Origin of the sequence: Microbacterium sp. A8/3-1 (assembly GCF_040267695.1) — a bacterium.
Lineage (GTDB): Bacteria > Actinomycetota > Actinomycetes > Actinomycetales > Microbacteriaceae > Microbacterium > Microbacterium luteolum.
Genome location: NZ_CP158357.1, coordinates 901,661 through 1,806,339, shown reverse-complemented (window position 1 = coordinate 1,806,339; position 904,679 = coordinate 901,661). Strand labels below are relative to the sequence as shown.

863 protein-coding genes, 6 tRNA genes, 1 other RNA gene, 10 pseudogenes and 4 riboswitches (2 of these 884 running past the window's edge) are annotated in these 904,679 nt (G+C 69.0%); of the genes and pseudogenes, 523 read left to right on the top strand and 357 right to left on the bottom strand.

Annotation, left to right across the window (positions count from 1 at the left end):
* From ABS642_RS08920 to ABS642_RS08880, 9 genes are all read left to right on the top strand, one after another.
* On the top strand, window positions 1-468 hold the final stretch of the coding sequence (locus ABS642_RS08920; protein WP_350353041.1) for a zinc-binding alcohol dehydrogenase family protein. Its footprint begins 576 nt before the window's first position; 468 of the gene's 1,044 nt are visible here — the last part of the coding sequence; the start codon falls outside the window, past its left edge; the stop codon is at window positions 466-468.
* Between the two features lie 7 nt (window positions 469-475).
* Window positions 476-1,570 (top strand): substrate-binding domain-containing protein, encoded by a 1,095-nt coding sequence (locus tag ABS642_RS08915; protein WP_350353040.1) that lies wholly within the window; start codon window positions 476-478, stop codon window positions 1,568-1,570.
* Between the two features lie 100 nt (window positions 1,571-1,670).
* The gene (locus tag ABS642_RS08910) at window positions 1,671-2,966 is read left to right on the top strand and encodes a sugar ABC transporter substrate-binding protein (RefSeq protein ID WP_350353039.1); all 1,296 of its coding nucleotides are present in this window, start codon (window positions 1,671-1,673) and stop codon (window positions 2,964-2,966) included.
* A 68-nt stretch (window positions 2,967-3,034) separates the two neighbouring features.
* Entirely contained in the window at window positions 3,035-3,964 is a 930-nt protein-coding gene (locus ABS642_RS08905; protein WP_350353038.1) for a sugar ABC transporter permease, read from the top strand.
* Window positions 3,961-4,878 (top strand): carbohydrate ABC transporter permease, encoded by a 918-nt coding sequence (locus ABS642_RS08900; protein ID WP_350353037.1) that lies wholly within the window; start codon window positions 3,961-3,963, stop codon window positions 4,876-4,878. The genes ABS642_RS08905 and ABS642_RS08900 overlap by 4 nt, the downstream gene beginning before the upstream one ends.
* Window positions 4,875-5,882 carry a hydroxyacid dehydrogenase gene (locus ABS642_RS08895; protein ID WP_350353036.1) on the top strand — a complete coding sequence of 336 codons (1,008 nt, stop codon included), beginning with the start codon at window positions 4,875-4,877 and terminating at the stop codon, window positions 5,880-5,882. The genes ABS642_RS08900 and ABS642_RS08895 overlap by 4 nt, the downstream gene beginning before the upstream one ends.
* Window positions 5,883-5,926: 44 nt before the next feature.
* Window positions 5,927-7,954 (top strand): DUF5074 domain-containing protein, encoded by a 2,028-nt coding sequence (locus ABS642_RS08890; RefSeq protein WP_350353035.1) that lies wholly within the window; start codon window positions 5,927-5,929, stop codon window positions 7,952-7,954.
* A gap of 75 nt (window positions 7,955-8,029) precedes the next feature.
* Window positions 8,030-8,302, top strand: a complete 273-nt coding sequence (locus ABS642_RS08885; RefSeq protein WP_350353034.1) for a hypothetical protein — start codon at window positions 8,030-8,032, stop codon at window positions 8,300-8,302.
* A gap of 55 nt (window positions 8,303-8,357) precedes the next feature.
* Complete coding sequence (locus ABS642_RS08880; RefSeq protein WP_350353033.1) at window positions 8,358-9,071, top strand: TIGR00266 family protein; 714 nt, start codon at window positions 8,358-8,360, stop codon at window positions 9,069-9,071.
* 10 nt (window positions 9,072-9,081) lie between these two features.
* Here the strand turns inward: ABS642_RS08880 and ABS642_RS08875 are convergent, their stop codons facing one another.
* Entirely contained in the window at window positions 9,082-9,381 is a 300-nt protein-coding gene (locus tag ABS642_RS08875) for a hypothetical protein (RefSeq protein ID WP_350353032.1), read from the bottom strand.
* 185 nt (window positions 9,382-9,566) lie between these two features.
* Between ABS642_RS08875 and ABS642_RS08870 the strand changes: the two genes are divergently transcribed.
* Window positions 9,567-9,728, top strand: a complete 162-nt coding sequence (locus ABS642_RS08870) for a hypothetical protein (protein ID WP_350353031.1) — start codon at window positions 9,567-9,569, stop codon at window positions 9,726-9,728.
* 7 nt (window positions 9,729-9,735) lie between these two features.
* On the opposite strand, the gene ABS642_RS08865 is transcribed toward ABS642_RS08870, so the two are convergent.
* Both ABS642_RS08865 and ABS642_RS08860 read right to left on the bottom strand, forming a co-directional pair.
* Entirely contained in the window at window positions 9,736-11,442 is a 1,707-nt protein-coding gene (locus ABS642_RS08865) for an MDR family MFS transporter (RefSeq protein WP_350353030.1), read from the bottom strand.
* Window positions 11,443-12,033 carry a helix-turn-helix domain-containing protein gene (locus tag ABS642_RS08860; protein WP_350353029.1) on the bottom strand — a complete coding sequence of 197 codons (591 nt, stop codon included), beginning with the start codon at window positions 12,031-12,033 and terminating at the stop codon, window positions 11,443-11,445. It abuts the gene before it with no gap.
* A 196-nt stretch (window positions 12,034-12,229) separates the two neighbouring features.
* Between ABS642_RS08860 and ABS642_RS08855 the strand changes: the two genes are divergently transcribed.
* The 4 genes from ABS642_RS08855 (at window position 12,230) to ABS642_RS08840 (ending at window position 14,253) form a co-directional block, all read left to right on the top strand.
* Window positions 12,230-12,661: an Asp23/Gls24 family envelope stress response protein gene (locus tag ABS642_RS08855; protein WP_350353028.1), complete on the top strand. Its 432-nt coding sequence runs from the start codon at window positions 12,230-12,232 to the stop codon at window positions 12,659-12,661.
* A 61-nt stretch (window positions 12,662-12,722) separates the two neighbouring features.
* Window positions 12,723-13,289: an RNA polymerase sigma factor gene (locus ABS642_RS08850; protein ID WP_350353027.1), complete on the top strand. Its 567-nt coding sequence runs from the start codon at window positions 12,723-12,725 to the stop codon at window positions 13,287-13,289.
* A complete protein-coding gene (locus ABS642_RS08845) occupies window positions 13,286-13,891 on the top strand; it encodes a hypothetical protein (protein ID WP_350353026.1) in 606 nt (201 codons plus the stop codon). Before ABS642_RS08850 ends, ABS642_RS08845 begins: the two co-directional genes overlap by 4 nt.
* Window positions 13,888-14,253 (top strand): hypothetical protein, encoded by a 366-nt coding sequence (locus ABS642_RS08840; RefSeq protein WP_350353025.1) that lies wholly within the window; start codon window positions 13,888-13,890, stop codon window positions 14,251-14,253. Before ABS642_RS08845 ends, ABS642_RS08840 begins: the two co-directional genes overlap by 4 nt.
* Before the next feature lie 74 nt (window positions 14,254-14,327).
* Here ABS642_RS08840 and ABS642_RS08835 read toward each other — a convergent pair whose 3' ends face one another.
* A complete protein-coding gene (locus tag ABS642_RS08835) occupies window positions 14,328-15,173 on the bottom strand; it encodes an SDR family oxidoreductase (RefSeq protein WP_282214289.1) in 846 nt (281 codons plus the stop codon).
* A 94-nt stretch (window positions 15,174-15,267) separates the two neighbouring features.
* Between ABS642_RS08835 and ABS642_RS08830 the strand changes: the two genes are divergently transcribed.
* The 5 genes from ABS642_RS08830 to ABS642_RS08810 all read left to right on the top strand — a co-directional run bounded on the left by ABS642_RS08830 (window position 15,268) and on the right by ABS642_RS08810 (window position 19,817).
* Window positions 15,268-15,633, top strand: a complete 366-nt coding sequence (locus ABS642_RS08830; protein ID WP_350353024.1) for a helix-turn-helix domain-containing protein — start codon at window positions 15,268-15,270, stop codon at window positions 15,631-15,633.
* 99 nt (window positions 15,634-15,732) lie between these two features.
* Window positions 15,733-17,274 (top strand): APC family permease, encoded by a 1,542-nt coding sequence (locus tag ABS642_RS08825; RefSeq protein ID WP_350353023.1) that lies wholly within the window; start codon window positions 15,733-15,735, stop codon window positions 17,272-17,274.
* Between the two features lie 41 nt (window positions 17,275-17,315).
* Entirely contained in the window at window positions 17,316-18,170 is an 855-nt protein-coding gene (gene truA / locus ABS642_RS08820; RefSeq protein ID WP_350353022.1) for a tRNA pseudouridine(38-40) synthase TruA, read from the top strand.
* A gap of 41 nt (window positions 18,171-18,211) precedes the next feature.
* Complete coding sequence (locus tag ABS642_RS08815; protein WP_350353021.1) at window positions 18,212-19,105, top strand: hypothetical protein; 894 nt, start codon at window positions 18,212-18,214, stop codon at window positions 19,103-19,105.
* A 43-nt stretch (window positions 19,106-19,148) separates the two neighbouring features.
* Complete coding sequence (locus ABS642_RS08810) at window positions 19,149-19,817, top strand: endonuclease/exonuclease/phosphatase family protein (protein ID WP_282214285.1); 669 nt, start codon at window positions 19,149-19,151, stop codon at window positions 19,815-19,817.
* 11 nt (window positions 19,818-19,828) lie between these two features.
* Here ABS642_RS08810 and ABS642_RS08805 read toward each other — a convergent pair whose 3' ends face one another.
* Window positions 19,829-20,800, bottom strand: a complete 972-nt coding sequence (locus tag ABS642_RS08805) for a helix-turn-helix domain-containing protein (protein WP_350353020.1) — start codon at window positions 20,798-20,800, stop codon at window positions 19,829-19,831.
* A 70-nt stretch (window positions 20,801-20,870) separates the two neighbouring features.
* On the opposite strand from ABS642_RS08805, the gene ABS642_RS08800 reads away from it, so the two are divergent.
* The 4 genes from ABS642_RS08800 (at window position 20,871) to glmM (ending at window position 24,138) form a co-directional block, all read left to right on the top strand.
* The gene (locus ABS642_RS08800) at window positions 20,871-21,623 is read left to right on the top strand and encodes an MBL fold metallo-hydrolase (protein ID WP_350353019.1); all 753 of its coding nucleotides are present in this window, start codon (window positions 20,871-20,873) and stop codon (window positions 21,621-21,623) included.
* A gap of 182 nt (window positions 21,624-21,805) precedes the next feature.
* Window positions 21,806-22,252 carry a 50S ribosomal protein L13 gene (gene rplM, locus ABS642_RS08795; RefSeq protein WP_210097189.1) on the top strand — a complete coding sequence of 149 codons (447 nt, stop codon included), beginning with the start codon at window positions 21,806-21,808 and terminating at the stop codon, window positions 22,250-22,252.
* Window positions 22,253-22,279: 27 nt separating this feature from the next.
* Window positions 22,280-22,765: a 30S ribosomal protein S9 gene (gene rpsI / locus ABS642_RS08790; RefSeq protein ID WP_046012472.1), complete on the top strand. Its 486-nt coding sequence runs from the start codon at window positions 22,280-22,282 to the stop codon at window positions 22,763-22,765.
* Window positions 22,766-22,779: 14 nt separating this feature from the next.
* A complete protein-coding gene (gene glmM / locus ABS642_RS08785; RefSeq protein WP_282214282.1) occupies window positions 22,780-24,138 on the top strand; it encodes a phosphoglucosamine mutase in 1,359 nt (452 codons plus the stop codon).
* A gap of 88 nt (window positions 24,139-24,226) precedes the next feature.
* Here glmM and ABS642_RS08780 read toward each other — a convergent pair whose 3' ends face one another.
* Together ABS642_RS08780 and ABS642_RS08775 are read right to left on the bottom strand one after the other, a co-directional pair.
* On the bottom strand, window positions 24,227-25,681 hold the full coding sequence (locus ABS642_RS08780; protein WP_350353018.1) for a hypothetical protein: 1,455 nt from the start codon (window positions 25,679-25,681) through the stop codon (window positions 24,227-24,229).
* Window positions 25,678-26,463 (bottom strand): glycosyltransferase family 2 protein, encoded by a 786-nt coding sequence (locus tag ABS642_RS08775; protein ID WP_350353017.1) that lies wholly within the window; start codon window positions 26,461-26,463, stop codon window positions 25,678-25,680. The genes ABS642_RS08780 and ABS642_RS08775 overlap by 4 nt, the downstream gene beginning before the upstream one ends.
* A gap of 48 nt (window positions 26,464-26,511) precedes the next feature.
* Here ABS642_RS08775 and ABS642_RS08770 point away from each other — a divergent pair, with 48 nt between their 5' ends.
* Window positions 26,512-26,964, top strand: coding sequence for a GtrA family protein (locus ABS642_RS08770; RefSeq protein ID WP_350353016.1), 453 nt, complete (start codon window positions 26,512-26,514; stop codon window positions 26,962-26,964).
* Between the two features lie 28 nt (window positions 26,965-26,992).
* Here the strand turns inward: ABS642_RS08770 and ABS642_RS08765 are convergent, their stop codons facing one another.
* Both ABS642_RS08765 and ABS642_RS08760 read right to left on the bottom strand, forming a co-directional pair.
* Entirely contained in the window at window positions 26,993-28,408 is a 1,416-nt protein-coding gene (locus tag ABS642_RS08765) for a polysaccharide biosynthesis tyrosine autokinase (RefSeq protein ID WP_350353015.1), read from the bottom strand.
* Window positions 28,409-28,519: 111 nt separating this feature from the next.
* The gene (locus ABS642_RS08760; protein WP_350353014.1) at window positions 28,520-29,884 is read right to left on the bottom strand and encodes a polysaccharide biosynthesis tyrosine autokinase; all 1,365 of its coding nucleotides are present in this window, start codon (window positions 29,882-29,884) and stop codon (window positions 28,520-28,522) included.
* A 71-nt stretch (window positions 29,885-29,955) separates the two neighbouring features.
* On the opposite strand from ABS642_RS08760, the gene ABS642_RS08755 reads away from it, so the two are divergent.
* From ABS642_RS08755 to ABS642_RS08725, 7 genes and pseudogenes are all read left to right on the top strand, one after another.
* Window positions 29,956-31,110, top strand: coding sequence for a hypothetical protein (locus tag ABS642_RS08755; RefSeq protein WP_350353013.1), 1,155 nt, complete (start codon window positions 29,956-29,958; stop codon window positions 31,108-31,110).
* Window positions 31,111-31,248: 138 nt separating this feature from the next.
* A complete protein-coding gene (locus ABS642_RS08750) occupies window positions 31,249-33,057 on the top strand; it encodes a nucleoside-diphosphate sugar epimerase/dehydratase (RefSeq protein ID WP_350353012.1) in 1,809 nt (602 codons plus the stop codon).
* Window positions 33,054-34,184 carry an aminotransferase class I/II-fold pyridoxal phosphate-dependent enzyme gene (locus ABS642_RS08745; RefSeq protein WP_350353011.1) on the top strand — a complete coding sequence of 377 codons (1,131 nt, stop codon included), beginning with the start codon at window positions 33,054-33,056 and terminating at the stop codon, window positions 34,182-34,184. The genes ABS642_RS08750 and ABS642_RS08745 overlap by 4 nt, the downstream gene beginning before the upstream one ends.
* Complete coding sequence (locus ABS642_RS08740) at window positions 34,181-34,801, top strand: sugar transferase (protein WP_282214272.1); 621 nt, start codon at window positions 34,181-34,183, stop codon at window positions 34,799-34,801. The genes ABS642_RS08745 and ABS642_RS08740 overlap by 4 nt, the downstream gene beginning before the upstream one ends.
* Window positions 34,794-35,435, top strand: a complete 642-nt coding sequence (locus ABS642_RS08735) for a NeuD/PglB/VioB family sugar acetyltransferase (protein ID WP_350353010.1) — start codon at window positions 34,794-34,796, stop codon at window positions 35,433-35,435. Before ABS642_RS08740 ends, ABS642_RS08735 begins: the two co-directional genes overlap by 8 nt.
* Window positions 35,432-35,875 (top strand): annotated as a pseudogene (locus ABS642_RS08730) (glycosyltransferase); the annotation flags it as partial. The gene ABS642_RS08735 and the pseudogene ABS642_RS08730, both read left to right, overlap by 4 nt.
* Before the next feature lie 87 nt (window positions 35,876-35,962).
* Entirely contained in the window at window positions 35,963-36,568 is a 606-nt protein-coding gene (locus ABS642_RS08725) for a glycosyltransferase (protein WP_350353417.1), read from the top strand.
* Here ABS642_RS08725 and ABS642_RS08720 read toward each other — a convergent pair.
* Window positions 36,550-37,677 (bottom strand): hypothetical protein, encoded by a 1,128-nt coding sequence (locus ABS642_RS08720; RefSeq protein ID WP_350353009.1) that lies wholly within the window; start codon window positions 37,675-37,677, stop codon window positions 36,550-36,552. The two genes, ABS642_RS08725 and ABS642_RS08720, sit on opposite strands and share 19 nt — an antisense overlap.
* Window positions 37,678-37,729: 52 nt before the next feature.
* Here ABS642_RS08720 and ABS642_RS08715 point away from each other — a divergent pair, with 52 nt between their 5' ends.
* Window positions 37,730-38,992: an oligosaccharide flippase family protein gene (locus tag ABS642_RS08715; RefSeq protein WP_350353008.1), complete on the top strand. Its 1,263-nt coding sequence runs from the start codon at window positions 37,730-37,732 to the stop codon at window positions 38,990-38,992.
* On the opposite strand, the gene ABS642_RS08710 is transcribed toward ABS642_RS08715, so the two are convergent.
* The gene (locus tag ABS642_RS08710) at window positions 38,979-40,205 is read right to left on the bottom strand and encodes a glycosyltransferase (protein WP_350353007.1); all 1,227 of its coding nucleotides are present in this window, start codon (window positions 40,203-40,205) and stop codon (window positions 38,979-38,981) included. The two genes, ABS642_RS08715 and ABS642_RS08710, sit on opposite strands and share 14 nt — an antisense overlap.
* Entirely contained in the window at window positions 40,202-41,575 is a 1,374-nt protein-coding gene (locus tag ABS642_RS08705) for an O-antigen ligase family protein (protein ID WP_350353006.1), read from the bottom strand. Before ABS642_RS08705 ends, ABS642_RS08710 begins: the two co-directional genes overlap by 4 nt.
* A 135-nt stretch (window positions 41,576-41,710) precedes the next feature.
* On the opposite strand from ABS642_RS08705, the gene ABS642_RS08700 reads away from it, so the two are divergent.
* The 4 genes from ABS642_RS08700 to ABS642_RS08685 all read left to right on the top strand — a co-directional run bounded on the left by ABS642_RS08700 (window position 41,711) and on the right by ABS642_RS08685 (window position 45,669).
* Window positions 41,711-42,517, top strand: a complete 807-nt coding sequence (locus tag ABS642_RS08700; RefSeq protein WP_350353005.1) for a glycosyltransferase — start codon at window positions 41,711-41,713, stop codon at window positions 42,515-42,517.
* Between the two features lie 35 nt (window positions 42,518-42,552).
* Window positions 42,553-44,349, top strand: a complete 1,797-nt coding sequence (locus ABS642_RS08695) for a DUF4012 domain-containing protein (RefSeq protein ID WP_350353004.1) — start codon at window positions 42,553-42,555, stop codon at window positions 44,347-44,349.
* Window positions 44,350-44,384: 35 nt separating this feature from the next.
* Window positions 44,385-44,690 (top strand): PqqD family protein, encoded by a 306-nt coding sequence (locus tag ABS642_RS08690; RefSeq protein WP_350353003.1) that lies wholly within the window; start codon window positions 44,385-44,387, stop codon window positions 44,688-44,690.
* Between the two features lie 73 nt (window positions 44,691-44,763).
* The gene (locus ABS642_RS08685; RefSeq protein WP_350353002.1) at window positions 44,764-45,669 is read left to right on the top strand and encodes a hypothetical protein; all 906 of its coding nucleotides are present in this window, start codon (window positions 44,764-44,766) and stop codon (window positions 45,667-45,669) included.
* A 36-nt stretch (window positions 45,670-45,705) separates the two neighbouring features.
* Here the strand turns inward: ABS642_RS08685 and lepB (ABS642_RS08680) are convergent, their stop codons facing one another.
* Complete coding sequence (gene lepB / locus ABS642_RS08680) at window positions 45,706-46,386, bottom strand: signal peptidase I (RefSeq protein WP_282214260.1); 681 nt, start codon at window positions 46,384-46,386, stop codon at window positions 45,706-45,708.
* Window positions 46,387-46,435: 49 nt separating this feature from the next.
* Here lepB (ABS642_RS08680) and ABS642_RS08675 point away from each other — a divergent pair, with 49 nt between their 5' ends.
* Window positions 46,436-47,506 carry an acyltransferase family protein gene (locus ABS642_RS08675; protein WP_350353001.1) on the top strand — a complete coding sequence of 357 codons (1,071 nt, stop codon included), beginning with the start codon at window positions 46,436-46,438 and terminating at the stop codon, window positions 47,504-47,506.
* 12 nt (window positions 47,507-47,518) lie between these two features.
* Here the strand turns inward: ABS642_RS08675 and ABS642_RS08670 are convergent, their stop codons facing one another.
* The 3 genes from ABS642_RS08670 to ABS642_RS08660 form a co-directional block, all read right to left on the bottom strand.
* Window positions 47,519-48,511 carry a MauE/DoxX family redox-associated membrane protein gene (locus ABS642_RS08670; protein WP_350353000.1) on the bottom strand — a complete coding sequence of 331 codons (993 nt, stop codon included), beginning with the start codon at window positions 48,509-48,511 and terminating at the stop codon, window positions 47,519-47,521.
* Window positions 48,512-48,601: 90 nt separating this feature from the next.
* On the bottom strand, window positions 48,602-49,105 hold the full coding sequence (locus ABS642_RS08665) for a hypothetical protein (RefSeq protein ID WP_350352999.1): 504 nt from the start codon (window positions 49,103-49,105) through the stop codon (window positions 48,602-48,604).
* A 197-nt stretch (window positions 49,106-49,302) separates the two neighbouring features.
* The gene (locus ABS642_RS08660; RefSeq protein WP_350352998.1) at window positions 49,303-50,199 is read right to left on the bottom strand and encodes a helix-turn-helix domain-containing protein; all 897 of its coding nucleotides are present in this window, start codon (window positions 50,197-50,199) and stop codon (window positions 49,303-49,305) included.
* A gap of 328 nt (window positions 50,200-50,527) precedes the next feature.
* Here ABS642_RS08660 and ABS642_RS08655 point away from each other — a divergent pair, with 328 nt between their 5' ends.
* On the top strand, window positions 50,528-51,616 hold the full coding sequence (locus tag ABS642_RS08655; protein ID WP_350352997.1) for a PqqD family peptide modification chaperone: 1,089 nt from the start codon (window positions 50,528-50,530) through the stop codon (window positions 51,614-51,616).
* Here the strand turns inward: ABS642_RS08655 and ABS642_RS08650 are convergent.
* The 4 genes from ABS642_RS08650 to ABS642_RS08635 all read right to left on the bottom strand — a co-directional run bounded on the left by ABS642_RS08650 (window position 51,607) and on the right by ABS642_RS08635 (window position 55,361).
* Complete coding sequence (locus tag ABS642_RS08650) at window positions 51,607-53,070, bottom strand: polysaccharide biosynthesis tyrosine autokinase (RefSeq protein ID WP_350352996.1); 1,464 nt, start codon at window positions 53,068-53,070, stop codon at window positions 51,607-51,609. The genes ABS642_RS08655 and ABS642_RS08650 overlap by 10 nt on opposite strands.
* Before the next feature lie 94 nt (window positions 53,071-53,164).
* Window positions 53,165-53,911, bottom strand: coding sequence for a low molecular weight phosphatase family protein (locus ABS642_RS08645; RefSeq protein WP_350352995.1), 747 nt, complete (start codon window positions 53,909-53,911; stop codon window positions 53,165-53,167).
* On the bottom strand, window positions 53,908-54,381 hold the full coding sequence (locus ABS642_RS08640) for a VanZ family protein (RefSeq protein ID WP_350352994.1): 474 nt from the start codon (window positions 54,379-54,381) through the stop codon (window positions 53,908-53,910). Before ABS642_RS08640 ends, ABS642_RS08645 begins: the two co-directional genes overlap by 4 nt.
* A gap of 35 nt (window positions 54,382-54,416) precedes the next feature.
* The gene (locus ABS642_RS08635) at window positions 54,417-55,361 is read right to left on the bottom strand and encodes a Ppx/GppA family phosphatase (RefSeq protein WP_350352993.1); all 945 of its coding nucleotides are present in this window, start codon (window positions 55,359-55,361) and stop codon (window positions 54,417-54,419) included.
* 36 nt (window positions 55,362-55,397) lie between these two features.
* Between ABS642_RS08635 and coaA the strand changes: the two genes are divergently transcribed.
* The 14 genes from coaA (at window position 55,398) to ABS642_RS08565 (ending at window position 69,070) form a co-directional block, all read left to right on the top strand.
* A complete protein-coding gene (gene coaA / locus ABS642_RS08630; RefSeq protein ID WP_282214250.1) occupies window positions 55,398-56,342 on the top strand; it encodes a type I pantothenate kinase in 945 nt (314 codons plus the stop codon).
* A gap of 65 nt (window positions 56,343-56,407) precedes the next feature.
* Complete coding sequence (glmS, locus tag ABS642_RS08625; protein ID WP_282214249.1) at window positions 56,408-58,255, top strand: glutamine--fructose-6-phosphate transaminase (isomerizing); 1,848 nt, start codon at window positions 56,408-56,410, stop codon at window positions 58,253-58,255.
* Between the two features lie 123 nt (window positions 58,256-58,378).
* Complete coding sequence (locus ABS642_RS08620) at window positions 58,379-58,738, top strand: holo-ACP synthase (RefSeq protein WP_350352992.1); 360 nt, start codon at window positions 58,379-58,381, stop codon at window positions 58,736-58,738.
* Window positions 58,735-59,841 carry an alanine racemase gene (gene alr / locus ABS642_RS08615; protein WP_350352991.1) on the top strand — a complete coding sequence of 369 codons (1,107 nt, stop codon included), beginning with the start codon at window positions 58,735-58,737 and terminating at the stop codon, window positions 59,839-59,841. The genes ABS642_RS08620 and alr overlap by 4 nt, the downstream gene beginning before the upstream one ends.
* The gene (gene tsaE, locus ABS642_RS08610) at window positions 59,838-60,320 is read left to right on the top strand and encodes a tRNA (adenosine(37)-N6)-threonylcarbamoyltransferase complex ATPase subunit type 1 TsaE (protein ID WP_350352990.1); all 483 of its coding nucleotides are present in this window, start codon (window positions 59,838-59,840) and stop codon (window positions 60,318-60,320) included. Before alr ends, tsaE begins: the two co-directional genes overlap by 4 nt.
* Entirely contained in the window at window positions 60,317-61,123 is an 807-nt protein-coding gene (locus ABS642_RS08605) for a response regulator transcription factor (RefSeq protein ID WP_350352989.1), read from the top strand. Before tsaE ends, ABS642_RS08605 begins: the two co-directional genes overlap by 4 nt.
* A 207-nt stretch (window positions 61,124-61,330) precedes the next feature.
* Entirely contained in the window at window positions 61,331-62,929 is a 1,599-nt protein-coding gene (locus ABS642_RS08600) for a PAS domain-containing sensor histidine kinase (protein ID WP_350352988.1), read from the top strand.
* Window positions 62,926-64,125, top strand: a complete 1,200-nt coding sequence (locus ABS642_RS08595) for a hypothetical protein (RefSeq protein ID WP_350352987.1) — start codon at window positions 62,926-62,928, stop codon at window positions 64,123-64,125. The genes ABS642_RS08600 and ABS642_RS08595 overlap by 4 nt, the downstream gene beginning before the upstream one ends.
* Window positions 64,122-64,739: a tRNA (adenosine(37)-N6)-threonylcarbamoyltransferase complex dimerization subunit type 1 TsaB gene (gene tsaB, locus ABS642_RS08590; RefSeq protein WP_350352986.1), complete on the top strand. Its 618-nt coding sequence runs from the start codon at window positions 64,122-64,124 to the stop codon at window positions 64,737-64,739. The genes ABS642_RS08595 and tsaB overlap by 4 nt, the downstream gene beginning before the upstream one ends.
* On the top strand, window positions 64,736-65,224 hold the full coding sequence (rimI, locus tag ABS642_RS08585; RefSeq protein ID WP_350352985.1) for a ribosomal protein S18-alanine N-acetyltransferase: 489 nt from the start codon (window positions 64,736-64,738) through the stop codon (window positions 65,222-65,224). The genes tsaB and rimI overlap by 4 nt, the downstream gene beginning before the upstream one ends.
* Window positions 65,221-66,300 (top strand): tRNA (adenosine(37)-N6)-threonylcarbamoyltransferase complex transferase subunit TsaD, encoded by a 1,080-nt coding sequence (gene tsaD / locus ABS642_RS08580; protein ID WP_350352984.1) that lies wholly within the window; start codon window positions 65,221-65,223, stop codon window positions 66,298-66,300. The genes rimI and tsaD overlap by 4 nt, the downstream gene beginning before the upstream one ends.
* The gene (locus ABS642_RS08575) at window positions 66,297-66,785 is read left to right on the top strand and encodes a hypothetical protein (RefSeq protein WP_350352983.1); all 489 of its coding nucleotides are present in this window, start codon (window positions 66,297-66,299) and stop codon (window positions 66,783-66,785) included. Before tsaD ends, ABS642_RS08575 begins: the two co-directional genes overlap by 4 nt.
* 4 nt (window positions 66,786-66,789) lie before the next feature.
* Window positions 66,790-67,848: a hypothetical protein gene (locus ABS642_RS08570; protein ID WP_350352982.1), complete on the top strand. Its 1,059-nt coding sequence runs from the start codon at window positions 66,790-66,792 to the stop codon at window positions 67,846-67,848.
* Window positions 67,832-69,070, top strand: a complete 1,239-nt coding sequence (locus ABS642_RS08565) for a hypothetical protein (RefSeq protein WP_350352981.1) — start codon at window positions 67,832-67,834, stop codon at window positions 69,068-69,070. The genes ABS642_RS08570 and ABS642_RS08565 overlap by 17 nt, the downstream gene beginning before the upstream one ends.
* A gap of 6 nt (window positions 69,071-69,076) precedes the next feature.
* Here the strand turns inward: ABS642_RS08565 and ABS642_RS08560 are convergent, their stop codons facing one another.
* Window positions 69,077-70,285 (bottom strand): class I SAM-dependent methyltransferase, encoded by a 1,209-nt coding sequence (locus ABS642_RS08560; protein ID WP_350352980.1) that lies wholly within the window; start codon window positions 70,283-70,285, stop codon window positions 69,077-69,079.
* Between the two features lie 159 nt (window positions 70,286-70,444).
* Between ABS642_RS08560 and groES the strand changes: the two genes are divergently transcribed.
* The 3 genes from groES to ABS642_RS08545 all read left to right on the top strand — a co-directional run bounded on the left by groES (window position 70,445) and on the right by ABS642_RS08545 (window position 73,237).
* Window positions 70,445-70,741 carry a co-chaperone GroES gene (groES, locus tag ABS642_RS08555; RefSeq protein ID WP_046012430.1) on the top strand — a complete coding sequence of 99 codons (297 nt, stop codon included), beginning with the start codon at window positions 70,445-70,447 and terminating at the stop codon, window positions 70,739-70,741.
* Window positions 70,742-70,885: 144 nt separating this feature from the next.
* Entirely contained in the window at window positions 70,886-71,821 is a 936-nt protein-coding gene (gene rarD, locus ABS642_RS08550; protein ID WP_350352979.1) for an EamA family transporter RarD, read from the top strand.
* A 144-nt stretch (window positions 71,822-71,965) separates the two neighbouring features.
* A complete protein-coding gene (locus tag ABS642_RS08545) occupies window positions 71,966-73,237 on the top strand; it encodes an ABC transporter substrate-binding protein (RefSeq protein ID WP_282214234.1) in 1,272 nt (423 codons plus the stop codon).
* A 196-nt stretch (window positions 73,238-73,433) separates the two neighbouring features.
* Here ABS642_RS08545 and ABS642_RS08540 read toward each other — a convergent pair whose 3' ends face one another.
* Genes ABS642_RS08540 through ABS642_RS08525 form a run of 4 tightly spaced genes read right to left on the bottom strand, consistent with a single transcriptional unit; the run spans window position 73,434 to window position 77,497 of the window.
* A complete protein-coding gene (locus ABS642_RS08540; RefSeq protein WP_282214233.1) occupies window positions 73,434-74,204 on the bottom strand; it encodes an ABC transporter ATP-binding protein in 771 nt (256 codons plus the stop codon).
* Entirely contained in the window at window positions 74,201-75,154 is a 954-nt protein-coding gene (locus tag ABS642_RS08535) for an ABC transporter ATP-binding protein (RefSeq protein ID WP_282217519.1), read from the bottom strand. Before ABS642_RS08535 ends, ABS642_RS08540 begins: the two co-directional genes overlap by 4 nt.
* A 52-nt stretch (window positions 75,155-75,206) precedes the next feature.
* Complete coding sequence (locus ABS642_RS08530) at window positions 75,207-76,184, bottom strand: branched-chain amino acid ABC transporter permease (protein ID WP_282214232.1); 978 nt, start codon at window positions 76,182-76,184, stop codon at window positions 75,207-75,209.
* Window positions 76,185-76,189: 5 nt separating this feature from the next.
* Complete coding sequence (locus tag ABS642_RS08525; RefSeq protein WP_350353416.1) at window positions 76,190-77,497, bottom strand: branched-chain amino acid ABC transporter permease; 1,308 nt, start codon at window positions 77,495-77,497, stop codon at window positions 76,190-76,192.
* Between the two features lie 291 nt (window positions 77,498-77,788).
* On the opposite strand from ABS642_RS08525, the gene guaB reads away from it, so the two are divergent.
* On the top strand, window positions 77,789-79,291 hold the full coding sequence (guaB, locus tag ABS642_RS08520; protein WP_282214231.1) for an IMP dehydrogenase: 1,503 nt from the start codon (window positions 77,789-77,791) through the stop codon (window positions 79,289-79,291).
* Window positions 79,292-79,357: 66 nt separating this feature from the next.
* Here guaB and ABS642_RS08515 read toward each other — a convergent pair whose 3' ends face one another.
* On the bottom strand, window positions 79,358-79,759 hold the full coding sequence (locus ABS642_RS08515; protein ID WP_282214230.1) for a DUF4190 domain-containing protein: 402 nt from the start codon (window positions 79,757-79,759) through the stop codon (window positions 79,358-79,360).
* Window positions 79,760-79,902: 143 nt separating this feature from the next.
* Between ABS642_RS08515 and ABS642_RS08510 the strand changes: the two genes are divergently transcribed.
* From ABS642_RS08510 to ABS642_RS08440, 15 genes are all read left to right on the top strand, one after another.
* Window positions 79,903-80,214: a DUF2277 domain-containing protein gene (locus tag ABS642_RS08510; protein ID WP_350352978.1), complete on the top strand. Its 312-nt coding sequence runs from the start codon at window positions 79,903-79,905 to the stop codon at window positions 80,212-80,214.
* 168 nt (window positions 80,215-80,382) lie between these two features.
* Window positions 80,383-81,426: a response regulator gene (locus tag ABS642_RS08505; protein WP_282214228.1), complete on the top strand. Its 1,044-nt coding sequence runs from the start codon at window positions 80,383-80,385 to the stop codon at window positions 81,424-81,426.
* Window positions 81,426-82,415 carry an ATP-grasp domain-containing protein gene (locus tag ABS642_RS08500; RefSeq protein WP_282214227.1) on the top strand — a complete coding sequence of 330 codons (990 nt, stop codon included), beginning with the start codon at window positions 81,426-81,428 and terminating at the stop codon, window positions 82,413-82,415. Before ABS642_RS08505 ends, ABS642_RS08500 begins: the two co-directional genes overlap by 1 nt.
* The gene (locus tag ABS642_RS08495) at window positions 82,412-83,125 is read left to right on the top strand and encodes a PHP domain-containing protein (protein WP_350352977.1); all 714 of its coding nucleotides are present in this window, start codon (window positions 82,412-82,414) and stop codon (window positions 83,123-83,125) included. Before ABS642_RS08500 ends, ABS642_RS08495 begins: the two co-directional genes overlap by 4 nt.
* A complete protein-coding gene (locus ABS642_RS08490) occupies window positions 83,125-84,612 on the top strand; it encodes a glycosyltransferase (RefSeq protein WP_350352976.1) in 1,488 nt (495 codons plus the stop codon). Before ABS642_RS08495 ends, ABS642_RS08490 begins: the two co-directional genes overlap by 1 nt.
* A complete protein-coding gene (locus tag ABS642_RS08485) occupies window positions 84,609-84,752 on the top strand; it encodes a hypothetical protein (RefSeq protein ID WP_282214224.1) in 144 nt (47 codons plus the stop codon). The genes ABS642_RS08490 and ABS642_RS08485 overlap by 4 nt, the downstream gene beginning before the upstream one ends.
* The gene (locus ABS642_RS08480; RefSeq protein WP_350352975.1) at window positions 84,749-85,096 is read left to right on the top strand and encodes a response regulator; all 348 of its coding nucleotides are present in this window, start codon (window positions 84,749-84,751) and stop codon (window positions 85,094-85,096) included. The genes ABS642_RS08485 and ABS642_RS08480 overlap by 4 nt, the downstream gene beginning before the upstream one ends.
* Complete coding sequence (locus ABS642_RS08475; protein ID WP_350352974.1) at window positions 85,093-86,886, top strand: ATP-binding protein; 1,794 nt, start codon at window positions 85,093-85,095, stop codon at window positions 86,884-86,886. The genes ABS642_RS08480 and ABS642_RS08475 overlap by 4 nt, the downstream gene beginning before the upstream one ends.
* Before the next feature lie 101 nt (window positions 86,887-86,987).
* On the top strand, window positions 86,988-87,539 hold the full coding sequence (locus ABS642_RS08470) for an OsmC family protein (RefSeq protein ID WP_350352973.1): 552 nt from the start codon (window positions 86,988-86,990) through the stop codon (window positions 87,537-87,539).
* Between the two features lie 47 nt (window positions 87,540-87,586).
* Window positions 87,587-87,835, top strand: coding sequence for an AbrB/MazE/SpoVT family DNA-binding domain-containing protein (locus ABS642_RS08465; RefSeq protein ID WP_350352972.1), 249 nt, complete (start codon window positions 87,587-87,589; stop codon window positions 87,833-87,835).
* Window positions 87,832-88,197 carry a type II toxin-antitoxin system VapC family toxin gene (locus tag ABS642_RS08460; RefSeq protein ID WP_350352971.1) on the top strand — a complete coding sequence of 122 codons (366 nt, stop codon included), beginning with the start codon at window positions 87,832-87,834 and terminating at the stop codon, window positions 88,195-88,197. Before ABS642_RS08465 ends, ABS642_RS08460 begins: the two co-directional genes overlap by 4 nt.
* Window positions 88,198-88,275: 78 nt before the next feature.
* Window positions 88,276-89,964 (top strand): ATP-binding cassette domain-containing protein, encoded by a 1,689-nt coding sequence (locus ABS642_RS08455; RefSeq protein WP_350352970.1) that lies wholly within the window; start codon window positions 88,276-88,278, stop codon window positions 89,962-89,964.
* 143 nt (window positions 89,965-90,107) lie between these two features.
* Entirely contained in the window at window positions 90,108-91,223 is a 1,116-nt protein-coding gene (locus tag ABS642_RS08450; RefSeq protein ID WP_116634586.1) for a GuaB3 family IMP dehydrogenase-related protein, read from the top strand.
* A gap of 58 nt (window positions 91,224-91,281) precedes the next feature.
* Window positions 91,282-92,040: an SURF1 family cytochrome oxidase biogenesis protein gene (locus tag ABS642_RS08445; RefSeq protein ID WP_350353415.1), complete on the top strand. Its 759-nt coding sequence runs from the start codon at window positions 91,282-91,284 to the stop codon at window positions 92,038-92,040.
* Between the two features lie 331 nt (window positions 92,041-92,371).
* Window positions 92,372-96,922, top strand: a complete 4,551-nt coding sequence (locus ABS642_RS08440; RefSeq protein ID WP_350352969.1) for an ExeM/NucH family extracellular endonuclease — start codon at window positions 92,372-92,374, stop codon at window positions 96,920-96,922.
* Between the two features lie 95 nt (window positions 96,923-97,017).
* Here the strand turns inward: ABS642_RS08440 and ABS642_RS08435 are convergent, their stop codons facing one another.
* Window positions 97,018-97,821, bottom strand: a complete 804-nt coding sequence (locus tag ABS642_RS08435) for a DeoR/GlpR family DNA-binding transcription regulator (RefSeq protein ID WP_282214216.1) — start codon at window positions 97,819-97,821, stop codon at window positions 97,018-97,020.
* A 230-nt stretch (window positions 97,822-98,051) separates the two neighbouring features.
* On the opposite strand from ABS642_RS08435, the gene ABS642_RS08430 reads away from it, so the two are divergent.
* The 11 genes from ABS642_RS08430 (at window position 98,052) to ABS642_RS08380 (ending at window position 109,874) form a co-directional block, all read left to right on the top strand.
* The gene (locus tag ABS642_RS08430) at window positions 98,052-99,353 is read left to right on the top strand and encodes a sugar ABC transporter substrate-binding protein (RefSeq protein ID WP_282214215.1); all 1,302 of its coding nucleotides are present in this window, start codon (window positions 98,052-98,054) and stop codon (window positions 99,351-99,353) included.
* A gap of 79 nt (window positions 99,354-99,432) precedes the next feature.
* A complete protein-coding gene (locus ABS642_RS08425) occupies window positions 99,433-100,356 on the top strand; it encodes a sugar ABC transporter permease (protein ID WP_282214214.1) in 924 nt (307 codons plus the stop codon).
* A gap of 2 nt (window positions 100,357-100,358) precedes the next feature.
* On the top strand, window positions 100,359-101,204 hold the full coding sequence (locus ABS642_RS08420; RefSeq protein WP_350352968.1) for a carbohydrate ABC transporter permease: 846 nt from the start codon (window positions 100,359-100,361) through the stop codon (window positions 101,202-101,204).
* A 45-nt stretch (window positions 101,205-101,249) separates the two neighbouring features.
* On the top strand, window positions 101,250-102,113 hold the full coding sequence (locus ABS642_RS08415) for a ketose-bisphosphate aldolase (RefSeq protein WP_116634594.1): 864 nt from the start codon (window positions 101,250-101,252) through the stop codon (window positions 102,111-102,113).
* A gap of 33 nt (window positions 102,114-102,146) precedes the next feature.
* Window positions 102,147-103,355, top strand: a complete 1,209-nt coding sequence (locus ABS642_RS08410) for an ADP-dependent glucokinase/phosphofructokinase (protein WP_350352967.1) — start codon at window positions 102,147-102,149, stop codon at window positions 103,353-103,355.
* Complete coding sequence (locus ABS642_RS08405; RefSeq protein ID WP_350352966.1) at window positions 103,352-104,329, top strand: class I mannose-6-phosphate isomerase; 978 nt, start codon at window positions 103,352-103,354, stop codon at window positions 104,327-104,329. The genes ABS642_RS08410 and ABS642_RS08405 overlap by 4 nt, the downstream gene beginning before the upstream one ends.
* Before the next feature lie 158 nt (window positions 104,330-104,487).
* Window positions 104,488-104,979 (top strand): DUF3817 domain-containing protein, encoded by a 492-nt coding sequence (locus tag ABS642_RS08400; protein WP_116634596.1) that lies wholly within the window; start codon window positions 104,488-104,490, stop codon window positions 104,977-104,979.
* Entirely contained in the window at window positions 104,976-106,562 is a 1,587-nt protein-coding gene (guaA, locus tag ABS642_RS08395) for a glutamine-hydrolyzing GMP synthase (RefSeq protein ID WP_282214210.1), read from the top strand. Before ABS642_RS08400 ends, guaA begins: the two co-directional genes overlap by 4 nt.
* Before the next feature lie 8 nt (window positions 106,563-106,570).
* A complete protein-coding gene (locus ABS642_RS08390) occupies window positions 106,571-107,959 on the top strand; it encodes a glycosyltransferase (protein WP_350352965.1) in 1,389 nt (462 codons plus the stop codon).
* Between the two features lie 194 nt (window positions 107,960-108,153).
* Window positions 108,154-108,579, top strand: a complete 426-nt coding sequence (locus tag ABS642_RS08385; protein WP_350352964.1) for a YciI family protein — start codon at window positions 108,154-108,156, stop codon at window positions 108,577-108,579.
* Complete coding sequence (locus tag ABS642_RS08380) at window positions 108,579-109,874, top strand: RNA polymerase sigma factor (protein WP_350352963.1); 1,296 nt, start codon at window positions 108,579-108,581, stop codon at window positions 109,872-109,874. Before ABS642_RS08385 ends, ABS642_RS08380 begins: the two co-directional genes overlap by 1 nt.
* A gap of 70 nt (window positions 109,875-109,944) precedes the next feature.
* On the opposite strand, the gene ABS642_RS08375 is transcribed toward ABS642_RS08380, so the two are convergent.
* Complete coding sequence (locus ABS642_RS08375; protein WP_116634600.1) at window positions 109,945-110,217, bottom strand: GlsB/YeaQ/YmgE family stress response membrane protein; 273 nt, start codon at window positions 110,215-110,217, stop codon at window positions 109,945-109,947.
* Window positions 110,218-110,391: 174 nt separating this feature from the next.
* A complete protein-coding gene (locus tag ABS642_RS08370; RefSeq protein ID WP_282214206.1) occupies window positions 110,392-111,300 on the bottom strand; it encodes a Bax inhibitor-1/YccA family protein in 909 nt (302 codons plus the stop codon).
* Window positions 111,301-111,390: 90 nt separating this feature from the next.
* Here ABS642_RS08370 and ABS642_RS08365 point away from each other — a divergent pair, with 90 nt between their 5' ends.
* Complete coding sequence (locus ABS642_RS08365; protein WP_350352962.1) at window positions 111,391-112,377, top strand: glycerophosphodiester phosphodiesterase family protein; 987 nt, start codon at window positions 111,391-111,393, stop codon at window positions 112,375-112,377.
* Between the two features lie 15 nt (window positions 112,378-112,392).
* Here the strand turns inward: ABS642_RS08365 and ABS642_RS08360 are convergent, their stop codons facing one another.
* Window positions 112,393-112,791, bottom strand: coding sequence for a YccF domain-containing protein (locus ABS642_RS08360; RefSeq protein WP_282214204.1), 399 nt, complete (start codon window positions 112,789-112,791; stop codon window positions 112,393-112,395).
* Window positions 112,792-112,924: 133 nt separating this feature from the next.
* Between ABS642_RS08360 and ABS642_RS08355 the strand changes: the two genes are divergently transcribed.
* The 4 genes from ABS642_RS08355 to ligD all read left to right on the top strand — a co-directional run bounded on the left by ABS642_RS08355 (window position 112,925) and on the right by ligD (window position 120,891).
* Window positions 112,925-116,017: a lamin tail domain-containing protein gene (locus tag ABS642_RS08355; protein ID WP_350352961.1), complete on the top strand. Its 3,093-nt coding sequence runs from the start codon at window positions 112,925-112,927 to the stop codon at window positions 116,015-116,017.
* Between the two features lie 105 nt (window positions 116,018-116,122).
* A complete protein-coding gene (locus tag ABS642_RS08350; protein ID WP_350352960.1) occupies window positions 116,123-118,582 on the top strand; it encodes a UvrD-helicase domain-containing protein in 2,460 nt (819 codons plus the stop codon).
* A 28-nt stretch (window positions 118,583-118,610) separates the two neighbouring features.
* Window positions 118,611-119,777, top strand: a complete 1,167-nt coding sequence (locus ABS642_RS08345) for an SseB family protein (protein ID WP_350352959.1) — start codon at window positions 118,611-118,613, stop codon at window positions 119,775-119,777.
* A gap of 43 nt (window positions 119,778-119,820) precedes the next feature.
* Window positions 119,821-120,891, top strand: a complete 1,071-nt coding sequence (gene ligD / locus ABS642_RS08340; protein WP_282214198.1) for a non-homologous end-joining DNA ligase — start codon at window positions 119,821-119,823, stop codon at window positions 120,889-120,891.
* A 6-nt stretch (window positions 120,892-120,897) separates the two neighbouring features.
* Here ligD and ABS642_RS08335 read toward each other — a convergent pair whose 3' ends face one another.
* Both ABS642_RS08335 and ABS642_RS08330 read right to left on the bottom strand, forming a co-directional pair.
* Entirely contained in the window at window positions 120,898-121,941 is a 1,044-nt protein-coding gene (locus ABS642_RS08335) for an ATP-dependent DNA ligase (RefSeq protein WP_350352958.1), read from the bottom strand.
* 46 nt (window positions 121,942-121,987) lie between these two features.
* The gene (locus ABS642_RS08330; protein ID WP_350352957.1) at window positions 121,988-123,439 is read right to left on the bottom strand and encodes an NAD(P)/FAD-dependent oxidoreductase; all 1,452 of its coding nucleotides are present in this window, start codon (window positions 123,437-123,439) and stop codon (window positions 121,988-121,990) included.
* 71 nt (window positions 123,440-123,510) lie between these two features.
* On the opposite strand from ABS642_RS08330, the gene ABS642_RS08325 reads away from it, so the two are divergent.
* Both ABS642_RS08325 and ABS642_RS08320 read left to right on the top strand, forming a co-directional pair.
* A complete protein-coding gene (locus ABS642_RS08325) occupies window positions 123,511-123,996 on the top strand; it encodes a hypothetical protein (protein ID WP_350352956.1) in 486 nt (161 codons plus the stop codon).
* Window positions 123,997-124,017: 21 nt separating this feature from the next.
* Window positions 124,018-124,515, top strand: coding sequence for a GNAT family N-acetyltransferase (locus tag ABS642_RS08320; RefSeq protein WP_350352955.1), 498 nt, complete (start codon window positions 124,018-124,020; stop codon window positions 124,513-124,515).
* A gap of 13 nt (window positions 124,516-124,528) precedes the next feature.
* Here ABS642_RS08320 and ABS642_RS08315 read toward each other — a convergent pair whose 3' ends face one another.
* Both ABS642_RS08315 and ABS642_RS08310 read right to left on the bottom strand, forming a co-directional pair.
* A complete protein-coding gene (locus ABS642_RS08315; protein ID WP_350352954.1) occupies window positions 124,529-125,761 on the bottom strand; it encodes an acyl-CoA dehydrogenase family protein in 1,233 nt (410 codons plus the stop codon).
* Between the two features lie 63 nt (window positions 125,762-125,824).
* A complete protein-coding gene (locus ABS642_RS08310; RefSeq protein ID WP_282214192.1) occupies window positions 125,825-126,487 on the bottom strand; it encodes a TetR family transcriptional regulator in 663 nt (220 codons plus the stop codon).
* A 179-nt stretch (window positions 126,488-126,666) separates the two neighbouring features.
* Between ABS642_RS08310 and sucC the strand changes: the two genes are divergently transcribed.
* A complete protein-coding gene (gene sucC, locus ABS642_RS08305) occupies window positions 126,667-127,833 on the top strand; it encodes an ADP-forming succinate--CoA ligase subunit beta (protein ID WP_282214191.1) in 1,167 nt (388 codons plus the stop codon).
* 29 nt (window positions 127,834-127,862) lie between these two features.
* Window positions 127,863-128,765, top strand: a complete 903-nt coding sequence (gene sucD, locus ABS642_RS08300; protein WP_350352953.1) for a succinate--CoA ligase subunit alpha — start codon at window positions 127,863-127,865, stop codon at window positions 128,763-128,765.
* Between the two features lie 163 nt (window positions 128,766-128,928).
* Here the strand turns inward: sucD and ABS642_RS08295 are convergent, their stop codons facing one another.
* Window positions 128,929-129,510 (bottom strand): TetR family transcriptional regulator, encoded by a 582-nt coding sequence (locus ABS642_RS08295; protein WP_350352952.1) that lies wholly within the window; start codon window positions 129,508-129,510, stop codon window positions 128,929-128,931.
* Window positions 129,511-129,586: 76 nt separating this feature from the next.
* Here ABS642_RS08295 and ABS642_RS08290 point away from each other — a divergent pair, with 76 nt between their 5' ends.
* A complete protein-coding gene (locus ABS642_RS08290) occupies window positions 129,587-129,988 on the top strand; it encodes a VOC family protein (RefSeq protein ID WP_350352951.1) in 402 nt (133 codons plus the stop codon).
* 46 nt (window positions 129,989-130,034) lie between these two features.
* Here ABS642_RS08290 and ABS642_RS08285 read toward each other — a convergent pair whose 3' ends face one another.
* Window positions 130,035-131,516 carry an NCS2 family permease gene (locus tag ABS642_RS08285; protein ID WP_282214187.1) on the bottom strand — a complete coding sequence of 494 codons (1,482 nt, stop codon included), beginning with the start codon at window positions 131,514-131,516 and terminating at the stop codon, window positions 130,035-130,037.
* A 92-nt stretch (window positions 131,517-131,608) separates the two neighbouring features.
* Between ABS642_RS08285 and ABS642_RS08280 the strand changes: the two genes are divergently transcribed.
* From ABS642_RS08280 to ABS642_RS08240, 9 genes are all read left to right on the top strand, one after another.
* A complete protein-coding gene (locus ABS642_RS08280; RefSeq protein ID WP_350352950.1) occupies window positions 131,609-133,009 on the top strand; it encodes a DUF6350 family protein in 1,401 nt (466 codons plus the stop codon).
* Window positions 133,010-133,070: 61 nt separating this feature from the next.
* Entirely contained in the window at window positions 133,071-133,658 is a 588-nt protein-coding gene (gene purN, locus ABS642_RS08275) for a phosphoribosylglycinamide formyltransferase (protein ID WP_350352949.1), read from the top strand.
* Between the two features lie 41 nt (window positions 133,659-133,699).
* Window positions 133,700-135,307, top strand: coding sequence for a bifunctional phosphoribosylaminoimidazolecarboxamide formyltransferase/IMP cyclohydrolase (gene purH, locus ABS642_RS08270; RefSeq protein ID WP_350352948.1), 1,608 nt, complete (start codon window positions 133,700-133,702; stop codon window positions 135,305-135,307).
* Window positions 135,308-135,375: 68 nt separating this feature from the next.
* Complete coding sequence (locus ABS642_RS08265) at window positions 135,376-136,866, top strand: AlkA N-terminal domain-containing protein (RefSeq protein WP_350352947.1); 1,491 nt, start codon at window positions 135,376-135,378, stop codon at window positions 136,864-136,866.
* A complete protein-coding gene (locus ABS642_RS08260) occupies window positions 136,863-137,360 on the top strand; it encodes a methylated-DNA--[protein]-cysteine S-methyltransferase (RefSeq protein ID WP_350352946.1) in 498 nt (165 codons plus the stop codon). The genes ABS642_RS08265 and ABS642_RS08260 overlap by 4 nt, the downstream gene beginning before the upstream one ends.
* Before the next feature lie 83 nt (window positions 137,361-137,443).
* Window positions 137,444-138,493 carry a membrane dipeptidase gene (locus ABS642_RS08255; protein ID WP_350352945.1) on the top strand — a complete coding sequence of 350 codons (1,050 nt, stop codon included), beginning with the start codon at window positions 137,444-137,446 and terminating at the stop codon, window positions 138,491-138,493.
* Between the two features lie 34 nt (window positions 138,494-138,527).
* Window positions 138,528-138,683 (top strand): hypothetical protein, encoded by a 156-nt coding sequence (locus tag ABS642_RS08250; protein ID WP_282214180.1) that lies wholly within the window; start codon window positions 138,528-138,530, stop codon window positions 138,681-138,683.
* 98 nt (window positions 138,684-138,781) lie between these two features.
* Complete coding sequence (locus ABS642_RS08245; protein WP_282214179.1) at window positions 138,782-140,728, top strand: ABC transporter ATP-binding protein; 1,947 nt, start codon at window positions 138,782-138,784, stop codon at window positions 140,726-140,728.
* Entirely contained in the window at window positions 140,725-142,539 is a 1,815-nt protein-coding gene (locus ABS642_RS08240; RefSeq protein WP_350352944.1) for an ABC transporter ATP-binding protein, read from the top strand. Before ABS642_RS08245 ends, ABS642_RS08240 begins: the two co-directional genes overlap by 4 nt.
* 131 nt (window positions 142,540-142,670) lie before the next feature.
* Here ABS642_RS08240 and ABS642_RS08235 read toward each other — a convergent pair whose 3' ends face one another.
* The gene (locus tag ABS642_RS08235) at window positions 142,671-143,528 is read right to left on the bottom strand and encodes a DUF559 domain-containing protein (RefSeq protein WP_350352943.1); all 858 of its coding nucleotides are present in this window, start codon (window positions 143,526-143,528) and stop codon (window positions 142,671-142,673) included.
* 294 nt (window positions 143,529-143,822) lie between these two features.
* Here ABS642_RS08235 and ABS642_RS08230 point away from each other — a divergent pair, with 294 nt between their 5' ends.
* The 3 genes from ABS642_RS08230 to ABS642_RS08220 all read left to right on the top strand — a co-directional run bounded on the left by ABS642_RS08230 (window position 143,823) and on the right by ABS642_RS08220 (window position 146,066).
* The gene (locus tag ABS642_RS08230) at window positions 143,823-144,638 is read left to right on the top strand and encodes a hypothetical protein (RefSeq protein ID WP_350352942.1); all 816 of its coding nucleotides are present in this window, start codon (window positions 143,823-143,825) and stop codon (window positions 144,636-144,638) included.
* A 97-nt stretch (window positions 144,639-144,735) separates the two neighbouring features.
* Complete coding sequence (locus ABS642_RS08225; RefSeq protein ID WP_282214175.1) at window positions 144,736-144,978, top strand: hypothetical protein; 243 nt, start codon at window positions 144,736-144,738, stop codon at window positions 144,976-144,978.
* Window positions 144,979-145,037: 59 nt separating this feature from the next.
* Window positions 145,038-146,066 (top strand): LacI family DNA-binding transcriptional regulator, encoded by a 1,029-nt coding sequence (locus ABS642_RS08220; RefSeq protein ID WP_350352941.1) that lies wholly within the window; start codon window positions 145,038-145,040, stop codon window positions 146,064-146,066.
* Window positions 146,067-146,094: 28 nt separating this feature from the next.
* On the opposite strand, the gene ABS642_RS08215 is transcribed toward ABS642_RS08220, so the two are convergent.
* The 7 genes from ABS642_RS08215 to ABS642_RS08185 all read right to left on the bottom strand — a co-directional run bounded on the left by ABS642_RS08215 (window position 146,095) and on the right by ABS642_RS08185 (window position 154,793).
* A complete protein-coding gene (locus ABS642_RS08215; RefSeq protein ID WP_350352940.1) occupies window positions 146,095-147,534 on the bottom strand; it encodes a GH1 family beta-glucosidase in 1,440 nt (479 codons plus the stop codon).
* The gene (gene yicI, locus ABS642_RS08210) at window positions 147,531-149,765 is read right to left on the bottom strand and encodes an alpha-xylosidase (RefSeq protein ID WP_350352939.1); all 2,235 of its coding nucleotides are present in this window, start codon (window positions 149,763-149,765) and stop codon (window positions 147,531-147,533) included. Before yicI ends, ABS642_RS08215 begins: the two co-directional genes overlap by 4 nt.
* Window positions 149,765-150,652 (bottom strand): carbohydrate ABC transporter permease, encoded by an 888-nt coding sequence (locus tag ABS642_RS08205; RefSeq protein WP_282214171.1) that lies wholly within the window; start codon window positions 150,650-150,652, stop codon window positions 149,765-149,767. The genes yicI and ABS642_RS08205 overlap by 1 nt, the downstream gene beginning before the upstream one ends.
* Window positions 150,652-151,617: a sugar ABC transporter permease gene (locus ABS642_RS08200; protein WP_350352938.1), complete on the bottom strand. Its 966-nt coding sequence runs from the start codon at window positions 151,615-151,617 to the stop codon at window positions 150,652-150,654. Before ABS642_RS08200 ends, ABS642_RS08205 begins: the two co-directional genes overlap by 1 nt.
* 59 nt (window positions 151,618-151,676) lie before the next feature.
* Window positions 151,677-152,984: an extracellular solute-binding protein gene (locus ABS642_RS08195; RefSeq protein ID WP_350352937.1), complete on the bottom strand. Its 1,308-nt coding sequence runs from the start codon at window positions 152,982-152,984 to the stop codon at window positions 151,677-151,679.
* Window positions 152,985-153,111: 127 nt separating this feature from the next.
* On the bottom strand, window positions 153,112-154,122 hold the full coding sequence (locus ABS642_RS08190; protein ID WP_350352936.1) for a LacI family DNA-binding transcriptional regulator: 1,011 nt from the start codon (window positions 154,120-154,122) through the stop codon (window positions 153,112-153,114).
* Between the two features lie 212 nt (window positions 154,123-154,334).
* A complete protein-coding gene (locus ABS642_RS08185) occupies window positions 154,335-154,793 on the bottom strand; it encodes a GNAT family N-acetyltransferase (RefSeq protein ID WP_282214167.1) in 459 nt (152 codons plus the stop codon).
* 176 nt (window positions 154,794-154,969) lie between these two features.
* Between ABS642_RS08185 and ABS642_RS08180 the strand changes: the two genes are divergently transcribed.
* A complete protein-coding gene (locus tag ABS642_RS08180) occupies window positions 154,970-157,189 on the top strand; it encodes an NADP-dependent isocitrate dehydrogenase (RefSeq protein ID WP_350352935.1) in 2,220 nt (739 codons plus the stop codon).
* Window positions 157,190-157,262: 73 nt separating this feature from the next.
* On the opposite strand, the gene ABS642_RS08175 is transcribed toward ABS642_RS08180, so the two are convergent.
* On the bottom strand, window positions 157,263-158,750 hold the full coding sequence (locus ABS642_RS08175; RefSeq protein WP_350352934.1) for a L,D-transpeptidase: 1,488 nt from the start codon (window positions 158,748-158,750) through the stop codon (window positions 157,263-157,265).
* Window positions 158,751-158,846: 96 nt separating this feature from the next.
* The gene (locus tag ABS642_RS08170; RefSeq protein WP_116634639.1) at window positions 158,847-159,251 is read right to left on the bottom strand and encodes a RidA family protein; all 405 of its coding nucleotides are present in this window, start codon (window positions 159,249-159,251) and stop codon (window positions 158,847-158,849) included.
* Between the two features lie 25 nt (window positions 159,252-159,276).
* Between ABS642_RS08170 and ABS642_RS08165 the strand changes: the two genes are divergently transcribed.
* From ABS642_RS08165 to nagB, 5 genes are all read left to right on the top strand, one after another.
* Complete coding sequence (locus ABS642_RS08165; protein WP_350352933.1) at window positions 159,277-160,491, top strand: amino acid deaminase; 1,215 nt, start codon at window positions 159,277-159,279, stop codon at window positions 160,489-160,491.
* On the top strand, window positions 160,482-163,751 hold the full coding sequence (locus ABS642_RS08160; RefSeq protein ID WP_350352932.1) for a family 20 glycosylhydrolase: 3,270 nt from the start codon (window positions 160,482-160,484) through the stop codon (window positions 163,749-163,751). Before ABS642_RS08165 ends, ABS642_RS08160 begins: the two co-directional genes overlap by 10 nt.
* A 79-nt stretch (window positions 163,752-163,830) precedes the next feature.
* A complete protein-coding gene (locus tag ABS642_RS08155; protein ID WP_282214162.1) occupies window positions 163,831-165,018 on the top strand; it encodes an ROK family transcriptional regulator in 1,188 nt (395 codons plus the stop codon).
* Window positions 165,019-165,055: 37 nt separating this feature from the next.
* Complete coding sequence (locus ABS642_RS08150) at window positions 165,056-166,021, top strand: ROK family protein (protein WP_350352931.1); 966 nt, start codon at window positions 165,056-165,058, stop codon at window positions 166,019-166,021.
* Window positions 166,014-166,793, top strand: a complete 780-nt coding sequence (nagB, locus tag ABS642_RS08145) for a glucosamine-6-phosphate deaminase (protein ID WP_350352930.1) — start codon at window positions 166,014-166,016, stop codon at window positions 166,791-166,793. The genes ABS642_RS08150 and nagB overlap by 8 nt, the downstream gene beginning before the upstream one ends.
* Window positions 166,794-166,802: 9 nt before the next feature.
* On the opposite strand, the gene ABS642_RS08140 is transcribed toward nagB, so the two are convergent.
* The 6 genes from ABS642_RS08140 to ABS642_RS08115 form a co-directional block, all read right to left on the bottom strand.
* Complete coding sequence (locus ABS642_RS08140) at window positions 166,803-167,210, bottom strand: NUDIX domain-containing protein (RefSeq protein ID WP_282214159.1); 408 nt, start codon at window positions 167,208-167,210, stop codon at window positions 166,803-166,805.
* The gene (locus tag ABS642_RS08135) at window positions 167,203-168,567 is read right to left on the bottom strand and encodes an FAD-linked oxidase C-terminal domain-containing protein (RefSeq protein WP_350352929.1); all 1,365 of its coding nucleotides are present in this window, start codon (window positions 168,565-168,567) and stop codon (window positions 167,203-167,205) included. Before ABS642_RS08135 ends, ABS642_RS08140 begins: the two co-directional genes overlap by 8 nt.
* Before the next feature lie 44 nt (window positions 168,568-168,611).
* Window positions 168,612-168,983, bottom strand: a complete 372-nt coding sequence (locus ABS642_RS08130; protein WP_282214157.1) for a YrdB family protein — start codon at window positions 168,981-168,983, stop codon at window positions 168,612-168,614.
* Between the two features lie 9 nt (window positions 168,984-168,992).
* Window positions 168,993-171,047, bottom strand: a complete 2,055-nt coding sequence (locus ABS642_RS08125) for a sigma-70 family RNA polymerase sigma factor (RefSeq protein ID WP_350352928.1) — start codon at window positions 171,045-171,047, stop codon at window positions 168,993-168,995.
* 464 nt (window positions 171,048-171,511) lie between these two features.
* Complete coding sequence (nagA, locus tag ABS642_RS08120; RefSeq protein ID WP_350352927.1) at window positions 171,512-172,687, bottom strand: N-acetylglucosamine-6-phosphate deacetylase; 1,176 nt, start codon at window positions 172,685-172,687, stop codon at window positions 171,512-171,514.
* Window positions 172,684-174,195, bottom strand: a complete 1,512-nt coding sequence (locus ABS642_RS08115) for a family 20 glycosylhydrolase (RefSeq protein WP_350352926.1) — start codon at window positions 174,193-174,195, stop codon at window positions 172,684-172,686. Before ABS642_RS08115 ends, nagA begins: the two co-directional genes overlap by 4 nt.
* A 104-nt stretch (window positions 174,196-174,299) precedes the next feature.
* Here ABS642_RS08115 and ABS642_RS08110 point away from each other — a divergent pair, with 104 nt between their 5' ends.
* From ABS642_RS08110 to ABS642_RS08095, 4 genes are all read left to right on the top strand, one after another.
* Entirely contained in the window at window positions 174,300-174,626 is a 327-nt protein-coding gene (locus tag ABS642_RS08110; RefSeq protein WP_350352925.1) for a hypothetical protein, read from the top strand.
* The gene (locus tag ABS642_RS08105; RefSeq protein ID WP_350352924.1) at window positions 174,623-175,024 is read left to right on the top strand and encodes a type II toxin-antitoxin system VapC family toxin; all 402 of its coding nucleotides are present in this window, start codon (window positions 174,623-174,625) and stop codon (window positions 175,022-175,024) included. Before ABS642_RS08110 ends, ABS642_RS08105 begins: the two co-directional genes overlap by 4 nt.
* Before the next feature lie 50 nt (window positions 175,025-175,074).
* Window positions 175,075-175,159: riboswitch (ZMP/ZTP riboswitch) on the top strand.
* A gap of 39 nt (window positions 175,160-175,198) precedes the next feature.
* Entirely contained in the window at window positions 175,199-176,473 is a 1,275-nt protein-coding gene (glyA, locus tag ABS642_RS08100; RefSeq protein ID WP_350352923.1) for a serine hydroxymethyltransferase, read from the top strand.
* The gene (locus ABS642_RS08095; RefSeq protein WP_350352922.1) at window positions 176,470-177,348 is read left to right on the top strand and encodes a bifunctional methylenetetrahydrofolate dehydrogenase/methenyltetrahydrofolate cyclohydrolase; all 879 of its coding nucleotides are present in this window, start codon (window positions 176,470-176,472) and stop codon (window positions 177,346-177,348) included. The genes glyA and ABS642_RS08095 overlap by 4 nt, the downstream gene beginning before the upstream one ends.
* Window positions 177,349-177,352: 4 nt before the next feature.
* On the opposite strand, the gene ABS642_RS08090 is transcribed toward ABS642_RS08095, so the two are convergent.
* Genes ABS642_RS08090 through ABS642_RS08050 form a run of 9 tightly spaced genes read right to left on the bottom strand, consistent with a single transcriptional unit; the run spans window position 177,353 to window position 186,462 of the window.
* Entirely contained in the window at window positions 177,353-177,919 is a 567-nt protein-coding gene (locus ABS642_RS08090) for a hypothetical protein (protein WP_350352921.1), read from the bottom strand.
* A gap of 54 nt (window positions 177,920-177,973) precedes the next feature.
* Window positions 177,974-178,696 carry a DUF6882 domain-containing protein gene (locus ABS642_RS08085; protein WP_350352920.1) on the bottom strand — a complete coding sequence of 241 codons (723 nt, stop codon included), beginning with the start codon at window positions 178,694-178,696 and terminating at the stop codon, window positions 177,974-177,976.
* 39 nt (window positions 178,697-178,735) lie between these two features.
* Window positions 178,736-179,968, bottom strand: coding sequence for an MFS transporter (locus tag ABS642_RS08080; RefSeq protein WP_350352919.1), 1,233 nt, complete (start codon window positions 179,966-179,968; stop codon window positions 178,736-178,738).
* Between the two features lie 40 nt (window positions 179,969-180,008).
* Window positions 180,009-180,809 carry an HpcH/HpaI aldolase/citrate lyase family protein gene (locus ABS642_RS08075; RefSeq protein WP_350352918.1) on the bottom strand — a complete coding sequence of 267 codons (801 nt, stop codon included), beginning with the start codon at window positions 180,807-180,809 and terminating at the stop codon, window positions 180,009-180,011.
* Complete coding sequence (locus tag ABS642_RS08070) at window positions 180,794-181,576, bottom strand: fumarylacetoacetate hydrolase family protein (RefSeq protein ID WP_350352917.1); 783 nt, start codon at window positions 181,574-181,576, stop codon at window positions 180,794-180,796. Before ABS642_RS08070 ends, ABS642_RS08075 begins: the two co-directional genes overlap by 16 nt.
* Window positions 181,573-182,709 carry a 3,4-dihydroxyphenylacetate 2,3-dioxygenase gene (hpaD, locus tag ABS642_RS08065; protein WP_350352916.1) on the bottom strand — a complete coding sequence of 379 codons (1,137 nt, stop codon included), beginning with the start codon at window positions 182,707-182,709 and terminating at the stop codon, window positions 181,573-181,575. Before hpaD ends, ABS642_RS08070 begins: the two co-directional genes overlap by 4 nt.
* A 14-nt stretch (window positions 182,710-182,723) precedes the next feature.
* Window positions 182,724-184,217, bottom strand: a complete 1,494-nt coding sequence (gene hpaE, locus ABS642_RS08060) for a 5-carboxymethyl-2-hydroxymuconate semialdehyde dehydrogenase (protein ID WP_282214143.1) — start codon at window positions 184,215-184,217, stop codon at window positions 182,724-182,726.
* Window positions 184,214-184,897, bottom strand: coding sequence for a GntR family transcriptional regulator (locus ABS642_RS08055; protein WP_282214142.1), 684 nt, complete (start codon window positions 184,895-184,897; stop codon window positions 184,214-184,216). The genes hpaE and ABS642_RS08055 overlap by 4 nt, the downstream gene beginning before the upstream one ends.
* Window positions 184,894-186,462 (bottom strand): fumarylacetoacetate hydrolase family protein, encoded by a 1,569-nt coding sequence (locus ABS642_RS08050; protein ID WP_350352915.1) that lies wholly within the window; start codon window positions 186,460-186,462, stop codon window positions 184,894-184,896. Before ABS642_RS08050 ends, ABS642_RS08055 begins: the two co-directional genes overlap by 4 nt.
* Before the next feature lie 88 nt (window positions 186,463-186,550).
* Between ABS642_RS08050 and ABS642_RS08045 the strand changes: the two genes are divergently transcribed.
* Complete coding sequence (locus ABS642_RS08045; RefSeq protein WP_350352914.1) at window positions 186,551-187,930, top strand: MFS transporter; 1,380 nt, start codon at window positions 186,551-186,553, stop codon at window positions 187,928-187,930.
* 55 nt (window positions 187,931-187,985) lie between these two features.
* On the opposite strand, the gene ABS642_RS08040 is transcribed toward ABS642_RS08045, so the two are convergent.
* Window positions 187,986-188,696 carry an IclR family transcriptional regulator gene (locus ABS642_RS08040; protein WP_350352913.1) on the bottom strand — a complete coding sequence of 237 codons (711 nt, stop codon included), beginning with the start codon at window positions 188,694-188,696 and terminating at the stop codon, window positions 187,986-187,988.
* 158 nt (window positions 188,697-188,854) lie between these two features.
* On the opposite strand from ABS642_RS08040, the gene ABS642_RS08035 reads away from it, so the two are divergent.
* The 6 genes from ABS642_RS08035 (at window position 188,855) to ABS642_RS08010 (ending at window position 194,772) form a co-directional block, all read left to right on the top strand.
* Complete coding sequence (locus ABS642_RS08035) at window positions 188,855-190,726, top strand: FAD-dependent monooxygenase (RefSeq protein WP_350352912.1); 1,872 nt, start codon at window positions 188,855-188,857, stop codon at window positions 190,724-190,726.
* Window positions 190,727-190,821: 95 nt separating this feature from the next.
* Window positions 190,822-191,784: an ABC transporter ATP-binding protein gene (locus ABS642_RS08030; RefSeq protein WP_350352911.1), complete on the top strand. Its 963-nt coding sequence runs from the start codon at window positions 190,822-190,824 to the stop codon at window positions 191,782-191,784.
* Between the two features lie 3 nt (window positions 191,785-191,787).
* Complete coding sequence (locus ABS642_RS08025) at window positions 191,788-192,543, top strand: ABC transporter permease (protein WP_350352910.1); 756 nt, start codon at window positions 191,788-191,790, stop codon at window positions 192,541-192,543.
* Window positions 192,544-192,552: 9 nt separating this feature from the next.
* The gene (locus ABS642_RS08020; RefSeq protein ID WP_350352909.1) at window positions 192,553-193,680 is read left to right on the top strand and encodes a histidine kinase; all 1,128 of its coding nucleotides are present in this window, start codon (window positions 192,553-192,555) and stop codon (window positions 193,678-193,680) included.
* Window positions 193,674-194,306 (top strand): response regulator transcription factor, encoded by a 633-nt coding sequence (locus ABS642_RS08015; RefSeq protein ID WP_350352908.1) that lies wholly within the window; start codon window positions 193,674-193,676, stop codon window positions 194,304-194,306. The genes ABS642_RS08020 and ABS642_RS08015 overlap by 7 nt, the downstream gene beginning before the upstream one ends.
* Window positions 194,307-194,391: 85 nt before the next feature.
* Window positions 194,392-194,772 carry a VOC family protein gene (locus ABS642_RS08010; RefSeq protein WP_282214133.1) on the top strand — a complete coding sequence of 127 codons (381 nt, stop codon included), beginning with the start codon at window positions 194,392-194,394 and terminating at the stop codon, window positions 194,770-194,772.
* Between the two features lie 43 nt (window positions 194,773-194,815).
* On the opposite strand, the gene ABS642_RS08005 is transcribed toward ABS642_RS08010, so the two are convergent.
* Window positions 194,816-196,264, bottom strand: a complete 1,449-nt coding sequence (locus ABS642_RS08005; protein ID WP_350352907.1) for a DUF222 domain-containing protein — start codon at window positions 196,262-196,264, stop codon at window positions 194,816-194,818.
* A 197-nt stretch (window positions 196,265-196,461) separates the two neighbouring features.
* Here ABS642_RS08005 and ABS642_RS08000 point away from each other — a divergent pair, with 197 nt between their 5' ends.
* Window positions 196,462-198,351 (top strand): endonuclease/exonuclease/phosphatase family protein, encoded by a 1,890-nt coding sequence (locus ABS642_RS08000; RefSeq protein WP_350352906.1) that lies wholly within the window; start codon window positions 196,462-196,464, stop codon window positions 198,349-198,351.
* A gap of 69 nt (window positions 198,352-198,420) precedes the next feature.
* Here ABS642_RS08000 and ABS642_RS07995 read toward each other — a convergent pair whose 3' ends face one another.
* A complete protein-coding gene (locus ABS642_RS07995) occupies window positions 198,421-200,160 on the bottom strand; it encodes a thiamine pyrophosphate-binding protein (RefSeq protein WP_350352905.1) in 1,740 nt (579 codons plus the stop codon).
* A 202-nt stretch (window positions 200,161-200,362) separates the two neighbouring features.
* Between ABS642_RS07995 and ABS642_RS07990 the strand changes: the two genes are divergently transcribed.
* Genes ABS642_RS07990 through ABS642_RS07975 form a run of 4 tightly spaced genes read left to right on the top strand, consistent with a single transcriptional unit; the run spans window position 200,363 to window position 204,336 of the window.
* On the top strand, window positions 200,363-202,039 hold the full coding sequence (locus ABS642_RS07990) for a circularly permuted type 2 ATP-grasp protein (protein ID WP_350352904.1): 1,677 nt from the start codon (window positions 200,363-200,365) through the stop codon (window positions 202,037-202,039).
* Window positions 202,033-202,959 (top strand): alpha-E domain-containing protein, encoded by a 927-nt coding sequence (locus ABS642_RS07985; RefSeq protein WP_282214128.1) that lies wholly within the window; start codon window positions 202,033-202,035, stop codon window positions 202,957-202,959. The genes ABS642_RS07990 and ABS642_RS07985 overlap by 7 nt, the downstream gene beginning before the upstream one ends.
* Window positions 202,956-203,801, top strand: a complete 846-nt coding sequence (locus tag ABS642_RS07980; RefSeq protein ID WP_350352903.1) for a transglutaminase family protein — start codon at window positions 202,956-202,958, stop codon at window positions 203,799-203,801. Before ABS642_RS07985 ends, ABS642_RS07980 begins: the two co-directional genes overlap by 4 nt.
* Before the next feature lie 25 nt (window positions 203,802-203,826).
* Window positions 203,827-204,336, top strand: a complete 510-nt coding sequence (locus ABS642_RS07975) for a phosphoribosyltransferase (protein WP_282214126.1) — start codon at window positions 203,827-203,829, stop codon at window positions 204,334-204,336.
* A 12-nt stretch (window positions 204,337-204,348) separates the two neighbouring features.
* Here ABS642_RS07975 and ABS642_RS07970 read toward each other — a convergent pair whose 3' ends face one another.
* Genes ABS642_RS07970 through ABS642_RS07960 form a run of 3 tightly spaced genes read right to left on the bottom strand, consistent with a single transcriptional unit; the run spans window position 204,349 to window position 206,723 of the window.
* Window positions 204,349-204,687, bottom strand: a complete 339-nt coding sequence (locus ABS642_RS07970) for a HepT-like ribonuclease domain-containing protein (protein WP_282214125.1) — start codon at window positions 204,685-204,687, stop codon at window positions 204,349-204,351.
* Window positions 204,684-205,148 carry a nucleotidyltransferase domain-containing protein gene (locus tag ABS642_RS07965; RefSeq protein WP_350352902.1) on the bottom strand — a complete coding sequence of 155 codons (465 nt, stop codon included), beginning with the start codon at window positions 205,146-205,148 and terminating at the stop codon, window positions 204,684-204,686. The genes ABS642_RS07970 and ABS642_RS07965 overlap by 4 nt, the downstream gene beginning before the upstream one ends.
* Before the next feature lie 51 nt (window positions 205,149-205,199).
* The gene (locus ABS642_RS07960; protein ID WP_350352901.1) at window positions 205,200-206,723 is read right to left on the bottom strand and encodes an ATP-dependent DNA ligase; all 1,524 of its coding nucleotides are present in this window, start codon (window positions 206,721-206,723) and stop codon (window positions 205,200-205,202) included.
* A 170-nt stretch (window positions 206,724-206,893) separates the two neighbouring features.
* On the opposite strand from ABS642_RS07960, the gene ABS642_RS07955 reads away from it, so the two are divergent.
* From ABS642_RS07955 to ABS642_RS07945, 3 genes are read left to right on the top strand one after another with little or no spacing between them, the layout of a single operon-like run.
* Window positions 206,894-207,541: an AAA family ATPase gene (locus ABS642_RS07955; protein ID WP_350352900.1), complete on the top strand. Its 648-nt coding sequence runs from the start codon at window positions 206,894-206,896 to the stop codon at window positions 207,539-207,541.
* 58 nt (window positions 207,542-207,599) lie between these two features.
* The gene (locus tag ABS642_RS07950) at window positions 207,600-208,001 is read left to right on the top strand and encodes a hypothetical protein (protein ID WP_350352899.1); all 402 of its coding nucleotides are present in this window, start codon (window positions 207,600-207,602) and stop codon (window positions 207,999-208,001) included.
* A 7-nt stretch (window positions 208,002-208,008) separates the two neighbouring features.
* Entirely contained in the window at window positions 208,009-212,817 is a 4,809-nt protein-coding gene (locus ABS642_RS07945; protein WP_350352898.1) for a DUF5724 domain-containing protein, read from the top strand.
* Between the two features lie 110 nt (window positions 212,818-212,927).
* Here ABS642_RS07945 and ABS642_RS07940 read toward each other — a convergent pair whose 3' ends face one another.
* The 7 genes from ABS642_RS07940 to ABS642_RS07910 all read right to left on the bottom strand — a co-directional run bounded on the left by ABS642_RS07940 (window position 212,928) and on the right by ABS642_RS07910 (window position 218,059).
* On the bottom strand, window positions 212,928-213,698 hold the full coding sequence (locus ABS642_RS07940; RefSeq protein ID WP_350352897.1) for an enoyl-CoA hydratase-related protein: 771 nt from the start codon (window positions 213,696-213,698) through the stop codon (window positions 212,928-212,930).
* A gap of 57 nt (window positions 213,699-213,755) precedes the next feature.
* The gene (gene paaE, locus ABS642_RS07935; protein ID WP_350352896.1) at window positions 213,756-214,922 is read right to left on the bottom strand and encodes a 1,2-phenylacetyl-CoA epoxidase subunit PaaE; all 1,167 of its coding nucleotides are present in this window, start codon (window positions 214,920-214,922) and stop codon (window positions 213,756-213,758) included.
* Window positions 214,922-215,416 carry a 1,2-phenylacetyl-CoA epoxidase subunit PaaD gene (gene paaD / locus ABS642_RS07930; protein ID WP_282214117.1) on the bottom strand — a complete coding sequence of 165 codons (495 nt, stop codon included), beginning with the start codon at window positions 215,414-215,416 and terminating at the stop codon, window positions 214,922-214,924. Before paaD ends, paaE begins: the two co-directional genes overlap by 1 nt.
* A complete protein-coding gene (paaC, locus tag ABS642_RS07925) occupies window positions 215,410-216,261 on the bottom strand; it encodes a 1,2-phenylacetyl-CoA epoxidase subunit PaaC (protein WP_350352895.1) in 852 nt (283 codons plus the stop codon). Before paaC ends, paaD begins: the two co-directional genes overlap by 7 nt.
* Window positions 216,258-216,563, bottom strand: a complete 306-nt coding sequence (gene paaB, locus ABS642_RS07920) for a 1,2-phenylacetyl-CoA epoxidase subunit PaaB (RefSeq protein ID WP_136056072.1) — start codon at window positions 216,561-216,563, stop codon at window positions 216,258-216,260. Before paaB ends, paaC begins: the two co-directional genes overlap by 4 nt.
* Window positions 216,563-217,558 carry a 1,2-phenylacetyl-CoA epoxidase subunit PaaA gene (gene paaA / locus ABS642_RS07915; protein WP_350352894.1) on the bottom strand — a complete coding sequence of 332 codons (996 nt, stop codon included), beginning with the start codon at window positions 217,556-217,558 and terminating at the stop codon, window positions 216,563-216,565. The genes paaB and paaA overlap by 1 nt, the downstream gene beginning before the upstream one ends.
* Before the next feature lie 81 nt (window positions 217,559-217,639).
* Window positions 217,640-218,059 carry a pilus assembly protein CpaE gene (locus tag ABS642_RS07910; protein ID WP_350352893.1) on the bottom strand — a complete coding sequence of 140 codons (420 nt, stop codon included), beginning with the start codon at window positions 218,057-218,059 and terminating at the stop codon, window positions 217,640-217,642.
* Between the two features lie 215 nt (window positions 218,060-218,274).
* On the opposite strand from ABS642_RS07910, the gene ABS642_RS07905 reads away from it, so the two are divergent.
* Window positions 218,275-220,404 (top strand): DEAD/DEAH box helicase, encoded by a 2,130-nt coding sequence (locus ABS642_RS07905; protein ID WP_350352892.1) that lies wholly within the window; start codon window positions 218,275-218,277, stop codon window positions 220,402-220,404.
* A 19-nt stretch (window positions 220,405-220,423) separates the two neighbouring features.
* Here ABS642_RS07905 and ABS642_RS07900 read toward each other — a convergent pair whose 3' ends face one another.
* Window positions 220,424-221,191 (bottom strand): IclR family transcriptional regulator, encoded by a 768-nt coding sequence (locus ABS642_RS07900; protein WP_116634689.1) that lies wholly within the window; start codon window positions 221,189-221,191, stop codon window positions 220,424-220,426.
* 147 nt (window positions 221,192-221,338) lie between these two features.
* Between ABS642_RS07900 and dhaK the strand changes: the two genes are divergently transcribed.
* The 4 genes from dhaK (at window position 221,339) to ABS642_RS07880 (ending at window position 226,896) form a co-directional block, all read left to right on the top strand.
* The gene (gene dhaK / locus ABS642_RS07895) at window positions 221,339-222,331 is read left to right on the top strand and encodes a dihydroxyacetone kinase subunit DhaK (protein WP_350352891.1); all 993 of its coding nucleotides are present in this window, start codon (window positions 221,339-221,341) and stop codon (window positions 222,329-222,331) included.
* Window positions 222,331-222,972, top strand: a complete 642-nt coding sequence (dhaL, locus tag ABS642_RS07890; protein ID WP_350352890.1) for a dihydroxyacetone kinase subunit DhaL — start codon at window positions 222,331-222,333, stop codon at window positions 222,970-222,972. The genes dhaK and dhaL overlap by 1 nt, the downstream gene beginning before the upstream one ends.
* The gene (ptsP, locus tag ABS642_RS07885; RefSeq protein ID WP_350352889.1) at window positions 222,972-225,461 is read left to right on the top strand and encodes a phosphoenolpyruvate--protein phosphotransferase; all 2,490 of its coding nucleotides are present in this window, start codon (window positions 222,972-222,974) and stop codon (window positions 225,459-225,461) included. The genes dhaL and ptsP overlap by 1 nt, the downstream gene beginning before the upstream one ends.
* A 154-nt stretch (window positions 225,462-225,615) precedes the next feature.
* The gene (locus ABS642_RS07880) at window positions 225,616-226,896 is read left to right on the top strand and encodes a hypothetical protein (protein WP_350352888.1); all 1,281 of its coding nucleotides are present in this window, start codon (window positions 225,616-225,618) and stop codon (window positions 226,894-226,896) included.
* Between the two features lie 7 nt (window positions 226,897-226,903).
* On the opposite strand, the gene paaI is transcribed toward ABS642_RS07880, so the two are convergent.
* Genes paaI through ABS642_RS07840 form a run of 8 tightly spaced genes read right to left on the bottom strand, consistent with a single transcriptional unit; the run spans window position 226,904 to window position 235,713 of the window.
* On the bottom strand, window positions 226,904-227,284 hold the full coding sequence (gene paaI / locus ABS642_RS07875) for a hydroxyphenylacetyl-CoA thioesterase PaaI (protein WP_344708608.1): 381 nt from the start codon (window positions 227,282-227,284) through the stop codon (window positions 226,904-226,906).
* A 5-nt stretch (window positions 227,285-227,289) separates the two neighbouring features.
* The gene (paaZ, locus tag ABS642_RS07870; RefSeq protein WP_350352887.1) at window positions 227,290-229,383 is read right to left on the bottom strand and encodes a phenylacetic acid degradation bifunctional protein PaaZ; all 2,094 of its coding nucleotides are present in this window, start codon (window positions 229,381-229,383) and stop codon (window positions 227,290-227,292) included.
* The gene (locus tag ABS642_RS07865; RefSeq protein WP_350352886.1) at window positions 229,380-230,237 is read right to left on the bottom strand and encodes a 3-hydroxyacyl-CoA dehydrogenase family protein; all 858 of its coding nucleotides are present in this window, start codon (window positions 230,235-230,237) and stop codon (window positions 229,380-229,382) included. Before ABS642_RS07865 ends, paaZ begins: the two co-directional genes overlap by 4 nt.
* A 5-nt stretch (window positions 230,238-230,242) precedes the next feature.
* The gene (locus tag ABS642_RS07860; RefSeq protein ID WP_350352885.1) at window positions 230,243-230,977 is read right to left on the bottom strand and encodes an enoyl-CoA hydratase/isomerase family protein; all 735 of its coding nucleotides are present in this window, start codon (window positions 230,975-230,977) and stop codon (window positions 230,243-230,245) included.
* Window positions 230,974-232,161, bottom strand: coding sequence for an acetyl-CoA C-acyltransferase (locus ABS642_RS07855; RefSeq protein WP_350352884.1), 1,188 nt, complete (start codon window positions 232,159-232,161; stop codon window positions 230,974-230,976). The genes ABS642_RS07860 and ABS642_RS07855 overlap by 4 nt, the downstream gene beginning before the upstream one ends.
* The gene (locus ABS642_RS07850; protein WP_350352883.1) at window positions 232,161-233,591 is read right to left on the bottom strand and encodes a dihydrolipoamide acetyltransferase family protein; all 1,431 of its coding nucleotides are present in this window, start codon (window positions 233,589-233,591) and stop codon (window positions 232,161-232,163) included. Before ABS642_RS07850 ends, ABS642_RS07855 begins: the two co-directional genes overlap by 1 nt.
* Window positions 233,588-234,616 (bottom strand): alpha-ketoacid dehydrogenase subunit beta, encoded by a 1,029-nt coding sequence (locus ABS642_RS07845; RefSeq protein ID WP_350352882.1) that lies wholly within the window; start codon window positions 234,614-234,616, stop codon window positions 233,588-233,590. The genes ABS642_RS07850 and ABS642_RS07845 overlap by 4 nt, the downstream gene beginning before the upstream one ends.
* The gene (locus ABS642_RS07840) at window positions 234,613-235,713 is read right to left on the bottom strand and encodes a thiamine pyrophosphate-dependent enzyme (RefSeq protein ID WP_350352881.1); all 1,101 of its coding nucleotides are present in this window, start codon (window positions 235,711-235,713) and stop codon (window positions 234,613-234,615) included. The genes ABS642_RS07845 and ABS642_RS07840 overlap by 4 nt, the downstream gene beginning before the upstream one ends.
* 151 nt (window positions 235,714-235,864) lie before the next feature.
* Here ABS642_RS07840 and ABS642_RS07835 point away from each other — a divergent pair, with 151 nt between their 5' ends.
* The 4 genes from ABS642_RS07835 to ABS642_RS07820 all read left to right on the top strand — a co-directional run bounded on the left by ABS642_RS07835 (window position 235,865) and on the right by ABS642_RS07820 (window position 240,039).
* Window positions 235,865-236,302, top strand: a complete 438-nt coding sequence (locus tag ABS642_RS07835; RefSeq protein WP_207769925.1) for an Lrp/AsnC family transcriptional regulator — start codon at window positions 235,865-235,867, stop codon at window positions 236,300-236,302.
* A gap of 95 nt (window positions 236,303-236,397) precedes the next feature.
* Entirely contained in the window at window positions 236,398-237,000 is a 603-nt protein-coding gene (locus ABS642_RS07830; protein ID WP_350352880.1) for a TetR/AcrR family transcriptional regulator, read from the top strand.
* Window positions 237,001-237,132: 132 nt separating this feature from the next.
* A complete protein-coding gene (locus tag ABS642_RS07825; protein WP_350352879.1) occupies window positions 237,133-238,572 on the top strand; it encodes an aldehyde dehydrogenase family protein in 1,440 nt (479 codons plus the stop codon).
* Window positions 238,573-238,575: 3 nt separating this feature from the next.
* Window positions 238,576-240,039, top strand: a complete 1,464-nt coding sequence (locus ABS642_RS07820) for a GMC family oxidoreductase (protein WP_350352878.1) — start codon at window positions 238,576-238,578, stop codon at window positions 240,037-240,039.
* An 82-nt stretch (window positions 240,040-240,121) separates the two neighbouring features.
* Here ABS642_RS07820 and ABS642_RS07815 read toward each other — a convergent pair whose 3' ends face one another.
* The 3 genes from ABS642_RS07815 to ABS642_RS07805 are packed head-to-tail and all read right to left on the bottom strand — an operon-like array spanning window position 240,122 to window position 244,086.
* On the bottom strand, window positions 240,122-241,765 hold the full coding sequence (locus tag ABS642_RS07815; protein WP_350352877.1) for an amidohydrolase: 1,644 nt from the start codon (window positions 241,763-241,765) through the stop codon (window positions 240,122-240,124).
* Between the two features lies 1 nt (window position 241,766).
* Window positions 241,767-242,603 (bottom strand): molybdenum cofactor biosynthesis F family protein, encoded by an 837-nt coding sequence (locus ABS642_RS07810; RefSeq protein WP_282214098.1) that lies wholly within the window; start codon window positions 242,601-242,603, stop codon window positions 241,767-241,769.
* 34 nt (window positions 242,604-242,637) lie between these two features.
* Window positions 242,638-244,086: an APC family permease gene (locus ABS642_RS07805; protein WP_282214097.1), complete on the bottom strand. Its 1,449-nt coding sequence runs from the start codon at window positions 244,084-244,086 to the stop codon at window positions 242,638-242,640.
* A 243-nt stretch (window positions 244,087-244,329) separates the two neighbouring features.
* Here ABS642_RS07805 and ABS642_RS07800 point away from each other — a divergent pair, with 243 nt between their 5' ends.
* Both ABS642_RS07800 and ABS642_RS07795 read left to right on the top strand, forming a co-directional pair.
* Window positions 244,330-245,076, top strand: a complete 747-nt coding sequence (locus ABS642_RS07800; RefSeq protein WP_350352876.1) for an SDR family oxidoreductase — start codon at window positions 244,330-244,332, stop codon at window positions 245,074-245,076.
* Window positions 245,077-245,138: 62 nt separating this feature from the next.
* Complete coding sequence (locus ABS642_RS07795) at window positions 245,139-245,954, top strand: SDR family oxidoreductase (RefSeq protein ID WP_350352875.1); 816 nt, start codon at window positions 245,139-245,141, stop codon at window positions 245,952-245,954.
* An 11-nt stretch (window positions 245,955-245,965) separates the two neighbouring features.
* Here the strand turns inward: ABS642_RS07795 and ABS642_RS07790 are convergent, their stop codons facing one another.
* Window positions 245,966-246,616 (bottom strand): HAD-IA family hydrolase, encoded by a 651-nt coding sequence (locus tag ABS642_RS07790; protein WP_350352874.1) that lies wholly within the window; start codon window positions 246,614-246,616, stop codon window positions 245,966-245,968.
* A gap of 73 nt (window positions 246,617-246,689) precedes the next feature.
* On the opposite strand from ABS642_RS07790, the gene ABS642_RS07785 reads away from it, so the two are divergent.
* Window positions 246,690-246,935, top strand: coding sequence for a hypothetical protein (locus ABS642_RS07785; protein ID WP_350352873.1), 246 nt, complete (start codon window positions 246,690-246,692; stop codon window positions 246,933-246,935).
* A gap of 18 nt (window positions 246,936-246,953) precedes the next feature.
* Here the strand turns inward: ABS642_RS07785 and ABS642_RS07780 are convergent, their stop codons facing one another.
* The 7 genes from ABS642_RS07780 to ABS642_RS07750 form a co-directional block, all read right to left on the bottom strand.
* A complete protein-coding gene (locus ABS642_RS07780; RefSeq protein WP_282214092.1) occupies window positions 246,954-247,646 on the bottom strand; it encodes an ATP-binding cassette domain-containing protein in 693 nt (230 codons plus the stop codon).
* On the bottom strand, window positions 247,643-249,415 hold the full coding sequence (locus tag ABS642_RS07775) for an ATP-binding cassette domain-containing protein (RefSeq protein ID WP_350352872.1): 1,773 nt from the start codon (window positions 249,413-249,415) through the stop codon (window positions 247,643-247,645). The genes ABS642_RS07780 and ABS642_RS07775 overlap by 4 nt, the downstream gene beginning before the upstream one ends.
* Window positions 249,402-250,262, bottom strand: a complete 861-nt coding sequence (locus ABS642_RS07770; protein WP_282214090.1) for a branched-chain amino acid ABC transporter permease — start codon at window positions 250,260-250,262, stop codon at window positions 249,402-249,404. Before ABS642_RS07770 ends, ABS642_RS07775 begins: the two co-directional genes overlap by 14 nt.
* A gap of 140 nt (window positions 250,263-250,402) precedes the next feature.
* On the bottom strand, window positions 250,403-251,575 hold the full coding sequence (locus ABS642_RS07765; RefSeq protein ID WP_350352871.1) for an ABC transporter substrate-binding protein: 1,173 nt from the start codon (window positions 251,573-251,575) through the stop codon (window positions 250,403-250,405).
* Window positions 251,576-251,614: 39 nt separating this feature from the next.
* The gene (locus ABS642_RS07760; protein ID WP_350352870.1) at window positions 251,615-252,031 is read right to left on the bottom strand and encodes a nuclear transport factor 2 family protein; all 417 of its coding nucleotides are present in this window, start codon (window positions 252,029-252,031) and stop codon (window positions 251,615-251,617) included.
* Between the two features lie 49 nt (window positions 252,032-252,080).
* Complete coding sequence (locus ABS642_RS07755; protein WP_350352869.1) at window positions 252,081-252,869, bottom strand: MoaF C-terminal domain-containing protein; 789 nt, start codon at window positions 252,867-252,869, stop codon at window positions 252,081-252,083.
* Between the two features lie 173 nt (window positions 252,870-253,042).
* Complete coding sequence (locus ABS642_RS07750; RefSeq protein WP_282214086.1) at window positions 253,043-254,008, bottom strand: helix-turn-helix domain-containing protein; 966 nt, start codon at window positions 254,006-254,008, stop codon at window positions 253,043-253,045.
* Window positions 254,009-254,122: 114 nt separating this feature from the next.
* Between ABS642_RS07750 and ABS642_RS07745 the strand changes: the two genes are divergently transcribed.
* Complete coding sequence (locus ABS642_RS07745) at window positions 254,123-255,250, top strand: DUF998 domain-containing protein (protein ID WP_350352868.1); 1,128 nt, start codon at window positions 254,123-254,125, stop codon at window positions 255,248-255,250.
* A gap of 11 nt (window positions 255,251-255,261) precedes the next feature.
* On the opposite strand, the gene ABS642_RS07740 is transcribed toward ABS642_RS07745, so the two are convergent.
* Complete coding sequence (locus ABS642_RS07740) at window positions 255,262-256,122, bottom strand: MurR/RpiR family transcriptional regulator (RefSeq protein ID WP_350352867.1); 861 nt, start codon at window positions 256,120-256,122, stop codon at window positions 255,262-255,264.
* Between the two features lie 73 nt (window positions 256,123-256,195).
* On the opposite strand from ABS642_RS07740, the gene ABS642_RS07735 reads away from it, so the two are divergent.
* Window positions 256,196-257,086: a BadF/BadG/BcrA/BcrD ATPase family protein gene (locus ABS642_RS07735; RefSeq protein ID WP_350352866.1), complete on the top strand. Its 891-nt coding sequence runs from the start codon at window positions 256,196-256,198 to the stop codon at window positions 257,084-257,086.
* Window positions 257,076-258,011, top strand: coding sequence for an N-acetylmuramic acid 6-phosphate etherase (gene murQ / locus ABS642_RS07730; RefSeq protein WP_350352865.1), 936 nt, complete (start codon window positions 257,076-257,078; stop codon window positions 258,009-258,011). Before ABS642_RS07735 ends, murQ begins: the two co-directional genes overlap by 11 nt.
* Before the next feature lie 13 nt (window positions 258,012-258,024).
* Here murQ and ABS642_RS07725 read toward each other — a convergent pair whose 3' ends face one another.
* Entirely contained in the window at window positions 258,025-260,010 is a 1,986-nt protein-coding gene (locus ABS642_RS07725; RefSeq protein ID WP_350352864.1) for a primary-amine oxidase, read from the bottom strand.
* Window positions 260,011-260,111: 101 nt separating this feature from the next.
* Entirely contained in the window at window positions 260,112-260,696 is a 585-nt protein-coding gene (locus ABS642_RS07720; protein WP_350352863.1) for a TetR/AcrR family transcriptional regulator, read from the bottom strand.
* Between the two features lie 66 nt (window positions 260,697-260,762).
* Between ABS642_RS07720 and ABS642_RS07715 the strand changes: the two genes are divergently transcribed.
* Together ABS642_RS07715 and ABS642_RS07710 are read left to right on the top strand one after the other, a co-directional pair.
* Window positions 260,763-261,299: a hypothetical protein gene (locus tag ABS642_RS07715; RefSeq protein ID WP_350352862.1), complete on the top strand. Its 537-nt coding sequence runs from the start codon at window positions 260,763-260,765 to the stop codon at window positions 261,297-261,299.
* A 29-nt stretch (window positions 261,300-261,328) separates the two neighbouring features.
* Window positions 261,329-261,994 (top strand): SDR family oxidoreductase, encoded by a 666-nt coding sequence (locus ABS642_RS07710; RefSeq protein WP_350352861.1) that lies wholly within the window; start codon window positions 261,329-261,331, stop codon window positions 261,992-261,994.
* Between the two features lie 17 nt (window positions 261,995-262,011).
* Here the strand turns inward: ABS642_RS07710 and ABS642_RS07705 are convergent, their stop codons facing one another.
* The 7 genes and pseudogenes from ABS642_RS07705 to ABS642_RS07675 all read right to left on the bottom strand — a co-directional run bounded on the left by ABS642_RS07705 (window position 262,012) and on the right by ABS642_RS07675 (window position 268,115).
* Window positions 262,012-263,190, bottom strand: coding sequence for a multidrug effflux MFS transporter (locus ABS642_RS07705; RefSeq protein WP_350352860.1), 1,179 nt, complete (start codon window positions 263,188-263,190; stop codon window positions 262,012-262,014).
* 35 nt (window positions 263,191-263,225) lie between these two features.
* Window positions 263,226-264,209 carry an alpha/beta hydrolase gene (locus ABS642_RS07700; protein ID WP_350352859.1) on the bottom strand — a complete coding sequence of 328 codons (984 nt, stop codon included), beginning with the start codon at window positions 264,207-264,209 and terminating at the stop codon, window positions 263,226-263,228.
* The gene (locus tag ABS642_RS07695; protein ID WP_350352858.1) at window positions 264,206-264,391 is read right to left on the bottom strand and encodes a hypothetical protein; all 186 of its coding nucleotides are present in this window, start codon (window positions 264,389-264,391) and stop codon (window positions 264,206-264,208) included. Before ABS642_RS07695 ends, ABS642_RS07700 begins: the two co-directional genes overlap by 4 nt.
* A gap of 86 nt (window positions 264,392-264,477) precedes the next feature.
* A pseudogene (locus ABS642_RS07690) lies at window positions 264,478-265,062 on the bottom strand (alpha/beta hydrolase fold domain-containing protein); the annotation flags it as partial.
* Window positions 265,063-265,252: 190 nt separating this feature from the next.
* The gene (locus ABS642_RS07685; RefSeq protein ID WP_350352857.1) at window positions 265,253-266,221 is read right to left on the bottom strand and encodes an aldo/keto reductase; all 969 of its coding nucleotides are present in this window, start codon (window positions 266,219-266,221) and stop codon (window positions 265,253-265,255) included.
* A gap of 11 nt (window positions 266,222-266,232) precedes the next feature.
* Complete coding sequence (locus tag ABS642_RS07680) at window positions 266,233-267,333, bottom strand: zinc-binding dehydrogenase (protein ID WP_350352856.1); 1,101 nt, start codon at window positions 267,331-267,333, stop codon at window positions 266,233-266,235.
* 47 nt (window positions 267,334-267,380) lie between these two features.
* Window positions 267,381-268,115 carry an SDR family NAD(P)-dependent oxidoreductase gene (locus tag ABS642_RS07675; protein ID WP_350352855.1) on the bottom strand — a complete coding sequence of 245 codons (735 nt, stop codon included), beginning with the start codon at window positions 268,113-268,115 and terminating at the stop codon, window positions 267,381-267,383.
* Window positions 268,116-268,327: 212 nt separating this feature from the next.
* On the opposite strand from ABS642_RS07675, the gene ABS642_RS07670 reads away from it, so the two are divergent.
* Complete coding sequence (locus ABS642_RS07670) at window positions 268,328-269,290, top strand: aldo/keto reductase (protein WP_350352854.1); 963 nt, start codon at window positions 268,328-268,330, stop codon at window positions 269,288-269,290.
* Between the two features lie 51 nt (window positions 269,291-269,341).
* On the opposite strand, the gene ABS642_RS07665 is transcribed toward ABS642_RS07670, so the two are convergent.
* The gene (locus tag ABS642_RS07665) at window positions 269,342-269,665 is read right to left on the bottom strand and encodes an SMR family transporter (protein ID WP_350352853.1); all 324 of its coding nucleotides are present in this window, start codon (window positions 269,663-269,665) and stop codon (window positions 269,342-269,344) included.
* On the bottom strand, window positions 269,662-270,030 hold the full coding sequence (locus tag ABS642_RS07660; protein WP_350352852.1) for a multidrug efflux SMR transporter: 369 nt from the start codon (window positions 270,028-270,030) through the stop codon (window positions 269,662-269,664). Before ABS642_RS07660 ends, ABS642_RS07665 begins: the two co-directional genes overlap by 4 nt.
* Window positions 270,031-270,341: 311 nt before the next feature.
* Here ABS642_RS07660 and ABS642_RS07655 point away from each other — a divergent pair, with 311 nt between their 5' ends.
* Entirely contained in the window at window positions 270,342-271,523 is a 1,182-nt protein-coding gene (locus tag ABS642_RS07655) for a DUF222 domain-containing protein (protein WP_350352851.1), read from the top strand.
* Between the two features lie 101 nt (window positions 271,524-271,624).
* On the opposite strand, the gene ABS642_RS07650 is transcribed toward ABS642_RS07655, so the two are convergent.
* Complete coding sequence (locus tag ABS642_RS07650) at window positions 271,625-273,235, bottom strand: AMP-binding protein (protein ID WP_350352850.1); 1,611 nt, start codon at window positions 273,233-273,235, stop codon at window positions 271,625-271,627.
* Window positions 273,236-273,315: 80 nt separating this feature from the next.
* Between ABS642_RS07650 and leuS the strand changes: the two genes are divergently transcribed.
* Window positions 273,316-275,802: a leucine--tRNA ligase gene (gene leuS / locus ABS642_RS07645; RefSeq protein ID WP_350352849.1), complete on the top strand. Its 2,487-nt coding sequence runs from the start codon at window positions 273,316-273,318 to the stop codon at window positions 275,800-275,802.
* Here the strand turns inward: leuS and ABS642_RS07640 are convergent.
* From ABS642_RS07640 to ABS642_RS07575, 14 genes are all read right to left on the bottom strand, one after another.
* Window positions 275,783-276,409 (bottom strand): hypothetical protein, encoded by a 627-nt coding sequence (locus ABS642_RS07640; protein WP_350352848.1) that lies wholly within the window; start codon window positions 276,407-276,409, stop codon window positions 275,783-275,785. The two genes, leuS and ABS642_RS07640, sit on opposite strands and share 20 nt — an antisense overlap.
* Complete coding sequence (locus ABS642_RS07635) at window positions 276,406-277,266, bottom strand: carbohydrate kinase family protein (protein ID WP_350352847.1); 861 nt, start codon at window positions 277,264-277,266, stop codon at window positions 276,406-276,408. Before ABS642_RS07635 ends, ABS642_RS07640 begins: the two co-directional genes overlap by 4 nt.
* The gene (locus tag ABS642_RS07630; protein WP_350352846.1) at window positions 277,263-278,555 is read right to left on the bottom strand and encodes an HAD family hydrolase; all 1,293 of its coding nucleotides are present in this window, start codon (window positions 278,553-278,555) and stop codon (window positions 277,263-277,265) included. Before ABS642_RS07630 ends, ABS642_RS07635 begins: the two co-directional genes overlap by 4 nt.
* Window positions 278,552-279,370 (bottom strand): hypothetical protein, encoded by an 819-nt coding sequence (locus ABS642_RS07625; protein ID WP_350352845.1) that lies wholly within the window; start codon window positions 279,368-279,370, stop codon window positions 278,552-278,554. Before ABS642_RS07625 ends, ABS642_RS07630 begins: the two co-directional genes overlap by 4 nt.
* Before the next feature lie 7 nt (window positions 279,371-279,377).
* Window positions 279,378-280,289 (bottom strand): GGDEF domain-containing protein, encoded by a 912-nt coding sequence (locus ABS642_RS07620; RefSeq protein WP_350352844.1) that lies wholly within the window; start codon window positions 280,287-280,289, stop codon window positions 279,378-279,380.
* Window positions 280,279-280,863 (bottom strand): hypothetical protein, encoded by a 585-nt coding sequence (locus tag ABS642_RS07615; RefSeq protein ID WP_350352843.1) that lies wholly within the window; start codon window positions 280,861-280,863, stop codon window positions 280,279-280,281. The genes ABS642_RS07620 and ABS642_RS07615 overlap by 11 nt, the downstream gene beginning before the upstream one ends.
* Complete coding sequence (locus ABS642_RS07610; protein WP_350352842.1) at window positions 280,860-281,978, bottom strand: Gfo/Idh/MocA family oxidoreductase; 1,119 nt, start codon at window positions 281,976-281,978, stop codon at window positions 280,860-280,862. Before ABS642_RS07610 ends, ABS642_RS07615 begins: the two co-directional genes overlap by 4 nt.
* Window positions 281,905-282,558 (bottom strand): nucleoside monophosphate kinase, encoded by a 654-nt coding sequence (locus tag ABS642_RS07605; RefSeq protein WP_350352841.1) that lies wholly within the window; start codon window positions 282,556-282,558, stop codon window positions 281,905-281,907. The genes ABS642_RS07610 and ABS642_RS07605 overlap by 74 nt, the downstream gene beginning before the upstream one ends.
* Window positions 282,555-283,322, bottom strand: a complete 768-nt coding sequence (locus tag ABS642_RS07600) for a CPBP family glutamic-type intramembrane protease (RefSeq protein WP_350352840.1) — start codon at window positions 283,320-283,322, stop codon at window positions 282,555-282,557. Before ABS642_RS07600 ends, ABS642_RS07605 begins: the two co-directional genes overlap by 4 nt.
* The gene (locus ABS642_RS07595; RefSeq protein ID WP_350352839.1) at window positions 283,315-283,599 is read right to left on the bottom strand and encodes a PqqD family protein; all 285 of its coding nucleotides are present in this window, start codon (window positions 283,597-283,599) and stop codon (window positions 283,315-283,317) included. Before ABS642_RS07595 ends, ABS642_RS07600 begins: the two co-directional genes overlap by 8 nt.
* A gap of 133 nt (window positions 283,600-283,732) precedes the next feature.
* Window positions 283,733-284,575 carry a TIM barrel protein gene (locus ABS642_RS07590; RefSeq protein ID WP_350352838.1) on the bottom strand — a complete coding sequence of 281 codons (843 nt, stop codon included), beginning with the start codon at window positions 284,573-284,575 and terminating at the stop codon, window positions 283,733-283,735.
* Complete coding sequence (locus ABS642_RS07585; protein WP_350352837.1) at window positions 284,572-285,390, bottom strand: PHP domain-containing protein; 819 nt, start codon at window positions 285,388-285,390, stop codon at window positions 284,572-284,574. Before ABS642_RS07585 ends, ABS642_RS07590 begins: the two co-directional genes overlap by 4 nt.
* Before the next feature lies 1 nt (window position 285,391).
* A complete protein-coding gene (locus ABS642_RS07580; RefSeq protein ID WP_350352836.1) occupies window positions 285,392-286,306 on the bottom strand; it encodes a Gfo/Idh/MocA family oxidoreductase in 915 nt (304 codons plus the stop codon).
* 59 nt (window positions 286,307-286,365) lie between these two features.
* Window positions 286,366-287,511 (bottom strand): radical SAM protein, encoded by a 1,146-nt coding sequence (locus tag ABS642_RS07575; protein ID WP_350352835.1) that lies wholly within the window; start codon window positions 287,509-287,511, stop codon window positions 286,366-286,368.
* A gap of 389 nt (window positions 287,512-287,900) precedes the next feature.
* Here ABS642_RS07575 and ABS642_RS07570 point away from each other — a divergent pair, with 389 nt between their 5' ends.
* The 5 genes from ABS642_RS07570 (at window position 287,901) to ABS642_RS07550 (ending at window position 293,270) form a co-directional block, all read left to right on the top strand.
* A complete protein-coding gene (locus ABS642_RS07570; RefSeq protein WP_350352834.1) occupies window positions 287,901-289,634 on the top strand; it encodes an ABC transporter ATP-binding protein in 1,734 nt (577 codons plus the stop codon).
* Complete coding sequence (locus ABS642_RS07565; RefSeq protein WP_350352833.1) at window positions 289,631-291,394, top strand: ABC transporter ATP-binding protein; 1,764 nt, start codon at window positions 289,631-289,633, stop codon at window positions 291,392-291,394. Before ABS642_RS07570 ends, ABS642_RS07565 begins: the two co-directional genes overlap by 4 nt.
* Before the next feature lie 58 nt (window positions 291,395-291,452).
* Window positions 291,453-291,677 (top strand): acyl carrier protein, encoded by a 225-nt coding sequence (locus ABS642_RS07560; RefSeq protein WP_350352832.1) that lies wholly within the window; start codon window positions 291,453-291,455, stop codon window positions 291,675-291,677.
* Between the two features lie 110 nt (window positions 291,678-291,787).
* The gene (locus ABS642_RS07555; RefSeq protein WP_350352831.1) at window positions 291,788-292,687 is read left to right on the top strand and encodes a hypothetical protein; all 900 of its coding nucleotides are present in this window, start codon (window positions 291,788-291,790) and stop codon (window positions 292,685-292,687) included.
* Window positions 292,680-293,270 (top strand): hypothetical protein, encoded by a 591-nt coding sequence (locus ABS642_RS07550; protein WP_350352830.1) that lies wholly within the window; start codon window positions 292,680-292,682, stop codon window positions 293,268-293,270. Before ABS642_RS07555 ends, ABS642_RS07550 begins: the two co-directional genes overlap by 8 nt.
* 157 nt (window positions 293,271-293,427) lie before the next feature.
* Here the strand turns inward: ABS642_RS07550 and ABS642_RS07545 are convergent, their stop codons facing one another.
* Complete coding sequence (locus tag ABS642_RS07545) at window positions 293,428-295,089, bottom strand: hypothetical protein (protein ID WP_350352829.1); 1,662 nt, start codon at window positions 295,087-295,089, stop codon at window positions 293,428-293,430.
* Window positions 295,090-296,421: 1,332 nt separating this feature from the next.
* Between ABS642_RS07545 and ABS642_RS07540 the strand changes: the two genes are divergently transcribed.
* The gene (locus ABS642_RS07540) at window positions 296,422-296,982 is read left to right on the top strand and encodes an HD domain-containing protein (protein ID WP_350352828.1); all 561 of its coding nucleotides are present in this window, start codon (window positions 296,422-296,424) and stop codon (window positions 296,980-296,982) included.
* On the opposite strand, the gene ABS642_RS07535 is transcribed toward ABS642_RS07540, so the two are convergent.
* Together ABS642_RS07535 and ABS642_RS07530 are read right to left on the bottom strand one after the other, a co-directional pair.
* Window positions 296,979-297,449: an NUDIX domain-containing protein gene (locus tag ABS642_RS07535; RefSeq protein ID WP_350352827.1), complete on the bottom strand. Its 471-nt coding sequence runs from the start codon at window positions 297,447-297,449 to the stop codon at window positions 296,979-296,981. The two genes, ABS642_RS07540 and ABS642_RS07535, sit on opposite strands and share 4 nt — an antisense overlap.
* Before the next feature lie 24 nt (window positions 297,450-297,473).
* A complete protein-coding gene (locus ABS642_RS07530) occupies window positions 297,474-298,130 on the bottom strand; it encodes a hypothetical protein (RefSeq protein WP_350352826.1) in 657 nt (218 codons plus the stop codon).
* A 389-nt stretch (window positions 298,131-298,519) separates the two neighbouring features.
* Here ABS642_RS07530 and ABS642_RS07525 point away from each other — a divergent pair, with 389 nt between their 5' ends.
* From ABS642_RS07525 to ABS642_RS07510, 4 genes are all read left to right on the top strand, one after another.
* A complete protein-coding gene (locus ABS642_RS07525) occupies window positions 298,520-298,849 on the top strand; it encodes a hypothetical protein (RefSeq protein WP_350352825.1) in 330 nt (109 codons plus the stop codon).
* A gap of 94 nt (window positions 298,850-298,943) precedes the next feature.
* On the top strand, window positions 298,944-300,410 hold the full coding sequence (locus ABS642_RS07520; RefSeq protein ID WP_350352824.1) for an FtsK/SpoIIIE domain-containing protein: 1,467 nt from the start codon (window positions 298,944-298,946) through the stop codon (window positions 300,408-300,410).
* A 33-nt stretch (window positions 300,411-300,443) separates the two neighbouring features.
* Entirely contained in the window at window positions 300,444-301,745 is a 1,302-nt protein-coding gene (locus ABS642_RS07515; RefSeq protein WP_350352823.1) for a replication initiator, read from the top strand.
* 231 nt (window positions 301,746-301,976) lie between these two features.
* A complete protein-coding gene (locus ABS642_RS07510; protein WP_350352822.1) occupies window positions 301,977-302,867 on the top strand; it encodes a hypothetical protein in 891 nt (296 codons plus the stop codon).
* A 42-nt stretch (window positions 302,868-302,909) separates the two neighbouring features.
* Here ABS642_RS07510 and ABS642_RS07505 read toward each other — a convergent pair whose 3' ends face one another.
* Complete coding sequence (locus tag ABS642_RS07505) at window positions 302,910-304,340, bottom strand: recombinase family protein (protein ID WP_350352821.1); 1,431 nt, start codon at window positions 304,338-304,340, stop codon at window positions 302,910-302,912.
* A 32-nt stretch (window positions 304,341-304,372) separates the two neighbouring features.
* Here ABS642_RS07505 and ABS642_RS07500 point away from each other — a divergent pair, with 32 nt between their 5' ends.
* The 8 genes from ABS642_RS07500 (at window position 304,373) to ABS642_RS07465 (ending at window position 312,348) form a co-directional block, all read left to right on the top strand.
* Entirely contained in the window at window positions 304,373-304,540 is a 168-nt protein-coding gene (locus ABS642_RS07500) for a hypothetical protein (RefSeq protein ID WP_350352820.1), read from the top strand.
* Window positions 304,541-304,752: 212 nt separating this feature from the next.
* Complete coding sequence (locus ABS642_RS07495) at window positions 304,753-306,282, top strand: ABC transporter substrate-binding protein (protein ID WP_350352819.1); 1,530 nt, start codon at window positions 304,753-304,755, stop codon at window positions 306,280-306,282.
* Window positions 306,283-306,348: 66 nt separating this feature from the next.
* On the top strand, window positions 306,349-307,290 hold the full coding sequence (locus ABS642_RS07490; protein ID WP_282214066.1) for an ABC transporter permease: 942 nt from the start codon (window positions 306,349-306,351) through the stop codon (window positions 307,288-307,290).
* Window positions 307,287-309,089 (top strand): dipeptide/oligopeptide/nickel ABC transporter permease/ATP-binding protein, encoded by a 1,803-nt coding sequence (locus ABS642_RS07485; protein ID WP_350352818.1) that lies wholly within the window; start codon window positions 307,287-307,289, stop codon window positions 309,087-309,089. The genes ABS642_RS07490 and ABS642_RS07485 overlap by 4 nt, the downstream gene beginning before the upstream one ends.
* Window positions 309,086-309,919 carry an ATP-binding cassette domain-containing protein gene (locus ABS642_RS07480; RefSeq protein WP_350352817.1) on the top strand — a complete coding sequence of 278 codons (834 nt, stop codon included), beginning with the start codon at window positions 309,086-309,088 and terminating at the stop codon, window positions 309,917-309,919. The genes ABS642_RS07485 and ABS642_RS07480 overlap by 4 nt, the downstream gene beginning before the upstream one ends.
* Before the next feature lie 47 nt (window positions 309,920-309,966).
* On the top strand, window positions 309,967-310,554 hold the full coding sequence (locus ABS642_RS07475; protein WP_350352816.1) for a TetR/AcrR family transcriptional regulator: 588 nt from the start codon (window positions 309,967-309,969) through the stop codon (window positions 310,552-310,554).
* Window positions 310,555-310,588: 34 nt separating this feature from the next.
* Window positions 310,589-311,287, top strand: coding sequence for an alpha/beta fold hydrolase (locus ABS642_RS07470; protein ID WP_350352815.1), 699 nt, complete (start codon window positions 310,589-310,591; stop codon window positions 311,285-311,287).
* Window positions 311,288-311,358: 71 nt separating this feature from the next.
* The gene (locus tag ABS642_RS07465; RefSeq protein ID WP_350352814.1) at window positions 311,359-312,348 is read left to right on the top strand and encodes a methyltransferase dimerization domain-containing protein; all 990 of its coding nucleotides are present in this window, start codon (window positions 311,359-311,361) and stop codon (window positions 312,346-312,348) included.
* A 130-nt stretch (window positions 312,349-312,478) separates the two neighbouring features.
* Here ABS642_RS07465 and ABS642_RS07460 read toward each other — a convergent pair whose 3' ends face one another.
* Entirely contained in the window at window positions 312,479-313,822 is a 1,344-nt protein-coding gene (locus tag ABS642_RS07460) for an amidohydrolase family protein (protein WP_350352813.1), read from the bottom strand.
* 161 nt (window positions 313,823-313,983) lie between these two features.
* On the opposite strand from ABS642_RS07460, the gene ABS642_RS07455 reads away from it, so the two are divergent.
* Both ABS642_RS07455 and ABS642_RS07450 read left to right on the top strand, forming a co-directional pair.
* A complete protein-coding gene (locus ABS642_RS07455) occupies window positions 313,984-315,432 on the top strand; it encodes a glyceraldehyde-3-phosphate dehydrogenase (protein ID WP_350352812.1) in 1,449 nt (482 codons plus the stop codon).
* Window positions 315,433-315,479: 47 nt separating this feature from the next.
* Window positions 315,480-316,526: a winged helix DNA-binding domain-containing protein gene (locus tag ABS642_RS07450; RefSeq protein ID WP_350352811.1), complete on the top strand. Its 1,047-nt coding sequence runs from the start codon at window positions 315,480-315,482 to the stop codon at window positions 316,524-316,526.
* 7 nt (window positions 316,527-316,533) lie between these two features.
* Here ABS642_RS07450 and ABS642_RS07445 read toward each other — a convergent pair whose 3' ends face one another.
* A complete protein-coding gene (locus tag ABS642_RS07445) occupies window positions 316,534-317,976 on the bottom strand; it encodes a helix-turn-helix domain-containing protein (protein ID WP_350352810.1) in 1,443 nt (480 codons plus the stop codon).
* Window positions 317,977-318,085: 109 nt separating this feature from the next.
* Between ABS642_RS07445 and ABS642_RS07440 the strand changes: the two genes are divergently transcribed.
* Window positions 318,086-319,948, top strand: a complete 1,863-nt coding sequence (locus tag ABS642_RS07440; RefSeq protein WP_350352809.1) for a phosphoenolpyruvate carboxykinase (GTP) — start codon at window positions 318,086-318,088, stop codon at window positions 319,946-319,948.
* 204 nt (window positions 319,949-320,152) lie between these two features.
* Here ABS642_RS07440 and ABS642_RS07435 read toward each other — a convergent pair whose 3' ends face one another.
* On the bottom strand, window positions 320,153-322,093 hold the full coding sequence (locus ABS642_RS07435; RefSeq protein ID WP_350352808.1) for an ABC transporter ATP-binding protein: 1,941 nt from the start codon (window positions 322,091-322,093) through the stop codon (window positions 320,153-320,155).
* Between the two features lie 81 nt (window positions 322,094-322,174).
* Window positions 322,175-322,381, bottom strand: coding sequence for an AsnC family protein (locus ABS642_RS07430; RefSeq protein WP_282214054.1), 207 nt, complete (start codon window positions 322,379-322,381; stop codon window positions 322,175-322,177).
* A gap of 108 nt (window positions 322,382-322,489) precedes the next feature.
* Here ABS642_RS07430 and ABS642_RS07425 point away from each other — a divergent pair, with 108 nt between their 5' ends.
* Entirely contained in the window at window positions 322,490-323,521 is a 1,032-nt protein-coding gene (locus ABS642_RS07425; protein WP_350352807.1) for a S66 peptidase family protein, read from the top strand.
* A gap of 29 nt (window positions 323,522-323,550) precedes the next feature.
* Window positions 323,551-324,195, top strand: coding sequence for an HAD-IA family hydrolase (locus ABS642_RS07420; RefSeq protein ID WP_350352806.1), 645 nt, complete (start codon window positions 323,551-323,553; stop codon window positions 324,193-324,195).
* Here the strand turns inward: ABS642_RS07420 and ABS642_RS07415 are convergent.
* Window positions 324,192-325,652 (bottom strand): MFS transporter, encoded by a 1,461-nt coding sequence (locus ABS642_RS07415; protein WP_350352805.1) that lies wholly within the window; start codon window positions 325,650-325,652, stop codon window positions 324,192-324,194. The two genes, ABS642_RS07420 and ABS642_RS07415, sit on opposite strands and share 4 nt — an antisense overlap.
* A gap of 97 nt (window positions 325,653-325,749) precedes the next feature.
* On the opposite strand from ABS642_RS07415, the gene ABS642_RS07410 reads away from it, so the two are divergent.
* A complete protein-coding gene (locus tag ABS642_RS07410) occupies window positions 325,750-326,247 on the top strand; it encodes a YfcE family phosphodiesterase (protein WP_350352804.1) in 498 nt (165 codons plus the stop codon).
* Complete coding sequence (locus tag ABS642_RS07405) at window positions 326,244-326,732, top strand: GAF domain-containing protein (RefSeq protein ID WP_350352803.1); 489 nt, start codon at window positions 326,244-326,246, stop codon at window positions 326,730-326,732. Before ABS642_RS07410 ends, ABS642_RS07405 begins: the two co-directional genes overlap by 4 nt.
* Window positions 326,733-326,741: 9 nt before the next feature.
* Here ABS642_RS07405 and ABS642_RS07400 read toward each other — a convergent pair whose 3' ends face one another.
* The 4 genes from ABS642_RS07400 to ABS642_RS07385 all read right to left on the bottom strand — a co-directional run bounded on the left by ABS642_RS07400 (window position 326,742) and on the right by ABS642_RS07385 (window position 331,804).
* Window positions 326,742-328,472 (bottom strand): beta-galactosidase family protein, encoded by a 1,731-nt coding sequence (locus tag ABS642_RS07400; RefSeq protein WP_350352802.1) that lies wholly within the window; start codon window positions 328,470-328,472, stop codon window positions 326,742-326,744.
* A gap of 100 nt (window positions 328,473-328,572) precedes the next feature.
* Window positions 328,573-329,928 carry a sugar ABC transporter substrate-binding protein gene (locus ABS642_RS07395; RefSeq protein WP_350352801.1) on the bottom strand — a complete coding sequence of 452 codons (1,356 nt, stop codon included), beginning with the start codon at window positions 329,926-329,928 and terminating at the stop codon, window positions 328,573-328,575.
* Between the two features lie 66 nt (window positions 329,929-329,994).
* Window positions 329,995-330,840, bottom strand: a complete 846-nt coding sequence (locus ABS642_RS07390; RefSeq protein WP_282217513.1) for a carbohydrate ABC transporter permease — start codon at window positions 330,838-330,840, stop codon at window positions 329,995-329,997.
* Between the two features lie 46 nt (window positions 330,841-330,886).
* Window positions 330,887-331,804 carry a sugar ABC transporter permease gene (locus ABS642_RS07385; protein ID WP_282214046.1) on the bottom strand — a complete coding sequence of 306 codons (918 nt, stop codon included), beginning with the start codon at window positions 331,802-331,804 and terminating at the stop codon, window positions 330,887-330,889.
* Between the two features lie 159 nt (window positions 331,805-331,963).
* On the opposite strand from ABS642_RS07385, the gene ABS642_RS07380 reads away from it, so the two are divergent.
* The gene (locus ABS642_RS07380; RefSeq protein WP_350353414.1) at window positions 331,964-332,950 is read left to right on the top strand and encodes a LacI family DNA-binding transcriptional regulator; all 987 of its coding nucleotides are present in this window, start codon (window positions 331,964-331,966) and stop codon (window positions 332,948-332,950) included.
* Window positions 332,951-332,956: 6 nt separating this feature from the next.
* On the opposite strand, the gene ABS642_RS07375 is transcribed toward ABS642_RS07380, so the two are convergent.
* From ABS642_RS07375 to ABS642_RS07345, 7 genes and pseudogenes are all read right to left on the bottom strand, one after another.
* Window positions 332,957-333,310: a Fe-S protein gene (locus ABS642_RS07375; RefSeq protein ID WP_350352800.1), complete on the bottom strand. Its 354-nt coding sequence runs from the start codon at window positions 333,308-333,310 to the stop codon at window positions 332,957-332,959.
* Window positions 333,311-333,363: 53 nt separating this feature from the next.
* The gene (ribH, locus tag ABS642_RS07370; protein WP_350352799.1) at window positions 333,364-333,837 is read right to left on the bottom strand and encodes a 6,7-dimethyl-8-ribityllumazine synthase; all 474 of its coding nucleotides are present in this window, start codon (window positions 333,835-333,837) and stop codon (window positions 333,364-333,366) included.
* The gene (gene ribA / locus ABS642_RS07365; RefSeq protein ID WP_282214043.1) at window positions 333,834-335,102 is read right to left on the bottom strand and encodes a GTP cyclohydrolase II; all 1,269 of its coding nucleotides are present in this window, start codon (window positions 335,100-335,102) and stop codon (window positions 333,834-333,836) included. Before ribA ends, ribH begins: the two co-directional genes overlap by 4 nt.
* Window positions 335,099-335,734: pseudogene (locus tag ABS642_RS07360) on the bottom strand (riboflavin synthase); the annotation flags it as partial. The gene ribA and the pseudogene ABS642_RS07360, both read right to left, overlap by 4 nt.
* A 96-nt stretch (window positions 335,735-335,830) precedes the next feature.
* Window positions 335,831-336,835: pseudogene (gene ribD / locus ABS642_RS07355) on the bottom strand (bifunctional diaminohydroxyphosphoribosylaminopyrimidine deaminase/5-amino-6-(5-phosphoribosylamino)uracil reductase RibD); the annotation flags it as partial.
* Window positions 336,836-336,907: 72 nt separating this feature from the next.
* Window positions 336,908-337,055: riboswitch (FMN riboswitch) on the bottom strand.
* A gap of 67 nt (window positions 337,056-337,122) precedes the next feature.
* Window positions 337,123-337,987, bottom strand: a pseudogene (locus tag ABS642_RS07350) (DNA-formamidopyrimidine glycosylase family protein).
* A gap of 68 nt (window positions 337,988-338,055) precedes the next feature.
* A complete protein-coding gene (locus tag ABS642_RS07345; protein WP_350352798.1) occupies window positions 338,056-338,619 on the bottom strand; it encodes a GNAT family N-acetyltransferase in 564 nt (187 codons plus the stop codon).
* Between the two features lie 61 nt (window positions 338,620-338,680).
* On the opposite strand from ABS642_RS07345, the gene mfd reads away from it, so the two are divergent.
* Window positions 338,681-342,256: a transcription-repair coupling factor gene (mfd, locus tag ABS642_RS07340; protein WP_350352797.1), complete on the top strand. Its 3,576-nt coding sequence runs from the start codon at window positions 338,681-338,683 to the stop codon at window positions 342,254-342,256.
* On the opposite strand, the gene ABS642_RS07335 is transcribed toward mfd, so the two are convergent.
* Window positions 342,243-342,608, bottom strand: a complete 366-nt coding sequence (locus tag ABS642_RS07335) for a VOC family protein (protein WP_350352796.1) — start codon at window positions 342,606-342,608, stop codon at window positions 342,243-342,245. The two genes, mfd and ABS642_RS07335, sit on opposite strands and share 14 nt — an antisense overlap.
* 33 nt (window positions 342,609-342,641) lie before the next feature.
* Window positions 342,642-343,487, bottom strand: coding sequence for an alpha/beta hydrolase-fold protein (locus tag ABS642_RS07330; protein WP_350352795.1), 846 nt, complete (start codon window positions 343,485-343,487; stop codon window positions 342,642-342,644).
* Between the two features lie 35 nt (window positions 343,488-343,522).
* On the opposite strand from ABS642_RS07330, the gene ABS642_RS07325 reads away from it, so the two are divergent.
* The gene (locus ABS642_RS07325; RefSeq protein WP_350352794.1) at window positions 343,523-344,125 is read left to right on the top strand and encodes a gamma carbonic anhydrase family protein; all 603 of its coding nucleotides are present in this window, start codon (window positions 343,523-343,525) and stop codon (window positions 344,123-344,125) included.
* A gap of 23 nt (window positions 344,126-344,148) precedes the next feature.
* On the opposite strand, the gene gdhA is transcribed toward ABS642_RS07325, so the two are convergent.
* Entirely contained in the window at window positions 344,149-345,519 is a 1,371-nt protein-coding gene (gene gdhA / locus ABS642_RS07320; protein WP_350352793.1) for an NADP-specific glutamate dehydrogenase, read from the bottom strand.
* 134 nt (window positions 345,520-345,653) lie between these two features.
* The gene (locus tag ABS642_RS07315; RefSeq protein ID WP_350352792.1) at window positions 345,654-348,347 is read right to left on the bottom strand and encodes a phosphoenolpyruvate carboxylase; all 2,694 of its coding nucleotides are present in this window, start codon (window positions 348,345-348,347) and stop codon (window positions 345,654-345,656) included.
* An 85-nt stretch (window positions 348,348-348,432) separates the two neighbouring features.
* On the opposite strand from ABS642_RS07315, the gene nhaA reads away from it, so the two are divergent.
* The 4 genes from nhaA (at window position 348,433) to ABS642_RS07295 (ending at window position 352,543) form a co-directional block, all read left to right on the top strand.
* The gene (nhaA, locus tag ABS642_RS07310) at window positions 348,433-349,599 is read left to right on the top strand and encodes a Na+/H+ antiporter NhaA (protein WP_350352791.1); all 1,167 of its coding nucleotides are present in this window, start codon (window positions 348,433-348,435) and stop codon (window positions 349,597-349,599) included.
* 110 nt (window positions 349,600-349,709) lie between these two features.
* Window positions 349,710-350,309, top strand: a complete 600-nt coding sequence (locus ABS642_RS07305) for a MazG family protein (protein WP_350353413.1) — start codon at window positions 349,710-349,712, stop codon at window positions 350,307-350,309.
* A 72-nt stretch (window positions 350,310-350,381) separates the two neighbouring features.
* Window positions 350,382-351,653, top strand: a complete 1,272-nt coding sequence (locus tag ABS642_RS07300) for an ATP phosphoribosyltransferase regulatory subunit (RefSeq protein ID WP_350353412.1) — start codon at window positions 350,382-350,384, stop codon at window positions 351,651-351,653.
* A gap of 71 nt (window positions 351,654-351,724) precedes the next feature.
* A complete protein-coding gene (locus tag ABS642_RS07295) occupies window positions 351,725-352,543 on the top strand; it encodes an SGNH/GDSL hydrolase family protein (RefSeq protein WP_350352790.1) in 819 nt (272 codons plus the stop codon).
* Here ABS642_RS07295 and ABS642_RS07290 read toward each other — a convergent pair.
* On the bottom strand, window positions 352,512-353,039 hold the full coding sequence (locus ABS642_RS07290) for a VOC family protein (RefSeq protein ID WP_350352789.1): 528 nt from the start codon (window positions 353,037-353,039) through the stop codon (window positions 352,512-352,514). The two genes, ABS642_RS07295 and ABS642_RS07290, sit on opposite strands and share 32 nt — an antisense overlap.
* A gap of 94 nt (window positions 353,040-353,133) precedes the next feature.
* Between ABS642_RS07290 and ABS642_RS07285 the strand changes: the two genes are divergently transcribed.
* On the top strand, window positions 353,134-354,000 hold the full coding sequence (locus ABS642_RS07285; RefSeq protein WP_350352788.1) for a helix-turn-helix domain-containing protein: 867 nt from the start codon (window positions 353,134-353,136) through the stop codon (window positions 353,998-354,000).
* Here the strand turns inward: ABS642_RS07285 and ABS642_RS07280 are convergent.
* Both ABS642_RS07280 and ABS642_RS07275 read right to left on the bottom strand, forming a co-directional pair.
* Window positions 353,914-355,155, bottom strand: coding sequence for an APC family permease (locus tag ABS642_RS07280; RefSeq protein ID WP_350352787.1), 1,242 nt, complete (start codon window positions 355,153-355,155; stop codon window positions 353,914-353,916). The two genes, ABS642_RS07285 and ABS642_RS07280, sit on opposite strands and share 87 nt — an antisense overlap.
* A gap of 41 nt (window positions 355,156-355,196) precedes the next feature.
* On the bottom strand, window positions 355,197-355,667 hold the full coding sequence (locus tag ABS642_RS07275) for a DUF4442 domain-containing protein (RefSeq protein ID WP_350352786.1): 471 nt from the start codon (window positions 355,665-355,667) through the stop codon (window positions 355,197-355,199).
* Between the two features lie 107 nt (window positions 355,668-355,774).
* Here ABS642_RS07275 and ABS642_RS07270 point away from each other — a divergent pair, with 107 nt between their 5' ends.
* The 11 genes from ABS642_RS07270 to ABS642_RS07220 all read left to right on the top strand — a co-directional run bounded on the left by ABS642_RS07270 (window position 355,775) and on the right by ABS642_RS07220 (window position 366,182).
* The gene (locus ABS642_RS07270; protein ID WP_350352785.1) at window positions 355,775-356,173 is read left to right on the top strand and encodes a GntR family transcriptional regulator; all 399 of its coding nucleotides are present in this window, start codon (window positions 355,775-355,777) and stop codon (window positions 356,171-356,173) included.
* Window positions 356,170-357,228, top strand: coding sequence for a DUF1648 domain-containing protein (locus ABS642_RS07265; protein WP_350352784.1), 1,059 nt, complete (start codon window positions 356,170-356,172; stop codon window positions 357,226-357,228). The genes ABS642_RS07270 and ABS642_RS07265 overlap by 4 nt, the downstream gene beginning before the upstream one ends.
* Window positions 357,225-358,178, top strand: a complete 954-nt coding sequence (locus tag ABS642_RS07260; RefSeq protein ID WP_350352783.1) for a type II CAAX endopeptidase family protein — start codon at window positions 357,225-357,227, stop codon at window positions 358,176-358,178. The genes ABS642_RS07265 and ABS642_RS07260 overlap by 4 nt, the downstream gene beginning before the upstream one ends.
* Window positions 358,179-358,209: 31 nt before the next feature.
* Window positions 358,210-358,869, top strand: coding sequence for an O-methyltransferase (locus tag ABS642_RS07255; RefSeq protein ID WP_350352782.1), 660 nt, complete (start codon window positions 358,210-358,212; stop codon window positions 358,867-358,869).
* Between the two features lie 115 nt (window positions 358,870-358,984).
* Window positions 358,985-360,265, top strand: a complete 1,281-nt coding sequence (gene eno / locus ABS642_RS07250) for a phosphopyruvate hydratase (RefSeq protein ID WP_350352781.1) — start codon at window positions 358,985-358,987, stop codon at window positions 360,263-360,265.
* A 53-nt stretch (window positions 360,266-360,318) separates the two neighbouring features.
* Window positions 360,319-360,897, top strand: a complete 579-nt coding sequence (locus tag ABS642_RS07245; protein ID WP_350352780.1) for a septum formation initiator family protein — start codon at window positions 360,319-360,321, stop codon at window positions 360,895-360,897.
* Window positions 360,898-360,944: 47 nt separating this feature from the next.
* Entirely contained in the window at window positions 360,945-361,484 is a 540-nt protein-coding gene (locus ABS642_RS07240; RefSeq protein WP_350352779.1) for a DUF501 domain-containing protein, read from the top strand.
* An 11-nt stretch (window positions 361,485-361,495) separates the two neighbouring features.
* Window positions 361,496-362,776 carry a S8 family serine peptidase gene (locus tag ABS642_RS07235; RefSeq protein WP_350352778.1) on the top strand — a complete coding sequence of 427 codons (1,281 nt, stop codon included), beginning with the start codon at window positions 361,496-361,498 and terminating at the stop codon, window positions 362,774-362,776.
* A gap of 38 nt (window positions 362,777-362,814) precedes the next feature.
* Window positions 362,815-364,353: an FAD-dependent oxidoreductase gene (locus ABS642_RS07230; RefSeq protein WP_350352777.1), complete on the top strand. Its 1,539-nt coding sequence runs from the start codon at window positions 362,815-362,817 to the stop codon at window positions 364,351-364,353.
* A 289-nt stretch (window positions 364,354-364,642) separates the two neighbouring features.
* Window positions 364,643-365,515 (top strand): cation-transporting ATPase, encoded by an 873-nt coding sequence (locus ABS642_RS07225; RefSeq protein ID WP_350352776.1) that lies wholly within the window; start codon window positions 364,643-364,645, stop codon window positions 365,513-365,515.
* Window positions 365,516-365,528: 13 nt separating this feature from the next.
* On the top strand, window positions 365,529-366,182 hold the full coding sequence (locus ABS642_RS07220; protein ID WP_350352775.1) for a DedA family protein: 654 nt from the start codon (window positions 365,529-365,531) through the stop codon (window positions 366,180-366,182).
* A 6-nt stretch (window positions 366,183-366,188) separates the two neighbouring features.
* On the opposite strand, the gene ABS642_RS07215 is transcribed toward ABS642_RS07220, so the two are convergent.
* Window positions 366,189-366,264 (bottom strand) — tRNA-Leu (locus ABS642_RS07215).
* A gap of 88 nt (window positions 366,265-366,352) precedes the next feature.
* Here ABS642_RS07215 and ABS642_RS07210 point away from each other — a divergent pair.
* From ABS642_RS07210 to ABS642_RS07200, 3 genes are all read left to right on the top strand, one after another.
* Entirely contained in the window at window positions 366,353-367,600 is a 1,248-nt protein-coding gene (locus tag ABS642_RS07210; protein ID WP_350352774.1) for an amino acid deaminase/aldolase, read from the top strand.
* Window positions 367,597-368,910, top strand: a complete 1,314-nt coding sequence (locus tag ABS642_RS07205) for a D-arabinono-1,4-lactone oxidase (protein WP_350352773.1) — start codon at window positions 367,597-367,599, stop codon at window positions 368,908-368,910. The genes ABS642_RS07210 and ABS642_RS07205 overlap by 4 nt, the downstream gene beginning before the upstream one ends.
* Window positions 368,911-369,003: 93 nt before the next feature.
* Window positions 369,004-369,570 carry a LemA family protein gene (locus ABS642_RS07200; RefSeq protein ID WP_116636928.1) on the top strand — a complete coding sequence of 189 codons (567 nt, stop codon included), beginning with the start codon at window positions 369,004-369,006 and terminating at the stop codon, window positions 369,568-369,570.
* A gap of 18 nt (window positions 369,571-369,588) precedes the next feature.
* On the opposite strand, the gene ABS642_RS07195 is transcribed toward ABS642_RS07200, so the two are convergent.
* Complete coding sequence (locus ABS642_RS07195; RefSeq protein ID WP_350352772.1) at window positions 369,589-370,509, bottom strand: hypothetical protein; 921 nt, start codon at window positions 370,507-370,509, stop codon at window positions 369,589-369,591.
* On the bottom strand, window positions 370,506-371,765 hold the full coding sequence (locus tag ABS642_RS07190) for a crosslink repair DNA glycosylase YcaQ family protein (RefSeq protein ID WP_350352771.1): 1,260 nt from the start codon (window positions 371,763-371,765) through the stop codon (window positions 370,506-370,508). Before ABS642_RS07190 ends, ABS642_RS07195 begins: the two co-directional genes overlap by 4 nt.
* 69 nt (window positions 371,766-371,834) lie before the next feature.
* On the opposite strand from ABS642_RS07190, the gene ABS642_RS07185 reads away from it, so the two are divergent.
* Both ABS642_RS07185 and ilvA read left to right on the top strand, forming a co-directional pair.
* Complete coding sequence (locus tag ABS642_RS07185) at window positions 371,835-373,031, top strand: AI-2E family transporter (RefSeq protein ID WP_350352770.1); 1,197 nt, start codon at window positions 371,835-371,837, stop codon at window positions 373,029-373,031.
* A complete protein-coding gene (ilvA, locus tag ABS642_RS07180; protein WP_350352769.1) occupies window positions 373,028-374,257 on the top strand; it encodes a threonine ammonia-lyase in 1,230 nt (409 codons plus the stop codon). The genes ABS642_RS07185 and ilvA overlap by 4 nt, the downstream gene beginning before the upstream one ends.
* 65 nt (window positions 374,258-374,322) lie before the next feature.
* Here the strand turns inward: ilvA and greA are convergent, their stop codons facing one another.
* Complete coding sequence (gene greA / locus ABS642_RS07175; RefSeq protein WP_282214010.1) at window positions 374,323-374,811, bottom strand: transcription elongation factor GreA; 489 nt, start codon at window positions 374,809-374,811, stop codon at window positions 374,323-374,325.
* A gap of 97 nt (window positions 374,812-374,908) precedes the next feature.
* Entirely contained in the window at window positions 374,909-375,295 is a 387-nt protein-coding gene (locus ABS642_RS07170; RefSeq protein WP_282214009.1) for a DUF4307 domain-containing protein, read from the bottom strand.
* Between the two features lie 93 nt (window positions 375,296-375,388).
* Between ABS642_RS07170 and ABS642_RS07165 the strand changes: the two genes are divergently transcribed.
* On the top strand, window positions 375,389-375,676 hold the full coding sequence (locus ABS642_RS07165; RefSeq protein WP_350352768.1) for a hypothetical protein: 288 nt from the start codon (window positions 375,389-375,391) through the stop codon (window positions 375,674-375,676).
* A 7-nt stretch (window positions 375,677-375,683) separates the two neighbouring features.
* Here the strand turns inward: ABS642_RS07165 and ABS642_RS07160 are convergent, their stop codons facing one another.
* A complete protein-coding gene (locus ABS642_RS07160; protein WP_282214007.1) occupies window positions 375,684-376,412 on the bottom strand; it encodes a hemolysin III family protein in 729 nt (242 codons plus the stop codon).
* A 97-nt stretch (window positions 376,413-376,509) separates the two neighbouring features.
* On the opposite strand from ABS642_RS07160, the gene ABS642_RS07155 reads away from it, so the two are divergent.
* From ABS642_RS07155 to ABS642_RS07145, 3 genes are all read left to right on the top strand, one after another.
* Window positions 376,510-377,289, top strand: a complete 780-nt coding sequence (locus ABS642_RS07155; RefSeq protein ID WP_350353411.1) for an isoprenyl transferase — start codon at window positions 376,510-376,512, stop codon at window positions 377,287-377,289.
* A 55-nt stretch (window positions 377,290-377,344) separates the two neighbouring features.
* Window positions 377,345-378,475 (top strand): aminotransferase class V-fold PLP-dependent enzyme, encoded by a 1,131-nt coding sequence (locus ABS642_RS07150; protein ID WP_350352767.1) that lies wholly within the window; start codon window positions 377,345-377,347, stop codon window positions 378,473-378,475.
* Between the two features lie 236 nt (window positions 378,476-378,711).
* Window positions 378,712-380,016 (top strand): PhoH family protein, encoded by a 1,305-nt coding sequence (locus ABS642_RS07145; protein WP_282217508.1) that lies wholly within the window; start codon window positions 378,712-378,714, stop codon window positions 380,014-380,016.
* A gap of 166 nt (window positions 380,017-380,182) precedes the next feature.
* Here the strand turns inward: ABS642_RS07145 and ABS642_RS07140 are convergent, their stop codons facing one another.
* The 6 genes from ABS642_RS07140 to xseA form a co-directional block, all read right to left on the bottom strand.
* Window positions 380,183-381,019 (bottom strand): type IV toxin-antitoxin system AbiEi family antitoxin domain-containing protein, encoded by an 837-nt coding sequence (locus ABS642_RS07140; protein ID WP_350352766.1) that lies wholly within the window; start codon window positions 381,017-381,019, stop codon window positions 380,183-380,185.
* A gap of 290 nt (window positions 381,020-381,309) precedes the next feature.
* Complete coding sequence (locus ABS642_RS07135; protein WP_350352765.1) at window positions 381,310-382,704, bottom strand: class II fumarate hydratase; 1,395 nt, start codon at window positions 382,702-382,704, stop codon at window positions 381,310-381,312.
* Window positions 382,701-383,390: a carbonic anhydrase gene (locus tag ABS642_RS07130; RefSeq protein ID WP_282214003.1), complete on the bottom strand. Its 690-nt coding sequence runs from the start codon at window positions 383,388-383,390 to the stop codon at window positions 382,701-382,703. The genes ABS642_RS07135 and ABS642_RS07130 overlap by 4 nt, the downstream gene beginning before the upstream one ends.
* Window positions 383,387-384,031: a DUF4245 family protein gene (locus ABS642_RS07125; RefSeq protein WP_350352764.1), complete on the bottom strand. Its 645-nt coding sequence runs from the start codon at window positions 384,029-384,031 to the stop codon at window positions 383,387-383,389. Before ABS642_RS07125 ends, ABS642_RS07130 begins: the two co-directional genes overlap by 4 nt.
* Window positions 384,028-384,270 (bottom strand): exodeoxyribonuclease VII small subunit, encoded by a 243-nt coding sequence (locus ABS642_RS07120; protein ID WP_282214001.1) that lies wholly within the window; start codon window positions 384,268-384,270, stop codon window positions 384,028-384,030. Before ABS642_RS07120 ends, ABS642_RS07125 begins: the two co-directional genes overlap by 4 nt.
* 36 nt (window positions 384,271-384,306) lie before the next feature.
* On the bottom strand, window positions 384,307-385,584 hold the full coding sequence (xseA, locus tag ABS642_RS07115; RefSeq protein ID WP_282214000.1) for an exodeoxyribonuclease VII large subunit: 1,278 nt from the start codon (window positions 385,582-385,584) through the stop codon (window positions 384,307-384,309).
* Between the two features lie 76 nt (window positions 385,585-385,660).
* Here xseA and ABS642_RS07110 point away from each other — a divergent pair, with 76 nt between their 5' ends.
* The 3 genes from ABS642_RS07110 (at window position 385,661) to ABS642_RS07100 (ending at window position 388,301) form a co-directional block, all read left to right on the top strand.
* On the top strand, window positions 385,661-386,740 hold the full coding sequence (locus ABS642_RS07110) for a 4-hydroxy-3-methylbut-2-enyl diphosphate reductase (RefSeq protein WP_350352763.1): 1,080 nt from the start codon (window positions 385,661-385,663) through the stop codon (window positions 386,738-386,740).
* 2 nt (window positions 386,741-386,742) lie between these two features.
* Complete coding sequence (locus ABS642_RS07105) at window positions 386,743-387,534, top strand: IclR family transcriptional regulator (RefSeq protein ID WP_282213998.1); 792 nt, start codon at window positions 386,743-386,745, stop codon at window positions 387,532-387,534.
* A 239-nt stretch (window positions 387,535-387,773) separates the two neighbouring features.
* Entirely contained in the window at window positions 387,774-388,301 is a 528-nt protein-coding gene (locus ABS642_RS07100) for a DUF6264 family protein (protein WP_350352762.1), read from the top strand.
* 122 nt (window positions 388,302-388,423) lie between these two features.
* Here ABS642_RS07100 and fbaA read toward each other — a convergent pair whose 3' ends face one another.
* Window positions 388,424-389,452, bottom strand: a complete 1,029-nt coding sequence (gene fbaA / locus ABS642_RS07095) for a class II fructose-bisphosphate aldolase (protein ID WP_350352761.1) — start codon at window positions 389,450-389,452, stop codon at window positions 388,424-388,426.
* A 185-nt stretch (window positions 389,453-389,637) separates the two neighbouring features.
* Between fbaA and glpX the strand changes: the two genes are divergently transcribed.
* Window positions 389,638-390,624, top strand: coding sequence for a class II fructose-bisphosphatase (gene glpX, locus ABS642_RS07090; RefSeq protein WP_282213995.1), 987 nt, complete (start codon window positions 389,638-389,640; stop codon window positions 390,622-390,624).
* Between the two features lie 193 nt (window positions 390,625-390,817).
* A complete protein-coding gene (locus ABS642_RS07085) occupies window positions 390,818-391,102 on the top strand; it encodes a hypothetical protein (RefSeq protein ID WP_350352760.1) in 285 nt (94 codons plus the stop codon).
* Between the two features lies 1 nt (window position 391,103).
* Here ABS642_RS07085 and ABS642_RS07080 read toward each other — a convergent pair whose 3' ends face one another.
* Together ABS642_RS07080 and ABS642_RS07075 are read right to left on the bottom strand one after the other, a co-directional pair.
* Window positions 391,104-392,348 carry a DNA recombination protein RmuC gene (locus ABS642_RS07080; RefSeq protein WP_350352759.1) on the bottom strand — a complete coding sequence of 415 codons (1,245 nt, stop codon included), beginning with the start codon at window positions 392,346-392,348 and terminating at the stop codon, window positions 391,104-391,106.
* Between the two features lie 65 nt (window positions 392,349-392,413).
* The gene (locus ABS642_RS07075; RefSeq protein WP_282213992.1) at window positions 392,414-393,007 is read right to left on the bottom strand and encodes a 3'-5' exonuclease; all 594 of its coding nucleotides are present in this window, start codon (window positions 393,005-393,007) and stop codon (window positions 392,414-392,416) included.
* A 59-nt stretch (window positions 393,008-393,066) separates the two neighbouring features.
* Between ABS642_RS07075 and ABS642_RS07070 the strand changes: the two genes are divergently transcribed.
* From ABS642_RS07070 to ABS642_RS07050, 5 genes are all read left to right on the top strand, one after another.
* Complete coding sequence (locus tag ABS642_RS07070) at window positions 393,067-393,807, top strand: class I SAM-dependent methyltransferase (protein WP_350352758.1); 741 nt, start codon at window positions 393,067-393,069, stop codon at window positions 393,805-393,807.
* Window positions 393,808-393,943: 136 nt separating this feature from the next.
* The gene (gene ychF, locus ABS642_RS07065) at window positions 393,944-395,017 is read left to right on the top strand and encodes a redox-regulated ATPase YchF (protein ID WP_350352757.1); all 1,074 of its coding nucleotides are present in this window, start codon (window positions 393,944-393,946) and stop codon (window positions 395,015-395,017) included.
* Window positions 395,018-395,045: 28 nt separating this feature from the next.
* Window positions 395,046-395,402 (top strand): CPCC family cysteine-rich protein, encoded by a 357-nt coding sequence (locus ABS642_RS07060; RefSeq protein WP_350352756.1) that lies wholly within the window; start codon window positions 395,046-395,048, stop codon window positions 395,400-395,402.
* Between the two features lie 142 nt (window positions 395,403-395,544).
* Window positions 395,545-395,958 (top strand): hypothetical protein, encoded by a 414-nt coding sequence (locus ABS642_RS07055; protein ID WP_350352755.1) that lies wholly within the window; start codon window positions 395,545-395,547, stop codon window positions 395,956-395,958.
* Between the two features lie 50 nt (window positions 395,959-396,008).
* Window positions 396,009-396,506, top strand: coding sequence for a hypothetical protein (locus ABS642_RS07050; RefSeq protein ID WP_350352754.1), 498 nt, complete (start codon window positions 396,009-396,011; stop codon window positions 396,504-396,506).
* 76 nt (window positions 396,507-396,582) lie between these two features.
* On the opposite strand, the gene ABS642_RS07045 is transcribed toward ABS642_RS07050, so the two are convergent.
* Window positions 396,583-396,933: a hypothetical protein gene (locus tag ABS642_RS07045; protein WP_350352753.1), complete on the bottom strand. Its 351-nt coding sequence runs from the start codon at window positions 396,931-396,933 to the stop codon at window positions 396,583-396,585.
* 143 nt (window positions 396,934-397,076) lie between these two features.
* Here ABS642_RS07045 and ABS642_RS07040 point away from each other — a divergent pair, with 143 nt between their 5' ends.
* From ABS642_RS07040 to ABS642_RS07010, 7 genes are all read left to right on the top strand, one after another.
* Window positions 397,077-397,430: a hypothetical protein gene (locus ABS642_RS07040; RefSeq protein WP_350352752.1), complete on the top strand. Its 354-nt coding sequence runs from the start codon at window positions 397,077-397,079 to the stop codon at window positions 397,428-397,430.
* 175 nt (window positions 397,431-397,605) lie between these two features.
* A complete protein-coding gene (locus ABS642_RS07035) occupies window positions 397,606-397,839 on the top strand; it encodes a toxin-antitoxin system (protein WP_282213983.1) in 234 nt (77 codons plus the stop codon).
* On the top strand, window positions 397,836-398,258 hold the full coding sequence (locus ABS642_RS07030; protein WP_350352751.1) for a type II toxin-antitoxin system VapC family toxin: 423 nt from the start codon (window positions 397,836-397,838) through the stop codon (window positions 398,256-398,258). Before ABS642_RS07035 ends, ABS642_RS07030 begins: the two co-directional genes overlap by 4 nt.
* A gap of 102 nt (window positions 398,259-398,360) precedes the next feature.
* Window positions 398,361-398,639 carry a DUF4190 domain-containing protein gene (locus ABS642_RS07025; protein WP_282213981.1) on the top strand — a complete coding sequence of 93 codons (279 nt, stop codon included), beginning with the start codon at window positions 398,361-398,363 and terminating at the stop codon, window positions 398,637-398,639.
* A 30-nt stretch (window positions 398,640-398,669) separates the two neighbouring features.
* Entirely contained in the window at window positions 398,670-399,230 is a 561-nt protein-coding gene (locus tag ABS642_RS07020; RefSeq protein ID WP_350352750.1) for a hypothetical protein, read from the top strand.
* A gap of 104 nt (window positions 399,231-399,334) precedes the next feature.
* The gene (locus ABS642_RS07015) at window positions 399,335-399,904 is read left to right on the top strand and encodes an alpha/beta fold hydrolase (protein ID WP_282213980.1); all 570 of its coding nucleotides are present in this window, start codon (window positions 399,335-399,337) and stop codon (window positions 399,902-399,904) included.
* A gap of 1 nt (window position 399,905) precedes the next feature.
* Window positions 399,906-400,490, top strand: coding sequence for an isochorismatase family protein (locus ABS642_RS07010; protein WP_350352749.1), 585 nt, complete (start codon window positions 399,906-399,908; stop codon window positions 400,488-400,490).
* Here the strand turns inward: ABS642_RS07010 and ABS642_RS07005 are convergent.
* Complete coding sequence (locus ABS642_RS07005) at window positions 400,487-400,831, bottom strand: LysR family transcriptional regulator (protein ID WP_282213978.1); 345 nt, start codon at window positions 400,829-400,831, stop codon at window positions 400,487-400,489. The two genes, ABS642_RS07010 and ABS642_RS07005, sit on opposite strands and share 4 nt — an antisense overlap.
* Window positions 400,832-400,913: 82 nt before the next feature.
* Between ABS642_RS07005 and ABS642_RS07000 the strand changes: the two genes are divergently transcribed.
* The 3 genes from ABS642_RS07000 to ABS642_RS06990 all read left to right on the top strand — a co-directional run bounded on the left by ABS642_RS07000 (window position 400,914) and on the right by ABS642_RS06990 (window position 403,518).
* Window positions 400,914-401,111: a hypothetical protein gene (locus ABS642_RS07000; protein ID WP_350352748.1), complete on the top strand. Its 198-nt coding sequence runs from the start codon at window positions 400,914-400,916 to the stop codon at window positions 401,109-401,111.
* Window positions 401,112-401,176: 65 nt separating this feature from the next.
* Window positions 401,177-402,838: an ABC-F family ATP-binding cassette domain-containing protein gene (locus ABS642_RS06995; protein WP_350352747.1), complete on the top strand. Its 1,662-nt coding sequence runs from the start codon at window positions 401,177-401,179 to the stop codon at window positions 402,836-402,838.
* Between the two features lie 38 nt (window positions 402,839-402,876).
* A complete protein-coding gene (locus tag ABS642_RS06990) occupies window positions 402,877-403,518 on the top strand; it encodes a DUF1345 domain-containing protein (protein WP_350352746.1) in 642 nt (213 codons plus the stop codon).
* 4 nt (window positions 403,519-403,522) lie between these two features.
* On the opposite strand, the gene ABS642_RS06985 is transcribed toward ABS642_RS06990, so the two are convergent.
* The 3 genes from ABS642_RS06985 to ABS642_RS06975 all read right to left on the bottom strand — a co-directional run bounded on the left by ABS642_RS06985 (window position 403,523) and on the right by ABS642_RS06975 (window position 405,212).
* Complete coding sequence (locus tag ABS642_RS06985) at window positions 403,523-404,164, bottom strand: hypothetical protein (protein ID WP_350352745.1); 642 nt, start codon at window positions 404,162-404,164, stop codon at window positions 403,523-403,525.
* Window positions 404,165-404,319: 155 nt separating this feature from the next.
* The gene (locus ABS642_RS06980) at window positions 404,320-404,619 is read right to left on the bottom strand and encodes a Fe-S cluster assembly protein HesB (RefSeq protein ID WP_282213973.1); all 300 of its coding nucleotides are present in this window, start codon (window positions 404,617-404,619) and stop codon (window positions 404,320-404,322) included.
* Between the two features lie 107 nt (window positions 404,620-404,726).
* Complete coding sequence (locus tag ABS642_RS06975) at window positions 404,727-405,212, bottom strand: GNAT family N-acetyltransferase (RefSeq protein ID WP_350352744.1); 486 nt, start codon at window positions 405,210-405,212, stop codon at window positions 404,727-404,729.
* A 95-nt stretch (window positions 405,213-405,307) separates the two neighbouring features.
* On the opposite strand from ABS642_RS06975, the gene ABS642_RS06970 reads away from it, so the two are divergent.
* Window positions 405,308-405,853: a DNA starvation/stationary phase protection protein gene (locus ABS642_RS06970; protein ID WP_350352743.1), complete on the top strand. Its 546-nt coding sequence runs from the start codon at window positions 405,308-405,310 to the stop codon at window positions 405,851-405,853.
* Window positions 405,854-405,868: 15 nt separating this feature from the next.
* Here the strand turns inward: ABS642_RS06970 and ABS642_RS06965 are convergent, their stop codons facing one another.
* Complete coding sequence (locus tag ABS642_RS06965) at window positions 405,869-406,396, bottom strand: DUF6328 family protein (protein ID WP_350352742.1); 528 nt, start codon at window positions 406,394-406,396, stop codon at window positions 405,869-405,871.
* A gap of 69 nt (window positions 406,397-406,465) precedes the next feature.
* On the opposite strand from ABS642_RS06965, the gene ABS642_RS06960 reads away from it, so the two are divergent.
* A complete protein-coding gene (locus ABS642_RS06960) occupies window positions 406,466-406,669 on the top strand; it encodes a hypothetical protein (protein WP_350352741.1) in 204 nt (67 codons plus the stop codon).
* A 17-nt stretch (window positions 406,670-406,686) separates the two neighbouring features.
* On the opposite strand, the gene ABS642_RS06955 is transcribed toward ABS642_RS06960, so the two are convergent.
* On the bottom strand, window positions 406,687-407,277 hold the full coding sequence (locus ABS642_RS06955; protein ID WP_350352740.1) for a 1-acyl-sn-glycerol-3-phosphate acyltransferase: 591 nt from the start codon (window positions 407,275-407,277) through the stop codon (window positions 406,687-406,689).
* Between the two features lie 23 nt (window positions 407,278-407,300).
* A complete protein-coding gene (locus tag ABS642_RS06950; protein WP_350352739.1) occupies window positions 407,301-407,903 on the bottom strand; it encodes a carboxymuconolactone decarboxylase family protein in 603 nt (200 codons plus the stop codon).
* Window positions 407,904-408,031: 128 nt separating this feature from the next.
* Between ABS642_RS06950 and ABS642_RS06945 the strand changes: the two genes are divergently transcribed.
* Window positions 408,032-408,178, top strand: coding sequence for a hypothetical protein (locus tag ABS642_RS06945; RefSeq protein ID WP_341945834.1), 147 nt, complete (start codon window positions 408,032-408,034; stop codon window positions 408,176-408,178).
* 33 nt (window positions 408,179-408,211) lie between these two features.
* Here ABS642_RS06945 and ABS642_RS06940 read toward each other — a convergent pair whose 3' ends face one another.
* Window positions 408,212-409,690: an MDR family MFS transporter gene (locus ABS642_RS06940; protein ID WP_350352738.1), complete on the bottom strand. Its 1,479-nt coding sequence runs from the start codon at window positions 409,688-409,690 to the stop codon at window positions 408,212-408,214.
* Window positions 409,691-409,856: 166 nt separating this feature from the next.
* On the opposite strand from ABS642_RS06940, the gene ABS642_RS06935 reads away from it, so the two are divergent.
* Complete coding sequence (locus ABS642_RS06935; protein WP_350353410.1) at window positions 409,857-411,911, top strand: ABC transporter ATP-binding protein; 2,055 nt, start codon at window positions 409,857-409,859, stop codon at window positions 411,909-411,911.
* 17 nt (window positions 411,912-411,928) lie between these two features.
* Here ABS642_RS06935 and ABS642_RS06930 read toward each other — a convergent pair whose 3' ends face one another.
* Genes ABS642_RS06930 through ABS642_RS06900 form a run of 7 tightly spaced genes read right to left on the bottom strand, consistent with a single transcriptional unit; the run spans window position 411,929 to window position 419,269 of the window.
* Window positions 411,929-412,702: an SDR family oxidoreductase gene (locus ABS642_RS06930; RefSeq protein WP_350352737.1), complete on the bottom strand. Its 774-nt coding sequence runs from the start codon at window positions 412,700-412,702 to the stop codon at window positions 411,929-411,931.
* Window positions 412,703-412,722: 20 nt separating this feature from the next.
* On the bottom strand, window positions 412,723-413,670 hold the full coding sequence (locus ABS642_RS06925; protein WP_350352736.1) for a glycosyltransferase family 2 protein: 948 nt from the start codon (window positions 413,668-413,670) through the stop codon (window positions 412,723-412,725).
* Between the two features lie 23 nt (window positions 413,671-413,693).
* Complete coding sequence (locus ABS642_RS06920) at window positions 413,694-414,830, bottom strand: cysteine desulfurase family protein (protein ID WP_350352735.1); 1,137 nt, start codon at window positions 414,828-414,830, stop codon at window positions 413,694-413,696.
* Window positions 414,831-414,835: 5 nt separating this feature from the next.
* On the bottom strand, window positions 414,836-415,687 hold the full coding sequence (gene nadC / locus ABS642_RS06915; protein WP_282213961.1) for a carboxylating nicotinate-nucleotide diphosphorylase: 852 nt from the start codon (window positions 415,685-415,687) through the stop codon (window positions 414,836-414,838).
* Window positions 415,687-417,222, bottom strand: coding sequence for an L-aspartate oxidase (nadB, locus tag ABS642_RS06910; RefSeq protein ID WP_350352734.1), 1,536 nt, complete (start codon window positions 417,220-417,222; stop codon window positions 415,687-415,689). The genes nadC and nadB overlap by 1 nt, the downstream gene beginning before the upstream one ends.
* Complete coding sequence (nadA, locus tag ABS642_RS06905) at window positions 417,219-418,556, bottom strand: quinolinate synthase NadA (protein ID WP_350352733.1); 1,338 nt, start codon at window positions 418,554-418,556, stop codon at window positions 417,219-417,221. The genes nadB and nadA overlap by 4 nt, the downstream gene beginning before the upstream one ends.
* A complete protein-coding gene (locus ABS642_RS06900) occupies window positions 418,553-419,269 on the bottom strand; it encodes an NUDIX domain-containing protein (protein WP_116636586.1) in 717 nt (238 codons plus the stop codon). Before ABS642_RS06900 ends, nadA begins: the two co-directional genes overlap by 4 nt.
* A 265-nt stretch (window positions 419,270-419,534) precedes the next feature.
* Between ABS642_RS06900 and ABS642_RS06895 the strand changes: the two genes are divergently transcribed.
* From ABS642_RS06895 to ABS642_RS06835, 13 genes are all read left to right on the top strand, one after another.
* Window positions 419,535-421,226, top strand: a complete 1,692-nt coding sequence (locus tag ABS642_RS06895) for an ABC transporter substrate-binding protein (protein WP_350352732.1) — start codon at window positions 419,535-419,537, stop codon at window positions 421,224-421,226.
* 32 nt (window positions 421,227-421,258) lie between these two features.
* Window positions 421,259-422,254 (top strand): ABC transporter permease, encoded by a 996-nt coding sequence (locus ABS642_RS06890; protein WP_282213957.1) that lies wholly within the window; start codon window positions 421,259-421,261, stop codon window positions 422,252-422,254.
* Window positions 422,247-423,233: an ABC transporter permease gene (locus tag ABS642_RS06885; protein ID WP_282213956.1), complete on the top strand. Its 987-nt coding sequence runs from the start codon at window positions 422,247-422,249 to the stop codon at window positions 423,231-423,233. The genes ABS642_RS06890 and ABS642_RS06885 overlap by 8 nt, the downstream gene beginning before the upstream one ends.
* On the top strand, window positions 423,230-424,081 hold the full coding sequence (locus ABS642_RS06880; RefSeq protein ID WP_282213955.1) for an ABC transporter ATP-binding protein: 852 nt from the start codon (window positions 423,230-423,232) through the stop codon (window positions 424,079-424,081). The genes ABS642_RS06885 and ABS642_RS06880 overlap by 4 nt, the downstream gene beginning before the upstream one ends.
* Complete coding sequence (locus tag ABS642_RS06875; RefSeq protein WP_350352731.1) at window positions 424,078-424,941, top strand: ATP-binding cassette domain-containing protein; 864 nt, start codon at window positions 424,078-424,080, stop codon at window positions 424,939-424,941. Before ABS642_RS06880 ends, ABS642_RS06875 begins: the two co-directional genes overlap by 4 nt.
* Window positions 424,942-425,000: 59 nt before the next feature.
* Window positions 425,001-425,096, top strand: a riboswitch (glycine riboswitch).
* A gap of 151 nt (window positions 425,097-425,247) precedes the next feature.
* Complete coding sequence (locus ABS642_RS06870) at window positions 425,248-426,432, top strand: glycine cleavage system aminomethyltransferase GcvT (protein ID WP_350352730.1); 1,185 nt, start codon at window positions 425,248-425,250, stop codon at window positions 426,430-426,432.
* The gene (gene gcvH, locus ABS642_RS06865; protein WP_282213952.1) at window positions 426,429-426,824 is read left to right on the top strand and encodes a glycine cleavage system protein GcvH; all 396 of its coding nucleotides are present in this window, start codon (window positions 426,429-426,431) and stop codon (window positions 426,822-426,824) included. The genes ABS642_RS06870 and gcvH overlap by 4 nt, the downstream gene beginning before the upstream one ends.
* Window positions 426,825-426,885: 61 nt before the next feature.
* Window positions 426,886-429,720 (top strand): aminomethyl-transferring glycine dehydrogenase, encoded by a 2,835-nt coding sequence (gcvP, locus tag ABS642_RS06860; protein ID WP_350353409.1) that lies wholly within the window; start codon window positions 426,886-426,888, stop codon window positions 429,718-429,720.
* 219 nt (window positions 429,721-429,939) lie between these two features.
* A complete protein-coding gene (locus tag ABS642_RS06855) occupies window positions 429,940-431,571 on the top strand; it encodes an ABC transporter substrate-binding protein (protein WP_350352729.1) in 1,632 nt (543 codons plus the stop codon).
* A 99-nt stretch (window positions 431,572-431,670) separates the two neighbouring features.
* Window positions 431,671-432,597 (top strand): ABC transporter permease, encoded by a 927-nt coding sequence (locus tag ABS642_RS06850; protein ID WP_282213949.1) that lies wholly within the window; start codon window positions 431,671-431,673, stop codon window positions 432,595-432,597.
* Window positions 432,590-433,534 carry an ABC transporter permease gene (locus ABS642_RS06845; RefSeq protein ID WP_350352728.1) on the top strand — a complete coding sequence of 315 codons (945 nt, stop codon included), beginning with the start codon at window positions 432,590-432,592 and terminating at the stop codon, window positions 433,532-433,534. The genes ABS642_RS06850 and ABS642_RS06845 overlap by 8 nt, the downstream gene beginning before the upstream one ends.
* Window positions 433,531-435,204, top strand: coding sequence for an ABC transporter ATP-binding protein (locus ABS642_RS06840; protein WP_350352727.1), 1,674 nt, complete (start codon window positions 433,531-433,533; stop codon window positions 435,202-435,204). Before ABS642_RS06845 ends, ABS642_RS06840 begins: the two co-directional genes overlap by 4 nt.
* Before the next feature lie 2 nt (window positions 435,205-435,206).
* Window positions 435,207-435,773 carry a PH domain-containing protein gene (locus ABS642_RS06835; RefSeq protein WP_350352726.1) on the top strand — a complete coding sequence of 189 codons (567 nt, stop codon included), beginning with the start codon at window positions 435,207-435,209 and terminating at the stop codon, window positions 435,771-435,773.
* 7 nt (window positions 435,774-435,780) lie between these two features.
* On the opposite strand, the gene ABS642_RS06830 is transcribed toward ABS642_RS06835, so the two are convergent.
* Window positions 435,781-436,587: a type II CAAX endopeptidase family protein gene (locus ABS642_RS06830; RefSeq protein ID WP_350352725.1), complete on the bottom strand. Its 807-nt coding sequence runs from the start codon at window positions 436,585-436,587 to the stop codon at window positions 435,781-435,783.
* Between the two features lie 102 nt (window positions 436,588-436,689).
* Between ABS642_RS06830 and typA the strand changes: the two genes are divergently transcribed.
* Window positions 436,690-438,603, top strand: coding sequence for a translational GTPase TypA (gene typA / locus ABS642_RS06825; RefSeq protein WP_282213944.1), 1,914 nt, complete (start codon window positions 436,690-436,692; stop codon window positions 438,601-438,603).
* 191 nt (window positions 438,604-438,794) lie between these two features.
* Window positions 438,795-439,673 (top strand): phospholipase, encoded by an 879-nt coding sequence (locus ABS642_RS06820; RefSeq protein WP_350352724.1) that lies wholly within the window; start codon window positions 438,795-438,797, stop codon window positions 439,671-439,673.
* Between the two features lie 2 nt (window positions 439,674-439,675).
* Here the strand turns inward: ABS642_RS06820 and ABS642_RS06815 are convergent, their stop codons facing one another.
* The gene (locus tag ABS642_RS06815) at window positions 439,676-440,224 is read right to left on the bottom strand and encodes an XRE family transcriptional regulator (protein WP_350352723.1); all 549 of its coding nucleotides are present in this window, start codon (window positions 440,222-440,224) and stop codon (window positions 439,676-439,678) included.
* Between the two features lie 101 nt (window positions 440,225-440,325).
* Between ABS642_RS06815 and ABS642_RS06810 the strand changes: the two genes are divergently transcribed.
* The 7 genes from ABS642_RS06810 (at window position 440,326) to ABS642_RS06780 (ending at window position 445,234) form a co-directional block, all read left to right on the top strand.
* Window positions 440,326-441,045 carry an AzlC family ABC transporter permease gene (locus ABS642_RS06810; protein WP_350352722.1) on the top strand — a complete coding sequence of 240 codons (720 nt, stop codon included), beginning with the start codon at window positions 440,326-440,328 and terminating at the stop codon, window positions 441,043-441,045.
* Window positions 441,042-441,356, top strand: a complete 315-nt coding sequence (locus tag ABS642_RS06805; RefSeq protein WP_282213938.1) for an AzlD domain-containing protein — start codon at window positions 441,042-441,044, stop codon at window positions 441,354-441,356. Before ABS642_RS06810 ends, ABS642_RS06805 begins: the two co-directional genes overlap by 4 nt.
* A gap of 50 nt (window positions 441,357-441,406) precedes the next feature.
* A complete protein-coding gene (locus ABS642_RS06800) occupies window positions 441,407-441,817 on the top strand; it encodes a histidinol dehydrogenase (RefSeq protein ID WP_282213937.1) in 411 nt (136 codons plus the stop codon).
* A gap of 9 nt (window positions 441,818-441,826) precedes the next feature.
* Window positions 441,827-442,147 (top strand): ferredoxin, encoded by a 321-nt coding sequence (gene fdxA / locus ABS642_RS06795; protein ID WP_282213936.1) that lies wholly within the window; start codon window positions 441,827-441,829, stop codon window positions 442,145-442,147.
* Window positions 442,148-442,156: 9 nt separating this feature from the next.
* Entirely contained in the window at window positions 442,157-443,269 is a 1,113-nt protein-coding gene (gene dapC, locus ABS642_RS06790; protein WP_350352721.1) for a succinyldiaminopimelate transaminase, read from the top strand.
* Between the two features lie 192 nt (window positions 443,270-443,461).
* Window positions 443,462-444,751, top strand: coding sequence for a citrate synthase (locus tag ABS642_RS06785; RefSeq protein WP_282213934.1), 1,290 nt, complete (start codon window positions 443,462-443,464; stop codon window positions 444,749-444,751).
* 12 nt (window positions 444,752-444,763) lie between these two features.
* Complete coding sequence (locus ABS642_RS06780; RefSeq protein ID WP_350352720.1) at window positions 444,764-445,234, top strand: SRPBCC family protein; 471 nt, start codon at window positions 444,764-444,766, stop codon at window positions 445,232-445,234.
* Window positions 445,235-445,339: 105 nt separating this feature from the next.
* Here the strand turns inward: ABS642_RS06780 and ABS642_RS06775 are convergent, their stop codons facing one another.
* Both ABS642_RS06775 and dapD read right to left on the bottom strand, forming a co-directional pair.
* The gene (locus ABS642_RS06775) at window positions 445,340-446,713 is read right to left on the bottom strand and encodes a DEAD/DEAH box helicase (protein WP_350352719.1); all 1,374 of its coding nucleotides are present in this window, start codon (window positions 446,711-446,713) and stop codon (window positions 445,340-445,342) included.
* 239 nt (window positions 446,714-446,952) lie between these two features.
* Window positions 446,953-447,906 (bottom strand): 2,3,4,5-tetrahydropyridine-2,6-dicarboxylate N-succinyltransferase, encoded by a 954-nt coding sequence (dapD, locus tag ABS642_RS06770; protein ID WP_350352718.1) that lies wholly within the window; start codon window positions 447,904-447,906, stop codon window positions 446,953-446,955.
* A 66-nt stretch (window positions 447,907-447,972) separates the two neighbouring features.
* Here dapD and dapE point away from each other — a divergent pair, with 66 nt between their 5' ends.
* The 3 genes from dapE to ABS642_RS06755 all read left to right on the top strand — a co-directional run bounded on the left by dapE (window position 447,973) and on the right by ABS642_RS06755 (window position 450,513).
* Complete coding sequence (gene dapE, locus ABS642_RS06765) at window positions 447,973-449,046, top strand: succinyl-diaminopimelate desuccinylase (RefSeq protein WP_350352717.1); 1,074 nt, start codon at window positions 447,973-447,975, stop codon at window positions 449,044-449,046.
* On the top strand, window positions 449,028-450,245 hold the full coding sequence (locus ABS642_RS06760) for a hypothetical protein (protein WP_350352716.1): 1,218 nt from the start codon (window positions 449,028-449,030) through the stop codon (window positions 450,243-450,245). The genes dapE and ABS642_RS06760 overlap by 19 nt, the downstream gene beginning before the upstream one ends.
* A gap of 94 nt (window positions 450,246-450,339) precedes the next feature.
* Window positions 450,340-450,513: a DUF3117 domain-containing protein gene (locus ABS642_RS06755; RefSeq protein ID WP_017203323.1), complete on the top strand. Its 174-nt coding sequence runs from the start codon at window positions 450,340-450,342 to the stop codon at window positions 450,511-450,513.
* Between the two features lie 81 nt (window positions 450,514-450,594).
* Here ABS642_RS06755 and ABS642_RS06750 read toward each other — a convergent pair whose 3' ends face one another.
* Complete coding sequence (locus tag ABS642_RS06750; protein WP_282213929.1) at window positions 450,595-451,233, bottom strand: class I SAM-dependent methyltransferase; 639 nt, start codon at window positions 451,231-451,233, stop codon at window positions 450,595-450,597.
* Window positions 451,234-451,323: 90 nt separating this feature from the next.
* Between ABS642_RS06750 and ABS642_RS06745 the strand changes: the two genes are divergently transcribed.
* Both ABS642_RS06745 and ABS642_RS06740 read left to right on the top strand, forming a co-directional pair.
* Window positions 451,324-451,695, top strand: coding sequence for a twin-arginine translocase TatA/TatE family subunit (locus ABS642_RS06745; protein WP_282213928.1), 372 nt, complete (start codon window positions 451,324-451,326; stop codon window positions 451,693-451,695).
* Window positions 451,696-451,736: 41 nt separating this feature from the next.
* A complete protein-coding gene (locus ABS642_RS06740) occupies window positions 451,737-452,318 on the top strand; it encodes a hypothetical protein (RefSeq protein ID WP_282213927.1) in 582 nt (193 codons plus the stop codon).
* Here the strand turns inward: ABS642_RS06740 and ABS642_RS06735 are convergent.
* The 4 genes from ABS642_RS06735 to ABS642_RS06720 are packed head-to-tail and all read right to left on the bottom strand — an operon-like array spanning window position 452,315 to window position 455,776.
* Window positions 452,315-452,809: a YcxB family protein gene (locus ABS642_RS06735; protein WP_350352715.1), complete on the bottom strand. Its 495-nt coding sequence runs from the start codon at window positions 452,807-452,809 to the stop codon at window positions 452,315-452,317. The genes ABS642_RS06740 and ABS642_RS06735 overlap by 4 nt on opposite strands.
* Window positions 452,810-452,847: 38 nt before the next feature.
* Window positions 452,848-453,969: an Mrp/NBP35 family ATP-binding protein gene (locus tag ABS642_RS06730; protein WP_350352714.1), complete on the bottom strand. Its 1,122-nt coding sequence runs from the start codon at window positions 453,967-453,969 to the stop codon at window positions 452,848-452,850.
* On the bottom strand, window positions 453,966-454,508 hold the full coding sequence (locus ABS642_RS06725) for a DUF1003 domain-containing protein (RefSeq protein ID WP_350352713.1): 543 nt from the start codon (window positions 454,506-454,508) through the stop codon (window positions 453,966-453,968). The genes ABS642_RS06730 and ABS642_RS06725 overlap by 4 nt, the downstream gene beginning before the upstream one ends.
* Complete coding sequence (locus ABS642_RS06720; protein ID WP_282213923.1) at window positions 454,508-455,776, bottom strand: CBS domain-containing protein; 1,269 nt, start codon at window positions 455,774-455,776, stop codon at window positions 454,508-454,510. The genes ABS642_RS06725 and ABS642_RS06720 overlap by 1 nt, the downstream gene beginning before the upstream one ends.
* Window positions 455,777-455,861: 85 nt before the next feature.
* On the opposite strand from ABS642_RS06720, the gene ABS642_RS06715 reads away from it, so the two are divergent.
* Genes ABS642_RS06715 through ABS642_RS06700 form a run of 4 tightly spaced genes read left to right on the top strand, consistent with a single transcriptional unit; the run spans window position 455,862 to window position 458,218 of the window.
* Window positions 455,862-456,563, top strand: coding sequence for a general stress protein (locus ABS642_RS06715; RefSeq protein ID WP_350352712.1), 702 nt, complete (start codon window positions 455,862-455,864; stop codon window positions 456,561-456,563).
* Window positions 456,560-457,165 carry a DUF4870 domain-containing protein gene (locus ABS642_RS06710; RefSeq protein ID WP_350352711.1) on the top strand — a complete coding sequence of 202 codons (606 nt, stop codon included), beginning with the start codon at window positions 456,560-456,562 and terminating at the stop codon, window positions 457,163-457,165. The genes ABS642_RS06715 and ABS642_RS06710 overlap by 4 nt, the downstream gene beginning before the upstream one ends.
* A complete protein-coding gene (locus tag ABS642_RS06705) occupies window positions 457,165-457,815 on the top strand; it encodes an alpha/beta family hydrolase (protein WP_350352710.1) in 651 nt (216 codons plus the stop codon). Before ABS642_RS06710 ends, ABS642_RS06705 begins: the two co-directional genes overlap by 1 nt.
* A gap of 16 nt (window positions 457,816-457,831) precedes the next feature.
* Window positions 457,832-458,218 (top strand): VOC family protein, encoded by a 387-nt coding sequence (locus ABS642_RS06700; RefSeq protein WP_350352709.1) that lies wholly within the window; start codon window positions 457,832-457,834, stop codon window positions 458,216-458,218.
* 7 nt (window positions 458,219-458,225) lie between these two features.
* Here the strand turns inward: ABS642_RS06700 and ABS642_RS06695 are convergent.
* The 3 genes and pseudogenes from ABS642_RS06695 to ABS642_RS06685 form a co-directional block, all read right to left on the bottom strand.
* Window positions 458,226-459,133: pseudogene (locus ABS642_RS06695) on the bottom strand (phosphotransferase).
* Between the two features lie 6 nt (window positions 459,134-459,139).
* Window positions 459,140-460,582 (bottom strand): aminopeptidase P family protein, encoded by a 1,443-nt coding sequence (locus ABS642_RS06690; RefSeq protein ID WP_350352708.1) that lies wholly within the window; start codon window positions 460,580-460,582, stop codon window positions 459,140-459,142.
* A gap of 37 nt (window positions 460,583-460,619) precedes the next feature.
* Entirely contained in the window at window positions 460,620-461,642 is a 1,023-nt protein-coding gene (locus ABS642_RS06685; RefSeq protein WP_350352707.1) for an endonuclease/exonuclease/phosphatase family protein, read from the bottom strand.
* Window positions 461,643-461,705: 63 nt separating this feature from the next.
* Between ABS642_RS06685 and ABS642_RS06680 the strand changes: the two genes are divergently transcribed.
* On the top strand, window positions 461,706-462,575 hold the full coding sequence (locus ABS642_RS06680) for a PHP domain-containing protein (RefSeq protein WP_350352706.1): 870 nt from the start codon (window positions 461,706-461,708) through the stop codon (window positions 462,573-462,575).
* Window positions 462,576-462,638: 63 nt separating this feature from the next.
* The gene (locus ABS642_RS06675) at window positions 462,639-463,589 is read left to right on the top strand and encodes a DUF817 domain-containing protein (RefSeq protein WP_350352705.1); all 951 of its coding nucleotides are present in this window, start codon (window positions 462,639-462,641) and stop codon (window positions 463,587-463,589) included.
* On the opposite strand, the gene ABS642_RS06670 is transcribed toward ABS642_RS06675, so the two are convergent.
* A complete protein-coding gene (locus ABS642_RS06670) occupies window positions 463,576-465,099 on the bottom strand; it encodes a DEAD/DEAH box helicase (protein WP_350352704.1) in 1,524 nt (507 codons plus the stop codon). The two genes, ABS642_RS06675 and ABS642_RS06670, sit on opposite strands and share 14 nt — an antisense overlap.
* Window positions 465,100-465,291: 192 nt before the next feature.
* Between ABS642_RS06670 and ABS642_RS06665 the strand changes: the two genes are divergently transcribed.
* A complete protein-coding gene (locus ABS642_RS06665) occupies window positions 465,292-466,005 on the top strand; it encodes a ferritin-like fold-containing protein (RefSeq protein WP_282213912.1) in 714 nt (237 codons plus the stop codon).
* Here the strand turns inward: ABS642_RS06665 and ABS642_RS06660 are convergent.
* Genes ABS642_RS06660 through ABS642_RS06650 form a run of 3 tightly spaced genes read right to left on the bottom strand, consistent with a single transcriptional unit; the run spans window position 466,002 to window position 467,043 of the window.
* Entirely contained in the window at window positions 466,002-466,505 is a 504-nt protein-coding gene (locus ABS642_RS06660) for a hypothetical protein (RefSeq protein WP_350352703.1), read from the bottom strand. The two genes, ABS642_RS06665 and ABS642_RS06660, sit on opposite strands and share 4 nt — an antisense overlap.
* Before the next feature lie 18 nt (window positions 466,506-466,523).
* Window positions 466,524-466,811 (bottom strand): hypothetical protein, encoded by a 288-nt coding sequence (locus tag ABS642_RS06655; protein WP_350352702.1) that lies wholly within the window; start codon window positions 466,809-466,811, stop codon window positions 466,524-466,526.
* A 7-nt stretch (window positions 466,812-466,818) separates the two neighbouring features.
* Window positions 466,819-467,043, bottom strand: a complete 225-nt coding sequence (locus ABS642_RS06650) for a DUF3107 domain-containing protein (RefSeq protein ID WP_282213909.1) — start codon at window positions 467,041-467,043, stop codon at window positions 466,819-466,821.
* A 149-nt stretch (window positions 467,044-467,192) separates the two neighbouring features.
* Here ABS642_RS06650 and ABS642_RS06645 point away from each other — a divergent pair, with 149 nt between their 5' ends.
* On the top strand, window positions 467,193-470,402 hold the full coding sequence (locus ABS642_RS06645; RefSeq protein ID WP_350352701.1) for an ATP-dependent DNA helicase: 3,210 nt from the start codon (window positions 467,193-467,195) through the stop codon (window positions 470,400-470,402).
* On the top strand, window positions 470,366-473,911 hold the full coding sequence (locus tag ABS642_RS06640) for an ATP-dependent DNA helicase (protein ID WP_350352700.1): 3,546 nt from the start codon (window positions 470,366-470,368) through the stop codon (window positions 473,909-473,911). Before ABS642_RS06645 ends, ABS642_RS06640 begins: the two co-directional genes overlap by 37 nt.
* Here ABS642_RS06640 and ABS642_RS06635 read toward each other — a convergent pair.
* A complete protein-coding gene (locus ABS642_RS06635; protein WP_350352699.1) occupies window positions 473,857-475,251 on the bottom strand; it encodes a hypothetical protein in 1,395 nt (464 codons plus the stop codon). The two genes, ABS642_RS06640 and ABS642_RS06635, sit on opposite strands and share 55 nt — an antisense overlap.
* 97 nt (window positions 475,252-475,348) lie before the next feature.
* Here ABS642_RS06635 and nudC point away from each other — a divergent pair, with 97 nt between their 5' ends.
* Entirely contained in the window at window positions 475,349-476,230 is an 882-nt protein-coding gene (gene nudC / locus ABS642_RS06630; RefSeq protein WP_282213905.1) for an NAD(+) diphosphatase, read from the top strand.
* Complete coding sequence (locus tag ABS642_RS06625) at window positions 476,227-477,948, top strand: ATP-dependent helicase (protein ID WP_350352698.1); 1,722 nt, start codon at window positions 476,227-476,229, stop codon at window positions 477,946-477,948. The genes nudC and ABS642_RS06625 overlap by 4 nt, the downstream gene beginning before the upstream one ends.
* A gap of 819 nt (window positions 477,949-478,767) precedes the next feature.
* Here the strand turns inward: ABS642_RS06625 and ABS642_RS06620 are convergent.
* The gene (locus ABS642_RS06620) at window positions 478,768-480,177 is read right to left on the bottom strand and encodes a zinc-dependent metalloprotease (protein WP_350352697.1); all 1,410 of its coding nucleotides are present in this window, start codon (window positions 480,175-480,177) and stop codon (window positions 478,768-478,770) included.
* Between the two features lie 118 nt (window positions 480,178-480,295).
* Between ABS642_RS06620 and ABS642_RS06615 the strand changes: the two genes are divergently transcribed.
* The 3 genes from ABS642_RS06615 (at window position 480,296) to ABS642_RS06605 (ending at window position 486,011) form a co-directional block, all read left to right on the top strand.
* On the top strand, window positions 480,296-481,387 hold the full coding sequence (locus tag ABS642_RS06615) for a S16 family serine protease (RefSeq protein WP_350352696.1): 1,092 nt from the start codon (window positions 480,296-480,298) through the stop codon (window positions 481,385-481,387).
* Window positions 481,388-481,464: 77 nt separating this feature from the next.
* Complete coding sequence (locus ABS642_RS06610; protein ID WP_350352695.1) at window positions 481,465-484,389, top strand: UPF0182 family protein; 2,925 nt, start codon at window positions 481,465-481,467, stop codon at window positions 484,387-484,389.
* A gap of 125 nt (window positions 484,390-484,514) precedes the next feature.
* The gene (locus ABS642_RS06605; protein ID WP_350352694.1) at window positions 484,515-486,011 is read left to right on the top strand and encodes a cytosine permease; all 1,497 of its coding nucleotides are present in this window, start codon (window positions 484,515-484,517) and stop codon (window positions 486,009-486,011) included.
* Between the two features lie 90 nt (window positions 486,012-486,101).
* On the opposite strand, the gene ABS642_RS06600 is transcribed toward ABS642_RS06605, so the two are convergent.
* Window positions 486,102-486,175: transfer RNA gene (locus tag ABS642_RS06600), tRNA-Met, on the bottom strand.
* A 78-nt stretch (window positions 486,176-486,253) separates the two neighbouring features.
* On the opposite strand from ABS642_RS06600, the gene ABS642_RS06595 reads away from it, so the two are divergent.
* A complete protein-coding gene (locus tag ABS642_RS06595; RefSeq protein ID WP_350352693.1) occupies window positions 486,254-487,063 on the top strand; it encodes a carbon-nitrogen hydrolase family protein in 810 nt (269 codons plus the stop codon).
* Between the two features lie 14 nt (window positions 487,064-487,077).
* On the opposite strand, the gene ABS642_RS06590 is transcribed toward ABS642_RS06595, so the two are convergent.
* Window positions 487,078-488,280: an aminotransferase class I/II-fold pyridoxal phosphate-dependent enzyme gene (locus tag ABS642_RS06590; RefSeq protein ID WP_350352692.1), complete on the bottom strand. Its 1,203-nt coding sequence runs from the start codon at window positions 488,278-488,280 to the stop codon at window positions 487,078-487,080.
* Window positions 488,281-488,378: 98 nt separating this feature from the next.
* Here ABS642_RS06590 and ABS642_RS06585 point away from each other — a divergent pair, with 98 nt between their 5' ends.
* The 3 genes from ABS642_RS06585 to ABS642_RS06575 are packed head-to-tail and all read left to right on the top strand — an operon-like array spanning window position 488,379 to window position 492,701.
* On the top strand, window positions 488,379-489,968 hold the full coding sequence (locus tag ABS642_RS06585; protein ID WP_350352691.1) for a trypsin-like peptidase domain-containing protein: 1,590 nt from the start codon (window positions 488,379-488,381) through the stop codon (window positions 489,966-489,968).
* A 46-nt stretch (window positions 489,969-490,014) separates the two neighbouring features.
* Entirely contained in the window at window positions 490,015-491,268 is a 1,254-nt protein-coding gene (locus tag ABS642_RS06580; RefSeq protein ID WP_350352690.1) for a CDP-glycerol glycerophosphotransferase family protein, read from the top strand.
* Window positions 491,265-492,701 carry a CDP-glycerol glycerophosphotransferase family protein gene (locus ABS642_RS06575; RefSeq protein WP_350352689.1) on the top strand — a complete coding sequence of 479 codons (1,437 nt, stop codon included), beginning with the start codon at window positions 491,265-491,267 and terminating at the stop codon, window positions 492,699-492,701. The genes ABS642_RS06580 and ABS642_RS06575 overlap by 4 nt, the downstream gene beginning before the upstream one ends.
* Window positions 492,702-492,716: 15 nt before the next feature.
* Here ABS642_RS06575 and ABS642_RS06570 read toward each other — a convergent pair whose 3' ends face one another.
* Window positions 492,717-493,814: a glycosyltransferase family 2 protein gene (locus ABS642_RS06570; RefSeq protein WP_350352688.1), complete on the bottom strand. Its 1,098-nt coding sequence runs from the start codon at window positions 493,812-493,814 to the stop codon at window positions 492,717-492,719.
* 57 nt (window positions 493,815-493,871) lie between these two features.
* Here ABS642_RS06570 and ABS642_RS06565 point away from each other — a divergent pair, with 57 nt between their 5' ends.
* The 6 genes from ABS642_RS06565 (at window position 493,872) to ABS642_RS06540 (ending at window position 499,794) form a co-directional block, all read left to right on the top strand.
* A complete protein-coding gene (locus ABS642_RS06565) occupies window positions 493,872-495,155 on the top strand; it encodes a CDP-glycerol glycerophosphotransferase family protein (protein ID WP_350352687.1) in 1,284 nt (427 codons plus the stop codon).
* Window positions 495,152-495,922, top strand: a complete 771-nt coding sequence (locus tag ABS642_RS06560; protein WP_350352686.1) for a biotin--[acetyl-CoA-carboxylase] ligase — start codon at window positions 495,152-495,154, stop codon at window positions 495,920-495,922. The genes ABS642_RS06565 and ABS642_RS06560 overlap by 4 nt, the downstream gene beginning before the upstream one ends.
* 55 nt (window positions 495,923-495,977) lie before the next feature.
* A complete protein-coding gene (locus ABS642_RS06555; RefSeq protein WP_350352685.1) occupies window positions 495,978-496,532 on the top strand; it encodes a PH domain-containing protein in 555 nt (184 codons plus the stop codon).
* Between the two features lie 100 nt (window positions 496,533-496,632).
* Complete coding sequence (locus ABS642_RS06550; RefSeq protein WP_350352684.1) at window positions 496,633-497,757, top strand: 5-(carboxyamino)imidazole ribonucleotide synthase; 1,125 nt, start codon at window positions 496,633-496,635, stop codon at window positions 497,755-497,757.
* A 118-nt stretch (window positions 497,758-497,875) separates the two neighbouring features.
* Complete coding sequence (gene purE / locus ABS642_RS06545) at window positions 497,876-498,343, top strand: 5-(carboxyamino)imidazole ribonucleotide mutase (protein ID WP_282217506.1); 468 nt, start codon at window positions 497,876-497,878, stop codon at window positions 498,341-498,343.
* Entirely contained in the window at window positions 498,340-499,794 is a 1,455-nt protein-coding gene (locus ABS642_RS06540; protein WP_350352683.1) for an LCP family protein, read from the top strand. Before purE ends, ABS642_RS06540 begins: the two co-directional genes overlap by 4 nt.
* Window positions 499,795-500,009: 215 nt before the next feature.
* Here ABS642_RS06540 and ABS642_RS06535 read toward each other — a convergent pair whose 3' ends face one another.
* Both ABS642_RS06535 and ABS642_RS06530 read right to left on the bottom strand, forming a co-directional pair.
* On the bottom strand, window positions 500,010-500,441 hold the full coding sequence (locus tag ABS642_RS06535; protein ID WP_282213888.1) for a hypothetical protein: 432 nt from the start codon (window positions 500,439-500,441) through the stop codon (window positions 500,010-500,012).
* A 269-nt stretch (window positions 500,442-500,710) separates the two neighbouring features.
* On the bottom strand, window positions 500,711-502,474 hold the full coding sequence (locus ABS642_RS06530) for a DUF4012 domain-containing protein (RefSeq protein WP_350352682.1): 1,764 nt from the start codon (window positions 502,472-502,474) through the stop codon (window positions 500,711-500,713).
* Between the two features lie 121 nt (window positions 502,475-502,595).
* Between ABS642_RS06530 and ABS642_RS06525 the strand changes: the two genes are divergently transcribed.
* From ABS642_RS06525 to ABS642_RS06505, 5 genes are all read left to right on the top strand, one after another.
* Window positions 502,596-503,669 (top strand): glycosyltransferase, encoded by a 1,074-nt coding sequence (locus ABS642_RS06525; RefSeq protein ID WP_350352681.1) that lies wholly within the window; start codon window positions 502,596-502,598, stop codon window positions 503,667-503,669.
* Window positions 503,670-503,769: 100 nt separating this feature from the next.
* Entirely contained in the window at window positions 503,770-506,235 is a 2,466-nt protein-coding gene (locus ABS642_RS06520) for a VCBS repeat-containing protein (RefSeq protein ID WP_350352680.1), read from the top strand.
* Between the two features lie 118 nt (window positions 506,236-506,353).
* Entirely contained in the window at window positions 506,354-507,256 is a 903-nt protein-coding gene (locus ABS642_RS06515) for an ABC transporter permease (protein ID WP_350352679.1), read from the top strand.
* On the top strand, window positions 507,253-507,990 hold the full coding sequence (locus tag ABS642_RS06510) for an ABC transporter ATP-binding protein (protein WP_282213883.1): 738 nt from the start codon (window positions 507,253-507,255) through the stop codon (window positions 507,988-507,990). The genes ABS642_RS06515 and ABS642_RS06510 overlap by 4 nt, the downstream gene beginning before the upstream one ends.
* Window positions 507,987-509,942, top strand: coding sequence for a DUF6541 family protein (locus ABS642_RS06505; protein WP_350352678.1), 1,956 nt, complete (start codon window positions 507,987-507,989; stop codon window positions 509,940-509,942). Before ABS642_RS06510 ends, ABS642_RS06505 begins: the two co-directional genes overlap by 4 nt.
* On the opposite strand, the gene ABS642_RS06500 is transcribed toward ABS642_RS06505, so the two are convergent.
* Together ABS642_RS06500 and ABS642_RS06495 are read right to left on the bottom strand one after the other, a co-directional pair.
* Entirely contained in the window at window positions 509,939-510,313 is a 375-nt protein-coding gene (locus ABS642_RS06500) for a DUF2304 domain-containing protein (RefSeq protein ID WP_282213881.1), read from the bottom strand. The two genes, ABS642_RS06505 and ABS642_RS06500, sit on opposite strands and share 4 nt — an antisense overlap.
* A 4-nt stretch (window positions 510,314-510,317) precedes the next feature.
* Window positions 510,318-511,004: a glycosyltransferase family 2 protein gene (locus ABS642_RS06495; RefSeq protein ID WP_282213880.1), complete on the bottom strand. Its 687-nt coding sequence runs from the start codon at window positions 511,002-511,004 to the stop codon at window positions 510,318-510,320.
* A 79-nt stretch (window positions 511,005-511,083) separates the two neighbouring features.
* Here ABS642_RS06495 and ABS642_RS06490 point away from each other — a divergent pair, with 79 nt between their 5' ends.
* Genes ABS642_RS06490 through ABS642_RS06475 form a run of 4 tightly spaced genes read left to right on the top strand, consistent with a single transcriptional unit; the run spans window position 511,084 to window position 515,581 of the window.
* A complete protein-coding gene (locus tag ABS642_RS06490) occupies window positions 511,084-511,695 on the top strand; it encodes an acyltransferase (RefSeq protein WP_282213879.1) in 612 nt (203 codons plus the stop codon).
* Window positions 511,692-512,789, top strand: a complete 1,098-nt coding sequence (locus ABS642_RS06485; protein ID WP_350352677.1) for a DegT/DnrJ/EryC1/StrS family aminotransferase — start codon at window positions 511,692-511,694, stop codon at window positions 512,787-512,789. Before ABS642_RS06490 ends, ABS642_RS06485 begins: the two co-directional genes overlap by 4 nt.
* Complete coding sequence (locus tag ABS642_RS06480; protein ID WP_350352676.1) at window positions 512,789-513,775, top strand: Gfo/Idh/MocA family oxidoreductase; 987 nt, start codon at window positions 512,789-512,791, stop codon at window positions 513,773-513,775. The genes ABS642_RS06485 and ABS642_RS06480 overlap by 1 nt, the downstream gene beginning before the upstream one ends.
* Before the next feature lie 12 nt (window positions 513,776-513,787).
* Window positions 513,788-515,581, top strand: coding sequence for an ABC transporter ATP-binding protein (locus tag ABS642_RS06475; protein ID WP_350352675.1), 1,794 nt, complete (start codon window positions 513,788-513,790; stop codon window positions 515,579-515,581).
* Window positions 515,582-515,600: 19 nt separating this feature from the next.
* Here the strand turns inward: ABS642_RS06475 and ABS642_RS06470 are convergent, their stop codons facing one another.
* Window positions 515,601-516,683: a glycosyltransferase gene (locus tag ABS642_RS06470; protein WP_350352674.1), complete on the bottom strand. Its 1,083-nt coding sequence runs from the start codon at window positions 516,681-516,683 to the stop codon at window positions 515,601-515,603.
* A gap of 88 nt (window positions 516,684-516,771) precedes the next feature.
* On the opposite strand from ABS642_RS06470, the gene ABS642_RS06465 reads away from it, so the two are divergent.
* Window positions 516,772-517,920: an acyltransferase gene (locus tag ABS642_RS06465; RefSeq protein ID WP_350352673.1), complete on the top strand. Its 1,149-nt coding sequence runs from the start codon at window positions 516,772-516,774 to the stop codon at window positions 517,918-517,920.
* Here ABS642_RS06465 and ABS642_RS06460 read toward each other — a convergent pair.
* The 4 genes from ABS642_RS06460 to ABS642_RS06445 are packed head-to-tail and all read right to left on the bottom strand — an operon-like array spanning window position 517,897 to window position 522,738.
* Entirely contained in the window at window positions 517,897-519,132 is a 1,236-nt protein-coding gene (locus ABS642_RS06460; RefSeq protein ID WP_350352672.1) for a glycosyltransferase, read from the bottom strand. The genes ABS642_RS06465 and ABS642_RS06460 overlap by 24 nt on opposite strands.
* Window position 519,133: 1 nt before the next feature.
* Complete coding sequence (locus ABS642_RS06455) at window positions 519,134-520,300, bottom strand: glycosyltransferase family 4 protein (protein WP_350352671.1); 1,167 nt, start codon at window positions 520,298-520,300, stop codon at window positions 519,134-519,136.
* Window positions 520,301-520,304: 4 nt separating this feature from the next.
* The gene (locus ABS642_RS06450; protein WP_350352670.1) at window positions 520,305-521,480 is read right to left on the bottom strand and encodes a hypothetical protein; all 1,176 of its coding nucleotides are present in this window, start codon (window positions 521,478-521,480) and stop codon (window positions 520,305-520,307) included.
* Window positions 521,464-522,738 (bottom strand): hypothetical protein, encoded by a 1,275-nt coding sequence (locus tag ABS642_RS06445; RefSeq protein ID WP_350352669.1) that lies wholly within the window; start codon window positions 522,736-522,738, stop codon window positions 521,464-521,466. Before ABS642_RS06445 ends, ABS642_RS06450 begins: the two co-directional genes overlap by 17 nt.
* A gap of 125 nt (window positions 522,739-522,863) precedes the next feature.
* Between ABS642_RS06445 and ABS642_RS06440 the strand changes: the two genes are divergently transcribed.
* The gene (locus ABS642_RS06440; RefSeq protein ID WP_350352668.1) at window positions 522,864-524,021 is read left to right on the top strand and encodes a glycosyltransferase family 1 protein; all 1,158 of its coding nucleotides are present in this window, start codon (window positions 522,864-522,866) and stop codon (window positions 524,019-524,021) included.
* 9 nt (window positions 524,022-524,030) lie between these two features.
* On the opposite strand, the gene ABS642_RS06435 is transcribed toward ABS642_RS06440, so the two are convergent.
* Genes ABS642_RS06435 through ABS642_RS06410 form a run of 6 tightly spaced genes read right to left on the bottom strand, consistent with a single transcriptional unit; the run spans window position 524,031 to window position 530,940 of the window.
* On the bottom strand, window positions 524,031-525,068 hold the full coding sequence (locus tag ABS642_RS06435) for a D-glucuronyl C5-epimerase family protein (RefSeq protein WP_350352667.1): 1,038 nt from the start codon (window positions 525,066-525,068) through the stop codon (window positions 524,031-524,033).
* Window positions 525,065-526,252, bottom strand: a complete 1,188-nt coding sequence (locus ABS642_RS06430) for a hypothetical protein (RefSeq protein WP_350352666.1) — start codon at window positions 526,250-526,252, stop codon at window positions 525,065-525,067. Before ABS642_RS06430 ends, ABS642_RS06435 begins: the two co-directional genes overlap by 4 nt.
* Complete coding sequence (locus tag ABS642_RS06425) at window positions 526,252-528,237, bottom strand: N-acetyl sugar amidotransferase (protein WP_282213861.1); 1,986 nt, start codon at window positions 528,235-528,237, stop codon at window positions 526,252-526,254. Before ABS642_RS06425 ends, ABS642_RS06430 begins: the two co-directional genes overlap by 1 nt.
* A complete protein-coding gene (gene hisH, locus ABS642_RS06420; protein WP_350352665.1) occupies window positions 528,237-528,869 on the bottom strand; it encodes an imidazole glycerol phosphate synthase subunit HisH in 633 nt (210 codons plus the stop codon). Before hisH ends, ABS642_RS06425 begins: the two co-directional genes overlap by 1 nt.
* Window positions 528,866-529,978, bottom strand: coding sequence for a DegT/DnrJ/EryC1/StrS family aminotransferase (locus ABS642_RS06415; protein ID WP_350352664.1), 1,113 nt, complete (start codon window positions 529,976-529,978; stop codon window positions 528,866-528,868). Before ABS642_RS06415 ends, hisH begins: the two co-directional genes overlap by 4 nt.
* Entirely contained in the window at window positions 529,975-530,940 is a 966-nt protein-coding gene (locus tag ABS642_RS06410; RefSeq protein ID WP_350352663.1) for an NAD-dependent epimerase/dehydratase family protein, read from the bottom strand. The genes ABS642_RS06415 and ABS642_RS06410 overlap by 4 nt, the downstream gene beginning before the upstream one ends.
* Window positions 530,941-531,031: 91 nt before the next feature.
* On the opposite strand from ABS642_RS06410, the gene ABS642_RS06405 reads away from it, so the two are divergent.
* The 7 genes from ABS642_RS06405 (at window position 531,032) to ABS642_RS06375 (ending at window position 538,814) form a co-directional block, all read left to right on the top strand.
* Window positions 531,032-531,484, top strand: coding sequence for an acyltransferase (locus tag ABS642_RS06405; RefSeq protein WP_350352662.1), 453 nt, complete (start codon window positions 531,032-531,034; stop codon window positions 531,482-531,484).
* 36 nt (window positions 531,485-531,520) lie between these two features.
* The gene (gene wecB, locus ABS642_RS06400) at window positions 531,521-532,588 is read left to right on the top strand and encodes a UDP-N-acetylglucosamine 2-epimerase (non-hydrolyzing) (protein ID WP_282213856.1); all 1,068 of its coding nucleotides are present in this window, start codon (window positions 531,521-531,523) and stop codon (window positions 532,586-532,588) included.
* A 108-nt stretch (window positions 532,589-532,696) separates the two neighbouring features.
* Window positions 532,697-534,022 carry a nucleotide sugar dehydrogenase gene (locus tag ABS642_RS06395; RefSeq protein WP_350352661.1) on the top strand — a complete coding sequence of 442 codons (1,326 nt, stop codon included), beginning with the start codon at window positions 532,697-532,699 and terminating at the stop codon, window positions 534,020-534,022.
* The gene (locus tag ABS642_RS06390) at window positions 533,950-536,109 is read left to right on the top strand and encodes an acyltransferase family protein (protein WP_350352660.1); all 2,160 of its coding nucleotides are present in this window, start codon (window positions 533,950-533,952) and stop codon (window positions 536,107-536,109) included. The genes ABS642_RS06395 and ABS642_RS06390 overlap by 73 nt, the downstream gene beginning before the upstream one ends.
* Before the next feature lie 32 nt (window positions 536,110-536,141).
* Complete coding sequence (gene glf, locus ABS642_RS06385) at window positions 536,142-537,278, top strand: UDP-galactopyranose mutase (RefSeq protein WP_282213854.1); 1,137 nt, start codon at window positions 536,142-536,144, stop codon at window positions 537,276-537,278.
* Window positions 537,279-537,288: 10 nt separating this feature from the next.
* Window positions 537,289-538,080, top strand: coding sequence for an ABC transporter permease (locus ABS642_RS06380; RefSeq protein WP_282213853.1), 792 nt, complete (start codon window positions 537,289-537,291; stop codon window positions 538,078-538,080).
* Complete coding sequence (locus tag ABS642_RS06375) at window positions 538,080-538,814, top strand: ABC transporter ATP-binding protein (RefSeq protein WP_282213852.1); 735 nt, start codon at window positions 538,080-538,082, stop codon at window positions 538,812-538,814. Before ABS642_RS06380 ends, ABS642_RS06375 begins: the two co-directional genes overlap by 1 nt.
* 16 nt (window positions 538,815-538,830) lie before the next feature.
* On the opposite strand, the gene ABS642_RS06370 is transcribed toward ABS642_RS06375, so the two are convergent.
* The 3 genes from ABS642_RS06370 to ABS642_RS06360 are packed head-to-tail and all read right to left on the bottom strand — an operon-like array spanning window position 538,831 to window position 542,296.
* The gene (locus ABS642_RS06370; protein WP_350352659.1) at window positions 538,831-539,427 is read right to left on the bottom strand and encodes a hypothetical protein; all 597 of its coding nucleotides are present in this window, start codon (window positions 539,425-539,427) and stop codon (window positions 538,831-538,833) included.
* Window positions 539,427-540,389, bottom strand: a complete 963-nt coding sequence (locus ABS642_RS06365; RefSeq protein ID WP_350352658.1) for a glycosyltransferase — start codon at window positions 540,387-540,389, stop codon at window positions 539,427-539,429. The genes ABS642_RS06370 and ABS642_RS06365 overlap by 1 nt, the downstream gene beginning before the upstream one ends.
* Entirely contained in the window at window positions 540,386-542,296 is a 1,911-nt protein-coding gene (locus tag ABS642_RS06360) for a glycosyltransferase (protein WP_350352657.1), read from the bottom strand. Before ABS642_RS06360 ends, ABS642_RS06365 begins: the two co-directional genes overlap by 4 nt.
* A gap of 149 nt (window positions 542,297-542,445) precedes the next feature.
* Between ABS642_RS06360 and galE the strand changes: the two genes are divergently transcribed.
* A complete protein-coding gene (galE, locus tag ABS642_RS06355) occupies window positions 542,446-543,435 on the top strand; it encodes a UDP-glucose 4-epimerase GalE (protein WP_350352656.1) in 990 nt (329 codons plus the stop codon).
* Window positions 543,436-543,456: 21 nt separating this feature from the next.
* On the opposite strand, the gene ABS642_RS06350 is transcribed toward galE, so the two are convergent.
* Window positions 543,457-544,746 carry an O-antigen ligase family protein gene (locus ABS642_RS06350; RefSeq protein WP_350353408.1) on the bottom strand — a complete coding sequence of 430 codons (1,290 nt, stop codon included), beginning with the start codon at window positions 544,744-544,746 and terminating at the stop codon, window positions 543,457-543,459.
* Between the two features lie 5 nt (window positions 544,747-544,751).
* Complete coding sequence (locus tag ABS642_RS06345; RefSeq protein ID WP_350352655.1) at window positions 544,752-546,167, bottom strand: O-antigen ligase family protein; 1,416 nt, start codon at window positions 546,165-546,167, stop codon at window positions 544,752-544,754.
* A gap of 69 nt (window positions 546,168-546,236) precedes the next feature.
* Here ABS642_RS06345 and manA point away from each other — a divergent pair, with 69 nt between their 5' ends.
* The 4 genes from manA (at window position 546,237) to ABS642_RS06325 (ending at window position 552,436) form a co-directional block, all read left to right on the top strand.
* Window positions 546,237-547,400 carry a mannose-6-phosphate isomerase, class I gene (gene manA / locus ABS642_RS06340; protein WP_282213846.1) on the top strand — a complete coding sequence of 388 codons (1,164 nt, stop codon included), beginning with the start codon at window positions 546,237-546,239 and terminating at the stop codon, window positions 547,398-547,400.
* 109 nt (window positions 547,401-547,509) lie between these two features.
* Complete coding sequence (locus tag ABS642_RS06335) at window positions 547,510-547,827, top strand: WhiB family transcriptional regulator (protein ID WP_116635434.1); 318 nt, start codon at window positions 547,510-547,512, stop codon at window positions 547,825-547,827.
* A gap of 74 nt (window positions 547,828-547,901) precedes the next feature.
* Complete coding sequence (locus ABS642_RS06330) at window positions 547,902-551,057, top strand: glycosyltransferase (protein WP_350352654.1); 3,156 nt, start codon at window positions 547,902-547,904, stop codon at window positions 551,055-551,057.
* Window positions 551,054-552,436, top strand: coding sequence for a DUF5719 family protein (locus tag ABS642_RS06325; protein ID WP_350352653.1), 1,383 nt, complete (start codon window positions 551,054-551,056; stop codon window positions 552,434-552,436). Before ABS642_RS06330 ends, ABS642_RS06325 begins: the two co-directional genes overlap by 4 nt.
* 30 nt (window positions 552,437-552,466) lie before the next feature.
* On the opposite strand, the gene ABS642_RS06320 is transcribed toward ABS642_RS06325, so the two are convergent.
* Window positions 552,467-552,895, bottom strand: a complete 429-nt coding sequence (locus tag ABS642_RS06320; protein WP_282213842.1) for a hypothetical protein — start codon at window positions 552,893-552,895, stop codon at window positions 552,467-552,469.
* Between the two features lie 77 nt (window positions 552,896-552,972).
* Here ABS642_RS06320 and ABS642_RS06315 point away from each other — a divergent pair, with 77 nt between their 5' ends.
* The 5 genes from ABS642_RS06315 (at window position 552,973) to ahcY (ending at window position 557,654) form a co-directional block, all read left to right on the top strand.
* On the top strand, window positions 552,973-553,179 hold the full coding sequence (locus ABS642_RS06315; RefSeq protein ID WP_136055126.1) for a DUF3499 family protein: 207 nt from the start codon (window positions 552,973-552,975) through the stop codon (window positions 553,177-553,179).
* Window positions 553,180-553,280: 101 nt separating this feature from the next.
* Window positions 553,281-554,207, top strand: a complete 927-nt coding sequence (locus ABS642_RS06310) for a biotin/lipoyl-binding protein (RefSeq protein WP_350352652.1) — start codon at window positions 553,281-553,283, stop codon at window positions 554,205-554,207.
* Entirely contained in the window at window positions 554,204-554,956 is a 753-nt protein-coding gene (locus tag ABS642_RS06305) for an ABC transporter ATP-binding protein (RefSeq protein WP_350352651.1), read from the top strand. Before ABS642_RS06310 ends, ABS642_RS06305 begins: the two co-directional genes overlap by 4 nt.
* Window positions 554,953-556,167, top strand: coding sequence for an ABC transporter permease (locus ABS642_RS06300; protein ID WP_350352650.1), 1,215 nt, complete (start codon window positions 554,953-554,955; stop codon window positions 556,165-556,167). Before ABS642_RS06305 ends, ABS642_RS06300 begins: the two co-directional genes overlap by 4 nt.
* A 41-nt stretch (window positions 556,168-556,208) precedes the next feature.
* Window positions 556,209-557,654, top strand: a complete 1,446-nt coding sequence (gene ahcY, locus ABS642_RS06295) for an adenosylhomocysteinase (protein WP_350352649.1) — start codon at window positions 556,209-556,211, stop codon at window positions 557,652-557,654.
* 21 nt (window positions 557,655-557,675) lie between these two features.
* Here ahcY and ABS642_RS06290 read toward each other — a convergent pair whose 3' ends face one another.
* A complete protein-coding gene (locus ABS642_RS06290) occupies window positions 557,676-558,485 on the bottom strand; it encodes an RDD family protein (RefSeq protein ID WP_350352648.1) in 810 nt (269 codons plus the stop codon).
* 16 nt (window positions 558,486-558,501) lie between these two features.
* On the opposite strand from ABS642_RS06290, the gene ABS642_RS06285 reads away from it, so the two are divergent.
* Window positions 558,502-559,494 carry a stage II sporulation protein M gene (locus ABS642_RS06285; RefSeq protein ID WP_350352647.1) on the top strand — a complete coding sequence of 331 codons (993 nt, stop codon included), beginning with the start codon at window positions 558,502-558,504 and terminating at the stop codon, window positions 559,492-559,494.
* 15 nt (window positions 559,495-559,509) lie between these two features.
* Here the strand turns inward: ABS642_RS06285 and ABS642_RS06280 are convergent, their stop codons facing one another.
* From ABS642_RS06280 to ABS642_RS06260, 5 genes and pseudogenes are all read right to left on the bottom strand, one after another.
* Window positions 559,510-560,817 carry a DUF58 domain-containing protein gene (locus ABS642_RS06280; RefSeq protein ID WP_350352646.1) on the bottom strand — a complete coding sequence of 436 codons (1,308 nt, stop codon included), beginning with the start codon at window positions 560,815-560,817 and terminating at the stop codon, window positions 559,510-559,512.
* Window positions 560,818-561,740 (bottom strand): annotated as a pseudogene (locus ABS642_RS06275) (MoxR family ATPase).
* A gap of 99 nt (window positions 561,741-561,839) precedes the next feature.
* Window positions 561,840-563,027 carry a DUF4350 domain-containing protein gene (locus tag ABS642_RS06270; protein ID WP_350352645.1) on the bottom strand — a complete coding sequence of 396 codons (1,188 nt, stop codon included), beginning with the start codon at window positions 563,025-563,027 and terminating at the stop codon, window positions 561,840-561,842.
* Entirely contained in the window at window positions 563,024-563,665 is a 642-nt protein-coding gene (locus tag ABS642_RS06265; protein WP_350352644.1) for a DUF4129 domain-containing protein, read from the bottom strand. Before ABS642_RS06265 ends, ABS642_RS06270 begins: the two co-directional genes overlap by 4 nt.
* Window positions 563,662-565,086: a glycerophosphoryl diester phosphodiesterase membrane domain-containing protein gene (locus ABS642_RS06260; RefSeq protein WP_350352643.1), complete on the bottom strand. Its 1,425-nt coding sequence runs from the start codon at window positions 565,084-565,086 to the stop codon at window positions 563,662-563,664. Before ABS642_RS06260 ends, ABS642_RS06265 begins: the two co-directional genes overlap by 4 nt.
* Window positions 565,087-565,182: 96 nt before the next feature.
* On the opposite strand from ABS642_RS06260, the gene mtrA reads away from it, so the two are divergent.
* From mtrA to raiA, 5 genes are all read left to right on the top strand, one after another.
* Entirely contained in the window at window positions 565,183-565,863 is a 681-nt protein-coding gene (gene mtrA, locus ABS642_RS06255; RefSeq protein ID WP_223625855.1) for an MtrAB system response regulator MtrA, read from the top strand.
* A gap of 7 nt (window positions 565,864-565,870) precedes the next feature.
* Window positions 565,871-567,553, top strand: coding sequence for an MtrAB system histidine kinase MtrB (mtrB, locus tag ABS642_RS06250; RefSeq protein ID WP_282213831.1), 1,683 nt, complete (start codon window positions 565,871-565,873; stop codon window positions 567,551-567,553).
* Window positions 567,546-569,264 (top strand): LpqB family beta-propeller domain-containing protein, encoded by a 1,719-nt coding sequence (locus ABS642_RS06245; protein ID WP_350352642.1) that lies wholly within the window; start codon window positions 567,546-567,548, stop codon window positions 569,262-569,264. The genes mtrB and ABS642_RS06245 overlap by 8 nt, the downstream gene beginning before the upstream one ends.
* A gap of 97 nt (window positions 569,265-569,361) precedes the next feature.
* The gene (locus tag ABS642_RS06240; protein WP_350352641.1) at window positions 569,362-570,054 is read left to right on the top strand and encodes a phosphoribosyltransferase family protein; all 693 of its coding nucleotides are present in this window, start codon (window positions 569,362-569,364) and stop codon (window positions 570,052-570,054) included.
* 87 nt (window positions 570,055-570,141) lie between these two features.
* Window positions 570,142-570,798, top strand: a complete 657-nt coding sequence (raiA, locus tag ABS642_RS06235) for a ribosome-associated translation inhibitor RaiA (RefSeq protein WP_282213828.1) — start codon at window positions 570,142-570,144, stop codon at window positions 570,796-570,798.
* A gap of 58 nt (window positions 570,799-570,856) precedes the next feature.
* Here raiA and ABS642_RS06230 read toward each other — a convergent pair whose 3' ends face one another.
* Both ABS642_RS06230 and ABS642_RS06225 read right to left on the bottom strand, forming a co-directional pair.
* Window positions 570,857-572,194, bottom strand: a complete 1,338-nt coding sequence (locus ABS642_RS06230) for a hypothetical protein (RefSeq protein ID WP_350352640.1) — start codon at window positions 572,192-572,194, stop codon at window positions 570,857-570,859.
* A 74-nt stretch (window positions 572,195-572,268) separates the two neighbouring features.
* A complete protein-coding gene (locus ABS642_RS06225) occupies window positions 572,269-572,871 on the bottom strand; it encodes a PadR family transcriptional regulator (protein WP_350352639.1) in 603 nt (200 codons plus the stop codon).
* Between the two features lie 189 nt (window positions 572,872-573,060).
* On the opposite strand from ABS642_RS06225, the gene secA reads away from it, so the two are divergent.
* Entirely contained in the window at window positions 573,061-575,865 is a 2,805-nt protein-coding gene (secA, locus tag ABS642_RS06220; RefSeq protein ID WP_350352638.1) for a preprotein translocase subunit SecA, read from the top strand.
* A gap of 76 nt (window positions 575,866-575,941) precedes the next feature.
* Window positions 575,942-577,168, top strand: a complete 1,227-nt coding sequence (locus ABS642_RS06215) for a pyridoxal phosphate-dependent aminotransferase (protein WP_282213824.1) — start codon at window positions 575,942-575,944, stop codon at window positions 577,166-577,168.
* Here the strand turns inward: ABS642_RS06215 and ABS642_RS06210 are convergent.
* Entirely contained in the window at window positions 577,092-578,333 is a 1,242-nt protein-coding gene (locus tag ABS642_RS06210; protein WP_350352637.1) for a P-loop NTPase, read from the bottom strand. The two genes, ABS642_RS06215 and ABS642_RS06210, sit on opposite strands and share 77 nt — an antisense overlap.
* Complete coding sequence (locus ABS642_RS06205) at window positions 578,330-578,950, bottom strand: SAF domain-containing protein (protein ID WP_350352636.1); 621 nt, start codon at window positions 578,948-578,950, stop codon at window positions 578,330-578,332. The genes ABS642_RS06210 and ABS642_RS06205 overlap by 4 nt, the downstream gene beginning before the upstream one ends.
* A gap of 97 nt (window positions 578,951-579,047) precedes the next feature.
* Here ABS642_RS06205 and ABS642_RS06200 point away from each other — a divergent pair, with 97 nt between their 5' ends.
* Entirely contained in the window at window positions 579,048-579,326 is a 279-nt protein-coding gene (locus ABS642_RS06200) for a helix-turn-helix domain-containing protein (RefSeq protein ID WP_282213821.1), read from the top strand.
* On the opposite strand, the gene ABS642_RS06195 is transcribed toward ABS642_RS06200, so the two are convergent.
* A complete protein-coding gene (locus tag ABS642_RS06195) occupies window positions 579,314-579,925 on the bottom strand; it encodes a hypothetical protein (RefSeq protein WP_350352635.1) in 612 nt (203 codons plus the stop codon). The two genes, ABS642_RS06200 and ABS642_RS06195, sit on opposite strands and share 13 nt — an antisense overlap.
* A 127-nt stretch (window positions 579,926-580,052) precedes the next feature.
* Here ABS642_RS06195 and ABS642_RS06190 point away from each other — a divergent pair, with 127 nt between their 5' ends.
* Together ABS642_RS06190 and ABS642_RS06185 are read left to right on the top strand one after the other, a co-directional pair.
* Window positions 580,053-580,439: an Rv3235 family protein gene (locus ABS642_RS06190; RefSeq protein ID WP_350352634.1), complete on the top strand. Its 387-nt coding sequence runs from the start codon at window positions 580,053-580,055 to the stop codon at window positions 580,437-580,439.
* 24 nt (window positions 580,440-580,463) lie between these two features.
* Window positions 580,464-581,948: a PAS domain-containing sensor histidine kinase gene (locus ABS642_RS06185; RefSeq protein WP_282213818.1), complete on the top strand. Its 1,485-nt coding sequence runs from the start codon at window positions 580,464-580,466 to the stop codon at window positions 581,946-581,948.
* Between the two features lie 59 nt (window positions 581,949-582,007).
* Here the strand turns inward: ABS642_RS06185 and ABS642_RS06180 are convergent, their stop codons facing one another.
* Window positions 582,008-582,256, bottom strand: coding sequence for a WhiB family transcriptional regulator (locus tag ABS642_RS06180; protein ID WP_028503730.1), 249 nt, complete (start codon window positions 582,254-582,256; stop codon window positions 582,008-582,010).
* A gap of 235 nt (window positions 582,257-582,491) precedes the next feature.
* On the opposite strand from ABS642_RS06180, the gene ABS642_RS06175 reads away from it, so the two are divergent.
* Complete coding sequence (locus tag ABS642_RS06175; protein ID WP_350352633.1) at window positions 582,492-582,878, top strand: hypothetical protein; 387 nt, start codon at window positions 582,492-582,494, stop codon at window positions 582,876-582,878.
* A 23-nt stretch (window positions 582,879-582,901) separates the two neighbouring features.
* Here ABS642_RS06175 and bcp read toward each other — a convergent pair whose 3' ends face one another.
* From bcp to aroA, 3 genes are read right to left on the bottom strand one after another with little or no spacing between them, the layout of a single operon-like run.
* Window positions 582,902-583,375, bottom strand: a complete 474-nt coding sequence (bcp, locus tag ABS642_RS06170) for a thioredoxin-dependent thiol peroxidase (RefSeq protein WP_350352632.1) — start codon at window positions 583,373-583,375, stop codon at window positions 582,902-582,904.
* 9 nt (window positions 583,376-583,384) lie between these two features.
* The gene (gene rsgA, locus ABS642_RS06165) at window positions 583,385-584,455 is read right to left on the bottom strand and encodes a ribosome small subunit-dependent GTPase A (protein ID WP_350352631.1); all 1,071 of its coding nucleotides are present in this window, start codon (window positions 584,453-584,455) and stop codon (window positions 583,385-583,387) included.
* A gap of 3 nt (window positions 584,456-584,458) precedes the next feature.
* A complete protein-coding gene (gene aroA, locus ABS642_RS06160) occupies window positions 584,459-585,775 on the bottom strand; it encodes a 3-phosphoshikimate 1-carboxyvinyltransferase (RefSeq protein ID WP_350352630.1) in 1,317 nt (438 codons plus the stop codon).
* 126 nt (window positions 585,776-585,901) lie between these two features.
* Between aroA and ABS642_RS06155 the strand changes: the two genes are divergently transcribed.
* From ABS642_RS06155 to ABS642_RS06145, 3 genes are read left to right on the top strand one after another with little or no spacing between them, the layout of a single operon-like run.
* The gene (locus ABS642_RS06155) at window positions 585,902-586,507 is read left to right on the top strand and encodes a sigma-70 family RNA polymerase sigma factor (RefSeq protein ID WP_243408894.1); all 606 of its coding nucleotides are present in this window, start codon (window positions 585,902-585,904) and stop codon (window positions 586,505-586,507) included.
* On the top strand, window positions 586,504-586,749 hold the full coding sequence (locus ABS642_RS06150) for a zf-HC2 domain-containing protein (RefSeq protein WP_116635331.1): 246 nt from the start codon (window positions 586,504-586,506) through the stop codon (window positions 586,747-586,749). The genes ABS642_RS06155 and ABS642_RS06150 overlap by 4 nt, the downstream gene beginning before the upstream one ends.
* A 33-nt stretch (window positions 586,750-586,782) precedes the next feature.
* Window positions 586,783-588,084: a GNAT family N-acetyltransferase gene (locus tag ABS642_RS06145; RefSeq protein ID WP_350352629.1), complete on the top strand. Its 1,302-nt coding sequence runs from the start codon at window positions 586,783-586,785 to the stop codon at window positions 588,082-588,084.
* Between the two features lie 67 nt (window positions 588,085-588,151).
* On the opposite strand, the gene ABS642_RS06140 is transcribed toward ABS642_RS06145, so the two are convergent.
* Window positions 588,152-591,832, bottom strand: coding sequence for a multifunctional oxoglutarate decarboxylase/oxoglutarate dehydrogenase thiamine pyrophosphate-binding subunit/dihydrolipoyllysine-residue succinyltransferase subunit (locus ABS642_RS06140; RefSeq protein ID WP_350352628.1), 3,681 nt, complete (start codon window positions 591,830-591,832; stop codon window positions 588,152-588,154).
* Between the two features lie 161 nt (window positions 591,833-591,993).
* Between ABS642_RS06140 and ABS642_RS06135 the strand changes: the two genes are divergently transcribed.
* The 3 genes from ABS642_RS06135 (at window position 591,994) to ABS642_RS06125 (ending at window position 595,934) form a co-directional block, all read left to right on the top strand.
* Entirely contained in the window at window positions 591,994-593,448 is a 1,455-nt protein-coding gene (locus ABS642_RS06135) for a GuaB1 family IMP dehydrogenase-related protein (protein ID WP_282213811.1), read from the top strand.
* A gap of 111 nt (window positions 593,449-593,559) precedes the next feature.
* Window positions 593,560-594,876, top strand: coding sequence for a hemolysin family protein (locus ABS642_RS06130; RefSeq protein WP_350352627.1), 1,317 nt, complete (start codon window positions 593,560-593,562; stop codon window positions 594,874-594,876).
* Window positions 594,873-595,934: a hemolysin family protein gene (locus tag ABS642_RS06125; RefSeq protein WP_282213809.1), complete on the top strand. Its 1,062-nt coding sequence runs from the start codon at window positions 594,873-594,875 to the stop codon at window positions 595,932-595,934. The genes ABS642_RS06130 and ABS642_RS06125 overlap by 4 nt, the downstream gene beginning before the upstream one ends.
* Before the next feature lie 71 nt (window positions 595,935-596,005).
* Here ABS642_RS06125 and ABS642_RS06120 read toward each other — a convergent pair whose 3' ends face one another.
* On the bottom strand, window positions 596,006-597,073 hold the full coding sequence (locus ABS642_RS06120; RefSeq protein ID WP_350352626.1) for an NADH:flavin oxidoreductase/NADH oxidase: 1,068 nt from the start codon (window positions 597,071-597,073) through the stop codon (window positions 596,006-596,008).
* 56 nt (window positions 597,074-597,129) lie between these two features.
* Here ABS642_RS06120 and ABS642_RS06115 point away from each other — a divergent pair, with 56 nt between their 5' ends.
* The 5 genes from ABS642_RS06115 to ABS642_RS06095 are packed head-to-tail and all read left to right on the top strand — an operon-like array spanning window position 597,130 to window position 601,394.
* The gene (locus ABS642_RS06115; RefSeq protein ID WP_350352625.1) at window positions 597,130-597,963 is read left to right on the top strand and encodes an ADP/ATP-dependent (S)-NAD(P)H-hydrate dehydratase; all 834 of its coding nucleotides are present in this window, start codon (window positions 597,130-597,132) and stop codon (window positions 597,961-597,963) included.
* Window positions 597,960-599,198 carry a hypothetical protein gene (locus tag ABS642_RS06110; RefSeq protein WP_350352624.1) on the top strand — a complete coding sequence of 413 codons (1,239 nt, stop codon included), beginning with the start codon at window positions 597,960-597,962 and terminating at the stop codon, window positions 599,196-599,198. Before ABS642_RS06115 ends, ABS642_RS06110 begins: the two co-directional genes overlap by 4 nt.
* A 3-nt stretch (window positions 599,199-599,201) precedes the next feature.
* Window positions 599,202-599,534 (top strand): thiamine-binding protein, encoded by a 333-nt coding sequence (locus ABS642_RS06105; RefSeq protein WP_350352623.1) that lies wholly within the window; start codon window positions 599,202-599,204, stop codon window positions 599,532-599,534.
* A gap of 9 nt (window positions 599,535-599,543) precedes the next feature.
* Window positions 599,544-600,773 (top strand): MFS transporter, encoded by a 1,230-nt coding sequence (locus ABS642_RS06100; RefSeq protein WP_350352622.1) that lies wholly within the window; start codon window positions 599,544-599,546, stop codon window positions 600,771-600,773.
* A gap of 9 nt (window positions 600,774-600,782) precedes the next feature.
* Window positions 600,783-601,394 carry an NUDIX domain-containing protein gene (locus ABS642_RS06095; protein ID WP_350352621.1) on the top strand — a complete coding sequence of 204 codons (612 nt, stop codon included), beginning with the start codon at window positions 600,783-600,785 and terminating at the stop codon, window positions 601,392-601,394.
* Window positions 601,395-601,402: 8 nt separating this feature from the next.
* Here ABS642_RS06095 and ABS642_RS06090 read toward each other — a convergent pair whose 3' ends face one another.
* From ABS642_RS06090 to ABS642_RS06080, 3 genes are all read right to left on the bottom strand, one after another.
* The gene (locus ABS642_RS06090; RefSeq protein ID WP_350352620.1) at window positions 601,403-602,608 is read right to left on the bottom strand and encodes a homoserine O-acetyltransferase; all 1,206 of its coding nucleotides are present in this window, start codon (window positions 602,606-602,608) and stop codon (window positions 601,403-601,405) included.
* 40 nt (window positions 602,609-602,648) lie between these two features.
* Window positions 602,649-603,557: an endonuclease/exonuclease/phosphatase family protein gene (locus ABS642_RS06085; RefSeq protein ID WP_350352619.1), complete on the bottom strand. Its 909-nt coding sequence runs from the start codon at window positions 603,555-603,557 to the stop codon at window positions 602,649-602,651.
* 199 nt (window positions 603,558-603,756) lie between these two features.
* Window positions 603,757-605,079 (bottom strand): bifunctional o-acetylhomoserine/o-acetylserine sulfhydrylase, encoded by a 1,323-nt coding sequence (locus ABS642_RS06080; protein ID WP_282213800.1) that lies wholly within the window; start codon window positions 605,077-605,079, stop codon window positions 603,757-603,759.
* Between the two features lie 147 nt (window positions 605,080-605,226).
* Between ABS642_RS06080 and ABS642_RS06075 the strand changes: the two genes are divergently transcribed.
* From ABS642_RS06075 to ABS642_RS06065, 3 genes are read left to right on the top strand one after another with little or no spacing between them, the layout of a single operon-like run.
* A complete protein-coding gene (locus tag ABS642_RS06075) occupies window positions 605,227-606,009 on the top strand; it encodes an SDR family oxidoreductase (protein ID WP_282213799.1) in 783 nt (260 codons plus the stop codon).
* Between the two features lie 2 nt (window positions 606,010-606,011).
* On the top strand, window positions 606,012-606,725 hold the full coding sequence (locus ABS642_RS06070) for a uracil-DNA glycosylase (RefSeq protein WP_350352618.1): 714 nt from the start codon (window positions 606,012-606,014) through the stop codon (window positions 606,723-606,725).
* A gap of 4 nt (window positions 606,726-606,729) precedes the next feature.
* Window positions 606,730-607,344: an N-acetyltransferase family protein gene (locus ABS642_RS06065; protein ID WP_350352617.1), complete on the top strand. Its 615-nt coding sequence runs from the start codon at window positions 606,730-606,732 to the stop codon at window positions 607,342-607,344.
* Window positions 607,345-607,359: 15 nt separating this feature from the next.
* On the opposite strand, the gene ABS642_RS06060 is transcribed toward ABS642_RS06065, so the two are convergent.
* From ABS642_RS06060 to ABS642_RS06035, 6 genes are all read right to left on the bottom strand, one after another.
* Window positions 607,360-608,148 (bottom strand): ATP-binding cassette domain-containing protein, encoded by a 789-nt coding sequence (locus tag ABS642_RS06060; protein WP_350352616.1) that lies wholly within the window; start codon window positions 608,146-608,148, stop codon window positions 607,360-607,362.
* The gene (locus ABS642_RS06055; protein WP_350352615.1) at window positions 608,145-608,936 is read right to left on the bottom strand and encodes an ABC transporter ATP-binding protein; all 792 of its coding nucleotides are present in this window, start codon (window positions 608,934-608,936) and stop codon (window positions 608,145-608,147) included. The genes ABS642_RS06060 and ABS642_RS06055 overlap by 4 nt, the downstream gene beginning before the upstream one ends.
* Entirely contained in the window at window positions 608,933-609,802 is an 870-nt protein-coding gene (locus tag ABS642_RS06050) for an ABC transporter permease (RefSeq protein ID WP_350352614.1), read from the bottom strand. Before ABS642_RS06050 ends, ABS642_RS06055 begins: the two co-directional genes overlap by 4 nt.
* Entirely contained in the window at window positions 609,799-610,749 is a 951-nt protein-coding gene (locus ABS642_RS06045) for an ABC transporter permease (RefSeq protein WP_282213793.1), read from the bottom strand. Before ABS642_RS06045 ends, ABS642_RS06050 begins: the two co-directional genes overlap by 4 nt.
* Before the next feature lie 16 nt (window positions 610,750-610,765).
* Window positions 610,766-612,286 carry an ABC transporter substrate-binding protein gene (locus ABS642_RS06040; RefSeq protein WP_282213792.1) on the bottom strand — a complete coding sequence of 507 codons (1,521 nt, stop codon included), beginning with the start codon at window positions 612,284-612,286 and terminating at the stop codon, window positions 610,766-610,768.
* Window positions 612,287-612,379: 93 nt separating this feature from the next.
* The gene (locus ABS642_RS06035; RefSeq protein WP_350352613.1) at window positions 612,380-613,201 is read right to left on the bottom strand and encodes an alpha/beta hydrolase; all 822 of its coding nucleotides are present in this window, start codon (window positions 613,199-613,201) and stop codon (window positions 612,380-612,382) included.
* A 286-nt stretch (window positions 613,202-613,487) separates the two neighbouring features.
* Between ABS642_RS06035 and ABS642_RS06030 the strand changes: the two genes are divergently transcribed.
* The 3 genes from ABS642_RS06030 to ABS642_RS06020 are packed head-to-tail and all read left to right on the top strand — an operon-like array spanning window position 613,488 to window position 615,175.
* On the top strand, window positions 613,488-613,964 hold the full coding sequence (locus ABS642_RS06030) for a carboxymuconolactone decarboxylase family protein (RefSeq protein ID WP_282213790.1): 477 nt from the start codon (window positions 613,488-613,490) through the stop codon (window positions 613,962-613,964).
* On the top strand, window positions 613,961-614,671 hold the full coding sequence (locus ABS642_RS06025) for a tyrosine-protein phosphatase (protein ID WP_350352612.1): 711 nt from the start codon (window positions 613,961-613,963) through the stop codon (window positions 614,669-614,671). The genes ABS642_RS06030 and ABS642_RS06025 overlap by 4 nt, the downstream gene beginning before the upstream one ends.
* A gap of 33 nt (window positions 614,672-614,704) precedes the next feature.
* Window positions 614,705-615,175 (top strand): SIP domain-containing protein, encoded by a 471-nt coding sequence (locus tag ABS642_RS06020; RefSeq protein ID WP_350352611.1) that lies wholly within the window; start codon window positions 614,705-614,707, stop codon window positions 615,173-615,175.
* Between the two features lie 4 nt (window positions 615,176-615,179).
* Here the strand turns inward: ABS642_RS06020 and ABS642_RS06015 are convergent, their stop codons facing one another.
* The 4 genes from ABS642_RS06015 to ABS642_RS06000 all read right to left on the bottom strand — a co-directional run bounded on the left by ABS642_RS06015 (window position 615,180) and on the right by ABS642_RS06000 (window position 619,350).
* Window positions 615,180-615,617 carry a Fe-S oxidoreductase gene (locus tag ABS642_RS06015; protein ID WP_282213787.1) on the bottom strand — a complete coding sequence of 146 codons (438 nt, stop codon included), beginning with the start codon at window positions 615,615-615,617 and terminating at the stop codon, window positions 615,180-615,182.
* Window positions 615,614-616,417 (bottom strand): arginase family protein, encoded by an 804-nt coding sequence (locus tag ABS642_RS06010; protein WP_350352610.1) that lies wholly within the window; start codon window positions 616,415-616,417, stop codon window positions 615,614-615,616. The genes ABS642_RS06015 and ABS642_RS06010 overlap by 4 nt, the downstream gene beginning before the upstream one ends.
* 70 nt (window positions 616,418-616,487) lie before the next feature.
* Window positions 616,488-617,228 carry a PspA/IM30 family protein gene (locus ABS642_RS06005; protein WP_282213785.1) on the bottom strand — a complete coding sequence of 247 codons (741 nt, stop codon included), beginning with the start codon at window positions 617,226-617,228 and terminating at the stop codon, window positions 616,488-616,490.
* 58 nt (window positions 617,229-617,286) lie between these two features.
* Window positions 617,287-619,350: a TPM domain-containing protein gene (locus ABS642_RS06000; protein WP_350352609.1), complete on the bottom strand. Its 2,064-nt coding sequence runs from the start codon at window positions 619,348-619,350 to the stop codon at window positions 617,287-617,289.
* Window positions 619,351-619,472: 122 nt separating this feature from the next.
* Here ABS642_RS06000 and ABS642_RS05995 point away from each other — a divergent pair, with 122 nt between their 5' ends.
* The 5 genes from ABS642_RS05995 to ABS642_RS05975 are packed head-to-tail and all read left to right on the top strand — an operon-like array spanning window position 619,473 to window position 623,430.
* Complete coding sequence (locus tag ABS642_RS05995; protein WP_350352608.1) at window positions 619,473-620,312, top strand: DUF3097 domain-containing protein; 840 nt, start codon at window positions 619,473-619,475, stop codon at window positions 620,310-620,312.
* Window positions 620,313-620,338: 26 nt separating this feature from the next.
* A complete protein-coding gene (gene trmB, locus ABS642_RS05990) occupies window positions 620,339-621,064 on the top strand; it encodes a tRNA (guanosine(46)-N7)-methyltransferase TrmB (RefSeq protein WP_350352607.1) in 726 nt (241 codons plus the stop codon).
* Window positions 621,061-621,894, top strand: a complete 834-nt coding sequence (locus ABS642_RS05985; protein WP_350352606.1) for a CPBP family intramembrane glutamic endopeptidase — start codon at window positions 621,061-621,063, stop codon at window positions 621,892-621,894. Before trmB ends, ABS642_RS05985 begins: the two co-directional genes overlap by 4 nt.
* A 26-nt stretch (window positions 621,895-621,920) precedes the next feature.
* Entirely contained in the window at window positions 621,921-622,313 is a 393-nt protein-coding gene (locus ABS642_RS05980) for a DUF1304 domain-containing protein (RefSeq protein ID WP_350352604.1), read from the top strand.
* A 40-nt stretch (window positions 622,314-622,353) separates the two neighbouring features.
* Complete coding sequence (locus tag ABS642_RS05975; protein ID WP_350352603.1) at window positions 622,354-623,430, top strand: DNA polymerase IV; 1,077 nt, start codon at window positions 622,354-622,356, stop codon at window positions 623,428-623,430.
* A gap of 16 nt (window positions 623,431-623,446) precedes the next feature.
* On the opposite strand, the gene ABS642_RS05970 is transcribed toward ABS642_RS05975, so the two are convergent.
* Window positions 623,447-625,195 (bottom strand): alkaline phosphatase family protein, encoded by a 1,749-nt coding sequence (locus ABS642_RS05970; RefSeq protein WP_350352602.1) that lies wholly within the window; start codon window positions 625,193-625,195, stop codon window positions 623,447-623,449.
* An 83-nt stretch (window positions 625,196-625,278) separates the two neighbouring features.
* Between ABS642_RS05970 and ABS642_RS05965 the strand changes: the two genes are divergently transcribed.
* Complete coding sequence (locus tag ABS642_RS05965) at window positions 625,279-625,899, top strand: hypothetical protein (protein WP_350352601.1); 621 nt, start codon at window positions 625,279-625,281, stop codon at window positions 625,897-625,899.
* On the opposite strand, the gene ABS642_RS05960 is transcribed toward ABS642_RS05965, so the two are convergent.
* On the bottom strand, window positions 625,889-626,287 hold the full coding sequence (locus ABS642_RS05960) for a RidA family protein (protein ID WP_350352600.1): 399 nt from the start codon (window positions 626,285-626,287) through the stop codon (window positions 625,889-625,891). The two genes, ABS642_RS05965 and ABS642_RS05960, sit on opposite strands and share 11 nt — an antisense overlap.
* A gap of 74 nt (window positions 626,288-626,361) precedes the next feature.
* Between ABS642_RS05960 and ABS642_RS05955 the strand changes: the two genes are divergently transcribed.
* Window positions 626,362-626,742 carry a hypothetical protein gene (locus ABS642_RS05955; protein WP_350352599.1) on the top strand — a complete coding sequence of 127 codons (381 nt, stop codon included), beginning with the start codon at window positions 626,362-626,364 and terminating at the stop codon, window positions 626,740-626,742.
* A 40-nt stretch (window positions 626,743-626,782) separates the two neighbouring features.
* Here ABS642_RS05955 and ABS642_RS05950 read toward each other — a convergent pair whose 3' ends face one another.
* Genes ABS642_RS05950 through ABS642_RS05940 form a run of 3 tightly spaced genes read right to left on the bottom strand, consistent with a single transcriptional unit; the run spans window position 626,783 to window position 628,696 of the window.
* Window positions 626,783-627,760 carry a zinc-binding dehydrogenase gene (locus tag ABS642_RS05950; RefSeq protein ID WP_350352598.1) on the bottom strand — a complete coding sequence of 326 codons (978 nt, stop codon included), beginning with the start codon at window positions 627,758-627,760 and terminating at the stop codon, window positions 626,783-626,785.
* Window positions 627,761-627,779: 19 nt separating this feature from the next.
* The gene (locus ABS642_RS05945; protein ID WP_350352597.1) at window positions 627,780-628,202 is read right to left on the bottom strand and encodes an organic hydroperoxide resistance protein; all 423 of its coding nucleotides are present in this window, start codon (window positions 628,200-628,202) and stop codon (window positions 627,780-627,782) included.
* A 29-nt stretch (window positions 628,203-628,231) separates the two neighbouring features.
* Window positions 628,232-628,696 carry a MarR family transcriptional regulator gene (locus ABS642_RS05940; protein ID WP_350352596.1) on the bottom strand — a complete coding sequence of 155 codons (465 nt, stop codon included), beginning with the start codon at window positions 628,694-628,696 and terminating at the stop codon, window positions 628,232-628,234.
* A gap of 102 nt (window positions 628,697-628,798) precedes the next feature.
* Here ABS642_RS05940 and ABS642_RS05935 point away from each other — a divergent pair, with 102 nt between their 5' ends.
* The gene (locus tag ABS642_RS05935) at window positions 628,799-631,306 is read left to right on the top strand and encodes an HAD-IC family P-type ATPase (protein WP_350352595.1); all 2,508 of its coding nucleotides are present in this window, start codon (window positions 628,799-628,801) and stop codon (window positions 631,304-631,306) included.
* Here ABS642_RS05935 and ABS642_RS05930 read toward each other — a convergent pair.
* Window positions 631,235-631,642, bottom strand: coding sequence for a hypothetical protein (locus ABS642_RS05930; protein ID WP_350352594.1), 408 nt, complete (start codon window positions 631,640-631,642; stop codon window positions 631,235-631,237). The two genes, ABS642_RS05935 and ABS642_RS05930, sit on opposite strands and share 72 nt — an antisense overlap.
* A 98-nt stretch (window positions 631,643-631,740) precedes the next feature.
* On the opposite strand from ABS642_RS05930, the gene ABS642_RS05925 reads away from it, so the two are divergent.
* The 6 genes and pseudogenes from ABS642_RS05925 (at window position 631,741) to ABS642_RS05900 (ending at window position 635,558) form a co-directional block, all read left to right on the top strand.
* Complete coding sequence (locus ABS642_RS05925; protein ID WP_282213770.1) at window positions 631,741-632,334, top strand: sulfite oxidase-like oxidoreductase; 594 nt, start codon at window positions 631,741-631,743, stop codon at window positions 632,332-632,334.
* Window positions 632,331-633,071, top strand: a complete 741-nt coding sequence (locus ABS642_RS05920; protein WP_350352593.1) for an FAD-binding oxidoreductase — start codon at window positions 632,331-632,333, stop codon at window positions 633,069-633,071. The genes ABS642_RS05925 and ABS642_RS05920 overlap by 4 nt, the downstream gene beginning before the upstream one ends.
* Entirely contained in the window at window positions 633,071-633,337 is a 267-nt protein-coding gene (locus ABS642_RS05915) for a DUF6510 family protein (RefSeq protein WP_350352592.1), read from the top strand. The genes ABS642_RS05920 and ABS642_RS05915 overlap by 1 nt, the downstream gene beginning before the upstream one ends.
* Window positions 633,338-633,479: 142 nt before the next feature.
* A pseudogene (locus ABS642_RS05910) lies at window positions 633,480-633,720 on the top strand (DUF2945 domain-containing protein).
* The gene (locus ABS642_RS05905; protein ID WP_350352591.1) at window positions 633,717-633,962 is read left to right on the top strand and encodes a hypothetical protein; all 246 of its coding nucleotides are present in this window, start codon (window positions 633,717-633,719) and stop codon (window positions 633,960-633,962) included. The pseudogene ABS642_RS05910 and the gene ABS642_RS05905 overlap by 4 nt, the downstream one beginning before the upstream one ends.
* A 96-nt stretch (window positions 633,963-634,058) precedes the next feature.
* Window positions 634,059-635,558, top strand: a complete 1,500-nt coding sequence (locus tag ABS642_RS05900) for a DUF4041 domain-containing protein (protein WP_350352590.1) — start codon at window positions 634,059-634,061, stop codon at window positions 635,556-635,558.
* A gap of 299 nt (window positions 635,559-635,857) precedes the next feature.
* Here the strand turns inward: ABS642_RS05900 and ABS642_RS05895 are convergent.
* Together ABS642_RS05895 and ABS642_RS05890 are read right to left on the bottom strand one after the other, a co-directional pair.
* Window positions 635,858-635,930: transfer RNA gene (locus ABS642_RS05895), tRNA-Arg, on the bottom strand.
* A 16-nt stretch (window positions 635,931-635,946) separates the two neighbouring features.
* A complete protein-coding gene (locus ABS642_RS05890) occupies window positions 635,947-636,762 on the bottom strand; it encodes an SGNH/GDSL hydrolase family protein (RefSeq protein ID WP_350352589.1) in 816 nt (271 codons plus the stop codon).
* Between the two features lie 93 nt (window positions 636,763-636,855).
* Here ABS642_RS05890 and argS point away from each other — a divergent pair, with 93 nt between their 5' ends.
* A complete protein-coding gene (gene argS, locus ABS642_RS05885) occupies window positions 636,856-638,520 on the top strand; it encodes an arginine--tRNA ligase (RefSeq protein ID WP_350352588.1) in 1,665 nt (554 codons plus the stop codon).
* 39 nt (window positions 638,521-638,559) lie between these two features.
* Window positions 638,560-639,411 (top strand): DUF2993 domain-containing protein, encoded by an 852-nt coding sequence (locus ABS642_RS05880; RefSeq protein ID WP_350352587.1) that lies wholly within the window; start codon window positions 638,560-638,562, stop codon window positions 639,409-639,411.
* A 13-nt stretch (window positions 639,412-639,424) separates the two neighbouring features.
* Here ABS642_RS05880 and ABS642_RS05875 read toward each other — a convergent pair whose 3' ends face one another.
* From ABS642_RS05875 to ABS642_RS05860, 4 genes are read right to left on the bottom strand one after another with little or no spacing between them, the layout of a single operon-like run.
* Window positions 639,425-640,156 (bottom strand): alpha/beta hydrolase, encoded by a 732-nt coding sequence (locus ABS642_RS05875; RefSeq protein ID WP_350352586.1) that lies wholly within the window; start codon window positions 640,154-640,156, stop codon window positions 639,425-639,427.
* 2 nt (window positions 640,157-640,158) lie between these two features.
* The gene (locus ABS642_RS05870; RefSeq protein ID WP_350352585.1) at window positions 640,159-640,740 is read right to left on the bottom strand and encodes a TetR/AcrR family transcriptional regulator; all 582 of its coding nucleotides are present in this window, start codon (window positions 640,738-640,740) and stop codon (window positions 640,159-640,161) included.
* Entirely contained in the window at window positions 640,715-641,620 is a 906-nt protein-coding gene (locus ABS642_RS05865; protein WP_350352584.1) for an alpha/beta hydrolase, read from the bottom strand. The genes ABS642_RS05870 and ABS642_RS05865 overlap by 26 nt, the downstream gene beginning before the upstream one ends.
* Window positions 641,621-641,680: 60 nt before the next feature.
* Window positions 641,681-642,727: a YihY/virulence factor BrkB family protein gene (locus ABS642_RS05860; protein ID WP_350353407.1), complete on the bottom strand. Its 1,047-nt coding sequence runs from the start codon at window positions 642,725-642,727 to the stop codon at window positions 641,681-641,683.
* Between the two features lie 150 nt (window positions 642,728-642,877).
* Here ABS642_RS05860 and lysA point away from each other — a divergent pair, with 150 nt between their 5' ends.
* From lysA to ABS642_RS05830, 6 genes are all read left to right on the top strand, one after another.
* Complete coding sequence (lysA, locus tag ABS642_RS05855; protein ID WP_350352583.1) at window positions 642,878-644,296, top strand: diaminopimelate decarboxylase; 1,419 nt, start codon at window positions 642,878-642,880, stop codon at window positions 644,294-644,296.
* Window positions 644,297-644,317: 21 nt separating this feature from the next.
* The gene (locus tag ABS642_RS05850) at window positions 644,318-645,622 is read left to right on the top strand and encodes a homoserine dehydrogenase (RefSeq protein WP_282213758.1); all 1,305 of its coding nucleotides are present in this window, start codon (window positions 644,318-644,320) and stop codon (window positions 645,620-645,622) included.
* A gap of 2 nt (window positions 645,623-645,624) precedes the next feature.
* A complete protein-coding gene (thrB, locus tag ABS642_RS05845; protein ID WP_350352582.1) occupies window positions 645,625-646,578 on the top strand; it encodes a homoserine kinase in 954 nt (317 codons plus the stop codon).
* 172 nt (window positions 646,579-646,750) lie between these two features.
* A complete protein-coding gene (gene rho / locus ABS642_RS05840; RefSeq protein ID WP_350352581.1) occupies window positions 646,751-648,817 on the top strand; it encodes a transcription termination factor Rho in 2,067 nt (688 codons plus the stop codon).
* An 8-nt stretch (window positions 648,818-648,825) separates the two neighbouring features.
* Window positions 648,826-649,905: a peptide chain release factor 1 gene (gene prfA, locus ABS642_RS05835; RefSeq protein WP_350352580.1), complete on the top strand. Its 1,080-nt coding sequence runs from the start codon at window positions 648,826-648,828 to the stop codon at window positions 649,903-649,905.
* A 32-nt stretch (window positions 649,906-649,937) separates the two neighbouring features.
* Window positions 649,938-650,345: a hypothetical protein gene (locus tag ABS642_RS05830; protein WP_282213754.1), complete on the top strand. Its 408-nt coding sequence runs from the start codon at window positions 649,938-649,940 to the stop codon at window positions 650,343-650,345.
* 10 nt (window positions 650,346-650,355) lie between these two features.
* Here the strand turns inward: ABS642_RS05830 and epsC are convergent, their stop codons facing one another.
* Together epsC and cysK are read right to left on the bottom strand one after the other, a co-directional pair.
* Entirely contained in the window at window positions 650,356-650,931 is a 576-nt protein-coding gene (gene epsC, locus ABS642_RS05825; RefSeq protein ID WP_282213753.1) for a serine O-acetyltransferase EpsC, read from the bottom strand.
* Window positions 650,928-651,866, bottom strand: a complete 939-nt coding sequence (gene cysK / locus ABS642_RS05820; protein WP_282213752.1) for a cysteine synthase A — start codon at window positions 651,864-651,866, stop codon at window positions 650,928-650,930. The genes epsC and cysK overlap by 4 nt, the downstream gene beginning before the upstream one ends.
* A gap of 98 nt (window positions 651,867-651,964) precedes the next feature.
* Here cysK and prmC point away from each other — a divergent pair, with 98 nt between their 5' ends.
* From prmC to ABS642_RS05735, 17 genes are all read left to right on the top strand, one after another.
* A complete protein-coding gene (gene prmC / locus ABS642_RS05815; RefSeq protein ID WP_350352579.1) occupies window positions 651,965-652,825 on the top strand; it encodes a peptide chain release factor N(5)-glutamine methyltransferase in 861 nt (286 codons plus the stop codon).
* 52 nt (window positions 652,826-652,877) lie between these two features.
* A complete protein-coding gene (locus ABS642_RS05810) occupies window positions 652,878-653,621 on the top strand; it encodes an L-threonylcarbamoyladenylate synthase (protein WP_350352578.1) in 744 nt (247 codons plus the stop codon).
* The gene (locus ABS642_RS05805; protein WP_282213749.1) at window positions 653,618-654,787 is read left to right on the top strand and encodes an MraY family glycosyltransferase; all 1,170 of its coding nucleotides are present in this window, start codon (window positions 653,618-653,620) and stop codon (window positions 654,785-654,787) included. The genes ABS642_RS05810 and ABS642_RS05805 overlap by 4 nt, the downstream gene beginning before the upstream one ends.
* Window positions 654,787-655,305, top strand: coding sequence for a hypothetical protein (locus ABS642_RS05800; RefSeq protein ID WP_350352577.1), 519 nt, complete (start codon window positions 654,787-654,789; stop codon window positions 655,303-655,305). The genes ABS642_RS05805 and ABS642_RS05800 overlap by 1 nt, the downstream gene beginning before the upstream one ends.
* A 236-nt stretch (window positions 655,306-655,541) precedes the next feature.
* Window positions 655,542-656,234, top strand: a complete 693-nt coding sequence (gene atpB, locus ABS642_RS05795; protein WP_282213747.1) for a F0F1 ATP synthase subunit A — start codon at window positions 655,542-655,544, stop codon at window positions 656,232-656,234.
* A gap of 43 nt (window positions 656,235-656,277) precedes the next feature.
* On the top strand, window positions 656,278-656,517 hold the full coding sequence (gene atpE / locus ABS642_RS05790; RefSeq protein WP_045265023.1) for an ATP synthase F0 subunit C: 240 nt from the start codon (window positions 656,278-656,280) through the stop codon (window positions 656,515-656,517).
* A 27-nt stretch (window positions 656,518-656,544) separates the two neighbouring features.
* Window positions 656,545-657,099: a F0F1 ATP synthase subunit B gene (locus ABS642_RS05785; RefSeq protein WP_282213746.1), complete on the top strand. Its 555-nt coding sequence runs from the start codon at window positions 656,545-656,547 to the stop codon at window positions 657,097-657,099.
* Window positions 657,099-657,890 (top strand): F0F1 ATP synthase subunit delta, encoded by a 792-nt coding sequence (locus tag ABS642_RS05780; protein ID WP_282213745.1) that lies wholly within the window; start codon window positions 657,099-657,101, stop codon window positions 657,888-657,890. The genes ABS642_RS05785 and ABS642_RS05780 overlap by 1 nt, the downstream gene beginning before the upstream one ends.
* A 47-nt stretch (window positions 657,891-657,937) precedes the next feature.
* The gene (atpA, locus tag ABS642_RS05775; RefSeq protein WP_282213744.1) at window positions 657,938-659,578 is read left to right on the top strand and encodes a F0F1 ATP synthase subunit alpha; all 1,641 of its coding nucleotides are present in this window, start codon (window positions 657,938-657,940) and stop codon (window positions 659,576-659,578) included.
* 20 nt (window positions 659,579-659,598) lie between these two features.
* Window positions 659,599-660,498: a F0F1 ATP synthase subunit gamma gene (locus tag ABS642_RS05770; protein WP_282213743.1), complete on the top strand. Its 900-nt coding sequence runs from the start codon at window positions 659,599-659,601 to the stop codon at window positions 660,496-660,498.
* Between the two features lie 21 nt (window positions 660,499-660,519).
* The gene (gene atpD / locus ABS642_RS05765; RefSeq protein WP_282213742.1) at window positions 660,520-661,974 is read left to right on the top strand and encodes a F0F1 ATP synthase subunit beta; all 1,455 of its coding nucleotides are present in this window, start codon (window positions 660,520-660,522) and stop codon (window positions 661,972-661,974) included.
* A gap of 2 nt (window positions 661,975-661,976) precedes the next feature.
* Window positions 661,977-662,237, top strand: coding sequence for a F0F1 ATP synthase subunit epsilon (locus ABS642_RS05760; protein WP_045280545.1), 261 nt, complete (start codon window positions 661,977-661,979; stop codon window positions 662,235-662,237).
* Between the two features lie 91 nt (window positions 662,238-662,328).
* Window positions 662,329-663,075, top strand: a complete 747-nt coding sequence (gene yaaA, locus ABS642_RS05755) for a peroxide stress protein YaaA (RefSeq protein ID WP_350352576.1) — start codon at window positions 662,329-662,331, stop codon at window positions 663,073-663,075.
* Between the two features lie 139 nt (window positions 663,076-663,214).
* Complete coding sequence (locus tag ABS642_RS05750; RefSeq protein ID WP_350352575.1) at window positions 663,215-664,006, top strand: large exoprotein; 792 nt, start codon at window positions 663,215-663,217, stop codon at window positions 664,004-664,006.
* Between the two features lie 98 nt (window positions 664,007-664,104).
* The gene (locus ABS642_RS05745) at window positions 664,105-665,088 is read left to right on the top strand and encodes an aldo/keto reductase (protein WP_350352574.1); all 984 of its coding nucleotides are present in this window, start codon (window positions 664,105-664,107) and stop codon (window positions 665,086-665,088) included.
* Window positions 665,089-665,167: 79 nt separating this feature from the next.
* On the top strand, window positions 665,168-665,968 hold the full coding sequence (locus ABS642_RS05740) for a protein phosphatase 2C domain-containing protein (protein WP_350352573.1): 801 nt from the start codon (window positions 665,168-665,170) through the stop codon (window positions 665,966-665,968).
* Window positions 665,969-666,027: 59 nt separating this feature from the next.
* Window positions 666,028-668,769: an FtsK/SpoIIIE domain-containing protein gene (locus tag ABS642_RS05735; protein WP_350352572.1), complete on the top strand. Its 2,742-nt coding sequence runs from the start codon at window positions 666,028-666,030 to the stop codon at window positions 668,767-668,769.
* A gap of 25 nt (window positions 668,770-668,794) precedes the next feature.
* On the opposite strand, the gene ABS642_RS05730 is transcribed toward ABS642_RS05735, so the two are convergent.
* The gene (locus tag ABS642_RS05730) at window positions 668,795-669,790 is read right to left on the bottom strand and encodes an asparaginase (RefSeq protein WP_350352571.1); all 996 of its coding nucleotides are present in this window, start codon (window positions 669,788-669,790) and stop codon (window positions 668,795-668,797) included.
* Between the two features lie 31 nt (window positions 669,791-669,821).
* Here ABS642_RS05730 and ABS642_RS05725 point away from each other — a divergent pair, with 31 nt between their 5' ends.
* Window positions 669,822-670,322 (top strand): OsmC family protein, encoded by a 501-nt coding sequence (locus ABS642_RS05725; protein WP_282213735.1) that lies wholly within the window; start codon window positions 669,822-669,824, stop codon window positions 670,320-670,322.
* Between the two features lie 12 nt (window positions 670,323-670,334).
* Here the strand turns inward: ABS642_RS05725 and ABS642_RS05720 are convergent, their stop codons facing one another.
* Complete coding sequence (locus ABS642_RS05720) at window positions 670,335-671,132, bottom strand: lysophospholipid acyltransferase family protein (protein ID WP_350352570.1); 798 nt, start codon at window positions 671,130-671,132, stop codon at window positions 670,335-670,337.
* Window positions 671,133-671,261: 129 nt separating this feature from the next.
* On the opposite strand from ABS642_RS05720, the gene ABS642_RS05715 reads away from it, so the two are divergent.
* Together ABS642_RS05715 and dxr are read left to right on the top strand one after the other, a co-directional pair.
* Window positions 671,262-672,218 carry an FKBP-type peptidyl-prolyl cis-trans isomerase gene (locus tag ABS642_RS05715; RefSeq protein WP_350352569.1) on the top strand — a complete coding sequence of 319 codons (957 nt, stop codon included), beginning with the start codon at window positions 671,262-671,264 and terminating at the stop codon, window positions 672,216-672,218.
* A gap of 37 nt (window positions 672,219-672,255) precedes the next feature.
* Window positions 672,256-673,338, top strand: coding sequence for a 1-deoxy-D-xylulose-5-phosphate reductoisomerase (dxr, locus tag ABS642_RS05710; RefSeq protein ID WP_350352568.1), 1,083 nt, complete (start codon window positions 672,256-672,258; stop codon window positions 673,336-673,338).
* Window positions 673,339-673,350: 12 nt separating this feature from the next.
* On the opposite strand, the gene ABS642_RS05705 is transcribed toward dxr, so the two are convergent.
* The 3 genes from ABS642_RS05705 to ABS642_RS05695 form a co-directional block, all read right to left on the bottom strand.
* Window positions 673,351-674,973: a UDP-N-acetylmuramoyl-L-alanyl-D-glutamate--2,6-diaminopimelate ligase gene (locus ABS642_RS05705; protein ID WP_350352567.1), complete on the bottom strand. Its 1,623-nt coding sequence runs from the start codon at window positions 674,971-674,973 to the stop codon at window positions 673,351-673,353.
* 92 nt (window positions 674,974-675,065) lie between these two features.
* On the bottom strand, window positions 675,066-675,749 hold the full coding sequence (locus ABS642_RS05700; RefSeq protein WP_350352566.1) for a YcnI family protein: 684 nt from the start codon (window positions 675,747-675,749) through the stop codon (window positions 675,066-675,068).
* Between the two features lie 101 nt (window positions 675,750-675,850).
* Window positions 675,851-676,435 (bottom strand): hypothetical protein, encoded by a 585-nt coding sequence (locus tag ABS642_RS05695; RefSeq protein WP_350352565.1) that lies wholly within the window; start codon window positions 676,433-676,435, stop codon window positions 675,851-675,853.
* Between the two features lie 66 nt (window positions 676,436-676,501).
* On the opposite strand from ABS642_RS05695, the gene ABS642_RS05690 reads away from it, so the two are divergent.
* Entirely contained in the window at window positions 676,502-677,815 is a 1,314-nt protein-coding gene (locus ABS642_RS05690; RefSeq protein WP_350352564.1) for a M50 family metallopeptidase, read from the top strand.
* Between the two features lie 18 nt (window positions 677,816-677,833).
* Here the strand turns inward: ABS642_RS05690 and ABS642_RS05685 are convergent, their stop codons facing one another.
* Window positions 677,834-679,717, bottom strand: a complete 1,884-nt coding sequence (locus tag ABS642_RS05685; RefSeq protein ID WP_350352563.1) for a chorismate-binding protein — start codon at window positions 679,715-679,717, stop codon at window positions 677,834-677,836.
* 250 nt (window positions 679,718-679,967) lie between these two features.
* On the opposite strand from ABS642_RS05685, the gene ispG reads away from it, so the two are divergent.
* The 3 genes from ispG to ABS642_RS05670 are packed head-to-tail and all read left to right on the top strand — an operon-like array spanning window position 679,968 to window position 682,370.
* Entirely contained in the window at window positions 679,968-681,098 is a 1,131-nt protein-coding gene (ispG, locus tag ABS642_RS05680; protein ID WP_282213726.1) for a flavodoxin-dependent (E)-4-hydroxy-3-methylbut-2-enyl-diphosphate synthase, read from the top strand.
* 22 nt (window positions 681,099-681,120) lie between these two features.
* Complete coding sequence (locus ABS642_RS05675) at window positions 681,121-681,453, top strand: nuclear transport factor 2 family protein (RefSeq protein ID WP_350352562.1); 333 nt, start codon at window positions 681,121-681,123, stop codon at window positions 681,451-681,453.
* Window positions 681,454-681,506: 53 nt separating this feature from the next.
* Entirely contained in the window at window positions 681,507-682,370 is an 864-nt protein-coding gene (locus ABS642_RS05670) for a hypothetical protein (protein WP_350352561.1), read from the top strand.
* 37 nt (window positions 682,371-682,407) lie between these two features.
* Here the strand turns inward: ABS642_RS05670 and ABS642_RS05665 are convergent, their stop codons facing one another.
* Entirely contained in the window at window positions 682,408-683,823 is a 1,416-nt protein-coding gene (locus ABS642_RS05665; RefSeq protein WP_350352560.1) for an RNB domain-containing ribonuclease, read from the bottom strand.
* Between the two features lie 60 nt (window positions 683,824-683,883).
* Window positions 683,884-685,254: a DUF222 domain-containing protein gene (locus ABS642_RS05660; RefSeq protein WP_350352559.1), complete on the bottom strand. Its 1,371-nt coding sequence runs from the start codon at window positions 685,252-685,254 to the stop codon at window positions 683,884-683,886.
* A gap of 161 nt (window positions 685,255-685,415) precedes the next feature.
* Between ABS642_RS05660 and ABS642_RS05655 the strand changes: the two genes are divergently transcribed.
* The 3 genes from ABS642_RS05655 to ABS642_RS05645 all read left to right on the top strand — a co-directional run bounded on the left by ABS642_RS05655 (window position 685,416) and on the right by ABS642_RS05645 (window position 689,167).
* A complete protein-coding gene (locus ABS642_RS05655) occupies window positions 685,416-686,186 on the top strand; it encodes an isocitrate lyase/phosphoenolpyruvate mutase family protein (RefSeq protein WP_282217435.1) in 771 nt (256 codons plus the stop codon).
* 44 nt (window positions 686,187-686,230) lie between these two features.
* Entirely contained in the window at window positions 686,231-687,985 is a 1,755-nt protein-coding gene (locus ABS642_RS05650) for a proline--tRNA ligase (RefSeq protein ID WP_350352558.1), read from the top strand.
* 141 nt (window positions 687,986-688,126) lie between these two features.
* Window positions 688,127-689,167 carry a TIGR00730 family Rossman fold protein gene (locus tag ABS642_RS05645; RefSeq protein ID WP_350352557.1) on the top strand — a complete coding sequence of 347 codons (1,041 nt, stop codon included), beginning with the start codon at window positions 688,127-688,129 and terminating at the stop codon, window positions 689,165-689,167.
* On the opposite strand, the gene ABS642_RS05640 is transcribed toward ABS642_RS05645, so the two are convergent.
* The gene (locus tag ABS642_RS05640; protein ID WP_350352556.1) at window positions 689,136-690,557 is read right to left on the bottom strand and encodes an NAD(P)/FAD-dependent oxidoreductase; all 1,422 of its coding nucleotides are present in this window, start codon (window positions 690,555-690,557) and stop codon (window positions 689,136-689,138) included. The two genes, ABS642_RS05645 and ABS642_RS05640, sit on opposite strands and share 32 nt — an antisense overlap.
* Window positions 690,558-690,623: 66 nt before the next feature.
* Here ABS642_RS05640 and nusA point away from each other — a divergent pair, with 66 nt between their 5' ends.
* The 5 genes from nusA to ABS642_RS05615 all read left to right on the top strand — a co-directional run bounded on the left by nusA (window position 690,624) and on the right by ABS642_RS05615 (window position 697,578).
* Window positions 690,624-691,610 carry a transcription termination factor NusA gene (gene nusA / locus ABS642_RS05635; RefSeq protein WP_282217432.1) on the top strand — a complete coding sequence of 329 codons (987 nt, stop codon included), beginning with the start codon at window positions 690,624-690,626 and terminating at the stop codon, window positions 691,608-691,610.
* Between the two features lie 59 nt (window positions 691,611-691,669).
* Window positions 691,670-691,924 carry a YlxR family protein gene (locus ABS642_RS05630; protein ID WP_350352555.1) on the top strand — a complete coding sequence of 85 codons (255 nt, stop codon included), beginning with the start codon at window positions 691,670-691,672 and terminating at the stop codon, window positions 691,922-691,924.
* A 94-nt stretch (window positions 691,925-692,018) separates the two neighbouring features.
* Window positions 692,019-694,763 (top strand): translation initiation factor IF-2, encoded by a 2,745-nt coding sequence (gene infB, locus ABS642_RS05625; protein ID WP_350352554.1) that lies wholly within the window; start codon window positions 692,019-692,021, stop codon window positions 694,761-694,763.
* A gap of 73 nt (window positions 694,764-694,836) precedes the next feature.
* Window positions 694,837-695,262, top strand: coding sequence for a 30S ribosome-binding factor RbfA (gene rbfA, locus ABS642_RS05620; protein WP_282217429.1), 426 nt, complete (start codon window positions 694,837-694,839; stop codon window positions 695,260-695,262).
* Between the two features lie 237 nt (window positions 695,263-695,499).
* Complete coding sequence (locus tag ABS642_RS05615) at window positions 695,500-697,578, top strand: helix-turn-helix transcriptional regulator (protein ID WP_350352553.1); 2,079 nt, start codon at window positions 695,500-695,502, stop codon at window positions 697,576-697,578.
* Window positions 697,579-697,597: 19 nt separating this feature from the next.
* Here the strand turns inward: ABS642_RS05615 and ABS642_RS05610 are convergent, their stop codons facing one another.
* Complete coding sequence (locus ABS642_RS05610) at window positions 697,598-698,500, bottom strand: A/G-specific adenine glycosylase (RefSeq protein ID WP_350352552.1); 903 nt, start codon at window positions 698,498-698,500, stop codon at window positions 697,598-697,600.
* Window positions 698,501-698,550: 50 nt separating this feature from the next.
* Here ABS642_RS05610 and ABS642_RS05605 point away from each other — a divergent pair, with 50 nt between their 5' ends.
* The 7 genes from ABS642_RS05605 (at window position 698,551) to ABS642_RS05575 (ending at window position 705,527) form a co-directional block, all read left to right on the top strand.
* Window positions 698,551-699,192, top strand: a complete 642-nt coding sequence (locus ABS642_RS05605) for a hypothetical protein (protein ID WP_350352551.1) — start codon at window positions 698,551-698,553, stop codon at window positions 699,190-699,192.
* Window positions 699,193-699,237: 45 nt separating this feature from the next.
* Window positions 699,238-700,131: a tRNA pseudouridine(55) synthase TruB gene (gene truB, locus ABS642_RS05600; protein WP_350352550.1), complete on the top strand. Its 894-nt coding sequence runs from the start codon at window positions 699,238-699,240 to the stop codon at window positions 700,129-700,131.
* Window positions 700,128-700,496, top strand: a complete 369-nt coding sequence (locus ABS642_RS05595) for a hypothetical protein (protein ID WP_282217424.1) — start codon at window positions 700,128-700,130, stop codon at window positions 700,494-700,496. The genes truB and ABS642_RS05595 overlap by 4 nt, the downstream gene beginning before the upstream one ends.
* Window positions 700,497-700,553: 57 nt before the next feature.
* Window positions 700,554-700,991 (top strand): hypothetical protein, encoded by a 438-nt coding sequence (locus ABS642_RS05590; protein ID WP_282217423.1) that lies wholly within the window; start codon window positions 700,554-700,556, stop codon window positions 700,989-700,991.
* Window positions 700,988-701,941 (top strand): bifunctional riboflavin kinase/FAD synthetase, encoded by a 954-nt coding sequence (locus tag ABS642_RS05585; RefSeq protein WP_350352549.1) that lies wholly within the window; start codon window positions 700,988-700,990, stop codon window positions 701,939-701,941. Before ABS642_RS05590 ends, ABS642_RS05585 begins: the two co-directional genes overlap by 4 nt.
* Window positions 701,942-702,151: 210 nt before the next feature.
* Window positions 702,152-704,296 carry a DEAD/DEAH box helicase gene (locus tag ABS642_RS05580; protein WP_350352548.1) on the top strand — a complete coding sequence of 715 codons (2,145 nt, stop codon included), beginning with the start codon at window positions 702,152-702,154 and terminating at the stop codon, window positions 704,294-704,296.
* A gap of 202 nt (window positions 704,297-704,498) precedes the next feature.
* Window positions 704,499-705,527, top strand: coding sequence for a 6-phosphofructokinase (locus ABS642_RS05575; protein WP_282217420.1), 1,029 nt, complete (start codon window positions 704,499-704,501; stop codon window positions 705,525-705,527).
* A gap of 119 nt (window positions 705,528-705,646) precedes the next feature.
* Here the strand turns inward: ABS642_RS05575 and ABS642_RS05570 are convergent, their stop codons facing one another.
* Window positions 705,647-706,498 carry a DUF559 domain-containing protein gene (locus ABS642_RS05570; protein WP_350352547.1) on the bottom strand — a complete coding sequence of 284 codons (852 nt, stop codon included), beginning with the start codon at window positions 706,496-706,498 and terminating at the stop codon, window positions 705,647-705,649.
* A gap of 197 nt (window positions 706,499-706,695) precedes the next feature.
* Complete coding sequence (locus ABS642_RS05565; RefSeq protein ID WP_350352546.1) at window positions 706,696-708,798, bottom strand: S9 family peptidase; 2,103 nt, start codon at window positions 708,796-708,798, stop codon at window positions 706,696-706,698.
* A 154-nt stretch (window positions 708,799-708,952) separates the two neighbouring features.
* On the opposite strand from ABS642_RS05565, the gene ABS642_RS05560 reads away from it, so the two are divergent.
* Both ABS642_RS05560 and ABS642_RS05555 read left to right on the top strand, forming a co-directional pair.
* Window positions 708,953-710,311: an inorganic phosphate transporter gene (locus ABS642_RS05560; RefSeq protein ID WP_350352545.1), complete on the top strand. Its 1,359-nt coding sequence runs from the start codon at window positions 708,953-708,955 to the stop codon at window positions 710,309-710,311.
* On the top strand, window positions 710,308-710,643 hold the full coding sequence (locus ABS642_RS05555) for a peptidase (RefSeq protein ID WP_350352544.1): 336 nt from the start codon (window positions 710,308-710,310) through the stop codon (window positions 710,641-710,643). Before ABS642_RS05560 ends, ABS642_RS05555 begins: the two co-directional genes overlap by 4 nt.
* 15 nt (window positions 710,644-710,658) lie before the next feature.
* Here the strand turns inward: ABS642_RS05555 and ABS642_RS05550 are convergent, their stop codons facing one another.
* The gene (locus tag ABS642_RS05550; protein ID WP_350352543.1) at window positions 710,659-711,225 is read right to left on the bottom strand and encodes a TetR/AcrR family transcriptional regulator; all 567 of its coding nucleotides are present in this window, start codon (window positions 711,223-711,225) and stop codon (window positions 710,659-710,661) included.
* A gap of 62 nt (window positions 711,226-711,287) precedes the next feature.
* Between ABS642_RS05550 and ABS642_RS05545 the strand changes: the two genes are divergently transcribed.
* Entirely contained in the window at window positions 711,288-712,208 is a 921-nt protein-coding gene (locus ABS642_RS05545; RefSeq protein WP_350352542.1) for a phosphodiesterase, read from the top strand.
* A gap of 60 nt (window positions 712,209-712,268) precedes the next feature.
* Window positions 712,269-713,729: an aspartate ammonia-lyase gene (locus tag ABS642_RS05540; protein WP_282217413.1), complete on the top strand. Its 1,461-nt coding sequence runs from the start codon at window positions 712,269-712,271 to the stop codon at window positions 713,727-713,729.
* Window positions 713,730-713,796: 67 nt separating this feature from the next.
* Here ABS642_RS05540 and ABS642_RS05535 read toward each other — a convergent pair whose 3' ends face one another.
* Window positions 713,797-714,666 (bottom strand): fumarylacetoacetate hydrolase family protein, encoded by an 870-nt coding sequence (locus ABS642_RS05535; RefSeq protein WP_282217412.1) that lies wholly within the window; start codon window positions 714,664-714,666, stop codon window positions 713,797-713,799.
* Between the two features lie 89 nt (window positions 714,667-714,755).
* Between ABS642_RS05535 and ABS642_RS05530 the strand changes: the two genes are divergently transcribed.
* Window positions 714,756-716,090, top strand: coding sequence for a PrsW family intramembrane metalloprotease (locus ABS642_RS05530; protein WP_350352541.1), 1,335 nt, complete (start codon window positions 714,756-714,758; stop codon window positions 716,088-716,090).
* Window positions 716,091-716,130: 40 nt separating this feature from the next.
* The gene (locus tag ABS642_RS05525; protein ID WP_350352540.1) at window positions 716,131-716,832 is read left to right on the top strand and encodes an alpha/beta hydrolase; all 702 of its coding nucleotides are present in this window, start codon (window positions 716,131-716,133) and stop codon (window positions 716,830-716,832) included.
* Between the two features lie 92 nt (window positions 716,833-716,924).
* Here the strand turns inward: ABS642_RS05525 and ABS642_RS05520 are convergent, their stop codons facing one another.
* Window positions 716,925-717,644, bottom strand: coding sequence for a cache domain-containing protein (locus tag ABS642_RS05520; RefSeq protein ID WP_282217409.1), 720 nt, complete (start codon window positions 717,642-717,644; stop codon window positions 716,925-716,927).
* 38 nt (window positions 717,645-717,682) lie between these two features.
* On the bottom strand, window positions 717,683-718,486 hold the full coding sequence (locus tag ABS642_RS05515) for a GntR family transcriptional regulator (protein ID WP_350352539.1): 804 nt from the start codon (window positions 718,484-718,486) through the stop codon (window positions 717,683-717,685).
* A 99-nt stretch (window positions 718,487-718,585) separates the two neighbouring features.
* Here ABS642_RS05515 and ABS642_RS05510 point away from each other — a divergent pair, with 99 nt between their 5' ends.
* Both ABS642_RS05510 and ABS642_RS05505 read left to right on the top strand, forming a co-directional pair.
* On the top strand, window positions 718,586-718,954 hold the full coding sequence (locus ABS642_RS05510) for an FKBP-type peptidyl-prolyl cis-trans isomerase (RefSeq protein ID WP_223625467.1): 369 nt from the start codon (window positions 718,586-718,588) through the stop codon (window positions 718,952-718,954).
* A gap of 181 nt (window positions 718,955-719,135) precedes the next feature.
* Entirely contained in the window at window positions 719,136-719,690 is a 555-nt protein-coding gene (locus ABS642_RS05505; RefSeq protein ID WP_282217407.1) for a YceI family protein, read from the top strand.
* Between the two features lie 31 nt (window positions 719,691-719,721).
* On the opposite strand, the gene ABS642_RS05500 is transcribed toward ABS642_RS05505, so the two are convergent.
* Complete coding sequence (locus ABS642_RS05500) at window positions 719,722-721,014, bottom strand: MFS transporter (protein WP_350352538.1); 1,293 nt, start codon at window positions 721,012-721,014, stop codon at window positions 719,722-719,724.
* 186 nt (window positions 721,015-721,200) lie between these two features.
* On the opposite strand from ABS642_RS05500, the gene rpsO reads away from it, so the two are divergent.
* From rpsO to ABS642_RS05485, 3 genes are all read left to right on the top strand, one after another.
* Window positions 721,201-721,470 carry a 30S ribosomal protein S15 gene (rpsO, locus tag ABS642_RS05495; RefSeq protein WP_046014407.1) on the top strand — a complete coding sequence of 90 codons (270 nt, stop codon included), beginning with the start codon at window positions 721,201-721,203 and terminating at the stop codon, window positions 721,468-721,470.
* A 176-nt stretch (window positions 721,471-721,646) separates the two neighbouring features.
* Window positions 721,647-722,519, top strand: coding sequence for a hypothetical protein (locus ABS642_RS05490; protein WP_350352537.1), 873 nt, complete (start codon window positions 721,647-721,649; stop codon window positions 722,517-722,519).
* Window positions 722,519-722,857, top strand: a complete 339-nt coding sequence (locus ABS642_RS05485; protein WP_282217404.1) for a transcriptional regulator — start codon at window positions 722,519-722,521, stop codon at window positions 722,855-722,857. The genes ABS642_RS05490 and ABS642_RS05485 overlap by 1 nt, the downstream gene beginning before the upstream one ends.
* A 4-nt stretch (window positions 722,858-722,861) precedes the next feature.
* On the opposite strand, the gene ABS642_RS05480 is transcribed toward ABS642_RS05485, so the two are convergent.
* Entirely contained in the window at window positions 722,862-723,866 is a 1,005-nt protein-coding gene (locus ABS642_RS05480; RefSeq protein WP_282217403.1) for a 2-oxoglutarate and iron-dependent oxygenase domain-containing protein, read from the bottom strand.
* Between the two features lie 121 nt (window positions 723,867-723,987).
* On the opposite strand from ABS642_RS05480, the gene efeU reads away from it, so the two are divergent.
* The 3 genes from efeU to efeB are packed head-to-tail and all read left to right on the top strand — an operon-like array spanning window position 723,988 to window position 727,498.
* Entirely contained in the window at window positions 723,988-724,932 is a 945-nt protein-coding gene (gene efeU / locus ABS642_RS05475; protein ID WP_350352536.1) for an iron uptake transporter permease EfeU, read from the top strand.
* A complete protein-coding gene (gene efeO / locus ABS642_RS05470) occupies window positions 724,929-726,161 on the top strand; it encodes an iron uptake system protein EfeO (RefSeq protein WP_350352535.1) in 1,233 nt (410 codons plus the stop codon). Before efeU ends, efeO begins: the two co-directional genes overlap by 4 nt.
* Window positions 726,162-726,187: 26 nt before the next feature.
* Complete coding sequence (gene efeB, locus ABS642_RS05465; RefSeq protein WP_350352534.1) at window positions 726,188-727,498, top strand: iron uptake transporter deferrochelatase/peroxidase subunit; 1,311 nt, start codon at window positions 726,188-726,190, stop codon at window positions 727,496-727,498.
* Between the two features lie 7 nt (window positions 727,499-727,505).
* Here the strand turns inward: efeB and ABS642_RS05460 are convergent, their stop codons facing one another.
* Both ABS642_RS05460 and ABS642_RS05455 read right to left on the bottom strand, forming a co-directional pair.
* Window positions 727,506-728,369, bottom strand: a complete 864-nt coding sequence (locus tag ABS642_RS05460; RefSeq protein WP_350352533.1) for a serine hydrolase — start codon at window positions 728,367-728,369, stop codon at window positions 727,506-727,508.
* Window positions 728,370-728,378: 9 nt separating this feature from the next.
* Entirely contained in the window at window positions 728,379-729,509 is a 1,131-nt protein-coding gene (locus ABS642_RS05455) for an acyltransferase family protein (RefSeq protein WP_350352532.1), read from the bottom strand.
* 111 nt (window positions 729,510-729,620) lie between these two features.
* On the opposite strand from ABS642_RS05455, the gene ABS642_RS05450 reads away from it, so the two are divergent.
* Entirely contained in the window at window positions 729,621-730,847 is a 1,227-nt protein-coding gene (locus ABS642_RS05450) for an LLM class flavin-dependent oxidoreductase (RefSeq protein ID WP_282217397.1), read from the top strand.
* Between the two features lies 1 nt (window position 730,848).
* Window positions 730,849-731,493, top strand: a complete 645-nt coding sequence (locus tag ABS642_RS05445) for an FMN reductase (protein WP_350352531.1) — start codon at window positions 730,849-730,851, stop codon at window positions 731,491-731,493.
* Between the two features lie 25 nt (window positions 731,494-731,518).
* Here ABS642_RS05445 and ABS642_RS05440 read toward each other — a convergent pair whose 3' ends face one another.
* Window positions 731,519-731,953: a 6,7-dimethyl-8-ribityllumazine synthase gene (locus tag ABS642_RS05440; protein WP_282217395.1), complete on the bottom strand. Its 435-nt coding sequence runs from the start codon at window positions 731,951-731,953 to the stop codon at window positions 731,519-731,521.
* A gap of 13 nt (window positions 731,954-731,966) precedes the next feature.
* Window positions 731,967-732,110, bottom strand: a riboswitch (FMN riboswitch).
* A 58-nt stretch (window positions 732,111-732,168) separates the two neighbouring features.
* Between ABS642_RS05440 and ABS642_RS05435 the strand changes: the two genes are divergently transcribed.
* Window positions 732,169-733,521: an FAD-binding protein gene (locus tag ABS642_RS05435; protein ID WP_350352530.1), complete on the top strand. Its 1,353-nt coding sequence runs from the start codon at window positions 732,169-732,171 to the stop codon at window positions 733,519-733,521.
* Window positions 733,522-733,525: 4 nt separating this feature from the next.
* Here ABS642_RS05435 and ABS642_RS05430 read toward each other — a convergent pair whose 3' ends face one another.
* Entirely contained in the window at window positions 733,526-734,221 is a 696-nt protein-coding gene (locus ABS642_RS05430) for a response regulator (RefSeq protein ID WP_350352529.1), read from the bottom strand.
* On the bottom strand, window positions 734,218-735,501 hold the full coding sequence (locus tag ABS642_RS05425; protein WP_350352528.1) for an ATP-binding protein: 1,284 nt from the start codon (window positions 735,499-735,501) through the stop codon (window positions 734,218-734,220). The genes ABS642_RS05430 and ABS642_RS05425 overlap by 4 nt, the downstream gene beginning before the upstream one ends.
* 147 nt (window positions 735,502-735,648) lie before the next feature.
* On the opposite strand from ABS642_RS05425, the gene ABS642_RS05420 reads away from it, so the two are divergent.
* Complete coding sequence (locus ABS642_RS05420) at window positions 735,649-737,091, top strand: cation:dicarboxylase symporter family transporter (protein WP_350352527.1); 1,443 nt, start codon at window positions 735,649-735,651, stop codon at window positions 737,089-737,091.
* A 71-nt stretch (window positions 737,092-737,162) separates the two neighbouring features.
* Here ABS642_RS05420 and ABS642_RS05415 read toward each other — a convergent pair whose 3' ends face one another.
* Together ABS642_RS05415 and ABS642_RS05410 are read right to left on the bottom strand one after the other, a co-directional pair.
* The gene (locus tag ABS642_RS05415; RefSeq protein ID WP_165808049.1) at window positions 737,163-737,339 is read right to left on the bottom strand and encodes a DUF5302 domain-containing protein; all 177 of its coding nucleotides are present in this window, start codon (window positions 737,337-737,339) and stop codon (window positions 737,163-737,165) included.
* Between the two features lie 37 nt (window positions 737,340-737,376).
* Window positions 737,377-737,961, bottom strand: coding sequence for a VTT domain-containing protein (locus ABS642_RS05410; RefSeq protein ID WP_350352526.1), 585 nt, complete (start codon window positions 737,959-737,961; stop codon window positions 737,377-737,379).
* A gap of 139 nt (window positions 737,962-738,100) precedes the next feature.
* Between ABS642_RS05410 and ABS642_RS05405 the strand changes: the two genes are divergently transcribed.
* Window positions 738,101-740,041 (top strand): GDSL-type esterase/lipase family protein, encoded by a 1,941-nt coding sequence (locus tag ABS642_RS05405; RefSeq protein ID WP_350352525.1) that lies wholly within the window; start codon window positions 738,101-738,103, stop codon window positions 740,039-740,041.
* A 10-nt stretch (window positions 740,042-740,051) separates the two neighbouring features.
* Here the strand turns inward: ABS642_RS05405 and ABS642_RS05400 are convergent, their stop codons facing one another.
* On the bottom strand, window positions 740,052-741,362 hold the full coding sequence (locus ABS642_RS05400; RefSeq protein WP_350352524.1) for a UDP-glucose/GDP-mannose dehydrogenase family protein: 1,311 nt from the start codon (window positions 741,360-741,362) through the stop codon (window positions 740,052-740,054).
* Window positions 741,363-741,728: 366 nt separating this feature from the next.
* On the opposite strand from ABS642_RS05400, the gene ABS642_RS05395 reads away from it, so the two are divergent.
* The 5 genes from ABS642_RS05395 to ABS642_RS05375 all read left to right on the top strand — a co-directional run bounded on the left by ABS642_RS05395 (window position 741,729) and on the right by ABS642_RS05375 (window position 747,162).
* Window positions 741,729-744,005 (top strand): polyribonucleotide nucleotidyltransferase, encoded by a 2,277-nt coding sequence (locus ABS642_RS05395; RefSeq protein WP_282217387.1) that lies wholly within the window; start codon window positions 741,729-741,731, stop codon window positions 744,003-744,005.
* A 217-nt stretch (window positions 744,006-744,222) separates the two neighbouring features.
* Complete coding sequence (locus tag ABS642_RS05390) at window positions 744,223-745,263, top strand: aldo/keto reductase (RefSeq protein WP_282217386.1); 1,041 nt, start codon at window positions 744,223-744,225, stop codon at window positions 745,261-745,263.
* Window positions 745,264-745,333: 70 nt separating this feature from the next.
* Window positions 745,334-745,936, top strand: a complete 603-nt coding sequence (locus ABS642_RS05385; protein WP_116635185.1) for a histidine phosphatase family protein — start codon at window positions 745,334-745,336, stop codon at window positions 745,934-745,936.
* A 51-nt stretch (window positions 745,937-745,987) separates the two neighbouring features.
* Entirely contained in the window at window positions 745,988-746,728 is a 741-nt protein-coding gene (gene dapB, locus ABS642_RS05380) for a 4-hydroxy-tetrahydrodipicolinate reductase (RefSeq protein ID WP_282217385.1), read from the top strand.
* Entirely contained in the window at window positions 746,728-747,162 is a 435-nt protein-coding gene (locus ABS642_RS05375) for a hypothetical protein (protein WP_350353406.1), read from the top strand. The genes dapB and ABS642_RS05375 overlap by 1 nt, the downstream gene beginning before the upstream one ends.
* Before the next feature lie 24 nt (window positions 747,163-747,186).
* Here the strand turns inward: ABS642_RS05375 and ABS642_RS05370 are convergent, their stop codons facing one another.
* The 3 genes from ABS642_RS05370 to ABS642_RS05360 all read right to left on the bottom strand — a co-directional run bounded on the left by ABS642_RS05370 (window position 747,187) and on the right by ABS642_RS05360 (window position 748,699).
* Window positions 747,187-747,612, bottom strand: coding sequence for an OsmC family peroxiredoxin (locus ABS642_RS05370; protein ID WP_282217384.1), 426 nt, complete (start codon window positions 747,610-747,612; stop codon window positions 747,187-747,189).
* A gap of 85 nt (window positions 747,613-747,697) precedes the next feature.
* The gene (locus ABS642_RS05365) at window positions 747,698-748,264 is read right to left on the bottom strand and encodes a DUF4395 domain-containing protein (protein ID WP_350352523.1); all 567 of its coding nucleotides are present in this window, start codon (window positions 748,262-748,264) and stop codon (window positions 747,698-747,700) included.
* A 21-nt stretch (window positions 748,265-748,285) separates the two neighbouring features.
* Window positions 748,286-748,699, bottom strand: a complete 414-nt coding sequence (locus ABS642_RS05360) for a thioredoxin family protein (protein ID WP_282217382.1) — start codon at window positions 748,697-748,699, stop codon at window positions 748,286-748,288.
* A 117-nt stretch (window positions 748,700-748,816) separates the two neighbouring features.
* On the opposite strand from ABS642_RS05360, the gene ABS642_RS05355 reads away from it, so the two are divergent.
* The 18 genes from ABS642_RS05355 to dapF all read left to right on the top strand — a co-directional run bounded on the left by ABS642_RS05355 (window position 748,817) and on the right by dapF (window position 765,369).
* Window positions 748,817-749,626: a thymidylate synthase gene (locus tag ABS642_RS05355; protein WP_350352522.1), complete on the top strand. Its 810-nt coding sequence runs from the start codon at window positions 748,817-748,819 to the stop codon at window positions 749,624-749,626.
* Window positions 749,623-750,099 (top strand): dihydrofolate reductase, encoded by a 477-nt coding sequence (locus ABS642_RS05350; RefSeq protein WP_350352521.1) that lies wholly within the window; start codon window positions 749,623-749,625, stop codon window positions 750,097-750,099. Before ABS642_RS05355 ends, ABS642_RS05350 begins: the two co-directional genes overlap by 4 nt.
* Window positions 750,099-750,860, top strand: a complete 762-nt coding sequence (locus ABS642_RS05345) for an SDR family oxidoreductase (RefSeq protein ID WP_350352520.1) — start codon at window positions 750,099-750,101, stop codon at window positions 750,858-750,860. Before ABS642_RS05350 ends, ABS642_RS05345 begins: the two co-directional genes overlap by 1 nt.
* Window positions 750,861-750,873: 13 nt before the next feature.
* Window positions 750,874-751,293, top strand: a complete 420-nt coding sequence (locus ABS642_RS05340) for an EF-Tu/IF-2/RF-3 family GTPase (RefSeq protein WP_350352519.1) — start codon at window positions 750,874-750,876, stop codon at window positions 751,291-751,293.
* Window positions 751,294-751,321: 28 nt separating this feature from the next.
* A complete protein-coding gene (gene dapA / locus ABS642_RS05335; protein WP_282217377.1) occupies window positions 751,322-752,299 on the top strand; it encodes a 4-hydroxy-tetrahydrodipicolinate synthase in 978 nt (325 codons plus the stop codon).
* 53 nt (window positions 752,300-752,352) lie between these two features.
* On the top strand, window positions 752,353-754,029 hold the full coding sequence (locus ABS642_RS05330; protein WP_350352518.1) for a ribonuclease J: 1,677 nt from the start codon (window positions 752,353-752,355) through the stop codon (window positions 754,027-754,029).
* Window positions 754,030-754,105: 76 nt separating this feature from the next.
* A complete protein-coding gene (locus ABS642_RS05325) occupies window positions 754,106-754,600 on the top strand; it encodes a GNAT family N-acetyltransferase (protein ID WP_282217375.1) in 495 nt (164 codons plus the stop codon).
* Between the two features lie 73 nt (window positions 754,601-754,673).
* Window positions 754,674-757,391, top strand: a complete 2,718-nt coding sequence (locus tag ABS642_RS05320) for a DNA translocase FtsK (protein ID WP_282217374.1) — start codon at window positions 754,674-754,676, stop codon at window positions 757,389-757,391.
* A complete protein-coding gene (gene pgsA / locus ABS642_RS05315) occupies window positions 757,391-757,966 on the top strand; it encodes a CDP-diacylglycerol--glycerol-3-phosphate 3-phosphatidyltransferase (RefSeq protein WP_282217373.1) in 576 nt (191 codons plus the stop codon). The genes ABS642_RS05320 and pgsA overlap by 1 nt, the downstream gene beginning before the upstream one ends.
* The gene (locus ABS642_RS05310) at window positions 757,963-758,451 is read left to right on the top strand and encodes a nicotinamide-nucleotide amidohydrolase family protein (protein WP_350352517.1); all 489 of its coding nucleotides are present in this window, start codon (window positions 757,963-757,965) and stop codon (window positions 758,449-758,451) included. Before pgsA ends, ABS642_RS05310 begins: the two co-directional genes overlap by 4 nt.
* Window positions 758,452-758,592: 141 nt before the next feature.
* A complete protein-coding gene (locus ABS642_RS05305) occupies window positions 758,593-758,901 on the top strand; it encodes a helix-turn-helix transcriptional regulator (protein WP_060925763.1) in 309 nt (102 codons plus the stop codon).
* Between the two features lie 23 nt (window positions 758,902-758,924).
* Window positions 758,925-759,149, top strand: coding sequence for a DUF3046 domain-containing protein (locus ABS642_RS05300; protein ID WP_116635169.1), 225 nt, complete (start codon window positions 758,925-758,927; stop codon window positions 759,147-759,149).
* A 267-nt stretch (window positions 759,150-759,416) separates the two neighbouring features.
* Window positions 759,417-760,472 (top strand): recombinase RecA, encoded by a 1,056-nt coding sequence (gene recA / locus ABS642_RS05295; RefSeq protein ID WP_282217370.1) that lies wholly within the window; start codon window positions 759,417-759,419, stop codon window positions 760,470-760,472.
* On the top strand, window positions 760,472-761,380 hold the full coding sequence (locus ABS642_RS05290) for a regulatory protein RecX (RefSeq protein ID WP_350352516.1): 909 nt from the start codon (window positions 760,472-760,474) through the stop codon (window positions 761,378-761,380). The genes recA and ABS642_RS05290 overlap by 1 nt, the downstream gene beginning before the upstream one ends.
* 47 nt (window positions 761,381-761,427) lie before the next feature.
* Complete coding sequence (miaB, locus tag ABS642_RS05285; protein WP_350352515.1) at window positions 761,428-762,975, top strand: tRNA (N6-isopentenyl adenosine(37)-C2)-methylthiotransferase MiaB; 1,548 nt, start codon at window positions 761,428-761,430, stop codon at window positions 762,973-762,975.
* Window positions 762,972-763,886 (top strand): tRNA (adenosine(37)-N6)-dimethylallyltransferase MiaA, encoded by a 915-nt coding sequence (gene miaA, locus ABS642_RS05280; protein ID WP_350352514.1) that lies wholly within the window; start codon window positions 762,972-762,974, stop codon window positions 763,884-763,886. Before miaB ends, miaA begins: the two co-directional genes overlap by 4 nt.
* Window positions 763,887-763,923: 37 nt before the next feature.
* A complete protein-coding gene (locus ABS642_RS05275) occupies window positions 763,924-764,451 on the top strand; it encodes a dihydrofolate reductase family protein (protein ID WP_282217366.1) in 528 nt (175 codons plus the stop codon).
* A gap of 45 nt (window positions 764,452-764,496) precedes the next feature.
* On the top strand, window positions 764,497-765,369 hold the full coding sequence (gene dapF, locus ABS642_RS05270; protein ID WP_350352513.1) for a diaminopimelate epimerase: 873 nt from the start codon (window positions 764,497-764,499) through the stop codon (window positions 765,367-765,369).
* Between the two features lie 38 nt (window positions 765,370-765,407).
* Here dapF and ABS642_RS05265 read toward each other — a convergent pair whose 3' ends face one another.
* On the bottom strand, window positions 765,408-766,049 hold the full coding sequence (locus ABS642_RS05265) for a methyltransferase (RefSeq protein WP_282217364.1): 642 nt from the start codon (window positions 766,047-766,049) through the stop codon (window positions 765,408-765,410).
* A 67-nt stretch (window positions 766,050-766,116) separates the two neighbouring features.
* Between ABS642_RS05265 and hflX the strand changes: the two genes are divergently transcribed.
* A complete protein-coding gene (gene hflX / locus ABS642_RS05260) occupies window positions 766,117-767,628 on the top strand; it encodes a GTPase HflX (protein WP_282217363.1) in 1,512 nt (503 codons plus the stop codon).
* 6 nt (window positions 767,629-767,634) lie between these two features.
* On the opposite strand, the gene ABS642_RS05255 is transcribed toward hflX, so the two are convergent.
* Window positions 767,635-768,297, bottom strand: coding sequence for an SIMPL domain-containing protein (locus ABS642_RS05255; RefSeq protein WP_350352512.1), 663 nt, complete (start codon window positions 768,295-768,297; stop codon window positions 767,635-767,637).
* Window positions 768,298-768,438: 141 nt separating this feature from the next.
* On the opposite strand from ABS642_RS05255, the gene ssrA reads away from it, so the two are divergent.
* Window positions 768,439-768,808: a transfer-messenger RNA gene (gene ssrA / locus ABS642_RS05250) on the top strand.
* 77 nt (window positions 768,809-768,885) lie between these two features.
* On the opposite strand, the gene ABS642_RS05245 is transcribed toward ssrA, so the two are convergent.
* Genes ABS642_RS05245 through hisN form a run of 3 tightly spaced genes read right to left on the bottom strand, consistent with a single transcriptional unit; the run spans window position 768,886 to window position 770,768 of the window.
* The gene (locus ABS642_RS05245; RefSeq protein ID WP_350352511.1) at window positions 768,886-769,383 is read right to left on the bottom strand and encodes a GNAT family N-acetyltransferase; all 498 of its coding nucleotides are present in this window, start codon (window positions 769,381-769,383) and stop codon (window positions 768,886-768,888) included.
* A 4-nt stretch (window positions 769,384-769,387) separates the two neighbouring features.
* Window positions 769,388-769,951 (bottom strand): hypothetical protein, encoded by a 564-nt coding sequence (locus ABS642_RS05240; RefSeq protein ID WP_350352510.1) that lies wholly within the window; start codon window positions 769,949-769,951, stop codon window positions 769,388-769,390.
* A 19-nt stretch (window positions 769,952-769,970) separates the two neighbouring features.
* Window positions 769,971-770,768, bottom strand: coding sequence for a histidinol-phosphatase (hisN, locus tag ABS642_RS05235; RefSeq protein ID WP_350352509.1), 798 nt, complete (start codon window positions 770,766-770,768; stop codon window positions 769,971-769,973).
* Between the two features lie 155 nt (window positions 770,769-770,923).
* Here hisN and ABS642_RS05230 point away from each other — a divergent pair.
* Window positions 770,924-770,996 (top strand) — tRNA-Lys (locus ABS642_RS05230).
* 118 nt (window positions 770,997-771,114) lie between these two features.
* Here the strand turns inward: ABS642_RS05230 and ABS642_RS05225 are convergent.
* A complete protein-coding gene (locus ABS642_RS05225) occupies window positions 771,115-772,236 on the bottom strand; it encodes a site-specific integrase (protein ID WP_350352508.1) in 1,122 nt (373 codons plus the stop codon).
* Between the two features lie 138 nt (window positions 772,237-772,374).
* Here ABS642_RS05225 and ABS642_RS05220 point away from each other — a divergent pair, with 138 nt between their 5' ends.
* From ABS642_RS05220 to ABS642_RS05210, 3 genes are all read left to right on the top strand, one after another.
* On the top strand, window positions 772,375-772,572 hold the full coding sequence (locus ABS642_RS05220) for a helix-turn-helix domain-containing protein (protein WP_350352507.1): 198 nt from the start codon (window positions 772,375-772,377) through the stop codon (window positions 772,570-772,572).
* A gap of 24 nt (window positions 772,573-772,596) precedes the next feature.
* Entirely contained in the window at window positions 772,597-772,890 is a 294-nt protein-coding gene (locus ABS642_RS05215) for a hypothetical protein (RefSeq protein ID WP_350352506.1), read from the top strand.
* A gap of 411 nt (window positions 772,891-773,301) precedes the next feature.
* Window positions 773,302-773,565 carry a hypothetical protein gene (locus tag ABS642_RS05210; RefSeq protein WP_350352505.1) on the top strand — a complete coding sequence of 88 codons (264 nt, stop codon included), beginning with the start codon at window positions 773,302-773,304 and terminating at the stop codon, window positions 773,563-773,565.
* A gap of 14 nt (window positions 773,566-773,579) precedes the next feature.
* Here ABS642_RS05210 and ABS642_RS05205 read toward each other — a convergent pair whose 3' ends face one another.
* The 10 genes from ABS642_RS05205 to ABS642_RS05160 all read right to left on the bottom strand — a co-directional run bounded on the left by ABS642_RS05205 (window position 773,580) and on the right by ABS642_RS05160 (window position 779,794).
* Complete coding sequence (locus ABS642_RS05205; protein ID WP_350352504.1) at window positions 773,580-774,746, bottom strand: hypothetical protein; 1,167 nt, start codon at window positions 774,744-774,746, stop codon at window positions 773,580-773,582.
* A 67-nt stretch (window positions 774,747-774,813) separates the two neighbouring features.
* Window positions 774,814-775,374, bottom strand: coding sequence for a recombinase family protein (locus ABS642_RS05200; protein WP_350352503.1), 561 nt, complete (start codon window positions 775,372-775,374; stop codon window positions 774,814-774,816).
* A gap of 97 nt (window positions 775,375-775,471) precedes the next feature.
* Entirely contained in the window at window positions 775,472-775,777 is a 306-nt protein-coding gene (locus ABS642_RS05195; protein WP_350352502.1) for a WhiB family transcriptional regulator, read from the bottom strand.
* Window positions 775,774-776,007 (bottom strand): hypothetical protein, encoded by a 234-nt coding sequence (locus ABS642_RS05190; protein WP_350352501.1) that lies wholly within the window; start codon window positions 776,005-776,007, stop codon window positions 775,774-775,776. The genes ABS642_RS05195 and ABS642_RS05190 overlap by 4 nt, the downstream gene beginning before the upstream one ends.
* Window positions 776,004-776,288 carry a hypothetical protein gene (locus ABS642_RS05185; RefSeq protein WP_350352500.1) on the bottom strand — a complete coding sequence of 95 codons (285 nt, stop codon included), beginning with the start codon at window positions 776,286-776,288 and terminating at the stop codon, window positions 776,004-776,006. Before ABS642_RS05185 ends, ABS642_RS05190 begins: the two co-directional genes overlap by 4 nt.
* A gap of 428 nt (window positions 776,289-776,716) precedes the next feature.
* Window positions 776,717-777,049 (bottom strand): hypothetical protein, encoded by a 333-nt coding sequence (locus tag ABS642_RS05180; RefSeq protein ID WP_350352499.1) that lies wholly within the window; start codon window positions 777,047-777,049, stop codon window positions 776,717-776,719.
* A 47-nt stretch (window positions 777,050-777,096) separates the two neighbouring features.
* A complete protein-coding gene (locus tag ABS642_RS05175) occupies window positions 777,097-777,726 on the bottom strand; it encodes a hypothetical protein (RefSeq protein ID WP_350352498.1) in 630 nt (209 codons plus the stop codon).
* The gene (locus tag ABS642_RS05170; protein WP_350352497.1) at window positions 777,723-778,043 is read right to left on the bottom strand and encodes a hypothetical protein; all 321 of its coding nucleotides are present in this window, start codon (window positions 778,041-778,043) and stop codon (window positions 777,723-777,725) included. The genes ABS642_RS05175 and ABS642_RS05170 overlap by 4 nt, the downstream gene beginning before the upstream one ends.
* Window positions 778,044-778,392: 349 nt before the next feature.
* Window positions 778,393-778,686, bottom strand: a complete 294-nt coding sequence (locus ABS642_RS05165; protein WP_350352496.1) for a hypothetical protein — start codon at window positions 778,684-778,686, stop codon at window positions 778,393-778,395.
* 535 nt (window positions 778,687-779,221) lie between these two features.
* A complete protein-coding gene (locus tag ABS642_RS05160) occupies window positions 779,222-779,794 on the bottom strand; it encodes a hypothetical protein (RefSeq protein ID WP_350352495.1) in 573 nt (190 codons plus the stop codon).
* A gap of 373 nt (window positions 779,795-780,167) precedes the next feature.
* On the opposite strand from ABS642_RS05160, the gene ABS642_RS05155 reads away from it, so the two are divergent.
* Genes ABS642_RS05155 through ABS642_RS05145 form a run of 3 tightly spaced genes read left to right on the top strand, consistent with a single transcriptional unit; the run spans window position 780,168 to window position 781,227 of the window.
* A complete protein-coding gene (locus ABS642_RS05155) occupies window positions 780,168-780,536 on the top strand; it encodes a hypothetical protein (RefSeq protein ID WP_350352494.1) in 369 nt (122 codons plus the stop codon).
* A gap of 44 nt (window positions 780,537-780,580) precedes the next feature.
* On the top strand, window positions 780,581-780,991 hold the full coding sequence (locus ABS642_RS05150; RefSeq protein WP_350352493.1) for a protease inhibitor I42 family protein: 411 nt from the start codon (window positions 780,581-780,583) through the stop codon (window positions 780,989-780,991).
* Entirely contained in the window at window positions 780,991-781,227 is a 237-nt protein-coding gene (locus ABS642_RS05145) for a hypothetical protein (protein WP_350352492.1), read from the top strand. Before ABS642_RS05150 ends, ABS642_RS05145 begins: the two co-directional genes overlap by 1 nt.
* On the opposite strand, the gene ABS642_RS05140 is transcribed toward ABS642_RS05145, so the two are convergent.
* The 4 genes from ABS642_RS05140 to ABS642_RS05125 are packed head-to-tail and all read right to left on the bottom strand — an operon-like array spanning window position 781,211 to window position 784,214.
* Window positions 781,211-781,693: a YbaK/EbsC family protein gene (locus ABS642_RS05140; RefSeq protein WP_350352491.1), complete on the bottom strand. Its 483-nt coding sequence runs from the start codon at window positions 781,691-781,693 to the stop codon at window positions 781,211-781,213. The genes ABS642_RS05145 and ABS642_RS05140 overlap by 17 nt on opposite strands.
* A 31-nt stretch (window positions 781,694-781,724) precedes the next feature.
* A complete protein-coding gene (locus ABS642_RS05135) occupies window positions 781,725-782,954 on the bottom strand; it encodes an MFS transporter (RefSeq protein WP_350352490.1) in 1,230 nt (409 codons plus the stop codon).
* On the bottom strand, window positions 782,951-783,388 hold the full coding sequence (locus ABS642_RS05130; RefSeq protein ID WP_350352489.1) for a MarR family transcriptional regulator: 438 nt from the start codon (window positions 783,386-783,388) through the stop codon (window positions 782,951-782,953). Before ABS642_RS05130 ends, ABS642_RS05135 begins: the two co-directional genes overlap by 4 nt.
* A gap of 37 nt (window positions 783,389-783,425) precedes the next feature.
* Window positions 783,426-784,214 carry an IclR family transcriptional regulator gene (locus tag ABS642_RS05125; protein ID WP_350352488.1) on the bottom strand — a complete coding sequence of 263 codons (789 nt, stop codon included), beginning with the start codon at window positions 784,212-784,214 and terminating at the stop codon, window positions 783,426-783,428.
* A 106-nt stretch (window positions 784,215-784,320) separates the two neighbouring features.
* Between ABS642_RS05125 and ABS642_RS05120 the strand changes: the two genes are divergently transcribed.
* The 3 genes from ABS642_RS05120 to ABS642_RS05110 are packed head-to-tail and all read left to right on the top strand — an operon-like array spanning window position 784,321 to window position 786,968.
* Window positions 784,321-785,106 (top strand): CoA transferase subunit A, encoded by a 786-nt coding sequence (locus ABS642_RS05120; RefSeq protein ID WP_350352487.1) that lies wholly within the window; start codon window positions 784,321-784,323, stop codon window positions 785,104-785,106.
* Window position 785,107: 1 nt separating this feature from the next.
* A complete protein-coding gene (locus ABS642_RS05115; protein ID WP_350352486.1) occupies window positions 785,108-785,776 on the top strand; it encodes a 3-oxoacid CoA-transferase subunit B in 669 nt (222 codons plus the stop codon).
* Window positions 785,769-786,968: an acetyl-CoA C-acetyltransferase gene (locus ABS642_RS05110; RefSeq protein WP_350352485.1), complete on the top strand. Its 1,200-nt coding sequence runs from the start codon at window positions 785,769-785,771 to the stop codon at window positions 786,966-786,968. The genes ABS642_RS05115 and ABS642_RS05110 overlap by 8 nt, the downstream gene beginning before the upstream one ends.
* 22 nt (window positions 786,969-786,990) lie before the next feature.
* Here ABS642_RS05110 and ABS642_RS05105 read toward each other — a convergent pair whose 3' ends face one another.
* Both ABS642_RS05105 and ABS642_RS05100 read right to left on the bottom strand, forming a co-directional pair.
* A complete protein-coding gene (locus tag ABS642_RS05105; RefSeq protein WP_282217349.1) occupies window positions 786,991-787,290 on the bottom strand; it encodes a hypothetical protein in 300 nt (99 codons plus the stop codon).
* A gap of 9 nt (window positions 787,291-787,299) precedes the next feature.
* The gene (locus tag ABS642_RS05100) at window positions 787,300-788,505 is read right to left on the bottom strand and encodes a PLP-dependent aminotransferase family protein (protein WP_350352484.1); all 1,206 of its coding nucleotides are present in this window, start codon (window positions 788,503-788,505) and stop codon (window positions 787,300-787,302) included.
* Window positions 788,506-788,720: 215 nt separating this feature from the next.
* Between ABS642_RS05100 and ABS642_RS05095 the strand changes: the two genes are divergently transcribed.
* From ABS642_RS05095 to ilvC, 7 genes and pseudogenes are all read left to right on the top strand, one after another.
* Window positions 788,721-789,986: an MFS transporter gene (locus ABS642_RS05095; protein WP_350352483.1), complete on the top strand. Its 1,266-nt coding sequence runs from the start codon at window positions 788,721-788,723 to the stop codon at window positions 789,984-789,986.
* Window positions 789,987-790,057: 71 nt separating this feature from the next.
* Window positions 790,058-791,488: a trehalose-6-phosphate synthase gene (locus tag ABS642_RS05090; protein WP_350352482.1), complete on the top strand. Its 1,431-nt coding sequence runs from the start codon at window positions 790,058-790,060 to the stop codon at window positions 791,486-791,488.
* A 49-nt stretch (window positions 791,489-791,537) separates the two neighbouring features.
* Window positions 791,538-792,335, top strand: a complete 798-nt coding sequence (gene otsB / locus ABS642_RS05085; RefSeq protein WP_350353405.1) for a trehalose-phosphatase — start codon at window positions 791,538-791,540, stop codon at window positions 792,333-792,335.
* A 9-nt stretch (window positions 792,336-792,344) separates the two neighbouring features.
* The gene (ilvD, locus tag ABS642_RS05080; protein ID WP_282217345.1) at window positions 792,345-794,063 is read left to right on the top strand and encodes a dihydroxy-acid dehydratase; all 1,719 of its coding nucleotides are present in this window, start codon (window positions 792,345-792,347) and stop codon (window positions 794,061-794,063) included.
* Window positions 794,064-794,111: 48 nt separating this feature from the next.
* Window positions 794,112-795,913: pseudogene (locus ABS642_RS05075) on the top strand (acetolactate synthase large subunit).
* Window positions 795,914-795,916: 3 nt separating this feature from the next.
* The gene (gene ilvN / locus ABS642_RS05070; RefSeq protein WP_282217343.1) at window positions 795,917-796,429 is read left to right on the top strand and encodes an acetolactate synthase small subunit; all 513 of its coding nucleotides are present in this window, start codon (window positions 795,917-795,919) and stop codon (window positions 796,427-796,429) included.
* 46 nt (window positions 796,430-796,475) lie between these two features.
* On the top strand, window positions 796,476-797,504 hold the full coding sequence (gene ilvC / locus ABS642_RS05065) for an NADP-dependent ketol-acid reductoisomerase (RefSeq protein WP_350352481.1): 1,029 nt from the start codon (window positions 796,476-796,478) through the stop codon (window positions 797,502-797,504).
* Between the two features lie 58 nt (window positions 797,505-797,562).
* Here ilvC and ABS642_RS05060 read toward each other — a convergent pair whose 3' ends face one another.
* Window positions 797,563-800,397: an FAD-binding and (Fe-S)-binding domain-containing protein gene (locus ABS642_RS05060; RefSeq protein WP_350352480.1), complete on the bottom strand. Its 2,835-nt coding sequence runs from the start codon at window positions 800,395-800,397 to the stop codon at window positions 797,563-797,565.
* Window positions 800,398-800,471: 74 nt separating this feature from the next.
* Between ABS642_RS05060 and ABS642_RS05055 the strand changes: the two genes are divergently transcribed.
* Entirely contained in the window at window positions 800,472-801,128 is a 657-nt protein-coding gene (locus ABS642_RS05055) for a GntR family transcriptional regulator (RefSeq protein ID WP_350352479.1), read from the top strand.
* Between the two features lie 17 nt (window positions 801,129-801,145).
* Here the strand turns inward: ABS642_RS05055 and ABS642_RS05050 are convergent, their stop codons facing one another.
* The gene (locus ABS642_RS05050) at window positions 801,146-802,084 is read right to left on the bottom strand and encodes a hypothetical protein (protein ID WP_350352478.1); all 939 of its coding nucleotides are present in this window, start codon (window positions 802,082-802,084) and stop codon (window positions 801,146-801,148) included.
* Between the two features lie 80 nt (window positions 802,085-802,164).
* On the opposite strand from ABS642_RS05050, the gene ABS642_RS05045 reads away from it, so the two are divergent.
* The 3 genes and pseudogenes from ABS642_RS05045 to serA all read left to right on the top strand — a co-directional run bounded on the left by ABS642_RS05045 (window position 802,165) and on the right by serA (window position 804,720).
* Window positions 802,165-802,629, top strand: a complete 465-nt coding sequence (locus tag ABS642_RS05045) for a hypothetical protein (protein ID WP_350352477.1) — start codon at window positions 802,165-802,167, stop codon at window positions 802,627-802,629.
* The gene (locus tag ABS642_RS05040; RefSeq protein WP_282217337.1) at window positions 802,626-802,958 is read left to right on the top strand and encodes a hypothetical protein; all 333 of its coding nucleotides are present in this window, start codon (window positions 802,626-802,628) and stop codon (window positions 802,956-802,958) included. The genes ABS642_RS05045 and ABS642_RS05040 overlap by 4 nt, the downstream gene beginning before the upstream one ends.
* 158 nt (window positions 802,959-803,116) lie before the next feature.
* Window positions 803,117-804,720: pseudogene (gene serA, locus ABS642_RS05035) on the top strand (phosphoglycerate dehydrogenase).
* A gap of 67 nt (window positions 804,721-804,787) precedes the next feature.
* Here serA and ABS642_RS05030 read toward each other — a convergent pair.
* Window positions 804,788-805,330, bottom strand: coding sequence for a TetR/AcrR family transcriptional regulator (locus tag ABS642_RS05030; protein ID WP_282217335.1), 543 nt, complete (start codon window positions 805,328-805,330; stop codon window positions 804,788-804,790).
* A gap of 63 nt (window positions 805,331-805,393) precedes the next feature.
* On the opposite strand from ABS642_RS05030, the gene ABS642_RS05025 reads away from it, so the two are divergent.
* The 5 genes from ABS642_RS05025 to ABS642_RS05005 all read left to right on the top strand — a co-directional run bounded on the left by ABS642_RS05025 (window position 805,394) and on the right by ABS642_RS05005 (window position 811,270).
* Entirely contained in the window at window positions 805,394-806,929 is a 1,536-nt protein-coding gene (locus ABS642_RS05025) for an MFS transporter (protein ID WP_350352476.1), read from the top strand.
* Window positions 806,930-807,003: 74 nt separating this feature from the next.
* Window positions 807,004-808,047, top strand: coding sequence for a 3-isopropylmalate dehydrogenase (locus tag ABS642_RS05020; protein ID WP_350352475.1), 1,044 nt, complete (start codon window positions 807,004-807,006; stop codon window positions 808,045-808,047).
* Window positions 808,048-808,108: 61 nt separating this feature from the next.
* Complete coding sequence (locus ABS642_RS05015; RefSeq protein ID WP_350352474.1) at window positions 808,109-809,209, top strand: branched-chain amino acid aminotransferase; 1,101 nt, start codon at window positions 808,109-808,111, stop codon at window positions 809,207-809,209.
* A 28-nt stretch (window positions 809,210-809,237) separates the two neighbouring features.
* Window positions 809,238-810,014 carry a fumarylacetoacetate hydrolase family protein gene (locus tag ABS642_RS05010; RefSeq protein WP_350352473.1) on the top strand — a complete coding sequence of 259 codons (777 nt, stop codon included), beginning with the start codon at window positions 809,238-809,240 and terminating at the stop codon, window positions 810,012-810,014.
* Window positions 810,011-811,270: an MFS transporter gene (locus ABS642_RS05005; RefSeq protein ID WP_350352472.1), complete on the top strand. Its 1,260-nt coding sequence runs from the start codon at window positions 810,011-810,013 to the stop codon at window positions 811,268-811,270. Before ABS642_RS05010 ends, ABS642_RS05005 begins: the two co-directional genes overlap by 4 nt.
* Window positions 811,271-811,282: 12 nt before the next feature.
* On the opposite strand, the gene ABS642_RS05000 is transcribed toward ABS642_RS05005, so the two are convergent.
* Entirely contained in the window at window positions 811,283-812,527 is a 1,245-nt protein-coding gene (locus ABS642_RS05000; RefSeq protein WP_350352471.1) for an acyl-CoA dehydrogenase family protein, read from the bottom strand.
* A 173-nt stretch (window positions 812,528-812,700) separates the two neighbouring features.
* On the opposite strand from ABS642_RS05000, the gene gltX reads away from it, so the two are divergent.
* Complete coding sequence (gene gltX, locus ABS642_RS04995) at window positions 812,701-814,206, top strand: glutamate--tRNA ligase (protein WP_350352470.1); 1,506 nt, start codon at window positions 812,701-812,703, stop codon at window positions 814,204-814,206.
* On the opposite strand, the gene ABS642_RS04990 is transcribed toward gltX, so the two are convergent.
* Window positions 814,162-814,407: a hypothetical protein gene (locus tag ABS642_RS04990; protein WP_350352469.1), complete on the bottom strand. Its 246-nt coding sequence runs from the start codon at window positions 814,405-814,407 to the stop codon at window positions 814,162-814,164. The two genes, gltX and ABS642_RS04990, sit on opposite strands and share 45 nt — an antisense overlap.
* A gap of 20 nt (window positions 814,408-814,427) precedes the next feature.
* Window positions 814,428-814,874, bottom strand: coding sequence for a VOC family protein (locus tag ABS642_RS04985; RefSeq protein WP_350352468.1), 447 nt, complete (start codon window positions 814,872-814,874; stop codon window positions 814,428-814,430).
* A 130-nt stretch (window positions 814,875-815,004) separates the two neighbouring features.
* Between ABS642_RS04985 and ABS642_RS04980 the strand changes: the two genes are divergently transcribed.
* The 3 genes from ABS642_RS04980 to ABS642_RS04970 all read left to right on the top strand — a co-directional run bounded on the left by ABS642_RS04980 (window position 815,005) and on the right by ABS642_RS04970 (window position 816,816).
* Entirely contained in the window at window positions 815,005-815,559 is a 555-nt protein-coding gene (locus ABS642_RS04980) for an ABATE domain-containing protein (RefSeq protein ID WP_350352467.1), read from the top strand.
* Between the two features lie 106 nt (window positions 815,560-815,665).
* Window positions 815,666-815,737, top strand: a tRNA-Gln gene (locus tag ABS642_RS04975).
* 83 nt (window positions 815,738-815,820) lie between these two features.
* Window positions 815,821-816,816 carry an SDR family oxidoreductase gene (locus ABS642_RS04970; RefSeq protein WP_350352466.1) on the top strand — a complete coding sequence of 332 codons (996 nt, stop codon included), beginning with the start codon at window positions 815,821-815,823 and terminating at the stop codon, window positions 816,814-816,816.
* A gap of 6 nt (window positions 816,817-816,822) precedes the next feature.
* On the opposite strand, the gene ABS642_RS04965 is transcribed toward ABS642_RS04970, so the two are convergent.
* Window positions 816,823-817,632 carry a hypothetical protein gene (locus tag ABS642_RS04965; RefSeq protein WP_350352465.1) on the bottom strand — a complete coding sequence of 270 codons (810 nt, stop codon included), beginning with the start codon at window positions 817,630-817,632 and terminating at the stop codon, window positions 816,823-816,825.
* 108 nt (window positions 817,633-817,740) lie between these two features.
* On the opposite strand from ABS642_RS04965, the gene ABS642_RS04960 reads away from it, so the two are divergent.
* From ABS642_RS04960 to pepN, 4 genes are all read left to right on the top strand, one after another.
* Window positions 817,741-819,063: an MFS transporter gene (locus ABS642_RS04960; protein ID WP_350353404.1), complete on the top strand. Its 1,323-nt coding sequence runs from the start codon at window positions 817,741-817,743 to the stop codon at window positions 819,061-819,063.
* A 9-nt stretch (window positions 819,064-819,072) separates the two neighbouring features.
* Window positions 819,073-819,567 (top strand): hypothetical protein, encoded by a 495-nt coding sequence (locus ABS642_RS04955; protein WP_282217323.1) that lies wholly within the window; start codon window positions 819,073-819,075, stop codon window positions 819,565-819,567.
* A gap of 89 nt (window positions 819,568-819,656) precedes the next feature.
* Window positions 819,657-820,688, top strand: coding sequence for a DNA topoisomerase IB (locus ABS642_RS04950; protein ID WP_350352464.1), 1,032 nt, complete (start codon window positions 819,657-819,659; stop codon window positions 820,686-820,688).
* Window positions 820,689-820,739: 51 nt separating this feature from the next.
* A complete protein-coding gene (gene pepN, locus ABS642_RS04945; protein WP_350352463.1) occupies window positions 820,740-823,226 on the top strand; it encodes an aminopeptidase N in 2,487 nt (828 codons plus the stop codon).
* Here the strand turns inward: pepN and ABS642_RS04940 are convergent.
* On the bottom strand, window positions 823,213-823,740 hold the full coding sequence (locus ABS642_RS04940; RefSeq protein ID WP_282217496.1) for a GNAT family N-acetyltransferase: 528 nt from the start codon (window positions 823,738-823,740) through the stop codon (window positions 823,213-823,215). The genes pepN and ABS642_RS04940 overlap by 14 nt on opposite strands.
* 8 nt (window positions 823,741-823,748) lie before the next feature.
* On the bottom strand, window positions 823,749-824,387 hold the full coding sequence (locus ABS642_RS04935; protein WP_282217320.1) for an MBL fold metallo-hydrolase: 639 nt from the start codon (window positions 824,385-824,387) through the stop codon (window positions 823,749-823,751).
* A 151-nt stretch (window positions 824,388-824,538) separates the two neighbouring features.
* Here ABS642_RS04935 and ABS642_RS04930 point away from each other — a divergent pair.
* Window positions 824,539-824,611 (top strand) — tRNA-Glu (locus ABS642_RS04930).
* Window positions 824,612-824,666: 55 nt separating this feature from the next.
* On the opposite strand, the gene ABS642_RS04925 is transcribed toward ABS642_RS04930, so the two are convergent.
* The 6 genes from ABS642_RS04925 to ABS642_RS04900 all read right to left on the bottom strand — a co-directional run bounded on the left by ABS642_RS04925 (window position 824,667) and on the right by ABS642_RS04900 (window position 830,260).
* Window positions 824,667-825,980: an acyltransferase gene (locus tag ABS642_RS04925; protein ID WP_350352462.1), complete on the bottom strand. Its 1,314-nt coding sequence runs from the start codon at window positions 825,978-825,980 to the stop codon at window positions 824,667-824,669.
* 10 nt (window positions 825,981-825,990) lie between these two features.
* Window positions 825,991-827,229, bottom strand: a complete 1,239-nt coding sequence (locus ABS642_RS04920) for an MFS transporter (RefSeq protein ID WP_350352461.1) — start codon at window positions 827,227-827,229, stop codon at window positions 825,991-825,993.
* Complete coding sequence (locus ABS642_RS04915; RefSeq protein WP_350352460.1) at window positions 827,229-827,777, bottom strand: helix-turn-helix domain-containing protein; 549 nt, start codon at window positions 827,775-827,777, stop codon at window positions 827,229-827,231. The genes ABS642_RS04920 and ABS642_RS04915 overlap by 1 nt, the downstream gene beginning before the upstream one ends.
* A gap of 111 nt (window positions 827,778-827,888) precedes the next feature.
* Window positions 827,889-828,992 (bottom strand): DUF4349 domain-containing protein, encoded by a 1,104-nt coding sequence (locus ABS642_RS04910; protein WP_350352459.1) that lies wholly within the window; start codon window positions 828,990-828,992, stop codon window positions 827,889-827,891.
* A complete protein-coding gene (locus tag ABS642_RS04905) occupies window positions 828,989-829,546 on the bottom strand; it encodes a sigma-70 family RNA polymerase sigma factor (protein ID WP_282217315.1) in 558 nt (185 codons plus the stop codon). The genes ABS642_RS04910 and ABS642_RS04905 overlap by 4 nt, the downstream gene beginning before the upstream one ends.
* Before the next feature lie 60 nt (window positions 829,547-829,606).
* On the bottom strand, window positions 829,607-830,260 hold the full coding sequence (locus ABS642_RS04900) for a TIGR00645 family protein (RefSeq protein WP_282217314.1): 654 nt from the start codon (window positions 830,258-830,260) through the stop codon (window positions 829,607-829,609).
* Between the two features lie 200 nt (window positions 830,261-830,460).
* On the opposite strand from ABS642_RS04900, the gene ABS642_RS04895 reads away from it, so the two are divergent.
* Complete coding sequence (locus ABS642_RS04895) at window positions 830,461-831,465, top strand: TerC/Alx family metal homeostasis membrane protein (RefSeq protein WP_350352458.1); 1,005 nt, start codon at window positions 830,461-830,463, stop codon at window positions 831,463-831,465.
* Window positions 831,466-831,480: 15 nt separating this feature from the next.
* Here the strand turns inward: ABS642_RS04895 and ABS642_RS04890 are convergent, their stop codons facing one another.
* On the bottom strand, window positions 831,481-832,077 hold the full coding sequence (locus ABS642_RS04890; protein ID WP_350352457.1) for an LON peptidase substrate-binding domain-containing protein: 597 nt from the start codon (window positions 832,075-832,077) through the stop codon (window positions 831,481-831,483).
* 36 nt (window positions 832,078-832,113) lie between these two features.
* Between ABS642_RS04890 and ABS642_RS04885 the strand changes: the two genes are divergently transcribed.
* Complete coding sequence (locus ABS642_RS04885) at window positions 832,114-832,611, top strand: DUF427 domain-containing protein (RefSeq protein ID WP_350352456.1); 498 nt, start codon at window positions 832,114-832,116, stop codon at window positions 832,609-832,611.
* A 15-nt stretch (window positions 832,612-832,626) separates the two neighbouring features.
* On the opposite strand, the gene ABS642_RS04880 is transcribed toward ABS642_RS04885, so the two are convergent.
* Window positions 832,627-833,940 (bottom strand): LLM class flavin-dependent oxidoreductase, encoded by a 1,314-nt coding sequence (locus ABS642_RS04880; RefSeq protein ID WP_350352455.1) that lies wholly within the window; start codon window positions 833,938-833,940, stop codon window positions 832,627-832,629.
* Entirely contained in the window at window positions 833,937-835,232 is a 1,296-nt protein-coding gene (locus tag ABS642_RS04875) for a PLP-dependent transferase (RefSeq protein ID WP_350352454.1), read from the bottom strand. The genes ABS642_RS04880 and ABS642_RS04875 overlap by 4 nt, the downstream gene beginning before the upstream one ends.
* Window positions 835,233-835,423: 191 nt before the next feature.
* Here ABS642_RS04875 and leuC point away from each other — a divergent pair, with 191 nt between their 5' ends.
* From leuC to ABS642_RS04845, 6 genes are all read left to right on the top strand, one after another.
* Complete coding sequence (leuC, locus tag ABS642_RS04870; RefSeq protein WP_350352453.1) at window positions 835,424-836,881, top strand: 3-isopropylmalate dehydratase large subunit; 1,458 nt, start codon at window positions 835,424-835,426, stop codon at window positions 836,879-836,881.
* Between the two features lie 2 nt (window positions 836,882-836,883).
* Window positions 836,884-837,480 (top strand): 3-isopropylmalate dehydratase small subunit, encoded by a 597-nt coding sequence (gene leuD, locus ABS642_RS04865; RefSeq protein WP_350352452.1) that lies wholly within the window; start codon window positions 836,884-836,886, stop codon window positions 837,478-837,480.
* Window positions 837,481-837,547: 67 nt separating this feature from the next.
* The gene (murA, locus tag ABS642_RS04860) at window positions 837,548-838,915 is read left to right on the top strand and encodes a UDP-N-acetylglucosamine 1-carboxyvinyltransferase (protein WP_350352451.1); all 1,368 of its coding nucleotides are present in this window, start codon (window positions 837,548-837,550) and stop codon (window positions 838,913-838,915) included.
* The gene (locus ABS642_RS04855) at window positions 838,912-839,676 is read left to right on the top strand and encodes a lysophospholipid acyltransferase family protein (RefSeq protein ID WP_282217305.1); all 765 of its coding nucleotides are present in this window, start codon (window positions 838,912-838,914) and stop codon (window positions 839,674-839,676) included. Before murA ends, ABS642_RS04855 begins: the two co-directional genes overlap by 4 nt.
* Entirely contained in the window at window positions 839,666-840,802 is a 1,137-nt protein-coding gene (locus ABS642_RS04850) for an NAD(P)H-dependent glycerol-3-phosphate dehydrogenase (protein ID WP_282217304.1), read from the top strand. Before ABS642_RS04855 ends, ABS642_RS04850 begins: the two co-directional genes overlap by 11 nt.
* A complete protein-coding gene (locus ABS642_RS04845) occupies window positions 840,708-841,790 on the top strand; it encodes a D-alanine--D-alanine ligase family protein (protein ID WP_350352450.1) in 1,083 nt (360 codons plus the stop codon). The genes ABS642_RS04850 and ABS642_RS04845 overlap by 95 nt, the downstream gene beginning before the upstream one ends.
* 1 nt (window position 841,791) lies before the next feature.
* Here ABS642_RS04845 and ABS642_RS04840 read toward each other — a convergent pair whose 3' ends face one another.
* Together ABS642_RS04840 and ABS642_RS04835 are read right to left on the bottom strand one after the other, a co-directional pair.
* On the bottom strand, window positions 841,792-842,370 hold the full coding sequence (locus tag ABS642_RS04840; protein WP_350352449.1) for a hypothetical protein: 579 nt from the start codon (window positions 842,368-842,370) through the stop codon (window positions 841,792-841,794).
* Between the two features lie 24 nt (window positions 842,371-842,394).
* Window positions 842,395-842,877: a DUF3515 family protein gene (locus tag ABS642_RS04835; protein WP_350352448.1), complete on the bottom strand. Its 483-nt coding sequence runs from the start codon at window positions 842,875-842,877 to the stop codon at window positions 842,395-842,397.
* 23 nt (window positions 842,878-842,900) lie between these two features.
* Here ABS642_RS04835 and thiL point away from each other — a divergent pair, with 23 nt between their 5' ends.
* Window positions 842,901-843,896: a thiamine-phosphate kinase gene (gene thiL, locus ABS642_RS04830; protein ID WP_350352447.1), complete on the top strand. Its 996-nt coding sequence runs from the start codon at window positions 842,901-842,903 to the stop codon at window positions 843,894-843,896.
* On the opposite strand, the gene rsmD is transcribed toward thiL, so the two are convergent.
* The gene (gene rsmD, locus ABS642_RS04825; RefSeq protein WP_350352446.1) at window positions 843,866-844,483 is read right to left on the bottom strand and encodes a 16S rRNA (guanine(966)-N(2))-methyltransferase RsmD; all 618 of its coding nucleotides are present in this window, start codon (window positions 844,481-844,483) and stop codon (window positions 843,866-843,868) included. The genes thiL and rsmD overlap by 31 nt on opposite strands.
* Before the next feature lie 61 nt (window positions 844,484-844,544).
* Here rsmD and ABS642_RS04820 point away from each other — a divergent pair, with 61 nt between their 5' ends.
* The 6 genes from ABS642_RS04820 to mutM all read left to right on the top strand — a co-directional run bounded on the left by ABS642_RS04820 (window position 844,545) and on the right by mutM (window position 849,672).
* The gene (locus ABS642_RS04820; protein ID WP_350352445.1) at window positions 844,545-846,719 is read left to right on the top strand and encodes an ATP-dependent DNA helicase RecG; all 2,175 of its coding nucleotides are present in this window, start codon (window positions 844,545-844,547) and stop codon (window positions 846,717-846,719) included.
* A gap of 60 nt (window positions 846,720-846,779) precedes the next feature.
* Window positions 846,780-847,277 carry a pantetheine-phosphate adenylyltransferase gene (gene coaD / locus ABS642_RS04815; protein WP_282217298.1) on the top strand — a complete coding sequence of 166 codons (498 nt, stop codon included), beginning with the start codon at window positions 846,780-846,782 and terminating at the stop codon, window positions 847,275-847,277.
* Between the two features lie 125 nt (window positions 847,278-847,402).
* Window positions 847,403-847,897, top strand: a complete 495-nt coding sequence (locus ABS642_RS04810) for a DUF177 domain-containing protein (RefSeq protein WP_350352444.1) — start codon at window positions 847,403-847,405, stop codon at window positions 847,895-847,897.
* Between the two features lie 2 nt (window positions 847,898-847,899).
* Window positions 847,900-848,109 (top strand): 50S ribosomal protein L32, encoded by a 210-nt coding sequence (rpmF, locus tag ABS642_RS04805; RefSeq protein WP_282217297.1) that lies wholly within the window; start codon window positions 847,900-847,902, stop codon window positions 848,107-848,109.
* A gap of 14 nt (window positions 848,110-848,123) precedes the next feature.
* The gene (gene rnc, locus ABS642_RS04800) at window positions 848,124-848,816 is read left to right on the top strand and encodes a ribonuclease III (RefSeq protein ID WP_350352443.1); all 693 of its coding nucleotides are present in this window, start codon (window positions 848,124-848,126) and stop codon (window positions 848,814-848,816) included.
* On the top strand, window positions 848,809-849,672 hold the full coding sequence (mutM, locus tag ABS642_RS04795) for a bifunctional DNA-formamidopyrimidine glycosylase/DNA-(apurinic or apyrimidinic site) lyase (RefSeq protein ID WP_350352442.1): 864 nt from the start codon (window positions 848,809-848,811) through the stop codon (window positions 849,670-849,672). Before rnc ends, mutM begins: the two co-directional genes overlap by 8 nt.
* A gap of 11 nt (window positions 849,673-849,683) precedes the next feature.
* On the opposite strand, the gene ABS642_RS04790 is transcribed toward mutM, so the two are convergent.
* From ABS642_RS04790 to ABS642_RS04770, 5 genes are all read right to left on the bottom strand, one after another.
* Complete coding sequence (locus tag ABS642_RS04790) at window positions 849,684-851,006, bottom strand: FtsX-like permease family protein (RefSeq protein WP_350352441.1); 1,323 nt, start codon at window positions 851,004-851,006, stop codon at window positions 849,684-849,686.
* Window positions 851,003-851,698 (bottom strand): ABC transporter ATP-binding protein, encoded by a 696-nt coding sequence (locus tag ABS642_RS04785; RefSeq protein ID WP_350352440.1) that lies wholly within the window; start codon window positions 851,696-851,698, stop codon window positions 851,003-851,005. The genes ABS642_RS04790 and ABS642_RS04785 overlap by 4 nt, the downstream gene beginning before the upstream one ends.
* 102 nt (window positions 851,699-851,800) lie before the next feature.
* Window positions 851,801-852,880, bottom strand: coding sequence for a GNAT family N-acetyltransferase (locus ABS642_RS04780; RefSeq protein WP_350352439.1), 1,080 nt, complete (start codon window positions 852,878-852,880; stop codon window positions 851,801-851,803).
* A complete protein-coding gene (locus ABS642_RS04775; protein ID WP_350352438.1) occupies window positions 852,877-853,965 on the bottom strand; it encodes a GNAT family N-acetyltransferase in 1,089 nt (362 codons plus the stop codon). Before ABS642_RS04775 ends, ABS642_RS04780 begins: the two co-directional genes overlap by 4 nt.
* 14 nt (window positions 853,966-853,979) lie before the next feature.
* A complete protein-coding gene (locus ABS642_RS04770; RefSeq protein WP_282217290.1) occupies window positions 853,980-854,261 on the bottom strand; it encodes a hypothetical protein in 282 nt (93 codons plus the stop codon).
* A 532-nt stretch (window positions 854,262-854,793) separates the two neighbouring features.
* Between ABS642_RS04770 and smc the strand changes: the two genes are divergently transcribed.
* Window positions 854,794-858,339 carry a chromosome segregation protein SMC gene (gene smc / locus ABS642_RS04765; RefSeq protein ID WP_350352437.1) on the top strand — a complete coding sequence of 1,182 codons (3,546 nt, stop codon included), beginning with the start codon at window positions 854,794-854,796 and terminating at the stop codon, window positions 858,337-858,339.
* A 98-nt stretch (window positions 858,340-858,437) separates the two neighbouring features.
* Here the strand turns inward: smc and ABS642_RS04760 are convergent, their stop codons facing one another.
* Window positions 858,438-859,100: an alpha/beta hydrolase gene (locus ABS642_RS04760; protein ID WP_350352436.1), complete on the bottom strand. Its 663-nt coding sequence runs from the start codon at window positions 859,098-859,100 to the stop codon at window positions 858,438-858,440.
* Between the two features lie 28 nt (window positions 859,101-859,128).
* Here ABS642_RS04760 and ftsY point away from each other — a divergent pair, with 28 nt between their 5' ends.
* Window positions 859,129-860,001, top strand: a complete 873-nt coding sequence (gene ftsY / locus ABS642_RS04755) for a signal recognition particle-docking protein FtsY (protein ID WP_350352435.1) — start codon at window positions 859,129-859,131, stop codon at window positions 859,999-860,001.
* Window positions 860,002-860,045: 44 nt separating this feature from the next.
* Complete coding sequence (locus tag ABS642_RS04750; RefSeq protein ID WP_282217286.1) at window positions 860,046-860,546, top strand: DUF2004 domain-containing protein; 501 nt, start codon at window positions 860,046-860,048, stop codon at window positions 860,544-860,546.
* Here the strand turns inward: ABS642_RS04750 and lipA are convergent.
* Together lipA and lipB are read right to left on the bottom strand one after the other, a co-directional pair.
* The gene (gene lipA / locus ABS642_RS04745) at window positions 860,543-861,532 is read right to left on the bottom strand and encodes a lipoyl synthase (protein WP_350352434.1); all 990 of its coding nucleotides are present in this window, start codon (window positions 861,530-861,532) and stop codon (window positions 860,543-860,545) included. The genes ABS642_RS04750 and lipA overlap by 4 nt on opposite strands.
* Window positions 861,529-862,176: a lipoyl(octanoyl) transferase LipB gene (lipB, locus tag ABS642_RS04740; protein ID WP_350352433.1), complete on the bottom strand. Its 648-nt coding sequence runs from the start codon at window positions 862,174-862,176 to the stop codon at window positions 861,529-861,531. Before lipB ends, lipA begins: the two co-directional genes overlap by 4 nt.
* A 96-nt stretch (window positions 862,177-862,272) precedes the next feature.
* On the opposite strand from lipB, the gene ABS642_RS04735 reads away from it, so the two are divergent.
* Window positions 862,273-862,860: a TetR/AcrR family transcriptional regulator gene (locus ABS642_RS04735; protein ID WP_350352432.1), complete on the top strand. Its 588-nt coding sequence runs from the start codon at window positions 862,273-862,275 to the stop codon at window positions 862,858-862,860.
* A gap of 54 nt (window positions 862,861-862,914) precedes the next feature.
* Window positions 862,915-864,474, top strand: coding sequence for a signal recognition particle protein (gene ffh, locus ABS642_RS04730; RefSeq protein ID WP_350352431.1), 1,560 nt, complete (start codon window positions 862,915-862,917; stop codon window positions 864,472-864,474).
* 7 nt (window positions 864,475-864,481) lie between these two features.
* Here the strand turns inward: ffh and ABS642_RS04725 are convergent, their stop codons facing one another.
* Entirely contained in the window at window positions 864,482-865,390 is a 909-nt protein-coding gene (locus ABS642_RS04725) for an EamA family transporter (protein WP_350352430.1), read from the bottom strand.
* A gap of 39 nt (window positions 865,391-865,429) precedes the next feature.
* Here ABS642_RS04725 and ABS642_RS04720 point away from each other — a divergent pair, with 39 nt between their 5' ends.
* Window positions 865,430-866,440 (top strand): LysR family transcriptional regulator, encoded by a 1,011-nt coding sequence (locus ABS642_RS04720; RefSeq protein ID WP_350352429.1) that lies wholly within the window; start codon window positions 865,430-865,432, stop codon window positions 866,438-866,440.
* Here the strand turns inward: ABS642_RS04720 and glpK are convergent.
* The 3 genes from glpK to ABS642_RS04705 all read right to left on the bottom strand — a co-directional run bounded on the left by glpK (window position 866,400) and on the right by ABS642_RS04705 (window position 870,511).
* Complete coding sequence (gene glpK / locus ABS642_RS04715) at window positions 866,400-867,914, bottom strand: glycerol kinase GlpK (protein WP_350352428.1); 1,515 nt, start codon at window positions 867,912-867,914, stop codon at window positions 866,400-866,402. The two genes, ABS642_RS04720 and glpK, sit on opposite strands and share 41 nt — an antisense overlap.
* A gap of 39 nt (window positions 867,915-867,953) precedes the next feature.
* The gene (locus tag ABS642_RS04710; protein WP_282217279.1) at window positions 867,954-868,709 is read right to left on the bottom strand and encodes an MIP/aquaporin family protein; all 756 of its coding nucleotides are present in this window, start codon (window positions 868,707-868,709) and stop codon (window positions 867,954-867,956) included.
* A gap of 92 nt (window positions 868,710-868,801) precedes the next feature.
* Window positions 868,802-870,511 (bottom strand): glycerol-3-phosphate dehydrogenase/oxidase, encoded by a 1,710-nt coding sequence (locus tag ABS642_RS04705; RefSeq protein ID WP_350352427.1) that lies wholly within the window; start codon window positions 870,509-870,511, stop codon window positions 868,802-868,804.
* A 102-nt stretch (window positions 870,512-870,613) separates the two neighbouring features.
* Here ABS642_RS04705 and ABS642_RS04700 point away from each other — a divergent pair, with 102 nt between their 5' ends.
* Complete coding sequence (locus tag ABS642_RS04700) at window positions 870,614-871,585, top strand: sugar-binding domain-containing protein (protein WP_282217277.1); 972 nt, start codon at window positions 870,614-870,616, stop codon at window positions 871,583-871,585.
* Window positions 871,586-871,588: 3 nt separating this feature from the next.
* On the opposite strand, the gene ABS642_RS04695 is transcribed toward ABS642_RS04700, so the two are convergent.
* Complete coding sequence (locus ABS642_RS04695) at window positions 871,589-872,740, bottom strand: glutamate--cysteine ligase (RefSeq protein WP_350352426.1); 1,152 nt, start codon at window positions 872,738-872,740, stop codon at window positions 871,589-871,591.
* A gap of 206 nt (window positions 872,741-872,946) precedes the next feature.
* On the opposite strand from ABS642_RS04695, the gene rpsP reads away from it, so the two are divergent.
* Genes rpsP through trmD form a run of 4 tightly spaced genes read left to right on the top strand, consistent with a single transcriptional unit; the run spans window position 872,947 to window position 874,958 of the window.
* The gene (rpsP, locus tag ABS642_RS04690) at window positions 872,947-873,387 is read left to right on the top strand and encodes a 30S ribosomal protein S16 (RefSeq protein ID WP_282217275.1); all 441 of its coding nucleotides are present in this window, start codon (window positions 872,947-872,949) and stop codon (window positions 873,385-873,387) included.
* Between the two features lie 6 nt (window positions 873,388-873,393).
* Window positions 873,394-873,624, top strand: coding sequence for an RNA-binding protein (locus tag ABS642_RS04685; protein WP_017830729.1), 231 nt, complete (start codon window positions 873,394-873,396; stop codon window positions 873,622-873,624).
* Window position 873,625: 1 nt separating this feature from the next.
* Window positions 873,626-874,216 (top strand): ribosome maturation factor RimM, encoded by a 591-nt coding sequence (gene rimM / locus ABS642_RS04680; protein ID WP_282217274.1) that lies wholly within the window; start codon window positions 873,626-873,628, stop codon window positions 874,214-874,216.
* 19 nt (window positions 874,217-874,235) lie between these two features.
* Entirely contained in the window at window positions 874,236-874,958 is a 723-nt protein-coding gene (gene trmD, locus ABS642_RS04675) for a tRNA (guanosine(37)-N1)-methyltransferase TrmD (RefSeq protein ID WP_350352425.1), read from the top strand.
* A 14-nt stretch (window positions 874,959-874,972) separates the two neighbouring features.
* Here the strand turns inward: trmD and ABS642_RS04670 are convergent, their stop codons facing one another.
* The gene (locus ABS642_RS04670; protein WP_350352424.1) at window positions 874,973-875,566 is read right to left on the bottom strand and encodes a histidine phosphatase family protein; all 594 of its coding nucleotides are present in this window, start codon (window positions 875,564-875,566) and stop codon (window positions 874,973-874,975) included.
* A 71-nt stretch (window positions 875,567-875,637) separates the two neighbouring features.
* On the opposite strand from ABS642_RS04670, the gene ABS642_RS04665 reads away from it, so the two are divergent.
* Window positions 875,638-876,384, top strand: coding sequence for a class I SAM-dependent methyltransferase (locus ABS642_RS04665; protein ID WP_350352423.1), 747 nt, complete (start codon window positions 875,638-875,640; stop codon window positions 876,382-876,384).
* Window positions 876,385-876,390: 6 nt separating this feature from the next.
* On the opposite strand, the gene map is transcribed toward ABS642_RS04665, so the two are convergent.
* Complete coding sequence (map, locus tag ABS642_RS04660; protein ID WP_350352422.1) at window positions 876,391-877,173, bottom strand: type I methionyl aminopeptidase; 783 nt, start codon at window positions 877,171-877,173, stop codon at window positions 876,391-876,393.
* A 110-nt stretch (window positions 877,174-877,283) separates the two neighbouring features.
* On the opposite strand from map, the gene ABS642_RS04655 reads away from it, so the two are divergent.
* The 9 genes from ABS642_RS04655 (at window position 877,284) to ABS642_RS04615 (ending at window position 884,347) form a co-directional block, all read left to right on the top strand.
* Window positions 877,284-877,772: an MFS transporter permease gene (locus ABS642_RS04655; protein ID WP_350352421.1), complete on the top strand. Its 489-nt coding sequence runs from the start codon at window positions 877,284-877,286 to the stop codon at window positions 877,770-877,772.
* 169 nt (window positions 877,773-877,941) lie between these two features.
* Entirely contained in the window at window positions 877,942-878,289 is a 348-nt protein-coding gene (rplS, locus tag ABS642_RS04650; RefSeq protein ID WP_350352420.1) for a 50S ribosomal protein L19, read from the top strand.
* A 118-nt stretch (window positions 878,290-878,407) separates the two neighbouring features.
* A complete protein-coding gene (lepB, locus tag ABS642_RS04645; RefSeq protein ID WP_350352419.1) occupies window positions 878,408-879,139 on the top strand; it encodes a signal peptidase I in 732 nt (243 codons plus the stop codon).
* Window positions 879,136-879,795: a ribonuclease HII gene (locus ABS642_RS04640; protein ID WP_350352418.1), complete on the top strand. Its 660-nt coding sequence runs from the start codon at window positions 879,136-879,138 to the stop codon at window positions 879,793-879,795. The genes lepB (ABS642_RS04645) and ABS642_RS04640 overlap by 4 nt, the downstream gene beginning before the upstream one ends.
* A 69-nt stretch (window positions 879,796-879,864) precedes the next feature.
* Window positions 879,865-880,191 (top strand): DUF2469 family protein, encoded by a 327-nt coding sequence (locus ABS642_RS04635; protein WP_017830719.1) that lies wholly within the window; start codon window positions 879,865-879,867, stop codon window positions 880,189-880,191.
* Window positions 880,192-880,295: 104 nt separating this feature from the next.
* The gene (locus ABS642_RS04630; protein WP_282217266.1) at window positions 880,296-880,658 is read left to right on the top strand and encodes a YraN family protein; all 363 of its coding nucleotides are present in this window, start codon (window positions 880,296-880,298) and stop codon (window positions 880,656-880,658) included.
* Window positions 880,655-882,184, top strand: a complete 1,530-nt coding sequence (locus ABS642_RS04625) for a YifB family Mg chelatase-like AAA ATPase (RefSeq protein ID WP_350352417.1) — start codon at window positions 880,655-880,657, stop codon at window positions 882,182-882,184. The genes ABS642_RS04630 and ABS642_RS04625 overlap by 4 nt, the downstream gene beginning before the upstream one ends.
* Window positions 882,184-883,377, top strand: coding sequence for a DNA-processing protein DprA (dprA, locus tag ABS642_RS04620; protein WP_350353403.1), 1,194 nt, complete (start codon window positions 882,184-882,186; stop codon window positions 883,375-883,377). Before ABS642_RS04625 ends, dprA begins: the two co-directional genes overlap by 1 nt.
* 67 nt (window positions 883,378-883,444) lie before the next feature.
* The gene (locus tag ABS642_RS04615) at window positions 883,445-884,347 is read left to right on the top strand and encodes a tyrosine recombinase XerC (protein WP_350352416.1); all 903 of its coding nucleotides are present in this window, start codon (window positions 883,445-883,447) and stop codon (window positions 884,345-884,347) included.
* A gap of 44 nt (window positions 884,348-884,391) precedes the next feature.
* Here the strand turns inward: ABS642_RS04615 and ABS642_RS04610 are convergent, their stop codons facing one another.
* Window positions 884,392-884,913, bottom strand: coding sequence for a M23 family metallopeptidase (locus ABS642_RS04610; RefSeq protein WP_350352415.1), 522 nt, complete (start codon window positions 884,911-884,913; stop codon window positions 884,392-884,394).
* A gap of 322 nt (window positions 884,914-885,235) precedes the next feature.
* Here ABS642_RS04610 and rpsB point away from each other — a divergent pair, with 322 nt between their 5' ends.
* The 9 genes from rpsB to ABS642_RS04565 all read left to right on the top strand — a co-directional run bounded on the left by rpsB (window position 885,236) and on the right by ABS642_RS04565 (window position 891,975).
* On the top strand, window positions 885,236-886,192 hold the full coding sequence (gene rpsB / locus ABS642_RS04605) for a 30S ribosomal protein S2 (RefSeq protein ID WP_282217261.1): 957 nt from the start codon (window positions 885,236-885,238) through the stop codon (window positions 886,190-886,192).
* Window positions 886,193-886,238: 46 nt separating this feature from the next.
* Window positions 886,239-887,066, top strand: a complete 828-nt coding sequence (gene tsf / locus ABS642_RS04600; protein ID WP_282217260.1) for a translation elongation factor Ts — start codon at window positions 886,239-886,241, stop codon at window positions 887,064-887,066.
* 92 nt (window positions 887,067-887,158) lie between these two features.
* Window positions 887,159-887,875 carry a UMP kinase gene (gene pyrH, locus ABS642_RS04595; protein WP_017202017.1) on the top strand — a complete coding sequence of 239 codons (717 nt, stop codon included), beginning with the start codon at window positions 887,159-887,161 and terminating at the stop codon, window positions 887,873-887,875.
* A 68-nt stretch (window positions 887,876-887,943) separates the two neighbouring features.
* Complete coding sequence (gene frr / locus ABS642_RS04590) at window positions 887,944-888,498, top strand: ribosome recycling factor (RefSeq protein WP_350352414.1); 555 nt, start codon at window positions 887,944-887,946, stop codon at window positions 888,496-888,498.
* Between the two features lie 5 nt (window positions 888,499-888,503).
* On the top strand, window positions 888,504-889,646 hold the full coding sequence (locus ABS642_RS04585) for a phosphatidate cytidylyltransferase (protein ID WP_282217259.1): 1,143 nt from the start codon (window positions 888,504-888,506) through the stop codon (window positions 889,644-889,646).
* Complete coding sequence (locus ABS642_RS04580; protein ID WP_350352413.1) at window positions 889,646-890,227, top strand: DivIVA domain-containing protein; 582 nt, start codon at window positions 889,646-889,648, stop codon at window positions 890,225-890,227. The genes ABS642_RS04585 and ABS642_RS04580 overlap by 1 nt, the downstream gene beginning before the upstream one ends.
* 66 nt (window positions 890,228-890,293) lie before the next feature.
* Window positions 890,294-890,962, top strand: a complete 669-nt coding sequence (locus ABS642_RS04575; protein ID WP_350352412.1) for a transglycosylase SLT domain-containing protein — start codon at window positions 890,294-890,296, stop codon at window positions 890,960-890,962.
* A gap of 9 nt (window positions 890,963-890,971) precedes the next feature.
* Entirely contained in the window at window positions 890,972-891,259 is a 288-nt protein-coding gene (locus tag ABS642_RS04570) for a hypothetical protein (RefSeq protein ID WP_350352411.1), read from the top strand.
* Window positions 891,260-891,261: 2 nt separating this feature from the next.
* Window positions 891,262-891,975, top strand: a complete 714-nt coding sequence (locus ABS642_RS04565; RefSeq protein ID WP_350353402.1) for an alpha/beta fold hydrolase — start codon at window positions 891,262-891,264, stop codon at window positions 891,973-891,975.
* 7 nt (window positions 891,976-891,982) lie between these two features.
* Here ABS642_RS04565 and ABS642_RS04560 read toward each other — a convergent pair whose 3' ends face one another.
* Window positions 891,983-893,044 (bottom strand): AI-2E family transporter, encoded by a 1,062-nt coding sequence (locus ABS642_RS04560; protein WP_282217255.1) that lies wholly within the window; start codon window positions 893,042-893,044, stop codon window positions 891,983-891,985.
* Between the two features lie 178 nt (window positions 893,045-893,222).
* Between ABS642_RS04560 and ABS642_RS04555 the strand changes: the two genes are divergently transcribed.
* Both ABS642_RS04555 and ABS642_RS04550 read left to right on the top strand, forming a co-directional pair.
* On the top strand, window positions 893,223-895,205 hold the full coding sequence (locus ABS642_RS04555; protein WP_350352410.1) for a glycosyl transferase: 1,983 nt from the start codon (window positions 893,223-893,225) through the stop codon (window positions 895,203-895,205).
* Window positions 895,202-896,125, top strand: coding sequence for a tetratricopeptide repeat protein (locus ABS642_RS04550; protein ID WP_350352409.1), 924 nt, complete (start codon window positions 895,202-895,204; stop codon window positions 896,123-896,125). The genes ABS642_RS04555 and ABS642_RS04550 overlap by 4 nt, the downstream gene beginning before the upstream one ends.
* Before the next feature lie 8 nt (window positions 896,126-896,133).
* On the opposite strand, the gene glgB is transcribed toward ABS642_RS04550, so the two are convergent.
* The 3 genes from glgB to glgX form a co-directional block, all read right to left on the bottom strand.
* Window positions 896,134-898,338 carry a 1,4-alpha-glucan branching protein GlgB gene (glgB, locus tag ABS642_RS04545; RefSeq protein WP_350352408.1) on the bottom strand — a complete coding sequence of 735 codons (2,205 nt, stop codon included), beginning with the start codon at window positions 898,336-898,338 and terminating at the stop codon, window positions 896,134-896,136.
* The gene (locus ABS642_RS04540) at window positions 898,335-900,290 is read right to left on the bottom strand and encodes an alpha-1,4-glucan--maltose-1-phosphate maltosyltransferase (protein WP_350353401.1); all 1,956 of its coding nucleotides are present in this window, start codon (window positions 900,288-900,290) and stop codon (window positions 898,335-898,337) included. The genes glgB and ABS642_RS04540 overlap by 4 nt, the downstream gene beginning before the upstream one ends.
* Window positions 900,291-900,472: 182 nt before the next feature.
* Window positions 900,473-902,545 carry a glycogen debranching protein GlgX gene (gene glgX, locus ABS642_RS04535; protein WP_350352407.1) on the bottom strand — a complete coding sequence of 691 codons (2,073 nt, stop codon included), beginning with the start codon at window positions 902,543-902,545 and terminating at the stop codon, window positions 900,473-900,475.
* A gap of 102 nt (window positions 902,546-902,647) precedes the next feature.
* On the opposite strand from glgX, the gene ABS642_RS04530 reads away from it, so the two are divergent.
* Together ABS642_RS04530 and mnmA are read left to right on the top strand one after the other, a co-directional pair.
* On the top strand, window positions 902,648-903,823 hold the full coding sequence (locus ABS642_RS04530) for a cysteine desulfurase family protein (RefSeq protein ID WP_350352406.1): 1,176 nt from the start codon (window positions 902,648-902,650) through the stop codon (window positions 903,821-903,823).
* Between the two features lie 9 nt (window positions 903,824-903,832).
* Window positions 903,833-904,679: the 5' portion of a tRNA 2-thiouridine(34) synthase MnmA gene (mnmA, locus tag ABS642_RS04525; RefSeq protein ID WP_350352405.1), read on the top strand. The gene runs 251 nt beyond the window's last position; only the first 847 of its 1,098 coding nucleotides appear in the window; it begins with the start codon at window positions 903,833-903,835; its stop codon lies beyond the right edge, outside the window.

Below are 904,679 nucleotides of genomic sequence, written 5' to 3'. Positions count from 1 at the left end.
GAGTCGGTGGAATGGGTGGAGCGGATGGGCGCCGATCACGTCGTCGGCCGCGACTTCGCCGACGAGGTCTCCGCGATCGCTCCGAGCGGTGTCGACTACGTCTTCACGTCGTTCACGCCCGGCAACGTCCGCGCGATCGCCGACGTCATCCGTCCGCGGGGCGAGGTCGTCTCCATCGACGAGACCGGCGGCAGCATCGACGCGCTGAAGGGCAAGAGCGTGACCTGGCACTGGGAGTTGATGTTCACCCGCCCGGTGACCGACCCCGCCGACCACTACCAGCACGAGCTCCTGGAGCAGGTCGCCGAACTCGTCGACGAGGGTGTGATCCGCACCACGATGACCGAGCATCTGACGCCCCTGGATGCCGCGACCATGCGCCGAGCGCATGAGATCGTCGAAGCCTCGCAGACGATCGGCAAGGTCGTCGTCACGGACTGGCCGGAAGCGGCGCATCCACTATCGTGATGTGGTTATGACTGCTGCCGCCCGGCACGATGCCATCCTCCGCGAGCTCGAACTGCGCGGCTCGCTGACCAGCGCCGTCCTCGCGGCGCGGCTCGGCGTTACCCCGATGACGTTGTGGCGAGACCTCGTCGCTCTGGAGCAGAGGGGTCTGCTCGCCCGCGTGCACGGGGGAGCGATCTCGCTCGCGGTCGCTCAGCAGCAGTCCCGCGAGGACGGGTCGGGGGCGCGCGCCCGCCCTCGACCGGTGGCGACCATCGGCATGATCGTGCCGACCACCCAGTACTACTTCCCCGAGGTGATCCGCGGGGCCAGTCAGGCGGCCCACGAGTCGAACTGCCGCCTGGTCGTCGGCGCGACGAACTACTCGTCGCAGGAGGAGTTCCGCCAGGCGGAGCGGCTCATCGCCAGCGGCGTCGATGCACTGATGATCACGCCGCACGACACGATCGCCGGGAGCTCGCCCCTGCAGCGGATGCTGGAGGAGGCGGGCATCCCGATCGTCATGGTCGAGCGGTCCGTCGAGGATCACCTCGCCGGCCGCCTCGAGTGGGTCCGCACCGACCATGCGCATGGGGCGGAGGTTGCGGTGCGTCACCTCGCGCAGCAGGGGCACCGGGCCATCGCGCTCGCCGCCCGACCATCGGCGACGGTCGCCGGGCTGGATGCGGGCTTCCGGCGTGCCATGGCCGCGATCGAGCCGGCATCCGCTCTCGCACTCCGCCGTGATCTCTCGCACCCGCAGATCGGAGACAACGCCAACATCGCAGAGCTCGACGAGCTGCTCGACGAGTGCGTGGCACAGGGGATCACGGCAGCGATCCTGCTCGGCGATGCGGATGCCATGGCATTCCTCGATCTGGTGCTGGAGCGCGGACTGCGGGTTCCGGAGGATTTCGCCGTGGTCGCCTACGACGATGAGGTGGCAGCCTTCGCCACCGTGCCGCTGACCGCCGTCGCGCCGCCCAAGCACGAGCTCGGTCACGCCGCACTGCGCCTGTGCGTCGACCGTCTGAAGCAACCTGTGGGTGCCGCACACACGCCCGTACGGATGGCGCTGCTGCCGGCGCTGGTGGTTCGTGAATCCTCGGTTCGCACCGACTGATTGTTAGGTTTTGTGAGAAAACCCTCCGTTGTGTTGGTGAATCGCGCCGGGTGACGAATGATCGATCTCGCACGGTCAACGATTCAAAGGAGAACCCGCGATGTCCCTGCGTCGAACTTCCCTCTCCGTGGCGGCACTGGTCGCCACCTCCGCACTCGTCGCGGGATGCGCTGCGAGCAGTCCCGCGGCCGACCCCGTCAAGACCGAGACCCCGAAGGGTGAGGTCATCTTCTGGTCGTTCCTCAGCGGAATGGCCGATGTCGTCGCCGCGTTCAACGCGAGCCAGGACGACATCACCGTGAACTTCGAGGAGATCCCGAACGGAGCGAACGGCGGCTACACCAAGCTGTCGGCGGCCATCGAGTCCGGCAGCGGACCCGACGTCGTCGGCATCGAGTACGACCGGCTCCCCGGGTTCGTCGCGGCCGAGCAGCTCGCGCCCGTCGACGACCTCGTCTCCGAGGACATCCTGGGGGAGTACGACGAGCAGGTGCGCAACCTGGTCTCGTTCGGGGATGCGGCCTATGCCCTTCCCTACGACGCGCCGCCGATGGTCGTCTGGTACCGCCAGGACGTCCTGGAGGCCGCCGGTGTCGAGGTCCCGACCACCTGGGACGAGTTCGAAGAGGCGGCGCGTGCGGTCAAGGCCGTGAACCCCGACGCCTATCTGACGAGCTTCTTCACGAACGAGCCGCAGCTCGCACCGATGTCCTGGCAGGCAGGGGCCGAATGGTTCAGCGTCGAGGACGAGAGCTGGAAGGTCTCGGTCGATGACAAGAAGTCGCAGGAGGTCGCCGACTACTGGCAGCGCCTGATCGACGAGGACCTGGTCAAGGCGCAGCTCGGCTTCAGCGACGAATGGACCGCGGACCTGAACAGCGGTGTGGTCAACGCCTGGGTCGGCGGCTCCTGGAGCGCGTCCGCGCTCAAGACCCGCACCGAGGCATCCGGTCAGGCCGGCAAGTGGATCGCCGCCGCTCCGCCGTCGTGGGATGGCGAGCCGACGGGTGCGCTCAGCGGAGGCACGAGCTTCGCGATCCCCGAGAACTCCGAGAACGCCGCGGCCGCAGCCGTCTTCCTCGAGTGGCTGGTGACATCACCCGATGCGATCGAGGCGCGGGGCGCCGTGGGCACCGCGTACCCGGCCTACCCCGGGCTCTCCGACGTCGCGGCATCCGTCGCTCCCGTCGACTACTACGCGAACGACATCTACGAGGTCTTCGACGAGGCGTCGGCGAACCTCGGACCGTGGGCCTGGGGACCGAAGTACGACCTCACGGCCACGGCCCTCAAGGATTCCGTCACCGCCTCGCCCACACTGAGCGAAGCGCTGACCGCGACGCAGCAGGCCACCGTCGACGGGCTCGAGAAGCTCGGCCTCGACATCAAGGACTAGCGGATGCATCGCCGGGCGGGCCTCGAGAACGGTGCCCGTCCGGCGGTTCAGATCGAAGGATGACGACGATGACAACTCCCGCAACCGCGAAGCGGCGGACGACGAGGAAGACGATCCCGGGAACGGGCGGGCGCACCGCCTCCGTCTTCCTGATCCCCTTCTTCACCCTGTTCGCGCTGACGATGATCGCCCCGGTGATCTACGCGATCGGCATGAGCCTCTTCGCCGAGAAGCGCAGCGGCCTCGGCTTCGGTGGCTCGACCACCGAGTTCGTCGGGCTCGGGAACTACTTCGAGGTCCTGTCCGACCGCACCTTCACCGACGGATTCGGGCGGCTCGCCCTCTACTGCCTGCTCTACGTCCCGTCGCTTCTCGTGGTCGCCCTCGTTCTCGCGCTGCTGCTCGACTCGGCCGTCGCCTACGCCAAGCGGGCGTTCCAGCTGCTGCTCTTCCTGCCGCATGCCGTCCCCGGTGTCATCGCGGCTCTCATCTGGGCCTACCTCTACACCCCGGGTGTGAGCCCGATCGTGAAGGCCCTGGAATCCGGCGGGATCGGGATCGACTTCCTCTCGGTGCAGCTCGTGCTCCCCTCCATGGTCAACATCGCCGTGTGGGAGTGGGCGGGCTACAACGTGATCATCCTCTTCACCGCTCTCCAGGCCGTGCCCCGCGAGATCCTCGAGGCCGCACGCGTCGATGGCGCCGGTGAGATCCGCACGGCCTTCTCGATCAAGACCCCGCTCGTGTGGCCCGCCATCGGCGTGGCTCTGCTGTTCACGGTCATCGGATCCCTCCAGCTGTTCACCGAGCCGAAGATCCTGTCCTCCGCGACCACCGCGGTCACCAGCACCTGGGTGCCGAACATGTGGGCGTACGACGCGGCGTTCAACCGCAACAACCTGCCGCAGGCCGCAGCCGCCTCCATCATCCTGGCCCTGCTCGCCGGCCTGCTGTCGTTCGTCGTCACCCGATTCACCTCGAAGGAGCCGACGCGATGACCTCCGTGATCGACCGTCCGGCGCCCCGCGCCGCGGCACCCGCGAAACCGCCGCGGACCCCACGCCGGAACCTTGCGGGCGGGCGCCACCTGCCGTCGAAGGTCGCGGTCAACGGCCTGCTGATCCTCGGCTCCGCCTACATGGTGCTGCCTCTGCTGTGGCTCGTGTTCGCCGCGACGAAGAACGCCGGCGAGCTCTACTCCGGAGACGCTTTCGCCTTCGGATCGGATCTCGTCGCGAACATGCAGCGACTGCTCGGCCAGGACGACGGCATCTTCCTGCGCTGGCTGGGCAACAGCATCCTCTACGCGGGCGTCGGCGCCATCGTCGGCGGATTCGTGTCGCTGATGGCGGGATACGCGTTCGACAAGTTCGAGTTCCGCGGCAAGCGCGTCCTCTACGCATCGGTGCTCGTCGGCGTCCTCATCCCGAACACCGCCACGGTGATCCCGCTCTACCTCCTCGCCGCCTCCATCGGTCTCACGAACACCATCTGGGCCGTGCTGATCCCGACCCTGTGCAACCCGTTCAGCGTGTACCTCGCGCGCGTCTTCTCCTCGGGCTACCTGCCGGCCGAGACGCTCGAGGCCGCACGCGTCGACGGCGCCGGCCCGATCCGCAGCTTCCTCCAGGTGGGCTTCCCGATGCTGGTCCCCGGCTTCGTCACCATCGCGCTCTTCCAGTTCGTGGGCATCTGGAACAACTTCATGCTGCCGCTGATCATGCTGCAGAACCGCGATCTGTTCCCATCCAGCGTCGGCATCGCGCTCTGGCAGAGCCAGGTGCAGCAGAACCCGGAGTTCTCCACCCTCGTGATCGCCGGCTCCTTCGTCTCGGTGCTGCCGTTGATCATCGCCTTCGTGATGCTGCAGCGGTTCTGGCGGGCCGGCCTCTCCGCAGGGAGTGTCAAATGAGCCCGCGTCGCCCGGTCATCGCCTTCGCGATGCCCGACTCCGTCAGGCACCGCGTGTTCCCGGCCCGCTCGATGGAGCAGTACGAGGCGATCGCGGAGGTCGCCGGCCATCTCACCGAGTTCGACTCCGCCGCCGCGCGCCGCGTCCTCGACCGCGTCGAGGTGCTCATCACGGGCTGGGGTGCGCCACGGATCGATGCGGCACTGCTGGACGCCGCCCCACGGCTCGAGGCGGTTCTCCACGCCGCCGGCACGGTCAAGCCCTACCTCGATCGCGTGGTCGTCGACCGCGGCGTGCGGGTCAGCTCGGCGGCCGCCGCCAACGCCGTGCCCGTCGCCGAATACGCGGTGGCGATGATCGTCCTCGCCGGGAAGCGCGTGCTCCCCATCGCCCGTCGCTACCGGGACATCCGAACGCAGTTCGACATCGAAGCCGCCTTTCCGGAGATGGGGAACCACGGGAAGCGGATCGGCATCATCGGCGCGTCGAAGATCGGCCGGATCGTGATCGACATGCTGAAGGCCTACGCGTTCGAGGTCGTGGTCTACGACCCCTACCTGGACGACGCGGAGGCGGCTGCCCTGGGCGTCGCCTCGGTCTCTCTCGACGAGCTCCTTCGCACGAGCGACGTCGTCTCCGTGCACGCCCCCTCGCTGCCGTCGACACGCGACCTGGTGGACGCGCGCGGCATCGGCCTCATGCGCCGCGGCGCGACTCTGCTCAACACCGCGAGGGGCGAGCTGGTGGATCAGGAGGCGCTCACGCGCCGCGTCGTCGCCGGCGAGCTCTTCGCGATCCTCGACGTCACGGTGCCGTGGATCCTCGAGCCGGACCATCCGCTGTACACGGCAGAGAATGCTCTGCTCACGCCGCATATCGCGGGCTCGCTCGGGGAAGAGCTCGGCCGGCTCTCCGGCGCGATGCTCGAAGAGCTGCGGCGGATCGCCCGCGGCGAGCCGCTCCTGCACGAGATAGAACCCGACCTCCTCGCCATCACCGCCTGACCTGATCCACTCCGCCGTTCAATGACGACCCAAGGAGCTTCACCATGCCCGAATCCTCGAACCTGACCCGACGCACCCTCCTCCTGGCAGGAGTCGGCGGCGCGCTCGCCGCGGCCGTCGGCGTCGTCTCGCCGCCCCCGGCGCAAGCGGCAGCGTCGGCGTTCCACACCGGCCGCAAGGGAACCACGATCACCGAGATCGGCCCCGGCATCCTGCAGTACTCCCTCATGAGCGGAGTGCTCCTCGACGGCGTCTGCTACATCGGTTCGCGCAATCTCGAGCCGACCGGCATCCTCGCCTTCGACGTCGCCTCCGGCACGGTGACCCATTCGACGACGCTCGCCACGGGGCACAGCATCCAGGCGCTGGCGGTCGATCCGGTACGGAAGATCCTCTACGCCGGCATCCTGCAGAAGGCCGCGGGAAGCGACAACCTCTACCGGTGGGACCTCGCCGATCTCTCCGCGCCCGCCGTGTCGATCGGGCGGATCGGCGACCGTGATGTGCGCGACCTCGCCGTTTCCCCCGACGGCACCGTCTTCGCGGTCGGCGGCGGCGGCACCGGCGCCCCGGCCCTCTGGCAGTACTCCCCGTCGACCGGGGCCGTCACGAGCCTCGGGGTGCCAGACGCCAAGGCGACGCTCGCCCGTGCGGTGGCCGCGACAGACCAGACGGTCTACTTCGGCGCTGGCAGCACGCTCGGCGGCGGCACCGACACCAGCCGGGCCGCGCTCTACTCCTACGACCGCGCGTCGGCCGCCTTCGCCGACATCACGCCGACCGAGATGGTGAACGACCCGAGTATCCGCGAACTCGCCGTTGACGGCGAGCGGCTGCTCGCCTCGACCGCGGGTTCCCTCGAGCAATCGAAGATCGCTGCCATCTCGCTCGCCGATCACACGTCGTACGAGCTCGTCACCTCGATCGGAAAGACGGCCAAGAGCTTCGCCGTGATCGACGGCGACGTGTACTGCGCGAACGAGGCGGGCGTGCTGCGCTGGTCGCCGGGAGCGGCGGAGGTCGAGCAGCTTCCGCTGACCATCGACCTCGGCGAGATCTGGGGCCTCGATCCCCACGACGGCGGACTCGTCGCGGTGTCGGGATACGCGGTCGTCGCGGCCTTCGATCGCGACGGCACCCTGCGATCCGAGGTCGATCTCGGCGACGCGGGTGCGCCGGTCAGTGCACAGACCTGCATGGGCATCGCGGTCGGCGCCGGTTTCGCGTACGTGGGCGGAAACGGCGGCATCGCGCGCCACGATCTGGGCAGCGGCGAGGTCATCAACCTCCGCGCACCGGGTGAGGCGAAGGATGCCGAGGTCATCGGCGGCGTGCTCTACACCGGTCAGTACAACTCGCAGGGCATCTGGTCCTACGATCCCGCATCGGGAGAGCCGATCCGCCGCGTGGCATCATTCCCCTCCGAGCAGAACCGGCCGCTCGACACGCACTGGGACGACTGCAACCGGCTGCTCCTGGTGGCGGCGCAGGCCGACACCGAGGGCGGTGGCTCGCTCTGGACGTACGACCCCGCCACGGGCGCGAGCACGCACGCGATCAATCCGATCGATGAGGTGCAGCTCGTCCGTGCGGTCGTCGCCGTGGACGGCGTCGCCTATCTCGGCGGCGACAATGCGCAGAAGACGGGCCCGCGCGGCACGATCGTGGCGTGGGATCCGATCGCCCATCGCGAGCTCTGGCGAATCGAGACCGCGCAGGCGAACGGGATCGGTGCTCTCGCGAGCCACGGCCGATACCTCTTCGCGCTCACGCAGCGGGGCACCCTGTTCGTGATCGACCGCCCGCGTCGGCAGATCGTCCACACCGTCGATCTGAAGTCGATCGCTCCCGGGTTCGTGGCGATGAAGGCGGCTCGTGGCGTGATCTACGGCGTCTCCGACACCACGCTCTTCCGCATCGATCCGAAGACGTTCGAGGTCACCACCGTCGTGGCGGCGATCAACGGCGGCTGGTACAGCGGACCGCACCTCAACGTCGACGAGGACGGGGCCGTCTACACGCTGCGCGGACGCACGCTCGTGAAGGTCGACGACCACCCGCGGAGGCCGTGAGCTCGCAGCCGTGCGCATCGGAGGCGCGAGCGCAACCCCCTGAGCGAGTCGGCGGAACGAGCGTACCTTCGCCCCATGAGCGATGCACCGGCAACAACTCATACCCACGTCGACATCGACGGTCATGACTTCCTGCTCAGTCCGGGGCAGGACCTCGACGACTTGATGCGCCGGATCGAGGACGCCGCACGATCGGATGGCACGTTCGTCGGCTTCATCTCGCAGGGCGTGCGCCTCAGCGCGCTGATCTCGCGGACGAGCCGGGTCGTGATCGCGATCGACGACGATCCGGCGACCGGACCGCCGTCGGACCTGGGGGACTACGCGCACGCCGAATGGGAGTACTGACCGCCGGTCGAGGAAGGCTGGCGCGCCGGTCGCCGTCACCTCTATCGTCGGAGGCATGAAGTCATCCATCTCAGGAACGACCATGCCCGTGCTCGAAGTCACCCTCGACCCGGGCGAGAGGATCGTGGCGGAGGGCGGGGACGTGGCCTGGATGTCGGCGGGGTTCGCTCTGGACACGTCGACCGTGCACGGCACCGGAGGACAGGGCGGCTTCATGAGCGGTCTGAAGCGCGTGCTGGGCGGAGCGCAGCTGTTCCTCACCGAGTACACGGCACCGGCGCAGGGCGGTCTCGTCGCGTTCGCGGCGCAGCTGCCGGGCACGATCCGGCAGATCGACATCGACGCGGCCGATCAGTTCATGGTGCAGGCAGGGTCGTACACGGCGAGCACGAGCGACGTCGAGGTCTCGGTGGGGCTGCAGAAGAAGCTCGGCGCCGGTATCTTCGGCGGCGCGGGAGTCGTGTTCCAGAAGCTCACCGGCTCCGGCACCGCATGGGTGCAGCTCGCCGGCGAGATCACGGAGTACACGTTGGCGGCAGGGCAGTCCCTGCTCATCCATCCGGGGCATCTCGCGATGTTCGACGCGAGCATGGATCTGCAGTTCACCTCGATCAAGGGCATCAAGAACAAGTTCTTCGGTGACTCGCTGTTCCTCGCCGAGATCCACGGCCCCGGACGCATCTGGCTGCAGTCGATGACGCCCGCGAAGCTCGCGGCCGCCATCGAGCCCTACCTGCCGGACCGCTCGTCCGGGTCGAGCAACTCCTAGGAGCCCCCGATCACCCTCGGTCCCGGCGTCGCAGCGACGGCGGCGGACGATGGGGGATCGGGATCGGGCGTGTGGCGCGCGACGCATCCTGGAAGCGGCGCACCGACTCGAGCACGTCGTCGACGGACGGATAGCGCGGGGCGAGCGGGAGATCGCGCAGCCACAGCACCTCGACGTCGGCAGGTGTGTCCTCGTAGATCCGACAGACGATGCGCCGGTGATCTCCGTCGGGGTAATGCAGGTCGTGGATCGCCCAGGCCTCCGCGTTGACCTGGGTCAACACGAATCGCTGGTCTGATTCCTGCTCCATCATTCTCCTGCCTGTCCTCCCCTGCAGGATGCCGGGAGCACAGGGAGACGGGTAGCCCCTTGACAGGATCACGAGCGGATGCCGGGGCGGCAGGCCGATCGCGCGCGGGATGTCAAGGGGATCCGGTCTCGGCCCGCGCCCGACGAGACTGGCGCTCCCATCCGCACGACCGATCGGAGACGACCATGTCAGACCCGCAGAGCACTCCCGACGACCGGCCCGAAGTCGACGCCGTCGGCGTCGACCCGGACTTCGTCACGAACGATCACGACCCCGACGCCTCCTCTCCGGTCGAGGAGGAGGCGTCGGAGGACGACGAGGAGGTGGACGTCGCCGACCTTCCCTGATCGTGCGTCAGCGGCGGGTGGGCGTCGTCTCGGCGTCGCCCACCGGCCCCGTCGGATCGTCTCCCGCGGCCACCGCTGCGGCATCCGTCCGTCCGGAATACGTCCGCCCGGTGCCGCGGAGCTCGGCCTCCAGCCGCTCCGCCTCCTCGCCGCTGATGGCCTCGCCGCGTGCGACGAGTCCGGCCTGGTCGGAGAGCGGGATCTGCTTGAGGAACAGCGACAGCACCAGCGCCAGCACGATGAACGGCACGAGGAACCAGAACACCGGGGCCAGGGCGTCGGCGTACGCGGTGACGATGCCGTCGCGCACCTCGTCGGGCAGCGCGCTCAGCGTGGACGGGTCGATCGTCGACGCGGCCTGCGACGCGGCATCCGGTGAGGCGCCCGCGTCGGCGAACACGCCGAGCAGGTTCTCGGTCAGGCGCGTCGTGAAGATCGTCCCGAACACGGCCGTGCCGAGCGAGGCGCCCACCTCGCGGAAGTAGTTGTTCGTGCTGGTCGCGGTGCCGATCTCGCTCGCAGGGACAGCGTTCTGCACGACGAGGACCACGACCTGCATGATCAGTCCGAGGCCTGCGCCGAACACGAACAGGAAGGCGCAGATCAGCCAGATGGGCGTCGTCGCCGAGAGAGTGGTCATCGAGACCATCGCGATACCCGTGAGGATCGTGCCGACGATCGGGTAGATCCGGTACCTCCCGGTCTTCGAGATCGCGATGCCGGAGAAGATCGACGTTCCGATGAGTCCCACCATCATCGGGATCATCAGCAGGCCGGATGCCGCGGCCGAGGTGCCGGACGACATCTGCAGGAACGTGGGCACGAACCCGATCGCGGCGAACATCCCGATGCCGAGTACCAGGCCGATCGCCGTCGCGTTGACGAAGATCGGGTTCCGGAAGAGGCTCAGCGGGATGATCGGGTCCTGCACCCGGGACTCCGTGATCACGAACGCGGTGGCCGCGGCGAGCAGCCCGGCGCCCCAGGCCCACGTGGCGAGCGAATCCCAGCCGAACTCGGCGTCGCCACCGAAATCGGTGAAGAAGATCAGGCACGTCGTGGCGATCGAGAGGAAGATCACTCCGAAGATGTCGATCGGCTTCTCGGCCTTCTTGCTCGGGAGCTTGAGCGCCACGAGCGCGATGATGAAGGCCGCGATCCCGACCGGGATGTTGATGTAGAACGCCCACTGCCAGGTCATGTGGTCGACGAAGAATCCGCCGAGGAGAGGGCCGGCGACAGCGGAGAGTCCGAAGACGGCGCCGAGCGGGCCCATGTACTTGCCGCGCTCGTTCGCGGGGACGATGTCGGCGATGATCGCCTGCGACAGGATCATCAGACCGCCGCCTCCGAGGCCCTGGAGGGCGCGGAACACGACGAACATCCAGAAGTCGGTGGCGAAGGCGCAGCCGACGGATGCCAGCGTGAACAGCGCGATCGCGACGAGGAACAGGTTCCGCCTGCCCAGGACGTCGCCGAACTTGCCGTAGATCGGCATCACGATCGTGGTCGCCAGCAGGTAGGCGGTGGTGATCCAGACCTGGTGGTCGACGCCGCCGAGCTGTCCGACGATCGTCGGCATCGCGGTCGACACGATCGTCTGGTCGAGGCTGGAGAGCAGCATCCCGGAGATGAGCGCGCTGAAGATGATCCAGATGCGGCGCTTCGTGAGCAGGAAGGGCGCATCCTTGGTGGGGGTGGCGGTGGCGGACATTCAGTCGGCTTTCTGTGACGGAGCGTAGAGCGCGCGGGCGAGCTCGAGACGTCGGGTGATGAGCGTCTCGAAGGAATCGGTCGAGTGGTGGTGCAGGAGCTGGTCCATGGACAGGCGCACGAGGGCGCCGACGGAGTGCACCATCACCTCGGCGCGCAGGTCGGCATCGGCGACATCGCCCATGCGGCGCACGATCAGCTCCATGTCGCGGCGTTCGTTCTTCGCGATCTGCTCGAAGGCGGCCTTCAGCAGCCGCGGCTCCTGCTCGATGACCGCGAAGAGCTCGGCGGCATCCTCGAGAGGGTTGAAGAGTCCGAAGCGGTGGATCGTCAGACCGACGAAGTCGTCCAGCAGCTCGCCGCGCTCGGCGACGAACGCCTCCTCGAGGGCTTCCTGCCGGGAGTCGATCGTGGCGAAGCCGAAGACCGCGTTCTCCTTGCTCTCGAAATAGTTGAAGAACGTGCGGCGCGAGACCCCGACCTCGGCGCAGAGCTCCTCGACCGTGAAGCCGGCGAAGCCCTGATCTGCCGTGAGTCGCCTGGCGACCTTCGTCAGCGCGCGCGAGGTCTCGCGCTTGCGCTGTTCCCTCAAAGAATCTGCACCTTGCTCCATAGAGTGCAAGTTTGCACTCTGAAGCTTGGAGTGCACTGTGAGCTCGGTCGGCACCCTTCACAGAGAAATGTCGGACGGATCTGTGACGATCGGCGCCCGGCATCCGTCCTAGTGGTGTCGCTGACCTGCGACCCGCACCCTGCGCGGATGCGAGAGACGTAAGAAGGAGCTCACCATGGCGAATGTGACGAATGCCGCTCAGACCGGGACCCCGGCCGTCGCGCCTCGCGAGGCCGTCGCACCCGGCACGACCACGATCGAGGATGCCGTCGTCGCGAAGATCGCCGGCATCGCCGCGCGCGAGGTGAGCGGCGTGTACGCCCTCGGCGGAGGAGCCGCCCGCATGGTCGGCGCGATCCGCGATGCGCTCAACACGAGCGACCTCACGCAGGGGATCAGTGTCGATGTCGGCGAGACCCAGGTCGCCGTCGACGTGACCATCGTCGCCGAGTATCCGGTCTCGCTGCAGAAGGTCGCCGATGACGTGCGCGCTGCGATCCATCGCGCGATGGTCGACTTCGTCGGCAAGGAGGTCACCGAGGTCAACGTCACCGTCGACGACGTGCACATCGCGACGGGCGACGATGCGGCGCCGGATGAGAGATGATCCGATCCGATGGCGCATCCGTTCCGAATCTCCTAGGGGATCAGGACGAGAAGGTGAGCAGATGGCAGACGAACGCTTCCGGAATGCGCTCGAGCACGCCGACGACCGCATCGTGGCCGGACGCGCCATGGACGGCGACGTCGAATCGTTCGCGGTGCTCGTGCGGAGGTACACGCCGATGATGCGCGCATACACCCGACGGATGCTGAACGCTTCGGCCGACGTGGACGACGTGGTCCAGGAGGCGTTCGTCACCGCGTGGCAGCGTTTCTCGGAGCTCGAGGATCCGTCCAAGGTCAAGAGCTGGCTGATGAGGATCGTCAGCCGCAAGGCCGTCGACCGCATCCGGTCCCTCCGACCCGTCGCCGACATCGACGCCTTCGACCGTCCCGCTCCTTCCCAAACGTCACCGGATGAGGTGGTCCAGGCGCGGGCCGGGATCGCGGCACTCGGGGCCGCACTGCGCGAGCTCCCCGATGCGCAGCGCGAGTGCTGGGTCCTCCGCGAGATGGGCGGCTACTCGTACGACGAGATCGCCGAGGAGCTCGGCATACCCGTTTCGACCGCGCGAGGCCTGCTGGCCCGCGCGAGGAAATACATGATCGTACGGATGGAGGAGTGGCGATGAGCGACGACCATGACGCCCCCGACGGCCGACGACTCGGACTGGAGCCGACCGATCTGGACGGGCACACCATCGAGGAGCTCACGGAGTACCTCGACGCCGGCCGGCAGCCGCTGGACCGCTCGATCGAGGAATCGCCGGGCTGTCAGCTGGCCCTCGACGCACTCGAGAGGCTCCACGGGCTGAGCGGCGAGCTGATCGACGCGGATGCCGCGGCATCTCCCGAGGTCGAGCCGGGCTGGGTCGACCGCATCCTCGCGGGCATCGCGATCGATGCGCGCGCGGGCCGGCGGATCCCGTTCGCGTCGCCGGAGCCGAACGTCGATCTCGCGATCACGGAGGGCGCGGTGCGCGGCCTCATCCGATCGGCGGAGAACGCGGTTCCCGGGCTGCTCCTCGGGCGCTGTCGCCTGGACGGAGACGTCACGACGCCGGGGACGCCCATCCGGGTCGAGATCGAGGCGAACGTCTTCCCCGGCGAGCCGATCCCGCTTCTCGCGGATCGCCTCCGCGCGGAGGTCGACAGGCGACTGCGCCTTCACACAGAGCTCGACATCGTCGCGATCGACATCGCGATCCGGGACATCCAGGAGGTCTCATCGTGAACGGAGCAGCAGCGATGACGCCGGAGGCCCGCACCGAGCTCGCGCAGGAGATCGAAGACGCCGTGCGTGCGACGCCGGGCGTCCGGAACGTCTATCGGTCCGGGTCGCTGGTCTCGAATCTGCTCCGCGCAGGAGCGGTCGCGCTCGGCGTCGGCGACGACAGCCGGCCGATCATCTCGGTGGTCGCGGGGGAGGAGGGCGTCGCCGTCGAAGCGTCGGTCGGCGTCGACGTCACCGCGTCAGCGGCCGTCGTGCTGCTGGCCGCATACGAAGCGGTCGATGCCGTGCTGCGCGCCGCCGGTCTCCACAGGGAGAGCATCACGCTCACGGTCGTCTACGTGCAGTCGCGCGACGCGGCCTGACCGCGCGAGGCGGAGATGCGAAAGCGCCGCCCTCCGGCAGGGGAGGGCGGCACTTCCGTCTCGGTGACGAGTGATCAGGCCGCGTCGCGCAGCCCGTCCACGAGAGGCGTGGTCGGACGGCCGATGAGGCGCGCGAGGGTGCCGTCGGTGTCGGCGAGAGCGCCGTTGCGGATGCCGGCGTCGAGAGCCACCACGAAGCCGACGGTTCCCGCGTCGAGTCCCGCTGCCTCGAGTGCGGCGCTCTGCTCCTCGGTCGTGAGGGGCTGGTACGCGACCGGGCGACCGGTCACCTCGGACATCGCGGCCGCGAGTTCGCCGTAGTTCCATGCGACGTCGCCGCCGAGCTCGTACACCTCGCCGACGTGGCCGTCTTCGAGCAGCACCACGGCGACAGCATCCGCGAAGTCCTTGCGGCTCGCCGAGGCGACCCGGCCTTCGCCCACGCCCGCGGCGAGCACCCCGGTCTCGGCGGCACGCGCGAGGTCGGCCGCGTAGTTCTCGGTGTACCAGTTGTTGCGGAGGATCACCGCGGGAAGACCCGATGCGGCGATCAGCTCCTCCGTCGCCTTGTGCTCGGGCGCGAGCACGAGGTCGCTCGTCGTGGCCTTCGGCGCGCTCGTGTAGACGAGCTTCGAGACGCCCGCGGCCTTTGCGGCGTCGATGACCGCCTGGTGCTGAGCCACCCGCTGACCCACTTCCGAGCCAGAGACGAGAGCGACCGCGTCGACGCCCTCCAGCGCTGCGGTGATCGACGCGGGATCCGTGTAGTCCAGGTGCACGACGCGCACGCCGAGGTCGGCGCCCTTGGCGACGTCGCGGGCTCCGGCGACGATCGACTGCGGGTCGGCGCCGCGCTCGAGGAGGGCGGCGATGATGAGGCGTCCGAGGTTGCCGGTCGCGCCGGTGATGAGGATGGTCATGGGGTGTCCTTTCGTGGGTGACACCCTCGACAACCGGCGGTACCCCTCAGAACATTCCGCTCAGAGGGTACCCACTTTCAGGTAAGGTACCTACATGTCAGTGAGTTTTGCGCAGATCAAGGAGTCCACGCCGGCGGTCTTCGACCAGGGCTGCGGGACGCGCGTCGTGCTCGATCACATCATGAGCAAGTGGGGCGTGCTCATCCTCTCCTCTCTCTCCGACGGGACGCATCGATGGGGCGAGCTGCGTCGCGCGGTCGACGGCATCAGCGAGAAGATGCTCGCGTCCACTCTCCGCACCCTCGCCGACGACGGGCTCGTGCACCGCGAATCCCTGCCGACCGTGCCGCCGCACGTCGAGTACAGCCTCACTCCGCTCGGCCGCGACCTGATGGAGCGGATGCTCCCCCTGATGGAGTGGGTCGCCGACCACGCAGACGGAATGCTCGCACGCGACTGAACCTGCGGATTCCGTCGTCATCAGGAGTGCAGGCATGCGGAATCCGTCGGTGGAAGAAAACGATTGACGCGAGAACCGCAGTAGCCCTACTGTTCTGACATGGCCGCAACGACGCCGATTCATCTGGAACGACCCGACGGCAAGGGTCTGGCTGCGGGAACACTGGGACTCTGGGGATCGACCGTCATCGGTCTCGCCTCGACCGCCCCCGTGTACTCGCTGGTCGCGACGCTCGGATTCGTGGTGCTCGCGGTCGGCGCGCAGGCGCCCATCGCGTTCATCATCGCCTTCGTGCCGATGCTGCTCATCGCCTTCGCGTACCGCGAGCTCAACAACGCCGTGCCCGACTGCGGCACCACGTTCACGTGGGGGACCAAGGCCTTCGGCCCCTGGGTGGGCTGGATGGGCGGCTGGGGAGTAGCGGTCGCCGGCATGGTGGTGCTCGCGAACCTCGCCCAGATCGCCTCCGTCTACTTCTGGTCGCTGATCGGCCAGGACCTCGAGAACAACGACTGGCGCGTCGTGCTCGTCGCCGTGCTCTTCATCGCGGCGATGACCTGGGTCAGCTGGCGCGGGGTGGAGATCGGCGAGCGCATCCAGAACATTCTGCTCGGCATCCAGTACCTGGCGCTCGCGATCTTCGTCGTCACCGCGCTCTGGCAGTTCTTCGCCGGCACCGCACCCGACCCGACGCCGTTCGACATGGCATGGCTCAACCCCTTCGCCTTCACCGACTTCGCAGGGTTCACCGAGGCCATCCTGCTCGCTCTCTTCATCTACTGGGGCTGGGACACGTGCCTCGCGCTGAACGAGGAGACCAAGGATCCGAAGCGCATCCCCGGTCGCGCGGCCCTGCTCACCACCGTCATCCTGCTGTTCACCTACGTGGGCGTGACCATCGCCGCGATGATGTACGCGGGCCTGGGGGAGACGGGCACGGGGCTCGGCAACGAGGCGAACGCCGACGACTTCTTCCTCGCGATCAAGGACGGCCTCCTCGGTCCGTTCGGGTGGGTCCTCGTCGTCGCCGTGGTCATCTCGGCCATCTCGTCCACCCAGACCACGATCCTGCCGACCGCGCGCGGCACGCTCGCGATGGGCGTCTACCGGGCGCTGCCGGCGAAGTTCAAGGACGTGCACCCGACCTACAAGACCCCGTCGTTCTCGACGATCGTCATGGGCGTCGTCGCGGTGGCCTACTACATCGGCATGACGCTGATCAGCGACAACATCCTGCAGGACTCCATCCTCTCGCTGGGGCTCGCGATCGCCTTCTACTACGCCATCACCGGCTTCGCCTGCGTCTGGTACTTCCGGAAGGATCTGACCAGCTCGGCACGCGACTTCTTCTTCAAGGGACTGTTCCCGCTGCTGGGCGGGCTGATGCTGACCTGGGCGTTCATCCAGTCCGCGATCGACATGTGGGACGTCGACTACGGCTACACGGTGCTCTTCGGCATCGGCGGCACCTTCGTGATCGGCATCGGCTCGCTCGCCATCGGTCTCGTCCTGATGTTCGTCTGGTACCTCTTCCCGCGCTCGAAGCGGTTCTTCCGCGGCGAGAGCCTCAACCGCGAGACGCAGGTGATGGTGCCCGATGAGCCGAGCGTGACGATCCGTTCCATCGACGGCGGCATCTGAGCATCGCAGGACCGTTCGCGGGCTTGTCCTAGGCTTGCTCCGTGCGCATCCGGCTCGACATCGCCTACGACGGCACCCATTTCCGCGGCTGGGCGAAGCAGCCCACGCTCCGCACGGTGCAGGGGACGCTCGAACCCGCGCTCGCCCGCATCGTCGGCTCCGACGTGCAGTTCGTGGTCGCCGGACGCACGGATGCCGGTGTGCACGCGACCGGACAGGTGGCGCACGTCGACCTCAATGAGACCCAGTGGGCGCGGATCGAGGCTCGGCACGGCCGTGCGGCGCAGGACCCCGCAGGCTCGATCGCGGGGCGGATGCGCGGCGTGCTCGGCGCCTACTCCGACGTCACGGTGACGCGGAGCTCGATCGCGCCGGAGGGCTTCGACGCCCGGTTCTCCGCCGTATGGCGTCGTTACCGCTACCGCCTCGCCGATGCGGAGGCGGGGTTCGATCCGCTGCGGCGCCTCGACACGACCAGCATCCGCGGGCGCCTCGACGAGCAGGCGATGGATGCCGCGGCGCGCACCCTCATCGGGCTGCATGACTTCGCGGCGTACTGCAAGCCGCGCGAGGAGGCGACGACGATCCGCACTCTCCTCGACTACCGCTGGGAACGCGACGCCGACGGCGTGCTGGTGGCCGAGGTCAAGGCCGATGCGTTCTGCCACAGCATGGTGCGCGCGCTCGTCGGCGGATGCGTCGCCGTCGGCGAGGGGCGGCTCGACATCGGAGACCTCGTGGTGCTGCGGGACGCCCTGACACGGACCAGCGAGTTCAAGGTGCTGGCGGCGCGCGGCCTGACACTGACCGAGGTCGGCTATCCCGCCGACGAGCTGCTCGCCGCCCGAGCGGAGCAGACGCGGGCACGCCGCGACAGGAACGACGACCGACCGTAAGCTGAACCCGGCAGATCTCTTCACAGTACGACGGGGGAAACGTGACGGATCGGATCGATGCGCGGACGGGTGCGTTCGCCGCGGCCCTGCGCGCAGCGATCTCCGAACGCGGGATCTCGCTGTCGAGACTGCAGCAGGGGCTCGCCGACGACGGCAACCTCGTGTCGATGGCGACCCTCAGCTACTGGCGGTCCGGCGACCGTCAACCGGAGGGTGCGCAGTCGCTGAGCGCCGTCGACGGTATCGAGGATCGGCTCGGTCTGCCCCGCGGGCACCTGAGTTCGTTGCTCGGACCCTCGACGAGACTGGGGCCGGTGGCGCCACCACGGCTTCCCTTCGACGAGGAGCGCGAGAACCGCGAGACGGAGGAGACGCTGCGCGCGCTGCAGTCCGCCCCGCAGGAGGCGCTCCGCGATCTCTCCACCCATCTCACGGTGCGCATCGGGGCGAGCGGAGCCGTCGAGAGCATCGTGATGCGCTCCCTCGTGCAGGCGACCAGGGGACTGATCACCGAGCTTCCGCTCATCGACGTCGCTCCCGAGGAGACCGAGGTGATGTCGGTGATCTCCGACGTCGTCGGCGGGCGCATCGACCGCGAGTACCTGCACCCGGGACATCTCCTCTCCGGGGTGGTGATCGCCCTCGACGAGCCGATCACCACCGGCGGCACGACGCTCATCGAGTTCACGGAGACGTTCCCGTCCGGTTATCCGCCGCGCCAGTCCGCCTGGCATGCGACATCGCGGCCCGCGCGCGAGAGCCTGATCTGGGTGCATTTCCACCCCGATGCCCTCCCCACCTGGTGCGAGGAGTACATCGAGACCGAAGACGACTACGCGTCGTCGATGCGGCCGGTGCGCAGCGGCTCCGTGCACCTCGCGCGTCACGGATTCGGCCCGGGGGTGCTCGGCATCCGCTGGGGATACGACGAGTGATCGGAGCCGGTGCACAGCGACGACGGGTAGCGTGGGAGGGGTCATGAAGGTCATCTCGTACAACCTCCAGAAGCACCGGGCCGCGGGCGAGCTCGCCGCTCTCGTGCGCGAGCACGACCCCGACATCCTCTGCCTGCAGGAATGCGACGTGCCCGAGCTCCCGCCACGGATCGGCGGACTCGTGCTCGCGGATGCCACGCACGGCAACCGTCTCGGCATCGCGCTGTTCTACCGGGAGAGCACGTACCACCTGCAGGGGATCCGCATGCTCGGGCTCAAGAAGTCCCTGCACGACCGGATCGCGAAGCCGGCGCACGAGCGCGTGCTCGGGGCGCGTCTGCGCGACATCGACGACGGTCAGGACTTCATCGTGGCCTCGTTCCACGCGGCGCCGCTGACGGCGCTCAACTCCCTGCGCCGCCATCAGATCCGTGCCGCCCTCACCGAGCTCGCGACACTCGGCGAAGGGCTGCCGCAGCTCATGGTCGGGGACTACAACTACCCGATCTTCAAGGAGAACCTCGGTCAGGCGGTGCGCGACCACGGGTACGCGCTGACACTGAGCGATGATCACACCTACACCCGCTACCGCGTCTTCCGCGGCCACTACGACTTCGCCACCTCGACGGGTTTCGAGATCGAGCGGATCACCACGCTGCCCCAGGGGTCGAGCGATCACCGGCCGATCCTGGTGACGGTCAAGCCGGACTAGGGGCCGACCGCTCAGGCGGCCCCGGGGCGGAACGCGGCACGATGCGCCGCCGGGCTGACGCCGAGCCGTTGACGGAAGTGCAGGCGGAGCGACACCGCGCTGCCGAATCCGGCGAGTTCTGCGACCCGCTCGATCGTGTCGTCGCCGCTCTCGAGCAGCGTGCGAGCGAACTCGACCCTCTGATCGAGCAACCACTGCTGCGGACTCGTCGCGGTGCGGTCGCGAAAGCGTCGAGTGAACGTGCGACGGGACATGTGCGTCGACGCGGCCCAGCCGTCCACATCGATGGGTGTGCCGAGGCGCTCGCGGGCCCACCGCATCGCCCCGCCGATCGGATCGTCGGCCGACACGGCGACCACCGGCGCCGGGATGTACTGCGCCTGCGACCCGGTGCGGTGCGGCGCGAGCACCAGTGAGCGGGCCAGCGCCGCTGCGGCGACGCTCCCATGGTCCGAGCGGACGATGTGGAGGCAGCAGTCCAGCGCGGCCGCGGCGCCGGCGGAGGTCACCACATCGCCCAGGTCGGACCACAGCACGTCGTCGCGCACACGGATCTGCGGCTCCGCCGCCGAAAGCCGATCGGCGGCGGCCCAGTGCGTCGACACCTCGCGTCCGTCGGCGATGCCGGATGCGGAGACCACGATGGTGCCCAGGCAGAGCCCGACGATGCGCGCGCCGCGACGGTGGGCTCTCCGTACCGCGTCGAGCAGCGCAGCCGACGGCTCCGATCCCTCGCGCCAGCTGGGGATGACCACGAGGTCCGCCTCGTCCATCGCCTCGAGTCCGACGTCGACCCGGATGCCGTATCCCGCCGCGGTCGGCATCGATCCTGGCTGCTCGGCGCACACGTCGACGTCGTAGAGACCCCTCACGCCGTCGAGTCCCGCGCCGCCGAAGACCAGTGTCGGGACGGACAGGTGGAAGGGGCTGATGTGCGGGAAGGCGAGCACCGCCACGCGGGAACGGGGAGCGGAGGAGGCCATGGCCCGATCCTATCGGAAGTGTGCTTCCAGGCCACTGGGCCCGCCGCGGAGGATGCCGGAGACTCGATGCATGACACAGATCTCTGCTCTCCTCGTCGGCGGACCCACGCTCCACTTCACCTACGCGGGCCTCGGGTTCCTGACCGACCCGACCTTCGACGAGCCGGGCTCGTACGAGGGCCCGATCGTGCTCCGCAAGCTGACCGGCCCCGCCGTCCCGGCATCCGCTCTCGGCGCGATCGACGTCGTGCTGCTCTCCCACGACCAGCACGACGACAACCTCGACACCGCAGGGCGGGCGCTGCTGGGCGAGGTGCCGCTCGTGCTCGGCACCGAGGAATCGGCCACCCGCATCCCCGGCATCACGGGCCTGGCGCCGTGGCAGCAGCACCGCGTCGGTGACGTCGTCGTCACGGCGGTGCCCGCGCTGCACGGGCCCGAGGGGGCTGAGGCGCTGTCCGGCTCGGTGACCGGCTTCGTGCTCGAAGCCGATGGCCATCCCACGATGTACGTCTCCGGCGACAACGCCTCCGTCGACGTCGTCCGCGAGATCGCCGCGCGCTTCCCCGGGATCGGGATCGCCATCCTCTTCGCCGGAGCCGCCAACGTCGGGCGCTTCGGGGACGCCGACCTGACGCTGAACGCGCGGACGGCGTTGGAGGCGGCCGACGTCCTCTCCGACGCCGTGATCGTTCCCGTGCACGCGGAGGGCTGGTTCCACTTCTCCGAGACCCGGGAACGGCTCGTCGCCATGTTCGGGTACGCCGGACAGGGCGATCGGCTCCGCGTGCTGACGGCAGGAGCGCGGGTCGACGTCGGCTGAGGCCGGTTTGGGGGAAGGGCACCGGGTGGCGTATGCTGTCTCTTTGGTGCCCTTCCCTTCTGCGGGGAAGATGCACTATCCGAACGTGAGCCCTCCACTGGCGTGTTCCTCCCCCTGGGGATGAACCACCCCGGAGTGGGATTCACGAACTTCTCCGTTCGACATAAGAAAGCAGCACTATCGTGACGCGCACTTACACCCCGAAGGCCGGCGAGGTCCAGCGTGACTGGGTCGTCATCGACGCCACCGACGTCGTTCTCGGCCGCCTGGCTTCGCACGCCGCTACGCTCCTGCGTGGCAAGCACAAGCCCACCTTCGCCAACCACATCGACTCGGGTGACTTCGTCATCATCGTGAACGCCGACAAGGTCGCGCTCACCGGTCAGAAGCTCCAGAAGAAGCTGGCCTACCGCCACTCCGGTTACCCGGGCGGCCTGAAGTCGGTCACCTACGCCGAGCTGATGGAGAAGAACCCGGTCCGTGCTGTGGAGAAGGCCATCCGTGGCATGCTCCCCAAGAACAGCATCGGCCGTCAGCAGCTGTCGAAGCTCAAGGTCTACGTCGGTGCCGAGCACCCGCACGCCGCTCAGCAGCCGAAGACGTACACCCTCGACCAGGTCGCCCAGTAAGCGCCGTAAAGACTTAAGGACATACTCGTGGCTGACATCCAGGACACCACCGAAACCCCCCAGAACTTCTCGACGTCGACCCCCGAGACCGAAGCAGTCGAGGCGGCTCCCCGCCCCGTGCTCAGCGTCCCGGGTGCCGCTGTCGGCCGTCGCAAGCAGGCCATCGCCCGCGTGCGCATCGTCCCCGGCTCGGGAACGATCACGGTCAACGGCCGCACGATCGAGGACTACTTCCCGAACAAGCTGCACCAGCAGCTGATCAACGACCCGTTCACGGTGCTCAACCTCACCGGCGCCTACGACGTCATCGCCCGCATCTCGGGTGGTGGCCCCTCGGGCCAGGCCGGCGCGCTTCGTCTCGGCATCGCCCGTTCGCTGAACGGCATCGACGAGGAGAACAACCGTCCGACCCTGAAGAAGGCCGGCTTCCTCTCGCGCGACGCTCGCGTCAAGGAGCGCAAGAAGGCTGGTCTCAAGAAGGCCCGTAAGGCGCCTCAGTACTCGAAGCGTTAAGGTCCGCTGCTCCGATGCCGATTTTTGGCACGGACGGCGTGCGAGGACTTGCCAACGGCATCCTCACCGCCGACCTGGCGCTCACCCTGGCCCAGGCGACTGCTGTCGTCCTGGGCCAGGGCCGTACTGCGGAGTCTCGCAAAGCCGAAGGCAAGCGACTCACCGCAGTTGTCGCCCGTGACCCCCGGGTCTCGGGACACTTCCTCACGGCTGCGGTCTCTGCCGGTCTCGCGTCCTCGGGCGTCGACGTGCTCGAGGCGGGCGTCATCCCGACGCCGGCTCTCGCGTTCCTCGTCGCCGACCGTGACGCCGACTTCGGCGTGATGATCTCGGCGTCGCACAACGCCGCGCCCGACAACGGCATCAAGATCTTCGCGCGCGGCGGGCGCAAGCTCCCCGACGTCGTCGAGCAGCGCATCGAAGAGGCCATGTCGGGGGAGATGCTCCGCCCGACCGGCGCCGGCGTCGGTCGTATCGAGCGGTTCTCGGACGCCGAGGACCGCTACGTCCTGCATCTCCTCGGCTCGCTCCCGAACCGGCTCGACGGCATCCACGTGGTGCTGGACTGCGCGCACGGCGCGGCATCCGGCGTCTCCCCGGAGACGTTCCGCGACGCGGGCGCCGAGGTGACCGTCATCGGTGCCGACCCCGACGGGTGGAACATCAACGACGGCGTCGGCTCGACCCACCTCGACAACCTCGCTGAGGCCGTTGTGCGTCTGGGCGCCGACATCGGCATCGCCCATGACGGCGACGCGGACCGCTGCCTCGCTGTGGATGCCCAGGGCAACCACATCGACGGCGACCAGATCATGGCGATCATCGCGGTGTCGATGAAGGAGCGCGGACACCTCACCGACGACACGCTCGTCGCGACGGTGATGAGCAACCTCGGCCTGCACGTCGCCATGCGCGAGCACGGCATCACCGTGCGACAGACCGCTGTCGGCGACCGCTACGTCCTCGAGGACATGAACGCCGGCGGCTACGCCCTGGGCGGCGAGCAGTCCGGTCACGTCATCATGAGCGAGTACGCCACCACAGGCGACGGACTCCTCACGGGCCTGCACCTCGTGGCCGAGATGGCGCGCCAGAAGAAGTCGATCGCAGAGCTCGCCTCTGTGATGACCGTCTACCCGCAGGTGCTCATCAACGTGCGCGACGTCGACAAGGATCGCGTCGCAGACGACGAGCACGTCAAGCAGGCCGTGCTCGAGGTCGAAGCCGAGCTGGGCGACACCGGGCGCGTGCTGCTGCGCAAGTCCGGCACCGAGCCGCTCGTGCGCGTCATGGTGGAAGCGGCGGATGCCGAGTCGGTGCGCGAATACGCGGATCGTCTGGCCGGCGTCGTCCAGGAGCGCCTGGCGCTCTGACACGCCTCACGTCGACACGACGAGATCGGAACGCCCCCGCGCCTTCGGGCCGGGGGCGTTCCGCGTCGGCGGCGGCTTCGCGGTGCGCTCAGGGCGCGGCGCAGATGCGGAAGTAGCCGCTGTCGGCGAGCGTCTCGGTCGTGCAGGCGAGGCCGGTGATCCGCGGTGCGTCCTGCATGGCCACAGCGTCGAACAGCCCGACGTGCGCCCCGGTGAGGACGATCGGCGCCACGGCGGCGCCCCAGGGGTCTGCGGCCAGCCATTCGACGTCGTTGTCCTCGACCCAGGCTGCGAGTGGAGCCACGCCGGTGCGCTGCTCCTCCAGCGTGATGAGCGTGCGCGGGGCGAACTGCGCGGCGACGTGCAGGACGCCGCCTGCCGCGACGACGAGCGCCAATGCGGATGCCGCGGCGACGCCGACCATCCGCACGGCACGGCCCCGCGGCATCCGCATGACGGCCCAGATCGCGACTGCGGCGATGATCGGGAAGAAGGCGAAGACGCCGGGCGCCGGATGCCGCACCCAGAGCGGCAGCCGCGACGCGGTCGCCCACCAGCCGACGAAGGCGAGGGCGCCGACGAAGGCCGCCAGCGCGTACGCGATCACGATCCGCTCCGCGGGCGTGGCCGAGCGCCAGCGGAGGACGACACCTGCGGCAGCGAGTCCGATCGCGATGACGGCTCCGACGGCCGCGATCACGCCGGGCAGCGACCACGAGTCCGCCAGCGCACCGAGCTTCTGGAAGACCGAGGTGGCGGCGTCGCCCTGACCGCCGCTGCGGACGAAGTTGACGAGGTTCCGGAGATGCTCCACGAAACCGCCGAACCCCAGGGAGGCGAGCGCGACGAGCTCGAACAGGAGCGTCGGCACGGCGACGAGCACGAGCGGGAGCCAGGCGCGTCGCAGCAGATCGCGGATGCGAGCCCAGCCCGTGCCGTCCGACAGCACCCACAGGGCGACCGCGAAGGCCGGGAGGGCGAGCAGCACGATGAGCTTGGCCTGGATCGCCAGTCCGAACAGCAGACCCGCCAACCACGCCCGGCGGGGCAGCAGGATCAGCGCCCACACGAGGAGTGCGGCGGCCGGGATCTCGCCGAGCAGGTCGGCCGGCCCCTGGATCGGCGACACCCCTGCCCCGGCAGTGAAGGCCAGCGGGACGGCGACGGCGAGCAGAGCCGCCCAGCGGCCGGCGATCCGGTGACCGATGACGGCGAGGCCGGCGAGAAGCAGCACCCAGTAGGCGAGGGGGATGAGGCGAGCGGCGATGACGGGGTCGATGCCCGTGGCGAGCAGCAGGGCGACCGGAAGGAGCACGACAGGGCCGGTGGAGATGCGGGGATCGAACGGGGTGATGGTTGAACCGGAGAGGGCGCCGTCACTCGAATAGCCGAGGCCGGCGAGCAGATTCCGCGGGACGGTGAGGTTGAACGCCTCGTCCTCCCAGAAGCGCCAGACGACGAGGCTGTGCCAGGCGACGATCACGTGTCCGATCAGCAGGGCAGCCGCGACCGCCCAGAACAGGATCGTGCGCGTGCGGGTCATCGCGCGACGGGCTCCGGCCGACGGATGCCGCGAAGCGGGGCCGAGGGGCGCAGCGACAGGGTCCAGGCCTCCACGAGCGCGGTGCGCACGAACGCGCGCAGACGCTTGGGCGGCAGGCTGACACCGTTGCCGCGGCCCCACATCGTGCCCGTGGAGGACGCGCCGCGACGGGGGATGCTGGCCACCCGCAGGTAGCGCACCGTGAAGCCGGCGCGGGCCTCGGCCAGCGAGAAGTGCACGTGCGGCACCGACGCGTCGGCGGGGATCGCGTCGAGCAGCGCCTGCAGGGCGTCGGGGCGGTAGGCACGCAGCGGAGTGTTGACGTCCGGGATGCGGCGCCCCGCGGCGAGGGCGATCAGCAGGCCGACGGCCGAGGTGAGGACCTTCCGGTACCAGGGGTCGGTGCGCCCGTCACGGACGCCGTGGACGACGTCGGCATCCGCCTGGTCCAGAGCGGCGAGCAAGCGGGGGAAGTCGCGGCCGTAGAACTGCCCGTCGCCGTCGACGTGGATGAGCACCGTCGGGGCGGTGGCGAGTCCGGCGCGGTAGGCGGCGAGAGCGGTCGGGCCGTGTCCGCGGTTCACCGGCTGCACGTCGACCGTCACGTCGGCGACGTCGTCGAACACCGATGCCGTGGCATCCGTCGAGCGATCGTCGGCGATGTGGAACGTGACGCGGTCGGCCAGTGGAGACACGGAATCCCGGATCTCGTCGATGAAGCCCCGGATGCCCTCGGCCTCGTTGAAGGCGGGCATGACGATGGCGAGATGGCTGAGAGTCACAGGGGTCCTAGGGATGGCAGGGCGCAGGGCATTCTGCAAGTAGCCTAGTTGAGCCATGAATCCTCCCCCTCCCGACTGCGCCGCTTCGTCGGCGTCGGCAGCCGCTTCCTCGTCGTCGGAGGGCTGAGCACCCTGATCGAGATCGGCGTCTTCAACCTCCTCGTCTACGTGTGGGGCTGGGACGTCGTCGCCGCCAAGATCGCCGCCTCGCTAGTCGCCCTCGTGAACGCCTACATCGGGAACCGCGAGTGGACGTTCCGGCACCGCGACCGCCGCGGCCGCATCGCCGAGGTCCTGCTGTTCCTCGCGACCAATGCGGTGTGCACGGCGATCGGCGCCGCTCTCGTGTGGGCCGGCGTCGAGCTGGTGGCCTCGTCGCTCGGTCGCGCTCCCGGTGCGTTCGCGGTCAACGCCGTGAACCTGGTGAGCATCGTGATCGTCGTGCTGCTGCGCTTCGTCCTGTACCACTGGGTCGTCTTCCGGGTCGCCCCGAAGCCCTGACGCCCCGAAGCCGGGAGGCCGGAGCAGGCTAGGCGGAGGCCTTGGCGCGCTTGCGCTTCTTCGCGGGCGCGTCCTCGGTGTGGGTCGCGCCATAGGTGTAGGCGCCGTAGCCGTAGCTGTCGGGACCCTTGGTCGGCAGCATCGTGACGACCACGCCCAGCAGATTCACGCCGGCGGTCTCGAGCGAGCGCACGGCGCCCTCCAACTCCTGCTTCTTCGTCTTGCCGGACGCTGCGGCGATGATGACTCCGCGCGTCTTGCTGCCGACGACCGCGGCATCTGTCACGAGGAGGAGCGGCGGCGCATCGATGAGCACGTAGTCGAAGTACTCGCCGAGCGGCGCCAGCACCTGGTCCATGGCGGCGGAGCCGAGCATCTCGCTCGGGTTGGGCGGTACCTGTCCGCTCGGCAGCACGAACAGGTCGTTCGTGCCCCACTTCTGCAGGGCGTCGGCCACGTCGATGCGACCGATGAGCACGTCGGTGAGGCCGACGCTGCCTTCGATGTCCATGTAGTCCGCCACGCGCGGCAGCCGCAGGTCGCCGTCGACGAGCGCGACGCGCGCACCGGTCTCGGCAAGCGCGATCGCGAGGTTCGCGGTCGTCGTCGACTTGCCCTCGCCGGGGCCGGCGCTGGAGATCACGAAGATCCGAGGCCCCGCGTCGACGTTCAGGAACTGCAGGTTGGTCCGAAGGCTGCGGAACGACTCGGCGCGGGGGCTGCGCGGATCGGCGTGCACGATCAGCGGACGCTTGGTCGCCTCCGGGTCGTAGGCGATGCCGCCGAGCACCGGCCGGTCGGTGAGCGCCTCGATGTCGTGGAGTGTGTGGATGCGGTTGTCGAGCACGGTGCGCAGCGTCGCGATCGCGATGCCCACCGCCAGGCCGATGATGCCGCCGAGGATGATGAGCATCCGCACGTTGGGGCTGGTCGGCTGTGTCGGGGTGACGGCCGGCTCGGTCACGGTGATCTGCACGGGGCTCACGGCGCCCTCGACCGCGGGCTGCTCGAGCGTCTCCTGGACCGCGTCCTGGAAGCTCGATGCGACCGTGTTGGCGATGTCCGCGGCCTGCTCGGCATCGCCGTCGGTGACGGTGATGTCGATCAGCACGGTGTTCAGCGGGGTCGTGGCCGTCACGCGGCCGCTGAGCCCCGCCACGCTGTCGTCGAGGCCGAGTTCGTCGATGACGGGTTCGAGCACGAGCGCCGTGCTGACGACGTCGACGTAGCTGGTCACCATCTGGCGGGCGAAGGTGGTGCCCTGCACGAGGTCACCGGTCGCGGCGCCTTCGGTGTGGACAGAGACGTACAGCTGCGTGGAGGCCACGTACTTGGGCTGCTGCAGCGCCGCGTATCCTGCGCCGGCGGCGAGGCCGAGGATCAGCAGGACGAGGATCAGGATCCAGTTGCGGTGCAGGATACGCACATAGTCGCGAAGTTCCACGCGGCAGATTCCCCCTGTTGTGTGCGGTCTCGGTCTGCTCAGACCAGCCGCAAGACGGTTCTCGACATTGTTTCACGGTGCACGCCGCTGACGCGCACCGTGCGGGGCGCGTCAGCGGCTGACTCGCTCGACCTCCATGCCGTACGGATTCTTGTCGCCGCCGCGGACCGGCACCTTCGTGACGACGGTTCCGAGCACGCGGGCGTCGACGGCTTCGATGCTCTTCGCCGCGTCGGCAAGGCGGGTGGCGTGCGTCGCGCCGGAAGCGGCGACGAGGATGGCGCCGGTCGCCACGCGGGCGATCACGGCGGCATCCGTCACGAGAAGCAGCGGGGGCGCGTCGATGATCACGACGTCGAATGCGTCCCTGAGTGCCTCGACGAGCTGCGCCATCGCGCGGGAGCCGAGGAGCTCGGCCGGATTCGGCGGAACGGTGCCCGAGGGAAGGAGGAAGAGCGCGCTGCGCCCCCAGGGCTGGATCACGTCGTTCAGGTCGACGCGCCCGGCGAGCACGTCGCTGAGGCCGATCCCGCCCTCGATGCCGAAGTACTCGGCGACGCGCGGGAGGCGGAGGTCGCCGTCGATCAGGGCGACGCGGTGGCCGGCATCGGCGAAGGCGAGGGCCAGGTTGCCGGCCGTCGTCGACTTGCCCTCTCCGGGGCCGGAACTCGTGATCACGAACACGCCCTGGCCCTCGGTGAAGAGGAAGCGCACGTTGGTGCGCAGGGCGCGGAACGCCTCTGCTCTGGCACCGTGCGGCGCGGCGCTGACCGCGAGAGGGTGCTCGGAGGTGTCGGGATCCAGCGGGATCTGCCCGAGCACGGGCGCGGCGACCGCAGCCTCGACGTCGGATGCCGTGCGCACCCGCTGGTCGAGCGTCGCACGGAGGAGTGCGATCCCGATGCCGGCGGCGAGGCCGATGATCCCGCCGAGCGTGAGCGAGAGCTGCATGTTCGGTGCGACCGCCGTGGTCGGGACCTGCGCGGCCTGGAGCGTGACGAGACGCACGGAGTACGCGGTCTGCTGCTCGCGCTTCTCGAGCGTCTCGGTGACGACGTTCGTGAAGCTCTCGGTGACCGCGTTCGCGATGCGGGCGGCCTGGCCCGGGTTGCCGTGTTCGACGCTGATCGTGATGATCGCGCTGTTGAGCGCGGCGCTCGTCTGGATGCGTCCGGCGAGACCGGCCGGGGTGGTGGGGAGGTCGAGGTCCTCGATCACCGGCGCGAGCACCAGCGTGCTGGTGAGGATCGCCCGGTAGGTTCCGACGGTCTGCATCGCGTAGCTGGTGGCGAGCGCCCGTTCGGCTGGCGTTGCCGTGTCGCCGACCTGCACCGTGATCATCACTTCGGCGGAGGCTTCGAACCGCTGCGGGGTGAGCATCGCGACGAGCGCGCCGGTGGAGAGCCCGATGACGGCCCCGGCGACGATCAGCACGATCTGCCTTCGCAGGACGCGGACGTAGTCGCGGAATTCCATTGCTCTCCCGGTCGGTGCGTCGCGGATCGGCGGTATCGTCTTCTGAGACTACCGATTCCGACGAAGGCACCATGACTGGTCTGAGCGCACTCTTTCCGAACGGCCCGCGCAGCGATGCACCGGGACGTGCGCAGCTGGACGACCATCACACGGTCCGGCGCCTGCGCGAGATGATCGGCGAGCCGCGCGACACGCGCGGTCCCGTTCGGCCCCTGGCGGACACGGACGCGCTGATGCGCAGGGTCGAGGCCGCCGCGAAGAACGCCGCGCCGATCGCGGTCGGGACCGCGGATGCCTCGCGTCCTGCCACACGGACGCGCCGCCGCTGGGACCCTCTGGCCACGTCGGTCGGTGCGCTCGCCGTGGTCGCCGCGGTCGCGGCAGCGGCGGTCGGCGGCGTGCAGATGGCGACGGCGAGTCCGGCAGCGAGCTCGCTCGTTTCGCTCGAGGCCGATGAGGCCACCCTCCAGAACGCGCACCAGGCGCTGACCGCCACCAGGAACCGCATCGTCAGCGACATCGAGACCCAGACGGCGGCCGCCGCGCTCCTGCGCAGCGCCTTGGTGTCGACGAGCACGGCGCCGGATCCGGCATCCGATGGCGACGTGATCCCGGTGACGGATCCCACGGCGTTGGCGACGGCGCTCGCGGCCGTCGACGCCTATGCGGCGGGCCTCGCGGCGATCACGGTGCCGAAGGTGCCGGCGGAGTACCGGCGCGGAGACATCGACGAGGAATCGCTGGAAGACGTGGGAAGCGCCATCGACGGGGCGCAGGAGAAGCTCGTCGCCCTCGACGGGGTGACCACCGAGATGCGTTCGATCCGCACGCAGCTCGACGCGCTCCGCCCTCCGGCGGATGCAGCGGTGGCGGCCTATGCCGCGACCTTCGCCGGCAGTGCGGAGGCCGCGAAGTCCGGCTTCCCCGATGCGGATGACGCGCTGCAGGCCCGGCTGGCCGAAGCCGCCGCCCGCGTCGGCGCAAGCGGACTCTGGGGCGCGGCAGGGGTGACGGCGCTCGAGGGGTACCGGGATGCCTTCGTCGCCGTGGCCGCCGACCAGGCGCAGGTGGATGCCGAGCAGGAGCAGAGCTCGCGGCAGACGACACGGCGAACCGATACCCAGGAGTCGGCACCGCCGTCGGACACGACCACGCCGACGGACCCGCCCGTGACGGAGACGCCGCCGGATACGGAGACGCCGCCCGAGGGCGAAGGGACGCCATAGGTCACGGACCTGCTCAATACCTGTGAGAACATAGCTCCAGGGGAGTGAGTAAGTCTGAGGGGGCTTCCGGTCTTGAGTGCGAAAAAGGCGTTCGTCGATACTTCGACGGGCGATATTCCGATATTCTCGGAGGTTTCCGTGACGCAGAAGCGACGCCGGATGCTCGCCGCGATCGTCGACGGACTCTCCTGGAGCTTCGGCGTCGTGCTCGCCATCGCTCTGCGTTTCGAGTTCATGATGGACGCGCGCGGCTGGATCTCGACCACGGTGCTCGCGCTCATCGCCGGCGCGATCCAGATCATCGTCGGCTACGTCACCGCGCTGTATCGCGGCCGCTTCACCTACGGCTCCTTCGATGAGGTCCGTGCCGTCGGCATCATCGTCGTGATCGAGGCCGTCGCGCTGTCGCTGCTCGTGATCCCGATCGGTCCGGCCGTCGGGGTGCCGCGCGGCACGCTGCTGCTCGCGTTCCCGTTCGTCCTGCTGCTGATGTTCGGCGTGCGCTACTTCGCCCGCCTCCTCATCGAACGCGCGCGCAAGCCCGGGGAAGACGCCTCGCCGGCGCTCATCGTCGGCGCCGGCTTCATCGCCGACAAGCTGCTCGCCAACGTCACCACCGATCCGGCGTCGCCGATCCGCGCCGTCGGACTGCTCGACGACGACCCGGACAAGCGCAACCTGCGGCTGCGAGGAGTGTCGGTCATCGGCACCACCCGCGATTTCGCCGAGGCCGCCCAGCGCACCGGAGCCGAGCTCGCCATCATCGCGATCGGCAGTGCCGACAGCACGCTCCTGCGCAAGCTCAGCGACCGCGCCGCGGCCGCCGGTCTCCGCGTCGCGGTCACGCCCTCGCTCCACAGCCTGAAGTCGGGGGAGGGGTCGATCAGCGACGTCCGCGACATCAGCATCGAAGACCTCATCGGCCGGCATCCGGTCGACACCAACGTTGAGCTGATCGCCGGCTACGTCACCGGACGACGCGTGCTGGTCACGGGTGCCGGCGGATCGATCGGCTCGGAGCTCTGCCGACAGCTCGCGAAGTACGGGCCGAGCGAGCTGATCATGCTCGACCGCGACGAGACCGGGCTGCAGGACGCCCAGCTGGGCACGTCCGGGCACGGTCTGCTCGACACGAACGACGTGGTGCTCGCCGATATCCGCGATGTCGAGCTCCTCGACCGGATCTTCGACGAGCGGCAGCCCGAGGTGGTCTTCCACGCGGCGGCGCTGAAGCACCTCCCGATGCTCGAGCAGTACCCCGACGAGGCCTGGAAGACGAACGTCATGGGTTCGCTCAACGTGCTCAACGCCGCTCGCCGCGTCGGGGTGTCGACCTTCGTCAACATCTCGACCGACAAGGCGGCCAACCCCACGAGCGTGCTCGGCCACTCCAAGCGCGTCGCCGAGAAGCTCACCGCGTGGGCCGGCGAGCAGACCGGGATGCGCTACCTCTCGGTGCGCTTCGGCAACGTCATCGGCAGTCGCGGCTCGATGCTGCCGACGTTCCAGCGGCTCATCGCCGACGGGCGCCCGATCACGGTCACGCACCCGGATGCGACGCGGTACTTCATGACGATCCCGGAGGCCTGCCAGCTCGTGGTCCAGGCGGGAGCCATCGGCCGCGCCGGAGAGGTGCTCATCCTCGACATGGGAGAGCCCGTGTCGATCCTCGAGGTCGCGAAGCGCATGGTCGCGATGTCGGGCAAGAACATCGAGATCGTGTTCACGGGTCTGCGCCCGGGGGAGAAGCTGCACGAAGAGCTCGTCGGGTCGCGCGAGAACCTCGAGCGTCCGTTCCACCCGAAGGTCTCGCACACGCGGGCCGATGTGATCACCCCGGAACGACTCGACAAGACCGGATGGATGGAGCGCATGTTCGCGAGCCCCCGGAACAACGACACGGTGGTCATCGAGCCGATCCGCCTCGCGAAGGGTGCCGAGGCGTGAGCGAACGGATCTACATGTCCTCGCCCGACGTGGGAGAGGCGGAGGAGCAGGCCGTCGTCGCCGCGATGCGCTCCGGCTGGATCGCCCCGCTCGGCCCCGACGTCGACGCCTTCGAGCGTGAGCTCGCCGATCGCGTGGGCGTCGCTCATGCCGTGGCCCTCAGCTCGGGGACCGCCGCGCTGCATCTCGGTCTCCTCACCCTCGGTGTGAAGCCCGGCGATGTCGTGCTGACGTCGTCGATGACCTTCGCGGCCACCGCCAACGCCATCGTCTACACGGGCGCCGAGCCGTACTTCATCGACGCGGACCCGGTGACGGGGAACATGGATACCGCGCTGCTCCGGGAGTCGCTCGTCGAGCTCCGCGATGCGGGCGAGCGGGTGTCGGCGATCGTTCCGGTGGATCTGCTCGGCAAGGCGGTCGACTACACCGCGATCCTGGCGATCGCCGACGAGTTCGGCGTGCCGGTTTTGTCGGATGCCGCGGAGTCGCTGGGCGCCACGCACCAGGGGCGCGCGGCCGGCAGCTTCGGCCGAGCATCCGTCGTGTCCTTCAACGGCAACAAGATCATTACCACGTCGGGCGGCGGGATGCTGCTGACCGACGACGCGGATTTCGCACAGCACGTGCGGTATCTGGCCACGCAGGCGCGGCAGCCGGTCGTGCACTACGAGCACACCGACATCGGCTACAACTACCGGATGAGCAATCTGCTCGCGGCTCTCGGGCGCGCGCAGCTCGGCCGCCTCGATGCGATGATCGCGCGTCGTCGTGAGATGCGCGAGCTGTACAAGCAGCTGTTCGCGGAGGTCGACGGCGTCGAGGTCTTCGGGGCCGAAGGCGACGAGGCCGACAACGTCTGGCTGACGTCGATCGTGGTCGATCCGGAGAAGACCGGCTGGGAGCCCCCGGAGCTCGCCGCGGCCCTCGCCGCCGATGACATCGAGAGTCGTCCGCTCTGGAAGCCCATGCATGCGCAGCCGGTGTTCGCCGGTGCGCGGCGCAAGACCAGCGGTGCTTCGGATTCCCTGTTCGCGCGCGGTCTCACCCTGCCGAGCGGTTCCGCCCTGACGCCGCCGCAGCGCGAGCGCGTGCTGGCGGCGATCCGCGGCTTCCTGACGCGATGAGCGCACGGTTCCGGCCCTACGACGTCGTCAAGCGCGGCCTCGACATCGTCGCCGCGGCGGTGGCGCTCGTCGTGCTCTCGCCGATCATCGTGGCGACCGCCGTGCTCGTCGCGGTGAGACTCGGACGCCCGGTCGTGTTCGCGCAGGAGCGTCCGGGCAAGGACGGCCGGATCTTCACGCTGTACAAGTTCCGGTCCATGCGCTCGGTCGACGAGGCTCGTGGATGGGTGACGGATGCGGACCGGCTCACCCCGTTCGGCGTGCGGCTGCGGTCGACGAGCCTGGATGAGCTGCCCAGTCTGTGGAACGTGCTGCGCGGCGACATGAGCGTCGTCGGGCCGCGGCCTCTGCTGGTCGAGTACCTGGAGCGCTATTCGCCGGAGCAGGCGCGCCGGCACGAGGTGCGTCCCGGCATCACGGGGCTCGCCCAGGTGACCGGTCGCAACGCGATCTCCTGGGAGAGCAAGTTCGCCCAGGACGTCCGCTACGTCGACCGACGCAGCGTCGGCCTCGACCTCCGGATCGTCGCCCGCACCATCGGCTCGGTCGTGAAGCGCGACGGCATCTCGGCAGAGGGACATGTGACCATGACGAAGTTCGGTGAGGCGCATGGCTGAGCGGATCGTCATCGTCGGAGCCGGCGGCTTCGGCAGGGAGACCCTCGACGTGGTCGAGGCGATGATCGCGGCCGGCGAGCCGCTGCAGCTGCTCGGTGTCGTGGACTCGGGTCCGCGCCCCGTCGACCTCGGCCGTCTCGCGGAGCGCGGCATCGTCTACCTCGGCACCGAAGAGGAATGGCTGCCGACCGCCGCGGGCGACGAGCGCTTCGTCGTGGCCATCGGCTCGCCGTCGGTGCGCGAGGCCGTCGCCCAGCGGCTGTCGAACGCGGGTCTGCGCGCCACCACGTTCATCCATCCGCGTGCGGTCATCGGATCGCGGGCGCGCATCGGCGAGGGCGTCGTCATCACCTCCGGCGTGCAGGTCTCGACGAACGTGAGCATCGGCGACCACGTGCACCTCAACCCGGCCAGCATCCTCGGGCATGACGCGACGCTCGCCGACTTCGTCTCGGTCAATCCCGGTGCGATCGTCTCGGGCAACGTCATCGTCGAGAGCGGGGTTCTCCTCGGCGCCGGCTCCGTCGTGCTCGCGGGGCTGACGGTCGGGGCGGGGGCGACGGTGGGGGCTGCGGCCTGCGTGACGAAGGACGTCGCGGCCGGCACCATCGTTAAAGGCGTGCCCGCCCGATGACCGGACAGCGCCTCTGCGTCATGGTGACCAGCTCCGTCACCGCGACGACCTTTCTCGGCGGCTATCTGGCGTTCCTGCGGAACGCTGGTTGGGAGGTGACTCTCGTCTGCAGTGACGGGCCGGGAGTCGCGGAACTCGCCCGCAACGCGGGCGTCCGATACGAGCAGCTGCGAATGGAGCGCGAGCCATCCCCGCTCCGAGACCTCGGCGCCGTTCTGCGAGCCGTCCGCGTGCTCCGGCGTCTCCGTCCTGATGTGCTCGTGTATGCGACGCCGAAGGCTGCTCTCGTGGGTGCCCTTGCCGGTTGGGCAGCCCGAGTGCCGCGGCGCATCTACGAACTCTGGGGGCTGCGATTGGAGACATCGAGCGGCGCGGCGCGACGGGTGTTCGCCTTGCTCGAACGAACCACGATGAGACTCTCGACGATGGTGATCGCGAACAGTCGGAGCCTCGCCGTGCGAGCGGCGGACCTCGGACTGCCCGGTCGGAAGGACGTCGTCGTTCTCGGCTCCGGCTCGTCCCACGGCGTGGATGCCGATCGCTTCTCGCCGGACGCGTCGCTTCCCGCCATGGAGCCGGCCCTCAAGCAGGCGCTCGAACAGTCGAGTGCACCCGTGGTCGGATTCGTCGGTCGCCTCCATCCGGACAAGGGCATCGATACGCTGTTCCAGGCGCTGCGCATCTGCGCCGACCGTGGGGCTGAGGCCCAACTGCTCATCGTGGGCGGCGACGAAGGTGCGCATGTGGATGAGCGCATCGACGGTCGGCAGACGAGCATCCCGGTTCATGTCACCGGCTTTGCGGCGGACGTGCGCCCGACGTTGCGCGAAATGGACATCCTGGTGCTGCCGAGCCGTCGCGAGGGCTTTCCGAACGTCGTCCTCGAGGCCGCTGCCATGACCGTACCGGCGATCGTTTCAGATGCGACGGGCTGCGTCGATTCCGTGATCGACGGGGAGACGGGAGTGATCGTCCCTGTCGGCGACGCGGAGCGCCTCGCGAACGAGCTGATGGCCCTGCTCGGGAACCGCGGGGATCGCGAACGCCTCGGTTCCGCCGCGCGCGCGCGCGTCATCGCGGAGTTCGAACCTCAGCGGGTGTGGGCGCTGCATGCTCAACGCTGGGTCGCCTGAGCAGCCTTCTCCATCGATCGCAGGACTTCGCCGATGAGGCTGGCGTATCGCTGCGCCTTGGCCGTGACGTCGACGCGCTGGCGCAGCGCGTCCGGCACGCGGGCGCCGACCGCACCGCGGACGAACGCCTGCACCTCAGCGATGACAGCCGCGGGTTCCCACGCTCCGCGCGCGACGGTCGCGACCGTCGGTGTGCTCACGTCATCGAGGTCCTCGTCACGGGAGAAGAGCAGCGTCGGTATGCCGAGCGAAACGCTCTCGCGAACCTTCAGCGCGGAGGCGATCGTGATCCCCTTGCGGTCGAGGGCGAGGCCGCCGAGTGCCACATCGAATCCTTCGATCGCCGCCCTGTACTCCTGAGGGCCGGCGGCTGTCACCATCTTGACGCGGCTCGATCGGATCTCGTCCGCGATCGAAGCGTCTGGGATCACCAACCGGAACTCGAACTCCGGGAGGACATCGGCGAGGCCGGCGAGACGATCCAGGCCCTGCCATGGGGCGGCGTATCCCACCGAGTATCCGACGACCGGGCGCTCGTTGTGGGGAAGGGGGATCGGTGAAGCAGGGATCGGGATGCCGTTCGGGATGACGGCTCGGGGGCCTCGTATTCCCGCGAAGGCAGGAAGGCCGACCAGATCGCTGCTGACGAACGCGGCGCCGCGCACTGCGGCGAGCAGCCGCCTGCGGAAGAGACGGCTGCTGAGCCGAGCGTAGAGACGGACGAGCGGATGGGACGGGAGCTCCCGGGTGTCGTCCGAGTGGATCTCCAGCATGAGAGGGACGCGCTGCGCCACGCTCAGCATCGTTCGCGTGGCGAACCCGAAGCGTAAGATCGCGACGTCGGGCGATGTCTCCAGGAGAGCTTCGCGCAGCCGGCGGGCTTCCGAGAACGCCCGGAGAACGCGAGGACCGCGGGCCGCTATTCCCTGGAATCCGGCGGGAAGACTGCCAGGAAGATCTCGATCGACACAGAGCGCGGATGCGTCCAGACCGCTCGCGCGGAAGACCGCGACCTGGGCTGCGGCCCGCGCCATGATCTGCGGATGCGACCGAAGATCCATGAGATAGACGAGCATCACTCGGGGGCCTGCGGTCGATGCTTCCGTCACAGACCAAGCGTACCGGGGCGGGAGCAGGTGCGAGATGCAGGACAATGGAGCTGTGAACACACCCGCACGGTCAGGCACGATTCGCAGCATCGGAACGCTGCTGACCGGAAGCGTGGTGGCTCAGGTCATCGGTCTCGCGACGATGCCCGTCCTGAGCAGGATCTTCACTCCGCAGTCGTTCGGACTTCTCGCAGTGTTCCTGTCGATCACGTCGCTCGTGGCGATCGTCGCCTCGCTCCGGTACGAATACGCCATCGTGCTGCCCGAGGCGGACGAGGACGCGGTACACCTGAAGCGCGCGGCCACGTGGATCGCAGCATCGGTCTCGGCCCTCGCGCTCATCGTGACCGCGGTCGTCGTCCTCGCACTCCTTCGAGAGAATCAGACTCCCTGGTGGCTGCTGCTCATGGGAGTCAGCGTCTTCCTCGCGGGCGAGAGCACCATCCTGTACTTCTGGTTCACGCGTACCCGGCGCTACCGGGTGCAGAGCATCTCCAGAATCGTGCAAGCCGCCGTGACAGCGGGCACCCAGATCTTGCTCGGGCTGACCGTGCTCCGGGGACCCGAGGGCCTGATCATCGGCTACGTCGTCGGTCAGGTCGTGGCGGTCATCGTTCTGCTGGTCTTCGACGACTCCCGCGTCCGCGACGTCCCGAGGGAGCGGAAGCGGACCATGCAGCTCCTTCGGCGCTATCGCAAGATGCCGCTCCTCAACGCACCGAACGCGCTGATCGATTCCTTCCGGCTGAATGGGATCAATCTGATCATCGGCATCGGCGCCGGCTCCGTGGCGGCGCTCGGCCAGTTCTCCATGGCCTGGAAGCTCGCGCAATCGCCCATGGCGCTGATCGCCGGCGCCATTTCGCAGGTGTACTACCAGCGAATGGCGAGCGCCGGGCCGGGCGAGCTGCGACGCATCGTCTTCTCCGTTACCCGCAACGCCCTCATCGTCGGAATCGTGCCCTTCGCCCTGCTCGCGCTGTGCGCGCCCGCAGTGGTGCCGTGGCTTCTCGGCCCGCAATGGGTCGAAGCCGGGCTGATCGTTCAGGCGCTCACCCCCTGGCTGTTCCTGAACGTCGCGACGGCACCCCTCTCGAACCTCTTCATCGTCGCTGAGCGTCAGGGGACCATGCTCGTGTTCGCGCTGGTGTACATGGTGGTGCCGCTGGTCATCCTCTGGCTGCTCGCCGATGACCTCGTCCGGGCGGTCTGGTGGACCAGCGGGTCGATGAGCGTGCTGCTGCTGATCCTGATCGGGCTCTCCTTCGTCGTCGCGACGAAGGTCGATGCTGCGCGACCAGTCAGCCTCGATTGAGATCTGCGACCGCCGCTGCAGCGGCGCGAGCATTCTCGTTCGCATCGAAACGCTCCGCCCAGTTCGCGCGGGCGTCGAATCGATCAAGATGCTCGACCACGTCCACGACCGCGTCCGCGATCTCCGAGACTGTCGCGTCACGTGCGACGAGAACGCCCGAGCCGAACGCCGACCCGACGATCTCTCGCGTCGCCCCGACGTCTGTCGCGACGGCGGGCACGCCGTAGGCGGCCGCTTCCATGATGCTCACGGGTACGCCCTCGATCGTGCTCAGGTTCATGAACAGCGTCGTCGCGGCGTGAGCATAGTGATCCAGGATGGTCTGCACCGGCACTCGGCCGGGAAAGGCCACGTCCAGAAGTGGCAGCTCTTCGACGAGCTCTGCTGCCCGTGACCGGACGGCAGCGAGCCCGGGACCATCTCCGAAATGGGTCCAGGCGACGGCGTGGCCGCGTCTTGCGACTTCCGCAAGGGCATCCAGGATCAGGTCGACGCGCTTGAGGGGTATCACGGAAGACGCGCTGACCACGAGGACTCTCTCGGGAGCCGAAGCATCCGCGGGTGGCGCGTCCGGCCCCGGGACGCCGAGTCGGCGAACGAGGATCCGCTGGGGCGAGATGTACGACGAATAGCGTTCCCGCGCATACGACTGAGCGGCGTCGGAGATCGTGAGGAGCACCTCCGTGACGCCCAGTACCGCGGGGCGGAGAGGGCGGTAGCCCTCGCTCTCCTCGTCGAGGTCGTAGCGGTGCACGCGCGTGGCGACCGCATCCTGCTTCCGGACGAACCATGGCAGGGAGTACGCGATATCCACGCCCCAGAACGAGTACACGGTGAGGGATTCAAACGGCGTGTGCCGCGCACCGAGCTGCTGGAGCCGCTGGGCGACGGACATGCCGACGAGCATCGCCCTGAGGTCGGCGCTCTTCAGCGCGCCGACCCGTCGAGCGCGGGCCGCGACTGCCCACAGCGTTCGCAGGCGCCTTCCGCTGATCAGTCCGCGGAATGCGCGGGCAGCGGTCACTCTCCCGACACTGCCCAGGTATCGGCAGTTCGGTGGCAGGGGGAGCGCGGGCACGCCCTCGCCCCAGAAGCTCACGATCCTCACCTCGTCGAACTCCTGGGCCAGAGCTGCGATCTCATTCCGAACGAACGCGGCGTCGCCGCTGTCGTGGGGGAACTGATGCGTCAGGAGGAGCAGGACTCGGCTCACGAGCGTGGCCCCGCCACGCGTGCGGGCGGCGTGACGTCGTCGCCTTTCGGATTCGCTCCGAGGTCGGCGAGGTAGCAGGCGATGGCGACGAACACCGCGAGAGATGCCCACGTGTGCAGGATCTCGAGGTAAGAGCTGTTCATGAGGAGTACGAGCGGAAGCATCGTCACGGCAGAGATCAGAGCGAACGCCATCGCGCGCTCGGGACTGCGAAGCGGACTGATCCGCAAGTGGCTCGCTCCGACGCGCAGCAGGGTGATGGTGAGGATGACCGCCAGCACGAGGATGATCACGCCGTACTGGGAGAGCAGTTCGATGACGCCGTTGTGCGGATTGATGATCCGGAACGTCTGGCGCATGACCGTGGTGTTCTGTGCGTGGATCTCGAACCCGCCCGGCCCCGCGCCCAGCAGCGGATTGGTGGCAAGGGCATCGAGTCCGTTCTGAGCCAGGTTCCATCGTGCGTAGATCGAGGAGTCGACGGGAACGTCGATCCCGAAGATCGGCACGGTGTACTGCGCGTTGCCCCAGTAAGCGATGACGCTTGATTCGGCAAGAGCGAAGACTCCGACGACGGCTCCGATACCGAGGACGATGACGATCACACGGGCGACGACGCTCTGCCAACTCAGCACCGCCCAGACTCCGCCGAAGACGAGCATGGCGGCAAGACCGAAGCGACTGTTGGTCAGCAGCATCAGGGGGATGGAGGCGAGGAGCCCGCCGGCGTAGAGGAACCGGAGCATCTTCGAGGCGGCCATCGATCTTCCGGCGACCAGGATCGGAAGGGAGATGCTGATGAAGGCGGCGTAGTTGTTGGGGTTGTAGAAGACGGAGACGACGCCGAAATCGGAGACGAGCGGATTGGTGTCGAGGTAGCTCGCGCCGAGGCGCTGCCCTGTGAGGACCTCGACCGCGGTGACCGCACTGGTGGCGAGGAACGCGAGCAGCCAGCCGTTGAAGAGGATCCGGAGCAGGGAGCGGGTGATGCGCATCATGGAGAACGCGAGGACGACGAGGGTCCCTGCGGTCACGGCCACAGCTTCGTTGTGCGCCCAGACAGCGCCGAACCTGAGGGCCAACGTGAGCAGGGCGATGATGAGCATCGGGAGCGCGAAGAGCCACACCGCCGTCCTCACGCCGCCGAAACGGCCGCCGCGTCGTGCCTGCGAGACGCCGACGATGAACAGGCAGGCCGCGAGGAGCGGGAACGGCGAGACCGGTCCGATGACCGGGAACACCGGATTCGCCGCCGCGACCACAGGCATGAGGAAGATCAGCGTCCGCGGTACGAGCCCGAGCCTCGGCACGTCGGTCAGGGCGACCGAGGTGGCGAAGCGATTGCGCGCTGGACTCGTCGCGTAAGCCATCTCGCAGCCCCTCACATGTTGATCTCGGGGCGCTTCGTCTGCACCGCCCGACGGCCGCGGATCCGCTCGCAGTCCTCGCAACACCCTACCAATCGCGCACCCTGGCCCGCCCGTCGACGACGGTAGTCTTTCCGGGTGAGCAGCAGCGAGAATTCCCCATCGATCACGGTGCTCATGGCGGAGTACAACACCGATCCGGACCGGCTGAGAGCGGCGATCAGGTCGATCCTGGCTCAGACCGAGACCGATTTCGAGCTGCTCATCGTGGACGACGGCGGCAGCAATGACGTCGATGCGATCGCGGAGGAATTCATGGATCCGCGCATCCGGGTGGTCGGCTACGGAGAGAACCGCGGCTTCGTCGCAGCGCTGAACTACGGCTGGCGACGCGCCAGAGGTGCATACATCGCACGGATGGACACCGACGACACCGTCGAGTCCTCCTACCTCGCGGAGGTGTTCTCCTTTCTCAAGGAGAATCCGGAGTTCTCGGTCGTCTCGGGCCAGGCGGTCGAATTCTCCACGGACGGCGTCTCACTTGTACACGGCCGTCCGGGTGAGGTGTCCCCGAAGTCGCTCATGAGGGGCGGAGCGCCGATCCATGCCGCGTCCATGCTCCGCCGCGAAGCGCTGGAGAGCGTGGGGGGCTACCCCGTGTACCGTCGCGCCGAGGATCTGGCGCTGTGGTGCGAGCTCCTGCTCGCCGATCGGCGCCTGTACATCCTTCCGAAGGTGCTCTATCACTATCGGGTCGACGCGTCTGATTTCGCCAAACGGCGCCTCAGTAATCGGGGCGACGAGATCCGCGTCCGGCTTCGCTACTACCCGAAGCTCGGCGCCGGCCCCCGCGAGTACCTGCGTGTCTGCCAGTCCGTCGCGAGCGGGCTCCTGCCGGTCGGCCTGGTTCGTTGGATCCGCGCTCGGATGCACGTTCGCGCGTGAGCTGACTCGGAGGCTGGTCGCCTAGGATTCGACACGTGACTGAACTGCGTGACCGAACCCGCGCCCGCGAGAGCGGACGGCGCCAGCGTCGGCGCCGCAACCTCCTCATCGGACTGGGTGTCGGTTTTCTGATCCTGCTCGCGCTCGGCCTCCTTGCCGGCAAGCTGCTGTCGAGCGGTCTGAACGCCAAGGATTCGATGAGTGCCGCGATGGCGCAGATGGATTCGGTCACGGCTGCGGTGACCGCCGGCGACCCGGCCGCCGCCGATGCCGCGCTGGGCGTGATGGAGACGGAGCTCACCGCCGCGAGCACCGAGGTCGATGACGCCGCGTGGCGCACCGTCGACTGGCTGCCCGTGGTCGGGGACAACATCGATGCCGTTCGTGCAGCGGCGTCGACCGGGCGATCTCTCATCGCCGACCTGGCTCGGCCGGCGATGCCTTTGGTGTTGGGCGGTCTGAAGCCGGTGAACGGGGCATTCGATGTCGAGGCTCTGCGGCAGCTCGCCACCCTGGTCGAAGAGGCTGGTCCTGCGGTGGCGGAGCACGCGCAGGCACTCGCCGAGGTCGACCGATCGAAGCTTCTCGGACCAGTGGAAGACGGGATCGCGAAGCTGGACGGCGTGATGGCGACGGTCAGCCCGATTCTCGAGGACGGGGGAGGGTTCCTCAGCGTCCTTCCGGCCGCGCTCGGTGCAGACGGTCCACGCGACTACCTGCTGATGTTCCAAGGGAACTCCGAAGCCCGAAGCCTCGGCGGCAACCCTGCCGTCTTCCTCCAGATCCACGTCGAGGGCGGCGCCATCTCGATCGCGGGGTATGCCAACAGCTCCGACTTCCACAGCGACCGCCCCAAACCGATCATCGACCTCGACCCTGAGGCGGTGGCGATCTATGGCGACAAGATCGCGCGCTGGACCCCCGATGTGACGATGCCGGCCGATTTCCCCACATCAGTGGCGATCGTCCGCGCATTCTGGGCGGAGTCATTCGGCACCCAGGTCGATGGCGTCCTGTCGGTCGATCCGGTGGCGCTCTCCTACATTCTCGGTGCGACGGGTCCGATCACACTCACGTCTGGCGACACGTTGTCGGCGGAGAACGCCGCTTCCCTGCTGCTCAACGAGGTGTATTTCCGGTATGAGGATCCGGTGGCGCAGAATGCCTTCTTCGCGGACGCCTCAGGCCGGGTGTTCACCGCGTTGACCGGAGGAACCGGAAGCCCGCTCGCGCTGGTCGGCGCTTTGCAGCGGGCCGCGGGCGAGGGACGGATCCTCTACCTGCCCGGCGACGCGGAGGAGGCCGCTCTCATCGACGGCACACGGGTCTCCGGCTCGATGCCCGTCGACAATGCCGATGGGACGGTCATCGGCGTCTTCGCGAACGACAACACGGGGTCGAAGAAGAGCTATTACCTGGACATGTCGATCGATCTGTCGTCGACGCGCTGCGAAGTCCCCGACGCCGCAACCTACAGCGGATCGGTGACGCTGACCTCCACCCTGACGGTGGAGGAGGCCGCCCGTCTTCCGTACTACATCACCGGTCCCTATTACGCCCCGACGGATATCAGCACCTACATGGTCCTCTATGGCCCGGTCGGCGGCCAGCTGGAGGAAGTGCTCGTCGACGGCGTGCCCGCACCGATCCTGGGGCAGGGGGTGCACCTTGGTCGCCCCGCGGTGAAGGTCGAGGTGCTCAACTCCCCGCTGAGCTCGCACGTCGTCGATTTCACATTCTCATCGCCGGACGCTTCGGCCACGGCTCCGTCTGTATGGCACACGCCGATGACGCGGGAGACGCCGGTGAAGGTTCAGGACACGTGCGGGTGACCGGTCGCGCGAAAGCCGCTGGGTAGGCTGGGATCGTGGCAACTGATTCTGGCGCAGAGACGCCGTCGCCGATGTGGCGGATCGGCGATCGAGTCGCGTGGACGGACGCACCCCAGCGCGCGGTGGTGCTCCCCCTCAAGGGCGGCGACACTACTCCGCTCGTCCTGGAAGGATCCGCCTATGTCGTCTGGGGTGTGCTGGCAGAGCAGGGTCCTCTTGCCGTGGAGGAGCTCGTCGCTCAGCTCGTCGTGGAATTCGACGCTGATCCCGCACGCCTCCACGGTGATGTCGCTTCGCTGCTCACCGACCTGAGATCCCGCGGCGTTCTCACGTGCGTCTGATGGTGCGTCGATGCGCTCACCGGTCCGCCTGGTCGTCTCGGATTGCTAGGTTCGGAGTGAGAGGCGGTGGCGCATGACCGACGTGACTCTGCACCTCTCTGAGGCGACGGCCCTTGCCCACGCGATGCTCTCCACGATCGCGTCCGACGCCGGCATCCGGCTGCTGTCCATCAAGGGCCCGTCTGCCGATCACCACGGACTGCGCGAGCCGCGGGTGGCATCAGATGCGGACGTGTGGGTGGAGCCCGCGCGATTCGATGACCTGTGTCGCCTCGTCGAGGCTCGCGGTTGGCATCTTCGGGTCGGGCGCGAGACGCCGTCCTTGCTTCCGCAGCATTCCCGTACGTTCATCCACGAGTCGTGGCCCTGTGATCTCGACATCCATTGGATGTTCCCGGGCTTCTTCGCGGATCCGGAGACGGCGTTCGACACCGTGTGGGGACGGCGTGAGTCGATGAGCGTTGCTCACACCGAGGTGCTGATTCCTTCGCGTGCCGCGGCAGCCGTCATCGGGATGCTCCATTCGCTGCGGAACGCGCAGCTGGTGAGGCACAACTCGGAGGGCGCGCGCATCCGCGAGATCGTGACGCGCGAGATGGTCGAATCCGATCGCACGGAGTTCTATGAGGTGGCTCGTGCCGGAGGCGCGGTCTGGGTGCTGCGCGACGTGATCTCCACGGCCGGCGTCGGTGAGGTCGTGTCCGACCTCACCGACGATGAGAAGCGGCGATGGGACCTGTATCAGTCCTATGTCGAGGATGGTTCCGCTGTGAGCTGGTGGATGCATCTGAAGACGACGCCCTGGCGTAACAAGGGAACGATCTTGATGCGCGCCGTGTGGGTGGCGCGTGCGGACATACCGCGGAACGACCCGACGGTCCTGCCCGATCGGGTGGAGGCTCTCCGCTATCAGAAGGATCGCTGGGCTCGAGGTGCACGAGCGATGCGCCGCTACTTTCGTCTGTCGCGACGCCGGTGACCCTGGAGACGCCCGGCTGCGGCTGATCCGCGGCGACTACGGGCCGCCCCAACGCGACACGGGCCACAGGATCGGCCCCGCCTTGCCGAACACCGAGTCCCGCTGCATCCAGCGCCAGCATCCATCATCCGGATCGGCGGCACCGCGGCACAGGAAGACGGAGTCCGCGGAGTTCGCCCTGTTGTCGCCCAGCACGAGGTACGAGTCCTCGGGCACGGTCACCTTCGCGAAGCACCGCGTCGACAGGGGAGTGGTGTCGCAGTCGAGCTCGCCGCTGACGAACGGCAGGTCCTTCACGACGTACGGCTCGTCGAGCGGCTCGCCGTCGACGAGGACCCGCCCCTCGGCGTCACAGCATTCGACGGTCTGACCTTCGCTAGCGATGACCCGCTTCACCAGCACGTAGGGACGGATGCCGGTGGTCTCGCCGATCCACTGCAGGGCACCGCTCGCCCAGTTGCCGGCAGCGGGCTTCTCGCCCCAGCTGTCATCGGGGCGGAACACGACGATGTCGCCGGGCGTGGGGTCGGAGCCGACGAAGGCGAGCCTGTTCACGACGATCCGGTCGCCCGGCTCGAGCGTCGGAGACATCGACCCGGACGACGGCTGGCCGAGGAACGCGACGATGATGGCCGTGAGCGCCAGCGCCAGCGCGACGTTGATCCACACTCCGCCGATTCTGCGGCGACGAGGAGCAGGGGATTCTGCGGTCGTCATCTCGGTCTCCAGGTCGCGCGCGCGGGGGTTCAGCCAATACTGTCAGGGAATGGACCAATATTCTGCGAGTGCGGCGACGCACGCGCCGGAGGCCCGCGCGCGGCTCCGGTCTGCCCCGGGCCGCCTTCTCGTTCCTGACGTCCTGCGCGGCTTCGCGATCATCGCGATGCTCATCGCCCACGCGGCATCCTTCGTGCCGAACGCCCCGTGGGCCGTCAAGTTCATCACCGCGAACTTCAGCGACGTCGCGTCGCCGCTGTTCGCCCTCGTGATGGGGATGTCGGCGGAACTGGTGTGGCGTCGCGGCGGACGCGTGGGGACGACCCTGCTCCAGCAGACGCTGCGGGGCCTCTTCCTGGTCGTCCTCGGCGTCTGGATGGCCGGCTGGGGCTCCTGGGTGGCCGTGGTCCTCGCGTACCTCGGGCTGCTCATCATCATCGGAGCGCCCATCCTGCTGGCTCGTACACCCGTGGTCATCGCGGTGACCGTCGTGATCCTCGTCGTGAGTCAGCCGCTGCTCGCCCTCTCGCGCACGTGGATCTGGGCGTACACGAGCGGACAGCCCGTCCAGGAGCTCATGACGTGGTTGTTCCTCGGCCCCCAGTACCGCGTCGTGAACCTGCTGCCGATGTTCCTGATCGGCGGACTGCTCATCCGCCACGGTCTCAAACGCGACCGGCTGCTCTGGGTGCTCGCCGCCGCGGCGCCGCTCGCCTACATCGCCTGGGGCATCGGTCAGCGCTTCGGCACCGTGCAGTCCGGTGACTATCTCGACACTCTGAAGGACTTCGGACTCGTCTTCGCCGTCTACGTCTGCGTGGTCTTCGCCGCCACCGTCCGCCGCGAGAAAGCAGAGCGCGTCTGGGCTGCGATCTTCGTGCCGCTCCGAGCCTGCGGCCAGGTCGCGCTATCGCTGTACCTGCTGCACGTCGGGCTCATCGCGCTCTGGAACAACGCCTACGGCCGCCCTGCCGAGAACTTCTACCCGGGCTGGCTGGTCATCGTGCCCGGCATGATCCTCGTCGGCTGGCTGTGGTGGCGCTTCGTCGGCACCGGGCCCGTCGAATGGGTGATGGGCTGGCTCACGGGCCGGCCGAAGGCGATCCGCCGCACGGCATAGCCTCGCCGCGGCTCACGCCGGCGGGTTGGACGCCAGTGCGCGGATGCTGTCGAAGAGCAGTGTCGTCTCGTCGGAGCCGACCGCGAGGGGACCCGCCTGGAGACCGTCGGTGCCGATCAGAGCGGCCACCGGGGTCGCTCGCCCCGTGCCCAGGTTCGCACTCAGCGACCCGCCGACGTCGAGAGCGAAACGCGCCGCCCGGGGGAGCGCGTGGGCGGAGGAGGTGTCCGCAGCGCCCGACGCAGCCCGCTGGACCACGTAGAGGTCCACGAGTCCGCTCAGGTCATCTTCGGCCGCTCTGAGGGCCGTCAGCGACGTCTCGCAGGCATGGCAGCCCGGTGAGACGAACAGCAGCAGGCGGGCGCGGGAACCTGCCGCGAGCAGATCGACGATCTCGCCCGTCGCCGGCACGACGACCGCACCGGCTCCGCGGTCGCCGGCAGACGAGACGGCCGGGGGCGCAGCGGAGGCGCGGACGGTCGCCCAGGTGGCCACGGCGATCAGCGCCGCGGCCGCGAGCGCTCCTACCGTCGGCAGGACCGACATCGGAGATGAGATGGCCAGCGGCACCCCGACGGGCACGCCGACGAGCGTCTGGACGAGGATCGAGGACACCAGCACGCCGGCGGACGCGATGGTCAGCATCACGTTGCGCGTGATGAGCCGCGGGCCGATCGCGGCAGGGATCCAGTCGCCGAAGCATCCGCAGTCGTCGGTCGCACCCATCCGATGCGCGCGGATGACGACGACGAGAAGGCCAGCCGTCAGCAGGAACGCGGCCGCCGCGAAGGCGATGAAGAGCCATCCCCAGGTCGAGACGAGCCCGAGGGCGACCAGGGCTTCTGCGGCGATCAGAGCGACAGCAGCGGTATCCGGACGGCGCACGGGGATCCGCAGGGCGGCGAACGATGCCCGCCCCCGGTCGGGGGATCGCAGCTTGCCAAGGGCGCTCACGGCGAAGACCACGGCGAGGAACACCGTCAGCGGAACGACGAATGCGTGCATGACTTCATCTTGGCGGATCAGCAGAGCGGCCGGACCCCGAAGGATCCGGCCGCTCTGGTGGTCTGACTTCTCAGATCCTCTGGTGCCCGATCAGGTGGCCGAGCAGAGGATGAGGGTCGAGCTCACCGAACCGGCGGGCTTGCCACCGGTGCCGGTGTAACCGGCGGGGAGCGTCGTCGTGGCGTTGAGCGTGAACGCGACCGAGATCGAGAGCGTGGTGCGGAAGGCGATGGTGCCGCCGGCCGGCACCGGAGCGCTCAGGACGATCTGGGTGCTCGTGGGCGACAGGACGTTGACGGCAGCCGTGCCGCCGGTGACGCTGAAGACACCGATGTTGGCGATGCCGCCACCGGTGATGGTGACCGTGGTACCCGCGGGGATCGGCTCGGTTGCACTGGCTTCGAGCGTGAAGCCAGGGCCGAGGACGCCGAGGATGCCACAGCTTCCGTCAAGTGCGAACGCGCCGATGTCTCCGCCCGATGCCGCCGCGAGCGGCGTCGCCACAGCAGCTGCGATGACCGGAACGGACCACGCGGCGCCCTTGACGATGGTGCGGCGCGAGAAGCCGCTGTTCTTCTGGATTTCTTCGGTCACGAGATTGTTCTCCCTCATAGATGCAGATGCGGTCGCCCGCTTGTGTCGTGAAGAGGCGACACGTTGTCTGCATCCCCCAGGAGCCTCTTCGTAGGCATCAACGTAGGCGGCCGCGAACGGCCGAGAACATCGAATGGAAGAAGTCAGCGCAGTGTGCGCTGAACCTGCGCGATCTGAGCGAAAACGCCGGGTCGGGGCTATCCGCGGCGCTGGGCGCGGAGGGCTCGTGGCGTCGCCTGGTACGCCTCGTCGAGTGCTCGACGCAGGCTCATCGGCGACTGGAAGCCGGAGCGCTGCGCGATCTGTTCGATGCTCAGCACGTCGTACCGGCTGTCGATGAGCAGGGAACGGGCGAGACGGGCGCGCTGACGGCGGATCTCGCCGGCGACGCTGTTCTCGGCCTCCGCGAAGACGAGCTGCAGCTGGCGGAGCGACGACTGCACCTCGCGGGCGACCTGCGTGGGAGTGAGGTTCGGATCGCCGCACTGCTGGGCGATCACGGCGATCGCACGGTCGCGCAGCACGGCGCGCGGCGAGCCCTGACCGGAGACCGCGCCGACCCGGTCGAGGAGGATCGCTCCGCCCATCTCCAGGACCAGCTGCTCGACGGCGTACCGTTCGATCGCGGTCGCGCGCTCCTCGGCGACCAGTAGACCCTCGATGAAGTCCTGCATCGCCCTGTCGAGCAGGCGACGCTCGGGGAAGATCCGGGCGTCGGTCGGCAGTGCCGAGACGAACGACGCCATCGCCGTGCGCGGCACGAGGGCGACGGTCGCGCTCCAGGCGCCCTGGCAGCGCAGGCCGCGCGACAGCCCGGGCGCGGCGATCACCATCCCGCTCTCGATCTGCAGCCACGGCTCGTCCTGCGTCCTGGACCACAGTGCCTGCGCCTCGATGAAGGCGAAGACCGCGTGATCCGGGTGAGTGCTCGACGTGTCGATCGCGACTTCGTTCGATACGCCGCGCAGTGTCAGGAGGATGACGGAGCCCGGAGTCCGCTCCCGGGCACGCAGGGAAGCCCGGTCGCCGACCGGCCGGATGCCGTGATCGATCAGCTCCTGCGGACCGATCTCCCTCACGATGCCGAGATCCACGCATCACCCTTCCGTGCGCCGAATGAACGCGCGCCAGACTGCTCGGTGCCTGTCGTTCCCCTCAGATCGACCAGCACCCTGGCTTCGCGTTGTCGACACGCTACCGTCTCGAAGACCGTCGCGGTGACCGTTTCCCCGCTTTTCTTCTGGAGTCAGAGGATTTCTTCGGTGAAGAGATCCCCTGTCCTGGATACCGTCACGTTAGGACGAGTGCCGGGGTTCGAACATCGAAGTGAAGAACTCTGCGCAGATTGTGCGAAAAATGCGCGAGATGTGTGTTCATCGGCGGTCCGGATGACGGCTCGGGCTCGATCGATAGGCTGTTCGCATGCCTGATCGCTTCCCCGTCAGTGCGGTCGGAGCCGTCATCGATGTCGATGTCTCGGGCCGTGACGCAGAGTTCCGAGTCCGCGCCCATGAGGCGTGGGCGGATGCCCGTTACGACGGAGACCGCCCGGCGGACGCGGTCGTCGCCGTGCGCGAGACTCTCGACGACGCTGCCGCGCTCTCGATGCTCTCGACGGACGTGACGATCGCGGCTCTCGCGCACCGCCGCGCGGAGCCGGTGTGGATGCTGCATGCGGCGGGCCTCGCCGACGAGAGCGGTCGTGTGGTCGTGCTCAGCGCGCCATCGGGGACCGGCAAGACCACGGCCGCACGGCACCTGTCGCAGCGGTACGCCTACGTGAGCGACGAGACGATCGCGATCGCGGCCGACGGCGGCGTCGAACCGTACCGGAAGCCGCTGTCGATCATCGAGGCGCACTCGGCGCACAAGGCGCAGGTGGCGCTGTCGAGTTTCGACGGAGGCCGACCGCTCCCGGCAGTGCTGCGTGTGGTGAAGATCGTCGTGATCGACCGTTCCCCGGACGGCCCGGAGACGCCGTCGCTCGAAGAGCTCGACATCGCGGAAGCCCTCGAACTGCTGGGGCCGCAGACCAGCTATCTGTGCGACGGAGAAGCGCCGCTTCAGCGCATCGCGGCCCTCCTCCGGGCGACGGGTGGGGCCGTGCGGCTCCGCTACCGCGAGGTCGCCGGCATCGACGAGGTCATCGAGGGAATGCTGCGAACGGAGCTCCGACCGGTGGACGCGGTCTCACCGCGCCCGACGACGTCGGCTGCCGCGTCGGCGGGAAGCGGCACGTTCGCACACGCCGACATCGTCGACGAACTCGACCTCGACGGTCGCACCGCGATCCTGCAGCGCACCCCGACCGGGGGACGGGTCCACGTGCTCGACGGCATCGGTCCGTCCCTCTGGGCGGCCGCCCACGGCCGCACGCTCGACGACATCGTCGACACGGTCGTCGCCGAGCACGGCGAGCCCGAGACCGGCGATGCGCGGTCGATCGTGCAGGCTGCGCTGCAGGAGCTGGTCGAAGACGGTCTCCTGCAGGAGCCGACGACTCAGACCTGAGCGGCTCCGCGGCGACGCACGCCCGGCTCCGGGGTCTCGGCCTCGGCTTCGGCGGATTCTTCCTTCTGCGCATAGCGCTCGTACGCGCCGTAGTACTCGCGGCCGTAGTACGCCGACTCCGCGCCCTTGCGGGGGACGCGGTTCAGGACGACCCCGAGCACACGACCCGTCGTGCGGGTGATGTTCTCGATGGCCCGCTGCAGCATGTCGAAGGTCGTCTTCCCCGAGGACACGACGATCAGCACGCCGTCCGCGCCGGCGGCGAGAACGGCGGCATCCGTCACCGGCAGCACCGGAGGGGAGTCGAGGATCACGATCGCGGACTTGCTGATCTCCGCCAGGAAGTCGCGCATGCGGTGCGAGCCGAGCAGCTCGCTCGGGTTCGGCGGGATGCGCCCTGCCCCGACGACCGCGAGCGGCACGTCGCGGGACGGACGGTGGGCCACGTCCTGCAGGTCGGCGCGGCCCGCGAGCACATCGGTGAGTCCGACGTCACGCGACATACCGAAGATGTCGGCGATGACCGGACGCCGCAGGTCGCAGTCGATGAGGATGGCCCACTGGCCTGCAGCGGCGAGGCTGGAGGCGAGGTTGACCGAGACGGTCGACTTGCCGTCGCCGGGCACGGAGCTGGTGACCACGATCACGCGCGGCGGGTTGTCGACGTCGATGAACTGCAGGTTCGTGCGCAGCTCGCGCATCGACTCGATCGTGTGATGCGAGACGCCGTGCTGCGACTCCAGCGAGAAGTCGATCACCTGGCGCTCGTCGGACATCGACTTCTCGAGCGGGAGCGTGCCGATCACCGACACGCCGGTCTCGCGCTCGATGTCGCGCGGATGCCGGACGCGACGGTCGACCGTGTGCCGGACGAATGCGTAGACGAGTCCGAGTGCGAGACCCACGAGGGCGCCGATGATGAGGTTCAGGCGGGTGTTCGGCGACGAGGGGGCCGCGGGGAGCCGCGCGGAGTCGCCCACCATCAGCGAGATCGCGGCCGGCGTCGTGGACGTTCCGCCCTCGAGCTTCTCGATCTCGATCGCCATGCCGTCGAGCCACGCCTGGGCGAGGGCCTGCGCGGACTCGGGCGTCGAGCCCGTCGCGGTCACCTTCAGCGCGGTGGTGTCGACGGGGTTCGTCACCGTGACGTGGTTGACGAGGACGTCGGGGGACGTGTCGAGGTCGAGCTCGTCGATCGCATGCTCGGCGACGGCGCGCCAAGAGCCGAGGTTGAGGTACGACTTCACCCGGCTCTGGGCGAGTTGGTTGCCCACCAAGGCGCTGCCGCTCGTCCCGTCGCCACCGACGGCGGTCACGATGCCGGTCGTGTCGGCGGAGTACACGCGCGGCTGCAGGGCGCTCCAGCCGAAGGCGGCGGCGGCTCCGATGATCGTGGCGACGATGATCACGATCCAGTGCGCGCGCAGAATGCGCACGTAGTCTCTGAGTTCCAACTCTTTATCCCCTCATGCATCCCGTGGGGAACTCGGGATGCAGATACGACATCGAGCATACGGCGAACGACCGCCCGCCGTGGGAAAGCCGGGCTCAGGCGAGCGCGGCGCGGACGATCCGCTCGACCTCGTCGAGAGCCGGGACCAGTTGCGCGGCAGAGCGCGCATACGTCTCGCTGGAGCGCCGGTAGGGGTCGACCACGTCATCGTCCTCAGCGACCGACGGCGTCAGGCCACGCTGGTCGGCGACGGCGCGGAGCACGGCGGCGAACCGGTCCTGCGGCGATCCGCCGGCGGCATCCGCTGCGCTGCGCGCGTCTTCGCTGCTGAGCGTCGACGCGAGCCGCGCGAACTCGCGGACCGTGAACGTGCGACGAAGCCGGTTCGGCATCATCTTCACCACGTGCGAGCGATGCTCACGGGCCATCGCGAGCACGAGGTCGGCGTCGCCGATGATCGGCTCGACGAGGTAGCGGGCCTGGTGCGCGGCGGCGACCTGCGGGTCGGCGCCGGCCTTCAGCGCGAGATCGAGTGCGGGCTCGGGCATGCCATGGCCGACCAGGGCGTGCGTCCCGGCGCTGTGCACGCGGACGCCCAGCGGCTCGAGCCTGCCGCGCAGCAGCACTTCGGCGAGCGGGGAGCGGCAGATGTTCCCCGTGCAGACCGTGAGGATCGTGAGGCTCGCACTCGGCTGCTCCGAGGGCAGGGGGGCGCCGAGGAAGTCGGGAACGACCGGGGCATCGGCGGGGGGAGCATCCGCGGCGGCGCCGGGCGCCTGCGATTCGCGCCATTCGCGGCGGCTCATGCCGGCGGGCGGTCCATCCTGACGGTGCGCGTTCACGCCGTCAGCCTACGCGCACGAGGCGGTCGCTCGACGCCCGCCAGCGACAGGATGATCGTCACGATCAGTGCGCCGATCAGGGTTCCCGTGGTGTTCGCGATCACGTCCGACAGGGTCGGGAACCGCGAGGGCATCACCCCCTGCACGGTCTCGATGAGCACGCTCATCAGCGCGCCGACCAACACGGTCTGCCATACCCGCAGGCGCGGCCACGCGAGAGCGAGGAGCAGGCCGATCGGCACGAACAGGGCCACGTTGGCGAGGATCTCGAGGACGAAGGCGCTCCGCGCGTAGGACGCGATCCCGGCATCCGCGACCCAGCTCGCGATGATGCCGACGAGGCCCGTGACCTTCGCCGAGATGGCGGCGGGCAGCCACACCGTGAAACCCACGAAGAGCAGGTAGCCGACCAGCAGCACTCGCGCCACGACGGCACCGGCGGGGGTGCGGACAGCGACGGGAGCGGACATGCCGTCATGCTAGCCACCGCAGCCGACCGCGGTTCTCAGCTTCGGGTGCCGCTCCAGTTCAGCTGCTCGATGTATCGGAGCAGCACGCCCTCGCGGAGCGCCCACGGCGACACCTCGAGCTCGTCGATGTCGAGCACGGTCATCGCCGCATGCAGCGAGACCGCCGCCGCGACGATCTGGAACGTCCGGTCCGGCGTGATGCCGGGGAGCTCCTGACGAGCGGATGCCGGGAGCCGCGCGAGCCGCGGGATCCAGGAGCCGAGCGAGGCCCGGGGGAGGAGCATCCGGTCGGTGCCCGACCACCCGGGCGCCGGGTACCCGACCAGCCGGGCGAGCGAGCGGATCGCCTTCGACGAGCCGACGACATGGTCGGGACGCGGGAGCGCGAGGAACTGGGGCAGCACGGCGGCGAGCGTCTTCTTCGCGTGCGCTCGCAGACGTTCGACGTCTTCTTCGCCAGGCGGATCGTTCGGCAGGAACTGCACGGTCATGCGCCCGGCGCCGAGGGGGACGGATGCCGCGGCATCCGGCATCTCCTCGGCGCCCGCAGCGATCTCCAGCGAGCCGCCGCCGATGTCGAGGAGCAGCAGCTGCCCGGCCGACCAGCCGAACCACCGCCGCACGGCGAGGAACGTCAGCTCGGCCTCGGTCTCTCCGTCGAGCACCTGCAGCGGCTGCCCGAGGGCGGCCTCGATGCGGGCGATCACGTCGCCGCCGTTCCGCGCATCGCGGACCGCGCTCGTCGCGGTGGCGAGGAGCTCGTCGACCTTCTCGCTGTCCGCGACGCGGCGCGCCTGCGCGACGGCCGCCTCGAGCGCGACCACCCCCTCCTCGGAGATGGCGCCGTCCGGTGTGAGGTAGCGCATGAGGCGCAGCACCGTCCGGTCGCTCGTCTTCGCCAGAGGGCGACCGCCGGGGCGGACGTCGGCGGCGAGCATATGGACGGTGTTCGAACCGATGTCGAGGACTCCCAGGCGCACGGGAAGAGACTACTCGTGCCCCGATACGATGGAAGAGTGACCACCGTCGACTCTGCGCAGCCGCTGTCTCCGTACCGCGAGATCGGTCGCGCGGAATGGGCACGCCTCGCCGCCGACCTCGATCAGCCTCTCAGCGAGACCGAGGTCGTCGAGGTCCGCGGCATCGGCGACCGGCTGAGCATGACCGAGGTCCGCGAGGTCTACCTGCCGCTCAGTCGTCTGCTCAGCCTCTACGCCACGTCGACCAAGCGCCTCGGCGCGGCGACCTCGTCGTTCCTGCAGGAGGACGACACCACGACGCCGTTCGTCGTAGGCGTCGCCGGGTCCGTCGCGGTCGGGAAGTCGACCATCGCACGTCTGCTGCGCGAGCTGATGAGTCGCTGGCCCGGCACGCCGCGGGTGGAGCTCGTCACGACCGACGGCTTCCTCTACCCGAACGCCGAGCTCGAGCGCCGCGGCCTGATGGAGCGCAAGGGTTTCCCGGAGTCGTACGATCGCCGCTCGCTGCTGGAGTTCCTCACCGAGGTGAAGAGCGGCGCCCCCGAGGTGCGCGCACCCTTCTACTCGCACATGCGCTACGACATCGTGCCCGATGCGCACGTCGTCGTGCGGCGGCCGGACGTCGTGATCGTCGAGGGACTGAACGTGCTGCAGCCGCCGCCCGCTCCCAACGACGTGGCGGTCAGCGACCTGTTCGACTTCTCGATCTTCGTCGACGCCGACACCTCCCACATCGAGAAGTGGTACGTCGATCGCTTCCTCGCCCTCCGCCAGGGCGCGTTCAGCAACCCGTCGTCGTACTTCAACGTCTTCGCGCACCTCACCGACGAGGAGGCGATCACGACGGCTTTGGGCTACTGGAACGAGATCAACATGCCGAACCTCGTCGAGAACGTGATGCCGACGAAGCACCGCGCAAGACTGGTTCTGAACAAGGGCGCCGACCACACCGTCGAATCCGTCCTTCTCCGCAAGCTCTGACCGCGGCATCCGCTCCGGATCTATTGTTCGGACGACTCGCAAAAGTTCCCGCTTATCTTTGAACCATGTGTGGAATCGTCGGATACGTGGGCCCGCGCCCCAGCCAGGACATCCTTCTCGCCGGCCTCGCCCGCCTCGAGTACCGCGGATATGACTCCGCCGGCGTCGCCGTCATCGACGGAGACGGCGCGCTCGGCATGCGCAAGAAGGCCGGCAAGCTCGCCAAGCTGCGCGACTCGCTCACCGACGCGCCGCTGCCCGACGGCTCGACCGGCATCGGGCACACGCGCTGGGCGACCCACGGCGGTCCGACCGATGTGAACGCCCACCCGCACCTCGCCGACGACGACAAGCTCGCCGTGATCCACAACGGCATCATCGAGAACTTCTCGGCCCTGCGCGGGGAGCTCCTCGCCGACGGCGTCGAGTTCCGCAGCGAGACCGACACCGAGGTGGCCGCGGCTCTCCTCGGTCGCGCATACGCAGACAACGGCGGCGACCTGCAGCTCGCGTTCCGCAGCGTCGTGAACCGCCTGGAGGGTGCGTTCACCCTGCTCGCCATGCACCAGGACCACCCGGGGCTCGTGGTCGGCGCTCGCCGCAACTCCCCGCTCGTGATCGGTCTGGGCGAGGGAGAGAACTTCCTCGGCTCCGACGTCGCCGCCTTCATCGAGCACACGCGCAAGGCTCTCGCCATCGGGCAGGACCAGATCGTCTCGATCACCCCGGATGCCGTCACCGTCACCGACTTCTTCGGACAGCCGGTCCAGGCCGAACCCTTCGACGTCTCCTGGGACGCCGCCGCCGCCGAGAAGGGCGGCTGGTCGAGCTTCATGGCCAAGGAGGTCGCGGAGCAGCCCGAGGCCGTCGCGAACACCATCCGCGGCCGCATCCAGGACGGTCAGGTCGTCATCCCCGAGCTCGACGGTCTCGACGAGCTCTTCGTCGGCATCAACCGCGTCATCATCACGGCGTGCGGCACGGCTTCCTACGCGGCGCTCGTCGGCAAGTACGCGATCGAGCAGTGGGCGCGCGTCGCGGTCGACGTCGAGCTCGCGCACGAGTTCCGCTACCGCGACCCGGTGATCGGCGCCGACACGCTCGTCGTCTCGATCAGCCAGTCGGGCGAGACCATGGACACGCTCATGGCCGTGAAGTACGCCCGCGAGCGCGGAGCCCGCACCCTGTCGATCTGCAACACGCAGGGCGCGACCATCCCGCGCGAGTCGGATGCCGTCGTCTACACCCACGCGGGTCCCGAGGTCGCCGTCGCATCGACCAAGGCGTTCTCGGCGCAGATCACCGCGCTGCTGCTGCTCGGCCTGCACATGGGCCGCGTGCGCGGCACGGTCGCCGACGCATCGGCCGACGTCGCCGAGCTCGCCGCCCTCCCGGAGAAGGTCGCCCGCGTCCTGGCGAGCGAGCAGGAGCACGTCACCCAGCTCGCCGGCTGGATGGCCGACACCCGCTCTGTGCTGTTCCTCGGTCGCCACGTCGGCTACCCGATCGCGCTCGAGGGTGCTCTCAAGCTCAAGGAGATCTCCTACATCCACGCGGAGGGCTTCGCGGCCGGTGAGCTCAAGCACGGTCCGATCGCGCTCATCGAGCCGGGTCAGCCCGTCTTCGTGCTGGTGCCGTCGCCCCGCCACTCGGCGCTCGTGCACTCGAAGGTCGTCTCGAACATCCAGGAGATCCGCGCCCGCGGTGCCCGGGTGATCGTGATCGCCGAAGAGGGCGACGCCGCGGTACTGCCGTTCGCCGACGAGGTCATCCACATCCCCCTCGCCGGCCCCATGTTCGAGCCGCTGCTCGCGGTCGTGCCGCTGCAGATCTTCGCCATGGCGCTCGCCACGGCCAAGGGACTCGACGTCGACCAGCCGCGCAACCTCGCGAAGTCCGTCACGGTCGAGTAGGCCGTCTCGCCGAGCCGCCCCTTTTGGTGCGAGCCGCCCCTTTTGACGCGTTCGTACCGGGGTGGCTCGCACACAAAGGGGGCGCTCAGTCGAAACGCCGAGACAGCTCGGTAGGCTGAACGGGTGATCATCGGGACCGGCATCGACCTCGTGGACATCCCGCGGTTCGAACGGACCATGGAGCGGACACCACGTCTGCGCGAGCGACTCTTCGCACCGGCGGAGCGCACGCTGCGGCTTCCGTCTCTCGCTGCCCGGTATGCGGCGAAGGAAGCACTGATCAAGGCGCTCGGAGGCTCCGACGGCGTGCACTGGACCGAGATCGAGATCGCCTCCGAACCCTCCGGCAAGCCGCACTTCGTCCTCTCGGGTTCCACGGCCGCCGTCGTGGAAGAGCGCGGCATCCTGACGCTCCACCTCACCCTCACCCACGACGCCGGTCTCGCCGCCGCGTTCGTCGTCGCCGAAGGAGCGCCGCTGTGACCGTCCCGTTCCGAGAAGCGACCATCGATCTCGACGCGATCGCCGACAACGTGCGGCACTTCCGTCGGCTGACGGGCGTCGAGGTCATCGCCGTCGTCAAGGCGAATGCGTACGGCCACGGGGCAGCAGCCACCGCCGTCGCCGCGCTGTCCGCCGGTGCGACCCGGATCGGCGTCGCCGAGATCCCCGAGGCGCTGGAGCTCCGCAGGCAGGGTGTGCACGCCCCGATCCTGGCGTGGCTGCACGCGCCGGGGGAGCGGTTCGAGCGCGCCGCCGCCGAGAACATCGAACTCGGGATCTCCTCCTTCGATCAGCTCGAGGCCGCGGCGGCCGCAGCGACGGTCGACAGACCGGTCGGCGTGCACCTCAAGTTCGAGACCGGACTCTCGCGCAACGGCATTGCCCCGGCGGACTGGGCGCGAGTGCTCGCGGAGGCCGCCCGGCTCGAGCGGATCGGCCGCCTGCGCATCGTCGGTCTGTTCAGCCACCTCTCGAACACCTCGCCGGAGGACGACAGGGCCGCTCTCGCACGTTTCGAGGAGGGCGTCGCAGCCGCGGCGTCCTTCGGCATCCGTCCGGAGATCCGGCACATCGCCGCGACCGCTGCCGCGATCGACATGCCGGAGATGCGCCTCGACGCCGTGCGCATCGGCATCGGACTGTACGGACTCTCGCCGTTCGACGACCGCCGCTCGTCCGAACTGGGGCTGCGTCCCGCGATGACGCTGCGCGGGTCGATCGCGGCCGTGCGCCGGGTGAGCGCCGGCGCCGGCGTCTCCTACGGGTACGATCACCGCACCGAGCGCGACACCACGCTGGTGCTCGTCCCTCTCGGATACGCCGACGGCGTCCCGCGCAGCGGCTCCGGCAGGCTTCCCGTATCCATCGCCGGGCGGCGCTTCCTCAACGTGGGCCGCGTCGCGATGGACCAGTTCGTCGTCGACGTCGGAGACACCCCGGTCTCGATCGGTGACGAGGTCGTGCTGTTCGGCGATCCGACGCTCGGCGTGCCCTCGGCGGCGGAGTGGGCGGATGCCGCAGGCACGATCAACTACGAGATCGTCACGCGCATCGGCCACCGCGTGCCGAGGCGGACGTCATGAGCGTCGATCCGGCCTTCCTCGGGCGGCGCGAGATCGCCACATCGGACGAGATGGAGCACCTCGGGCGCCGCATCGGCGCGCAGCTGGAGGCAGGAGATCTGCTGATCCTCACCGGTCCGCTCGGAGCGGGGAAGACGACCTTCACGCGCGGCCTCGCCGAGGGCCTGGGCGTGCGCGGACCGGTGCAGAGCCCGACCTTCGTGATCGCACGCACGCACCCGTCTCTGGTCGGGCGTGCGCCTCTCGTGCACGTGGACGCGTATCGTCTCGGATCCGCCGCCGAGCTCGACGACCTCGACCTCGACCTCGACCGATCGGTGGTCGTGATCGAGTGGGGGCGCGGGATGGCCGAGGAGCTCGCGGATTCGTGGTGGGACATCGAACTGGAGCGCCCGGTGGGCGGCGACGACATCGACGCCTCGGAGCTGGATGCCGACGCCCCGCGGGTCGTCACGATCCGTCAGGAGGGCGCATCGTGAGCGAACGGGTCACCGGGGCTCTCGTCGCCGTGATCATCGAGGACGACGTCGACGTGAGGTCGTTGCTCGACGAGGTCTTCCGCGCGGCCGGTTTCCGCACGATCCTCGCCGGTTCGGGTCTCGAGGGTCTCGCCGCGATCGAGGAGCACGGTCCGGTCATCACGACGCTCGACATCAACCTCCCGGGGATCGACGGCTTCGAGGTCGCCCGTCGCATCCGCCGGATCAGCTCGACGTTCATCATCATGCTGTCCGCGCTGGCCGATGAGTCGGATGTCGTGCTCGGGCTGACCTCGGGCGCGGACGAGTACCTGGTCAAGCCGTTCCGGCCGCGGGAACTCCGAGCCAGGATCGAGGCGCTGCTCCGCCGCCCGCGCAGCGAGGATCCGCGGAGCGTGCCGGCATCGCGCACCGTGGCCGACGTTCCACCCGCACCGAGCGCCGATGCGACGGTCCTGACGTGGCGGGGCATGGTGCACCGCGACCTCAGCCTCGACCTCGACACCCGGATCGTCCTCGTGGGACAGCGGCGGATCGATCTCACGCCGACGGAGTTCGAGCTGCTCGCGGCGCTCCTCACGGCGCAGCGGAGGGTGTGCAGCAAGGCGGAGCTGGCTCTCGGTCTCCGCGGCATTCCTCCCGGAGGAACCGGGCACGTCAGCGAACCCGACAAGCGCGCGATCGAGACGCACATCGCGAACCTGCGCCGGAAGATCGGCGACAGCTCCGCCGAGCCGGAGTACATCGAGACCGTGCGCGGCGTCGGTTACCGTCTCACTCCCGCGGACGACGACACGCGGTAGTTCTGCTGGTGAGGCCGCGGCTCCCCAGCCGCGGCCTCAACGCCTGCGAATCCCCTAACTCGCGCGGCCCAGCGCCTGCGAATCCCCAGTCGCAGAGTCAGCCCCCACACAGCAGGCTAGAGCCGAGACACGGCCTGAAGAGCGCAGTGACCCGATCTTTGAGTAATCTTGCGTGAAAGCTGAGGATCGACCGGAGGGCGGGCGAGGATGATCCGCACGGTCTCGATCTGGCGATGGCAGCTGGTGTTCACGGCGAGCATCGTGGCAATCGTCGTCATGATCACCGCGTTGACGCCGGAGACCCTCGGGATTCCGCTGTTCATCGCGGGACTCGCTCTCGTCGTCGTCACGACGCTGGTCGCGTTCGCGGTGCCCTGGCAGCGGCTGCCGCGCCGGGCGGTGGTCGTCCTGCCGCTGCTCGACACCCTCGCTGTCGGCCTCGCCACAAGTGCACCCGACATCCGGCTCGGGCTGCTCTGGGTCTTCCCCGTCACGTGGCTCGCCACCTACTTCACGATGCACTGGGTGCTCGTCGGCGTGGCCTTCTGCGGGGTCTGCCTCGTTCTGTTCGCCGAGCGCACCGGTGATACCGCCGATCTTCTGCTGCGCATCCTCACCGTCATCATCACGCTGAGCTTCCTCGGCGTCACGGTGCGCATCGGCTCGCAGCGGGCGCGGGCCGCACGGCGCCTCCTCGAGCGGCGCTCGGAGCAGGTGAACCGCGCGGCCGAGCGGGCCGAGACCAACCAGCGCCGGGTCACTCAGATCATCGACGCGCTGGGCGTGGCTCTCGTCGTGGTCGCCGGAGACGGCCGGATCCTGCAGATGAACGACGCCTACCGCGCGCTCTACGGCCGCGACCGCTTCGGCGAGGCGCTCCCGTCCACAGCGGTCGAGTACGACCGTCGGCGCGGCGCCGCCGTGCCGCCGGGCCGCACGACCCTGGCGCGCGCCGCGAACGGCGAGCAGCTGCAGGCCGAACGGGTCTGGCTCTTCGACAGTGAGGGGCAGTGGCATGCGCTCCAGGTGAACACGCAGACGATCGCCGGTGCCAAGGAGGGCGCGCACGTCACGCTGGTCATGATCGACGACGTCACCGAGCTGCTGGAGGCGGCCGAGGAGCGCCGCGCGCTGGCCGCCGTCGTGTCGCACGAGCTGCGCAATCCGCTCACGGCCATCATCGGTCACGTCGACCTGCTGCTGGAGCGGGATGATCTCGCCCCGCAGGTCACCGCGCAGCTCGAGGTCATCGCCAACGCGGGGGAGCGCATGGAGGACCTCGTGGCGAGCACGCTGGAGACGACGCGGAGCGCGCCGGCGGAGCCGTTCGAACCGGTCGAACTGCGCGAGGTCGTCGAGGCGTCGGCGGCGTCCTATGCACCGCTCATCTCCGGCGGCAGACAGGAGCTCGAGATCAGCGGAGCGGAGAGCCTCGTCATCTACGGCGACGCGTTCCGTCTGCGTCAGGTGCTCGACAACCTGCTGAGTAACGCCGTCAAGTACACGCCGGCCGGCGGCCGCATCACGGTTCGGCTCGGCTCGGCTGCCGACGGACAGGCCGAGCTCGTCATCCGCGACACCGGGTCCGGCATCGCGCCCGACGAGCTGCCGCGCGTGTTCGATCCCTATTTCCGCACCGACCGAGCCGTCCTGGCAGGTATCGCGGGCACCGGACTCGGCATGGGCATCGCCCGCGGCATCGTCGAGGCCCATGAAGGAAGCATCGTCGTGGAGAGCGCCCTCGGGGCCGGCACGACCATCACCCTGCGTTTCCCGCAACGGCGAGTGAAAGAGGTCCTGGCATGATCGTGCCCGCCCACGTGCCCGTCCACGTCGACATCACGACCAGCATGGTCGCCGTCGTGACGGTTCTGGCCGCCTTGGTGTTCACGCTGGCGACGCTGGCGCGTCCGAGCAGGGCGACGGTCACCTGGGGAGCCGCGTTCGGTCTCGGCGTGCTCGGCGCCTATCTCTGGCTCGCCGGGAACCAGACCGCGGATCCTCTGATGAGAGCCGCGGCGTCGGGCCTGCTGCTGTGCTTCGAGCCGCTCGTCTGGATCGGGCTGCGGATGCACCTGCGCAGGCGGGTCATCTGGTGGCCTGTCGCGGTCTACCTGCTGATCGTCCCGTCGCTGCTGGTGGTGACGGTGAAGACCCCGGTGTATCTGCCCACGTTCCACACCGTGTTCCTCGTGAGCGGCGTCTTCGCCGCCTTCGTCGCCTACGAGCTCCTACGACGGCAACCCGGCCCGCGCGACATCCTCCTGCCGCTCGGCCTCGCCTCGTGCGCGTTCCTCGTGGTCGCGGCGGCCGCCGCCGTGGCGGCCGTGCTGAATCAGGGAGTGAGCGCCGACGAGCAGCTCAGCACGCTGCGCGGGATGAACGCGGTGGGAACGCTCGTGCTGAGCACGTGCGCCGCCTTCACCCTGGTGCTGCTGGTCAGGGCGGAGGCGACGCCCCCTTCGGCCATCGACGCCGCGATCGAACGCGCTCGGTGGCGTCTGCAGAAGGCCGGTGCCCAGAACGAGCAGGTCTGGTCCATCCTCGACGTGCGCCTGGACGACCCCGCCGATCTGCGGGAGGCCTCGACCGGCTCCGCCTTCGCGATGATCGCGAACCGGTTCCACGACGACATCCAGGACGCGCTTCCCGCTGCCGCCGACGCCATCCGGATCGACGACACCCGGGCGATCGTCATCATCCGAGGGAGCGAGGAAGCGATCCAGTTCCACATGCGGGACATCCTGACCCGCATCTCGACCATCGAGCGCGACGCGCCCGTCGAGGGCATCAGAGCGTCGGCGAGCATCGGCTGGGCGACGGTGGCGACCGCCGGATACGACTACGACGCGCTGGCCACCGCGGCAGGATCAGCGGCGGTCCGTGCCCGCGCGGCAGGCGGAGACCGATGGAAGCGCGCGACGACGTCGGATGCTCCGCCCGCGGAGGTCGAGTCCTCCGCGACCAGGCCCCCGGCCGGCCGGACTACCCTGGAGAGGTGATCCTCGCCGTCGACACCTCCCTGGGCACCGCCGTCGCCCTCATCGACGCCGACGGGACCCGGCGCGCCGAGGCGGGGACCGCGGATCCTCTCGGACACGCCGAGGTCATCGGCGTCCTGCTCGCCGAGGTGCTCGCCGACGCCGGCCCCGGCGACATCACGCATGTCGTCGCCGGCATGGGCCCCGGCCCCTTCACCGGCCTCCGCATCGGCATCGCCGCCGCCCGCGCGTTCGCGCTCGGCCGCGGCATCCCGGTGGTCGCCGTCCCCAGTCACCTCGCCGCCGCGCTGACCGCTCTCGAGACGGCGTCCGGGCCGTTCGCGATCGTCACCGATGCCCGCCGACGCGAAGTCGCCATCACGGTCTTCGACGGAGCGGATGCCGACGGCATCCCGCGCGTCATCGCGGAGACCGTCCTCGTCAAGGCCGTCGATGCGGATGCGCATCTCGCGGGAGTCCGACGCATCGACGTCCCGACGCTCTCCGGAGCCGACCTGGCTTGCGTGGGTGCGCGCGCGCTCGGCGCCGGACGCACGCTCACGGGCGACGAGCCCCTCTACATGCGCCACCCCGACGTGACCATGCCCGGAGCCCCCAAGAAGGTCGGATCATGACGCTCCGCAGCGCCACCCCGGCGGACCTCGACGCGATCATGCTGATCGAGCACCGGTCGTTCCCGACGGATGCGTGGAGTGCCGAGACCATGGCCGCGGAGCTCGCCAGCCCGCACGGGCAGTACCTGGTCGATGAGAGCGACGGCATCGTCATCGGCTACGGCGGCGTGCGCGCTCTGCAGGGCAGCCCGGATGCCGACATCCAGACCATCGCCCTCGTCGCCGAGCACCGCGGAGAGGGTCGAGGGCGCGCCCTGCTGCGCGCCCTGCTGGCGTCTGCACGCGAGCGCGGCGCTCGCGAGGTGTTCCTCGAGGTCAGGGCGGACAACCCCTCGGCGGCCGGCCTGTATCTCGCCGAGGGTTTCGAGGAGATCGGCAGGCGCCCTCGCTACTATCAGCCGGACGACGTGGATGCCATCGTCATGCGGCGCGACCTGCGCCGGCATCCGCTGTCCGCCGATGAGCCGGAGGAGGCGAACGCATGAGTGAGCCTCTGGTGCTGGGCATCGAGACGAGCTGCGACGAGACCGGGATCGGCATCGTCCGCGGACGCACGCTGCTGTCGAACACCATCGCCTCGAGCATGGACGAGCACGCGCGCTTCGGCGGCGTCGTCCCCGAGGTGGCAGCTCGTGCGCACCTCGAGGCGCTGCAGCCGTCGATCGACGCGGCGCTGGCCGAGGCCGGGGTGACCCTCGACGACCTCGACGCCGTCGCGGTGACCAGCGGACCGGGGCTCGCGGGCGCGCTGATGGTCGGTGTCGGAGCGGCGAAGGGCCTCGCCGTGTCGCTCGGCAAGCCGCTGTACGCCGTCAACCATCTCGTCGGGCACATCGCCGCCGACATCCTCACTCCGGACGCCGAGCCGCTCGAGTACCCGACCATCGCACTGCTGGTGTCCGGTGGGCACACCTCCCTGCTGCACGTGCGCGATCTCACCACCGACGTCGAGCTGCTCGGCGAGACCGTGGACGACGCCGCGGGAGAGGCCTTCGACAAGGTGGCCCGACTCCTCTCGCTGCCCTATCCGGGCGGTCCGGAGATCGACCGCGCTGCGCTCGAAGGCGACCCGGACGCGATCCGCTTCCCGCGCGGGCTCTCCCGCGCCTCCGATCTGGCGAAGCACCGCTACGACTTCTCGTTCTCCGGGCTGAAGACCGCCGTCGCCCGCTGGGTCGAGCGGTTCGAGGCCGACGAGGCGAACCAGGGCACGGCCGTCCCCGTGGCGGATATCGCGGCGAGCTTCCGGGAGGCGGTCGTCGACGTGCTGGTCACCAAGGCGCTCGCCGCCTGTGCCGATCTCGGTGTTCCCCGTCTGCTGCTCGGCGGCGGCGTGATCGCGAATCGTCGGCTGCGCCAGGTGGCACTCGAGCGCGCCGAGGCGGCCGGCGTGACCGTGCGGATCCCGCCCCTCTCGCTGTGCACCGACAACGGCGCGATGATCGCGGTGCTCGCCGCAGAGCTGATCTCTTCGGGGCGCGGCCCGTCGACGCTCGCGTTCGGCGCGGACTCCACTCTGCCGGTGACGGAGATCCAGGTCGCGGAAGCGGTTCCCGCATGAGCGACGTCCCGCGTAGACCGGACGAGGACGGAACCCCACCGACGCCCCGCACGAGCATCGAGCGGCCCAGCGGCGAGGTCGAGCAGCCCGCGGGAGCGACCAGGATCCCGGGCGCGCGCCGAGACGGCTATGCGAAGCTCCCGACGGGGCCGGTCGGCATCGAGCCCGTGGTCGTGAGCGGCCCCGACCTCGACGCCGTCGATGACACCGAGTGGGAGCCCGCGACGGACGCCACCGTGATCGACGACACCCGGCTGGCGCCCTGGGCCCTGCTGGCAGCGATCGTCGCGCTGGGAACATCCTTCTTCGTCGGCTGGGGCATTCCGGTCGCCGTCGTCTCGGTCGTCGCCGCGATCATGTCGCTGCGCCGCCCGGTCGAGAGCCGCGCGATCGGCCGCTGGGCACTGGTGCTCGGGCTCTGCGCGACGGTCTACAGCCTGGGCTGGCTCGTGTGGGCCGGTATGCAGTTCGAGCGGCTCGGATAGCAGGATGCAGGACGCCGAGGAGCTCGCGGAGATGCGCGCACTGCAGGCGCGGGCGTACGGGCGTGACGGCGACCTCTCGCACGCCGAGGCCGCGCGCCTGCGTGCACTCCAGGCGCGAGCGGTCGAGCGCCGTGAGGACCGCGTGATCGGGATCGCTGAGCCCGTCGCTCCGGAACCAGCCGCTGCCCCGGAACGCGCCACTGCGATGACCGCCCAGACCGCCCAGGACCCGGTGGACGAGGCCCCGGCCGCAGCATCCGCTCCCGCTCCACGGCGCGTGCACGTGCGGTGGATCGCGCTCGCCGCGGTGGCCGTGCTCCTGTGCGGGGTCGGCCTCGGATGGCTCCTGTTCGGTCAGATCCGTTCCGAGGCGATCACCCTGACATCCGAGCAGAGGGAGTGGCAGAACGCTCTGCTGGCCGAGGCCGAGTACGACCCGTCATCGGTCCGCGCTCTCGCCGTCGAGGAGGGTGTCGTCGTCTGGGCCGCGACGAAGGACGGGGGCAGGCGCACCTGCCTGATCCTGGGCGACGGCGAGTCGACCGTTCCGAACTGTCAGCTCACCGAGGCGGTCGCCGGTTCCGGCATGGTCGGGTCGATCATCGTCGACGCCGACGGCGGCTCGCAGCGCGAGGTCACCGCCCAGGTGCTGTTCGCCGCGTCGGGGGAGCCTGCCGTCGCGGTCAGCAGCTACGACTACAGCTCGGGAGCCACCGGAATCATCTATGCGAACGAGAACGAGACGCGCATCGCCGAGAAGCTCGCCGACGAGGGGTTCGATCCGCACTCGATCTGGGTGGCCGGCTACGACGGCGACGTGCCGATCTGGACCGCCATGCAGGTCGATTCACCCGGCACATGCCTCATCTACGACGGCTCCATGTCTCCGTCCCCGATGGTCTGCGCCGACCCGCAGACCATCGTCGAACAGGGGGCGGGGCTGGTCCTGAACGTCGTCGACCCGCAGACCGGCGCCGCGACCACGTACGAGTTCTCGCCGACCGGTCCGTCGTACCTCGTGATCACCCGGGAGCGAGGTGAGCTCGGTGCCGGAGGGGACTGAAGGCGAGGAGCGGTCGCGGCTGCTGCGGAAGGCGTACGCGCGCGACGGAGGGCTGACGGATGCCGAGGCGCGGCGACTGCGCGACCTCGAGGATGCGCGGCCGGCCCTGATGGTCTCCACCGCGGCGCCGGAGCCGTCGGCACGTGCGGCCGAGCCGCCGGCGCTCATCGATCGGGAGCACGTACCGCCACGCACCCCGGTGCCGGGGGAGGTCGGCCCCGCGACGGGGACCGCCGCCGCACCGCGTGCCGAACCGCCGGGCGAACCTCGCGCCGAACCGCGTGCGGAGACGCGGCGCGAGCGGTGGCAGCGGACCTGGCTCGAGGTGCCGCGACGTCGGTGGGTCCTCGTGGCTGCGGCATCCGCTCTGCTGCTCGCGATCGGCGTGGGCACGGGCTGGGTGCTCTTCGGGAAGCGCCCCGAGGTCATCCCTCTCAGCGAGGACCAGCAGCAGAGACGACTCGAGCTGTATGACCAGGGCGAGTACGACCCGGGCACGCTGCGCGCCGTCGGCCAGGACGAGGACGCCCTGGTCTGGTACGGCACGAGGGAGGACGGACGACTGGTCTGCGTGGTGATGGACGTGGGGGAGGAGTCCTCCGACTCGTGCCAGGATCGCGACGATGTGGGGCCGTTCGGACTCTCGACGTTCGTGATGGTGCCGGACCCGGGCGATGCGGACGTCGATCCTGCCGTCGTCTCCGGCACCAGCGTGAACGTCTACATGATGTTCTCGACGGCCGGCGAGCCCATGGTCTCGATCCAGCGGTGGACGCCGAGCGTCACCATGGTGAACCAGTTCCAGGGCGAGGAGCGCGCCAGGGCGACGGAGCTGTTCGAGCAGGGGTTCTCGATGGGCCTGTCGCTCGTCGGCTACTTCCAGGACCAGCCCGTGTGGCTGGGATCCCGATTCGCCGACGGCGACGACGCCGGGTCGTTCGAGCACTGCATGATCATCGATGCCCCCGACGAGCCCCCGGTGTGCAGCACGACGTTCGACCTGCCCGGTGCCGGGCTCTTCGCGGTGGTCGACGGGATCGACGGCGGGCTCCCCGTCTCCTGGACGATCGGCGTGCAGAACACGCAGAACCAGACCCCGTTCCTCACCATCACGCGGGACTCGTCGTTCTCCTCCCCGATCACCCCCGGCGACACCGTGCGCATCGAGTCGCCGCCCGGCGACCCGATCAGGGTCGAGGCGCCGGGAGACTCCGACGAGTGACGGCCGTCAGGCCGGGGCGGGAACGCGATCGGCGAGGATCGCACGGCGCTGGTCACCCACCCGGACGAGGATCAGGGTGGCCTCCGCGTCCCCGCGCAACGCGAGCTTCTTCCGGAAGGCCGCGGGGTCGACGTCCATGCCGCGCTTCTTGATCTCGAGCCGGCCGATGCCGTTCGCCTTCAGCACGGCGTTGATCGCCTTGGGGGTGGCCGGCATGGTCTCGCGCACGCGGAACGACTGCACGAAGGGGCTCGTCAGCGCGGCATCCGACGTCAGGTACGCGATGTGCTCGTCGAGCATCCCGGCGTCGAGGCTCCGCGCGACGTCGCCGATGAGCCGCGCACGGATGACCGCGCCGTCGGGCTCGTGCAGGAAGGCGCCGAGTTCGCGCACGGGGGCGTCCTCGGCATCGGCTCCCGCGGTGAGCTCGTGCGAGCGCTCGCCGCGGATCACGAGGGCAGCCCGGCGTACGCCTTCCCGCGCGAGCGCGCCGCTCCACACCACCAGCTCGACCACGCTGCCGTCGGCGCTCACCCACTGCGCCTCGCCGTCGGACGGGAGCGCGTCGCGGTCGTGAGCCGGTCCGAGCTTGATGCCCGTCGGCATCCGCGCGGCGACGTCGAGGGCCCAGTCCAGGGAGGGAGAGTAGTCGTCGGAGGACACGCGTCGTGTCTCGCTGTGCCCCGCGGTGCGCCGCGCAGGGTCCATCCACACGGCGCCATGCTCCTCGCCGGGCGCATCGAGAGCGTTCTCCGCCGTGCTGTGACGGACGACGGCCGTATCCCCGAAGGGCGCGAGGTTGTAGGCGGCGATCACCGACGTCACCTCGTCGGCGTCGACCGCCAGCACGTCGAGGCCCGCACCGGCGAAAGCGAGGGCATCTCCGCCGATGCCGCAGCCGAGGTCGGAGACCCGCGTGATGCCAGAGCTGCGGATGCGCTGCGCGTGCCGTGCCGCGACCGCGAGTCTCGTCGCCTGCTCGAGCCCGGCGCGGGTGAAGAGCATCCGGCCGGCGAACGCGCCGAACTTCGTCGTCGCCCGGAAGCGCAGGTGCGCCTGACCGACCACGGCCGAGACCAGTTCGGGGGAGTGCCCTGCCGCGCGGAGCCGCGAGACGGCGCGGGCGACCTCAGCGGTCGATTCGATGGGCCCCAGCTCGTCGAGCAGCCCGAGCCCCTCGGGGGTCAGCAGGGCACGCAGCTCGGACATCTCCACGCCCTCAGCCTAATTCCCCCGCTCTCGCCGCCGAGACGGACCTGGCGCTGGCACTCGCATTGCATGAGTGCCAGCCGAGCGCCTAGACTGGATTAGCACTCTCGGGTTGAGAGTGCGAACAAGTCTTTCGTGTCAGCGTCAAGAAAGAAGAGGTAGACCGTGTCGGTTTCCATCAAGCCGCTCGAGGACCGCATCGTCATCCAGCAGGTCGAGGCCGAGCAGACCACCGCGAGTGGCCTGGTCATCCCCGACACTGCCAAGGAGAAGCCCCAGGAGGGCGAGGTCATCGCCGTCGGCCCCGGCCGCATCGATGACAACGGCAACCGCGTTCCGATCGACGTCGCCGTCGGCGACCGTGTCCTGTACAGCAAGTACGGCGGCACCGAGGTGAAGTTCGGCGCAGACGAGTACCTCGTCCTGTCGGCTCGCGACGTCCTCGCGGTCGTCGTCCGCTGAACCAGCGTTCCTCGGAAGGGGCTCGGATGCTGCGGCATCCGGGCCCCTTCTGCATCCCGCCACTCGGCGTCGGTTTTCTGCCGGACTCCTCCGGACCGTCGCCCTGCGGCGCCGAGCACCGCCCGCGCGACATAGGGTTGTGCAGTGCACCCTGAGACGACGACCCGCGCCACTCGGACCGCCGGAGTCGCCTACGCCGGGGGCGCGTATCTGCTCTGGGGGATCCTCCCGCTCTACTTCCTCCTGCTCGTGCCCACCGGGCCCTGGGAGGTCGTCGCGTGGCGCGTGCTGCTGTCGCTGGTCTTCTGCCTCCTGCTGCTGACGGTGACTCGCGGCTGGGCGGCCTTCGGCGTCATCCTGCGGCAGCCGAAGCTGCTCGGCTGGACGGCGCTCGCCGGCCTCCTCATCTACGTCAACTGGCAGGTGTTCGTCCTCGGCACGCTCACCGGCCACGTCGTCGAGACCAGCCTCGGCTACTTCATCAACCCGATCACCACGGTGCTGCTCGGCGTCTTCGTGCTCAAGGAGCGCATCCGCCGTCTGCAGTGGGCGGCCATCGCCATCGCCGCGATCGCGGTCGTCGTGATCGTCGTCGCCTACGGCGCCTTCCCGTGGATCGCGCTGTCGCTGACGGCCTCCTTCGGCGTCTACGGGCTGATCAAGAAGAAGATCGGGCCGGCCGTCGACGCGGTGAGCGGTCTGACGCTGGAATCGTTCTGGCTGATCCCGATCGCCGTCGTGCAGCTGATCATCGTGGCGCAGACGCCCGCCGGCATCACGATGGGGGCGAACGGCTGGGGTCACGCCCTCGTGCTCGGATTCGCCGGCGTGGTCACGGCGGTGCCGCTGCTGCTGTTCGCGGCAGGTACGCGACGCATCGATCTCACGGTGATCGGCATGATCCAGTTCGTCACCCCGGTGATGCAGTTCATCATCGGCGTCGCGGTCCTCGGCGAGCCGATGCCGGCCGAGCGATGGGCCGGATTCATCATCGTCTGGATCGCGATCGTCGTCTTCGTGGTGGACCTCGTCCTGGCCGCCCGACGTGGCCGCGCGGTCGCGAAGCCCGAATCGCTCTGATTCCCGGTTCCGCTGCGCACCGGACTCGGTGTCGGATCGTTAACGCACCGAAACATGAGCGACCCCTGTCGGCGTGTCCCACGCTCTAGTGTTAGAGCACCCGATCGTGGTCACAATCCGCGCTCAGTTACGCAAGGGAGCAACATGAACGTATTGAAGGGTTCGCGCAGCGCGAAGGTCTTCGCGGGGATCGCGCTGCTCAGCGCATCCGCCATCGTCATCGCCGGCTGCAGCACGCCGAACGCCGAGCCCTCGGACGGCGGTGGAGACAAGCCCGCAGCCGACCTGACGCTCAAGCTCGGTTCGCTGCTGCCGCAGACCGGCTCGCTGTCGTTCCTCGGCCCGCCCATGGAATCCGGCGTCGGACTCGCCGTGTCCGAGGTCAACGAGGCCGCCGCCGGCGTCACCATCGACCTGACCGCCGAGGACGAGGGCGACACCGACACCAAGGCGTACGAGACCTCGATCACCAAGCTCCAGGGCGCGGGCGTCACCGCCATCGTCGGCGCTGCCGCATCCGGCGTCTCCCGCCTGATCCTCGACGGCAACGTGAGCGCAGGCATCCTGCAGATCTCCGCGTCGAACACCGGTCCGGACTTCACCGACTGGGACGACAAGGGACTCTACTTCCGCACCGCGCCCAGCGACCTGCTGCAGGGCGAGGTCCTCGGCAACCTGATCGCCGAAGACGGACACAAGACGCTCGGCGTCATCTACCAGAACGACGCCTACGGCACGGGTCTGTTCGACAACATCAAGTCGACGTTCGAGGGCGCGGGTGGCGAGGTCGTCGCCGACGCCTCGTACAACGTCGGTGACGGTCAGTTCGACGCCCAGGTCGAGACGATCAAGGCAGCCAACCCGGATGCCGTCGCGATCGTGTCGTTCGACCAGTTCAAGACCATCGCCCCGCTGCTGCAGAACGCCGGCATCACGCCGGACAAGTGGTACCTGGTCGACGGAAACCTGTCCGACTACGGCTCCTCGCCCGACACGAACTTCTCGTTCTCGCTCGAGGGCGCGCAGGGCACCAAGCCGGGCCCGGCGCTCGAAGACGACTTCACCGATCGTCTGCAGACGTTCTGGACGGGTGAGGGCAACCCCGAGGTCAACGACTTCACGTACGCCGCTGAGGCCTACGACGCCGTCGTCCTCGTCGCTCTCGCATCGCTCGCGGCCGGTTCCACCGAGGGCGCGGACATCGCGGCCAAGATGGCTGAGGTCTCCGGCGGCACCGGTGACGGTGAGAAGTGCACCAGCTTCGCTGACTGCGCCAAGATCATCAACGACGGTGGCACGGCCGACTACGACGGCTACTCCGGCGAGGTCACGTTCGACGAGAACGGCGACCCCCAGGGTGCCTCGATCGGTACCTACAAGTACGGTGCTGACAACCTGATCACCCGCACGAACTGATCACACAGACGAAGGCCCCGGATGACTCATCCGGGGCCTTCGCCGTGCGCTCGGCCCGTCGACAGGCTCAGCCCTCCGACAGGCTCAGCCCTTCGACAGGCTCAGGGACCCAGCCTCTGGGCCGCTGAGCCTGTCGAAGCGTCCTGGCACGGAAGAGGGGCGGATGCCGCAGCATCCGCCCCTCTTCTCTTCCGCGTCAGGCGGCGTCTTCGGTGCCGAGGGTACCGAGGTACAGCCCGATCACCTTCGGGTCGTTGAGGAGGTCGCGACCGGTGCCCTCGTAGGCGTCCCGGCCCTGGTCGAGCACGTAGCCGCGGTCGCAGATCTGCAGGCAGCGCCGGGCGTTCTGCTCGACCATGATCGTCGTGACGCCGGCCTTGTTGATGTCGGAGACGCGGATGAACGCATCATCCTGGCGCACGGGGGAGAGGCCGGCGGACGGCTCGTCGAGCAGCAGCACCGACGGATCCATCATGAGCGCGCGCGACATCGCCACCATCTGCCGCTCACCGCCCGAGAGTGAACCGGCACGCTGCTTGAGCCGCTTGCCGAGCTCGGCGAAGATGCTGCTGACGAACTCCAGTCGCTCGGCGTAGATCTTGGGGTTCTGGTAGAGCCCCATCTGCAGGTTCTCCTCGATGGAGAGCGACGGGAAGACGTTGTTGGTCTGCGGGACGAAGGCCACGCCGCGCTTCACGAGCTTGTCGGCCTTGAGCCCCACGATGCTCTCACCGTGGAGAGTGACGTCGCCGCTGCGCACGTTCACCATGCCGAAGATCGCCTTCAGCAGCGTCGACTTGCCGGCGCCGTTCGGGCCGATGATGCCGATCAGCTCGCCCTTGTGGGCTGTGAGGTTCGCGCCGTTGAGGATGTTCACGCCCGGCAGGTAGCCCGCGTGCACGTCCTTCAGCTCGACGATGACGTCGTCGTTCTTGATCTCGTTCCGGACAGGCGTCTGGTCGGTCATGCCTTCTTCTCCTCGGCGTCGTCGACGGATTCCTCGGCCTCGACCTCGGCCTCGACCTGCTCCCGGAAGCTCACCGGGTCGATATCGGAGATCACGGGGATGCGGCCGGTCACGGCGCCGAGGTCGACGTCCTGGTGGGCGCCGAGGTAGGCGTCGATCACGGCGGGGTCCGCCATGACCTCGTCCGGCGGTCCTTCTGCGACGACGCGTCCTTCGGCCATGACCACGACCCAATCGGCGATGTGGCGGACCATGTGCATGTCGTGCTCGACGAACAGCACGGTCATGCCGAGGCCTTTGAGGTCGAGGATGTGGTCGAGCAGCGACTGCGTGAGCGCGGGGTTCACGCCGGCCATCGGCTCGTCGAGCATGACCAGCGTGGGGTCGCTCATCAGCGCCCTGGCCATCTCGAGCAGCTTGCGCTGTCCGCCCGAGAGCGAGGCCGCGAAGTCCTGCTCCTTGGCGTCGAGCTTGAACCGCGCCAGGAGGTCGCGGGCCTTGCCCTCGATCTCGGTGTCCTGCTTGCGCCAAAGGAACGGGAACAGGCTCGACCAGAACCCTTCGCCGCGCTGGCCGGGGGCACCGAGCTTCATGTTCTCGAGCACCGTCAGCAGCGACAGCGACTTGGTCAGCTGGAACGTGCGGACCTGTCCCATCCGCGCGACCTTGAAGGACGGTACGCCGGAGAGGTTCTTGCCGTCGAACGACCACGTGCCGCTGTTGGGCTTGTCGAAGCCGCAGAGCAGGTTGAACAGCGTCGTCTTGCCGGCGCCGTTCGGGCCGATGAGCGCCGTGATCGCGCCGCGCGGGATCTCGAGGTGGTCGACGTCGACGGCGGTGAGTCCGCCGAAGCGCCGCTCCACGCCGTCGGCGATGAGGATCGGATCGACCTTGGCGACGCCGGGCTTCACCTCGCCCTTGGTCAGACCGGTGGTCTTCGGGCGACGGATGCTCCCGGTGGCCGGGGCCGCAGTCCCCTCGGGGACCGCTTCGGGGGTCAGTTCACTTGACAAAGGTCATCTCCCTCTTGTCGCCGAGGATGCCCTGGGGGCGGAAGATCACGAGCAGCATCAGCGCGACGCCGATGAAGATGAACACCAGCGTCGAGGCCTGGCTGTCGGACATCGGCAGGATCCCCGACTTCGCCATCGCCGGCAGCAGGTTCGCCATGAAGGCGAACACGACCCAGAAGAGGATCGCTCCGAGCGTCGGTCCGATCACGGTGGCCGCGCCGCCGAGGAGGAGGACCGTCCACAGGAAGAACGTCAGCGAGGTCGTGTAGCTGCCGGGGACGACGGCAGAGGGGAGGACGAAAACGATACCGCCCGCCGCGCCGATGACACCGCCGACGATGAGCGCCTGCATCTTGTAGGCGAAGACGTTCTTGCCGAGCGAGCGCACGGCGTCCTCGTCCTCGCGGATGCCCTTGAGCACGCGGCCCCACGGGCTGCGCATCAGCGCCCACACCAGCAGGATCGCGATGACGAGCACGATCAGCCCGAACACGCGGTTCCAGAGATCGTCCGCGCTGTACGTCCACGGCCCGAACCCGTACGTCCCGACGGGGAAGGGGTTCGCGTCGCGGAAGCCGCCGTTGAACTGGGCGAGGCCGTCGGCGGAGTTGGTGTACTCGTCGAAGACCTGCGTGGTGAACAGCAGGCGCACGATCTCGCCGGCCGCGATCGTCGCGATCGCGAGGTAGTCGGCCCGCAGACGCAGAGTCGGGATGCCGAGCAGCACCGCGAACAGCGCGCCGCCGAGCAGACCGATCAGCATGCCGATCCACCACGGGAGCCCGAAGGTCAGCACCGAGATGGCGTAGCCGTAGCCGCCGATCGCCATGAAGGCGGCCATACCGAAGTTGAGCAGGCCCGCGAAGCCGAAGTGCATCGCGAGACCCGTCGCCGCCAGGGCGTACGCCAGGGTGACCGGGCTGAACAGGTAGACGGCGGTGTTGGAGAAGATGCTTCCGAAGTCCATGGCGGTCAGCCCAACCTTTCCCTGCGGCCCAGCAGTCCCTGGGGTCTGACGAGGAGGATCACGATGAGCACGACCAGGGCGCTCGCATACTTCAGATCGGAGGGGATCCAGAGCGTCGAGACCTCGACCGCGATGCCGACGATGAGCGAGCCGACGAGAGCACCGAACGCGGTGCCGAGGCCGCCCAGCGTGATCGCTGCGAAGATGAGCAGCAGCATCTGCGCGCCCATGTCCCACTTCACGCCGGGGCGGAAGTACGCCCACAGGATGCCGGAGATCGCCGCCAGCGTGCCGGAGAGGATCCAGACGTAGCGGACGACCTTGTCGACGTCGATGCCGGATGCGGCAGCCAGCTGCGGGTTGTCGGAGATGGCCCTCGTGGCCTTGCCGATGCGGGTGCGCGTCAGGAAGAAGGCGACGCCGAGGATCACGACGATGCTCACCCCCATGCCGATCATGTCGATGTACGACAGCGAGATCGGACCGAACTGGATCGGTGCCGGGCTGGCGCCGGGAAGCTGACGCGTGTCGCCGCCGATCAGGTACTGGAAGGCGTAGCGCAGAGCGAGCGAGAGCCCGATGCTGACGATCATGAGCTGCACGACGCCGAGTCCGCGTCGCCGCAGCGGACGCCAGATCCCGGCATCCAGGGCCCAGCCGAAGAGACCGCCCCCGACCACGGCGGCGACGATGCCGGCCCACAGCGGAAGATGCCAGAAGGTGGTCGTCACCAGAGCGACGAGACCGCCCCAGGTGACCATCTCGGCGTGGGCGAAGTTCGACAGCCGCGTGGTGCCGTAGATCAGTGCAGCGCCCATCGATGCGAGCGCCAGCAGGAGCCCGAAGTTCAGGCCGCCGACGAGACGCGAGAGCAGCTGATCGATGAACGACACCGTGATCCGCTGCCCCTCGCCGAGGAACAGGTTCATGATCTTGGTGCCGGTGAGGCCGAACTCGACCTCGAACGAGGCCGTGGTGCCCGCGATCGGCTGCGTGCCTTCCGGCAGCAGACTCGCGTCGACGATCACCCCGTCCGGCAGGGTCTTCTCGTCGACGGTGAGGGTGTACTTGTCCTTCTCGGGCACGTACAGCCGCCACTTGCCGTCGGCGTCGGTCTCGGTCTCGCCCTTGAATCCGTTGCCCTCGATCTCCATGACGACACCCTCGACGGGTTCATCATCGAAGGTGATGACCCCGGCGAAGTAGAAGTCCGTCACCTCCTGCTCGTCGTCGGAGGTCTCCGCCGAGGCGGAGGACGGAGGCAGGACCAGGAACGCGGTCAGCGCCATGAGAATGCCGAGGAAAGCGACCACCCAGGGTCGCTTTCGCTGCACGGCGATTGATGTGGGTCCCACGCAACCTCCACTGTGAGTGCTTTCTCCGCGGCATCGGGTGTGAACCGCGGGGATGGACGACGCACTTGAGCGTAGTGCGCGTTTTGCGATTCACCTACACCGGCGGCATCCCGCGCGAATGATGGTCGCCTCCGGGAATGTTCACGGCCTGGTCTCGCTTAGAATCTTCATACGGGTTTCCCCGCACCGGCCGGCGTCGACCACCCCACTCGCACTCGGATTCGCGCGACTCGCGCAGGAGGAGCTTCCATGGACCAGCACGATCCCTTCGGCTTCGTCGGACTGACGTACGACGATGTGCTGCTCCTGCCGGGGCACACCGACGTCATCCCCAGCGAGGCTGACACGTCGTCGCGCATCACGCGCCGCATCTCGGTCGCCACCCCGCTGCTGTCGAGCGCGATGGACACGGTCACCGAGTCACGCATGGCGATCGCGATGGCGCGTGAGGGGGGCATCGGCATCCTGCACCGCAACCTGTCCATCGCCGATCAGGCCGCTCACGTCGACCGCGTCAAGCGCAGCGAGTCCGGCATGATCACCGACCCGATCACGACGACGGCGGATGCCACGGTCGAAGAGGTCGACGCGCTCTGCGCCAAGTACCGCATCTCCGGCCTCCCGGTCATCGACGACGACGGCAAGCTCGTCGGCATCATCACCAACCGCGACATGCGCTTCGTCTCGGGTTTCGAGCGGCAGACCACGTTCGTGAAGGACGTCATGACGAGCGAGAACCTCGTCACCGCCCCCGTGGGTGTGGCCGCCGGCGAGGTCATCGCGCTGTTCGCGAAGCACCGCGTCGAGAAGCTCCCCCTCATCGACGAGGACGGCACGCTCGCCGGCCTCATCACCATCAAGGACTTCGACAAGAGCGAGAAGTACCCGCTCGCCACCAAGGACGACCAGGGCCGGCTGCGCGTCGGCGCCGCGATCGGCTTCTTCGGCGATGCCTGGGAGCGGGCGGAGGCGCTGCGCGACGCGGGCGTCGACGTGCTCGTCGTCGACACGGCCAACGGCCAGTCGCAGGGCGTCATCGACATCGTGCGCCGCCTCAAGGCCGACGAGTCGTTCGCGCACATCGACATCATCGGCGGCAACGTCGCGACCCGCGAGGGTGCGCAGGCGCTCGTGGATGCAGGCGTCGACGCCGTCAAGGTCGGCGTCGGTCCCGGATCCATCTGCACCACCCGCGTCGTCGCCGGCGTCGGTGTTCCGCAGGTCACTGCCGTGTACGAGGCTTCGCTCGCCGCACGCCCCGCCGGCGTCCCGGTGATCGCCGACGGCGGCCTGCAGTACTCCGGCGACATCGCCAAGGCGCTCGTCGCCGGCGCTGACGCCGTGATGCTCGGGTCGCTGCTGGCCGGCACCGACGAGTCGCCGGGCGAGATCGTCTTCCAGTCCGGAAAGCAGTTCAAGCAGTACCGCGGCATGGGGTCCCTCGGCGCGATGCAGACCCGCGGCAAGCAGACCTCGTACTCGAAGGACCGCTACTTCCAGGCCGACGTCCCGAGCGACGACAAGCTCATCCCCGAGGGCATCGAAGGCCAGGTCCCGTACCGCGGCCCGCTCGCCGCCGTCGCGTACCAGCTCGTCGGCGGCCTGCGTCAGTCGATGTTCTACGTCGGCGCGCGCACGATCGAGGAGCTCAAGACCCGCGGCAAGTTCGTGCGCATCACGTCGGCCGGGCTCAAGGAGTCGCACCCGCATGACGTGCAGATCGTCGTCGAGGCCCCGAACTACAAGAAGTAAGAGCCTCGACGGAAAAGGGACCGGATGCCGCGCGGCATCCGGTCCCTTTCGTCGTTCCCGGGGAGATCAGCTGCAGGTGTAGGTGACGCCGTCGACGGTCCACACGCCAGGGCCGAGTTCCGCGCACGTCCCGATGATGCCGGCGAACACGCTCACGAACAGGATGATGCCGATGATCCAGAGGAGCGTGATCACTGCGCCGACGATGATGCCGGCGATGGCGAGGCCCTTGGGCGCGCCGGCCTTGCCGAGCTTGACGGCCGCGACGATGCTGAGGATCAGGCCGATCGGCGCCGCGACGAAGGCCAGTACGAGGCCGATGATCGACAGGACGCGGCCCGGAGGGGAGACCGGGGGAGCGGAATAGTTCGGGGCGGGCTGGCCGTAAGCGGCGGCCGGGTCCGCGGCCGGCGCGCCGTTCCAGGCGGGGGGATTCTGCGGGGACTCAGGGGGCTGGGGAATCGTCATGTTCTCTCCTGTTCCAGGGAGACGGCGGATCGGCCGTCGCCGGTTCTCGTAGCCAGAGCGTAGCGAGCAGCACCCCGCTCGCACCATGCCGTCCACCGGATCGACCTCTTCCGTCCGTCGTCGGCCCGGCGTAGCGTGCCGGTATGTGTCGCAACATCGTCCCGTTGAACAACCTCCAGCCCGCCGCGACCGACGAGGAGTGCCACGACGCCGCACTGCAGTTCGTCCGCAAGATCTCCGGAGCGAATGCGCCCTCCCGCGCGAATCAGGCCGTCTTCGATCGCGCTGTGGCCGAGATCGCCCAGGCGGCCCGCCATCTGCTCGACGACCTCGTGACCTCGGCTCCGCCGAAGAACCGGGCGGAGGAGGCGGCCAAGCGACAGGCCCGTTCGGCCGAGCGCTACGAGGCCATCCGGGTCTATCAACAGGAGAAGCGCGCAGCCAGGGCCGGGTGACACCCGAGCGCGCCGCACCGCGATCCGCTGCTGCGCGGTCGGCGGTGGCGCCTGTGCAAGACTCGACGTACCCCGCTCGACTTTCCCCGCGGACCCGGTGGTAGGGCACCGAGACCGCGACGTCGATCCTCGCATCGACAGGGAACCTCCCCAAGGAGAGCCGCTTTTATGGTTGACGAAGCTCCGCGCGTCCTCGTCGTCGATGACGACCCCGACGTCGCCCTGCTCGTGAAGACGGTCCTCGAGCGCAGAGGCGGCTGCATCGTCGACATCGCGGAAGACGGCCGCGTCGCGATCGAGCGGATGACGGAGGTGCGTCCCGATGTCGTCGTGACGGACATCGAGATGCCGGGGCTGAGCGGGTTGGAGCTGCTCGCGGAGCTGCGGCGCACGAGTCCGAACGTCCCCGTGGTCGTGATGACCGCGCACGTCTCCGTGGAGTACGCGGTGTCCGCGCTGCGCGCGCAGGCCGACGAGTTCCTCACCAAGCCGCTCGACAACGCGCGCCTGATCGAGGTCGTCACGCGGCTCGCCGCCGAAGGCCGCCGCCGCCGCGAGGAGGGCCGGCCCAAGGAGATCGTGCTGGCCATCGGCGCGCACCCGGATGACGTCGAGATCGGCGTCGGCGGGCTGCTCGCGGCTCACGCGCACGCCGGGGATGCGATCACGATCCTCACGCTCTCTCGCGGTGCCCGCGGTGGCGACGCCGAAAGCAGGCAGGGCGAGTCCCTCGCAGCGGCCGACATGCTGGGCGCCCGGCTCTTCGTCAAGGATCTGGTGGACACCGAGATCTCCGGTGGCGGAGCCACGGTGCGCCTCATCGAGGAGGTCGTGCAGGAGATCCAGCCGACCATCGTCTATACGCACTCCGGCCACGACCGGCACCAGGACCATCGTGCCGTGAGCGAGGCGACCATCGTCGCCACCCGACGGGTCGGCACCGTGGCGTGCTACCAGAGCCCGTCGGCGACGATCGACTTCCGCCCGACGCGGTTCGTGCGCATCGACCAGTACCTGGATCAGAAGCTCCGCCTCCTCGAGCGCTTCCAATCGCAGACCGCCAACCGCGACTACCTCGAGCCCGAATTCGTGACCGCCACGGCCCGCTACTGGTCGCGATTCGGCGGCGGCAAGGCCGTGGAGCCGCTCGAGGTGGTGCGCGAGACGGCGGAGTTCGTCGGCGCTCACGAACTCACGAGAAGAGAGAGCTGATGACGAAGCGCGTGCTGGTGACGGGTGCGGGAGGTCCGGCCGGCGTGGCCGTCATCCGTTCGCTCCTCCGCCGCTCCGACCTGACCGTGTTCGCCGCCGACATGGACGGCTGGGCGAGCGGCATCTACCTGGTCCCGCCGGCGCAGCGCCGTCTCGTCCCGCCCGGCCGGGACGACGACTTCGTCCCCGCGATCGCACGGATGGTCGCGGAGGATGCGCTCGATCTCGTCATCTCGACGGTCGACGTCGAGCTCATCGCGCTGGCCGATCGTCGGGACGAGCTGGCACCGGCCGTGCTCGCGGCCCCGTCGGCCGACACCCTGAACACTGCGCTCGACAAACTGGCCCTCGCCGAGCGCTGCGCGGCGACGGATCGCACGCCGCGCACGGTCCTCGCGGGGCCGGGCGCCGAGGAGATCGACTGGGAGTTCCCGGTCTTCGCGAAGCCGCGCCAGGGCGCCGGCAGTCGCGGCATCCGCCTGGTGCCCGACCGGGCGGCGCTGGAGGCGCTGCCGACCGACGAGGGACTCATCGTGCAGGACTACCTGCCGGGTGAGGAGTACTCGGTCGACGTCATCGCGGATGCTGCGGGGAACGTCGTCGCCGCTGTGCCGCGGACGCGCGCCAGGGTCGACTCTGGCGTGGCCATCGCCGGGCAGACGGTCCGCGACCCCGAGCTCGAGGAGACCGCCGCAGCCATCGCCAGGGCGATCGGCCTCGTCGGTGTCGCCAACGTGCAGCTGCGCCGGGACCGCACCGGTCGCGCGGTCCTGCTCGAGGTCAACCCGCGCTTCCCCGGAGCGCTCCCGCTGACGATCGCCGCGGGGGTCGACATCCCCTCGCTGGTCGCGGATCTGTTCCTCGGCATCGAGCTCCCGGCACGGGTCCCGTTCCGTGAGGTCGCCTCGGTGCGCTTCCTGGAGGATGTGATCGTCGAGGTCGAGGATCTGCTCGTGTCGGCCCATGCGGGCCACCAGGAGGAGCTGTGAGCCACCCCGCTCTGCGCGGGGATCACCACGTCCACTCGACGTTCTCCGATGATGCGGTGTCGACGCTCGCGGAGAACGTCGCCGCGGCCGCGGCTGCGGGGCTGAGCACCGTGCGCCTCGTGGATCACGTGCGGCAGAACACCACCTGGGTGCCGGAGTACCTCGCCGCCGTCCGGGCCCTCACCGTGCCCGACGGTCTCGAGGTGCTCACGGGTGTGGAGGCGAAGATCCTCGACGCATCGGGCGCGCTCGACATCCCGGCGCTTCCCGAGGGCATCGACCGCATCCTCATCGCCGACCACCAGTTCCCCGGCCTCGACGGTCCCCTCGGCCCGACCGCGGTGCGCGAGCGGATCGCGGACGGCTGGGCGGCCGACGACGTCCTGGATGAGCTCGTCGGCGCCCTGATCTCCTCGATGCGCCGGCATCCGGGGAACCAGCTCGCCCACTGCTTCTCGATCCTCCCGAAGATCGGCCTGTCCGAGGACGACCTCGGTGACGAGCGCATCGCCGCCTGGGCGCGGGCTGCCGCCGAGACCGACACGCTCGTCGAGGTGAACGAGAAGTGGGGCTGCCCCGGCATCCGCTCGCTCGCCGCGCTGCGCCGGGCGGGGGCGCAGATCGTCGCCTCCACCGACAGCCACGTCGCCACGGACGTCGGCCGCTACTCGCGGGTGCTCGAGCTCCTCGACGCGGAGGGCGACGCCTGATGGCGGAGCTCACCTGGCCCGAGACGGCGCTCGTCGTGTTCCTGCTGCTGTGCGTCCTCGTCGGCACGCTGCCCGTGATCAACACCGCGCTGCAGTTCCTCACACTGCCTCTGCACGCGTTCCGCAACCACTACGCGAAGGCGGCGCCCTACCACCCGAACATCGCGGTCGTGATCCCGGCCTGGAACGAGGGGCTCGTCATCGGGCCGGCGATCGAACGGCTGCTGCAGCTCGAGTACCCCGCGGAGCGCCTGCGGATCTTCGTCGTCGACGACGCCTCGACCGACGACACCCCCGAGATCGTCAGGGCCATGGCGGCGGCGTACCCCGGTCGCGTCGTGCACCTGCGTCGCGACAAGGGCGGCGAGGGCAAGGCGCACACCCTCAACCACGGGCTCGACGTCGTCCTCGCGGACGCCTGGACCGAGGCTGTGCTCATCATGGACGCCGACGTCATCTTCGCCCGGGACTCGCTGCGCAAGCTCAGCCGTCACCTGGACGACGAGAAGGTCGGCGCCGTCACCGCGTACATCGCCGAGGGCAGCCGCGACCGGAACTACCTCACGCGCTTCATCGCGATCGAGTACGTGATCAGTCAGCTCGCCGCGCGACGAGCGCAGAACGTCGACGGCGCGATCGCCTGTCTCGCCGGCGGTGCGCAGCTGCACTCCCGAGCGAACCTCGAGGCCATCGGCGGGCGCATTCCGACGGGCACGCTCGCGGAGGACACGATGACGACGTTCGAGGGGCAGCTGAAGGGGCGGCGGATGGTGTTCGAGCCGCACGCCGTCGTGCTCGCGGAGGAGCCTCGTTCGGTCGACGGTCTCTGGAAGCAGCGGCTGCGCTGGGCCCGCGGCAACGTGCAGCTGACCTCGATCTACCGGAAGCTCTGGTTCCGACCCAGCCGCACGCACAATCTCGGGAGCTTCGTCTTCGGGCTGGCCTGGTTCACGATCCTGCTCCTCCCCGCCTTCATGCTGCTGGCGGCAGGGGCGCTGCTGACGCTCCTCATCCTGCACAGCGACATCGCGGCGTTCGTGTTCCGCTTCATGTGGATCTTCGCGGCGTGCGTCTACCTCTTCTCGATGCTCTACGCCGTGCAGCTGGATCCACGCATCGGCAGGCAGTCGTGGCGTGAGGCCGTCATGTTCCCCGGGCTCGGCGCGCTGATCCTCATGGCGTTCGCGCTGTTCCCCTGGCTCTTCGAGGACGCTCTCGCGCAGGTCGGCCTCGCCCTGACCGATGACAGTCGCTTCGCGTGGGCCGTGATCTTCTACCTCTGGGGGCCGATCTCGATGCTCGGCGTCTGGCTCGCCCGCGCGGTGGAGCCTCTTCCCGGCGGACGCTTCCTCGCAGGGCTGCTGATCTACATCTGCGGTTACGGCTCGCTGCTGTGCGCGATCACCGTGGATTCGTACATCAAGGAGTGGCGTCGTGCCGACGCCTCGTGGATAAAGACCGAGAAGATCGGACGGGTCGTCTCATGACCGATGCGCCGCCGCAGGGCTCCGAGGTGGAAGAGATCGCCGCGGATGAACGCCGGGAGCGCCGGCTCATCCCGCAGGCGCTCCTCTCGCTCGCCGTCGTCGCCGTGATCGTCGTCGTGCGAGAGCTGCTCCTCCGATGAGCGGGCGGCCGCTGGCCCTCGTCGTCGAGGACGCCGTCGACCAGGCAGCCCTCCTGCGCCGCTACCTCGACCGTGAGGGATTCGATGCGTTCATCGCACTCGATGCCGAATCGGCGATCGCCGCCTTCGACGAGATCGATCCGGTCCTGGCGGTGATCGACCTCCTGCTTCCGGGGATCTCCGGCCAGGAGTGCGCGCGCCGCGTCCAGGAGCGCTTCCCGGAGTGCTTCCTCGTGATCAGCTCGGTCCTCGACGCCGCGGACTATCCGCCGGCGGATGCGGCGCTGCCCAAGCCGATCACCGGAGCCGACCTGCGCGCGATCGTGGATCGGGTGACGCGATGAGGGCGACGCCGCTCGACCGCGCGGAGAACCGGTGGTACCAGGTCTTCGACAACCCGAGCCCGCTCGTGAAGCAGACCCCGACCTTCATCGCCACGGTCGCCGCCGTCCTGCTGACCTGGTGGATACCGGATCTTCCCGTCACGCACTTCATCGCGGTGGTGCTCGGCGTCGGCCTCGTGCTGGCGGCGACGGTCCATGCGGCGGTGCTGAGTGCTCGTCGAGTGTACGACGGCTGGATCGTCCTGCTCGTCCCGCTGATCGACATCGTGGGGCTCGGCCTGTTCCGCACCGGCACCGGCGGGGCGAGTTCGCTCTTCTCCTCGCTCGTGCTGCTCCCGGTCATCTGGATCGCCGCGGCGCCCGGCATCCGCTACGTCTTCGTCGTCGGCGGTCTGACCTCTCTCGCTCTGCTCATGCCCTATTTCGCCGATCCGCCGCACAGCGCGGTGGACTGGCTGCGGGGCGTCATCGGGCCGCTGGTCTTCGCCGCGGTCGCCGCGGTGATCAACGAGCTCTCCCGGCAGCAGCGCGTGCGCGCCGAGCAGGCGGAAGAACTGGTCGGGGAGCGCACGGCCGCGCTCGCCGACAACGTCAAGATGATCGTGCAGCTGCGCGAGAAGGAGCATCAGTACCGCTCCCTCGTGGAGTCGTACGAGGGTCTGTGGTCGTCGATCACCGCCCAGGCCGTGATCGCGACCGACCGCGAGGGCACGATCACCGCCTGGAACCCCGGCGCCGAGCGGCTGTTCGGCCTCACCTCCGCCGAGGCGATGAGCGGTGTGCGCATCGATCGCTTCTTCGCGGAGTCGTCGTTGACGGCGCTCGCTGGCGACTGCACGAACGAGCAACGCGTCGACACCGGCTCCGAACTGCCGCCGGGGCTGCGGGCGCTGTTCGCCGGCGCCGACGACGACGAGCAGAACGTCGAGGACGACGTCGACATCGTGACGGCCGCGGGGACGTCGGTTCCGGCCCGCGTGACCGTGAATCCCTACCGCGACGGCGCCGGTACCCAGCAGGGGTATCTGCTGGTGGTGACCGACGAGAGCAAGGCCGTCGAGGTCGCGCGCATGAAGGACGAGTTCGTCGGGATGATCTCGCACGAGCTCCGGACGCCGCTCAGCGCCATCATCGGTTTCCTCGATCTGCTCCAGAACGATCCGGGACAGCCGCTCACCGAGGATCAGCGGGAGTTCGTCGACATCATCGAGCGCAACGCCCAGCGGCTGCTCAACCTCGTCGGCGACCTGCTCTTCACGGCGCAGGTCGAATCGGGTCGGTTCCCCCTGGACCGCGAGGAGGTCGACATCGGCGCTCTCGTCCGCGCCGCCGTGGTCTCCGCAGGGCCGCACGCGCAGCGCGAGGGCATCGAGATCTCCGCGGAACTCGCCCCCGAGCCGATCCGCCTCCTCGTCGACGCGGGCCGGATCGGGCAGGCACTGGACAACCTGCTCTCCAACGCGATCAAGTTCACGCCCCGAGAAGGGCGCGTCACCGCCGCGGTCCGGCGCGTCGACGGCGGCGTGGAGCTGTCGGTGAGCGACACGGGTGTCGGCATCCCGGAGGACGAGCAGGGGATGCTGTTCACCCGGTTCTTCCGGGCATCGACGGCCACGAGGAACGCGGTGCCCGGTGTGGGGCTCGGCCTCACCATCACGCGTGCCATCGTGCTCGCCCACGGCGGGACGATGGACGTCACCAGCGAGGAGGGCGTGGGCACGGAGTTCCGCTTCGTCCTGCCGGCGGCGCCGCGGACCGAGGTGCTGCAGACGCTCAGTCGCGCGGACTGAGGTCGTCGCCGTCATCCGTCTTCCATGACGGCGGATGACGGCCCGTGAACGACCGTGACGCCGAGGGTGCGGGTGCCTCATGGCCCGGCTACGTTTCCCGCATGACTCTTCTCCAGGACCAGATCAGCGCCGTCTCCGACGTCACACCCGCCGAGCGTGCACAGCGCCTGAACGATGCGGGGGCGGCGTGGAACGAGCGCATCGCCGCGGATGCGGGCAGCGCTCAGCTGACCTACCGGGTGAGCGGACGAGGCATCGGCTCGGTCGCGACGGAGATCCGTGCCGGCAAGCACCGCTTCATCGTGGACGAGCCGAGCGCGCTCGCGGGGGACGACGTGGCCGCGAGCCCCGTCGAGTACGCGCTGGGTGCCCTGGTGTCATGCCAGGTGGTCGTGTACCGGCTCTACGCCCAGGCGCTCGGCCTCACGATCGACGAGATCGAGATCACGGCCGAGGGAGACCTCGACGTGCGGAAGCTCTTCGGCATCGACGAGTCGGGCCGTGCCGGATTCCACGACATCCGGGTGAAGGTCGGCATCTCCGGCCCCGACAGCCCCGAGCAGTATGAGAACCTCCGCCAGGTCGTCGACGCGCACTGCCCGGTGCTCGATCTGTTCGCCGGCACCGTGCCGACGTCGAGCGCCCTCGTCTGATCGCTCTCCTCGTACCATCATCAGTCTGCCAGTGGTACGGTGAGGCCATGGATACCACATTCGTCGCACCGATGGGTGATCGCGGACGCCTGGTCATCCCCGCCGAGCTCCGTGCTCGACAGCATTGGGACCAGGGTTCCCGGCTGCTGATGATCGAGACGAGCGGGGGAGTGGTCCTCGTGACGCGCGATCAGGCCAAGGCGCTGGTACGGTCGCAGCTCGACGGATCCGACCTCGTCGAATCGCTTCTCGCCGATCGCCGGGCGGCAGCGGCCTCGGAGGACGACGCCGCGTGACGGTCCTCGACGCCTCGGCGGTCCTCGCTTTCCTGCAGGGGGAGCCGGGTGCCGATCAGGTCGAAGGTGTTCTGGACGAAGCGGTCGTCGGTGCGGCGAATTGGGCGGAGGTGGCCCAGAAGGTGCGCGCCGCCGGTGCGGACTGGGGCGTGGCATCCGGTCTGCTGCGCAGCTACGACCTGACGATCGAGCCCGTCTCATACGCCGACGCCGAAGCGGCTGCCGCGATGTGGAAGCGCGGCAGCGGACTGCCGCTCGGGGATCGGCTCTGCCTCGCGCTCGCGCGACGCCTCGATGCGCCGGTGCTCACGGCGGATCGCGCGTGGGGTCGGTCGGACCGGATCATCCAGCTCCGACCCTGATCCCGATTCCGCCGACGGCGTCGCGGACTGATAGCCTGGTCGGCTCGCTGTTCGCGGGCGGAAGGACGGCCACGAACAGTGGGCTACATCGATGTCTCCGGAGTGTCTCTGACGCTCCCCGACGGCAGACCGCTTCTCGACGAGGCGACATTCAGGGTCGGCGCAGGATCCACCAGCGCGCTGATCGGACCGAACGGCGCAGGCAAGACCACGCTGCTGCGCATCATCCGCGGGGACCAGCCGGCCGACGACGGAGTCGTCACGATCGACGGCGGGCTCGGCGTCATGGACCAGTTCGTCGGACACGGACGCCAGGGGCAGACCGTGCACGACCTTCTCGTGAGCGTCGCACCCCAGCGGATCCGCGCGGCGGCGCAGGGGCTCGAGGCGGCGGAGAACGCCCTGATCGAGCGCGACGAGCACGACACGCAGATGGCGTACGCGTCGGCGATCGCGGAGTACGCGGATGCCGGCGGCTACGAGCACGAGACCGTGTGGGATCAGTGCACGGTCGCCGCGCTCGGCGTGCCGTTCGAGCGAGCGCGCTTCCGGGAGCTCACGACGCTCTCCGGCGGCGAGCAGAAGAGGCTGGCGCTGGAGGCGCTGCTACGCGGTCCCGATGAGGTGCTGCTGCTCGACGAGCCGGACAACTACCTCGACGTGCCCACCAAGCGCTGGCTCGAGGGACAGCTGCGGCAGACGCCCAAGACCGTGCTCCTCGTGTCGCACGATCGAGAGCTCCTGGCTCGCGCCGCGGACCGTCTCATCACTCTCGAGCCGGGAGGCGCCGGCTCGACCGCGTGGGTGCACGGCGGCGGCTTCGCGACCTATCAGCAGGCGCGCACCGACCGGATGGATCGTCTCGACGAGCTCCGGCGGCGCTGGGACGAGCAGCACGAGAAGCTGCTGACCCTGGTCGCAAACCTCAAGGTCAAGGCCTCGGCGAACGACGGCTTCGCGTCGCGGTATCAGGCCGCCCAGACGCGGCTCCGCAAGTTCGAGGAGGCCGGTCCGCCGGAGGAGCGGCCCCCGGCGCAGGACTTCGACATGCGTCTGCGCGGTTCTCGTACGGGCAAGCGCGCCGTGGTGGCCTCCGCCCTCGAGCTCACCGGGCTGATGAGGCCCTTCGATGCCGAGGTCTGGTACGGCGATCGCGTCGCGGTGCTCGGCTCGAACGGGTCGGGGAAGTCGCACTTCCTGCGGCTGCTGGCACGCGGCGGCAGCGATCCGGATGCCACGCTCGGCCATGTCACGTCCACCGGAGAGCAGTTGAGCGAGGTGCCGCACACGGGCACGGCGACGCTCGGCGCCAGGGTCGTGCCGGGCCTCTTCGCGCAGACGCACGCGCACCCGGAGTTCGTCGGGCGCACGCTGCTGGAGATCCTGCACCGCGGAGACGACCGCCGCGCGGGGATGCCGCGGGATGCCGCCAGCTCCGCGCTCGACCGGTACGGGCTCGTCCGGCAGGCGCAGCAGACGTTCGACTCCCTGTCCGGCGGACAGCAGGCGCGGCTCCAGGTGCTGCTGCTGGAGCTGTCCGGCGCGACGCTCCTGCTGCTCGACGAGCCAACGGACAACCTCGACCTGGAGTCGGCCGAGGCTCTCGAAGACGCGCTCGCGCGTTTCGAGGGGACGGTGCTCGCGGTCACGCACGACCGCTGGTTCGCGCGGTCGTTCGACCGGTTCCTGGTGTTCGGCTCGGACGGCGACGTCTACGAGTCCGACGCGCCGGTCTGGGACGAGAAACGGGTCGCACGCGCGAGGTGAGCCGAGTGCGAGGGGTCAGGAAACGCCGTGCGTCGCAGCCGAAGGCGGCACTCTCTGACCCCTCGACCCGGTCAGCGCCGGCGACCGCTCCCGCCTCACAGCCGCAGGCTTCGTCGAGCGCCGGGTAGGCTGGACGGGTGACCATGGAGATCGAGCTCGGCCGAGGAAAGCGCGCACGCCGCGCGTACACGTTCGATGACATCGCGGTGGTGCCGTCGCGCCGCACGCGCAACCCCGAGGATGTCTCGACCGCATGGACGATCGACGCGTTCGGGTTCGACATCCCGGTGCTCGGAGCGCCGATGGACTCCGTCGTGAGCCCGCAGACCGCGATCATGCTCGGGCAGCTCGGCGGCCTCGGCGTGCTCGACCTCGAGGGGCTGTGGACGCGATACGAAGACCCCCAGCCGCTGCTCACGGAGATCGCCGGGCTCGATGACGGCGAAGCGACCGTGCGCATGCAGCAGCTGTACTCCGAGCCGATCAAGCCCGAGCTCATCACCCGCCGCCTCGCCGAGATCCGTGAAGCCGGCGTCACCGTCGCCGGATCCCTCACGCCGCAGCGCACGCAGGAGCACTACGACACCGTGGCCGCTGCCGGGGTCGACCTCTTCGTCATCCGCGGCACCACGGTGTCCGCCGAGCACGTGTCCAGCGTCGACGAGCCCCTGAACCTCAAGAAGTTCATCTACGACCTCGACGTCCCGGTCATCGTCGGCGGCGCCGCCACCTACACCGCGGCACTGCACCTCATGCGCACCGGCGCTGCCGGCGTGCTGGTCGGCTTCGGCGGCGGAGCGGCATCCACGACCCGCGCGACGCTCGGTATCCACGCGCCGATGGCCACCGCGGTCTCGGACGTCGCCGCTGCGCGTCGTGACTACCTCGACGAGTCCGGAGGCCGCTACGTGCACGTCATCGCCGACGGCGGCGTCGGCACGTCGGGCGATATCGTCAAGGCGCTGGCCATGGGGGCGGATGCCGTCATGCTCGGCGTCGCGCTCGCCCGCGCCACCGACGCTCCCGGCCGCGGATTCCACTGGGGTCCGGAGGCTCACCACTCGAAGCTGCCGCGCGGACGCCGCGTCGAGGTCGGCGGCATCGGCACCCTCGAGGAGATCCTCTACGGTCCCGCCCCCGTCGCCGACGGCACCGCGAACCTCATCGGCGCCCTGCGCAAGTCCATGGCGACCACCGGATACTCCGACCTCAAGGAGTTCCAGCGGGTCGAGGTCGTGCTCGCGCCGTACGAGGCCTGAGGACCCGCTCGTCACCGTGTCGACTCCTGCGCCGTTCCCGCCGACCCTTCGCGAGGTCATGCTGCGGGGACGCTGGATCGGGATGCTGCTGCTGTGCCTCGTCGTCGCCGGCGTTTTCGCGTGGCTCGGGCAGTGGCAGCTCGAGCGCGCGATCGAGACGGATCCGCCCCCGGCGGGGGCGACCGAGCAGGTGCGGCCGCTCACCGACGTCGTCGAACCAGGGCAGTACCTTCCCGAGCCGCTGGTCGGGCAGAAGGTCGAGATCTCGGGAGAGTGGGTCGAGGGGGACTTCCTCGTCGTGTCGAGTCGCTTCAACGACGATGTCGAGGGCTACTGGGTCACCGGCCAGCTGCGGGTCGCCGACCGCACGTCGATCGCGGTCGCGATCGGCTGGGCGCCGGATCGCGAGACGGCGGATGCCGCTATCGAACGGCTCGACGCCGAGGTCGACGGCTCCCAGGTGGAGATCGGCGGCCGGATCATCTCCGACGAGGGGCCGTCCGTCCCACCGCGCACGGACCCCGATCGGATGGATCGGATGTCGACGGCGGCGCTTCTCAGCCGCTGGCACGACACCGAGGAGCTCGACGTGTACCGCCCGTTCCTCGCCTCGACCACGGCGACCGCCGGACTCGTGGACATCTCCTCTCCCGCACCCGAGGAGCAGTCGCCGATCAACTGGCTGAACATCTTCTACGCCGTCGAGTGGGCGATCTTCGCGGGCTTCGCGTTCTACCTCTGGTACCGCCTGGCGAAGGATGCCTGGGAGCGCGAGGTCGAGGAGTTCGAAGACGCACGAGGCGTGGAAACGGCCTGATCACGTCGCGCATCTGCGCGGAGTCGGATGCGCACATGTGCGCGGGAATGCCGGCATATGGACCTTCGTCGGGGGTCGTCGCGGCCATCCGGTGAGCGGTCGGTGACGAATCGGAGAACTCCATTGAGGATGTCCGGAGCGCTCCGTATGCTCGCAACATGTGTGCGGGCTGGGAGACCCCGGTGCGCGCCGTGACAGATTCATGAGAGATGTCGCACCACCGACCGAGGAGACCGCACCGATGATGTCCGCTCCAGAGGACGGGAACCGCATGGCTCCCGTCGCTCACCGTAGAAACAGGGGGCGCGTCGGCGCTCTCGCCCTGACCTGTGTGGCAGCGCTGGGCTTCGGCTCGCTGACCGCCGTGCCCGCCTTCGCCGATCCGGCAGGGACGGGGGTGGTGATCAATGAGGCGTACCTCTCCGGCGGCAGCGCAGGGGCGGCTTTCAAGAACAAGTTCGTCGAGCTCTACAATCCGACCTCCGAGCCGATCACCCTCGACGGCAAGTCGCTGCAGTACCGGTCGGCGACCGGAACCGGCGCCTCGAACGGCGTGGCACCGCTCACCGGCGTGATCCCCGCCGGCGGTTACTACCTGGTGCAGGGCAACAGCAACGGTGCGAACGGCGCAGACCTTCCCGCTCCGGATGCGGTCAGCACCCTCACGCCGAGCGGCACCACCGGCACACTCGCGCTCGTCGAGGGCACGGCCGCCGTCACCCTCACCCCTGGCTCGGTCGTCGGCGTCGACGGCGTGATCGACCTGCTCGGCTACGGCACCTCCAACACGTTCGAGACCGCCGTGGCGACTCCGCCGGCGGGCAACACCGACGTCAAGTCGCTGAACCGCACGAGCGGCGCAGACACCGACGACAACAGCGTCGACTTCACGCTCTCCGCCACCATCACCCCGCAGGGCACCGGCGGCACCGACCCCGACCCGGATCCGGACCCCGATCCTGATCCCGATCCGACCACGGTCTCGATCGCCGAGGTGCAGGGCACCGCCGACGTCTCGCCGCTCAGCGGCCAGACCGTCACGGTCGAGGGCGTCGTCACCGCCGACTACCGCACCGGCGGCTACAAGGGCATCGTCATCCAGACGCAGGGCTCCGGCGGCGCGGACGACGCGACGCCCGGCGCATCCGACGGCGTCTTCGTCTTCCTCAACGCGCTGGCCCCGACCCTCGCGATCGGCGACCTCGTCTCGGTGACGGGCTCGGTCGGCGAGTACTTCGGCCAGACGCAGCTGAACCCCGGCGCGGTGACCGACATCGCCGTGCTCGCGGCAGGCGCCGGAGTGCCCGCCGTCACGCCGCTTCCCGACACCGTGCGCGGCGCCGACCGGGAGCAGTACGAGAACATGTACGTGGCTCCGGAGGGCACATACCGCCTCGCATCCAGCCACCAGCTGTTCAACTTCGGAACGCTCTGGCTCAACGCCGGGGCAGACCTCAACGTCAAGAGCACCGAGACCACGCGGCCCGGAGACGCGGCGGCGGCCATCGCCGCGGCCAATCGCGCCAATCGCCTCCTGCTCGACGACGGCTGGTCCATCCAGGTGACGAACAACGGCCACCCCGGTGCTCAGCCGTACTTCACGAAGGACGCGGTGGTCCGCAACGGCGACACCGTCGACTTCGGCGACAACGGCTACGTCCTCCAGTGGGGCTTCGACGACTGGCGGCTGCAGCCCGTCGTGCCGATCGACGACGCCTCTCCCGAAGACCTCAAGGTCGGCTTCACGGCGACGAACCCGCGCACCGAGTCTGCCCCCGAGGTCGGTGGAGACGTGCAGGTCGCGTCGTTCAACGTCTACAACTACTTCACGACGCTGGCCTCCGAGAACCCCGACGCCCGGGGAGCGGAGACGGCCGAGGAGTTCGCGATCCAGAAGTCGAAGATCGTCTCGGCGATCAACGGCCTGGATGCCGAGATCGTCTCGCTCATGGAGATCGAGAACTCGGTCAAGCTGGGCGAGCCGATCGACTCGGCGCTGGCGGATCTGGTCGACGGCCTCAACGCGGACGCCGGCAGCGAGGTGTGGGACTACGTGCCCACCCCCGACGCGCTGAACGATGCGGCCACCACCGACTACATCACCAACGCGATCATCTACAAGAAGGACGCCGTCTCCACCGTCGGCGACAGCGCGACCGTCACCGATGAGACCGTCTGGGGCAACGCGCGCGAGCCGATCGCCCAGGCGTTCGACATCGACGGCCGGGTCGTCACCGTGGTCGCCAACCACCTGAAGTCGAAGTCGCCGCCGCAGGGCGCGGGAGCGGAGCCGGCCGACGGCCAGGGCTTCTTCAACGCCGACCGCGTCGCGCAGGCGAACGCGATCCTGGCGTTCACCGCCGAGCTCGAGGAGACCACCGGCAGCGGCGACATGCTGCTGATCGGCGACTTCAACGCGTACGGCAAGGAAGACCCGATCGACGTCTTCACCTCGAACGGCTGGAGCGACCTGGTCGCCGACAAGGCCGCCGGTCAGTACACGTACACGTTCGACGGCGAGCTCGGCTCGCTCGACCACGTGATCGCGTCGCCGTCGCTCGCCGCGTCCATCACGGGCGCCGGCGTCTGGGGTATCAACTCGCCGGAGTGGAGCGACCGCGGCTACGCGTTCGGCGCCACCGAGGAGGGCACGCCCTACCGGTCCAGCGACCACGACCCGATCATCGTCGGCGTCTCCTCGGAGCTCCCGCCGGTGAGCATCGACGTCGTCACGGTCAACGACTTCCACGGGCGGATCGAGGCCGACGGCGCTGCCGCGGGCGCGGCCGTCCTGGCGGGCGCGGTCAAGCAGTTCCGCGAGGCGAACCCGAACACGATCTTCGCCGGAGCCGGCGACCTGATCGGTGCGTCGACGTTCACCTCGTTCATCAACGACGACAACCCGACGATCGACGCCCTCAACGCGGCCGGTCTCGATGTCAGCGCCGCGGGCAACCACGAGTTCGACCAGGGCTGGGAGGATCTGCGCGATCGCGTGCAGGACCGCGCGGACTGGGAGTACATCTCATCGAACGTCTTCGTCACGGAGACCGGCGAGCCCGCGCTCGCACCGGCGTGGGTCAAGGAGCTCGACGGCGTCAAGGTCGGCTTCGTCGGCGCCGTCACCGAAGACCTCGACTCGCTCGTCTCGCCTGAGGGCATCGCGGACCTCGAGGTGCGCAGCATCGTCGACTCCGTCAACGCGGTGGCCGACGACCTGCGCGACGGCGATGAGTCCAACGGCGAGGCGGATGTCGTCATCCTCCTCGTCCACGAGGGCGCGGAGAGCGTCGACGTCGGGGCCATCACCCCGGAATCGCCGCTCGGTGAGATCGTCTACGGCGTCGACGACGACGTGAATGCCATCGTCTCCGCGCACACGCACCTCGCGTACAACCACGTCATCGACGGCCGCCCGGTCGTCTCGGCAGGTCAGTACGGCGAGAACCTGGGCCTGATGAACATCCAGGTGGACCCGAAGACGAAAGACCTGATCTCGATCACCAACGAGATCAAGCCCCTCACGGCTGCGGGCGCGCCGCTGTACCCGGCCGTCCCCGAGGTCGCCGACATCGTCGCCAAGGCGAAGGCCGAGGCCGACGTGCTGGGCGCGATCAAGGTCGGAGACATCACCGCCGACTTCAACCGCGCGCGTCAGACGGCCGGCTCGGAGAACCGCGGTGGCGAGTCCACCATCGGCAACTTCGTCGCCGACGTGCAGAAGTGGTCCACCGACGCGGACATCGCGCTGATGAACCCGGGCGGGATCCGGGCGAACCTCGCGTACGCCTCGGCCGGAGCATCCGATCCCGACGGCAACGTCACGTACCGCGAGGCGGCGACGGTCCAGCCGTTCGCGAACACGCTGGTGACGCTGACCCTCACCGGTGCGCAGCTGAAGGGCGTGCTGGAGGAGCAGTGGCAGCCCGCGGGCTCGGCACGGCCGTTCCTGAAGCTCGGCGTCTCGAAGGGGCTGGTGTACACCTACGACCCCGCCGGGGCGCAGGGTTCGCGGGTCACGTCGATCACGCTCGACGGCACGCCGATCGACCCCGCAGCGGAGTACACGGTCGCCGCGAACTCGTTCCTCGCCGCCGGTGGAGACAACTTCTCCACCTTCAAGCAGGGGACGGGCAAGCGCGACACGGGCAAGATCGATCTGCAGTCCATGGTCGACTGGTTCGACGCGAACAAGGCCGCGAGCCCCGACTACGCCCAGCGTGCGGTCGGCGTCGCGGTCAGCCCGGCGGATGCCGATGGCTACAGCGCCGGCGACCAGGTGACCGTATCGCTCTCCTCGCTCGCGTTCAGCGCGGGTGAACCGGCTCCGGGTGAGGTGACGCTCTCGATGGGCGGCACGCAGCTCGCGGCCGGAGCGATCGACCCGGCCATCGTCGACACCACGGACGAGGTCGGGCGGGCGAGCCTGACGTTCACGGTGCCGTCCGGCGTCTTCGGTGAGCAGCAGCTCACCGTCGCCGTCGCGAGCACCGGGACGACCGTGCAGGTGCCGTTCACGATCGCCGGCGAAGAGGAGTTCGCCGGGACGATCGAGCTGGGCTCCTCCAAGGTGGCGGCGGGCAAGAAGCTCACCATCACCGGCGAGGGATATCAGCCCGGCGAGACCGTGACCGTGGAGCTGCGTCCGAAGAAGGGGCAGCCGATCGACGTCGGCACGATCCAGGTCGGCGACGACGGCTCGTTCACCGCCTCGGTGACGGTTCCGAAGAAGACGCAGCCCGGGAAGTACACGGTCGCCGTGTCGCAGGCGGACGGTGACGAGGCGACGGCCACCGTCACGGTCAACCGGGCCGGCGGCATCGGCGGCGCGATCCAGGACATCCTCGACTGGCTGTGGGATCTCCTCACCGGATGGTGGTGATCCTGCACGCAGGATGACAGGGCGGAGGCCGTCGGGGGAGACCCCGACGGCCTCTGCTGTTGCGCGGGCGGCTCAGATGCGCGGAACTTCTGACGTCAGGGGGTGAGCACCTGCACGTCCGCCTGCGCGAGGGCGGCGGCGATGCGCGCGGGTGGGGGCGCGTCGGTGATCAGGTAGTCGGCGCGGTCCAGCAGTGCGATCTGCGCGAAGAACCTGCGGCCGAGCTTCGTGGAGTCGGCGAGGATCGCTGTGCGCTCCGCGCGCTGGATCATCTCGGACATCATCGCGGCATCGCCGAGGTTCGAGGTCGAGTATCCGGCCTCGTCGATGGCGCCGACCGCGATGAGAGCGAGGTCGCAGCGGATGTCGACCTCCGGTCCTCCCGGCGTCATCGTGAACGTCACGGGTCCCGTCGTGGCCTGGGTGATCGATCGCACAGCTCCGCCGAACACGTACAGATCCCGGAAGGCGGACGGCGAGAGCTCCCCGGGGATGCGGAGGTTGTTCGTGGCGATCGTCAGGTCGTGGTGATTGCGCAGTGCCCGCGCGACCGCGAGGGTCGTCGTGCCCGCGTTCAGCATGATGACCGAGCCGTCTTCGACGAGGCCGGCCGCGATGCGCGCGATCCGCTCCTTCTCCTCCGTCTGCACCCGCATGCGCACGTCGAGCGCGCGGTCCTTCAGGGGGCCGCTCGCGGAGCTGACCGCGCCGCCGTGCGTGCGGACGAGCACACCCTCTCGGTCGAGCTGATCGAGGTCGCGGCGGATCGTGTCGATCGAGACGCCGAAGTGCTCGGCGAGATCGCTCACCGTCACCTGCCCCGTCTGCTCGACATAGCTGGCGAGGTCGGCTTTCCTGCCCGCAGGGAGGCGGCGTCGCGCCGTTCCGGAAGCATCCATGACCTCATCTTTAGCACATTCGGGGAATCAACACGGCATAGTCGTGCAAAAAACGGCACAAGCTGCGGGGAGCGATTCGCGGGCGAGATCACTGAGATTCGGGGACTGAATCGCCCGATCGCAGCAAAGTCCTCCTTGACGAACATGCAGATGTCGGCATAACATGGCTCAAAACCGCATGAAGAAGCATTGAAGCGCGTCATGCGGCACGATCTCGAAGAGGAGAAGTGATGAGCACAGTGGGACGAGGGCGCAGACGAACCCGGAACATCGTCGGCGCCGCGACCGCGGCGGTTACCCTGCTGGCCGTGGCGGGCTGCGCGCCCAGCACGACGGGAGACGGTGGCGGCGGTGACGGCGAAGACGTCACGATCGAGTTCGCCCAGTGGTGGGAGCCGGAGCTGCCGGACGGCGAGTTCCGTGCGCTCATCGACAAGTTCGAAGAGGCGAACCCGGGCATCACCGTCGAGCTGGTCAGCGGTCCGTACGCATCGACCAAGGAGCAGCTCTTCGCCGGTGCGGCATCCGGAACCATGCCCGACGTCGTCGGTCTCGACGGCGCGTGGGTCAACGACTTCGCCTCGCAGGGCGTCATCGCCGACCTCACCGCGCTGATGAAGGAGAACGACTACGACGACAGCCAGCTCGCCAGCCAGATCCAGGTCGACGGCAGCACCTACATGATCCCGGTCGTGAACTTCGTCTACCCGATGTTCACGAACGACGATCTGCTGGCGCAGGCCGGCGTCGACGCGCCGCCGACGAACCGCACGGAGTTCGCGGATGCCGCGGCGAAGGTCACCGCCCTCGGCGGAGACGTCTCCGGCTGGGTGCTCCCGCTGTCGCTCGAGACGCCGAACGGCGTGCAGAACGACGTGATGTCGTGGGTCTGGGCATCCGGCGGTTCGATGCTGAAGGACGGTCAGCCCGACCTGACGAACGACGACGTCACCTCGGCCGTCGAGTACATCGGCGGTCTCTGGGATGACGGCGTCATCGCCTCCGGCTCCTTCACGATGAAGGAGCAGGACAAGGTCGAGGAGTTCACCAACGGCCGCGCCGGAATGATGATCGACTCGCTCGCGCACATCAACCTGATCCGCGAGACGAACCCCGACCTGAAGTTCTCGATCTCAGCGCTCCCCGCTGAGGACGGCTACGACGGCGAACGGGGCATCCCCTACGCGTCCTGGGGCATCGGCGTCGCCGAGAACTCGGAGCACAAGGATGCCGCCTTCAAGCTCGTGTCGTTCCTCATGAGCGAGGAGACCAACTCCGAGCTCTCGACCATGGCCAACGCGTTCCCCGGCAACTCGGAATCCGTCCCGGCCTTCGTCGAGGACGACGAGCTGTTCAAGAAGGCGTTCGAGATCTACCAGGCGGGATACCCGGCGAACGAGTTCACGGGCCTCCCCGTCGCGGAGGAGCTCATGCGCCAGCTCGGCGAGCAGCTGCAGTCGGCGTTCGACGGCCAGCAGTCGATCGACGATGCGCTCAAGAAAGCCCAGGAGGCCTGGAAAGCGGAGTTCTGATCTCCCGCCTCCCGCATGAACGGGGTGCCGCATCGCGGTTGCGATGCGGCACCCGACCAACCAAGGAGCACCGGTTCCCATGAGCCTGAGAACGACCGACGACACCGAGGTGATCGTCACCGGAGTGCCGCTGTCGCGCCGGCGACGTCAGCTGCGCAAGACCACGGAGTCCTACGCCTTCCTGTCGCCCACGATCATCCTGCTCCTCGTGCTGATGATCGTGCCGATCATCATGGTGATCGGCTACTCGTTCCAGGACAACGTCATCCTGAACAAGTCGCCCGAGTTCGTCGGCATCGCGAACTTCGTCGAGATCCTCGGTGATCCCGGCTTCTGGAAGGCGACCGGCAACACCCTCGTCTTCACCATCGGCAGTGTGATCGCCCACCTCGTCCTGGGGCTCGGCTTCGCGATGATGCTCAACAGCACCCTGCTGCACCACGCGGCCCGTGCGATCTTCCGGGCCCTCTACGTCCTCCCGTGGCTCTTCACCGTCGCGGTGATCGCCGTCCTCTGGCGCATGCTGCTCGCCCCGAACGGTGTGATCAACTTCCTGCTGAACACCGACATCGAGTGGCTCGCTTCTCCGCAGCTCGCGCTCGGCACCATCACGTTCATCAACATCTGGGCGGGGTACCCGTTCTTCATGGTGAGCCTGCTCGCCGGGCTCCAGGGCATCCCCGGTGAGCTGAACGAAGCGGCGACCGTCGACGGTGCGAGCGCGATCCAGCGGTTCTGGAACGTCACGATCCCGCAGCTGCGGCCCATCATCGTCAGCCTCGTGCTGCTCGACCTGATCTGGACCTCCCAGCAGTTCGCCCTCATCTGGATGACGACGGGTGGTGGCCCCATCGACGTGACCGAGGTGCTCAGCACGTTCACCTACAAGCTGGCGTTCGCCAAGTACGACTTCTCGCTCGCCGCGACCTCCGCGGTCCTCGTGCTGCTGATGTCGATGGTGCTCGCCGTGTTCTATGTCCGTCATCAGAAAGCGAGGGACTGACCATGGCTCTCACCGTCAAGGGCAAGCGCCGCGTCGCCACCGCGGGTGTGTCCATCGGTCTCCTCATCGGCGCGGTCTTCGCGGCGGGCCCGGTGCTCTGGATGCTGTCCAGCTCGTTCAAGTCCAACACCCAGATCTTCGAGCTGCCCCCGCGGCTGCTCACCGACACCTTCTCGTTCGACGCCTACATCGCGATCTTCACGAACCCCGAGACCATGCGGTTCTTCCTGAACAGCTACGTCGTCGCAGGCTCCGTGACCGTGCTGACCCTGATCGTGGCGATCCAGGCGGCCTACGCGTTCAGCCGGTTCGATTTCCGGGGCAAGCGCATCCTGAACGTGGTGATCGTGAGCGTGCAGGCGGTGCCGCCCATCACGCTGCTGATCCCGTACTTCGGACTCATGGTGGCGCTCGGCCTCTACAACTCCTACGCCGGGCTCATCCTCACCTACATGGTGTTCACGCTGCCCTACGCGATCATCATGATGACCGGCTACTTCAACACCCTGCCGCGCGAGCTCGATGAAGCCGTCCGCGTGGACGGCGCCGGATCCATGACCGCGCTGTGGCGGATCCTCGTGCCGATCTCGGTTCCCGGCATCGTCTCGGTCGGCATCTACACGTTCATGATCGCGTGGAACGAGTACCTGTTCGCCCTGACGCTCACGCGCACGATCGACATGCGCACCGTGCCCATCGGCATCCAGCTGCTCATGGGCCAGCACTCCTACGAGTGGAACCAGATCATGGCGATGAGCGTGCTCGGCTCGATCCCCGTGCTGCTGCTCTTCCTCTTCTTCCAGCGCTACTTCATCAGCGGGCTGACCGCCGGCTCCGTGAAGAGCTGACGCCGTCCGACCGGACCCACGACCACCACGAAACAGGAGAAACACGTGCTCTACACCGGCAAATCCATCCTCGACGTCGCCAATGCGAACAACTTCGCGATCCCGGCGTTCAACATCAGCGACTGGGCGATGTTCACCGGCATCATCGACATCAGCGAGGAACTGAACGCCCCGGTCATCATCGCGATCCACCCCGACGAGGTCTCGCACATCACGACCGATCTGATCACCGCGATGCGCTCGCGTGCCCACAGGGCGAGCGTCCCGGTCGCGATCCATTGGGATCACGGCGGCACGTACGAGCAGATGATCACGGCGTTCCAGGCCGGCTTCACCTCGGTCATGATCGACGCCTCGCTGCTGCCGTTCGAGGAGAACGTCGCGCTGACCCGCAAGGTCGTCGAGGCCGCGCACGCGGTCGGCGTGCAGGTCGAGGGCGAGCTCGGCACGATCGGCGCCAACGACAGCTACGGCGAGTCGGGTGCGGCGGAGATCATCTACACCAACCCCGACGATGCGGTGCGCTTCGTGCAGGAGACCGGCGTCGACAGCCTGGCCATCGCGATCGGCACCTCGCACGGGCTCTACCCGGCCGAGAAGAACCCCGAGCTGCGCCACGACCTGCTCGAGCAGATCAAGGCCGCCGTCGGCATCCCGCTCGTCCTGCACGGCGGATCATCGAACCCCGACTCCGAGCTGCGCCGCGCCGTCGAGCTCGGCGTCAACAAGATCAACATCTCCAGCGACATCAAGGTGGCCTACCACAACCGCATGCGCGAGATCCTCGGCACCGACGAGCGTCTGCGCGAGCCGAACGCGATCCAGCCTGAGCCGATCGCCGCCATGAAGGCCACGGCGGCTGAGAAGATCAAGCTGTTCGGTGCCGACGGCAAGGCCGGTCTCTACTGACGCACACGAATCGACAGTGAGGACGCTCGACGGATGATCGGCGATGTGGACAGGCAGCTGGTGCTCGGGCTCGGCGGCACGGTCGACTACGAGCTGCGGTGGGATTCCGCTGTTCTCGAGCAGCTCGTCCATGCGCATGACGTGCGCATGGACGAGCTCACGACCACGGCGCCCATCGTCGACGAGCGCTCCCTCCTGGTCGCGATCCTCGCCTTCGCCGCCGACGGGATCGGGGCGGAGCGCTTCGTCGCATCCTCCGAGGTCGTCGAGCGCTTCGCCGCGCACTTCGCGTACGAGGTGACACTCGGCGGCACGGGAGTCCGCGCCGGGTTGGTGCTCGACAGCCTCGGCATCCCGAGCGTGCAGCATCTGGTGAGCATCGACGACAACGTGCGCCGGCTGCTTCCCGACAGGATCACGATCGTGTCGTCCGCCGAGGGGGACACCCTGGACCCGCACCTGATCGTGCAGTATCCGGCGGGGGCGCATGTTCGCCTCACGGACGGCGAGGTGGTCTCGCCCGCGGCCAATCGGCTCATCTTCGCCAACGATCCGCCGAATCGGACGATGGCGATCGCCGCCGACTTGTCCGATGCGCTCGCCGACGCCTCCGCGTTCCTCATCTCGGGGTTCAACACGATGCAGGATCACGACCTGCTGGTGCGTCGGCTGAGCGAGCTCCTCACCGCGATGGCGCGCTTGGCGGTGGGGGCCCTGGTCTACTACGAGGACGCCGGGTTCTACACCCGCACCTTCGCCGAGACGGTGCGGGCACGGCTGCTGCCGCACATCCAGGTGTACGGGATGAACGAGGACGAACTGCAGGAGTATCTCGGCAGAGCGGTCGATCTGCTCGATCCGGCGCAGGTCGCCCCGGCGCTCGAGGAGATCCACCGGCTGATCCCCGTGCCCGCCCTCGTGGTGCACACGCGCTGCTGGGCGCTCGCGGTCGGACCGGATGCAGCCCGCCATCGAGAGGCTCTGGAGAGCGCGGTACGGGTGGCTGCGACCCGCTTCCGGCTCGGAGACGGCTTCACGGCCGCGGACGCGGCGGAGACGGCCGCTATGGATCGGCATGCCGGGGGAGTCGCGCTCGTCCGTGCGATCGAGGACACGATTCCGGATGCCGTCGGCGTCGCCGCCTTCTCTCTCGATGTCGCATCGCCGACCACCATCGGCCTCGGCGACACCTTCGTCGGCGGGTTCCTCGCCGCGCACGCCCGGAGCGGAGAGCAGCAGTGAACCCGATCGTCCTCCCCTCGAATCGTCCGCCGGAGCGCTTCTACCGCGGAGGCGCGCGCATCTCCGCGTTCCGTGGAGAGGAGGAGGCGGCTCCACGCGAGCCGGAGGACTGGGTCGGATCCACCACGACCATCCGCGGCGAGGAAGCACTGGGCCTCACGACGCTCCCGGACGGGCGGCTCCTCCGTGACGCGATCGAGGCGGATCCCGTCGCCTGGCTCGGCGACCGCCACGCACGGCGTTGGGGTTCGGACGCCCGTCTGCTGGTCAAGCTCCTCGACGCCGGCCAGCGCCTGCCGGTGCACGCCCACCCGCACGACGACTTCGCCGCCTCGCATCTGGGCCGCACGCACGGCAAGGCCGAGGCCTGGTACATCCTCGAGGGCGGCACGGTGCACGTCGGGCTGCGGGAGGACGTCGCGGTCGAGACCCTCGCCGATCTCGTCGCGCGTCAGGACGTCGAGGCTCTGCTCGGACTCCTGCATGTCATCGAGGTGCATCCGGGCGATGTCGTCTGGGTTCCTCCCGGCGAGCTTCATGCGATCGGTGCAGGCGTGCTGCTGCTCGAGCTGCAGCAGCCCGAGGACCTGTCGATCCTGCTCGAATGGGAGGGCTTCGAGATCAATGGGCCTCAGGAGGGGCATCTGGGTCTCGGCTTCGACCTCGCGCTCACCGCGGTGACGCGGACGGCGCGGAGCGTCGCCGAGATGGGTGCGCTCGTGCACGCCGCGCCGTCGTCGGGATCGGTGTTCCCCCGCGATGCCGACGAGTACTTCCGACTCGTGCGGATGCCGGTGCACGGCGCGGCCATCCTCGAGCCCGGTTTCGCGATCGTGATCGTGACCGCCGGTGCGGTCGATCTTGCAGGGCAGTCGCTCGCGGCAGGGGCGACCGTGCTCGTGCCTGCGGCCGCGGGCCGTCTCGAGGTCAGCGGCGATGGCGAACTGCTGGTCGCGCGTCCGCCCGCGCCCTGAGGCGGCATCCCGCGCACAACGGCGGAGATGGGGAGCAACACGCCGCCGGAACGGACCGGACCCCCCCGGGGGTCGCCTTCGATCTCCGAAGTCGTGCATGCGCGGAGGCGGTGCCGGCGCCTGAATCGGACCGTTCTCACGCCGTCTAGACTGGGTGCATGCCCGAACCGAAAGTCGCCAGCTTTCCGGCGATCCGCGGTGCGCTGAAGTTCTACCAGATCGCGTCGATCATCACCGGAGTCATGCTGCTCCTGCTGGTCGCCGAGATGGTGCTGAAGTACACGCCGATCCACCTCGAACTCTTCGCCGGCGGATCCGGCGGACCGCTCTGGTTCGCACCGGTCGTCGAGGGCCCGGAGGGTCTCGAGTCCACTGGTGACGGCTTCAACCTCTCGCTCTTCATCCTGGTGGCACACGGCTGGTTCTACGTCGTGTACCTGTTCGCGTGCTTCCGCATGTGGAGCCTGATGCGCTGGCCGTTCCTGCGGTTCATCCTGCTCGCGCTCGGCGGCGTGATCCCGCTGCTGTCCTTCATCATGGAGACGATCGTCGCCCGCGACGTGAAGACCTATCTCGCCACGAGGGAGGCCGCTGACGCTTCGACGAGCTCAGCGACCCACCCGAACAATGCCCCGGAAGGTGTCCGTTGACCGAGCATTCCGAGACCGAGCAGCGTCCTGCTCTCGTCGTCGACTTCGGCGCGCAGTACGCGCAGCTGATCGCCCGTCGCGTCCGCGAAGCGGGCGTGTACAGCGAGATCGTGCCGCACACCGCCACGGCCGCGGAGATCGCGGCGAAGAACCCCGTGGCGATCATCCTCTCCGGCGGTCCCTCGTCGGTCTACGAAGAGGGTGCTCCGCGGCTCGACCCCGCCGTGTTCGATCTCGGGGTCCCCACGCTCGGCATCTGCTACGGCTTCCAGTACATGGCCCAGACCCTCGGCGGCGAGGTCGCCCACACGGGGCTCCGCGAGTACGGTGCGACGGATGCCGTCATCTCGGGTGACGGCGGCACGCTGCTCGGTGGCCAGCCGGCCGAGCAGAACGTCTGGATGAGTCACGGCGACCAGGTCGCGAAGGCGCCGGAGGGCTTCGAGGTGCTCGCCACCACCGACGCCACCAAGGTCGCGGCGTTCGCGAACGAGGAGCGCAGCTTCTACGGGGTGCAGTGGCACCCCGAGGTGAAGCACTCCGACCACGGTCAGCGCGTGATCGAGAACTTCCTGCACAAGGGTGCCGGTCTCGCGTCTGACTGGAACAGCGGCAACGTGATCGCCGAGCAGATCGAGCGCATCCGCGAGCAGGTCGGTGACGCCCGCGTCATCTCCGCCCTCTCCGGCGGCGTCGACTCCGCGGTCTCCACGGCGCTGGTGCACAAGGCGATCGGCGACCAGCTCACCGCGGTGTTCGTCGACCATGGCCTCCTCCGCAAGGGCGAGCGCGAGCAGGTCGAGAACGACTACGTCGAGTCCACCGGTGTGCGGCTCATCACGGTCGACGCGGCGGAGACGTTCCTCGGCCACCTCGAGGGCGTGACCGACCCTGAGGAGAAGCGCAAGATCATCGGCCGCGAGTTCATCCGCGCGTTCGAGAAGGTGCAGCTCGACCTCGTCGCCGAGGCCAAGGCCTCGGGTGGCGCTCCGGTGAAGTTCCTCGTGCAGGGCACGCTGTACCCCGACGTCGTCGAGTCCGGCGGCGGAGCGGGCACCGCGAACATCAAGTCGCACCACAACGTGGGCGGACTTCCCGACGACCTCGACTTCGAGCTCATCGAGCCGCTGCGCGCGCTGTTCAAGGACGAGGTCCGCGCGATCGGCCGCGAGCTCGGCATCCCCGAGGCCATCGTCGGCCGCCAGCCCTTTCCGGGGCCCGGTCTCGGCATCCGGATCATCGGTGAGGTCACCGCTGACCGTCTCGAGATTCTGCGTGAAGCCGACGCGATCGCTCGCGAGGAGCTGACGAAGGCCGGCCTCGACCAGGAGATCTGGCAGTGCCCCGTCGTGCTCCTCGCCGACGTGCGCTCGGTCGGCGTTCAGGGCGACGGCCGCACCTACGGCCACCCGATCGTGCTGCGCCCGGTCTCCAGCGAAGACGCCATGACGGCCGACTGGACCCGACTGCCCTACGACGTGCTGTCGAAGATCTCGAACCGCATCACGAACGGCGTCCGCGACGTGAACCGCGTCGTGCTCGACGTGACGTCGAAGCCGCCGGGAACGATCGAGTGGGAGTAGGGGACGCCGTGTCCCCGGATACGGCGGCCGGGGAGCTCCCCGACGCCGAGTACCTGGTGTTGTCCAGCCGTCTGATCCCGGGCCGGGACGGCGGATACACGATCGCCTCGCTGGCCCGCGCCCGGCAGCTGGCCCGTGCCGGCGTCGCCGACGGCTGTGGGCCGCAGCTGCTCACTTTCGATCCCGGTACGGCGGCCGCGCACGCGGAGCACCGGGCGTTCTTCGCCGAGCACGGCGAGCTGACCGACCCGTCGCGGATGCGCAATCTCTTCGATGAGGCTGCCGCGCCCGGCGGGGGAGCGGCAGCCTGGCTCCTCGCGGCGGCGGATGCTGCGGCGGCACCCGAGCCCGGTATCGAGTACCGGGTGCTCGAGGACGCCGACGGCCGCCCGTTCGCGGCGCTGCCGGTCATCCCCGGGAATCCCGACTGGCATCTCACCGCGCAGCCCGTGCTGATCCACGATGCATCGGGGGAGGTTGTGGGCGGTGTCCGCGGGTTCCGCGGGCTGTACTGTGCGTGGCTCGACCACGTCACGGCGTCCTTCGGCGACCGCCGCATCGTCGTGATCTGCGAGTCCCGACAGCTCGGCGAGCTCGTCGCGGACTGGTCGGATCCCCGTGTGCGCATCATCCACCCGATCCACACCATCCACCTCGAAGCGCCGTTCACCCCGGATGCGCCGATGAGCGTGTTCTGGAAGCGCTGGCTCGCGCTCGCCGACCGGTTCGACGCGGTGGTGTGGCCGACCGAGACGCAGCGCGACGACGTGGTGGCCCGGTTCGGCGACGCGGCGCGGCACGTCGTCGTCCCCAACCCCATCACACCGGTCGAGCGGCGGGATGACCTGCGCGAGGACGGCCTCGTCGTCGTGCTCGGGCGGCTCGCTCCCGCCAAGCGCGTCGATCAGGCGATCCGCGCATTCCTCGCCGCCGATGTTCCAGGTGCCCGGCTGGAGATCTGGGGCGAGGGAGCCGAGCACGAGAAGATCCAGACCCTGCTCGACGAGCTCGATGCGGGGGAGCGGATCCTGCTCGCGGGCTATACCGACGACCCGGGGCGGGTGCTCGATCGTGCGTCCGTCGTCGTGACGTCCACGGCGTTCGAAGGCCAGCCGCTCGGAGTGGTCGAGGCGCTGCTGCATGGTGCGCCCGTCATCGCCTACGACGTGCGCTACGGCATCCGCGATGTGCTGCAGCAGGGCGGGGGAGTCCTGGTCCCCGGCGGCGACGTCGAGGCCCTGGGCGACGCCCTGCGGCGCGTGCTCACTGATGACGAGTGGCGCGCGCGGCTCAGCGCCGAGGCCCCCGCGGTCGCAGCGGCCTGGAACCCCGAGCACTCCCTCGCCGCTCTCGCCGCGGTGATCCGGGACGCGGTCTCGCGTCCTTCGCGTCGCTGAGCTCCGTCTCTCGCGCCGCTCCGGTCGCAATTCCTGCCGCCTCGGCCGGCGAGGGGCGGCCGAAAGCGCGACCGGAACGACCGCAGAAAAAGAATTTCAAGAAAATCTCCCGAGGATGTCGATCCGGGGCATTCCCGTTCGACGTCTGTGATGAGAGGGTCGAGAGACGGCCCCCCTCGAACAAGGAGAACATCATGAAGTACATGCTCATCATGCGCGCGACCGACGAAGCGGTGGAGTCCTTCAAGGAGATGCCGTTCGAAGAGGTCATCGAGGCCATGGGAAAGTACAACGAGTCCATGATCAAGGCCGGCGTGCTGGCAGCGGGCGAGGGACTGACGGATGCCGCCGAGGGCTTCGTCGTCGACTTCAGCGCCGAGACGCCCCTGATCACCGACGGCCCCTACGGTGAGACCAAGGAGCTCTTCAACGGGTTCTGGATCATCGAGGTCTCCAGCCGTGAAGAGGCTGCGGAGTGGGCGAGCCGTGCTCCCCTCGGGCCCGGTTCGTTCCTCGAGGTGCGTCGGGTGACCGGTGTCGAGGACTTCCCCGCCGACAACGAGTGGATCCAGAAGGAAGAGGGCTGGCGCGAGGAGCAGGCTCAGCGCGCACAGCAGTGATGGACGACTCCTCTCGCAGCGAGACGGCGCGCTCCGCCCCCGATCAGGGGTCGGTGGAGCGCGTCGTCGCTGCTGTGTGGCGCATCGAATCCGCCCGCATCGTCGGCGCGCTCACTCGTCTCGTCGGCGACTTCGGTCTCGCAGAGGACCTCGCGCAGGAGGCGCTGGTGGACGCGCTGAGGCAGTGGCCGGTCGAGGGCGTTCCGCGCAACGCGGCGGCCTGGCTGACCGCGGTCGCGAAGCGGAAGGCCATTGACGGCTGGCGTCGCCGCGAGCGGCTGGACGCGCGGGTCGCGCTGCTGGCCCACGACCTGGAGCGCGAGCAGGCGGAAGCGGGCGACATGCTGTGGGATCCGGATGCCGTGGACGATGACGTCCTGCGCCTGATCTTCATCGCGTGCCACCCGGTGCTCTCGAAGGAGGCGCAGGTCGCCCTCACGCTCCGCGTCGTCGCAGGTCTGTCGAGCGAGGAGATCGCGCGGGCCTTCCTCGTGCCGACCGCGACCGTGCAGCAGCGGATCGTGCGTGCGAAGAAGACGCTGGCCGCCGCGAACGCGCCGTTCGAGGTGCCGCCTCGCGAGGAGCACGCGCAGCGCCTCGGAGCGATCCTGGGCGTGCTGTACCTGATCTTCAACGAGGCTCATGCGGCGTCGAGCGGTCCGGACTGGATGCGGCCGGAGCTCAGCGATGAGGCGATCCGGCTGGGCAGAGTGCTGGCGGCGCTCATGCCGGGAGAGCCCGAGGTGCACGGTCTGCTCGCGCTCATGGAGCTGACCGCGGCGCGTTTCCCCGCCCGCGTGGACGCGAACGGCGATCCGGTGCTGCTGGCCGACCAGGACCGGCGCCGCTGGGATCGCAGCCGCATCTCGCGGGGTCGTGCGGCGCTGGCTGCGGCGGATGCCGTCGGTCGCGGTCGCGGGGCGTACAGCCTGCAGGCCGCGATCGCCGAGTGCCATGCCGTCGCGGCATCCGTCGACGACACGGACTGGGACCGGATCGTGCTCCTCTACGAAGCGCTGGGCCGGATCGCTCCGTCACCGGTGGTCGAGCTGAACCGGGCCGCCGCGGTGGCGATGGCCACGGGGCCGGCATCGGCGCTGCGGATCATCGACCAGCTGTCCTCGTCCGGCGTGCTGCGGGGCTACCATCTGCTGCCGGCCACGCGCGGGGAGCTGCTGCTGCGTCTGGGGCGCGAGGAAGAGGCGCGGAGCGAGTTCGCCGTGGCCGCAGGGCTCGCCGGGAACGACCGGGAGAGGGCGCTGCTGAACCGCAAGGCGCACGGACACGAAAGATGACCCGTCCCTCCGGGAGCTTTCGCTGCCGAAGGGACGGGCCTCTGGGTGCTGTGCGGGCGTCAGTATCCGCTCAGTTGCGGGCCTTGCTGCCGCGACCGACGATCAGGCCGTAGATCAGCAGCACGACGATGGCGCCGCCGATCGCGAGGAGCCAGGTCTGCAGGCTCCAGAACTCTTCCAGACCCACGCCGAAGATGACGGATCCGAGCCAGCCGCCGAGGAAGGCGCCGACCACGCCGAGCAGGAGCGTGACGATCCATCCGCCGCCCTGCTTGCCCGGGAGGATCAGCTTGGCGATGGCGCCGGCGATGAGGCCGAGAAGAAGGAATCCGAGGAAACTCATGGTCTGCTCCTTTGTGTTGCGAATACCCGTGGTGTCGGGTCTCGCAGATGACTATGCCGCTCGGTCACCCTGGAAGACACCCCCTTGCGCGCACCTCCCCGGATATGGCAAGAGGCCCGCCTCCCCAGGGAGACGGGCCTCTCGACGCGTGCTGAGATCAGCAGGCGCTCGTGATCAGTTGCTGCGGACGATCGCGATGATGCGCAGGATCTCGACGTACAGCCAGACGACCGTGACCATGATGCCGAAGGCACCCATCCAGCCGAACTGACGCGGAGCGCCGTTGCGGACGCCCTGCTGGATCTGGTCGAAGTCGAGCACCAGCGAGTAAGCGGCCATGATGACGACGAGCACACCGATGATCAGGCCGAGCGGGATGCCGGCGATCGAGGCGCTGAGCAGGCCGAACGCCTGTCCCTCCGGCAGCACGCCCGTCCACATCAGGACGAGGTTCAGCAGCGAGAAGACGAGGTAGCCGACCATCGCGATCATGAAGACCTTGGTCGCCTTCTTCGAGGCGCGGATCTTGCCGCTCGCGAAGAGGGCCAGCGTGACGCCGACGACCGAGACCGTCGCGAGGGTCGCCTGGAAGACGATGCCCGGGTAGATGATCTCGAAGAACGCCGAGATGCCACCGACGAACAGGCCCTCGAAGGCCGCGTAGGCGAAGATCAGCGCGGGACGCACCTTCTTGCGCGACGTGAACGTGATGACCATGGCGAGCACGAAGCCGCCGAGGGCGCCGATGATCCACGGCAGCATCGAGACGCTCTGCGTGGAGCTGAGGTCGACCCCGCCGAGCGTCCAGACCCAGCCGACGGCTGCGGTCACGAGGAGGATGGCGAAGAGGCCGGCGGTCTTCCAGACGGTGTCCTCGACGGACATCCGGTCGGTCTCGATCGCTCCGGCGGGAGGTGCCGCGTACATGCCCTCGAGCTGCGCGTTGGCCGCGGCATCCATCGTGGCGTGCTGGAAGGAGGCGTTCTGCGCACCCTGAGCGGCCTGCGGTCCGCCCGGGTAGGTCGCGACATTGCGCGGATCCTGCTGCTTGAACGCCGGGTTGTTGAAGGCGAAGTTGCTCATTGGTGGGCCTCACTCCAAAAGGGGGTCGTAGGTCGCTTTCCTCTACGATACCCGCGTGGTGGGGGGTATGGGGTGTTCTACGCTGAGAGCGTGCCAAGGAAATCGCCCCTCGTCATCGGGCATCGCGGTGCGCCCGGCTACCGCCCGGAGCACAGCCGTTCCTCCTACGAACTCGCACTCGCGATGGGTGTCGACGCGGTCGAGCCCGACGTCGTCGCCACGAAGGACGGCGTCCTGGTCGTCCGCCACGAGAACGAGATCTCCGGCACCACCGACATCGCCCGGCATCCGGAGTTCGCCGACCGCAAGACGACCAAGCGCGTCGACGGGCAGGCGCTGACGGGCTGGTTCACCGAGGACTTCACCTGGGCGGAGCTGTCGACCCTGCGCGGGCGCGAGCGGCTGCCCGAGGTGCGCGCGACCAGCGCGAGCTTCGACGACTCCCAGGCGATCCTCCGCCTCCGCGACGTGCTCGACATCGTGCGCGAGGGCTCGGCGGAGCACGGGCGCGAGATCGGCGTCGTGCTCGAGGTCAAGCACGCGACGTACTTCGCCAGCATCGGCCTGGACCTGGCGCCGCTCATCGAGCAGGAGCTCCGCGACGCGGGCTGGGCCGACGGAGAGCTGCCGCTGATCATCGAGTGCTTCGAGTCCACCGTGCTCGGCCAGCTGCGCGCGCGGGGGATCGCGGCGTCGTTCGTGTACCTCATCGAGGCGGCGGGGCGCCCGTACGATCTGCTCGTCGCCGAGGGCAAGCAGGCGCTCACCTACAAGGCGACCGTGACGCCCCGTGGTCTCGACGGACTGGTCGGGAAGGTCGACGGGATCAGCGTGAGCAAGCGGATGCTGCTGGCTCGGGGCAACACGATCGTCGAGGATGCGCACGAGCGGGGCCTCAAGGTCTTCACGTGGACGTGCCGCCCGGAGAACGCGTTCCTCGCGGCGGAGTTCCGCGGCCCCGGAGGCAAGGGGGCCTTCGGCGACTACGAGTCGGAGTGGGGTGTGATCGCCCGCACGGGAGTGGACGGGGTGTTCGTCGACCACCCGGACCTCGGCGTGAGCTTCTTCCGCAGCTGACGCGCGGCGCCGGCGTCAGAGCGTGCGGTCGAAAGCGCCCTTGCGGGTGGAGACGATCTCCTTGCCGAGCGGCATCAGCGAGACCGGCACCATCTTGAAGTCGGCGATGCCCATCGGGATGCCGATGATCGTGATGCACAGCGCGATGCCCGAGATGATGTGCCCGATCGCGAGCCACCAGCCGGCGAGGATCACCCAGAGCACATTGCCGAGGAAGGAGCCGACGCCGGCGGTCGGCTTGCTGACGACCTCGCGGCCGAACGGCCAGATCGCGTAGCGCGCGATGCGGAACGACGCGATCGCCCACGGGATCGTGATGATCGGGATGCACAGCAGCACACCGGCCAGGATGTAGCCGAGGAACAGAGCCCATCCCGCCAGGATCACCCAGATGATGTTGAGGATCGTGCGCATGGATCGATTGTGTCATGCAGAGCTGAACGGCCACCTGTCGTTCACCTGCCGTGCACGTGCGGGTCGTCCCGCGGCCACGCGGACTCGGTGGTCTGGAGGCCTACCCGTCTGAACCCCTAGCCAGGAGTCCTCCATGCCCCGCCTGCACTTCGCAGCGGCGGTCACGGCCGCGTGCGCCCTCAGCGCCGCCGCCCTGCTCGCCACCCCGGCCGCCGCAGTCGGCGCCGATCCCGGCATCCGCCCCTTCGAAGAGGCTCCGGGCGCGACCGCGACCGCGGGTCTCGTGCTCAACGAGATCATCTACGACGACGCGGCGACCGGTCTCGCCGATCAGGTCGAGCTCTACAACGCCGGCAGCGAGGCGGTCGATCTCGACGGCTGGTACATCGCCGACGAGAAGCGCGACACCTTCGGGTTCGCACCCGAGGGCACGTCGCTGGCTCCCGGCGAGTTCCTGGTGCTCGTGAAGGACGTCGACTTCTCCTTCGGTCTCGGCAAGGGCGACGAGGTCGTGCTGTTCGATCCGGCCGGAGCGGAGATCGACGCGTACGCGTACGAGAACACCGCACCGCTGTCGGACTGGTCGCGCTGCCCCGACGGCACAGGTGACTGGGCGCACGCGACGGCTGCCACGCCGGGAGCGGCGAACGACTGCACCGTGGCGCCCGTCTCGGGCGCGATCGTGATCAACGAGGTGGATTCGCAGCCCGCCGACTGGGTCGAGTTCCACAACCCCGGCGACGCGGCCCTCGACATCTCGGGCTACGAGATCCGCGACAACTCCGACGACCACCGCTGGCAGTTCCTGCCGGGCACGACGATCGACGCGGGCGCGTTCCTCGTCGTGGAGGAGGGGACCATCGGACTCGTCGGCGGTGTCGAGACCGCGTTCCGCGACCCGATCGGCATCGGCAGCGCCGACCGTATCCGGCTGTACGACACCACGGGGACGATGATCGACGACACGCTTCCCTGGGAGGGGCACGCGGCGATCGACGGCGACTTCGCGGCGGCGACCCTGGCGCGCTGCCCCGACGGCGAGGGAGCGTTCCTGCTGGCCCACCCCACTCCGGGTGCGGCGAACTCCTGCGTGATGCCCGACGTGGTCATCAACGAGGTCGAGTCGAACGGCGACACGACCGACTGGGTCGAGGTCGTCAACACCGGCGCGACGGCGGTCGACCTCTCCGGCTGGTCCGTGATGGACAACGACCCGAACGGCCACGCCTCCGAGACCACGCCGCTTCCGGCCGGCACGGTCCTCGAGCCCGGCGCCTTCTTCGTGTTCGACCAGCCCGCGAACTTCAGCTTCGGGCTCGGGAACGGCGACACTGTGACGATCCGCGACGCCAACGGCAACACGGTCGACGAGCACGTGTACGCGACCCACGCCGATGGCGTCTGGGCGCGCTGCGCCGAGGGCACGGGCGAGTTCGCCGACGTCGCCGTCTCGACCAAGGGGCTTCGCAACGCCTGCGGCAACCCGGTGCGGATCAACGAGGTCGAGTCCGACGGCGGCTCCCCGGACGACTGGGTGGAGCTGGTGAACCCGACGACCGGGACCCTCGACGTCTCGGGCATCGTCGTGAAGGACGATGACGACGCGCACGCCTACGCGATCCCGGCAGGCTCCTCGATCCCGGCCGGCGGATACCTCGTGATCGAGCGCGAGCAGCTGGGCTTCGGCCTCGGCGGCGGCGACGCGGTGCGCCTGTTCGACGGCGACCTGCTGATCGATGAGGCCACCTGGGGTGAGGGGCACGCGGCGACGACCTGGGGCCGCTGCCCCGACGCCACGGGTGTGTTCGCGGTCACGGCAGAACCGACCAAGGGTGCCGCGAACGTGTGCGACGGCGAGGTCGTCGTCTCGCCGTGGCCCGGATCCGCGGACGTGCGCGCGCTCGATGAGGTCCCGACGTTCCTCGAGGACAGCTCGGGTCTCGACGTGCAGGAGACCGCCGACGGCGCGTTCCTCTGGGCCGTCGACAACGGCGAGGGCCGCATCTGGAAGCTCGAGGCGCACGCCGACGGCTCGGTCGAGAAGGTCGACGGCTGGGATGAGGGCAAGCGGATCCGTTTCCAGAAGGATGCCGCCGACCCCGGCGCCGCGGGCCCGGACACCGAGGGCATCACGGTCGATGGTGCGGGCAGCGTCTACGTCGCCTCCGAGCGCGACAACAGTGCGAAGGGCGTGAACCAGAACGTCGTGCTGAAGGTGGATCCGGATGCCGCGGCGGGCGACCTCGTCGCGGAGCAGGAGTGGGATCTGACCGCGCTGCTGCCGGCCGTCGGAGCCAACCTCGGCATGGAGGCGGTCCAGTGGGTGCCCGACGTGGCGCTCGCGGGGAAGCTCTTCGACGACAACACGGGCGCGGCGTACGACCCGTCGGGCTACGCGGGTCACGGCGACGGGCTGTTCTTCGTCGCCGTCGAGGACAACGGGCACGTGTACGGCTTCTCGCTCGGCGCAGACGGCACGGCGACGCTCGTGTCCGAGATCGCGCCCGGCCTCACCGGTGTGATGGGGCTGGACTACGACACCGTGCGGAACACGCTGTGGGCGGTCTGCGACGACGGATGCCAGGGCCGCTCGGCCGAGATCACGCTGAACGGTACCGCGAAGCCGGGGATCGCGCACTACGCGCGCCCCGCCGGCATGCCCGACATCAACAACGAGGGCTTCGCCACGGCGCCGGCCTCGCTGTCGGTCGACGGTCAGCGCCCGGTCTGGTGGTTCGCCGACGGGTTCGCCTCGGAGGCGCTGCGCGTCGGTACCCTTCCGGGCGTCGACGGCGAGAACCCCGGCGGGGAGACGCCACCGCTGCCCGGCACGGATCTGGTCGACGGCAACCGCAACGGCGTGACGGTGGACCCGGCGGTCGCGACGCGCGGCCAGAAGGTCACGGTCACGGTCGGGGCGGATGCCGCGGGCGAGGACGTCGCGGTCTGGATGTACTCCGACCCGGTGCGCATCGCGACCGGATCGCTCTCGGCATCCGGAGCCCTGACCGTCACGATCCCGGCGGATGCCGCGCTCGGCGCTCACCGGATCGCGGTGTACGCCGCCGACGGCACGCTGCGCGGCTGGGCAGACATCCGCATCACGGCTGCCTCCGGTGGCCTCGCCGCCACCGGTTCGGAGCTGCCCATCGCGGCTGTCGCGCTCGCGCTGATGCTGCTGACGGCGGGCGCTGTCGCCGTGCGCCGTCGGAAGCGCACGGCCTGAGGGCGTCGGGAGGGTGCGCGAGTCCGTTCGCGTGCCCTCCCGCGGCCGTGCCCGGGGGCAGATCCGTGCCGCGGTGTCGGTGCCGCCGCCTAGACTCATAGGGCCATGACCGAAGCTCCCCTCATCGTCCCCGGAACCGCCGGTCCCCGCTCCTCCGGGGCCGAGGGACAGGACGACCTCCTCGCCGGACTGAACCCGCAGCAGCTCGAAGCCGTCACCTATCGCGGACCCGCGCTGCTCATCGTCGCGGGCGCCGGATCAGGCAAGACGAGCGTGCTCACGCGCCGCATCGCCTCGCTGCTGCGCGGCCGCGAGGCATGGCCGAGCCAGATCCTCGCGATCACGTTCACGAACAAGGCCGCCGGCGAGATGCGCGAGCGCGTCGCGGGGCTCATCGGCGACGCCGCCCGTGGCATGTGGATCTCCACCTTCCACTCCGCGTGCGTGCGCATCCTCCGCCGCGAGGCCGAGCAGTTCGGCTTCACGAAGTCATTCACCATCTACGACTCGGGTGACACCCGCGCCCTCCTCAAGCGGTTGGTCAAAGAGCACGAGGCCGACGCCTACGGACTCACACCGGCCTCGGTGATGGGGCGCATCTCGAAGCTGAAGAACGAGCTGTCCGACGCCGAGTCCTACGCGCGCCAGGCCAACATGAGCGACCCGGTGGAGCGCAAATTCGTCGAGCTCTTCGCCGATTACCAGCGCCAGCTGCGGAAGGCCAACGCCTTCGACTTCGACGACCTCATCGGGCAGACCGTCTACCTGTTCCGGGCGTTTCCGCAGGTCGCCGACACCTATCGGCGTCGCTTCCGGCACATCCTCGTCGACGAGTACCAGGACACCAACCACGCGCAGTACGCGCTGATCCATGAGCTGACGCGGCCGGTCTCGTCCGACGCCCCCGATCCGTATGCCTCCAACGGCATGATGATCTTCGAACCCGAGACGACCCCCGCCCTCGAGGGCGCCTCGCTCACGGTGGTCGGCGACTCCGACCAGTCGATCTACGCATTCCGCGGTGCCGACATCCGCAACATCAGCGAGTTCGAGCGCGACTTCCCCGGCGCGAGGGTGGTGCTGCTCGAGCAGAACTACCGCTCCACGCAGAACATCCTGTCCGCGGCGAACGCCGTCATCGGGAACAACTTCGACCGCAAGGACAAGAAGCTCTGGAGCGACAAGGGCGACGGCGACGCCATCATCGGGTTCACGGGGTACTCGCAGCACGACGAGGCGCAGTTCGTGGCCGACGAGATCGAGGTGCTGCGGCGGGCGGGCATGCCGTACTCCGAGATGGCCGTGTTCTATCGGACCAACTCGCAGTCCCGTGCCCTGGAGGAGATCTTCATCCGCTCCGCCGTGCCGTACAAGATCATGGGCGGCACGAAGTTCTACGAGCGCGCCGAGATCAAAGACGCCCTCGCGTACCTCGTTGCGGTCGCGAATCCGGCCGACGAGATGTCGGTGCGCCGCATCCTGAACAAGCCGCGTCGCGGCATCGGCGATGTGACCGAGACCGCGATCGCGCGCTTCGCGGAAGAGCACGACATCAGCTTCCGCGATGCTCTGGCGAACTCGGCGCAGCTCGGCTTCGGCCCGAAGATCCAGGCCGCGATCGCGCACCTCGACGCCGTGCTCGCCGAGGCGACCGCGATCATGCTCCCGGCGTCCGGTGAGCTTCCGGCTCCGACCACCGTCGCCGACGGTCTGAGCCTGCTGCTCTCGAAGAGCGGGTACCTCGATTCGCTCCGCGCGAGCCGCGACCCGCAGGACGAGGCCCGTGTCGAGAACCTCGACGAGTTCGTCGCCGTCGCCCGCGACTTCGCGCGCAACAACCCCGAGGGCACGATCGTCGACTTCCTCACCGAGGTCGCCCTGGTGTCGGATGCCGACGACCTCGACGACGAGTCGGGAACGGTCTCCCTGATGACCATGCACACGGCGAAGGGCCTCGAGTACGACGCCGTGTTCGTGACAGGCGTCGAGGAAGACCTCATCCCGCACCGCATCTCGGCAGGCGAGCCCGGTGGTCCGCAGGAGGAGCGTCGCCTCTTCTACGTCGGCATCACCCGTGCGCGCAAGCGCCTGCACCTCTCGCTCGCGATGACCAGGGCCCAGTTCGGCGAGGTCACCGTCGCCATGCCGAGCCGGTTCCTCCAGGAGATCCCGGCCGCGCTGATCGACTGGCGGCAGTCGCCGGGCGACGTCAACTCGCGCGGCGGCATGCAGTCCCGTGCCCTGAACGCGCGTCGTTCCGGGGGATTCGGCGGCTCGGGTTCGGGTTCGGGCGACCGGTTCGGTGTCAAGGCGCTGCCCGGCAGAGACGCGCTCAAGCCGCTCTCGACGGCGATGGACAAGTTCCCCAACCGGGTCACCGCCAAGATGCGCGACAACGGCGACCTCGAGCTCACCGCCGGCGACCGCATCCGTCACGTCGACTTCGGCGAGGGTCGGGTCGATGCCGTGACCGGCGAGGGAGCGAAGCGGATCGCACACGTGCGCTTCGACACGGCGGGACAGAAGAAGCTCCTCATCAAGGTCGCGCCGATCGAGAAGATCTAGGTCTCGCAGGCGGGTTAGGCTGGCTCATATGGCCCTCTTCTCCCGCCGCAAGAAGTCCAGCGACGACGCCGTCGCCCCGGCAGCAGACGCCCCCGAGACCGAATCGAGCGCTCGCGCCGACGATGACGCCGAGACGGCCGTCGCCGAACCGGTGGCCGCAGCGCCCACGATCGGCATCTCCGTCCAGGCGTTCCGCGGAGTCGGAGAGGAAGCCGGCCCCGAGGTCTCCCTGCCCGACGCCGACACGGCGCCCGGGACAGCGGCATCCGCCCCTCGTCCGTCGAGCCCGTCCGCTCTTCCCGGCTCGCAGTCGTCGGCGGCGCAGCCCGTTCCGAAGCTCGCGATTCCGCAGGACCGCAGGCTCCCGCTCGCGCCCAGCCTGCCGCCGGAGCAGACCGAGACCATCGCCGGGATGAAGGACAACGTCCTGCTCCGCGAGGCACTCAAGGAGGTCGAGGCCGGCGCGACGAACGAGCAGCTGCTCGGCGTCATGCGCCAGGCCCTGCAGGGGCACCTGTACATCCGCGTGATCGGCGACGCGCGCACGCAGATCAGCGAGGGCACGCCGCTGGCGGTCGCAGTCGTCCGCGACGGCGAGCGTCAGTTCATGCTCGCGTTCAGCTCCGCGTCCGCCGTCCGCGACTCGGTGCAGTTGGAAGACGATCCCACGGCGACCTCCGCGGTCGCGCAGCCGGTCACCTCCGTGCTGCAGCAGGTGGTGTCGGGAGACTTCGCCGGCCTCATCGTCGACAACGCCTCTGCGCCGCACCGCGTCGTGTTCCCGACCGAGCTGCTGCAGAAGACGCTCGATCAGGCCGACGTCGACATGACGGTCAAGTCGCTGCTCGCCGCCCCGCGGGAACAGGATTCCGCCGTGAAGGTGGGGGAGGCGCTCGCGTCGAAGCGCATGTGGGTGGCTGTGAACGACGGCAACGGCAGCGGTCAGGTCGGCATCGCCGAGGCGCAGACCACCGACGGGCGGCGGTTCCTGCAGCTCTTCTCGCACCCGCTCGAGGTCATCGCCCTCGGCCGCGGCGATCGGCCGCTCCCGTTCGAGCCGGAGCAGCTCGCCAAGGTGCTCTCGAGCCACGACGAGATGGCCGGCGTGATCGTCGACACCGCGGGGCCGTCGATCGTCGTCGAGCGCGACGCGCTCGCGCCGGTCCTGGTTCTCGCGGTCGATCTCGGCGACTGAGCGCGGTCTTCCCCCGAATCCGTCGGCACCCTAGGGTCGGAGCATGGCCTCCGAACGCGTGACCCTGACCGTCGTCGACCCCGACGGAGAGCGCGAGGTCGCGCTCTCCAGCCCGAACCGCGTGGTCTGGCCCGACCTCGGCATCACCAAGGCGGAGCTCGCCGAGTACGTGCAGCTGGTGTCGACCCCGTTCCTCAACGCGAACGGCAACAGGGCCGTGTCCCTCGAGCGCTTCCGTGATGGCATCGAAGCCGCGGGAAAGCCGCGGAAGGAGGGATTCTTCTCGAAGAACCCACCCAAGGGCACTCCCGACTTCGTCGACGCCGAGATGATGACGTACAACAGCGGTCGTCAGCATCCGCAGATCGTGCTGAACCGCACGAGCGCGATCGTCTGGGCCGTGCAGATGAACACGATCGTGTTCCACCCGTGGGCATCGCTGGCGACAGATCCGGACAACCCGGTCGAGCTTCGCATCGACCTGGACCCGCAGCCGGGAACGGACTTCGCGGATGCCGTCACCGCCGCGCACACGCTGCGCGAGGTGCTTCGGGAGGCCGGCCTCGACGCGTTCGCCAAGACCAGTGGCAACCGCGGTCTGCACATCTTCGCCCCCATCGAGCCGACGCATGAGTTCCTCGACGTGCGCCATGCCGTGATCGCCGCCGGGCGGGAGCTGGAGCGCCGGATGCCGGAGCAGGTCACCATGAACTGGTGGAAGGAGGAGCGCGGGGAGCGGATCTTCGTCGACTTCAACCAGGCCAACCGCGACCGCACGATGGCCGGCGCCTACAGCCCGCGTGCCCTCCCGGGCGCGACGGTCTCGACGCCCGTCCTGTGGGAGGAGCTCGACGGGCTCGACCCGACCGTCTTCACGGTGCGCAGCATCCCGCAGCGGCTGGCGGAGATCGGCGATCCGTGGGCGGACATGCAGGCCTCGCCGGGTCGCATCGACACCCTGCTCGAGTGGTGGGAGCGCGACAAGGAGAACGGTCTCGGCGAGCTGTCGTTCCCACCGGAGTTCCCGAAGATGCCGGGGGAGCCGCCGCGCGTGCAGCCGAGCAAGAAGGTCGCCGGCAACTGGGATGCCGAGGGGAATCCGATCGACGACTGACGCGGTTCAGGACAGCACGTCGGCGAGGTCGTAGCCGGCCACCGTGTCGAGCTGGTCGTAGGTGCAGGAGCGGGCATCGCGGTCGGGGCGCCAGCGCTCGAACTGCACGGTGTGGCGGAAGCGCGCACCCTCGAGCTGGTCGTAGCGCACCTCGAGCACGCGCTCGGGGCGCAGCCGCACGAACGACACGTCCTTCGAGCCGCTGAACCGCGACCGCTCGCCCTCGCCGGTGACCGCGTCACCGCTGTCGTCGCGCTCGACGAGGGGTGCGAGCTCCTCGACCAGCTCCTGTCGACGTGCGTCGCTCCACGCGGCGACGCCGCCGACCTGCCGCAGCGTGCCGTCGTCGTCGTAGAGCCCCACGAGCAGCGAGCCGACGCCAGAGCCGGACTTGTGGATCCGGTAGCCGAGGGCGACCACATCGGCGGTGCGTGCGTGCTTGATCTTGAAGAGGGTGCGTTTGCCGGGGGCGTAGGGCTGGTCGAGGGGCTTGGCGACCACGCCGTCGAGTCCTGCCCCTTCGAACTCGTCGAGCCAGCGGACGGCGGCGTCGCGGTCGCGGGTGGTGCGCGTGATGTGCAGGGGATGGTCGACGGCATCCATCACGGTCTCGAGGCGGGCGCGGCGGGTCTCGAACGACTGCCCGAGCAGATCGTCTTCTCCGTACGCGAGCAGATCGAACGCGATGAACATGGCCGGTGTCTCCACGGCGAGCTTGGCGACGCGGGAGGCCGCAGGGTGGATCCGCTGGCTCAACGCCTCCCAGTCCAGGCGCTGGGCGCCCTGCGGTCCGGTGGCGACGACGATCTCGCCGTCGAGCAGGCACGGTCCGGGCAGCAGCTCCGGGATCGCCTCCACGAGCTCCGGGAAGTACCGGGTGAGCGGCTTCGCGCCGCGGGAACCGATCTCGACCGTCTCGCCGTCCCACGCGATGAGTCCGCGGAAACCGTCCCATTTCGGCTCGTACAGCAGTCCACCGGGCGTCTTCGCCGGGTCGGGCACCGCCGGAACGGCCTTCGCGAGCATCGGGGAGGGGATGTCGTAGCGCATGGTCCCATCCTGGCCGCGGGTACCGTGCGGCGGAAGGGGGACCGGCTCAGGCGAACAGGTCGCCGAGCTCCGCGGGGGTCCCCGCGTCGCGCAGGGCCGTGCGCGCGGCGTGCCAGCCGGCCATGCCGTTGACCGCGGGGCCGGGCGGGGTCGATGCCGAGGCCAGGTAGACCCCGCGCATCGGCGTCCGCCACGGCGCCGGGGACAGGGTCGGCCGACGCAGCGCTTGCCGGATGTCGAAGACGCCCCCAGAGATGTCTCCGCCGATCTCCGCCGGGTTGATGGCGTCCCGTGAGGATGCCGGCACGGCGTGGTGCGCGAGGATCAGGTCGCGGAAGCCGGGTGCGAAGCGCTCGACCTGCGCGGTGATGAGCTCGGTGGGGTCGAGCTCCGAGCCGTTCGGCACGTGGATGTATGCCCACAGCACCGCCTTGCCCTCCGGCGCGCGAGAGGGATCGAGGACCGAGGGCTGCACGGCGAGCACGTACGGCCGCTCGCTGACCCGTCCGGCGGCCACGGCGTTCTCGCTGGCCCAGACCTCGGCGCGCGTCCCGCCCAGGTGCACGGTCGGCGCCCGCCGGACATCCGGATTCGCCCACGGGATCGGGCCGTCGAGCGCGAAGTCGACCTTCGCCGCCGCCGCGCCGTAGCGATACCCCGAGATCGCCCTGGCGTACCCCGACGGGACGTCGCGGTGCGTGAGGGCGAGCCGGGGCGAGGTGTTCAGGAAGAGCAGGTCGCCTCGCGCGGGGTCGCCCCAGTCGAGCGTCTGCAGGTCCGTGACGCGGACTCCGGCCTCCAGCACGCCGCCGTGGGTTTCGATGTCGGCCACCAGGGCATCCGCGATCTGCTGTGCACCGCCGCGCGGGTAGGGCCAGCCGCCGGCGTGGCCGAACGCGGCGAGGAGCAGCCCGGCGGCGGCGCCCGCGAGCGTCGGCTGCGGCGAGTTCGCGTGCGCGACGACCCCCGACATCAGGGCGGCGGCCGCGTCGCCGAGGAAAGCGCGCTCGGCTAGGGGAGTGCCCTGATCCAGCATCCGGATCGCGTAGCGCGCGGCGGTGAGCGGGTCGCGGGGCACGCGCAGCAGCTGGTTCTCGGTGAAGTCGATGAGACCCTCGATACGGGTGCTCAGCGGCCGCACGCGGGCCAGCCATGCCTGCCCGTCGACGCCCAGCCCGGCCGCCGTGCGCGCGATGTCGTGCCAGGCGATCGCCGCGCGCCCGCCGTCGAGCGGGTGGGCATAGGAGATCTCCGGGCGGATCCACTCGATGCGCTCGGCGAGACCGAAAGCCCGGAAGAAGGGGGAGGAGACGGCCGCGGGATGCACGGCGGAGCACACGTCGTGCCGGAATCCCGGGAGCGTGGACTCCTGCGTCCGCACGCCTCCGCCGACCGTGTCGGACGCTTCGAGCACGTGCACGTCGTAGCCGGCGCGTGCGAGCGCGACGGCGGCAGCGAGTCCGTTGGGACCTGCGCCGATGATCGTCGCCCGTGCCATCACGCCAGTCTCGCACGCGAGCGGGAGGGAAGCGGTCGAAGACGGCGCTCAGACGTGCGATCCTGGAGGTGATGAAAGAAGCACAGGGGCCGACCCCCGCAGGCACCTCCCGTCCATACCGTTCGCTCAACGAAGCGCTGCGCGCGCATCGCATCGACATCTCCAACTACGCGTTCATCACGGCGATCGTCGAGGCGATCGGCATCAGCTCCTACATCGACCGCGGTCGCTACATCGAGGCGATCCGCCGTGGCGAGGGGGCATCGCTCCACATCGGCCGCACCTACACGAACGGCTTCAGCGAAGACGAGCGCCTCGTCATCGGTGCGGCTCCGCTGCGTCTGCAGCCGAGTGAGGGGCGTGCGCCGTACTTCTACGTCAATCACCCCACCGAGTTCATGCCGATCGCGCAGCCCAAGCCGAAGCGCACCACGACGCCGCGCGTCTCCGCACCCCGTGGGGAGCGTGCGCCCACACCCGTGGCCGATCGCGACTACGGCGTCTGCGACGTGTGCTTCATGGTCAAGACGCCGGCCGGTGCCTGCGGCTGCAGTTGATCGGGAGCGCCTGAGATGGCGGTGGATGCCTTGCTCCCGATGATCCGGTCGGCCGACCTCTCCGGACCGGATGCCGCGGTGGTCTCCGCGGCTGTCGGCGCGTACCTCCGGCAGACCGAGGAGGAGAAGCGCCGCGAGGGGCTCTCGCCCCTGCCGGACGGCGACGGTGCTCTTCCCGAGCGTTATCGCGCAGAGGTCGACGACCCCGCCGCCGCCTATGCCGGCTTCCACGTGCTCCTCGCCGAGGTCGACGACGAGACGCTGGGGGTCGTCGTCGTGGCGCCGCTCGAGGATGAGGCCGAGATCAAGCGGCTGTGGACGGCACCCGCCGCCCGTGGCCGCGGCATCGGATCCGCTCTTCTCGACGCGGCCGTGGCCACAGCGGACGGTGCCGTGCGCCTGTCCGTCTGGGATTGGCGTGCCGGAGCCATGCGCCTCTACGAATCGCGCGGGTTCGCTCGAGTGCCGAGCTGGGACGGGCGTGACCGACTCGTCTGCATGATCCGTCAGGACAGCTAGCGGCTGCAGCTGATCAGGCGAAGGCGCTCATCCCGGTGATGTCGCGTCCGAGCAGCAGCGCCTGCACGCTCTCCGTGCCCTCGTAGGTGTGGATGGCCTCGATGTCGGCCATGTGCTGCATCACGCCGTTCTCGAGCAGGATGCCGTTGCCGCCGAGCAGGTCGCGGGCGGTCGAGGCCACCCGTCGTGCGGCGCGCGTGTTGTGGAACTTCGCCAGCGACGCCTGCGTCGGACGCAGGTCTCCGGCGTTCTCGAGATCGGCCATGCGGCGGCAGTAGAGCTGCATCGCCGTGAGGTCCTCGAGCATGTGCGTCAGGCGCTCCTGCACCATCTGGAACTTCGCCAGAGGCTTCCCGAACTGCACCCGTGCCTTGGCGTAGGCCAGCGACGCCTCGTAGCAGGCGGTCGCATGGCCGAGCGCGGACCACGCGACGCCCGATCTGGTCGCGTACAGCACGGTCGACGCGTCCTTGAAGCTCGCGGCTCCGGGGAGCACGGCATCCAGGTGGATGCGCACGTCGTCGAGCCGGATGTGCGCCTGATGGATCGCCCGCAGCGAGGCCTTTCCTGTGATGACCGTTCCGGTGTAGCCGGGGGTCTCCTGCTCGACGAGGAAGCAGCGCACGGCCCCGTGCTCGTCAGCGCTCTCGTCGTCGACGCGGGCCCAGACGAACGTGATCCCTCCGGAGGCGCCGTTGCCGATCCACTTCTTCGCGCCGCGGAGGACCCACTCCTCGCCGTCGCGGCGGGCGACGGTCTCGAGCGAGACGGAGTCGGAGCCGTGGTCGGGTTCGGTCAGGGCGAAGGAGCCGAGCACCGAGCCGTCTGCGAGGGCCGTGATCCACTTCTCCTGCTGGGCGGGGGAGCCGAAGAGCGCCAGCGTGCGCAGCGCCAGACCGCCCTGCACGGCGAGGATCGTGCCGAGCGATCCGTCGCCGCGGGAGATCTCCATGTTGACGAGGCCTGCGGCCAGCGGGGAGAGGCGCGTCAGCGACGGGTGATCGATGCCGTCGACGACGAGGTCCATCTCGCCCATGCGGCGGGCGGCGTCGAGCGGGTACTCGGCGCGGTCCCAGGCATCCGCCATCTGCGGGGCGACCTCGTCGACGTAGGCCTTCGCGCGGTCCCAGGCCTCGCGGTCGGCGGCGGGGATGTCGGCGAAGACGGCGTAGTAGTCGCTGTCCTGGCGCCCGGTGATGTCGTACGACGAGACGCGCTCGCCGGGGAAGGGGGCTTCGATGCTCATGGGTACTCCTTCGTGGCACCAAGTATCGTACTCCTCGATACTCGGTCCCACGACCCAGGATCGTCAGTCCAGTTCGGATCGCAGCCTTCTGGTCACCTCGGCGATCGGCATCGAGCGCGGGAACACCGCGACGACGACATCGTCGGGAGCCCCGGCCGCGGCATCCGCTCCCACGCCGTAGCGCCGCCGGACATCGGCGAGCGCCGTCTGCAGCGTCGCCAGCGGCACCTTCTTCTTGCCGCGGAGCAGCTGACGCAGAACGTGGTTGTGCACGGCTGTCACGAGGGCGGCGAAGCCGACGGCGTCGAGGGGGTCGACGCCGGGAAGGGCTCCCCGCAGGTAGTCGTCGAACAGCCGCTCGTAACGGAAGACCGTGATGATCTCCCGCTCGCGGAGCACCGGCACCTGGCGCACGATCTGGTAGCGGCGGCGTGCGAGCTCGGGATCGTGGGCGAAGTGGGCGAAGACGGATTCGGATGCCGCGCACACGGCCGCCCACGGATCCTCGTGTCCCTCCGCGAGGAACTCCCTCAGCTGCCCCAGGAGCACCTCGTGGTCGGCGAAGACCACATCCTCCTTGCCGCCGAACTGCCGGAAGAACGTGGATCGCGAGACTCCGGCCGCCTTGGCGATCTGCTCGACCGAGGTCTGGTCGAAGCCCTGATCCTGGAAGAGCTCGAGGGCTGCGGCGACGACGGCGGCGCGCGGTTCGGGGAAGTCTCGCATAGCGAAAGCCTAGATCGTCCGCACGATTGCGCAATCGGGGGCGCGATCCGTGGGATCGAGCGATGCGCGGGCAGGGCCTCCGCCGCGGGAGCTCCCCGGCAGAGGTAGTAGGCTGGGGGACTGGTCGATGTCTCGACATCGAGAGAATTACCAGACAGCAGCCCAGTGAAGGAACCACAGTGGATCTGTACGAGTACCAGGCACGAGACGTTTTCGAGAAGTACGGAGTGCCGGTCCTCGCCGGCATCGTCGCGGACACCCCGGAAGAGGTGAGGGCGGCAGCCGAGAAGATCGGCGGCGTGGTCGTCGTCAAGGCTCAGGTGAAGACCGGCGGCCGTGGAAAGGCCGGCGGCGTCAAGGTCGCCAAGACCCCCGACGAGGCGTACGAGGCGGCCAAGGCCATCCTCGGCCTCGACATCAAGGGCCATGTCGTCAAGCGCGTCATGGTCGCGCAGGGCGCACGCATCGCCGAGGAGTTCTACTTCTCCGTGCTGCTCGACCGCGCCAACCGCTCCTACCTGAGCCTCTGCTCGGTCGAGGGCGGCATGGAGATCGAAGAGCTGGCCGTCGAGCGCCCCGAGGCGCTGGCCCGCATCGAGGTCAACCCGCTCACGGGCATCGACAAGGACAAGGCCGTCGAGATCGCCCGCGCGGCGAACTTCCCCGAGGACCTCGTCGAGAAGGTCTCCGACGTCTTCGTGAAGCTGTTCGACGTCTACAAGGGCGAGGACGCGACGCTCGTCGAGGTCAACCCGCTGGTCCGCACCGAAGAGGGCGACATCATCGCGCTCGACGGCAAGGTCACGCTCGACGACAACGCCTCCGAGATCCGTCACCCCGAGCACGAGGCGCTCGAGGACAAGGATGCGGCCGACCCGCTCGAGGCCAAGGCCAAGGCATCCGGTCTCAACTACGTGAAGCTCGACGGCGAGGTCGGCATCATCGGCAACGGCGCAGGACTCGTCATGTCGACGCTCGACGTGGTCGCCTATGCGGGCGAGAACCACAACGGCGTGAAGCCGGCCAACTTCCTCGACATCGGCGGCGGCGCCTCGGCTGAGGTCATGGCCGCCGGCCTCGACGTCATCCTCGGCGACCCGCAGGTCAAGAGCGTGTTCGTCAACGTTTTCGGCGGCATCACGGCGTGCGACGCCGTGGCCAACGGCATCAAGGGCGCCCTCGAGACGCTGGGCGCCACGGCCTCCAAGCCGCTCGTCGTGCGTCTCGACGGCAACCGCGTCGACGAGGGTCGCGCGATCCTCGCCGAGTACGCGCACCCGCTCGTCACCCTGGCCGCCACCATGGACGAGGGCGCCGACAAGGCCGCCGAGCTCGCCAACGCCTGACCCGGCGCTGAGACACAAGGACTGAAGAAATGTCGATCTACCTCAACAAGGACTCCAAGGTCATCGTCCAGGGCATCACCGGCGGCGAGGGCACCAAGCACACGGCACTCATGCTGAAGGCCGGTACCCAGGTCGTCGGCGGCGTGAACGCCCGCAAGGCCGGCACCACGGTCGCGCACACCGACAAGGACGGCAACGCCGTCGAGCTGCCCGTCTTCGCCTCGGTCGCCGAGGCCATGAAGGAGACCGGCGCCGACGTGTCGATCGCCTTCGTCCCCGGCGCCTTCACGAAGGACGCGATGATCGAGGCCATCGACGCCGAGATCCCGCTGCTCGTCGTCATCACCGAGGGCGTGCCCGTCGGCGACTCGGCCGAGGCATGGGCGTACACGCAGAGCAAGGGCAACAAGACCCGCATCATCGGGCCGAACTGCCCCGGCATCATCACCCCGGGCGAGGCGCTCGTCGGCATCACGCCGGCGAACATCACCGGCAAGGGACCGATCGGCCTCGTGTCGAAGTCGGGCACCCTGACCTACCAGATGATGTTCGAGCTGCGCGACCTCGGCTTCTCGACCGCCATCGGCATCGGCGGCGACCCGGTCATCGGCACCACGCACATCGACGCGCTCGCCGCGTTCGAAGCCGACCCCGAGACCAAGGCGATCGTCATGATCGGCGAGATCGGCGGCGACGCCGAGGAGCGCGCGGCCGACTACATCAAGGCGAACGTCACGAAGCCCGTCGTCGGCTACGTCGCGGGGTTCACGGCACCCGAGGGCAAGACCATGGGTCACGCGGGTGCGATCGTCTCCGGTTCGGCCGGTACCGCTCAGGCGAAGAAGGAGGCCCTCGAGGCCGCCGGAGTCAAGGTCGGCAAGACGCCGTCCGAGACCGCTGACCTGATGCGTGCGATTGTCGAAGCTCTCTGATCTGAGTTACGCTGGAAAAGAAGGCCCCGGACTCCACTCTGGGGCCTTCTTTCATGCCCGGGCGGCAGAGCTTCTGCGGCCGATCCCACGTTCTGCGGCCATGCAGCGCCCAGGAGGCCGCAGAAGTTCGATGTGGCCGCCGAACTTGCGCCCCCGGAGGCGCCTACTGCGGGCGCGGAGCCACCGCATCCAGCAGCAGGTCGAGCGCGTCGTGCGCCTGGGCGCGGGCCGCGGCATCCGTCTGCCGTTCCGAGAGCCAGAGGGCCAGCTCGTTCATGGCTCCCGACAGCGCGGCGGTCAGAGCGTCCTGCAGCGCCGGCGTGATGCCGGCCTCCGTGAGCCCCTCTCGCAGCGTGGCCGCGGGGCCGTCGGCGTCGAACCTTCGCCAGTCTTCCCAGCTCAGCACGGCCGGTCCGTCGACGAGCAGCACGCGCGCAGCGGCCCCGCGGGTGATCGCGTCGAGGAAGGCGTGGCTGCCGTCGCGGAGCGCGGAATCCGGCGTGCTGTTCTCGGTTGCCGCCAGGATCGCATCGGCGACGAGCTGCTGCTCCGCCGCGGCCACGGCCGCGAAGAGGAGCGGCTTGGACGTGTAGTGGTGGTAGACCGCGCCCCGCGTGACGTCTGCGGCCCGGGCGATGTCGTCGACGGATGCCGCCGCGTACCCGTGTTCGGCGAGATGGGCGCTCGCGACATCGAGGATCCGACGGGCGGTCGCGGCGGCGTCGGCGGCGGATGCTCGTGGCATGGGGTTTCCTTTACGTGCGGTGTGTATGTATTCTAGACCCACGGATACAAACACAGAGTATGTTAAGGAGATCCGCATGGACATCACGAGCTTCTATCCGGTGCTGATGGTCGACGACGTCGCCGGGGCCGCGGGCTTCTACCGGGAGGAACTCGGCTTCGAGACGACCTTCGAGGCCGACTGGTACGTGAGCCTGCGCTTCGAGGGCGGCGAGCTCGCGATCCTCGACCGTCACCACGAGACCATCCCGCCGGGCTTCCGCGAGCCGGTGCGGGGCCTGCTCCTGAACGTCGAGGTCGCGGACGCCGCCGCCGAGCATGCCCGTCTGGTGGGGGAGCGCGGCCTTCCCGAGCGCCTCACGCTGCGCGACGAGGCCTTCGGCCAGCGGCACTTCATCGTGGAGGCGCCCGGCGGTGTGCTGATCGACGTGATCGAGCCGATCGAGCCTTCACCCGAGTTCGCGGAGGCGTTCGCCTGACCCCCGTCAGGCGAGCAGCTCCCACATCTTCGCGATGTGGCGGCCGTCAGATCCCGACGCCGAACAGCGCTTCGATCGGGCCACGCGCGAAGAAGATCAGGAAGCCCGCTCCGACCACCCACAGCAGGGGGCTGATGCTCTTGGCCTTGCCCGAGAACGCGTGGATGAGCACCCAGCTCACGAACCCTGCGCCGATGCCGTTGGCGATCGAGTAGGTCAGCGGCATGACCGAGACCGTGAGGAAGACCGGCAGCAGCACGCGGAAGTCGGCGAAGTCGATGTGACGGATCTGCGCCATCATCATCGCGCCGACGATGATCAGCGCAGCAGCGGCGATCTCGGTCGGGACGATCGACGTCAGCGGAGTCAGGAACATCGCGAGCAGGAAGACGACGCCGGTGACGACGTTCGCGAGGCCGGTGCGCGCCCCCTCGCCGATGCCGGCACCCGACTCGATGAACACCGTGCTCGACGAGGACGAGGTCGCGCCACCCGCGATCGCGCCGACGCCCTCGACGATCAGCGCGGACTTGATCCGTGGGAAGTCGCCGTTGTCATCGGCGAGATTCGCCTCTTTCGCGAGCCCCGTCATGGTGCCCATGGCGTCGAAGAAGTTCGTGAAGAGCAGCGTGAAGACGATCATGACCAGCGCGACGATGCTGACCTTGCCGAAGTCGAAGGTGAAGTCCACCGCACCCACCAGGCTCAGGTCGGGAACGCTCACGGGTGAGCCGTTCAGCGCCGGGACGGTCAGGCCCCAGCCGCCGGGGTTGACGACGTTGCCCTCGTCGTCGAAGCCGCGCGGACCGATGTGCCAGATGGCCTCGACGATCACGGCGAGCACCGTGCCGCCGACGAGGCCGATCAGCATGCCGCCCTTGATCCGCAGCGCCACGAGGATGCCGGTGAGGAGGAGCGTGACCACGAAGAGGAGGCTCGGCACGGTGGCGACCGAGCCGTTCACGCCGAGGCCGACCGGGGGAGACGACGATCCCGTGGCGGTGACGAAGCCGGAGTTGACGAAGCCGATGAACGCGATGAACAGGCCGATGCCGACCGTGATGGCGATCTTCAGCTGGAAGGGCACCGCGTCGAAGATGGCCTTCCGCAGGCCGGTGGCCGCGAGCAGCACGATGATGACACCGTTGATCATCACCAGCGCCATCGCCTCGGGCCAGGTGACCTGGCCGACCACCGAGAAGGCCACGAAGGCGTTGATGCCGAGACCTGCCGCGAAGCCGAACGGCAGGCGCGTGACGAGTCCGAACAGGATCGTCATCACGCCGGCGGTGAGTGCGGTGGCGGCTCCCACCGCGTTGAAGGCGAGCATGTCGCCCGCGACGTCGGGCTTGCCCGACAGGATGATCGGGTTCAGGATCACGATGTAGGCCATCGTGACGAACGTCACCAGGCCGCCGCGGATCTCGGTGCCGACCGTGGATCCTCGCTTGCTGATCTCGAAGAAGCGATCGAGAGCGCTCGTGGGCTCGGTGGTCTCGGTGGGCGCGGGGGACGGGGCAGTTGTCATCGGGGGAACCTCCGGAGAAGACGCTATCGTGTCGTCCGCCCAGCGCGCGCCCCCAGGAGGTGAGCGGGAAGTCGTCGTAGTCTCGATTCGATATGCAACGCCTCCTCGTCGCGCTCCTCGCCGCCTTCGACGCCGCCATCGCCGCCGCGGTCGGCCTCGCCGTGCTCCTGGCGCCGTTGACGCTGCTCTGGACGCTCGCGTTCGGCGTCACCGCGGACTGGGGCGCGCTCTGGCCGCTCACCGGCACACTGTGGGAATTCGGTCACGGCGTGCCGCTCGCCGTGACGATCCCCGACACGCTCATCGTCGCGCTCGGCCTGCCGACCGCAGCGGCGAGCTTCGCCGTCTCGATCACCCCGCTCGCATTCCTGCTGTTCACGCTCCTGTTCGCCGCCCGCTCCGGAGCGCGCGCCGCGCACGCCGGCGCCTGGCTCCTGGGCGCGCTCGCCGGCTCGGCCGTGTTCGCCCTGATCGCCACCGGCGTCGCCCTCAGCACGGGACTCGCGGCCGCGCGGACCTCCTTGGTCCTGGCGATCCTCCTTCCGTCCGCGGTGTACCTCGTCGGTGCGATCTGCGGCGGAGTCCGCGTCGCCTGGGAGGAGGGCGACGGCGGCCTGCTGGACCGCATCCACGATGCCTTCGACGCCCGGGAGGACTGGGCAGCGGTCCCGGTCGCGATCGTACGCGGCACGGCCATCGTCATCGTGGCCGTGACGGGGGCTGCGGCGACGGCGCTCGCCGTGATGATCGCGCTGCGCGGAGGCGAGGTCGTCGCGCTGTTCCAGGCGGCCCGCGTCGACGTGCTCGGCCTGACGGTCATGACGCTGGGACAGCTCGTCTACCTGCCGACGCTGATCGTGTGGGTGGCGTCGTGGATCGCGGGACCCGGCTTCGCGGTCGGCGCCGGGACCGCGGTGTCGCCGGCAGGCACGCAGCTCGGCGTGGTGCCCGGCATCCCGGTCTTCGGCCTGCTGCCGGAGAACAGCTCGATCTGGATGCTGATCATCGTGCTGGTCCCCATCGCCGCCGGTGCGTTCGCGGGCTGGGTGGTCCGCTCCCGCCTGGTGTGGGAGGGAACCCCGCTGGGCATGTCGCAGCGGACCGTCATCGCCCTCGGCATCGGAGCGGTCACCGCCGGGGTCGCGGCGCTCGCCGCCGTGCTCGCCTCCGGATCGATGGGACCCGGCCGGCTGGCGGAGGTCGGGCCGTCGCCGCTTCCGTTCGCCCTCGCGCTGGGCGGCGAAGCGCTCCTCGGCGCCGCGATCCTGCTGCTGTCGCCGCGTCATCGCGACGAGCTGGCGGAGGAGCGCACCGATCGGTGGCTGGCCGAGATGTCGGCCGAGCCCCTCGTGGAAGAGGCCGACGGCATCCCGGCGCCGGCATCCGATGCCGCACGGCCGACCGGCGCCGCCTCCTTCGACGACACGGCGCCGCTGGACGACCTCCGCGGGTTCGTGATCCCCAAGCGCGACCCCTCGGACCGTCTCGACTGACGACGCCGACGCCGACGGATGCCGGGCGGGAGCACGCCCTGCGCCCCGGTAGACTGGGCGCGTGCTCACGGTCGCCGTTCTCATCTCGGGCACCGGCTCGAACCTTCGCGCCCTCCTCGAGGCCGCTCGTCACCCCGATTTTCCCGCCAGGGTCGTCGTGGTCGGCGCCGACCGCGAAGCCGACGGGCTGGCACACGCCGAGGAGTTCGGGATCCCCAGCTTCACCGTTCCGTGGCACGAGCACGACAGCCGCGAGGCGTGGGGCGAAGAGCTCGGCCGCCAGCTCGCCGTGTGGAGTCCGGATCTGGTCGTGCTGAGCGGGCTCATGCGCCTGCTTCCGCCGGCGCTGGTCGCCGAGTACTCGCCGCGACTGCTCAACACCCACCCCGCGTTCCTCCCGGAGTTCCCCGGTGCCCACGGCGTGCGCGACGCGCTCGCCGCCGGCGTCGAGCAGACCGGCGCGAGCGTCATCGTGGTCGACGACGGCGTCGACACCGGACCGATCCTCGCGCAGGAGCGCGTGCCGATCCTCCCCGGTGACACCGAGCACAGCCTGCACGAACGCATCAAACCCGTCGAACGCCGACTCCTCATCGACGTCGTGCGCGCCATCGCCACCGGCGAGCTCGCACTGACACCCGCACCCTGACAGCTTCCACCCGACGCACCTCACGCACGAAGGAGCCCACCATGGCCGGCCCCCGCCACGACCCCTCGCTCTACCGCGACCGCGACACCGTGCCGATCCGGCGCGCGCTCGTCTCGGTGAGCGACAAGACCGATCTGCTCGTGCTCGCCGAAGCGCTGGCCGCGGCCGGGGTGGAGATCGTCTCGACCGGATCGACGGCAGCGGCGATCCGCGATGCGGGCTTCGAGGTCACCGACGTCGCCGCCGTCACCGGCGTCGCGGAGATGCTGGACGGACGCGTGAAGACGCTGCACCCGAAGGTCCACGGCGGACTGCTCGCCGACCTCCGCCTCGAGGATCACGAGCGCCAGCTGTCCGAGCTCGACATCGCCCCGTTCGAGCTGGTCGTGGTGAACCTCTACCCGTTCGTCGAGACCGTCGCCTCCGGCGCGGTCGGCGACGACGTCGTCGAGCAGATCGACATCGGCGGACCCGCGATGGTGCGCGCCGCGGCGAAGAACCACGCCAACGTCGCGATCGTGGTCTCGCCGCAGTCGTACCCCGCGGTCGTCGCGGCGATCGGCGAAGGAGGGACATCCCTGTCCCAGCGCCGCGAACTCGCCGCCCGGGCCTTCGCGCACACCGCCTCCTACGACACGGCCGTCGCGCAGTGGTTCGCCGAGGGCACCCTCGCCGAGGCGGGCGATCTGCCGGTGCACCTGACGATCCAGGCCGAGCGCCTCGCGACCCTGCGCTACGGCGAGAACTCGCACCAGCGCGCCGCGATCTACACGCGCGCCGGCGGCCACGGCATCGCGCAGGCCACGCAGCTGCAGGGCAAGGAGATGTCCTACAACAACTACGTCGACGCGGATGCCGCGCTGCGCGCCGCCTACGACATGGTGAAGCCGGCCGTCGCGATCATCAAGCACGCGAACCCCTGCGGCATCGCCACGACGGCGCCGAACGCCCTCGACCCGATCGCGAGCGCCCACCTGCGCGCGCACGAGTGCGACCCGGTGTCGGCGTACGGCGGCGTGATCGCCGCCAACGGCACCGTGACCCTCAAGATGGCCGAGAACCTGAAGGACATCTTCACCGAGGTGATCGTCGCGCCGTCGTTCGAGCCGGCCGCGCTCGAGGTGTTCAAGGCGAAGAAGAACCTCCGTCTGCTGCAGCTGCCGGAGGACTGGCAGCAGGAGCGGATGGACGTGCGCCTGGTCTCCGGCGGCCTGCTGCTGCAGGACGCGGACCGCTTCCCCGACGACATCGTGTCGGTCGCGAAGAACTGGGAGCTCGTCTCGGGCGAGCGTCCGACCGACGAGGAGATGGTGAACTTCATCTTCGCGTGGAAGGCCTGCCGCGCCGTGAAGTCGAACGCGATCGTGCTCGCGAAGGACAACGCCACGGTCGGCGTCGGCATGGGCCAGGTCAACCGGGTCGACTCGTGCCGCCTGGCGGTCGAGCGTGCGGGAGATCGCGCAGCCGGATCGGTCGCGGCATCCGACGCGTTCTTCCCGTTCGCGGACGGCGCTCAGGTGCTCATCGACGCCGGTGTCACGGCCATCGTGCAGCCGGGTGGCTCGGTGCGCGACGAGGAGGTCGTCGACGCCGCGCGCAAGGCCGGCGTGACTATGTTCTTCACCGGGGAGCGTCACTTCTTCCACTGACCCCGGACATCCACAGCGATGTCCGATTCCCGCCAGTCGATGTCGGCGGGTCGTGACAGAGTGGGGGCATGAGCCTCCCCCTGGCCGACTTCGACGAACGCTATCGGGCGATCAACGCCCGTGACACGCGCTTCGACGGGCAGTTCGTGACGGCGGTGCGCTCGACCGGCATCTACTGCCGGCCGAGCTGCCCCGCACGCACGCCGAAACCGCAGAACGTCACGTTCTATCCGACGAGTGCGGCCGCCCACGAAGCCGGGTACCGCGCCTGCAAGAGATGTCTGCCGGAGGCGGCTCCCGGTTCGCCCGCCTGGAATGTGCGCGGCGACACGGCGGCCAGGGCGATGCGTCTGATCGCCGTCGGCGTGATCGAGCGCGAGGGAGTGCCGGGGCTCGCCGCACGGCTCGGATACTCCTCGCGCCATCTCACGCGCCTTCTCAGCGCCGAGCTGGGCGCTGGCCCCCTCGCGCTCGCCAGGGCGCACCGGGCCCACACCGCCCGCATGCTGCTCGTCGGAACCGACATGCCGATCTCCGACGTCGCGTTCTCGGCGGGCTTCGCGAGCATCCGGCAGGGCAACGACACGATCCGCGAGGTGTTCGGACTCACGCCGGGCGAAGTGCGGGCGCGCCGCCGGTCGTCCGGCATCGAGGTCGCGCCGGGCGTGATCGACCTCGTGCTGCCGTACCGCGGCCCGCTCGACGCCGGCGGCATCTTCGCCTGGATGACGGCGCGCGCGCTGCCGGGGGTCGAGGAGGCGACACCCACCTCCTTCTCCCGACACCTGCGCATGGCCGGAGGGCCGGCCTGGTTCGAGGTGCGTCAGGATGCCGCTGAGCGCCTGCATCTGCGGGCCCGCGTCGCCCAGCTCGGCGACCTCGCACCGCTCGTCGCGACCGTCCGCCGCATCTTCGATCTCGATGCCGATCCGATCGCCATCGACGAAGCCCTCGCCGCGCATCCCGAGCTCGCGCCGCTGGTCGCTCGCACGCCCGGCATCCGGGTGCCGGGATCCGCCGATCCGCACGAGATGCTGATCCGCGCGATGATCGGCCAGCAGATCACCGTCGTGGCCGCACGCACCGCGCTCAGCGGACTCGCCGAGGCGCTGGGGGAGCGCACGGAGAACGGCCTGCTCTTCCCGACGATGGCGGCGATCGCCGAGCGCGGCGCCGAGGTGCTCCGTGGCCCCGCAGCCCGGATCCGCGCCATCACCGGTGCCGCGGCGGCCCTCGCCGACGGATCCCTGCGCCTCACGGTCGGTGACGACGGCGCCGAACAGCGCGCCGCCCTGCTCGCGATGCCGGGAATCGGTCCGTGGACCGCCGACTACGTGCGCATGCGCGTGCTCGGCGACCCCGACATCCTGCTGCCGGGAGACGTCGCTCTGCGCGCCGGCGCGGCGGCATCCGGGCTTCCGGGCGACCCCAAGCCCCTCATCGCCTGGGCGGAGCGCACCGCCCCCTGGCGCAGCTACCTGAGCGCGCATCTCTGGCGAGCCGCACCGCTCCGCCCCGCGCGCATCACCCGAACCGTCACTTCGAAGGAGACATCATGACCGCCATCATCCAGACAATCGACACCGCCGACGGCGCCTTCACGATCCTCGTCGATGACCGGCAGCGCGTGCTCTCGTCCGGCTGGACGACCGACGCCGACGCGATCGTCGGCCGGCTGGCAGCCTCCGCCCGCCCGGAAGCGATCCGCGAGGGAGAGACGGATGCCGCCGCTGCGGCCCTCGCCTACTATGCGGGGGACCTCTCCGCGATCGACGCGGTCGCCGTGAAGCAGACCGGAACGGCGCTGCAGCTCGCCGGCTGGGCCGAGCTGCGGGCGATCGACGCGGGGGAGCCCCTGACCTACACCTCGTTCGCGGCACGATTGGGCAACCCGCGTGCCGTGCGGGCCGCGGCATCCATCTGCGCGCGCAACGCACCGGCGCTGTTCGTGCCGTGCCACCGGGTGCTGCGCACCGACGGCACCCTCGGCGGCTTCGCATGGGGGCTCCCGGTGAAGGAGAGCCTGCTGGCCCGAGAGTCCTCCGCACGCTGAGATCTGCGTGACGATCACGTTACTTCTCGCGCCGTTCGGGCGATATGCCCGGATCGGGCGGCCCGGGGCGGCAGGATGGGCGCATGACCGATAACCGAGCAGCCGCGCTGCACCGCAGCGCCCTCGTCGCCGACGCGCACAATGACCTGCTCTGCGCGGTCGCGACTCGGCCGTCGGACGAGTGGGCGTCGTTCTTCCGCAGGCAGTGGCTTCCGCAGCTGCAGGCCGGCGGTGTCGATCTCCAGATCCTCCCCGTCTTCATCGACGAGTTCTATCGCCCCGAAGGCGCCCTGCGACGCACGCTGCGGATGATCGAGGCCGCACACCGCCTCGCCGAGGGGAACGCGGATGCCGTGACGCTCTGCGTCACAGGCGACGACATCGAACGTGTGATCGCCGAAGGGCGCATCGCGCTCGTGCTCGCACTCGAGGGCATGCCGGGTATCGCCGAAGACGTCGAACTGCTCGAGACCGTGCACCGCCTCGGCGTGCGCGTGGGCTCGGTCGCCCACTTCGGGCGCAGCGCATTCGCCGACGGCAGCGGAGAGGATGCCGCGGGGAGCAGGCTCACGCGTCCCGGGATCCGCGCCTTCGCCGAGATGGAGCGGATGGGGATGATCTTCGACGTGAGCCACCTCGGCGCCGCCGGCGTCGATCATGTGCTGGAGCTCGCCACCCGCCCCGTCATCGCGTCCCATTCCTCGGCGCGAGCGCTGTTCGACCACCATCGCAACCTCACCGACGAGCAGATCGCCGGGATCGCGGCCGGCGGCGGTGTGGTCTGCGTCAACTTCTTCGCCTCCTACCTGCACGCCGACACCCACACGCTCGACACGGTCGTCGACCACCTCGAGCACGTCGTCTCGGTCGCCGGCATCGAGCATGTCGGCATGGGCCCCGACTTCGTCCGCGAGGTACTCGAAGACACGACGGCGCCGTGCTGTGTGGAGGAGCTGGTCGAAGGCGTGCCGGTCGACTGCTACATCCCGGGACTCGAAGGTCCGACCGGGCTGCCGCTCGTCACCGAGGCGCTGCTGCGGCGCGGATGGGGCGAGGACGACATCCTCGCCGTGCTCGGCCTCAACCTGAAGCGCCTTCTGCTGGCAGAGCTGGGGCGCACCGGGCGCCACTGACGGTGTCTGCCGAGAGTCGAACCGCGAATCGGGAATGACTCTTGCGTCCAGCTGGTTCACAGCAATAGGCTGGTGGGCTGTCGCGCCGACCGGGCGACGCCGCCGAGCCCCTGAGGAGGACATCATGACCACGATCGCCGCTGTGCGGATCGACGCTCTCGGCTCGACCCCGGTGCGTCCGCTCATCTAGAGCCGCCTCTCTCGCAACGGATGCCGGACTCGGAGAGTCCGCGCTGCCATCCGTCCCCTCCGCAACTGTTTTTTCCATACGAAACTCATCTGAGAGACATGTCTTCCTCGCCTTCCTCGCAGAACACCTCGCCCTCTTCCACCCTCTCCACTCCGGCCGCACTGTGGCGCCTGAAGCCCTTCGTGAAGCCGGTCATCTGGCGACTCGCCGGCGGTGCCGCCAGCGCGCTCATCGCCGCGATCATCGCTCTCATGATCCCGATCGTCCTCGAGCAGATCATCGGCGGACCCGTGCGGTCCGGCGAGATCAGCGTCATCGTCTTCGGTGCGCTCATCGTCTTCGCCCTCGCCCTTGGCGAGGCCGTGATGGTGTGGCTGCGCCGGCAGTTCGTGCTGAACCCGGCCACCGAGGTCGAGTACCAGATGCGCACGACGCTCTACTCGCGCCTGCAGACTCTGCCGGTCTCGTTCCACGACCGCTGGCAGTCGGGTCAGCTGCTCAGCCGCATGATGCAGGACATCGGACTCATCCGCCGCTGGCTCGCGTTCGGCCTCGTGCTGCTCGTCGTGAACATCCTCACGATCGCCATCGGATCGGTGCTGCTCTTCCGCTGGCACTGGCTGCTCGGCACCATCTTCCTCGTCACCGCCATCCCGCTGTGGGTGCGCGGATACCTGTTCGAGAAGCGCTACGGCGCGCTCACCCGTCGCAGCCAGGATCAGGCAGGCGACCTGGCGACCAGCGTCGAGGAGAGTGTCCACGGCATCCGTGTGCTGAAGGCCTTCGGGCGCGGCAAGCACGCCCTGAGCCGCTTCAGCCGCCAGGCTGAGACGCTGCGCGAGACCGAGATGAGCAAGGCCCGTGCGATCTCGTCGATCTGGTTCTGGCTCGACCTGATGCCCCAGATCGCCTTCGGTGTCAGCCTGATGTCCGGAATCTGGCTGATCTCGCAGGGCGCCATCGATGAGGCTCAGCTGTTCGCGTTCTTCGCCATGGCCGTGGTGCTGCGCTGGCCGATCGAGTCCATCGGGTTCCTGTTCTCGTTCATGCTCGACGCCCGCACGGCGACCGACCGCGTGTTCGACATCTTCTCCGAGATCAATACGATCACCGACCCGGAGAACCCGGTGCACATCGAGAACCCGCGCGGTGAGCTCGCCTTCGAGGCGGCGCACTTCCGCTACCAGGACGCGGGTGCGCACGAACGCGACCTGCTCGACGGCATCGACCTGGTGCTGCGCCCGGGCGAGACGATGGCGCTGGTCGGTCTCACCGGCAGCGGCAAGACGACGCTGACGACCCTGCCCACGCGTCTGTACGACGTGACCGGCGGCAGAGTCACGCTCGACGGCGTCGACGTGCGCGATCTTCCGCTCGCCGAGCTGCGGCAGCACATCGCCATGGCTTTCGAGGACGCGACGCTCTTCTCGGCGACCGTTCGCGAGAACGTGCTCCTCGGCCGCGCCGACCTCGACGTGCACAGCGAAGAGGGCGAACGCGCGCTGCGCGAAGCGCTGGATGTCGCCCAGGCGGCATTCGTGGACTCCTTGCCCGACGGCGTCGACACCGTGATCGGCGAGGAGGGGCTCAGCCTCTCCGGTGGCCAGCGTCAGCGGCTCGCCCTCGCCCGTGCAGTGGCGGCGAAGCCGAAGGTGCTCGTGCTCGACGATCCGCTGTCCGCACTCGACGTGGACACCGAGGCGCTCGTGGAAGAGGCGCTCCGGCATGTCCTCGCCGACACCACGGCGATGATCGTGGCGCATCGTCCCTCGACGGTCGCGCTCGCCGATCGCGTCGCTCTGCTCGAAGCCGGGCGGGTGACGGCCGTGGGCACCCACTCGGAACTGCTGAAGACGAGCCGCCACTACCGTCACGTCATCTCCAGCTTGGAGGCGGAGGAAGCAGCGCGCACAGGATCGATCCCGATCATCCGCGACGAAGAGCGCGAGGTCGACGAAGAGGTCCGCGAAGGCCTCAGGATGTCGGCTTCCGATGATGCTTCGTCGGGCTCAGCAACCGAAATGGACAAGGAGGTGCAGCGATGAGCTCCGCCGTCACCGGAACGCAGAACGAGGATCGTTCTCAGTACACCCGCGAGGAGAGCAAGGAGATCCGTCGTCGGTCCCTGCGTCTGCTCGGATCGCTGGTGCGCCCGCTGAAGCCGCAGATCGTGCTGGCCGCCGCGGTGCTGGTGGTCTCGACCGCTCTGCAGGTCGCCGGTCCGATCCTGATCAGCATCGGACTCGACCGTGCCCTCCCTGCGGTGCTGAACGACGCCGATTGGATGCCGACCTTCATGGTCGGCGGCATCTACCTGCTCGCGGGCCTGTTCGCGTCGATCCTGATCGCGTGGTACGTGATCATCGCCGCCAAGCTCACGCAGGCCGTGCTGCTCGATCTGCGCAAGCGCATCTTCCTGCACACTCAGCGCCTGAGCCTGGAGTTCCACGAGTCGTACACGTCCGGTCGCATCATCTCGCGCCAGACCAGTGACCTCGACTCGATCAAGGAGCTGCTCGACGGCGGGCTGAACGAGCTCGTCTCCGGCGTGCTCTTCGGCCTCTTCACGTTCATCGCCCTGTGCTTCTGGGACTGGCAGTCGGGCCTGATCCTCGCGATCGGCGGCATCCCGCTGTTCTTCCTGATGCGCTGGTTCTACTCGCGCTCGCAGCTGGTCTACCGCGAATCGCGCGTCATCAGCGCGAAGGTGATCGTGCAGTTCGTCGAGACGATGACCGGCATCCGCGCCGTGAAGGCGTTCCGCAAGGAGCCGCGCAACGACAAGGCGTTCCAGGACGTCGCCGGCGACTACCGCGACGTCAACCGCCGGTCGATGCTGCTGTTCGGCACGTTCGAGCCCGGACTCATGGGCGTCGCAGCTCTGGTCCTGGGCATCGTGGTGCTCTGGGGCGGCATCCGCGTCTCCGACGGAGCACTCACCGTGGGCGTGCTGCTGTCGGCCGTGCTGTACGTGCGCAACTTCTTCGCGCCCATGCAGGAGATCGCGATGTTCCTGAACTCCTACCAGTCGGCCACGGCCGCGTTGGAGAAGGTGTCGGGCGTGCTCGAGGAGGTGCCGACGGTTCCGGACCCCGAGAAGCCCGTCGACCTGTGGGAGTCCCGCGGGCATGTGACGTTCGACGAGGTGACCTTCGGCTACAACGGCGAGAAGACCATTCTCCCGAACTTCTCGCTCGACATCCCCGCGGGTCAGACGATCGCGCTCGTCGGCACGACGGGTGCGGGAAAGTCCACCCTCGCCAAGCTCATCTCGCGTTTCTACGACCCGTCGGAGGGGCATGTGACGCTCGACGGCGTCGACCTGCGCTCGCTGCACCCGAAGGACCTGCGCCGCGCGATCGTCATGGTCACGCAGGAGGCCTACCTGTTCAGCGGGACGGTCGCCGACAACATCGCTCTGGGCAAGCCCGACGCGACGCTCGACGAGATCCGAGCGGCGGCACGCGCTGTCGGTGCGGACGAGTTCATCTCGTCGCTGCCCGACGGCTACGGCTCCGACGTCAACAAGCGCGGCGGCCGCGTCTCGGCGGGTCAGCGCCAGCTGATCTCCTTCGCTCGGGCGTTCCTCGCCGATCCGGCGGTGCTGATCCTCGACGAGGCCACGGCCTCGCTGGACATCCCGTCGGAGCGCTTGATCCAGGACGCGCTGCAGACCCTGCTCAAGGACCGCACCGCGATCATCATCGCGCACCGGCTCTCGACGGTCGCGATCGCCGACCGGGTGCTGGTGATGGAGCACGGGCGGATCATCGAGGACGACGCCCCGGCGGCGCTCATCGGCGGCACGGGCAAGTTCGCGCAGCTGCACGCGGCGTGGCAAGGGACCCTGGTCTAGCCGGTCTAGCCGGTCTAGCCGGTCCGGCTCCGGGCCGCGGCAATTCCTGCGGCCATCTCCCACTTCTGCGGCCACATCCGAGCGATGTGGCCGCAGAAGTTCGGATCTGCCGCGGAACATGGAGGGCGCGGTCATGCTCGCCGCGCTCGTGATGCCGGAGCCAGGTGCAGTCCGCGCGCGATCGCAGCGGAGATCGTCGCCTCGACGCGGTCCCATCCGTGAACGATCTGAGCGTACGTGAACCTCAACACCGTGTAGCCCCGCAGGCGGAGTTCTGCATCGTGGGCCACATCCCGCCCGCGCTCGGCGGCGGAGGAGTGGTGTGCGAAGCCGTCGATCTGCACGACGAGGTGGGTGCCGAGCACGACATCGACCGGATGTCGGGCGAGGACGATCTGCTGGCGCAGCGGTATGCCCCATGAACTCAGCCGCACGACGAACAGAGTCTCGATCCCCGAATCCGACAGTCCGCGCACGGTCCCCGCGAGTTCGCGCGAGGCACTGCTCGGCCATCGCACCGCGCGCAGGGATTCGAGGTCGAGTGACTCCACCCTGATCGCGGAGTCCCAGATCGAGAGCGCATCCTCATGATCGAAGCACCGCGCGATATGCGCGAGCGCATCCTCGACGGATGCCGTGAGCGCTCGAGGTCCGCGATCCACGAGCGGCGTAGCCCAATGCAGGACGGCATCGTCGGGATGCTTGTGCGCGTTGGGGCCGACCTGCAGGTGGAGCCGTGATGCGGCCCCATCGGGAACCCACCAGCTGCGATGTCGCGCGAGCGAGATGCAGGTCAGACGAGCGGATGCCGTTGCCGCCGCGGTCAGATCGGCGGGTGCATCGGGGAGTGCAATCCATCGCGCTCGGATGCGGCGCACGGCGCCCGCCCGAATCGCCGCGCGGACCCGATCGGGTGAGAAGCCCCGAGCTGCAGCATCCGCCCGATGTGCGATACCGCCCCGCGAGGCGACCCATTCCGTCAGTTCCATCGCCCCAGAATGCTCCTGCGCGGTGACGTCCACATGGCACTGCGATCGGTGACGATCGGTGGTGGGGGAGAACCCGTCCGAATCTCTGATTGTGCAGGACGGAATCGGTCTTAACTCTTGCGGCCATCTCCAACTTCTGCGGCCACATCGCGCGCACCTGGCCGCAAAAGGGGGATCTGCCGCAGAACCTGCTGCCCCAGCCCGCAGGCCGCCGCCGCCGCCCCGAGGTGGGAATCGGCCGCAGAAGGCGCCCGGGCCCGCGTGCCGCAACCTGCCCCTGGGTAGCATCGAAGGATGGACCCCTTGCTGCTCGTCGCCGAGTGGTGGTGGATCGCGCCTTCCGCGGTCGCCGTGGGGACAGTGGGGGTGATCGGTGTGAACCGACGCAACAGCACAGTCAGTGGCAGGCGCCTCGCCGTCGATGCGGCGCGTCATGACCTCCGGTCAGCGCAGCAGGTCGCGGCGGAGCGACGGACGGCATGGAAGATCGCACGGGCCGACCTGACGCGGATCTCGGCCGAGCGCGCCGCTCAGCGCGCATCGGCGGAGCAGGTCGCCGCGGCACGACGGATGCTGCGTGAGAGAGAGCGCGACGCGAAGGCCGCCGCGGCCGACGTGCGCGCCCGTCAGGTGCGGCTGAATGCGGCGCGGGCGGCGATCCCTGCGGCATCCGCTCCTCGTCCGCTCGAACGTCTGCAGGCCGAGCACGACTCGGTGATCGCACGATGGATGCGCTACGAGACCGACCCGGCTCTGCAGATCGGGTATCCGGCGATGACCGACGTCAAACGACCGGAGACGGCCGCGTATCTGCGTGCGGCGGACCATGCGAAGGAGATGCGACGGGCCGCGACCGGCAGGGTCACGCCGGCCGCATTCGGCGCGTACCGGGACGCCGTGGCAGAGCTCGAGCGCGCCTTCGAGGCGGCAGAGCACGCGGCGAAGGTGCAGGCGGGGGAGGCGACCACGATCCCCGCGTGGCAGGACGCGGCGCAGGACGTGTTGAGCCGCTCGGCCGAGGCGATCGATCGGGCGGCGGGAGTGGCGGCATCCGCTCTCTCAGCATGGACGTCGCGCCGCCGCCCTGGGAAGCCGGACGACCGCAGCTGACTGGCGGCTCGCCGGCGACCATCGATCTCGAGAAAGCACTGGCGATCTCTGTACCGGTATAGTAGCCTCTTCTGTACCGATACAGAAAGGCAGGATCATGGAACACCAGATGATCGCGGCGCTCGTCCAGGCCGAACGCCGGACCACATCACGCGACCCGCATACCCAGCGACGCCTCGATGCGATGCGTGCGCGGGACCGGGTCTTCGCCGCACGCGCGAGGGAGGAATGGCGCGCACGCGTGCGCGCGAAAGTGGCACGCGGCATCCGACGCCTCGCCGAGGCCGTCGAGCCTCCGCCGCGCCCGGTCACCGCGTCGAGCGTCCCCGATCCGTGCTGATCCCCGACTCCGTTCTGCCGTCGGGCAGAATGGGGGCGGAGGTGGTCGAGGTGGGACGGGTGACGCTGAAGACGATCGCGGAGCACGTGGGGGTCAGCCGCATGACCGTCTCGAACGCCTTCTCCCGACCCGACCAGCTCTCCGAAGATCTTCGCGCCAGGATCCTGAGCGCCGCGGACGAGCTCGGATACGCGGGTCCGGATCCGGCGGCGCGCGCTCTCGCACGCGGACGCACAGGGGTCATCGGAATGGTCCTGACGAACTCGCCGCGAGACGCCTTCACCGATGACGTGGCGGTCGGATTCGTCCGGGCGGTCGCGGGATCGCTCGCCGACGCGGGGTACTCGCTCGTCCTGCTGCACTCCTCCGGAGAATCCGGCGTCGTTCCGGCACGAGACATCGCGATGGACGGCGCCATCGTGTACTCCTGCGCGCCGGCGATGTCGGCGTACACGGCGCTGCGGGAGCGTCGGCTGCCGATCGTGAACGTCGAGGGTTCGCCCCTCCCCGGAGTTCCCGACATCAGCATCGACAACGCCGCCGGCGCGTACCAGGCCGCCCGGCACCTCGTCGAGCTGGGGCATTCCCGCATCGCGGTGGTCGTCGATGCTCTCGATACCGACAACCGACCGTCATCCGAGATCTCCCTCGAGACCGCTTCGACCACCATCGCGGCACGGATGGACGGATGGATGCGGGCACTCGACGAGGCCGGAATCGTCCCCACGCTGGTCGGCACGCCTGCCCTCGATATCGACGCCGTCCTGCGAGAGCGAATCGATCGGATGCTCGATCATCCGCCGACCGCCGTCCTGGCCTTCTCCGATCTCGCGGCGCTCGAGGTGATGGAGCGGGCTCGGGACCGGGGAATCCGCGTGCCCGAGCAGCTGTCCGTGGTCGGTTTCGACGACAATCCGCTCGCGGCGCGCGTATCTCCGCCGCTGACGACCGTGCGCCAGGACATCGATGCCAAGGGGGAGGCGGCGGTGAAGGCCCTGCTCGCCCTGCTGCGGGAAGAGGACGCGGAATCCCCGCCGCCGCTCCCCACAGCACTCGTGGTCAGGTCGTCGACGGCTCCGCCGAGCTGACCGCGCGCCGGGAGTGCCGACGCCTGTCCTAGGCGTCCACCGTCCGTGTGCGCACGAGCTCGCGATACCAGTGCCCGGAATCCTTCACGGTGCGCTCGAGCGTGTCGAAGTCGACCCGCACGATCCCGAAACGCTTGGCGTAGCCGTACCCCCACTCGAAGTTGTCGAGCAGCGACCACACGAAATAGCCGCGCAGGTCGACTCCGCGTTCGAGCGCGCGATGCGCGGCGGTGAAGTGCCGACGAAGGTAGTCGGTGCGCTCCGGGTCGGGGATGGAGCCGTCCTCCGCGACCTCGTCGTCGAAGGCGGCGCCGTTCTCCGTCACCATGAGTGCCTGCTCCGGGAACTGCTCCGACAGCGACACGAGCAGCTCCTCGAGTCCCTCGGGCGCGATGTTCCAGCCCATCGCCGTGTACGGTCCCGGCTGCTCCACGAACTCCACGACGCCGTCGCTTCCCGGCCAGGCCGTGCCGCCCTCGGCGCCCTTGTGGCCGTCGTTCTGCTGCTTCTCCGAGATGCCGTCCCAGAGCCGCACGGTCGCGGTCGAGTAGTAGTTCACGCCGAGCACGTCGATCGGCTGCTCGATCGTGGCGAGGTCGTCCTGCTGCACGAAGTCCCAGTCGGTGACGGATGCCGTGTCGGCCAGCAGATCGGCCGGGTACTCGCCGCGCAGCATCGGCCCGGTGAAGGCGCGGTTCGCCAGAGCGTCGATGCGCCGCACGGCCTCAGTGGCGCCGTCGCCCTGCCCGCGCAGGACGTGGAAGTTGAGGGTCACGGAGTAATCGGGATCGCCGCTCGACGTCGCCCGCAGCGCCTGGATCGCACGCCCGTGGGCGAGGTTCAGGTGATGCACCGCCGCCAGCGCCGACGCCGGCTCATGCCGACCAGGCGCGTGCCCGCCCTGCCCGTAGCCGAGGTAGGCCGAGCACCACGGCTCGTTGAGCGTGGTCCAGGTGTGCACGCGGTCGCCCAGCGCGGCACCCATGATCTCGGCGTAGCGCTCGAACGCGTCGGTGGTCGCGCGGGAGGTCCAGCCGCCGGCGTCCTCCAGGTACTGGGGCAGATCCCAGTGGTACAGGGTCGCCACCGGGCGGATCTCGCGCTCGAGCAGACCGTCGACGAGGCGCGAGTAGAAGTCGACCCCCGCCTGGTTGACTTCGCCGGAAGCCGTCGGCACGATGCGCGGCCACGCGATCGAGAAGCGGTAGGCGTGCAAGCCCAGATCCTTCATCAGATCGAGGTCCTCGTCGACACGATGGTAGTGATCGCACGCGACGTCGCCCGTGTCGCCGTTCCAGACCCGCCCCGGCGTCTTGCTGAAGGTGTCCCAGATCGACGGGGTGCGCCCGTCCTCGGCCGCCGCGCCTTCGATCTGGTACGAGGCCGTGGCGGAGCCGAACGTGAATCCCTCGGGGAAGACGAGACCGGAGCCCCGGTAGTCGTCGCGCGGGGTGAGCGGGGTGGTCATCCGGTGATCTCCTCGAGGTCGACGTCGTAGGTGATGGCGCGTCCGTCGGGGCTGGTCACGGTCACCGAGGCGGCTCCCGCGCCGCCGGCGAAGACCCGCAGCTGCAGTCCGTCGTGGTAATCGTACTCAGGGCTGTCGATGCGGGCGCCCCAGGGGAGTGCCGTCCCCGGGCGCACGTACAGCGGCAGGGAATCGAAGCCGTGGGTCTCCCGCCGCCACGAGCCGCCGGTGACGGTCTCGCCGGTGAGCAGCGACGTCCACTCGCCCGACGGCAGGTAGAAGTCGACGGACCCGTCCGTCGAGAACACCGGGGCCACCAGCAGGCTTGACCCCAGCATGTACTGCCGGTCGAGGTAGGCGGTGGCCGGGTCGTCCGGGAACTCCATCATCATCGGCCGCATCAACGGAGTACCCGACGCCGCGGCATCCAGACCCTGCTGGTAGAGGTACGGCATGAGTCGCATCTTCAGATGCGTGAACCGACGCGTCACCTCGACGGCCTCGTCGTCGAACGCCCACGGCACGCGGTACGAACTTGACCCGTGGAAGCGCGAATGCGAGCCGAGCAGCCCGAACGCGGTCCAGCGCTTGAACACGGCGGCATCCGGCGTGCCCTCGAACCCGCCGATGTCATGGCTCCAGAACGCGAAGCCGCTCAGCGCGAGCGACAGGCCGCCACGCAGGGTCTCGGCCATCGACGTGAACGTCGAGGTCGAGTCGCCGCCCCAGTGCACGGGCATGCTCTGCCCTCCCGCGGTCGCCGACCGCGCGAACAGCACCGCTTCGCCCTCGCCGCGGGCGTCGGTGAGCACCTCGAACACGGCGCGGTTATAGAGCTCCGTGTAGAGGTTGTGCATGCGCTCGGGGTCGGAGCCGTCCGCCCAGACGACGTCGGTGGGGATGCGCTCGCCGAAGTCCGTCTTGAAGCAGTCGACCCCCTGGTCGATCAGCGCGCGGAGCTTCGACTGGTACCAGGCCGTGGCGTCGGGATTCGTGAAGTCGACGAGCCCCATGCCCGCCTGCCAGAGGTCCCACTGCCAGACGGATCCGTCTGCCCGCTTCACGAGGAAACCCTGATCCGCCGCTTCACGGAAGAGTGCCGAGCGCTGCGCGATGTACGGGTTGATCCACACGCAGACGCGGAGGTCCTTGTCGTGCAGGCGCCCGAGCATGCCCTCCGGGTCGGGGAAGACCCGCGGGTCCCACTCGAAGTCGCACCAGTTGAACTCGCGCATCCAGAAGCAGTCGAAGTGGAAGACCGACACCGGCAGCTCACGGGCGGCCATCTCATCGATGAACGAGTTCACGGTCTGCTCGTCGTAGTCGGTCGTGAAGCTCGTCGAGAGCCAGAGTCCGTACGACCAGGCCGGCACGATCGGCGGCCGACCGGTGAGCGCCGTGTAGCGTCCGATCACGTCCTTGGGGGTCGGTCCGGCGATCACGAAGTACTCCAGCACCTCGCCCGACACCGAGAACTGCACGCGTTCGACGGCCTCGGAGCCGATCTCGTAGGAGACGTGGCCCGGGTCGTTCACCAGGACGCCGTATCCGCGATCGGAGAGGTGGAACGGCACGTTCTTGTAGGCCTGTTCGCTCGAGGTCCCGCCGTCGGCGTTCCAGATGTCGACGGTCTGGCCGTTCTTGACCAGAGGGCCGAAGCGCTCGCCGAGTCCGTAGATGTGCTCGCCGACGCCGAGGTCGAGCTGCTCGTGGACGAAGGCGGTCGCGGCCGGTGCGGTCCCGCCCTGGCGTGCGTTGGACACGATGCCCTGATCGACCTGGGCTGCTGGGGCGAGCTGGATGTACCCCTGCGCCTTGTGTCCGCTGCCGGTGACCCGACGGCCGTCGACCTCGAACGACAGGTTCCACGGAGCGCCGGGTGCGATGCGGGCCACGAGCGCGCCGGCGTCCACGACGCCGCCGGCATCCGAGACAGCGACGGATGCCGTGCTGGCCGCCGCTCCGGGGAGCGTGAACCCGCCGTGCCATCGGCCGCCGGAGTGATGCGCGATCCGCACGCGGATCACCCCCTCGGCAGGGGAGGAGAGCGTCGTGGTCAGCACGGCGCGGTTGAGCACATCGCCGCGCTTGGCGATCACCATCGTCGGAGCGGTGATGACGATGCCGGGGCCATCGGGGGTGTCGTCCGTCTCCACGATGTCGTACGCCTCCTGCGCGTGCAGCGCAGTGACGCCGGGACGAAGCTGCCAGAACCCGTCGGTGAACTTCATTACTTGACTGCTCCTGCCGTGATGCCGCGTGTCAGCGTGCGCTGGAAGATGAGGAAGAAGATGAGCGTGGGGATGATGCCGAGAAGGGCCGACGCGCTCGTGGTGGTGACGTCCATGAGTCGGTCGCCCTGCAGCACGCTGATCGCGACCGGGACCGTCTGGTTCGCGTTCGAGGCGAGGAACGTCAGCGGGATGAGGAACTCGTTCCACGTCCAGATGAAGAAGAAGATGAGCAGCACCGACAGGGTCGGACGGCTGATCGGGAAGATGACCCGCCACAGGATCTGCCAGCGGGTCGCGCCGTCGAGCGAGGCGGCCTCGAGGATCTCCTTGGGGAACGTGCCGTAGACCGACGACAGCAGGTACGTGCCGAAGGCTGCCTGGATCACCGTGAACACGATGATCACCGCCCACACGTTGTCGTACAGGCCGACCGACTTGAACATGTAGTAGAGCGGGTAGAGGAGAGCCTCCTGCGGCAGCAGGTTGGCCATCAGGAACAGCAGCACGATCCAGCTGCGTCCGCGGATGCGGCCGATGCCGATCGCGAAGGCGTTGAGCATCGAGATCACGACCGCCAGGACCGCGACGATGCCGGAGATGAAGATGGAGTTCCACACCTTCTCGGGGAAGTTCACCCGCTCCCAGAACTTGACGATGCCGCCGAAGTCGAGCGTCTCGGGGAAGGCGAGCGGGCCGGATGTCGCGTAGTCGACAGGCGACTTGAAGGAGTTCACCAGGACGAGGTAGAAGGGGGCGATGACGAGCAGCGCGCCGACGACGACCAGGGCGAGCAGCAGCCAGTCGACGGGCCGCTTCTTGGTCATGCCGCCGCGCGGACGGCTCTTCGGGGCCTTGCCGGTGACGATGGCAGTGGTGGCGTGCATCACAGTCCCGCCCTTTCCTTGCGCTCGAGCGAGTTCTGCACGCGGATGAACACGATCGACACGATGACCACGACGATGGTGAGCACGGTGGCGATCGTCGCGCCGTAGCCGACGTTCCGCTTCGTGAAGAACTCCTGGTACGCGTAGTAGGCGGGCACGAGCGTCGCGCCCGCGGGTCCGCCGCGCGTGATGATGTAGACGGGGCCGAACACTTTGAGGGCGGCGATCGTGCAGGTCAGGGTCACGACGAAGATCTCCGGGCGGATGATGCTCATCGTGATGGCGGTGAACCGCTGCAGCCAGTTCGCTCCGTCGAGCTCCGCGGCCTCGTAGAGCTCCGGATCCACTCGCTGCAGCGCTGCCATGAACACGACGACCGGGTAGCCGAGCTGCACCCACACCATGACGAGCATGAGCACGATGAGCGCCGAGGGCATCTGGCCCAGCCAGTCGTAGGAGGGCAGCCCGAAGGCGCCGAGGATCTGGTTGAGCGCACCGTCTCCGCCCGGGCGCACGATCCAGCCGATCACGATGCCCGCGACGGCGATCGGGAGGATCTGCGGGAGGTAGTAGGTGGCCCGCAGGAAGCTGCCGACCTTGCCGCCGAACTTGCGGCCGACGACGTCGAACAGCAGTGCGGCGACCACGAGTCCGACGATCGTGGGGACCACGACCATCGCGAGGATCATCCACACGGAGTTCGTGAACGACGTCCAGAAGTCGCTGTCGGTGAGGATCTTCTGCCAGTTCTCCAGCCCGATGAACTCCGGCGTGCGCACGCCCTTCCACTTGGTGAAGGTGAGGTACACGTTCCAGATGAGCGGGACGATGACGACGACGAGCAGCAGAGCGAATCCGGGAAGCAGGTACATCCAGTAGGCGCCGGTCCCGCCGCTGCGCTGCGGGATGGACGGCTGTTCGGGCGGCAGCTTCTGGCGGCGGCCCTCGCGAGTGGCGAGCGACATGTTCATCTCCAGGTGGAGGCGGGGGCGGCGATCCTGCGGATGCCGCCCCCGCGGTCGGATCAACGGAATTCGGCGGTGCCTTCGTCGTACTGCTCACCGAGGTTGGTGTTCGTCGTCTTCACGTCCTGCGAGCCCGTGATGAGACCCTGGAGCTCCTGGACGATCACGTCGTAGAAGCCGGGGGCGGGCCAGTCCGGGTAGAACGACAGACCATCCGCGTCGAGCACGCCGTTGAACGTCTCGATGAGCGCGGCGCTCTTCTCGTCCGTGATGTCGGCGGTGTCTGCAGCGACGGGCAGGCCGCCGTTGTTGCCGATGATCGCCTGGATCTCGGGCCGCATCGTGATGTCGATGAACTCGTAGGCGAGCTCCTTGTTGGCGGCGTTCTCCGGGACCACCCAGAGGTTGCCCGAGGAGCCCAGCGAGAGGTCCGCACCCGGGAACGCCGTCATCGTCCAGTCGAAGCCCGTGGCCTCCGCCGCGAAGCGGCCGAACCACCAGGATCCCGAGACGAAGATCGGCGAGGTGCCGTTGATGAACGAGACACCGGCGTCCTCGGCCTTGACCGAGGAGACGTCGGAGGCGATGTAGCCCTTGTCGACGTACTCCTTCAGCGTCTCGGTCGCGGAGGTGACCTCGGGACCCTTCCAGTCGACCGGCTCCTTGTAGAGCTGGTAGTCGTCGACGAAGCCGCGGTCGCCTTCGAGGAGCGCGAGCTGGTACCAGAGCTGCCCGAGGGGGTACTCAGCACCGGCCTCGGCCAGCGGCGTGATCCCCTTCGCGACGAACGCGTCGAGCACGTCGACGAACTCGTCGTAGGTGGTGGGGATCTCGAGCCCCGCCGCCGCGAACGCGTCCTGGTTGTAGTAGACACCGACGAACTCGCCGTAGTTCGGCACGCCGAACCAGGTGTCGCCGCCCATGACGCCGTCCTCGGAGTACTTGGCCGTCGTCTGCAGCGAGGGTGCGAGCTTCTCGTCCCAGCCGTACTCCTCGACGGCATCCGAGATGTCCGTGATCAGCCCGGTCGATGCGAGGAAGCCCGCCGTCGCGTTGCCCTTGTTGAACTCCATCAGATCCGGTGCGGCATCCGTGTCGAGCACCTGGCTGGCGGTCTTCTGGATCTGCTCGAAGGACTTCTCCTCGAACTCGACCTTCGCACCGGTCTCCTCCTCGAAGACCTTGATGGCCTCGGCCCACGCCTTGCCCATCGCGCTGTCCGCGCCCTCGTAGTGCCAGAGCTTGAGGGTCTTCCCGTCGCCGCCGTCATCGCCGGAGCCGGCTGAGCAGCCGCTCAGAGCGATCCCCGTCGCGGTGAGCGCGGCCAACACGGCCAGCGCCTTCGTCCTGCGGATGTTGCGTGCCATCGTCGGCACTCCTTTCTCGGTGGCCCATCGGGCCGGACACTTCTCTGGGTCGGGTGTTCAGTTGTGGGGGAGCGAATCGTCGAAGCGTTTCGACAACGCGCAGGCGGAAGCGGAGCTTCGGCAGACGTCAGCCCCGAAGGGCGACGGATCCGACGGAGCGGTATTCGGGCGGGATGAGATGGATGCCGGGCCGCACGTCCGCCTCTTCCAGGCGGCGCACCGCGAGGTCGACGGCGAGCTCGCAGGACTGCTGCGGCACGAGCGGGATGGTGTCGACCGGGACCGGCAGGGTGGTCGTGTCGAAGGAAGCGGCCGCGGAGATGACGGAGACGTCTTCGCCGACCCGAAGGCCGCGTTCATCGAGGACCGCCAGGAGCGCCGCGTGCACATCGTCGACGGCGTGCACGATGAAGGCCCGGTCGCCGCGTGCGATCGCGGCCTCGGCGGCCGCCCGCACGGCGGCGGTGTCGGTGGCCGATGTGCCGGTGGTGACCCAGTCCAGGCCGACGCCGCGCTCGACGGCCCGATCCTGGACGCCGTGGAGCAGCCGCCGAGGGAAGTTCGACTTCCGGTAGGAGACCTCCGTCTGCCCGAGCAGGGTGATGCGGGTGTGCCCGGCGTCGGCGAGGCGATCCACGGCGAGGTGTCCGGCCGCCTCGAAGTCGAGGTCGACGCAGGTCAGCCCCTCCTGGTCGTCGGGGATGCCGATGAACACGGTGGGGGTGCGCACGGTGCGCGCGATCGCAGCACGCTCGTCGTCCGGAGCGACATCGAGCACGAGGATCGCGTCGACGAGGTTGCTGGCTGCGACACGGTTCATGCCCTCGGAGGCCTGCTCGTCCGTCAGCAGCAGGATGTCGTATCCGCGCTGTCGCGCGGCCACCGCGGTGGCCAGCACGAAGGCCATGTGCGTCGGAGCGTGCGTGTCGGCGCGCAGCGGCTCCGTCAGCGCGAAGATGTGCGTGCGCCTTCCCGCCAGCATCCTGGCTCCGGCATCCGGCTCGTAGCCGAGCACGCGCACGGCGTCCTCGATGCGGACGCGGGTCTTCTCGGACACCGGCCGCTTGCCGCTGAGCGCGTAGGAGACGGTGCTGATCGACACGCCGGCGGCCTCGGCCACCTCATGGATCGTCGTCATCGTGACTCCATCGTCGTCGTGCGGGGAAGCTGTCGAAGCGTTTCGCTAACGCCTCTGGAGCGATGATACGCACGGCGTGGAGAGGAGCGCAAGCTTTTTGTGGTCGCTCGCAACATATTCGTGATGATCGGCGTGGGAGCGGTCCCGCCGATGGTCGATGAAAGGCGACGGAGTCTCGATGGGGGAGGGGATTCGAGACCCCGCCGCCGGTCTCAGGGTGTGACGCGGATCTCGGCGATGATCTCGCCGTATGCCGTCTCGCCGACCGGCGTGAAGCCGACGCGGTGGAAGAAGTTCTCGGGTCCGCCGTCGCCCGCCTCGTAGATCACGTTCACGTGGTCGACCTCGCGGCGGCGCGCCTCGTCGATGAGCGATTCGACCGCGAAGCGCCCGACGCCGCGACCCTGGTCGTCGGCGTCCACGTTGATGCGCCAGAGCACCGAGCGGAAGTGGTCTTCCGGGGCCTCGTCGTCGAAGTTCGCGCTGACGAACCCCACGACCTCGTTGCGATCGAGGATCACCCGCTGCCAGGAAGTCTGCGGGTTGATGACGGTGGCCGCTATCCCGTAGGAGACGGGGGCGAGGAACTGCTCCTGTCCGGGCTTGAGCGACAGGTTGTTCACAGCGACGATCGTCGCAGCGGAGAGTTCGACCATGCGCAGTTCGGACATGATCCCAGGCTAACCCCTCCCGCGCGGAGGAACACGTTTCCGCCGAACATTTCGCTCACGGCCGCAACGCGAGCGTCTTCCGGATGCTGTGACCGGGGGGTGCGGCCCACACGGCGAGAGCGGCTCAGGTATCTTGGTATCGAGACAAATAGACCCCGCGAACGGAGAACCTCCTGGTGACCGACGACGCCATCATCTACACCTATACCGACGAGGCGCCGGCCCTTGCCACCGCCTCCTTCCTGCCGATCATCCAGGCCTACACCGGCCAGGCGGGCATCGAGGTGGAGACCCGCGACATCTCGCTGGCCGGCCGCATCCTCGCCGCCTTCCCGCAGAAGCTGAGCCCCGAGCAGCAGGTCGGCGACTCGCTCGTCGAACTCGGCGGCCTCGCGACTCTGCCCGAGGCGAACATCATCAAGCTGCCGAACATCTCGGCATCCATCCCTCAGCTCAAGGGCGCGATCACCGAGCTCCAGCAGCAGGGCTACGACATCCCGGACTTCCCGGACGAGCCTTCGTCCCTCGAGGAGAAGGACGTGCGGGCGCGGTACGACCGCATCAAGGGCTCCGCGGTCAACCCCGTGCTCCGTGAGGGCAACAGCGACCGTCGGGCGCCGCTGGCGGTGAAGAACTATGCCAGGAAGCACCCGCACCGCAACAAGCCGTTCGCCGAGGGGTCGAAGACCCGCGTCGCGACGATGGGTCACGACGACTTCAAGAGCAACGAACGATCCTGGGTCGCCGCGCACGACGACGTCCTCAGCTTCCGCCACACGGCGGAGGACGGTACCGTCACCATGCTCAAGGAGGGGCTGAAGGTCCTTCCGCGCGAGATCATCGACGCGACGTTCCTCTCGTCGACCGAGCTCGACGCGTTCCTCGACGAGACGCTGAAGACGGCGAAGGCCGACGGCATCCTCTACTCGGTGCACCTGAAGGCGACGATGATGAAGGTCAGCGACCCGATCATCTTCGGCCACGTCGTGCGAGCGTTCTTCACGGACGTCTTCGCGCAGTACGGCGAACAGCTCGCCGCCGCGGGCCTCAGCGCGAACGACGGCCTCGGCTCGATCCTCACGGGTCTCGCGAACGTGGCAGGAGGCGACGAGATCGCCGCCGCGTTCGACAAGGCCATCGCCGAGGGCCCCGCGCTCTCGTATGTGAACTCCGACAAGGGGATCACCAACCTCCATGTGCCGAGCGACGTGATCGTCGATGCCTCCATGCCCGCGCTCGTGCGCAACGGCGGCAAGCTCTGGGGCAAGGACGGCGGCGAGGCGGACACGCTCGCGGTCATCCCGGACTCCTCGTACGCGAGCGTCTACCAGGCCGTGCTCGACGACGTCATCGCGAACGGTCCGCTGGATCCCGCCACGATCGGCACCGTGCCGAACGTGGGTCTGATGGCGCAGGCGGCCGAGGAGTACGGCAGCCACGACAAGACGTTCGAGATCGCTGCGGACGGCATCGTCCAGGTCCTCGACGGCGAGGGCACCGTGCTGATCGAGCACAAGGTCGGCGCCGGCGACATCTGGCGTGCGACGCAGACCAAGCACATCCCGGTGATGGACTGGGTGAAGCTCGCGGTCAACCGCGCACGGGCGAGCGGCGTGCCTGCCGTGTTCTGGCTCGACGCGAACCGCTCGCACGACGCGCAGATCATCGCCAAGGTGCATCAGGGTCTCGCGACGCTCGACACCAAGGGGCTGACGATCACGATCCTCGCGCCCGAGGAGGCCACGCGCTACACGCTCGCACGGATGCGCCACGGGCTCGACACGATCTCGGTCACCGGCAACGTGCTGCGCGATTACCTGACCGACCTGTTCCCGATCCTCGAGGTGGGCACGAGCGCCAAGATGCTCTCGATCGTCCCGCTCCTCGCCGGTGGCGGTCTGTTCGAGACGGGTGCCGGAGGTTCTGCGCCCAAGCACGTGCAGCAGCTGGTGGAGGAGAACTACCTGCGCTGGGATTCCCTGGGCGAGTTCTTCGCGCTGGCCGCGTCGCTCGAGCACTTCGCCGACCGCACGGGCAACGAGAAGGCCCGCGTCCTCGCCGAGACCCTGGATGCCGCGACCGGCACCTTCCTCGAGGAGGACCGTTCCCCGGGCCGCGCTCTCGGCACGATCGACAACCGCGGCAGCCACTTCTACCTGAGCCTCTACTGGGCCCAGGAGCTGGCTGCGCAGACCAAGGACGCCGAGCTCGCCGCGTCCTTCGCGCCGATCGCCGCGACTCTCGCCGAGAACGAGGAGACCATCGTCTCCGAGCTCAACGCGGTGCAGGGGAAGCCGGTCGAGATCGGCGGCTACTACCGCCCGGACGACGCGCTCGTCGAGGCGGTCATGCGTCCGTCGGCCACGCTGAACGGCATCGTCGACGCCCTGCGCTGACGAACACGGAAAGGGGCCGGATGCGATTCGCATCCGGCCCCTTTCGCGTGCGTCCCCGCGAGGAGACGTCCGCTCAGTGGTGGACCGAGACCTCGAGGCCGACCGGCGCCCAGTCGAAGACGTACTTCGCGACCGAGACCGGCATGTTCACGCACCCGTGACTCATCTGGTTGCCGAAGTTGTTGTGCCAATAGGCGCCGTGGAAGGCGATGTCCCTCGCGAACCAGGTGTTCCACTGGACGTCCTTGGTGACGTAATCCTCGCCGATCATGTCCTGGATCTCGGTGTGTGCGAACACGGTGAAATTGCCGGTCGGGGTGGGAGTCGCGTCCAGGCCGGAGGAGATCGCCCACGACTGGACGACGGCACCGTTCTCATACAGCGTCGTCTGCTGTGTGCTGAGGTCGACGTCGATCCGCCGGAAGAGCGTGACGGTCTCGAAGGGGACTTCAGTGACCGAGAGGGCGAACACGCCGTCGCCGGCGGCGAGCTGCTGAGCGAACTGCTCCGCCACGTCGGAGGTGTCGCCGACCGCGCGACCGGTGACGCCGGCCTGCTCTTCACGAAGGACGTTGCCGCCGGAGTCGACGATGCTCGTCGCGCTGACCGGAGCGCGGTCGACGACCAGCGCGAGGTAGTCGGATGTGGCGCTGATGGCCTGCGCGTCGGCCTCGATGCGCAGTTGGCCGCCGTCGTCCACGACGGTGAGCCAGGTGGCGGCCGTGGCCGCATCGATCGGGACCGTGCGCTCTCCGCCGACGTAGAAGCCGATCGTGGTGAGCAGCGTGTTCATCTTCGCGGCCATCGCGGCAGCGTCGTCATCGGAGACCGCGGCGGGGGCCTCGGCCGGGCCGCCGGGGAACTCGAGCGTCTTGCCGCCGCCGGCGACGGCGTCGACGAATGCGGCGTTGAGCTCGCTCACGTCGATGCCGGTTCCGGCCTCGGCCGGGGTGGAGACGTAGGCGGCGGTGGCTGCGTCGAAGACGACGCCGGCATCGATCGGGTCCTCGAAGCTGGTCGGCACGGCTGCGCGCAGGGCGCTCGTCGCCTTCTCGGTGTCGAAGGTGATCTCGGCGGGCACGGGCTCGCCCATCCAGGCGCCGAGGTTCCACATCGGCGCCGCGGCGAATGCCTTGTCGGCGAGAGCCGTCGCATCGACGGAGGCACCGAGGTCGGCGCCGGTCAGCACTGTTCCTTCACCGTCCCCGGTGAGGGTGACCTCTGTCTCGGCGAGATGGGCGTCGATCGCATCCGCGGCGGCACCGGGAGTCATCCAGCCGACCGGGATGCCGGCGACGGTCGTTCCCGGGGCGATGAGAACCATGGAGGCCGCACCAGCGCCGATGGCGAGGACACCGAGGCCGAGGCCGATCCACAGACCGAGGCGGCGCTTCTTCGGCGCGGGCTCGATCGGAGCCCACGCGAGCGGCTGCTCGCCGGTCGTCGGAGGCATGGAGTCGGTGGGTGCGCCGGTGGGTGCGATGACGGCCGTAGCCGCGTCGTCGTCGCCATGCGCCTGTGCTGCGCCCGGTACTGAGATCACATCGGTCACGAACTTCACCCCCCGGTTCTCACGTGTCCTGTTGCTCAATAGTACGGGATGGCAGGTAACAGGGAGGCAACGGTGCTATCCGCGCGGGCCGCGCGGGGGTACAGGTCAGCTGATGACCGCGAGTCCATCGATCTCGACCAGCATCTCCTCACGCGGCAGTCCCGTGAAGACGGTGGTGCGCGCGGGGAGCACGCCGCTCGTCGTGTGAGCGGTCACGAAGGCGCCGTAGGCCTCGTTCATGAGGGGGAAGTCCTCGCGCGTGGTGAGGTAGACGCGCAGCATCACCACGTCGTCGAACGTGGCGCCCGATGCCTCGACGATCGCCTTGACGTTCTCGAGGGTGCGGGTCGTCTGGGCGGCGACATCTCCGGGGAAGAGGTACTCGTTCGTCTCGGGGTGGACCGGTCCCTGGCCGGAGACCTGCACGATGGGTCCCTTGCGGACACCCTGCGAGAAGGTGTGCGCGGGGGCGGGAGCGGCATCGGTGGAAACTCGGGTCTTCGCGGTCATGGTTCCACCCTAGTAGCCTTGTTAGGTGCCTCTACAAATTCCGGATCCTGTTCTCGGCGCCTGGGCGAAGGGCTTCCCTGCCCGCGCATCCGGGCTGCGTCTCTCGGAGGTCGCCGACGCGGATCTGCACCTCTCCGACCTGGTCACGCCGGTGCTGACGGTGCAGGAGAGCGCGCTCGCCCACAACGAGGACACCGTGTTCGCCTGGGCGCGGGCCCAGGGCGTCCTCCTCGCCCCGCACGGCAAGACGACGATGGCACCGGCGCTGTGGCAGCGCCTGCTCGACGCCGGAGCGTGGGGCATCTCGGTTGCGACCCCGTGGCAGGCCGAGGTCGCCGTGGACGCCGGCGTGTCGACCGTGCTGATCGCGAACGCCGTGACCGATGCCGCAGCCGCCTCCCGGCTCGGCGAGCTCCTCGCCGCCGATGCGGGACTGCGCATCCTGTGCTGGGCCGATTCCGTCGCCGGGGTGGGGATCCTGGCGGCAGCGCTCGCCGATGCGGCGCGGCCGCTCGACGTCCTCGTCGAGCTCGGCGGCGCCCGCGGACGCACCGGCGCGCGCACGGTCGAGGAGGGGGAGCGCATCGCCGCGGCGATCTCGGCGGCCCCCGGTCTGAGGCTCGCGGGCGTCGCCGGCTACGAGGGGCCGTTCGGTCCCGATCGCAGCGATGCCGCGGTGGCGGCCGTCGACGGGTACTTGCAGACCCTGATCGATCTGCATGAGCGCATCGAGTATCCCGACGGCATCCGTCCGGTTCTCAGCGCGGGCGGCAGCTCCTTCCCGGACCGCGCCGCCGCCGTGCTGACGCGGAGTGAGGGAGCCGACGTGGTGCTGCGATCCGGGGCGTTCCAGATTCATGACGACGGGTTCTACAGCCGGATGTCGCCGTTCGGACCTCTCACGGGCACAGCGCCGCTGCGGTCGGCGATGCACGCGTGGGCGCGAGTGGTCTCGCAGCCCGAGGAGGGCCTGGCCCTGCTCGACGCGGGTCGGCGCGATGTGCCGTTCGATCTCGATCTCCCCGTGCCTCAGTCGGTCGACGGCGAGATCACGGCCCTCAACGACCAGCACGCCTTCCTCCGTCTCGCCGACGGAGCGAGGGCAGCCGTCGGAGACGTGGTGCGGCTGGGGCTCTCGCATCCGTGCACGGCCTTCGACAAATGGCGGGTGGTCGCCGTGATCGACGACCCCGACGCCGCGGACCCTCGTGTGATCGGAGCGGTCGCGACATGCTTCTGAGCGCCGAGAAGGCCGCGGCCGGCCTCGTCCGGATCTATCGCGGGGCGACCGTCGTCGACGGTACGGGCGCGCCGCGGTACGCCGCCGACGTGGCGGTCGAGGGCGCCAGGATCGTCGCGATCGTGAAGAGCGCGGATGCCTCCTCCGTCGAGCTCGAGCTGCCGGACGGTGCCGTGGAGGTCGATGCGAGCGGTCTCGTCCTCGCGCCGGGCTTCATCGACATGCACGCGCACAGCGACCTCGCGGTCCTCACCGGTGCGGCTCACCAGGCCAAGATCCGCCAGGGCGTCACGACCGAGGTGCTCGGTCAGGACGGCCTCGGATACGCGCCGTTGGACGAGGAGACGGCATCCGTCATCCCCGGGCAGATCGCCGGCTGGAACGGCAGGCCCGAGGTCGCTCCCTGGCGCACGATGGAGGACCTGCTCGTGGCCATCGACGCCGCGACGGTCGGGAACGCGGCCGTGCTGGTTCCCCAGGGGAACCTCCGCATGATGGTCGTCGGACACGCGAACCGTCGCGCCACGCCGGCGGAGATCGCCGCCATGGCGGAGATGCTCGGCCGAGCGCTCGACGCCGGTGCCTTCGGGATGTCGAGCGGTCTCACCTACACGCCCGGCATGTACGCGGACGCCGACGAGCTCGAGGCCCTGTGCCGCGTGGTCGCGGAGCGCGGCGGCTACTGGGCTCCGCACACGCGCAGCTACGGCGGAGGAGCGCTCGAGGCCTATCGCGAGGTGCTCGACATCGGCCGACGCACGGGCTGCCCGATCCATCTGACCCACGCGACGATGAACTTCGCACCGAACCGCGGGCGCGCCGAGGAGCTGCTCGCGCTGGTGGACGCGGCGATCGGCGACGGCGTCGACGTGACGCTCGACACCTACCCGTACCTCCCCGGCGCCACGACGCTGTCCGCTCTGCTGCCCAGCAGACTCGCCGCGTCGGGCGATCTGCTGCGGACGATCGCCGAGCTGGATGCGGACGACAGGGAAGCCGTCCGGGTCGAGCTCGAGGAGACAGGGTGCGACGGGTTCCACGGCGAGAAGGCCGACTGGTCGGAGATCCAGATCTCCGGGGTCGCGAACCCGGCGCTCGCCGACCTGGTCGGGCGCACGGTCGCCGAGATCGCGGCGACGACGGGGCGTCGGGCGATCGACGTCGTGCTCGACACGATCACCGCGGATGCCGGGGCGACCGGCATCCTGATGCACATCGGAGACGAGGGGAACGTCCGTGCGATCATGCGGCATCCGCGTCACACCGGCGGCAGCGACGGGATCCTGATCGGCGCGCGTCCTCACCCTCGCGCTCGCGGAACCTTCCCGCGGTATCTCGGGCACTATGTGCGCGAGCTGGGCGTGCTCACGCTCGAGGAGGCGGTGCGGCATCTCGCCGGGACGCCGGCCGCGCGCCTCGGCCTGGACCGGGGCGACGCGCCCCGAGGTGTCGTCCGCGAGGGCGCGACCGCCGACCTGGTGCTGTTCGACCCGGAGACGGTCGCGGCCGGCGCCACGTTCGAGAGCCCGCTGGAGACGCCGATCGGCATCGTCGAGGTGCTGATCGCCGGCGTCCCGGTGCTGTCCGGCGGTGAGGTCACGGGAGCGACGCCGGGGCGAGCGCTGCGGATGCCGCCGCCCGCGCACCGTGCCACGGTGCCGCACATCGATGCCCGCATCGATCCGTCGGTTCCCGCGTTCTCCTGGGGGCCTTCGACGCCGATCATCGCGCAGCCGGGACTGACGGCATCCGTGGTGCGGCTGGGCGGGGGAGAGGTGGCCGATGATTCGCCGCCGATCCGGCTCCTGATCGACGAGGGCATCGCCGCCGAGGTCGCCGGCAGTGGCCAGGTCGGCGAGGAGGCGTTCCGGCTGACCGTCGCCCCCGACGGCATCGAGATCCGCGGTGCGAGCGCGGCCGGCGTCTTCCGCGGCGCCACGACCCTGCGACAGCTGCGGGACCCGGATGCCGCGACGGCGGCGCTGCCCGCGGGTGTGTGGCAGGGGGCGCCCGCGTACGGCTGGCGCGGAGTGATGCTCGACGTCGCGCGCCACTTCCGCCCCGTGGACGAGGTGCGGCGTCTCATCGACCTTCTCGCGGATCACCACCTGAACGTGCTCCATCTGCACCTCACCGACGATCAGGGCTGGCGCTTCGAGGTGCCCGGCTACCCGCGGCTCACCGAGGTGGGCTCCCGTCGATCGTCGACGCAGCGAGGGCATGGTCCGCTCGCGACCGTCGAACCGGGCGTCCACGAGGGGTTCTACACGACCGACCAGCTGCGGGAGCTCGTCGCGTACGCGGCGGAGCGCTTCGTCACGCTCGTGCCGGAGGTGGAGCTCCCCGGCCATATCCAGGCCGGCCTGGCGGCATACCCGGAGCTGGGCAACAGGGATGTCGGGGAACCGGTCACGGCGCCCTGGGAGCGCTTCGGGGTCAATCCGCGCACGCTCGCGCCGACCGAGGCCTCGCTGGCGTTCGGTCGCGCGGCCATCGACGCGCTGTGCGACGCGTTCGACGCCGAATGGATCGGCATCGGCGGCGACGAGGTGCCCGTGACGGAGTGGGCGCAGAGTCCCGCGGCCGCCGAGCGGATGCGCGAACTCGGCCTCGCCACCCCGCACGACGTGCAGCCGTGGTTCACGGCGCAGTTCGTCGCGCACGTGCGCAGCCGCGGCCGCACCGCGCTGGCGTGGGACGAGGTGCTCGAAGGCGAGGTGCCGGAGGGTGTCCGCATCCTCGCCTGGCGTGGTCCCGTCGCGATGCGGGAGGCGCTGAGGCGGGGCATCCCGGTCATCGCCTGCCCCGACCTCGAGGTGTATCTGGACTATCCGCAGTCGGAGTCCGCCGAGGAGCCGATCCGCGTCGGTCCTCCGCTCAGCATCGAGCGGGCGTACACGCTGCGCATCGAGGACGGCGCGGTCGGCGGTCAGGCGAACGTGTGGAGCGAGCATCTGCCCACGCGCGACCGGGTCGACTTCGCGATGTTCCCCCGGCTCGCGGCGATCGCCGAACGGCTCTGGGCCGGCGGGGAACCAGCGCCCTATGCTGATTTCGGGCGGCGACTCCCGACGCACCTGCGCCGCCTGGAAGTCGCGGGGGTGCGTTATCGCCCCCAGGACGGCCCGGCACCGGATCAGCGGCGTCCCGGCGTCCCGGGAAAGCCTCTCACCGTCGAGGCGCGGGAGACGATCGTCGCGGGGCTGGTCGCCCGGCTCGTGGAGCTCTCGGATTCTCGCCCCGTTCCGCCTCGAAAGTAATGTAACGTTTCGGTAACCCTCGCCGTCCGCCTCGCGGCAGAGGTTGCACAAATTTTGTTCGTAAGGTCTACTAACAAACATGTCCGTTTCGGATGAACAGCGTGCCGCATCGCCCTCGGAGTACGGCGGTGCGAATGCCCACGCCTTCGGCCCCGGCCGCCACCTTCGCTCCCGGTCCAAGGTGCTGCCCGAGCACGCGCGCGGTCACAACCGCGCCCTCGTCCTGCAGACCCTGTACCACGCCGGAGCGATGAGCCGCGCCGACCTCTCGCGGGAGACCGGGCTGACCCGCGTGACCATCTCCGACCTCGTCGCCGAGTTCATCGCCGACGGGATCGTCATCGAGATGGGAGTGCGCGAAGCCGTCGGGCCGGGCAAGCCCCCGATCCTCATCGACATCGACCGCATCGGTCATCAGATCCTCGGGCTCGATCTCTCCGGTCCGAGCGCGTTCGAGGGCGCCGTGCTCAGCCTCGACGGCGACGTCCTCGAACGTCGCGAGGTCGCCCGTCCGGAGTCTCCGGACGGCGACGCGGTGTACGCCGCGACCCTCGAGCTCGCGCGCATGCTCGTCGCGGCGTCGACGCAGCCTCTGCTGGGCGTCGGCATCGGCACCCCCGGCGTCGTGCGCCCCGACGGCGTGGTCCTCAGCTCGCCCAACCTCGGCTGGTCGAACTTCCCGCTCGAGGCCAAGCTCAGCGTCGATCTCGACCTGCCGGTGCTGGCCCGGAACGACGCCAACGCGGCCGTGCTCGCCGAATACACGTTCGGTGACGCCAAGGCCGACTTCATGCTGATCAAGCTCGGGCGCGGTGTCGGCGCCGGACTCATCACGGGCAGCCAGCCGCTGCTCGGCAGCCGATTCGCCGCCGGTGAGATCGGGCACGTCGTCGTCGGAACCGACGGCGGACCGCGGTGCGCCTGCGGCAAGGACGGATGCCTCGAGGCGTGGCTCAGCGTCAGCCGCATGCGCGAGGCGCTCGCAGCCGACCCCGGTGCGCGGGACGAGATTCTCCGTGATTCGGGAACGCGCATGGCGATCGCCATCGCCCCGATCGTCGCGGCCCTCGATCTGTCCGAGGTCGTGCTCTCCGGTCCCGCCGACCTGCTCGACGGGATCCTCATCGACGCGGCGATCGAGACGCTGCATGCGCGCACGCTCGAGGGCGTCTTCGAAGACGTCGTGGTGCGCCGCACCCACCAGGATGACATCGTGCTGCGCGGAACCGCGGTGATGGTGCTCTCCGGGCAGTTGGGGGTGTCGTGACCCGCGCCGACACCACGACAGACGCAAGCGCCATCCGATGAGCGGGGCAGAGACCGCCGACCGAGCCGGTCGGCAGATTCGAGTGGGCCTGGACGTCGGCGGGACGAAGATCGACGCGGTCGCCGTCGACGGCTCCGGCGACATCCTCGGCCGCATCCGCCGATCGACCGGCTGGGGCGACGACGCCGTGGTCGAGAGCATCGTCATGGCCGTCACCGCGCTCGCCGACGAGACGGGCTTCCCCGTCTCCGACATCGGCTCCGTCGGCGTCGGCATCCCCGGTCTCGTCGACGTCGCGGAGGGGCGCGTCGACCACGCGGTCAACCTCGGGGTGAAGTCGCTCGATCTCGCCGCGCGCGCCGAGCGGATGCTCGGCATCCCGTTCCGCGTCGAGAACGACGTGAAGGCCGCCGCCCTCGGCGCCGCGGTCCTCGGCGGGGTCGCGGGATCCATGGCCTACCTCAACCTCGGCACCGGCGTCGCAGCGGGCATCGTGATCGACGGGCGCATCTGGCGCGGTTCGCGCGGCACGGCCGGCGAGGTCGGACACATCTCTGTCGACCCGCACGGACGCCTCTGCGGATGCGGACAGCTCGGCTGCATCGAGACGTTCTGCGGCGGGGGAGCCCTCGCGAAGGCCTGGGGACGCCCCGGTGCCCTCCCGATCAGGGACATCTTCGATGCGGCGGATGCCGGAGACGCCCACGCGTCGGCACTCCGCGACGATCTCTACCACGGCGCGGCCGCCGCGGTCCGGATCCTCGTGCTGTCCGCGGACGTCGAGACCGTGGTCATCGGCGGTGGGCTCACCGCGCTCGGCGCGCGGCTCGAGGACGGCATCCGCACCGCCCTGCACGCCGGCGCAGAGGCGTCGCCGTTCATGCGGTCGCTGCGCCTGGATGAGAGAATCGAACTGCTCTCCGCGGGTTCCCCCGCGGCTGCCTTCGGCGCCGCTCTGGTGGGCGCCTCCGTACCCGAGAAGGAGATCGTCCCCCATGGCTGAGGTCGTCATCGTCGAGAACGCGGCTGCTGCCGGCGCGCTGGTCGCCACCGAGATCGTCGAGCTCATCGAGCGTCGCCGCGATGCGGTGCTGGGCCTCGCCACGGGCTCCACGCCGCTTCCGGTCTACCTCGCGCTGCGCACGCAGCTCGCCGGGCACGACGTCTCGCAGGTCCGCGGGTTCGCCCTCGACGAGTACGTCGGCATCGACCCCGCGCACCCGGAGAGCTACCGTTCGGTGATCACGCGCGAGGTGGTCGAGCCGCTCGGGCTCGATCCGCAGCGCATCCACGTGCCCAACGGCGCCGCGGCGACGATCCAGCACGCCGGCGACGACTACGAGGCCGCGATCGCCGCGGCGGGCGGAGTGGACCTGCAGATCCTCGGGATCGGGACCGACGGGCACATCGGCTTCAACGAGCCCGGATCGTCGTTCGCCTCGCAGACCCGCGTGAAGACGCTCACCGAGCAGACCCGCGAGGACAACGCGCGGTTCTTCGACTCCATCGACGACGTGCCGCGGCACTGCATCACCCAGGGGCTCGGCACCATCCTGAAGGCGCGCCATCTGGTCCTGCTGGCGTTCGGCGAGGGCAAGGCGCAGGCGGTCGCCGACGCGGTCGAGGGGCCGCTCACGGCCTTCCTCCCCGGCTCGGCGATCCAGCTGCACCCGCATGCCACCGTGGTCGTCGACGAGGCCGCGGCATCGCGTCTGAAGCTCGCGGACTACTACCGCTACACGTTCGCCAACAAGCCCGCCTGGCAGGGCATCTAGCGGGAGCGCCTACGGCGTGTGCGCCGGCCAGGCGATCGGCAGCAGATGCTCGAGGCTCAGCGGCGCAAGCGGCAGCGTCGCGACGTCGGACGGCGTGATCCAGCGCAGTTCTGCGAGCTCGGCCTGCACCGACACGGCGTCCGGGGCGACGGAGGTCGCGAACGCCTCGGCGACGACGCGGTGACCGGGTTCGTTGGCCGCTTCGGAGATGAACGTGCCGAGCGGCTGGAGGTCCGCCTCGTCGAGACGCAGCCCGAGCTCCTCGTGCAGTTCTCGGATCAGCGTCTGCGCGGGCGATTCGCCGGGCTCCGGCTTGCCGCCGGGCTGCATGAACCTCGTCGTCCCCTGCTTGCGGACGACGAGTACGCGCCCGTCGTCGTCGACGATCACGGCCGCGCTCACATGGATGTCAGGCATCGGGCTCGAAGACCTTCCCGGGGTTGAGGATGCCGAGCGGGTCGAACACCCCGGCGATCTGACGCTGCAGCCGCCACTGGTCGTCACCGAGCTCGTCGGCGAGCCAGCGACGCTTCAGCACGCCGATGCCGTGCTCGCCGGTCAGCGTGCCGCCCAGGCGGATCGCGGAGCGGAACAGCTCGTCGGCGGCGGCCCAGACGTGCGTCGGAGTCTCCGGGCCCTCGAAGATGAAGTTCGGGTGGAGGTTGCCGTCGCCGGCGTGCGCGACCGTGGGGATCGTGAGACCGAAGTCGCGCTCGATGCGCGCGATCTCGTCGAACATGGCCGGCATCGCACTGCGCGGCACCGAGACGTCTTCGATCAGCGTGGTACCGAGAGAGGCCATCGCCGCGTGCATCGAGCGCCGGATCGCGAGAAGCCGCTCGCCCTCGTCGCGGTCGCGGGCGAGTGTCGTGAGGCCATCGTGATCGCGCAGGATCCCGGCGATCGTCTCGGCCTCCGCAGCGGCCGCCGGTCCGTCTGTCCGGACGGTGAGCTGCGCTGCCCCAGGCGCCGGGGCGGGGAGGTCGAGCAGCGCGTGGACGGCGGCCAGGCTCGCGGCATCCATCAGCTCCATGATCGCGGGCTGCACACCGGCAGCGGTGACCGCAGCGGATGCCGCGGCCGCGGCCCGCACGTCGGGGAAGGTCGCGGTCAGCGTGCAGACGTCACCCGCGACCAGGCGGCGCAGCTTCAGGGTCGCGCCGACGACGACGCCCAGCGTGCCCTCCGAGCCGATCACCAGCGAGGTGAGGTCGAGGCCCGTGACGCCTTTGACGCTGCGGTGTCCGAGGTGGAGCAGGCGGCCGTCGGCGAGCACGAGGTCGACGCCGAGCACCGCATCGCGCACGACGCCGTACTTGGCGCAGAGAAGCCCTCCCGCACCGGTCGCGATGTTGCCGCCCACGGTCGAGATGTCGCGGCTGGCGGGGTCGGGCGCCCACCACACCCCGGCGGCGGCAAGCTTGTCGTTCAGGTCGGCGTTGAGGATCCCGGGTTCGACGACGGCGAGGAGATCGTCGGGCCGCACCTCGAGGATCGCGTCCATCCGACGGGTGGAGAGCACGATCTCGCCCTCGCCGGCGTTGGCCGCTCCCGCCAACCCCGTGCCGGCGCCGCGGACGACCACGGGCGTGCGTGTGGCGGTGGCGATCCGCATGGTCCGCTGAACGTGATCCACGGTCTCTGCGTGCACGACGGCGAGCGGGCGCCCGACGGCCGCGTGACCGGAGCGGTCGGCCCGTGCCTCTTCGAGCGCCTCGGGTCGCACATCGATGAGCGGGCCGAGCTCCTCCTGCAGCAGGGTCAGCGCCGTCACGTCCGCGCCCTCACGCTCACGCCTGCACACTCACGGACGTGCGTTCACGACAGGGTGCGTCGGCCGCTGAGGACCCCGGTGACGATCGCGACCAGGGCGAATGCGGTGCCGATGAGCGCCTGGCCCATCGACCACCACGCGATGGTGACACCGACGTAGATGAAGAGCTCGACGGCCGCCCGGAGGAACGGATGCACCCGCAGAACCGGGCGCGGGGAGAGGAACAGCGCCCAGATCAGCAGGACGACGATCGGGGCGCCCACACCTGCGACGACGTTCCACGGAAGCGACCAGCTGGCGAAGCCCCAGAGAGCGAGAGATGCCACGGCGACGACGAGCACGACGGCGCGGACGATGTCGAGCGCGGTGATGACCGGACGGTCGACGCCGGGGACGGGTGCTGAATCCTGGGGCATGCCCCCAGTCTATTCGGCGGGTGCAGGCTCCTCGGCCGGTGCGAGAGCCTCGTCGACCGGGGCCGTGGCCGCCTCGTCGACCGGAGCCGATTCTACGATGGCGGGTGCGGTCTCGATCGGAGCCGGTTCCGTCTCGACAGGCGCAGGAGCGGGCTCGACAGGCGCAGGAGCGGGCTCGACCGGAGCGGGAACGGGCTCCGGTTCCACGGGGGCGGCCGGCTCATCCGGCACTGCGGCCGGAACGGTGCCTGTGCTGTCGTCCAGGATCGTGGCGTCGACCGGAGGCATATCCGCGTCGATGAGCGGGGGTTCGCCCAGCGCACGCAAAGTCGTGTCGACGGACGGGCCGATGCCGTCGGCGAGCACATAGCGGAAGGTCACCGTCGTGTCGGCCGAGAACAGCAGCTGAACCAGACCGGGCCGCAGGTCGATCGTCCCCTGTCCGAGGGAGTCCAGGACGATCTCGTCGCCTCCGCCGCGGCTTCCGTCGAGCAGCGCCTCCACGGTCGTTCCGGGCACTCCCGTGATCGGCACGCTGTAGTGGATGCGCAGGCCCTCGAACCAGATCGTGGCGGCGGACCAGGATGGTGCTGTGGTCGGCACGGCGGGATCGGTCGGGTCCGTCGGGTCCGTGGGATCGGTCGGGTCCGTCGGATCGGTCGGGTCCGTGGGATCGGTCGGGTCCGTGGGGTCGGTCGGGTCCGTGGGATCCGTGGGGTCCGTCGGATCGGTTGGGTCGACCTCGTCCTCGGGATCGGTCGTCGGCGGCACCGGCGGAGCGACGACCGGCCCGGTCTGCTCCGGTGTCGACCGCGCGGCGGGCTCCTCGGCCGGCGGGGTCGGCGTCGCGTCGGGCTTCGTGACAGGTTCTTCGATGACGACCGGTTCTTCGAGGTTCATCGAGGCGTCGGGTCCGACGTCGGAGGTGATCGACGACGAGCCTCCGTCGGCGGCGCTGGCCAACGAGGTCGTGGGTTCGGCCCCGGAGAGGCCGGGGATGATCGTCGCAGCGGCGACGACGCCCGCGACGACCAGAGCCGCAGAGCCCACGCCGACGAGCGCACCCATCCCGGTGAGCACGCCACCGGACGTGCCGACGCCGGTGGCGACACCCGCGCCGCCGCCTGCCGTGCCGCCCGAACCGGCCGCGCCGCTCCCCGAGCCTGCTCCCAGAGCCACGGCGCCAGCGCCGGGGTCGCCTGCGAACACGCTGCCGGGGATGTTGGAGGGCATCGCGGCGAGGGCGACGATCGGCGCTCCGCCGCCCTGCAACGTCGCGAGATACCCCGCGGCGCCGGTGACGCCCAGGACGAGAGGGAGGAGGACCAGAGCGAGACGCTTCGAGACGTCTTTCGCCTCGGCCGCGACGATCATGCAGCGCGCGCACTCGTCGAGGTGCAGCTCGAGCCGCTTGTGGTCGCGCGTGCCGAGGTTGCCTCGCGAGTACGCGCCGAGGTGCTCGATGGTCCACTGGCAGTCCGATCCCTCGGCTGCGCTGCGCAGGTGCGCCTGGATCCATGCCTCACGGAGGCCTTCGCGGGCTCGGAAGGCCAGCTGCGAGACAGCGCCGGACTTCATGCCGAGGAGCGGCGCCACCTCGTGCGGCTTCATCTGCTCGATCTCGGTGTACCAGAGCACCTCCTGCCAGCGGGAGGGGAGGCTGCGGAAGGCCTGCGCGGTCAGGCTGCGGTCGAGAGCCTCGTTGGCGGCCTGGTCTGTCGTGTCAGGGTCGGCGACCGTGTCGAGTTCGTCGATCGCGGTCTCGCGACGGGAACGACCCCAGGCCGCCGCCGTGTTGCGGATGCTCGTGAACAGGTAGGCGCGGAACGAGCCGTTCGGGCCCCCGCCCTTGATGATCGCCTGATAGATGCGGGTGTACGACTCCTGCACGAGGTCGTCGGGGTCGATCGACGAGGTGATGGAGCGCGCGACGGACAGGCCCGACGGGTAGTGGCGTCGCCAGAGTTCGCCGAACGCCTCCGTGTCGCCCGAGCGGGCGCGGAGGATCAGGTCGGCGTCGCCGATCGGCTCGTCGTGGTGTGAGTTCTGTTCGTGCACTGTCATCCATCGCTCCTGGGGCGCAGGAACGCCTCCACAGGAAGAGACGCGCGAGAGAGGATCTCATCACGCGTCTTTCCATTCTCTCCCGGATCTCCCAGCTTGGCCACCCCTCGGCGAGATCTCACCGGCAGATTCTTTGATGTGATAAAACCCAGGTCTGGAGCAATTTCCTGAGATCGTCGAGAAAAGATTCGAGGAAAATCTGAGAAGTCGCGTAATGAATCGGCGTCCGCGTCGTCTCATCCCATAGAGATAGCCGTACGAATTCCACCGGGGGGCGGAGTTCAGGCGCTGGTGCGAGGGGCAACTGCACCGGCTGGGTGGGTCGAGAGCCTCGGGGGAGGAGTTCTCGGCCCCCCTCTCTGTGAGGGGATGAGGCCGCCGATCTGGGGATAGGCGGCCTCCCGCCCCACTTCACGAACGACCGGAGAGCGCAGAGCTGCGCGTCGTCGCGCGATGCGCGGCTCTCATCCTGCGAGCAGCCGTGATCCCACCCATACGCGCGCGACGTGCAGTTCTGCATCCAGAAGCACGGCATCCGCCGTCATGCCTTCGCGGAGGCTGCCGAGTGCAGAATCGCGGCCGATGGCCCGCGCCGGCGTCTCGGTGAGGGCCCGCACGGCCTCGGTCAGTGTCGCGCCTGCATCGACTGCCCGGCGCAGCGCCACGTCCTGTGTCAGGGTCGACCCGGCGATCGAGCCGGTGTCGTCGGCGCGGGCCACGCCGTCCTCGACCGTGACGCTCACGGCGCCGAGGTCGTAGTGCCCGTCGGCGCTGCCCGCTGCGGCCATCGCGTCGGTGATGAGTGCCACGCGTCCCGGCGCGGAGTCGAAGATCAGCTTGATCACGTGGGGATCGAGGTGCACGTTGTCGGCGATCGCCTCGAGGATCACGCGATGATCCGCCGCCGCGGCGAGAACCGGACCGGGCGCGCGGTGGTGGATGCCCGGCATCGCGTTGAACGCGTGCGTGAGGATCGACGCCCCCGCTTCGAAGGCGGCGACCGCCATCGCCGCGTCCGCGCTCGTGTGGCCGACGGCCGCCGCCGCTCCTGCGGCGACGATCTGGCGGATCGCGTCGAGTCCGCCGGGCAGCTCGGGCGCGATCGTGACCTGACGGACGGTGCCGCGACCGGCCTCGAGAAGGCGGGCGACATCGGCCGCCGTGGGTGCCCTGAGCAGCGAGGGCTCATGGGCGCCGTGATGCGCGGGGTCGAGGAACGGCCCTTCCAGGTGGGTGCCGAGGATGTCGGCATCCGTCTCCATGAGATCGGCGATTGCGGCGACGCTGCGGCCGAGCTCGTCCAGCGGCGCCGTCACCAGCGAGATCACCGCACGGGTCGTGCCGTGCGCGCGATGCAGGGCGCGCCCGGTGCGGATCGCCTCGACGCCGTCGTCGAACGCGGATCCCGCTCCTCCGTGCCCGTGGATGTCGATGAAGCCGGGGGTCAGCACGGCACCGGGCCCGGCGATCTCGGCGGCGTCGAACGCCTCGTCCGCTGGTTCCCAGGTCGCCCCCGTCCCGCGTGCGACCACGGCGCCGTCGACGAAGCGGACCCAGCCGTCCTCGACGGCCTCGCCCCGATCGATGATGCGGGCGGAGTGGATGACCAGCGAACCGGTCGCGGAGGAGTGGATGCTCAACGTTCGCTCCAGGGGATCTCGTCTGCGGGGTGGAAATCGACCCCCTCAGCCTTCCACAGCGGGGCGAGCGAGCCGAGCCGCTCGCGGAACGACGCCCAGACGCGGTCGGGTGCCTCCTTCGGCGACCACGCGACCTCTGCCTGTGCTGCGGCGCGCGGGAAGACGAGCTTCTCGACGTCGCTCAGCGTGCGCGTGGTCTCGGACCAGAGCGGAGCCTCGATCCCGAGGATGGCGGCATCCGGAACGTCGAGGACGGCGGTCGGCTCCCACTCGTACGCGGAACGGACGTCGATGATCGCCGCCCACGTCAGTCCGAGCGGGAAGTCCTCCGAGTACTTCATGTCGAGGTAGGTGACATCAGCGGCGGACATGATCAGCGCCCCGCCGCGCTCCACGAAGTGCACCGCTTCCTCGGCGTGCGTGCCCTCCGGCGTCGTCTTGCCCCAGTACTGGCCGATGGTCCCCTCGGCGATCTCGGCGGCGGAGCCCATCTCGTGCCAGGCGACGGGCGTCTTGCCCTCCTCGAACACGATGGCCGTGACCCGCTCGGCGAAGAGGTCGAAGTCCGCCTGAGGGGTGCCGAGCGATTCGTCTCCGCCCACATGGATGTACGGGCCCGGCGTGAGCTCGGCGAGCTCGCGCACGACGTCGCGGACGAACTCGTAGGTGCGCTCCTCGTGGATGCGCACGCTGGAGTGGCCGACGCCCCAGCCCAGGTAGATCTCGCCGGCGACGGGCAGCGGCTGCCCGAGCCTGGCGGACTCCGAGACGAGCCCGTCGTTCAGCACCGGCGCTTCGACGAGATCGGGGTACGCGACGCCGATCGCGTGCGTGTGACCGGGCAGATCGATCTCCGGGATCACGATCATGTGCCGCTCGGCCGCATACGAGACGATCTCGCGGTAGTCGTCCTTCGTGTAGGAACCGCCGGGGTGGCCGTCGACCGACGTGCTGGACGAGAGCTCGGTGAGGAGCGGCCAGGAGTCGATGTGGATGCGCCAGCCCTGGTCGTCGCTCAGGTGCAGGTGCAGGTGGTTGAACTTGAGAGCACTCGTGCTGTCGATGAACTTCTTCACCTCGGCCACGTCGAAGAAGTGCCGCGCGACGTCGAGCATGACGCCGCGGCGACCGAACCGCGGAGCATCCTGCACCTCGGCGCGCAGGACGCCCCAGCCGCTCTCGTCCTCGCGGAGCAGCTGCAGCAGCGTCTGCACGCCGTAGAAGAGCCCGGCCTCGTCGGCGCCGACCACGACCGCCCGATCGCCGACGGCGAGCGTGTAGCCCTCGGCGGCGGCCACGGCCGGGTCGACGCGGAGCTCGATGTCGGCCGGAGACGCGTCGGCGCGGGAGAGGCGGATGCCGCTGCGTCGCTCGACCGCCTCGATCAGCTGCGTCGCGGCGGGGGAGGAGCCGAGCACGCGCGTCGTCGCGGTGATCGGCATCCGTCCTTCTCCTGCGGTGGCGGACACGGGTGCTGGCACGAGCGGAAGGGAATGGGTAAAGACCATGAACAAAACCTACCCGGCCGCACCGTCCAGCGGAATGGTGGAAGTCGAATCGATGCTGTGGACAATCTCTGCGGCGGTGGGTTCTCCCTCGTTACCGTCGTCCCATGCTGACCGCGAAGACCATGCATGCAGATGTGCATGCTACTCTCCATCCCATGGTGGCGATTCAAGTGCGCGACGTGCCGGGAGCGATCAGAGACGATCTCATGCGGGCAGCGCGCGAGCGGGGGCAATCCCTGCAGGTGTTCCTCCGTGAAGTCCTGGAAGTCGAGGCGAGGAAGTCGCGAAACCGTGAGTTCCTGCGTGCGATGGCGCCGATTCCGGTCTCCGGAGAGATGTCTTCCGACCGCATCGCGGAGCTGATCCGCGAAGGTCGGAACGGACGTGACGAACGCATCATGGACGCGCTGGGCAAGCCGGCCGATTCGTGATCGTCCTCGACGCATCGGCCGTGGTCGAGGCGATCACCGACGTCGGCGCTCGGGGACAGCAGGTGCGTGAGGTCATGATGGGTGATGGCGACTGGGCGATGCCCGCGCATGGCCCGACGGAAGTCGCGAACGCGCTTCGCGGGCTGCGTCTCGCCCGTCTGACGACCGATGAAGAGTTTCGTGGGCAGTTGGCGCTGCTCCAGCGGATGGAGCTGGTGCTGTTTCCGGTGTCGCCGCTCCTCTCGCGGGTCGCCGACCTCGCCATGAATGCCACCGCCTACGACGCGGCGTACCTGGTGCTGGGGGAGGTGCTCGAAGCCAGGGTGCTGACCACCGACCGCAAACTCGCCACGGTCCCGGGCACCCATGCCGACGTCCACGTGGTAGCGATCGGATGAGATCGCGGCGGCGTCGCGGGACGCAGCGGGCAGCGCCGATCCGCTATGCTCGTAACCGTCGCAACTGGCGTCTGGGTGGACTACCACCGGGGAGCGACTGACCACGGAATTCGACCGCGCGCCTGGGCCGATCGGTACACCCTTTCGAATCCGTTGTCAGAGGAGCATGTCATCATGACCGACCGTTACTTCAACGCCCCGCTTTCCGAGGTCGATCCCGAGATCGCTCAGGTCCTCGACCGTGAACTGAAGCGTCAGCAGACGTTCCTCGAGATGATCGCCTCGGAGAACTTCGTTCCCGTGTCGGTGCTGCAGTCTCAGGGCTCCGTGCTCACGAACAAGTACGCCGAGGGCTACCCGGGTCGCCGCTACTACGGAGGCTGCGAAGAGGTCGACGTCGCCGAGTCGCTGGCGATCGAGCGGGCCAAGAGCCTGTTCGGCTCGGAGTTCGCGAACGTCCAGCCACACTCCGGCGCTTCGGCCAATGCGGCGGTGCTGCACGCCATCGCCCGCCCCGGCGACACCCTGCTCGGCCTGTCGCTCGACCAGGGCGGCCACCTGACGCACGGCATGAAGATCAACTTCTCCGGCCGTCTCTACGACATCGTCGCCTATGGTGTCGACCCCGAGACCTCGATCATCGACATGGACGAGGTCCGTCGTCTCGCCATCCAGCACAAGCCGAAGGTCATCATCGCCGGCTGGTCCGCCTACCCCCGCACGCTGGACTTCGAAGCCTTCCGCGCGATCGCCGACGAGGTCGGTGCGCTGCTCTGGGTCGACATGGCGCACTTCGCCGGTCTCGTGGCCGCGGGCCTGCACCCGAACCCGGTGCCGCACGCGCATGTCGTCTCGTCGACCGTGCACAAGACCATCGGCGGCCCCCGCTCGGGCTTCATCCTCACGAACGACGCCGACATCGCGAAGAAGATCAACACCGCCGTGTTCCCCGGTCAGCAGGGCGGACCGCTCATGCACGTGATCGCCGCCAAGGCGACCGCGTTCAAGCTCGCGGCCACTCCGGAGTTCGCCGAGCGTCAAGAGCGCACCCTGCGCGGTGCCGCTCTCATCGCTGAGCGCCTCTCGCAGCAGGACGTGAAGGATGCCGGCATCGGCGTGCGCTCGGGCGGCACCGACGTGCACCTGGTGCTGGTCGATCTGCGCGATGCCGAGATCGACGGCAAGCAGGCCGAAGACCTCCTGCACGACATCCGCATCACCGTGAACCGCAACGCGGTGCCGAACGACCCGCGTCCGCCGATGGTGACCTCGGGTCTGCGCATCGGCACGCCGGCGCTCGCCACCCGCGGTTTCGGCGACGCCGAGTTCACCGAGGTCGCCGACATCATCGCACTGGCGCTGATCCCGGGGGCCGATGTCGAGGCCCTCCGTGCACGGGTCGACGCGCTCGCCGCCGGCTTCCCGCTCTACCCGGACCTGCAGCAGTGACCGCTGTCGTCCTCGACGGCAAGGCGGCGGCCGCCGAGATCCGCGCCGAGCTGACCGAGCGTGTCGCCGCGCTGAAGGCGAAGGGGATCACGCCCGGCATCGCCACGGTGCTCGTGGGCGCCGACCCCGCCTCTCAGCTCTACGTGGGCATGAAGCACCGACAGTCCGAGGCGATCGGGATGAACTCGATCCAGCGCGAGCTGCCCGCCGACGCCACACAGGCCGACGTCGAGGCGCTGATCGACGAGCTCAACGCCGACTCGGCGTGCCACGGCTACATCGTGCAGCTGCCGCTGCCGAAGCACATCGACACGGATGCGATCCTCGAGCGGATCGATCCCGCGAAGGATGCCGACGGGCTGCACCCGACCAACCTCGGGCGGCTCGTGCTGAACGTGAACGCGCCGATCCACACCCCGCTGCCGTGCACGCCGCGCGGTGTGATCGAGCTGCTGCTGCGCAACGACTACGACCTCAAGGGCAAGCACGTGGTCGTCGTCGGCCGCGGTGTCACGATCGGACGCTCGATCGGGTTGCTGCTCACGCGGCGCGACCTCAACGCGACCGTCACGCTCACGCACACCGGAACCGTCGACATGCCGCGCTACCTCCGCGAGGCCGACGTCATCGTCGCGGCGGCCGGGGTCAAGCACCTCATCCGCGCCGAGGACGTCAAGCCCGGCGCGGCGGTGCTCGACGTGGGCGTCACGCGGGAGAGCGATGCGGAGACCGGCAAGAGCCTGGTCTTCGGCGACGTGCACCCCGACGTGGCCGAGGTCGCCGGCTACCTGTCTCCGAACCCGGGCGGTGTCGGCCCGATGACGGTCGCCCTGCTCATGACCAACGTGGTCGAGGCGGCGGAGCGGCTCGCCTGACGAGTCAGCCGAGTTCGTCGAGCATCCGCCGCTGCTCGGGAGTGAGGCCGTCCTTGAGCTCGTCGCGGGCGGCCGCGGTCTCGGGCGTCTCGCGCTCGGGGGCGGGGGCGGGGGCGGACGCCGTCGGCTTCGTGCCGCCGCCCTTGACGCGCGACTGGACGACATCGTAGATCTCGCCGGCCTTGGCGTGGAGCTTGTCGTCGATCTGGTCGTAGACGACCCAGCCGAGCAGCAGGATCAGCGGCGGGATGACGTAGCCCCAGAAGCTCGTGGAGCGTACGCCGCTCAGCCACACCGTGAGAACCCACACGATCAGCTCGACGATGTACACCAGGACGTACTGGACGACCTTCTCACCCGTCTTCGTGCGATCGGCCGCCGACTTCGCGGCCGATCGCCGGAACACGCTCCGCAGCAGCGGCTTCACGAAGAGCGCCGCGAGCGTCAGGATGATGGCGGCCCAGAGCGCGTTCCAGCCGACGGAGACGCCGCGCAGCAGCAGGCCGATCAGCAGCAGGACCGCGACGTTGAACACGTACAGCGACACGAACCGGACGATTCCGTTCTTCATGCGACCAGAGTCCCACACCGCACCGGATCCCGCAGGTGCCGCGCCCGCGTCGGATCAGGCGTGTCCGGCGAGTGACCCTTCGATCCCGCTGATCCGCGCCTGCTCGTCGAAGCGGAACGTCGCCGAGCCCGAGGCGTCGACGACGGAGGCTCCGGAGAACGCCTCATCCGTCCAGGTGAGGGTCCAGCCGGCGAGACGGGCGAGGTCCCAGACGGCCGTGCGGGCGTCGGTGAGAGCAAGACCGGAGAGGATGCGGGGGAGGGCGATGACGGCGTCCGACACCGTGAGGGCGGGGAGCGGGGCGTCGAGGACGAACACGGCGCGGGTGCCGCCGCCCACCGGCGCGGAGTAGTAGGGCGAGCGACCGGTGAGCTCCACCGCGACCCCGCCGACCACGTGAGCGGCCTGGGCGATCCATTCCTCGTCCGCGGCGGCGTCGGCCGGGAAGGCGACCTCGGGTGCCGCGAGATCCGCGATGCCGTGCTCCGCGCCGTACGCGCGCAGCTGAGCGGCGACGCCCTGGGCATCGCCCTGCGGATGAGCCCAGGCCCACAGCATCGACCGGGGTCCAGGAGCGATCGTCGCGATCAGGTGCGCCCGAGTGACGAGCTGACGAGACGGGTCGGCGTTCGCCGTGAAGGTGATGGTGCCGGCTGCCATGTCGGCGTCCCAGCGATGCTCACCCAGCGCGTCGGCCGCGGCGGCGAGAGCGTCCTGGCGGAGCGCGGTGAACAGGGCGGCACGGTCGGCGAGGGGCTGGAGCGCGGCGAAGGTCATGCTGACAGTCTCGCCCGGATTGCTATGAATAAGCCAGAGTCAGCTGCGCCGTGTCAGGGCGCCGTCCGGCCTCCCCATGCGCCACACGCTCGGCACGAGGAGGGTCACGAGCGCGACGCAAGCGTAGACGATCCCGGATGCGATCAGCACCGTCGCAGCATCCGCTTGGGTGACGAGCCAGCCGAAGACCAGCGTGCCGATCGGCATCGCCACGAAACTCCCGAGCATGTCGTAGCTCGACACGCGGGAGAGCTTCTCACCGGGGACGTTCTCCATCATCGCGAGGTTCCACCCCGTGCTGAAGACCTCGGCACCGGCGCCCGCGATGAACGCCGCCATGGCGAGGAGCACGACGGCGGGGTGCACGCCGAGCATGGTCACGGGAATCGCGAACGCCGCCATGCCGAGCATCCCGTAGCGCAGCGGCCGTCTGAGCGGGAACCACATCAGGATCAGCGTCATCACGAGGACGCCGGCGCCCTCGGCGCTGAGCACCCAGCCCCATCCGGCGATGCCGAGCAGATCGTCGTTCTTCGCGATGTACGGACCCACGACGCCCCAGGCGCCGACGTGGATCGCGTTCATGACCATGAAGGCCAGCACGATCGTCCAGAGCCAGGATCGGCTCCAGAACTCCTGCCAGCCGACGCGCAGATCGTGGAACATGGTCGTGCCGCCGGCGTGCGCGGGCGGCGGGAGCTTGACCAGGGCGAGGACCGGGATCGCGATCAGCCAGCCGGCCGCCTGGACGACCATGGCCCAGGCGGGACCGGCGGTGGCGACGAGGATCCCGGCGATGATCGGGCCGCCGATCGTGACGGCCGAGCGCACGAACGAGAGCATCGCATTGGCCTGCTGCAGGTTCTCGGGCGTCGTCAGCTGCGGGATGATGCCCTGCATGGCCGGCAGCACGAACGCGGTGGAGGCTCCGTTGGCGACCGAGAGCACCACCAGCAGCATGACGGTCGCCGAGTCCGTGAAGAGCAGCGCCGCCATCGCGCCGATCGTCAGGATGTCGATCACGTAGCAGGTCTGGATGATCAGGGCTCGCGGCAGCCGGTCGGCCACGACGCCGCCGAACAGGAGGAAGACGATGTTGCTCACCGTGAAGGCGGTGAGCACGAACGACAGGGAGCGGGCGTCGTTGTCGATCTCCAGCACCGCGAAGGCCAGAGCGATCGACGACATCGAGCCGGTGATCATCGTGATCGCCCTGGCGAGGAAGAACCAGCGGAAGTTGCGATCCCGCATCGCGGCGAGCCCGCGGCTCATCGGTTCACCGCCCTCGTCTGCATCAGACGATCCTGCCACGTCAGTAGCTGGCGCGCGCCGATCCCTCGGCGGTGATGAAGCGCGCGGCCAGCGCCTCGGACGCACGGGCGAGCAGCGCCACGTCGGCACCGACCGCCACGAAGTCGGCACCGCCGGCGACGTACGCATCGGCGGCGGCCGGATCGAAGGCGTTGACGCCGACCGGCTTCCCCGCCGCCTTGACCGCTGTGAACACCTTCTCGACCGCGGCGACGACATCGGGGTGCGTCTGCTGGCCGAGGAGCCCCATCGAAGCGGAGAGGTCGGACGGCCCGACGAACACCGCGTCGATGCCGTCCACCGCGGCGATCTCCGCCGCGGCGTCCACTCCGGCCGCTGTCTCGATCTGCACCGTGAGGGAGGTGTGCTGCGCGGATTCCTGCAGGTAGCCGTCGACCCGGTTCCAGCGGGCGCTGCGCGCCAGCGCACTGCCGACGCCACGGACGCCGGCGGGGGGATAGCGCGTCGCCGCCACGGCGGCTCGCGCCTCATCGGCGGAGGACACCATCGGCACGATCAGGTTCTGTGCGCCGAGGTCGAGGATCTGCTTGATCGCGACGGTGTCGTTGGAGGGGACCCGCACGAGCGGGGTGATCGGGTACGCCGCCACCGTCTGCAGCTGGAGCAGGACCGATTCGAGCGTGTTCGTCGAGTGCTCCATGTCGATGAGCAGCCAGTCGAGACCGGAACCCGCGGCGACCTCGGTGACGAGCGTGCTGCCCGAGCATGCCCACATGCCGATCAGCGCACGATCGGAGGAGGCGAGTCGCTCGCGGAACGACGGGTCTAGACGAAGCGGCATGTGATTGTTCCCATCGGTCCGTAATCGCACAGCACCTCGTCGCCGCGCGACACCCACATCGGGCGCGTGAACGATCCTGCCAGGATGATCTCTCCCGCCTCCAGACGCGCGCCGTGCTGATGGAACTTGTTCGCCAGCCACGCGACGCCGGTCGCCGGATGGCCCAGCACTCCCGCGGCCACGCCGGTCTCCTCGATCTCGCCGTTGCGCGACAGCACGCCGGGCACCCAGCGCAGGTCGATCTCATCCGGGCGGCGATGCTCGGTGCCCAGGACCATCGCGCCGTACGCGGCGTTGTCGCTGATGGTGTCGACGATGGTGCGCCCCTCGAGCTCGATGTGCGAGTTGAGCACCTCGAGAGCGGGGACCGCGTAGTCGATCGCCGCGAGGGCGTCGTCGAGTGTGCAGTCCGGACCTTCGAGCGGATGCTTCAGCACGAACGCCAGCTCCACCTCGATGCGCACGTTGGAGAAGTGGTCGACCGGGATCTCGGCGCCAGACTCGTAGACCGTGTCGTCGAACATCACGCCGTAGTCGGGTTCGGTGATGCCGGTCGCCTGCTGCATGGCCTTGGAGGTCAAACCGATCTTGCGCCCGACCAGGCGTCGACCGGCCGCGATCTGCGAATCCCGCCACACGCCCTGGATCGCATACGAGTCCTCGACCGTGGCATCCGGGTACCGCGCGGTGATCCGCGGGATGACCGCGTGCGTGTGATCGGCCTCGGCGAGCTCCGCCGCGATCTGCGCGATGACTTCGGGGGTCACAGCTGGTTGCCCAGCTTCTTCTCGCCCTCGTCCGCGCGCGTGTACGAGAAGCCGTCGGCGCCGATCGTCACGGCCATCTCCGAGCTGTCGGTGCGGGCGACGACCGGTTGCGGGTTGCCGTCGAGATCGAGCACCAGGCTCGCCTCGGTGTACCAGCTCGGCACGACCGGGTTGCCCCACCAGTCCCGACGCTGGTTGTCGTGCACATCCCAGGTGATGACCGGGTTGTCGGGGTCGCCCGTGTAGTAGTCCTGCGTGTAGACCTCGACGCGGTGACCGTCCGGATCGCGGAGGTACAGGTAGAACGCGTTCGAGACGCCGTGGCGGCCGGGGCCGCGCTCGATCGAGTCGGAGCGGCGGAGGGCGCCGAGCTTGTCGCAGATCGCGAGGATGTTGTGCTTCTCGTGGGTGGCGAAGCACACGTGGTGCATGCGCGGACCGTCGCCGCCGGTCATCGCGGTGTCGTGCACGGTGGGCTTGCGGCGCATCCACGCCGCGTAGACCGTGCCCTCGTCGTCCTGGATGTCCTCAGTGACGCGGAAGCCGAGGTCCTGCATGAACTTCACCGCGCGGGGGACGTCGGGGGTGACCTGGTTGAAGTGGTCGAGGCGCACCAGCTCGCCCGGGATGTGCAGGTCGTAGCGCCACGACATGCGCTCGACGTGGTCAGACTGGTGGAAGAACTCGATCGGGAAGCCGAGCGGGTCGACCACCCGCACCGAGTCCCCGACGCCCTTCACGAACCCGTCGGGGTTGCGGCGCACGTCGCAGCCGAGCTCGGTGTAGAACTCGACGGCGCGGTCCAGGTCCTCCGGCGTGCGCACACGGTATGAGAACGCAGCGACGGCGGCGATCGGGCCCTTGCGCAGCACGAGGTTGTGGTGGATGAACTCCTCCGTCGAGCGCAGGTAGATCGCCTCGTCGTCCTCTTCGGTGACGTACAGGCCGAGGATGTCGACGTAGAACTGGCGGGATGCCGCGAGGTCGCTGACCACGAGCTCCATGTAGGCGCAGCGCAGGATGTCGGGAGCGGTGGCCGTCGGCGTCGCCACCGGGTTGTCGGAGCGGATCGGGGCCTCCTGCGAGACGTAGTAGCCGGCGGAGGTCAGGGTCATGTCGTCACGGTTGGTCATGTCAGCGTCCTCGCTTACTTGCCGAAGGTCGGGTTGTGCGCGCCGCCGAGCGTGATGTGCACGCTCTGCTGGTCGGTGTAGAAGTCGATCGAGCGGTAGCCGCCCTCGTGGCCGAGGCCGGAGGCCTTCACACCACCGAACGGCGTGCGGAGGTCGCGCACGTTGTTGCTGTTCAGCCACACCATGCCGGCCTCGACCGACTGCGCGAAGTTGTGTGCGCGCTTGAGGTCGTTGGTCCAGATGTAGGCCGCGAGGCCGTACTTGGTGTTGTTCGCGAGCGACAGCGCCTCCTCATCGGAGTCGAACGGCGTGATCGCGACGACCGGGCCGAAGATCTCCTCCTGGAAGATGCGTGCGTCGGGCGAGACGTCGGCGAACACGGTCGGGGCGACGAAGTTGCCCTCGTCGAAGCCTTCGGGGCGACCGCCGCCGGCGACGAGGCGCCCCTCGGTCTTGCCGATCTCGACGTAACTCATCACCTTGTCGTAGTGCTCCGGGTGCACGAGCGCGCCGACCTCGGTGGCCGGATCGTGCGGGTAGCCCACCTTGACCCGCTTCGCCTGGGCGGCGTAGCGCTCGACGAACTCCTCGTAGATCGAGCGCTCGACGAGGATGCGGGATCCTGCCGTGCAGCGCTCGCCGTTCAGGGAGAAGACGCCGAAGATCGTGGCGTCGACGGCGGCCTCGAGGTCGGCATCCGCGAAGACGACCGCGGGGGACTTGCCTCCGAGCTCCATCGAGAGGCCCTTGAGGAAGGGCGCGGCGTTGCCGAAGATCAGCTGGCCGGTCGAGCTCTCACCGGTGAAGGAGATCAGCGGTACGTCGGGGTGCTTCACGAGCGCGTCGCCGGCGTCCTCGCCCAGGCCGTTCACGAGGTTGAAGACCCCCTGGGGGAGTCCCGCCTCTTCGAAGATGCCCGCCCAGAGGGATGCCGAGAGCGGCGTGAACTCGGCCGGCTTCAGCACCACGGTGTTGCCGGTCGCGAGCGCGGGGCCGAGCTTCCACGACTCGAGCATGAACGGGGTGTTCCAGGGCGTGATGAGGCCCGCGACGCCGATCGGCTTGCGGTTGACGTAGTTCATCTGCTTGCCGGGCACCTTGAAGGCGTCGTCCGACTGCGCGACGATCAGATCGGCGAAGAAGCGGAAGTTCTCGGCCGCGCGTCGCGCCTGGCCGAGCGCCTGCGTGATCGGCAGGCCCGAGTCATAGGATTCGAGCTCCGCCAGGCGGGCGTCGCGCGACTCGACGATGTCGGCGATCCGGTGGAGCACGCGGCTTCGCTCGCGCGGCAGCATCCGCGGCCACGGTCCCTCTTCGAAGGCGCGCTTCGCGGCGGCGACGGCCAGCTCGATGTCGGCCTTCTTGCCGGCGGCGGCCGTCGTGTAGGTCTTGTTGGTCACCGGGTCGAGCACGTCGAACGTGTCGCCGTCGACCGAGTCGACGAAGGCGCCGTCGATGTAGTGCTGGATGTGGTCAGGAAGATCGGCGGGGATGCGCGAGTCGGTCATGAGGCTTCTCCTGTGGCGTGGGCGGAACGGTTGTGCAGGGCATCGAGGAACGCGTCCATCGTGCGCCAGCGGTGGTTGCGGGCGGCGAGTTCGATCTCGAGCGGATCGGCATCCGCCCGGATGAGTGCGAGGATCTCGGCGTGCTCCTCGACCGAGTGCTGCGCGCGACCGGGAACGGACGCGAACGTCGAATCACGGATGCCGGAGAGCCGCGACCAGCCGCGGTGCACGAGGTCGAGCAGGTGCGGGTTCGGGCAGGGCTCGAACAGCACCGAGTGGAACTGCCGGTTGAGCTCGGTGAACGCGTGGGCGTCGAAATGCTCGAGCATCCGCGACATCCGGTCGTTGATCCTGGCCGCCTCGTCGAGGGCGTCCTCGTCGAGCAGGGGAGCGGAGAGCGCGGTCGCCGAGCCTTCGACGATGCCGAGCGTCTGCATCGTGTGCGCGTACTCGCTCTCATCGACCAGGGTGACCCTCGCGCCGACGTTGCGCTCGAAGGTCACGAGGCCTTCGGCCTCGAGGCGCCGGATCGCCTCGCGCACCGGCACGACGCTCATCTGCAGATCATCCGCGATCGATCCGAGCACCAGACGGTAGCCGGGGCTGAACATGTGCCCCGTGATGCGCGAGCGGATCCACTCGTAGGCGACCTCGGACTTGCTGACGGCCGTGGTCGTCATCTCTGCGCCTCGTAGCGTGCGCGCCATTCGGCGTTCAACGGGAACAGTCCGTCGACCGGATGCCCGGCGGCGACCTGCTCCGCGATCCAGGCATCCTCGATCTCCTGGGCGAGCGCGGCGTCGACGACATCTTCGACCAGCGCCGGCGGGATCACGATCACGCCGTCGCCGTCGCCGACGATGATGTCGCCGGGCTGCACGGTCGCGCCGCCGCAGGAGATCGTGACGTCGACGTCCCACGGCACGTGCTTGCGGCCGAGGACCGAGGGGTGGGCGCCCTGCGAGAAGACGGGAAGACCGATCTCGGCGACCGCGTCGAAGTCGCGGACCCCGCCGTCGGTGACCACTCCGGCCGCGCCGCGCGCCTTCGCGCGGAGGGCGAGGATGTCGCCGAGCGTGCCGGTCGTGGCATCGCCGCGGGCCTCGATCACGATGATCTCGCCTTCGTCCACTGCGTCGAACGCACGTTTCTGCGCGTTGTAGCCGCCGCCGTGGCTCGCGAAGAGGTCTTCGCGGAACGGGACGAAGCGGAGAGTCTTGGCCGTGCCGACGATCTTCGTGCCGGCGATGTTGGCCGCGACCCCGTCGATGAAGCAGGAGTGGTGCCCGCGCTTGCGCAGCTGGGCGGAGAGGCCGGCGGTCGGTGCTTCGAGAAGCTTGGCGCGGAGCTCGGGAGAGAGTCCTGAGGGGTCAGGAATCGCCGCATCGGCCGGCGCGGGCGCGGCGTTCTGTGACTCCTCACCGGTGGTCGCCACGAGCCCGGCTGCCTCGGCAGAACCCCAGGCCTCGGTGCGCTGCAGATCGTCGACGGCGGGGAGCGAGCCGAGCTCCGCATCGAACGGCACGTCGCCCTGGACCACGGTGGTGATCAGCCGGCCCGAGGACGGGGCGCCCGCGGCATCCGGTGCGTCCACCTCGATCTCGACGACGTCGCCGGGCACGATGACCGAGGAGCCTGCCGGGGTTCCGGTGAGGATGACGTCTCCGGGTTCGAGCGTGAAGTGCTGGGAGAGGTCGGCCACGAGCTGGGCGAGCGGGAAGATGAGGCCGGCGGTGGTGTCGTCCTGGCGCAATTCGCCGTTGACCCAGGCGCGGACGCGCAGCGCGGCGGGATCGACCGTGCGCGCATCGATCAGCCGCGGTCCGAGCGGCGTGTAGCCGTCGCCGCCCTTGGAGCGGACGTTCGAGCCCTTGTCGTTTGCGCGCAGGTCGTAGAGGCCCAGGTCGTTCGATGCGGTGACCCCGCCGACGTGCGCCCACGCCTCGTCGAGCGAGACGCGGCGTGCGGTGGTGCCGATCACCAGGGCGATCTCCCCCTCGAAGGCGAGGAGTTCGGTCCCCGCCGGACGCTCGACCGTGCCGCCGGAGACGCCGACGGAGCTGGCCGGCTTGAAGAAGTAGGAGGGAGCTGCCGGGCGCCGGCCGCGCTGGTCGGCGCGTGAGGCGTAGCTCAGATGGATCGCGATGATCTTGCCGGGGCGGGCGATCTGGTCCGTCACGGGGCGCCTCCTCGCGCTCGTCTGCGGTGTCGTGCAAGACGCCTTGTGCGTCGTATTCGAAATCATATATCATCGGATCACCCCTCGGCAAGCAACTCGGGATTCACGTCCCCGCACGCCGTGACAATGCGGTCACAAACAAAGGAGACACCCCATGAGCGGGCAGTCACAGGCTGGGTTCACGCCCACCGGCACCATCGCGACGGCGGCCGATCGTCGCCGCGTCGTGTTCGCCACCGTCGTCGGTACCACCGTGGAGTGGTACGACTTCTTCATCTACGCGACCGCGGTCGGCCTCGTGTTCGGACAGCTGTTCTTCGAGCCGCTGGGCGCGAACAGCGCGCTGATCGCCTTCGCCACCGTCGGGGTCAGCTTCCTCTTCCGCCCGCTCGGCGCCTTCCTCGCGGGCCACTACGGCGACAAGCTCGGTCGCAAGACCGTGCTCATGTGGACGCTGATCCTGATGGGTGCGGCAACCGCTCTGATCGGTCTGCTTCCGACGTACGAGACGATCGGAATCACTGCGCCGATCCTGCTGGTGCTGCTGCGCATCATCCAGGGCATCTCGGCCGGTGGCGAGTGGGGCGGCGCGGTCCTGATGGCCGTCGAGCACGCCCCCCGCACCAAGCGCGGGATCTTCGGTGCCTCGCCGCAGATCGGCGTGCCGCTCGGGCTGCTGCTCGCCTCCGGCGTCATGGCCCTGATGACCGCGATCGCACCGGGCGACCAGTTCGCCGCCTGGGGCTGGCGCGTGCCGTTCCTGCTCAGCGTCGTCCTGATCCTCGTCGGTTACTACGTGCGCCGCAAGGTCGAGGAGAGCCCGGTCTTCACCGAGCTCGCCGCCCGCAAGGAGAAGGCGCGGATGCCGATCGTGCAGCTGTTCCGCAAGCACGCGCTGCTCGTGATCATCGCGGCCTTCGTCTTCGCAGGCAACAACGCCGTCGGCTACATGACCACCGGCGGATACATCCAGGGCTACGCGACGAACCCGGAGGGGCCGATCGGCCTCGAGCGCGGTCCGGTGCTCTGGGCCGTCGCCGGTTCCGCGGTGACCTGGCTGCTGACGACGCTCCTGGCCGGCTGGATCTGCGACCGCATCGGTCGGCGCACGACCTACATCATCGGCTGGGTGCTGCAGCTCATCGGTGTCTTCGCCCTGTTCCCGCTCGTCAACACCGGGCAGATCGGCCTGCTGTTCGTCGGACTCGCCATCCTCACGATCGGCCTCGGCTTCACCTACGGCCCGCAGGCGGCGCTGTACACGGAGCTGTTCCCGGCCAGCATCCGCTTCTCCGGGGTCTCGATCTCCTACGCGATCGGCGCGATCGCGGGCGGTGCGTTCGCGCCGACCATCGCGACCGCGATCGTGCAGGCGACCGGGTCGACCCAGGCCGTGACGTGGTACCTGGCGGGCATGACCGTGCTCGGCCTTATCGCGACGCTGCTGCTGCGCGACCGTTCCGGCATCCCGCTGGGTCCGGATCGCGAGGAGGAGCAGTCGGTCAGCCCGATCTACGGGCTCGCCAAGGCCTGACACGTCTCATCCCACCGCTCCCGTGGCGCATCGCGCGCCGCGGGAGCAGTGGGCGTCAGCCGTCGAGCGCGTCGCGGATGACGGCTGCGGAGCGCTGCAGGCGCACCGCGATCCCGGCGTCGTCGAGCGCGGTCGCCACGTGCACGACGGCGATTGCGGCGGGTCGCTGACCGCGGAGGGCAAGCGGTGCGGCCACGGCCTTGACGGTGGGGATGACCTCGTCATGGCTGGTGCCGTAGCCCCGAGCGCGAGTGACCTCGATCTCGGCGCGTAGTGCGGCGGACACCTCTGACGGCCACTCCGCCGGTGCCAGTTGCGCGAGGATCGCCTTGCCGGGGGCGCCCGCAGTGACCGGATGCCGTGCGCCGGGGCGCTGGGCGACGCTCGCCACCGCGTGTCGGGGCTCGACGCTCGCGAGGGTGATGCACTCGTCCCCGTCGAGCACCGCGAGGAAGCAGGTCATGCCGAGCTCGTTCGCGATGGCGGTGAGCTCGGGGAGTGCCTCGGCCTGCAGGTCGTGTGCCACGCCGGCGGCGAGAGCGGCCATGCGGGGACCCAGGGAGACGGCGCCTGCCGCATCGCGCCCCACGAGGCGATGGTCCTCCAGCGTGCGCAGCAGGCGATACGCGATCGAGCGGTGCACTCCCAGGCGGCCGGCGATCTCGTCGATCAGGAGCGGCCCGCGGGCATCGGCGAGGATCTCGAGGATCCGGATCCCGCGGCTCAGGGTCTGGGAAGCGGGAGAGGTCGACTCTGCTGCTGTCATCGGGCACTCCTTGCCGTCAGGGCATTGCTTGCATTCCGGGGTCCGCCGGAATACGCTGTGTTCAATAGTAGAACGTTGTGTTCGAATATAGAACACGATCGTTCGAGAAGCAACACCGAAGCACGACCTGACAGAGCAGTCGGAAGGAATCGACGACGATGCAGTTCCACCACCATGGCTACGTCTCCGGGGACCCGCGCGTGCACGATGCCGCAGGACTCGGCAAGAATCGTCCGGCCACGCTGCCGGACGAGGTCGACGTGCTCATCGTCGGCTCGGGCCCGGCCGGCATGCTCCTCGCCGCGCAGATGTCGCAGTACCCCGACGTCTCGACGCGGATCATCGAGAAGCGAGAGGGACGTCTCGTGCTCGGCCAGGCCGACGGCATCCAGCCGCGCAGCGTCGAGACCTTCCAGGCGTTCGGGTTCGCGGAGCGGATCGTCGCCGAGGCCTACAACATCGGGTGGATGAACTTCTGGAGCCCTGACCCGGAGAACCCGCGCGAGATCATCCGCACCGCTCGCACGGCGGACTACGCCTACGACATCTGCGAGTTCCCGCACCTGATCGTGAACCAGGCCCGCGTGCTCGACTACTTCGCCGAGGCCGCTGCGACAGGTCCCGGACGGATCGCGCCGGACTACGGCGTCGAGTTCGTGGGGCTCACCGTGCACGACGAGGGCGAGTACCCCGTCGAGGTGCGCGTGCGCCACGTGGCGGGGGAGCGTGCCGGCGAAGAGCAGACCGTTTGGACGAAGTACGTGGCCGGGTGCGACGGCGCCCGCAGCGGCGTGCGTCAGGCCATCGGCCGCACCCACGTCGGCGGAAGCGCTGCGCACGCCTGGGGTGTCATGGACGTGCTGGTGAACACCGACTTCCCGGACTGGCGCACCAAATGCGCGATCAACTCCCAGGCGGGCAACATCCTGCACATCCCGCGCGAGGGCGGATACCTGTCGCGGATGTACATCGACCTCGGCGAGGTCGCACAGGACGACGACCACCGGGTGCGGCAGACGCCGATCGAGGAGATCATCCGCAAGGCGAACGACATCCTGCACCCGTACACGCTCGACGTGAAGCAGGTCGCCTGGCACAGCGTGTACGAGGTCGGACACCGGGTCACGGACGGCTTCGATGACGTGCTCGAGGAGTCGGACCGCACTCCGCGCGTCTTCCTGACGGGTGACGCATGCCACACGCACAGTGCCAAGGCAGGACAGGGCATGAACGTCTCGATGCAGGACGGCTTCAACCTCGGCTGGAAGCTCGGGTCGGTGCTGACCGGTCGCGCGCCCGAGGCGCTGCTGGCCACGTACGGCGCCGAGCGGCGGCCGGTCGCACAGCAGCTCATCGACTTCGACCGGGAGTGGTCGACGTTGATGGCACGCAAGCCCGAGGAGATCTCCGATCCCGGCGAACTGGCGACCTACTACCTCGCGACGGCGGAGTTCCCCTCCGGGTTCATGACGCAGTACACCTCGTCGATGATCACCGGATCCGATACGCAGCAGGGGCTGGCCGGCGGGTTCCCGCTCGGCAAGCGCTTCAAGTCGGCCGAGGTCATCCGGGTCGGCGACGGCAACGTCGTGCATCTCGGACACCACGCCAAGGCCGACGGCCGCTGGCGGGTCTATGCGTTCGGCGATCGGACGGGTGCGGCGCTCGCCGCGTGGGCGGATGCCGCCGCGCCGTTGTTCGCACGGTTCACACCGGCGGATGCCGACGTCGACGCGGTCTTCGACGTGAAAGCCGTGTACCAGCAGCCATACGAGGAGATCGAGGTCACGACGGTTCCTGAGCTGTTCCAGCCGAAGACCGGCCCGTTCGGGCTCACGGACTGGGAGAAGGTCTACGCCGCGGGACCCTCGAAGTGGACGGAGACCGACATCTTCGCGGCGCGGGAGCTGTCCCGCGACGGTGTCGTGATCGTGGTGCGGCCCGATCAGTACGTCGCGGCGATCCTCCCGCTCGACGGGGTGGACGAGCTGGCGGAGTTCTTCGAGGGGGCACTGCTGCCGGCATCCTGAGCGGTGGGCATCTTCCCCTCGGCATGACACGTGTCATGCCGAGCCGATGACATCGGCATCCGGTGCGGTCGCGACGGCGCGACCAGGCTGGGGGTATGAACACTTCCTCCGTCGCTGAAGCGGCCGCGCGGGCGTCGACCCTCGTGACCGACGACCCCATCGTCATCGCCCTGACGGGCGTACGTCGTCATTACGGCTCGGGCGACCGGCTCGTGCAGGCCGTGGACGGTGTGGACCTGACGGTCCGCCGCGGCGAGATCGTCGCTCTGCTCGGGCCGAACGGGGCGGGCAAGACGACCACGCTCGACATGCTGCTGGGCCTCACCGTTCCGAGTGCCGGAACGGTCGAGGTGCTCGGCACCACGCCGGAGCGGGCGACGGCCGGCGGGTCGATCGGTGCCGTGCTGCAGACCGGCGGCCTGCTGTCCGACCTCACCGTGCTCGAGACGGTGCAGCTCATCGCATCGCTGCACGGCGCTGCGGCCATCGGCCGGGTCCCCGAGGTGATGGAGCGTGCGGACCTCGGACATCTCGCCCGTCGTCGGGTGGCGAAGTGCTCGGGAGGCGAGCAGCAGCGGGTCAAGTTCGCGCTCGCGATGGTGTCCGATCCCGACATCCTCGTGCTGGATGAACCGACCGCAGGCATGGATGTCACGGCGCGGCGACACTTCTGGGACGTGATGCGCGCGGATGCGGATGCCGGACGCACCATCCTGTTCGCCACCCACTATCTCGAAGAGGCGGAGCAGTTCGCCCGTCGCACCATCGTCATGCACCGAGGGGTCGTCGTCGCAGACTCGCCTACCGCGCGGTTACGGGCGAGCCTGGGCGAGCGCACGGTCTCGGCGACGATCGCATCGCACGAGGCCGACGATCTGGTCGCCACGCTGCGCGCGACACCGGGCGTGATCGAGGTGCGGCTCGACGACGACCGTGTCGCCCTGCGCGCGGCCGATTCCGACATCGTCGCCCGCATCCTGCTCGACGCGGGCGCCCGTGATCTGGAGATCGCCGCGCCCACGCTCGAGACCGCCTTCACCGCTCTCACGGAGGACTGACCCATGCTGATCTCACCCACCATGCTGCGCATCGAAGGCGTCCGCCAGCTGCGCAACCCGTACACCCTGGCGTTCACGCTCGCGATGCCGGTTGCCATGTATCTGCTGTTCGGCGTGAGCATGGGCTACGGCACGCTGTCGGCGGGCAACGGCAACGTGTCGTTCTACATCATGACGTCGATGGCCGCCTACGGCACGGCCGTCGCCATGAGCTCGCTCACCTCTCTCGCGGCGACCGAAGCGAAGCAGGGATGGGGCCGGCAGCTGGCGATGACCCCGCTGACCACCGCGGGCTACGCACTGACGAAGATGCTCACGTCTGTCGCGTTCGCGGCCCTGGCGCTGGTGGCTGTGTTCACCGCGGGCATGCTCAGCGGCGCGCACGTCGACGACGCCTGGCGCTGGGTCGCGACGGCCGGGATCATCCTCGGCATCGGACTGATCTACGGGCTGTTCGGACTCGGCGTCGGACTGTTCTTCAGCTCCGATTCGGCGGCGGCCCTCGCCTCGATCTCGATGACGTTCTTCGCGTTCTTCGGCAACGTCTTCATGCCGCTCGACGGGGTGATGCTCGACATCGCGCGGTTCACGCCCCTCTACGGGTTCGTCGCACTGAGCCGCTGGCCGCTCACCGATGGGCGACTGACGACCGGGCAGAGCGATGAGATGTGGATGCTGCTGCTCAACGTCGTGGTCTGGCTGGCGCTGTTCGCTGTGCTCGTCACCGTCGGGATGAAGCGCTCGCGCGCTCGCCAGTAGGTTGGACGGATGGTGCAGCCGCTCTCCCGTGACGCGGGGCCGAAGAATCCCTGGGCGAGATTCGGCTGGCTCATGGCGGTCATCTGGCTGGTCTTCCTGATCTACCCGGTGATCGCCTTGCTGCGTTCGGAGGCGCCTGCAGCCTGGGTGGTGGTCGGCTGGGTCGCGTTGATCGTGTTCGTCGTGCTCTATGTCACCGGGTTCATGCATGGCATGCGCCGCGGTGGGCTCGGGCAGAATCCGGCCGCACGTCAGTGGGCCACGTTCGCGGCTCTCATCGTCTGCACGTTGGTCTCCGTGCCTGCCGAGGGCGGTTCGGCGCTCAGCTTCCTGCCTTTCCTGATGTCGTTCGCGTCCTACGGGCTCACCCGGTTGTGGCACTGGATCACCACCGTCAGTGCGGTCGTCATCACCGCGCTGTGCGTGTTCCTGCTGCCCGGCGGGATGAATAACCTCTCCGTCCTCGCGATCGTCGCACTTCTCGGCGTGGTCAACACGGTGTCGACATGGCTCATCATCCGTTCCGTGGAGTCAGAGCGCCTCGGGCTGGAGCTGGCGACGAGCGAGGGAAGAGAGGCGCTGGCCCGTGACGTGCACGACCTGGTGGGGCATTCGCTGACGGTCGTCGGACTCAAGGCTCAGCTGGCGCGGAGGCTGATGGACTCCGATCCGGAGCGCGCGCGGGCCGAGCTCGCCGACATCGAGCAGCTCACGGCCGAAGCGATCGCGGGGATCCGGACGACGGTCGCCGGGTCGCGGGCGACGACGCTCGTCGAACAGCTGGCATCGTGCCGGGACGCGCTTCGCGCGGCGGACATCGACCTCGACGTCGATGGTGCACCGAACGCGTTGTCTCCTGTGCAGGCCATCACCGCGAGCTGGATCCTGCGCGAGGCGACCACGAACGCACTCCGCCACTCGGAGGCGCGTCACGTCCGGGTGGTGATCGCCCCGGGCCGGCTGCGCGTGGAAGACGACGGCGTCGGTGCGCGGGGCGACGAGGGGAACGGCATCCGGGGGATGCGGGAGCGCGCTGCCGCTGCCGGTGCGGCGTTCTCGTTGGTGGCTGGCGTGCGCGAATCCGGAGTGGCCGAGTCGGGCGAGAGAGCCGGCACACGCGTGGAGGTGACGTGGTGACGGCGCAGACGGGAGGTGGCGGCATCCGGCTCCTCATCGCCGACGATCAGGCGCTGGTTCGCGGGGCGCTGGGCGCGCTGTTGGATCTCGAGGATGACCTGGAGGTGTGCGCCCTGGCGGCGGATGGTGCGGAGGCGCTGCGGCTGGTCGCGGAGACGAAGCCCGACGTGTGTCTGATGGACATCCAGATGCCGGGGATGGATGGCGTCGAGGCCACACGGCGCATCCGGGAGGTCAGCCCCGGCACGCGCGTGCTGATCGTCACGACGTTCGCGCGGCCCGGATATCTGCGCGCAGCTCTGGATGCCGGTGCCAGCGGTTTCATCGTCAAAGACACTCCGGCGGAGCAGCTCGCCGAGGCGGTGCGGCGGGTGCACGCGGGATTGCGAGTCCTGGACCCCGCGCTCGCCGAGGAGAGTCTGTTCGAGGGGGCGAATCCGCTCAGCGACCGAGAGCGCCAGGTGCTCCGACTCGCGACGGATGGGCGTTCGGCAGCGGCCATCGCTGCCGAGGTATTCCTCTCTGCCGGCACAGTGCGCAACCATCTGTCCGCGGCGATCGGGAAGACCGGGGCGTCGAATCGGGCGCAGGCTGTGCAGATCGCGCTCGACAAGGGCTGGATCTGAAGGCCGGACCACCTCTGGTGCCGGGCAGGGGAGGGCCGTACCCTGGACCCCGGTGAGCGACGGCGCTCGCCAGGAGGAGTGCGTGATGGATTGGAAGATCGAGCTCATCTTCGTGCCGGTGTCGGATGTCGACCGGGCGAAGGACTTCTACGTGAAGATCGGCTTCAACGCGGATCATGATCAGACACCGTTCGACGGGATGCGCTTCGTGCAGATGACGCCTCCGGGTTCTGCCTGCTCGATCGCGTTCGGCACCGGTCTCGGCATCGATCTCGAGCCGGGGCAGCAGAACACCATCCAGGTCGTGGTGCCGGATGCGGATGAGGCGCTGGCGCACCTGCAGAGCGCCGGCGTCGAAGCGGTGGGCGTCGACGAGCAGGCCTGGGGTCGCTTCGTGAGCTTCGACGACCCCGACGGCAACACCTGGACTCTGCAGGAGCTGCCGGACTACGGCGCGCAGAGCTGAGATCTCCGCTGAGCGACGCGCTGGACTCCGACCAGCGCGTCGTTCAGCTTGCCAGCTGAGTGCGTCGCAGGGGTGAACGAGGGTCCCACCATCGTCGGGTGGGGTCCCACCAGCCGGGCCCGCGTACTTTCGGTCGTCCGTTGTCCATGCGGACCTCCCACCCGGAGGTTTCCAGAGTGCGGTGGTGGTGCCAGCAGAGGGTCACTCCGTTGTCGGTGTGCGTGGGTCCGCCTCTGGCGTGTTCTTCGACGTGGTGGATCTCGCACCAGGACGCCGGAACGTGACACCCGGGGATGAGGCATTCCTTGTCGCGGAGGGTGATCGCGCGGCGTTGGTGGACGGTGAAGATGCGCTCCGTGGATCCGATGCCGATGATGCGCCCTTCGGGATCGAACAGCACCCGTTGGATGTTCCCTCCGCACGCGGCATGTCGGGCAAGGGACACCGGGGCGGCGACGTCGGCTCCGTCGATGTGCGCCCACCCTCGCCCGGTCGCGTAGTCCTGGGCGGTCACGGAGACCACCAGGGTCGGTGCGGCACCGCCGAGGCGCGGCATCTCGTCGTGGCGCGCGGCGATGCCGAGGGCTGCGGCGAGAGCGTCGTGCTGCAGCTGGAAGCGGGAGCGGGTGTCGGTCCTCCCCGCCGGCATCTCCTCGGCAACGCTCTCCGCTGACGTCAGATAGTCCGGGTCCTGCTCGGACGGTTCGAAACGCACCCCCGGAAGCGGCGGTCCATCCACCTTCGGATTCAGGTACGCATCCCAGATGCGCTGCATCTGCCCCGCGACCTCCGGCAGCAGGCGTCCACTGATCGGGATCAGCCCGTCCTTCGCCCGACCGAGCCGGACGCCGCGTGACCGAGCGGCGCGCTCGTGCTCAGGCTCCGCGCCGTCGGGGTCGAGGTAGGCGACGATCACCTGCGCCAGCGTCCGCAGATCCTCCGCAGTCGGTGCCGGAGCCCCTGCCATCGCGTCCTCAGAAGAATCCTCGTCAGCGGCATCGGCGCCGAGTCTGCCTCGTGCGTACGCCGCGAGTTCCGCATCCGCCCGCAGCCGGTCCTCCGCACCGATGCGGGGCCCCGCTTGCTCGATCGGCCCCGTGGCCGCCAACAACCCCGCGACCCCGATCGCGCCGTCGAGCAGCGCCTGTCGCAGCTCCGGCCACCGCGCCGGCAGCGGCGCGCCGGTCGTCAGCTCGGTCTCCCGCCGCACGATCTTCGACGCCTTGATCACCCGCGCCGCACCCACGGAATCGGTTCGCAGCGCCCTCTGGACCAGCTCATTCGTCGATCGGCACCCGAACCTCTGACCGAAGGCGGCATCCGCCGTGGCGATCGCCTCCACGACCCGTGCCTCGGCTCGCCGGAGCGCGTCACCCGAGCTCCGCAGGACCTCGATCCGCTCCGCATCCGACAACACCGTCAGATCGTCTGAGCACAGCACTTCATCCAGGCCGGACACGACCTGATCGAAGGAGCCCGAGGTGCTGTTCATGTCTTCCATTCAACCGAGAGCCACCGACATTCGATCCCGAAATACACCAGTTCAGAGCGATATTCTGGCATTCAGTTCGACAGTCTGTAACCCGACTCCGCTCGGCATCCGCTGAGCCGTTCACCCCGCGGCAACGGCGCCGCCATCTGCGGGCCCTACCGTCGCGACGGACCGTGCGTCGAAAGGACTCCGCTGCAATGACATCCCCCTCCCATCGATCTCGTCGAGGCTTCCTCGCTCTTCTCGGAGCCGGCGTCGCGTTCGCCGGACTGCTCGTCGCTCCCGCTGCGCATGCCGCTGATTCATCGCTCGCGGTCGACACCTCGAGCATCCGCACCGACGAGACCGTCACGATCTCCTTCGATGCGGGGGAGTCCGTGCACGACCGGAACTGGGTCGGGATCTACCGCGACGGTGCGATCCCGGGAGGCCCCGCATCCCTCGACTGGCGGTACGTGCCCGAGGCGAGCGGAGATCTCACGTGGGGTCCGTCGGCCCGCGACGGCTGGACGCGCAACACGGCGTCGATGGGAGCCGGCGAGTACGACATCTACCTGCTCGAGGACGACGGCTACGGCATCCTCGCCGGCCCGATCGACCTGACCGTCACGGAGGCGGCGACCGAGCCGCCGCGTCCGCCCGCCGAACCCAAGCCCGCCGTCGACGGCGTGAGCGAACTGAACGTGCTCACCTTCAACGTCTGGCACGGCGGCACCCAGGTCGCCGACGGCGCGCAGCAGATCGCCGACATCATCGAGCAGACCGATGCCGACGTGACGTTCCTGCCCGAGGTGGGCGACGCGCCCTCCCAGGTCGCTGCGCTGCTCGGCTACGACCACCTCACGGCGACCGACACCGGGATCGTCTCGCGCTACCCGATCGTGTCGACCGACACGGTGGGACGCTGGTGGTCGAAGGCGGTCATCGACGTCAACGGCACCGAGGTCGTCGTCTACGGCGGGCACCTCGAGTACCGCTGGTACACGACGTATCTGCCGCGCGGATACGGGGGAGAGATCCACGGCGACTGGCCCGGCGGGTGGGACACCTGGGACAAGCTCGACGCACCGGTGACCGACGTCGAGGCGATCCTGGCCGCCAACCTCCAGTCGGGTCGCCCGGATGCTGCCGCCGAACTCCTCGCCGACATCGACGCCGAGCGGACCGCCGGCCGCATCTCCGTCGTGGGCGGCGACTTCAACGAACCTCCCTCGCAGGACTGGACCGCGGCGACGGCCGACCTCTTCGATCACAATGGGGTCGTGATCCCGTGGCAGACGACGCAGACGCTGCTCGACGGTGGTCTCGTCGACGCCTTCCGCGCTGTGCATCCTGATCCTGCGGCGAACCCTGGATTCACCTGGCCGTCGGACAATCCGCTGTTCCCGACCTCGTCGCTCACCTGGGCGCCGGAGGCCGACGAGCGCGACCGGATCGACTACATCTTCGCCACCCCGGATGCGCGCCTGGCGATCGACGGCTCGACGGTCGTCGGACCGCAGTCGACGATCGTGCGCAATGAGCGCGTGGTCGACGACAGCGCCGACGAGATCTTCACGCCCGACGCCGTGTGGCCGTCGGACCACAAGGCGGTGCTCGCGAACTTCTCGATCTGCGACGACGGCTGCGTGCCGCCGGAGCCGGAGCCCGAGGCCGCACTCGGCCTCGGATCGGCGTCGGTGGCTGCCGGAGCACAGCTCACGATCACGGGCACCGACTTCGCCGCGGATGCCGAGCTGCGCGTCGAGCTGCGATCCACCCCCGTGACACTCGGGACGGTGACGACGGATGCGGCCGGAGCCTTCCGGCTCGCGGTGACCATCCCCGAGGGAACCGCGCCCGGAGCACACAGCATCGTCGTCATCGAGCCCGACGGAACGGAGACGAGCGCTGCCCTCACCGTGACAGCCGTGCCGGGCGGAGGGCAGCCGGGCGGGCAGCCGGGCGGCGGCGCGACGACACCCGGGACCGGAGCGGCCGACGCGCTCGCGACGACCGGCGCGGACAGCACGCCGTTCCTGTTCGCTGCGCTGCTGCTGCTCGCCGCGGGTCTCGCATTCGTCGCGATGCGCCGTCGCCGGGTCTAGCGCCTTCGTTCCCGTGGCAGTTGCGGTGGGTATCGAGCCGATTCACCCGCCACAACTGCCACGGGAGCGTCAGGAGTTCACGCGGATGATCTCCTGCTGGTACGGGGCGATGACAGCGCCGGAGATGCGGAGGTCGAGCAGCAGGAAACGGCGCGTCGCGGCATCCTCCTCTGCCCAGGTCTCCAGACGCTCGAGGTCGGCGAGCGTGCGCACCACGACGCCTTCCGCTCCGACCGCAGCGCCGAACGCGGCGAAGTCGACCTCGGGGATGAGCATCGGGCCCTCGGCGAGCCCCTTGAGGCCGTAGAGGTTGACCTCGGCTCCGTAGGCGGCGTCGTTCCAGATGACGGCCATGCCCCGGCCGGCCGCGGCACGCACGGCCGATTCGAGGTCCGCGATCGCCATCAGGCCGCCCCCGTCGCCCGAGGTGAGCACGATCGTGGACGAGCGGCGTGCGAGAGCGGCCCCGACGACGCTCGGCCACCCCTGTCCGATCGACTGGAACGCAGTGCCGATCATCATCATGCGATCCGGCGCGGCGACCGGCCAGTACATGTTCGCCCAGCCGATGAAGTGCCCGCCGTCCGATACGACCACGCGGTCCTCGGGCAGCAGCTCGGCGATGCGGCGTGCCGCCGAACGCGGGTCGAGTCGCCCGTCGGGGGCGAGTTCGTCGCCGGCGTCGTAGGAGCGGGCGGATGCCACGTCGACGCTCTCCCGCCACGGCCGGGCGGGCACAGCTTCGGAGTCCGCGGCCGACACGTCGCCGAAGCGCTCGGGGGACGCGGCGTGCCGCGCCCGATCTCCGAAGTCGTGCCCGGCGGCCGGCTCGGACCGCAGCCGGTTCACGAGCTCCTCGGCCGCGACACGGGCATCCGCGCGGACGAAGCCCCCGATGTGCGCGTGCGTCGCGGCGGGCGCGATGTCGATCTGGAAGACGCGGGTCCCGGGCGCGAACAGCTCGCCGAAGCGCATCGTGAACTGGTTCAGCGACGCCCCGAACACGACGGCGACGTCCGCGCTGCGGACGAGTTCCATCGCGCCGTCGGCTCCGAACCCGCCGGTGACGCCGAGGTCGTACCGCGTGTCGGGGAAGACGCCGCGGCCGAGCGCGGACGAGGCCGTGAGCGCACCGGTCAGCTCGGCGAGCTCGCCCAGCGGTCCGCTCGCCCCGGCCAACCACGCACCGCGCCCGGCGAGCAGGAACGGACGGTCGGCGTCGCGCAGCGCTGCGGCGATCTCGTCGAGCATCCCTTCGGCGAACTCGCCGCGCGGAGCGAGCGGTGCGGGCAGCCGCGGAGCCGGCGCCTCCGCCACAGGGCCTGCTTCGAGGGCGGCGACGTCGTACGGGATCGCGAGCACGACGGGCACACGATACGTGAGCGCGTGCTCGATGGCGATGACCGTGGTCGCCGCGGCATCCGTCCGCCCGACGGTGTAGGTGCGGGCACCCACCGCCGATGCGAGGGCGATCTGGTCGACGTCCCAGGGGCGCGGGCCCGACGTCGGCTCGTCGCCGACCACGAGCACGAGCGGTACGTGTGCCTGCACGGCTTCGGCCAGGGCGGTGAGGGTGTTCGTGAAGCCGGCGCCGTACGTGGACGTCCCGGCCGCGATGCGCCCGGAGGCCCGGAAGTGCGCGTCGGCGGCGACCACGGCGCCCTGCTCATGGCGGACGGCGGTGAAGACGGCATCCGTCTGCTTCTCGATCGCGTCGAGGAAGTAGGCGTTGCCGTTGCCCATCACGCCGAAGACGGCGTCGATGTGCTGGGCGAGGGTGAGGGCGACATGCGCGGACACGGTGGGCATGAGAATGCCTTTCGAGACAGGGACGGAGAACTGCGGATCCGTATGTGTCTCGCCCTCGCATCCATGCGAGGTGCTTCGTGCCTCTTTTTCAGGCACCGGCGGAAGATCGCCGGACACGTCGACTCTACCGCGGCAGCAGTCGTGTCGCTGCCCGTCTTCCCCCGGAAACATCGCCGAAACCAGGCCAGGGAAGTATTCCGACATGGAGTCGCTGTTCAACGGATACACCTCTCGTCGCACCGCGATGCGCAGCGGACCGCAGCCCTGGGACGAGATGTTCCCGTCGGAGGCCGCAGCGGGCGGCGGCGACGTGCGCCTGCCGTACCGCGACATGTACCCCGCGCTCGCGGGAATGGACGATGCCGAGCTGCGGGCGCGGACGGACGCTCTCGCGAGCTCGTACCTGGCGCAGGGGGTGACCTTCGACTTCGCCGGCGAGGAGCGGCCGTTCCCCCTCGACGTGGTGCCCCGGGTGATCGCCGCCGAGGACTGGATGTACGTCGAATCCGGGGTGAAGCAGCGCGTGCGGGCGCTGGAGGCGTTCCTCGCCGACGTGTACGGCCCGCAGGCAGCCGTGCGCGACGGGGTGATCCCCGCCCCGCTGATCAGTTCCTCCTCGCACTTCCACCGGCAGGCGGCTGGCATCGTCGGGGCGAACGGGGTGCGCATCCACGTGGCCGGGATCGACGTCATCCGCGACGAGAAGGGCGCCTGGCGCGTGCTGGAGGACAACGTCCGCGTGCCGAGCGGCGTGAGCTACGTGCTCGCGAACCGGCGGGTGATGGCGCAGACGCTTCCCGAACTCTTCACGAGCCTCCGCGTGCGACCCGTGGTCGACTACCCGGGCCGGCTGCTCCAGGCTCTGCGCGCGGCCGCACCCGTGGGGATCGATCATCCGACCGTCGTCGTGCTGACGCCCGGCGTGTACAACTCCGCGTACTACGAGCACACGCTGCTGGCGCGGATGATGGGCGTCGAGCTCGTCGAGGGCCGCGACCTCTTCTGCTCCGGCGGGCGGGTGTGGATGCACACGACCGCCGGTCCGACCCGCGTCGACGTCATCTACCGCCGGGTGGACGACGAGTTCCTGGATCCGCAGCACTTCCGGCCGGACTCGGTGCTCGGAGCCCCGGGGCTGATGCTGGCTGCGCGCCTCGGCAACGTCACTCTGGCGAATGCGATCGGCAACGGCGTCGCGGACGACAAGCTCGTGTACACGTACGTTCCCGAGCTCATCCGCTACTACCTCGGCGAGGATCCGATCCTCCCGAACGTCGACACCTGGCGTCTGGAGGAGCCGGATGCCCTCGCGGAGGTGCTCGATCGCCTGGACGAGCTCGTCGTGAAGCCGGTCGACGGCTCCGGCGGGAAGGGGCTCGTGGTCGGCCCCGATGCCTCCCGTGCCGAGCTGGACGCTCTGCGTGCGCAACTGCTCGCCGATCCGCGCGGCTGGATCGCTCAGCCGGTCGTGCAGCTCTCGACGATCCCGACGCTCGTCGAGGACGGATTCCGCCCCCGACACGTGGATCTCCGCCCCTTCGCGGTCAACGACGGGAACGACATCTGGGTGCTGCCCGGTGGGCTCACGCGCGTCGCGCTTCCCGAGGGGCAGCTGGTCGTCAACTCCAGTCAGGGCGGTGGATCCAAGGACACCTGGGTGCTGGATCCCTCGCTGTTCACCGGCCCGACGGCGACCCTGGCGGGACTCTCCGATCCGGCATCCGACGAGGTCTCGATCGCCACCGGAGCCATCGGGATCGTGTCGGCGCCTCGTGAAGAGCCGCATCCGCCCTTCCTGTCCTCGCCGCAGGACGAGGACCTCGAGACCCGGCACCACCAGCAGCAACAGCAGCAGCAGCAGGGAGGTGCGACATGCTGAGCCGCATCGCCGAGGCGCTGTTCTGGATCGGCCGCTACGTCGAGCGCGCCGACGGCACCGCCCGCATCCTCGACGTGCACCTGCAGCTGCTCCTGGAGGATCCGTGGGTCGAGGAGGACACCGCGTGCCGCGCCCTGCTCTCGGTCATGGGCACGACAGCGGATGGAGAGAGCACGGTCGGCCGCGACGACGTGGTGCGGCTGCTCGCGCTCGACCGGGACCACGCAGCATCCATCGCGCACTCGATCGCCGCCGCGCGCGAGAACGCGCGGCGGGCACGGGAGATCATCTCGACGGATCTCTGGGAGACCCTCAACGAGTCGAACGCGCGGATGCCGCGGTGGGTCGCCTCCGACAAGACGCACCCGTTCTTCCGATGGGTCCGAGACCGGTCCGCGCTGGCGTTCGGCGTGGTCGACTCGTCGACGAGCCGCGACGAGGCCTGGCAGTTCTTCGTGCTCGGCCGCTCGATCGAGCGCGCCGACATGACCGCGCGGCTCCTCGCGACGCGCTCGCTGACGGATGCCGGCGGCCCGAGCTGGACGACCCTGCTGCGCAGCTGCGGCGCGTACGAGGCCCATCTCCGAGGCCACCGGGCGGTGCCCACGGCGGCCTCCGCGGTCGAGTTCCTGCTCGTGGACAAGCTGTTCCCGCGGTCGGTGCTCTCCAGCGTCCTGCAGGCGGAGGAGTGTCTCCGTGGCATCGACCCGGCCGGGGCGTTCGGGGCACCGGATCGTGCGCACCGGGTGCTCGGCAGGATGCGGTCGGAGCTGGAGTACCGCCCTGTCGCCGACATCGTCCATCGGCTGTCGGAGAGCATGGAAGAGGTGCAGGTGGCGATCTCGGTGGCGAGCGACGCGATCCGGGAGCGCTACTTCCCGTCGATCGCCATGCCTGTGTGGATCGGAGAAGCGCTGTGAGCCGGCTCCGGATCGTGCACCGCACCGGATTCCGTTACGAGAAGCCGGCGACCGCGTCGTACAACGAGGCGCGGATGCTGCCGCACTCGCGCGAGGGGCAGTTCGTGCTGCAGGCGACACTGGACATCTCGCCGTCGGCGACCCAGCACTCCTACGCGGACTACTGGGACACGCGCGTGTCGACGTTCGAGGTGCTCACACCGCATCAGCTGCTGTCGGTCACCGCGACCAGCGTCGTCGATGTGCGTGCGCTGCCGCACACGGCGCAGGTGGTGGGGTGGGATGAGCTCGACGCCCGCATCCCGTCCTCCCTGTCGCTCGCCGAGTGCGTCACGCAGACACCGGCGACGTCGCCCGACGACGAGATGCGCGAGCTCGCCCTGCGGATCAGGGCCGAGGGGCGGGATGTCGACGACACGGCCTTCGAGATCTGCCGGACCGTCGGCGGCGCGATGGACTATCAGAGCGGCGTGACGGGCGTGAACTCCACCGCGCGCGAGGCGTGGGCTGCGCGATCCGGTGTCTGCCAGGACATCGCGCATGTCGCCCTCGGGGTGCTGCGCGCGGCCGGCATCCCCGCGCGTTACGTGTCGGGCTACCTGCATCCGGACCCCACGGCGCCGATCGGACAGCCGGTGATCGGCGAGTCGCACGCGTGGGTCGAGTGGTATTCGGGGGAGTGGCGCGGATACGACCCGACGAACCTCCTGGACATCGGCGAATCGCACGTCTATGTCGGGCACGGCCGCGACTACGGCGACGTGGCGCCGCTGCGGGGCGTGTACGCGGGCCCGAGCGCGTCGGAGCTGTTCGTCTCCGTCGAGGTCACGCGTCTCGACTGACGATCTCATGGAGGAGAATGAGGCGATGACCACGACGACGATCGAGCGCGAGACGCTCACCTGGGACGGCTTCGGCACGGCGACACGCGATCTGGCGCGCAGCATCCTCGCCAGCGGTTTCGAACCGGAGGTCGTCGTGGCGATCGCCCGCGGCGGACTGCTTCCGGCCGGCGCCATCGCCTACGGCCTCGGCGCCAAGAACTGCGGCGCCATCAACGTCGAGTTCTACACCGGCATCGGCACCGTCCTGGACGCACCGGAGGTGCTCCCTCCCGAGCTCGACATGGCGTACCTCGACGGGCGACGCGTGCTGCTCGTCGACGACGTCGCCGACTCGGGCCGCACCCTGGCGCTCGCCGTGCAGCTTTTGAAGGACAAGGGCGCGGACGTGCGCTCGGTCACGATCTACACGAAGCCGTCGACCATCATCCAGCCCGACTACGCCTGGAAGGACACCGACCTCTGGATCAACTTCCCGTGGTCGTTCCAGGGGACCGTGCGGGAACAGGACCTGGGGCTTCCGCCTTCGGCGTAACGCGGCGACGCCTCAGTCTTCGTCGTCCAGCGCGTCGAGGAGGCGGGTGGTCGCTGCCGCGAGCAGCGGGATATCGTTCCGTGCGGTCGCAGTGACAACGGCGTGGGCGGTGTCGAAGTATCGATGGGCCAGGTGGTCACGCATCTGGGCGATCTCGCGCCAGGGGATCGTGGGTTCGGCGTCGAGAATATCCGCCGGAAGGTCCTTTACCGCTTCGCCGATCTCCAGCAGACGGATGCGAATCGCGTCGAACACGATCTCATCATCGCTGTCAGCACGCCTGACGTAACGCGAGATTGTGGCGCACGCGAGTGCGATGTCTTCGAGTCGTGCTCGAGTTCGCCGGCTCACAAGGGGACCGCATCTCGCCGAACATCGTCCGCGACACCAGATTTGAGGCTGGCGCGCGGAACGATATCGACGGGACGGCCGAGCAATGCCTCAGCCGCGGACTGCATACGGAGAAGATCGAACATCCCCACATCGGGGGCGAAGTCGACGAGGAGGTCGATGTCGCTGTTCTCATGATCGTCGCCGCGGGCGACGCTGCCGAACACTTCGATGTTTGTCGCACCGTATTCGGCGAGAATCGTCCGTAGATCGGCAGCAAGGAGGCGCACCTGTCGCAAAGTCTCAGGCGCTTCGGCCAGAGTCAGGGTCAGTCCTGCGGCACCCAGAAGCCTGTCGAGTGCGGCAACCGATGGCTCTCGCCTTCCGCTCTCGTACTCGCTGATGACGCTCTGACGGATGCCCGAGCGGTTCGCCAACGCGCTCTGCGTCAGGCCAGTGCGTTCACGCGCAGTCTTGATCAACGAAGCTCCTCGTCGCATGGTTCAACGATATCGCGGATGCGTGATAATGCGTCACTCGCGCAGCAGCGCGCGCAGGGTCTGGATCGTGTCGGCCTCGGCCGGCGTCTTGTCGGGGCGGTAGCCCTTCACCCGTGCGAACCGGAGGGCGATACCGCCGGGATAGCGCGGGGAGCGCTGCACGCCGTCGATCGCGATCTCGACCACGATCTCCGGTCGCAGGAAGACCGTGCCCTGGGTGCGGCGGGTCTCGTACTCGGGGAAGGTCTCGGTCTGCCAGCGCAGCAGTTCGTCGGTGAGGCCCTTGAACGTCTTGCCCACCATGACGTAGCCGCCGGGATCGCCGAACTCGCCGTCGGGATCGAGGGCGCCGAGATGCAGGTTCGACAGCCAGCCCTGTCGGCGGCCGGAGCCCCATTCGGCGCCGAGGACCACGAGGTCATAGGTCAGCACGGGTTTGACCTTGACCCAGGACTTGCCGCGTCGACCGGCGGCGTAGGGTGCGTCGAGCGACTTGACGACCACGCCCTCGTGCCCGGCGGCGAGAGCTTCGCGGGACAGCTGCTCGGCGGCATCCGGATCGGCCGTGACGATCCCCGGCATCCGCCATTCCCCGGCCACGCGTTCGAGTTCGGCGAGACGCACCGACAGCGGCTCGTCGAGAAGATCGCGCCCGTCGACGTGCAGCACGTCGAAGAACCACGGCCGGAGCAGCAGCTCACGGGCGACGTCGGCGCCGAAGCGCGACATGGTCTCCTGGAACGGGCGGGGCCCGCCATCTTCGTCGAGCGACAGCGTCTCGCCGTCGAGGATGAGATCCTGTGCCGGAAGCGACCGCACGATCTCGACGAGTTCCGGCACCCGGTGGGTGATGTCGGCGAGGCTGCGGGTGTAGACGCCGACCTCGTCGCCGTGACGGTGCACCTGGATGCGGGCGCCGTCGAGCTTGTACTCCACGGATGCCTCGCCGGTGATCTCGAGCGCGGCTGTCGGTGTCGCCGCGGTGGCCGCGAGCATCGGCAGCACCGGTCGCCCGACCTGCAGGCCGACCGCGTCGAGCTCTTCGGCGGTTCCGGTGAGGGCGATGAGCGCCGTCTCGCCGAGGTCGCCGGAGAGCATCGCCGCGCGACGGACCGTCGCTGGCGCGCGGTCGGATGCGCGCGCGATGGCATCGAGGAGGACCCCTCCGAGCGCACCGGTGCGTAGCTCGCCGAGCATGGCGCGGGCCAGGAAGTCCCACTCGTCGGCGGTCGAGCGGCCGGCCAGAGCGCCGAGGGTGCTGCTGCGCGTCGTGGTCGAGCCGGTGCCGGACGCCGCCGCCAGGGCATCCAGAGCTTCATCGACGTCGGCGATCGTGAGGTTCGTCTCAGCGGCGTTCGCGACCTCGAGAGCGGCGATCCCGCGCCATCCGACGCCGAGCCGACCCTGACGAGGGGAAGCGAGGAGCAGCCCGACCAGCGGCGCGATCTCATCCGGCTCCGCTTTCGCCAGCAGCCGCGCGAGCGCGTCGATCTTGGCCAGACGCGACGATGTGGCGGCGACCTCTTCGGTGGTGGAGACGAGCTCCGCGAGCTTCATCTCCGCATTCTCGCACCGGGGTCGGACATGCACGCCGGATCAGGCGAAAACGCGGGATCAGGCCGATTCCGGGAGATACCGGCTGATTCCGCGCGATGGCCTGATTCCGCGCGGCGGCCATCGGCCGTCGGTGTGGCACGATCGGAACCTCCGAGAAGAGAGGGCAGAAGATGCGCGATCAGCGGACGGAGTTCCTCGCTGCCCTGCTGGCGCTGATGCCGGTCCCCGAGCCTGGCGGTCCCAACCTCATCGTCGGGATCGACGGCGTGGACGGGTCCGGAAAGACCGTGCTGGCCGACGAGCTGGCGACCCTGATGCCCGCCTGTGTGCGGGTGTCGATCGACGGTTTTCATCACGTTCGCGACCGCCGCTACCGTCGCGGAAAGACATCCCCGGAAGGGTTCTGGCTGGACTCGTACGACTACGCGAGGTTCCGCCGAGAGGTCGTCGAACCGTTCCGTCGCGGGCACGGCACGTACCTGCCTGTCGGGCACGACGTCGACTCCGACGAACTCCTGACCGGCCCGCGTCGCGAGGTCCCGCGCGGGACGGTGCTCCTGGTCGACGGCATCTTCCTTCATCGCCCCGAGCTGCGGGATGTTTGGGATCTCTCCGTCTTCCTCGAGGTTCCGTTCGAGGAGTCCGCCAGGCGGATGTCGGTGCGAGACGGGATGCCCGCCGATCCCCGCGCGGCCGCGAACGCGCGCTATGTCGGAGGGCAGGAGCTGTATCTGACCGAGTGCCGACCTGCAGACCAGGCAACGGTGCTGGTCGACTACGGCCGCCTCGATCGGCCGCGCATCCGGCGGGCGGCGTGATCGGTGGTCCCTCGACGTCAGGGGATCGAGTGTCGGGGCTCCATGCCAAGATGGTCGGATGATCGTCGAGACCGCACTGCTGGGCAGCCGCGCGGTCGGCGAATCGCTCACGATTCCCCAGGTCGACGGTGACCGTTCGCTGCGCTCGCTGCTGCGGATCCTGGTCGAGCACGAGCTGGCCGCGTATCAAGCGCACCGCTCCCGGTCGACCGTGCTGCAGATCCTCACACCCGCCGATCTGGCGGAGGGCGTGGAGACGGGGCGCTATGGACGGGAGCCGCGCGCGGTCCCGGCAGCCCCGGAATTCGATGACGCGCAGGCCAGGGCCGTCGAGGCGTTCACCGACGAGCTCTTCTTCGCCTTCGTCGACGACGTCCGGATCACCGACCTCGACCACATCATCACGATCGAGCCGGGATCCCGTCTCCGGCTAGTGAGACTCGTCGCCCTGACGGGATAGGGAAGCAGTGCTGACAGTGGAGCAGGCCAAGGACGAACTGAGCAGGTACTGCTCGTGCGATGGCAAGGAGGTTCGTGCGATCAGCGCGCGGGGCTGGGGTGTCCCGCGTATCGCCAAGCGCATCGAAGCGAACCTGAACGACCGCTCTGGTGCGCACGACGAGGAGGCGCTGGCGGAGGTGCGCCGCACGGCGGACATCATCGCCGCCGAACTCGATGAGCTCTCCCTGCGCGAGCGGACCAAGGTGTTCAAGGCGTTCTCGCCGTCACTCGCCACCGAGCTCGCGCACTGGTGGGAGTGGTCGAAGTCGCGGCCCTATCTCCGTGGGTGGAGCCACCGCGGATATCGGTCGTCCGACGCCGCACGCAGTCGCTCGTGGCGCTGGCAGACCCTGGTCGCCCTGCTCGGTCATGCGACGCACTACCCGCAGCCGATCGAGTGGCACGCCACGTGGCTGCTCTACCTCCCCGACGGTCTGCCGCTCGGGGAACTGCTCGCCGCGGCGATGGATGCGGGGAACTCCGGCGTGGGGCGGATCCTGGTCGAGAGCCTCACGGGTGCGCATGCGGTCGGCGGTCCGTCGGCGCAGGGGTATCTCGCGCTGCTCGCCGCCCATGATGCCGATGCCTGGGACGTGGTGGCACAGCAGCTCCGCGAGGCCGGCCGCGCGGAGGGCCTGCGCCAGACGATCTTCGAGTCTCTGGACCTCGCGCACCCCGACGCGCTCACGCTCTTCCTGGAGATCATCGTCGAGAACGGCCTCGTGCGGTTCTCCAGCGCGGTCCGCGCACTGTCGGAGTGGGTCGGCGAAGACCTGACGGTGGATCGGGCAGCGCAGGCCGCTGATACCTTCGCGACGCTCGCGCGGTTCATGCGTCAGGCGCCGGACGTCGAGCGACTCCGCGCCGCCACCCCGACCGAGGTCTTCCTCGGACTGTGGACTCTCGCGGTGCGCGACGTCGGCACTGCTGTCGCCACGGCATCCGCCCTCCTGGACGACGCAGACGCCGGTCGCCGGCTCGCCGCGGCACGCATCCTGATCGACGTGACGGATCCGGCGGCGGCCGATGCGCTCGCGGTCGCGCTGGGGGACACCGATCTGCGGGTCTTCGCCGTGGCGCTGTCGGCCTGGCCCGTGCAGCGCGGAGAGTCCGCCGGGACGATGCCGTTCACGGACCTGGTCCGCTCGACGCTGACCCGACGGCTCGATGAGCTGGGTGCTGCGCAGAACGTCGACGTCGGAATGCTCTCGCCCCGCCTCGTGAAGGTGCAGAAGTCTGACGTCACCGATCTCCTGGCCGCCCACTCCGGTGCGGACGAGATCGATCTCGACGGTGCATCGGCCGACGCGCGCTATGCCGCCGCGAAGCGCTACGCGAAAGCGCCCGCGCGGTACCGCACGCAACTGCTGGCGCTGACGCTCGACGTCTCGTGGCACGTCAGGAGCGAAGCGCGCCGCGCACTCGACATCGACGCACTCACGGCGGAGGAGGCCGTGCCCTTCGAGCAGGCCCTCACCCGTAAGTCGGACGACCTCCGGAAGTCGGCTCTGGGTCTGCTGCTGACGCAGTCGCCGGAAGACCTGCTGGCCACGATCGAGCGGCTGCGCGCCGGAAAACCCGAACAGCGACGTGCTGCGGTCGAGCTCGCCCAGCTCGCCGGGCTCGACTCCGACGAGACGAGCGCCGCCCCGGAGTCAGCTGCAGCCGGGGCCGAACGGTCCGCGGGCGCGACGACGGATGCCGACAACCGTCCGCCCCTCCTCCGATTCGGCGTCGCCGACCGCACCCCGGCCGTCCGTCCGTCCGCCCCACCGGCATCGCGATGGACGGCGTACCACCCGGGTGCCCGGCGCATCTGGCTGTCGTTGGGCGCGTGGCTGGACGAGCACGCGAACGTCGAGGTGCAGACGCGGGGCGGCGTCGAACTGCTCGCCAACATCAGGAGCATCGAGCGGAACGACGACGGCTCGATGCCCGCCGCCGACCTGCTGGACCCCTGGTGGGAGCGCATCAGCGGTGAACTCGTCGACGGTGGAGTCGAGCTCGTCCTGCTCCGGCTGCTGAACGCGGATGACGGGCCGCGAGGGGTCCAGGTGCTGGGCGATATCGGGCGGGACCGCGGTGATCTGACGGCATCCCTCCGACTGGAGCTGATCCGACACCTCGCCCACCGCGAGTGGCGGTCGACCTGGACGGAGCCCGTGCTGGACCTGATCGCCCTGTCTGCCGCGGAGCTGCCGGTCGAACAGCTGATCGGTCCCCGGAACGTCCAGTTCGACGACCACCGTCGACGAATCGGACGCGACCCGCGAGAAAGCGATCCGCTGCTCTTCGGAGCGTCGAACCACCTGAACCCCGCTGCGCTCGACGATCGGCAGCTCGATCGCCTGTGGCGGATGCTGCGCTTCGTGGACGAACCGGAGGGCGCGGTCGATCAGTGGGCGGGACCTAAGGTCGAGCTGCACGATCCTTCGTACTGGGGCGCCGCCGAAACGGTCGTCGACCAGCCGTTCCGATACCGGCCGCCCCTGGCGACGGTGATCGAGGCGTTCGAGCGCGGGATCGCCACCCGTGCGGACCTCGTCGACCATGTGTTCACCCGACCGAGTCTGCGCTGCGAACTCGACGTCGCCGAGAGCGATCCGCTGGCCAGGTTCAGCGTGATCACGGGCGCACCGCCGGCGACCCAGGCGGTGGTCGACGAAGTGCAGCGCACGGTGACCGAACTCGAACTGCCTCGAGGAGACCACGAGTCGCCGTACTCCCGGATGGCGATGTCGCTGCAACGGGCGACGGGCGCCGACAACCTGGTCGCCGTGCTCCGGACCCTGGGGCGACGTCCGTTCACACGGCGCTATCTGTACGCGAGCGACCGCGAAGGGGTGTTCTCCCATCTCGTCCGCGTCAGCTACCCGGCACCCGACGAGACCGTCGCCTCGATCGCTCGTGCTTTCGCCGGCTCGAAGCTCCCGGAGAGCCGCATCATCGAGACCGCGATGTACTCGCCGCAGTGGGCGCAGCTGTTCGAGGAGCACCTGGGGTGGCCGGGATTCGCCTCCGCCGTCTGGTGGTTGCACGCGCACACCCCCGTCGACACGCACGACGTCAGTGCGCGCATCCGCGCGGAGCGGTCGCGGGAGATCCAGCAGCGCACTCCTGTGCCGGACGAGGATCGCGAGAAGGGGTGCGCGGATGCCGAGTGGTTCCACCGGCTCCACGCCGAACTGGGCGACGACCGGCTCGATCGTGTGCTCAAGGCATCGAAGTACGCCTCGACGTCCGGTGAGCACAAGCAGGCCGAGCTCTTCGCGAACGCGCTGCGCGGCAAGGTCACCGAGGACGAGCTGCTCGCGCGCATGCACGACAAGCGCCATCAGGACGCCGTGCGCGCCTACGGACTGCTGCCGCTGAGCGGTGACCCGGATCAGCTGCTGCGCCGGTACGAGGCGCTCCGTGCGTTCGTCAGCACCGGGAAGACGAACGGCCCGCAGCGCCGTGCGACCGAGACGGCGGCCGTGCACACGGCTCTGGAGAACCTCGCCCGTACGGCCGGCTATCGGGATCCGCAGCGCCTGATCTGGGCGATGGAGGCCAGGGCGGGTGAAGACCTCAGCCGCGGACCGGTCACGGCCGTCGACGGTGATGTGACGGTCAGCCTCACGATCGACGACATGGGCATGCCCGAGATCGCGGTCGACCGCGCCGGCAAGTCCCTGGCGGCCGTGCCGGCCAAGAGCCGCAAGGTCGAGGCGATCGCCGCTCTGACGACCAGGGCGCGCGACCTCAAGAAACAGGCGCAGCGGGTCCGCGCGTCCCTCGAGGCCGCCTGCGTGCTCGGCGACGTCATCGATGCGGAGGAGCTCACGCTCCTGCAGGCGCACCCGATCCTCGGTCGGATGCTGTCGGACCTCGTGATGGTCGACGGCGAAGGCCGAGTGGGGTTCCTCAGCGCCGGGGGAGACGAACTCGTCCGTGCGGACGACTCGACGTTCCGCGCGGTCGGAGGACTGCGCATCGCGCATCCGCTCGATCTGCTGGCGAGCGGAGACTGGCCCGACCTGCAGCACGCGGTGATGACGAGCGGCCGCCCGCAGCCGTTCAAGCAGCTGTTCCGCGAGCTCTACCTCCTCAACGAGAACGAGAAGGCCGAGCAGGGGACCTCGTCGCGGCGGTACGTCGGACACCAGCTCGACTCGAGGAGGGCAGCGGGTCTGTTCCACGCTCGCGGCTGGGTCAGGGACTACGGGCTCGGATACGGACGCACCTTCCACAACGAGAGGATCACGGCGTTCTGCAACGCCTCAGGAGGCTGGGGGACCCCCGGGGACGTCGAGGAGACCGCTCTCGACGACGTCCGGTTCGCCCACGCCGGCTCGTATGAGGCGCTCGCGCTGGCCGACGTTCCGCCGCGCGTCTTCTCCGAGACCATGCGGGATCTCGACCTCGTGGTCTCGGTCGCCCATGCCAGCGGCGTGGATCCGCAGGCGTCGGAGTCGAGCATCGAGATGCGCCAGCGCCTCGTCGACGAGACCTGCCGACTTCTCGGACTCGAGAACGTCGAGGTCGACGGGCACCATGCGCGCGTGAAGGGATCGCTCGGGATCTACTCGGTGCACCTGGGCTCCGGCATCGTGCATCGCATCCCGGGGAACACGCTGTTCATCGCCCCGGTGGGCGCACAGCACCGTGGACGCGTCTTCCTCCCGTTCGTCGACGACGATCCCCGCACGGCGGAGATCGTGTCGAAGGTCGTGATGCTCTCGCGAGACGAGAAGATCACCGACCCGACGATCCTCAGCCAGATCGTGCGCTGAGCCAGCGGCCGGAATCAGGCGAAATCGCAGGATCAGGCCGATTCCGAGCGAACGAGCCTGATTCCGCGCGATCGCCTGATTCCGCGCGCCTCCAGCGGGTGCTTGCGCGCTCAGCGCCCTCGGAACTCCGGCTTCCGCTTCTCCTGGAAGGCGGCGAAGCCCTCGCGGTAGTCGTCGGTGTCGCAGAGGGCGGCCTGTGCGGCGTTCTCGATGTCGACCGAGTCCCAGAGCGCCAGGCGCTCGTCGCGGATCCGTGCGATGAGCTCCTTGCTGGCGAGGAAGGCAGCCGTGGCCCCGCGTGCGGCGGTGGCTGCGGCATCCGTCGTCGCCGAGACGACCTCGTCGTCGGGGAAGACCCGCGAGAACAGTCCGGATGCCACGGCTTCGGCGCCGCTCATCAGCCGCCCGGTGTAGATGAGGTCGAGGGTCTTGTGGGCGCCGAGACGCTCCAGGAAGAGCGCGTGGCCGCCGGAGTCGAGCGTGGCTCCGAGCGCGGCGAACGGCGAGCCGATCTTCGCGGACTCCGCGACGTAGACGACATCCGTCGCGATCAGCAGGCCGAGCCCGACGCCCAGGCAGGCGCCATGAGCGACCGCGAACGTCGGCGCGGGGAACCGTGACATGCGCTGCAGCAGCGGCGTGACGAGCCCGCCGAGATACCCCATGACGTCGTCGTCACGGGGGTCGACGCCCGAGATGTCGCGTCCGGCGCAGAACGCCCGGCCCTCGCCGCGGAGCACCAGGGCGCGGACGCCGCCGGCCTCGGCCTCCGCGTAGGCGGCATCCAGCCCGTGGAGCGCCTGCTCGTCGAGGGAGTTCAGCTTCGCGGGGGCGTTCAGGACGACCGTGGCGACGTCATCCGCGATGGTGAGATCGATCATGGGGTTCCTCTCGGTGGGCCCTTCGACAAGCTCAGGGACCCAGGTGACGCACTCCGGTCACACGTCGTAGTCGACGACCACGCGGTCGCTGGTGGGATGGGACTGACAGGTGAGCACGTACCCGCGCTCGAGCTCGTCGGGCTCCAGCGCGTAGTTCTCGGTCATGCTGACGCTGCCCTCGATCACGCGCGCACGGCAGGTTCCGCAGACGCCGCCCGCGCACGCGAACGGTGCATCCGGCCGCACGCGCAGGGCCGCATTCAGCACCGATTCGTGCGCGTCGACCGGACTCTCCACCGTCGACGAGACGCCGTCGAGGTTGACCTCGATGCGGAATGTCGCAGCTCCCGCGCGCACCTCGACCGGCCGTGCGGTGCGCAGCGGCTCGTCTCCCGTCGTGAACAGTTCGAAGCGGATGTGCTCGCGGGCGACGCCCACGTCGGAGAGCACCTCTCGGCACAGGTCCACGAGCGAGAGCGGACCGCACAGGAACCACTCGTCGACGTCGGCGGGGTCGATGAGCGAGGCGAAGATCGTCCGCAGCTTCTCCTCGTCGATCCGCCCGGACAGCACGGGAGCCGTGCGCTGCTCGCGTGACAGCACATGATGGAGCGTCACGCGGGTCGGGTAGCGGTCCTTGAGATCGGCGAGATCCTCCAGGAACATCACGTCGAGCGTCGACCGGTTCGTGTAGAGCAGCGTGAAGCGCGAGGTGGTCGATCGCGTGAGCACCGTGTGGGCGAGCGCCATGAGCGGGGTGATGCCGGAGCCGGCGGCGATCCCGACCACGTGCTTGTGGTCGAGGTCGTCGAGGCCGGAGGTGAACGTGCCCTGCGGACTCATCACGTCGATCTCGAACCCCGGGTGCAGGCCGGTCTGGGCCCACGTCGAGAACAGGCCGCCCTCGTCGCGCTTCACGGCGACGCTGAGTCGTGTCGGTGCGCCGTCCGTGCGGTGCTCGGGAGCCCGGCACAGCGAATACGAACGGCGCACCTCCGTGCCCTCGAGCGTCGTGCGCAGCGCCACGTACTGGCCCGGCAGGTGGTCGTAATCGTCGGCCAGCGCGGCCGGCACGGTGAACGTCACCTCGACCGCATCGTCGGTGAGCGGGCGGACATCCTCGACCATGAGCGTGTGGAAGCGTGCGCGCGTGCGCTCGCCGGGCGACCGGCGCGGCGGGACGGATGCCGGGGCGCCGGCACGCGCGGAGGAGAAGAGCGACATCAGTGCACCTTGAAATGATCGAAGGGCTCGAGGCATGCGCGGCACTCGAACAGGGACTTGCAGGAGGTCGAACCGAAGCGCGAGACCTCGTGCGTGTCGAGTGAGCCGCAGCGCGGGCAGCGCACGCTCAGCAGGAGCCGGATCGGTCCGGTGGAGACGGCGGCGCGGCCGGAGGGCGGCGCGATGCCGTAGGCCTCGAGCTTCTTCTTGCCGGCATCCGACATCCAGTCCGTCGTCCAGGCGGGGGAGAGGACCAGGCGCACGTCGACCTCCGCGAAGCCGGCCGCGGTCAGCGACATGATCACGTCGTCGCGGATCGTGTCCATCGCCGGGCATCCGCTGTACGTCGGCGTGATGTCGACGCGCACGCGGTCGCCGTCTGCCTCGACGGCGCGGAGCACTCCGAGGTCCTCGATCGTGAGCACAGGAACCTCGGGGTCGGGCACGGCGGCGGCGATCCGCCAGGCCGCCTGTGTCGGAGTGAGGGTCACCATGATGCCCCCGGATGCCGGCGCGCGAGCACCTGCATCTCGGCGAGGATGTGGCCCAGGGGAGTCGCGTGTGCTCCGCGCCGTCCGCCGGTGGAAGAGGCGGCCACCGCGGGCACGGCCAGGTCGGCCTCGGCGAAGACGGTGTCGACGACACCGTCGAATCCCTCCCGCAGGCTCGACGGCCGTGCGGCGGCGTCGCCCAGCCGCTCGATCAGCTCGTCGTCGCGGAACAGCTCGTCCACGTAGGGCCAGACGTCCGCGGTCGCACGGATGATCCGGGCGCGCGATTCCTCCGTGCCGCCCGCGAGGCGCAGCATCCACTGCACCGCATGATCCCGGTGGTAGTCGACCTCTTTGAGGGACTTCTCCGCGATCGCTGCGAACGTCTCATCGGTGCTCAGGCGAAGAGCCGAATACAGCTCGAACATGTAGGTCGACACCACGAACTGCCGGGCGATGGTCTGCGCGAAGTCGCCGTTGGGCTGCTCGACGATCCAGGCGCAGCGGAACTCCGGCTCGTCGCGGAAGAAGGCCAGGTCGTCCTCGCTACGGCCGTCGTAGGAGCCGGCGTAGTGCAGGAGCGAGCGGGCGTGTCCGAGCAGGTCGAGGGCGATGTTGCCGAGCGCCACGTCCTCCTCGAGCTCCGGCGCGCGGGAGATCCACTCGCCGAGCTGCTGCGAGAGGATCAGGGCGTCGTCGCCGAGGCGGAGCGCGTACTCTGCGACGTCGGCGGACGCTGCCGTCGCGCCGGAGCCGGAGAGCTCGTCGCTCAGCTGCAGCGCGTCGACCGACACGTCGCCGTGGACGTCGGCATCCTGGATGGGTCCCTGAGCTCGTCGAAGGGTCACAGGTGCGGCACCCCCTCGGATGCCGTGTAGTACACGGCGTGCCGGTAGTTCTTCCCGGCCGGGCTCTCGAAGTACGCGCCCTTCGCGTCGGGGTCGCTGGTCGTGATCGCATCCGCCGGAACGGCCCAGATCGACACGCCCTCGCCGCGACGCGTGTAGAGGTCGCGGGCGTTGCGGATCGCCATCTCGGCGTCCGGCGCGTGCAGGGACCCGACGTGCACGTGGCTCAGGCCGCGGTTCGCGCGGACGAAGACCTCCCACAGGGGCCAGGGCTCGCGCTCATCGGCGCCGGGAGTCGCCATCAGGCCACCTGCCCTTCGACGGGCTCAGGGACCCAAGGAGAGGCCTGCTTGCGGGCATACGCCGCCGCGGCCTCGCGCACCCAGGCGCCGTCCTCGTGGGCGGTCCGCCGGCGCTCGAGACGCTCAGCGTTGCAGGGGCCGTTGCCGCGCAGCACCTCGAAGAACTCGTCCCAGTCGATCTCGCCGATCGCGTACTGACCGGTCTCCTCGTCGAAGCGCAGGTCGGGGTCGGGCAGCGTGACGCCGAGGATCTCGGCCTGCGGCACCAGCATCCCGACGAAGCGCTGACGCAGGTCGTCGTTCGAGAAGCGCTTGATCTTCCATTTCATCGACTGCGCGGAGTTCGGCGACTGCTCGTCCGGCGGCCCGAACATCGCCAGGCTCGGCCAGTACCAGCGGTTCACGGCATCCTGTGCCATCTGCCGCTGCTCCTCGGTGCCCTGCATGAGGCTGAGGAGGATCTCGAATCCCTGCCGCTGGTGGAAGGACTCCTCCTTGCAGACCCGCACCATGGCGCGTCCGTAGGGTCCATACGAGGCGCGGCACAGCGGCACCTGGTTGACGATCGCGGCGCCGTCGACGAGCCAGCCGATCGCGCCCATGTCGGCCCAGGTGGGCGTGGGGTAGTTGAAGATCGACGAGTACTTGGCCTTGCCGCTGATGAGCTGGTCCATCATCTCGTCGCGCGTGATGCCGAGGGTCTGTGCCGCCGAGTAGAGGTACAGCCCGTGGCCGGCCTCGTCCTGCACCTTGGCCATCAGGATCGCCTTGCGCTTGAGGCTCGGCGCCCGCGTGATCCAGTTGCCTTCCGGCTGCATCCCGATGATCTCGGAGTGGGCGTGCTGGGAGATCTGGCGGATCAGCGTCTTGCGGTACGCGTCGGGCATCCAGTCGCGGGGTTCGATGCGCTGCTCGTTCGCGATGAGCTCGTCGAACACGCGCTCCTCATCCGAGATCTCGCTCGGGACGAGGGAGAGGTCTGCGGGGCTGGTCATCGTGGCTCCTCATTCAGCATCTTTACTGACCGATCGTTAGGTTATTCTGACACAGAAGGTCGCCCGTCTTCAAGGCGGGTGTCAGTGCGACCGCGAGATCAGCTCCAGGAGAGCCCGGCCGTACGCCTCGGCCGGATCCGGATGCTCGAACGAGAGGCCGTTCCCCGCGATCTCGATGTCCACGCGGAAGGTGTCGTCGAGGCGCACCAGTGAGCGGAAGGTCCCCCGGAGCAGCTCGCGCAGCTGGTCCTCGCGCGGCAGCCAGACCGCGTCCGCGAGAGTCACGGCGTCGAGCGCCCACTCGGTCGTGCCGTTGAACGCGAGGTCGGTGCCGCTCGGCGTCTGGCGCGCCTCGATCGTCATCTCGCTGACGGTGAAGACGTCGGCCTCGGCCTCGAGCTCCACCTCGTCGGGGAGGTCGAGCTGGAAGCGGTCGCCTTCGGCCGGGTGCCAGCCGAGGCCGGCCTCACGGAGGGCGACGGCGAGTTCGCGGGTGATCATGCTCCTACGCTAGGCGCGATCTGCGGCCGGGGATCGGAGGGTATGGGTGAGGCCCCGACACAGATGCAGGCCGAAAGGGACGGGTGCAGGTTCGGAAAGGGTGTTCTGGACCTGCATCCGTGCTTTCGACCGACGAGTGTGATGCGGGGGTCGGGGTCGGGCGAGCCTGTGGATGCCGACCCCGAGGTGTCGGTGGAGTGGGGCAGAGTGGGGGCATGACCTCCGCACCTCCCGCCGACACCCGCGAGCCCGCGCTCGCGGCGCTGCGCGAACTCGTCGGCCGCCCCGACGCCGACTTCCACGATGGGCAGTACGAGGCGATCGAGGCGCTGGTCGAGGGGCGCCGCCGCGCGCTCGTGGTGCAGCGCACAGGCTGGGGCAAGTCGGCCGTCTACTTCGTCGCGACGCTGCTGCTGCGGCGGCAGGGCGCGGGTCCCACCGTGCTCGTGTCGCCCCTGCTGGCGCTCATGCGCGACCAGATCGCCGCCGCCGAACGGGCGGGAGTGCGCGCGGTCGCGATCAACTCCACCAATGCGCACGAGTGGTCCGACGTGCTCGCGCAGCTCGACCGCGACGAGGTCGACGTGCTGCTGGTCTCGCCCGAGCGACTCAACAATCCCGCGTTCCGCGAGGAGCAGCTGCCGGCGCTCGTCCGTCGCATCGGGATGCTGGTCGTCGACGAGGCGCACTGCATCAGCGACTGGGGGCACGACTTCCGTCCCGACTATCGGCGGCTGCGCGACCTCATCGCTCAGATGCCGGCCGATGTCCCGGTGCTCGCGACGACGGCGACCGCCAACAGCCGGGTCGTGGCCGACGTCGCCGAGCAGCTCGGCAGCCTGACGGGTGAGGCCGAGGGCGACGAGGGTATGGCGCCGGTGCTCACGATCCGCGGACCGCTCGCGCGCACGTCGCTGCGTCTGGGTGTGCTGCGGCTGCGCGATTCGGCGAGTCGACTGGCTTGGCTGCTGAGTCACCTTGACGACCTGCCCGGATCCGGCATCATCTACACGCTGACGGTCGCCGCCGCCGTCGACACCGCCCGGCTGCTGCGCGATCACGGGCACGACGTGCGGGCCTACACCGGGCAGACCGACACCGAGGAGCGCGAAGAGTCCGAGGGGATGTTGAAGCGCAACGAGGTCAAGGCGCTCGTCGCGACGAGCGCTCTGGGCATGGGCTTCGACAAACCCGACCTGGGGTTCGTGCTGCACCTCGGCGCGCCCTCGTCGCCCGTGGCCTACTACCAGCAGGTCGGTCGTGCCGGTCGTGCGAGCGAGAGCGCCGATGTCCTGCTGCTGCCCGGCGTCGAGGACCGCGACATCTGGCACTACTTCGCTACCGCGTCGATGCCCGACCGGGAACGCGCCGAACGGGTGATCGGCGCGCTCGGCGATGCGCCGATCTCGACGCCGGCGCTCGAGGCGATGGTCGACATCCGCCGCACGCCGCTCGACCTGCTGCTGAAGGTGCTCGACGTCGACGGGGCCGTGCGGCGCGTGCAGGGCGGGTGGGTAGCGACGGGTGCGCCGTGGAGCTACGACGCCGAACGCTACGAGCGCATCGCCGCCGAGCGCCTCGCCGAGCAGCAGCACATGATCGAATACGAGCAGACCGACGGATGCCGCATGGAGTTCCTCCAGCGCTCCCTCGACGATGACACGGCCGCACCCTGCGGGAGATGCGACAACTGCGCGGGCGGATGGTTCCCGCGCGAGATCGGCACGGCGGCGAGCACGCAGGCGGCGGAGTCGCTCGACCGTGTCGGCGTTCCGATCGAGCCCCGTCGGGCCTGGCCGACGGGAGCCGACCGGCTGGGCGTTCCGCTCAAGGGCCGCATCTCGGCAGGCGAGCAGGCCGGCGAGGGCCGAGCGCTCGCGCGTCTCACCGACCTGGGGTGGGGGAACACCCTGCGGGAGATCTTCGCGCCCGGTGCGTCGGATGCCGCCGTGACACCGCAGCTGATCCAGGGCTGCATCCGCGTGCTCGCCGGTTGGGGGTGGGCCGAGCGTCCGGTGGCTGTCGTCGCCCTGCCGTCGCGGTCGCGTCCGCTGCTGGTCGACTCGCTCGCGCGCGGGCTCGCCGAAGTCGGGCGCCTGCCGTATCTGGGGGCGCTCGAGCCGGTCGGGGGCGGGCCGACCGGGCAACCGGGCGGGAACAGCGTCTTCCGCCTCGCCGGCCTCTGGGACCGTTTCAGCGCCGAGCACCTGGAGGTGCCTGCCGGCCCTGTGCTGCTCGTCGACGACCTGGTCGACAGCCGGTGGACCATGACCGTCGCCGCCCGCGTGCTGCGCCAGGCCGGGGCGACCGACGTGCTCCCGCTCGCCCTCGCACTGCGCGGCTGAACTCGAATCCTTCGCGCGGTCAGTCCTCCGCAGGGGCGACGCGCGGCGGCCAGGACGTCGCGCCGAGCTCCCGCGAGATGTTGCGGGCCGTCTCGCGGAGCGCGTCGAGGATGGCATCCGATGGCGGTGTCTGCGTGGTCGGCATCACCACCGCCACGGCCGCGACGATGTCGTTCGATGCATCCGCGATGGGTGCCGCGATCGAGGACTCGCCGAGCACCGCCTCGTCGAACTCCGCCGCGTTCCCGCGCTCGGCGATCGCGGGAAGTTCCAGGGTGAGCCGTGCGATGTCGGTCACCGTATCGCCGGTGAGGCTGCGCAGCGGCTGCTCGAACACGCTCCGCTGGAAGCCGAGGTCGTAGGCCAGCAGCACCTTGCCCATCGCCGAGGCGTGTGCAGGGATCGCGACGCCGGTCTCCAGCATCTGCTGGCTGTCGTCGGGCCGGAGGTTGTGATGGATGACCAGGACGTCCGTGAAGTGCGGGGCGCCGAGTCGCACCGAGAGGTTCGTGCGGCGGGCGAGCTCCTGCGTCCAGCGCATCGCCCGGGCGCGCACGTCGAGCGTGTCGAGGTAGACGTTGCTGAGGCGCAGCAGGGTGGGCCCCAGCATGTAGCGCTGACCGCCGCGCTCCTTGGCGACGAGGCCGTGAGAGCGCAGCGACTTCACGATGCCGTGCACGGTGGAGGGCGGAAGACTGAGGGCGGCCGCGAGGTCGGTGATGCCCAGATGGCGGGCGCCCTGGAGCAGTTCGAGGATCTTCGCCGCACGGTCGATCGCCTGGATCACGGGGCCGTCCCTTCTTCCGATTCGACGTCGAACCGGTTCGTCGTGCTGGTCTTCCGGATTGATCTTGACAACCCGACCGGGTCCGAGCATATTCGACATTAACGAATTGCTTTCCGATTTTCGCGAAAGAGATCAAAGGAGATCGCAGTGAAGAAGCTCATCAATGCCCCGGAGGACGTGCTCGTCGAATCGCTCAGGGGCGTGGCGCTCGCCCATCCCGAGCTCTCGGTCGACCTCGAGACCCACGTCATCACGCGCGCGACGCCCAAGGCGCAGGGCAAGGTCGCCATCGTGTCCGGGGGCGGATCAGGACACGAACCGCTGCACGGCGGGTTCGTCGGCGAGGGCATGCTGGATGCCGCCGTCGCCGGCGAGGTCTTCACCTCGCCCACGCCCGACCGCGTGCAGGCCGCGACCAAGGCCGTCGACCGTGGTGCCGGCGTCCTGCACATCGTGAAGAACTACACCGGCGACGTGCTCAACTTCGAGATGGCGGCCGAGCTGGCATCGATGGAGGGCATCGAGGTGGGCAGCGTCGTGGTGGACGACGACGTCGCGGTGCAGGACTCGCTCTACACGGCAGGGCGTCGCGGCGTCGGCCTCACGGTGCTGCTGGAGAAGCTCGTCGGCGCGGCGGCGGAAGAGGGCCAGGACCTCGCCTCGGTGGTCGAGCTCGCGAAGCGCGTCAACGGCCAGGGGCGCTCGATGGGTATGGCGCTCACGAGCTGCACGGTTCCGGCCGCGGGCAAGCCGACCTTCGACCTCCCCGATGATCAGATGGAGATCGGCATCGGCATCCACGGCGAACCGGGTCGCCACCGCGAGCCGCTGGCTCCGGCATCCGACATCGCCCGTCAGCTCGTCGAGCCGATCCTCGCCGACCTCGACTTCGCCGGACCCGCGATCGTGATGGTCAACGGGATGGGCGCGACACCGCAGATCGAGCTGTACCTGATGTATGCCGAGGTCGCCGCACTCCTCGAGAAGGCGGGGGTGCAGATCGTCCGGAACCTGGTCGGCAACTACATCACGTCGCTCGACATGGCCGGATGCTCCGTCACGGTGCTCAAGGTCGACGACGAGCTGCTGCGTCTGTGGGATGCGCCCGTGAACACGCCCGGTCTGCGATGGGGGGCGTGATGGCGGCCGTCGGAACCGACACCCTGGTCGACTGGATCTCCGGCTTCCGCGATGCGGTGACCGAGAAACGCGAGTGGCTCACGGAGCTGGACTCGGCGATCGGCGACGCCGACCATGGCGCCAACATTGCCCGTGGCATGAGCGCGGTCGGGGAGAAGCTCGCCGCCGGAACGCCGGCCACCGTCGACGAACTGCTGAAGACGGTGGGCATGACGCTGGTGAGCTCGGTCGGAGGGGCCAGCGGGCCGCTCTACGGCACGTTCTTCCTGCGCATGGGGATGACGGCCGGCGCGGTCACGGAGCTCGACGCGGCCGGCCTCGCCTCCGCGTTGCGCGCGGGTCTCGAGGGCATCGTCGCCCGCGGCAAGGCCGAAGCGGGAGACAAGACGATGTTCGACGCGATGGCACCCGCGGTCGACGCGCTCGATGCGGCGATCGCCGAGGGCGCCGATCTGTCGACGGCGGCTCGGAGGGCGGCGGATGCCGCAGCCGCAGGGCGGGACGCGACCGAACCGCTCGTGGCTCGCAAGGGGCGGGCGAGCTATCTCGGCGAACGCAGCGCCGGACACCTCGATCCGGGTGCCGCATCGACGGCGATCCTGTTCGACACGCTCGCCACGGCGATCTCCGGCAGCTCCTGATGATCGGGATCGTCGCCGTCTCCCACAGCGCACGACTCGGGGAGGCGGCGCTGGAGCTTGCCCTGCAGATGGTGCAGGGCGCGGATGTGCAGGTGAAGGTCGCTGCCGGTGCCGGAACCGACGCCGACGGAGCGCCGATCCTCGGTACGGATGCCGTGGCCGTCGCGGGTGCGATCGATGAGCTCGCCGCCGACTGCGACGGTGTGCTGGTGCTGATGGATCTGGGATCCGCGGTGCTGAGCGCGGAGCTCGCGCTCGAGCTGCGCGGAAGCGACGTGCCGGTGCGCCTCGCCCCCGCTCCCTTCGTCGAGGGGCTGCTCGCGGCAGTGGTCTCGGCGGCCGCGGGCGGTTCGCTCGACGAGGTGGCCGCGGAGGCCGGTGCGGCGCTCGGAGCGAAGACGGGGCAGCTCGGCACCCCGGAGGAGACCCCGACCGTTGCTGCGGAACCCCCAGGAGCGACCGCGGTCGCGGAGGATGCGCTCGTCCGTCGCGTGCGTGTCCGCAATCCGCTCGGTATCCACGCGCGCCCGGCAGCCCTCATCGCCAAGGCGTCGGCGGGGTCGGATGTGCGCCTGCGGCGTCTCCCGGACGGACCCGACGCGTCGGCGGCGAGCCTCTCCCGGCTGCTGATCCTCGGCGCGCGCCAGGGAGACGAGGTCGAGGTGACCGCGCGAGGAGCCGACGCCGCGCTGGACCGCGTGGTCGCCCTGTTCGACGACGGTTTCGGCGAAGGCGTGGACGACCCTGCGCCCACGCAGCCCTCCACGACGTCGACGAGCCCCGCGGCACCCGCGACGACGGCCGCGGCGCCGACCGCGATCGCCTCGGGCACGGTTCTCCGCGGACGTGGGGTGAGCGCCGGACGCGTCGCCGCGCCCGTGGTGCATCTCGCTCCTCCGCTTCCCGAGCCCGATGCGGGCACGGTGATCGCACCGGAGAACCGCATCGACGAGGTCTCCGCCATCGAGTGGGCGGCCGTGGCCGTCGCCGATCAGCTGCGTTCCCGCACGGCGCAGGCCACGGGTGAGGCCAGGGCGATCCTCGACGCCTCGCGACTCCTCGCCTCCGACCCGGAGCTCGTCGCCGACGCGACCGCCCTCGTGCAGACGAAGGGGCGCAGCGCCGCGCGAGCGGTGTGGGAGGCTGCGACGGCGCACGAGAAGAGCCTCAGAGCCCTCGGCGGACGCATGGCGGAACGGGTTGCCGACATCCGCGACGTGCGGGATCGGATCATCGCCGAGATCCTCGAGGTCGACATGCCCGGCGTTCCCGAGCGCGATGAGCCGTTCGTGCTCGTCGCCGCGGATCTCGCTCCGGCCGACACTGCGTCGCTCGAGGGCGGGCAGTGCGTCGGACTGGTCACCGAGCAGGGTGGCCCGACCTCGCACACCGCCATCATCGCGCGTTCCCTCGGACTGCCTGCGGTCGTCGGTGTGGCCGGGGCGACGTGCGTGGTCGCGGGTGCGATGCTGCTCGTCGACGGCGATCACGGCACGGTCGAGGTGGATCCCTCCGAGGAGCGCATCGCCGAGGCGCGGGCAGCGGCCGTCGTGGTCGCGTTCGACGGCGCCGGCGCGCTCGCAGACGGGCAACCCGTGCCGCTGCTGGCGAATGTCGGGGGAGCAGCGGATGCCGTGGCCGCGGCATCCGCCCAGGCGGAAGGCGTCGGACTCTTCCGCACCGAGTTCTGCTTCCTGGACCGGGCCGACGCCCCGAGCATCGACGAGCAGGTCGCCGCGTACCGCGGGGTGCTCGCCGCGTTCCCCGGACGCAAGGTCGTGGTGCGCACGCTCGACGCGGGCAGCGACAAGCCCCTGCCCTTCGCGAATGCGGATCACGAGGACAACCCCGCGCTCGGCGTTCGCGGTCTCCGTATCGCGCGCCGTTCGCCGGAGCTCCTCGACGACCAGCTGCGGGCGCTTGCGCTCGCCGCGGAAGCGGAGTCGGCGCTGGTCGAGGTGATGGCCCCGATGGTCTCGACGGTCGAGGAGGCTCGTGACTTCGCGGAGCGCTGCCGCTCGGCAGGACTCGCACGTGTGGGGATCATGATCGAGACGCCGTCCGCTGCACTTCTGGCCGCCGAGCTCTTCGAGATCGTCGACTTCGTCAGCCTCGGCACCAACGACCTGGCGCAGTACACGCTGGCGGCCGATCGACTGCTCAGCGAGCTCGGCGATCTCAACGATCCGTGGCAGCCGGCGGTGCTGCGCCTGATCGGGGCGGTCGGGGATGCGGGCCGTGCGGCCGGGAAGCCGGTGGGCGTCTGCGGCGAGGCCGGCGGGGATCCGGCGCTCGCGCCGGTGCTGCTCGGGCTCGGCGTGACGTCTCTGTCGATGACGTCGCGCGCGCTCGGCCGCGTCGCGGCCGCGCTCGCCGAGGTGGATGAGGCGACGTGCCGCCGCGCGGCACTCGCAGCGATCGCGGCCTCCACGGCAGCCGACGCCCGCGCGGCGGCTGCCGGAGAACTCAGCGGTGCGCTCCGCCGCTGAGCCTGCGATGGGCGACCCGTATGCGCGCGACGGCATGCGCTTCGTATCATTCTGATCTCGACATGAGTCGCCTGCCCTCGTGGCGGCGTCGGCCTGATCTACGCTCGCCGCAGGGGGCGTCGACACGCGACGCAGTTTCACATCGGAGGGTCATATGTCGCGCGCGCGTTCACTCACGACGACGGTGGTCGGCGTCATCGCCGTCAGCTCGTTCCTCATGCTCTCGGCATGTGCGCCCGACCCGGGACCGAGCCCGGCGCCCACCGGCTCGGGGACACCCGGCTCCTCGCCGTACACGGGGCCCGCGGTTTTCGTGGGGGATGAGCTCGACCTGCTGCTCCTGACGCCGGACGAGATCACGGAGCTCCTGCCGGGGAGTGCCGAGGTGGGTGCGTCGTCGTCTGTGCTGGAGCAGATCTCCGACGGTGGCGGACCGACCCCCGTCCCCGCGATCTGCTCGGCGCTGTTCGCCGAGCAGTCGCTGACGAGCGTGGGTTCGCGCAACCTCTCCTGGAAGGTGCCGGAGGACTCCGAGAGGGGAACCGGCAGCCTCACCGTCCTGCAGTTCGCCGATGAAGCTCACGCGACGAAGCGCATGGACCAGCTGGTCGACGCGGCGGGGCGATGCGGCACGTTCGACTACAACGGCGAGGCGACCTTCGAGGCGGTAATTCCGGATGCCTCGGAGAACGCGCGGGCATTCGCCGGCGTCCTGACCTTCCCCGAGATCGAAGGCGGCAGGAGCACGTTCTCCGCCGTCGCCTCCGTCGGCAACGTGATCGTGCAGATCTGGCAGCCCGTCGTCGGCGACACCGCGATCGATGGGGAAGCGGTCGCCGAGCTCCTCCTGTGGCGCGCGGAGGACGCCCGTGCGTCGTTGATCGACGAGCTCACGGCGAACCCGCCCGAAGACGAGGAGGACCCGGCCTCCGATGCATCCGCGCCCTGGAGCGAGTGGACGGTGTCGACCGGCGGCGTCGGCCCGATCCGGCTCGGGGACCCGATCGACGAGGCCGTGAAGGCCGCAGCGGGAGCGCAGGCGCTCGAGCCCGCCTTCGAACAGGGGCCGTGGCGGGTCGTGAACCAGGACGGCACCGCCTCGCTCCTGATCCAACCGGAGCAGGGCGGCACGGTCGTCACGGCGATCACGGTGGGCAATGACCGCTCCCTCGATGAGACGGCGCAGTCGGGCGCCGCGCTGCCCGCCCGCGGCGACGTGCGTGTCGGAGACGCGGTCGCCGAGGCGATCGCCGCCTACCCGGGAGGCACGACGGTGACCGTCGTCTCATCGGGCGATGACTGGTACGACGTCGCGACGCGGGACGGCCACCTGTTCCGCTTCCATGCCGACCGCGACGTCGTCGACCCCGGGTCGCTCATCGTCGGGATCACCGTGGAGGATGCGACCACGCGTCGCGACCTCGTCTTCGACTGACGGACCCTCAGTCGATCCGGCGGTTCGTCGTGACCGAGCGGCCGCGGAACTCCGCGACCACGTCGCCGGCGTCGTCGGTGACGGTGACGTCATAGAGGCCGGTGCGTCCGCTGACGACGCGGCGCACCGCCGTCGCGGTCAGCGTCTGTCCGGCGTGCGTCGACTTCAGGAACGTGATGTCGGCGCCCGCCGCCACGGTCACGCGTTCGTCCTCGTTGCACGCGAGGGCGAACGCGGTGTCGGCGAGCGCGAAGACGAGGCCGCCGTGCGTGATCGCGAACCCGTTCAGCATGTCGTCGCGCACGACCATCGACACGACCGCGGCTCCGGGGTCGTCGCGGTCCACGCTCATGCCCAGCGCAGCGGACGCCCGGTCGCGCTGCATCATCGGCCTCACACCGGGACCGCCGCCGGGGCGGGCTCCTTGCTGACGAGCGTCAGCACGTCGTAGGTGGCCACCGTCTCATCGGCCTGGTTGCGGATGACGGCGTCCCAGCGCACCTCGCCGTACTCATCGGTCTCGCGGGGAGTGATCTGCTTCGCGGTGAGCTCGACCCGGATCTCGTCTCCTGGAGACACCGGGGTCAGGAACCGCAGGTTCTCCAGGCCGTAGTTCGCGAGCACGGGACCGGGTTCGGGATCTACGAAGAGCCCGGCCGCCCAGGAGACGAGCAGATACCCGTGGGCGACCCGTCCGGGGAAGAACGGGTTGGCTGCCGCGGCATCCTCGTCCATGTGCGCGTAGAACGTGTCGCCGGTGAACTGCGCGAAGGTCTCGATGTCGGCCAGCGTCACCTCGCGAGACGCCGAGACGATCTGATCGCCGATCCGCAACTCGGCCAGCGATTTGCGGAACGGATGCCGGCCCTCGCTGCGGGCGGTCGCGCCGGCGTGCCAGATGCCGGTGAGCGCGGTGAGCATCTGCGGCGAGCCCTGCACGGCCGTGCGCTGCATGTGATGCAGGACGGCGCGGATGCCGCCGAGCTCCTCGCCGCCGCCCGCCCGACCCGGACCGCCGTGCACGAGGTTGGGGAGGGGCGAGCCGTGACCGGTCGACGAGCGGGCGTCATCGCGGTCGAGCAGCAGCATGCGTCCGTTGAAGGGAGCGATGCGCGTGGCGAGGTCGACGGCCTGCACGGGATCGTGCGTCGCGATGCTGGTGACCAGCGAGCCGCCGCCCCGTCCGACGAGCGCCGCGGCCTCGGCCGTCGTGTCGTAGGTCAGGAGCGACGCCACGGGGCCGAAGGCCTCGACGCTGTGCACGGCCTCGGCCTGGCGATCGTCGAAGCGCAGCAGGACGGGAGAGACGAAGGCCCCGTCCGATGCGGCACCGGTGGTCCCGTCGGCGAGGCGCACCTCCGGGGTCTCGGTCGATCCGACGACGAGCCGCCCACCGGCATCCTGCAGCACCGTGACCTGGCGCAGAACCTCGTCACGCTGGGCGAGCGAGGCGAGCGGGCCCATCGTGACGCCTTCGGCGCGCGGGTCGCCCAGCACCGTCTTCTCGGCGATCCGAGCCCGGACAGCTTCGATCACGGCATCCGCCGTCTCCGTCGGGACGATCGCCCGGCGGATCGCGGTGCACTTCTGACCGGCCTTGGTCGTCATCTCGGTCACGAGCTGACGCACGTAGGCGTCGAACTCCGGGGTGCCGGCCACCGCGTCCGTGCCGAGCACCGAGGCGTTGATCGAGTCGGTCTCGGCGGTGAACCGCACGCCGCCCGTCTGCACGGCCGGGTGCGCCTTGAGGCTCTCCGCCGTCGACGCGCTGCCGGTGAATCCGACGATGTCGCCGAGCCGCAGGTGATCGAACAGGGTCGGGACACTGCCGCTGACGAGCTGCAGCGACCCCGCCGGCAGGAGTCCGGATTCGACGAGGATCCGCGCCATCGCCTCGGCCAGGTACCCGGTCGGCGTCGCGGGCTTCACCAGCGTCGGCATGCCGGCGAGGAAGGCCGGGGCGAGCTTCTCGAGCGAACCCCACACCGGGAAGTTGAAGGCGTTGATCTGCACCGCGACGCCCGGCAGTGTCGTGTAGACGTGGCGGCCGAGGAACGAGCCGTCCTTCGAGAGCGGCTCGACCGGGCCGTCGACGTGCACCGTGCTGTTCGGCAGCTCGCGGCGGCCCTTGCCCGAGTAGGAGAACAGGACCCCGATCCCGCCGTCGATGTCGACCCAGGAGTCCGTCTTGGTGGCACCCGTGCGGGCGGACAGCGCGTAGAGCTCGTCCTTGCGCTCGGTTAGGGCGAGCGCGAACTGCTTCAGCAGCACGGCCCGCTGGTGGAACGTGAGCGCACCCAGGCTCGCCTGGCCGACCGTGCGCGCGTGCTCGAGAGCCGCCGCGAGATCCAGTCCCTCGGTGCTCACGCGTGTCACGATCTCGCCCGTCGACGCATCGCGCACGTCGGTTCCGGCGATGGATCCCTGAGCCTCTCGAAGGGGAGTCCACCAGGATCCCTCGACGTAGCTGGGCAGGTAGTCGGTCATCGCGTCTCCTCGTTCCATCTGTAGAAGCCCTCGCCGCTCTTGCGGCCGAGCTTTCCGTCCGCGACCATCGCGCGCAGCAGCGCGGGTGGTTCGAAGCGCGGGCCCAGCGTCGCCGCGAGCTCCTCCGCGATCCCGAGGCGCACGTCGAGTCCGACGATGTCGGTGGTGCGCAGGGGGCCGGTCGGATGCCGGTAGCCGAGGGCCATCGCCGCGTCGATGTCGGCGGCACTCGCGACGCCCTCCTCCAGCATCCGGATCGCCTCGAGGCCGAGCATCACGCCGAGCCGCGAGGAGGCGAAGCCGGGGGAGTCGCGCACCACGATCGGCGACTTGCCGAGCGTCTGCACCCAGGCGTGAGCGGTCTCGACCACGTCGGCCCGCGTGGCCGAGCCGCGCACGATCTCCACGAGGGCGGAGGCCGGCACCGGATTGAAGAAGTGCAGCCCGAGGAAGGTCTCGGGTCGGGCGCGGCTCGTGGCGAGGTCGTCGATCGAGATCGAGGAGGTGTTCGAGGCGAGGATCGCGCCGTCGCGCATCGCTCCCTCGGCGCGGCTCAGCGCCTCCTCCTTGAGCGCCCGGTCCTCCGGAACGGCTTCAACGACCAGCGCGCACTCCGAGAACTCGGCGATCTCGGTGCCGCAGGCGAGGCGGGCGCGGAGCGCGGACTCGTCGAGCAGCGGGTCGCGGTCGACCGAACGCCGAATGCTGTCGTGCACGCGCTCAGCGGCGGCGTCGGCACTGGCGCTGTCGCGCTCCACCACGCTCACACGGGATCCGGCGAGCAGGAAGGCGTGAGCGATCCCGGCGCCCATGCGCCCTCCGCCGAGGACTCCGACGTGTGCCGGTGCGTCCATGCGGCTCATCGTCGCGCCCGCCTCTCGAGGAACTCCGTCATCCGGCGGTGCTTCGCCGGCGACTCGAACAGCTCGGCCTGCAGCTCGAACTCGATCGCGGGGTGCTCGGAGCGCGGCGTCCGCAGGGCGCGCTTGGTGTGCTGGGTCGCGAGCGGATCGTTCGCGGCGATCCGGTCGGCGAGGGCGTGCGCCGCGCCGAGCAGGTCCTCGGCCGGGTGCAGGGACGAGACGAGCCCCCAGGCGAGCGCCTCGTCGGCGTCGAGCGTGCGACCGGTGAGCAGCAGCTCGCTCGCCCTGGCCTCGCCGACGATCTCGGGCAGCCGCCAGGTGGCGCCGGCCGCGGCCATGATCCCGAGCCCCGTCTCCGGATTCCCGATCCGCAGCGCGGGTGTGCCGATGCGGATGTCGGCGGCGTAGGCGAGTTCGGCGCCGCCGCCCAGCGCGTAGCCGTCGATCGCGGCGATCACCGGCATCGGCAACTCCCGGACGCGGATGAACGCCGTCGCGTTGATGCCGCGTCGGGCGTCGTCGGCCGTGCGCTCGCGGAGCTGGGCGATGTCGGCACCCGCGGCGAAGACGCCGTCGGCGCCGGTGAGGATGAGCGTGCGCGGGTGCTCTTCGAGCGACGCGCACAGGTCATGCAGCGCATCGATGGTCTCCTGGTCGATGGCGTTGCGCTTCTCCGGGCGATCCAGGACGGCGATGACCCGGTCGGTCCGCTCCTCGACCTGCAGCGTCATGAGACGCGCTCCACGATCATCGCGGCGCCCTGGCCCACACCGACGCACATCGTTGCGAGACCGCGTTCGACGCCTTCTCGCTCCAGGCGCCCGAGCAGCGTGACGACGAGACGGGATCCGCTCGAGCCGAGGGGATGCCCCAGGGCGATCGCGCCGCCGTCCCGATTGACGATCTCGGGGTCGAGGCCGAGTCGGCGCATCGACGCGAGCGACTGCGTAGCGAAGGCCTCGTTCAACTCGACGGCCCCGATGTCGGAGATGTCCAAACCGGCGCGCTGGAGCGCCTTCTCCGTGGCCGGTACCGGTCCGAGACCCATGATCTCGGGGGCGAGGGCCGCCGAGGTCGCCGCGAGGATGCGGGCGCGCGGCGCGAGTCCGTAGCGCCGCACGGCGTCGGCGCTCGCGACCACGATCGCGGAGGAGCCGTCGTTCAACGAGCTGGAGTTCCCGGCGGTGACCACCTCGCCCCCGGCGACGACCGGCCGGAGCCCGGCCAGGGCCTCCAGGCTGGTGTCGCGACGCGGGCCCTCGTCGATCGTGACATCGCCGGACCGCGTGGGCACGGCGACGATCTCGGCGGCGAAGCGGCCGGCGTCGATCGCGGCGGCGGCGCGCTGCTGACTGCGGAGAGCGAAGGCGTCGGCATCCGCACGGGTGATGCCGTCGCGGCGCGCGACCTCTTCGGCGGTCTCGGGCATCGAGAACGTCGCCTTGTCGCGCGCGGCCAGGCGGGGATTCGTGAAACGCCAGCCGATCGAAGTGTCGAATGCCGCACCGGGCTTCGCCCACGCGCGCTCGGGCTTCGCCTGCACCCACGGCGCCCGGGTCATGGATTCGACACCGCCCGCGACGATGAGGTCGGCGTCGCCGGCGCGGATCGCCTGTGCGGCCATCGCGATCGCCGACATCCCGGAGGCGCAGAGCCGGTTCACCGTGATGCCGGGGACGCTGTCGGGGAGTCCTGCCAGCAGCACGGCCATGCGCGCGACGTTCCGGTTGTCCTCGCCCGCCTGGTTGGCCGCTCCCAGGATGACCTCGTCGATCGCGGCATCCGGGATTCCGGCCCTGGCGACCGCCTCGCGCACGACGAGAGCGGCGAGGTCGTCGGGTCGCACACCGGCGAGGGCTCCGCCGTAGCGTCCGACCGGTGTGCGGACTCCGCCGACGAGGAACGCCTCCGTCATCAGACCCTCCCGAAGGCGCGCAGCGGATGCTCGATGAGCTCGGTCACGCGTCGGAGGAAGCCGGCCGCGTACCCGCCGTCGCAGACGCGGTGATCGAACACGAGCGACAGCTGGGCGATGCGCCGCACCACGATCTCGCCGTCCACGACCCAGGGGCGCTCGATGATGCGGCCGATGCCGAGGATGGCGACATCGGGGTGGTTGATGATCGCCGCCGATCCGTCGACTCCCAGCCCGCCGTAGTTGTTGAGGGTGAACGTCGATCCGCGCAGTCGCTCCGGCGGCAGCGATCCGGCCCTGGCCGATGTGGCGAGCTCGCGCAGCGCCACGTCGAGCTGCTCGACCGTGAGGCTGTGAGCGCCGGGGATCACCGGGACCATCAGCCCGCGATCGGTGTCGGCCGCGACGCCGAGGTTGACCCCGTCGAACGAGATCAGCTCGCCGGCGTCCTCGCTGAGACGCGACGCGAGGATGGGGTGGTCCTCGAGGGCGAGGAGCACGAAGCGGGCGAGGAGGGCGGTGACCGACGGTGCCCTGCCGCCCTCGGGCGCCATCTGCGCGCGAAGGTCCCAGAGGGCGGTGGCGTCGACGTCGACCCAGACGGTCGCCTCCGGGATCTCGGCCCTGCTGCGGCTGAGCTTGGCGCTGACGGCCTTCCGCAACGGTGACATCCGCTCCCGCGCCCGGACGCCGAGGCCGTCGACGGTCTCACCGGTGCCGACCGCGGCGCTCCTCGTCTCGCGATGATGCGCGGCCGCGCCGTCCACGGCGTTGTCCACCGCGGAACGGAGCACATCGGCGCGCGTCACGGCGCCGTCTGGTCCGGTCGCGACGATGGTGTGCACGTCGAGGCCGAGATCGCGCGCGAGGCGCCGCACGAGCGGAGAGCGCACCGCCACGGGGCGGCGGGGCGATGCGGCGTCCGTCTCTCGGAGGATCGTCGGTTTCTCGGATGATTCCGCGGGGACGGTCCGAGAAACGGACGTCTCTCCGGGAGCTGCGGGAGTCTTCGCACGCGCAGCGGCGGGGCGGCGACGACGGCCGGATCCGGTGCGCTCCGTGGTGCCGTAGCCGATGAGCACGTTGCCGGAGCCGGCGCGCTCCTCCTCGCGGTAGGCCTCCTGCTCCACGGCGGCGCCGGGCGCGGCACCCGACTCCGGGTTCTGCGGGGCTCCCGCGACCTCGAGGACAGGGGCTCCGACGTCGATCGTGTCACCCGCCTCCCCGTGCAGCGCGATCACGACGCCGGCGAACGGCGAAGGCAGCTCGACGACGCTCTTGGCGGTCTCGACCTCGGCGATGGGCTGATCGGTGACGATCGTGTCGCCGACCGCGACGAGCCACTGCACGAGTCCGGCCTCGGTCAGTCCCTCGCCGAGGTCGGGGAGGCGGAAGACCTGTGCGGTGCCGTTCTTCAGCTCGGTGCTCATACGTCCTCGTCCCAGTGCAGCGTGTCGATCGCGTCGAGAACCCGGTCGACGTCGGGCAGATACCAGTGCTCGAGCTTCGGCGGTGCGTAGGGCACATCGAAGCCGGTGACCCGGCGCACGGGCGCCTCGAGGAACTCGAAGCACCGCTCGAAGACACGCGCCTGGATCTCCGAGGCGACGGAGGCGTATCCGGGAGCCTCGGCGATGACCACGGCCCGCCCGGTCGACTTCACGGCGGCCGTCACCGTCGTGTCGTCGAACGGGGAGAGCGAGCGCACGTCCACGACCTGCACGCTCCGGCCCTCCGCGGCGGCGACCTCGGCTGCCTCGAGGGCGAGCGACACGGAGGCGCCGTACGCGAGCAGGGTCACGTCGGTGCCCTCCCGTGCGATCCGCGCCGTGCCGATCTCCGCCGTGATCGACGTGTCGACCTCGCCCTTGCTCCAGTACAGCTTCTTCGGCTCGAGGAAGATCACGGGGTCGGGGGAGGCGATCGCCGCACGCAGCAGGGAGTAGGCGTCCTGCGGGGTGGAGGGACTCACCACGGTGAGCCCAGGGGTGTGCGCGTAATACGCCTCCGAGGAGTCGCAGTGGTGCTCCACTCCGCCGATGCCGCCGCCGAACGGGATGCGGATGACCAGCGGCATCCGCATTCCTCCGCGTGTGCGGTTGCCGAGCTTCGCGACGTGGCTCACGACCTGCTCGAAGGCGGGAAGGGCGAACGCGTCGAACTGCATCTCCACCACCGGGCGCAGGCCGTTCATGGCCATGCCGACGGCGGTGCCGACGATGCCGGACTCCGCGAGAGGCGTGTCGAAGCACCGGTCCTCGCCGTAGCGCGCGGTGAGTCCATCGGTGATGCGGAAGACGCCGCCGAGAGCGCCGACGTCCTCGCCGAACACGACCACGTCCGGGTCGGATTCGATCGCGTCGGCGAGAGCCCGGTTGAGGGCGGCGGCCATGCTCATGGTCGTCACCTGGCGCTCCGCGGTCTCGGTGCGCATGTCGTCATGGGCGATGGTCATCGGTGGCCCTCCGTCTCGAGCTGCGAGCGTTCGATCTCGTCGCGCAGCAGCTGCCACTGCTCCTCGAGCTGCGACGAGCGCGTCTCGGTCACGAAGCGGAAGAGGTCTTCGGGATCGAGGTCGGCGTCCGTGTTCAGCGCCGCCCGCATGGCCGCGGCGATCTCCTCCGCGCCGGCCGCGAACCGCTCCTCGGCCTCCGCGTCGAGGGCGCCGGTCGCCGTGAGGTGCGTGCGCAGGCGCTGCAGGGGATCGCGTGCGACCCACTCCTGCACCTCGGCGCGCTCGCGGTAGCGGGTGTCGTCGTCGGCGTTGGTGTGCGCCTGCATCCGGTACGTGTGCGCCTCGATGAGCGAAGGGCCGCCGCCGGCGCGTGCCCGGGAGATCGCCTCGCCGAGCACGGCGAGGACCGCGGCGACGTCGTTGCCGTCGACCCGCTGCCCTGGCATCCCGTATCCGATCGCCTTGTGCGCGAGGGAGGGGGCGGCGGTCTGGCGGGACAACGGCACCGAGATCGCGAACTCGTTGTTCTGCACGAAGAAGACGACCGGGACATGGAACACGGCGGCGAAGTTCATCGCCTCGTGGAAGTCGCCCTCGCTCGTCGCGCCGTCGCCGCAGAGGGCGAGGACGACCGTGTCCTCCCCGCGGTGCTTCGCTGCCTGCGCGAAGCCGACCGCGTGCAGGAGCTGCGTCGCGAGGGGCGTCGTCTGCGGTGCGACCCGGTGCGCGCGCACGTCATAGCCGGAGTGCCAGTCGCCCTTGAGGAGGACCAGTGCGTCGGCGGGCTCGACTCCACGGGCGATGACGGCGACCGAGTCGCGATAGGTCGGGAACAGCCAGTCGGCGTCGCCGAGGACCATGGACGCGCCCACCTGGCACGCCTCTTGGCCGTGCGACGACGGATAGACCGCGAGGCGGCCCTGGCGCACGAGGGCGCCGGCCTGATCATTGATCCGTCGTCCCTCGACCAGGCCGCGGTAGGCCCGCAGCAGGACGTCCGCCTCGGGGAGCGCGTACTGCTCGTCGGCGACGGGAGCGCCGTTCTGGTCGATCAACTGCACCGCGGTGTCGCGCGGGAGCATGTCGGTGTGCTGCATCGTTCGCCCTCCTTGCCGAACTCGATGAGCCCAGCATGCCTCTCGGGACTCAGTCGTCCAAGGGATTGCAGCAGATGCTGGACGAAGCGTGACAGATTGTCGTTTCTGCGTTCGAAGTGTCAGAATTCGATGGACGAACGAAGGGGTTCCCATGACCGTGCTGGATGACATCGACCACGCGATCCTCGGTGAGCTCCGCCGGGATGCCCGGTCGTCGATGACGGCGATCGCGGAGGCCGTGCACATCTCGCGCGCCGGTGCCCACGCGCGCATCAAGCGGCTCACGGATGCCGGCGTCATCACGGGCTACTCGGTGCGCACCGATCCGGTGCTGCTGGGACATCACGCGAGCGCGTACGTCACGCTGGCGATCGAACAGGCGACCTGGCAGGACGTGCGCGACCGCCTGCGCGCGATTCCCGAGATCGAGCACATGGCGCTGGTCGGCGGCGACTTCGACGTCATCCTGCTCGTGCGGGCCAACGATGCGCGGGATCTCCGTCGCATCGTGCTGGAGGACATCCAGGCGATCCCGTCGATCCGCTCGACGAGGACGACGCTGATCTTCGAGGACTTCGGGCCGAGCTGACCCCCTCGCTCCCGTGGCCGTTCGGGCGGGTCGAAGGCCGCCGAACCCGCCACAGCTGCCACGGGAACAGCGGGCGAACCTGCCAGACTGACGGGATGAGTCAGAGTGGCGCGACCGAACCGGCCCGGCGCGGCCGTCCGGGATACGACCGACGCGGCCTGCTCGACGCGTCTGTCACCGTCTTCAACGAATCCGGCTACGACGCCACCTCGGTCGCCGCACTCGCCACCCGACTCGGACTGTCGAAGGCCGCTCTCTATCACCACTTCTCCTCGAAGGAGGAGATCCTCGAGACGGCACTCGGCGAAGCGCTCGACGGCCTGGAAGGCGTGCTCGCCGACACGCGGACGGTCGTCCCGAGCGAGCGCCTGGCGGCCGTGCTCCAGGGCGCCGTCCGTGTGCTCGCCGCGCACCTGCCGTCGGTGACCCTGCTGCTGCGCGTCCGCGGCAACAGCGATGTGGAACGCCGGGCGCTCGAACGACGCCGCGCCTTCGACCAGGAGGTCACGGGCATCGTCCGCGCCGCCCAGCAGGAGGGTGCCGTCCGAGCGGATGTCGACGCCTCGGTCGCGACCCGACTGCTCTTCGGCATGGTCAACTCGCTCGTCGAGTGGTACCGCCCCGGCGGAGCCGAGGACGCCGACGCGCTCGCGGGAGACGTGCTGACCGTAGCGCTCGACGGTCTGCGCACGCGCTGAGCCGCGGCATCCTTCGCACTCGGACATCTACGACGCGCTCCCGGACAAGTGCCGTGCCGGACGGCATCCGACAATGAGATGACGACCGGCCTCCCTGATGCCGGCACCGTCCCGCTCGAAGGAGAGTCACCGATGTCCGAATCCGCCGCAGCCGCCGCCGCCGCGCTGCTCGACCGCATCCAGGCGCCGGAGGGCGCAGGCCGGGACATCCCCGACGCCGCGACCCGTGAGGTCATCGGCCGCGCGCCGGTGCACGCCGTCGCCGACCTCGACGACGCGGTCGCGCGGGCCCACGCCGCGCAGCCGGCATGGGAGGCGCTCGGCCACGAGAAGCGCAGCGAGCTGCTGCTCGCGGCCGCCGATGCGATCGATGCGAACGCCGAGGCGCTGGCCCATCTGCTCTCGCGCGAGCAGGGCAAGCCCCTCAACGGCCCGAACGCCCGCTTCGAGCTGGGCGCCTGCTCGGCCTGGCTGCGCACCAACGCGAGCATCGCGATCGAGCCGCAGGTGCTCGTCGACGACGAGACGCTCCACGCCGAGCTCGTCTACAAGGCGGCCGGCGTGGTGGGCGCGATCGGTCCGTGGAACTGGCCCCTGATGATCACCATCTGGCAGATCGGGCCTTCGCTCCGGATGGGGAACACCGTCGTCGCGAAGCCGAGCGAGTACACGCCCCTCAGCGTGCTCGCGATGCTCGCCGTCATGAACGAGGTGCTTCCCGCCGATGTGCTGATCGGCATCTCCGGAGACCGCGAGGTGGGCGCGCGGCTCGCGTCGCACCCGGACGTCGCCAAGATCATGTTCACCGGATCGACCGCGACCGGACGACGCATCATCGAGAGCTCCGCAGGCAACCTCGCCCGTCTCACTCTCGAGCTGGGCGGCAACGACGCCGGCATCGTGCTCCCGGGGACGGATGCCGCCGCCATCGCCCAGGACCTCTTCTGGGGGGCCTTCATCAACACCGGTCAGACCTGCGCCGCGATGAAGCGCCTCTACGTGCACGACTCCGTCTACGACGATGTCGTCGACGCGCTCGCCGAGATCGCCGCATCCGTTCCGATGGGGAACGGCCTCGACGAGGCCAACGTCCTCGGACCCCTGCAGAACCGCGCACAGTTCGACATCGTCACCCGGCTGGTCGACGACGCGAAGAGCCGCGGCGCGCGCATCGTCACCGGCGGCGAGCCGGCACCGGAGCTGGGGGAGCTGTTCTACCGCCCGACGATCGTCGCCGACATCGCCAACGACGCCTCGCTCGTGCAGGAGGAGCAGTTCGGCCCGGCACTCCCGGTGATCCGGTACTCCGACGTCGACGAGGCCTTCGCCTGGGCGAACGCGGTCGATGTGGGACTCGGCGCCTCGGTCTGGTCGAGCGATCCGGCGGCGGCGCGGGAGGCTGCCACGCGCATGCAGGCGGGTACCGTGTGGGTCAACTCGCACGGCGGGCTGCATCCGATGGTCCCGTTCGGCGGGGTGAAGAGCTCGGGCTACGGCCTCGAGTTCGGCGTCGAAGGGCTCAAGTCGGTGGCCGTGACGCAGGTCGTGTCCGGCCCCGGTCGGAAGGGCTGAAACATGCGCTCTGCGATCGTCGTCGGAGCGGGGACGTCGGGGGCCATCGTCGCGCGGAGGCTGGCGGATGCCGGCGTCGCGGTGACCCTCATCGAAGCCGGCGGGTACGACACCAATCCGGCCATCCACGATCCCTCCCGCGCAGGAGAGCTATGGCACTCCGCAGAGGACTGGGACTACTTCACCGTGCCGCAGGCACACGCGGCCGGCCGTCGGCTGCACCTGCCCCGCGGGAAGGTGACCGGAGGATCGCACGCCCTCAACGCCATGATCTGGGTGCGCGGCGCCGCATCCGACTACGACGGATGGGAACGCGCGGGTGCGACCGGCTGGGGCTGGTCCGAGGTCGAACCCGTGTACGACGCGATCGAGCACGACCTGCTCTACGTGAGCGACGACTATGCCCTCTCGCCGATCCAAGCCTCGATCATCGCCGCCGCCGTGGAGGAGGGGCTGCCGCACAATCTGAACTACAACGGCGGCGTCCTCGACGGGGTCTCCCAGCAGCAGGTCACGATCCGCGACGGCCGCAGGGTGAACACCTGGACGACGTACGCGCAGCCGATCGCCGAGAGCCTGACGATCATCACCGGACGAGAGGTCCACTCGGTGATCATCGAGGACGGCCGGGCGCGGGGGGTCCGGCTGGGGGAGGGATCCGATTCCGAGGAGGTGCTCGCCGACGAGGTCATCCTCTCGGCCGGCGCCATCGGCTCGCCGACGATCCTGCTGCGATCGGGCATCGGCCCCGCAGCGGAGCTCGAGGCGCTGGGGATCCCGGTCGTGCAGGATTCGCCGGGGGTCGGCAAGAACCTGCACGACCACCTCCTCTCGCCGGTCATCTTCACGACCGCGCGCCCGGTGGGTCCGCCGCAGACCGGGGTCTCGGTGACGCAGACGCATCTCTTCTGGCGCAGCCGCGACGATCTGGCGGAGCCCGACACGCAGCCGATCCACTTCTCGGTCCCGATGTGGGGCGAGCTCGAGCCGCGAGGCGACGACGGCTTCACGCTCATGGCCGGGCTCGTGACCCCGCACAGTCGTGGTGCGCTGACGCTCAGCGGCCCCGGTCTGGCCGATCAGCCCGACATCGATCTGGCCGCGCTGGCCGACGAACGCGATGTCGCCTCGCTCGCGGCATCCGTACGCCAATGCCGCCGCATCGGCGCGCAGCCGGCCCTCGGCGAGGAGTGGGGTGCCGTCGAGGTCTATCCCGGTCCCGAGGTGTCGGACGCCGACGTCGACGACTGGGTGCGTCGCACCGCCATCACCTACCACCACCAGGTCGGCACGTGCCGGATGGGGACGGATGCCGCTGCCGTGGTCGATCCACGACTGCGGGTGCACGGGATCGAGGGGCTGCGGGTGATCGACGCGTCCGTGATGCCCACGGTCCCGACCGGCAACACCAACGCGCCCGCCGCGATGATCGGCGAGCGCGGGGCGGAGTTCGTGCTCGCGGACTGAACCGCCGAGCCCCGTCCGACTCGAAACCCCCACCCGCGATGAGAGCGGGTGGGGGTTTCGGCGTCCAGGGGGCGGACCCGCGTCAGGCGGAGTACACCTCGCGGCCGGCGAACCACGTCGAGATGACGGGCGTGCGCACGATCTCCTCCGGCGGGCCGGCGATCGCGTCTCGTGCCAGCACGACGAAGTCCGCGGACTTGCCGGGCGTCAGAGAGCCGGTCTCCGCGCCGAGGCCCATGGCCGTCGCGGCGTTGATCGTGAAGACCTCGAGCGCCTCCTCGGCGGAGATGGCCTGCTCCGGCCAGAGCACGCCGGGTGCGCGCCCGAGCGGATCGGCTCGCGTCACCAGGCCCTGCAGCCCCTCCAGGGTGTTCGGGGACTCGCTCACCGGCCAATCCGACCCGCCGGCGACAAGTGCCCCCGAGTCGATCAGGGCGCGGTTCGGCTGCGAGTGCTCCGCCCGCTCGCCGAGAACGTCGGCGAGCGCCTGGGGGATGACGCCGGGGAACCAGATGAACGGCGAGATGTCGGCCGACACGTCCAGGGCCTGCAGCCGCGGGATGTCGGCGTCGGAGAGGAACTGGCCGTGCGCGATCTGGATCGGGGTCATGACGCCCTCGCCACGCAGCCGCTCGGCGACATCCAGCACGAGCCGGGCGGAGCCGTCGCCGGCGCAGTGCACCTTCGCGCCGAGACCTCTGTCGGCGACCGCGCGCAGCCAGCCGTGGAGCTCGTCGAACGTCATGGTCGTCTCGCCGTGGAAGTGCGCGCCGTGCGCGGCATCCGCCGGATACGGGTCGAGGAAGGCCGCGGTGTGCGCCGGCGGCACGCCGTCGAGGAAGATCTTCACGAAGTCGGGGCGGTGGTGCGCCGTGCGGAACTCCTCGCCTCGTTCGATGAGGGGCGTGCCGATCGGCGAGACGCCGAAGATGTCGTCGTTGACGAGCAGCGACGACACGACCCACGCGTGCAGTTCGCCCGCGCGGTCGAGGGTCGCGAGGGCGTCGAGGATGTCGACCGACACACCCGCGTCCTGGAAGGTCGTGATGCCGAAGGAGTTCAGCAGCTCGACGCCGCGGCGCGAGGCGTCCGCATGCTGCTGCGGCGAGAGCCCGCCGCCGGCGTCGTGGGCCTCCTGCACCGGGATGCCAGCGGCCTCCAGAAGAACGCCGGTCGGCGTGCCGTCGTCGGGATCGAGCATGGTCACGCCGGAGGGCGGGATGCTCGTCGTGGTGATGCCCGCGAGCTCGAGCGCGCGGGAGTTCACCCAGCGGTTGTGTCGTGAGTCCTCCATGAGCATCACCGGGCGCCCGCCGGACGCGTCATCGAGTCGTCGGCGCGACCTCGTGTTCGCCAGCGAAGGCAGCAGCGTGGTCGGCACCGCGCCGCCGACGATCCAGGCGTCCGCGGGCAGCGTCGCGGCGCTGTCGCGCACGCGCTCGAGGATCTCATCGAGGGTCAGCGACGGCGGCAGCGACAGCTCGAACAGGTCGGTGCGTCCGGCCAGCGCGTGATGGTTGTGCACATCGACGAAACCGGGATAGACCGCCGCCTCCCCGACGTCCAGCATCCGCGTCTCCGGTCCGCGCAGTCGTGAGACATCGGCGAGGGAGCCGACCGCGAGCACACGTCCGTCGCGGACCGCGAAGGCTTCGACGAACGGATTCTCGTGGTCGGCGGTCCGGATGACGGAGCCGGTGACGATGAGGTCGGCGACGGTCCCCATCTCAGTCTCCGAAGGTCGCCGGCTCGAGCTCGGGCGCGTGGAGCGTGGTGGACAGCAGCCGCCCGTGCGCGCCGAACGTGAAGTGCGTCGGCACCTCGCCCGTCTCGTCGAGCCCGAACAGCACGCCGTGCGAGCGGATGGCGTTCACGTCACGGTGGTCGGCGATGGTCACCGAGGCGCAGGGGATGACCTTCTCGCGCCACGCGAAGATGTAGATGCCGGGACGCACCTCCCACACGCTGTTCTCGTCGGTGTCGGCGAGTCCGCGCTCCGGGCCGGCGAGGCACTGCCACGAGTACCACCGCGACGACAGGTAGACGTGCTCGTAGGCGTGCTCGGCGCTGTAGACCCACTCGACCCGTCGTCCGATCAGGGTCGTCGTCGGTGCGGCCTCGGCGCCCGACACCTCGGCGCCTTCGATCACGCTCGGCGCGAAGACGTGCTGGACACGGGTGCGGCCCTGCTCCGGCGCGGGGAGGATGATCGAGATCACGGCCAGTGCGCGTCCGGCGCGCAGATCGAGCACGAGCGAGACCGCTTCGTTCGGCAGGTAGCGGTGATGGAACTGCACGAAGTAGAGGTCGTCGTCGACCTCGAACGCCTCGTAGTCGTCGGTATCCGCTGCGGCCTCGGTGGGGTCCTCGGCGCCAGGGTGGTACTCCCACGAGACGGTCGTGTCGTCGAACCGGTGCACGATGCGGGTGCCGCGCGCGTCGACGACGGCGATCTCCCGGCCGCTGAGCGCGGTGCTGTGCGGAGCCTTGTTCGCGTCGAATCCGGGGGCGAGGCCCTCGAGCGGCAGCCAGGTGGAGGTGTCTGCGGGGTTCAGCGTGGTCATGGATTCCTTCTCTCTCGGAGGTGGTGGGGGAGAGTCAGCGGTCGCTGAACTTCTCCAGGTCGGTGGCGAGACCCTCGTACACGGCGGGCTTCGAGCGCTTCAGGTACGCGCCGTAGACGATGCCTCCGATGAGGGCCACGACCAGCAGCAGCGGCATGAGGCGGATCGCGAGCTCCTGGGATCCGGCGACGATGTCGAAGTTGACGACGGCCAGCACGGAGATGGCCGCGATGCCGAGGAAGCCGATGCCCGGGGCGATGAACGTGCTCCACCAGCGCGGGTCGTTCGCGCGCCGGAAGTACACCACGATCGAGATCGCGGCGAGACCCTGGAGGATCAGCACGCTGAGTGTGCCGAAGCCGAGCATCGCGGGGACGAGGGTGAGGATGGGATCGGCGCCGGCGATCGCGAACACGATCGCGACGATCGCAGCGAAGGACGCCTGCACGATGCCGGCGAGCTGCGGGGCGCCGTTCGCCCGGGTGCGGGCGAGGGCGTGCGGCAGGATCCGTGCGCGACCGAGCGAGTACAGGTAGCGGGTCGCCGAGTTGTGGAACGCCAGCATCGCGGCGAACAGGCTCACGAGGAGCAGCACCATCATCACGATGGTGAGCGGACCGCCGAGATACTGCTGCGAGATCGAGAAGATGAGGTCGCCGGTCGGCAGGTGCTCGAGCGCCGTCGCCTGCGCCTGTGCCACGCCGGTCGCGCTGACCACGGCCCAGGTCGTGACGCCGAGGATGACGCCGATCGCGATGATCGAGGTGTACGTGGCGCGGGGGATGGTGCGCAGCGGCTGCTTGGCCTCCTCGCTGAACAGCGCGGTCGCCTCGAAGCCGAGGAAGCCGGTCGCGGCGAGCAGCAGGCCGATCGGGAGCGAGCCCGAGAACACGGCTTCCGGGCTGAACGCGCCCAGGTCGTACCCGGTCTGCACCAGCACCGAGACATCGAACACGACGAGCATCAGCACCTCGAGCACCAGGCACACGCCGAGGATCTTCGAGCTGAAGTCGACGCCGACCCGCGCGAGCACGAAGCACACGACGATCGACAGCAGACCCCACACCAGCCAGTGCACGTCGAGACCGGTGAGGTCGCGGATGATGTTCTGCATGAAGAAGCCGCTGGTGCCGATCGTGCCGACGACGAAGAAGTTGTAGCCGAGGGTGGCGATGAGACCGGCGATGAGTCCGCCGGTGCGACCGAGGCCCTTCACGACGAACGCGTAGAAGCCGCCGGCGTTGACCAGCTGCTTCGACATCTGCGCGTAGCCGACCGCGAACAGCAGGAGGATCGCGGCGACGAGGAAGAACGACATCGGGGTGCCGCCGCCGTTGCCGAGGGCGATCGCCAGCGAGGCGACGACCACGATGCCCGTCAGCGGTGCGACCGCGGCGAGCACCAGGAAGACGATCCCGGCGACGCCGAGGGCGCCGGAGCGGAGGGCGGTGTGCCCGTGAGATGTTTCGGTCGGGGTGGCCACGTCGGCTCCTTTGCTGGGTGACGCCGTGCTCGCACGGCACCGACGACGAGGGGAATCGTCGATAGAGCGAGTCTGCTCGCGCCGGTCGGTTCGCACTTGACCGTGAGGGAAAGACGATGGTGCGAGCGCGCACACCCCGCCGACGACGGTTCGCGTCGCCGCGAGGGGGGAGCAGGATGACCGAGACGACACCGCCGTCCTCTCCGCACCATCCGGTGCCCGGCGGCGATCCCGGAGGGTGAGATGGATCTGCAGCTGCAGGGCACGACGGCCCTCGTCACGGGCGCGGCGAGCGGGATCGGGCGTGCCACGGCGCTCGCGCTCGCCGCGGAAGGCGTGCGGGTCGCTCTGCTGGATCGCGATGCATCCGCGCTCCGCGAGACGGCGAGCGGATGCCGTGACGCTGTGATCCTCGTCGCCGACGTGACGGACGAGGACGAGGTGCGTGCGGCGGTGGAATCCGGTGCCGCGGCGCTCGGAAGGCTCGATGCCGTCGTCTGCTGCGCCGGGATCTCCGGGCCGGTCGGGACCTCGATCGAGGACACCGCTCTCGCCGACTGGGAAGCCGTGTTCGCGGTGAACGTGACCGGAGCGTTCCTCGTGCTCAAGCACGCGCTCCCGGCTCTGCGCGCCGCACCGGCGGCATCCGTCGTCCTGCTCGCGAGCGACTCCGCCGTCGTCGCCTCGCCGGGGATGGTGCCGTACGCGGCATCGAAAGCCGCGCTCGTGCAGTTCGCGCGGGCGCTCTCGGTCGATCTCGCCGACACGCGCATCCGGGTGAACACGGTGGCGCCGTCGATCGTCGACACGCCGATGAGCCGAGGCGATCTCGGTTCCGACGCGTTCGACGCACCGGGATTCCCGGTGCAGAGCGCGGCGGAGGTCGCCGCGCACGTCGTCTACCTGGCGTCTCCGCGCAGCAGGGCGATCAACGGGACGACCCTGCTCAGCGACTTCGGGTACACCGCCCGTTCGGGGTTCCCCGCGTGACGACGGAACCGTCGAGCACGAATCCACCGCGCGCACGCGCCAGATCAGTACAGGGAGCAGACATGGGACTCGCATTCGGATCGACGGTCTCCGGACGCGTCGTCGTCATCACCGGAGGCGGCACCGGCATCGGCGCCGCCATCGCCCAGCGCTATGCGGCCGAGGGCGCGCACGTCGTGGTCGTCGGGCGCCGCCCGGAGCCGCTGCAGGAGGTCGAACGCGCCGTCGGCGCCGTGCCGGTCGTCGCGGATGCCGCCGACACGGCCTCGGCGAAGGCGGCGGTCGCCGAGGTGCTGGCGCGATTCGGACGCATCGACGTGCTCGTGGCGAATGCCGGGGGCCACGGATTCTCGCCGGTCGGTGAGACCGACGACGCCGGATGGGAGGCGGCGATCCGCGCCAATCTCACGACCGCGTTCACGATGGCGCGCGAGTCGCTGCCCGCGTTGATCGAGGCGAAGGGGCAGATCGTGATCGTGTCGTCGCTCGCCGGGCTCTTCGCCGGGCCATCGGTCGCGGGGTACACCGTGGGCAAGCATGCGCTGATCGGTCTGACTCGCACCCTCGCCCGCGACTACGGCAGGCACGGGGTGCGCGTGAACGCGATCTGCCCCGGCTGGGTGCAGACGCCGATGGCCGACGACGAGATGGACGAGTTCGCGACCCACGCGAATCTCTCCTCCCGGGAGGAGGCCTATGCCGCGGTCACCGCCGACGTGCCGCTGCGTCGCCCCGCACAGCCGTCGGAGATCGCGTCGGTCGTGCGCTTCCTCGGCTCGGGGGAGTCGTCGTACATCACCGGCGCCGTGATCGTGGCCGACGGCGGATCGCATGTCGTCGATGTGCCGACGATCGCGTTCGACCACGCGGGGATGTAGGAGCGGCGCGCTCAGCCGATCGTGAGTGCGAATCCCTCGGTGGTGGGGGCGAGCGTGACCCGTGTCAGGTCGTCGACACGGTAGGTCGGCCCGTGCGAGGCGGCGTGCTGTCCGACGCCGAGCACCCGCATGCCCGCGGCGAGGCCGGCCTGGATGCCGGCACCGGAGTCCTCGAACACGACGCAGTCGGCGGGGTCGATGCCGAGCAGACTCGCGCCGAGCAGGAAGCCTTCGGGATCCGGCTTGGATGCCGAGACGCTCTCGGCCGTGACGGCGATCGCGGGGACGGTGAGGCCGGCCGCCTGCATCCGTGCCGTCATCAGCGCGACGTTCGCCGAGGTGACGATCGCGTGCGGATAGGGGAGGAGTGCCTCGAGCAGTGCCTTCGCTCCCGAGATCTCGATGACCCCGTCGACGTCGTTCGTCTCGGTCGCGAGCATCTTGTCGTTCTCGCGGAGATTGATCGCGTGATCGCGCTCCGGCAGCATGATCGACATGCTCTGATGCCCCTGCCGGCCGTGCACGACGCTGAGCACGTGCTCGGGGGCGATTCCGTGCGGCTCCGCCCAGGCCAGCCAGAGCCGTTCCACCACCGCCGTCGAGTCGACGAGAGTCCCGTCCATGTCGAGGAGGACGGCGCGGGCGTGGATGGTCTCGGTCACCCCTTCAGGCTAGCTGGCGCACGGCGGTCACCTGCTAGGTTGGCGAACGGCATTCGAGGACCGGGGGGATTCCATGGACACCACGCCGACACGCCGCGGGCGCGTCTTCTTCATCGCTGCAGGGGTGGTGCTGGTTGCAGCCTTCCTCGGGTGGATAGTGCTCCGCAGACAGGATGCCTGGCCGGCGGCGCTGGAGCTGGACTCCGTGCTCGGATGGATCGCCCACGGGCTGGCGCTGCTGGCGCTGCCCGCCGGTGCCTGGTTGATCGCCAAAGGCACCTTCCGCGAGCGCGAGCGCGCGGTCGACAGCATCGACTGACGCGCGCGCCAGCCGCCGTCAGCCGCCCAGGTAGGCGCGATGCAGCAGGGCGGGGTCGGCACCGAGCTCCGCGGCCGTGCCCTGGAAGGACACCCTGCCACCCGCGACGACCACGGCCTCGCGTGCGAGACCGAGGGCGACCTGCGTGAACTGCTCGACGAGCAGCACGGCCACGCCCGAGTCGGCGATCGACTTCACGATCGGCATCAGCCGCAGGAAGACGACCGGCGCGAGCCCGAGCGACATCTCGTCGATGAGGAGAACGCGGGGCTTTGCGGCGAACGCGCGCGCGAGCACGACCATCTGCTGCTCGCCGCCCGAGAGCAGGGCGGTCGGCGAGTCGATGCGCTTCTCGAGCTCGGGGAACTGCGCGAGCGCCGCATCCAGCTCCCCGGGGGTGCGGGCGGTGAGCGAGATGTTCTCCCGCACGGTGAGCGAGGGGAACACGGCCCTGCCCTGCTCGATGTGCACGATGCCGCGCCGCGAGCGCGCGACCCGCGACAACTTGTCGATCGGCTCGCCGTCGAGAGTGATGCTGCCGGCGGAGTGCGGGGTCACGCCCGAGATCGATTCGATCAGGCTGGTCTTGCCGGCGCCGTTGGGGCCGACCAGGGCCAGCACCTCGCCGCCCTCTACCCGCAGCGAGACGTCGGAGATCACGGCGCCCGCACCGCGGCTGACGCTCACGGCGTCCAGGACGAGTTCGCTCACTTCAACAGCTCCGTCTCTCCCATGTACGCCTTCACGACGTCGGGATTCGCGAGGACCTCGGCCTGCGGTCCGCTGGCGAGCACCCGGCCGAAGTCGAGCACCGTGAGAGTCGGGCAGACCGAGCGCACGAGGTCGAGGTCGTGCTCGATGATGATCAGCGCGATGCCGTAGCGGGACGGGAGCTCTCTCAGTCGAGCGGCCAGCGCCAGGTGCTCGTCGTGCGAGAGCCCGGCGGCCGGTTCGTCGAGGATCAGCAGCCGGGGGCGCGCCACCACGTTCGCGGCGACCTCGACGAGTCGTCTCGTTCCGACGTCGACGCTCGACAGGCGAGCGCGGGCCGGCGGGCATCCGAAGAACTCCAGCACCTCGTCGATATCGGATGCCGCGAGCCGACGCCGTGCGACGAACCGCACATACGCCCCGATCGTGAGCGCGGGCGGCACGCGATCCTGCTGGAATGTGCGGCGCAGCCCGAGCCGTGCGCGCCGGGTGGGGGAGAGGCCCGCGAGGTCGCGATCCCCGAGGAGCACGCGGCCGCCGTGCTTCGGCAGGAACCCGCTGATCGCATCGACGAACGTCGACTTCCCCGCACCGTTCGGGCCGATCAGTCCCATGATCGACGCGGCAGGCACCACGACCGACACGTCGTCGAGCGCCTTCAGCGCGCCGAACTGCACGGTCAGCCCATCGACGGACAGCACGGGTGCCCCCTCGAGCGCGGCCGCGTCGACCGTGGCAGTGGTCGTCGTGGTGATGGCCCCGGCATCCGCTCCGACGTCCGGAGGGAGCGCCGTGAGCTCCGCGTTCGCGGCACGCCGGTCGGCGCGCCGGTAGAACAGGTTGCGGATCCCCTGGCCGAGGTTGGTGCCGCTCGTGAGGGCCTGCACGCCGAGCACGCCGAACACCACGAAGCCCCAATCCTGCGGGATTCCCCAACGCTTGAGCAGCTCGGGGACGAGCACCCACAGGATGCCGCCGAAGATGGCCATGTCGATCAGGTGCGCGCCCGACATGATCGCCAGGACGTAGAGCGCGAGGGACTGCAGCGGGGTGAAGCTGGAGGCGAACGGCAGCTGCACCTGACCGGCCAGCAGCCCTCCGGCGACGCCGCCCAGCGCGGCCGAGACCGCGAAGGCCGTGAGCTTCGCGATCTGCACGCTCTGGCCCGCGGCCGCGGTGCCGCGCTCCGAGAACGCGACGGCCTTCCAGCTCGATCCCCAGCGTCCGCGCTGCAGGAAGAAGACCCCGAGCGCGCAGAGTGCGAGCACGACGATCGAGAGGAAGAAGAACTGCCGGTCGTTGGAGAACATCGTGGGGCGCTCGATCGCGGTGCCGTCGGCGGAGCCGGGGAACTGGATCTGCACGAGCGTGACGTCGGCCGCCGCGGCGAAGCCGAGCGTGACGACCGCGAGATTCACGCCGCGGAGGCGGAGGGCGGGGAGCCCGACCAGCACGCCGACGAGACCTGCGGCGATGCCGCCGAGCACGAGCCAGACGATGAATCCGCCCGGTGCCTGCATCACGTTCAGAAGCGAGACGATCCACGCGCCGACGGCAGCGAAGGTGAGCTGGCACAGGGCGATCATGCCGGCGGAGCCGGTCACGATGCCGAGACCGAGGATCGCGATGGCGGCGATCACGGCGCTGATGGCGAGGAACACGAAGTAGCCCGGCAGGGCTGCGCTCAGGATCGCGCCGGCGCCGATGCCGGCGAGTGCGATCGCGAACGGCCAGGTGATCCGGAACCAGGGACGGTCAGCGAGCGGCATCCCACACCTCCTTGCGCTGGGTCCAGAGGAGAAGGACGACGATGAACAGGAACGGGAGGAAGTTGCGCACGAGCGCGACCTCGTCGATCTGGGCGACCAGGCCGCCGAGCACGCCGAGGACGACGCCGCCGATCACCGCCAGGTCGAGACGCCGGAACCCGCCGAGGAGGGCGGCAGCGGCTGCGGGGACGATGAGCATCGCGAGGCTCGTCGCGTCGTTCGACTGCGACGGGGCGACGACGATGATCGCGATCGCGCTGATGACGCCGGTCACGAACCACACCGCGATCGACAGCGGACGCGAGCGGATGCCGAGCAGCTCGGCCGTGGTCGGGCGCTCCGAGAGGGCCCGCAGCTGCGTGCCGACCCTGGTGCGGCGCAGCACGATCCGCACCACGATCGCGGTGATGATCGCCATCGCCACGGTCGCGACGGTGACCTGGCTGATCACCACGCCGCCGAACGAGAAGGCGGGGCCCGCGATGATGGGCGTGAACGGCTGGGGCTTGTTGCCGAACAGGATGAACGACATCGAGATCAGCAGGAGCAGTGGGCCGACGGTCATCGCGGAGCGTGTCGTCGTGGAAGCCTCGGAGAGCCAGGTCGCGGCGATGAAGCCGATCGCCGCGGCGAGAAGGCCGGCGACCAGCACCCCGAGCACCGACCCGAGCCAGATGGGCAGTCCGATCTCGCGGACGAACCACACAGCGGTGAACGCGCCGAACATCCCGGTCGCGGCCTGAGCGAAGTTCACCACGCGGACGAGGCGTGACATGAGCGTCAGGCACACGCCGAGAACGGCGTAGAGCCCGCCGGCGGCGAGGCCGGCGATCGCGCCTTGCAGCATGAGGCGTCCTTTCTGATCTGAGGGGGATGGCCCTTCGACAGGCTCAGGGACCCAAGTCCCTGGGTCGTTGGACCCAAGTCCCTGGGTCGCTGGACTCAGCACTGGGTCGCTGAGCCTGTCGAAGCGCCGAGAGGAGCGGCCTACTCGCCGATGCGGAGCCAGTCGTCAGCGACCTGCTCCCAGGCGTTCGTGCCCGACTTCAGGATGATCGGCCACCCCGCGGTGTTCTGCGTGCCGAAGGCGTACGGCGTGCCCACCATCGGGTTCTCGATCGGGTCCATGGCCTTGAGCGCCTCGGAGACGCTCTCCCGCGTGATGTCGCCGTCGATGCCCTTGAGCACTTCGATGAAGTACGTCGCGGCGAGATACCCGCCCTGGCTGAACGAGGTGAGCGGGATGTCGTTCGCCTCCATCAGCTCCCGCCAATCGGCGTTGATCTCGTTGTCGTCCGTGAACGGGTAGAACTCGGCCGGCACGTAGATCCCGGCGCCGGCGTTGTCGATCGCATCGGCGAAGTTCTCGCTGTAGACGCTCGTCAGATAGAGCCAGGTCACGTCGTCCCAGCCCTGCGCGTTGGCGGCCTTGACCTGGCCGATCGCGTCGGGCTCGACCGGGTTGATCGCCAGAGCCTTGCAGCCCTGGTCCCGCGCCTTGACGATGTACGGCGTGTAGTCGGAGGCGCCGTAGGGCACGGTGTCGTCGACGTACTTCGGCTCCTTGCCGGTGATCTCGGTCCACTTGTCGATCGCGGCCTGGTAGGTCGGGCGCGTGGAGCCCGCGATCTCGAGCAGGATGCAGATGTCGTCCAGGCCGAGCACCTCGGAGCCGTACTGCAGCGTGAGGGTCATGTCGTTGAACGGCCCCACGTTCGCCGGCGAGATGTTGTCGCTGGCGAAGCAGCCGGTGTCGACGCCGATGCCGGGCATCGAGAGGATGCCTTCCTGCTCGTAGTACTTCGCGTTGATCTCGCATTCGATCAGGCTGGCCGAGCCGACGAGCGCGACGGCGCCGTCGCTGCCCACCAGTTCGCGAGCGGATGCCGTGGCTGTCGCGGGGTCGCCCTTGTCGTCGAGGGTCTTGTACTCGATCGTGCGACCGTCGAGCCCCCCGGCCTCGTTGAACGCGTCGAAGACGGCCGCTGCCGCCTGCGACGCCTCGGGGAAGGTCGCCGGACCGCTGATCGTGTTGACGGAGCCGACGACGATCGGGGCGCCTTCACCTCCGCCGCCTCCGCCGTCCGCGCCGGCGCAGCCGGCCAGGGTGAGGGCTGCCACGGCGAGGAGCGCCGCGGTGCCGGATGCTCGTCTGTTCATGTGCTTCCTGCCTCTCGTGTGTTCGGGTCGTGCTGTGGCTCAGGCTCGGGTCCCTGAGCCCGTCGAAGGGTCGCGCAGCGCGCGGTTCACCATCTCGGTGTCGGTGAACTGCTCGAAGGCGACGACCTCGGCATCCTTCAGACGCCAGACGTGTGCGACGCGAGCGGCGAAGAAGCGCCCGGTGGCCCTGTTGGTGCCGGAGTACGTGCCGATGCCGACGACGACGTCTCCGCCGTCGATCACCTCGTCGATCGCGACGGTGTAGTCGTCCCAGTCCTCCTGGAGGCGCGCGAAGACATTCGCGGCGACAGCATCCGGTCCGACGTAGGTGCCGGCGTAGGGGAAGCCCGCGGCCTCGGTCCAGCGGACGTCGGATGCCAGCGGTGCCAGCATCCCGTCGAGGTCGCCGCGGTCGCTGGCGGCGTAGTGGCTGCGGATGATCTCTGCGTTGCTCATGTGCGCTCTCCTCGATTCGTTTCCTGGGCCGTGAGCCTGTCGAACGCGGTCAGACCGGCTGGGCGTCGGGATAGGCGACGGACCCGAGCGGGTAGATGTGGCCACCGCCGCGGGAGTGCTCGGCACGGCCCTCGCCGTTGAGCCCGAGGAAGATGCCCGTGGTCATCAGCTGGTAGCCGAGGTCGTGCAGCCAGACGCTGGCGACGGCGATCCGGAACTCGCGGAAGCAGAAGAGGTACAGGCCGTCGGCGAACTTCCACACCGTCGAGAGATCCATGTCGCCGTGGCCGCGCTGCACGCCTTCCAGGCACTGCCACGCGTAGCGCTGACTCGAGATGTAGACGTGCTCGTAGAGGTGCTCGGGGCTGTAGCGGTAGACGTTGCGCTTGCCGATGAGGTCGCGGCTCGGGCCGGGCACCTCGCCGGTCGCCTCGCCGGCGTCGGTCGTCGCAGCCCAGAAGTCCTGCCCCACCTGCGGAGTGCCCTCCACGGCCTCGGCGGCGATGCGGGAGCGGATGACGGTCGCGCGATGCGTCGTGCGGGAGAAGACGACCGTGATCGCCTCGCGCTCGCGGCTCTCCAGCGGGATGTTCACGAAGACGACGTCGTCGCGTACGGCCACCGCGTCGTAGGGATCGGTGCCGGAGGCCTCGAATCCGGTCCAGGCGACGGCGACCGAGTCGAAGCGCAGAGACAGCGTGGAGCCGTCGTCGAGGCTGAGGGCGAGCGCGGTGCCGGCCAAGGACACGTTCGGAAGTCGGAAGGTGTCGATCCCCGCAGCGAACTCGTCGTAGGTGCGCCACTCGTCGAGCGCAGGATCGAGGGAGGTGTCGGTCATGGAGGTCCTGACATCGCACGTGGCGGAGCATCGAGGCCCCGGGCGCCGCGTCATCGCGGTGCGCTTGCCTCATGCTCGGCCGCGGCGCGGCATCCGCTCAAGAGCGGGAGCGCCATCGCGCGCCGAGAGTCAACCGGCGTGCCCTCCCGGGCAAGGTCGCGCGATCAGCAGCGTCAGTGCGCGGCGCGGTACTCGCTGGGGGAGACCCGGAACGCCGCCTTGAAAGCGCGGCTGAAGTGCGCGGCATCCACGAAGCCCCAGCGCGCCGCGATCGCGGCGACGGGGCGGTCGGCCAGCATCGGGTCCAGCAGGTCGCGTCGGCATTGCTCGAGGCGTCGCGTGCGGATCCAGGTCGAGACGGTGACGCCCTGCTCCTGGAACAACCCGTGCAGATGACGGGTGGAGATGAAGTGCGCCGCGGCGATCGTCGCGGGTCCGAGGTCGGTCGACGCCAGGTTGCGGTCGATGTAGGAGCGGATGCGCTGAACCAGAGCACGATGCGGATCGGCGGAGACCTCGTCGAGTCCGAGCTCGCGCGTGAACACCGTCGTCACGAGGTCGAGAGCGCTGTGCGCGAGGCGGGCGCCCGTGGTGCCTGCGAGCTGATCGAGGTTCCCGGCGAGCTGTGTCAGGTACGGCACGACCATGCCGCCGAGTCCCTCCTGGCCGGAGATCCGCACGGCGGTGAGCTGGCCGATCATGTCGGACGGCAGGCTGATCAGGTGCTTCGGGAACATCACGACCATGGTGCGGAAGTCCTGGTCGAAGACGAGGGAGTACGGACGATCCGTGTCGTAGACGGCGAGGTCGCCGGGGTGCAGCACGGCCTCGCGGTCGTCCTGGATGAGCAGGCCCGTGCCGGCGAGCATCAGGCTCACCTTGAAGTACGAGCGGTCGGCGCGGGCGATCAGCTCGGGTGTGCGCTCGACCACGTGCGACGTCGCACGCACCTCCGTCACATGGACCTCGTCGACGGACGCTCCGCGGATGACGCCGCGGAAGTGATCGGGGCCGCTGCTCGACACCTGCAGCGGGACGAAGGACTGCGAGACGGCCGCACGGAATTCGCTGATGTTGCGCGCGATGAGCGACGACACCGACTCGGCGGGGGCGACGGGGGCAGCGAGTGCACCGTTCATGACTGATCACCTCGGGATGGTGGAACGACGACGTTGTATACGATCCGTTCCGTGATGCTATCACCGGCGACGGCTGCACAGCACTGCTTCTAGGATGTGACCGGAGGACGGACGATGAAAGCTCTCGGAGACACGATCCTGCGCGTCCTGCGACAGGTGCGGGGAGCGGACAGGTCGGATGCCGTCTTCGAGGCGACGGCGCTCATCGTGGGGGCCGCGTTCCTGGTTCTCGGCTTCGCGATCGGGCTGCCGGTCTTCTGGGGCCGCGAGCTGGCGATCAGCGGAGCCGGATCGATCGGCGTCTTCGCAGCTGTCGGCGGCGCGGTCACGGCGGTCATCGCCTTCGTGGTGGGGCGTCTGGCAGTGCGCCCGGTAGAGCCGGACGCCGAGGGACTCCGCGACGGGTTCAGCGTGCCGGGCGACCGGCTGCGCTGGTATGACCTCGTCGCGATCGCCTTCGCCCACGCGGCGATCGCCTACCTCGGCTGGATCGGGATCGCCGAACTGCTCGAGCGCAGCTTCACCGATGCCCCGGTGTTCGCGTTCCCCGGCGCGGTGCTGGTCGCTGTGGCGTTCGCGCTCACCGGGTACGTCTCGTTCCTCAGCGCCGTCGCGCTCACGCCGACGGTGCTGTCGCTCGTGCTGGCGGTGTTCCTCGTCGTGGGCGCCTTCGCCAGCATGCTCGCGTCGAGCGACCCGCACTGGTGGCGCGACAACCTCTCTGCGCTCGGGATGAGCACCAACAGCGCCTCGCTCGCCTTCAACGTCACGCTCATCATCGCGGGTGTCATGGTGACGACGATCTCGCGCTACGCGACGGCCGGCCTGCCGGCGTCGGACCCGATCGACCGCCGTGGCCGATTCATCGTGCGCGGCGGCCTGATCCTGCTGGGCGTCTTCCTCGCCTGCGTCGGCGTCTTCCCCGTCGACGAGTTCTTCCTGGTGCACAACACCGTGGCGACCGGCATGACGGTGGTGTTCGCGGTCGTCGTGGTCGGACTGCCGTGGTTCCTGCGCAGCATCCCTCGGGTCTTCGTCGTGTTCGGCTGGGTGTACGTGCTGGTCATCCTGCTGCTGGCCGTGTTCTTCGCGATCGGCTACTACAACCTCACGGCGGTGGAGCTCATCGCGGCCGTGCTGATCTTCAGCTGGATCATCGTGTTCCTGCGCACGGCGAGCTCGGCGGGATCGCCACGCGTCCCCGCCCCCGCTCTGACGTCGGAGGACGCGCCGGCGCACTGACGGCTCCGGCTTCAGTCGTCGCGAAGCGCCCTGGCCGCGTCGGCCGTCCGCTGGAGCGCGTGCACGGTGTGGGCATGGCGGCGCTGGGCGACGCCGACGAAGAGGCAGTCGACGAGTGCGAGCTGAGCGATCCGGCTGACCATCGCCCCCGCCCGGAAGCGGGGTTCGCGCGCATGGCTGAACAGGGCATGGTCCGACTCGCGCACGAGAGGGGAGTCGACGACGCTCGTGACCCCGATCGTGGTCGTGCCGGCTCCGCGCGCGGCCTGCAGGAATCGCACCGTCTCCCTGGTGGACCCCGAGTTCGAGAATCCGATCGCGACCGCCTTGGTCGCGCTGAGCGAGGCGGCGGCACTCGCCTCGTGCGCGTCGGACAGGACGATCGCCGAGCGGCCGATCCGCAGGAGCTTGTGTCCGAGGTCGTCGGCGACCAGGCGGCTGGCGCCGACCCCGAAGAGCAGGATCCGGTCGGCCTGGTCGATCGCCTCCACCGCGGCGGCGAGCACGTCGAAGTCGAGATTCCCGATCGTCTCCTCGATCGCGAGCAGCTCGAGCGCGGCGATCTTGCCGACGGCATCCGGGAGCGTGTCACCCGTCGCGATCTCGGAGCCGAACCCGGCGGGGGCGTTGAACTGCACGGATTCGCGTCCGAGCTCGGCGGCCAGCGACATGCGCAGGGCGGCGTAGCCGCGAAGCCCGATGACACGGCAGAAGCGCACGACCGAGGCGACGGAGGTGTCGCAGAGAGCGGCGAGCTCGGAGATCGTGCTCTCGACGGCGGTGGTGGGATCGTCGGTGATGACGCGGGCGATCCGGGCGAGCGACGGCGGGAGTGTCTCGGCTGCCGTCGCGATGGTCGTCTGGATGCTCATGCCACTCCTTGGCTCGGAAACGACCGGATGAACAATTGTTCCACGAATAGCGGGATCTGCGTAGACTATTTTCATGAGTTCCCCGCGTCCCGCCGTCGCCGTCGATCTCGGCAAGTCCCGGTGCCGCGTCTCGTCAGGCGACGTGGTTCGTGAAGGTCTCGGCGCCCCGGGTCTCGCCGCCGAAGACGGTGTGACTGCCGCGATCGCCGCCATCCTGCCCCTGCTGCCGGATGGCGGGGAACCCCTCGACCTCGTCGGTGTCGGCGCCGCAGGCGCGTGGGCCGCTCCCGGCGCAGCACAGCAGCTCGCCGACGCGCTGGCAGCGGCGACGGACGCCAGGGTCGCCGTCGCGTCCGACGTCGTCGCCGCCCACGCCGGTGCGCTCGAGGGCGGCGAGGGCGTGCTCCTCATCGCCGGCACCGGTGCTGCCGCACTCGGCATCGACGCCGACGGCGCCCGGCTCGTCGACGGATGGGGCCCCGAGCTCGGCGACTTCGGGAGCGGCTCATGGCTCGGACGTGAGGCCCTGCGCGCGGTGCTCCGCGCATCCGTCGGCCTCTCACCCGACACCGTGCTCGTCCCGGCGATCGAGACGCGCATCGGCACGGCATCCGACATCATCGGCTGGCTGGCGGATCCCGAACCGCTCGCGCGTCGCCTCGCGACCTTCGCCCCGCTGGTGCTCGACTCTGCGGCAGCGGGCGATCATGTGGCCGGCGGGATCGTCGAGGAGGCCGTGCGTCTGCTCACCGCATCCGCGGTCGCCGCCTCCTCCCGCACGCTCGCGGTGACGCTCCACGGCGGGCTCACCCAGCATCCCTGGTTCCATGCCGCCCTTGTCGCCTCGCTGCAGTCGGCAGGGCGACAGACCGTGCCCGCTGCCGGCACCGCTCTCGACGGCGCGCTGCTCCTCGCGCGCCGGGTCGATCTTCCCCACGAAAGGTTCGTGCACCGTGCCGAATGACGACGTCCGACTGACCGCCCTGCTCTCGGTGCTCGAGAGCCTCGACACCGAGGCGTCGACCACGGAGCGCGGCGACCTCGACCTGCTCGACACCGCCGAGCTCATCCGGCGGATGAACGCCGAGGACCGCCGCGTCCCGGCCGCGGTCGCCGAGCGCGCCACCGAGATCGCCTCCGCGATCGACGGGATCACCGCGCGGTTCCGCCGCGGCGGACGGCTCATTTACATCGGTGCGGGCACGGCAGGACGCATCGGAGTGCTCGACGCGAGCGAGTGCCCTCCCACGTTCGGCACGGATCCCTCGATGGTCGTGGGCCTGATCGCCGGCGGCGAGACCGCGATCCGATCCGCCGTCGAGAACGCGGAGGACGACGACGAGGCGGCCGCCTCGTCGCTGCGCGACCTCGACCTCTCCGCGAGCGACACGGTCGTCGGCATCTCGGCTTCGGGGCGGACGCCCTATGTCGTGGGCGGGCTGGACTATGCGCGGGGTCTCGGCGCGCTGACGGTCGCGATCGCCTCGAATGCGGGGTCCGCGATCGGTGCAGCCGCCGAGATCGCGATCGAGGTGGTCACCGGACCCGAGTTCATCTCCGGATCCACGCGGTTGAAGTCCGGCACCGCGCAGAAGCTCGTGGTGAACATGCTCACCACCCTGTCGATGATCAAGCTCGGCAAGACCTATCGCGGCGTGATGGTCGACCTGCTCGCCACCAATGAGAAGCTCCACGCCCGGTCCATCCGCACGGTGTCGCAGCTCGCGGGCGTCGGCGTCGACGAGGCCTCCGTCGCGCTCAGGGCCGCCGACGGCTCGGTGAAGCTCGCCCTGCTGATGCTCGCCGCCGACGCGTCGCCCGAGGCCGCGGCATCCGCTCTCGTCGACGCCGACGGCATCCTCCGCGACGCGATCGCCGCCCTCGCCTGACGCTGCGGTCGCGTCAGTGCCCGCAGTTGCAGGCGGCGCCTCCGCCGCAGCATCCGCCGGCTCCCGGTGCGGCGTGTGCCTGGGATGACTCCGGCACGTCCATCGCGGGGTTCTGGTCGAGGAAGCCGTTCGGCTTGAACCAGAAGCCTGCGTAGTCGACGGGCATGATGGGCCAGTCCTCCGGGCGGGGGAAGTGCGTGAGCCCGAACGTGTGCCACAGCACGATGTCCTCGCCGTCGATCGAGCGATCTCCTGCCGAGTACTCCGGCAGTCCCGCCCCGCCCTGATGCGCATTCGGGTAGCGGCCGGCCGGCCAGATCTGACCCGGCTCATGCCGCGTCGCCCAGAGATGCTTGGTGGCGAACGCGGCACGTGCGGCGACCGACGACGCCGGGTCGGCCATGAGCAACGCGGTCGGCTCGGGGATGAGGTGGTAGGCGGTCGGTCGTCCGACGCGGTTCGTCTGCGTGGCGCTCTGCACCTCCCAGACGCGCGCGACCGACGTGTCCGCCTCGCGCTGCGCCGCGTGCTCCGTGGCGAGGAGCGTCTCCGACCACGTGAACGCGTTGCCGAAGGGGTTGTCCGGACCCATCGGCACGCGCTGGGCGTCGATCTCGACGAGCCGGTTGTCCTCCCCGTCGATCGCGACGTCGAGCCGCGCGCAGAACAGGTGCTGGTGCACGGGTGCGAAGACGCCGGGGGCGAGTTCGGTCGCGTGCTTCTGGCGGACTCCGGGCTCGCCCGCGGCGGCGAAGACGATCCCGGTGGCCTTGGCGACGACCTCGATCGAGCCGTCCAGGTAGAAGTGCCAGTAGAAGCCGTAGTCGTAGTTGCCGATCGTCGAGAAGTACGACACCACGAAGCGGCGCGACCGGCGCACGTCGGAACGGCCCGACAGGTCGGTGTGCTTCCAGAGGATGCCGTAGTCCTCCTCGTGCATGCAGATCACGTTCGGGATGCGCACGGGGTTGCCGTGATCGTCGGCGACGTAGCCGTCGACGTACCGGATGACGCCGAGGCAGTCGCAGCCGAGCTCCAGGTGGTTGGCGTTCTTGCCGAGCAGGTATTCGCCGGCGTCGAAGTAGCTGATCCAGAAGCGTCCTGGTGCGGTGTCGCCGTAGGGCACGACCATCTCGGGCACGCTCGCCCTGCTCAGCACCGAGCGCCCGCCGAACGAGACGTCGTGCAGCACGAGGCCCTCGCGCGCGTTGAAGTCCACGCGCATCGACCAGCCCTCCCACTCGACGAGCGAGCCGGTGACCGTGAAGCTCGGCCCCTCGGGCTGCGTGATCTCGATGGGCTTGAGCGTCGTGCGCGCGGCGCCCTGCGCCTCGGGGTAGTAGTTGCCGTGACCGGCCGGCACCGGCACATCGCCGTGGTCCTCGACCCGGATGACGCTGTTCGTCGTGAGATCGATGTGCACGATGAGGCCTTCGACGGGGTGCGCCCACGGGGAGTCGGCCTCGTCGTGCTTCAGGAACGTGAGGGAGCGGATGACGCGGCGACCGACCTCGTCGGCGCGGCCGGTGTATCCCGGGGCGAGCGGACCGCAGAATGCCAGCGCCATGTGGTCCGCGAGGCCGCGGCGCGTCATCGCGGCCTGCCACTCGGGGGAGGCCTTCGCGATCGTCTCGGCGCGCTCGTACTCCTCGAAGAGGTACTGCGGCTGGCCGTAGGGCGGCGCGTCGTTGGGCACCCGCTCGGCGCGGACGACCTCGCCGCGGGTGAGGGAGACGATGACCTCGGTGGCGACCCCCGTGGCGATGTCGAGCAGGGTGACGTCGGCGCGGCGGTCGATCGGAGAGCCGGGGCGCCACGCGGCGCGCTCCTGCTTGGTCGGCTCGTCGGGGAGCAGCATCGGCACGCGCGTGGTCTCGGTCATGAGCCCGGCGGCGTCGAGTACGGCGCGGGCGGCGGCGATCTCGGCGCCGGTGAGCGGATCGAGCGGATGCGGGACGGCGATCTTCTCGATGGAGACGGGCTGCGGGTGGTGGGACATCGTCGACCTCACTATTTTCGAGCAAACGCTCAATAAACGGGTTGGCACGATCGTACGACGGAACGCCCGGCGTCACAAGACCCGGGCTGCAGCCGTGCGGCTCAGGCGCGCCAGGGGGCCAGGATGCCCTCGAGCACGGCCAGGTGCGCCGAGGCCGGCTGGGGCTCGGTGACCTCGACCACCTGCTGCCCGTAGGTGATCGAGCGCAGCAGCGCCATCACGGCATCCTGCGGGGTCTCGGCGCGGAGCGCGCCGTCGGCGACCGCCTCTTCGAGGGAGGAGCGGATGCTGTCCTGCCAGGTCGCGAGGGTGGGCGCCCCGGCATCCGGCGTCGATTCGAGGGTGGCGATGCGGCCCCAGAATCCGACGACCACGTGGGCCTCGGTGCGCGTGCGCTCGTCGATCGGAAGGACCTCGCGCATGAGCGCGTGCAGTCGGGGGAGGCCGCGAAGGCCCGCGGTGGCGTCGGCGATCCGCGTGTCGGTGCGACGGGTGACCTCGGCGGCGGCGGCACGCACGACGTCGTCGAACCCGTCGAAGTAGTGCCAGAGCGATCCGGTCGCCACCCCGAGCTCCTTGGCGACCGCGCGCGACGACACGTTCTCGTGGCCCTCGCGGGCGGCGACGGTCAGCAGCGCCTCGGCGATCTGCCGGCGGCGCTCATCGTGATCGACGATGCGGGGCACGTTCACATCCTGTCGTATTCGCGGTGGGTGTAGCTATGTTGAGCGTCCGATCAATATACTTCGCGGGTGGAGCATCTCCTGCCGGCGGCGCCGTGGCTGATGGCCGCGGCGGCGATCGTCTCGGCCGTCGCCTGCGTGGCCGCGTGGCGATCCGTCCCCTGGCAGGGCAAGCAGTCGGCTCTCGTGATGGCGGCGGTGATGCTGCTGGTGGCGGCGGGCGACGGAAGTCCGGTCGTCGGTCTGATCCTCGGGGCGGTGCTGCTGCTCTCGGCGATGCTCGGGACCATGGGAGTCCGCGGAACCCCGGCCGCCGCGACGTGCTGCCACCGTGCGCTCGTCTCGCTGGTGATGGCGATCTGCTCCTTCGAGAGCGCATCGACCGGGCAGGCCGCCGCCGTGGCGGGGCACGGCCATGGGCATGGCCAGGGCGTGACGGGTCTCCTCTCGGTGCTCGTGGTGGTCGGGGTCATCAGCGTCGTGCTGTGGACGGTCGTCGCGGAATGGGTGCTCGAGCCGGTGCACCACGGCCGCACCGCGCGCCTGCTCACGACGGAGGCCTGGGCCATGGCGGCGGGTGTCGCCGTGATGTGCCTCGGGTTCTGACCGCCGATGTCGTCCGGTAGCGTGGCCGGATGCCTGTCGCCCTGATCACCGGAGCCGCGCGCGCGAACAGCATCGCCGCCGGAATCATCCCTCGCCTGCGTGCCGCGGGTTGGACGGTCGCCACCAGCGATCTGCACGACGCCGACCACACGGCGGATCTCTCGACGGCGGACGGCCCCGACGCCTTGATCGCCGAGGTCACCGCCACGCACGGCACCATCTCCGCACTGATCCTGAGCCACGCGCACGACGTCGAATCCGGCATCCTCGACACGACCGCCGAGAGCTTCGACCTGCACGTCGCTGTCAACGCGCGGGCGAGCCTGCTGCTCATCGCGGCTTTCGCCCGCCAGATCGGCGACGCGGGCGGTGCGATCGTGGCGCTCACGAGCGACCACGTCACCGGGAACCTGCCGTACGGCGCGTCGAAGGGTGCGCTCGACCGGCTCGTGATCTCCGCGGCGCGCGAGCTCGGCCCGCGCGGCATCTCGGCGAATGTCCTGAACCCCGGCCCGATCGACACCGGGTGGATGGATGACGCCACGCGCACGCAGCTGCGCGAGATGACCCCGCTCGGGCGCCTCGGGCGTCCGGCCGATGTGGCCGCGGTGGTGGAGTTCCTCGTCTCGGACGAGGGTCGATGGATCTCGGGGCAGCTCCTGAAGGCGGACGGGGCGTTCGGCGCCGACTTCTGATCAGGCGCGGCTTCCGATCAGCTGCGGGCGGCGGGGCGGACGAACGCCCAGGCGGCGATCGCTGCGACCGCCGCAGCGACGGTCATCGTCACGGCCATGGTCACGGCGTTCGTGCCGCCGACTCCTGCGGCGAGAGGCGCGACCACCGGTCCGAACAGGAACGTCGCCATGCCGAGCAGAGCGGATGCCGTGCCCGCTCTGGCGCGATGATGCGCGAGCGCGAGCGTCTGCCCGTTGGGGCCGCCGATCCCCGAGCACAGCATGAAGCCGACGAGCGCCGCGACGACACCGGAGACCCCCGTGCCGCTCAGAGCCAGCACGAGGAAGGTCGTCGTCGCGATCAGGGTCGCGGTGATCCCGCCGAGATAGATGTTCAGCGGGCCCCAGCGGCGCACGACGAGGCGGCTCGCCTGACTTCCCGCGATGCTGGCCAGGGCGCCGCCCGCGAAGGCGAGGCTGAATGTCTGCGGCGTCAGGCCGAACTCGTCCTGCAGGACGAACGACGACATCGACAGGTAGGTGAAGAAGGCGACGCCGCCACCCGCCGCAGCGATCAGCACCGAGGTGAAGAGTCTGTCGCTCATGACGGCGCCCGCGTGTCCGCGCAGCGCCTGCAGACCGCCGCCGTGACGTTCCCCCACGGGCAGGGTCTCGGGCAGCGCGAAGACGACGACGAGCAGCAGGACGACCCCGACGGCGCCGAGCACCCAGAAGATCCCGCGCCAGTCCATGATGCGGGCGAGCTGGCCGCCGACGACCGGCGCGATGATGGGCGCGGTGCCGGAGACGAGGAACAGCAGCGACAGCATCCGCGAGAGCTCGACGCCGTCGAATTGATCGCGGGCGATCGCGAGGCAGATCACGATCCCGGCCGATCCGGCGAGTCCCTGGAGGAACCGGGCGAGCAGCAGGAGCTCGATGGTCGGGGCCGTCGCACACACCGCGGAGAGCACGGCGAACGCCGCGACCCCGACCATCAGCGGCAGGCGTCGGCCGAAGCGATCGCTGAGCGGGCCCGCGATCAGCTGCCCGAGTCCGAGACCGATCATGCACGCCGACATCGTCGCCTGGCCGAGCGCCTCGGTGGTGCCGAGGGATGCCGCCAGCTGGGGCAGCTGCGGCAGATACAGGTCCATCGACAGCGGCCCGAAGGCCTCCAGCATCCCCAGGACGAGCATCGCGTGCAGCGTGCTCATCCGCGGGCGGTGCGGCTGACCCGGCGCGGGGATGCTCATTCGTCGAGGTGCAGGATGCGGCGCAACCAGCTCTCGCGCGCGGCGTTGGCCGCCTTCGAGACCTCGGCGTCGGGGGAGAACCCGTGGAAGCCGTGATACCCGCCGGCCCAGACGTGCAGTTCGGCCTGCCCGCCGGTCGCCCAGATGCGCGTGGCGTAGTCGACGGCCTCGTCGCGGAACGTCTCGGCGGCGCCGACCTCGATGAACGCCGGGGCGAGACCCGACAGGTCCGTCGCGCGCGCCGGAGCGGTGTACGGCGAGACCGCGTCGGTGAACCGCTCGGTGCCGGCGATCGCGTCCCAGGCGGTGTCGTTGTTGTTGCGATCCCAGGCACCGAAGCCGTCGTACTGCCGGGCCGACACGGTCTCGTTGCGATCGTCCAGCATGGGGCAGCCGAGAAGCTGTCCGGCGAGCCGAGGGCCCCCGCGGTCGCGAGAGAGCAGCGCCACGGCGGCCGAGAGCCCGCCGCCGGCGCTCATGCCCGAGGCGATGATCCGGTCAGGGTCGATCGCGAGCTCGTCGGCGTGCGCCGCCATCCACTCCAGCGCGGCGTAGCAGTCCTCGGCCTGGGCGGGGCCCGGATGCTCGGGTGCGAGGCGGTATTCGACGGCCACGCCGACCACTCCGTGGCGCTCGGCGAGGTCGATGAGCTCGCCCGTGCCGAAGAAGCGCGTGCCGAGCACCATCCCTCCGCCGTGGATCGAGAGCACCGCCGGCGCCGGTCCGGACGCGGCACGGGACGGTCGGACGATCGTGATCTCCAGATCGGGCGCGCCCTCGGGTCCGGAGATCACCCGGTCCTCCCAGGAGACCGCCCGCCCCTCGGCCTGCACGGTCATCGGCGGGATGATCGTGGCGAAGTGATCGCGGTTCGCGTGGATCGAGTCGGCGCGCAGGGGGATGATCTCGACGAGGCTCACGAAGGCGTCGAGTCCGGCCACGAGCTCGGGGTCGTAGGGGACGGGCGCGGGAGCGGTCATCGTGCGACGCTCCAGATCCGTCGCAGCCAGGAGGCGCGGGCGGCGAGGGCCGCACGCGAGATCTCGGCATCCGGCATGTACATGTCGAAGCCGTGCGCACCGCCGCCCCAGACGTGGAGCTCGGCCTGACCGCCGGTGGACCAGATGCTGAGGGCGTATTCGGTGTCCTCGTCGCGGAACATCTCCGCCTCGCCGACCTCGATGTAGGCCGGGGGAGTCCGGACAGGTCGCCCGCGCGGGCGGGCGCCGCGTAGGCCGGCGCGTCTGCGCGGAAGGCGAGGTCGTCGCCGAGCACGCACGACCAGGCGAGCAGATTCATCTCGCGCTGCCAGGTGCCGATGCCGTCGTACTGCCGGCTCGAGACGGTGGTGTTGGTGTTGTCGATCATGGGGCAGAGCAGCAGCTGGCCCGCCATGACGGGACCCTGCCGATCGCGGGCCATGAGGGCGACGGCGGCCGTGAGGCCTCCGCCTGCGCTGCCGCCGCCGACGATGATGCGCTCGGGGTCGACGCCGAGTTCGGACGCGTGCGCGTGCAGCCACACGAACGCGGCGTAGCAGTCCTCGACGCCGGCGGGGAACGGATGCTCCGGAGCCAGGCGGTATTCGACGTTGACGGCGACCACCCGGTGCTCGGCGACGATGTCCACGACCCGACCGGTCTCCCACGAGCGGTGACCGACGATCATGCCGCCGCCGTGGATGTTGAGGAACGCGGGAAGTGTTTCGGTGTCGCTGTCCCGGGGGCGGAAGATCGTGATCTCGATGTCGGGATCGCCCGCAGGACCAGGGATCACGCGGTCCTCCCACTCGATGTCGCGACCGGCGATGACGGCCGTGTTGTCGGGGAACATCGTGTCGGTCCCTTCGCGGGGGAGTGACGCCCGGGTGAGTGCGGGTTGCGGGTTCTTCGCGAGCTCGTCGAGCACGGCCTGCACTTCGGGGTCGAAGGGCACGGGCGTGACGGTCGGGTGGCCGGCGGCGGTGGCGGTCATGGGTCTCTTTCGTTCGTGAGCGGTTCGCTGAGCGTGTCGAAGCGCCGGATCAGGGGCCTTCGGGCGAGACCACGTCGCGGTCCGCCCAGAACGGTTCGACGAGGCTGCGCAGTTCGGCGGCGCCGATGCGGTCGACGAGGGCGGCGGCGTCCAGGTTGGCCCGCAGCTGCTCGACGCTCGAGGCGCCGAACAGGGTCGTGGTCAGAGCCGGGTGGGTCAGGGTGAAGGCGATGCCCAGCTGTGCGGGAGAGACGTCGAGCGATGCCGCCAGCGCGGTGAACGCGGGGACGTCATCGATGATCCGTTCGCGGATGTCGCCGGGGTCGCGTCCGATCTGACGATCCCCGTTGATCTTCCCGGCCAGCACACCGCCCTCGAGGCAGTCGGAAGCCTGAAGGGTGAGTCCCTGCTCCCAGAGTCGGGCGAAGGGCTCGCCGTCGGGGATGGAGCGCCGGGACACGCTGTACTTCAGTTGCGCGATCTGCGGACCGGCGACCCCCTCGGTCGTCGCGATTTCGATCAAGGTCTGGATGCTCGTGGCCGACCAGTTGTTGACACCCCAGGTGCGGATGAGTCCGGCATCCGTCAGCCGAGCGAGATCGAGCACGAGGTCGCGCAAGTCTAGGTCGTCGCGGCGCAGATCGCCGAGGATCACCAGGTCGGAGTGCTCCACGCCGATGCGCATGAGCGCGTTCTCCAACTGCGGCCGGAAGCCGTCGGCCCCGAACGACTCGAGCCACAGCTTGGACGACAGCAGCCACTCCTCGCGGCGGAGTCCGGCCGCGCGGACCATGCCGGCGAAGATGACGTCGGTGAAGACGGGCGGCATGCCCGGCGCGGAATACACGCCGACGTCGAAGAGATCCACGCCCCGATCCACGGCCTCGCCGAGCATCGCGACAGCATCGGCGAAGTCCATCCGGTCATAGGTGTGCCAGGAACCGAGGGAGAACAGGGAGGCGTGGATGCCGCTGCGGCCGATCTCGCGGCGGGGAAGCGGGGTGGTGGCGGTGGGCATGGTCGTGGTCCTCACAGGCTCGGGTCGATGACGGCCTTGACCTCATCGAGGTGGTGCATGTTCGCGATCTTCGCGGAGGCCTCGGCGAGTCCGACGGGCTCGCTGAAGAGCGCGTCCCACGGGTACCGGTCGGCGAAGGCGGTGAAGAAGTCGATGGCGCGGGCGTAGTCGGAGATGTCGCCGTTGAGCGAGCCGACCACGGTGAGCTCCTTGCCCATGATCGTGCTGAGCGGGAAGCCGTCGCCGGCGGGGCCCGTCGAGCCGACGATCGCGACCGTGCCGCGCTGTGCCGCCATGCCGATCGCGTCGGGTCCGACGCTCGGCGCTCCGGCGAAGTCGAAGACATGGTCGGCGCCGTGGCCGCCGGTCAGCTCCATGACCTGCTCGATGACCGGGCCCTCGCGGAAGTCGACCACGGCATCCGCCCCGAATCGTGCGGCGAGCTCGAGACGGGCTGCGGGTGCGCCGACGGTGATCACCTGTCCTGCGCCGGCGATCTTCGCGACCGCGGTCGCGAAGATGCCGAGGGCGCCGGAGCCCTGGACGACCACCGTCGACCCGGGGCGGACACGGCCGGCCCGTTCGAACGCGCGGAGCACGGTCTTGGCCGCGCACCCGGCCATCGACGCCCACGTGTCCTTCACGGATGCCGGGAGCAGCAGCTTCGCGGCCCCGGGGGTCACATAGGCGTATTCCGAGAGCCCGGCGGTCGCGAAAGGGTGCACGTCGGCCCGCTGCAGGAAACCGTAGCCGCGGCGCGAACACGCGACGGGTTCCCGGAGGACGACGCATCCGTAGCACTCGCCGCAGGTCGACTCGGACCAGCCGATGCGATCGCCGGGGGAGAGGGGCCGGCCGAGGGCATCCTTCGTGTCGGTGCCGGCGGCGACGATCTCGCCGACCATCTCGTGACCGAGCACCATCGGGAGCATGCCGGGGAAGGTCATCTTCCCCTCCCAGATCTCGATGTCCGTGCCGCACAGCGTCGTGCAGGCGATGCGCACGAGGGCGGCGCCCGGCTCGATCTCGGCGGGAAGAGGGAGATCCTGCAGGGTGAGCGGTGAGCTGTGCGCGGTGAGCACGGCGGCCCGCGTCGTGGTGGGGAGGGGCATGGCTGTCCTGTCTCGGGGAGTCACGGCGTCAGGGGGAGGTGGTCGGGTCAGACCAGGAGCTGTCCGCCGTCGACCGCGACGGAGACTCCAGTGATGTGGCTGGCGGCGTCACTCGCGAGGAACAGGACGAGCGGGGTGACCTGGTCGACCTCGGCGATCGCGCCGAGCGGGATGCGCGACTCCCAGGCGGCGCGGGCCTGCGGGTCGTCGGCGAAGGCGGCGGTCAGGGGAGTGAGGACGGGGCCGGGGGCGACGGCGTTCACACGCACACCGAAGGGGGCGAGCTCGATCGCGGCCGTGCGCGTCAGGGCGTCGACAGCGGCCTTGGTCGCCTCGTAGTGGCCGAGGCCGGGTGTGGGCTGCCGCGCGCCGATCGAGGAGATGTTCACGATGCTGCCGCGACCGGCCTCGGCGAGAAGGGCCCCGAAGACCCGGAGCATGAGGAACGTGCCGCGCACGTTGACGCGGAGCGCGGCGTCGACCACGTCGACCGGCACCTCCTGCAGGGTCCCTCCGCCGGCGACGATCCCGGCGTTGTTCACGAGCACGTCGAGTCCGCCGTCTGCGGCGATCCGCTCGGCGGCGGCGACGACGGATGCCTCGTCGCCGATGTCGAGCGCGAGGGCGGTCGCGCCGATCGCGGCCGCCGCTTCGGCCGCGGCATCCGCGTTCACGTCTCCGATGAAGACCGTGGCGCCCTCGGCGCGGTAGGCGGCGGCGATGCCGCGACCGAGCCCAGAGGCGCCTCCGGTGACCAGGATGCGGCGGGGGGATGCAGACATGTTCGTCCTCACTGACGGTGTTGCGACGGGGTGTCTCCGTTATATTCTACAAACATAGAAAAACACAACCCCGTTCGTCGAGCGAGCGGAGCGAGACGCTCTCTCGTTCGTTGAGCGAGCGGAGCGAGACGAAACGCCCATGCTCTCTCGTTCGCTGAGCGAGCGGAGCGAGACGAAACGCCCATCCGTCGACAAACCCCAGAGGAGCCGTCATGCCCGATCAGACATATACCCGGAGGTCGCTGCACCCGGGCGGCGCACCGGTGCCGCCGCTCGCGCTCGGGTCGTGGAACACGTGGGACCGCATGTCGCAGGACGCTGCGGTCTCGCTGATCCGTCGGGCCGTCGAGCTGGATGCCGGATTCTTCGACGTCGCGTACTACAACATGGGTCCGCACGCCGAGAACTCGAAGACCGACATCCTCTTCGGGGAGGCGCTCCGGAGGAGCGGGGTGGACCGCTCCGAGATCGTCCTGTGCGGCAAGCTCTGGCTGTGGGACTGGCCGAACCAGGGCTTCCGGGCGCAGATCGTCGAGTCGCTCGATCGTGCCGGCCTGGATCGATTCGACACGCTCGTGGTGGGCGACTACATCGACGCGCCCGACATGCCGCGCCTGGTCGCCGACGTGAGCGAACTGATCGGGGAGGGGCTGCTCGACTCCTGGGGCATCAACAACTGGCGGATCGAGCACACGCGAGATGCCTTGGCCGAGGCCGCGACTCAGGGGGTCGCGGGTCCCGTGTTCGCGCAGCTGAAGTACGGCATCGCTCGGCGCTCGATGGCGGAGGGGCAGGCGTACGGACCGCTGTTCGCGGACGGCACGCTGACCCTGCAGGCGTCCGACGTGTTCGAGGGCGGCATCCTCGCCACCGGTCGCGCGCCGCAGCGGAAGATCGGCGCCGATGTCGGCGGCATCCGCGAGCAGATCGCGGCGATCTACCCAGAGATCGAGCGCGTGGCTGGGGAATTCGGTGTCTCTCCCGCCGCTCTCGGCATCGCCTTCTGCCTGTCCAATCCGGCGACGGCGAACGTCCTCTTCGGTGCCTCCCGCCTCGCTCAACTGGAGCAGAATCACGCCGCGCTGGCGCTGGCCCGCGATCACGGCGCGGAGGTGCGAGCCGCGCTCGCCGGATGCTGGGTCGACCGGGATGTGAGGGCCGACGGGGCGTGGTGACCCCGCGGCGGGCGCCGTGCGCGTCAGCGGGCGTGCGTCAGCGGACGCGCGTCAGTGCGCTCCGCCGAATTCGATGAGAGCCACTCCGACCGCGATCAGGGCGACGCCGATCGCCATCATGGCGGAGAAGTGGTCCTTGAAGATCACGCGACCGAGCACGGCGGTGAGGGCCACGCCGGCGGCGGCCCAGACGCCGTAGGCCACGCCGACCGGCATCCCCATCGCGAGGATCGCGCCGAGCAGGGTGAATGCGGCGAGGTAGCCCACGACGATCACGGGGATCCAGCCTTTGCGGCGAAGCCCCTCGGAAGCGCGCAGGCTCAACGTCGCGGTAACCTCGCTCGCGATCGCGAGGGCCAGCAGCAGCCAGGTCACGAGGTGGCCTCCGCCGGCTCGCGCTTGTGAGAGCCGAGCTCGACCAGCAGCACGCCCACCACGATCACGCCGACACCGATGATCTGCACGGGCCCGAGGAGCTCGCCGAACAGAACGGTCCCGAGCACGGCCGTGAGCACCACGCCGATCGCCGACCAGATGCCGTACGCGACACCCACCGGCATGCCGCGATCGAGGACGATCGACAGCAGCCAGAGAGAGCCGCTGTAGCCGATTGCCACGACGATGAGCCAGAGCGGATGCGTGAAGCCCTCGGCTGCACGCAGCGCGAGAGTCGCCGACACCTCGAGCGCGATGGCGACCAGCAGCGGGGGCCAGGCCGAACGGCGGGGCGGAGTGGTCATCGTGCGCCTTCCTCGGGGTGTCCGAAGGGGACAACGTGGGCGGGTCTCGCGGGATTCCCGCGAGCCGGGCGATGTCTGCTGCGGAAGGCGAGGGGCCTCGATTGCTGACGTCGGCTGCGGTTGGCCGTGCGGCTTCCGCTGTCACGCGTCTGTGAGCGACGTCGGCCGCGAACGGTCCGTCGCGAGGCTCTACTCGGAGGGATTGAGTCCGTGTTTGGGTTGACGATCCGTGCTTTCACGATATGCCGATAGGCCGGTATGGGATCGAACAAATCTTCGAACATCAGGTGGACGCGCGGTAAGCTGGGGGTATGTCGAAGCTCACTGGATTGCTGGAGGCGGTCACCCGTCTCGATGCAGTGTGGGCGGGGGCGGATGACGCGGCGGGGTTGTCGCGGGAGCAGTTGATCGCGGTGGAGACGGCGATCGGGGTGGTGCAGCGGACGGCGGATGCTGTGCACGCGGATGTGGCCGCGCGGATCTCTCATGAGTCACGGGCCGAGCTCGGATCGGGGAGTCTCGCGAAAGAACACGGGTTCCGGTCGGCGGCGAAGTTGATCGCCGCGACCACGGGCGTGTCGTCGGGGGATGCGTCCCGTCTGGTGAAAGTGGGAGAGGCGACCGCTCCCCGCACGGACCTACTCGGGGCCAGGTTGCCGGCCCGGTACGAGGTGCTGCGGGCGGCGTTGGCTGCCGGGGTGATCGGAGTACCGGCCGCAGCGATGATCGTCGCCCTGTTGAACCGGTGCCGGGTCGTCGCCGGGGTGGAGCGCATCGCCGAGGCGGAGGCACTGTTGGCGGAACGTGCGGTCGGGTTGGGGCTGGATGAGCTGCGGAGGCTGATCACCCGGGCGGAAGCCTGGTTGGACCCGGACGGGGTCGAGCCGAAGGAGGAGGAGAAGCGGGCGAAGAGGTCGCTGACGATCTTCGAACGCGACGGCATGGTGCACCTGAGTGCGGTTCTCGATGCGGAGACTGCGGCGCCGGTGGTGACCGCGATCCGCGGATACGTGTCCGCCGCGTTCGCCGCCCGCAAGGATGCCCCGGATGCGGGCGCGGATGCGGATCGCCGCACGGTGTCGATGATCCAGGCCGATGCTCTCGCGGTGTTCTGCGCGCACGTCCTCGGATGCGAGTCGCGGGTGCCGCTCGCCGGGGCAACCGTCGTTGTGCGGGTCACTCTCGACAACCTCCAGTCGGGGACCGGGTCGGCGACGATCGACGGACTCGACCAGCCCGTCAGCGCCGGGGCGGCGCGGCGGATGGCCGCCGGGGGCGGGGTGATCCCGTGGGTCATAGGCGGGCGCAGCGAGATTCTCGACTGGGGTCGGGAGAAACGCCTCTTCACCCGGGCGCAACGGCTGGCGCTGGTGGAACGGGATGGCGGGTGCGCGATGTGCGGACTCCCACCGGAGATGACGAAAGCACACCACATCCGGTGGTGGCAACGCGACCACGGACCCACCGACCTCACCAACGTCACAAGTCGCTAGGCGAACCTTTTATTGATTGCACTCTATTGCCCAGTTCAAGAGCCAGCGCTGGCGGCTCACGCTGGCGTACACCCGGTGACCACTCGTGAAGGCCGTTTGAACTATCGATCCGGGTCGCCTTGGGTTGCGCGCGACAACTCGAACCGACGGCGGCATTCGCCGCGTCGCAACTTCCCGCTTGTCGTCACAGGCAGAGTCCGCGGAGGTACAACGTCAATGACATGTACTCGAAGTCCGAACTGCTCTGCGAGCAGTGATCGGATCCGTCTACGCACTGTGTCCTCCGCCGGTGCCTCCAGCTCGGCGTCTGCCCGCCGCTCACATTGCACGACCAGTTTCGATCCTGTTACCTCCGCGAAAGCAACGAAGACGGCGGCACGCCCAGGCCTAAGCTGTGGGACGGCATCCGTGATCGCGCGCTCAATCTCTCCGCTGTAGAAGTTGACGCCAGCGATCTGGAAGCGCTCGCGAGCCCTGCCTAGGGGGAACAATTCACCTTTCAAGATGAAGCCAATGTCGCCGGTGTCGACGACTCCTCCGGCCACCTGGCGACCGGTGATCCGGATCTCGCCTATTTTTCCGGCTCGGAGCACGTGGCCCGAGCTGTCAACTATCTCCACCCTCGTCCCGCGCAGTGGTGCACCGCTGGAGACGAGCCTCACCTGTTCGACGCCGTCGCGGGCGGGGATCGCTCGATCGTGGCGCAGTTCCGCCGCCGAGAATGCCACCACGCGCGGCTCGTCCGCAACGGCCGTCGTTGTCGCGGTCAGGGTCGCCTCAGCGAGCCCGAACGAAGGAGCGAACGAGCTTGACCGGAACCCCACCGCGTGGAAACGCTCTGAGAAGCTCTCTAAGGTAGATGGCCGCACCATCTCGCCAGCGCTGCGCGCAACGGCGAGGGCCGACAGATCGAGCCCTTCGAGCGACTGCGTCTTGGCAGCGCACAGGGCAAAGCCAAAATCCGGGGCCGAAGTGTGGGTGGCGCGCCAACGGGTCAGCTCGCGTGGCCAGACCGTGGGGTCCCGAACGAACTCGAACGGGTCGAGAATCACAGACGTGTACCCGGACCACAGCGGGCGCAGCAGACTCGTTACCAGACCCATATCGTGAAACAGTGGTACCCAGTTGACGGACACGCTGCTCGAGGTTTCGTTGAACGCTTCTGCCGCCTGCGCAAGCTGCGCGAGCACGTTGTCCTGGCTTAGAACTATCGGGTGCGGCGCCCCGAGAGATCCCGACGAATACTGGTAATAGGCAACGTCCGAGACGGCGGGCCATGCGCCCGCGTATTTCTCGGCCGTCTTCTCTTCCAAGGCCGGAAAAGTGGCGAAGCGAATGCGCGCATGCCCGCTAAACACGGCGAAGACCGATGGATCGACTAGGGCCACCCCATCTACGCTGGCGTCAATGATCTGCTCTAGGCGGCGCCGATGGCCCGGGTGTACGGCGGCGTGGCTCGGCGCCGGCACGGGTACAGCTCCTGCTTTGGCGACGCCGAAGAACGCAGTCGCAAAATCAAGCGGACTCTGCAGGGCGATGGGCACAGTTGTACCGCGCAGATCGCCGAAGCTCGCCAGGCCTCGGGCCAACACATCCGAGCGCCAATCCAGGTCGGCAAAGCTTAGTCTGCGCTCGCGCCCACCCCGAAGCTCGACTAGCATCGCGGCGTTTGATCGTCGATCACGCACTAGCTCAACCAGATCGCTGATCATCCTAGATCCCTCGATCCGACGAGACGACAGAACATCCCGATGTAACGGGATACGTATCATACTATTGATATCGTTCCGAATTGGAACGCCTGATCAACCGCGATGGGAACTGGACTTTGGCCAAATACAGCTACCGCGATTTCGAGGAGAAGTGGGCAGAAGCCTGGCGCTCTGGAAACGCAGGAGGCGTCGAATCCCATCCCGACGGTGAATCACGCTACGTACTGGACATGTTCCCGTATCCGTCTGGCGAGACCCACATGGGCCACGTTCGGAATTACACGATCGGTGACACCCTGGCGCGCTATCACCGCGCCCGAGGACGTCAAGTGTTGCATCCGATCGGATACGACGCGTTCGGGCTCCCCGCGGAGAACGCTGCGATGCGCAGCGGCATTAGCCCTGCCGATTGGACTCGCGCTAACATCGAACGCTTCAACGCTACCTATACCCGCTTGGGGTACAGCTACGACTGGGACCGGGTCATCGTCACGGCGGACCCTTCTTACTACCGCTGGACGCAATGGATCTTCCTCCGGATGTTTGAGCGCGACGTCGCGTACAAGAAAGAGGCTCGTGTCAACTGGTGTCCCGTCGACAAGACTGTGCTCGCCAACGAGCAGGTGGTCGACGGCGTTTGCTGGCGTTGCGGCGCAGTCCCGGAGCAACGTCAGCTGAACCAATGGTTCGTCAAGACGACGAGCTACGCCCAAGAGCTACTTGAAGGCTTGGACGATCTCGACGCCTGGCCGGAGGCGCTCAAAGCACAGCAGAGGAACTGGATCGGACGCTCTGAAGGACTCTCTTTGGAACTCGCCCTCGATGCCGGTCCGGTGGAGAGCGTCTCTGTCTACTCGACACGTCCAGATACCTTGCACGGCGCAACCTTCGTCGCGCTCGCCGTTGAGCACCCGGCTGCTGAGAACCTTGCGGCCCACGCGGGGCGGCTCGAGGAGTATCGCGCGCTTCGTAAGAGCAGCGCCGCGATGTCGGATATCGAACGAACGAACGCAACGCGAGTCCCATCCGGCCTCCAACTCGATGTCTATGCCACGAACCCGGCAACGGGCGAGCGGCTGCCTGTGTTCGTCGCCGACTACGTCATCGCCGCATACGGAACAGGAAGCGTCATCGGAGTTCCAGCGCATGACGAACGCGACTTCAAGTTCGCGCGCTTGTTCGGCCTGGCCATCCGACGCGTCGTCGCTCCAGTCGCGGGAGATGCTGATCTGCCGTTCGAGGCGCCCGGCATTGCCATAGGCAGTGGCGACCTTGACGGTATGTCCACAGCGGAGGCAAAACGCGTCGTGACCGCGCGGGCGCAGGTGGAGGGCTGGGGGCGGGGCACCGTTGAGTTCCGGTTGCGGGACTGGCTCCTTTCGCGACAGCGTTACTGGGGATGTCCGATCCCTATCGTCACCTGTACCAAATGCGGCCTCGTTCCAGTGCCGGACGAGCAACTGCCAGTGCTGCTGCCTCCGCGTCCGGACTATGACATCACGGGAGACGCGATGTCCCCTTTGGCAAATCTCCCCGAATGGGTGAATGTCGACTGCCCATCGTGCGGCGGCCCCGCAGAGCGCGAGACGGACACGATGGATACCTTTATCGACTCATCGTGGTATTTTCTTCGATTCCCGAGTGCAACGGAGTTGTCCGGCCCAGTCGACTCCGATGCGACCAACCGCTGGATGCCTGTCGATCTATACACCGGCGGCATCGAGCACGCAGTCGGGCACCTGATCTACTCCCGATTCATGACGCGCTTCCTCCGAGACGTGGGTCTGCTCGATTTCGATGAGCCGTTTGTGAAGGTCCTCAATCAGGGCACAATCACCCTCGATGGTCGGGCAATGTCCAAGTCCAGCGGACACAACGTCGATCCGACCAAGATTCTCGAGGTGTACGGCGCCGACGCCATCCGAGTCTTCATCCTCTTCATCGGCCCGCCGGACCAAGATTACGACTGGCCGGCCGACCAGGTTGCCGCCGTCGTCGGCGCTCATCGATTCCTCGACCGACTCTGGCAATTGGGCATGGCGATCCGTGAGGGCGTGCGGGCAGAGTCCGCGTCCGAGGTGACGCTGAGCAGGAAGTTCGACAAGATTCTTGCCGAAGTGATCCGTGACTACGAGGCGCTGAAGTTCAACACTGTGGTGAGCAGCCTCATGAGCCTACTTAAGGAGCTGCGGCGCTGGTACGCTGATCACGGAGTCACCGCGGCGCTAATCGATGGGTACTCGCGACTCCTAGCGGCTCTCGCACCGATCGCCCCGTTCATCACCCACGAGCTTGCTGAGCGTTTGAACCTGCCGCCCGACACCCTCGATCACATTGCCGACGTTCACACGACCGAGCACCAGCCTGAGAACCTGACGATCGTCGTGCAGGTGGATGGACGGCTGGCCGATCTGCTCGATGTGCCGTGGGGGACCTCGGAAGCGGAGATCCGCGAGCAAGCACTGGCCTCCGAGAAGACGATCCGCTCGCTTCGAGGCCGGACGGTCGATGATATCGTTTGGGTGCCGGGGCGCCTGGTGAACTTGGTCACGGCCGCAGTTCCCTAACGAGTTCGTTGACTACGTCATCCAGTCCCTGCCCTGTCAGGAGTCGCTCCTCGATCGTCCATGAGGTCGACCGGGTGATGACGAGACCATCCGCTCGAAGCAGACCAACCATGGATTCTGCCGCTGTGATCCCCAGGAACCGGACTGGCTTGCCTGCTGGGATTGTGATTGCTGTGCGCCAGGTGTCGAACAGGTGTGAATCTGCGGTCTCCACACCGCGAAAACTCAGCACGCCCTCGGTCGCCTCGGCGGCCCCAGCGCACACGCGATAGCAAAGGTCGTATCTGGCCTTCGCGCGGCGATGGAAGCACCCAAGGTGCGGCGTGCTGGCGTACGACGGCACCCCCAAGCGAAGGAACGCGCGGCGTCGGAACTCCGGCCAGTCCTCGAGAGCCATCTCGGGATCCCCGATGATCCCGTCGTCGATGACCCCGAGGGAACGGTCGCCGATCAGGCAGTGGGGAGTACTAATGCTGGGTGTGGGCTCGACCCGACTAGGGGCGGACACCTCGACGCCGTACGCGTGGTAGCACACATCATGAATATCTGCGGCCAGGCGCCACCGCACCGTGTTGGCACGGAATCCGGGTTCCTGGAACGCGCTCACCACGCACCGTCCCTACTCGCGAGTAGCTGTGCGACCAACTCCTTGTCCGCAAGTCTGGCAAATCGACTCACCTTAGCAGCTGCGGTTGCTTGACCGAAGAGGACGGCGTCCGTTAGACCCCACCCCCGGTCGAGGCCGACCAGCAGCCCTGCGACAAAGCAGTCGCCCGCGCAGAGCGCGTCGCGTTCCTCTACTTCGATCGCGGGGAACTCCTGGACGTGTCCGGGTTGCACGACGACGAGTCCTGCGCGTCCAAGTGTGACAATCACTGCCTCAGCGCCACGCGCGAGGAGTATCTCAACGGCCTGCCGCTTCGGAGCTCGACGGTCGCCACCACTGACGATGCCAATGCCGACCGCTCCACCGATCTTCGTAAGGTGCTCCGCGAAGGCGTCCTCTTGATCGAGAAGTGGCTGGAAACCTACATCGATGATGAGCCGAAGCCCCGCCTCGGCACAGCGTTCGAGGAATGGAGTCATGGGAGGGAAGCCCGTGGCATAGCACAAAGGAGAAACGGGGAGGTCGTCGAAGGACGGCGCCACGACTCCCTCCAGCTCTACCCCGAGTCGGATCGTTTCAGAGCCGACCTCGGCAAGTACAGTGGCCGTCTTGCCCTCTCGAGTAATCGATCCCGATGTGACCCCGAGTAATGCTAGCTCGCGAGCGATCCGGTTCCCAGCGTCGTCGGCACCGAGAGTGCCCGAGAACGTGACCTCCGCGCCGAGCAGCGCGGCCTGCATGGCGACGGTTGCGGCCGGACCTCCGGCCCGCTGCGTGAGCCTGAGCGACGAGAGCTCTTCCCCCGGCAGTCGATCAACAATGATGTGCCAGGCGGCGTCGCCAAATACCTCGATCACAACAGCACTCGCATGACGTCGTCAAGATATCCGGCGGGACTATGCCGCCCGACAAGCACTCCGCACATTCCAGCGTCGTGCGCTGCGGCCACGTCGTTCAACAGATCGTCTCCGAGGTGGGCGATCTGACCGGGTTCCAGTCGGAGGGCCTCAGCCAGAAGAAGGTACGGCTCCCGCGAAGGCTTCGAGGCTCCCACTGCGCTTGAGCACACGATCTGCTCGAATACGTCCACGAAGCCATGGCACCGCAAGGTCTCCTCGAGCTCTGGCGACCAGTTCGAAACCACGCCAAGTCGGCACGGCCCGCCGTTCGCCAGCAGCCATGCTCCAGCCACTTCCGAGATCCGCCAGTTCTTCGAACTAATGTGGCGACGCATCGCCTCCCGCGCAATGTAGTCTGCGCTCTCGACTCCCCAACTGATCAGCGCCGTCTGGTAGAGGGAGAGGAGTTCGCTCTCGATCGCTTCTGCATCCCCCCAGACGCTGCTCGCGACGGTCCAGTGGGCTGAATCTACTGCGCCGGCGATCTGCCCAGAGTCCCCCACCACGCGGCGGAGGGTCCGCTCGGGCGTCTCGATCTCCTCAAGGAGCGTGCCACCAACGTCAAAAGAGATAGCCTGCACGGGACCGGCGCCGGCCACCGGCCGCCGCGCGCTGCCGCCGAGCAAAGGAATCAATCCGCTGAGGTCGTCCAGCGTCGGCACCAGGATGTCGACCCCATCAGCCTTTCTGCCGGCCCAGGTGCTCGCGTGCACGCCGATCGCACGCATCCCGGCGCGACGCGCGACGCGCCAATCGTCCGGAAGGTCCGAGACCATCCAAGTTTCCCCGGACTCCTGCCTCAGTACCCGACGCAGCTCGTCGAAGGTGGCCGGATCTGACTTGTTCGTCGCGCGATCGTCCGCACATGAGACCGCATCGAAGTCTGCGTCGTCGAGGCCGAGTGCCGCCAGCTTGCGTCTCGTCTTCTCGCGGGTCCCGTTGGTGAGAATCGCGACCAGTACCGATTCTGCTCTCGCACGCGAGAGCAGGCTGACGACGTCCCCCAACGGGACAGGAGGATATTGATCTCCGAGCGAGTCATAGCGCCGCCGGTACTGCGCCGAATCAACCCCGGGATGCCAAGATTGAACGCATTCATCGAAGCCTCTCGTGCCGTAGAGCGCCGCGAAGTCGCCGCGACTGGGCGGCACTAATCCAAGTTCCCGCGCCGCCTGTTGGCACTTCTCCCAGCCAGTGCGCGCCGTGTCGACGATCGTGTCGTCGACATCGAGGAGAAGCGCAGTCACGACCCGAGCGCGATCGGGAGGAGGAGTGAGTTACACCATGCGAGCCGCCGTCGTATCTCCGCCACCATTGTCGATTCGTCGCCGACGATGCCATCGAGGTTGAAGGCGAGGAAGCTGCCATAAACGTCCCCTTCCGTACCGTCCAAGTTGCGTAGCTCCCGGAGTCGCCATTTGCCTTTCGTCACCCGGTGCCCTCGGGAGTGAAGAAAGCAATCCACCGCCGCGTTGACGGCGGTGAGGCTACGCACCGCCGCCAACGTGATGTCCCCAGACGCCAGGGGTCCCTCGGTCTCACCACTCGCCTGATCAAAGGCGGCAAGCAGCGCCTGCATTCGCATGACTTGCGAGGCGTCGGACTGCGCACGTCGCCGGTCCTCCGCGTAACGTGATGAGTTGATGAGCGCGGCGGAAACCTCAAGTTCCTCACGGAACTCCCAAATCTCTGCCGAGAATATTGGAAGGGCCGAGTCCGACGACCAGGGCGCCGTCAGGCGATCGAGGAATGACGCGATGACGTCGGAGGGCCAGTAGATGACATGGATAGGCCGCCCGGATAGCGTCGTCATGCGTGTCGTCCCGCACCATGCCAGGTCCGCGCGGGAAAAGGATCGGTCGATGGCGGGATGCTGATCGCTCGGACAGCACACGGCCCGCACGTCCAGATCCGAGGTCGGGCCGGCCCGCCCCTCGAGCACCGAACCCGTCACAAAAGCGTAGTCAACCGGGAACTCGTCCGCGACGAACTCAGCAATCTCTTGTGCTGATAGACCGTATTTGCCCAGGCTACTAGGAAGGTCGAGCTTCTGACTCTCCATCGTGTCGTTAATCCTTTCGTGCCGCGCGGATCGCAGCGTCGTTGAGGAGGTTTCGTCGATGCACGGAACGTTGCCTGGCGATCTTGTCTAGCTCGCGGAGCATGCTGGAGTCGACCCAGAGCAGGACCCGACGATGCGTGAATCGATTAGGAGGTCCAGGCCGATCCTCGACACGGAGCGCCGTTATCTCCTCGATAAGGTCCCACAGATCTGGTGCAAGCGCCCGTTCGGCCATGGTCGCCGGGCGCGGCGGCCATGTCGCCCATTGACTACGGTGTCCCTGCGTCCAGTACCAAACTGGTCCCCAGGCCGTCACCGTCTCGATGAGGCTCTGACCAACTGCACGAACCGCGGCGGCGCGAGATCGACCGGACCTGAGGTCCGAAACCAACACGGGACGCGAAAGACCCGGAAGCGAGGAAACCGCATTCTTACGCCGTTTTGCCCTCCCCAGCGCGGAGTTCGCGGCCGCGATCAGACGTAGACCGTCAGTTGGCACACGGCGCTGCGCAACACCGATGCTGACCGTGTAGCGACGGGGGCCTGTGCCTGCGACGTCGATAGCGGTTGAGGCCACTTGCGCGCGCAAGCGCTCGGCTAGCCTTCGAACCGACCTTGGCTCCATGCCAATCGCCACGATCCGCAACTCATCTCGAGTGCCGCTATCGATCAGCACGCCACGCCCGTCGAGTGTGTCGAGGACGACACGCCGAACGGCCTGGACAAGCTCGATCTTGGCTTCGATACCCAGGCTTCGAGCATGACCAGAACCATCAATATCGACGGCAATTACCGCTACAGGTGTGCCCGGCTCTGCAGTCCTAACGCTCCTGGCGATCAGTTCCGTTCCCTTCGCGACACGTCGATGATCCGAGATCACGCGTTGCATGTTGTGTTCTGGTTGCTCGTCAATAATCACGACGCGCTCCGATCCCGCGCACAAGCCCCCGCGCGACAATGAAGCACAACGCAGACAATGGACACGATAGGTTGCCCGCGACCGAGTCGACCCCCTGTTTCGTGAAAGGCGCGATGAGGCAAGAGCGGTCGTGCTCGTGGCTTTCCAGCCCTGGAACAGTCTCGAGGAGGTCAACGGTGAGGACGTGAATCCGGCGGCGGAGCTCCGTGGGCCGGTGACCCGCGCGCTCGACCTTCGTGTAGGGAAAGGTCGGCATCGGCACAGCAGTCGGCCACACGTAGCGATCCCACTGCTCAGAGCCGTCGGGGTAGTACTCGAAGGTGATCAGTGACGGGATGTCATCGGAATGCGCCGCAAGTACAACCGCGTAGTCCTCGGGCAGCGATGCTAGCAGACGCTCGCGGCCGGCGGAACCGAGACTGATATACACCCCGGCTGCTACAGATGCTAGGAGATCTCCCGGATCCTGCCGCCGACGCACGAACCACGCATAGGAAGGACGTGGCGTATCGGCAAGGGCAAATCGGTTCCGCGTGACTCGGAACGCAGCACAGACTCCTGCCAGGGCGGTCATCGGGTTGCCGTCACGAGGTCGCGTACAAGTTTGAGGTCGGCGATCGCATCCTCAATGCCAGTCGGAGCCGCTGAGCCCTCAACGATGCAATCAGCGAAGGCCTCGATCTCTCGCACGAACGGTGACACCGACCACACAGTCTTGACCACCGTGTCGCGGTTGGTGCTTGCGGTCTCTACGCGCAGTTCACTGCCGCATTCTGGCGAGAATGGCGATGTGAATGTCAAGCTCAGCAGGCGGCTAGACTCCACGACCTCCAGGCGTTCGTCCCAACTACGAACCGAGTCGAAATCGGGCAAGTACTCCCACGAGACCGGGACGCCGTCGAAATCCAGTAGGGCGTGACAGCCGACTTTGCCGATGCGACGAGCTACGACGGCGGTTGGCGGACCGAACATTGCGCGGAGCGCATTAAGCCCATGAATGCCGAGCTGGAGCAGTGAGCAGAAGAGCTCAATCTCACAGTTGTCAGCATCGGGAAGCGTCACGGTGGCCGATTCGCGGAGAGTAATTCCTTCGGGAGCCTTCGTCGACGGTTTGACGAGGGATAACGACGGAGAAAGTCGATGTCGACCACCCGCGAACTGGGAAGCCCTGACCATTCGCACGGCCCCGCGGTCGATGCTTTCGGTGAGCACTTGGAACGCTGAGTCGTGCCGCCGCGTGTAGCCAACGAACAGCACCCTGCCTGGCGCGGCGGCTGCGGCCGCGCTGACCGCGCGAGCCTCCTCTAGGCTCCAGAGCAATGGCTTCTCTACGAAGACGTGCAAACCACGCTCGAGCGCAGCGACGACGACCGGCGCATGATGATGATTTGTGATCACGACAGCATCGAGGTCTCGGTCGAGGAGGTCACGGGCGTCCGTTGCGACGCCTTCCGCGGGGATGCCCCACGCGGCGCCAAGATGCTGCGCCACGTTGGAGTCTAGGTCGCAGACGGCGTCAAGTACGAAGCGGGGCGAGCGCAAGATGTTCGGGCCGTGATGTATTTGAGTGATGCGCCCCAGGCCGATGATTCCGACACGGATCGGCCCCCGCCGTTCAGGTCTCAAGGAACACCATCGCAGATTCGAGGATCCGCTCAACAGTATCGAGCCCGTCGATGCGGACGACACGGTCGCCGTAGTAGCCAAACAACTCAGCGTACTGTCGGTGGAATAGGTCCAGTCGGTGAGCGAGATACAGGGGGTCGTCGCCGTCGCGCGCTGTTAGCGGCTCGCCGCACCGGGCACATCGACCGGGATCATCTGCCATCCCGACCGCCTGATGAGCGCCGCCATCACAGGAGTAGCAGACGATTCGCCCTGCTGCTCGCGCCATGCAAACCGGGTCGGGTGTGTCGACCCAGAACACAGCCTGGAGGGGAGTACCCCGCGCGTCGAGCAAATCATCGAGCAGGGCAGCCTGGCCGCGGTTGCCCGGCATTCCTTCAAAGACGACCTCGTTTCTCAGACGCTGGTCGTCAAACTCCTGTGCCACGGCCTCGACGACGATCTCGTCCGGGATCCAGCCACCCGCATCGACGTATGGGCGGGCACGGTCGCCGAGCGCAGTACCGCGCTCGATCTGTTCGTGGAAGTGGCGGCGGACCCCGAACAGTTCGACGCTCGGCCGCCGCGTCTTGATTCCGTCGGCGAGGGTACTCTTGCCCGACGCGGGAGCCCCGATAACGGTAACAATCAATGTTTCGTTCATGCAGTAACTTCCGGGACGTACGGAACCCGCCGATGCACGAGCAGGTTCCGGATGGGCAGGATAAATTGGCTCGAGTTGTAAATGGCGTGCGCGAGTATCGCTCCCCAGATGGACCCCGTAGCCAGATAGATCAGGGCCGTCGCCGCGGCCAGGCACGCCTCTGCGATGAGGCGCTTAACGCGCGAGTTGGGTCCCCATGACCCCGACCAATCGCCGTACACGAACGATGCGATCGCGATGAGAACGGCGGGTACCGTGCCGACAATGGGGAGCAGCGCGGCGAGGAGCAGCCGACGATAGAAGAGCTCCTCTAAAGGAATGACCACGGCGACGTAGGCGACGCGGCTCAGAGCTCCGGCCAGCGACATCCGTGGTTGCATGGCAATGATCTCTCGGTCGAGCAGGACGCGGAGGTCGAAGATGTGGAAGCCCAAGAGCAGCACCCCAGCGACCACACCGAAGGTGAGCGACAGGAGGATGCTGTCGATCGGCGCGGGCGGGTCGTCGACGCCAATACTGACAATTGGGATGAAAAAGAGAACTACTGTGCCTACGCGGAGAATCTCACGCCCTCGCCGGAGCCGGGCGTAGAAGACTGGACGCAGCTGCATGAGTAAGGTTAGAACAAGCAGCCAGGTGACAACCCCGGCAGCCCGATCCTGGTTCGCGACAACAAGCACGGCAATCGCGGCCGCGAGCACGACCGATGTGGCGACGCAGATGACCACGCGCCGACGTGAATGCCACCAGACGACGTCAGCCATCACTGTCGGCCATCGTGACGAAGCGGATTTCGACAAGGGCTTTGACGAATGCGATGGCGTCCGCAAGCGTTTCCTCGGGGGAGACGTCGTACTCATGGGCCACCGCCTCGGCGACTTCCCCGACTGTCAGTGTCCCGTCCAAGAGGGACCACATGGCGAGACCTACGTCGTTGGTTTCCATCGTGACGTGGACGCGTAGCAGGAGCTGTCGGCCTGCGAGGGTGCGCGCGCGGACATCGAATTGACGCGTGGGAATAGAGTTCTGAGTGATCGGCATGTTTGCCCTCTTCTCGATGGGTGTCGGCCCGCTCCGGGCAGAGCGGGCCGACTGGGTTGTCAGCCCAGGAGGGCCGCCGCGGCGGGGAGCTCGATGCGACGGAGCATCGGGCGTGTGTACTTCTTGAGTTTCGTCATTTGTATTCACCTCCAACCTTTTCGAGAGTGGTCTCGATGGCGGACCAGAGCTTGCGAGCGGATCGAGCCGCGAGCAGGGGTCGTCTTAATAGGTCCCCCCGCGTCGCACGCGTCCGGAATACCTCCACCTCCCAAACAGCATCGGTATCGATTGCAAGGCTCGCGCACGCATCGACGAGACCGGGGAGCCCTTCCCCGGGCATCACCCGTTCCTCACTGAGCGGGATGGCCCGCTCTGCACCGCTGAGATGCACGACATCGAGGTGAGGCCTCACGTCGATGAGTTCCCGCTCCAGCGCCACCTCCGACCAGATCACGTGCCAGGTGTCGACAACAACTCCGATTGCCGGATGAGAGCGGGCTATCGCTATCGCGTCATGGACGGAAGTGAGCGGCGTCAACGCCACGTACATTGGATGCAGAGGCTCGACGGCGATCCTCGCACCAATCGTGACCGCGCGCTCCGCGATATGCATGAGCGCCTCGGTCTCCTGTGCCAGCGCGTCGCTTCGCGTCCGATCGTCGCCGAGTCCACCAAGCACAATCACGAGAGGGACATTGAGTTCAGCGGCAAACTCGACGGCTTCCAGGACTTGGTTGCGACGGAACACCCCGAACTCGAGGTCGACCCCGGAGACACCGAACTCGACGCCAAGGCTGGTTGGGTGCAGCCCAGCGTTCCGCAACAATGCGTGAGCCTTGGTTGGCCCTAACTCGCGAACACATTCAATCAGGAGCCCGAGGCCTTGGAAACCAGCGTCCGCGCACAACTCTGTCAACTCCCCCAGCACCAACCCACGGCAGGAAAACTGATTGAAGGCAAGAGCGCGATTGGTCATCGGCCCGCTCCCGAGTACTCAAGGACGGCTACTTCGAGACGGAGGAAAGTCGCTTCGAGAGTGGGATCGGAGCCGAGCGCAGTCTTCCCATTGCCGTGGTAATCCGAGCCCCCGATCGTGGCAAGACCGAGTTCGGCGATCGCCCGAAGAAGGTGGGCATCGTCGTCCCAGTTCCGCGAATGGTAGGAGCGCACCGCGCTTCCCCAAAGCCCCCGCTCGGCCATAAGGCGCAAATCGGTGAGAACCGCCGATCGCCCGCTCGGCTCGCGAATTTGCCAGAATGGATGAGCTAGGCAGACGATCGCTCCGCCTTCCACCAGAGCGTCGAGAACATCCAACGTGGGTGCGTACGAATACCCGCATCGAGCCTCCGCCTCGGCCCACGCATGTATGACATCGTCTCGCACATCGTCTACCGGTCGACTCAGCGCCTCGGCGAGAAGACGAGTGAGAGACGTTCGCGACGGGTAGTCCTCGGCGGCGCGCACCACGCCTACCCGTTCGGCGACTGCATCGGCCAGGGCAGTTCTCCCCGCCAAAGTCTCCCGTAGAACCGCATTCAATTGGTCGCCCAGGAGCGCTGGTCCGAACGCAAGCAAGTGATGACGACGACCGCCGTGCATGGTACTCACCTCGGCGCCTGGGAAGGGCAGGAGCGGATCGACGCCCAGACCGGTGGGCACCGTTACGCGTCCATGATCCGTGATGACGAGTCGGGACAGCCCTTGCCTTCTTGCCCGTTCAACCAGCTCATCAGGCGTTTCGCGCCCATCCGACAGCGTGCTGTGCACGTGCAGATCGTTGACCGAAGACATGTCAGCTCCGGACGGTTGAGGCCAGCAGGGGGATCAGTCCCCGCAGATTCTCGGTGCCACTTAGGGATTGAGCGTTGCCCGTGACAACGGCGTGCAGCACTCGTTCGTTGAGCACATCGAGGCCGACCGGTACCTCGGACGGCGGAAGGACCTCCTGTGGTGGGCTTCCATCTCTGCACACCAGCACACCCCCATCGGCGACGACGATCGTACCGGTGGAGCCAGTGACAGTCCATCCAGAGTCAAAGCGCACAGATTCTCGGCCGTTCGGGGCGAACGAGGCGAAATAGGTCACGGGCACGTCCCGGCGTGTGGTGATCAGCCCAGCGGCCGATGAGTTGCCGCGGAACGGACTAGACGATGGATTCCAGGTCCAAAGCCGCATGTCAGCGAGTTCGTCATCGAGAACCCAGCGGATGAGGTCGACGTGATGAATCCCCGCTTCGGTAAGCAGCGGCTCCGGGAGATCCGCACGCCATGCGTGCCCAGCGGGCCAGCCGCGGCCATCCAACGTCATCTCGATCGCTACATGTTCGATAGCGCCAATCTCGCCGACCGCAAGCATCCTGCGCACCTCAAGGAAACATGGGAAATACCTCATTTGCTGCGCCACCCACAGGGACCGGCAGCCCGCATCAGCGCGAGACACGATCTCTGCAGCCTGATCTGCATCCAAGGCGAGCGGCTTGGATACGATCAGATCGGCCCCGATCTCGAAGGCCTGAATCGCGTGTTCCAGGTGCAGCCAAGGCGGCGACGAGTCAATGACAAGGTCCGGGCGGAGCTCACGCCATCGGTCATCATCTGCCTCGAACATCACTTCTGGACTGAGTCCGTATACATCGGCTGCTCGGCGCAGCGCCTCAAGATCTATGTCGACCAGCCCTACGACTTTGAGTTCGTTCGCGAAGCGCAACAGCCCTCGCTGCCAGCACTCGCCGAAGCCACCGACCCCGACCAGGACTACGCGCCGTCTCACCTGCGTGCTCCGCCGAATTCGCGCTGCCTGGCCCGTTCCGCGGAGGCCAAGTCGTCATCAAAGAGCACTGCGAGGGGGTCAATCCAACTCGTGTACGCGACGCCTGTCGGCATGACGTTGATCCTACGCACCTTGGCGTCCGGGTCTACTTCCTCCGACGACTCGTCGACGTCGAAACTGATGTCGCCCCACACGTACGAATCGACATTGGAATCTGACTTCCGCTGCCGGAACGTGCGCTCAAATCCAGGGAGACGGTCCAAAGCCGACGAAATATCATCTATCGCAAGATAGTTCTCCGCGTTGAATTCGGAGTACTCTGTCACTTTCCTGAAGTCTTCGGGGATACTACTGCAGGTGCGGAAGATAAACTTCCGGTACCCGATCTGCCGCCCCCAACGCATGTACTCGAGCATGTCTTCGACTGTCGCTACGCCACTGTGAGTCATTACGCAGCTGAGACGGGGGGTGAACCGATCGGAGGCCAACGACGCAATCCGGCTCAACACGTCAGTAGGGGTGAACTGCCATCCCTTCTTGAATCTCATTACAGCGGCGTTAGCATCCTGGTCAAAGTGCGCGACGCTGACCGAAACGCCGGTGAGACCCGCCTCGCTGAGCGCCGGGAGCAACTCAACTTCCTGCCCATCGACGATCACGGGAGAAAAAGCGTTGCTCCCGTTGGTGTGAAGGCGGATTCGGCGAAATCCCGGCCCGAATGATCTGACGAGGTCAAATAGCTTTTGCGGCTGCAGCGTCGGCTCTCCCCCGGTGATGGCAAGTTTGCGGACGCCTGCGAGCAACGCAAAATCGCGGACACGCTCGAGGCTGTCGCCATGCGTGAGGTAAGGGCCGGACGGTGTGAAGGTGATCTCGTTTGAGCAGAACCGGCACGCCGCGTTGCAGGCAGCCACAACGACGAGCGTCAGGATCGCGCGCCGGCTGAACACATATTCTCGACCGCCGTAGCGGATGACCGAGGCGTTTTGATACGCGACGCCGTCGACCTCCTCGAACGCCGCACCGATCGTACGTATAACCTGCGCATCGGGCGGCCGCACGTAGTCCTGCCACCGGCCCTGATGCGTCGCCGGTGCCAGCGTCAGCGTCAGCGGTTGGGCATCATCCCGGGCCGCAGTCATCGGCCAGGGCTCACGTCGAGTGCCGAAAGTTCCGGCGTTTGCCGGCGCTTGTGCGAGCATTCGTATGCCATTTGGGGAACCGGTCCCTTCTCCTTGCACACGGTTCGTTCCGTGTGATGGTCGAGTAAACATTACGATTCGCCAAAGATCAAGGCTTTCCTCATCTTTCCTCCCCGAGGTGATGTACAATCTCCCACACGGCATTGAAATCGATTACAAGCGGGTAACCGTGGATGCGGGGAGACGACGAGGTGCCAACTCGAGAGGCTTTGCAAGCTACTGACGATCCACGATGGTCAGTTGGCTCCCTGTCGCCGTCGGGTATCCGCGCGCTAATCGAGGAACGCCGCGAGCTCTATCGGCTGCTGCTCCGCGCCCAGCCTGTCCCAGTGGCACTCTTCGCGGCGGCGAACCTGTTAGCGATCTCGCTCCCTATCGCATCAGCACTGGCGGCTGGATGGCTTGTCGGCGCAGTCACTCGCGAGCGACCGGCGGCTTTGCTCGCTCCGGTCGTAGCCTTTGGAGCGCTTGTGGTGGCTCGCCAACTTCTCGAGCCGTTCCAGGATGTGGCGCGTCTCTGTGTTGCCCGGAACATCGATTCCAACGTCCGCTCGAGCCTGCGAAGAATCTCGCTAGGAATCGCGGATCGGCGCGATGCGGAGACCCCTCAGCTTCTTGAGGACATTGGGCGCGCGTCCGATCAGAATCAGTCAGGGAGCACAAGGACACCGGGATCTGCTTCAGTTGGACAGGCGATGTTGACCTTCCGCGTGATCGGCGGTGCCGGGGCGGCCATCGTCGTCGCAGGCTTTTTCCCATTGCTTGGCATAGGACTCTTCGCAGTGTCGTTGGTGATCAGAGTGATCGTTCGCCGACAGTGGATGTGGCTGTCTTCTCTCGACGACTCCTCCGGGCCAGGGCTGGCTCGAACCCGCTACCTCGCCGATCTAATCACCTCGACGGCGGCTGCCAAGGAGACCCGCGTCTTCGCACTTGGGGATTGGCTCAGAACCCGCTGGCACGACATTGCTTGGAGGCGCGAGGAGCGGATGGCAGCAACCAAGTCCGTCGTACTAAATCGGCAAGGATTGACGATTCTGCTCGGAGCGGGTTCGGCCTTCGCCTTCTACGTAACGCCCGGGCTCGCGGTTGTGAGCGGCACCCTTTCGACGCAGGATCTAGTCAGAGTAGTCGTCGCGGCCTTCGCGGTGTCCGAACTTTCGGCGATGGGATTTGAGGCCTGGGACATCGACTACGGGCGCGACGCTGTTTCCGCGCTCCGTCGTGTCGAGTCACGACCCCTCGCGAGCACTGCGCCGCACCCCACTCCGCCACGAGGTGGCGCCGGCGTTCCTATCTCCCTCGAGAACGTGTCGTTTGCCTTTGACCTGTCCCGACCGGTGCTTCGTGGCGTGGACCTCTACATCGCCCCAAACGAGATCGTCGGGCTGGTGGGACGCAACGGCGCGGGGAAGTCGACACTCGTCAAGGTTCTCACCGGCCTGTATCCGACCGACGCGGGTCAAATAGTTGTGGATGGAATGTCGCGCGACCAGAATGCGGACTGGCTTCAGCAGTTCGCCGTGGTCCAACAAGGCTTCGTGCACTATCCGGGTTCCGTGCGGTCGAACGTACGCCTGGGTGCCCCCGAACTAAGTGACACGGACGACGAGGGCGTATGGATGGCACTCGAACGGGCCGGTCTCCGCACCGAGATCGAACGTCTGCCGGATGGTCTCGACACTTCGCTTTGGTCGCAGCGCGGTGGGAGCGAGGACCTCTCTGGAGGCCAATGGCAGCGGCTGGCGCTGGCGCGGGCCCTGTTCAGCCTGGCGCATGGCCGCCGGGTACTCATCCTCGACGAGCCCACCTCGCAACTCGATGCCCCCAGCGAAGCTAGGTTCTTCCAGGACGTGATCTCGGCCGTACGCGACCGGACCGTGATCCTGATCTCGCACCGGCTCTCGACGATAAGACATGCCGACCGGATCCATTTCCTTGCTGACGGCGTAGTTCGCGAAAGCGGCACCCACGACGAACTCGTCTCACGTGAGGGTGAGTACTCCCGCTTGTTCGCGCTACAGGCGTCGAGGTTCGGCAACGACGCGGTTGGCGGGCAATGACAGGGACAGTCCGCACGATCGGGGACCTCTGGCTCCGTAGCCGCCGAGAGCGCCCGGCGCTGTCCAGCGCTCTCTTGGTCCTCATCCCCATTGTTTATCTCGGAAACACCCTGGTCGCTCTAGCCACGCGCGCGGTGGTAGATAGCGCCTCCATCGAGCACTCGGCGGGGGGAGTTCTCATCGCCGCGGGGATATCCGGAGTTGCCGTGGCTGTGAGCTCCGCGCTCGGCCGAATGGTCTTCGGATTCGAAGCAGCCGTCTCCGCTCGCGCATCTCTGCGACTCGAGGAGGAAACACTCGAGCGAGCGGGCCGGATCGCGACCGTGGATCTGTGCGGACGCCCGGATGTGCTCGATGCCGTCACAGCGCTGCGACATGCTCCGCTGTCGCTGGCGGCGTATCCCTGGCGTCTTCTGCAGACGGGGTCGGCGGTGGTCAATCTCGGTCTAACCATCCTCGTCCTCGTGTTTGTGAGCCCGTGGCTATGGATTCTGGCCGTCGCGGGCGCCATCCCGATCGCGACCACCGCGATTGGAGCACGCCTGATTCGCGGCGCCGACGAATTTGCCGTGGAAGCCCAGCGCCGCGAGGAGCGCATACATGAACTCGCATTCGGAACTCTGAGCTCCCACGAGTTCGTAATCGCCGGAGCTACGACGACGATCGATGACGACGCACGAAGCGCGTGGCTCTTCGCCACGCTGACTAAAGCCAGCGGTCGTCTCAAGGGAGGCTTAGTGCAGGCCATCGGCTGGGTCACATTTGGCATCATCATCGCGGGGGTCCTCCTGCTCGCGAGCGGCTACTTCGGCGGTGCCGTCGGAGTCTCCTATGGGGATGCGGCGATGATCGTAGTCTTGGCCGCCGGGTTGCAGGGCCAGCTCGCTGCGACACTCGGCGGATTCGGAGACCTCGCGACAGGCGCCAGCCTCGCCCGGCGCTTCGCCTACCTCGGCGAGCTTGGCTCCGACATTGCGCCGGGTTCCGCTGTCCAGATCGAGAATGAGATCCGATTCGAATCCGTCTCATTCCGATACCCCGGATCCGGGCGATGGGCGCTACGGGACGTGTCCGTAACCATCCCGGCCGGATCGGTTGTCGGCGTAGTTGGCTTCAACGGCGCAGGGAAGTCAACTTTTACCAATCTATTGCTCGGTCTCGTTGAGCCGACCACCGGCGACGTCCTAATCGACGGGATGAGCGCCTCGACGCTCCGCCGGCCTTCTGCGACGGCGGCATCCTTCCAGGACTTTCTCAAGCCAAAATTCACGCTTCAGGACGCCGTCGGAATCGGCGATTTGACGAGAATCCACGATCCAGATCGGGTCCTCTATGCACTCAACCGGGCGAAAGCCGGCGATCTCGTCGGAGATCTACCGCGTGGCCTCGAGACCCAGTTGGGAGCAGAGTTCAACGGCGTGGAACTCTCCGAAGGACAGTGGCAGCGGCTCGCGATCGCACGCGGTCTAATGAACCCGCGACCGCTCGTTCGGGTGTTCGACGAGCCGACCTCGGCGCTCGACCCTCAGACCGAGCATGAGGTCTTCGCCGATTTCGCCCGCGATGCCCAAACTGAAGGAGACACGTTCGGGACTGTATCGGTCCTTGTCTCACACCGCTTCTCAACAGTGACGATGGCGAAGTTCATCATTGTACTGGAGTCGGGAAGAATCACCGCAACCGGGACACATCATGATCTGCTCTCACAGAACGGGGAATACAGCAAGATGTTCGAAGCCCAAAGATCAGGATACCGGTAACCGTTATGGTTACTCCTCTAAGAACCTTCACAGTCCAACCCAAATTGATGAGCAGGCCATGAGTGAGCAAATACTAGATGTGTTGCGTGAGGAGATTGGATTAATTTGCGAGGTCAACGCAAGTGAAGAGTCCACCCTATTTGACCTGGGCGCCGATTCCCTCGTCATCGTCGAGCTCTGGGCTCGCCTTGAAGTACGACTCGAGCGCCCGATCGACATCAGTGAGCTGCTCGGTGGGCGCAATCTCGCCTCGATTGCACGGATGCTGGAAGGTTCACCATGACAAGCCGGACGTATTCCCACAGGCGCATCGAGGCGCTAGGTCTCAACAGATCCTTGCTGCGTGAGATTGACACGCAGGTTTCCCGTCTTGGGCGGGACGAGTCATGCATCATGAGCGGCTCCCTCGTCGAAGGCTTCGGAAACGCAAATTCAGACATTGACCTCCATATCATTCACGCCGGAGAGAGCCCTCGGGTCGCATCAGCGATCGGCCTGAGGGTAGGTATGTACGTCGACTGCGAATATGTCTCCGAAGGATCGCTGGGCGCGCTCGCCGAGCAAATGACCTCGATCGTCGGGGATCGGCGCAGTCGTTCGAGCCTGGAGAACGTTATTCGCTACTACCGGCTCGCCACAGGAATCCCACTCGTGGTGAGCCAGTCCGCCAGCCGAGCGTTAGAGCCCTTCACCGCGTCGACTGCCTGCAAGGTCTCCGCCGACTTCGCGCGTGCACGTTTTCGCGACTGCCTGGCACGAGCTTGGCTCGCCTGCGCACTCGAGCACGACCGAGCCGCGAGGATGCTGCTCCGTGAAGCGGACAGCTGGCTCGCCGCCGCGCGGCTCGCGGACGACGGGGAAGGCTACCCCTCCAACAAGTGGAACGGCGAGAAGGCCGCGCGTAGGTACGGCCGAGGTAGCGTTCGGTTCATCGAAGTGATGGGCTACCTCAACTACTCGGAACCGGACGTCGGCAAGGCGATCGCGCGTCGGCGGGAGCTGATCGCGGATGTGTCCGAATCGCCGCTGGTTGAGCTATCGCTCGCGCCGGCTGTCACGCTACTGGAATCAGCTGCGGGAACTGTCGTGACGACACCGCATCGGACCGTCAAGACCCTCAGCCAGGAGATGAGCACACTGCTGGTGGGGCTCGCCGGTGGCGACTCCTGGAGAGCGGCTACTGACACCCGTGCCGGTGAACTGGGTTTGATTCCTGAGTACTATCGGATCGCCATTGGCGCGGACGCGGCTGAATTGCGCCGCGTGGGTATCCTCGAGGTCTCCGGTGAGTGACTTCGGAACGCCCGTGCACACGTGGCTCGGGGCGCAGAAGCGACGCAGCGATCTCCTCCAGGTGACCATGAGTCTCGGCTTCGATCTCGATGGCGCCCTCGAAGCCGGCCAGTGGGAGCTCGCCTGGTACACCCGACAGACTCTGCTCGAGTTCAGTCTGCGCCTGTTTCTTCAGGAACGAGGCGCCGAGCTTGATGAACTCACGGAATGCGCCGGGGCGTTCGAGACGCTGAATCCAGCGCTCGCAGACGAGGTGTGGGGGTTGCTGTTGGAGGATATGCCCAGCAACCAGAGCGCGGTGCAGGATCGGATCGATGCGGCGCTTCGATTCATTGGAGGCCGGCTCAGGCTGCCGGATGACAGGCCCACCATGATCGCTGCATGGGCCGATTCGGTCAAGTTGCTCCGCGACGTCGCGTCATCGATCGGTCTCGCGAATCAGGACGACTGGTACCTCTCGGCCAATGACTCAGACGACTGGTATCAGGAGATCAGGAAACTTCTCGATACCCAGTACGGTTTTGCAGCATCCTCTGGATCGTACGCGAGAACATTAGGGATTCAGAACAACGACAAAGGATAGCGTCAGTGCGATTCGACACGCGAGACTCCACTCTCGCTGATGACGAAGCAGACCTGACCTGCAACATTCGCACGGTAAATAACGTCTCCCTCAACGAATCGACGCCCAACTGCCGCTGAGGATCACTCGTTCGCGCCGCGAGCTTAGTTGCGTGGCGTCAAGTTAGAACGGGCTCAAGATCCCCAAGATCGAGATACCTCGAAACCGCTTGTAGACTCCGCCCGTGCAGAAAGTCGCTCGGCCAGCAAAGATAGCCATGGTTACGCATGGCCAACGACACGCGGCCGAGTTGAAGGTACTCGCCTCCTTGGGCGAAGAAGGTCTCCGTGGCGTCTGCCTCTCCCCTCGCCTCCGCGACAGCTGCGAGCAGAGCCTCTAGTGATGCCGGTGACGAGGGACTCGGACCAGTAATGACAGATTCTGCGGACTGATAGGACAATTCATCCGCGCATACCACCCTTGGATCTATCGAGCAGCGTTCGACCAAAGAGGCCAAAAAGTCCGACTCTGATAGGCTCCCCTTGACTCTGGCGCCAATCACGCCGCCCTGGACTGAAAGACTGACGTCTCTCACGCCGGGAATGCTCGAGTAGCAGGATTCAAGCTCGGCCACTCGAACGAGTGAAGATGGCCGTGATACCCATAGATTACCCAACTCGGTTCGCGCAACAGGCATCTCTCCGGTTAAAAGTGCGTCGATGACGCGATCCATTAGCCGGCGGGTTGCGTGAGCGTCGAATGCTCGCGAGGATGCCTCTATCGCGAGCTGAGTAGATCCTCCAGTAACTCGGCAAACCATGCGAACGAGGGGATCCGGGACGGCGCCGACCCGCTCATGGCGGTCACGCCGGATAACATCTCCAACTGCGTCGTGAGCGATATCGACGAAGTTAAACACCGACTCCAACCGCAAATTCACTCGTCGCGTCTGTGCAACCGAATTCAGGATGCGGGCAATGTGCGACTCGGCTAGAACTCCTGATCGAAAGCCACGAAGAATTGGCCCGCTAACTTCGGTTGCGAGCACACCGATACTTGATGCATGCGCCACGTGAACTGCGATTGGTATGCCGCTTACTAGATTTGCTGCGACGTTTCGACGTGCTCCCATGCGGTTATGCATCATATTTATGATGCCGACTGTTTCCGCTCCCGTCATGGAGGAAAGAGCGGCCGCATATGAGGCGAGAACATAGGCTGACGACAAGACGCCGAGTTGAGAGGCTTTGCGCGCAATCAGTCGCCCTAGCGGCTGTGAGGTGTAGATCTCATAGTAGTATTTTCCGTCTGTATCGGGGTGGTCAGGTACACCAGGGAAGATTGTGTTAGGGAATGCCCCATAGCCTTCCTCGAAGAAGCGATCGGCTGAGGAGTAATCCTCATCGTCTTCCAGATCCCGAAGTTTACGAATTCCGCTGATTGGAGTGCCTATCCCTCCTTCGAGACAGGCGCATATCTCCTTTTTAAGGAGGTCAACACCGGCTAGGTCAACAAGCATGTGAGATATCACGAGTGAAACTGAGTCGACGAGGCCGCTTTTGTTTATCGACAAAATGAACCTGTATGGATGTGGCACGGTAGTGTCGAACGCTGTGCCGTAGAGTTCGGCGAGAGTGTCAGAAACAGAGGCAGCAGGAACAACGGTAACCGGCATTTTCAGTAAGTCTGGTTCATGAATGTATTGTTGAGGCTTCTCGAGCTGAGTGGAAAAGAAGGTTCTTAATGTGTCGACACGTATGTAGACGTCCTCGAGGGCTGCGTAAACGTCCTCGACGCTCAAGTGCGCGATTGAAACGGTAAATCCCACGACGTCCGACATTTTTGTAGGTGGGCTGGGGAACGAATTGGCCCAGTACCATTCTTGCTCTACGAGCAGAGGAAGTTCAATGCGGCGGGGTGGGGCCTCTTCTCTTGGCAACGGTCTTCCCTTCTAAGATCCGTTCCTCCGTTGCGCTCAGGATGACACCTCAAACAAAGGTGGCGGGCGCTGAGACGGTACTTGCGTACAGACTGCTATCAGCTTCAAGGTATTGTCAAGGCGAAGCTCCCCAGCTGCGGCCTGCCTGTCCTCCCGACGAGCATTCCGTGACCCGATACGGGCTAGCGAGGTCCTTGGTGCTGCGTTTCCGGCGCGGTTGGGCACGTTGCCCCCGCAACTGCCTAAATATCGATTCCACATTTCCGATCGCCACGACAGAACCTTCTTGCGTGAGGCCGCGCTGTCTGCGCCGGCCTTCAGGATTTCAATGTGCGGTCCGCGACTCTCGCCTCGACCACCGTCGGTCCAGGTCTCGAGTTGCTCGGGAGAGCGGGGGATCCCAAGGGCGTGGATATGACCGCATCACGCCACGTGGGTTGCCCGCTTAGGGTGCCCTCATTACTGCCCTCATTGTCTTCTCTTCTGCGGTCCGTTATCAGCGTCTAAGCGACAGCGGACCCAGTATGTGTGCATATGCGGGTACGGCGGACCGGTCGGGGATACTCGAGTTGCAGTCGGGGGGCAGTCGGAAGCGAGACATGACGTCAGCAACGCCAACGCGGAAACGTGGACACGTCGCGATGTCGTGCGATTGACACCTCATCGCATGTTCCGACATCTCGCGCGACGGTCGCATGTCTTCCGTGCGCCAGTCGATGTCGTCCAGGTGTTGCTACGGGACCTGGTGTCGATCCCGGGAGCCATCGTCGAGCATCACGCCGATCTGCGCCAAGATCGTCCCTGTGCCCTTGCTGCGTTGGATGACGGCAATCCCGATCTGGTCCTCGACTAAGTAAGGGAATTTTGGACACGACCGGGTGAGGAGCTGCGGAGCAGGTAGTCGTTGGCTTCACCTCCCGTGTGGGGAGGGTGGCGCGTGGAGCGGAGCGGAGCGCGACACCTGACCCTTACCTTTGCTGAGTGCAGATCAGATCCTCTTCCCTCTCTTCTCATTCGGGTCGTCGTGATGTGCCCTGTCATTGGTTCCGCGGTCCACCGGTCAGATCCCAGGTATAGCTGAGGGCAACATCCGCGGAGCGGGTGGCGGCAGCCTCGGGTGTCACGTCAGGGCAGGGGCTCTGCTGCGGATCGCCGTTCGGGGTTGGCGTCATCGTGACGCCGGTGGAGCCACGAGCCTTGGCCGTGTCGACTGGTCGCCGTAGGGTGGTAGGGATGGTTCGTGATCTGGTGGTGCGTGCGCGTTCAGTTTCGCAGGCGTGTCTCGTCGCGTTGCCGCGTCGGTGGGCTCATGTTCAGGGTGTGGCGGCGGCGGGAGCGAGGGTTGCGCCGCTGGTGGATGCGAAGCGTGCGGATGAGATCGTGGCCGCTTGCTGGTTGCACGACGTCGGGTATGCGTCCGAGATCGCCGAGACGGGGTTCCACCCGGTGGATGGCGCCCGTTTCGCCCAGCGCGTCGGGTTCCCGCCGCTGGTGGTGTCGTTGATCGCGTTCCACACGGGCGCGGCCGGGGAGGCAGCGGAGCGCGGCCTGTCAGGGGACTTGGCGCAATTCGATGCGCCTCCTTCTGAGGTGCTGGACGTGGTCACGTTCGCGGACATGACGACGGCAGTAGACGGGGCCCCGGTCGATGCGGAGGCCCGGGTGGCGGAGATTCTCTCCAGGTATGGGGTGGGTGATCCGGTCCACCGTGCGGTGTCGGTTTCGGCCCCGGGGTTGCTGGCGAGTGTCGGACGGGTGCAGGCCCGGTTGGCGGCGGCGGGCGCGTCGGGTTAGCCGAGGTATGGGGTCGGTTCTCCGGCGAGGTAGTGGTCGATGCGAAGCCGCATGCTGGGGTGCATTTTTAGGCCTTGGATGTCGTTGGGGTGCACCCATTGCAGGTCGGTGGATTCGTCGTCGTGGGCGAGGGTGCCGCCGAGGAGGCGTGTGGCGTAGCAGAGGGAGAATTGCTGGCGGACTTCTCCGTCGCTGTATTGGATGACGTGGTGTGGGTTGGTGTAGACGCCGATGAGGCCGGCGATTTCGACGTCGAGGCCGGTTTCTTCGCGGACTTCACGGATGGCGCAGTCTTCGATGGATTCTCCGAGTTCCATGCCACCGCCGGGGAGCGCCCAGAGCCCGTTGTCGACCCGGTGCACGAGCAGGATTCTGCCGTCCTCGTCGGTGACGACAGCGGTGGTAGAGGGGACGACGCTGTTCGCAGCGGGTGCGTCAGGGCTGTTGTAGTGGTCGATGCGTGCCATAGCGGGGCCTGCTTCCTCCGGAAACTAGTGGGGGTGGGGGACGACCGGGGTACCGGTAGCCCAGACGTGTTCGAAGGTGTCAGCGTACTTGCCGAACAACGTCTCGTGGGCGTCGCGGGTGAGCTCGAACACGGGGTTGTCTCCGGCGGGTTGCCGGTAGATGTGGTGATTCGCGTAGACGGCATCGTCGGCGAAGAACATCGACGTGTACAAGGGTGTTCCGTGCATACGGACTTCCACGCCGTCGAGGCGGGCCACGGGGATCAGCCGCGTCAGTGTCATTTGGCAACGCGCGGCGAGTGCGAGGCCGATGCCTTCTTCAACGCCGCGGGCGTGGACGGCGGCTGAGGCGGGGTCGCCGACCGCGAACCGAATGCGAACGCCCCGGGCCGCCGCGTCGTCGATGATGCGAGTGAACTGGGGGACGGCGTCGAAGAGGAACGTGCCCCCGTACACGAGCACATCGATGCGTTCCCGAGTGTTGGTGAACACTTCTCGCCACATCGCAGACGGAATCTCAGTCCGGGCGGGGAACACCCGGGATACGACTGTGGGGGCGTCCAGACCTGGGCGCACCCCGGTGAACGGCCACAGGTCTGTGACCGGTACACCGAGGGCGTCGGCGAGCAGCTGGGCGGTGTCGGGTCGTGGGGTCCGGTGCCCGTCCATGGCGGTGCGCACGGTGCGGGGGTCTACTCCGGCGCGTCCTGCGAGGGAGAGGGGGTTGTCGCCCTGGGCGCGCATGCGGTCGCGTAAGAAGCGGCCATGGTCATCGATCGGGGAGCGGCCTCCGGTGGTCCCTTGGGTCATGCCGTGCTTCCTGTCTGCACCGCCGCATCAGTTGTCGGCGGTGTCCACTGCGCGGTCGTGCGTTGACCACCATTCTGCAACATCGCATCGTCGGCCGTGCAGGTTGTCGAATCAGGCCTGCTCCCGCTGACATCCGTTGGCGCAGCGATGTTGCTGAGTTCTGCGCCCGTTTTGTCTGTCCCGTGCCGGTCTTGCGGTGTGTTCTGTTCCTCGTTCCCGCCGTCTGGTGGAACGACCGAACACGACCGAAAGCAGACATCATGCGTTTGAACATCATTACCGCGGGGGTTCAGTTCCTCGCAACCCGGCTGCCGGAGCAGCGCACCGACCGGGACACCGGAGCGGTCCGTATCGACAAGGAGACCGGTCTTCCCCTGTTCCAGGTGCAGGTAGCTGCACTGGACTCCTCGGGCGGTGAGGTCCTCGCCGTGACCGTCCCGGGCCAGCCGTCTGGGATCACGGTCGGGGCTGCGGTGAGCATCGAGGGGCTGTACGCGATCCCGTGGTCCCAGGGCGACCGATCCGGCGTCGCCTACCGCGCAACTGCCATTCGCGGTGCCGACAGCCGCCCGGGCAAGTCCACTGACTAGCTCCCATCTGCACCCTTGGGGTCGATCGCGTGTCGTCGTCGACCCCAAGGGGCGCATCCCCGCTTTCCTATCGCTTCTGAAAGGAGCCGTCCTGATGGCTCGCACAACACCTTCAACCACCCCGCCGGACAACACCGACACCGCCTCCGACGTCCTCACCGGGCTTGCCCTCGCCGCCTGGCATGTTCTGCGCTGGTCGGTGATCGTGACGTGGTGGGCCGTGCTCTTCCCAATGGTGACCTTTCCCGCCGTCCTTACCGCGTGGGCGTGGATCGCATACGGGTGGCAGGCCGGAATCGCCGCAGCCCTTCTCAGCTTGGCCGTCTTGACGACCTGGCGGTTCACCCACCCCTCCTCCTTCCGTGCCGCGATCCCCGCCCGCATCCGGGCTCGCTTCCGTCGCTATCAGCACCGACGGCAGTGGGCGTCGGTATGTGCTCTGAACGGTCTAGCACCAGTTCTGGATGGGGTTCCAATCATCCCGAGGCTGCGGAAGGTCCGCATCCACCCGGACACCGACGTCCTGCTGGTGGAGCTGGTGGTCGGGCAGACGCTCACAGACTGGTCCCGACGCTGCGATGCCCTCGCACACGGGTGGCGCGTCTCTGCCGTCACCGCCACCAGCGCCACCCCCGGCCAGGTCACCCTCACCATCCGCACCCGAGATCGCCTAGCCACACCCATCCCGCTCCCCACGCCCAAGGCCGGGGTGGACCTCGACGCGGTGCCGATCGGACGCACCGACGACGGGGACACCTGGCGGGTGCGCATCGCGGGTAGGCACCTGCTCGTCGCAGGAGCCACGGGCGCCGGGAAAGGGTCCGTCGTGTGGTCGATCCTCACCGGTCTCGCCCCGGCGGTGCAGACAGGCTTGGTCCGGTTGTGGGTGATCGACCCGAAAGGCGGGATGGAGTTCGGGTCAGCGACCGCCCTCTTCGACCGGTTCGTGCACACCACCGGCCCCGACACGGTGCAACTGCTCCGCGACGCCGCCGAACTGGTGCGCGACCGCGCCGACCGGTACCGAGGTCACGCCCGCGCACACACCGCCACGACCGCGGAGCCGCAGGTGGTGATCGTGATTGACGAGCTCGCGTCGTTGACCGCCTACGAGACCGACCGGAAGGCCGCCACCGAGACCACACAGTTGTTGTCGCTGGTGCTGTCGCAGGGGCGCGCCGTCGGTGTGTCCGTGATTGCCGCCGCCCAGGACCCCTCAAAAGAGGTCCTCAGCATGCGGCAACTGTTCCCCACTCGGATCGGACTGCGCCTCACCGAAGCGACCCAGGTGGACATGGCCCTCGGTCAGGGTGCCCGTGCCGCCGGCGCCCTCTGCGATCAAATCCCCGACGCGCTGCCCGGTGTCGGCTACCAGATCGAGGACGGCACCGCACAGCCCATCCGGGTCCGCGCCTTCCACGTCACCGATACCGACATTGACACCGTGGTCGCGGGCTACACGATCCCGGGCGCTGCACGGCCCCAACCAGATACTGACCAGCCGGGCACGAGCGCATCAGATGCCGGCGACCCGTCGGCGTACCCGACTCCCGGCTTCTGACCGGCACGCACCCGACTGAGAGAGGAGTTGGTCATGGCGACCGTGAATCCGCTCGGACCCCTCACCCCGGACACCCTGGACGGGCTGATCGCCGCCGCCACCTCCACGGAGTACGAGACATGGTGGGGGCGGGTGCGGTCCTCCGGGTACTGCGCCCACCCCATCCATCTCACCCGCACCCAGGGCGGCCAGACCACCACCCTCTACGCACGCTGCGAGAACCGCCGTGAAACCGCCTGCCCCGCGTGTTCCGACCTCTACGCCCTCGACACCTGGCACATTGTCACCGGCGGCCTCACCCCTGACCGCATGACCGACGCCACTGCTCTCTTCCTCACCCTCACCGCCCCGTCCTTTGGCACCGTCCACACCCACCGTCCGGACGCCTCCAGAGGGAAGGTCCCGTGCCACCCCGGGCCTCCCTCGCTCTGCACGCACGGGGCATCGTCCGTGTGCACAACCTCCCATGTACCGGGGGACCCGCTGCTGGGCAGCCCATTGTGCGCTGCGTGCTACGACTACGAGACCCACGCGCTGACCACTTGGTGGTTCCCCGCCCTGTGGAACCGATACGTCCGCACCCTGCGCCGCCTCGTCACTCGCCACATCCCCGGGGCGACCGTGTCGTTCGTGAAAGTCATGGAAATGCAGGCCCGCCTCGCCCCGCACTACCACGCCATCCTCCGCGCGAACAGCGACACCGGGACCGGCATCGCCGGCGAGGCTCTCGCCGCCCTCGCGACCCTCGCCGCCTCCACCACACGCCTCGACATACCCACCCCAGGCGGCACCACCACCCTCCGATTCGGAACGCAGACCGACACGCAACCCCTCCCCGACGGCAAGGACACCCGCCGGGTCGCCGGATACCTCGCAAAGTACGTCACAAAGACCATCACCGCCACGCCTCTACCGGCCCGCATCCCGGCCGCGAGCATCGGGCTCCTCCCAGTCGGCGAGCACCACAAGCAGATCATGCGCACCCTCGCCCGACTCGCCACCGCCCTCCCCAACGAATACGCGGACATGGCCGACCGGCTGGCGACGCTCGGATGGCGGGGCCACACGACCACGAAGTCCCGCACCTTCTCGACGACGATGACCGCGCAGAAACAGCACCGTGCAGCCTGGCGCGCCGCCCACGCCGCTCCCGGCGATGCTCCGGAGCACGATGAGACAGAGGGCGCAGCGGAGTGGGAGTACCAGCGGGCCGGTCACAAGACCGCCGGGCACCGCTACCTCGCCGTCACAGCCGCCCTCACCCGCCGAGAACGGCTCCGCACCGCCCACACCATCACCGACATCGCCCCCGAAGCGCCGAGGACACGGGCATGACGGGCCACACTTACAGTCCCGAACTCATCGCCTGGGTGAGGCGCACCACCACCGCTCAGAACCTCCCCGAACACCTCCACCCAGATACCGTCATCCACCGACTCGGCGCGCTCCTCGACACCGCTTCCGCCCCCAACGCATCACCTTCCGTTCGCTCGGCGTGAGAACAGGTGCAATCGAATGTCCATGCGGTTGTGCATACTTGGCGCACCGGAGAACTCAGGGGGAATGATGTCGAAGACCGTGAAGTACCAGAAAGCTCGCATCCGGACCGTCTCCGCGTCAGGGGGCGTGGAGTGGATCGCCGTGCTCCCCAAAGACATCACCGACACCCCGACGAAAGGGGATCTTCTCTGCGTCGGCTGTCCGGCGCTGATGAAGCACACCTCATCGTTCACCCGCCGAACCGGTACCGAAGTCCCCGCCTACCTGAGTCTGTACCCCCACGCGGAGCACGCGCCGGACTGCACTCTCAACATCGAAACCCTGCACAAGGCGCTCCAAAACACCGCCCCGGACACAATCGCCATTGAGGACAAGATCCTCTACCTGCACCTGCCCGATGAAGAACGCCTCGCGAACCGGCAAAGCACTCGCCGTCGTCTCGATCACCGCGGCAGTCAGGACCGGTGGACGGCGACCCTGAACTCCGCGGCAGCCATCGCCCGTTTCCTCACCCAATACGACGATCCCGGTGACCTGCTCAACCGGATCATGATCCGCTACCGGGACCACCGCGGCGGCATCTCCGTCATGTTCTGGGCCGACTTCTGCTTCCCCGCTCGCTCACCCCACGCGCTCAAGCATCTGCGCCGGCTTCAACGCGACGGCGACAAAACCCCACCCGTCGCCGTCATCTTCCCCGCCAAAGAGCCCACACTGACCAACACCGTCCGCACCATGCGCGTCGACACGTTCACCCGTCCACTCCCGGAGAAGCCGGATCACAAGCTGTTCCTCAGCATCTCCGAACCCCTCAATCCGGACCGGAACCACCTCACCCACCTCACCGCCGGAACCGTCCTCGCCCTCGGCCACGCCACATACTTCGACTGGTCGGCCAAACCGGTCACGGAACTCTGCATCACCATCGACCACCGTTGGCAACTCGCCGCCCTCTAAACCGCCGATCGCGCCGCGGCGGGTCCCGTGCATGCCACGCTGTCAGGCGGCCCAATGAGGCTGAACACGGTCGGGGTCGAAGTTGCCACGCCCGCGCGTTCCCGGAGCGATGGTCGCGGAGGGAAGGATAGCCCGTACGATCGCATGCTGCCGGTCCAGCGAGTATGTGTCCCACCGATCCCGGATGAGCGTACCCTGGCCGACCAAGCTGTCAAGCGTGTCCCTCGTCGCGAGGGACTCCAACACCCTGCCCGCCTCCGCGGCTTTCGCTTCCGCGATGGGGCGGGCGGCCAAGTACTCCGCCTTGCTGATGTCCCCGGCGGCGAACATCTCCGCCACATCTGTCAACCGCCGCTGCGCCGCCCCCAGCGCGGCTACCGCGTCGGCATGCCGCGCGTCCGTCACCCCGCGACCCTCCAGCGCCACCGCGACCTCTGGGGTGTCCAGCCTGTACAGTGCGGCCTCTGTGATCCACGACTCCACCGGGACTGCGGAAACCGTCAGTTTCCCGCACCCGCCGTGATCGGGGCCCGACTGGCACACATACCGGCGCTCCACCCCACCCGCGGGCGTCTTGCGCGCCGCCGAGAACAACCGGCCTTCGCACTTCCCGCACCGCAACAACCCCGACAACAGGTACCGTTGCGGGGCCCTCCTCCCCGCCCTCTTCCTCGACGCGAACACCGCCAAGATTCGCTCGCGCACCTCCCGGCTGATGATCGGGTCCCACGCGGCCTCCCCGGCCACTTCGCCATGATGGTCGCGGAGCCCCGCGATCCTCCCCGCCATCAACAGCGTTCGCAGCGTCGTCGTCCGCCACGTGTCCGCACGCCCCGACGTGGGGATGCCCTCCTCGTTCAACCACGCCACCAGCGAACGCAACGGCTCACCCTGTATGAACCGGTCCGCGACCGTTCGGATGATCTGCGCCTCAGTCTCCCGCACCGTCACCTTGTCGTCCTCATACCCGAACGGACGCGCCGCCCCACCATTCGGCTTCCCCGCCGCAACATTCTGCTCAACCTTCCGCAGAATCCGCGCCCGCTTCCGCGCCGACTCATTCGCCGCGACCGCCGCCGTAATCCGCGCCACCAACATCCCGTTATCATTCCCGAACGAGATATCGCTCGTCACCGTAACGAGCTGGTCTACACCGTGCCGCTGGCACACCTCCACAAACCGCTCAAACTCACCCGGACGCCTGGTCAGCCGATCCTGGTGATACACCACCACCGCGCCCACCCGACCCGCCTCAATGTCGGCGATCATCCGAGAGAACTCGGGACGCTCTCTCCCACCCGTGAACGCCGATATGTCGTTGTCAACGTACGTGTCGAACACCACCCAGCCCCGCTCCGCCACCAGGCGCATGCAATCCTCAACCTGTCGGGCAACACCCAACCCCTCACCCGACCGATCCGCAGAAATCCGCGCATACACCGCCACGGGACGCACGACAGCTTCATTTCTCATAAAGGTCAGACTACCAACTGACCGACAACGGGGTGCTGCTCTGCGAGACCTGCCACCACCGCATCCACGACAACGGATGGGACATCCACATCGACGGCACCGGGACCACCGCCCGGGTCTGGTTCACCCCACCCCGCTACATCGATCCCGCCCGCACACCGCGCCTGGGTGGGCGGGCGCGATTCGACATCGCCGCCTGAGTGGCACAGCGGTGGCAGGTCTGCGCGCTCGGACAAGCCGTGTGCGCGACCGGGCATGGCGGATGCCGAGACCGGCCACTCATGCCCTTGCGCTCTTTTTCCACGCATGTAGACTAACCAGCACGACACATCGAAGTGGCGTCGGATCCGGCTCTCCGGCCAGCGGCTCTTCGAACCCTTCTTCACCCTCCCTGCATCCGAGAGAAGGAACCATGAAACGAATGCCCCTCGCGCTTGCCGCGGCAGTGGCCGCGGCCCTCGCGCTCACCAGCTGCAGCGGCGGAACGTCTCCGTCACCGTCCGACGGCAGCGGCGCCGAAGGACCCGACGCTCTCAACATCGGCAACTTCCTCGACGTCACCTCCTGGGATCCGTCGCTCGCCGACATCGGCTTCGACGGTCCCTACCTCTCCGCGGTCTACGACGCGCTGATCGCACTCGACGCGGACGGAGCGCCCATCCCGTCGCTCGCGACCGAATGGACCGTCGCCGACGACGATCTGAGCATCGACCTCGACATCCGGACCGACGCGGTGTTCAGCGACGGAACCCCGGTCGACGCAGACGCCGTCGTGAAGAGCCTCGAGTATCTCAAGGCCGGCCCGCGCTCCGGCGAGGCGTACCTCAACGTCGCCTCGTTCGAGAAGGTCGACGACGACACGATCAGCATCCGGCTCACGCAGCGCGACGACACGATCCTGTACCTGATGGGCCTCGGCCGCAGCTACGTGATGTCGCCGGCGTCCATCGAAGCGGGCACTCTCGGCAAGGAGCCGATCGGCTCCGGCCCGTACGTGCTCGACAGCACCACGAGCATCGCCGGCGCGGAGTACCACTTCACCAAGACCGCTGACTATTGGGATGCCGAGACGTACCCGTTCTCCGAGCTGTCGATCTTCCCGATCACCGACGCCACCGCCCGTCACAACGCGATGCTCAGCGGCCAGATCAACGTCCAGTACGGGGATGTGGCGAATCTCGAGCAGGCGGAGCAGCAGGGGTGGAACGTCGCCCAGCGCGTGTCCGGCTGGGCGGGCCTCGTGATCACGGATCACACCGGTGCCAAGAGCGAGCCCCTCGGCAAGCTCGAGGTGCGCCAGGCCCTCAACTACGCCTTCGACGGCGCCGCGGTCCTCGCCGCCGTCGGCAGCGGTGCGGGAGTCGCCACCAACCAGGTCTTCCCCGACGGCGGTGACATCAACGATCCGGCGCTGAACGAGACCTACGCGTACAACATGGACAAGGCCAAGGAGCTGCTGGCAGACGCCGGCTACCCCGACGGCTTCGCGATCTCGATGCCCATGTCGCCGATCTTCGAGATGTGGAAGCCATCCGCCGAGCAGGCGCTCAAGGAGCTCGGGGTCACGGTGACCTGGGACAACATGCAGATGCCGGACTACCAGCTGAACGCGCCGAACTATCCGATGTTCATCTCCTTCCTCGCGATGGACGGGAACGACGTCGCGACGGTGGCTCGACAGGTCACCAGCGTGCAGTGGTTCAACCCCGAGCCCGACTACGCCAAGAACGACGTCATCGCTCCGCTCGTCGAGAAGGTGCAGACCGAACGCGGCGACGCGCAGACCGCGGCAATCGAAGAGCTGAACAAGGCCCTCGTCGATCAGGCGTGGTGGTCGGTCTGGTATCAGGCGAACAACACCTACTACACGGCGACCGGCATCCAGCTGCAGCCGGTCGTGGGGATGATGTTCCCGACACTGCGCTATATCTCCCAGGGCTGAAACCCACCGGGGCGGTCGCGACACCGACCGCCCCGGCATCCTTCCCCTCCGACCCGAGAGGTCCCCATGCTCCTGTTCACGGCGAAGCGCGTGCTGTCCGGTCTGGTTCTGCTCATCGCGGTCTCGATCGGCACCTTCTTCCTCGCCCACCTCGCGATCAGCGATCCGACGGCATCGCTCCTCGGCACCACGGCGAGCCCGGCGCAGCAGGCCGCGCTCGCCGAGAAGATCGGGCTCGACCGTCCGCTGCTCGTGCAGTTCTGGGACTGGCTCTCGCAGGCGGCGCAGCTCGATTTCGGCGTCTCCTGGCGCAACTTCCAACCGGTCTCCGAGCAGCTCGCCGTCAAGGTCCCGGTGACCCTCTCGGTGGTCACGTTCGCGACCCTCATCACTGCGGTGATCGGCGTCGCCTTCGGGATGATCACCGGTCTCCGACCCGGCACCTGGTTCGACAGGGGGATCAAGGGGATCTCCGTCGTGCTCTTCGCCCTCCCCGGCTTCTGGGTGAGCCTCGTGCTGGTGATGTGGCTGGCCGTCCAGCTCAAGTGGTTCCCGGCCGTCGGCTACGTCCCGCCGACGCAGTCCGTCGACGGGTGGCTCCGTTCGATCACGCTGCCTGCCATCTCGCTCGCCCTCGGCGGCATCGTCGCCGTCGCCGAGCAGCTCCGCAACGCAGTGATCGCGCAGAGCCGGCAGGACTGGGTCCGAACCCTCCGCAGTCGCGGCCTGTCGTCCGCCAGGGTCAACCTGCACATCCTGCGCAACGCCTCGCCCGCCGCCCTCACGGTGATCGCCCTGATGTTCGTCGGGCTGCTCTCCGGCGCGATCGTGGTCGAGCAGATCTTCAGTCTCCCGGGTCTCGGGCAGCTCACCAACCAGTCCTCGCAGAACGGCGACATCCCGATGCTGCTCGGCATCACCGTGATCTCGATCGTCTTCGTCGTCCTCATCAACCTCCTGCTCGACCTCGTGCTCGGCTGGATCAACCCGAAGGTGCGCGTCGCATGACCACGACAGACATCCGCGTCGCCTTCGACAGGGCGGCCCAGAAGCGCCGGTCCGGCCTGTTCCGCCGCTTCCTCCGCCACCCCGGGGGCTGGATCCCGCTGGCGATCTTCGCGGCCGTCGTGCTGGTCGGGGTCCTCGCCCCGCTCCTCGCGCCCATGGATCCGAACTTCGTCGACCTCGCCGCAGCGAAGGCCGCGCCGGGCCCGGAACACCTCCTCGGCGGGGACTCGACCGGACGCGACATCCTGTCCCGGCTCATCTACGGCACCCGCACCACACTGTGGGGGGCGCTCATCACGGTCGTCACCGCGCTCGTGCTCGGCGTGCCGACCGGCGTCGCGGCCGGCTACTTCGGTGGCTTCTTCGATCGCGTCGCGACGTGGATCAGCGATGCGCTGCAGTCGATCCCGGGCATGATCATCCTGCTGGTGGTCGCCGCGGGCAGCCGCAACAACTTCGAGGTGCTCATGGCCACCGTCGGCGTGTTCATGGTGCCCGGCTACTTCCGCATCTCGCGCTCGCAGACGCTCGCGGTGCGGGGCGAGCCCTACATCGACGCCGCCCGTGTCTCGGGACTGTCGGATGCGCGCATCATCTTCCGCCACGTGATCAAGGCCGTCTACCCGCCCGTGATCATCCAGACGGCGCTCACCGCCGGCATCGCGATGGGTATGCAGGCCGGGCTCCAGTTCCTCGGCATCGGCGACTCGAACGTCCCCAGCTGGGGCGCGATGATGCTCGAGGGCTTCCGGCTCATGCTCACCTACCCGCTCATGCTGCTCTGGCCGTCGGCCGCGCTCGGGCTGACCATCGCGGTGCTGGCCATCATGGGGTCGACCCTCGCGGAACTCGTGCAGGTACGCACCCCACGGGCGTCGCGTCGGAAGGCGGATGCCGTCGCCGCTGCGCCATCGACCCCGGCCACGGGCAGCGCCCAGCACGAAGCCGCGCACGCCGCGCTCCGCATCGACAACCTCCGCGTCGCGCACGCGACGCCGAACGGAGAGACCGAGGTCGTGCACGGTGTCACCCTCGACATCGCGCCGGGCGAGGTCGTCGGGATCGTGGGGGAGTCCGGGTCCGGCAAGTCGCAGACCGTGTTCTCTGTGCTCGACCTGCTGCCCTCGACAGGACGCGCGACGGCCGACGCGATCTGGGTGGGCGGCAAGGACGTCAGCCGTGCGACCGGGAAGCAGCGCCACGCATTGCTCGGGCGAGAGATCGGGTACGTGCCGCAGGAGCCGATGAGCAACCTCGACCCGTCCTACACGATCGGCCACCAGCTCATCGAGCCGCTCCGGCGGACCCATGGCCTGAGCCGGGCAGAGGCGAAGGAGCGCGCTCGAGCCATGCTCGTCCGTGTCGGGCTCACCGATCCGGCCCGCGTCCTGCGCAGCTACCCCCACCAGATCTCCGGTGGCATGGCCCAGCGTGTCCTGATCGCCGGTGCGATCGCGGGAAAGCCCTCGCTGCTCGTGGCCGACGAGCCGACGACCGCGCTCGACGTCACCGTGCAGGCCGAGGTGCTCGAGCTTCTGCGCGAACTGCAGGCGGAGTACGGGATGGCGCTGCTCATCGTGACCCACAACTTCGGCGTCGTGGCCGACATCTGCGATCGCGTCATCGTGATGCGCGACGGCGAGATCGTCGAAGCCGGCCCGGTCGACGACCTCTTCGCGACACCAGCCGCCGACTACACGCGCGCACTCATCTCGGCGTCGCTCGACGATGTCGCCGGTCGCGCCGAACTCGACCGCGCCGTGGGCCCGGCCGTGCAGACCACGGAGGTGACGGCATGACCGCGCTGCTCGAAGTGAACGATCTCGTCGTCGACTACGGCCACGGACGCCGTGCCTTCCGTGCTCTCGACGGCATCTCGCTCGATATCGCGCCGGGCGAATGCCTGGGGCTCGTCGGCGAGTCCGGATCGGGGAAGTCGACCCTCGGCAAGGCCATCCTGGGACTCGCGCCGGTCACCAGCGGCAGCATCCGGTTCGAAGGGCAGGAGATCAGCGGTCTCGGCCGCCGGGCCCGGCGTCGACTCGCCGATGACGTGCAGGTGGTCTTCCAGGACCCGTACGGATCGTTGAATCCGGCGATGACCATCGGCGACATCCTCGCCGAGCCCCTCCTCACCACCGGCATCGGGGCGAAGGCGGCCGAGTCGAAGGTGCGGGAGATGCTCGACCGTGTGCGGCTGCCCGAATCGGTCATGGACCGCTACCCGAGCGAATTCTCCGGCGGACAGCGCCAGCGGATCGCGATCGCCCGGGCGCTGGTGCGCGGTCCGCGCCTCATCGTGTGCGACGAGCCGGTGAGCGCTCTCGACCTCACGACGCAGGCGACGATCCTCGACCTGTTCATCGAGCTGCAGCGAGACACCGGCGTCGCGTATCTCTTCGTGTCCCACGACCTCGGCGTCGTCCGCCGCGTCTGCCACCGGGTCGCGGTGATGTACCGCGGCGAGATCGTGGAGATCGGCGACGGGGAGCAGGTGACGCGATCGCCGCAGCATCCGTACTCCGAGCGGCTGCGCCTGGCCTCGCCGGTCGCCGACCCCGTCGCTCAGCGCGAACGACGTGCCGGGTGGCTCGCTCTCCGGGAGGTGCGCGATGCGGCGGTACGGTAGCTCCAGGCCGGATCATCGCGTCGTCCACGACCGGCCGGAAGGACTCCATGCCGAAGATCATCGATCACGACCAGCGTCGACGGGACATCGTCGAGGTGGCGAAGAGCATCATCCTCAAGGGTGGCTTCGAAGCGGCGACGATGCGCAGCATCGCCGCCGAGGCGGGCTTCGCCAACGGAGCGTTGAAGCATTACTTCCCCGGCAAGGAGAGCATCGTCGCCGCGACCTTCGAGACGATCCTGCAGCAGATGTCGGAGGGCGTTCAGGCCGCAGGCGAGGAGCCGACGACGGCGGATGCCGCGCTGCGGGGATTCCTGGAGGCCACGATCCCGCGCGATCAGGCACAGATCGCCGCGGGTCGGGTGCTGCTCGCCCTGTGGGAGTACGCGATGGCGAACGAGTCGCTCGCGGACCTGTACCGGAGCCACCTCGCTGCCTGGCGGGGGTCACTCATCGAGCGGATGGAAGCCGCGCGCGACGAGGGCGCGATCCTCGACCAGGACTTCGGCGCCCGAGCGAACGAGTATATCTCGGTCGCGGTCGGAGCGACCGTCATCAACCTGATGTACCCGGACGGCGAACGCATCGCCGACTACGAGACCTATATCGACCAGTTCCTGGCGCGACTCCGCTGACGGCGACGCGCCCGATCCGAGAGGACGGCGCGCCGTGACCATCTCCCTGCACGCCGACCGACACCGCGGCTCCGGCCGGCCTGTCGTCTTCCTCCATGGCCTCGCGTCGCGCGGGAAGCAGGATTGGCCGGATGCAGAGTGGGCGGGGGTCTTCGCCGATCGTCCGCGGGTCGTGATCGACCTCCCCGCGCATGGCCGAAGCCCTGCGACAGGGATTGCGCCCACATCGGCGGTGATCGATGCGCTTGCGCTCGCGGTCGGGGATCAGGAGATCGACCTCGTCGGCTACTCGCTCGGGGCACGTCTCGCCTGGGGTCTGGCGCAGCATCCTTCCGTGCAGGTGCGACGCCTGGTGCTCGGCGGGCTCAGTGCCGCGGAGCCGTTCGGTCATCTCGACCTTGCGGCAGCGAGGGCAGCGATCGGCGGCGGACCCGCCCCGCAGGACCCGCTCACGGCGATGATCGTGCACATGGTGTCGTCGCCCGGAGCCCGGCCGGCGCAGCTGCTCGATCTGATCGAGGGACTGGCCGCAGAGCCGTTCGCGCCCGAGGCGCGCGGCCCGGAGATGCCGGTGCTCCTGGTCGGAGGCGTGCACGACACGATGTCCGACGGCATCGACGCGCTCGCCGCGCTGCTGCCGGACGCGCGAGCGATGCGGGTCCCCGGCGACCATGTCACGGCTCTGCACACCACCGAGTTCCGCACCGCCGTGCAGAGCTTCCTGACGGCCTAGCGCCGACGCTCCATCTCCCAGACGCAGACACACGCAGCACAACTGCGGATCACCCCAGGAAAGGCAGAACCATGACGACCACCTCCACCCCCGATGCCGCGCGCATCCTCGACATCGCGACCGGCTACATGGCCTCGAAGCAGCTCTTCGAAGCCAGCCGCATCGGGCTCTTCGCCGCGATCGCCGACGGCGCCGACACCGTCGAGGAGATCGCCGTGCGCAGCGGTGTGAGTGAGCGCATCGCCCGCATCCTCGCCGACGCGATGGCGGCGAAAGGCCTGCTCGTGCGCACCGATGCGCGCTACACCGTGGCTGACGACGCCGCGGCGTACCTCACCGGTGCCGATTCGCAGGTCGACCTCGCTCCCTTCCTCACCTTCCTCGGCGAGATCAGCTATCCGCACTGGCTGCAGTTCGGCCACACGGTCGACACCACAGAACCCGGTGACCTGCAGATGGACGACCCGCGCTGGGCGACGTTCATGGCCGGCGTCATGACGTACAACCGTCTCCATGCGCAGGAATTCGGGCGACACCTCGACCTGGCCGGCGCCACCCGAGCGCTCGACTTCGGTGGACTCTCTGCCGAGTTCGCCCTCTCGGTGATGGCGAAGAACCCCGGGCTGCACACCACGTTCGTCTACGCCCCGGGGTTCGAAGACGGGATCGCCGAAGCGGTGGAGGCCGCAGGCGTCACCGATCGCACGGCCGTCGAGGTCGGCGACACCGCCACGGCGACGCCGCAGGGCGAGTACGACCTGGTCTATGCGAACCACGTGATCCACCGCTTCAGCGCGGAGGAGAACGCCCAGATCTTCCGCAATCTGCGGGCGGCCGCGGTGGACGGCGCGACTCTGACGGTGCTTGACTTCTTCCTCGATGACGATGTCGACCAGCGCGGCATCGACGCCCTGCACGCGGGGGAGTACCTCGTGATCGACGGCACCATCGTGTATCCCGAGGCGCAGGTGCGCGGATGGCTGAACGACGCCGGATGGAAGGTGCGCGACAAGGTCGCGCTCCCCGGCAGCCCGCGGGTGCTGCTGGCCGCCGCGGTATGAGCTCTGCCCCGGCGCCCGCTCATGCGGCGCCGGGGCAGGGACTGGTCCGAGGGGGATCAGAGGCGGGCGGCATGCGTGAACATGCCGCCCGCCGTTTCCGTCCCTCGAACGTGCTCAGTCCCGAACCTGCTCAGTCCCGAGCGAAGACCGTCCGGCCGTCGACGATCGTGCGCGCGACTTCGGCGGAGGAGAACGCGCGACCCGGCTCGAGCGGGTCCTCGTCGAGGATCGTGAGGTCCGCGACCTTGCCGGTCTCGAGGGAGCCCTTCCACGTCAGAGCGCCGTCCTGACGCGCCGCGTCCACGGTCATCGTCCGCAGCAGCGCCCGACGCGTGCGGGCAGCGTCCGGAGTTCCGGCCGCGGCGAGCAGGTCGAGCGAGGCATCGAGGCCTCGCCGCCAGTCCGGCGTGGCGATCGGGGCGTCGCTCGTGATCGTGGTCAGCACGCCGGAGGCGAGCATCTCCGCCAGCGGCCAGGCGGTCGCGAGCCGTTCCGCGCCGAGCTGAGCGCGGGCCCAACTGTGCGTGTGCGCGGCGATCAGCGGCTGCACGGCGAACCCCGCCCCCAGCCGCCGCATGCGCTCGATCTGCTCGAGGGTCGCGAGGTCGCCGTGCACCACATAGTGCGGCGCGGGAGGTGCCGGGTGCCCGCTGGACCGCTCGAGCACCCGTACGAACTCCGTGATCGAACGGTCGCCCGTGGCATGCACCGCGATCTGCAGTCCGAGCGATGCCGCGAGTTCCAGCATCCGTTGGAAGGCGGAGAGCGGGTCGTGGCCGCCACGCGTGAGCAGGCCGCCGGTCGTGCCGTCGGTGTACGGCTCGTCGACCCACGCCGTCGCCATGGGCGGGATGCCGTCGGCGAAGATCTTCACGCCGGTGATCGCCAACCAGCCAGGGTCGGTCGCCGGAACGGGTGTGCGGATGCCGCGCTCGAAGTCGTCGAGCCTGCTCTCGCCGTCGATGGTGCCGAACAGCCGGAGCATCGTCACCCGCGAGGTCTGCGCCCCGGCGCGGTGCAGATCGATGTAGGTCGAGAGCATGTCGGTGCCGAAGCATCCGGTCTCGCCGTCGTCTTCGCCTGGTCCGATGCCCGGCTCCGTATAGCTGGTGATCCCGAGTTCGGCGAGCAGCCGCCACGCCTGCTGCAGAGCGGCGCGGCGTTCGGCGGCCGTCGACACCAGCCGCCCGGACGGCTGCTGCTCCGGCGGGGTGTCGGAGAAGAACAGGTGCGGCCAGCGGGCTCCGAGCCAGGCGGCATGCAGGTGCGCGTCGTTGATGCCGGGGATGGCGGTGCGCCCGTCGAGCTCGATCGTCTCGCGGGCTCCCATCGCTTCGGCATCCGCGTCCGTCGCGACGATCCGTCCGCCGCGCACCGCGACGGCGCTGGCGAGGGTGTCGGCGGAATCGAAGGTGTGCACGCGTCCGCCGCGGATGATCAGGTCGGCGCCGTCGCCGTAAGGATCTTCACTCATTATTCCACCAGTGTAGACACAAAAGGGCCTCTCCGGGGACGGCCGATGACCCTCGATTCGGATGCCGCCGCCGACCACGCGTACGCTGGTGGCATCCCCCGAATCACCCGGCAACCTCGCGCGCCGGCGATCTCGGCGCGCTCACACATGCAAGGACGCAGATGAACGATTCCGTCGCACCCCACGACGACTGGACGGCGAGAGAAGAGCTGGCCGAGCGGATGATCCCGCTGATCGGCGCACTCAGGCGCGAACACGACGTGGTGACGTCGCTGCACGGCCACCGCCTGCTCGGACTCTCCGCCACGGGACTCGTCGAGGTGCACGAGCGCGTCGCCCAGCTCGGTCACGAGCAGCTGCGTCTCGAAGACAGCCTCGCCGTCCTGCAGGCCATCCATGAGCTGGCTCCCGGCGCCTCGTCCCTCGACGTCGCGCGACTGGTCTCCGGGCATGCCGAGAGCGGTCAGCCCCTCGAGACCTACGTCGCGGAAGCGCTCGCACCCGCCGTCGGCGCGGTGGCCGCAGCGCCCACCGACGTGGTGCTCTACGGCTTCGGACGGATCGGGCGTCTGCTCGCCCGCATCCTCATCGCCCACACCGGCGGCGGCAACGGCCTGCGCCTGCGTGCGATCGTCGTTCGGCGCGGGTCCGAGAACGATCTGATCAAGCGTGCGTCCCTGCTGCTGCGCGACTCGGTGCACGGGCGCTTCGCGGGCTCGGTGACGGTCGACGAGGAGGCCGAGCAGATCATCGCCAACGGCACGCGCATCCAGGTGATCTACTCCGATGCTCCGGCATCCGTCGACTACACGGCCTACGGCATCCACGACGCGATCGTCGTCGACAACACGGGGCGCTGGCGCGATGAGGCCGGGCTCTCGCAGCACCTCGAGGCGAAGGGCGTCGCCCGCGTGCTGCTCACGGCGCCCGGCAAGGGGCCGCTCAAGAACATCGTGCACGGCATCAACGACCATACGATCGATGCCGACGACCGCATCGTGTCGGCCGCGTCGTGCACGACGAACGCGATCACGCCGGTCCTGGCGGCGATCGACGAGGCCTACGGCGTCGTGCGCGGCCACGTCGAGACCGTGCACTCGTTCACGAACGACCAGAACCTGATCGACAACTTCCACAAGGGCGACCGGCGGGGCCGCTCGGCGGTGCTGAACATGGTCATCACCGAGACCGGAGCGGCGAAGGCCGTGGCCAAGGCCCTTCCGCAGCTGGAGGGCAGGCTCACCGGCAGCTCGATCCGGGTGCCCACCCCCGACGTCTCGCTCGCGGTGCTCCACCTCACGACAGAGCGTCCGGTGTCGAAGGAGCAGGTCAACGACTACCTGCGCCGCGTCTCGCTGCATTCGAAGCTGCGGCAGCAGATCGACTACGTCGAGTCGCCCGAGGTCGTGTCGACCGACTTCGTCGGCTCGCACCGCGCCGGCATCGTCGACGGACTGGCGACGGTCGCCGAGGAGAACACCCTGATCCTCTACGTCTGGTACGACAACGAGTTCGGCTACTCGTGCCAGGTGATCCGCGTCCTCGAGGTGATGGCGGGCTCGCACCCCGTCGTGCTTCCGGCGCGTCGAGAGGTGACACTGCACTCCTGATCCCACCGCAGGTGCGCGACGTCGGCGGCGCCCGGCATGATGGGCTCATGAAGACCGCGACCCTGCTGGCCGAGCGTCTCCGATCGCACCGGCTCACCGCGCCGGCGAAGACGGTGGCGGATGCCGCGCACCATATGCTCGCCGTGCAGAGCCAGGACTTCACCGCCGGGCGCTGGGCGCTCGCCCTGCGCACGCGGGGCGAGCTGCGGATGCGCGACGTGGACCGGGCATTCGATGCCGGCGACATCGTGCGGGCGTGGCCGATGCGGGGCACCCTCCACACGCTGCCGGCACGCGACCTCGGCTGGGTGCTCTCGGTGACGGCGGCGCGACAGCGGCAGCAGGCGGCGGGGCGGCACCGGGATCTCGGGATCGACGACGACATGGTCGCCCTCGCCGTGCGCACGCTCACTCCGGCGCTGCACGACGGCGGACGCACCCGCGCCGAGGTCTTCGAGATCCTCGAGGGCGTCGGCATCGACCCCACCGGCCAGCGGGGCCTCCACCTGCTGTTCGTGCTGACGATCGACGGGCTCATCTGCCAGGGGCCGGTCGTCCCTCGCGACGGCGTGACCCGTGAGCAGCGCTTCGTGCTCGTCGACGACCACATCCGCGAGCACGCGCACCCCGACGATCCGCTCGCCGAGCTGTTCGTCCGGTACATCACGGGCCACGGGCCTGCGGGTGTCGCCGACTTCGCCTGGTGGTCCGGCCTCACGCTCGGCCAGTCCCGGGAGGCGGCGGAGCGTGCCGCGGGACGCGTGGAGGAGGTCGCCGACGGCCTGTTCGTGGCGCCCGAGCGTCCGCGTCGCGCCGCGGGGGCGGCATCCGTCATCGCGCTTGGCGCCTTCGACGAGTACTACCTCTCCTACGCCGACCGCACGACCGTCTGCGCGCCGGAGCACCTGGCGACAGTCGGGCCGGGGAAGAACGGGATGGTGCGTGCCACGCTCGTCGAGCAGGGCCGCGTGATCGGATGCTGGATGCACGCGACCGCCAGCAGAGGAGTGCCGCCGGAGTACTTCACGGCACCAGTCGATGCCGACGCCGCGATGGCCGCACTCGCCCGCTTCGAGCGCTTCACGGAGAGCTGAGCCCCGGTCACTCGCTGGCGTGCCGACCCAGGAAGTTGTAGACCTCGTTGTCGTCCACGCCGGGGAACGCACCGCGGGGGAGCGGCGAGAACATGTGCGTGTGCACGCGCGCGCTCGGCCACGCCTTCCCGCTCCAGCGCTCGGCCAGGTCGTTCGACGGCCGGCGGCAGCAGGCCTCGTCCGGGCACGTCGACACGGCCCGGTCCACGCTCTCCCGGCCTCGCCACCAGCGCGCATCGTCGAAGGGCACGCCGACCGTGATGGAGAACTCGCCGTCGCTCGATGAGCCCGTCTGCGTCGAGCACCAGAACGTGCCGGACGGGGTGTCGGTGTACTGGTGGTGCTCGGTCGTGCGGTTCTGCTGGGTGAAAGCGGCCCGCGCCTGGAACTTCCGGCACACGCGCTGTCCTTCGACCGCACCCGTGACATCCATCGGCAGCGGCAGGTCGTCGTTCTCGTAGACACGCGTGATCGCACCGGTCGCATCCACGCGCAGGAAGTGCAGCGGCATCCCGAGGTGCTGCGTGACGAGGTTGGTCATGCGCATCCCGGCAGCCTCGTGCGTCACGCCGAAGGCGTCGCGGAAGTCCTCGACCGCGAGGTTGCGGTCCTTCTTCGCCTGCTGGAGGAACGCGACCGACGCGGTCTCGGGCATCAGGCAGCACGCCGCGAAGTAGTTGATCTCGAGGCGCTGCTGCAGGAAGTCCGCGTAGTCGGTCGGCGGAGTGTGCCCGAGCAGCCGGTGCGCCATGGCCTGCAGCGCCATCGAGCGCAGACCGTGTCCGCCGGGGATCGACGCGGGCGGAAGGTAGATGCGCCCGTTCTCGAGATCGGTGACCGAACGCGTGGAATGGGGGAGGTCGTTCACGTAGATCAGCTCGAAGCCGAGCTTCTCGGCCATGATGCTCACGGTGCGGTGCGTCAGCGCGCCCTGGACGTGCCCGGCGGATTTCAGCTGCTTCTCGGCGAGCTTCTCGATGTCGGGCAGGTAGTTGTTCTGCGCGCGCATCCGCAGTCGCAGCTCGGTGTTGCCGCGGCGTGCTTCCTCGGGGGTGGCGATGGCCTCGCGCTCGCGACGCTGCAGCTCGCGGTGCAGACCGAGGATCGACTCGATCGTCTCGTCGCTCGTGCCCTTCGTGACGCGGATCGGCGCGACGCCGAGCTGCCGGAACACGGGGCTCTCCTGCGCGCGTTCGAGCTCGATCTCGAGCGCCGCGCGCCGGTTCGGCGGCTCGCCGGAGATGAGGTCGGTCACCTGGGTGCTGGTCGCCTGGGCGATCGCCTGGAGCAGCGACAGCTTCGGCTCGCGCTTGCCGTTCTCGATGAGGCTCAGTTGGGAGCCGGCGACGCCGACGAGCGCACCGAGTTCGTCGAGCGTGAACCCGTTCTCCAGTCGGTGATGACGGATGCGGTGACCGAGGGTCGTGAGATGGATGCCGGAGGACGCCATTCCTTGAGTCTAGCGAAAGAATTCGGATTCTTATCGCCCGTTTCGTCCGAAAATACCTCCCGAGTCGGAAGAAGATGGATGCAACGCCCCACACTTCGAAGGAGCAGTCATGGCCATGGCCGAAGTCATCACCCCTCGCACGTCACCCGTCGCCGCAGAGCGCACGTTCGGTGCGGCACCGACGTATGACACTCCCGCGATGGCCGAGCTGGTGGCCTGGGTCGAGGAGATCCGCGCCCTCACCCAGCCCGACTACGTGCACTGGGTCGACGGCTCGCGGGCCGAGAACGACTGGCTCCTGCGTGGTCTCGTCACCGAGGGCAAGCTCATCAAGCTCAACCCCGAATGGCGTCCCGGCTCCTACCTCGCCCGGTCGCACCCGAGCGACGTCGCCCGCACCGAGGGACGCACGTACATCGCCTCGGAGCGCGAAGAGGATGCCGGCCCCACGAACAACTGGGCCGCCCCCGCCGACATGCACGCCAAGATGAACGAGATCTTCGAGGGCTCGATGCGCGGGCGCACGATGTACGTCGTTCCGTTCTCGATGGGCCCGGTCGGCGGACCGCTCTCCCACATCGGCGTACAGGTCACCGACAGCGCCTACGCGGTGGCCTCCATCGGCATCATGACCCGCGTCGGCGAAGCCGTCACGAGTCGGATCGCTGACGGCGCGCCCTGGGTGAAGACCGTGCACAGCGTCGGCGCACCGCTCGCCCCCGGTGAGCAGGACGTCGAGTGGCCGTGCAACGACGAGAAGTACATCGTGCACTTCCCCGAGACGCTCGAGGTCTACTCCTTCGGTTCCGGCTACGGCGGCAACGCGATCCTCGCGAAGAAGTGCTTCGCGCTGCGCATCGCCTCGGTGATCGCCCGTGACGAGGGCTGGCTCGCCGAGCACATGCTGCTCATCCGCGTGATCGACCCGCAGGGCAAGGCGTACCACGTCGCCGCGGCGTTCCCCTCCGCGTGCGGCAAGACGAACCTCGCGATGCTGCGTCCGACGATCCCCGGCTGGAAGGTCGAGACCCTCGGCGACGACATCGCCTGGATCCGTCCCGGCGAGGACGGCCGCATGTGGGCGATCAACCCCGAGGCCGGCTTCTTCGGCGTCGCTCCCGGCACCGGCGAGTCGACCAACGTCACCGCGGTCGAGACGCTGTGGGGCAACACGATCTTCACGAACGTCGCGCTCCGCCCGGACGGCGACGTGTGGTGGGAGGGGTTGACCGAGCAGGCGCCCGCGAACCTGATCGACTGGGAGGGCAACGACTGGACGCCCGACTCCGATCGTCCGGCGGCGCACCCTAACTCGCGCTTCACGGTGTCTGCGGCGCAGTGCCCGCAGATCTCCGAGGACTGGGAGCAGGCCGTGCCGCTCGACGTCATCCTCTTCGGCGGACGCCGCGCCAGCAACGTCCCGCTCGTCGTCGAGGCGACCGACTGGACCCACGGCGTCTTCCTCGGCTCGAACATCTCGTCCGAGCGCACGGCCGCTGCCGAGGGCAAGGTCGGAGAGCTTCGTCGTGACCCGTTCGCGATGCTGCCGTTCTGCGGGTACAACATGGCGGACTACTTCGGTCACTGGCTGAAGGTCGGTCGTGGCCTGCGCTTCGACCGTGCACCGCGCATCTTCCAGGTGAACTGGTTCCGTCGCGGCGACGACGGCCGGTTCCTGTGGCCCGGCTTCGGCGACAACTCGCGTGTCGTCGACTGGATCATCCGCCGCATCGCGGGTGACGTGCCCGCGGTCGACAGCCCGATCGGTCGCCTGCCTCGCCCGGAGGACCTCAACCTCGACGGTCTCGACATCCCCGCCGCCGACCTCGACGAGCTGTTCTCCGTCGACGCCGAGGCCTGGAAGACCGAGGCCGACCTCACCGAGGCGTTCTACGACACCTTCGGCGACAAGGTCCCCGCGGCCCTGCGCGCCGAGCTCGCCTCGCTGCGCTACCGCCTCGCGAAGGCGTAGCCCCAGACCGGTGCCGACTCGGGGGAGTCGGCACCTCCCCTTCCGGCCTCCGCGGCCGGTCGAACCCGCGAAGGCGGGACGTCAGAGACGAACCCATGGCTGAGTGTGTCTCCGGTGTCCCGCCTTCGCGTCTGTCTGCATCCCGGTCGTTGAGCGAGCTTGCGAGACGAAACGCCCCGGGGCTCGTCGAAGGGCGCGAAGGGCTCAGGCCAGCAGCTGGTGGCGCGCGAGGTCGCGGTACAGCGGGGTGGACTCCACGAGCTCGGCATGCGTTCCCTGCCCGACGACGACGCCGTCCTGCAGCACGACGATCAGGTCGCTGTCGACGACGGTCGAGAGGCGATGCGCGATCACGACGAGCGTGCGATCCGTCGACACGGCGTCGATGGCCTCCCGCATCCGCTGCTCGTTGACGCCGTCGAGTGACGAGGTCGACTCGTCGAGGAGCAGGATCGGCGCGTTCGTCAGCAGCGCACGCGCGATCGCGAGGCGCTGGCGCTCGCCGCCGGAGAGCATCACGCCGTCCTCACCCACGGGGGCCTCGAGTCCGAGCGGATTGCGCTCGAGCACGTCGCCGAGGTTGACCGCACGCAGCACGCGCTCGCAGTCGGCGTCTGAGGCGTCGGGGGCTGCGAGGCGCAGGTTCTCCGCCAGCGTTCCGGCGAGGGTGGGAGCATCCTGCTCGACGTAGCCGAACTGCGCGCGGAGCTCGTCACGCGGGTACGTGCGGGCGTCGTGGCCGTGCAGCCGGATCGAGCCGCCGGTCGGGTCGTAGAAGCGCTCGACCAGCGACAGGATCGTGCTCTTGCCGGCGCCGCTCGGTCCGACGAGGGCAACGCGTGCGCCGCGCGGCACGATGAAGGACACGCCCCGTAGGACCTCGTGGTCCGGTGTCGCGGCCGGCTCGGCATCCGCCTGTTCGAGGTGGGCGTCGGCGAGCAGGTTCCGCGCCTCCCTCGCTGCCGCCTGCCGGGCGGCGACGACGTTGGCGGGGTAGTGGAAGCGCACGTCCCGGAAATCGATCGCCGGCTCGGCATCGCCGACGGGCTGAGGGGTGGGTCCCTGACTCTCCCTGGGCCCCTGAGCTTCCCTGGGTCCCTGAGCTTGTCGAAGGGACGCCGCGATCTTCTCGTCGTCCTGGGTCTCGGTCGGCAGATCGAGCACTTCCTGGATGCGTCCGAGCGCTCCGAGCGCCTGGTTGACCGAGGTGATCGCACCGAACGTCGTGGCGAGCGGCATGACCAGCAGGAACAGGAACATGATGAACGCGATCAGCGAGGCGATCGAGATCACGCCGGCCGCGACGCGGAAGCCGCCCACGCCCAGCACGACCAGGAGCGACAGCTGCAGGGCGATGCCGGAGACGGGGACGACGAGCGAGGAGATCTTCGCGATGCGCACCCCGATGCCGTACGCGTCGGAGGCGAGCTCCGACACGGCGGCGGTCTCGCGCTCGGTCGCACCCGACGCGCGCACCGTGCGGATCGAGCCGATCGCCCGCTCGACGCCGGAGGCGAGCTCTCCCACCTTCTCCTGCTGCGCGGTGGAGGCGGTGCGGATGCGTCCGCTGAGCAGTACGACCGTCACGACCGAGAGGCCGATCACGATGACGATGAGCAGCAGCAGGACCGGGTCGATCACGAGCATCGCGATGAGCGCGCCGAGGAAGAGGACCGCGCTGCCCACGGCATCCGCCAGCCCCTGTGTGAGCACGGCGTAGAGGAGGGTGGTGTCGGTGCCGACGCGCGAGACGAGGTCGCCGGTGCGGCGGGCGTCGAACTCCGAGACCGGCAGATGCAGGATGCGCGCGATGAGCTTGCGTCGGCTGGAGTACACGACGGCGGTGCCGGTGCGCTGCAGCAGGTAGTGCTGGAAGCCGGAGATGATCGACGACACGATCACGAAGCCGACGAGGAGCCAGACCAGGACCCCCAGCGTGCCGCCGGATTGCACGGCCTCGATCACCTGCCCGACGAGCAGTGGCTGCACGAGCGAGGTCGCGGCGCCGACGACGCTGAGCACGGCGACGACGATCAGCGTGCGCTTGTGCTCGAACAGGAACGGGAGGAGCTGGCGGAACGTGGCGCGGGGGCCTTCGGGCTGCGCGCCGCGTCCGCGGCGGCGTGGTGTCGCCGTGCGGGACATGCGGGACCTCGATCTGAGAAGGGTACTTAGAACGTACTTCGTGCGCGCGGGGATTCTGTGGATGGGCTGTGTGCCCGGACCTCAGTGCCGCCCGTACTTCCGGTGCGCGGCCTGCTTGCTCACGCCCAGCGCGCTCGCGATCGCCTGCCAGGAGTAGCCGGCGTTCCGCGCTCGGCGCACCTGGGTCTCCTCGGCGCGGGCGACCTCCTGGCGGATGCCGGCGAGCCGGTGCAGCTCGGCCAGCGGCTCGCCTTCCGGGTCGGTCGCCTGGGCGGTGGATGCGCTCATGTCCGCGCTCCTCTCTCTTCGTCTGCTTCTTCGCCTGTCTGTCAACTTATATTGACGTCGTCTCGCCGTCAATCCATGTTGACCTTTCGAGTCCGGCAGACTGGACGGATGCTGGCCGCACCCAAGCTCGTCCCCGGCGACCGCGTCGCCATCCTCTCGCCCGCGTTCGCTGCGCCCGCCGTCGCGCCGGCGCTGCATGAGCAGGCGCTGCGCCGACTCGAGGAGCTCACCGGTCTGATCCCGGTCGAGTACCCGACGACACGCCTCCTGGATTCCCCGCCGGAGGCCCGCGCAGCGGATGTGAACGCGGCCTTCGCCGATCCCGGCATCCGTGCCATCCTCGCCACGATCGGCGGCGACGACCAGATCCTCGTGGTGCCGCATCTCGACCCCGCGCTTCCTGTTGCCGATCCCAAGCCGTTCGTCGGCTACAGCGACAACACGAACATCCTCAACTGGCTGTGGGGCCTCGGCGTCCGCGGGTACTACGGAGGCTCCACCGCGGTGCATCTCGGCCCCGGACCGGGCGTGGATGACATCCACCTGCGGTCGCTGCGTGCGCTGCTGCTCGACGGCGGTCCCCTCGCCATCACCGAGCCGGGGGAGTCGGAGGACGTCGGGCGGCGCTGGGACGATCCGCGCGCTCTCACCGAGTTCGGCGACCGTATCCCGACCAAGGAGTGGACGTGGGCCGGTCCTGCGAAGCGCGTGGAGGGGCGCACCTGGGGCGGTTGCCTCGAGGTGGTCGACGGACTCGCGCTCGCCGATCGCCTGCCCGCGGCTGAAGAGCTGACCGGAGCGATCCTGCTGCTGGAGACGAGCGAGGAGCGCCCTTCCGCCGGGTGGGTCGCCCGGTGGCTGCGAGGACTGGGGGAGCGGGGCATCCTGAGCGCGGTGTCAGGTGTGGTCGTCGCGCGCCCGCCGGTCAGCGATTTCGAGTTCCACCCTTCGGCCGAGGAGGCGGCTTCCCTCCGCGCGGCGCAGCGGGATGCCGTGCTCGATCAGGTCGCCCGCTACAACCCGGATGCCGTCGTCTGCATCGGCGTCCCGTTCGGCCACACCCGCCCGCAGTGGATCCTGCCCTACGGCGGCACGATGGTCATGGACGGCGCGGCTCGCACCATCGTGGCTGAGTACTGACTCCCGGCGCCCCGTTCTAGGGTGTCCGGATGGCTGACGTGAGATGGATCCTGTTCGACATCGGCGGCGTGCTCGAGGTCGTCGACGACGACACCTGGCAGGAGCAGTGGTGGCAGCGCTGGTCCGATCGTGCCGGCATCTCGCGCGCCGAGGTCGATGCCCGTGTCGAGGCCGCGGATCTGCCCCGGATCGATGTGACGACCGGTCACGCCGAGGACTTCTGGTCGGGACTCGGGTCTGCTCTCGAACTCGATCCCGACCAGCTCGGAGCCACGCGCGCGGACTTCTGGGACGCGTACTGCGGCACCGGCAACACCGAGCTGATCGAGTACGCGCGCTCCCTCCGTGGTCGGGCGCGCACCGCCATCCTGTCGAACTCCGCCGACGGCGCGCGCGAGGAGGAGGAGCGCCGGTTCGGTTTCTCCGAGATCTTCGACCCCATCTGCTACAGCCATGAGCAAGGGGTGAACAAGCCCGACCCGCAGGCGTATCTGCTCGCTCTGGAACGCCTCGGCGCCGCCCCGGAAGACGTGTTCTTCATCGACGACCACGCCGAGGCCATCGCGGGTGCGGCGGCCGTCGGCATCCGTGGCATCCTGCACCGCCACAACGCCGAGACGATCACCGCGATCGAGACGTTCCTCGCCGGCGGTGTCCCCGTCGCCGCGGGCTAGCGCGTGGCGGGCGCCGCGACCCCGAGGTCTTGCTCGAAATCGCGGTCCTTCGTCTCCGGCGAGAGGATCAACGCCACGAACGTCAGCACGCCCATCGCCGACAGGTACAGGCCGACGAGCCACGGAGCCCCGCCGCCGAGCTCCCAGAGCCAGACCGCGATCAGCGGAGCCACGGCGGCACCCAGGATGGACGACACGTTGTACGAGATGGCCGAGCCGGTGTAGCGCACGTTCGTCGGGAACAGCTCGGGCAGCAGGGCGCCCATCGGCCCGAAGGTCGCGCCCATCAGCATGAACCCGATCACGAGGAACGCCTGCACGAGAGTCGTGGTCAGGCGCGGATCGGCGGTCGGCAGCAGGAACAGGTTGAAGCTCAGGCCGAACACGATGATGAGCCCGGTCACCACCAGCAGGACCTTCCGGCGGCCGAACTTGTCGGCGAAGGGACCGGAGAGCAGCGTGAAGATGCCGAAGAACACGACGCCGACGATCTGCATCAGCACGAAGTCGGTGTAGCCGAAGCCGAGTCCGGGATAGAACTGGGCGGCGAACGCCGACGCGTCGAAGTCCTTCCCTGCGGCCTCGGCGGCAGCCTGGGCCGCGGCGGATGCCGTCTCGAGCGAGGCCGCCTTGGTGCCGTAGGCGAGCGTGAAGTTCGTCATCAGGTAGAAGAGCACGTAGGTCGCCAGCATGATGAAGGTGCCGAGGATCAGGTGCCACCAGTGGTGGCGGAAGACGGTCGCCAGCGGGAGCTTGCGGACGGCACCCTTCTTCTCCGCGTTCTTGAAGGTGTCCGATTCGACGAGTCGCAGGCGCACCCACAGGCCGATGATGACCATGACGGCGGAGAACAGGAACGGGATGCGCCAGCCCCACGACAGGAACGCCTCGGACTTCAGCGCCGGGTTCTCGGAGTGCGGCAGCAGCCAGTTGATGCCGAGGAACAGGAAGTTCGCGATGATGAAGCCGAGCGGCGCGCCCAGCTGCGGGAAGGTGCCGTACCAGGCGCGCTTGCCCTTCGGAGCGTTCTCGGTCGCGACCAGTGCGGCGCCCGACCACTCGCCGCCGAGCGCGAAGCCCTGCGCGAGGCGCAGGACCAGGAGCAGGAGTGCCGCCCACCAGTTGATCTGCTGATAGGTCGGCAACACGCCGATCAGGAACGTGGCGATGCCCATCGTGAGCAGGGAGGCGACGAGCGTCGCCTTGCGCCCGAACTTGTCGCCGAAGTGCCCGAACACGACGGCGCCGATCGGGCGGGCGACCATCGCGGCGCCGAACACGCCGAACGAGGCGAGCAGCGAGGTCGTGTCGTTGCCGGTCGGGAAGAAGAGCACGGGGAACACGAGCACGGCCGCTGTCGCGTACGCATAGAAGTCGTAGAACTCGATCGTGGTGCCGACGAGGCTGGCCGTGATGACGCGGGAGCGCGGATTCGCGGGCGCGGGTGCAGTGCTCAAGGTGCTTCTCCGTTCAGTGCCTGGATGCCAGGGACTCGGGCGAGTTTACGCCTTCCTGAGTGTTGGCTGTGTGCGATGCTCCGCTAGCGTGTCGAGGATGACGACGCGGATGCTGCTGCTCGCCGACACGCACGTGCCGAAGCGGGCGAGACGATTGCCCGACGTCGTCCTGCGGGCGGTCGACGAGGCCGACATCGTGGTGCATGCGGGGGACTGGGTCGACGTGCCGACGCTCGACCTGCTCGAATCGCGGGCTCGCTCGTTCCACGGGGTCTACGGCAACAACGACGGCCCCGAGCTGCGGGCACGGCTGCCGGAGATCGCCCGGTTCACGGTCGAGAACGTCGACGTCGCGGTCATCCACGAGACCGGTGCGGCCACCGGTAGGGAGGAGCGGATGGACGCCGCCTTCGCCGGCGTCGATCTGCTCGTCTTCGGGCACTCGCACATCCCCTGGGACACCGTGTCGCGCGCGAGCATGCGGCTGCTGAACCCCGGATCTCCCACGGATCGCCGCCGTCAGCCGGTCTGCACCATGATGTGGGTCGCGATCGATGGTGCGTCGATCGAGGCGACGCTGGTGCCGGTTCGATGAGCGAGATGCCGGTCTATCGCGCGCCGATGCGCTCGCGCGACGATGCGGTACCCCGCGGCGTGGGGCCGGAGCGGGCGCTCGAGCTCGGCATATGCGGCATCGGCGGCAGGCTGGAGCCGGCTCCAGACTCACTGGCCGAGGCGTTGGTCACCGCGGACGCGCAGTCCGGCATCCGGTTGGCATGGCGTATCGAACGGTTCGCGAAGGCGCCCATCGGTGCGTTCGTGTGGACGAGGGATGTCGACGGCCTGACCTATCTCGGACGCATTGCCGGCCCCTGGGAGTATGACCCCGGAGAGGACGCCACCGCCGCGGACCTCGTACACATCCGCCGCTGCGAGTGGCTCGCTGAACCGATCGACCAGGCGGAGGTGCCGGCCGGTGTGCGGGCCACCTTCGCCCGTAATGGTCGGAACTGGCAGCGCATCCACGATGATGATGCCGAGCGGTTGTCCGCCGGGCTCTGGCACACGTACCGCGACTGAACGCCGCCGTCACTCCTCCGTGTCGCCGAGGGACAGCGCGCTGACGAACGCCGCCCGCGGTGCCACGAGGTTCTCCAGCTCGAGCACGACGAGACGGTTCGCACCCGCGCGGGTCGCAGGCGCGGGGACGTACAGCGTGCGCTGCGGCCCGTTGCGCCAGTAGCGGCCGAGGAAGAATCCGTTGACGAACGCGTAGCCCTTGCTCCACTCCGACGTGTCGACGAACAGGTCGCTCGGCTCCTCAAGGGAGAAATCTCCGGCCCACGCCCGCGGTCCGTCTGCGGTGTCGGCGCCCGATCGTTCGCCGAGCTCCGCGGCGATGGCCGCGACGTCGAGCGGCGTCGAGCGCCATCCGGTCAGAGGCACTCCGTCGAGCGTCACCGCGCCGAGCAGCCCCTTCTCCTCGCCGAGTCGATGGTCGTAGTTCACGCGACCCTGGTCTTCGACGAGGATGCTGAGCAGGCCACCGGCCGGGATCCGGACGGTGCGGTCGTGGCGCGTCCGGGAGGCGGTGCCGACCGGCTGCCCGTCGACGCTCACCCACGCGAGGTCGCGGACGTCGTCGACGGCGAGCAGACCGCCCGCGCCATGCAGCTCGACGTCGTAGCGCACGAGGGCGCTGAGGTGCGAGAGGTCGTCGAACGTCTGCGGCCGGTCGGTGACGGGACCGGATGCCGCGGCATCCGTCCACGTGCCCAGGGGAGCGAGCGCGACGTCGAAGGCCGGCGCCGCGGCGGTCCGGGTCGGAAACTCCTCGGGGACCGGGGCGTATCTCGCGATCACCTCGCGGAAGGCGAAGAACTTCTCCGTGGGGTCGCCGGCCTCGTCGAGCGGAGCGTCGTAGTCGTAGGAGGTCACCAGCGGCAGGTAGCGGCCCTTGTCGTTCGCGCCGTTGGTGAGCCCGAAGTTCGTGCCGCCGTGGAACATATAGATGTTCACGGAGGCACCGGCGGCGAGCAGCACGTCGAGGTCGGCAGCGGCGGCGGCGACGTCGGTCGTGTGGTGCACGCCGCCCCACCAGTCAAACCACCCGTCCCAGAACTCCGAGCACATCAGAGGTCCGGTGGGCTGGTGCTTCCGGAGCGTCGCCAGTCGCTCGGCGCTGCGCGAGCCGAAGGAGCCGGTCTTGTGGAGCTCGGGGAGGCTCCCGTCCGCCAGCATCTGATCGACGGGCTGATCGACCGTGGTGAGCGGCACGGTGATGCCCGCATCACGGGTGACGGCGACCAGTGCCTCGAGGTACGCCTTGTCGGCGCCGTACGCACCGTACTCGTTCTCGATCTGGACGAGCACGACGGGCCCGCCGCGGTCGATCTGCCGCGGCGCGACGATCTCGTAGACCCGACGCAGGTAGGCGCTCACGTCCGCCAGGAACGCCGGCTCCGAGGAGCGCAGCTCGCGCTCTCCGCCGGTGAGCCAGACGGGGAGACCGCCGTTGTGCCATTCGGCGCAGATGTACGGTCCGGGCCGGACGATCGCGTCCATCCCCTCCGCGTGCACCAGGTCGAGGAATCGACCGAGGTCGTTCCATCCGCTCGCGTCCCACTCGCCGCGCCGCGGCTCGTGCGCGTTCCAGGCGACATAGGTCTCGATGGTGTTCAGGCCCATGAGCCGCGCCTTGTGGATGCGGTCCTGCCACTGGTCCGGGTGCACCCGGAAGTAGTGGATGGCGCCCGCGATCACCTGGTGCGGCTGTCCGTCGCGGAGGAAGTCGGCGTCGCCGATGGAGAAGGAGGTCACGTTTTTCGCAGTGCTTTCGGTGGAGGATCGGGCCGCGCTGGGGACTCCTCGGTCCCTGAGCCTGTCGAAGGACCCGGGGCCCCCAGCGCGGCCGATGGCATTACTTGTTGACGGCGAAGCCCTGGTCGTTGCCGTACTCGACCAGCGCGTCCTGCCAGGCGGTGAGGCCCTCGTTCAGGTCGCTGCTGTTCTGGTACGACTGCCCGACGGTGTCGCCGAAGATGCTGTTCGCGTAGACCTGGTAAGGCAGGTAGCTCCAGCCCTCGACCACGTCATCGGCGGCAGCCGCCAGGACCTCGTTGATCTTCTGGCCACCGAAGTACTCCGGCGCGTCGGACAGGAAGTCCTCGCTCGACAGCTCAGCGGTCGTCGACGGGAAGCCGCCCGACTCGAGGAAGATCGAGATGCTCTCCTCGGAGTTGTTCAGCCACCACAGGAAGCCCGCAGCGAGTTCCGGGTTCTTGCTCTGCTTCGTCACTGCCTGGCCGCCGCCGCCGTTCTCCGCGCTCGCCGCCTTGCCGTCGTAGGTGGGCATCGGCGCGACGCGCCAGTCGCCGGCGCCGTCGGGAGCTCCCGAGATCAGGTTGCCCGGCATCCAGGCGCCGATCACGAGCGTGGCGATGCTGCCGTCGCCGAGGGCGCGGAACCACTCGTCGCTCCAGCTGCTGGTCGGCGCGACGAGGTCCTCCTCGACGAGGCGGTTCCAGTTCTCGGTCCACTTCTTGGAGCCCTCGTCCTGCAGGTCGAGGGTGACGTCGGTTCCCGAGGTCGCGAACGGCTTGCCGCCCGCCTGCCAGATCATCGACGTCGCGAAGCCCGCGTCACCGGTGTCGTTGGTGATGTACGCGTCGGGGTTCGCCGCGTGGATCGCCTTGGCGGCCTCGTAGTACTCGTCCCACGTGGTCGGCACGGCGATGCCGGCCGCGTCGAAGACGGCCTTGTTGTAGAAGAGCGCCATGGGGCCGGAGTCCTGGGGGAGGCCGTAGATCGCGTCGCCGTCGGTCACGGAGTTCCAGGTCGAGGCGGTGTAGTCGTCCTCGAAGTCGGCGAAGCCGTACTGGGAGAGGTCGACGAAAGCGTCGGTCAGGGCGAACTGCGGCAGAGCGTAGTACTCGACCTGCACGACGTCCGGAGCGCCGGAGCCCGCCTTGATGGCGTTCTGCAGCTTGGTGTACTCCTCGTTGTTGGTGCCCGCGTTGACGAGGTTGACCTTGACGTTCGGGTACTCCTTCTCGAACGCTGCGACCTGGTCCTCGGCGGACGGGGTCCACGACCAGTACGTGATCTCGCCGCCCTTCTCAAGGGCCGCCTCCACGGAGTCGAACGAGCCGGTGCCGGAGCCGCCGCCGGCGTCTCCGCTGCCGCCGGTGCTGCAGCCGGCCAGCGCCAGCGCTGCCACGGTTCCTGCCGCGAGCACTGCGAGGGTGCGCCGCGTCGGTGAGGGAAGGTGCTTCATTGCTGTGTCCTTTCGGGGGGTGCGATCCGGCATCGGAGCGCGGGGGTGATGCAGGGGTACGGGAGGCTACTGCTTGACGCTTCCCGCGGTGAGACCTGACTGCCAGAAACGCTGCAGCAGCAGGAAGGCGATGACGATCGGGATGATCGTGAGGAGCGAGCCCATGATCACGAGGTTGTAGATGGGCTGGGATCCGGCACCGATCGCCTGCGAACTCCACTGGTTCAGGCCCACGGTGAGCGGGTACCAGGCGGGGTCCGACAGCATGATCAGCGGCAGGAAGTAGTTGTTCCAGGTGGCAACGACAGTGAAGAGCGCGACGGTCACGATGCCCGGAGCGAGCAGCCGCATCGAGATCGTGAAGAACGTGCGGAACTCTCCTGCACCGTCGATGCGCGCCGCCTCGAGCAGCTCGGTCGGCACCGACTCGGTGGCGAACACCCAGATGAGGTACAGCCCGAACGGACTGATCAACGACGGGATGATGACCGCCCACGGCGTGTTCGTCAGTCCCAGTTCGCTGAAGAGCAGGAACGTCGGGACCGCGAGCGCCGTGCCGGGCACCGCGACCGCTCCGAGCACGACGGCGAACACCGCGCGGCGGCCGGGGAAGCGGTACTTCGCCAGACCGTAGCCCGCCATGGTGGCCAGCAGCGTCGCACCGCCGGCGCCCACCACGACGTAGAGCAGCGTGTTGCCCAGCCAGCGCAGGAAGATGCCGTCGCGATACGAGAACGTGGCTGCGAGGTTGTCGAAGAACGCGAAGTCGTCGGCGAACCAGAGGCCGAACGAGCTGAACAGTCCCGACTGGGTCTTGGTCGAGCTGAAGAGCAGCCACACCAGGGGAACGAGCGTGTACAGCGCGTAGACGACCATGACGATCAGCAGCGTGTTGGACTTGCGCGGGTTCATCGGGTCGTGGCGCTTGCGCGAGGTGCGGGCGAGGGGGAGTGCCATGTCAGCGCACCTCAGACTTCGAGCCGCGCAGCTGCACGACGTAGGCGATGACCGCGGTGATGACGCCCATGATGATGGCGATCGTCGCGGCGTAGTTGAACTGCTGGCCCGCGAACGACAGGTTGTACGCGTACATGTTCGGCGTGAAGAACGTCGTGATCACGTTGGGTGCCAGCGGGCGGAGGATGTTGGGCTCGTTGAACAGCTGGAAGCTGCCGATGATCGAGAAGATCGTCGCGATGACGAGGGCTCCGCGGACGGAGGGGATCTTGATCGAGAAGATCGTGCGCCAGGCGCCTGCACCGTCGAGCGAGGCGGCCTCGTACATGTCGGTGGGGATCGTCTTGAGCGAGGAGTAGAAGATCAGCATGTTGTAGCCGACGAACTCCCACGTCACGATGTTGCCGATCGAGACCAGCATCCATTCCTTCGCGAAGGGGGTGACCGCGTCGATGCCGAGGAAGTCGTTGACGTTGCTCGCGAGACCGAACTGGTCGCCGTAGATGTAGCCCCACATGAGAACGGCGACGACGGCGGGCACGGCGTACGGCAGGAAGATGATGATGCGGAAGAAGGATGCTCCGCGCAGTCGGGCGCTGTCGAGGGCGAGTGCCGCGCCGAGGGCGAGGATCAGCATGATCGGCACCTGCACGACGAGGAAGATCAGCACGCGGCCGAACGCCTCCCAGAACTGCGGGTCGCTCAGCGCGCGGACGTAGTTGTCGAGGCCGACGAACGCGGTGCCGCCGATGAGCTTCTCCTGGAAGAAGCTCAGGTAGAGCGCGTAGGCGAGCGGTGTCAGGAACACCAGGGCGAACACGACCATGAACGGGCCGACGAAGGCCCATCCCTTCCAGTCGCGCTTGTCGCGGCGTCGGATGCCGAGGGCTCCGAGTGCTGCGGGGTTTTCAGTCGTCATCGACGAGACCTTCTTCGAGTAAGTGCGCTCGATGCGCCATGTGTCTACGTCAACATATGCGATCGACTGCTAGTGTGTCAACGTCAACATATGAATGGATGGTTGATCGTGTCCTCGGAGCATCTGGCAGAGCCCTCGCAGCGTCGTCGCGAGCCGTCGATGGAGGACGTGGCACGGGAGGCCGGGGTCTCCGGTCAGACCGTCTCGCGCGTGGTGAACGCCCGCGGATACGTCGGCGCCGCCACGAGAGAACGCGTCGAAGCGGCCATGCAGAGCCTCGGCTACCGACCGAACAGCGCCGCCCGCGCCCTGCGATCCGGTCGCTTCCGCACCATCGGCGTGGTGATGTTCTCGTTCAGCTCGTACGGCAACCAGCGCACGCTCGACGCGATCGCCGTGCGCGCCGCGCAGCTCGGCTACGCCCTCACCCTCATCCCTGTCGAATCGAGCGCGGGGGAGACGGTCGAAGGCGCCTTCCGCCGACTCGAGGAGCATGCGGTCGACGGCATCATCATCGTGATCGAGGCTCATCAGCTCGATGAGGCCGACATCGAGATCCCCGCCGCGCTGCCGGTCGTGTTCGTGGACTCGAACCGCGGCGACCTGCATCCGTTCGTCGACACCGACCAGGCTCAGGGAGCGCGGCTCGCGACCGAGCATCTGCTCGATCTCGGACACGACACGGTCTGGCATGTCGCCGGGCCGGCGAAGTCCTATTCCGCGGAGCGACGTCGTGAGGCCTGGCGGGCGACCCTCGACGCGCGCGACCGCGCCATCCCCGAGGTGCTGCAGGGCGACTGGTCTGCCGCATCCGGCTATGAGGCTGGCCTCCGTCTGCGCGAGATCGACGATGTGACGGCGGTGTTCGCCGCGAACGACCAGATGGCGATCGGCGTGCTGCGCGCGTTCCGCGAGGTGGGTCGCGAGGTGCCGGGCGATGTCAGCATCGTCGGTTTCGACGGACTGCCGGATGCCGCGCAGCTGTGGCCACCGCTCACGACCGTTCAGCAGCATCCGGAACGTGTCGGCGCGCTTGCGGTCGATGCCCTTCTCGCCGAGCTCGACGGGGAAGAGCGGGTGCATACGCCGCTCGTCGGCACCGAGCTCATCGTGCGCGAGAGCACGGGCACCCCGCGGGTCCGCTGAGGTCGCTCAGCGCCAGAGCAGCGCGAGAGCGGCGTTCGTGACCGCCAGGATGCCGATGAGCCAGAACACTGGCGACGGCACGGCCGCCCCTCGCTTCTGACGCGCCATGCCGATGCCGAGCATCGCGCCGATGACCAGCAGAATGACGAGCTTCGTGCCGATCTTGACGTAATTGAGGTCGTAGTCGATGCCCCACGGCGCCGCCAGGGCGAGACCGGCGAGACCGGCGATGGCCAGGCCGTAGTCCATGATCTTGGTGATCTTGCGCTCTCCGCCGAATGCCTGCACGGCCCAGGAGCCGAAGAGCACGGCGAAGCCGATGAGGTGGACGAGCACGACGATCAGGCGCAGGGTCTCCATGCGCTCACCGTAGCGATCCCGACCGATATTCCGCCAGCAAGGCGAGGCTGACCTCAGCCGCGAAGCTCGCGTACCAGGAGGGCAGTCCGCAGCGCGGCATCCGCGGCTTCGGCGCCCTTGTCCTCCTTGGAGCCCGCAAGCCCCGCACGGTCGAGTCCCTGCTGCTCGTCGTCGAGGGTCAGCACGCCGAACCCGACGGGCTTGCCCGCATCGAGCGAGACCCGAGTGAGGCCGTCGGTCGTCGCCGCCGACACGTACTCGAAGTGCGGTGTGCCACCGCGGATGATGACGCCGAGAGCGACGACCGCATCCGCTCCGCCCGCGAAGGCGGCCTGCGCCGCGATCGCCAGCTCGAACGACCCGGGCACGCGCACCACGCGGTGCGTCGCCTGGGCCTCGTCCAGCACGCGCTCGGCTCCGGCGATCAGGCCGTCGGAGATCGCCTCATGCCAGGTGCCGGCGATGATCACGACGTTCAGCCCGCGGCCGTCGATCTTGTCGGTCTTCGGTGCTCCTGCGCCGCTCATTCGTGGTCCTCTCCGTGGGCGAGAGCCTCTGCGAGCTCGTCCGCGCCGATGATGTGACCCATACGGTCACGCTTGGTCTCCAGGTACTGGTGGTTGTTCGGGCCGACGCCGACGATCAGGGGCACCTGCTCGATGATGTCGAGTCCGAGCTCGCGCAGCTGCGTCACCTTGTCGGTGTTGTTCGTGAGCAGGCGCACGCGCGAGACCCCGAGGTCGTTCAGGATGCCGGCCGCCGCCGCGTACTCGCGGGCATCGGCGGGGAGGCCGAGCGCGAGGTTGGCGTCCACGGTGTCGAGGCCCTCCTCCTGGAGGCTGTAAGCCCGCAGCTTGTTGATGAGTCCGATTCCGCGTCCTTCGTGTCCGCGCATGTAGACGACGACGCCGCCCTCCTTCTCGATCGCGTCGAGTGCCGCGTCGAGCTGCGGTCCGCATTCGCACTTCAGGGAGCCGAAGGCCTCGCCGGTCAGGCACTCCGAGTGCACGCGCACGAGGGCGGTGTCGGTGAGCTCGCCGGAGACGACCGCGAGGTGGTCGGTGCCGGTGACACGGTCCTTGTAGGCGAGGAAGCGGAACGTGCCGTGGGTCGTGGGAACGGTCGCGTCGGCGCGCAGGCTCACACGGCGACCACGAACAGCTTTCGGCGTCGCCCCCTCGGGGTCGATCTCGTTGAGATGCGCGATCAGCTGCTCGATCGTGATCACGGGGACGCCGTCGCGGGCGCCGAGTTCCAGCAGTCCGGGGAGGCGCATCATGCTGCCGTCCTCGGCCACGACCTCGGCGATGCCGCCGACCGGCTGGAGGCCGGCGAGCTTCATCAGTTCGACGGCCGCTTCGGTGTGGCCGCTGCGCTCGCGCACGCCGCCGTCGACGGCCCGGAGCGGCAGGACATGACCCGGGCGGATGATGCTCGTCGCGGTCGACGCCGGGTTCGCCAGCACGTTCAGGGTGTGGGCGCGGTCGTGTGCGCTGATGCCGGTGGTGACGCCCTCCGCGGCATCCACGCTCACGGTGTACGCGGTGGAGCGGGCATCCTCGCTCGCGGCGACCATCGGCGGCAGGTTCAGGCTGTCGGCGAGGTCGGCGGGCATGGGGGCGCAGATGAAGCCCGACGACCAGCGCACGGTCCAGGCGACCCACTCGGGGGTGGCGAGCTCGGCCGACAGGATGACGTCGCCCTCGTTCTCGCGGTTCTCGTCGTCTGCGACGAGGACGGGGCGCCCGGCGCGCAGCGCTTCGAGGGCCTCGGGGATGGTGGAAAGGCTCATCGCGAGCCTCCTTCCGGTGCAGCGGCGGTGGTCGGCCGGAACGCGAGCAGGCGCTCGACGTGGCGGGCGAGGATATCGGTCTCGAGGTTCACGCGGTCGCCCACGGCACGGGTGCCGAGAGTGGTCGCGGCGAGGGTCTCCGGGATCAGCGAGATCTCGAACCAGTGGCCACCCTGGGTCCCTGAGTCGCCCCGGGTCCCTGAGTCACCCTGGGTCCCTGAGCTCGTCGAAGGGGCGGCGCTGACCGCGCTCACCGTGAGCGAGGTGCCGTCGACGGAGATCGAGCCCTTATCGACGACGAGCGGGGCGAGATCGTCCGGCAGGCTCACTCGCAGCACGCTCCACTGGGCTCCGGGACGCACCTCGAGGACCTCGCCGACCCCGTCGACGTGGCCCTGCACGATGTGGCCGCCGAGACGCGCGCCGACGGGCATGGCCTTCTCGATGTTCACGCGCGTGCCGACGGTCGCCCCGCCGATCGCGGCGACGTCGAGGGTCTGCTTCATCACGTCGGTGTCGAACGTGTCTGCGGTGGATCCCACGACGGTGAGGCAGACGCCCGACACGGCGATGGACTCGCCGTGCACGGCATCCGCCGCGGCCTTGGGGGCGCGCACGGTCAGACGCCAGCCGTCGCCTGAGGGCGCGATCGCGGTGATCTCGCCGATCTCCTCGATGATTCCGGTGAACATCAGTCGATTCCTTCGTTCTGAGAGAGGGTCGTCGGCGGGCCGCGCGATCGCGAGCAGGTCGGGACCGAGGGGGAGCCATTCCGCCACGGTGAGGCGGCGGGCCTGGTCGATCGAGGCGACGCCGATGTCGGTCAATGCGAGGCGGTCGCCGCCGAGCAGGACGGGAGCGATGTAGGCGAGCACGCGGTCGGCGAGACCGGCGGCGATGAACGCACTGGCCAGCGTCGGCCCGCCCTCGACGAACACGCTCTGGATCCCTCGGGCGTGCAGATCGGCCGTGACGGCCTGCAGATCGTGGGTGTCGTAGAACAGGGGCGGATGCGGATGCCGGTGCACCGCGGCATCCGACGGCGTCGGACGCGTTCCGATGACCACGGGGATCGGCTGGTTCGGGTGCAGCGCATCGCCGTGCCGCGCCGTGAGCGCCGGGTCGTCGGCCAGCACGGTGCCGGTGCCGACCGCGATGGCATCGGCCTGCGCGCGACGGAGGTGCACGTCGGCCCTGGCCGCGGGACCCGTGATCCACTGGCTCGAGCCATCGGCGGCGGCAGCCCGCCCGTCGAGGCTCTGCGCCCACTTCACCGTGATGTGCGGGCGGCCCAGACGCTGAGCGGTGAGCCATCCGTCGATCAGTGCATGTGCGGCATCCGCCTGCTCCCCGGACTCGACGCTCACGCCGGCGGCGCGCAGACGCTCGGCTCCGCCACCCGAGGCGACGCCGGGGTCGTCGAGCGCGTAGACGACGCGGGAGACGCCGGCTTCGATGAGCGCCACGGCGCAGGGGCCGGTGCGTCCGGTGTGGTTGCAGGGCTCGAGCGTCACGACCGCGGTCGCTCCTCGGGCCGCGCCGGGAGCGAGCTTCGACAGCGCGTCGACCTCGGCGTGCGGCGTGCCGGCACCGTGGTGCCAGCCCTCTGCGAGCACCTCGCCGTCGGGGGAGAGGATGAGTGCACCGACCTGCGGGTTCACGCCGCGCGGGCCGCGGGCGGCGAGCTCGAGCGCACGGCTCATCGCCTCGCGCTCTGTCCCGTTCACTGCCATCCGTCGTCCTCCTGTGAGGCTCCGGAGCTTCTCCTGATCGGAGAGGGGAGACAGAAGGCGCGCACAGCTGCGCCTCGTGCTGCCTCCCTTCCGGACTAGCGAGGTCTCCCTCACATCACCGTCGGTCCCGGAATTCCACCGGATCGGCATCTCGGATGGACCGAGACGCTCGCGGACTGTCACCGCCGGTTCGGATTCTCACCGACCCCGGAGCACGTTTGATGCTCTGAGTGTACTCAACGCGTCTGAGGACATTTCATTCCGCGTCATCGAGCGGCGCGTGCTCGTCACTTGAGCAGCCGCGAGAGACGGCGATCGGCGAGCACCTTGCCACCCGTCTGGCACGTCGGGCAGTACTCGAGCGAGCGGTCGGCGAAGAACACGCTGCGCACGGTGTCGCCGCAGACCGGACACGTCTCACCCCGTCGGGCGTGCACCTGCATGCCCCGGCGCTTGGCGTCCTTGAGGTCGGCGGGCGGCTTGCCGGATGCCTCGGCGACGGCTTCGGTCAGGGTCTCCTGCATCGCGGTGAACAGCCGATCGACCTCGGCGTCGTCGAGCTTCCCTGCGATGGCGTACGGCGACATCTTCGCGGCGTGCAGGATCTCGTCGGAGTACGCGTTGCCGATGCCGGCGATGACCGCCTGGTCGCGCAGCAGGCCCTTGATCTGCATGCGACGGTCCGCGAGGAGGGCGGCGAATGCATCGCGCGTGAACCCCCGGATCGAGCGGGTCGGGGCCGAGCCTCGCGATGCCGGGGACCTCCTGCACATCGCGCACGACGTAGACCGCGAGAGACTTCTTGGTTCCGGCCTCGGTGAGGTCGAACCCGCTGCCGTCGTCGAAGGCGATGCGCAGCGCGATCGGCGATTTGCCCGGCTTGATCAACGTCGCCGGCAGCGCCTCGTACCAGCGCAGCCAGCCGGCCTTGGCCAGATGGAACACGAGGTGCAGGTCGTCGCCGCAGGACAGCACGACGAACTTGCCGAGCCGAGCGGATGCCGTGACCTCGGCACCCTGGAGGGCGGAGATCGGGGGATCGTAGGTCTTCAGCGCGGCGATCGCCGCCACGCTCGCGCGGGTGATCGTGCGCCCGACGGCGCGCTCGCCGAGGAACGCGGTGAGTCCCTGGACCTCCGGCATCTCGGGCATGGTGTCATCCTGCCATCGGCATCCGACACTGTCACGCGAGCACTGTCACGCGCCGATGGGGCCGGCGTTCAGAGCACGGGCCACGCCACCGGGGTGCGGTCGTCGTCCACGAGCAGCCCGGCGATCCAGCCGTCGTCGCGGCCGCGGGGACCCGTGAGCGCCTGGCGCTGCAGGCCCTCGTACTGGAACCCGAGGGCTCGGGCGGCCCGCGCAGAGGGCTCGTTCCCGGCGACGGCCTGCCAGCGGATGCGGACGAGTCCCAGCTCGGCGAAGCCCCAGTCGATCACCGCGCGGGCGGCTTCGACGATGTATCCCCGGCCTCGAGCGGATGCCGTCACCCAGAACCCGATCTCGGCATGTGCGCCGGCGTGATGGGTCTCGATGTCGTGCAAGCCGATCATGCCCACGAGGATGTCGTCGGCGAAGATGGCCCAGACGGTCTCCTTCCCCTCGGCCCACCATCCGTCGACCAGCTTCACGAAGTCCTCGGCGTGCTCACGTGTGTACGGACTCGGCACCGTCGTCCAGCGCGGGATCTCGGGGTCCTGGCATGCCGCCTCGATCGCGGCGATGTCGGCCTCGGTCGGTGCGCGCAGCACGAGTCGTTCGGTGGTGAGGGTGACCGTTTCCATCCCGACAGCCTAGTGAGCGTGCGCGCGCCGCCATGTCGGTGGGCGCGACTAGTCTTGTCCGGTGACTGTTCCGGGGATTCTGCGCGCCTTGGAAGAGGCGTCTCTGTACCGTGACGCCCTCAGCTGGGCGCACACCGACGCCGACCTCGGCCTGGTCGACGGACTCGACGCTCCGGCGCTGGCCGGGCTGCTCGAGAAGCGCGGTGCCGCGGGGCACCCCTCGGCTCTGCTCGCCGTCGCGCCGACCGGCCGCCGCGCCGAGAGCCTCGCGCATGCGCTCGCGGCCTACCTCCCGACAGCCGAGATCCTCACGTTCCCCGCCTGGGAGACCCTCCCGCACGAGCGGCTGAGTCCGAGCCCCGACACCGTCGGACAGCGACTGCAGACGCTGCGCCGGATCGCCGAGTGGTCCGGCGACCATCCGCTCGTCGTCGTCGCCTCGGTGCGCGCGGCGCTGCAGCCGATCGCGGGCAACCTCGGCGAGATCGCGCCGCTCGAGCTCGTGACCGGCAGCCGGGGGAACGAGCTCGACCATGTGGCCGAGCAGCTCGTGGAGCGCGCCTACTCGCGGGTCGACATGGTCTCGCGTCGCGGCGAGTTCGCCGTGCGCGGCGGCATCCTCGACGTCTTCCCTCCCACGTCGGAGCACCCGTACCGCGTCGAGTTCTTCGGCGACGAGATCGATCAGATCCGCGCGTTCTCGGTCGCCGATCAGCGCTCGCTGCCGGGAGACATCCCGGGTGTCGACCTGCCCCCGAGCCGCGAGCTGCTGCTCACACCTGACGTGCGCGAGCGGGCACGCGCCCTGATCGGCGGGTTCCCGGCGATCTCGGGGATGCTCGAGAAGATGGCCGAGGGCATCCCGGTCGAGGGCATGGAGTCGCTGCTCCCCGCCGTGTCGGGTCCGCTCAAGTCGCTGGCCGAGTACCTGCCGGAGGGCAGCGCGACGGCCGTCGTCGACCCCGAGCGCTCCACCGCGCGCGCCATCACCCTCGGCGAGACGAACCGCGAGTTCCTCGACGCCGCGTGGAGCGCGGCCACGTCGGGCGCCTCGGCGCCGATCGATCTCGGAGCCGGCGACTTCCGTACGATCGCCCAGCTGCGCGAGGTCGTGCGCGACCGCGGCGGCGTCTGGTGGCGGCTGAGCCCGTTCGGGGCTGGACTCGGCGAGGGCGATGCCGAGGCGACGAACCTCGATGCCGCCGTCATCCCGTCGTTCCACGGCAACGTCGACGGCGCGATCTCGTTCGTCGAAGCGAAGGTCTCGGACGGCTGGCGGGTCGTCGTCATCTCCGCGGGCTCCGGACTCGTCGATCGGGCGCGCGACGTGCTCGCCGACCGCGGCATCGCCGCGCGCGTCGTCGAGTCGCTCACGGAAGCTCCGGAGGCCGGGATCGCGACACTCGTCACCGGTTCGGTCGAGGCGGGCTTCCAGATCTCCGAGGCGAAGCTCGCCGTCCTCACCGACAACGAGTTCTACGGCCGCACGATCGGCGGCGACCAGCGTGTCGTCAAGAAGCTCGCCTCGCGCCGCAAGAACGTCGTCGACCCGCTGCAGCTCAAGCCCGGCGACCACGTGGTGCACGCCACGCACGGCATCGGCCGCTTTGTCGAGATGACCAAGCGCGAGGTGTCGACCGGCGGACGCAACGCCACCAAGTCGATCCGCGACTATCTCGTCCTGGAGTACGCGCCGTCCAAGCGCGGCTACCCCGGCGACAAGCTGTACGTGCCGACGGACCAGCTCGATCTGCTGTCGAAGTACGTCGGCGGCGAGGCCCCGACGCTCTCCAAGATGGGCGGCAGCGACTGGTCGCAGGCCAAGGGCAAGGCTCGCAAGGCGGTGCGCGACATCGCCGTCGAGCTCGTCAAGCTGTACTCGGCGCGGATGAGCGCGAAGGGGCACGCCTTCGGACCGGACACCCCCTGGCAGCGCGAGCTCGAAGAGGCGTTCCCGTTCGCCGAGACTCCCGACCAGCTGCAGACGATCGACGAGATCAAGGCCGACATGGAGCGGCCCATCCCGATGGACCGCCTGCTCTCGGGAGACGTGGGCTTCGGCAAGACCGAGGTCGCCGTGCGCGCCGCGTTCAAGGCGATCCAGGACGGCAAGCAGGTCGCGATGCTCGTGCCGACGACGCTGCTCGTGAAGCAGCATATGGAGACGTTCACCGAGCGCTTCGCCGGATTCCCCGTCAAGGTGCGGGCGCTGTCGCGGTTCCAGAGCGACAAAGAGGTGCGTCTCACGCTGCAGGGACTCCTCGAGGGCTCCGTCGACATGGTCATCGGCACGCACCGCATCCTCACCGAGGGCATCGTCTTCAAAGACCTCGGCCTGATGATCATCGACGAGGAGCAGCGGTTCGGTGTCGAGCACAAGGACACGCTCAAGAAGCTGAAGACGAACGTCGACATCCTCGCGATGAGTGCGACGCCGATCCCTCGGACGCTCGAGATGGCGGTCACCGGCATCCGCGAGATGTCGACGCTCGCGACGCCGCCGGAGGACCGGCACCCGATCCTCTCGTTCGTGGGGCCCCGCAGCGACAAGCAGATGGCAGCGGCCATCCGTCGCGAGATCCTGCGCGAAGGTCAGATCTTCTTCGTGCACAACCGGGTGCAGTCGATCCAGCGCGTCGCCGCTCAGCTCGCCGAACTTGTTCCCGAAGCCCGCATCGCCGTCGCGCACGGTCAGATGGGGGAGCACCAGCTCGAGCAGGTCGTCGACGACTTCTGGGAGCGCAAGTTCGACGTGCTCGTCTCGACGACCATCATCGAGACCGGGCTCGACATCTCCAACGCGAACACGATCATCATCGATCGCGCCGACAAGTACGGCCTCAGCCAGCTGCACCAACTGCGCGGACGTGTCGGTCGTGGGCGCGAGCGGGCCTACGCCTACTTCCTCTACGACGAGATGAAGCCTCTGTCCGAGACCGCCGCCGACCGCCTGCAGACCATCGCGGTGAACAACGACCTCGGTTCGGGCATGCAGGTCGCGCTGAAGGATCTCGAGCTGCGCGGCGCGGGCAACATGCTCGGCGCCGAGCAGGCCGGTCACATCGCCGGCGTCGGCTTCGACCTGTATCTCCGCATGATCGGCGAGGCCGTGGCGACGTTCCGCGGCGACGAGGTCGAGAGCGGGCAGGAGCTACGCCTGGAGCTGCCGCTCGACGCGCGCATCCCCGAGTACTACATCGACAGCGAGAGGCTGCGTCTCGAGGCGTACCAGAAGCTCTCGGCCGCGTCGGCTGCGACGGCCAAGGACGAGGCGATCGATCAGGTCATCGAGGAGCTCGTCGACCGTTACGGCACGCCGCCGGAAGAGGTCGAGGGACTGCTGGCGATCTCGCGCCTGCGCCGCCGCGCCGCGCGCGCAGGGCTGACGGATGTCGTGGTGATGGGGTCGAATCTGCGCATCGCCCCGGCACGTCTCGAGGACTCGATCAAGGTGCGGCTGCAACGGCTCTACCCGAAGGCGAAGCTCGTCTCCGGCGGCGAGGCGCTCGTGGTGCCGATGCCGATGGTGGCGGCCGACGTGGGCGTGGGGCTCGAACCCCTGCCCGATGCGCAGCTGCTCGAGTGGGTCGGACAGCTCTTCACCGCGATATTCCCGGAGCCGGTCAAGGTCGAGTAGTCGTCGCGACGTAGAGCAGGTTGCCGTCGGGGTCTCGCGCCTGAGCGACGCGCTCACCCCAGGGGAGATCCTCGGGCGGAGCGACGGATGCCGCGCCGGCAGCGAGTGCTGCAGCGTAGGTGGCATCGACATCGTCGGTGTAGAACCAGACGGCGATCGCGTCGCCGCGCGCGATGTCCGCTTCGAGCCCGATGCCGATCTGCCCGCCGCCCACCGCCAGGGCCACGTAGACGTCGACCCCTTCATGGTCGTAGCGGTAGGTGACCTCGGCGCCGAACGCCTGTTCATAGAACCCGCTGAGTTGCGGCAGGTCGGGCGTGCGGAGGATGGGAAAGAGCCGGTCGATGACCATGCAGGGGAGAGTAGATCGGTCGCTCAGCCCGTGTCAACGCTCATCGCGCCAGAGCCAGCGCAGCGCATCCGGGAGGATGACGCCGCCGTGATTCGGATGGTGGCCGCCGTCGCCGACAACGAGGCGGACATCGGTTCCCGCCCGGGTCAGGGCCGCGGCGGTCTCGAGGTTTTCGGCGAACCAGTTGTGATCGCGATCGTTCCAGCCGAGGTCGCGATGGGCGGCATGCAGAAAGACCCGCAACGGGCGGCCCTCGCCGGAGCGGAGGAGCGCGGGGTAGGGGTTGCCGCCCGGCATCTGCGCGAAGCTCCCGTTGAACGAGATGACCCGGCGGATGCCGTCGGGGCGCTGCCACGCGGCCGTGAGGGCGCCGTTCCCACCGGAACTCCCTCCGCAGATCCCGCGTCGGTCCGGCTCGGGCCTCAGCGCGTGCGTCTCGGCGACCCGGGGTAGCACCTCGTCCAGGAGGAAGCCGGCGTAGCGCGCATCTGCCTCGTCGTACTCCGCGTTGCGGTTCTTCGGGTTCGTGGTGTCCGGGAAGACTCCGGGGTCGACGAAGACGGATACGAGTGAGGGGATCTCGGCGCGATGCGCGAGGTTGTCCAGCACGATTCCCGCTCGGACATCGCCGGCCGGATCCAGGTACCACCAGCCGTCGTTGAAGACCATGACCGCCGCCGGGGCATCGGCATCGTGGCCGTGCGGCGCATGCACCCAGATCTTGCGCACCGTACCGGGATACGCCACGCTGTCGACGATCTCGAAGGTGCGGATGGTTCCGGCGCGTACGTCGTCGCCACGCCTCGAGTCGGGGCCGTAGGCGTAGCTGACGGCATCCGCCTGCAGTGGCAGTGCGCGAAACGGAACGATCTCAGTCATCGCTCGAGCGTACCGAGCAGGACTAGTCTGGCCGCATGTTGTACGAGCACCTCGGGGCTCGGCCCCGGATCCATGACACCGCCGTCATCGCTCCCACCGCCGTGATCTCGGGCGACGTGGAGATCGGCCCGGACTGCCAGGTGCTGCACGGCGCCGTGATCACCGCGGAGGGCGGACCGATCACCCTCGGCGAGAACGTGATCGTGATGGAGAACGCCCTCATCCGCGCCACGGCCGCCAATGCGGTGCACATCGGGGCGCACACCCTCATCGGCACGCTGGCCAGCATCGCCGGCGCGACCGTCGGCGAGGAGGTCTTCTTCGCCTCGGGCGCCCGCATCTTCAACGGCGCGCTGGTCGGCGACCGCTGCGAGGTGCGCGTGAACGCCATCGTGCATCGACGCGCGGTGCTCCCCGCAGGAACGGTCGTACCCATCGGCTGGGTGGCGGTCGGCGACCCCGTGCAGCTGCTGTCACCCGACCGGGAGGCCGAGATCACCGCCGCGCAGCCGGAACTCGACTTCCCCGGCCACGTCTTCGGCGTCGACCGCGACACCCCCGACCTGATGGTGCAGCTCACCGAGCGCTATGGCCGCTCGCTCGCCCGGCACGCGGACGACCGGCAGGTCGGCGGCTGACGGCATCCGCTCTGCGCCTGCGATCAGATGACGCCCTGGGCGAGCATCGCGGCAGCGACGCGCTCGAAGCCGGCGATGTTCGCTCCGGCGACGTAGTCTCCCGGCCGGCCGTGACGCTCGGCGGCGTCGAAGGCGGCGCGGTGGATGTCACCCATGATCTCGCGCAGCTTATTCTCGCTGTCGTGGAAGGTCCAGCGCTGGCGCGAGGCGTTCTGGCTCATCTCCAGCGCCGACGTCGCGACGCCGCCCGCGTTCGCGGCCTTTCCGGGAGCGAAAAGCACCCCGGCGTTCTGGAACGCGTCGACCGCGGCCGGCTCGCAGGGCATGTTCGCACCCTCGGAAACCGCGCGCACGCCGTTCGCGATCAGCGCCTCGGCGTCGGCCAGGCTCACCTCGTTCTGCGTGGCAGACGGCACGGCGATGTCGACCGGCACCTCCCACACGCTGCCGCCCTCGACGAAGCGCGCGCTCGGGCGACGGTTCGCGTACTCGACGATTCGGGCGCGCTCCACCTCCTTGAGCTGGCGGAGCAGATCGACGTCGATGCCGGCGTCGTCGACGACGTAGCCGGACGAGTCTGATGCCGTCACCGGTGTCGCGCCCAGCTGGGTCGCCTTCTGGATCGCGTAGATCGCGACGTTGCCCGAGCCCGAGATGCCGACGCGCTTGCCCGCGAGGGAATCGTCGTGCACGGCGAGCATCTCCTGGGCGAAGAACACGGCGCCGTAGCCCGTGGCCTCGGTGCGCACCTCTGCGCCGCCCCAGCCCGTGCCCTTGCCGGTGAACATGCCGGACTCGTGGCGGTTGGTCACCTTGCGGTACTGGCCGAAGAGGTAGCCGATCTCGCGTCCACCCACGCCGATGTCGCCGGCCGGCACGTCGGTGTGCTCGCCGAGGTGGCGGTAGAGCTCGTTCATGAACGACTGGCAGAACCGCATGACCTCGGCATCGGACCTGCCGTGCGGATCGAAGTCGGATCCGCCCTTGCCGCCGCCGATGCCCTGGCCGGTGAGCGCGTTCTTGAAGATCTGCTCGAACCCGAGGAACTTGATGATCGAGAGGTTCACCGAAGGGTGGAAGCGCAGACCGCCCTTGTACGGGCCGAGCACCGAGGAGAACTGGATGCGGTAGCCGCGGTTGACCTGCAGCCGGCCCGCGTCATCGACCCACGGCACGCGGAACAGGATCTGACGCTCCGGCTCGACCAGACGCTCCAGGATGCCGCCGTCGACGTATTCCGGGTGCTGCTCCAGCACCGGCGAGATCGAGTTCAGCACCTCGTGCACGGCCTGGTGGAACTCGGGCTCGTGCGGGCTCCGCGAGAGCACCGTGTCGAAGACGGGCTGCACGGCGGGGGAGAGCGGGTGGAAGTCGACGGAAGACGTAGCGGTCACGCGAGGTGGGCTTTCTGGTGGGGGATGAGGGCGCAGGCGATCGTGTCGCGTGAGGGAGAAGGGCCGGATCCGACCGATATTTCACTCTAGCGGTGCCCCGGATGTGAGAACTCTCACGCCGCCTGGGCGCAGGATCACCCGGTGTTCTGCAGGCCCGCCGCGACGCCGCTGACCGACAGCAGGAGCAGGCGCTGCTGCTCCGCATCGGCTCCGGAGCCCCCGGCCTCCTCTGCGGCGGAGCGGAGCGCCCGGAGGGCGCGCAGCTGCAGCAGCGAGAGCGCATCGACGTAGGGGCTGCGCAACTGCACGGCGCGCTGCAGCACGGGCTTGTTCTCGAGGAGTCCCTCGCCGCCGGTGAGGCGGATCACCCACTGGCGTGTGAGCGCGAGCTCGTCGAGCACGAGGGCGGCGAGGTCGTCGCGGTCGCCGAGCGCGAGGTACTGACGGGCGATCCGCTCGTCCGTCTTCGCCAGGCTCATCGCGACGTTGTCGATCATGGTGCGCAGCAGCGGCCAGTCCCGGTACGCCTCGGTGAGCAGTTCCACATCGCCGACGGCCTCCAGCGCGGTGCCCAGACCGAACCATCCGGCGAGGTTGATGCGGGCCTGCGTCCACGCGAAGACCCACGGGATCGCCCGGAGGTCTTCGAGCGACTCGACGGACAGACCGCGCCGTGCGGGGCGCGAGCCGAGCGCCAGCAGGCCGATCTCCTCAAGCGGCGTCACGGTCGCGAACCAGGGCGCGAACCCCTCGGCCTTCACGAGCGAGAAGAAACGCTCGCGCGACGTCGCATCCATGATCGACGCGACCTCGGCATAGCGGGCGGCGGCGCCGCTGGTGCGGGCCTCCTCCGAGGGGGCGGACGCCAGGAGGGTCGCCGCGGCGACCTGGTCGATGTGGCGCATGGCGATCGCGGGCTCGCCGTAGCGGGCGAAGATGACTTCGCCCTGCTCTGTGAGCTTGAACCGGCCGTCGACCGAGTGCGGCGGCTGCGCGAGGATGGCCGAGTTCGCAGGTCCGCCACCGCGTCCGAGGGCGCCGCCGCGACCGTGGAAGAGGGTGAGCTCGATGCCCGACTCCTGCGCCCACCGGGCGATCTTCTCCTGCGCTTCGTAGAGAGCGAGGTTCGCGGCGACCGGTCCGACGTCCTTCGACGAGTCCGAGTAGCCGAGCATGACCTCGAGGCGGTTGCCGGTCTCCGCCATGCGCGCGCGGAACTCCGGGAAGGTCACGGCCTCGGCGAGGATCTCCGGGGCGGCCTGCAGGTCGGCGAACGTCTCGAACAGCGGCACCACGTCGAGCACCGGGGCGTCGTCGCCGAGCGCGTGACGGGCGAGACGGTGGACGTTGGCGAGATCCGACGCCGACTGAGTGAACGACACCACGTAGCGGCCGGCCGCACGGGCTCCGCGGTCGCGCTGGATCTCGGCGATCACGCGGAACAGCTCCAGGACCTCCTCGGTCTGCGCGCTGATCGCGTCGCCGGCCTCCAGCTCAGCCAGAGCCTTCCTGTGCACCTGCGAGTGCTGACGGACCTCGAGCTCGGTGAGGTGGAAGCCGTAGGTCTCCACCTGCCAGATCAGGTGCTGCACGCCGCCGAAGGCGTGGCGCTTCGCGCCGGCATCCGCGAGTGAGGTCTGCACCGCGCGCAGGTCGGCGAGCAGCTCCTCCGGGCGTGCGTATCCGCGCTCGCGGTCGCCGCTGCGGGTCGCGGCGACGCGGCGCGCGAGCACGAGCAGCACGCGACGGTGCGGCTCCTCGGGGGAGCGCGCGGCGAGTTCGGCGGCGACATCGGGCTCCGCGGCGGCGAACGCTTCCCAGAGGGCGGTGACGTCGGCGCTGGGCGGTGTGTCGTCCGCGGCGAGCGTGAGCGTGCGGCCGATACGGTCGAGGGCCCGCTCGAGACCGCGGAGCACGTGGTCCGCGGCGATCTGCGAGGCCTCACGGGTGACGGATGCCGTGACGAACGGGTTCCCGTCGCGATCGCCGCCCACCCAGGACCCGATGCGGACGAACGCGGGGACGACGGGCGCGCTCGAGCCGGAGTCCTCGCCGCGCAGCGCGTCGTCGATGCGCCGGTACACATGCGGCACGGTCGTGAAGAGCGTCTCGTCGAACACGCCCATGACCGTGCGGACCTCGTCGGTCGGCGACGGCTTCTGCGAACGCAGCGGCGCGGTGCGCCACAGTGTGTCGATCTCCTCGAGCATCCGGCGACGGGCGCGGTGCTGCTCGGCGCCGCGCTCGCTCGCCGCATCGTGCTGGGTGAGCAGCTCGGACAGGCGGCGGATGCTGGACGACACGGCGCGGCGACGAGCCTCGGTCGGATGCGCCGTGAACACCGGGTGGAAGCGCAGTCCGGCCAGGCGGCGGCGCGCCTCGTCGTCGCCGACCTCGCTCTGCAGGCGCGCGTACGCGGTCGCGACCGTGTCGGCGGCATCCTCGCGGCCCGGCTGGCCGGCGCGTTCGCGCAGCACCCGGACGCGCTGGTGCTCCTCGGCGAGGTTCACCAGGTGGAAGTAGCAGGTGAAGGCGCGCGCGACCTCGTCGGCGCGCGCGACCGTGAAGGACTCGGCGATCGCCGCGGCCCGCTCGAAGGCGTCGGAGTTCTCCTCCTCGTACGCCTGGATCGTGGCGAGGCGCAGACGCTCGACGTCCTCGAAGAGGTCGTCGCCGCCGGCTTCGCGCAGCACCTGGCCGAGCAGCCCGCCCAGCATCCTGACGTCGGAGCGCATGGCATCCGGGATGCCCTGGCCGGCTTCGAAGCGGCCGATCACGCGGATGGCCTCGGTGTTCGTGGGCTCGGGAAAGCTCTGTGCGGGGGTCACCCTTCGAGAGTATCCCCGTCGGTCGGTGTGTCTGGAACGCATGACGCCCGGGGACACCCGCGCCCCGCGATCTACGATGGAGGGGATGCGCATCTCAGCGAACCCCCTCCGCGGCCAGCAGTTCCCCGCCGTCCTCCTGCTCGTCGCCGCAGGGCTCGGGCTGCTGCTGGCGAACCTCCCGACGCACGATGCGCTCGCGGCCATCCTCGACTTCCACATCGCCGTGCCCGGCACCGGGCTCGATCTGTCGGTCGCACATTGGGTGTCGGACGGGCTGCTCGCCGTCTTCTTCCTCGTCGTGGCCATCGAGCTGCGGCACGAGCTGACCCATGGCGAGCTCGATTCCCCGCAGAAGGCGGTGCAACCCGCGATCGCGGCCGCCGGTGGTGTGCTCGTTCCGATCGCGGTGTACCTCCTGATCGCCGGCAGCGGCGACACGGCGACGGGGTGGCCCATCCCGACCGCCACCGACATCGCCTTCGCTCTCGGCGTCCTGGCGATGTTCGGACGTGGACTGCCTCCGACCGTGCGGGTCTTCCTCCTGGCGCTCGCGATCCTCGACGACATCATCGGCATCATCTTCATCGCCGTTCTCTTCGCGCACGACGTGCAGTGGCTGCTGCTCGGCCTCGGGATCATCGGGGTCGCGGTGTTCTGGCTGCTCAGCCGGCTGCTCCACGAACACGGGCACGCGCTGATCGCGGTGGCCATGGTCATCGTCGGAGTCGTGACGTGGGGCCTCGTGGCATCGTCCGGCATCCACGCCACGATCGCGGGAGTGATGCTCGGACTGGTCATGTCGCCGGTCCCTGCCGGTCGCACCAGGCACACGCTCGAGCCGACGGTGAACGGCGTGATCCTGCCCGTCTTCGCGTTCGTCGCCGCCTTCGTGGTGATCCCCGCCGTGTCTCCGACGCAGCTGTCGCCGGCATTCTGGGCGATCGTCGTCGCCCTCCCGGTCGGCAAGATCGTGGGTATCGGCCTGTTCGGCTGGATCGCCATGCGCATCCGCCCGAAGGGAGCGGCGCCCGGATTGCCCTTCGCCGACATCCTGGCGGCGGGTGCCCTCGGCGGCATCGGGTTCACGGTCTCCCTGCTGCTGGCCAACCTGGCCTTCGGTGCGCACGACGAGATCCGCGATCAGGCGATCCTCGGCGTGCTCGTCGGTTCGCTGATCGCCCTCGTGCTCTCCGGCATCATCGTGTCGCTGCGCGCGCGCTGGTACCGTCAGGTCGCGGCCGCCTCGTCGTGAGCGCCGCCCGCCCGGACCGCACCCCGGGGAGGATCGAAGGAGGAACCGTGAGCACTCGGCCCGAACTCCACGACGGCACGGAGGATCCGCTGCGCGCCGCGGCCGAGACCATGCGCCAGGTGCGTGAGCGCTGCGTGTGGTCGCAGCGCATCACGCATCGCGATCTGGTCCCCTATCTGATCGAGGAGTCGCACGAGGTCATCGACGCGGTCGAGAGCGGCACCCGGGCCGACCTGCGCGAGGAGCTCGGCGACCTGCTCTGGCAGGTGCTGTTCCACGCGGCGATCGCGGCGCAGGACCCGGACGATCCCTTCGACATCGACGACGTCGCCGAGACCCTGACCGAGAAGATGGTGCGCCGGCATCCGCACGTCTTCGCCGGAGAGGTGGCGACGACGCCGGAAGAGGTCCTCGTGCACTGGAATGCGGCGAAGGCCGCCGAGAAGCGCACCAGGACGAGCGTGCTCGACGGCGTTCCCCGGGGGATGCCGGCGCTCGCGCTCGCGCAGAAGCTCGTGGGGCGGGCAGCGGGAGCGGGGATCGTGCCGCAGGCCGAGCCTGCCGCTCCGGCATCCGAGGCCGAGCTCGGAGACGCGCTCCTCGCACTGGTGGCGATGGCTCGCACCGAGGGCTGGGATGCGGAACGCGCGCTGCGCGAGAGACTGCGGATGCTGGAAGACGAGGTACGCGTCGCCGAAGCGGCGTCCTGACACCCGGAGGCTCGGCCGCCGCGCCGGACCTGGGAAGATGGGAGCGTGGCTACTGTGAACCCGCCGCGCGGCATGCGCGACATCCTCCCCGCCGACAAGGCCCGCCGTGAGCGTGTGCTCTCCGTCATCCGCGATCGCTACCTCGCGCACGGATTCGACGAGATCGAGACCCCGGTCGTGGAGGACTACGACCGTCTGCACGCCGGCATCGGCGGCGACAACGAGAAGCTGTCGTTCAACATCCTGCGGCGGGGCCTCGACGCCGACGCGATCCGCGAAGCGGCGGAGGACCCGGCCGAGCTGTCCGATCTCGGGCTGCGCTATGACCTGACCGTGCCGCTCGCCCGGTTCTACGCGAGCAACCGCGGGCAGCTTCCCGGCGTGTTCCGCTCCATCCAGATCGGGCCGGTCTGGCGCGCCGAGCGTCCGCAGAAGGGGCGCTACCGCCAGTTCGTGCAGTGCGACATCGACATCATCGGCGACGACTCCTCGCGCGCCGAGGCCGAGCTCATGGTCGCCTCCCTCGACGCGGTCGACGCGCTCGGACTCGAGGGCGCGACGGTGCGGATCAACGACCGGCGAGTGCTGGACTGGATGCTCGACAGCTTCGGCTTCACCGCCGACGAGCGCCCTGGCGTGCTGATCACGATCGACAAGCTCGACAAGATCGGCCCCGAGGGCGTCGGTGCCGAGCTCCGAGAGCGGGCTCTGCGTCAGGGGAGCAGCACGGATCCCGTCGACGCGTTCGAGGAGTTCCTGCGGCGTCCGCAGACCATGGAGTACAACCCGTACGGCGAGCGGCAGATCCGCAAGGCGCTGCCCGACGACGCGCCGGACGAGATTGTCGCGCACCTGGTCGGCATCGGCGACGCTGTCGCCGCCGGGCGCGCTTCGACAGAGCCGACCGAGATCCCGCTGGTCTTCGATCCGTTCCTCGTGCGGGGGATGGGCTACTACACGGGCACGATCTTCGAACTGGCACACCCCTCGGTCGCATACTCGCTCGGCGGCGGTGGACGCTACGACGGCATGATCGGCCGCTTCCTCGGCCAGCAGGTTCCCGCCGTCGGGTTCTCGCTCGGCTTCGAGCGCTTGGTCGACCTGGTCACCGCGGAACCGGATGCCGTGGCCGAGGCGGTCGTGCTCATCCACGACGCCGACGTGCCCGTGAGCGAGCTCGTCGCGCACAAGGCCCGCCTCATCGCGGGCGGCGCTCGGGTGCGTCTGGAGCGTCGGACCAAGAACCTCAAGGCGCTGCTCGAGCGCTCGGCTGCCGACGGCTACACCGCATTCGCGACCGTGTCGACAGGGGCGGGCGCGCTGGAGCTCAAGCCGCTGAACTGACGACGGGCGTACATGACCGTCCGGAGTGATCCGTTCACGCCGCGTTCACGCCGGTCGTGTCGAATCGTGGCGTGAGCCGTATCCGCGTCCTCGTGCTCCGGGGTCTTGTCACCGGTCTCTCGGTCGCCGCCGTCCTCGCCGGCATCTGCCTCGTCCTCACGCGGCAGGCGGCTCTCGCCCGGGCACGGATCGGGAAGCCGCTCGGCGAGGAGTCGCTGGATGCCGATCGCGTGTGGCGGGCAGCGCTCGACGGAGACCCGATCGACCTGCTCATCCTCGGCGACTCGATCGCGGCCGGCCTCGGAGCGGAACGGCGCAAGGAGACGCTGGGCGGGCGCCTCGCGAAGGGCACGGCACGACGGATGCGGCGCCCCGTGCGCCTGCACACCGCGGCGATCGTCGGCTCGGAGTCGCCGGACCTGCCCGCGCAGCTCGACGTGCTGCCGGAGGGCTACCGTCCGCAGGTCGCCGTAATCGTCGTGGGCGGAAACGACGTGACGCACCGCCTTCCGCCTTCGCTCTCGGCCCAGCATCTGCACGAGACGATCCGACGGCTGCGCGAGGTCGGCGCCGAGGTCGTCGTCGGCACCTGTCCCGACCTCGGCGCGCTGCGCCCGGTGCCGCAGCCGCTCCGGCGTCTGGCCTCCAGCATGTCGCGCCGTCTCGCCGACATCCAGGCGGAGACCGCGCGGCACGCGGGTGCCGAACCCGTCGATCTGCGCCGCGCCGTCGGGCCGATGTTCTTCGACGAGCCGGAGGCGATGTTCAGCCTCGACCGCTTCCACCCGAGCGCCCTCGGATACCGGCGCACGGCGGAGGCGCTGCTCCCTGCCGTGTGTCGGGCGGCCGAGGTCGCCGTCAGCTCGCGGCGTCCGCCGGTGCAGAGCTGAACGACTCGGCCCATTCGGCCACGCGACGGCTGCTCTCCTCATCGGAGATGTCCTCGACGCGGGTCATCACCGACCAGCGCACGCCGAACGGGTCGCGGATGCTGGCGTACCGGTCGCCCGACACGAACGGCGCCGGAGCTTCGCGTACGGTCGCTCCCGCCGCGACGGCCTTCTCGACCACGGCATCGACGTCGGACACGTACAGACCCATCGAGTAGCAGTCGTCGTCGCCTGCGGGTGCGGCGACCAGGTGGTAGTCGGGACTCGGCTCGCCGAGCTGGAGGAGTCCGAGCCCGAAGTCGAGGTCGGCGTGGGCGACGACGCCGCCGAACTCGGTCACGTCGACGACCCGCGCGCCGAAGACGTCCCGGTAGAACTCGATGGCCTGCTTCGCTCCGGGGATCGCGAGGAAGGGTGTGAGCGACGTCGCGCTGTTCGGTCGTCCGTCGGTCGTGTACGCGCCGTTGGCGCCGGTGGTGGGGGTCGCATCAGTCATGTCCTCACGGTAGGAGGGGCGGGATGCCGGCGGCTTGAAGATCCGCGCCAACCTCGGCCGCATCGGTGTCGGGGTCGGACCCTACGCTGGGCCCATGGTGAATCCGACCCGCGGCATCCTGTATCCGGCACGACTGCCGGAGTTCCATCGCCTGCCGGCGCCGGCCGATGCGGTGGAGCTCGTCACCTGGTTCTGGATCCCCGAGTGGGACATCGAGCCGGGGCGCTCGTCCCGGCAGGAGGTCGTCTCGTATCCCGCGCTCAACCTCGTGGTCGAGTCGGATGGGGTCGTGCTGTCGGGGGCGACGACCCGCGCGTCCCATCGGGACCTGCGCGGACGCGGCTGGGCGGTGGGCGCACTGCTGCGCCCCGCCGCGGTGGACGCGCTGATCGAGGAGCCGGCGCTGCTGATCGACTCGGAGGCACGGTTCGACGCGCCCGACCTGCTCGACGCCGTGAGCGCGGCCATGGGTTCGGGCGAGGGGCACAGGGAGCGTGCGGTGGCGGCGTTCTCCCGCTGGCTCCGCGAGCGGATCGGCCTGCCAGACGACGCGGCGCGTCAGGCGAACGCCCTGACCGACGTGCTGATGGGGGAGGACGCGGCGCTCACGCCCGAGGAGGCGGCGACGCGCCTGGCCGTGTCGGTGCGCACACTCCAGCGGATGACGCACCGGCACATCGGGTTGTCGCCCGCCGCGATGATCCGGCGCCGCCGTCTGCAGGAGGCCGCCCTGCTCGTCCGAGAGGAACCGGCGGCCGACCTCGCGACGATCGCGGCCGAGCTCGGCTACTCCGACCACGCGCACCTGACGAGGGACTTCCGGGCCGTGCTCGGGATCGCGCCGCGGACGTACCGCTCGGAGTCAGCAGCGGAGTCAGCTGCCGAGTCGGCGACCGGCGAGGTGCAGGCGCAGCATCCGATACCCGACGCCGAGGACGACGACGGCCGTCCCGACGAGTGAGGCGATGACCGGCAGGCTGTTCACGAGCACCAGGCAGCCGAGCGCTCCGACGACCTGCAGCACGCGCGGATAGCGGCGCGCTGCTCCTGTCTGGCGGAAGGCAGCCGCATTCGCGATCAGGTAGTACAGCAGCACGCCGAAGGAGGAGAACCCGATGGCGTCGCGGAGATCCGCGACGAGCACGATGACGATGACGATCGCGGCGATCACGATCTCGGCGCGCTGCGGCACCTGATGACGCTCGTCGACCTTCGCCAGGAACCGCGGCACGTCGCTCTCCCGAGCCATCGCGAGGGTCGTGCGGCCGATGCCCGTGAGCAGGGCGAGCAGCGCGCCGAGAGAGGCGGCGGCCGCGGCCACCCGGATGAGCGGTGCCAGTGCGGGCCAGCCGGCGGCGACGAGAAGATCGGCCAGCGGTGCGGTCGATGAGGCGGCATCGGCCCCGAGCACGAGGATGACCGCGAGGCCCACCAGGGCGTAGACGACGACCGCGCCGCCGAGGGCGAGGACGATGGCGCGGGGGATCGTACGGGCGGGGTCGACGACCTCTTCACCCATGGTCGCGATCCGCGCGTAGCCGGCGAACGCGAAGAACAGCAGCCCGGCTCCCTGCAGCACGCCGTATGCCGAGGCATCCGGGAGTGGGGGAGGCGAGGCCGCGGAGGCCGACCCGAATCCGACCGCGACCGTGACGGCGAGGCCGAGCAGCGAGCACGCGACGAGGATCCGGGTCAGGAGGGCTGTGCGGGTCACGCCGAAACAGTTGACCGTGGCGAGCGCCGCGACAGCGACGACGGCGACCGGTATCTGCCAGCCCTCGGGAGCTGCGTACGCGGCGAACGTCATCGCCATCGCCGCGCAGCTCGCGATCTTGCCGATCACGAAACTCCACCCCGCGATGAATCCCCACCACGGCCCGATCTCCGCGCGGGCGTAGGCGTAGGTTCCGCCGGCGACGGGATGCACGGCCGCGAGCTGGGCCGACGAGGTGGCGTTGCAGAACGCCACGACGGCGGCGATCGCGAGAGCGATGAGGATGCCGCTGCCGGCGACGCCCATCGCGGGGGCCCACACCGCGAACACGCCGGCGCCGATCATCGAACCCAGGCCGATCGCGACGGCGTCTCCGAGCGTCAGTCGGCGGGCGAGGGGCATGGCGACATCGTCGCATGCCCGGGTGAACGGCAGGGGCCGGGTCAGCTCCCCGCCGCGGTGACCCGCTTCTTCTCGCGGATGTAGACCTCCCGGCGCACCTTCGCGACGACGTCGCCGTCGCGGTCGGTGATGACGGTCTCGAACCACTCGAGCACCTTCGCTCCGCCTCGGGCGCGCTCGCGGATCTCGTCGGCCTTCTCCTTCGACACCTCGAACTCGGCGGTGAGCACGCCGCGACCGGGCTTGAGGAACTCGATCTCGCCGCGGGTGTCCCACACGACGTGGTCGCGTCCGAGCTGATGCATCACCAGCATGAAGAAGTAGGGGTCGGTCATCGCCGACATCGAGCCGCCGAAAGCCGTCTTGACGTAGTTGCGGGTGAACACGTTCACGTGGAGCTCGACGGTCGCGTGGGTCCAGTCGTCGCTGAACCGGCGGATGCGGATGCCGCTGAAGAGGTTCGGAATCCAGAGACTCATGCCGATCGCGAGTCGGCGGGGAGTGATGCGCATGGCGTCAGTGTCCCGGATGCACCGCGCGCCGACCAAGGCGACTGGAGGGTTGCCACAGTTGTTCTAGTTCAATTAGAATAAGTAGCGATTCGAGAGGAGGAGTGCCGATGCTGATCCGAGTCGACACCGACAGTCCCCGACCGCTGTACGACCAGGTCGCGGCGTCCATCCGCTCCGACATCCTCGCCGGCGCGCTCGTGCCCGGAGATCGTCTGCCGGCGGCGCGCGACGTCGCCGAGGCCCTCGACATCAACCAGCACACCGTTCTCCACGCCTACCAGCGGCTGCGCGACGAGGGCCTCGTCGATCTCCGCCGGGGCAGGGGAGCCGTGATCGCGGCGTCGGCGGCACCGCTCGCCGAGCTCGCGCAGGACATCGACGCGCTGGTGCGTCGAGCCGGTGCCCTCGGCGTCTCCGCCGAGACGCTCGCGGGGATCGTGCACGCGCATCGTGATCCTCGCTCAGAGACGAAAACCCCCAGGAACCCCGAGGAGGTCTCGCCATGACCGCAGACAACCCGACCCGCACACCTCCGTCGCCGCTTCGCCGCGCGCGTCTCACCTTCTTCCTCGTCGCCGTGGTCGTGCCCATCGTGGTCTCGGCCATCGGCGTCGTCGTGCTCCTCGCCTGGCTGCCGTCGATGCCCGACCAGGTGGCGATCCACTGGGGTGTCGACGGTGCCGACGGGTTCGGACCGGCATCCACCTATGTCTGGATCCTGCTCGGCGTCGGCCTGGTGTTCCCCCTGCTCATGGCGATCATCACGCTCGCCGCGGTGGGCGCGCAGTGGGGCGGTGCCGCGCGGCTCATGGGTGCGCTCGCCGCGGGCATGGCCGCTTTCGCCACCGTGCTGAGTCTCGGCTCGCTGGCGATGCAGCGCCACCTGGCAGCCGGGGCCGACGTGCCGGGCATCGGCCTCGTGCTGGCCGGATCCTTCGCCGCGCTCGCGGCCGTCGGTGCCGTCGCCTGGGCGGTGCAGCCGCAGGTGCGTCCTGAATCGGGGCCCACGCTCGAACCGCGTCAGGCCGTGCGCATCGCCGAGGGGGAGCGCGTCGTCTGGCTGGCCACGACCTCGATGCCGCGTGCCGCGGTCTCGGCCCTCCTGCTGCTCCTGTTCGCGCTCGTCGCGCTCGCGGCCTTCATGCTCGGTACGGGTGTGCAGGGCGGATGGGTCGTCGCGGTCGTGGTGGTCGTCGTCGCGTTCGCGATGGTCGCGACCACGGCGTTCCGAGTGCGCGTGACACCCGAGGGATTTGCCGCGAGAGCCCTCATCGGCTGGCCGCGCATCACGATCCCGCTCGACGAGGTCGAGTCGGCGCGTGCCGTCGACGTCTCGCCCTTCGGCGAGTTCGGCGGCTGGGGCTGGCGCATCGGCCTGGACGGGCGGACCGGCATCGTGACCCGTCGGGGATCAGCGATCGAGGTCGAGCGTCGCGGCCGACCGCCGTTCCTCGTCACGATCGACGGCGCCGAAGAGGCAGCAGCCCTGCTGCAGACGTTCGTCGACCGTGCACGCCCCCACGGCGCACCCCGGACCGACCAGGGAAAGGCGACCTCATGAACCACTCCGCACTGCTCGAGACCCGGCGGGTGCCCTGGTCGGCTGTCATCGTGTTCACGGTGCTCGCGTGCGGTCTCGCCTGGCTGGTCGCGCTGCCGCTGTGGCTGGGTGACGGTCTCGCCGAACCGCTGGCCGGGGCGCTGCTGCCGGCGATGATGCTGACGCCCGCCATCGCCGCGCTGATCGTCACCTTCGCGATGCGCTTCCCTGCGCGAGGGGAGCGTGCCCGATTCCTGGGGCTGTGGCCGCTGCGGCCCGCTAAGCGGGTCGTCTGGCTGATGGTCGCGGCCTGGCTGGTGCCACCGTTTCTGGTCGCGCTGACCGTCCTCGTGTCGGCCGCCCTCGGCTTCGTCCGACTCGACCTCACGTTCGCGGCCTTCGCGGTCGAGCTCCAGAAGGCTCTGCCTGCGGGGTCGCCGATGCCCCCGGTCGAGGTGGTCGTGTTCGCGCAGATCGCGATGATCCCCTTCGCGGCGCTCCTGAACGCGATCCCCGCGTTCGGCGAGGAGCTCGGCTGGCGGGGGTGGCTCGTTCCCGCCCTCCGTCCGCTCGGCACGTGGCCGACGCTGCTCCTCAGCGGCGCCATCTGGGGCTTCTGGCACAGCCCGATCATCCTCCTCGGCTACAACTTCGGCCGCACCGACCTGAGCGGCGTGCTCCTGATGATCGGCGGATGCGTCGCCTGGGGCATCCTGCTCGGCTGGCTCCGGCTGCGCTCCGCATCGGTCTGGCCGGCGGTCATCGCGCACGGGTCGCTCAACGCGGCCGCAGGGCTCATCGTGATCTTCGCGGCGGCGAAGCCTGATCTGGCGCTCGCGGGACCGCTCGGGGTCGCCGGCTGGATCGTCCTCGCCGTCGTGATCGCGGTCCTCGTGGCCACCGGGCAGTTCCGGCGACAGCCCGAACTCGCCGGTGCACCGGGAAGGCTGCTCTCCGCCCCGCGCTCTTGACGCGCCGCCGAGCCGGCGGTTGGCTGAGGGAATGGAATCCACTCCCGCAGCCTGGTCGCAGGCCGACGCCTTCCTCGCCGACACGCTCGTCGGACACGACCCGGCCCTGGAGGCGGCGCTGGAGGCGCAGCGGGCCGCCGGCCTCCCCGAGATCGAGGTGGCTCCGGTGGCCGGTAAGCTGCTCGACCTCCTCGTCCGCATCAGCGGCGCGCGCCGGGTGCTCGAGATCGGCACGCTCGGCGGGTACTCCACGATCTGGCTGGCCCGCGCGGTCGGCCCGGAGGGGCGGGTCGTGACGATCGAGGCTGAGGCGGACAACGCCGCCGTCGCGCGCGCCAGCATCGATGCCGCCGGTGTGGGCGATCGTGTCGACATCCGCATCGGCCGGGGCGCCGACGTGCTGCCGACCCTGGTCGCCGGATTCGACCTGGTCTTCATCGACGCCGACAAGGAGTCCAACACCGTCTACCTCGACTGGGCCGCGAAGCTGGGCCACCCCGGGACGGTGATCGTGCTCGACAACATCGGTCGCGAGGGCGAGATCGTGCGCGAGGACTCGACGGATTCGAAGGTGATCGGCACCCGCGACGGACTGCGGATGCTGGGCGACGATCCGCGGTTCGACGCGACGGCTCTGCAGACGGTCGGCGCCAAGGGCTGGGACGGCGTCGCCCTAGCGCTCGTCGTCTGACCGGCGTTCCCCGAACCCCGGGGGCGGGTCCCTGAGCCCGAGGAAGGGCCGGGCTAGACTGAGCGCGGACCGACGACGCTCCACACAACCTTTTCTCTGAGCAAGGAGCACATCAGTGGCACTGATCGAGGCTGTAGGCGCACGCGAGATTCTCGACTCGCGCGGAAACCCGACCGTCGAGGTGGAGGTGCTCCTCGACGATGGCATCGTCCAGCGGGCCGCCGTCCCCTCCGGTGCATCCACCGGTGCGTTCGAGGCGTACGAGCTCCGCGACGGCGACAAGAGCCGCTACGGCGGCAAGGGCGTGCTGAAGGCCGTCGAAGCCATCATCGACGAGCTGGGCCCGGCCATCGAGGGCGTCGAGGCGAGCGAGCAGCGCATCGTCGACGAGATCCTCATCGAGGTCGACGGCACCGAGAACAAGAAGCGCGTCGGCGCGAACGCCATCCTCGGCGTGAGCCTCGCGGTCTCCAAGGCCGCCGCCGACTCGGCCGACCTTCCCCTGTTCCGCTACCTCGGCGGCCCGAACGCGCACGTGCTGCCCGTTCCGCTGTTCAACGTCATCAACGGCGGCGAGCACGCCGACAACGGCATCGACATGCAGGAGTTCTTCCTGGCGCCGATCGGCGCCGAGACCTACTCCGAGGCGCTGCGCTGGGGCGTGGAGACGTACCACGTCCTGCGCTCCGAGCTGAAGGCCGCCGGCTACGCCACGGGCCTCGGCGACGAGGGCGGCTTCGCCCCCGACCTGCCCAGCAACCGCGAGGGCCTCGACTTCCTGGTCAAGGCGATCGAGAAGGCCGGCTTCACGCCCGGATCCGACATCGCCCTCGGCCTCGACGTCGCCGCCACCGAGTTCTTCAAGGACGGCGTCTACCGCCTCGACAACAAGGACTGGGATGCCGAAGCGCTGACCGAGTACTACGTCGGCCTGGTCAACGACTTCCCGATCGTCACGATCGAGGATGCCCTCGCCGAGGACGACTGGGACAACTGGAAGCACCTCACCGACGTGCTCGGCTCGCGCGTCCAGCTCGTGGGCGACGACCTGTTCGTCACGAATCCGGAGCGCCTCGCCGACGGCATCAAGCGCGGCGTCGCGAACTCCCTGCTCGTGAAGGTCAACCAGATCGGCACGCTCACCGAGACGTTCGACGCGGTCAGCCTGGCGCAGCGTTCGGGCTACACGGCGATGCTCTCGCACCGCTCGGGTGAGACCGAGGACACCACGATCGCCGACCTCGTCGTCGCGACGAACGCGGGTCAGATCAAGGCGGGTGCGCCTGCGCGCAGCGAGCGCGTCGCGAAGTACAATCAGCTTCTGCGCATCGAGGAGGAGCTCGGCGACGCCGCGGTCTTCGCCGGGCGTTCGGCCTTCCCGCGCTACCAGGGCTGAGCAAGACAGAAGAGTCAGATTCACACCGCTGAGCGGTGACCGGAGGAGGAGCCGTGGCACGACGACCGGCTCCTCCTTCGGCGTCTCCGAAGGCGTCAGCGCCCCCACAGGCGACCGCGAAGAAGGGACGCGCGAAGGCGAACCTCCGAGCGGCATCCGCGCCCGCCGCGTCGCGGAAGCGCACGCGGGGGAGCTCTCAGCGCGTCGATGTGCGCGAGTGGGCCTCCGGCATCCGTCTCTCCGCTTTCTCCGTGATCATGCTGTCCCTCGTCGTGCTGGGGGCGTGGGTGCTCGTGCCGACGCTCGGCACCTTCATCGACCAGCGGCAGAAGATCGCAGCGCTCGAGGCCTCGGTGAAGGTCAGCGAGGACGAGATCGCCGACCTGATCGCCGAGCGCGAGCGCTGGAGCGATCCCGCCTACATCACGACGCAGGCCCGTGAGCGCCTCTACTACGTGAAGCCGGGGGAGGTCGTCTACCTGATCGACAACGACCTCGACCCCTCCGCGCTCCCGCGCGAGCAGGACCCGATCAGCGCCACCCTCGAGGAGAAGCCGGCGGACTGGATGCCGCAGCTGCTGCGCACCCTCGTCTCGACCGGGCTCAGCGACACGGCGGCCGTCGTTCCCTGAGTGTTCGCTCCGAGCATCCTCCCTGGCGGCTCCCCTACGCTGGTGTGGTGACCACGCCGCCCTTCCCCGCACCCACGCCCGCCGAGCTCGCCGTCGTCTCGGCGCAGCTCGGGCGCCCTGCACGCGGAGTGGTCGGCATTGCGGCGCGGTGCGCCTGCGGCAATCCGACGGTCGTCGCCACGACGCCGCGTCTGCCCGACGGCACGCCGTTCCCGACTTTCTACTACCTGACGCACCCGTCCGCCACGGCGGCGATGTCGACCCTCGAGGCCACGCAGGTGATGCCGGAGCTCGCGGCGCTCCTCACCGACGACGAGGCGATCGCAGCGGGATACCTCGCGGCGCACGAGGCGTATCTGTCCGATCGCGGCCGGTTCGGCGAGGTGCCGGAGATCGACGGCATCTCGGCCGGCGGCATGCCCACCCGCGTCAAGTGCCTGCACGCCCTCGCCGGCCATGCGCTCGCGGCAGGGCCGGGAGTGAACCCGATCGGAGACATCGCTCTCGAACGATCCTCGTGGTCTCCTGCGGTGTGCCGCTGCGAGGACCCCGGCGCGGCGATCCGCGACGAGGCGCGGTCGGCGTGAGCCCACGGCGGATGCTGCGAAATGTCACGGCCATCGCGGTCGTGGCGGCATCCGTCCTGCTCCTGGGGGCGACGGCGACGCCTCCGCCGATCCCCGACGACCCCACCGATCCCGTGCGCGCGTCGGAGTACTGGCTCGACGGGGCCAAGATCCGCGAGGCGTGGAAGACGACCAGAGGTGCCGGCGTCACGATCGCGGTGATCGACACGGGAATCGGCAAGGTGCCGCAGACGTTCGGCGATGCGGTGGTCGGCGGGACCGACGTCTCCGGAACGGGCACGCCCGACGGCCGCACCCCGGTCGGAGCGGTCGACGGCAATCACGGGTCCTGGGTCGCCTCCCTCGCCGCGGGACGAGGTGCCCCCGACGGCAAGGGCATGATCGGCGTCGCGCCCGAGGCGAACCTCCTCTCCATCTCCGTGGGCTTCGGTGCCGCTGCGGCCGTGCCGTTCACCGAGCAGGTCGCCAAGGCGATGCGCTGGGCCGTCGACAACGGCGCCGACGTGATCAACCTGTCGTTCACGACGAACACGCTCGACTGGGACGAGAGCTGGGACGACGCGTTCCTGTACGCCTTCGAGCACGATGTCGTCGTCGTGGTCGCCGCGGGCAACCGGGGGAGCGGCACCGACATCATCGGTGCGCCGGCAACGATCCCCGGCGTCCTGACAGTCGGCGGCGTCGACCAGACGGGCACGGCCAGCATCGAGGCGTCCACGCAGGGCATCACGATCGGCATCTCCGCTCCCAGCGAGGGGCTGCTGGGCGTGTCCGCGAACGGCGAGGTCGTCTCCTGGAGAGGCACCAGCGGGGCCGCCCCGATCGTGGCAGGCGTCGCGGCGCTGATCCGCTCCGCGCATCCCGACATCAAGGCGATCGACGTCATCAACCGGATCATCAAGACCGCGATGCCCGTCGCGGACGCCGTGAAACCGAGGGATCCGCTGTACGGGTTCGGCCTCGTGGACGCGGCGGCGGCGATCTCCGCCGACATCGCCGCGGTGGACAAGAACCCGATGGGGGATCTCGCCGAATGGATCCACTTCTTCCGCCGCGCGAAGACCGAGCCGCAGCCCGAACCGACGGTCACTCCGGTCGCCGTCGAGCCCCTTCCGGATGCCGACGCTCCCACCGAGGCGGGCTCACCGCTGCTTCCCAGCGCTGATTCGCTGCGCTACGGTACCCTGCCGCTCATCGCGCTCACAGTCCCTGGTATCCTGATAGCGCTTGGCGTCACCGCAGCTGCCCGGCGCATCCGATCGGCGCGCGTTTCTCGTACGCCACATTCCTGACTCCAAGGAGTTGTTCCCCTGTGCCTCAGAACAGCACTGTGCCCAAGATTCTGATCGTCGGTGGAGGCTACGCGGGCTTCTACAGCGCGTGGAAGCTCGAGAAGCACCTGCGCAAGGGCGAGGCGGAGGTGACCATGGTCGACCCGCTGCCGTACATGACCTACCAGCCGTTCCTGCCCGAGGTCGCTGCGGGCTCGATCGAGGCTCGGCACTCCGTGGTCGCGCATCGTCGTCACCTCAAGCGTACGAACGTGATCACCGCCAAGGTGACCAACATCAACCACGCGGAGAAGACCGCGACGATCACGCCGCCGCTGGGTGAGTCGTACGAGTTCGCGTACGACCAGATCGTCGTGACCGCCGGTGCCGTGTCGCGCACGTTCCCGATCCCCGGCATCGCCGACAACGCGATCGGCCTCAAGACGATCGAGGAGGCCGTCGCGATCCGCGACCGCCTGATGTCGAACTTCGACAAGGCTGCTTCCCTGCCCGCGGGCCCCGCACGCGACCGTCTGCTCACGGTCGTCGTCGTCGGTGGTGGGTTCGCCGGCATCGAGGTGTTCGCCGAGCTGCGTTCGCTCGCCTCGTCGCTCGTCTCCAAGTACCCGCAGCTGACGTTCGATGACACGCACTTCCACCTCATCGAGGCCATGGGCCGCATCATGCCCGAGGTCTCGCTGAAGACGAGCGAGTGGGTCCTCAAGGACCTCGCCAAGCGCGGCGCGAACGTGCACCTCGACACGCAGCTCACCAGCGCGGTCGACGGCGACGTCGAGCTCTCGACCGGCGAGGTCATCCCGACCGACCTGATCGTGTGGACCGCCGGTGTCATGGCGAACCCGACCGTCGTCCGCGGCGGCGACCTGCCTGTCGAGGAGCGCGGTCGTATCCAGACCCGCGCCGACCTGCGGGTCGGCACCCCGGAGGCCTTCGTCGAGGGCGCCTGGGCTGCCGGTGACGTCTCGGCCGTCCCCGACCTCTCGGGTGGCGGCGTCGGCGGCTTCTGCGTGCCGAACGCCCAGCACGCGGTCCGTCAGGCGAAGCTGCTCGCGAAGAACATCGTGGCCGTGCTCCGCGGGGAGACCCCGAGGGAGTACTTCCACAAGAACATGGGCGCCGTGGCCGGTCTCGGCCTGTACAACGGTGTCTTCCAGTCCGGCAAGATCGCGCTCAAGGGCTTCGTCGCCTGGGTCGCCCACCGCGGCTACCACGGTCTCGCGATGCCGACGTGGGAGCGAAAGTTCCGTGTCGTCTGGGGCTGGTGGAACAACCTGTGGCTCGGCCGCGACCTGGTGAACTTGGAGACGGTGCAGAACCCGCGCTACGTCTTCGAGGAGTTCGCCGCGCGTCCGCGCGCTGCCGCTCCCGCGGCTCCCGCCGTTCCCGCCTCGCCGTCGTCGGATGCTGCGACGACCACCGCTGCCGTCGCGGGCAAGGTTCCCGACGACAAGGCTCCGGTCGACGCCGCTCCGGCCGAGAAGGCTCCGGCTGCCGAGAAGGCTCCGGCCGCGAAGAAGGCACCGGCCAAGAAGGCTCCGGCCAAGAAGGCGGTCGCCGAGAAGGTCGCCGTCAAGTAGTTCCACGGCTCCGCCCGTCCGAACAGCCCTCCCTTTCCGGGAGGGCTGTTCGCGTCTGAGGGTGCGGCATGGAGGTCACGCATAGCTAGGTTCCGTAGAGTCGAGCGCGCAAGGGGAGTACTCCCGTCTGCGGCGGAGTCGTCATTACGGACACGAGATCGTGTCCCGGCCCGTCGGCCCGAAGGGTGGAGGAGACCTTGGCACCCGCTCTGCGGGCTGCCTCGACTCTTGCCGTCGTCCGACGTCGTGGAATCCCGGTGGTCCGCACCGCCCCACGAAAGGGACCACCATGGGAAAGCTCTCCCGCCTGATCGGCATCGCCTCCGACGCCCTGGAGAAGAACAGCGGCTCCGCCCGCAGCGGCGATCCCGCCGGCGGGTCCCGGTCGTCGACGGACTGGAGCGGCATGCTCCGCGGCGCCGTCGACGCCGTTCGAGGACCGTCGGACGCGTCACGCGCCGACGGGGCACGCCCCGCCGCGCCGGCTGCGCCGCCGGCATCCGCCGATCCGTACGCACCGCCGCCCGCTCCCGGCGACGCTGGGGCTACCCGAGCCGGTTCGGTGGCGAGCGATGCGGACCGCGCCGCGATCGCCCGCTACGACTACCTGCTCCAGACCGCCGATCCGCAGCGCATCGAGCAGATCCACCGTGACGCGTTCGCGCGCCTCACGCCGCAGCAGCGGGAGCTCGTCGAGGAGCGGGTGCGCGACGAACTCGCGCCAGGGGAGCGGCCGCGTTCGTCCTCGCCCGACGACCTCGCCCGTGCGGCGGGTCGAGCCGAGGCGATGCGCCCTGGTCGGATGCGGGGACTGCTGTCCCGCGTGCGCGGCGGCGGTGCCGGAGGTGCGGCCGTCATGGCGGGCGGTGCGGCCGTCGGTGTGCTCGGCGCGGTCGCGGGCGGTGCCGTGCTCAGCGCCGTCGCCGCGCCGATCCTGGAGCAGGCGGCGGGACTCGGAGTCGATTTCAGCGCGCTGGCTGAGGGCGTCGATCTCGAGGCCCTCGCCTCGGGCGTCGACATCGGTGGCTTCACGGGCGGTGCGGAAGAGCTGATGGGATCCGCCGGCGAGGCGGTGTCCGGCCTGGGGGAGACCGCGACCGGCTGGGGCGAGAAGCTCGGCGACCTCGGAATCCCGGGCATCGGCGATATCTTCGGCCGCTGAGAGGCGAGCATCGATGACTGCTGATCACGGCTTCACCGGCCTGACCGGGTTCGCAGCCGACGTCCTCACGTCTCTCGGCGACATCGGCGTCGGGGTGCTGGTCTTCCTCGAGGTGCTCGTCCCGCCGATCCCGAGCGAGGTGATCCTGCCCTTCGCCGGCTACCTCAGTCAGAGCGGTCAGCTGAACCTCGGCTGGCTGTTCTTCTGGAGCACGCTGGCATCCTGGCTCGGAGCGCTGCTCCTGTACGGGCTGGGATCCGCCATCGGCATGCAGCGGGCGATCCGACTGCTCGCCGCGACGCGGCTCGTCAGTCGAACGGATCTGGAACGCGGTGCGGACTGGTTCGCGCGGAGCGGCGCGTGGACCGTGCTGGTCGGCCGGATGGTGCCGGGCGTGCGCAGCCTCATCTCGCTCCCGGCCGGGGCGTCGCGCATGAATCTGCTGACGTTCAGCATCTACACGATCCTCGGCAGCGGTCTGTGGAATGCGCTGCTCCTGGGAGTCGGTGCCGCACTCGGCACGCAGCACGAGCAGCTCGAGCAGTACCTCGGGTACCTCGACTACGTCGTCTACGGCGCGATCGCGATCGCGCTGGTGGTCCTGGTCGTGCGTCGGCTGCGGGAGGGGGCGGCAGCCCGACGCGAGACCGTCCGGGTCGACGACTGAGGATCGTGGTGCCCCCGCTGGGACTCGAACCCAGACTGAAGCGATTTTAAGTCGCCTGCCTCTGCCATTGGGCTACGGGGGCCACGCCGTCAGCCTAGCGGCGACCACCCCGGGTGCGACGGGGTGCCGCCGGACGTGATCCTGAGTCCGCGAAGCCATAAGGTGGGGGAGTGCTCGACCTCACCGAAGAACTGAGCCCCGTTCCGGGTGCCCCCGTGGTAGCTCCCGAGTGGCAGGACCCCGCTCGCTACTGGCCTCGCCTGTCTGCCGCGACTCAGCACCTGCCCGCCCCGGTCGCGGTGATCGACCGGGAGGCGCTGCGCTACAACGCGATGGACCTCCTGGTGCGCTCCGGCGGCCTGCCCATCCGCGTCGCATCCAAATCGGTGCGCGTGCGTGCAGTCCTGGATGCCGTCCTGAAGCTCCCCGGATACCGCGGCATCCTCGCCTTCACGCTCGCGGAGGCCCTGTGGCTCGCCGAGACCCACGACGACATCGTGCTCGCGTACCCCACCGTCGACCGGGGGAGCCTCGCGGCCCTGTTCGCGGATGAGCAGGCCGCGCAGCGCATCACGCTCATGGTCGACGACCTGGCGCACCTCGACCTGATCGACAGCATTAAGGGTCCGGGCGAACGTCCGGAGATCCGCGTCGCGGTCGACGTCGACGCCTCGTGGAAGTCGTCCCTCCTGGGGCACATCGGCGTTCGGCGTTCCGCGCTCTTCACCGCAGGCGAGGTCGCCGGCTTCGCGCGGAAGGTCATCGCGCGTCCCGGGTTCCGGCTCGTCGGGCTGCAGATGTACGACGCGCAGATCGCCGGTCAGGGCGATGATGCCGGGTCCGATGCGCCGCTGATCCGCATGGTGCAGGCCCGGTCGCGCGCCGAGCTGCGCGAGCGCCGGGCGGCGATCGTCGAGGCCGTCACGGCCCTCGCGCCGATGGAATTCCTCAACGGCGGAGGCACGGGGTCACTCGAGTTCACCGGCAGCGACGAGTCCCTCACCGAGGCGAGTGCCGGCAGCGGGCTCCTCGGCGGTCATCTGTTCGACGGCTATCGGTCGTTCCAACCGGCTCCGGCATCCGCCTTCGCCTTCGACGTCGTCCGCCGCCCTGCGGCCGACATCGCGACCGTGCTCGGCGGCGGATGGATCGCCTCCGGTCCGCCGGTCGCGTCGCGTCAGCCGAAGCCGGTCTGGCCGGAGGGCCTCCGCACCCTGCCGCGCGAGGCTGCCGGCGAGGTCCAGACTCCGCTGCAAGGCCCGGCGGCGACCTCTCTCGGCGTGGGGGACCGGGTCTGGTTCCGGCACGCGAAGAGCGGCGAGCCGGCCGAGCGGATCGAGAGGTACCACCTCGTGTCGGGCGACGAGATCATCGACGAGCTGCCGACCTACCGCGGCGAGGGGAAGGCGTTCCTGTGACGAGAATCGGCGGCACCTGGCAGAACTGGGCGCGGTCGGCGTCGGTCCGTCCCGTGCGCGTGGAGCGCCCGCGCAGCCCGGAGGGCGTGCAGCGGGCGGTGATCGCCGCCGTGCACCACGGGCTCACGGTCAAGGCCGTCGGTGCCGGTCACAGCTTCACAGGCATCGCCGTCGCGCCGGGCGTGCTGCTGGAGCTCGACGACATGCAGGGCCTGGTCTCGGCGGATGCCGCCACGGGGCGCGTGACCCTCCTCGCCGGCACGCGGCTGCACCGGATCCCGGCGCTCCTCGCCCCGTTCGGTCTGGCGATGGAGAACCTCGGAGACATCGATCGGCAGTCGATCTCCGGGGCGATCTCGACCGGCACTCACGGCACCGGCGCGGGGTACGGCGGTCTCGCCACCCAGGTCGTCGGCCTCACGATCATCACGGCCGCCGGCGAGTTCCTCCGCATCGACGAGCAGCAGAACAGTGAGCTGCTGCCCGCCGCCGCGCTCGGGCTCGGCGCCCTCGGGGTCATCGTCGAGGTCACCCTGCAGTGCGTTCCGAGGTTCGTCATGCACGCGGTCGACGAGCCCCTGCCGCTGGAGGACGTGCTCGATCAGCTCGAGAGCCACGTCTCGGCATCCGACCATTTCGAGTTCTACTGGTTCCCGCACACCGATGTCGCGCTCACCAAGCGGCAGTCCCGTCTGCCCGAATCGGCCGTGCGCAAGCCGCTCCCGGTGCTGGGCAAGTGGGTCGATGAGACCCTTCTGTCCAACGGCGTCTACCGGTTGGTGTGCGCGGCAGGACAGCTGGTCCCGGCCGTCACCCCGCCGTTCAGCCGACTCGCGGTGAAGCTCACCGGAGACCGCGAGTACACCGATCTCTCGAACCGCGTCCTCACGCAGAGCCGCACCGTGCGCTTCCGCGAGATGGAGTACGCGATCCCGGCCGAGAACGTCGTGCCCGCCTTCCGTGCCGTGCAAGAGCTCATCGAACGCCAGGGGTGGCGCATCGAGTTCCCCGTCGAGGTGCGCTTCGCCGCCGAGGACGACCGATGGCTCTCCACGGCGCACGGCAGGGCGAGCGCGTACATCGCGGTCCACCGCTACTGGCGTGCCGACCCGACCGAGTACTTCGGCGCGGTGGAGGCCATCATGCGGGAGCACGGCGGACGGCCGCACTGGGGCAAGCTCCACACGCAGTCCGCAGACACGCTGCGCGAGCGCTACCCGCGGTTCGACGACTTCCTCGCCGTGCGCGACCGCCTGGATCCGGAGCGTCGGTTCGGCAACCGGTACCTCGAGCGCGTGCTCGGCGATTGACACCGGATCGATGCACGGGCACCCGGGCATCCCCAGTGCACGTGCAGACAGCCCGTCTAGGATGAGAGAAACACGAGGAAGGGTGGGCCTCTGATGGAATGGCTCGTGCCAGTACTGATCGTCGTCGGAGTGATCCTGCTCGTCGGCATCTATCTCTGGGCCACGTACAACTCGCTGGTGCAGTTGAACGTTCGCGTCGACGAGGCGTGGAGCGGCATCACGGTGCAGCTCAAGCGACGAGCCGACCTCATTCCCAACCTCATCGAGACGGTGAAGGGGTACGCCTCCCACGAGAAGGCCGTCTTCGAGAACGTCACGCGTGCGCGCGCCGAGACCCTGTCCGCCGGTGGTCCCGGTGAAGCCGGCATCGCCGAGGGACACCTGCAGCAGGCGCTGCGCAGCCTCTTCGCCGTCGCCGAGGCGTACCCGCAGCTGCAGGCGAGCCAGAACTTCCTCCAGCTCCAGCAGGCGATCGTCGACACCGAGGACAAGATCCAGGCTGCGCGCCGGTTCTACAACGGCGGGGTGCGCGAGCTTAACACCAAGATCAAGGTGTTCCCCAACAATCTCTTCGCCAAGGGGCTCGGCTTCACCGAGCGGGAGTTCTTCGAGGTCGCTGACAGCGGCGCGATCTCGGAGCCGCCGCGCGTCCAGTTCTGACGCGCTCCCGCGCATCCCTCACCACGCCGTGAGGACCAGCTCCTCCTCGGTGAACGCGATGTCGCCGCGGATGCTCCAGGTCTCGGTGCGATAGGTCGTCGTGCGCTCCGCGCCATCCGTGCCCGTGCCCGTGACGGTAGCGACGAGCACGCCACCGTCGGCGACGAATCCGGTCGCGCCTAACGTGATCGCGGGCGACTTCTCGATGCGGTACCGGACGTCGGCGACGGCCCGGAACTCGGTCCCCCAGGGAATGCGGATGCCGCAGCCGTCCGGCGGTGTGCCGGCCGTCGTCGTGCTGTCCGACGAGGTGCATTCGGCGAGGTGCTCGTCGAGCTGCTCCTGTGCGGCCGCGGTCGCCGCGGGCAGGGCCGTGGCCTCGACCGTGACCTCGGCATCCTCCCCCGGGAGCACGAGCAGGTTTGCTGAGCCCTCGAGGAGGGAGGAGGGGGCGGCGGAGACGGCGTACTCGGCAGGCAGCAGCTGCACCGCCTCGCCCACGGCGACGGTCTGCTCGCCGATGCTGACCGACGAACCCAGATCGGCCGTCGCGGTCGAGGTGCCGAACGCAGATGATCCGACGATCCAGTGGCCGTCGACCTCGATGATGTCCAGTCGGGCGGTCCTGTCTTCGTCGCCGAGGCGGAAGGAGACGTCGGCCGTCGCCTCGGCGTCGCCGGTCTGCTCGATCGAGGCGACCTCGGCGTCCTCGATGAGATGACTCGCCCCGGCGAACGCCCCGAGCGCGGTCGCGGAGACGTCGATCCCGGTCGCCGCCACGGCCGCCGGGTCGCCGGACTCGAGTGCGCGCAGGTAGGCGGTCGCCGCTTCCTGCGGAGTGTCGGGGCGGGCGAGGGACTGCCAGATCAGCACGCCGGCGACGGCGGCGATGACGAGAGCGGACAGGCCTCCGACGAGCCACCACCGACGCCGCGTCATGACGCGCTTTCTCTGGCGTGGAGGTGGCGCTGGACCGATGAGTGCGCGCGGCCGCGCAGCGCGTCGTGGATCGCGGCGGTCGCGTCGCCCCAGCCCGAGACCGAGATGTGCTCGAGCCCCTGCCAGGCTGCCGCGAGGACGAGCTCCTCGGCGATCCGTTCCGCGTCTTCCGGTCGCGCCTGCGGCTCCCACCACGCCGACTGCACCTGCAGCGTCGACGTCGCCCGCTCGGCCTTGAGGTCGACCCGCGCGACGATGCGATCGCCGACGAGGACGGGCAGGGAGTAGTAGCCGAATCGTCGCTTCTCCGCGGGGACGTAGATCTCGATGCGGTAGTCGAGATCGAAGGTGCGAAGAGCCCGATCGCGGAACCAGACCACGGGGTCGAAGGGAGTCAGCAGGGCCGCGGCGTCGATCCTGCGGGGGAGGACCGCGTCGCGGTGGCGCCAGGCGGGGATCGGTCGCCCGCCTCGCTCCCAGCCGCGGACGTGGACGGGCTCGAGCTCGCCCGCATCGACGAGGTCGGCGATCGACCGGGCCACCGTCGCCCTGTCCTTGATGCGGTAGTAGTCGGCGAGATCGGACTGGGTCGCGACTCCGCTCGACCGCGCGGCACGGCGCATCAGCTCGTGGATCGCCTCGGCGCGCGGGATCTCACGGGACAGGATGGCGTCGGGGATCACCTGCTCGGCGAGCGCATAGGTGCGCTCGAATCCGCGGCGTCCGCTCACGGCGACGTCGCCCGTGCGCCAGAGGTGCTCGAGCGCGAGCTTGACCTCGTCCCAGTCCCACCAGGTTCCCCGCTCCCGCGGGGCGTCGGCGCGCAGGTCGGCCGGGCGCAGCGGGCCGCGCGTGCGCAGCTCGTCCTGCACCCACTGGACCGTGCGGGCGTTGGCGCTCAGCCACGAGTCCTCGCCGGCCCATCGTCGGCGGAAGTCGTCCATGCGGAAGCGCCACAGCGGCCAGTCCTCGATCGGGATGAACGTGGCCTCGTGGGCCAGGTACTCCACATAGTGCGTGGTGCGGGCGAGGAAGACGCGGTCCAGCAGCGCGGGTTCGTAGGCCCCGAGGCGCGAGAAGAGCGGCAGGTAGTGCGAACGCGCGAAGACGTTGACCGAGTCGATCTGCAGCACGCCCAGCCGCTCCATCACCCGATCCACGTGACGCCGGGAGACGGATGCCGGACGTGCGCGGGTGAATCCCTGAGCGGCCAGAGCGATGCGGCGTGCCTGGGCGGCGCTGAGGGTGTCGGTCACGTCGTCAGCGTATCGCCGGCCGCTGACATCGCGTCATGACCCGACGCGCGACCGCCGTAGACTTGGGCGATGAGCGAGGACCAGCGACCCCGGCTGCGAGACCTGTTCCGTCCGCGCCCGGTCTCCACCGACAGAACCGTGACGACAGAGGCCGACGAGGCCGTGCCCCCGAGGCTGCGCATCACCGCCGCGTACGCATGGCGGCTGCTCCTCATCGCGGCGGTCCTCGGCGTCTTCATCTGGCTCGTCATGCTGCTGAAGCTGCTCGTGATCCCGCTCATGGTCGCCATCCTCATCACGGCTCTGCTCTGGCCGGCGTTCGAATGGATGCTGCGCCATCGGTTCCCGCGGTGGGCCGCCATCGCCGTGTCCCTCATCGGCACGGCAGCGATCGTCACCGGGCTCGTCTGGCTCGTCGTGTGGCAGGTGCGAGCCGAGCTGCCCGCCGTGCAGGAGAGCACCACGAAGGCCATCGACGGCTTCCAGGTCTGGCTGCATGAAGGACCCCTGCAGCTTTCCGACAGCCAGATCGCCGACTACATCGACCAGGGCTTCGCGATGATCGAGGAGCAGACGCAGGCGCTGCTCTCGGGCGCACTGGCGATCGGCACCACGCTCGGGCACGTCCTCACCGGAGCCCTCCTCGCGCTGTTCAGCCTCATCTGCCTCCTGGCCGACGGCGGCGGCATCTGGCGCTGGACCGTCAAGCTCTTCCCGCGCAACGCCCGCCCTGCGGTCGACGGTGCGGCCCGCAACGGCTGGCGCACGATCGTCAACTACGCGCGGACCCAGCTCTTCGTCGCGACGATCGATGCGATCGGCATCGGCCTCGGCGCGTTCCTCCTGCAGGTGCCGCTCGCACTGCCGGTCGCCGTGCTGGTGTTCCTCGGCTCCTTCATCCCGATCGTCGGTGCGGTCGCCACCGGCGCCGTCGCCGTGTTCCTCGCGCTCGTCTACAACGGGCCATGGATCGCGCTGTGGATGCTCGTGGTCGTGCTCGCGGTGCAGCAGATCGAGGGGCACATCCTGCAGCCCATCATGATGGGCTCCGCCGTCAAGGTGCACCCGCTGGCCGTCGTGCTCGTCGTCGCGGGCGGTGCGATGATCGCCGGCATCCCCGGCGCGCTGTTCGCGGTGCCGTTGGCGGCATTCGTCAACGTCGCGGCGGTGACCCTGAGCTCGGGATCGTGGCGCACCGGCGCCGCTCCGAGCGGAGATCTGATCTGGAGCACAGTGCCGCGCGAGCGGCAACGGAGGAATCGATGAGCGCAGTCCCCAGCCTGTCCGAGTTCGAGTACGCGGCTCAGAGCCTGGCTGAGGTGATCTCGCACACGCCGACGCTGCCATCCCGCGCGCTCTCCGACGTGCTCGGCTCTCCGGTGCTGCTGAAGATGGAGAACCTGCAGCGCACCGGGTCCTTCAAGATCCGCGGCGCGGCCTATCGGCTGTCGAAGCTCAGCGCCGAGGAGCGCTCCCGCGGCGTCGTCGCGGCATCCGCTGGGAACCACGCGCAGGGCGTCGCACTGGCCGCTCAGGCACTCGGGATCCCCGCCACCATCTTCATGCCGCTGGGCGTCCCGGTGCCCAAGCTCCTCGCCACCCGCGGCTACGGCGCGGAGGTCGTGCTGGAGGGCGAGACCGTGGCGACCTCGCTGCGCCTCGCCGCCGACTTCTCGGAGCGCACGGGCGCCGTTCTCATCCACCCGTTCGATCACCGCGACGTCGTGATCGGCCAGGGCACGCTCGGCCTCGAGCTCCTGGAGGACGCACCCGACGTCGACACCATCGTTCTCGGCATCGGCGGCGGAGGCCTCATCGCCGGCGTCGCCGCGGCGGTCAAGGCCCGCGCGGCCGAGCTCGGCCGCACCGTGCGCGTGATCGGCGTGCAGGCGGAGAACGCCGCAGCGATCCCGCCGTCGCTCGCGGCAGGAGAGCCCGTCGACATCGTCACGCGCCCGACCATCGCCGACGGCATCCTCGTCGCGCGCCCCGGTGCTATCCCCTTCGACATCATCAAAGACCTCGTCGACGAGGTCGTCACGGTCTCCGACGACGACCTGGCGCGGGCGATCCTCGTGCTGCTCGAGCAGGCGAAGGTCGTCGTGGAGCCGGCGGGCGCGGCTGGCGTCGCGGCGATCCTGGCCGGCAAGGTCACCGGATCGGGGACCACGATGGCCGTGCTCTCCGGCGGCAACATCGACCCGCTGCTGCTGCAGCGCGTCGTCTCACACGGGCTCGCAGCCTCGGGTCGCTACCTCACGATCCGCGTGCCGCTTCCCGACCGTCCCGGTCAGCTGGCGCGCGTGTCCGAGCTCATCGCCGAGGCGGGCGCCAACGTCATGGAGGCGATGCACACCCGGCACGGCCATGGGCTGCAGATCAGCGATGTCATCCTCGAGCTCAGCGTCGAGACGCGCGGACCGGAGCATTCGGAGCACACGCTCGACACTCTGCGCCGGGCCGGCTTCGAGCCGATCGTCGTCCCCGACTGATTCCCGACACAGACGAAGCGCCCCGGCATCCGCAGGGACACCGGGGCGCGTGCATGTGATCGGCGTCAGCCGGTGTACGTCTCGACGTTCACGATCTCGACGGCGATCGCCCGACCGTTCGGCGCCTCGTAGGACGACTTCTCGCCGACCTTGAGGCCGAGGATCGCCTGGCCGAGCGGGCTCGCCTCGCTGTACACGTCGAGGTCGCTGCCGGCGGCGATCTCGCGGCTGCCGAGGAGGAAGACCTCCTCGCCGCCCGCGACGACCGCGGTGACCACGGTGCCGGGCTCGACGATGCCGCGGCTGGCCGGAGCCTCGCCGACCTTCGCGGTCTTCAAGAGGCCCTCGAGAGTGCGGATGCGGGCTTCCTGCTTGCCCTGCTCGTCCTTCGCGGCGTGGTAGCCGCCGTTCTCCTTGAGGTCGCCCTCTTCACGGGCGGCCTCGATGCGCTTGGCGATCTCGTCGCGTCCCGTGGTCGAGAGGTGTTCCAGCTCGGCGACGAGCCGGTCGTACGCCTCCTGCGTGAGGAAGGGAACCTGAGCATCAGTCGACATGACGAAGCTCCTTCTATCCGGATCCCGGCCGCGAACCGCGGGGGATATGCCAAGACGCCCCGGCTCTGTGCCAGGGCGTCATCTGTCTGCGGTCAGTCTAGGCGACCCAGCAGGTGTTCACCAAACCTGTGGTGGCAGCGGAGACGGTCGGAACCGAGGCGGACACGGCCTGCGAGTGGCTGTCTCCGGCCGGGATCTCGACGACCTTCCAGCCGACGACACCGAACTCCTCGTCGAGGGCCTCGACCACGCAGACGACGTCCTTGCCCTGCACGCCCGTGACCTGGAATCGCACGTCGACGGTGTGCTCGTCGACGAGATCGAAGCCGAGATCATCGGCATCCACCGAGCTCATCGACTGCGCGACGATCATCCAGCCGAACGCTCCGACGACAATCAGCGCGACGATGCCGCCGATGATCCACGGCATCCGCCGCGTGCGGGTGCGGCCATAGCGTTCGTCGAGCTGTTCTGCGGTCGTCACGGGGCGGTCTTCCGGTCGTTAGGCTGGTGTTACCAGGTTATGCGACCTGCGTAGGAAAGGCCGACACACATGCGCTCTCTGTCCGAGACTCCGATGCCGACGCCCGTCATGACGGTGGCTCCGGAGGCCGTGACTCCCGGGTTCGTCGGCTTCGCCGCGATCGTCGTCATCCTCATCGCGGTGATCCTCCTCATCTGGGACATGAACCGGCGCATCCGCCGTGTCCGGTACCGCGAGGAGGTACGGGAGGAGCTCGACGCCGAAGAGGCGGCACGCGCCGCGGACGAGGCGACCCTCCAGGGCACCGGCGGGACAGGGCAGGCCGGCGCCGACCTGCCGGTCACCCCCCGCGAGGGCGACGACGACCCGCGCGCCACCTGAGCGGGCGTCAGCCGCCGAGCGACGGCGAGAGCGGCTCCAGCGTGATCAGCAGGCACGCGAACCAGTGGCACAGGAACGCGAGCACCGTGCACACGTGGAAGATCTCGTGGAAGCCGAAGTGGCCGGGCCACGGGTTGGGCTTCTTCAGCGCGTAGACGATCGCTCCGCCCGTGTACAGCAGGCCTCCGACGATGACGAGAACCATCATCGTGGCGTTCGCCACGAACAGATCCGCCATGAACATCACGGCCGCCCACCCCATCAGCAGGTACAGGGCAACGTAGAGCCAGCGCGGCGCGTGGATCCAGAAGACGCGGAAGAGGATGCCGACCACGGTTCCACCCCAGACAAGCGCGAGCAGCAGGGCGCCCTTCCCCGGAGGGAGCGCCAGGGTCGCGAGCGGCGTATAGGTCCCGGCGATCAACAGGAAGATGTTGGCGTGGTCGATCCGCTTGAGGGTGAGCTTCACCTTCGGCGACCAGTCGAAGCGGTGGTACAACGCGGAGTTCCCGAACAGGAGCAGCGAGCTCGTCATGAAGACGGCTGCCGCCCACTTCGCGGCACCGCCCTGCGCGACGATGATCAGCACCACGCCGGCCACGAGCGCGACAGGGAAGATGCCGGCGTGGATCCATCCGCGCCAGGTCGGCCTCAGCTCGGCCCCGGCCTCGGATTCCGCCTCCTCGACGAGCGGCAGCTGGGGGAGGTCGGGTTCGGATGACTCGGGAGTGCTCACGTGCTCACTCTAGGCGGGCCCGCATGCCACCGATGGCACATATCCCCAGCATCCGTACACGGTTCAGGACGGCCCGACGCTGTAGCGTAGGTGGGTGATGTCACGCGAGAGTCCGGGGCGCGGACCGCTGTACCGGCTCTACACCAGCCGGCTGCGACGCCATCTCGATCCCGCGTCCGTGCCGCACCACGTCGCGATGATGATCGACGGCAACCGACGGTGGGCACGGCAGCTCGGATTCACCACTCCGGCGGAGGGGCACCGGGCCGGTGCCGCCAAGATGCGCGAGTTCCTCGGCTGGTGCGATGAGCTGGGCGTACGGGTGGTGTCTCTCTACCTGCTGTCCAGCGACAACCTTCGCAAGCGGGATTCGGCCGAGCTCGCCGACCTCATCGAGATCATCGCGGAGCTCGCCGAGGCGGTCTCGCGCGAGGAGAACTGGCGCGTGCAGCACGTGGGCCGCTCCGACATCCTCCCGCCCGAGCTCGCCCGCGTGCTCTCCGACGCCGAAGAGCGCACGAAGGGGCACACCGGCCTGCACGTGAACCTGGCCGTCGGCTACGGCGGACGCCACGAGATCGTCGACGCGGTCCGCAGCATCATCACCAAGCACGAGGCGTCCGGCGGCACCCTCGAGGATCTCGCGGCGCACCTGACGCCCGAGATGATCGGCGAGCATCTCTACACGGGCGGCCAGCCCGATCCGGATCTCGTCATCCGCACCAGCGGGGAGCAGCGGCTCAGCGATTTCCTGCTCTGGCAGAGCGCGCACAGCGAGTTCTATTTCGTCGAGGCACTGGGTCCCGACCTGCGACAGGTCGACTTCCTCCGCGCCATCCGCGACTACGCCGATCGCGACCGCCGCTTCGGACGCTGATCCTTCCGCGGCTCAGGGACCGGCGCCCGATGACGGGCCGTGCCAGAATGACGCGGTGAGCACTATCGAGGACTACGTCGGGACGTTCGACAACGAGTCCGGTTACCTGAACTGGGCCGCGTTCGGTCCGCTGTCGCCGTCCGTGCGCGAGGAGATCTTCGCCGATGCCGATCTGCTGGGCAGCGGGCGCCCGTCGTCGCTGTCCCTGGTGGCGGAACGCATCGGGCAGGCGCGGGAACTGGTCGCCGAACTGCTCGGCGCCGAGGCGGACGACGTCACCCTGCAGCCGTCGTCCACACAGGGGCTCATGCATGCGCTGTACGGGATGACGGGCGCGGTGATCGCGAGCACGGCCGAGTTCCCCAGCGTGAGTCTGACGCTCGAGCGGGCCGCGGCCGCGTCGAACCGCGCACTGACGCCGCGCTGGGTCACCCCGGCGGACGGCCGCATGACCCCGGATGCCGTCGCCGAGGCGCTGGACGACGAGGTCACCGCGGTGGCCGTCAGCCACGTCGACTTCCGCACGGGCTTCCGCGCCGACCTCTCCGCGCTTCGCGAGCTCATCGGACCGGACCGGCTGCTGATCGTCGACGCCGTGCAGTCGTTCGGCGTCGTGGACGTCGACTACTCCGCCGCCGACGTCGTGGTCGGCCACGGCTACAAGTGGCTGCGCGCCGGGCGAGGCAGCGCGTTCGCGTGGTTCTCACCACGCGCGAGGGAGCGGATCGCACCCATCCTCTCCGGAATCACCGGCACCACGGCGACGGGTCTCGTCGTCGATGAGCTGCCTGCGCCCGCGGCATCCGCTCAGGCCTTCACGGTGAGTCAACCCGACACTCTCGCGGCCGGACGCCTCGCGATCGGCACGCGCGACATCCGCGACGCCGGAGTGGCGGCGATCGAGGAGCGCATCGCCGCGCACGTCGACGCGGTCCTCGAGATCGCCGACCGCCACGCCATCGCCGTGACCTCGCCGCGGGAACGCGCGTCCAGGGCCGGCATCGTCGCGCTCTCGCCCGAGGAGCCGGCCCGTCTGGCCGCCGCGCTGGCCAACGCCGGACTGGTCGTCACCGCCCGCGGGTCGTCGGTCCGCGTCGCCGCGCATGCCGGCACCGATGCCGCCACTCTCCGGCTGCTGGACGAGGCGCTCGCGGCCTTCGGTAACGAGACGTTCATCAGCGCGTAAAGAATCATGGCGTGTCGACGCGCGGTTAAGTCGTCGAGGGGTCGTACGTTCTAGGCATCGGGCAAGGAGCCCGGTCGAGTCGGCCTTCCGGTTGACGACTCGTGGCCCCAGGTCGACTCGTTCTCAGGCGGGGATCATCCCCGGGTCGGGAGTGGGTCGTGACCACACGTACAGCGCAGCAGTCCAGCACCACCGCGCAGCAGTCCACGCGTAAGACGACGAGGAGCGCCTCGTCGATCGAACCGGATCAGGACCTGCGCACCTATGTGCTCGACACGTCGGTGCTGCTGAGCGATCCGCAGGCCTTCTTCCGGTTCGCGGAGCACTCCGTCGTCGTCCCCGTGGTCGTGATCACGGAGCTCGAAGGCAAGCGTCACGATCCGGAGATCGGCTACTTCGCCCGGCAGGCGCTCCGGCACCTCGACGACCTGCGCATCGAGCACGGACGCCTGGACTTCCCGGTCGAGGTCGGCGAGGGCGGCACGCTGCGTGTCGAACTCGCGAACACGGATCCGTCCGTGCTCCCTGCCGGCATCCGTCTGAGCGACAACGACACCCGCATCCTCTCGGTCGCCATGCACCTCGCGCAGGACGGCCAGGACGTCACGATCGTCTCGAAGGACCTGCCGATGCGCGTCAAGGCGGCGTCGCTCGGCATCCGCGCCGAGGAGTACCTCGCCGAGCAGGCCGTGGACTCCGGGTGGACCGGCATCTCCACGCTCGACCTCTCGGGTGACGAGATCAGCGACCTGTACGAGAGCGAGGTTGGCATCAGCGAGGACGCCAGGGGCATCCCCGTGAACACCGGCCTGATCATCCACTCGGAGCGCGGATCGGCCCTCGGCAGGGTCACCGGCGACGGCGAGTACAGGTTGGTGCGCGGCGACCGCGACATCTTCGGGATGCACGGACGCTCGGCCGAGCAGCGCATCGCGATCGACCTGCTGCTCGACCAGGAAGTCGGGATCGTCTCCCTCGGCGGCCGGGCCGGCACCGGCAAGTCGGCCCTCGCGCTGTGCGCCGGTCTCGAGGCCGTGCTCGAGCGGCAGCAGCAGAAGAAGATCATCGTGTTCCGGCCGCTCTTCGCCGTCGGAGGGCAGGAACTCGGGTACCTTCCCGGTGACCAGGGCGAGAAGATGGGCCCGTGGGGTCAGGCGGTGTTCGACACGCTCGGCTCGGTGGTCTCGGGCAACGTCGTCGAAGAGGTGATCGAGCGCGGACTGCTCGAGGTGCTCCCGCTCACGCACATCCGCGGACGCTCGCTCCACGATGCCTTCGTGATCGTCGACGAGGCGCAGTCGCTGGAGCGCAACGTGCTGCTGACCGTCCTCAGCCGCATGGGGCAGAACTCGCGGGTGATCCTCACGCACGACGTCGGTCAGCGCGACAACCTGCGGGTCGGTCGGCACGACGGCATCGCGAGCGTCATCGAGACTCTGAAGGGTCACGATCTGTTCGGACACGTGACGCTGATGCGCTCCGAGCGCTCGGCGATCGCCGCACTCGTCACTGAGCTCCTGGAGGGCGGAGAGCTCAGCTGACGGCAGTGGGGGAGCGGATGCCACGACCGCGGCATCCGCTCTTCTTTTTCCCCCACCATTTCGGGGGCCGACACGCCAGATGTCGGACCGAATGCCCACAAAGTGTCCGACATCTGGCATGTCGACCCCCAAAGTGAACGAGGAAGGGGTCGACCGGTGGCGGGGTTCACCGGTGGTCCCGAGTCCGTTCGACTGCGGCGAGGATCGCGGCCTGCACCGACGGCCATTCGTGGATCACCTGGGCATAGTCGAAGCGAAGGGTCTCGATGCCCATGCGCGACGCCGCCGCATCCCGAGTCAGGTCGCGATGCCGTTCGGATGCTCCGTCATGATTCTCTCGACCGTCGATTTCCAGGATCAGCCGCTTCTCGATGAGGAAGTCGACCCGCCCGACGTGGGGAAGCAGGACCTGGCACGCCAGGAACAGACCGAGGATGTGCAGACGGAGACGCACCAGGGACTCCAACCCGCTGTCGGCATCCGGGCGCGCGAAGTCGACGAGCCAACGTGCGTATGCGGGGAGAGCCGCGCGGATACGCGAACGTGGGGCGGCGGACAGCTTGCGGAGACGCCAGGCCGACTCGAAAGAGGCGAAGAACGCCTCATCTCCGGCGCAGCGATGAAGGTGAATGAGCGCGGTCTCGACGTCGACCAGGCCGAGCCCAGGAACTCCTCGGAAGAAATGACTCGTGCATCGGCATCCGACGTGCGGATGAACGCGACCGCGCCGGCCGACCCACACGTGGGGAGGGCCTTCCGGCTCGAGCGCCCACACGCCGTGTCGGCGCAGGGCCTCCGCGCACGTGAGGGAACCGCCGTGCAGAGCTGCGCGATGCAGCGAATCGTGCAGGCCCTTCGTGGCGAAGAGTCCGGGGCGGACGCGGTCTATCCGCCCCTCGCGGACATCTTTCGTCAGCTGCATCCGGCTGACGCCGTACTGCTGGAGCTGCACGCCGCTGGCCAGCCCACCGAGGCGGGTGAGGAGCAGCTGTGGATCGAGCATCCTTCCACCATGCCCGGCCCTGCCGTGCGGGACCGGCGCCAGGGCGCCCGATGGCGGAAACCGGGGGAATGAAGCGCGGGAAGCCTTGCTGTGCAGGACAAGTCGTTGCGTCATTCCGGGGGCCGACACGCCAGATGTCGGACCGAATCGGCACACGTGTCCGACATCCGGAGTGTCGGCCCCCAGGGAAGTGGGCAACGGTCGTCATCAGCGGGTGCGGACCACAGGCAGGAGACGACGGATGCCGCGAGGACCAGGTCCCCGCGGCATCCGCCTGTCTTCGTCCGGACTCAGCCGGGGTGCGTCATCGAGAGCAGGTCGAGCTTCTCGTCGAGCTGCTCGAGCGTGAGGTCGCCGCGCTCGACGTAGCCCAGGTCGATCACGGCGTCGCGCACCGTGATGCCCTCGGCGACCGAGTGCTTCGCGATCTTCGCCGCGGCCTCGTAGCCGATGAGCTTGTTCAGCGGCGTCACGATCGACGGGCTCATGCCCGCGAACGCGGCGGCGCGCTCGACGTTCGCCTGCAGGCCGTCGATCGTCTTGTCGGCGAGCACACGCGAGGCGTTCGACAGCAGGCGGATCGACTCGAGCAGCGCCGTGCCCATGACGGGGATCGCGACGTTGAGCTCGAACGAACCGGATGCACCGGCCCAGGCGACCGTCGCGTCGTTGCCGATCACGCGCGCGCAGACCATCAGCACGGCCTCCGGCACGACCGGGTTGACCTTGCCGGGCATGATCGAGGATCCGGGCTGCAGGTCGGGGATGTGCAGCTCGCCGAGACCCGTGTTCGGGCCCGAGCCCATCCAGCGCAGGTCGTTGTTGATCTTGGTGAGCGAGACCGCGATCGTGCGAAGGGCGCCGGACGCCTCGACCAGACCGTCGCGGTTGGCCTGCGCCTCGAAGTGGTCCTTGGCCTCGGTGATCGGCAGCTCGGTCTCGGCCGCGAGTAGCGCGATGACCTTCTGCGGGAAGCCGAGCGGCGTGTTGATGCCCGTGCCGACGGCGGTGCCGCCGAGCGGGACCTCGGCGACGCGGGGGAGCGCCGACTGCACGCGCTCGATGCCGAGGCGCACCTGACGGGCGTAGCCGCCGAACTCCTGGCCGAGCGTGACGGGCGTCGCATCCATGAGGTGCGTACGGCCGGACTTCACGGCATCCTTCCACAGCTCCGCCTTCGCCTCGAGGGCGACGGCGAGGTGGTCGAGCGAGGGGATGAGCGTGTCGATGAGCGCCTGGGTGACGGCGATGTGCACCGAGGTCGGGAACACGTCGTTCGACGACTGCGAGGCGTTCACGTGGTCGTTGGGGTGGACGCTCGCGCCGAGGATGCCGGTCGCGAGGGTCGCGAGCACCTCGTTCATGTTCATGTTCGACGACGTGCCGGAACCGGTCTGGTACGTGTCGACCGGGAACTCGCCGTCGTGCGCACCCGAGGCGACCTGGTCGGCCGCCTGGGCGATCGCGTCGGCGATGGCGCCGTCGAGGGTGCCGAGCTCCTTGTTCGCCAGGGCGGCGGCCTTCTTGATGCGCGCGAGGGCGGCGATCTGCGTCGACTCCAGCCCCTTGCCCGAGATCGGGAAGTTCTCCACGGCACGCTGCGTCTGGGCGCCGTAGAGCGCGTTCACGGGAACACGCACCTCACCCATGGTGTCGTGCTCGATGCGGTAGTCGTACTCAGTCATTCCGAACCTTCCTTGGTTGCGGGGACGATCCCCTCGATGGCGACGTCCTCGGTGTCGATTCCGACCGTGATCACCGGCGAAGCGGTGCCCTCGGCCAGACGGTAGTTGGCGCCCACGATGCCCAGACGGCCCTCGGCGACGGCGCTGCTGATCAGCTCGGAGGACTGCAGCAGATCCTTCACCGTGTTGCGCAGGTGCTCTTCGCCGACGAGCTCGGCATCGATCTCGGCGACCGTGGTGCCGCCGTTCTCGGCCAGCACCTTCCGGGCCGCCGGCACGATCGGGGCGATCAGTCGCCAGATGTGCGGCGGAAGGGGAGCGGCGTCGATGGCGGTGCCGTCGATCGCCGCGCGCACCGCACCGCAGGAGTCGTGCGCGAGGACGACGATGAGCGGAACCTCCAGCACGGCGACGGCGTACTCGAGGCTCGCCACGATCGACTCGCCGAGAACCTGACCGGCGTTGCGCACGACGAAGAGGTCGCCCAGACCCAGGTCGAAGATGATCTCGGCCGCGAGACGCGAGTCGGAGCAGCCGAAAAGTGTGGCGACCGGATGCTGCGCGGCGGCGAGGTGCTGGCGCCTGGCACCGTCCTGGTTCGGATGCTGGGGCTCGTCGCGCACGAAACGGGCGTTCCCCTCCTGCATCTGCTGCCAGGCTGCGGCCGGGGTGAGGGTGTTCGTCATGAAGCCTCCGAGAGAGCGCGGATCTGGGGCACGAGGGATTCGGCGAGGTCGGCGGTGGAGGCCGCGGAGCGCGAGCCGTAGAGCAGCACGTAGTCGTCGCCGGCCTGCGTGCCGATCGCGTAGCTGACGTTGGCGTTCGCGCCCGCGTCGCCGAGCTTGTAGACGTCCCAGTCGAGTCCGCCGATGCGCACCTCGTCGGTGGGGGCGTTGCCGTTCAGCCGCTGCGGAGCCCAGGAGGAGTCGGCCTCGAACGCCTGGGCGACCTTGATGAAGCCGCGCTCGTCGTCGGCGGCCGGGGCGAGGGTGATCTCCCACACGACCGTGGCGCCGCTCTGCAGCTCGGCGGCGTTCACGCGCCAGAAGTCATCGAGTTCCGGGACGATCGCCGGGCTCTCCATGGTCGACTCCACGCCGGCGGCGATGCCCGCGACGTCGATCTCCTCGGCCTTCACCGGTTCCCCGCGAGGGACGGCGAAGATGATCACGGCGACGACGGCGACGGTCACCAGGAGCGCCGCGACGAGGTTCCGGACAGTCTGGCTGCCGCGGTACGCCTTGCTGGACGCGGCCTTGCGTGCCGCGGTCTCGTCCGGGGTCTCGGGGCGACCGAGCTCGGCGACGATCGGCGGCTGCTTGCTCACGATGCGCCGCCGGGGGCGTCGGAGTCGGATGCCGCGGCCCGAGCGGCGTCGAGACGGCGCTTCGCGCCGAGGAGCCACTCCTCGCATCGGGCGGCGAGTGCTTCGCCGCGTTCCCAGAGGGCCAGAGAATGCTCGAGCGTGGGGGAGCCCTGCTCGAGCTCGGCGACGACGGTGACGAGCTCATCGCGGGCTGCCTCGAATGACAGCGTCTCGACCGGGATCTCGTTCAGGGCGCTCACTCCTCCATCTTACGGCGTGCGTCGTCGGTGCCCCGCTCAGGAACCTTCGGCGATCTCGCCCTCCGAACGCGCGGCGAGCGAGCCGCGATCGACGGTGATCGTCAGAGCGCTCCCGGCCGGAGCATCCGCCGCGTCGCGCAGGATCACGCCGCCCTCGAGGTGCGCGATCGCATAGCCGCGGGCCAGGGTCGCGGCCGGTGACAGGGCTCGCAGGGAGGCGCGGAGCTCACTGGTGCGTCGACCGGCCGTGTCGAGCTGCCGGGCGATCGTGTCGCGGCCGCGCGACAGCAGCAGCCACAGCTCCTGAGACCGGGCGTCGATGATCGGCGCGGGGGATCGCAGGACCGGGCGGGATCGCAGCTGCTCGAGCTGGGCGATGTCGTGGGAGAGGCGCTGGGTGAGCCGGGTGGTCGCCCGAGAACGCAGCTGTGCGATGAGCGCGCGCTGTTCGCCGACATCGGGCACGACGCGCTTCGCGGCGTCTGTCGGGGTAGATGCCCGCAGATCGGCGACGTCGTCGAGCAGGGGGTGGTCGTTCTCGTGCCCGATCGCGCTGACGATCGGAGTGGATGCCGCGGCCACGGCCCGCACCAGCCGCTCGTCGCTGAACCCGAGGAGCGTCTGCGGGTCGCCGCCGCCGCGCGCGATGATGATGACGTCGACCTCGGGATCGGCGTCGAGGCGCTTGAGCGCCGCAAGGGTGTCGGGGACGCAGCGGTCGCCCTGCACAGCCGCGTATTCGGTGCGGAATCGCACCTGCGGCCAACGCAGCTCGGCGTTGCGGTGCACGTCCTTCTCGGCGTCGGAGCGCTCGCCGGTGATCAGGCCGATGACATGTGGGAGGAACGGCAGGCGCTTCTTGCGGGCGGCATCGAAAAGCCCCTCCTGGCGCAGCTGCAGCCGCAGCTTCTCCAGGCGCTCGAGCTGGTCGCCGAGGCCCACGTGCTTCATCGCCGAGACGGCGAAGCTGAAGTCGCCGGACTTGACGAAGTAGTCGGCCTTCACCGCCGCGACCACGTGGTCGCCGACGCCGAGGTCGGACGGGATGCGTCCGCGCACGCTCGACCAGATCCGTATCGAGATCTGCGCGTCGGACTGAGTGTCCTTCAGGCGAGCGAAGATGTTCCCGGCCCGCACGTTCCACGAGGTGATCTCGCCTTCCACCCACACCGTGTTCCAGCGTGCGATGAAGTCGCGGATCGTCGCGTTCAACCGTGCGACGGAGGTGGGCGCGTCGGAGGTGGAGTCCCGCGGGGCGACGGCATCGGCCGGCGGCGTCTCGCCCGGACCCGCGGCCGCTTCGAAGACTGTCATCTGCTCCCGTTCTGTGCCGTCGCGTCGTGTGGCGGCATCCCGGCCTTCCACAGGCACACGCCGGTAGAATCATGGGGTGACTTCGACTGCCGTTCATCTCCCCGTCCCCCGCATCCCACGCGTGCGCGCGGCGGCAGGGCGGCTTCAGGATAACCCGATCGTCGGACACAAGCGGATTCTGCTCGCCGCTCCCCGCGGTTACTGCGCGGGTGTCGACCGTGCCGTGGTCGCGGTCGAGAAGGCGCTGGAGCGCTACGGCGCACCGGTGTACGTGCGCAAGCAGATCGTGCACAACATCCACGTCGTCACCGAGCTCGAGGAGAAGGGCGCGATCTTCGTCGAAGAGGTCGACGAGGTCCCGGCCGGAGCCCACGTCGTCTTCAGCGCGCACGGCGTCTCGCCGGCCGTGGTGAACGCGGCATCCGATCGCGGCCTTCATGCGATCGACGCGACGTGCCCGCTGGTGACGAAGGTGCACCGCGAGGCCGTGAGGTTCGCCCGGGACGACTTCGAGATCCTCCTGATCGGTCACGAGGGCCACGAAGAGGTCGAGGGCACCGCGGGCGAGGCGCCCGAGCACGTGACCATCGTGAACTCGCCGGCCGAGGCTGACACGGTGCAGGTGAAGGACCCGTCGAAGGTCGTCTGGCTCTCGCAGACCACGCTGTCGGTCGACGAGACCATGGAGACGGTCAACCGCCTGCGCCTCCGCTTCCCCGATCTGCAGAACCCGCCGTCCGATGACATCTGCTACGCCACCCAGAACCGGCAGGTGGCGATCAAGAAGGTGGCGGCGAACGCGGATCTCGTCATCGTCGTCGGATCATCGAACTCGTCGAACTCGGTGCGCCTGGTCGAAGTCGCCCTCGAATACGGCGCCAAGGCGGCGTATCGTGTCGACTACGCCGAAGAGGTCAAGCAGGAATGGCTCGACGGCGTGGAGACCGTCGGCGTGACGAGTGGGGCATCCGTTCCCGAAGTGCTCGTCCGCGAGGTCCTCGATACACTCGGTGACGCCGGATACCGCGACGTGGAAGAAGTGAAGACGGCTGAGGAGGATCTGATGTTCTCTCTGCCCAAGGAGCTGCGCCAGGACTCCACCGGCCAGCGCGACGCCCGGGCGCTCGGCGGTCGTGCCTCAGGAGGAGGCGCGTAGCGGTGAGCCCGACGGAGGGCGAGCCGACTCTCATCGGGTCGGTGCAGCGCGCACTCCGTCTCGTCGACATCGTCGCGAACTCGCCCCGTCCGCTGCCGGCGAAGATGCTGGCCACCGCCACCGGGCTGACCCCCGGCACGACGTACAACCTCATCCGAACTCTGATCCACGAGGGATATCTGTCCGCGGAGCCCGATGGCCTCGTGCTCGGCACCCGGTTCCCGTCCTTCCAGCAGGAGATCGACTCGCGAGGGGTCTTCCTCGCCCGCGTGCGCTCCGCCCTGCGGAAGGTGACGGAGGAGGTCGGCGCGACCGCCTATCTGTCTCGCTTCGACGACGGCGAGATGCACCTCGTCGACATCGTCGACGCCGTGCACAATCCGCGGGTCGAGCTCTGGGTCGGCCTGCAGTCCAGCGCCCACGCCACGGCCCTCGGCAAGCAGATCCTCGCGGAGCTTCCCGACGAGCACCGGCTCGACTACCTGGCGCGGCACCGCCTGGAGGAGCTGACGCCTCGCACCATCAGCGATCGCCACACGCTGCTGACGCAGCTCGAGCATTCTCCGGGCTGGGTGGTGGATCAGGAGGAATACGTCATCGGAGCGACGTGCGTCGCCGTGCCGGTGATCGCTCCGAACATCACCGCCTCGCTGGCGATCTCGCTGCCCTCGGAGCTCGCCGTCGTGGATCGAGCACTGGTTTCCCGTCTCCAGAGCGTGGCGCGGAGGCTGTCTCTCCAGCTCGGAGCCGATGCGCTGGACGCGGGCACGCCCGATGTCGAGTTCACTATCTGAAGTTTCCGCTCTAGCGCGGGGGCGAGGGTCTTCCTATGATCAGAACTGTAGGCGTCTGTGCAAACGGCCCTGCAGATTCGCGGAGGGTCCCCAGCTCTGCGTGAATCCACTTGGATGACGAGCGTCCCCAGCGTTCCGAGTCCGCGGCCCCGAGGAGTCCCCAATTCTCCGGGGCCGCCATCATTTTCGGCGGTGTCCTGCTGTGAGCCGCTCCGAGCCACGGCGATTAGCATGGCGGGATGACCGATCAGCGTCCTCAGTACGGCGAACTCGCGACCCCCGAGGAGCAGCGGAGAGCGGCGGGTCTTCCGCCGCTGAGCGAGGTCGTGGCCGAGCCGGTCTTCACGACCCCCGCACCGGGGCCGGTCGTCGCGGATGCGGCTCCGCGCCGCCCCCATGCCGTCGATCGGTTCGTGACCATCGGGCTGCTGGCCTACGGCCTCATCAACGTGATCGTCACGGCGTTGTCCTACCTCGACCTCACGCGCGTGATGAACGAGAGCATGAAGATCCTCGGCATCGAGGGAGAGTTCACGAACTACGACCAGGGCAAGCTGTGGGGGACCATCGCCGCGGTCGTGCTGGTCGTCGGCTGGTCGCTCACCGCGTGGGCGTCGATCCGGCGGCTCCGCAGTGCGAAGGTCGCCTGGTGGATTCCGCTGGTCGGCGCGGTGGCGACGATGCTGATCGCGTCGATGTGCCTCGCGGTGCCGATGTTCGGCGATCCCGCGTTCATGTCCTACGTCGGGAACGTGGGCGGGAGCTGATCCCGCCGCTCGACGCAGAAGGGGTGCTCGGCCGATCGGCCGGGCACCCCTTCGCTTCGACAGGCTCAGCGACCCACGGAGGGCCGCTCAGCGACCCACGGAGGGCCGCTCAGCGACGGTTGTCAGCTCTTCGACTGGCCGTAAGAGCCGAGCTGGCGGGTCGACTCGACGACGCGGGCGGCCATCGCGGTCTCCGCGACCTTGCCCCAGGCGCGAGGGTCGTACTGCTTCTTGTTGCCGACCTCGCCGTCGACCTTCAGGACGCCGTCGTAGTTCTTGAACATGTAGTCGGCGATCGCACGCGTGTAGGCGTACTGCGTGTCGGTGTCGATGTTCATCTTGATGACACCGTTGGCGACCGCGAGGGCGATCTCGTCGTCGGTCGAGCCGGAGCCGCCGTGGAAGACGAGGTCGAGGGGCTTGGCGCCGGTGTTGTACTTCGCGGCGACCTGCTGCTGGATCTCGCCCAGCAGCTCGGGACGCAGCTTCACGCCACCCGGCTTGTAGACACCGTGGACGTTGCCGAAGGTGAGGGCGGCGATGTAGCGCCCCTGCTCACCGAGACCCAGCGCCTGCACGGCCTGGTCGACATCGGCGAAGGTCGTGTACAGCGCATCGTTCGAACCCTCGTGCGCGACGCCGTCTTCCTCGCCGCCGACGACGCCGATCTCGACCTCGAGGATCGCGTTGATGGCCTTCATGCGGGGGAGGAGATCCTTGGCGATCTCGATGTTCTCTGCGAGGGGAACAGCCGAGCCGTCCCACATGTGGGACTGGAAGATCGGGTTGCGTCCGGCCTTGACCTCTTCCTCAGAGGCGGCGATGAGCGGCTCGACGAAGCCGGCCAGCGCATCCTTGGGGCAGTGGTCGGTGTGCAGCGCGACGGTGACCGGGTAGTTCTTGGCGACCTCGGTGGCGTAGCGCGCGAACGCGAGTGCGCCGGTGGCGCGGGCCTTGACCGTGTGGCCGGCGAAGTAGTCGGCGCCGCCGGTGGTGACCTGGATGATGCCGTCGGAGCCGGCCTCGGTGAGGCCCTGCAGGACGGAGTTGATCGTCTGCGAGCTGGAGACGTTGAAAGCGGGGTACGCGAAGCCGCCGGCCTTCGCGCGGTCGAGCATTTCGGCGTACTGATCCGGGGTGGCGACGGGCATGAGAACTCCTGCGGTAGGTGAAGCCGGGACAGCAGTCACTCTATCGGGGTGCGTGAGCGGATGCCGCAGGCCCCCGGGCGCGGGGGAGCCGGGACTCCTGCCGGAACGTTAAGAACCGCGATTCCTTCACGTGAAATCGGCCGAAAGCCGGGCGCTTCGCAACGGACGATGGCTAGGCTGACCGCATGGTGAGTCTGACAGCGGATCTGAGCCCTCTTCATCCCGACCGTAACCTCGCGATGGAGCTCGTCCGCTCCACCGAGGCGGCGGCCATTCGCGCGGTGCCGTTCATCGGCCGTGGCGCGAAGGAAGCGGCGGACGGTGCCGCGGTCGACGCGATGCGGGCGTTCCTCGGAACGGTCGACTTCCAGGGCAAGGTCGTCATCGGCGAAGGCGAGAAGGACAACGCCCCGATGCTCTTCAACGGCGAGGTCGTCGGCACCGGTCGCGGACCGCTGTGCGACATCGCCGTCGACCCCATCGACGGCACATCGCTCACTGCCGCCGGTCGGCAGAACGCGCTCTCCGTGATCGCGGTGTCCGACCGCGGCACGATGCTCGACGCGTCATCCGTGTTCTACATGGACAAGCTCGTGACCGGGCCTGCGGGTGTCGGCGTTGTCGACATCCGTCTGCCCATCGGCGAGAACATCCGCAAGCTCGCGGGCGCGCTCGACAAGCCGGTCGACGAGATCGTCGTCTCGGTGCTGAATCGTCCGCGTCACGAGAAGCTGATCCAGGAGATCCGCGATGCCGGTGCCGGCACGCGTCTGATGAGCGACGGTGACGTGGCCGGCGGGATCAACGCCGCTCGGCACGACGCGCGCACCGACATGTGCGTGGGCGTCGGCGGCAGCCCGGAGGGCATCGTCACCGCATGCGCGATCAAGGCGCTCGGCGGGCACATCCAGGGGATTCTCTGGCCTCGCGACGATGACGAGCGTCAGCGCGGGATCGACGCCGGTCTCGACATGGACAAGGTCTACGAGGCCGACGACCTGGTTCAGGGCAAGAACACCATCTTCGTCGCGACCGGCGTCACGGACGGGCAGCTCGTCGCGGGTGTGCGCCGGGAGCGCGGCTTCGTCTACACGGAGAGCGTGGTGCTCCGCGGAGCGTCGGGAACCCTTCGCCGCATCGCGTCGGAGCACCTCGTCTCCAAGTGGCTCTGAGAGGCTCGCAGCGGCCGTATGCGCCCGTCGGTGAGTGACCGGCGGGCTTTCTGGACAGCCTCATCGTTACCGACCCGGTACCCGGTCGAGACGTCGTGATCCGCGGTTACTCGGAGCGCCGTGTCACAATTGACCCTGGGTTTGTCGCCGTCGACGGAGCCGCCAGGCACCGCGGGCACAGGAGGGCGAACAGATGACAACGCAGCACACGAGTGGCTCGAAGGCCGCCCCGACGAAGATCATCACGACGAACACGGGGCGCATCCTCCGGGTGAGCGCCGACGCCGAGGTGATCGCGCCAGCCCCGACTGCTCCACCCCAGACCTCGGTCAGTGACCCGGCCCGCCGCGCCGACGTGCTCTTCCGCAAGCGTCTCGACGAAGGTCATGAGATCAGCGCCTGGTGGATGATCGGGGCCTTCCTCGCCACCAGCGGCCTCGTCATCGTGCTGCTGAGCGGCGTTCCGGGCGCGGCCTGACTCACACGTCGTCGAGACGTGCGCGCACCTCGCCCACGTCTGCGCGCACCGCACCGTCTGATTCCTCGTCGTCGATGCCGACGAGTTCCGGCGCGGTGAACCGTCGCGTGACGCCCGCGGTGACCGCCGGCGCTGCAGGGAGGCCCGAGGCGTCGACGCCGGGGAACTGCCTCGCCGTCACGAGGACACGGGTCTCGAGGGAGCCGGCGAACTTGTTGTAGCTGTCGACCGTGCGCTCCAGCGCTCGACGCAGGTCGTCGGCGTGCCCCGAGAGAGTGCCGAGTCGCTCGTAGAGCTGGGTGCCGAGATTGAGCAGGGTCCGCGCCTCGGTCGACACCTCCTGCTGGGTCCAGGCATACGCCACCGTCTTCAGGACCGCCCACAGGTTGACGGGGGAGGCCAGCGCGACGCGCCGGCTGAAGGCGTAGTCGAGCAACGTGGGATCCTCGTCGATCGCCGCCGCGAGGAGGGACTCGCTCGGCAGGAAGCAGATCACGAACTCGGGGCTGGCATCGAGACCCGACCAGTAGGCCTTCTTCGCGAGGGCGTCGACGTGGGCGCGCACGGCTTTGACGTGCCGCTGCATGTGCGCACGTCGCTGCGGCTCGTGGGCGTCTCCGGCGGGAAGCGCGGACGCCTCGAGATACGCATCGAGCGGGACCTTGGCGTCGACGGCGATCGACGTGCCGCCGGCCAGGCGCACGACCATGTCGGGACGGCCGGTGCCGCGGTCGGACGAGATCGTGGACTGCAGGTCGAAGTCGACATGCCGAGTGAGGCCGGCGGCCTCGACCACCCGACGCAGCTGCGTCTCTCCCCAGACGCCGCGTGTCGCGGTGGAGCGCAGGGCACTGGCCAGGGATTCGGTCGTCGCCCGCAGCGCCTCGTCGGACTCCTGCGCGCGCCGCAGCTGCTCGGCGAGGGAGCCGAACTGGGCCTGCCGCTCCTGCTCGATCGCCGTGACCTTCGACTGCATCTGCTGCAGGCTCTCGCGCACGGGGGCGAGGGCTGTGAGCACGGCATTCTGCTGCTGCACGCGCAACGCCTCGGCGCGCTGCTCCGTGCGGGAATGCTCGACGGCGTCGCGGTAGAGGTCGTATTGGCGATCGCGGTCGTCGCGCGCGGCGGCCAGCTCGGCCTCGGCCCGTGCCAGGTCGGCAGCCCCTCGTCCTGCGCGCAGGAACCAGCCCACGGCGACACCCGCCGCGAGTGCGGCGAGGACGAGAACGAGCGAGAGAGCATCCATGTGTCTCATGATGCGGCCGGCATCCGACATTCCCAGGGCGCCCCGCTCAGGCGCGGCGATGCTCGTCAGGCGACGGCGCGCTCCAGAGCAGGAGCCGCGGGCGACGTCACGCGCAGGCTGAGTGCATCGGCGAGCGCGAAAACGTCGGTCGCGCCGTGACGACGGGCGGCGTCGATCACGATCTGCGCGCAGGCGCGGGCGTCGGCCAGGGCGTCGTGGTGCGAGAACTCGGCGAACCCCGCGGCGGCCGCGGCCACCGGCAGGCGGTAGGAGTCGAGCTGGTAGGTCTTGCGCGCGACCTGCAGGCTGCAGAGCGAGCGGTACGGCGGGCAGGACATATCGGTGGCCTCCGCCGCCCGGCGCAGCACGTTGAGATCGAATCCCGCGTTGTGCGCGACCAGCACGTCGGCACCGGCGAAGGCACACAGCCGGTCGAACTGCTCCACCCAGGTGGCGGCCGAGAGCACGTCCTGCGGCTGGATGCCGTGGATGCGCACGTTCCACTCCTGGAACTCGTCGTGTCCGGGCGGGGGCTGGATGAGCCAGCCGGCGGTGGCGACGACTTCGCCGCCGCGCACGCGGACGAGTCCGACGGAACAGGCGGAGGCGGGGCTGGAGTTCGCGGTTTCGAAGTCGATCGCAGTGAAGTCCAGTGGCACGGGTCCACTCTCCCTCCCGACGTCGGCGTCCGATCGCAGGCTCGCCGTAGGCTGGCGACATGACGGAAGAGCAGGCGACATCCTTCGGCGTGCAGGCCCACAGCTATGAGGTCGGCCGACCGGAGTACCCCTTCGCAGCCGTCGCCTGGATGCTCGATGCCCTCCCGCACGGTTCGCGCCGCATCGCCGATGTGGGTGCGGGGACGGGAAAGCTCACCCGTACGCTGCTCGGTGCGCCGGACGCCGAGGTCGTCGCGGTCGATCCCGACCCCGAGATGCTCGCGACCCTGCGCACGGCGGTTCCCGGGGTCCCCGCGTTCGTCGGCACGGCCGAGCGGCTCCCGCTCCCGGATGACAGCGTCGACGCGGTCGTGCTGGGCCAGGCGTGGCACTGGGTGGAGCCGATCGCGGCATCCGTCGAGATCGGCCGTGTCGTCCGTCGCGGGGGAGTGCTCGGGCTCATCTGGAACATCCGCGACGAGCGCGTGGACTGGGTGCGACGGCTCTCGGAGATCATGCACGGCAGCAATGCCGAGATGATGCTCGCCGCGGGTGACCCTGTCGTCGCGGCGCCGTTCGGTCCGCTTGCCCAGCAGCGGTGGGAGTGGGTGCGGCCCATCACGCGGGAGCTGCTGCACGCCATGGCGTCGTCGCGCAGCTATGTGATCACGGCATCCGACGATGAGAAGGCGCGCATCCGGCGCGACATGGACGCCCTGTTCGACGAGCTCGGCCTCCACGGTGACGACACGATCGATCTTCCCTACGTGACGAGGGCGTTCCGCGCGGTGCGCGACTGACGACGCAGGATCGCGCACGCGGAATCAGGCGATCACGCGAAATCAGGCCGATTGCGTCGGCATCCGCCTGATTCCACGCGTCTGCCTGTCCTGGCGACGCAGGGTCGCGCGGGACCGACCGGTAGACTCGTCCTCCGTGGCTCTCACTATCGGCATCGTCGGCCTGCCCAACGTCGGCAAGTCCACCCTCTTCAACGCACTCACCAAGAACGACGTGCTCGCGGCGAACTATCCGTTCGCGACGATCGAGCCGAACGTCGGCGTGGTGAACCTGCCCGACCCGCGTCTCGACACGCTCGCGGAGATCTTCGGCAGCGAGCGCATCCTCCCCGCCGCGGTGTCGTTCGTCGACATCGCCGGCATCGTGCGCGGTGCGAGCGAGGGCGAGGGGCTGGGCAACAAGTTCCTGGCGAACATCCGCGAGGCGGATGCGATCGCCCAGGTCGTGCGCGGATTCGCCGACGACGACGTGGTGCACGTGGACGGTGCCGTGAACCCGGCATCCGACATGGAGACGATCAACGCGGAGCTCATGCTCGCCGACCTCGAGACGGTCGAGAAGGCGATCAGCCGGTTCGAGAAGGAAGTTCGCGGCAAGAAGATCGAGCCCGTCGTGCTCGAGACCGCGATCGCCGCGAAGGATGCTCTGGAGCGCGGTGTGCTGCTGTCGGTCGCCGGCATCGACCTGGCGCCGATCCGCGAACTCGGACTGCTCACCGCGAAGCCCGTCATCTTCGTCTTCAACGTCGATGAGGGCGTGCTGACGGATGCCGCGCGCAAGGCCGAGCTCGCCGCTCTCGTCGCGCCCGCGAAGGCCATCTTCCTCGACGCTAAGATCGAGTCCGAACTGATCGACCTCGACCCGGAGGATGCCGCGGAACTGCTGGCATCGACCGGCCAGGACGAGTCGGGCCTCGACCAGCTCGCACGCATCGGCTTCGACACCCTGGGCCTGCAGACCTACCTCACCGCAGGTCCTAAGGAAGCTCGCGCCTGGACGATCCCCAAGGGGTCGAAGGCGCCGCAGGCCGCCGGTGTCATCCACACCGACTTCGAGAAGGGCTTCATCAAGGCCGAGATCGTCTCGTTCGATGACCTCGTCGAGACGGGTTCCGTCGTCGAGGCCCGCGCCAAGGGCAAGGCGCGCCTCGAGGGCAAGGACTACGTCATGAAGGACGGCGACGTCGTGGAGTTCCGCTTCAACAACTGAGCTGGTTGAAGCAGGTAGGGCTGAGGTGATGTACCCCTGTGCGTGTTGCGGCTATCTCACACTGAGTGGGCCACCTGGCTCCTACGAGATCTGTGACGTGTGCTGGTGGGAGGACGATGCCGTTCAGTTGAGATATCCCGAATTAAGGGGCGGAGCGAACCACCCGTCCCTCGTCGAAGCGCAGGCAACGTTTCAGGCGCACGGCTCATCGGACCTTCAGCTTTCCTCGCATACCCGACCACCACGTTCCTCCGACGCCCTGGATTCGGGCTGGCGGTTGCTCGATACGAGTCGAGACGACTACGAGAAGGAGTTTTCTGCAACGCCGATGCCAGATGACTTCACTGCGTTGTACTGGTGGCGTCCGACCTACTGGAGACGCTGAGACTTCAAAGCGCGACGTGGTGGAGTTCCAGTTCAGCGTGTAGTCACGTTCCGCTATGACGTCTCGCGAGATCGCTTTGCTGGGTGGGATGGGTCTAGTGCTTCGGGGGCGGAACTTCACCCCTCTTTGCTAGGTTGGGCGGATGACCGCTCCTTCGTTCGCTGAGCAGTCTGCGTGGATGCAGGCGATGCGACCGGAGACCGCCCGCATCGAGTTCGTCTTCAATAACGGCGACGCACGGCACCCGCTGCTCGAACTATTGGCGCACCTCGATTCGGTGAGAACGGTTGGTGTTGGGCCAGACAACTGGCACTACAGGAGGGGGCGCCCGACCGCAGTGAAGCGTAGCTACGCGTACGACCGCGACATCGTTCGCGCGATTGAAAGCCTTGGTTGCTTCTTCCCTGAAGCTGCGAGTGACAAACAGTGGACAGAACTTGGTGACGTCGACGTCATGTTTCTCGACAAGCGAGGCAAGACTCTCGGCGTAACCGTGACCCACGAGGGCATGCTTATCGCACCAGCGGACGAGGACCGCCTGACTCGCCAGTCATGAGGTTTTTCGGTGGCGGAACGTGGTGGAGTTGTGCTTCAGTGCTGATGCGAGTGGCCTCGACGCAGGCGAGGACGCTGGTCGCGTTCATTGCCGTGACCCTTCTCGCAGTCGGAATCGGCCTGTTCGGCGCAATGAGGACACCCGCCGCCTACGGACTTACATTGACTCGCGCCAACGCGATCATGGACACGCGGCCATGGGGCTGGACCGTCGGGTGGATGCTGTTCGCGGTCGGCGTGCTTGTCGTCGCGCTTTGGCGGGCGTCGGTCCTTCGGCGTCAGGGACGACCGCCCGTCTCGACGACGATCCGCGGCGCGGTCTGGCTTTGGGGTGCGATCGTCGGCAGCTGGTTCCTGGTGCGGGCGGTCTGGGACTTGCAGATGGCCGATGTCCTCAGGTTGGAATTGAAGAGTGGTGGGCTCCCTATCGGCGGTGTCTACCCGCTCAGTGGCATCGTCGCACTGTTGATCGCACCGGTGTGGTCCATCGTCTCCCGACTCACAAGAGGTCGGAGCGCCACAGTCCTCGGTGGAGAGCAGACGCGATGAACCGGAACGCGGTCGACTTCCGCTTCAACAACTAGCCCATCCGGATCGGCGAGTCAGGGGCGCCCTTCGGCGTCTGTCAGAGACCCTTCCGATGCTTCGCGGCCGCACGCCGGATCGAGGCCACCTTCGGGCTGTCTGCACGCGATGCGGGGAGACTGTCGAGGATCGTGACGTCGGCTCGGGCTGCGAGCGTCAGGAGGCCCCACATGCCGATCGAGTCGAGTTCCAGATCGACTTCTTCGGGGGTCGCCGCTGCGAACGCCGCATGCGCCTTCGCTTCGATCTCTGGGTCGCTCGGTCTCTTCGCCGCGCCTGCGACGGCGTTCGGCTGATTCGAGTAGTTGTCGAGCTTGGCCAGCAGTTCGTCGGCGCGTGCGGTGCCGAGGGTCGATTCGAACCGGGCTTGGATCGAGTATGTCTCCGTCAATCTCGTCTCCAGAGTTCGGTTCGCGGTCGATGCGATGGCAGCCGTCGGAATCGGCCACCGTACGGGTAGCGTACTCATGCGGACGACGCGCGGGTTCTGCCGGGGCCCTCCAGGTGTGAGCGTTCATCTGCGAACATGTCCTCATGCGCCGCGCTGCCACGCTCACCACGACCCTCGCCGCTCTCCTGCTCGCGACCGGCGCGCTTGCAGGGTGCGCCGACACGACAGCGCCGCAGGCGGCACCTCCCTGGCCGACGCCTGCCCCCACACCGCTCCCGGAATACCGCACGGAGCTACCGGAGGGGGCACTCGCATCCGTTCCGTGGCTCATATACCCGGACGGCTTCGAGTGCGGTGGCACCGAGGGGTGCCCGAACGACTATCGCGCGCACTTCGGCGAGCCCGGTCCGGTCCTGCCCGATGGCGTCGAGTACTACGACCCGGCCAAGCACGACTGCGTGGTCGTGGCCCCCGTGGGCGTGGACTGCTTCGGGTGAACCCGCATACTCGCCTCACCTGCTCTGCACTCTCAGCGCGTCTCTGAGAGTCGTCCACAATCGCTCGAATCTGCTCACATGATGGCGTGCGCGCGTGCAGGCTCGACGCATGGGAAACAGATCCTCCGCGCCGCGTGCTATCGTGCGTGATATCAGGCAAGGAGGTGGTCGTTTCGTGGCATCGATCATTGTTCGTGGACTCGATGAGTCGGTCAAAGTGCAACTCGCCGCGCAGGCGAGGAGCCATGGACGTTCCATGGAGGCTGAGGTCCGTGAGATTCTGACCAGGGCCGCTCGGAGACCGCACATCGGGCTGGCGCTCATGCACGCCGCCCAGCAATGGGGTGTTGCGGATGACCTGGAGATTCCGAAGCGCGATGACATCGCGCGGGCTGCGGACTTCGAGTGATCGTCCTCGACACGAACGTCATCTCGGAGGTCTTCCGATCCGCGCCGAATGAACGGGTCGTCGCCTGGCTCGAGGCGTGCACCGATGAAGTCTCCATCACTGCGGTGACGTTGGCTGAGCTGTTGGCGGGCCTGGAACGGCTCCCGGACGGCCGTCGGAAGACGGAGCTGACCGCTCGCGTCGACGCGGCGATCGAGCCCTTTCGCGGTACCCGTTCCATCCTGGCCTTCGATGACGCCTCCGCAGCTCACTACGCGAGAGTCCTTCTCGCGCGAGAGGCGGCGGGGAGCCCGATTAGCACGGCTGATGCCCAGATCGCTGCCATCTGCCTCGCCCATGAGGCGACGTGCGCGACACGCAATGTCAAAGACTTCGCTCACACCGGGGTCGACCTGCTCGACCCGTGGTGTGTCTCGTAGCGATTCGCGCATGCGGAAAGAGGCGACGCACTGCCAGGATGTCTCCATAGTCGATTCGTCGCGATGGGCACACCCGGCGACACGTAGCCTCGGAAGGTCCCGATGACAACGGCAACCACTGCACCGCGCACGAACACCCTGTCCCTCGTCGGCTTCATCGCCGCGTTCGTGATCCCCGTCGCCGGACTCATTCTCGGAGTGTTCGCCCTGCGGCAGTTGCGCGCGCCCGGCAACCTCGAATCGGGGGCGGGGCTCGCTCGCTGGGCGATGGTGATCGGAGTCCTGGGCGCCCTGGCGCAGCTGATCTTCTTCATCGTGTGGTTCACCCTGTTCTTCTCCGCACTCAACGGGCAGTCGTTCGGCCCGGGGCAGCCCGGCTGAGCCCGCGGTCCGACCTCGAGGAGCAAATTCGTGCCTTCCAAGAAGTCGCGCGAGGGTCTGTTTCGGGCTGCCGATGCGCAGAAGCTCGTGCGGATCGAACGCCGTCCGAAGCATGCCGGACGTCTCGACGGTCTCGTAGTGCAGGTCGGCGCAAAGTGGGCGCTCATGGCGCGGGTCGTCGACGGAGGCTACTTCGACGGGTTCGTCGCATTCCGGGTGAAGGACGTGAAGCGGGTCACGGATGACGAGTCGGTGGCGGCGACCTTCGCACAAACCTTGTCGGACTGGCCGCCGGTTTGTTCGGATCTGCTCGATCTCGACTCGACGGTCGGTGTGCTCAATGGGCTCGGGCACAGCGGACAACTCTTGGGAATACAGCAGGAGAGGGAGCGCGACAGCCTATGGATCGGGATCCTGGACGAGATCATTGGCCGATTCGTGTACTTCCACGGCGTGCGGCCCGACGCCACATGGCACCCCGAGTCGTTGGGATACCGTTTGAGGTCGATCACGGCCGTCGAGATCGGCCGGCGCTACTTCGCCGCTCTCTCAGTGATCGCCGGCGAGGGTCCCGAGCGCGACCGGGACTAGCTACGCTGGTGGGAGGCGGCGTGAGCCGCGGTCCGGCCGCAGGCGTCCGCCGAGTTCGTTCCGCCTGCGCTTCCGACACCGACGGCACGAGGAGACTGACGCCGATGACCGACACCCAGACTTTCGAGCCCGACGGCCGCGCCGTTCCCTTCGTTGACGAGGGCGATGGTCCCGTCAAGCTCGTGCTGATCCAGGAGCAGGGTCTGGCCGCCGACGTCCTGGGCGTCGTCGGGCACTACCTCGCCGAGGAAGCCGGATTCCACGTGCTGCGGATCGGCTACCGCGGCGGCGACGCCGACATCTCGCTCGAGGACCGCGTCGACGATGTCCTCGCGGTGATCGACCACGTCGGCCTCACCGACACCTGGGTCGGCGGTCACGGCTTCGGAGGCACCATCGCACGTGCGCTCGCCGCATCCCACCACGAGCGCGTCAACGGCCTGCTCCTGCTCGGCGTGGAGGAGAACGAGATCCCCGTCGCACCGGTGATCCCCGTGCTCATCATCCAGGGCTCCGACGACACCACCACTCCGCCGGCCACCGGCGAGCGTCTGCAGTCGACCGTGCCCGAGCGCGCGAGCGTGAAGACCATCACCGGCGGTGACCACCTGTTCCCGATGACGCACCCGATCGAGACCGCGGTGAACATCGAGGAATACCTCGACTGGGACTGAGATGGCTTCGACCGGCGCACAGGCACCTGCACAGACTCCCCGTACCGCTGTCGTGATCATCGACGCGCAGGTCGGGGTGATGCCCGGCTGCTTCGACGAACACGGCATGCTCGCTCGCACCGCCACTCTTGTCGAGCGCGCCCGCGTCGCCGATGTGCCGGTCGTGTGGGTGCACCACGATCCGGTCGGCGTCGGAACGCCCGACTGGGACCTCGCGCCACCCCTGGCTCGTCACGACGGAGAACCGCTGGTCCGGAAGAGCTATCGCGATGCCTTCGCCGAGACGGACCTGCGCGAGACGCTCGACCGTCTCGCGGTCACGCACCTCGTCGTGGCCGGCGCGCAGTCGGATTTCTGCGTGCGCACCACGCTCCAGCGCGCGGCGGCGGAGGGGTACGACGTCACCCTCGTGGGAGACGCGCACACCACGGTCGACACGGACTGGGACGGCGTGCTGATCTCGGGGGAGCAGATCGTCGCGCACACCAACATGTACTTCTCGGGGCTTCGGTACCCCGGACAGAGCTTCGCGGTCGCCACGCACGACGCCGCCGACCTGCTGACCCCGGCGGCTCCGCGGAACTAGCGCCCCTGGCGCTTCTTGTACGGCTTCGGCTGCCCCTTCACCACAGGGGCTCGGCCCTTGCCCTTCGAGGCCTTGGCCTTGCCGCCCGCCGGTACGACCGGCTTCGCGCTCGGTGCCGGCGCCGCGGCGATCCGCTCTCGTGCCTCGTCGAGCAGAAGCTCGCCGGCCTTCGTCAGGCGCGTGTCGCCTCCGCGCGTGAAGAGCGGATGTCCGACCTCCTCCTCGAGCTGCTCGATCGAGGAGTAGACAGCCTGCAGCGACACGTCGAGGGATTCTGCCGCCCGGGGGAAATGCAGCGTCTCGGCGACGGCGACGAAACGCCGAAGTTGAGTGAGTTTCACGGGGGAGCAGTCCTTTCCCGCGGGAATCGCGGCCGGTCTTCAGCGTACGCGTCTTCGATCGGGATGTCGGCGTACGCTGAGCATGCCGCCGATCGAAGGGTTCGCCGTGTCCGACCACAACGACCACTCCTCGCACGAACACATCCCCGGCCCGGGTGAGGCGACCATCCCCGAACTCGAGGACGACGAGACGATCGCACCGCGGCCGGAAGAGGAGATCGCCGACGCTCTGCGGGCGAAGCCGGACCTGGAAGACCACAGCGGGCACCACTCCGACTGAGGCCCGCAGTCGGGCCGAGGCGGATCGCGTGCGAACCGGCATCCGCTCGATGACAGGATTGAGTCATGACCGCAACACTCGTGGCCCAGGGCCTGGCCGGAGGATACGGCCATCGCATCCTCTTCGACTCGCTCGATCTGACGGTCGCGCCGGGAGACGTCGTCGGAGTGGTCGGTGCGAACGGCGCGGGGAAGTCGACGCTCCTCCGTCTGCTCGCCGGCCTCGACGAACCGCAGGCGGGCACGATCGCCCTGGCTCCGTCGGATGCCTTCGTCGGATGGCTGCCCCAGGAGCACGACCGCGTCCCGGGTGAGACGATCGCCGCGTACATCTCCCGTCGCACGGGATGCGCCGCAGCGACCACAGCGATGGATGCCGCCGCGGCCGCGCTCGGCGACCCGTCGCTCGCTGCCCCGGGCATCGACCCCGCGGACGCGTATTCGACGGCCCTCGACCGGTGGCTGGCCAGCGGCGCTGCGGACCTGGACGAGCGACTACCGGCGGTGCTCGCCGACCTGGGTCTCGAACTCGGCGGCGACGCCGACGGGGTCCTGATGACGTCGCTCTCCGGCGGTCAGGCGGCTCGTGTCGGGCTGGCGGCACTGCTTCTCTCGCGTTTCGACATCGCGCTGCTCGACGAGCCGACCAATGATCTCGATCTCGATGGTCTCGAGCGGCTGGAGGGCTTCGTGCGCGGGCTGCGTGGCGGCGTGGTGCTGGTCAGCCATGATCGCGAGTTCCTCGCACGCTGCGTGACCCGGGTGCTGGAGCTCGACCTGGCGCAGGGCTCCAATCGCGTGTTCGGCGGTGGCTACGACGCCTATCTCGAGGAGCGGGCGACGGTGCGCCGCCACCAGCGCGAGAAGTACGACGAGTTCGCCGAGAAGAAGGCCGACCTCATCGGTCGTGCCAGGACGCAGCGGGAATGGTCCAGCCAGGGCGTTCGCAACGCGATGAAGAAGGCGCCGGACAACGACAAGATCAGACGCAAGGCGTCGACGGAGTCCAGCGAGAAGCAGGCGCAGAAGGTGCGACAGATGGAGAGCCGGATCGCGCGGCTCGAAGAGGTCGAAGAGCCCCGCAAGGAGTGGCAGCTCGAGTTCACCATCGCCGCGGCGCCGCGGTCCAGTTCGGTCGTCTCGACGCTGAGCTCCGCGGTCTACCGGCAGGGTTCCTTCGCTCTGGGCCCGGTGTCGCTGCAGGTGAACGCGGGGGAGCGCATCGGCATCACGGGTCCCAACGGCGCGGGCAAGTCGACTCTCCTTCGCGCACTGCTCGGGCAGCAGCATCCGGATGAGGGAACCGCGAGCCTCGGAGCGAGCGTGCAGATCGGCGAGATCGATCAGGCACGCTCGCTGCTGGCCGGTCCCCAGCCGCTGGCGGTCGCCTTCGAGGAACTCGTGCCGGAGATGGCCAGCGGCGAGGTGCGCACGCTTCTCGCCAAGTTCGGGCTCAGGGCCGACCACGTGGGGCGTCCCGTCGACGACCTGTCACCGGGGGAGCGCACCCGCGCGGGACTCGCCCTGCTGCAGGCCCGCGGCACCAACGTGCTGGTTCTCGACGAGCCGACGAACCACCTCGATCTCGCGGCGATCGAGCAGCTCGAGCAGGCGCTTGAATCGTACGAGGGAACGCTGCTGCTGGTCACGCACGACCGGCGGATGCTCGCAACGGTGCACACCGATCGTCGATGGCGTGTCGAATCCGGTCAGGTGACCGAGCTCTAGTGGGACGACCCCGGGGTTTCGGCGGATAGCATCCGAGGATGAGTGCAAACGCCGTGCGGAAGGGTGTGCGCCTGCGTGCCCTGGTCTCGATCATCCTCGGCGGCATCGCGGGAGTCGCCGTGGCGTTCGTCCTCGGGCCGGCCCCGGGTCTCCTCGCCGGCTGGGGAGTCTTCGCCCTCGTCAACGTCATCTGGGTGCTTCGCGTCGTCTGGCCGATGGGGCCGACCGAGACGCGGGAGCACGCGACGATCGAGGCGCCCGGTCGACGGGTGGCCCGCCTGATCTCGGTCATCGGGAGCCTGGTGAGCCTCGCCGCGGTCCTGAGCGTGATCATCCAGGCCCAGAACGCTCCCGGTGCGGAGGAATACGTCCTCGCCGGCATCGCGGTCGTGAGCGTCGCGACCTCCTGGCTGCTCATCCAGGTCGACTACGTGCTGCGCTACGCGCGGATGTACTACTCCGAGCCGAACGGCGGCATCGACTTCAATCAGGATGAGCCACCGCAGTACACGGATTTCCTCTACTTCTCACTCGGCCTCGGCATGACGTATCAGGTCGCCGACACCAACGTCACGACCAATGCCATCCGCCGCGTCGTCATCGCTCAGACGGTTGTCGCCTACCTCTTCGGCACGGTGATCCTCGCCACCATCATCAACCTGGTGGCAGGCCTGCACTGACCTCTCAGAGGTCGCTGAAGTCGTTGGCGAGTCCGAAGATCTTCGACACGGTGTCGCCGTCGAGGGCGAGCATCACGTACTCGATTCCGACTTCGCCCGGCCGGACGAGCGACGTGGTGCCCGGGACCTCGCGTGTGCCGACCGCGAGGTAGTCGTTCACGCCGTCGCCATCATCGTCCAACGGCAGCTCTTCGGCCCCGGCCGCCAGAGCTGCTTCGCGCGTCGCGCCGATGCCGATATCGTCGGCGACGGTGAACACGACGCCGGGTGTATCGGCGCTCCCGACCCAGAGCCCGGCGCGGCCCGATTCGGGAACGTTCAGGCGCACGGCGCCGTCCCAGTCGTACGACGTGAACCCGTACTGGTCCGGCCCTTGCGCCGCAGGTACGGGGCCCACGATATCGCCGAGGGCGGCGAGGACAGCCTCGTGGTCGGTGTACTCGATCAGCGGACCGTCATCGATCGAGAGACCGTCGATGGTCACCAGAGCGTTCGCTGCCGACGACGTGGCGGACGCGGACGGCGAGGGCACAGCCGAACCCGGCGAGCCGCTGGGCTGCGGTGCGGTCGGCGTGCATCCGGTCGCGACGACGGCGAGGACCGCCAACGTGGAGAGGAGCAGGAGACGGGGCGCGCGAGTTCTCATGCCTCGATGCTAAACGGCACGGGCGGGGCGAGTTCTCCTGCCTCGATGCTATATACCGGTCCCCGACGTGAGCGGCGTCGCCGTGCAGTCCCGCTGCCGGAAGACGACGGATGCCGCGACCCCCGAGAGGGCCGCGGCATCCGGAATCCTGTCGGTCAGGCGACCTTCGGCATCACGGCGAAGGACACGGCGCCCTCGTCGTCGACGCCGGCGTCGAGCACCTTGTCGTCGAGCGCGGTCGCGGCCTCCTCATCGAGGAAGAGGCGGGTGCCGGAGATCTCCACGACCTGGTCCTGCGGCTCAGGGTCGGCGGTCACGAGGACGGCCAGGCGGGCTCCGCCGTCCGCTCCGGGGGTGGCGGTGGAGTGGATGCGCAGACCGGCATCCGGGGCTTCGCTCTGACGACTCACGAGGGTGGAGACGATAGCGGTGGCGTTGTCGGTGAGGGTGAGCACGAGACTCTCCTTCCGGTTGGGGCATGCCGCGGTCGCGACACGTCCGGGCCACGATGCCGGACCTCGTCCGTCGGCTCAACCCCCTTGCCGGGATTGCCAGGAGGCTCTCAAGGTCCGAGCCGCTTCCGCAGGAACACCTGCGCGGTCCCGTCGCCGTCCGGAATCCGCTCGTGCTCCTCGTATCCGCACGATTCGTACAGCCGCAGGTTCGCCTCGCTGAGGCTGCCGGTGAAGAGCTCGGCCACGTCGGCATCAGAGGACTCCTCGGCGGCCTCGAGCAGCATCCGTCCGATTCCCTCGCCCTGCATGTCGGGGGCGATCGCGATCCGTCCGATCAGGAGCAGGCCATCGCGCTCGACGAATCGGATCGCGCCGACGAGGCGTCCATCGATCCGCGCGACGAAGCCGGATTCCGTGCGCAGCTCGGCTTCCAGCTCGGCGAGCGTCTGCGTCAACGGCGGCATGTCGACGCTGCCGTAGATCGCTGCCTCCGAGACGAAGGCCGCTCGCTGCACCGTCAGCACCTCGCCCGCATCGCTGTCCTGAATCGAGCTGATCTCGATCTGCGATCGCTCCTGCTGGTCGTTCTCCACCCGGTCCGCCTCTCTGTCCTCCGCCACATTCGAGGGGGACGCATATCGCTGTCAACCCCCTCGGCGCTCGGTTCCGCCCCCGCTAGCGTCGCACCATGGCTGAGACGAAGACGACCAAGAAGACCACCGGCAGCACGAAGGGCGGAGCGAAGACCACGCGACGGCAGAACGCCGAGAAGGGCTTCACCGCCACGCCGGATCTGGCGGCGAACCTGCAGTCCGTGCTCGTCGACCTGCTGGAGCTCGCGACGCAGGGCAAGCAGGCGCACTGGAACGTCGTCGGACGCAACTTCCGCGACACGCATCGACAGCTCGACGAGATCATCGACGACGCGCGTGCCTTCAGCGACACGGTCGCCGAGCGCATGCGCGCGCTGCACGCCGTGCCGGACGGGCGCAGCGTCACGGTGTCGGCCACGACATCCCTGCCCGAGTTCCCGGCGGGAGAGGTCTCCACGTCGGAGACGATCGACCTGATCACCGTCCGTCTCGAAGCCGTCGTCTCGACGATGCGCGATGTGCACGACGACGTGGATGAGGCCGACCCGACATCGGCTGACATCCTGCACGCGGTGATCGAGCGCTTGGAGCAGTTCGCCTGGATGGTCAGCGCGGAGAACCGGAGCCCTGCCGGCCGCTGATCGCGGTGCGCGGAGTCAGTCCTCGACGGTCTCGACGGAGCGGGGACGCCCGCGCATCAGCCGCGGCAACGCCAGCCACAGCGCCACGACCAGCACGAGCGCGGCCACGAGCGCGACGATACCCGCGGTGCGGTTGACCGTGAAGTCGACGATCAACGTGGTCACGCCGATGGTCAGCGCGCCGATCACGGCGAGGTCGATCCGCACGATGCGCGCGGCGATCCGCACCAGGTCGGGCTTGCGATGGTGCCCGAACAGTGCGCGGTGCATGCCCACCGGAGCGAGCGCGAGAATCGTCGCGACCGCTGCGAGAGCGACCAGGATGACATAGAGGTCGCGCTGGAGTTCATCCATGTCGGTGAAGCGCGGCTGGAACGCCACGGCGAGCAGGAAGCCGGTGAGGATCTGCGTGCCGGTCTGCATGACGCGCAGCTCCTGTAGGAGCTCGAGCCAGTTCCGGTCGGCCCTCTCGTTGCGCGTCTCGTCGCGACCGTCGGCCCGATCGTCGATGTCGGGCTCGTCAGGGGGCAGATCCACTGTCATGATCTCAGTGTCGTGCCGGTGATCCGGTGATGTCCAGCCCGTTGCCCTGCCCCTCCGAAAGAAGGAATGATGACGCTTCCCCCGATCGACGACTGGTGGTCGGAGCTGTCGCCCGATGCCCAGCAGTCCGTGCTCGACAACGACTCGCACCGCCTCGCTGAGACGGTCCGGGAGGAGATCCGCGAGATCACCGGAGCCGTCGTCGGGATGGTGGAGCAGCTCTCCGCCGAGGATCTCGCCTACGCGCGGGCGCACACCGGGTCGAAGGACTGACCGGAGCGGGCCGTTCGTCAGTCGGCGTCCGGCGACGCCGCCGGGTTCTCCTCGCGCAGTCGCGGCTCGGTCCGTCGCTCGGGGCGCACGCCGGCCTTGTCGGCGTAGAACGCCCGGATGCGCTCCATGTCGGCTGCCACATCACCCGTGAGGTCGATCGTCGGTCCGAGACCCGTGGTCATGGTCGTGCGGTCGACGAAGCCGAGGGTCACCGGCATCCCCGTCTCTCGGGCGATGCGGTAGAAACCGGACTTCCAGTACTCGTTGCCGCCGCGGGTCCCGTCCGGCGTCACGACGAGCCCGAAGACCGTGCCGGCGTGCACCTGGCCGACGACCTCCTTCACCACGCGCGCCGGGTCGGCTCGATCGACGGGGATGCCGCCGAGCCCACGCATGATCGGACCCCGCCACCCGCGGAAGAGGCTCTTCTTCCCGAGCCAGTGCACGTCGATGCCGAGGCGCCAGGCGATGGCGAGCATCAGGACGAAGTCCCAGTTGGACGTGTGCGGTGCGCCCACCAGCACCGTCGGGCGCGTCGGTGCGCCTTCGCTTGTGAGCGTCCAGCGGCTGAGCGCCCAGAACAAGCGGGCGAGGAGTCGTTTGAGCATGGCTCAACCGTAAGGGAGAGCGGCTATCCATCCCCTGTCGGCTGCGAGCGGACGGCGGCGTCCGAGCGCGTCAGCGCGGCGGCGATGGTCGGATTCAGTCCGGGGACCTCGTCGACCGGCACGGCGAGGGCGAGCAGGGCGCGGCTGAAGAAGTTCCGCGCCGCCGCCGTGAGAGTGATGTCCACGATCTGCCGGTCCGAGTAGCCCACGTCGCGCAGGGCCTGCGTGTCGGCATCCGTCATCGAAGCGGGGTCGTTCGACAGCTGCGCGGCATACCCGACGACCACCTGCTCGGCGGGGGTGAATCCGGCGTCGTCTCCCGCCGCGAAGGCTTCGAGGGCGTTCTCGTCGAGGACGTCGGCTCGCAACGACTTGCGGCCGTGCGCGAGGAGGCAGTGGGTGGAGCCGATGGCCCGCGCCGCGCCGAGCGTGGCGGCCTCGTACACGCGGATGCCGATCGACGGCACGATCGCGCCGATCAGATCCTCGAACGCGGCATGCGCGTCGGGATTCACAGCCATCGCGCGAGTGTGCGCGAAGACGAAGCCGTCGTCGTCGATGTCGCCCGCATACATCTCGGCGACATGGCCCGCTGCCTCGGCCTCTCCCGGCGTGCTGATGATCATGGCGGCTCCTTCGCTGCGGGCACCGGAGCGCGCACGCGCCCGGCATCACAGCGAACGATACGCCGGGCGTATCAGGCAGGGAAGAGGCGGACGGCGCCGGTTGCTTCCGGCAGGCGTACCATCGAAGGATGAAGAAGACGCAGCAGGACACCGCAGAGCAGGATGCGCCTCTGGCGCCGCCGCCGCTCGCGGGTGCCCTGAACCTGCTCGAGGCCGATGCCGCCGGTTATTGCAGCGGTGGCGTCTGCCACTTCCCTGCGCCGAAGACGCAGTAGCGGGCAGACGCCACCGAGTGCGATCCGTGCCGGTCAGTGACCGCCGTGGAAGCCCTCGCCCGCGTCATCGGCGGGCTTGCGCACGAACGGGCTCAGCGCCACAGCGGCCAGGGAGATGATCGCCGCGATCAGGAACGCCATGCGCGCCCCGGGTGCACCGGCGGTCGCCGTGGAGAGGCCTTCGCTCTCTCCCGCGTGCAGGATCGCGGAGTACGTCACCGTCAGCAGAGCGACGCCTGCGGCGCCGCCGACCTGCTGCAGCGTGTTCAGCACGGCGGAGCCGTGCGAGTACAGCGAGCGCTGCAGCGAACCCAGCGAGGCGGAGAACAGCGGGGTGAACGACATCGCCAGTCCGACCGACATCGCGGCCTGCACGATGATGAGCACCCACCACACGGTGTGCTCGCCGACCGTCGAGTAGTAGAACAGCGCGGCCGACACCAGGATGGTCCCGGGGATCAGCAGCGGGCGCGTGCCACGCGAGTCGTAGACGCGACCCATCACCGGACCGAGCAGACCCATGAGCACCGAGCCCGGCAGCAGGATCAGCCCGGACTGCAGCGCATTGAGTCCCGCGACGTTCTGCAGGTACTGCGGCAGCAGGGTGAGCGTTCCGAACATCGACAGCGCGAGGATCGTCATGATGATGACCGCGAACGTGAAGTTGCCGGCGCGGAACACCCGCAGATCGAGCAGTGCGTCGTCGATGCGCTGCAGCAGGAGCTGACGCCAGACGAACAGGCCGAGCGTCACGGCGCCGACGACGAGGGCGATGATGCCGGTCGTCTCACCGGAGCCGCCCTCTCCGCCGAACTGGCTGAGGCCGAACACGATGCCGCCGAAGCCGAGCGCCGCGAGCGGGATGGACAGCACGTCGAGCGGGACGCGACGCGTCTCGCCGAGGTTCGTCATCCACTTGACGCCCATGCCGAGGGCGATGAGGGCGATGGGCAGGACGATCGCGAACAGCGCACGCCAGTTGAACGCCTCGAGCACGGCGCCGGCGAGCGTCGGGCCGATCGCGGGTGCGAGGGAGATGACCATGCCGACGCGGCCCATCATGCGGCCGCGCGACTGCGGCGGCACGACGTTCATGATGGTGGTCATCAGCAGGGGCATCATGATGCCGGTTCCCGCGGCCTGGATGACGCGGCCGACCAGCAGCACGCTGAATCCGGGCGCGACCAGGGCCACGAGCGTGCCGAGCGAGAACGCGACCATCGCCGCGATGAACACCTGGCGGGTCGTGAAGCGCTGGAGGATGAACCCTGTCGTCGGGATGACGACGGCCATGGTCAGCATGAAGGCGCTGGTCAGCCACTGACCGAGCTCCGGCGGGATGCCGAGATCGGTGTTCAGGTGCGGGATCGCGATGCCCATCGTCGTCTCGTTGAGGATGGCGACGAAGGCGGCGACGAGCAGCAGCCAGATGACACGCATGTCGGTGCGAGAGATCTCGCCGGACGCGGGCGTGCGGGTGGTCGGGATGGAGCCGGTATCGACGGCAGACATAGACGGCCTCCTGGGCGACGAGATGAGGGGGAAGTGCGAGAGATCGCGGAAGTCTTTCAGCGTAACCACAGGTTCCGACATTTCATTCCGGATGCGGCGATATCCGCCGACAGCGGATCCCGCGGCCCTGCATGTCCATGAGGCTGAGTACGCTGGCGCCATGAGCATGGGCGGTGGCAGAGGTGGCGGGCACGGCGGCGGGTTCCGCGGTGTCGACGAAGACGCGCAGCGCAGGCTGAACGCCGAGGCGCCGCGGATCAGCGGTCTCGGCGCGCGCGTGATCACGCTGTTCCGCCCGTACCGGTGGCGGATCTTCTTCACCGGCATCCTGGTCGTGGCGGGCGCCGCGATCGCCGTCATCCCTCCGCTGATCGTCCAGCGCATCTTCGACGATGCACTCTTCCCCGTCGACGGCGGGAGCCCGCAGCTGCAGCTGCTGGCCTGGCTCGTCGCGGCGATGGTCGGGCTGTTCCTCTTCTCGGCCGTGCTGGGCGTCGCGCAGACCTGGCTGACGGCGACAGTGGGCAACAGTGTCACCGGCGACCTTCGCGTCAGACTGTTCGAGCACCTCCAGGCGATGGAGCTCGGCTTCTTCACCCGCACCAAGACCGGCGTGATCCAGTCGCGGCTGCAGAACGACGTCGGCGGAGTCTCCGGCGTGCTGACCAACACGGTCACCAGCATCCTCGGGAACGTCGTGACGGTGGTGGCGTCGCTCGTCGCCATGATCCTGATCGATTGGCGTCTTACCCTCATCGCGGTGGTGCTGATGCCGTTCCTGATCTTCGTGCAGCGCCGCGTCGGCCAGGTGCGCGCACGGATCGCGGGGGAGACGCAGGAGTCGCTCTCGGAGCTGACCTCGATCACGCAGGAGACGCTGAGCGTCTCGGGGATGCTGCTCTCGAAGGCGTTCAACCGGCAGCGCACCGAGTCGGAGCGGTATCAGGCCGAGAACCGCAACCAGGTGACCCTCCAGGTGCGCAGGGCGATGAGCGGCCAGGGCTTCTTCGCGGTGGTCCAGGTGCTGATGGCCAGCGTGCCGGCGGTCATCTACCTCGTCTCCGGCTACCTGATCACCGGGGGGACCGACGCCATCACCGCCGGAACGGTCGTCGCCTTCACGACCGTGCAGGCGCGGCTGCTGATGCCGTTGATGGGACTCATGCGGGTCTCACTCGATCTGCAGACATCGTCGGCGCTGTTCGCGCGCATCTTCGAGTACCTCGACCTGGTGCCCGAGATCGAGGACGCGCCGGACGCGATCTCGGTCGACGAGGCGCCGGGACCGCGCGGACGCATCGAGTTCGCCGATGTCGTCTTCCGCTACCCCGACGCGTCGGCGGACGCCAGACCCACGCTGGACGGCGTCTCCTTCGTCGCCGAGCCGGGCCAGCACGTCGCCTTCGTGGGGCCGTCCGGCGCCGGGAAGACCACGATCCTGTACCTCGCGCCGCGGCTCTACGAGGCGAAGGGCGGGGCGGTGCTCTTCGCCGGCGCCGACGTGCGGGCACTCACGCAGGAGTCGATCATCGACAACGTCGGCATCGTCTCGCAGGAGACGTACCTCTTCCATGCGACGATCCGCGAGAACCTGATGTACGCGCGCCCCGAGGCGACCGAGGAGGAGCTCATCGCCGCCTGCGAAGCCGCGAACATCCACCACATCATCGCCGGATTCGAGAACGGGTACGACACGGTCGTCGGCGAACGCGGATATCGGCTCTCCGGAGGCGAGAAGCAGCGCATCGCGATCGCGCGCGTGCTGCTGAAGGACCCGCCGGTCCTCCTCCTCGACGAGGCGACCTCGGCCCTCGACACCGTCTCGGAGCGCGTCGTGCAGGAGGCGCTCGACGAGGCCGCGAAGGGACGGACCACGCTGTCGATCGCCCACCGGCTGTCGACGGTCATGGGCGCCGACGTCATCCATGTGGTCGAGGCCGGCAAGATCGTCGAGTCGGGCACGCATGCCGAGTTGCTCGCCCAGGACGGCCTCTATGCCGAGCTCGCCGCTCAGCAGGTCGCGGCGTCGCGCGTGCTCACGACCGAGGCGGTCGTCGAGGACACGGTGACCGGGGGTATCCAGGCGGGCCTCACCGACCGCAGGGCTGATCGTGCACCGGTCGACTCCGCCGGAGCCGATGCGGTGGCCGCGCTCACGGCTGCGGTGCCGCTCCTCGCCGAGCCGAGGGTCGACGAGCGGGTCTATCCCGCCGAGACCTGAGCGCGGCGAGGGCCAGGTCAGTGCACCGAGAGGCCGCCGTCGACGAAGAGCGAGTGGCCCGTGACGTAGCCGGAACCCGCCCCGGCGAGGAAGACCGCGGCGCCGGCGAAGTCGCTCGGCAGGCCGTTGCGACCGATCATCGTGCGTGCGGCGAGGGCGGCGATCTTCTCGGGGTCCTCCTGGAGCCGGGCGTTGAGCGGGGTGAGGACGAACCCGGGGACGAGCGTGTTGCTCGTCACCCCCGTGCCGCCCCACGCCTCGGCCTCCGACCGCATGAGTGACTCCACCGCCCCCTTCGACGCGCCGTAGATGCCGCTGCCGACGAACGCGCGATGCGCCTGCTGAGAGCTGATGTGGATGAGCCGGCCGTACCCGCGCTCGACCATTCCGCGGGCATAGTGCTGTCCGAGCAGGAAGGGCGCGAGGGTGTTCACCGTCATCGTGGCATCCCAGTCGTCCTCGGTGATCTCGGCGTAGGGCGGCCGGATGTTGATGCCGGCCGAGTTCACCAGGATGTCGGGGGCGCCGAAGGGTTCGGCCGCCGCCTCGGCGAGGGCGTGGATGCCCGCACGGGTGCCGAGATCGCCGACGACACCGGCGACGCGGCATCCGCTCGCCTGGAGCTCGCGCACGGTCTCGTCGATGCGCTCGGCGCCGCGGGCGACGATGACCGTGGACGCACCCGCACGGGCCAGGGCGGTGGCGATGCCGCGGCCGATGCCCGAGCTGCCGCCCGTCACCACGGCGGTGCGGCCCTCGAGCGAGAAGAGCGAGTCGAGGTAGTCGTTCATGGAGTCACCGTTCTCGTCGATCACCAGGAGAGCGCCGCAGTGATGGCCTCATCGGGAGAGGCATCGTCGAACTCCGGAAGCGCGCGGAGCTCGTCGATGAAGACGGCGACCTCGGCGGCGTAGGCGGGGTCGTCGTGGGTCGCGGCGATGTCGAGCAGTGATGGCATGTCCATCGCGAGGATCAGGTCGAGCCGCGCCGTGACGGCCGCGCGCTCATCCGCGTCCTGCAGCACGCGGATGCCACCGCGCAGGGCGGCGAGGTAGTCGCGCAGGACGGGGAGCTGAGCCTTCCCCTGCGTGATCGAGGTGCCGTCCGGGCGGACACGCCATCGCACGACGACGTCGGGGATCACATCGAAGGAACGGGCACGGGTGTACATCTGCTGGGCGACGATCTGATCCTCGTACGCGACGCCTTCGGGGAACCGGAGATCGTGCCAGAAGTCCGTGCTGCTGACCTTCGACCAGGCCACGATGTTCGACACCGCCCGCGGATGCCGGGCGAGCGAGGTGCGGAGCCGTGCCGGATCGGTGGCCGCGGCGACCCAGGGCTGCACGCGTCCGGAGTCGTAGGTGTCGCCGTGCGGGCGCAGTCGCACGTAGGCCCCGGCCACGAAGTCGCTTCCGGTCTCGGCGAGGGTTCCGGTCAGGCGGGCGAGTGCCTCCGGGGTGAGTTCGTCGTCACCGTCGAGGAAGCCCAGGCACGGGGTGTCGACACGGGCGATGCCGGCGTTGCGGGCCGCGCCGAGGCCGCGGGACGCCTCGTGTCGGAGCACGGTGAACCGGGTGTCGGCGGCCGCGGCGTCGGCGAAGATGGTTCCGGTCTCATCGACCGAGCCGTCGTCGATGAGGATCGCGCGCCAGCGGGTCTCCGTCTGGGCGCGCAGCGAATCGAGAGCGGCCGGGGCGAAGGCGGCGATGTCGCGTCCGGGGACGATCATCGTCACGATCGGGGCGGATGCAGTCACCAGCCGAGTCTATTGGCCGCCCGTCAGCCGGAGGCCGCTAGCACCGACTCCGCGACCAGCGCCGTCAGACGTTCCGGGGCGTCGTCGGGAAGGGGTTCCCGGCCGAACGTGAAGCGCACGGAGGTCTGCGCGACCTCGGGCGGGATCCCGCAGGCGAGCAGAACGGGCGACGGCTCGTCGCTGCCTGCCGCGCACGCCGAGCCGCTGGACGAGATCACACCGCGGCGCTCGAGCTCCAGCAGCACCGCCTCGCCGCTCGTTCCCGCGAACGTGAAGCTCGCGGTGCCGGGGAGCCGATGCTCGGGGTCCCCGGTGAGCGCGGCCTGAGGAACGGAGCGCAGCACGCCCGCGATGAATCGTGCGGTCGCGGCGCCGACGCGAGCCGAGACGAGGGCCCGCTCCGCCTCGGCGAGCTCGAGGGCCGTCGCCAGTCCCACGGCGCCGGCGACGTTCTCGGTGCCGGAACGCCGTCCGCGCTCCTGACCGCCGCCGTGCAGCAGAGGCTCCAGCGGCACCCGTCCGCGTACCGCCAGAGCGCCGATGCCCTTCGGGGCGCCGAGCTTGTGCCCGGCGATCGACACGGCGTCGGCGCCGAGGTCGCGCAACGGCAGCCATCCGGCGGACTGCACCGCATCGAGGTGCAGGGGGACGCCCGCCGAGCGAGCGATCTCGGCGAGGGCCTCGACGTCCTGGACCGTGCCGATCTCGTTGTTCGCGTGGCCGACGGAGACGAGCGCCGTGTCGTCGCGGATCGCCTCCGCGAGGGCCGACGGCTCGATGCGCCCCTCGGTGTCGACCCGGAGCCTCGTGACGGAGACCGCGTGGAAGCGGCTGAGATAGTCGGCGGACTCGAGGATCGACTCGTGCTCGATGGGGGACACCACGAGGTGTCTCCGCCCGCTGTCGAGCGCCGCGAGCACGATGCCCTTGACCGCGAGGTTGTTCGCCTCGGTGCCGCCCGCGGTGAACACCACGTCGCCGCGACGCATGCCGAGCACGCTCGCCACCCGACCCCTGGCGTCGTCGAGGGCGCTCGCCGCCGCTTCGCCGGCGGTGTGGTGGCTGGAGGGGTTCCCGAACACCGCGGTGAGGTAGGGGTGCATCGCCTCGAGCACCTCCGGTCTGACCGGAGAGGTGGCGGCGTGGTCGAGGTACAGCACGATGCTCAGTCGATCCGCAGGTCGAGGCCGAGATCGAGGGCCCTCGCCGAGTGGGTCAGCGCCCCGACCGAGATCACGTCGACGCCGGTTGCGGCGATGTCGTGCACGGTGTCGAGGTTCACACCCCCGGAGGCCTCGACCGTCGCCCTGTCGCCGATCAGCTCGACGCCCGCGCGCAGGTCGTCGAGCGAGAAGTTGTCGAGCAGCACGGTGTGCGCGCCGCCGTCGAGGACCGCCGGGATCTGGTCGAGGCGATCGACCTCGACGACGACATGCGTGGTGTGCGGCAGTCGGGACAGCGCATCGCGGAGCGACGTCGCAAGGTCGGCGCCGGAACGCTTCAGCACCGCGAGGTGGTTGTCCTTGGCCATCACGGCATCCGACAGGGAGTAGCGGTGATTGCGCGCTCCGCCCGACACGACCGCATGCCGCTCGAAGGCGCGGAGTCCCGGCGTGGTCTTGCGCGTGTCGGCGATACGCGCGCCGGTGCCCTCGACGGCGCGCACATACGCGGCGGTGAGCGTCGCGATGCCGCTCATCCGCTGGGCGAAGTTCAGGGCCACGCGCTCGGCGGTGAGGATGCTGCGCGCCGAACCCGAGACCGAGGCGAGCACGTCGCCGGCGGCGAACTCGTCGCCGTCGCCCACGTGCAGGTCGACCGTCAGCGCGGGGTCGGTGAGGGCGAAGGCCGTCGAGAAGACCTCGCCGCCGCTGAAGACGCCCGCCTCGCGCGCGACGAGATCGGCCGTGGCGGTGGCCTCCGCGGGAAGCAGGGTCGCGCTGGTCAGGTCGCCCCAGGGAGCGTCCTCCTCGAGGGCGGCGCCGACGACGCGCGTGAGGATGGCGGGTGTGAGCATCAGACGGTCTCCAGGATCGGTGCGGCGGTGCGGGCTTCGGCATCCGTGAGCCGGTAGTGGGCGCCGACGGAGCCGGTGCGCGCCAGGGCGGCGGATGCCGTCGCCTCTGCCAGCAGCAGCAGGTTGGCGTCCTCGTGCTCGCCGACGGTGCGGGGCGCGGGTGCAGCGAGGCGCCACGCCCGCACGGTGTCGAGGGCGTTCCGAAGGCCCTCGGAGGTGCGCAGGAGTCCGACGTCGTTCCACATCAGCTGCTGCAGGGCCGCGCGTGAGAAGTCCGGGACCTCGCTCCCGTCGCGATATTCCACGGATGCCGGCGCCCGATCGGTTGATTCCCGCGACCCCAGGGTGGGGGATCCCGGCCAGGGGTCATCGAGCGCCGCCGCGGCGCGAGCACCGAAGACGGCGCCCTCGAGCAGGGAGTTGGATGCCAGGCGGTTGGCTCCGTGCACGCCGGTGCGCGCGACCTCGCCGACGGCGAAGAGCCCGGGGATCGTGCTCCGACCGTGCAGGTCGGTGACGACGCCGCCCATCAGGTAGTGGGCGGCGGGTGTCACCGGGATGGGGTCGGTCGACCAGTCGAAGCCGCGCTCGCGCGTCACCCTGTCGATGGTCGGGAAACGCGCGGCGAGCGTCGCGGCTCCGAGCATCGTGGCATCCAGGCGCACCGGACCACCCTGCGCCGCGGCCCGGCGGGCGATCGCCCGGGAGACCACGTCGCGCGGTGCCAGCTCGCCGTCGGGGTGGCTGTCGAAGACGAACCGTCGACCGTCGTCGTCGATCAGCGTGGCGCCTTCTCCGCGCACGGCCTCGGAGATCAGGAAGGCGGGGTTGTCGGCGAGGATCGTCGGGTGGAACTGGACGAACTCCAGGTCGTCGACCTCCGCGCCGGCGCGCAGGGCGGCGGCGATGCCGTCACCCGTGGTCCCGACGGGATTCGTCGTGTGCGCGTAGAGGTGCCCTGCTCCGCCGGTGGCGAGGATCACGGAGTCGGCCGTGAGCTCGGATGCTGTCGCGTTCCCCGAGGAATCACGGATGAGCAGGCGGATGCCGCGCACCGCGCCGTCGCTCACGATGAGGTCGGACACGAACGCGTGCTCGATCACCTCGATCGACGCGCGACGCACCGTGGCCACGAGCGCACGGGAGATCGCTGCTCCCGTGGCGTCTCCGCCGGCGTGCACGATGCGGGCGTGGCTGTGCGCGGCCTCACGACCGAGCAGCAGCATGCCGTCCGCGTCGCGGTCGAACGCGACGCCGCGGGCGATCAGCTCGGCGATCCGGTCGGCCCCGTCCGCGACGAGGGCTTCGACGGCCGCCTCCTCCGAGAGGCCCGCGCCGGCGGCCAGAGTGTCGGCCGCGTGCTGCTCCGCCGAGTCGTCGGCGCCGTAGACCCCGGCCACGCCGCCCTGTGCGTAACCGGTGCTGCCGTCGCCGAGTGCGCCCTTCGTGACGACCGTGACGGCATGCCCGGCCTCCCGCGCGTGGAGAGCCGCGGTGAGCCCGGCGATGCCGGAGCCGACCACCAGGACGTTCATCGCGCGCCGACCGTCACGGGCGGCTTCGCCGCCAGCATTCGCTCCAGGGCCACGCGCGCGGGATCCGCGACGTCGGCCGACACCGTGATGCGGTTGGGCGTTCGCCCCGCCACGAGCTCCTCGAGCACCCAGGCCAGGTATCCGGGGTGGATGCGGTACATCGTGGAGCACGGGCACACCACCGGGTCGAGGCAGAAGATCTCGTGCTGCGGGTACTGGGCCGCGAGGCGGCGGACGAGGTTGATCTCGGTCCCGATCGCGAAGGTGGTCGGTTCCGTTGCGCCGTCGATCGCGCGGCGGATGTAGTCGGTGGATCCGGCCTCGTCGGCGGCGTCGACGACCTCCATCGGGCATTCCGGGTGCACGATCACCCGCACGCCGGGGTGCTCCGCGCGTGCCTGATCGATCTGCGCCACGGTGAAGCGACGGTGCACGGAGCAGAAGCCGTGCCACAGGATGACGCGCGAATCGACGAGCTCGGCCGCAGAGGAGCCGCCCAGCGGCCGACGCGGATTCCACATCGGCATCTGCTCGAGCGGCACGCCCATCGCCTTCGCCGTGTTGCGGCCGAGGTGCTGGTCGGGGAAGAACAGGACGCGCTGACCGCGCTCGAACGCCCACTCGAGCACCGTCTCGGCGTTCGACGATGTGCAGACGATGCCGCCGTGGCGCCCGACGAAGCCCTTGATCGCCGCGGAGGAGTTCATGTACGTGACGGGGATCACGGGCACCCGGCCGTCGGCGTCGGGGGTGTCCAGATCGCCGAGGACATCGGCCAGCTGCTCCCAGCACTCCTCGACCTGGTCGATGTCGGCCATGTCGGCCATCGAGCATCCCGCAGCCAGGTTCGGCAGGATCACAGCCTGTTCGGGCTGCGAGAGCAGGTCGGCTGTCTCGGCCATGAAGTGGACGCCGCAGAACACGATCGCCTCGGCATCCGTCCTGCCCTTGGCTGCCGTCGCGAGCTGGAACGAGTCGCCCACGTAGTCGGCGTGCTGCACGACCTCCTCGCGCTGGTAGAAGTGGCCGAGGATCACGACGCGATCGCCGAGGGTCGCCTTCGCGGCACGGATGCGCTCATCGAGCTCGCTCTCATCCGCTTCGCGATAGGCGGCGGGGAGCTCGCCCTGGCGCGGGGCACCGGTCGGGATGACGTCTCCCATCGAGGAACCGGGGCCGTAGCCGGGCCTGGCGTCGAAGTCCCAGGGGCCGGCGGCGAGGTCGGTCGCACAGGTCGCGTCGGTCGACGCTCCCTCGACGATCGCCTGGATCGCGTGGTCGACGGAGGGATCCAGGGGCGGAACCGCGGGCGTCGGGACGAAGGTGATGCTCATCGGGTGCTCGTTTCTTCGGAACCGAGAGGGCCGCGGTCGGCCAGCTCGACATCGGTGTTGTAGCGGTACAGACGTGCAGGTCGGTGGCTCCCGGTGCGGAAGCGCTCGGTGGGGAGGAGGTTGCCCGTCGCCTCCACCTGGCGACGGAAGTTGGCGGGGTCGAGCTGCTTTCCGAGGATCGCCTCGTAGGCCTCCCGAAGATCGGCGAGCGTGAACTCGGCGGGGAGGAACCCGTGCGCGACGCGGCTGTAGCCGACCTTGTTGCGCAGGCGCCAGAGCGCGTACTCGATGATCTTCGCGTGGTCGAACGCGAGCGGAGGCAGGGCGTCGACGTCGAACCACTGCACGTTCTCCGGTGCGCGACCGGAGGCGATGTGCGCCGCACTCTGCGCCACCACATCGTCCTGGCGGAGCAGTGCCCAGTAGACGATCGACACGACGCGGGTGGGGGAGCGGTCGACGGCGCCGAAGGCGTAGAGCTGCTCGAGATAGCTGGGTGCGAGGCCGGTGGTCTCGGCGAGCGTGCGGGCCGCGGCGTCGACGGGCGATTCGTCGGCGGTGAGCCAGCCGCCCGGCAGCGCCCACTGGTGCGCGAAGGGTTCGCGCGTGCGCAGCACCAGCGGCAGCGACAGGACCGCTGCGCCGTTCTCCGCACGACGCAGTGTGAGGATCACCGTCGAGCCGGCGACCCGGATGCCGCGAGTTTGAGTCATGGTTACCTTAACCTCCGAGATCGATCTTAGTGTCCTTCTGACCCTTAGTGGGTGCAGATGACGAGAATTCCTGTCGAGTCCGAAACGTTATCTCCCGACCGGGTGGAGGCTTGTCCGCCGCGGCAGGGTTTGTTAGGTTACTGTCCTAACAAACCCTGCGAGGTCGGCCCACCAGCTCCTCCCGGGTTTCCACGAACCCCAGACGGGGTTCTGCTCCATCCGGAGAAATCCCTCCTGCAGTGCAGCACCGAGAGGAAACAGAAGAATGATCCGTAACGGAAAGCGCAAGATCGCGCTCACCGCCGTCGCAGGGGCATCCGTCCTGGCACTGGGCCTCACCGCCTGTGGCACCGGCGGCAGCGGCGATGACGGCAACGCCGATGGCGACCGGGCCCTCCGGGTCTGGGCCGGAAGCCAGACCCCGATCACCGCGAACTACAACCCGTTCGCACCGACCGTGCTCCATGGCGCGCTCGGACCCATCTACGAGCCGCTGTTCTTCTTCAACAAGACGTCCGACTCCGAGCCCGTGGGCCTGATCGGCGACTCGTACGAGTACAACGAGGACGGCACGGTGATCACCATCACCATCAAGCCCGACCTCAAGTGGAGCGACGGCGAGCCGCTGACGGCTGCGGACGTCGCGTTCTCCTTCAACTACGAGGCGAACAACCCCGAGGGCAACGGACTCGTGTCCGCCGAGGCCACCGACGACACCACCGTGGTGCTCACCTACGCGGCCGCGCAGTACACCACCGAGTTCCAGCGCCTCGGCTCGACCTACATCCTGCCCGAGCACATCTGGGCCGACGTCGCCGACTTCGCGAACTTCGCGAACGAGGAGCCGGTCGGATCCGGTGCCTACGTCGTCGACAAGACCACCAGCGAGTCGTACACGCTCGTGGCGAACGAGAACTTCCGCGACGCCGACAAGCTCGGTGTGAAGAAGGTCCAGTACATCGCCGTCGACAACAACCAGACCGCACAGGACCTGCTCGCGGCGGGTGAGCTCGACTGGACGGGCATGTTCATCCCGAACCCGGATGACGTGACCGCCAACGGCAAGATCAGCTGGGTCAACACCCCGCAGGACCCGACCGTGCTCTACACCTGCTCGAACGCCGAGCTCGGCTGCGCCGGTCCGCAGACCGACGTCGCCGTGCGCCAGGCGCTCAACGTCGCGATCGATCGTGCGGCGATCAAGGACAAAGCGTTCGTCGGTCTCACCGGCGACATCTCGCCGACCTACGCGCTGCTCCCGCGCGACGAGAAGTGGGTCGCGGATGCTGCCAACGAGGTCAGCCCGCAGGAGGCGGACGCCGCCGAGGCAGGCAAGATCCTCGAGGCCGCCGGCTACGTCAAGGACGGCGACTTCTACGCGAAGGACGGCGTGCCGCTCGAGCTCACGCTCACCTCGGTCGACGGCTGGACCGACTACAACGACGCCGCCAAGCTGATCGCCGAGCAGGCCGCGGCAGCGGGCATCAAGATCACCGCGTCGACCGTGCAGTGGCAGGAGTTCTCGGACTCCCGTCAGGGCGGCGAGTACCAGCTCATCGTCGGCGGCATGATCGGCACCTCGGTGGCCGACCCGTTCCAGATCTACCGCGACTGGGTCGGTGGCACTGCGATCCAGTCGACCAGCCCCGTCGGCACCGAGGTTCCCGCCGGACGCTGGAACTTCAGCCGCTACGACAACCCCGTCGTCGACGCCGCGATCCAGTCGGCGATCAGCACGAACGACGAGGCCGAGAAGAAGGAGCTGTACGGCACGATCCAGACCGAGATCGTCCGTGACCTGCCCTACATCCCGCTCGTGATCAACGCCACCCAGACCTTCTACAACACGAAGGACTTCACGGGTTGGCCGACGGAGGAGGAGATGTACGCCTTCCCGCCGTCCTGGGGTGCGATCGCGGCAGGCTACGTCCTGACGCAGCTGCAGCCGGCTAAGTAATTCGAAGGGACGGGGAAGCAGGAAGCAGTGACATGAAGTTCTATGCACGAAGAATCGGGTTCTACGCGTTCACGCTCTGGGCCGCGATCTCTCTCAACTTCCTGCTTCCCCGGCTCATGCCGGGGAACCCCGCCGACATCATGATCGCCAAGATGCAGCGGGCCGGCGGCGAGATCTCCGAGACCACCATCAGGAACATCAAGCTCCTGCTGGGCGGCGACGACTCCTCGCTGTGGGAGCAGTACCTGTCCTACTGGGCGCGCATGTTCCGCGGCGACCTCGGCATCTCGGTGACGAAGTATCCGACCCCGGTGACCGAGCTCATCGCCGGCGCGATCCCGTGGACCCTCGTCCTGGTGGGTACCGCGACCGTCATCTCGTTCATCCTCGGCATCGCGCTGGGCGCCTGGGCAGGGTGGAAGCGCGGGACCTGGGTCGATCATCTGATCCCGGCGACGACCGTGCTGCAGTCGATCCCGTACTTCTGGTTGGCCCTGATCCTGGTCGCGGTGTTCTCCGTGGGGCTCGGCTGGTTCCCGCTCTTCGGGGGCTATGACGTCTTCGACTTCCCCGACGGGCCGGAGCCGACCTGGGCGTTCTTCACCGACGCCTTCTCGCACGCTCTCCTTCCGGCGATCACCATCGTCATCTCCTCGGTGGGCGGCTGGATGTTCGGCATGCGCAACATGATGGTCGCGACCCTCGCCGAGGACTACGTCCTCACGGCCGAGGCCAAAGGCCTTCGCCCGCGGCGCATCCTCACCACGTACGCCGCGCGGAATGCGGCGATCCCGTCGATCGCCGGCTTCTCGATCACCCTCGGCTTCGTCGTCTCGGGCTCCATCGTGATGGAGCAGGTGTTCACGTACCCCGGCATCGGCAAGCTGATGTTCCAGGCGGTCACCAACAACGACTACGCGCTGATGCAGGGTCTGTTCCTCGTGATCACCATCACGGTGCTCGCGGCCAACTTCTTCATGGACCTCGTCTATGGCTTCATCGACCCGAGGGCTCGCCAGAATGTCTGATCCGCAGAACACCGCCGGCCTCCTCTCCGTCGAGGAGACGCCCACGACGGCACCCGCCAGCACGATCGCGATGGCGACGCAGCAGGGCCGCAAGCGCCGTCGCATCCTTCCCAGCACGTCGCCGAAGTTCATCGTCGGCTCGATCCTGGTGATCGCGACCGTCCTGTTCGCGATCATCGCGCCGATCTTCACGCAGAACCCGCGCAGCACCGCGAATCCCGCTCTTCAGGCGCCCTCGGCCGAGCACTGGCTCGGCACGACGAAGCTCGGCAACGACATGTTCGCCCAGCTCGCGATCGGCGCTCAGGGATCGCTGCTCGTCGGACTGATCGCCAGCGTCATCGCGATCGTGCTGTCGCTCGTCTTCGGCGTTCTCGCCGGCTACCTGGGCGGATGGCGCGAGGACGGTCTCGCGCTCTTCACCAACGTGATGCTCGTGATCCCCGCACTGCCGCTGGTCATGGTGATCGCGTCCTTCGTCCCTCAGCGCACCTGGCAGCTGGTGGCGATCTTCCTCGGCATCACCTCGTGGGCGGGCGCGGCCTACGTGCTGCGTCTGCAGACGCGCTCGCTGCGCACCCGCGACTACGTCTACGCCTCGAAGGTCGCCGGAGAGAGGTCGCTGCGCGTGATTCTCGTCGAGATCATGCCGAACCTCCTCCCGCTTCTCACCGCGCAGTTCCTGTTCGCCCTCATCTTCGCGATCCTCGGGGAGGCAGGACTCTCGTATCTGGGACTCGGACCGACGGACTCGATCACCTGGGGGACGATCCTCAATGATGCGCAGTCCGGTCAGGCCCTGGGACGAGGGGCGTGGTGGTGGTTCGTGCCGCCGGGCCTGATGATCGCCGTCATCGGCGCGGGCCTCGTCCTCATCAACTTCGCGATCGACGAGGTCATCAACCCGAAGCTCCGCAATGCGCCGGATGCGGCCCGCCGCGTGCGCAAGGCCGCCAAGACCAAGGGGGTCACCGCATGAGCGACGCCGTGCTGACTGCGACGAACGTGTCGATCGAGTACGAGGTCGATCCGCCGGTGAAGGCCGTGCGCAACGTGTCGCTCACGCTGAACCGCGGCGAGATCCTGGGACTCGCCGGGGAGTCCGGCTGCGGCAAGACGACGCTCGCCTACGGGATGAACCGTCTGTTGAAGGCGCCGGCGCTGATGACGAGCGGCGAGATCGTGTTCCACGATCGCGACGGCCACGACATCGACATCGTGGGGCTCGACGGCGATGGCCTGCGAGCGTTCCGGTGGGACAAGATCTCGATGGTGTTCCAGGGCGCGATGAACTCGCTCAACCCGGTGCTCGATGTGAAGGCGCAGATCTTCGACATCTTCGACACCCACCGCCCCGGCATGTCGAAGAAGGACAAGACGGCCCGCGCCGAGGAGCTGCTCACCCTGGTGGGAGTGGATCCCGCCCGGTTGACGAGCTTCCCGCACGAGTTGTCGGGTGGGATGCGGCAGCGCATGATGATCGCGATGGCGCTGGCGTTGGATCCGCAGGTGATGATCATGGACGAGCCGACCACGGCGCTGGATGTGGTCGTGCAGCGGGGCATCATCCGGGAGATCATGCGGCTGCGTGAACGCCTCGGGTTCGCGGTCATCTTCATCACGCACGACCTGCCGATGCTGATCGAGATCAGCGACCGCATCGCGGTGATGCTCCAGGGACAGATCGTGGAGCAGGGGACGGCTGCGGAGATCTACCGGACCCCGCAGCACGAGTACACGAAGAAACTGCTGTCGAGCTTCCCCTCGCTGAAGGGTGAGCGGGGCGATTTCGTCCGCACGGGCGTGAGCCAGGAGGGGACCCGATGAGCACGAAGACGGATGCCGCGCGCGGCACGGGCACGCTGGAGGCGCGGAACCTGACGAAGGACTTCCACCTGCGCTCCGGGTTCACGACCACGACCCTGCACGCGGTGAAGGACGTGTCGTTCACGTTGGAGCCGGGGCGGACCGTCGCGCTGGTGGGGGAGTCGGGCTCGGGGAAGTCGACGATCGCGCGGATGCTGATGAAGCTGGAGACCCCCACGAGTGGGGAGATCCTCCTCGACGGCGCCCCCTCGGGGACGGGCGGACGCGCGCTGGAGCGGTACCGGTCGGATGTGCAGATGGTGTTCCAGGACCCGTTCGCGTCGTTGAACCCCTTCCACACGATCGTGCACCACCTGGAGCGACCGATCCGCCTGCACCACCCTGAGCTGACAAGTGCTCAGGTGCGGGAGCGGGCCGTGGAGCTGTTGGAGCGGGTGCGGCTGACACCGGGGGAGAGCTTCGCGGAGCGTCGCCCGCACGAGTTGTCGGGTGGTCAGCGGCAGCGTGTCGCGATCGCCCGTGCCCTCGCACCGGGGGCACGGTTCATCGTCGCCGACGAGCCGGTGTCGATGCTCGACGTGTCGATCCGCCTCGGGGTGCTGAATCTCCTCGCGGAGCTGCAGCGGGAGGAGAACCTCGGGGTGTTGTACATCACGCACGATCTCGCGACCGCCCGACACTTCTCCGACGAGATCATGGTCCTCTACAAGGGGGATGTCGTCGAACGCGGGCCCGCGGACGAGGTCATCCTCAACCCGCAGCACGAGTACACCAAGACGCTGCTCGGCGCCGCTCCCGAGCCCGAGAACCTCGGTCGTCTGCGGGACGAGGTCCGCGCCGAACTCGGCATCGTCGGCTGACAGCACCGTTCCGCGCAGGGCTCCCGCTAGACTGATCCCCACAACTGAAGACAGGCCGAATGACCCCCGCGGGAGAGCCCCGGCGAACGCAGCCGGGCACCGAAGGAGCAAGCCTCCCCGCCAATCTCTCAGGTAACGCGTACCGCGCGGTTCCGGCCACTCTGAAAAGCGATTTCGAGCGAAGCTCGAGATCCGCCGACGGTGAAAGCCCCCCAGCGCGGGCGAAGCTCTCAGGCCCATGACAGAGGGGGAGTTCCGAGGAACGTCGATGTCGTCGTTCCGCCCGATTCCGCACGGGAGAACTCCATGTCCGATCCCCGCTACACCCCGCTCCGCGAACGCCATGAGGCGCTCGGGGCATCGTTCACCGACTTCGGCGGCTGGCAGATGCCGGTGCGCTACACGTCGGACCTCGCGGAGCACCACGCCGTCCGCCAGTCGGCCGGCCTGTTCGACATCTCGCACATGGCCGAGTTCCTCGTCACCGGGCCGAGCGCCGCGGAGTTCCTCGACTACGCGCTCGCCGGCCGTCTCTCCACGATGTCTGTGGGAAAGGCCAAGTACTCGCTGATCCTGTCCGAGGCCGGCGGCATCGTCGACGACGTCATCGTCTACCGTCTCGCGGAGGATCGCTACCTGGTGATCGCGAACGCCGGGAACCGCGGATACGTCGATGCCGCCTTCGCCTCGCGCGTCCGGTCGTTCCCGTCGCTCATCGAGCGCGAGGGACCCCCTCGCGTGGAGGGGGAGGAGCGAAGCTTCGCCGGATTCCTCGGCGACCGCGGGGTCGACGTCGAGGATGTCTCCGACTCGTTCGCCCTCCTCGCCGTCCAGGGCCCCGCGGCGGAGGCCATCGTCGCGGCGACCGAGGGGATCACCGACGTCGGAACGCCGTGGGCCGAGCAGAAGTACTACGCCTGGGCCGACGCCCGCTTCCTCGGCGAGCCCCTGCTCCTCGCCCGGACCGGCTACACGGGCGAGGACGGCTTCGAGCTGCTCGTCCCCGGCACTCTCGCGCCCGCGCTCTGGGATGCGCTGGTCGTCGCCGGAGAGCCGCACGGCCTCGTCCCCGCCGGGCTCGCCGCTCGCGACACGCTCCGGCTCGAGGCCGGCATGCCCCTTTACGGCCACGAGCTCTCCCTCGAGACGCGACCGGCGCAGGCCGGCCTCGGACGCGTGGTGGTGTCCGACAAGGAGAGCTTCATCGGGAAGGATGCCGTCGACGCGGCCCCGGATGCTCCGGTCCTCGTCGGGGTCGTCGCCGAGGGCAAGCGCGCCGGACGCGCCGGCTACGCCGTGGTGGATGCCGAGGGCACAGCGCTCGGTGAGATCACCAGCGGTGCTCTGAGCCCGACCCTCGGCCACCCGATCGCGATGGCCTACGTGACCCCGTCTTCCGCCGAAGAGGGAACCGCAGTATTCCTTGATGTGCGGGGGACGAAGATCCCCGCGACCGTGACCGCCCTGCCTTTCTACCGGAGGACAAAATGACCGACCTCAACGCACTGAAGTACACCGAAGAGCACGAGTGGATCGCGACCGGTCCTTCGACAGGCTCAGGAACCCAGGTCGTGAGCATCGGCATCACCGACTATGCCGCCGAGAAGCTCGGTGACGTCGTGTTCGTCGAGCTCCCCGCGGTCGGCACCGAGCTCGCCGCCGGCGCTGTCGTCGGCGAGATCGAGTCGACGAAGTCGGTGGGCGAGCTCTACGCCCCGGTCGCCGGCACGGTCGTCGAGATCAACGACGCGGTCGTCGACGACCCGTCGCTCGTCAACGCCGAGCCCTTCGAGGGTGGCTGGCTGATCAAGGTGTCGGTGGCCGACGGCGCCACCGACGACCTGCTCGACCGCGACGCGTACGTCGCCCTGACGGAGGGCTGATCCACCCGTGGTAGCTTTCGCCGATCGTCACATCGGACCCACCGCCCAGGCCCAGCGGACCATGCTGGACGCACTCGGGCTCCTCGACGGATCCGAGGAGCCCGTCGAGGCGCTGATGCGTCAGGCCGTGCCCGGCTCGATCTTCACCGCTGCTCCCTCGGGCGCGGAGGCCCAGGCCTCTCTCATCCCGCCGGCGGCGAGCGAGACCGAGGCGCTGGCCGAGCTGCGCGCCCTCGCGTCACGCAACGCGGTGAACCGGCCGATGATCGGCCTCGGCTACTACGGCACCATCACCCCGCAGGTGATCCAGCGCAATGTGTTGGAGAACCCCTCGTGGTACACGGCGTACACGCCGTATCAGCCGGAGATCTCGCAGGGCCGCCTGGAAGCGCTCATCAACTTCCAGACCATGGTCGCCGAGCTCACCGGGCTGACGACCGCCAACGCGTCGATGCTCGACGAGTCCACCGCGGTCGTCGAGGGCATGCTGCTCGCCCGTCGCGCCTCCAAGTCGTCGTCGAACGTCTTCGCGGTCGACGCCGACGCGTTCCCTCAGACCAAGGCCTTGCTGGCCACGCGGGCGGATGCCGTCGGCATCGAGCTCGTCTCCGTCGACTTCTCCGCCGGAGCGGAACTCCCGGCCGAGCTGTTCGGAGTCTTCGTGCAGTATCCGGGCGCATCCGGTCGGGTCTGGGACCCGACGGCCGTCATCGACGCCGCGCACCTCGCCGGCGGTCTCGCCGTCGCGGCCGCGGACCTGCTCGCCCTCACGCTGATCTCCTCGCCCGGCTCGCTGGGCGCGGATGTGGCGGTCGGCACCACGCAGCGCTTCGGTGTGCCGATGGGCTTCGGCGGCCCGCACGCCGGCTACATGGCCGTGCGTTCGGGACTCGAGCGTCAGCTGCCCGGTCGCCTGGTCGGCGTCTCGGTGGATGCCGATGGCAGGCCCGCCTACCGCCTCTCCCTGCAGACGCGCGAGCAGCACATCCGCCGTGAGAAGGCCACGTCGAACATCTGCACCGCGCAGGTGCTGCTGGCCGTCATGGCCTCGATGTACGCCGTCTACCACGGGCCCGACGGACTCAAGGCGATCGCGACGGAGGTGGCGACGAAGGCCGCGCTGCTGCGCGACTGGCTCGTCGAGGCCGGCGCCGACGTCGCGCACGACGCGTTCTTCGACACCGTCTCCGTGCGGGTACCGGGTCGTGCGGCGGAGCATCAGGCGCAGGCGCATCACGGCTACGGAATCCTCGTCCATGTCGTGGATGCCGACACGATCAGCTTCGCCGTCGACGAGACGACGACGATCTCCGAGCTGCACCAGATCGCAATGGTCTTCGGCGGCAAGCAGGAGCGGGTGTTCGGGGTCATCGACGGGCACGACGCTCTGCCGGCTGTCCTGCGCCGTCAGGACGAGTACCTGACCCACCCGGTCTTCCACGCGCACCGCAGCGAGACCGCGATGATGCGCTACCTGAAGAGCCTCGCCGACCGCGACTACGCGCTCGACCGCGGCATGATCCCGCTCGGGTCGTGCACCATGAAGCTCAACGCCGCGACCGAGATGGCCGCGATCACGTGGCCCGAGTTCGCGGGCATCCACCCGTTCGCGCCGGCATCCGACGTGCAGGGCTACCTCGACCTCATCGAGCAGCTCGAGGGCTGGCTCGCCGAGGTCACCGGGTACGACGCCGTGTCGCTACAGCCGAACGCCGGCTCGCAGGGCGAGCTGGCCGGTCTCCTGGCGATCCGCGGCTACCACCTCGCCAACGGTGACGAGCAGCGCACGGTCTGCCTGATCCCGTCGTCGGCGCACGGCACGAACGCGGCATCCGCCGTGCTCGCGGGGATGAAGGTCGTCGTGGTGGCGTGCGACGAGCTCGGCAACGTCGATCTCGACGACCTGCGCGCCAAGATCGCCGCGCACGCCGACACCCTCTCCGCGCTGATGATCACCTACCCGTCCACGCACGGCGTGTACGAGCACGACGTCGTGGAGATCACGACGGCGGTACACGACGCCGGCGGCCAGGTGTACGTCGACGGCGCGAACCTCAACGCCCTGCTGGGGTACGCGCGCTTCGGCGACCTCGGCGGCGACGTCTCGCACCTGAACCTCCACAAGACGTTCGCGATCCCGCACGGCGGCGGCGGCCCCGGCGTGGGGCCGGTGGCGGCGAAGGCGCACCTCGCGCCGTTCCTGCCGTCGCACCCGCTCGCGCAGCGCGCCGAGCACTTCGGCGGCTTCACGTTCGAGGGCGGAGTCGTGTCGGCGGCGCCCTACGGCTCTGCGGGCATCCTGCCGATCTCGTGGGCGTACGTGCGGATGATGGGCGCCGACGGCCTGCGGCGCGCGACCGCTGCCGCGGTGCTCTCGGCGAACTACATCGCCGCCCGCCTGGGCGAGCACTACCCCGTGCTCTACACCGGTGAGAACGGTCGAGTGGCGCACGAGTGCATCCTCGACCTGCGTCCGCTCAAGGAAGCCACGGGCATCACGGTCGACGACGTCGCCAAGCGACTGATCGACTACGGCTTCCATGCGCCGACGATGTCGTTCCCGGTCGCGGGCACGCTGATGGTCGAGCCGACGGAGTCCGAGGACCTCGCCGAGATCGAGCGCTTCATCGAGGCCATGATCATGATCAAGGCCGAAGCGGATGCCGTGGCGGCAGGGCGCTGGCCCGTCGACGACAACCCTCTCGTGCGCGCGCCGCACACCGCGGTCTCGCTGATCGCGGGGGAGTGGGCCCACGCGTACACCCGGGAGGACGCCGCGTACCCCGTGCACGCACTCGTCGCCGGGAAGTACTGGCCGCCGGTGCGCCGTATCGATCAGGCCTACGGCGACCGCAACCTCGTCTGCGCCTGCCCGCCCGTGGAGGCCTTCGCCTGACACCGGGCCCGCGGATCCGAACGGAGTCGTGCTCCTCGCCGGGGAGCGCGGCTCCGTCGCGTCTTTCCGGGTGTTTCGCGGATGTTACGGATGGTCACCACTCAGTAACAGTTCGTTAGCTGAGTGCATTCGGGAGCCCGAGCGCGGGTTACGCTCGACTATCCCTACGCGTTCAACGGTGAGCGCGCAGTCTGAGTAACAAGTCCAGGAGGACACAAAGTGAAGCGCAACAAGATCGCCCTCGCGGGCAGCGCCATTTTCCTGATCGGAGCCCTGACTCTCGCGGGCTGCGCGAGCGGCGGCGGCAACGAGCCCGCCGAGGAATCGTCGGGTGACGCTTCGGCGATCATCTCGGTCAACAACACCGAGCCGCAGAACCCGCTGATCCCCACGAACACGAACGAGGTCGGCGGCGGCCTCGTGCTGCAGAGCATCTTCGCCGGTCTCGTGTACTACGACGCCGAGGGCGCCGTGCACAACGACCTCGCCGAGTCCATCGAGACCGACGACGCGCAGACCTACACGATCAAGATCAAGGCCGACCAGACCTTCGCGAACGGCGACCCGGTCGACGCCGAGTCGTTCGTCAAGGCCTGGAACTACGGTGCAGCGCTCGACAACAAGCAGCTTTCCAGCTACTTCTTCGAGTCCATCGAGGGCTTCTCCTACGAGGAGAACGTCCCGGAGCTCTCCGGCCTCAAGGTCGTCGACGACCTGACCTTCACGGTCAAGCTCAAGCAGCCCGAGTCGGACTTCCCGCTGCGCCTCGGCTACACCGCGTTCTTCCCGCTGCCCGCAGCGGCGTGGGACGACCTCGAGGCCTTCGGTGAGAACCCGATCGGCAACGGACCGTACGTCTTCGCCGAAGAGGGCGCGTGGAAGCACAACGAGAGCATCGACCTCATCAAGAACGAGGACTACACCGGTCCCCGTGAGCCGAAGAACGGCGGCGTGGACATGATCCTCTACGCCAGCACCGATGCCGCGTACGCCGACCTCCAGGGCGGCAACCTCGACATCCTCCAGGAGATCCCGGACAGCGCACTGCAGACGTTCGAGAGCGACTTCGAGGGTCGTACCGTGAACCAGCCGGCCGCAGCCAACGCGACCATCACCATCCCCGAGCGCCTCGAGCACTTCAGCGGTGAAGAGGGCCAGCTGCGTCGTGCCGCCATCTCGCACGCGATCGACCGCGAGGAGATCACCGACGTGGTCTTCAGCGGCACGCGCACCCCGATGAAGGACTTCACGTCGCCGGTGATCGACGGATACTCCGAGGACATCCCCGGCTCCGACGTGCTCGACTTCGACCCCGAGAAGGCGAAGGAACTGTGGGCCGAGGCCGACGCCATCGCTCCGTGGACCGGCTCGTTCCAGATCCAGTACAACGCCGACGGTCCCAACCAGGGCTGGGTCGACGCGATCGCCAACCAGCTGAAGAACAACCTCGGCATCGACGCATCGGGCAACCCGATCCCGACCTTCGCCGAGCACCGCACGCTGATCACCGAGCGTCAGTCGACCACCGCCTTCCGCACCGGATGGCAGTTCGACTACCCGTCGATGTTCAACGGTCTCGGCCCGCTCTTCGGAACCGGCGCCGGCTCGAACGACGGCGACTACTCGAACCCCGAGTTCGACGCACTCCTCGATGAGGGCGCATCCGCTGCCGACGTCGAAGAGGGCATCGCGAAGTTCCAGGAGGCGCAGGAGATCCTGTTCAAGGACCTGCCCGCCATCCCGCTCTGGTACACCAACGCCATGGGCGCCTGGGGCGAGTCGGTCGACAACGTCGCGTTCGGCTGGGACACCTGGCCGATCCTCTACCAGGTCACGAAGGACGGCGAGTAAGCCGGACGGCACTCACCTGTGAGGCGGTGACGATTCGTCGTCACCGCCTCGCTGGCTGTGTTCGTCACGATTCTCCGCCTCCTCGCTACAGGACCACAGATGCTCGGCTACATCCTCAGACGTCTTCTGCAGGTAATTCCGGTTTTCTTCGGAGCCACCCTGCTCATCTACTTCCTCGTGTTCGCCATGCCCGGCGATCCGATCCTCGCCCTGTTCGGCGACCGCACCCCGAACCCCGCGGTCGTGGAACAGCTGCGTGAGCAGTACCACCTCAACGATCCGTTCCTCGTGCAGTACTGGTACTACATCACCGGCGTGTTCCAGGGAGATCTCGGCAACACGTTCTCCGGACGCCCCGTCTCGGAGGTCCTCGCAGAGACCCTCCCCGTCACGGGCCGTCTGGCCGTCATGGCGATCGCCATCGAGTTCGCACTCGCCATCGTCATCGGCACGATCTCCGCTCTGCGCAAGGGCAAGGTCTTCGACCACGCGATGCTGGGCATCGCGCTCGTCGCGATCGCCATCCCGATCTTCGTCGTCGCGTTCCTCGCGCAGTACTTCCTGGCGATCCAACTCGGCTGGTTCAAGCCCACGGTGGGCTCCGACAACGACTGGGGCGGCCTGTGGCTGCCTGCCATCGTGCTCGGTTTCAGCCTGTTCGCGGTCAGCATGCGGTTGATGCGGAGCTCCGTGATCGACACGCTCAACCAGGACTGGGTGCGCACCGCCTACAGCAAGGGCCTCTCCCGCAACCGGGTGATCCCGGTGCACGTGCTGCGCAACTCGCTGATCCCGGTGATCACCAACTCCGCCACGAACTTCGGCGTGCTGCTGGTGGGCGCGACCGTGACCGAGGGCATCTTCAACGTCCCTGGCGTCGGTAACACGCTCTACCAGGCCGCGATCCGCAACGAGGGCCCGACCGTGGTCTCCTTCGTCACGGTGTTCGTGATCCTGTACGTCCTGGTCAACCTCGTCATCGACCTGCTGTACGGTCTGCTCGACCCAAGGATCCGCTATGCATGACCCCACTTCGCAGAACCATTTCGTCGCGCCGGTCGAGACGGAGACCATCTCGGTCGACGCCGTGCGCATCGCCGAGAAGCCGCGCAACCTGTGGCGTGACGCATGGACCGATCTCCGGCGTCGTCCGCTGTTCTGGTTCTCGGTCGTGCTCGCGCTCTTCTTCCTCGTGATGGCGCTCTTCCCGACGCTGTTCACGTCGACCCCGCCGAACAGCGGGTGCGAACTCGGCAACAGCAACGCCGGTCCGACTGAGGGGCATCCGCTCGGCTTCACCTTCCAGGGCTGCGACATCTACTCCCGGCTCGTCTGGGGGGCGCAGACCTCGCTCGCCGTCGGCCTCCTGGCCACGGCGATCGGCTCGATCGTCGGCCTCATCATGGGTGCGCTGGCCGGGTTCTACGGCGGATGGCTGGACTCGCTGCTGTCGCGCATCGGCGACATCTTCTTCGCCATCCCGTACATCCTCGCCGCCGTGGTCGTCATGACGGTCTTCTCGCAGTACCGCTCCGTGCCGGTCCTCGCGTTCGCGATCGGTGGTTTCGCCTGGGCGTCGACCGCACGCGTCGTGCGTGCCGAGGTGCTCAGGGTTCGTCAGGCCGACTTCGTCGTCGCGTCCAGAGCGCTCGGACGATCCAAGTTCGGCACCCTCGTCGGACACGTGATCCCGAACGCCCTGGCGCCGCTGCTCGTCGTCTCGACGCTGTCGCTCGCCGCATCGATCGTTGCGGAGGCGACCCTGTCGTTCCTCGGCGTCGGCCTGGGAAGCGACACCATGTCGTGGGGAAATGACATCAGCGCCGCGCAGTCGTCGCTGCGGGTGGCGCCCATGGCGCTCATCTATCCGTCGATCGCGCTCACGCTCGCCGTGCTCGCGTTCGTCACCCTGGGCGAGCTCATCCGAGACGCCATCGATCCGAGAGCGAGGGCACGCCGATGAGCGAACGCACTCCCGACCAGGTGCCCCTGCTGAGCGTGCGCGACCTCAAGGTCGCGTTCCGCACACAGGACGGGCTCCGCGAGGTCCTGCACGGCGCGAGCTTCGACATCTTCCCCGGCGAGACCATCGCCATCGTGGGGGAGTCCGGGTCGGGCAAGTCCACGACCGCCAGCGCCATCGTCAACCTGCTCCCGGGCACCGGCACGATCACGGGCGGTTCGATCACCCTCGACGGCCGCGAGCTGACCACTCTCGGGCGCCGCGATATCGAGGCCGTTCGCGGCCGGGAGATCGGCTTCGTGCCGCAGGATCCCATGTCGAACCTCAACCCGGTATGGAGCATCGGCTTCCAGGTGAAGGAGGCGATCCGCGCCAACGGGATCGCCAGCGGCAAGCAGGACGTGAAGGCGCGAGCGATCGAGGTGCTGCAGCAGGCCGGACTCGGCGACGCCGAGCGACGCCTGCACCAGTTCCCGCACCAGTTCTCCGGCGGCATGCGTCAGCGCGCGCTGATCGGCATCGGCCTGGCGGCGGATCCCAAGCTGCTCATCGCCGACGAGCCGACCTCGGCTCTCGACGTCACGGTGCAGCGGGTCATCCTCGACCATATGGCGACTCTCACTCGCGAGAAGGGCACCTCGGTGCTCCTCATCACGCACGACCTCGGCCTCGCGGCCGAGCGCGCGGAGAAGATCATCGTGATGAGCAACGGCAACATCGTCGAAGCCGGGCCGAGCAGGGAGATCCTCGAGAACCCGCAGCACCCGTACACGCAGCGACTCGTCGGAGCCGCCCCGAGCGTCGCCTCGCAGCGCATCCAGGCCGTGGTCGAGGACCGCGGCATCGAGACGCTCGAGGACCTCGCGGACATCCCGCCGACCGTGCGGATCGCGGGTCTCACGAAGGACTACAAGATCCGCCAGGGGAACTTCCGCAGTGAAGCCTTCCGCGCGGTCGACGATGTCTCCTTCGAGATCCCGCGAGGCAAGACGCTCGCGCTCGTCGGGGAGTCGGGTTCCGGCAAGTCGACCGTCGCCAAGATGGTGCTCAAGCTCGAGGAGCCGACCAGCGGAACGATCGAGATCGACGGCCAGGACGTGTCGAAGCTCTCGAACGCGCAGGCATTCGGCCTGCGTCGTCGCATGCAGCCGGTGTTCCAGGATCCGTATGGATCGCTCGACCCGCTCCGCAACATCGGGAGCACGATCGCGGAGCCTCTGCAGATCCACGGCGTGGGGGATCGCGCCTCGCAGCGCGAGCGCGTGGAGGAACTCCTCGACCAGGTGGCGCTGCCGAGGGCGCTCGCGACCCGGTACGCGAACGAGCTCTCCGGCGGACAGCGGCAGCGCGTCGCGATCGCTCGGGCGCTCGCGCTCAAGCCGGACATCGTCGTGCTCGACGAAGCGGTCTCGGCGCTCGACGTGCTGGTGCAGGATCAGATCCTGAAGCTCCTCGCGGAGCTGCAGTCGGAACTGAACCTCACGTACCTCTTCATCACGCACGACCTCGCCGTCGTGCGCGTGTCGAGCGATCTCGTCTGCGTCATGGAGAAGGGGAAGGTCGTCGAGCAGGGAACTGTCGACGAGATCTTCGCCAACCCCCAGCAGGAGTACACCGACCGACTGCTCAAGGCGATCCCGGGTGCGTCGATCCCGCTCGGCGGGCGCTGAACGTGCCGACGGATCCACGACCGGAGGCCGCACGGACTTTCCGTGCGGCCTCCGGTCCTGTCTTCCTCGTCATCTGCGCGCTGCTCGCGCTGTTCCTGCTCGGCGATGCCGTGCTGCGCGCCGGCTGGGGGCCGATGCTGCTGCTCGCGCCCTGGATCCTCCTCGGCCTGTGGGTGGTGTACGAGGTCGCCTTCGTCTCGTTCGTCCGCATCGATGACGCGGGAGGGACCGTGCAGAACATGCTGCGACGCACGACCTTCGGGTGGCGTCGTGTGCGGGACATCGATCTTCGCTGGCAGCTCGTCTTCTCGCTCGACGACGGCACCGATGTCACGTGCTACGGCGGCCCGGCCAGGGCGCGGCAGCGGCGCACGGTGGGTCGGCAGGACGAGGAGCGGAAAGCCCCGAGCAGCCTCCGCGACCTGACCGACATCCGCGACCGCTGGGAGGCGGCCGATCTCGCCGCCGATGCGCCGATCCGTCGGAGCTGGGACGGCCCGGCGATCATCGCCCTCGCCGTGATCGTCGGGTGGGCGGTCGCCGCGATCCTCATCGCGAACGCCGGCTGACCGCGTCTCAGCTCGGCAGTCCGAACAGGTCGGGCCAGGTCGCGGCTGCCCAGGGGTAGCCGACGAAGACCGTCGCGTCGATCAGGAAGTGCGCGACGAGGAACGGCAGCAGGCGGCCGCTGCGCTGGAAGAGCCAGCCGAACAGCAGTCCCATGGCCAGGTTCCCGATGAACGCGCCGGGCCCCTGGTACAGGTGATAGCTCGCACGCAGCACCGAGGTGGACACGATGATCGTCCAGGCGCTCCAACCGAGCTGCTTCAGGCGGGCGAAGAGGTATCCGAGCACGACGAACTCCTCCTGCAGCGACGCCCGCGCGGCGGCGAGCAGCAGGACGGGCACGGTCCACCAGTGCGTGTCGAGTCCCGCCGGGTTCACGGCGACGAAGAGTCCGGAGGCGCGTCCGGCGATATAGAGGGCGAGTCCGGGGACGCCGATGGCGACGACGAGGAGGATGCCGCGTCCGGCATCCGCTGCGACCCGAGTGCCGTCCAGTCCGAGCCTCTCCAGGTGCGGACGTCGAGACTGCCAGAGCAGGAAGCACACCAGCACCACCGGCACGAGCGAGAATCCGATCGACAGCACCTGGTAGATGAGGTCGAAGATCTCGCGGTCGCTGCGCGAGGGGTTGAGCGTCGCGGTCTGATCTGCCAGCGGTGTCTCATCCGTGAGACGGTAGGCCAGCTGCATGATCGCGTACACCGCGGACTGGCCGAGGCCCAGCGCGAGGACGATCGCGATCTCCCACCAGAGCCGGCTGCGGGAGGGCGCGGGAGAGCCCCAGGGGAGGGGGTCCGAGGCGGGTCGGGAAGTCACGATCCTGATGCTACGACCTCCGCTCAGGAACCGACCCTCAGGTTGCGTTATCCTGGAACGTCGGCTTCCCGGCGCAATCCCACACCTCTTTAGGACTTCTGCATGGCGCACGCCCTCCGCTCTGACCTCCGCAACGTCGCAATCGTCGCGCACGTCGACCACGGCAAGACCACTCTCGTCGACGCCATGCTGCGTCAGACGGGCTCCTTCGGCGAACACGCCCACGTCGATGATCGCGCCATGGACTCGAACGACCTCGAGCGCGAGAAGGGCATCACGATCCTCGCCAAGAACACGGCGATCACCTACAAGGGCGTGCACGCCACCGACGGCGAGGTGACGATCAATGTCATCGACACCCCCGGTCACGCCGACTTCGGCGGCGAGGTCGAGCGCGGCCTCTCCATGGTCGACGGCGTCGTGCTGCTCGTCGACGCCAGCGAGGGCCCGCTCCCGCAGACACGCTTCGTGCTTCGCAAGGCGCTCGAGGCGAAGCTGCCCGTCATCCTCCTGGTCAACAAGACAGACCGTCCCGATGCCCGCATCGCCGAGGTCGAGGAGGAGGCCCACGATCTGCTCCTGGGTCTCGCGTCCGACCTCGTCGACGACGTGCCCGACCTCGACGTCGACGCGCTGCTCGACGTGCCGATCGTGTACGCATCCGGCCGTAACGGGGCCGCCTCGCTCAACCGCCCGGAGAACGGCACTCTGCCCGACAACGAAGACCTGGAGCCGCTCTTCGGCGCGATCCTCGAGCACATCCCGGCCCCGTCCTACGACGACGAGGCTCCGCTCCAGGCGTGGGTCACGAACCTCGACTCGAGCCCGTTCCTCGGCCGCCTCGCGCTGCTGCGCGTCTTCAACGGCACGCTGAAGAAGGGCCAGACGGTCGCCTGGGTCCGCGCCGACGGCACGCACCAGAACGCCCGCATCACCGAGCTCCTGAAGACCCGCGCCCTCGAGCGCTACCCGGCGGAGTCCGCGGCACCCGGCGACATCGTCGCCATCGCCGGCTTCGAGGACATCACCATCGGCGAGACCATCGCCGACCCCGAGGATGTCCGCCCGCTTCCCGCGATCACGGTCGACGACCCCGCCATCTCGATGACGATCGGCACGAACACCTCGCCCCTCATGGGCAAGGTCAAGGGACACAAGCTGACCGCCCGCATGGTCAAGGACCGCCTCGACCGCGAGCTCATCGGCAACGTGTCGCTCAAGGTCGTCGACATCGGACGCCCCGACGCCTGGGAGGTGCAGGGACGCGGCGAGCTCGCGCTCGCGATCCTCGTCGAGAACATGCGCCGCGAGGGCTTCGAGCTCACGGTGGGCAAGCCCCAGGTGGTCACGAAGCAGATCGACGGCAAGACGAACGAGCCGTTCGAGCACCTCACGATCGACACGCCGGAGGAGCACCTCGGCGCGATCACGCAGCTGCTCGCGGGCCGCAAGGGTCGCATGGAGAACATGACGAACCACGGCACCGGCTGGGTGCGCATGGAGTTCATCGTCCCGTCGCGCGGCCTCATCGGCTTCCGCAGCGAGTTCCTCACCACGACCCGTGGCACCGGTATCGCCAACGCGATCTCGCACGGCTACGAGCCGTGGGCCGGACACATCACGACGCGCCAGAACGGCTCGATCGTCGCCGACCGCCAGGGTGTCGTCACCCCGTTCGCGATGATCGCCCTGCAGGAGCGCATGTCGTTCTTCGTGCAGCCCACGCAGGAGGTCTACGAGGGCATGGTCATCGGCGAGAACTCGCGCGCCGACGACATGGACGTGAACATCACCAAGGAGAAGAAGCTCACCAACATGCGTGCAGCGAGCTCCGACACGTTCGAGTCGATGACCCCGCCGCGTCAGCTGACGCTGGAGGAGAGCCTCGAGTTCGCCCGTGACGACGAGTGCGTCGAGGTGACGCCGGAGGTCGTGCGCATCCGCAAGGTGAACCTCGATCAGAACACCCGCGCTCGCGAGACGGCCCGCATCAAGCGTCAGGACGCGAACGCCTGACCCTCGTCTCGAGGATGCTCTGCAGAGGGCCTCGCACCGCCGAAAGGCGCGTGCGGGGCCCTCTTCTCATGTAAATCCCAGATGAGGCACAATTTTCGTTCAGGAAGGCATGGCAGGCTCGAACACTTGCGCCTGGGACGAGCTCCCGATGAGTCTCCTGTATGGGCGTACGACGACCCGAAAGTCGAACCATGCTCCATGAAACCCGTGCGCTTCGGCGCGCCTCCGACGCGGCGAACGCCCGCGCCACGACCCGCCGTCCGATGATGATCCTCGGGACCGCGGCCGCCACACTCCTCGGCATCACCCTCACCGCCGGCATCGTGTCGGTTCCCGCCTCCGGCTCCGAGATGCCGGATGCGACCGCAGCCGTCGCGCAGCTGGTCGCCGGTGCCGAGCCCCACGCGAAGGTCGCGGACGACGCGGCCATGCCGCTGGTCGATGCGAAGGATGCCGTGCTCGCCGCACAGGCCCTGACGTACGACGTGGCCGCGTCCGGTCTCGACGTGAGCGCCGCGCCGCCCGTCGATGTGTCCGAGCTGCAGGACGACATCGACGCGCTCGAGGACCGCGACGCGATGTCGCCCCTCGTCGTCACGGTGCTCGCGGGCGAGGTGGAAGCCGAGACGACGACGCTCGCCACGGCGACCGTGGCGCTGCAGGGCGCGCTCACCGCCGCCCAGGAGAAGAAGGCCGCGGATGACGCCGCCGCCGCGGCAGCCGCCGAAGCAGAGGCCGCCGCCGTCGCGCTGGCCTCCGCGAACACGGTCGACGGCGCGAAGGCCACCGCGCAGCAGATGATGTCGAGCCGCTACGGCTGGGGCGGGGACCAGTTCTCCTGCCTGGATTCGCTGTGGACCAAGGAGTCCGGCTGGAATTACCAGGCGTACAACCCCAGCGGCGCCACGGGCATCCCGCAGGCTCTCCCCGGCAGCAAGATGGCGTCGGAGGGCAGCGACTGGGAGACCAACGCCACGACCCAGATCGCCTGGGGTCTCGGCTACATCTCGTCCGTCTACGGCACTCCCTGCAGCGCCTGGGGACACTCGCAGGCCACCAACTGGTACTGAGCTCAGCGCAGCTCGGAGATGAGCACGGCGCTGGTGCCGGTGGCGGTCGCCTCGAAGATGTGGGGCGCGTCGCCGGCGTACGTCAGGTAGTCGCCGGGGCCCAGCAGGATCGGCTCGGCCACCGGGCCGACCTGCGCCTGCCCGGCGATCAGGATGACGTGCTCGATCGTCCCCGCGTGGTGCGGGTCGGACACCCGGGGGTCGCCCGGCTCCGCCTGGATCAGGTAGACGTCGCGCCGGGCGCCGGGAGGGCTGGCCGAGAGCAGCGTCGCGCTGTAGGCCGAGGCTGACGACGGAACGCCGGCGAGCTCGTCGGCGCGGATCAGTGTCGGTGCGTTGGCCTGCTGGTCGACCAGCACCGCGAACGGAACGCCGAGAGCGACGCCGAGGGCCCAGAGAGTCTCGACGCTCGGGTTTCCCGCCCCGCTCTCCAGCTGTGAGACGGTCGCCTTGGACACGCCGGCGCGCCGGGCGAGCTCGGAGACCGAGAGGCCGATGGCCTCGCGCTCGCGGCGGAGCGTGCGGGAGATGCGTGTGCGGAGATCCTCCATGTGTTCATCATGTCAAACGATCGTTCGCTTGACTATGCACGTGCCGTTGTTCAGAATGATAGGCATGTGTTCATTAGATCGAACGACGGCGGATCGGTGCGATGACCGCCGAGCGTGAGGTCTGGCGCGAGGCTCTCGGCGTCGTGCTCGCGACGAGCGCCTACGGCATCTCGTTCGGCGCGTTGGCGGTGGCATCCGGTCTCGACGTCTGGCAGACCTGTGTCCTGAGTCTGCTGATGTTCACGGGCGGATCGCAGTTCGCGTTCGTCGGTGTCTTCACGGCAGGCGGGCTGGCGGCGCTGCCCTCGGCCGTCGCCTCCGCGGCGCTGCTCGGGGTGCGCAATGTCGCCTACGGCATGCGCATGTCGCCCATCGTCGGAGGCGGACCCGTGCGTCGCGCCGCCGCAGCGCATTTCACGATCGACGAGTCGACGGCTGTGGCGATCTCGCAGACCGTCCCGCGCCTTCGCCAGGTCGGCTTCTGGGTGACGGGCATCGGCATCTTCGTCGGGTGGAACATCACGACGCTGATCGGCGCTCTCGTGGGCGATGTGCTCGGCGACCCCAAGACCTGGGGACTGGACGCGGCGGCCGCGGCGGCCTTCCTCGCCCTGCTCTGGCCACGGCTCGAGCAGCGCCAAGCGATCGCCGTCGGTGTCGCGGCCGCCGTCGTCGCGGCGGCGCTGACGCCCTTCCTCATGCCGGGGCTGCCGGTGCTGGTCGCCGCCCTGGTCGCCATCCTGGTCGGCTGGTTCAACTGGCTCGGACGCGATCCGCAGCAGGAATCCGCGACGGATGCCGGAACGGAGGCCGAATCGTGAGCCTGTGGAGCGCCATCCTCCTGGCCGCCCTGATCTGCCTCGCACTGAAGGCGGTCGGGTACCTCGTCCCGCCCAAGGTGCTCGAAGCGCCTCGGCCCGCACGGATCTCGGACCTGCTGACCGTCGCGCTGCTCGCCGCGCTCGTGGCCGTGCAGACGCTCGGCGACGGCCAGGCGATCACGGTGGATGCCCGCGTGCCTGCGCTGCTGGTCGCCGGCGGTCTGCTCTGGCTGCGTCAGTCGTTCCTCGTGGTCGTCGTGGCGGCGGCACTCGTCGCGGCGCTCCTGCGGCTCTTCGGCCTCGCGGCGTGAACCCGAGGCCGCACCCCGGATGCACAGCCCCCCGCCGGTAGGATCGACGGGTGCGTGTGAGCTGGTTGTCGAGAGTCCTGTCGTGGGTCGCGGCCGCCCTGGTGGGCGGCGTCTACGGCGTCGCCGGGACGATCGGACACAGCCTGATGTGGGGACCGATCCCGGTCGGACTCATCGTCGGCGCGATCGCCTGCGCGGCGATCCTCATCGCCGTCCGCGCGCTCACCCACGACCGGGGCGCCGCCGTCGCCGCCGGTCTCGGCATGATCGGGATGCTGGTGCTGATCTCCGGTGTCGGTCCGGGCGGATCCGTCGTCGTGGCCGACTCGCTCGCCGGACGGATCTGGACCTACCTGGTCGCCGGACTCGTGCTCCTGGTCGTCGCCTGGCCGTCGCTCTCGCGGCTCCCCGTGCGCACGGAGACCCCCTCTGCGGAGGAAGCGGCCGTCCGCGAGTCGTAGACTGGGGGAGTGACGTATGTGATCGCCCTCCCGTGCGTCGATGTCAAGGATCGCGCCTGCATCGACGAGTGCCCCGTTGACTGCATCTACGAGGGTGAACGCTCGTTGTACATCCACCCGGACGAGTGCGTGGACTGCGGCGCCTGTGAACCGGTGTGTCCCGTCGAGGCGATCTACTACGAGGACGACCTGCCCGACGAGTGGCAGGACTACTACAAGGCCAACGTCGAGTTCTTCGACGAGATCGGCTCGCCCGGCGGCGCCGCCAAGGTCGGCGTCTACACGTTCGACCACCCGGTCATCGCCGCCCTGCCTCCTCAGGGCGAGTAGGCGCCGCCCGTGAGCGTCCGCGACCTCGCCGACTACCCGTGGGACGCCGTGGTGCCGTTCCGCGAGCGAGCCGTCCAGCATCCTTTGGGGCTCGTCGATCTCTCCGTCGGCTCTCCCGTCGATCCGACGCCGGAGATCATCCGCCGCGCGCTGGCCGAGGCGACCGACGCGCACGCGTATCCGCAGACGCTCGGCACGCCCAGCCTCCGCGAAGCCATCGTCGCCTGGTATGCGCGTCGCCGCGGTGTCCCTGACCTCACGGTCGACAACGTGCTCCCGACGATCGGCTCCAAGGAGCTGGTCGCCCTGCTGCCGACGCTCCTCGGGCTCGGCGCGGGCGACATCGTCGTGCATCCGCGCGTCGCCTACCCGACCTACGAGGTCGGCGCCCGCGTCGTCGGTGCCGAGCCGGTCGCCGCAGACGATCCCGCGGAGTGGCCCGAGGGTGCCAAGCTCATCTGGATCAACACGCCGGGCAACCCCGACGGCCGCACCTGGACCGTCGACGAGCTGGCAGCCGCGGTCCGGCGGGCACGCGAGCTCGGCGCAGTGCTCGCGAGCGACGAGTGCTATGCCGAACTCGGCTGGGACGTACCGTGGGCGACCGAGTCCATTCCGTCCATCCTCGACCCGCGCGTGACCGGCGGGCGACGGTCGAACCTGCTCAGCGTGTACTCGCTCAGCAAGCAGTCGAACCTCGCCGGCTACCGCGCGGCTTTCGTCGCCGGCTGCGCCCACATCGTCGGCGACCTTCTCACGGCACGCAAGCACCTCGGGCTGATGCCGCCCGCGCCCGTGCAGCACGCCATGACCGTGGCTCTCGGCGACGACGAGCACGTCGCGGTCCAGAAGGAGCTGTACCGCGCGCGGCGCGACGCCCTGCGTCCTGCGCTCGAGGCGGCGGGCTTCCGCATCGACGGCTCCGAGGCCGGGCTGTACCTCTGGGCGACCGAGGGACGGGACGCCTGGGAGTCGATGGGGCGGCTCGCCGATCTCGGCATCCTCGCGGGGCCGGGGCCGTTCTACGGCGCGGCATCCGGTCAGCACGTCCGGCTGGCGCTGACGGCCGCGACCGACCGTGTCCTGGAGGCCGCACGACGCCTTCATGAAGGAAAGCTGTAGATTCCCTCGTCAGACGAGCCGTCTGTTTGGTGGATGTCACAGTAGGCCTGCATGCCTACTAGGCTGTAAAGGCGATTCGGTCGGGTGCCGACCTGGTGCCTCAGCGCCGTGAGATCGCCAGTTCCGGCTTGATCAAGATCTTGTCCGACACCGACGCGACAAGCGGGGGTCGGACACCAGGAGGAGGTCCGCGTGAGCGCAGCGGCAGACCAGACGGCGAAGCTGACGATCGGCGACACGACCGCCGAATTCCCGCTGGTGCGCGGCACGGCAGGCCACGACAGCATCGACTTCTCGACCCTGACCCGGCAGACCGGCTACACGGGTCTGGACTACGGCTTCGTCAACACCGCCTCGACCAAGTCGGACATCACGTTCATCGACGGCGACAAGGGCATCCTGCGCTACCGCGGGTATCCGATCGAGCAGCTGGCCAACACCACGAGCTACCTCGAGGTCGCCTGGCTCCTCATCTACGGCGAGCTGCCGTCGGCGTCGGAGCTCGCGGAGTTCGACGAGAAGATCCGTCGTCACACGCTGCTGCACGAAGACCTCAAGCGCTTCTTCTCCGCTCTTCCGCACACCGCGCACCCCATGTCGGTGCTGTCGTCCGCGGTCGCCGCGCTCTCGACCTACTACGAGGGCCAGACCGACCCGCACAACCCCGAGCACGTCGAGCTGAACATGATCCGCATGCTCGCGAAGCTTCCGGTGATCGCGGCGTACGCGCACAAGAAGAGCGTCGGCCAGGCCTTCCTGTACCCCGACAACTCGCTGAGCTTCGTGGACAACTTCCTGAAGCTGAACTTCGGTGTGCTGTCGGAGCCGTACGAGATCAACCCCGTCATGTCGAAGGCTCTCGAGCTGCTTCTCATCCTGCACGAGGACCACGAGCAGAACGCGTCCACCTCGACCGTCCGTCTTGTGGGTTCCACCGGTGCGAACCAGTTCGCCTCGATCTCGGCCGGCATCCAGGCCCTCTCCGGCCCGCTGCACGGTGGCGCCAACGAGGCCGTGCTCAGCATGCTCGGCCAGATCCGCGACTCCGGACAGAGCGTGTCGCGCTTCGTCGAACGGGTGAAGAACAAGGAAGAGGGCGTGAAGCTGATGGGCTTCGGGCACCGGGTCTACAAGAACTACGACCCGCGCGCCAAGCTCGTCAAGGAGGCGGCCGACGAGGTGCTCGCCTCGCTCGGTGTGACCGACCCGCTGCTGGACCTCGCGAAGGAGCTCGAGGAGCTCGCTCTCGCCGACGACTACTTCCGCGAGCGTCGCCTGTACCCCAACGTCGACTTCTACACCGGCGTGATCTACAAGGCGATGGGCTTCCCGACCCGCATGTTCACGGTGCTCTTCGCCATCGGCCGCCTGCCGGGGTGGCTCGCGCAGTACCGCGAGCTGCAGCTCGACCCGCAGACGAAGATCGGTCGCCCGCAGCAGCTGTACACGGGGTCTCCGGAGCGCACGTTCCAGACCCGCTGACACCGGCGTCCGATGCCCGTCGTCAGCGCCGAAGCCGTCGTCCCGGTCGACCCGGCGACCGCCTTCGCCGTCTCGCAGACGACGGGAGCGATCCGTCGACGCTGGGACCCGTTCATCAGCGAACAGCATTTCCTCGATGAGGCGGATGCTCCGGCCAAGGGCGTGCGCACCTTCACCCGGCAGCGCTTCGGCTTCGCGATGGTGAGCAGCTACGTCTCGTACGCGCCGCCGACGAACGTCGGCATGGTGATGGAGACCGGACCGTGGTTCTTCGAGAAACTCGGTGGCGGCTGGCGGTTCACCGCGGTGCCCGAGGGCGCCCTGGCGGTGTGGAAGTACAACTTCTCGTGCCGGCCGGCCTGGCTCGCACCCCTCGCCGAGTGGATCGGTGCGCGGGTCCTCGGCTTCGAGATCCGGCGCCGGCTTGCCGGGTTCGTCCGCGGATGCTCCGACCCGGTCGTGCTGGACGCGGTGCGGACCTGACGGCCAGACGCCTGGGCACGCCGAGGTGACGAAAAAGGCCGCCGGCACGAATGCGCGGCGACCTTTCGCATCATCTGATCTGCGAGCGGATCAGATGTAAGAGATTCAGCGTCCCTGGTAGCCGCGGCCACCCTGGCCCTGGCGTGCGGCGCCGCCCTGACGAGCCGCACCGCCCTGGCCGCCCTGACCCGAGCGGGGACCACGGCGACGAGCGGGGGGAGTGGATGCTCCGGCACGCTCTCCGCCGGCCGGGCGCTGCTTGGCCTGACGCTGCGGCTGCGTCGCCTGCACGGGCGCCGGGCGCACGTGAGCCGCGCGCTCGGGCACGAGACCGGTGATGGCATCCTGCGTCGCGTTCTCGAGCGGTGCGTCGATCGCAGCCTTGCGCAGCAGGTCCTTGACGTCGCGGCGCTGCTCGGGGAGCACGACCGTGACGACGGTTCCTGCGGCGCCGGCACGGGCGGTGCGACCGGAACGGTGCAGGTACGCCTTGTGCTCGACGGGCGGGTCGACGTGGACGACCAGGTCGACGTTGTCGACGTGCACGCCGCGGGCCGCGACGTCGGTGGCGACGAGCACGCGCACGCCGCCCTCGTCGGGAGCGGTCGAGAAAGCGCTCAGGTTGCGCTCACGCGCGTTCTGGGACAGGTTGCCGTGCAGATCGACGGCCGGGATGCCGGCCGCGGTCAGCTGCTTGGCGAGCTTCTTCGCCTGGTGCTTGGTGCGCGTGAAGAGGATGCGGCGACCGGTGCCCGAGGCAAGGTCGCGGACGAGAGCGGTCTTGTTGTCCGTCGAGTCCACGACCAGCACGCGGTGGGTCATCTCGCCGACCGGCACGCTCTCCTCGTCGACCTCGTGGCTCACGGCGTTCGAGAGGAAGCGGCGGGCGAGGGTGTCGATGCCGCGGTCCAGGGTCGCGCTGAACAGCAGACGCTGTCCGCCGGCCGGGGTCGCGGTGAGGATGCGGGTGACGCCGGGCAGGAAGCCCAGGTCGGCCATGTGATCGGCCTCGTCGAGAACGGTCACCTCGACGGCGTCGAGCTGCACGACGCGCTGCTTCATGAGGTCTTCGAGGCGGCCGGGGCATGCCACGACGATGTCGACGCCGTTGCGCATGGCCTGCTCCTGCGGACGCTGGCTGACGCCGCCGAACACGGTGGTGACGCGCAGGCCCTTGGCCTCGGCGAGCGGTGCGATGGTCGCGGCGATCTGGGTGGCGAGCTCACGGGTCGGCGCGAGCACGAGGCCACGCGGGTGGCCGGGACGGCTCTTGCGCGACGACGCCGCGATGCGGGCGACGAGGGGGAGTGCGAAGGCGATGGTCTTGCCGCTGCCGGTGCGGCCGCGGCCGAGCAGGTCACGGCCGGCGAGGGAATCGGGAAGCGTGTCGCGCTGAATCGCGAACGCCTCGGTCTTGCCGTCCTTGGAGAGGACGGCGGCGAGGTCGGCGGGCACGCCGAGATCGAGGAAGGAAGTCATAGGGGTATATCTCCGAGAGTGCACGCACGAACCATCAGGGCCGGGTGCGGAAGGTGGGCGACGGCGCGGGATCGCGCATCGTTTCGCCGTTCGAAATGGCCAGAACCAGGCTAGTGGCGCGGGAGCGTGTCGACGACGCAGACGTCTCGCACTGCGAGGGGCGTCATGCCGACACTATCACGCACAACCTGAGTGCCGGCCCGCCACGCGCGGTCGGCACCGTCGGCGTGGTGCGGATGTCAGGCGTGCAGGGCCTCGTTCAACGTCACGCCGATGCCCGCACGGCGCACCGCTTCGACCGCGCCGCTGAGCGAGTTGCGGCGGAAGAGGAGCCCGTCCTGACCGGACAGCTCGGCGCCCTTCACGGTGGTGCGTCCGCCGTCGGCGGTCTGCGGGCCGTCGACGAGCACGATCTTCGTGCCGGCGGTGACGTAGAGCCCCGCCTCGACCACGCAGTCGTCGCCGAGGGAGATGCCGATGCCCGCGTTGGCGCCGAGGAGGGTCCTCGCCCCGATCGAGACGCGATGCGTCCCGCCACCGGACAGCGTGCCCATGATCGACGAACCGCCCCCGATGTCGCTGCCGTCGCCCACGACGACGCCCTGCGAGATGCGTCCCTCGACCATCGAGGCGCCCAGGGTGCCGGCGTTGAAGTTGACGAAGCCCTCGTGCATGACGGTCGTGCCGGGGGAGAGGTACGCCCCGAGGCGCACGCGCGACGCATCGGCGATCCGCACGCCGGCGGGCTGCACGTAGTCGGTCAGGCGGGGGAACTTGTCGAGACCCTGCACCTGGATGCCGGCGCGCTGCAGCAGCGGGCGCAGGCGGGCCGCATCCGCGGGGTGCACGGGGCCGGCGTTCGTCCACGCCACGTTCGGAAGGTGGCCGAAGATGCCGTCGAGGTTGAGGTCGTTCGGGCGCACGACGAGGTGCGAGAGGGCGTGCAGGCGCAGGTAGGCGTCAGCCGTGGAGGCCGGGGCCTCGTCGAGGTCGATCTGGAGCTGGACGACCTCGACCGTGACGTTGCGTCGGTCATCGGGGCCGGTGAGGGCCTCCCAGGTCGCGACCGCGGCGGCTGCATCGCCCGCAGACGGCGCTCCGACGCCGACCTCGGGGTACCACGCGTCGAGCACCGTGCCGTCTCCGGCGATCGTGGTCAGTCCGATGCCCCACACGCTGCGCGATTCACTCATGCTTCCACGCTATCGCGCCCGCCGAGCGACGACGTCACGCATGACGGTGTAAGTAGGCTGGTGGACATGCTGCTCGATCTGACCGCGTCCTCCGTGGAACTCACCCGCGCTCTCTGCGACATCCCGAGCGTCTCGGGCGACGAGAAGACCCTGGCGGACGCGATCGAGGCGGCCGTCGCGCCGCTCGCGCACCTGGAGGTGATCCGCCACGGCAACACGATCGTCGCGCGCACGAACCTCGGCCGGGCGCAGCGCGTCGCGATCGCCGGGCATATCGACACCGTGCCGATCAACGTGAACGTCCCCACGCGCGACATCGAGATCGACGGCGTCCCCTATCTGTGGGGGCGCGGCACGGTCGACATGAAGGCCGGCACCGCCGTGCAGCTCAAGCTGGCCGCCGAGCTCACCGATCCCGCGATCGACATCACCTGGATGTGGTACGACAACGAGGAGGTCGAGGCTTCCAAGAACGGCCTCGGGCTGCTCGCCGCTGTGCGTCCCGAGCTGTTCCAGGCGGACTTCGCCATCCTGGGCGAACCGTCCAACGGCGAGGTCGAGGGCGGGTGCAACGGCACGCTGCGTGCGATCGTGCGCACCACCGGCGTGCGTGCGCACGCCGCTCGCGCCTGGATCGGCGAGAACGCGATCCACCGCGCAGCGCCGATCCTCGCCCGCCTCGCCGAGTACCGGGCCAAGGAGGTGCCCGTCGACGGGCTCCTGTACCGCGAGAGCCTGAGTGCGGTCCGGATCACCGGCGGCGTCGCCGGCAACGTGATCCCCGACGCGTGCGAGGTCGAGGTGAACTATCGCTTCGCTCCGAGCAAGTCGGCGGCCGACGCCGAGGCGCATGTGCGCGGCGTGCTCGCCGGGTTCGACGTCGAGATCACGGATGCCGCGGAGGGAGCCCGCCCCGGGCTCGACGCCCCGATCGCGCAGCAGTTCGTCGCCGCCGTCGGCGCCGAGCCTCGGCCGAAGTACGGCTGGACCGATGTCGCGCGCTTCTCGGCTCTCGGCATCCCCGCGGTGAACTACGGCCCCGGTGACCCCCACCTCGCGCATCACGACGAGGAGCGCGTGCCCCTGGCGCAGATCGACGCCGTGGAGCGGGGCCTGCGCGCATGGCTCACCTCGCACTGAGCGTCGCCCGTCGCTGGGCGCAGGCGCCGCTCGCGCTGCGCATCGCCGTCATCTATCTCGCCGCGCGCATCGTCACGACTGGCTTCCTCATCGCGGCGGCCACTCTCTCGACGTCGCTGTCGCGCTTCGGAGCGGGGGCCGGGCTGATCGACTTCGTGCTCGGCTGGGATGCGCAGTGGTACTGGCTGGTCGCCGAGAGCGGGTATCCGGCGGAGCTTCCGATGACGGATACCGGCGATGTCGCGGAGAACGCCTGGGCGTTCATGCCGGTGTTCGCCTATGCGGCCAAGGCGCTCGGGTTCGTGTTCGGCTCCTGGGGCGCCGGAGCCTTCCTGCTCTCCTTCGTGGCCGGCTACCTCGCCTGTCTGGCGCTGCACCGGCTTCTCCGTGATCGCATCGGAGTCTCCGCGGCGACCTGGGCCGTGGTGTTCTTCGCCGCGGGTCCGCTCGCCGCGATGTTCCAGGTCGGCTACGCGGAGACGTTGTTCCTCCTGCTGCTGTTCCTGGCTCTCGACGCGATGACACGCCGGCAGTATGCCTGGCTCTACGTGCTCATCCCGGTGATGGCCTTCACGCGGCCGGGCATCCTCGCCTTCGCGCTCTACATCGGACTGCACGGCATCGTCCGGTGGGTGCGCCGCCGCGAAGATCCGCTCACCCGCCGGGAGATCGCGCACATCGTCGCGCTCGGCGCCCTCGCCACGGCGACCGGCTTCGCCTGGCAGCTGATCGCCGGCATCATCACGGGCGATCCCGGCGCCTACCTCGCCACGGAGCTCGCATGGCGGCGGCACTGGATCGCCGGCGGCGTCGAGGGGTTCGTGCCGTTCGAGGGATGGATCCAGGCGTCGCAGTTCTGGTTCGGGCTGTGGGGCCTGCCGACCTGGGCGGGGCCGGTCGCACTGGCTCTGCTCACCGTCGTGGCCGGAGCCGCGCTGCTGTATCTCCCGCAGGTGCGAGCGTTGGGAGCGGACATACGGCTGTGGAGCGCGAGCTATCTGCTGTATCTGCTCGCGGTGTTCTTCCCGCAGTCGAGCACGTTCCGACTGCTGCTGCCGCTGAGTCCGATGTGGGGAGCGGTCGCAGTGCCTCGGTCGCGGTGGTGGCGAGGCGGTGTACTGACCCTCTGCCTGGTCGGCCAATGGGCCTGGATCTTCCCCATGTACGCCCTCGGGAACACCTTCTGGCAGGTGCCCTGAAAGTGAACGTGCGTCGCTTTTCTTCACAGGTGACGTCCAGGCACCGGTTACACCCGATAAACTCATCTCATACCACCGAGGAAAAGGAGCCACGATGGCAGCGATGAAGCCGAGGACCGGAGACGGACCCATGGAGGCCGTGAAAGAAGGGCGACTCATCATCGTGCGCGTTCCGCTCGAAGGTGGCGGCCGTCTGGTCGTCTCCGTGAACGACGCCGAGGCCAAGGAACTTCACGACGTGCTGGCCGCCGTCGTGGCACCGGCCTGATAGACCCAGGATCCGCTCTGCGGATCTTCGAGGGCGATGGATCTTCGGATCCGTCGCCCTCTTTCTCGTTGCGGGCGCGGCTCAGCTGCGGTCGGCGAGGCTGACCAGCTGAAGGAGGCCTTCGCCCGCGGGGGAGACGGTCGCGAGAACGGCCGACGACTCCTGCGTCTCCTGGACGAGTGAGCGGTACGCGGCGGTGACCTCGTCGCGCTGCACCGGGTCGGCCACACGGCCGCCACCGAGCACGCGGGGAACGAGCACGATGCCACCGGCGCGGACGAGCCGCAGACCGTGCTCGACGTACTCGATCACGTTCTCGGGGTCGGCGTCGACGAGCACGATGTCGTAGGAGGCCTCGTTCATGCGGGGGAGCACGTCGGAGGCGCGTCCGGTGATGAAACGGGCCTTCGTCGACGGAACCTTCGCATCGGAGAAGGCCTGACGGGCCGCGGCGAGATGCTCCGGCTCGTTGTCGATCGAGGTCAGCACGGCCTGGGGTGCTCCGCGCAGCAGCCACAGTCCCGAGACGCCGGCACCGGTACCGATCTCGACGATCGATCGCGCGGCGGTCGCGGCGGCGATCACGGCGAGCTGCGACCCGACGACGGCGCTGACAGGCGCCGCGCCCAGCTCGACGGCATGGGCTCGGGCGCGCGCGATGGCATCCGGCTCGATGATGGACTCGCGAAGGAAACGCGCGTTCGCTTCGTGCTCGCTCATGGCCTGCCTTTCCGTGCTTGCACTGTGATTGTTCTCAGCGTATTCGTTCGGTGTGCGCGGGCAGTGCAGGCGCGGCGGTAGCCTGTAGAGATGACGTTCGGGCTCACTTTCGAGAAGCTGCTGCTGATCGGCCTCATCGCGGTCCTCATCATCGGTCCGGAACGTCTTCCGCGGGCTGCCGAGGGATTCTCGCGCATGGTCCGCAAGGTCGGCGAGTACGTGCGCGACACGAAGTCGAAGATGCGTCAGGAGATGGGCCCCGAGCTCGATGACGTCGACTGGCGCAAGCTCGATCCGCGGCAGTACGATCCGCGTCGCATCATCCGCGATGCGCTGCTGGAGGAGCCGCAGCCCGCTGCCGCGACGAAGGCGCGAGCCACCATCGCCGAGCCCGTGGCGCCGCGCGCCCCGCAGGAGTTCAGCGCCGAGAACCGGCCGCCGTACGACCCCGAATCCACGTGAGGCCGGCGGGGTCGCGCATTCACCCGGCGACTCGTCTTCGCGTGGCGGTGGCCGCCGCGGTCCTCGGCGGCGTCGGCGGCGCGCTGATCTGGGTGCTCTGGGTCCTCCCCATCGTCGCGTCGGTCGACCGTGCGGAGCCCCGCCCGCTCGGTGACGCGATCGTCGTCGAGCTCGGCGCGGACCAACGCGCGGGCGTCTGGGCGCAGGGAGTCTCCGCGAGCCTCGGCACCCTGGACTGCGTCGTCACCGCACCGGACGGAGGAGCCGTGGCGCAGCGCGGGGCGCCAGCGCTCGACTGGAGCAGCACTCTCTGGTGGATGACGCCGAAGGCGGGGTTCGAGCAGATCACGCAGTTCACGGCCTCGACGGCGGGCGCTCACGAGGTCCGCTGCACGGATTCGCTCGACATCTATGACGGAGCCTTCCTGATCGCGGGCGACTCGTTCGGAGGCGGGAGCATCGGGCTCGGTCGCGGAGGCAACGCCGACTACCCCGTCGGGACGATGCTGTCGTTCGGCGCGGTCTTCCTCCCGCCGTTCGCGGTCGGCGTGACGATCATCGTGCTGATCCGCCTCGCGGTATCGCGCCGAACAGCGCGTCGCACCGGGGACCCGGTGGCCTAGGCGATCTTCGCGCGCAGGGCGGCGACGTCGTCGTCGCTCAGCAGTGCGCGGGGGATGGCCGTCGCGACCGACGCGTCGCGCACCTTCAGCAGCACGGCATCGGTGCCCACCCTGATGCTCTGGAACGTGCTGTAGGCGATGGTCGAGCGGCGATCGCCGCTACCCACCTGCAGCACCTCGTCCTCCAGCGATACCCACACGACGGTCGCCGGCGGCATGGCGGCGCGCACGGCGTGACGGGCGCTCGAGATGGACATGACGATCGCGACGACGGCGAGGGCGATGACCAGCGGCGGCATCCACGCCGCGAGACCGCCGTCGTCCTGGCCGGCGGCGACCCGTCCCGACAGATTCAGGATGCTGATCCCGAGGGCGGCTGCCAGTGCGACCCACATGACGATCGCGACCGGGCGTGTGAGCGAGTAGACGGCCGCATCGCGCGCCATCCGTCGGAGCAGGCTCTGATCGATCGTGAGGGAGCGAGGGGGCATCGTCCCATTCTCCCACGGGGCCTCCGGTCGTCGGTGGCTCAGCCGATCGACACCGGCAGGGATCGTCCGGAGAGACCGCGGCCCTGACCGGCGAGGGAGCGTGCCAGGGCACGGATCGTGGTGGCGGCGGCATCCGTCGACTCCGTGGTGACGATCGGGATGCCGACGTCGCCGCCCTCGCGGAGCGCCGGGCTCAGCGGGATCGAGGCCAGCAGTGCCACGGCGTCGCCGCCGTCCGACAGCGCCGCGGCCACGGCCTCGCCGCCGCCGGAGCCGAACAGGTCGACGACGGTACCGTCGGGGAGGGTGTACGCGGCCATGTTCTCGACGACCCCGATCACGCGCTGCCCGGTCTGCCGGGCCACGAGGCCGCTGCGGATGGCGACGTCGGATGCCGCGGCCTGCGGCGTCGTGACCACGAGCACCTCGGCGTGCGGCAGCAGCTGCCCGATCGAGATCGCGATGTCGCCCGTGCCCGGGGGCATGTCGATCAGGAGGATGTCGAGATCGCCGAAGAAGACGTCGGTGAGGAACTGCGAGACCGTCCGGTGCAGCATCGGTCCTCGCCAGGCGACCACGGCCTCCCCGTCGCGGAGGAACATGCCGATCGAGATCGTCTTCACGCCGTGGGCGACCGGCGGCAGCATGAGATCGTCGATGCGCGTGGGCTGGGTCCCCGCGGGGATGCCGAGCAGGCCGGGGATCGAGAATCCGTGCACGTCGGCATCCACGAGTCCGACGGACAGTCCCTGGTCGGCGAGGGCGACGGCGAGGTTCGCGGTGACCGTCGACTTGCCCACTCCGCCCTTGCCGCTGGAGACGAGGATGACCCGGGTGAGCGACTCGGGGCCGAACGGCATCTGCCTCGCCGGCCGTCCCTCGCGGAGCTTCTCGGTCAGCGCCTTGCGCTCGGCGGGCGTCATCACGCCGACCGCGACCTCGACGGCTGAGATGCCCGGAACGGATGCCGCGGCCTGTCGCACATCCGATTCGATGCGCGCCGCCGCGGGACAGCCGACGATCGTGAGCACGATCCCGACCCGCGCCAGATCGCCGTCCACCTCGATCTCGCGCACCATGTCGAGGTCGCCGATCGGACGGCGCAGCTCCGGATCCGTGACCGCGGCCACGGCGGCGCGGACTCTGTCGACCGCTGTCATGAGGCGGCGCCGCCGGTGTGCTTCTCGGCGCCGAGCTTCTCGCCGTGCTTCTCATCGGCGGTCTCGAGCTCCGCGAGCAGAGCCTTCAGCTCGTTCCGCAGCACATCGCGGGTGACGAGCTGCGTGTTGCGCTCCTCGAGCGCCATCCGCAGCGCGACGATCTCACGGGCGAGGTACTCGGTGTCGGCGAGGTTGCGTTCCGCGCGCTGACGGTCCTGCTCGATCTGCACCCGGTCGCGGTCGTCCTGGCGGTTCTGCGCGAGCAGGATCAGGGGAGCGGCGTACGAGGCCTGCAGCGAGAGCATGAGGGTGAGCGCGGTGAAGCCCAGAGCCGCATCGTCGAATCGCAGATGATCGGGCGTCAGCGTGTTCCAGAGGATCCAGGCCACGCAGAACAGCGTGAGCATCAACAGGAACGCGGGGGTCCCCATCGCCCGGGCGACCCATTCGGTGAACCGGCCGAAGCGGTCGCGCGAGGTGGGGCGTGCGCGCGTGGTGCCCCGGCCGAGGGGCGCGTCGAGGCGCGGAGACCGTGCCATCAGCGCACCTCCTTCGCGGGCGTCGCGGTCTCGTCGCTGTCATGCGAGCGCCAGTCGTCCGGCAACAGGTAGTCGAGCACATCATCGATGCTGACCGCGCCGACGAGGCGACGCGCGGCATCGACGACGGGAAGCGAGACGAGGTCGTAGCTCGCCAGGAGACGCGCGACCTCGGCGGCGGACGCGTTCGCGGGCACCGGCTCGAGACTGTCGTCCATGATCCCGCCGAGACGCTCGTGCGGCGGGTAGCGCAGCATCCGCTGGAAATGCACCATGCCGAGCAGGCGACCGGTCGGCGTCTCGAACGGCGGGAGCGTGACGAACACCGCAGACGCGAGGGCAGGGTGCAGCTCATGGCGACGGATCAGCGCGAGTGCCTCGGCCACCGTGGCATCCGCCGAGAGGATGATGGGCTCCGGAGTCATCAGACCACCGGCGGTGTCCGGGCCGTAGCGCAACAGCATCCTGACGTCTTCGGCCTCTTCCGGCTCCATCAGCTCGAGCAGCTGCTCGAGCCGCTTGGGAGGCAGCTGGGCCAGGAGGTCGGCGGCGTCGTCCGGTTCCATCTGGTCGAGGATGTCCGCGGCGCGCTCGTCGCCCAGCCAATCGAGGATGTGCACCTGATCGTCTTCGGGCATCTCTTCCAGGGCATCGGCGAGCCGGTCGTCGGAGAGCTCTTCGGCGACCTCGATCATGCGCTTCTGCGGCAGATCCAAGAGGGTGTTGGCGAGGTCGGCGGCGTGCAGCTCGGCATACGACGCGACCAGCTGCTCGGCGGACTGCGACTCGCCGGGTGCGACCTTCTCGGCGACCTCGCTCCACGCGGCGAAGGTCGTCGGGCCCTTGGCGAACGGCGAGGCGCTGGTCTTCGGGCGGCGGAGGAAGAGTTGGCTCACGGCCCATTCGCCGAGGCGGTTCGGCTCGATCGCGACGTCTTCGATGACGGCTGTACCGCTGCCGTCGGCGAACGTCATCCGTCGCCCGAGCATCTCCGCGAGGATGCGCACTTCACCGGCGCGGGGCGAGAACCGTCGCACGTTGATGAGGCCGGTGGTGATGACCTGGCCGGCGCGGATCGACGTGACCCGCCCGATCGACAGGAAGACCTGTCGGCGGCCGGGGATCTCGACCACCAGTCCGATGACGCGGGGAGCGGCGGTACTTCGGTACACGATGACGACGTCGCGGACTTTGCCGAGCCGATCGCCCTGGGGGTCGAAGACGGCGCAACCTGCCAGGCGCGCGGCGAAAACCCTTTGTGTGCTCACCTCCCCAGCGTAGTGCGCGGGCCCTCAGGGCGCCGGAGGGTTGCACACACGGGCCCGGGATGGCAGGGCGTGAAAGAATGGCCGGATGAGCATGCTGAACCGTCCTGTGAACGGTACCGAGACCGGCGAGATGGTCGCGTCGACGCGCGACTACGAGAGCGCGCAGAAGACGGTGTCGAAGCTGATCGCGGGGGAGGTGCCCGCGCGGGACATCGCCATCGTCGGGCAGAGCGTGCGCACCATCGAGAGAGTCACCGGGAAGCTCGGCTACGCCGCGGCCGCCCGCTCCGGCGCGATCAACGGTGTGCTGCTCGGACTGTTCCTCTCCGCGATCCTCGTGCTCGGCAACCCCGAGGTGCCGATCCAGCTGTTCGTCGGCTTCGTCTTCATCGGCGTGGCCGTGGGGATGCTGCTGAGCCTCGTGACCTATGCGATCGTGCGCCGTCGCCGCGACTTCGCGAGCGTCACGCAGTTCGCCGCCGACCACTACGAGGTCACCGTGCTGCCCACGTCGCTGTCCAAGGCCCGTCAGGTGCTCGGGTCGGCGCATGTCGCCCCGGTCAGGCCGCCGGTGAACCTCGACGAGCCGCCCCGGTACGGCGAGCGGATCCCCGCGGGTGCACCGGTGCCGGCGCCGGAGTCGTCCCCGGAGCCCGTGATCCCGCCGCGCCCGGCCGATCCCGTTCCGCAGCCCGAGGGAACCACTCCCGAGCCGCCCGCGCCGGGTCCGGTCGATGAGCCCGGTGTCGCCACCGACGTCGAGGGCCCGCAGGACGGCGCTCGATGAGCGGACAGGATCCCCAGGCTCCGGGTGAGTTCGCGCCGCCTCCGCCTCCGCCTCAGGCTCCTCCTGCGCCGACGGCCGCCCCGGCTCAGATGCCGGTGCCACCCGCGCCGGTCTACGGTGCACCTGCTCAGCCCGTACAGGCCTACCCCGCACCGGGTGCGCCCGTGGGGTATCCCGCCCCGGCGTACCCCGCCTACCCGGCGGCGGTTCCGCCCCGTGGCCTGCTGCCCTGGGTGCTCGGGTTCCTGATCGTCATCCCGTTCCCGTTCGCCGGCGGTCTCGCCTCCGGAATCGCGATGGCGGTGAGCGGCGGATCGTCTCTCCGCGCCGGCGGCACGGCGCGCGAGAACGCGCGGGCGGCACGGAACTGGGGACTCACCTACCTGATGGTGTCCACGCTCCTGCTCATCCTGCACTTCGTGCTGCTGTTCGTCCTCACGTCGCAGTCGCCGACGACGGGCTTCTACCCGCTCGGCATCCCGATCACCGTGTACTTCGCGCTGTCGCTCGCGCACCTGGTGATCGTGATCATCGGCACCGTGCGGGCGTCTTCGGGCAAGGTCATGCGGGTGCCGTTCGCGATCCCCTTCCTCCGCGCCTGATGGTCGAGATCGCCGTCGAACTGCCGTCCGGGCCCACGACGGTCTCCGCGGACTGGTCCGCCGGCGACAACGGAGTGACGGTGATCGTCGCGCACGGAGCAGGGACCGGCAAGGATCACCCGTTCCTGACGGGGTTCACGGCTGCGCTCGACGCTCTCGGCTTCTCGACCCTGCGCTTCAACTTCCCGTACGTCGAGCAGGGTCGCCGGATGCCGGGACCGGCGGCGCACGCGATCGCGACCTGGAAGGCGGTCGTCGGCTTCGCGCGCGCCGCCGACCCCGAAGCGTCCGTCTGGGCGACCGGGAAGTCCTACGGCGGACGTATGGCGTCCATGGCCGTCGCCGAGGGGCTGGAGGTCGAAGGGCTCGCATATCTCGGGTATCCGTTGCATCCTCCAGGGAGACCGGAGAAGCCGCGCATCGAGCACCTTCCGACCATCGGCGCGCCGCAGCTGTTCGTCGAGGGGACGAACGACCAGTTCATCCAGCCGATCTCCCAGTTCGAGGATGCGGTCGCGACGTGTCAGAACGCGGAGGTCGTCTGGATCGAGGGCGGCGGGCACACGTTCGAGGTGAAGGGGCGGAAGCGCCCGGCATCCGAGATCGGTGCGTCTCTCGCGCCGGTCGTCGCGGAGTTCGTGCGCCGCTGAGCGCGTCGAAGCCGTCATGAAGGGGATTCATCACGTCGAGATCTGGGTGGCGGACCTCGATGCGGTCGTCGACGGCTGGAGCTGGCTGTTCACCTCGCTCGGTCTGGAATGCACAGGGGAGTGGCCGGGCGGTCGGACCTGGGACGCCGGTGGCGCCTACGTGACGCTGACGAACTCGCCGAACCTGTCGGCGGTCGATCACGACCGACGGCGACCGGGCATGAACCACCTCGCACTCTGGGGCGGATCCCGGACCGAGGTCGACGCCATGATGTCCGTTGCCGCCGCCCATGGGTGGCAGCCGCTCTACGGAGATCGGTATCCGCACGCCGGCGGACCCGACCACTACGCCGGCTGGCTGGAGAACGCCGAAGGATTCAAGGTCGAGATCGTCGCGGAGTGACGCCGCCTCACGGGCGGAGCGCCGACAGCTCTTCGTCCTCCAGCAGCCGCCGCATCGTCGAGAGGCCCAGTGCGCTCATCGGCGGATTCGACTCCTCGTAGTACCAGATGAGACCCATCGCCTGCTGGAACGCCCATGCCGCTCCGCGCAGCCACTCCACATCGCCCGCGCCGACGCCGTCGCGCAGGATCCGTCGGCGCGGAGCATCGAACAGATGCCACGCGGCGACGAGGTCGAGCGCCCGGTCGGCCGGTCCGAAGCTTCCGCCGTCGAGGACACCGGCGAGCCGATCGTCGCCGTCGCGCCCGATGACGAGCAGGTTGAACGGGGTGAGGTCGCGATGACTCATGACGTCGGGCCCGGCTGCCGGCAGCACGCGCAGCGACGCCCAGAGCTCGGCAGCCCGACGCGTGTCGAGCAGGTGTCCGCTCTGCGCGAGGCACTCCGCGATCCACTCGTCGTGATCGGGGAGATGACCGCCGCGACCGGCGCCGTCGAACACGCGTCCGCCGACCGGGACGCTCCGCAGCGCCGCGATGAGCGTCACGAGGTCGCGGGCGAGAGAAGCGGATGCCGCGTGCCGGCCGTGCCCGGCCACCTCGCCGTCGAGCACGTCTGCACCGACCACGCCGAAGCGAAACCGTCGGAGGCGTTCGCGACCCCGTAGGGACGCGCAGCGGGGAACGGGCCGGCGTCGGCCAGCTCGGCCATGGCGTCGGCCTCGGCGCGCAGTTCCGCCTCGGACGCGCCGAGGAGCGGGAACCGCGCGACCAGGTCATCGCCCAGTCGGATGATGGTGTTCACCGTGCCGGTCGTGGGCACGCGCCGCAGCGGTCGACCGCGCAGCTCCGGGAAGCGCTGTGCGATCAGCCGCTCGGCGAGATCGTCGTCGAGCGACAGCTCGCCCTCGTGCATCGCGTGTCAGCTCTGCACGCGGGCGATCCAGGCCTCGACCTCGTCGGCCGTGCGGGGGATCCCGGCCGACAGATTCACGGGTCCGTCGGCGGTCATCAGGATGTCGTCCTCGATGCGCACGCCGATGCCGCGAAGCTCCGCGGGCACCGTGAGGTCGTCGATCTGGAAGTAGAGGCCGGGTTCGATCGTGAACACCATGCCGGGCGCGAGGATGCCGTCGTAGTACATCTCGCGACGCGCCTGTGCGCAGTCGTGCACGTCGATGCCCAGGTGGTGCGACGTGCCGTGCACCATGTAGCGGCGGTGCTGCCCGCCGGCATCCGCGTCGAGGGCCTCGTCGGCCGTGACCGGCAGCAGACCCCACTCGGCGGTGCGGGCGGCGATCACGGTCATCGCCGCGGCGTGCACGTCGCGGAACCGCACGCCCACGCGCGCTGCGGCGAACGCGGCATCCGCGGCCTCGCGCACGGTCTCGTAGACGCGACGCTGCACCTCGGTGAAGGTGCCCGACACCGGAAGCGTGCGGGTGATGTCGGCCGTGTACAGGCTGTCCGCCTCCACGCCGGCATCGACGAGGATCAGGTCGCCGGGGACGACGCTGCCGTCGTTGCGGGTCCAGTGCAGGTAGCAGGCGTGCGGACCAGAGGCGGCGATGGTGTCGTACCCCTCGCCGTTGCCGTCCTCGCGCGCGCGGCGGTGGAAGACGCCCTCGACGACGCGCTCTCCGCGTGCGTGGTCGATCGCCTGCGGCAGCTCGCGGATGATGTCGTCGAAGCCGTGCGCGGTGATGTCCACGGCGCGGCGCATCTCGGCGATCTCGAACTCGTCCTTGATCAGGCGCAGCTCGGAGACGACGCGGGTGAGGTCGTCATCGTCGTCGAGGATCAGCTCGCCGTCGACCGGTGCGAATTCGTGCAGGTGCTCTGTCGCGATCGCGAGGTCGGCTGCGACGCCGGCGAGGGAGGGCCGCGGGCCGATCCAGAACTCGCCGACCGTGGCGTCGGCGTAGAACTCGGTCGTGGTGCGGTCGGCGCGCTCGCGGAAGTAGAGGGTGACGTCGTGTCCGGCGTCCGTCGGCTCGAAGACGAGGATCGAGTCGGGCTCGGCATCCGACGCCCAGCCGGTGAGGTGGGCGAATGCCGAGTGCGCGCGGAACACGTAGTCGGTGTCGTTGCTGCGCTGCTTGAGGGAGCCGGCGGGGATCACCAGTCGCTTGCCGGGGAAGGCCGCGGAGACCGCCGCCCGCCGCGTCGCCGCGAACGCGGCCTGTGCCCGCGGAGCCGGAAGGGTCTCCGGCCGCTCGGCCCAGCCGGTCGAGATCGTGTCGAGGAAGCCCTGCGGGAAGGGCTGCTTGCGATTGGTGCTGCTGTTCTCGACGGTCTCCGTCGTGACTTCGGCGGGGATCTCTCCGGCGGCTTGTGCGATCGTGTCGCGCTCTGCGGTGCTCATCCCTCCAGTCTGTCATCTGGTGGGCAGGCGCAGAAGCTCAGCCGGCCGGCTCCAGCTGCACGACGAGGGCGCGGTGGTCGCTGCCGCCCGCGTCTTCGAGCACGACGGAGCCCGACGGCGTCCAGTTCTTCGAGACCATGACGTGGTCGATCGGGGCACCGGCCAGGGGAGGGAGCGAACTCGGCCAGGTGCCGGTCATCCCGTTGCCCGTGCGCGACGCCCCGTCGCGGCAGTACCCGATGTCGCCCCCGTCCATGCCGAGCGGCGCCATGTGGTCGATCGTGGCGTTGAAGTCGCCGGCGAGGATGAAGTCGCCCGGAGGGCACTGGTCGGCGATCCACTGCAGGTCCTGCCGCCACTGCTCCATCTCCTCCATGCGCGGCGCCACCGCGTGCACCGCGACGATGGTGGGTCCTGCGCCGTCGATGGGCATGAGCACGGCGCTCGGCACGGATCCGGTGTTGCTCGTGCCATCCTTCGACGACTCGATCACGGAGTACTCGCCGAGCTCGGGGGCGACCAGCACGGTCGTCTGCCAGGACTGCGGACCGTCCTCCACGTCGGGACGGAACTGCACGTGATGCACCCACATCGGGTGTCCCTGCTCCCGCAGCATCAGCGCGATCTGCTCTCCGACCGCCTGTGTGGTCTCCGGAAGCGCGACGATGTCGGCACCCTGCTCGAGGATCTGCTGCGCGATGTCCGCGGCCGAGACCGCCTCGCCGGCGGTGTTCCAGGTCAGCACGCGGACGCTGTCCGCGGTCTTCTCCGGGAGCGCGGAGGCTCCGAAGCCGCGCACGGCGCCGATCGCGCCGATCGCTCCCGCTCCGACCAGAGCCACGATGAGGACGGATGCCGCGAACCCTCGCAGCGGACGAGCGAGGAGCAGCAGGAGCGCGAGAACCGCGACGATGAGGAATCCGGCCAGAACGGGGCCGCGAGCCGACACCAGTTGCGCGAACGGATAGGTCTGCTCGAGGTGGAAGAACTGCGGCCACACCACGATCGCCGTCGCGATCGCGAGCAGCACGGTGAACAGGACCCCCAGTAGTCGAAGCATCCTGACAAGCCTAGAAGCGCCGCCTGTGAAGTCCCTGCCGTCCGTGCTCGGTACGCTGAGAGGATGTCCACTCCGTCGCACGGGTTCGCCGGTCCTGCAGACCTGCACCTGCACTCCAACCATTCCGATGGCACGGAGAGCCCCGCGGAGGTCGTCCGGCAGGCGCACGCGCACGGCGTGCGGACGGTCGCGCTCACCGACCACGACCGCTCGACGGGGTGGCGGGAGGCGGGCGATGCCGCCGCAGCGCTGGGGATGACGTTCCTCCCCGGGATGGAACTCTCGGCGAAGCACGAGTGGCGCAGCGTGCACGTGCTCGGGTACCTCTTCGATCCGGAGGACCCGGCTCTCCTGGCCGAGACGGACAGGATCCGCGGCGATCGGATCGGACGAGCGGAGCGGATCGTCCGGAGCATCGGACGCGACTACGACCTGCACTGGGACGACGTGCTGGCTCAGACCACGCTCGACGCCACCGTCGGGCGCCCGCACATCGCCGATGCGCTGATCGCCCGAGGGATCGTGCGCGACCGCACCGAGGCCTTCGACGGCATCCTCCATCCGCGCGAGGGGTACTACGAGCCCCACTACGCTCCCGACCCGCTCACGGCGGTCCGCCTCATCACGGATGCCGGGGGAGTGGCGGTCATCGCCCACCCGGTGACCGGCCGAGACCTGATGATGCCGGTGCCCTACCTCGAGCGCCTGATCGCCGCCGGGCTCGGCGGGTTCGAGATCGACCACCGGGAGAACACCGAGGCGGGCAAGCGGAAGCTGCGCGGGATCGCCGCCGCGCACGACCTCATCGTGACCGGCTCGAGCGACTATCACGGCAGCGGCAAACCCAACCGTCCGGGCGAGAACACGACGTCCGAGGAGATGGTCGCCCGGATCATAGGGCGCGCGACCGGAACGGCCGTGCGCTTTCCCTGATCCTCGGCATTCTGTCGGGAGACTCCCTGCGGCCTGTCGAACGGCGCGGATACGGTTCCAGGCATGCAGCGAGCGACTTCCCTGGAGCGCCGTGTCGATGCCACGGCGAGGCGCGTGCTCCTCGGCGCTCCGGCGAACGGCATCCGCGGCGCACTCGTCGAGTGCGCGGTGTTCGTCCTCAAGCAGGCCTGGGCGTGCATCTTCGGTGCAGCGCTGCTGCTCGTGATCGTCGCCGCGCAGCTCTGGTACCCGGACGACGCGGCCCTCGCCCGCAACGACGCGCTCACGATCGCCGCCGTGGTCATCCAGATCGCGATGCTGGTGTTCCGCCTCGAGAGCGGACGCGAACTGTGGGTCGTCGTCCTGTTCCATCTCACCGGCACGGTGATGGAGCTGTTCAAGACGGATGCCGGCTCCTGGGCCTATGCCGCGGACGGGTTCCTCCGGATCGGCGGCGTCCCGCTGTTCAGCGGCTTCATGTACGCGGCCGTCGGCTCGTACATGGTGCGCGTGTACCGGTTGTTCGACCTGGGCTTCAGTCGCTACCCGCGTCGGTGGATCACGGCGATCCTGGCCGCGGCGATCTATCTGAACTTCTTCACGCACCACTGGTGGTGGGATGCCCGCTGGGTGCTGCTCGCCGGTGTCGTGCTGCTCTGGCTGCCCACCGTGATGCACGCTCGGGTCTGGCGCCGCACCCTCCGACTCCCGCTCCTGCTGGTGTTCGCCGGGGTGGCGGTGTTCATCTACCTCGCCGAGAACATCGGCACCTGGGCCGGCGCGTGGGCGTACCCGGACCAGGCCGAGAGCTGGCAGCCCGTCTCGCCGAGCAAGCTGAGTTCGTGGTTCCTGCTGATGATCATCTCGGTGGTTCTGGTCGCGTGGGTCTATCCGCCGCAGGTCCCCGCGTCGATGCTGCGCACGGAATCGGGAGACAGCAGAGGGGCGGATGCCGCTCGCGCAGCATCCGCCCCTCCCGCATCGGTCGGTCCGACGTCGATCAGGCCCCGGTGACGGGAGCGGCGCCGGGCGCGCCGGAGCCGCCGCGACGGCGACGACGACGGCGTGCCGGTGCCGGCTTTCCGTCGTGGTGCTCCTTGCCCGCACCGTCATGGGTGCCGCCGCCGTCAGCACTGCGGTCGGCTGCCTGCGCGGACTGCCCGTCACTCGAGGCAGCATCGGACGTGCCCTCCGCGAACGTGGAGCCGACCGGGTTCTCGCTGTTGCGACGACGCCGACGACGACGGGTGCCGCTCTCGTCGGTGCCCTCGGCGGCGGCATCCGCTGCCCGCTCGGGGCGACGCGTGCGTTCGGTCTTCACCGACTGGGTCTTCGGCGCGGTCGTGAGGCGGCCCTTCGTGCCGGCCGGGATGTCGAGGTCCTCGAACAGCTGCGGGCTCGACGAGTAGATCTCGACGGGCTCGGGCTGGCCGAATTCGAGAGCACGATTGATGAGGGCCCACTTGTGCAGGTCCTCCCAATCGACGAACGTCACGGCGATTCCGGTCTTCCCCGCGCGGCCGGTGCGGCCCGCACGGTGCAGGTACGTCTTGTCCTCGTCCGGGATCGTGTGGTTGATCACGTGGGTCACGTCGTCGACGTCGATGCCACGCGCGGCGACATCGGTCGCGACGAGCACGTCGCGCTTGCCGGCCTTGAACGCGGCCATCGAGCGCTCGCGCTGATCCTGACCCATGTCGCCGTGCACGCCGCCGACGTTGAAGCCGCGGTCGCCCAGCTCGTCGACGAGGCGCTGCGCCGCGCGCTTGGTACGCGTGAAGATCACGGTCTTGCCGCGACCCTCGGCCTGCAGGATGCGGGCGATGATCTCGTCCTTGTCCATCGAGTGCGCGCGGTACACGAGGTGCTTGATGTTCGCCTGCGTGAGGCCCTCGTCAGGATCGGTCGCGCGGATGTGGATCGGGTTCGACATGAACCGGCGGGCGAGCGCGACGATCGGACCGGGCATGGTCGCCGAGAACAGCTGCGTGTGCCGGACGGCCGGAACCTTCTGGAAGATCTTCTCGATGTCGGCGAGGAAGCCGAGGTCGAGCATCTTGTCGGCCTCGTCGAGCACGACCTCGGTCGCGTTGGAGAGGTCGAGCAGACGCTGTCCGGCGAGGTCGATCAGTCGACCGGGCGTGCCGACGACGATCTGCGCGCCGGCCTTGAGCTGATCGATCTGGCCCTCGTAGGCCTTGCCGCCGTAGATCGCGACGACGCTCGTGGAGCGGTTGCTGGTGAGCAGGTCGATGTCCTCGTACACCTGCACGGCGAGCTCGCGGGTCGGGACGACGATGAGCGCCTTCACGCCATGCTCGGGGTCCTTGCCGAGGCGCTGGACGACCGGGATGCCGAAGCCGAAGGTCTTTCCGGTTCCGGTCTTGGCCTGGCCGATGATGTCCTGGCCGGGAAGGCCGAGGGGGATGGTCTGCTCCTGAATGGGGAACGCCTCGATGATGCCCTTGGCGGCGAGTGCGTCGACGATGTCCTGATCGACACCGAGTTCAGCGAAAGTTGTCACTTGTTCAATTGCCTGTCCGGCGACCCTCTGGGTCACCACGTAAACGGATCCACGCCGTCTCTTGTGCCACAGGCGCGGGGGCCCGCTCCGACGGCGGGACACGCCCAGCCTACCCGAGGGCCGGTGCGGGCCAGGAAGAGGCCCTGCGCCCGAGTATTGTGAACGACGTGGTGAACTCGACAGGGAGGCCTCGTGGTTAAGTGGTTCTGGCAGCGCGACGCCGCGCCGCGCCGCACGCTGGCCCTCCGCAGTCGGGGCGATCAGGGCGACGCGACCCGCGTCGACTTCGCCGAGCTCGCGCCCGAGTTGAATCGCTTCCTCGGCCAGGCCGCCTACCTCCAGCTCGGCTACTTCGAGACGCTCACGCGTCTGATCCGGGCGACGCCCGAGCTCTCCGAGAAGGAGTCGCTCTCCCGTGCGGCCGGAGCGGCCCTGACCAAGCACCGCGCGATCATCGACCTCATCGCCGCGCGCGGCGACGACCCCACGCAGCTCATGCTGCCGTTCCGTGAGAACCTCGACGCCTTCCGCCGCAAGACCATCGGTGCGCGTCCGAGGGAGACGCTCCTCGCGGTCTACATCACCGCAGGCATGCTCGACGACTTCTACCTGGCCCTCGCCTCCAGCTACGCCGACACCGGCCGCCGCGTGGTGGAGATCCTGCGAGAGGACGATGCGCGACACGAGATCGTCGCGATCATCCAGGAGACGATCGAGAGCGACGAGGAGTGGCGCTCCCTGCTGTCGATGTGGGCGCGCCGGCTCGTCGGCGACACGATCCTCGTCTGCCGCTCGGCGCTGCGCCCGGAGCGGCTCGCGGCCGATGACGAGCGCATCGAGCCTGTGTACACCGAGCTGATGGGTGCGCACGCTCGGCGCATGGACGCGATGGGGCTGGCCTCCTAGGCCGATCGCATCCGCTCGAGTCGAGCGGTGAGTCGCCAGGCGATCAGCAGCGGGATCACGCCGAGCACGCCGAACGACATGTCGATCAGCTGCCACCCCAGCGGGATGCCGCGGATGCCCCCCGCGATCAGGGCGAGGGGGATGATCCCGGCGCAGGCGATCACGCCGAACTGGATCACCCAGATGTTGCGCACCGGATCGACCATCGGGCCGATGAAGACCACCGCGAGGACGAGGTGCGCGTACGCGAGCCAATCCGTGCCGTACGAGATGAACGGGTAGCGACCGTCCACGTCGACCAGTGCAGCGGCGACCCGGTCGACCCACGCCACCGCGTCGGGGAACCAGTCCACGGCAGGGCTCGAGTGGAGGATGTCGGAGCCGATCCCCAGCTCGACCCGCAGCGGGAACGCCGTGACACCGCTGACGAACAGCCCGAGGATCATGATCGCGATGCAGATCCGGATCCGGATCCAGCGCAGCGTGCGCCGCTCGTCCACGTCAGCTCGCTCGCCGGATCAGATCCCGAGCGCGGCCTTGGCCTGGGCATCCGATCGGCGGCGGACCGCGACGATCGCCACCGTTGCCAGGACGGCGACGGCCACGGCGCCGAGGACGCTCGCGAGCCAGAGCCAGATGCTGTCCTCGCCGACGCCCGCCCACTGCAGGCTCGTGTAGACGATGGCCGACACGGCCGTCGCGATGCCCGGGGTCACGGCGACGCCGCGCAGATCGCGGCCGCCGATCAGGTAGTGCGCGCCGATGCCGAGGGCGCACGCGCCGATGAGCGCGAGGAGGATGTACATCGTCCGGTCAGGCGACGAAGCCGACGCGGCGGGATTCCTCGGAGCCCAGCTCGATGTAGGCGAGGTTCGCGGTCGGGACGAGGTACGAGTTGCCCTTCACATCGGAGAAGTTCAGGTGCGTCGTGCTCTGCTCGAGGGCGGCGGAGACCTGGGTGCGGACCTCGTCCGCGCTCGCGCCGGTGTCGAAGCTCAGCTCGCGGCCGGTGTTGATGATGCCGATGCGGATTTCCACGCGTGCTCCTTGAAGTTCGGGGACTGGCCCAACTCTACCCCGCGCGCACCGGGCGGGATCGGCCGCTGGAGCCGGTTTCGCCGTGAGCGCACACGGTGCGCTGGCAGGGCGCGGCGACGATGTCCGCGCGCCCCGATACCGTGGAGGACATGACACCGGATGTTGCGCAGCGAGCCGTCGTCGCCGCCGCGTCGACCGCCTCCGGGGTCATCATCGGCGCACCGGGCACCGGGAAGACCCGCACCCTCGTGGATCGCGTCGTGCACCTGCTCGACACCGAGGGGATGCGCCCGGAAGAGGTGCTCGTGCTCACGCCGAGCCGCCAGGCCGCGACCGCGCTGCGCGACCGGATCGGCGTGCGCATCGGGCAGGCGACGCCGGGACCGCTCGCGCGCTCGCTCGGGTCGTTCGCCTTCCAGCTGGTGCGCGGAGCGATGGTGCGCGCGGGCGCCGAGCCGCCGGCTCTGCTCACCGGTGCCGACCAGGACCGCATCATCGCCGAGCTGCTGGCGGGGGACGCCGAGGACGAGCGCATCCCGTGGCCCGAGGCCCTCAGCGCATCCGTGCGCGCCTCCCGAGGATTCCGCTCCGAGTTGCGTGCCTTCCTCGCCGAGTGCACCGAGATCGGCGTCCACCCCGACGAGCTCCGCGCGTCGGGCAACGAGGTCTGGGCCGCGGCGGCCGAGTTCCTCGTCGAGTACCGCACGGTCCTCGACGCGCTGCGCTCGGCCCACCGCGATGCCGCCGATCTGCTGAGCGAGGCGAGCTCGGTCCTGCAGACTGCGGACCCCGCGGCTCTCGGCCCGCTCGCGCCCCTGCGTGCTGTGCTCATCGACGACGCGCAGGAGCTGACCCGGGGCGGGATCGCGGTGGTGCGGGCCCTGCGGAGCAGGGGGATCGCGGTGCTCGCGTTCGGCGACCCCGACATCTCGTCCGGAGCCTTCCGCGGTGCCAGCCCCGAGCTCTTCGCGCAGCTCGCCGGTGTGCTGGGCGACGTGCATGTCCTCGACGGGTCGCACCGCCAGCAGCCGGCTCTCACCGCACTGACGCGCACGGTCACCCAGGCCATCGGCGTCTCCGGCCGTGTCGAGCACCGTCGCGCTCCGGCCCCGCCGATCGAGGATGACGATGCCGCGGTCACGACGTTCATCGCCCCTTCGCCGTACGAGGAGCTCGACCGCATCGCCGGCGTCATGCGGGACTGGCACCTCACCGACGGTGTGCGCTGGGATCGCATGGCGGTCATCGCGCACGACACGCGGCAGGTGACGACGCTCGAGACCGAGCTGGCCGCGCGCGAGATCCCGACGCGAGCAGCGGGGGTGCAGCGACCGCTCGGCAGCGAGGGGATCGTGCGCGACATCGTCGAGATCGTGCGGCTCGCGCTGACCCCGGTGGACGAACGCACCCCGGCGGCGCTGGAGGAGGCCCTGCGCACCCCGTTCGGCGGGATGGACGCCATCGGGCTGCGGCGCCTGCGCGCGCGTCTGCGGCACATCGAGCTCCAGCAGGGCGGCTCGACACCCGCACGAGAGCTGCTGCGGCAGGCGATGGCGAACCCCGCCCACCTGACGCTGATCGACGCGGCGGAATCGCGCACGGCGGCACGATTCGCCGAGACGATCGAGGCGCTCGCTCGCGCGGCGGCCGAGGGGGAGACGATCCACGACCTGCTGTGGCGGGTGTGGGATCAGGCCCGCGCGGTCGACGGGCGCCGGCTGCACGTGGCCTGGCGGGAGATCTCGCAGCTGCCGACCGGGGCGGAGACGGCACGCTCCCTCGACGCGCTGGTGTCGCTGTTCGATGCGGCGAAGCGGTTCGTCGAGCGCACCCCCAACGAGAAGCCCGAGACGTTCGTCCGCGACATCCTCGACAGCGAGGTGCCCGAGGACTCGCTCTCGACGCCCGATCGCCCCGGGAAGGTCACGCTGCTGACACCCGCGACCGCACTCGGAACCGAGTTCGACGTGGTCGTGGTCGCGGGCGTGCAGGACGGCGTCTGGCCGAATGTGCGGCTGCGCGGAGGCCTGCTCCAGACCTGGCGGCTGGCCGACGAGCTGGAGGCCGCACGCACCGGGGTGAGCATCGAGCCGCCCGGCGTGGTCGACCGCAGGCGCGCCGCCCTGCACGACGAGCTGCGCCTGTTCGTGCGTGCGATCTCCCGGGCGCGCGACCGGCTCCTCATCACGGCAGTCGATGACGACGACCTGACGCCCAGCGCGTTCTTCGGCTTCCTGCCCGCCCCAGAGCCGCCGGAACGGCACATCTCGGCTGAGCATCCGCTCACCCTGCGCGGCATGGTCGCGCGTCACCGCCGCACGCTCACGTCCGTCCCCGCCGAGCCGCTGCGGCGCGAGGCGGCCGGACAGCTCGCCGTCCTCGCGCGCGAAGGCGTGCCGGGCGCGGATCCGGCCCATTGGTACGGGGTGACGCCGCCGTCGACGGATGCTCCGCTGCGCGACCTGGCGGTCGCCGGCGCGCGGGTGTCGCCGTCGAAGATGGAATCCTACGAGGAGTGCGGACTGAACTGGGTCGTCACAGCCCTCGGCGGCGACACCGTGATGCCCCCGACCGCCGGGATCGGCACGATCGTGCATGAGGCGATGGAGCGGGTTCCCGACGGCGATCTCGAGCAGATGCGCGCGATCGTCGCCGAGCACTGGCCCGAGCTCGACTTCGAGACCGAGTGGATCGGCCGCAAGGAGCGCCGGCGCGCCGACCTGTTCGTCGATCGGCTGCACTCGTACCTCGGCGACGTGCGCCGCGAGGAGGGCGAGGTCATCGGCAGCGAGGTCGAGTTCCGGTTCGCCGTCGACCTGGCGGACGACGAGGCCACGCCCGCCGTTCACGCGGTCGGGGAGGACCGCGCGAATCAGGCGATCATCCACGGATACATCGACCGGGTCGAGGCCTACCCACCGGGGAGCGGCGAGCATGCGCAGGCGCGCGGCCGCGGCTGGAACCCCATGTCGGGAGGTCCCGACGGTCCGACCGTGGTGGTCGACCTGAAGACGGGCAAGACCGACCCCGAGTCCGATTCCGGCGTGCTCGAGCATGCCCAGCTCGCGGCGTATCAGGTCGCCGTGCAGCAGGGGCTGATCGAGGGGGCTCCGCCGGAGTCTCTCGCGGGCGCCCGCCTCGTGATCGTGTCGAAGACCCTCGCCAAGAGCGACTACCGCATCGCCCACCAGCACACGCTCGACGACGAGTCGCGCTCGGCGTTCCTGCGTCGGGTCGCCGGCGCGGCGCGCGGCATGTCGGCGTCGAGCTTCACGGCGCAGGTCGAGTCGCACTGCGCCGACACGCAGCGCCGCGTGCACCCGTGCCGCATCCACACCGTGCCGGCGGTGAGCTCATGACCGCGTGGGCGGCATCCGGCGGCCTGTCCGCGACCGATATCGCGGTCGCACTCGGCCAGCCGCCGCCCACTGCCGCGCAGCAGCGCGTGATCGAGGCGCCCCCGGAGCCGGCGCTCGTCGTGGCCGGCGCAGGCAGCGGCAAGACCGAGACGATGTCAGGACGCGTCGTGTGGCTCGTCGCCAACGGGCACGTGCGCCGGGACGAGATCCTCGGGCTCACCTTCACCCGCAAGGCGGCCGGGGAGCTCGCGGAGCGGATCGGGACCCGCCTGTCCGTGATCGACGAATATGGACGACGCGGACTGCTGCCCCACCTCACCGAGATCGTTCGCGGCGATGCGCTCCGTCGCGTCGAGGATGCGGCGACGGGACGCCAGCGCGAACTCGTGCGTGCGCACGTGCTCGACGAGCTGGCCGCGGGCTTCGAGACCGGGTGGGATCCGACCACGCCGCGTGCCGCGGAGGACCTGATGATCCGGCCGCGGGTGTCGACGTACAACGCCTTCGCCGACGGCATCGTCCGCGAGCACGCCGCGCGGATCGGTCGCGACCCCGACGTGGCGATGCTCAGCCAGGCGGCGTCCTGGATGCTGGCGCGCGAGGTGGTGCTGCGCAGCGACCTCCCCGAGCTCGAGAACATCGATTTCGCGCTCGGGACCGTGATCGACGCGGTGCAGCGGCTGGCCGGGGATGCACTGGATCACCGCGTCGACCTCGAGCTCGCGGAGCGGATCACGCGGGATCAGGCACTCGCCTTCGCGCCCTACCGGTCGAACGCCGACGTGGAGAAGGCGGCGTCGAACCTGCTGAGCCTGCCGACCCTCGCCCACCTCGTGCGCGACTACATGGCCGAGAAGGAGCGGCGCGGCGTGCTCGACTTCGCCGATCAGGTGGGCGGCGCGTACGACATCGTCGAGTCCGCCCCCGACGTGCGCGCCGAGCTCCGCGAGCAGCACCGCGTCGTGCTTCTCGACGAGTACCAGGACACGTCCGTCATCCAGACGCGCTTCCTGGCGGAGCTCTTCCGCGACTCGGCCGTCATGGCCGTCGGCGACCCGCACCAGTCCATCTACGGGTGGCGCGGCGCGAGCGCCGACAACCTGTACGCCTTCTCGAAGACGTTCGCGAGCACAGGAGCCGCGCAGACGTACAGCCTGATGACGAGCTGGCGCAACGACCGCGGCATCCTCGACATCGCCAACCGGGTGCTCGAGCCGTTGCAGCGGCCGGGACTCGATGTGCCACCGCTCGAGCCGAGGCCGGGCGCGGGCGAGGGCGTCGTGAGCGTGCGCTTCCCGTTCACGGTCGACGACGAGGCCGCCGCCGTGGCGGAGTGGTTCGCCGAGCGGCGCGCGGCGCATGAGGCGCACGGCGCTGTCCGTGGGCAGGGGCACAAGCCCCACACCGGCGCGATCCTCTTCCGGTCCAAGCGGCACATGCAGACCTTCGCCGGAGCGCTCGCCGCCCGCGGCATCCCGCATCGGATCCTCGGTCTCGGTGGACTGCTCACGACACCGGAGGTGGTCGACGTCGTCTCCACACTGCGGGTCGTCCACGATCCGACCGCGGGGTCGGCGCTGATCCGCCTGCTCACCGGCCCTCGCTTCGGCGTGGGCGTGGCCGACATGGGTGCGCTGTACGACCTCGGCCGCACTCTCGCCGAGCGCGACACCGACATGGCACCGCTGCCGGAAGAGGTGCGCGCGAGGCTGCGGTCATCGCGCGGCGCCGACGAGGCCGTCTCGATCATCGACGCCGTCGACGTCGTGCGCGCTGTCAGGGACGACTACCGCATGCTCGAGCAGATCACGCCGGACGGACGCGCCCGGATCCGGGCCGCGGGCGAGATGCTCGAGCGCCTGCGACGCGCCTCCTCTCAGCCGATCCCCGAGCTGATCAGGCTGATCGAGCTGGAGCTGCGTCTGGACATCGAACTCGCGTCGAACGAGACCAGGGGCCCTGCCCGCATCGCCGCGACCCAGCTGCGGGCCTTCGCCGACGAGGTGCGGGCGTTCCTCGCCGCCGACGACCGCGGCACCATCGGGAGCCTGCTCGCCTGGCTGGACAAGGCCGAGAGCACTGATGAGCTGATGCCCCGACCGGAGCCGCCGGAACCGGGAGTGGTCCAGCTGCTCACGATCCACGGCTCGAAAGGGCTGGAGTGGGACGCGGTCGCCGTGGTCCGGCTGGTCGCGGACGAGCTGCCCAGTCGCGTCTCCGACACGTCCGGCTGGTTCGGCTTCGGCGTCGTGCCGTTCGCGCTCCGCGGCGATCGCGACGCTCTGCCGCGCTTCGAGTGGGATCCCGTCGAGGCGATGGGGGAGGAGGGCGACCCCGAGAAGCGGCAGAAGCTCGCGCAGGCCTCGCTCTCGGGCGGAGCGACGAAGGCCAACCCGCAGGGCGGGGCGCTCAAGCGCTTCAAGGACGCCTACCGCGCGTATCAGCAGCAGGAGGAACGGCGACTGGCGTATGTCGCGGTGACGCGTGCACGGACCGACCTGCTGCTCAGCGGTGCGCACTGGGCGGGACAGAAGGCCCCTCGGACCCCGAGCCCGTACCTCGTCGAAGCCATCGAGGTGCAGGGACTCGATCCGATCGAGCCCGTCGACCCCGACGAGAATCCGTACGAGGGTCCGGGGTCGACGCTCAGCTGGCCGCTCGATCCGCTGGGCGCGCGGCGGGCCGCCGTGAGCGCGGCGGCGACCTCCGTCGAGGAGGCGGCACGAACGGGCCTCGCACAGCCGTCTCCCGAGCTGACCCGCCTGCTGGCGGAGCGCGCTGCGCGTCAGCGGGGCACCGACGTCGCGGCCCCGACCCGGGTCCCGGCATCGCGCTTCAAGGACTACGTCACCGACTTCACCGGCACGCTGTCATCGATCGTGCGGCCGATGCCCGAGCGTCCCTACCGGCAGACGCGACTGGGTACGCTCTTCCATGCCTGGGTCGAGCAGCGCTCGGAACTCGTCGGCGTCGGCAGCCGTGTCGACGAAGCTCTGTGGGAGGTCGACGAGGACGAGGTCCCCTCCGAACCCGGGTTCTCGTCCGACGGCAGTACCGACGGTCCGGCGTCGTCGGCGGATGCCGCGGATCTGGCCGCGCTGCAGGAGACGTTCGAGCGCAGCGAGTGGGGCGGTCTCCGACCGATCGCTGTCGAGATCGAGATCGACTTCGCGCTCGGCGCGGGAATCGAGGAGGCCGAGCGATCCGAGCAGGCGCACATCGTCATCTGCAAGCTCGACGCCGTGTATCGCCGTGACGATCGCGGCGGGCGCATCGAGATCGTCGACTGGAAGACAGGCAAGGCGCCGCGCACAGCGCAGGAGCGGGACGAGCGGATGCTGCAGCTCGCGCTCTACCGTCTCGCCTACCACCGGCGATTCGAGGTGCCGCTGGACGAGATCGACGTCGCGCTGTACTACGTCGCGGACGACCTCATCATCCGCGGCGACCGGGTCTACTCGGAGGACGAGCTCTTCCACCGCTGGAGCGCGGCGCGCGCCGCGCGTTGAGCCTCTTCGGAGTCGTCGGCGGAGTCTTCAGCAGAGGCATCGCTCGCTGCGTCGGTCGCGCGCTGCGGGGCGAGGGGATGCGAGTCCTCGCGCGCCCCCGCGACACCGTTGGTGCCGGCGAACATGCTCGCGACCCCGGACAGATCCTCGGTCTCGAGGTTCAGCATCTCGGCACGATGGGACGCCTCCGCGCTCTGCGCATCGGTCGCATCCGCGCGCTCGGCCCAGGGCGGCGATGCCGGCTCGTGATCGTCTGCACGAGTGCTGTCGTCACGAGTACCGTCCTCGCGAGTGTCATCGGCGTCGGCGCCGTCCGCCCACAGCTCGTTGGGGTTGTAGGCGTCGGTCTGCATGGAGGTGTCGACGTCGGTGGCGGCCGTGGCCGGCACGCGGCCCAGAGCATCCATCGCGGAATCGACGCCATCGCTGCGAGCGGCGATGATGCTGAGGTCGTCGGTGCGCAGCCCCTCGGCGAGGGATTCGAGCAGAGCGGCGGCGTCATCGACGATGTCGGGCCGGCGCATCGAGTCGCCGTGCACGAGCCAGCGCGCGAACTCCAGCTCGGCGAGCAATCGTGCGCGGACCTCGAGACCCGGATCCGGCGCCCGGTCGACCGCTCGCGCGTAGGTCGCGTGCACGTCGGGTGCGGCGTCCGGCGCAGCTGACAGCCAGGAGAGATCGACGGCCGGGTCGCCGACGGAGAGTCCGTGCCAGCCGACGAGGCCGGTGACCTCGGGGCCGCGCTCCGGATGATCCGCGAAGACGAACGAGGTCGCCTGGACCCCGCCCAGGACGACGGTCGATTCGAACCGCCACAGGTCGTCATCGGCGACGGCGTCGCGCCAGCGCACCGTGAGACGTGCGGGAACCCGGCCGGTCGCTGCCGCGGCGTCGACGAGGCGGCTCAACTCCTCGCGAGTCTCGTCAGCCGAGCGGGTCACGAGGCCGGCGCCGCGCACGACCGAGGTCGGCATCCCGTGGACGGCGGCGATGGCGGCACCCATCGATTCGGCCGCGCCACGCCCGGCGGGCACGAGCGACGCTTCGATCTGGAATCCGGGGAGGAGCTCGGTCACCAGCGCGCGACCGGCGCCGACCGTGGTCTCGCCGATGTATTCGGGTGCGTGGAACGGCAGCATCGCCCTGGCGCCGTCGGTCAGAGCCCGCAGTGCGAGGGCCTCCGCGGCCAGTTCGCGCGCGGCGTCCTCGTCGTCGGCGACACGGATCGCGAGTTCGCGGCCGTCGGCCAGCGAGGCCACCGCCGAATCGAATCGGCCGTCGCCGTCGGCGCTCAGAGGGCGAGTACCCGTGACCTCCGCGCCGGGCAGTGCGGCCGTCACCGCCGCGGCTAGAGTGAATGGAGAGCGTCCCATGCCCCCAGGGTAGGTCGACGCCGGGGCGGTCCCGCCTCCGCCACGCCCGTGAGAGAGGGAGTCGATGACCTTTCAGCCCCCGTCCCTCGACCGCGCCGCCGAACTCCGCGAGGAGCCGGACGTGCTCGAGCGCCTGCGAGACGACCCCGGCACGCGGGTCATCGTGGTGCGCGAAGGCCGCGTACGGGTCGCCGACTCGACCCTGCTGCGCGTTCCCGCCGACGCCGTGGGCGACGCGACCTGGGCGCTGCTCGGTCGCGATCAGGACGGGGCCGTGCTGCTGCTCGCCGTCGCACCGCCCGAGAACGACGCCCTGGACACGGCCCCCGACGAGATCTGGCTCGGTCTGCGCGATCTCGGCGGGCGCATCGATCGCGTCGAATCCGAACTGCTCGTCGAGGCGATCGCGCTGGCCGGTTGGCTGCGCGACGCGCCCTTCTGCCCGACCTGCGGAGGCGGCACCGAGCTGCGTCAGGCCGGCTGGTCACGGCGCTGCCTCGTCTGCGGCCGCGACCACTTCCCGCGCAACGACCCCGCCGTGATCGTCGCTGTCGAGAGCCGCGACGGCGAGCGTCTGCTGCTCGGCGCGAACGCGAACTGGGGCGGGCGCATGTACTCGTGCTTCGCGGGCTTCACCGAGGCGGGGGAATCGCTCGAGGCGACCGTGCATCGCGAGATCGAGGAGGAATCCGGCGTACGCCTCTCGGCGCTGCGCTACATCTCGTCGCAGGCGTGGCCGTTCCCGCGCTCGCTGATGATCGGCTTCCGCGCCGTCGTCGACGACGAGTCCACGGCTCTCGCCGACGGTGAGGAGATCGTCGACGTCCGGTGGTTCACCCGGAGCGAGATCGCCTCCGCCCTCGCCGGCGACGGCCCCGTGGGGCTGCCGGGCCCGGCGTCCATCGCGCGCGCCCTGATCATCGACTGGTACGAGGATCACGCGTGAGCGCACTCGATGCCCTCGACGAGGCGCAGCGGGCCGCGGCATCCGTCCTTCGGGGTCCGGTCGCCGTGCTGGCCGGCGCCGGAACCGGCAAGACCCGTGTGATCACGCATCGCATCGCGCACGGCGTCGACACGGGCGCGTATTCGCCGTCACGGGTCATGGCGGTGACCTTCACCGCGAAGGCGGCAGGGGAGCTCCGGGGGCGGCTGCGGGCACTCGGTGTCGAAGGCGTCGCCGCCCGCACGTTCCATGCGACCGCCCTCGCGCAGCTGAATTTCTTCTGGCCGACTCTGGCGGGCTCGCCGGCCCCGGCCATCATCACCAACAAGGTGCGGATGCTGGGGCAGGCAGCCGACGCGATCCGGCTGCGACCGAGCACCGCCACGCTCCGCGACATCGCGTCCGAGATCGAGTGGCGCAAGGTGTCGATGCTGTCGATCGACCAGCACGCCGCGCTCGGCCGCACGGTGACGGGAATCGACTCCGGGCAGCTGGGCGAGCTGATGCGCGGCTATGAGGCGCTGAAGGACGAGCGCCGGCAGCTCGACTTCGAGGACGTCCTCCTGGCGTGCGCCGGGATGCTGGAGGCGGAACCGCGGGTCGCGGCATCCGTGCACGAACAGTACCGGCACTTCACGGTCGACGAGTTCCAGGACGTCTCGCCGCTGCAGAACCGGCTGCTGGAGCTCTGGCTGGGAGACCGCCAGGACATCTGCGTGGTCGGCGATGCCAGCCAGACCATCTACTCGTTCGCGGGTGCCGAGCAGCGGTTCCTGCTGGAGTTCGAACGACGGCACCCGGACGCGACCGTCGTGCGGCTCGAGACGAACTACCGTTCGCAGGCGCCCATCCTGACCGCTGCCAACGCCCTGATGCACGGCCGCCCCGGCGCCCTGGAACTCGTTCCCGCGCGGGAGCAGTTCACCGCGGATGCTCCGACCGTCACGGCCTACGACTCCGAGACCGACGAAGCCGCCGGCATCGCCGCCGCGATCTCCGCGCGGATCGCCGCCGGCGCTTCTCCGGCCGAGATCGCGGTGCTGTACCGGGCGCACGCGCAGTCGGGCGTGCTGCAGCAGGCGCTGGCGGCGGAGGGCATTCCGACCTCGGTCCTCGGCGGAACGCGCTTCTTCGCTATGCCCGAGGTGCGGCAGGCGATCCTCGCGCTGCGCGCCGCCGCCGTGGCTCCCACTGAGCAGGGCTTCCTGCCGAACGTGCAGCGGGTGCTGCGCGAGCTCGGCCTGACCGACGAGCCGCCGGCGGCCGGTGGCGCCCAGCGCGACGGCTGGGAGGCCAGGCGGGCGATCCTGCGACTGGCGGAGGAGGCAGGACCCGAGGCGAACCTGCGCACGTTCAGCGATGCCATGATGGCGCGGGCGAAGGATCAGCACGAGCCGACGATGCGCACCGTGACGCTGTCGACGCTCCACGCCGCGAAGGGCCTCGAGTGGCCGCACGTGCATCTCGCGGGCTGGGCGGAGGGATCGCTGCCGATCTCCTACGCCTCGAGCTTCGAGGCCATCGACGAGGAGCGGCGACTCGCCTACGTGGGGGTCACGCGCGCCGCGCGTACCCTGGACATCTCGTGGTCGCGCTCGGCAGGGCGAGGAGAGCGGGCGCCATCGCGGTTCCTGGCGGAGATGGGGACGACGGCGCGCGGCACCGGCATCCTTCGTGAAACGTCACCGCGCGACGCGCGCGCGAGCCGTCAGCGCTGACCCGGACCATCTCGCCTCCTCCGCCGTCGGCGGCGAGGAGTCGCGACGCCAGGAGCGCGCCCTCGGCCACCTGCGCCGCCCGCAGCACCACGGGGCCGTAACCGATCATCTGGGCGTGCAGCAGCGGCCACGCCGGATCGCGATCGGCGTCGTCGGCGTCTCGGCAGGCCAGACAGGGGGTCTCCCCGGGAATCACCAGCGGTCCGACCGTGACGTGGCCCGGCTCGAAGGCGATGGGCAGGTGCGGGACGTCCTCACGCAGATAGCGCGCGAACAGCACAGCCGCCGCGGCGCACTGCACGAGGACGACCCCGACCGCGTCGCGCACCGAGCGGTCTACCAGCGTGATCCCCTCGTCGGCGAGCGCCTCTCTGGCACGGTAGGCGCCGCGCCCATCGGTGATGCCGATGGTCTCGACCCAGGCAGGCCTGGTCGCCGCTGGGTCGTCGATCAGGAGGTGCTCGATCCGGGCCAGCAGCGTCCGAGCCTCCTGACGCGGCGCTCCCGTGCCGTGGGCGATCACATCGAAAGCGGAGCGGCGGAAACCGGAGCGCAGACGGCTCAGCAGCAGTTCCACCCACGGCGCCTCCGCCTCGATGCGCAGTCCCTCGTCGATGCCGAGCTGCAGGGTTCGCTCATCGCGCCAGAGCAGCGGCGCGCTCGGATCCAGGCGGGTGAGGGTCGGCGGGGTCAGCGGCATCACCTGATTCTGGTGAAACCCCGGATGCCGTGGAGTCGCGAACGCGGTTCAGTGGAGAACTTCCGTGCTCCGCGGATCAGGGGAGGAGCGGTGCGCGCCGCGCCCGCTCCTCCAGGCTCTCAGACCGGTCGTTCACCCTCGGGCGCGGCATCCCCGTCCGGATCGTCGGACCCGTCCGTCTTCTCCGTCGGATCCTCTGCAGAGAAGTCGTCGCCGTCGAGCAGACGGGCGAGGGCCTCGTCGAACTCGTCCGCGACCGGCTGCTCGCCGCGCTCGGCGGCCTGCAGACGAGCCACCAGCGCGCTCGGGTCGTCGATGTCCTCGGCGGTCGGCATGAGGTCGGGGTAGTCCCACAGGGCGTCGCGCCCGCTGATGCCGACGGCATCCGTCACGGCCTGCCACATCGCGGATGCCTCGCGCATGCGCCGCGGTCGCAGCTTCAGCCCGACGAGAGCGCCCAGGGCGTCTTCGGCAGGTCCGCCGACCGCGCGACGACGACGGGCGGCTTCGGCGATGCGCGCACCGTCGGGCAGCCGTGCGGTCGCCTGTGCGGTGACCACGTCCACCCAGCCGTCGATCGTGGCGATGAGGTTCTCGAGCCGTGTCAGCGCCTCGCGCTGAGCCTCGGTCTGCGCGGGGAGCAGTGCTCCGCCCTCGATCGCGGCCCGCAGCTCCTCGGGGTCCGACGGGTCGAGGCGGCTGGCGACGTCCTCGAGTGCGTCCACGTCGACGCTCACGCCGCGCGCGAAGTCGGTGATCTGCGCCATCACGTGCAGGTGCAGCCACTTCGCATGGCGGTAGAGGCGCGCGTAGGCGAGCTCGCGCGTCGCCAGGTAGAGCGCGATCTGGTCTTCGGGGATCTCGAGTCCCTCGCCGAACGCGGTGAGGTTCTGCGGGATCACGGCGGCGGTCCCGGCCGGGAGCACGGGGATCCCGACGTCGCCGCCGGAGACCACCTCGAGCGAGAGATTGCCGAGCACCTGGCCGAACTGGGCGGCGAACACCGAGCCGCCCAGACCGCGCATGAGCTTGCCCGCCCCCTGGACGACGCTGCGCATCTCCTCGGGGACCTGGGTGTCGAGGGCAGAGGTCAGCGCGTCGGCGATGCTGGTCGACACGGGGCCGGCGATCTCCTTCCAGACAGGCAGGGTCTTCTCGACCCACTCGCCGCGGGTCATCGCGGTGGGGGCCTCGCTCAGCTCGGAGATGGTCGTCGCCTCGCCGAGCCAGAGGTTCGCGAGCGTGAAGGCGTCGACGAGCGAGCTGCGCGATCCGTCGGTCACCCCCTGGCCTTCGCGGTTCGCGATGTGCAGCGCCTGGCGCTGCGCGTTCTCCCACGGGTCGCCGCCGAACGCGCCCTGGAGCTGCGACATGATCGTCTGCATCATCGCCGGGTCGAACTGGAAGCCCTCCATGCCCTGCATGGCATCTCGCAGGGCCTCGGGGTCGATGTCCCCGCCGCCCTGGTTCGAGAGCATCTTTCGGAGGAACTCCTGGAAGTCCTCGGGAGTCGGGTCGTTGTCTGCCATGTCGTTCGCCCTCTCAGCACGCCTATAGCCGTGGCATCTACGCTAGTCACAGGTTTCTGCGCGCGTCCCCGAAGCGAGCAGATCGCTGTACGCCGCTCGCGAACGACGGAGGAATGCTGTGGATCGAACGCGGTCTGGAAAGCCCGGACTCGGAGTCTGGGCGCTGATCGTCGCGCTCTTCGCGCTCGTGGTCCTGACCTTCCTCCCGACGCCGTACGTCATCCAGCGGCCCGGCCCCGTCTACGACACCCTCGGCACCGCCACGGGGACCGACGGCGAGCAGGTGCCGCTGATCAGCATCGAGGGCGCCGAGACCTTCGAGACCGGCGGCACGCTCGACCTCACGACCGTGCAGGTCGTCGGCAACCGCGAGCGCACGCCGAGCTGGTTCGAGCTCGCGCTCGCCTGGATGGATTCCTCCCGCGCCGTCGTGCCGCTCGACTCGGTGTTCCCAGAGGGCGTGACGACCGAGCAGCGCGATGAGCGCAACGCGATGCTGATGGTCGACTCGCAGCACGAGGCGACGGCCGCGGCTCTGAACGAGCTCGGCTACGACACGGGCGCGAAGGTCGTCGTGCAGGAGGCCGTGGCCGATGCGCCGGCCGATGGGCTCCTCGACGCCGAAGACGTCATCACCGCGATCGACGGAACCGCGGTCACCTCCGCCGCGCAGCTGCGCCAGGCGATCCAGGATGCCGGCGGCGACCCGGTGGTCCTCACCGTGCTCCGCGCAGGCGAGGAGAAGACCGTCGAGGTGACGCCGGAGGAGCACACCGAGAACGACGTGACGACGTGGCTCATCGGCATCACGCTGCGCACGGACTACGACTTCGAGATCGACGTCACGCTCCAGCTCGACAACGTCGGAGGACCCAGCGCCGGGATGATGTTCGCGCTCGGCATCATCGACACGCTCACCGAGGGCGAGCTCAACGGCGGGCACGACATCGCCGGCACCGGGACGATCGACGCCGCTGGCACGGTCGGGCCGATCGGCGGCATCCGTCAGAAGCTGTACGGGGCGCGCGACGCCGGAGCGGACTACTTCCTCGCGCCGGCGTCGAACTGCGACGAGGTGGTGGGTCACGTGCCCGACGGGCTGCAGGTGATCCGCACGTCGACGCTCGAGGAGTCCCTCGATGCGCTCGAGGTCATCGCGGCCGACGGCGACGTCGCCTCCCTTCCCACATGCGAGCTCGCCGGCTCGTAGGCGGGGGAGAGTCGCCGTGACCTCGCCGTGACCGGGATGACAGCCGCCGCACAGTGAGGCCCGCCTAGGATGGAACGGTGACCTCGAACTCAGCCTCAGCTCCGAATCCGGCCACGCCTCGAACCTCCCGACGCATCCTCGGCATCTCCCTGGTGATCATCGCCGCCCTGATCGCGGCGTTCTTCGTGTTCGCCTCGCTCTACACGGAGTTCCTCTGGTTCGACCAGGTGGGCTTCACCGGCGTCCTCACCACGCAGTGGATCGCCACGGCCGTGATGTTCGTGGTCGGCTTCCTCGGCATGGCCGCTCCGCTCTTCCTCGTGATCCAGCTGGCGTACCGTCTGCGTCCCGTCTACGTGCGGCTCAGCTCGCAGCTGGACCGCTACCAGGAGGTCATCGAGCCGCTGCGCCGCCTGGCGATGTGGGGCATGCCGATCTTCTTCGGCCTCTTCGCCGGTTTCGCTGCCGCCGGACAGTGGAAGACGGTCTGGCTGTGGGCCAACGGCGTGGCGACCTCCGACGTCGATCCGCAGTTCGGCATCGACACAGGCTTCTACATGTTCGCGATGCCGTTCTACTCGATCCTGCTCGCGTTCGTCTCTGCCGTGCTGCTGCTGTCGCTGCTGGTCACCGCCCTCGTCTCGTACCTCTACGGCTCGGTCCGCGTCGGACAGGGCGAGCTGCGCATCTCGAAGCCCGCGCGCATCCAGCTCGCCGTGATCGCCGGCCTCTACCTGCTGGTGCAGGCGGCGAGCCTGTGGCTCGACCAGTACAAGACGCTCTCCACGCCGGAGGACCGCATCACCGGTGCGGCCTACACCGGTGTCAACGCGACCATCCCCGGTCTGGCGATCCTCGCGATCATCGCCGCTGTGGTCGCCATCCTCTTCTTCGTCACCGCCGTGATCGGCCGCTGGCGCTTCCCGCTCGCGGCGACCGCGCTGCTCCTCGTGGCCTCGCTCGTCGTGGGTGTCGGATACCCGTGGATCGTCACCACCTTCCAGGTGAAGCCGAACCAGAACGCCTACCAGGCCGAGTACTACCAGCGGAACATCGACGGCACGAAAGAGGCCTACGGCATCGCCGACCTCGAGACCACGGCCTTCGAAGCCGAGACGGACGCCGCGGCCGGCCAGCTGCGTGAGGATGCGGAGACCACCGCGTCGATCCGCATCATGGACCCGAAGGTCATCCCGCCGACCGTCCGCCAGCTCGAGCAGTACCGCGGCTACTACCAGTTCCAGACGACGATGGACGTCGACCGCTATGAGATCGACGGCGTGATGCAGGACACGGTCGTCTCCGTGCGAGACCTCGACATGTCGGGCCTCGGCGACGGCGACAACTGGAACAACCGCGTCGCGGTCTACACGCACGGCTACGGCCTCGTGGCTGCGGCCGGCAACCAGCGCACGAGCGACGGCGAGCCGGTGTTCCTCGAGCGCGGCATCCCGTCGTCCGGATTCCTGACCGACCGGGAGAACTTCGAGCCCCGCGTCTACTTCGGCGAGAACTCCCCGGAGTACTCGATCGTCGGCGCCCCCGAGGGCTCGGAACCGGCGGAGATCGACTACCCGCGCGGCAAGGACGGGTCCAGCGAGACGAAGACCACGTTCGAGGGCGAGGGCGGTCCCGCCGTCGGCAACACGTTCACGAAGCTGCTCTACGCGCTGAAGTTCCAGTCGGAGCAGATCCTGTTCTCCAACCTCGTGAACGAGGACTCGCAGATCCTCTACGACCGCGATCCGAAGACGCGTGTGCAGAAGGTCGCCCCGTACCTCGAACTCGACAGCGACCCGTACCCGAGCGTCGTGGACGGTCGCATCGTCTGGATCGTCGACGGCTACACCACCAGCTCGACGTACCCGTACTCGACCGGCGTCAGCCTGTCGGACGCGATCGCCGACTCCAACGTCCCGTCGCCGACCCTCGCGATCGACGACATCAACTACATCCGCAACTCGGTGAAGGCTACGGTCGACGCCTACGACGGCTCTGTGACGCTCTACGCCTGGGACGAGGAAGACCCGGTGCTCAAGACCTGGCAGAAGGTCTACCCGTCGACGGTGAAGCCGATCAGCGAGATGTCCGGCGAACTGATGAGCCACGTGCGCTACCCGACCGACCTGTTCAAGGTGCAGCGCGACGTGCTCGGGATCTACCACGTCGACACCGCCGGATCGTTCGCGCAGCAGGACAACCGCTGGCAGACGCCGAACGACCCCCGCAGCGACGCGATGCTGCAGCCGCCGTACTACCTGACGATGCAGATGCCGGGGCAGGATTCTCCGCGCTTCTCGATGTTCTCCACCTTCATCCCCGTCTCCCAGGGAGCGGGAGGCAGCCGAGACGTGCTGATGGGCTACCTCGCGGTGGACTCGGATGCCGGGTCGGAAGCCGGCGTGAAGGGGGACGGCTACGGTCAGCTCCGCATGCTGGAGATCGACACGGACACGACTGTGCCCGGCCCCGGCCAGGTGCAGAACACCTACAACTCGGACACGTCCGTCGTGCCGCAGCTGAACCTGCTGCAGCAGGGCGAGTCCGAGGTGATCTACGGCAACCTGCTCACGCTCCCGGTCGGTGGCGGTCTGCTCTACGTGCAGCCCGTGTACGTGCAGTCCTCCGAGGGCACGCAGCTCCCGAGACTGCAGAAGGTGCTCGTCGCCTTCGGTGATCGCGTGGCCTTCGAGAACACGCTCACCGAGGCGCTCGACACGCTGTTCGGCGGTGACTCGGGAGCGACCGGCGGTGATGACGCGGTCGAGCCCACGGAACCGGGCGAGGAGGATCCGGACACCGGCGAGACGCCTACCGAGCCGACGCCGCCCACCGAGCCCACGGGTGACGAGGCCGCCGCCCTCGCGGCCGCGCAGCAGGCGCTGCTCGACCGTGACGCCGCGCTGAAGGCCGGAGACCTCGAAGCCTTCGCGGCGGCCGACAAGCGTCTCACGGCAGCCGTCGAGAAGCTCCTCGAGCTGGAGGCTGCCGCCGGTCAGTGACCTCGCGCAGCTGAAGTGAATCGGGCGTCCCTTCGGGGGCGCCCGATTCGCGTATCGGCGAACCCTATGGTCTCCATCGGATTCCCGGGATGGGACGGGATCGGCCCGCGACCTACTGTTGCACCATGAACGAGCCGCAGCACGACCTGCCAGATCCCGGTCCCGTGCGGACCGAGGTCCCGGTCTCCCGAGCGACGGGGATCGAGGTCAAGTCCATCGACTGGGTGCCGCTCTCCGAGCGCACCGGCACGCCGTCGAGTCTCTTCCCGCTGTGGTTCATGTCCAACGCGAACCTCACCACGCTCGCGACGGGCATGGTCGGGGTCGCGATGGGGGCGAACTTCCTGGTCTCGCTGCTGGCGATCGTGCTGGGGGTGTGCGTCGGCACCGTGTTCACCTCCTTCCATTCCGCCCAGGGACCACAGCTGGGTCTGCCGCAGATGATCCAGTCGCGAGCGCAGTTCGGCTACCGCGGCGTCGCGATCGTGTGCCTCGTGGTCGTCGCCAGCATCGTCGGATTCAACATCTTCAACCAGCTGCTCGCGGGGCAGGTGCTCACGGCGACGACCGGCGTCGATGCGGGCGCCGGCTGGTACGTGCTCATCACGGCTCTCGCCCTCACGTTGGCGATCATCGGCTATCACTGGATCCACCGCGTGCAGAAGTGGCTGACCTGGCTGTTCCTCGCGACCTTCGGCGTGTTCAGCGTCGTGGCGCTGTTCGCGCTTCCGCTCCCTGCAGCGGACTTCTCGCTGGGGGAGTTCGACGGCCCGGCGTTCCTCGTGCAGTTCGCGGCCGCCGCGGCCTATGCGCTCGGCTGGGCGCCCTACGTGTCCGACTACTCGCGATACCTGCCCCCGCAGACGAGTCCGCGCAAGGCGCTGTTCTACACCTCCTCCGGCGTGATCGTCGGCGCGGGCTGGCTGATGATCCTCGGGGCGTTCGTCGCCTCGCTCTTCGCGGATGCGGATCCGGTGCAGGCGATCACGGCGGCGGCCGATGCGATCGTGCCCGGTGCGGGCGCGGTGCTGCTCTGGTCTGCGCTGCCCGCCCTGATCACCGTCATCACGATCAACATCTACGCCGCGAGCCTCGAGCTGATCACGGTCGCCGATTCGTTCCGATCTGTGCGACCCACACGATTCGCCCGCATCGTCGCCTGCAGCATCATCGGCCTCGGCGGCCTGCTCGGCGCGGCGTTCTCGACGGGGGAGTTCCTCGACTCGTTCGGCAGCTTCCTCGTCGTGCTGCTCTACGTGCTCGTCCCGTGGACCTCGGTCAATCTCGTCGACTACTACTTCGTGCGCCGCGGGCGCTACGCCGTCGCCGAGATGTTCCGTCCGCAGGGCATCTACGGCTCGTGGGGATGGCGCGGGATCACCGCGTACGCCATCGGTATCGCCGCGATGATCCCGTTCGTCGTGACCACGTGGTTCACGGGGCCGATCGCCGCTGCGATGGGCGGCATCGACATCGCCCTGTTCGTCGGACTCGCGGCATCCGCCGTGGCGTACGTGCTGCTCGCGCGCGGACTCGATCTCGACGCGGAACGTCGACTCGCCAGGGAAGAGGCCGAGGCGATGGGCGTGCGCTCCGTGAGCTTCGGCGCCGAGCGCGGCTGAGGGCGTTCACGTGGCTCTCACGCCGGGCAAGCGAAAGGCCCCCGATCCGGATTTCTCCTGATCAGGGGCCTTTCTTGTGTCGCATTCTCGTTGCGGGGACAGGATTTGAACCTGCGACCTCCGGGTTATGAGCCCGGCGAGCTACCGAACTGCTCCACCCCGCGGCACAAGAAGTAACTTATCACGGATTCCGGAGGTCGGCCAATCGAGGCCGGGCACCGGCGGATGCGAGAGGATGAGGTATGTCCGAGACCGCAGCCGTATCCGTCGCCGTGTGCCAGTTCGCACCGACGGCATCCCGTTCCGACAATCGCGAGCGGATCGCTGCGCTGACGGCGGATGCTGCGGCGCGCGGCGCGAAGCTGATCGTGTTCCCCGAGTACTCGAGCTACTTCGTCGATCCGATGGATGCGACGCTCGCGGCGAACGCCGAGGAGCTCGACGGCGAGTTCGTCGCCGCGCTCACGGCTCTGGCCGCCGACTACGCGGTCGTGATCGTCGCGGGCCTGGCCGAGCGCGCCGCGGACGGCGAACGGGTGCGGAACACGGTCGTGGCGGTGCGCGGCGACGGCATTCTCGCCGTCTACCGCAAAGAGCACCTCTACGACGCCTTCGGGCAGACGGAGTCCGACTGGGTCGAGCCGGGTGACCCGGGGGAGCCGGCCACATTCGTGCTCGGTGGCCTGCGCTTCGGGCTGATGACCTGCTACGACCTGCGCTTCCCCGAGCTCGCGCGCACCCTCGTCGACGCGGACGCCGACGTGCTGGTGGTGCCGGCCGAGTGGGTGAGGGGTCCGCTCAAGGAGCACCACTGGACCACCCTGCTGGCTGCCCGGGCGATCGAGAACACCGTGTACGTGGTCGCCGCGGACCATCCGACGCCGATCGGCGTCGGGCATTCGCAGGTCGTCGACCCGCAGGGCGTCGTGCTCGCCGGCGTCGGCACGGGCGAGGGGATCGCGGTCGCGGCGCTGGAACGGGCGGCGATCGACCGCGTGCGTGCGGTCAACCCCTCGCTGCGCGTGCGGCGCTACGCCGTGGTTCCCCGCTGACGCGGAGCCGCGCGTCAGAGCGCCGAGGCCGCGAGGCGCGCAGCGGCCTCTTCGAGCACCTCGATGCGCTTGCAGGCGGCGAAGCGCACCAGGCCGCTGTACTCGCTGCGCCTGCCCTCCGACACGAACGCCGTCAGGGGGATCGCGACGACGCCGGCGCGCTCCGGCAGCGCACGGCAGAAGGCCGCGGCATCCGCGCCGCCCAGCGCCGTGGCGTCCGCGACCGTGAAGTAGCCACCCTGCGGAGCGTGCACCGTGAATCCGGCGGCTCGCAGCCCGTCCCCGAGGATCTCGTGCTTGCGGGCGAGCGCCGACGCCGCACCCGTGAAATAGGCATCGTCCAGACGTAGGCCAACCGCGACGGCCGGCTGGAACGGCGATCCGTTGACGTACGTGAGGTACTGCTTCACCGTGAGGACGGCGGTGATGAGCGCGGCCGGACCGTGCACCCAGCCGATCTTCCATCCCGTGGCGGAGAACGTCTTCCCCGCGGAGGAGATCGTGAGCGTGCGCTCGGCGGCACCGGGCAGCGTGGCGATCGGCGTGTGCGGGGTGTGGAACGAGAGGTGCTCGTAGACCTCGTCGGTGATGATGATCGCGTCGTGCCGCTGGGCCAGACGCACGACCTCGGCGAGCACTTCGGCGCCGAACACGGCGCCGGTCGGATTGTGCGGGTCGTTCACGAGGATGATCCGGGTGCGATCGTTCACCGTGGCGGCCAGCTGGTCGAGATCGGGCTGGAAGTCGGGGGCCCTCAGCGGCACGGTGCGCAGTCGAGCGCCCGCCAGCGCCACCGCCGCCGCATAGGAGTCGTAGTACGGCTCGAACACGACGACCTCGTCGTCCGGCCCGTCGATCAGCGCGAGCAGACTGGCCGTGAGCGCCTCGGTCGCGCCGGCGGTGACGATGACCTCGGTCGCCGGGTCGACGTCCAAACCATAGAAGCGGTGCTGATGCTCGCTGATGGCGGCGAGCAGATCGGGGATGCCGCGCCCCGGCGGATACTGGTTCGCCCCGGCGGAGATCGCGGCGCGCGCGGCCTCCAGCACCACCGCGGGCCCGTCCTCGTCGGGGAAGCCCTGACCGAGATTGATCGCGCCGGTCCTGGCCGCAGCCGCCGACATCTCTGCGAAGATCGTAGGTGCGACGGTTCCGTCTGCGGCGAGCAGACCTGCACCGGCCGCCGTGCGCCGCCATGCGCCGGGAATGACACTCATGAAGAACAGGCTAAGGCCATAGCTGAAACTCATCTTCGCCATACGAAACGCACAGATACAGGCGGCAGTCTGAAGGGGCGTTGATGAAGGAGCACACCATGAACGAAGACGACACCCAGAACCACTCGGCACCCGCGTCCCACGACGCCGTGCCGTCCACCGAGGCAGCAGAGGCCACCGCTCAGTCGGCGACCGCCGCCGCCGCTGAGACCACCGCCCCGGCCGCCCCGGCGCAGGGACATGAGGTGCCGTCGACCTTCACGTCGCAGGCACCCGCCGCCCCCGCCGCGCTCACGCCGCCCGCGCCCGCCGCACCGCAGCCCTTCGCCGCGCCGAGCACGGCGCAGCACGCGACGGCATCGGCTCCGGGCGCAGCCTTCGGCATCCCCACCGCGACCGCGCACACCCAGCCGACGCAGCCGCTCGACGGCACCGCGCCCCTCGGCTTCGGCAGCGCTCCGGCCGACGGCGTCAAGACGAAAGAGCCCAAGTCCCGGGGCGGCGCGAAGTTCGCGGCGTTCATCGTGGCCGCGGCGCTGGTCGGCGGTGTCGCCGGGTTCGGCGGCGGCGCGCTGCTGACCGGACTTCAGGATCAGCCGACGGGCGGCACGGCCGGCGGGCCCCAGACCGTCACGGTCAACAACCCCGGATCGGTCAACGAGACCACCGCGGTCGCGACGGCGGCGCTTCCCTCGGTCGTCACGATCGAGGTCGCCGGGTCCCAGGAGGCCGGCAGCGGCTCTGGCGTGATCATCAGCGAGGACGGCTACGTCCTCACGAACACGCACGTCGTGACCCTCGGCGGCGCCGTGGCCGACCCCAGCATCCGTGTGACCGCGTCCGACGGCCGCATCTACGAGGCCACCGTCGTCGGCACCGACCCGATCTACGACCTCGCCGTGATCAAGCTGACGGACGCCAAGGGCCTCACGCCCATCGAGTTCGCCGACTCGTCCAAGCTCAACGTCGGCGACACCGCCGTCGCGCTCGGTGCCCCGCTCGGTCTCGCGAACTCGGTCACCACCGGCATCGTGAGCGCGCTCAACCGCAGCATCCAGATCGCCTCCTCGGCCCTGCCCGACTCGTCGTCCGAGGACGCTCCGGAGCAGCAGGCACCGGAAGAGGGCGACGGACAGGGGCCGTTCCAGTTCGATCTGCCGGGCAACACCGGGCAGCAGTCCAACGAGTCGATCTCGATCGCCGTGATCCAGACGGATGCCGCGATCAACCACGGCAACTCCGGCGGCGCGCTCGTGAACAGCAAGGGCGAGCTGATCGGCATCAACGTGGCGATCGCGAGCTCGGGCGGATCCGAGGAGTCCGGCTCGATCGGCATCGGCTTCGCGATCCCGGCGAACATCGCCCAGCGCGTCTCCGAGGAGATCATCGCCGACGGCGCGGCCACGCACGGCCTGCTCGGCGCATCCGTCCGCGACGCGGCGAGCGTCGAGGGTGCGAACGTGGCGGGAGCGTACATCGCCGAGGTCACCGACGGCGGAGCGGCGGCTGCGGCCGGGCTCAAGGCGGAGGATGTCGTCACGGCTTTCAACGGAGTCCCGATCACCAGCGCCAGCGATCTGACCGCGCAGGTGCGCGCGGCGGCCGCGGGCAGCGATGCGAAGGTGACCTACGTCCGCGGCGGCAAGGAGGGCGAGCTCGAGGTGACACTCGGCGAGCTCGCCGGCTGATCCGCTGTTCGCAGAGAAGGACGCCACCCCGCGATAGGCTCGCGGGGTGGCGTCCTTCTCCTTCGGCACCGGCAATGCGGCCAAGCTGCTCCGGATCCCGCTCTATGCCGCAGGACGCATGGGTACGTTCCTCGTTCCGCGCGGTCGACGCTGGGTGTTCGGCTGCGGCGCGGGGATCGGCGACGGCGCGCTGGCTCTGCAGCGCTATGCATCGGACGCCGGACACGACACGCTGTGGCTCACGTCGTCCGACCGGGAGGATCGCGATGCCGCGGCGCTCGGCATCCGCACTGCGCGCAAGACCGGCCTGCGGGGCTGGTGGGCGACCGCCAGAGCGGGCGTGCTCGTCGTCACGCACGGCCTCGGCGACGTCAACCGCTACGCGAACGGCGGGGCCTTCGTCGTGCAGCTCTGGCACGGCATCCCGCTGAAGCGCATCGGCCTCGACTCGTCGGCCACCACGCAGGTCCCGAACGTTCCCGGCGCACCGCTGCTGCGCCGGGTCGTCGGGCTGCTGTATCGCGGTGCCGCCCAGCGCATCAGGGTCCTGCCCGCGGCCTCGCATCGTTCTCGCGGTCGCCTGGAATCGGCGTTCGGGCTGGGCGATGACCGGGTCGTCGTCACGGGCGAGCCACGGGTCGATGTGCTGTCCACCGGATCAGTCGACGAGCGCAGGGCCGCGGCATCCGCTCTGCTGCGTCGCGCGGTCGGCACCGTCCCCGAGAGCGCTCGCGTGATCCTCTACGCGCCCACCTGGCGCGACGGGGCGGCAGACCCCGCGGTGCCGTCCGCGTCGGAATGGGTGCGGATCATCCGTGTGCTCGAAGAGGAGGATGCGATCCTCCTGGTGCGATCTCACCCGCTCGGCGAAGGCGGCTACGCCCCTCCGCTGCCCAGCAGGAGAGTGCGGATGCTGGGGGCCTCCGTCGTCGCCGACGTCACGCCGGTACTCGCCGCGGTCGACGTGCTGATCACCGATTACTCCTCGCTCGCCTATGACGTTGGTCTGCTTCGGACGCCCGTGCTGTATCTCGCCCCGGACGCGCGGGAGTACGCCCGCACGCGCGGGTTCTACGGACGGTACGAGGACGTCGCGGGCGCGGACCCCGCGCCGGGCTGGGATGCCGTCCTCGGGCAGCTCCGCGGCCTGCTTTCCGAGCCGACCGCGTACGACGCGGCGTCGGCGCGTTCCGCTACGCTCAGCGCGGAGATGCATGCATACCGAGACGGGCGCAACACCGATCGGGTGTACCAGGCAATCCGCGCGCGGGGGATCCCCGCACCGAAGGGAGCAGCATGACAACGGCCCGGATCGATGAAGCGGCCGAAGCGCTGATCATCGCAGGGACCGGTCAGCGACCGGCGACCGCGGAGCTGTCCGGACCGCGGGCGCGCGTCGAGGCGCGCATCACCGGCGGAGGGAAGACCTGGAAGGCCGTGTTCCCGCTGCAGGCATCGCGGTGGGGCGGCCCCGCTCTGCCGCTGCCGACGGGCGAATACGAACTGCACATCGCCGATGCGGACCTCGACGATCTGCGGATCGCGCCGACCATGCTGGCCGGCGTCCGCGTCGCGGTCGACGGCGGCGCGGTGCACGTCGCCGCACCGATCGATCCCGTGTACGAGACCGTCGAGGGGCAGTCGACGCTCGAAGGGCGCTACGTGGCCCAGGCCGGGGGCACAGAGAACGCCGTCTTCTTCGAGAGCTTCTACGGCCGCAGCGTCGGCTGCAACCCGCAGGCGATCGACCGCGAGCTCGCGGCTCGCGCACCGGGGCTTCGACGCTACTGGAGCGTCGTGGACCTCTCGGTCGCGGTGCCGGAAGGCGCGATCGCGGTCGTCGAGGGCAGCCCGGAGTGGTGGCACGCCCGAGGCGCCGCGCGGCTCCTGGTCGTGAACGACTGGCTGCGCCGCCGGTTCGTGCGCAAGCCGGGGCAGAAGGTGCTGCAGACCTGGCACGGCACGCCGCTCAAACGGCTCGCCCTCCACCGTCCGGGCTTCGACCCGCGCCGGATGGCGGCCGTCGTGAAGGAATCTCGGCGATGGGACGTGCTGCTCGCGCAGAACACCTACTCCGAGCGCATTCTCCGGAAGGCATATGCCTTCTTCGGCAGGCCGATCTGGGTCGAGGGCTACCCTCGCGACGATGCTCTCACCACCGGCGATCCGACCGCGATCCGTGAGGCTCTGGGCATCGGCGATCAGGAGCGGGTCCTGCTCTACGCGCCGACCTGGCGCGACGACCGCACGGAGATGGTCGACTTCATCGATCCGGAGCTCCTCGCCCGGCAGGCCGACGCCGTGGTGCTCGTCCGCGGGCATTCGCGCACGCTGCAGCAGGGACGCGATCGCGCGGGCGCCCGGGTGATCGACGTCACCGGCTACCCCGAGACCGCTCAGCTGCTCCTCGCCGCCGACGCGCTCATCACCGACTACTCCTCGGTGATGTTCGACTTCAGCGTCACCGGCAAGCCGATGTACTTCCTCGTGCCGGACATGGATCACTACCGCGGGCAGTTGCGCGGCTTCTACTTCGACCTCGCCGAGCGGGCACCGGGGCCGCTGGTGCGCACGCAGGACGAGCTCGCTGCCGTGCTCGCCGATCCCGGCCAGGAAGCCACGTATGCGAGCCGGTACGCGGCGTGGCGTGCGCAGTTCAACAGGCGGGATGACGGTCGTGCCGCCGAGCGCGTGGTCGACCGGATCCTGGATCTGGGTTTCGTCAGCCCCTGAGGCGTCGAGGCGCCGTCACGGCAGCGGGGTGTTCCGGGTGCCGAGGCGCGACGCGTCGACGGTGTCGCGCGCGCCGCGCAGCACGCCGCCGAGGAAGCCGATGCCCCAAGACAGGTGCATCGTCGGGAGCACGAGCAGGGTCCACAGCTTCTGACGGAGCCCGCCTCCGCCCGGGGCCAGGGCGACGGCGAGGACGAGCAGCAGATACAGCGCGAGCGGCCCGTAGACCACGACGGAGGCGACCAGGGAGGCGATTCCCGAGAGCACTCCGGTGAGCTGCAGGGCGCCGACGACGACGGCGAGGGCGACGACGAGCACGAGCGCCGGCGGAGCGAAGTAGCGGATGCCGTTGCGGCGACCGAATCGGCGCACCAGCTCACCGCGCCAGGCGCCGGTCGCGCGGAACTGACGGGCGAGGCGGAGCCAGCTCTCCCTCGGCCAGTACGTCACGGAGAGGCTCGGGTCGAACCAGACGCGGTGTCCGGCCTGGCGGATCCGGAGATTGAGCTCCCAGTCCTCGCCGCGCCGGATCGTCTCGTCGAAGAGGCCGACCTCGTCGAGCACCTCACGGCGCATCACACCGAGGTACGCCGATTCGGCTTCCCCCTCGTGCGTGCGACCGTGATATGCGCCGCCGCCGAGGCCGACCGGCGAGTTGTAGAGCCGGGCGACCGCCTTCTGGAAGGGAGTGCGGCCCTCCGCGTGCATGACGCCGCCGACGTTGGCGGACTGCGTGCGTTCGAGCGTCTCCAGGGCACGGGCCGCGTAGCCGGGGGAGAGCTCCGAGTGGGCATCGACGCGGACGATCGTCGCGTAGCGGCTCGCTCCGATCGCGGCGTTCAATCCCACCGGGATGTGCGCGGCGGGGTTCCGCACCAGACGGATGCGGTCGTCGGCCGCAGCGAGCCGCTCGGCCAGCTCGGTCGTCCCGTCCGTCGAGGGTCCGAGTGCGAGGACGAGCTCGGCGGTGCCGGCGACATCCTGGGCGAGCACAGAGGCGACGGCGTGCTCCAGGTACGCCCGCTCGTTGAGCACCGGCATCACGAAGGACACCCCGGCTTCGGGCGTGACGGATTCGTTGGCTGGCACATGACGATCATGGCACGACGACATCGCGCGTTCCCTGATGCGCGCTCCGGGAGCGGGCGCGGGACGAACTATTCTGGAGGGATGGGTGCATTGTCTGACGCCAAGAAGGCGTACCGTCTCCTCACGCGCGCGCTGGCGTCCCGCAGCGCCGTGCAGCGCGTGCGACGGCGCCTCGCCGAGCACGAGCCGCATCCGCTCGATCATTTCCAGGTCGCGGTGTACTTCGCCGACGGCGCGGTGAACATGTATCAGATGCGGCAGTGGTACCGGCCGCTCGCAGAGCTCGCGAAGCGCTGGCCGGTCGTCGTGCTCTCGCGGTCGGCGGCGGGCGCCGAGAAGCTGCTCGACGAGGACGGGCCGCCGGTGGCCTTCGTGCCGAAGGTCCGCGACCTCGAGCGGTTCATCGCCCACCAGGACATCCGGGTCGTGCTGTACGTCAACCAGAACACCCGCAACTTCCAGATGTTCCGCTACGGACGCCGCTGGCACGTGTTCATCAACCACGGCGAGTCCGACAAGATGTACATGACCACGAACCAGTACAAGGCCTACGACTACGCCTTCGTGGCAGGTCAGGCGGCGCGGGATCGTCTCTCGCGCACGCTGTGGGACTACGACGTCGACCGCCGCACGATGGACATCGGCCGTCCGCAGGCGGATCACTACTCCGGCACGCTGCCCTACACGCCCGACGAGCGCACCGTGGTCCTGTACGCGCCGACCTGGGAGGGCGACCGCCCCAGTGCGCACTACGGCTCGATCGCCTCACACGGCGAGACGCTTGTGAAGCAGCTGCTGGCGACCGGCACGCACCGGGTGATCTACCGCCCGCATCCCCGCAGCGGCGTCGTCGACGAGGCGTACGGAGCAGCCCACCGCAGGATCATCGCGGCGATCAGCGCCGCCAACGCCGCCGACCGCAGCGCGCAGCACATCTACGACGACGGTGCCGATCTGGGCTGGCAGCTCTCCGCCGCGGATGTCGCGGTCGTCGACATCTCGGCCATGGTCTACGACCGGCTCGCAGCGGGCAAGCCGCTCATGATCACGCGGCCGGCCGACGAGCGCGCCGCGATCGATTCCACGGGCTACCTCGCGGACTGCGAGTGGCTGACGGTCGCCGACGCCTCCCGGATCGTCTCCGAGGTCGAGCGTGTCCGTGCGGACGATGCGGCCGTCGCCCGACTGAAGATGTGGGTGCAGCACTACTTCGGCGACACGACGCCCGGCGTCGCGACGGAGAAGTTCCATGCGGCCATCGAGCGCCTCATGCAGGAGTGGGAGCAGTGGCAGGCGAACGACCTCGGGGCGATCCGCGAGGACGAGGACGACGACGACGAAGAGGGCGACGAGGAAGACGCATGAGCGCCGACCTCGCGCGTGCTCGCGATGTCGCCGCGCGGCTGGAAGCGCTTCCGCGCACGGGCTCCACGAACGCCGATCTCCGCGAGCGGGCCGATGACGTCGAGGGCTGGCCGCATCTCTCCGTGCTGGTCACGAGAAACCAGACCGCGGGGCGCGGGCGGCTCGACCGCACCTGGGTGGCGCCGGACGGGGCGTCGCTGGCGGTCTCCGTCCTGCTGCGCCGTCTTCCGGCCGATCCAGCCGCGCGCGGCTGGATCCCGCTGGCTGCCGGAGCGGCGATGGCCGAGGCCGTCTCCGCCCAGCTGCCCGGGCGCGACGTCGCGGTCAAGTGGCCCAACGACGTCCTGGTCGACGGGCGCAAGATCTGCGGCATCCTGGCGGAGGCGACGACGGATGCCGTCATCGTCGGATCCGGCGTCAACACGGCCATGACAGCGGAGCAGCTGCCCGTGCCGACGGCCACCTCCTTCGCCGTGCTCGGCGTCGAGGTCGATGAGGACCGGCTGCTGGCGGACTACCTGCGGTCGCTCTCCTCCTCGCTCGCCGCGCTGGCCGCGGCCGACGACGCCGTCGCGAGCGGCTTGCACGCCGCCGTGACCGCGCGCTGCGCGACCCTCGGTCTCGTCGTGCGGGTCTCGCTCCCCGGCGATCTCGTGCTCGAAGGCCTGGCCACGGCGCTCGACTCCGAGGGCCGCCTGCTCGTCTCGGTGGACGGGTCCGAGCGGGCGATCTCGGCGGGCGACGTGGTGCACGTGCGCCCCGCGTGAACTGACACGCCGCCGCGCAGACCGCTTTGTCGCAGATCACGGGCACAATGGTGGGGTGACTCAGCCCGTGACGCTCGGAGGTCGGCCGGTGATGCCGCCACCCGGCGTGCCGACCGAAGAGCTGCTCATCGCGCGGTTGCGGAGCCACGCGCGCCGGCTGTTCTGGTCGGCGCTGGTCCTGATCGCCGTGTTCGGCGCGACGGCGTACTTCTACGACAACCTGCCGGCGGGTCTCGAGAACTGGATGATGCTGTCCGCGGCGGGCCTCGTGATCCTGTTCGTCGTGGTGGTGCCGTTCGTCGTCTGGTACTCGCGCAGCACGACGGTGACCACCAGGAGGGTCATCGCGCATCAGGGGATCGGCGCGCGTCGACGTCGTGAGATGTCGCACGCCAGGGGGTACACGATCGCGGTGCGCCGCGGGCCGCTGCAGCGGCTGTGGGGGACAGGGACGATCACGCTGTCGAACGGCGTCGACGATCCGCTGCGCCTTCCGAACGTGCCCAACGTCACGCTGGTCCACGAGACGCTCGCCGACCAGATCGAAGTCGGTCAGATCCTCGCGCATCGTGACGCGCAGGGCGGTTCCGACCACGTCGACGACGTCTGACCCGGCACGTCGCATTCGGCCGTCACACGGTCGCTGGCCCTCGGGGTCGAAGGCGACCTCCTCCGTGCGCGAGAATGGTCCAGACGAATGGAGGCGGCACATGACGCTGCGTGTGGGCGTGATCGGTGGAGGACAGCTGGCCCGGATGATGATCGCTCCGGCGGTCGAGCTCGGACTCGACCTGCGGGTGCTCGCGGAGGACGACGGCATGTCCGCCCGACTTGCGGCGACCGCCGTCGGCGACTACCGCGACATCGACGCCGTGCGGGCATTCGCGGCGGACGTCGACGTGATCACGTTCGACCATGAGCACGTTCCTCAGGAGGTGCTGCGGACCCTCGTCGCCGAGGGCGTCGCGGTGCACCCGGGGCCGGACGCCCTGCGGTTCGCGCAGGACAAGCTGGCGATGCGCGCGCGCCTCACCGAGCTCGGCATCCCGCAGCCCGAGTGGGCGGCGGTGCGCGATGCGGAGGAGCTCCAGGCGTTCCTCGACGCCCACGACGGCAGAGGCGTCGTCAAGACGCCGCGCGGGGGTTACGACGGCAAGGGTGTGCGGGTCGTCCGTGCCGCCGACGAAGCCCAGGACTGGCTCGACGCGGTCGCCGAGGGCGATGCGCTGCTCGTCGAGGAGCTCGTGCCGTTCGTCCGGGAGCTCGCACAGCAGGTGGCTCGCCGTCCCAGCGGTCAGATCGTCGCCTACCCGGTCGTCGAGACCGTGCAGCGCGGCGGTGTCTGCGCCGAGGTCATCGCGCCCGCGCCGGCTGCGACCGAGCGTCTCTCGCAGGTCGCCGAGGAGATCGGTCGCACGATCGCCGAAGGGCTCGCGGTGACGGGCATGCTCGCCGTGGAGCTCTTCGAGACCGACGACGAGCGGATCCTCGTCAACGAGCTCGCGATGCGTCCGCACAACAGCGGGCACTGGGGCCAGGACGGTGCCGTGACCGGGCAGTTCGAGCAGCACCTGCGCGCCGTGGCCGACCTTCCCCTCGGAAGCACCGCTCCGCGGGCGGCGTGGTCGGTCATGGTGAACATCCTGGGCGGCCCGACGGAAGGCACGCTCGAGGAGCGTTTCGACGCGGCGATGGCCGAGCACCCCACCGCGAAGATCCACACCTACGGCAAGGCTCCGCGACCCGGCCGCAAGGTCGGGCACGTCAACGTCTCGGGCGACGACCTCGACGATGCCGTGTACGTCGCCAGAGCGGCTGCCGCGCACTTCGACTGAGCGCCCGCAACACCGGTCAACAGGTGTGCCGTTCAGGGCTTCTCACAGCAGCAGACCGTAGCCTGATCTGGTGACCGAGCCACTGCACTCCTCCGCCGCGCCGCTGGTCGGCGTGATCATGGGATCCGACTCCGACTGGCGTGTCATGAGCGACGCGTCGCAGGCGCTCACGGACTTCGGAATCCCGCATGAGGTCGAGGTCGTCTCGGCGCACCGCACGCCGGACAAGCTGATGTCCTACGCGCGCGAGGCCCGATCCCGCGGCATCCGCGTGATCATCGCCGGGGCCGGGGGAGCGGCGCACCTGCCGGGGATGGTCGCCTCGATGACGGCGCTCCCGGTCGTGGGCGTGCCGGTGCCCCTCGCGTACCTCGACGGCATGGATTCGCTCCTCTCGATCGTGCAGATGCCCGCCGGTATCCCCGTTGCGACGGTCTCGATCGGCGGAGCCCGCAACGCGGGGCTGCTCGCCGCCCGCATCCTGGGCACGGCCGACGCCGACCTCGCCGACCGGGTGGAGGCTTACGCGCGCGACCTCGAGGCTCAGGTCGAGCAGAAGAACGAACGGCTGAAGGGCTCGCTGTGACCCTTGCGCCGCCGCGCGCGACAGGGCGCCCGCTGATCGAGAACCGGCCGCTGCGGCATCCGGACTCCTCCGACGCCGGGCAGATGGCGAAGCGCGGGTGGTGGCTCGTCGTGCTCAATCTCCTCGTTCCCGGATCGGCGCAGGTCCTCGCCGGCAATCGGCGGCTCGGACGCTTCGGCCTCCGCGCCACGGTGTTCGCCTGGTTCGCGCTGATCGTCACAGCCGGTCTCGCCCTGTTCGCCCGCCCGGCGCTGCTGTGGCTCACGATCGGCGGCGGGTTCCTCTCGGCCGCGGTGCTCACGATCGTGCAGGTCCTGCTGGTCGCGTATGTCGTGCTCTGGATCGTCCTGACCTTCGACGCTCTCCGTCTGGTGCGCCTCGTCAAGGTCTCGAGCCCTTCGCGGTTCGCGATCCCCGTCGTGGCGCTGATCCTGCTCGGTCTCGTCGGCGGTGGCGCGGGCTATGCGGCGACCGTGGTGGGGTCGACGCGCAGCACCATCTCCACGATCTTCGGGCAGAGCGGACCGAGTCTTCCGCCGAGCGACGGCTACTACAACATCCTGCTCCTGGGCGCCGACAGCGGCGACGGGCGCGACTCGATGCGGTTCGACAGCATCTCGGTGGTCTCGGTCAACGCCGACACCGGCGCCGTGACGATCACCGGCATCCCGCGCGAGCTTCCGAACGCACCGTTCAGCGAGGGCAGTCCGATGCAGGAGCTCTACCCCGACGGATTCGAGGGCTACAGCTCCGATGACTGCGGCTGGAACGGCTGGATGAACCACGTGCGCAACGCCGCGGAGATCTGCCGTGAGGATCAGGGAGCGTCGCTCTACCCTGACGCCGTCGCGCAGGGGTCGGACCCCGGCATCGAAGCGACGAAGGATGCCGCGGAAGGCGTGCTGGGAATCGAGATCCCGTACTACGTGTTCGTCGACATGCACGGATTCGCGGAGCTCGTGGATGCTCTGGGTGGTGTGAACATCAACGTGACCGAGCGCCTGCCGATGGGCGGCCCGCCGGAAGGCTGGGAGGGCACGGATGTGAACGAGTGGGCGATCGGCTGGATCGAGCCGGGTCAGCAGCTCATGAACGGCGACACCGCCCAGTGGTATGCCCGTTCGCGGTACACGACCAGCGACTGGGATCGGATGAAGCGTCAGCGGGAGCTGCAGGAGGCGATCCTCGCCCAGTTCACCCCGCAGACCGTCCTCAGCCGGTTCAACGAGGTCGCGGCGGCGGGAACCGCGCTCATCAGCACCGACCTCCCTCAGGACAAGCTGCCGGAGTTCTTCGACCTGATGCTCAAGGCGAAGGAGCAGACGGTCACGTCGATCGAGCTCACCCCGGACTTCGGAGTCGACGAGTTCGAGCCGGACTACGCGTACATCCAGGAGATGATCCGGCAGTCGCTGCATCCCCCGACGGCGACGCCGACGCCCGAGCCGTGATCCGGTAGGCCGGGAACCCCTGACCGACGCCTGCGCGAATCCGAGCCGCGATCAGAATGCTCGGTCCAGCCCAGGCACGCCGCAACCCACGACCTTCTCCCTGAGGAGGAGGCCGTGGGCTTCCGGTGCGGCCACCGGGATCGCCAGACGACGGTGATCGGAGGGGGAGGGATCACCGTCGTCCAGCCGACCACCGCACGAGGCGGCAGCCAGACTCAGGCGCGCTTGCGGCGAGCCGCACCAGCGGCGACGAGCGCCCCGCCGGCGACGAGAGCAACGGCTCCGCCACCGAGGATCCACGGCGAAACACTGCCGCCGGTGAGCGCCAGCTCCGATCCTGCAGGCGCGACGCCCGGATCGTGATCGCAGCTCACGGCAGAGTCATGACCGTGCGAGACCGTGATCGTCGCCGTGTACGAGCGCGAGCCTTCGAAGGCGATGGCATAGGAGCCCTCACCGTCGGACGGCGGACGGAACGTCACGGTCATGCTTCCGTCTTCGGCGGCGGTGTTGCCCGAGACGGCCGCGTTCGCGGCGTTCAGACCCGAAACCGACACGTTCACCGTCTCGGACGGCAGGAAGTAGCCGGATCCGAAGACGATGGTCGAGACCTCGCAGATGTCGATGATCGGATCATCGACGTTCACGCCAGGAGTCTCGGCGTAGGAGCCGGATGTCGCAGCCGGCACAGAAGGCGCAGCGGTCGCAACGGTCGGCGCGATGAATACCAGCGCGCCAGCGGTAAGGCTGATGGCAGCCAGTTTCTTCAGCATGATTTCTCCCCAGAATTTCACGCGGAATCGCACCCGAACACACCCCTGCGTTCGACTGCGTGGGCTCATCCTGCCCCCACGGCAGGAAGACAGAGCCCAGATATTCCCCAGTGCCTCGACAGTAGCCTATCCGGCAGCGAAAGTCACGAACCGCACCGCAGTTCTTCGCGGGAGATCTCCGGAGCCTCGATCAGGGGCGTGACGATCGCCTCCGTGAGCCGCTGGCCCGCGCCATCGCCCTGGAACTCCACGGTGATCGTGGTCGACTCGCCCGGCGCGAGGAGCACCTCGTGCTGGACGACGGAACGGTCGCCCAGCATGGCCGTCTGCACGCTCTCCTCGTCGCCGTCACGGTCGATGTGCGAGGGCGTCGCGCCCTCCGGCCCGTAGACGGCGATGAGGGTCCGCACGGAACCGGCGGGGACGCCGTAGTAGCCAGCGCCGGTGACGTAGGGCGGCAGCGAAGTCGCGGCATCGGAGGGGGCCGTGTTCGTCCAGGTGACGCGGACCTGCGTCGTCGCCTCGCCCTGGCAGCTGCCGATCGCGGTCACGACCGAGGCCCGCGTGTAATAGTCCATCTTGGCGCCGGTGGTGTCGTTCATCAGCACGCCCACGTACGTGGCGTCGGCGCTGTCCTTCGGGATCGTCCCCCCGAGGGCGGAGGCCGTGAGCACCGCCTCCTCGTCTTCGTGGGCGCTCCAGATGCGGATGCGGCCCTCGCCGGCGGATTCGGCGAGGGCGCCGATGAGCGCCTTCGTGTCGCCGCCGGAGAGAGCTGCGCCGAACAGCCCGCTCGCGGCCTGGGCGAAGACGTCGTCCTGGGCGGCGGGGTCCGGGACGGCCGCGTAGATCTCGGAGAGCAGGATGCTGATGATCGTCTCGGGGGTCGCGGTGAACGGGCCGAAGCTGAGGTCGCCGGTGGCCTCCATGAGGTGCTCGGCCACCACGGCGTCGACGGCGATCACGCCGTCGATCTCGCCACCGAAGCGGCCCTGCCACCTCGCCGCGATCGTCGCCCCCGCCTCGGCGAAGTCGGGGATGCTGGTGATGTTCTGCAGGTAGCGGCCGGGCCGGTCGTCGAAGAGCGCGACGGTCGACTCGCTCAGCGGGAGCGCGGTGTCGAGACCGGGGAAGTCCCTGGTGGATGCCTGGGTGCCCAGCGTGATCCGCCCGCCCTCCGCATGCAGCAGGGCGATCGATCCGATGATCCCGCCCGACGAGCGCAGCTCGGCGTTGTTCTGCATCGCCAGCACGTAGTCGCGCGGTCCGTCTCCTCCGAGCATGGTCGGCAGCAGCACCGCGGCGCCGTGGAGGGAGCCCACCACGGTCGCGGCCTCGGTCACGGACCCTCGGAGCTCCCGCACGGCCTCGGCGAGCGGGGGAAGGGTCGCATCCGCGTCGATCTGCTGAGCGCGCTGCTCCGCCCCGGTGAGGGCCGCACTCGCCGCCCCGAGCGGCTTCTCGATCTCGGCGAAGGGCTCAAGGTCGATCGCGCCGTCCGCGAAGCCGAGGCTTCCCAGATCGAAGTCGGCGGCGACGCCGAGGAGCGGGGCGAGGGCGTCCGCCGACACGTCGTCGGCGATCTCTGCCACGTCGCTCACGGCGCGGAAGTTCGGTCCGAGCCAGGGGACGTAGCCGAACGCCTGCCAGACCGGATCGGAGGTGAGGTCGCGCGCCGAGCGGGCGTTGCCTGCGATGCTCTCGGCGATGGGCTCCGCGCCGTCGAGGTCACCCTCGGCGATCGCGTCCTTGAGCTGCGAAGCCCCCTTGGCGACCAGCTGGAGATCGCTCACCGCGCCGATGCCGCGGATGGCGACCCATCCGATCGCCAGGACCAGAAGGGTCAGGACGAGGCCGACGGTCCAACCGATCCATCGGCGCCGCCGGGGAAGTCGACCGTCGCTCACGTGAGCATTCAAGCACGAACTGCCGCCGCGCCGGTGGGCGGATGCCGTCGGAGGCCGGACTTTCGGGCGGCACGGGGGTGGGATCCACGGCAGAAGGTGGCGGCGAGGATAGCCTGAGCGCATGGGTGCTCGGCTGCGTGTTGTTCTGGATCAGCTCGTGCACGTCGTCGACGCGGATCAGGCCTCGGCTGCCGTGGATCTGGCGATCGGCCTCGTGGCGACGGCTCCCTCGGGATGCACGGTCGATGCGATCGTGCCCGCCGGTGCAGAGGTCACCGTGACCGGGGTGTCCGACGTGCGCACGCTCAACCTCGGACGGCGGGAGCTGGCCGCGGCCTGGCAGCTGGGCATCGCGCCCGGCGTCGGCGGTGGGCTGATCCATTCGCCGAGCCTGATGGCGCCGCTCGTGCGACACGATCGCGTACACGACAACGATCAGACCACGGTGACCGTCTGGGATCTGCAGGCCTGGGACGCCCCTGAGCTGCTCCCGAAGAGCGCGGTGGCCTGGCAGCGCGCCATGCTGAAGAGAGCGGTCAAGCACGCCGACGCCGTTGTCGTGCCGTCGCATGCCGTGGCGGAGCGGCTGTCCGAGGTGGCGAAGCTCCGAGGTCGCGTTCGGGTGATCGCCGGCGCCGCGCCGCGCGGGTTCGTGACGCCGCGTGATGCCGAGGCGCGTCGCGCTGCGCTGTCGATGCCGGGGGAGTACGTGGTGCTCACGGGGACGGCGGCCTCGCTCGACGCAGGATTCCGCGGTGCTGTCGCCGCGGGCGTCGATGCGGTCGTGCTCGATGCACCGGAAGGGGCGGAGCCGCGACTGGCCGAGCTGGCGTCCGCCGCAGGTCTCCCCGAGAGGCGCGCGCATGTGCGCGGAGTGCTGTCCCCGGAGGACCGTGCCGCCGTGCTCGCCGGTGCCGCGGCGTTCGCGGCCACCAGCCCTGTCGCCGGCTGGCCGTGGCGTGCGGTGGAGGCGATGACGCTCGGCACCCCGGTCGTCGCGATCGACAGCGGCGCGCATCAGGACGTGATCGCAGACGGCGGGCTGCTGGTGCCTGAGGACGGCATCGCGGATGCCCTCGCCGCAGCATCTCGAGAAGGGGCGCCGCGCCTGCGCGTCCTCGCCGCCGACCGGTCGCGGGCGTTCTCGTGGGCGAGCTCCGCGGAGCGCGTGTGGGGCCTGCACGCCGATCTGTGACGGCTGAATCCGGCCTGTGCGTGCGGGCGACACGCGCAATCCATACAGCGGATTCTCAGTAACAGTGGCATCATCCTGTAACTTCCGTCACACTGGTCACATGTCTCGACGTGCCCCACGCTCGCGAAACACCCTGAGGATCTCCCGACTCCTCACCTGTTTCCTCGCCGTCTCCGCCCTGATCGTCGGCACGGTGGTCCCCGCCACCGCCGCCGCCGCGTCCATGTCGTCGAGCATCTCGACCTCGGCGAAAGCCTCTGCCGACCCCGTCGCCGCCGGACTGGCGAAGACGACGCTCGTCGGCTTCAACGCGGGCAATCTCATCAGCGACGCCGTGTTCACGAACAAGAACTCGATGACCGAGGCGCAGATCCAGACCTTCTTCAACAGCAAGGTATCCCGCTGCCTGGGCGGCACGGACGAGGACGGCCGACGGATCGTCTGCCTCAAGGACTTCACGATCTCGTCTGTGACGCGCCCGGCTGACGCGTACTGCAACGGATACACGGGGGCCGCGAACGAGACGGCGGCGCGCATCATCTACCGCGTGGCGCAGTCGTGCAACATCAACCCGCAGGTGCTGATCGTGATGCTCCAGAAGGAGCAGGGCCTCGTCACGCACTCGTGGCCGAGCGCGTGGCGCTACGACATCGCCCTCGGACAGGGCTGCCCTGACACCGCGCCGTGCGATCCGCAGTACGTCGGCTTCTTCCACCAGATCTACGGTGCCGCGCGGCAGATGCAGATCTACATGGAAGGCAAGTGGTTCCAGTGGTACGCGCCGTACCGGACCTGGAACATCCAGTACAACCCGAACGCCGGGTGCGGTTCCTCGCCGGTCTACATCGCGAACAAGGCCACGTCGGCGCTCTACTACTACACGCCGTATCAGCCGAACCAGAACGCGCTCAACGCCGGATACGGCGACAGCGGCGACCCGTGCTCCGCCTACGGCAACCGCAACTTCTACAACTACTTCACGGACTGGTTCGGCTCGACGCAGGTCCCGACCTCGATGACGCCGACGCTGTCCTCGATCGATCAGAGCTCGTTCGTGCTCGGCGTCGACGGCGCGGGGGACGTCTTCGGATACCCGTACCTGAACGGCGCCTGGGGCGATCGAGTCAAGGTCGGCGGAGGGATGACCGGGGTCAAGAAGTTCTTCGGCGTCGGAGACCTCGACGGTGACGGGCGTCGCGACTTCGTCGCCATCAAGACGACCGGTGCCGCTCAGGTCGTGCGGAGCAACGGAACCACCACGATGCCCGCGCCGACCACTCTGGCCGGTGACTGGTCCGGAGTGCTGTTGGCGACGCCCGCCGGCGACTTCGACGGTGACGGCGTCCCGGATCTGTTCACGACCGACGCCGCCGGACGCCTCCTGCTCTGGCCCGGTGACAACCGCGGGGGCTTCCTCGCCCCGCGCGTCGTGGGCACCGGATGGTCCGCGATGAACCTGATCAGCGGCAACGGCGACTTCGACGGCGATGGCCGTCCTGACCTCGTCGCACGCGACGGCGGAGGGCGCCTCTACCTCTACTCCGGCAACGGCGGCGGAGGCTGGAAGGCATCGAGGCAGATCGGCAACGGCTGGCAGGGCTTCACCGACATCTTCAACACCGGCGACTTCAACGGAGACGGCGTCTCCGACCTTCTCACGACCAACTCGTCCGGCACGCTCCGGTTGTATCGCGGCGCGGGCGGCGGAGCGATCGGCGCGGACATCGCGATCGGGCTGGGATGGCAGACGGTGAACGCGTCGGTGTCCGGTGCGGCGGTGTGGGGTCCCCGGTCCCTGCCCGCAGGCGTCGGCAACGTCGACGGCGCACCGGGTCGCGACATCGTGGCGATGACGACGACCGGCGAGGTGCGCGTCTACGGCACGACCGGCAACGGGAACTGGGGCGGCATCGCGCGCCCGGCGAGCACCTGGGCGGCGACGGACAGGCTGACCCCGATGGGCGACTTCAACGGCGACGGATTCAGCGACCTCGGCCAGGTCGATGCCGCCGGCACCTTCTACCTCCACCCCGGTGTGGCGGGCGGCGGTTTCGGTCCTCGCATCGTCATCGGCAACGGATGGGGATCGTTCACCCGCATCGTCGGCGGTCTCGACTTCGACGGCAACAGGGTGCCCGACGTGCTCGTCGTCGACGCCAGGGGCGACCTTCGGCTGTACCGCGGGAACGGTGCCGGTGGATGGGGTTCGGGCCTCGGTGCCACGATCGGCCAGGGCTGGGCAGGGTTCACGGATCTCTTCAGCGTGGGCGACTTCGACGGCGACGGCAAGGCCGACCTGATGGGCCGCACGGCCGGGGGCGTGCTCATGCTCTACTCGACGACCGGTGACGGCAACTGGGGCAACGCGCGCTCGATCGGCCAGGGTTGGGGCGGGATGTCATCGGTGTTCAGCATGGGCGACTTCAACGGCGACGGAAACAGCGACGTGCTCGCGGTGACGACGACGGGCGACATGTACATCTATCGCGGCAACGGGCGCGCAGGCTGGACCGCGGACCCGACCCGCATCAACATGGGCTGGCAGATCATGAAGCAGATCATCTGACCGACGTGTCGCACCGCACGAGGGCACCCTTCGGGGTGTCCTCGGCGCGTTTCCAGGGGTGCCATAGGATACTGGGATGCGTCGTGGCGACCGCCACCGCAGCTGAATGAGTGGGCCAGTGACAGATACCCGAGATCTTTTCGCCGTCGTCCCGCGTTCCGAGTTCGATACTCCCGGCACCAGCCGAGGGCTCATCGATGTCGTGCGCTGGCGCTACCTCCTGTACCTGCTGGTGCGCACGGGGGTCACGACCCGCTACCGCAACTCCGTGCTCGGCTGGACCTGGTCCTACGTCCGTCCTGGCGCGCAGTTCCTCGTGTTCTGGGTGGTGCTGGGGCTCTTCCTGAACCTCAACCGCGACATCCCGAACTATCCGGTGTACCTGTTCTCCGGCATCGTCGTCATCAACCTCTTCTCCGAAGCGTTCAAGAACGCGACCACGTCGATCGTGAACAACGCGCCGCTGGTGCGCAAGGTGTTCCTGCCGCGCCAGCTGTTCGCGGTCTCTTCGGTCGTGGTCGCCTTCATCCACTTCCTCCCGCAGCTCGCCCTGCTGCTCATCGTCTGCCTGTTCATGGGCTGGATCCCGAGCGTCTCGATCCTCGGCGTCCTCGCCGCGCTGGCGGCGATGATCATCGTGTCGCTGTTCGCTCTCGGGATCGGGCTCTTCTTCGGCGCGCTCAACGTGCGCTTCCGCGATGCGGAGAACATCGTCGAGCTGCTGCTCCTCCTCGCCACCTGGGCGTCGCCCGTGCTCTACGCCTGGACGATGGTGCAGGAGGCGATGGACAAGCTGGGGTGGCCGGACTGGCTCGTCGACATCTACCTGCTGAATCCGATCACCCAGGGCGTCGAGCTGTTCCACTACGCCTTCTGGCGTCCGGTGACGAGCACGACGCTGGCGCTGCCGCCGGACCTCGCCTGGAACACGCTCTGGACGTTCCTGATCGCGATCGTCACCCTGCTGCTCGGCCAGCTCGTCTTCCGACGTCTCGAGGGAAGGTTCGCGCAAGACCTATGAGCACTGCAATCGCTTCGCGCCCCAGCATCGTCGTCGACGGTGTCCGCAAGAACTTCACGCTGAACCACGCGCTGTCCTTCAAGGACACCGTCGTGGCCTGGATCCGCCGTCGCAAGACGAGCAGCACCTTCGAGGCGCTCAAGGGACTGGACCTCGTGATCAACGAGGGCGAGTCCGTCGCCATCCTCGGCCTGAACGGGTCGGGCAAGTCGACGCTCCTCAAGTTGATCTCGGGCGTCATGGAGCCCGACGCCGGCGAGGTGCTCACGCGCGGACGGGTGGCCGGTCTCATCGAGGTCGGCGCCGGGTTCCACCCCGAGCTCTCCGGCCGGGAGAACGTCTTCCTCAACGCCGCCATCCTCGGGATGCAGCGCAAGGAGGTCGAGGAGCGCTACGACGAGATCGTCGCGTTCAGCGAGATCGAGCAGTTCATCGACCAGGAGGTCAAGCACTACTCCTCGGGGATGTTCATGCGGCTCGCGTTCTCGGTCGCGATCCACGTGGAGCTCGATGTGCTCCTCGTCGATGAGATCCTCTCGGTCGGAGACGCCCCCTTCCGGGAGAAGTGCCGCCTGAAGTTCGGCGAGCTGATCGCGCAGAAGAAGACGCTCGTCGTGGTCAGCCACGACATGGAGATGGTCCGAGAGCTCTGCACCAGAGGCGTGGTGATCAACAAGGGCCAGATCGTCTACGACGGCGAGATCGAGGGCGCCATCGCGCTGGTCGACGAATGATCACCGACTGGCTGGCGCAGTCCGGGCTCTTCGCCCTCGCTCTGGCCGTCGTCTTCGTTCCCGGTCTGCTGGTCGGCCTCGTCCTCCGACTGCGCGGCCTCGTCCTGTGGGCGGCGGCGCCGGGGATCTCGGTCGGCCTGCTGTCGGTGCTGGCGATCGCGTACTCGTTCCTCGGCATCCGCTGGGGGCATCTGAGCGTCGCCATCGGCGTCGTGATCGTCGGCGCGCTGCTGTACGCGATCTCGCTGCTCGTCGGCCGCCGTCGGCTCGCGCCGCCGCGACGGCGGTCGCGCGTGCCGAACCTGCTGCTCTTCGCCGGTCTCGTCGTCGGCGGCGCCCTCAATGCGGCGCGCCTGATGACGTACGTCGGCGTTCCGGAAGCGATCTCGCAGACGAATGACGCGGTGTTCCACCTCAACGTCCTCCGCTGGATCGCCGAGACCGGAAGCGCATCCTCCCTCGACGTGTCCGGGCTCATCGGCGGCACGACGTTCTATCCCGCCGCCTGGCACGCCATCACCTCGCTCGTCGCGGTGGACGTGGCGCAGATCCCCGTCGCGGCCAACCTCGTCTCCCTGGTGATCGCCGCGGTGATGTGGCCGCTCGCCATCGCACTCTTCGCCCGAGTGGTGAGCAACGGGAACACCGCCGTCACCGCTCTGGCGGCTGCCCTGTCCGCCGGACTGCTCGCCTTCCCCCAGCTGATGTTCGAGTGGGGCGTGCTGTACCCCTACGCTCTGTCGCTCGCGGTGATCCCGGCGGCGGCCGCGCTCACGATCGACGTGGTCCGGATCTGGATGGGCGCGGCCCCCGGGGAGAAGACACGTCGGGCGATCGGTGTCGCCGCCGCAGCGCTTCTCGCCGTCGCGGCGACGACACTCTCCCAGCCTTCGTCGATCCTGGTCTGGGGAGTGCTGGTGATGCTGTGGCTCACCGGGACGGTCCTGCTCCGCTATCGCACGAGCGATCGGCTCTTCCGTCGTCGGTCGCTGGTAGTCCTCATCGGCGGGTGGGTGGCGGTCGCGGTCGTGTGGCTCGCGCTGGCGTACCTCGCCGGTCACGTGCTCTGGAGGTCGTACCGCGGGATACCGGGAGCGCTCGTCGACGTCGTCCTGAACAGCCACTCGCTGCTGCCGGCGGCGTGGGGGACGAGCGCACTTCTCATCGTCGGCCTCGTCGTCGCGGTACGGGCGCCGCGCCTGCGCTGGCTGGTCGTCGCCTGGGCCGGAGTCTCCCTGCTCTACGTGATCAGCGTGGCCACGGACCTTCCCGTGGTCAAGCGTGTGCTGACCGGGCCGTGGTACGGCGACTCCTTCCGCCTCGCGGCCATCGTCCCACTGATCGTGGTGCCTCTCGCGGCGATCGGGCTCGCTGCGCTCATCCGCGTCGTGGCGCGACGATGGCCGGACGCCGCCGTGCTCGCCCGTACACCGCTGACGGGTATCGCGATGGCCGTCATCGCCGTGGCCGGCACCGTCGGCGTGGTCGTCGCACCGGTCATCCTGCTGCGCGTGGCCGCCGACACCGACGAGCAGTCCCGCTACGCCATGGACGCGGACAGCTACCTCTCCTCCGACGAGTACGCGCTCCTCCGCGAGCTCCCGGACCTCATCCCCGAGGACGCCGTGATCATCGCGAATCCGTCCACGGGCGCCGCCTTCGCGTATGTGCTCGGGGACCGCGACATCATCCCGCGCACCTGGTCGCCGCCGCAGTCCCAGGCGTGGGATACCCTTTCCGTCGGACTCCGCGATGCCGGCGAGGATCCCGCGGTCTGCGAGGCTCTCGCCGCCTACGGGGCACCCGAGTACGTCCTCGACTTCGGCATCGGAGGCACGGGGCCCGGTGAATACCTGATGCCGGGGATGACCGAGTTCGACGGACAGCCCGGATTCGCCGAGGTGGCGCGCGAGGGCGATGCCAGCCTCTGGCGGATCACCGCCTGCGACTAGCGGTTCTCCGGCTGCCCGGCATCCGTCTCGTCGGGCTGTGCGGACGGGCTGGACGCCTGGAGCAGCGCCAGCTTGCGCGCCAGCAGCGTCAGTCGCCGCTGCTGTGCCGCGTTCCGACGCGACTGCGTGTAGACGAACACCAGGAACATCAGCACGAGGGCGTAGAGCAGCAGGTCGGTGCCGCGGCCGACGCCGACGAGGTTGGCGACCCAGGTGAGCCACTGCGGGAAGAGGATCGAGATGATCGCGACGAGTCCGAACGCGCCGTAGAGCAGGCGGCGGATGGCGAGGTGGCTGTCGGCGCCCGTGCGGCGCATGAAGACGGCGCCGATGACGACGACGGCGGCGATGAGGACGATCTGGATCCACATGGCGTTACCTCACGATCAGGTCGACGAGGATGTTGACGGAGTTGAGCACCGACTGCCCCTTCGACTTCGAGTAGTCGGTGTAGAGGAGCTCGACGGGGTGCTCGATCCACGGGAGTCCGGTGTGTCCGAGCTGCAGCACGATCTCGGTGGCGTGCGCCATCCGGTCCTGCTTCAGCGAGATCTGACTCGCGGCGTCGGCGCGGATGACCCGCAGGCCGTTGTGCGCGTCGGTGAGCTTGACGCTGGTGGTGAGGTTGGTCACCCAGACCGCGGTCTTGAGGATCACGCGCTTCATCAGGCCGGGATTCGTGCGGTCGTCGAGGAACCGGGACCCGAAGACGATCGCCGCACCCGTCTCGCGGGCGGCGGCGACCATGGCGATCGCATCGTCGACGCGGTGCTGGCCGTCGGCGTCGAAGGTCACGATGTACTCGCATCCCGGCTGCGAGAGCGCGTAGTCGATGCCCGTCTGCAGCGCGGCGCCCTGGCCGAGGTTGATCGGGTGCTCCACGATGTGCGCACCAGCCGCCCGCGCCTCCTCGAGAGAGCCGTCGGTGGAGCCGTCGTCGATGCAGACGACGTTCGGGAAATGGGGGAGCAGGGTCGCGATCACCCCCGAGATGACGCTCGCCTCGTTGAACAGCGGGACGACGACCCAGGTGTGCGGATCGGGGCTGACTGGGTTGATCACCCTCCTATCCTCTCAGGAAACGACTGGGTGAACAGATAGGATGACCGAGTCCCCTTCTTCACCCACGAGGAGAACCCGTATGCCCTCACCGACCGATGTCCGGATCGTCGATTCGGCCGATGTGTCCCCTGAGGCGAAGATCGGAGCAGGAAGCTCCATCTGGCATCTGGCGCAGGTACGCGAGGATGCGCAGCTCGGTGAGAACTGCATCGTGGGGCGCGGCGCCTACATCGGCACCGGCGTGATCATGGGCGACAACTGCAAGGTGCAGAACTACGCGCTCGTCTACGAGCCCGCGAAGCTCGGCGACGGCGTGTTCATCGGACCGGCCGTCGTGCTGACCAACGACACGTACCCGCGGGCGATCAACGCCGACGGGACGATCAAGAGCGCGCACGACTGGGAGCCCGTCGGCGTGACGATCGAGCGCGGCGCGGCCATCGGCGCGCGGGCGACCTGCGTAGCCCCCGTGACCATCGGGGCCTGGGCCACCGTCGCCGCCGGCGCCGTGGTCGTCAAGGACGTGCCGGCCTACGCCCTCGTCGCGGGCGTTCCCGCCCGCCGCATCGGCTGGGTCGGCGAGTCGGGCGTGCCTCTCGTCGCCGGCGACGACGCGAAGACCTGGGTGTGCCCCTCGACGGGTGCGCACTACATCGAGACTGACGGAACACTGATCAAGGAGACCGTGTGAGCGAGTTCATTCCCCCCGCCAAGCCGATCATCGGCGACGAAGAGCGTGCTGCTGTCGATCGCGTGATGCGCAGCGGCATGATCGCGCAGGGTCCGGAGGTCGCGACCTTCGAGAGCGAGTTCTCGGCGCACTTCGTGCCCGGTCGCCCCTCCGTCGCCGTGAACTCCGGCACGGCGGGTCTGCATCTCGGGCTGCTCGCCGCCGGCGTCGGCGCGGGCGACGAGGTCATCGTGCCCTCCTTCACGTTCGCAGCGACCGGCAATTCGGTCGCGCTCACGGGCGGAACCCCGGTCTTCGTCGACATCGAGCCCGACACGTTCACGCTCGACCCCGAGGCGGTCGCCGCGGCGATCACTCCCAAGACCAAGGGCATCCTGCCGGTGCACCTGTACGGTCACCCGGCACGGATGCGCGAGCTCGAGAAGATCGCCGCCGAGCACGGCGTCGCGCTCTACGAGGACGCGGCACAGGCGCATGGCGCCTCGCTCGACGGACGCCCGGTGGGTTCGTTCGGCGAGTTCGCGATGTTCAGCCTGTACCCGACCAAGAACATGACCAGCGGCGAAGGCGGCATGGTCACGACGGCGACCGACGAGATCGCCCGTCAGGTCAAGCTGCTGCGCAACCAGGGCATGGAGCGCCAGTACGAGAACGAGGTCATCGGCTTCAACGCCCGAATGACCGACATCCACGCGGCCATCGGCCGGGTGCAGCTCACCAAGGTCGACGCCTGGACGAAGACGCGCCAGGCGAACGCGGCGTTCCTCGACGCCAACCTGCAGGGCGTCGTCGTACCGCCGGTCGCCGACGGTGCCGTGCACGTGTACCACCAGTACACGATCCGCGTCCCCGAGGATCGCGACGGCTTCGTCGCCGCGCTCAAGAGCGAGCACAACGTGGGTGCCGGGGTCTACTACCCGATCCCCAACCACCGTCTGCCCTCGCTGACGCATTTCGCGCCGGGACTCGACCTGCCGGAGACCGAGCGTGCGGCTCGCGAGGTCGCCTCGCTGCCCGTGCACCCGTCGCTGAGCCAGGACGACCTCGAGCGCATCGTCGCCGCCGTCAACACCGTCGCCGGAGCGGGCGCCTGATGGGCAACCTGCGGGCCGGTCTGCTCGGCGTCGGGATGATGGGGCGCCACCACGCCCGCGTACTGCGTGACGTCGACGGCGTCGAGCTCGTCGCGATCGCCGACCCCGGGGGCGACCCTCACGGCGTCTCGGGTGGACTCGAGATTCTCCCCGACATCGACGCGCTCATCGCGGCCGGCATCGACATCGCCGTGGTCGCTGTGCCGACGCGGTTCCACGAGGATGCCGCGCTCAAGCTCGCCGAAGCCGGAGTGCATACTCTCGTCGAGAAGCCGATCGCGCACAACGTCGAGGCGGGGCGCCGGATGACCGACGCCTTCGCATCACGGGGCCTCGTCGGCGCCGTCGGTCACGTCGAGCGCTTCAACCCCGCTCTGCAGGAGATGCGCCGCCGCCTGGAGGCAGGCGAGCTCGGTGACGTGTTCCAGATCGCCACGCGCCGTCAGAGCACGTTCCCTGCGCGCATCGCGGATGTCGGCGTCGCCAAGGATCTGGCTTCCCACGACATCGACCTGACCAGCTGGGTCGCCCAGAGCGAGTACAAGACCGTGTTCGCGCAGACCGCGCACCGCAGCGGCCGTGAGTTCGAGGACATGATCACCGTCACCGGCCGCCTGGCGAACGGCGTGATCGTGAACCACCTCGTCAACTGGCTCTCGCCGATGAAGGAGCGCGTCACCGTCGTCACCGGCGAACGCGGCACGTTCATCGCGGACACCGCGACCGGCGACCTCACCTTCTACGCCAACGGCACGATCCCGCTCGAGTGGGACTCGATCTCCTCCTTCCGCGGAGTGTCGGAGGGCGACATCACCCGTTACTCCTACGCGAAGCGCGAGCCGCTCAAGGTGGAGCACGAGGCGTTCCGTGACGCGGTGCTGGGCAAGCCGAGCGATCTCGTGACGATGGAGCAGGGTCTGCATACCCTCGCCGTCGTCGAGGGCGCGGTCACCTCGGCCGCCACCGGCGTGTCGACCACTTTCTGAGTAGCGGAGCGTATGAAGAGAATCTGGCCGGTCCTGAAGGACCTCCTTCCGCTGCTGCCCGAAGGCGCGCGGCGTTACTTCGCCGGCTACATGGTCGCGACGACCGTGATCACCGCACTGGATGTCATCGCGATGTCGCTGCTGGCCCTCATCATCGGGCCGGCGCTCTCGGGCGGCACCCTGTCCTTGCCGATCATCGGCGAGGTATCTCCCGAACTGCTGCCGCTGTTGGCGCTCGCCGCCTGCGTGCTCATCATCCTCAAGTCGGTGCTCTCCGTCACGCTGCACTGGTTCGCCACCCGCCGGTTCGCCAAGTACGAGCTGGAGATCGGCGACCGGATGTTCAAGGCGTACATCAACTCGAGCTGGGAGGAGCGCTCGAAGCGCTCCGTCGCGGAGATCACCCGTATCGCCGACGCCGGTATCGCGAACACCATGGCGGGCTTCCTGCTACCACTGATGAGGGTCCCGAGCATGATCTTCACGTTCGTGCTGATCATCGCGGTGCTGCTGGTGGCCGATCCGTTGACGGCGATCATCGCCTTCGGATACCTGGGCCTTGTCGCGCTCATCGTGCACCAGGTCGTCACCAAGCGGTCACTCGAGGCCGCGCAGGTCAACCTCACGTACAGCTACCGAGTGGCCATCCTCATGACCGAGATGATGGAGGCGCTCAAGGAACTGAGTCTGCGCAACCGTCTTTCCGAGGTCTCGGATCTCGTCACGACGAACCGCAGCCGCTCGGTGCGTGCGCGAGCCAACGGCTCGTTCCTCGGCATCATCCCCGGCTTCGCCTTCGAGGCTGCGCTCATCGGCGGTGTCATCTTGATCGGCGGTTTCTCGTTCTGGCAGGGCGGCATCACGGCCGCGCTGTCGTCCGTCGCACTGTTCGCCGCGACCGGTTTCCGGCTGATCCCCGCCATCACGGGTATCCAAGGCGGCATCGTCCAGGCCGTCGCGAGCACGCCGTCCGCTCTCGATGTCATCGGCGACCTGATGTCGGCCGAGAAGGACATGGAGACGTCTACGACCCCGGCCGACACCGCGGTCCTCTCGGAGAACCCGCGCGAGCTCCGACTCGACGATGTGCGATTCCGCTATCCGAGCGCCACTGAAGACGTCATCCGCGGCATGTCGCTCGACATCCCGCTCGGCAGCTCACTCGGAATCGTCGGACCGTCGGGAGCCGGCAAGTCCACTCTGATCGACCTGCTCCTCGGTCTGAGCCAGGCGTCCAGAGGTGAGATCTCGATCGACGGCGCGCCGCTCAACTCGGTGCTCAAGCAGTGGCGCGGCCGCGTCGGCTACGTCCCACAGCGCGTCGCGCTGTTCGACGGCAGCATCGCGCAGAACGTCGCTCTCACCTGGACCGAGGAGGTGGACGAGGAACGGGTCCTCAACGCTCTGGAGCGCGCGCAGCTCGGACCGCTGATCCGCTCACGTGCGGGCGGCATCCACGAACGTATCGGAGAGCGCGGCGTCTCGCTGTCCGGCGGCCAGCAGCAGCGGCTCGGCATCGCCCGCGCGTTGTACACGGATCCTCTCGTGCTCGTGCTCGACGAGGCGACCAGCTCGCTCGACACCAAGACCGAAGACGAGGTCACCAAGTCGATCCGTGCCCTGCAGGGCGAGGTCACGCTGATCTCGGTGGCGCACCGCCTGTCGACGATCAAGGACTACGACCGGATCTGCTACGTCGACGAGGGTGTCATCGCCGCCTCCGGCACGTTCCTCGAGGTCGCCTCGATGCTCCCGGACTTCGCCGAGCAGGTCGTTCTCGCGGGGCTCGCCAGAGACCTCGACTGAGTCGGGTCGCCGACTCCGGTCAGGCTGCGCTCATCGAGCGCAGCCCCGCGAAGAGCGTGCGGAACGGCGCTTGCCGGTGCAGCACGAGGAACGGGTTCCTGGGCGTGAGAGCCCCGACGGTGCGATAGTTCCACCGTGCGTCGAGCAAGTGCAGGATCCGGGCCGGGTCGGGCGCGGCTCCGTGGAGCTCGTCGATCACCTGGCGGTCGACCCTGGCGAGGAGCCGCAGCACTCCGGGAGCCATCCGCTCCAGTCGCTCGATGACGGCGATCAGGTCGAGTCGATGCGATTCCAGGCCCTCCGGTGCATTCACGCGCGCGAGGATCGCATCGAACAGGTGCACCCGGAGGATCTTGATCGCGAGGGCTTGACGGTCAGCACGACCCAGACGGGGGTACCAGGGCGTTGCCTCGATGGCGTCGAGGAATGCGAAGTCGGCGGCGACGTCCCTGCTCGAGAAGGTGACCCGGTCATCGGCATCGTCGTGCACCAGGTAGGCGGGGCCCGTCATGTCGTAGGCGATGTGCTGTCCGGTGAACCAGAGCGTGGCGGTGTAGGCGAGATCCTCACCGGATGGCAGCCCCTCGGTGAAGCGCAGGTCGGCGAAGCGCTCCCGGTCGACCACGCCGAGCGGCGCTGACCGGTAGGTCAGGCGGTCCTTCCTGGCATCGAGTGACCGCTGTCGACGGCCGTTGCGCACCGGGGGGTACGGATCGCTCCCTCGTCCGACGATGCGGATACGCGCGAGGACGGTCGATGCGCCGGTCTCGGCCTGCAGACGCAGCCACGAGTCGATCGCACCCGGAGCGAGTTCGTCGTCCGATCCCATCACGGAGATGAAAGGGGCGGTGGCCTGATCGATGCCGTGATTCATGGGACCGGCGGGGGAGCGGATGCCGTCTTCGAACGGGAGCACGCGCACACGGTCGTCCGAGAGCAGCACGCCCAGGTTCGACGAGATCACGGACGGATCGATGTTGTGCGCCACGACGTTCACGCGCACGTCCGCCCTGGTTCCGTCGAGGACGGATCTCACCGCGCGATCCACCGGACGGGTTGCGGAGTGGACGGGTATGACGACGTCGATCTGCGGGGTGCTCATCACTGGAATTCTACGGGGCGGCGGGGTTCGGGCGAGGCGCCGGGTATCCTGGGTAATCGACCGCCCCCGATACCGGAACCGAGACGAGATGTCGCTGCCCTCCCGAAACGTCCTCGCCGAGCCGACGCAGCGACTCGACGCACTGACCGGGCTCCGGTGGTGGGCGGCGTTCCTGGTCTTCTTCTACCACATGCTCGTCTTCGCGCCGGTTCCCGGACTGCTGGCTCAGGTGTTCTCGTACGGGTACTTCGGGGTCACGTTCTTCTTCGTGCTCTCCGGCTTCGTGCTCACGTGGTCCGCGCGACCCGCCGTCTCCACGTCCACGTTCTACTGGCGGCGCTTCGCCCGGATCTGGCCCTCGCACATGGTGGCCCTCCTCCTCGCCATCCCGGTCTTCTACACTTTCGCCGTGATCCCCGAGGGCAGCTTCCTCAAGCCGTTCGACCTCGGCATCCTGGCGCTCTCGGTCGTGCTGCTCCAGGCCTGGTGGTCGAATCCGATGATCCTCTTCTCCGGCAACCCGGCGGCATGGACGCTGACCTGCGAGGCGTTCTTCTACGCCCTGCACCCGTGGATCTCGCGGGTGCTCGTGCCCATGGCGAAGCGAGGGGCACTCCTTCTGGCGGCGGGCGTCGTGCTCTACGCCTTCGTGTACCGGGCGGGTGTCGCCCTGGCGCCCGAATCCTGGTTGCCGCTCGTGCCGCTGCCCGTCCAGCGCCTTCCCGAGTTCGTGCTGGGCATGGCTCTCGCCTGGGCCATGCGCAACGGATGGCGCCCGCGCATCCACCCCTTCGTCGGCGTCGGTGCGATGGCGGCGGCCATCCTGGCCATCCTGCTCAGCAGCCGTCTGAACGGTGTCGTGCCGCTGATCGGCTACGTCGGCACCTTCGCCAACGAGCTGTTCACGGTCGGATGCGCGATCGCGATCGTCGCTCTCGCATCCGCGTCGCTGAACGGTCGCCGCGTCTTCTTCGACACCCGTCTCCAGGTCAAGCTGGGCGAATGGTCGTTCGCGTTCTACCTGGTCCATGCGACGGTCATCTACACGGCTCTGCGGCTCTTCGGCCTTCAGCCGCCGTCGTGGACGAACCTGATCTGGTACGTCGTCCTGCTCGCGGCGTGCATCGTGGCCGCCTGGGCACTGCACTCGTTCGTCGAGCGCCCGCTCGAGCGTCGGATGCGCCGGTGGAAGGACAAGCGCGACGCGACGCGCTCAGTCCCGGTCGGAGCCGCCTGAGCGGTTGATCCAGCCGTCCAGGAGCACGGCGGCGCTGCGCTCGCCCGAGTGCACCGCCTGCACGTACGCCGGCCCGCTCTCGGCGATCGCCCGCGCGCGAACCGGATCGGCGAGGAGTTCGCTGACGACGGCTCGGAGCGTGTCGGGAGTGGCCTCGACGATCGGCAGCTCCAGACCCGTGTCCGAGAGGATGTGCTCCCGCACCTCCGGAAGGACATGGCCGACGACGATCCGCCCCGCTGCCATGGCCTCGCAGGCTGCCACCCCGTAGGACCCGATCCGGAACTGGTCGAGCACGATGTCGGCGTCGCCGATGATCGCCGGCATCTCTGCGGAGCTCACGCCGGCCACGAGGTCGTATCGGATGGCCTGCTCGTCGACGAGAGGCTGCAAGGCGGGCGCGATGTGGTGGCTGCCCTTCTGGACGGCGGAACTCGAGACGTGGATCACTCGCGCCGTCTGGCCGACCAGCACGGGGTGGTCCTGGGCGAAGCGTTCAGCATCCACGACGACCGGGCACCATCTCGCCCAGGGGACGTCGAGGAGCAGATCGGGCGTCGACACGAATGTCGGACGGCGGAGCATGTCGAGGAGGGCGATGTTCGCGTCCGCGTCGGCCTGGAGCATGTCCGTGCGGGGGTCCTCGGGGTAGGGCGACCAGGGGGTCAGTGCCGCGTGCGCGCGAGGACTGCGGATGTCGGTGCCGTGAGCGAGGAACGCGACGGACAACCCGGCTGCCTCGAGGGCCTCGACCTCGGCGAGCACGCGACGAGCGAAGAGCCCGCCGAAGATCGGCCGCTCCGCCTCGATGAGGACGTGGGTGAAGGTCCGCACCGACTCCCACTCCGCGCGCTGCCACTCGGCGGAGGCGTTGTTGACGGCGATCGGCACAGTCGTGTCGGCCGGGAAGGCGAATCCGCCGGGGATGTCGACGGCCATGTTGCGTGCACCCACATCGCTCTGCGCGCGCTCGAGCGCCCGGGCCCAGAGGAAACCCTGACCGGAGTAGTTGGTCGGGGCGATGTAGACCCGATTGACCGCGTCCGGCGGCTGCGTGTTCGGGGCGCCGCCGCCGCCGAGAATCCGGTAGGCGAGTCGACCGATCAGGCCGTCCGGGTTACGGGCGGGGGCATCGATGATGCGCGTCGCCCACCCCGGCAGCGACGAGCGACGGCGGACCAGCCAGCCGGCGACATCGTGCAGACCGGCCATCTCAGTCCTCCTCGGGGTCGGCGGCCGCGGCCTCGATGTTGTCGACGACGCGGCGGGCGACCGCTGCGAGGGAGTGCTCCTCGGCGGTCCAGCGTCCGAGCGCCTCGCGCTCCTCCGCCTGGAGCGGCGTGGTCGCGAGCTGTTCCATCGCGATGGCGATCTGTGCCACGTCGTGCTCGCACGCGATTCCGGCCCGCACGTGGCGGTTCGCCTCCCGCAGGAACGTGGCGGTGGGTCCGGGGCCGGCGAACAGCACGGGGCAGCCGGCCGCGAGAGACGAGTACGCCTTGGTCGTGAAGGCGTAGTCGTAGCCGGTACCCGGTCGCAGGGTCGCCATGCTCGCGACGGCTTCGTTCAGATGCGGGAGAAGCTGCTCCGCCGGCACCGCGGCGAGGAACTCGACCGCGTCGGCGACACCGACCTCGCGTGCGCGGGCCTCGATCGTCTCGCGTTCGCTGCCGTTGCCGATGAACCGGAGCGTGTAGCCCGGATGCTCGCGGGAGAAGATCCCGAACGCGTCGATCAGGGCCTCGGCTCCGTGCCAGGGCGAGTAGCTGCCCGCGTAGACGAAGAGCCGCCGCACCGGGATCGCGGAGTTCGGCGAGAACGCCCCTGTGTCCGCCCCGAAGCCCGTGACGGCGATCCTGCGGGTGACGCCGAGCGCCCGAGCGCGTGTGACGACCCCCTGGGAGATGGTGACGAGACGCTCGGCGCCGCGCATCCCGAACCCCTCCATCGCACGGAGCACCCGGATGACGAGCGAGGAGTTGGTCGCCTGATCGGCGGCATCGGACCAGATGTCGGCCGCGTCGTACACGTAGGGGATCCGACGCAGCGCGCACACGATGCGGACGACGAGCCCGGTGGTGGGCGGCGGTTCCATGAACACGACGTCGGGGCGACGCATGAAGAGCATGCGGAAGGCGAGCGGGATGTCGAAACTCAGGTACGGGATGTAGCCGCGCACGTACCCCTGGCGGTCGCGGATGACGGGGAACGTGCGGACGGTCTCGGAGTGACGGGGAGTCGTCATCCGTCCCGGCGGCCGAGCAGTGAGCACGATCACCTGGTTCCCGCGGTCGGTCAGCTCGTCCGCGACCGCGCCGAGGAAGAGCGACGCGGCTGACGGCTCCGGTCGATAGATGCGCGAGACGATGGTGACCAGCATGGGTTCAGACCGCCAGGAAGTGCTTCAGGAGCACCTCGCGCGAGAAGGCACCGTCATGGAGACGACGGACGAACGTCGGCCCCGACGCGGCGATCGCACGGTAGTGCTCGCGACGCGCGACGATGTCGCGCAACACGGCCTCGATGTCATCGGGCGTGGCCTCGACGACGGGGAGCGGCATCGAGGCATGGCGCTCGACCTCGACGCGCACCTGATCGGTCACATGAGCCAGCACCAGACGGCCCGCCGCCATGGTCTCGCAGGCCGCGACGCCGTAGTCGCCGACGCGGAACTGGTCGAGCACGACATCGGCGGATGCGAGCACGGCGGGCATCTCCTCGTTCGGGGTGCGTTCGAGTTGCACGAACTCGATCAGACCTTCGTCGTGAAGCCGCTGCGCCGCCGGGACGATGAGGGGCGTCCCCTTGACGTGGGGGTTCGTCGGCGCGTGGATGACCTTCAGCCTGTCGCGCTCCAGCACGGGTGCTTCGTTCACCCACTTCTCGGGTTCGATGACCACGCCGAGGAAGTGCGCATCCGGAAGGTCGATGAGGAGCCCCGCGGTCGAGACGAACGTCGGCAGGCCGAGTTCACGGATGACGCGCAGGTTCTCGGCGACCACGGCCTCGACCTTCTCCGCCGCCACCCACTCGTCGCTGTCCACGAAATGGGACCAGGGTGTGGACTGCAGGTGCGTGGAGGGGAGCCGGACGTCCGTGCCGTGTCCGATGATCCCCACACGGGCACCGTTGCGCTGCATGAGGGCCACCTGCCGCGGGAGATCCCCGGAGAACATGCCACCCAGAACCGGCACGCAGGCCTCGACGAGGACATGGGTGTACTCCTCGGCGATGGTCTCGACCATGGCACGCTGCCAGGCGCGGGAGTGCTCCGAGGTGCGCCACGGCACGACGTAGTCGGCGGGGTACTGCAGGACGTTGTTCTCGGCGTGGACGAAGTTCCTGGCCGAGGCGCTCCCGGACTCCTCGATCGCCCGCGACCATCGGTAGCCCTGGCCCGCGTAGTTGACCGGGCCGATGAGCACGCGGTGAGGCCGTGTCAGATCGGGATGAGGCGGCGGAGGAGGCACGACGCCGTTCGCCTTGTCGACAGCTGCGGCGATGGAGTCCTGCACCGGCTTGGGTACCAGCTTCCAGATCCGCTCAATCGCGGGATGCATGCGCGTCACCTTCCTGGTCCGTATTCGTGCGTGGACGTATCCACTCGTCTGTCAGCACCGCGGCCGCCATGCGACCGTCGTGGACCTGCCGCACGAAGTCGACGCCGGCTTCGATGATCCCCGAGCGATCCGGAAGGGCGGCGAGGCGACGAAGGGTCTCCTCGATGCTCGGAGGATCGCTCTCGACGACCGGAAGCGCGAGTCCGGTGCGCCGGTCGACCTCGTCACGGACGCGATCGGCGACGTGGCCGACCACGATGCATCCCGCCGCCATGGCCTCGCAGGCCGCGACGCCGTAGGAGCCGATGCGCACCTGATCGATCACCACGTCGGCATCGGCGAACACGGCGGGCATCTCGGCACTCGGAACGCCCTGCACGAGACGGAGGTCGATGACCCCGTCGTCGGCGAGCTTCTCGAGCGCCGGAAGGATGAGCTGCGTTCCCTTGACCGCCGACACCGACGGCACATGCACGACGCGCAGCGGACCGTCCGTGCGGTTACGGGGCGCAGCGGCCCAGCGAGACGGGTCGACGACGACCGGACACCAGGCGGCCGACGGCAGGTCTTCCAGCAGATCCGGAGTCGAGACGAACAGAGGCCGGCCGCTCTCGAGCAGCAGCCGGATGTTCCTCGCAGCGAGGACCTCCGCTCTGGGCGCATAGATGCCGGGATCCCCGTAGTGCGACCACGGGTTGTCAGCCATATGGCGCGAGGGGAGTCGAACGTCGGTCCCATGGGCCAGGAACGCGACGTCGACGCCTCGTTCCTGCAGCGCCGTCGCCTGGGCGACCACCGAGCGCGACAGCATCCGCCCGAACGGGGGCTCCTCGGCCTCGATGAGCACATGAGTGGCGCGGCTCGCGGCGTCGAACTCGCGCTGCTGCCACTCGGTGCCGTTGTGGTACGTCCCGACGGGGACGACGAGGTCTGCCTCGAACGAGAATCCGCCGGGAACGTCGACGGCCGTGTTGCGGGCCGAGATCGACGTGTCCGCGGCCTCCAGCGCGCGTGCCCACGCTCGACCCTGGCCCGAGTAGTTCATCGGGGTGATGAGGACCCTGATCGGCTTGTCCTCGAATTCGGTGGCGGGAACGGTTCCGGCAGGAGCGGCGGGACCGAGCCGACGTGCGGCGATCCGGCCGATCGGGCTCATCGGGGCGTCCGCGATCCGATCGACGAGGGAGTTGATCCAACGAGGCAGACGATTGCGGTTCACGAGCGCGGAGCGATCGTGGAACGGGCAGCGGTCATCCATCCAGTCTACCGAGGCGGGGATGTGTCCTCCCGGGAACCCGCGCCGCGGCCTCCTAGACTGGACCGCATGAGTGTCCGGATCGCATACGAGGACGTCCGCCCTTCCCCTTCCGAGATCGTGACGTCGTGGTGACGTCCTCCGAGCGGCCGCGGGTCCTCATCCTCTCCTACGACGCGATCGATATCGATCCGCGGGTGATCAAGCAGGTGCGCCGGCTCGCAGAGGAGTACGACATCACGACCTGTTCGCCCGGTGCGTCTCCGGACCCGCGCGTCGAGCACATCGCCCTCGATCCCGATGATGTCCGACCGCGCGGACGCTGGGGGAACCTCGTCGACGACATCGCCCGCGAGCGGGAGTGGTTCCGGTGGGGGTACGACCACGTGCCTCTGGTGCAGCAGACCCGACGTCTGCTGCGCGGGCGCCGGTTCGATGCGGTCATCGCGAACGATGCCGAGACGCTCGGGGCGGCCATCTCCGTGGCGGGAGTGGAGCGAGTCCATGCCGATCTCCACGAGTTCTTCCCCGGACTCCCCGTCGACGACACGAAACTCGGTCTGCGGCAGCGCCGGTATTGGACGTGGCTCATCACCCGGTTCGCGTCGCGCGTCCGGTCGTCCACGACCGTGGGCGCCGAGATCGCGAAGCGATACCGCGAGTACGGACTCGATCCCGGCGTGGTGACGAACGCGACGCCGTTCCGGGACTTCGCTCCGACGCCGACGAGCCGTCCGATCCGGCTGGTGCACAGCGGCAACCCCTTCCGCGAGCGAGGTCTCGCGGAGATCATGCAGGCGGTCGCCGCCTCCTCGGCCGACGTCAGCCTCGACCTGTACCTGACGTACAACCCGCCCACCGACCGCGAGCACCTCGTCGCTCTCGCCGAGAAGCTCGGACCGCGGATCACGGTCCACGAGCCGGTCGGGCAGGCAGAGCTGATCGATGTGCTCCACGGCTATGACGTGGGGATCCACGTGCTTCCGCCGACGAGCGAGAACAACGCACTCGCGCTGCCGAACAAGTTCTTCGACTTCGTGCAGGCCAGGCTCGGCATCATCGTCGGGCCGTCCATCGAGATGGCCGGCATCGTGACCGAGCGGGGTCTCGGCATCGTCACAGCGGACTTCGCGGAGTCGAGCATCCTCGCGGCGGTGGACGGACTCACCCCCGAGCGGGTCGACGGGTTCAAGGCCGCCGTGCAGACCCATGCGTCGGCCCTCTCCGCCGAGACGCAGGTGGAGAACTGGGCGACAGCGGTCAGCGCGATCGCCCGCTCCCGCTAGGCGCGGAGCTCAGCCCTGCCAGTCGCTCTCCAGGAGTGCGGCCCATTCGTCGAACTCCGGCGCACCGGTGATCCGTCCCAACGCGTGAAGCTGCTGGATATGGATCGGGTGGTAGGTGGCGTTCTGCCACTCGACACGGCGGCAGTAGTCGCGCTGCGTGCAGTAGTACGACACGGCGCCCTCGCCACCGCGGATCAACGGCATCGCCGTCAGGATCGCGGTGGCACCGCCGTCGATGTACGTCGCGACTCTCTGGTCCCCGCTGAGCAGCCAGTATTCGTAGAGCCCGAAGATCGCGAACACGTGCCCGTTCATGACCAGGAGCGGCGGCTGGTCACCCGCGTACTCCTCGAACCACAGGTAGCCGTTGTCCACGACGGTCGCCCACGGCTCGGTGTTGCCCTCGCCACGCTGGAAGAACGACTCCACGGTGCGGTCGGCGGCCTGCCGCCACTGTGGATTCTCCGGTTGGATGGCGGCGAGGCGGGAGAACACCGTCAGCGCCTCACCCTGCGCCATCCCCGACCACCAGGGTGCCGTGAGCGTGCGATCGAGATAGGTCCAGTCCCAGTCGTACTGGAACCACCAGGCGCCGTCGCGCTCCACGTGCGTGTCGACGAGCTCCTGGGCGTTGCGTATGGCCCGCGTCAGCCAGATGTCGTCGCCGGTCTCCTCCCACCGCAGCAGCGCTGCCATCGCGTACTGCGCGTTGACGATCGGATGCGGCAGCACCTTTCCGGTGGCCTGTTCCCGGTACAGCGCGAGACCGGAGTCGTCGATCTCGGTGATGTCGACGTCGACCTGGATCCGGTCGTAGAAGGGGTTGAGGACGTCGGTGCGCAGAGTCCACCCGGATGTCGCGAAGCCTTCGTCGTTCAGGCTCGTCGTCGGAGCCGGCGCGACAGTCGGGCCCGGCGAGACCGTCGAGATCGGCGGGGGAGACGCCGCGGGTTCCGGGGCGGGACCCGTGCATCCCGCGAGCAGGAGGGCTGCGACGACTGACGCCGCCAGCCGCGAGGCGACGGCGCTCGCCCTGCGAGAGGTCACCGCTCCGACCCCGGCTCCGAGCTCAGAGCGCGTTCGAGCGCGCGCCGACTCGCCGACGCCGAGGCATGGCGCATGGACCAGTCCCAGCCGCGGTCGGCCAGCCTCGACATCCGCTCCGGGTGCGCGAGCACGTCCGTGATCACGTCGTGGAGTGTATCCACGTCGGCGACAGCCCACGCTCCCTCCGCGTCTTCGCCCAGGTCGGGCTCGTCGGCCACCCGTGCGCTCGTGACGAGCACGCAGCGGCGCGCCATGGCCTCGACACCGAAGACGCCGGGCACCGAGGCGTAGAACTCGTTGAGCGCGATGTGCGCCTCGTCGAGCGCGGCGAGCACCTGCTCGTGCGGCACGCCGATCAGCTCGCGGTACTCGACCTGCGGGTGGGACTGCGTGATCCGGGCCATGACCTCGCGCACGACATCCGTCCCCTTGAGCAGGGGATTGGAGGGTGCGTGCACGACGACGATCCGCTCGGGGGCTTCGAACTTGGCGGTCGGGCCGACGAACTGCTCATCGGGGTAGAAGTAGAGGAAGGGATATGTGCGTCCCTCGAGATACGAGAGTTGATCGTTCCGGGCGTTGAAGATCGCCTCGGAGTGCCGCTCGGCCACCTGCGCGCGGGTCCGGCGTGCGTCGTCGTATTCGGGAGTCGCGAAAACCGGGTCGATCGTGACGAGGATCGACCCGATGTTGGGGCGACCGCTCTGCTCCGCGCGCTCCACCGACAGGCGCGGCGAGCGGATGTCGTTGCCGGTGAAGTAGCAGACGAGGCGTCGACCGCGGCTCCGGATGAACGCGAACTCGAACTCGCGCTCGTCGTGGTGGCCTTCGAGGAAGGCGCCGCCGCCGACGTAGATGAAGCCGCGTGCGCGGTTGACCAGCCACGCCAGCAGGATCGGACCGCCGTACAGACGGCGCCACGTCGCGAGACGGCCCCCGAGGGCGGTGGAGGAGGTCTGGATCACGGCGTCGTAGGGCACGTCGTAGAACGGATTCCTCGCATGGATCGCGGTGTAGCTGTTCGGCAGCGCCTCGGCGATGTGCGTCGCCATGAGCGCGATGTCCTCGGGGCCGACGACCCAGTCGATCCGCCTCGTGAACAGCGCGAAGGGCTTGAACACCCAGTACAGCGTGCGCAGGAGCGCCTGCTGGCGCCGGAAGACCACCGACGTCGACGCGGTCATCATCGCTTCTTGCGCGGGATGCAGAACTTCACATAGAAGCTCTTGGGGACGCGGTCGAGCTTCCACATGAGCCAGAAGAACGGACGGAGCAGCTCGAACCGCCGCTTGTACGTCGGATAGTCCGTGTAGTCCTTCTTCGGCATCGTCATGATGTGCTCGAAGCCCGCGTCGTCGAAGCCGATGCGCTTCTTCACCATCGCGATGAGCTCGGGGTCGCCGTGGCGCGGCTCGATGAACTGCGCGGCAGCGAGCCTCCGGTCCATCTGCCCCGAGCGCACCAGCGCGGAGAGCTCGATCTGACGGAAGTTGATCCCGAAGCGGGTCGGCAGGAAGTACGTGTGGTAGAACGCGGTGAAGCGGTTCTCCAGGTGGTGGCCGCCGTACCACTGCCAGCCGTACTCGTCGGCGAGGAAGCGCTTCGCGTCTTCCTTGTTGTAGTCGATCCAGTAGAGCGGGCGGGTGCGCTGGATCCGGCTGAACGCCGACCACTTGACGAAGTTCGCGAAGTCGAGGTTCGGATAGGTCTTCATCGGCACCGTGCCGAAGAGCTTGTGAACGCCCTTGATGTAGCCGCCGTCCATGTACAGCCAGCCCATGGGGGAGATGCCCTCGGTGCGGAACGAGTGGCCTTCGACGATGTGGCGGATGCCGTGCTTCTCGGCAGCGCGATACAGCACGCCCATGAACCCGATGTCGGTCGGCGCCTCGATGTCCTTGACGCCCGCGAGCATGAACGAGCGGTAGATGTCGTCGTACTCCGCGTTGTCCACCACGTACGTCTCGAGGTCCACGCCGAGCTTGTCGAGCACGGCGAAGATGTTCGACGTCGCCGTGGGGGAGTTCCAGGTGTTGTCGAAGTGCACGGCCAGAGGGCGCACGCCCTTCTTGACGAGCAGGTGCGCGAGGTAGGACGAGTCCGTGCCGCCGCTGACGCCCATGATGCAGTCGTACTTCTTGCCGCGGCCCGCCGCCTTGAGTTCGGCGACGAACTTGTCGAGCGCCTTCTCGCTCTCGACCCCGATCGGGTACTGCTTGTCGAGCGAGTCGTGCAGGTGGCAGTAGTAGCAGACGCCGTCGGCGTCGAAGGCCGCGCCGGGCACGTCGGAGGTGATGATGCATCGGCGGCACACGTTCGGCGAGCTCAGGAACTCATCGGACGTGGCCGCATCGAACTCGCGGCCGAACTGCTGCGCGGCGATGGGTTCCCCGCGCCCGTCGAAGAGGTGGCCGAAGAGCGCGTCGATCTGCGGACGCGTCGGGTAGTTGATGAGCACGCTCTCGCGCCCGGACTGCATGACGAACGCCGTGCCGGCGGCGACGGCCGACGCCCCCGCGTGCTCGATCGGCGCGACGAGGTCGGTTCGTCCGCCGACACCGCCGTGGGCGATCACCGGCACCGTCGCCGTCGCTGCCACCGCACGGACGAGGTCGAGGTCGATGCCCTCGCGAGTGCCCTCGTGGTCGATGTTCGTGACGAGGATCTCGCCGACCCCGACGTCGGTGGCCAGTGCGACCCACTCGTCGACAGTGAAGGCCGCGGCATCCGCTCCTCCGCCGGTGTGGACGACGTAGCCGTCCTCAGTGCCGCGCACGTCGAGACTCGCGACGATCGCCTGCGATCCGAGGGCGCGGACCATCTCGCGGACGGCATCGGGGTGCGTGATCAGCGCCGTGTTGACGATGATCTTCTCGAAGCCCGCGGCGATGATCGCCTGCGCCTGCGCGGCGGTCTCGACGCCGCCGCCGTAGGCGAGCGGGATGAACGCCTCGGTGGCGATCCGGTTCAGCAGCTCCATCCGCGCCGGGACCCTGCTCTTCGCCGCGCCGATGTCGAGGATCACCAGTTCATCGACCTCGAGGTCGTTGAAGATGCTGATGACGTTGACCGGGTCGCCGACGTAGCGGGGATCTTCGAAGCCCTTGGTCTTCACGAGGCGGTCGCCCTCGAGGAGCAGGACGGGGATCAGCCGGGGATAGACGTGCATCAGGCCTCCGCCACCGCGAACTCGCCGAGAAGCGCGAGTCCGAAGCGGTGGCTCTTCTCGGGGTGGAACTGGATCCCGATCACGTTGTCGCGCTCCACGGACGACGCGTAGCGCTCGCCGTACTCGGTCCACGTGAGGACATCGGCTTCGTCATCGGGGGTGACGGCGTAGGAATGGACGAAGTAGAACCGTCCGCCGGCGCCCAGGGACGGCGCGAGGCGCGACGGCTTCGCCGCGACGGCCGCGCTCCATCCCATGTGCGGGACGAGCAGGCGCGAGCCGTCGAATTCCTCGGGGAAGCGGTGAGCCCGTCCGGGGATCAGCCCCAGCCCTGGCCGCTCGCCCTCGTCGCTGCCGTCCATGATCAGCTGCATGCCGAGGCACACGCCCGCCAGAGGTGTGCGCCTGTCGCGCGCCGCCGTCACGACGGCCTCGCCGAGGCCGGTCTCCGTCAATCGGTCGACCGCGTGGTCGAAGGAGCCGACGCCGGGGAGGATGATGCGTGCGGCGTCGACGACCGTCTGCGGGTCGCTGGTCACCTCGGAGGAGCGCCCGACCTTGGCCAGCGCGTTGCGCAGCGAGCCGAGGTTCCCCACGCCGTAGTCGACGATCGTGACGTCAGGTCGGGTCATCGCGTCGTGCTCTCCTCGATGCTCAGCCGCAGCGCGTCGGCGATCGCATCCATGTCGTCCTCGGTCAGTTGCGGATACAGGGGCAGGGTGAGTGCCTGATGGTGCGCGCGCGTCGTGTGCGGGAGCGCCTCGTCCGGGATGCCGAACCGCTCGCGGAAGTACGGCTGCAGGTGCATGCCGTACGTCCCCAGCGTCGTCTCGATGTCGCGCGTGCGCATGCGGCGGATGACCTCGTCGCGGTCGATGCGGTCGTCGAGGAGGACGACGTACGACTGGAAGGTGTGCGCGGTGCCTGCGGGTTCCGTCGGGACCTGCACGCCCTCGATGCCGGAGACGCGGCTCGTGAGCTCGGATGCCGCGCGCCGGCGACCGGAGACGATGTCGTCGATGCGGGTCATCTGGGCGAGGCCGATGGCCGCGTGGACGTCGCTGAGCCGGTAGTTGAAGCCCGCCTCGACGAACTCCATGTACAGCTCGCCGCGGACGGCGCCGTGCGCGCGCAGCACGGCGATGCGCTTCGCGAGCTCGTCGTCGTCGGTCGTGATCATCCCGCCCTCGGCGGTCGTGATGATCTTGCGGGGGTGGAACGAGTAGACGCCGGCGGTGCCGAGCGTGCCGGCGTGGCGCCCCCCGTACGTGCCGCCGAGCGCGCAGGCAGCGTCCTCTAGCACCGGCAGCTCGTGCCGCGCGGCGACGGCGTTGATGGCGTCCATGTCCGCGCAGAGGCCGAAGGCGTGCACCGGCATGATGGCGCGGGTCCGGGCGGTGACCGCCGCGTCGAGGAGTGCGGGGTCGAGGTTGAACGTCGCCTCGTCGATGTCGACGAACACGGGCGTGGCGCCCTGCTGGATCACGGCGTTCGCCGTCGCGGGGAAGCTGAAGCCCGGGATCACGACCTCGTCTCCGGGCTGGACGCCCAGAGCGACGAGGGCGAGATGCAGACCCGTCGTGGCAGAGCTGACGGCCGCGGCATGGCGGGCGGCGGTGTAACCGCGCACCGCCTCCTCGAACGCCGCCGTCTTCGCACCCTGCGTCAGGTAGCCGGACTCGATGACCTCGCGGACCGCGTCGACCTCCGGGGCGCCGGTCAGCGGGATGTTGAGCCTCATGACAGGACCGAGGTGTACCACTCGACGGTCTGGCCGAGCGCGTCGTCGGTGAGGCGCGGCGACTGGTGGCCCAGGAGCGACTCCAGCTGCGACACGTCGGCGAGGTGGCGGCGGACGTCGCCGGGGCGCTCCTCCGTGTGGATGACCGGGTGGTCGGGACGTCCCATCAGACCGAGGATGCGCGAGACGAGCTCGTTGACCGAGGTCTCGACGCCAGTGGCGAGGTTCAGGACCTTGCCGCGGCACGCGTCGGAGTCGTGCACCTGGGCGATGAGGTCGGCGCTGTCCTTGGCGAAGATGAAGTCTCGGGTCTGCTCGCCGTCGCCGAAGATCTCGATCGGCTCGCCGTCGAGCACGCGGCGGACGATGATCGGCACGATGCCGGCGTAGGAGCCGGGGTTCTGGCGCGGACCGATGTTGTTGAACGGCCGGATCACGGTGGCGTCGATCCCGAAGGTCTGCACGTAGGACTCGATGATGTGGTCCGCAGCGGACTTGCTCGCCGCGTAGGGCGTGATCGCGTCGTGCGGATGCCCCTCGTCCATCGGGATGTAGCGCGCGGAGCCGTAGGCCTCGGAGCTGGAGACGTGGATCAGGCGCTCCACGAGACCGCGGCGCGCGATCTCACAGAAGGTGGTGGCGATGCCGACGTTCGTCTGCACCGTCCATGCCGGGTAGGTGAGCGACGTCGGCAGGGGGATCACCGCGAGGTCGAAGACGGTGTCGATCTCGTGGGTCGTGACGACGTCCTGCATCGCGGCGAGGTCGGCGGCATCGAGACGGATGATGTCGATGTCGGGGCGAGCAGCCTTCGCCTCCGCGAGGTTGTCCATGCTGCCGAGGAAGAAGTTGTCCACGACGGTGATCCGCCGGGGCTCGTCACGGATGAGTCGATCGACCAGGTGGCTCCCGATGAAGCCGGCGCCGCCGGTGACCAGGATGGATTTTGAACGCACAGACATGGATTTCGAGTTCTCTCGTTATCGAGCTCCCGTGGCATCACGGAAGCGGGCAGACTGCTAAGTATCATATGGGATGGAGGTGCGCCGAACCGTGAGAGAGCCCGCTGAGTCGCCGAACCAGGAGGTGCCCACCTGGCACGGCCTCGCCGCCAACAGATTCAATCCGCACGCGTGGATCGTCGGTGAGCCCGAGATCGGCGACGACGTCTGGATCGGGGCGTTCACGGTCATCGACGGCAGCGGCGGACTCGTGATCGGCGACGGCTGCGACATCTCCGCCGGTGTGCAGATCTACACGCACTCGACCGTGGAGCGATGCGTCAGCGAGCGCGCCCGCGACATCCAGCGGGCATCGAGCAGCATCGGCCGGAACGTGCACATCGGCGCGAACGCCGTCGTCCTCATGGGCGCGGACATCGGCCATCACAGCGTCGTGGCGGCCGGTGCCGTCGTCACCGAGAACACGGTCGCTCCTCCGTACAGCGTGCTCCGCGGGGTGCCCGCCCGTGTCTTCCCCGACGCCGCCCGCCGATTCGCCGACTGAGTCGAAGCCGGAACGGTCCGCTCTAGGCTGGGTGGCGTGAAGATCATCAGCGTCGTCGGCGCCCGCCCGCAGTTCGTCAAGCTCGCCCCGATCCACAAGGCTGCGCTCGCCGCGGGTGTGGAGCACGTCATCGTGCACACCGGCCAGCACTACGACCCGATGCTCTCCGACGTGTTCTTCGAAGACCTGGGGATCGCAGCGCCCGACGTGCACCTCGGCGTCGGAAGCGGATCGCACGGCGTGCAGACGGGATCGATGCTGGCGGCCCTCGACGCCGTGTTCGACGAGCATCGGCCGGACTGGGTGCTCGTCTACGGCGACACCAACTCCACCGTCGCCGCGGCGCTGAGCGCCGTGAAGATGCACATCCCGGTCGCCCATCTCGAGGCGGGTCTGCGGAGTTTCAACCGTCGGATGCCCGAGGAGCACAACCGGGTGCTGACCGATCACGCGGCGGATCTGCTGCTGGCCCCAACCGAGGTCGCGGTGGGGCATCTCGCGCACGAGGGGCTCGCCGAGCGCACCGTGCTCGTCGGCGACGTCATGACCGATGTGCTGTTCGAGGTCCGTGACCAGGTGGCGGGGGCTCCCTCCGCGCTGATCGAGGAGCTCGGCCTCGAGGCGGGCGGGTTCTACGTCGCGACCATCCACCGCGCCGAGAACACCGACGACCCCGCGCGCCTGGCCGAGATCGCCGCCGGTCTCGCAGGCCTCGACAAGCCCGTCGTCCTGTTGGCGCATCCGCGCGTCGTCGCGAAGGCCGCCACCCACGGCATCGCGCTCACGCAGGGATCGCTCATCTCGCACGCGCCGCTCGCGTACGCCGACCTCATCGCCGCCGCCGTCTCGAGCGCCGGGGTGGTCACCGACTCCGGCGGTCTGCAGAAGGAGGCATTCCTCCTCCGGGTTCCCTGCACGACGGTGCGGACCGAGACCGAATGGGTCGAGACGGTGCAGCTCGGCTGGAACGTGCTCGCGAACACCGCGCAGGAGATCGCCGCAGGCGTGACGCGCGCGAGGCCGTCCGACACGGACCAGGCGCCGTACGGTGACGGGCACGCGGCCTCTCGCGTCATCACCGTCCTCGCGGAGCAGCGCCGCTGACCGGACGGTCCGCACACTCCGCGCATCTTCCGTGAACAGTCCGCGCGGCGGAGCGGGAGGCGAGCAGAGCGCGAGGCCGCCCTCGATCCGCGCAATAGAATATCGCTCATGCGTATCGCCGTCGTGGCCCTCGGAAAGATCGGCCTCCCCCTCGCTCTGCAGTTCGCCGATCGTGGACACGAGGTGATCGGCGTCGACGTGAACCCGGCGCTCGTCGACGCCGTCAACAGCGGGGTCGAGCCGTTCCCCGGTGAAGCACAGCTGCAGGAGAAGCTCACCGCGGCTCTCGCAGCCGGACGCCTGCGCGCCACGACCGACTATGCCGAGGCGATCCCGTCGGCGGAGGCCGTCGTCGTCGTGGTCCCCCTCTTCGTCAACGAGGAGACTGCGGAGCCCGAGTTCGGCTGGATGGACCAGGCGACGAGATCGCTCGCGGAGCACCTCCGCCCCGGCACGCTGGTCTCCTACGAGACGACGCTCCCCGTCGGCATCACCCGCGGACGCTGGAAGCCGATGCTCGAGGAGATCTCCGGGCTCACCGAGGGCGAGGACTTCCACGTCGTCTTCTCGCCGGAGCGCGTCTACTCCGGCCGCATCTTCGCCGACCTGCGCAAGTACCCGAAGCTGGTCGGTGCTCTCTCCGACGAGGGCGGGCGTCGCGCCGTCGAGTTCTACGAGGCCGTCCTCGAGTTCGACGAGCGTCCGGACCTGTCGCGGGCGAACGGCGTCTGGGACCTGGGCAGCGCGGAGGCCGCGGAGATGGCCAAGCTCGCCGAGACCACCTATCGCGACGTGAACATCGGACTCGCGAACGAGTTCGCCCTGTTCGCGGGAGCGAACGGGATCGACGTCTACCAGGTGATCGAGGCGTGCAACTCGCAGGTGTTCAGCCACATCCACCGCCCGGGGATCGCCGTCGGCGGTCACTGCATCCCGGTGTACCCGAAGCTCTACCTCTCGACGGATCCGGGCGCCGACATCGTGCGGACCGCGCGTCGCGTCAACGAATCCATGCCGGAGCGCCTGGTCGCCCAGGCGGAGGGCATCCTCGGTTCGCTCTCCGGACTGCGGGCGGTCGTCCTCGGCGCCAGCTACCGCGGCGGCGTGAAGGAGACGGCGTTCTCCGGTGTGTTCCCGACGGTGGCGGCCCTCGAGTCGCGCGGGGCCGTGGTCCAGGTGCACGATCCGATGTACACCGACGACGAGCTGCGTCGCCTCGGATTCGAGCCGTACGCCCTGGGCGACGACATCGACATCGCGATCCTGCAGACCGACCATGCCGCCTATCGCGAGCTCGAGCCTGCGCAGCTTCCCGGCATCAAGCTGCTCGTCGACGGACGCGCCGCGACGGATGCGGCACGTTGGGCGGGTACTCCGCGCATCGTCGTCGGGACCGCGGTCGAGCTGATGGCCACCGCAGGGGCCACGACCTGAACCGCGCACGGCCCGCCCCTCGTCGGCGTGCCGCGTTCCGTGCGGACATCCAGGCGCTCCGTGCGATCGCCATCGCGGCGGTGGTGCTCAACCACCTCTGGCCGAGCCGCCTGACCGGAGGCTACGTCGGCGTCGACGTGTTCTTCGTCATCTCGGGGTTCCTGATCACGAGCCATCTCACGCGAGAGATGACGGCCACGGGCCGCATCGCACTGGCCGCGTTCTACGCGCGCCGCGTGCGCCGGCTCCTTCCCGCTGCGCTCCTGGTCCTGATCGTCAGCGCGATCGGCACGCTGCTGCTTCTGCCGTACCCCCGCTGGCCCCGGGCCGGCGCCGAGATCGCCGCGAGCGCCGGCTACGTCGAGAATTGGTTCCTGAGCGCCATGTCGGTGAACTACTCGGCGCTCAACGACCAGGCGACCGTCGCCCAGCACTACTGGTCCCTGTCGGTCGAAGAGCAGTTCTATCTGCTGTGGCCGCTGCTCCTGCTGGCCGCGTCGTGGTGGGCCGTCAAGCGATCCGCACGTCCTCGCGTCGTGGCCGCCGTGGTCCTGGCCGTCCTCGTCGTCTCCTCGCTCGCGGCGAGCGTGATCGCCACGACCCTGATCCCGAGTCAGGCGTACTTCGCGACCTACACGCGCGCCTGGGAGTTCGGCGTCGGGGGACTGCTGGCGCTGACCGCGACGCGCCGTCTCCCACGCGTGGGGGCCGATGTGCTCGCGCTCGCGGGACTCGTGATGATCGCGCTCGCCGCCGTGTTCTTCGGCCCCGCGACGCCGTTCCCCGGATACGTGGCGCTGCTGCCCGTGCTCGGCACGGCGGCGGTGATCCTCGCCGGCACCGGACGCGAGCGCCTCTGGCACACCGCGGTGACCGGCACCAGGCCGGTGCAGTGGATCGGCGACGTCTCCTATTCGCTCTACCTCTGGCACTGGCCGCTGATCGTGCTCGTGCCGTTCCTCGTCGGGGCGGCTCCGTCGACCGTCATGAAGCTCGGCATCCTGGCTCTCTCGCTGCTGCTCGCCTGGGCGACGGCCCGCTTCGTGGAGCGCCCCGGCCAGCGCTGGAAGTTCCTCGCAGCCTCGCCGCGGCGCACCCTCCTCGCGATGCTGGGTGCGGTCGTCGCCATAGCGCTCGTGGGCGGCGGGCTGGTGCTCGCCGGCCGAGCAGTCTCGGCGGCGGACGTTCCGCCCGTGAGCGTGACCATCGAGGAATGTGTCGGCCCGCAGGCGATGGATCCGGGCGCGGCGTGTCCTGACAGGTTCGGGCCTGCGACGGATGTGGTCATGGGTCCGGGGAACGCCTACTTCGCCGTGCCCGACGAGTGCCGAGCCGATCCCGCGCTGCTCCCCTTCGGGGACACCACGGCGACGGTGGTGTGCGATTTCAGTGCGGGCGCCGCGGATGCGCCGACGGTCTGGCTCGTCGGCGATTCGCACGCGCAGCAGTGGCAGGGCGCGGTGTTCGACCTCGCCCGCACGGAGGGATGGATCGTGACGACGTCGTTCGGGGGAGGGTGTCCGGTGATCGATGCGCCGTTCATCGGCTTCCGCGAGCCCGCGACCGCCGCGGAGCAGGAGCGGTGCGAAACGTGGTCGTCCGCCGTGCAGGCCGCGGTGGTCGAGGCTGCACCCGACGTCGTGCTCACGTCTTCGGCGGGGCGCGTGCAGCTCGTGGACGACGGCTCCGACCGCCCGCAGACCGATCAGTTCGCCGATGGCCTGCAGCGCACGTGGCGCGCCTGGGCCGATGCCGGTGTGACGGTGGTCGCCCTCGGCGGCGTGCCGTTCAACGGCGAGGTGCGCTCGCCCGACTGTCTTCTCGTCAACGCGCGCAACCCGCTGGCGTGTGCGGTGCCGATCGCCGAGGCGCAACCGGCCGATCCGTACTTGCTCGCGGCATCCGCGGCCGCCGATCCGTCGATCCGTTCCTTCGACGCAGGACCTTCCTTCTGCGACGAGGCGCGGTGCTACGCCGCGATCGGCGGCACGGCGGTCTTCTACGACGCGGACCATCTGAACCTCGACTACGTCCGTCGGTTCGCTCCGATGCTGGCCGACGTCATCGGTCCGATCGTCCGCGACTGAGCTCCCAGCTACGCGCCGATACGATTGCAGGTATGGATCTTCTCGTCGTCGGGTCGGGCTTCTTCGGCCTCACCATCGCGGAGCGCGCAGCAGAAGCGGGCCGCAAAGTCACCGTCATCGATCGTCGTCACCACATCGGCGGCAACGCCTACAGCGAGGCGGAGTCCGAGACCGGGATCGAGGTCCACCGCTACGGTGCGCACCTCTTCCACACCTCGAACCCGACGGTGTGGGAGTACGTGAACCGCTTCACGACCTTCACCAACTACGTGCACCGGGTGTACACGACGCACAAGGGAACCGTGTTCCCGATGCCGGTGAACCTCGGCACGATCAACCAGTTCTTCCAGTCCGCGTACACCCCCGACCAGGCGCGCGCGCTGGTCAAGGAGCAGGCGGGGGAGTTCGATGCCAAGACGGCGGCGAACTTCGAGGAGAAGGGCATCGCGCTCGTCGGACGCCCGCTTTTCGAGGCGTTCTTCCGGGACTACACCGCGAAGCAGTGGCAGACCGATCCGCACAAGCTCTCCGGTGACATCATCAGCCGCCTCCCGGTGCGCTACACCTACGACAACCGGTACTTCAACGACACCTGGGAGGGTCTGCCGACCGACGGTTACACCGCGTGGATCGAGCGGATGGCGGATCACCCGAACATCGAGGTGAAGCTGAACGTCGACTACTTCGACGACTCGCAGCCCCTGAGCAAGAAGGCCACGGTCGGTCAGGTGCCCGTCGTCTACACGGGGCCCGTCGATCGCTACTTCGACTACGCGGAGGGCGCGCTCAGCTGGCGCACGCTCGACTTCGAGCAGGAGGTGCTGAACGTCGGCGACTTCCAGGGCACGCCGGTCATGAACTACCCCGACATGGATGTGCCCTACACGCGCATCCACGAGTTCAAGCACTTCCACCCGGAGCGGAAAGACGTCTTCGCGCAGGACAAGACGGTCATCATGCGCGAGTTCTCGCGCTTCGCGAACCGCGAGGACGAGCCGTACTACCCGGTGAACACGCCGACCGACCGGGAAGGTCTGCTGGCGTACCGCGAACTGGCCAAGGGCGAGCAGGACGTGCACTTCGGCGGACGCCTCGGCACTTACCAGTACCTCGACATGCACATGGCCATCGGCTCGGCGCTGTCGCTCTGGAACAACACTCTCTCCTAGACTCGACATCGTGAGTCACGCTGCTGTCGGGGCGCCCGGGACGCCCCGGCGCTATCTGCATTCGTTGTGGCTGCTGTCGGCCCGCGACCTCAAGGTCCGGTACGCGACGAGCTCCCTCGGCTACCTCTGGTCCGTCCTCGATCCGCTCGTGATGAGCGCGATCTACTGGTTCGTCTTCACTCAGGTCTTCCACCGCACCGTCGGTGAGGATCCCTACATCGTGTTCCTCATCGTGGCGCTCCTTCCCTGGGTGTGGTTCAACACCTCGGTGTCCGACTTCACGAGGGCGTTCAAGAAGGACTCGCGCCTGGTGCGGTCGACGGCCATCCCGCGGTCCATCTGGGTGAACCGCATCGTGCTGAGCAAGGGGATCGAGTTCCTCTTCTCGATTCCCGTGCTCGTGCTCTTCGCGGTGTTCAGCGGGGCGACCGTCAACTGGATGCTGCTGTGGTTCCCCGTCGCGATGCTCATGCAGATCACGCTGCTCGTCGGCCTCGGCCTGCTCGTCGCGCCGCTCTGCGTGCTCTACGCCGACCTCGAGCGCACGACGGCGCTGATCCTGCGCGCGCTCTTCTACGCCTCGCCCGTGATCTACAGCTTCCAGGACCTGCCGGCGCCGTTCGACACCATCGGCGCCTTCAATCCGCTGGCGGGCATCTTCACCCTCTACCGGGTCGGGTTCTTCCCGGAGCTCTGGCAGACGACTCCCGTCGTGATCAGTGCCGTCATGTGCATCGTCATCCTCGCCCTGGGCATCTGGACGTTCCGGAGCCTCGAGCGCCCCGTGCTGAAGGAGCTGTGATGTCCGCGGCCATCGAAGTCCAGGGTCTCGGCGTCCACTTCCGACGGAACCGTCGAGGACGGCGCAGCTTCAAGGATCTCTTCTCCGGCGCGTCGCGGCGCTCGCGTCCCGGGGAGTTCTGGGCCCTGCGCGACGTGTCGTTCACGGTGCAGCCGGGGGAGTCGATCGGCGTGGTCGGGCGTAACGGCCAGGGCAAGTCGACGCTCCTCCGTCTGGTCGCCAAGGTCCTCCTGCCCGACACGGGAACGGTCACGGTCAACGGGGGAGTCGCTCCGCTGATCGAGATCACCGGCGGCTTCGTCGGCGACCTCACCGTGCGCGAGAACGTGCGGCTCACGGCAGGACTGCATGGGATGTCGCGTGAGGAGGTCTCCCGCCGGTACGACGGCATCATCGCCTTCGCCGAGCTGGCCGGGTTCGAGGAGACTCCCTACAAGCACCTCTCCAACGGCATGAAGGTGCGCCTGGCGTTCTCGGTGGTCTCGCAGCTCGACGAGCCGATCCTCCTGGTCGACGAGGTGCTCGCGGTGGGAGACAAGGCCTTCCGCGAGAAGTGCTACACGCGCATCGACGAGTTGCTCGCCGAGGGGCGCACGCTCTTCTTCGTGAGCCACAACGAGCGCGACCTCCGCCGTTTCTGCACTCGGGGTCTCTACCTCGACAAGGGCGAGCTCGTGCTCGATGCGCCGATCGCCGACGTGCTGGCGCGGTACAACGCCGACTACAACTCCTGACCGGCGACGACCGGGCTCAGAGTCCGACGAGGGCGCGCAGGTCCTGCACGGCCGCGCGGGCGGCATCGATCGTCTCGGCGGGAGCGGCGCCGACCGTCAGCGCGGACTGGAGGTCCGTCAGCCGCTGCGAGTACACCGAGAGCCCGTCACGCCATCCGTCGGCGATCGACGAGGGCGGCTGTGCGTCCGACAGGCGCTGCACGTCCTGCTGCAGCGTCTCGACGACCGGAAGCGCGTCGGGGCCGTTGGCTCCGGTGATGATGTCGAGCCCGCGAGGCGCGTCGTTGAGCCAACCGCTCACCTGTCCGCGGAAGACCTCGACCGTCGGGTCGCTCGCCGGCGGAGGATCCACGATCGGCGTCTGCGACGGCGCGGGTGTGGCGGAAGGCGAAGGCGTCGGTGTCGGCGTCGCGCTCGGTGAGGCCGACGGCGTGGCTGACGGGCTCGCACCGGGCGTGGGGCCATCACCCCGCGGAAGGAACAGGAACAGCAGCACGCCCACGATCGCGAGAGCGGCGACCGAGAGGCCGACGATCAGCCAGATCCGGCCGGTGCGCTTCGGGGGCGCGGGGAGAGGGGCCCACCGCAGTTCCGGCTGCTGCTCGTCCGTCATCATGCCTCCAGGGGTTCCATGGGCTGCCAGGTGCGGTCGCGACCGGCCTTGCCGCCGTCACGGATGCCGCGGAAGAGGTTGCTCGTGCCGCGGACCGTCCGCTCGACGAAGACGAGACGGATCAGTTCCTTGGCGAAGGTCGCAGCGGTTCCCAGACCGAACAGGACCGGGTTGTAGACGCCGTGCACACGGTAGTACTGCTTGATGAATCCGCGGTTGCGCATGATGTAGTACCGGTAGGCGTTGCTGGACGCGTTCATGTGACGGATGCCCATGTCCCACTGCTTGATCTCACGGGTGCGTCGCAGCACGAATTCGTCCACGATGACGGCGGTGGTCCGGCGCGAGGCGAGCCACCCGTACATCTGGTCGTCCCAGTAGATGAAGAACCTCGGGTCGGGGAGGCCGATCTGCGTGACGATCGAGCGGTGGATGAACATGCCCTCGAAGCATCCGCTGTTCATCTCCTTGTAGGCGGACGCGTCGAATCCGGACGGCGCGAACGGGATCGGGATCCCCATGCGCTCCGCGATGCGGTACTGCCAGTAGAACTCGCTCCCGTCGTAGTCGATGCGGCGGCCCTGGATGCTCTTGAACCGCGGCGCCCACTTGCCCATCTTGGCGAGGCCGTCGGTCAGGACCTCGACGTCGTCGTCCATCATCCAGATCCATTCGGATCCGAGCTCGTACGCCGTGCGCATGCCCTCGCTGAAGCCACCGGATCCGCCGGTGTTGGTCTCCAGGCGACGGTAGACGATCTCGGTGCCGATCCCCTCGCGGAAGGAGTCCACGACGGCGGTGGTGTCGTCGGCGGACGCGTTGTCGATGATCACGACATGTCCGGGCTTCGGGTCCATCGCGGTGATGCTCGTGAGCAGGCCCGAGAGGAGGTGAGAACGGTTGAAGGTGACGATCACGATCGTCGCGGCCTTGGGGTCGAATGCAGCGGGCGCCGCGGTCATGCCTTCTCCTCGAAGATCTGCTGCCAGGACTGGGGCGAGACGAGCTCGGGGAGAGCCTCGCGATACTGTTTCTGCAACTGGGGCCACCGGCGACGGAGCTCGGCGTGCAGTCGGACGCTCTCGCGCAGCATGCGGCGGTACTGTCCGCGGTCGCGCGTGTAGATGTTCTTGCCGGATCCGTCCGCCGCGCTCACGAGGGCGCTGTCGAACGACGGGACACGCCACCACCGGGCGTCTTCCTTGCCGAACTCGACCTCGGGCTGCGTCAGGTTCGCGGGGTGCGGCCGGTGGAGCCAGTGGGAGACCAGCGTGCGCATCGTGAACACGCGCAACCGGATCCCCTTCGGGTTGTCCAGATCGTTGTTCGACAGCTGCTGGAACACGCGGCGGCCGCGGCGGGAGTGCAGGACCCTGGCCGGATCGCGGTGCACGACCGTCTCCGGGAACTCGGCGGCGAGCGCGCGCGCGGCGGGCATGGCCGTGGCCAGGTTGCCTCGCATGTGGTCGGGCCCGGACAGGATGTCCCGCAGAGCGCGGGCCCGCAGCGCCACGGGGTAGTACTGCATCATCATGAGGTGCTTGAGGTCGACGCGCCTGCTGTGCTTCAGGAGCGCCCCTCCTCGAGGGGCGCCGGAATGCAGGAGTCCGGCGACGATCCGGTTGCGGGCGTGGAAGTACGCCTGCCAGTCGATCGTGTCGTCCTTGTTGACCCAGGAGACGTGCCAGAGCGCGACGCCCGGCATCGACACCGTCGGGAACCCGGCCTCGCCGGCACGCAGGCAGAATTCGGCGTCGTCCCACTTGATGAAGGCGGGGAGGGCCAGGCCCACTTCCCGGATCACGTCGAGGGGGATCAGGCACATCCACCAGCCGTTGTAGTCGGCGTCCATCCGGATGTGGAGAAGCGTCGACTGGCGCAGGTTCGACACGCCGAAGTCGTGCGGCATCTTCTCCTGGTACAGGTTGCGCCACATGAACGGGTTCTCATCGACCACCTCGGCCCAGCCGTGGAGCTTGGGACGGTCGAGCAGGTCGAACATGTGCCCGCCGACGAGCACCGGCGTGGTCGCGTACTGACCGAACACGATCGAGCGGCGCAGCGACTCGGGCTCGAGGCGCACGTCGTCGTCGAGCAGCTGCACGAAGTCGCTCTCCGGGCGCTGCAGCGTCTCGTGCATGGCACGGGCGAATCCGCCGGAGCCGCCGAGGTTCTCCTGGCGGATGACCTGCAGCGTCTCACCGAGGCTCTCGGCGACCTCGTCGAAGCCGTCCTGCTCGGAGACGAGCTGCGAGCCCTGGTCGACCAGGAAGATGCGGTCGACGAACTCCAGGGCGTCCGGAGAGGCCGCAAGGGCGCGCAGCGTCTCGACGCAGTAGTCCGGCTTGTTGTAGGTGGTGATGCCGAGCGACGCCTTGCCCGAGCGCGCGGGCTCCTGCTCGGTCGTCCACTCCGCGCCTTCGAGCACCGCCGGCTTCTCGTCGGCGACGATGTCGAACCAGATCCAGCCGCCGTCGCTGTATTGCGTGAGCTCGAGATCGAAGGTCGTCGTCGCCTCTCCGGTCACCTCGCGGGTCGCAACGCGCTGGCGGATGCCGGAGCCGTTGGAGCGATAGACGAGGATCGTCGCGGGTCCCGTCGTGCGGACGGTGAGCCGGACCTCTCTGACGCTGGTCCAGTGCTGCCAGTAGGACGCGGGGAAGGCGTTGAAGTACGTGCCGAGCGACACGCGCCGCCCGGCGACGATGCGCGCACGGTGGCGGCCGAGGATGTTGCCGAGGTGCGCCCGGTTCGACACGCGCACGGGCTCGTTCTCGATGACCGACCAGGTCTCGGGGTCGGCGTAGAGGGGAAGCAGATCGGGGTCGCGATCAAGTGGGAAGACGACGTTCTGAAGGACGTGGGCCACTGGGTAGTTCTCCGATGTTGGTGCCGCAGACCGCTGTGGCGGGACAGCGCGCGACTCGATGAGCAGTGAGTAGCCTACCGTCCGTCTCCTTCGGATCTGCGGAGAGTCCGCGCCGCGACCCGACCGCACGGCTGGCTAGACTGAGCGCGATGAAGGTATTGATCACCGGCGGCGCCGGCTACATCGGGTCCACTGTCGCGACGGCATGCATCGAGGCCGGCAACGAGGTCGTCATCCTCGACGATCTCTCCAAGGGCCTCCGCGCCTTCGGCGACGGCCGCAACCTCTACGTCGGCGATATCGCGGATGCGGCGCTGCTCGATCAGCTGCTCTCCGACCATCCCGACATCGACGCGGTCGTGCACTGCGCGGCCCGTGCCGTCGTCCCGGAGTCGGTCGCCGATCCGCTCGGCTACTACGACTCCAACGTCGGCAAGACGGTGCTCCTGCTTCAGCGCCTTCGCGACGCGGGCATCGCGCGCATCGTCTTCAGCTCCTCCGCCTCCGTCTACGCGGGCGAGAGCGGCGAAGGCGTCGACGAGAACGGTGTGCTCGCGCCGTCCAGCCCCTATGCGACGACGAAGGCGATGGTCGAGCAGATCCTGCACGACGCGGCCGCCGCCGGCGACTTCCGTGCGATCGCGCTCCGCTACTTCAACCCCATCGGCGCCGACCCGCAGCTGCGCACCGGGCAGCAGAATCCCGCGCCCTCGCACGCGCTGGGCAAGATCATGCAGGCGCATGCCGCCGGCGAGCCGTTCACCATCACCGGCACCGACTGGGCGACGCGCGACGGCTCGGGTCTGCGGGACTACATCCACGTCTGGGACCTCGCGCTCGCGCACGTCGCGGCGGTGCAGAGGTTCGACGAGGTCGCCACCGCGGAAGAGCCGTATCAGGTCATCAATCTCGGCACCGGCGACGGTGTGACGGTGCGCGAGCTGGTCGCCGCCTTCGAACGCGTGACCGGCGAACCTCTCGCCGTCGTCGAGACGGGTCGCCGTCCGGGCGATCAGGCCGGCGCCTTCGCGATCGTCGATCGTGCCGAGCAGGTCCTCGACTGGCATGCGGAGCGCTCCGTCGACGACGGCGTGCGCGACGCCATCGCCTGGGCCGAGAAGCTCGTCACTCTGCGCTGAGCCGGGCTCATTCCGGCCGCGTCACGCCTGCGGGCGGAGCGTCGGGATCGAGCTGGTGTGCGCCGCGTCGATGTTCTCGCGCCAGGACCGGGACTGACCGGCGCGCAGGGCGCAGAGCACGAGCATGAACCACCCGGCGCCGACGATCGTGAAGCTCTCGAACATCGAGTCGACCGCGAGTGTGACCAGGGTGATCGGCGTCCATGCGTAGACGACGGACCGGCGCACGCTGGCGACCAGCCAGGAGCGCACCAGCGCCACCCCGCCGAGCAGCAGGAAGAGCACGAGACCGACGGCTCCCAGTTGCAGGAGCACGTCGAAGAACCCGTTCAGCGCGCTCTGATGACGGTCGTCCAGTTGGAAGTTGATGTACGTGAACGGGTACTCGCCCCGCGCCCAGTCTCCGAACCATCCCCAGCCCTGGATCGGCTTGACGGCGACGAAGTCGAGGATCGTGTTCCAGAGCGAGGCGCGGATCGAGAAGTCGGAGCCGGCGTCGAGGAGCGCGATGATCTGATGGCGCAGCGCGAACGCCACGACGAGCGCGAGAGTGACGAGGATGCCCAGCATCCACTGCACGAGATTGCGTCGTTCCGGCGACGCGTGTCGCACGATCGTCAGCGCGACCGTCACGATGCCGACGGCGACGGCGAGCACCAGCACGGTCGGGGAGGACGAGAGGAAGGCCAGGGATCCGGCCAGGGCGACGGACGTCACGGCGAGCGGCGGGTTGACCGACTGGGTGCGCCACTCGATCACGAACGTGATCAGTGCGATGACCGCGATGAACCCGAGCATGTTGCGGCTGCCGAAGAGACCCTGGATCGGGCCGCCCGCGGCGAGATTCCCCTGGATTCCGAGGAACGCGAACGGGACGTCGAGCAGGATCCCGGAGAGGATCTCGATGCCGAGCGAGATGGCCAGCAGCGCGCGCAGCGTGTCGCCGATCGCACGGACGGTCTGCAGCGTGTCGCGGATGTGACCGACCGTGATCGCCAGGAAGGCGAATCCGAACAGGGACAGCCAGCCGAACACCGTGTCGGAGCGGTCGGTCGTCCAGACCAGGCTCACCAATGCCCAGCAGAGGAACGCGAAGAGCGAGGAGGGCGCGATGCGCAGCGGCGACAGCTCCTCGCGGCGGACCCAGAGGATCGCCCCGCCGAGAAGGCAGAGGGCCGTGATGACGGCGGCCAGAGTGACCGGCGACGTCATCTGTCCGATCGCGAACGATCCGAAGACCGCCGTCAGAGCGGCGAGCGTGAACGCCCTCGCCATCTCGACGGACCCGAGAAGGCGCACGATCGGGCGCATCGGCGTCACGGCACCCGCCGCTGGCGCGCGCCGCGTTCGAAGAGGAGATCGCGTTCGCCGACGCCCACCAGGGGGACCGACTTGAGCTTGAACGAGAGCAGCACCAGCAGCATCCAGCCCCAGAGCATGATCGGCGTGGACTCGGAGAGCCCCTGAACGAGGAGGACGATCGTGAAGAGGCTCGGGAGCAGGGTGAGCGGGGAGAACGGACGCGCGGCCTCGAGGTCCCAGCGCGGGCGATCGACGGCGAAGAACCAGGAGCGCCAGAGAAGGCTCACGTAGGCCAGCGCCATGAGGATGACACCGAGGACACCGAGCTGGAGCAGCACGTCGAGCCACATGTTGTGCGCGTGGAAGACGGTGATGCCGTGGTCGATGATCCAGCCGTCGAACGCGGGGTCCGTCGGGATCCAGGGACTGGAGAAGCCGTTGCCGAAGAGCGGATGCTCGCCCGCGCGCTCGAGCACCTTGGACCAGATCAGGTCGGAGCGCCCCGTGAGGTCGGAGCTCCGGCCGAGCAGCGCGAGCAGGGGCGCACGGACCAGCCACACTGCTGCTGCGACCAGGGCGGTGCCGCCGATCGCGATCACGTAGACGCGGTTGCGCGCTCCGGGAGTGCTTGCGCGGCGCATGACCAGCGCGACCGCGAGGACGACAGCGGCGGCCGCGGCGCAGACGAGCGCGGTGGCGGACGACGTGCGGAACAGGAAATAGGCGGCCAGCAGCGCCCACATCGCGAGCGTGGTGCGCCAGCGTGCGCGTGCCGCGAAGAGCACGCCGAAGGTGATGATCGCGAAGAGCGAGATGATCGCCAGCAGGTTGGCGTTGCCGACGATGCCCTGGATGCGACCGCCGTCGAACAGGTTGTCGCGCACCCAGTACCACTGCGGGTCGAGCTCGCCGTCCGGCAGCGTCGCGAAGTTGGGCAGCAGCGGGCCGTGGATGACAAGTGAGACCCAGAGCTCGAGCGCCAGGGAGAGTCCCAGGATCCACTTGAACGCGGACGACAGCGCTCGGACGATCTCGTGCCAGGTCAGGACGTGCGCGATGAACAGGCCGTTGACGGTGACGGCGGCGAGCAGCACCCAGGTGAGGAGGGTCGGCCCGCGCCACTGCGACCAGGCGACGGAGACGAGCGCGAGGGTGGTGTATCCGAGCGCCGACCACGGCAGCCGCCGCCAGCGGAACGGCTGCGGTCGGTTCCGCGCGAGCATCGGGATGCCGATCGCGAGCGTGGCGAGGGTGAAGACCACGAGGACGATCCCGGCGCCGATCATCCCGAGCAGGTTGTAGACGGCCGAGTGCGCGAATGTCACGAAGAGCACGAGGATCACGTAGGCGCGCAGCAGGAGGTGCCCCGTCGACTCGCGCTCCGGCGCGGTGGGCGGGGGCGCCACGGGATGCTTGGTGTACTGAGCCATCGCGTTCAGGCTACCGCGCCGCGCTTCGTGCGTCGCTGAGCGCCGCCGTGCGGCTCTACGCTGGGATCCATGCTGCTCAGCCTCACGAACGCGCCCCGTGACTACGCCTGGGGATCCGACTCCCTGCTCGCCGAGCTCGAGGGCCGTGTCCCCTCGGGCGCACCCGAGGCCGAGGTCTGGTTCGGCGACCATCCGAGTGACCCGGCGGACGTCGAGGGCGGCGGCACCCTCGACCAGATCACGGGGGGCACGCTGCCGTACCTGCTCAAGCTGCTCGCGGCCGGCACGCCGCTGTCGATCCAGGTGCACCCGACGATCGCGCAGGCGCGTGAGGGCTGGGCGCGGGAGAGCGGTCTCGCGGACGACGATCCGCGACGCAACTACCGCGATGACAATCACAAGCCGGAGCTCATCGTGGCGCTCAGCGAGACCTTCGAGTCGCTCAGCGGCCTGCGTCCGGTGGCGAGAACCCTCGCTCTGCTCGACACTCTGGGCGACAGTGCGGGTGTGGCGGCGCTGCGTGCGCGGCTGAGCGGCGATGGCGATGTCCTCCGCACGGTGATCGGGTGGCTGCTCGGAGGCGAGGCGCAGAGCGAGGTCGATGACATCATCGCGGCGGTGCGCACCGCCGCAGCGGGCACGGGTGCAATCGCAGGGGAGTGGAGCACCACGATCCGGGCGATCGCCGGCGTGGCCGCGAACTACCCGGCGGATCCCGGAGTGGTCGTCGCCCTGCTGATGAACCATGTCGTCCTGCGCCGCGGCGAAGGAGTCTTCCTGCGCGCCGGCCTGCTGCATGCCTACCTCTCGGGGCTCGGGGTCGAGATCATGGCCGCGAGCGACAACGTGCTCCGCGGCGGTCTCACCCCCAAGCGCATCGACGTGCCCGAGCTGCTGTCGATCCTCGACACCTCCTCCGGAGAGGTGCCGGTGCTGCGTCCGTCCGGAGACGGCGCCGTCACGGCCTATCCGGTGCCGATCCCCGACTTCGCCCTCGAGCGGGTCTCCCTCACCGGTGCGCCCCTGACGTGGGACGTCACGGGGCCGACGATGGTGCTGGCGACCGCGGGCGACGTGGCCGTCTCCTCCGCCGCGGGAGAGGTTCGACGAGTGCCCGTCGGTGCAGTGGTCTTCGCCACGCCCGACGAGGGCGCGGTGACGCTGTCCGGAGCCGGCGAGGTGTTCCTCGCGTCGCCCGGGCGCGACACGCCGACGAACACTCAAGAACTTTAAAGAACCGCTTGAGGGTTTACGATCCGCGACTTGACCGGAGCGAATGACACGGGTGTAATTAGGTACGAGCACGGCCCGCCGGGGGGCGGAGACAGGGTTGGAGATCGAGATGACGGGATACCGTTCCGACGTACCGGAGAACTGGTTCGTCGATCCGATCAACCTCGGAGTGCCGGGGGTTCGGAAGCCGAACGCCGAAGACGACAACGCCCTCGCCTGGCAGAGCGACGCTCTCTGCTCGCAGACCGATCCCGAAGCCTTCTTCCCGGAGAAGGGCGGATCGACACGAGACGCGAAGCGCATCTGCACCACGTGCGATGTCCGCGGCGAATGCCTCGAATACGCGCTCAACAACGATGAGCGCTTCGGGATCTGGGGCGGACTCTCCGAGCGCGAGCGCCGGAAGCTCAAGCGCCGCGCGAGCTGATCGCCTTCCGCTTCGCGGGCGCGCCGCGTCCACTGCCCGGGAGGCGCGGATCGCGCGCTTAGGCTGACCACGTCATGCCAGCCCGAGTTCACGCCATCATCGTCGCGCGCCCCGGATCTTCTGCCCGCGCGCAACTCCTCCGCACTCTCGACGCCGTGCGGTCTCAGACGACACCTCCGGCCGCCGTGACCCTCGTCATGTGCGGCGACGCGACGACCGCGCGCGAGAGCGAGACGGTCGCCGGCACGGTGGAGGGCATCATCGAGGCCCGCGCGACGACGTCGTTCGCCGAGGCGGTGGAGCTCGCACGCCCCCGCGTCCTCGAGGGAACCGCGATCTGGCTCCTCGCCCAGGACACGGCGCCCCATCCGCGCGCCCTCGAAAGGCTCAGCGGGATGCTGGAGCGCTCGCCGTCGGCGGTGATCGTCGCTCCGAAGCTGGTCGCGACCGACAACGAGCGTGAGATCGTCTCCCTGGGCGTGACGATGACCACGCTCGGCCGTTCGGTCGAGCTGGCGGCGGGGGAGCTCGACCAGGGTCAGCACGACGGCATGGACGATGCGCTCGGATCCGACATCCGCGGAATCCTCATCCGCGGGGAGGTCCGCGACGCGCTGCGTCCGGATCCGGGTCTCGCCGGGGCCGACGAGGGGCTCGATCTCGGCGTGCGCGCCCGACTCGGCGGCGGTCGCGTCGTGGTCGCACCGACCGCGCGCATCTCCGCTTCTCCGGACGGCCCCGCGGCGCTCCCTTCCGGCCGCTCGCGTCGCGCCTACGTCCGACGGCTCGCGCAGCTGCATCGCCGTCTCGCGTACGCCCCGGCGCCCGTCGTGCCGCTACACTGGCTGGCGCTCCTCCCGCTCGCACTCTGGCGATCGATCACGCACCTCATCGGCAAGCGTCCGGAATCGGTCATCCCCGAGTGGGCCGCCGCACTCACCGCGATGCTGCGCGTCAACGCCGTCGCGCGCTCGCGCGCCCGCATCCGTTCCTTCCGTTCGTCCACCTGGGCGAGCATCGCACCGCTGCGGGTCACCTCGTCGCAGTTGCGTCGCCGGCTCGACGACGGACACGGCAGCGAAGGCGGCGCGGTCAGCGAGCTGCGCTTCTTCTCCGGCGGTGGCGCGTGGGCCGTGCTGGCCGCCTTGGTCGTGAGCATCGCCTCGTTCACGACGGTGCTGGCGTGGCCGACGGTCGGCGGCGGTGCACTGCTCCCGCTGCGCGACACGGTCTCCGCGCTGTGGAGCGATGCGGCGTGGGGACTCCGCGGTGTCGGCATCGACCTCGTCGGTCCCGCCGACCCGTTCGCCGCCGTCGTCGCGGTCCTCGGCACGCTCTGGCCCGCCGGCCCGTCGTTCACGCTGGTGCTGCTCTGGATCCTCGCCCTCCCGCTCGCGGTGCTCGGCGGGTGGTTCGCCGCCACTCGCGTCACCGACCGCGCCGGACTCCGGATCTTCGCGGGCGTGGCGTGGGCGATGGCACCGACCTTCCTCACGGCGCTCGTCGACGGGCGGCCGAGTGCTGTCCTCGTTCATCTCCTGCTCCCGTGGCTCTTCCATGCGGCCGCCGTCGCCCACCGGTCCTGGGGTGCCGCAGGCGCCGCATCGCTCCTGCTCGCCGCGGTCGTCGCGTGCGCACCGTCACTGGCACCGGCCCTGGCGCTGCTCTGGATCATCGCGATCGGCATCGCCCTCGCGACGGCGCAGTTCCGCGGCGCGGGTCGGCAGCTCTGGCTCCCGCTTCCGACGGCGCTCCTGTTCGCGCCGCTCGTCTTCTGGCAGCTCGCGCACGGCTCGCCACTCGCTCTGCTCGGCGATCCCGGCTTCCTCTGGGCGGGCCCGCAGGCGACGGCCGACGCGGCAGGCCGCCTCGCGATCGCGACCGGGTTCCCGACGAACGACTTCGCGGGATGGACGATCTTCGCTCCGGCCGTGATCGGCACCTGGGCACCGCTGCTGTGCGCCCCCATCGCCCTGCTCGCCCTCGCCGCGGCGGTCGCCCCGCGCTGGCGCGCCGGCATCACGCTCCTCGTGGTGACGCTGGCGGGTCTCGCGACCGCGTTCCTCGCGGTCGGCATCACGGTCGGCTTCACGCAGGGCAATCCGGTCGCGATCTGGCCGGGCTCGGGCCTGAGCCTCGCATGGATCGGCGTCGTGGGAGCGGCGCTCGTCACTCTCGACACCGCGCTCACCCTCCCGCGGCTCCGCCTGGTCGCCACCTCCGTCGCGGCGGTCGCGCTCGTGGTCTGCGCGGTGCCCGCCCTGACTGCTTTCCATCTGGAACGCTCGGCGCTCACCAACGGTCCGGTCTCGACCCTCCCGGCCTATGTCGCGGCGCAGGCCGCCGGAGATCAGCAGATCGCCACGCTCGTCCTCACGCCCCAGGACGACGGCGGTCTCGCCGTCGACGTCGCCTGGGGAGCGAGTGAGACTCTCGGAGCCCAGTCGACCATGATGACGACTGCTGTCGAACCCCAGGGGGCCGACATCACCGCTCTCGCGGTCGACCTGCTCTCGGCGCGTGACTTCGACGCTCCGGGCGAGCTCGCGGAGCAGGGCATCAGCTACGTGCTGCTCGCCCAGCTCCCCGGGGGGCAGAGCGACAAGGCGCGTGCCCTGGGGACCACGGCTGTCACCTCGATCGATCAGCGTCCGGGGTTCGTCCACGCCGGCACCACCGAACGCGGTGTGCTGTGGCGGTTGGAGGCCGACGCGGACGCGCCGGAGGCGCTGACACAGGCACAGCAGGGCACCGCGCGTCTGGTGATCACTCTGCAGCTCGTGTTCGTCTTCGCCGCCCTGCTGCTGTCGGTCCCGACGCGCGCGTCGCGCCGGGCCGCCCGTGCACAGTCCCGCATCGTCGGCCGGGTTCCGGAGGAGCCGCTCGTGCTCCCGAGGCACGCCGAGGATCGCGAGGACGAGGATGCCGTCCGCGGCGTCGCCGAGGCGACGGTCCCCACGGTCGCGACGGGCGAGACCGAGGACGCGATCTCCGACGACCCGCTCGTCGGCGTGGACGCGCCGGATGACGAGCCTCTGCCGGATGATGACGCGCCGGTTGACGAGCCCCTGCCGGATGATGACGCGCCGGCCGTTGATGAGTCGCCGTCCGACGACGAGCCGATGCCGGACGACGAGTCGCCCTCGAACGACGAGCCGTCCTCAGACGACGAGCCGTCCTCAGACGATCAGGCGCCGTCGGCTGCTGCGGCCGAGGAGGACAACCGATGAACGGCACACGCGCTTTCCGAGTCGCCGCCACCAGCGCCCGCGTCATCACCGGGGTCGCGGTCGCCGTCGCGTGCGCGGTCGGTGTCGTCGCCGCCATCCATGCGCCGTGGCCCGAGATCAGTCACGACCCGGCGCAGGTCCAGGTCACGCCGTTGCCCGGCGACACGGTCCTCGTCTGCAACGGCGATCTGCGCGCCCTCGGGCGGGATTCGTCCGCGCCCCTGGACATGCGCTCCGCCGCCTCGCCGACCCTCACCGAGGGCGGCACGTCGGGGAGACCGTCCAGCACGACACTCGAGAGCCCTGACCTGACCGATGCCGGAGACGTCCGCGTGCTCACCGGCGCGGTCGAAGGACGCACAGCGCCGCTGATCGCCGCGACGGAATCGGTGACGATCGCGGAGGACGACCTCGCCGGGTTCGCCGCCCTGGCCTGCGGCGAGCCGCGCTTGGAGTCCTGGCTGGTCGGCGGGAGCGTCGGCACCGGCACCGAGGACATCGTGATCCTGGCCAACGCCGGAAAGGTCCCGACGACGGTCACACTGTCCGTCTACGGCACGACGCGCAGCGCGCGCACCGTGGTCGTGCCGGCCGGCACGCAGCTCGCTCTTCCCCTCGCGTCGATCGCGGCAGGGAACGAGGCCCCCATCGTCAAGGTGAACGCATCGGGAGCGCCGGTGCGTGCGGTCCTGCAGTCCTCGCTCGTGCGCGTGCTCGACCCCGCGGGGATCGACCTCCAGGACGCGGTGGCCGGTGCGCAGAAGAACGTGGTGTTCGCCGGAGTGCAGGCATTCCCCGTCGAGGGCGATGAAGCCGACATGACCGTCATGCGGCTGCTGTCGCCGGAGGCGGACGGGGAGGCGCGCATCGTCGTGCGGGCGACCGGATCGCGCGAGGTGGCGAACGAGTTCACCGTCCCGCTCTCCTCCGCGACCCCCGCGGAGGTCTCGCTGAGCGGACTCGAGCCGGGCACATACTCGGTCGAGGTGGAGGCCGACGTCCCGGTGGTGGCCGCGGTGCGTCAGCAGGACGGCGCCGGCCTGGATTCCGACTTCGCCTGGGTGACGCCGGCTCCCGAGCTCGATGCCGACGTCCTGGTCGCCGTCCCGCGGGGCCCGACCGCGCAGCTGCAGCTGACGAACACCGCGGATGAGGATGCCACGGTGTCGCTCGCGCCCGCCGAGGGCGGCGACGACGAGGAGATCATCGTCCCCGCGGGGCAGTCGGTGAGCGCCGACGTGGAGCCGGGGACGAGCTATCTGCTTCGCCCTTCGGCCACCGTGCACGCCGCCGTCACCATGACGGCACCCGGCGCTCTCGCGGTGCTCCCGATTCAGGCCGGTGCCGGAGCCGAGCAGTCGATCACCGTCTACCCCTGATCCGGAGGGGCGTCCCCGAAGGGCGCTGGATCAGTGGTCGTGACCGAGATCCCAGGGCTCACGCCCGACGTACTCGGCCGCAGCGCGGAACACGGCGCTCTCGATCGCCATCCGGCGATGCGCCGCGTCATCGTGCCCCGGCGGCAGGAGACGCTCGATCGGCAGGCGGAACAGCACGATCCGACTGTTCTCGCGGTCGAGGTACCAGCGCGGCACCTCGTCGGTCGCGTCGAACGCCGGGATCGCGCCGATCTCGAATCGGACCTCCTGCAGCTCCGGCCAGGTGCCGCGGAGGAACTCGACGGCGGTGCCCACCGTCAGGTCGAACCGGTCGAGTCGGCCGTCGAGGGGAGCGAGAGGAGGTCGGACGACCTCGCTGCGCCCGAGGCGCCCGTGGCGTCCGTGCCGCGCGCCGCGCCGAGGGGCTGCAGAGGTGCGGGCGGAACGGCGGCGGGGCATGACGAAAGTCTAGGCGGTGCGCGTGTGCGCGGCGCGGCATCCGCGGGCCCGCGCCGTGGCGCCGTACTGTTGCGGTGATGGACGGACGACTCTGCTCGAAGGTCGGCTGCGCGCGAGAAGCGGTGGCCACGCTCACCTACGATTACGGCGACCAGATGGCCGCTCTGGGACCGCTCGGCGCGCCGAACGATCCGCAGGCTCACGATCTGTGCTCGCCTCATGCGGATCGCATGTCGGTCCCGTCGGGCTGGATCGTCGTGCGGCACGAGGCGCTTCGCGCCTGATCGCATCCCGGCGACACGCGGCCGAGGTCGCGATGACCGGAGAGCGCGTCTGAGTACTCTGGCCGCGGGCCCGTCAGAGCGGCGCGTTCGGAAAGGCAGCCGTGATCGTCTGGCGACGCTGGATCTTCCCCCTCCTTCTCGTGATCGTGTTCGGGGCGTGCGCTGCGGCACTCGTCAAGATCGCCTTCTTCCCTGATCGCGCCGAGAGCATCGTCAGCCCGGAGGCGGGTATCACCGATCCGGTCGTGGCGGTGGAGCGGGGTTCGGTCGTCAACGCCCTGAGCCTGAGCGGGAACGTCGCGAGGGATGACAAGTACGGGGTGCGGAGCGAGCTGAACGGCACCGTCACGGCCGTCCACGTCGGCGAAGGAGCGACGGTCGCGGCGGGTCAGGCGCTCTTCACTGTTCGTCAGGAGGATCCCCGCGCGGACATCGACGTGCTCGCTCCGGAGAGCGGCGACGTGTCGGAGATCGCCCTCGTCAAGGGGCAGGCGGTGTCCGTCGGCACCGAGTCGTACACCCTCACCCCGGCGCGCTACCACCTGCTCGCCACCGTGGAGCCCGTGCAGCTGTACCGCCTGGTGAATGCGCCGACCGAGGGCACCGTGACGATCGCCGGTGGCCCGGCTCCCTTCGTCTGCACGGGTGTGGGCGTGCAGGTGAGGGCCGAGGGCACGGCGAGCGTCCGCTGCGCCATCCCTGTTGACCAGACGGTCTTCGCCGGCCTCCCCGCGACCATGGATCTCGCCCTCGGCCAGGTCGAGGACGCGCTGGTCATCCCCGTGACAGCCGTGCAGGGCGGCGCCGGAACCGGGAACGTCTGGATCGACGCCGGGGACGGAGGAGAGCCGGAGGAACGTGCCGTGAAGCTGGGGGTCAACGACGGCGTCATGGTCGAGGTGACCGAGGGGCTGGAGGAGGGCGACAGCATCCGGCAGTTCGTGCCGGGCTTCGTGGCCCCTGTCGAGGAGTTCTGCTACGAGGTCTCGCCCGGTGTGGAGCAGTGCGACAGCGGGATGAACTGGTGACGCTGGTCGCTCTGCAGGACGTCGCGAAGAGCGTGCTGCTGGCCGACGACTCGCGACTCGAGATCCTGCGCGGCATCGACCTCGAGGTGAGCGCCGGCGACCACGTCTCGATCGTCGGGCGCTCCGGATCGGGCAAGTCCACGCTGCTGAACATCCTGGGCATGCTCGACGCGCCGACCTCCGGCACGGTCTCCTTCGAAGGGCGCGAAGTGCGCCGCATGCGCTCGGGACGGCTGGACCGCCTGCGCGGCGACAACGTCGGGTTCGTGTTCCAGCAGTTCAACCTGCTGCCGGGACGAACCGCGATCGACAACGTGATGATGCCGCTCGGTCACGCGAAGGGGCGGATGTTCTGGAACCGTCGGCAGATCGCCGCGGACATGCTGGAGCGGGTGGGTCTCGGGCATCGTGTCGACCAGGTCGCCGATCGGCTGTCGGGAGGCGAGCAGCAGCGCGTCGCGATCGCCCGCGCTCTGGTGCGCGGCCCCGTGCTGATCCTCGCCGACGAGCCCACCGGCGCACTCGACATCGACACCGGGGCATCCGTCATGTCGCTCCTCGACGAGGTGGCCACCGAGACGGACGCGGCTCTCGTCACGATCACGCATGATCTGCACGTCGCCGCACGTGCCCGGCGCCACTATCGGCTGGACGCGGGCACCCTCGTGCCGGCCGACCTCAGCCGAGCGTTCGAGGCGTCCACGCTCGCGGCGCCGGTGCCGGCTCCGCCGATCGGTCCGAGCGCGTGACCGGGTTCCTGGGCGCGCTGGCCGATGCCTGGGCGGAGATCCGCGTCCACAAGCTCCGCGTCCTGCTCAGCCTGATCGGCATCGCCGTCTCCGTCGGAGCCCTCACGGCGGTCGTCGCGATCTCCGAGTATCAGCGGCAGTACCAGGCCGAGCAGTCCGATCGGTGGGGAGGCCGCGCCGCGACCATCGTCGTCGGCGTCAGCAGCGAAGAGGGCGAGCCGGTCGACATCGGCGACTTCGACGAGCGCTTCGAGCGGGTGAGCGAGCGCTTCGCCTTCAGCCACACCGCGCGCATCGTGCAGGGGATGACCGTCGGGGTGCGGCTTCCCGAGGGCATCACCGACGTCAACGCGCGGCTGATGGACCCGGTCTACTCGCAGATCCATCGCGAGCAGCTCCTGGAGGGGCGCTGGCTGCGCGATTCCGACATCGAGGCGCTGGCGCCTGCCGTGGTCATCTCGGAGCCGCTGTGGGACCGCCTCGGACGCGTGCCCCTCACCCAGCATCCGATCGTGACGCTGACCGGGGCCGGGGGCGGCACCTACCAGGTCGTCGGCGTGGTCCCGCGGCAGGGATTCGGCGACGAGGAGCTCCGCGTCGATCTGCTCTACGACGGCTACCGCGATCGAGTGGACGCGCTGCCCGAGGGTGCCTGGTCCCAGTACGAGATCTGGGTCGGCCCGGAACAGGCGGACGAGATCGGTCCGGTGCTGGCGATGGACCTCCGGGCGGGCCTGCCCGAGGGGCAGACGGTCTCGGTGAGCAGGTCGGACTGGGCGGCTCAGCCGGGGACGATGGAGGTGCAGGCGACCTTCGAGATGGTGACGGGCGGTATCGCCGCACTGATCCTCGCCCTCGGCGCGCTGAGCCTCATCAACATCCAGCTCGTCGCGATGCGGCAGCGGGTGCGCGAGATTGGCGTCCGCCGTGCGTTCGGGGCGAGCTCAGGACGGGTGTTCTTCTCCGTGTTTCTGGAGAGCCTCGTCGCCACCACCGTCGCGGGAGCCATCGGGATCGCTATCGTCGTCGCGGTGCTCCGCTCGGACTGGCTCCTCACGTCGATGTTCGTCGGGATGCAGGACGTCCCGCCCTTCCCGATGCGGGCGGCGCTCATCGGCCTCGTCGCCTCGGTCATCGTTGGTGCGGTGTCCGGCTTCATCCCCGCGCTCGTCGCGCTGCGGGTGAAGGTGATCGACGCGATCCGCTTCTGACACACGAGCGGTCCACGAAGGGGGAGTGGAACAATGGGAGGATGCCTGAGTTCGAGTACCGCATCGCCGATCTGTCCCTCGCCGAAGCCGGCCGTCACCAGCTGCGACTCGCCGAGAACGAGATGCCGGGGCTCATGGCTCTCCGCACGGAGTTCGGCGCGGCGCAGCCGCTGAAGGGCGCACGGATCGCCGGCTCCCTGCACATGACCGTCCAGACGGCGGTGCTCATCGAGACGCTCGTCGCCTTGGGCGCAGAGGTGCGCTGGGCCAGCTGCAACATCTTCTCCACGCAGGACGAGGCCGCGGCCGCCGTGGTCGTCGGTCCGGAGGGGTCGGTCGACGCTCCCGCCGGTGTTCCGGTGTTCGCCTGGAAGGGCGAGACGCTCGAGGAGTACTGGGCGTGCACGGAGCGCATCTTCGACTGGTCAGCCGAGGGGTTCGACGGTCCCAACCTGATCCTCGACGACGGCGGCGACGCCACGCTGCTCGTGCACAAGGGCGCGGAGTTCGAGAAAGCAGGCGGCGTCCCCGAGACGGCGGCGGACGCCGCGCACGAGTACACGATCATCCTCGATCTGCTGCGTCGTTCGCTCGCCTCCTCGCCCGACCGCTGGACGAAGGTCGCCGCCGGTCTCATCGGCGTCACCGAGGAGACCACGACGGGCGTGCACCGGCTGTACGAGCTCGCGGCCGCCGGCGGACTGCTCTTCCCGGCGATCAACGTCAACGACTCGGTGACCAAGAGCAAGTTCGACAACAAGTACGGCATCCGCCACTCCCTGCCAGACGGCCTGAACCGCGCCACCGACGTGCTCATCGGCGGGAAGGTCGCCTTCGTCTGCGGATACGGAGACGTCGGCAAGGGTGCGGCCGAGGCGCTGCGCGGACAGGGTGCGCGCGTCATCGTCAGCGAGGTCGATCCGATCTGTGCTCTGCAGGCCGCGATGGACGGCTTCCAGGTGGCGCGGTTGCTCGACGTGGCCGGCGAGGTCGACATCGTCGTGACCGGCACCGGGAACCGCGATGTCGTGACCACCGAGCACCTGCAGGCGCTGAAGCACCTGGCGATCGTCGCGAACGTCGGCCACTTCGACAACGAGATCGACATGGCAGGGCTCGAGGCGCTGCCCGGCGCGGAGAAGGTCGAGATCAAGCCGCAGGTGCACGAATGGCGGATGCCGAGCGGTCGCAGCGTGCTCGTCCTCAGCGAGGGGCGCCTGATGAACCTCGGCAACGCCACCGGGCACCCGTCGTTCGTGATGAGCGCGTCGTTCACGAATCAGGTGCTCGCCCAGCTCGAGCTGTTCACGAACATCGAGGCGTACCCGACCGGCGTCCACACACTGCCGAAGGCGCTCGACGAGAAGGTCGCCCGCCTGCACCTCGATGCCCTGGGCGTGCAGCTGACCACCCTGACCGAGGGACAGGCCGCGTACATCGGGGTTCCCGTCGACGGCCCCTACAAGCTGGAGCACTACCGCTACTGAGCGGCAGCGGACGAGCTCTGCTCAGACCCCGACGCGACGACCGGTGAGCTTCTCGGCCCGTCGGTCGGAGTTCTCCAGCGCACGGCGCTCACGTTCTCTGCGCAGCACCGTGATGCCGATCAGCACGGCCTCCGGGTGCGCGGGCGGTATCGGCGAGACGTACGGCATCGCCTCCGTGAGCAGGTCCTGCGCGACCCTGGCCCTGGCGGCGGGGACCATGCGAGGGGCGCTCTGCAGGAACTGGGAGATGCGTCGCGCGAGCCGGTCCGGAAGCCGTGCCACGTCAGCGATCTGCGCCCAGCCTCCGAGCTCGGGCGGCAGGATCGGGACGAGCGGCACGAGCCGCGGTGTGCGCACACGCTGGCTGTAGGTGCCGGCGACGAGGTCGCCCAGACGCTGCGACCGGGCGTTGAAGGCGCCGGTGAGCACCGCGATGCCCCCGAAGGTGCCATAGATCTCCAGCACACCCAGCAGGGCGCGGATGAAAGCGTGGCGGAACCCCGCCGCGCCCCCGTCGACGCGGACGATGCGCCCGCCGACCGCGAGCTTGCCGAGGCTGCGGCCCTTCATCGCCACCTCCATGGTGATCGGCAGGACCACGAAGCTGACGACCAGCGCCGCGACCGTCGCGATGCGGTCGGTGGCGTCGTCGAGCACGCCGGCGTCGAGCAGCCAGATGCGCAGGAAGAGCCACAGGATGAAGACGGCGAAGCCGAGCACCATGTCGATCAGGGCGCCCAGGGCGCGGAGCAGGAAGCCGACCGGCTGCACGTCGATGGCGACGGCTTCACCGGAGAGCACCTCGTCGGACGCATCGATCGGGACGGACATGAGTACAGTAAATCAGGTGGATGCCGATGCGCTGTCTGATGCACGCCGCGCCGAATGGGAGCGGCTGGACGAGCTCAGCCGTGCCCGCCTGGATGGGGCGGGCGTCGACGAGCTGATCGTCCGCTACCGCGCGGCATCCGCCGATCTCGCCGAGCTGAAGACCTCGGTGGGGGAGTCGCCCCAGGGGGCCTACCTCTCCACGATCCTGGTGCGTGCGCGGCTCCGCCTCACGGGCGCCTCCGACAGCATCCTCACGCAGACCGCGCGATTCTTCAGCCTGCAGCTTCCCGCGGCCCTCTACCGGCTGCGCTGGACGACGCTGATCATCGCGGTCTCGTTCTTCGCGATCGGCGTCGGCACCGCGGCGTGGATCGCGAGCGATCCTGCGCTCATCGCGACCCTCGGTCCGCCCGCCGCGCTCGAGCAGTACGCCGACGAGAGCTTCACCGGCTACTACACCGAGAATCCGGCAGCCGAGTTCATGGGGATGGTCTGGACGAACAACGCGTGGATCGCGATGCAGTGCGTGCTCTTCGGGGTGACCGGGATCTGGCCGATCGCGATGCTCGTGCAGAACGCGATGGGTCTCGGCGTGTCCGGAGCGGTGATGGCCGCGCACGACAAGGCCGACATCATGCTGCTCTACATCCTCCCGCACGGCATGCTCGAGCTGACCTGCATCTTCGTCGCGGCGGCCGCCGGACTGCACATCTTCTGGGCGTGGGTGGCGCCAGGAGCCCGCTCGCGTGGCGAGGCGCTCGCGGAAGAGGGCAGGTCGCTCGCGACGGTCGCGCTCGGGCTGGTGTTCGCGCTGTTCCTCGCGGGACTCGTCGAGGGCTTCGTCACCGGCTGGTCGCTGCCGTGGCCGGTGAAGATCGGCATCGGTGCGGCGGCGCTCGCCGTGTTCCTCATCTACATGATCGTGATCGGCGGACGTGCCCACCGTCGAGGTGCGTCGGGCGACCTGGTCGAATACGAGGCCGGCACTCCGCGTCTCGTCGCCGGCTGATCCTGCTCCGACGGCTCAGAGTCGACCGGCGGCCTTGAGCTCGAGGTAGCGGTCCGCGATGCGTGGCGGGAGCTCCTCCGGGTCGGCGGCGATGGCCTCGCCCCCGGCTCGACGGATCGCGTCGGCGACGTTCTCCGCATCCCGGAGCGTGCGCTCGGCTGCGGCGGCGAGATAGATCTCCTCGCGCGAGCCGCGCCGACGGGCGAGATCCGCGATGTCGTCATCCGTGACGGATCCGACCAGCACCGTCGTCGCGCGGGAGGCGTTCGGGAAGGCGCCGAGGAAGGCCCTGGCCGACTCCGCGGCATCCTGTGCCGTGAGCACCACGATGAGCGAGGGGCGGGTCGTGAGCGTGCGGACCGCGGCGAAGGCGCCGTGCCAGTCGGTGTCGACCAGGCGCGCGTGAACCGGGGCCATCGCATCGGTCATCGCCGGGAGGAGCGCCGTGCCGTCGACACCCGTGACCCGGCCGCGCACCACGCGGTCGTACATCAGCAGGTGCACGTGGTCGCCGGCGCGCGAGGCGAGAGCGGCGAGCAGGAGGGCCGCCTCGAGCGAGGCGTCGACGCGGGTCCCGTCGCCCACCCGAGCGGCCGCCGTGCGTCCGGTGTCGATGATGATGACCACATGACGGTCTCGCTCGGGGCGCCAGGTGCGCAGCATCGTCGTTCCGGCGCGCGCGGTGGCACGCCAGTCGATCGAGCGCACGTCGTCACCGCGCACGTATTCGCGCAGGGAGTCGAACTCGGTGCCCTGACCGCGGACCTGGATGCTCGTGTTCCCGTCGAGCTCGCGCAGCCTGGCCAGCCGCGAGGGGAGATGCTTGCGCGAGGAGAACGCGGGCAGCACGCGGATCGCTCCGCGCACCCGGTGCCGCGCCTGCCGACCGGCGAGACCGAGCGGACCGCGCGAGCGGATCATGACGAACTCGCTCACCAGCTCGCCGCGGCGGCGGGGGAGCAGCGGGATCGCGACCCGCGCGCGTTCGCCGGGAGGGATGCTCAGCTGCTGTCGAGCGGGTGATGCGCCGGCGGTCGGCTGCCAGGCGTCGCGGATCACCGCGTGCAGCATGCGGTCACCGTGATTCTGCAGGGCGACACTCACCGGCACCGGCTCGCCGATCCGGGTGCGCTTCGGCAGGCGGCGTGTCACCGTCACGCGGCGCGGGCTGGCCGCGAGGGCGATGTCGATCCCGCTCAGCAGCACGCACAAGGCGATCCATCCGCCGAACACCGCGTACGCCGGATAGCCCGCGAGTCCTGCGACGACGAGCGGGATCACGCCCACGGCGAGGGCGAGGGCGAGGCGGCCGGTGACGAACACCTAGATCGGCACCCTGGTCTGCTGCACGACGGAGGTGAGCACGGCATCCGCCGACACGCCCTCCATCTGGGCGTCGGGCCGAAGCTGCAGGCGATGGCGCCACACCGGCACCAGCATGGTCTGGACGTGGTCGGGGGTCACGGCGGAGGAGGCGTTGAGCCACGCCCAGGCCTTCGCGGCGGCCAGCAGACCCGTCGATGCACGCGGACTCGCGCCGAGCTCGACGGACGGGGACTGGCGCGTCGCCCTGGCGAGATCGACGACATAGCCGAGGACGTCGTCGGTGACCTCGACGCGACCCGAGGCAGCCTGCGCCGCGCGGATCTCGTCGGCCGTCACGACGGCCTCGACGCCGGTCAGGTCACGGGGGAGAAGCCTTCTGCGTGCCGGCGCAGCACCGAGACCTCGGCGTCGCGCTCCGGCATGCCGACCACGAGCTTCATGAGGAAACGGTCGAGCTGTGCCTCGGGCAGAGAGTAGGTCCCCTCGTGTTCGATCGGGTTCTGCGTCGCCGCGACGAGGAACGGATCCGGGAGCGGCCGGCTGACCCCGTCGGCCGAGACCTGGCGCTCCTCCATCGCTTCGAGCAGCGCGGCCTGCGTCTTCGGGGGCGTGCGGTTGATCTCGTCGGCGAGCAGGATGTTCGTGAACACGGGCCCCGCGCGGAAGTCGAACTCGCCGGTGCGGGCGTCGTACACGAGGGACCCGGTGACGTCGCCGGGCATGAGGTCCGGTGTGAACTGCACGCGCTTGGTGTCGAGGCCGAGCGATCGTGCGAACGAGCGGACGACCAGGGTCTTCGCCACACCGGGCACGCCTTCGAGGAGCACGTGTCCACGGGCGAGGAGCGAGACGAGCAGCCCCGTCACGGTGCCGGCCTGACCGACGACGGCCTTGTCGACCTCGGTGCGCACGCGGTGCATGGCCTGACGCAGCGCGGCGTCGTCGGCGGGATGGTTGTCAACGGTCACGTGGTGTCCTCGGCTTCCGTGGGGATGGATGGACGGCTGTTCGGATGCGGATCACGGCTCGCCCCTGGTGGTATGCGTGCTCGCCTCGACGGCGGCCTCGAGCTCGTCGAGGCGACGTGCGAGCTCGACCAGGGCGGCATCGTCTGCGGGAAGCGGGCCTGCCAGCAGCGCCTGCAGCGTGCCTCGGGGGATCCGGAGGCGGTCGGATGCCGCATCCGCGACCTCGTCCGCACCGGCGTGCACCGCGAGGCCGAGCCGGCGCGCGAGTCGACGCTGTGCACCGTCGCGGAGCGCCTCGCCCGCATGCGGCGCATCTCCGGCCTTCGCCGTGAGCCGCGCCCGTCCATGCATGGTCTCGGAGGCGCGCACGGTCACCGGAAGCGTCTCGGCGACGAGCGGGCCGAAGCGCTGACCGCGCCAGACCGCTGCGGCGATCCCGGCCGTGAAGAGCAGGAGGATGACGGGGGTGACCCACGGCGGCGTGAGGCTTCCCAGCGTGTCGGGCGACTGGCCCTCGATATCGGTGTCGCTGAACGACGGCACGTACCAGACGACGCGCTCGGTCTGACCGAGGAGCGCGAGAGCGAGGGCGGCGTTGCCGTTCTCGGCGAGGTAGGCGTTGCTGAAGAGCTTCGTGCCCTCCACGACGAGCACGTCGCGGTCCGCGCCGTCGTCGACGAGGACCGCGGCGCCGTCGGCGTCGCCGAAGCAGCCTTCGACCCCGTCTGCGGGAGAGAAGAACCGGTCGGCGCGGATCGTGCCGACCTCGGCGAACTCCGGGACGTCGCAGCCCGCGTCGGTGGGCGCGGAGCTCCCCGGCGCGTTCTCGCCGATGTCGAGCACGTTCAGCAGGTGCGTGCCCGACGACAGGAAGACGATCCGGTCGGCGGGCTCCAGCAGCTCGGTGAGGGCGTCGTCGGTGAGGGTGTACGGATTCGTCATGACCAGGGTCGTGTCGTCGCCGACAGCCGCTCGTGCCTCGGTGCGGGAGCGGACGACCGAGACCTCCACGCCCTGGTCGCGCAGGATCTCGGCGAGGGCGAGGGCGCCGGAGTCGTCACGGCCCTCCGGATCGAGCGTGCCGCGGGCCCCGGGGCCGCTCGCGCTCACACGGAGCGCGACGAACGCGACGAGCAGCACGAGCGCCACGACGATCAGCCATCCCACGATCGTTCGCACGCGCCGCGGTCGGGTCTCGGCGGTGGAGGTCCCCGTCGCCGCCTGATCCACGGCCGTCACGCGGGCACCGCCTCGAGGCGCCGCGTCCGCAGCCGCTCATCGGTGGCCGCGAGGTCGCGATAGCTCTCCTCGGTCGCCGGATGCCGCAGGTAGCGGACGTCGTCGAAGGACACGGCGGCGCGGCGCATGGCAGCGGCCTCGTCAGCGAACACCGCGCTGGCCTCCCGGGCGATCGACTGCGCCGTGGCGCCGGGAGCCGGATCGATGAGGTCGCGTTCCAGCAGTCCGCGCGCGATGGCGCGGTAACGGAGGACGGTCGCGGTGTCCCAGTCGCCGCCGCGCGCGCTGCGCTCGGCATCCGCGCGGAGCTGCGCGGCGCTGCGGTCGTCCTGCTCGCCGAGGAGGTCGGTCCGTGCCCGCCGCACGGCTCGAGAGCTGCGCGGGCGACCCCAGATGATGAGCGCCGTGATGAGCGCCGCGACGATGACGGCGCTCACGATGATGAGCGCCCAGGGTCCGACGTTGGCGCCGTTGTCCGAGGTGAAGAGGTCGGCGATGAACCGGCCGATGTCGCGGGCGACGAGATCGAACCAGGTCGGCTTCGCGTCGGCGTAGCGGGGATCGGAGAGCTCCTCCTCGGCCCAGCGCCGCACCTCGTCCCCGTCGGGGACGAACAGATCGTCGAACGGTCGGATCATGCCGTGCCGTCACCGCTGCCCGGAGCGGCCCAGCCGCCGTCGGCCGGCGATGCCCACGGGCTGTCGGTCGGCGGGGCGGGTGTCGTGGGAGGAGCCGCAGGTGCCGGAGGCGCGGGAGGCGGCGCCGGCGCGAAGGATGCCGGGGACGCACCGGCAGGCTGCTGCGGTGGGTACGGCTGTCCTGCATAGGGAGGAACGCCGGACGGCGGCGCGTACGGCTGCGGGTACGGCTGCGGCGGATATGGCTGCGGCGCGTAGCCCTGCGGCGGCGCAGGCTGGACCCCGTACGGCGGGTAGCCGTAGCCCTGGGTCATCATGACGTGCTCCGGCACCTGTCGCGGAGGGGGTGCGCTGGTGACGGCGCGCGACGGATCGACGGCGAACGGGTCGCCGAGCTGCTCCTCGGTCCAGCCGAGTTCGCGGCGCTCGACGTGCGCGATGAGCGTCTGATCGAGTCCTTCGTAGCGCATCCGGCAGTCGAGGTAGACGAGCGCCGATCCCGTGCTCTGCACGACGAGCGTGATGGCCTGGAGGACGAGCAGCAGGATCTGGGGTGCGATGAGGGTGAGGACGAAGCCGATGACGGCGCTCGGCTCGGCCGCGCCGGTCGGAGCGACCACGGTTCCGAGGAGCGAGCTGAGCATCGCCACGGGGAAGCTCACCACCTGCATCGCCAGTCCCATGATGAGGCTGATGAGGAAGGTGACCCCGAAGGCGACCCAGAACCGGCCGCGGGTCAGGCGCCAGGAGCGCACGAGCGCCTCGCGGAAGCGCGCCCCCTCGAGCACGAGGATCGAGGGGACCAGCAGGAGCTTGGTGGTCAGCCACACGGTCAGCGGGATCGAAGCCAGCCCGATGAGCACCACCACCAGCACGACGACCCCGATGAGCTCGACGCTCCCGCCGAGCCCGCCCGCGACGAAGGCCCCGATGATCAGGGCGACGATCGCGAACAATCCGAACACCGCGATCACCGACAGGGAGGCGAAGCCGGCGAGCCGCCAGAACGACGGGGCCATCTTGCGCCACAGCATCCCGAGCGTCGCCTTCACGCCGATCGACGCGTAGCCGATCTCGGCGGCGACGACGCCCTGCATCATCGCCGTGAACGCGATCGAGGTCAGACCGACGGCGAGCCCGGCGATGATGTTGATCGCGATCGTCCCGGCGAGCACCGCCTCGAAGTCGGGGGAGGAGGGCGACACGGTCTCCAGGCGGGAGAACGTCGTGAAGAGCACCACGCCCATCACGCCGGCCGTCGCGATCACGACGACGAGCTGGATGACGACGGCGAAGCCGAAGAGCACCTTCGGGTTGTGCCGGAGGGCCGCGAAGGCCTTCCCCAGCAGCATGCCGAAGGTCAGCGGATGAAGAGGGATGACGCCCTTCTTCGGGGCAGGGGTCCACGTCGCACCACTCACAGCTCTCCCTCCATCGAGCGCTCCCATCGTGTCATATCCGTGTACGTGGCGCGCAGACCTGGGGGCGGTGGGACTCGGTGCCATAAGGTAACAGTTATGACCTCACGCATTCTTGTGGTCGACGACGACACCGCGCTCGCCGAGATGATCGGCATCGTGCTGCGCACGGAGGGTTTCGAGCCGGTGTTCTGCGCCGACGGGGCCCGTGCGGTCGACGAGTGGCGCACGCAGCGGCCGGACCTGGTTCTGCTCGACCTCATGCTCCCCGGCATGGACGGCATCGAGATCTGCACTCGCATCCGCGCGGAGTCCGGCGTCCCCATCCTCATGCTCACGGCACGCAGCGACACCGCGGATGTCGTCCGCGGCCTCGAGGTCGGCGCGGACGACTACATGGTGAAGCCATTCAACCCGAAGGAGCTGGTCGCCCGCATCCGCACCCGACTGCGTCCGACGCCGCAGACCACCAGCGAGCAGCTGAAGGTCGGCGACCTCACGGTCGACGTCGACGCTCACGAGGTGCGTCGGGGCACGACGCCCATCGCGCTCACGCCGCTGGAGTTCCAGCTCCTGGTGGCGCTCGCGTCGAAGCCGCAGCAGGTGTTCTCCCGCGAGATGCTGCTCGAACAGGTCTGGGGCTACCACTACAAGGCGGACACCCGGCTCGTGAACGTGCACGTCCAGCGCCTTCGCGCCAAGGTGGAGCTCGACCCCGACAACCCCAAGATCGTCATGACGGTGCGTGGCGTCGGCTATCGCGCCGGGAGCGTCGGCTAGGCGCACGATGGACGCGACGACCGCGACCACGACGGCCGTCGCTGTGATCCGCGACTGGCGCGGATGGCCGACCGTGCTCTCCGCGCTCTGGCGTCGTTCGCTGCGTTTCCGCACGCTCACGATCACGCTGCTCGCGACCTCGCTGGCGATCTTCATCACCTGCGTCACGATGGCTCTCGTGATCCAGAACGACCTCTTCGTCTCGCGCAAGAACGTCGCCCTCGAGGACGCCCGCCGCGCGGTGGATCAGGCGCAGGACATCCTCGACGTTGCCGAGGTGAGCGATGATCCCGCCGCTCTCGCCGACCTGTGGAGCAGCATCCAGGCGAACCTGGCACGCACCTCGAGCACGGATCTGCTCGCCGGATTCCGGATCGAATCCGAAGCAGACGGCGTGCGACTGAACGGCTTCACCGCGGGACTGAGCGCGAATCGACTGAGCCCGGAGCTGCAGGCGCGTGTGGAGGCGTCAGACGACTGGCAGACGTGGCAGTCCGTGGCCCTGCCGGTGGCCGACGGCGGCGAGGTGCCGGGGATCGTCGTCGGGCAGCAGCTGAACGTGCCGGAAGCCGGACCGTTCGCGATCTACTTCGCCTACGACCTGCAGGACGCCAACCAGACGCTCGTGTTCGTGCAACGGACCCTCTGGATCGCGGGGATCGGGCTGGTCGCGATCGTCGCGGCGATCTCCTGGATCGTGCTCCGGGCGGTGGCGACGCCGATCGTGCAGGCCGCTGAGACGAGCGCGCGCCTCGCGGCGGGCGACCTCGGAGTGCGCCTCGAAGTGCACGGTGAGGACGAGCTGGCCACCCTCGGGCGGTCGTTCAACGCCATGGCCGACAGCATCGAGGCGCAGATCAAGGAGCTCGGGGAGCTGTCGATGGTGCAGCAGCGCTTCGTGTCGGATGTGTCGCACGAGCTGCGGACGCCGCTGACGACGATCCGTCTCGCGGCGGACATGCTGAACGACCAGCGCGAGGAGTTCGACCCGACGACCTCTCGGACCACCGAGCTGCTGCACACGCAGGTGCAGCGGTTCGAGACCCTGCTCTCCGATCTCCTCGAGATCAGCCGCTACGACGCGGGCTCGGTGCAGCTCGAGCTGGAGGCGACGAGCCTCGCGCACCTCGCCGAGGACATCATCGACCAGATGCATCCGCTCGCCGACGGGCGCGGATCCGAGCTGAGACTCGTCGCCCCCGGCGGCTACTCCCCGGTGGACATGGACCCGCGCCGCGTCCGCCGCGTCCTCCGCAATCTCATCGGCAACGCGATCGAGCACGGCGAGGGCCGACCGATCGTGGTCACGGTCGACAGCAACCAGCATGCGGTCGCGGCCGGCGTTCGCGACTTCGGACTCGGAATGGAGCCCGCCGACGCCGAACGCGTCTTCGATCGCTTCTGGCGAGCCGACCCCTCGCGTCAGCGCACCATCGGAGGGACGGGCCTCGGTCTGTCCATCGCGCTGGGCGATGCGACCCTGCATGGCGGGACGCTCGCCGTGTGGTCGGAGCTCGGGGTCGGCACGAACTTCGTCCTCACCATCCCGCGGCACGGCGCCGCGCTGGAAGGACCGAGCCCGATCCCGATAGAACCCCAGGAGCCGCTCGCGGAACTCGGCGATGCCACGCAACCCATCTCCTGGGCGGAGCTTCCCGGGCTGTTGAAGGAGCCGGACGATCATGAGTGAGCGCAGAGCGACACGGATGCTGCGCGGCGTCGCGCTGCTCGTCGCCGCCCTCCTGCTGCCCGCCTGCGCGGGGCTTCCGACAAGTGGCGACGTCGCGGTCGGCCTCGTGCTCGGCGAATCGGCCGCGGATGTCGACTTCCTCCCGGTGGCGTCGGGCCCGATCCAGGGCGCGGGTCCTCAGGAGATCGTGGAAGGGTTCCTCGAGGCCGGGATCACGACATCCGACAACTGGGCGACGGCTCGGGAGTTCCTCGCGCCGTCGTTGCAGCGCTCATGGCGGCCGGCGGCGGGCGTGTCGATCGACGTCGGCACCGAGACGCGCGTCCTGACCTCCTCCGTCCCCGCGGATGCCGTCGACGAGGCCGAGAGCGCCGACGTGCAGGTCCGCCTCGACCTCGTCGCGATCGTCGACGAGGCCGGCGCGTACGCCGAGGCTCCCGGCTCGTCGCCGACCATGTTCGCCCTGGAACGCATGGATGACGGGGAGTGGCGCATCACGCAGGCGCCCGACGGCATCGTGATCGACGAACCCCGGTTCTCGAACGTGTTCGATGGGTATCCGCTGCAGTACTTCGACGGCGCCTGGTCCCGGCTGGTTCCCGATGTGCGCTGGTTCCCGCGACGGCAGAGCCCCGCGACGACGGTCACGCAGGCGCTCATCGACGGATCGCCGAGCCCCTGGCTCGGTCCTGCGGTGCAGACCGCCTTCCCCGCCGATGTGCAGCTGGCCCAGGACGCGGTGCTGATCACCGACCAGGTCGCCGAGGTGGCCCTGACGCGGCCCGCCGTGGGGCTCGATCAGGTGACGCTCTCGCGCATGCGCACTCAACTGCAGGAGACCCTGAAGGCCGCCGGCGTCTCCGTGTCGCAGGTGCGCTTCGCCGTCGACGGCCGGACCCTGGAGGCGGGGGTCGTCGAACTCGTCGACATGCCGGCGGATGTCGGCACCCTCGTCCTCCAGGACGGAGTTTTCGGACGGATCGTCGGGGACGAGGTCACCGCCGTTCCCGGGATCTCGCAGGGGATCGTGGCGATCGACCAGCCCATCGCGTCGATCGACGTGGCGGTCGACGACTCGCACGCGGCCGTGCAGCTCGCCGACGGTCACGTGTATCTGGTCGGCGAAGGGAGCATCGACGAGCTCGACTCGCGCCCTGGCCTGATCGAGCCCTCGCTGGACCCGTACGGCTATACCTGGACGGTCCCGGCCGGCGAACCCGGGGCGGTGAAGGCGTGGGGGAGCGACGTCGTCGAGCATCCCGTGGCGAACGCCTGGCCGAACGCCTCGGCCATCTCGGACCTGCGTGTCTCGTCCGACGGTGCCAGAGTCGCCGCCGTGGTCACGGTCGGCCAGCAGCGCTGGGTCGTGGTCGCCGCGGTGGTACGAGATCCTTCGGGCGTCCCGATCGAACTCGGCGACGTGAAGCAGATCACGCTGATCTCGGCGCCGGCGACAGGGCTGGCATGGCTCGGCACGGAGCGTCTGGCGGTCCTCGTCGACCCGCAGGGGCCACAGGTCCTCACCCAGATGGTGGGTGGCCCGGGGGCCGTGGAGGCCGCTCCCGAGGGCGCGGTGTCGATCGCGGGCGCACGCACCGTCGGCGGCCTGAGAGTCGTCGGAGTCGGCGGTCAGCTGTTCGCGCACGCGGGTTCGACCTGGCGGGAGATCGCGACCGGGATCACGGTGCTCGCGACGCGCGCCGGCGAGTGAACCGCATCTCCTCCACCACGCGCTGATCGGCTCGCCTTCTCCCGTCATCCGGTGTCCGCGAGGATGGCGGACGATCCGCGAAGGGCAGGATCGTCGGATGAACAGCACCTCCGTCCTGCGTACCCTCGGCTCCGAGATCGCCGCGTTCCTCCTCGCCGCCTCCTGCGCAGGATGCGATGAGCCCGGGCACCTGCTCTGTCGGCCGTGCGGAGAACGACTCACCCCAGCGCCGCAGAGGGTGCTGACGCCGGCAGGACTTCCGGTGCACGCCGCGCTCGGCTACGAGGGAGTGGCTGCGCGCTGCATCCGCCGGCTCAAGAGCGACGGGGAGACCCAGATCGCGCGTCCCCTCGGCGCCGCCCTCGCCGCCGTTCTGGCGCCCATGGTGTCGTCCTCGACGTGGATCGTGCCCGTCCCCACGGCGCGGAGCGCGTTCCGTCGGCGCGGCTATCGGGTTCCGGAGCTGCTCATCCGCCGTGCGGGGCAGTCGCCGCAGCGGGTGCTCTCGCTCGTCTCGCGGCCCGTCGATCAGCGCACCCTCGGGGCGAAGGAACGGGAGCTGAACGTCCGCGGGGCGATGCGCGCGCTCGTGGCCGGTGGAGGAGCTGCAGCGGTCCTGGTCGACGACGTGGTGACCACCGGGGCGACACTCGACGAGGCGGCTCGCGCCCTCCGAGCGGCCGGGTTCCGAGTCGATTCGGCCGTCGCGCTCGCCGCCACGCCGAGGCGCGCCGGATTCGAAGGAGACTCATCGAGAACTCACCGAGGACACGACGAAAGTCACCAGTGACATCGACTCGCATGCGGACTACGGTTGGGGACCACAAGGCGACAACGGTCCGCCCTTGGCCGGGAGGACCGGGACAAGGAGACAGCAATGGAAACGAGCATCGTCGGCGTCGGAGTGGGAATCACCGATCGCTTCCGAACCGTTGTCGAGGAGAAGATCGCCAGGGTCGAGACGCTCGCGGCTCGAGCGCAACGGCTTGATGTGAAGGTCACGCACCGCGTCTTCCGCAACGGCCACGTCCCCGAGGAGACGGTCGAGCTCACGCTCGTCGGGAAGGGTCCGGTCGTCCGCGCTGAAGCGACGGACGGAGACAAGTTCGTCGCCCTCGATCTCGCGATCGACAAGATGTCCGAACAGCTGCGTCGTGCGAAGGAGAAGCGCGTCGACGGACGCCAGCACCCGCGAGGAGCGCACTTCGAGAAGGGCACCGGGGAGATCGAAGGCATCGACGTGCAGCCGGTGTCGGCCGACGTCCTGCACGCGGTGGCCACCGGGAGCATCCCGGTCCGGAACGACGAGGAAGAAACCTATTCGCCGGTCGTCATCCGCACGAAGAGCTTCGACGCGGAATGGATGACGGTCGAGGAGGCCGTGGACCGTATGGAACTGGTCGGCCACGACTTCTTCCTGTTCGTCGACGTCCGCACGGATCACCCCAGCGTCGTCTACCGCCGCAAGGGCTGGGACTACGGCGTGATCGCCCTGAGCACCCAGGCGCCGCCGTCGGAGGCACTGGCTTCCTGAGCGGAAACGAGGAACGGCCCGTCCCGGAGGGGACGGGCCGTTCTGTCGTCGGGGGAGATCAGTCGAACATGCCGTCGAGGAGGCTGCCGATCACGAGGCCGCCGAGGATGCCGGAAGCGATGTCCCCACCGCCGCCGCCACGTGGTCGTCCGCCCCAGCCTCCGCCTCCGTAGCCGCCGCCGCCACCCCAGCCCTGGTCGTCGGGGCGAGAGGAGTCGATGTCGCGCTGCGCGAGCTGCAGGGCCTCGGACGCCAGGTGCGCGACACGGCGCGCCTGCACGAGCGCCTCTTCTCTCGTCTCCTCGGCGGGCAGGAGATCGGACAGGTCGACCCTCAGCCGCTCCGCTTCCGCGAGCCGCGTCCGTGCGTCGGCGCCGATCCAGCCGCGGTGGCCGGAGATGAGTCCGCGCGCCACGCCCAGTTGCCGGTCGGCGTCATCGATGGCGTGCTGCACCTGCGGGATGCTCGGCAGCGGATTCTCGGCACGGTGGCGGGCCTTCGCGATCGCCTCGTCCAGCGCCGAGTTGGCGGTGCGGAGCTGCGAGAGCTCCGCGAAGGGATCGTTCGGGGTGCCGGAGGGTGTCAGAGCGCTCAGCGCGGCCTGAAGAGCGGAGACGGCGCCGGCGACCGCAGGGACCTGCGGAGCGGTGCGGGCGGCGATCAGGTCGCCGCGGGAGTCGGCCACGACCTCGGCGAGGGTGGACTCGGCGCGCAGCGCCTCGATCTCGAAGTCCTCGACGGCGTCGAGCAGGGCCGACGCCCGGCGGGTGGCTTCGGTCGCGGTCTCCAGGGCGAGGTTGGCCTCTTCGTTCTGCTTGGCGGCTCTGCGGCGCTCGGAGATGTCGGCGCTGTGCGTCGCGAAGGCGATCAGCTGCTCCGCCTCGGCGGCGCTGGCCGTGATCTGGTGCATCGCCGATTCGGCGTAGCGGGCCGAGAGTCGCGAGACGGAGTCGTTCGTCTGCGGGATGCGCGAGCTGAGGGCCGCGGCATCCGCCCGCACCTGTGCGATGACCTCGGGAGCCCGTCGCACCTTGGCGACGGAGGCGGCGAGCACCGACGTCTTCTCGTCGAGCAGATCCTGGGCCCAGTCGCACAGCTGGAGGATGCGCGCGTTGCGGGTGCGCAGCTCCTCTGGCGTGTCGGGGATCTCGTCGTGGTTCAGCTGGTGCAGCTGGAACGCCTCGCGCAGATGCGTTCGCACGGCCGCGAGGGCCTTGCGCAGGTCGGCGGTCAGCGACGCTCCGAGTTCCGCTTCGGCGAAGTCGAGCTCGTCGGAGGTGGTGCGGATCCTCTCGTCGGCGCCGACCAGGGCCTGCTCCGCACGGCGCGCGAGATCGGCGTCCTGTGCGGCGAGTTCTTCCTGTTCGCGTTTGCGTCTGCCCCAAAATCCAGCCATGACCCGATCCTAGTTTCCCGGGCGGTCGCGATGGCTGAGCATCCGCTCCGGGCGAACGCGGTTCGCTGAGCGCGTCAGGCTATCGCGGGGGTGCGGGTCGCCGGTCGGCCGCGCTTGGGGCGTTCCGTGGCCAGCTCGAGATCCATGGCGTGCTGCGGATGCTGCGCGAGGAGCCGTTCGGCGTGATCGAGCCAGCGCACCTCGGCCTCGGCGGCGAAGATCATCGAGTCGCGCACCAGCGACCAGGCGAGCTCTTCGGGACCGTCGGCGGCGGTCCCCGGGTGGACCGCGCTCTTCAGGGCATCCAGCTGTCGCAGCGAGGCCTCGCGCTGAGCCTGCAGAGCGCCGGCGACGTCCACTCCCGGCAGCGTGGCGGCGACCGCGAGCTTGATCGCCAGCTCGTCGCGGGTCGCCGGCGTCCGCTCGACGGGGGAGGACAGCCACTGCGCGACCTCCGCCGACCCGGCATCCGTGATCCGCCAGTAGACGTGGCCGCGCTCGTCGGTGTCGCCGCGCTGCACGAGCCCGTCGCGCTCGAGCCGCTCGAGCGTGTTGTAGATCTGGCCCACGTTGAGAGGCCACGTCGATCCGGTGCGACGGTCGAACTCGTGCCGCAGCTGATAGCCGTAGCAGGGGCCCTGATCGAGGATGGCGAGCAGGCTCTGACGGACCGACATGGTGATCTCCCGACGGCGTGTTGTCGAACGCGATACCGAGTATATGGATACCCGGCAACGGATCCGACAGGCTCGCAGCCAGCGCGTGCAGGCGACGCGCAGGTCACAGCCCGGTAACATGGCAAAGTATGCCTGGCGATCGCCTTCCTGGCGGCCGGCACTTTACCCACTGACAGGGAGATGACATCCGTGGCCAATCCTCTTGAGAAGCTGCTGCGTGCTGGTGAGGGGCGGGTCATCCGCCGCCTGAACCAAGTGGTCAAGGCAGTGGGGGCGCTGGAAGTGGACATCTCCAAGCTCACCGACGACGAGCTGCGCAACGAGACGACGGAGCTCCGCGCCCGCTTCGAGAAGGGCGAGACGCTCGATCAGCTGATGCCCGAGGCGTTCGCCGCCGTTCGTGAAGCCGCGAAGCGCACGCTCGGCATGCGCGCCTACGACGTGCAGATCATGGGTGGAGCCGCCCTTCACCTCGGCAACATCGCCGAGATGAAGACCGGTGAGGGCAAGACGCTCGTCGCGACCTTCCCCGCCTACCTCAACGCGATCGCCGGCAAGGGCGTCCACATCATCACGGTGAACGACTTCCTCGCGAGCTACCAGGCAGAGCTCATGGGCCGAGTCTTCCGTGCTCTCGGCATGACCACCGGCATCATCGTCTCCGGGCAGACGCCGGCCATCCGCCGCGAGCAGTATGCCGCGGACATCACGTACGGCACGAACAACGAGTTCGGCTTCGACTACCTGCGCGACAACATGGCCTGGCGCAAGGAGGACCTCGTCCAGCGCGAGCACTTCTTCGCGATCGTCGACGAGGTCGACTCGATCCTCATCGACGAGGCCCGTACCCCGCTGATCATCTCGGGCCCCTCCTCGGGCGAGGCCAACCGCTGGTTCGCGGAGTTCGCCAAGATCGCGCGCACGCTCGAGGCGGGCGAGGACTACGAGGTCGACGAGAAGAAGCGCACGGTCGGCGTGCTCGAGCCCGGCATCGAGAAGGTCGAGGACTACCTCGGCATCGAGAACCTCTACGAGTCGGCGAACACTCCGCTGATCTCGTTCCTCAACAACTCGATCAAGGCGCTCGCCCTCTTCAAGAAGGACACCGACTACGTCGTCATGAACGACGAGGTCATGATCGTCGATGAGCACACGGGCCGCATCCTGGTCGGTCGTCGTTACAACGAGGGCATCCACCAGGCGATCGAGGCGAAGGAGGGCGTTCCGGTCAAGGCCGAGAACCAGACCCTCGCCACCGTCACGCTGCAGAACTACTTCCGTCTGTACGAGAAGCTCGCCGGCATGACCGGAACGGCCGAGACCGAGGCCGCCGAGTTCATGTCGACATACAAGCTCGGCGTCATCCCGATCCCGACGAATCGGCCGATGATCCGCAAGGACCAGTCCGACCTCGTCTACAAGAACGAGACGGCCAAGTTCACGCAGGTCGTCGAGGACATCGCGGAGCGCCACAGCAGCGGCCAGCCGGTCCTCGTCGGCACGGTGAGCGTCGAGAAGAGCGAGTACCTCTCGCGCCTGCTCGCCAAGAAGGGCATCAAGCACGAGGTGCTCAACGCGAAGAACCACGCGCGCGAGGCCGAGATCGTCGCCCGCGCCGGTCGCCTCGGCGCCGTCACCGTCGCCACCAACATGGCCGGCCGTGGAACCGACATCATGCTCGGCGGCAACGCCGAGTTCCTCGCCGTTCAGGAGCTCAAGGGCAAGGGACTCGACCCGGTCGAGACGCCCGAGGAGTACGAGATCGCCTGGGACGAGACGTACCAGGCGATGAAGGACGTCGTCGCCGAGGAGTCGGGGAAGGTCATCGAGGCCGGCGGCCTCTACGTGCTCGGCACCGAGCGCCACGAGTCCCGCCGCATCGACAACCAGCTGCGCGGTCGGTCGGGCCGTCAGGGCGACCCCGGTGAGAGCCGCTTCTACCTGAGCCTCACAGACGACCTCATGCGCCTGTTCCAGTCGGGTGCGGCCGAGGCGATCCTGTCGCGGACGAACTTCCCGGACGACGTGCCGATCGAGTCCGGCCTCGTGTCGCGCGCGATCCGCAGCGCCCAGTCCCAGGTGGAGGCGCGCAACGCCGAGATGCGCAAGAACGTCCTCAAGTACGACGACGTCCTGAACCGTCAGCGCGAGGCGATCTACGCCGACCGCCGCCACATCCTGCAGGGCGACGACATCGCCGGTCGCGTGCAGCACTTCATCGAGGATGCCATCAGCGGAGTCGTGGGCGACCACACCGGCGAGGGTCACAACGAGAGCTGGGACTTCGACGCGCTGTGGACCGAGCTGAAGACGCTCTACCCGGTCGGCGTCACGATCGATGAGGTCGTGTCCGAGGCGGCGGGCCGCAAGGGCGGCATCACCGCGGACGGACTGACCCGCGAGCTCCTGTCCGACGCGAAGATCGCCTACGAGAAGCGCGAGGAGTCGCTCGGAGAGGCGGCGACCCGCGAGCTCGAGCGTCGCGTCGTGCTGCAGGTGCTGGATCGCCGCTGGCGCGACCACCTCTACGAGATGGACTACCTGAAGGACGGCATCGGCCTCCGTGCGATGGCGCAGCGCGACCCGCTGATCGAGTATCAGCGCGAGGGGTACGCGATGTTCCAGTCGATGATGGGGCAGATCAAGGAGGAGTCCGTCGGCTACCTCTACAACCTCGAGGTCGAGGTGCGCCGTGCTGACGCGCAGACCGCAGAGGTCGAGGCCAAGGGCCTGGCGACCGACGGGGGAGAGCAGCGCCTGGAGTACTCGGCGGCGAACGACGCGGGCGAGGTCGAAGTCCGCAACGATCGTGGACAGGTCCAGCAGGCAGCCACCGAGCGTCTTCGGCAGGCGGCGGCAGCCCGCACCGCGGCGCCGCAGGAGGAGCCGGAGGAGGCGCCTCGCGGAGCCTTCGGACAGCGGACGGATGCTGCCGCTCCCGCAGCGGCCAACCGTGAGCAGCGCCGCGCGCAGGAGAAGAAGAAGAAGAAGTAGGCGCGGTCCAGCCGTGCCGGACGAGAGGGCCAATCCGAGTGGATTGGCCCTCTCGTCGTCGCTGTAGGCTTGGTCGATGACCCCAACGCGCAACTTCGACCAGTCGTCGAAGCTCAAGAACGTCCTGTACGAGATCCGCGGAAACGCCCTCGTCGAGGCGGCGCGGCTGGAGGCGGAGGGTCACAAGATCCTCAAGCTGAACACCGGGAATCCGGCGATCTTCGGCTTCGATGCCCCGCATCAGATCGTGCACGACATGCTCGCGGCTCTTCCGACGGCGCACGGCTACAGCGACAGCAAGGGCATCATCTCGGCCCGCCGTGCGGTCGTCAGCCGCTACGAGCAGATCGAGGGATTCCCGCGCTTCGATCCCGATGACGTCTACCTCGGGAACGGCGTCTCCGAGCTGATCACGATGACGATGCAGGCTCTGCTCGACGAGGGCGACGAGGTGCTCATCCCCGCGCCGGACTACCCGCTGTGGACGGCCATGACGAGCCTCGCCGGCGGTACCCCCGTGCACTACCTCTGCGACGAGGATGACGGGTGGCAGCCCGACCTCGAGGACATCCGCTCGAAGATCACGCCGCGCACCAAGGCGATGGTCATCATCAACCCGAACAACCCCACGGGCGTCGTCTACTCGAAGACGATCCTCGAGGGACTCGTGCAGATCGCGCGGGAGCATGAGCTGCTGCTGCTCTCCGACGAGATCTACGATCGCATCCTCTTCGACGGCGCTGTGCACATCCCGACGGCGACACTCGCTCCCGATCTGCTCTGCCTGACCTTCAACGGGCTCTCCAAGACCTATCGCGTCGCCGGCTACCGCTCCGGGTGGATGGTGATCACCGGGCCGCAGGATCACGCCAAGGGGTTCCTCGAAGGGATCACGCTGCTCGCGTCGACGCGGCTGTGCCCGAACGTCCCGGCGCAGCACGCGGTCCAGGCCGCCCTCTCCGGGGTGCAGTCGATCGATGCGCTGATCGCGCCCACCGGTCGCCTGCACGAGCAGCGCGACATCGCCTGGGAGGGCCTGGAGGCGATCCCCGGCGTCTCGTGCGTGAAGCCCGAGGGAGCGCTCTACGCCTTCCCGCGCCTCGACCCGAACGTCCACGAGATCCGCGACGATGCGAAGCTCGTGTACGACCTCCTCGTCTCGGAGCACATCCTGCTGGTGCAGGGCACGGGCTTCAACTGGCCGACGCCGGATCACCTGCGACTGGTCACTCTTCCCGAGCCGCGAGTGCTGAGCGAAGCCGTCGAGCGACTGGGGAACTTCCTCGCGAGCTACCGGCAGTAGCCGCCGCCGACCGTTCCGGAGCGAGGCTGGTCGCGAGACGGCGCACGGCGGCGACGAGCGACGAGCGGGGAGTGACGTCGGACATCGGCCTCGCGTGCAGGAGCGCCGCGTCCGCGGCGCGCTGGTCGAACGGCAGGAACGCGACATCTGTGATGCCGGCGAAGCGCTCGAGAGTCCGTCGCACCTGGCCGCGTGCGTCGATGCCCAGCGGGCCGGGGCGCACCTGATTCACGACGACGGTCACCGGCGTCGGCGCTGCGAGGCGACGCAGCTCGGCGTGATCGCGCAGGAATCGGCTGATGCCGACGGGGTCGGCCGACGCGACGGCGACGATGGCGTCGGCCTCCTGGAGCGTCGTCGACGTGGCGGCGTGACGACGCGGGCCGGCCAGATCACTGCTGACCTCGTCGTCGGCGTCGAAGGATGCCGCGACGTCGACGATCGTGTCGTCCACCCAGTCGCGGCAGGCGCGGAGGGCTGCACCAAGCCGCACCGACGAGAGCTCCGGCCAGCGGCTCGGGCGGTTGAGTCCGGGCAGGACGTCGATGTCACCGGCGCTGGTGGAGACCGTCGTCGCCAGCCTCGTCAGCTCCGCCGCGTCGAGACCACCAAGCTCGGCACGCCGGCACGCGGCGGCGATACCGGGTGAATCGTCGCTGAGTCCGAGCAGCAGAGCGAGGGAGGGCGCGGTCGAATCCGCATCGACCAGCGCCGCGGTGCGCCCGGTGCGCGCCAGCTCGACGGCGAGCTGGATCGCAACGGTCGATCGGCCCGGGGCTCCCTGCGGGCCCCACACGGCGATGACGCGGCGCGGAGCGACGGATGGAGCCCGGACGGGGAGAGGCGACTCCGCGGCCAGGGCTGCGGCCACTTCCCACCCGGCGGCCTCCGCGGGAAGCGCTGCGGCGAGCCCGAGCCGGCCGAGCAGACGAGTCTCCGTGCCACCGAGGGCGAGGATGCGCACGCCGGCGCGATCGCAGGCCGCGATCAGGCTCGCCGTCAGCACGGTGCGGGCAGCGGGGACCACGATCGCCTCGACGCCCGGCAGCAGGTCGATCGAGGCCGTCGGGGGCACGATCGCCGCGACGCGGATCCCTTCCGCATCCAGCTCTGCGGCGAGTCCCGCCGCTCGAGGCTGTGGGACGGCGAGGATCACCGAGGTCATCGTGCCGACCGGACCGGGACGACCGAGAGCGAGGAGCTTCCGGTGACGGCGGCGAGGACATCGGCGACGTCCGATCGATCGATCACGATCTCGACCCGGGTGCTCGCGTCGGCGAGCACGGTGTCGTCCTCGAGCACGTCGCGGACGATCACCTCGGCGACGAGGATGCGGGGGACGTCGTAGGAGCGCCCGTCCTCGAGCGGGGGCGCATGCCACACCTCGACCACCGCACCGCTCACCACGTCCTCGGGAATGCCCGTGCTGCTCTCGATCACGATCGTGGTGCTGCGGCTCTCGGCGGCGTCGGTCGTCGCCGAGGTCGGCACGATCTCGCCCCGCTCCAGCGTCCGCGACGCGACCTGGCCCTGCTGCAGATCCTGAGGACCGAGGTAGTCGTCGGCGAGTGCGCCGAGCCCGACCTCGACGACCTGGAAGTCGCCGGATGTCAGGGCCTCGCCCTCGGTGATGGTCCGATTGGCCTGCAGCACCGGGGCCGCGTCGTCGGAGGCCGAGACGATCAGCCAGACGCCCGTGATGGAGACGATCACCAGGGCGATGCCGATGAGGAAGCGCACGTCGCCCCAGAACGCGCGCCGGGGACGGGAGAGGACAGCCATGGCGACATCGTCACAGAAATCCGCCCGGCGCCCGTCGAGTTATCCACAGGGATGGATCGGGCGATGCCGGCACGCATGAGTGGGGGACAATGGGGACATGGCAGATCCGCCCGCGTCCGCTCCGCGATTCCTCGCCCCCGCGCAGGTCGCCGAGCTGCTGAGCATCGGGGTCGACGAGGTGATCACTCTCGTCCACGAGGGCCGTCTGCGCGGGTCGCAGCTCGGCACTCCGCCTCGCTGGCGGGTGGAGGAATCCAGCCTGCAGGACTATCTGGCCGAGCAGTCCGAGATCTCTCGACGTATGGCGTTGTGGCGGCAATCCCAGACCGCGAGCTTCCCCGAGGTCTGGGGAACCTCGTCGGCTCACGGCATCTGAGTCCCCGGTGTCCGCACGGCGACGAGCCGCGGGAACGGGATGATCCGGAACGCCTGGACCGCGGACGCGCGTCTGGCGTCTCCCGCCTCGTGCACGGCCAGATCGAGGTGATCCGCCGCGGCGCGGTCGATCGTTCCGTGGACGTCTTCCCCCGTGAGGGTGCTCACCTGCACGGCGACGCGACGTCGCGCGAGATCGCGTAGCACGAAGCCGAGGGTCATCCGCTCTCGAAGCGTGTGGTCGGAGGGTGCCGCCTCCTCCACGCTCGCGAGGATCATGCCGTGATCGAGGGTGATGCCGGCGATCGCGTGCGCCGGCATGAGGAGCGTCGACGCGGCGGCCTGCGTCCCCTCAGCCACTCGGGAGGTGGCCGCGATCCAGTCCGCCCCGAGAGCGCGCAGCGTCACCGGGACACGCCGTCCGTTCGCGAGATCGACCACGGCCTCGGCGCTGAAGGCGCACAGCCTCCGCAGTCGCGCACGGAGCTCGAGACGCGCGATCCGCAGGCGCTCCGACTCGGCGTCGAGCGCGGCACGCTCGGCCTCCCACTCCGATGCCAGCTGACCCTCGAGGTCTTCGAACAGTCGATCCCAGTGCATCCGACCGAGAGTAGGCCACGTCGGGTCTCGGTGTACGAGTTATCCACATTCCTCTCGTGCGACGCCCTCCGGAGCGGCTTCCCCGTGCTCTACTGACGCGCAGCCCGCCACGACCGAGAGCACGATGATGACGCTTCACGAGTACTTCGCACCGCAACCGACGCCGACCGTCGAACTGCCCGACCCCGTTCCACTGCTGCGGAGCCTGATGCAGGGCGCTCTCGAGGTGCTCGCCGGAGTCAGGGAGGTCGATCAGCTGGCCCGATGGTTCAGCGAGGACGCCTTCCGGAGTCTGGCGACCCGGGCGAATCTGTCGGCCAGAGCGCGCAGCGCGAGGGGAGTCCCGCCCGGGCGTCCGACGTTCGAGATCCTCTCCATCCGGGTGTGCGAGCCGACGGACGGAGTGATCGAGGCGGTCGTGGTCGTGGCAGGTCCCGGACGCACCCGCGCGGTCGCGGTGCGTCTGGAAGGCCTGGATCGTCGGTGGCGCGCGAGCTCTCTGGCCATTCTCTGAGCTCGGTCGCCCTAGGCTGGTGGGGTGTCAACCCTCAGTGATCTCGCCCACGCCCAGGGTCGTCTGACCGACAGCGACGTGGAGTGGCTCCATCGGCTCGCCGGCGACGGCCAGCTCCTCGCCGACCTCGCGTCGGCGGACATCGTCATCTGGATCCAGACCGAGGACGGATCGTTCGTCGCCGTGGCCCATGCGCGGCCCAGCGGTGCAGCGACCCTCTTCTACCGGGACATCGTGGGAGAGCGCGTGCGTCCGCAGTGGCGCACGCAGGTGCAGGGAGCGTTCGAGTCGGCGAAGATCGTCGACTCCTCGTCGCCCGACTGGTTCGAGGAGACCCCGACGAGGGTGCGCGCCGTCCCGATCGTTCGGGATCGCGGAAACGCCGACCACGGTCCGATGGTGATCGGCGTCGTGACCAGGCACACCAACCTCGGAGAGGCGCGGACGCCGTCCCGCCAGCAGATCACTTTCGACGAGTGCGCGAACGACCTCTTCCGGATGATCGCCGACGGCAGCTTCCCCGACCTCGCCGCACCGACATCGCCGCGCCGCGGTGCGCCCCGCGCGTCGGACGGTCTCATCCGCATCGACGTCGACGGGATCACGACCTTCGCGAGCCCGAACGCGCTCTCGGCGTTCAACCGGATGGGATTCGATGACGAGCTCGAGGGGGAGTCGCTCGCAGAGGTGACCACGCGGCTCGTGCCGCCGTCGCGCCAGGTGGACGAGTCGCTCCCCGTCGTCGTCACCGGTCGCGCTCCCTGGCGCACCGACATCGAGGCGCGAGGGGTGACCGTGTCGCTGCGGGCCATTCCGCTCAAGGACCACGGGACCCGGATCGGGGCCATCGTGCTCTGCCGCGACGTGTCGGAGCTGCGTCACCAGGAGCAGGAGCTCATCACCAAGGATGCGACCATCCGCGAGATCCACCACCGGGTGAAGAACAACCTCCAGACCGTGGCCTCGCTGCTGCGCATCCAGGCGCGGCGCACGCACTCCGACGAGGCCAGGGACGCCCTCACGCAGGCGATGCGCCGGGTGGACTCGATCGCCGTCGTGCACGACACGCTCGCGCAGGGGCTCACGCAGAAGGTCGATTTCGACGAGGTCTTCCATCGTGTGCTCAAGCTCGTGGCAGAGGTCGCGTCGGCGCCGAACACGCGGGCGCGCACGCAGTCGACCGGACGCTTCGGCGTGCTGCCGAGCGAGTACGCGACGCCGCTCGCCCTGGCCCTCACCGAGGTCGTGACGAATGCCGTCGAGCATGGACTCGCGGGCCGGGAGGGGCTGGTGACGATCGACGCCACCCGTACCGAGGACAACCTCCGCGTGACGGTGCACGACACCGGTCTCGGACTGCCGGAGGGCCGGATCGGTCAGGGACTCGGCACCCAGATCATCCGCACGCTCATCCAGGGCGAGCTCGGCGGCACGATCGAGTGGCGCGGAGCCGACGGCGAGGGCACAGAGGTGGTCATCGACATTCCGCTGCGCTGGCTGCAGCCCTGAGCGACCTCCACGCACACGAAAGCGGCCTGAGAGCAGGTCTCAGGCCGCTTCCGTAAAGGTCAGGACGCGCGGCGGGCGCGTGCGGCGCGGCGCTTCAGAGCGCGACGCTCGTCTTCGGAGAGGCCGCCCCAGACGCCGGAGTCCTGGCTGCTCTCGAGGGCGTACTGCAGGCAGATCTCGGTCACCGTGCAGGTGGCGCAGACGGTTTTCGCCTTCTCGATCTGGTCGACGGCCGGACCGGTGTTCCCGACAGGGAAGAACAGCTCGGGATCGACAGTCAAGCAGGCGGCTTTGTCGCGCCAGTCCATGGGGGCTCCTCGGTGTGGATTTCCAAAGTGGTCGTGACATGACCGCTCTGATTTCGGGCGACTGTTCGGGTTCAGTTACCCTGTTGATATGCGGACGGATGCCCGCGAATTGTGATGCGAGCGAATCGCCCGCCCCACGCCGCTGTGGGAGCACATGACGCTGTCTATTCTGTTACATGAAACCTGCGAAATCAAGGGTTTTCCGCCTTCTCACTCGATTCTCAGGAGACACATCGTGCGCGCACCCGGACTCGCCCTCGCGGCGGCAGTCGTCCTCGCCGCAGAGGGCGCGGCGCTGCTCGTTTTCGCGGTCATCGAGCTCGCGGGTCTCGGCGCCGGCGACGCCGCGTCCCTTCCGACAGCCCTCGCCCTGATCGTACTGACGCTGATCGGCGTGGCCGCCCTGATCGCCTTCGCGATCGGCACCCGCACCGGGCGCTCGTGGGCGCGATCTGGGGGAGTGGTCTTCCAGGTGCTGGCGGTCGCGCTGGCGCTGGCCTCGCTCACCCTGCAGCCGATCTCGTGGCTCTTCACGGTCGCCGTCGGCCTGCCGGGACTGCTCGGCTTCGTCCTGCTGATCGCCAGTGCGCGACGCGAGGGCGAGCAGCGCGCGGCGGAGTGAACGACCGCTGAGACGGCCAGGAGTCAGGCGTCGATGCCGAGCAGTTTGCGGATCCGTGCGACGTGGCCGGTGGCCTTGACGTTGTAGAGCGCGAGGTCGATGACGCCGTCTGCGTTGAGCACGAAAGTCGAGCGGATGACGCCCTCGATGACCTTGCCGTAGTTCATCTTCTCGCCCCACACGCCGTAGGCGGAGTGGACCGCGTGGTCCGGGTCGCTGAGGAGGGTGAAGGTGAGGCCGTCGCGCTCGCGGAACTCGGCGAGAGTCGACGGCTCGTCGCGGGAGATCCCGATGACACGGTAACCGGCGCCCTGGAGCGAGCCGATGCTGTCGCGGAAGTCGCAGGCCTGCGTCGTGCACCCCGGGGTCATCGCCGCCGGGTAGAAGTACAGGACGACCTTCTCCCCGCGCAGGTCGGCGAGGGCGACACGGGAGCCGTCCTGGTCGAGAAGGCTGAAGTCGGGGGCGGCGGTTCCGGGTTCGAGGCGCTGGGTCACCCTTCCAGCCTATCGGCCGGGGGTCTGCTCGGCCTTGTCGGAGAAGGTCTGCAGCAGCCGCTGCAGCGAATCGAGGCGGGCGCGTCCCGTCTCGCTGAGCTCGCCGCGCTCGGCGGCCTCGATGAGGGCGCAATCGGGGGCGTCGGCGAGGTGCGTGCACCCGCGCGGGCAGTTCTCGGCGATCTCCGCCAGCTCGGTGAAAGCCGCCAGGATGTTCGCCGGGTCCACGTGGCCGAGGCCGAACGAGCGCACTCCGGGGGTGTCGATGACCCACCCCGTGCCGAGCTCCCCGTGATAGCGCAGCGAGACGGTCGACGACGAGGTGTGGCGGCCGCGACCGGTGACCTGATTGACGTGCCCGGTGGCTCGCTCGGCCGTCGGCACGAGCGCGTTCACGAGCGTCGACTTCCCGACGCCGGAGTGTCCGACGAACACCGTGGAGTGGCCGACGAGCGCCGCACCGATCTCATCCACCGGCATCTCGTCCAGTGCGCTGGTGAACACGCGCAGGTCGAGGCCGTCGAAGTGGGCGAGGAAGTCGCTCGGATCGGCGATGTCGGTCTTCGTCACGACGAGGAGCGGACGGATGCCGGCATCCAGCGCCGCGACGAGATAGCGGTCGACGAGCCGGGCGCGGGGCTCGGGGTCGGCCGCGGCCACGACGATGAGCATCTGATCGGCGTTCGCGACGATGACCCGCTCGACCTGGTCGGTGTCGTCGGCGCTGCGCCGCAGCAGCGAGGTGCGATCGGCGATGCCGATGATGCGACTGAGCGTGCCCTCGTCGCCCGATGTGTCACCGACCACGCGCGCCTGGTCGCCGGTGACGATCGGCATGCGGCGGAGCTCCCGGGCGCGAACAGAGCTGATGACGTGCTCGTCATCGGTGTCCTCGTCGAGCAGCACCGTGTAGCGGCCCCTGTCGACACCGAGCACGCGACCGGTCTGCGCGTCCTCGTGCGCAGGGCGGCGCTTCGTGCGCGGTCGGTTGGCCTTCGGGTTCGGACGGGTGCGGATGCTGCTCTCGTCGTAATCCTCGAATTCGTCATCGAGGTCGTCGGTGTCGTCGAGCCAGCTCATCCGTCAGCTCCGCAGCATCCGCTCCCAGAGCATCGTGAACTCCGGGAGGGTCTTCGCGGTGGTACCGATGTCGTCGATCTCGACGCCGGGGACGCGCAGGCCGATGAGCGCTCCCGTGGTGGCCATCCTGTGGTCGTGGTGCGCGGCCCAGCCGCCTCCGTGCAAGGGGACGGGGATGATGCGCAGTCCGTCGGAGAGCTCCTCCGCCTCGCCGCCGATTGCACGGAGATTGCCGACGAGGGCGGCGATGCGATCGGTCTCGTGCAGGCGGATGTGTCCGATTCCGCGGATCGTCGTCGGCGAATCCGCGAAGGCCGCGAGCCCCACGAGAGTCGGGGTGAGCTCGCTCGCCGCCGAGAGGTCCATGTCGAGCCCGCGGATGCCGGACCCGGCGCGCACGGTGAGCGTGCCGCCGTGCCGGCCGACATGGGCGCCCATGGCCTGCAGGATCTCGGGGAGGAGCGCGCCGGGCTGCGTCGAGTGCGCCGGCCAGCCGGTGATCGACACCGAGCCGCCCGCGACGAGGGCGGCCGCGAGGAACGGCGCGGCGTTCGAGAGATCGGGCTCGATCGCGATCTCCTTGGCGCGGGGGACGCCGGCCTCGACCAGCCACTCGCCGACCGCGGGGCGCTCGATCCGGATGCCGCGCCGGCTCAGGGCCTCGATGGTCATGTCGATGTGCGGGAGGCTCGGCAGGTGCTCCCCGGTGTGCACGAGGTGCAGCCCGACGTCGAAGCGGGGCGCGGCGAGCAGGAGCCCGGAGACGAACTGGCTCGATGCGGAGGCGTCGATCTCGACCCGGCCGCCGCGGATGCGTCCGTGGCCACGGATCGTGAAGGGGAGGGCCCACGTGCCCTCGTCGTCGATGTCGACGCCGAGGTCGCGCAGCGCGCTGATCAGTCCGCCCATCGGACGGTGCAGCGCGGTCTCGTGCGCGGTGATGTGGACATCGTTCGCGGCGAGACCCGCGAGTGGGGCGATGAAGCGCATCACGGTACCGGCCTGACCGCAGTCCACGGTCTGGCCGCCCACCAGCTTCGCGGGCGTGACGACGAGGTCGGGGCCGAACTCGTGCCCGGCATCCACCTCCTCGATGCCGACGCCGAGGGCGCGCAGCGCGTCGACCATGCGTGCCGAATCGTCGGAGTGCAGCGGAGCGATCAGACGGCCGGGGCCGTCGGCGATCGCGGCGATGATGAGCTCGCGATTGGTCAGCGACTTCGATCCGGGGATGGTGAGCTCGGCGTGGACCGGCTCGTCCACCGTGGGCGCGGCATAGGCGCCCTGGACTCGGGCGGGGGAATACCTGTTCGCGCTCATTGGTTCTCACTTTAGTGAACAGGATGCCCGCCGCGTGAAGGCGCGGGCGTCTGCCGAGAAGGAGAGTGCATGCTGGGCACGCTGGAACGCGAGACGCTGGACATCAGCGGCCTAGACTGGCCGGTGATGGATGACACCGCAACCGCAGAGACCGTCGGCGACCCTCGGCGCGAATTCGAGGAGCAGGCGATCCCCTTCATGGATCAGCTCTACGCCGCCGCGATGCGCATGACGCGCAACCCGGCCGACGCCGCCGACCTCGTGCAGGAGACGTTCGTGAAGGCGTACGGCTCCTGGGCGACCTTCTCGCAGGGCACCAACCTCAAGGCGTGGCTGTACCGCATCCTGACGAACACGTACATCAACATCTACCGCAAGCGGCAGCGCGAGCCCTACCAGGGCACGATCGACGAGCTCGAGGACTGGCAGCTGGGCGGCGCCGAGTCGACGACCGCGACGCACGGTCGTTCGGCCGAGGCCGAGGCGATCGACCGCATGCCGGCCTCCGTCGTCAAGGACGCTCTCCAGGCGGTGCCCGAGGACTTCCGACTGGCGGTGTACTTCGCCGATGTCGAGGGATTCGCGTACCAGGAGATCGCCGACATCATGAAGACCCCCATCGGCACCGTGATGAGCCGCCTGCACCGTGGCAGGCGGATGCTGCGGGAGCTGCTGGCAGACTACGCCGCGGAGCGAGGCATCGCCGCGGCTGACACGAGGAGCACGAAATGAGCGACTGCGGCTGCGACAAGGCCCGTCAGGATCTGGAGGAGTACCTCCGCAACGAGGTGTGCAAGACCGAGCACACCGAGATCCGGGAGCATCTCGAGAACTGCGCGTCGTGCCGAGACGAGGCGCTCGTCGCCACGACGCTCACCGAGGTCGTGGCCCGCGCCTGCAAGGAGACGGCTCCCGAGCAGCTGCGCGATCAGGTGTTCGCCCGCCTCCGCGAGGTCCAGGCCTCTCAGCACTGACGATCCGCCGGAGGCCGTCGGTAGGCTGGATCGATGACCACCGATGCACGTGACGTGCCCGCCGACCCCACCTCGACCGAGCGACTGAGTGCCGCGGGACTCGACTACCGCATCGTCGATCTCACGGTCGACGAGACAGCGAACGGTTTCCAGCGGGCCGCGGACCGAGGGTTCCTCGGAGCCGAGCCGAATGCGGAGTCGCTCGCCCAGGGAAGGAAGACCTTCGCCGAGCGACGCAACATCGGGGTCTACGAACCCGGTGCTCCGGCGACCGCGTTCCCGGTGGCGACCACCAACGCCTGGGTGACGCCGCTCACCGTCCCCGGCGGTGGCGAGCTCGACATGTGGGCCATCAGCATGGTGACGGTCGCCGCCACTCATCGGCGTCGCGGCATCGCCCGGTCGCTGCTCGAGGGTGAGCTCCGTGCCGCCGCCTCTGCGGGCGTTCCTATGGCCGGTCTCACCGTCTCCGAGGCGACGATCTACGGTCGCTACGGATTCGGCTCCGCGATCCCGGTCGCGCATCTCACCATCGACACCCGTCGCGCCGGGTGGGGCGGCGCGACTCCGTCCGGACGCGTCGAGTACGTCGACCGCGAGACGCTGGCCGCCGACATCGGCACTGTGCACGAGCGTGCGCGTCGGGGCGTTGCCGGGCGCATTCCCGGCTGGCAGGGCCGCTGGGAGGGCCTCTCCGGCGCGTCGCCGGCGGGTCAGGACCGCGACAAGGTGCGAGGGGTCCGCTTCCTCGACGACGCGGGTGAACTCCGCGGCGCGCTCGCCTACACGCTGAACGAGAAGGGCGACTCGTTCCGCTTCCGGCTCGACATCGGGCTCCTCGTCGCCGAGACGCCGGACGCAGTAGCGGCACTCTGGCGTTTCGCACTGCAGCACGACCTCGTGGATGAGGTCACCGCCGATCTCCGGCCGCTCGACGATCCGCTGCCGTGGTTGGTGTCGGATCCGCGCGGCGTGACGCAGGTCGTGCATGATCACGGCTGGCTGCGCATCCTCGACCTGCCGACCGCGTTCACCGCCCGACGGTTCTCGGCTCCGATCGACCTCGTCCTCCGCGTCGAGGACTCCCTGGGCTTCGCGGCGGGCGATTGGCGACTGCGCGCGGACGCCTCGGGCGGAGCGACCGTGGAGGCCGTCACCGATGCGGAGATCGACATCACTCTCGACGTCTCCGCGCTCTCCTCGCTCTACAGCGGTGGGGTGCGAGCAGCCACGCTGCACGGCGCAGGGCTGATCACGGCGGATGCCGCGGCGGTCGAGGCCCTCGACCGCGCACTCGTCGCGTTCCCCGTGCCGTCGCTCGACATCTGGTACTGATCCGACCCTCTGACACGAGAAGGCGCCCCGACCGTGAGGTCGGGGCGCCTTCTTCGTCGGGGTCGGCTCAGCCGAGCGTCAGAGCCTCACGCAGCAGCTTCGCCTGTTCGGCAGCGTGAACCTTCGAGGAGCCGGTCGCGGGCGACGCGGAGGCCGCGCGCGCCACGGGGCGGAACGAGCGGTCACCGGGCACATCGGCGAACGCGAGGGCCAGGAACGGCCAGGCGCCCTGGTTCTCCGGCTCCTCCTGCACCCACACCAGCTCGGCGTTCGGGTACGAGTCGGTGATGGCCTTGAGCTCGTCGATCGGCGTCGGGTACAGCTGCTCGAGCCGGACCAGGGCGATCTCCGGGTTCGGGTTCTTCTCGAGGTCGGCGCGAAGGTCCCAGTGCACCTTGCCCGAGTGCACGAGAACGCGCTTGACGGCGCCGCGGTCGAGGTCGCGGTGGTCGTCGATCACCGGCTCGAACCGGCCCTGCGTGAAGGCCTCGACAGGGCTCGTCGCACCGCGGAGTCGCAGCATCGCCTTCGGCGTGAAGACGATCAGCGGCTTGCGCGGACGGGCGTAGGCCTGACGGCGCAGCAGGTGGAAGTACGACGCCGGGGTCGAGGGACGCGAGACGATCATGTTGTCCTGCGCGCACAGCTGCAGGAAGCGCTCGATGCGGGCCGAGGAGTGATCCGGTCCCTGGCCCTCGTAGCCGTGGGGGAGGAGCAGCGTCACGCTGGACTGCTGCCCCCACTTCTGCTCCGCGGCGGAGATGTACTCGTCGATGACCGACTGCGCGCCGTTGACGAAGTCGCCGAACTGCGCCTCCCACAGCACCAGCGCCTCCGGCGCCTCCACGGAGTAGCCGTACTCGAAGCCGAGGGCGGCGTACTCGCTAAGAAGGGAGTCGTAGATGAAGAAGCGTCCCTGCGCGTCGGAGAGGTTCGACAGCGGCAGCCATTCCTGGCCGTTGGCGCGGTCGTGCAGGGTGGCGTGACGCTGCACGAACGTGCCGCGTCGTGCATCCTGTCCGGCGAAGCGCACGGGCGTTCCCTCGACGAGCAGCGAGCCGAACGCGAGCAGTTCGCCGAAGCCCCAGTCGATGCCGCCGTTGCGGCTCATGTCGAGACGCTTGTCGAGCAGCTGCTGGATCTTCTGGTGCACGGTGAAGCCCTCGGGCTTGTTCACGAAGGCATCGCCGATCAGCTGGATGACCTCGCTCGGCACGCCGGTGATGTCGGGAGCGCCGACCTGCTCCTCGACCGGGAGCAGATCGGGAGCGATCGGCGTCGCGCCGGTCTCGGCCGCATGCGTCTCGGCGAACGCGATCTCCAGGCGGTTCTGGAAGTCGGCCTTCGCCTCGTCGTACTCCTGCTCGGTGATGTCACCGCGGCCGACGAGCGATTCGGTGTAGAGCTTGCGGACCGAGCGCTTCGCCTGGATGAGGTCCGTCATCAGGGGCTGGGTCATCGAGGGGTCGTCGCCCTCGTTGTGACCGCGTCGGCGGTAGCAGACGAGGTCGATGACGACGTCGCGGTGGAAGCGCTCGCGGTACTCGAACGCGAGCTGTGCGACGTGGATGACGCCCTCGGGGTCGTCGCCGTTCACGTGGAACACCGGCGCCTGGATCGTCTTGGCGACATCCGTCGCGTAGACCGAGGTGCGTCCGTCGTTGGTCGACGTGGTGAAGCCGACCTGGTTGTTGACGACCACGTGGATGGTGCCGCCGGTGCGGTAGCCGCGCAGCTGCGACATCTGCAGGGTCTCGACCACGACGCCCTGGCCGGCGAAGGCCGCGTCGCCGTGCACGAGGATCGGCAGCCAGGCGAACGTGCCGATGGGCTTGCGGTCCTGCTTGGCGCGGACGATGCCCTCGAGCACTCCGTCGACCGTCTCGAGGTGCGAGGGGTTCGCGGCGAGGTACACCGGCAGCTCGGAGCCGTCGTCGGCGACGAACGTGCCCTCGGTCCCCAGGTGGTACTTCACGTCACCGGAACCGCGCTGGTTGCCCGGCGTCTGCGTTCCCTCGAACTCGCGGAACACCTGGCCGTACGTCTTGCCGGCGATGTTCGTGAGCACGTTCAGGCGGCCGCGGTGGGCCATGCCGATCGCGGCGCCCTCGAGTCCGGCGGTCGCCGCACCCTGCAGGACCTCGTCGAGCAGGGGGATGAGCGATTCGCCGCCCTCGAGCGAGAACCGCTTCTGGCCGACGAACTTCGTCTGCAGGAAGGTCTCGAAGGCCTCGGCCTCGTTCAGCTTGCGGAGCACCCTCAGCTGCTCGTCGTGGCCGGGCTTCTGGTACTTGACCTCGACCTTCTCCTGGAACCAGCGACGCTGCTCCGGGTCCTGGATGTGCATGTACTCGATGCCGAGCGTGCGGCAGTAGGAGTCGCGGAGCACCCCGAGGATGTCGCGCAGCTTCGCGACGCGACGACCGCCGAAGCCGCCGGTGACGAATTCGCGGTCGAGGTCCCAGAACGTGAGGCCGTGGCTCTCGATCTCGAGGTCGGGGTGCGAGCGCTGCACGTACTCGAGCGGGTCGATGTCGGCCATCAGGTGGCCGCGCACGCGGAAGGAGTTGATGAGCTCCTGCACACGGGACTGCTTGTCGACGCGCTCGGCGAGGTCGACAGCGATGTCCGGGTTCCAGCGGATCGGCGCGTAGGGGATGCGGAGGGCTGCGAAGAGGTCGTCGTAGAAGCCGCGCTGCCCGATGAGCAGCTCATGCACCTTCTTGAGGAACTCGCCGGAGCCGGCTCCCTGGATGACGCGGTGGTCGTACGTGCTCGTGAGAGTGATCGTCTTGCCGATCGCGAGCTCGTTCAGCGTCTTGTCGCTCGCGCCCTGGAACTCGGCCGGGTACTCGAGGGCACCGGCGCCGATGATGCAGCCCTGGCCCTTCATCAGACGCGGGACCGAGTGGACGGTGCCGATGCCGCCGGGGTTCGTCAGCGACACCGTGGTGCCCTGGAAATCCGCCGCGGTGAGCTTGTTGTTGCGGGCGCGCGTGACGAGATCCTCGTAGGCGACGAGGTACTCGCTGAAGCTCATGGTGTCGGCGCGCTTGATGCTCGGCACCATGAGTGCGCGCGTGCCGTCGGGCTTGGGCAGGTCGATCGCGATGCCCAGGTTCACGTGGGCGGGGGCGACGACGGACGGCTTGCCGTCGATCTCGGCGTAGAAGACGTTCTGGCTGCGGAACTCGTCGAGCGTGCGGATCAGCGCCCAGCCGATGAGGTGGGTGAAGCTGACCTTGCCGCCGCGCGTACGGGCCATGTGGTTGTTGATGACGATGCGGTTGTCGATCAGCAGCTTCGCCGGGATCGTCCGCACGCTGGTCGCGGTCGGGACGGTCAGGGACTCGTCCATGTTCGCGGCGAGGGTCTTCGGCAGGCCGCGGAGCGGGGTGATCTTGTCCTCTTCGGCGGCGTCGACCGCTTCCTTCGCCTCGGGCTTGGGGGCCTGGGCGGGGATCGGCGCCGTGGCAGCCGGTTTGGTGGTCGTGCGCGCCACCGGCTGAGAGCCGATCACCGGGATCGGTGCCGTGACGGGGTGCGCCGCCGTGTCGGTGGGAGCCGCAGGTGCGGCTGCCGGAGCCGCGGAGCCGGCGGTGTCCGTGTGGTACTTCTCCAGTACCGGCCACCACTCCTTGTCGACGGAGTCGCGGTTCTCCTTGAACTGCTCGTAGAGCTCTTCGACGAGCCAGGAATTGGCTCCGAACCCCCCGTCGCCCCCGACGCCGGTCACCTGGTTCGACACGCTGTATCGCCCTCTTTCATCGCTGAAGCACTCTGGTGCAAGACGACGGCGCAGGATGCGCCCGGGTCCGCACACTCTCGACTGTCAAGCCTAACGTGTTTCGCCCCGGCAATCGTCGAAGCCGTGTGCCGACCGCGCGGCGATCTGAGTACCGTGGAGTCATGAACTTCTCAGGTGCGCAGCCGACCGTCGATCTGACCTATTCGGACGTCTTCCTGGTTCCGCGCCGATCCGCGGTGACCAGCCGGCTCCAGGTCGACCTCGCGCCGCAGGACGGCACCCCGGCGACGCTGCCCCTGGTCGCCTCGAACATGAACTCGGTCACCGGTCCGCGTCTCGCGGCCGTGCTCGCACGGCGCGGCGGCCTCGGCGTGCTCCCGCAGGATCTGCCGCTGCAGGACCTGGATGCCGCGATCCGCGACGTGAAGGCGCAGCCGGTGCTCTGGGACACGCCGATCGTGCTCCCGCCGGAGGCGTCCGTCGCCGACGCGCTCCGGCTCCTGCCTCCCACCGCCGGGCACGGAATCGTCGTGGCGCGCGGAGGTTCTCCGATCGAGGTGGGCGACGTGCTCGGCATCCTTCCGGCGACGAGGCTGGCGACGGCGCTCCCGGATGCACAGCTGGGCGACCTCGTGCACAGCGGCGTCCCGTCGATCGATGCGGAGGACATCGGCTCGGAACGGCACGCGTTCGACGTCATCACCGACGCGGCCGTCGAGATGGTGACGGTGATCCACCACGGCCACCTGGTCGGCACGCTGAGTGCACGTACCGCCCTGCGCTCCACGCTCTACCGTCCGGCCCTCGACGCCGACGGCCGCCTGGTCGTCGCGGCCGCCGTCGGCATCAACGGCGACGTGGCCGCCAAAGCGAAGGCGCTCGCCGGTGCGGGCGTCGACGTGCTGGTGGTCGACACGGCCCATGGGCACCAGGAGGGGATGCTGCGCGCGCTGCGCGCGGTCGCCGACCTCGACCTGGGACTGCCGATCGTGGCCGGCAACATCGTCACCGCCGACGGGGTGCGCGATCTCGTCGATGCGGGCGCCACGATCCTCAAGGTCGGAGTCGGTCCCGGTGCGATGTGCACGACGCGCATGATGACGGCGGTCGGCCGGCCGCAGTTCTCCGCCGTGCTCGAGACGGCGCAGGCGGCACGGGAACTCGGCGCGCATGTCTGGGCCGACGGCGGGGTGCGCTACCCGCGCGACGTGGCGCTCGCTCTCGCCGCCGGCGCGGCATCCGTCATGGTGGGCTCCTGGTTCGCCGGCACGATCGAGGCGCCGGGCGAGCTGCAGCGCGATGCCGAAGGGCGCATCTTCAAGGAATCGTGGGGGATGGCCTCGACCAAGGCGGTGCAGGCACGCTTCGGCCGTCTGGACGCGTACGAGCGTGCCCGGAAGGAACTCTTCGCCGAGGGGATCTCCTCGTCGAAGATCTACCTGGACCCGCTCCGCCCCGGACTGGAGGATCTGCTCGACATGATCACCTCGGGCGTGCGCTCGTCGTTCACATATGCCGGCGCATCATCGGTGCCGGAGTTCCACGACCGGGCTCTCGTGGGTCTGCAGTCGGCCGCGGGCTACGAGGAGGGGAAGGCCCTCCCGGTCAGCTGGTAGCCGAGTCGCACTCCCTGCCGGGTTCTGTAGAATCGTCGGCATAATGGACGACCCTCCCAGTTGCAGTACATCGCCCCACTGTCCGCCTCTCTCACCGGAGAGGAACCTCTGATGGACTACATCATGTTGGGCGTGGGGCTCCTGCTCACGGTCGGCACCGGCCTCTTCGTCGCGAGCGAGTTCGCGCTGGTCAATCTCGACCGTGCCGATCTCGAGGCGCGTCAGGCACGAGGCGAATCGCGGCTCTCGCTCACGATCAGCGCCCTCAGGCACACGTCGACGCATCTCTCGTCCGCGCAGCTCGGCATCACCCTGACGACGCTCCTCACGGGTTACACGATGGAGCCCGCGCTGTCGAACCTGCTCCGCCCGACGTTCGTCGCGTGGAGCATCCCCGAGGCGGCCGTCGCCCCGATCGCCACGATCGTCGCGATGCTGGTCGCCACGGTGCTCTCGATGATCCTCGGCGAGCTCGTCCCGAAGAACTTCGCCCTGGCGCTGCCGCGGCAGACCGCCAAGCTCGTCATCCCCTTCCAGGTCGCCTTCACGGCGATCTTCAAGCCGGCCGTCGTCGTCCTCAACGGCAGCGCGAACGGCGTGCTGCGCAGCATGGGCATCGAGCCGAAGGAGGAGCTCTCCGGCGCGCGCAGCGCGGAGGAGCTCTCCTCGCTCGTCCGTCGCTCGGCGAACGCCGGGCTGCTCGAGGCCGACACGGCCAGCCTGCTCGACCGCACGCTCACCTTCTCCCGCCTCAGCGCCGCCGATGTCATGACCGCCCGGCCGAGCATGCATGCGCTCGCCGCGGGCGACTCCGCCGATGATGTCATCCAGCTGGCGCGCCGCACCGGACACAGTCGTTTCCCGGTCTACGACGACGACCTCGACGACATCTCGGGCGTCGTGCACCTGAAGGCGGCGATCTCGGTGCCTCGCGAACGGCGCGCCGAGGTCCCCGTCGGCGCTCTCGCGACCGATGCGCTCCGCGTCCCTGAGACCGTGCACGTCGACGGTCTCATCTCCGAGCTCCGTGCTCGTGGCTATCAGCTCGCCATCGTCGTCGACGAGTACGGCGGAACGGCGGGTCTCGTGACCCTCGAGGACCTCATCGAGGAGCTCGTCGGCGAGGTCTCCGACGAGCACGACCGCACCAGAGCCGGCATCGTCCGGGGGCGCGACGGCATCATGTTCCCGGGTGAGCTGCGTCCTGACGAGCTGCGCAGCCGCGCCGGAGTCGTGGTTCCCGAAGGGGATGTGTACGACACGGTCGGCGGGTACGTCATGAGCGTGCTCGAGCGGGTGCCGACCGTCGGCGACGAGGTGACGGTCGACAGCGGCAAGCTCCAGGTCGTCCGGATGGATGGAAGGCGCGTCGATCGCGTGAGATACGTTCCGAGACCGCACGACGCAGGAGAGGAGGCCACCCGATGAACGATTGGGGAGGACTCGCCTGGCTCGTCGTGCTGCTCGTCGCCAACGCCTTCTTCGTCGGCGCCGAGTTCGCGGTCATCTCCGCGCGACGCTCGCAGATCGAGCCGCGCGCCGAGGAGGGCTCGCGGGCGGCGAAGACCGCGCTCTACGCCATGGAGCACGCGACGCTGATGCTCGCGACCTCGCAGCTCGGCATCACGATCTGCTCGCTGCTGATCCTGAACGTCTCCGAGCCCGCGATCCACCACCTGCTCGCCGTGCCGATGCACGCGCTCGGCTGGTCGGACGGCGTCGTGGACGTGGTGTCGTTCACGATCGCCCTGCTGATCGTCTCGTTCCTGCACGTCGTGTTCGGCGAGATGGTGCCGAAGAACCTCGCGTTCTCCGTGCCGGACCGTGCCGTCCTGATCCTGGCCACTCCGCTCGTCTGGGTGTCGAAGATCTTCATGCCGGTGATCTGGGTCCTGAACGCGGCGGCGAACGGCGTGCTGCGCCTGTTCCGGGTCGAGCCGAAGAACGAGGCCGCCTCGACCTTCACGCTCGAGGAGGTCGCGACGATCGTCGATCAGTCGCGGCGGGAGGGCGTGCTGACCGACACCGCGGGAACCGTGGCCGCCGCCGTGGAGTTCACGGATAAGAAGGCGCGCGACGTCGCCGTTCCGCTCAGCGACCTCATCACGCTGCCGCAGTCGACGACCCCCGATGACATCGAGAAGGCGGTCGCGCGGTACGGGTTCTCGCGCTACGTGATCGTCGATGCAGATGGCGCCCCGGTCGGCTATGTCCACCTGAAGGACATCCTGCGGGCCTCGGACGGGCCTGATGCCGCCGAGAAGCTGGTGGAACCGCTGCCCTCGAAGCGCATCCATCACATGGTGCCCGTGCAGGAGGACACCGATCTGGAGGATGCCCTCGCGCTCATGCGCCGTGCCGGTCGCCATCTGGCCAAGGTGCGCGACGCGGAGGGGCGCACGACCGCCGTGCTGTTCCTCGAGGACATCCTCGAGGAGCTCGTCGGCGAGGTGCAGGACGCCACACGTCGCATCCGGGGTCGCTGATCGCGCGCGCCTCATGACGAAGGCCGCCGTCCCTTGTCGGGGCGGCGGCCTTCTTCTCGTGCTGACCCTGGTCAGCGCCAGCGTGCGCGGTCGTACTGCGGCGGCCAGGCGACGTCGGCGCCCAGCTCGTGCGCCGCACGGAGTGCGAAGTGCGGGTCGCGCAGCCATTCGCGTCCGGCGAAGATCGCGTCGGCCGCACCGTCGGCGAGGACCTGCTCGGCCTGCGCCGCGGCGGTGATGAGCCCGACGGCCGAGACGGGGATGCGGCCGCCCTGCCGGACGGTCTCGGCGAGCGGGACCTGGTAGCCGGGGAAGACCTCGATCCGCTGGTGGGCGACGAGTCCGCCGCTGGAGACGTCGATGAAGTCCGCGCCGTGCTGCGCGGCCCATTCGCCGACCAACGCCGCCTCTTCGGCGGTGAAGCCGCCGTCGGCGTGATCGGTCGCGGAGATGCGCACGAACAGCGGCACGTCATCGCCGGCCTCCGCACGCACGGCATCCACGACGCGCAGCAGAAGCCGCGCACGGTTCTCCAGCGATCCGCCGAACTCGTCGTCGCGACGGTTCGACAGCGGGGACAGGAACTGGTGCAGCAGGTAGCCGTGCGCCCCGTGCAGCTCGAGAACGTCGAAGCCGGCGTCGACGGCACGACGCGCTGCCGTGGCGAAGGCGTCGACGATGCGACCGATTCCTGCAGCATCCAGCGCGATCGGCTCGGCGAATCCGTCGAACGCGACGGCGGACGGCGCGGTCGTCGTCCATCCGCCCCCGTCGGTCGGGACCGAGCCGCGTTCCGCTGCCCAGGGCCACCAGGTCGATGCCTTGCGGCCCGCATGCGCGAGCTGGATACCGGCGACCGCACCGCGATCGTGGATCGCCTGCACGATGGGGGCCCAGGCGTCGCGCTGCTCGTCGTTCCACAGTCCGACGTCGCGCGGCGAGATGCGCCCCTCGGGGACCACGGCGGTTGCCTCCGCGACGATGAGTCCCGCGCCGCCCGATGCGAACTGGGCGAGATGCGTGTGGTGCCATTCCTGGACGACGCCGTCGACGGCGCTGTACATGCACATCGGCGACACCCAGAGGCGATTGCGGAACGTGACGGATCGGATGGTCAGCGGGGAGAAGAGGAGGCTCACCGTTCGACGTTACCCCCGCGCGGGCATGGCACGGGTCGTCCCGCTAACGTGGAGTCATGGTCGAGGTGCGCGAGTGGACACGCAGCGATACCGCGCGGTTCTTCCGCGTCCCGACGCCGGACGACGACAAGTACGCCCGCGGCGTCGTGGCGCTGCGCACCGGGTCGCCCGCCTACCCCGGTGCCGCCGTGCTCGGCGTCGAGGCCGCGTGGCGGGCGGGCGCCGGGTTCGTGCGGTACGTCGGGGCGACCCGGGTGGCGGATGCCGTCCTCGCGCGTCGTCCGGAGACCGTCGCCGGTCCCGACGCGGGTGGGACGCGCCCGGACGTCTGGGTCATCGGCTCGGGCACGGATCCGGGGGAGCGCAGCGACGCGGAGACCGTGACGCTGCGGGAGATCCTGTCCGGATCGGCCACCGTGATCATCGATGCCGGCGCGCTCGACCTCGCCCCCGGGACGCGTGCCCCCTTCCTCGTGACGCCGCACGCCCGCGAGTTCTCGAGGCTGCGGGAGCGTCTGCGCGTGCCGTCGTCCGAAGAAGATCGCGCTGAGGCGGCGTCGCAGGTCGCCGTGAAGATCGGGGGAACGGTGCTGCTCAAGGGTGCTCGGACCCTGATCGCCGACCCGTCCGGAGCGGTCATCGCTGTGGAGGCCGGGACAGGATGGCTGGCGACAGCCGGCACCGGTGACGTGCTCGCGGGCGTGCTCGGCGCGGTGACGGCCGCGAATCCCGGGGCATCCCTGGCGGAGGTCGCCGCGGCGGGGGCCTGGCTGCATGGCCACGCCGCGCGCATCGCCGCCGGTGTGCTGGAGGGCGCCCCCGGACACCCGATCGTCGCGATGGACGTCGCCGAGGCCCTGCCGTCCGCGATCGCGGACGTCCTGGCGTGAGCCGCATCCGGACGACGCGCGTGGTCGTGCTCTGGTGCGCCTTCGTCGTCGTGCACCTCGTCACAGCCGCGGCGGGCTGGGTGTACCCGAGTCAGCCCATGGGCGACGTGGTCCTCGTCTACGAGCCGTGGGCATCATCGGCGCTCGGCGGCGGAGCGATCGTCGGGGTGACCGAGACCTGGGTCTACCCGCAGCTCGCCCTCGTGCCGATGCTGCTGGCCAAGGCGCTGGCCGTGCCGCTCGTGCCGCTCCTCGGAGTCTCCGGCGCCTACCTGGTCGCCTGGGCGGTCCTGGTCACCGCGCTGGACGCCGTCGCTTTCGGCGTGCTGATCGGACGAGCGCCGTCGCGGCCGCGGCGCGTCGCCGCTTGGTTCTGGTGCGGGGCGATCCTCCTGCTCGGTCCCATCGCGATGTACCGGATCGACGCGGTCACACTCCCTCTCGCGGTGGTCGGCGGCCTCTGGCTCGCGTCGCGACCCGTGGTGGCCGCCGCTCTGCTGACCGCCGGCGCCTGGATCAAGATCTGGCCGGGCGCCCTGCTGCTGGCGGCGCTTGTGGCCGTCCGGGCGCGGTTCCGGATGCTGCTCGCCGCCGCGGCCGTCACCGCCGGGGTCATCGTGGTGCTGCTGCTCCTCGGAGCGGACACCGAGCTGTTCGGCTTCCTGACCGAGCAGACCGGCCGTGGGCTGCAGATCGAAGCCGTGGCGGCGACGCCGTTCCTCTGGCTCGCCGTGTCCGGTGCCGCACGCATCGAGTACAGCTTCGAGATCCTGACATTCCAGATCGTCGCGCCCGCGGCGGACGCCGTCACCGCGGTGCTCACGCCGCTCATGGCGCTGGCCGCCGTCGCCGTGACCGCGATCGGCGCCGTGAAGGCCGTGCGCGGAGCCTCCTTCCCCCGGCTCTTCCCGCCGCTCGCCCTGAGCCTGGTCGCGGTGCTCATCGTGACCAACAAGGTCGGCTCGCCGCAGTTCCAGACGTGGCTGATCGCCCCTGTGGTCCTGTGGATCGTGTTCGACGGCATCAGGGCGCGCGTTCCCGCGCTGCTCGTGCTGACCCTGTGCGCCCTGACCTGCCTGGTCTACCCGCTGAGCTACGACGCGCTGCTCCGGGCCGAACTGCTGCCGGTCCTGGTGCTCACGCTGCGCAACGTCCTCCTTCTCGTGCTTCTCGCCGTCGGCATCCGGGCTCTCGTCCGTGTGCCCGCCCACCATCCTTCGAAAACCAGGGAGTGAACAATGCTGATCGCCTTCTCCGTCGCCCCGAGCGGCACCCCCGCCGGCGGTGCCGAGCGCACCGACGACTCCGTGCACGACGCCGTCGCCGCGGCGGTGCGCGTCGTCCGCGAATCCGGCCTGCCGCACCGGACGACGAGCATGTTCACCGAGATCGAGGGGCCGGACTGGGACACCGTGATGGATGTCGTCAAGCGGGCCACGGAGGCGGTCATGCCGTTCGGCTCGCGGGTCTCGCTCGTGCTCAAGGCCGATATCCGCCCCGGGTACTCCGGCGAGCTCGACGCCAAGATCGAGCGGCTCGAAGCCGCGATCGAGGAGTCCGGGGACCGCTAAGCTGAACCGGTGAATCCCTCGACTGAATCGAGGGGTGCGGCGAAGAGGGCGCTCCTCTCTCTCGCCATCGGCAGTTTCGGCATCGGCATGACCGAGTTCGTGGTCATGGGCCTGCTGCCCGACATCGCCGGCGACCTGCTGCCCACCCTCTGGTCCTCGAGCCGGGAAGATGCCCTGAGCCAGGCCGGCTGGCTCATCTCGCTGTACGCGCTCGGCGTCGTCATCGGCGCCCCGACGATCGCGGGCTTCGTGGCGCGGTACCCGCGTCATCGCGTGATGATCGTCCTGGCGCTGGCCCTGACCGTGTTCAACGCCCTCACCGTGGTGCTCCCGTCCTTCGAGCTCGTCGGCGTCTCGCGCTTCCTGGCGGGGCTCCCGCACGGTGCCTACTTCGGCATCGGAGCGCTCGTCGCGGCCGACGTGATGGGTCCGGGCAACCGGGCCAAGGGCGTCGCGTTCATCCTCACCGGCCTGACGGTCGCCAACGTCGTCGGGGTGCCGCTGGGCACGTTCCTCGGGCAGCAGTGGGGGTGGCGCGCCGCTTTCGCCGTCGTGGCACTCGTCTTCGCCCTGGCCACGCTCGCCATCGCCCTGTTCGTGCCCGCGCATCCCGGTTCGCCGGGACGCACCATGCGCCAGGAGCTCGGGGTCTTCCGCATCCCGCAGGTGTGGTTCACGCTCGGCGTCGGGGCGATCGGCTTCGGCGGGTTCTTCGCGGTCTACAGCTACATCGCACCGGTCGTCACGGAGGTCGCCGGATCGCCGGAGTGGGCGGTGCCGATCATCCTCGTCCTGATGGGCATCGGAATGACTGTGGGCAACCTCGTCGGCGGCCACCTCGCCGACATCGACCTGCGCCGCACGCTGCTGGTCGGACTCGCGGCGATGGCGGCCATGTTCGTCCTCCTCGCCGTCCTGTCCTTCTGGATCGTGACGCTCGCCCTCATGGTGCTGATCGTCGGATTCGTCTCCTCGGTCCTCAGCCCGACCATCCAGACGCGGCTCATGGATGTTGCGGGCGACAACCAGTCGATCGCCGCGGCGATGAACCACTCCGCTCTGAACATCGGCAACAGTCTCGGGGCCTTCCTCGGCGGTGTCGTCATCGCCGTCGGTTGGGGGTTCACGGCCCCTGCCCTGACCGGCGCGGTGCTCGCCGTCGCCGGGCTCGTGATCGCCCTGCTGTCCTACCGCCTCGAAGCCCGGCGCGCCACCGTCAGAGAGCTCATCGCGTCCTAGAGTGGCGGGATGAGCACTCCCGACGAAGCCCTGCCCGTCGCGGGCACCGTCGTTCTGTTGCGTGCCGCCGATCAGGGCTTCCAGGTTCTGCTGGTCCGGCGCCCTGACCGCGGATCCTTCGCCGGTGCGTGGGTCTTCCCTGGCGGCAAGGTCGAGCCGGCCGACCGGCGGGCCGGGGAAGCGGAGAGCGACGATGCGCGGCGGGCCGGCATCCGGGAGACCCGCGAAGAGGTCGGGCTCGCGATCGACGACCTGGTGCCGCTCTCGCAGTGGCGGCCGCCCGTCGAAGCGCCGACGCGTATCCGCACCTGGTTCTTCCTCGCGAGCGCCCCTGACGACGAACCCGTGCCGTCGGCGGACGAGGTGGCGGAGATCGCCTGGGTTAGCCCTGCTGAGGCCCTGGCACAGCACGGCGCCGGCGAATGGGTGCTCTTCCCCCCGACATGGATCACGCTGCACCAGCTCACCGGGTTCGTCGACGCGGAGTCGGCGCTGTCATCCGCAGGCGTCCCGCAGCTCTTCCAGACGCGCGTGCTCGACACCGACGCGGGTCGCGTCTTCGCGTGGGAGCAGGGGCAGCTGGCGGCCGGAACCCTGCCCTGGCGGTTCGCGCCGTCCTGAGCGCAGGCTCAGTCGGCGAGCAGTCGCCGCAGGTGCGTGCCGACGGCTTCCGTCTCGATGAGGAAGCCGTCGTGCCCGAAGTCGCTGGTGAGCACGACCGCATCGCCGCCGACGACGTTCGGGATGCTCCGCGCGATCCGCTGCTGCCCGTCGACGGGGAAGAGCCGGTCGCTGTCGATGCCGATGACGAGGGTCGTGGCGGTGACGGCGCGCAGAGCTTCCTCCACACCGCCGCGATCCCGGCCGACGTCGTGGGAGTTCATCGCCTCGACCAGGGTGATGTAGCTGTTCGCGTCGAAGCGGCGCGTGAACTTGTTGCCGTGGAAGTCGAGGTACGACTCCACCGCGAAGCGACCGCCGTGCCCCAGGGGGGAGACACCGGACTGCCAGGAGCGCTGGAACCGCTGGTTGAGCTCGATCGGGCTGCGATAGTTCAGCAGAGCCATCCGCCGCGCGAGGGCGAGACCGCGGTGCGGGCCGTCGCCGTCGCCGAGGTCGTAGTACTCCCCGCCCTGGAAGCGCGGGTCCATCCGGATCGCCTCGAGCTGCACCGTGTTCAGCGCGATCTGGTCCGCTGTGGTGATCGGGGGAGACGAGAGCACGGCGAGACGCGCGACGCGCTCCGGGTGCGTGACGGCCCACTCGAGAGCGTGCATGCCCCCCATGGATCCGCCGACGACGGCGGCCCACCGGTCGATGCCGAGAGCATCGGCGAGACGCACCTGGGCAGCGACCTGATCGCGGATCGTGAGATAGGGGAAGCGCGACGCCCACTCGTACCCGGTGGGGGCGACGCTCGCGGGCCCCGTCGAGCCCTGGCAGCCGCCGAGCATGTTCGGGGCGATCACGAACCAGCGGTCGGTGTCGAGCGGTGCACCGGGACCGGTGATGTCCTCCCACCACCCGGCGGTCGCGTGGCCCGCGCCGGCCGCCCCGCGCACGTGGCTGTCGCCGGTCAGCGCGTGCAGCACGAGCACCGCGTTGTCGCGGGCCTCGTTGAGCTCGCCCCAGCTCTCGTAGGCCAGCCGGATGCCGGGGAGGACCGCACCGCTCTCGGTCGTGAAGGCCCCGAAGCTCCCGAAGCGTCGACCGCCGACAGGATCCCCGTCGCGCCAGGCGCCGGTCGCCGGGGGGCGGGCGCGGAGCAGCCGTACGTCGGCCTCCGTCACGGGCGCTGAGGGCACCGTGTCCTCGGAGGTCGTCTGCCAGTCCATGGTTCCATTCTCGCCTGGCCGAGGACCCGCCCGGTGAACGTTACGGTTCCGGGACGGATTCCGCGCTCGGGATCCGGATGCTGACGCTCGTCACGGTCGCGAGATGATCGCTGTTCCCGGCGCGTCGCGTCGTGGAACTGTTCACGTCGAGTCCCCGCACGAAGACGTGGTCGATGCGGGCGAGGGGCAGGGAGGCCGGCCACGTCATGCCGAGGGTGCCGTCGGTCGGTCGGACCCAGTCGAGCTCGGAGCGGACCGCGCCCAGGGCCGGGTCCGCCGATGCGGCGTTGAAATCGCCGACGACGATGATCGAGTCCGCCTCGTCGTCGGCGACGGCCTGGGCGATGCCGGACAGCATCATGTCGCGGTCGTGCTGCTGCCCTGGGCGCACCGAGGCCGCATGCAGGACGTAGACGGCGACATCGGCGTCCGGGGTCTGCACCGAGACGCGCAGGGCGCGCTTCCAGTCCAGGCCGAGCGTCAGGGGGACGGCGTCGTCGATCGGGAAACGGCTCCAGACCCCCACGGTCCCGATCGCGTAGGAGTGCGGGTACTCCTCGGCCAGCGCGGCACTGGCCGCGGTGAGGCTGTCGGCGTCCAGTTCTGTGAGGGCGATCACGTCGGCGCCGAGGCTCGCGAGATCGTCAGCCGATGCGGCGGCTCCGCCGGAGTGCGCGCGCACGTTCTGGCTGACGACCGTCACGGGTGCGGCATCCGTCGCCGGGTTCGAGCCCGGTCCCGGGAGCGAAGGGAAGATCGCGAGGGTCCAGGCGAGAGCGGGGACCAGCAGGACGATCAGCACGCGTCGTGCCAGGAAGAGTGCGAGCACGGCCACGATCGCGAGAGCGAGCCCGGTCCACGGCAGGGCTGCAGCTGCGGCCGTGCCGATCACCCCGGGGACCCAGGCGCAGATCACGGCGAACAGCAGGATCAGCCCGGATAGCGCCACGAGCCGCCCGGAGCGCGCACGGGACCGCCGAGACGGCAGTCTCGGGACGGTCGGGCGGGGGGATGTGATGGCGATCGCGGGCTCCTCGGGCAGGACCTCCCATTCTGGGCGATCGTGCTGTGCGATCGCCGTGTGGAGGCACGCGGACGCAGAAGTGCCCCGGGTCGTCGACCCGGGGCACTTCCTTCCGATCCGGAGATCAGGCGCGAGCGGCCTCCGATACGCGGCGTGCCGCAGCGAGAGCCTCTTCGAGGTCGGCCTTCAGGTCGTCGACGTTCTCGATGCCCACCGAGAGACGGACCAGGCCCGGCGTGACGCCGGCCGTGAGCTGCTGCTCGGGCGTGAGCTGCGCGTGGGTGGTCGATGCCGGGTGGATGACGAGCGAGCGCACGTCGCCGATGTTGGCGAGGTGGCTGAACAGCGACAGGCTGTTGACGAACTCGCGACCGGCCTCGACGCCGCCCTTGAGCTCGAACGACAGCACTGCGCCGACGCCCTTGGGGGCGTACTCGTTCGCCTTGGCGTACCAGGGCGAGGAGGGGAGGCCCGAGTAGTTGACCGTCGCGACGTCGTCGCGGCTGTCGAGCCACTCGGCGATCTCCTGCGCGTTCTGCACGTGGCGCTCGATGCGCAGCGACAGCGTCTCGACACCCTGGATGAGGTTCCAGGCGCTCTGCGGCGCGATGGCCGAACCGAGGTCGCGCAGCAGCTGCACGCGGGCCTTGATGATGTAGGCGAGCGGGTCGCCGACCGCGGCGGTGTAGCTGGCGCCGTGGTACGAGGGGTCCGGAACCGTGAGGCCGGGGAACTTGTCGACGTTCTTCGACCACTCGAACTTTCCGCCGTCGATGATGACGCCGCCGATGGTCGTGCCGTGGCCGCCGAGGAACTTCGTGACGGAGTGAACGACGATGTCGGCGCCGAACTCGAACGGGCGGATCAGGTACGGCGTGGCGATCGTGTTGTCGACGATCAGCGGGACGCCGTTCTCGTGCGCGACGTCGGCCACGGTGCGGATGTCGAGGATGTTGATCTGCGGGTTGCCGATCGTCTCCGCGAAGAACAGCTTCGTGTTCGGACGGACCGCGCGGCGCCATTCCTCCGGGTCGTCCTGGTTCTCGACGAAGGTGACCTCGATGCCGAGCTTGGCGAGGGTGTACTTGAAGAGGTTGTACGTGCCGCCGTAGATCGAGCTCGAGGCGACGAAGTGATCGCCGGCCTCGGCGATGTTCAGGACGGCGAACGTGGATGCGGCCTGGCCGCTGGCGAGGACGAGGGCACCGGTGCCGCCCTCGAGCGCGGCGAGGCGCTGCTCGAGCACGTCCTGCGTGGGGTTCTGGATGCGCGTGTAGATGTTGCCGAACTCCGCGAGGGCGAAGAGGTTGGCAGCGTGGTCCGCGCTGTCGAACACATACGACGTGGTCTGGTAGATCGGCGTGGCGCGGGCCTTCGTCACCGGATCGGGCGCGGCACCCGAGTGGATCTGCTTGGTCTCGAAGCGCCAGGACTCGGGTGCGGTCATGTGTTCCCCCTGGAACGATTGAAGGTCGGATGGCGGATGCCGTTGCAGCGAGAGTACGGAATATCGGCTCGTGTCAACAAGGACCGGGAAATGTGACGTAACAGTGCCGGACCGCGAAATCGCGCGGGAACATCGTACGGTGGAGGCATGGTGATCAGACGTGCAGTGGTGACAGGTGCGAGCTCCGGGATCGGTGCGGCGACGGTGCGCGAGCTCCGCACCCGCGGATGGGATGTCGTCGGAGTCGCACGACGCGAGGATCGGCTGACGGCCCTCGCCGAGGAGACCGGGGCCTCGGCCATCGCCTGCGACCTCACCGACGCCGCGGCCGTCGACGCCCTGGTGGCCGAGCTCGAGAAGTCCGGGCCCGTGCACGCCCTCGTGCAGGTGGCCGGTGGAGCGCGGGGAACGGATCGCGTCGAGGACGCGTCGATCGACGACTGGCAGTGGATGTTCGACGCCAACGTGCTGGCGACGCAGCGCCTGGTGTCGGGACTGCTCCCGCTGCTGCGCCTCGCGGCCGCAGCGGATGGCCACGCGGACACCGTCTTCATCACGTCGACGGCCGCGCAGACGGCCTACGCCGGCGGGGCGGGTTACAACGCCGCCAAGGCCGCCGAGGCGATGCTGGTGCGGGTTCTGCGTCAGGAGCTGAACGGCGAGCCGATCCGCGTCGTCGAGGTCGCGCCGGGCATGGTGCACACCGAGGAGTTCACGCTGAACCGTCTCGGCGGCGACACCGTGGCGGCGGAGGCCGTGTACTCGGGTGTGGAGGCCCCGCTCCTCGCCGGCGACGTGGCCGATGTGATCGCCTACGCGCTGGAGTCTCCGGCTCACGTCAACCTCGACCTCATCACGATGCGTCCGGTCGCGCAGTCGGCGCAGCATCTCCTGGCGCGCGGCCCGCTGCGGGTGCGGTCCATCGACTGACGATGGCCCGTACCCTCGCCGAGCTCGCCGCTGACGGGCAGATCGATCCGGGATGGGCCGCAGCGCTCGCGCCGGCGCAGGACGAGATCACCGCCCTGGGGGAGCGGCTCCGCACCGAGCAGGCCGCCGGTCGCGGATATCTTCCTGCCGGTGAGAACGTGCTGCGCGCCTTCCAGCGACCGCTGTCCGACGTGCGGGTGCTGATCACCGGCCAGGATCCGTATCCGACTCCCGGGCATCCGATCGGTCTGTCCTTCGCCGTCGACCGCGAGGTGCGCCCGCTCCCGCGCAGCCTCGCCAACATCTACAAGGAGCGTGAGAGCGATCTCGGCATCCCGCCCGCTCCGCACGGCGACCTGACGGCGTGGAGCGACCAGGGCGTGCTGCTGCTCAACCGAGTCCTCACCGTGCAGCCGGGTGCGGCGGCGTCGCACCGCGGCTGGGGCTGGGAGGGCGTCACCGAGCTCGCGATCCGGACCCTCGTCGCCCGCGACCAGCCGCTCGTCGCGATCCTGTGGGGGAAGGACGCCGCGAACCTGCAGCCTCTGCTCGGCGAGACGCCGGTCATCGCGTCAGCGCATCCCTCGCCGCTCTCCGCCCGCCGCGGCTTCTTCGGCTCCCGGCCCTTCTCCCGGGCGAACGCCCTCCTCGAGGAACTCGGCGCCGATCCGGTGGACTGGAGAGTGGAGGGCGAAGCGCCTTCCTCCCTAAGCTGAACCCATGCAGTTCGAGCCGGGGGACCGTCGTCGCGTCCTGCCGCGCCATCTGCGCCCGGAGGCGGCACCAGAGGTGTTCTCCTACGCGATCCGTCCCGCACGGGCCAATGATCTCGCGCACATCCGGGAGATCTACAACCACTTCGTGAGCAACTCCGCGGTGACGCTCGACGAGCGACGCAGCAGCATCCCGTACTGGCGGGACAAGTTCGCCCTGCTCGAGCGCCTCCAGCTGCCGTTCCTCGTGGCCGTCTCGCCGGCCGGCGTCGTGATCGGCTACGCGCTGGCGCAGCCGTGGGCAGGCAAGAACGCCTACCGCTACACCGTGGAGGACTCGATCTACCTCGGCCCCGGCGCCGGGGGCAAGGGGCTCGGCGCCGCTCTCCTGCAGGCGCTCATCGACGCGTGCGAGCAGATCGGACTGCGCGAGATGGTCGCCGTCATCAGCGACAGCGGCGCCGAGGCGTCGATCCGGCTCCACGCGAAGCTGGGTTTCGTCGAGGCGGGACGCATGGGTCGCGTCGGCTACAAGTTCGGCCGCGATCTCGGGACGGTCTACATGCGTCGCGTGCTCAAGCCGACCGGACGGCGACGCCGAAGCCTCTTCGGCGGGCGCTGAGACGGATCGTACGGGTCAGGAGCCGGGGATCACCGGGATCGCGGAGAGCAGCGCCTTCGTGTAGTCGTGCTGCGGGTGCAGGAGCACCTCCGTCGTGGAACCTCGCTCGACGACGTGTCCGTCCTTCATCACGACGACCGTGTCGCACAGGTTCTGCACGACTCCGATGTCGTGCGACACGAGCAGCAGGGTGAGGTCGGTCGTGCGGCGCAACTCAATCAGCAGCTCGAGGATCTGCGCGCGCACCGTGACGTCGAGCGCGGACAGCGGCTCGTCTCCGACCAGGATGCGCGGCCGGTGCACGATGGCCCTGGCGATCGCGATCCGCTGGCGCTGCCCGCCGGAGAACTCATGCGGGTAGCGATCGGCCATCGCGGGTTCCAGTCCGACCTGCTCCAGCACCTCGCGGACCCTCGCCCGATGGTCGCCCTCGATGTCGAGCGCCCACAGCGGCTCGCGCACGATCTGCCCCGCCGACATCCGCGGATCCAGCGAGGCGTAGGGGTCCTGGAAGACCAGCCCGGTCTCTCGGCGCAGCCAGTGCAGGGACTTCGCGGAAGCCGTGGCGTCCACGGGCCGTCCGCCCACGCTCACCGTGCCGGTCGTCGGGCGATCGAGCCCCAGCAGCAGGCGGACGAGCGTGGACTTGCCGGAGCCGGACTCGCCGATGATCCCCACGGACGATCCCTCGACGACATCGAGATCGTTCGGCGCGAGTGCGGTCTGTCTGCGGGTGCGCTCGAAGGTCGAGCGCTTCGGGACGACGAAGTCCCGGCTCAGCCCGCGCGCTTCGATCAGGCTCATGCCGGACCTCCTTCCGGTCGCCAGAGCGTCGCCGTGGCGTCGCGCAGCAGCGCTTGCGTGACGGGCGAGGTCGGTGCGGTCAGGAGCGTGGTCACGGGTGCGGCCTCGACCACGCGTCCGTGCTCGAGGACGACGCCCTCTGTCGCCACCTGCGCGAGCACCGCGAGATCGTGGGTGATGAAGACGAGCGACATGCCCTCCTCTGCCACGAGCGAGAGCAGCAGCGAGAGGATCTCGGATTGGATCGTGACGTCGAGCGCAGTGGTCGGCTCATCGGCGATCAGCAGTCGCGGACGGCAGGCGAGCGCCATCGCGATCGCCACCCTCTGCCGCTGGCCGCCGGAGAGCTGGTGCGGGTAGCGATCCACGATCGAGGCGGGGTCGGGCAGGCGGACGCGTTCCGCCTCGGCGATCGCACGATCTCGAGCCTCGCGGCGACCGAGCCCTTCGTGGATGCGGATGGACTCCGCGATCTGCCGGCCGACCGTCCGGATCGGATTGAGCGCGGTCCTCGGTTCCTGGAAGACGATGCCGATGTCGTCGCCGCGCAGCTTCGCGAGCTCGCGATCCGGCATGCCGATCAGCTCGGTGCCGTCCCATCGGATGCTGCCGCTCGCGGTGGCGCCTTCGGGGAGGAGCCCGAGCACCGCGAGGGCGGTGAGCGACTTGCCGGAGCCGGATTCGCCGATCAGCCCGAGACGGGAGCCGTCCGGCACGTCGAAGGAGATGCCGTCGACCACTCGACGTCCGTCGATCTCGACGACGAGATTCTCGACCGCGAGCGTCATGCGATCACCGCCGGGGTGTGGAGCTCCGCCGCGCGGTGGCGCAACGTCGGGTCCGTCGCCTCGCGCAGGCCGTCGCCGAGCAGGTTGAGGGCGAGGACCGTGATCGTGATCGTGAGCCCTGGCCAGATCACCGACAGCGGATGGACGCCGATGTAGCGCTGCAGGTCGGCCAGCAGGATGCCCCAGCTCGGTTCGACCACCGATGCGCCGAAGCCGAGGTACGACAGTCCGGCCTCGGCGAGGACCGCGACGGCCATCGACCAGGAGAGCTGCACGATGAAGACGGGTGCGACGTTCGGCAGCAGGTGCCGCGTCAGGCTCTGCCGGGGAGTGAGGCCGGAAGCACGGGCTGCGAGGACGAAGTCGCTCTGCTGCACTCGGCGCAGCTCCGGACGGGTGACGCGGGCGATGTTGACGCCGAACCCGATCCCGACCGCCCAGATGACGACCCAGAGGGAGCCACCCCAGACCGAGGAGATCATCATGGCGATCAGCAGCACGGGGAACGCGATGAGGATGTCGACGAACACCGCGACGGTCTCGCGCACCCAGCGGACGGTGAGGGCGCCGAGCGCCGCGAGGGAGATGCCGATGACGGTGGCCACCACGCCGGCGCCGACGCTGACGAAGACGGCCGTCCGTGAGCCGGCCATGATCAGGCTGAGGATGTCGCGGCCGGTGTCGTCGGTGCCGAGCAGGTGGGGCCAGCTCGGCGGCAGCCAGCGATCGCCGATGTTCGACGACTGCGGGTCGAACGGCGTCCAGAACGATGACACGAGCGCGGTGACGGCGATCACTGCGACGACGATGAGTCCGAAGCGGCCCGTCGCCGTGGCCCAGAGCCGCGACAGCCAACGGGGGGTCATGCGGCCTCCCGCTGTCGGGGGTCGATCGCGCGGTGCAGCAGGTCGACGAGGAAGCCGATCACGAGCACGAAGCCGGTCAGCACGAGCAACTCGCTCTGCACCTTGATCAGGTCGCGGGTGCCGACGTCCGCCACGAGCATCCGCCCGATGCCGGGGAGCGTGAACAGCTGCTCGATGACGACGGATCCCACGATGATCCCGGCCACCTGGAGTCCCAGCACCGTGATGATCGACAGGCCGACGGCGGGGATGCCGTGCTGGATCAGTGCTCGCGTGCGCGTCAGGCCCTTCGCCGCGGCTGTGCGGACGAAGTCCTGGCCCGCCGCCTGCAGGGTGGCGCTGCGGACGAAGCGCATGAGCATCGCTCCCTCGACGATCCCGATCGTGAGCGCGGGGAGAAGGAGGGCCTCGATGGCGCGACCCGGCGTCGACCAGCCCGTGCGCGGGAACCCCTGGGGCGGCAGCCAGCCGAGCCAGACCGAGAAGACCACGATGAGCATCATGCCCGCCCAGACGACAGGCACGGCCGCGAGCGTCTGCGCGCCGACGCTGAGCGCGGTGCCGCCGCGTCGGCCGCGGAGAAGTGCGGCGAGGATGCCGAAGGGCACGGCGATCAGGATCGCGATCAGCAGCGCCATGATCCCGAGAGGGACGGTGACCTGCGCCTTGAGGAACAGCTCCTCGCCGACCGATGCTCCAGAGAGCAGCGAGGTGCCGAGGTCGCCCCGGAAGATGCCGCCGATCCAGTCGGTGTACTGCGTGAGGAGCGGACGGTTCAGCCCGAGCGACTCGCGGAGAGCGTCGACCTCGGCGGGGGAGGCCTGGGTGCCGGCGATCAGCTGGGCGACGTCGCCGGGGAAGACTCTCAGCGTCAGGAAGATGAGCACGCTCGACACGAGGAGCCCTGCGATCAGCAGGGCCCCTCGGACGAGCGCGTAGCGGAGCACGGAGGGCCGACCGCTCCTACTTCTCGGCGGAGACGGTGACGCCGGCGAGGTTGATGCGCGAGTTGATCGAGTCCTCGGGGAACCCGGCGACGATCGGGCTCACCGCTGTGAGGGTCTCGCCGTTGTACAGCCAGTCCGCGGCGTGATCCTCGGAGACGATGCGTGCCGCCTGCGCGAGGAGTTCGGCGGACTTGTCGGGATCCACCTCGGCCTGAGCCTGCTCGTAGAGACCCTGGACCTCGGCGTTGTCGTAGCCGAAGTAGTAGTCCGGATTCGCGAAGTTGCCGAAGTCGCGCGGCTCGACGTGGAGCACGAAGCTGAGGTCGTAGTCGTGGTTCGTGTAGACGTCTTCGAGCCAGGCCGGGAACTCCACGGAGTCGACCTCCAGCGTCACGCCGACCTTCGCGAAGTCCGAGATCAGGACCTTCGGCACGGTCGTCCCGTAGAAGCTCGGGATCGTCAGGGTCAGCTCCAGGTCCTTCTGACCCGCTTCGGCGAGCAGTTCCTTGGCCTTCTCGGGATCGTACGAGATCACGTCGGAGAGGTCCTCGTAGCCCGGGTCGAGCTCCGGGATCGGCCCGTAGAGCGTGGTGCCGGCGCCGACCGCCTCGATGAGGGCCTCATGGTCGATCGCCAGGCGCAGCGCTTCGCGCACGCGGACGTCGTCGAGCGGTGCCTTCTTGTTGTTGAAGGCCAGCGTCGCCTTGTCGGTGGTGCGACCCTTCGTGAGCGTGAAGTCGCCGGAGTCCTCGAGCTGCGATGCGAGGTTCGGGTCGACCGCCGTCAGGACGTCGACGTCGCCTGCGAGCGCGGCGTTCACGCCGGCCGTGAAGTCGGGGATGTACTGGAACTCCACCTCGGCCACTCCGGCCGCTTCTCCCCAGTAGTCGTCGTTCCGCGCGAACGTGATGGTGCTGCCCTTGCTCCAGCGCGTGAGGGTGAAGGGACCCGTGCCGTTCTCGGCCGTCTTGAGGTCTGTCGTGTCGCCGGACTTGAAGATCAGGCCGGCGGGTCCGGTGAGCGCGAACAGGAAGTTCTGATTCGGCGCGGACAGCACGATCTCGACGGTCGTGGCGTCGGGGGCGGTGATCGAGGCGACCGAGGCGAACTCCGCGTTGCCCTGCACCGTCGTGTCGGTGCGCACGGTCTCGTAGGAGGCGACGACGTCGGCCGACGTGAGCGGCGTGCCATCGTGGAAGAGCACACCGTCGTTCAGCGTGAAGGTGTAGGTGAGTCCGTCGGCGGACACCTCGTAGTCGGAGGCGATCCGTCCCTCGATCTCGTTGTCCTGCGTGCGTGTCACGAGACCCTCGTAGATGTTGTCGATGAGGATCTGCTCGATGGCGGCGCCGCTGGTGTGCCGGATGTCGAGGTTGGTCGGCTCGAGGACCAGACCGACGTGCAGGGTGGCGTCCGGGTCGGGCTTCCCGGGAGAGGACGACGGGGTCTCTGCGGGGGTGCCGGTGCAGGCGCTGAGGATGACGGCGGTCGCCGCGAGGGCGGAGATCAGAGCAAGACGTCGGGTGCGTCGGAACATGAGGCGTTTCCTCTCGGTGCGGCAGTTGCTGTGTGCCGCTGGATCGAGCCTAGAGATGGGTGGAGGGATGCGGGGCGGTTGTGGAACGAATCGTCACAATCCGCTGCCCGTCGGGGTGCCCGCTGCGGTGGACGCGATGAGGTCGGCGAGTGCGGCCGGGGCTGTCTCCTGCACGTTGTGAGTGGCGTCGAGGACGACCACTCGCGCCTCCGGCATCCGGCGCCGCAGCTCGGCGGCATCCGGTTCGCTGACGAACCCGCGGCTGGCGCGCACCAGGGTGATCGGTGCGCGGACGGCCGCCATGTCGTCCCAGCCGGTCTCATGCAGCACGGAGGGGGCGACGGCTGACCCGGGATCGTGGGCCGCGAGCGCCTGGGCGACGAGATGCGCGAAATGATGCTTCCACTCGATGCGCCCGTCGGCGCGGACACGAGTGTTGAGGAAGACCCCGCGTTCGGTCTCCGGCCGGGTTCCCCCGAAGCCGAGCGACATCGCCTTGTCGACGAGTTCGTCGCGGGTGGCGAAGTCGGTGTGTCCCTCGTAGAACGCGCGCAGCGCGGCCGGTCCGGCGCTCACGTCGATGCCGGGGGTGATGTCGACGATGACCAGCGCCGACACGAGATCCGGTCGGGTGGCGGCGAGGGCCGCGCCGGTGAGCCCGCCGAGCGACTGGCCGACGATGAGCTGGGGCTGTTCGGTCCAGGCGTCGAGAGCCGCGGCGACATCGACGGCGAGCGTGCGCGGCGTGTAGTCGGCGTCGGACCGCCAGGAGGAGTCGCCGTGTCCGGCGAGGTCGATCGCCAGCAGGGGCTGCCGCATGGCCAGCGAGGTGGTGTCCCAGGTGTGCGCGTTCAGCCCGGCACCGTGCAGCAGCGTGACCCGTGGCGCCTCAGTGCCGAAGCGCAGCGCGCTCACCGTGCGACCATCCGGGAGGGAGAGCGCGATGCGCTCGACCGGGGGAGAGGCACGCCCAGAGCGTCGGCCTGTGCGGGAAGATAGCTGAACTCGGTGATGTCGATCGCCACGTCCATATTCTGCTCCTCGTCTTCGGCGGCAGGAAATTGGAGAGCGATATGACAAGCAATGTGGAGACATTATTGAACATATTCGCGTCCAGGACATGTCCGCGTTGATCATTTCGCATTTCGCTGACCTTGCGCGGTCGCGAACATGCTGCCTCGACGGCGAATATCATGGAGACATGAGCGAGACGCGCGTGCACCTGTCCAAGACCGAGCCGGCGGCTTATCAGGCGCTCGACGCGTTCGCGCGGACGGTCGGCGACATCTGCGCCGCGAACGGCATCGACGATCGGCTCAAGGAGATCGTCATGATCCACTGCTCGCAGCTGAACGGGTGCAGCTACTGCGCCCGCCTTCACGTCGATCGGGCGCTCAAGGCCGGTCTCGACACCGACACGATCACCCAGATCCCGGTGTGGCGGGAGAGCGGCGTGTTCAGCGACAGGGAGCGCGCGGCGCTCGAGCTCGCCGAGGCGTTCACCTTCATCTCCGAGGACGGCGTGTCCGACGAGGTCTACGACCTGGTCGGCAGCGTCTTCACCGAGAAGGAGTACGCGGCGTTGAGCTGGGCCTGCGTCTCCATCAACGCCTTCAACCGCATCGTCATCGCCGGCCGCTACCCGGTGCCGCCGCGCACCCCGCAGGCGCAGGCATGACGATCCTCGACATCGACGGCGTCAACAACGTCCGCGACGTCGGGGGGATCCCCGCGGAGGGCGGACGGATCCGCTCGGGAGTTCTGCTGCGATCAGGGCAGCTGTCGGGAGTGACGTCCGCGGGTGCCGCGGTGCTGCAGGGCAGCATCCAGCACATCGTCGACCTGCGCGACGGAGAAGAGGTCGCGGCCGAGCCCACCGAGATCGAGGGCCCGGAGACCACGCACCTTCCGCTGTTCCTCGGCTCCGTGCGCTCGTTCTTCGAAGCGGACACGAGCCTCGATGATCTCTACCTGCATCTGCTCGAGGAGAGCGGAGAACGCCTGGTGGAAGCCATCCGGATCATCGCGGCGGGTGAACCCACACTCGTGCACTGCACCGTGGGCAAGGACCGCACCGGCGTGACCGTCGCCCTCGCGCTGTCCGCGGTCGGCGCTGATCGCGAGGCCGTGATCGCCGACTACGCGCTCACCGAGTCGCAGCTGCCGGTACAGCGATCGCAGCGCATCGCGGAATATCTCCGATCGCAGCATCCGGAGGCCGTGCACGCCGTCGCCCTCGCGACGCAGTCACCGGCGCCGGTGATGCGGAACCTGTTGGAGCAGATCGACGAGCGCTGGGGATCGGCGGCCGGTTATCTGCGCGCCAAGGGGATGACGGATGCCGAGCTGACCTCGCTGAAGAAGGCACTGGTCGAGGAAGGTTAGGCAAGCCTTCACTTGGTGTACGATGGAGTCACCATGAACACCTCCCTCGAGCTCCGCAGCACGCGCGCCCAGCGCCGCGAAGCGCGTCGCCGTGCACACCACCTGGTGACCGCTGACGAGCACTCGCTCGCCGACCTGGAGATGTTCCTGGCCACCCTTCCGCTGTGTGCCTCCGGCCGCATCTTCATCGAGGTTCCCGACGCGTCCGACATCGGCGTGGTCGAGGCTCCCGGACGCATGACCGTGACGTGGCTCGCCCGCGGACAGCGGTCCGGCACGCCCGGGTCCGGGCGCTCCTGCGCACCGGGACAGGCTCTCGCGCGCGCCACCTGCGCGTGGGCGGACGAGATGATGTGCGACGACGAGATCCAGACGAACGTCACTCTTCTCGGCGGCTACCTCGGCACGGCCGACATCGTCGATCACCTGACGAACACGCTCGACATCCAGCCGGCGCTCATCCACGCTCCCGAGCGTTTCGGGCTGCTGCCCGCCGACCGCTGATCCCTCAGCGCCCGCGTCGCACGTAGTTGCCGTCCTCCAGGCCCGCCTCGATCTCGAAGCGGTTGCGCAGAGGATCGCGTCCGGCGAACAGGTAGAGCAGTGGCATCAGGAAGCCGTAGCGCAGCCACTGCTCCTTGTGCACCGCCTCGTGACGGAGTACAGCGTCGGTCGGACGCGTATCCCCGGTCAGGAAGCACCCGCCGACGCAGACACCGCCGCGGTTGAACGTCCATTTCGGCATGCCCTGGAAGATCCAGAGACCCGCGCGGCGCTCCACAGGGCCCGTGCTCCACAGGGAGCCCCAGAGCCAGCCCACCGCCGTGCCCCACCAGTAGCCGGCGCGGCTGATCGGCGACCGGAGCAGGAAGGCGGGGATGCGGCGATCGAATCGTCGCCCGCGGGCGAGCGCAGCCTCGGCCTTCGGTCGCCAGTCGCCGCTCACGCGACAGCCCCGACGAGTCGGAGAAGAGCGCCGAGATCGTCGACCGCATCCGCCGGCGAGCGAGGAGCGAAACCGGCGATCGTGGCGCCGGCGAGCGGGACCTGCTCCCGCAGCCGACGGATCGCCGCGCTGAGCGCGGCGGGGGAGGCTCCGAACGGGGCGGCGGACGACACCCCGGCGAGGTCGGAGGGATCGAGCACGTCGACGTCGATGTGCACCCACACGCGGGAGGCTCCCGTGGCGCGGACGGCCTCGGCCAGCGCATCCGTGCGATCGAGGTCGTCGACCGAGAGCTGCGTGAGCGTGTCGAGCTGGTCGATCTCGGCGTCGTCGACATCGCGCATGCCGACGGTGATGACGCGATCGCGAGAGATGCCGGGGGAGAGCACGATCTGCTCCTCGCCCTGACCCAGCACGGCGCGCAGCGCCATCCCGGCGAAGGCTCCGGATGGCGAGGTCTCCGGCGTGTGGAGGTCGCCGTGGGCGTCGCACCACACCACGGCGACGTCGTCCGTCCCACCCGGTATCGCGGCGAGAGCGGCGACGGTGACGCTGCAGTCGCCGCCGATGATGATCGTGTCCTCCTGCAGGTGCTCGCGCAGCAGTTCGCGGGTGCGCAGCAGCGCGCTCAGGCGACGGACGCCCGTGCCCAGCGACTCACCGGCCTCGACGGGCGCGTCGAGCACGGTCGTGGCTGCGCGCGGAAGGTCGCCGGCGATCGCGGAGGCGCCGTCGACGAGGAGCATCGCACGCGGTGCGGGCGAGCCCTGCCACTGCGGAACGACCAGGAATCGCACCATGGGTTGCCTCCGGGGGAGAAAGCGCCGATGCCCCGGACTCTGGTGGTGTCCGGGGCATCAGCGGGGTGTGTCAGGAGCCTTCGATGGCCTGGCGGGGAGCGGCGCCGCCGGCCTTGAGCTCGGCGAGGCGGGCCTCGACCTCGGTCAGCTCGCCGAGGTCTTCCAGGCTCTCGAACTGCGCGTCGAGGCTGGAGGCCGCGAGCTCGATCTTGCCCTGAGCGATGGCCTCCTGGCGGCGGACCTTGTCTTCGAAGCGCCCCAGCTCGCTCGTGGGGTCGAGGACGTTGATCGAACCGACGGCATCCTGCACCTTGGTCTGCGCCTCGGCGACCTTGGCGCGGGCGAGCAGCTCGCTGCGCTTGTTCTTGAGTTCGCCGAGCTTGTCCTTCATGCCGTTGAGGCCGCTCTTGAGCTTGTCGACGATCTCGGTCTGGGCGGCGATCTGCGGCTCGGCACCGGTGGCCTCGCGCTCGGCGCTGATCTGGCGCTGCAGTGCGATCTTCGCGAGGTTGTCGAACTTGTCGGCATCCGTCGAGTTCGTCGCGCGCATCTCGTCGGCCTTGCGGCTGGCGGCGAGGGCCTTGTTGCCCCACTCGGTGGCGGCCTGGACGTCTTCCTCGTGGTCGCGCTCGAGCAGGCGCAGGTTGCCGATGGTCTCGGCGATCGCGGACTCGGCGTCGGCGATGCTGTTCGTGTAGTCGCGAACGAGCTGGTCGATCATCTTCTGCGGGTCTTCCGCAGAGTCGAGGAGCGAGTTGATGTTCGCGCGGACGAGGGTCGAGATACGTCCGAAGATGGACTGCTTGGTCATGCGTGGTTCCTTTCAGAGGGACGGATTCGTGAACTGTCGATGAGTGTCGATGTGCGGATCAGAAGCGCCTACCTCCGGATCGTCCACTGCGGCCGCTGCTGCTGCGGGAGCTGCTCCGTGAGCTGCTGCGGGAGCCGCCGCCGAAGCCGGAGCTGCGGTAGCCGCCGCCTCCACCGGATCGCCAGCTGCTGCTGCGCGAGGAGCTTCCGCCTCCGCCGCCTCCGGAGAGGAGACCGCCGATAATGCCGCCGAGGATGTCGCCCCCGAGTCCGGAGCCGCCGGACGAGCCGGAACCGCCGAACAGCCCGCCTCCCCAGCTGTCGTCCGTGGAGGCGGGGGAATTGTAGGACTGCACGTCGGACTGGGCGGCGTAGGTCGCCTGCCGCACGAGTTCGACCGCCCGGTTGGCCTCGGCCAGCGCTGCGTCGGCATCCGTCGCACGCAGATTCTGCGCCTGCGTCAGGCTGGCCTCGGCAGCGGCGAGGCGCGTGCGTGCGGTGGAACCGACCGTGCCACGGCGGGTCTCGATGAACTCGCGCGTCGCACGGATCTCGGAGTTCGCCTGGGTCAGCGTCTGATCGAGAACCTGCTGCACCCGGCGGCCGCGTTCCACGGTCTCCCGACCGTGCGCGAGAGCGGCGTCGATCTGCGTGTTCGCGGCCGTCAGCGTCTCGAGCGCGGCCTGAGGATTACGGGTCGCGCCGGCGAGCTGCGTCTGCGCCAACTGAAGATGCTGGGCCGTCGCGGATGCGGCTGCGGCGATCGAGCCGTCGGCGTCCGGAAGCTGCGGGGCGGCGGTGAGGTCGCCCTGCAGGTCGGCGATCAGCGCCTGCGCCTGGGTCTCGATCGTCGCGAGCTCCTGCCCGAGTGCCGTGATGGCCTGCGCGAGCTGCGCCGACTGCGCGACCGACTGCTCGGCGGTGCGGATCGCGAACGCCGCTTCGCCGGGTCGCCCCGCCGCGATCGCCTGGGCGGCGGCCTCGATCGACCGATCCGCGAGGGTGGCGCGCTCCTGCGCGTGAGCGGGGTTGTCCGACACGGTGCTGAGGGCTGCGGGATCGTACGAGGCCGACAGCGTCGCCAGAGCGGGAGCGGCTGCGGCCAGAACCGGCGCCAGCGCGGCCCGCTCGCCGCGGACCCTCTCCAGCTCCTGGGGGGCGTTCTGCTCGAGCTTGCGCAGTTCGTCGAACGCCTCGGTGTTCTCTTCGAGGACATCGCCGATCTCATCGGAGATCTGAATGATGCGGATGTGCCATGCCCGACGGTCCTGGACCGTGTCCTCGATCTCGTCGTCGAGCTTCTGCTTGAGATCGAACGCCTCGGACATCTTCGCCTTCGCCGCTTCGACGGCGTGCGTGAACTCGGCCGTGGCGCCCTCGCCGAACTGCGCGACGGCGAATCCGAGCTCTTCCTTGCTCGAGGTGATCGCATCGTCGGCCTGCACGAGCGCGATCCCCGCCTGGGTCTCGACCTGCTCGTCGGTGAGCGTGGAGAACGGATCGTTCGGGTCGGGCGTCTCGGGCATCGCGCCGCGCCGCCGCACCTCCGCGTTCCGCCGGGAGCGGCGGACGAGCGCGATGACGAGCCAGAGGAGCAGGCCCGCGGCGACGACGGCTCCGATGATCAGCGCCACCCGCAGAGCGCCGGCGCCGCCGTCGCCCTGGATCTCGTCGGCCGCGAGCGTGATCGCGCCGACCCAGTCGTTCTGCGAGGCGAGCGGGACCATCTTGTTCTCGACGTCGTCGAGCTTGGCGTCGCTCAGCGGGCCGTCGGGTGCGGCCGAGATGTAGTAGCTTCGGCCCTCCACGGCGATCGCGAGAAGGTACTGCTCGGAGCCGAGGTTGTTGCTCTGCGCGACGGTGTCCGCCCACTCGGCGTTGTCGGAGGGGGAGGAGAAGTCATCGACGAGGACGACGAAGAGGTCGGCGTTCGAGTTCGCGCTCAACTCCGTCAGGCGGGCCTCGACGGTCTCCTCTTCCGCGGAGCTCAGCACCCCGGCGTCGTCGGTGACGTACCCGGAGTCGAGCGTGAGCGGATCGGTGGCGGATGCCGCGGAGGCGGAGAACGCCCCTGCGACGGCGGCCACGGTCAGCGCGGCCAGCGTGAGCCACCGTTTCGTCATGCTTTTCCCTCCGACCGGCAGCCGAGCCCCATGGCACGAGTCTATGCACAGAGGCCGACACGCGACAGCACTCGATGCCTGATCTCCGTTCGCCATCAGCGGAGACACATACGCTGGAAGGCATGGATGACAGGTACGGATCGGATGTGCTGTCGGCAGGCTGGCGCGAGCGCGGGGTGAAGAAGGTGCCCCAGGTGCCGGCCGAGACCGACCTCGTGGTCGAGGTCGCGGACGACGGCTACTGCGGTGCCGTGACCCGTGTGCAGGGCGGCAACGTCGAGCTCGAGGACCGCCTCGGCCGCAAGCGCCTGTTCCCGCTCGGCGGAGGGTTCCTCATCGACGGCGCACCGGTGCGACTGGTCGTTCCCGCCGCGAAGGAGCAGGGGCCGCGGCGCACGGCATCCGGATCCTTCGTCGTGGGTGATCAGCGCGCGCGCGTCGCCCTGCCCAGCCGCATCCTCGTCGAGGGCAAGCACGACGCGGAGCTCGTCGAGAAGGTCTGGGGAGCCGACCTGCGCGTCGAAGGCGTGGTCGTCGAGTTCCTGCAGGGCGTCGATCTGCTCGACGAAATGCTCGCCGCCGAACCGCCGAGTGCGAGCCGCCGCTACGGCGTGCTCGTCGACCACCTCGTGCCCGGATCGAAGGAGTCCCGCATCGCGGACGCCGTGGCCCGCGGTCCGCACGGCCGTCACCTCCGCATCGTCGGCCACCCCTTCGTCGACGTGTGGCAGTGCGTGACGCCGCGCGCACTCGGGATCGCGAAATGGCCGGAGATCCCGCGCGGCACCGACTGGAAGACCGGCATCTGCCGGGCGTTCGGCTGGCCGTACGAGACCCAGGGGGACACCGGGCGAGCCTGGCAGCACATCCTCTCGAAGGTCACGACCTACCGCGATCTGGAGCCCGCGCTGCTGGGCCGCGTCGAGGAGCTCATCGACTTCGTGACCGCGCCGGCGGAGTGAGCCTCTCCGCCGACTACCCTGGATTCATGCCCGAACCCCGCACTTTCCGTGACGAGCCGGTGTCCTTCGTGCGCCGCAGCGGCCGCATGTCCGAGGCGCAGGACCGCGCCTTCTCGGACCTGGCCCCGCACTACCTGCTCGACGTCCCGCGGGACGTGGCCTGGACCTCTGTGCACCCGGAGGCGCGCCTGGATCCGGCCTCGGAATACGGTCGCGCCGCCGACCTCTACGTCGAGATCGGCTCGGGGCAGGGGCACGCGATCGTCGCGGCGGCCTCGTCGCGCCCTGCCGACGACTTCCTCGCCGTCGAGGTCTTCCGTGCCGGACTCGCGCGCACCATGCTCGACGCCGATCGGGAGGGTGCCCGCAACCTCCGCGTGGTCGAGGCCAACGCGCCCGAGGTTCTGGCCTCGTTCCTCCCGGAGGCTGCGGCCCGGGAGGTGTGGATCTTCTTCCCCGACCCGTGGCACAAGAAGAAGCACACCAAGCGGCGCCTCGTGCGCGCGGGCTTCGCCGACAACGCGGCCAGAGCGCTGCGCGACGGCGGACTTCTGCGACTCGCCACCGACTGGGAGGACTACGCCCTGCAGATGCGTGACGTGCTCGATGCGGAGCCGCTGTTCGAGCGCGCGTTCGACGGCGAGTGGGCCGACCGCTTCGACGGTCGGGTCATGACCGCGTTCGAGCGCAAGGGCATCGCGAAGGGGCGCGACATCCGCGATCTCGTGTATCGGCGCCGGGACCGCGCGTGACCGTCGTGCGGGGCGATACCGCGCTCCAGCGCGGCATCGCCCCCGCGCTCCTCGTCTGCGCCGCCGCGCCCGCGTTCTTCGTCCTCGAGATCCCGTGGCTCGGCTGGGCGCTGCTGGCGCTGGGCGTCGGTGCCGCCTGGTTCGTCGAGCGGGGGAGGGTGACGGCATCCGCTCCCTCTCTCACCAGGGACCTGTCGCTCATCGCCGTGGGCATGCTGATCGTCAGCATCATCCCGCTCGCCGCCGAGCTCGACAACCTGGCGATGCTCAGGTTCACCCTGGCGCTGGGTGGGGCGGTCGTCGTGCCCTATGTGATCTCGCGGTTCCTCTACCGCGACCGCGCGATCAGCTTCCCCTGGCGCACGCGCCGCCGATGGGGGCGCCTCCAGTGGGGCTGGCTCGTCGCGGTGCTCGTGCTCGGGTGGCTGATCCTGCCGTTCTACTTCATCACGAGCGGCGTCTACCAGAACTGGCCGGTCGTCGACACGCCCGAACTCATCGTGCGCCTGTTCGTCGGCGTCGGCGCCGTGGGCATCTGGGACGAGCTGTTCTTCATCTGCACGGTGTTCGCCCTGCTGCGGCGGCACTTCCCGGACATGGTCGCCAATGTGCTGCAGGCGATCGTGTTCGTGTCGTTCCTCTGGGAGCTCGGCTACCGGGAGTGGGGTCCGCTGCTCACGATCCCGTTCGCTCTCCTGCAGGGCTTCATCTTCCTGCGGACGCACTCGCTCGCCTATGTCGTCACGGTCCACCTGCTGTTCGACGCGGTCGTGTTCGCGGTCCTCGTGCACGCGCACAACCCCGGACTTCTGCCGATCTTCCTCGTCTGAGCCTGCCGGTCTGAGAGAATCAGTCCATGCTCATCGTCGGTCTCGTCCTCGCCGCAGCAGCCGCGGCCTTCCACGTGTTCATCTTCGCGCTCGAGTCGCTGAAGTGGACCGAGCCCGAGACGAGGAAGATCTTCGGCGTGGCCAGTGAGGCGGATGCCGTCACGATGAAGCAGCTCGCCTTCAACCAGGGCTTCTACAACCTCTTCCTCGCGCTGACGACGCTGCTCGGCATCGGCCTCGTGATCGTCGGCTCACCCACCGTCGGGTTGACGCTCGTCTTCGCCGGCACCGGCATGATGGCCGCCGCCGCGCTCGTGCTGGTGCTCTCGGACCGCACGAAGGTCCGCGCCGCGGTGATGCAGGGAACGCTCCCGCTCCTCGCCGTGATCGGCACGGCGATCGGCATCGCCCTCAGCTGACAGGGGTGACATCCGGTCCACCAGCAGCCACACTCGTTGCATGGCCGACTGGGTGCTGCATGTGGACATGGATCAGTTCATCGCCGCTGTCGAGGTGCTCCGCCGCCCCGAACTCGCCGGCCGCCCGGTGATCGTCGGCGGACGCGGTGATCCGACGGAGCGCGCCGTGGTCTCGACCGCGTCCTACGAGGCGCGAGCGTTCGGCATCGGCTCGGGGATGCCGCTCAAGATCGCCGCGCGGAAGGCGCCGGAGGACGCCGTCTTCCTGCCGGTCGATCACGAGGCGTACGCATCTGCCTCCGCAGACGTGATGGCGGCGCTGCGTACGCTCCCCGGCATCGTGCTGGAGGTGATCGGATGGGACGAGTGCTTCCTCGGGGTGACCACCGACGACCCGGAGCGGACGGCTCGCGACGCGCAGGCCGCCGTGCTCGAGGCGACCGGACTGCACTGCTCCGTCGGCATCGGCGACAACAAGGTGCGCGCCAAGATCGCGACCGAGTTCGGCAAACCGCGCGGTACCTTCCGGCTCACCGAGGACAACTGGTTCGAAGTGATGGGCGCGAAGCCCACGCGCGATCTGTGGGGCGTCGGATCGAAGGTGCAGAAGCGTCTCGCGGAACACGGCATCGAGACGGTCAGAGAACTCGCCGACGCCGACGAACAGGAGCTGGTGACGGAGTTCGGCCCGAAGATGGGTGTCTGGTACCACGGGCTTGGCTCCGGCCTCGGACCGCACGTCGTCGACGACACGCCGTGGGTCGCGCGCAGTCACAGCCGCGAGACGACCTACCAGCAGAACCTCACGACCGCGGCGGAGGTCGAGACCTCGATCCGTGAGCTGGCCGGTCACGCCTTCGACGACTGCGCCGCGGAGGGGCGGCCGGTCATCCGTGTGCATCTGAAGGTGCGGTACGCGCCCTTCGAGACGAAGACGTTCGGCCGCAAGCTCCCGGACCCGACCGATCGGCGTGCCGACGTCATCGACGCGGCGGTCGCGCTCGGGTCCACGCTGGACGCCGAGCGCGAGATCCGCCTGCTGGGCGTGCGCGCCGAGATGGCGATGCCGGACGAGGGCGACGCCGTCGAACGGACGCCGGTGCGAGGGCGGATCTGAGCAGGGGAGCCGAGGCTCACTCGTCGTAGACGCCGAAGAGCCCCGACCCGTACCGGGTGACCGCCTCGTACGCCTCGCCGTAGGTCTTGGGAGGCTTCGAGCCGGGGTTGTAGCGGGCGAGGAGAAGACCGGTGAGGCCGACCGCCGGTGCCGTGAGCGGACGGTGCTTGTGCTTCGTCGCGGACGAGGTCGCGTCGTCCTCCTCCGGGTTGCGCCCGACGTAGAGCGCGCGCGGCTTCGGCCAGGTGTAGGGCTGCCGCGGCTCGGTGAGGTTGACCGCATTGAAGATCGGGTTGGCCGTCTGATCTCTCAGGGTCAGAGGTGACAGCCCGTGCTGACGGCAGAGCGTGTTGATGATCGAGCCATGATGCATCTCGTCGTGGATGACGGTCTCTTTGGCCGTGTAGGCGCTGACCACGATCGCGGGCACCCGCACGCCGAGCCGATCGAAGACGAAGCCCATCTCGCCCGGACCGCTGCGGTCGGGCGGCGTCGTCTGCGGCGGGGCCACGTGATCGTACGTCCCGCCGTGCTCGTCGAAAGTGATGACGAGCGCGGTGTTCATGGCGTTCGACCCCTTGTGCGACTTGCTCGTGCGGATCGCGTCGTAGATCTCCTGGACGAGCCGATCGCCGGCGCGGACGTCGGAAAGGGCGCTGTTGTAGACCGGCACGGTCTCTCCGTCGATCTCGACGTCGGTCTCCCGGACATGCTCACCCCACGGCGGATGCATGTCGTTGTGGTTGAACACCATGCGGGGTTCGATGAAGCTGTAGGCGGGAAGGTCGCCGTTCTTCGCGTCCTCGTGGAACTGGCTCATCTCCCGGAAGTTGGTCTTCCAGTAGGGCTGCAGGACGGGAGAGTGGAGGAGTCCCGTGAGGGAGACCAGCTGCGACCCGTCGTAGTAGATCCGCCAGGGGATGCCCGCCTCCTCGAGGCGGTTGAAGATCGTCGGCGCGGGCGGCCCGTCGATCCACTTGTAGTAGCTGTCCCCGCCGTGGTTCGTCACGTACCCGTGAGAAGTCGACGCGTGGAAGAAGAGGCGGTTGCAGAAGGTCTGAGACGGAACGGCGGCGTGCCACGCGTCGTAGACGGCGAACTCGCGGGCGAGCGTCGAGAGCACGGGCATCATCTCGGGGCTGAAGCCGCCCATCGCCACCCGGTACTCGTCCGCCGTCGGAGGTCGGCCCTTGTCGAGCTCGAAGTTGATGATGTAGTCGCGCACGAACCCGTCGTTCGTGGGGGTCGCCCCGGTCGGCGGCGTGTTGAACGGCGGCATCTGGCCGTTCTTCCGGATGTGGGCGTTTCCCGTGGGCTCGACTGTTCCGAAGAGCTGGGTGTTCACATGCGGGAAGTGCTCCCCGGGATCCGGCTGGGGCGACTGCATGATGTGGTCCGTGGACCCGGAGTAGATGTGCGCCTCGATCGCCTCGCCGTCCGGGCCGGGGTTGGAGTACGAGCCCTGGGCGAGCCCATCGAACTCGTCCTTCGACTTCTCCTCGGCGCTGTAGAGGTGGCCGAGCATGTTGTCGAAGCTGCGGTTCTCGAACATGACCACGACGACGTGATCGAATCCCGGCACCTTGCGCGTCGGTAGCGGGGCGAATTCGGGCGGACTGGCGGTGGCCGCAGCCGTGACCGCTGCACCTGCCGAGCCGCCGATCGCGAGGCCCGCGGCGCCGATGCCCGCTCGACGAAGAAAGTCACGACGTGACTGCGGCGAGGACGTGTCCCCGTCCGCCTGCGTGCTGCTTGGATCTTCCACCCGCACCTCCTCTCGCATAGTAGCAACGCGCGCGAGCGCCCAGCGTCGACGGCGACCAACGGATATATCGCTAAGGTCTAGGCATGGCGGAGCGTGTGCGATTCGACAGGAATGCGCGGTACGGCGCGAGCATGGGCGGCGTCCTGTTCGCGGGCTACCTGAACATCGTCACGAGTTTCGACGCCTTCATCCAGGCGGAGAACTACGCCGGGGTGCTGGGCACCGACGTCCCGATCGTGGACGTCTTCGAGTTCCTGGTCTGTCTCGGCTTGTACATCGTGTCGTTCGCGCTCTTCCCCACCTCGGCCGCGCGGCGTCTCGGCGCCGTCACCCTGGCCTGCGTGGCATTGCTGCTCTGGGCCACGATCGGCATCGAGCGGGGTGTGGGCAACATCGTCGAGCCGGTCGGCCTCTGGCAGTTCATCACCGATCAGGGGTTGATCACGCTGATCGTGAGCCTCGGCGGATGGCTGATCGTCAGGGAGCGCACCCCCGCGGCGTACGTCGTCCTCCTGCTGGCCCTGATCTCGCCCATCGTGAGCAGGCTTCTCGTCGAGAGCTCGGTGACCTCCGGGGCCTACGCGCTCGTGACTCTCGGCGTGGTGGTCATCATCGGGCTCGGCGGCGCCTGGGTCGCCGTCGCCATCGACAGATGGATGCGCGCCCGGCGCTCACGTTCGGAAACGGCGCGCCTCAGCGGATGACCGCTGCCACCGCGCTGACCTCGATCAGCGCACCCGGGACGCCCAGACCGGCGACGAGTGCCGCGGTGACCAGGGGCGGCGCCCCTTCCCGCGCCAGCTTCGACGCGACCGCACCGTAGGCGGCGCGCAGATCGGCATCCTGATGGATGAGAACGGTCCAGCTGATGACGTCGTCGAGCCCCGCGCCGGCCGACTCCAGCGCGACCCTGGCGTTCTCGACGGCGCGGGCCGACTGCTCGGCGGCGTCGGCCGAGACGACGGCTCCCGTGGTGTCGACACCGTTCTGACCGCCGACGTAGATCGTGGTCGCGCCAGGGGGCACGACGGCGACGTGACTGAATGCGGGACTGACGACGAGCCCCTCGGGCTGAGCGAGTGTGATCTCCATGAGGGGAGTGTGCACCCGGGGTCGGACACTCCACAATCCGAAGCTCCGCGGGCGGAGTTCACTACGGTGACGGGATGAGCACCATGACGTCAGCGGATCCGGTGGTCCGCGCTGACCCGCCTCCCTGGTGGACGCGCCGACGGCTGATCCTGCTCGTCAGCCTGTTCGTCGTCCCCGTGGCACTCAACGTCGCGTTCAACAGCTATGGCGCATTGACGGTGGATTCCGCGCTCCGCATGGCCTTCGCCGCGGTCGCTGGGCAGACCATCGCGGTCGTCGGTGCGCTCGCGGCCCTCGTCGTCACGATCACGCATCGCCGTCATCTCGCGGGCATCGTGCTCTTCGGGCTCGTCTTCGTCCTCGTCACCGTCTACGCCTGCGCGGCTGCGGAGAGTGCGGGGGCGCTGCTGCTCGATCGGCTCGAGCTCGTCGCCGAAGCGGGTCGACGGGACTGAGCACCAGGAGGGCGCCCTCGGCGGCCGCCCTCCCGTTGTGTCAGAACTTCAGCAGGACCTTGCCGACGCGGCCGGGGGTGCCGCTGGCGCGCACGGCATCGGCGATGTCGGCGGCATCGAAGACGCCCGCCACGGGAAGCGTGAGCGTGCCGTCGGCGATGCGCTGGAACAGCTCTCCGAAGAGGGCCTTCCGGTCGGCCGGGTCGAGCGCCGGGATCACCTTGCTGCCCCAGAAGCCCTTGACGGTGGCCTGCTTGAAGATCACGTCGGAGGACGCGATCTCCATGGTCGGCGAATCCATGGCCCCGAAAGCCACCAGCGTGCCGCCCTCGGAGAGGAGCGAGAGCACGTCCCCGGCCGAGGCTCCGCCGACCGAGTCGACGCCGGCCACGACGCGGGCCCCGCCGATGAGAGCAGCGGCCTGCTCCTTCCAGTCGTCCTGGTCCGTGGCGATCACGTTGGCGATGCCCTGCGCACGGAGCTCCTCGACGCCGGCGGAACGGCGGACGAGTCCGAGGACGTTGATGCCACGGGCGGCACCCAGCTGTGCCAGCATCCGCCCGACGGCGCCGTTCGCCGCGTTCTGGACGATCCAGTCGCCCTCCTCCACGTTCAAGAACTGCAGGAGGGTCATCGTGCTGAAGGGCATCGAGACCAGCTGTGCGGCGCTCTCGTCCGGCAGCGAGTCCGGCACCGGGACGAGTCCCGCCGCGTTCGCGAGGATGTACTCGGCCCAGGCGCCGAACGTACCGCCGGTGGCGACGCGCTGGCCGACGGCGAGATGGTCGACACCTTCGCCCACGGCGTCGACGACCCCGAGCGCCTCGGTACCGGAGGCCGCGGGAAGCTCGGGCTTGAAGCCGTAGGTGCCGCGGACCGTCCACAGATCGTGGTTGTGGATGGGGGAGAGGACGATGCGCAGGCGCACCTGACCGGGGCCGGGCTCCGGGACGGGGCGTTCCTGGACCTCGAGGACCTCTTCGGGCGTGCCGAACGTGGAGTGGATGAGTGCGCGCATGGTGGTTCTGCCTCTCAGGTCAGTCGTCGGAGACGGTGATGGTGACGTCGATGTTGCCGCGGGTCGCATTCGAGTACGGGCACACCTGGTGCGCGGCATCCGCGAGGACCTGGGCCTGCTCGTGCGGGATCTCGGGGATCACGACCTCGAGCTCGACGGCGAGTCCGAATCCGCCCTGGCCGTTCTGGCCGATCTGCACGCGAGCGCCCACCGAGGAATCGGCGATGCGCACCTTCTGGGCGCGGGCGACGCTCTGCAGAGCCGAGTGGAAGCACGCCGCGTACCCGGCGGCGAAGAGCTGCTCGGGGTTCGCACCGTCGCCACTGCCGCCCATCTCCTTCGGAATCGCGAGATCGAATTCGACGCGGCGATCGCTCGTGGCGACGTGGCCGTCGCGTCCGGCTCCGGTGGCGAGGGCCTCTGCGGTGTAGAGAGCTTCCATGGGTGCGGTTCTTCCTTCCGATGGGGTGGTCATTCGCTGCCTCGAGCGTTCGCGGCAGCGGAGTTCGTGGTCGCGTCCTGCAGGAGCGCGGTGAGCTCCTGCAGCTCGGCGATGAGTCGGCGGCGGTGCTCGTCGTCGCGGATGCCGGAGAAACGGGCGACCTGCGCCGGGATGGCGGCGAGCTCGCCGCGCAGCGCCTGACCCTCCGGGGTGAGATTCACCGTGACGACCCGCTCGTCGTCCGCGCGGCGTGCTCGCGTGACGTGGCCGGCCTGCTCGAGCCGGCGCACCAGCGGCGACAGGGTGCCGGAGTCGAGCTGCATCGCCTCGCCGAGCGAGCCGATCGTCTGGTCGCCTTCGTGCCAGAGGATGGCGAGGACGAGGTACTGCGGATAGGTGAGACCCCAAGGGGCGAGCAGCACGCGATACGCCTGCGTCGTGGCGCGGGCAGCGGAGTAGAGCGAGAAGCACACCATCTCATCCGTCACAGCCATATCTGGAGTATGTCACGCAATTGAGTTGTGCACAATTTAGTCGGAGAGGGCGTGGATCGATCGCGCGGATCAGCGCGATCGTCTCGCCCCTAATATGGGCGCATGGAGTCCCCCACGGCGGTGCAGCAGCAGGTCGACGTCGACACCGACCCTCGGATCGGACTCACGGCCTCGCGGGTCGCGGAGCTGACGGCGGACGGTCGGACGAACGCCTTCACGGGCGACTCGAGCCGGAGCGCGTGGAACATCGTCCGCGCGAACGTCTTCACTCTCTTCAACGGGATCGTCGGTGCCTGCTTCCTCGTCCTGCTCCTCCTCGGCCGCTGGCAGGACGCACTCTTCGGCCTCGCGGCGTTCGGCAACGCGATCATCGGATGCTGGCAGGAGTTCCGCGCGAAGGCGGCGCTCGACAAGCTGGCGCTCCTGAACGCGCCGCGCGCGAGGGTGCGTCGGGATTCGGAGGACATCGAGATCGCTCCGGCCGACGTCGTCCAGGGCGACATCCTCGTGCTCCGCGCCGGAGATCAGGTCACTGCGGATGCCGTCGTGCTCGAACATCGGGCGCTCCAGATCGACGAGTCCATGCTGACCGGCGAATCGGATGCCGTAGACAAGGGCGACGGCGATGAGGCGCTGTCGGGCTCGATCGTCGTGGCGGGTGACGGCATCGCTTGCGCCGTGCGGGTCGGGGCGGATTCCTACGCCAACAAGTTCGCCGAGGAGGCCAAGCGGTTCTCCCTCGTGTCCTCCGAGCTGCGCACCTCGATCGACCGGGTGCTGAAGTGGGTCGGCTGGGGGATCGGTCCGATCGGTCTCCTCGTGCTGAACGCGCAGATGATGGTCGCCGGCGGCTGGGTGTCGGCGTGGGAGACCGGAACCTGGACCCAGGCGATCGTCAACACGATCTCCTCGTTGACCGCGATGATCCCGCTCGGCCTCGTGCTGATGACCTCGATCGCCTTCGCCGTCGGCGCGGCGCGTCTCGCGGCCCGGCAGGTGCTCGTCAACGAGCTCCCTGCCGTCGAGGGGCTCGCACGCGTGGACGTCATCTGCCTCGACAAGACCGGAACGCTCACCGAGGGCGAACTCGCCTACCGCGACCTGCTGCGGCTCGATTCGGCGACGGGGGAGTGGCAGGCCGCGCTCGCCTGGTTCGGCAGCGCTCCGGATGCGAACGCGACCGCGCGCTGCCTGCGCGAGCCGTTCCCCGAGGAGAGGCCGCGCGAAGCATCCGCCTACGTCTCGTTCTCGTCTGCTCGCAAATGGAGCGCACTCTCGCTCGCCGACCGCGGCGACGAGACGTGGGTGCTCGGCGCTCCCGAGATGGTGCTCGGAGACGCGGCGACGGATGCCGGAACCGAGGTGGGCGAAGCCGTCACCCGCTTGGCTGCCGAGGGACTGCGCACGCTCGTCCTCGCGTTCACCGCGGACCCCTACTCGTCGGCCGCACAGGAGTCCGAGGCTCTTCCGACGGGTCTCGTGCCGGTGGCAGTGATCACGTTCAGCGAGAAGGTGCGACCGGATGCCGCCCAGACCCTGTCGTACTTCCGTGCCCAGGGCGTCGGCGTGCGGGTCATCTCCGGCGACAACCCGCGCACGGTCGCGGCGATCGCGCGGCAGGTCGGCCTCGATGCCGGTGAGGGGTACGACGCGCGGCAGCTCCCGGAGGACGACGCCGAGCTCGGTCCCGTGCTCGACGCGCACACCGTCTTCGGCCGTGTGACGCCGGAGCAGAAGAAGCGCATGGTGGTCGCGCTGCAGGCGCGCGGGCACACGGTCGCGATGACCGGCGACGGGGTGAACGACGCGCTCGCGATCAAGACGGCCGACATCGGCATCGCGATGAACTCCGGATCGCCCGCGACCAAGGCGGTGGCGCGACTCGTGCTGCTGGACGGTCAGTTCTCGCACCTCCCCGATGTGGTCGCGGAGGGCAGGCAGGTGATCGCCAACATCGAGCGCGTCTCGATGCTCTTCCTGACCAAGACGGTCTACGCGACGACGCTCGCCGTGCTGTTCGGCGTCATGGTGCTGGAGTTCCCGTTCCTGCCGAGGCAGCTGTCGATCACGGACGGGTTGACGATCGGCATCCCGGCGTTCTTCCTCGCTCTGATGCCGAACGCGAGCCGCTACGTCCCCGGATTCCTCCGGCGCTCGCTGGCCTTCGCGATCCCCGCGGGTCTGCTGATCGCGATCGCGCTGACCGTGTACACCCGCGGTGCCATGGCGATCGGCGTCACCGAGCCGCAACTGCGGACCGGGTCGACCATCATCCTGGCGATCGTCGGCATCTGGGTGCTCTCGGTGCTCGCGCGCCCGCTCAACCGCTACAAGGTGCTGGTGGTCGGTGCGATGTTCATCGCGCTGTCGATCCTGTTCACGGTGCCGCTCGCCGGGGAGTTCTTCCAGCTCGTGGATCCGGGTGAGGCGGCCGCGTACCTGATCGCCGGCGTCACGATCGCGACGATCCTCGCGATCGAGGTCGTGCGGCTGATCCACCGGCGATTCCTCGCACGGTCGACGGCCGCAGCAGGAGGATCAGCGGTCGAGGAAGTGCCGCGAACCGGGCGGCGCCCAGACCGCGACGACCACCAGCAGCTCCACGACTGACTGGACGAGGACGGCCCAGTCCCACGTGGTGGTGAGCGCTGTCACGGCATGCAGCGCCAGCTGCACGCCGATGTAGATCGTCAGCAGCAGGCGGGCGAGACGACTGCCGCGCGCGATCGCCGCCGCCACGGCGAGGGTGAGCAGACCGAACAGGATGACGGCGGCGCCGATGAGCGACACGGCGAGGACGTCGCCGTCGGGCACCTGATACCGGCTCAGCAGCACGGTCAGCCCGAGGAGAGCATTCGACAGGCCGCTCAGCACGACCAGGATCACGACGACGGTGACGACGACGGGGCGCTTGTGTGAGCGGGGTTGCTCGGTGACGATGTCCACGCGCTCACTGTACAAGCAGGGTCTGATCCGTGAAGTGATCGCCGAGCGGTGTGATGCTCTGCTAGCGTCCGTCTACCCGGCCACGAAGGAGAAAGACCATGGCAGTGATCTCGAGAGGCTTCGGCGCACGCCGCAGAGAGAGCGACCCGAAGCTCCCACCGGGCCAGTACCTGACCGAGGACTTCCCGGTGCTCTCCGCGGGGCCGACGCCGCAGATCTCCACCGCCGAGTGGAGCTTCGGCATCCGGAACGAAGCAGGTGCGGTGACGTCCTGGACCTGGGACGAGCTGCAGGCGCTCCCCATCGAGGACGTGCACACCGACATCCACTGCGTGACGCGCTGGTCGAAGCTCGGCACCACCTGGCGGGGAGTCTCGCTCGACACGCTCCTCGCCGGCGTCGACACGGCCGCGTCGTACGCGATGGCGCATTCGTACGGCGGGTACACCACGAACATCGCCCTCGACGATCTGCTCGGCGGGCAGTCGTGGGTCGCCTTCGAGTTCGACGGCGAGCCGCTGGATCCGGAGCACGGCGGCCCGGCACGCCTGCTCGTGCCGCATCTGTACTTCTGGAAGAGCGCGAAGTGGGTGAGAGCGCTCACCCTGATGGACGAGGATGCGCCCGGCTTCTGGGAGCAGAACGGCTACAACATGCATGGCGATCCGTGGACGGAGGAGCGCTATTGGTGATCGTCGGAGGATGGCGTCCGGCGCGGGTGATCGAGACGCGGACCCAGACGCCCTCCGCGCGCAGCATCCGCCTCGAGGTTCCGGGGTGGACGCGCAGCGATGCGGGCCAGCACGTCGATGTGCGGCTCACGGCGGAGGACGGGTATCAGGCTGTCCGCTCGTACTCGCTCGGGTCCTACGGGTCGTCGACCGAGGTGATCGAGCTCGCCGTGGACGAGGTGCCCGACGGCGAGGTCTCGCCGTATCTAGTGCGTGACGTCCGGATCGGCGATGAGCTCGAGGTCAAAGGACCCCTCGGGCAGTTCTTCGTCTGGCGTCCGGATCAGGAGCTGCCCGAGCGACGGGGGCCCGTGCAGCTGATCGCCGGAGGATCGGGCGTCGTGCCTCTCGTGGCGATGATGCGTGCGGCGCAGGATGCCGGGGCGGTCGAGTCCGTCCGGATGCTGTACTCGGTGCGCAGCCCCGAGGACGCGATCTATCGCGACGAGGTCGTGTCCGCCGCCGCGGCCGGTGTGGACGTGCGCTGGGTGTACACGAGGTCGGCTCCGCCCGACTGGGAGGGCACGGTCGGACGCGTCGATGCCGACACGCTCCGAGACGCGGTCTGGCCCGTCGAGCGGGAGCCGCTCGTGTTCGTGTGCGGCCCGACCGGTTTCGTCGAGCATGCGGCGGACACGCTCGTCCGACTCGGGCACGATCCTGTGCGCGTGCGCACCGAGCGATTCGGAGGTCGCTGATGGATGCTGCGAACACGTCGATGATCGTCGACGGCAACTGCCTCGCCGGGATGACGGGCGACCTGTTCGGTGCGGACGTCACCGCTCTCGTCGCCGTCTGCTCCGGGTGCGGAACGGAGGCGCGTGTCGCTGAGGCCGTCGTCGAACTCGACAGTCACGCCGCGATCGTGCGGTGCCGATCCTGCACCAGGACGCTGTTCACCCTGTTGCGCGGGCAGGACGGCGCGCGGTTCGTCGTCGGGACGCTCGGCGAGATCCGGGCCTGACGGGATCCGGCTCCTCCTACATCACCCTCGCGGTGCCACGGGGTCCGGTCTTTTGGCAACCCCCTTCATGAGGCGCTGCTCGGAGCGCAGGCTCGACCCGACGAGCAGAACGGGGTCACGACCCCGAGAAGGAGAAGAAGCGTTGGCGGAGTCCCTGAGCAGAGGTGACCGGGTGTCGTGGAATACGTCGCAGGGGCGCACCTGAGGCGTGGTGGAGGAACGGCGCGTCGGAGGACTTCGAGCTCGACGGTCAGAGGCTCACGGCATCCGCAGGTGAACCGGCGTTAATCGTGAAGTCGGAGAAAACCGGCGCCCGCGCGGCGCACAGGAGCTCGGCTCTCCGGCGATTGACGAAGACCTCGAATGAAGGGAGACCGTCATGAGCAGCACGATCCGTCTTGAGGAACGACCCGATGTCGTGACCGAATGGAGTAGCGCGAACAACACGTACCGATTCACCTACGTCGCACCAGGGGAGTGGGACGTGCACCGCGCGCACGACCTCGACTACGTCGCCCATCTGCGGCGCGACGGCGACCTCTACGACTTCCGGGTCGAGGAGGGCAACCCGGTGGCGAGCGGGCGGACCCTGTCGCTCAACGAACTCGAGGACCTGCTCCTCTGATCGGAGTCCATCAGCAGGGCCATTGTGATTTCGAACTCTGCGGGACGGTGGGCGAACTGCCGTGTGCGCTAGCTTGAGCGAGTGACTAGTCAGACAGTGCAGCCCGGTTGGCACCCAGACCCGTCCGGCCAGTTCGAGCAGCGGTACTGGGACGGCGCGGCGTGGACGGAGCACGTCTTCGCCGGCGGCGCGCAGATCATCGCCCCGCTGGTCCGGACCCGCGCAGAAGCTCGTGCATTGGCATCGCCTTCCTCGGGCGCGCCAGTCCCGGTCGAGAGCGCTACCGTCGTCGAACAGGCGCCGGGAGCCGTTCATCCGGTTGTCGGACAGAACTCGCTGGTCCTGGAGAACATCCCGCTCGTCGGCGCGCGCAAGCACGCTGAGAAGCTGCGCTCTGAGGTCGCGCGGCTCCAGGGACTCATCGACCAGTACGGGCTCCAGGAAGTGGCCGCCCTCGACGACCTGAAGCGCCACCTGAACCAAGAAGTCGATGGCGTGCGCGGGCAGGTCGCCGCCGCTTCGGCGGAGCTTGCATCGCGTCAAGCGGACATCGCGTCTACGCAAGCCTCGCTCCTGGACCTTCGCGGAGCCGTCGAGGTACAAGAGCTCGGTCTCTACGACTACGAGCATCCCGCCGAGGACTCAGTCGCCCTCGCGACGCAACTGGAAGCACTCCGCGCGGATATCAAGACGGCCGTCCGCACCGGCCGTGCGACGCAGGCGACGAGTAACTTCACCTTCAACAACAGCACGGCCAAGGGCGCGAAGTTCGTACGTGACATGTCGAAGCTCATGCTGCGCTCCTACAACGCCGAGGCCGAGAACTGCGTGAAAGCTGTCCGGGCTGGGAACCTGGCCACGGCGCAGAAACGACTGACCACCGCGATGGAGCAGATCGCTCGTCTCGGCACCATGATCGACCTGAGCATCACGTCGTACTTCCACCAGCTCCGGCTCCGTGAGCTCGAACTCGCCAACCGGCATCTCCGCGCCGTTCAAGAGGAGAAGGAAGCGGAGCGCGCGCACCGGGAAGAGCTTCGGGAACAGCGCAAGGCCGAGAAGGAACTCGCCGCTGAGAAGGCACGCCTCGAGAAGGAACGCGGGCACTACGCCAACACCATCGCGGCGCTCGAAGCGAATGGCGACCACGAAGGGGCGGAGCGCATGCGGGTGCGTCTGGCCGATGTCGAACATGCCATCGAGAACGTCGACTACCGTGCAGCCAACATCCGCGCCGGCTACGTCTACGTCATCAGCAACGTCGGCTCGTTCGGACCCGACGTCGTGAAGATCGGCCTGACGCGCCGCCTCGAACCGATGGACCGCGTCAACGAACTCGGCGATGCATCCGTCCCCTTCCGGTTCGACGTCCACGCCCTCTTCTTCGCCGATGATGCAGTCAGCATCGAAGCGATGCTGCACCAGCACTTCGCCGACCGACGCATCAACCAGATCAACTTGCGCCGCGAGTACTTCCGCGCGACACCAACTGAGGTGCGAGAGGTGTTGAAGGCGCACTCCGTGGAGCTGCTCGACTTCAAGCTGGAACCAGCGGCCGAGGAATACCTGGCGACCCGCGCGTTGCAGGGCAACTAGGCCGCGGAACCCTCGGGTGTCGCAGACGCTGGCACCTTCGATGACAACCTACGAGCCCGCGTCCTGACTGAGAGTGGTGCTCGGTAGAGGCCGCGGCATCGATTGCCCTGAGAAATCGTGCAGCGTGCCCCCGCGTCCCCATTCGCCACTCCACGCGCCGCCACGTCGGGACGCGTCGTCGCGTTGGGGGGAGATGGGCGGCGCGCGGAGCCTCGGGCGAATGGGGCCCCTCAGCCGGGGGTTACCTAGAAATCGCAGAAGGGGACCGTCCTGGCGGACGGTCCCCTTCTGCGATTTCGTGCCCCCGACAGGAGTCGAACCTGCGACCTACGGTACCGGAAACCGGCGCTCTATCCACTGAGCTACGGAGGCGTACCGAACGACGATATCACTCGTCGGGGGTGGTCTCCGACCCGCCGGCCTCGGTGACGGGAGCGCCGCGCAGCTCGTCGAGCGCGGCGTCGAGCTTCTCGGCCAGATAGCGGTGGCCCTCGGTGGACGGATGCTTGTGACCGAAGTCCACGTCGATGACGGCGAGGTAGTTCTGATCGGTGATCCAGTTCAGCGCGATGGGGGAGATGTACCACCAGCCGCGCGCGGCCGCGAGCTCGGAGAGATCGGTGTCGATGCGCGCGGTCGCGGCGCCCACCGGCAGCTCGTGCGGTGCGGGACCCAGCACGACGATCGACGCCTCCGGGTACTTCGCGGCGAGAGCGTCCCACGCGGCGGTGACGGCTTCGCGGTAGCCTGCCACACCCTGCGCCCGGTCGTTGATCGAGCCCTGGATGATGATCAGGTTCGGCGCGAGCGCCGGGTCGAGCAGGGCGATGCGCTCGCCGAAGGCGGGACCGTCGAGCCCGGGCTTGAGGTAGCCGCTGCCGCGGACGCCGTCGACGATCGTCTCGCCGTCGATCAGACTCGCGAGCACGTAGGCGTAGCCGAGGGTGGGATCCGTCGCCGCCGACCCGTAGGTCCAGGAGTCGCCGAAGACGAGCACGCGCGGGTGATCGGGCAGGCTCAGCGGTGCCGGGGCGACGACCGTGGCAGCGCTTCCGTCACCGTCCGCGGCCGCGACGGCGGGGGCCGCGGAAGGGAGCGGAGTCCACGGTCGCCACACGCCTAGAACGCCCGCGGAGACGGCGAGCAGCAGGGCGATGGCGATTCCCGCGGTGCGCAGTCGGCGTCGGGCGGCGGAGGCGTGCATTGCATGAGAGTAGATCACCCGGGGGCGATCACAAATTCCCCGCGCCGCCCCGGCGTCGGAGACCGTCATCCTGCGCCGTAAACTGGGACGGCTATGAACCCTGAAACGCTCGCCGAAGCCCTCCTCGCCGTCCTCGCACCGATCGCGGAGGAACGACGTCCCGGCGAGCCCCTCCAGCTCACCGCCTCCGACATCGTCTTCGAGCGTCCGCGCAACCGCGACCACGGCGACTGGGCCTCGAACATCGCCATGCGCCTCGCGAAGCCCTTCGGCACGAACCCGCGCGAACTCGCTCAGCAGATCGCCGACGGGCTCGCCGGAATCGACGGCGTCGCCAGCGCCGAGGTCGCGGGCCCCGGCTTCATCAACATCCGCCTCGACGCCGCCGCTGCGGGTGCGCTCGCGAAGACGATCGTCGACGCCGGACCCGCCTACGGCACGAACGAGACCCAGTCCGGCCGCAGCATCAACATCGAGTTCGTCAGCGCGAACCCGACCGGTCCGCTGCACATCGGCCACACCCGCTGGGCGGCGCTCGGCGATGCGATCGGCCGCGTGCTCGCGGCATCCGGCGCCACCGTGGCGCGCGAGTTCTACATCAACGACGCCGGTGCGCAGATGGAGCGCTTCGCGCAGTCCATCGTCGCCGCGGCGAAGGGCGAGCCGACGCCCGAGGGCGGCTACGCCGGCAGCTACATCACCGATCTCGCCGCACGCGTGGTCGCGTCGCGCCCCGACCTCCTCGACCTGCCGGACGACGAGCAGGTGATCGTCGCCCGCGAGCTGGGCTACGAGTTCCAGCTCGCCGAGCAGCAGGAGTCCCTGTCGAAGTTCAACGTGCACTTCGACGTCTGGTTCTCCGAACGCACGCTGCACGCGAAGAACGCCGACGGGGTCAGCCTCGTCGACCAGGCCGTCGACCGTCTGCGCGAGCAGGGTCACGTCTTCGACCAGGACGACGCCGTGTGGGTGCGCACCACCGACTTCGGTGACGACAAGGATCGCGTCATCCGCCGCTCCAACGGCGAGTACACGTACTTCGCCGCGGACGCCGCGTACTACCTGAACAAGGGCGACCGTGGCTTCGCGCACAAGATCTACCTGCTCGGCGCCGACCACCACGGCTACGTGCACCGCCTGAAGGCACTCGCGGGAGCCGCGGGCGATGATCCTGAGAAGGACGTCGAGGTGCTCATCGGGCAGCTCGTCTCGGTCGGCGGGGCTCGGCTGAGCAAGCGCGCGGGCAACATCATCGAGATGGACGACCTGCGCGAATGGCTCGGCACCGACGCGCTGCGGTACTCGCTGGAGCGCTCACCGGCGGACTCGCCGCTCGCGCTCGACCCGGAGCTGCTGCAGAAGCGCACGAACGACAATCCGGTGTTCTACGTGCAGTACGCGCACGCGCGCACCCACAACGTGGCCCGCAACGCCGCCGACTCCGGCGTCGACCGCTCGGAGTTCGCCCCCGAGACGCTCACGCACGAGTCCGAGGCGGCGCTGCTCGGCGCGCTGCAGGAGTTCCCGCGCATCGTCGCGTTCGCCGCCGAGGTGCGCGAGCCGCACCGCGTCGCCCGGTACCTCGAGGAGCTCGCCGGCCTGTACCACCGCTGGTACGACAACTGCCGGGTGATCCCGCTGAGCGACGACCCGATCGAGAGCGTGCACCGCACGCGCCTGTGGCTGAACGACGCCGCCGGTCAGGTCTTCCGCAACGGACTCGACCTGCTCGGCGTGTCCGCTCCGGAGCGCATGTAGCGACCGCTGCCGAACGCGCCGGTAGGGCAGGATGGCAGCATGAGCGACGACAACCACACCCTGCCGTATCCGGACGCTTCGGCAGAGCATCCGACGCTCGTGATCCCGGGGTCCGATGCGCCCGGGAAGGCGGATGCCTCGCGGCCGAAGCGCCGTCGCCGCTGGCCGTGGGTGCTGCTGATCGTCGTGGTGCTGCTGGCGCTGCTCGTCGTCGCGGCGGAGTTCATCGCGCGCTCGATCCTCCCGGGGGTCGTGCGCTCGCTCGTCATCGAGCAGCTCGACCTTCCCGCCGACCAGCAGCTCGACGTCGACGCGGAGGGCGTGCTGCTCCCGCAGCTGATCGGCGGACGCCTCGACACGCTGCACCTGTCGACGGATGCTGTGACCCTCGAGGGGATCACCGGCGCCGCGGATGTCACCGCGACGGGGATCCCGCTGCGCGGGGGAGACCTCGGCGGAGCCTCCGGCACGATCCGGATCGATCAGGCGGAGTTCACCACACTGCTCTCCGGCACCGACCTGCCGGTCGAGTCGGTCGTCTTCGACGCGCCGAACGCGACGCTGAGCGGCTCGTTCACCGTCTTCGGCGCGGCCGTCCCGATCACTCTGACGCTCACGCCCGGCGCCGCAGAGGGGGACCTGGAGCTCACGCCGGTGGGGCTGTCGATCGGCGGGCTCGATGTCGATGTGGACGGTGTCGGCTCGATGCTCGGCTCCGTCGGCGACAACCTCACGCAGCCGCAGCGCATTTGCATCGCGGACCAGCTCCCGGCGGGGCTCACCCTCACGGGACTCGCGATCGTGGGCAGCGAGGCCGTGATCGACATCGACGTGAACGGGGCGATCGCGACAGATCCGGCGCTGCTCGAGAAGGGCGTCTGCCCGCGCTGACCGGCGGTCGTGGTCAGCGCGTCCGGGATTCGATACGCCGAGCGAGCCAGGAGGCACGCTGCAGCGGGATGCCGTGACCGCACCCGTCGACGATCTCCCGCTCGCTCAGCGGCCGGGCCTCCTGCAGCGCGGCAGCCGAGCGCTTCATCAGCGACTTCTCCTTCGAGCCCGCGAGGATCAGTGCTGCGCCCGGGAAGTCCCGCCATCCGTCCGGCGGTGTGAAACGCAGGTTCTCGCCGACGGCGTTGAGCAGGGTCTCTCGGGATATGCCGGCTGACGTCCGCACATAGTCGTCGAGATGCTCGGGCGGGACGAACAGCTCCCGCGCCTGGAGCTTCGCGAACCACTCCTGTCGAGCGAGCCCTGCCGTCGCACCGAGCAGGGCGAGCGTAGGGCCGACAGCCCGCAGCGGGACGGCCTGGGCGCTGACGACGATCACGTCCTCGACCAGATCCGCGCGTCGGGCAGCGAGCAGCACTGCCAGCTGGGCGCCGAGCGAGAAGCTGACGACCGTCGCCGGCCGACCCTCGTGTTCGAGCAGCTTCTCGAGTGCCGGGAGCACATCGTCGTGCGAGGTGTAGGTCTCGTCCGCGCTGCGCCCATGACCCGGCAGGTCGGGCACGAGGATCCGGCGCTCCTGGTCGAGGTGCGCGCGCATCGGCTCCCACATCCACCCCGCCACGCCGCCGCCGTGCAGGAGCAGCAGCGGCCTGCTGCCTTCGGGGCCGAAGCGGTTCACGTGCATCGTCAGTTCCTCTCGAAGCCGGCGGCCATCAGGCCCACGGTGTCGATCGCGCTCTCGAGCTGCTCCGCTGAGAGGGGGCCGAGCAGACGGGCGGCGGAGAGCAGGCCGATCGTCGCGCTCGACAGCGCCAGGGCGAGCGACTCCGGGTCGACTCGTGGGTCGAGCTCTCCCCGCGAATGCAGGTCGCGCACCCACTCGACCACGCCGAGATGACGCGCCCGGTAGCGGCCGTCGTCCACGTCGGTCACATGGCTGCCGAGGATGCCGCGGTCGTCGAGGAATGCGGCGGTCATCAGCGCATCGTCCAGCAGTGCACGTGCGGAGGCCCGGTAGGCGACGCTGAGGGGCGGTCGCTCGCCGGTCTCGGCCCGCACGCGATCACTCAGCCGCGCGGTGCCGCGCTGCAGCAGGGCATCGAGGACGTCGCGCTTGGAGGCGAACTCCCGGTAGACGGCGCCCTTCCCGATTCCGGCGTTCGCGGCGATCGCCGCGACGCTCATCGCGTCGAATCCTTCTGCGAGCACGAGCGCCTCGGCGGCGTCGAGGATGCGCTCCCGCCTATTCGGGACGAGTGGTCGGGGCATCGTCGATCCTCCGGAGGTGGGCGAGCATCGCCGGGACGACGATGTCGGGACGGTCGCGCTGCACCCAGTGTCCCGCGTCCGGGACGGGGAGGAGCGTCGCGCGCGGCATCCGCTCCGCCGCGAACCGGATGCGCGCGATCGGCACGCCGCTGTCGTGATCGCCGTGCACGAAGAGAGTCGGCGTGCGGATCGAGGCCAGCTGGTCCGCGTAATCGGTGCGCAGCCGATTCCACAGGACCTGGTCGTGCTGCCACTCGCCGAAAACGGCGGTGCCGGTGCCGGATGCCGCCTCGGCGAGGACCGCATCGATGAGCTCCGGCGTGCGCGCCGTCGGGTTGCGGACGAGATCCTGGAGGCCGCGCTCCATCGCCGTGCGGTTCCGCATGTAGCGCCTGGTCATCGCCGACAGTGCCCCGGTCCGCAGCAGGAGGAAGGTCGTGAAGTGGGTCAGTCCGCCGAGGAAGCCGTCGGCGAGCCGGGGCATGAGGCCGTAGCATCCGAGCAGCATCGCCCCGCGAGCGCGGCCCGGCCGGTCGAGAAGGTGGCCGAGCGTCATTCCGCCGCCGAGCGAGAGACCGCCGATCACGTAGTCCGTGAGACCGACCGCGTCGGCGAACTCGCCGACGTAGCGGACGAGACGTTCCTGCGTGAGCGGCCACTCCGCCCGCGGGCTGCGGCCGAAGCCCGGATGATCCGGAGCGATCACGCGGTGCCCGGCCGCTGCGAGTGCGGGTCCGACCTCGGCCCACGACAGTTCGGCGCTGTCGGCGCCGCCGCCGTGCAGCAGGAGGACGGTCGAGCCCGTCTCCTCCGTCGGCCACCACTCGAGGAAGGAGATCTCAGCACCGGCGGTGGTGACGAGTGCGCGTCGCGGTTCCATGGGCTTCCTCTCGTTGTGACCAGAATATCCGATCTGGTCACAACGAGGGCCGAAACGGCGTCAGGATTCCTTGCCGCCGCCGGGAAGTGCCTTCTGCGCGGCCCGGAGCTCGGCGGTCGCGATCCGCACGTCGACCTCGGCGCGCTGCAGGCGTCGCTGCGGGAACGTCGTGGCGCCGAAACGCTGGTGCACACGGTCCTTCCGCTCCTCATCGGCGGTGACGATGAACGCGCAGGCCAGCAGCATCACCTGCGTGGAGAGGTTGAGCCAGATGAGCAGCGCGAGCAGGGAGGCGAAAGAGGCCAGCAGCGGGTTGCTGGTCGCGCCTCCGACGAACAGGCTCGAAAGCTGCTGCAGCACGACGAGACCGACCGCACCGAGCAGCGCGCCGCTCCACAGGGAGCGCGCCGCGGGGCGCACACCGGACAGCAGTCGGAAGATGCCGACGAGCAGGAGCGTGTCGAGGGCGAACACGATCACGAGGGAGAGGATCGGTGCGCTCCAGCTGACGAGCGGCGAGTCCGCAGGAAGCCCGAGCAGATCGCCGATCCACGCGACGCCGAGCTGACCCACGAAGGTCACGGCCGCCGCGGCGATGAAGGAGAGGCCGATGCCGAGCGCCAGAGCGAGGTTGCGCAGGATCACCCACACCCAGAGGATGTCGTCCTGCACGGTGCCGGCGATGACCCGCACGGCGGTGCGGAGCGACCCGATCGCACCCAGGGCGGCGCCGATGAGCGCGACCAGCGAGACGATGCCCGCGACTGACAGCGACGCGGGCTTCTGCAGATCCTTCGGGTCGATCACGCCGCCGTCGCCGATCAGGCCGGGAACCACCGACTGGACCGAGTCGATGATCGCCCGCCATGCGTCGGGATTGCCCGCCAGCCACAGCGCCGCGACGGAGAAGCCGAGGAGGACTCCCGCGAAGACGCTGAACAGCGCCCGGTAGGTGACGCTGTCCGCGAGCATCGGACCGCGGCGCTCGGTGTAGAGCAGCGCGGCGCGCACGAGCCGTCTGCGCAGCGCCCACGCGATCAGGGGCTCGGTGACGCGCGCGACGAGCCCGGGGCGAGCGGTGGTCTCGGAGGGCGATTCGGTGTTCATCACGCCCCCACCCTATGAGCCTCCGCGAAACCACCGGAGGGGCTTGACGTCCGGCGTCACCGTGACAAGGCGCCCGGAGGCGGTGCCATAGAATCGGGTCAACCTCGATGTGCGTGTTCAGCCCGAGATCCGTCCCACGATTGGTGCTCAGTGCTTCCCCCTGCCGATTCGCTCGCCCCGGAATGGCTCGTCGTCCCCGAAGACGCGAACGATCTCGCGAGCGGAGTGTGGCCGGCCTCTGCGGTTCGCGACGCCGACGGCGTCCTCGACATCGCCGGCGTGAGCGCGGCCGACCTCGCCCGCACCTACGGCACCCCGCTGCTCGTGCTCGACGAGGACGAGGTCCGGGGGCGCGCCAGGGCTTTCCGGACCGCCTTCGATCAGGCCGCATCCGACCACGGCACGACGGCGCAGGTGTACTACGCGGGCAAGGCGTTCCTCTCGACGACCGTCGCACGCTGGGTCGTCGACGAAGGACTGCGCGTCGATGTGTGCACCGGAGGCGAGCTCGAGGTGGCGCTCGCCGCAGGGGTGTCGCCCGAATCGCTCGGCTTCCACGGGAACAACAAGTCGACAGCGGAGCTCGAGCGCGCCGTGATCGCCGGCGTCGGCACGATCATCGTCGACAGCGCGGTCGAGATCGAGCGTCTCGCCGCGATCACCGCGCGGACCGGTGCCGTCCAGCGGGTGCTGGTGCGGGTCATCAGCGGCGTCCACGCCGAGACCCACGAATTCCTCGCCACGGCGCATGAGGACCAGAAGTTCGGGTTCCCGCTCGCTGAGGCCGAAGACGCCGTCGCCCGTATCCGGGAGCTTCCAGGGCTCGACTTCGCCGGACTGCACTGCCACATCGGCTCGCAGATCTTCGGCGTCGCGGGGTTCCGCGAATCGGCTTCCCGCGTCCTGGAGCTGCACGCCGCGCTCCTCGACGGCGGTCCGGTGCCGCTGCTGAACCTCGGCGGCGGTTTCGGCATCGCCTACACCCGGGTCGACGATCCGACGCCGATCGAGGTCCTCGCCGGTGAGATCGTCTCCGCGGTCGCCGAAGGCTGCGCGGCGCGCGGCATCCCGGTGCCCGCATTGTCCTTCGAACCAGGGCGCGCGATCGTCGGCACGGCCGGCGTGACCCTGTACGAGGTCGGCACGACGAAGGACGTGACGGTGGAATCCGGCGCGGTCCGGCGATACGTCAGCGTCGACGGCGGGATGAGCGACAACGCCCGCACCGCCCTCTACGGTGCCCAGTTCTCGGCGCGGATCGCTTCGCGCATCGGCGTGGGGGAGCCCCAGCTCAGCCGCGTCGTCGGAAAGCACTGCGAGTCGGGCGACATCGTCGTCGATCATGAATACCTGCCGGCCGACCTCGTGCCGGGCGATCTGCTCGCGGTTCCCGCGACGGGCGCGTACTGCGCCTCGCTGGCGAGCAACTACAACCATGTTCCGCGTCCGCCGATCGTCGCCGTGCGCGACGGTCGATCGAGGATCATCGTCCGCGGTGAGACCATCGACGACCTGCTGGCCCGAGACGCGGGCATCGACGGGGCGCACGCCCCCGAGGGAGACAGATGACCCACCTCCGAAGGAGCAACCATGACTGACTACCGACGACTTCGTGTGGCGCTGCTGGGCGCGGGAGCGGTCGGCTCGCAGGTCGCGGCTCTCCTGCTGCGACACGGCGATGAGCTCGCCGACCGAGCGGGCGCCGAGCTGGAGCTCGCCGGCATCGCGGTCCGCGACGTCGACGCGCCGCGCGACGCCGACCTGCCGAAGGAGCTCTTCACGACCGACGCCGAGACGCTGATCCTCGGCTCCGACATCGTGATCGAGCTGATCGGCGGCATCGAGCCGGCCCGGACGAACATCCTCCAGGCGATCGGCTCCGGAGCCGACGTCGTGACCGCCAACAAGGCGCTGCTCGCCACGCACGGTCCCGAGCTCTTCGAGGCGGCCGATCGCGTCGGCGCGTCCGTGTACTACGAGGCGGCCGCCGCGGGGGCCATCCCGATCATCCGTCCGCTGCGTGACTCGCTGGCCGGCGACCGCGTGGTGCGGATCATGGGAATCGTGAACGGCACGACGAACTACATCCTCGACCGGATGGACACCGAGGGAGCGGACTTCGGCGACGTGCTCGCCGATGCCCAGCGTCTGGGCTACGCGGAATCGGACCCGACGGCGGATGTCGAGGGCTACGACGCCGCGCAGAAGGCGGCCATCCTCGCGAGCCTCGCGTTCCACACGGCCGTGCCGCTGGATGCCGTGTACCGCGAAGGCATCACGTCCGTCACCGCCTCGATGATCGAGGAGGCGCGTGCCGCCGGCTTCGTGATCAAGCTGCTCGCCGTGTGCGAGCGGCTGGAGGCCGACGGCACGGAGTCGATCTCGGTCCGCGTCTACCCGGCCCTCGTTCCCGTCTCCCACCCGCTGGCATCCGTCCACGGCGCGAACAACGCGGTGTTCGTCGAGGCCGAGGCCGCCGGCTCCCTCATGTTCTACGGCGCGGGCGCGGGCGGCGTGCAGACGGCATCCGCCGTTCTCGGTGACGTCGTCTCCGCTGCCCGCCGCCACATCGCGGGGGGCGTGGGCGTCGGCGAGTCCACCAGGGCGAACCTCCCGGTCGTGCCGATCGGGCACGTCACCACTCGCTACCAGATCACGCTCGAGGTCGCGGATGCGCCGGGCGTGCTCGCCACGGTCGCCGGCACGCTCAGCGACGGCGGCGTCTCCGTGGCGACCGTCGTGCAGACCGTCGAGGGCGAGGACGAGCCGACCGCGCGACTGATCATCGGCACCCACCGCGCGACCGAGCAGGCGCTCAGCGCGACCGTCGATGCCCTCGCCGGCAGCGCGGTCGTGGAGCGCGTCGTCTCCGTGCTGCGCGTGGAAGGCGAGTGACGGTGACGGCCACCTCCGAGCCCGTCGAGGGGCGCACCGTCGAGGTGACGGTTCCCGCCACGAGCGCGAACCTCGGCCCGGGCTTCGACACCCTGGGGCTCGCTCTCAGCATCTACGACACGCTCCAGGTGACCGCGCTTCCCGCCGGTCGGCTCGAGATCGAGGTCACGGGCTCCGGCGCGGAGGAGATCCCGCGCGACGCATCGAACCTCATCGTTCGCACCATCGCTTATGTCTTCGCCGACGTCGGCCGGCCCGTCCCCGGACTGCGGATCGTCGCCGAGAACGGCGTGCCGCACGGTCGGGGCCTCGGGTCCTCCGGCGCGGCGGTCGCCGCTGGCGTGCTCGCAGCCAAGGGGCTGCTGGAGGGCGACGTCGAGATCGACGACGCCGACCTGCTGCGCCTCGCCACCGAACTCGAAGGTCACCCCGACAACGTCGCCCCCGCGCTGTTCGGCGGACTGACGATCGCCTGGGTGGGGGAGCGCGGCCCGCAGCACAAGAAGCTCCTCGTGCACCGAGGAGTCTCTCCGCTCGTACTCGTCCCGGCGTACACGATGTCGACCTCGCAGGCGCGATCGCTGCAGCCGCCGCAGGTCTCCACGGCCGACGCCGTGTTCAACGTGTCGCGCTCTGCTCTGCTCATCGCCGCGCTCATGCAGAGCCCCGAGCTGCTGTTCGACGCCACGGCCGACCGCCTTCATCAGGACTATCGCGCCGAGGCGATGCCGGAGACGCAGCGGCTCGTGCAGGCGCTCCGCGCCGAGGGCTTCGCTGCCGTGGTCTCCGGTGCCGGACCGAGCGTGCTCGTGCTCGCCGATGGGCCCGGCAGCCGCCAGGACGCCGTGGATCTCGCCGATCGCGTCACCGACACCCCGTGGGAGGCGCTCCTGCTCGCCGTCGACGTCCGTGGTGGTACAGTGGGGGCGAGCGGAGGGCTCCACGTAGTTTCGTGAATCTGGCCCCATTGCAAATCTTGCAAGACCCGCACGCAAACCCCTGAGGCAGATTTCTTCCGAGAACTCCCTGCCGAGGCCGGCTGGCGCCGAGCGTCAGCCCGTGCGATCGCGCGCAGCACCCGTTGTGCGCGTTCAACGCTCATTCCCCATGACATATAAGGGAGTACTCGTGGAGAACCTCTCCGAGACCCAGAACGATCAGACGACGTCCGTCGCCGATCCGCCAGAGGCTGCTGCCGGTACCGAGACGGCCGCCCCGGCGCGCAAGCGCGCACCGCGTCGTGCCACCACCGCGACGGCCGCGGCGAAGGCCGAGAAGGCCGCCGAGGCGAAGGATGCCGCGTCCGCGGCCGCCGAGCCGAAGGCAGCGCCGTCCAGCGACGGCGCCGAGACCGCAGAGGCCGCCCCCAAGGCGAAGGCCCCGCGCCGCAGCCGTGCGAAGAAGGCGGATGCCGACGCTCCTGCCGCCGACGCAGCCGCCGCGCCGACCGAGGCTCCTGCCGCCGCAGAAGCGCCGGCCGAGGCCGCCCCGAAGACCACCGGCCGCGGTCGCCGCGGTGCGCAGAAGCCTGCGGCCGAGGCCGAGACCCCGGCCTCCGAGGTCGCGGCCGATGCCGCGCCGGCCGAGTCCGGCCAGGAGGACGGCGGACAGAACGACTCCGCCCCCAAGCGCAACCCGCGCAACAGCAATGCGCGAGGCGGCAGCCAGAACGGCAACGCCCAGAACGGCAACGCCCAGAGCGATGACGGTCAGAACGGCAACGCCCAGAACGGCAACGCCCAGAACGGCAACGGTCAGAACGGCAACGGTCAGAAGGACGACGCGCAGAACAACGACGCGTCCGACTCCGACGGTGGCGACGAGCAGGGTGGCCGTGGCCGCAACCGCAACCGCAGCCGCAACCGTGGTCGCGGTCAGAACGGTGCCGCGCAGGACCAGCAGCAGCCTCAGGCCGCCGCGGGTGCCGCAGACGATCAGCCGGGCGGGAACAACCGCAACCGTCAGCGCAACAAGCGCCGCGGCGCGGAGCCGACCGACGAGTTCGACACCGAGATCGGCGAGGACGACGTCCTGATCCCGATCGCCGGCATCCTCGACGTGCTCGACAACTACGCCTTCGTGCGCACCACCGGCTACCTCGCCGGTCCCAGCGACGTCTACGTGTCGCTCGGACAGGTCAAGAAGTACAACCTCCGCAAGGGTGACGCGGTCGTCGGCTCCATCAAGCAGCCCCGCGAGGGCGAGCAGCAGGGCCGTCAGAAGTACAACGCACTCGTGAAGGTCGACTCGATCAACGGTCTGTCGATCGACGATGCCGCCACTCGCGTCGACTTCGGCAAGCTCACCCCGCTGTACCCCCAGGAGCGTCTGCGTCTCGAGACCGCTCCGGAGAAGCTGACCCAGCGCATCATCGATCTGGTCGCCCCGATCGGCAAGGGCCAGCGCGGCCTCATCGTCGCGCCCCCGAAGGCCGGCAAGACCATCGTGCTGCAGCAGATCGCCAACGCGATCGCGCAGAACAACCCCGAGGTCCACCTCATGGTCGTGCTCGTCGACGAGCGCCCCGAAGAGGTCACCGACATGGAGCGCACGGTGAAGGGCGAGGTCATCGCCTCGACCTTCGACCGTCCTGCCGAGGACCACACCACGGTCGCCGAGCTCGCCATCGAGCGTGCCAAGCGTCTGGTCGAGCTGGGTCGCGACGTCGTCGTGCTGCTCGACTCGATCACCCGCCTCGGCCGCGCGTACAACCTCGCGGCTCCGGCATCCGGTCGCGTGCTCACCGGCGGTGTCGACGCCTCGGCGCTGTACCCGCCCAAGCGCTTCTTCGGCGCCGCGCGCAACATCGAGAACGGCGGATCGCTCACGATCCTCGCCACCGCGCTCGTCGAGACCGGTTCCAAGATGGACGAGGTCATCTTCGAGGAGTTCAAGGGCACCGGCAACAGCGAGCTGCGCCTGTCGCGCTCCCTCGCCGACAAGCGCATCTTCCCGGCGGTCGACGTGAACGCGTCGAGCACTCGCCGCGAGGAGATGCTGCTCTCGGCCGACGAGGTCAAGATCACCTGGAAGCTGCGTCGCGCCCTGGCGGGCCTCGACCAGCAGCAGGCCCTCGAGGTCGTGCTCGGCAAGCTCAAGGAGACGAACTCGAACGTCGAGTTCCTCGTGCAGATGCAGAAGTCGATCCCCGCGCTCTCCTCGGGCGCGCACGGTCACGACAACAACATCCGCTGAGGGATTCCGTGTTCGAGTCCGTCCAGACTCTGATCGACGAGCATCGCCGGGTCCAGGAGGAGCTCTCCGACCCGGCGGTGCACGCCGACGCCGGTCGTGCGAAGCGTGTCAATCGCCGCTACGCCGAGCTGTCGCGCATCGTCGCAGCGCACGACGCGTGGGTCGCCGCGACCGACGATCTCGAGACCGCGCGGGAGTTCGCCCGTGAGGACGAGTCGATCGCGGCGGAGATCCCGGCGATGGAAGAGGAGCTGCAGTCCGCTCAGGAGCGGCTGCGACGCCTGCTGATCCCGCGCGACCCCGACGACGCCCGTGACGTGATCATGGAGATCAAGGCGGGGGAGGGCGGTGCCGAGTCGGCGCTGTTCGCCGCCGACCTGCTGCGCATGTACGTGCAGTACGCCGCGTCGAAGGGCTGGAAGACCGAGCTCCTGGAGCGCAACGAGTCCGACCTCGGCGGCTACAAGGACGTGCAGGTCGCGATCAAGGGATCGTCGACCGACCCCGCTCAGGGGGTGTGGGCGCACCTCAAGTACGAGGGTGGCGTGCACCGCGTGCAGCGGGTCCCGGCGACGGAGTCCCAGGGACGCATCCACACCTCGACGACCGGCGTGCTGGTCTTCCCCGAGGTGGATGAGCCCGAAGAGATCCAGATCGATCAGAACGATCTGAAGATCGACGTGTTCCGCTCGTCCGGTCCGGGCGGGCAGTCGGTCAACACGACCGACTCGGCGGTGCGCCTGACGCACCTTCCGACCGGCATCGTCGTCTCGATGCAGAACGAGAAGTCGCAACTGCAGAACCGCGAGGCCGGCATGCGCGTTCTCCGCGCCCGCCTGCTCGCCCGTCAGCAGGAGGAGCTCGCCGCAGCCGCCTCCGATGTGCGCAAGTCGCAGATCCGCGGCATGGATCGCTCGGAGCGTATCCGCACCTACAACTTCCCGGAGAACCGCATCGCGGATCACCGCACCGGTTTCAAGGCGTACAACCTCGATCAGGTGATGGACGGCGCGCTCGATCCGATCATCACCAGTGCCATCGCCGCCGACGAGGAAGCCCAGCTGGCCGCCGTCGGCAACGATTCCTGACCTCGGCCGCCGCGGACCGCTAGGCTCGGCCCGTGATCACACTCCTGTTCCGCGGGCTCATGTACGTCGTGTCCGCAGGTCTCGGCCTCATCGTCGCGGATGCGCTCCTCGCGGGCTTCCAGATCCAGTGGGACAAGTGGTGGGGCTTCGTCATCTGCATCCTGATCTTCGCGATCCTGCAGAGCGTGCTCGCGCCGTGGGTCAGCAAGCTGGCCGATCGCTATGCGCCGGTCCTCATGGGCGGCATCGGGATCTTCTCGACGCTGATCGCCCTCGTCATCGTGGTGCTGCTGCCCATCGGCGGCCTGCGCATCGTCGACCTCACCGGCTGGCTGCTCGGCTCGGTGATCGTCTGGCTGATCACCGCTCTCGGCAGCGTGCTGCTGCCGCTGATCTTCCTGAAGCGCAAGGTCGACGCGAAGGAGCCGCGCCGCCGCTAGCGGGCACCGCTCAGATGGAGTAGTCGGGCGCCGTGAGCAGGGCCCGGGTGTCCTCGCCCACGACGCGCAGGCGCGGCTTGGCCGGCACCCCGACGAGGATGCTGTCCGCCGGGGCGTCGCGCGTCACCACGGCGTTCGCGCCGACCACGGTTCCCGCGCCGATCGTCACGGGACCCAGGATCTTGGCCCCGGCGCCGACGGCCACGCCGTCGCCGAGAGTGGGATGCCGCTTCCCGGCGTCGCGCGTGCGGCCGCCGAGGGTCACGCCGTGATAGAGCATCACGTCATCGCCGATCTCGGCCGTCTCGCCGATCACCACGCCCATGCCGTGGTCGATGAAGAAGCGTCGACCGATCGTCGCGCCGGGATGGATCTCGACTCCCGTGAGCCACCGGGACAGCTGGGACCCGGCGCGGGCCAGCAGCCGGAGCCGCCGTCGCCACAGCGCATGCGAGACGCGATGCGCCCAGATGGCATGCAGACCCGGGTACAGCAGAGCGACCTCGACCGCGCTGCGTGCAGCGGGATCCCGCAGGCGCGCCGCCGCGATGTCCTCGCGCACGCGAGCCCAGATCGACGTGCTCACTCGTCGCGCAGGTGCTCGTACAGCGCCGTCGACAGGTACCGCTCGCCGAACGAGGGGATGATCACGACGATGTTCTTGCCTGCTGCTTCGGGGCGCTTGGCGATCTCGAGCGCGGCCCAGATCGCGGCACCGCTGGACATGCCGACGAGGATGCCGTCCTTCGCCGCGGTCTCGCGGGCGAGGCGGATCGCGTCGTCGAATGTGACGTCGATCACCTCGTCGAGCACGTCGCGGTCGAGGATCGGAGGCACGAAGTTCGGTCCGATGCCCTGGATCTTGTGCGGACCGGGGTGGCCCTCGGTGAGGATCGGGGAGTCCTTGGGCTCGACGGCGACGATCTTGACGCCGGGGATGCGCTCCTTGAGCACCTGTCCGACACCCGTGATCGTGCCGCCCGTGCCGATGCCGGCGACGAAGTAGTCGACCTTGCCGTCGGTGTCGCGGAGGATCTCCTCGGCGGTGGTCTTGCGGTGGATGGCCGGGTTGGCCTCGTTCGCGAACTGCTTCGCCAGCACGGCGCCCGGCGTCTTCGCCGCGATCGCCTCGGCCTCGGCGATGGCGTTGGTCATGCCCTTGGTGGGGTCGGTCAGCACGAGCTCGGCGCCGAACGCCTTGAGCAGCATCCGCCGCTCCTTCGACATGGATGCCGGCATCGTGAGGATCACCTTGTAGCCGCGAGCCGCACCCACCATCGCGAGAGCGATGCCCGTGTTGCCGCTGGTCGCCTCGACGATCGTCCCGCCCGGCTTCAGCTCGCCCGATGCCTCGGCGGCGTCGACGATGGCGATGCCCAGGCGGTCCTTGACGCTCGATGCGGGGTTGTAGAACTCGAGCTTGGCCAGCACCGTGGCGCCGACGCCCTCGGCGACCCTGTTCAGGCGGACGAGCGGGGTGTTGCCGAACGCGGTGGTGATGTCGGAGTGAATACCGGGCATGAGGAACCTTTCCAGAGCGGGTCGCTGCGCCCCAGCCTAGGTGAGGCGGCTTCGGGTGCCGGAAATGTGACGCACGCTTGCACTCTACGCTGGAAGCCATGCCTGAGAACTCGCTCGCCGCCCTCGTGCGCGCCGCGGCCCAGCGCCTCGCGGACGCCGGGGTACCCGATCCGCTCGTCGATGCCGAACTGCTCGCCGGACACGTACTGGGTCGTCGCCGCGGCGAGGTGCAGGCGGCGATCGTGCGCGGCGACAGCGTGGGTGAGGATGACGCTGCGGCGCTCGATATCCTCGTGGCGCGGCGCTCCGGCCGGGAGCCGCTCCAGCACATCACCGGCACCGCTCCCTTCCGCCATCTCGAACTGGCCGTCGGACCCGGCGTCTTCGTGCCGCGCCCCGAGACCGAGACGGTCGTGCAGTACGCGATCGACGCACTGCTGAACGCGCCGGAGCCCGCGCCGATCGGTGTCGATCTCGGCACGGGGAGCGGAGCGATCGCCCTGGCCATGGCGACCGAGGTCCCGCACGCACGGATCTTCGCCGCCGAGCTCTCCCCGGACGCACACGCGTGGGCGAGCCGGAACACGGCAGGAGTGGAGAACCTCACGCTCGTGCTCTCCGACCTCGGCGAGGCGTTCCCCGAGCTCGACGGCACGGCATCCGTCGTCATCTCGAATCCGCCGTACGTCCCCGACGCCGCGATCCCGCGGGACCCCGAGGTCCGCTTGTTCGACCCCGCACTGGCGCTCTACGGCGGCGAGGACGGCCTCGACATCGTGCGCGTGCTCAGCACCAGGGCGCTGCGTCTGCTGCGATCGGGCGGATTGCTGGTGATCGAGCACGGCGAGCTGCAGGGCGCGTCGATCAGGGAGCTGCTCGCCGAAGACGGCTGGCGCGCCGCCGCCACGCACCGCGACCTCACCCTGCGAGACCGTACGACGACGGCTCTCCGGCCCTGATCAGCGCACGTCGAGCTTCCGCCGCATCCGTCCCGGATAGAATCGAACCGTCATGTCAACCATCTTCGACTGCCGCGACGAGGCGCAGCTGCTCGCCGGAATGCGCCACGCACGCCAGGCGATCGGCCGCGGTGAACTCATCGTCATGCCCACAGACACCGTGTACGGCGTCGCCGCCGACGCCTTCTCGCCGACCGCCGTGCAGCGTCTTCTCGACGCCAAGGGCCGCGGTCGCAACCAGCCGCCGCCCGTGCTGATCGGGTCGAAGGACACTCTCGCGGCGCTGGCCGAGTCGGTGCCGGAGCCCGTGCAGCGTCTCGTCGACGCGTTCTGGCCCGGCGGCCTCACGATCGTGCTCCCTGCGCAGCCGTCTCTGGTCTGGGACCTGGGGGAGACCCTCGGAACCGTCGCCGTGCGCATGCCGGAGGGCCACGTGGCGCTCGAGCTGCTGGCCGAGACCGGCCCGCTCGCGGTGTCCAGCGCCAACCTCACGGGTCAGGATGCCGCGATCTCGGCTCTCGACGCGGAGAAGATGCTCGGCGACAGCGTCGCGGTGTATCTCGCCGACGGCATGAGCAAGAACGGCATCTCCTCGACGATCGTCGACGCCACCTCGCTCGTCCGACGCGGCGACGAGGAGCAGGGCGTCGTGCGCATCCTCCGGCACGGCGTCGTGACACGCGAGCAGCTGGACGAGGTGCTCGGCGACCTGCTCGAGTCCGACGAGGCGCAGGAGTCGCACGAGGATCACCCGCACGAGCCCGACGCGGAGGAGCAGCAGGACGGGAACCCGTGAAGCAGTACCTCTTCACGATCGTCATCACCGCCGTCCTCACCTTCGGGTTGACGTGGGCGGTCTGGCGGCTGAGCCTGCGCTTCAAGCTCTATCCCGGCATCCGCGATCGCGACGTGCACACGACGCCCACTCCGAGGCTCGGCGGTGTCGCGATCTTCCTCGGCATCGCCGCCGCCTTCGCGTTCTCGGCGACCAACCCCTTCTTCCAGAGCATCTGGATCCCGCCGACGACCATGTGGTCGATCCTCGGCGCCTCCTTCCTGATCGCCGTGATCGGCGTGGTCGACGACCTCTGGGATCTGGACTGGATGATCAAGCTGGGCGCGCAGTTCCTCGCCGCCGGGATCATCACCGTGGGCGGCGGGCTGCAGATCCTCTCGCTCCCGTTCGGCGATCTGATCGTCTTCTCGAGCTGGGTCAGCATCACGATGACGATGTTCGCGATCGTGATCGTCATGAACGCCGTGAACTTCATCGACGGACTCGACGGACTCGTCGCCGGCGTGTGCCTCATCTCGAACGGCGTCTTCTTCGCCTACTCGTACATCTTCACGCGCGACTCGGGTGCCTCCAGCTACTTCAACCTCTCGACGTTCATCGCCGCCGTGCTCATCGGTGCCTGCCTGGGATTCCTCCCGCTGAACTGGAGTCCCGCGAAGCTGTTCATGGGCGACTCCGGAGCGCTGGTGCTCGGGCTGCTGATGTCCACGTCCGCGATCGCCCTCACGGGGCAGATGGATCCCTCCGCCCTCGACCCCGAGCGCCTCGGCCGCTCGCAGCTGCTCGGTGCGTTCATCCCGATCCTGCTGCCGCTCCTGGTCGTCCTGCTGCCGCTCCTCGACTTCGGCCTGGCGGTGCTCCGTCGCATGAACGCCGGCAAGTCGCCGTTCTCGCCCGACCGCAAGCACCTGCACCACCGGATGCTCGACCTCGGTCACCGCGACCGGGACGCGGTCCTCATCTTCTACGCATGGACGGCGGTCATCTCCCTCGCTGTCCTGCTCATGTACGTCGGCGCGCGGGAGGACTGGCCCGGCCAGTACCTGCCCGGCGTCGGCTTCGGCATCGTGGGCATCGCGGCCTGCCTCGTCATCACCCTGAGTCCTACCCGCCGCAGAAAGCGCCCGGCGGGGGTTGCACCCGATCCGACACCCGTGGAGTCCTGATGAGCCCCAGCCCCGTATCCAGCACGCCGATCCTGCGTCGAACACTGATCTGGTCGGCGGTGGCGACCGCCGTGCTCGCGATCGTGGCCGGTGGTGTGGGATTCCTCGTCGCCCAGGGGGAGGGGCTGGTGAGCGGCCTTCTCGGCGTGCTGCTGTCCGCCCTGTTCCTGGCGATCACGGGCATCAGCATCCTCGTCGCCAACCGCTGGTATGGCGACCCCATCTACGTGCAGCTCTTCTTCGCGATCGTGCTCGGCGGGTGGCTGCTGAAGCTCGGCCTGTTCGTCGTGGTGATGATCCTTCTCGGCGGTCAGCCGTGGGTGCAGCCGATGGTGTTCTTCCTCTCGATCGTCGCCGGCGTGATCATGTCGCTGATCATCGACGTGATCGTCCTCACGCGCATGCGCCTGCCGAACGTCAGCGACACGACGCTGCCGACCGAGGTGCCGGAGGACGTGGCGCCGGGGGCCCAGAACCGCGCGGACGAGGGATCGTCCGAGGGCGGTCAGCGGTCTTAGGACATCCTCATATTCTGATAGTGTTGAGGAGTGCCCGCCGCTCGCCCGCGAGCGCTTGCGCTGATAGCACACCGACCATCGTCGCCCCGGTTTAGACCGGTGCCCCGAAGCTGGAGCCCGCGCTGTTTAATCTTGCTGCGACCCTGATCCCTAAACTCGCCACTGACGGCGAGTTCCACGGCCCGTCGATCGATGAGTTCTTCCCGGAGATCCTCTTCAACGTCGCGGGCATCCCGGTGCACCGCATCCACCTGGTGCAGCTGCTGTCGGTCATCGCCGTCGTCCTGATCCTCTGGCTCGGCACGCGTCGCATGACGGTCGTGCCCGGCCGCTTCCAGAGCCTCGTCGAGATGGGTCTCGGCCTCGTCCGCGGCAACATCGCGCACGACCTGCTCGGACGCAAGGACGGCGACCGCTTCCTGCCGATCCTCACCACGATCTTCTTCATGGTGCTGTTCATGAACATCACCGGCATCATCCCGTTCCTGAACATCGCCGGAACCAGCATCGCGGCCGTGCCTCTGACGCTCGCGATCGTGAGCTACGTGACCTTCATCTATGCGGGCATGCGACGCCACGGCTTCCGGTTCTTCAAGAACGCCCTCCTCCCGCAGGGAGTCCCGGGCTTCGCGATGCCGATCGTCGCGATCATCGAGCTGCTCTCGACCTTCATCCTGCGCCCGGTCACTCTGATGCTCCGACTCCTGATGAACATGGTCGTCGGGCACATGCTGCTCGTGCTGTGCTTCGGGGCCACGCAGTTCTTCTTCTTCACCGTCGGCGGCGGCTGGGCCGCCCTCGGCGTCGGAACCCTCGCCTTCGGCGGCGCCTTCACTCTCTTCGAGATTCTGGTGGCCGTTCTGCAGGCCTACGTCTTCACCGTCCTCACCGCGGTCTACATCCAGCTCGCGGTCGCAGAAGAGCACTGAGCGGGCGGGCATCAGCCCTCCCACCCAACGAAAGGAAAAACCCGTGGACGCAACTACGGTTCTCGCTGAAATCAACGGTCACATCGGTGCGGTCGGCTACGGCCTCGCAGCCATCGGCCCGGCCATCGGCGTGGGTATCGTCGTCGGCAAGACCATCGAGGGCGTCGCTCGTCAGCCCGAGCTGGCCGGCCGCCTTCAGGTCCTCATGTGGATCGGTATCGCCTTCACCGAGGCGCTTGCGTTCGTCGGCATCGCCGTCGCATTCATCCCGTTCCCCGCGTAATCCCTACCGACTTCAGAAGGAGACAGGATGCTGAACGCTCTTGTCACGAACCTCGCGGCGGAGGGGGAACCGAAGAACCCCCTGATCCCCGAGTGGTACGACATCATCTGGTCGGGTCTGTGGTTCGTCGTCATCCTCTTCGTCGTGTGGAAGGTCGCCCTTCCCAAGCTGACGAAGATGCTCGACGAGCGGTCCGCTGCCATCGAAGGCAACATGGCGAAGGCTGACGAGGCGCAGAAGAAGGCCGAAGCAGCACTCGAGGAGTACACCCGCCAGCTGGCGGAGGCACGCACCGAGGCCGGTGAGATCCGTGAGGCCGCCCGTGAGGACGGCAAGAAGATCGTCGCCGAGGCCAAGGATGCCGCTTCCAGCGAGGCTGCACGCCTCACGGCCACCGCGCACACGCAGATCGAGGCCGAGCGTCAGACCGCTCTCGTCTCGCTGCGCAGCGAGGTGGGCTCGCTGGCCCTCGACCTCGCCGGCGGTGTGGTCGGAGAGACCCTCTCCGACGACGCTCGTGCCACGGCTGTCGTCGATCGCTTCCTCGCCGATCTCGAGGCATCCGAGAAGGCGGCTCAGTAATGGGCAGCGCGACCACTCAGGCACTCGCGGCATCCATCGAGACGCTTGCCGCAGCGAAGGGCGTCACTCTCGACACCGCACGGGAGCTCTTCGCTGCCGGGCGCGCCGTGAGCGAGTCGTCCCAGCTGAGCGGCGCGCTGGCCGACCCGTCGGCTCCGGCCGACGCGCGACAGAACGTCGTCACAGCGATCTTCGGCGGATTCTCCGCAGACGCGCAGAGCGTCTTGAAGACCGTCGTCGCCGAGCGCTGGTCGAACGCCTCCGAGCTGGTGGACGGCATCGAGGAGCTCGCGATCCGCGCCGCAGCGATCGCGGAGCCCGGCGCCGATCTCGAGGCGGAGATCTTCGGGTTCTCCCGCGTGATCGCCGCCAACGCCGAGCTCGAGCTCGCCCTGGGCAGCCGCCTCGGGGGAGAGGAAGCCAAGGGCGCTCTCGTGGAGCGGCTGCTCGCCGACGGCGGCTACAGCGCTCCCGCCACGCTGATCGTCTCCTCGCTCGTGCGCCAGCCGCGCGAGCGGCGTGTGCGCCAGCTGCTCAACCGCGCCACGCGCATCGTCTCGAGCCAGCACGGTCGAGTCGTGGCGACGGTCCACACCGCGTCCGAGCTCAACGACGCGCAGCGCACCCGTCTCAGCGATGCTCTCTCGCAGCGCTACGACGGCAAGGTCACGCTCAACGTCGTCATCGACCCTGCCGTCCTCGGAGGCCTGCGCGTGCAGATCGCCGATGACGTCATCGACGGCAGCATCTCCGCTCGACTCGCAGATCTTCGCCAGAAGCTCGCGGGCTAACACGACTTCGCGCGGGGAACCGCGCACCCAGATACAAAGGGAAGACAATGGCAGAACTATCGATCAGCCCCGACGTCATCCGTGACGCGCTGAAGGACTTCGCCGCCGCCTACGAGCCCACCGGGGCCGCGGCGACCGAGGTCGGCACCGTCATCGACGCCGCGGATGGAATCGCGCATGTCGAGGGCCTGCCCGGCGTCATGGCCAACGAGCTCGTGACCTTCGCAGACGGCACCAAGGGTCTCGCGCTGAACCTCGACGAGCACCAGATCGGTGTCGTCGTCCTCGGCGAGTTCACCGGCGTCGAGGCCGGCCAGGAGGTCACCCGCACGGGTGAGGTCCTCTCGGTCCCCGTCGGCGACGGCTACCTCGGCCGCGTCGTCGACCCGCTCGGCAACCCGATCGACGGCCTCGGCTCGATCGCGACCGAGGCGGTCCGCGAGCTCGAGCTGCAGGCGCCCGGCGTCATGCAGCGTAAGTCGGTCCACGAGCCGATGCAGACCGGCATCAAGGCCATCGACGCGATGATCCCCGTCGGCCGCGGTCAGCGTCAGCTGATCATCGGCGACCGCCAGACCGGCAAGACGGCCATCGCGATCGACACGATCATCAACCAGAAGGCCAACTGGGAGTCGGGCGACGTCAACAAGCAGGTGCGCTGCATCTACGTCGCGATCGGCCAGAAGGGCTCGACCATCGCCTCGGTGAAGGGCGCGCTCGAAGAGGCCGGCGCCCTGGAGTACACCACGATCGTGGCGGCTCCGGCATCCGACCCCGCCGGCTTCAAGTACCTCGCTCCCTACACGGGTTCCGCGATCGGCCAGCACTGGATGTACGGCGGCAAGCACGTCCTCATCATCTTCGACGACCTGTCGAAGCAGGCCGAGGCCTACCGCGCCGTCTCGCTCCTCCTGCGTCGTCCGCCGGGCCGCGAGGCCTACCCGGGTGACGTCTTCTACCTGCACTCCCGTCTGCTGGAGCGTTGCGCGAAGCTGTCCGACGAGCTCGGTGCCGGATCGATGACGGGTCTCCCGATCATCGAGACCAAGGCGAACGACGTCTCGGCGTACATCCCGACCAACGTGATCTCGATCACCGACGGCCAGATCTTCCTGCAGTCCGACCTCTTCAACGCCAACCAGCGTCCGGCGGTCGACGTGGGTATCTCGGTCTCGCGAGTCGGTGGTGACGCGCAGGTCAAGTCGATCAAGAAGGTCTCCGGAACGTTGAAGCTGGAGCTCGCGCAGTACCGCTCGCTCGAGGCGTTCGCGATGTTCGCGTCCGACCTCGACCAGGCGTCGCGTCGTCAGCTCTCCCGTGGTGCGCGCCTGACCGAGCTGCTCAAGCAGCCGCAGTACTCGCCGTACCCCGTCGAGGAGCAGGTCGTCTCGATCTGGGCCGGAACGAAGGGCAAGCTCGACACGATCGAGGTCTCCGACGTGCTCCGCTTCGAGCGCGAGCTCCTGGACTACCTGCGTCGCAACACCAAGGTCCTCGAGACCCTGCGCGAGACCAACGTCCTCGACGACGACACGGTCGCAGAGCTCGAGAAGCACACCGATGCCTTCGTCCTGGAATTCCAGGGTGGCAAGGGACACGCCATCGGCGCTCCCGGTCACGAGGAGCACGCGGCGGCCGAGGCGGACGACGTCAACCAGGAGAAGATCGTCAAGGGTCGTCGCGCGTAACCGCGTGAGGTACTGATTTCATGGGCGCTCAACTCAGGGTCTACAAGCAGAAGATCTCTTCTGCTCAGACGACCAAGAAGATCACGAAGGCGATGGAACTCATCGCGGCTTCGCGCATCCAGAAGGCGATGGCACGCGTCAAGGCGTCCAGCCCCTTCGCGCGAGCCGTGACGAGGGCCGTGTCCGCCGTCGCGACGCACTCGAACGTCGACCACCCGCTCACCCGTGAGCCCGAGTCGATCCGCCGCTCCGCGGTCGTGATCTTCTCGTCGGACCGCGGTCTCGCCGGAGCCTTCAACTCGCAGATCCTCCGTGAGGGTCTCGAGGTGGCGGAGCTCCTGCGCGAGCAGGGCAAGGAGCCGGTGTTCTACCTCGTCGGTCGCAAGGCCGTCGGCTACTTCCAGTTCCGTCGCATCGCGGCGGCAGCGGAGTGGACCGGCGACACCGACACCCCGTCGTTCCACACGGCGGAGGAGATCTCGCAGCAGCTGCTCGAGGACTTCTCCCGCGGTGCGGACGAGGGCGGCGTCGACGAGATCCACCTCGTGTACAACCGTTTCGTCAGCATGATGACGCAGTCGCCGGAGTCCGTGCGTCTGCTCCCGCTGGAGATCTCGGAAGCAGACGAGTCGGAAGCCGGGAACACCGTCTACCCGCTCTACGAATTCGAGCCGGATGCCGAGACCGTGCTGGACGCGATCCTGCCGGTGTACATCCAGAGCCGCGTCTTCAACGCCCTCCTGCAGTCGTCCGCCGCCAAGCAGGCCGCGACGCAGAAGGCGATGAAGTCCGCCAGCGACAACGCCGACAAGCTCATCACCGACTACACCCGTCTGCGCAACAACGCGCGTCAGGCGGAGATCACGCAGCAGATCGCAGAGATCGTCGGCGGCGCCGACGCGCTCTCGTCGAGCAAATAGACCATCAGGAGAGAGACGAAAATGACCCCCACCGCCACGGCTGACCAGCCGGCGACCGCGGTCGTCGGGCGCGTCGCGCGCGTCAACGGTCCGGTTGTCGACATCGAGTTCCCGCACGACTCGATCCCCGACATCTACAACGCACTGAAGACCACGATCGTGATCGGCGAGTCCGCCGTCGAGATCACGCTCGAGGTCGCGCAGCACCTCGGCGACGACCTCGTTCGCGCCATCGCCCTGAAGCCGACCGACGGCATCGTCCGCGGTCAGGAGGTGCGCGACACCGGAGAGGCCATCTCGGTCCCCGTCGGTGACGTCACCAAGGGCAAGGTCTTCAACGTCATCGGAGAGGTCCTGAACCTCGAGCCCGGTGAGACGATCGAGGTCACGGAGCGGTGGCCCATCCACCGCAAGGCCCCGAACTTCGACCAGCTCGAGTCGAAGACCACCATGTTCGAGACCGGCATCAAGTCGATCGACCTCCTCACGCCGTACGTGCTGGGTGGGAAGATCGGTCTGTTCGGTGGCGCCGGTGTCGGAAAGACGGTCCTCATCCAGGAGATGATCCAGCGCGTCGCGCAGGACCACGGTGGTGTGTCGGTGTTCGCCGGTGTCGGCGAGCGCACCCGTGAGGGCAACGACCTGATCCACGAGATGGAAGAGGCGGGTGTCTTCGACAAGACGGCCCTCGTGTTCGGCCAGATGGACGAGCCGCCGGGAACGCGTCTGCGCGTCGCCCTGTCGGCTCTGACGATGGCGGAGTACTTCCGCGACGTGCAGAAGCAGGACGTGCTGCTCTTCATCGACAACATCTTCCGCTTCACGCAGGCGGGTTCCGAGGTCTCCACGCTGCTCGGCCGCATGCCGTCCGCGGTGGGTTACCAGCCGAACCTCGCCGACGAGATGGGTGTGCTCCAGGAGCGCATCACCTCGACGCGCGGTCACTCGATCACCTCGCTGCAGGCGATCTACGTGCCGGCCGACGACTACACCGACCCGGCTCCGGCGACCACCTTCGCCCACCTCGACGCCACGACCGAGCTCTCCCGTGAGATCGCGTCGAAGGGTCTGTACCCGGCCATCGACCCGCTGACCTCGACGTCGCGGATCATGGACCCCCGGTACTTGGGCGAGGACCACTACCGCGTCGCGACCACCGTCAAGCAGATCCTCCAGAAGAACAAGGAACTGCAGGAGATCATCGCCATCCTCGGTGTCGACGAGCTCTCCGAGGAAGACAAGATCGTCGTGTCGCGTGCACGTCGTATCCAGCAGTTCCTCTCGCAGAACACCTACATGGCGAAGAAGTTCACCGGTGTCGAGGGTTCGACCGTCCCGCTGAAGGAGACCATCGAGTCGTTCGATGCGATCACCCGCGGTGACTTCGACCACGTCGCCGAGCAGGCCTTCTTCAACGTCGGTGGAATCAACGACGTCGAAGAGCAGTGGGCGAAGATCCAGAAGGAGAACGGCTGACCATGGCGCTGCACGTCAGCCTCGTCTCCGCCGACGCGGAGGTCTGGACGGGAGAGGCGAGCCTCGTGGTCGCCAAGACCGTCGAGGGCGAGATCGGCTTCATGACCGGCCACGAGCCGGTGCTGGCCATCCTCGCCGAGGGCCAGGTCCGGATCACCCAGACCGACGGCACCAAGGTGCTGGCCAACGCGCAGGACGGGTTCCTCTCCATGGAGGGCGACACCCTGACCATCGTCGCCGGCAACGCGGCTCTCATCGCCTAGCAGTTCTGTTCCACTCGTCCGCCCCGGACCGTCCCGCGCTCACTCGTGAGCGTCGGCGGTCCGGGGCGGACGTGTCTGTCTCCGAGGTCCCATGAAGATCCTGCTCCCACCGTCCGAGACCAAGCGTCCGGGCGGCGACGGCGCACCGCTCGCGCTCGCCTCGCTGGCCCTTCCCGAACTGCACGCGCACCGGTCCGCCGCTCTCGACGCGCTGATCGATCTGGCCGCTGACGAGGAGGCCGCGCGCAGGGTCCTGAAGCTCAGCGACCGTCAGGCCGGCGACGTGGAGCACAACCGGACGCTGCGGACGGCGCCCACCATGCCGGCGATCGATCGCTACACGGGTGTGCTGTTCGACGCGTTGGATGCCGCCACGCTGTCGGCGGCATCTCGTCGCTGGCTCGGCGAGCACGTGTGGATCCACAGCGCGCCGCTGGGTCCGATCGGGGCCCTGGATGCGCTGCCCGCGTACCGGCTCTCCGCGGGGACCTCGGTGCCCGGTCTTCCGGCCCTCCGGCGGCACTGGGCTGAGGCCACGTCATCCGCCATCGCGCAGTCCGAGCCGGCCTTCGTGCTCGACCTGCGGAGTGAGGCGTATGTGGCCCTCGGGCCCGTCCCGGCATCCGTTCCCTCCTCGTACGTCCGGGTGGTGACGGAGCACGGCAGGGCGCTCAACCACTTCAACAAGAAGTCCAAGGGTCTGCTCGTGCGGGCGTTGGCCGAGGACCGGCCGCGCATCGCGTCGCTGCGCGGCCTGCGCGGCTGGGCGGAGAAGAACGGCGTCGTGCTTCGCGACACCGCGGACGCCGGCGTTCTGGAGCTCGTCGTCGCCGAGTGACGCCGCGTGACTTCCGGTATATCTCTCCCGCGTGGTTCGTTGCCCGCCCTCATGCGCACCGCTACCATGTCCAATGCGAGGCGGTCGCTTCGTTGCGGGGGGCGAAAGCCGTCTCCCGAGACCAAAGAATGTGAGTCTCATGGATTACGACGACTACGGAGCCGGCTACGCAGGCCTGCTCCTCGCATATTCTTTCGTGATCTTCCTGATCGCGATCGCCGGCTACGTGCTGGGATCCCTCTTCTACATGAAGATCTTCGAGAAGGCCGGCGTCCAGGGCAAGTGGCGCGCCTGGGTCCCGGTGTACAACGTGATGATCTTCTTCAAGCTCGGTGATCTGAGCCCGTGGCTCGTGCTCTACGGCATCGGCGGCGCTGCGCTGCTGAGCTGGATCGGCATCGGCTTCGTCTTCTCCCTCGCCCTCGCCGTGCTGTCCGCGATCGCCGCATGGCGCGTCGGACTCAAGCTGCAGAAGGATGCGGTCTGGGTCGTGCTCTACGTCTTCCTGAGCATCGTCTGGCTGGGTATCAACGCCTTCGACAAGTCGCGCTGGAACCCGAACATCCAGCCGGCCTCCTGGGCTGGCAACGGCTTCCTCGGGGACCGCACCGTGTGGGACGGCATCCCCGTCCAGCCGGCCGCCGCGGCACCGCAGCAGGGTTACGGCGCTGCTCCTCAGGGTTACGCGCCCCCGGCGCAGCCCGGATACGCTCCGCCCGCACAGCCGGGTTACGCGCCTCCGGCACAGCCCGGCTACGCGCCGCCGGCTGCTCCTGCCGCACCGGCGACCGGGGCACCTGTGCCTCCGGTGCAGCCCACCACGCCGGCGGCCCCGCCGGCAGCTCCGCCGGCGACTCCGCCGGCACCCCCGACCGCGCCGCCGGCGGCTCCGCCTGCGCCGCCGTCCGACCCCACGCAGCCTCCGGCGTGATCGTCTGACACAGGGCCCTCGACTTCGGTCGGGGGCCCTGTGCCGTTCCCTCCGCGGGCCGCACCGATGGTGACGGCACGGGGACTAACGTGGAGATCATGGTCATGTCGCAGCGCCGGGTGGGCGCCTCCGGTCTCCTCGTATCGGCCACCGGCCTCGGCTGCAACAACTTCGGGCGTGCGGGGACCGCGACGGAGACGCTCTTGGGCACCCGCGAGGTCCTCGACGCGGCGATAGCCCACGGGATCACGCTACTCGACACCGCCGACATGTACGGCGCCGCGCCCGGCGCGAGCGAGTCCCTGATGGGGGAGGCGCTCGAAGGTCGCCGCGACCGCGTCGTGCTCGCGACGAAGTTCGGTCAGGAACGCGACATGGGCTACGACTTCCCGGCCGGCCGCGGGTCGCGTCGCTACGTGCGCCGTGCTGTCGAGGAGTCCCTGCGCCGACTGCGCACGGACTGGATCGATCTCTACCAGCTGCACCTGCCCGACCCCGAGACGCCGATCGCGGAGACGACGGATGCCCTCGACGAACTCGTGCGCGAAGGCAAGATCCGCTACTACGGGCACTCGAACTTCTCGGGCTGGCAGATCGCCGAGGCGGAGTTCACCTCGCGCGAGAGATCGACCGGTCGTTTCATCTCATCCCAGAACCACTACTCGCTGCTCGCGCGTGCAGCCGAGAGGGAAGTTCTCCCTGCCGTCGAGCGGTACGGACTCGGGTTCTTCCCGTTCTTCCCGCTGCACAACGGTCTGCTGACGGGCAAGTTCACCCGTGACGGCGGTCCGGCGTCGAGTCGCATCATGTCGAGCCGTCGCCACGTGTGGGAGAACGCGCCGTGGGATGCCCTCGACGAGTTCCGCGCGTTCTGCGACGATCGCGACATCACGATGCTGCAGGCGTCGTTCGGCTGGCTCCTCTCGAATCCGGTCGTGTCGAGCGTCATCGCCGGGGCTACCTCTGCGGCTCAGGTCGAGGCGAACGCCCTCGCCGGCGATGCGTGGCGACCGGACGCCGCCGACCTCGAGACCATCGACGGGATGTTCCCGCTGCCCGAGGACCCGGGGGCGCGAGTATGAGCCTGGAACCGGAGTTCCACTACGATGTGTGAGTATCCTGCGCTCGCCCGATCAGCCGCAGGTCCATCGGAGGCAGCACGTGGCTGAGACGACGAAGACGCGCAGCATCACGATCGCAGAGCGCCCGCTGCTGCTCTCGTGGGCCGGCGTCACCGATCTGGGCCGTCGCCGTGAGACGAACCAGGATGCGTTCCTGGCGGAGTACCCGCTGTTCATCGTCGCCGACGGCATGGGTGGTCATGCCGGGGGAGAGATCGCCAGCCGCAGCACGGTCGCGAGACTCGAGGCGATGGTCGAGTCCGGCGAGGTCGACAGGGCCGCGATCGAGAACGCGCTCGAACTGGCCGTCGCCGACATCGCCGATCACCCGGAGACCACCGACGAGGGCACCGGCACCACGCTCACCGGGGTCTTCCTCGACGTCGACGGCGACGTGCCGCAGTGGGTCTCGCTGAACATCGGCGATTCCCGGGTCTATCTGCTCCGTGACGACCGGCTGGTGCAGGTCACCACGGACCACTCGGTCGTCCAGGAGCTCATCACGGCGGGCAAGCTCAGCCCGGAGGAGGCCGAGGGCCACCCCTACAGCAACGTGATCACGCGCGCCGTCGGTGCGAGCGAGCTCACTCCGCCGGACTATCTCACGATCGATGTGCGAGCGGGCGACCGCTTCGTCATCTGCTCGGACGGGCTCACGAAGGAGCTGACCGACTACGGGATCCAGCACTTCCTGCGCGAGAACGCCGACCCCGCCGACGCCGTCGATGCGATGCTCGCCGCGGCTCTGGAGAACGGTGGACGCGACAATGTCACGCTCGTCATCGTTCAGGTGGGCGATGCGGACGAGTCGCCCTCCACAACGGACGACGACGCGGAGTAGCCGCCCCGCTCCTGTGGACAGCGCCCTTTGCGGAGGCCGCATGCTGTGCACTGAGGAGCATGGACTCCTTTCCGATCGCTCTCCCCGCTGCGCCCCCGGAGCCGCGTCGCCCCTCGTTGCCCTTCATGGCGGCGATCGTGCCCATCGCCGCCGGAGTGGTGCTCTGGCTGGTCACCGGTTCGCTGTACGCTCTCTGCTTCGCTGCGCTCGGTCCGCTGATGCTCGTGGCGTCGCTCGCCGACGGAGCTCGGAGCAGACGACGAGACCGGCGCCGCAACGACGCGGAGACCGAGGCGGGATGGGCGGAGGCTGAGGTCGAGCTGGAGCGCCGACAGCGCGAGGAGCGCGCCGCGCGGTGGCTTCAGGAACCGGATGCCGCGTCGTGCCTGACGCGCCGGCCGCTCCGTGACGCACATCCGCCGGACGAGAAGACCGTTCTCGTGGTGGGCAAGGGGAAGGTGCCGAGCAGCATCCGCTGCAGCGGCGGCGGTGACGATGCGCGTGCGCGCGACTTCCGTGGGCGGTCGGCATCGCTGGACGATGCGCCGCTCACGGTGGCTCTCGGGCGCGGCGTCTGTCTGCGAGGACCGGAGGCTCTGGTCGCCGCGGTCGCCCGCGCCGTCGCCGTGCAGCTGTGTCTGCGGTTCAGTGCTGCCCAGCTCTCGCTCGTCGGCGAGGATCTCGCGCGGTGGGGACTCGAGGCCCTGCCGCACGCCGTGCGTGCACGACGGAGCGGATTCCGTGTCGGCGTCGCCGCGTCGGGAGGAACCCGGATCGATGCCGACGCCGTGATCTGGCTCACAGGCGCGGGAGGTGAGGTGCCCGACGGCGTGACGACCGTGCTCGACGTCGAGGAACCGGGAGCTGCGACGCTGAGGACGCCACGGGGAATCGTGGAAGTAGCCGTGGAATGCCTCTCGCTCGCGCAAGCGCAGGTAATCGCCCGGGAGTGCAAGGAGGAGCACGGCGACGCCGACGCGCTTCCGCAGGCCGTCGCCATGCGCGAGCTCGGGCAGTCGCAGAGCATCGGTGGACTCCCTGCGGTCATCGGGCGGAGCGCCCACGAGGACATCGTGGTCGACATCGTGGACGACGGACCGCACGCGATCGTCACCGGCACGACGGGGACAGGCAAGAGCGAGCTCCTCGTGACCTGGGTGACGGCGATCGCCGAGGCCAACGGCCCCGACCGCGTGACGTTCGTTCTCGCGGACTTCAAGGGCGGCACGGCCTTCGAGCCGCTGCGCGAGCTCCGGCAGGTGGCGGCCGTCATCACCGATCTGGACGACGACGGGGCGCGACGGGGCGTCTCGAGCCTGACCGCGGAGCTGCGGCACCGGGAAGGGGTGCTCGCGGCTGCGGGCGCCAGGGACGTGCGAGACGTGTCGATGCCTCGGCTGGTCATCGTCGTCGACGAGTTCGCGGCTCTTCTGCAGGAGCACCCGGACCTCGGCGCCGTCTTCACCGACGTCGCGGCCCGCGGTCGAGCGCTGGGCATGCACCTCATCCTCGGCACGCAGCGCGCTGCCGGAGTCGTCCGCGACGCCCTCGCGGCGAACTGTCCGCTGCGGATCAGTCTGCGGGTCGGAGACGCGGCTGACAGCAGGCTCGTGATCGGGACCGACGCCGCGTCGGAGATCCCGGGCGGAGCCGTCTCACGGGGAATCGCGCTGGTGCGCCGTCCCGAGGATCACGCGCCGGTCGCGCTGCGCGTCGCTCTCACCGGCGCGGCGGATCTGCGGCAGGTCGGTGTGCGATGGGCTGCCGTCGAGCGACCACGCAGCCCCTGGCTTCCCGCGCTGCCCGGACACATCGCCCTCCGAGAACTCACGCTCGACGCGCCGCCCGTGCCGGCGGGAACAGCCATCCTGGGACGATCCGACGCACCGGAGCAGCAGTCACAGCCCCTCGAGCTGCTGGACTGCGGGGTGGAACGGGGTATCGCGATCCTGGGCGCGCCTGGGTCCGGACGCACCGCGGCTCTGCGGCTGATCGCCGCGCAGCGCGCGGATGCGCGATGGGTGCCGCGCGATGCCGAGCGAGCGTGGGACCTGGTCGCGGCCTGGTCGACCGGCAGCGAACCGCTGCCGCCGGTGGTGCTGTGCGACGACCTGGACGGCCTTCTCGCCAGACTGCCACCCGAGCATGCGCAGCAGTTCGCCCAGCACTGGGAGCGCATCCTGCGGGCGGGCGGCGCGACCATCGTGATGACCGCCGCGCGTGCGGCCGGCCCGGTGGGTCGTCTTCTCGATGCGCTTCCGCGACGGGCCCTGCTGCGGATGGCGAGTCGAGTCGAGCACATCGCGGCCGGGGGAGAACCGTCCGGGTTCATCCGCGACCGCGTCCCCGGCCGAGCTGTCCTCGGCGGGCGTGAGATGCAGTTCGCCTGGGTCGAGGAGGATGCCGTCGTCATCCCGGTCGAGCCGTCGCCGCCGGCGTGGAGTCCCGCGGCGAGCATCTCGGCGGTGGTGAGCACCGGCGCCCCCGACATCGTGGCGCGCTTGCAGGCGGCTCACCCGGACTGCGAAGTGCTTCTCCCGGGTGCGGAGAGACTGCGGCCGCACGTCCCGTGCATCTTCGTGGCGGATGCCGAGACCTGGCAACGCAGCTGGTCGATCTGGCAGGGAGTCCGCGCGACCGGGGAGGTCCTCGTCCGCGCGGAGCAGCCGGCGGATCTGCGTCAGCTCGCGGGTGTCCGAGAACTGCCGCCCTTCGCGCATCCGCACGCCGGTCGGGCGTGGTCGGTGCGCGGCGCCGGGTCACCACGCCGTGTCATCGTTCCGGCGCTCGCGCCGGGGTGAGTGAGCCCGTGGTTGGGAGAGAGCGTCAGATGCCGCTGCCGGGGCGGATGTTGCCGACCACGGCGCCTCCGCCGAGGACATCGAGCGGAAGAGCGGAGTGGAGCTCCGCGACGTCGGCATCGCTCAGCCCGCCTGCGCGGGAGAGCAGGGTCGCGGCGACGATGGTCGAAGCGCGCGGGGTGCCGTCGAGCATCTTCAGCGCCACGGTGGTGCCGTTCGGAGCGACCATCACCATCACGCCCTCGGCGCCGCCCTTGGTGAAGACCCCGAGCTTCTCGATCGCGATCGTGTCGGGTCGACCAGGGCCCTCGATCGTCCACGGGTTCTCGCGGACGGCCCGCACCAGGGATCCGGCGACGCGGTGCAGAGCGAACGGGGACCGATCCGACGCCGTGCCGATCCGGTGGATGGCGTGGGCGAGGCCGATGAGCGTCAGCGCGTGCACCGGGGCCCCGCAGCCGTCGATCGCCGTGTGCGCGATCTTCTCGCCGGAGAGCCTCTCGACCACCTCGCGGATGTGGGATTGCAGCGGATGCGAGGGATCCAGGTAGCCATCGGTGGACCATCCGGTGGCGACGCACGCGCGGAGCATCGCTGCGTGCTTGCCGGAGCAGTTCATGCGCACGCGCGCCATCTGGCCGTGCTCACGGACGAGTTCATCCCTCGTCGCCGAGTCCGTCGGCCAGGCCGGCGGGCAGCCCAGGTGGTCCTCCGTCAGACCGCCCTCCGTCAGGATGTCGCGGACGACCGACGCGTGACGGTCCGTTCCGGTGTGGCTGGCCGTGGAGAGCGCGAGCTGCTCGCCCTCGAGGACGGCACCTGCTGTGATGCATGCGACGGCCTGCAGTGGCTTGAGGCTGGAACGCGGAAGGATCAGCGCGTCGGCGTTGCCGTGGCGGGCGACGACCTCGCCATCGGGCGACAGCACGACGGCTGCACCCGCATGGCGGGACTCGACGAACCCGCTGCGTTCGACGACGGCGAGTTCCACGGCATCCTGAACGGTGAGAGTCTCCAGCACCCCTCAACTCTATCCCTGGCAGACTTGTGACATGGCAGAGCAGTCGACCCCCCGCGCCCTCGGCGAGCATCGTTACGCCCTTACGTCGACCTGGACGGGAAACACCGGAGGCGGGACCAGCGGCTACCGCGACTACCGCCGTGACGTGACGATCGAGGTGGACGGCAAGCCCGACCTTCTCGCGTCGGCCGACAAGCCGTTCCGCGGCGACCCCTCGCGGTGGAACCCGGAGGATCTGCTCCTGGCCTCGCTGTCCGAATGCCACCTGCTGTCGTACCTCCACGCCTGCGTGACGGCCGGGGTCGTCGTCGTGTCCTACCGCGATCAGGCGAGCGGGATGATGCGCGAGAACGGCGCCGGGGGAGGCGCCTTCGTCGAGGTCATGCTGCGACCCGAGGTGGTCGTCGCCGAGGCCTCCATGATCGAGGCCGCAGAGCGTGCTCACGCACAGGCCAACGAGTGGTGCTTCATCGCGAACTCGATGAACTTCCCGGTTCGACACGAGGCGACGGTCACCGCGCTCGCGTCCTGACCCGGTCTCGGGTCAGCGCCGTTCGTGCGGCAGCGCCTGCTTGATCTTCTCGATCGCGCCCTGCGCCGGTGCCTCGTTGTAGGCGCCCGCGAGCTCCTGGCCGGAGAGGGCATGGATCGCCGCCATGATGTCGTCGGTCGCGAGCCGCCGTGCGCGTCCGCTCGTCGCGGGACCGTGCGGCGAGAGATCGAGAGGTTCGCCGAAGCGCACCGTGATGCGCTCCGACATCGTCGGGACCTTCGCACCGACCGGCATCACCTTGTCGGTGCCGATCAGGCCGACCGGCACGACCGGGGCGCCGGTCTGGAGCGCGAGGAACGCCACCCCGGTGCGGCCCTTGTACAGGCGTCCATCGGTGGAGCGGGTGCCCTCGGGATAGAGCGCGACCGCGAGGCCCTCGTCGAGGAGCTGGCGCTGCAGGTCGAGCGCGTCGAGCGCTGCCTGGCCGGCCCCGCGACGAACCGGGATCGCACCGATCGACTCGAAGAACGTCTTGCTCATCCATCCCTGGAAGCCGGCGCCCTCGAAGTACGACGACTTCGCGAGGAAGTGCACCGGACGGGGAGCGGCGACCGGGATCGCGATCGAGTCGATGAACGACATGTGGTTGCTCGCGAAGATGACGGGTCCGCTGAGCGGGACGTTCTCGCGGCCCTCGATCCGCGGCCGGTAGACCAGTCGGGCCAGCGGCGTGATGAGGCCGCGACCGAGTCGGTACGCGAATCCGGCGTGGCGCGGCTTCGCTGTGTCCTCTGAGGCCGGAATCTCTTCTGACGAGGATTCGGGCTCGACGGACTGCTCAGAGGTCATCAGAGCAGGTTACTCCCGGATCCATGCCATCGCGGGAATGAAGAATCGCGCCGCGCCTCCCAGCGCGGGCAAAGGGGGATGGGAGAGGATGGGGTGTCCCGCCCGCGATCCTGAGGTCTCCCTGTGCGCATGCGTCCGCTCGTCTTCCTGTCCACCGTCGCTGCGGCGACCCTCCTTCTGGCTGGCTGCTCCGGCAGTGGTGAGCCGGAGAGCTCGAGCACGCCCGATCCGACGGCCTCCAGCTCCTGCGCGCTGGATGCGCAGCCGGGCGACACCTCCGATGCGGTGACTCTCGACGGCGAAGGCGCCGACACCAAGGTCACCGTGCCCGCAGACGCCCCGTTCGCGGGCGTCGAGCGCACCGTCGTGAGCAAGGGCGACGGCGAGGAGATCGGGGTCAACGACCTGGTGTCCGTGCAGTATCAGATCATCGATGCCGCGACAGGCAGCGTTCTCGACTCGTCGGCACGCGGCGAGGGCGGACTTCTGCCCGTGCTGCTCGACACCAATCAGTCCTCGCTCTTCGTCGCTGCTCTCGAGTGCGAGCCGGTGGGTTCGCGGATCGTCCTCGCGCTCCCGGGCGACGTGCTCGGTGAGGGCGCCAGCAACGTGGTCGTCTACGCCGAGGCAGTCGAGCACCTCCCCGAGGTCGCTACCGGCACCGACGTCGAGCCGACCGCCGGCATGCCCGCCGTCGAGCTCGACAAGGCCGGGAAGCCGACCGTCACGATCCCCGACGGCGACGAGCCGACGGAGACCAAGGTCGCCGTCCTCAAGCAGGGCGATGGCGCGACGGTCGCCTCCGGTGATTTGGTCGTGGTGCAGTACCTCGGCGTGAAGTGGTCGGACGGCAGCGAGTTCGACTCGAGCTGGAGCCGCGATGCAGCACCGGCGCAGTTCCAGACCACCGGCGTCGTCGCGGGCTTCCAGAAGGCGCTCGAGGGACAGAAGGTCGGTTCGCAGGTCGTCGTCGTGATGCCGCCCGCTGACGGCTACGGCGCGACCGAGGGGCACGAACTCCAGAAGGAGAGCCTCGTCTTCGTCGTCGACATCCTCGCGACCACGCCCGTCCAGCCGCAGCAGTAGGCGAGGGGCTCGCCGGCTCGTGTCCTAGGCTGGCGTCATGCGTCGCATCATCGTCCTCGGCTCCACCGGCTCCATCGGAACGCAGGCGCTGGATGTGATCCGTGCGAATCCTCGGCGCTTCGAACTGGTCGGCCTCGCCGCCGGTTCGAACGCCGAGATGCTGGCGACGCAGGCGGCGCAGTTCCACGTCGAGGACACGGCCCTCGGTGCCGCAGAGGCCGAGCAGCTCGTGCGCGATGTCGAGGCGGACGTCGTCCTCAACGCGATCACGGGTTCGATCGGCCTCGGCTCGACGCTTGCCGCGCTGAAAGCCGGTCGCACCCTCGCTCTCGCCAACAAGGAGTCGCTCATCGTCGGCGGCGAGCTCGTCCTCGCGGCCGCGGCCCCCGGGCAGATCGTGCCGGTCGACTCCGAGCACAGCGCGCTCGCGCAGGCCCTCAGGGCGGGAACGCACGCCGAAGTGCGGCGACTCGTCGTCACGGCATCCGGTGGACCCTTCCGCGGTCGCACCCGCGCCGAGCTGGCCGACGTCACGCCGGCCGAGGCCCTCGCGCACCCGACGTGGGACATGGGGCGGATGGTCACGACGAACTCCGCCACCCTCGTGAACAAGGGACTCGAGGTCATTGAGGCCCATCTCCTCTTCGATGTCGCGTACGACGACATCGACGTCGTCGTCCATCCGCAGTCCATCGTCCACTCGATGGTCGAGTTCATCGACGGCTCGACGATCGCGCAGGCGTCCCCGCCCGACATGCGACTGCCGATCTCGCTCGGCCTGGACTGGCCGAACCGCGTCGGCGGAGTCGGACGTCCCCTCGACTGGACGACAGCCTCATCCTGGACGTTCGAACCGCTCGACGGCACGGCTTTCCCCGCGGTCGCTCTCGCGAAGGCCGTGGGACGCGCCGGGGCGACGTTCCCCGCGGTCTACAACGCGGCGAACGAGCAGGCCGTCGATGCCTTCCACGAGGGGCGTCTGTCGTTCCTCGGCATCGTCGACACGATCGCCCGCGTCGTCGACGCGCACGAACCGCCCGACGCACTCTCGGTCGAGTCTCTCGCCGCCGCGGAGTCCTGGGCGCGCCAGACCGCCGATCGGCTGATCGCGGCGGCCTGACCCGCTCCCGCGTCAGTCCTCGTCGGGGTACGGCACGGGCCAGCGGGAATCCGGCACCGGCCAGCCCGCGGCGCGCAGCGCGCGCCGGGCGAGCTCTCGAGCCGAGTACGGCGTGCGGACGCCGCGGATGTCGCGGTAGTCCTGGTGACCGGGTCCTGCCCAGAGAATCGCATCGCCGTCGCCGACGAGGTCGACGGCCGCGACGATCGCGCTCTCCGGCGGGGAGTACTCGTGGATCTCCGCATCCGGTCGTGCGCTCCGCGCGCCCGCGATGAGGGTCGCGCGGATGGAGGCGGGATCCTCGAAACGCGGGTGGTGGTCGGTCACCACGAGAACGTCGCTGCCCTCCACCGCGGTGCGTGCCATGTCGAACCGCTTGCTCGCGTCGCGGTCGCCGTCCGCCCCGAACAGCATCAGCACGCGGCCGGGGGTCACGCGCCGGACAGCGGCAAGAGTCTTCTCGAACGCATCCGGCGAGTGCCCGAAGTCGACGAAGACCGCCGGTCCCCGCTCGCCAGAGACGAGCTGGGTGCGGCCGGGGAGGTACGCGCGGATGCCGTCGTCACGGGACAATGCGTCGACGATGCGCTGCCACGGGTACCCGCCCTCGAGCAGCATCACGATCGCGAGAGCAGCGTTGGCAGCCATGTGCGGGCCGATCACCGGAACCGTGGTGGTGAGCGAGCCGGCGGGGCCCGTCATCGTGAAGGTCGTGCCCGCGGCGCGCTCGTCGTCGATGACGACCACCCAGTCCGCCTGTGCCGCGGCATCGGGATCGGCCGCGATCGACGGGGTGCCGACGGTCACCGAGGGGATCTCGGAGCGCTCCACGACGAGGGCGCCCGAGGGGGAATCGAGGCAGATGACTCCGCGCAGGGCCCGATCGGGGCGGAACAGCGGCAGCTTGGCCTCGAAGTACTCGTCCATGTCGGCGTAGTCGTCGAGATGGTCGTGGCTGAGGTTGGTGAAGCCGGCGACGTCGAAGCGGATGCCGTCGACGCGATGCCGCGACAGGGCCTGCGCACTCACCTCGACGGCGACGGCCTCGACCTCGCGTTCGCGCATGAGGGCGAGGAGCGCATGCATCTCCGAGGCCTCCGGCGTCGTCAGCCGGGAGACGATGACCTCGCCGGCGATGTGCCGTTCGGCGGTCGAGGAGAGTCCGGTGACGACGCCCATCTGGTCGAGGATGCCTTCGAGCAGGTGGGAGACGCTCGTCTTGCCGTTGGTGCCTGTCGTGGCGAAGAGCAGGGGGAGCGGATCGTCGGCTCCGGTGCCGTAGACCCACGCGCTGAGGTCGCCGAGGACGGCTCGGGGATGGTCCACCACGATGATCGGGAGTCCGGCGGCTGCGGCGATCTCGGCGCCCGGCTCGTCGGTGATGACGGCCACGGCTCCCTTCTCGGCGGCAGCGACGGCGAAATCGGCGCCGTGGCGGTTGACGCCCTGGATCGCGACGAAGGCCTCGCCGGGCCGCAGATCCGCGGTGGCGAGGGTGATGCCGGAGACCACGATGTCGGCCACGTCGCCGCGGACGGCCCTAGCGAATCGGGAGGCGAGTTCGGACAGCTCACGCCGGGGCGGGTTCGCGGGGCGGAGCACGGGAGGCAGGCTCGGTTGTTGTTCAATCGACATGTCGAATCCATGATCTCACGGCGCCGAGACGAACCCGGTCTGCGGCCCGCCTCCTCCCGCGCGTGGTGCGCGGGAGGAGGCGGACTCGCGTGTCAGGCGCGGCGACGGTAGGCGAGCACCGCTACCACGAGGGCGGCGATCCCGGCCACGAGCCCTCCCGCACCGAGGACCGTGGGCAGCGGGTCTGCGGCGACGGGCGCGGCGGCATCCGTGGTCGTCTCCGCTGCTCCGTGCTCGCCGTGGCCGTCGGCCGTGGCCTCGGCGACGGTCACGACCGGCGCGGGGGAGTCCAGGCTGTGCGGGTCCTCGCCGTCGGCGGCGAGCTGGGTCCATTCGGTCGACCCCTCGACGCACTGCTGCACGACAGGGAATGCCAGGGAGCTCGGGGTGTCCTCATCGAGGCCGACCGACATGCTCACGGCGCCGCGGAGATCGATCGGAACCGGTGTGAGTGCCGTGTACGTCACCGCGCTCACCAGTCCGTCGTCGCCGCGTTCGACGTCGATCGTCCAGTCGCCGTCGAGCGTGGGAGCCACCGAGGCGAGCCCTTCCGGCATCGTGATGCGGAGAGAGGTGGTGGGGGAGTCCTCGCACCCGTGCGAGAACGAGAAGGTGAGCACGCCGTGGTCGCCGGCCACGAGCTCATCGGGGCTGACGCCGACGTGCGCTGCGGCCATCGTCGGAACGGCGAGAGCGAGGACGGCGCCGCCGAGGACGGCGGTGGAGGTGATCGCGACGCGGCGGGCGCGGGTGCGGGTGGTGTTGTTGCTGGACATGAGGAAGTCTCCTGATTTGCTCGTGAAGCGGGCGCGTCGGAAGGACGCGGGAACCCGCGAAGGATGACGCTGCCGTGGGCAGCGGAACGTCGGTGCGGCGTTCAGCCGCGGACGAGCGCCGGCGGACCGCGTCGCGAGACGTCGCGGGAGATCGCGGCGTCGAACGCGGGAAGCAGGACGGAGCGGAGTGCACCAGGGCGTCGGTGATCGACGGGAGCGCAGAGGACGGCGCGCAGGAGCAGCGCCTGGAACCAGCGCGCGACGCCCTGTGCGAGCGCCTCGCCATGCCAGATGAGCAGCGTGGTGAGCGCGGCGGCGATGACGTGCGCGCCCAGCATTGTCGCGTCGGCCGCGGGCACCGATGCGACGGGCCCGAGCAGCGCGAGATCGAGGTGGTGCGCATGGCCCGACGTGTCAGCGACGGCGGATCCCGTGGGCGAACCCAGCACCTGGAAGAGGAGGTGGAAGGCCGCCTGGGCGAGGAGGACGGCAGCGGCGACACGCGAGCGCGACGGCCGCACGCCCACGAGCAGCGCGCAGAGCGGTGTGAGCAGCGTGGCGACCGCGAGGATGAGCAGCGGATGCGGTGCGGATCCGCCGCCGAGGGTGTGCGACACGGCGGCGAGGAGCGTGGCCACGGAGGAGACGGCAGCAGCGCGTACCAGTCGCAGCTGCCGGGTCGTCACCGTGTCAGCCTAGCCCGGTCGGCGGTGCCGGGCGGATTCCTAGGCTGCGGGCAGTAGCGTTGGCACGTGGAAATCCTGCTCTACGTGGGCGGCATCCTGTTCATGCTGATCGGCCTCGGCTTGTCGATCGGCCTGCATGAGGTCGGCCATCTCGTCCCCGCCAAGCTCTTCGGCGTGCGCGTCGGCCAGTACATGATCGGCTTCGGGCCGCGTCTCTGGTCGAAGCGGATCGGCGAGACCGAGTACGGATTCAAGATGCTGCCGCTGGGCGGCTTCATCTCGATGTCGGGCATGTACCCCGCTTCGAAGAACGCCGGACCTGCGCGGGGTGTGTTCCGCACGCTCATCCAGGACGCGCGCTCCGCGAACGACGAGACCATCGCCGAGGGCGCCGAGGACCGCGTCTTCTACAAGCTCCCGGTGTGGAAGCGCGTGGTCGTCATGCTGGGCGGACCGCTGATGAACCTGCTCCTCGCGGTCATCATCTTCACGGTCCTCGTTTCCGGCATCGGCGTGCAGCAGGGCACGACGACGATCGCGTCCGTGACTGAATGCGTCGTGCCCGCCGAGTCCACGGCGACCGAGTGCTCCGCCGACGACCCGGCGTCCCCGGCGGCGAAGGCGGGCATCGAACCGGGTGACGTGCTGGTCTCGATCGACGGTCAGCCCGTGTCGACGTTCGCCGAGGCGACAGCCATCGTCCAGGCGGCGCCGGGCGACGCGCTCGATGTGGTGGTGCGTCGCGACGGGGCCGAGAAGACCTTGAGCATCACGCCGATCGCCGCAGAGCGCACGATCACGGATGCCAGCGGGCAGCCGATCCTCGACGACTCCGGCGACCCCGTCGTCAAGGAGGTCGGCTACGTCGGCATGGGCTCGCAGATGGGTTACGTGCAGCAGCCTCTCACTGCGGGAGCGCAGCTGACGGCCGAGAACGTCAGCCGGGTGGCCTCGCTGATCGTCACCCTCCCGGTGCGGCTCTGGGATATCGGTGTCTCACTGGTCACCGGAGGCGAGCGCGACCCGAACAGCCCGCTCAGCGTCGTCGGCGTCGGGCGGCTCGCCGGAGAGGTCGCCGCGACCGACGCCCCGATCCTGAATCGCTTCGCCGTGCTGCTGCAGCTGTTGGCCTCGCTGAACGTCGCGCTCTTCGTCTTCAACCTCATCCCGCTGCTCCCGCTCGACGGTGGTCACGTCGTGGTGGCGCTCTGGGAGGGCGTCAAGCGGATCTGGGCGAAGCTGTTCCGTCGGCCCCCGCCGGCGCCCGTCGACGCCACCCGGCTCGTGCCGTTGACGGTGGTCGTCGCGGTGCTGCTGATCGGCATGGGCGCGCTCCTGCTGGTCGCCGACCTGTTCAACCCGGTCGACATCCTGCAGTAGCGGCCGCAGCGCGAGCGCTCAGGCCAGTGCGTGACGGACAAGCCGTTCCAGCGTGTGGATGCCGTCGCGCGACAGGATCGACTCTAGGTGTCCCTGCACGGAGGCGAAGTGCGGGCCGCGAAGCGCATACACGTCGCCCGACACGGCATCCGCGGAGACCTCCGCCGGCCCGACCTTCGTCGTGCCGGGCTCGACGCGGGCGGTGAAGGTGTTGTAGAAGCCGATCGACGGGTCCTCGCCGAACACGGGCACCGCCTTCTGCAGGCCCTGGTGCGGAGCATCCAGCGATGTCAGCGCGATGCCGAACCGGTCGCTGAGGATCTGGTGACTGAGGCAGACGGCGAGCAGCGGCGCCTCGGCGTCCATGCGTCGGGCGACGACCTCGCGCATCCGGGCGATGCGGGCATTGCCGGCATCCCGGGGATCGCCGGGCCCGGGGCCCGCCACGACGATGTCTGCGGCATCCAGATCGGCGTCCTGCACCTCGCTCCAGGGGCTGATCGTGACGGAGAGGCCGAGGTGGCGGAGCTGATGCGCGAGCATCGTGGTGAAGCGGTCCTCGGCGTCCACGACGAGTGCGGTGCGCCCGGCGAACGGTCCGTCGAGATCGTCGCCCTGCGGGTTGAGCCAGAAATCCGCCAGACGGGCGTTACGCGATGACAGCAGCGCGGCGATGGTCGGGTCGTCGGCCAGCGCCTGCTCGTCACCTGGGGCATCGGCGTCGCTGCGCGCCTCGGCGACCTGGTCGCGGTCGATGGCGCCGATCGCCCCCAGCACGCCCGCTGCCTTGCCGTGCGTCTCCGAGACCTCGCCGAGCGGGTCCGAGTGCCGCACGAGGGTCGCCCCGACCGGCACGCTGAGCGCACCGTCTTTCAGATAGACCGTGCGGATGAGGATCGGGGCATCCAGGTCGTGCCCGCCGTCCCCGTTCGGGGTGAACAGGGCGGCCACGCCGGAGTAGTAGCCGCGGGGCTTCTTCTCATGGCGGCGGATCACCGCGCAGGCGTTCTGCATCGGCGATCCGGTGACCGTCGGCGCGAACATCGTCTCGCGCAGGATGTCGCGGGGGTCGAGGGCGCTGCGTCCGCGGAGCATGTACTCGGTGTGCGTGAGCCGCGACATCTCCTTGAGGTGCGGTCCGGTGATCCGGCCGCCGTCGGAGCACACGGCGCTCATCATCTTGAGCTCTTCATCGACGACCATGAAGAGCTCTTCGGTCTCCTTCGTCGAAGCGAGGAAGTCGATGAGAGTCTCCTTCGTGGCGCCTCCCGACGGGTGGCGGAAGGTGCCGGAGATCGGATTCATGGTCACGACGCCGCCGCGCGCGACGACGTGCGCCTCCGGGCTCGCGCCGACCGCGATGTGGCCGGGAGTGAAGACGGCGAACGTCCAGTACGCCCCGCGTTCGTGCGTGAGCAGCGCGCGGAACCAGGTGAGTGCCGCCGTGCGGTCGTCGACGTCGATGTTCGCGGTGAAGTCGCGGCGGATGACGAAGTTGGCTCCCTCGCCGCGGCCGATCTCGTCGGCGATGACCTTCTCGACGATCGTGGCGTACTCCGCGTCGGCGATGTCGAAGCCGTCGTCGTGCAGCGGCACCGGGGCGTCGGGGAGTGCGGCGAGCACCTCTCCGGTCTCCAGGTGAAGGTGTTCGTCGACGACGATGCAGCGCAGGGGTGCGCCGTCGTCCTGCGCGACGAAACCGCGCTCGCGTACCTGGCGATACGGGACGAGTGCGAACACCTCGCGCGGTGCGCCGTCGATGTCGAGAGGGATGTCGCCGAGCAGGTCGACGTCGAGGACGTCGCCGCTGAGAAGCTCGACGGTGTCGGCGCCGTCGCGTGCGATCAGCACGAAGGATGCCGTTGGGTCGGCGCTGAGCTCGGCGAGTCGTGAGAGGGTCATCGATGTCTCCTGTGAAGGGCTCCGGCTCGGCTCAACGAAAAGACCGCCCCGGAGGCGGTCTGGATTCGTGGGAACGCGAACACACCGCCTAAGAGGCGGGCCACCAGGTGAAGTTCGCGAGCATGGGGTGAAAACTACCACACCGCGTGTGCCGTGCCCGGGCGGATGACGCCGAGACGATGCGGTCGACATCCAGCCCCCGTGCATCCTGGCGGCGTAGGCTTGAGGCGTGCCAGCAGTGAATCTTGGGATGCCGAAGGTCCCCGTCGTCCTCGCCCCGCGTCGCAAGTCCCGCCAGATCAAGGTGGGCAAGGTGCTCGTCGGTGGCGATGCACCCGTCAGCGTGCAGTCGATGACCACGACCAAGACGACCGATATCAACGGGACGCTGCAGCAGATCGCCGAACTCACGGCGTCCGGCTGCGAGATCGTGCGTGTCGCCGTGCCGTCGCAGGATGATGCGGACGTGCTGCACATCATCGCGAAGAAGAGCCAGATCCCGGTGATCGCCGACATCCACTTCCAGCCGAAGTACGTGTTCCAGGCGATCGATGCCGGCTGCGCCGCGGTGCGTGTGAATCCGGGGAACATCCGCAAGTTCGACGATCAGGTCGGGGCGATCGCCAAGGCCGCCAAAGACGCCGAGGTCTCCCTGCGCATCGGCGTCAACGCCGGATCCCTCGACCCGCGCCTGCTGCAGAAGTACGGCAAGGCGACGCCGGAGGCGCTCGCCGAGAGCGCGCGCTGGGAAGCCTCCCTCTTCGAGGAGCACGACTTCCACGACTTCAAGATCTCGGTGAAGCACAACGACCCGGTAATCATGGTCCAGGCCTACCGCCTGCTGGCGCAGATGGGCGACTGGCCGCTGCACCTCGGAGTCACCGAGGCCGGACCCGCGTTCCAGGGCACGATCAAGAGCGCGACGGCCTTCGGCATCCTTCTCGGCGAGGGCATCGGCGACACGATCCGCGTCTCGCTCTCCGCCCCGCCGGCCGAAGAGGTCAAGGTCGGGCACCAGATCCTGCAGTCGCTCAATCTGCGCGAGCGCAAGCTCGAGATCGTCTCGTGCCCGTCGTGCGGACGCGCTCAGGTCGACGTCTACACCCTCGCGGAAGACGTGACCGAGGGGCTCAAGGACATGACCGTCCCGCTGCGCGTCGCCGTGATGGGCTGTGTCGTCAACGGCCCAGGTGAGGCGCGCGAAGCCGACCTCGGTGTGGCTTCGGGCAACGGCAAGGGACAGATCTTCGTCAAGGGCGAGGTCATCAAGACCGTCCCCGAGGCCGACATCGTCGCCACGCTGATCGAGGAGGCGAACCGGATCGCCGAGGAGATGGGCCCCGCGGCGCCGCTCGGCACCGCCCAGGTCGTCACCGTCTGAGCACCGACCCGAGGAGACCGAGATGTCCGACAACACCGTGCCGGCGCCCGTGCAGGCGATGGTCGACGCGATCAATGCGGCCGACACCGAGGCCTTCGTCTCGGCGTTCACCGTTGACGGCTTCGTGAGCGACTGGGGAACGGTGAAATCCGGACCCGATGGCGTTCGGAGCTGGGCAGGAAGCGATGCGATCGGTGCCGGAGCACGGATGACCGTGCTGAGCGCCGTGACCGAGGGGGACACCACCCGCATCCGGTTCGGCTGGTCGAGCCGCGTGTTCAACGGCGAGTCCGACGGCATCTTCGTCGTCGAGGGCGACAAGCTCGCGAGCTTCACCATCCCGCCCGCTCACTGAGCACATCGGCGTCACGGACGCCTTCTCGTCTCTGCACCGACCCCAGGAGTACCATGCCGTCCACGATCGTGTCCTTCGCCGATGGTTCCCTGACGGGTGACGGTGTCGTCACGCGCGTCGAGACCTCCCCTGAGGGCGTGGTGGTCGTCGTCGACGCGTCGCCGTTTCATCCGGTGGATCACACGTGGCCCGATCAGCCGGGCGACTCCGGCGAGCTGATCGCGGGCGATGCGCGTGCGGCCGTCGTCGAGGCCGTCATGGCAGCGTCGAGCGACGCGGGCGATTTCACTGTCGGCAACGGCATCCCCGTCAAGCGCGGTGCGGAGGGATGGACCTGGCTGGTGGGGCACCGCCTCGCCGCGGAGGCGCCCGAGTGGCTCGTCCCGGGCGCAGCCGTCACCCTCTCCGTGGACGCTGCGCGTCGCGCAGGACTCAGCCGCGGGCACACCGCATGCCACCTTGCCTCGCTCGCCCTGGACCTCGCCGTCGCCGACCTGTGGCGCAAGGATCCTGGCGCCGACGCTCTCGGCAACCCGGACTTCGAGGGTCGCGCGAATCAGTCGAGCCGCATCGACGAGGACGGCGCCGTGGACGAGTATCGCCTCGGCAAGAGCCTGCGCCGCGCCGGGTTCGACACGGAGACGTTCGCGGCGACGCTCGACGCGCGCGCGGCACGCATCAACGCCCAGCTCGCCGACTGGGTGGCGTCGGGAGCGTCCAGCCGCATCGAGGTCGAAGGACCCACGATCGTCGATCGCCGGCGCTGGCACTGCGAGCTTCCCGAGGGTGAGGCCGTGATCCTCTGCGGTGGCACGCACGTCGCGTCGCTGTCGGAGTTCGCCTCGATCGTGGTGACGCTGGATCTGAGCGACCCGCAGTTGCTGGTGATGACGACCACGGCGGTGCCGGCCGTCTGAGCGTCGCCCGCCCTGCCGGCGACATTGTGGCTGCGGGTCAGACCTCGAAGTCGATCTCTCCGCGCGCGATGTCGGCGCGGACGACCCGAAGTCGGACCATGTCACCGGGCCGCGAGCCCGCGGGCACGGAAGCGGTTGCGGTCACGGCGGGGTTGGCGATCTGGATGGATGCGCGGTCGCCGCGGAGTTCGATGACGGTCGCCTCGATCGTCGTGCCGACCAGCGGAGTCATCAGGGCCGCTTCGACGCAGTTGATGGTCGCCGCGTTCAGCTGGGATGCGCGCTGGCCGGATTCCTGCATCAGCCCAGGCAGCTCGTCGAGCGACTCCCGTGCCCACGACGGGATCTCTCGCCCGGTCGAGACGGCGAGGCAGATCGCCAGCACCCAGCGGTCGACGAGGCGCCGCAGTGGCGCGGTGGCGTGGGCGTACGGCGCGGCGATCGCTGCCTGGACGGCATCTCTGGGCGCCTCGCCGTCGAACGTGACATAGCCCGCGCCGCGGAAGAGGGCTGCTGCTGCCTGCAGGACGGGAAGCGTCAACGGGTCGTTCCGGTCGAGGGTGCGCAGGTACTCGCCGTAGTCGCCGGACGTCCACGGGCGGCCGAGCGCCTCGGTCTGGTGCCGGAACGTGTCGAAGGCGTCGTCGTCGGGCCTCGGCATCGTGCGCAGGATGCCGACTCCGGCATCGAGCATGAGAGAGGCCGCGGCCATTCCCGTCATCAGGGAGAGCTGGGCGTTCCATTCCTCGACAGCGAGTGGGGTGGTGCGTTCTATCGCGTAGGTGCCGTCGTCGGCGCGCACGACTTCTTCGTCCGGGAGGTTGAGGCTCGCGCCTCCGCGACGCCGCTCCTGCTCGATGCGCAGGGCGCCGATCTCCGGGAGGAGCGTCGCCGGGCCTTCCTCGCCCCGATCGAGGGACTGCTGGGTCGAGACGTAGTCGAGCTGGGCGCGCGAGCGGATGAGTGCCCGCTCCAGGCGGAATGCGGAGACGGCGCCCTCGGCGTCGAGGGAGAACGTCCAGACCAGCGCCGGCCGATCGACGTCGGCGAGAAGGGAGGCGCGATCCTCGCTCAGGATCGGCGGATGCAGAGGGACCCTGCCATCGGCGGCATACAGCGTCTGCCCGCGGCGCCGAGCCTCGGCGTCGACCGCGCCTTCCGGCTCCACGAAGCCGGGGACGTCGGCGATCGCGTAGTGGACCGTGTATCCGGCGCCGTCGCGTTCCAGGTGGAATGCCTGGTCGAGGTCTCGCGAGCCAACGGGGTCGAGGGTCGCGAACGGAACGTCCCGCAGGTCGAGCTCGGGTTCGGTCGGGTCTGTCGCTTCCGCTTCGGCGAGCACCTCCGCGGGGAAATCGAGCGGGGCGTCCAGGGATTCGCGCAATGCCGCCAATGCCGAGGCGAGCTCGGTCTGTTCGGCGGACGAGGCGACGTGCGATCGGCGCTGAGGCATGCTTCCACCCTAGGTTGAGCGGCTCCGAGCTTCGTCCAGATCCGCCGGGCCGCCCCTGCGTCAGAAGGGTGGTGGGGTGTCGTCGTCGATGAAGGTGATGGTGTGGGGCGCTGGTGGTTTGTCGATGTAGGTGCGGCCGGTGGGGCTGGTCCAGGCGTACAACCCGTCGGTGAGGGGTTCGACGTGCCACGGGGTCTGGTGCTTCAAGACGTGGTGTCGTCGGCAGAGGTGGCCGAGGTTCTCGGCGGTGGTCGCACCGCCGTGGGCGGCGTCGTGGTGGTGGTCGATGTCGCAGTCCGATGGTGGGTATCCGCAGGTGGGGAATCGGCAGCGTTGATCCCGGGCCCTGAGGTGTCGTTTCAGGTCAGCGCCAGGTCGGTACCGGTCGACGGCGAGGAGCGCCCCGGTGATCGGGTGGGTGAGGATGCGATCCCATCCGGATGCCGCACCGGCCAGGCGTCTTGCCGTGTCGGGGTCGATCGGTGTGCGCCCGTTCAGTTCCGCAGGGGTCGTGCCCCGGCCCATCAGGGTCGTGACAGGGACCGTGACCGACACGGTGGCCGTGATCGCGGCGAGCAGCCCGGCCGGGGTGTCGTGTCCAGCCGGTGTGCCGGTGAGGAGGAGATCGAGAGCGAGGTCGGCGCGGATCTGCGAGAGGGTGCGCGGGTCCTTGGCGGCAGGGCCATCGTGCTTCTTGTCGGCGGCCGGGCCGAATGCGCTCTCCCGCGGCCCAGCGGCGGCAGCCTCCGTGCCAGGCGCAGTCGGATTCGACTGCTCCTGCACCGTCTGTTCCTGCACGGTTTTCGCCATGGCGGTGATCCGGTCGAACGCCCCATGCACGAGCGCGGCGGGGCCGGTCATGCCGAGTTCGGCCATCCCGTCGGGGAGGTCTTTCACCCATACGCCCCGCTTCGCCCGGGCATCCTTGTGCCGTTCACGGATCGGACGGGACTGGTAGCGTTCCGCGACCCGCCGCGCCCGTCGGGCGACACGGTTCGGGGACTCGGTCTCCGCGAACCCGAGCACCTCCCCGGCGTACGCGTCCCGGGCAGCGGGATCATCCAAGTGCGCACCGGCGTCGCAGATCATCCGGGCATGCCCGGCACTGATGAGCCCGGCGCCCAGGGCCCGCCACACCCGCGGGAAACGCTCCACCAGGAACGACGCGTCCGTCATCCGCCGCTGCACCGTCCGGTCCGACACGCGCAGCGCGGCCGCGAACTCGGCCGCGACCGTCCGCAACGCCAGCTCCGCCTCGTCCCGCGACGCGGCCTGCCGGGCGACGTCGACCGCCAACCGGGACCCGACCGCGAGGAAACCATCACGCACGGCCTGCATGCTGCTGATCGTGCGCTCGACCTCGACGAGCATCTCGGTGACCGCCCCCAGGGCGTTCACCTGCTCGATCGTCGCGTCCGCCAGTGCTGTCATACCCCTAGTGAACCAGGGGCCACCGACATTCAAACCCCAGATCAGCCCCACAAACCGATACACCGGCATGCCGTCCCGAAACAACAGAACACCGACGCTGAGCCCGCGATTGTTCCGCCCGCACCGCCCCCGATGTCGACCGCCCGCGTTAGCGTGGAGTCATGACCACTGCAGCCAAGGCCCAGACCCTTGTCGGACTCTATGACGCTCCGGAGATCCTCCGCGTCGTGAACGTGTGGGATGTCGTCGGTGCCCGTGCCGTCGCCGCCCTTCCCGAGACGAAGGCGATCGCCACCGCCGGACACGGCATCGCCGCCTCCTTCGGGTATGACGACGGTGCGACGCCGCGCGACCTCATGATCGACATGGTCGGGCGCATCGCGGCATCCGTCCAGGTCCCCGTCACCGCCGACCTCGACGACGGCTACGGAGACGCGGGGGAGACCACCCGTCTCGCGATCGGCGTCGGCATCGTCGGTGCGAACGTCGAAGACCGGCTCAAGCCGTTCGACGAGTCGGTCGCCGCCGTCGAGGCGATCGTGAAGGCCGCTGAGGCCGAGGGTGTCCCGTTCGCACTCAACGCGCGCACCGACGCCTTCGTCCGCGCGGGTCACCGTCCGGTCCAGGAGAGCATCGCCGATGCGATCCAGCGCGGCCGCGCCTACCTCGACGCCGGGGCGACCGCGGTCTTCGTCCCGGGCCTCCTCGATGCGAACGTCACCCGTCAGCTCGTCGAGGGCATCGGCGATCGCAAGGTCAGCGTGATCGGCGTCCCCGGCGCTCTCGCGGCCTCGGATTACGAGAAGCTCGGCGTCGCACGCATCTCCTACGGCCCGCTCCCGCAGCGCGTGGCACTCACCGCACTGCAGGAGCTCGCCGTCAGCCTGTACGGCGGGGGAGTCGTGCCGTCCGGACTGCCCGCGCTCAACTGACCTCGTCGCAGAGACGGGTGTCCACGGCTCACTAGACTTGATCCGTGGTCACTCGTCTCTCGAAATTCTTCCTCCGTACGCTCCGCGAAGACCCTGCCGGTGCAGAGGTCGCCAGCCACAAGCTGCTGATCCGGGCGGGATACATCCGTCCGCAGGCTGCCGGCATCTTCGCGTGGCTGCCACTGGGTCTGCGCGTCAAGGCGAAGATCGAGGCCGTCGTCCGTGAGGAGATGGCCGAGGCCGGTGCGCAGGAGGTGCACTTCCCGGCGCTCATGCCGCGCGAGGCGTACGAGGCGACCGGGCGCTGGGAGGAGTACGGCGATCTGCTGTTCCGGCTCCAGGACCGCAAGGGCGGCGACTATCTCCTCGCGCCCACGCACGAGGAGGCCTTCACGCTGCTCGTGAAGGACCTGTACTCGTCGTACAAGGATCTGCCGCTGACGATCTACCAGATCCAGGACAAGTACCGCGACGAGGCCCGCCCGCGCGCAGGTCTGCTCCGCGGTCGCGAGTTCACGATGAAGGACGCCTACTCGTTCGACGCCTCGGATGAGGGCCTCGACGCCAGCTACCAGGCGCAGCGCGACGCGTACGAGCGCATCTTCCAGCGGCTCGGGCTCGAGTACGTCATCGTGCAGGCGGATGCCGGCGCCATGGGCGGCTCGCGCAGCGAGGAGTTCCTGCACCCCACTCCCGTGGGTGAGGACACCTTTGTCCGCAGCGCCGGCGGGTACGCGGCGAACGTCGAGGCGTTCACGACGGCTGTTCCCGATGCGATCGCGTTCGACGCCGATGCGGCCCCCGTCATCTTCGACTCGCCCGACACGCCGACCATCGAGACGCTCGTCGCGCACACCAACGCGCACCTGGACGGGGAGTACACCGCTGCGGACACGCTGAAGAACGTCGTCCTCTCGCTGACGCACCTCGACGGCACCCGCGAACTCGTCATCGTCGGCATCCCCGGCGACCGTGAGGTCGATGAGAAGCGCGCCGAAGTGGCGTTCGCCCCGGCAGAGGTGGCGACGGCCACGGCCGACGACTTCGAGAACAATCCTCTGCTGGTGAAGGGCTACATCGGCCCCTGGTCGCCGACCGGTGCGGTGCTCGGCGAGGAGTCGGCCACCGGCATCCGCTATCTGGTCGACCCCCGCGTCAGCGAGGGCACCAGCTGGATCACGGGCGCGAACATCGACCAGAAGCACGCGCACTCGGTCGTCGCCGGACGCGACTTCTTCGCGGACGGCATCGTGGAGATCGCGAACGTCCGTGCAGGTGACCCCGCACCCGATGGCTCCGGTCCTGTCGAGCTCGCGCGCGGAATGGAGATCGGGCATGTCTTCCAGCTCGGTCGCAAGTACGCGGAGGCGCTGGGGCTCAAGGTGCTCAACGAGAACGGCAAGCTCGTCACCGTCACGATGGGTTCGTACGGCATCGGCGTGACCCGTATCCTCGCGATCATCGCCGAGCTCAACAACGACGACAAGGGCCTGATCTGGCCGGCATCCGTCGCTCCGTTCGACGTGCAGGTCGTGGCCGCGGGCCGCGAACAGGTCGCCTTCGACGTCGCTGAAGCGCTCTCGGCGCAGCTGGAGAGCGCCGGGCTCGACGTGCTGTACGACGATCGACCCAAGGTTTCGCCCGGCGTGAAGTTCGGCGACGCGGAACTCGTCGGCGTGCCGAAGATCGTCATCGTCGGCCGCGGCGCGGCCGATGGTCAGGTCGAGCTCTGGGACCGGAGCACGGGGGAGCGCGACGCGATCTCCGTCGGCGACGTCGTGGGACGCCTGACCCGCTGAGCTTCTGCCCGAACGCCGCGCCCGCCATCCAGCGGAGCGCGGCGTTTCGGCGACTTGCGTGAGAAAGCCTGGCGTTGAACGCTCGATGACGCGCGGCGTTGCGGGATGCACCAGCTCCTTCCCGCATGCGACGCTGGGACCATGACGGACGAACCGCTGCCGGAGACCCTGACCGCCGAGATCGACGCGCTCCTCGACGACGCGGGCGTTCATGATGATCGCAGACTCGTGACGCGGATGATCCGCACGTCGATCGGCCTCGGTGAGGATGATGCGGACCGACTGGACCTGAAGATCGCGTCCGCAGCCCTCGCCGAGATGCGCGACGCGTTCCGGCTGTTCGCGCCGTTCCGCGGCGTGCCGAAGGTCAGCGTGTTCGGATCGGCGCGCACGCAGCAGGACGATCCGCTCTACCTCCAGGCGCGCGACATCGCGGCCGCTCTCGCCGCGGACGGCTGGATGGTCGTGACCGGGGCGGGTCCAGGGATCATGCAGGCTGCGGCGGAAGGTGCCGGCCCCGAACTCTCGCTCGGGGTGTCCATCCGCCTGCCGTTCGAGGAGAAGGCGAACAGCCTCGTCACGGGTCAGGGCCAGGTCGTGGCTATGAAGTACTTCTTCACCCGCAAGCTGATGCTCGTGAAGGAGTCCTCGGGCTTCATCTGCCTGCCCGGTGGCTTCGGCACGCTCGACGAGATGTTCGAGCTGCTCACGCTGCAGCAGACGGGCAAGGCCGAGCCGACCCCGATCGTCCTGCTCGACCAGCCCGGTGGCACCTTCTGGCACGGCCTGCAGCGGTACATCGATGACACCCTCGAACCGATGGGCGTCATCTCACCCGGCGACTTCGACCGGGTCGTCGTCACCGACTCCGCGGAGAGGGCGCGGGCGGAGATCGCCGGTTTCTGGCGCAACTACGATTCCCTGCGGTGGATCGGCGACACCCTCGTGCTGCGTCTGCGCAACGAGCCGACGGATGCCGAGATCGAGGCGCTGAACGAGCAGTTCGCGCCGATGCTGGCCTCCGGTCGAATCGAGCGGACGGCACCCAGACGCCCCGAGGTCGCCGACGACGACGTGCTGCATCTGCCGCGTCTGATCCTGCACCTGGATCAGCGTCAGGTCGGGAGTCTGTTCCGGCTCATCCGCGCGATCAACGACCTGTCGTCTGCTCCCGCGCGGTGATGCCTGCGGCGAATGCATCGAGGTCGACCGACCGCCCGAGGATGCGCTCCGCAGCGCGGCGACCCGAGTAGTACGCCGCTCCGACGGTCGCGGGTTCATCGCCCCAGGTCGCCTCGCCCGCGAAGTGCAGGACGTCGTCGACAGGACCTGCGAGCTCGTCATGATCATGATGCGAGGAGCCGAGCGCGAGGTGGGAGTAAGACCCGAGGGAGAACCGGTCCTCGCCCCAGTGCGTGATCCAGTGCGCCACCGGCTCACCGACCGCATCGCCGTAGAGTGCGCGCAGAGCGCGTACGACGTCGGCGACCACCTCTTCATCGGGGAGCTCCTGCATGTGGCGCCCGAACGGACCGGCCGCGAAGGTCAGCAGGGTCGGGATGCCGCTCACCGCGGACACGTCGTACCAGGAATGCCAGTGCTCCCCGGCTTCGCCGAGAGCGCGGATGACGTAGCTCTCCTCATTCCAGAACCGCTCGGGGAACTGGAGGAAGATCTTGTTGAAGACGCCCATGCCCAGTCTGTCGATCGGGCCGGCGACGGAGTCGGGCAGCGGGGGATCGAAGGCGAGCGATCCCGCCTGGAGAACGCCGAGAGGAACGGTCACGACGACGCGATCAGCGGTGAACTCGGCGTCGCCGGTGCTGACGACGACTCCGGTCGCCGACCGCGCGACGCGGGTCACGATGTGGCCCAGACGGACGTCGAGTCCCGCCGAGATGCGGCGCGGCAGCTCGTCGTAGCCGCGCGGGAAGATCACCTCATCGCCGTCGATCGCATCCTCGTCGAGCCCGTGCGCGTCGAGGTCGCCGATCCATGCTCCGCACTGCTCCTCGACGCGGTGCCGGAAGAACTCGCGGATCTCGTCGATGCGCTCGGGGTCGAGGCCGGAGCGGTCGAGCGCGCGCTCGGTCACGTCCAGATAGGTGTCGCCGGCGGAGGACTTGCCGATCTCCTCGACGAGGAGGCGGTCCGCTTCCTCGACGTCGGCGATCCATCGTGCGCTGGCCGCGGCGTCCATGAGCTTGCCGTCGCCGCCGAAGTTCTCGATCGGGCGTCCGCCGACCTGGAAGCTGCCCACGGTGTACTCCAGTGTCGGAATGCCGAGCGCCTGCACGAGGTCCCAGAGCGCCGATCCGTCGATGCCGTGGACCCATGAGGCGCCGAGGTCGACGGGGAACCCGGCCTGCCGATCGGAGTTCATCCGTCCGCCGACGCGGTCGCGCCCCTCGAGCACCACGACGCGCTGGCCCGCGTCGACCAGCATCCGCGCAGTCGTGACGCCCGACATCCCGGCGCCGATCACGATGGTGTCGAACGAGTTCACGTGGTCCTCCTGCGGCGTCGTCGCCGCGACGGCGCGGCTGCCGCCGTGGCAACAGGCGGTGGGCACAGGGTATCGTGGTACGGATGTCGCGCGTGCGAACAGGCGCGACGAGAGCTGAATAGGGAGGCCGTCATGGACATCGAACTGAGTCTGCTGCGAGGCATCGAGAAGGAGAAGGCGATTCCCTTCGAGGAACTCGTCTCGATCATCGAGCAGGCGATCCTGACCGCGTACTCCAAGCACGTCGCTGGTGACGGCGCGGCCCCCGAAGGCGTCCGCGTGCACCTCGATCGCAAGACCGGTCACGTCGACGTGCTCCAGGTCGTCCGGGATGAAGAGGGCGCGATCATCGGCGAGGAGGACGCGACTCCCGACGACTTCGGCCGGATCGCCGCCTTCGCCGCCAAGCAGGTCATCAGCCAGCGCCTCCGCGACATCGCGGACGACGTCGTGCTCGGCGACTTCAAGGACAAGGAAGGCGACATCGTCGCCGGCGTCATCCAGCAGGGTCCGAACCCGCGGATGATCCACGTCGACCTCGGCGCCGTCGAGGCCATCCTGCCGCCCGAGGAGCAGGTGCCGGGCGAGGAGTACACCCACGGATCGCGACTGCGTGTCTACGTGACGAGCGTCGCGAAGGGCCTCAAGGGTCCGCAGATCACCGTGTCGCGCACCCACCCGGGTCTCGTCCGCAAGCTCTTCGCCCTGGAGGTTCCGGAGATCGCGGCCGGTCTCGTGGAGATCGTCTCGCTCGCTCGCGAAGCCGGGCACCGGACGAAGATCGCGGTGAAGGCGAACGACCCCTCGATCAACGCGAAGGGCGCCTGCATCGGCGAGATGGGGCGCCGCGTCCGCGCGGTGACCGAGGAGCTCGCGGGGGAGAAGATCGACATCGTCGATCACGATCCGGATCTGGCGACCTTCGTGGCACACGCCCTGTCGCCTGCCAAGGTGACGAGCGCCTTCGTGCTCGACGCCGGCACCAAGGCCGTGCGCGCGCTGGTTCCCGACTACCAGCTGTCGCTCGCGATCGGCAAGGAGGGCCAGAACGCCCGCCTCGCTGCCAAGCTCACCGGAGCCAAGATCGACATCCAGCCCGACAGCGTCCTCGACGACTGACCGGTTCTCGTCCCGACTCGCGCCATGCGGGGAGAGGGGCGAGGGAACGCAGGTGTAAGATGGAACCCGTACGAACGTGCGTCGGCTGTCGCACGCGTGCTCCTCGCTCCGCTCTTCTCAGAGTGGTGTCCCAGAACAATGTGCTCATCGTCGATGAGCGCGCTGTTCTGCCGGGGAGAGGCGCGTGGCTGCATCCGACACAGGAATGCATGGATGCCGCTCTGCGGCGTCGCGCATTCGGACGAGCACTGCGCGTGTCCACTCAGTTGGACACGCGGACCTTCGAACAGCACCCACCAAGAAACAAAGGCTGAACAGCTATGGAAACAAAGTGAACGGCTCGAAATGAGACCCGTCCGCGACTAGTGGTCTGCCCTGTCTGGGTGGACCGACTCAGACAGGAGAATTGTGGCTGGTAAACCACGCGTACATGAGATCGCCGCCGAACTCGGCGTCGACAGCAAGGTCGCTCTTGCAAAGCTCAAGGAACTCGGCGAGTTCGTGAAGAGCCCGTCCTCGACCATCGAACCGCCGGTGGCGCGCAAGCTGCGTGCGGCGATCGAGGCCGACGGCTCGCTCAAGACCGGTGCGGACGCCGCGCCTGCGGCCAAGCCCGCAGCGAAGCCCGCCGCCAAGCAGGCGCCGACCCCGGGCCCGAAGCCTGCCCCCGAGGCTCCCGCCCCCGAGGCACCCGCCCCGGCGGCTCCCGCTCCGGAAGCACCTGCTCCCGCTGCGGAGACCCCTGCACCGGCATCCGAGCCCGCAGCGGCCAAGTCCGATGACGGCGGCGCGCCGAAGCCCGGTGCCCCGCGCCCCGGCAACAACCCCTTCTCCTCCTCGCAGGGGATGGGCCAGCGTCCGGCGGGTCCCCGCCCGGGCAACAACCCCTTCGCTTCCGCGCAGGGCATGGGCCAGCGCCCGAGCCCGACTCCCGGAAACATCCCGCGCCCGCAGGCGCCCCGTCCCGGCGCTCCGCGTCCGGGTGCCCCGCGTCCCGGCGGCCCCGGTCGTCCCGGTGGCGCAGGTCGCCCTGGTGGCGGCGGTCGTCCCGGTGGCGCACCGTTCCAGCAGCGTCCCGGCGGCCCCGGTCGTCCCGGCGGTGCCGGTGGACCCGGTGGTGCAGGCGGCCCCGGTGCACGTCCCGGTGGCGGTTTCGCCGGTCGTCCCGGTGGTGGCGGCGGCCGTGGCCGCGGTCCCGGTGGTGGTACCGCCGGTGCCTTCGGCAAGGGCGGCGGCAAGAGCAAGCAGCGCAAGTCGCGGCGGGCGAAGCGGCAGGAATTCGAGATGCGGAGCGCCCCGGTCGTCGGTGGCGTCAACGTCACCCGTGGCAACGGGGAGATCATCCGCATGCGTCGTGGCGCGTCCATCGCGGACTTCGCCGACAAGATCGAGACGCTGACCGGCTACACCGTGCAGCCGGGAACCCTCGTCACCATCCTCTTCAACCTCGGCGAGATGGCCACGGCCACCGAGTCGCTGGACGAGGCGACCTTCGAGGTCCTGGGTGCTGAGCTCGGCTACAAGATCCAGATGGTCTCGCCCGAGGACGAGGACAAGGAGCTCCTCGAGGGCTTCGGTCTCAACCTCGAGCAGGAGCTGGAGGAGGAGAGCGAGGACGACCTCGAGATCCGTCCGCCGGTCGTCACCGTCATGGGTCACGTCGACCACGGTAAGACGCGCCTTCTCGACGCGATCCGCCAGACCAACGTCATCGAGGGTGAGGCCGGAGGCATCACCCAGCACATCGGTGCGTACCAGGTGTGGACGGAGCACGAGGGCATCGAACGTGCCATCACCTTCATCGACACCCCCGGTCACGAGGCGTTCACCGCCATGCGTGCCCGTGGTGCGCAGGTCACCGACCTCGCGATCCTCGTGGTCGCGGCCGATGACGGCATCATGCCGCAGACGGTGGAGGCCCTGAACCACGCCCAGGCGGCCAATGTGCCGATCGTGGTCGCGGTCAACAAGGTCGACAAGCCCGACGCCAACCCGTCGAAGGTGCGCCAGCAGCTCACCGAGTACGGTCTGGTCGCGGAGGAGTTCGGTGGCGACGTCATGTTCGTCGACGTGTCGGCACGAGCGAACACCGGCATCCAGGACCTCCTGGACGCGGTGCTGCTCACGGCTGACGCTGGTCTCGACCTGACGGCCAACCCGAACAAGGGTGCCCGCGGTGTCGCGATCGAGGCGAAGCTCGACAAGGGTCGCGGTTCTGTCGCCACCGTGCTGATCCAGTCCGGAACGCTCCGGATCGGTGACGCCATCGTGGCCGGCACGGCCTATGGCCGTGTGCGTGCCATGGCTGACGAGAACGGCGAGCAGGTCCTCGAGGCCTACCCGTCGCGCCCGGTGCAGGTGCAGGGTCTGAACTCCGTGCCTCGTGCCGGTGACGTCTTCATCGTCACCGAAGAGGACCGCATGGCCCGCCAGATCGCTGAGAAGCGTGAAGCAGTCGAGCGCAACGCCCAGCTGGCCAAGGCCCGCAAGCGCATCTCGCTCGAGGACTTCACCCGTGCTCTCGAAGACGGCAAGGTCGAGTCGCTCAACCTCATCATCAAGGGCGACGTGTCTGGTGCTGTCGAAGCGCTCGAGGAATCGCTCCTCAAGATCGAGGTCGACGACTCGGTGCAGCTGCGCATCATCCACCGCGGAGTCGGTGCGATCACCGAGTCCGATGTGAACCTCGCGACGATCGACAACGCGATCATCGTGGGCTTCAACGTGCGTCCCGACACGAAGGCGCGCGAGCGCGCTCAGCGCGAGGGCGTCGACATCCGGTTCTACTCGGTGATCTACAACGCCATCGATGAGATCGAGAGCTCCCTCAAGGGCATGCTCAAGCCGGAGTTCGAAGAGGTCCAGTCGGGCGTCGCCGAGATCCGCGAGGTCTTCCGCTCGTCGAAGTTCGGCAACATCGCCGGTGTCATCGTGCGGTCGGGAACGATCACGCGAAACGCCAAGGCGCGTGTCATCCGCGACGGCGTCGTGGTGGCCGATGGCCTCGCCATCGAGTCGCTGCGCCGCTTCAAGGACGACGTCACCGAGGTTCGCACGGACTACGAGGCCGGTATCGGTCTCGGCAAGTTCAACGACATCCAGATCGGTGACGAGATCGAGACGACCGAGCTCATCGAGAAGCCTCGCGGCTGATCAATCGCGATACCTTCGGGCGAGGATGCTGCGCGCATCCTCGCCCGAAGACTTTCTGAAGAGGGAGAGAAAAATGGCTGGTGAACGACAGGCTCGTCTGGCGGACCGCATCCGCGTGATCCTCGCCGAGCGGCTGGAGAAGGGGCTGCGCGACCCGCGCCTCGGCTTCGTCACGCTCACCGACTGCCGCGTCAGCGGCGACCTTCAGCACGCCTCCGTGTTCTACACGGTGCTGGGCACGGAGGAGGAGCGCATCGCCAGCGGCGAAGCTCTCACGTCCGCGACCGGCATGCTGCGCAGCGAGGTCGGACGGCAGCTCAGCACGCGGCTCGTGCCGACGCTCGAGTTCATCCCTGACGCGCTTCCGGAGAACGCCGACCACATCAGTGCTCTCCTGCGTCAGGCGCAGGAGCGCGATGCGGAGGTCGCGAAGCTCGCCTCCTCGGCGTCGCACGCCGGCGATGCGGACCCGTACCGCGCCGACGACGAGCAGGACTGACCTCGTCCGGCTGCAGGTCTACTCCGGTGGGAGCGGCAACCGATATACAACGTCGGTGAGCCGCTCCGCCGGGGACATCCCGTTGCTAGCCTCGCCTCTGCGGGATCGCGTCCCGCCGAGCTGAGGGGGATCGGCATCGAGGATTCGAACGCGCAGGAAGGCCGCTCGGCTGCGCCGGAAGCGGTCGATACCCTCCTCGAAGATCTGCTCTCCCACGGGCTGGCCTGCGCGCCCCACGTGGTGTCTCGCCTCGCTGTCGAGCTGCAGGACGACGTGCTCGCGATCCGCGAGGTCGTGGAGCGCCTGCTGCCCTCTCAGCGGACCGGCCTGCGCCCCCTGCCGACGCCGCTGCCGGTCGTTCCGGCGATCGCCGCACGCTTTCACGACCTCATCCTCCCGGCACGCGATCGCGACCTCCTCCTCGCGCTCTCCGTCTCGCTCGACGACCGACTCGACCCCCTGCTGACGTTCGACGGGCGGTCCGCGCTCGAGATCTCGGCGGCGCCCGTCGGTCGGCACCTCATCGTCCGGGCAGGAAGGGTGCGGTTCACGGACACGCGTCTGGCGATCTGGGTTCAGGCGAGGACGGATCCCGCCATCATCGGCGCCGTGCACGATCGGCTCAGCGGGATGTTCCGGAGTCGGGGCGACGGGATGAGCGCCGATTGGCATCGGGCGCGGGCATCGCTCGAGCGGGACCCTCGCGCCGCCGCCGAACTCACCCGGATCGCCCGCGAGCTGTCGGAGGCCGGCCACCCGGACCGTGCTCTGCTGCTCGCACGGGAGGCGACGAAGCATGCGGATGGTGCGGACCGGGATGAGGCGCGACTCGTCGCCGGCGCGGCATCGGTGGGTGCGGGATTCGCGGTGGAGGCGGCGGAATGGCTGGGGAGCCTGTTCCCCGACGGCACACAGCGTTACCGCCTGCAAGGGCTCGCGGGACTGATCACGGCCCGCGCGCACCTTCACGGTGCGGTGCCCGACGTGGATCCGAACTCCCTCCGGCCCCGCACGGACGACACGGGCGACTGGTATTCGTGGACCCGCGCAGCGGCACTCGCCGCCGTGCTCTGCGCGGAGCGCGGCGATCGACCCGGAATGCGGAGGTGGCTGGATGCCCTGCGCGTCGGCACGGCCCGTGTCGGCGCCGAGCGCGAGCTCCGAGATCCGGTGATCGCCCTGAGCTGGCTGCTCGTCGGAGAGCGCGACCTCGACGACATCGCCGGAACCGGGCCGCTCAGCGGACGGATGCTGTGCGCACTGCGCGCCGCCGTCGACGGGGATGTCGACCTCGGACTGCGGACGCTGGAGGCAGCGGAGCCGATCATGGATGGGGAACTCGACCCGCTCGTCGCCGGCTTCGAGTTCAGCCCGGTGGTCCGGGCGTATCTGTCCGTCGCCGAGACGTTGCTGCTCGTGTGGCGCGGCGACATCGGTCGTGCTCGCGATCGGCTGCTGCTCGCCGCGCGCGAACTCCCGATCGCGATGCCGTTCGCCGGTCTGGGCGTCGTGCTCGCACGCCGATTGGACCTCGCGGTGCTCGGCGAGGTCGGCCCGGTCTCCCGTTCGCTCACGGCGGCGCTCCCGCCGGCTATGAAGACCGACGTTCTGGTCGATCGCGCGATCGCGTCGTACCTCGCCGGTGCGTTCGATGACGCCGCCGCGTCGATGCGACTCTGGATCGACCTCGGGGCACCGCGGACGACGCTCTCGGTGCCCGGTCTCGACGAGGTTGCCGCGACGGGGGAGACCGGCCCGGATGCTCCGAGCATCGTCGCGCCGCCGGAGGTCTTCCTCGCGCACGAACTCCGGATCCGGGTCGCGACCGCGGTCGACGCACGCTGGCGCTCCGAGCACGATGAGGTGCACGCCTCCGCCCGGACCCTGCGTTCGCCCTTCGCGAGAGCGCGGGTCGAGTCCATGCTGGGAGTCCAGTGCGCCATCCACGATGAGATCGGCGCCGCGCGGAGTCATCTGCGGAGCGCCCGGCATCTCTTCGAACTCGCCGGGGCGACCGCCTGGGCGCGCTCCGTCGGGGATCGCCTCGACCGGCTGGAGTCGCGCGGGACCGAGGCGGATGTCCCCGCGGATCCTCTGTCAGCGTGCCGACACGTCTGGTCGCAGCTGCTGACGGCACGCGAGGTCGAGGTGGCGATGCTCGCGGTGGTCGGCGCGGGGAACAAGGACATCGCCGCGGCCCTGGGCGTCTCCGTCCGCACCGTCGAGGTGCACCTGGGGCGGGTCTTCGCCAAGCTCGACGTGCGCGGGCGTGTGGAGCTCACGGCCCTCGCACACCGCACCAACAGGCACGTCTGAATCGAGGCGCGGCCCTCGGTCAGCGCGGTAGGGAGATCCATTCTCCGTCCGCCTCGGCGAGTCCGTCGGCGATGAGAGAGTCGATCGCACGATCGCGCTGCTGTGCATCCGGCCAGTCCGGAAGAACCGTTTCCAGCGGCATCGGCGCCGGCGTCGCGTCGCGCAGCAGCCGCAGGACCGCGCCGCGCGCCTGCCGGTCGGACCCCTCATACGTCGCCTGGCGTCGGCGGGCGTCGCCCGTGTCGGGTCGTCCTGCGGCCAACCAGGCGCAGGTGCCCGCGAGAGGACAGATCTCGCAGCGCGGAGATCGTGCCGTGCACACGGTCGCTCCGAGTTCCATCGCCCCGGCGTTGAAGGCCGCCGCATCGACGTCGTCCGCGGGCAGGAGCGACTCCATCAGCGTCAGGTCACGCCGGGAGGGCGGCGACGGCTGCGCCCGACCTTCGACCGCCCTGGCGAGCACACGCCGGGTGTTGGTGTCCACGACGGGATGGCGGTCGCCGTAAGCGAAGACGGCGACCGCCCTGGCCGTGTAGTCGCCGATACCGGACAGCGCGAGGAGCGCATCGACATCGCGCGGGACGACGCCGCCGTGGCGTGCCGTCACCTCGACGGCTGCGCGATGCAGCCACAGTGCGCGGCGCGGGTAGCCGAGGTTGGCCCATTGCTGCACGACATCGGCCGTCGAGGCCGCGGCCATGACCGGCGGGGTCGGCCAGCGATCCAGCCACGCCTCGAGGTGCGGGATCACGCGGGTGACCGGGGTCTGCTGCAGCATGAACTCGCTGACCAGCACGCCCCAGGCGCCGAATTCCTCATGGAACGCCGCGCGCCGCCAGGGGAGATCGCGGGCACCGGATCGATACCATCGGAGCACCGGCTGCGCGATCTCCTCGACGGGGATCGTGGGAGTCGAAGGCACGACGACAGCCTAGGCGAGCGAGATCAGCGCGCGAGAACCGGAGAGCAGCGATGAGGACGAACCACATGCGGCGGATGACCTTCACTATCGCGGCGGGGGCGGCCCTCTGCCTCCTGGCCGGGTGCGCGACATCGACGGCGGCCGATCCCTCGGCCGGCCCGACCGCGACGCCCGCTGTGACGCCGACGCCGACCGAGATGCCCGAGGCCGACCCAGCGGATCCGGCGACGTGGATCATCAGCGACGAGGGGATCGGACCGGTGGAGCTGGGCGGCGACTTCGGGACGGTACTCGGGATGCTCCCGGACACCTGGAAGAACGACGAGGTCTGCTCCTGGACGGCGTGGTGGACGGCGGCGGACTCGTCCTACGGGGTGTACTTCGTGCGCGGCACCGAATCCGACACGGCACCCATCAGCGAGCTGTCGGTGTACTCCGCCGCGGAGGATCTCGGCACCGTCGAGGGTCCGCGTACCGCGGAGGGCCTGGGCGTCGGCGCTTCGACCGAGGACGTGCTCACGACGTATCCGGACGCGGAGCAGGGGGCGGATGAGATCGGAAGCGGCACCTGGATGCGTCTTCCCGGAGATGCCGAGGGGCACGTCTTCTTCCAATTCCGCGAGGGCGAGGACACGGCGAGCAGCGTGACCGTCACGTCGCGGGATGCGCCCTCCTACGAGGTGTGCGGCTGACCCCGCGATGACGGCGGCACGGCGACCGCATCGTAGGCTGGGGGGATGGTCTCGCCCGGCATCCTCCTCGTCGACAAGCCCGCAGGGCTGACCAGTCACGACGTCGTCGCGCGCACGCGCCGCGCCTTCGGCACCCGCAAGGTGGGGCACGCCGGCACGCTCGATCCGATGGCCACCGGACTGCTGGTGATCGGGATCGAGGGAGCGACGCGGCTGCTCACCTACGTCGTCGGTGCGGACAAGACCTACGAGGCGACGATCCGCCTGGGCCAGACCACCGGAACCGACGATGCCGACGGCGAGATCCTCGTCGCGGCAGACCCCGAAGCGTGGAACGCGGTGACCGACGTGGCCGTGGCCGACGGCATCGCCGCGCTGACCGGGCAGATCTCCCAGGTGCCCAGCGCCGTGTCCGCGATCAAGGTCGATGGACGCCGCGCCTACGACCGTGTGCGCGCGGGGGAGGACGTGGTGCTCGCCGCCCGCGAGGTCACGGTCTCGCGCTTCGACGTGCTCGCGACGCGCCAGGGGGAGGGCGTCCTCGACCTCGACGTGATCGTTGACTGCTCGTCCGGCACATACATCCGTGCGCTCGCTCGCGATCTCGGGGCCGCCCTCGGCGTGGGCGGCCACCTGACGTCGCTGCGCCGCACGCGCGTCGGCCCGTTCGAGGTGGCGGATGCCGTGGCGCTCGACGATCTCGCGGACGCGCGGACGCTGACGCCCGCGCAGGCCGCCGCGCGCATCCTGCAGCCGTTGACGGTCTCTTCGCAGGAGGCGCGAGACCTCCGGCACGGCAAGCGGCTCGCCGACCAGGCCGTGCGACTCGACGGCGCTCTCGCCGCGGCCATCGATGAGGACGGCACGCTGGTCGGGATCGTGGAACGACGAGGCGCCGATCTGAAGAGCGCCATGAACATGCCGGAGGCCGCGCGATGATCCTGTGGCTCACCATCGTGCAGATCGTCGTGGCCGTCGCCGCCGGCGCGTTCTGCCTCGTCGCGGGACTCGCCGGTCGCCGGCCGAGCGATCTCAGTGTCGGCGCGCTCGCTCTCGTGGAACTGCTCCTCGTCGTGCAGGTGGTGGTGGCGATCGCCGCGCCGTTCGCCGGCAATCCGCCCACCGGCGACCTTCTCGAGTACTGGGTCTACCTGGTGTCCGCCGTGCTGCTGCCGATCGGGGCGGTGCTGTGGGCGCTGATGGAGCGCAGCAGGTGGAGCACGGTGATCCTCGGCGTGGCCGCTCTGGCCATCGCGATCATGCTGTGGCGCATGCAGGTCATCTGGACCGTGCAGATCGCGTGACGCCCGATGCGGCGGCGGAGTCCCGTATCTCCGCGCGGCTCTAAGATGGAATGCGCTATGAGCACCACCACCCCCTCCACTCGGATGACCGGAATCGGTCGCGTCCTCGTGATCGTCTACGCCGTCATGGCGCTGGCCGCCACGGGGCGCAGCTTCGTGCAGATCGTCCGGCGTTTCGACGAGGCGCCGCTCGCGTACTCGCTCTCCGCACTCGCTGCCGTGGTGTACATCCTCGCCACGCTCGCACTCGTGCTCGCGCGGCGTCGCGGCTGGTACACGGTCGCCTGGATCGCGATCGTCTTCGAACTCACCGGCGTGCTCGTCGTCGGATTGCTCAGCATCCTCCTCCCCGCCCTGTTCCAGCACGAGACCGTGTGGTCGCTGTTCGGACGGGGCTACCTGTTCATCCCTCTGGTGCTTCCGGTGTTCGGCATCTGGTGGCTCCGCACGCATCAGCCGTCCGCCGCGGATCGTCCGATCGAGGTCACCGCGTGATCGTGTTCCGGAGCCCCGCCGAGGTGCCGGACGACTTCGGCCCGAGCGCCGTGGCCATCGGCAAGTTCGACGGCGTCCACGCCGGCCACCGGGCCGTCATCCGTCGACTGAACGAGGCGGCCGCCGCGTCGGGCAGCCGTGCGGTCGCCGTGACCTTCGACCGCAATCCGCTTGCGGTCCTCCGACCCGACCGGTGCCCGGAGAACGTCGTGACCGTCGACCGCAAGCTCGAGCTGCTCGGCGAGCTCGGGCTCGATGCGACGCTCGTGCTCACGTTCGACGAAGAACTCGCCGCGCGCAGCGCGGAGGACTTCGTGGTCGACATCCTGGTCGGCGCGCTGAAGGTGTCCCATGTGCTCGTCGGGGAGGACTTCCGCTTCGGACGCGGGGGAGCGGGCACGCCCGCGCTCCTCCGCGAGCTCGGACCGAAGCACGGCTTCTCGGTCGAGGTCGTCGACGACGTGTATCTGCCGGGGTCGCCGCGCCGGGTGTCTTCGACGTGGATCCGCGAGCTGCTGATCGACGGCGATGTCCGCGAGGCGGCGCGCGTGCTCGGGCGCCACCCGGATGTGCGTGGCGTGGTCGTGCACGGGCTCAAGCGCGGCCGCGAACTCGGGTTCCCCACTGCCAACCTCTCGACGATCGTCGACGCGTTCGTCCCCGCAGACGGCGTCTACGCCGGCTGGCTCGTCGATCACGACACCGGCATCCGTCATCCGTCGGCGATCTCGGTCGGCACGAATCCGACCTTCGACGACGTGCTCGAGCGCCAGGTCGAAGCGCACGTGCTCGACGAGACGACCCTGGACCTCTATGGTCACGACGTGACCGTCGAGTTCGTGGAGAGGCTGCGCGGCATGGTCGCGTACGAGGGCATCGACAAGCTCTCCGCCCAGATCGCCGTCGACGTCTCGGACGCCCGACGGGTGCTCGCCGGGGCCGTCGACTGACGTCGTGACGCGCGCTGACGGCGAAATCTTCCGTCGTCCGAGCCGGATGGCCTAGACTGGGGAGCGGTTCACATCGATCCTCACGCGCATCGCGTGCATCGGCGAGAACCGGAACAACTGTTCGTACGGTCCTGGCTCACGCCACACGCGGACATCGAGAACGGCTCGCGGCTTCATGAGGATGCCGGGGCCTTCACGCTCAGGAGGAGCATGCCGACCACGGCAACCGCCGCCACGCGGCGAAAGAAGACGTCCCGTCGAGACGACGAGGCCCCGCTCATCCCGATCCTCGCGCGCAAGGTGCGCGAGATCGAGGCGAAGTCGCAGCGGGGGAAGCTCGGCCCGACCAATCGCGTCAAGTTCCAGGTGATCGCCTTCCTGGTGCGCGAGGAGCGCGCCAGAGTGAAGGCGGATGCCGAGATCGGCGACCCCGCACGCGCGGAGCTGCTCAAGCGCCTCGACGGCGTCGCGACCATCCTCGCGAAGACCGCCGCACGCGACACCTCGCTCATCCAGCTGCTGGAGGCCGACCAGGCGACGTCGCCGGTGGCCAAGCGGATGCGCCGCGACTGGCTGCTCGAATCCGGAGCCGAACTGGCACCGGAAGAGCTCATCATCGCGGACGCGGCTCCTGTGCAGATCTCCTCGGTGCCCGCCGCGATCGCCGAGCGGCAGGTCACACCGCCCTCGGTCGAGTCCCGGCAGCTGGCGAACCCGTTCCTCGCGCCGGACCTGACCCCGCGCAACACCTCGACCCCGCGCCGTCGCCTCGACGGGTGGGAGCTGATGGGCCCCCTGTACAAGGCGTTCGAGACCGGCGCCGGCGGATCGGCGGCCACGATGGAACTGCCCCCTGCTCCCGAATACGACCACCTCTCGCCCAAGGGGCTCGAGGTGATGGTGCACCAGTCCCGCTTCCTCGAAGCCGTGCGCGCCGGTCACCGCAGCTTCCTGCTGGCCGACGAGCCGGGACTCGGCAAGACGGCGCAGTCGCTGCTCGCCGCCTCCGTCGCCGGTGCCTATCCGCTGCTCGCGGTCGTTCCGAATGTGGTGAAGATGAACTGGGCCCGTGAAGTCGAGCGGTGGACGCCCCAGCGCCGTGCCACGGTCATCCAGGGCGACGGCACCGACATCGACGCCTTCGCCGACATCTTCATCGTCAACTACGAGATCCTCGACCGCCACCTCTCGTGGCTCGGATCGATCGGTCTGCGCGGCATGGTCGTCGACGAGGCGCACTTCATCAAGAACCTCTCGTCGCAGCGCTCGCAGAACGTGCTCTCGCTCGCGTCGCGGATGCGCGAGCGCACGCCCGGTGGCGACCCGCTCATGCTCGCTCTCACCGGTACCCCGCTGATCAACGACGTCGAGGACTTCGACGCGATCTGGCGGTTCCTCGGCTGGACGACCGGCGAGAAGCCGGGACCGGAGCTGATGGAGAAGCTCGACGCCACCGGGTTCACCCCCGCGGACAAGGCGTTCTACCCGGAGGCGCGGGATGCCGTGATCTCGATGGGCATCGTCCGCCGCAAGAAGAAGGACGTCGCGGCCGACCTCCCCGACAAGCTCATCGCCGACCTGCCCGTGCAGCTCGACGACGAGTTCGGACGCAGCATCCGTCAGGCCGAGCGCGAGCTGGGGGAGCGGCTGGCCGCTCGCTACCGCCGCATCATCGACGCACGCGGAGACCGCGGCCTCGCCCCGGGCGAGATCGACGAGGACATCGTGCGCCTGGTCGCGCAGAACGAGCTCGAGGAGTCGAAGGCCGCAGGCACCGGAGGCGACAACGTCTTCACGATGGTCCGCCGCATCGGTCAGGCGAAGGCGCAGCTCGCCGCCGACTACGCCGCGCAGCTGCAGCGCTCGGTCGGCAAGGTCGTCTTCTTCGCGAAGCACATCGACGTGATGGATCAGGCGGAGGCGCACTTCGCCGCCGCCGGCATCCGCTCGGTGTCGATCCGAGGAGACCAGACGTCGACGGCGCGTCAGCAGGCGATCGACGACTTCAACGGCGATCCCGCGGTCGGCATCGCGGTGTGCTCGCTCACCGCCGCAGGCGTCGGACTCAACATGCAGGCCGCGTCGAACGTCGTGCTCGCCGAACTGTCGTGGACGGCGGCCGAGCAGACTCAGGCGATCGACCGCGTGCACCGCATCGGCCAGGACGAGCCGGTCACCGCGTGGCGGATCATCGCCGCGCACACGATCGACACGAAGATCGCCGAACTCATCGACCAGAAGCAGGGCCTCGCGGCACGTGCGCTCGACGGCGAGGCTGTCGACGACACTGCGGCGGAGCCGGTGCAGCTGGCGGCCCTCATGCATCTGCTGCGGCAGGCGCTCGGCGCAGCATAGGCGTCAAGAACGGGGTTTCTTAACGCCGATTTCGGGTCCGAATCCGGATGTGTCGTGAAGATCTGAGAGGGCGGGTCTCGAGGACGTAAAGATCCTCGGTTTTCGCCTGCCTCGAATGGCGCCGCACCACGCCGGGGCACTAGTGTCGATCGCAGGCAGCGTCGCCTTTCCCCCTCTCTCCCGAACGTCGGAAGGCACCAGCATGAAGATCGGCATCCTGACGAGCGGTGGCGACTGCCCCGGACTCAACGCGGTCATCCGCGGCATCGTCCTCAAGGGCACCACCACGTACGACCTCGAGTTCGTCGGCATCCGCGACGGCTGGCGCGGCGTCGTCGAGGGCGACTTCATGCCGCTGACCCGGCACGAGGTGAAGGGCCTCTCGAAGGTGGGCGGCACGATCCTCGGCACCAGCCGCACCAACCCCTACGAGGGGGAGCGCGGTGGCGCGGAGAACATCGCGAAGACCCTCTACGGTCACAAGATCGACGGCATCGTCGCGATCGGCGGGGAAGGCACGCTCGCGGCGGCCGACCGCCTGTCGAAGGACGGCATCAAGGTGCTCGGCGTCCCCAAGACGATCGACAACGACCTTCAGGCGACGGACTACTCCTTCGGCTTCGACACGGCGGTGAACATCGCCACCGACGCGATGGACCGGCTGCGCACCACCGGAGACTCGCATCAGCGGTGCATGGTCGCCGAGGTCATGGGGCGCCACGTCGGTTGGATCGCTCTGCACGCCGGCATGGCGGCAGGGGCTCACGTCATCTGCATCCCCGAGGTGCCCATGTCGATCGACGACATCACCGCGCTCGTCTCGAGCGCTCACGACCGCGGTCGTGCGCCCCTGGTCGTCGTGTCCGAGGGCTTCAAGCTGCTCGGCATGGAAGAGGCGTACAGCGACAAGGGCCTCGACGCGTTCAACCGTCCCCGTCTGGGCGGCATCGGCGACCAGCTCGCACCCGAGATCGAGCGCATCACCGGCATCGAGACGCGCGCCACGATCCTCGGCCACATCCAGCGCGGCGGCTCGCCGTCGGCCTTCGACCGGGTCCTCGCGACACGCCTCGGCCTGCACGCCGCCGACGCGATCGTCGAAGGCGCCTGGGGTCAGATGGTCGCGATGCAGGGCACGGACATCGTGCGCGTGCCCTTCGCCGACGCTCTCGGCGAGCTGCACACGGTGCCGCGCTACCGCTACGACGAGGCCGCTGCGCTCTTCGGCTGAGCGTCCGGTCCGGCGCACGAGTCCACTCGTCCGCGCCGAATCAGGCGATCGCGCAGAATCAGGCTGATCGGGCGAGTTTCTGCCTGTGTCCGCGCGTCTGCCTGATTCCGCGCGCGAGGTCAGCGGCGTGATCGGATCTGGTGCAATCCCTGCGCCATCGCCGTGCGCACGGTGTGCTCGATATACGTGTGATCGTGCATCACCTGGTGGTAGTCGAACCGGAGGATCGTGTAGCCGCGCAGCACGAGTCTCGCGTCCGCGCGAAGATCACGCCGACGATCTCTCGCTGCGCTGTGATGCGAGTAGCCGTCGATCTGCACGCCGAGGCGATCGCCGATCAGCGCGTCGAGCGGATGTCCGTCGACCCATACCTGCTGACGGACGCCGATTCCGATCGCCCGCATCCGCTCGACGAAGACCGTCTCAGGTCCGGAGTCCGATCTGCTGCCCACGAGGGACGCGATCCGCGCAGCCGCCGAGGAGCGCCAGTCGACACGTTCCAGTTCGTCGAGTTCCACGGCATCCCGTCGCACCGCCGACTCCCAGACCGCCAGTGCATCGGGCGTCGGAAGGCATCGAGCGACGTGGAAGAGCACATTCAGGACGGGTTCGTCCGCGGCTCGCGGATGCACCGGCACCGGCCCACGGCCACGGTGGACCTGGATGCCTGTGGCGTCGAACCGAGAAGCGGAATGCGGGAGTGCGATGTGCACGGCATCCGTCTCGACATGCCAGAAGCCCATCAGGTCTGCCGCACTGGCGCATGTGACGCGCCCGCCGACCGATGCTGCACGCACCCGTCGGCTGTCGCAGTCGACGGTGACGAGCCACGAACGCCGGACACGTCGGAGCCGTCCCGACTCGACGGCGCTGTGAACGGCGTGTGCGGTGAAGCCTGCCATCCGCAGGTGTGAAGTGTGCGCCACGCCGCCGCGTTGGCGCACCCATTTCTCGACCGACGGCTTCTCCATGCGATCAGTCTGGGATGCCGCCCGGTTCTCCCCGCCCCGGTCTTTCGCGAACAGGGGACAACTGGTGCCGGTCTTCGTCCGTGCAGCGGAAGTGCACCGTCTGCGAGATCAGGCGTTCGCGCGGGATCAGGCTGTTCAGGAGAGAACCGGCCTGATCTCGCGCGAACGCCTGATTCCGCGTGGGCGCGCGTGGTTGGTCAGGCGTCCGCGAGTCCGAGGGTGTCGAGCAGCCATGCGAGCTCGAACGCGCGCTCCTTCCAGGAGTTGTAGCGTCCGCTGACGCCCCCGTGTCCGGCGACCATCTCGCACTTCAGGAGGACATCGGATGCTCCGGCCTCCCGGAGACGGGCGACCCACTTCGCCGGCTCCACATAGAGGACGCGGGTGTCGTTGAGCGACGTCACGGCGAGGATGCGCGGGTAGGCGACGCCGTCGCGGACGTTCTCGTAGGGCGTGTACGACTTCATGTAGGCGTAGACCTCGGCGTCGTGCAGCGGGTCGCCCCACTCGTCCCACTCGATCACGGTCAGCGGCAATGAGGGATCGAGGATCGTCGTCAGCGCGTCGACGAACGGCACCGCGGCGAGGATGCCGGCGAACAGCTCGGGCGCGAGGTTCGCGACCGCGCCCATCAGCAGACCTCCCGCGCTGCCGCCCTCGGCGACCAGCTGTTGCGGGGTGGTCACGCCCGTGGTGACGAGGTGCTGCCCGCAGGCGACGAAGTCGGTGAAGGTGTTCCGCTTGTGCAGCAGCTTGCCCTCCTCGTACCACTGGCGGCCCATCTCGCCGCCACCGCGCACGTGCGCCACCGCGAAGACGACCCCGCGGTCCAGCTCCGAGAGCCGCGCGACGGAGAAGCCGGGATCGATCGAGTGCTCGTAGGAGCCGTAGCCGTAGAGGTGCACCGGTCGCGGGGCCGATCCGGGGTCGCCGAGCGAGCGCTTCCACACCAGCGAGATCGGCACCTGGGTGCCGTCGGACGCGGTCGCCCATTCCCGGCGCTGGCCGTACTCCGCCGGGTCATAGCCGCCGAGCACGGTGACCTGCTTGCGCAGCACCAGCTCCCGCGAGGCGAGATCGAGGTCGTACACGGTCCCCGGTGTCACGAACGACGTGTAGCCGAGTCTCAGGTACGGCGAGTGCCACTCCGGATTCCCGCTGACACCGGCCGAGTACAGCGGCTCGTCGAAGGAGATCTCGTCGACGGCATCCGTCGAGTAGTCCAGCAGGCCGACGCGCTCGAGCCCCTCGCTGCGGTACTCGACGGTGGCGAAGTCGCGGAACGCGTCGGTCCCGAGGAGTCGCCGGCCCGGCTCGTGTGCGATCACCACGCGCCGCTCGCCCTGCGGATCGGATGCCGCGACCGATACCAGCTCGAAGTCGAGGGCGTCGTGGTTGTGCAGGATGAGAAGACGATCCTCGCCGTCGACGACGGCATGATCGAGCGAGTACTCGACGCCTTCGCGGCGCGGCCACACGAGCCGCGGCTCGGCGGTGAGATCTCCGGTGAGGTCGACCAGGTACTCCTCGCTGGTGATGCTCGATCCGACGCCGATCACGAGGTATCGGCGACTGCGGGTGATCCCGGCGCCGAGCCAGAACTTCTCGTCGGGCTCATGGAACAGCGTGATGTCGTCGGCGACGGGGGTGCCGAGGCGGTGGAGCCACAGCGTGTCGGGCCGCCAGGCCTCGTCCCGGGTCGTGTAGACGACGCCGGTGCCGTCCGGCGTGAAGAACGCGCCGCCGGTGTTCGGGATGACGTCGTCGAGCGTCGCGCCCGTCGTCAGGTCGCGCACATGCACCGTGTAGAGCTCGTCGCCCTCGAAGTCGGTGGACCAGAGCAGCTTCGTCGCGTCGTCCGAGGTGTCGAACGCTCCCAGCGAGAAGAACTCATGGCCCTCGGCCTCGGCGTTCCCGTCGAGGAGGACGACCTCGCCGGGCACCGGCACGCCGGGCTCGAGGCGCGGGGGAGTCCAGTCGCCGGGTGCGGCGGCGGCCCGGCAGTGGATGCCGTACTGCGAGCCCTCTTCCGTGCGGCTGTAGTACCACCAGTCTCCGCGACGGGTGGGCACCGAGAGGTCGGTCTCCTGCACCCTGCTCTTGATCTCTTCGAACAGCTGCTCGCGAAGCTCGGCGAGGTGCGCAGTCTTCGCGTCGGTGTAGGCGTTCTCGGCCTCGAGGTGCTCGATGACCTCGCTGGACTCCTTCGCGCGAAGCCACTCGTACGGGTCGTCGACCTCGTCTCCGTGGTGAGTACGAGTGGTGGAGCGGCGGTCTGCGATGGGGGCGTCGGTCACCATTCCACGCTATCCCAGGTCGAGTTGACCGGCGCGGGGCAGGGTGGGAGGATTTAGCGGGGCCGGTAAACGGAAGTGAAACCCACGGTGAACTCTTCGTTCATCACGTCGATCACGTCGACATCTCCTTTCTTCCTCAAACGACCGAAAGCGAACGGTGGAAACCGCAGCCCTCATCGTCGTGCTTGTCATCGCGCTGGCACTGTTCTTCGACTTCACCAACGGATTTCACGACACCGCGAACGCGATGGCCACACCCATCGCCACCGGTGCGCTGAAGCCCAAGACCGCCGTCCTCCTCGCAGCCGTCCTGAATCTCGTCGGAGCCTTCCTCTCGACGGAGGTCTCGAAGACGATCTCGGGCGGCATCATCAAGGAAGACGCGATCATCGCGGCGGGAGCCGATCTCTTCCTGTCGTTGATCTTCGCCGGACTCATCGGCGCCATCACGTGGAACATGCTGACGTGGCTGCTCGGTCTGCCGTCGAGCTCCTCGCACGCTCTGTTCGGAGGCCTCATCGGGGCCACGCTCGTCGGCGCGGGTCTCGGCGGCATCGACTTCGGCGCCGTGCTGTCGAAGATCGTGCTGCCGGCACTGATCGCCCCGGTCACGGCCGGCATCATCGCCTTCGCCGCGACCAAGATCGCGTACTCGATCACGCGTCGCTACGACGGGAAGCCCGACGGACGAGACGGATTCCGGTGGGGGCAGATCTTCACGTCCTCCCTGGTCGCGCTCGCGCACGGCACCAACGACGCGCAGAAGACCATGGGTGTGATCACCCTCGCCATGATCACGATCGGATGGCAGTCGGGTGCCCACCACGAGCCGGAGCTGTGGGTCATCATCGCCTGTGCCTTCACGATCGCGCTCGGCACCTACCTCGGCGGATGGCGCATCATCCGCACGCTCGGCAAGGGCCTCACCGACGTCAAGCCCGCGCAGGGCTTCGCGGCGGAGAGCTCGACGGCCGCCACGATCCTCGCCTCGAGCGCGCTCGGCTTCGCTCTCTCGACCACCCAGGTCGCTTCCGGCTCCGTCATCGGCTCCGGCCTCGGACGTCGCGGCTCCACGGTCCGCTGGCGCACCGCCGGACGGATCGGCATCGGCTGGCTCCTCACACTGCCGGCCGCCGGCGGAGTGGGCGCGCTTGCCGCTCTGCTCGTCGTCTGGCTCGGCAACTGGGGCGTCGCGATCGACGCGGTCATCGCCGTGCTCATCATCCTCGGTCTCTTCATGCGCTCGCGCCGCAACGCGGTCACGCATGCCAACGCGATGAGTGACGTGGCCGAATCCCACCTCGCGGTGGAGGTCCCCGACACGCCGCCGCCCACGCGCCGGCAGCAGCGCATCGAGCGTGCCAAGGCCGAGGCGAAGGCGCGTGCCGAGGCCAGGGAGAAGGCGAAAGCCGAGTCCAAGGCCCGGGCGAAGCAGAAGGCCGAGGCCAAGGGTGCCGCGAAGTCCGGGAAGAGCACGAAGCCCGTGGACGCCGGCCGGGACGGAGATTCCGCATGAACGTCTCGATCGACTGGCTCGCCTTCCTGCAGGTGTTCGCCGCCGCGCTCATCGGTGCCACCGCCATCGTCACGTTCTACGCGCTGGGTCTCCGGCTGCTCGTCCGGAGCGGGCACGCTCCGGTGGTGAGCCCGGCGGAGTTCACCGACGCGATCACCGTGATCTCCGAGAAGGAGCTCAAGCGGGCGGCGAAGCAGGCCGCGAAGGCGGCCAGGAAGAGTCCCTTGACCGACGCGCAGAAGTCGCTCGCGCTCGTCGGGGCCTACGGCTGCTTCGTGCTGTGCGCCGCCGCGGTGTTCGCGGGCATCCTGCTCATCGTGGTCGGTCACTGACCGAGGACTGCGGCCTCAGCGCAGCAGCCCGGCCACGAGAGCGTCGATGATGTCGTCGGTCGAGGTGTCCGGATCGATCGGCGACGTCAGGCGATCGAGCAGGAGGCCGTCGATCGCGTAGTGGAACAGGGCGATCTCCCGTCGGCCACCGGGAAGCCCCGCCGCCGCGTTGAATGCGACGTCGCCGTCGAGACCGGCGCGCTGCCAGGCCGCGAGGACTGCGGCGACCTCGGGTCGGCGGCTGCTCTCCAGGCGCAGCTCGAACAGCGCCAGCGTGACGTCGCGATCGTCGGTGAGGCGGCGGACGATGTCGCGGATGTAGTCGGCGAACAGGGCAGGACCGGGCGAGCCGCCGGCGCGGCGCTCCAGGTCCTCCGTGGTCGGAGCCAGGCGTTCTCCGATGCGTTCGACGAGCCCGGCCACGAGGGCGTCGCGGCTGCGGAAGTAGTTGGACGTGGTTCCGGTCGGGACCTCGGCCGCGGCGTCGACGGCGCGGTGGGTGAGTCCCCGGGATCCGTCGCGCGCGAGCACGGCGAGGCCGGCATCCGCGATGATCCGGCGTCTGCTCTCGTTCTTGGCCATGATCGAAGCCTAGTGCGATCACTACAGGCGCAGTAGTCGGTGGGGGAGCATAGGCTGAGGCCATGTCAGCAGGAACAGGCACCGCGCACGCGTTCGGCCGCCACCGGCCCGCGTCGCACGTCCTCATCCACGTGAGCGATCCCCACTTCCTTGCGGGAGGCGCGCGTCTCGGCGGCCGCTACGACGTCGAGACCAACTTCGCTCGGACGCTCGCGGCGATCCGAGCCGTGCATCCGCACCCCGCTGCCATCGTCGTGACCGGCGACCTCGCCGATCTCGGTGAGCCGGACGCCTACGGACGCCTGCGCGCCGCCGTCGAGCCGGTCGCGGCCGATCTGGACGCCCCGGTGATCTGGGTCGCGGGCAATCACGACGAGCGCCCAGCGCTGCGGCGAGACCTTCTCGATCTGCCACCGACCGAGGAACCCGTGACCGGCGTCTGGGACCTCGACGGTCTCCGGGTCATCGCCCTGGATACCAGCGTGCCGGGCTGGCATCACGGCGATCTCGATCCCGGCCAGCTCGCCTGGCTCGCTGAGACTCTGGCCCAGCCGGCGCCCCACGGCACGCTGCTGGCGATGCATCATCCGCCACTGCCGAGCCACCTGCCGCTCTTCGACATCCTGGAGCTCCGCCATCAGGACGAGCTCGCCGACATCATCCGGGGCAGCGACGTGCGCGGCATCCTCGCCGGACACCTGCACTACTCCTCGCACGGCACGTTCGCCGGTGTCCCGGTGAGCGTGGCGTCCGCGACCTGCTACACGATGAACGTCGCGCTGCCCGCCGCCGAGGTCAACGGGATGGATGCCGCGCAGGCGTTCCAGCTCGTCCACGTGCACCCCGACACGATCACGCACTCGGTCGTCCCGGTGACGGATGCCGCGACCGGGAACTACTTCTCCGAGGAGTGGCTGGATCGCATGGCGGCGCTCACTCCGGAGGGCCGGCTCGAAGCCTTCTCCCGGAAACGCGGTCGCTGAGCCGCGTAGACTGGGTGCATCCCCCACACACTCACCCGCCACGACCCACAAGGATGTGACATGGCTTCTGCCGCGCCTGCCCTGACCCGCACCGAGACCGATTCCCTCGGGAGCATGGAGATCCCCGTCGACGCGTACTGGGGGATCCACACCGCCCGCGCCGATGCGAACTTCCCGATCACCAAACGCCCGATCTCGGTCTACCCCGATCTGGTGATCGCGCTGGCGATGGTCAAGCAGGCGAGTGCGCGGGCGAACCGGGAGATCGGCGTCCTCGACCCCGAGCGCGCGGACCTCATCGACCGCGCCGCTCAGCGCGTGATCGACGGCGAGTTCCACGAGCAGTTCACCGTCGGGGTCATCCAGGGTGGTGCCGGCACGTCGACGAACATGAACGCGAACGAAGTCATCACCAACATCGCGCTCGAGATGGCCGGACGCGAGAAGGGCGACTACGCCTTCCTGTCGCCGATCGACCACACCAACCGCAGCCAGTCGACCAACGACGTCTACCCGACCGCCGTCAAGATCGGGCTGTCGCTGACGCTGCGCTCGCTTCTCGAAGAGCTCGATCTGCTGCGGCTGTCGTTCCTCGCGAAGTCCCGCGAGTTCCACGATGTGCTCAAGGTCGGCCGCACGCAGCTGCAGGATGCCGTGCCGATGACCCTCGGGCAGGAGTTCCACGGCTTCGCCTCGACCCTCGGCTTCGATCACACGCGGCTCACCGAGAACGCCTCGCTGATGTTCGAGATCAACATGGGCGCGACGGCCATCGGCACCGGGATCACGACGCACCAGGACTATGCACCGGCGGTGCTCAAGCACCTGCGCGAGATCACCTCGCTCGATCTGATGACGTCGGCCGACCTCGTGGAGGCCACCAGCGACACCGGCTCGTTCATGTCGTTCTCGTCGACGCTCAAGCGCAACGCGATGAAGCTGTCGAAGATCTGCAACGACCTGCGTCTGCTCTCCTCCGGCCCGCAGGCGGGCTTCGGCGAGATCAACCTCCCGGCGATGCAGGCAGGTTCCAGCATCATGCCCGGCAAGGTCAACCCGGTCATCCCCGAGGTCGTCAACCAGGTGGCCTTCGCCGTCGCCGGCGCCGACATGACCGTCACCATGGCGGCGGAGGCCGGCCAGCTGCAGCTGAACGCGTTCGAGCCCGTGATCGCGCACTCGATCTTCCAGTCCATCACCTGGATGCGGCAGGCGATGTGGACCCTCCGCGTCAACTGCGTCGACGGCATCACCGCGAACCGGGACCGTCTCGGTGCCATGGTCGGCGCCTCGGTCGGCGTCATCACGGCGCTGACGCCGTTCATCGGCTACGCCGCCGCGGCTGCGCTCGCGAAGACCGCCCTGCTGACGAACCGCAACGTGGCCGACCTCGTCGTCGAGGCGGGCCTGATGTCGCGGGAAGAGGTCGTCAAGCAGCTGTCGCCCGCTCGCCTCTCCGGACTCGAGGCGATTACGGCGGCGATCCCCGTCATCACGCCGGAGGACCTGGTCGAGATCTGAGCCGACGCACGCAGAAGGGGACGGATGCCGAGCGGCATCCGTCCCCTTCTGCGTTCTGCGGGTGCGCTCAGCCGGTGATGCGGCAGTGGGTGGTGAGCTCGCCGATCCCGTCGATGCCGACCGTGACAGTCGAGTGGTCGCGCAGGAAGATCTGCGGGTCACGGGAGTAGCCCGCGCCGCCGGGGCTGCCGGTGGAGATCAGCGTCCCCGGCAGCAGAGTGAGCGACTGGGAGAGGTGCGCGATCAGCTTCGCGACCGATCGCACCATCTGCCCGGTGCTGGCGTCCTGCACGGTGTGCCCGTCGACGACCGCCCAGATGTGCAGGTCCTGCGGGTCCGCGACCTCGTCGGCGGTGACGGCGAAGGGGCCGGTCGGGGTGAATCCGTCGAACGACTTGCAGCGGGACCACTGCGCCTCGGAGAACTGGATGTTCCTGGCGGTGATGTCGTTGACGACGGTGTAGCCCCAGACGTGCGAGAGCGCGTCGCCCTCGCTGACGTCCTTGGCAGGCGTCCCGATCAGGACCCCGAGCTCGGCTTCGTAGTCGACGGCCTCACTGAGGGAGCGCGGCCAGGAGGTGGTCTGCTCATGGCCGGTGAGGGAGTTCGGCCACAGCGTGAAGACGGTCGGGGCAGCATCGGTCTTGAGTCCGAGCTCGCTGGAGTGCGCGGCGTAGTTGAGGCCGACGGCCAGGACGGCCGGGGGAGCGAGCACGGCCGACGAGAACTCCCAATCACCCAGCGGATGCCGCGGCGCGGTGTCACTGGCGAGCGCGGCTCGCAGCTCGTCGAGCACCAGGTCTCCTCTCTCGATGAGCTTCTGCAGGGTCGCAGGAGCATCGTTGAGGAGGTCAGAGACGAGGATGGCGTCCGAATCCTGGACCACGGCGAGAACCGGGAGAGGGGAGTCAGGACGGCGCAGATGAGCGAACCGCATGCTTCTACGCTACCCGGTGGCGCGGGATCGCCGCGTGGAGGTCTTCGCCAGAACGAAGCGATATCGCTTGTGGCCCATATGCTTCAGCTATGAGTTTCGGAGGACCTCCCCAGCAGCCGCAGCAGCCGTCGCCCTACACACCGCCGCCTGCGCAGCCCGCGAATCCGTCCCAGCACTCCGCGCCCCAGTACTCCGCGCCGCAGTACTCGGCGCCGCAGTATGCGCAGTCGCCGTACACCCCTCCGCAGTTCTCCGCGCAGCCGGCGTATGCGTCCGCTCTGGCTCAGCCGACGCCGTACACGCCGCCGGCTCCCGTGGCACCCGCTCCCGCGCCGTCGCTGCCGGCGCTCCCTGTGCCGACGAAGAAGGGGCGCACCGTCTCCCTCTGGCTGTTCGCGTTCCTCGGCTTCCTGCTCCTGGCGCTGATCGGCTACTTCGGCTGGGCCCTCGGTCCGATGGCGTCCGTGATCGGTCTGGTTCTCGCCCTCATCCCGCTCACGATCGTCTTCCTCGGGGTGCGGATCATCGACCGCTGGGATCCCGAGCCGAAGCGCCTCGTCATCTTCGCCATCGCCTGGGGTGCCGTCGCGGCGATCGGCCTGACGCTGCTCGTCGACATCGGCCTGACGCTCCTGGTCGGTCTCCGCGACGACACGTTCTCCGCGGTCGTGCAGGCGCCGATCGTCGAGGAGTTCTGGAAGGGCCTCGGGGTCTTCTTGATCTTCCTGGTCGCCCGGCGCGCGTTCGACGGTCCCGTGGACGGAGTCGTGTACGGGGCGCTGGTCGGTGCGGGGTTCGCCTTCACCGAGAACATCCAGTACTTCGCGATCAGTCTGATCGAGGGCGGCGGGTCTCAGCTCACGATCACGTTCGTGGTGCGCGCGCTGCTCTCGCCCTTCGCCCACGCGATGTTCACCGCATTGACGGGCTTCGCCATCGGTCTCGCAGCGCGTCGGCATTCGTCGGCGGGCGTCGCGCTGGGAGCGGGGCTCCTCGGCATGCTGGGCGCGATCCTCCTGCACGCGCTGTGGAACGGCTCCGCCACGTTCGCCGACTTCTTCGGCCTGTACTTCACGCTCCAGGTGCCGCTCTTCCTCGGCTTCATCTTCGGGATCATCGCCCTGCGGCGGGAAGAGGCGCGCCTGACGAAGTCGCGTCTGGGCGAGTACGCGGCCGCGGGCTGGTTCACGCCCGAGGAGGTCACGATGCTGGCGACGCCGGCCGGACGCAAGGTCGGTCTGACCTGGGCCGCCCAGCTCCGCGGCGACCGGCGACCGCTCATGCGCGAGTTCATCAAGGACGCGACGGCGCTGGCGGCGGTCCGGCAGCGCGCGATCACGGGGCGGGATCCGCTGGCGGCCGAGGACGAGCGCGCTCTGCTCATCCGCACCAGAGCGACCAGGGCGGCTCTGCTCGCCTACTGACGCCGGAGGCGTACCCTTCTCGCAGGAGAGGCGGTGCACGATGGGCACGTTCGTTCTGATCCATGGCGGCGGAGACGTCGGATGGTCGTGGCATCTCGTGGCCGCAGCGTTGACGGCGCGAGGGCACGACGTGCTGGCGCCCGATCTCCCGGCCGAGGACGACTCGCTCACCCTCGATGACTACGCGGATGCGGTCGTGGACGCTGTCGGCGACCGACGCGACGTGGTCGTCGTCGGGCACTCCTTCGGTGGCTTCACGGCACCGCTCGTCGCCGAGCGGCTCTCCGCCGACGCGCTGGTGCTGCTGGCCGGGATGATCCCCGCTCCTGGGGAGCCTCCGGAGGACTGGTGGGAGGCGACCGGGTACGGGGCCGCCGTCGAGGAGCAGTCCGCCCGTGACGGCGGCCTGACCGGCAACGACGACCCGTACGTGAGCTTCTATCACGATGTCCCGCGCGAACTGGCGGACGAGGCGCTGAGCAGGGAGCGTGCTCATCCTTCCCAGGCAGCCATGACGGCACCCTGGCCGCTCGCGGAGTGGCCCGACGTGCCGACGCGATTCATCGTGTGCACGGACGATCGCTTCTTCCCGCCGAGCTTCCTGCGGGACCTCGCGCGCCGACGCCTCGGCATCCGGGCGGAGGAGGTTCCCGGCGGTCACTGCGCCATGCTGAGCCGGCCCGGGGAGGTCGCCGAGCTGCTGATGCGCAGCGCGGAAGGGCGTCCGGAGCCGCAGCGGTAGCAAGACTCAGCGCCCGGTGCTGCGGCGATGCCTGCATGTCTACCGGGCGCTGAGTTGGTCTGTAAACAGGGTGCACCCGGCCGTGCGGGGTGTCAAGGGCGAGTTGCGTCGGGCTCGACGATGACGTCGAGCGCGAGGCCGGCGCAGGTGAATCGTGGGAGCTCCGCCCACGGACTGCTGCGCACCGCGTCGCCCGTCGCGCACCGCGGGTCGGTTGAGACGACGACGCGACCGATGCTGTTGACCAGGGTGACCTCGCGACCGAGCGCCGCGAAGCGCGGAAGGAGGTCCCGTTCCACCTCGGCCACGAGCATGTCGAGTCCCGCGACGCCGATGCGCATCCCGTCCGCCTCTGCGGGTGCGGCGACCGTGATGGTGTATTCATCGCTGCAGAGGTAGTCGACGTACGGTCCGGCGATGTGCGGCTCGCCCGTGGCCATCGGCAGGCGGTACCACTCGAGCGCGCTGTAGTCGATGTTCTCCTTGTTGAGCGACTGCGCGGCGAGCACCAGCTGCCGCCGATCGTCGCCCTGCCACCAGGCGAGGTGGCTGCGGGCATCGGACGGCAGGTCGATCGCTGCGATGAAGCCCGCGCCGTACACGGGAGCCTCTTGCAGGTCGAGCGTGCGCAGCGCGTACGGCTCCACGAGAGCGTCGATCCGCGCGCTGGTCAGAGGGCCGGAGCGCTTCGCCTCGGCCACCTGTGCGGCGAACGGGCCGACCCAGCCGAGGAGACTCCGGATCGTCGAGGAGAAGTACTCCTCGACGATGGTCGCAGCGCCGCGGGTCGCCGTGTCGGTTGCTGTCGTCATCGTGTCCTCCGGGTGTGCGGGGGCGGGTTCCGGCATGATCAGCCGTTCCTCGGCTGAGCCTGCAGCTGGATCAGGGCGTCGATGATCTCCGCGACCATCGTGTCGGTGCGAGTGCCTGCGGCGCCGGCATCCGCGGCTCCGATCGCGTCGACGACCGCAGCGAGATGTGCGCCCTGCCGACGGTGCTCTTCCGACGTGTGCGCGACGAGTCGCAGGTAGGGCGAGAACTCCGCCTGCAGCTTCATCTGCTCGCGTGTCAGTCGCGCGGACTGGCTGAGCGCGACGAGCTCGATCTGGATGTCGTCGAGGAGACGCCGCTGCGATTCGCCGTCGAGTTCGTCGAGGCGCTCCATGCGTCGTCGGACCTGCTCGGCCTCTGATGCGTCGGCCCGCCGTGCCGCGAGACGTACGCCGGCACCCGTGATCGCGGCGTAGTGCGCGCCGAGGTCGCGCAGCGCGACGCGCGACGATGTGCGGACGGCTTCCCGCGCGAAGGAGAGCGGGTCGGCATGCTGCGCGACGAAGCTGCCGCCGTTGCGTCCGCGGCGCGTGACCACCAGCCCGCGCTCGCGGATCGCGAGCAGCGCCTCGCGAACCGTGACCGGGGCGACGCCGAGGCTCCTGGCCAGCTCGGCTTCGGAGGGGAGTCGCTCGCCGGCGCGGAGATGGCCGCGTGTGATCGCGTCGACGAGTCGGCGCTCCACGAGCTCGGCGCGCCCTTCATCGCCGATCGGCTGGAACAGCACGCCCTGCAGGCGATGCGGATGCTGTCGCGTCTGAGGGCCGCCGGGTGGAGGCGCGACGGAATCGGCGACCCCCTGAGGTGACGAAACCGATTCCATCCTGCGATTCTGCCTTGTCATCAGCGGCTTGTCGAAGTGTTCGCTGTGAGCAGGTGCCCCCGCGTTGACCCGTCAGCGCGGCTCGGGTTGGATGGAGGCATGACTGATCGCACAAAGCCCGAGTTCGACGCCCCCACCGGCACCGCCCCCACGGAGCTCGTCATCCGCGACCTCATCGAGGGTGACGGAGCCGAGGCGAAGCCCGGCGACACCGTGACCGTCCACTACGCCGGCGTCGAGTTCGACTCCGGCGAGGAGTTCGACTCGTCGTGGGGACGCGGCGAGACCATCCAGTTCCCCCTCCGCGGCCTGATCCAGGGATGGCAGGACGGCATCCCCGGCATGAAGGTCGGCGGGCGACGCGAGCTGGTCATCCCGCCGCACCTCGCCTACGGTCCCGTCGGAGGCGGCCACTTCCTCTCCGGCAAGACGCTGATCTTCATCATCGATCTCGTCGCCGTCGGCTGAGTCCGTACGACGCCGGATGAGGCGCCTCGCTCCCTCGGGAGTGGGGCGCCTCGTTGTTTCGGAAAGAGATCTGCATGCGCGGGAATACATGCAGGTGAATGTAAGTTGAGACACATGATGCCGCGCACGCGGCTCCTGTCCCTTGCCGCCGCAGCGGCTGACGTCTCCAGAGGAGAAAAGCATGACCAGCATCGACATCCCCGGCTACCGTTCCGGCACCTGGGTCCTCGACCCCGCGCACAGCGAGGTGACCTTCAGCGTCCGCCACATGATGATCTCGAAGGTGCGCGGCACGTTCGGCGTGAAGAACGCCACCCTGATCGCCCCGGAGAACCCGCTCGAGGCCAAGGTCGAGGCTTCCGTCGACGTCACCTCGATCGACACGAACGACGAGGGTCGCGACGCGCACCTCCGCTCCGGCGACTTCTTCGACACCGAGAACTTCCCGACCATGGAGTTCGTCTCCACGGGGGCGCACGTCAAGGGCGACGAGCTCTTCGTCGACGGCGACCTCACCATCCGCGGCGTCACCAAGCCGGTCAGCTTCGAGCTCGACTTCGGTGGCTTCGGAACGGACCCGTACGGCAACTACAAGGCGGGTGCTTCCGCCAAGACCGTGATCAACCGCGAGGACTTCGGCCTCACCTGGAACGCCGCGCTCGAGACCGGCGGGGTGCTCGTCGGCAAGGACGTCACGATCAACCTCGACCTGCAGGGTGCTCTGCAGCAGGACTGATCCCTCGGATCGATTCGGAACCCCGGGCCCCTCAGGGCTCGGGGTTCTCTGCGTCGTAGTCGTGGAATCGACGACTCCGCCGCGCCAGCAGGGCGACCAGGGCGATCACGAGGACTCCGCCGAGGAGTGGCGGGAACCAGAGCGCCGTCACGGTCGCGAGCGTGCCGGCGTACAGTGCTCCGACTCTGGGCCCTCCGGTGACCACGACGATGAAGACGCCCTGCAGTCGGCCGCGCATCGTGTCGGGCACGGCCGCCTGCATCATGGTGTTGCGGTAGATCGAGCTGACGTTGTCCGAGGCGCCGGACAGGGCGAGCGCGACGCATGCCGCGACGATCAGGGCGACGTCGGGGGAGTGCTCCGTCGCGGAGCCAGAGAGGGCGCCGACGAGCAGCACGACGCCGAACAGGAGGATCGAGGCGCCGTACGCCTCGACCGCGCGCTCGATGCCGCGACCGTGCCAGCGGTAGTGCACCACTCGGCCGGACAGGAGACTCGACGCGAACGTGCCGACGGCGACCGCCGCCGTCAGGATGCCGGTCGTGACCGCTCCGCCCCCGAGGATCACGGTTCCGAGCGCGGGGAACAGCACCAGCGGCTGCCCGAACGTCATCGCGATGATGTCGATGACGTACTGCATCCGGATGTTGCTCGCGCTGCGGAGGAACCGCCAGCCGTCGACAAGGGATGCGAGACCCGGACGGACGATGTCGCCCTCGGGGCGGAGCGCGGGCAGCGTCCACAGGCCGAGGAACATCGACAGCATCAGGATCACGTCGATCGTGTAGGTCCAGCCGTAGCCGGTGAGCGCCACGAGGACTCCGGCCACCGCCGGGCCGGCCATCACCGTGACACCGAAGGCCACGCCGTTCAGGGCGGATGCCGCGGCCAGCATGTTCCGCGGGATGAGGCGCGGCACGATCGCCGTGCGCGTCGCCATGCCCACCGAGTTCGCCGCCGAGATGACGATGCTCAGGACGTACAGCCACCAGATCGTCTCGTTCCCGGTCCAGGTGAGCGTCGCGAGCAGCCCCGTGGCGGCGAAGGTCACGGTGGCCGCGATGAGAGCGACGCGGCGCCGATCGAAGGCGTCGGCGAGCATCCCGCCGTACAGGCCGGCGAAGATCATGGGGAGAAGCCCGGCGACGGCGATCATGGAGACGGCGAACGTGCTCTGGGTGAGCGCGAAGACGTGCAGCATCACGGTGACGATGGTGAGCTGCCCGCCGATGCCGGCGAGGGTCGACCCGATCCACATCCGGGCGAACGCCGGGCTGGACTTCAGCGGGGTGAGGTCGATCAGGTGTCCGCGCGCTGCGCTCACTCGAAGGCTCTCATCTGCACCATCCGAGACTATCCGAGCGTCGAAGGGTGCACGCCGGGGCCATGTCACTCGGGGGAGTCCGCGGCTGGTAGACTCTTCAGGTTGCCGTTTGATCGGCCGCGGATAAAGAGAGCCCTCGCATCAGGCGTCGGGCGCCGCGCAACGAACTGAAAGGGGATCCCATCTATGCCACTCGAATCAGACGCCAAGAAGGCGATCATGGAAGAGTACGCGACGCACCCCGGTGACACCGGATCCCCCGAGGTGCAGGTCGCGATGCTGACGCAGCGCATCAAGGACCTCACCGAACACCTCAAGGAGCACAAGCACGACCACCACTCGCGTCGTGGTCTGTTCCTCATGGTGGGTCAGCGCCGTCGTCTGCTCGGCTACCTCCAGGACATCGACATCGAGCGTTACCGTTCGCTGATCGAGCGTCTCGGACTCCGCCGCTAAGGCAGAGCGCCCAGCGTACTATCGCGCAAAACATTCTTGAGAAGGCCGTCCCACGGTGTGGGGCGGCCTTCGTCGTGCGCGGGAAGGGTTGACGTCGCAAGAGGTTTCCATTAGGAAAGTAGTAATGCTTTCCATCTGGAAAGAGAGAGTGGGGGTCCACCGTGGAGCAGCGGTCGATGCAGGGATCCGAGCCCCTCGAGCCTCCGTCTCCTGAGGTCGCACGACTCTACCTCGACGAGATCGAGGTGATCGAGCAGCGCCGTGAGGAGCGAATCGACCGGCGCGCCGTCGCCTGGCAGTCGATCGCCACCGCCGTGGTGACCGCGGCCATCTTCACCGCGTATCTCCTGGTCGTGCGGGCGGAGTCTTCTGCCGCACAGCCACTCCTGTTCCTTCTCCTCGTCACATCGCAGATCATCGCGGGCGTGGGAGAGCGGAACGGCCTGCAGTGGCGCACTCCGCGCTCCAAGTGGTGGTACACCGTCTTCATCGTGCTCTTCGCCCTCGCGGTCGTCGGCACGTTCTTCGCCCTGCTGATCTCACCCGAGGCGCGACCGATGTGGGCGTACTTCATCCCCGGCGCCATCATGCTCGTCGGATTCGGCGGGATCGGAGTCGTTCAGCTCTGGAAGGCGCGCGGAAGCGCTCCCGCCGCTCGTCCCGCGCGCGATCCGATACCGCTTGCGACGCGCATCGCCACGGCATCCGTCGGGCTGCTGCTGGGGCTGGCCACACTGTCGATCGGCATCGGCGATGATCTGACCACGTCCATCGCGACGCTGGTGCTGATGATGATCGTCGTCGGCTGGTTCTTCGCGTGGAGGACGGATGCCGGACCGGCTGCCCTCGGCAGATACTGGCGATGGCCGCATTTCCTGGCGTACGCACTGACCGTCGTGGTGATGGTGTGGGCGAACCTGCAGACGGTCTATTCGGGGCCGATGGCGACGTCGACGTACCTCCTCTGCGGCGCCCTGGTCGCGGCCCTGCTGATCGGATCCGCCGTCCTTCCAGAGGAGCGGCGCGTGCGCGACGGTCAGCGGCCATGATGGCTGATCCCGTGGAGGCTCGAGGTCCCGCGCATCCGAGGACTCGCCTCGACGACAACTTCTCCACGCCCATCCGCTTCTCGCTGATGGCGTCGCTCGGCGAGGGGATCGAGCTCGACTTCGCCACCCTCGCGGAGATACTGCAGGCGAACGACTCCGCGCTCAGCAAGGCGATCAGTCATCTGCAGCAGGCCGGCTACGTCACCGGGCGCAAGGGATACGTGGGCACCCGCCCGCGCACCTGGGTGCGCTCGACCGCGGCGGGGCTCAGCGCCTTCGACGGGCACCTGCGCGCACTGCGCGAGATCGTCGAGCTCGGCGGCCAGCGGATGCCCTGAGCTCTCAGGCGGGAGCGCCCACGAGATCGGGGTGGTGGATCGCCGCGACGTCCGGGTGTGCCCGCAGTCGCGACTTCATGGCGTTCTCGCCGTAGGTCGCATGGATCGGGTTGCTCGGGTCCTCGGTGACGCCCGTCGCGTCGGCGGCGAGCGCCGTCGGCAGCTCGAGCAGAGGGAGCTGCTGGTCGAGCGCCGGGTTGAAGAAGAACGGGATCGAGATGCGCTCCTCCGGTGCCCGGGGTGAGATCACCCGGTGGTTGGTCGCCTTCAGGTATCCGCCGGTCGCGTACTCGAGCAGCTCGCCGATGTTGACGACGAAGGCGCCGTCGACGGGAGGAGCCGAGACCCATTCACCGTCGCGTTCGACCTGCAGACCGCCCTTGCCCGGCTCGACCCACAGCAGCGTGAGCACGCCGGAGTCCTTGTGTGCGCCCACGCCCTGCTGCGGCTCCGGCTCATGCGAGCCCGGGTAGCGCACGATCTTGATCAGCGTGGAGGGGTCGCGGAAAGGCTCGTCGAAGTACGACTCCTCTGCTCCGAGGGTCAGGGCCCAGGCACGCAGAAGCTTGCGGGCTATCGCGGTCAGGGTGTCATGCCACTCGGTGACGATCTCCTGCAGCTCCGGCTGCGCCGCGGGCCACAGGTTCGGCCCGATGAGGCGGTTGAACGCGGGTCCGTCCTCGACGGGCTCGCGCTCCGGCCCGATGTCGATCTGCTCACGCCAGTCGACCTTGCCCTGCGTCCGCTCTCCGCCGACGCGCGTATAGCCGCGGAAGTGCGGGCTGTTCACGTTCTCGATCGCGAGCTTGTCGGCTTCGGGGAGGGCGAAGAAGTCCAGCGCCGCGCGGTGCAGCCGTGCTTCCAGCTCGGGGGAGATGCCTGTGCCGGTGAGGTAGAAGAACCCGACGTCGTGCGTCGCCGCACGCAGGTCGTCCCGGAAGCGGGCGGCGGCTTCGGGGCTTTCGTCGAGCTGGGACAGGTCGAGGATGGGGAGCGAGAGTTCAGCCATGGACCGAGGCTACGTCGCCCTTCCGGGGTGGCGGGCGTGTGTTGCGCCGCATTACCCAGTGCTAGAGTCTCGTGAGTAAGGGATGCCTTACCTCAGTCATCACAAGAGAGTCGAACATTCCGTGCTCGCCACCTTCCTCATCGGCCTTCGCGAGGGCCTCGAAGCCGCGCTCGTCGTCGGCATCCTCGTCGCCTACCTCCGTCGACTGGGGCGGCAGGATGCACTGCCGAAGCTCTGGGCCGGGGTCGGGCTCGCGATCGCCCTCGCTCTCGGGATCGGCGCGGTGCTCACCTTCGGCGCGTACGAGCTCACCTTCACCGCCCAGGAGCTGATCGGCGGCTCGCTGTCGCTGCTGGCCGTCGGCATGGTCACCTGGATGATCTTCTGGATGCAGCGCGCGGGGCGCACGATGAAGGCGACCCTCGAGGGCGGAATCGACCGGGCGCTCACCGCCGGCGGGCTCTGGGCCCTCATCGCGATCGGATTCGTCTCGGTCGCCCGCGAAGGCATCGAGACGACCCTGTTGCTGTGGTCGATGGTGCAGTCGTTCGGCGATGCGCCCTCCGCAGTGCTCGGAGCACTGCTCGGTCTCGTGGCCGCGGTCATCGTGGGCTGGCTGATCTCGCGCGGCGCCGTGAAGCTGGACCTGCGCCGCTTCTTCGCCTGGACCGGCGGCTTCCTGGTCATCGTCGCAGCGGGCGTGCTCGCCTATGCGCTCATGGACCTGCAGGAAGCCGGTGCTCTTCCCGGACCGTTCACCGCCGCGGCTCCGATCGACCCGCTCACCGGCAGTGTGGCGGTCGGCTGGGCCGGTCTGCCCTTCGGCTGGGCCTTCGACGTCTCGTCGACGATCGCACCGGGCGGCCCGCTTGCCGCGATCCTGCAGGCCACCGTCGGGTTCATGCCCGCGATGACCTGGCTGCAGGTGCTCGCCTGGACGCTCTACATCCTCATCGTCGGATCCCTGTACATCCGCGGTCTCCGCTCGCGGCGCCCGTCGAAGCCCCGCGCGTCGACGGATCCGCAGCTCGCAACGGCATCTCACTCACCACAAGGAGCAGCATGACCACCTTCCACCGGATCCTCGGGGCGGTGGCCGCCACGGGCGCCGCCGCGCTCGTCCTGAGCGGCTGCGTCGCGAAGAGCGACGTCGGCGCCGCAGCGGCCTTCGACGTCTCCTCCACGGATGCCGGCTGCGCCGTGTCCGCGGCGACGGCGAAGAGCGGGACGCTCACGTTCGACGTGAAGAACGACACCGATCAGGTCTCCGAGTTCTACCTGCTCGCAGAAGACGGACTGCGCATCGTCGGCGAGGTCGAGAACATCGCACCCGCGGCATCCCGCACGCTGACGGTCGTGGCGCAGCCCGGCGACTACTTCACGCTCTGCAAGCCGGGCATGATCGGCGAGGGCGTCGGGAAGACCGCATTCACCGTCACGGGCGACCGTGTGGCCGTCGACGGCCCCGACGCCGAGCAGAAGAAGGCGGCCGTCGACCTGTACGCGGCCTTCGTGAAGGACCAGGTCGGCCAGCTGGTCCCCGCGGTCGAGGACTTCGTCGCCGCGTACGAGTCGGGCGACGACGAGACGGCCCGCGCGCTGTTCCCGCAGGTGCGCGCGTACTACGAGCGCATCGAGCCGGTCGCCGAGGCGCTCGGGGACCTCGACCCGCGCATCGACTACCGCGAGGTCGACGCCGTCGCCGAGGGCCTGGACTGGACCGGTTTCCACCGCATCGAGAAGGACCTCTGGGTGCCGGCGCAGGATGCGCTGAACGCCGACGGCGAGACTCCCGCCTGGCAGGACTGGGCGCCGTCGCCCCCAGCGGAGCGGGCCGACTTCGGCGACCTGCTGCTCGCCGATGCGCAGGAGCTCTACGACTACGTGCACTCGGACGACTTCACCACCGCGCTCGAGGACCAGGGCATCGGCGGCATCTCCAACGGTGCGATCGCGCTGCTCGACGAGGTCGCGACGGGCAAGATCTCCGGCGAGGAGGACTGGTGGTCGGGAACCGACCTGTACGACTTCGCCGCGAACGTCGAGGGCTCGAAGATGGCGTTCTCCCTCGTGCAGGACTTCGCCGCGGCGCAGGGCGATGACGGCAAGGCGCTCGTGTCGGAGATCGAGGCCGGTTACGCGGCTCTCGAGGAGTCGCTGGCCGCCCACGGTTCGCTGACCGACGGTTTCGTCGGCTACTCGGAGCTCACCGAAGCCGACAAGCGCGAGTTCACCGATCTGATCAACGCCCTGGCCGAGCCGCTCTCGCAGCTGACCGGCACGGTCCTCGACTGATCGCCCGAGCCGATACGATCACGGACGTGAACGAACCAGAAGAGGATGCCGCGGCCGAGACGGCGACCGCCGAGACGGCTGCGGCATCCCCTCCGTCGGGTCTGAGCAGGCGCGGCCTGCTGGGCCTCGCCATCGGAGGCGGCGTCGCAGGACTGGCGGTGGGTGGCGGTGCCGGCATCGCGGGCGGTGTGGCGATCGGGCGCGCGCGAGCGCACGCCGACGCGCAGCCCGTGCACGAGTTCTTCGGCGAGCATCAGGCCGGGATCACGACTTCCGTGCAGGACCACCTGCATTTCGCGAGCTTCGACATGATGCCGCGCACCGACCGCGACGACCTGATCTCCCTGCTGCAGGACTGGTCGTACGCGGCGGCCCGCATGACGCAGGGGCTCGAGGTGAGCGCCAGCGGCGCAGTCGGCGGTCCGGCGGAGGCGCCTCCCGACGACACCGGCGAGGCGCTGGGGCTTCCGGCCGCAGGCCTCACGATCACCTTCGGCTTCGGACCCGGGCTGTTCGAGAACGAGGACGGCGATCGCTATGGGATCGCCGCGCTCCGCCCGGCCGGCCTGGAGCGCCTGCCGGCCTTCCTCGGAGACGACCTGAACCCGCAGGCGTCGCACGGCGATCTCTGCGTCCAGGCGTGCGCCGACGACCCGCAGGTGGCGGTGCACGCGATCCGCAACCTCAGCCGGATCGCGTTCGGCCGTGCGCGGCTGCGCTGGTCGCAGCTGGGGTTCGGAAAGACGTCGCGCACCACCGCCGCGCAGGCGACACCGCGGAACCTCTTCGGGTTCAAGGACGGCACGGCGAACATCCTGGCCGACGACGCGGCCGCGCTCGAGGATCACGTGTGGGTCGCATCCGACGACGAGCCGGCCTGGCTCGCTGGCGGTTCCTACCTGGTGGCACGCAAGATCGCCATGCTCATCGAGACCTGGGATCGCGTGCGTCTCGCCGAGCAGGACACGATCATCGGCCGGGACAAGGGGGAGGGCGCGCCGCTCTCCGGAGGCGACGAGTTCACGGCACCCGACTTCGGCGGCGCGTCGATCGACGCGAACAGCCATGTGCGCCTCGCCCACCCCGAGCAGAACGAGGGCATCCGCATCCTCCGCCGCGGCTACAACTACGTCGACGGGAACAACGAGCTGGGCAGGCTCGACGCCGGGCTCTTCTTCCTGTCCTACCAGCGCGACCCCGAGCAGTTCATCACCCTGCAGCGACGCCTCTCGACCGATCTCCTCAACGAGTACATCCGTCATGTCGGCTCCGGCATCTGGGCGGTCCCCGCGGGAGTGAAGCCCGGCTCCTACGTGGGCGCCGAGCTCTTCGCCTAGGCGGTCGTCAGCTCGCGAGCATCTGTACGACGGCGGCCGCCATGGCGTCGGCGCCCAGGTGATCGTTCGCGGTGATGGTGACCACGGCGTCGTCCACGAAGATGATCAGCTGGCCGTGCGCGCCGTGCAGCCGCCACGCACCACCCGGTCCACCCCAGCCCGCGAGCGCGTAGCGGTCGTAGCCGGGAGTCGATCCCGCCACCACCCAGTCGGAGTGCATCGCGGCGATCCACTCCGCCGACACCAGCCTGGACCCCTCCCGCATCCCGCGGTCGCGGATCAGAGCCCCGATGCGCGCGAGCTCCTCGGTGCGCAGCGCGAGCCCTCCGCCGGCGATGATCCGGCCGTTCGGGCAGCGCTCCCAGGCGACGTCGCGGATGCCGAGCGGACGGAAGAGGCGCGGATCGAGATACTCGGCGATGTCGCCGACGCGGCGGGCGAGCACCGTCATCGCCGTATAGGTGCTGGCGTTGGAGTACTGGAAGACGGACCCTCGCGACGGCCGGCCGAGGAACTCGATCGCGAGATCGGGCCAATCGGTCATCATGGTCTCCGACCAGGGCAGATCGATGCCGCTCGACATGCTCAGGAGACGGCGGAGCGTCACGCGATCGACGCCGGGTCCGAGATCGATGTCGTCGACGTACGTGCCGACCGGGGCGTCGAGATCGATGAGCCCCTCATCCGAGGCGATGCCGGCGGCGAGGACGCAGACGGCCTTCGCGACGGAATGGCTGTCCTCGCGGACGTCGGGGGTCCAGCGGTGCTCCGCGGTATCCGTGCCGATGAGGACGTGCAGTCCGTGCGCGTCGAAGCCGGATTCCTCCGCCTGCTGGACGATCTGATCGCGGATGGTCGAGGCGCGGAGCATCCGTTCAGGCTATCGCGGCCGCCGCGATCCGGTCGGGTCGTTCCTCCGCCCCTCGCGGGAGGCGAGAGCGGGGTCGGCGAAAAGCCATTTCGGGCGCGGTTCGACGAGCGGACGGAAGAGCCAGCGGACGGGTTTCGTCGCCAGGGCCAGTGCGACGACGACGGACAGGATCGTGACGAGAGGCAGCCAGATCCACGTCGGTTCGAGGTCGCGCAGGGCGCCCGATTCGCGGAAGGGGTACAGCACGAACGAATGCAGGAGGAACACGTACATCGTGTACTGGCCGAAGTGCGTCCACCAGTAGGTCCCGCGGGGGATGAGCGCGAAGAACGCCGCGCAGAGCACGACGGCGAGGAGCATCAGCGCGAACCGGAGACCGCCGGCCCACCACTGCTCACCGCCGAGGTCGGCGTAGGAGTCCTCGTAGAAGAGCCAGTGACGCAGGTCGATCGCCTGCCACACGGGGAGCCAGTTCCAGGCCGCCCAGCCCGTGGCCGCGAGAACGGCGACGGCGACGACGCGCACCCACCAGGGGCGGAAGTCGAGGAGGCGGAATCGGGCGACGATGTCGCGCTCCCGGAGCCACCACCCGAACGCGAAGAACGGGAGGAGGCCCAGCGTGCGCGAGAGCGAGAAGGTGCTGTCGACGTTCGGCAGGTACCCGACGCCGATCGAGATCACGATCGTCCAGGCCAGCGGCCAGCGGAGCAGAGCGAGGTAGGGGAGGACCAGCCGGAAGATCCCCAGCGCCAGCAGGAACCACAGCGTCCAGGACGGCTTGGTGATGTTCGGGTTCGCCTGGCCCTCCACGAGCCACTTGGTGAGCGTCCACAGCACCTCGAAGATGAGGTACGGCACCAGGATGTCGGTGATGACTCTGGCCATCTGCGTCCTGGTCGGCGACCCGGACTTCGAGAAGTATCCCGAGATGATCGCGAACGCCGGCATGTGGAAGGCGTAGAGGGCCAGGTAGAACGCGAAGGCGATGTCGGAGTCGTAGATGAGCCGCTGGATCGCGTGGCCCAGCACCACCAGCACGATGCACGCGTAGCGGGCGTTGTCCCAGAACGGGACGCGGCGCCGAGGGCGTGCCGTCGACCCGGTCGGGGGACCGGAAGGGGCCGCGGCTGCGTTGCTCATCCTTCGAGGCTACCGTCGGGAATAAAGTTGGCCGCATCGCGTTGACTCATATACATTCAAATGAATAGAAACGGATGCACCGTCATCCGCTTCGAGGAAAATGGAGCAATCATGAGCGAGCAGTCAGGCGCGCAGGCGATGCAGTTCGGCATCATGTCGGTCAGCGACATCACCCGCGATCCCACCACGGGCATCACCCCCAGCGAGCAGGAGCGGATCAAGGCGACGCTGACGATCGCCACGCACGCCGAAGAGGTCGGACTCGACGTCTTCGCGATCGGCGAGCACCACAACCCGCCGTTCTGGTCCTCGAGCCCCACGACCTTCCTCGCCGCCCTCGCCGCGCAGACCGAGCGTCTGATCGTCTCGACCTCGACCACGCTCATCACGACGAACGACCCGGTGCGCATCGCCGAGGAGTACGCGATGCTGCAGCACGTGTCCGACGGCCGCATGGACCTCATGCTCGGTCGCGGGAACACCGGACCGGTGTACCCGTGGTTCGGCCAGGACATCCGTCAGGGACTCCCTCTCGCGATCGAGAACTACGCCCTGCTGCACAAGCTGTGGCGTGAGGACGTCGTCGACTGGGAGGGCAAGTTCCGCACCCCGCTGCAGGGCTTCACGTCCACGCCGCGGCCCCTCGACGGCATCGCGCCCTTCGTCTGGCACGGATCCATCCGCACCCCGGAGATCGCCGAGCAGGCGGCCTACTACGGCGACGGCTTCTTCGCGAACAACATCTTCTGGCCGAAGGAGCACTACCAGCGCCTCATCGAGCTGTACCGTCAGCGCTACGCGCACTACGGGCACGGCACCCCGGAGCAGGCCATCGTCGGTCTCGGCGGTCAGGTGTTCATGGCCGCGAACTCGCAGGACGCGGCGAACCAGTTCCGTCCGTACTTCGACAACGCGCCCGTCTACGGCCACGGTCCGAGCATGGAGGACTTCACCGAGATGACGCCTCTCACCGTGGGGTCGCCGCAGCAGATCATCGATCGCTACGCCGCCATGCGCGAGCACTACGGCGACTACCAGCGTCAGCTCTTCCTGATCGACCACGCCGGGCTTCCGCTCAAGATCGTTCTCGAGCAGCTCGACATCCTCGGCTCCGAGGTCGTGCCCGTGCTGCGGAAGGAACTCGCGCAGGGTCGCCCGGAGACCGTGCCGGATGCTCCCACCCACGCCGCGCGCGTGAAGGCGGAGTTCGGCGACGGGCCCACCCGCCAGGCGCGCCCCGGTGCCAACCGCGGCGACAACCTGACCGGCGACTCGCCCTACCAGGACACCCCGGCTCCGGCCGGTGCCGCGTTCGGGCTCAGCCGGAAGGAGGCCTGAGATGACCGTGCGTCGCATCGCCGTCGTGTCGGCCGGTCTCTCGAATCCCTCGTCCACGCGGATGCTCGCCGATCGGCTGGCCGCCGAGACGGTGAAGGCGCTCCGCGAGCACGACATCGAGACGAGCGTCGACGTGATCGAGCTGCGCGACTACGCGCATGACATCACCAACAACCTGCTCACCGGATTCGCGCCGCCGGCGCTGGAGACGGCGATCAACACGGTGGTGTCGGCCGACGCGCTCATCGTGGTGACGCCCATCTTCTCGACCAGCTACTCGGGATTGTTCAAGTCGTTCATCGACGTGCTCGATCCCGACGCGCTCACCGGGAAGCCGGTCCTCATCGGCGCGAACGCCGGGACCGCCCGGCACTCGCTGGCGATCGACTACGCGATCCGTCCGCTGTTCGCCTACCTGCATGCCGACGCCGTCTCGACCGGCGTGTTCGCGGCCTCCAGCGACTGGGGAGGGTCCGGCGACGACGTCGCTCCGCTCGCGAAGCGCGTCGAGAAGGGCGCGCGGGAGCTCGCGGATGCGGTGGCCCGACGCGACGCCACCTCGGCCGCCGACCCGTTCGACCCGGCGACGTACCTCGGTGAGGGCCGGTCGTTCGGCCACCTGCTGGGCGGTCTCGCGGGGGAGTGAGGCGACTGTTCGCCTCCGCTGCCGATCAGGCGAGGGCGTCGAGTCCGGCGAGCGTCTTCACGACCGCGTCGGCGAGCTCGGCGCCCTTGACGGAGAAGTGACGGCGGAAGTACTCGCGGTGCTCGTCGTGCTCGTGGAAGTTGTGCGGCGTGAGGACCGCCGAGAACACGGGCACGTCCGTCTCCAGCTGCACGCGCATCAGCGCATCCACGACCGTGGAAGCCACGAAGTCATGGCGGTAGATGCCGCCGTCGACGACGAGCGCGCAGGTGGCGATGGCGTCGACTCGACCGCTGCGGGCGAGCCGCTGCGCGTGCAGCGGGATCTCGAAGGCCCCGGGTACCCGGAGGATGCTGACGTCGTCGAAGCCGAGTGACGCGAGCCTTCCCTCGAAGGATTCGACGGCCTGGTCGACGATCTCGGCGTGCCACTGCGCGGCGACGATGGCGATTCTGGGCATGATGACTGCTCCCTCTCGTCCTCTTCCATCCGGACTGTGACCGTCGGCCCCGGAATCGCACCGGGTCTGCAGACCCCACCGTGGGGTCCGCTCGCGGGCTCCACGGCCCTGCCGTGATACCGCCGGTGGGGAATCGCACCCCGCCCTGAGGACATTCGGCACGAGGCTATCACCGGGTATGGTCGAATGTCCGAGGGATGTCCTACCGTGGCGTCATGACCTCGATCTCCTCGTTCGATGCCCTTCGCGACCGACTGAGCGGCTCCCTTTTCCGTCCCGGTGATGCCGGGTTCGATGAGGCGCGGCAGCCATGGAACCTCGCGATCGATCAGCGACCCCTCGCTGTCGCCGCTCCGGCGGATGTCGCCGATCTGCACGCACTGCTCGGCGCCGCTCGCTCGTCGGGCTTCCGCCTCGCCGTCCAGCCGAGCGGGCACGGAGCGTCGAGTGATCTCGACGGTGCTGTCATCTTGCGGATGTCGGCATTCGATGAGCTCGATGTCGACGTGGATGCCGGGATCCTCCGAGTGGGCACAGGTGTCCGCTGGGGCGCGGTCGTCGACGCCCTCGAGGGCACCGGCTGGGCGGCTCCGGCCGGCACGAGTCCGGTCGTCAGCGTGGCCGGTTACACACTGGGTGGCGGGCACTCGTGGTTCAGCCGCACGGCGGGGCTCGGCTCCGACAACCTGCGCGCCGCCTGGGTGCTGCGCGCCGACGGCACCCACCAGCGCCTCGACGACGACAGCGATCCGGATCTCCTGTGGGCACTGCGCGGCGCGGGCGGCGTCGTCGGCATCGTCACGGCCCTCGAGATCGATCTCGTGCGCACGCCGGCACTGTGGGGTGCGAGCCTCACTTTCGACGTGGCGGATGCCGCCGCGGTGATCCGCGCCGTGCGCGACCTCGCGGCCGACGCACCGGCGTCGCTCAACGTGTTCATGAACTCGATGCGCATGCCCGACGCGCCACAGCTGCCGGAGGCGATCCGCGGGCGCAGCTTCCTCGAGGTACAGGCGTTGTCTGTCGACGGCTCAGCGGACGAGCTCATCGATCGGGTCCGCCGTGCCGGCGCGGTGCAGCACGAGACGACGGGAGCCACTTCGCCGGCGGCCCTCGTGGCGGCATCGAACGAACCGACAGAGCCGACCCCTGGCCGTGGCGCGTCCATGGCGCTCACGACGTTGGACGACGCCACGATCGATGCGCTCGTGGAGTTCCGCGAGCTGCCGGAGCAGGCTCCGATCATCGGGATCGACATCCGGATGCTGGGCGGCGCGCTCGACGCGCCACGGCGCAGCGGCTTCGCGAGCCTGGCTTCGGCGGGTTGGCTGCTGCACGCGCTCGCGCCGCTGTTCCCCGGCGCGCCCCGCGAACCGGGAGACGCGAGTCTCGCGGGGTTCGTCGATGTACTGGCGCACGCAGAGGCCTCGCGTACGGTGCCGACCTTCCTGGGGCCGGGACAGACGCTCGACCGCGGCGGTACCTCGGCCGACCTCGATCGGCTGCGCGCTGTCCGCGCCGCCGTCGACCCCGAAGGGGTACTGCACGCGGGACGCCTTCCGCGCTGAGTCGTCAGGCGTCGTCGCCGGTGCCCCGGTTCCAGTGGTACTCGGTCTCGGGGCGTCCGCGCGCGCCGTATCGCGCCGTCCGGAGGAGCACGCCCTCGGCGGCAAGATGCTCGAGGTAGCGCCGCACGGCGACGCGGGACATGCCCAGACGCTCGGCCGCCTCGCTCGCCGACAGCGGACCCATCGCGCGCAGCGCAGAGGTCACGCGATCCAAGGACGCTGCCGACAGGCCCTTGGGCAGCAGGATCGTGCCGGTCGCGCGGCCGAGCAGCGCATCGATCTCGGCCTGCGTCGCCTCGCCGTCGGTGGTGCGGGCCTGATCCCGGTACGAGCGGTACTGCTCCATCCGCTCCTTGAACACCGCGAACGGGAATGGCTTCACGAGGTACTGGAAGACGCCCAGAGCCGCCATCTGCCGCACGGTCTCCGCATCGCGCACCCCGGTGATCGCGATGACGTCGACCGAGGCCGCCCTGGCACGGAGAGCCCGCAGGACATCGATACCGGAGCCGTCCGGCATCGTGATGTCGAGCAGGACCAGGTCGAAGGCGTCCGCGCCCCGGCGATCCAGCACCGCGCTCACCGCGGCGCGTGCTCCGCTGCACTCTCCGGAGGCCTCGAACCCGTCGAGGCGTGCGAGGTAGTCGCGATGGAGTTCGAGGGTCAGAGCGTCGTCGTCGACGATGAGCGTCCGGATCATGAACGGCGCCTCCGCGCTCCCGCTGCGGGCAGGATGACGCGGAAGGTCGTGGGATCGCCCTCCAGCGTCACCGAGCCGCCGACACCCGTGACGACCGACCGCACGAGCGCCAGGCCGATGCCTCGGCCCTGCGCATCAGCGGGCTTCGTCGAGAAGCCCTGCTGGAAGATCTGCTCGCGGCGGTCGATCGGGACGCCAGGTCCGCTGTCCGAGACCTCGAGCACGATCCCGCCGTCCGCGCCGGGCGTGAGCGAGACGGCCACCCAGCGGTCGTCGGACTCCGCCGCGGCATCCATCGCGTTGTCGACGAGGTTGCCGAGCACCGACACGCTGTCGACCGTCGACAGCGGCGAGCGCGGGGTCTCCGGATCGATGCGCACACGCCAGTCGATGCCGCGCTCCTTCGCCTGAGACGCCTTCCCCAGCAGGAGGGCACCGACCGCGGGGTCGCCCTGGCGCCGTGCTGTGACCTGGTCGACGAGGGATTGGCTCTGCCGCGAGGTCTCGGTGAGGATCTCGATCGCCTCGTCGCTCCGCCCGAGCTCGAGCAGGGCGACGGCGGTGTGCATCCGGTTCCCGTGCTCGTGGGTCTGGGCGCGCAGTGCCTCGCCCAGGGTCCGGATGGATTCGTACGACGACACGGCATCACGCACCTGGCCGGGTGGAAGGTCGCCGGCGATGCGCCGGGTGACCCGGCGCGCGATCAGGGCTCCGCCTGCCCCGAGCGCGACGAGTCCCACGGTGATCCCGAGCGTGAGGGGGAGACGGCGGATCAGCGTGTCGGTGATCGACTCGGTCGTCACGCCCGCCGCCACCCAGCCGATCAGGGTGTCGTCGGCGTCCACGACCGGCACGATCGTGCGGACCGAGGGCCCGAGGGTGCCGGTGAACTCCTCGGTGAGCATCTGGGGGGTCGTGGGGATCGTGCCGAGATAGCGCCCGCCGATCTGCGCGACGTCGGGGTGGGTGACCCGTACGCCCTCCACGGTCATGACCGTGATGAAGTCGAGTCCGGCGTCCTCCACGACCGTCATCGCGTAGGGCTCGAGCAGACGTGTCGCTGCGCCCTCGTCTCCTTCGCTCAGCGAGGAGACGACATCCGGCGACGCGGCGAGCGAGATGGCGGCTGCCGCCGTGACCCTCTCGGCCTCGGCGCGGATGGCGCGCTGCGCCTCCACGACGAGGTAGACCGCGACGAGGGCGCCGATGACGACCGCGACCCCGAGGAGCACGACGAACACGCGCGACGCGGTGCTGCGGCCGTCAGAGGCGTGTGCCATCGCATCCTCCGGTCGTCGGCGCTCTCGGTAGTGACCAATACGACCACAAATCGCGTCGCGGTGTGAAGTCCGCGACGGTGAATCTCATCGGCGACGAGGATGCCGCCGCACACATGACACGAAGACGTTCATGATCAAGGAGGAAACATGGCCATCACAACGGGGTTCCGTCTGCCGGGGTTCAACTCGCGGCGTGGCAAGCAGTCCTGGGACCGGCACACCTGGCTGTACGTGTCGGTGATCATCGCGGTCGTGCTCGGCGCCCTCGTCGGACTCATCTGGCCCGAGGTCGGACAGGGGTTCGAGGCTCTCGGCAAGGGATTCGTGGCGCTGATCAAGATGATGATCGCGCCGATCATCTTCTGCACCATCGTCGTCGGAGTCGGATCCATCGCGAAGGCGGCGACGGTCGGGAAGATCGGCGGGCTCGCCCTGCTGTACTTCATGATCATGTCGACCTTCGCCCTCGCGATCGGCCTGGTCGTCGGCAACATCATCCACCCGGGATCCGGGCTCGACATGGCTGCCTCCACGTACGATCCCGAGGGTGCGACCGAGGCGAAGACCACCCAGGAGTTCATCCTCGGGATCATCCCCGCGACGTTCTTCGGCGCCTTCACCGGCGAGAGCGTGCTGCAGGTGCTGTTCATCGCCCTCCTCGTCGGTTTCGCCCTGCAGGGTCTCGGCGAGCGCGGTGCTCCGATCATGGAGGCGGTCAAGCAGCTGCAGAAGCTGGTGTTCCGCATCCTCGGCATGATCCTCTGGCTGGCGCCGATCGGTGCCTTCGGTGCGATCGCGGCCGTCGTGGGCAAGACCGGCATCTCGGCGATCTGGAGCCTCGGCATCCTGATGGGCGCGTTCTACGTCACCTGCATCCTGTTCATCGTCGTGGTGCTGGGCACGCTGCTCTGGACCGTCACGCGGGTCAACATCTTCTCGCTCATGAAGTACCTGGGGCGCGAGTACCTGCTGATCGTCGGCACCTCGTCCTCGGAGTCCGCGCTGCCGCGGCTGATCGCGAAGATGGAGCACGTCGGCGTCTCCAAGCCCGTGGTGGGCATCACGGTGCCGACCGGCTACTCGTTCAACCTCGACGGCACGGCGATCTACCTGACGATGGCCTCGCTGTTCATCGCGACGGGCATAGGCCAGCCGATGTCCATCGGCGAGCAGATCGGCCTGCTCGTCTTCATGATCATCGCGAGCAAGGGCGCCGCCGGCGTCACGGGTGCAGGGCTCGCCACGCTGGCGGGCGGACTGCAGGCGTACCGGCCGGACCTGGTCGACGGCGTCGGAGTCATCGTCGGCATCGACCGCTTCATGTCGGAGGGTCGCGCACTGACGAACTTCACGGGCAACGCTGTCGCGACGCTCCTCATCGGCACCTGGACCAAGCAGATCGACCGTGACCGCACGCGCCGCGTGCTCAACGGGGAGCTCCCGTTCGACGAGTCGATGATGGACGGCGTCGACGGGCACGGGATGTCGGACGCTCCGCACGCCGTCGGTGTGCAGGAGCTCAGCGAGTCGGCGGTATCGGAGATGGCGGCGAAGGAGCAGCGTGCCAGGGACCGCGCTGCGCAGCGCTGATCCGAGAGAGAAGCTGAGCGGAGAGAGAGGGATGCGGGGGCCGGATGATTCCGGCCCCCGCATCCATGTGGTCAACCGCTCTTGCGTCGGAACTCGCGCCGCGTCTGCGGGGCGGCCGCGCCGTGCACGGCGGAGTCGCCGTCGAGGTGCGACTCGCCCTGCCGGTGCTGCGCGTTCTTCTTCTCGAGCGCTTCCTTGAACTTGCGCTTCATCTCCTCGGAGGAGGTGGCGCCTTCTTCGGTGCTCATGCTCTGAGCCTAGAGCACGGTCGCCGTGAGGGGGAGGTCAGCGGCGGCTGCGGCGCAGCGCGAGGTCGATCAGGGCTCCGACGCCGATCGCGACGACGATAGACACCGGCACGGCGACGAGAGGTCCTCCGGGGACGATCGCGGCGACGGCGGCGCCCACCGCCGCCTGGTAGACCGCCCAGGCGGTCGCGGCTATCCCGACGAGCGCGAGATAGCGCGGGGGATGGATCCGCGATGCCCCGGCCACCAGGTTGATCGCGAGCCGGGCGAACGGCACGAAGCGCGCTGTGAAGAGCACTGTGGCCGTGCCGCTCTCGAGGCGTCGTCCGGCCCACTCGAGCGCCTGCCGCACGCGGGGCGCGCGCATCCAGCGCCAGCGTTCGATGCCGACCAGACGTCCGATCAGATAGCAGCACGCGTCTCCGAGCGCGGCGGCGACAGCGGCGCACACGATCACCGCCCAGAGGGCCGGCGCACCGTTCGTGACCGCGAGCGCCCCGAGCGCGGTCACCGCGACCTCGCCGGGGACGACCACGAAGAAGGCATCCCCGAGGACGAGGAGGCTCATCAGCACCAGGCTCCACGGTCCGGTGAGCGATTCGGTGAGCACGTCGGTCGGCACGGGCTCACTGTGCACGCAGAGGGTGAACGGGAACCAAAGACCGGATAGCCGGTGACCTGCGCTCCAGCATCCGGTGAACATCTGGTGGCGAAGGCCGATTCCGGAGATTCCCGCACGCGGTCGCCGTCATCCTGAGGGTGTGAGAGTAGCGATCGTCACGGAGTCCTTCCTTCCGCACATGAACGGCGTGACCGGATCGGTGCTGCAGATCCTGCGGCACCTCGAGAGCCGGGGGCACGATGCGCACGTGATCGCCCCCGCGGCCGTCGGCATCCCCGAGACCGTGGACGGTGCGCGCATCGAGGCGATCCCGAGCCTCGCGCTGCCGGGCTACCGGAACGTCCGGGTCGGCACCTCGACGGCCCACCGCGTCGCGGCCGCCCTGCGCCGCTTCCAGCCGGACGTCGTCCATCTCGCCTCGCCCTTCGCCCTCGGGTGGCGCGGCGTGCTCGCGGCGGAACGCCTCGACGTGGCATCCGTCGCGGCCTATCAGACCGACGTCGCGGCCTACACCGAGCGCTATGGCATCGCGGCGACCACGGGGATCGCTCAGACGCACATCGCCCGGCTCCACCGGCGGGCGACGCTGACGCTCGCGCCCTCGGCTGAGTCGGCGCAGCAGCTGGCCTCGCTCGGCATCGACCGTGTGCGCCGCTGGGGTCGCGGAGTGGATGCCGAGCGCTTCCAGCCCTCCCGCCGCGACGGTGCGCTGCGCGCTGCCTGGGGAGCCGACGTCGTGATCGGCTACGTGGGCAGGCTCGCACCGGAGAAACAGGTCGAGGACCTCGCCGCGCTGAACGGTGTGCCCGGCACGCGACTCGTGATCGTGGGCGACGGACCGAGCCGTGCGCGGCTGGAGAGCCTGCTGCCGGATGCCCTCTTCCTCGGACACCTCGGCGGAGAGGCGCTCGCCGCGGCGATGGCGTCGTTCGACCTGTTCGTGCACCCGGGGGAGAGCGAGACCTTCGGTCAGACCCTGCAGGAGGCCCACGCGAGCGGCGTCCCCGTCATCGCGACCGGCCGTGGAGGTCCGCTCGACCTCGTGCGGATGGGCATCGACGGCTGGCTGTACCGGCCGGGCGATCTCGACGACCTGCGGATGCGCGTCGCGGACCTCGCCGGAGATGCGCGCAAGAGGCGAGCCTTCGGCGAGGCAGGACGCGAAGCCGTGCAGGGCCGCAGCTGGTCGAGCGTGTGCGACCAGCTCCTCGGGCACTTCGAGGACGCGCGGATGCTGCATCGGGTGGATGCCGGCGCCCGCGCTCGCCGCGTGGTACGTCCGGAGGCCTCGGCACCCGTCTCGCCGCGGCGGTGGCACCGTTACGTCGCCCTCGGGGATTCGCTCACCGAGGGTCTCTGCGATCCTGCACCGGACGGCGCCCTGCGGGGATGGGCCGACCGCCTCGCGCTGCTGCTCGCCGCTCGCGGCGGCCTGCACTACGCGAACCTCGCGATCCGCTCCAAGCGCGTCGGCGACGTCTGCGGGACGCAGCTGGAGCGGGCGCTCGAACTGCGACCGGACCTGGTGTCGATCCTCGTCGGCGCGAACGACCTGGTGAAGCACCGCGTGAACGTCGCCGCGCTGGCTCTGCGCCTCGAGGACGCGGTGGTCCGGCTCCGCGGGATCGGGGCTGACGTGGTGCTGGTCACGCCGTTCCTGCCCGGTCGGCGGGCCGCCTCCATCTACACGCGGAGGTTCTCCGCGTTCGCGACCGCACTGGCGGGGATCGCCGCGCGCACCGGTGCGATCCTGATCGACACGGATCTGCATCCCTCGCTGCCGGATCGCCCGAACTGGGGCGAGGACCTCGTGCACCTGAGCAGTCGAGGACACCGCTTCCTCGCGTACCGCGCGGCCGAGGTCCTCGGCGTTCCGGACGCCGATGCCCTCGGTGTGCTCGATGCCGCCCTGCACGAGAACGAGACGATCGGCGCCGGCGTGTGGTGGCGGCGGCATGCCCTGCCGTGGGTGTGGCGCCGTCTGCACGGTCGAGCCGCGGGCGACGGCCGCTCGGCGAAGCACGACGACTACGTCTACCTCGGCCGGTCCTCCGCGGCCCGCGGGGTGTCGGTCAGCTGAAGGGACTGCCTCAGCGCCGCCCCATGCCGTGATACTGCCAGCCGGCAGCGCGCCATGCGGCGGCATCGAGGCAGTTGCGCCCGTCGATGATGATCCGTCCGCGCACGAGGCCGCCGGCGTGCGCGGGGGAGAGGTCGCGTCGGTACTCATCCCACTCGGTGACGATCACGACGGCGTCGGCCTCGCGCAGCGCGTCGTCGCGCTCCTGTGCATAGCCGAGCTGCGGATGCGCGGCCCGGGCGTTGTCGATCGCCGCAGGGTCGGTCACCACGACATCGGCGCCGAGTCCCCGCAGGCGGACGGCGACGTCGAGGGCCGGTGAGTCGCGGATGTCGTCGCTGAAGGGCTTGAAGGCGGCACCCAGCACCGCGATCCGGCGCCCGAAGACCAGGCCGCCCAGTGCATCGACGACGAGCTGCACCGCCCGGTCGCGTCGCCGCAGGTTGATGGCGTCGACCTCGCGGAGGAATCCCACGGCCTCACCGCGCCCGAGCTCCTCCGCCCTGGCGGCGAAGGCGCGGATGTCCTTGGGGAGGCAGCCGCCGCCGAAGCCGATTCCTGAGCCGAGGTAGCGCCGCCCGATGCGGCCGTCGTGTCCGAGCGCATCGGCGAGGAGCGTGACGTCGGCTCCGGCCGCCTCGGCGATCTCCGCCATCGCGTTGATGAACGAGATCTTGGTGGCGAGGAAGGCGTTGGCCGCTCCCTTGACGAGTTCGGCCGTGGCCAGATCCGTCACCAGGAACGGCGTGCCCGTCTCGATCGCGGCGGCGTAGGCCTCACGGAGCACGTCGACCGCCCGGTCGCCGTCCGCGTCCGGTGCGGCGCCGACCACGAGCCGGTCCGGCGTGAGCGTGTCGTGGACGGCCCATCCCTCGCGGAGGAACTCCGGATTCCAGACCAGTGCCGCTCCCGTGCCCATCAGGCGCTCGGCCAGTCGCGCGGCGGTGCCCACCGGGACGGTCGACTTGCCCGCCACGACGTCGCCGGGGCGGAGGTGGGGGAGGAGGTCCTCCACGGCGGCGTCGACGTACCGCAGATCCGCCGCATGTCCTCCGGCCGTCTGCGGCGTGCCGACCGCGAGGAAGTGCACGTCCGCACCCGCGGCATCCGCCATCCGGCTGCTGAACCGCAGCCGACCCGAAGCCAGGCCGTCCGTGAGCAGCTCGGTGAGTCGAGGCTCGAAGAACGGCGCGGTCCCCGCGGCCAATGCGGCGACCTTCCCCTCGTCCACGTCGATGCCGACGACGTCGTGTCCGATCGAGGCCATGGCGGCGGCATGCACGGCACCGAGGTAGCCGCAGCCGATCACTGACATGCGCATCGCCCCAGCACAGCGGATGCCGCTCACGTCACGGCATCCGGGCGGTGAACGCCTCATGGCCGGGACGTGACCGATCCGCTGAGCGGGTCGTGGCGCGGGATTCCGCGGGCCTCGCTGATAGGGTGGAGGAGGTCGACCTGTGTCGATCGCACAATTTCATATCGACTCATGGAGCGAGCGGCGGAGAAGCTGGTCCCCTGTGGTGGGTTCCTCGGCACGGAGATGTCGGGTGGCTTTCTACTGGTGGCCAGCGCAGGCGATGTTCGCGGGAGTGCCCGCGCGCCCGAACCCTGCTGTATCCGCTCCTCTTGAATGCGCTCGCGCGTCACATGGATTCGCGAGTCTAAACAAAGAAGGAGAGACCTCTTGGAAGGTCCTGAAATCACCGCCACCGAGGCCGTTCTCGACAACGGCCGCTTCGGCACCCGCACCATCCGCTTCGAGACCGGCCGCCTCGCGCAGCAGGCTCAGGGCGCAGTCGCCGCCTACCTCGACGGCGAGACCATGCTCCTCTCGGCCACCAGCGCAGGCAAGCACCCGCGCGAAGGGTTCGACTTCTTCCCGCTGACGGTCGACGTCGAGGAGCGCTCCTACGCCGCCGGCAAGATCCCCGGCTCGTTCTTCCGTCGTGAGGGCCGCCCCTCCACCGAGGCGATCCTCGTCTGCCGTCTGATCGACCGCCCGCTGCGTCCGTCGTTCGTCGACGGCCTCCGCAACGAGGTCCAGGTCGTCATCACGGTGATGTCGATCGCTCCCGGCGAGTTCTACGACGCTCTCGCCATCAACGCCGCATCCGCGTCGACGCAGATCTCCGGTCTGCCGTTCTCGGGTCCGGTCGCGGGTGTGCGTCTCGCATTCGTCCCCGGTCACGGCGACCACGGCGACCAGTGGGTCGCCTTCCCGACCGCCGAGCAGGTGTCGGAGGCCGTCTTCGACCTGATCGTCGCCGGTCGCGTCGTCACCAAGGCCGATGGCACGGAAGACGTCGCCATCATGATGGTCGAGGCCGAGGCGACCGAGGGCAGCTGGAACCTGATCAAGGCCGGCGCCACCAAGCCGAACGAGGAGATCGTGGCCCAGGGCCTCGAGGCCTCGAAGCCGTTCATCGCTCAGCTCGTCAAGGCTCAGGCCGAGCTCGCCGCGACCGCGTCGAAGGAGCCGGGCGTCTACCCGGTCTTCCCGGCGTACAGCCAGGAGGTCTACGACTTCGTGGCCGGCCGCTCCTACGACGAGCTCGTCGGCGTGTACCAGATCGCCGACAAGACCGAGCGTCAGACGGCCGACGACGCGATCAAGGACCGCGTCAAGGCCGAGCTCATCGAGGCCACCGAGTCGGGTTCGCTCCCGGCCGCGGCCCCGCTCGAGTTCTCCGCCGCCTACAAGTCGGTCACGAAGAAGATCGTCCGCGGTCGTATCCTCACCGAGGGCGCCCGCATCGACGGCCGTGGTCTGGCGGACATCCGTCCGCTCGACGCCGAGGTGCAGGTCATCCCGCGCGTCCACGGCTCCGCGATCTTCCAGCGCGGCGAGACCCAGATCCTGGGTGTCACCACGCTGAACATGCTCAAGATGGAGCAGCAGATCGACTCGCTGTCTCCCGTCACGAGCAAGCGCTACATGCACCACTACAACTTCCCGCCGTACTCGACCGGTGAGACCGGTCGCGTCGGTTCGCCGAAGCGTCGCGAGATCGGGCACGGCTTCCTCGCCGAGCGCGCCCTCGTGCCGGTGCTGCCGAGCCGCGAGGAGTTCCCGTACGCGATCCGTCAGGTGTCCGAGGCGCTCAGCTCCAACGGCTCGACCTCGATGGGCTCCGTCTGCGCGTCGACCCTGTCGCTGCTGAACGCGGGTGTGCCGCTGCGCGCTCCCGTCGCCGGTATCGCGATGGGACTCGTCTCCGACGAGGTCAACGGTGAGACCCGCTACGCGGCGCTGACCGACATCCTCGGTGCGGAAGATGCACTCGGCGACATGGACTTCAAGGTCGCGGGTACCAGCGAGTTCGTCACGGCCATCCAGCTCGACACGAAGCTCGACGGCATCCCGACGCAGGTTCTGGCCGGCGCGCTGACCCAGGCCCGCGAGGCTCGTCTGACGATCCTCAACGTCCTGAACGCCGCGATCGACGCTCCTGACGAGATGGCGCCGACCGCGCCGCGCGTCATCAGCGTGCAGATCCCGGTCGACAAGATCGGCGAGCTGATCGGGCCGAAGGGCAAGACGATCAACGCGATCCAGGATGAGACCGGCGCGCAGATCTCCATCGAGGAGGACGGCACCGTCTACATCGGCGCGACCGACGGCCCCTCGGCCGAGGCCGCGCGTGCGCAGGTCAACGCGATCGCCAACCCGACCAACCCCGAGATCGGCGAGCAGTTCCTCGGAACCGTCGTGAAGATCGCCACGTTCGGCGCCTTCGTCTCGCTGCTGCCGGGCAAGGACGGTCTGCTCCACGTCACCGAGGTGCGCAAGCTCGCCGGTGGCAAGCGCGTCGAGAACGTCGACGACGTCCTCTCGGTCGGTCAGAAGATCCTCGTGAAGATCACGAAGATCGACGACCGCGGCAAGCTGTCGCTCGAGCCCGTGCTCGACGATGCGCCCGCCGCCGAGGCCGCTCCCGCCGAGGACGCAGCCGCCGAGTAAGCTCCACGCTCGAACCGAACCCGGGTCCGTCCGCACAGGACGGGCCCGGGTTCTGTCGTTCACGGCGTGATCAAACCGTTATCGGAAGTTTTCGCGCCGTTCCCTGGATTGGTCGGGACGTTCGCCGAAGTCGCTTACCCTCGAAGTACGCACCGGGGGGTGCACCACAAGCAGTGACGTAGGTCGGAACGCAACCGATCGACGCGGGGGTGAGAGTATGCGGTTGTTCAGCGTAGGCGCGGGAGCGTCGGACGAGCGAGCCCACGGGGCCGCTGAGCCCGCCTCCATCGAGCATCCCTCCGCGCCGATCCCCATCGTCGGACCCGGCGTCGGCGAGACCGTCCGCACGCCACTCGGCGAGACCGGATTCGAGACCTTCCCCCTGATGCTGGGCGCGGCGGAGTTCGGCTGGAACGTCGACCTGGAGACGAGCCACGGCATCCTGGACCGCTACATCGAGTTCGGCGGCAACGCGATCCACACGGCCGACGGCTTCTCCGGAGGTCGCAGCGAGCACATCCTCGGGCAGTGGCTGCGCTCACGCGGGCAGCGCGACCGGGCGATCCTGAGCGTTCGCATCGGCGCTCACGCCGACAACCCCGGGCTCGGCTCGGTGAACCTCGTCCGTGCCGTCGAGGGCTCGCTGACGCGTCTCGGAGTCGAGCGCATCGATGTGCTCTACCTCGACGCCACCCTCGACAGGACGACGAACGTCGAAGACACGCTCGCCACGGTCGAATGGCTGAAGGACGCCGGCAAGATCGGCGTGGTGGGCGCGTTCGGCTTCGCACCCGAGAAGCTCGTCGAGGCGCGGATCCTGGCGTCGGCGGGCTACCCGCGCATCGAGGTGATCGACGCGCCGTACAACCTGCTCCGTCGGCAGCCGTTCGAGGGCGACCTGCGCCTCGTCGCAGGGGCGCAGAACCTCGCGGTCACGCCCTCGCACGCACTCGAACACGGTTTCCTCTCGGGCCGCCACCGCAACAAGGCGCTCGCATCGCAGGGCGTTCGCGGCGAGCAGCTGCGTGGTCATCTCAACCGCCGGGGCATCAAGATCCTCCGCGCGCTGGATCAGGTCGCCGCCGAACTCGCGGTTCCGGTGGCGGCGGTCTCGATCGCCTGGCTCCTGGCGCAGCGCACCGTCGCAGCCCCGATCGTGAACACCTTCGCGACCGAGCACGTCGACGAGCTCATGCAGGGCGCGGGGGTCACGCTCTCGCGCACCCAGGTCGCCGAGCTCACACGAGCCGGCAACTGAGCATCGTCCCACCCGTGACATAGGGTGGAAGGGAGGTCCGGCGGATGCTGGCGATGAAGCGAGCGAGTTTGTGACGCATTACATATATCTGGTCAGACATGGTGAACATCAGGATGCCGAGCACGGCCTCGCCGACGGTCCCCTCTCGCCGCGCGGGCAGCGGCAGGCCGAGCTGATCGCCGATCGGCTCTCCGGTCTCCCGCTCGACGCGGTCTGGCACTCGCCGCTCCTGCGCGCGAACGAGACGGCCCGTGCGATCGCCGGTCGGCTCCCGTCCGTCGATCCCGAACCGACCGCTCTGCTGTTCGACTGCGTCCCCACCGGGATGACGGAAGAGACTCCTGCGGCGTTCGAGCCCTTCTTCGGGTCGATCTCCGACGCCGAGATCGACGCGGGTCGCGCACAGATGGCCGACGCGGTCAACGAATTCCTCATGCGCAAGAACGGCGAGGTGCATGAGGTCCTCATCACGCACAACTTCGTCATCTCCTGGTTCGTCCGCGAGGTGCTCGGAGCGCCCGAGTGGCGCTGGATGACCCTCAACCAGGCCCACTGCGGATTGACGATCATCGCGCAGAAGCAGGGTCGGCCGTGGACGCTGCTCAATCACAACGACACCGGGCATCTGCCGTTCGAGCTGCGCACCGGCATCCCTGACCCGATGCCCGTCTGACGCCCCGCGCGCCCCGGTCGCAAGCGGTCGCCCGCTCCATAGACTGGACGCATGACTTCGCAGGTAGCACTCGTCGGCGGAACCGGGAAGCTCGGGAAGATCATCCACGCGGTGATCGATGATCTCGAGGGCTTCGAGGTGAGCCGCGTGCTGACCTCGTCGAGCGATCTCTCCGAGCTGCACGGTGCCGACCTCGTCGTCGACGCGTCGACGCCGCAGATCAGCATCGACGTCGTCCGTTCCGCCGTCGAGCGCGGCATCAACGTCCTGGTGGCGACCTCGGGGTGGTCGGCGGAGCGGATCGCGCTCGTACGACCGCTGGTCGAGGCCGCGGGTACCGGCGTGGTCTTCATCCCGAACTTCTCGCTCGGGTCGGTCCTCGGCTCGGCCCTCGCGGCGGCGGCAGCACCGTTCTTCGGCTCGGCCGAGATCATCGAGGCGCACCAGGAGACCAAGATCGACTCGCCGAGCGGCACAGCGGTGCGCACGGCCGAGCTCATCGCGGCGGCGCGGGCCGAGCAGGGACCGGTGAGCGCGCCGCACGCGGATCAGCGCGCCCGCGGTCAGCAGGTCGGCAGCGTGCCGATCCACTCGCTGCGTCGCCCCGGCGTCGTCGCCAAGCAGGAGGTCATCCTCTCCGGCCCCGGCGAGTCGCTCACCTTCACGCACGACACGGTCGATCCCGCCCTCGCCTATGCGCCGGGCATCCGCCTCGCCGTGCCGTTCGCGCGCGACGCGAAGGGCGTGATCGTGGGGCTGGAGCACATGATCGACATCGGCATCCGCTCGTGATGTCGCGGATCGGCGTCGGCCTGATGGCCGCGGCGCTGCTCGTGTACCTCGCCGTCGCCATCTGGCTCGCCGTGATGTTCATCTCGGTCGGCACCCCCATCTCGATCGGCATGGGGATCACGCTCGTCGTGCTCGCCCCGATCGGCGCGTGGGCGCTCGTCCGGGAGATGCAGTTCGGTTTCGCCGCCGACCGCCTCGGACGCACGCTCGACGCTGAGGGAGGGATGCCTCCCGTCGAGACCGAGCTGACCCCGAGCGGACGGATCGCCCGCGCAGACGCCGATCCGCTGATCGCGCGGTATGCGGCCGAATCCGATGCCGCATCGGGCGATTGGCGTGCCCGGTATCGGCTGGGCGTCGTCCAGGACGCGGCCGGTCGACGGAAAGACGCCAGGGCCAGCATCCGCGAGGCGATCCGCCTCGCGCGACGCTGACCCCGGCGACGAGCGGTATCAGCCTCAGGCCAGCGTGGCCTCGAGGGTGATCTCGATGCCGGCCAGCGCCTGAGACACCGGGCAGCCGGTCTTGGCCTCTGCCGCGATCTCCTGGAACTTCTCCGGCGACAGGCCGGGGACGACCGCGTTCACGTTGAGGTGGCTGCCGGTGATCCCGACCCCGGGCTTGAACGTCACCGACGCGCTGGTGTTCACCTTCTCCGGCGGGGTGCCGTTCTCGGCGAGGGCGTGAGAGAGCGCCATGCTGAAGCAGGAGGAGTGCGCCGCGGCGATGAGCTCCTCGGGCGTCGTCGTCGTGTCGCTGCCCTCGCTGCGCGCCTTCCAGTTGATCGGGAAGGTGCCGAGGTTCGACGAAGAGAACGCGACGGTGCCCGACCCCTCCATGAGCGATCCGGTCCACGTGCTGGCGGCTTCGCTGGTGACGGGCATGATTCCTCCGGTTCTCGCGTCCCGCTCGGTGTGCGGGGTGCGTCGCGGCCAGCCTATCGACCGGGCCGGGCCGACGGAACAGCGATCAGGCCGTGGAAGCCGCCCGGCCGATGATGCCGGCGCGCTGCAGCAGCAGGTAGAGCTGGCATCCGAGGCAGAAGGCGAAGGCGGCGTTCAGGAACGCGGCGATGAAGGCGGCGGCCGTGGCGATCGGGAGCGCCCACGGAACGCCGATCAGATGCAGGACCAGGCCGATGCCGACGACGAAGAGTCCGACGCCCTGCGAGAACCGCGGCGGTCGGGGATCTTCGAGTTCGGCCGGCGGCGCGAGGCGAGGCCGCACGAGGCGGCGGAACAGCACGCCCCAGGGAGCGGTTCCCGGCGACACGACGCTCCACAGGAACAGGAGGGCGATGACGACGGTGACGAGGAAGCCCGGGTCGAGGGCGCGCTGGGTGAGCGACGCCGAGGTGATCGCCCACGTGCCGGGGACGAAGGTCGCGTCCGCCAACGGCTGGTAGGCGAACCAGCCGGTCGCCTGCGCCGTCGAGATGCCGATCAGCGCCAGGAACGTCGCCACCAGCAGGAGGACGGCCGTGATCGTGGCGGCGAAGCGCGGGCCGCGCGGATCGATGCCTGCGGGAGTGGTCATGGGTGCTCCAGTCTTCGCGCCTCAGACGGAGGCGACGGCTTCGGTGAGGGCGTGACGATGCGGGACGCCGTGGAAACGCGCCCGGACGGCGCCGGAGCCGTCGATCACGAAGGTCGTGGGGGTCTGCAGCACCTTGTACCGGGCCGACAGGTCCGGTCGATGGGTCAGATCGACCTCGATGTGGCTCAGACCGTCGTGGTCTGCGGCGTAGGCGTGCAGCATCCGCCGTACTTGAGGGCAGCGCGCGCACATCTCCGTGCTGAACTGCACGAGCGTCGCGCGGGAGCCGAACTCGGCCGCAGCGGCATCCGCCCGGTCGAAGCGGAGCGCGCCGGCATCGAGCCTGCGCCCGTCTCGGCGGCGCAGGGTCACTCCGATGATCGTGGCGAGCACCAGGAGTGCTGCCGCGATCCCTCCCGCGAGCGCTGGCGACATGCGTCGAGAGTACGTCGCCCGGAGGGGGTCGAGGGCCGATGTTTCCGACCGTGACGATCGGCACGCGGTGGGACGCCATCCGCCCGGAGCCCACAGCCGACAGGTATCGTGGCTGTCATGAGCGCAGCCGTCCCGACACCCTACGAAGACCTGCTCCGCGACGTGCTGGAGACCGGCACGCACAAGTCGGATCGCACGGGCACGGGCACCACCAGCGTCTTCGGACGGCAGATCCGTTTCGACCTGTCGAAGGGCTTCCCGCTGATCACCACCAAGCGGGTGCATTTCAAGTCGATCGCGTACGAGCTCCTCTGGTTCCTGCGCGGCGATTCCAACGTGCGGTGGCTGCAGGAGAACGGCGTCACCATCTGGGACGAGTGGGCCGACGAGACCGGCGATCTGGGTCCGGTGTACGGGGTGCAGTGGCGCTCGTGGCCGACGCCGGACGGCGAGAGCATCGACCAGCTCTCTCAGGTGATCGAGCAGATCCGTCAGTCCCCGGACTCGCGCCGCCTCATCGTGTCGGCCTGGAATCCGGCCGACATCCCCGACATGGCGCTCGCTCCATGCCATGCCCTGTTCCAGTTCTACGTCGCCGACGGCCGGCTGTCGTGCCAGCTGTACCAGCGCAGTGCCGACATGTTCCTCGGCGTGCCGTTCAACATCGCGTCGTACGCCCTGCTCACCATGATGATCGCCCAGCAGGTCGGTCTCGAGCCCGGTGATTTCGTCTGGACGGGCGGCGACTGCCACATCTACGACAACCACCTCGAGCAGGTCCGCGAACAGCTGACGCGCGAGCCTTTCGCCTATCCGACGCTGCGCTTCGCCCGCACCCCGGAGTCGATCCTCGACTACCGCTACGAGGACTTCGTCGTGGAGGACTACCAGCACCACGCCCCGATCCGCGCGGCGGTGGCGGTATGACCTGGGTCGGCCTGATCTGGGCGGAGGCGCACGGCGGAGTGATCGGCGCCGAGGGCGGGATGCCGTGGCACGTGCCGGAGGACCTCGCACACTTCAAGGAGGTCACGCTCGGCGCCCCGGTCGTGATGGGCCGCAAGACCTGGGATTCCCTGCCGGAGCGGTTCCGTCCCCTCGAAGGACGCGAGAACATCGTCATCACCCGCCAGCAGGACTGGGCTGCCGAGGGTGCGCATCGTGCGGCGAACGTCGCCGAGGCCGTCCGCGGCAAGGACAGGGTCTGGATCATCGGCGGCGCCGAGATCTTCCGCCTCGTGATCGGCGATGCCGATCGGCTCGAGGTCACCGAGATCGAGCTCGACGTCGCAGGTGACGCGTACGCGCCGTCCAAGGCCGGGTGGCGACTCGTCGACGAGGGGGAGTGGCGCACCTCTCGGACCGGCCCCCGCTACCGCTTCCTCGGGTACGAGCGCTGATGCCCACCGCACTGATCACGGGAGCCAGCGCCGGCCTCGGCGCTGAGTTCGCCCGGCAGCTCGCTCGGCGCCGTGCAGACCTGATCCTCGTCGCCCGTTCGGAGGATACGTTGAACTCGCTGGCCGCCGATCTGCGGAGCGAGTTCGGTGTGGCGGTGGAGGTGCTCGTCGCCGATCTCGCCGACGACGAGGGCGTCACGAAGGTCGCCGATCGGCTGCGGGATGCCGGAGACCCGATCGATCTGCTCGTCAACAACGCCGGCTTCGGACTTCCCTTGCAGTTCGCGGACAACGACATCGATGACGAGGTCCGGCACCTGCGCGTCCACGTGGAGGCGTCGATGCGGCTCATGCACGCGGCGCTGCAGACCATGCGCGGTCGCGGCGGACGCATCATCAACGTCGCGTCCGTCGCCGGATTCATCTCCCGCTCCACATACTCCGCCTGCAAGTCCTGGCTGATCGGATTCAGTCGCTGGGCGAACGCCGAGTACTCCCGTGACGGTGTCTCGGTGACCGCGCTGTGCCCCGGATTCACGCACACCACGTTCCATGAGCGCATGGGTCTCGCGGTGGGCCAGGAGGGCGTTCCCGACCTCATGTGGTTGAACGCCCGCGATGTGGTGCGGGCGGGTCTCCGGGATGCGGCTCTCGGGCGCTCCGTGTCGATCCCGTCGCTGCGCTACAAGGCGATCGTGGCACTGACGGGCATCCTTCCGAGCGCGCTCACGTCCGGCGTCGCGCGCCGTGGTCGCGTCTGATCGGGCCCGGCGCATGGGATGGTTCCGCAGGAGACGCGATCCGCAGGACGCGAACGAGATCCTGCGGCAGTACAACGAGGCGGAGGCGGTGCGCCTCGCCGCCTTGGCGAACGGCGTGACGACGACGCGGGAGGAAACCGCATTCGTCAGCGCAGCCGGCGGTGCGGCCCAGCTCGCAGTCGAGGACGTCTTCACCATCACGGGCCGCGGCCAGGTCGCGACCGGCACCGTGACGACCGGGACGATCCGGGTCGGCGACGCCGTGGTCGTTCTCCGGGACGGGGCCCCGGTCGCCGACACGGAGATCACCGGCATCGAGATGTTCCGCAAGCATGCGGACGCGGCATCCGCCGGCACCATGATCGGGGTGCTGCTGCGCGGCAGGACCGACGTGGCCCGTGGGGACGTCATCCGGGTCGCCTCGTCTGGGTGAGGGGCATCCGAACCGATACGCTGGTGGCATGACGCACTCGGGCAACCCCTTCGGACAGGTTCTCGTCGCGCTCGTCACTCCGATGACGGCCGACGGCGAAGTCGACTGGCCCGCCGTCGAGAAGCACATCGATGACGTGATCACCGCAGGCGCGGACGGCATCGTCGTGACGGGAACGACAGGCGAGACCTCGACCCTGACGGACCCGGAGAAGCTCAAGCTCGTCGAGGTCGGGAGGTCCGTATCGGCGGGCCGCGCCAAGATCATCACGGGCGGCGGCTCGAACGAGACCGCGCACGCCATCGAGCTGTACAAGGCCAGCGAGAAGGCCGGCGCCGACGGCATCATGATCGTCACGCCGTACTACAACAAGCCGACGCAGGCGGGCATCCTCACGCACTTCCGGCTGGTGGCCGATGCGACCGATCTGCCGGTGATCCTCTACGACATCCCCGGCCGCACCGGCGTGCCGATCAAGTACGAGACGATCCTCCGCCTGGCGAAGCACCCCAACATCCTCGCGGTGAAGGACGCCAAGGGCGACTTCTCCGAGGTGAGCCGCGTGCTCAACCAGACCGATCTGATGTACTTCTCCGGCGATGACGCGAACGTCCTCCCGCACCTCGCGATCGGCGCGACGGGCCTCATCGGCGTCACAGCGAACGTCGCGGCAGCTCCGTACCGCACCATCATCGACGCGGTGAACAACGGCGACCTGGCCACGGCGACCGCAGAGCACAAGCGTCTCGAGCCGCTCGTGCGCGCGGTGATGACGCATGTGCCCGGCACCGTCGCGGCCAAGTACATCCTGCACGGCCTCGGTCGCATCTCGAGCCCGCGCGTGCGCCTTCCCCTGGTCGGTCCGGAGGAGTGGGAGGCCGCTCTCATCGAGGACGAGCTCGACCTCGTCAAGGATGTCCCCGGCGCCGATTTCTCGAACTTCCGACCCGACCGCAATGCGGCTGCGGGTGGTGCCCTGCCGAAGGTGCACGGCACGACGCGCTGAGCCGCGTCGCCACGAACGAACGGACGCGCACAGTGTCCGACTGAGGAGACAGCATGTCCATCCCCCTGTCAGAACCGTCCGCCCTCGACGAAGGAACGCTCCGGGTCATCCCGATCGGCGGCCTCGGCGAGATCGGCCGGAACATGACCATGTTCGAGTACGACGGCAAGATCCTGATCGTCGACTGCGGCGTGCTCTTCCCCGAGGAGCACCAGCCGGGTGTCGACCTGATCCTTCCCGACTTCGAGCCGATCCGCGACCGCCTGGATGACATCGTCGGCGTCGTCCTCACGCACGGTCACGAGGACCACATCGGGGCCGTCCCGTATCTGCTGCGCCTGAAGAGCGACATCCCGCTGATCGGGTCGGGCCTGACGCTCGCGCTCGTCGAGGCGAAGCTCAAGGAGCACCGCATCAAGGCGTTCACGCTCACGGTCACCGAGGGCCAGGAGGAGCGCGTCGGCCCGTTCGACCTCGAGTTCGTGGCGGTCAACCACTCGATCCCGGATGCTCTCGCCGTCGCGATTCGCACCCCCGCCGGCATGGTTCTCGCCACCGGCGACTTCAAGATGGACCAGCTGCCGCTGGACGGCCGGATCACCGACCTGCGGGCGTTCTCCCGTCTCGGCGAGGAGGGTGTCGACCTGTTCCTGGTCGACTCGACCAACGCCGACGTGCCCGGGTTCACTCCCACCGAGCGCTCGATCGGACCGGTTCTCGACCAGGTGATCGCCAAGGCTCCCCGCCGCGTCATCGTGGCGAGCTTCTCGAGCCACGTGCACCGTGTGCAGCAGGTGATCGACGCCGCGTACGCGAACGGACGCCGCGTCGCGTTCCTCGGTCGCAGCATGGTCCGCAACATGACGATCGCCGAGCAGCTGGGCTACCTCAAGGTCCCTGCGGGCGTGCTGATCGACTACAAGAAGGCCCGCGATCTCCCCGACGACCAGATCGTCTACATGTCGACCGGATCGCAGGGCGAGCCGATGGCGGTCCTGAGCCGCATGGCGAACCTCGACCACGCGATCGAGGTCAGCGAGGGCGACACCGTGATCCTCGCCTCCAGCCTCATCCCCGGCAACGAGAACGCCGTCTACCGCGTGATCGACGGCCTCACGAAGCTCGGTGCGAACGTCGTGCACAAGGCGAACGCGAAGGTCCACGTCTCCGGTCACGCTGCCGCCGGCGAGCTGCTCTACTGCTACAACATCCTGAGGCCGAAGAACGTGCTCCCCGTGCACGGCGAGTACCGACACCTCATCGCGAACGCCAAGCTCGCCCAGGACACCGGAATCCCGGAGGAGAACACGATCATCGCCGCGAACGGCACCGTGATCGATCTGAAGGAGGGCGTCGCCCGCGTCACCGGGCAGCTGGATCTCGGCTTCGTCTACGTCGACGGCTCCACGGTCGGCGAGATCACGGACGCCGATCTCAAGGATCGCCGCATCCTCGGCGAAGAGGGGTTCATCTCGGTCATCGTCGTGGTGGATGCCGGCACCGGGCGCATCATCTCGGGACCGGAGATCCACGCCCGCGGTGTCGCCGAGGACGACTCCGTCTTCGACGACGTCGCCCCGAAGATCGTCGCAGCACTCAAGGAGGCCGCAGGGAACGGCGTCCGCGACACGCACGCGCTGTCGCAGGTGGTGCGCCGCACGATCGGCCGCTGGGTGAACCAGAAGCTCCGTCGGCGTCCGATGATCGTCCCGCTCGTCATCGAGGCATGACATCCCGCGCGGACGGGCGCACGCACTCACGGCTGACCGACACACCGTCGTAACAGCCGCGCCCTAGGCTCACGACATGTTCTCGGGCTTCTCCACCCGGCGGGCCACGCAACCCGACGCGGTCTTCCTCGGCGACATGCTCGTCGAGGCCGCGAACTGGCGCGCCGGGGGAGTGCGGCCGCGGCACGAGGTGCTGACGTCCGCAGATCACCGCCGATACCTCGCCGGGTGGAAGCGCGCCGCGGACGAGGGACTGATCGCCGTCGGCGACGACGGCGTTCCGGTCGGTGCCGCCTGGTACCGGATGCTGCCGCAGAACGAGCCGGGATTCGGGTACGTCGGCGCCGGTGTGCCGGAGCTCATCATCGGCGTCCACCCTCTCTGGCGGGCTCGCGGCGTCGGTCGTACGCTGCTGCGGGGCATCGTGGAGCTGGCGAGCGCGCAGGGGTACGCGCGCATCAGCCTCAGCGTGGAGCGCGACAACTTCGCGCGCAACCTGTACCGGTCCGAGGGGTTCAACGTCACGGCAGAGGGTCTGATGCGTGACACGATGGTGCGTCGAACGGGCTGAGCCTCGGATGCCGGATCGGCGGAAAGCCGCGTCATTACGGGGATATGTCGGCGGTCCGTCGTAACGTGAGAGCATGGCCAGGAGTTCCACGAAGACTGAGCGTGCGTCCACGAGCGCATCGTCGCGCCCCAAGCGGCAGACGGCTCCCAAGGCCCAGCCCACGCCCAAGAAGTACATCGACGAGCAGGACAGGCCGCCGGTCGCGGTCCGCGCCTGGACGGGACTGGCGCACGGCGTCGGAGGGCTGTTCCGCGCCTTCGGTCCGGAGAGCCTCGAGAAGGACGACCGTCGCGACGGATTCCCGTTCCTGCTCGTGTTGCTCGCGGTCGCCGGTGCGGTGAACGAGTGGTTCTTCATCGGCAACGACGTCGCCGCGAACATCAGCGCGTTCTCCGTCGGAGGACTGATCGGACGCGTCGCCTTCGTCATGCCGGTGCTGCTGCTCCTGCTCGCGGGCTGGCTGTTCCGGCATCCGTCCTCCGTGCACGACAACGGGCGCATCGGGATCGGCTTCGGGCTGTTCGTGCTGACTCTCGCTGGCATATGCCACGTCGCCGGATCCCGCCCGCAGCCCAAGGAGGGCATGCTCGCGCTCAGCGAATCGGGCGGCCTCTTCGGATGGATGCTCGGCCAGCCGCTGACCTATCTGACCGACATCCCCGCTTACATCGTGCTGGCGCTTCTCGCTGCACTGAGCGTCCTGATCCTCACCAAGACCCCGCCGAACCGCATCGGCGCGCGCCTCGGCGACCTCTACGCCTGGATGTTCGACGCGGAGCGCACCGAGAAGCCCGCGAAGGATGCGGCCGCGATCGACGAGGCCGACAAGGTCGACGATCCGGACGTGCTGCCGTGGTGGCGACGCAACAAGACCGGCCGTGAGGAGGACCCCGACGAGGGGACTCTCGGCTCCGATGACATCACGGCTCTGCTGAACACGGCGGAGCCGACCCCCGCCTACGACCAGGCCGTGGTGGTCGAGAATCCCTACGACGCCGCCACCGAAGTGCTGACCGATGTCCGCTCGGTCACCGACTCGCTCGCGGAGCAGCAGGCGACCGCGCTTCTCGACGACGAGTCCGACACGGGCGAGATGCCCGAGCTTCCGGGCCTCGACGGTTTCGGCACCGAAGGTCCGGGGGACCGAGGGCCTCAGGCCCCCGTGGCCCCGTACATCCTGCCGTCGCCCGGCCTGCTCGTAGAGGGGCCTGCGCCCGTCATGCGCTCCGAGGCGACCGACAAGGTCATCGAGCAGATCACCAGCGTGCTGACGCAGTTCAAGGTCGATGCGAAGGTGACGGGCTTCTCGCGGGGCCCGACGGTCACGCAGTACGAGGTCGAGGTCGGCCACGGCGTCAAGGTCGAGAAGATCCTGCAGCTCAGCAACAACTTCGCCTATGCCGTCGCATCGAACGATGTCCGCATCCTCTCGCCCATTCCGGGAAAGAGCGCCATCGGCATCGAGATCCCCAACGCCGACAAGGAGATGGTGGCGCTCGGAGACGTCCTGCGCTCTCCCGCCGCCCAGAAGAGCACGCACCCGATGACCATCGGCGTCGGCAAGGACGTCGGCGGCAACATCGTGATCGCCAACCTCGCGAAGATGCCGCACCTCCTCGTCGCCGGTTCGACCGGTTCCGGTAAGTCCAGCTTCGTGAACTCCATGATCACGAGCCTGCTGATGCGGGCGCGGCCCGCCGACGTGCGGATGGTCCTGATCGACCCGAAGCGCGTGGAGCTCACCAGCTACGCGGGCGTCCCGCACCTGATCACCCCCATCATCACGAACCCGAAGAAGGCGGCCGAGGCGCTGCAGTGGGTCGTGAAGGAGATGGACATGCGGTACGACGACCTCGCGTCGTTCGGCTACCGCCACATCGACGACTTCAACCGCGCCGTGCGCGCCGGGGAGGTCGAGCTGCCGGTCGGGAGCGAGCGCGTGCTCAAGCCGTACCCGTACCTCCTGGTCGTCGTCGACGAGCTGGCGGACCTCATGATGGTCGCCCCGCGCGACGTCGAGGACTCGATCGTGCGCATCACCCAGCTCGCCCGCGCCTCCGGCATCCACCTGGTCCTCGCCACGCAGCGACCCAGCGTCGACGTCGTGACCGGCCTGATCAAGGCGAACGTCCCGTCGCGCCTCGCCTTCGCCGTCACCAGCGTGACCGACAGCCGCGTGATCCTCGACAGCCCGGGAGCCGACAAGCTCATCGGTCAGGGCGACGCCCTGTTCTCGCCGATGGGCTCCTCGAAGCCGTTCCGTCTGCAGGGCGCCTGGGTCGATGAGAAGGAGATCGACGCGGTCGTCAAGCACGTCACCCGCCAGGCGCGCCCGGACTACCGTCCCGACGTGCAGGAGGCGCTCGAGCCGACCAAGAAGAAAGAGGTCGACGAAGACATCGGCGACGACCTCGAGCTGCTGCTCGCGGCCGCCGAGCTCATCGTGTCGTCCCAGTTCGGCTCGACGTCGATGCTGCAGCGCAAGCTGCGTGTCGGATTCGCGAAGGCCGGTCGTCTGATGGACCTGCTGGAGTCGCGCGAGATCGTCGGCCCGTCGGAGGGATCGAAGGCGCGCGACGTGCTCGCGACCGCCGAACAGCTTCCCCAGGTGATGGCCAAGCTCCGCGGCGAGGATGCTCCTGCCGCGCCGTCTGCACCCTCTGCGCCTTCCGTGACGTCGGCGGCCTCTGCTGCTCCCTCGCACGATCCGGTCGAGGCGCAGTTCAGCGGGTTGCCGGTCGTGGAGGCCGAGGGCGATGAAGACGCCTGGGGCCTGACGGGTCGCGACTGATGGCCATTCCACGGCAGTTGCCCAACGCGATCACGATCGCGCGCATCCCGCTCGCCGTCGTCTTCTTCATCCTGCTCCTGCTCGGCGGCACCTACGGGATTCCGGAGCCGACGCTGCGCTGGATCGCCGCGATCCTGTTCATCGTGGGCATCTCCACGGACTGGGTCGACGGCTATCTCGCCCGCAAGTACGACATCGTCAGCGATTTCGGCAAGCTGTGGGATCCGATCGCCGACAAGATGCTGACGGGTGCCGGATTCATCGGGCTCGCGATCCTCGGCGAGGTCGACTGGTGGATCGTCGTCATCATCCTGATCCGCGAGTGGGGAATCACCGTCCATCGGCTCATGGTGGCCAGCGAGCATGTGGTCGCCGCCGCCTGGATGGGCAAGATCAAGACCGCTTTCCAGGGCGTGGCTCTGGGCTGGGCGCTGCTTCCCCTCCATGTCGTCATCGGCCTCGGCCCCTGGACTCTCATCACCTTCCTGCTCATGATCATCGTGCTGGTGCTCACCGTGGCGAGCGGCATCGACTACATCGTCGCTCAGGTCAGAGGGTCGCGGCAGAAGTCGTGAGCGCTTCCCCGGTGGCCGAGGTGCTGTCCGCACTGGAGCGTCGCGGATGGACGCTGGGTGTGGCGGAGTCCCTCACCGGCGGAGCGCTCTGTGCGGAGCTGGTGTCGATACCCGGCGCATCCGCGGTCCTGCTCGGGGGAGTGGTCGCCTACGCGACCCCGGTCAAGCACACCGTCCTCGGCGTGGACTCGGGAACACTGGCCGAGCATGGGCCCGTGCATCCGGAGGTCGCACGGCAGATGGCGGAAGGGGTGCGACGTGTCGTCGGCGTCGGTGGGCGTGCGGCCGACGTCGGGATATCGACGACGGGGATCGCCGGCCCGGATTCACCGGACGGCCAACCGGTCGGGACCGTGCACATCGGAGTCGTCACGCCCTTCGCCACGCAGACGCGGGAGCTGCACCTCGATGGCGACCGCGCCGCGATCCGTGCGCATTCCGTCTCCGACGCGCTCGGATTCCTGCTCGAGATGCTGCAGGAATAGTGGCGCGCATTCTGCGGTTGTCTCCGATGTGCTCACATTGAAACCACAGAGTGCAGGGGTAGATTCTGTGCAAGCCAAGGGGACTAGACTGGCTGTCTCATCGAGGGGGAACTCGGTGAATATAACGGGGAGGAGGTTCCGATGATTCTTGTACGACAGGAAATCGGCGATGTGCTGAGGGACTTCCGCCTGCAGAAGGGGCGCACCCTCCGGCAGGTCGCAAGCAAGGCTTCTGTCGCGCTCGGATACCTCAGTGAGGTCGAGCGGGGTCAGAAAGAGGCGTCGAGCGAGATCCTCGCCTCCGTCGCCGATGCGCTCGACGTACCCATCTCGACGATCATGCGCGAGGTCGGCGATCGCATCTCCGTGCTCGAGGGCATCCAGGTGTTCCCGGATGTCGTCCCCGATGACCTCGTGGCGTCGATCGAGCCCGAGCTCTCCCTGCACTGACCGTCTGCCGGCCCGGAGACAGGATGCGTCGTAGCGAGTTCCTTCGTGCCGTCGAGACGGAGTTCCAGGCCCGTGCCTCGTCGTTGGTGAACGATCTCGTTCTCGGTGCGCTCGGCAACCGGACCGCCGTCGAGGCTCTCGCCGACGGTGCACCGCCCCGCGACATCTGGCTCGCGCTCTGCGCGGAGATGGACGTGCCGGAGAACCGGCGACACGGCGTCGGCCGTCAGGAACCTCGGCGTCGCTGACGTCTCGCGTCACGTTCGAGTCGTGCGGTATCCGACACGCCGATCGCGGCGTGTCGTCGAAGATCTGTTCGAAGCGGGCGTAGTCTTCTGCACAAGTGGTCTCTGAGTTTCGTTCCACACGGTTCCCGGATACTCCGACGCAATGTCGGAGGCTCCTTCTACGGTGAGGAACAGGCCCAGAGCCATACGCCTTGTCGGAGAGCTACTCCCAGTCGGGAGTGCCGCGGCAGCCTACAGGCGGCACCACGCGAACAGAAGGAGCAGACCATGCCATCACCCGCCGACCGCGAGAAGTCCCTCGAGACAGCACTCGCCCAGATCGACCGCCAGTTCGGCAAGGGCTCGGTCATGCGCCTGGGAAGCGATGATCGCGCCCCTGTGGCCGTCATCCCGACCGGCTCCATCGCCCTCGACGTCGCTCTCGGCGTCGGAGGTCTTCCGCGTGGTCGCATCGTAGAGATCTACGGACCGGAGTCCTCCGGTAAGACGACGCTGACCCTCCACGCGATCGCGAACGCGCAGCGTGCCGGCGGCATCGCCGCATTCATCGATGCCGAGCACGCGCTCGACCCCGACTACGCGGCCAAGCTCGGCGTCGACATCGATGCGCTCCTCGTCTCGCAGCCCGACACGGGTGAGCAGGCACTCGAGATCGCCGACATGCTCGTGCGCTCCGGTGCGATCGACCTCATCGTCATCGACTCGGTGGCGGCTCTCGTGCCCCGTGCCGAGATCGAGGGCGAGATGGGCGACTCGCACGTGGGTCTGCAGGCGCGACTGATGTCGCAGGCTCTGCGAAAGCTCACCGGTGGTCTCAATCAGACGAACACCACGATGATCTTCATCAACCAGCTGCGCGAGAAGATCGGTGTCTTCTTCGGCTCTCCCGAGACCACGGCCGGCGGTAAGGCCCTGAAGTTCTACGCATCGGTGCGACTCGACATCCGCCGAATCGAAACGCTGAAGGACGGCACGGATGCGGTCGGTAACCGCACCAGGGTCAAGGTCGTCAAGAACAAGATGGCGCCGCCCTTCAAGCAGGCAGAGTTCGACATCCTCTACGGTGTCGGCATCTCGCGCGAAGGCAGCCTGATCGACTTCGGCGTCGAGCACGGGATCGTGAAGAAGTCGGGCTCCTGGTACACCTACGACGGTGACCAGCTGGGCCAGGGCAAGGAGAACGCCCGCACCTTCCTGCTCAACAACCCCGACGTCGCTCTGGCGATCGAGACGCAGATCAAGCAGAAGCTCGGCATCGGCGGGCACGTCGCACCCGAGGCTCCCGTGGCTGCTGACGAGCTCGCCGAGCGTCGTCCGGCCTGATGAGTGACACACGTGGGGGCGATTCCGAGCGGATCGCCCCCATCATCCCTCTCTTCGGCAAGAAGACCGCCGGCTCCGAGAACGCGCCTGCGTCGAAGTCGTCGTCTGCGGCTGATGCAGGCACAGCTGAAGCGGTCGTGCCACGCCGTACCGGCGATTCCGGACTGTGGCGTTCGACGTGGGACGGTCCGTCTGAGCCGACGCCCATCGGCGACGCGCGAGAGATCGGCACGCCGAGTGACCGCCACCCGGCGCGAGGGGCAGCGGCGGCGAAGGCTGCAGGACCGGAGAAGTCGCCGGCGGAGAAGTCGCCGGCGGAGAAATCTGCACCGAAGCTTCGCGCCCTGCGCGATCTTCAGGCCGCACTGGACGACGACGGCTCGGAGCCCGTGCAGTCACCTGACGAGATCCGCGCCACCGCCGAGGAATCGCTGCTCCGTAAACTTCGAGCCAAGTCGCTCTCCATCTCTGAGGCCCGGCTGGTTCTCCGCGGACACGGCCTCGAAGCAGGTCAGATCGACGATGTGATCGACGACTTCACCCGGCGACGATATCTTGACGATGCCGTCCTCGCCGGTCTGCTCGTCACGTCCGGAGTCGAGCGGAAGGGGCAGGGGAGAGTCGCGCTGTCTCGGGCCCTGTCGCAGCGCGGTCTTCCGCGTGACGTGATCGACGCGGCCCTCGACGAACTGCCCGACGACGATTCCGAGCGCGCTCTCGAGTACGCCCGCAGCAAGGCCCGGTCGATGGCCAGACTCGACAACGACACGGCCGTGCGTCGCCTCGTCGGCCAGCTTTCGCGCCGCGGATACAACGGCGCGGTGGCGATGAACGCAGCGAAGACAGCGCTGCGCGAGGTCTCGTCCGGTGGCTCATCGTCGGGTGTCCGCTTCGTGGATTCAGACTGAGCCGCGTCGCTCCTCGGGCTGTGATCCGCTCGTACAATGGGAGGATCATGACTATCCCGCGCAGCGAACCGACGATCATCAGCGCGTCGTCGGCGGCCATCGATGTCGACGGCCGACAGCGTTCCTACGAAGTGCGCACCTTCGGGTGCCAGATGAACGTCCACGACTCGGAACGTCTGTCCGGTTCTCTGGAGAGCGCCGGATACGTCCGCGCGTCCGAGGGCAGCGAGGCCGACGTGGTGATCATCAACACGTGCGCGGTGCGCGACAATGCGGCCGGCAAGCTCTACGGCACGCTCGGGCATCTCGCCTCCGTGAAGCGCCGCAAGGACGGCATGCAGATCGCCGTGGGCGGCTGCCTCGCACAGATGGACAAGCAGGCCGTGCTCGACAAGGCGCCCTGGGTCGACGTCGTCTTCGGCACGCACAACATGGGCTCGCTGCCCGGTCTCCTCGAGCGTGCACGCCACAACGGCGACGCCGAGCTCGAGATCCTCGAGTCTCTCGAAGTCTTCCCGTCGACGCTGCCGACCAAGAGAGACTCGGCTCACAGTGGCTGGGTCTCGATCTCGGTCGGCTGCAACAACACCTGCACGTTCTGCATCGTGCCGAGCCTGCGCGGCAAGGAGAAGGACCGTCGTCCCGGTGACATCCTGAACGAGCTCCGACTGCTCGTCGACGACGGCGCGATCGAGGTCACGCTGCTCGGACAGAACGTGAACTCCTACGGCGTCGAGTTCGGCGACCGTCAGGCGTTCGGCAAGCTGCTGCGCGCAGCCGGCGAGATCGAGGGCCTCGAGCGCATCCGCTTCACGAGTCCGCACCCCGCCGCCTTCACCGACGATGTCATCGACGCCATGGCCGAGACGCCGAGCGTGATGCCGCAACTCCACATGCCGCTCCAGTCCGGAAGCGACCGCATCCTCAAGGCGATGCGGCGGTCGTACCGCAGTGAACGGTTCCTCGGCATCCTCGACCGCGTCCGCGAGCGCATCCCGCACGCCGCGATCACGACCGACATCATCGTCGGCTTCCCGGGTGAGACCGAGGAGGACTTCGAGGACACCATGCGCGTCGTCGAGCAGGCGCGTTTCTCGGGAGCCTTCACGTTCCAGTATTCGATCCGAGAGGGCACGCCCGCCGCGACGATGGAAGACCAGGTGCCGAAGGAGATCGTCCAGGCCCGGTACAACCGTCTGATCGCCCTCCAGGAGCGCATCTCCCTGGAGGAGAACCAGAAGCAGATCGGCCGCGAGATCCACGTGCTCGTCTCGACGGGCGAGGGCAAGAAGGATGCCGAGACGCACCGCCTCACCGGTCGCGGGGAGGACAACCGCCTCGTGCACTTCGAGGTGACCCCCGGCTCCGACCTGCCGCGACCCGGCGACGTCGTCACCGTGACCGTCACGCACGCGGCCCCCTTCCACCTGCTCGCCGACGACCCCACGGGTGCACCCTTGCGAATCCGGCGTACCCGCGGCGGAGACGCTTGGGACCGCGCGCAGTCCGAGTCCTGCGCCGTGCCGGCTCCGACCTCGGACGGCGGCCCCCGAGCCGTTTCCCTCGGTCTTCCCACTCTGCGCGTCGGCGTGTGACCGACGGCCCGCGACTCTGGGCCGTCGTCGGCGCGACCGGCACCGGCAAGAGCGACCTCGCTCTCGACCTCGCTGAGGCTCTGCGTTCGCAGGGCAACCCCGCGGAGATCGTGAACGCGGATGCCATGCAGCTTTATCGGGGCATGGACATCGGCACCGCCAAGCTTCCGGTCGCCGAGCGACGAGGTATCCCGCATCATCTCTTCGACGTCCGCGAGGTCGATCAGGAGGCCGCGGTCGCCTGGTACCAGCCGCAGGCGCGGACGGCGATCACGTCTATCCACGAGCGCGGGGGAGACGCGATCCTCGTCGGCGGCTCCGGTCTCTACGTCTCGAGCGTCGTCTACGAGTTCCACTTCCCCCCGCGCGACCCGGCGATCCGCGAGCGGCTGGAGCGGGAGCTGGAAGCGGATGGGCCGGACGTCCTCCTGGAGCGCCTGCGGGCACGGGATCCGGTGACCGCGGCGCGCATCGACCCCCGCAACGGTCGACGTGTCGTCCGCGCGTTGGAGGTCCTCGAGCAGGGCGGGGCCACGCACGGCGCTGCGCTCCCCGAGCACCCCACGCTCTGGCACCCGTGCACCCGCATCATCGGCCTGCAGGTCGATCGCGCGGCACTGGTCGAACGCCTCGATGCCCGTGTCGAGAGGATGTGGGCGACGGGGCTCGTCGATGAGGTCGCCGGTCTTCGCCGTCATGGCCTCGAGGGCGGCGTGACCGCGAGTCGCGCGATCGGCTACGCGCAGGCGCTCGGACAGCTCGACGGTCGACTGTCCGAAGCGGAGGCGATCGCCGAGACCCAGGCACTGACGAGACGCTACGCCCGACGCCAGGTCTCCTGGTTCAAGCGGTACCGCGAGGCCGAATGGCACGATGCGCCCGCGGACGTCCACAGGATCCTCGACGTCTGAAGGAGCGGATGTCGGACGTCGATGCCACTCTGTCGGAATGACGACACACTTCTTCACGGCGTCCAGCCTCGACGGGTTCATCGCCACATCCGAGCATTCGCTCGACTGGCTGCTGAAGCAGGACATCGACCCGGAGGGGCCGATGGCCTATCAGGGGTTCGAGAAGACGATCGGTGCGCTGGCGATGGGCGCCTCGACCTATGAATGGGTCATGCGACACGAGGAGGGCCGCTGGGGGTACACCCAGCCGGCGTGGGTGTTCACGCATCGGGACCTCGAGGTTCCCGATGGGGCCGACATCCGTCTGACCCGGGCCGACATCGCCGAGGTGCATGCCGAGATGGTCGAGGCCGCGGGCGACAAGGACCTCTGGGTCATCGGGGGAGGAGACCTCGCGGGGCAGTTCGCTGATGCCGGACTGCTCGACGAGGTGTGGGTGCAGTATGCGCCGGTCACGCTCGGTTCCGGAGCTCCGCTGCTGCCGCGTGAACTCGACCTCGAACTCCTCGACGTCGCCCGCAATCGCAGCTTCCTCTGCGGTCGGTATCGGGTGCTGCGCGCCTGAGCGGCGTGGACCGGGCCGCCCTCCCGCAATCCCTAGACTGGGCTCATGGTCGCATTCACCAAAGGACACGGCACGGGCAATGACTTCATCATCATCGCCGACCCCGACGGAGAGCTCGATCTGACGGTCGAGCAGGTCGCCGTGCTCTGCGATCGGCACTTCGGAATCGGCGCGGACGGAATCCTGCGCGTGGTGCGGTCCTCTGCGATCGCCGAGGGCGCCGCCGCACTCGCGGAAGAACCCGACGCCGAGTGGTTCATGGACTACCGCAATGCCGATGGATCGATCGCCGAGATGTGCGGCAACGGCATCCGTGTGTTCGCGCACTTCCTCGTGCGTGCGGGGCTCGCCACGATCGAACAGGGCTCGACCCTGCCCATCGGAACACGGGCCGGCGTGCGCGACGTGACGCGGAGCGCGACGGGATATCAGGTGGATCTCGGCCTGTGGAAGCTCTCCGGGGATGACCCCCTGGTGCGTGTGGACGGGCTGCCGGTCACGCGTCCCGGTCTCGGCATCGACGTCGGCAACCCCCACGTCGTCGTCGCCCTGGCCTCGGAGGCCGAACTCGCCGCGGCGGAACTGCACCGCCCGCCGGACCTCGAGCCTGCACTGTCGGCCGGTGCGAACATCGAGTTCGTGGTGCCGGGCGAGCCTCTGGTCCGCGATGGCATCGGTCACGTGCGCATGCGGGTCTTCGAACGCGGCGTCGGCGAGACCCTCAGCTGCGGCACCGGGATCGCCGCGACGGCACTCGCGGTGCGGTACTGGGCCGGCGAGCAGGCACCGAACAACTGGCAGGTCGAGGTGCCGGGCGGCACGCTGAGCGTGCGCATGTTCCCGGCGGAGGACGGCGAGCACGTCGGACTGGCCGGACCCGCCCAGCTGGTGTTCCAGGGCGAGGTAGACCTCGTCTGATCGTTCTCAGACGGCGGCCGCGTCAGGCGACGGCCGCCTCAGGCGACGGTGATGGGCTCGGTCGGCGGGCTGCCGTGCTTGCGCACCTTGAGGATGCGGTAGCCCTTGCCCGTCGCGGTGCGGAACACGCTGTAGCCGGGATGGAAGGTCGCGCCGATCCAGCGCTGCAGGGAGTCCGCACCGAGGTTGCGCTGCACCACGAGCCACGCGTCGCTGCGGTCGTCGAGCCGCGGGATCCAGCGTTCCAGCAGTCCGTGCAGCTCGTTCTTGCCGACGCGGATCGGGGGATTCGAGCGGATCGTGCGGAACGTGACGTCATCGGGAACATCGTCGGGCAGTGACGCGTTGACATTGGTGAGCCCGAGAGCCGCAGCATTGCGGCGGACGAGATCGAGGGCTCGCTCATTCACGTCCACGGCCCACACGGTCGCGTGCGGAGCGGCGAGGGCCATCGAGAGACTGATCGGTCCCCACCCGCTTCCGAGGTCCAGAAGATTGCCGCCCGGAGGTACCGGGGGCATGTTGGCGAGGAGCACGGCGGTTCCGGCATCCAGCCGATCCGGGCTGAAGACGCCACCTGCGGTGGTGACATCCAGCTCACGGCCTGCGAGCGACACACGGATCGCGCGCAGGTTCTCGGGGCTTGCCGGGGCCGCAGTGAAGTAGTGATCAGACCCCATACGGTGAGCGTACCGGACCACCCGGGCTAAGGTTAAGGCTCGCGACGAAAGCAGAGATCAGGAACGGATGACGGAGACCACGACCCACTCCACCGATGACGAGGCGCTCGACCGCGTGCTCGCGAACGCAGAGAAGCGCTCCGAGGTGCGCATCTTCGGCGCCGCGCAAGCGCTGCAGGACGATTCCACCGCTGCCCACTCCACGACCGACGGCAATCAGTGGGATCTCGAGGATCGCCACGCGCTGCGCCGCGTCGGCGGGCTCTCGACCGAACTCGAGGACGTCACCGAGGTCGAGTACCGGCAGCTGCGCCTGGAGAACGTCGTGCTCGTGGGCGTCTATCCGCAGGGTGCGCAGGAGGATGCCGAGAACTCGCTGCGGGAGCTCGCTGCTCTCGCCGAGACTGCCGGCGCCGTCGTGCTGGACGGTGTGCTTCAGCGTCGGCCGCATCCGGATGCCGCCACGTACCTCGGACGAGGCAAGGCGCAGGAGCTCAAGGACATCGTCGCGGCGGTCGGCGCAGACACGGTGATCGCCGACACCGAACTTGCACCCAGCCAGCGCCGTGCGCTGGAAGACGTCGTCAAGGTGAAGGTCATCGACCGTACGACCGTGATCCTCGACATCTTCAGTCAGCATGCCAAGAGCCGGGAGGGCAAGGCGCAGGTCGAGCTCGCGCAGCTCGAGTACCTGCTTCCGCGCCTGCGTGGCTGGGGTGACTCGATGAGCCGTCAGGCCGGCGGCCAGGTCGGCGCCGGCGGTGCCGGTATGGGTTCCCGTGGTCCCGGTGAGACGAAGATCGAGCTCGACCGTCGCCGCATCCGCACCAAGATGGCGCTGCTGCGCAAGCAGATCCGCGACTTCGGCCCGGCCCGCGAGGCCAAGCGTGCCGAGCGCAAGCGCAACACGATCCCCTCCGTGGCCATCGCCGGTTACACCAACGCCGGGAAGTCCAGCCTCCTCAACGCGCTCACGAGCGCCGGGGTCCTGGTCGAGAACGCGCTGTTCGCGACCCTCGACGCCACGGTGCGTCGCTCGGAGACCGAGGACGGGCGCGTCTACACGATCACCGACACCGTGGGCTTCGTCCGCAACCTTCCGCACCAGCTGGTCGAAGCGTTCCGATCGACGCTGGAAGAAGTCGGTCAGGCCGACGTCGTGCTGCACGTCGTCGACGGATCGCACCCCGATCCCGCCGGCCAGCTGCAGACCGTGCGCGACGTGATGGGTGATGTCGGCGTGCGTGATCTGCCGGAGATCGTGGTCTTCAACAAGGCCGACCTCATCGGCGAGGACGAGCGTCTGGTGCTCCGCGGCCTGCAGCCGCACGCGCACTTCGTCTCGTCACGCTCCGGCGAGGGCATCGCCGAGCTCCGCGCCGCCATCGAGGAAGCGCTGCCGAAGCCGGCCGTCGAGGTTCACGCGGTCGTCCCGTACGACCGCGGAGACCTGATCGCAGCGATCCACGAGACGGGGATGCTGTTGTCGGTCGATCACCAGGAGGACGGGACAGCTGTGCACGCACGCGTCTCCGAGCGCCTCGCTGCGGAGCTGGAGCCCTTCACGCGTCGAGGCTGACCTCCGTCACCTGGCGAGGAAGCGCGCCTCGACCGTGGCGGAGATCACGATGTCCTCCGGCTCGTACTCCATCGCGGGAGCCGAGTCCGCGGCGAACGCCGCTCCGCGCACCTTCATCATCGGCGCGGGTGCAGCGGGCTGACCGCTCGAGATCAGACCGACGTCGGCGATCTCGAGGGGAGTGACGCCCTCGAGTCCGAGCGCGTGAGCGTAGGTCTCGGCGCGGGTGACCGCGACGCCGACGGCCTGCGCTGCGACCTCGCGCTCGATCCGCGCGGTGGTCTCGGGTGTGAGGTGCCAGTTCACCCAGCCGACCTCGACGCCGTCCCACGGCGAGATGTCCGACACCCAGATGGAGAGCTCGGACGCCTCGACGACGGTCGCGGTGAAGTCGATGCTGGCGTAGTACACCGGTGCGAGACGCTTGCCCTCGTTGTTCCACGGGCGCTCCGCGCGCACGGACAGCCGCTTGCTCGTCCAGTCGACGACGCTGCCGGCATCCGCTCGTTCCGTGATGCTCCCGCGCACGGGCTCGGCGAGACGCATGACCTGCTCGACGACGGTGGTGCGCTCGGGCCCTTCGGCTCGCACGCTGACGCGGATGGTGGCGCGCTCCGGCGCGACGCGCGCCTCGTGCTCGCCGCGGACGGTGACCGTGACTTCGCTCATGGGGCGACTCTACGCCAGCCGGTCGAATGTCTCCGGAATGGCGAAGCACCCCCGGACGTTGTACTCTGAGATGCTCGGGTGTTCCTCACCCGGGGTGACAATTCCACAGTGCGACAGCGGCTCCTTCGAGAGAAGGACCACGGGGCTGATCGGTTTCGACAGCGCCTGTGTATCCACGAGAAGCGGGCCGAGGATGCAGAGTTATCTCGTAAACGCTCTCTGCAAAAAAATAGTTGCCGAAACCAAGCGCAACGACTTCGCCCTCGCTGCATAAGCGAGCCCGATAGTCCGTCAGACCGTGTGTGATTCCGACACGGACCCTGGCGTCATTTAGGAATCTTGCTGTGTGACGGCGTCTGGACGTCACGCGGGACTCTTCCCAGGCTGGGCTCGTCGACTTAGGTGTCTGTGACAAAGGTCGGAGCCGAGCAGAACGTCTTCACAGACTGCGCCCGGAGAAGGCGTGGATTAGCAGCGTTGGACGGGGGTTCGATTCCCCCCAGCTCCACCAAGCCGTTGTCGCGGAGAAGAGGCCCGTCGCCCTGGAAACAGGAGGCGGGCCTTTTCGCGTCCCGATTGTCGTCACCCTCATTCGGAGAGGTCGAGAGCCCATTCGTTGACCGTGAGCGTCGCGTCGCGGAATGTCTCGGTGGTCGAGGCCGTCAGGCGGAAGCCCGCACGACGGCAGACGGCATTCGACGCCGGGTTGTCGACCGAAGGGAAGGCGACGAGGTGTCGACGAGCTTCGGGCTGACGACGCGCGTCATCGATCAGGAGTGCGAGGGCGCGTGCGGCGACGCCCTGGCCCTGCGCCTCCGGAACGACGAACCAGCCGGTCTCCCAGGCATCCTCGTCGTGCCAGCGCACCTTCCAGTAGCCGATCGAACCGACCGCCGTGTCACCGACGAGGATCGCGAACATGTGGGCTTCGCCGGTCTCCGCGTATCGCAGGTAGCGAGCGTGGCGGTCTGCCACTTGGTCGTCCGTCTCCGGTCCGTTGAGATGCGAGGTCATCTCGGGGGTGTTCGCTCGATGGAGGAGCGGGAGGTCGTCGTCCCGCCAGGGGCGCAGCGTGAGGGGTTCCATGTCGTCAGTCCGTCCACGTGACGAGGAGGAGGCCCTGCTTGGTATCGGACAGCGTGACCCAGCCGTCGCCGAACAGGTAGGTCATGCCGTACCCGTCTTCGTCCGTGCCCATCGAGTACTCCGGGTTCTCGGTGAAGTACACGCCCTGCGGGCCGTCCTCGCGTCTCCAGCCATCGGAGATCAGTGATTCCTGCGCCTGAGCCGCCTGGTCTGCGGTGATCGGCGACCAGCCGTAGAGCTGTCCGTGGTCGGAGCCGATCGAGTAGTCGGCCCAGAAGCACACCATGCCGGAGGCGAGCGCGAGGTCGCCGATCACGAACTCCTTCGGCTGCGCGGTCCAACCGGCCGCTGTGAGGGCCTCCACGGTGCCGGCCGAGATCATCGTCTCGCAGGAGAGCTCCGCGGCGGGATCCGTCGGATCGGGGGAGCCCGCTGGATCGCCGCTCGCATCGGGAGCCGCGGAGGTCGACGACGGGGCCGCAGGCGACTCGGACGGTGCCGCACACGCCGCGAGCGCACCGAGGGCCAGAAGCCCACCGGCAGCGGCGGAGATGATGCGGCGGTACATGGCGAGCCTCGCAGTCCGATCAGTCGTGCAGCAGCGTCAGGAAGGCCTCGTGAAGGATGCCGTTGGTGGCGAGCACCGAGCGGGCGGAGAGCGTCTCCTCGCCGTCGAACGATGTCATGCGGCCACCCGCTTCGCGGACGATCGGGACCGCGGCCGCGATGTCGTACTCCTTGACGTCGAACTCCGCGACCATGTCGATGCGTCCCTCGGCCAGAAGCATGTAGGCGTAGACGTCTCCGTACGCACGGTCGCGCCAGACGCGATCCGCCAGGGTGAGCAGCGCATCGAGGTGACCTGCGTCCGACCACTGCGCGATGCTCTGGAAGCTGACGCTGGCATCATCGAGCGATGCCACCGAGGATGCCTGGAGTCGTCGGGGACCCTCGGCGGTCGATGTCCATGCACCGCCGCCCGCGGACGCCCACCAGCGTCGCCCGAACGCCGGCATGCTGACGACCCCGACCTGGGGGACTCCGTCGACCGCGAGCGCGATCATCGTGCCCCACAGCGGGACTCCACGGAGGAAGTTCGCCGTCCCGTCGATCGGGTCGATGATCCACTGGCGCTGTGTGCTGCCCTGCGCGCCGTACTCCTCGCCGAAGATGCCGTCGTCGGGGCGCTCGGCTTCGAGGATGCTGCGGATCGCGCGCTCGGTCGCGAGGTCGGCGTCGGTCACATGCGAGTTGTCGGCCTTCGTCGAGATCTCGAGGTCGGCGGAGTCGAAACGCGGGAGCGACTGGGCGTCGGCGGCGTCCGCGAGGCGGAGGGCGAGTTCGAGATCTCGAGCGAGGGAGTCAGCGCTGGGGGAGGCGGTCACGGTCCCAGAATAGTCGTTCGCGCGAGGCGGCCAGAGAGACGTTCCGCCAGGTTTCGGGGCCCGCCCGGGGTCGGCCACGCCCGGGCCGGCCTCGATTTCGCATGGGGCCGATCGGCTGGTAATGTAATTCCTCGGTCGGGGTCATCCCAGACCACGCACCTCTAGCTCAATCGGCAGAGCAACTGACTCTTAATCAGTGGGTTCTCGGTTCAAGTCCGAGGGGGTGCACGGATTAGCCCTTGTAGATCTCGCCATCTACCGGGGCTTTTCTGCTTCTCGGGGCACTATGTGCGATGGTATCGTCACGGCCCCCAGTCAGGATCTGGTCAGGATGCGCCCCGACTGGTCAGGATTCGTCCTGACTCTTCCGAGTCTTTCGAAGGGCTCGGTCTCGGGCCTTCGTCATCTTCTCCGTGACCTCGTCCATGCGGTCCGGGAACAGCTTGGCGTAGGTGTTCAACGTCTCCTTGGCGTCCGCGTGACCCAGCATCTTCTGCACCATGAGCACGTCGGCCCCGGCTGCGATGGCGAGCGATGCTGCGGTGTGTCGCAGTCCCTTCGGGGTGAGCCCCACGGGGGTGTTCGCCGCCTCGGTCGCCTTCCTCCACTGCCGATTGCGCCAGTTCGCCGTGCTCTCGTGGTTGCCCTCTCTGTTGACGAACAACGGGGCCGTCTTGGGGCGTTTGCCGATCTGCGCGCGAAGGTCATCCACGAGGTGCGGGGGGATGGGTACCTCGCGGATGCCCGCGCGGGTCTTGGGCGTCGTGCCGATGATGGGAGCGCGCTTGCCGTTGACCGTGAATGTCTTCGTGATCGAGATTCGACGTCGGGCGAGATCCACGTCTCCGACGTCGAGCGCGAACGCCTCACCGGGGCGCAAGCCGATGTTGCCCATGATGCCGATGAGGAGGGCGTCCTGAGCGGTTGCGATGGTCCGCATCGATTCGATCAGCTTCTCCAATTGGATGTAGCTCAGGAAGATCACCGGCTCCGTCTCGATGCGCGGAGTCTCTACTCCCGACGCCGGATTGCGCCTGATCCAGCCCTCCTGGACGGCGAACCTCAGCCCAGCGATGAACGGCACTAGAACGGCATCAATAGTCGCGGGCTTCAAGGGCCTCTGTGGGCCTCTCACGCCCTCTCTGCGGGGCGCTGAGCCGTCTTGGAGGGCAGAGACCCACGTATCGACGTCCGTGCGTTTGACGGCGCTCAGGCGAGTGCTTCCCCATCGAGGTAGGACGTAGTTCTCGATGCGGTCGCGGTAGGTGCTGCGGCTCGCCTCGCCGGGATTCTTCTTCGAGTTCATCCAGGCTTCGACGGCGTCGGCCACGGTCATCGCGGCGACCTCGGGGGAGGTGTAGCTGTTCTCCCTCAGAGAGTTCTCCATGAACGTCTGGTGGGCCTCGGCGTCCGGCTTCTTCTTGAAGCTCTGGGACCGCTCGTGCTGCGTGTCGGGGTCGATCCACACGACGCGCCATCGAAGGCCGGTGCCGTAGCTCGGCTTCCGTTCGCCCCTCCGCTTCCCGCTGGAGTAGAGCCAAGTGTCAGCGATCCAAACTTTCGTGCTCATCCTTGCTCTTTCACTCCTCTTGGGCGTACCACATTCATGACGAACAATAACGGGGGCTCCCGACTGCTCACGCCTCGCGAGGTCTCCAGCTACCTGGGGCGCTCGGTTCCTGCACTCGCCCAGCTCCGATACCGGGGCACTGGGCCGCGCTTCATCCACGCAGGCGGGCGCATCAGATACCGACAGGCCGACGTGGATGCTTGGCTGCGAGCTGGCGAACGCGATGCGACCTAACCTGTACGGCAAGGAGTTGAGCTGATGGCTACGGAGCGGATTCCTGATTTCGATGAGCTGCTGACCGACCCTGACGTCGAGCCCCGTCCGGAGCAACGGATGCACGCCCGGATGCGTTTGCTCTGGCGTGAGGCAGAAGCGGCTGCACTGATCGACATCGAGTACGTGATCGAGATCGCCGCTGCGGCCAGTGCAGCGGCCCGCGGTGAGGCACCGCCGACTCCCGCTGGTCTTCGGGCGCGACGGGCGGAGAACTACAGCCGTGGCCAGCGTGCTAGGCGTGCACGGGAGGCGCAAAGCGGCACAGATGCACCGTGACAGGCTGCGCGGACTTGGAACGTTCAGGGCGGCTCCTGCACCTCCACGGCGTTGCCCCACACCCAGCATCGGAACGTCTGCCCCTCAGCCCGAAACTCGATTCCCGCGGCGAGGGGCGTCGAGCGCATCAGCTTGGCGTCCACTCGGACCGCCTCAGCTCCGAATCTGACCCAGGCCCGCACTCGGCGCTGGAGCGCGTGGGGGTACACCGTGACCGGATGCTCGCGGAGGGCTAATTCTCGATCCGACAATGACTGGAGAGGACCATGCTTCGATGCTGCGGTGACCGCGGCACGCTGCGTGCGTACGTCGTTGGACGCTTTCAGTCGGTCGCTCGCTCCCATCGTCCGCCCCTTTCCGCGGCAGGTTCGAGGGTAGCAAGATTCGAACATCTGTTCTATGGTCGAACTCATGAGCACGCCGACCGTGGACCACACCGCAACCGTATGGATGGCGAACGACATCCCCGTTCGAATGGTCTACGCGGGCCGACGCTGGCGAATCACGGACACCCCGACGCGGCTGCGTCACTCGTCGTGGTCAGTGCCTCTGGATGGCGCTCATCACGGCCTCTACGGCTGGCGATTCCAAGGCACTGACGACGACGGGGTCACCTTCGTCTTCGACGTCTACAAGGCTGAGGACGGCTGGCACGTCCACCGCACCTACGAGTAATCGCCCCGTGACTTTTACTTCCAAGGATCACCCTCCGGCCACGATTCGGGGAGCCCGAGAAGAGTCCGGACATCCTGCCCCGCGCGCTTCGCCACCGTCTCGCCGTCCCACGCTCTCACCGTCCCAGGGAAGAGCGATTCCGGGGGAAGAGGATGCAGCGGGTCAGGGTGGAGCCAGAGCGTCACACGCGCCCTGGTCGGGTCATGGAACGACAACTGGTCAACGACCAGCACTCCCGATACGCGCCGGTTTCGCCATCCTGCTGGAGAGCCGAAGTAGCCGTCGTGCTTCCGGATTCCTCGCGTCGCCAACCTTCCGTCAGGCCCTGGTTCATCGATTACCCATGCGGTGGACCCATACAAGGCATTGTGGACATCTTCATCGTCCTCATCGAACGTGTACATCCCAACCGCGATGACGAACGGCGCGTCAAGATCGCCATATCTGCTTGCCTTCGATTTGAGGGCGGTGCGGAGCTTCTGTCCGTCATCGATGAATTCGGCCTCGCGATGGGCGTAGATGCCGATGGAGCGCGTCCTCTGGCCACGACTACTCGCCCGCCGGGGCATGGCCTCGATTGTCACGCTCCAATCGCCGCGAATCAGAGTGAGAGTCGGCAGATCGGCTATGTCTACTTGGTCCGGGTCGAGTGTGGCGAGCCAGTTCCGAATCTGCTGCCGAAAGTCCGCGCCCGGCGCACTGTGCAGGCTCTGCTGGATGTCCACTGTCACGAGCAGGAAGTTGGGGTCCCCAACTTGGTCGAGCGCGGCGAGAAGGTCAGCCTCGCGCGACGCCCGTGCCTGTTGGGCCATGGAAGTGCCGGGCACAATCGCCTCGACATAGAAAGCGCCTGCATCGCCCTGCGCCAAGAAATCGGGCCGATGCGATGAGCGAGGCACTTCTGGATGGATGAGCACTCGATACCCCGCGCCAAGCAACGACTGATGAAGAAAGAGTTCCAGAAAGGCGCTACGGGCTTGTGCGTCTCCCGACCGAAGAGCGGCGCGCACATCCGCGTAGTTCGGCTCACCGACGTTATCTGCCCAGGCCTGTTGCAGTTCCCGGGTCTGCTCCCAGTACGGCCCCGCCACACGGTTGAAGAAATCGAAGGTGCTCTCTCCGTTTCGCTGCGGGTCGTAATCTGTCCTGTCGCGGTCGTCATAAATCGCTGGGCGAGTCACGCACTCAGCTTGTCGGTGCCCTATTCTCGTGCTGTCCAGGCTCGCCGTGGTAGGCCGCGCCCGGCTACTAGAGCGTAGAGATTACTCGATAGAGCGTCGCCTGCGAGATGCCGGTCATGCTCGCGATCTCGGCGCGGCTGTGCTCGCCTGAGGCGAGGAGCTTCTTGATCGTCGTCAGCTTCTTGGCATCCACTTTGGACGGGCGTCCGCCCACGCGACCCTGGGCCTTCGCTGCGTCGAGACCGGCGCGCGTGCGCTCGATCATCGTCGCGCGCTCCAGCTCCGCGAAGGCCGCGAGGATCGTCAACATGGCCTTCCCCATCGGTCCGGCGCTGAGGTCGATCTGCTCGGTGAGGCTCTTGAACGTCACGCCGCGGTCGATCAGATCCTCGATGACCTCCAGCACGTTCTTCGTGTTGCGCCCCAGGCGGTCGAGCTTCCACACGACGAAGGTGTCCCCACGGTCGAGGCGGTCGAGTGCCTTGTCGAGTTCGGGACGCGATGCCAGCGTGCCGCTCACACCGTGGTCGGTATAGAGCCGATCCACCTTCGCCTCGGCCATCGCCGCATCCTGCAAGGCGGTGTCCTGATCCTTGGTGCTGACTCGCGTGTATCCGATGATTGCCATGGGCCTAGTCTCTCAATACTCGACTCTCAAAGCAAGAGGTTTTGCGAGATACTTTTGAGAGAGCAAAACGAACCTGATCGGGGTTCTGAGAGCACTCTCACCCAGCCTTCGTTTCTGACAGTCGATCTCGATCAGTGTTTGATCCGTGACGACGGCGGTCTCGCGCCTTGGGCTCAGTCCGGCGAACTACACCGCCGAAATAGCCCCACAGTCGGTAGATGTGCGCCGTCCTCGCAAAGTCGGCGCACTGTTGCTGAACCGGACACCGGGCGCAGATAGTCCTCAGCACAGCATCATGCTCGCTGGTCTCTGCGGTGAAGCGCTCGTCGCCCTCGCAAGAGGGCGGGTCGGTGGCCAGCGCGTCCTGCAACGCGCGCCAGGCGGTCTCCACCTTCGTGGTCATCGCGAGAAGAGGGTCAGCGCATGGCTGCGCTGCTCCGTGTTCAACGGAGCCTCGCGCACCTCTCCGCCTCGCTCCACCAAGCGATAGACGCGGCCCTCTCGGCTCCGCACGAGAGTGAAGGTCGGCTGCACGACGACTTCGGCATCGTATGGGATATCCCAGGTGAGCGAGCCTCCCACGGACACCACGCGCCCAACACCCGAGATGGTCGGTCGCACGTCGGCGCTCATCGTGCCGCCTCCGGAAAGTGCCGACTGATAAGACCGCGTACGACATCATCCGGGACACCCTGGAGCTGGCGCACATCCCCGTCCTGGGACACGAACAGGATGAAGAGTTCGCCAGCGGGGCTGAGGAGACAGAGGCAGTCGCGCCGCTGACGGGTGAAGAAGGCGATACCCCATCCCAGGGGCACGCGAACAGGCTGATCGGTGAGCCAGACTGTCGTCGCGGGGGTCACCGGATCGACTCCAGGCGGATCGACCCACGAAAGGTCGGTGGCGGCGTCCACGGTTGCCTGTACGCGCTGAGCCGCCCGAGAACGCCCAAGAGCGCTGGTCGCCTGGCCACGGCCTTCCTGCGGGAGCTGTGCAGGCTGCTGCGGAGCTGCTGGCGGCGTCGGTCGGGGGTTGAGTCCGCTCGACCGGAATGGGTGAATGACTCTTGCGTGTCGGCTCTTCACGGTGTCCTCCAATTGGTGGTGGGAGAGGGTCCGGCCCTCCGCGGGCTGGTTCCAGTGGCCCCGTACCTGGGACGCGGAGGGCCGGAGTTTGAGGGTGGCCCCGTCGCTGAAAACGACAACAACGACGGGGCCGGGGTGGTCCCGGTCGAGGACCGACTCTCGACCGGGACCGTGCCGCACGGCTCACGACTCGTGCGGCGGACCCGTGCTGGCGAGAGACCAAGGAAGAGGCTGACGCCCGCACGGGGGTCTGAGGGTTACGGCGGTGCGAGGTGGTCACCCCGGGCGAGGCGAGCGAAGCTCTGGAGGTCGAGGACGACATACGAGTTCTCGATCTCCTTGTCGCCCCTCCACTGGACGAATCCGGCCACGGGAGTCCTGTTGATCGCTGCGGCTCGCTGGGCGCTCTCCAGGTCCTCTGATAGCCGGTACGGCGACAGTCTCGACGTCACGTCGAGGTGCACGCCCGGGATGCTGAGATCTGGAGCGATGGCGACGTCATCGATGAGGCTGTCCGACAGTCTCGCGGGCGTCCGCTTCGCGGTCGAGGAGATGCCCTCGCCGTCCAAGTACAGGGCGACAAGATCCACGACAGCTCGGTGGATCGATCTGCTCTTGTTCCCGTACGGCGCGCCGCTCATCGCTCAGCCCCGGCCTCTCGCGCCTCCACGTGCTGCGAGAACCGGACTCCGCCCGTGTTCAGCGCGTGCTGCTGCGCTTCCGCGAGAGCGATGCTCGGATCGGTGTACTTCGAGTACGTCGCCGTCGTGACAGCGGGGCCGAATCGAGCGTCCACGGCGGCAAGGGCTGCTGCTCGGGCCTCCGCGGTTGGCAGGCCCCATGCCTCTGCCTTTGCAGCCTCGCGCTGCTGCGTCCAGTCGGCATCGCCTCGCTGGTTCCAGGTTGCGATGCCCTCGGGCGCAGGTCCAAGGCGGAAGCGAACCGCGCCCCATTTCTGGATTTGAGCCTCGTCGCTGGCCAGGTAGATGAGCCAGGAGTCGCCGTAGCGGTCTCGGCTGGCGTCGATGAGCTGCTGCGTCACCGTGTACGTCTCACCCGCTGTTGACACGTGCGACGAGGCGAGAAACCCTCCGCCCGTCGAGAACGTGCACCCTGTCATGACGGCGTGGAACTGATCGCCTGGCTTCAGCGGCAGCGGCGCGCTCTCCGCCTCGGGCTGCTGCTCTGCCTGGCGTGCGGCAAGGGACGCGCGCGCCTCGCGAAGACGACGGACTCCAACCGGCTCGGTCTCATTTGTGTTCGTCACGCTCTAACCTCTCGGTCGATTTCAGAATCGGGGTATTGGTCGCGGATGTCGTCCGCGATGGCCGGTCGATACATCGAGTCCAACTCGGCGGCGATGACCTCCGCCGTGGCAGGGTCTCGTCGTGCAACGCGGATCACTGCTGCGGCCAGATCCTTTGCCGCTACGCGGAACTGGATCTCGTCCTCGGAGGTCTCGCCCAAGGCGGAGAGCATCGACAGGGCGCGCACCTCGGCGTCACCGGCTCGGAGCACAACCGTGGGGTTGCCGCTCTCCAGCGCATCGAGTGCCGTCTCCCTGGCCCGCTGTGCGGCGTCCACGATCCTCGCGGCGATGGTCGCACTGTCCAGCCCGTGCTGGCGCTCCACGGCGTTCTGGAGCTGCGCAGGGAGGTGACCGGCTGCGATATGACCACGGATGCTGTCGCGCCCTGGAGCCCACGTCTGCCGGGCTATGCGGGAAATGGAGGTGCCCGCGGCGAGAGCAGTCTCCAGCTTGGTGCGCTGATCGGAGGGGAGAGCACACACACCGCAGGGTCGGCCCACTCGGCGGGCCTGCACTGCTGCGACGGTATTTTTCTCCATACAGAGGATATCGCCCGCTAGTCATCAAAGTGATTTCGATGACTGAGCCCGATGGGTGACGCCGGGCAGATTGTGCGCGTTCGCACTAACCCCGCTCAGTTCGCGAAATGACCGCCTCAGCCTCTCGGATCACGTTGAGGAGTTGATTCTTGGTGTGCTCGGTGAAGCTGTCCTGGCCCATGCCCTTGACACCTGCCTTCCGGCAAAGCCGGATGGCAGCCTGTCGGAGCCGTTCGTGCTCGCTGAGCTTGCGCCCACGCTCGTGATGCTCGCGCTCGATGCTGTTCCTGCGCTGCATGGTCAGCGCCGTAGCCTTCTCGGCTTCCAGCCGGTCGGCGGCAAGCTCAGCGAACTCGGCGTTCCAGTCGATGTCGGCCATGGCGGATCTCCAGAAGGGCATAGTGCGTGCTCGGTTCGTAAACTCACCGGGACGCGCGCATGCCGGGTTCCTGCGCTTATCCCGTAGACAGTGAGTTCGAGGCCACGACGAGTAGCCCGCCTCCAGAGCGGAGACGTGGCGAGTTGTGACCCTGACCGATCCTCGCGAGCGACGGCGACGGCCAGCTCGCCTGGGGTGTCTAGTGCTGGCTTTCAGACGGTGCCGAAGATCACTGCTCCGGCTCGTCGGGGCAACCGTACGACGACATAGAGCCAATAGCAAGCGCTGCGGGAAATTTGGATACTCCCTACACGACCTCGCCCAGGATGGTTTGTATAATCCGTCAATAAATGCGCGTTACGCGCTATCGTCGTAATTCCAGAATCGAGAAAGCGCCCTCTCCGAGATCCAGGGACGAGCCGGAGGCAGGAGAGGGCGCTGGGATCAGCGTACACGAATTGTGAGATATACGCGCTAACCGAATGACATTAATGCGTAATACGCGCTAACGGCCATTAATGCGCCATACGCGCCATCAGGGCATCAAGCCGCTGGACTTCATCCATGCCGTCAGATAGGCGTAGCCGAATGCGACGGCCCCGGTGAGGATTGCGCCGCCCGCTACCGTGCTCACCCAGATCACCCACTTGGGGGTGCGGCGTCGCTCGTCTTCGACCGCACCCGAGACGATGGTGAAGCCGGGCCGTCTCGCGACCGACACATCGCGCGGTCCGCCGATGGCCTCCAGGAGATCGGTGCCGACCGCTGCGAGCCCCTTCGCGCGACTTGCACTCGTGGCCCGGGAGGTGACCATTACCCGTCGCTGGTTAGTCCACACGTAGACAGCGACGACATCCCCGTGCTTCGACGTGAGGGAGGTGAACGAGTAGGTGAAGGGCAGGCCGTCCGCCTCCAGGACCGCGACGGCTCCGTCCAGCGTCTCGCGGCCAGGAGTGACGCTGCCGTCCGACGCTTTGACCCACGACATACGAGATTCGAGATCTCCCAGTTCGCGTGCCATCCGGTCGATGACCTGGCGATACGCCGCCCATGCCGCATCGGGAGATGACAGGTGCCGATCACCCCTCGCCTCGTAGGTCTCGCTCACAGTCCTCATGCTGGCAGAGGTTCGCGCTCACCCGCGGTCTATTCGTGCTGAGTACGCACTATCCGACCCAGCGCGCGCACGGGATGCGCTGCGTATCGCCAGCGCTCGCCGCATCAGAGTCAGGATTCAGTCAGGATGCCTCTGGGAACGTCCGTGATCGTGCGTGGCGGTTCGATTTCAGAATTAGCCCTTTGAGCTGGGTTTTCCCCGGGTATCCACACGCGCACGATCATGGGCAATCACGCTCAATTCCACTCCTGGACGAACAGTGGGTTCTCGGTTCAAGTCCGAGGGGGTGCACGGATCAGCCTCGAAGACTCTCGCCAGTCTTCGGGGCTTTTCTGCTTTCCCGGCTGCGGCGTAGGGTTCGGCTATGGAGACCACCCCCGAACGCATCTCCGACCTGCGGCCGGACGAGGTCTTCGTGTTCGGATCGAACGCAGGAGGACAGCACGGCGGTGGCGCGGCGCGCATCGCCCACGAGCGGTTCGGAGCGGTGTGGGGCGAGGGACACGGCCACCACGGTCAGACCTACGCGATCGACACGATGAGCGGGCTGGACGTGCTCGCGCGGGAAGCGCGCGACTTCATCGCCTATGCGCTGGCGCACCCGGAACTCCGATTCCTGCTGACACCGGTCGGCTGCGGCATCGCCGGCTACACGCCGGAGCAGGTCGCGCCCCTCTTCGTCGGAGTTCCGCCGAACGTGAAGGTCCCCGCAGCGTTCGCGCCGCTTCTCTGACGCGACATGCGATACCGTGATCCTCATCTCGGAGGGGGAGTGCGATGCGCGGAGTCATTCGTTCTGCAGTGATCATGGTCGGTTCGATCGCCGTGGCAGCGGGACTCGTGTCCTGCGCCGGCGCGGCCGAGAAGGTCATCGACTACACGGCGGACTCTGTCACTCTCGCCCCGGGTGAGGCGCTGGTCATCGACTTCGGCGAGGTGAACTCCTCTGTCGGCGAGGACTGGGAGATCACGCAGGAGCCCGATGCCGCGGTGCTGGGCCCCGGAGAGGAGCGCTCTGTCTATCGCGGGGAGGAGGGCATGACCGGTGCGCCGAGCGAAGTGACGTACCGGTTCCCGCCGGTGGGCGAGGGCACGACCGTGATCGAGTTCGAGTACCGCTTCCGCGGCGAGATCCCGGAGGACCCGGAAGATCAGAAGTCGGCGAAGATCGAAGTCACGGTGAAGTGATGACCGCGATCACCTTCGTCCTCCTGCTGGTTCTGTCCCCGTTTATCGCCATCGTCTTGTTCGCCGTGTTCGCGGCTGTCTTCGGTGCAGTATTCCTTTCCGGTGGTCTGACTACCGTCGGGATCGGCGGTCTGGTCTCACGCGTTCGTTCCCGAGCGGGCATCGAACGAACGGAGTCGCGGGTATCCGGTGATGAAGCGTTGTCTGTGTTGACCGGGGTCACACGACTGCGATGACCTGACCGTCGGTGATCCGACGGAGTTCGTCGAAGGTCAGCGGCATCACGGTGTGGGGGTGGCCCGCGGCCGCCCAGATCAGGTCGAACTGCTGCAGAGCCTCGTCGACGAAAGTGCGCAGAGGCGCGGGATGGCCCACCGGCGCCACGCCGCCGATCGCCTGCCCTGTCGCCGAGCGGACGACGGATGCCGGTGCCATCACGACCTCCGCCGCGCCGACACTCCCGGCGAGCACGTCGAGATCGGCGCGGTGGCCTCCGCTGGTCATCACGAGCACCGGCTCCCCGTCGGCGAGGAACACGAGACTGTTGGCGATGGCGGCGACGTCGCATCCGATCGCGGATGCGGCTTCCGCGGCCGTGCGTGCCGAGTCGGGGAGCACGCGGATCTCTGCGTCCACGCCGGCGTCGGTCAGGTGACGGTGCACGATGCGGCTGCGTTCGGGAAGGGAGGAGGCGTCGCTCATCGCCCCACCGTACCGAAGCCCGACGACGCGCTCAGGCCGCGTCGCCGATCAGGATCGCCTCGGCGTCTTCCGCCGCGGCATCCGACGGCTCGTCATCGATGTGCGCGAGCACGCGGCGACCGAGGAACACCGTGAGGGCGGCGAGCAGCACGGACACGGCGGCGAAGACGTACGGCACCGTCGCGTTGAACGCGTGCCACAGCAGGGCGGCGATGGGCGGTGCCATCGCTCCGCCCAGGAACCGGACCGCGGAGTACGCCGACGATGCCACGGAACGCGGCAGGTCGGTGGCCTCCATCACTGCCTCAGTGAGGACGGTGTTCATCACTCCCAGGAGCAGACCGCCGATGACGATGCAGGCGACCAGGGCTGCGGCGCTCCCGACGACGAGCCCCGCGGCCACGAGGTCGAGTGCGAGCAGCGGCAGGACGATGAGGATGATGCGGGTCCGCGGCATGCGGCGCATCAGGACGGGGGCGACCCAGACGCTGGTGACAGCGAGCGCGACACCCCAGCCGAAGAACGTGAACCCGATGCCGAGGGCTCCGAAGCCCAGGGGGAACGGGGAGAAGGCCAGGAGCACGAAGAACCCGATGTTGTAGAACAGGGCCGCGACCGCGAGGATCGCGAGCGCGGGACGACGCAGCGCGGTGAACGGTGCCGAGAACGGCACCGGCTGACGCTTCTCGCCGGGACCCCGGAGAAGCACCAGCACGGCGAGGAACGCGATGGCCATGAGCACGACCACGCCGAAGAACGGCCCGCGCCAGCTCTGCTCGCCGAGGATGCCGCCGAGGAGCGGACCGATCGCGATGCCGAGACCGAGGGCCGCCTCATAGAGGATGATCGCCGCACTGCTGCCGCCGGAGGCCGCACCCACGATCGTGGCGAGGGCCGTGGAGATGAAGAGCGCGTTCCCGAGGCCCCAGCCCGCGCGGAAGCCGATCACGGCGTCGACGCTGCCGCTCAGGGCGCACAGCAGCGCGAAGGCGACGATCAGGGCCAGCCCGATCAGCAGGGTGGCCTTGGCGCCGATCCGGCTGGAGATCCAGCTCGTCACGAGCATCGCGAGACCCGTCACCAGGAGGTAGCTCGTGAACAGCAGTTCGGTCTCGACCGGTGAGGCCTCGAGGGACTCGGCGATCGCCGGGAGGATCGGATCGACCAGCCCGATGCCCATGAAGGCGACGACGCAGGCGAAGGCGACCGCCCAGACCTGCGCGGGCTGCTTCCACACCGAGGTGGTGGCGGGGGTGTTCAACGTGCTTCTCCTGTCGAGTCGGGGGCGGTGTGCGCGGCGAGGATCTCGGCGGCGCGGGTGAGGGCGGACCAGTCGTCATCGCTCAGTGCGGCGAAGCGCGGAGCGAGTGTCTCGCGGAACTCCGTGCGCCACGCGGCGAGGGTCTCGGAGCCCTGCGCGGTGATGTCGACGACGATGGCCCGGGAGTCGTCGGGGTCGGGGGAGCGGAGCACGAGTCCGTCGCGCTCCAGCCCGCCCAGCAGGCGGGTCATGCCGGGCTGAGTGGTCCGTGCGGAGGTCGCCAGGGCGCCCACGCGCTGCGCGCCGGCCTGCTCGAGGATGCTGAGCACCCGCCACTGAGCGGCCGGTGCGTCGTTGCCGGCATCCTGCGCGGCGATGCGGCCGAGCGCGTAGCCGGACAGCACGAGTGAAGGGATCACTTCCGAACGATTCATACCATCGAGTATATACCCGTTGGTATGAATAGGTCCCTCAGCGTCGAGCGCTCGCGATGCGCGCCGAGAGCTGGTGCGCGTGGGAGAGCAGCGTGCGGCCGAGTTCGGCGATCCGATCGTGTCCGAAGCGGAACTCCACGCCGGTCAGGCTCAGCGCCCATTCCGGGCGGCCGGCGCGATCGAACACGGCGGCGCCCATGCCCCAGCTGCCCTCCACGATCAGTCCGGGGTTCACGGCGTAGCCGCGTTCCTTCGTCTCGGCGAGCCGGGTGCGCAGCGGGGCGTCGCCGTGGGCGCGGCCCCAGCTGCTCTCGAGCTCCGGGTGGCGCTCGAGATAGGCATCCACATCGTGGTCAGGCAGGAAGGCGAGGATGGCGAGGCCGGCGCTGGCGACACCCAGGGGGAAACGCACGCCCTCACTCAGCACGAATGATCGGATGGGGAACGAACCCTCTTCGCGCAGGAGGCAGACGGTCTCGTCGGCGCGTCGCACGGAGAAGAAGGCACTCTCCTCGGTCTTGACCGCGAGAGAGCGCACGATGTCCCGGGCCAGTCCGGTGACGTCGTACCTCGCTGCCGCCACCGAGCCCATGAGGAAGAGCTCAGGCCCCGGCATCCATCGTGTGCTCTCGCCGTCGCGGTCGACGAGGCCCTCGGCCTTCAGAGCGCTGAGCAGTCGATGCGTCGTCGAACGCGAGAGATCGGCCGCGCGAGCGAGGTCGTGCAATGCCGCACCGTCGGCGCCGGACGCCGTGACGAGACGCAGAAGTCGGGCGGCGCGGGCGATGGCCTGAGCGCCGGGAACGCTGCGGGACGGGGATTCCATAATGTGGACGCTACGCGCACGATCGCCCACATCGCAAGAAGTTCGTTCCGCTCGCCGTGAAGAAAGGCGGATGCTGGAGGGACGCACGTATTTCAAAGGAGCAGGCGTGATCGACAAGCAGTGGGAATCGGCGGCTTCGGCCGTCGCCGACATCACGGACGGTTCATCTCTCGCGGTCGGAGGGTTCGGTCTCTCCGGCAACCCGATCGCCCTGATCGAAGCGCTGCTCGCGCAGGGGACGAAGGACCTCAGCGTCGTGAGCAACAACTGCGGCGTGGACGACTGGGGCCTCGGCGTGCTCCTCGCCGCGCAGCGCATCCGCAAGATGACCTCGTCGTACGTCGGCGAGAACAAGGAGTTCGAGCGGCAGTTCCTCTCCGGCGAGCTCGAACTCGAGCTCACGCCGCAGGGAACGCTCGCCGAGAAGCTCCGCGCCGGCGGTTCCGGCATCGCCGCGTTCTTCACCCAGACGGGGGTCGGCACGCAGGTCGCCGAGGGGGGACTGCCCCGACGCTACAACCCGGACGGATCGATCGCCGTGGCCTCGCCGGTGAAGGACGTCCGGACGTTCGACGTCGACGGTGTGCCGAAGGAGTTCGTTCTCGAAGAGGCGATCACGACCGACTTCGCACTCGTGCACGCCGCTGCAGGCGACCGGCACGGCAACCTCGTCTTCAACAAGGCGGCGCGCAACTTCAACCCGCTCGCCGCCATGGCCGGCCGCATCTGCATCGCGCAGGTCGAGCGCCTCGTGGAACCGGGAGAGCTCGACCCCGACAGCATCCACCTGCCCGGCGTCTTCGTCCACCGGATCATCGAGGTCGGCACCGACATCCCCAAGCGCATCGAGCGACGCACGGTGTCTGAGCCCGTCGCCACGGAAGGAGCCTGACATGGCACTCACCCGAGACCAGATGGCCGCACGTGCCGCCGCCGAGCTCGAGGACGGCGCCTACGTCAACCTCGGCATCGGCCTGCCCACCCTCGTGCCGAATCACGTCCCGGCCGACGTCACGGTCGTGCTGCAGTCGGAGAACGGCATCCTCGGCGTAGGTCCGTATCCGCGCGAGGAGGCGGTGGATCCGGATCTCATCAACGCCGGCAAGGAGACCGTCACGGTCCTCCCGGGATCCGCGTTCTTCGATTCGGCGGCGAGCTTCGGCATGATCCGCGGTGGCAAGATCGACGCCGCGATCCTCGGCGCCATGCAGGTCTCGGCATCCGGCGACCTCGCCAACTGGATGATCCCGGGCAATATGGTGAAGGGACCGGGAGGCGCCATGGACCTCGTGCACGGTGCCGGTCGGGTCATCGTGCTGATGGAGCACGTCGCTCGGGACGGATCCGCGAAGATCGTGAACGACTGCTCCCTCCCGCTCACCGGACGTGGGGTCGTCGATCGCATCATCACCGATCTGGCGGTCATCGACGTCACCGACGAGGGCCTCGTGCTCGTCGAACTCGCGCCAGGAGTCACGGTCGACGAGGTCGTCGCGGCCACCGAACCACCCCTCGTCCTCTCGGACGCCCTCACCGACGGAAGGACCACGGAAAATGGTTGAGAAGAGCACTGCCGCGAACGACATCGTCATCGTCGCCGCCGCCCGCACACCGCAGGGACGCCTCAAGGGACAGCTGGCCGCCTTCTCGGCGCCTGAGCTCGGCGCCCTCGCCATCCGAGGCGCGCTGGAGCAGGGCGCCGTCGACCCGGGCGACATCGACGCGGTCATCGTCGGCCAGGTGCTCGCGGCGGGTTCGGGCCAGAACGCCGCCCGCCAGGCCGCGATCGGCGCCGGGATCGGCTGGGATGTGCCGGCGCACTCCGTGAACAAGGTCTGCCTCTCCGGCCTGACCGCGATCATCGACGCGGCCCGGATGATCCGCACCGGAGACGCCGAGGTCGTCGTGGCGGCGGGGATGGAGTCGATGACGCGCGCGCCACACCTGCTGATGGGATCCCGCGACGGCTGGACCTACGGGAGCGTCGAGGTGCTCGACCACATGGCGTACGACGGGCTGACCGATGCGTACGACCGGGAGAGCATGGGCGCATCGACGGAGCGGCACAACGCACGGTACGAGCTCACGCGCGAGGCGCAGGATGCTGTCGCGGCCCTGTCGCATCAGCGTGCGGCGGCGGCGCAGGAGACCGGTGCTTTCGACGCCGAGCTGGTGACCGTCTCGGTGCCGCAGCGTCGAGGTGAGCCGGTTCTGGTCACGAAGGACGAAGGCGTGCGCCCGGAGACCACGGTGGAGACGCTCGGGGGGCTGCGCGCGGCCTTCGCCGAAGGCGGCTCCATCACCGCCGGGAACTCGTCGCAGATCTCCGACGGCGCATCCGCGGTCATCGTGACATCTCGCGGGGTCGCCGAGGCCAAGGGCTGGCCGGTCCTCGTGACCGTCGGCGCGAGCGGTCAGACGGCGGGACCGGACAACTCCCTCCAGGCCCAGCCGGCGCGTGCGATCGAGAAGGCCTGTGCGAAGCAGGGCATCACGCCCGCCGACCTCGACCTGGTCGAGATCAACGAGGCCTTCGGCGCTGTGGTCGCCCGCTCGCAGGTGGAACTCGGGCTGGACAGCGAGATCGTGAACATCCACGGCGGCGGGATCGCGATCGGACACCCGATCGGTGCGTCAGGCAACAGGCTCGTGGTGCACGTCGCCCATGAGCTCGCGCGGCGCGGCGGTGGCACGGCAGCCGTTGGGCTGTGCGGCGGCGGCGGTCAGGGCGAAGCACTCATCCTCACCCGCTGACAGGAGCCCGCCGAGGGCCGTCTCAGTCGCGACGGTCCTTGGCGTGGCCCTGGGCATCGGCGAGCGCCTTCTGCGAGCGGAACTGCAGGCGCTGCGCCTTCTTCGACTTCTTGACGGACTGCGGCGAATCGGCGTCGACGAGCACGCCGCGACGTTCGCGATTCATGTCCACGACCGCACCGACGGCGAGGGCCATGGTGATGCCCCAGCTCAGCCACGACAGGGCGGCACGCCAGGTGATGGGCTCTTGGCGGGTGCCGCGCAGCAGCGAGATTCCCGCGGAGATCGCGGCGACGAGTCCGGTGCTGAAGAGGTAGCGCATGCCCCTACGCTACCCGCCTGCGCCCCACGCCGTCCCGAGCCTTGACAACCCCTCCCTGATGCTGGCAGGAGGGTAGGTGGTGAAGGACAGACGGAGCGTGCGCTCGTCGGGAGGCCCGGAGAAGAACGACACGCCGGGAACATAGGCGACGTCCTGCGCGAGCGCGGCGCCGAGCGACGCCGCGGCATCCATTCCCTCCGGCAGCCGCACCCACACGAACATGCCGCCGTCCGGACGGTTCCAGGTGCTACCCGCGGGGAGCACGCTCGGCAGCACGTCGAGCATGGTGTCGCGCCGCTCCGCGTAGGCCGAGCGGATGCGGTCGAGCGCCGGCTCTCCGCGTCCGGAGACGAGATAGTGCGCGGCAGCCGCCTGGTCGATCGTGGACGTGTGCAGGTCCGCCGCCTGCTTCGCGATCGTGACCGTGGGGCGCACGTCCGGCGTCGTGCGGATCCAGCCGATGCGCAGTCCCGGGGCGATCACCTTGGAGAAGCTGCCGAGACTCAGGACGTGATCGGGCGCGAACGCGGCCAGGGACGGGAGCGGGTCACCCGAGTAGCGCAGCTGGCGGTACGGCTCGTCCTCGATGATGCGGAATCCACGCCGCTGTGCGATCTCGGCGATGCGTCGTCGCGACCCCAGATCGTGCGTGCGGCCCGTGGGGTTCTGGAACGTCGGGACCGTGTAGAAGAACTTCGGCGCGTGCTCCGCTGCCATCCGGTCCAGCGCGTCGAGGTCGAGACCGTCGTCGTCATAGGGGATCCCGACCACGCGGGCGCCGGCCAGCGCGAACGTCTGCAGTGCGGCGAGGTAGCACGGCTCCTCGACGAGGATCGTGTCGCCGGGATCGATCAGCGCTGTCGCCAGCAGCCCGAGACCCTGCTGCGACCCGGTCGTGATGATCAGCTCGGATGCCGCGGTCTCCAGGCCGTCCGCGGTGTAGCGCCGGGCGACCTCCTCGCGGAGCGCGGGACTGCCCTCGGACGTCGAGTACTGCAGGACACCGGGAGACCCGAGCACCGCATCGAAGGAGGCACGGATGCCGTCGAGATCGAACAGCTCCGGAGCGGGGAGCCCACCGGCGAACGAGATGACCTCGGGTCGCTCGGTCAACGCGAGCAGGTCGCGGACGGGCGAGGTCTTCGCCGATCCCGCGCGCTGCGAGCGGTCGGGGAGCGCCCGGGTGGGAGTGGAGGTCTGCGGGGCAGAGGACAACGGTTCCTCCTGAAACGAGAGGCACGGGTGTGGGAGTGACGACCACACTAGCGCCGCGGCGCAGGGCGCGAGCTCCCTGCCCCCGCCCAGTCCGACCCGATACCATGGGGGTGTCGCGGCTCGTCCGCGGCCGCACAGACCGTGTAACTACCGGCCGCGGGCATTCCCGCGGACAGCGGCGGCACCCGACATCGCGTCATCGACGCGCGAGAGCCATGACACACGCATCACCGCACACCCAGACGATTCGTTCCGACGGACCCAGCCTCTTCCGCCTGGCCGGCCTCCCATACTTCCTCATCGCCTTCATCGCGCGACTGCCGTTCGCGATGATGGTCGTCGGCGTCCTGACGGTCGTCGTCTCGGCGCGAGGTTCGCTCTCGCTCGGCGGACTCACCTCGGCCGCCGTCGGCCTCGGGACCGCCTGCTTCGGTCCGCTCCTGGGCGCGGCGGCCGACCGGTGGGGCCAGCGCGGCGTGCTCCTCGCCCTCGCGCTGGCGAACGGCGCGATGCTCGTGGTCTTCACCGTGGTGGTCTACGGCGCAGCGGCAGACGGCTTCGTACTGCTGGCTGCGGCAGGCATCGGCGCGACCGCACCGCAGGTCGCGCCGCTGTCGCGCTCGCGGCTCGTGACGATCATCCGTGAGCGGATGCCCGATGCTCGGCAGTCGCGCACCCTCTCCGGAACGATGGCCTACGAGTCGGCGGCGGATGAGACCGTCTTCGTGTTCGGACCCTTCCTCGTCGGCGTCCTCGCCTCGGCACTCGCGCCGTGGGCGCCCCTGGTGGGAGCCGCGGCACTGACCGTCCTCTTCGTCGGCGCGTTCGCGCTGCATCCGAGCGGCCGACATGTCTCGCAGGAGCGCGGTGCCGACGGCAAGGCGCCGTCCGCCGTCTCCGAGCTGTTCCGCCCGCAGCTGCTCATCGTGGTGCTCGGGATCCTCGGAGTGGGGATCTTCTTCGGCGCGATGCTCACCGCTCTCACCTCGTTCATGGCCGACCGGGGTGCTCCCGAGCAGGCCGGACTCCTCTACGGCGTGATGGGCGTCGGCTCGGCGATCCTCGCGCTGGGGGTGGCCTGGCTTCCGCCGGCCTTCACCCTGCGCGCACGGTGGCTGGTGTTCTCCGGCATCCTGCTCGTCGGGAGCCTGCTGCTCCTCTTCGTGGACTCTCCCGTGTCGATGATGGTCGCGCTCGGCATCATGGGCATCGGCATCGGACCGACGCTCGTCACCCAGTACAGCTTCGGCGCCGCCCGCAGCCCGCTCGGGCGCTCCGCGACGGTCATGACGATGCTCGGCTCGGGTGTCGTCGTCGGACAGGCGCTGGGGGCTGCGACCACCGGAGAGATCGCCGAGAGCATCGGCACGGCTCCGGCCCTGCTGATCCCGGTGATCGCGGCCGGCGTCGTGTTCGCCGCGGGACTCGTCAACTGGTTCCTCAGCCGCACGACACCGCGCGCTGCGCGCGTCGCCGCCTGACGGCCTGGCGAAACGCGCGCGGCAACCTCGGTAGCCTGGGGAGAACCAAACCCCTGGCGTGAGGAGTCATCATGGCCGCCGCAGATTTCGTCGTGGTCGCCAATCGGCTGCCTGTCGACCGTGTTCCGGGTCCCGACGGCGAAGAGGTGTGGCGCACGTCGCCCGGTGGACTGGTCGCCGCCCTCGAGCCCGTGATGCAGGGTGTGAACGGCGCCTGGGTCGGATGGGCCGGACAGCCTGATCTCGAGCTCAAGCCCTTCACCTCCGGGGGTCTGCGACTGATCCCGATCCCGTTGAGCGAGCAGGAGATCGCGGAGTACTACGAAGGCTTCTCGAACGACACCATCTGGCCCCTGTATCACGACGTCATCGCGCCTCCCCAGTACCACCGCGAGTGGTGGGACGCGTACGTGTCGGTCAACCGCCGGTTCGCGGATGCCGCCGCGGCGGCTGTGGCGCAGGGCGGCACCGTCTGGGTGCACGACTACCAGCTGCAGCTCGTGCCGCAGATGGTGCGCGCACTGCGCCCCGACGTGACGATCGGCTACTTCCACCACATCCCGTTCCCGACGCACGGCCTGTACGCCCAGCTGCCGTGGCGCGGACAGGTGCTGCGCGGTCTCCTCGGAGCCGATGTGATCGGCTTCCAGCGTGCGACCGACGCCACCAACTTCCTCAACGCCATCCGGCGTCGGTTGAAGTACGACATCAAGGCCTCGACCGTCACGGTGCCGTCGGGCAACGGCGAGATCGATGACAGGGGAGAGTCCCACCGAGCGCTGGTGAAGGCCTTCCCGATCTCGATCGACACCGTGCCGTACCTGGAACTCGCCGCGCGACCCGACATCCAGGCACGTGCCGTCGAGATCCGGGAGAGCCTCGGCAACCCCAAGCGCATCCTCCTCGGAGTGGACCGTCTCGACTACACCAAGGGCATCGGGCACCGGGTCAAGGCCTACGGAGAGCTGCTGGCATCCGGGGCCCTCTCGGTCGAGGACGTGACACTCGTGCAGGTGGCGAGCCCCAGTCGCGAGCGCGTCGACGCGTACGCGAACCTCCGCGACGAGATCGAACTCGCCGTCAGCCGCATCAACGGCGACACCGACACCATGGGCCACACGGCCATCCGCTATCTGCACCAGGGATTCCCCCGTGAGGAGATGGTCGCCCTGTACCTCGCGGCCGACGCGATGCTCGTGACGGCGCTGCGCGACGGCATGAACCTCGTGGCCAAGGAGTACGTCGCCACCCGGATCGACAATCGGGGCGTGCTCGTGCTGAGCGAGTTCGCCGGCGCCGCCGACGAGCTCGGCAGTGCGATCCAGGTGAACCCGCACGACATCGAAGGCCTCAAGGAGGCGATCATGCGTGCTGTCGAGATGCCGCCGAGAGAGCAGGGGAAGCGGATGCGGTCGATGCGCCGCCGGGTGCTCGAACACGACGTGAACGCCTGGTCCGACTCCTTCCTGTCGGCCCTCAGCGCGGCGCGCGATGCACGCTGACACCACGACCACGACCACGACCACGACCACGACCACGACTGGAGAACACGTGACCCGCGCCTGGACCCCCGGAGCCCCCGACGCCGACCTGTCGGCCCTCGCCGCGACGCCCCGCCTGGTCGTCGCCCTCGACTTCGACGGCACCGCGTCCCCCCTCGTGCCCGACCCCATGGCGGCACGGGCGCTCCCGGACGTCGCGACGCAGGTGGCCAGACTCGCCGCGCTGCCCGACACCGTGGTCGCCTACGTCTCCGGACGCAGCATGCACGACCTCCGGGTGATCACCGAGCACGACGACGACTCGGTCATCGCGCTCGCCGGATCGCACGGCGCCCAGTACTGGTTCCCGGGCGAGGGTGAAGCCGCCGCGACGGGGGAGGCGACCGAGGACGGTGCGCGCGAAGAGCTGTGGGCCGCGGCCCGCCCCATCATCGAGCGCTACGAGGGAGCCGAGTTCGAGCCCAAGACCTTCGGGATGGGCGTGCACACCCGACGCGCCGACCGCGACACCGAGGAGCGCGTGTTCGCGGAGATCGATGCGCTCGTCGCCGAGCGGTTCCCGCACTGGCGCCGTCGTGCGGGGCACCGCGTGCTGGAGTTCTCTTCGCGCACCGAGGGGAAGGATGCCGCCGTCGCGGCCCTGCGAGAGCGCTTCGACGCCACCGGCATCCTGTTCGCCGGCGACGACGTGACCGATGAGGACGCCATGCGGGTTCTGCAGCCGGGCGATCTCGGCGTGCGCGTGGGGCCGGGGGAGAGCGCCGCGATCCTGCGTGTGGAGAACCCACAACAGATCGGCGAGCTTCTGGAGGCACTCGCGGACGAGCGCTCCTCGCTCCGGGAATAGACTTCGGTCATGTCCACGCACGATCCTTCTCCCAGCGCGTCCATCGACATCAAGCCCCGCAGCCGCGTCGTCACCGACGGCATCGAGGCGACGACCTCCCGCGGCATGCTCCGCGCGGTCGGCATGGGCGACGCGGACTGGGAGAAGCCGCAGATCGGCATCGCCTCCAGCTGGAACGAGATCACGCCCTGCAACCTGAGCCTCGACCGGCTCGCGCAGGGCGCGAAGGAGGGCGTGCACTCCGGCGGGGGCTATCCGCTGCAGTTCGGCACGATCTCCGTCTCGGACGGCATCTCGATGGGCCACGAGGGCATGCACTTCTCGCTCGTGTCGCGCGAGGTCATCGCCGACTCGGTGGAGACCGTCATGATGGCCGAGCGCCTCGACGGCTCCGTCCTTCTCGCCGGCTGCGACAAGTCGATCCCCGGCATGCTCATGGCCAGCGCCCGCCTCGATCTGTCCAGCGTCTTCCTTTACGCGGGGTCGATCGCTCCCGGCTGGGTGAAGCTGTCGGACGGCACCGAGAAGGACGTCACGATCATCGACTCGTTCGAGGCGGTCGGCGCGTGCCGCGCCGGCCTCATGAGCGAAGAGGACCTGAAGCGCATCGAGTGCGCGATCGCGCCGGGTGAAGGCGCCTGCGGCGGCATGTACACGGCCAACACGATGGCATCCGTCGCCGAGGCGCTCGGGCTCAGCCTCCCCGGCTCCGCTGCACCGCCCGCGGCAGACCGTCGTCGCGACTACTACGCGCACCGCTCCGGAGAGGCCGTGGTCAACCTGCTCCGCCAGGGCATCACCACCCGCGACATCCTGACGAAGGAGGCGTTCGAGAACGCGATCGCGCTCGCGATGGCTCTCGGCGGCTCGACCAACGTCGTCCTGCATCTCCTCGCGATCGCCCGCGAGGCGGAGGTCGACCTGAACCTCCACGACTTCAACCGCATCGGCGACAAGGTTCCGCACGTCGCCGACATGAAGCCCTTCGGCAAGTACGTCATGAACGACGTCGACCGCCACGGCGGCATCCCGGTGATCATGAAGGCCATGCTCGACGAGGGGCTGCTGCACGGCGACGCGCTCACGGTCACCGGCAAGACGCTCGCCGAGAACCTGGCCGAGCTCGACCCGCAGCCGATCGACGGCACCGTCATCCACACCTTCGACAACCCGATCCATGCCACGGGCGGCCTCACGATCCTGCACGGCTCGCTGGCGCCGGAGGGCGCGGTCGTCAAGACCGCCGGGTTCGACGCCGCCGTCTTCGAAGGGCCGGCGCGGGTGTTCGAGCGCGAGCGCGCCGCGATGGATGCCGTCGCCGAGGGCGAGATCGAACCGGGCACCGTCATCGTGATCCGCTACGAAGGTCCCAAGGGCGGACCGGGCATGCGCGAGATGCTGGCCATCACCGCGGCCATCAAGGGCGCTGGGCTCGGAAAAGATGTACTACTCTTGACTGACGGACGATTCTCAGGCGGCACAACCGGCCTGTGCATCGGCCACATAGCACCCGAAGCGGTGGACGCAGGTCCTATCGCCTTCGTGCGCGATGGTGATCTGATACGGGTCGATATCGCAGCTCGCTCTCTCGACCTACTCGTCGACGACGCTGAGCTCGCCTCCCGCCGCTCTGGCTGGGAGCCGCTTCCCCCGCGTTACACCCGTGGTGTTCTTGCCAAGTACTCACGACTCGTGCGTTCCGCTGCAGAAGGCGCGACGACCGGGTGATCCACGTCGGCCCCTCGCTGACGAAACCTCAGATCATCAAGGAAAGACATGACTGCTGACTCCGCCCCGGCCGTTCCACGGCCACCGTCCCAGAAGGCCGCTTCTCCCGAGCTCACGGGCGCTGAGGCCGTCGTCCGCTCTCTCGGGCTTCTCGGGGTGACCGACGTCTTCGGCATCCCCGGCGGCACGATCATGCCCGTCTACGACCCTCTGCTCGACGACGACACCGTCCGGCACATCCTCGTGCGCCACGAACAGGGCGCGGGTCACGCCGCTGAGGGCTATGCCTCGGCGAGCGGACGCACCGGTGTCGCTATCGCGACCTCGGGCCCCGGAGCGACCAACCTCGTGACCGCGATCGCGGACGCCTACATGGACTCCGTGCCGATCGTCGCGATCACCGGACAGGTGTTCAGCCACCTGATGGGCACGGACGCGTTCCAGGAGGCCGACATCGTCGGCATCACCATGCCGATCACGAAGCACTCGTTCCTCGTGAAGGAGCCTTCCGAGATCCCCGGCGCCCTCGCTGCCGCCTTCGAGATCGCCTCCACGGGACGTCCCGGGCCGGTGCTCGTCGACATCACGAAGGACGCGCAGCAGAAGTCCGCGCCGTTCTTCTGGCCGCCCAAGGTCGATCTGCCGGGCTACCGTCCGGTGACCAAGGCCCACGGCAAGCAGATCCAGGCCGCTGCCGCCCTGCTCGCCGAAGCCAAGAAGCCGGTGCTGTACGTCGGCGGCGGTGTGGTGCGCGGTCGCGCGGCAGCCGAGCTGCTGGCACTCGCCGAGTCGACCAACGCGCCGGTGGTGACGACGCTGATGGCACGAGGGGTGTTCCCCGACTCCCACCAGCAGCATCTCGGCATGCCGGGTATGCACGGTACGGTTCCGGCCGTGCTCGCGCTCCAGGAGTCCGATCTCATCGTCGCCCTCGGCGCACGATTCGATGACCGTGTCACCGGGAAGGCCGCGGACTTCGCACCTCATGCGAAGGTCGTGCACGTCGACATCGATCCGGCGGAGATCTCCAAGATCCGCAACGCCGACGTGCCGATCGTGGGCGACGTGCGCGACGTGCTGATCGACCTGGATGCCGCGTTCCGCGGTGTCGTCGGTAGCACGCAGCCCGACATCTCGGAGTGGTGGTCGTACCTCGACGGCCTGCGGGGGAGTTCCCCCTCGGCTACACGCCCCCGGACGACGGTCTGCTCGCTCCGCAGTACGTGATCCAGCGCATCGGCGAGCTCACCGGACCGGAGGGCGTCTACGTCGCCGGCGTCGGTCAGCACCAGATGTGGGCGGCGCAGTTCATCAAGTACGAGCGCCCGAACGCGTGGCTGAACTCGGGCGGAGCCGGCACGATGGGCTACTCCGTTCCCGCCGCGATGGGGGCGAAGGTCGCGGAGCCTGACCGCCACGTGTGGGCGATCGACGGCGACGGCTGCTTCCAGATGACCAACCAGGAACTCGCCACCTGCACGATCAACAACATCCCGATCAAGGTCGCGATCATCAACAACTCCTCGCTGGGCATGGTGCGCCAGTGGCAGACGCTGTTCTACGACGGCCGTCACTCCAACACCGACCTCAACACGGGGCACGGCACCGTGCGCATCCCTGACTTCGTCAAGCTCGGCGAGGCCTACGGATGCCTGGCGATCCGGGTGGAGAAGGCGGAAGACGTCGATGCCGCCATCAAGCTCGCCCTCGAGACCAACGACCGACCGGTCGTGATCGACTTCGTGGTGAGCGCTGACGCCATGGTGTGGCCGATGGTTCCGCAGGGAGTCAGCAACAGCTATGTCCAGTACGCGCGCGACCACGCGCCCACGTTCGACGAGGAGGACTGATCCATGTCGACCCATGTGCTGAGCCTGCTGGTGGAGGACCGCCCCGGTCTTCTCACCCGTGTCGCCGGGCTGTTCGCCCGTCGCAGCTTCAACATCGAGTCCCTCGCCGTCGGTGTGACCGAGGTTCCGGGCATCTCCCGGATCACGGTCGTCGTCGACGTCGAGGAGCAGCTTCCCCTCGAGCAGGTGACGAAGCAGCTGAACAAGCTGATCAACGTCATCAAGATCGTCGAGCTCGATGCCTCCTCGTCGGTGCAGCGCGAGCACATGCTCGTCAAGGTGCGCACCGACAACACCACCCGCTCGAACGTGATCGAGGTCGTGAACCTGTTCCGTGCATCGGTCGTCGACTACGCGCCGGATGCGCTCGTGGTCGAGGTCACGGGTGACAAGGGCAAGGTCGAGGCGCTGCTCAAGGCGTTCGAGCCCTTCGGTATCAAGGAGATCGCCCAGTCGGGTCTCCTCGCGATCGGCCGCGGTGGCAAGAGCATCACCGAGCGCGTCCTGCGCGGCTGACGAACTTCACACACTTACAAGAACCACGAACAAGGAGAAACACACCGTGAGCACCGAGATCTTCTACGACGCCGACGCCGACCTGTCCCTGATCCAGGGCAAGAAGGTCGCGATCGTCGGTTACGGATCGCAGGGTCACGCCCACGCGCAGAACCTGCGCGACTCGGGTGTCGAGGTCGCCATCGCGCTCAAGGAGGGCTCCAAGTCCGCCGCGAAGGCCGAGGAGGCCGGCTTCCCGGTCAAGACCGTCGCCGAGGCGACCGAGTGGGCCGACCTCATCATGATCCTCGCGCCGGACCAGCACCAGCGCACCATCTACAGCGAGTCCATCGCGCCGAACCTGACCGCGGGCAAGACCCTCGCGTTCGCGCACGGCTTCAACATCCGCTTCGGCTACATCGACGCTCCCGAGGGCGTCGACGTGATCCTCGTCGCCCCGAAGGCGCCGGGGCACACGGTCCGTCGCGAGTTCGTCGCCGGCCGCGGCATCCCGGACATCATCGCCGTGGAGCGCGACGCGTCGGGTCACGCCTGGGACACGGCGCTCTCGTACGCGAAGGCCATCGGCGGCACCCGCGCCGGCGTCATCAAGACGACCTTCACCGAGGAGACCGAGACCGATCTCTTCGGCGAGCAGGCCGTGCTCTGCGGTGGCGTCAGCCACCTCGTCCAGGCCGGCTTCGAGACCCTCACCGAGGCGGGCTACCAGCCGCAGATCGCCTACTTCGAGGTGCTGCACGAGCTGAAGCTCATCGTCGACCTCATGTGGGAGGGCGGCATCGCCAAGCAGCGCTGGTCGATCTCCGACACGGCCGAGTTCGGCGACTACGTCTCCGGCCCGCGCGTCATCGACGCCCGCGTCAAGGAGAGCATGCAGGGTGTCCTCGCCGACATCCAGTCCGGTGCTTTCGCGAAGCGCTTCATCGACGACCAGGACAACGGCGCCGAGGAGTTCCTGGCGCTGCGCGCCAAGGAGGAGCAGCACCCGATCGAGGTGACCGGCAAGGAGCTGCGGTCGCTCTTCGCGTGGAAGCAGACCGACGAGGACTACGTCGACGGCAGCGCTGCGCGCTGATCTGATCTGATCCAAGAGAGAACGGGCACCCCTTCGCGGGGGTGCCCGTTCTTTCGTCTCAGCCGCGGGTGAGCTCTTCGAGCACCTCGACGACGTGGCGGTACGGCTGTCCGGTCGCGCGGGTCATGCCGATCTCGCAGGTGCGGTTCGCAGAGACGAAGGCATCGAATCCGCCGCGGTCGGCATCCGCCGCGCGGATCTCGGCCGACTCGACGGCTGTGGCGCTGGCCGTGAGCTCAGGATGCAGCATGCCGCGGTCTCCGGCGAAGGCGCAGCATCCCCATCCCTCGGGGACGAACACCTCGGCGGCGACGGCCGCCGCGATCTCGGTGAGTGCGCCGGTCGCGCCCAGGGCGGTCGTCGAGCAGGTCGGATGCACTGCCACGCTGTCGAGCTTGGCGGCCACGGTGAGGTGGGGGAGCACCTCCCTGGCGATGTAGGTGGTGGCATCCTCGATCACGAGCCCCGCGTACTCCGGATACTCGGCGACGGACTTCGCGAGCATCGTGTGCAGGCCCTCGGTGCAGGAGGCCGCGTCGCACACCACCGGGAGCACGCCCTGCCGGCTGGCCTCCCACAGCGACGAGAGCACGCGCTCCGTCATCCGGTCGTAGCCCGCGAGGTGCCCCTTCGACTTCCAGGGGGTGCCGCAGCACATGCCGCCGGTGTCCTCGGGGATGACGACGGCGATGCCGGCTCGGTCGAGCAGAGCGCGGACCGCATCGCGGGAGCCCTCGCCGTGGCCCTCCGCCCCGAACATCGTGCCGATGCACGCGCCGAAGAAGACCGCTCGGGCGTCGGCGGGGTTCTGCGCCGCCGGAGCCTTCGTGCCGCCGCGGGGGAGGCCGCCGTCGTAGAGCGGCACGGTGTCGGCACCGAGGAGGGCGCGCCCCACCTGGGTCACGCCCTTCACGAGGGGAGCGGGCATCGCGGAGGCGAAGGTCAGGGCGGTGCCGCCGACGCGTGTGACGGCGCCCCAGCCCTTGGCGGCCGCGTCCCAGACCGTGTCCTCGATCTTCGACGACTCCTCGGCGCGCAAGCGCCGGACCAGATCGCCCGTGTTGATGTCGACGGGGCAGGCGACGCCGCACATGCCGTCGACCGCGCAGGTCTGCACGCCGTCGTAGTCGTAGTCGGCCTGCAGGTCCCGCAGCAGCGCGGTGTCGCCCTGCTCCTCGGCCCAGGCCATGTCGCGGCGGATCACGATGCGCTGCCGCGGCGTGAGCGTGATGCTCTTGCTCGGGCACGTCGGCTCGCAGTAGCCGCACTCGACGCAGCGGTCGACCTCGCTCTCGACGGTCGGCACCCGCTTGAGATCATCCAGGTACGAGTCCGGGTCATCGGAGAGCACCACGCCGGGGTTGAGGATCAGGTCGGGGTCGAACAGCCGCTTGATCTCCCACATCATGTCGGTCAGCTCGTCGCCGTACTGGCGCCGCACGAACGGGGCCATGATGCGGCCGGTCCCGTGCTCGGCCTTGAGGGAACCCTGCTGCGAGAGCACCAGGGTGACGAGGTCATCGGTGAAGCGGCGATAGCGGGCGACGCTCTCGGGATCGTCGAAGCGCTCGTTGAGAAGGAAGTGCACGTTCCCGTCTTTCGCGTGCCCGAAGATCACGGACCCTTCGTAGCCGTGCTCCGCGAAGAGCTCGATGAGCCGCTCGCAGGTGGCGAGGAGGCGCGGGACGGGTACGACGATGTCTTCCAGGAGCGCGGTCGTGCCGGAGGGGCGCGCGCCGGCGACGGCGGTGTAGAGCCCCTTCCTGACGTGCCAGAGCGCAGCTCGCTCCGCGGCATCCGTGGTCAGGCGCGGTGCGATGGCCAACGGGAGCGATTCGAAGTGCGCCTGCGCCGTGGCGCTCGCCTGCACGAGTGTGTCCACACTGTCGGAGTGGACCTCGACGAGCAGTGCGGCGTGACCCTGCACCTCGATCTCCGCGATCGTCGCCGGCACGTCGCTCAGGCCCTGCGCGACGCGGAGCGATGCCGCATCCAGCAGCTCGATGGTGGCGAGCCCGAGGTCCGCGAGGGCGGGCAGTGCCGTCATCGCGGCCGAGAGCGTCTCGAACACGAGCAGTCCGGTGGCGACGGCGGGGCGCACCTCGATCGTCCGGAAACTGGCCTCGGCGACGAAGGCGAGGGTGCCCTCCGAGCCGATGATGAGGTGCTCGAGGATCCGCACCGGGTCATCGAAGTCGAGGAGGGCGTTGAGTCCGTATCCCATGGTGTTCTTCATCGAGAACTGCTGCCGGAGGAACGCGACGTGCTCGGGAGAGGCGAGGAGTCGGTCGCGCAGCGCCAGCAGTCCGTCGACGAGCGCAGGCTCGGCGGCGCGGAGCAGGGCCTCGGCCTCCGGATCTCCGGTGTCGAGGATCGTGCCGCTGGGGAGGACGATCCGCATCGACTCGATGGTCTGGTACGAGTTCTCGGTGATGCCGCACGCCATGCCGCTGGAGTTGTTGGCGACGACGCCGCCGATGGTGCACGCGATCTCGCTGGCGGGGTCGGGGCCGAGCTTGCGGCGATACCGCGCGAGGCGCGTGTTGACCTGCCGGACGGTGGCTCCCGGTCCCACCCGGACGGTCGCGCCGTCGTCCTCGACGAGGATGTCGCGGAAGTGGCTGCGGGTGTCCACGAGGATGTCGCCGCTCACGCCCTGTCCGGAGAGGCTGGTGCCGCCGGAGCGGAAGGTCATCGATCGTCCCGCGGCGCGTACGGCGCCGAACGCGCGTGCGACGCCCTCGGCATCCGCGGGGGAGAGGACGGCGTCGGGGATCAGGAGGTAGTGCGAGGCATCGTGCGCCCGGGCGAAACGGTCGATCGAACGGGAGTGGACCTCGGTCGACGACCCGAGCAGGGCAGGGTCCAGCGGTTCTGCGAGTGTGGTCGGCACGGTGCTCCTCTGCTCCGCTCGAAGGATTGTCTGACAAGTGTACTGACTTCGGGCGATCTGGATAGACTGCTCGGATGACGACGGATGCTGCCCTGGGGATCGTCGGCGTGGTCGACGCCGTCACCCTCCGACTCCGTGGACGCATCCTGAGCGGCGAGATCCGCTCCGGTGCACCGCTCACCGAGGCCGCGGTGTCTGAGGCGTTCGGTGTGGCCCGACCCAGCGCGAAGGCGGCGATCGAGCAGCTGGTCGCCAGCGGTCTGCTGGTCCGCACGGCGCACCGCTCGGCACGTGTCATGGGGATCGATCCGGAGACCGTGCGCGACGTCTACCGCACGCGGTCGCGACTGGAGAGCGCCGCGCTCCGCGAGCTGGCGATCACCCGCACCGTGCCGGCATCCGCTCTCGAGGCGAACGCCGAGATCCTGGCGATGCCACCCGGACCCGACGCCGCGACCGTCGACCCCGACCTGCGGTTCCACACCGCTCTGATCGACGCGCTCGGAAGCGACCGGACGGCGCGGATGTATCGCACCGTCCTCGACGAGGCACGACTCTGCATGGCCCAGGTGCAGGGCCGGCGCCTGCTGGACGCCGCGGTGATCGCCGCGCAGCACGCCGAGATGCTGGAAGCCGTCGCCGCGGGCGAAGGCGATCGTGCGGCCGATCTCCTCGCCGCGCATCTCTCCTCGGCCGAGGAGAGACTGGTCGAGGCGATCGACGCCGACTGACGCCGCTCAGCCGGCCGTCACTCGGCCGGCGCCTCCTCGACCTGGATCGGGGCATCGGCCGGATCCGCCCAGACCGGCGCGGGCAGAAGCGTGTCGACCTGGCCCGCCTGGATGGCGCGGAGCGCCTCGGTGATCTCGTCGGCGTTCTCGGGTACGGCCAGGTCGCAGGCGCGCAGCTCGGAGGCGAACTGGAGTGTGAGGCGGATCTTGCCCGCCTCGACGGCCTCGGCCGTCGTGCCGGTGCGGATCTCGCTGCCCGTCTGGATCGCGGAGACCTGATCGCAGACGTGGTACACGGCACCGCCGTCGACCCAGACGACCTCGTCCTGGCCGAGGAGCTGGATCACCGCGGACTGATCGGCGGTGTACTGCTCGACCGACGGCGGGTTGAAGTCGATGCCCAGGACGACCGCGAGCGCCGCGAGAGCGATGCCGACGATGCCCGCGGTCGTCTTCTGCCCCTTGTCCATGTCCTTGTTCAGGAAGATCAGGATGATGAGCGGGAGGAACGCCACGATGGCGATGATCGCTCCGAGCTGGTTCTGGACGAAGAATCTGACCGTCTCGGACTTGCGCGCAGGGTCGAGGCGATTCGCCTTCTTCCAGAGCAACGAGCCGGTGATCGACAGTGCGGCGATGACGACGAGGAGCACGAGGAGCGCGATGAAAGCCCACTGCGGGAACTGCGCCGTGACGCCCTGCTCCTGGAGGAGGCCGGTGTCGGGGTCGCGCACGAGCGTGCCGTCCTCACCCACGAAGACGCGCTGACGGAGGAGCCAGAAGATGCCGACCGCCTCGCCGGCGATCGCGACTGCCCAGAGGACCGCGGCGATCCAGCGGAATGTCGTCGCCTTCTGCTTGGCGGCAGCCGTCGGCACCCAGCCCGCGGGCGGCTCCGCAGCGCTGGCATTCGTCGGCGCCTGCTCCGCGCGATCGACCTTCTTCTTCTCAGCCACAGCGGTCCTTTCCCCCTGCCGAAGGCCTCCGCGGCCCGATGCCCCCGAGCATAGTGGACCGCGTGTCCTACTCTGGGGACATGACCTCCGATTCCGACGACGCCCTCAGCTGGGACGGCGACGACGCGCGGACCCCGAAAGACCCGGCGCTGCCGCAGGGGTGGAATGCCGTCGGGAAGGGCAGCGCCGACGTCGGTAGGATCGAGGATGACGGATCCGTCACGCCGGCGGGGGAGACGGAGCGCGCGGGGCTGAGTACCGCGATGCTCCTCGTCCTGGGTGTCGTAGGCGGCGTCTACCTGCTCTACACGATCGGGTGGGTCGTCGGCGGACTGCGGCTCAAGCCGCTCGCCTCCTTCCTGGTCGACGATGCGATGTTCCTGCCGTGGTTCGTGCTCGCCATCGCCGCCCCGGCGCTCTGGTTCCTCGCGACCTGGGTGCTGACACGGGGGAGAGCGGCCTGGGTCCGGATCGCCTTCCTGCTGGCCGGCGTCGTGCTCCTCGTTCCCTGGCCCTTCGTCACGGTGGGGGTGATCGGATCATGACCGACGCGCAGAGCACACCCGTTTCGGCCGGATCCCCGCGCTGGCTCGTCGGAGTCGTCCTCGGCTTCGCCGGCCTCCTCTACGCCTACGCGGTCTGGAACGCGGTCGCGCATCTGATCAACATGGCGCGCACCGGTCTGACCGGAACGGGCTGGATCACGCTGCTGTTCGGGGTGGTGTTCCCCGTCATCGTCTTCGTGTTCGCGTTCCTCATCGGCCGGCGGCGTCGCGTGGGCGAGCTGGCTCTCGCGCTACTGGCCGGTCTCGGGATCGTCGCCGTCTTCTGGATGAGCCTGATCGCATTGAGCCTGACCCTTCCCAGCGCCTGAGCGTCTGTTCCCGCGTTCGAAGCCGGAGCGCGGTCCGACGCGGGCCGTCACACGCACGGAGCGCCGCGACCGCTCGGGTACAGTTGAGGTGATCGCGCCCCCATGGTGTGCGGCGCATCGGCCCCTCCCGCCTGTCGCGCTGCCCCGAAGGATTCTCTGTGCCGAAGCCCGTTGTGCTCATCGCCGAAGTGCTCTCTCCCGCCACGATCGAGGCTCTGGGCCCCGACTTCGACGTCCGTGACGTCGACGGCACCGACCGCGAGGCGCTCTTCGCCTCGCTGGCCGAGGCGGACGCGGTCCTCATCCGCTCGGCCACCCGCATCGACGAAGAGGCTCTGGCGCACGCGCCGAAGCTGAAGGTCGTCGCCCGTGCCGGCGTCGGACTCGACAACGTCGACATCAAGGCCGCGACGGCAGCCGGTGTCATGGTCGTGAACGCGCCCACCTCGAACATCGTCTCGGCCGCCGAGCTCACGGTCGGGCACATCCTCAGCCTCGCCCGCCGCATTCCGGCCGCGCACGCGTCGCTCGCCGCCGGACAGTGGAAGCGCAGCTCCTTCACCGGGGCCGAGCTGTTCGAGAAGACTGTGGGCATCGTCGGCCTCGGCCGCATCGGGGCGCTCGTCGCCGCGCGCCTCGCCGCCTTCGACATGCGCGTCGTCGCCTACGACCCCTACGTCACCTCCGCCCGTGCGCAGCAGCTCGGCGTGCAGCTGCTCTCGCTCGACGAGCTCGTCGCCGAGGCCGACTTCCTCACGATCCATATGCCGAAGACGCCGGAGACCACCGGCATGATCGGCGCGGAGCAGTTCGCCGCGATGAAGCCGACCGCGTTCGTCGTGAACGTCGCGCGTGGCGGCCTGATCGACGAGGAGGCGCTGCACGAGGCGCTCGTCGCCGGCGAGATCGCCGGTGCCGGACTCGACGTCTTCACGTCCGAGCCGCCCGCCGAGGGGGCTCGGCGCGACCGCTGCTCGACCTGCCGAACGTCGTCGTCACCCCGCACCTGGGTGCGAGCACGGAAGAAGCGCAGGAGAAGGCCGGCGTCTCGGTCGCGAAGTCCGTGCGCCTCGCGCTCGGCGGAGACCTCGTGCCGGATGCCGTCAACGTCGCCGGCGGCGTCATCGACCCCTACGTCCGCCCCGGCATCTCGCTCGTCGAGAAGCTCGGCCAGATCTTCGCCTCGCTCGCGACCTCGCCGCTCACCAGCCTCGACGTCGAGGTGCACGGCGAGCTCAACGACTACGACGTGAGCGTGCTCAAGCTCGCCGCGCTCAAGGGCGTCTTCACCAACATCGTGAGCGAGACCGTGTCCTATGTGAACGCGCCGCTGCTCGCGGAGCAGCGCGGCATCGCGGTGCGTCTGCTCAAGGACGACGTGAGCGACGAGTATCGCAACGTGATCACCCTCACGGGGGCGCTCTCCGACGGCTCGCAGCTCTCGGTCTCCGGAACGCTCACCGGCCCGAAGCAGGCCGAGAAGCTGGTCGGGATCAACGACCACACGCTCGAGCTGCCGATCGAGAAGCACCACGTCGTCATGCTCTACACCGACCGTCCCGGCATCGTCGCGGTGTACGGCCAGAAGTTCGGCGAGGCGGGCATCAACATCGCCGGCATGCAGATCGCTCGTCAGGCGGCCGGCGCGCAGGCGCTCAGCGTCCTGACGCTCGACTCGCCGGTCTCGGAGGAGCTGCTGGAAGACGTGAGCGCCGCCATCGACGCCGACCTGTTCCGCCAGATCGAGATCACCGAGGTCTGAACACAGGTAGGAGAAGGGCGGAGAGGCGAGAGCCTCTCCGCCCTTCTCACGTTCGGCGGCGCCGTGCCTACGAGGTGGTCTTCAGGACGAGGGCGATCAGTGCTGCGAGCTCCTCGTCATGGGGGACGAGACGCTCGGGCCCGTGCACGTCGAGCGAGTTGTTGAAGTAGAGGCCGTCGCTGAGCAGCATCACGAGATCGAGGCTGGTCCGGTCGCGGACATGCGGACGGATCGCGTCCTCCCAGCGGCGGCGGTTGTCGCGGAGGCCCTCCGCTGCGGCGACCGAGCCGCCCTGAGCGAGACGGGACGCGGCGATCAGGGCGCGATCGAGCGCGTCATCCTCCATCACCGATGTGCGGATGTAGTAGGCGACCGGCCCCTCCGCGGCTGTCGCCATGACCTCGAGGTCTGCGGTGGTCAGCGAGTCGAGCCGTTCCAGGAGGCCGGCTGCGAGCTCTTCCTTCGATCCGAAGTGGTAGAGCAACCCGCCCTTGGAGACGCCGGCGGCTCTGGCCGTGGCGTCGAGCGTCGCCGCACGCTCGCCGTCGGCGATGACGATGGACTCGAAGGCGTCGAGCACCTTCTCGCGGGCGAGGGGAGGTCGGGGCATATCTGTTACTATACCAGCTGGACGGTTCACTAACGAGGCCGCCAAGATCCTGAGAGGTGTTCCATGACCCGTACTGCGTCGATCCCGACGACAGAGACGGATGCTCCCCGCGTCGGGGCCCGGGGCTGGGCGGCGCTCGTCGTCCTCATGCTGCCGGTGCTGCTCGTCTCGGTGGACAACACGGTGCTGAGCTTCGCGCTCCCCGAGATCTCCATCGCGCTCGCGCCTTCCGGTGCCGAGCAGCTGTGGATCATCGACGTCTATCCTCTGGTGCTCGCCGGTCTCCTCGTCACGATGGGCACCCTCGGCGACCGCTTCGGCCGCCGTCGCATGCTTCTGATCGGTGCCGTCGGCTTCGCCGCCGTCTCGGCGCTGGCCGCCTTCGCGCCCACCGCGGGACTTCTGATCGCCGCGCGAGCGCTGCTCGGCTTCTTCGGCGCGATGCTCATGCCGTCGACCCTCTCGCTGCTGCGCTCGATCTTCCAGAACCGCGACCAGCGCCGCATGGCCATCGCGGTCTGGGCCTCGGCGTTCTCCGCCGGTGCGGCGCTCGGGCCGATCGTCGGCGGGTTCCTGCTCGAGCACTTCGCGTGGGGCTCGGTCTTCCTCATCGCGGTGCCCGTCCTCATCCCGCTGCTGATCCTCGGACCTCTCCTGGTCCCGGAGAGCCGCGACCCGAACCCGGGTCGGATCGACCCCGTCAGCATCGTGCTGTCGATGGCCGCGATGATCCCCGTCGTCTACGCGATCAAGTCGCTGGCGGTCGACGGGCCGTCGCTCGTCGCCGGAGGATGGGCGCTTCTCGGCATCGCGATGGGTGTGCTTTTCGTCCGTCGGCAGAACCGTGCGACCATGCCCATGCTCGACATGGCGCTGTTCCGGCGCGGGACGTTCTCGGGGGCCATCCTCGTGAACCTGCTCAGCGTCGTCGCCCTGGTCGGATTCCTCTACTTCGTCTCCCAGCATCTGCAGCTGGTGCTCGGCCTGTCGCCGATGCTGGCCGGCGTCGCGCTGGTGCCCGGCATGGCGGCGATGATCGTGGCCGGCCTCACGGTCGTGCCGATCTCGCGTCGCGTCCCGCCGCATGTGCTGGTGCCGAGCGCCCTGCTGTTCTCGGTGGCCGGCTACCTGATCGTCGCGTTCACGACGCACGCGCACGGCGTCGCGCCGCTGATCATCGCCTTCGTCGTGCTCGGCATCGGCATCGGCGCCGCGGAGACGATCTCGAACGAGCTGATCCTGTCGAGCGCCCCGGCCGAGAAGGCCGGAGCCGCGAGCGCGGTGTCCGAGACGGCCTACGAACTCGGGGCCGTGCTCGGCACGGCGATCCTCGGCGGCATCATCACGGCCTTCTATCGCGGAGCGCTCGTGCTGCCGGACGGGCTGCCCGCAGAGGTGGCGCACGCCGCGCGCGAGACCCTCGCCGGTGCCTACACCGCCGCGCGGGAACTGCCGGCGACGCTCGGAGATGCCCTCTGGAACGCCGCCGCAGCGGCGTTCGGTTCCGGCGTGATGGTGACGTCCCTGATCGGCGCGGGTCTCGTCGTCGTGGCGGGCGCGATCGCGGCCGTCACACTGCGCAAGGCCCCCTCGCACTGAGCACTACGCTGGGATGACCGGTCTGCTCGACGAGCGAAGGAGCGCGACCGGTTCATCCCGGTGCAAGGAGTGTCATGTCGCGTGTCGTGAAGCTGGCCGTCATCCCCGGTGACGGTATCGGTCCCGAGGTCGTCGCCGAGGCCGAGAAGGTCCTCGAGGCGGTCACCGCGCAGAGCGACGTGGTCTTCGACAAGACCCGCTTCTCGCTCGGGGCCGCGCGCTTCCTCGAGACCGGCGACACGCTCACCGACGACGACCTCGCGGCCATCGCCGCGCACGACGCCATCCTCCTCGGCGCCGTCGGCGGCACGCCGGGAGACCCGCGGCTCAAGGACGCGAACATCGAGCGAGGGCTGCTCCTCAAGCTCCGCTTCACGCTCGACCACTACGTGAACCTGCGGCCGTCGAAGCTCTTCACGGGCGCACCCGGGCCGCTGTCGAACCCGGGCGAGATCGACTTCGTCGTCGTCCGCGAAGGCACCGAGGGCCCGTACGTCGGCAACGGCGGCGCGATCCGCAAGGGCACGCCGCAGGAGGTCGCCAATGAGACCTCGGTGAACACGGCTTTCGGTGTCGAGCGCGTCGTGCGCTACGCCTTCGATCTGGCCGAGCGGCGCCGCAAGAAGGTCACCCTGGTGCACAAGACGAACGTGCTCGTGCACGCCGGCGCGATCTGGCAGCGCGTCGTCGACGATGTCGCTGCGGCCCACCCCGACGTGTCCGTCGACTACCTGCACGTCGACGCTGCGACGATCTTCCTGGTGACAGACCCTTCGCGGTTCGACGTCATCGTCACCGACAATCTGTTCGGCGACATCCTCACCGATCTCGCCGGCGCCGTCACGGGCGGCATCGGCCTCGCGGCATCCGGGAACATCAACCCCGACGGTGCCTTCCCCTCGATGTTCGAGCCCGTGCACGGTTCGGCACCGGACATCGCAGGACAGCAGAAGGCCGACCCGACGGCCGCGATCCTCTCTGTCGCCCTGCTGCTCGATCACCTCGGTCTCGCCGAAGAATCCGCACGCGTCAGCGCAGCGGTCGAGACCGATATCGCCGCCCGCAGCGCGGCTCGCACGACGGCGGAGATCGGCTCCGCGATCGCCGCGCGCCTCTGACCTTCAGGCGTAGGCTGAGAGGGCGCGACGATGCGCCCACCCACGAGGAATGGATGACGACATGACGACCATCGATGCTGAGTCGACCGTGGCTCCACTGGAGTTCGCGGTGACGAAGAACCTGACCGCAGCCTCGCCCGGACGAGTGGCCGAGGTGCACGAGAACCCGGGGTTCGGCGTCGTCTTCACCGATCACATGGTCGACATCTGCTGGTCGGCCAAGGGCGGCTGGCACCGGCCGCGCGTGCAGCCGTATGGACCCATTCCGCTCGACCCCGCGGCATCCGTCCTGCACTACGCCCAGGAGATCTTCGAGGGCATCAAGGCCTACCGCCACGAGGACGGATCGATCCACACGTTCCGCCCCGACCGCAACGCGGCGCGGATGCAGGCCAGCGCCCGGCGCCTCGCGCTGCCGGAGCTGCCGACCGAGTACTTCATCCAGTCGCTGCGCGAACTCGTCGCGGTCGACGGGCACTGGGTGCCGTCGGGCGCCGACCAGAGCCTGTACCTGCGGCCGTTCATGTTCGCCAAGGAGGCCTTCCTCGGCGTCCGGGCTGCGCAGAAGGTCGCGTACTACGTGATCGCGAGCCCCGCCGGCGCCTACTTCTCCGGCGGCGTGAAGCCCGTGCGCATCTGGCTGTCCGAGGACTACGCCCGCGCGGGTAAGGGCGGCACCGGCAAGGCGAAGACGGGTGGCAACTACGCGTCGAGCCTGCTGGCGCAGAGCGAGGCCAGTGCGAAGGGCTGCGATCAGGTCGTGTTCCTGAACGAGCACCGCAACGTCGAGGAGCTCGGCGGCATGAACGTCGTGTTCGTCTTCAAGGACGGTCGCGTGGTCACGCCCGAGTCCGACAGCATCCTCGAGGGCATCACGCGCGACTCGCTGCTGCAGCTCGCGGAGGACCGCGGGTACACGGTGGAGAAGCGTCCGATCTCGATCGACGAGTGGCGCGAGGGCGTGGCATCGGGCGACATCGTCGAGGTGTTCGCGTGCGGCACGGCCGCGGTCGTGACTCCCATCGGCGCGCTGGTCGGCGACGGCTTCGACGAGCCGCAGCCGCTGGGCGAGCTGGCGCTGTCGCTGCGCGAAGAGCTCACCGACATCCAGTACGGCCGCCGCGAGGATCGGCACGGCTGGCTGCTCCGCCTCGACGCCTGAGAGCGGGCGCGCTCGCTAGGCTGGAACCATGAAGATCGCCCGGTTCAGCCACGACGACGCCATCATGTACGGGATCATCGACGGGACCGACCTCGTCGTGCTCGCCGGAGACCCGATGTTCTCGGGATACGAGACGACGGGTGCGCGCGTGCCGCTGGCGGATGCCGCGCTCCTCGCCCCGGTGATCCCGCGGTCCAAGGTCGTCTGCGTCGGCAAGAACTATCACGATCACGCCGCCGAGATGGGGGGAGTGGCACCAGAGGAGCCGCTCCTCTTCCTCAAGCCGAACACCGCGGTGATCGGCCCCGGTGACGCGATCGTGCGTCCGACCCTGTCCGAGCGCACCGAGTACGAGGGCGAGCTCGTGGTCGTGATCGGCAAGATCGCGAAGAACGTGAAGGCCGAGAACGCGCTCGACTATGTGCTCGGCTACACGATCGGCAACGACGTGACCGCGCGGGATCTGCAGCGCAAGGACGGCCAGTGGTCGCGTGCCAAGGGGTTCGACACGTTCTGCCCGCTCGGTCCGGTCATCGAGACGGACTTCGATCCGGCATCCGCGAGCATCGAGACCCGCGTCAACGGCGAGGTGCGCCAGCAGGCTCCGCTCACCGACATGATCCACTCGGTCCCGGCGATCATCGAGTACGCCTCCGCCGTCTTCACGCTTCTTCCCGGTGACGTCATCATGACCGGCACCCCGGCAGGCGTGGGCGAGTTCGGTGCCGGCGACGTCGTAGAGGTCGAGATCACGGGTCTGGGGATCCTGCGCAACAGCGCACGCAACGCCGCAGCGACCTCATGAGCGGTGTCGCCCTGACGGCGGCCGAGCAGAACGCCGTGCAGCGGCGCACCGTGCTCGTGCTGTCGTTCGGGCAGGTTCTCGGCGGCATCGCGTTCGGTGCGACGGTCTCTCTGGGTGCGCTCCTCGCGGCGGACATCTCGGGCAGCGATGCCCTCTCCGGTCTCGCGACCGCGTCGGTGACCCTCGGCGCGGCGGTCTGCGCCATCCCTCTGGCGCGACTGGCCGCGCGGGTCGGCCGACGGCGCGCTCTCACCCTCGGGAACCTGTTCGCTCTCGTCGGCATCGCCGTGGTGATCCTGGCCGCATCGCTGCGGGTGTTCCCGCTGCTGCTGGCGGGGATCCTCATGATCGGCGCCGGCAACGCCGGGAACCTGCAGTCGCGGTTCGCGGCGACCGACCTCGCGGCACCGCAGCATCGCGGTCGTGACCTCTCGATCGTCGTGTGGTCGACCACCATCGGGGGAGTGGCGGGGCCGCTGCTGCTGGGGCCGGGCGAGATCGTCGGGCAGGCGATCGGGATGCCGCCGCAGACCGGGTCCTACGTGTTCTCCTTCGTCGCGCAGTGCGCGGCGCTGATCCTGTACGTCGTCGCATTGCGACCCGACCCGCTGCTGGCGGCGCAGCGACTCGCGAAGGCGGCGGCCGCGGCGACCGGGACACCCTTCGCCGATCGCCCCCGCGTGGCGCGCTACGCGATCTTCGCCGTCGCAGGATCGCACGTGGTGATGGCTTCGGTCATGGCGATGACGCCCGTGCACCTCTCGCACATGGCGCACGGCGCGCATGGGATGGCGCCCACTCCGGCGGATGTGTCCGCTCTCGTGGGCATCACGATCGCGCTGCATGTCGGCGGCATGTACGCGCTGTCGCCGCTCTTCGGTGTGCTGGCCGACCGCTGGGGAAGGCTTCGTGTCGTGCTGCTGGGGCAGGTGCTGCTCGGCGGCGCCCTGGCCTTCGCGATCTTCACGGGGACGGAGCAGGGGGGTGTCATCGCGGCGCTGATCCTGCTCGGCCTCGGGTGGAGCGCGGCGACCGTCGCCGGTGCCGCGCTCCTCACCGAGGCGTCGGCGCCCGAGGTCCGCACGCGCCGGCAGGGTCGCAGCGACTCCCTCATGAGTCTGTCCGCCGCGGCCGGCTCCGTGCTCGCCGGCGTCGTCCTCTCGAACTTCCAGTACGCGGGGCTCGGGGTCGCGGCATCCGTCCTCGTCCTGGCGATCGTCGCGCTCTCGCCCCTCGGACGGACGCCGGCCCGCTGAGATCCTGTGCGCTCAGGTGTACCAGGTCGGTTCCGGCACCTCGCCCAGCAGCACGAACCCGCCGACCTCGCGCTTCTTGTACGCGATCGGATCGTGCAGGCTGTGCGTGCGCAGGTTGCGCCAGAAGATGTCGAGCCCGACGGCGTTCGACGACGCACGGGCGCCGGCGAGCTCGTAGACCTTCGTGGCGACCTCCAGGCCGTCGTCGACGATCCGCAGCTTGCCGGCTGCGATGCGCACGGCGATCTCACCGCGGCGGCGCGCGGTGAGCTCCTCGCGCGGGGCGTGGAGGACGGCACTGATCTCGGCGCCGACGGCATCGAGCAGCGCCTCGTCCGCCCAGAGCTTGGAGGCCAGATCGCCGTACCCCTCGCGCAGGTACCACTCGTCGGTCGCGCGCTGCTTGTCGTCGCCGCCGTACGGCCACGCACGGGTGGTGGTGCGCGTGTACGCCGAGGCCGTCTCGAGAGCGCCCTGGGCGATGCCGAGATAGAAGTTCGCGAACACGAGCTGGATCGCGGGGACGTTGAGGGTGTTGTACGTGAGCGGCTGGAAGACCTTGTCCACGAACCCGGCGGCGGATGCCCAGGGCACGCGCACGTCGCGGATCTCGACGGATCCGGACTCGGTGAGTCGCTGACCGAGGTTGTCCCAGTCGTCGGCGAACACGATGCCGTCCTGGTCGGTCGGGACGATCGCGAAGATGTGCGTCTCCGTCCCTTCGAGAACGCCTTCGAGGACCGTGAGGTCGGAGATCTTGCCACCGGTGGAGAACGACTTCCGGCCGGAGAAGACGAGCTCGTCGCCGTCTTCGCGGATGACGAGGTCGGAATCCCGGGGGTTCACCGCGCCGCCGAAGACGAAGCGGTTCGTCGTGTAGAGCTCTTCCACGGCGGTGATCTGCTCGTCGGTCGCGACCAGTCGCGCCGCCCACGCCCAGAGGTAGTGGTATCCGAGCACCTGACCGATCGATCCGTCGCCCCGGGCGACGGTCCGGATCACCTTGTACGCCGTGTCCCAGCTCTCGCCGGCGCCGCCGTGAGCGACAGGACCGAGCAGCGTGATGAGCCCCGAGTCCTTGAGCAGCTGCACCTCGGCGTGCGGCGTCGCATTGGCGCGGTCGCGCTCGACGGCGTCGACCACGAGGATGTCGGCGACCTCCTGCGCTCTGTCGAGCCATTCCTCGCTGTCTCGCGGTGCGGCGACGTCCTGCCAGCGATTGCCGAGTCCAGTGGTCACGGGGGATGTGATGCTCATGATTCTGCCTTCCGGTCGTGGGCGTGTGCCGCAACGATAGGAGTGTTCCGGACGACGGCGCCGGTGGGTTACCCGGAGTGAGCGACTGTTACCCGGGGTGACCGGATGCGTCGCCCGAGGGCTCCGGGATCGCCGACAGACGGCGGAGGTTCGCCAACTAGAATCGAAGGGCTATGGCTACCCCTCACCCCCTCACCACGACTGCACGTGGTGCCGACGTCCGCGTCCGCTTCTGCCCCTCGCCGACCGGCCTGCCGCATGTCGGCCTGGTGCGCACCGCCCTCTTCAACTGGGCATACGCCCGCCACAACGGCGGCAAGCTGGTCTTCCGCATCGAAGACACCGATGCCGCGCGCGACAGTGAGGAGAGCTACCGCCAGCTGCTGGACGCGCTGACGTGGCTCAAGATCGACTGGGACGAGGGCGTCGAGGTCGGCGGACCGCACGCGCCCTACCGGCAGTCCGAGCGCCACGACATCTACCGCGGGGTCATCGACAAGCTCCTCGCGTCGGGCGCCCTCTACGAGAGCTTCTCGAACGCGGAGGAGATCGACGCTCGCAACGAGGCGAACGGTCGCGCCAAGCAGCTCGGCTACGACAACTTCGATCGGGACCTCACCGAAGCGCAGAAGGAGGCGTTCCGCGCCGAGGGACGGCAGCCGGCTCTGCGCCTGCGCGTTCCCGACGAGGATCTCACCTACGTCGATCTCATCCGCGGCGAGGTCACGTTCCCCGCGGGGTCGTTCCCCGATTTCGTGGTCGTACGGCCGAACGGCATCCCGCTCTACACGTTCGTGAACCCGGTCGACGACGCGCTGATGGGCATCACCCATGTGCTCCGCGGTGAAGACCTGATGCCGTCGACCGCACGTCAGCTCGCGCTCTACGCGGCGCTGATCGACGCGGGCGTCACGACCTTCGTCCCACGCTTCGCGCACATGCCGCTCGTGCTGGGGGAGACCGGCAACAAGAAGCTCTCGAAGCGCGACCCGCAGGCCGACCTGTTCCTGCACCGTGATCGCGGCTTCATCCCCGAGGGCCTGCTCAACTACCTGGCCCTGCTGGGGTGGTCGATCGGACACGATCGCGACGTCTTCTCGCTGGACGAGTTCACCGCCGCCTTCGACGTCGAGAACGTCAACCCGAACCCGGCCCGCTTCGACCAGAAGAAGGCCGAGTCGATCAACGGCGACCACATCCGGATGCTCGACGAGAAGGACTTCGCCGAGCGCACGGTTCCTTACCTGGCGGCCGCCGGACTCTTCGACGAGCCGACCCGCGAACAGCTCGTCACCGCCTTCCGCGTCGCGCCCCTCGTGCAGGAGCGCGTGCAACTGCTCGGCGAGGTGCCCGGCATGGTCGGCTTCCTGTTCACGGACGAGGTCACGTACGACACCGACGCGCTCAAGGGCCTGCCTGCGAATGCGGCTGAGGTGCTCGAGGCGTGCGTCGCGGCGCTCGAGCCCGTGAGCGAGTTCACGCCGGAGAAGATCCAGGATGCCCTCGCCCACGCCCTCGTCGAGACCCTGGAGCTCAAGCCGCGCGTCGCCTACGGTCCGCCGCGCGTCGCGATCACGGGTCGTCGGGTCTCGCCGCCGCTGTTCGAGTCGATGGAGCTGCTCGGGAAGGACGAGTCACTGCGTCGTCTGCGGGGTCTCGCCGAGTTCCTCGCGAGCTGAGTCCTCGGCCGCCAAGGCTGCATCGGAGTCGGCGGAGAGGATGCGAAGCCCGAGGTCTTCGAGGGCCGCATTCATGTGGGCCGCGTACCACTGCGGCCACTGCTCGTCATAGACCCCACCGAGGTTCTCCTGTTCGTGCACGCCGTGCGCGGCGGCCGCACGCGTGAGCAGGTCCTGGAGGATGCGCGTCGTCTCGTCCATGGCGTTCCCGGCTTCCGGGATCAACGCCCGGGGAGGCGGTCGACGATCTGCTGGATGATCCACTCGTTCCCGTCGGGGTCGTCGAACGAGACGTACGACGAATAGCTGTCGTGCTGGGTGTTCGCGCCCGGAAGACGGTTGCGGGAGCCTGCCCAGTGGAAGATGCCGTCGGCGTCGTGCCATACCTCCGAGACTTCCGCGCCGCCGGTGACGAGCTCGGCGCGCGCCGCTTCGAGATCGGGGGTGACGAGGTGCAGTCCGCGCACCGAGCCCGGAGCGGCATCCGTCAGGTTCTCGCCGAGGATGATCGAGGCTGTGCCCTTCCCCGGAGGCGTCACTTGGACGACTCGCAGACCGCGCTCGGTGGTGAAGTCGGCGTCGAGGCGGAAGCCCAGACGGGTGTAGAAGGCCTTGCTGCGATCGACGTCGGAGACGGGGAGGACGACGATCTCGAGTGTGAGTTCCATGATGAGCCTGTTCGTGTGGGTGGTGTGTGTAACTAGTTGAAGCGGTTACCGCTGTTGTTGCTTTCAACGTAACTTGTCAAGCTGGTTATTCCGGATTGCTCAATCCGCGGTCACCCTTCAGAATGGTTACATGATGCATGCCTTCCCCTGCGGGGCCCCCGCGCTCGACTTCGTCGGAACGCTGCGCGCGCGCCGCAACGCGTCGCCGGCGGAGAAGCTCGACTCCGACGCCGCGCTCACGGCGTGGTTCGAGGAATCCGGGCTGGTCCACGACGCTCCGGACGTTGCGACCGGCGACCTCGAGGCGGCCATCGCCCTGCGCGAGGCCGTCTACGACCTCGTGAGCGCACGACGGCGCGGCGAGGCGATCCCCGGCTCCGCGAGAGAGATCGTGAACCGCTTCGCCGAGGGGATGCCGATCGGCGTGCGGCTCGACGGCGCGGTGCGGCGATCGGGGACCGTCACCCAGGGGCTGTCGTCCCTGGCTCGGCAGGCGGTCGAGATCGTCGGAGGGGAGGATGCTGCGCTGCTGCGCGAGTGTGCTCGCCCCGAGTGCACCCAGGTGTATCTCGATCGGTCTCGCGGCCATCGCCGTGAGTGGTGCGCCATGAAGACCTGCGGAAACCGGGTGAAGGCGGCGAACTTCCGAGCGCGCCACCGGGCGGGCGCGGAAGCGTCGGCGTGACGTCTCGAGCGCGACGCGCCCGAGTGTGCGTGACCGTGGGGCGTTTTGGCGTTCTGCGCGCGCTCCGGTAGGCTTGATTCTCGGTGCGAGGCTCCGGTTTCGCCCTTGGGGTATGGTGTAATTGGCAACACGACGGTTTCTGGTTCCGTTATTCTTGGTTCGAGTCCAGGTACCCCAGCAAGATGAAAACCCTCGCGTGAGCGGGGGTTTTGTCGTTGATGCGAGTGGTTCTCCTCAGGGTGTTCCTGACAGACTGACGTCATGAGCCCACAACGGATCCTGTTCATCGGCGGCACGGGGATCATCAGCTCCGCGAGCGTGTCCCACGCCCTCGAGGTCGGCCACGACGTCACCGTGCTGAATCGCGGGACGACCGGCATCCGCCCCCTGCCCACCGGCGCCCGGTCGATCGTCGCCGACATCAGGGATCCGGAGGCGACCCGAGCAGCGCTGAACGCTGCCGGAGAGGACTTCGACGTCGTGGCGGACTTCCTGTCCTTCACGCCGCGGCAGGTGCAGTCGGGCGTCGATCTCTTCGAGGGACGCACAGGGCAGTACGTGTTCATCAGCTCGGCGTCGGCGTATCAGACGCCGCCGTCACGCCTCCCGGTCACCGAATCCACGCCGCTGCGCAATCCCTACTGGCAATATTCGCGAGACAAGATCGCCTGCGAGGAGCTGCTCGTCTCGGCCTACCGGGAACGAGATTTCCCCTCCACGATCGTGCGCCCTTCGCACACCTACGATGCGACGTCGGTGCCGACGCTCGGGGGATGGACCGACATCGCCCGGATGCGCGCGGGCAAGCCGGTGGTGGTCCACGGCGACGGGTCCAGCCTGTGGACGATCACGCACACGCGAGACTTCGCGGTCGGCTTCGTGGGACTCCTCGGTCATCCCGCTGCCGTCGGCGACGTGTTCCATCTGACCGGGGACCACGCGCCCACGTGGGATCAGATCTACCGCTGGATCGGCGCGGCCGCCGGCGTCGACCTCGAGCTCGTGCACGTCGCCTCCGAGACGATCGCCGCCGTGCACCCCAGGTGGGGCGACGGACTGCTCGGCGACAAGGCGCACTCGATGATCTTCGACAACAGCAAGGTCAGAGCCCTCGTGCCCGAGTTCCGGACCACCGTGACGTTCGACCAGGGCGCAGACGAGATCCTGGCCTGGTACGACGCCGACCCGGCGCGGCAGATCGTCGATGCGGAGGCCGACGCGGCGTTCGAGCGCATCCTCGCTCTGCCGCGGAGCTGATCGGAGTTACTCGCACTCTCCGATGAAGCCCAGGTAGCACACGGCCTCGTGGGTGACGGCCGGCGCCTGATCGTTGTTGGACACCTGGCGGGTGTCGATCTCGGCGGTGCGCGAGAGGCTGCCGTAGTCGCCGAGCGTGGCCACATACGACCCGGGCTCGTCGAGGGCCCTCATCTCGCCGACGGCCGAGAGGTAGTCCGCGCACAGGGCGGCCGCCGACTCGGTCAGCTCGACACCGGCGCACGTCGCGTCATACTGCGCCTGCATCGCATTGATGCAGTCGGTCCAGTCCTGGTTCACGAAGCACGGGTTGACCGCGTCCATGGCCACGTCGAACCGTCCGGTCTCGAATTCCTCGCTGTGGAACGTCTCGGGCTTCTCGGGCACATCGACCTTGGTCCAATGGCGCGCGGTCGTGAAGGCGAAGACGACGACGATCGCAGCGATCAGCAGCAGGGCGCCGAGGATCGAGAGCGTGACCCAGAGTCCGACGTTCTTCTTCCGCGGAGCCGTGTCCGTCGGCGGGAGAGCCGAGGGGTACGGAGATCCACCCGCGTATGCGCCCGGTGCGGCGGGGAGGATGCGCGTCAGATCGTGGTCACCGAGAGGAGCCTGCTGCACGGGCGGGTACGCCGGCAGGGCGGGTGCCGCCGATGCGGCCGCCGGAGTGGTGAGCCAGTAGGAGTACCAGCTCTGCGCGGATGCCGCGTCGTCGTGCACCTGCTGCGCCTCGGCATCCGTCAGTTGGATGCCGAGGAACCGCCGTCCATCCGCACTCAGCAGGGACGCGCGGAAATCCTCGAAAGACAGTGCCATGTTCAGGATCATCTCAGAACGGGTCGAATCCTGATACTCCGACATACCGGTTCTGCTCTCCGACGGATGAATGTCCGAGGTATCCGGAAGAATGCATGGGTGACCGGCATGAGGACCTTCTGGAACGCGCTGCCCACCGAGGGGCGCTGGCTGCTGTCGACCGTGGCGATCCAGACACTCGGTCGAGGGATGACGCTCCCGTTCACGATCATCTACCTCCACGAGGTCCGCGGCTTCGATCTCGGGATCTCCGGAGCGCTGATGAGCCTCATCGCCATCACGGGGTTGATCGTCACGGGCCCCGGCGGCACGCTGATCGACCGCTACGGTGCCAGGCGGGTGCTGATCGCGGGACTCCTCAGCATGATCGCGGGCTGCGCGCTGCTCGCGTTCGCGACGCACCCCGCGGTCGCGGCGGTCGCCGTCGTGCTGATCGGCGTGAACTTCGGCGTCTCCTGGCCGGGGTTCAACGCGCTCATCGCGACCGTGGTCGACGGCGAGGTGCGCCAGCAGTACTTCGGCGTCAACTTCGCTCTCGTGAATCTCGGCATCGGCGTCGGCGGCGTGATCGGCGGCTTCTTCGTCGATGTGCACGATCCCGCCACGTTCACGACGATCTTCCTGATCGATGCCGCGACGAGCCTGATCCCGCTCGCGCTGCTGCTCGGGCCTCTCCGCCGGGTGCGCACGCAGTCCGATGCCGATGACGACGCCCCGGCGGTCGGCGGCTACCGCGAGATCCTGCGACGTCCCGCCGTACTGTGGCTGACTCTGCTGACCTTCCTGTCGGTCTTCATCGGCTACGGGCAGATGGAGGCCGGGTTCCCCGCTTTCGCGCGCCAGGTCGCCGAGGTGTCGACGCAGGTCGTCGGCCTCGCCTTCGCGGTGAACACCGCGGTGATCGTGCTCTTGCAGTTCACGGTCCTCCGACTCATCTCCGGAAAGAGGCGCACGCGGGTCATGCGGGTCATGGCGCTCATCTGGGCGCTCTCCTGGGTGCTGCTGGGGGCCACCGGATTCCTCCCAGGGACCATCACCGCCGCGATCGGCGTCATCGCCTTCATGGGGGTCTTCGCCTTCGGTGAGACGATGCTGCAGCCGACGGTCCCGGCGATCTACAACGACCTCGCCTCCGACCGCACGCGCGGCCGATACAACGCGATCAACTCGGCTGCGTTCCAGGGAGGCGCGATCCTGGGGCCGCTCGTCGCCGGGGTGATGCTGGGCGAAGGCCTGGACGTCTGGTTCATCGGTCTGATGGTGGCGGGTGGTCTCGCCGTCGGTCTGCTGGCACTGGTGCTGGAACGGGTCATCATGCCCGAGGCCAACGGGCTCTCGTCCGTCGGAACCGAAGGCACACCGGATATCGGGACGGCGGGCGCGTCCGGCATCCATCGAACGGACGAGGCCGCCGAGCGTCGAAGCCCATAGGCTCCAGCCATGGCTCTGGAATCCCTCTTTCTCCGTCTCGACCGGATCGCCGGCGGACGGCAGGCCGGCGTCGCGATCAGCGAGGCCGACCGCACGCACCCCAAGACCGTGCGAGCGTTCACCTGGATCCTCTGGCTCCTCGTCGTGGAGCTCGTGATCGGTGTCGGAGCCGTTGCCGTCGCGCTGCTGCTGGCCGTCGACGGGGAGTCGGTCTCCTTCGCCGTCTGGATGCGGACACTCGTCGTACTCGCGATGACCGCCACGTTGTTCTACTTCGCCTGGCGGGCACAGCGCGGGTGGCGTTGGGCGTATCGCCGGCTGCGGCTGTTTGCGCAGATCTTCCCCGTCATCACGCTCGTGATGGCGGCGATCCCCGGCTTGTATCCGCTGTGGATGGTGTCCGAGCAGATCGTCTTCAGCCTGATCATGATCGGGATCGCGGATTTCCTCACGAGCGACCACATGCGCAGCACCTTCGCTGTACCTCGCGCCGACGATCGATAGCACGGAGGAGCAGGCGACGCCACTCCCTTTCACCGTCGGGAGAAGCGCGACATCCTCGATCCGAGAACGAGTCGAGGGAGGCAGCACGGATGGCGAGACTGAATCGCGTCGTTCCCGGGGATGATCCGGGATTCCGGCGGGTGCGATCGGGTTCCGGGTTCCGCTACGCGGGTCCGGAAGGGGCGATCGCACCGGAGGCCGACCGGGAACGGATCCATGATCTGGTGATCCCGCCGGCCTGGACCGACGTCTGGATCGCCGCCGATCCGCTGGCCCATATCCAGGCTGTGGGCGTCGACGAGGCTGGGCGTAAGCAGTACCTCTATCACCCGCTGTGGCGGGTCTCCCGGGACCGGCGCAAGTTCGTCCGCGCGTTGGATCTCGCCGCCGCGCTCCCCAGCGCACGGGCACAGGTGACCCGCGCGCTCGGCGACGACGGGCAGACGAAGGACAAGGCTCTCGCGATCTCCTTCCGGCTGCTCGACGATGCCGCACTCCGCATCGGGTCCGAGCGCTACCTGGTGCGGCACGGCAGCCGCGGTCTGACGACTCTGCGTCGACGCGACGTGAAGCTGGACGGCAGCGATGTCGCCCTGTCCTTCCCGGCGAAGAGCGGTCGGACGGCCTCGATCGAGATCACCGACGATTCGCTTGCAGAAGCGCTCACGGAATTCGCCGCCGGCGGGCCCCGAGAGTTCCTGCTGGCGTACCGCAAGGGGCGTCGCCGTGTGCGCATCACTCCGGCGGAGGTCAATGCCTACGTGCGCGAGATCACCGGTGCGACATTCTCGGCGAAGGACTTCCGCACGCTCCATGGCACGATCACCGCGGCCGATGCACTGGCACGTATCGGTGAACTCGATGGTCGCGGGGATCGGGCCAAGGCCGAGCGACTTGCGGTCCAGGCGACCGCGACAGCGCTGGGGAACACGACGGCCGTCGCGCGAGGGAGCTACATCGATCCCCGGGTCTTCACGCTCTACGCCCGCGGTCAGACGCTCGACCTGACCGTGAGTCCAGAGACGGCCATCCGTCGGCTTCTCGGCGGGCCCGAGAAGTCGCGCAAGGCCAACCGTCGGGAGAAGAGCGGGCGTCGCGACAAGAGCCGACGGCGGCGCTGAACGGCGAGGCTGCTGTCCGGCCTCCGGCGACCTGGGTGAAAGGATGGAGGCATGGACACCGCCAACCTCAGCAGGCAGGAGACCGCGGCGCGATCCGCAGCGGTCACCGTGCGCACCATCCGTGTCGAGCTCGACCTGACCGGAGCGCCGGAGCGCGCTCGGACAGGGTTCCCCACGACGACGACGCTCGAGTTCGACGCGACGACGGACACGACATGGGTCGACTTCATCGGCGAAGAGGTGCGGCGCGTCGTCGTCAACGGCGCGGAGCAGGAGGTCGTCTACGACGGATCCCGGATCGCGCTCTCGGGGCTGGCCGCATCCAACGTGGTCCGGGTCGAGGCGGTCGGCGCGTACAGCCGATCCGGCGAGGGGCTGCACCGCTTCCACGATCCTGTCGATGATGCGACCTATCTGTACACGCAGTACGAGCCCGCCGACTCGCGCCGTGTGATGGCCTGCTTCGAACAGCCCGACATGAAGGCCGCATACACGTTCGTCGTGGATGCTCCGTCGGGCTGGGAGGTCCTGTCGAACCAGGCGCCGGAGCGCATCGAACCCGGACTGGGCGTCCAGCACGTGGAGTTCGCTCCGACCCTGCCGATCTCGAGCTACATCACGGTCGTCGCCGCCGGCCCCTATGCCCGCGTCGACGGCGCCTGGGAGCGCGACGACCAGCGCATCCCGCTCGGGGTCTTCGTCCGCCGTTCCCTCGCGCAGCATCTCGAGGCGGACGAGATCCTGGAGGTCACCCGTCAGGGCCTCGACTTCTTCACGGATGCCTTCGCCTACCCGTACCCGTGGGGCAAGTACGACCAGATCTTCGTCCCGGAGTACAACCTCGGCGCCATGGAGAACCCGGGCCTCGTGACCTTCACCGAGGGCTACATCTCCCGCGGAGCGGCCACGGATGCCCAGCGCGCGGCGCGCGCGAACACGATCCTCCACGAGATGGCGCACATGTGGTTCGGCGATCTCGTCACGATGACGTGGTGGGACGACCTCTGGCTGAAGGAGTCGTTCGCGGACTACATGGGCTCGCACGCCTCCGCGGTGGCGACGCGGTTCCATGACGCCTGGGTGAAGTTCGCCGCGAACCGCAAGGCCTGGGCGTATCAGCAGGACCAGCTGCCGACCACGCATCCGATCGTCGCCGACATCACCGACCTGGAGGCCGCGAAGCTGAACTTCGACGGCATCACGTATGCCAAGGGCGCGGCTGTGCTCAAGCAGCTCGTCGCCTTCGTCGGCGACGACGCCTTCTTCGAGGGCGCGCGCCGGTACTTCGCCGCGAACGCGTTCGGCAACACGACTCTGGACGACTTCCTCGTCGAGCTGAGTGCCGTCTCCGGTCGCGACATGAGCGATTGGTCGCGAGCGTGGCTGCAGACATCCGGAGTGTCGGCCCTGTGGATCGAGACGGACGCCGATGGACGTCGCACGCTGAGGCAGACGGATCCGCGCCCGCACCGTCTGCGCATCGGACTCTACGATCGCGTCGACGGTCGCGTGGTGCGGCGTGAGCAGGTCGAGCTCGACATCGTCGGCGAGATCACAGAGCTGGACCTCGGCGAGGCCGACCTCGTGCTCGTCAACGACGACGATCTCACCTACGCGAAGGCACGACTCGACGAGCGCTCGCTGCGCACCGTGGAGGAGTCGCTGTCCGCGATCGACGATCCGCTCGCGCGGGCCCTCGTGTGGTCGTCCATCTGGAACGCGACGCGCGACGGCGCGCTCGATGCGCGCCGCTATCTCTCGATCGTGCGGGCGCACGCGCCGGGGGAGCCGAACATCGGCCTGCTCTCCGGCGTGCTCGCCAACGCCGCCTCGGCGGTGCGTCAGTTCGTTCCCGACGCGCACCGCGTCCAGGAGCAGCGTGCATGGACCGAGGCGACGTGGAGCGCCCTGCAGGCCGCGGAGGCCGGCAGCGACTCGCAGCTGTCGTGGGCGCGGGCGCTCGCCTCGGCATCCGCCTTCGACGACGTGCGGCATGAGGAGGTGCGGGCGCTGCTCGACGGCCGGGTTCCCGACGGGCTCACTGTCGATCCCGATCTGCGGTGGCAGCTTCTGACGGCCCTCGTCACGACCGGCCATGCGGATGCGGACGACATCGACGCCGAACTCACGCGCGACGACACGGGCAGCGGTCGCACGGCAGCGCGGCGCGCCCTGTCGTCTCGCCCGGATGCGGACGTGCGTCGGGCTGCCTGGGACGCGGCGTGGGGTGATCGCTCGTTGAGCAACGATCACCTGGATGCCGAGATCTCCGGCTTCCGGGCCGGCGGACGCCGCGACCTCATCGCGCAGTTCGACGCGGACTACTACTCCCGGGTCGGGGAGGCGTGGGGCACGCGCAGCATCGAGATCGCGCGGCGCCTCGTCGTCGGCCTCTTCCCCGCGGGCGAGTCCCTGGTGCTCGCGGACGCCTGGCTCGCCGAGAACGAGCAGGCTCCGGCCGCGCTCCGGCGTCTCGTCATCGAGCAGCGCGACCACCTGGAGCGTTCGCTCCGGGTGCGGGCGATCACGCGGAGCTGACGGGGGAGACCTGCATTCCCATCACCGTGCGGACGATCCATGGATGCGCGTGATCGTCGTCGATGTGGGTCATGCCGAGGTTCTCGGCGACGCCGCGGGATGCGGCGTTGTCCGGATGGATGATCGCGGTCAGCAGCGTCGGTGCGAACTCCTGCGCGACGAGGTGCACGCAGGCCCGTGCCGCTTCCGTCGCCAGTCCCCGTCGTTGCATCGAGCGGCGCACGTGGTAGCCCACCTCCAGGACGGGAGCATCGTTGACCGATTGCCATGTGATGCCGCAATCGCCGACGAATACGCCCTCGTGCGTCTCGATGATCCAGAGGGCATGACCGTGCGTTTCATACCGATCTCGCATGCGGGCGATCCACTCGGCACTCTCCGGCCGCGTCTTCGGAGCCGGGTAGTACGCCATGACCTCGGGGTCGCCGAGCAGATCGGCCATCGCATCGAGGTCGTCAGCGGTCATCTCACGGAACCGCAGGCGCGGGGTCGGCGGCGGGAGAAGCCGACGCACGGATCCGGTCACAGGTCGAGGGCGTCGCCGGGCTCGAGCACCGTGAACTCGCCGCCGCCCTGCTCGGTCGCCCACTGCAGCCGCTGGCGGTGCATGTTCTTGCCGATGACGGACAGCGTCATGTCGTGGGTGCCGAAGGAGCGCTTCGGCTTCACTGCGAGCACGTAGTCCATGGCCTCGCCGATCTTGAGCCAGGGCGCGCCCAGCGGAGCGGCGAGCGTGTCGACCTCGACGCCCTCGGGAACGGCGTAGGAGTCGCCCGGGTAGTAGAGCTCATCGTTGACGAGCACTCCGACGTTCTCGACGACCGGGAGTGAGGAGTGGATGACCTCGTGCGTGCCGCCGAAGAACCGAAGGGTGAATGCGCCGACCTCGACCGTGTCGCCGGGGGCCACCACGGTGATCTCATACCCCTCGGCAGCGCGCGCGACGCCGGAGGGCGCGTAGATCGGGGTTCCCGGGGCATCGCGCAGAAGGCGATCGAGGTGGTCGGGAGTCCAGTGATCCGGGTGCTCGTGGGTGATCACCACGCCGACGAGGCCGCCGAGATCGACGAGCGGAGAGGTGAAGGAGCCCGGATCGACCAGGAGGGTGTCCTGGTTCACATCGATGCGGAGGGTGGCATGTTCGAACTTCGTGACGCGCATGAGACGAGTCAACCCCTTCGGACGCTCGGCGGCAAACACATTCGGCGCCCGCCACGCCCGAGAGTCCGGAAGGGGCGGCTCGATTTTGCGGAGCGAGAATCGTCGTGGCATACTTGAACGGTTGTCGCGGGACGGAAACGTCCGGCCAGACGGCCCCATCGTATAGCGGCCTAGTACGCTGCCCTCTCACGGCGGTAACGCGGGTTCGAATCCCGCTGGGGTCACACGACACCAGAAAGCCCCCGGTTCGCCGGGGGCTTTCTTCGTATCCGGACGGGCTCACCGCCGCTGCGACCGCGTCACGCACAGCGCCGCACCCGCGCCGATGGCCGCGACCGCCGCGAGCGGGAAGTCGAGACCGTACGCCGTGATCGCGATGATCGGCAGGACGAAGAGCAGAACGGCCCCGACTATCGCCGCGCGCGAAGGAACGACGGCGACGCCCGGCGCAGGAACCGTCTCGAAGCGGATGAGCCACAGCGAGAGCAGCCAGACCGCGGCCAGCACCACGACCAGGAAGACCGGTCGCGTCCACCACCACACCGCGCTGCCGGGTGCGGGCAGCGGCAGGGGCAGCAGGAGCTCGATGCCGATGAGCACCATGATCATCGGCAGGTGCCAGAGGTAGATGGTCATGAGGCGGGAGCCGATCAGGAAGACCGCTCCCTGCGCCGCGCGCGTGCGCATCAGCGTGGTCAATGGCGCATGCAGCAGCGTCAGCGCGGAGGCCTGGATGATCGCGAGCGCGGCCATCGTGGCTGTCGGCGGCCACTGGTTGCCGAGCATGCTCTCCGTGTAGCCGCCGAGCGACACAAGACCCCACAGGAGCGCGTAGCCGCCGGCGATGAGGAGGATCAGCTGCCACCACGATCTGCGCGCGAACCACCCGTCGTAGAGGAAGAAGCCGACCTGCTGCGCGAACAGCCAGACGAAGACGATGTTCGGGATGCCGAAGAGCTCCTGACCGAGACCGTAGCCGCCGGGCGGCACCGGTTCGATGCCGAGCACGCCCCCGACGAAGAGGAAGCGGATCGCGTCGACGGCGAGGGATGCCGCGAACAGGACGAGCAGCACCCAGGCACCGTGGCGTTCGTGCAGCCGCATCATCAGCGGCGCCAGCGCCTGCGCGATCATGTACGCGGCGAGGAACCACAGCGGCGATCCGACACCGATCGCGATCGTGTCGACGAGCGCGGGATCGATGCCGAGCATCCGCGTCGCACCGAGGGCGATCGTGAAGAACAGGAAGAGGGGGAGTGCCGGGCGGGCGAGTCGCGCGAGGCGCACGCGCACGAAGGCATCGGCGGTCTCGCCGCGGGCGACGGCCGATCGCCACCCCGCTCTCGCCGCGTACCCGCCCACCACGAAGAACAGCGGCATGATGTTCGCGATCCAGGATGCCGCGGTGAACCAGGACTGCGCCTCCACGGTCTTCTCGATCAGCAGCGATCCGTCCGCGTTCCGTCCGACCCCGGTGAAGAGGATGTGCACGAAGACGACGAGCAGCACGCAGACGACACGTGCCAGATCGAGCGTGAGGTCGCGGTCGGCCGGCGCTGTGCGGGGCGTCGGATCGATGGCGGCGCTGCTCATGCCGACGACTCTAGCCGGAGCGCAGGGACATCTCGCGGAAGGTGCCGGTACGGAGAGGCAGGATCATCAGCCCCATCATCGTGACCCCGAAGAGCACGAAGGGCACCCAGACGGAGGTCGCCGAAGCCAGCGCACCGAACCCCGCCATGGCGAGGGGCATGAGGCAGTCGTCTCCCAGCCGCGTGATCGAACCCATGCGTCCGAGATAAGCCGTGTCGACGGTCGCCGAAAAGGTCGCACTCAGCAGCACCGAGGCGTATCCGGCGGTCGCCCCGACGACGAAGGCGGATACCGCCACGGTCCAGATCGGTCCGAATCCGAGGGCGACGATTCCCGCGCCCTGCACGACGAGCGCCCAGAACCCCGCCACCGCCTCGCGGCGCGGACGCCACTTCGCCACGGAGACGGCGCCGATCGCCGCGCCGAGCCCCAGAAGCGCCTCGAACAGTCCGACGGCCTGCGCGCCCCACCCCTGGTCGTGCGCCCGCAGTGCGAGCCCGATGCCGACCGCCGGCCCGACAGCCAGGTTGAGTCCGGAGAGGGCGAGCACCAGCGTGCGCGTCGTGGGGGTGGCGGCGAGATGCCGGAAGCCGCGGGCGATGCCGCGCAGCGCGGATTCCTTCTCGGCGCGGGCGAGCAGGAAGCGGGGGCGCAGCCAGATCGCGAGGAACGCGACGACCAAGGCGAAGGTGACGGCGTTCGCCGCTGCACTCCCGGCGAGCCCGGCGTGCGCGACGATCACGCCTCCGACGGCCGCGCCGCCCATGGTCCCCAGGCGCGTTGCCGTCTGCGCCGCGGCCCCGTAGGCGGGGAGGTCGGATGCTCGGACGAGTCGGCGCGCGATGGTGCCCGCCGACGGCTCGTAGAAGGCGTCGCACACGCCGAACGCGATTGCCGCGAACAGCAGCACGGCGACCGTCGGCGGGGTCGCGAGAACCCAGAGCGTCACGGCGACGAGCACGCCGACGCGGATCGTGTTGAACAGCAGCATGACCAGGCGCGCATCGGCCCGGTCGGCGATCACACCTCCGAACAGCAGCACCACCGCTCGCGGCACCGTGCCGGCTGCGACGATCAGGCCGGCGACGGCTGGCGAGGCGATCTGCACGGCGGTCCAGGCCAGGGCGATCGTCCAGAGCGCATCTCCTGCATCGGAGAGGGCCTTCACCCCGATCCACGCATGCGTGAGGCGATCGCGGCGGAACGGCGGAGCCTCGCGCAGCTGGACCGGTTCGACGACTGCGGTCATCAGGGCTCCGTCGGGAACGCGTGGGCGAAGAGGAAGACCGGCGTCCGGACCTGGCCGTCCTCGAGATCGATCGAGTCCTGCCACTGACGAATGGTGGCGAGGAGCCGGATCGAGAGGTCCTCCAGCTCGCCCGGCGATGCCCAGGCGGTGGTGTCGGTGCTGTAGCCGTCGTAGTCCGCGTACGCCGCGTCGCTGCGGTGGCGGTGCCAGCGCTGCAGCCGCTCGAACTGCAGGCGGATGCCCTGGCGCTGCGCCTCGCGGGCGAGGAGCGCGTCGGCAGGGGAGTCGGCGAAGTCGTCGGTCGACCAGCTCAGCCCTCGCCGCGCGACTCTCCACCAGCTGGTGCGCTTGTCCCCGTTCGGGTCCTCCACGCGCTCCACGACACCGGCGCGCTCCAGCATCCGCAGATGGTGGCTGATGCTGCCCACCTGGCTGTCGAGAGCCCGGGCGAGCACCGTGACCTGCGAGGTGCCGTACAGCAGCAGGTAGTCGAACAGGCGCCGCCGCAGCGGGTGGTGCACGGCGGTGATCACGGAGATGTCTTCCATGAGAGGAACGCTAAGTCTGCTTCGCAGGTTTCACAAGAGTTCTTGTATACCCCGGAAAATCAACGAAGAGCGGCTCCCGGCGCGTGCCGGGAGCCGCTCGAGATCAGCTGATCAGTCCGCGTCGGACGTCGCTGTCTTCGCCGCCGCACGGCGGTTGCGGCGGGCCCGGCGGACCAACCACACGATCAGCACGACGAATCCGGCCACGGCGAGCCAGGGGAGGAGGAAGCCGACGGCGATCACTAGCGCGTTCAGCGACACGACCAGGCCGTTCCAACCGGCCAGCAGTCCGTCGCCGAACCCGGCGGGGTCCGCCGTCGTGGGCGCGGCGGTGCGCGTCAGCTCCACCTGGAGCGTCGACATCGCGACCTGATCCTCGATCGACGCGAGCTGCTGCTCGTACGACTCGAGCTGCGCCTGACGGTCGGTCAGCGCGACCTCCGCCTCGATCAGTTCCGACACGCTGCCGGACTGCGCCATCAGCTCGGTGAGCCGCGTGACCGATGCCTTCGTGGCGTCGACGCGCGCCCGGAGGTCGATCGCGACCGAGGTCACATCCTGCTTCGAGGTCGAAGAGGAAAGAACCTCTCCGGACTCCTCCAGCTCGGCGATCACGTCCGACAGCTCGGCGGAGGGGACGCGGATGCTGATCCATCCGTAGCCGGAGTCGGCGGGGGCCGGTTCCGTCGTGCCGTCGACGGCCACAGCCTTGCCGATCTCGGTGCTCTCGACGTAGCCGCCGCGCTCCTCGGCCAGGGCGGTGATGGCCGTCGCGGCATCGGTGATGCTCTTGACCCGCACCGTGGCGCGGGCGGTGGCGATGATCTCCCGGTCGCTCACCGCGAGATCCTTGCCGGCCAGTGCGGAGGGGTCGGTCGCCGCCTCGTCGACAGCGCCGGGAGCGACCTCGACGCTCCGGTCGGGGGAGGACGCGCCGGATTCGGCGACGCTCCCGCCGGCTCCGTCCGCCGTCATCATCGATCCGCCGCCGACGGCGCCGAGGATCGGGGGCGTCACGAGGACACCCACGACGAAGGCAGCCGCGATCCCGGCGCCGGTCAGCCAGCGACGCCGTCTGGTCCGCGCACGGGCTGCGGACGGCGCTGCCGCCGGGGGGCGCTCCGCCGCGATCGCGGAGAACACGGACGTCTCGATGCGGGCGATGGTCTCGTCGGAGAGCTCGGGGAGCTCATCTCTGGGGGTCTGGTCGTTCATGCGTCTCTCGCTTCCTTCACGGCGCCGCGCAACTGGGTGCGCACTCGGGAGAGACGGTTCCGGACGACGGCGTGGCTCACGCCGAGCTCCTCGGCGGCCGCCTGATAGGCATAGCCCTCGGATGCGCACAGGCGGAAGATCTCGCGATCGAGCTCGCTCAGCGTGCCGACCTCGGCGGCGATCCGCGCCGCGAGATCCGCGGTGATGACCTGCTCCTCGACGCTGACCGTGGCCGGGAGGTCCTCGTCGAGGGCCTCGGCGGTGTGGGCCTGGTCACGGCGGCGCTGGCGGAGCCGGTTCGCCGCCTGGAAGCGACAGATCGTCGCCAGCCACGGCAGGATCGACTCGCCCTGGAGCTCGAGCCCCGGGAGCTTTCGCCAGGCGACCACGAAGGTCTCCTGCGTCACATCCTCGGCGTCGGCGGGCGACGCGAGGATGCCGTTGGCGATCCAGTAGACCGGTCGTACGTGGGCACGGTACAGCTCGCGGAAGGCACTCTCGTCGCCTGCTGCGGCCTGCGCGGCCCATCTCTGATCACTCGTCTGCACGGGCATCCTGTTTCCGTTCGGTGTCTCTCACTGGGAAAGTGTCGACGGATGCCCCATCGTCTCAGATCAATGCGCGGCGGTCTGCGCAGCGGCGTGCGCGGCCTTCGCCGTGCTCTGCGACATCTTGTCGATCCAGGCCAGTGCGAGGGCCGAGAGGATGAACACGCAGTGGATGACGACCTGCCAGAGGACGCCGGTCGGCGTGTACCTCGCGCCGTCCTCGTTGATCCCCGATTCGCTCATGCCACCGACCTCGATGAAGGTCTTGAGGAGGTGGATCGAGGAGATGCCGATGATCGCCATCGCGAGCTTCACCTTGAGGACGTTGGCGTTGACGTGCGAGAGCCACTCCGGCTGATCCGGGTGGCCGTCCGTGTTGATCCGCGACACGAAGGTCTCGTATCCGCCGATGATGACCATGATCAGGAGGTTCGCGATCATCACCACGTCGATCAGGCCGAGCACCGTCAGCATGATGGTGGCCTCTTCGATGTGGGTGATGTCCCCGAACACGTCCTCGGCGATCAGGTGCCACAGCTCCACCATGAACACGACGACGTAGACGAGCTGCGCGACGATGAGCCCGAGGTAGAGCGGGGCCTGCAGCCAGCGGCTGACGAAGATGAGCGACCCGATCGCCCGCGCCCAGGAGTTCTGGGGGCGGGTCTCCAGGGGAGCGGTGCCGTGTTCGATGTGGTCTGGGTGCGAAGTCGAGGTCACGACGACTATTCCACCACGCAATATCGTTCTCCGCGGCAGTATTGCTCCGGTAGCATTGCTCCCGCGAGAGGGAGTATCCCGGATCCGCGCGTAACGTCATCACGAGCATCGGCATCGCTGCTCCGGGCGCGCGACGCACTTCTGTGCGGGGGAGAGACTTTCGGCTTCTTCCCGACCCTCCCGAAAGGTGCAGTGCGCCCTTGGAAATCCCTCTCTGGTTCGAGATCACCTCGATGGTCGTGCTCACGATCATCCTCATCGGCGACCTTCTGCTCATCAAGCTGCGCCCCCACATCCCCTCCACGAAGGAGTCCACCCTCTGGGTGGTGTTCTACGTCGGTCTCGCGCTGCTGTTCGCGGTGCTGCTCGGCAATGTGGGCGGCTGGAAGAACGCCGGTGACTTCATCACCGGCTGGGCGCTGGAGTACAGCCTCTCGATCGACAACCTCTTCGTCTTCGTGCTGATCATGGCGCAGTTCGCCGTTCCGAGGCGGCTGCAGCAGCAGGTGCTCATGATCGGCATCATCATCGCCCTGGTCCTGCGCGGCGCGTTCATCCTCGTCGGCGTCGCGATCGTCGAGAACTTCTCGCCGATCTTCTACGTCTTCGGCGCCTTCCTGATCTGGACGGCGATCCGCCAGGCGATGCCGGACGGCGATCACGAGGGCGAGGTCCAGCGCGAGAACTTCGTCGTGCGACTGCTGCGTCGGCGCATCGACATCAGCGACCACTACGACGGCTCGAAGCTGCGCACCACGGTCGACGGCAAGCGCATGTTCACTCCGATGGTCATCGTGCTCATCACCATCGGCGTGACCGACCTGATCTTCGCGATCGACTCGATCCCCGCGATCTTCGAGATCACGACCAACGGGTTCCTCGTGTTCGCGGCGAACATCTTCGCGCTGATGGGGCTGCGCCAGCTGTACTTCCTGCTCGGCGACCTGCTCGACCGCCTGCGCTACCTGCACTACGGCATCGCCGTGATCCTCGGATTCATCGGCATCAAGCTGATCCTGCACGCGCTCCACGTGAACGAGCTGCCGTTCATCAACGGCGGCGAGCACGTTGAGTGGGTCCCCGACATCGACAACATGGTCTCGCTCGGCGTGATCATCGCCTCGATGACGATCGCCACGGTCGCCAGCCTCATCGCCTCCGGGCGCGAGAAGCGTGCCGAGAAGAAGGCGCCTATCGTCGAGTGACCGCGGCGACGCATCTCACTCAGCGGACCACAGGATCTCAGCCTCCAGCGTGAGGTCGATGACATCACGGAGCAGCGCCGCGACGCTCGTCGAACGCAGCAGGGCGTAGCGGTCGTATTCGCCGAGCGGGGCCATCGCGGCGAGCTGCCACGCCGCGGCGAGCGGGTCGTCGGAGAGCTCGGTGTCGGCATCCCACCGCGCCTCCGGAGCGCGCGGGATCGTGCGCCGCACGATCGCCTCGGCTTCCGTGCGCAGCGGGGTGAGCGCGTCGTTCCAGACGAGCCCGGGAATCGGCGTCACCTCGGCGCGGGGGTAGGGCTCGTCATCCTCCCACTGCTCGACCGTGAAGCGTCCGGCGCCGACCGACACGGTCTGCAGCACCTCGGCCCCTGCGGTGACGCTGACGAGCCGTGCCATCGTGCCGATGGTGCTCCGCCGGTCGCCGCCGCCGACCTCGTGGCCGCGTTCGATCAGCACGACACCGAACTGCGGGTCATCCTCGTCGAGGAGCCGCCCGATCATCGTGAGGTATCGCGGTTCGAACACGCGCAGCGCCAGCGGGGTGTACGGAAAGTGCACCGAGCCGAGAGGGAACATCGGTATCGCGGTCATGGGGCCAGTCAACACCGAGCGACGTACAGTGAACAGATGCGCCGACCCACACCTGTCGCTCCCGGCCCCGGTCAGGAATCCGTCTGGGACTATCCGAGGCCGCCTCGGGTCGAGCCGGTCGCAGAGCGTGTGACCATCCGCCTCGGTGGAGAGCTGATCGCCGATACCCGCGGCGCGGTGCGGGTGCTCGAGACGAGTCACCCTCCCGTCTACTACGTTCCGATCGCGGATTTCGTCGAGGGAGCGCTCACGGACTCGCCCGGCGCCTCGTTCTGCGAGTTCAAGGGTGCCGCGCGCTACTTCGACGTGCATGGCGGAGGCACCGTGGCAGCGGGGGCGGCGTGGAACTACCCCGATCCGGCGCCCGGGTTCGAGACGCTGGTCGATCGGGTCGCGGTGTATGCGGGGCCAATGGACGAGTGCACCGTCGGGGACGAGGTCGTCGTTCCGCAGCCGGGTGGGTTCTACGGCGGGTGGGTCACGTCCTGGGTCGTCGGACCGTTCAAGGGCATCCCGGGCTCGCTGGGCTGGTAGCGAGTCCGCTGCGCCTCAGAAAGCCTGCAGATTCGCCTGCAGCCCGCCGTCGGCGTACTCGCGGCGAAGGATGCCGCGTCGGCGGAGCACGGGGACCAGCTCGTCGAGCGTGCGGTGCAGGCTGACCGGGTGGAAGTCGCCCCACAGCAGCACGCCGTCGTTGCCCCATTCGCCGAGTTCTTCGATCACGTCGGCGAACTCCTCCGCGGTCCCGACGAAGCCGGTGCGGTCGGAGAAGCGGCCTGCCCGCACCAGGGCCGTCAGATGCGCACGCAGCGGCGCATCCTCGCCGCGGTCGCCGACCAGTCGCTGGATGCTCCCGCGCGAGACGTGCGGGCCGAAGATCGCGAGGTCGAGCGGCTTGTCGAGATCGAGCGAGGTGAGATCGGTCTCGAGATCGCTGGACTGCTTCCGCGCGATCTGCACGAGCGCGGCATCGTCCGGGTGCGCGGAGGCGGCGACGATCCGATCGGCCTCTTCGGCCGACGAGGTGATCACGGGCTGGATGGCGAACAGGATCTTGATGTCCTCGGGGCGGCGGCCCGCCGCGACGGCGGCGTCGTGGATCTTCGACCGATACGCACGGACGGACGCCTCGTGCAGCGGGGCGAGCGCGAGCTGGACATCCGAGTTGGCTCCCGCGAAGCCCAGACCGCGCCCGGAACCCCCGGGCGACACGATCGCCGGCTCGCCGTCGGCGAAGGGCAGCGCGTTGAGGGGTCCGTCGAAGGCGAAGTGCGTGCCGCGGTGCTGCACGCGCCGCATCTTCGAGCCGTCCGCGAACACATCTGTGGCGTGGTCCCGCACCAGCGCGCCGTCGTCCCAGCTGCGCCAGAGCGAGCGGATGCCGTCGAGCCACTCCTCGGCGCGATCGTAGGCCTCATCGTGACCCAGCTGGGCGGCATCCGAGAAGTGGCGCGCGCTGCCGGTGTCGGTGACGACGTTGAGTCCGAGTCGGTTGGCACTCAGGTGCTGCAGCGTCGCGAACTGCCGGGCGGACGTGTAGGGAAGGGATGCCGCCGGATTCACCGTCGGCACGACGCCCAGGTGCTTCGTGGCCTGGAACAGGTATGGCGCGAGGAGCAGCGGGTCGTGCTTCGGACCCCCGAAGGCATGCCGGACGCGGATGTCGATGGTCTCCGGCGAGCCCATCGACGGAGCATCCTCGATGATGACGAGGTCGAAACCCGCCTGCTCGAGCGTGCGCGCCGCCTCCTGGTAGATCTCGGGGCGCGTCCAGTCGTAGTCCCAGTCGAGGGCGGGATAGCCCCAGCCCTGCGGACCGAAGCCGCGCGCGAGGAACCACCCGAAGTGCTGCGGGCGGGTCATGCCACCGCCTCGCGCGTGGCGTCGAGCACGCGTGTCAGGTCGGAGATCAGATCCTCGATGTCCTCGATGCCGATCGACAGCCGCAGGGTGCCCGGGCGCACGCCGAGCAGCTCTCGTTCCTCTTCCGTGCGCTGCGCGTGACTCGTCGTGCCGGGATGCAGCACCAGGGAGCGCACGTCGCCGATGTGCGTCATGTGCGTGAAGACGCGCACCTGCTCCACGAACCGGCGGGCGGCCTCCAGACCGCCGCGGAGCGTGAACGTGAAGATGGAGCCGAAGCCGCCCTCGAGGTAGCGCACGGCCGTCTCGTGATCCGGGTGGGAGGGCAGACCCACGTAGTCGACGCTCTCGACCGCCTCCTGCGCCTCCAGCCACTGCGCGATCGCCAGGGCGTTGCGCGACTGCCGCTCGACGCGGAGCCCGAGGGTCTCCGCGCCCTGCCCGATCAGGAAGGCGTTCAGCGGGGAGGGGGAGGCGCCGAACCGCGGAGCCACGGATTCGCGCGCATACGCGATCCGGGCGCGGCCACCATGCCGGGCCGCGACGCTCGGCAGTCCGCCGCGACCGGGGAGCACGAGATGCGGGGCGTTGTGGCCCGCGCGCTCGGGGTCGAAGCGGCCGTCGTCCACGATCACACCGCCGAGGACGGAGCCGTGGCCGGCGAGGAACTTCGACGCGGAGTGCACGACGATCGCCGCGCCGTGCTCGATCGGGCGCAGCAGGAAAGGAGTGGCCAGCGTGTTGTCGACGATCAGAGGGATGGCCGCCTCGTCGGCGACGGCGCTGATGGCGGCGATGTCGAGCACGTCGTTGCGGGCGTTGGCCAGCGACTCCGCGAACAGCGCGCGGGTGTTGGGCCGGATCGCCGCACGCCAGGCCTCCGGGTCGGCGATGTCGTCGATGAAGGTGGTCTCGATGCCGAGCCGGGCGAGGTTGTCGAGGAACAGGCCCCGGGTCCCCTCGTAGATGTGCGTCGAGGTCACGATGTGGTCGCCCGCGCCGGCGACGGTGAGCAGCGCCGTCACGACCGCGGCCTGCCCGCTCGCCACGAGCACCGCATCCGCACCGGACTCGAGAGCGGCCAGCTGACGCTCCGCCGCGTGCACGGTCGGGTTCCCGGTGCGGGTGTACCCGAATCCGGTGCCGGTGCCGAAGTGGTCCGCCGCATGGTCGAAGTCGTCGAACTCGAACCCGGCCGTGAGGTAGATCGGCGTGGCACGCGGTGCCGCCGTCTCGCGGCTCCTCGCGGCGTGCACCGCACGGGTGGCGAAGCGGGCGGTGTCGACGGTCATGCGGAGCCTCTCGGTCGTTCGGGGTGATGAACAGAGTGTCACGGCGGGTCGGAGCACGCTCCGGCGGTGGTAATCTGACGTCATGCGGACCGTGCTCCTTCTTCTTAGCGGCCGCGACGAGACCTCGTTCTGAGCCCCTCCTCGTCGCGGAGTCCATCGTGGGCCGAACCGCCAGCTTCAGGAGAAACGCCATGAACACCCCCGTATCCGGTGCAGATTCGTCACGTCGCAGGACCCTCGCCGAGAAGGTCTGGGACGATCACCTCGTCGTCAAGGGCGAGAACGGTGAACCCGACCTCATCTACATCGACCTGCACCTCGTGCACGAGGTCACCAGTCCGCAGGCCTTCGACGGGCTGCGGAGCGAGGGGCGGCCGCTGCGCCGGCTCGACCTCACCATCGCGACCGAGGACCACAACACTCCGACGTGGGAGATCGACAAGCCGATCGCCGATCTGACCAGTCGCACGCAGATCGAGACGCTGCGGCGCAACGCCGCGGAGTTCGGCGTTCGCCTGCACTCGCTCGGCGATGCCGAGCAGGGGATCGTGCACGTGGTCGGCCCGCAGCTCGGACTCACCATGCCCGGAATCACGGTGGTGTGCGGCGACTCGCACACCTCGACGCACGGCGCGTTCGGCGCCATGGCGTTCGGCATCGGCACGAGCGAGGTCGAGCACGTCATGGCGACGCAGACGCTGCCGCTCAAGCCGTTCAAGACCATGGCGATCACCGTCGAGGGCGCGCTGCGTCCCGGTGTCACGGCGAAGGACATCATCCTGGCGGTGATCGCGAACATCGGCACCGGCGGCGGACAGGGCTATGTCCTGGAGTTCCGCGGCAGCGCCATCCGCGCGCTCTCCATGGAGGGCCGCATGACGATCTGCAACATGTCGATCGAGGCCGGCGCCCGTGCCGGGATGGTGGCGCCGGACGAGACGACCTTCGCCTACCTCGAGGGTCGCCAGCACGCGCCGAAGGGCCAGGACTGGGAGGATGCCGTCGCCTACTGGCGCACGCTTCCCACCGATGAGGGTGCGGAGTTCGACGCCGAGGTCTTCATCGACGCCGACGAGCTCGAGCCGTTCGTCACCTGGGGCACCAACCCCGGGCAGGGCAGTTCGCTGTCGGCATCCGTTCCGAATCCGGCGGAGATCGCTGATCCGAACGAGCGTGCTGCGGCCGAGCGCGCCCTCGAGTACATGGCGCTCACGCCCGGCACGCCGCTCAAGGAAGTGCCGGTCGACGCGGTCTTCATGGGCTCGTGCACCAACAGCCGCATCGAGGACCTGCGCGCCTTCGCCTCGATCATCGAGGGCAAGAAGAAGGCCGACGGTGTGCGCGTCATGGTCGTTCCGGGTTCTGCCCGCGTGCGGCTCGAGGCCGAGGCCGAGGGCCTGGACAAGATCATCACCGACTTCGGCGCCGAATGGCGCTTCGCCGGCTGCTCGATGTGCCTCGGCATGAATCCGGACCAGCTCGCCCCGGGGGAGCGCTGCGCGTCGACCTCCAACCGCAACTTCGAAGGCCGCCAGGGCAAGGGCGGGCGCACGCACCTGGTCTCGCCGCTCGTCGCGGCGGCGACCGCGATCCGCGGCACGCTGTCGAGCCCTGCCGATCTGCTGGTCACCATCGGAGAAGAGGCCTGATCATGGAGAAGTTCATCACGCACACCGGTATCGCGGCTCCGCTGAAGCGGTCCAACGTCGACACCGATCAGATCATCCCGGCCGTCTTCCTGAAGCGGGTCACCAAGACGGGCTTCGAGGACGCGCTGTTCCACGCCTGGCGTCAGGATCCGGAGTTCGTCCTGAACCAGGCGCCGTTCCAGGCGGCCTCCGTGCTCGTCGCCGGCGCCGACTTCGGCACCGGATCCAGCCGCGAGCACGCCGTCTGGGCGCTGCGCGACTTCGGCTTCCAGGTCGTGCTCAGCCCTCGATTCGCCGACATCTTCCGTGGCAACGCGGGCAAGCAGGGGCTCCTCGCCGCAACCATTTCCGAAGAGGACCTCGAGCGCATCTGGGCCGTCATCGACAGGGATCCCGGGGTTCAGATCACCGTGGATCTCGAGGCGCGCACCGCCTCGATCGGCGACGTCCAGGCCGACATCGGGATCGACGATTACACTAGATGGCGGCTCCTTGAAGGGCTCGATGACATCGGGCTCACGCTGCGCAACGAAGACAAGATCGCGCAGTTCGAGGCCCGTCGCGAGTCGTGGCGGCCCCGAACCCTCCCCGTGCAGTGACACGGCGGGGGCGGGGGAGCCAGGGGCAACCCGCCCCCGAAATCCGTGGAACGAAGTGAGGCTCCGAATGACGACACCTGTGCGCGACGCTCTCCCGGACGGAGTCCCCGCTCTCACCGGCGACGTCCTCGCCATTCGAGGGGGTCGCCCGCTCACCGGTCGTGTCGACGTCAAGGGTGCGAAGAACCTCGCGACGAAGGCGATGGTGGCCTCGCTTCTCGGCGAGACCGTCAGCGTGCTCCGCGACGTCCCCGCGATCAGCGACGTGGCCGTCGTCCGCTCGCTGCTCGAGGTGCACGGCGTCAACGTCTCCGACGGTGACGAGCCCGGTGCGCTCGTGTTCGACCCGAGCGACGTCGAGTCCGCGCACTTCGAGGAGATCGACGCGCACGCCGGCGCCTCCCGGATCCCGATCCTCTTCTGCGGACCGCTGCTGCACCGTCTCGGTCAGGCGTTCATCCCCGACCTCGGCGGATGCCGCATCGGCGACCGCCCGATCGACTTCCACCTGGACGCGCTCCGGAAGTTCGGCGCTGTCGTTGAGAAGCTGCCCAGCGGCATCCGCCTCTCGACCCCGCACGGGCGTCTGCACGGCGCGAACATCCACCTCCCGTACCCGAGCGTCGGGGCCACCGAGCAGGTGCTGCTGACGGCCGTGCGTGCCGAGGGGACGACGGAGCTGCGGAACGCGGCCATCGAGCCCGAGATCATGGATCTCATCGCCGTCCTGCAGAAGATGGGCGCGATCATCTCGTACGAGCCCAACCGCGTCATCGTGATCGAGGGTGTGGAGAAGCTCCGCGGCTACGACCACCGCTCCATCTTCGACCGCAACGAGGCGGCCTCCTGGGCCTCCGCCGCGCTGGCGACCGACGGCGAGATCTTCGTCGGCGGCGCGAAGCAGCAGGAGATGCTCACCTTCCTCAACGTCTTCCGCAAGGCGGGCGGCTGGTTCGACGTGCAGGAGGACGGCATCCTCTTCCGTCGCGACGGCGACATCAAGCCCGTGGTCGTGGAGACCGACGTGCACCCCGGCTTCATGACCGACTGGCAGCAGCCTCTCGTCGTGGCACTCACGCAGGCGCACGGGCGCTCGGTCGTGCACGAGACGGTGTACGAGAACCGGATGGGCTTCACCGACGCGCTGGTCAAGATGGGCGCCGACATCGTCGTGCATCCGCACGGACTCCAGGCAGGTCCTCGCCGTGTCCCGCGTCGCGAGCTCGAGCAGGCCGCCGTCATCACCGGCCCCACGCCGCTGCACGGCGCCGACATCGTCGTTCCCGACCTCCGCGGCGGATACAGCCACGTCATCGCCGCGCTCACCGCGACCGGCGAGTCGAAGGTCTCCGGCGTCGACATCCTCAGCCGCGGCTACGAGAAGTTCCTGGCCAAGCTCGACGCCCTCGGCGCCGACTTCGACGTCATCCGGTGACCCGGGTGACTTCCCGATCAACGGAGACGACGCGGCCGAGTGTGTTCTGGCCGCTCGCCGCGCTGGTGATCCCGCCGGTCGCCTTGATCGCGAAGATCCGCGTCTCGGGTGCGGAGAAGCTGCCGCAGCAGGGCTCCTTCGTCCTCGCGCCGAATCACTACTCGGAGTTCGATCCGCTGATCGTGTCGGTCGCCGTGTGGCGAACCGGCCGCGCCCCGCGGTTCATGGCCAAGGAGAGCCTGTTCCGGGTGCCGGTGCTGGGGTGGTTCCTGAAGCGCACCGGGATGATCCCCGTGGCCCGCACCTCGTCGGCGACGTCGGCGAAGCAGACCATGAAGCAGTCGGCCGAGCTCGTCGAGCACGGACGCGGAGTCATCGTGTACCCCGAGGGCACGCTCACGCGCGACCCCGACCTGTGGCCCATGCGCGGCAAGTCCGGTGCGGTGCGCCTGGCACTCGCCGACGGCATCCCGCTGATCCCGATGGCGCAATGGGGCACGCAGGCCATCATGGGGCGCTACCAGAAGGGCCTCAGCCTCTGGCCGCTGCGCAAGCCCGTGCAGGTGCTCATCGGCGACCCGGTCGACGTCTCCGACCTGCGCGCTCGCGCGGGTGAGCCGGCGGCGCTCAACGAGGCGACGACACGGCTCATGAACGCGATCACCGCCCTGCTCGAGCAACTGCGCGACGAGAAGGCCCCCGCGGAGCGCTGGAATCCCGCGAGCCACGGCCAGAAGGAGACGGGGCGCCTTGACTCCTAAGAGAACAGCCGTCCCGGTCGGCCCGCGGGCCACGGTCATCGGCGCCGGCAGCTGGGGCACCACGTTCGGCAAGATCCTCGCCGACGGCGGAGCGCAGGTGACGATGTGGGCGCGTCGCGCCGAGCTCGCGCACGAGATCGACGAGGCGAAGCGCAACTCGCGGTACCTGCCCGGCATCAACCTCCCGCGGTCGATGGCGGCGACGCATGAGCTCGCCACCTCGCTCGAGGGGGCGGAGCAGGTCTATCTCTCCGTCCCGAGCCAATCGCTGCGTGAGAACCTCAAGGCGCTGCGGCCGCTGCTGGCCGACAGCGACGCGAAGATCGTCAGTCTGATGAAGGGCGTGGAGCGCGGCACCGGGCTGCGCATGAGCCAGGTGATCCAGCAGGAGCTGCGATGCGATCCCGACCGCATCGCCGTGGCATCCGGCCCCAACCTGGCGCTGGAGATCGCCCGCGAGCAGCCGACGGCGGCCGTGATCTCCTCGCGCAGCCGGGAGACGGCGGAGATCGTCGCGAGGGCGGCGCGCAACAGCTACTTCCGGACGTTCGTGAACACCGACGTGATCGGCACGGAGTTCGGCGGTGTGCTCAAGAACCTGATCGCGGTCGCGATCGGCATCGTGGACGGCGTCGGCTACGGCGAGAACACGAAGGCCTCGATCATCACCCGCGGCCTCGTCGAGATGACGGATTTCGCCGTCGCGAACGGCGCGCATCCGGAGACGCTCCAGGGACTCGCCGGGCTCGGCGACCTCATCGCGACCTGCCAGTCTCCGCTGAGCCGCAACAACACGGCCGGGCGCCTGCTCGGCCAGGGGTACAGCTTCCAGGACGTCGTGAAGCAGATGCAGCAGACCGCGGAAGGCCTCGCCTCCGTCGCGCCCGTGCTGCAGCTGGCCCGCGAGTCCGAGGTGGACATGCCCATCGTCGAACAGGTGAAGATGGTGCTCGACGGGAAGATGGATCCCCGTGATATCGCGCCCCACCTGACGACGGACGACGACACCCCCCAGGGTGAGAGGACCAACCATGGACAAGCAGACGGTGGTGGTGCTCTTCGGAGGGCGCTCCAGCGAGCATTCGATCAGTTCCGCAACGGCGGGGGGCGTGCTGGGAGCGATTGATCGCGACCGCTACGCCGTGATCCCGGTGGGGATCACCCGCGAGGGCGCGTTCGTCCTGGAAGACGACGACCCCGCGAAGTTCCCGCTCGACGCGGCGCACCTCCCGGAGGTGGTCGACAACGGCACCCGCATCCTGTGGCCGGAGCCCGGTGGCGACCGCACACTGCGGGTCGTGCATCCCGGCGGCGCGACCGAGGGGCTCGGCGAGATCGACGTTGTCCTGCCCATCCTGCACGGGACGCATGGTGAGGACGGGACGATCCAGGGCTTCTTCGACACCCTCGCAGTCCCCTATGCCGGCGGTGGCGTGCTCGACTCCGCGCTGTGCATGGACAAGCACTTCATGAAGATCGCCCTCCAGGCGTCCGGGATCTCGGTCGCGCCCTGGGTGACGGTTCGTCGACGGGAGTGGGAGCAGGATGCCGCGCCGCTGCGGGCACGCGCCGCCGAACTCGGTCTGCCGCTGTTCGTGAAGCCCGCGCGGGCAGGCTCCAGCGTCGGCGTCTCCAAGGTCGAGACGGCCGACGAGTTGGACGCCGCCCTGGCGATCGCTTTCGCGGAGGACGACAAGGTCCTCATCGAGACCGGGGTGAGCGGTCGCGAGATCGAGGTCGCCGTGCTCGAGAGCGCCGACGGTGTGCGCGCGTCGCTCCCCGGTGAGATCGTGCTGACCTCTCGCGGGTTCTACGACTTCGAGGGCAAGTACCTCGGCGGCGACGGCGTCGATGTGGTCTGCCCCGCGGAGCTGACCGACGCCGAGGTCGCGGCGATCCAGGACACCGGCATCCGCGCTTTCGAGGCGGTCGACGGCCGGGGTCTCGCCCGCGTCGACATGTTCCTCACGTCGGCAGGCGAGCTGGTCGTCAACGAGCTCAACACGATGCCCGGGTTCACGCCCATCTCGATGTTCCCGAAGTGCTGGGTGGCCTCGGGGTTGAGCTACGGCGACCTGATCACCGAACTGGTCGAGGCCGGGCTCCGCCGCTGACTCAGCCGGCGGCGGGTGGCTGCGGCGCCGGCGGATACGTCGCCGGCGGCGAGGTCGTGGTCGGATACGGCGCGGGACCCGCGTTCGTGGAACGGTGGACGAGCGCGACCACCAGCGCGGTCAGCCAGCCCCACATCAGGCCCCAGGTCGCACCAGCCGTGCTGATCTGGGAGAACTGCGTCATCAGGATCTCCGACTGCTCGGCGGGGATCTGCAGCACCATCAGCATGAGCGGCGCCCGCACGACACCGGCGATCCAGGCCGCGACGATGACCGCGCCCCAGGTGCCGAAGAACACGGCCGCGGCGCGCCCCGGAAGCGCGGACCGCACGATCATGCGGACGAAGAGCCAGGTCAGGCCGACCAGGACCACCATCGCGACCAGCATCGCCACGACGGCCATGGGCTGCACCCGCGGCCTCAGCGCGAATCCGATCGGATCCTGCAGGATTAGCAGACGGGGAAGGCTCGCGACGTTCGCGAGGACGAAGAGGAAGTTGATCAGCCCGCTCGCCAGCGCCCCCACTCCCACCATGATCGCTGCGACGACGGACGCTCGGCCTGCTGCGTTGCGGTTCATGCCGCGAGTCTAGGTGCGCACCGCTCAACCGGCGGGGAACTCGACCCGTTCGGTGCACTGCGCGGTCGCCGCCGAGAGTCCGGGCTGGATGCTGGACGAGATCGTGTCGACGACGGACTGGAAGTCGATCTGCTCGCCCCGGCGGATGTTCACCTCGACGGCGGGCTCCCGACCGTACGTGACGAGTCGCTGCCGCTCCTCCTCCTGATCGAGCACGAGCCAGTCGACGCCGCCGATCGTGGTGCAGACGAGCTCGGAGGGTGCGGGCGGTTCCACGCCGCAGCGGAGCACGATCGTCGGGTCGCCCCACGCGCCGGTCGCCTGGGCATCCGTCCACACGCGGTCGAGCCCTGCGACCGTCTCGGGCAGCAGTACCGAGACCGCAGCGCAGCCCGGATCGTTCGCGTCGGCGGCGGGTTCGAGATGCACGGTCGTGGAGCAGCCGGCGAGGGCCGCGGCCAGGATCACCGCACCTGCGACGGCTGCGAGGCGACGGGAACGGAGCATGCTTCCAGGCTACCTTTGACAGCATGCCCTCCCGACCCGCAGCCGACGACCCTGCCCTCGGCGACCTCTCCGAGGGCGCGATCCTCAAAGCGATCCTGACCCGCACCGCACCGGGGACCTACACGCTCCTCGGGCCGGGAGACGATGCCGCCGTCGTCGCCGCGCCCTCCGGCAGCGTGGTGGCGACGACCGACACGCTCGTGCACGGACCGGACTTCCGGCTCGCCTGGTCGAACGGCTACGACCTGGGCTGGAAGGCGGCGGCGGTGAACCTCGCGGACATCGCGGCGATGGGAGCCCGCCCTACCGCTCTGCTCGTGGCGCTGGCCGTCCCGCGCGACCTGCGCCTGTCCTTCGTCGAGCGGCTCGCCGACGGGTTCCGCGAGGCCTGCGCGGCGCTGGCACCCGGCTGCACCGTGGTGGGCGGCGACCTCACGGTCTCCGACGTGCTCACCATCGCCGTCACCGCGCTCGGCGATCTCGAGGGCCGTGCGGCCGTGACACGTGACGGCGCGCGACCCGGTGATGTGGTCGCGGTCGCGGGTGAGCTGGGGCACGCCGCGCGCGGCCTCGCGGTGCTGTTCGGACGCTTCCGGGACGGCGATGTGCCGATCGCGATCGATCCCTCGAAGCTCGCCGCGGGGGAGAGCGGCGCGGTGTCCGCGCAGCTCCGCCCTTCTCCGCCGATCGGGCTGGGTCCTGTGGCAGCGACCGCTGGTGCGACGGCGATGATGGACATCTCCGACGGGCTCGCGCTCGATGCGCGGCGGATGGCCGCGGCATCCGAGGTCACCATCGCGCTCGATCGCGCCCTGCTCGGAGACGATCCGGAGCGCGCGATCGCCGGCGGGGAGGACCATGCCCTGCTCGCGACGTTCCCCGACGGGGTTCTTCCGCCCGGGTTCCGGATCATCGGCGAGGTCCGCGACCGCGGCGCGGAAGATCTGCTGTGCGACGAACGGCCGGTGGACATCTCCGGCTGGGACCCCTATCGGGACTGGGATTCCGTCTCGGGCTGAGACCGGGTGACCGGCGGGTCCGCCGCCGCCGTCGGTTCCGCCCACCAGAGGACGGTGTCGCCGTAGGCCTTCTCGCGGAACAACTCGAGCCCTGCGGCGGCGAAGTCCGGCGGAGTGGAACGTCGACCGCGCTCGACGACGACGAGCGCCTGCGGCGAGAGCAGAGGCGCGAGTGCGACGAGATCGGCCGTCATCGCCTCGTCGTCGAGGTCGTACGGAGGGTCGGAGAACACGAGGTCGAACGTGCCGGAGGCCCGCAGCAGATAGGTGTGCACCGCCACCTCGTGGACGCGCGCAGCCGCTGCGCCGCCCGCCTTCGCCACGGTCGCGGCGTTGCGCCGGATCAGCGCGGCCGCCTGGCGTCCGCGCTCAACGAGATCGGTGCTCGCCGCGCCGCGGCTGAGAGCCTCCAGACCGAGGGCGCCGGAACCCGCGTAGAGGTCCAGCACGCGCGCGCCGTCGATGGCGTCGGCTGACTCCAGAGCGCCGAACAGCGACTCCCGGACACGGTCGCTGGTCGGACGCGTGCCGGTGCCCGGCACCTCGAGTCGTGCTCCGCGTGCCCGTCCGGCGATGATCCTCGTCACCCGTTCACGATACGACAGACGCGGCGTCCGAGGTGTCCGCGGGGTTCCCTAGACTCGAACCATGCCGCTCACGCTCGATTCCTCGCTGGAGGAGGCCCTCGGCGCCGCCCCCGCGAAGACGCTCAACCGGGCGTTCAGCATGCAGACGGTGGCAGACCTGGTCTCGCACTACCCGCGGCGCTATGCGGATCCGGGAGAGCTCACCCCCATCCGCGACCTCCCCATCGGAGAGACCGTCACGATCGTGGCCGAGGTTCTCTCCTCGAGCTTCCGCCGCATGCGCAACCGTCCGGGTGCGATGGTCGATGTCGTGATCGGCGACGGCATCGGGCGCATGTCGTTGACATTCTTCGCCAAGAACATCAACGCGGCCGAGTGGCGTTCGAAAGACCTCGCGGTCGGGCGGCGGGGCGTGTTCTCCGGCAAGGTCGGCATGTTCAACGAGGTCACGCAGTTCGCTCATCCCGAGTACGAGCTCTTCGACGACGAGGACGCAGCCCGTCGTCGGGCCGATGCGCGTGCCGCGGTGCTGATCCCGATCTACCCGGCGACGTCGACCCTGCAGACCTGGCAGATCGCGAAGTTCGTCGCGCGCGTGCTCGACGACCTGACGGGCATCCCCGATCCGATTCCGGAAGCGGTGCGCACGGAGGAGGAGCTCCTCACCGCCGGCGAAGCGCTCGAGCTCATCCACCGGCCGCGCGCGCGGAACGACATCGACCCCGCCGTGCGCACCCTGCGGATGCACGAGGCGCTCACACTGCAGACCGCCCTGCTCCAGCAGCGCGATGCGGTGCGTGCACTCGCGGCGACCGCGAGACCCGCGCAGCCCGGCGGCCTGCTGGAGCGCTTCGACGCCTCGCTGCCCTACGTTCTCACGCCTGATCAGCAGACGGTGGGAGAGCAGGTCGCTCACGATCTGGTGGGCGCCTGGCCGATGAACCGCCTCGTGCAGGGCGAAGTCGGCTCCGGCAAGACGCTGGTCGCTCTGCGCGCCATGCTGCAGGTCGCCGAGAGCGGCGGGCAGGCGGCGCTGATCGCCCCGACCGAGGTCCTCGCCGGTCAGCACCTGCGGTCCATCGCGAAGATGCTCGGCCCGCAGCTCGCGCCACTCGTGATGCCGACGCTGCTCACGGGGCAGCTCCCGGCGGCGGAACGCCGGAAGGCCGCGCTGCGCGTCGCGTCCGGGCAGTCGCTCATCGTCGTCGGAACGCACGCGCTGCTGGGGGAGAAGACGACCTTCGCCGACCTCGGCCTCGTGGTCGTCGACGAACAGCACCGCTTCGGCGTCGAGCAGCGGGAGGCTCTGCGGGCGAAGGGCTCGAGCCCGCACGCCCTCGTGCTGACGGCGACGCCGATCCCGAGGACCGTGGCGATGACGGTCTTCGGCGATCTCGACACCTCGGTCATCCGCACGATGCCGGCCGGACGCGCCGGCATCGAGTCTTTCGTCGCCCCGCTCGCCGAGCATCCCGGGTGGTTCAACCGGGTCTGGGATCGGGCGGCGGAAGAGATCGCGCAGGGCCGGCAGGTCTTCGCCGTCTGCGCCGCGATCGACACGGCCAAGAAGACGGCCGAGCAGGGGGAGCAGTCCGCGCTCGCACCCGAGGGCGCTGCAGGGCCGCGCTGGGGGGTGGTGCAGCTCGACGAGGCGCTCGCGACGCACCCGAAGCTGGGCGGACTCCGCAGGGCCGTGCTCCACGGCAAGATACCCTCTGATGAGAAGGATGCCGTGATGCAGGCCTTCGCGCGGGGGGAGATCGACCTGCTGCTGGCCACCACGGTCATCGAGGTCGGCGTCGACGTTCCGAACGCCTCGACGATGATCGTCCTCGACGCCGACCGCTTCGGCGTCTCCCAGCTGCATCAGCTCCGCGGTCGGGTGGGTCGAGGCGGAGTGCCAGGGCTCTGCCTCCTGGTCACCGAGGCCGAATCGGGTTCCGTCGCCCGTGAACGCGTCGAGGCGGTCGCAGCGACCCTCGACGGATTCGCCCTGGCCGAGGTCGACCTCGAGCTGCGCGGTGAGGGCGATGTGCTCGGGGCCGCCCAGGCGGGGGTCCGCTCGTCGCTCAAGCTGCTGCGCGTCGTGAAGGACGCGGGACTCATCACACGAGCGCGCGAGGTCGCGGAACAGATCCTCGCGGAAGACCCGGAACTCGCCCGGCATCCGGGGCTGAGCGAGGTCATCGGCCGTCGAGTGAGCGACGAGGACCGTGCCGCGCTGGCGAAGAACTGACGACATGCGCGTGCCCTAGGCTGGACGTATGCGATGCACTGAGCGACGGATGGAGTCGAAGTGAGCAGCCGGATCGCCGTCGTCCCGGGTTCCTTCGATCCGCCGACCCTGGGTCACCTCGACGTGATCCGTCGTGCCGCGAAGCTGTACGACGAGCTGCATGTGCTCGTCGTCCACAACCCGGGCAAGGAGGCGATGCTGCCCATCGCGCAGCGGCTGTCGCTCCTCGAGCGGTCGATCGCCGAGGACGGCATGGCGGGAACCATCGTGATCGGTTCCTGGAGCATGGGTCTCCTGGTCGACTACGCCCGCGATGTCGGAGCCGGCGTGCTGGTGAAGGGCATCCGCTCCCAGATCGACGTGGCCTACGAATCGCCCATGGCCATCGTCAACCGGCACCTGGCGGACATCGAGACGGTCTTCCTGCTTCCCGACCCGTCGCATGCTCTGGTGTCGAGCTCGCTGGTGCGTCAGGTGGCATCGCTCGGCGGAGACGTGACGCCGTTCGTCCCCCCGGCCGTCGCCGCGTTCCTCGACACCGGCGCACGCGGGATCTGAGCTCCGCTGCCGATGCCCTGTCCGGCCCGCTCGCAGACGGAGCCGGGTAACATGGCGTGGTGCGATCTCGACTGAACGGCCCTTTCGTCCTTCCCGTCCGCGACATCGTCCGACGACCGGGGGAGATGCGTGAACACGAGTTCACGGTGAGCCTCGCCGAACCCTGGGGCGAGGGAATCGTCAGGTACGAGGCGGGTTCCGACCTCGACATCGACGTGCGTCTCGAGTCGGTCCACGAGGGCATTCTGGTCTCCGGAACAGCGGAGGCCGAGTACGCCGGTGTGTGCGGAAGATGCCTCATCGACATCACTCAGCCTGTCGAAGTCGAGTTCCAGGAGCTTTTCGCGTATCCTGGTGAGGAAGAAACTGACTTCGAGGTTCAAGACGACCACGTGGATCTTGAAACTCTCGTCAGGGATGCGGCCGTATTGTCGCTTCCATTTCAGCCGGTGTGTCAGCCGGATTGCCCGGGTCTCGACCCGCAGACGGGCGAAAGGCTGACCGTGAGCACCGGGACGGAGCAGGCCGCTCCCATCGATCCTCGATGGAGTGCGCTCCAGCAGATCACAGACCAAGACGGCAAGGCATCGAGCCGCGCCGCCGAGAAAGAAGAGAGCTAGTCATGGCTGGTAACCCCCCGAAGCGTAAGGTCTCCCGTTCGAACACCCGCTCGCGCCGCGCGCAGTGGAAGGCGGCTCCCATCGCCCTGGTGAAGACCATCGAGAACGGCAAGACCGTCTACAGCCGTCCCCACCAGGCGAAGGTCGTCACGGACTCGCAGGGCACCGAGCTGTTCCTCGAGTACAAGGGCCGCAAGGTCGCCGACGTCTGAGTCGCGAACTCATCGTGACGGAGGTCCCCGGGGGGACGAGACCTCTCCCAGTCAAGCTCCGCGTCGACATCGACGCGGAGCTTCTGGAGTTGGCGCTCACCCATCGCTCGTACGCGTACGAGCACGGCGGCATCCCTCACAACGAGCGTCTGGAGTTCCTCGGCGACTCGGTGCTCGGGCAGGCCGTCACGGTCATGCTGTTCACCACGCATCCCGACCTGGATGAGGGCGAGCTGGCCAAGCGGCGCGCAAGCGTCGTGTCGACCGTCGCCCTGGCGGAGGTCGCCCGCGGGATCGATCTGGGCAGTCACCTCCTGCTCGGTCGTGGCGAGGAACAGACCGGTGGTCGGGACAAGGATTCGATCCTCGCCGACACCATGGAAGCCGTCATCGGCGCGACCTATCTGTCGGCTGGACCCGAGGCCGCGACGGAGCTCGTGCTGCGTCTCACCGAGCCGCTGCTGGCAGACCCGGAGCGCTACGGCGCCGCGATGGATCCGAAGACCAGTCTTCAGGAGCTCGCCGCACGGTCCGGGGCCACGCCGCCGCAGTACTCGGTCGAGGCCAGCGGTCCCGATCATGACCGACGCTTCACGGCGACGGTGGAGGTCGGGGACATCCGTATGACCGGCACCGGGAGCAGCAAGAAGACCGCCGAGATGGCGGCTGCGCTGAGCGCCTGGCGCACGCTGAACGAGCGTGCCTGAGCTTCCCGAGGTCGAGGTCGTCCGCGCAGGTCTCGCACCTGCGGCGATCGGATCCCTGATCACCGGGGTCAGCGTCTTCGACGAGCGGGCTTTGACCCGGCATCCGGCCGGGGCCGCCGATTTCGTCGCACGCCTGGAGGGCCGTCGGTTCTCGGCGGCATCGCGCCGCGGGAAGTTCCTCTGGCTCCCGCTCGACGACGCGGAGTCCGCGCTGATCGCTCATCTCGGCATGAGCGGTCAGATGCTGCTGCGCGCGCCGGATGCCGCTGCCGAGCGCCATGAGCGCGTCCGGATCGATCTCGAGCATCCGCAGCACGGCGAGCTGGCGATCGTCTTCTCGGACCAGCGGACGTTCGGATCCCTCGCGGTCGACACGATGATCCATGACGGCTCCTCTCTGATCCCGACTCAGGTCGGTCACATCGCCAGGGACCCGATCGACGACGCGTTCGACGACGACCGCTTCCGGCAGGCCCTTGCACGCAAGAACAGCGCGATCAAACGCGTGCTCCTCGACCAGAGCGTGGTCAGCGGGATCGGCAACATCTATGCCGACGAGGCGCTCTGGGCGGCGCGCATCCACCCGGAGACTCCGGCCAGCCGCCTGTCCACGCCGGCGGTGCAGCGGCTCCTCGCCGAGGTCCGTGCTGTCCTCGCCAAGGCACTCGCCGAGGGCGGGACGAGTTTCGACGCGCAGTACGTCAACGTGAACGGGCAGGCCGGGTACTTCGCGCACTCCCTCAACGCCTACGGCCGCGGGGGACAGCCCTGCCCGCGCTGCGGCACGCCCATCCGCCGCGAGGCGTTCATGAACCGTTCGTCGCACTACTGCCCTCGCTGCCAGCGCCGCCGCTGATCGCGACGCCGTCACGCCGCCTGGAACGCCCCGGTCAGCAGTGGCCGGGTGGCCCAGGTGCTCGCCCACACGACGCCGATTCCCACGGCCACCACGGCAGCGATGGTGAGGAGCGACAGCGGGGCGGTGATCAGGGCGATTCCCACGAGCGGGAACACGACGACGGCCGCGCACAGCGCCGATCCGATCGCCGTCACCAGCAGCGGCGACATGATCGCCCGACGTCGCGCCCGATCGACGGTCTCGAGCGGCATGCCGAGATGATGCAGGCTGCGGTGGAGCTCTCGCTGGTCGAGCACGTCCGACGCCTGATTGACGCCGACGGAAGCCGCCACCATGAGGAACGAGCCGATGAGCGTGATCACGAGTCCGGTGCGGATGTCGTCCGCGAGGGCGATGTCCGACGCTGTCGCGCCCTCGCCGCCCATGACGTCCAGGAGCGCGACGCCGGTGCCGGCGAACACGGCCATGAAGCTGGCCATGGCGATGCCGCCCACCTGACGCCATGCCGTCTTGGGGGAGTCGAGGACGATGCGGGCGGCGAGCAGGCGCTCCGGCTGCTCCGCGCGCCGGAGCTGTCGGGATGCCGAGACCTTGAGCACCCAGGGACCGACGATGTTCAGCACCGCGAGCACGGCGCCGAACACCCCGGCGAGCACAGCGATCGTCGCGACGAGGCTGCCGACCGAGGGGAAGACCTTGATCAGGACGAACGCGATCGCGACGGCGCCGGCGGCGATGACCGCGCGGATCCAGTGCACGCTCGACACCGATGAGCGCATGCGGACACCCAGCGGGGAGATGACGACCCGGCGGAGCCCGATGATCGCGCTTCCCGCTGCGAGGACGAGAACTCCGCCGAACACGGCGACGATGTGCAGGGGTGACAGGAAGACCGCGCCGAAGCCGAGCGGCTCTCCGCGGAACGGGATCATGCCCACCAGCGGACTGATCGCCAGGTGCCCGAGCACGCCGACGAGCGCTCCGGCACCCGCGACCAGGACCGATTCGGCGACCGTCGCGACGGTGACTCCGGCGGGGGAGACGCCCAGAAGTCGGAGGGTGGAGAGGCGCTCATCGCGGCGACGGGCGGAGAGTCTCGCGGCTGCGCCGCCGAGCGACACGAGCGGCACCACGAGCAGCACCAGGGCGATAGCGGCGAGGGCCTGGTACACCGGCGCCAACTCGTCCGTCCATCCCCAGAACGACTGTGCGCCGCCGATCACGGTGAGCACCAGTGTGGTGACGACGCCGAAGGCCACGACGGGGAGAGCCAGGACGCTGTTCTGCCCGGGTGCCGGGCGGAGCAGCAGGGCGAGCACGTTGGCGTTCATGCGGCGACCGCCGAGGAGACGATGCGTCCGTCGCGCACGGCGATCGTGCGCGTGCACCGCGCGGCGACCTCGGGATCGTGTGTCACGACGACGAGTGTGCGTCCCTGTCCGGTCGTCGACCAGAGCAGCGCGTCCATGACCTCGGCGGATGTCTGGGAGTCCAGCGCTCCGGTCGGCTCGTCGGCGAAGACCAGCTCCGCTCCGGTCGCCTGAGCGCGAGCGATCGCCACGCGCTGCGCCTGGCCTCCGGACAGCTCGCCGATGCGGCGCTCCTCCATGCCGGCGAGACCGAGTGCCGCGAGCCACGCGGCTGCATGCTGCACGGCATCCTGCCGCCGGATCCCGTTGATCATCGAGGCCAGCGCGACGTTCTCGACGGCGGTGAGCTCGGGGATCAGGAGACCCTGCTGGAAGACGAAGCCGAACCGCTCGCGACGGAGCCGGGAACGGGCAGACTCGCCCAGCGCGGTCACCTCCACCGATGCCCCTTCGGCGGGGCGGAACGTCACGCTCCCGGCATCCGGGGCGATGATGCCGGCCAGCACGTGCAGCAGCGTCGTCTTGCCCGAGCCGGAGGCGCCCATGATCGCGACGGACTCGCCGCGATGGATCGCGAGGTCGACACCGGCGAGGGCACGGGTCGAACCGAAGTTCTTACTGAGGGCGTGGGCTTCGATCACGGGGATGTTCATGCTTCCAGCCTCGTCGCCCGCCTCGCCGCCGTCGTCCCTCAGGCGGATGAGGATGCGGACCCGACGTCATCCCGGAGAATGAGATCGGGTCCGCATCCGAGGTCAGATCTTCTTCTGCCACGCTCCCGCATAGGAGACAGGCAGGAAGCCGATCGCCTCGTTGATGCTCAGCATCGGCCGGTTCTCCTCCGCGTTGAAGGTGGAGACGACCGGCGAGGACGGCATCCGCTCCCGCCAGCGGAGCAGGTTGGCGCACTTGACGATCATTCCCAGCCGGTGGCCGCGATGCTCGCGCGAGACGAGGGTCCCGAACTGGTGCGTGACGCCTCCGCGGTCGGCACCGATCAGCAGCTCGTTGTAAGCGACCAGCTCTCCGGTCGGCACATGCTGGACGGCGGCGACGGACATCGCCTGGCCCGCGCTGGTGAGCTGCTCCTCGCGACGGATCAGCCGATCGGCATCCCATTCCTCGGCGACGAAGTCCATCTCGCCGCTCGGGGCGTCTGTCGACAGCCGGGCGAGCACGGCGGCGAAGCCGTCTCGGAGCTCCGGCGGAGTGGGCAGCATCCATTCGACGAGCCGGTAGTCGGCGCCGGCGACGGATCGCGCCTCTGCGAGGGCCCGGCGCAACGGCTCGGAGTCGGCGCGCAGGTCGAACTCGCTGTTGCGTTCGACCTGCTCGAGCTCGAATCCGCGCGCTTCCAGCAGATCGCTGAGCGGGATCGCGGGCACCCGGCCCCAGCCGGTTCGGGGCACCAGCATGCGCTCGGTCTCTTCCGGCCGGTGCAGCGACCAGACCTGCAGCACGCTGCGCCCCCGTGCTCGCGCCTCATCCTCCGCGCGAGCGAGCAGAGCATCCTCGACACCGTGGCCCCAGTGCTCGGCCGGGACGAGCAGGTCGATCTCCGCGGCGTGCGCCTCGGCCTCCTGGGCGAACGCCACCGTCACCATGCCGAGGATCCTGTCGTCCGAACGCGCGACGAATCCCGTCTGCAGCGTGTCGGTGCTGTCGTGCCAGGCGGGCAGCATCTGCGCGGCATCCGGTGCGAGGTCGGGCAGGCCGACGGCTTCGTCGCAGATGAGCCGGTTGAGCTCGCCGTACGCGAGGAAGTCCGCGGCGTCGGCGTCGTCCAGCGAGCGTGGCGCGATGAGCGGGGTGATCGTCAGCACGATCGTGTTCATGTCAGTTCCTTCTTCCAGGCGCCCTCGTAGGCGGTGGGAGTGAAGCCCATGGCCTCGTTGATGGAGAGCATCGGCCGGTTCTCCTCGGCGTTGTAGGTGATCACGCGGGGCGATCGCGGCGCGATGTCGAGCCACTCGAGCAGTGCGGCGCACTTCACCAGCTGTCCGAGACGGTGGCCGCGGTGCTCGCGGAGGACGAGCGTGTCCTCCTGATGGGTCACCGCGTCATGGTCCGGACCGATCGCGAGCTCGGTGAACGCGCTGAGCTCGCCCGTGGCGATGTGCTCCGCGGCGGTGACCAGCACGGTTCGGCCCATCTCGGCGAGACGTCGCTCGCCCTCCTGCAGACGAGCGACGTCCCACGTCTCCTCGTCGGTCTCGATCCCGGCGGAGGGGGCATCGGTGGACATGCGCGACTTCATCCACGCATACCCCTCGGCACGGTCGGCAGGCGTCGGGAGCATCCAGTGCACCACCCGGTAGTCGGTGGACGAGGCGCGCGCGTCGGCGAGGAGCTCTCGTGCGTGCTGGATCGTCTCCGGGGAGAGCGTCAGATGGCTCACGCGATAGACCTGCTCGAGCTGGTAGCCGTGCCGCAGGAGGAACCGGGAGACATGGTCGTCCGGAACGCTCCCGAAGCCGGTCTGGGCTTCGATCCGCGGACCGTCGCTCGGCTGCTGCTCGAGCCATTCCTGCAGCACGGAACGCCCGTGCTGGCGGGCGACGTCCTCCAGGTGCGGGAGCACCGCGCTGCCGATCCCGCGACCCCACACGTGCGGCCGCAGCTCGATGCTCACGATCGCGACGCGTGATCCCTCCTCATGCGGGATGTTCACGATGGCCCGTCCGACGATCTCCTCGCCGATGCGCACCGCCCAGACGACGGTGGTGCGCTCCTTCCGGGACCGCAGGATCGGCAGCAGCGCTTCCGGCGTCAGGTCGTCTTCGTCACGGCCGGTGATCTCGCGGTAGACGAGGTTGCGGACGCGGGCGAGTTCGCGGAACTCGCCCGCGTCCGCTGCGTCCGCTCGCGCCGGGAGCACGAGCGGACGCAGGGTCGCGCCTGCGGTGAGGGGGATGTCCATGAGGTGATCTCCGATCAGCGCATGCTGCGCTGCAGGTCGTAGGTGAGCAGCGCGTAGGTCTCCGCGGCGGAGCGGTCGCGCTCACCGAGGATCAGGGAATCAGTGGGCGGGAAGTGCAGCTTCCGGCGTTCGCGCCGGGGACGCTGCGCCCTCTGAAGCAGCCAGAGGCCGATCCGGAGGGAGAGACGATCAGCGAGCGCGAGGCTGCGCAGTTCGTCGGGACGGGGGATCTGGAGGACCTGCTGGTCCTCGGTATCGGGCGGGTGGGTGATGCCGCGATGCAGCGTCGTGTTCACGATTGTTCCTTCGAGATGAATGACGGGAGATGGGTGTGGAAACGTCGTCACGAGACGGCCATGGCAGTCGGGGACGGCGCGGAAGGATGCGACGCCTCAGGCGCCGCGAGAAGCGGATGCCGAGGGTGGCGGGGAGTCCGTGATCTGCACGCAGATCAGAGGGTGGGGCGCGGGTGAACCGGCGAGAGGTGAGCCCAATACGGGCCGGAATTCTCGGGCTGCGGTTCTATGCGAGCGCGCTGGAGCGGACGCCGGCGGTTACCGAGTACGCAGAGCGCGGCGCAGAGTGCGCTGGCGCGGTGAGGCCTGTGGCCTGTGCGTTGAGCTGAATGAACATCATCGGTAACCTCCTTTCGTGTGGCGATCCGGAGGACACGGTAGCGAAGGATCGCCGAGGTCGTCAAGCACATCCGTGTTCTTCCGGCGTGTCGCCGCCGGCGCGGGTTCATCGCCCGCCCGCGCGGGATGACAGCGGATCGGCGCGATTCCGGTAGCGTGGCGGCGTGAATCTCCCCGGACGAGCGGTGCTCGCATGCATCTGAAGAGCCTGACGCTCAAAGGGTTCAAGTCGTTCGCCCAGCCGACCAGTTTCGTGTTCGAGCCCGGCGTCACCTGCATCGTCGGCCCGAACGGATCGGGCAAGTCGAACGTCGTCGATGCGCTCGCGTGGGTCATGGGGGAGCAGGGCGCCAAGACGCTCCGTGGCGGGAAGATGGAGGACGTCATCTTCGCCGGCACCTCGACCCGCGGGCCGCTCGGGCGGGCGGAGGTGCAGCTCACGATCGACAACGCCGACGGTGCGCTCCCGATCGAGTACGCCGAGGTCACGATCAGTCGAACGCTCTTCCGCAGCGGATCGAGCGAGTACGCGATCAACGGCGAGAGCTGCCGGCTGCTCGATGTGCAGGAGCTGCTGAGCGACTCGGGTCTCGGACGCGAGATGCACGTCATCGTCGGCCAGGGCCGCCTCGACACCGTGCTGCAGGCATCGCCGGAGGATCGTCGCGGATTCATCGAGGAAGCCGCCGGCATCCTGAAGCATCGCCGACGCAAGGAGAAGACGCTCCGCAAGCTCGATGCCATGGAGGCGAACCTCACGCGCCTCAGCGATCTCGCCGGCGAGATCCGGCGTCAGCTCAAGCCGCTCGGTCGGCAGGCGGAGATCGCTCGCGAGGCGCAGACCATCGCCGCGGTCGTCCGCGACGCGAAAGCACGCATCTTCGCGGATGACGTCGTCGCGCTGCGCACGGCGCTGGCCGATCACACGCGCACCGAGCACGAGCGCCACACCGAGCGGCTCGTGCTCTCCGATCAGGCCGAGACCGTGCGTGCGAGCATCGCCCGGCTCGAGCAGGACCAGAACTCCGTTGCCGTCGATCAGGCCAGGGGTGTGGCATTCGGACTCGAGCAGGTCCAGGAGCGGATGCGCGGCCTGTACACGCTGGCGAATCAGCGGCTCGCCCTGCTGGGGTCCGAGGAGGATGACGCCGCCGTCACCGCGGTGACGGTGACCCAGAGCACGATCGATGAGGCGAAGGAAGAGATCGACCTGATCTCCGCAGGCCTCGGTGACGCGCAGGACGCGGCCGCTGCGGCGAGCCGGGAGGTCGTGCACGCCCGTGCCGAGTTGGACACGCTCGACGTGGACATCGCCGAGCAGAGCGCTCTCGTCTCGGAGTACGACATGCGGCTCTCGACGCTCCGTGGCACCGCGGATGCCGCGGCGTCGGCACTGGCAGCCGTGCGCGGTGCGGTGCTTCGGCAGGAGAACGCGCTGGAAGCCGCGAACGTGCGACGCCGGGAGGCGACGGAGGCGCTCGAGGCGATCGACGACGCCGAGGCACCCGAGGGCACGGCGGTCGAGCACGCGGCGGCCTACGACAGTGCGCAACGGGCATCCTCGACGGCCGAGGCCGAGCGAGAGGCGCTGCGGGAGCGGCTCCACGCCGCCGAGCGCGAGGTCGACTCGCTGACGGCGAAGGCGGCGGCGCTGAGCAGCGCGCTCGCGCTGTCCGGTGGTGCGGCGGAGATCGTCAAGGCCGGCGGAGCCGGTGTTCGCGGACTCGTCGGCGACGCGGTGCAGGTGCGGTCCGGCTTCGAAGCGGCCATCGCGGCCGTTCTCGGTCCGCTCGCAGAAGGCGTGCTGATCGACTCGTCAGCCGATGCCTTCGCGGCGGCCGCGGAGGCCGCCGAACAACGTCGTGGCGTCGTGGACTTCGTCGTGGCCGATGCCCTGCGTCCGACCGTCGACCTGCCCGCGATCGACGGGATCACGCCGGCGACCGAGACCGTCACCGCGCCAGACGGGGTGCTGGGCATCCTCTCGCACGTGCTCATCGCCGCCGATCTCGATGCGGCGCGAGCAGCGCGCGCAGCCCTGGACACCGCCGGCGACGCCACGACCACCATCGTCACGCTCGGCGGCGACGTGGTCACGGCTCAGACTCTGCGGACCGGATCGGGAGGCGAGCGGTCGCGCCTGGAGCTCGCGGCCGAGCGCGACGCCGCGAGAGAGCGTCTCACCGAGATCCAGATCGTCGTCGACTCGCTGCGCGAGGCGCGGGAGGACGCGAACGAGGCCGTCGAGACGACTCGTCGCCAGGCGAAGGATGCTCTGCGGGCTCTTCGTGAGCACGACGCGGCGCTCGCGAGCCACGCGGAGCAGGTGAACCGGATCACCGTGCGCCACGAATCGGCCGTGGCGGAGTGCGAGCGGCTCGAGACCGGACTCGCGCAGGCGCAGGCGGCCGTCGCCGACGCCGAGGCCAAGGCACAGGCAGCGAAGGACGAGGTGGATGCGGCGATCGCGGCGCCTCGTCCGGTGCTCGACGCCACCGCGCGCGACGGTCTGCTCGAAGCGCTCGAGGCCGCTCGCGAGGACGAGGTGCGCGCCCGACTCGAGATCGAGACGCTCCGGGAGCGGGTGCGCGCGGCGCAGGCGCGGGTGTCGAGCCTCGAGCGCCAGCGCGAGCACGAGCGCGACGCCGCGGCAGAGGCGGCGCGCAGGGCCGTCATCCGTCGCGCGCAGCGCGAGGCGGCATCCGGCGTCGCTGCAGAGCTGCCCCGCATCCTCGACTCGCTCGATCGTTCCGTCACCGAGGCGCGCATCGCGCTCGGCGAGGCGGAGTCCGCGCGCTCCGCGCAGAACGAAGAGCTCGTGGCTCTGCGTGCGCAGGAGACCTCGTTGCGGGAGCGCCTGGCCGGTCTCACCGAGAGCGTGCACGGGCTCGAGCTCCAGATACACGAGAAGAAGCTCCACCTCAACAGCCTGTTGGAGAGAGTGTCGTCCGAGCTCGCTCTCGACGAAGATATTCTCATTGCGGAATATGGACCTGACCAGCTGGTTCCTCGGGATCCGGGTGTGGCTCCGCCCGAGGATGAGCTCATCGACGACACGGCCATCCCCTTCGACCGGCGCATTCAACAGCGCCGTCTCGCCGAGGCCGAACGCAAGCTGGCGCAGCTCGGGCGCGTCAATCCGCTCGCGCTCGAGGAGTTCGCCGCGCTGGAGCAGCGTCACGCGTTCCTCACCGAGCAGCTGGCGGACCTCACACAGACGCGTCAGGACCTGCTGACGATCATCGGCGACCTCGACGAGCGGATGCAGACGATCTTCGCGAGCGCGTTCGAAGACACGAAGGAAGCCTTCGGCCAGGTGTTCCCGCTGCTGTTCCCCGGCGGTTCGGGGAGCATCTCCCTCACCGACCCCGACAACATGCTGACCACGGGGATCGAGGTGTCGGTCCGACCCGTCGGCAAGAAGATCGAGCGGCTGTCGCTGCTTTCGGGCGGCGAGCGCTCACTCGCGGCCGTCGCTCTCCTCGTCGCGATCTTCAAGGCGCGGCCCAGCCCGTTCTACATCCTCGACGAGGTCGAGGCCGCACTGGACGATGCGAATCTCGGACGCCTGCTGACGGTGTTCGAGCAGCTGCGCGAGAGCTCTCAGCTGCTGATCATCACGCATCAGAAGCGCACGATGGAGATCGCAGACGCGCTCTACGGCGTCTCGATGCGGCAGGACGGCGTGTCCGCCGTGGTCGGCCAGCGCGTCGGCGACCGGGCGGCCGCGGCGAGCTGAGGCGCTCGGCCGCGAGCACAGCTTCGGAGAACTCGCGGCGACACCCCGCGGATGCCCGGGCGCCATCGGCGTTTCGGGCGTGAACTCCGAAGTCGTGCTCAGGATGCGAGTGCGGCCACGAACTCGTCCACGACGTGCACGAAGCGGCCGGAGTCGTGCGGGCGATGTTCGTGACCCGGCAGCACGCGATGCGTGGCCCCGTGATCGGCGAGCACCTGCGCGATCACCTCGTACTCGTCGTTCCAGCCGCCGGTCACCACCAAGGTCGGCACGCCGCCGAGCATCCGGTCCCGCACGCCGTGCCCCCAGGGCAGGTTGGTGGTCGCCCACCGTTGGGCGAGAGACTGCTCCTCGCCCCAGCGCTCCTCGTCGAAGGGGCCTCCGAACATCAGCGGCCGCAGGATCGCCCAGAATCCGCGGAGGTCCCCGGCGGATGCCCGTGAACGCCCCTCAGTGACGATGCCGATGTGGCGTTCGATCGCCGTATCGCCGCGCGCGAGGTCGTAGAGCGCCGGTTCGATGAGCACGAGACCGGCGATATCGAGCCGCGGCGCTGCGAGGGCGACGGGAACCGCGCCGATCGAATGCGCGAAGATCAGCACCGGCCGGCCGCCGAGTTCATCGGCGAGAGCGTGGGCCTGATCGTCGATCGAGGATCCCGCGGGGAAGGAGACGAACGTCGCGTCGCCCTCTTCGACATGCGGCCAGGCATCGACACCGCGTCTTCCCCCGCCGTGCACGTAGACGCGTTCGCGAACCATCCCCGGATGCTACCCGTAGGCTGGACTCATGGCGGAGAAGTCCTGGTCTCTCGGTCGCGCACTGCGCGGCATGTTCGTCAAGCCCACCATCGACGAGACGACCTGGGAGGACCTCGAGACCGCGCTCATCACGGCGGATTTCGGTCCCGACATCAGCGAGCGCGTCGTCGAGGAGCTCCGCGAGAAGGTGGAACGCTTCCGCACCACAGACCCGCAGGATCTCCAGCGGATGCTGCGCGAGACGCTCGAAGAGCACTTCGCGAAGTTCGACACCACGCTCAAGCTCACCGAGCGTCCCGCAGTGGTGCTCGTGGTCGGCGTCAACGGCGTCGGGAAGACGACCACGATCGGCAAGTTCACGGAGTTCCTCCGCGGATACCAGCGCAGCGTCGTGGTCGGCGCGGCGGACACCTTCCGTGCCGCAGCGGTCGATCAGCTGGCCACCTGGGCGCAGCGCGGGGGAGCGGCGATCGTGCGCCCGCAGCAGGAGGGTCAGGATCCGGCATCCGTGGCCTTCCAGACCATCGACTACGCCAAGCGCGAAGGCATCGAGATCGCGATCATCGACACGGCGGGGCGTCTGCACACCAAGGGCGGGCTCATGGACGAGCTCGGCAAGATCCGCCGCGTCATCGAGAAGCAGGCTCCGATCAGCGAGGTGCTGCTCGTCCTCGACGCCACGACGGGGCAGAACGGCGTCATGCAGGCCGAGTCGTTCCTGGAGCACGCCGGGGTCACGGGACTCGTCCTCACGAAGCTCGACGGGTCGGCCAAGGGCGGTTTCGTGCTCGCCGTCCAGGAGCGCACCGGCATCCCCGTGAAGCTCCTCGGTCAGGGCGAGGGCATCGACGATCTGACCGGATTCACCCCCCATGTGTTCGTCCAGTCGCTGGTCGGTTGAGGACAGGGCTACCGCAGTGAGCACGAGGCTGGTTTCATAGCGTTATGGCGATCGAACACGACTACTTCGGACTCCTCTCGTCAGGACCCGACGGCTCGATCTTCTGGTCGGAGACCGTCGAGCTCGGCGATCAGAGCGTCACCGTCGATCTGACGGCTCCTGACCAGGACGACGTGTCCGCTGACGCGCTCGACATCGCCGCGAGCCTCATCGCGGGCCTGGAGAGCGTCGACGACACCGCGCGTCGGGGAATGCTCTCCGAGGTGGACGATCGCACGAGTGAGGTGACCGAGTACATCCTCCAGCAGCAGGAGACCTACGGTGAGGATCTCCCCGAGGTGCTCGTCGACGTATCGGGCGATGCCGCGGTCGACATCATCCGTTCGCTGCGGCTGATGAGCATGACGATCCTCGCCGACGAGCACGGCGGCTCGGAGCCTTTCGCCGTTCTCGAGTACGCACTGGACGACAGCTCGACCGACGACGTCCTGCTCGTGAACCTCGGTTCCGACGGCAGTGTTCAGTCGGTCATGAGCGCCGACTAGACCGCCTGCGCGAAGCCCAGGTCCGCGCTCTCGGCGATGTGCGCCAGGTGGGCGGGGATCTCGCGTCCTTTCGACGCCATCGACTGCGCCCACAGTCGGCCGGCGCGGTACGACGAGCGGACGAGGGGTCCCGCGAGCACGCCAAGGAAGCCGATGCGCTCGGCCTCCTCCTTGAACTCGACGAACTCGGCGGGCTTGACCCAGCGGGCGACCGGAAGGTGGCGCGGCGTGGGGCGCAGGTACTGCGTGATCGTGATGATGTCGCAGCCGGCGTCGTGCAGATCCTGCAGAGCCTGGACGACCTCTTCGGGCTCTTCGCCCATACCGAGGATCAGATTCGACTTGGTGATGAGTCCGGCGTTGCGACCCTGCGTGAGCACGTCCAGCGACCGCTCGTAACGGAATGCCGGCCGGATGCGCTTGAAGATGCGGGGCACCGTCTCGACATTGTGCGCGAAGACCTCGGGGCGCGCGTCGAAGATCTGGCCGAGGAAGGCCGGATCGGCGTTGTGCTCGTTCGCGAGCAGTTCGACACCGGTGTTCGGGTTGAGCTCGTGGATCTTGCGGACCGTCTCGGCGTTGAGCCACGCGCCCGTATCGGGCAGGTCGTCTCGGGCGACGCTCGTCACGGTGGCGTACCGGAGGTTCATCCGCTGGACGCTCTCGGCCACGCGGCGCGGTTCGTCGGTGTCGTATGCGTCGGGCTTGCCGGTGTCGATCTGGCAGAAGTCGCAGCGCCGCGTGCACTGGGAGCCGCCGATGAGGAACGTCGCCTCCCGGTCCTCCCAGCACTCGAAGATGTTCGGGCATCCGGCTTCCTGACACACCGTGTGCAGATCCTCGCTCTTCACGAGGGAGTGCAGGGCGGTGTACTCCGGGCCCATCTTCGCCTTGGTCTTGATCCACTCGGGCTTGCGCTCGATGGGCGTCTCGGCGTTCCGGATCTCGAGGCGGAGGAGCTTGCGCCCTTCGGGTGCGGCGGTCATGCGGATGCTCCTGCGAGGTCGGCGTAGTCGGTGGTGAAGGCGGCGATCACGGCGTCGACGAGATCGGCCGGGGTGACCGTCCGGCCCACGACCTCGCTCACCGTGGTGACGCCGGCGTCGGTGATCCCGCACGGGATGATGTCGCGGAACCCGGCGAGCGAGTTGTCGCAGTTGATCGCGAAGCCGTGCATCGTCACACCCTGCTGCACACGCACGCCGATGGCGGCGACCTTGTCCTCGGAGAGGGGGCGGCGCACCCAGACACCGCTGCGGCCGTCCACCTGGTAGCCCTCGACGCCGAACGGGCGCAGGACATCGATCAGCAGACGCTCCAGACGGCGGACGTGGGCCACCACGTCCATGGGCTCGGGCAGCCGGACGATCGGATAGCCGACGAGCTGCCCCGGTCCGTGCCAGGTGATCTTACCGCCGCGGTCGACGTCGACCACGGGCGTGCCGTCCTGAGGGCGCTCCTGAGGCTCGGTCCGCTTGCCGGCCGTGTAGACGGCCTCGTGCTCGAGCAGGATGAGAGTGTCGGGTCGGGTGCCCTGCACGACGTCGGCGTGGACGCGACGCTGCAGCTCCCATCCGTCGGTGTACGGCACGGGGTTCGGTGCGAAACCCGGAGTGAGGATGTCGAGCATCATTGCCACCTTCATGGGGTAGTTGGATTGCGTCTAACAATACCCCTCATCCGTGCGGACGGCTCAGGGCCCCGCGACGGGCGGTACCGTGAAAGCATGAACTCCACCGGTCGCGCGGGTCGCCCCAAGGCGTCGTCGCGGGAGACGCTCGCCGAAGCGGCGTGCGAGCTCTTCCTGGAGCGCGGCTACGACGCGACCTCGGTGGCTGACATCACCCAGCGCGCCGGGGTGAGCCGCTCGAGCTTCTTCAACTACTTCACCTCCAAGAGCGACGTGCTGTGGTCGGGCGTGGACGAGCGGATCGGGCACGCGATCACGTCACTCGAGAGCCTCGGCAGGCACGCGACAGGAGACGCCGTGCGCGGCATCCTGCTCCTCGTCGTACGGGATTTCGAACCGGACCCCCTCGCCCTCGCCCTCCGGAACGCGGCGGCGATGGGCCTGCAGGAAGAGCTCGTGCGCGACACCGGCCTGCGACTCGCTCGGCTCTCCACAGCGGTCGCCCGAGCCGCCAGTGCATCGGGCGTCGACGTCGTCCGCGCCGATATCCTCGGAGCGGCCCACGCGGCCGCCGTGCTGTCCTCGCTGCGGGTCTGGGCGGAGCACGGCGCCGGCCAGGGCACGCCCGAGGCTGTCCTGCTGCGGGCGCTCGGCACGATCCACGATCTGCCCTGGGCGGATTGAACCTCACCGACTCGGATCGGCGCGCGGCTCCGCTCGCGTAGAATCGACAGCACCATGGCTACCTTTGGCACGCTCTCCGATCGGCTCACCGAGACCTTCCGCAACCTTCGCACGAAGGGGAAGCTCACCGCGGCCGACGTCGACGGCACCGTGCGCGAGATCCGTCGCGCGCTGCTCGACGCCGACGTCGCGCTCGTCGTAGTGAAGGACTTCACCGCCAAGGTGCGCGAACGCGCGCTCGGCGACGAGGTGAACAAGGCCCTCAACCCCGCACAGCAGGTCGTGCAGATCGTCAACGAGGAGCTCGTGCAGATCCTCGGCGGCGAGCAGCGGCGTCTGCAGTTCGCGAAGACCGCGCCGACCGTGATCATGCTCGCCGGCCTCCAGGGTTCGGGAAAGACGACGTTCGCCGGAAAGCTGGCGAAGCAGCTCGAGGGCGAGGGTCACACCCCGCTTCTCGTCGCCGCCGACCTGCAGCGACCGAACGCCGTCAACCAGCTGCAGGTCGTCGCGCAGCAGGCCGGAGCCGCGGTGTACGCGCCCGAGCCCGGCAACGGCGTCGGTGACCCGGTCAAGGTCTCGCGCGATGGCGTCGAGCACGCCCGTCGCCAGCAGCACGACGTGGTCATCATCGACACCGCCGGCCGTCTCGGCGTCGACGCCGAGCTCATGAAGCAGGCCTCCGACATCCGCAAGGCGGTGGACCCCGACGAGGTCCTGTTCGTCATCGACGCGATGATCGGGCAGGACGCGGTCAACACCGCGAAGGCGTTCCAGGAAGGCGTCGACTTCACCGGCGTCGTGCTGTCGAAGCTCGACGGCGACGCACGCGGTGGCGCGGCGCTCTCGGTGGCATCCATCACCGGCCGTCCGATCATCTTCGCCTCGACGGGTGAGCGTCTCGAGGACCTCGAGCCTTTCTACCCCGACCGCATGGCGAGCCGCATCCTCGACCTCGGCGACATCCTCACCCTCATCGAGCAGGCGCAGAACGCCTTCGATGAGGAAGAGGCCACGAAGATGGCCGAGAAGCTCGCGAACGAGGCCTTCACCCTCGAGGACTTCCTCGACCAGCTTCAGCAGATGAAGAAGATGGGGTCGATGAAGAAGATGCTCGGGATGCTCCCGGGCATGGGCCAGATGAAGCAGCAGCTCGAGGACTTCGACGAGCGCGAGATCGACCGTACCGAGGCGATCATCCGCTCGATGACGCCGGTCGAGCGCCGCAACCCGAAGGTCCTCAACGGCTCACGCCGCCTGCGCATCGCCCGCGGCTCCGGCATGACCGTGACCGATGTGAACCAGCTCGTCCAGCGCTTCGAGCAGGCCGCGAAGATGATGAAGACGGTCGCCCGCGGCGGCACCCCGAACATCCCAGGTATGGGCGCGGTGCCCGGGATGGGCCGTCCCGGCGCGTCGTCGAAGCGGGGGAAGAAGGGCAAGTCCTCCGGGGGCTCGCGCTCCGGGAACCCGGCCAAGCGTGCGGCCGAGAACGCGGGTATCGCCTCGACCACGGCGCCCACCGGCTCCGGGTTCGGTCTCGGCGGTGGCGGCGCTCAGGCACCGAGCGAGGCCGACCTCGCCGAGATCCAGAAGCTGTTCGGCAAGGGCTGAGCCGCTCTCAGCGCTGCGGCGCCAAGGCGGCCGTGGGCTCGACCGGCGGCACGGTCGCGCGCGCTTGACGCGCGAAGACCTGCCCCAGCACGAGCGCCGCGAGCGTGATGGTGAAGCCGACGGCCTGGATGGGCGTGAAGGCCTCTCCGGCGACCAGGGTGCCGAGGACCGTCGCGACGATGGGGGAGAGCAGCGCGAGCAGGCCGGGGGCGATCACCGGCAGCTGCTGGATGCCGCGGAACCAGAGCGTGTAAGCGACGATCCCTCCCGCTGTCCCCAGCCACAGGTAGCCGAGGGCGGCGCCTCCGTCGATGGTCGCCGGGACGCCCTCGACGAGCAGCGTGACGGGCAGCAGCAGGAGTCCTCCGGCCGTGAGCTGCCAGCCCGCATACCCGACCGGACCGACGCCGTTCGGGCGACCCCAGCGCTTGGTGAGGATCATGCCGACTCCGGTGGCCGAGACGCCGCCCAGAGCCGCCAGGATGCCCCAGAGGTCCAGTTCGGCGGCCGGCCCGAGGACGACGAGCGCCACGCCGCCGGCACCGGCGACGGCTGCAGCCGCTGTGGTCGGACGGATCCGCTCCTGCAGGACGAGGGCGCCGAGCGCGAGCACGATCAGCGGCTGGGCACCGGCGACCGCGGCGGCGACGCCACCGGGGAGCCGTTCCGCCGCGAGGAACAGCAGCGGGAAGAACGCGCCGATGTTCAGGGCTCCGAGCACCAGGGACTTCCACCACCACGCGCCATGGGGGAGCTGTCGACTGATCGCTACGGCGAGGAGTCCGGCAGGGAGCGACCGGAGCAGCCCGGCGAACAGCGGATGCCCGGCGGGCAGGAGTTCGGTGGTGACGAGATACGTCGTTCCCCAGGCGATCGGGGCGAGGGCCGTCAGCAGGACGATCGTCAGTCGGTTCATGCTCTCAGCCTCCTCGCCGCACGACGATGAGTCCAACGCATGCTTGTCACCGCAATCATGAAGAGGGATCATGAGCACATGGACCTGCAGCAGCTGCGTTACGTCGTCGAGGTGGCAGCGACATCGAGTTTCACACGCGCGGCGGAACGGTGCTTCGTCACGCAGTCGGCGCTCAGCCACCAGATCGCCGCGCTCGAACGCGAGCTCGGCCAGCGGCTGTTCGTGCGTTCGAGTCGCAGCGTCCGCCTGACCGAGGCGGGCGAGGCCTTCGTCCCGCACGCCAGGGCTGCTCTGCTCGCGACGGAGCAGGCCAAGGAGGACGCAGCCGCGGCCGCCGGTGAGATCGTCGGCACGCTTCGACTCGGCGTCATTCCGACGGTGACGGCTGTGGATGTCCCCGCTCTGCTCGTCGCGTATCGGGCCGCACATCCCGCGGTTCGCGTGGAGCTGCAGGTCGGGAACAGCGACGCGTTGATGGCGGCGATCCGCGCCGGCGAGCTCGATGTCGCCTTGCTCGGGCTCCGCGAAGATGTCCAACCGAGCGGCGTCGCCTCGAGGCTGCTCGTCACCGAGAGCCTGGTGGCCGTCGTCCCGTCCGCACATGTCCTGGCGAAGTCGGCATCCGTCAGGATCCGCGACCTCGCCGGCATGACCTTCGCCGACTTCCCCGCGGGGACGTCCGGGCGCGCACAGAGCGACGCGGCGTTCGCGGCTGAAGGTGTGGCCCGCGATGTCGCCTTCGAAGCCGACTCGGCCGAGCTCATCCTCGGGCTCGTCGCGGCGGGGCTCGCGGTCACGCTGCTCGCCCCTGGCGTGGTGGCCCGTTCCACGGCCTACGTCGTCACGGTCGACGTGCGCCGTGGTCCGGTGCGGGTGGAGTACGTGGCCTGGGATGCCGCCGCGCCTCGCAGCGTCGCCCGCGCCTTCCTGGCGGTGCTCGAGGAGTCCCCATCCGCACACGAAGAAGCGGGCCCGGAGAAGACTCCGAGCCCGCTTCCTGGTGTTGCGACTACTTCACGTCCTCGTCGACCCAGTCCATCGACTTCGTGACGGCCTTGCGCCACAGGCGCAGCTGACGGTCGCGTTCGCCGTCTTCCATCGACGGCTCCCAGCGCTTGTCCTCCTGCCAGTTGGCGGAGAGGTCGTCCAGGCCGTTCCAGAAGCCCACCGCGAGGCCCGCGGCGTAGGCGGCACCCAGCGCGGTGGTCTCGGCGACGACCGGACGGACGACCGGAACGCCGAGCACATCGGCCTGGAACTGCATGAGCGCGTCGTTCGCGACCATGCCGCCGTCGACCTTGAGCTCGGTGAGGTCGACACCGGCATCGGCGTTGACCGCGTCGAGCACGTCGCGGGTCTGGAACGCCACGGCCTCGAGGGCCGCGCGCGCGATGTGGTTCTTGTTCGCGTACCGGGTGAGCCCGACGATGGCACCGCGAGCATCCGGGCGCCAGTAGGGAGCGAACAGTCCGGAGAACGCGGGCACGATGTAGACGCCCCCGTTGTCCTCGACCTGCTCGGCCAGCTTCTCGACCTCGGGGGCCGAGGAGATGATGCCGAGCTGGTCGCGCAGCCACTGGATCAGCGAGCCCGTGACGGCGATCGATCCCTCGAGCGCGTAGTGCGTCGGTCCGTCGCCGAGCTTGTACCCGACGGTGGTGAGCAGCCCGTTCTTCGAGTGGACGATCTCCTCGCCCGTGTTGAAGATCAGGAAGCAGCCCGTGCCGTAGGTGTTCTTGCTCTCACCCGTGTTGAAGGCGGCCTGACCGAACGTCGCAGCCTGCTGGTCGCCGAGGATACCGGCGATCGGCGTCTCGCGCAGCAGCGACGAGTCCTCCGCATTCCCGTACACCTCGGACGAGGAGCGGATCTCCGGCATCATCGAGCGCGGCACACCGAATGCCTCGAGGATGTCGTCGCGCCACTCGAGCGTCTCGAGGTCCATGAACATCGTGCGGGAGGCGTTCGTGACGTCTGTCGCGTGCACGCCGCCGTCGACGCCGCCGGTGAGGTTCCACAGCACCCAGCTGTCCGTGGTGCCGAAGGCCAGGTCGCCGGCCTCCGCCTTCTCGCGGGCGCCGTCGACGTTCTCCAGGATCCAGGCGATCTTGGTGCCGGAGAAGTACGTCGCCAGCGGCAGGCCGACGATGTTCTTGAAGCGGTCGCCTCCGCCATCGGCTGCGAGGCGGTCGACGATCTCCTGCGTGCGCGTGTCCTGCCAGACGATCGCGTTGTAGATCGGCTTGCCGGTCTTCCGGTCCCACACCACCGCGGTCTCGCGCTGGTTGGTGATGCCGATCGCGGCGATGTCGTGACGGGTGAGGTCCGCGCGGCTCAGCGCGAGCCCGATGACCTCCTGGACGTTGCGCCAGATCTCGGCGGCATCGTGCTCGACCCAGCCGGCCTTCGGAAGGATCTGCTCGTGCTCCTTCTGGCCCGACTCGATGATGCTGCCCTTCTTGTCGAAGATGATGGCACGGCTCGAGGTCGTTCCCTGGTCGATGGCGATGATGTAGTCAGCCACTGTGCTTCTCCTTTGAATAGCGTGCGGATGCGTGATGCGTCAGCCGGCGAGGCCGAGCAGCGCGGGTGCGGCGAGGGCGGCGATGACACCACCGATGAGCGGGCCGACGACGGGGACCCACGAGTAGGACCAGTCGCTGGAGCCCTTGCCCTTGATGGGCAGGATGGCGTGCGCGATTCGCGGGCCGAGGTCACGGGCCGGGTTGATCGCGTAACCGGTCGGTCCACCGAGCGAGGCGCCGATCGCGACCACGAGCAGCGCGACAGGAAGGGCCGTGAGCGGTCCGAGGCCTCCGGGCGTGCCGACCTCGATGTCGCCGTAGTCGGCGAACGCGAAGATGACGAACACCAGCACGAACGTGCCGATGATCTCCGTGATGAGGTTCCAGCCGTAGGAGCGGATCGCGGGGCCGGTCGAGAAGACGCCGAGCTTGTTGGCGGCCTCCGGCTCCTCGTCGAAGTGCTGCTTGTAGGCGAGCCACACGAGGATCGCACCGATGATCGCTCCGAGCAGTTCTGCACCGGTGGCGGTGAGGAACATCACGAAGGAGATCTTGCCGGCGACCAGGAGGCCGATGCCGACGGCGGGGTTGAGGATCGCACCGGAGTACGCGGAGACGAGCACACCGGCGAAGACCGCGAGGCCCCATCCCCAGTTGACCATCAGGAAGCCGCCGGCGAAGCCCTTGTTCTTCGCGAGAGCGACGTTGGCGACGACACCACAACCCAGGAGGATCAGCATCGCTGTGCCGACGAGCTCCGACAGGAAGTAGAGACCGAGATTCACATCAGCCATGTCTTCATTGACCTTTCTTGAGTGTCGGGGCCCCTCTGCCCCGACACGGTGAGGGAGTTGCGTCGCAAGGAGGGCGACGGTCGGATCTCTCGTCAGCCGCGGGCGCGGGACGAGATGTGAAGACCATGTCGTTCGTTCAGCAGCACGCGGGTCTGCTCGAGCTCGGCGTCGTGCCGCGCACGGTCCCACCCGAGGAGAGGGGCCAGCGCATCGGCGATCTCGTCGAGCACGTCGGCATCCGCGTTTCCGATGAAGGCGATGCTCGTGCGGCGGAGGATCACGTCCTCCAGGCGCGTCACCATCTCGTGCTCGACCATCCACTCCAGCTCGCGGGTGGAGAGGTCGCCGCCGGCCAGCGGTGCATCCGCACCCTGCTCGACGTACGCCCAGACCTGTGCGGCGCGCGTGCCGTATCGGGCGAGGAGACGCTCGGCGCGCGGACCTGCACCCGGGAGGTTCTCCTGGATCCAGATGCGCTTGGCCTTCTCGGTGCGCGGGAAGTCGCGTCCGCCGCCGATGGCGCGTCCGGCCGTCGAGACGGTGCGGGTGCGGTCGATGAGGCCGAGGACGATGTCGGAGAGCGATTCGCCCAGGGCGCGGAACGTCGTCCACTTGCCGCCGACGAGGCTGACGAGCGGCACGGAACCCTTGTCGTCGACCTCGACGCGATAGTCGCGCGACACGAAACCGGGAGCGGTATCCTCGTGCCGCGGCAGGGGCCGGATGCCCGAGAACTTGTACACGATCTGATCGCGCGAGACCGGGATGCTCGGGAAGACGTGGTGGACAAGCTCGAAGAAGTAGTCGACCTCTTCGTCGGTGCAGACAGCCACTTCGCGCGGGTCGGCGTCGATGTCGGTCGTGCCGACGAGGACCCGTCCCTTGAGCGGGTAGATGAGGACGATGCGTCCATCGGAGTGCTCGAAGAAGATCTCACGGCTCTGCGTCGCCTCGAGCAGTTCCGGGTGATCGAGCACGATGTGCGAGCCCTTCGTGCCGCCCATGAACCGGCTGTCGACGCCCAGCGCGTCGTTGGTCAGGTCGGTCCAGGGGCCGGATGCGTTCACGACCACGTCGGCCTTCACGGAGAATTCCGTGCCGCTCTCACGATCGCGGAGCACAACGGTGTCGCCGTCGCGCGCGATGGCCTCGACGTAGTTGAGCGCGTGCGCTCCCGGGTGCGCGGCGAGGCCGTCCTGCAGGACGTCGAGCGCGAGACGCTCCGGGTCGTGCATCGACGCGTCGTAGTACGTGGCGGTGTACTTGATGTTCGGGTCGAGCGAGGGGAGCTCGGCGAGGGACTTCTTGCGTCCGAGGAAGCGGTGGCGCGGCACCATGCCGCCGTCGCGAGAGAACGTGTCGTAGATCGTCAGGCCGACCTTGATCAGGAACGCGCCACGCTCCTGCGGCTTGCCGCTCTTGTGCGTGAGGAAGCGCAGGGGAGCGGAGAGGATTCCGGAGAACGTCGAGTAGATCGGGATCGTCGTCTGCAGGGGCTTGACGTAGTGCGGGGCGATCTTCAGGAGGCCGTTGCGCTCCTGGACCGACTCACGGACGAGGCGGAACTCGCCGTTCTCCAGATAGCGGATGCCGCCGTGGATCATGTGGCTCGACGCCGCCGAAGCGCCCGACGCGAAGTCGCCGCGTTCGACGAGGAGCACATCCACACCCTGAAGGGCCAGGTCCCGGAACGTCGAGATGCCATTGATCCCGCCGCCGATGACGAGGACGCTCGTCCTGCCGGATTCGCGGATATCGCGGACCTCGGCCCGCTCCGCCGATGAGTGTGTCGAATCGTTCATTCTCGAACTCTCTTCCTTGCTTGCCCCCAGCATCGACCTCCACGACCGCCGTGCGCAACCCCACTGCACATATGTGCAAGGATCGAGGTCGAGGAGGTTGTCATGTCAGGTCCCGGAGCGCAATCACGCGACGCGAAGCTGATCGCGGCGCTCACCGCTGCGCAGCTCTACTACATGCAGGACAAGACGATGGAGGTCATCGCGCAGGAGCTGCACACATCGCGCTCCTCGGTCTCGCGTCTGCTGAGCTTCGCCAGGGAGAGCGGGCTGGTCGACATCCGCATCAACTCACCGCTGGAACGGCTCGGCATGCTGGAGCAGCGCATCCGCGACCGCTACCGCGTCGCCGCTCACGTGGTCCCGATGCCGGAGATCGTCAGCGAGGTCGAGCGCCTGGAGCGAGTCGCGCTGACCGCAGGACGCCTTCTGTCGCAGTTCGTCGACTCCAACATGATCATCGGCGTCGCCTGGGGTTCCACGATCAGCGCGGTCAGCCGCGGGCTCACGCAGAAGGAGACGCACAACACGACGTTCGTGCAGCTCAACGGGGCGGGCAACACGCAGACCAGTGGCGTGGAGTACTCCAGCGACATCCTGCAGCGCTTCGGCAGCGCCTTCGGCGCCCAGGTGCAGCAGTTCCCGGTGCCGGCCTTCTTCGACGATCCGGCGACTCGCGAGGCGATGTGGCGGGAGCGCAGCACGCGGCGCGTCCTCGACCTCCAGGCGAAGATGGACATCGCCGTGTTCAGCCTCGGCTCGCCGGCGGCCGAGGTCCCGAGCCGCGTGTACGTCGGCGGCTATCTCGGCCGCGAGGACTACCGGAGCCTCCGCGAGGATCACGCGATCGGCGACGTCGCGACGGTCTTCTTCCGCGCCGACGGCACATGGCGGGACATCCGTGTCAACGCGCGGGCGACGGGACCCGGGCTCGACCGCCTCCGTCGTGTACCGCGGCGGGTCTGCGTGGTCTCCGGCATCCCGAAGCTCGTCAGCCTGCACGCCGCGATCGCGGCCGAGCTCATCACCGACGTCGTCCTGGACGAAGGGCTGGCGCGCCGGCTCCTCGAGGACTGAGCGCTATCGCTCCTCGATCGACGACTCGGGTCCCGATCGGAACTCTCGGATCAGGTGCTGCACCACGGCGCCGAGGTCTCCGGCCGTCGCATTCGCGATCGTGAGCTGGCGCTCGTAGCTCGCGCCGTCTTCCAGAGTGGTCGCGATGCTGCCGAACTCGCGCACGCACCCGAGCTCCACCGCCACCGGCGCGAGCTCCTCGAGAATCTCCGAGAGGTGCTCGCGGACCGGACGCTGTCTTCCCGCCGCGTCGACGATCACGCGAGCGTCCATGCCGTACCGGGCGGCTCGCCACTTGTTCTCCCGATGGAACCAGGCCGGCATCTCCGGAAGCGTGCGCCCCTCGTCGAGCTGCCGGGAGAAGTCCTCGACCAGCACCTGCACGAGAGCGGCGACCGAGGCGAGCTCGGGCAGCGTGGACATGCCGTCGCAGGCGCGCACCTCGATGGTTCCCCAGCGCGGGGCGGGCCGGATGTCCCAGCGCACCTCCGTGGCATCGGCCATGACGCCGGTGCGGACCATGTCGTCGAGATACGACTCGTACTGCGACCAGTCGTGCAGCGGCCAGGGGAGTCCGGCTGTCGGCAGCTGCTGGAACACGAGCGCACGGTTGGACGCGTAGCCGGTGCGCTCGCCCGCCCAGAACGGGCTCGAGGCCGCCAGAGCCTGCAGATGGGGGAGGAAGCCTGCGAGCGCGTTGATGATGGGGAAGACCTTGCGGTGGTCCTCGACGCCGATGTGCACGTGGATGCCCCAGATCATCATGTTGCGCCCCCACCACTGCGTGCGCTCGATGAGGGTGTGGTACCGCGTCTTGTCGGTCACCTCCTGGTCGTACCACTGCGCGAAGGGGTGGCTTCCAGCCGACAGGAGTTCGATCCCCGCGGGGTCGGTGGCCGAGCGGACCGCGGCGATCGCGTTGGCGATGTCGTCCACCGCGTGCGCGACGGAGTCGCCGATGCCGCTGGTGACCTCGATGGTGTTCGTGAGCAGCTCGCCGGTGACCGTGTGGCGCTCGTCGGCGCTCTCCTCCTCCAGGGCATCCAGCAGCTCGGGAGCGCGTCCGACGAGGTCACCGCTCACGGGATCCGCGAGCATGATCTCCCATTCGATGCCGACGGTGGATCGGGCGGAGGGGGCGAACTCGAGCTTCACGAGCACAGTCTGACACGCAGGCGTGGCGACACGGTCAGCGCCGTTTCCCCGCGTTTCGCGACTGGGACGGGGATCTGGCAGAATAGAAGGTCGGACGACCTGCTCGACCCTCTATCCAGCTGTCGTCCACCCATTGAGCTTCCGCCGGGTGTGCACCCCACGCTCCAGGCGATCAGTTCCTTCCTTCCACACAATTCAGGAGAATCGTGGCTGTAAAGATTCGTCTCAAGCGCCTGGGCAAGATCCGCGCTCCGTACTACCGCATCGTCGTCGCCGACTCGAAGACCAAGCGCGACGGTCGCGTGATCGAGGAGATCGGCAAGTACCACCCCACCGAGGAGCCCTCCTTCATCGAGGTCGACTCCGACCGCGCGCAGTACTGGCTCTCCGTCGGCGCGCAGCCGACCGAGCAGGTCGCCGCCATCCTCAAGCTCACGGGCGACTGGGGCAAGTTCAAGGGCGACAAGGACGCGAAGTCGACTGTCAAGGTCAAGGAGCCCAAGGCTCCCTTCGAGATCGACGGCTCCAAGAAGTCGGTCGTCAAGCCCAAGGTCGAGAAGAAGGCAGAGGCTCCCGCTGAGGAGGCTCCCGCCGCTCCCGCCGCCGACGCGGAGGCCGCTGAGGCTCCCGCCGCCGACGCAGAGTAATCCGTCGTGCTCGCCGCCGCGCTCGAACACATCGTCAAGGGGATCGTCGATCACCCGGAGGATGTCCGCATCAACGAATCCACGTCGCCGCGAGGCGACCTCCTCGAGGTGCGCGTGCACCCCGATGACCGTGGACGCGTGATCGGGCGCGGCGGCCGCACGGCCAAGGCCCTTCGCACCCTCGTCAGCGCTCTCGCCGACGGGCGCCGGGTCCGCGTCGACGTCGCGGACGACTGACGTGGTGTCGAAGGACCGCAACCAGGGCAAGAACCAGCTGCGCGTCGGGCGTCTCGTCAAGGCCCATGGCCTCAAGGGCGCCCTGAAGCTGGAGCTGTACACGGACAATCCGGAGCGACGTTTCGTCCCCGGCGCCGCGTTCACGGTGCAGGTGCCTGAGGCATCTCCGTGGCACGGCAAGGACATCACCGTCCGCGAATATCGCGTGATGAACGGCAACCCCGTCGTCTTCTTCGACGACGTCGACGACCGCGAAGGTGCCGAGAGCCTGGTCAAGGCGATCCTCTGGATCGATCAGGATGACGACGAGGTCGAGGACGACGCCTGGTTCGATCACCAGCTCGTCGGGCTGGACGTGGTCCGCGAGGACGTCGTCGTGGGGCGTGTCTCGCGCGTCGAGCACTTCCCGGCCCAGGATCTCCTCATCGTGAAGTCCGGCGACAAGGAGGTCATGGTCCCGTTCGTCGCGGCGATCGTGCCGACCGTCGACGTCGCCAACGGCCGCGTCATCGTCACGCCGCCTCCCGGGCTCTTCGAGGAGCTGCCGGATGCCGAGCCGGAAGACGCCTCGGACGCCGACGCGTCCGAGTGACCGCTGATACGGTTCCCCCGTGCGCATCGACGTCCTCTCGATCTTCCCGTCGTACTTCGACGGGCTGACGCTCTCGCTCCTCGGCAAGGCCAGGGACGCCGGCATCCTCGACCTGCACGTCCGGGATCTGCGCGACTGGACCTCCGACCGTCACCGCACGGTCGACGACACGCCTTACGGCGGTGGTGCCGGCATGGTCATGAAGCCGGAGCCCTGGGGTCTCGCGCTCGACGAGCTCGCGGCGGCGCCTTCCGCGTCCGCCGATGCCGAGCGCCCGACCATCATCTTCCCCTCGCCCGCGGGCGAGGTCTTCACTCAGGCGACCGCACGCGAGCTGTCCTCGCGTCAGCACCTGATCTTCGGCTGCGGTCGTTACGAGGGCATCGACGAGCGCGTCTTCGAGTACGCCGCCGACCTCGGTGAGGTGCGACTGATCAGCCTCGGAGACTACGTGCTCAACGGTGGCGAGGTCGCCACGATGGCGATGATCGAGGCCATCGGACGCCTCATCCCCGGGGTCGTCGGCAACCCCGAGAGCCTCGTCGAGGAGAGCCACGAGGACGGTCTTCTCGAGTACCCCTCGTACACGAAGCCCTCGAGCTGGCGGGACCGCGCCGTGCCTGACGTGCTCCTCAGCGGCAACCATGCGGTCATCGCCTCCTGGCGTCGCGATCAGCAGCTCGAGCGCACGCGCCGCCGGCGACCGGATCTGCTGCCTGACGAGGATCGCTCCGAGTCCTGAGCCGTTCTCGCCGGTCAGAGCATGCGCTCCGCACCGCGCTCGATCTCGAAGATCACTCCGGGCGGATGCCGCAGCGCCAGCGCGCCGTTCGGATCGAGGCCTCGCAGCTCGGCGCGCAGCATCCGCCCGATCATCTCGTGACTCACCAGCAGCGGGATGCCGTCCGACGCCCATCCGCAGGTGCTGAGCGCCTTCCGTGCCCTGGCGCGCGCCTGGGCATAGCTCTCGCCTCCGGGGAACGCCCACCCCCAGCGGTTGTCGGCGCGCTCCTCGCGCGCGGTCGGATACTGCTCGTCGATCTCCTCCCAGGTCATGCCGGCGAGCTTCCCGTGGTCGAGCTCCGCCAGTTCCGGGACTTCGACGACCGCGACGCCGAGGCTCTCGGCGATGATCCGGGCGGTGCGCAGCGCTCGTCCGAGCGGACTCGAGCACACGGTGCCGATGCCCGAACCGACCAGACGTCGCGCCATGGATTCGGCCTGAGCGACGCCGTCATCGGTGAGAGGAGAGTCGAGTTGTCCTTGCAGGCGATGTTCGAGATTCCAGGTGGTCTGGCCGTGCCGCGCCAGGAAGACACGCTCCGGCACGTGGCGGTCCTGCGGAATCATGGACTCAGAATGACACACCCCGGCCGCGGTCGGCGTGCGGATGATTCCGGCGCCGCTGATACCGTCGGATCATGGCCGTCGACGCACTCGCCCGCTCCTTCGAATGCATCGGAGATGACTACGACCGCTACCGACCGGGGTTCCCCGATCGTGCGGCGGCCATCGTCATCCCGGGGAGAGTCGAGGCCGTGCTCGATCTGGGCGCGGGAACCGGCAAGTTCACCGAGCTGCTTCCGGTTCGCGCGACGCGGGTCGTCGCCGTCGAGCCGTCGGACCGGATGCTCGCGGTGCTCCGGAGCAAGCTGCCTCGGGTCGAGGCGCACATCGGCACAGCGGAGGAGATTCCCGCTGCCGACGCCACGATCGACGTGGTGACGGTCGCCCAGGCCTTCCACTGGTTCGACCGGGAAAGCGCCTGCGCCGAGATCGCGCGTGTGCTCGTGCCGGGAGGGACGCTCGGGCTCCTCTGGAACCATTCGGACCCCGGGTGCGAGTGGGATCGCGCGTGCCACCGGATCGCGCACCCCGCGGTCGGCGAATCCGATGCGACGACGGACACCGCGGACGAGGAGCTTCCGGGGTTCGAGTTCGTGCGGCGTGAGGAGGTCCGCTGGACGGAGACGGTGTCCCGCGAGCACTACCTGCGGCGCTGGGGGACCGTGAGCAGTTTCCTCGTCGCCGATGACGTCGAGCGAGCACGCATGATCGCCGCGGTCGAACAGGTCCTGGACGACGCGCCTGCCACGCGCGGTCGAACGGAGTTCGATGTTCCCCAGGTGACCGACGTGTTCGTCTACCGCCTCGCGGCTCCGGTCTGAGAACCGTCAGACGACGCCGAGGAAGGAACGATCGGTCAGGATGATCGGACCGTTCTCGGTGATCGCGATGGTGTGTTCGGAGTGCGCGCCGCGTGAGCCGTCGACGCTGCGCAGCGTCCAGCCGTCCGGATCCGTCACCAGCTCATCGGTCGTCGCGAGGAACCAGGGCTCGAGAGCCAGGACGAGGCCCGAGCGGAGAGGGAAGCCGCGGCCGGCGCGACCGTCGTTCGCGACGTGCGGATCCCCGTGCATCGTGCGGCCGACGCCGTGGCCGCCGAAGTCGGTGTTGATCGAGTAGCCCTCGCCGTGAGCGACCTCGGCGACGGCGGCCGAGATGTCTCCGATGCGGTTGCCCACGACCGAGGTGGCGATCGCGGCATCGAGTGCCCGCTCGGTCGTGTCGATGAGACGGAGGTCCTCTTCGCGCGGCGTGCCGACGATGAACGAGACGGCCGAGTCCGCGACCCAGCCGTCGACGGAGACGGCGAAGTCGAGGGTGACGAGATCGCCGTCGCGCAGGGTGTAGTCGTGGGGGAGACCATGCAGGACGGCGTCGTTGACCGATGTGCAGATGACCTTGCCGAAGGGGCTCGCCCCGAAGGACGGGTGATAGTCGATGTAGCAGGACTCCGCCCCGGCCTTGCGGATCATGTCGTGTGCGCGGCGGTCGATCGAGAGCAGGTTGGTCCCCACCTTCGTCTCGTCGCGCAGGGTCGCCAGGGTCTCGGCCACGAAGCGTCCGGCGGCGCGCATCTCATCGATCTCGGCAGGGGTGCGCAGTTCGATCATCGGGGTGTCCTCTCGTCCGTCCCATTCTCCCTGATGCGACAGCACCGGAGCCCCGCGCGCTCACAGCGAACACCGGGGCAGGCGCATGGTCGGCGTCGTACGATCTGAGCATGTGGTTGCGTCAGGCGTTCTTCCGCTGGCTCCTGCCGGCAGCGTTCGTGCTGCCCCTGTGGCTGCTGATCGGATGGGGAGTCTTCCAGGGCGGCTGGTCGATCCTCTGGGTGCTGCTGATCGCCATGCCGTCGGTCTTCGTCGGCCAGCTGGTGCTCACGCTCCTGACCCGCTCCCGGCCGTCCGTGCGCGTCGAGCGGGCTGTCTCCTGGTGGGACGTCGCCGGATTCACGCTCTGGCACGGTCTGACGATCGCCGTGGGGTTCTTCATCGACGGCGCCTTCGGGTGGCTGCTCGCGGCCGCGATCATCGTCGGGATCGGTCTCGTCTGGCTGCAGCTCTGGCAGCTCTGGAACGAAGCGAAGGGGAGCGGCGCGCGGTTGCGGGAGACGATCTCCTGGTCGACCATCCCGACGCCGGAAGAGCAGGCCCCGCAGACGCGGGCGCACGAGGTCATCGTGGTCAAGGAGACAGAGAACCGCGACTGACGCGTCGTTTTGGCCGCGGACTGCATCCGTGGCAGAATGAATGTTTGTGCCGTGACCGGCTCTGCCACAGGGGAGCCCGCGGACGCGTCAGCGCCGTACGGCACATCCCTTTTCTTGTTCCTTCCGAAAACATGCATCCGACCTGTGGCGAGTGCAGAGAGAGACGATCATGCAGATCCTCGACGCTGTCGACGCGGCATCACTCCGCTCCGACATCCCCGACTTCCACCCCGGTGACAACGTGAAGGTCCACGTGAACATCACCGAGGGCAACCGCTCCCGTATCCAGGTCTTCCAGGGCGTCGTCATCGGCCGCCAGGGCGACGGCGTGCGCGAGACCTTCTGCGTCCGCAAGATCAGCTTCCAGGTGGGCGTCGAGCGCACCTTCCCGGTGCACTCCCCGGTGATCGACCACATCGAGGTCGTCACCCGCGGTGACGTGCGTCGCGCGAAGCTCTACTACCTCCGCCAGCTCCGTGGCAAGAAGGCGAAGATCAAGGAGAAGCGCGACCGCTGAGTCGCAGCAACTCCACAGCACCCCGGGACACGATGTCCCGGGGTGCTTTGTTGTGTCCCGGGTGTGCGAACCTTGATACGGCCGCGATCTCGGCGGTGTCAGACTGCGAAGGAACCTCATGACCGACTCTCCGACCGCGACCGCGTCCGGGTCCAGACGCCGTCGGGGGTTCCTCGTCTTCCTCCGCGACGTTCTCGTCATCATCCTGATCGCCGCGCTGGTCTCGTTCGTGGTCAAGTCCTTCGTCGTGCGTTCGTTCTACATCCCCTCCGCATCGATGGAGCGCACGCTGCTCATCAACGATCGCATTCTCGTCGACGAGCTCACGCCGCGATGGACCGGCTACGAGCGCGGCGACGTCGTGGTCTTCAAGGATCCGGGCGGATGGCTCGACGCGCAGCCTCAGACACCGGCTCAGCCTCCTCTCGTGGAGGCCGTCGACTGGATCCTGAACTTCGTCGGCATCTCGGCGACGGATTCGCAGGACCATCTCGTCAAGCGGGTGATCGGGGTGGCCGGCGACCGCGTCGTGTGCTGCAACGCGCTCGGCCAGATCACGATCAACGGTGCGCCGATCGACGAACTCAGCTACCTGAACCTGCCAGAGGGCGACACCGCCGCCTCCAATGAGCCGTTCGATGTCGTCGTGCCGGAGGAATCCGTCTGGCTGCTCGGCGACAACCGTGACCGTTCCCGCGACTCGCGAGCGCACCAGGAGCTGCCCAGCGGCGGATTCGTGCCGCTGGCGAATATCGTCGGCAAGGCCTTCCTCACCACCTGGCCGTTCGATCGGATGGGTGCCATCGACGGTCACCACCAGATCTTCAACGGCGTCCCTGCCCCGGAATGACCGTCGCCACGCCGAGACTGACCCTGGAGCGCAAGCTCCTGGGGGAGTGCGACCTGATCATCTCCCTCGACGAGGTGGGGCGGGGAGCGCTGGCCGGACCCGTCGCCGTCGGCGCGGCGGTCATGGATGCGGCCGGTGCTCGCAGACGCGTGCCCGAGGGGCTCCGCGACTCGAAGCTCGTCACCGAGAAACGCCGGCCCGAGGTCGCGGCTCGGGCGGCCGCGTGGGTGCAGGCTTCCGCGGTCGGATGGGCGAGTGCGGCGGAGATCGACGAGGTCGGCATCATGCGGGCGCTCGGTCTGGCGGCGTCGCGCGCCGTGCAGGCGGTGGTCGACCAGGGAGTCGGGGTTGAGAACGCGCTCGTCCTGCTCGACGGAAACCACGACTACGTGTCGAAGGTGCACCCGGTGCCCCTGCGGGTGAGGCCCGTCATCAAGGCCGACCGCGACTGCGCGTCGGTGTCGGCGGCATCCGTGATCGCGAAGGTGGCGCGCGACGGCCTGATGACCGAGCTGCACGGCAGCCACAGCGAGTACCAATGGGACCGGAACAAGGGCTACGCGAGTCTCGAGCACCGTGAGGCGATCCGTGCGGTCGGGCTCTCGCCTTTCCATCGTGCTTCCTGGGCGATCACGGACGCTCCGACGCTGTTCTGACCGGAGGCGGTCGTCTTCGCTTGCACGGATGCCGCACCGGGGGTCGAGCGACTCTAGGATGGACACATCATGGATGAGGAAGCCTTCGACGACTACGACCGCGAGCTCGAGCTTGCTCTGTTCCGTGAGTACCGGGACGTCGTGTCCCAGTTCCAGTACGTCGTCGAGACCGAGCGTCGGTTCTATCTGGCCAATGAGGTCAACGTCGTACGCCGCGACACCGAGCACGACTTCTACTTCGAGATCTCGATGACCGACGTGTGGGTGTGGGACATCTACCGCGCCGACCGCTTCGTCAAGGCCGTGCGGGTGCTCACCTTCAAGGACGTCAATGTCGAGGAGCTCCAGCGGCGGGAGTTCGAGCTGCCGCAGGAGCTCTCGCTCGACGGCGAGTGACACCCTCTCTCCACAAGTCTCCGATCGGGGAGCTTCTCCCGAGGCGCCGGGACCTTCTCTGATCCTCGCCGCCTCGTGCCGAGACCAGGCGCGAAGCTGTCGGCATGGCAGCGAAGGACGAACTCGGAAGAGCCGGTGAAGAGCGCGCGGCGCAGCACCTGATCCGGCACGGCTACACCGTGCTGGACCGGAACTGGCGGTGCACGCAGGGCGAGATCGACATCGTCGCGTCCCACGGCGCGCATCTGGCCGTGGTCGAGGTGAAGACGCGGCGCTCTGCGGCCTACGGGCACCCGTTCGAGGCGATCGACGATCGGAAGAGGCGGCGTCTCTGGGGTCTCGCCTTCGCCTGGCGAGCCCAGCACCCCGAGCTCGCGCGCGGACTCGATCTGCGGATCGAGGCGATCGGCATCATCGGGGCCGACCCGTCCATCGGTGCGCTCGAGCATCTCGTGGACATCGCATGAGCACCGCGCGGACCTGGGCGGTCGCGCTCACCGGCGTCGACGGCCACATGGTCGAGGTCGAGGCCGATCTCTCGAATCAGACTCCGGAGTTCAAGATCATCGGTCTTCCCGACAAGTCGCTCGGCGAAGCGGTCCAGCGCGTGCACAACGCCTGCAAGAACGCGGGTCTCGACCTCCCGCGGCGCCGGCTCACGGTGAACCTCTCGCCGGCGAGCCTTCCGAAGCACGGCGCGGGGTTCGATCTCGGCATCGCGGTCTCGACGCTGGCCGCCGGCGGCGCGCTCGAACGCCGTTCGATCGCCGACACCGTCCACATCGGCGAGTTGGGGCTCGACGGACGCATCCGGCCGGTCCCCGGCGTCCTGCCCGCGGTGTTCGCGGCGGCCAGGGCGGGCTTCGAGCGCATCATCGTGCCGAGAGGGAACGAGGCCGAGGCGCGGCTGGTGCCTGGCGTCGAGGTGCGGGCTGCCGGGACGCTCGCCGAGGTCGCGGTGTGGCACGGCGCCGACGTCGAGGTGCCCGACATCGATGCCGTCGCGGTGGGCCGTACGCGGCCGACACCGGACCCTGCCCTCGATCTTGCGGATGTCGTCGGGCAGGACGAGGCCGTCGAAGCACTGATCGTGGCGGCGGCGGGCGGCCATCATCTCCTCCTGAGCGGACCGCCGGGAGCGGGGAAGACCATGCTCGCTCGGCGCCTTCCGGGAATCCTTCCTCCACTCCGGGAGCAGGAGGCTCTCGAGGTCGCATCCATCCGTTCGCTGAGCGGCGAACCGATAACGGCTCTCGAATCGCTCCCGCCGCTGGAGGCTCCGCATCACAGTGCATCGGTCGCCGCTTTGGTGGGTGGCGGTTCGCGCGTGGCCCGACCGGGTGCGATCGCCCGAGCGCATCGCGGTGTGCTGTTCCTCGACGAGGCTGCGGAGTTCTCCCGCGTCGCGCTCGACGCGCTCCGGCAACCCCTCGAAGCCGGTGTGATCGACGTCCACAGGGCCGGCTTCACAGCGAGGTTCCCTGCGAGGTTCCAGTTGCTCCTGGCGATGAACCCATGTCCGTGCGGAAACCACGGCGTGCGAGGAGCGGAGTGCGTGTGTCCGCCCATGGCGATCAGGCGCTACGCCACGCGCCTGTCCGGCCCGCTGCGGGACCGCGTCGACATCGATCTGTCGGTCACGCGGGTCGCGGCATCCCGGGCGACCGCGGGCGGTCGCTCCGAGGTGACCACGGCGCGGGCTCGCGCACGCGTGGAGGCGGCGCGAGCGCGAGCTGCCGATCGTTGGCGGGGGACACCATGGCGACGCAACGCCGACATCCCGGGGACCTGGTTGCGTCAGGGTTCGCTGCGACTGCCTCCGTCGACCCGCGCATCGCTGGACCGCGCGCTCGAACGCGGTGCGCTCACGCTCCGCGGATACGACCGCGTTCTCCGGCTCGCCTGGACGATGGCCGACCTCGCGGAGCTCGAGAACCCGGGGATCGACGAGATCGGCAGAGCGCTGCATCTGAAGAGAGGACTGACCCCGTGATGGAGATGCTGCTGGGCGACGCCGAAGTCGTCGCCGCCGCGCGCCGACTGCGGCCGGACGAGGATGTCACCGATGCTCTGGCCCGCGTCGCGTGGAGCGTCGTCGCCGAGCCCGGCGATGCCGTGGCCGGGACGCTGATCGGAGAGCTCGGCGCAGCCGATGCGCTGGGTATCGCGTTCGGAGGATCCCGCCAGGGGACGTTCGCACTTCTGGATGCCGCCGGCTCAGGGTCGCGCGCTCTGAGCGAGGCGCGCAAGCGGTGGCGCCCGCGTGCCGATCCTCGCGCCGTACGGGACGCACTGCGCAGCGCACACGACGTCGGCGCAGCCCTGCTCATCCCCGGCGACGCGTGCTGGCCTCACTCGCTCGACGACCTGGGGGCCAACGCACCGACGGTGCTCTGGGTACGCGGCCGCGCAGAACTGCTCGTCGCCGAGCCGCGGGCGTCGCTCGTCGGAGCGCGTGCGTCCAGCGGATACGGCGAGCATGTGGCGGCGGAGTTGGCCGGAGACCTCGCCGCCACCGGCACCGTCATCGTGTCGGGCGGGGCCTATGGCATCGACGGTGCAGCCCATCGTGCGGCGCTAGGCGTGAGCGGTGCGACGGTCGCGTTCCTCGCCGGGGGAGTCGATCGGGCCTATCCCGCGGGGCACCAGTCGCTGATCCGGCAGATTTCTGCAGAGGGCGCTGTCGTCAGTGAGCCGCCGTGCGGCGCGGCGCCCACCAAGTGGCGGTTCCTCGCGCGCAACCGTCTCATCGCCGCCCTCGGCCACGCGACGGTGGTGATCGAGGCGGGATGGCGCAGCGGCTCGCTCAACACGGCGGGTCACGCTGCCGCGCTGGGGCGTCCGCTCGGTGCGGTGCCGGGTCCGGTGACCTCGGCGGCATCCGCGGGCTGTCATCGACTGCTGCGCGAATACGATGCGCAGTGCGTGACATCTGCTCAGGAAGTACGGGAGCTCTGGGGGATGGGCGCCGGTTCATCGTCGTCCGCGCGACCCGTCGATCCCGATCGGATCCGCCTGCTCGATGCGATGAGCACGAGGGCGCGGACGTCCGTCGACGAGCTCGCCCGAAGATCCGGGCTGGGACCCGACCGTGTGCGCGCGCTGCTCGGTCTCCTCGAGCTCGAGGGGGAGGTCCAGCGCGATGACGGAGGCTGGCGCCGCATACCGGCAGCACGAGGCGCATGAGATCCGCGTCGTCGCCTCCCCGGCGGGGCTTCGGTCAGCGCCACGCGACCGCGGGCAGACTGAGCTCATGGAACTCGCGATCGCCGCCGAGGCGTTCGCCGATCACCTCGAGCGGGTGCGTCGGCTATCGCCGGCGACCGTCAAGGCCTATCGCTCTGACCTGCGCGACCTCGGAGCGTCAGCGGGTCCAATCGCCCTCGAAGAGGCTGACCTCGAGGTGCTGCGGGACTGGCTCTGGCGCGCCACGCAGCGCGGAGACGCGAGATCGACGCTGGCGCGCCGTGCGGCTGCCGCCCGGTCGTTCTTCAGCTGGGCGCAGGAGCAGGGACTCATCGCGCACGACCCGAGTCTGAGACTCATCGCCCCGAAGAAGGGGCGCACGCTGCCGACCGTCGCCTCGCGCGACGCGATGTCGGGGCTTCTCGACGCCCACCGCGCTGCCGCGGGCGCCGGGGAACCGGTCGCCCTGCGCGACCATGCGATCCTCGAGCTGCTCTACGGATCCGGCATCCGCGTCTCGGAGCTCTGCGGTCTGGACATCGACGACCTCGATCTCGACCGGGGGACGGCACGGGTTCTCGGCAAGGGCTCCAAGGAGCGCGTCGTGCCCTACGGGGCACCGGCGCGAGATGCGCTGCGCGCCTACCTCACCCGGGGGAGACCCGCACTGATCGCCCGTGCCGCCGCCGCCACGCCGGCGGTGATGCTCGGCACCCGAGGTGCACGCATCGGGCCGCGCACGGTCTACACCCTCGTCGCGCGCGTGCTGGCCCCGATCGTCGGCGCCGAGACCATCGGCCCGCACGCGCTGAGGCATACGGCGGCCACCCATCTGCTGGACGGCGGCGCCGACCTGCGCGCCGTGCAGGAGATCCTCGGCCACGCCAGTCTCGGCACCACCCAGATCTACACGCACGTGTCCGCGGAGCGACTGACTGCGACCTACCGCCTGGCGCACCCGCGAGCCTGACGGCGCTCAGGCGCGCCCACGGTGCCCACGGTCGGCCGCCGGCGTCAGAGCGGGTCGCAGCACGGCAGCAGAACGGCGCGCGGGACATCGCCGAACAGGATCAGGGGGTTGATGTAGGCGCCGTCGAGTCGCACGCCGAGATGAAGCGTTCCCGGTGCCGCGTGACCGCCGACGGCGACGACCCCTATTTCGTCGCCGGCCGAGACCGGGTCGCCCGGACGCAGCGACGACTGCAGCGGCTCGAACGTCGAGACCAGGCCGCCTTCGTGCTCGATCGTGAGCAGCGGCCGGTCGACGACCGTGCCCTGGAACGCGACGACTCCGGCGGCAGGAGCGCGCACCACCGCTCCGACGGGAGCAGCGAGGTCGACGCCGCGGTGACCGGCGCCGTACGCATGGGCGGGCGCTCGATAAGGCTGCACCACCTGACGGGCGCCATCGACCGGCCACAGCCACTGCGCGTCCTCGGAAACGGAGGAAGGAACGGCGGCGATGCGCTCGGGCGTGAACAGGAGCGAGATGACGATCAGGACGATCGCGGACACGGGTCGTGAGGAAGCACGCATGACGGCATCCTGCTCGGCCGGGCCGAGGCCGCGTCGCGATCTGGGCCTGAGTGACGGATGCGGGGGAGAACCGGCTTCGATCGCGGTGGAGTGCAGCGCCAGTCGGGCCGCGGCATCCTGTATGCTGGAGGAGCACCTCGATATCGGGGTGACTACGCGTGCCCAGAGCGACCGGCGTCTGCAAAGACTGAGGTCGTGGCATCCACTCCCACAGGTCCTGCTCCACGAGCGGGCGGGAGTGCGCCGGGCACCAGGAAGTCCGATCAGAAGATCGGCAGACAACCTCAACGGCGCAGAATCGCGCCAGAACCAGGAGACGACCATGGCTGTGGTCACCATCCGCCAGCTGCTCGACAGCGGCGTGCACTTCGGACACCAGACCCGTCGGTGGAACCCGAAGGTGAAGCGCTTCATCCTCACCGAGCGCAGCGGCATCCACATCATCGACCTCCAGCAGTCGCTCGGCTACATCGACAAGGCCTACGACTTCGTCAAGGAGACCGTCGCCCACGGCGGCACGATCCTCTTCGTCGGCACCAAGAAGCAGGCGCAGGAGATCCTCGCCGAGCAGGCCACGCGCGTCGGCCAGCCCTTCGTGAACCAGCGCTGGCTCGGTGGACTCCTCACCAACTTCCAGACGATCTCCAAGCGTCTCGCCCGTATGAAGGAGCTCGAGGAGCTCGACTACGAGGTCCCCGCGAACAGCGGCTTCACGAAGAAGGAGCTGCTTCTCAAGAAGCGCGAGCTCGACAAGCTGCACAAGTCGCTCGGTGGTATCCGCAACCTCACGAAGACGCCTTCGGCCATCTGGGTCGTCGACGCCAAGCGCGAGCACCTCGCCATCGACGAGGCCAAGAAGCTCGGGATCCCGGTGATCGGCATCCTCGACACGAACGCCGACCCGGACGACTTCCAGTACCCGATCCCCGGCAACGACGACGCGATCCGCTCGGTCTCGCTGCTGACGCGCATCATCGCCGACGCCGCCGCCGAGGGCCTGCAGCAGAAGCACAACCCCGAGTCGGGCGACGCTGAGCCGCTGGCCGAGTGGGAGAAGGAACTTCTCGAGACCCCCGCCGACGCTCCCGTCGTCGAGGAGTCCGCTGACGCGGCTGAGGTCGAGCCGGCCGCCGATGAGGCTGCCGTCGTCGAGACGCCTGCCGCCGACGAGACCGCTGCCGACGAGGCCGGTGCCGAGGCGCACGACGAGGCGATCGCCGCTGCTTCCGGTGAGGAGACCGCTGAGGTCGCCGCCGCCGAGGCTGCAGACGCCAAGTAATCCCCTCGTACACACACATACATAACGAAGCAAGGAGCCACCACACATGGCCAACTTCACCATCGCGGACCTCAAGGCGCTGCGGGAGCAGCTCGGCACGGGAATGGTCGACACCAAGAAGGCGCTCGAGGAGGCTGACGGAGACGTCGAGAAGGCCACCGAGATCCTGCGTCTGAAGGGTGCCAAGGGCAACGCGAAGCGCGCTGACCGTTCCACCAGCGAGGGACTGATCGTCGCTCGTGAGCAGGACGGCGCCGTGACGCTCATCGAGCTCGCCTGCGAGACCGACTTCGTCGCCAAGAACGAGCGCTTCATCACGCTCGCCGAGAAGGTCGCCGACGCTGTCGCAGCGGTCAAGGCCGATTCGGTCGAGGCCGGCCTCGCGGCCGCCGCCGGTTCGCAGACCGTCGAGCAGCTGATCTCGGAAGAGGCGGCGATCATCGGCGAGAAGGTCGAGCTGCGCCGCGTGCGCACGATCTCGGGCGACAAGGTCGAGGTCTACCTCCACCGCACCAGCAAGGACCTGCCGCCGCAGATCGGCGTCGTCGTCGCCTACACGGGTGACGACGCGGAGACCGCGCGCAGCATCGCCCAGCACATCTCGTTCGCCAACCCGTCGTACCTCGCTCGCGAGGACGTGCCGGCAGACGCGGTCGAGAAGGAGCGCGAGATCGTCACCGAGATCTCCCGCAACGAGGGCAAGCCGGAAGCGGCGCTGCCCAAGATCGTCGAGGGCCGCGTGTCCGCGTTCATCAAGCAGGTCGCCCTGCTCGAGCAGGACTACGCGAAGGACAACAAGCTCTCCGTCGCCCAGGTCGCGAAGGACGCCGGTATCACCGTGACGGACTTCGCGCGCTTCAAGGTCGGCGCGTAACACTGTCGAAGGGGTTCGGATCATCGCGATCCGGACCCCTTCTTCGTGCCCACGAGGCACTATCTTGAATCGGGACGAGAGGACACCCCCACATGACTGAACGCACTGGACGCCGCCGCGTCCTTCTCAAGCTCTCCGGCGAGGCTTTCGGGGCCGGTCAGCTGGGCGTCAGCCCCGATGTGGTCTCGCAGATCGCGCGCGACATCGCCGCTGCCGTCGATCGCGTCGAGGTCGCCATCGTCGTCGGGGGAGGCAACTTCTTCCGTGGCGCCGAACTGAGCCAGCGAGGCATGGACCGCGGCCGAGCCGACTACATGGGCATGCTGGGCACCGTCATGAACGCGCTCGCCCTTCAGGACTTCCTCGAGCAGGCTGGCGCCGCCACACGCGTGCAGTCCGCCATCTCGATGACGCAGGTGGCAGAGCCCTACATCCCGCGCCGCGCAGAACGCCACCTCGAGAAGGGGCGCGTCGTGATCTTCGGCGCCGGTGCCGGCCTTCCGTACTTCTCCACGGACACCGTCGCCGCCCAACGAGCGCTGGAGATCGGCGCGCAGGAGGTGCTCGTCGCCAAGAACGGCGTCGACGCCATCTACACAGCCGACCCCAACAAGCACGCCGATGCGGAGCGCATCGAGCGGGTCACGTACCGCGACGCGCTGCAGCGCGGCCTCAAGGTCGTCGACTCGACGGCGTTCAGCCTGTGCATGGACAACAGCATGGACATGCGCGTCTTCGGCATGGAGCCCGCGGGCAACGTCACGAGGGCGCTGCTGGGCGAGCCCATCGGCACACTCGTCACCGCCTGAGTGGCTGAGCGGGTGGAGAGGTCCTCGCCCGATAGAATTTCCAGAACACCCCGACGATAGGAGTCACCGTGATCGCGGATGTCCTCGCTGAAACCACCTCCCGTATGTCGCGGGCGGTCGAGGCTGCCAAGGAGGACTTCTCCACGGTGCGCACCGGCCGCGCGAACCCGCAGCTGTTCCAGAAGCTGTTCGTGGATTACTACGGGACGCCGACTCCGCTGGCTCAGCTCGCATCGCTGGCCAACCAGGAGGCGCGCACCCTCATCATCACCCCGTACGACAAGTCGGCGCTCAAGGCGATCGAACAGGCCGTGCGCGACATGCCGAACCTGGGTGCGAACCCGACCAACGACGGCAACCTGGTCCGGGTGACGATGCCCGAGCTCACCGCCGAGCGGCGCAAGGAGTACGTCAAGCTCGTCAAGTCCAAGGGCGAGGACGCCAAGGTCCACGTCCGCGGCATCCGCCGCAAGGCGAAGGACGAGCTCGACGCGCTGAAGAGCGAGATCGGCGAGGACGAACTCGCGCGGGGCGAGAAGGAGCTCGACGCTCTGACTCGTCAGCACGTCGACCTCATCGACGACGCTCTCAAGCGCAAAGAGGCCGAACTCCTCGAGGTGTAGTCCGGATGTCCGACGACACGCGACACGGCGAGGAGGGACGATCGCCGACGCACCGTGCAGCAGACGATGCCGGGACGCCAGACGACGGCGTCCCGCTCGCTGACGAAGCGTTCCCGTCCTTCGACGCCGCGACGATCCCCCCGCGTCCACCGCTGCCGCCCGTCGAGGCGGCGCTCGCAGGCGCCGGGCCCCTAGACACCGCGGATCACAACGCGATCCGGGAGCAGTGGCGCGTGCGGAGAGATGAGCTCAACAGCCACGTCTCCCACGCGCGGGATCAGATCGACCAGGCGAACGAGCGCATCAAGGAGCGCACCGGCCGGGACCTGATCCTGGCGACTCTCATCGGACTCGCGTTCGGTGCCGCGCTGCTGGGCTCGCTGCTGTTCATCAAGGCGCTCTTCGTCCCCTTCGCCCTCGCTGCGGCGCTCCTGGGCGTGTACGAGCTCTCGCGTGCGCTGCGCGCCTCAGGCCGTCGCGTCGACGTGGTCCCGCAGTTGATCGCGGCCACCCTCCTCGTGCTCTCGGCGTACTTCGCCGAGCCCTGGCTGTGCTGGGTGATGGTGTTCGTCGCGGTCGCGTTCGTGATCGTGTGGCGGCTCGTCGGCCAGATGGTCGTGAAGGATGGCCGCACGTACGGCGAGGTGCTGGCGGATGCCGTGATCAGCGGCTTCGTGCAGATCTACGTGCCGTTCCTCGCGGGTGTCGCGCTCATCCTGCTCGTGCAGGAGGGCGGCCAGTGGTGGGTCCTCAGCTTCATCGCCATCGCGGTCGCCGCCGACACCGGCGCGTACGCCGCGGGGCTGGCGTTCGGTCGCCACCCGATGGCGCCCAAGATCAGTCCGAAGAAGACGTGGGAGGGCTTCGGAGGCGCTGTCCTCGCCTCTCTCGCCGCCGGCGTGCTGCTCGCGATCTTCCTCCTCGATCTCCCGTGGTGGGCCGGCCTGATCTTCGGAGCGTCGATCCTGCTCACGGCGACGCTCGGCGACCTCGGCGAATCCATGCTCAAGCGGGACCTCGGCATCAAGGACATGAGCTCCTGGCTTCCCGGGCACGGCGGCCTGCTCGACCGGCTGGACAGCATCCTGCCGTCGACCATCCCCGCACTGGGCCTGTACTTCCTCCTCTCTCCCTGGGTGGTTCTCTGATGAATGAAGACCGGATCGACGAGCAGACGGCGCCGCAGGCGCCACCGGCGTTCGCTCTGACCACGGGCCGCACGCGGGGCTATCACCGCACGGCCGTCGACACCTTCCTCGCATCGGCTCGGCGAGCGTTCGAGACGGGTCGAGACGAGATGGGTGCCGTCGACGTGCGCACGGCCTCGTTCCCCCTCGTGAAGGGCGGCTACGTCGTCGCCGACGTGGACGCCGCGCTGGGGCGTGTCGAGGATGCTTTCGCCGCACGTGAGCGCGAGCAGGTCGTGCGCTCGCGCGGAGCCGGCGCGTGGGTGGAGCGGGCCCGCGAAGATGCGCAGCTCATCCTGGATCATCTCGCTCGCCCGCGTCGTCACCGCTTCGCCCGCACCGGTGTCCTCACCTTCGGATACCGGATCGACGAGGTCGATCACGTGACCACGCGGATCGTGCGATACCTGCGCGACGGTGAGGGTCTGACTGCCGAGCAGCTGCGGTCGGCCGCGTTCCGGATGCAGCGCGGTGGCTACCGCGAGGAGCAGGTCGACGCGCTCCTCGACGCGGCGATCGACGTCATCCTCGCCGTTCGGTGACGTTCCTGATGGCCGTCTCAGCCAGGTCTGCGTAGACTGTCATCCATCGTGAACTCCCGAAACGACATGACCCTCGAACGAAACGGCTCGTCGCTGGTGCCCGCAGCGACGGTGAATCCCGCACGCACGGGCACTCGCCGGTGGTCGCGACGACGCGGCGTCGTCGGCGTCTTCAGCGCTCTCGCCGTCGTGGCATTCGCGGGCGCGCTGGTCGCTCCCACGGGAGTGGCGCTGGCTGAGCAGGCTCCGGAGGAGTCGCCGGATTCGGCATACTCCGTGGCCCTCGCCGACACGCAGAACCTCACCGTCACTGTCGAGGGGGCACCGATCACGCCTGCCGTTCGCGGCACCTTCGAGGTGTACGTCAAGCCCAAGCCTGTGCCGGTTCCCGCTCCGGCGGCGGCCTCCGGTTCGAGCGACGAATCCTCGGGCAGCGGACCTCTGTTCTACACCGGCGGAGGCGCACCGGCCGAGTGGATGGCCGCCGCCGGCATCGCCGAGAGCGACTGGGGCTACGTCGATTACATCGTGTCCAAGGAGAGCGGCTGGAACCCGAACGCCACGAACTCCTCGTCCGGGGCGTGCGGTCTCGTGCAGGCGCTGCCCTGCAGCAAGGTGCCGGGCAACGGCTACGACCCCGTCGACAATCTGCGCTGGGCCAACGGATACGCCACCGGTCGGTATGGCAGCTGGGCCGGCGCGCACGCGTTCTGGACGAACAACCACTGGTGGTGAGCCGGCATCGTGCCACGCTCCCACCGACGCCGTCCGGCGCGCCCTGACGCCGAGGATTCCCTCGAGCGCCTGCTCGCCGGGTGGAAGCGCACGGAAGTCCGTCGTGGCAGCGAGTGGACGGTCCAACCCGTCTCCGCCGTGCAGGCGCAGAAGGCTTATCGCTGTCCCGGCTGCGCGCAGGACATCGAGCCGGGCACACCGCATCTGGTGGCCTGGCGCGCCGACGGTGTGCTGGGAGATGCCGCGGATCTCGCGGCACGACGTCATTGGCATACGCACTGCTGGAGGCTCGCGTGAACATGGAGATCCGGGGGCCGCTCGAGCTCCCCGCACGACGTGAAGAGATCGAGTTGCAGACGGCCGACGGCTTGAGACTCGTCGGCGAACTCGCTCAGCCGGAGGACGCCGCCCCCGTCGCCACCCTCGTGACCCTGCATCCCCTGCCCACGGCGGGTGGGTTCATGGACTCCCACATCATTCGCAAGGCCGCTGCCCGGCTTCCTGCCCTCGCCGATCTCGCCGTGCTGCGGTTCAACACCCGCGGCACGACTTCGGCGCGGGGAACGAGCGAGGGAGCGTTCGACGGCGGCGCCGCCGAGCAGTTCGACGTGGCGGCGGCGATGGACTTCGTTCGGGAACGCGAACTGCCTCGTCCCTGGCTGCTGGGGTGGTCGTTCGGCACGGAGCTCGCTCTGAAGTACGGCCGAGAGCACGAGATCGAAGGCATCATCCTGCTCTCGCCCCCGTTGCACCGGGCGACGGACGGGGAAGTGGCGGCCTGGGCGAGCACGGATCGTCCCGTCGTCGTTCTGGTGCCCGAGCTGGACGACTATCTCCGCCCGGATGAAGCCCGACAGCGTTTCGCCGCGATCCCGCACGCGCAGCTCATCGCGGTGGAGGGTGGCAAGCACCTCTGGGTCGGCGAGACGCAGACACGGCGGGTGCTCACGGAGATCGTGGCTGCGGTCAACGCCTCCGCGCTCCCGCTGGCGACCCACTGGCCGCCCGCCTGAGCGGGCGTCAGAGCTCGTTCATCCGCGGGATGACCACCTGACGGTAGATGATCAGGATGCTCGCGGCGACGGGGATGGCGATGAGGGCGCCGAGCAGACCGAGCAGGCTGCCGCCCGCGAGGGCGGCGACCACGACCACGGCACCGGGTACCGAGACGGCACGGCTCATGATGCGCGGCGAGATGATGTACGCCTCGATCTGCATGTAGATCAGGTAGTAGATGCCTGCGGCGATCGCCGTGGCGGGGGAGCCCAGCCCGGGGATCAGGCACGCCAGCACGATGATCGTCGAGCCCGTCAGCGTGCCGACCAGGGGGATCAGCGAGAAGAAGAACGCGACCACGGCGAGCACGGCGGGGAACGGCGCCTTGATGATCGACAGGTACACCGCGCTGAGCACGCCGTTGATGACGCCCTGTGTGACCTGTCCCATGACGTAGTAGCCGACCGAGTCGGTGATCTGGTCGGCCAGGTCGATGAAGCGGTCGCGCTTCGAGGCGGGAGCCAGCTGGTACACGGCCCGCTTGAGAGAAGGTGTGGAGGCCGTGAGGTAGATCGTGAGGATGAGCACGATGAACGCACCGAACAGGCCGCTGAGCACCGCACCGCTCGCGACCAGGACTCCCTGACCGATCGACCCGCCGATCTCGGTGAGGTTGGTGTTCAGCCAGTCCTCGACATAGCTGAAGACGTCGTCGACGCGGAGGTTCGGGAAGGAGCCCTTCATCCAGTCCTTGAGATCGTCGATCGCCGTTCCGCGCTGGACGATCGCCGATATCTGCGCGATCAACTGGGAGATCTGGTTCACCAGCACCGGAAGGATGATGAGCACGATGCCGACGAAGATCGCGAGCACCGCGAGGATCGTGACGAGCACCGCGAGCCAGCGGGGGAGCCGGCGACGCTCGAGATACGACACGAGCGGGTCGAGCCCGAGGCTGAGGAACAGGGCGGTCCCGAGGTACAGGAGAACGGTCGAGAGCGTCTCGACGCTGCCGATCAGCAGGATGCCGAGCCCCACGCCGAGCGTCGCCACCAGGGCGGTGCGGAAGGGGTTGTGGATCTTCATCTCGGCTCCTCGGAACGTGTGGAATCAGATTATCGAGCCGCGTCGCGGTGAACCGCGCGACGTGCCGGACAGGTGCCGAGCGGAGGTGCTCGTGGGCAACACACAGGAGGTTTCGCTAGTCTGAAATGTCGAGTGTTGCGTCTCGGATGGATATCCGGGGTGCGTGAGGAGACTATTCGTGCGTTTCGTATGGGCCGTTGTGGCCTTCGTGCTGGCCGCGGTGCTGATCGGGGCAGGGATCGCCCAGCGAACCATCTTCCTGGGGCCGCCGTCGCAGCAGACCCAGGTGGAGGTCGAGGAACCGGCGCCGTTCGTGCTCATGGACGGCGAGGTGCTCCGAACTCACCCAGGCGCCCAGACGCTCCTCGTCCGGGGCGAGGGAGAGATCTTCGCCAGCTACGGCCGTACGCCCGACATGGAGGCGTGGCTGGCCGACTCGGACTACAACCACGTGACCGTCGCGGACGACGGAACGCTCGACGTCGAACACGTGGTGGCCGGAGCGGCAGCCGATGAGACGGATGCGACACCGGCGCCTGAGGAGACACCCGCGCCCGAGGCGACTCCCACGCCCGAGGGGGAGACGGATGGAGGCGAGTCGACGAGCGAAGAGCCCGCCGGTCGCAACCCGGCCGGGTCCGACCTCTGGCTGGACTCTTTCGGCGACGAGAACGCCCTCATCGCCGACAACATGCAGCTCCCGGATGGCACGAGCGTCCTGATCGCCTACGACGGCACGAAGGACGCCCCGGACGACATCGCGGTCTCCTGGCCGCTCGACACGAGCACGCCGTGGGCGGGACCCCTCATGGCAGCCGGCGGCGCCGTGCTGCTGATCGGCCTGATCCTCTACATCCTCGGCATCCGCCATCAGCGACGCGGACGCGGTCCCCGTCGCAAGGGCCCTGGCCCGTTGCCTGTCACGGAGCCGATCGACGTCGCAGCGCTGCCCCCGGCTGAACGGGAGGCCATCGAGTCGACCGAGCCGCACGCACCGGCCGACGCGACCGAGGAGACCAAGATCGAGGACGCCGAGATCGTGGACGAGGGCAAGGAACCGGATTCGAAGAACGCGATGCGAGCCGCCCGCCCCGCCGGCAGGCGGCGCATGCTGGCGCTCCCGGCGCTCGGCCTGACGGCTCTGCTCGTCGCCGGCTGCTCCGCGGATTCCTGGCCGCAGTTCGATGAGAGCGCGCCGTCGCCGACGCCGACCCCGACCGTGATCGCGCCGGAGAACCAGAAGCCGCCCGCCGTCACCGAGGCTCAGGCCACGCGGATCCTTCAGACGATCTCCGGCACGCTCGAGGAGGCAGACACGGCGCTCGACGTCGATCTGGCGTCGACGCGTCTGGACGGGCCGGCTCTCGCCGCGCGCACCACGGAGTACGCGCTGCGCACGCAGATCACGGACGGCCCGCTCCCTTCCGTCATCCCGACCGATGAGGTCGAGGTCGTGCTCCCCGAGGCGACGGACCGCTGGCCGCGCACCGTCCTCATGCTCTCCAAGGGCACGAGCGACGACACCGTTCCGCCGGTCATCCTGACGATGACCCAGGCTGACCCGTGGTCGAACTACAAGGTCACCGATATGGCGGAGATGTCGGCCGACGCCGTCTTCCCCGACGTGGCGGCCGCGTGGCTCGGGACGTCGCTCGTCCCGCAGGACTCCGCGTTCCTGCGCGTCGCACCCGGAGAGGTCTCCGCGGCCTTCGCCGACGTCGTCGATTCCGGTGACAAGAGCGCCTCGTACGACCTCTTCGACGACCTGTCGCTGAACCTGGCGAAGTCCATCGTCGACAGCCGTCAGGCGGTCGTGCAGACGCTCGCCGACAACGGGGCGTCCGCGACCTCGCAGGCCGCGTTCGACATGGCACCGGCCACCTCGGTGCCTGTGTCGATGACGACTCTCGACAGCGGCGCGATCGTCGCGGTGTCGTTGACCGACACCGAGAGTGTCACGCCGACATCAGCGGACGCGGTGATCCGCTTCGGCGACAACGCGCAGGCGAAGGCCCTGACCGGTGTGACGGAGTCCGCCAAGGGCGTCGAGACGACGTACGAGTTCCAGCTGTTCTTCTCGGTTCCGGCGCAGGGATCGACGGAGCAGATCAAGCTCCTGGCAGTCCGCCAGGACCTGCTGTCCGTGAAGGTGATCGAATGAGTGAGATCTCTCCCGCCGCCCTGCGCGGCGCCGTCGACCTGTCGAGCCTCCGCAACCGTCCGGCACCCGCGCCGGCCGGCGCGCCGGCTCCCGCAGTCGTCGATGTCGTCGTGGACGCCACCGACGAGACGTTCGGCCAGATCCTCGAGCTCTCGCGCACGGTGCCCGTGGTCGTGGACCTCTGGGCCGAGTGGTGCGGCCCGTGCAAGCAGCTGAGCCCCATCATCGAGAAGGTGACCAGGGAGCTCGGTGGTCGGGTGCTGCTCGCCAAGGTGGACGTGGACGCGAACCCTCAGCTTGCTCAGAGCTTCCGGGCGCAGTCGATCCCGATGGTGGTGGCCCTGATCGCGGGCCAGCCGGTCCCGATGTTCACGGGCGTGGTGCCCGAGCAGCAGGTGCGCGACGTCTTCGCGCAGCTGCTCCAGGTCGCGGCCCAGAACGGCGTCACGGGATCACTGGCGCTGGGTGAGGAAGCCGACAGCGCAGAGCCCGCCGAGGAGCCGCCGCTCCCGCCGCTGCACGCCGAGGCGTTCGCAGCGATCGAGACCGGCGACTACACCGCCGCCATCCGCGCCTATGAGCAGGCGCTCGTGGAGAACCCCCGCGACGAGGACGCCCTGGCCGGTCTGGGCCAGGTCCGCCTGCTCGACCGGGTGCAGGGACTCGACCTGCAGGCTGCGCGTGCTGCCGCCGCTGATGCGCCTCTCGATGTCCAGGCGCAGTTCGCGGTCGCGGATCTCGATCTCGCCGGCGGCCATGTCGAGGATGCGTTCGGTCGCCTGCTCGACCTGTTCGCCCAGCTGCCCTCCGAGGAGCGCACGCCCGTCCGCGAGCGTCTCATCGAGCTGTTCGGGCTGATCGGCGCGGCCGACCCGCGGGTGATCACGGCACGCAACCGCCTGTCGTCGCTGCTCTTCTGATCGGCCGATCAGCCGTTCGAGATCGTCGGCAGGTGCGGGTCGGGCTGATGCCGCAACCACAGCGTCGACAGCGCGGGCAGCGTCACGGTGGCCATCGGCGCGCCACCGTCCTCGGCTCGAGCGATCACCATGCCGAGGTTGCCTGAACCGCGGCCGCCGTAGTCCGCGGCATCCGTGTTGAGGATCTCCTGCCAGACACCCTCGCGCGGGAGGACCAGTCGGTGGCCGGTGCGCTCCACTCCCGCGAAGTTGCTGATGACGACCAGCCGGCCGCCGTGCGCGTCGCGGCGCTCGAAAGCGATCACGGTCGGTTCCCAGTCCGGTGCACCCAGCCGTGAGAACGACGATCCGTCGCTGTCGCGTTCCCACAGGGGGGCCTGCGCCCGGTACGTGTGGTTGAGGGCGCCGACGAAGCTCTGCAGCTGCGCGTGCGAGGGCTGGTCCAGAAGCCACCAGTCGAGCTCTCGGCCCTCCGACCACTCGGCGATCTGCCCGAACTCCTGGCCCATGAACAGCAGCTTCTTGCCCGGGTGCCCCCACATGTACGCGAGGTAGGCGCGGACGTTGGCGAGCTTGTGCCAGTGGTCGCCCGGCATCTTCGCCAGCAGACTGCCTTTGCCGTGCACGACCTCGTCATGACTGATCGGCAGCAGATAGTTCTCGCCGAAGGCGTAGACGAACGAGAACGTCATCTCGCCCTCGTGATGCGAGCGGTACATCGGGTCGCGCTCGATGTACTGCAGCGAGTCGTTCATCCAGCCCATGTTCCACTTGAAGCCGAAACCGAGACCGGCGTGGTCGGTCGGCGCGGTCACTCCGGGGAAGCTCGTCGACTCCTCGGCGATCATCAGGATGCCGGGGTGCAGGCGGTAGGCCGTGGCGTTGACCTCCTGCAGGAACCGGATGGCCTCGAGGTTCTCGCGGCCGCCGTGGATGTTCGGCTCCCACTCGCCGGCGTTCCGCGAATAGTCGAGGTAGAGCATCGAGGCGACCGCATCGACACGCAGTCCGTCGACGTGGAACTCCTCGAACCAGTAGAGCGCATTGGCGACGAGGAAGCCGCGCACCTCCGGCCGCCCGTAGTCGAAGATGAGCGTGCCCCAGTCCTGGTGCTCGCCGCGCCGCGGATCCGGGTGCTCGTAGAGGGGCTGCCCGTCGAACCGCGCGAGCGCGAAAGCGTCTTTCGGGAAGTGTCCGGGAACCCAGTCCATGATCACGCCGATGCCGGCCTGGTGCAGCCGATCGATCAGGTGGCGCAGGTCGTCGGGAGTGCCGAACCGGCTCGTCGGCGCGTAGTAGCCGCTGACCTGGTAGCCCCACGAGCCTCCGAAGGGGTGCTCGGCGAGCGGCATGAACTCGACGTGCGTGAATCCGGCATCCGTGACGTGCTGGATCAGGGGTTCCGCGATGTCGCGGTAGCCCAGACCGTTGCGCCAGGATCCGAGGTGCACCTCGTAGATCGAGAGCGGTTGCGCGACCGCATGCGTCGCCGCACGACGGGTCATCCAGGCGCCGTCGGTCCAGACGTAGGACGACGATGTGACGACGGATGCCGTGTCCGGCGGAACCTCCGCGGCGAGGGCCATCGGGTCTGCCTTGAGGATCCAGGCTCCGTCGCGGGTGCGGATCTGGTACTTGTACTTCGTGCCCTCGGCGAGATCCGGGATGAACAGCTCCCACACACCGCTGACGCCCATCGAGCGCATCGCGTGCGTCTCGCCGTTCCAGCCGTTGTGGTCGCCGACCACCCGGACGGCGGTGGCGTTCGGGGCCCAGACGGCGAAGGAGATCCCCTGCTCGCCGTCGAGCGTGCGGGGATGGGCGCCGAGGACCTGCCACAGGCGCTCGTGTCGTCCTTCGGCGATCAGATGCAGGTCGATGTCGCCGAGTGCGGGGGAGTGACGGTAGGGATCGCCCTGGACGGACTCCTCGTCGTCGCCGTATGCGGTGGCGAGGCGATAGGAGAGCGGCGGGCCGGCGTGCTGGGCCTCCCAGATGCCGTGGGCCACATGATCGAGAGCCAGTCGGCTCCCGTCGGCGAACACCGCTTCGACAGAAGAGGCGAGCGGGCGGCGGGCTCGGACGACCGTGACGGTGTGATCGGCGGCGTCCTTGATCGGATGCGCACCGAGCACCGAGTGCGGATCATGGTGCTCCGCAGAGGCGATGGCCTCCCAATCGGCGGACGTCCTGGCGTCTTCCACGTAGCTCATGATCGCTCCCTCACCTTCAGGATGTGCACCGGCTCGGCGAAAGCGTCGAGCCGCACGTAGTTGTGGTCGCTCCAAGTCCAGACCGCGCCCGTGAGCAGGTCCTCCACCTCGAAGTCCTCGCCGAGCGGGACGCCCCAGCGCGTCGTGTCGAGATGGACCGTCGTCTCGCGTACCGAATGCGGATCGACGTTGGCCACGACGATGATCGTGTCGGCCTGCCCGGTGCCCGTGAACGCGGCATCCAGGTGCTTGCTGTAGACGAGGACGGAGTCGTCGTCGCTCCAGTGCGTCGCGAAGTTGCGGAGCTGGCGCAGCGCGGGGTGCGCGGCTCGGATCTCGTTGAGTCGACGCAGCAGCGGGGCGAGCGACTCTCCGCGCGCCTCGGAGCCGGCCCAGTCCCGCACCTTGAACTCGTACTTCTCGTTGTCGATGTTCTCCTCGGAACCCGGGCGGGCGACGTTCTCGAACAGCTCGTATCCGGCGTACACACCGTAGATCGGGGCCGCGGTGGCCGCGATGCATGCGCGGATCCGGTAGGCGGCTCTGCCGCCGAACTGCAGGTACTCCGTGAGGATGTCGTGCGTGTTCACGAAGAGGTTCGGACGCATGTAGTCGCTGGTCTCCTGCGACACAGAGGTGAGGAACTCCTCGAGCTCCTCCTTGGTGTTCCGCCAGGTGAAGTAGCTGTAGCTCTGCTGGAATCCGACAGCGGCGAGCGCGCGCATGACCGCCGGGCGCGTGAACGCCTCGGCCAGGAAGATGACGTCGGGGTCCTCGGCGTTCACGGTCCCGATGAGCCATTCCCAGAACTGCAGCGGCTTCGTGTGCGGGTTGTCCACCCGGAAGATCTTCACTCCCTGCGCGACCCAGTGCCGGACGATGCGCAGCATCTCGGCGTAGATGCCGGCCGGGTCGTTGTCGAAGTTCAGCGGATAGATGTCCTGGTACTTCTTCGGCGGGTTCTCGGCGTACGCGATCGACCCGTCGGGGAGCGTGGTGAACCACTCCGGGTGCTCAGCGACCCACGGATGGTCCGGTGACGCCTGCAGCGCGAGGTCGAGGGCGACCTCGAGGCCCTCCTTCTGCGCGGCGCGCACGAAGGCGCGGAAGTCCTGCGCCGTGCCCAGATCGGGGTGGATGGCGTCGTGGCCGCCCTCCGCCGCACCGATCGCATAGGGCGAGCCGGGGTCGGTCGCCTCGGCGACCAGGGTGTTGTTGCGCCCCTTGCGATTCGTGGTGCCGATCGGATGGATGGGGACCAGGTAGAGGACGTCGAAACCCATCTGCGCGACGCCAGGAAGCCTCTTCGCGGCCGTGCGGAACGTACCGGTCTTCACACTCCCGTCCTTGAGACGCCTGGCGCCTTCGGAACGGGGGAAGAACTCGTACCACGCGCCGACGCCGGCCGTCGTGCGATCGACGAGCAGCGTCTGGGGCGTCGAGGCGGAGCGGAGGCTCGCGAGCGGCCGATCCGCGAAGATCTGCGCGAGCGCGGCATCCGTCGATACGGCGATGGTCGTCGCTGCATCGCCACCCGCCAGAGACGTCGCTTCGGCCAGCAGACGCTTGCGCTGCGCGGCCGGACGATCCTTCTCGCCTGCAGCCCTGGAGAGGAGCTGGGCGCCCAGAGCTGCCATGATCGGCACATCGACGCCGGCGGCGACCTTCAGCTCGGCGGCGTGAGCCCAGGTCGCGAAGTCGTCCGAGAAGGCCTCGAAACGATAGATCCAGCGGCCCTGAAGATCCAGCGCGATCTCGGTCGACCAGCTGTCGGTGCCGTCGAGTCGCGGGGACAGTCGATGCAGGCTCTCCTCGCCTTCGGGCGAGGTCAGCCGGACGTGCACGCCGATGATGTCGTGGCCCTCGCGGAAGGACACGACGCTGAACGGGACGACCTCGCCGACGAACGCCTTCGCGGGGAACCCGCCGGGGACAGAGGGCGAGCCGTTCAGAAGCGGGAGGCGGGGCGTGTGCGTATCCTCCGCGATCGTGACGTCACCACCGGGGCGCGTCGGGATCTGAGAGGGGCTCCGGAGAGCCGAGGACCGAGTACCACCACGTGCAGCCACCCCCTCAACGTACCGCCCGGACGTGGTCGCGGGAAGCGATCACCGGGGTGGGTCGGAGAGCGATGTCATTCCACGCGGAACAGGCGCATGGAGGTGCCCGGAATGGGCAGGACGTCGCCCGGGGCGAACACCTCGGCCGTATCCGATGGGTGCTCTTCGGCGCTCGACCACAACGAGACGAAGCGCGTCGCGTCCTCGATCTCCTCGGGGAGGCGCACGTCGATGGGCGACTCGGTGCCGTGGACGATCAGCAGGATCCGGTTCGCCGCCTCCTTGTCGGGTGTGGAGGCCGCGACGTATTGGAGGGTGCGGTTGCGGGGGTCCGCCCACTGCGCGCTCTCCATGGTCTCGCCGTTCTGGTCGAACCAGTCCATGACGGAGGCGTTCGGGATGTGCTCGCCGAGCCGGGCGTACTTGCTGGGGCGGAGCGCGGGGTTCTCGGCGCGCAGGCCGATCAGCCGCGCCACGTGCGCACGGAGATCGTTCTGCCAGGGTTCGAACTCCCAGGCGAGCCAGGTCATCGCGGAGTCCTGGGCATAGGCGTTGTTGTTTCCGCGCTGAGTGCGGCCGACCTCGTCGCCTGCGGTGAGCATCGGGATTCCTGCCGAGAGCAGCAGCGTGCCGAGGAGGTTGCGCATCGCCTTACGGCGGGCCGCCAGGATCGTCGGGTCGTCGGTCGGGCCCTCGACACCGTGGTTGAACGCACGGTTCATATCGGCGCCGTCGCGGTTCTGCTCGCCGTTGGCCTCGTTGTGCTTGACGTCGTACGAGACGAGGTCGTGCAGGGTGAAACCGTCGTGAGCGGTGACGAAGTTCACACTGGCCAGGGGGCCGCGGGCCTCGCTGAACGTGTTCGACGAGCCGGCGAGCCTGGTCGCGAAGCCGCCGATGCCGACCGGCGCCGACGCCCGACGGGCGTAGTCGATGTCGCTGAGCCAGAAGTTGCGGACCCGGTCGCGATACCGATCGTTCCACTCGTGCCAGCCCGCCGGGAAGTTGCCGGTCTGCCAACCACCGAGGCCGACGTCCCACGGTTCGGCGATCAGCTTCGTCTCGGCGAGGATCGGGTCGTTCGCGATGGCTGTCAGGAGCGGATGCTCCGGCGTGTAGGTGTGTGCGCCGTCGCGGGCGATCGCGGCGGCCAGATCGAAGCGGAAGCCGTCGATCTGCATCTCCTGCGCCCAGTAGCGGAGCGAGTCGAGGATCAGTCGTGCGCCGGCATCCGTCGAGGTGTTCAGCGTGTTGCCGCACCCGGTGGTGTCGATGTACACCCCGGTGTCGTCCTGGCGGTAGTAGCTGGCGTTGTCGATGCCGCGGAGGCTCGAACGCGGCCCGCCGATGCCCTCCTCCGAGGTGTGGTTGTAGACGACGTCGAGGATCACCTCGAGTCCTGCCTCGTGCAGCAGTCGCACCATGCCCTTGAACTCGGCCAGTACGGCCTCCGGGCCTTCCTTGCGTGCCTCCTCGGTGGCGTACGCGGTGTGGGGGGTGAAGAAGTTGAGGGTGTTGTAACCCCAGTAGTTGGTGAGGCCGCGCTCCAGCAGGCGCGGCTCCGGGACGAAGGCGTGCACCGGGAGGAGCTCCACCGACGTGATCCCGAGCGAGTGGAGGTACTCGATCATCGCCGGGTGGGCGAGCCCCGCATACGTGCCGTGCAGGGCCGGCGGCACATCGGGGTGACGCTTGGTGAGACCCTTCAGGTGGCCCTCGTAGATCACGGTCCGGTCGAGGGGCACGCGTGGCTTCTGCGAATCGCCCCAGTCGAAGCCGTCGACGATGACGACCGAGCGCCATTCCTCGTACCCGTCGCCCTGGGCGAGACCTCGCGCGTACGGGTCGAGCAGCAGGCTCTCCGGGTTGAAGGTGTTGCCGGGACCGTGCGGACCGCCGACGCGGACGGCGTAGCGGACGCCGGGCTGCAGGAGAGGAGTGGTGACCTCCCAGATGCCGCCGGGGCGGCGCTCGAGCGGTACCTCGTCCGTCGCCCAGTCGAGGTCTGTCGCGTCGAAGACGACCAGCACCACGGAGGCCGCGTTCTGCGACCAGATACGGAGGGTCCCGACGCCGTCGTGCAGACGGACGCCGAGGTTGTCGAGGGCTGGACCGCCGGGCGCGGTGAAGTCTCGGGACTCGGGCATGAGTACACCATAGGCGGGATGTGTTGCAGTCCCATGACAGATCGCACTCGGTTCCATCGCCGTGGTCGCCTCGGGGGAGCGGATTCGCGAGAGAATCGAGGGATGCGGCACTACCTGGACCATGCGGCGACCACGCCTCTGCGGCCTGAGGCGCGCGATGCCTGGCTGGAGGCGACCGAGACGGTCGGCAACGCCTCTTCGACGCACGGCGCAGGGCAGGACGCGCGGCGTCTGCTCGAGGAATCGCGCGAGCGCGTTGCGGCCGTGCTGGATGCCGATCCGATCGAGATCGTGTTCACGTCTGGTGGCACCGAGTCGATCAACCTCGCACTGCAGGGGCTCTGGCATTCGCGCCCCGGCGGCGCGGAGGCGATCGTGATGCCGGATGCCGAGCACCACGCCACGATGGACACCGTCGCGGCCCTGGCTGAAGAGGGTGCGCAGGTGCGTGCCGTCGGTGTCACAGCGCTGGCCGGCATCGACATGGACGCCTTCGCCCGCCAGCTCCCCGGGGCGGCCCTCGCCACGGCTCTCGTCGCGAACAACGAGGCGGGAACCGTCAACGATGCGGTCGCATTGGCGTCGTCGAGCGCGACCGCCGGGGTGCCGCTCCACCTCGATGCCGTCGCCGCCCTCGGTCACCTGCCCCTCTCGTTCCGCGCGCTGCGGGGGGATGGGGCACCCGGGGTCGGACTCGTCGCGCTGAGTCTGGCCGGACACAAGATCGGTGCACCCGTCGGCGTCGGCGCCCTTGTCACCGCGCGGACGGCCCGGATGACCGCGATGCTCCGCGGCGGTGCCCAGCAGCGCGGTCTCCGCGCCGGGACCCAGGACGTGGCCGGGGCCGCGGCCTTCGCGACGGCTCTGGAGCTCGCCGAGTCGGAGCGCGAAGTCGAGGCCGTTCGTCTGTCCGCTCTGCGCGACCGTCTCATCGCCGGCATCCGCTCGGCCGTACCCGCCGCGGAGATGCTCGGCGACCCGGTCAACCGGCTCCCCGGCAACGCCCACGTGCTCTTCCCCGGTGCGGTGGGGGAGAGCCTCCTCTTCCTCCTCGACGTCGCAGGTGTCGCGGCATCCACCGGCTCCGCCTGCCAGGCGGGCGTCGCCGAGCCCTCGCACGTGGTGATGGCCATGGGCCGGAGCGAACGGGACGCCCGGAGCGTGCTGCGGTTCTCGCTCGGTCGCACCTCGTCGGATGCCGACGTCGACGCGGTGCTCGACGCGATCGCCGACGCCTACCTCCGCGCATCCGGGTCCGGCACAGGCGCACGCTCGTAGACTGTTCTCATGCGGATACTGGCGGCGATGAGCGGCGGAGTCGACTCCGCCGTCGCGGCCGCGCGTGCCGTGGAGGCGGGGCACGACGTGGTCGGCGTGCACCTGGCGCTCTCCCGAGCCGGCGGAACGCTGCGGACGGGAAGCCGCGGATGCTGCACGATCGAGGACGCCCTCGATGCGCGCCGCGCCGCCGACCTGCTCGGCATCCCGTTCTACGTGTGGGACTTCTCCGAGCGCTTCCGCGACGACGTGATCGACGACTTCATCGCCGAGTACCAGGCCGGACGCACGCCGAACCCGTGCATGCGCTGCAATGAGAAGATCAAGTTCGCCGCCCTCCTGGAGCGCGCGATCGAACTCGGCTTCGACGCCGTGTGCACCGGTCACTACGCCACGCTCATCGACGGCGAACAGGGTCTCGAGCTGCACCGGGCCTCGGACAACGCGAAGGACCAGTCCTACGTGCTCGGGGTGCTCACGACCGAGCAGCTCGCGCACACCTACTTCCCGCTCGGCACGACGCCGTCGAAGGCGATCGTGCGCGCGGAGGCGGAGGATCGCGGGCTGACCGTCGCGCAGAAGCCCGACAGCCACGACATCTGCTTCATCCCCGACGGCGACACCCGCGGATGGCTCGCCGAGAAGGTCGGCACCGCCACCGGTGAGATCGTCGATCGCGCAGGCGAGGTGGTCGGGTCGCACGAGGGGGCGCACGCCTTCACGGTCGGACAGCGCCGGGGGCTCAAGCTCGGCGTGCCGGCGGCCGACGGCAAGCCCCGGTTCGTACTCGAGGTGCGCCCGGTGTCGAACACCATCGTCGTGGGTCCGAAGGAGGCTCTCGCGATCGCGGAGATCG

Bases quoted from the DNA above. Each gene is read 5' to 3' on its own strand.
- ABS642_RS08915 (WP_350353040.1), top strand. From the start codon at position 476: ATGACTGCTGCCGCCCGGCACGATGCCATCCTCCGCGAGCTCGAACTG.
- ABS642_RS08910 (WP_350353039.1), top strand. From the start codon at position 1,671: ATGTCCCTGCGTCGAACTTCCCTCTCCGTGGCGGCACTGGTCGCCACC.
- ABS642_RS08905 (WP_350353038.1), top strand. From the start codon at position 3,035: ATGACAACTCCCGCAACCGCGAAGCGGCGGACGACGAGGAAGACGATC.
- ABS642_RS08900 (WP_350353037.1), top strand. From the start codon at position 3,961: ATGACCTCCGTGATCGACCGTCCGGCGCCCCGCGCCGCGGCACCCGCG.
- ABS642_RS08895 (WP_350353036.1), top strand. From the start codon at position 4,875: ATGAGCCCGCGTCGCCCGGTCATCGCCTTCGCGATGCCCGACTCCGTC.
- ABS642_RS08890 (WP_350353035.1), top strand. From the start codon at position 5,927: ATGCCCGAATCCTCGAACCTGACCCGACGCACCCTCCTCCTGGCAGGA.
- ABS642_RS08885 (WP_350353034.1), top strand. From the start codon at position 8,030: ATGAGCGATGCACCGGCAACAACTCATACCCACGTCGACATCGACGGT.
- ABS642_RS08880 (WP_350353033.1), top strand. From the start codon at position 8,358: ATGAAGTCATCCATCTCAGGAACGACCATGCCCGTGCTCGAAGTCACC.
- ABS642_RS08875 (WP_350353032.1), bottom strand. From the start codon at position 9,381: ATGGAGCAGGAATCAGACCAGCGATTCGTGTTGACCCAGGTCAACGCG.
- ABS642_RS08870 (WP_350353031.1), top strand. From the start codon at position 9,567: ATGTCAGACCCGCAGAGCACTCCCGACGACCGGCCCGAAGTCGACGCC.
- ABS642_RS08865 (WP_350353030.1), bottom strand. From the start codon at position 11,442: ATGTCCGCCACCGCCACCCCCACCAAGGATGCGCCCTTCCTGCTCACG.
- ABS642_RS08855 (WP_350353028.1), top strand. From the start codon at position 12,230: ATGGCGAATGTGACGAATGCCGCTCAGACCGGGACCCCGGCCGTCGCG.
- ABS642_RS08850 (WP_350353027.1), top strand. From the start codon at position 12,723: ATGGCAGACGAACGCTTCCGGAATGCGCTCGAGCACGCCGACGACCGC.
- ABS642_RS08845 (WP_350353026.1), top strand. From the start codon at position 13,286: ATGAGCGACGACCATGACGCCCCCGACGGCCGACGACTCGGACTGGAG.
- ABS642_RS08835 (WP_282214289.1), bottom strand. From the start codon at position 15,173: ATGACCATCCTCATCACCGGCGCGACCGGCAACCTCGGACGCCTCATC.
- ABS642_RS08830 (WP_350353024.1), top strand. From the start codon at position 15,268: ATGTCAGTGAGTTTTGCGCAGATCAAGGAGTCCACGCCGGCGGTCTTC.
- ABS642_RS08825 (WP_350353023.1), top strand. From the start codon at position 15,733: ATGGCCGCAACGACGCCGATTCATCTGGAACGACCCGACGGCAAGGGT.
- ABS642_RS08810 (WP_282214285.1), top strand. From the start codon at position 19,149: ATGAAGGTCATCTCGTACAACCTCCAGAAGCACCGGGCCGCGGGCGAG.
- ABS642_RS08805 (WP_350353020.1), bottom strand. From the start codon at position 20,800: ATGGCCTCCTCCGCTCCCCGTTCCCGCGTGGCGGTGCTCGCCTTCCCG.
- ABS642_RS08800 (WP_350353019.1), top strand. From the start codon at position 20,871: ATGACACAGATCTCTGCTCTCCTCGTCGGCGGACCCACGCTCCACTTC.
- glmM (WP_282214282.1), top strand. From the start codon at position 22,780: ATGCCGATTTTTGGCACGGACGGCGTGCGAGGACTTGCCAACGGCATC.
- ABS642_RS08780 (WP_350353018.1), bottom strand. From the start codon at position 25,681: ATGACCCGCACGCGCACGATCCTGTTCTGGGCGGTCGCGGCTGCCCTG.
- ABS642_RS08760 (WP_350353014.1), bottom strand. From the start codon at position 29,884: ATGGAATTCCGCGACTACGTCCGCGTCCTGCGAAGGCAGATCGTGCTG.
- ABS642_RS08755 (WP_350353013.1), top strand. From the start codon at position 29,956: ATGACTGGTCTGAGCGCACTCTTTCCGAACGGCCCGCGCAGCGATGCA.
- ABS642_RS08740 (WP_282214272.1), top strand. From the start codon at position 34,181: ATGAGCGCACGGTTCCGGCCCTACGACGTCGTCAAGCGCGGCCTCGAC.
- ABS642_RS08735 (WP_350353010.1), top strand. From the start codon at position 34,794: ATGGCTGAGCGGATCGTCATCGTCGGAGCCGGCGGCTTCGGCAGGGAG.
- ABS642_RS08705 (WP_350353006.1), bottom strand. From the start codon at position 41,575: ATGGCTTACGCGACGAGTCCAGCGCGCAATCGCTTCGCCACCTCGGTC.
- ABS642_RS08685 (WP_350353002.1), top strand. From the start codon at position 44,764: ATGACCGACGTGACTCTGCACCTCTCTGAGGCGACGGCCCTTGCCCAC.
- lepB (WP_282214260.1), bottom strand. From the start codon at position 46,386: ATGACGACCGCAGAATCCCCTGCTCCTCGTCGCCGCAGAATCGGCGGA.
- ABS642_RS08675 (WP_350353001.1), top strand. From the start codon at position 46,436: ATGGACCAATATTCTGCGAGTGCGGCGACGCACGCGCCGGAGGCCCGC.
- ABS642_RS08670 (WP_350353000.1), bottom strand. From the start codon at position 48,511: ATGCACGCATTCGTCGTTCCGCTGACGGTGTTCCTCGCCGTGGTCTTC.
- ABS642_RS08655 (WP_350352997.1), top strand. From the start codon at position 50,528: ATGCCTGATCGCTTCCCCGTCAGTGCGGTCGGAGCCGTCATCGATGTC.
- ABS642_RS08640 (WP_350352994.1), bottom strand. From the start codon at position 54,381: ATGTCCGCTCCCGTCGCTGTCCGCACCCCCGCCGGTGCCGTCGTGGCG.
- glmS (WP_282214249.1), top strand. From the start codon at position 56,408: ATGTGTGGAATCGTCGGATACGTGGGCCCGCGCCCCAGCCAGGACATC.
- tsaE (WP_350352990.1), top strand. From the start codon at position 59,838: ATGAGCGTCGATCCGGCCTTCCTCGGGCGGCGCGAGATCGCCACATCG.
- ABS642_RS08600 (WP_350352988.1), top strand. From the start codon at position 61,331: ATGATCCGCACGGTCTCGATCTGGCGATGGCAGCTGGTGTTCACGGCG.
- ABS642_RS08595 (WP_350352987.1), top strand. From the start codon at position 62,926: ATGATCGTGCCCGCCCACGTGCCCGTCCACGTCGACATCACGACCAGC.
- rimI (WP_350352985.1), top strand. From the start codon at position 64,736: ATGACGCTCCGCAGCGCCACCCCGGCGGACCTCGACGCGATCATGCTG.
- tsaD (WP_350352984.1), top strand. From the start codon at position 65,221: ATGAGTGAGCCTCTGGTGCTGGGCATCGAGACGAGCTGCGACGAGACC.
- ABS642_RS08575 (WP_350352983.1), top strand. From the start codon at position 66,297: ATGAGCGACGTCCCGCGTAGACCGGACGAGGACGGAACCCCACCGACG.
- ABS642_RS08570 (WP_350352982.1), top strand. From the start codon at position 66,790: ATGCAGGACGCCGAGGAGCTCGCGGAGATGCGCGCACTGCAGGCGCGG.
- ABS642_RS08545 (WP_282214234.1), top strand. From the start codon at position 71,966: ATGAACGTATTGAAGGGTTCGCGCAGCGCGAAGGTCTTCGCGGGGATC.
- ABS642_RS08540 (WP_282214233.1), bottom strand. From the start codon at position 74,204: ATGACCGACCAGACGCCTGTCCGGAACGAGATCAAGAACGACGACGTC.
- ABS642_RS08530 (WP_282214232.1), bottom strand. From the start codon at position 76,184: ATGGACTTCGGAAGCATCTTCTCCAACACCGCCGTCTACCTGTTCAGC.
- guaB (WP_282214231.1), top strand. From the start codon at position 77,789: ATGGACCAGCACGATCCCTTCGGCTTCGTCGGACTGACGTACGACGAT.
- ABS642_RS08515 (WP_282214230.1), bottom strand. From the start codon at position 79,759: ATGACGATTCCCCAGCCCCCTGAGTCCCCGCAGAATCCCCCCGCCTGG.
- ABS642_RS08510 (WP_350352978.1), top strand. From the start codon at position 79,903: ATGTGTCGCAACATCGTCCCGTTGAACAACCTCCAGCCCGCCGCGACC.
- ABS642_RS08505 (WP_282214228.1), top strand. From the start codon at position 80,383: ATGGTTGACGAAGCTCCGCGCGTCCTCGTCGTCGATGACGACCCCGAC.
- ABS642_RS08500 (WP_282214227.1), top strand. From the start codon at position 81,426: ATGACGAAGCGCGTGCTGGTGACGGGTGCGGGAGGTCCGGCCGGCGTG.
- ABS642_RS08490 (WP_350352976.1), top strand. From the start codon at position 83,125: ATGGCGGAGCTCACCTGGCCCGAGACGGCGCTCGTCGTGTTCCTGCTG.
- ABS642_RS08485 (WP_282214224.1), top strand. From the start codon at position 84,609: ATGACCGATGCGCCGCCGCAGGGCTCCGAGGTGGAAGAGATCGCCGCG.
- ABS642_RS08480 (WP_350352975.1), top strand. From the start codon at position 84,749: ATGAGCGGGCGGCCGCTGGCCCTCGTCGTCGAGGACGCCGTCGACCAG.
- ABS642_RS08475 (WP_350352974.1), top strand. From the start codon at position 85,093: ATGAGGGCGACGCCGCTCGACCGCGCGGAGAACCGGTGGTACCAGGTC.
- ABS642_RS08470 (WP_350352973.1), top strand. From the start codon at position 86,988: ATGACTCTTCTCCAGGACCAGATCAGCGCCGTCTCCGACGTCACACCC.
- ABS642_RS08465 (WP_350352972.1), top strand. From the start codon at position 87,587: ATGGATACCACATTCGTCGCACCGATGGGTGATCGCGGACGCCTGGTC.
- ABS642_RS08450 (WP_116634586.1), top strand. From the start codon at position 90,108: ATGGAGATCGAGCTCGGCCGAGGAAAGCGCGCACGCCGCGCGTACACG.
- ABS642_RS08445 (WP_350353415.1), top strand. From the start codon at position 91,282: ATGCTGCGGGGACGCTGGATCGGGATGCTGCTGCTGTGCCTCGTCGTC.
- ABS642_RS08435 (WP_282214216.1), bottom strand. From the start codon at position 97,821: ATGGATGCTTCCGGAACGGCGCGACGCCGCCTCCCTGCGGGCAGGAAA.
- ABS642_RS08430 (WP_282214215.1), top strand. From the start codon at position 98,052: ATGAGCACAGTGGGACGAGGGCGCAGACGAACCCGGAACATCGTCGGC.
- ABS642_RS08425 (WP_282214214.1), top strand. From the start codon at position 99,433: ATGAGCCTGAGAACGACCGACGACACCGAGGTGATCGTCACCGGAGTG.
- ABS642_RS08420 (WP_350352968.1), top strand. From the start codon at position 100,359: ATGGCTCTCACCGTCAAGGGCAAGCGCCGCGTCGCCACCGCGGGTGTG.
- ABS642_RS08410 (WP_350352967.1), top strand. From the start codon at position 102,147: ATGATCGGCGATGTGGACAGGCAGCTGGTGCTCGGGCTCGGCGGCACG.
- ABS642_RS08400 (WP_116634596.1), top strand. From the start codon at position 104,488: ATGCCCGAACCGAAAGTCGCCAGCTTTCCGGCGATCCGCGGTGCGCTG.
- ABS642_RS08385 (WP_350352964.1), top strand. From the start codon at position 108,154: ATGAAGTACATGCTCATCATGCGCGCGACCGACGAAGCGGTGGAGTCC.
- ABS642_RS08380 (WP_350352963.1), top strand. From the start codon at position 108,579: ATGGACGACTCCTCTCGCAGCGAGACGGCGCGCTCCGCCCCCGATCAG.
- ABS642_RS08375 (WP_116634600.1), bottom strand. From the start codon at position 110,217: ATGAGTTTCCTCGGATTCCTTCTTCTCGGCCTCATCGCCGGCGCCATC.
- ABS642_RS08370 (WP_282214206.1), bottom strand. From the start codon at position 111,300: ATGAGCAACTTCGCCTTCAACAACCCGGCGTTCAAGCAGCAGGATCCG.
- ABS642_RS08360 (WP_282214204.1), bottom strand. From the start codon at position 112,791: ATGCGCACGATCCTCAACATCATCTGGGTGATCCTGGCGGGATGGGCT.
- ABS642_RS08355 (WP_350352961.1), top strand. From the start codon at position 112,925: ATGCCCCGCCTGCACTTCGCAGCGGCGGTCACGGCCGCGTGCGCCCTC.
- ABS642_RS08350 (WP_350352960.1), top strand. From the start codon at position 116,123: ATGACCGAAGCTCCCCTCATCGTCCCCGGAACCGCCGGTCCCCGCTCC.
- ABS642_RS08345 (WP_350352959.1), top strand. From the start codon at position 118,611: ATGGCCCTCTTCTCCCGCCGCAAGAAGTCCAGCGACGACGCCGTCGCC.
- ligD (WP_282214198.1), top strand. From the start codon at position 119,821: ATGGCCTCCGAACGCGTGACCCTGACCGTCGTCGACCCCGACGGAGAG.
- ABS642_RS08335 (WP_350352958.1), bottom strand. From the start codon at position 121,941: ATGCGCTACGACATCCCCTCCCCGATGCTCGCGAAGGCCGTTCCGGCG.
- ABS642_RS08330 (WP_350352957.1), bottom strand. From the start codon at position 123,439: ATGGCACGGGCGACGATCATCGGCGCAGGTCCCAACGGACTCGCTGCC.
- ABS642_RS08325 (WP_350352956.1), top strand. From the start codon at position 123,511: ATGAAAGAAGCACAGGGGCCGACCCCCGCAGGCACCTCCCGTCCATAC.
- ABS642_RS08315 (WP_350352954.1), bottom strand. From the start codon at position 125,761: ATGAGCATCGAAGCCCCCTTCCCCGGCGAGCGCGTCTCGTCGTACGAC.
- ABS642_RS08310 (WP_282214192.1), bottom strand. From the start codon at position 126,487: ATGCGAGACTTCCCCGAACCGCGCGCCGCCGTCGTCGCCGCAGCCCTC.
- sucD (WP_350352953.1), top strand. From the start codon at position 127,863: ATGTCGATCTACCTCAACAAGGACTCCAAGGTCATCGTCCAGGGCATC.
- ABS642_RS08295 (WP_350352952.1), bottom strand. From the start codon at position 129,510: ATGCCACGAGCATCCGCCGCCGACGCCGCCGCGACCGCCCGTCGGATC.
- ABS642_RS08290 (WP_350352951.1), top strand. From the start codon at position 129,587: ATGGACATCACGAGCTTCTATCCGGTGCTGATGGTCGACGACGTCGCC.
- ABS642_RS08285 (WP_282214187.1), bottom strand. From the start codon at position 131,516: ATGACAACTGCCCCGTCCCCCGCGCCCACCGAGACCACCGAGCCCACG.
- ABS642_RS08280 (WP_350352950.1), top strand. From the start codon at position 131,609: ATGCAACGCCTCCTCGTCGCGCTCCTCGCCGCCTTCGACGCCGCCATC.
- purH (WP_350352948.1), top strand. From the start codon at position 133,700: ATGGCCGGCCCCCGCCACGACCCCTCGCTCTACCGCGACCGCGACACC.
- ABS642_RS08265 (WP_350352947.1), top strand. From the start codon at position 135,376: ATGAGCCTCCCCCTGGCCGACTTCGACGAACGCTATCGGGCGATCAAC.
- ABS642_RS08260 (WP_350352946.1), top strand. From the start codon at position 136,863: ATGACCGCCATCATCCAGACAATCGACACCGCCGACGGCGCCTTCACG.
- ABS642_RS08255 (WP_350352945.1), top strand. From the start codon at position 137,444: ATGACCGATAACCGAGCAGCCGCGCTGCACCGCAGCGCCCTCGTCGCC.
- ABS642_RS08250 (WP_282214180.1), top strand. From the start codon at position 138,528: ATGACTCTTGCGTCCAGCTGGTTCACAGCAATAGGCTGGTGGGCTGTC.
- ABS642_RS08245 (WP_282214179.1), top strand. From the start codon at position 138,782: ATGTCTTCCTCGCCTTCCTCGCAGAACACCTCGCCCTCTTCCACCCTC.
- ABS642_RS08240 (WP_350352944.1), top strand. From the start codon at position 140,725: ATGAGCTCCGCCGTCACCGGAACGCAGAACGAGGATCGTTCTCAGTAC.
- ABS642_RS08235 (WP_350352943.1), bottom strand. From the start codon at position 143,528: ATGGAACTGACGGAATGGGTCGCCTCGCGGGGCGGTATCGCACATCGG.
- ABS642_RS08230 (WP_350352942.1), top strand. From the start codon at position 143,823: ATGGACCCCTTGCTGCTCGTCGCCGAGTGGTGGTGGATCGCGCCTTCC.
- ABS642_RS08225 (WP_282214175.1), top strand. From the start codon at position 144,736: ATGGAACACCAGATGATCGCGGCGCTCGTCCAGGCCGAACGCCGGACC.
- ABS642_RS08215 (WP_350352940.1), bottom strand. From the start codon at position 147,534: ATGACCACCCCGCTCACCCCGCGCGACGACTACCGGGGCTCCGGTCTC.
- yicI (WP_350352939.1), bottom strand. From the start codon at position 149,765: ATGAAGTTCACCGACGGGTTCTGGCAGCTTCGTCCCGGCGTCACTGCG.
- ABS642_RS08205 (WP_282214171.1), bottom strand. From the start codon at position 150,652: ATGCACGCCACCACTGCCATCGTCACCGGCAAGGCCCCGAAGAGCCGT.
- ABS642_RS08200 (WP_350352938.1), bottom strand. From the start codon at position 151,617: ATGTCGCTCGCCACTCGCGAGGGCCGCCGCCAGAAGCTGCCGCCCGAA.
- ABS642_RS08195 (WP_350352937.1), bottom strand. From the start codon at position 152,984: ATGGCACGCAACATCCGCAGGACGAAGGCGCTGGCCGTGTTGGCCGCG.
- ABS642_RS08190 (WP_350352936.1), bottom strand. From the start codon at position 154,122: ATGACGACGATCCATGAGGTGGCCGAGGCCGCCGGCGTGTCGATCAGC.
- ABS642_RS08185 (WP_282214167.1), bottom strand. From the start codon at position 154,793: ATGTCCGAACTGCGCATGGTCGAACTCTCCGCTGCGACGATCGTCGCT.
- ABS642_RS08170 (WP_116634639.1), bottom strand. From the start codon at position 159,251: ATGACCGCGAAGACCCGAGTTTCCACCGATGCCGCTCCCGCCCCCGCG.
- ABS642_RS08160 (WP_350352932.1), top strand. From the start codon at position 160,482: ATGCTTCTGAGCGCCGAGAAGGCCGCGGCCGGCCTCGTCCGGATCTAT.
- ABS642_RS08155 (WP_282214162.1), top strand. From the start codon at position 163,831: ATGTCCGTTTCGGATGAACAGCGTGCCGCATCGCCCTCGGAGTACGGC.
- ABS642_RS08150 (WP_350352931.1), top strand. From the start codon at position 165,056: ATGAGCGGGGCAGAGACCGCCGACCGAGCCGGTCGGCAGATTCGAGTG.
- nagB (WP_350352930.1), top strand. From the start codon at position 166,014: ATGGCTGAGGTCGTCATCGTCGAGAACGCGGCTGCTGCCGGCGCGCTG.
- ABS642_RS08140 (WP_282214159.1), bottom strand. From the start codon at position 167,210: ATGCCTGACATCCATGTGAGCGCGGCCGTGATCGTCGACGACGACGGG.
- ABS642_RS08130 (WP_282214157.1), bottom strand. From the start codon at position 168,983: ATGCCCCAGGATTCAGCACCCGTCCCCGGCGTCGACCGTCCGGTCATC.
- ABS642_RS08125 (WP_350352928.1), bottom strand. From the start codon at position 171,047: ATGACAGTGCACGAACAGAACTCACACCACGACGAGCCGATCGGCGAC.
- ABS642_RS08115 (WP_350352926.1), bottom strand. From the start codon at position 174,195: ATGGTCTTTACCCATTCCCTTCCGCTCGTGCCAGCACCCGTGTCCGCC.
- ABS642_RS08110 (WP_350352925.1), top strand. From the start codon at position 174,300: ATGCTGACCGCGAAGACCATGCATGCAGATGTGCATGCTACTCTCCAT.
- glyA (WP_350352923.1), top strand. From the start codon at position 175,199: ATGACCGACCGTTACTTCAACGCCCCGCTTTCCGAGGTCGATCCCGAG.
- ABS642_RS08090 (WP_350352921.1), bottom strand. From the start codon at position 177,919: ATGAAGAACGGAATCGTCCGGTTCGTGTCGCTGTACGTGTTCAACGTC.
- ABS642_RS08085 (WP_350352920.1), bottom strand. From the start codon at position 178,696: ATGACCTTCGCCGCGCTCCAGCCCCTCGCCGACCGTGCCGCCCTGTTC.
- ABS642_RS08080 (WP_350352919.1), bottom strand. From the start codon at position 179,968: ATGAGCCGCGGGCTCGCCGCGATGCGGGATCGCAACTTCCGCTGGTTC.
- ABS642_RS08075 (WP_350352918.1), bottom strand. From the start codon at position 180,809: ATGCCGCTTCGTCTAGACCCGTCGTTCCGCGAGCGACTCGCCTCCTCC.
- hpaD (WP_350352916.1), bottom strand. From the start codon at position 182,709: ATGACCAACCGTGACGACATGACCCTGACCTCCGCCGGCTACTACGTC.
- hpaE (WP_282214143.1), bottom strand. From the start codon at position 184,217: ATGACCGACTCGCGCATCCCCGCCGATCTTCCTGACCACATCCAGCAC.
- ABS642_RS08055 (WP_282214142.1), bottom strand. From the start codon at position 184,897: ATGACGACCACGGCCGTCAGCAAGTCCGAGGTCGCCTACGAGTGGATC.
- ABS642_RS08050 (WP_350352915.1), bottom strand. From the start codon at position 186,462: ATGATTTCGAATACGACGCACAAGGCGTCTTGCACGACACCGCAGACG.
- ABS642_RS08045 (WP_350352914.1), top strand. From the start codon at position 186,551: ATGAGCGGGCAGTCACAGGCTGGGTTCACGCCCACCGGCACCATCGCG.
- ABS642_RS08040 (WP_350352913.1), bottom strand. From the start codon at position 188,696: ATGACAGCAGCAGAGTCGACCTCTCCCGCTTCCCAGACCCTGAGCCGC.
- ABS642_RS08035 (WP_350352912.1), top strand. From the start codon at position 188,855: ATGCAGTTCCACCACCATGGCTACGTCTCCGGGGACCCGCGCGTGCAC.
- ABS642_RS08030 (WP_350352911.1), top strand. From the start codon at position 190,822: ATGAACACTTCCTCCGTCGCTGAAGCGGCCGCGCGGGCGTCGACCCTC.
- ABS642_RS08025 (WP_350352910.1), top strand. From the start codon at position 191,788: ATGCTGATCTCACCCACCATGCTGCGCATCGAAGGCGTCCGCCAGCTG.
- ABS642_RS08020 (WP_350352909.1), top strand. From the start codon at position 192,553: ATGGTGCAGCCGCTCTCCCGTGACGCGGGGCCGAAGAATCCCTGGGCG.
- ABS642_RS08010 (WP_282214133.1), top strand. From the start codon at position 194,392: ATGGATTGGAAGATCGAGCTCATCTTCGTGCCGGTGTCGGATGTCGAC.
- ABS642_RS08005 (WP_350352907.1), bottom strand. From the start codon at position 196,264: ATGAACAGCACCTCGGGCTCCTTCGATCAGGTCGTGTCCGGCCTGGAT.
- ABS642_RS08000 (WP_350352906.1), top strand. From the start codon at position 196,462: ATGACATCCCCCTCCCATCGATCTCGTCGAGGCTTCCTCGCTCTTCTC.
- ABS642_RS07995 (WP_350352905.1), bottom strand. From the start codon at position 200,160: ATGCCCACCGTGTCCGCGCATGTCGCCCTCACCCTCGCCCAGCACATC.
- ABS642_RS07990 (WP_350352904.1), top strand. From the start codon at position 200,363: ATGGAGTCGCTGTTCAACGGATACACCTCTCGTCGCACCGCGATGCGC.
- ABS642_RS07985 (WP_282214128.1), top strand. From the start codon at position 202,033: ATGCTGAGCCGCATCGCCGAGGCGCTGTTCTGGATCGGCCGCTACGTC.
- ABS642_RS07975 (WP_282214126.1), top strand. From the start codon at position 203,827: ATGACCACGACGACGATCGAGCGCGAGACGCTCACCTGGGACGGCTTC.
- ABS642_RS07960 (WP_350352901.1), bottom strand. From the start codon at position 206,723: ATGAAGCTCGCGGAGCTCGTCTCCACCACCGAAGAGGTCGCCGCCACA.
- ABS642_RS07955 (WP_350352900.1), top strand. From the start codon at position 206,894: ATGCGCGATCAGCGGACGGAGTTCCTCGCTGCCCTGCTGGCGCTGATG.
- ABS642_RS07950 (WP_350352899.1), top strand. From the start codon at position 207,600: ATGATCGTCGAGACCGCACTGCTGGGCAGCCGCGCGGTCGGCGAATCG.
- ABS642_RS07940 (WP_350352897.1), bottom strand. From the start codon at position 213,698: ATGATCGATCTCACCATCGCGGATGACGTCGCCACGGTCGTCCTGAAC.
- paaE (WP_350352896.1), bottom strand. From the start codon at position 214,922: ATGTCGCTCTTCTCCTCCGCGCGTGCCGGCGCCCCGGCATCCGTCCCG.
- paaD (WP_282214117.1), bottom strand. From the start codon at position 215,416: ATGGTGACCCTCACTCCGACACAGGCGGCCTGGCGGATCGCCGCCGCC.
- paaB (WP_136056072.1), bottom strand. From the start codon at position 216,563: ATGGCGACTCCCGGCGCCGATGAGCGCGAGCCCTGGCCCCTGTGGGAG.
- paaA (WP_350352894.1), bottom strand. From the start codon at position 217,558: ATGACCAGCCCCGCAGACCTCTCCCTCGTCCCGAGCGAGATCTCGGAT.
- ABS642_RS07910 (WP_350352893.1), bottom strand. From the start codon at position 218,059: ATGATCACCCGCGAACTCGCCGTCGCCCTCCGTGAGGCCGGCCTCGGC.
- ABS642_RS07905 (WP_350352892.1), top strand. From the start codon at position 218,275: ATGACCTCCGCACCTCCCGCCGACACCCGCGAGCCCGCGCTCGCGGCG.
- dhaL (WP_350352890.1), top strand. From the start codon at position 222,331: ATGGCGGCCGTCGGAACCGACACCCTGGTCGACTGGATCTCCGGCTTC.
- ptsP (WP_350352889.1), top strand. From the start codon at position 222,972: ATGATCGGGATCGTCGCCGTCTCCCACAGCGCACGACTCGGGGAGGCG.
- ABS642_RS07880 (WP_350352888.1), top strand. From the start codon at position 225,616: ATGTCGCGCGCGCGTTCACTCACGACGACGGTGGTCGGCGTCATCGCC.
- paaI (WP_344708608.1), bottom strand. From the start codon at position 227,284: ATGATGCAGCGCGACCGGGCGTCCGCTGCGCTGGGCATGAGCGTGGAC.
- paaZ (WP_350352887.1), bottom strand. From the start codon at position 229,383: ATGACCGACTACCTGCCCAGCTACGTCGAGGGATCCTGGTGGACTCCC.
- ABS642_RS07865 (WP_350352886.1), bottom strand. From the start codon at position 230,237: ATGGACGCACCGGCACACGTCGGAGTCCTCGGCGGAGGGCGCATGGGC.
- ABS642_RS07860 (WP_350352885.1), bottom strand. From the start codon at position 230,977: ATGACGCTGCAGGTCGAGGAGCGGACCGACCGGGTCATCGCCGTCCTG.
- ABS642_RS07855 (WP_350352884.1), bottom strand. From the start codon at position 232,161: ATGACGGAGGCGTTCCTCGTCGGCGGAGTCCGCACACCGGTCGGACGC.
- ABS642_RS07850 (WP_350352883.1), bottom strand. From the start codon at position 233,591: ATGAGCACCGAGCTGAAGAACGGCACCGCACAGGTCTTCCGCCTCCCC.
- ABS642_RS07845 (WP_350352882.1), bottom strand. From the start codon at position 234,616: ATGACCATCGCCCATGACGACATGCGCACCGAGACCGCGGAGCGCCAG.
- ABS642_RS07840 (WP_350352881.1), bottom strand. From the start codon at position 235,713: ATGCAGCACACCGACATGCTCCCGCGCGACACCGCGGTGCAGTTGATC.
- ABS642_RS07835 (WP_207769925.1), top strand. From the start codon at position 235,865: ATGACCGTGCTGGATGACATCGACCACGCGATCCTCGGTGAGCTCCGC.
- ABS642_RS07830 (WP_350352880.1), top strand. From the start codon at position 236,398: ATGAGTCAGAGTGGCGCGACCGAACCGGCCCGGCGCGGCCGTCCGGGA.
- ABS642_RS07825 (WP_350352879.1), top strand. From the start codon at position 237,133: ATGTCCGAATCCGCCGCAGCCGCCGCCGCCGCGCTGCTCGACCGCATC.
- ABS642_RS07820 (WP_350352878.1), top strand. From the start codon at position 238,576: ATGCGCTCTGCGATCGTCGTCGGAGCGGGGACGTCGGGGGCCATCGTC.
- ABS642_RS07815 (WP_350352877.1), bottom strand. From the start codon at position 241,765: ATGGGGACCGTCGCCGACCTCATCGTCACCGGCTCCGTCATCCGGACC.
- ABS642_RS07810 (WP_282214098.1), bottom strand. From the start codon at position 242,603: ATGACCACGCTGAACCCCGCAGACACCTCCACCTGGCTGCCGCTCGAG.
- ABS642_RS07800 (WP_350352876.1), top strand. From the start codon at position 244,330: ATGGATCTGCAGCTGCAGGGCACGACGGCCCTCGTCACGGGCGCGGCG.
- ABS642_RS07795 (WP_350352875.1), top strand. From the start codon at position 245,139: ATGGGACTCGCATTCGGATCGACGGTCTCCGGACGCGTCGTCGTCATC.
- ABS642_RS07785 (WP_350352873.1), top strand. From the start codon at position 246,690: ATGGACACCACGCCGACACGCCGCGGGCGCGTCTTCTTCATCGCTGCA.
- ABS642_RS07775 (WP_350352872.1), bottom strand. From the start codon at position 249,415: ATGCCGCTCGCTGACCGTCCCTGGTTCCGGATCACCTGGCCGTTCGCG.
- ABS642_RS07770 (WP_282214090.1), bottom strand. From the start codon at position 250,262: ATGCTGCAAGGCGCGATCGCCGGCCTCGCCGCCGGCGGGCTCTACGCC.
- ABS642_RS07765 (WP_350352871.1), bottom strand. From the start codon at position 251,575: ATGAACAGACGAGCATCCGGCACCGCGGCGCTCCTCGCCGTGGCAGCC.
- ABS642_RS07760 (WP_350352870.1), bottom strand. From the start codon at position 252,031: ATGAGCAACGCAGAGATCATCCGCAGCCACTACGCCGCCAGCGACCGC.
- ABS642_RS07755 (WP_350352869.1), bottom strand. From the start codon at position 252,869: ATGACCGACACCTCCCTCGATCCTGCGCTCGACGAGTGGCGCACCTAC.
- ABS642_RS07750 (WP_282214086.1), bottom strand. From the start codon at position 254,008: ATGAACGGTGCACTCGCTGCCCCCGTCGCCCCCGCCGAGTCGGTGTCG.
- ABS642_RS07745 (WP_350352868.1), top strand. From the start codon at position 254,123: ATGAAAGCTCTCGGAGACACGATCCTGCGCGTCCTGCGACAGGTGCGG.
- ABS642_RS07740 (WP_350352867.1), bottom strand. From the start codon at position 256,122: ATGAGCATCCAGACGACCATCGCGACGGCAGCCGAGACACTCCCGCCG.
- ABS642_RS07735 (WP_350352866.1), top strand. From the start codon at position 256,196: ATGAGTTCCCCGCGTCCCGCCGTCGCCGTCGATCTCGGCAAGTCCCGG.
- ABS642_RS07725 (WP_350352864.1), bottom strand. From the start codon at position 260,010: ATGTCCCACCACCCGCAGCCCGTCTCCATCGAGAAGATCGCCGTCCCG.
- ABS642_RS07710 (WP_350352861.1), top strand. From the start codon at position 261,329: ATGCCTGTCGCCCTGATCACCGGAGCCGCGCGCGCGAACAGCATCGCC.
- ABS642_RS07705 (WP_350352860.1), bottom strand. From the start codon at position 263,190: ATGAGCACGCTGCACGCGATGCTCGTCCTGGGGATGCTGGAGGCCTTC.
- ABS642_RS07700 (WP_350352859.1), bottom strand. From the start codon at position 264,209: ATGACCGCTCCCGCGCCCGTCCCCTACGACCCCGAGCTCGTGGCCGGA.
- ABS642_RS07695 (WP_350352858.1), bottom strand. From the start codon at position 264,391: ATGTTCCGCGACGAGGACACCGAATACGCCCTCAGCATCTGGTCCACC.
- ABS642_RS07685 (WP_350352857.1), bottom strand. From the start codon at position 266,221: ATGCCCACCGCCACCACCCCGCTTCCCCGCCGCGAGATCGGCCGCAGC.
- ABS642_RS07680 (WP_350352856.1), bottom strand. From the start codon at position 267,333: ATGCCCCTCCCCACCACGACGCGGGCCGCCGTGCTCACCGCGCACAGC.
- ABS642_RS07675 (WP_350352855.1), bottom strand. From the start codon at position 268,115: ATGTCTGCATCCCCCCGCCGCATCCTGGTCACCGGAGGCGCCTCTGGG.
- ABS642_RS07670 (WP_350352854.1), top strand. From the start codon at position 268,328: ATGCCCGATCAGACATATACCCGGAGGTCGCTGCACCCGGGCGGCGCA.
- ABS642_RS07660 (WP_350352852.1), bottom strand. From the start codon at position 270,030: ATGACCACTCCGCCCCGCCGTTCGGCCTGGCCCCCGCTGCTGGTCGCC.
- ABS642_RS07655 (WP_350352851.1), top strand. From the start codon at position 270,342: ATGTCGAAGCTCACTGGATTGCTGGAGGCGGTCACCCGTCTCGATGCA.
- ABS642_RS07650 (WP_350352850.1), bottom strand. From the start codon at position 273,235: ATGATCAGCGATCTGGTTGAGCTAGTGCGTGATCGACGATCAAACGCC.
- ABS642_RS07625 (WP_350352845.1), bottom strand. From the start codon at position 279,370: ATGGAGAGTCAGAAGCTCGACCTTCCTAGTAGCCTGGGCAAATACGGT.
- ABS642_RS07615 (WP_350352843.1), bottom strand. From the start codon at position 280,863: ATGACCGCCCTGGCAGGAGTCTGTGCTGCGTTCCGAGTCACGCGGAAC.
- ABS642_RS07605 (WP_350352841.1), bottom strand. From the start codon at position 282,558: ATGAACGAAACATTGATTGTTACCGTTATCGGGGCTCCCGCGTCGGGC.
- ABS642_RS07600 (WP_350352840.1), bottom strand. From the start codon at position 283,322: ATGGCTGACGTCGTCTGGTGGCATTCACGTCGGCGCGTGGTCATCTGC.
- ABS642_RS07595 (WP_350352839.1), bottom strand. From the start codon at position 283,599: ATGCCGATCACTCAGAACTCTATTCCCACGCGTCAATTCGATGTCCGC.
- ABS642_RS07590 (WP_350352838.1), bottom strand. From the start codon at position 284,575: ATGACCAATCGCGCTCTTGCCTTCAATCAGTTTTCCTGCCGTGGGTTG.
- ABS642_RS07585 (WP_350352837.1), bottom strand. From the start codon at position 285,390: ATGTCTTCGGTCAACGATCTGCACGTGCACAGCACGCTGTCGGATGGG.
- ABS642_RS07575 (WP_350352835.1), bottom strand. From the start codon at position 287,511: ATGACTGCGGCCCGGGATGATGCCCAACCGCTGACGCTGACGCTGGCA.
- ABS642_RS07565 (WP_350352833.1), top strand. From the start codon at position 289,631: ATGACAGGGACAGTCCGCACGATCGGGGACCTCTGGCTCCGTAGCCGC.
- ABS642_RS07560 (WP_350352832.1), top strand. From the start codon at position 291,453: ATGAGTGAGCAAATACTAGATGTGTTGCGTGAGGAGATTGGATTAATT.
- ABS642_RS07555 (WP_350352831.1), top strand. From the start codon at position 291,788: ATGAGCGGCTCCCTCGTCGAAGGCTTCGGAAACGCAAATTCAGACATT.
- ABS642_RS07545 (WP_350352829.1), bottom strand. From the start codon at position 295,089: ATGTCGGACGTCGTGGGATTTACCGTTTCAATCGCGCACTTGAGCGTC.
- ABS642_RS07540 (WP_350352828.1), top strand. From the start codon at position 296,422: ATGGTTCGTGATCTGGTGGTGCGTGCGCGTTCAGTTTCGCAGGCGTGT.
- ABS642_RS07535 (WP_350352827.1), bottom strand. From the start codon at position 297,449: ATGGCACGCATCGACCACTACAACAGCCCTGACGCACCCGCTGCGAAC.
- ABS642_RS07525 (WP_350352825.1), top strand. From the start codon at position 298,520: ATGCGTTTGAACATCATTACCGCGGGGGTTCAGTTCCTCGCAACCCGG.
- ABS642_RS07520 (WP_350352824.1), top strand. From the start codon at position 298,944: ATGGCTCGCACAACACCTTCAACCACCCCGCCGGACAACACCGACACC.
- ABS642_RS07515 (WP_350352823.1), top strand. From the start codon at position 300,444: ATGGCGACCGTGAATCCGCTCGGACCCCTCACCCCGGACACCCTGGAC.
- ABS642_RS07510 (WP_350352822.1), top strand. From the start codon at position 301,977: ATGTCGAAGACCGTGAAGTACCAGAAAGCTCGCATCCGGACCGTCTCC.
- ABS642_RS07505 (WP_350352821.1), bottom strand. From the start codon at position 304,340: ATGAGAAATGAAGCTGTCGTGCGTCCCGTGGCGGTGTATGCGCGGATT.
- ABS642_RS07495 (WP_350352819.1), top strand. From the start codon at position 304,753: ATGAAACGAATGCCCCTCGCGCTTGCCGCGGCAGTGGCCGCGGCCCTC.
- ABS642_RS07490 (WP_282214066.1), top strand. From the start codon at position 306,349: ATGCTCCTGTTCACGGCGAAGCGCGTGCTGTCCGGTCTGGTTCTGCTC.
- ABS642_RS07485 (WP_350352818.1), top strand. From the start codon at position 307,287: ATGACCACGACAGACATCCGCGTCGCCTTCGACAGGGCGGCCCAGAAG.
- ABS642_RS07480 (WP_350352817.1), top strand. From the start codon at position 309,086: ATGACCGCGCTGCTCGAAGTGAACGATCTCGTCGTCGACTACGGCCAC.
- ABS642_RS07475 (WP_350352816.1), top strand. From the start codon at position 309,967: ATGCCGAAGATCATCGATCACGACCAGCGTCGACGGGACATCGTCGAG.
- ABS642_RS07465 (WP_350352814.1), top strand. From the start codon at position 311,359: ATGACGACCACCTCCACCCCCGATGCCGCGCGCATCCTCGACATCGCG.
- ABS642_RS07460 (WP_350352813.1), bottom strand. From the start codon at position 313,822: ATGAGTGAAGATCCTTACGGCGACGGCGCCGACCTGATCATCCGCGGC.
- ABS642_RS07455 (WP_350352812.1), top strand. From the start codon at position 313,984: ATGAACGATTCCGTCGCACCCCACGACGACTGGACGGCGAGAGAAGAG.
- ABS642_RS07450 (WP_350352811.1), top strand. From the start codon at position 315,480: ATGAAGACCGCGACCCTGCTGGCCGAGCGTCTCCGATCGCACCGGCTC.
- ABS642_RS07445 (WP_350352810.1), bottom strand. From the start codon at position 317,976: ATGGCGTCCTCCGGCATCCATCTCACGACCCTCGGTCACCGCATCCGT.
- ABS642_RS07440 (WP_350352809.1), top strand. From the start codon at position 318,086: ATGGCCATGGCCGAAGTCATCACCCCTCGCACGTCACCCGTCGCCGCA.
- ABS642_RS07435 (WP_350352808.1), bottom strand. From the start codon at position 322,093: ATGTCCCGCACGGCGACACCACGCCGCCGCGGACGCGGCGCGCAGCCC.
- ABS642_RS07430 (WP_282214054.1), bottom strand. From the start codon at position 322,381: ATGAGCGCATCCACCGCCCAGGCGACCGACCCGGAAGGCGAGCCGCTG.
- ABS642_RS07425 (WP_350352807.1), top strand. From the start codon at position 322,490: ATGCTGGCCGCACCCAAGCTCGTCCCCGGCGACCGCGTCGCCATCCTC.
- ABS642_RS07420 (WP_350352806.1), top strand. From the start codon at position 323,551: ATGGCTGACGTGAGATGGATCCTGTTCGACATCGGCGGCGTGCTCGAG.
- ABS642_RS07410 (WP_350352804.1), top strand. From the start codon at position 325,750: ATGACGACGCGGATGCTGCTGCTCGCCGACACGCACGTGCCGAAGCGG.
- ABS642_RS07405 (WP_350352803.1), top strand. From the start codon at position 326,244: ATGAGCGAGATGCCGGTCTATCGCGCGCCGATGCGCTCGCGCGACGAT.
- ABS642_RS07395 (WP_350352801.1), bottom strand. From the start codon at position 329,928: ATGAAGCACCTTCCCTCACCGACGCGGCGCACCCTCGCAGTGCTCGCG.
- ABS642_RS07390 (WP_282217513.1), bottom strand. From the start codon at position 330,840: ATGAACCCGCGCAAGTCCAACACGCTGCTGATCGTCATGGTCGTCTAC.
- ABS642_RS07385 (WP_282214046.1), bottom strand. From the start codon at position 331,804: ATGACGACTGAAAACCCCGCAGCACTCGGAGCCCTCGGCATCCGACGC.
- ABS642_RS07380 (WP_350353414.1), top strand. From the start codon at position 331,964: ATGGAGGACGTGGCACGGGAGGCCGGGGTCTCCGGTCAGACCGTCTCG.
- ABS642_RS07375 (WP_350352800.1), bottom strand. From the start codon at position 333,310: ATGGAGACCCTGCGCCTGATCGTCGTGCTCGTCCACCTCATCGGCTTC.
- ribH (WP_350352799.1), bottom strand. From the start codon at position 333,837: ATGAGCGGCGCAGGAGCACCGAAGACCGACAAGATCGACGGCCGCGGG.
- ribA (WP_282214043.1), bottom strand. From the start codon at position 335,102: ATGAGCCTTTCCACCATCCCCGAGGCCCTCGAAGCGCTGCGCGCCGGG.
- ABS642_RS07345 (WP_350352798.1), bottom strand. From the start codon at position 338,619: ATGGAAACGGTCACCCTCACCACCGAACGACTCGTGCTGCGCGCACCG.
- ABS642_RS07335 (WP_350352796.1), bottom strand. From the start codon at position 342,608: ATGGTCATCGACCGGCTCTTTCCCATCCTCCGCACGCCCGACCTGCCG.
- ABS642_RS07330 (WP_350352795.1), bottom strand. From the start codon at position 343,487: ATGACTGAGATCGTTCCGTTTCGCGCACTGCCACTGCAGGCGGATGCC.
- ABS642_RS07325 (WP_350352794.1), top strand. From the start codon at position 343,523: ATGTTGTACGAGCACCTCGGGGCTCGGCCCCGGATCCATGACACCGCC.
- nhaA (WP_350352791.1), top strand. From the start codon at position 348,433: ATGCGCATCTCAGCGAACCCCCTCCGCGGCCAGCAGTTCCCCGCCGTC.
- ABS642_RS07305 (WP_350353413.1), top strand. From the start codon at position 349,710: ATGCGCCAGGTGCGTGAGCGCTGCGTGTGGTCGCAGCGCATCACGCAT.
- ABS642_RS07300 (WP_350353412.1), top strand. From the start codon at position 350,382: ATGCGCGACATCCTCCCCGCCGACAAGGCCCGCCGTGAGCGTGTGCTC.
- ABS642_RS07290 (WP_350352789.1), bottom strand. From the start codon at position 353,039: ATGACTGATGCGACCCCCACCACCGGCGCCAACGGCGCGTACACGACC.
- ABS642_RS07285 (WP_350352788.1), top strand. From the start codon at position 353,134: ATGGTGAATCCGACCCGCGGCATCCTGTATCCGGCACGACTGCCGGAG.
- ABS642_RS07280 (WP_350352787.1), bottom strand. From the start codon at position 355,155: ATGCCCCTCGCCCGCCGACTGACGCTCGGAGACGCCGTCGCGATCGGC.
- ABS642_RS07275 (WP_350352786.1), bottom strand. From the start codon at position 355,667: ATGCGCATCACTCCCCGCCGACTCGCGATCGGCATGAGTCTCTGGATT.
- ABS642_RS07270 (WP_350352785.1), top strand. From the start codon at position 355,775: ATGCTGATCCGAGTCGACACCGACAGTCCCCGACCGCTGTACGACCAG.
- ABS642_RS07265 (WP_350352784.1), top strand. From the start codon at position 356,170: ATGACCGCAGACAACCCGACCCGCACACCTCCGTCGCCGCTTCGCCGC.
- ABS642_RS07260 (WP_350352783.1), top strand. From the start codon at position 357,225: ATGAACCACTCCGCACTGCTCGAGACCCGGCGGGTGCCCTGGTCGGCT.
- ABS642_RS07255 (WP_350352782.1), top strand. From the start codon at position 358,210: ATGGAATCCACTCCCGCAGCCTGGTCGCAGGCCGACGCCTTCCTCGCC.
- ABS642_RS07235 (WP_350352778.1), top strand. From the start codon at position 361,496: ATGCTGCGAAATGTCACGGCCATCGCGGTCGTGGCGGCATCCGTCCTG.
- ABS642_RS07225 (WP_350352776.1), top strand. From the start codon at position 364,643: ATGGGAAAGCTCTCCCGCCTGATCGGCATCGCCTCCGACGCCCTGGAG.
- ABS642_RS07220 (WP_350352775.1), top strand. From the start codon at position 365,529: ATGACTGCTGATCACGGCTTCACCGGCCTGACCGGGTTCGCAGCCGAC.
- ABS642_RS07200 (WP_116636928.1), top strand. From the start codon at position 369,004: ATGGAATGGCTCGTGCCAGTACTGATCGTCGTCGGAGTGATCCTGCTC.
- ABS642_RS07195 (WP_350352772.1), bottom strand. From the start codon at position 370,509: ATGACGCGGCGTCGGTGGTGGCTCGTCGGAGGCCTGTCCGCTCTCGTC.
- ABS642_RS07185 (WP_350352770.1), top strand. From the start codon at position 371,835: ATGAGCGAGGACCAGCGACCCCGGCTGCGAGACCTGTTCCGTCCGCGC.
- ilvA (WP_350352769.1), top strand. From the start codon at position 373,028: ATGAGCGCAGTCCCCAGCCTGTCCGAGTTCGAGTACGCGGCTCAGAGC.
- greA (WP_282214010.1), bottom strand. From the start codon at position 374,811: ATGTCGACTGATGCTCAGGTTCCCTTCCTCACGCAGGAGGCGTACGAC.
- ABS642_RS07165 (WP_350352768.1), top strand. From the start codon at position 375,389: ATGCCGACGCCCGTCATGACGGTGGCTCCGGAGGCCGTGACTCCCGGG.
- ABS642_RS07155 (WP_350353411.1), top strand. From the start codon at position 376,510: ATGTCACGCGAGAGTCCGGGGCGCGGACCGCTGTACCGGCTCTACACC.
- ABS642_RS07140 (WP_350352766.1), bottom strand. From the start codon at position 381,019: ATGCTCGATCCACAGCTGCTCCTCACCCGCCTCGGTGGGCTGGCCAGC.
- ABS642_RS07135 (WP_350352765.1), bottom strand. From the start codon at position 382,704: ATGACTGAGTACGACTACCGCATCGAGCACGACACCATGGGTGAGGTG.
- ABS642_RS07130 (WP_282214003.1), bottom strand. From the start codon at position 383,390: ATGACGAACACCCTCACCCCGGCCGCAGCCTGGCAGCAGATGCAGGAG.
- xseA (WP_282214000.1), bottom strand. From the start codon at position 385,584: ATGACAGTCTTCGAAGCGGCCGCGGGTCCGGGCGAGACGCCGCCGGCC.
- ABS642_RS07100 (WP_350352762.1), top strand. From the start codon at position 387,774: ATGACCGATCAGCGTCCTCAGTACGGCGAACTCGCGACCCCCGAGGAG.
- fbaA (WP_350352761.1), bottom strand. From the start codon at position 389,452: ATGCCCGTCGCCACCCCGGATCAGTACGCCGAAATGCTCGACCGCGCG.
- glpX (WP_282213995.1), top strand. From the start codon at position 389,638: ATGGTGAGTCTGACAGCGGATCTGAGCCCTCTTCATCCCGACCGTAAC.
- ABS642_RS07085 (WP_350352760.1), top strand. From the start codon at position 390,818: ATGACAACGCAGCACACGAGTGGCTCGAAGGCCGCCCCGACGAAGATC.
- ABS642_RS07080 (WP_350352759.1), bottom strand. From the start codon at position 392,348: ATGGATGCTCTCTCGCTCGTTCTCGTCCTCGCCGCACTCGCGGCGGGT.
- ABS642_RS07070 (WP_350352758.1), top strand. From the start codon at position 393,067: ATGACGGAAGAGCAGGCGACATCCTTCGGCGTGCAGGCCCACAGCTAT.
- ABS642_RS07060 (WP_350352756.1), top strand. From the start codon at position 395,046: ATGTACCCCTGTGCGTGTTGCGGCTATCTCACACTGAGTGGGCCACCT.
- ABS642_RS07055 (WP_350352755.1), top strand. From the start codon at position 395,545: ATGACCGCTCCTTCGTTCGCTGAGCAGTCTGCGTGGATGCAGGCGATG.
- ABS642_RS07040 (WP_350352752.1), top strand. From the start codon at position 397,077: ATGCGCCGCGCTGCCACGCTCACCACGACCCTCGCCGCTCTCCTGCTC.
- ABS642_RS07025 (WP_282213981.1), top strand. From the start codon at position 398,361: ATGACAACGGCAACCACTGCACCGCGCACGAACACCCTGTCCCTCGTC.
- ABS642_RS07015 (WP_282213980.1), top strand. From the start codon at position 399,335: ATGACCGACACCCAGACTTTCGAGCCCGACGGCCGCGCCGTTCCCTTC.
- ABS642_RS07010 (WP_350352749.1), top strand. From the start codon at position 399,906: ATGGCTTCGACCGGCGCACAGGCACCTGCACAGACTCCCCGTACCGCT.
- ABS642_RS07000 (WP_350352748.1), top strand. From the start codon at position 400,914: ATGCCGCCGATCGAAGGGTTCGCCGTGTCCGACCACAACGACCACTCC.
- ABS642_RS06995 (WP_350352747.1), top strand. From the start codon at position 401,177: ATGACCGCAACACTCGTGGCCCAGGGCCTGGCCGGAGGATACGGCCAT.
- ABS642_RS06990 (WP_350352746.1), top strand. From the start codon at position 402,877: ATGAGTGCAAACGCCGTGCGGAAGGGTGTGCGCCTGCGTGCCCTGGTC.
- ABS642_RS06985 (WP_350352745.1), bottom strand. From the start codon at position 404,164: ATGAGAACTCGCGCGCCCCGTCTCCTGCTCCTCTCCACGTTGGCGGTC.
- ABS642_RS06970 (WP_350352743.1), top strand. From the start codon at position 405,308: ATGGCTGAGACGAAGACGACCAAGAAGACCACCGGCAGCACGAAGGGC.
- ABS642_RS06965 (WP_350352742.1), bottom strand. From the start codon at position 406,396: ATGACAGTGGATCTGCCCCCTGACGAGCCCGACATCGACGATCGGGCC.
- ABS642_RS06960 (WP_350352741.1), top strand. From the start codon at position 406,466: ATGACGCTTCCCCCGATCGACGACTGGTGGTCGGAGCTGTCGCCCGAT.
- ABS642_RS06955 (WP_350352740.1), bottom strand. From the start codon at position 407,277: ATGCTCAAACGACTCCTCGCCCGCTTGTTCTGGGCGCTCAGCCGCTGG.
- ABS642_RS06950 (WP_350352739.1), bottom strand. From the start codon at position 407,903: ATGATCATCAGCACGCCGGGAGAGGCCGAGGCAGCGGGCCATGTCGCC.
- ABS642_RS06945 (WP_341945834.1), top strand. From the start codon at position 408,032: ATGAAGAAGACGCAGCAGGACACCGCAGAGCAGGATGCGCCTCTGGCG.
- ABS642_RS06940 (WP_350352738.1), bottom strand. From the start codon at position 409,690: ATGTCTGCCGTCGATACCGGCTCCATCCCGACCACCCGCACGCCCGCG.
- ABS642_RS06935 (WP_350353410.1), top strand. From the start codon at position 409,857: ATGGGCGGTGGCAGAGGTGGCGGGCACGGCGGCGGGTTCCGCGGTGTC.
- ABS642_RS06930 (WP_350352737.1), bottom strand. From the start codon at position 412,702: ATGAACGACTACCTCGACTCGCTCTTCTCGCTCGAGGGCCGCACCGCC.
- nadC (WP_282213961.1), bottom strand. From the start codon at position 415,687: ATGCTCACACCCGCCATCCTCACGCGCGTCGTCGGCGCCGCCCTCGAG.
- nadB (WP_350352734.1), bottom strand. From the start codon at position 417,222: ATGAACGTCCTGGTGGTCGGCTCCGGCATCGCCGGGCTCACCGCGGCT.
- nadA (WP_350352733.1), bottom strand. From the start codon at position 418,556: ATGAGCATCACCTTCGTCCCGACGCCCGCGGTTCCGCCCCTGGATCCC.
- ABS642_RS06900 (WP_116636586.1), bottom strand. From the start codon at position 419,269: ATGACTCAAACTCGCGGCATCCGGGTCGCCGGCTCGACGGTGATCCTC.
- ABS642_RS06895 (WP_350352732.1), top strand. From the start codon at position 419,535: ATGATCCGTAACGGAAAGCGCAAGATCGCGCTCACCGCCGTCGCAGGG.
- ABS642_RS06890 (WP_282213957.1), top strand. From the start codon at position 421,259: ATGAAGTTCTATGCACGAAGAATCGGGTTCTACGCGTTCACGCTCTGG.
- ABS642_RS06885 (WP_282213956.1), top strand. From the start codon at position 422,247: ATGTCTGATCCGCAGAACACCGCCGGCCTCCTCTCCGTCGAGGAGACG.
- ABS642_RS06880 (WP_282213955.1), top strand. From the start codon at position 423,230: ATGAGCGACGCCGTGCTGACTGCGACGAACGTGTCGATCGAGTACGAG.
- ABS642_RS06875 (WP_350352731.1), top strand. From the start codon at position 424,078: ATGAGCACGAAGACGGATGCCGCGCGCGGCACGGGCACGCTGGAGGCG.
- ABS642_RS06870 (WP_350352730.1), top strand. From the start codon at position 425,248: ATGTCCGATCCCCGCTACACCCCGCTCCGCGAACGCCATGAGGCGCTC.
- gcvH (WP_282213952.1), top strand. From the start codon at position 426,429: ATGACCGACCTCAACGCACTGAAGTACACCGAAGAGCACGAGTGGATC.
- gcvP (WP_350353409.1), top strand. From the start codon at position 426,886: ATGCTGGACGCACTCGGGCTCCTCGACGGATCCGAGGAGCCCGTCGAG.
- ABS642_RS06850 (WP_282213949.1), top strand. From the start codon at position 431,671: ATGCTCGGCTACATCCTCAGACGTCTTCTGCAGGTAATTCCGGTTTTC.
- ABS642_RS06845 (WP_350352728.1), top strand. From the start codon at position 432,590: ATGCATGACCCCACTTCGCAGAACCATTTCGTCGCGCCGGTCGAGACG.
- ABS642_RS06840 (WP_350352727.1), top strand. From the start codon at position 433,531: ATGAGCGAACGCACTCCCGACCAGGTGCCCCTGCTGAGCGTGCGCGAC.
- typA (WP_282213944.1), top strand. From the start codon at position 436,690: ATGGCGCACGCCCTCCGCTCTGACCTCCGCAACGTCGCAATCGTCGCG.
- ABS642_RS06820 (WP_350352724.1), top strand. From the start codon at position 438,795: ATGCTCCATGAAACCCGTGCGCTTCGGCGCGCCTCCGACGCGGCGAAC.
- ABS642_RS06815 (WP_350352723.1), bottom strand. From the start codon at position 440,224: ATGGAGGATCTCCGCACACGCATCTCCCGCACGCTCCGCCGCGAGCGC.
- ABS642_RS06810 (WP_350352722.1), top strand. From the start codon at position 440,326: ATGACCGCCGAGCGTGAGGTCTGGCGCGAGGCTCTCGGCGTCGTGCTC.
- ABS642_RS06780 (WP_350352720.1), top strand. From the start codon at position 444,764: ATGCCCGTCGTCAGCGCCGAAGCCGTCGTCCCGGTCGACCCGGCGACC.
- ABS642_RS06775 (WP_350352719.1), bottom strand. From the start codon at position 446,713: ATGACTTCCTTCCTCGATCTCGGCGTGCCCGCCGACCTCGCCGCCGTC.
- dapD (WP_350352718.1), bottom strand. From the start codon at position 447,906: ATGAGTGAATCGCGCAGCGTGTGGGGCATCGGACTGACCACGATCGCC.
- dapE (WP_350352717.1), top strand. From the start codon at position 447,973: ATGCTGCTCGATCTGACCGCGTCCTCCGTGGAACTCACCCGCGCTCTC.
- ABS642_RS06760 (WP_350352716.1), top strand. From the start codon at position 449,028: ATGGCTCACCTCGCACTGAGCGTCGCCCGTCGCTGGGCGCAGGCGCCG.
- ABS642_RS06755 (WP_017203323.1), top strand. From the start codon at position 450,340: ATGGCAGCGATGAAGCCGAGGACCGGAGACGGACCCATGGAGGCCGTG.
- ABS642_RS06750 (WP_282213929.1), bottom strand. From the start codon at position 451,233: ATGAGCGAGCACGAAGCGAACGCGCGTTTCCTTCGCGAGTCCATCATC.
- ABS642_RS06745 (WP_282213928.1), top strand. From the start codon at position 451,324: ATGACGTTCGGGCTCACTTTCGAGAAGCTGCTGCTGATCGGCCTCATC.
- ABS642_RS06735 (WP_350352715.1), bottom strand. From the start codon at position 452,809: ATGCCCCCTCGCTCCCTCACGATCGATCAGAGCCTGCTCCGACGGATG.
- ABS642_RS06730 (WP_350352714.1), bottom strand. From the start codon at position 453,969: ATGACAGCGGTCGACAGAGTCCGCGCCGCCGTGGCCGCGGTCACGGAT.
- ABS642_RS06725 (WP_350352713.1), bottom strand. From the start codon at position 454,508: ATGGCACGGTCTCCGCGCCTCGACGCGCCCCTCGGCCGGGGCACCACG.
- ABS642_RS06715 (WP_350352712.1), top strand. From the start codon at position 455,862: ATGAGCATGCTGAACCGTCCTGTGAACGGTACCGAGACCGGCGAGATG.
- ABS642_RS06710 (WP_350352711.1), top strand. From the start codon at position 456,560: ATGAGCGGACAGGATCCCCAGGCTCCGGGTGAGTTCGCGCCGCCTCCG.
- ABS642_RS06705 (WP_350352710.1), top strand. From the start codon at position 457,165: ATGGTCGAGATCGCCGTCGAACTGCCGTCCGGGCCCACGACGGTCTCC.
- ABS642_RS06700 (WP_350352709.1), top strand. From the start codon at position 457,832: ATGAAGGGGATTCATCACGTCGAGATCTGGGTGGCGGACCTCGATGCG.
- ABS642_RS06690 (WP_350352708.1), bottom strand. From the start codon at position 460,582: ATGAGCACCGCAGAGCGCGACACGATCGCACAAGCCGCCGGAGAGATC.
- ABS642_RS06685 (WP_350352707.1), bottom strand. From the start codon at position 461,642: ATGCTTCGACTACTGGGGGTCCTGTTCACCGTGCTGCTCGCGATCGCG.
- ABS642_RS06680 (WP_350352706.1), top strand. From the start codon at position 461,706: ATGTCCACTCCGTCGCACGGGTTCGCCGGTCCTGCAGACCTGCACCTG.
- ABS642_RS06675 (WP_350352705.1), top strand. From the start codon at position 462,639: ATGCAGCGAGCGACTTCCCTGGAGCGCCGTGTCGATGCCACGGCGAGG.
- ABS642_RS06655 (WP_350352702.1), bottom strand. From the start codon at position 466,811: ATGTACATCCTCCTCGCGCTCATCGGCGCGTGCGCCCTCGGCATCGGC.
- ABS642_RS06645 (WP_350352701.1), top strand. From the start codon at position 467,193: ATGACACCGGATGTTGCGCAGCGAGCCGTCGTCGCCGCCGCGTCGACC.
- nudC (WP_282213905.1), top strand. From the start codon at position 475,349: ATGACCTTTCAGCCCCCGTCCCTCGACCGCGCCGCCGAACTCCGCGAG.
- ABS642_RS06620 (WP_350352697.1), bottom strand. From the start codon at position 480,177: ATGGCAGACAACGACCCGACTCCCGAGGACTTCCAGGAGTTCCTCCGA.
- ABS642_RS06605 (WP_350352694.1), top strand. From the start codon at position 484,515: ATGAACGAGCCGCAGCACGACCTGCCAGATCCCGGTCCCGTGCGGACC.
- ABS642_RS06595 (WP_350352693.1), top strand. From the start codon at position 486,254: ATGTCCGAGACCGCAGCCGTATCCGTCGCCGTGTGCCAGTTCGCACCG.
- ABS642_RS06590 (WP_350352692.1), bottom strand. From the start codon at position 488,280: ATGAGTGTCATTCCCGGCGCATGGCGGCGCACGGCGGCCGGTGCAGGT.
- ABS642_RS06585 (WP_350352691.1), top strand. From the start codon at position 488,379: ATGAACGAAGACGACACCCAGAACCACTCGGCACCCGCGTCCCACGAC.
- ABS642_RS06575 (WP_350352689.1), top strand. From the start codon at position 491,265: ATGACAACGGCCCGGATCGATGAAGCGGCCGAAGCGCTGATCATCGCA.
- ABS642_RS06570 (WP_350352688.1), bottom strand. From the start codon at position 493,814: ATGTCGTCGTGCCATGATCGTCATGTGCCAGCCAACGAATCCGTCACG.
- ABS642_RS06565 (WP_350352687.1), top strand. From the start codon at position 493,872: ATGGGTGCATTGTCTGACGCCAAGAAGGCGTACCGTCTCCTCACGCGC.
- ABS642_RS06560 (WP_350352686.1), top strand. From the start codon at position 495,152: ATGAGCGCCGACCTCGCGCGTGCTCGCGATGTCGCCGCGCGGCTGGAA.
- ABS642_RS06550 (WP_350352684.1), top strand. From the start codon at position 496,633: ATGACGCTGCGTGTGGGCGTGATCGGTGGAGGACAGCTGGCCCGGATG.
- purE (WP_282217506.1), top strand. From the start codon at position 497,876: ATGGGATCCGACTCCGACTGGCGTGTCATGAGCGACGCGTCGCAGGCG.
- ABS642_RS06525 (WP_350352681.1), top strand. From the start codon at position 502,596: ATGGGTGCTCGGCTGCGTGTTGTTCTGGATCAGCTCGTGCACGTCGTC.
- ABS642_RS06520 (WP_350352680.1), top strand. From the start codon at position 503,770: ATGTCTCGACGTGCCCCACGCTCGCGAAACACCCTGAGGATCTCCCGA.
- ABS642_RS06510 (WP_282213883.1), top strand. From the start codon at position 507,253: ATGAGCACTGCAATCGCTTCGCGCCCCAGCATCGTCGTCGACGGTGTC.
- ABS642_RS06505 (WP_350352678.1), top strand. From the start codon at position 507,987: ATGATCACCGACTGGCTGGCGCAGTCCGGGCTCTTCGCCCTCGCTCTG.
- ABS642_RS06500 (WP_282213881.1), bottom strand. From the start codon at position 510,313: ATGTGGATCCAGATCGTCCTCATCGCCGCCGTCGTCGTCATCGGCGCC.
- ABS642_RS06490 (WP_282213879.1), top strand. From the start codon at position 511,084: ATGCCCTCACCGACCGATGTCCGGATCGTCGATTCGGCCGATGTGTCC.
- ABS642_RS06480 (WP_350352676.1), top strand. From the start codon at position 512,789: ATGGGCAACCTGCGGGCCGGTCTGCTCGGCGTCGGGATGATGGGGCGC.
- ABS642_RS06475 (WP_350352675.1), top strand. From the start codon at position 513,788: ATGAAGAGAATCTGGCCGGTCCTGAAGGACCTCCTTCCGCTGCTGCCC.
- ABS642_RS06470 (WP_350352674.1), bottom strand. From the start codon at position 516,683: ATGAGCACCCCGCAGATCGACGTCGTCATACCCGTCCACTCCGCAACC.
- ABS642_RS06465 (WP_350352673.1), top strand. From the start codon at position 516,772: ATGTCGCTGCCCTCCCGAAACGTCCTCGCCGAGCCGACGCAGCGACTC.
- ABS642_RS06460 (WP_350352672.1), bottom strand. From the start codon at position 519,132: ATGGCCGGTCTGCACGATGTCGCCGGCTGGCTGGTCCGCCGTCGCTCG.
- ABS642_RS06455 (WP_350352671.1), bottom strand. From the start codon at position 520,300: ATGCTGGTCACCATCGTCTCGCGCATCTATCGACCGGAGCCGTCAGCC.
- ABS642_RS06450 (WP_350352670.1), bottom strand. From the start codon at position 521,480: ATGCATCCCGCGATTGAGCGGATCTGGAAGCTGGTACCCAAGCCGGTG.
- ABS642_RS06445 (WP_350352669.1), bottom strand. From the start codon at position 522,738: ATGGATGACCGCTGCCCGTTCCACGATCGCTCCGCGCTCGTGAACCGC.
- ABS642_RS06430 (WP_350352666.1), bottom strand. From the start codon at position 526,252: ATGACCGCGTCGACGTCGGTGGTCTTCCGGCGCCAGCAGGCGCTCCTG.
- ABS642_RS06425 (WP_282213861.1), bottom strand. From the start codon at position 528,237: ATGCACGTCTATCCCCGGCTGATCCCCGTCCTGCTCCTCGAGGGCGAC.
- hisH (WP_350352665.1), bottom strand. From the start codon at position 528,869: ATGACCCGACCTGACGTCACGATCGTCGACTACGGCGTGGGGAACCTC.
- ABS642_RS06415 (WP_350352664.1), bottom strand. From the start codon at position 529,978: ATGAGGCTCAACATCCCGCTGACCGGCGCCCCGGAGGTCGACGCGGTC.
- ABS642_RS06410 (WP_350352663.1), bottom strand. From the start codon at position 530,940: ATGTCTGTGCGTTCAAAATCCATCCTGGTCACCGGCGGCGCCGGCTTC.
- ABS642_RS06395 (WP_350352661.1), top strand. From the start codon at position 532,697: ATGCGTATCGCCGTCGTGGCCCTCGGAAAGATCGGCCTCCCCCTCGCT.
- glf (WP_282213854.1), top strand. From the start codon at position 536,142: ATGGATCTTCTCGTCGTCGGGTCGGGCTTCTTCGGCCTCACCATCGCG.
- ABS642_RS06375 (WP_282213852.1), top strand. From the start codon at position 538,080: ATGTCCGCGGCCATCGAAGTCCAGGGTCTCGGCGTCCACTTCCGACGG.
- ABS642_RS06370 (WP_350352659.1), bottom strand. From the start codon at position 539,427: ATGACGGACGAGCAGCAGCCGGAACTGCGGTGGGCCCCTCTCCCCGCG.
- ABS642_RS06365 (WP_350352658.1), bottom strand. From the start codon at position 540,389: ATGACCGCGGCGCCCGCTGCATTCGACCCCAAGGCCGCGACGATCGTG.
- galE (WP_350352656.1), top strand. From the start codon at position 542,446: ATGAAGGTATTGATCACCGGCGGCGCCGGCTACATCGGGTCCACTGTC.
- ABS642_RS06350 (WP_350353408.1), bottom strand. From the start codon at position 544,746: ATGCGCCCGATCGTGCGCCTTCTCGGGTCCGTCGAGATGGCGAGGGCG.
- ABS642_RS06345 (WP_350352655.1), bottom strand. From the start codon at position 546,167: ATGGCTCAGTACACCAAGCATCCCGTGGCGCCCCCGCCCACCGCGCCG.
- manA (WP_282213846.1), top strand. From the start codon at position 546,237: ATGCTGCTCAGCCTCACGAACGCGCCCCGTGACTACGCCTGGGGATCC.
- ABS642_RS06335 (WP_116635434.1), top strand. From the start codon at position 547,510: ATGACGGGATACCGTTCCGACGTACCGGAGAACTGGTTCGTCGATCCG.
- ABS642_RS06330 (WP_350352654.1), top strand. From the start codon at position 547,902: ATGCCAGCCCGAGTTCACGCCATCATCGTCGCGCGCCCCGGATCTTCT.
- ABS642_RS06325 (WP_350352653.1), top strand. From the start codon at position 551,054: ATGAACGGCACACGCGCTTTCCGAGTCGCCGCCACCAGCGCCCGCGTC.
- ABS642_RS06320 (WP_282213842.1), bottom strand. From the start codon at position 552,895: ATGCCCCGCCGCCGTTCCGCCCGCACCTCTGCAGCCCCTCGGCGCGGC.
- ABS642_RS06315 (WP_136055126.1), top strand. From the start codon at position 552,973: ATGGACGGACGACTCTGCTCGAAGGTCGGCTGCGCGCGAGAAGCGGTG.
- ahcY (WP_350352649.1), top strand. From the start codon at position 556,209: ATGCCTGAGTTCGAGTACCGCATCGCCGATCTGTCCCTCGCCGAAGCC.
- ABS642_RS06290 (WP_350352648.1), bottom strand. From the start codon at position 558,485: ATGTCCGTCCCGATCGATGCGTCCGACGAGGTGCTCTCCGGTGAAGCC.
- ABS642_RS06265 (WP_350352644.1), bottom strand. From the start codon at position 563,665: ATGATCCGACCGTTCGACGATCTGTTCGTCCCCGACGGGGACGAGGTG.
- mtrA (WP_223625855.1), top strand. From the start codon at position 565,183: ATGACCTCACGCATTCTTGTGGTCGACGACGACACCGCGCTCGCCGAG.
- mtrB (WP_282213831.1), top strand. From the start codon at position 565,871: ATGGACGCGACGACCGCGACCACGACGGCCGTCGCTGTGATCCGCGAC.
- ABS642_RS06245 (WP_350352642.1), top strand. From the start codon at position 567,546: ATGAGTGAGCGCAGAGCGACACGGATGCTGCGCGGCGTCGCGCTGCTC.
- ABS642_RS06240 (WP_350352641.1), top strand. From the start codon at position 569,362: ATGAACAGCACCTCCGTCCTGCGTACCCTCGGCTCCGAGATCGCCGCG.
- raiA (WP_282213828.1), top strand. From the start codon at position 570,142: ATGGAAACGAGCATCGTCGGCGTCGGAGTGGGAATCACCGATCGCTTC.
- ABS642_RS06230 (WP_350352640.1), bottom strand. From the start codon at position 572,194: ATGGCTGGATTTTGGGGCAGACGCAAACGCGAACAGGAAGAACTCGCC.
- ABS642_RS06225 (WP_350352639.1), bottom strand. From the start codon at position 572,871: ATGTCGGTCCGTCAGAGCCTGCTCGCCATCCTCGATCAGGGCCCCTGC.
- ABS642_RS06215 (WP_282213824.1), top strand. From the start codon at position 575,942: ATGACCCCAACGCGCAACTTCGACCAGTCGTCGAAGCTCAAGAACGTC.
- ABS642_RS06210 (WP_350352637.1), bottom strand. From the start codon at position 578,333: ATGACCTCGGTGATCCTCGCCGTCCCACAGCCTCGAGCGGCGGGACTC.
- ABS642_RS06205 (WP_350352636.1), bottom strand. From the start codon at position 578,950: ATGGCTGTCCTCTCCCGTCCCCGGCGCGCGTTCTGGGGCGACGTGCGC.
- ABS642_RS06200 (WP_282213821.1), top strand. From the start codon at position 579,048: ATGGCAGATCCGCCCGCGTCCGCTCCGCGATTCCTCGCCCCCGCGCAG.
- ABS642_RS06195 (WP_350352635.1), bottom strand. From the start codon at position 579,925: ATGCACTGGGATCGACTGTTCGAAGACCTCGAGGGTCAGCTGGCATCG.
- ABS642_RS06190 (WP_350352634.1), top strand. From the start codon at position 580,053: ATGACGCTTCACGAGTACTTCGCACCGCAACCGACGCCGACCGTCGAA.
- ABS642_RS06180 (WP_028503730.1), bottom strand. From the start codon at position 582,256: ATGGACTGGCGCGACAAAGCCGCCTGCTTGACTGTCGATCCCGAGCTG.
- rsgA (WP_350352631.1), bottom strand. From the start codon at position 584,455: ATGAGCTGGCTCGACGACACCGACGACCTCGATGACGAATTCGAGGAT.
- aroA (WP_350352630.1), bottom strand. From the start codon at position 585,775: ATGAGCGCGAACAGGTATTCCCCCGCCCGAGTCCAGGGCGCCTATGCC.
- ABS642_RS06155 (WP_243408894.1), top strand. From the start codon at position 585,902: ATGGATGACACCGCAACCGCAGAGACCGTCGGCGACCCTCGGCGCGAA.
- ABS642_RS06150 (WP_116635331.1), top strand. From the start codon at position 586,504: ATGAGCGACTGCGGCTGCGACAAGGCCCGTCAGGATCTGGAGGAGTAC.
- ABS642_RS06145 (WP_350352629.1), top strand. From the start codon at position 586,783: ATGACCACCGATGCACGTGACGTGCCCGCCGACCCCACCTCGACCGAG.
- ABS642_RS06135 (WP_282213811.1), top strand. From the start codon at position 591,994: ATGAACTTCTCAGGTGCGCAGCCGACCGTCGATCTGACCTATTCGGAC.
- ABS642_RS06130 (WP_350352627.1), top strand. From the start codon at position 593,560: ATGGACTACATCATGTTGGGCGTGGGGCTCCTGCTCACGGTCGGCACC.
- ABS642_RS06125 (WP_282213809.1), top strand. From the start codon at position 594,873: ATGAACGATTGGGGAGGACTCGCCTGGCTCGTCGTGCTGCTCGTCGCC.
- ABS642_RS06115 (WP_350352625.1), top strand. From the start codon at position 597,130: ATGGTCGAGGTGCGCGAGTGGACACGCAGCGATACCGCGCGGTTCTTC.
- ABS642_RS06105 (WP_350352623.1), top strand. From the start codon at position 599,202: ATGCTGATCGCCTTCTCCGTCGCCCCGAGCGGCACCCCCGCCGGCGGT.
- ABS642_RS06095 (WP_350352621.1), top strand. From the start codon at position 600,783: ATGAGCACTCCCGACGAAGCCCTGCCCGTCGCGGGCACCGTCGTTCTG.
- ABS642_RS06090 (WP_350352620.1), bottom strand. From the start codon at position 602,608: ATGGACTGGCAGACGACCTCCGAGGACACGGTGCCCTCAGCGCCCGTG.
- ABS642_RS06080 (WP_282213800.1), bottom strand. From the start codon at position 605,079: ATGACCGCACCCGAGTCCTGGCGCTTCGAGACCAAGCAGATCCACTCG.
- ABS642_RS06075 (WP_282213799.1), top strand. From the start codon at position 605,227: ATGGTGATCAGACGTGCAGTGGTGACAGGTGCGAGCTCCGGGATCGGT.
- ABS642_RS06070 (WP_350352618.1), top strand. From the start codon at position 606,012: ATGGCCCGTACCCTCGCCGAGCTCGCCGCTGACGGGCAGATCGATCCG.
- ABS642_RS06065 (WP_350352617.1), top strand. From the start codon at position 606,730: ATGCAGTTCGAGCCGGGGGACCGTCGTCGCGTCCTGCCGCGCCATCTG.
- ABS642_RS06060 (WP_350352616.1), bottom strand. From the start codon at position 608,148: ATGAGCCTGATCGAAGCGCGCGGGCTGAGCCGGGACTTCGTCGTCCCG.
- ABS642_RS06055 (WP_350352615.1), bottom strand. From the start codon at position 608,936: ATGACGCTCGCGGTCGAGAATCTCGTCGTCGAGATCGACGGACGTCGA.
- ABS642_RS06050 (WP_350352614.1), bottom strand. From the start codon at position 609,802: ATGACCCCCCGTTGGCTGTCGCGGCTCTGGGCCACGGCGACGGGCCGC.
- ABS642_RS06040 (WP_282213792.1), bottom strand. From the start codon at position 612,286: ATGTTCCGACGCACCCGACGTCTTGCTCTGATCTCCGCCCTCGCGGCG.
- ABS642_RS06030 (WP_282213790.1), top strand. From the start codon at position 613,488: ATGAGCGAGACGCGCGTGCACCTGTCCAAGACCGAGCCGGCGGCTTAT.
- ABS642_RS06025 (WP_350352612.1), top strand. From the start codon at position 613,961: ATGACGATCCTCGACATCGACGGCGTCAACAACGTCCGCGACGTCGGG.
- ABS642_RS06020 (WP_350352611.1), top strand. From the start codon at position 614,705: ATGAACACCTCCCTCGAGCTCCGCAGCACGCGCGCCCAGCGCCGCGAA.
- ABS642_RS06010 (WP_350352610.1), bottom strand. From the start codon at position 616,417: ATGGTGCGATTCCTGGTCGTTCCGCAGTGGCAGGGCTCGCCCGCACCG.
- ABS642_RS06005 (WP_282213785.1), bottom strand. From the start codon at position 617,228: ATGACCAAGCAGTCCATCTTCGGACGTATCTCGACCCTCGTCCGCGCG.
- ABS642_RS06000 (WP_350352609.1), bottom strand. From the start codon at position 619,350: ATGACGAAACGGTGGCTCACGCTGGCCGCGCTGACCGTGGCCGCCGTC.
- ABS642_RS05995 (WP_350352608.1), top strand. From the start codon at position 619,473: ATGGATGACAGGTACGGATCGGATGTGCTGTCGGCAGGCTGGCGCGAG.
- trmB (WP_350352607.1), top strand. From the start codon at position 620,339: ATGCCCGAACCCCGCACTTTCCGTGACGAGCCGGTGTCCTTCGTGCGC.
- ABS642_RS05980 (WP_350352604.1), top strand. From the start codon at position 621,921: ATGCTCATCGTCGGTCTCGTCCTCGCCGCAGCAGCCGCGGCCTTCCAC.
- ABS642_RS05975 (WP_350352603.1), top strand. From the start codon at position 622,354: ATGGCCGACTGGGTGCTGCATGTGGACATGGATCAGTTCATCGCCGCT.
- ABS642_RS05965 (WP_350352601.1), top strand. From the start codon at position 625,279: ATGGCGGAGCGTGTGCGATTCGACAGGAATGCGCGGTACGGCGCGAGC.
- ABS642_RS05960 (WP_350352600.1), bottom strand. From the start codon at position 626,287: ATGGAGATCACACTCGCTCAGCCCGAGGGGCTCGTCGTCAGTCCCGCA.
- ABS642_RS05955 (WP_350352599.1), top strand. From the start codon at position 626,362: ATGAGCACCATGACGTCAGCGGATCCGGTGGTCCGCGCTGACCCGCCT.
- ABS642_RS05950 (WP_350352598.1), bottom strand. From the start codon at position 627,760: ATGCGCGCACTCATCCACTCCACGTTCGGCACGCCCGAAGAGGTCCTC.
- ABS642_RS05945 (WP_350352597.1), bottom strand. From the start codon at position 628,202: ATGGAAGCTCTCTACACCGCAGAGGCCCTCGCCACCGGAGCCGGACGC.
- ABS642_RS05940 (WP_350352596.1), bottom strand. From the start codon at position 628,696: ATGGCTGTGACGGATGAGATGGTGTGCTTCTCGCTCTACTCCGCTGCC.
- ABS642_RS05935 (WP_350352595.1), top strand. From the start codon at position 628,799: ATGGAGTCCCCCACGGCGGTGCAGCAGCAGGTCGACGTCGACACCGAC.
- ABS642_RS05925 (WP_282213770.1), top strand. From the start codon at position 631,741: ATGGCAGTGATCTCGAGAGGCTTCGGCGCACGCCGCAGAGAGAGCGAC.
- ABS642_RS05915 (WP_350352592.1), top strand. From the start codon at position 633,071: ATGGATGCTGCGAACACGTCGATGATCGTCGACGGCAACTGCCTCGCC.
- ABS642_RS05905 (WP_350352591.1), top strand. From the start codon at position 633,717: ATGAGCAGCACGATCCGTCTTGAGGAACGACCCGATGTCGTGACCGAA.
- ABS642_RS05890 (WP_350352589.1), bottom strand. From the start codon at position 636,762: ATGCACGCCTCCGCCGCCCGACGCCGACTGCGCACCGCGGGAATCGCC.
- argS (WP_350352588.1), top strand. From the start codon at position 636,856: ATGAACCCTGAAACGCTCGCCGAAGCCCTCCTCGCCGTCCTCGCACCG.
- ABS642_RS05880 (WP_350352587.1), top strand. From the start codon at position 638,560: ATGAGCGACGACAACCACACCCTGCCGTATCCGGACGCTTCGGCAGAG.
- ABS642_RS05875 (WP_350352586.1), bottom strand. From the start codon at position 640,156: ATGCACGTGAACCGCTTCGGCCCCGAAGGCAGCAGGCCGCTGCTGCTC.
- ABS642_RS05870 (WP_350352585.1), bottom strand. From the start codon at position 640,740: ATGCCCCGACCACTCGTCCCGAATAGGCGGGAGCGCATCCTCGACGCC.
- ABS642_RS05865 (WP_350352584.1), bottom strand. From the start codon at position 641,620: ATGGAACCGCGACGCGCACTCGTCACCACCGCCGGTGCTGAGATCTCC.
- ABS642_RS05860 (WP_350353407.1), bottom strand. From the start codon at position 642,727: ATGAACACCGAATCGCCCTCCGAGACCACCGCTCGCCCCGGGCTCGTC.
- ABS642_RS05850 (WP_282213758.1), top strand. From the start codon at position 644,318: ATGACTGACTACCGACGACTTCGTGTGGCGCTGCTGGGCGCGGGAGCG.
- cysK (WP_282213752.1), bottom strand. From the start codon at position 651,866: ATGCCCGGTATTCACTCCGACATCACCACCGCGTTCGGCAACACCCCG.
- prmC (WP_350352579.1), top strand. From the start codon at position 651,965: ATGCCTGAGAACTCGCTCGCCGCCCTCGTGCGCGCCGCGGCCCAGCGC.
- ABS642_RS05810 (WP_350352578.1), top strand. From the start codon at position 652,878: ATGTCAACCATCTTCGACTGCCGCGACGAGGCGCAGCTGCTCGCCGGA.
- ABS642_RS05800 (WP_350352577.1), top strand. From the start codon at position 654,787: ATGAGCCCCAGCCCCGTATCCAGCACGCCGATCCTGCGTCGAACACTG.
- ABS642_RS05785 (WP_282213746.1), top strand. From the start codon at position 656,545: ATGCTGAACGCTCTTGTCACGAACCTCGCGGCGGAGGGGGAACCGAAG.
- ABS642_RS05780 (WP_282213745.1), top strand. From the start codon at position 657,099: ATGGGCAGCGCGACCACTCAGGCACTCGCGGCATCCATCGAGACGCTT.
- atpA (WP_282213744.1), top strand. From the start codon at position 657,938: ATGGCAGAACTATCGATCAGCCCCGACGTCATCCGTGACGCGCTGAAG.
- ABS642_RS05770 (WP_282213743.1), top strand. From the start codon at position 659,599: ATGGGCGCTCAACTCAGGGTCTACAAGCAGAAGATCTCTTCTGCTCAG.
- atpD (WP_282213742.1), top strand. From the start codon at position 660,520: ATGACCCCCACCGCCACGGCTGACCAGCCGGCGACCGCGGTCGTCGGG.
- ABS642_RS05760 (WP_045280545.1), top strand. From the start codon at position 661,977: ATGGCGCTGCACGTCAGCCTCGTCTCCGCCGACGCGGAGGTCTGGACG.
- yaaA (WP_350352576.1), top strand. From the start codon at position 662,329: ATGAAGATCCTGCTCCCACCGTCCGAGACCAAGCGTCCGGGCGGCGAC.
- ABS642_RS05750 (WP_350352575.1), top strand. From the start codon at position 663,215: ATGGATTACGACGACTACGGAGCCGGCTACGCAGGCCTGCTCCTCGCA.
- ABS642_RS05745 (WP_350352574.1), top strand. From the start codon at position 664,105: ATGGTCATGTCGCAGCGCCGGGTGGGCGCCTCCGGTCTCCTCGTATCG.
- ABS642_RS05735 (WP_350352572.1), top strand. From the start codon at position 666,028: ATGGACTCCTTTCCGATCGCTCTCCCCGCTGCGCCCCCGGAGCCGCGT.
- ABS642_RS05725 (WP_282213735.1), top strand. From the start codon at position 669,822: ATGGCAGAGCAGTCGACCCCCCGCGCCCTCGGCGAGCATCGTTACGCC.
- ABS642_RS05720 (WP_350352570.1), bottom strand. From the start codon at position 671,132: ATGACCTCTGAGCAGTCCGTCGAGCCCGAATCCTCGTCAGAAGAGATT.
- ABS642_RS05715 (WP_350352569.1), top strand. From the start codon at position 671,262: ATGCGTCCGCTCGTCTTCCTGTCCACCGTCGCTGCGGCGACCCTCCTT.
- dxr (WP_350352568.1), top strand. From the start codon at position 672,256: ATGCGTCGCATCATCGTCCTCGGCTCCACCGGCTCCATCGGAACGCAG.
- ABS642_RS05705 (WP_350352567.1), bottom strand. From the start codon at position 674,973: ATGTCGATTGAACAACAACCGAGCCTGCCTCCCGTGCTCCGCCCCGCG.
- ABS642_RS05700 (WP_350352566.1), bottom strand. From the start codon at position 675,749: ATGTCCAGCAACAACACCACCCGCACCCGCGCCCGCCGCGTCGCGATC.
- ABS642_RS05685 (WP_350352563.1), bottom strand. From the start codon at position 679,717: ATGACCCTCTCACGACTCGCCGAGCTCAGCGCCGACCCAACGGCATCC.
- ispG (WP_282213726.1), top strand. From the start codon at position 679,968: ATGCCGAAGGTCCCCGTCGTCCTCGCCCCGCGTCGCAAGTCCCGCCAG.
- ABS642_RS05675 (WP_350352562.1), top strand. From the start codon at position 681,121: ATGTCCGACAACACCGTGCCGGCGCCCGTGCAGGCGATGGTCGACGCG.
- ABS642_RS05670 (WP_350352561.1), top strand. From the start codon at position 681,507: ATGCCGTCCACGATCGTGTCCTTCGCCGATGGTTCCCTGACGGGTGAC.
- ABS642_RS05665 (WP_350352560.1), bottom strand. From the start codon at position 683,823: ATGCCTCAGCGCCGATCGCACGTCGCCTCGTCCGCCGAACAGACCGAG.
- ABS642_RS05660 (WP_350352559.1), bottom strand. From the start codon at position 685,254: ATGACAGCACTGGCGGACGCGACGATCGAGCAGGTGAACGCCCTGGGG.
- ABS642_RS05655 (WP_282217435.1), top strand. From the start codon at position 685,416: ATGACCACTGCAGCCAAGGCCCAGACCCTTGTCGGACTCTATGACGCT.
- ABS642_RS05645 (WP_350352557.1), top strand. From the start codon at position 688,127: ATGACGGACGAACCGCTGCCGGAGACCCTGACCGCCGAGATCGACGCG.
- nusA (WP_282217432.1), top strand. From the start codon at position 690,624: ATGGACATCGAACTGAGTCTGCTGCGAGGCATCGAGAAGGAGAAGGCG.
- ABS642_RS05630 (WP_350352555.1), top strand. From the start codon at position 691,670: ATGGAACCCGTACGAACGTGCGTCGGCTGTCGCACGCGTGCTCCTCGC.
- rbfA (WP_282217429.1), top strand. From the start codon at position 694,837: ATGGCTGGTGAACGACAGGCTCGTCTGGCGGACCGCATCCGCGTGATC.
- ABS642_RS05605 (WP_350352551.1), top strand. From the start codon at position 698,551: ATGAGGACGAACCACATGCGGCGGATGACCTTCACTATCGCGGCGGGG.
- truB (WP_350352550.1), top strand. From the start codon at position 699,238: ATGGTCTCGCCCGGCATCCTCCTCGTCGACAAGCCCGCAGGGCTGACC.
- ABS642_RS05595 (WP_282217424.1), top strand. From the start codon at position 700,128: ATGATCCTGTGGCTCACCATCGTGCAGATCGTCGTGGCCGTCGCCGCC.
- ABS642_RS05590 (WP_282217423.1), top strand. From the start codon at position 700,554: ATGAGCACCACCACCCCCTCCACTCGGATGACCGGAATCGGTCGCGTC.
- ABS642_RS05580 (WP_350352548.1), top strand. From the start codon at position 702,152: ATGCCGACCACGGCAACCGCCGCCACGCGGCGAAAGAAGACGTCCCGT.
- ABS642_RS05575 (WP_282217420.1), top strand. From the start codon at position 704,499: ATGAAGATCGGCATCCTGACGAGCGGTGGCGACTGCCCCGGACTCAAC.
- ABS642_RS05570 (WP_350352547.1), bottom strand. From the start codon at position 706,498: ATGGAGAAGCCGTCGGTCGAGAAATGGGTGCGCCAACGCGGCGGCGTG.
- ABS642_RS05565 (WP_350352546.1), bottom strand. From the start codon at position 708,798: ATGGTGACCGACGCCCCCATCGCAGACCGCCGCTCCACCACTCGTACT.
- ABS642_RS05555 (WP_350352544.1), top strand. From the start codon at position 710,308: ATGAACGTCTCGATCGACTGGCTCGCCTTCCTGCAGGTGTTCGCCGCC.
- ABS642_RS05550 (WP_350352543.1), bottom strand. From the start codon at position 711,225: ATGGCCAAGAACGAGAGCAGACGCCGGATCATCGCGGATGCCGGCCTC.
- ABS642_RS05545 (WP_350352542.1), top strand. From the start codon at position 711,288: ATGTCAGCAGGAACAGGCACCGCGCACGCGTTCGGCCGCCACCGGCCC.
- ABS642_RS05540 (WP_282217413.1), top strand. From the start codon at position 712,269: ATGGCTTCTGCCGCGCCTGCCCTGACCCGCACCGAGACCGATTCCCTC.
- ABS642_RS05535 (WP_282217412.1), bottom strand. From the start codon at position 714,666: ATGCGGTTCGCTCATCTGCGCCGTCCTGACTCCCCTCTCCCGGTTCTC.
- ABS642_RS05530 (WP_350352541.1), top strand. From the start codon at position 714,756: ATGAGTTTCGGAGGACCTCCCCAGCAGCCGCAGCAGCCGTCGCCCTAC.
- ABS642_RS05525 (WP_350352540.1), top strand. From the start codon at position 716,131: ATGGGCACGTTCGTTCTGATCCATGGCGGCGGAGACGTCGGATGGTCG.
- ABS642_RS05520 (WP_282217409.1), bottom strand. From the start codon at position 717,644: ATGACGACAGCAACCGACACGGCGACCCGCGGCGCTGCGACCATCGTC.
- ABS642_RS05515 (WP_350352539.1), bottom strand. From the start codon at position 718,486: ATGGAATCGGTTTCGTCACCTCAGGGGGTCGCCGATTCCGTCGCGCCT.
- ABS642_RS05510 (WP_223625467.1), top strand. From the start codon at position 718,586: ATGACTGATCGCACAAAGCCCGAGTTCGACGCCCCCACCGGCACCGCC.
- ABS642_RS05505 (WP_282217407.1), top strand. From the start codon at position 719,136: ATGACCAGCATCGACATCCCCGGCTACCGTTCCGGCACCTGGGTCCTC.
- rpsO (WP_046014407.1), top strand. From the start codon at position 721,201: ATGCCACTCGAATCAGACGCCAAGAAGGCGATCATGGAAGAGTACGCG.
- ABS642_RS05490 (WP_350352537.1), top strand. From the start codon at position 721,647: ATGCAGGGATCCGAGCCCCTCGAGCCTCCGTCTCCTGAGGTCGCACGA.
- ABS642_RS05485 (WP_282217404.1), top strand. From the start codon at position 722,519: ATGGCTGATCCCGTGGAGGCTCGAGGTCCCGCGCATCCGAGGACTCGC.
- ABS642_RS05480 (WP_282217403.1), bottom strand. From the start codon at position 723,866: ATGGCTGAACTCTCGCTCCCCATCCTCGACCTGTCCCAGCTCGACGAA.
- efeO (WP_350352535.1), top strand. From the start codon at position 724,929: ATGACCACCTTCCACCGGATCCTCGGGGCGGTGGCCGCCACGGGCGCC.
- ABS642_RS05460 (WP_350352533.1), bottom strand. From the start codon at position 728,369: ATGCTCCGCGCCTCGACCATCCGCGATCAGATCGTCCAGCAGGCGGAG.
- ABS642_RS05455 (WP_350352532.1), bottom strand. From the start codon at position 729,509: ATGAGCAACGCAGCCGCGGCCCCTTCCGGTCCCCCGACCGGGTCGACG.
- ABS642_RS05450 (WP_282217397.1), top strand. From the start codon at position 729,621: ATGAGCGAGCAGTCAGGCGCGCAGGCGATGCAGTTCGGCATCATGTCG.
- ABS642_RS05445 (WP_350352531.1), top strand. From the start codon at position 730,849: ATGACCGTGCGTCGCATCGCCGTCGTGTCGGCCGGTCTCTCGAATCCC.
- ABS642_RS05440 (WP_282217395.1), bottom strand. From the start codon at position 731,953: ATGCCCAGAATCGCCATCGTCGCCGCGCAGTGGCACGCCGAGATCGTC.
- ABS642_RS05435 (WP_350352530.1), top strand. From the start codon at position 732,169: ATGACCTCGATCTCCTCGTTCGATGCCCTTCGCGACCGACTGAGCGGC.
- ABS642_RS05430 (WP_350352529.1), bottom strand. From the start codon at position 734,221: ATGATCCGGACGCTCATCGTCGACGACGACGCTCTGACCCTCGAACTC.
- ABS642_RS05425 (WP_350352528.1), bottom strand. From the start codon at position 735,501: ATGGCACACGCCTCTGACGGCCGCAGCACCGCGTCGCGCGTGTTCGTC.
- ABS642_RS05420 (WP_350352527.1), top strand. From the start codon at position 735,649: ATGGCCATCACAACGGGGTTCCGTCTGCCGGGGTTCAACTCGCGGCGT.
- ABS642_RS05415 (WP_165808049.1), bottom strand. From the start codon at position 737,339: ATGAGCACCGAAGAAGGCGCCACCTCCTCCGAGGAGATGAAGCGCAAG.
- ABS642_RS05400 (WP_350352524.1), bottom strand. From the start codon at position 741,362: ATGCGCATGTCAGTGATCGGCTGCGGCTACCTCGGTGCCGTGCATGCC.
- ABS642_RS05390 (WP_282217386.1), top strand. From the start codon at position 744,223: ATGCGGTTGTTCAGCGTAGGCGCGGGAGCGTCGGACGAGCGAGCCCAC.
- dapB (WP_282217385.1), top strand. From the start codon at position 745,988: ATGACTTCGCAGGTAGCACTCGTCGGCGGAACCGGGAAGCTCGGGAAG.
- ABS642_RS05375 (WP_350353406.1), top strand. From the start codon at position 746,728: ATGTCGCGGATCGGCGTCGGCCTGATGGCCGCGGCGCTGCTCGTGTAC.
- ABS642_RS05370 (WP_282217384.1), bottom strand. From the start codon at position 747,612: ATGCCCGTCACCAGCGAAGCCGCCAGCACGTGGACCGGATCGCTCATG.
- ABS642_RS05365 (WP_350352523.1), bottom strand. From the start codon at position 748,264: ATGACCACTCCCGCAGGCATCGATCCGCGCGGCCCGCGCTTCGCCGCC.
- ABS642_RS05360 (WP_282217382.1), bottom strand. From the start codon at position 748,699: ATGTCGCCAGCGCTCGCGGGAGGGATCGCGGCAGCACTCCTGGTGCTC.
- ABS642_RS05355 (WP_350352522.1), top strand. From the start codon at position 748,817: ATGAGCGCAGCCGTCCCGACACCCTACGAAGACCTGCTCCGCGACGTG.
- ABS642_RS05350 (WP_350352521.1), top strand. From the start codon at position 749,623: ATGACCTGGGTCGGCCTGATCTGGGCGGAGGCGCACGGCGGAGTGATC.
- ABS642_RS05345 (WP_350352520.1), top strand. From the start codon at position 750,099: ATGCCCACCGCACTGATCACGGGAGCCAGCGCCGGCCTCGGCGCTGAG.
- ABS642_RS05340 (WP_350352519.1), top strand. From the start codon at position 750,874: ATGGGATGGTTCCGCAGGAGACGCGATCCGCAGGACGCGAACGAGATC.
- dapA (WP_282217377.1), top strand. From the start codon at position 751,322: ATGACGCACTCGGGCAACCCCTTCGGACAGGTTCTCGTCGCGCTCGTC.
- ABS642_RS05330 (WP_350352518.1), top strand. From the start codon at position 752,353: ATGTCCATCCCCCTGTCAGAACCGTCCGCCCTCGACGAAGGAACGCTC.
- ABS642_RS05325 (WP_282217375.1), top strand. From the start codon at position 754,106: ATGTTCTCGGGCTTCTCCACCCGGCGGGCCACGCAACCCGACGCGGTC.
- ABS642_RS05320 (WP_282217374.1), top strand. From the start codon at position 754,674: ATGGCCAGGAGTTCCACGAAGACTGAGCGTGCGTCCACGAGCGCATCG.
- pgsA (WP_282217373.1), top strand. From the start codon at position 757,391: ATGGCCATTCCACGGCAGTTGCCCAACGCGATCACGATCGCGCGCATC.
- ABS642_RS05305 (WP_060925763.1), top strand. From the start codon at position 758,593: ATGATTCTTGTACGACAGGAAATCGGCGATGTGCTGAGGGACTTCCGC.
- ABS642_RS05300 (WP_116635169.1), top strand. From the start codon at position 758,925: ATGCGTCGTAGCGAGTTCCTTCGTGCCGTCGAGACGGAGTTCCAGGCC.
- recA (WP_282217370.1), top strand. From the start codon at position 759,417: ATGCCATCACCCGCCGACCGCGAGAAGTCCCTCGAGACAGCACTCGCC.
- ABS642_RS05290 (WP_350352516.1), top strand. From the start codon at position 760,472: ATGAGTGACACACGTGGGGGCGATTCCGAGCGGATCGCCCCCATCATC.
- miaB (WP_350352515.1), top strand. From the start codon at position 761,428: ATGACTATCCCGCGCAGCGAACCGACGATCATCAGCGCGTCGTCGGCG.
- ABS642_RS05275 (WP_282217366.1), top strand. From the start codon at position 763,924: ATGACGACACACTTCTTCACGGCGTCCAGCCTCGACGGGTTCATCGCC.
- dapF (WP_350352513.1), top strand. From the start codon at position 764,497: ATGGTCGCATTCACCAAAGGACACGGCACGGGCAATGACTTCATCATC.
- ABS642_RS05265 (WP_282217364.1), bottom strand. From the start codon at position 766,049: ATGGGGTCTGATCACTACTTCACTGCGGCCCCGGCAAGCCCCGAGAAC.
- hflX (WP_282217363.1), top strand. From the start codon at position 766,117: ATGACGGAGACCACGACCCACTCCACCGATGACGAGGCGCTCGACCGC.
- ABS642_RS05255 (WP_350352512.1), bottom strand. From the start codon at position 768,297: ATGAGCGAAGTCACGGTCACCGTCCGCGGCGAGCACGAGGCGCGCGTC.
- ABS642_RS05245 (WP_350352511.1), bottom strand. From the start codon at position 769,383: ATGGAACCCCTCACGCTGCGCCCCTGGCGGGACGACGACCTCCCGCTC.
- ABS642_RS05240 (WP_350352510.1), bottom strand. From the start codon at position 769,951: ATGTACCGCCGCATCATCTCCGCCGCTGCCGGTGGGCTTCTGGCCCTC.
- ABS642_RS05220 (WP_350352507.1), top strand. From the start codon at position 772,375: ATGACGAACAATAACGGGGGCTCCCGACTGCTCACGCCTCGCGAGGTC.
- ABS642_RS05215 (WP_350352506.1), top strand. From the start codon at position 772,597: ATGGCTACGGAGCGGATTCCTGATTTCGATGAGCTGCTGACCGACCCT.
- ABS642_RS05210 (WP_350352505.1), top strand. From the start codon at position 773,302: ATGAGCACGCCGACCGTGGACCACACCGCAACCGTATGGATGGCGAAC.
- ABS642_RS05200 (WP_350352503.1), bottom strand. From the start codon at position 775,374: ATGGCAATCATCGGATACACGCGAGTCAGCACCAAGGATCAGGACACC.
- ABS642_RS05195 (WP_350352502.1), bottom strand. From the start codon at position 775,777: ATGACCACGAAGGTGGAGACCGCCTGGCGCGCGTTGCAGGACGCGCTG.
- ABS642_RS05190 (WP_350352501.1), bottom strand. From the start codon at position 776,007: ATGAGCGCCGACGTGCGACCGACCATCTCGGGTGTTGGGCGCGTGGTG.
- ABS642_RS05165 (WP_350352496.1), bottom strand. From the start codon at position 778,686: ATGGCCGACATCGACTGGAACGCCGAGTTCGCTGAGCTTGCCGCCGAC.
- ABS642_RS05155 (WP_350352494.1), top strand. From the start codon at position 780,168: ATGGAGACCACCCCCGAACGCATCTCCGACCTGCGGCCGGACGAGGTC.
- ABS642_RS05150 (WP_350352493.1), top strand. From the start codon at position 780,581: ATGCGCGGAGTCATTCGTTCTGCAGTGATCATGGTCGGTTCGATCGCC.
- ABS642_RS05145 (WP_350352492.1), top strand. From the start codon at position 780,991: ATGACCGCGATCACCTTCGTCCTCCTGCTGGTTCTGTCCCCGTTTATC.
- ABS642_RS05140 (WP_350352491.1), bottom strand. From the start codon at position 781,693: ATGAGCGACGCCTCCTCCCTTCCCGAACGCAGCCGCATCGTGCACCGT.
- ABS642_RS05130 (WP_350352489.1), bottom strand. From the start codon at position 783,388: ATGAATCGTTCGGAAGTGATCCCTTCACTCGTGCTGTCCGGCTACGCG.
- ABS642_RS05125 (WP_350352488.1), bottom strand. From the start codon at position 784,214: ATGGAATCCCCGTCCCGCAGCGTTCCCGGCGCTCAGGCCATCGCCCGC.
- ABS642_RS05115 (WP_350352486.1), top strand. From the start codon at position 785,108: ATGGCACTCACCCGAGACCAGATGGCCGCACGTGCCGCCGCCGAGCTC.
- ABS642_RS05110 (WP_350352485.1), top strand. From the start codon at position 785,769: ATGGTTGAGAAGAGCACTGCCGCGAACGACATCGTCATCGTCGCCGCC.
- ABS642_RS05105 (WP_282217349.1), bottom strand. From the start codon at position 787,290: ATGCGCTACCTCTTCAGCACCGGACTCGTCGCCGCGATCTCCGCGGGA.
- ABS642_RS05095 (WP_350352483.1), top strand. From the start codon at position 788,721: ATGACACACGCATCACCGCACACCCAGACGATTCGTTCCGACGGACCC.
- ABS642_RS05090 (WP_350352482.1), top strand. From the start codon at position 790,058: ATGGCCGCCGCAGATTTCGTCGTGGTCGCCAATCGGCTGCCTGTCGAC.
- ilvD (WP_282217345.1), top strand. From the start codon at position 792,345: ATGTCCACGCACGATCCTTCTCCCAGCGCGTCCATCGACATCAAGCCC.
- ilvN (WP_282217343.1), top strand. From the start codon at position 795,917: ATGTCGACCCATGTGCTGAGCCTGCTGGTGGAGGACCGCCCCGGTCTT.
- ABS642_RS05055 (WP_350352479.1), top strand. From the start codon at position 800,472: ATGACGACGGATGCTGCCCTGGGGATCGTCGGCGTGGTCGACGCCGTC.
- ABS642_RS05045 (WP_350352477.1), top strand. From the start codon at position 802,165: ATGACCTCCGATTCCGACGACGCCCTCAGCTGGGACGGCGACGACGCG.
- ABS642_RS05040 (WP_282217337.1), top strand. From the start codon at position 802,626: ATGACCGACGCGCAGAGCACACCCGTTTCGGCCGGATCCCCGCGCTGG.
- ABS642_RS05030 (WP_282217335.1), bottom strand. From the start codon at position 805,330: ATGCCCCGACCTCCCCTCGCCCGCGAGAAGGTGCTCGACGCCTTCGAG.
- ABS642_RS05025 (WP_350352476.1), top strand. From the start codon at position 805,394: ATGACCCGTACTGCGTCGATCCCGACGACAGAGACGGATGCTCCCCGC.
- ABS642_RS05020 (WP_350352475.1), top strand. From the start codon at position 807,004: ATGTCGCGTGTCGTGAAGCTGGCCGTCATCCCCGGTGACGGTATCGGT.
- ABS642_RS05015 (WP_350352474.1), top strand. From the start codon at position 808,109: ATGACGACCATCGATGCTGAGTCGACCGTGGCTCCACTGGAGTTCGCG.
- ABS642_RS05010 (WP_350352473.1), top strand. From the start codon at position 809,238: ATGAAGATCGCCCGGTTCAGCCACGACGACGCCATCATGTACGGGATC.
- ABS642_RS05005 (WP_350352472.1), top strand. From the start codon at position 810,011: ATGAGCGGTGTCGCCCTGACGGCGGCCGAGCAGAACGCCGTGCAGCGG.
- ABS642_RS05000 (WP_350352471.1), bottom strand. From the start codon at position 812,527: ATGAGCATCACATCCCCCGTGACCACTGGACTCGGCAATCGCTGGCAG.
- gltX (WP_350352470.1), top strand. From the start codon at position 812,701: ATGGCTACCCCTCACCCCCTCACCACGACTGCACGTGGTGCCGACGTC.
- ABS642_RS04990 (WP_350352469.1), bottom strand. From the start codon at position 814,407: ATGGACGAGACGACGCGCATCCTCCAGGACCTGCTCACGCGTGCGGCC.
- ABS642_RS04985 (WP_350352468.1), bottom strand. From the start codon at position 814,874: ATGGAACTCACACTCGAGATCGTCGTCCTCCCCGTCTCCGACGTCGAT.
- ABS642_RS04980 (WP_350352467.1), top strand. From the start codon at position 815,005: ATGATGCATGCCTTCCCCTGCGGGGCCCCCGCGCTCGACTTCGTCGGA.
- ABS642_RS04970 (WP_350352466.1), top strand. From the start codon at position 815,821: ATGAGCCCACAACGGATCCTGTTCATCGGCGGCACGGGGATCATCAGC.
- ABS642_RS04965 (WP_350352465.1), bottom strand. From the start codon at position 817,632: ATGGCACTGTCTTTCGAGGATTTCCGCGCGTCCCTGCTGAGTGCGGAT.
- ABS642_RS04960 (WP_350353404.1), top strand. From the start codon at position 817,741: ATGAGGACCTTCTGGAACGCGCTGCCCACCGAGGGGCGCTGGCTGCTG.
- ABS642_RS04955 (WP_282217323.1), top strand. From the start codon at position 819,073: ATGGCTCTGGAATCCCTCTTTCTCCGTCTCGACCGGATCGCCGGCGGA.
- ABS642_RS04950 (WP_350352464.1), top strand. From the start codon at position 819,657: ATGGCGAGACTGAATCGCGTCGTTCCCGGGGATGATCCGGGATTCCGG.
- pepN (WP_350352463.1), top strand. From the start codon at position 820,740: ATGGACACCGCCAACCTCAGCAGGCAGGAGACCGCGGCGCGATCCGCA.
- ABS642_RS04935 (WP_282217320.1), bottom strand. From the start codon at position 824,387: ATGCGCGTCACGAAGTTCGAACATGCCACCCTCCGCATCGATGTGAAC.
- ABS642_RS04925 (WP_350352462.1), bottom strand. From the start codon at position 825,980: ATGAGCAGCGCCGCCATCGATCCGACGCCCCGCACAGCGCCGGCCGAC.
- ABS642_RS04920 (WP_350352461.1), bottom strand. From the start codon at position 827,229: ATGACCGCAGTCGTCGAACCGGTCCAGCTGCGCGAGGCTCCGCCGTTC.
- ABS642_RS04915 (WP_350352460.1), bottom strand. From the start codon at position 827,777: ATGGAAGACATCTCCGTGATCACCGCCGTGCACCACCCGCTGCGGCGG.
- ABS642_RS04910 (WP_350352459.1), bottom strand. From the start codon at position 828,992: ATGAACGACCAGACCCCCAGAGATGAGCTCCCCGAGCTCTCCGACGAG.
- ABS642_RS04905 (WP_282217315.1), bottom strand. From the start codon at position 829,546: ATGCCCGTGCAGACGAGTGATCAGAGATGGGCCGCGCAGGCCGCAGCA.
- ABS642_RS04890 (WP_350352457.1), bottom strand. From the start codon at position 832,077: ATGACCGCGATACCGATGTTCCCTCTCGGCTCGGTGCACTTTCCGTAC.
- ABS642_RS04885 (WP_350352456.1), top strand. From the start codon at position 832,114: ATGCGCCGACCCACACCTGTCGCTCCCGGCCCCGGTCAGGAATCCGTC.
- ABS642_RS04880 (WP_350352455.1), bottom strand. From the start codon at position 833,940: ATGACCCGCCCGCAGCACTTCGGGTGGTTCCTCGCGCGCGGCTTCGGT.
- ABS642_RS04875 (WP_350352454.1), bottom strand. From the start codon at position 835,232: ATGACCGTCGACACCGCCCGCTTCGCCACCCGTGCGGTGCACGCCGCG.
- leuC (WP_350352453.1), top strand. From the start codon at position 835,424: ATGAACACCCCCGTATCCGGTGCAGATTCGTCACGTCGCAGGACCCTC.
- leuD (WP_350352452.1), top strand. From the start codon at position 836,884: ATGGAGAAGTTCATCACGCACACCGGTATCGCGGCTCCGCTGAAGCGG.
- murA (WP_350352451.1), top strand. From the start codon at position 837,548: ATGACGACACCTGTGCGCGACGCTCTCCCGGACGGAGTCCCCGCTCTC.
- ABS642_RS04845 (WP_350352450.1), top strand. From the start codon at position 840,708: ATGGACAAGCAGACGGTGGTGGTGCTCTTCGGAGGGCGCTCCAGCGAG.
- ABS642_RS04840 (WP_350352449.1), bottom strand. From the start codon at position 842,370: ATGAACCGCAACGCAGCAGGCCGAGCGTCCGTCGTCGCAGCGATCATG.
- ABS642_RS04835 (WP_350352448.1), bottom strand. From the start codon at position 842,877: ATGCTCCGTTCCCGTCGCCTCGCAGCCGTCGCAGGTGCGGTGATCCTG.
- thiL (WP_350352447.1), top strand. From the start codon at position 842,901: ATGCCCTCCCGACCCGCAGCCGACGACCCTGCCCTCGGCGACCTCTCC.
- ABS642_RS04820 (WP_350352445.1), top strand. From the start codon at position 844,545: ATGCCGCTCACGCTCGATTCCTCGCTGGAGGAGGCCCTCGGCGCCGCC.
- ABS642_RS04810 (WP_350352444.1), top strand. From the start codon at position 847,403: ATGCGTGAACACGAGTTCACGGTGAGCCTCGCCGAACCCTGGGGCGAG.
- rpmF (WP_282217297.1), top strand. From the start codon at position 847,900: ATGGCTGGTAACCCCCCGAAGCGTAAGGTCTCCCGTTCGAACACCCGC.
- ABS642_RS04790 (WP_350352441.1), bottom strand. From the start codon at position 851,006: ATGAACGCCAACGTGCTCGCCCTGCTGCTCCGCCCGGCACCCGGGCAG.
- ABS642_RS04785 (WP_350352440.1), bottom strand. From the start codon at position 851,698: ATGAACATCCCCGTGATCGAAGCCCACGCCCTCAGTAAGAACTTCGGT.
- ABS642_RS04780 (WP_350352439.1), bottom strand. From the start codon at position 852,880: ATGAACACGATCGTGCTGACGATCACCCCGCTCATCGCGCCACGCTCG.
- ABS642_RS04775 (WP_350352438.1), bottom strand. From the start codon at position 853,965: ATGGACATCCCCCTCACCGCAGGCGCGACCCTGCGTCCGCTCGTGCTC.
- smc (WP_350352437.1), top strand. From the start codon at position 854,794: ATGCATCTGAAGAGCCTGACGCTCAAAGGGTTCAAGTCGTTCGCCCAG.
- ABS642_RS04760 (WP_350352436.1), bottom strand. From the start codon at position 859,100: ATGGTTCGCGAACGCGTCTACGTGCACGGCGGGGGAAGACGCGGTGTC.
- ftsY (WP_350352435.1), top strand. From the start codon at position 859,129: ATGGCGGAGAAGTCCTGGTCTCTCGGTCGCGCACTGCGCGGCATGTTC.
- ABS642_RS04750 (WP_282217286.1), top strand. From the start codon at position 860,046: ATGGCGATCGAACACGACTACTTCGGACTCCTCTCGTCAGGACCCGAC.
- lipA (WP_350352434.1), bottom strand. From the start codon at position 861,532: ATGACCGCCGCACCCGAAGGGCGCAAGCTCCTCCGCCTCGAGATCCGG.
- lipB (WP_350352433.1), bottom strand. From the start codon at position 862,176: ATGCTCGACATCCTCACTCCGGGTTTCGCACCGAACCCCGTGCCGTAC.
- ABS642_RS04735 (WP_350352432.1), top strand. From the start codon at position 862,273: ATGAACTCCACCGGTCGCGCGGGTCGCCCCAAGGCGTCGTCGCGGGAG.
- ffh (WP_350352431.1), top strand. From the start codon at position 862,915: ATGGCTACCTTTGGCACGCTCTCCGATCGGCTCACCGAGACCTTCCGC.
- ABS642_RS04725 (WP_350352430.1), bottom strand. From the start codon at position 865,390: ATGAACCGACTGACGATCGTCCTGCTGACGGCCCTCGCCCCGATCGCC.
- ABS642_RS04720 (WP_350352429.1), top strand. From the start codon at position 865,430: ATGCTTGTCACCGCAATCATGAAGAGGGATCATGAGCACATGGACCTG.
- ABS642_RS04710 (WP_282217279.1), bottom strand. From the start codon at position 868,709: ATGGCTGATGTGAATCTCGGTCTCTACTTCCTGTCGGAGCTCGTCGGC.
- ABS642_RS04705 (WP_350352427.1), bottom strand. From the start codon at position 870,511: ATGAACGATTCGACACACTCATCGGCGGAGCGGGCCGAGGTCCGCGAT.
- ABS642_RS04700 (WP_282217277.1), top strand. From the start codon at position 870,614: ATGTCAGGTCCCGGAGCGCAATCACGCGACGCGAAGCTGATCGCGGCG.
- ABS642_RS04670 (WP_350352424.1), bottom strand. From the start codon at position 875,566: ATGATTCCGCAGGACCGCCACGTGCCGGAGCGTGTCTTCCTGGCGCGG.
- ABS642_RS04665 (WP_350352423.1), top strand. From the start codon at position 875,638: ATGGCCGTCGACGCACTCGCCCGCTCCTTCGAATGCATCGGAGATGAC.
- map (WP_350352422.1), bottom strand. From the start codon at position 877,173: ATGATCGAACTGCGCACCCCTGCCGAGATCGATGAGATGCGCGCCGCC.
- ABS642_RS04655 (WP_350352421.1), top strand. From the start codon at position 877,284: ATGTGGTTGCGTCAGGCGTTCTTCCGCTGGCTCCTGCCGGCAGCGTTC.
- rplS (WP_350352420.1), top strand. From the start codon at position 877,942: ATGCAGATCCTCGACGCTGTCGACGCGGCATCACTCCGCTCCGACATC.
- lepB (WP_350352419.1), top strand. From the start codon at position 878,408: ATGACCGACTCTCCGACCGCGACCGCGTCCGGGTCCAGACGCCGTCGG.
- ABS642_RS04640 (WP_350352418.1), top strand. From the start codon at position 879,136: ATGACCGTCGCCACGCCGAGACTGACCCTGGAGCGCAAGCTCCTGGGG.
- ABS642_RS04635 (WP_017830719.1), top strand. From the start codon at position 879,865: ATGGATGAGGAAGCCTTCGACGACTACGACCGCGAGCTCGAGCTTGCT.
- ABS642_RS04630 (WP_282217266.1), top strand. From the start codon at position 880,296: ATGGCAGCGAAGGACGAACTCGGAAGAGCCGGTGAAGAGCGCGCGGCG.
- ABS642_RS04625 (WP_350352417.1), top strand. From the start codon at position 880,655: ATGAGCACCGCGCGGACCTGGGCGGTCGCGCTCACCGGCGTCGACGGC.
- dprA (WP_350353403.1), top strand. From the start codon at position 882,184: ATGGAGATGCTGCTGGGCGACGCCGAAGTCGTCGCCGCCGCGCGCCGA.
- ABS642_RS04615 (WP_350352416.1), top strand. From the start codon at position 883,445: ATGGAACTCGCGATCGCCGCCGAGGCGTTCGCCGATCACCTCGAGCGG.
- ABS642_RS04610 (WP_350352415.1), bottom strand. From the start codon at position 884,913: ATGCGTGCTTCCTCACGACCCGTGTCCGCGATCGTCCTGATCGTCATC.
- rpsB (WP_282217261.1), top strand. From the start codon at position 885,236: ATGGCTGTGGTCACCATCCGCCAGCTGCTCGACAGCGGCGTGCACTTC.
- tsf (WP_282217260.1), top strand. From the start codon at position 886,239: ATGGCCAACTTCACCATCGCGGACCTCAAGGCGCTGCGGGAGCAGCTC.
- pyrH (WP_017202017.1), top strand. From the start codon at position 887,159: ATGACTGAACGCACTGGACGCCGCCGCGTCCTTCTCAAGCTCTCCGGC.
- ABS642_RS04585 (WP_282217259.1), top strand. From the start codon at position 888,504: ATGTCCGACGACACGCGACACGGCGAGGAGGGACGATCGCCGACGCAC.
- ABS642_RS04580 (WP_350352413.1), top strand. From the start codon at position 889,646: ATGAATGAAGACCGGATCGACGAGCAGACGGCGCCGCAGGCGCCACCG.
- ABS642_RS04575 (WP_350352412.1), top strand. From the start codon at position 890,294: ATGACCCTCGAACGAAACGGCTCGTCGCTGGTGCCCGCAGCGACGGTG.
- ABS642_RS04565 (WP_350353402.1), top strand. From the start codon at position 891,262: ATGGAGATCCGGGGGCCGCTCGAGCTCCCCGCACGACGTGAAGAGATC.
- ABS642_RS04560 (WP_282217255.1), bottom strand. From the start codon at position 893,044: ATGAAGATCCACAACCCCTTCCGCACCGCCCTGGTGGCGACGCTCGGC.
- ABS642_RS04550 (WP_350352409.1), top strand. From the start codon at position 895,202: ATGAGTGAGATCTCTCCCGCCGCCCTGCGCGGCGCCGTCGACCTGTCG.
- glgB (WP_350352408.1), bottom strand. From the start codon at position 898,338: ATGAGCTACGTGGAAGACGCCAGGACGTCCGCCGATTGGGAGGCCATC.
- glgX (WP_350352407.1), bottom strand. From the start codon at position 902,545: ATGCCCGAGTCCCGAGACTTCACCGCGCCCGGCGGTCCAGCCCTCGAC.
- ABS642_RS04530 (WP_350352406.1), top strand. From the start codon at position 902,648: ATGCGGCACTACCTGGACCATGCGGCGACCACGCCTCTGCGGCCTGAG.